Origin of the sequence: Archangium lansingense (genome assembly GCF_026626635.1) — a bacterium.
In the GTDB taxonomy this organism is placed as follows: domain Bacteria; phylum Myxococcota; class Myxococcia; order Myxococcales; family Myxococcaceae; genus Archangium; species Archangium lansingense.
The window spans coordinates 7936398-8859143 of the sequence record NZ_JAPNKA010000001.1 but is presented as its reverse complement, the minus strand read 5'-3'; the positions used below and the strand labels follow the sequence as shown (position 1 = coordinate 8859143).

Here is a 922746-nt window from a genome sequence, read left to right as displayed (position 1 = left end):
TGTCCGCACCGTGCCGTCTCCGGCGGAGGCGGGAGGAGGGGAGGAGATTGCCCTCTGGGAGGATCGCCGCTCGCTGGCGAAGGGGCGGCTGGTGGAACTGGCGGGGAAGGGGCCTGTGCCGGTGCGAGTCCGGGCCCTGCGCGCGCTCGCCCGCATCCAGGAGCCGTCCACGTTGGAGGCCGTGCTGGCTGGGCTCAGCGCTGCTGAGGTGCCCGTGCGTGACGAGGCGGCCTTCGCGGCGGGCGTGCTGGCGCTCTCGTGGGAGCCTCTCACGGATGCGGAGAAGGCCCGGCTGACGGAGGCGCTGCTCGCCGCCGAGGCCTCGGAGAAGGACGAGGACGTGCGGAGCACCCTGCTCGAGTCCCTGGGCAAGCTGGCCACGCCGGGCGCGGTGAAGCGCCTCACGGAGCGGTTGGCGAAGGAGCGTCCGGAGGTGGGGGCTCGGGCGGCGGTGGCGCTCGGGGTGGCGGCGCGCCGGGGTGCGTCGTTGGCGGAGGTTCCGCTGGAGCGAGCGGCGGTGCTGCTTCAGTCCGGCGAGCCCGAGACGTCCCGATTCGGCGGGGCCTACCTCCTGGCGAGCGCGAAGCGTCCCGAGGGGCTGGGGTTGTTGCGGCGCTGTCTCGGTGACGAGGCCCCGGACGTGCGGGCCCTGTGCGCGAAGGGCATCGGGGACGCGGGTGGCCCTGAGGACGCGGCGGTGGTGGGACGGCTGCTGCGGGACGAGGTGCCACGCGTGGCGGCCGAGGCCTCGCGGGCACTCGCGAAGCTGGCGGCGCGGTGCAGTGGGGATTGCACCCCGCTGGACGAGCTCCGGGCACTGGATGGCCATGCCGGGCGCGTAGGGCGGGGAGACTCGGTAGCGGGTCACGCGCTGCTCGCGTTGGCACAGCTGGGCCTGCCCGAAGTGGGGCGTCCGGTGCTGGTGGCGCTGAGGCGTGCGCTCCAGGAGTCGGTACCGAGCGCGGCCTCAGAGGTGGCCACGGGCGACCTGATGAACCTCGACTGCCGGCTGGCGGCGGCGCTCGATCGGCAGACGGGAGCGCTCGACGAGGTGCTGCGTTGTGGAGGAGGCCAGGTGCCGGAGGCGCGGCGGCTGGCGCTCGGTCTGCGCGAGGTGGCGCAGTCGCGAGGCAAGGGCGGCGCGAGCGGCGCGGTGCAGTACCTCGCGTATCCGGATTCACGGGTGAGGCTGGCGGCGCTCGAGGCGGTGTCGGCGCATCCGGTGCCCGAGGCCGCCGGGCCCGTGCGGGCGCTCCTCGAAGGAAAAGACATGGTGGAGGCTGCGGCGGCGGCGAGCACGGCCGGGAAGCTGAAGGACATGGAGGCATTGCCACAGGTGCGAGCGCTCGCGGAGCGTGTGCCCCAGGAGCCGGACATCGTCGCACCGGTGGCGGAGGGGCTGGTTGCGCTGGCGGGGAAGGACGCGGAGCCGGTGTTGCGGACGTGGCTGGAGCACCCGCACGCCAACGTGCGTCGCGTGGCGGCCGAGTCTCTCGCGAGCCTCACCGGTCAGCCCGTGCGGGCCACGCATATGGAGCTACCGGAGAGCGCGCGTCATCCCGAGCCGGCGCCGGCGGGGAGCACGCTCACGTTCCGCACGAACAAGGGAGACTTCACGGTGGCGCTGGACGCGGAAGCGCCGTTGACGTCGGGCAATCTCGTGGCGCTCGCGCGCAAAGGCTACTTCCGCGGCATCACCTTCCACCGGGTGGTGCCGGACTTCGTCGCGCAGGGAGGGGATCCGCGCGGAGACGGGGAGGGTGGTCCGGGTTACTCCATCCGTTGTGAGATCACCCGCCGGCCCTACCTCCGCGCCGTACTGGGCATGGCGCTGTCGGGCAAGGACACGGGGGGAAGTCAGTTCTTCTTCACCCACTCGCCGCAGCCGCACCTGGATGGCCGCTACACAGCCTTTGGCGAAGTGACGCGCGGCATGGAGGTGGTGGACCGCCTCCTGGAAGGCGACACCATTCATGAGGTGGTGGTGTCGCCCTGAGGCGGGAACTACTCACTGGTCGGGTGTTGTTCCCGCCTGGAATCCCGTCTGGATGCGTAGCTCCGACAGCGCACTCAGCAGCCACTGGCGAAGGCTGTTGGTGTGAGGAAGATGGCGAATGCTCCGTTCGGTCTCGTCCAGCAAGCGCCGGGCCTCACGATTGTCATGCTGCGGGTGCCGCTGACACCATCGCGCATACAGACAAGCAATGTGGTAGCGGCGCTCGACGTTCGAGTAGCCCAGACGATGAATGCGCCGCAGCGTGCGCCCGAAGACCGGCCATGGGCAATCGTGGCCGTATGCTTCGGTGAAGATCGCCTCGGCGATCCGCCGTCGAACTTCCTGCCGTTCGTACGCTGTTGTCACGACTGAGCGCAGCAGATGCCGCTCCAGTGCCGTGAACCTGGATTCCAATGTCTCGAAGGAGTCGTCGAAGGAGGCAACAAGCGTTTGCTCCAGCGCTCGTGCTACCTCCGCAAAGCGGCGTTCAGAGCTGTTAGACACCTTCCTCATCGACAGGGTCTTCCGTCCCAAAGTCTGTCCGGCCAGACACCATTGTTCTGCATGCATGCGTCCTTGCAGGGCCAACAGAGGCTGTGGCCCCTCGTTTCACTTGGGATGCTCTGGATGTGAGATCGAGGCACGTGTCAAACTCCTTGTTACACCGCTTTCTGACCTCCTGGGGTGACAGGCACTCCTTGATCTGACTTTCCCCCGAGAGCCGGTCCTCCTCGGTGCATCGTGTCGTCAGTGTCAGAGCGGCAGCGGCCACCAGGATGGAGCGGATCGGTGCAGGCCTTCTGATGTGCATCAGACGCCTCATGCCTTCCTCCTGCGGAAGCGCCCATCCTGCTGCGCGAGCGATTCTCTCTTCGCTGGCGACGAGTCTCGAACAGATAGCGTCCGAGTCTCAATCAGCGGGTTTCCCGCTGGCTATCATGCGTGGGGTGGCCAACAACCTCCCGTTCCAGAGGGCAGCGGCATGGGGATGACTCGAAGAAAGCTCCTCGGGTGCCTGGGCCTCGCGACACCATTGCTCACCCTCACGGGGGGAGTTGCCCTCTGGAAGTCCCGAACGGAACGCAGGCCTCCGGGTTCCGGGTCGTCCATCTCCAGCGCGTTGCAGCACACCCGGCTCGCCGCCCAGGCGGCCGTCGAGGGGGAACTGAAGCGCGCGCGCGAGGAATCCACAGCGGCCCTGGCTGAAGTCTCGGGCCATGCTTCAGCGCTCTTTGTTCTCGCGTGCATCGCACTGGAGGCGGGTGACTACCGCGATGCACAGGACGTCATTGCCCGGCTGGAAGCCATGGCTCCCGGGCATCTGGAGCTGCGGATTTTGGAGCGGCTCCTGGCGAATCAGCGACGTGCCGCACCGGCAGGGTGGGGGCAGGCCTTTCTCGAAGCCTGGACAGAGCTGGGTCGCCCCGACCTGCAAGAGAGTGCCTTGTTGCCGGAGTTCATACCTTCGGCCCTCGATGAACCAGCGCTCGAGAGCGCATGGAACAGTGCCCCCTCTTCACGTGAGCGTCTCACTCTGGCGCTGCTCTTCCCGAATCCCTCCGAGACGCATGCCCGTTGGGTCCTCCAGCACGTGCCGGAGATCGACGATTCTTCGTTGCTCGTTGCGGCGTAAGCCTCCGATCCAGCCCAGGTAGTGGAGGTGCTGGAGGGGTCGCAGAGTGCGCGGCGCGATGACGACGAACACAGCGACGACAAAGACGGAGCCGGCGTGGTTGGAAGCAGCGCGGCAGCCGAGGTGGACCCCGGAGGTAGCAGCAGAGGTGGTGCGAGCGTGGGAGGCGGAAGGAGGTACGCAGTCGGCCTTCATGCGCAAGTACGGGTTACCGCGCGAGAGGCTGCGCTTCTGGACGCGCAGGCGAGAGGGAAAGGAGGGAGCGCGGACGGCCATGGCCTTCGTGCCCGTGGAGGTGGCGCCCGCCGAGCGGAGTGAGGTGGGGCGGGAGCAGGGGGAGGCGGTGCAGGTGGAGGTGGGCGGGGTGAGAGTGAGAGTGGATGCGAGAGCCAGCCAGGAGTTGGTGGCGCGGGTGCTGCGGGCGGTGAAGGAGGTGCAGGGGTGCTGAGGCTACCGGAGGGGGTGAGAATCTGGGTGGCGACGCAGCCGTGCGACATGCGCAAGCAGGCCGACGGGCTGAGCGCGCTGGTGCAGGGCAGTCTTGGGCAGCAGCCGAAGTCGGGCCACCTCTTCGTCTTCTTCTCGAGGAGAAGGGATTTCGTGCGCATTCTCTTCTGGGACGCCAACGGCTACTGCACCGTGAGCAAGAGACTGGAGGCGGGGCGCTTTCGGGTGCCGGCGCCCGTAGAGGGCCAGGCCGCGGTGCACCTGGAAGCGCGGCAGCTCGCGGAGTTGCTGTCGCTGGTGGAGGCCAGCAGCGCGGTACGGCGAGGCGAGGTGCATTGAGTCCGCGCTTGCGCGCCCGGCCCCACTTCGTGCATAGGCACGGTGCGCATGACTTTTCCCGTCACCATTGAAGAAGAGAGGGGCCAGCAGGAAGAAGCCCAGCCGACCGCCTTCGAGGCGGACGACATGGAGGCGGTGCGCGCCTACATGCTGCAACTGCTGATGGAGGGCCGCGGCGAGCAGGCCGTTGAGATGTTGTTGGGCCTGTTGGGTCGGCTGCGCGAGGAGCACAGCTCCACGACGGTGCGACTCCAGCAGGCGCTGCGGCAGCTGTACGGGCGGCGCAGTGAGAAGACTCCCGCCAGTCAGCTCCAACTCCTGCTGTCATTGTTCACCCAGCAGCAGTCCGCCGAGCCAGAGGCCGTGCCCGCCACCGTCGACGGTGCACAGGCAGCCGCCCCAGCGGCCCCGCCGGCCGACGCGCCGAAGAAGACGCCCAGACGCGCGCCCCTCCGCGGCGCCCAGGCCCTGCCCGCGCACCTGGAGAGGCGCGAGGTGCTGGTGCAACCCGCGGCCGAGGAGTGCGTCTGCCCGGGTTGCGGTGAGCAGAGGCAGCCCATGGGCGAGGAGGTAAGCCAGCGACTGGAATTGGAGCCGGCGCGCTTCTACGTGCGGGTGGAGAAGCGCCCGAAGCTCGGGTGCCAGCGCTGCAAGGAGGGGGTGGCCGCCGCGCCCGCCGGTGAGGCGCCATTGCCGGGAGCGCTGCCCGGCCCGGGGTTGCTGGCGCAGCTACTGGTGGGCAAGTACCGCGACGGGCTGCCCCTGCACCGCCAGCAGGCCATTTTCGACAAACGCCACGGGGTGAGGCTGCCCGCCTCCACTCTGGGCGACTGGGTGGCGGGGGCCAGTGACTTGCTGGCGCCCGTGGTGGCGCTGCTCAAGCAGCGCACGCTGGCGGACGCCTTGCTGCACACCGACGACACCGGGGTGCGCGTGCTGGACAGGGACGACGCCCGCGGCATCAAGCGCGGACACCTCTGGCCGTACGTGGGAGTGGGCGGCAACGTCTTCGTGGAGTACACCCCCGATTGGAGTGGCACGGGCCCCCAAGGGGTGCTGGCCGACTTCCGGGGCTACCTGGTGGTGGACGGCTACAAGGGCTACCAGTCCCTCTTCGGCCCCACCTCTCCACGCATTGAGGTGGGCTGTTGGATGCACGCCCGGCGTGGCTTCGAGCGCGCATACGTGGCCGGAGACGCTCGCGGCGGCACGGTGCTCACGCTCGTGCAGAAGCTGTACGCCGTGGAGCGGCAGGCCCAGGACGCGGGGCTCTCCGCCGAGGCACGCCTTTGCCTGCGCCTCGAGCACAGCCGCCCCGTCTACGAGGAACTCTTCGGCTTGCTGGAGGAGTGGGCCCCGCACGTGCCCGCCAAGACGCCGCTGGGCAAGGCCATTGCTTACGCGCGCAACCGCTACCTCCCCCTGGGCCGCTTCCTCGAGGACGGACGCCTTCCGGTGGACAACGGCGAGGTGGAGCGCCTCATCAAGCTCATTGTCCTCGGACGCAAGAACTGGCTCTTCCTGGGCAGCGATGCCGCTGGCCACCGGGCCGCCAGTGTCTACTCCCTCGTGCTCAGCTGCTACCGGCTGGGCATGGACCCGTGGGCCTACTTCCGCGACGTGCTGCCCAAGCTCGGCGACACCCGCTTCCCCGCCTCCCGCCTCGCGGAGCTCCTCCCCGAGTCGTGGGCCCAGCAGCAGGCTCAGCAGCGATAGGCTTGTCGACGCGCCATCCATCACGCGGCCACCGTGCCATGCTCCTCGGTGGCCGACACCATGGGCTGGACCGGAGGCTTACGTTGCGGCGTTCGATCTGTTGCGCGATCAGCGGCTCGCGGTGACCGTCCGGAAGGAGGCCGTGCCGGTGCTGCGCCAGCGTTTCACTCAGCTCGCCGGGTCCTACCCCCAGGCCATGCGGCTTCGCTTGTTCCACCTCCTGGCGGGAACCGAGCGGGATGAATCGCTCGATCCCCAGGAACTGGACCAGCTCGAAGCCATCTCAGTGCTCCCCACCTGGAAGGAGGACTCCTTCACCCGGCCATTCCTGGAGTCACGGCGAGGCTTGAAGGAGATGGCGGTGCCCGGCTCCGGGGGTGCTGCCTTCGCGATAGCGGAGCGGGCTCTCGGCCATCGCGGTGTGAGCCTGCTGCTCAGGCGTGCCGCAGCCACCCGGGAGCGGCTCTCCGAGGACGAGCGCCGCAGGATGGGGCGCATGCTCTGGCGCATCGGGAGCCAACTCACCGAGCAGTCCTCGCTGCTGGAGCACACGATGGTGGCGTCCGGGGCCGGGAGCCTGCTGCATGGCCGCAACCAACGGGAGGCCTTCGCGCGCGAGGACGAAATGCACGCGGCCGTCATGACTTCTCTCCGGGCCGCGCTCGACCGGTGGCCGCTGCGCTCGCTTTCGGAGCAACTGCTGGAATCACGGGCGCGCAGCGAGGTGACCTGGCTGCGCGCCTTCGTGGGCAAGGGCGCGCTCCCGTGAAGGACGCGCTCAGCTCGCGACGCGGTTGGGCACCTTGCCCGGCGTGAAGCCGGCCCAGAGCGCGTTCTCCGCGTTCTCCATGTCCTCGACCTTCTTGCGGATGCGCTGCCACTCCGCGTCCGGAATGCGCAGGAAGGCCTCGGACAGCTCCGGGTCGAACTGCGTGCCCGAGCAGCGCTTGATCTCATCGCGCGCCACGGACATCGGCCGGCCCTTGCGGTACGGGCGGTCCGAGGTGATGGCGTCCACCGTGTCCGCGATGGCGAAGATGCGCGCGCCGATCACGATGTCCTTGCCCTTGAGCCCCTGCGGGTAGCCCTTGCCGTCCCACCGCTCCTGGTGGTGCAGCACGATCAGCGACGCCTCGTGCAGGTAGGGCATCTTCGCCAGAATCTTGTACCCGTACTCGGGATGCTTGCGCATCTCCACCCACTCCTCGGGGGAGAGCGGTCCGGGCTTGAGCAGGATGGTGTCGCTCACGCCGATCTTCCCGATGTCGTGCAGCAGCGCTCCCTGCTCCACCACCTCGAGCTGCGTGGGCGTCAGGCCAATCTCCTCGCCAATGCGGCGCGAGTAGAGCGACACGCGGCGCGAGTGCCACTGCGTCTCGGTATCGCGGTAGTCCAGCGCGCTGATGAGCCCGTCCAGCAGGCCGTTGGTGCGCTCCACCACCATGCGCTCGAGGTCGCGGTTGATCGTCGTCAGCTCCGCGTTCTTCTCAGCCACCTCTCGCGTGAGCCGCTCGTTGGACTCCACCAGCTTGAAGTGCTCGAAGGCCTGCCGCACGGCACTGGTCAGCTCACTGAGCGACCAGGGCTTGCCCAGCAGACGGAACACCTCTCCCCTGTTGACCGCCTCGGACGCCGTACGGAAGTCCGCCGCCGCAGTGAGCATCAGGCGCACCGCACGCGGGTTCTTCTCGCGCAGCGTCCGCAGGAGCTCCACGCCGTTGAGCAACGGCATCATGAAGTCCGTCAGCACCACCTGGAAGCCTTCTTCCTTGGCGGCCTGGGCAGGATCCGTGTGGGTGACGACCTCGTAGCCCTCCGACTGGAGGATCCGCGACAGCGCGGCCAGAATGAGGGGATCGTCATCCACCACCAGGATGCGGTCCATGAACACAGCCTCCCAACCCTTCGTAATAGGGACGGACGTTGAAGAAACCGGGCCGTTATACACGGCTTCGCGCCCAAAGGTCACACCCGCTAGGTGTGGGCTTGCACTCTTGCTCGGTTTACAACCCCTCGTAACCTCTGTTCTTTCTGGAAGGGTGGGGTCTGCCGGGCTCACGAGCCGCTTGCCTGTCCGGCTGGGGGTGGTCTATGGTGCGCCCATTGCTGCATTGTGGTGTAACTCCTTGATTTTTGGAGAGTTCTCCGATGCCTAGAGCCTCCGCAGGGCCGGTCCCGGTGGTGGTCATGGGGTTGGGATTCATCGGGCAGGAGATCGCCAGAGCGGCCCAGCTCTCACCTGAGGTGGAGCTGATCGGCGCGGTGGATGCCAATCCCCAGTTGGTGGGGCGCCCCTTGGCGGAGGTGCTCGGGGGTCCCGGACCGAAGGTGAAGGTGGTCAGCTCGCTGGAGGCGGCGGTGGGCCGGCGCAAGGGCGCCGTGCTGCTGCATGCCACGGGCTCGCGGCTCGAGCAGGTGATGGAGCAGCTGCTCGACGCGCTCAAGCTGGGCCTGCCGGTGGTCTCCACCTGTGAGGAGCTGGCCTTTCCCTTCCTCAAGTACCCCGAGATGGCCGAGAAGCTGGAGCGCGCGGCGCAAGCCGCCGGCGTGGCGGTGCTCGGCACCGGCGTCAACCCGGGCTTCGTGATGGATCGCCTGGTGGCGGTGGCGGGCCAGGCGTGCGGCCCGGTGCGCCATGCCACGGTGACGCGCGTGGTGGACGCGCGCACCCGGCGCGAAGCCCTGCAGCGCAAGGTGGGCGCGGGCCTGTCCGAGGACGAGTTCTTCGCCCTGGTGGACAAGGATCAGATGGGGCACGTGGGGCTGGTGGAGAGCGCGGCCCTGTGCGCGCTGGGGCTCGGCATGGACTGCGACGACTTCGAAGAGGAGATCGTCCCCGTCTTCGCCGAGGAGGACATCCTGGATGGTGCCTTCCCTGTGAAGAAGGGCCGGGTGGCGGGAATCTTCCAGTCCGCGGTGGGTCTGGAGGAAGGGCAGGAGCGGGTCCGGTTGGAGCTCACCATCGCGGTGGGGGCTGACAATCCGGGAGATCGCATCGAGATTGAGTCGGACCCGAAGCTGGTGCTGGAGATTCGCGGGGGCGTGCCCGGTGACCGGGCCACCGCCAACACGCTGGTGAACGCTGCCCCGCGCGTGACGGCTGCTGAAGCCGGTCTCTTGACCGTGCTCGAGCTACCGGCCGGTCGTTGAAGGCAAAAGGGAGAGGGACATGCTGGACAAGAACGCGATCGGCCGGGCCTCCCCGCCGTTCCTGAACGAGGTGGAGAAGGGCGCCATCCGGCGCTTCGCCGAGTCCCTCGGCGATTACAACCCCATCTATTACGACGAGGAGTATGCGCGGGCCTCGGGTTACCCCACCGTGGTGGCCCCGCCTACCTTCCCCGCGTCCTTCAGCTCGGCGGCGGACTTGCGCGAGCTGTTGGGGGTGGGCATCAAGAGTCTGCTGCACGCCGAGCAGTCCTTCGAGTACGAGCGCCCCATCTTCTCCGGCGACCGCATCTTCGTCGCCACCCGGGTCGCGGACGTGCTCGAGCGCACGGGCCCGGCCGGCAAGATGGATGTCGCCGTCATCGAGGATGAGGGGCGGGACGAGGAGGGCAACCTCGTGTTCCGCGCCCGCCGGACGCTCATCGTCCGCGCCGCCAAGGAGAATCCGTAATGCCCGCGCGCAAGCTCTATTTCGAAGGCATCCGCGTCGGCGACGAGCTGCCGGCGTTGGCCAAGGCCCCCATCGATCGCGTCCAGCTCTCTCGCTACGCCGGCGCCTCGGGCGACTTCAATCCCGTCCACGTGGACGAGGTGTACGCCAAGAGCGTGGGCATGCCCTCCGTGTATGCCCCGGGCATGCTCGTCATGGGCATGCTGGGCCAGCTCATCAGCGACTGGGCCCGCGGCGGTCAGCTGCGGCGCTACAACGTGCGCTTCATCAAGATGGTGTGGCCCGGTGACACCGTCGTCTGCAAGGGCCGCGTGAGCGACCGGCACGGCGAGGGTGGCCGCTACTTCGTCGAGGTGGAGCTGTGGGCGGAGAACCAGCGCGGTGAGCTGGTGATGAAGGGCAACTCCGCCATCCAGCTCTTCTACTCGCTGGAGGACGAGAACCGGCAGCGCGCTGGCCAGTCCCCCATCGTCGTCGAAGTGCCGCGCGAGAGCCTCCTCCAGGCCTCCGCCGCCCAGACGTCCGATGGCTCCGAGGAGGACGACGAGCGCAGGTCCGCCAGCATGTCCGGCAAGAAGACCACCGGCTCCAAGCCGGCTGCCAAGCTGGCCACCGCGCCCGCTGCCTCTCAGGCCTCGGCGGCCGCGAAGAAGGCCAAGAAGTAGGTCTTTCTCCCCCAATCCCTCCCTTGGGCGGCGAGCAACCCCTCGCCGCTCTTACGCAAGGCGTCACTTTTGATTGATTCGGAAGTCAATCGGGATTGACTCTCGAATCAACCGACGTAACCTTTGCGTGTCCCAATTGGGGCCGCGGACCGTCGATTCTGGCGGCCGTGAGCCCACCAACGTACGGGAGGGGCCATGTCCGCCGGCATCAACACCTACAAGACCGATCTTCGGGAAATCTTCTTCACGCTCTTCGAGCAGTTCGGCTTCGGCCAGGTCGCGGGGCAGGCCCCGTTCGATGCGTGGGGGCCGGACGAGGCGCGGGCCGTCCTCCAGGAGACGTACCGCTTCGCCCGGGAGGTCCTCGGGCCCCTCAACTCCACGGGAGACCGTGAGGGCTGCCGGCTGGAGAACGGCGCGGTCATCACCCCCAAGGGCTTCAAGGACGCGTGGAAGAAGCTCTACGAGCAGGGCTTCAAGACGGTGGCGGTGAGCCCGGACCACGGCGGCCAGGGCGGCCCCATCATGCTCCAGGTGCTCATCGAGGAGATCCTCTCGGGCGCCAACTCGGCCTTCAACATGTACCCGGGCCTGGCCTTCGGCGCGGCGGAGCTGATCGCCGAGTGCGGCACGCCGGAGCAGAAGAAGCTGTACGTGGAGCGCATGCTCAACGGCACCTGGGGCGGCACCATGTGCCTCACCGAGCCGCATGCCGGCTCGGACGTGGGCGCGGCCAAGTCCACCGCGCGCAAGAACGCGGACGGCACCTACAGCATCCGCGGCACGAAGATCTTCATCTCGGGCGGTGACCACGACCTGGCGGAGAACGTCATCCACCTGGTGCTGGCGCGCATCGATGGCGCTGCGCCGGGCACCAAGGGCCTGTCGCTCTTCATCGTGCCGAAGATCCGCGTGAAGGCGGACGGCAGCCTGGCGGGTGGCAACGACGTCTCGGTGGGCTCCATCGAGCACAAGATGGGCATCAAGGCGTCTGCCACATGTGTGCTGAACTTCGGCGAGAATGACGGCTGTGTGGGCGAGCTGGTGGGCGGCATCGAGAACGTCGGCATGAGCCAGATGTTCAAGATGATGAACGGCGCGCGCATCGCGGTGGGCATCCAGGGTGTGTCGCTGGCGAGCGCGGCCTACTTCAACGCGCTGGAGTACTCGAAGGACCGCAAGCAGGGCGCGCACCTGAGCAAGTGGAAGGATCCGTCGGCGCCGCGCGTGGCCATCATCGAGCACCCGGACGTACGCCGCATGCTGCTGGAGATGAAGGCGCACGTGGAGGGCATCCGCGCGCTCATCGTCAAGCTGGCCATGCACACGGACAAGGCGCACATGCTGGCGGGCAAGGACGATGACCAGGCGGCCTACCACCGCGGGCAGGTGGAGCTGCTGACTCCGCTGGTGAAGTCGTACGCGTCGGACCAGGCGTTCCGGCTGTGCGCGCAGGCCATCCAGGTGTACGGCGGCGCCGGCTACTGCCAGGACTACCCGGTGGAGCAGTACACGCGCGACTCGAAGATCTTCTCCATCTACGAGGGCACCAACCACATCCAGGCGATGGATTTGGTGGGCCGCAAGATGGGGCAGTCGGGCGGTGCGAACTTCCAGCAGTTCATGGCGGACGTGGGCGGGTTCATCGAGGCCAACCGCGAGCACAAGGTGTACGGCGACGCGGTGAAGCTGCTGGCGGCGGCGCAGGAGGGCGTGATGGCGAGCGCCATGGCCGTGCTGGGCTGGTCGCAGGATCCGGCGAAGATGACGCTCATCCCGCTGTCGGCCAACCGCTTCCTGAACATGATGTCGGAGCTGGCGGTGGGCTGGCTGCTGCTGGACGCGGCCATCATCGCCGAGCGCGTGGGTGAGAAGGCCACGGGCGACGAGAAGGCCTTCTACGAGGGCAAGAAGTGGAGCGCGCTGTGGTACGCGCGCAACGTGCTGCCCAACGTGGAGCAGGCGGCGCGGACGCTGGCGCTCGAGGACACCTCGTCGGTGGAGATCTCCAACATCGCCTTCGGCAGCATCTGACGTCGAAGCCCGAGGTGCTCCTGGCCCTCGCTCCCTCCCTCTCCCACTGGGAGGGGGTCGGGGTGCGGGGCTCGGGAGCCCGGGGTGAACACTTCCAGTGCGTCTCCGGGGTTCCTGAGGGAGAATCCCGTCTTCCGTGCTCAACCGCGCTGGAGACCGATGGCCACCAGGAAGACCCGAAAGAAGAGCAGTCGTCCCTCCCGTGGGCCCCGCGCAGTGGCCCCCGTGCCTCTCGCGGGTACGCTCCCCCCGGCCAAGCCCAAGGATTCGTCCCAGCTCCAGGAACTGCGCCGGAAGATCGATGCCGTGGACCAGCGCCTGGTTCGGCTCCTGAACGAGCGGGCCAGCCTCGTCGTGGAGGTGGGCAAGACCAAGCGCGTCGAGGGCACTCCCATCTACGCGCCGCACCGCGAGGCCGAGGTGCTGCGCAAGGTCCTGGCGTCCAACAAGGGACCCCTGAGTGACCGCGCCATGGAGGGCATCTACCGCGAGCTGATGAGCGGCTCCTTCGCGCTCGAGCAGCCGCTGCGGATTGGCTACCTGGGCCCGCCTGGCTCCAACTCGCACGCCGCCGCCGTCAAGCAGTTTGCCTCCTCCGTGGACTACGAGGACTTGCGGGAGATTGGCGGTGTGTTCACCGAGGTGAGTCGCGGGCACGTCAACTACGGGCTCGTGCCCATCGAGAACTCGGTGGGCGGCGGCATCGTGGAGACGCTCGATGCCTTCAAGGCCAACGCCCATCAGATCTCCATCTACGGCGAGGTGCAGCTCTCCGTTCACCACGCCCTGCTGGCCAACTGCCAGCCCAGCCAGGTCCGGCGCATCCACTCCAAGCCGGAGATCTTCCAGCAGTGTCGCCACTGGCTGAGCACCCAGTACCCCGGCGTCGAGCTCATGCCCGCGGCCAGCAGCTCGCGCGCCGCGCAGATCGCCGCCGAGGAGTGCCGCAAGGCCCTGGAGATCGGTGCCGAGCCCGGCTCGGCTGCCATCGGCTCGGCGCTCGCCGGGCAGCTCTACGGGCTCAACGTCCTCTTCCCTCGCATCGAGGACGACCCGAACAACATCACCCGCTTCGTCATCATCGCCCGGCAGCACGCCCGGCCGACCGGCGATGACAAGACGTCGATCATGTTCACCACCGACGACAAGCCCGGCGCGCTGGTGGAGGTGCTCGGTGCGTTCCAGTCCGCCGGCATCAACCTCTCGCACATCGACAAGCGGCCACGGGGCCGGGAGCGGTGGACGTATACGTTCTTCGTCGATGCGCTCGGCCACCGGGAGGACCCGGCCATGATCAGCGCCGTCGAGCAGGCCCAGACCCACTGCCGTGAGCTTTTCGTCCTCGGCAGCTATCCGCGCTCGCGCCGTATCCTCTGAGCTGTCGAGCGCCTGTCACTCCCGCCCCTGAGCACGGGAGGGAGTGGCAGGCGGTCTCCGGCGATGTTAGGTGTGCCTCATGAGCGAGATCGTGACGATCAGGGTGTGGTCGGACTTCGTCTGACCGTGGTGCTACGTCGGCCTCGTGGAGGTCGAGAAGCTGAAGAAGGAGTACGACGTCCAGGTGGACTGGCGTCCATTCTTCCTGCGCCCGGAGACGCCGCCAGAGGGGTTGCCCCTGCCGGCCTACGTGCGCGAGCGGATGAAGGACCCGAACAATCCACTCAAACGTCGAGCGGCCGCGGCTGGGTTGAAGATGGTGGAGCGCGACGTCATCCCCTCGACGCGGCGCGCGCACCAGGCGGCGGAGTTCGCCCGGGACCAGGGAAGGCTCGAGCCGTTCCATGCGGCGCTGCTGCGGCGCTATTGGAGCGAGGGGCAGGACCTGTGGCAGTGGGACACGCTCCGAGGTGCGGCGCAGGAGGCCGGACTGGACCCCGAGGTGATGCATCGGGCGGTGGAAGAGGGCCGCTACCGTCAGGTGGTCGAGGACGCCGTCCGCGAGGCGCAGGAGATGGGCATTCAGGCTGTGCCTACCTTCATTCTCGCTGACCGCTTCGCCCTGCAGGGCGCCCAGGAGTACGCCGTCTTCCAGCAGGCGATGGCGCGCCTGGGCATCAAGCCGCGCGCACCGCATCTGGGTTGAAATTTCCGCCCGTCTGGCAACTCTCTCGGGAGTTGCCGCGCCGGGGTAGAATGGGCTCGCCATGCTCTTCGGAAAGAAAGAGCCGCCCACTCGCTCGGAAATCATCACCGAGGCTGATGTCGCTCGGTCCAAGGGCAAGCTGAAGAAAGCGATCGCCGGGTACCGCAAGGCGCTAGAGATGGAGCCGAAGGATCCGGCCGTCCACGTGAAGCTGGCACCGCTGCTGGCTCGCGTGAATGAGGCCGAGGCCTCGCTCCAGAGCTTCCGCACGGCGGCTCAGGGGCACCTCGACAAGGGGTTCGCGGACAAGGCGCTGGCCGTCTACACGCAGGCGGCGGAGACGTTCCCCACGCAGGTGAACCTCTGGCAGCAGGTGGCGCAGATGAACCTCGCGAAGGGACGCCGCGCGGACGCGGTGAAGATGTTCCTGCGCGGCCGGCTCCTCCTGCGCGGCAAGGACGAGCGCCGGGAGGCCATCGCCCTGCTGAAGGAGGCGCTCGCGCTGGAGCCCACGCTCTTCGATCCGAGATTGGACCTGGCGCTGCTGCTGTCCCGGCAGTATCTGCCGGCCGAGGCGATGGCGTTGCTCGACCCGATGGTGAAGGAGCTGAAGGGTGCACAGCTCCGGCAGGTGCGTTGGACGATGTTCCGGGTCTCTCCGAGCCTGGGCGCGCTGTGGCGATGGCTGCGCAACGCGCCCGCGGGAGGCTAGGGCTTCTACCGCGAGTCGCGCACGCCGATGGCGAGCTGGCCGAGCCCAACGCTCTTGGCCATCTCCATCACCAGCACCACGGTGCCGTGGGGGACGCCCTCGTCGGCCTGGACGATGACGATGGTGTCCGGGTTCTCCTGCTGGGCCTTGGCGAAGGCGCGCTTGAGCTCGTCCTCGCTGACCACGTTGCCACCCAGCACGAAGCGCCCGTCCACGAGCACGGCCACGGACAGGTCGGTGGCGCGCGCCGTGACGTCGGTGGTGCCGCCCTTGGGCAGGTTCACCTTGAGGCCCGTCTGCGCGCCGCCCGGGGCCTGCTGCACGATGACCGAGCTCGTCACCATGAAGATGATGAGGAGCACGAGGAAGATGTCGGTCAGCGGAGTGATGTTGATCTCCGCGAAGCCGACGTCCTCGCCGTTGCCGTCGGGATCTCCTGGAGTCTTGCCCATCGCCATGGGTGGACCTCAGGCCTCCGGCTGGGAACGCGACGCGTCCACCGGAGCCGGTGCAGTAGGAGTGGCAGCGGAAGTCGAGGCGCCGTTCATCGGACGCTCGCGCAACAGCTCGGCGAACTCGTCACCCAGGAGCCGCAGCTCCACGAGCACACGCGACAGCCTCGCCTGGAAGTAGTTGTAGAAGGCCATGGCCTGCACTGCGACGAGGATGCCCACCGCCGTGGCCACCAGCGCCTCGGAGATGCCCGTCATCACCGCGGCCGTGCCACCCGTGCCGCCCGCCTGCACATCCAGGCCCAGGTCCTTGAAGGAGCGCATGATGCCGGCCACCGTGCCGAAGAGGCCCACGAACGGCGTCAGCGAGCCGATGGTGGCCAGAATCCACAGGTTGCGGCGCAGCCGCAGGCCCACCTGGGCGCGCTCGCGCTCCACCGCCGACTCCACGCCGTCACAGCTTCCCCGGGTGCGCTCGAAGCGGTCGAAACCCGCCAGGAAGATGTCGGCCACGGCGGCGTCCGAGCGCTCGGTGGCGGTTCGGGCCGCGGTGATGTCCCCGCGCAGCAGGTGCTTATGGACGGTGTCCCCGAGGGCTCGGGAGCGCTCGCTCACCCCCCAGAGAGCGATCAGCCGCTCGATGGCCACACCCAGGGCCACCACGGAGGCGAGGAGCAGGAAGGCGAGGGTGAAGCCGCCGATGCGCAGGTAGTGGAGGAGGTCGGAAAGGCTCATGAATGGTGGCCAGGAAGGTCGGCCTGGCGCGAGACTAAAGCCATGAACCGCGCAGCCGCAGCAATCTTCCTGGCTCTCTTATGTTCAGGTTGTCCCAAGCGCATCGATTTCGGTCCACAGGGCCACATCACCCAGGCCGAGGAGCTCTTTCGCTTGGTGAGCGCCGCCCAGGATCGGGTGGCCACCCTCCAGGGAGACGGGAAGATCCGGGTGGAGTCGCCCCAAGGCTCCGGTACCGTCTCGGCCTGGCTGTCCGCCTCCCGGCCGGGCCTGCTGCGCGTGGAGATGTTCGACTTCTTCAACCGGCCCATCGCCGTGCTCGTCACGGACGGGCAGCGCTTCGGCCTCTTCCAGGCGCAGGAGAACAAGTTCTACCAGGGGCCGGCGACCCCTCGGAACCTCTCGCGCTTCCTGCCCGTGGCCCTGCCGAGCGAGGAGCTGGTCTCCGTGATGCTCGGCAAGGTGCCCTTCATCCCCGCCGACCGGATGACGCTCTCCCTGGATGAGAAGGAGCGGATGTACGTCCTCACGCTGCACAGGGGAGCGGTGTCCCAGGTGCTTCACGTCCACCCCAAGCACCTTCGGGTGGTGCGCAGCGAGGTGCGGGGCCTCCAGGCCTATGGCCTCGAGTACGACCACTTCAAGGAGCAGGGGGAGCTCGTCTTCCCCCACGATGTGACGCTCCGGGCCCCCACGGCCGATATGTCCCTCGGCCTGCGCTACACCGGCATCACCCTCAACGAGTCCCCGGACCTCACCCTCTTCGACCTCTCCGCTCCGGAGGATGTCCCCGTGGTCGAGGTGGACGAGGGCGGCCAGTCCCTGCCTCCCGTCGCCCTGCCTCCTGCCTCGCCCGGTTCTTGAGCGGGCGGCGTCGAGAATGCGGCAATCGTTGGATTCTCAAGGTACACTGGTTGGACCGGCGGGTCCGTTCGGACCCACCACAACTGCGACATGGCACAGATCAAGCTTGGCGAACTGCTGATCAAGGCGAACGTGCTCCAGGAGAGCCAGCTCAAGGCGGCGCTCGCGGAGCAGGCGAAGTGGGGCGGCAAACTGGGAGAGATCCTGGTGCGGATGAACCTCGTGTCCGAGGACATCCTGGTGAGGGCGTTGTCCAAGCAGCTCGCCATTCCCGCGGTGAACCTGGACGCGGTGAAGGAAATCCCCCAGCACGTGCTCAACAAGGTGCCGCTGCAGATAGCGCGGGACTTCGCGGTGCTGCCGCTGCAGCTTCGCGACGATAACAAGACGCTGGTGGTGGCCATCTCGGACCCGCTCAACGTGCGGCAGCTGGACGAGCTGCGCGCCGTCACCAAGTGCCGCATCGTCCCCAACGTGGCCGGCCGGACGGCCATCGCCCGGGCCATGGCGCGCTTCTACGATGACCAGGGCGAGCTGGCGGACGCGGACACCAACTTCAAGGTGGTGGACGCCCAGGGCCGCACCGTCGTCAAGAACATGAATGCGCCGGTCGCGCCTCCCGCTCCGGCGAGGACTCCGGCCCCGGCCCCGATGCCGCCCTCGCCCTCGCGAGAGATGCCCTCGGTGCGCGGCGGCAATGGCAGCCCGGTGGAGCTCCTGCGCAGCGTGGAGGAGGTGCAGCGCAAGGAGGTCGCGGCCCTCAAGGCCATGGTGGAGCTGCTCATCGAGAAGGGTGTCTTCACCCGCGATGAGTACCTGGCGAAGGTCAAGCGTTAAGCCGTCCAATCCCCCCGTCCTTCCATGCGCAAGAAGATCGGCGAGCTGCTCATCGAATCGGGCGCGCTCAACCCAGAGCAAGTCCGCAAGGCACTCGGCCAGCAGCGGGTCTACGGCCAGGGACAGCGCCTGGGGTCAGTCATCATCGCCCTGGGGTTCACCGAGCCCACCGCCGTAGCCCAGGCGCTGGCGCGTCAGTTTGATCTGCCCTTCGTCCAGATCCCGGAGGAGATCCCCCAGCGGGTGCGCGAGCTCGTCTCGCTCGACTTCCAGGCCGAGCACCGCTTCGTGCTGTTCGGGCTCGAGAAGGAGGCCCGTGGCGAGCGGTTGCTCGTGGCGGTGGATGATCCCTCGGACCTGACCGTGGTGGGCGAGCTGAGCTTCCAGCTCAACAAGCCCATTCGGGTACACGTCGCCGCCGAGGACGACATCGACCGCGCGCTCGACCTCGTGAGCGGCCGGGCGATGGTAGGGCTCCTCTCTCCGGAAGACGGCGGCCCGCCGGTGCTGGAGCCCGTAAACGAGAGCCCTCCGCTGTCTTCGGCAGCCGCTGCTGTCTCGGCCCTGCTCGATTGGGATGCGCCCTCCGCGCCGCCGCCCCCCGATGACGACGACGGTCTCACCCTCATCTCCCCGAGGTCCGCGTTGAAGCCAAAGCCGCCGGCGCCCCCGGCCCCGCCGCCATTCGATGAGGATGACGAGGACATCACCCTCATCACCCCCCGGGCCTCGCCGAAGTCCAAGGCTGCCGCGACCCCTCCGCCTCCGCCCCCGCAGGAGAGCGAGGATCTCCTCGATGAGCTGCTCGGTGAGCCTGAGCCCGAGCCGTCGGCTTCGCCCGCCGCGAAGGGCGTACCGGTGGTCGTCTTCGGTGGTGCCGCCAAGGGCCTGCCGCAGCCGCCTCCCGCCCCTCGGCCTCCGGACATCACCGATGAGGACCTGAAGGTGCTCGAGGACCTCGAGCGGATGGCGGATGGCGCCGAGGCGACGCTGCACACGGAGAAGGTGAAGCCCGCGCGCATGGTGGCCAGCCTCATCCGGCTCCTCATCCGCAAGCGCATCATCCGCGAGGAGGAGTTCCTGGAGGAGCTGTCCCGGAAGTGATGCCCCGGGCCGGGTGTTGAGGCCCGGCCGTGAGCCCCATGTCCGAGCCTCTCCTCGACGTCCGTGGACTGAAGACCCAGCTCTCCCTGGAGGAGGGCCCGGTGCTGGCCGTAGATGACGTGTCCTTCTCCATTCCGCCTGGCGGCACGCTGGGCGTGGTGGGGGAGAGTGGCTGTGGCAAGAGCCTCACCGCGCTCTCGGTGATGCGGCTGGTGCCCGAGCCGCCCGGCCGAGTGGTGGGCGGGCAGATCCTCTTCCAGGGCGAAGACCTCCTCACGCTCCCCGAGGGGAAGATGCGCCGCATGCGTGGGCGCCACCTCTCCATGGTGTTCCAGGAGCCGATGACCTCGCTCAACCCCGTGTACACGGTAGGCGAGCAGATCGGCGAGGGAGTGCGGCTGCACCAGGGGTTGTCGAAGGCCGCCGCACGCGAGCACTCGGTGGAGATGCTGCGCCAGGTGGGCATTCCCGCTCCCGAGCAGCGCGTGGACAGCTACCCGCACCAACTCTCCGGCGGCATGCGCCAGCGGGTGATGATCGCCCTTGCGCTCGCGTGTGGGCCGGAGCTGCTCATCGCGGACGAGCCCACCACCGCGTTGGACGTCACCATCCAGGCGCAGATTCTGGAGCTGCTCGAGCGGTTGCAGGCGGAGCGCCGCATGGCGGTGATGCTCATCACCCATGACTTGGGCGTGGTGGCCGAGAGCTGTGACGCGGTGGTGGTGATGTACGCGGGCCGGGTGGTGGAGCGGGCCCCGGTGAAGGCGCTCTTCCGTCAGCCAGCGCACCCGTACACGGCGGGGCTGCTGCGCTCGATTCCGGCCCTCCAGGAGACGGGGGAGGCCGGGGCGCGCCCTCGGTTGAAGACGATCCCCGGAATGGTGCCGAGCCTCCGCCGGCTGCCCGGGGGATGCCGCTTCCGCGACCGATGCGAGCGCGCGCTGGACATCTGCGCCCGGGTGGAGCCGGCCCTGGAAGCCAAGCGCGAGGGCCAGGAGGCCGCGTGCCACAACCCGGTGCCCGCGCCATGACCGAGCCCCTGTTGCAGGTCCGCGAGCTGAAGACGCACTTCCCGGTACGCGGGGGGTTGCTGGGGCGCGTGCGGGGCACGGTGAAGGCGGTGGATGGGGTGGGCTTCGAGGTGCGGCGTGGCGAGACGCTCGGCCTGGTGGGGGAGAGTGGCTGCGGCAAGAGCACCCTCGGGCGCACGCTGCTGCGGCTCGTGGAACCGACGGCGGGCTCCATCCGCTTCGAGGGCCGTGAGCTGACGGGTCTGTCCCAGCGCGAACTGCGCCCCCTGCGGCGGCGGATGCAGCTTGTCTTCCAGGATCCGTACGCCTCGCTCAACCCGCGCATGACGGTGCGGGACATCCTGGGCGAGCCCTTCGCCATCCACGGGCTGGAGCGCGGCCGGGAGCGCGAGGCGAAGGTGGCCGAGCTGTTGGACCTGATGGGCCTGCCGCGCGATGCACTGGGCCGCTATCCGAGTGAGTTCTCGGGAGGGCAGCGCCAGCGCATTGGGATTGCCCGAGCCATCGCCCTGCGGCCGGACCTGGTGGTCGCCGACGAGCCCATCAGCGCGCTCGATGTCTCCATCCAGGCGCAGATCGTCAACCTGCTGGTGGACCTGCAGCGTGAGCTGGGGCTGACGTACATCTTCATCGCGCACGACCTGAAGATCGTCGAGTACGTGTCCACCCGGGTGGCGGTGATGTACCTGGGCCGCATCGTGGAGCTGGCGGACGCGGCGGACCTCTACCGGAAGCCGCGCCACCCGTACACCCAGGCGCTGCTGTCGGCGGTGCCAGTGCCGGACCCCGAGCGCAAGCGGACGCGCATCATCCTTCAGGGCGACGTGCCGTCTCCGCTCGCGCCGCCGCCCGGGTGCCCATTCCACCCGCGCTGCCCGTACGCCATGGAGCGGTGCCGGCGCGAGACGCCGCCTCTGTATGCACTGGGCAACGGACACACCGCCGCGTGCTTCCTGGTAGAGGATGAGGCGCGGAAGGTCACTCCAGCCGGGCCGGACGCGGGCGCGCCCCAGAGCGTGGGAGGGTAGGGTGTTCTGGCTCAGCCATCACCATGAGGAGGAGTACAACCGGACGTACCTGCTCGGCGGCGTGCGAGTGTGCGCGCGCTGTCTGGGGACGTACCCGGTGCTGCTGGCCGTGATGGTGGGCCTCTTCAAGGTGCGAGCGCCCCTATCGTGGGACTGGGACGTGCCGGTGGTGCTCGGCCTCACCTTGCCGGCGCTCGTGGACTGGGCGGTGGGTCGCTTCCGTCCGACCGGTGGCTCCAACGCGGTGCGAACCCTCACGGGAGTGCTGCTCGGCGTGGCCCTGGGCCGCTCGTTGTTCATCCACCTCCAGAAGCCCCTGCCCGCGGTGCTGGTATGGCAGGCCGCCCTGGTAGCCGTGGTCGCGCTCCCCGTCCTGCTCATGACGTACAAAGGGCAGGGAGACCGGTAGGCCCGGGACGCGGGGCCGTGGCTTCAGTCCGCGATGGCCCAGAGCCCTATGGTGTAATCGCCCTGGCCCCAGGCCACATATGTCCCATCGAGCGAGAAGCTGGCGGTGCTCGTCTGCTCGTCGTTGTGCTCGGTGTCATCCACCCACGCGCATCGCGTTGGCTGGGTCTAGAGTGCGCGCCAATGACGAAGGGCGAGGAGACCTCGCGCACTGAGACGGTCGCGGGGGAGTTCCAGCGAAAGCTCGACGCGTGGGCGGAGCGGTTTCGTGGACGGCCTACCGAGGAACTCCGCGCGTTGCTGCTGCTCGCCCTCGAGCGCGAGCGCATCGTCGCGGTGGCGTACCGCGATGAGGTGATGCGCGAGCGCCTCGCGTCCGTGGCCATGCCCGAGAACAGTCGTGCCCTCATGCGTCAGGCCCTTGCCTGGGCCTGGCGAGACGAGGAGATGCACGCCACCTATACGCGCGGCATGCTGCTTCGGATCGGCTCCGTACGCGTCCGGGTGGCCACGTGGTTCTCACATGTCGCGGGCGCGCTCGCCGGCTGGGCCATCGCCGTCCGTCACCACACGTCGTTCTCCCGCGCGCCCATCTCCACGCTCATTGCGTCCTTCGTCATGCTCCTGGGAAGGCTGGGCGGCAAGGTGCCGAGGCCCATGCGCCACAAGCTCCGGCGGCTCACGCTCCGCGAGTATTGCGCGCTCCAGGTGGACGCGGAGGAGAGCGCCGCGCTCGGGTGGAGGAGGATCGCCCAGGTCGCCGCCCGGGTGCCGGGGCTTCCTCCGGATGCGAGCACCTGGTTCTCGCGCATGCACTCCGACGAGGACAAGCACGCCCGCATCTTCCGCGCGCTCATGGAGACGCTCAGTGAGGGTGATGCGGTCCTTGCACTCACGGGCTCACTGGTCTCTGAGGTGGGCCGAGCCGACGAGCTGTTCCTGCCTCGTGCACTTCGCTCGGACCCCCTCCGCTTACACCCCGTGGGACGAGGGGGGCGCGTCGTCGTCCAGGTGTCGCCAGCCGGGGAGTCCAAGCAGGACGCGCTCCGCCGGGCCGTGGAGGACGCTGGTCTCATAGACGTGGTCCGTGCCAGGGCCGAGGCGGTGGGGCGGCCGGTCTCGTCCCTTCGAGTCCTCGTGCGCGTCAGCTTCATGCTGGGCTATCACCGCGACGACCGCTCCAACATCACAGACCCGGAGCTCGTCGAGGCCCTGGCGCTGAGACTTCGCGAGCTGGGCATTCAGGACATCGCCGTCGCCGATGCCGGGAACCTCTACGACCGCTTCTTCGACGAGCGGGGCGTCCACGAGGTCGCGCGCTACTTCGGCTTCACCTCGCCCGCCTATCGCATCGTCGATCTCGAAGCCGAGCAGGTGCCGCATGACTACAGCCGCGGCATGGCGCAGTCGACGATCGCTCGCTCCTGGAGGGACGCGGACCTTCGCATCGTGTTCTCCAAGGCCCGGAGCCATCCCGTCGATCTCACGCACCTCTCCATCGCCACCCTTCAGGGGGTGGGCGCCCGCTTCGACGAGTTCCTCTTCGCCGAGCGGTTCGCCAGCCGCGAAACAGCGCTGCTCATGCCCCTGCTCGACTTCCCTCCACACTTCGCGGTCATCGACGCCTTCGAGCACGCAGCGGATGGGCTGGTCGGAATCCTCGGCTCCAGACGGCCCCCCGTGCCTCGGCGCCTCTACGCGGGCGCGGACGCGCTGGCCGTGGATCTCATCGCAACGCGTCACCTCGGGGGAGGCGAGCCTCTTCAGTCCCCGCTCCTCCGGCTGGCGTGCGACTGGTTCGGTGACCCGCAAGGCGCGACCCGGGTGCTAGGCCCCGACGAGCCCATCCCCGGGTTCCGTGCCCCGTACCAGACAGAACTGCACGCACTGATGGGGCTGCTCTCGATTCCCGTCTGGCAGTTCGCCAGCGGCCGGGGCGCGGCGTTCCTTCCGGAGATGGACACGCGGGCATTTCCGCCGAAGTCCGGCCGGGGCCAGGGCCCGCTCTGGCGCCTCTACCGGGCCCTCATGCGTGCACTGGTTGGACCGTGAGTTCGCTCGGCTGCTCGCCCTGCTCTGGTTCGCGCGGGCCCCTCCTGTCGGGACGGGCGAGCGCGCCTGACCTGATGACAGAGCCCGTGCTCCCTGTCATTCTCGCCACTTACAGAGGGCCAAAATCGGGTAGACCCGAATCCCCCTTCGCCCGTTAATCGGGCGGGAGGGGTGAGGATAGGCACAGGGCCCTGGAAACGGGGGAGTGGTGGGACCGGAGACCTCAGACGAACGGCTGATGCTCGCCTTCCGGGCGGGGGATGCTCGTGCGTTCGAGGTGCTGGTGCGCAGGCACCGGACATCGGTGTTCAACTTCATCCTTCGTTTCACCGGCCACCGTGCGCGGGCGGAAGACGTGCTTCAGGAGACGTGGCTGAAAGTGGTGCGCAGCGCCCCGGAGTACGAGGCGAAGGCGAAGTTCACCACCTGGGTCTACACGATTGCGAGGAACCTCTGCGTGGACAGCGCGCGCAAAGAGAGCTACCGGCAGGCGGCCTCGCTGGAGGCGCCCACCGCGGGTGCCGAGGGCGACGAGGGCCGACCCCTGGGTGAGGCCCTTCCCGATGAGGGCGTGAACCCTGAGCGTGGCGCCTACAACGCCCGCGTGCGGCCCCTGCTGGAGCGGGCGCTGGCCAGCCTCCCGGAGGAGCAGCGCGAGGTGTTCGTCCTGCGCGAGTACAGCGGCATCCCCTTCAAGGAGATCGCCGAGGTGACAGCGGTATCCGAGAACACGGTGAAGAGCCGCATGCGCTATGCCCTCGAGGGCCTGCGCCGGCGCCTGGCCGAGCTCGGAGTGGACGGCGACCTGGCCGAGGACGGAAGGACGGTGGCGGGATGAAGACCCAGGGTGCCCACGCACACGAGGATCGGCTGTTGGACTTCGCCTATGGCGAGCTCCCGCCCACCGAGGCCCAAATTGTGGAGCAGCATGTGCACGGCTGCTCGCGCTGCTCGGAGGCGCTGGACGGTATCCGGGGCGTGCGCGCCAGCATGTCCCGACTGCCGCTGGAGCCCGCGTCGGACGCGGGGCTGGAGTCCCTGCTGGCGTACGCGCAGCAGTCCGCGCGCCGGGCCGCTGCGGGTCCCGAGCCGGCACCTCGCTGGTGGCGCCGCCTGCTGGCGCCCGCGTTGGGTGTGGCGGCCCTGAGCGTCTTTGGTGTGGTGGTGGTCCAGGTGAATCGCGAGGTGGACCTCAGTCCGGCCGCGCTCACCCTGAAGCAGGAGGCTCCGCGGGAGAAGGCGCCTGGTCGCGGAGCGAAGCCGGTGATGGCGGAGGCCGCACCTGCTTCCGCCGAGCCTGTGCCTATGCCTGTGCCTGCCACTGCTCCAGTCCCCGCTGACATCGGCAAGGTGCACGCGCAGATGGACGAGGAGATACGCGCCGCGGTGCCCACCAAGCCCATGCCCAAGGCACCTTCGAAGAAGGGGATTCGCCTACGGGAGGATTGGTCCAACATCGGGGCGGGCAGCGCTGGCGGCTTCCCGGACAAGAACGTCGCATACAGCGACGACGAAGCGGGCGCTTCCGAGGGGATGGCCACCAAGGAGTCCAAGAGCAAGCGCGATGCGATAGGTGGCAAGAGCCTGCCCGCCGTGTCGACGGCTTCGCGTGCCGAGCCTGCTTCGGACGCCCTGGCCGGGGCGGACCTCGCCGCCGAGTACGGCAGTCCCGCGGAGCCCCAGGTCGCGCAGTCCGCGCCACCCGAGCCGCAGCAGACGGTTCGTGGCTCCGCTTCGCGTCCATCGGCCTCGATGGCGAGCAAGGACTCCGCGGAGGATGACGCGTACGCGCAGGGAGCACCCGGGCGCGCCCAGGCGGCCAATGCCGCGCCGCCGCCACCACCTGCTGCCCAGTATCAGCCTGCCCCTGCTACGTCCGGGCCGGTCGCGCGGGCGGAGAAACCAGAGTCCAAGAAGAGCGAAGCGGAACAGATGTCTACCGAGAGACCCGTCCAGAGACGCACTCTCTCGGCAGCGGAGCTCATGAAGCAGGCGGATGTGGCCAACCGCTCGGGCGACTGGGCGCAAGAGGTGACCTTCCTGCGAGCGGCGTTGTCCGCCGGAGTCCGGGGCTCGCAGCAGGTGGAGGTGCTGTCCCGGCTGTGTGAGGCTGAGTTCGCGCTGGGCCGTCGGCAGATCGCTATCGGGGTCTGCCGGGAAGTGGTGGCGGTGGCGCCTGGCTCGAGCGCGGCGCGCAAGGCGCAGAGCCTTCTGGATGATGAGTTCCAGTCTCCCGCGGGCGAGGCCGACAGCGACGCCAAGGATGCGTCCCCCGCCAAGAAGTGAGCTGGAAAAACCCTCCCTCATGAAGTGAGCCGGAAAAACCCTCCCTCTCCCCTCGGGAGAGGGTCGGGGTGAGGGTATCCGCGCCCGTGCCAGCTACCCGTGTCCCCGCGGCTCCTGCTCACTGAGTCACGGATTGAAGGCACCCCGGAAGACGAGGGCCTCACCCTTGGAATCTCTCAGCCGCCAGGGCTCTCCCGAGGGCGACACCCCCACGGGGTGGAGCTCATAGGCCACGCCTCCTGCCATCACATAGAGGAGCAGCGTTCCGGGAGGAGCCTCTGGGGGCAGAGCCTCCGGCGAGTCCACTTTCTGAATGCGGAAGGGCAGCGGCTCGAACGAGCGAGTACGCACGGGAGAGGGCTGTCCCTGGGAGAGCTGCTCCAGCGCCGCCTGCCAGGAGCCCACGTCTTCGGAGACAGCCCCCTGGGTCCGCAGTGTGTTGACGCTCCTTTCGTGGAGCGCCTGCGCCAGCTGGAGGATCTTCACATTCGCCGAGTCGGCGGTCCGTCCCGCCACGAGACCCTCGTGCTGGCCCCAGAGAGTAAGCACCAGGGCGCCGAGGATGAGCAGGGACCAGAACAGCCGAGCGCTGCGCCCGCGGGCGCTCTGCACCAGCACGACCGTCAGGCCCACGAGCGCCGCGACCACCGGCAGCACCAGCTCTAGACGGGGAGGGGGTCCGGAGTGGAAGGGCTGGAGCTGGGAGCGGACCAGGTGCACCAGCTCTGGCGAGCCAGCCGCGAGGCACATGGCGGTGAAGCCCCCGAAGACGAGCCCGTGGAGGACACGGAGCGGGAGCGGGGAGGGCTGCCGCGCGGCGGAGGATGGCTTCACGGGAACGGCAGGTTCAGCACGAAATAGAACGAGTCGTAATAAACCTGGTACGCGCGCAGGAAGGCGTCGATGACGTTCATCTTCTGGTCCCCGCTGCCGAAGTCGACGCTGAACGTGACGATGAGCATGAGGACGAGGATCCAGTTGATGAAGGAGTACTCCACCATGGCCTGTCCGCGGCGGTGACGGCGACGGAGCTGGGAGCGAGGCGTGTGGGTCTTCATGGGCGGTTGTCCTCCGTACCCCAAGCGGTACCAGACTGTGGCCTGGGTTGGAAGTGGGGGGGAAGGTTGCTGACCGGTTCCAGGGTGATCTTCTTGTCACTGGGGGCGGGAGGAACCAGGCGGGGCCGGGCGTCCAGGCCGTAGTCGCGCACCTCCAGCGAGTAGCGGATGGGGGGGAACTCGAGCCTGGCCAGGCGCAGGATGGGGACTTCCCGGCTGACCCAGTAGCGTTTGAGGACGAGCTGGCGGTGGAGGACCTCGAGGGGCTCGGCTGTCACCGTGCCTGCGAGCGTCATGAGGCGCGTGGAAGGGCCTCGGCGCACGGTGGAACCCTGACCTGCGGTCAGCTGTGTCGGCTGCTTTCCAGGCGTGCCGAGGAAGAAGGGCAGGGCGGCGGTATCCACCTCTTGGAGTTTCTCGAAGCCCTGGGTGACGAACAGCCGGGAGACGCCCTCCGCGCGCAGCCCTGTGTCGCGGGCCACCAGCAGGAGGAACTGCGCCAGCGGGGCCTTCAGCTCCGAGTGCTGGCCGAGCTCCAACTCCACCCACACCGCGTCCCGGCCCTGGGAGTCCTTTTGCTCGGCGACGACGGCCAGCCGCAGGAAGCCCTGCTGAGGGCCTCCCTCCGTCTGGTACGTCACCCACTCGCCCACGCGCGCATCCAGTCGCTCGGGCGCGGCCTCGAAGAGCATTCCGCGTGGCACCTCCACGGGAGCAGAACCCAACAGCACCAGCGACAGGGCACAGACGAGCGCACTCATGGCGTTCCCTCCCGCCCCTGACCCGCGCGGAGGGCATCCTCGCGAGCCTGACGCACGGCCTCGGCATTGGGCATGCCATCCGGCCGGTCCGTTCCCACCCAGGCCTGCGAGACGGCCACCCGCGAGGGCTCCAGCTCCACCAAGGTGGTGAGCACCTGCTCGGCTCCGCGGGCGTATTCGAGGACGAGGGTTCGCCGGCCATCCAACCGGCCTCCAGACTCGCGCACCAGAGCGTAGCCCGCGGCGGTGAACCTGGAGGTGAGCTCCTGGCGTACGGCATCCAGGCTGCGTTCCACTACCTGCGTGCGGTGCCGCGAGCCTCCGGCTTCGTCGCGCGAGCCCACGTCCGCACTGAAGAGTGCTCCCTCCACCTGGATGAAGGGGCTGTTGCCGGCGCTCGCGGGCTTCTCGTACAGCCACAGGTCCTTGAGCACGGTGAAGCCCACCGTCTTTCCCAGGTGGGTGCGCAGCACCACGGCCCGCTGGAGTCCCTCGCGAGTGAAGAAGGCGGACACCACCGCCTCCCTTTGCAGGTCTCCGTTCACGACGACGGGGTAGCCCTGTTTCGTCCAGAAGCCGTGGAAGTACCTCGCCACCTTCACCAGGGAGTCCTTCGTGGTGAAGTACGCGATGCGGTGGGGCTGGCCGCCGATGAGCAGGTCCTCGCCGATCCGCGTGTGCACGGTGCCTGGGTAGAGCGCGAGCTCCTGCTCGGCCCACGATGGAGAGGCCCACAGCAGCAAGAGCAGGGGAATGACATTTACTCGCATGGGATCTTCCGTTCGTTCGAGTCCTTGGAGGTACTGGGATCCAGGCCGGGCATGTGGGGCGCATCCGCCTGAGCGTGCTTGCAGCCCATGAAGTTGCCGCCGCGAGCCATGAACATCTTTCGGTAGAGGGACTGGTCGTAGGCCTGGGTGTCGCGGAAGGGGGCGGTGTCGAAGCAGCGCTGGGCGGGGTCGTCGAGGCCGGGGTAGGCGTTCACGTTGTTGAGCCCCATCGGGGCGCCGTGCTTGCTCTTGTTGCAGCCGCGGCCGGACTCTCCGGGCACGTAGTTGTGGGACACCACGAAGGGGCCCTGGAAGTCGGGCAGGATGAGGTTGGCCACCGCGCCGAGCCGGTCCAGCTCCACCTGGTCCAGGTAGTTTCCCACCCCCAGGAACTTCATCCGGTCCACCTGCAGACGAAGGCCGTGCGGGGAGCCGCCGTCATGAACACCCGCCTGCTTGGGCTTCATCAGGGCATCTCCACCATCGGGCAGGTGCCAGCCGTTGGCGATGAGGGTGTAGTGCTCCTTCACCGGCAGGTTGCTCAGGTCCCTGCCGCCCCAGTTGTCCACGTCGAAGAAGCCGTGTTGCTCCTTCTGCAGGTAGCGCCGGGGCAGCACGTAACTGGAGAGCGTGCTGGTGGTCTCCACCTCCACCTGCCCTCGGGTGTTGAAGCGGAAGTGCCCGAGGAAGAAGTCGAGCGTCTTGCCCCTCGCTGCGGCTGCCTCGGAGCCTTTGCCGCCGGCACCACCGGGGAAGACACGGCTCAGGTCGATGCCCGCCACGCTCTGGTTCCTCACTCTCACCTGCACCGGAGCGGCGCGCAGCATGGTGCCGAACCGACCCTGGGGCTCGATGGAGTCGAGGTCCGCGTAGCGTTCGGACGCCTCCTTCACCGTCGCCTTCATGGCGAGCCCGAAGGCTCTGTCATGGTCCGCCGTGGCGTAGTCGCTCAGGGTGTAGCTGGTCATCTCCCATGCGACATACCGGCTGGCTTCCTGCAACTTGAGCCGAGCCCGGATGACCTCGCACAGGAAGACGCTGAACATCACCATGGAGACGAGCAACGGCACCACGAGCGCGAGCTCGACGGTGGTGGCGCCTCGCGGGACAGACTTCCGCTGTGCACGGGAGTGGAGCATGGCGGGCCTCAATGGGTGATGAACCGAGCCGGCGCGTCCTGCAGGTCGCCGGGCAGGGCCTTCGCCAGCGTGTCCACCAGCGGCAGCGAGTCCTTGCCCTGCCAGACCGCCGCCAGCCGAGGCCGCCAGTACGGGTTGAAGAAGTTGGGTTGCTCGGTCCAGTTTCCGGGCCGGTGGTAGTACGTCTGGCCGCGGGAGATGACGGTCATCCCCGGCAAGCCCCCGGGCTCCAGCGCCTTGCGGCCGTTCCTCAGGTCCAGCGTCTCGGGCGATGTTCCGAAGGTGAAGGTGAGCCTCCCCTGGGAGTTGAGCTGGCCCGGAGTCTTCCGGAACGCGTCCGCGGGCTTGTTGAGGAGCACCCAGGTGGAGGGCTGGTTGAAGTCGTCCTGGCGCCCGGCCATGACGGCGATGCCAGGCGCCTCGTTGAGGCTCTCCGCGCAGTCCTTCGCGTAGTCACCCGGCTCGAAGTGGGGGAAGGGCACCAGCCCCGGCCAGGGGTGGTTGTGGTCCTTCGTATCAATGCGGACGTTGGCCACGTACACGGACATCTCGAAGAAGCACGCGCCCTGGACACTCGCGAGGCAGGTCTTGGACTCGTAGAGGCCCACGTTCCGGTCCTCCTGCTTCGAGGCCTCTCCCGGGAACACCACGCGCCAGTGGATTCCGTTCTCGCGCAGGTCCGTGTTGCTCATGGCCCATACACTCGTCTTCAGCGTGTCGTTCTTGTCCTCGCGCGGATCTCCCCAGCAGTCGCGCCAGGTTCGCGGGTCCCTCGCGCCGGGTTGCTTGGGGCAGCGGAAGGGGTTGAGAAGCCGGGTGCCCCCGAGGTCGACAGACGCCGGTCCCGGCAACTTGATGAAGTAGGGGTCATCCGCGCCGAGCACATCGCCCTGGGCGAGCATGCCCATGGGCAGATGGGGCAGGTCCTTGGACTCGCGAATCTTGTTGCCGCCCTTGGCAGTCCTGCCTCCGCCCTCACCGAGTCGGTAGGTGAGGAAGCGCGTCTGGCCCCACTTGGGGATGCCGTCGAGCACGCCCTCCAACGGTGCGAGCCACCGGGGAATAGGCATGAGACTGCCGAGCTTCCGGTCAGTGACCAGGGACTCGGGACAGGCGCCGTTCTTCGCGTCGCACGCGAAGCGCGTGGCGTTGGTGATGCCCGCCATCACCCGTTTGGCCCGGGCGGTCTTGTCGGTCTCGTTTCGCCTCGAGGGGTCCAACGGCTCGAAGGGATTGACCGGGCTGAAGGGCGTGCCGTTGGCCGCCTTGTCATGCGTGCGGCTGTAGAGGCACTGGTTGATGAGGCCCGCCAGCGTCTGGGGGACGAGCGGGTCCACCTTGGGGTCATTCGCCTCAATGACGGCATGAGAGGTGCCCATCACGTACGTGGACGTGGCGAGCATCACCGCGGTGGCTGCCCCTGCCATCACCGCGTTGAGCATCCGATGCCCGGGGACCACCACCCGGCCAATCACCTGGTCGAGGGGCTCCATCACCGGCTTCATCAGGAGCAGCATCCCCCGGAGCACCGTGAAGACCAGGTCCAGCCCCCGCATGATGGCGTTGATGGCGGGGAGGGTGTCGAGCAGGGTGCAGACGCTCTCCCAGAAAAGCCCGTCTCGGCTGTCCCTGGGGAAACAGGGGCCGATGGTGCGCATGAACCCGTAGAGGTCCGTCAGAAAGGCCTGGACGGAGAACACGAACGAGTCCAGCGACTGCCACATCATCGCCGACACGTAGTGGGACACCTGCGTGCGGTTGGTGAACGCGTAGAAGTTGAACGCGCGGGCCTCCATGGCCGCTGTGGACCAGGCCGCCGCGTCCGCCGTGTTCTGCAGGCGGATCCGCTCGTGCACGCTGTGCCCGAGGTTCACCGTGGTGATGAGCGCGATGCTCAGCACGAGCATCAGCACACACGCGAGGACGAGTGCCTGGCCTTCCTGCCGTTTGAAGCTGTTTCGGAGAGCACGGGTCATCATGGCGTCACAGGCCCCAGTCCGGGTTCAGGTGCATCAGCCACTTGAAATAGAAGTTCGACTGCATCCGCAGGCTGTAGGTGGCTGTCAGCGGGAAGAAGTAGCGCCTGCCCGTGGCCAGCCCCTTCAGCACGCTCATCTCCTGCCGGTAGAGCGAGGCGTAGCCGCGTTGGTGCTCCAGCCCTCGCACGGGGGCCGTCACCTTCGTGGGCCGGTGGATGGCGCCGCCCAACGTCACGCCTGCATTGGCCGCCCACCACGCACTGAAGATGAGCCAGTTGGCGAAGGGGACCCGCAGCTCGTACCAGTAGCGCACCCGCACGCTCAGCACGGTGGCCTTGCGGTAGACCTCCTCGGCATCATCCGGCAGCGCGAGGTTGAAGAACCGGGCCAGCTTCGACTCCAGCGCCGGCACCTGCGGGTAGCCATCCGGCCCGTCGAAATCCAGCTCCTTCCAGTCCATGGCCGAGCGCAGCTTCCACACGCTCCGCACCGGCGAGTACCAGGAGGGGTTCACCGTATCGACGCGCACCAGGCCGAACAGGGGCGAGCCGTTCACCGAGGTCGGCACCACCGAGTCCCGCGTCGGCCACGCCAACTGCCGCAGCATCTCGTCCTGGAGACGTGCCCGCGTCCACGTCTTGGCCAGGCTCGGCAGACCGTCGGTGCGGCCCAGGGTGGGCAGCAGCGCCACGAGGGCCGCATCGCGCATCCGCTCGTTGTTGCCGTTCCACACGATGCCCGAGCGCGCCGCGCAGTACGCCGCGTACTCCGTCATCAACTTCGCCTGCTGCATCAGCGTCAGCTGCAGCAGGCCCAGGCCCAGGAAGACCATCAGCGGCAGCACCAGCGCCGACTCGACCGCCGCCTGTCCCGATTGTCCGGCTGCTTGGGGGTGTTCACTCATGGACGTCGCCCAGGAGCGACATCCGTGCCACCGCCTATGTCACTCGGAGGTCAAGTCCCGGCGGGGTCTCAGAGGGAAGACCCCCCTCCACCAGAGGGACGGGAAGCCGCCAGAGCCGAACAAACCGGGGCCCGGGAGATCGTGACTTTGACACTTTGCATGGTGGGTGGATAACATACCACCCGCTGGTGCCCCGGGCCCCCGCTTTGCAAAGCAGCTGCGCCATCTACGAGTTCCGCCCCCCCGGGCGCTCCCCGCTTTGGAGGTCTCCGAGACATGCTGAAGGGTAAGACACCGCTCTTTATCGCGCTGGGCCTCGGCCTGCTGGCCGGCATCATCGCGTGGTCTGCGATCAAGAAGAAGGAATCGGATGTTCGCCGCGGCTGGAACCTGGTGCCGGTTGTCGTGGCATCAGCGGACATCCCCGAGGGCACCGTCATCACCTTCGACATGATCAACCAGCGCTCGGTCCCCGAGCAGTTCGTCACCTCCTCCGTGGTGAAGCCGGACTCGGCCACCTACGTGGTGGGCCAGAAGGTCCTGGTGGCGCTGCAGCAGGGTGACCCGCTCCTGTGGAGCCAGTTCGAGACCACCAAGGCCGCCGAGCGCCTGTCCACCAAGGTGCAGAAGAAGGTCCGCGCCATCACCATCGAGGCCAAGCCCACCACGTCCGTGGGCGGCTGGATTCGTCCCAACGATCACGTGGACGTGATTGGCACCTTCCGCGACCCGCAGACGGACGAGAACGTGGCCGTGACGCTGCTGCAGAACGTCATCGTGCTCGCCACCGGCAAGGTCACCGGTACCACCAACATCAACCTCGTCCCCGAGCACCAGCGCGAGTACTCCAACATCACGCTGATGGTCATCCCCGAGGAGGCGGAAATCCTCACGCTGGCCAGCGAGCTGGGCAACCTCACGCTCTCGCTGCGCAACGAGGAGGACGTGGACATGATCGAGGAGCGCGGCCGCGCCACCATCAGCACCCTGCTCTCTGGCGAGCGCACCCGCGTGCTCGAGCAGAAGCGCCGCGAGATCATCCAGATCATCAAGGGCAGCAGTTCCGAGAAGAGCTCGGTCGGCTCCTCGGGCACGCCGTAATCCCCCCGTCGGTGCGTTCCCCTTCCCCCCGCAGCTGAAGGAAGTCCCCGCGCATGCTGGCCGGAATCGTCCTACTCCTCGTCACCGGGTCGGTTTTCTTCTTCAGCCTGGTGATCTTCACCGTCCTGGCGAAGGCCTACGAGCAGTACCAGGAGCGGTACGTCGTCAAGTCGATGAACGACTTGAGCGACATGTTCCTCTTCATCGATGCCCGTCAGCTGCTGGTGCTCAACATCGCCAGCATGTGCTTGTTGGGCATCCTGACGTACATCATCTTCAACCCCATCCTGTGCGTGGTGGCCACGATCTTCGGCTTCTTCCTGCCGATCATCCTGGTGAAGCACTACCGCAAGCGGCGCATCAAGAAGTTCAACGTGCAGCTGGTGGATGCCCTGCAGGCCATGGCCAACGCCTTCAAGGCCGGCCTGACGTTCCCGCAGGCCATCGAGCACGTGGCGCGTGAGGCGCAGCCGCCCCTGGCGCAGGAGTTCGGTCTCTTCGTGAAGGAAGTGAAGCTGGGCGTGCCGCTGGAGGAGGCCCTCGTCAACATGGGCCGCCGGGTGGGCAGTGACGACCTGGAGCTGGTCGTGGTGGCCACCAATATCGCGCGCCAGCTCGGCGGCAACATGGCGGAGATGTTCGAGACCATCTCGAGCGTCATCCGCGAGCGCTTCCGCCTCGAGGGCAAGATCGACGCACTCACCGCCCAGGGCAAGCTGCAGGGCTGGGTGGTGGCGGCCATGCCGGCCATCCTCGGCATCGTGCTCAACTACATGCGGCCGGACCTGATGGAGCCGATGATGGACCACTGGTTCGGTTATGTGCTCGTGACGGTCATCGCCATCATGGAAGTGCTGGGCGTGATCATCATCCGGCGCATCGTCAACATCGACATCTAAGGAGTGGCCGTGAGCGACATCCTCACCAATACGTTGATGGGGGGCTCTGCGCTGATGTTCGCGGCGTCGATGGGCTTCCTCGGGTTCGGCGTCTACCAGAACTACTTCTCGCAGTTCGTGGACGAGGTTCGCGACGACGCGGGCGGTGGCGTTGGAGGCATGAGCTCGGTTGCCATCCGCAAGCTCGGAGTCCTCAACCGGCGGCTGATGTGGCCGGGGTACGAGACCAAGATGCGCAAGAAGCTCATCAAGGCCGGCGACCCCCACGCCCTCAAGCCCGAGGACATCATGGCGCTGCAGGAGATCAGCGCCGTGGTGGGCCTTTTCGCGGGTCTCGTCCTGGTCAACGCGGTCAACGAGAACCTGGCCTGGTCTCTCGTGTTCGCGCTGTTCGGCATGTGCTACCCGCTCATCTGGGTGAATGATCAGGTGAAGAAGCGTCACCTGCAGATCTCCCGGGCGCTGCCCTACAGCCTGGACCTGCTGACGCTGTCGGTGGAAGCGGGTCTGGACTTCACCGGCGCGCTGGCCAAGGTGGTGGAGAAGGGCAAGTCGGGCCCGCTGCGCGAGGAGCTGCAGATCGTCCTCAAGCAGCTGAAGATGGGCAAGACGCGCGAAGAGGGCCTCAAGGCGATGATCACCCGGGTGGACCTGCCGGCGCTCACCACCTTCGTCACCGCACTCATCCAGGCGGACAAGATGGGCACCAGCCTCGGCAAGGTGCTGCGCATCCAGTCCACCCAGCTGCGCATCGACCGCACTCAGCGCGCGGAGAAGCTGGCGGGTGAGGCCCCGGTGAAGATGCTCTTCCCGCTCATCGCGTGCATCTTCCCCACGGTGTTCATGGTCCTCTTCGGGCCCATCGTGTTCCAGTTCATGTTCGGAGACGTCGGGGGATAGGGCCCTGGGCTTCCAGCTCACCATCGTCAAGGGCCTGCAACAGGGGAAGGAGCTTCTCTTCGAGCAGGCCGAAATCCACATCGGCCGCACCACGGAGAACGACGTGGTGCTGCAGGATGCAGGTGTGTCGCGCCGGCACGTGCGCATCTCGGACCGGCTCGGGCGTTTCTACGTACAGGACCTGGGCAGCGCCAACGGCACCCTGGTCAACGAGGCCCTCCTCTCGGGTGAGCGGGAGTTGCAGAACGGGGACCGCATCTCCCTGGGGCCGGTGGAGTTCGTCTTCAAGGAGGTCGTCCACGAGGACGACGCCACCCGGCCTTTCATGCCGGTGGATGAGGAGGATGAGGCCACCCGGCTCATCCGCCGCAACCAGCCCATGGCCGCGGAGCCGGGTACCCAAGTGGATCCGCGGATGCATGCCTCCATGTCGGGGGCTTCCTCGCTCCCGGCTCCCTTCCTCCCCACTCCGCGCCTAGAGCCGTCGCCCTCGGCGCCGCCCGTGCTGGCTCCCGTGGCTGATGTTCAGACCCGTCTGACGCCGGCCCGCTCGGAGACGGTGGGGGAGATGCCGGCCGTGGAGCCCCCGACTGCGGCCCCGCTGTCCCGCTCGGCCCCCGCTGCTGCCGCGCGTGCCTCGTCCGGAGCCGATGGCCTGTCTGCCGCCGACAAGGCCCGCCGCCGCCGCGAGCTGAGCGAGACCCTGGGGGGTCAGCTCCGCCTGTGGTGGCTCGAGCTGTCCCGTGGCGGGAAGACCGCCCTGCTCACCGTGGCGTTCCTCTTCCTCGGGGGCATGGTGACGGCGCTCACCGTCGTCTTCCGTCCGAGTCTGGAGAAGATGTCCCGGGGCCCGGAGCCCACGTTGCTTGGCCTCCAAACGCTGCCGGACTCGTTCGGCCTGGGCGAGGGCGTGACGTGGGATCAGCCGGACATGAAGGCCTTCGACTTCGAGTTCGTCTCGCCCACGCGAGCGGTCGCTGTCCTGCGCTACCAGTCCAGCGGCATCTCCAAGGACGAGGTCACCCTGTCCATCAACGCCACTCCCCTCGGGACGGTGCCTCCGGATACGACGAATTCCTCCGAGCGGGAGATCCAGCAGATCATCTCTCCGTCTGTGCTCAAACGAAACGAGCGCAACCAGCTCGTCTTCGACAACACCCACAATCCCCCGGGCAGTGACAGCTGGCGGGTGTGGAATCTGCGGCTGGAGATCATCCCGGTGCCGGACCTGCCTCCGGCGGAGCTCCTGGAGACGGCGCGCGACTACGTGGCCAAGGCACGCAACTTCTACGAGCGCAAGGACGTCGGCGCGGAGAACCTCTCGATGGCCTGGGAGAACTACCGCTCGGCGTGGATCACCCTCGAGGCGCTGGATGAGAAGCCCGAGATGTACGAGGACGTCCGCTTCATGATGGGCCAGGTGGCGGTGGACCTGGACCAGAAGTGTGGGCTGCTGATGTTGGAATTCCAGCGGTACCTCCAGTTCAAGGACAAGAAGAAGGCAAGGCGGGTGCTGGATGAAATCACCCGGCGCTTCCCTACACCGGCGCATCGCTGCCACAATCTGGCGCTCGAAAAGGCCAGCGAGCACGGGCTGTGAGGCCCGTGCCGTCCATGCACCAACCGAAGTGGTGACTTCCCATGTCGAACGGTTCCCCTCCCGCACGCCGGCGTCCCACGACGACGGATACCCCCTCGGGCGGTTCTGCCTCGGGTGGCTCTACCAGCCAGCGCCCCGCGGTGCGTAGGTCGGCCTCGGGCGCGGTTCCCTCCACTCGCTCCGCGCCTGCTGTGCCCTCGTTACCGGTGACGGGTACGAAGCTGGTGTGCTCGGCGGGCCCGTGCGCCGGTCAAGAGTTCGCGCTGGAGGAGGGCGAGTACGTCATTGGCCGCGCCAACGACAACCCCATCTGCATCCCGGACACCTCGGTGTCGCGCAAGCACGTGCTCATCCGCCGCGTGGGCGGGGGCTGGGCGGCCAGCGACCTGGGCTCCGGCAACGGCACCCTCCTCAACGGTGAGCCCCTCACCGACGAGATGCCGCTGTCCCCCAACGACACCCTCACGCTTGGCGACACGGAGCTGACGTTCAACGACAGCTCCAACGCCACGATGATGATGCCGATGCCCTCGGCACCCCCTCCGCGGCCGGGCCGGAGCAGCACCCGGTCCTCCGCTCCGGCGGCTGCTGCTCCCGCCGAGGCCGACGCTGGGGGAGAGGAGAGTGGAGCCGTTGCTCCGCGCCGCCCGCCGCCTCGTCCCGAGGGCCGCGTGCGCAGCGCCCGTGGCCGCGCGGCAGTGACGCCGCCGGATCCGATGGCGCAGCAGCGCAAGAAGCGCATGTTGATCCTCGCCGCGGGCGTCTTCGTGCTGCTGGTGGGCGTGCTGGCCGTCATGAAGGTCCAGCAGCAGCGGCAGGCGGAGTCCGATGCCCAGAAGGCGCAGCTCGCCCAGGAGCGGCGCGCGGAGATCGACGCGCTCTTCCAGGAGGCGAAGAACCTCATCCGCGACGGCAAGTGGGCGGATGCCAAGGCGAGGCTGCTCGAGCTCCAGGAGGTGGAGCCCGGCCACGTGCAGCTGCCGGACTACCTGGCGCGCGTGGAGAAGGAGATTCCCAACCAGGAGGCGCTCGACGCGGCCAAGTCGGCGCTGGACAAGAATCAGCTCGGCCCGGCGGCGGCCTCGCTGGCCAAGGTGGGCAAGGACACCCAGCTCTTCGAGACGGTGCGCGCGCTGCGGACGACCTTGAAGGACAAGGCGGACAAGCGCGTGCGCGACGCCCTGACGCTGCTGGAGCAGAAGGATCTGGATCAGGCCAAGGCCATCACCGACGACGTGCTCGCGGCGGATCCGGAGCACCGTGACGCCAAGGTCATCAACGAGCAGGCGGCGCGTGCCATCGCCATCCGCGATGCGCCTCCTCCGCCTCCCACGGTCAAGGCGGCGCCCAAGCCCTGGGACCAGGCCGTGGATCGCTTCCGCGACGGTGACCTGAATGGCGCGGTGGCCATGGCCAACGCCTGTGCCGGCAAGAATCCGCAGTGCAAGACGCTGATGGTGCAGCTCACGGACTTCGGCAACCTCTACAAGAAGCTGGAGGACCTGGACGCCAAGGGCCTGGCGCGCCTGCTGGACCTGGACAAGAAGATCACCAAGGGTCAGGGCAGCAAGCTGTCGCGCAACGCGGGCACGCGCGCGGCCAACATCTTCTTCAAGAGCGCCTCGTCGGCGAAGGCGGCCGGTCAGTACGGTCGCGCCATGGAGAACGCCCAGCGCGCCCTCCAGGCCGACCCCGGTCATGCCGGCGCCAACAACATCGTCGCCGAGCTGCGCGCCAAGGCGAAGGACCTCTACCTGCAGGCCTACGCCCTCAAGGACACCAATCCCGAGGACGCCGTGCCCAAGTTCCGCGAGGTCATGGCCATGACCCCCTCGGAAGATGAGACGCACCAGAAGGCCAAGACCTGGGTCGAGAAGCTCAAGTGACCAAGAAACGGCGAGGAACCGGAGAGACCCCGCCCGAGGACATCGCCGGACAGGGAGATCTCTTCGGCGGCTCGCTCGGTATGGCACCCAAGCGATCGGTGGTGGCGGCGTCGAAGCCGCCCCCTGAGCCTCCACCTCCGCCTCCCGCGCCTCCGCTCCCCTCGGCGCTGGGAGACGTGTCCGCGGCGCTGCCGTCCCTGCCCGGAGCGCCCTCGCGGACGCCACCGGCGCGCACGGTGCTCACCGTGGGAGAGCTCACCCAGCAGCTCAAGGTGACGATCGAGTCGCGCTTCCCGCGTGTGCTGGTGCGCGGCGAGGTGTCCGGCTTCCGGGGCCCCAACGCCCGTGGCCACCTGTACTTTTCGTTGAAGGACGCGGAGGCCTCGCTCGAGGTGAAGATGTGGGCCTCGCAGGCGGCGCGGCTGCGCTTCGCCCTGCGTGACGGGCTGGCCGTGGTGGCCGAGGGCAGCGTGGATGTCTACGCGCCTGCCGGTCGCTACAGCCTCATTGCCCAGAAGCTGGAGCCCGAAGGAGAGGGTGCGCTGGCGCTCGCCTTCGAGCAGCTCAAGGCGCGGCTCGCTGCCGAGGGCCTCATCGGCGACAACCGCATTCGTGCGCCCCGCCCTCTGCCCTTCCTGCCCCGGCGCATCGGCGTGGTGACGAGCCGCACCGGCGCGGCGCTGCAGGACTTCCTGCGCGTGCTGCACTCGCGCAACCCGCGCCTGTCCGTGCTGCTGTGCGACGCACGCGTGCAGGGCGAGGGCTCGGCCGAGGAGGTGGCTCGCGGCATCGAGCGCCTGTCCCGTACGGACGTGGACGTCATCGTCGTCACGCGCGGCGGTGGTTCGAAGGAAGACCTCTGGACGTTCAACGAGGAGCGGGTGGCTCGCGCCATCTTCGCCTCGCCGGTGCCGGTGGTGTCCGCCATCGGCCATGAGATTGATTTCTCCATCTCCGACTTCGTAGCGGACTGGCGCGCCCCGACCCCCAGCGCGGCGGCGGAGCGGCTCGCCCCGGTGCTGCAGGACCTGGAGTACGCCCTGGCCACGCAGTCGCTGCGCCTTCGCAAGGCGGCCGAGCGCCGGGTGCTGGAGCTGCGCGAGCGGATGGGCACTCTGCGTGGGCGGGTGGTGGATCCGCGGCGGCGGCTGTCCACGGAGCGGCTGCGGCTGTCGGACGCCGAGGATGCGATGACGCGGGTGCTGCGCCACATGCTGCGCGAGCGGCGCGAGGAGCTCCGGGCGCACACCGAGCACCTGCAACGCCAGCGTCCCCAGGCCCGGCTCGCTGAGCAGCGGGCTCGGCTGGTGCAGCTCTCCGCGCGGTTGAAGGATGCGGTGCGGGCGGACGTGGCGGCGCGGCGGGCGAGCGCGGCCCAAGCCCGGTTGGAGCTGGAGCGCAGCTCCCCTGTGGCCCGGGTGGCGGAGCTGCGCGCCCGGCTGGTCGACCAGAAGGCCCGCCTGGCTGCCCTGGAGAAGGACACCCTGGCGTCGGCTCAGCGGCACTTTCAGCGCCTAGAAGGTCGGCTGGATGCCATGAGCCCCCTGAAGGTCATGTCCCGCGGCTACGCGGTCACCTTCCGCAAGCGCGACGGGGGGGTGGTGCGCTCCATCTCGGACGTGCAGCCCGGCGAGGTGCTCGGCATCAAATTCGCCAACAATGGGGCGAAGACACTCCAGGGGTGCGAGGAGATTGAGGCCACTGTTACCTCGGTGAAGGGTCCGGTGGATTGCTGACGTCCGGGTAAAGGTCCCCCTGGCACCCGGGCAGGCGCCTCCTCTAGAGTCCGCGACTCTTTTCTCGTCGAGGTGGACTGGAAGTGGCGAAGGACAGCAAGGGCAAGGCGGCGGAGGAGGTCCCCGAGCAGTATGGGGACGTGGTGCAGCGGCTCGAGGACGTGGTGGCGCGGCTGGAGGGTGGCACCCTGACGCTCGAGGAGTCGCTCAAGTCCTTCGAGGAGGGCATCAAGCTGGTGCGCCGGGGCGAGCAGTTGCTCAACGCGGCGGAGAAGCGCATCGAAGAGTTGTTGAACGAGGACGGCCGGGACGCGGTGGTTCCTCTGCAGGCGGGCGTGAAGCCTCCGGCACTGATCTCCACCCCAGCGTCGGCCCCGTCGAGGGGGAGCTCGGGGGCAGCCAAGTCGGCTCCGCCCCCCGAGGATGACGTGCCGTTCTAGGCCCGCGGGTATAGAGCTAATCGTACCGTCATGCCCAAGCTCAAGGTCACCATCGTCGACGACGACCGCGATACACGCGAGTTGCTCTCGTTCGCCCTGGAGTCGGAGGGCTACGAGGTCAACGCCGCGGCCAACGGGTTGCGGCTGATCTCCTCCCTGCAGCTCAAGCGGCCGGACATCATCCTCATGGACGTGAACATGTCCTGGATCGACGGCTTCGAGCTCTGCAAGGCGGTGAAGAAGAACGAGCAGTTCCGGGACATCCCCATCATCTTCATCAGCGGGCGTGGGGATCCGGATGACAGGCGGCGTGGGCGGGAGGCCGGCGCCGCGGACTATTTCGTGAAGCCCCTGGATCTCAACGCGCTCATCAAGCGGTTGCGTGAGCTGATTTCTCCGCCCGCTGCCGAGGTGCCCTGACATGTCGTCTTTCGATCTGGATTCGTACCTGCAGACCCAGGTGGAGCGGGTGGAGAACCTGCTGCGCTCGCGCTCGGAGGAGATGGGCGTGCACGTGCCGCCGCGCCTGCTCGAGTCCATGCGGTACTCGTTGTTGGCCGGTGGCAAGCGGCTGCGGCCCGTGCTGTGCCTGGCCTTCGCGGAGGCCGTGCTGAAGCAGAGCAACGTGCCGCGCATGGTGGAGGACAGCGCGTGCGCGCTCGAGTTCATCCACACCTACTCGCTGGTGCACGACGACCTGCCGTCCATGGACGATGACGACATGCGGCGCGGGCGGCCCACCAACCACAAGGTGTACGGCGAGGCCATGGCCATTCTGGCCGGTGACTCGCTGCTCACGGACGCCTTCGCCCTGGTGGCGGGGGGCCCCGAGCCGGTGCGTGGTGCGCTGTGCCGGGAGCTGGCCGTGGCCGCGGGCTCGGCGGGCATGGTGGGCGGCCAGGTGCTGGACATCGCCGAGGATCGCCCGGCCCATATCGACTATCTCACCCGGATGCATCGCCTGAAGACGGGCGCCCTCATCCGCGCCGCGTGCCGCATGGGCGTGCTCGCCGCCGGTGGGGACGCGGATGCGCTGGCCCGTGCGGACACCTACGGGGACTCGGTGGGGCTGGCCTTCCAGATTGCTGACGACGTGCTGGACGTCACGGGGGATGCCTCCTCCATGGGCAAGCCGGTGGGCGCGGATGCCGCCGCCGGGCGCTTCACCTTCCCGGCGGTGCTGGGGCTGGAGGAGTCCAAGCAGCTCGCGGCGCGCAAGGTGGCCGAGGCCATTGCCGCCGTGAAGACGCTGGAGCCCCAGGATGGCCCGCTGGCGGCGCTCGCGCGCTACTCGGTGGAGCGACGCTCGTGATGGAGCGGCTCCTGCCGCGTATCCAATCTCCTGGGGACGTTCGCGCGCTCCCCGAGTCCGAGTTGCCTCGCCTGTGCGAGGAGCTGCGTGAGGACATCATCTCCCTGTGTGGCCGCGTGGGAGGCCACCTGGGGGCCTCGCTCGGCGCGGTGGAGCTGATTGTCTCTCTGCACCGCGTCTTCCACTCGCCGCAGGACGCGCTCGTCTTCGACGTGGGCCACCAGGCCTACGCGCACAAGCTGCTGACGGGCCGGCGCGAGCGCATGGGCACCCTGCGTCAGGCCGGTGGCATCGCCCCCTTCCTGGACCCCCGGGAGAGCCACCACGACGCGCTGGCCGCGGGCCATGCGAGCACCGCCGTGTCCGCGGCGCTGGGCATGCTCGAGGGCAAGCGCCTGCGTGGCCAGCCCGGGCACGTGGTGGCGGTGGTGGGGGATGGGGCGCTGACGGGCGGGCTCACCTTCGAGGGCCTCAACAACACCGGGGGCACGCACCTGCCGCTGGTGGTGGTGCTCAACGACAACCAGATGTCCATCTCCGCCAACGTGGGGGCCATCCCCGCGTTGCTGCGCACGCGCGAGGCCCGTGCCTTCTTCGAGGGGCTGGGCTTCACCTACCTGGGCCCGGTGGACGGGCATGACCTCGGGGCGCTCACGCAGGCGCTGCGCGAGGCCCGAGCCTCCACGCGCCCGGTGGTGGTGCACGCGATGACGCAGAAGGGGAGGGGCTTTCCTCCGGCCGAGGCGGACACGCAGACGCGGGGCCACGCCATGGGGCCCTACGAGTGGCGGGATGGGAAGCTGGTGCGCTCGCGCGGCGGTCAGCGCACCTTCAGCGAGGCCTTCGCCTTCGCGCTGGAGGAACTCATGGCCCGCGATGCGCGCGTGGTGGCGGTGACGCCGGCCATGCTGGAGGGCTCGGCGCTGGTGGGCCTCAAGCAGCGCTACCCCGAGCGCGTCTTCGACGTGGGCATCGCCGAACAGCACGCCGTCACCTTCTGCGCGGGCCTTGCTGTCACCGGGCTGCGGCCTGTGTGCGCCATCTACTCGACATTCCTGCAGCGCGCGTACGACCAGGTCATCCACGACGTGTGCCTGCCGGGCCTGCCGGTGCTCTTCGCCGTGGACCGTGCGGGGCTGGTGGGAGCGGATGGCGCCACGCACCAGGGCACCTATGACGTGGCCTCGCTGCGGCCCATTCCCGGCCTCACGGTGATGGCTCCGGTGACGGGCGAGGACGTGACGGCGATGCTCGCCACGGGGATGGCGTTGCCCGGGCCTTCGCTCCTGCGCTTCCCGAGAGGCACCCTGCCGGTCCTGCCCCCGGAGTTGCTCCCGGGCGCGGGCGTGGTGCGCGGGGCGCGCTGGCTGAAGCGGGCGGCGGAGGCGCGGGTGGCCTTCATCACGCTCGGGCCGATGGGCGTGACCGCGCTGGAGGCTGCTGTTCAGGAGCCAGGTTGGAGCGTGCTGGATGCGCGCTTCGTCACTCCGCTGGACGAGGCGGCGGTGCTGGATGCTGCCGCGTGCGGGCGTGTGGTGGTGGTGGAGGAGGGGACGACGCACGGCGGGTTGGGCAGCGCGGTGCTGGAGCTGCTCGCCGCGAAGGGCGTGGGCGCCCGGGTGAAGCTGCTCGGCATGCCGGATGCGTTCGTGCCCCACGGAGATGCGCGCGTGCAGCGAGCGGAGCTGGGCCTGGATGCCGCGGGCTTGCGGCGTGCTGCCCTGGCTCTGCTCGCCGAGGGAGGTGCGCCGTGAAGCCGCGCAAGGAGCGGTTGGACGTGCTGGTGGTGGAGCGGGGGCTTGCGGAGTCCCGGACCAAGGCCCAGGCGCTCATTCTCGCCGGGCAGGTGGTGGTGGCGGATCAGCGAGTGGACAAGCCTGGTGCGCTGGTGCCCGTGGAGGCCGAACTGCGGCTCAAGGGCGAGGTGTTGCCCTACGTGTCCCGGGGTGGGCTGAAGTTGAAGGCGGCCCTGGAGCGCTTCGGCCTGGATGTGCGCGGCAAGGTGGCCGCGGACATTGGCGCCAGCACGGGCGGCTTCACCGACTGCTTGTTGCAGGAGGGCGTCACGCATGTGCACGCCATCGACGTGGGCTACGGCCAGCTCCACGAGAAGCTGCGCACGGATCCGCGCGTGCGCTCGCGGGAGCGAGTCAATGCCCGCTACCTCACGGCCGAGGACCTGCCCGAGCCCGTGGACGTGGTGGTCATCGACGTGAGCTTCATCTCGCTGACGCAGGTGCTGCCGGCGGTGCTGCCGTTCCTGAAGCCGAAGGGGCTGCTGGTGGCGCTGGTGAAGCCGCAGTTCGAGGTGGGGCCCGACAAGGTAGGGAAGGGCGGCGTGGTGAAGGATGCCGCCGCGCGCCAGGAGGCCATCGACTCCGTGTCCGCGTTCGTCCGAGCGCAGGGGCTCTCGGTGCGAGGGGTGATGGACTCGACCGTGCCTGGCCCCGCCGGCAACGTCGAGGCCCTGCTCGTCGCGGACAAGCCGTGACGGAGTGGATGCGAATACCGTCCTCCGCCCGTGAGGCGTGAAGTACTTTGGCCGGATGGTGACATCAATTCCAGGGAGGCTCCTGGCTTCGAGTCTCAGCCTGCTGCTTCTTTCCTGCAGTGCGACTCGGCACTCAGCCCCAGGCCCTACCGGTGCGCTCGATCTGGGCAGATACGTTCTCAGCATCGAAGGAACCTCGGATGGGCAGAAGGCGCATTCTTGGATGCCCATCAACGACTTCGACTTGACGGCGCATTCGCACCTGGCAGTCACCCCCAGCATTCAAGGGCGTATCGTCCAGGCGGCTTTCAACCGCAACTGCGAGGAGGAGCGTGATGCGTGTGAGAGCATGTGCCTGGCTGGCTTGAAGGGCCCTGATTGGAGCCACATGAGCGCGGGCTCCAGAAAGGCGCACTGCGTCCGCGCGTGCATGAAACCCTACCTTGACTGTTGCAAGCTCGCGGAGCTGGCCGAAGGCAAAGCCGTGGAGTTCCATTCCGTGGATGCGGCGGTTGATTGGGTGAAGCAGAACAGTGAGAAACTGCTGGTGGGGGCCGTCGTCGTCATCGCGGGCGTGGCCTTCGTCGTCGCCGTCGGAGGGAGCGGGGGCGGATTCCTGTTGCTCGTGCCCGTCATCACCCTCGCATCGTCCGACGGCCCTTCTGGTTCCCGGATCCTGGCGGTGAAGCCATGACGAGTCCCCTCATCCTTTCGGATGCACAGCAGGTGATTGGGCGGCGTTGGAGCGAGGGACAGTCTCCAGAGCAGGCTCGAATTCTCAGCCTCGCACGGGACGCCTTGGACTTCATCTCCGCCACTGGCCAATGGTACCCCTTCGAGGATTTTCGAAAGGTCGCAGGGGAGCGCCAAGCTCAGGCTATCGGCGAGGATGGCTCTACGGGGCTGCGAGAGCTCATGAGCCAGACGGATGGCTTCTTCGGGAAGCTTCTCTCTGACCCCAAGGCCGTTGGAGAGCAGGTTCCGATCCAGCTCATCCTCGATACACTTCGCTTCATCTCTTCAACCAGGCAGCACGATGCGTTTGGTGATTTTCTCGAGCATGTCGAATCTCATGCTCCCCCATTTGTATTGGCCTCGTTTGAAACGAAGGAGGAGGCGGAAGCATGGCTCAAGAACCATCCGGCTCCGCCCGCTTTCGCCGATATCCTGATCGGCGGCCGATACCATGATGTCGTTTATGAGCGCGAAACGGATTTTCGCCGCCTGCCGTGGAATCGCCATCTCGAGCGCTACCTTGCATGGCTCAAGCAGGTTGAGCCGCCCGTTGCCGCCGCCGAATTCGCCACTCGTGAGGAGGCGGAAGCATGGCTGAGGAGCCAACCCAACCCGGCCCGGCGGGCGTGGGTGACGATCGCGGGGGAGTTCTACCTCGCAGCGTATCACCGCAATATCAACCACCGGGCCCTCTATCCCCTCTCCATGGCAGAGGGTTACGAGGAAGAGACCGAGGGCCTAGGGGATTGAGGCACCCACTCCACCGGCTGTAGCAAGTGTGGCGTGGCCTCTAGGGTGTCCTCTCCACTGACAGGAGAGGACATCGTCTGAGTGTGGGAGTGAACGGAACGGGTCTTCCGTCCCCCTCAGCGCATCTCGCGGTACTGCTGCGGCGTGAAGGGCTTCACCAGCTTGGTCCCCACGCGCAGCCAGAGCGCCTCCGTGTCATCCAGCGCTCCATAGAGGCTGCCGCCTGGCACCTGGTAGCGGAACAGTTCGCCCTTCTCGGCCCCATCCGTGGCGACAACCTCCACCGGATAGGGGTAGGGCTTCTCATCCGTCCCGGCCGCGCTGGTGAACATGTAGAAGGCGCTGCCCGGACCCGGCTGCGCGAAGCGCGCCACCAGCGCTCCATTCGCCGTGAGCGGCTGCTGGTCCTTGTTCATCACCTGGCCCTCGGTGCTCTGGCCGTCTCGGGCCTCCAGGAACCAGAACCGGTTCCTGCCGATGGCCGCCAGGCGCGTGCCGTTGTTGTACGGCACCAGTGCGGCCATGTACCCGGGCAACTCCTGGCTGATCCACAGCCGGCTGCCCGAGGCCACGCACAGTTTCGCCGAGCCAATGGAGCAGGCCCGGACATTCGCTGAGTTCGGTCCCTGGGTGGCCACGTACATCACCGTCCCGGTGGGATCGAACGCCACCGGCGGATACTGCTCGAGGGGGAACTGGTCGATCTCGTACCGGACGAACCCTGTTCCGTCGGCGTTCACGATTCCTACGTAGAGGTGCGTCTCGAGCCTGTCGTCGTAGAGCGGAATCAGGATCTTCCCATCGGGCCGTACGAAGGGATCGGCCAGGATCAGGCTGATCGTGTTGGTCTCGGGATCCGCAATCTCCCTGCTCCACTTGACCGTGCCCTTGGGGGTGACGAGATCGAGTTGCGCGACGTTGTAGATGAAAGCGTTGCCGTCCGGGGCCACCGCGAGGTTCTTCACGTCCGTGAGCGCCGGGACGGTGACGAGGTTGAAGTTCGCGTCGATGGCGATGGCGCCCTGATCCTTCGTCCACACCCACCGATGGCCGCTGCCGGCGGGCTTGCGGTCGGTGATGATGGTGGTGGCGTCGCAGGGGAAGTCCATCTCCAGCTTCTGCCGGTTCGTCGGGTTGTTCTTCGGCACCTTGTAGAGATACGAGCGGGCGCCCTCCTTCCCGCACCCGATGAAGCTCGCGTTGGCACCGCTGCCATCGACGACGAAGTAGTCCGGGACTACCGACGTGGTGGAGTTGGCGGGCGGCTCTATCACCTCCTCCACGGGGAAGAAGGTGGCCGGCTGCGCCTGGGAGACATTGGTGCGCCCATCGGCGCAGGTGACGCGCGCGGTGAGCGACAGGTTCGCGGAGATCCCCCGCGTGTAGCGGATCTCGGTCGTCCCGATCTCCACCTGGGTGGGGGTGGCGCTGTAGGTCACCTGCTTGATCAGCTCGTTGTTGTCGAGCAGCTGCAGGCTCTGCACCTGGTCGCAGCCGGACGTGGAGATGGAGAGCTTGACGGCCCGGCCCACGGTGCTCGGCTCGTCCACGAGGATGCTGACCTGAGGCAGGTCCGGCGTGGTGGGCGGCGGGGGAGGGGTGCAGGCGAGGGAGAGGAACGGCAGCAGCAGGGCCGGGCGGACCCATGCGCGGCGGGAATGGGGGGTAGGCATGGTGGCGCCGAGTCTAGCTCGGGCGCCACCTCCCGGACATCAGCGGTCCAGGATGACGAAGTCCATGCGCCGGTTCAGCTCGCGGCCCTTGGGCGTGAGGTTGGGGGCCACGGGGCGGCTATCGCCGAAGCCCTCGGACTCGAGGCGAGCTGGATCCAACCCCACCTTGATGAGGTAGTCCGCCACCGCGCGCGCCCGCTCCTTGGACAGATTCAGGTTGGCGGCCTTGTCACCCTGGTTGTCGGTGTGCCCCTCGATGCGGATGCGCTGGATGCCGGTGCGCACCATCAGGTCCACCACCTGCGCGAGCAGCGGGTAGCTGTCCGGGAGCAGCACGGCCTTGCCCTCCGCGAAGCGCACCTGCTGGAGCAGGTCCAGCTTGTCGTTCTCGCGCTTCACCTGCCACTGCCTGGGCTCGGGCTCCAGGTCAAACGCCAGGTCCGGCGAGGTGCCATCGGCAACCTGCACGGCGCGCGTCTGGGCCAGGAAGCCGGGGGCGGTGACCTCCACCACGTAGCGGCCGGACGGCAGCTGCAGCCGGTGGGACGCCGCGTCGGCCTGCGAGTACGTCACCTGCTTCGGCGTGGGGCCGCCCAGGAAGGCCAGCGTGGCCGACACGGGCTTGCGCTTGGAGGTGACGGCGAGGGCCAGTGTCGCCGGCTTGACCTCGGCCACGAGCTCCAACTCCACGTTGGCCGTCTTGCCCGCCTCGAGCACCAGCTCCTTCTCCAGCGGCAGGTAGCCCTCCTTGCGCACGGAGAGCTTCACCGGGCCGCTCGGCAGCGAGTAGGTGAGGAAGCGGCCATCGCCAGGGGCCGTGGCCACCGGGGGCAGCGTCGAGTCCACCATGGCCACGAACACGCCGCTCAGCGGCTGGCGCGTCTTCGCGTCCACCACCACGCCGGACACCTGGGCCGTCGCCGCCTGGGCCACCTGGGTCTGGGTCGTGTTGTTGGTGGTGGTGTTCGTGTTGGTGGTAGGCGTCCGCTCCACCGGCACCGGCTCACGCACCACCCGCTCCACCACCCGCGTTCCACCGCCCTGCAGCGCTGGATCCACGTTGAAGGCGGCGCCGAGCACCAGGTTGAAGGGAGGCGCGGGCTGCACGCCCCGGCCCACCAGGCGCGTGAGTCCGAACTCGGCCGCGGCGGTGAAGGTGAGGTTCTGCACGGCCGTCAGCTTGACGCCCAGTCCGAGCGTCTGCGGCGCCACGCTGGCCGCGGACACGAGGCTCCCATCCGGCGCGACGAGCTGTCCGCCCGGCACGCCGAGCGGTGAGGCCAGCCCGTACTCGAGGAAGGGGGTGACGACCGGCAGCGGCGCCTCCAGGCCGAGCCCCACGCTCAGACGGGAGTAGCGGTTGATGCCCAGCGCGTACTCCTCGGCGGCGTTGAGCCGATCGGCGTCCACCAGCGAGCCCGTGCCGTCCATGAGGAGGCCCAGGTTGGCGTGGAGACGCAGCGGCAGCAGCTGGCTCAGCGTGCGCGCGTCATAGGTGACCACCGCGCGGGGCGAGAAGCCGAAGGCAATCTGATTGCTGCCCACGCCGGAGAAGGTCATCACGCGCACGTCCGCGCCTGCCCACAGTCCGGGAAGCCACTGTTTCGAGGCGCGGGCCCCGAGGGTCACATCCCCGAGTGCCTGGATGAGCGTGGGGGAGGAGCGCGTGTTGGTGTTGGTCGAGGCGGTGTACGACAGCGACACGTCGAGGAAGTCGAGCGGCACGTACCCGACGGCGAAGGTGCCGCCGGTGCGCGTGTTGGCCGCGCCCTGGACGGGGAAGTCCGGGGTGGAGAAGAACTCGCCGGTGGCCGAGAAGCGCAGGACGCCCTTGCGCCCGAGGTCCGCTCCGCCCAGGCGCAGCAGGCCCACTCCTCCTGTGGAGGTGGAGGCATGGCGCAGGTTGCGCGCATCCATCCAGGAGTTGCCGAGCGTGGAGGGGCTGTGCGCCTCGTAGTTCTGCTCCCCCGTCAAGGTGGTTGCCCCGGCTTGTGTCGAAAACCCAACCATCTGGGTTGCTTGCGAGGCGGACGAGGGGGCGAGTGCCTGTGCGGCCGAGGGGGTGGCGGCCGAGGGGCTGGAAGGGGGCGGAGTGGGTGTGGAAGACCCCTGGGCTCGCGCCGCGCCAGCCCCGAGGAGGGCCGTCAGCAGGAGGGAGCGCAGAGGGGGAGAGGACAGCGGGAGTCGCGGAAGTTGCACGGTGGCCGAGTATACGCGGGGGGATCGCTCTCACAATTCTTGCTCGGACCCGCCGAGTCCGACACGCTGGCCCCCAGCCAGCTTCAGCGGCATGATTCGGACCCGAGCATGAAGGTTGACGCTTTCTTGAAATTTTTCCGGCCTCTCCACAACACCACGCAGGGCCAGGCACATCGAGGGCTCTTGTGAGGGCCGAACTCATGGGGTCACGTGGCCGCGTCCTGGTGATTGGTGCGCGCGCGGGCAACGAGGCCCTGCTCGCGCACCTGTCCGACACGGGGTACGAGTGGGCCATCACCGAGGATCTGCAGGAACTGGCGGGCCTGGCCGAGTCGCTGCGGCCGGATGCGGTCCTCATGTCCGCCACTGGCAAGAAGGCCACCGAGGCGCTCAGCGCCGTCCGTCAGGAGTCCCGGCTGCGTGAGCTCCGAGTGCTGGCGGATCTCACTCGCTCTCGCTCGGAGGTGCTGCGCAAGCTGCCTGTGGATGAATGGGTGCGCAGCCTCGAGGAGCTCAGCTCCCGGCTGGACTCGGCGCTGCGAGAGCGGCGGGTGATGGAGCGCACCCGCAACCGCATGGAGCGGCTGCTGGAGATCACCCAGGCCGCCACCAGCTCGCTGGAGCTGGAGCAGATCCTCCGCCTCGCGGTGGAGAAGGTGGGCGCTGTCATCAACGCCGACCGTTGCTCGGTGGTGCTGGTGGAGGACATCAACGCGCGCACCGCCAGTGTGGTGGCCACGCTGGAGGATCCAGGCCTGTCGCTAGACGTGGATCTGGCGCGCTACCCCGAGCTGCGCCGCGCCCTGGAGACGCGCCAGCCGGTGTTGGTGGAAGAAGCGCAGAGGGATCCGCTGATGGCCGAGGTGCGTCCCGCCATGGCCTCCCTTGGCGTGCGCTCCATCCTCGTCCAGCCGTTGGTGTGCCAGGACGAGCTGCTCGGAGCGCTCTTCCTGCGCATCTCTCGGGGCTCCGAGGGCTTCGGCCGGGACGAGCAGGAGTTCGCCCAGGCGGTGGCGGCGGCGCTGGCCAACTGCATCCGTAACGCCCGCTTGCACACCGCGCTCAAGAAGAAGCGCGACGAGCTCGAGCTGGCCTATGTGGAGCGCTACCGCGAGCTGACCGAGGCCAACCGCCGCCTCAAGGATCTCAACCGGCTCAAGGACGAGATTATCGCGGTGTGCAGCCATGACCTGCGCGCGCCGCTGCAGGTGCTGCTGGGCCATGGTCGGCTGCTGCTGGAAGGCGGGTTGGATCCGCAGCAGAAGCAGTCCGCCGAGGCAATGATTCGCCAGGGCCGGAAGATCCTCGGCCTGGTGGAGTCGCTGCTGGAGCGGGGCAAGGGCGACGTGGCGCGCCTGTCCATCGAGCCGCGCGTGCTGGACATGTCGACGCTCTGCAAGGAGAGCGTCACCGAGCTGGAGATCCTCGCTGCCGAGCGGGGCGTGGCCCTGCGGGCCGAGGCCAGCGAGAGCATGATGCTCATCGGCGATGAGCTGAAGCTGCACGAGGTGCTGCAGAACCTCATCACCAACGCCATCCACCACGCGCAGGATGCGGGCGAGGTGGTGGTGAAGGCCTCGCGGCTGGCGCGCCCGGACGGTGATGTGGCGCGCATCGTGGTGCAGGACGACGGCAAGGGCATTCCGCCCGAGGAGCTGCCGCTCGTGTTCGACCGCTACCGCAGCGGCGCCAAGGGCGGGGGTGGCACGGGCCTGGGGCTCGCCATCTGCAAGGAGTTCGTGGAGCTCCATGGCGGGGAGATCTGGGCCGAGGCCCCGCCCGAGGGTGGCGCCGCGTTCATCTTCACCCTGCCGCTGGCGCAGGAGATCTCGCGCGCGGTGCAGAACCTCCCGGCGAAGGAGGCGGCCGAGCAGCCGCGCGTGCTGGTGGTGGAGGACGAGCCGGAGATCGCCGCGGTGCTGGTGGAGGTGCTGCGCTCGCGCTACCGCGTGGACGTGGCACGCGACGGCGCCGAGGGCTTGGCGCGGGCGCGCTCGTCCAAGCCGGACCTGGTGGTGATGGACGTCTTCCTGCCCAAGCTGGACGGCCTGGACGCAGCGGTGGCGCTCAAGTCCTCCTCGGACACCGCCGGCATCCCCGTCATCCTGCTGTCTGCCCACCAGGGCGTGGCCGACAAGGTCCGCGCGCTCAACCTCGGCGCGGTGGACTACATGAGCAAGCCCTTCAACGCCATGGAGCTGCTGGGCCGCACCGAGCGCGCCCTCAAGCTGCGCAAGGCCGATACCGAGCTGGATCGCACCTCCTCCATCCTGCGTCGCAGCGGGAACGATCCTCTCACCGGCGTCTACGACCGGCGCGGCATCATGCTGCGGCTGGACCATGAGGTGAGCCGCGGGCGGCGCTACAGCCGGCCGGTGAGCCTCGCGGTGCTCCGCCCGGATCGCCCCGTGCTCGATGAGGCGCTGCGCGGGATTCCAGACGTGATGCGCGCGCGCCTGCGTACCCAGGACATCCTCGGCCACATGGGCGAGGGCGTGCTCGCGGTCGTCCTGCCCGAGTGCAATGTTGAAGCGGGACGCAACGTCATCGGCCGGTTGCTGCCAGATGTCGAGAAGCACACAGGGATGGAGTACCGCTCGGCGGTGGCGGATGTGAGCCACGACAGCGAGCCGGTGGAGCGCATCCTGGAGCGGCTGGGTGCGCCGCCCCCCGTGCCGAAGCTCTAGGCTCGCGTTAGACTCGGGGCGTGCGCCCGAGCCGAACCCTCACCCGTGCCGTGCACCTCCTGGCCCTCGTAGGGCTGGGAGCACTCGCGGCGCCCGCCTCGCGGCGGCCCGCGGTGGACACGCAGGCCATGCGCGAGGCCATCTCCGCGGCGGCCGGCGACGATGGCATGGCCTCGCCCGCCAGCTACGCGAACTACCTCCGGGCGAAGTTGCTGAGTCTCCAGGGCAACCACCGAGACGCGGTGGACTCGCTGCGCCTGGCGCTGGCCACCGACGAGAATAACCCGCACCTGCTCACGCGGCTGGGCGAGGAGTACGCGCGCCTGGGAGACCTGACGAAGGCCGAGCGCGAGCTGCGGCGCGTGGTGAAGAGCCACCCCTCGTATTACGCCGGTCGGCTGATGTTGGGGCGCGTGCTGATGGAGGCTGGCAAGCCCGCGCGTGCCCGGATGCACCTGCGCCGCGCCATCCAGCTCAGGCCTCGCGAGCCGGAGGCCTACCTCGTCCTGGCGCAACTGCACCTGGATGGCCGCTCGAACGAGCAGGCAGTGAAGGTAGTGGAGGAGCTGGCGGCGGCGCTGCCCGGCGAGGCCTCCGGCTACCGGCGGCTGGGGCTGGCGCTGGCCGAGCGGGGTGATTCCTCGCGGGCCGGGCTGCTGCTGTCGCGGGCCATCGAGCGAGACCCCGGTGACGTGGAGTCGCTGACGGTGCTCGCGCAGATTCGCGAGAAGGCCGGGCAGCTTTCAGAGGCCGAGGAGGCCCTGGCCCGGACCCTGGAGAGGGATCCCGATAACCAGGCGGTGCTGTTGAGTGCCGGCAGGCTTGCGCTGCGGCTCGGCTCGTCGGTGCGGGCGCGGGCGTACTTCGACCGGCTGCTGTCGATCTCCGGAGACCCGGAGCTCACCGTGCGGGTGGCGCTGGCCTTCCTGTCCGCGCGCGACACCGCCTCCACGGTGGAGGTGCTGGACACCGCACGCAAGGGCCGGGGTGCATCGCCTCGCGTCTCCTACTACGCGGGCCTGGTGCACGAGCGGCTGCGCCACTTCGACGCGGCCGCTACCGCCTACGCCGAGGTCCCCCTCACCTCCGAGGTGTTTCCCGAAGCGCGCGCCCGCCGCGCTGTCTGCCTCTCCCAGGCGGGACAGCATGAGGCCGCGCTCGCCCTGCTGCGCGAGGCCCTCGCCGAGCGTCCCGACGACGCGGAGCTGTGGGTGCATCAGGCCCGGGCCCAGGAGCGCGCAGGTGCCCCCGAGGACGCCGTGGCCACGTTGAAGGAGGCCATCGCGCGTAAGCCCTCCGCGGATCTCCACGAGGCGCTTGCCTCCACCTTGCAGCGCCAGAAGCGCTCCGCCGAGGCCATTGCCCTGCTGCGGGACGCGATCGCGCGGGAGCCTCGTGAGCCGGCCCTGCGTTACCTGCTCGCCAACGTGCTGCTGGGGCAGGGGGACGAGAACGGGGCCCTCACCTGGATGCGCAGCGTGCTCGAGTTGGAGCCAGAGAACGCCGCGGCCATGAACTTCATTGGTTACCTGCTGGCCCAGCGCGGCCGGGACTTCGTCGAGGCGGAGCGGCTGGTGCGGCGCGCGTTGCAGCTGCGTCCGGACACCGGCTCCTTCCTCGACTCGCTGGGGTGGATCCACTACCAGCGGGGGGACTACCCGCGTGCGCTCCAGTCGCTGGAGCGGGCGGCGGAGCTGGAGCCCGAGGAGCCCGTCATCCTCGAGCACCTGGGCGATGCCTACCATCGCGTGTCGAGGCCCGGTGACGCCGCGGGGGCCTGGCGGCGCGCGCTCGAGCTGCTGGCCCTCAATCCGGAGGCCGCGGATCCGCCGGATCAACGGGCGCTCATCGAGCGGAAGCTGAAGTTGCTATCCACGGGTGCCGCGGATCGCTAATGTCCCCTTCAGCTCCTATGGCGCGCTTCGACGAGGGCTTCTTCACTGGGAAGGACGGGCTCCGGCTGTACTGGATGTCCGAGCAGCCGGATCAACCCCGCGCGCATGTGGCGGTGGTGCACGGCTATGGCGACCACATTGGTCGCTACCGCACGACGTTCGATGCCCTCACGGCCCAGGGCTTCGCCGTGCACGGCTTCGACTACCGGGGCCATGGTCGCGCCGACGGGCGCCGCGGCTTCTGTAACTCCTGGCCGGACTTCCTGGACGACCTGGAGGGCTTCTGGGAGCGGGTGCGGAGCGCGGCCGGCGGTCGCAAGGTCTTCGTCATCGCTCACAGCCACGGTGCGCTGATGGCAGTGCACCTGCTGGGGCGCGGCGGACTTCAGGGCGTGAGCGGCATGGTGCTGTCAGCACCATATTTCAAGCTCGCCATCACTCCGCCGGCGCTGAAGCTTGTGGCCGCCCGGGCGGTGGGCAGGGTCCTCCCGTGGATGCCCATCAAGACCGAGCTCAAGCCCGAGGACCTGAGCCGCGACGAGGCGGTGCAGCAGGCGGTACGTCAGGATCCCCTCTACAATCACACCGTGACGCCGCGCTGGTTCATTCAGTCCACCGAGGCCCAGACTCGGGTGATGTCGCTCGCTTCAGAGCTGAAGGTACCGCTGTTCCTGCTCAGCGGAGCGGCGGACGGTGTGGCGAGCGTGGAGACCGGTCGGGCCTTTTTCGAGGCAGTGGGCTCGAAGGACAAGGTGTACAAGGTCTATCCGGGGATGCGTCACGAGCCGCTCAACGAGCTCGGTAAGGAGGAGGTCCAGGGCGATATCTCCAACTGGATCTCCGCGCATCTCTGACGTAGGTTCCAATTCCTTACAGAGCAAACTTCGTTATCGCGAGGGCGCTTCCGAGGGTCACCGCATGGCACAGGGCGAGCAGACGGGCATCATCGGCAAGGGCATCATCATCCGGGGCAATCTGACGGGTGGTGGCGACCTGATCATCGAGGGACGGGTGGAGGGGCAGATCGCCCTGAAGAACCACCTGACCATCGAGGGCACGGGCAAGGTCCAGGCGGACATTCGCGCGGAGGAGCTGACCATCAACGGCGAGGCGAGCGGCAACATTGACGCCTCGGGCCGGGTGGCCATCAACGCCTCGGCGAAGGTGGCGGGGGATATCAAAGCCCCGCGCGTAGTCATCGAGGATGGGGCTGTGTTCAACGGCTCCATCGAGATGGACGTAAAGCTGCCGGACGACATCTAAACGGGCCCCCGGGCCCGCAGCACCCTTCGGAGGGGTGGACAACACTCATGGCGAATACGGTCATTGGTTCGAGCATTGTCATCGATGGTGAGATCTCCGGCGACGAGGACCTGGTCATCCAGGGCACCGTGAAGGGGAAGATCTCCCTGAAGGAGAGCCTCTTCGTCGAGGGCAGCGGCGTGGTCGAGGCCGACATCGAGACGCAGAACGTGGAGATCGCCGGCCGGGTCACGGGCAACATCGCCGCCTCGGACAAGGTGGAGCTCAAGACGGATTGCCGCGTGGTGGGCGACATCAAGGCCCCGCGCATCCTCATCGCCGATGGTGCCTCCTTCAAGGGCAACGTCGACATGGACATCCCGAAGGAGCGCTGATCCTTGGCCACCGCGAAGGAACTGGCCCAAGGGGCCAACGTCAACAACACCGTGGTGGGTCAGTCCATCCTCATCAGCGGCAAGCTGACGGGTGACGAGGACTTGACCGTGCGCGGCCGCGTCGAGGGCGAGCTCACGCTGAGCCGCACCCTCATCGTGGAGCCCACGGGCGTGGTGAAGGCGAACGTGGCGGTGAAGAACGCCATCGTCAGTGGCGTGGTGGTGGGCAACATCAACGCCACCGAGAGCGTGGAGCTCACCCGCGAGGGCCGCATGGTGGGCGACATCCATGCCCCGCGCGTCATCATCGTGGATGGTGCGAGCTTCCGCGGTCGCGTGGACATGGGTGAGGTGGAGCCGGGTCGCATGCCGTCCGATCGTTCGGCGCTGCCGCGTCCGAGCACCACCGTGCGTCCCGCGGTGCGTCCGGGTGCTGCTCCGGCCCGTCCGGCGCTTCCGGGTTCGCGTCCTACGCCGCCCGCTGCTCCGGCGGCCACCCGCTCGGCCGCCACCGCGCCTACTGCGCGTCCAACGCCTCCGCCCGCACCGGGAGCCACCGCGGCGGCCCGTCCGGCGCCTCCGGCTCCGCCCGCTGCCAGGGCCGCCGAGCCTACCCGCCCCGAGCCTCCTCGGCCGCCGGCCTCCGCGCCGGTCCCGCCGACAGTGGCTGAGGCTGCCAGGAAGAAGGTCGTGGTGAAGAAGAAGGGTCGTTAAAGCGTTGTGGTGGCGCCTTCGCGCCGCCGCACCGCCGTCCGCGGCGCTACGACGGGCCGATCCAGGGGTGCCGATGAACGCCATGAACGCCGAGAACAGAATCGACGAGGAGGACGCGAAGCCGAGCACCCCGGCCGAGGAGTCGTCGCCCGGGGAGTCCGCTCCTGAGTCCTCCGCCGCTTCCTCCACGGAGGAGGGAACGGGGGATGCCTCTGCGTCCGAAGCTGGGGCAGGGGAGGGGGAGAGTGGTCAGTCCTCCGCGGCTCCGCCTGAGGTGGTGGAGGCCGTTGCTCCGCGTCGCAAGGGGCACGTGGCTCCTGCCCATATTCCGCTGGAGCGGATTGACGAGGACACCACTTTCCAGATCCGCCCGCTGGGAGATCTGTCCGCGCTGGCCACCGACCTGGCGCGGTTGGGGCAGCTCTTCCCGGTGGATGTGCGCTTCAAGCCGCCGGACCGGTTCCAGATCATCTCCGGCTTCCGTCGGGTGGCGGCTCTACGGTTCCTGAAGCGGGACCGGGTGCTGGCCCGCCTGCACACGGACCTGTCGGACGAGGATGCGCTGTTGATGGCGCTGGCCTCGGCCATCCATGTCTCGCCGGTGGAGCCGGAGGAGCTGGAGGAGCTGAAGGCCCGGCTCGAGGCCGAGGGGCGGTTGACGCCCATCGCCCGGGACATGCTGGACAAGGCGCTGGTTGCCCCCGACGAGTCGCTGGCCTCCGAGACGGTGGAAGAGGAGGTCGACGCGGACGAGCTGGCCGCCGAGGCCACCCAGCGGCTGGTGGATCTCAACCAGGATCTGGCGCTGCTGGCGGACGTGTTCGCGGACCTGGATGAGACGCGGAAGCAGGAGCTGATCACTCAGCTGCGCTACTCCGCGGACCTCGTGGCCTGGTTGGAGCGCTTGTGACAGGGAACGCGCTCGCGCGTGACAGGGCCCGCTTGCTGGAGGTGCTCACGGAGCGATCCTTCGAGCGGCGCAAGGTGGTGCTCTCCTCCGGCAAGGAGTCGGACTTCTACATCGACTGCAAGCGCACGGCGCTGCTGGCCGAGGGGCACTTCCTCATTGGCCGACTGCTGCTTCAGGCCGTGCAGCGAGAGGCCCCCGAGGCGGTGGCGGTGGGTGGCCTGACGCTGGGCGCGGATCCGCTCGCCTCGGCCGTCAGCCTGACGAGCTACCTGTCGGGCACGCCGCTGCATGCCTTCATCGTCCGCAAGGAGCCGAAGGGCCATGGCACCGGCCAGTGGATCGAGGGCATGAAGGCACTCCCTCCCGGCTCGCCGGTGGCCATTCTCGAGGACGTGGTCACCACGGGCGCCTCCACGCTCAAGGCAATCGAGCGGGCTCAGCAGGAAGGGCTGCGGGTGCTTGGGGCGTTTGCGTTGGTGGATAGACTGGAGGGCGGACGCGAGGCGGTCGAGGCCGCCGGACACCGGCTCTTCACCCTGTACACCCGCAAGGACTTCATTCCATGAAGATGCAGTTGCGGCTCGGGGCGCTGATGATGGCGCTTGCGGGCTGTGTCTCGACGCCTCCCACGCTGGGAGATCCGCCGCCTGGTTTCAAGGACGAGCGCAAGGAGCTCGGCTACCAGGAGGTGCTGGAGAAGTACACGGATCGCGCCGAGCTCTACAGCGGCTTCGACACGGTGATGTTCGCCGCGGCCACGCTGCAGACACAGGCCTTCCGCGAGGCCCGCGTGCGCCGCGAGGCCGCCTTCAAGACCCTGACGCAGGCGCGCGTGCAGGAGATCCTCACGCGGGAGTTCGCGGAGGCGGCGGCGACGAACGAGTTCTTCCTCGGCGTCCACGTCTTCAACTACCGCTACGACGACTTCGACCGGCCCTCGTCCATCTGGAACATGGTGATGGTGACGCCCGCGGGTGAGCTGAAGCCCGTGAGCGTGGAGCGGGTAGGGCGCTCGGACATGGAGATGCGCTCCTTCTACCCGTACATGGGCACCTTCTGGGTGGGCTACCGCGTGCGCTTCCCCGCCACGTATCCGGACGGCAGGCTCGTCATCGCCCCTGGCATGGAGCGCGTGGTGCTGCGTATGGCCTCCTCGCTCGGCAAGGTGGAGATGCGGGTGCACGCGCACTGATGTGCACCCGGCAGCTCAGGTCTGGTCAGGTCGCAGCACCGGCTTCTCCGGGGTGAGCGGCTGCCCGGCCCGCTGGAGCTGATCCAGCAGCGCGGCCGGCGAGGCCTCGCAGGCGAAGGGCTGGGCGCGCGCCTCGGGGATGAAGCCCTCGTCCACCGCGCGCCCCATCAGCGCCAGCAGTGGCCCGTAGAAGTCCGCCACGTTGAGCAGGCCAATGGGCTTGTGGTGGATGCCGAGCTGGGCCCAGGTGGTGATCTCAAAGAGCTCCTCGAAGGTTCCCACTCCGCCGGGCATGGCAATGAAGGCGCCCGAGAGCTGGGCCATCATCGCCTTGCGCGTGTGCATGGAGTCTACCAGGTGCAGCTCGGTGAGGCCCTTGTGGGCGATCTCCCGATCGCTCAGCACGTGGGGCAGCACGCCTACCACCTTGCCCCCTTGCGCGAGGGCCGCGTCCGCCATGGCGCCCATCAGTCCCACGATCGTACCGCCATAGACGAGGGTGAGGCCCCGCCGGGCGATCTCCGCGCCCAGTGCCCGGGCTCCCTCGACGTACTCGGGCCGCGCACCCATCCGCGAGCCGCAGAAGACACAGACTGATTTCAGTTCCATTTCGGGAAGAACCTCCAGGTACTCACAGCTCGCGGCGGACGACGGTGTCGCGCTTCCAGTGGTGCTCGTCCGTGTTGGGGTAGTCCAGCGTGAAGTGCAGGCCGCGGCTCTCCTTGCGCCGGCTGGCGCAGTCCACGATGAGGCTCGCCACCTCGCAGATGTTGCGCAGCTCGATGACGTCGCGTGTCACCTTGAAGCGCCAGTAGTAGTCGCGGATCTCCTCACGCAGCAGCTCCAGCCGGCGGCGCGCTCGCATCAGCCGCTTGTCCGTGCGGACAATGCCCACGTAGTTCCACATCAGACGGCGAATCTCATCCCAGTTGTGGGTGACGACGACGCTCTCGTCCGAGTCCACCGCGCTGCCCTCGTCCCACTCGGGCGGATCCTCCTTGAGCGGGGAGAGGGTGCGGATCTCCTCGGCGCAGATGGCGGCGGCGCGGTGGCCGTAGACGAGCCCCTCCAGCAGCGAGTTGGAGGCGAGCCGGTTGGCACCATGCAGGCCGGTATGGGCCACCTCGCCGATGGCGTAGAGGCCCGGGACGCTGGTGCGTCCGTGCAGGTCCGTCACCACGCCGCCGCACATGTAGTGGGCCGCGGGCACCACGGGGATGGGCTGCACGGCCATGTCGATGTTGAAGGCCTTGCAGGTGGCGTAGATGTTCGGGAAGCGCTCCATGATGAAGGCGCGTCCCAGGTGCGTCATGTCCAGGAAGACGCTGTCGTCACCGGTGCGCTTGAGCTCCGCGTCGATGGCTCGTGCCACCACGTCGCGCGGGGCCAGCTCGCCCAGCCGGTGGTAGCGGTCCATGAACTGCTGGCCGTTGCGCAGTCGCAGCTTGCCGCCCTCGCCGCGCAGCGCCTCACTGATGAGGAAGCTCTTGGCCTCCGGGTGGTACAGGCAGGTGGGGTGGAACTGGTAGAACTCCATGTTGGCCACCTCTGCCCCCGCCCGGTACGCCATGGCCACGCCGTCGCCGGTGGCCACGTCCGGGTTGGAGGTATAGAGGTACACCTTGCCCGCTCCTCCCGTGGCCAGCACCGTCACCTTGCCGAGGAAGCGCTCGATGTGGCCCGCGGCCGTGAGCGCGTACACCCCCAGGCACCGGCCAGGGACGCCCGGGCCCGGCCTCCGGTCGAGGATCAGATCGATGGCCGAGGTGTTCTGGAAGAAGGTGATGTTGGGCTGTGCGTCGCACGCGTCCATCAGGGCCCGCTGCACCTCCCGCCCGGTGATGTCGCCCGAGTGGATGATGCGGCGCTGGGAGTGGCCGCCCTCGCGCGTGAGATCGAACTCACCCGTGGCCCGCCGGTTGAACTCCGCCCCCAGGGTCACCAGCTCGCGGATGCGATCGGGGCCCTCGCGCACCGTCACCTCCACCGCGTCCAGGTGGTTGAGGCCGGCGCCGGCCTCCAGGGTGTCCTGGATGTGCTGCTCGAAGGTATCGGTGGGCGACAACACGCTGGCGATGCCACCCTGGGCATAGGCGGTGTTGCCCTCATGCCTGTCCCGCTTGGTGAGGACCGCGACAGTACCGTGCCGGGCCGCCTGGAGGGCCAACGAGAGACCGGCCACTCCACCGCCCAAAACCAGGAAGTCGAACCGATGGGGCATGTGTCAGACCCTTAATGGCTGTAAGTGCCGGAAACAAGGCGATTTCTTGAGGACTTTTGGCCGGGGATCTAAGGTTGGGGGGCCGATATGCGAGCCATTTCCTTCCTGCTGCTGCCCGCGCTGTTGCTTGCCCCCCTGGGAGCCCAGGCGTCCGAGGGCATCTACAGGTACGTGGAGAAGGACGGGACCATCGTCTACACGAACGTCCCGCCTCCCGGCGCCAAGAAGGCGAGCAAGCTCAAGGGCACCTTCTCCGAGGCGCCCGCGCCCACCGCCCCCGTGAAGGGCCGGTCGCGTACTCCGTCGGAGTTCGAGCCGCACATCGTCAAGGCCGCCGAGCGCTACCGCATCCCCACCGCGCTGGTGCGGGCCATCATGCACACGGAGAGCAACTTCAACACCAACGCGCTGTCCCCCAAGGGCGCCAGTGGGTTGATGCAGCTCATGCCGGCGACGGCCTCGGAGATGTACGTGAAGGACATCTTCGACACCCGGGACAACATCGAGGGTGGGGTGCGCTACCTGCGGGTGCTGGCCAACCTCTTCAATGGGGACATGGTGAAGATGGTGGCCGCGTATAACGCGGGTCCGGACGCCGTGCGCAAGTACGGGGGGAAGGTGCCGCCGTACCCGGAGACGCAGGCCTACGTTCGCAAGGTGCTCCAGCTCTACTCCCATTATAAAGAGCGCGAACGGCTCACGAAGGACGAGCCCCGCGGGACGGATTCCGATGGCGACGACGCGCGTGACGGGGCGGGGGCAGAAGAGCCCCGTTGACGAGGAGTTCCTCAAGCAGCTCTACCAGGGCGGGGAGCTGCTGGCGCAGGGCCGAGTGCCCGAGGCGCGGCAGTTGCTCGAGCGGGCCCACCAGCTTCAACCCAGGAACGAGAAGGGTCGCAACCTGCTCGGGCTGGCCTACTTCAAGCTGGGCCTCTTCGAGCGGGCGGCGGAGATCTACGAGGCCTTGGTGCGCGACAACCCGGTGGACGCCACGCTGCGCGTCAACCTGGGACTTGTGTACCTGAAGACGAACGCCCTGCAGCGGGCGATGCGCGAGTTCGAGGCCGCGACGGACCTGCAGCCGGACCACCAGAAGGCGCACAACTACCTGGGGCTGGCCCTGGCGCAGGCCGGGGAGTACGGCCGCGCCCGCGAGCACTTCGTCAAGGCGGGCAGTGAGCTGATGGCGGACAAGATGGCCAGGGCCATCGCGGGGGATAATCCCGTCCGGCCTTCGAGGGCCATCCCCATCGTTCCCCGGGCTCCTGCGACCACCCCGCGTCCGGTGGCTCCCGTGGAGGGACAGTGGGGCACGCAGTTCGGTCTGGACGAGACACCCTCCGCCGTCCCCGCGCCCACGCCTGCGGAAGCGGAGGATCCGGAAGATCTGCGGTTCGCTGAGGACGAAGGGCCCCGAGCGCTCTCCGGGGACCAGCCGGGTACAGCGGGCTTGGACGGCGGGGCGGGCGTGGAGGCGCGGACCGAGGCTGTCTTCGAGGAGACGTCTCAGACGGTGACTCCGAGCCAGCCGCTGCCTCAGTCGCTCGAGGAGGCCGTCCCCGAGTTGCCGCCGAGGGTCAGCGCCTTTCGGTCGGGTTCAGAAGTCCCCGTGCTGGCCGAGCTGGTTCCCGCGCTGGCGTTGGCGGGGGCGAGCCAGGACCAGCCCTTCCGGGTGGGCAACGGCAGCTTCTCCGTGCGAGTGGAGGGCGAGCTGCTCACGCGGCTGGAGGGGTTGGTGGCCTTCACCGGGCAGCTCCAGTTCCAGCCGGAGGTGAAACGCTTCCGGGGTCGTCCCACGGACCAGCCCTTTGGCGACGGCGCGAGCCGGTTCGTGCGCGCCAGCGGCCAGGGAGTGCTCTTCCTCGAGCCGGCCGGGTCGCGCTCCTTTCTGGCGGTGGACCTGGGGGACGAGGGCGCCTACGTGCGCGAGGAGTGCGTCTTCGCGTTCGAGGAGGTGGTGGCCTTCGAGAATGGCAAGGTGCCCTCGGAGGCGGTGTCGGACCTGGAACTGGTGTACCTGCGCGGGCAGGGCAAGGTGGTGCTGAGCCTGGGCGGGACCTTGCGCACGGTGCCTGTCACCGGGGAGACGTCCGTGACGGTTCCCCTGTCTCACCTGGTGGGCTGGCAGGGCAAGGTGGCCCCCCGGGTAGTGGCTCTGCCTGGGGAGGAGAGTTCTCCCCGCGTCGCCGTGGAACTGAGCGGTGAAGGATTTGCCCTCATCGCCCTGCCAGTCCGGTAGAAGGCCTCCGACATGGATCGAGCTGAGCGTGCGTTGCGGAAGCGTCAGAAGAAGGAGGAGCGGGCGCGGCGTCGGGCGGCGCGCCAGCCCAGCGTGCTCGTCCAGGAGTTCTGGAACCTCCCCAACATCCTGACGCTGGGCCGCATCTTCCTCATCCCCGTCTTCGTCTGGCTCACCTACGACGCGGATCCGCTCTCCTCTCTGCTCGCGGCGGCGGTGTTCGCGGTGGCCTCCATCACTGACGTGGTGGATGGCTACCTGGCGCGCCGGTGGAACCTCATCACCGTGGTGGGCAAGTTCATGGACCCGCTGGCCGACAAGCTCATCGCCATGGCGGCTCTGGTGATGATGGTGCGGCTGGGGCGCATCGCTGCGTGGATCGTCATCGTGCTGCTGGCGCGCGAGTTCATCGTCAGCGGCCTGCGCACCATCGCGGCGAGCGAGGGCATGGTCATCGCCGCCGGGCAGGAGGGCAAGTGGAAGACCTCCCTCCAGCTCGTGGGCATCATTTCGCTCTGCGTGCACTACGAGCACATCATCGACGTGGGCTTCTACGCAGCGCCCGTGGACTTCAACAAGGTGGGTCAGTTGTTGGTGTACCTGTCGGGGGCGTTCTCGGTGTGGAGTGCCGTCGTGTACTTCCGTGCCTTCCTCTCCATGCTCGCCAGACGGGGGAGCGGGGCGGACGCACAGAAGGCTTGACGCACCTGGGACCGAATTGTATATCCCCCCTCGCTTTCGACGTCGCCGCGAGGCAACGCCGGGGGCAATCAGGAGTCGGAACGCGGGAATAGCTCAGCGGTAGAGCATCGCCTTGCCAAGGCGAGGGTCGAGGGTTCAAATCCCTTTTCCCGCTCCACATACTCCGGCCTGATGCGGGAATAGCTCAGCGGTAGAGCATCGCCTTGCCAAGGCGAGGGTCGAGGGTTCAAATCCCTTTTCCCGCTCCAGAAAAAAGGCTCCCTGGGAAACCAGGGGGCCTTTTTGTTTTGCGCTCCCCTCTGCCTCTCAGCTGGAGAGCGAGCGTGCGAGCAGGCCCTCATGGGCGTGAATCCAGGGGCCCCTGTCCGTCCTCGCCTCGGGGCGAGGCTTTGCTGTATGGATAGTGCCGCATGATTCGCCACTTCCGGGAGATCTACCAGTATCGGGGGCTCCTGCTCAGCTTGGTGCAGCGCGAGCTCAAGGCACGCTACCGGGGCTCGATGCTTGGGTTCCTCTGGACGTTCCTCAACCCGACTCTCTACATGTTGGTGTACGTCCTGGTCTTCGGCGTCTTCATGAAGAACCGGGTAGAGAACTACCCCTACTTCATGTTCGTCGGGCTGCTGCCGTGGATCTGGTTCACCTCCTCGGTGGGAGCGGGGGCCAGCGCCATCAGTGATCGGCGCGACCTGATGACGAAGGTGCGCTTCCCGGCCCAGGTGTTGCCCGCCACGGTGGTGGCCACCAACCTGTGCAACTTCATCCTCTCGCTGCCGCTGATGCTGGTGCTGGGGATGTTCTTCGGGGTGTGGCCCACCTGGCACATGCTCCTCTTCCCCGTGGTGCTGCTCATCCAGCTCTGCTTCACCCTGGCCGTGGTGTACCTCATCTCGGCTCTGAACGTGACGTTCCGGGATCTGCAGTACATCGTGCTGAACCTGTTGACGCTGTGGTTCTTCATCACGCCGGTGCTCTACCGGATGGACACCATCCCCGCGGAGTTCCAGACGATGGTGCAGGTGGCCAACCCCATGGCCATCATCATCACCTCGTACCAGGCTCTCTTCTACGAGCACCGGCTGCCGGAACTGCTGCCACTGGGGCTGCTGTTCGTCGCCTCGCTGGTGCTGCTGTGGGGCTCCACGCAGATTTTCGAAAGCCGTCGCGAAGAGTTCGCGGAGTTCATCTGATGGCCACGCAAGAGACCCAGGACGCCATCGTCATCCAGGACGTGGTGAAGAGCTTCAAGAAGAGGACCATCAAGGGCGAGTACACCACCTTCAAGTCGGAGCTGGTGAGCTGGTTGCGGGGACAGCGCCGCGCCCGGCAGGCGGGGCTGATCGAGTCCCTGCGGGGCATCACCCTGAACGTGCCTCGGGGCAAGACGATGGCCATCCTCGGGCGCAACGGCTCGGGAAAGAGCACCCTGCTCAAGCTCATCACCGGCATCTACACCCCTACCTCCGGCAACATCACCGTCAACGGGCGCATCTCCGCGCTGTTGGATCTCGGTGCCGGCTTCCACCCGGACTTCTCTGGACGGGAGAACATCCTCATCAACGGCATCATCCTCGGCATGTCGCGGGCCGAGGTGCAGGCGAAGATGAACGACATCATCGCCTTCTGCGAGCTGGGGGACTTCATCGACGAGCCGGTGCGCACCTATTCCAGCGGCATGTACATGCGGCTGGCCTTCTCGGTGGCCACGCACGTCGAGCCCGACATCCTCATCGTGGATGAGATCCTCGCCGTGGGCGACGAGCACTTCAGCAAGAAGAGCATGGCGAAGATGATGGAGTTCAAGCGCCAGGGAAAGACGATCGTCCTGGTGACGCACGACCTGGAGACGGTCAAGCGCTGGTGCGACGTGGCGGCGTGGATCGACGGCGGCCGCATCCGCCGGGTGGGCGCGCCCGCCGAGGTGGCCGAGGAGTACCGCAAGGCGGTGGCCATCGCAGAGGCCCAATCCGTCGTCTTCACCCCGCCCGCGCTCTCCGAGGGAGGGTTGCCCCAGGTGCCCGAGGAGAAGGCGGAGGTGCCTCAGGCGGAGAGCGCCCCGGTGGGGCTCTCGGTGTCGCTGCGAGACCCGTCCGGGGAGGAGCTCCGGACGCTGTCTCCGGAGCAGCCGGTGGAAGTGCAGATCGACTACACCGCCCGGGAGGGAGTGGAAGGGGCGGAGTTCGAGGTGGCGCTCGAGAAGGGAGACGGTACGTTCTTGTACCGGACGAGCACCCGGATCGACGCCGTTCACCTCCCGAAGCCGCTGCCGAGCCAGGGGCGCCTGCGCCTGCAGTCGGGGCGGCTGGGGCTGCTCGGCGGGGAGTACGTGCTGGCGGTCCGGGTGAAGGTGGCCGGTGCCACGTCCCAGGCGGCGAGCGCGGCCCGCTGCCGCTTCAAGGTGGTCTCCGAGCGCGAGGATGCGGGCCTCTTCCGTCCGCCACACCAGTGGGTGGTGGAGGCGGTGCCCGCGGTGCGTCCGGAGGAGCAGTCTCTGCGCCTCACGGCGTCCTGAGCGTGAGGCCCGGGTGACTCCCCGCAGGGAGCGCTAACCCGGGCCCGCCAGCAGGTGCCTAGGCCTGGGCGCGCACCCAGGCTTCGGCCTCGAGGATGTTGTCCTCGATGGAGCAGTACGTCCACCGGCCGTAGCGGCCCATGGAGTACAAGCCGAGCGGCGCCATCTCCGTGCGGAACTGCTCGTAGAGCGCGGTGGAGGGGGCGTTGATGTGGACGTAGGCCGGGTTCATCAGCACCGAGTGCCACGCCACGAGCTTGTGCTCCTTGACGACGCCCACCTTGGAGAGCCCTTCGATCACGCGCGGCAGGTACACCTCGGGATCCGGCCGGGCCTCGCGGTCGAAGCCGAGCTCGACGTACAAGCTCATCCGCTCCGTGTCGAAGATGTTGTCGTAGAAGCCCACCCGGTAGAAGGGCAGGTCGCGCTGGGGGTAGTACACCCAGTGCACGTCCCGAGGCCCCTTGCTGTCGAAGCCCAGGTTGAAGACGAGCACCTGGTTCCACGTCAGCGGCGCCACCCGGTCTCCCCAGCCGCACAGCCGCAGCAGGTGGGGGAAGGGCATGGAGCTCACCAGGCGCTTGTAGCGGTACGTCCCCTTCGTCGTCTCCACCACGCGCGCCTGTGGATCGATGCGGGTGATGGACTCACCCAGCCGCACCGACTCCGGCCGCACCTCGCTCGCCAGCGCCTTCACGTAGGAGACGGCCCCACCCGCGGGGTAGGTGAAGCTTCCGTTGTAGCTGGAGTTGTCCGCGCTGCGCATGTTGCGCACCACGTCTTCCAGTGACACGTGCGGGAAGAAGCGGCCCATTGCGTCCACGTCCAGGTGGCTCAGGGGCGTGGCGTAGAGCTTCTCGTTGTAGGGGATGAGGAACTTCTCCGCCATGCCGCGGCCATAGCGCGCGAACAGCATCTCCTCGAAGTGGCGCGGCTCCGGTCCCGCCTTCTGCTGCTGAGCGAAGTAGAGATCGTGCAGACAGTCGATGAAGTCCTGCTGGGGGAGCTGGTGGATGTTCTTCTGGAAGGGGAAGTCCAACCACTTGTCCGCGAAGTGGATGAAGGAGCGCTTGGTGACGGTGCGGATCTCCTCACCGGGCATGCGCTCGCGCAGCCACTGCTCGATGCGGGCGTGACGGAAGTGGAAGAAGTGGCCCGAGTAGTCCCAGGTGAAGCCGTCCCGCTGGATGGTGCGGCAGTAGCCGCCCAGCTCCTGCTCCCGCTCCAGCAGGAGGTAATCCGCCTGCTTGCCCAGAAATGCGGCGACCGAGAGCCCCGTGATACCTCCACCCACAATCAACGTTTCGACTTCTTGCATGATTCACCGCGCCCTCGGTTCATACCGAGGGGCCACCCAAAAGCTGGAAGGAAAGAGGCGCGGCTTATAACAGTCGGGGTCCCAGGCCTACAAGCAGTGCCACCGTCTGGAGACGGGCCTGAGAGGCGCCGCTCACGGACCTGGCAGGCGGGTCTGGGCGTTGCGCGGGCCGCCCTAGCATGATTCAATGAGCGGATGGAAGTCTGGAGAGGCGGGAGCGACTGCACGCCGCGCTAAAGATGAATCAAGATGGCGTAGCAATGCTCCTTCGGCCGCAGTCAGGCCTGCACCTCGTGGTACCAGGCGCTCATCCCATGCTGGGCCGGCGGCATGGATCTCATTCCGAGCCCGAAGGCTTGTTGATACACCCCGCTGGGGATTTCCGCGCGGGCGTGTCCATGCTCGGTCGGGCCTACCCTTAATCTCCAAGTAGCGAGGAGCCACTTTGTATACCCACGCGCCCGTCAACGGGATCTCCAAGGATTGGGAGTTCCCCAGTGACGTCAGGGTGTCCACCTCGGACAACCACATCGTCATCCACAACTCGTCCAGCCAGCGGATGTCGGTGCCGCTCAAGCATCCCCTGCTGTCCAGCACGAGCGCCGAGAAGCAGTCGCTCACCCTTCGCGTCGCGGGGGAGCTGGTCAAGGGGAGCGGGTTCTCGGTGCGCGTGAATGTCGGTGGTCACTTGCACTACCCGGTGCCGCTGAGCTCGACGAGCGTGTTCCAGGTGCCGGCCAGTGCGAGCATCAGCGTGAGCCTGGAGATGAATGGCAATGCCTCGGTGCGGCTCGATGCGCTGGAGGTGTCGCTCTCCGAGGGCGAGGCCGACCTCTTCGAGAATCACATCGAGGAGGATCGCGTCCTGCTGGTCACCCCGACCTATCCCTCCTCGTTCCACCTGTACCTCAGCGGCTTCGTCCACGCGCGGGTGCGCGAGTACCAGCAGCAGGGGCTGCGCCCCATCGTCTTCTGCGGCTTTGGCGAGTACCAGTACCAGTGCATCTACGAGTTCGAGGGTGTGCAGGTGCTGCGCGGCAGCGTGACCGAGCTGCAGCGGGTGTTGAGCAAGTACCGGTTCAAGAAGATCCTGGTGCACTTCTTTGACGAGTTCTACGCCCACGCCCTGGATCGGGCGCTGAAGAACACGTCGACGGAGCTCATCCTCTGGTGCCATGGGCCGGAGACCCTGTTCTGGGATCTCCCCAGCGTGAACGGCCCCTACTTCTGCAAGCCGCGTCCCCCGGATGCGTCGGTCGTGAGCAAGTACCAGCAGCTCGAGCACTACGCTCGCAAGTACAGCGAGAAGCGCAACGTGCGCTGGGTGTTCGTCTCGGATTGGCAGCGCCGCCGCTCGGAGGAACTGCTGGGGCTGAAGTTCCGCGATGCGCACGTGATTCCCAACTTCGTCGACGAGCGCATCTTCAAGTACGTGCCGAAGCCGCCGGAGCGGCGCAAGGACATCTTCCTCCTGCGCCGGTATGACAACGAGAAGAAGTACGCGGTGGAGCTCGCGGTGATGGCGATCGTCGAGCTCTCCAAGCGTCCGTTCTTCAAGGAGCTGCGCTTCCACGTCTACGGAGATGGCGGGGCACACCCCCAGCTCCTGGCGCCCATCGCCGGGTTCGAGAACGTCATCATCCACCGCCGCTTCCTCGATCACACGGGCATCACCAAGGCCCACGCGGAGGCGGGCATCGCGCTGTTCCCGACCCGCTATGACGCCCAGGGCGTCTCCGGCTGCGAGGCGGCCAGCTCGGGGCTCGTGGTGGTCTCCTCCCACAACACGGCCATCCCGGAGTTCCTGACGCCGGAGGTGGGGACGCTCGCCTCGAGCGAGAACCCGCAGGAGCTGGCCCGCATCATCGAGCGGCTGTACGAGGAGCCCGAGCACTTCGAGAACGCGTCGCGGCGGATGTCCGAGCACGTCCGGAACGTCTGCTCGTACGAGAACACCATCAAGAAGGAGATCTCCCTCATCCAGCAGGAGCGGGAGCAGCCGGCGCCCGTCCAGGTCTCCGCCTCGGCCGACAAGCTGCTGACCATCGTCGTGCCCACCTACAACATGGAGCACTTCCTCGAGCGGTGTGTGTCCTCGCTCGTCCAGGGGCAGCCCCGTGAGGACATGGAGGTGCTCATCATCGACGACGGCTCGAAGGACGGCTCGCTCCAGGTGGCGAACCGGCTCGCGCAGGCGAATCCGGGAGTCGTCCGGGTCGTGGCCAAGGAGAACGGCGGGCACGGCTCCGTCATCAACCGAGGCATCGAGGAGGCGCGGGGCAAGTACTTCCGGGTGGTCGACTCCGACGACTGGGTGGACTCCTACAACTTCAACCAGTTCCTGCAGCGCCTGGCCCAGGAGGACGCGGACGTCGTCGTCACGGACTACTCGGAGGACTGGGCCGGGGTCGACACGCTGGTCCGGAAGGAGATCTACGCCAACCTGACGCCGGGGCTCGCCTACACCTTCGATACCCTCGCGGATCCCACCTACGGCTTCGGCCTCTGGGGCCCGGTCCTCGCCACGGCGGCCTTCAAGACGGAATGTCTGCGCAAGGCCGGCGTGCGGCTGGACGAGAAGATCGCCTACGTTGACATGGAGTACGCCGCGCTCGGACTCACCTATGTCGAGACGGTCCGGTACTACGATCTCGACGTCTACCGGTACTACCTCGGCAGGCCCAACCAGACCGTCAGCCACGAGGGGTTCCTGCGGCGCTACAAGCAGCACGAGCAGGTCATCCGGCGGCTGTGCGACTTCATGGAGAGCAGCCCCCAGCTGTCGGAGGGCAAGCGTCGCTACATCCTCAACAAGATCCTCCGGCCGATGATCGACGGCCACTACGGTCTGCTGCTCGAGGGGATCCGGGAGCCCGAGGAACACAAGGCGTTCGATGAGCTGATCCAGGGGTACTCCTGTCTGCGCGGCATCACGTTCAACCGGCGCGTGTCGGTGGACGGGTTCGTTCCGCCGGCGCTCAAGGTGAATGGGGCGTGGCTGCTCGACCGCCTGCGGGGGGAGGCCACCAAGGCGGTGAAGAACGCACTGCCGTTCACCTTCGTCACCCAGATGGAACAGGGCGCGCTCGCGGACCGCTCCCGGGCGGCCAAGTATATCTTCAAGTACTTCGCGCCCTATGGGCTGGTGATGCGCCTGAAGACGGGCGGATTCCCCGGACGCTGAGGAGGCGGGATGGAGCGGCTGCGTGGCCTGGTGTCGTCGTGGTCCTTCGCTCCCCACCAGGGGCCGGAGGCGCTCGCGCTCTTCAAGCGGCTCAAGGAGCTGCCGTGTGACTTCCGGGTCATCCAGGGAGCCCACGGGGAGAGGGATGAGCGCCTGCTGCCCCATGTGACCCGGGCCGCGCTGGACCGGGTCGAGGTGGCGGGCGACTTCGGCGCGGCCGTGCTCCAGGAGTTCCAGAAGGCGCCCGAGAGCTATGACTTCCTCCTCTCGTCGGGCGACTTCCCGTCGCTCGCGGCGGCCTGGCAGCTCAAGAAGGCCCGTCCCCGGTTGCCGTGGATCGTCTGCTTCGGCGAGTCCTTCGCGAGGGATCCCTACCGGAAGTACCTCGGCCAGAAGCCTCCGTCCCCGGAGGAGCTCGAGGCGGAGCGGCTGGCGCTGCGGCATGCCGAGCTCGTCGTCCTCGGCAACGAGCACCTGAAGCACCTGCTGTTCTCGGGGGGCACCGCCACGAGAGCCCACGAGGCGGTGATCATTCCTCCCGGCTATGACACCGCGATGTATGCCGCGGAGCCGGGGGCGCGGAACGAGCGGTTCACGTTCATGCATTTCGGCCCGTTGGATGCCGTCAAGCGCACCGCCGAGCCGCTGCTGCGGGCGGTGGACCGGCTCATCGAGCTGTACCCCCGGTACAAGGGCCGGTTCGAGCTCGTCTTCTTCGGGGAGCCGGTGGCCCCGGGCGATCTCCAGGCCTTCGCGCACCTGCGCAACCGCAACCAGGTGCGCTTCGAGGAGCCCTTGCCCTACCTGGAGGGGCTGCGCCGCATGCGCCAGGCGGACGCGCTCCTGCTCTCCGAGGGCCTGTTCTCGGTTCGGGAGGACGGGCTCGAAGCCAGCCCGTTCCTGCCTGGCCGGCTCATCGACTACATGGGGGCGGAGAAGCCCATGTCCGCCATCACCATGGACTGCGGCCCCACCGCCGAGTTCTTGCGTGCGAGCGGCAACCTGGTGGCCGATGCCCGCGTCGACCGGATCGCCTACGTGCTCAAGCGCTACGTCGATGGGAAGATCTCCCCCGACTATTCGCACTACCACCGCTACCAGGGCGCGCTCCTGGCGCCGCGGATGGAGGAGGCGCTCCGCCGCACGGTGGAGCTGGCCCGCCGGCAACCCTCCGGTGGCTCGTCGTGCCCCTTCGCCGCCTAGCCCCGCCCGACAACAGCGAGAAGTGCCCCATGCCCAAGGTCAGCATCGTCGTCCCCGTCTACAACCTGGAGCTGTACGTCGAGCGGTGCCTGGAGTCGCTGGTGAACCAGACGCTTCAGGACATCGAAATCCTGGTGGTGGACGACGGGAGCACGGATGACAGCCCCCTGCTCATTGGCGAGCTCGCCGAGCGCTACCCGTCCCTCATCCGCGTCTTCACCAAGGTCAACGGGGGGCATGGCTCCGCGTGCAACCATGGGATCGATCGGGCCCGGGGCGAGTACGTGATGATCGTGGACGGAGATGACTTCCTCGATCCGGACACCACCCGCTTCATGTACGAGAAGGCGTGCTCGGTGCGGGCCGACCTGCTCATCGGCAACCTGCGCTACATCCACAGCGGGTCCACGAGCACGCACCAGCCGCTCTCCTTCCAAGGCGAGAAGCTGCTGGACGAGGCGGACTGGCCGCTGCTGTTCCAGAACTGGGCCACGCCCTGTGGGCGCCTCTACAAGCGGAAGCTCTTCGAGGATCCCCGGCTGCGCTTCCTCCCGGGCATCATCTTCGCGGACGTCAACTTCGCCCCCAAGACGTACCTGGCGGCCGAGCGCATCCACTACGTCAACGAGGAGCTCTACAACTACGACGTCACCCGGCCCACGCAATCCATCCGGCAGACGGACAAGCGCGTCCTCAACGTGGTGCCCGCGCTCCGCGACATGCTCGACTTCTACAAGGCGAAGGGCCAGTTCGAGGCCTGCCGCCCCGAGCTGCTGGGCTACGTGGTGCGGCACTGCTTCGCGTGGATCGGCAAGGTCGAGACGCTGCACGGCTACCCGCGCCAGCAGGCACTGGCGGAGCTCTTCTCGGTGCTGGACGAGCACTTTGGCGACGAGTGGACGACCTCCGAGGCGCTCCGCCAGGTCGCGGGCAGACGCCGCAGCCATCTCATCCGGGCCGCGCGCCGGCTGGCCTACGCCCCGATCGTCTGGAGCTGGGAGCTGCGCAATGCGAACCAGGCCCTCGACGCCCGGGTGGAGCACCTGCTCAACGAGCCGTTGCGGCACTACCGGAGCCTGCGCACCCAGGTGGAGCGGCAGGTGATTGATCGGCTCTCCATCTAGCCGATGGAGGAGTGGGGGCTCCGGCGCGCGAGCTGGGCGGCCACGTATCGGGCGGCCTGGTGCGCCTCCGGACGCGCCTCGAAGGCCGCCGTCTCCTCGAGGTACTTCGGGTAACGGCGCACGAGGCGGCGCAGGTTGAGGACGTCGAGCACGCGCCTCTGGCCGCCGAAGGAGACCTCTCCCTCGTGATAGACGAAGACGCGGTTGGCCCGGGCCACGAGATACCCGGCGCCGCGCGCGCGCTGGCACCAGTCATTCTCCTCGTGGTAGCCGCGCCCGTAGCGGGGATCCAACAGCCCGAGCCGCTGGCGCGCCTCTGCGCGCATCCACAGGCAGAACCCAACGGCCGTGGGCATCAGCGTGTAGAGGGGCAGCCCCGAGAGATCCAGCTCGAGGGGCTCGAAGAGCGAGGTGGGGGAGGAGCGCTGCAACACCGGGACGGAGCAGAGGAAGCCGTTGTTCGACAGCGGCGTGATGGCGGCGATCCGCGGATGGGCCTCGGCCACCTCCCTCAGGCCGGAGAGCCACCCGGGGGTGACGCGGGTGTCGGAGTTGAGCAGCACCGCATCGCCAGCGCCGAGCGACAGTCCCCGGTTGCTGCTGGAGATGAAGCCCCGGTTGTGCTCGTTCTCCAGCACGATGATTCGGGGATCGGCGAGCCGGAAGGCGCGGAGCATCGGCAGCATCTCCGGCTCCGGACCACAGTCGTGGACCAGCACGAGGCGGCCCAGCTCGGGGCCGGAGTGCTCGAGGACGGACTCGATGCAGCGCCGGGTGAGGCCGACGTGGGCGTAGACGGGGATGACGACGTCGGTGCGCGTGCGCCGGGGCTCACTCATCGGAGCTCTTTCGCATCAAGGCGCGGGCCATCTGCTGGACGCGGGGCGAATGGCTCTTCACCCAGGAGTTGACCGCGTCCGCGACCCGGTAGCGGAGCGGCACGGGCCAGACGGTGCCGGCCTCGAGCGGGTAGTGGGGGATGCTCTCCTCCTGGGCCCACTTCTCGGCGAGGTGGCGGCGGTTGAGCTCCTCGTTCGCGCGCGCGAGCTGGAGTAGGGCCTCGTCCCGCTCCCGCAGGGCTGCTTCCAACCGGGCCTGGGTTTCCGCGCACTGGGCGCACTGGGGAGGCGTCATGGCCGAGCCTCTACCATGAGCGCGCACATCGCGCAGCAAGGGGAGGCTTGACTGGACTCCAGGCGGGAGGCTACGGGGAGGGTGAAAAACCTCCCGCCGGGCGCCACAATCCCCCCGCGCATTTCCCCTCCGGTTTCCCTCGGGAGCGGGGCGGCGGTTCTCCCACGGCAAGGCATCATGGGCTCTACACCAAAGAAACTCCTCTTCATCTGCGGCACCCGGCCCGAGGGCATCAAGGTGGCGCCCGTCATCCAGGCCTTCGCGCGCCACCCGGAGCGCTACGCGGTGAAGCTGTGCGTGACGGGTCAGCACCGGCAGATGTTGCAGCAGACGCTCGACTTCTTCGAGCTCCGGCCGGACTACGACCTGGAGCTGATGAAGCCCGGCCAGACGCTCTTCGAGGTGACGGCCGGGGCGCTCACCGGACTGGCGCCCATCCTCACGAAGGATCGCCCGGACATGGTGTTCGTCCAGGGCGACACCACCACCGCCTTCGCCGGGGCCTTGGCCTCCTTCTACGAGAAGATTCCCGTCGCCCACATCGAGGCCGGGTTGCGCACCCACGAGAGGTACTCGCCCTTTCCCGAAGAGGTGAACCGCGCGCTCATCTCGAAGGTGGCGCAGCTGCACTTCGCCCCGACGCGGGCGGCGGCTGAGAACCTCGCGCGCGAGGGCATCCACGAGAACGTCTTCCAGGTGGGCAACACGGTCATCGACGCGCTGCTGATGAGCCTGGAGCGGGTGCGCGGCAAGCACGCGAGCTCCTTCGCGGCGGAGTTCCCCTTCGTGCGCCCCGGGCGGCGGATGATCCTCGTTACCGGCCACCGGCGGGAGAGCTTCGGCAAGCCCTTCGAGGCCATCTGCCGCGCGTTGCGCTCGCTGGTGGAGCGCTACCCGGACGTGGAGCTCGTCTACCCGGTGCACCTCAACCCCAACGTGCGTGGGCCGGTGGGAGAGATCCTGCGCGGCGTGGAGCGCGTCCACCTGCTGGAGCCCGTGGAGTACCCGAAGCTGGTGTGGCTGATGAGCCAGAGCCACCTGGTGCTGACGGACTCGGGCGGCATCCAGGAGGAGGCGCCGTCGCTGGGCAAGCCAGTGCTCGTCATGCGCGAGGTGACCGAGCGTCCCGAGGGCATCGATGCCGGGTGTGCCCGGCTCGTGGGCACGACGGAGGCCGGCATCGTCGAGGGCGTCTCCCAGCTCCTCACGGATGAGGACGTCTACCGCCGCATGGCTCAGGCGAAGAACCCCTACGGGGACGGGACGAGCTCGAGCGCCATTGTCCGGCACGTGGACGCGGCACTCGGATGATCCTCGTCGTTGGTCAGTACCCGGACTCCACGAACAGCCGGGACGGGATGGTGCAGCGAATCGCTGCAGTGGACCGGCTGCTCGAGTCGCACGAGCGCACCTACGTCACGTTGGTGCACGAGCCGTTTCGCGACACCCGGGCGGTGTTGAAGCGCGTGGCTCCGCGCGTGCGGAGCGTGCAGCTCAACTGGTTCGACGCCGGAGACGTGGAGCTGCTGAACGGGCTGATGAAGGAGGCGCGCTGCCTCGTCGTCCACTCCCTGCACTGGGCGCAGCACGTCCTCCCGCTCTACCGCACCCGGCCGGTCATCACGGATCTGCACGGCGTGGTGCCCGAGGAGCACGCCTTCATCGGCGCCCATGAAGAGGCCGCGCACTTCTCGAGCGTGGAACGGGCCGTCATGCGCCACGGCTTCCGGCACATCGCGGTCAGTGACGCGATGGCGGACCACTTCCGCACCCGGTACGCGGAGCTGACGCCGTCGCTCTTCACGCTGCCGGTGCTCGCGCCCCCCTCGGGGCGGCCGGCGCTCGACGAGAGGACGGGCCCCTCCCTGCGCATCCTCTATTCGGGCGGGACGCACGCCTGGCAGAACATCGACTTGATGTTGGATGCCATCTCCCGGAGCCGACTCGCCCTTCCGGTGGAGCTGCTGACGCCGGACGTCGCGGGGATGCAGGAGCGCGTGGCGCGCAAGCGGCTGGAGACGCGGGTGTCCATCCGCTCGCTGCCTCCCGAGCGCATGCCCGAGGCGTACGCCCAGGCGCATCTCGGCTTCGTGCTGCGCGACGACAACCTCGTCAACCGGGCGGCCTGTCCTACCAAGCTCCAGGAGTACCTGGCCCACGGTGTGGTGCCCATCGTCCTGAGTCCCCACATCGGGGACTTCGCGACCATGGGTTACCGTTACGTGACACTCGAGGCCTTCCTCGAGGGCCGGCTGCCCACCTGGGCCGAGTGGCGCGAGCTGGCCGAGCACAACCTCCAGGTGTTGGAGACGCTGCGGCGGCAGGCCGACACGGGTGTTGAGCGGTTCGCCGAGGCGGTGGAGCTCGCCCTGCGCACCGAGGCTCGCTCGGGTGTCTCGGTGGAGGAGGAGTTGGCGTTCGCCGCCCTGTTCGCTCGACGGATGAGCCCGAGCCGGGAGCGCACCCGGCACGTCCCACTGCCCCTGCTGCGGCGGCTCCTGCCCTGAGAGGGGGGCGGGCTGCGGTCCGTGCGCTGTCCTTGACGGCCTGAGGCCCCCTCCGGTACGCACCCGTCGGTCCTTCTTTTCTCTGGGTGCGACGTGAACGTCCTCGTTACCGGCGGCTGCGGCTTCATCGGCTCCAATCTCGTCAAGTACCTGCGGCGCGTGCGCCCGGACTGGACGCTCGTCAACCTCGACAAGCTCACGTACGCGGGCAACCTGGAGAACCTCAAGGAGCTCGAGGGCGATCCCAAGCACATCTTCGTGCGCGGAGACGTGGCCAACCGGGAGCTCATCGAGCACCTGATGGCCGTGCATCGCATTGACGCCGTCATGCACCTGGCGGCCGAGAGCCACGTGGACCGCTCCATCCTCGGCCCCGAGGCCTTCATCCAGGCCAACGTGCTGGGCACCCAGCAGCTCCTGGAGGCCAGCCGCACGCGCGGCGTGAAGCGCTTCCTGATGGTCTCCACCGACGAGGTGTACGGCTCGCTCGGCCCCACCGGCTACTTCACCGAGACCTCGCCGCTGCAGCCCTCCAGCCCCTACTCGGCGTCCAAGACGAGCGCGGACCTGCTGGCGCTGGCCTGGCACCACACCTTCGGCCTGGACGTGGTGGTGACGCGCTGCTCCAACAACTACGGCCGCTACCAGTTCCCCGAGAAGCTCATCCCCCTCATGGTGGTCAACGCCCTGCACGACAAGCCGCTGCCCGTCTACGGCGACGGCGCCAATGTGCGCGATTGGCTCCACGTGGAGGACCACTGCTCGGCGCTGCTGACGGCGCTGGAGAAGGGGCGCGCCGGTGAGGTCTACAACATCGGCGGCAACTCCGAGCGCAAGAACATCGAGATCGTCAAGGCGATCCTCGGCCTGGTGGGCAAGCCCGAGTCCCTCATCAAGTACGTGAAGGATCGCCCGGGGCATGACCGGCGCTACGCCATCGACCCGACGAAGATTCGCACGGAGCTGGGCTGGACGCCGGCGCACACCTTCGAGCAGGGCCTGCAGGAGACGGTGCGCTGGTACGTGGACAACGCGGCCTGGTGGGAGCGGGTGATGAGCGGCGCCTACCGGCAGTACTTCGAGACGCAGTACCGCACGCGCCTCAACGGCTGAGAGGGTTTCCCATGCGCTTCCTCGTTACGGGTTCCAATGGGCTGGTGGGCAGCCGGGTGTGCACGCTGCTCGAGCAGGGCGGGCACGAGGTGGTGGGGCTGGCCCGCGGGCCGCGCCGCACGGCAGGGAGCTATCGCTATGTGGAGTGCGACCTGACGCGTGAGCAGGACGTCGCCGCCGCCGTCGAAGCCGCGGCTCCCGAGGTCATCATCCATCCGGCCTCCATGACAGAGGTGGATGCATGCGAGCGCGAGCCGGAGCAGGCGTTCGCGGCCAATGTCACCGCGGTGGCGGCGGTGGCCCGGGGCGCGCGCAAGCTGGGAGCGCACCTGGTGCACGTCTCCACCGACTACGTCTTCGACGGTGAGCACGGGCCTTACGACGAGCAGGCGCTTCCCAATCCGCGGGGCGTCTACGCGCTCACCAAGCACATGGGCGAGCAGGCGGCGCGCACCTTCGTCCCCGGCTGCGCCATCGCGCGCACCGCCGTGGTGTACGGCTGGCCGGCGGCGGGGCGTCCCAACTTCGGCGCCTGGCTGGTGGGCGCGCTGGAGAAGGGGCAGCAGGTCCGGCTCTTCGAGGACCAGTTCGTCTCCTCGAGCTTCGCCGACAGCGTGGCCGCCATGTTGGTGGAGCTGGGCGAGCGGAAGCTGGGCGGCATCTGGAACACCTGTGGCGCGGACGTGGTGTCCCGCGTCGACTTCGGCCGCGCGCTCTGCGAGGTGTTTGGCTTCGACTCGAGCCTCATTACGCCTACCCGCCTGGCGGACATGAAGCTCGCCAGCCCCCGCCCGCTACGCAGCGGCCTCGTGGTGGACAAGGTGCGCTCGCAGCTCCGCTCGCAGCCCCTGCCGCTGGCCGAGTCCCTGTCCCGCTTTCACGCCGCATGGAAGGCCGGGCGCGTTGCTTGAACCCATTCCATCGGGCCGGATATAGCCCGAGGAGATCTATCTCAGTCTGTCCGAAGGCCGGAGCATCCCGCGTCCAGCGGACCCTGCGAGGAAAGTCATGAAGGGAATCGTTCTCGCCGGTGGCTCCGGCACGCGGCTGTATCCGCTCACGCGCGTGGTCAGCAAGCAGCTGCTGCCCGTCTATGACAAGCCGATGATCTACTACCCGGTCACCACGCTGATGCTGGCGGGCATCCGGGACATCCTGATCATCTCCACGCCTACGGACCTGCCGCGCTTCGAGGAGCTGCTCGGCAGCGGCTCGCAGTGGGGCGTGAACTTCCGGTACGCGGTGCAGCCCAGCCCGGACGGACTCGCCCAGGCCTTCATCATCGGCCGCGAGTTCGTGGGCAATGACCGGGTGTCGCTCATCCTCGGCGACAACATCTTCTACGGCCACGGCCTGAGCGACCTGGTGAAGCGGGCGGCAGTGCGCGAGTCGGGCGCTACCGTGTTCGGCTACTACGTGAAGGATCCGGAGCGCTACGGCGTGGTGGAGCTGGACGCAAAGAGCCAGGCGCTGAGCCTCGAGGAGAAGCCGACGGCGCCCAAGTCCAACTACGCGGTGACGGGCCTGTACTTCTACGACAACCAGGTGCTGGACATCGCGAAGAACCTCAAGCCCTCCAAGCGCGGCGAGCTGGAGATCACCGACGTCAACATCGCCTACCTGCGCCAGCAGCAGCTCCAGGTGGAGCTGATGGGCCGCGGCTACGCGTGGCTGGACACCGGCACCCACGAGTCGCTGATGGAGGCCTCCAACTTCATCCAGATCATCGAGCACCGCCAGGGCCTCAAGGTGGCGTGCCCCGAGGAGATCGCCTACCGCATGGGCTACATCACCGCGGCCCAGGTGGCGGAGCTGGCGCACCCCATGCGCAAGAACGAATACGGGCGCTATCTGCTGGATCTCATCGAGAACAAGGGGGCCCGGACGTGAGCGTTCTGAAGACGGAGCTTCCCGGCGTCCTCATTCTCGAGCCCAAGCGCTTCGGCGACGATCGCGGCTTCTTCATGGAGATGTTCCATGCGAAGCGCTACGCGGAGGTCGGCATCTCCGGGCCCTTCGTGCAGGACAACTTCTCGCGCTCGGCGAAGGGGATTCTCCGCGGGCTGCACTTCCAGGAGCCCCATGCGCAGGGGAAGCTGGTGCAGGTGGTGGTGGGGGCCGTCTACGACGTGGCGGTGGACATCCGCCGCGGCTCGCCCACCTTCGGCAAGTGGGTGGGGGTGGAGCTGAGCGCGGACAACCGTCGCCAGCTCTGGGTGCCGGCGGGCTTCGCGCACGGCTTCTGCGTCCTCTCCGAGAGCGCGGACTTCCACTACAAGTGCACGGACTTCTACACGCCCGCCTCCGAGCGCGGCATTGCCTGGAACGACCCGGACCTGGGCATCCCCTGGCCGGTGACGTCGCCGCTGCTGTCGCCCAAGGATGCTGCCGCGCCCCGTCTCAAGGACGCGCCGGTACTGCCCATCTACGAGGGCTGAGCCCTCCGCCAACTCCCTCTCCCTCTGGGAGAGGGTGGGGGTGAGGGTCTTCCCAGAGAACCGCTGCCCTGGACGCTCCAGGAGGAGGCGGGCGAGCAGCCACCCCTCTCCGTGAATGGGAGAACAGGGTGGGGCAGGCGGGTGGAATGCGCATCCTTGGCTCGTTACCTTGGAGGAGGCGCGATGGTTCTCCCGGGCAAGGGAATGAGTTGGAAGGAGTTCTTCACCGAGCTGAAGAACGAGTACAAGAACGACAAGATCGGCAACGTGGCCGGTGCGGTGACGTTCTTCGGCGTGCTGGCGCTGTTCCCGTTCCTGCTGTTCCTCGTGGCGCTCGCGAGCCTCATCATTGATCCCGCTCAGGCTCAGGTGCTCATCCAGGAGCTGGGCCGGGTGGCGCCGGAGGCAGTGACGCAGATCATCGGCGATCGTCTGCGAGACCTGGCGGCGGGCAACAACGTGGGCCTGCTGACGATCGGTGCGTTGGGCGCGGTGTGGGCCGCCTCGGGTGGGGTGGTGGCGATGATGGAAGCGCTCAACACCGTCTATGACGTGGAGGAGTCCCGGCCCTTCTGGAAGGTGCGTGGCACCGCCATCCTGGTGACGCTCGGGGGCGCGGTGCTCTCCATCCTCGCCTCGCTGGCCATGGTGGCCACGCCGGCCGTTGCGAAGTTCCTGGGCGAGCCGCTCGGAACTGTCGTCATGTGGCTGCGCCTGCCCTTCGCCGGTCTGCTGATGATGCTGGTCTGGGCGCTCATCTACTACCTGCTGCCGGACGTGAAGCAGCGCTTCAAGTTCATCACGCCCGGCTCGGTGGTGGGCGTCATCATCTGGCTGGTCGCGTCCTGGGGCTTCTCGGTGTACGTGCGCAACTTCGGCAAGTACGACGCGAACTACGGCGCGCTCGGCGGTGTCATCGTGATGCTGTTGTGGATGTGGATCTCCTCGCAGGTCATCCTGCTGGGCGCGGAGGTCAACGCCATCCTCGAGCACAAGTCGCCCGAGGGTAAGTCCCCGGGGCAGAAGCGGCCGGGCCAGGGTGGCCCCGCCATGACCAAGGGAGAGAAGCGGGAGCAGGAGCAGAAGGAGCTCGAGGAGCGCCTGCGTCCCACGCCTCCGCCGAGGCCTGCGCCGGCCCGGATGACGCCGCTGGGGGCGGCGACCACCTGGGCCACGGGCTTCGGGCTGGGGTTGTTCCTCTTGCGCCGCGGCAACCGGTAAGGACCGTGGATGTCCCCTCTCCCTTTGGGAGAGGGCGCACTGGCTTAGCGACGCTGGGCGGCGTGGTAGGGGTTCTTCTCGAGGAACTCGGCGAAGGTGCCGTTGAAGTCGTTGACCGGCTTGCCCTCCTCCAGGCTCCAGATGCGGGTGGCCACCTCGGAGATGAGCTCCTGGTCGTGCGTCACGACGATGGCGGTGCCCTCGTACTTCTGAAGACCCTCGGCCAGCGCGCTGATGGACTCCAGGTCCAGGTGGTTGGTGGGCTCGTCGAACACCAGCACGTTGTCCTGGTTGAGCATCAGCTTGCACAGCAGCAGGCGCACCGTCTCACCACCGGACAGGGTGTCCGTGGGCTTCATCCGCTCATCGCCCGAGAAGAGCATGCGGCCGAGCACACCGGAGATCTCCTCGTTGGTGAGCTTGGTGTTGATGTCGCGCAGCCACTCGAAGGCCGTGGTGCCCTTGCGGATGGTGCCGTGGTGGTCCTGCGGCAGGTAACCCATGCTCGCCTGGTGGCCCCAGGTGATCTTCCCCGCGTCCGCCTCGATCTGCCCGGCGAGCATCTTCACCAGGGTGGACTTGCCCACGCCGTTGCGGCCGATGACGCAGATCTTCTCGCCCTTGCACACCAGGCCGCTGAAGGGCCGGATGACCTTCTGGCCGTCGTAGCTCTTGGTGATGCCCTCGAACTGCAGCGTCTGCTTGCCGCTGACCTGCTTCACGTCGAAGCGGATGAAGGGCCGCGCGATGTTCGAGCGCTTGAGATCGTCCGTCTTCAGCTTGTCGATCTGCTTGATGCGGCTCTGCACCTGGGAAGCGCGCGTACCGGCGTGGAAGCGGGCCACGAAGTCCTGCAGCTGGAGGATCTTCTTCTTCTTCTCGGAGACCTCGGACTCGACCCGGCTGCGCAGCTGGGCCTTCTGCCTCACCATGTCATCGTAGCCACCGGTGTACTGGATGATGGCCTCGTAATCGATGTCCGCGATGTGCGTGCAGATGGAGTTGAGGAAGTGCCGGTCGTGGCTGATGGTGATGAGCACGCCCTCGAAGGCCAGGAGGAACGTCTCCAGCCACCGGATGGAATCGATGTCCAGGTTGTTGGTGGGCTCGTCGAGCAGCAGCCCCTGGGGCTTGCCGAAGAGCGCCTGGGCGAGCAGCACGCGCAGCTTGAGGCCGCCGGTGAGCTGCTTCATGGGGCCCTCGTGGGACTCCGTCGGGATGCCGAGGCCCTCGAGCAGCGCGGCCGCCTCGGACTCGGCGCTGTAGCCGTCCTCCTCGGCGATGACCATTTCCAGCTCGCCCAGCCGGTTGCCGTCCTCCTCGTTGATGTCGGACTTCGCGAGGATGGTGTCCTTCTCCTTCATGACGTCCCAGAGGGCCTTGTTGCCCATGAGGACGACGTCGAGGACACGGTCATTCTCGTAGCGGAAGTGGTCCTGGCGGAGGATGCCCAGCTTCTTGGGGCGGGAGATGGTCCCCATGTCCGCCTCCTCGTCTCCAGCGAGGATCTTCATGAACGTGGACTTGCCCGCCCCGTTGGGGCCGGTGAGGCCGTAGCGGCGACCGGGCGAGAAGGCGACGTTGACCTCCTCGAAGAGCTTCTTGGGCCCGTAGGCCTTGGAGACGTTGATGATGGTGAACATGGGGGGCGCTTTCTAGCGGAAGGGGTAGGCGGCCGGAAGGCGCGCGACACGGGGATTTCGCCGGTACTGCCGGTGAGGACCCCTTGTAACCCCGGAGGGGAGGATTTCTATGCCGCTAGGGGCGGAATCCGGAGTTCGGACAGGGGGCCGTGTGGGATACCGGGCGGGCGCCTGGAGGCCTGCCAGGTGGGCCGGGAGGGGGAGTTAGACGCGTGGCTCGGGGGAGATGAGGTCCGTGCCGTTGAAGACCCTTCCGTTCAGGCGGCGAGCCAACTCGAAGGCCGCTTTCAGGAAGACCTCATCGGCGAGAACCTCCGAGGTTCCCACGACGCCGACCAGCCATTTGGTGTCCGCTACGAAATCCAGCAAGTCCTCCATGACAGACTCGGGAAGATCCTTACGTTTCCAGAAGTGGCTGCTGGTACCGAGGATGAGCTTGCTGAATGGATCCATCGGTCCGGTGTACTCCAGAGAATTGAACGTAAGCGTTCCCTGGGTACTCGTGAAGATTGCGGAACTCCATCGCTCGGGTTCGCCTTCCCAGTGCAGCAACCACCCGGGAAGGACATCTCGCATGGAATGGATGGCCTGATGGTCAACGACCGGGCTGTAGATGGTGCAACGCATGCTTCTTCGTCTCCACGATTCTATTTGGGGCGTCCACCGGAAGCTTCCCGGCCTCCAGAATGGCCTGTTCTGGCATGAGTGTCGCGGTCGACGAGTTGAAGGGTCATGCCATCCTCGTGGTGATGCCAGGTCAACCCCGGAATGCGTGGCCAACCGTTCTTGATGGCCTCGAGTTGCTCGGGAGAGAAGCTGGATTCCAACTTCCGCCTCCGTTCGAGTCTCTCCCGGAGCTGACGTGAGGCCTCTGCGAACTGGCGGGCGTCGCTCACCTCGGGACCGCAGAGCTCCTCGGGGAGGATGATGTCTATGATGGATTCGAAAATGGGGTAGCCGTCTTCATTGAAGAGAACCCCCGTCACCGGATGCCGCTGGCCCGCCAGGTGCTCGTTCCTGTGCGAACGGGCCCTCTCACAGTCCGGGCCAGGGCCGGGTGCGTGGGCCGTCCCCGGGAGCAGGACGAGCGCGGCGACCCGGGCCCAGAAGGGCATGGGGAGTGCGATCGGCTGGGGCATCCTCGCCGGTGGCGATTGGATGGCCGGGTTGCCCGGCGGAGGCGATTGGATGGGGACCCCCGGCCGGGTATTCGGCGCGATGCGTGGACGCGCGGACGGGTCTCCCGGCGCATCCATGGCTGGCGGTGGAGGGCTCGGCCGCGACACGGGCTTGGACCCATGGACCTCCGCGGGGCCAGGCCCCTGATGGGCCGCGAGCCTCGTGGTCCCCTCCTGCACTGACGCGAAGCCGGTGGAGGGGTTTGCCAATGCCCGTTCACCCGCTGCCTCTCCGGCTTGCCGCGATACATCCCTGGCTTGCCTTTCTTCCAGAAACGAGGGGGTGAGCGGGCGGTATCCGTAGTTGGAGAGCAGGCCCCCCGGAGGTGGCCGCATGGACCCCTGTGAGGCGCACCCAACAGGTAGTATCAACGCGGCCAGTACCAGCACCCATGTCCCGACGTGATGAGGACCTGGACGCGGGCCCAGGATGACCTGGAGCAGCCGACTGCCGGAACGCGGCGACATTCTGTACCCCTTCCCTGGGTGCTACGGGAACTTGAGGACGTCATTCCTGAATTACAGGGAAGGTCTGACAATCATGTTTCATTGAGGTGCGCCTGAGGGCGGCGTCAGAGCGCTGTCACAAGACCTCACTCAAGTGTTGCCCACGAGGAGCCCGGGGCCGACGTAGACGCTGCCCGCTGGGCGCACGATGTAGGTTCCCGTCGAGACGTCGTAATAGATGTTGGACGCGCCGCCGGTCACCGCCCGGGCTTGGCCCTCGGTGAGCTCGGGGAGCCGCGAAAGTGCCTCCATCACATCGCGCCGGGTCGCTTGGTTCTTCTTCATCGTCCTCATGTGCGTATCCCTTCTGACCGCGTTTCATTCGCAGGGGTTACGCGTCCGGCTCGTGTCTGGATGAGTGCGGCTCCGCGCTCGGAACGCGCCCGTCTGGCCGCCCGGTGGGCACCGTGCGCGCGAGTCCCGGCTCGTGGAATGATGGAGGCATGTCGAGGCCGCTCATCACCACCGTGGGTTGCTGCACCAGCACCACGGCCCGCATCGCCATCACCGCGAAGAATGGCCTCACCTATGCCCGGCTCGCGTTCCGCTCGGGGGAGGGGGCTTTGCAGGAGCGGACCCTGCGGCTGTGCCGGCCCGAGGGCTCCTCCTTCCTGCATGGCTCGTTCGAGCTGGAGGGGCTCGTCGCGTCCTCCATGGTCGAGTACGCGGTGGCTGTCTCGGCCTCGGAGGAGGGGCTGCCCTCGCTCCAGGAGCTTTCGTGTGCTGGAGGCCTCTCCCGCTTCCGGCTGTTGCCTCCGCCCGGCCAGCCCCTGCGCATTGGCCTGGTGAGCTGTAATGGCAGCCACACGGTGAGCGAGCCCTCCCGGCGCTATGCCATGTGGAAGCGGCTGGCGGAGGTCGTCGCGGCGGGGGAGGTGGATGTGCTGATCCACCTGGGAGATCAGATCTACGCGGACCACATCCGCGAGGTGTGGCAACGCAGTGACCTGGACGACTGCCTGACGCCTCAGAACGAGGAGCTGATGCAGCGGCTGCGCGAGTCCTTCCGCGCCCTGTATTGCGAGACGTGGCAGCGACCGGAGATCGCCGCGGTGCTTGGCTCGGTGCCCTCGCTGATGATGTGGGACGATCACGACATCTTCGACGGGTGGGGCTCGCACGACGAAGTGAGTCCGGCGGACCGCGCCTTCTTCGAGGCCGCGCGGATTTCCTTCCAGGAGTTCCAGGCACGCCTGAACCCACCGGGCTTCAGCAACTCGTTCGGCTTCGGGTGGGCGAGCAACGGCCTTGGGTTGCTGGTGCTCGACGGGCGCTCGCATCGCAACTGGAAGGAGCAGACGATCATCGGCCGCGAGCAGTGGGCCGAGACCGATGCGTGGCTGGAGTCCCAGCGGGGAGCGGGGCTCAAGCGGCTCTTCGTCGTCACGGGAGTGCCTCCGCTGCATGCGAAGGTGGCGGCGGCCAGCAAGATTCTGGAGAAGCTCGGGCTCACCTCATTCTTGGGGGACGTGCGGGACTCGTGGATGGAGCCCAACAACGCCGAGGAGCTGCGCAAGCTGCTCAACCGGCTCTTCGACTTCCGCAAGCGCTCGCCGGGGACGGAGGTGACGTTGGTGGGCGGGGACGTGCACGTGGGGACGACGGCCCGGCTGCGCTCCCGGATGCCCTTCCACAAGCGCAACGACTCCGACAAGCCGGAGATCACCCAGGTGGTCTCCAGCGGCATCGGCTCCGAGCCTCCAACGGGCCTCATCCGCAAGGTGGTGGAGCTCGGCATCGGCTCGGATTCGGTGGACATGTACCAGGACCTCTTCAGCGGGAGGCTGCTGGAACTGCCAGGCAATCTGGACGGGCGCCTGCTCTTCCGGAGGAACTTCGCCGTGCTGGACCTCGGCCCGAGCGGGACGGACGGTTGGGAGCCGGACGGGAACCTGCGTGTGCGCTACTACGCCGAGGGCCTGGAGCGTCCCATCGAACAGACGCTGCTGGCGCTTTGACCTGAAGCGCCTCGTTGAGGGCCTCGTGTCGTCTACACTGGGTGAGTGACGCACCCCTCTGAGCAGAGTCCTCCCCCGGGAATTCGTGCCAGGCTCCACGAGATCATCTTCGAGGCGGAGACCCCGGCGGGGAAGGCGTTCGACGTGGCGCTGCTGTGGGCCATCCTCCTGAGCGTCCTTGCGGTGATGTTGGAGAGCGTGGCTCCCATCCGTGCGCAGTACGGGCAGGTCATCCGCGTTGCTGAGTGGGTCTTCACCGTTCTCTTCACCGTGGAGTACATGCTGCGGTTGTTCTCCGTGAGCCGCCCCTGGCTCTATGCGCGGAGCTTCTACGGGCTGGTGGATCTGCTCGCTATCCTGCCCAGCTACGTGAGCTTGATGCTGCCCGGCGCGCAGTCGCTGCTGGTGGTCCGGATACTGCGCCTGTTGCGCATCTTCCGCGTGCTCAAGCTGGTGAGCTTCCTCGGGCAGGCCGAGGTGCTCCTCACCGCCCTGCGCGCGAGCCGGCAGAAGATCACCGTCTTCCTCCTCGCGGTGCTGAGCACGGTCGTCATCATGGGCTCGGTGATGTACCTGGTGGAGGGCGAGGCGAACGGCTTCGATAGCATCCCGCGCGGGATGTACTGGGCCATCGTCACCATGACGACGGTGGGCTTTGGCGACATCACCCCCAAGACGGTGCCCGGGCAGTTCATCGCATCGGCGTTGATGATCCTGGGCTACGGGGTCATCGCGGTCCCCACAGGCATCGTGTCGGTGGAGCTCGCGGCGGCCACCCGGCAGGGCATCAACCCCGAGGCCTGCCCCGGTTGTGGCGCCGAGGGCCATGACGTGGACGCGGTGCACTGCAAGTTCTGCGGTACCCGCCTCTGATCCAGCGCCGCTTTCTCGCGGCAATGAGGGTGTACCGGACGGTGGGCACGTGTGGAATCCTGGTGCGCGGAAGCTCCAGTGGGGCCACGTAGGTCAGCAGACAGGAACGAACATGAGACTCGATGTCTTCTCGGAAATGCAGCATCCGAAAGAGCGGTGGGGCGAGGCGAACCATGAGCACCGCCTGTTTCAGGAGACCCTGGAGCAGGCCAAGCTGGCCGACGAGATGGGGTATGGCGTGTGGTGGCAGGTCGAGCACCACGGGGCGGGGGAGTTCAGCTACAGCTCGGCGCCCGAGTGCATGCTGACGGCGATCGCCATGCGCACGAAGAACCTGCACGTCGGTCACTCGTCCGTGCTGGCTCCCGCGCGATTCAACCACCCCATCCGCATCGCCGAGCGCGCGGCCTTCATCGACCACCTGAGTGGGGGCCGCTTCCAGCTCGGCCTCGCCCGGAGCACCCTGCCCGAGTGGCGGACCTTCAACATCAACCCCGACTCCACCCGGGGGCAGATGCAGGAGGCCTTCGAGATGATCCCGAAGATGTGGACCCAGGAGTCGTTCTCCTGGGAGAGCCGCGACTTCCAGATCAAGAACGCCAACATCGTCCCGAAGCCCTACCGCAAGCCGCACCCGCCGCTCTGGCAGGCGTGCTCCAGTCCGGCCTCGTTCGAGCAGGCGGGGCGCAATGGCGTGGGGGCGCTCGGCGTGACGCTGTGGGCCTCCCTGGATGAGGTGGCGGAGATGATCCACATCTACCGTGAGGCCATCCGCAAGCACTGCAAGCCGGTCGGCGAGTACGTGAACAACCAGGTTGCCTTCTTCACCTTCGTCCACTGCGCGGACAGCGAGCAGGAGGCGATGGAGAACGGCGCGGCGAAGGCGGCGGCCCGGTACACCAACGGCTCCTTCACGTTCTTCGAGGCGAAGGATGCGTTCATCAAGACGGCCGCCGAGCTCGAGGCGCTGGCGAAGGACCCGGCCGGCGGCGGGCTGACGGGCCAGTATCTGCGGAAGAAGGACCCGAACGCACCGCACTCCCGGGCGCAACGGGTCATCGGCCGGATCATGCAGGGCGAGGACGTCTCGGACCAGGAAGTCTGGGACGTGCTGAGCGAGCAGGAGTCCCTGATCGTCGGCACGAAGGACCAGGTGCGCAAGAGACTCAAGCGCTACGAGGCGCTGGGCATCGACGCCCTCATGTCCTTCCACCAGGTGGCCCCCCTGTCGCACGAGAAGGTCATGAAGAGCCTCCGCCTCACGGGCGAGCTGATCCCGGAGTTCAGCTCGCCGAAGGCGCCCTAATCCCCTTCAGGGAAGTAGCCGAAGGGTAATGTTCCCTCTCCCCTCGGGAGAGGGTCAGGGTGAGGGTATCCGAGCCGGTGCTTCAACCCGTGACCCTCAGTGCGGGCAAGGGGTTCAACCCGAGTTCACCCGCTACCCTCACCCCGTCCCTCTCCCGAAGGGAGAGGGGAAATGGTCGCGTTGCCAGCGCAGGTTGCCGGGAGCACACCTTCGCAGACTTCCCTGAAGAGGCTTAGCGCAGCTGGAGTCAGGCCATCTCCAGCATCCGCGTCTCGTGCCGGGCCTCGGCGGTGCCGTCGACCAGAACCCCGTCGGCAATCCGCACCACCCGGCGGGCGCGGCGCATCACCCGCGGGTCATGCGTGGAGAAGAGGAAGGTGACGTGGCGGGTGCGGTTGAGCTCCTCCATCAGGTCCAGGATCTGCTCGCTGGTGGCGGAGTCCAGGTTCGCCGTGGGCTCGTCGGCGAGCACGAGCTGCGGCTGGGTGACGAGCGCCCGCGCGATGGCCACGCGCTGCCGCTGGCCGCCGGACAGCTCGTCCGGGCGGTGGTGCAGGAACTGCGAGAGCCCCACGTCCGCGGCCACGCGCTCGGCACGCTCGCGCAGTGTCCGCTTCGACTCGCCGGCGATGAGGCAGGGGAACTCGATGTTCTCCAGCACGTTCAGCACGGGGATGAGGTTGAAGGACTGGAAGATGAAGCCGATCTTCCGGTTGCGGAGCTCGGCCAGGTCGTTGAAGTCGCGGTCCCCCACCTCCTCGCCCTCCAGCCGGTAGGAGCCGGAGGAGGCGCGGTCGAGCAGGCCGATGATGTTGAGCAGCGTCGTCTTGCCTGAGCCGGAGGGGCCCATCACCACGGTGAACTCGCCGCCCTGCACCTCGAGGTCCACGCCTCGCAGCGCGGTGACGGTGGTCTTGCCCAGTTCGTACGCCTTGTGGATGTTTTTCAGCTGGATGAGGGCCATGGTTGGCTCCTTTGGGGGAATGCGGATCAGAAGAAGAGACGGGCGTTCAGCAGGGCCCGCCAGTCGGATGCGGAGAGGCTGCCCTCGGTGATGGGCTCGCCGGCCACCTTGGCGGCGAGGGACTCCACGCCGGGCAGGGGGATGAAGGCGGAGGCGGAGAGGGTGAGCCACTCGCGCGCGCTCCAGGACACCTGGGGGATGAGCTGGCCGGAGAGGTCTCCGAGGTTCACCACCGCCGAGGCGCCGAGGACGAAGTCGTCCGCCACCTGGGGCTTGCTGTATTGCAGGAAGAGGTAATGGCGGCGCAGCGGCTCGAAGGTGAACTTCTGCGGCGAGCCGGGGTCCGTGGCGGCGCCCGTGGGGCTGAGGCGGGCGGTGAGCACCTCCGCCTGCTCGGGCGTGAGCTGCGACAACAGCCGCCGTCCCTGGCCCAGCAGCCCCACGTAGTCGGCGAACTCGCGGGAGCTGTAGCCCTCGCCGTTGAAGTAGTACTCGGCGGACAGCATGGAGTTGTCCTCGAAGAGGTAGCGGGCTCCCACCAGCACCTTGGCGCGCACGCCGCGGTCGTCCAGGTGCGTGCGGGACAGGGGCGGGGTGCCGGACATCGAGCACCCGAGGAGGGCCTCGGGGCTCTCCGTACAGGCAGGGGCCGCGTAGAGCCGGGAGGAGCCCGTCTGTGCCAGTGCCTCTAGATGCACCTCGGTGGCGCCGAAGACGCGCGAGAGGGACAGGCCCACCCGGCTCTTCTCCCGGAAGGCATCGTTGTAGAGGTGGGTGAAGTGGTAGGTGAGCGTGACGTCCGTGTCCGCCACCAGGGCGTAGAGGCGCGCGGCCGCGGCCCAGTGCGCCTCGTCGTCGCGGTCGTCCAGCGCCGGGTTCTCCACCGCCTCGGAGGTGGGGTAGCCCGGGTAGACGAGCAGCGCGGTGGGCAGGCCCGCGTACTGGCGCAGCACCTTCGCCGCGCCCACCAGGGACACGGAGAAGTGCTCGAAGGGCAGCTCCGCCCGCGCGAGCCACGCGCCCGCGCGCTGTCCGGCCGGGTCGGTGGGGTCCTTGGGCGGGTTGAGCAGGTCCGTGGGGTTGATGGCCATGCCGCTGCCCCACACCACGCGCTTCTTGCCCAGGGTGAGGTTCAGGTGGGGCGTGGCCTCCCAGGCGGCGAACAGCTCGCTCACCACGGCGGAGGGCCGGTACAGCGGCACGTCCTGCTCGATCAGCCCCACCTCCACGCCCCGCGTGTCCACGCCCCGGAAGAAGCCCGCCGCCTGCCAGAAGAGGGAGAGGTCCGCTCCAGCCGACAGCCGCGGGCCATGGCGCAGCTTCACCTGCAGGTTTCCCTCGCTGAGATTGGTCAGCGCGGGCACGCCGGTGGCGGGCACCAGTCCCGCGGGGGACACGTGCGACCCGGTGAAGCGCGTGTCCAGGTAGCCCGTGGTGGTGGCTTCGAGCTTCGTCTCCGGCTCCTCCACCGGGGCGGCCTGTTCCTCCACATCGGGCTCCTCGGCCACGGGGGGCTCCGCCTCCTGGGGGACGGCGGCCAGCAGCAGCAAGGTGAGCAGCGCGTTCATGACGGGACTCCGGGAGAGCGGGCGGGGAGAGGGGTCAGCGGCCGAGGTCGTCGAGGACGAAGCGGCCGGCGGCGGGCTGCACGCGCGCGTCGAAGGCGTCGACGGTCAACTCGCTGAAGCGCTTGATGGCGATCATGTTCTTCATCACCACGCGCGAGGGGCGCCTGGAGCCGTCGAAGCTCTTCACCTCGAGGAACTCGGCGGCGCGCAGCATCTTGCCGCTCGCGGTGTAGAACTCGCCCTTGAGGGGCATGGTATCCTTCTTCGCCACCCACAGCTTGATGCGGTCGTAGCCGGCGTCCTCCGTCTTCGCCTTGAGCTCGAGCAGGTACGCTTCCGGCATGGACGGGTCCTCCACCACCTGGGCGGAGTAGTCGCGGGCGTAGTTGGTGCGCAGGACGTCGGCGTTGTTGAAGTCACCGCCCTGGAAGGAGTCGCGGTTGGCCATGCGCACCGAGCGCTTGAGGTTGGGCATGTACAGCCAGGCGTTGTCGCCCTGGCTCAGAATCTCCTGCCCACGCGCGGCGGCCGGCTCCTGGAACCAGACGCGGGCCTTGTTGTCACCGGCCTTGAGCATTCGCATCTTGTAGGCGCGGGTGGAGCCGTCATCGCGGTGGGCCACCATCGTCATGGTGGCCTCGAAGTTGAGGGGTCCCATGATGGCGTCGTACTTCTGGAGGAGCTCCTCGGCGCTCGGGGTGGTCGCGCTGGCGGCCAGGGGCAGCAGGACGAGCAGGGACAGCAGTTTCAACTGGGTCTTCATGGTCTTGCTCCTCGGGAAACGGGGGAGGGGAACGTCACGCTCCGCGCAGGGCCTCCACGGGGCGAAGGCGCGCGGCGCGCAGGGCGGGCGAGACGGCGGCGAGGCTGGCGCCCACGGTGGCGGCCACCACCGCGATGGCCACCTGATAGCCGGCCACCTCGGGGAGCAGCGTGAAGGACTGCGTCTTGTCGACTGCGATGGTGAGTCCGCCCTTCGCCACCGCGAGAGCCACCAGACCGTAGGCGCCCCCCACGCCGAGCACGGCGCCGAGCAGCGCCTGCACCACGGCCTCCAGGACGAAGAGGACGGCGATCCTTCCCCGCCGCACGCCCACCGCCATCATGGTTCCAATCTCGCGGGTGCGCTCCAGCACGCTCATCAGCAGCGTGTTGGCCATTCCGAAGATGGCGATGATGAGGAAGAGCGTGCCGATGAACAGCAGGATGGTGCGCTGGATGCGGATGGACTCGCCCACGGCGGGTTGCAGCTCGCGCCAGGTGCGCACCTCGTAGTCCGCACCGAGCGCCGCACGCAGGCCAACGGCCACCTGGTCCACGTCCGCGCCCTCCTCCACGGCCACCACGTACTCGGTGGCGCGGCCCCGCATGCGCAGCAGCTCCTGTGCGAAGGGGAGGGGCACGTAGAGGACGCGCTTGCTCAGGGCGAGCACGCTGCCCGACAGCGTGCCGGCCACGTCCACATCCAGGACGTTCTCCTTCCCCCCTTTCGTGGTGGCCTGCAGGGTGAGGGTGGCGCCCGGCTCGGCGCCGAGGGCCGTGGCCAGTTCGCCGCCCATCAGGGCGCTGCGGGGGGTGTTGGCGGAAAGGCGGGTGCCGCGCACCTGCTGGGTGGCCCACGGCAGCACCTGCTTCTCGCGCTCCGGGTCGATGCCCTGGGCCATGAAGATGGTGGCGGAGCTGCCGTTGCTCACCAGGCCGGAGAAGACGAGCCGCGGGGTGACGGCCGCCACGCCGGGGACGCGGCGCATGGCGTCCTCCAGGGCGCCCCCCTCCTCGAGGTCCAGCTTGAGCGGCTGGCGGTCGCGCTGCTCGAAGTAGCCCTTGCGGTGCACCTGCAGGGCTCCCACGGAGGCCTTCACCGTGTCGTCGATGAGGTAGCGCTGCGTGCCGTGGATGAAGGCGCCGATCAGCAGCGTCATCAGGATGCCGAAGGTGACGGCGCCGGTGGTGAGGGCGCTTCGGGCCTTGCTGCGGGCCACGTTGCGCACGGCGAGCATCAGGAGCGGAGTCATGAGGGTCTCCAAGGGGAGGGGTGGGTCAGCGGCCGGCGAGCGCCTGGACGGGACGCAGGCGGCTGGCGCGCCAGGCGGGGTAGAGGGAGAAGACGGCCGCGCCGGCAGTGGCGAGCAGGACGATGCGCACCAGGTACCCCACGTCCACGTAGGGGCGGATGTCGAAGGGGACGCTGATCGTGGGGGCGGTGAAGATGATGCCGCGGTGGTTCAGCCACGCGCTGAGGCCGGCGCCGAGCAACGCGCCCAGCGTGCCCCCCGTCGCGCCCAGGACCACCGCCTCCGCGACGAAGAGACTCATCACCTTCCCGCGCCGGAGGCCCACCGCCATCATGGTGCCGATTTCGCGCGTGCGCTCGAGCGCGCTCATCAACATGGTGTTGGCCACACCGAGCAGCATCAGCACCAGGAAGACGGCGGCGATGAGGCCCATGGAGGCGTCGTTGCGCGCCTGGCCCTCCTTCACCTGGACGAGGATGTCGTCCCAGGTGTGGACCTCGTAGTCGGGGCCGAGCGCCTCGCGCAGGCGGGCGGCCACCTGCGGCGCCTCCTCCAGCCGGTGCACCGCCACGGCGAGCTCGGTGGCGCGCCCCTCCATGCGCAGCAGACGCTGGGCGAGCGCCAGCGGAACCACGGCCGTCTTCGGCTCGTCGGGCATGACCGAGCGGGTGGCGCCGGTGACGTGCACCAGCTCGCCGTTGAGGGTGCCGTCGCGATCCGGGGCGAGGAACACCGCCTCGCCGCCCTGTTGTGTGCCGAGCGTGCTGGCGACCGTCTCGGCGAGCAGGATGCCGTCGGGGGAGTCGAAGCGAGAGCCCGGCACGAAAGTGCTCGCGCGGCTGGGGCACACCGCGCTCTCGGCGGTGGGGTCCATGGCGGTGGCGGCGAGGAAGAGGCTCTCGTCGTTGGCGCCGAGGGAGCCGGCGAACTGGATGCGCGGGGACACCGCCTTGACGCCCTCGACGGCGCGCACCTTCGCGAGGAAGGCCTCGTCGATGGCGAAGTCCATCGTCAGCGGGGTGGAGAGGACGTTGTCCAGGTATCCCGCCCGGTGCACCTGCAGGGCTCCGGTGGCGCTGGCGGTGATGCTCGTCACCATGGCCCGTTGCAGCCCGTTCATCATGGCGCGGGTGAGCACGGCCGCCCCCACTCCCACCAGGACGGCCGCGAGGGTGATGAGGGTACGGCGTCGGTTACGGGCAACGTTGCGAAGGGCAATGCGGAAGAGGGGCCACATCGAGTGCTCCAAGGCTGGCCAGCGCACCATCGCTGGCGACCTGGGCGACCCCATGAGCACCTCCCATGCCAATGCCCCTCTCTCTCCTGACAAGGGACGGGGTGAGGGGGCTGGCTGTCCGGACCTCCGCCACTCCCAGGGGGCGGGGTGCCGGGTTTCCGAACAGCGCCCCCGTACGAGCGAGCGGGCCCATCCGGGCGAGGGGGCACGGAGGGCGGGCATCCGGCTTGCTCGGAGGTTGGCTGAAGGGTCCGCTCCCCAAGGAGACGCCGTGAAGAGAAGAGGGATGCTCGCAGCCTGGCGGAGGCGTGCAAGTTGGGGGCGTACCGGGCGGCGCACCGCACCTCGGACGCCAAGAGGCACATGAGGGCGCAGCTGGCCGTACGCGAGGCGCTGGTGCGCACGCGCACCCGCTACATCGCCCTGGTGAGCGCACTGGTGAGGCGCGAGGGACTGCGGGTAGCGGATGGAGAAGCGGAGTCCTTCGCCAGGCGCGTGGCGGCCCTGGCGCTGCCGGGGTGGCTCATGGCGGAGGTGGCTCCGCTGCTGAGCCTCATGCAGCACCTCAACGAGCAGATTGCCTTCCTCAATGGGGTGCTCGAGCGAGTGGCCCACAAGGACGAGCAGGTGTCGCGATTGTGCACGGTGCCCCAGGTGGGACCAGTGACGGCGTGTGCCTTCGTGTCCGCAGTGGATGAGCCCGCACGTTTCAGCGGGCCGCACCAGCTGGAGGCGTACCTGGGGCTGGTGCCTGATTCGGGAGGCCGCTTCACAGAAGGAAGGACTGGGCCCTGTTGGGCGGACGCAGTGGGGTCAGGGCGGGCGCCAGGAGGGCGGGGTGACACGCCGTGCGCGAGGCGGAGCGCCGACAAGAAGGCCTGCCCCACAGGCTTCAGGCGCACTGCTCCTGTCAGCGGGCCGTTGGTTCGGCACGCGCTGCTTCTTGGCGGCCTGTTGACTCAGTCCCAAAGTGCCTGCTGGGGCGGTCCGCGTGCGGGGGCCAGCGGCGGCGGCAGCTTGGGCAGGTGGCGGAGGCTGCGGCGGAGGACGGCGCCCTCGGTAAGGTAGGCCAGCACGCGCCGCCTGCCTCCGCAGCCCATGATGAAGGACGTCACCAGCTTGCCGGGCAGCAGCGTCTTCCTGCGCCCGGTGATGACGCCCGCCTCCACCAGGTGCATCACCCCGTCGGACATCATCTCCGTGTGCAGCCCGAGGTCCTTGTGCTTCGTGAGCTGCGCCAGCACCGCGTCCGGAATCTTCCCGATGCCCAGTCGACGTTCACGGACCGAGCGTCTCGAGCATGGGCACGGGAATCCTCCAAGCCCCTTTGGCCGTGCTCGTGTCGGTTGTCGTCCGAGTCTTTCAGGGCCCACAATCGGCGGTTTCACAAGCAACTCCCTGTTTTCTGGCAGCTGCCACGGGGAGTTCGAGCTTCCTGGCGCGCATGCGTACGTCAGCCTTCCGGATGTTGGGATGTATCCCAGTGTCAGGTTGAGGATGAATCATGCGCGGAGCGCTCGGATGGGGAACAGGGTGCATCTGTACTCCGCTCGACATCGTCGCATCCTCTGCATCCTCAAGGGAGGAAACCGCTACGCTCGTGGAAAGCGATCCCTGTGAAGCGCCCACGATTTCGAGTTGCTCGACGAGCCTCACTGCATTCGAGAACCCCCGCTCACTGCCAAGACTGAGACAAAGAAGCAACATGATTGAGCAGGAGAACCAGACCGAGAGCCTCACCGACTCAAGCCGGAATCGGTACCGACCATGTGGATGGCTCTCAAGGGCCGGTTGGCGGGGACCCGCCACGGATTGTGGACCGAAACCCGTTGGTCGCACCTGAAGAACTGGCGGTTGCGGCTCGCTCGATGCGGTAACCGCGGCCATCACACGATCGACGAACTCCACGTCTGCTTTGGGCAGAGTGCCTTTCTCGCAGGCCGTGAGCAGTTGGCGATTCTCTTCGAGTTCCGCAGCGCAGGCCGCGCATTCTTCAATATGCTTCAAGAACGCAGGGGGCCCGTGTTTATCAGCGAAGCTGACATCAATGAGAGTCTGTTGGTGCGAAGCGCAGCTCTCCTTCTGGTTTCCATTGTTGTTCTCTCGCATGGTAATCCCCTTGAATGGCTCTCCTGTTCTGTCAGGTGTCTTTTTTAGCCTCCGGTGGGATTCTTCGTTCATGAGCTAGGGCTCGAGCCTTGATTTTCGCGGTGATTCGGTAGACATGATCCCTGGGTATATTGAGCTTGGAGGCAATGTCTCTGGGCTTGGTGCCCTCGCAGTACTCCTCCAAAATGGAGCGCTCGTTCGTGGGCAGGGATTCAGCTATGGATTGAGCTATGCTCGTGAGAACTTCCATGCGAGGGCTCATTTCGGTGCTCGCGTGATGCATCCTGCCAGGCGCTTCCGAAGAACACATCAGTTTGATGGTCTTCTCTTTCTTCTTCTTTCGAAAGGCATCAATCAGTCTGCACGTGAGGCAGTGCATGCTCCAGGCCAGCGGGAATTCGATCTCTTTTCCCGCCTTGAGTGCCCGGTAGAGCTTCATGAAGACGTCCTGTACATGGTCTTCGACGTCCGCGTCCGCATGCTCGCTGAGCTTGCTCCTTGCCTTCTTGTTCAACAGGGGGGTGAGTTCCTCGACCAGTGGGCGGAAGGCCTCATCTAGCTGCGCCTTCGTCTTGGCATCATGGCATTGCTCTGCGAGTTTTCTGAGTCTTTGAGCGATATCGGTATCGGGCGTCATGTTGACTCCCCTGGATGCTGACTCCTCTACCCCCCAGGCGCGGGAGGGGAATGGTTTCCAGTGTTCCCGGACTGGGTGCGCCTTGGAGCGTGTTCGTGGCTCCTCGATTTCTCTAGTCGCAGGCAGGGAAATTTTTCCGGAGGCCGGACTCAACGCCGCAGAGCCTGTCTGTCTGGTTGGAGCCCACTGGAGTGGGCTCAGCGCTCGTCTGATGGACGGGACAGTCCGAAGCGCTCTCCGCTCGCTCCTCCGTCTTCTCCCCTGCTATTCGGCTAGGCGGACTAGAGTCTTCTCCGATGCCGCATTGCGGTCTGGGCTCCAGAGGCTTCGCGGAAGTTGCAGAATTTCGGTGATCGGTGTGAGTCTGGTTTCCGCCGGCGAGTTGGCGATAGAGGGAGATGCCTGCGCTCGCGATCGAGAACACAGCGAGCACTACCTTGAGCCAGTGCAGTAGCTTGGATTGTTTCTCGCGGTCGCAGCGATGGTCTGGGCATGGATGTTTGAACCGCATGAGCGCGCCTCCTGTGCACTTGATGCACTTAGAGACGCGTGGCCGACCTCTTTTCCGGTGCCTTCAATTCCTCTCTGGTCGAACTCCAGGTCGGTTGGTCGCTCAGGCTGCTCCAACAATTCCTACGTCGATTCCAGCAGCGTATGTCTAGGCGCACAGCACGCCGATGTAGACTTCAGCCCCCGCGTCACCGCGATGCTCCCGATGTTGATGACCTGGCCCACTCCCGCAAGTTGCAGAGCCCTTCTGCGCATTTGTGGCATAGCCGGCAGGGTGCAATCCCATGACCGGGCTTGTCCCGTTCCCTCCGGCTGCTACAAGGAGTTGGTGGCGCGCTGGTACCGCTCCGCCGGACAACCCCTGCTCAAAATCGTCATCGTCAAGGTGCCCAACGGCGAGCTGCCCCTGCGCGTCTTCTTCTGCACGGACTGCACTCGCACGGCTCGCCAGGTCATTGAGAGTTATTGCTGTCGCTGGGCCATTGAGGTGCTCTTCCGCGACCTCAAGCAACTGCTGGGCTTCTCCTCCTCGCGGGCGCGCTCTCCTCTGGCAGTGCTGCGCACGGCTCCTTGGGTGGGCGTGTGCTACACCCTGCTGGTGCTCTGGCACATGGAACTGGGTCTCGACACCTCTCAACTGGGTCTGCCCATCCGCCCCTGGTACCGCACCAAGCGCACTGTCGCCTTCGCTGACATCCTGCGTCTGGCCCAGCGCACTCTCTCCTCCGCCGACTGGGTGGACCCACTTCCTCTTGTCGCCGGCTTGCAGGCCTCCACTTCACCGCCTCAGCCGAAAGCCGCATGAACTGCGGCTCTCTCCGGGCCTAAAAATGGCGAAAGTCGAGTCTGACGCACCGAAGAATCGTACGTCCTCGCCCGAGCCCGTCGTGACGTGAGCGTGGGGACGTGAGCATGTCCAGGGTCGCGAAGGAGACGACAGCGATGGACATGAAAGAGCGAGCAGAGAAATTCCGGCAGCAGGTACTCGAGCGAGGAGGAGTGGGGCCGCGAGCGCGCTACACGCGGGAGCAGAGACAGGAGGCAGTGGCGTACGTGAGAGAGAGGCAGCAGCAGGGAGCGGGCATCGAGGAATCAGCGAAGGAGTTGGGGATGAGCAGCTGGACGCTCAGCCGATGGGGCAGCGCGGCCCGGCGGGCCCAGCAGGAGCCGGAGCGTGCCGCACTGGTGCCAGTAGAGGTGAAACCAGCGCGCGGCGTGGCCCAAGCAGGAGCGCTGGTGGTGCACGGACCCGGAGGAGTACGGGTGGAGGGAGTGAGCGTCGAGGACGCGGTGGCGCTACTCAGAGGGCTGGTGTGATTGGTTCCACGCGACGGCTGAGCGTGTACGCCTACGGGCAGCCGTGCGACATGCGCAAGAGCTTCGACGCGCTGAGCGGGCTGGTGACGCAGGAGTTGGGCCGCGACTTCCTCTCGGGCGACGTCTTCCTCTTCGTCGGACGGGACAGGAAGAGGGCCAAGGCGCTCTTCTGGGACGGCACCGGGCTGTGCCTGTACGCCAAGAGGTTGGAGAAGGGACGCTTCGCGCCGCTGTGGCAGCGCGAGAGTGGCGTGCAGCCGCTGGTGTTGACGGTGTCGGAGCTGGCGCTGTTTTTGGAGGGCAGCGAGCTGGTGGGGCGAGCGCCGTTGTTGCCCGCGCCGTACACGCTCAAGCCCCTGTTCCAGCCGGAGGCCGTGGACGTGGTGACTTCGTGAGTGGTGCCGCGCGCACTACTTGCGCGGGCGGGTGCTGGCATGGCACTACCCGCACATGAGCTTCCAGTTGGAGACGGAGAAGGACGTGGAGAGGCTGCGCCAGGCGGCCCTCCTGCTGGAGGCGGAAAACAGACGCCTGGTGGCGCGCGTGGTGGAGCTCACGCGCAAGCTGATGAGCGCGCAGGGCCAGGACGCCGAGGAGTTGCAGCTGCGCTTGCAGGAGGTGGAGCGGCAGCTGGCGCAGCGCACCGCCGAGCTGTTCGGCCCCTCCAGTGAGAAGCGTCCCCGCCCCAGACAGGACGAGGGGGACAAACCCGAGGAGGCCGCGCCCCAGCAAGGCCATGGCCCGCGCCCCCAGTCCACGCTGCCGACGCTGGAAGTAGTGCACACGCTGGAGGAGCCAGACAAGCAGTGTCCCAAGTGCGGTGGGGCACTGGCCGAAATGCAGGGCTGCTACGAGGAGGCCGAGGAGGTGGACGTGGTGGAGCGGCGCTTCGTACTGCACCGCCACAAGCGACAGAAGTACCGCTGCGGCTGCGGCGGGTGCGTGGAGACAGCCCTGGGCCCACCCAAACTCCAGCCCGGCGGGCGCTACTCTGTGGACTTCGCCGTGGAAGTGGCTGTCGCCAAGTACCTCGACCACCTGCCGCTGGAGAGGCAGGTGAGAATCATGGCGCGCGAGGGCCTCACGGTGGACAGCCAGACGCTGTGGGACCAGGTGGAGGCCCTGGCCCGGTTGCTCGCCCCCGCGCACGAGGCCTTGCACGCAGCGTTGCTGACACGCGACGTGCTGGGCGGTGACGAGACGCGCTGGCCTCTGTTGGGCAGCAAGAATCCGAAACGCTGGCATGCCTGGGCTCTGTGCGCACCTGACGCCGTCGTCTACCGGATTGCCGAGGGCCGCACCGCGGAGGATGCCCGGGCCATGCTCAAGGACTTCTCCGGCATCCTCATGGTGGATGGGCTGGGCAGTTATGACAGTTACGCTGGGCACGGCGGGCGCTTCACCCTGGTGCATTGCTGGGCTCACGTGCGACGCAAATTCGTCGAGTGCGAGGAGAAGTTTCCTCAGGCCACCGAAGCCATTGAACTCATCGGCGAGCTGTACGCGCTGGAGCGCGAGTACAAGGTGGGGCCGCCGGACGCGGCGCGGCTGCTGGAACTGCGCCAGCACAAGAGCCGGGCTGTAATCGACCGGCTGCACCAGTGGGCGCGCGGGGTACAGGCCCTGCCCGGCAGTGCCCTGGGGCAGGCCGTGAAGTACATGAGCAACATGTGGACGGGGCTGACGCGCTTCTTGTCGGACGCACGAGTGCCGCTGGACAACAACGCCACGGAGCGGGCGCTGCGCGGGCTGGTGGTGGGTCGCAAGAATCACTACGGCAGCCGCAGTCGTCGTGGCACCGAGGTGGCGGCTCTCTTCTACAGCCTGCTGGAGACCGCGAAACTGTGTGGGGTGGACCCCAAGCGCTACCTGCGTGAGGCCGCACTGGCCGCGCTGCGAGGGGAGGAAATTCCTCTACCCCACCAGTTCGAGGCTGTCGCGGTCGGCTGAAGCGCCGCGCTGCTCGCCACTTCCGCCCTCACTTGGACACCACGACTGTCTGCATCGTCGCGGTGCTCGTCACCTCACGCCTTGAACTCGACGTCAACCTCCGCCTCCACGGGCCGCAGCGAGGTCTTACGAAGAATCGGCGAATAATGGTGGGCTTCCGCTGCGTCGCCCTCCCGCTCGAGTCGAGAGCGGGAATCAACCGGTAGGTGGCAGAGCCGTCATTTCGTGGACGAATTCCTGGCCATGGCGCGAGACCAAGCCGCCGCCATGAGCGCAGCGAAGCGCACGTGCTGTTCAGGCTCCTTGGTTGCGAATTCGGTGAGCGCCTGTTGCCGGTTTGGCAAGTAGCCGAGGCTTCGCCTGTGGTCGAGGTCGTAGGCACGGGCTGGGCCGGTCAACGCCTCGAGTACCTTCGCGCGAAGACGCGTGTCGGCTCCCGCGAGGGCAGAGAGGAGCGTCTGTCCTGCGGTGAGTGTCAACGTAAGCCTCCGATCCAGCCCAGGTAGTGGAGGTGCTGGAGGGGTCGCAGAGTGCGCGGCGCGATGACGACGAACACAGCGACGACAAAGACGGAGCCGGCGTGGTTGGAAGCAGCGCGGCAGCCGAGGTGGACCCCGGAGGTAGCAGCAGAGGTGGTGCGAGCGTGGGAGGCGGAAGGAGGTACGCAGTCGGCCTTCATGCGCAAGTACGGGTTACCGCGCGAGAGGCTGCGCTTCTGGACGCGCAGGCGAGAGGGAAAGGAGGGAGCGCGGACGGCCATGGCCTTCGTGCCCGTGGAGGTGGCGCCCGCCGAGCGGAGTGAGGTGGGGCGGGAGCAGGGGGAGGCGGTGCAGGTGGAGGTGGGCGGGGTGAGAGTGAGAGTGGATGCGAGAGCCAGCCAGGAGTTGGTGGCGCGGGTGCTGCGGGCGGTGAAGGAGGTGCAGGGGTGCTGAGGCTACCGGAGGGGGTGAGAATCTGGGTGGCGACGCAGCCGTGCGACATGCGCAAGCAGGCCGACGGGCTGAGCGCGCTGGTGCAGGGCAGTCTTGGGCAGCAGCCGAAGTCGGGCCACCTCTTCGTCTTCTTCTCGAGGAGAAGGGATTTCGTGCGCATTCTCTTCTGGGACGCCAACGGCTACTGCACCGTGAGCAAGAGACTGGAGGCGGGGCGCTTTCGGGTGCCGGCGCCCGTAGAGGGCCAGGCCGCGGTGCACCTGGAAGCGCGGCAGCTCGCGGAGTTGCTGTCGCTGGTGGAGGCCAGCAGCGCGGTACGGCGAGGCGAGGTGCATTGAGTCCGCGCTTGCGCGCCCGGCCCCACTTCGTGCATAGGCACGGTGCGCATGACTTTTCCCGTCACCATTGAAGAAGAGAGGGGCCAGCAGGAAGAAGCCCAGCCGACCGCCTTCGAGGCGGACGACATGGAGGCGGTGCGCGCCTACATGCTGCAACTGCTGATGGAGGGCCGCGGCGAGCAGGCCGTTGAGATGTTGTTGGGCCTGTTGGGTCGGCTGCGCGAGGAGCACAGCTCCACGACGGTGCGACTCCAGCAGGCGCTGCGGCAGCTGTACGGGCGGCGCAGTGAGAAGACTCCCGCCAGTCAGCTCCAACTCCTGCTGTCATTGTTCACCCAGCAGCAGTCCGCCGAGCCAGAGGCCGTGCCCGCCACCGTCGACGGTGCACAGGCAGCCGCCCCAGCGGCCCCGCCGGCCGACGCGCCGAAGAAGACGCCCAGACGCGCGCCCCTCCGCGGCGCCCAGGCCCTGCCCGCGCACCTGGAGAGGCGCGAGGTGCTGGTGCAACCCGCGGCCGAGGAGTGCGTCTGCCCGGGTTGCGGTGAGCAGAGGCAGCCCATGGGCGAGGAGGTAAGCCAGCGACTGGAATTGGAGCCGGCGCGCTTCTACGTGCGGGTGGAGAAGCGCCCGAAGCTCGGGTGCCAGCGCTGCAAGGAGGGGGTGGCCGCCGCGCCCGCCGGTGAGGCGCCATTGCCGGGAGCGCTGCCCGGCCCGGGGTTGCTGGCGCAGCTACTGGTGGGCAAGTACCGCGACGGGCTGCCCCTGCACCGCCAGCAGGCCATTTTCGACAAACGCCACGGGGTGAGGCTGCCCGCCTCCACTCTGGGCGACTGGGTGGCGGGGGCCAGTGACTTGCTGGCGCCCGTGGTGGCGCTGCTCAAGCAGCGCACGCTGGCGGACGCCTTGCTGCACACCGACGACACCGGGGTGCGCGTGCTGGACAGGGACGACGCCCGCGGCATCAAGCGCGGACACCTCTGGCCGTACGTGGGAGTGGGCGGCAACGTCTTCGTGGAGTACACCCCCGATTGGAGTGGCACGGGCCCCCAAGGGGTGCTGGCCGACTTCCGGGGCTACCTGGTGGTGGACGGCTACAAGGGCTACCAGTCCCTCTTCGGCCCCACCTCTCCACGCATTGAGGTGGGCTGTTGGATGCACGCCCGGCGTGGCTTCGAGCGCGCATACGTGGCCGGAGACGCTCGCGGCGGCACGGTGCTCACGCTCGTGCAGAAGCTGTACGCCGTGGAGCGGCAGGCCCAGGACGCGGGGCTCTCCGCCGAGGCACGCCTTTGCCTGCGCCTCGAGCACAGCCGCCCCGTCTACGAGGAACTCTTCGGCTTGCTGGAGGAGTGGGCCCCGCACGTGCCCGCCAAGACGCCGCTGGGCAAGGCCATTGCTTACGCGCGCAACCGCTACCTCCCCCTGGGCCGCTTCCTCGAGGACGGACGCCTTCCGGTGGACAACGGCGAGGTGGAGCGCCTCATCAAGCTCATTGTCCTCGGACGCAAGAACTGGCTCTTCCTGGGCAGCGATGCCGCTGGCCACCGGGCCGCCAGTGTCTACTCCCTCGTGCTCAGCTGCTACCGGCTGGGCATGGACCCGTGGGCCTACTTCCGCGACGTGCTGCCCAAGCTCGGCGACACCCGCTTCCCCGCCTCCCGCCTCGCGGAGCTCCTCCCCGAGTCGTGGGCTCAGCAGCAGGCTCAGCAGCGATAGGCTTGTCGACGCGCCATCCATCACGCGGCCACCGTGCCATGCTCCTCGGTGGCCGACACCATGGGCTGGACCGGAGGCTTACGTGTCAACGTTGTCGTCGCGAGAAGCTGACTCAAGCAGTTGGCCGGAGAGAAGGCACCGCAGGGGTGGAGGGCGGGGAGGGGTTGAGGCGGACAGGGCCAGTGGGAGTCCGGTCGCGGGTGTTGGCGCGCCAGCGCTCGGGGTGACGGTGGCGAGCGCGCTGGTACACGCGGTGGCGGCGAGCCAGCAGTTGAGCCTCGCGGCCGAAGTGCCTGTCGTCGCTCGACGGTGGTGGTCAGCCCGGCAACTTTGCCGCACCGCGCGTGTAGGTGGCGGAGCGCAGGAATGCGATCATGTCAAAGTCCGCGACGCTTTGCGGGGTCAGCGGCTCATAGGGGACAAAGGGCTGCTTGCTGCGGGTCCGTATCGGAGGCGCCGCGTCCTTATAGAGCCCTTTGCCGCGATGGGCCGGAATGAAGCAATCCGACTGCCGCGCCAGTAACCGCGCCTCGATGCTGCCGGCCTCGGGCGCGCCGATGAAGTTGGCCTCGGACGTCCCCAGGGCTCCCCCGATCACGGCGAAACGCGCGCCGAACAGCTGGTCGAGATGCGCACCCGTCGGCCAGAATTCATACCAGGGCAGCTTCGTCTTGGTCCGCCGAAGATGGGCGCTGTGCAGGTAGACCAACACCTTTCCACGCGTCTTTTCGCGCTCGGAGATGTGGACGAGATTCTCAGCGGCCATCGCGTCGCGCATGCTGACAAGGTTGTCGAGCGACTCTCGCCGCGCCAGCGCCGCGTGAATGGCGAGAAGATGCTGGGCGACGGTGACGTGTTGCAGCGCCTCTCCAAAGGATTCGCGATCGCTTTTGGCCACAAGCTCCGGGCGGCGCACGCTTAGTTCGGAGGCGAGCTCTTCCGTCGCCACCCGAAGCGCCGAAGCCCTGGGCGAGAGGCCGAACTTCCCCGCATCGTTGGCGCCGGCCGGCGTGTCTCTGCCCACAAGCTGCTGCGCGGTGTCGCCGCCCAAAATCCGCGTCAAGATCTCCTTGTGGACGACGGCGGCCGAGTCTTCCCAGTCCGCGTCCGCGCCCAACAGCGGCTCCATGATGGTCTTGTGCTTGGCGGCGGCCACCGGGTCGACCGATCTCAGATAGGCGAGCGCGAATTCGAGCGCCTGCCTCGGACTTTCCGTCGTCTCGCCTTCCGACGGAACGGTCCCATAGAGGCTGAGCTTCACCGCATTCGCCGGATCGGAATTGTAGCGCTTCATCCACTCCACGAGTTCGCGATTGGCGGCATATTTCCCGGAGCCGTAGCTGAAACCCTTGTCTTCGATGGCCTCGTAAGTCGCCGATCCGCGGCCTGCGACATAGCCGTCGACGAGCCGCGCGCGCATGTAGTTGGTCTCGAGCGTGATGGCGCTGAAGCCATGGGCTTCGACGAGCCGCTGGAACAGGCGATTGCGGAGGAGCAGGAATTCTTCGCCGCCGTGCAGAGCCTCGCCAAAGCCGAGAAGCGAAACCTGATCGCCGAGGTGGGACATCATCCGGTCGACGGCGGCGTCGAAACCTTTGTCCAACGAAAACGGGATCGCCTCGCGGGCGATCCATTCGTCTAGCGACGCGAACCTGACCGATCCAGCGGACGACCCGGACCGGGCGAAAGCGGCGCCAGGGACCAGGGCTGCGACGCCGAGGGCGGTCGTGGCCGCCAGGAATGATCGACGACCGAAGTCTTGAATTTGTTCTTCCGGATTCTGTGTGCTCATGAGTTAGACCCCGTTAGCGCCAGTTTTGATATCGAGTGCTCCAGGAGCACCTCCCATGCCAACGCCCCTCTCTCTCTGGGAATGGGGTGGGGTGGGGGAACTGGCTGTCCGGACCTCCGTCACTGCTGGGGGGCGGGGTGCCGGGTTTCCGAACAGTGCTCCCCGTGGAGGCAGGCGGGCCCATCTGGGCGAGGGGGCACGAAGGGCGTGCATCCGGCTTGCATCTCGGACGTAGGATGAAGGAGTCCGCCCCCCGAGGAGACGCCGTGAAACCCTCTCCCGCCTCCCCGCCACCGAGCGGCCTCGAGCAGGTGCAGCGCGAGGCCTTCGCCCGCCACTTCATGCGTATGGCGCGCATCCGCATCTACATGATGCCGCCGTCCCTCTTCATCCTCCTCTATCTCCTCGTGCAAGAGCCGGCGGTCTGGCGCAAGTGGCTGCTCGGGGGGCTGCTGGGACTCTTCGTGGTGGTCGAGGGCATCGAGCTTCACCACTACCTGCGCCGCACGCCGCACCAGAGATTCTCGTTCACCTACGTCATCGGCGTCGGCATCCCGATTCATGGGGGCCTGCTCCTGGTGACGGGCGGGCTCGAGGGGCCGCTCACGCCGGTGCTGCTCATGGTGAGCTTCTTCATCTCCCTCTTCACCACCACTCGAGGTGCGTGGGTTCTCGCGCTCTTGCATGTGGCGACGCTGTGGGGGCTGGCCGCGGTCTCCTTCACCGGGGTGGTGCCGGACCTGCTGCCGCAGCTCTACGGGGGTGGTGCACGGGCCGGGCACAATGACGCCCTGCTGCTGTCCCACGTGACGGTGCTGAGCGTGCTGGTGGCGTTGTCTGTCGGCATTGGCTCCATCATGCGGGACGTCTTCCAGGGCATGGCGAAGGACGCGCTGGACGCGCGCGACGAGACGCTGCGCACCCACACCGAGGCCCTCAACGCGCTCACCCTGTTCAGCGGGGAGATTGCCCACGAGCTGAAGAATCCGCTGGCCAGCGTGAAGGGCCTGGCCGCCATGGTGGCGCGGGACGTGGAGGGCAAGCCGGCCGAGCGCCTGGCGGTGCTGCGGCGCGAGGTGGACCGGATGCAGGAGATCCTGGAGGGCTTCCTCAACTTCTCCCGGCCCCTGCTCCCGCTCAACGAGCAGCGCACCTCGCTGGGATGGTTGTGCCAGCAGGTGGTGGAGCTGCACGAGGGCATGGCGGGCGATCGGGGCGTGAGCCTGCGCCTCTTCGTCGAGCAGCACGTGGCCGTCTGGTGCGACCCGCGCAAGGTGAAGCAGGTGCTCATCAACCTGGTGCAGAACGCGCTGGAGGCCGCGCCACGCGGGAGCACGGTGGAGCTGGTGATACTGCCCACGCCCGAGGGCGGCGGACGGGTGGAGGTGCGAGACCAGGGGCCGGGGATCGCGCCCGAGGTGCGCGAGCGCGTCTTCGAGCCGGGCGTCACCACGAAACCCAAGGGCAACGGGCTGGGGCTGGCCCTGGCGCGGTCGCTGGCGCGGCAGCATGGCGGCGAGCTGGAGCTCCACCCGCGAGAGGGCGGCGGCTGCGTGGCAGAGCTGGTGCTGCCCGCGGAGCTGCCGCCCCGGCAGGAGAGGACGGAGGTCGTGGCATGAAGGCGCGGGTGCTGGTGGCGGACGATGACGCGGGCGTGCGCTACACGCTGCGCGGGCTGCTCGAGGACGACGGGCTCGAGGTGGAGGAAGTGGGGGACGGGGAGGCCGCGCTGCGGCGGCTGGCCGCCGAGCCCCCGGTGGACCTGGTCATCAGTGATTTGCGGATGCCGAAGGTGGACGGGATGGAGCTGCTGCGCCGGGTGCGCGCACTCTCGCCTGTCCCGCGCGTCATCCTCATCACCGCGCATGGCAGCGAGCGGCACGCGGTGGAGGCCATGAAGCTCGGAGCGGTGGACTACTTCCGCAAGCCCTTCGAGGTGGACGACGTGCTGGCGGTAGTGCGCCGGGCGCTGGGCACCCTTCGGCTGGAGGCGGAGAACGAGCGGCTGGCGGGTGAGGTGAACCTGCTGCGCTCGCTCGTGTTCGTCTCGCCGGCGATGAGCCGGCTGGCGCTGCTGGTGAAGCGGGTGGGGCCGCGCGACGTGACGGTGCTCATCACCGGGGAGAGTGGCACGGGCAAGGAGCGCATCGCCGAGGCCCTGGTGCGCGCCTCCGCCCGGGCGGATCGGCCCTTCGTGCGCTTCAACTGCGCGGCCCTCACCCCCGAGCTCGCCGAGGCGGAGCTGTTCGGCCACACGCGGGGGGCCTTCACCGGAGCGGTGCGCGCGCGGCAGGGGCTGTTCCGCGAGGCGGATGGCGGCACGCTGCTGCTCGACGAGGTGGGCGAGCTGGATCCGGCCACCCAGGCCAAACTGCTGCGCGTGCTGCAGGAGGGCGAGGTGCGGCCGGTGGGCGAGGACAAGGCCTGGCCGGTGGACGTGCGCATCCTGGCGGCCACCCACCGCGACCTCGTGCAGCGGGTGAAGGAGGGGTGCTTCCGCGAGGATCTCTTCTACCGGTTGAAGGTGGTGAACCTGCACGTGCCACCGCTGCGGGAGCGGCCGGAGGATCTCGCCGCGCTGGCGAAGCACTTCCTCGCGCGCTTCGCCGAGCGCTTCCACGTGCCGTCCATGCAGGTGACGCCGGAGCTGATGGCGCGTCTGACCGCGTGGAGGTGGCCGGGTAACGTGCGCGAGCTGGAGAATGCCCTGGAGAGCGCGGTGGCGATGAGCCCGGACGGGACGCTGGACCTGTCACTGCTGCCGGGCGGGCCGGAGCAGGAGCGCCCCGAGGAGGCGCCGCGCGCCGGTCTCAAGGAGAAGGTGGAGGCCTACGAGCGGGCCCTCGTCGTCGCCGCGTTGGAGGAGGCACACGGCAACCGCAGCGAGGCGGCGCGGCTGCTCGACATCGGCCGTGCAACCCTGCACGACAAGCTGAGGAAGTACGGCCTCGTGCGCGAGGGAGAGGCGGAGTAGGGGGAGTGCCCGGTCAGGCCGGGGCTGTCTGCCGCTGCGCCAGCCACTGCCGCGCGGGGGCCGTGGCCACCCCGAATCGCTCCAGCCCCGGGAGGACCACCTCCTCGAGGGTGCGCACGAAGGTGGCGCGCTTGTGCGCATGCGGGAGCACGCCGTGCCGCTGGAGCACGGGGCTCTCCTCCGCGGGCGTGCCCGATGCGAAGAGGGTGGGGGAGATGCTCCCCGCGAGCATGAAAGGGATGTGGCGGCCCAACCAGGCCACCTCTCCTGCATCGTGCTCGCGTGCCAGGTACGCCCAGCCGAGTCGGCTATGGGCCACCTCGTCGCGAAGGAGATCATGCAGCACCTGCCGCACGCGCGGCTCCGTGTCGGCTGCGTTCAGCGTGGTGAGGACGGCGGCACTCTCCGTCTCGGTGATACAGCAGGCCGCCACCAGCTCGTAAAGCACCTGCTGGCGCAGCGGCAGCCCCACGGGCGCAACCTCGGCGACGGCCGCCGGAGGCTCGGGCAGGGCGAGGTGGCCGTAGGCGAGCGCCAGCTCCTCGCACAGCGCGGCATGCCGTTGCTCATCGCTGGTGGCCCTCCTCGCGAGGGACACGAGCGCCTCGGGAGCAGCGAGCGTCTCGAGGCGCTCACCCAGCCGCGCGAAGCGCAGCGCCGCATCCAGCTCCACCCGGTACCGGAAAGCCCACGCCGTCGCGACCACGTGCCGCTCCGGCTCGGGAAGCGCGTGCATCACCAGCCCTGCACGCCCCCGCCGGGCTCTTCTCCTCCTCCGGTCCCGCCGTCGGTCTGGGGAGTGGTGCCCGCGTCCGCCTTGTCATTGGGCTTTGCCTTCGCCTCATCGCCGCACCCCGACACCCCTCCCAAGAGCGCTCCACCCAGCACCAGCACGTGAAAGAGCTTCTTCGAATCCATGACGGCACCTCGGCTCGTTGAAGGGGGGCGCGGCCGCCCCTCAGGGGGAAAATGATGACACATCCGCCGCCTGGAGGGAGCAGGGACTGGCACGGTTGATACCCAGGTCGGGGGGGGGGCGCCGGTGCCCGGGCAGTTCATCGCGTCGGTGCGTCGGTGGAGCTCGCAGCGGCCACCCGGACTACCCCCGATAGTGAATCGAGCGCATGGCTGGCCACACGGGGATACCCCGAGCATCTGAGAGTGGCGTTGAAAATCCACGGGTGAGTCATTGTCTTGACTCGAGGAAGCCTCCGCAGACACTCACCCCTGGTGAGTTGCGCGCGCATTCAAACGAATGGACGCGGCGCGCCATGGTTGCGAGGCTCTCTGCTCGGGGGGCACAGGCGATGAGTGAAGATGGCGCGAAGGTCGAAGGACACGTACCAGGTCATCACCTCAAGGAGTCTGCATTCGACGAGAAGCTCCAGCGAAGCTTTGCGATGCTGGAGCGGAGGGAGGAACGGCAAGCAGCGCTGCGCTCACTCCTCGTGCTTGTGCTCACCGTCGTATTCTGGGTTCTTCAGGTGCGTGTGAAAGCGATTGCCGGGTGGGTTGCTCTCATCACCACCCTGGTCGTAGTGGCCTATCTTGGCCTGGAGGGGGTGGGCATCGTGAGAAGGCGTCAACTTCTCTCAGGATGCCGGGGACAGACGCGCAGGCAGATGGAGTGGCATCTGCGGCGGCTGGGGTGCCTGAGCAACACACGAATCGAGGAGCTCGAGGAGACAGCGAAATCCCAGGGCGGGACGCCGAACGCCATCATCGAACTGGCGTTCCAGGACGGCTGGAACAAGGGCCTCGAGGAGCTCCTGGTGAGGCCGGAGGTCAATGACGGAGAGCGGCGGGTCATCAAGCAATGCCAGTATGTTCACGGAAAAGCGTCAAAACAGGCCGCAGGTCCGAAGCAGGATTCGAAGTGGAACTTCCTGTCCTCGGGCTGCGCGAAGCGCACGCAGGAGGATCTGCGGTGGCACCTGAAGCAGTTGCAGCGCGAGGGGCTGTACAAGGTTCGCGAGTTCCAGTCGTTTTCCTGGAGGACGCGCGAGCGACATGAGCAGATCCAGCGGGCGTATCGGGAAGGCTTGAAGCTGGGGCTTCAGGAGCTCCTCTCCAAGCCGGCGAGCAGCCGTACGGAACAACAGGCCATCCGGGAGTTCCTGGGGTCGAGGGAAGAGCCAGCAGAGGTTGGAACCGAGCGGTCCGAACCGACAACCATGCACTGAGGCCGACGATGACTCTGGAAGACGTTCGCAATATCGGGTTCGGGCATCTCGTCGGTTTTCTCGCCGGAGCCATTCTCTACTCCTTCCTGCATGGCTGGAACGGAGCCCTGTTCGAGCCCTTCGGGGAAGAGGCGGGAATGACGTTCGCGGTGCTCTTCGCTGGCCTGGGGGGCTGGGTTCAGGGCAAGTTGTTCAAGTCCTCGTCATCGAAGATGGAGCGTTTCAAGTCCGCGCTGGTGGAGTTGCGTGAGGATTGGGAGCGGGGCCTTGCTCAGGACGAGGCGGAGCGCAGGTACAGCGCCCTGCTGCGGCGCCATGGCATGACGGATGTGGACGCGGACGCGGCTCTGGGGGGGACCCAGTTGGAGAAACTCCAGTTCGAGATCGAGCGCATGGACCTCGAGAACGAGAGACTCTGGCTGGAGAACCTCCGGCGCCGGCGGAAGATGAAATTGCCGATGGGCGAGGTCGCGCCTGGGCTCGTGACGCGCCCGGCCCGGTCGGGCGCCCTCGCGCAGAACCCCCAGGGCAAGACATCCCCCAGCAAATTCGGCCATTTGGTTGAGCACGTCTGGGCCATGCTGCATTGAGGAGCTTTCGCGCCGTCCGGGCGGCGCTTCATTCCCCGGAAGGCCAGGCCGGAGGGCAGCCGAGCAGATAGCGGGCATGTCCCGCGCCCACCACGGGTATAAGGGCTCGGAAATGGCCGTCCGCTTCGAGCTCGTCACCACTGACCCTACCGGGGCCCGTGCCGGGGTGCTTCACACCCGGCGTGGCTCCATCCCCACGCCCGTCTTCATGCCGGTGGGCACCCACGCCTCCTTCCGCCACCTCGGCATGGAGGAGGTGAAGGCCACCGGTGCGAAGATCATCCTGTCCAACACGTACCACCTGATGCTCAAGCCGGGCATCGACGTGTTCAAGCGCTTCGGCGGCATCCACCCCTTCATGCAGTGGGATGGGGCGGTGCTCACCGACTCGGGCGGGTTCCAGATCTTCTCTCTGCCCGAGGACCGGCTCATCACCGAGAAGGGCGCGCACTTCCGCAGCTTCCACGACAACAGCCGCCAGCTCCTCAGCCCCGAGTCCAGCATCGCCATGCAGCAGGCGATCAACTCGGAGATCATGATGGTGCTGGACGTGTGCATCGACTCGCGCACGGACGAGGCCGGCACGCGCGAGGCCATGGAGCGCACCCACCGCTGGGCCGTGCGCAGCCTCGCGGCCAAGAACCAGGTGGACACCGGACAGGCCCTCTTCGCCATCGTCCAGGGCGGCGTGCACCCGAACCTGCGTGACGAGAGCGCCGCCTTCCTCACCCAGCACCCCTTCGACGGCTTCGCCATCGGCGGCCTCGCGGTGGGCGAGACCAACGAGGAGCGCAAGGCCATGACGGCCCGCGCCGCAGCCTCGCTGCCCCAGGACAAGCCCCGTTACCTCATGGGCGTGGGCACTCCCACGGACCTGCTCGAGGCCGTGCTGCGCGGCGTGGACATGTTCGACTGCATCATCCCCACGAAGATGGCGCAGCAGGGCTACGCCTATACCTTCCAGGGTCTCGTGCGGATTACGCGCCAGGTGTTCCGGCTGTCGGACGAGCCGTTGGACCCGACGTGCGACTGCTACGTGTGCAAGCGCTTCAGCCGCGGCTACCTGCAACACCTCATGAGCGGCAAGCACCACATCGGCTCGCGCTTGTTGTCCGTGCACAACGTGCACCACTACCAGCAGCTCACCTGGAAGATGCGCGACGCCATCGTCCGGGGCTCCTACGCCCAGGCCTACCGCGAGCTGAAGCAGGCCGTGGCCACGCCGAAGGATCTCAAGGACGCGAAGCTCGAGGTGGGCCCTGGCGCCGTCACCCTCAAGGAAGTGGGCTGAGCGCGTGGACTCCGAGAACCCTCGCGATGGTGACTTCGAGCTGGTGACGTTGCGCAACGGCTCGCGAGCGGTGCGGCACCTCGGGCACGGAGAGGTGATGCACCCCTCGGTGGGCCCGTGGCAGGAGGCCCTGCGCCTCTACGTGGAGCAGCCGCGCCTGTCCGAGCGTCTGCGCACCCCAGGAGAGCCGCTCGTCATCCACGACGTGGGCCTGGGGGCGGCCACCAACGCGGTGGCGGCGCTCACCTGCGCGCGCGAGCTGGGCTCCGAGCGCCGGCGGGCCCTGGAGCTGGTGAGCTTCGAGGTGGACCTCGCGCCGCTGCGGCTGGCGCTGGCGGACGCGGCGGGCTTTCCCTTCCTGCAACCCTTCCGCGAGGCGGCCGAGGCCCTCATGCGCGACGGCGTCTGGGAGGGCGAGGGCCTGCGCTGGCGGCTGCACCTGGGGGACGCGCAGGGATTGATCGACTCCGGGCTGCCGAGGGCGGACCTGGTGTTCTTCGATCCGTTCTCCCCGGCGTCCAACCCGGAGATGTGGACGACCCGGGTGCTGACCCAGGTGAGGGTCTGCTGCCGGGAGGATGGGGAGGGGGCGCTGCTGCTGACGTACAGCGCGGCCACCCCCACGCGCGTCACGCTGCTGCTGGCGGGCTTCTACGTGGGGGCCGGCATGTCCACGGGAACCAAGGGAGAGACGACGGTGGCGGCCACGCGCCGCGAGTCCCTGGCTCTACCGCTCGGAGAGCGCTGGCTGGAGCGATGGCGCCGCTCCTCATCCCGCGCGCCCCATGGGGAGCCCCTCACGCCGGAGCTCGAAGCACGGGTGCTCGCCCATCCGCAGTGGCGCGTGGGCTGAGCGTCCTCGGGGCGAGCCACCCAGATGGGCCCGCCCCTGGAGGAGCCTCTCTCTACGCCGGAGGCCGGGTAGAGGCCTGGCCCGCCGCGGAGCCGCGCGCGGCGAGCTCGGGCGAGACGGCGGCCTCAGCCTGCTCGGACCAGCGCACGTGGTAGGTGGCCGACTGGCCGTCGAAGCCCTCGGGGACGACGGCGACCCGCTGGCCGCCCGCCAGCTCCGCCGCCCGAGCCAGCGCTCCGGCTACGAAGGTCGGCTGGTCCGCCCCGATGTCCGTCAGCCAGAACTCCAGCTCCGTCGCTCCACGCTCCACGATTCGCACCTCACTGCAATTGGTGCTGGTGCGGAAGCAGAGCCGGGCCTGCGTCAGCGCCCTCCGAGGACCGAGCAGCCGAGCCATGCCCAGCAGCGCCCGCCCAAAGAGGGTGGAGAAGTAGCCATCGATGAACCGCTCACCGAGGGAGTAGTACGCGGCCTCGGCAGGCATGCCCGCGTAGATATGGTCCGCCGCGATGCGGAGGAAGTGCTTCCACTGCTCAAGCGTGTAGGTGGGAGTTAGCTTCTGCTCCAGGTCGAGCCCCGCCTCAGCCAGGCGCAGACGGCACGCGGGCGTGAGTCGGTTCTCGAGTGCCTTGAGGAAAAGCGCCTCGACGGTTCCTGCATAGACGAGCTTGTGGCCGGTCATAGGAACGCTGGTATATCCGGTTGTCGGCCCTCCTCGCTACATGCCTGTTCAGGGAGCGTGCACTTGTGCACGTGAAGTGAACAAAAACCAGGGGTTCGGCGCGAGACTGGAACATCCCGTACGCCCCTGGTTTACAGCACGGCGGGTACGTACATGTAAGGCCCAGTGAGAGGGGACGCGATGAATCCCGGTCCTGGCTGTGGGGGTCCGGGATGAAGAAGCGTCGCCTAAGGACCGAGCCGAAATGAGGGGCGGCCTCCTTTCGTTTTCCACTGATGGCTCCGTGCGTGGCCGTGCACTTTTCTCCGATGGCCGTCCAACGTGACGCCTAGAGTTCTGACCAATGGTGACGATCGAAACCCCCCGTGCGCCCCTGGCGGCGCTGCTGCCCGACCGCTCGCAGGGTCCCCTGGATTCCGATGAGATCCTCAGCCGTTTCGTCGGCTGGGTTGAGTCCACCGGGCTGACCCTCTACCCGGCGCAGGAGGAGGCCATCCTCGAGCTGCTGGGGGGCAAGCACCTGTTCCTCAAGACGCCCACCGGCTCGGGCAAGTCGCTCGTCGCCATGGCGCTGCACTTCAAGGCCATGGCCGAGGGTAAGGTGTCCTACTACACCTGCCCCATCAAGGCGCTCGTCAACGAGAAGTTCTTCGCGCTGTGCGAGGCCTTTGGTCCGGAGAAGGTGGGCCTGCTCACCGGCGACGCGGCCATCAACCGCGAGGCGCCCATCCTCTGCTGCACGGCGGAGATTCTGGCCAACCTGGCCCTGCGCGACGCGACGCTGAGCGCCGACTACGTGGTGATGGACGAGTTCCACTACTACGCGGACCGCGAGCGCGGCATCGCCTGGCAGCTTCCGCTCATCACCCTGCCGCGCACAACGTTCCTGATGATGTCGGCGACGCTGGGCGACACGCACCTCATCGAGGAGCGGCTGCAGGAGTTCACCGGCCGCGAAGTGGCCAGCGTGCGCAGCGCACAGCGCCCGGTGCCGCTGGACTTCGAGTACCGCGAGATGCCGCTGCACGAGACCATCCAGGAGCTCATCCGGCAGGGCAAGGCGCCCATCTACCTGGTGAACTTCTCGCAGCGGGCCGCGGCCGAGCAGGCGCAGAACCTGATGAGCGTGGACTTCTCTGCCAAGGAGGACAAGGAGGCCATCCGGCAGGCGCTGCTGGAGGCGTCCTTCGATACGCCCTACGGCAAGGACTTCCAGCGCTTCCTGCGCCACGGCATCGGCATGCACCACGCGGGCCTGCTGCCCAAGTACCGGCTGCTGGTGGAGCGGCTGGCGCAGACGGGCCTGCTCAAGGTCATCAGCGGCACGGACACGCTGGGCGTGGGGGTGAACATCCCCATCCGCACGGTGCTCTTCACGCAGCTCTTCAAGTTCAACGGCGACAAGCTGGCCACGCTGAGCGTGCGCGACTTCCAGCAGATCGCCGGACGCGCGGGCCGCAAGGGCTTCGACACGCAGGGCAGCGTGGTGGCGCAGGCCCCCGAGCACGTCATCGAGAACGTGAAGATCGCCCAGAAGGAGGCCAAGGGTGGCAAGCGCCTGCCCCGTAAGCCTCCGCCGCAGAAGGGCTTCGTCAACTACGACAAGAACACCTTCGAGCGTCTACAGACGGGAATCCCCGAGGCGCTGGAGTCGCGCTTCGAGGTGACGCACGGCTTCCTGCTCAACCTGCTGCAGAGCGAGATGGTGGGCGGCGCCGAGGGATACCAGCGGCTGGTGCGGCTCATCTTCCGCTCGCACGGCTCGGAGTACATCAAGCGCCGCAACCTGAAGGAGGCCGCGGCGTGCTTCCGGACCCTGCGCAACGCGGGCCTGGCGATCGTGCAGAAGGGGCAGGACGGCTCGGGGGCGACGGTGATGGTGGCGCCGGGGCTGCAGCGGGACTTCTCGCTCAACCAGACGCTGTCGCTCTACCTGCTGGACACGCTCAACAAGCTGGACCACGAGGCGGAGACGTACGCGCTGGACGTGGTGACGCTGGTGGAGTCCATCTGCGAGAACCCGGAGGTGGTGCTCTACGCCCAGCTGCACGAGCTCAAGGGCAACAAGATCAACGAGCTGAAGGCCCAGGGCATGGAGTACGACCAGCGGATGGAGGAGCTGGAGAAGCTCGAGTGGCCCAAGCCCAACCGGGACTTCATCTACACCACCTTCAATGCCTTCGCGGAGAAGCACCCGTGGGTGGGCGCGGAGAACATCCGGCCCAAGTCCATCGTCCGCGACATGTACGAGCGCTACCTGTCCTTCCACGACTACGTGCGCGAGTACGGCCTGCAGCGCAGCGAGGGCGTGCTGCTGCGCTACCTGGGTGACGTCTACAAGGCGCTCACCCAGACGGTGCCCGAGCGCTACCGCAACCAGGAGGTCAACGAGATCATCGAGTGGCTGCGCGCGATGATCCGCTACGTGGACCAGAGCCTCCTGGAGGAGTGGGAGCGGATGAAGAACCCGGGCGAGGTGGTCATCCGCCGGGCCGAGGCTCCGGACCGCAAGCCGCAGGACCTCACGGACGATCCCCGGGCCTTCGCGGCGCACGTGCGCAACGAGCTGCACCGGCTGCTGCGGGCGCTCGCCTACAGGCGCTACCCGGACGCGCTGGCGCTGCTGCGGCAGGACGAGGGCGGGGAGCAGTGGACGGCGGCGAAGCTCGGGGAGGCGATGACGCCCTACTTCGAGGAGAACAAGAGCGTGGTGCTCACGCCGCAGGCGCGCCGGCCGGCCAACACCTTCCTCAAGGAGGCGGGCCCGCGCCAGTGGGAGGCCCAGCAGCGGATCCTCGACCCCGAGGGCCATGGCGACTGGATGCTCGACTGTGTGATCGACCTCACCGGACGCAAGGTGGATGACGGTCCGCTGCTCACCCTGCGCCGCATCGGGACCTGAGTCTCCGTAGCGCCCTGTCTCAATATGGACGGCGGTGGAGGACTCCCACTGCCGGAGTGGATCGGCATGTGGGAGCGGCATTACGTTCATCTTCCGTATGCCTCCCATCCGTCATGTCGATCCGCAGCTGCGCCGGGACGTCCGGCTCCTGGGCCGGTTCCTCGGAGAAGTCCTCATCGAGCAGGAGGGACAGGCCCTCTTCGATCTGGAGGAGCGCGTCCGGCGCCTCTCCATCCAGCGGCGGCGCGGACCGAAGCCCGAGCGCCGGGCGGCTGCCTCGGAGCTGGCCGCGCTGCTGCGTGAGATGCCCCTGGAACGGGCCGAGCCCGTGCTGCGCGCCTTCTCCACGTACTTCCGTCTCGCCAACCTCGCCGAGCAGCACCACCGCATCCGCCGCACCCGCGAGCATGCCAGCGGTGGCATGCAGGGGCCTCCCCAGCGCGGCTCGCTCGATGCGGTGATGCAGTCGCTCAGGCAGGCCGGCATCCCCGCCTCGCGGGTGCGGGAGCTGCTCCTCTCCATGCGGGTGACGCTCACCCTTACCGCGCACCCCACCCAGGCCTCCCGCCGCACGCTGCTGCAGAAGATCTACCGGCTGGCCCGGCTGCTCGAGGAGCGCGACCGCGGCCACCTGACCCCCCGCGAGAAGGCCGACATCCTCACGTCCATGCGCGAGGAGATCACCGCCCTCTGGCAGACGGACGAGCTGCGCCGCGAGCGGCCCACCGTGGGCGATGAGGTGAAGAACGCCCTCTGGTACGTGGAGGAGGTGCTCGGAGAGCAGCTCGAGCTCATGCCGGAGACGCTCGACTGGTCCTTCGAGCGTGCCTACGGTGAGCCGCTGGGCGTGCTCGCCACCCCGGTGCGCCTGCACTCCTGGGTGGGCGGGGACATGGATGGCAATCCGCTGGTGACGCCGGAGGTGCTCGCGGACACGCTGCGCGCCCACCGGGCCCGAGGCCTCCGGGCCCTGCTGGCCGAGGTGTACCGGCTTGGTTGGGTGCTCACCCAGTCCGAGCGGCATGCCTATATCTCGAAGGAGCTGAGGGCCTCGCTCGACCAGGACGCCGCGGACCTGCCGGAGGTGATGGCCCGCTATGGCTCGCGCACCGAGGGCGAGTCCTGGCGCCGCAAGCTGCGCTTCATGGAGGCCCGCATCCAGGCCGCGCTGGTGTACGTCGAGGGCCGCCGCGCCGGCCGTACCGAGCCCCTTGCTCCCGCGGCCTATCGCTCGCCCGTCGAGATGCTGAGGGATCTGGAGCTGATCGAGCGCTCGCTCGTGGATGCGAAGTCCCGGCACGGAGGGCTGCGGCAGGTGCGCCGCCTCATCGCCCGGGTGCGGGCCATGGGCTTCCACCTGGCCGAGCTGGAGGTGCGCGCGCCCGCCGAGGACGCCCGGAGCGCCGCGCTGTCGTTCGGAGGTGGACCCGCGCCGGCCGGGGGGGGCTCCCGGCTGCTGGCCGTGCTGCAGCGGGTGCGCGAGGCCCAGGCCGAGTCGGGCGAGGGGTGCTGCCGCACGCTCATCCTCTCCATGGCCTCCAGCGCCGAGGACGTCCTCGCGGCCTTCACGTGCGCGCGCCAGTCCGGTCTCTGGGACGAGGCCCGGGGCTGCGCCACCGTGGACGTGGTCCCGCTCTTCGAGCAGCTCGGAGCGCTCGATGATGGTCCTCGCATCCTGCGCGAGCTGTTCGCCCACCCCGAGTACCGCCAGCACCTGAAGGCCCGGGGCGTGCAGGAGGTGATGGTGGGGTACAGCGACTCGGGGAAGGAGGTGGGGCTGCTGGCCGCCAGCGCGGCGCTCTACCGGGCCCAGTCCGCGCTCACCCAGGTGGCGCGTGAGGCGGGCGTGCAGCTCCGGCTCTTCCACGGCCGCGGCGAGACGGTGGCCCGGGGTGGCGGTCCCGCGCACGAAGCCATCCTCGCGCTGCCGCCGGGGAGTGTCGGGGGCACGTACAAGTCCACCGAGCAGGGCGAGGCCCTGGATCAGAAGTACGCCCGGCCCGAGCTGGCCCGGCGCACCCTGGAGCTGGTGCTCGGCGGAGTGCTGCTGCACTCCCTGGATGCGCAGCCGCGCGTGGCGCCCGAGGAGGAGGCCCCGTTCCGCGCCGCCTTCGACGAGCTGGCGGAGTTGGGCCGCCGCGCCTACCGGGCGCTCGTCTGGGAGGATCCGAACTTCGTCCCGTTCTTCCAGGCTGCCACGCCCATCGAGGAGATCGCCGCGCTGCCCATCGGCTCGCGGCCCAGCAAGCGTTCCGCGGGAGGGCTGGAGTCCCTGCGCGCCATCCCCTGGGTCTTCGCCTGGACGCAGAACCGCGCCATCCTGCCGGGGTGGTACGGCGTGGGCTCGGCACTGGAGGAGTACGGCTCGCGGCCCGAGGGCCTCGCGCAGCTCAAGCGCATGTACCGCCAGTGGCCCTTCTTCCACACCGTCATCGACAACGTGGCCATGGTGCTCGCCAAGTCGGACATGGCCATCGCGTCGCGCTATGCGGCGCTGGCGCCTGACTCCACTCGCCCGCTGTGGGAGCGCATCCGTGCCGAGTACTCGCGCACCCGCCGCTGGGTGAAGCGCGTGACGGGCGAGTCGCGCATCCTGGAGAGCAATCGCCAACTGCGCGAGAGCATCTCCCTGCGCAACCCCTACGTGGACCCCATGTCCTTCCTCCAGGTGGAGTTGATGCGGCGCAAGAGGGCAGGGGCGGCCAACGTCGATCGTCCTCTTCTGCTCACGCTGGCCGGTATCGCCGCGGGCATGCGCAACACGGGGTGAGCGGCACGAGCCGAGGCGGTGCGCGAGCTCAGGCCCGCCGCCTCGGCAGCGTGATGATGAACTCGGTGAAGGAGCCTTCTTCCGACTCGAACCGCAGGCTCCCACCGTGGCCCTTGACGATGATGTCGTGGCTCAGCGACAGCCCCAGCCCCGTTCCCTCGCCCGCCGGCTTCGTGGTGAAGAACGGGGTGAAGAGCTTGTCCCGGACGTCCAGGGGAATGCCCAGGCCATTGTCGTAGATGCGGAGCTCCACGCTCTCGCCCAGGCCGCGGGTCTTCACTCGAATCTTCGGCTGGAAGCCGTCCGCGCCCCGCAGGCGGCGCTTCGCGCTCACGGAGTAGCAGGCATTGTCGAGCAGGTTGACGACGACTCGGCTGAGCTCCTGCGGAACGACGTCCACCATGCCAGCGCTCTCGTCGAGCTCCTGCTCCAGCTTCGTGTCGAGCGTGGGGAAGCGGGACCGCATGCCGTGGTAGGCAAGGTTGATGGAGTCCGACAGCAATGCGTTGAGGGGATGCTCCTGGCGCTCGCCCTTTCCTCCGCGGGAGTGATCCAGCATGGAGCGGATGATGCTCTCCATGCGGCTGCCATGCTCCTGGACCTTGCGCATGTTGAGCGCCAGGTCGGCCAGGCTTTTCTGGAGGCGGGTGAGGTGCTCGGAGCCAAGCTTGCTCTCCAGCAGGTTCAGCTCGTCGGCCACCTCTTGGACGAGCTCCCCGGAGAACTCCGAGAAGCTGGTCACGAAGTTCAAAGGGTTCCTGAGCTCGTGGGCAATTCCGGCCGTCATGGTGCCCAGTGCAGCGAGCCGATCCTGGAGGAGCAGCCGGTCCTCCATCTGCTTGCGCGCCGTGACGTCCTGGGCGAACACCCGGAGGATCTCCGCGTCCGTCAGGGCCAGCACGGTCAGCTCCCAGTAACGTCCCTCCAGGTGCACCGTCGAGGGCAGCGCCGCCTCGGGAGCGCGGAGCCGTGAGAGCGTGGCCTCCACCACCGGGTGGCTCCGTCCGCGGACCGCCAGGTCGGGGAAGTGCTCGTGGGCGGCCGGGTTGGCGTAGAGCAGCGAGCCATCCATGCCCAACTCCAACATGGGCGAGGGGTGCAGCAGCGGGAAGGAGGCCAGCCGGTAGAGGTGCTTCTCCAGCGTGTGCGACTCGGTGATGTCCTGGACCTTCAGGGCCACCTCGGGCCACCGTTGCCCGGAGTCAGCAGCCCCCAGCGTTACCTCGGCGGCGTACCGGTGCTCCCTTCCTTCCTCGGCCAGGCAGAACTCCACCCGCCCCCCCGCGCGGGTTTGACGAGTCAGCCGCGTCAGGGCCAGCAACCGCTCGGCGATCGGAGGCTCCACCACGTCGGTCAGCGGCCGCCCTTCACCCCCGCGCACGTCTCGGCCGAGCGTCCTGTCCATCGCGCTCCACAACCGCCGGCAGCGCTCCTCCTCGTCCAGTGTCACCGCCAGGAAGTCCGCGCCCTTCTCGGGCCAGGGCGTGGCAAGCAGTTGCTCGGCCGATGAGGAGACGAAACCCTCGGCATTGAAGGGCGCGCTCAACCGCTCCAGCCCCGTTCCGTCCTTGCTCAGCTCCTGGATGATGGAGGCCAGCGAGGCGGCCTCCTCTCGTGACAGGCGGTGGGTGAGGAGGATTCCATCGGCGGGCGTGGCCTCGGTGAAGAGGATGGGCGCGAGCTGGCGCTCATCGCTCGACAGTTGGACTTGGACGATACCCATGTACGCGTGTGTCGCGCTCTCGTCCGGTTGGCTCGTGGGGATGGAGGTCACATCCGCCTCGCCGGAGATGACCGCCTGGACCGCCTTGCGGTACGTGCCGAGGAAGTGCTCCTCGGAAAAGACGGTGGAGGGCGGCATCCCCAGTCTCTCGAGTCGGCGCGCGATGAGGAGGTAACCCCCCACGGAATGAGGGGTCACCCACGCGGCGCGCTTGCCCCGCAGGCGCTCCAGGGTGAGGGGCTCGCTCGCGCGGCAGACGAGCGCCGCGTGGTAGTACCCGCGCCCGAAACGCACCGCGCGCAGCACCGTCCAGGCACGTGATGCGAACTGGGCACACTGCTCGGCGGTGGCCCAGGCGAGGTCCACCCGGCCCGCCTCGAGCTCCCGTGTGAGGGCCTCGTAGGTAGGCACTGTCTCCACTACCACCGGGCGTCCCATCCGCAGGGAGATGGCATGGCCCAGCAGCTCGGCCCGGACGTGCTCTTTCATGTCCCCGAGTGACGGGTAGGTGAGGAACCGGATGGGGGTGGACGGCGTCACGGGGAGAGCATGCCGCACGGGGCGTTTCCGAAACACCCTCCTGGGCCGGAATCACTCAGGCCATCCGAGGCCGTGGCCTGGCAAATCCCAGGGCCAGCCGCGGGCTGGGTTGGGTCTTCACGGTACGCAGGCTCCCACGCCTGTGAAGCCTTGGAGGGGCTCGCAGCGCCCCGAGGTGCAGCCCGGCTCTCCCGAGGGTGAGCGGCACAACCGGCGGCACGCACGTCCTGCTCCGTCCTTCACGCACGCGCTCCCCGGCCGGCAGTCATTCGAGTACGTGCACGGCGAGCCGTCCTCCACCGCCCCCGCAGTCACGCACACTGGCTCGCCTCCCGGTGACGGGTAGCAGCCCAGGGGGCTCGCGCAGTCCTGGGCCAGCAGCTCGCACGTTGGCCCCGCCTCCCCGCACACCCTCGGTAGCTCGTCCGAGCCCATGAAGCGCAGCACCTCGGTGCAATCCCGCGGCGCCGCGCACTGCTCGCCGCCGTGGCAGAACTTCTCGCACGCGAAGGTGAGGCCCCCATCCGGTGCCGGGTGATCCGTGCAGTACAGCCCCGCCTTGCACGTGTCGTAGAAGTTGCCTTCCGGTGTCGCGATGCTCTGGCAGGTGCTGCCCTCCGCGTCCGTCCCTTCCGGCACGCAGCGACGGCTCGTCACGCTCCCCTGGCGCACGTAGGTGCACTTGTGCCCCGCCGGGCAATTCTGGGCCACCGGGTCGCACTCACCCGGAAAGCAGCGGTTTCCCTGCCCACCGTCTTCCAGCACCCCTCGCAAGCAGAGCGCGCCCGCGTCGCAGCCCTGCTGCCGTGCCACGTCGCAGCCCGAGTCCGTCTCGCCGCCTCCATCCAGCTGGCCCGTGGACCCTCCGCCCGCGTCCGTTCCGCCCCCACCCCCACCATCGGCCACCTGGCCCGCGTCGTTCCCCGTACTCCCCGTATTGCCGTTGCGGCAGCCACTGGCCATCATCCCGACGACGAGGACTCCGCCCAAAAGAAGCACGTTCGCCCGCATTCCTGGCCCCTGCTGGAGTGACGAACGGGACTAATAAGACGTCCGGGGAGAAACGGGCCCCCCTTGAACAAGACCTGGGTGACAGCGGACACTTGCGGCCTTGATGACGTCCTGGAGCGGCTGTTTCCGCTTCAAGGGCATTCTTCTGAAACACGCCCGAGGGAATCAGTGCGCATGAGCATGAAGACGGCCGAGGCTGCGGAGATGTCGGCGGTGGCGCAGGCCAACCGGAGGGCCCACGAGCGGGTGACGGCGACTTTCGACGTCCGCTTCCAGGACACGGAGGACGCCGCGCGGGCGCTGCGCGCGTACTCGCTCAACCTGTCGGCGGGAGGCCTGTGCCTGCGCACGCGCCGCTCCTACGACGTGGGCGCGCACGTACGCCTTCAGATGACGGTGAGCGGGGAGGACTTCGACCTGGAGGGCATCATCTCCTGGGTGCGGGATGACGCCGAGGCCATTGGCGTGCGCTTCGTCGGTGTCTCCGAGGAAGACCAGGCCCGCCTGCAGCGCGTGGTGGCCAGCTTCAAGCGCTGAGCCCGTTGCTGTCGCGAAGTCGGGCGGGGCCTCCGGGCCCCGCCGGGTGCTGCGCTACTGCCCGTGCTGACGCTCCAGCTCCGAGTGGCGCATCACCATGTTGTCCACCTGCACGAAGCCGCAGGCCGTGTAGAAGCTCTGCAGCTCCTGCAGCGCGTAGGCGCTCACCTCGAGCCGCTTCACGCTCAGGGCCCGGGCTCCGCACCGCTCGAGCACCTGCTGCATGAGTGCCCGGCCCACGCCGCGGCGCCGCCAGCCCTCCGTCACCACCAGCTCATCCACCGTGGCGATGCGCCCGCGCAGCCGCAGCTGCGGCCGGTGCGACAGCGACACCATTCCCACGGGACGATCCTGGGAATCCGCTGCCACGAAGATTTCAATCTCCGGATGACTGATGACCCAGTGGACCGTCTGGGCATCCGAACCGTGGGCGTAGCCCATCTCGCGCAGGAGCGCGGCCAGGCTCTCTGCATCACCGCGGCGAGCGCGGCGGATGCGGAAGGGGGGGGCGTCCGGGGCTGGAGTTCTGGTTGGCGTCGATTGCACGGCCCCCCCACTCTACTCAAGGCGCGGCCAACCTCGCAAAGGCAGAGGGCGGCCCCGGACTCTTCTCCCGGGCCGCCCTCTTGTGCCTACATCGATTCTTCGTGTGTGAGAATCAGGGCTGCTCGGCCGCCAGCGTGCGGATGGCGGTGGTGATGTCTCCCTGCTGGGGGACCGAGGCCATCTCCAGCGTGTCCGCCAGACCGATGCCCGGCACGAACTTGCCGGCCAGCAGCCGAGGTGGCGCCATCAGCTTGTAGAAGAGCTCCTCCACCGTGCGGCGCACCAGGTGCTCACCGAAGTTGGTCACCTCGGTGTCCTCGTTCACGTACAGCACGCGGCCCGTCTTCTCCACCGAGCCCTTGATCAGCTCCCAGTCGTACGGCCACAGGGTGCGCATGTCGATGACCTCGGCGTCGATGCCCTCGGCGGCCAGGTCATCCGCGGCCTTCTTGCACAGGGGCAGCGTGCGGCCGTAGCTCACCACCGTCACCTGCGAGCCCGCGCGCACCACCTTGCCCTTGCCGATGGGCACCGCGTACGCCTCGAGCTCCGGCCACTGCGGCTTCCACTGCGAGCGGTCTCCCAGCGGCGCGTCGATCATCTTCGACAGCTGCTTGTCGTTGTCCGGCTCGCCCGGAATCCGCTCCTCGCCCTTGATGCGCAAGAGCGCCTTGGGCTCCAGGTACATGACGGGGTTGATCTCCTGGCAGGCGGAGATCATCAGGCCGTACGCATCCAGCGGATTGGAGGGGATGACGATCTTCCAGCCGGGGATATGGGTGGCCGTCGCGTCGAAGGAGTGCGAGTGGTAGATGGAGCCGCGGATGCCGCTGCCCACCGGGGTCTTCACCACCATGGGCAGGTTCCAGTCCCCGTTGGTGGCCCAGCACGTGTTGCCGGCGATCTTCAGCAGATCGATGGTGTTGTAGATGTAGTCGGCGAACTGGATTTCGGCGACGGGCTTGCCGCCAGCCATGGCCAGACCGATGGCCATGCCGATGATGCCGCGCTCGTCCAGGGGCGAGTTCCACGCCGTCTTGAGGCCCTGCGTGGCGGTGAAGACGCCGCCCAGGGGCGCGCCCACGTCCTCGCCGAAGATATCGGTGACGCCGAGGTTCTCCTCGGCGTAGTGCAGGGCCATGCGAACGGCCTGTGCCATGTTGGCCATGGGTTACTTCCTCTCCGCGTAGATGTGGTTCCAGATGGTCTCGGGGCCGGGCATCGGCTCCTCGATGACCTGACGGGCCATGGCGGCCATGTCCTCGGTGTAGCGGTTGCGCAGGTCGTCCATCTCCTTGCGCGTGAGGATGCCGTGCTTCTCCAGGCGCTGCTCGAACGTGGTCAGGCAGTCCTGCTCGTTGCCCACCATGTTGGCGCCGGACGCCGAGGAGTGGCCGTACAGGCGCGACACCATGGCCTCCATGAGGAAGGGCTTGCGCTCCTTGCGCACGTACTCCATGGCCTCCTGGAGCTCCAGGTACGCGTTGATGGGATCGTTCCCATCAATCGTCTTGGTGCGCATGTTGAAGGCCTTGCCGCGGTCGGCCACGTTCGTCTCGCCGTGCTGCGTCTCGGCCGGGGTGGAGATGCCCCACTTGTTGTTGGTGACGATGATGAGCACGGGCAGCTCGCTGCCCTTGCGCGAGCTCCACACCAGGCACGAGGCGAAATCGCCCTCGGCCGTGCCCGCGTCACCGCCGGTGACGATGGTGATGGCGTCGCCGCCATGGCGCTTCTGCATCAGTGCCGTGCCCGGGGCCATCCCGTACTGCACCTCGATGGGGGAGGAGACCGGGGCGATGTTCCACTCGCGCTTGGAGAAGTGGCCCGCGAAGTTGCGGCCACCCGAGTAGGGGTCCGACGCCACGTTCTTCATCTGCCGCAGCGCCCCGATGGGCTCCTCGCCCAGGGCCATCATCGTGGCGGACTGGCGGTAGTGCGCGTGCAGGTAGTCGTAGGCCGGGCCCTGGCCCTTCTTCATCAGCAGGCCGAGGGGCACGTTGAAGGCCTCCTCGCCCGGGCCGCCGATCCAGAAGTAGCCGTGGCCCTGCTTGTACATCTGGATGAGGCGCTCTTCGAGGACGCGCGCCTTCACCATCAGGTCGTGCATCCGGACCAGCAGCTCCCGATCGAGCGGGAGCGACTCTTCTTCGCGGTTGAGGAGGCGGGGTTTTGGCACGCGCGTCTCTCTAGTCAGGAGTAAAGAACGGGGCCCCCTATACCCCAAAGGTGCCCCGGAAGCTCAAGCGCCCCGGGAGGTGTTTCCAGCCTCTGGACATGCCGCGCTGCGGCACAGGCGGAGAGTCCGTTACAAGCCATTCACGCAGCGCGTGCGTTGACCCACTCGCGCTCCCGGAGGGCTGCTGGCAGTCAGCAGTCCGGCTGATGAAGCCTCTTCCTTGCCGGCTCAGGTGGGAGGGCTCCGGCGTAGCGAAGCGGCCTTGCCAGATGGACCTCCACGAGTGGAATGAGAAATGTAGGGGCTTCAAGAACAAGACCCGCGAAGAAAAGTTTCAGTGCCCGAAGGAGTGCCAGCCCGTTGAATGATGGCTTGGGTGGTGGAGAGGTCGTGTGCAGGTCATGAGCAGGCGCACACTCCTGGCCGGTGTGCTGGGTCTGCTCGTTCCGCTGCCTCTCGTGGTGCTGCTCGCGATTTCGATGAAGAGCCTCGTGGCTGGCTCCGCGCGACCCGAGCAAAGGAGCCTCGTTCCCATGCTCACGAGTGAGGAGCGCCACCGGCTGCTGAGCTACGAACGCGATTGCAGCACGGACGAGGACTGTGACTCGCCTCTTCGCTGCTTCTTCAATGAACGCATCGGGCGACGTTTTTGCACCGACAGCAGGTGCATGACGGACCTCCAGTGCGCGGAAGACTTTGCCTGCCGCACCTTTGATGTCGGCAATGGCAAGGAGCAGATCCGTGGTTGCGCGCTGGTGGGAATCCGAAAAGAGGGAGAGTCGTGCCGACGGCTTCCCGATACGCGCGAGCAGGGTTGTGAGCGCGGTCTGCTGTGTCAGACCCGGTGCGGCCGTCCATGCGTGCTGGACGAGCCCTCCAGTTGCCCCGTGGGCTTCTTTTGTTCAGACGGGCCCGATGGCCCTTCCTGCCTGCCGAGATGCGAGGGACTTACGTGCCCCGAGGGGCAGCGGTGCGTGGGGGTCGCGGCGGATGTTTCGATTTGCGCCAGCATCCATGGCCCGGATTGCGAGCGGACTCCCTGCCCTGAAGGCCAGGAATGTGAGGTCTACGGCGACCTCCCGCCTGCGAATGAGGTCTGGATGGAGTGCCTGAGCGGCTGTGGCGGTAGGGAGGACCCTCCATGTCCCGAGGGGACCGCCTGCTACTTGTTTCAGTGCCGCAAGGCGTGCGACCCCGAGGGGCCTCCGGTCTGTGGATCCGGCTTCGCCTGTAGGCGGAGCCATTCCAGTCAGCCCTGGGTGTGCCTGCCCAGTACCCGGACCGAATAACGGGTCCAGGTACTCCCTATCGGTTTTGTCAGGGTCTCTAACGGGAGTCCTCGCGTGTCGCCGGGGGGGGCTGCTCCTCCACGGAATGGGACTCCACGTCTCTCAGGGGCATCAGGCGCGAGAGCAGGGGACCGCCGTGCTTGAGGCGAGCAATCCGCTGCGCGGGGTAGATGCCTCGCTGTCCGGTGAGGAGATAGGCCGTGACGGTGACGATGACGACGTGGGGCAGCACGCCCGCGCCGAGCAGCTCCACGGCCATGAGGGACAGGGCCAGCGGTGTATTGGCAGCGGCTCCAAAGAGCGCGGCGAGTCCCACGCCCGCCGCCAGGTCCAACGGCAGTCCGAGCAGCTGCGCCAGCACGTTGCCGAGCGCAGCACCTACGAAGAAGAGGGGAGTGACCTCGCCCCCGAGGAAGCCCGCGCCCAGGGTGACGACGGTGAAGAGCAGCTTGAGGGCGAAGGCGCTGGAGGGCAGGGTGGGGTCCACGAAGGCCCGCTCGATGGTGGGCACGCCCAGGCCGAGGTAGTCGCTGGTACCCACCAGCTTCCAGAGGCCGACTACCATCGCGCCGCCCAAGGCCATGCGCAGGGGCAGGGACGGGATGGTCTTCTCCAGTCGCTTCTTGATGAAGTGCACGCCCTCGACGAACACCACGGCCACCAATGCCACCGCGATACCGAAGACGAGCCACTTGCCGAGCACTTGCGGCGAGAGGGGCAGCGCCGCTGGAGTGGGGTATGGCGTGTGGTGGATTCCGAGCGCGCGGGTGACGAGGTCTCCCACCACGGCGGCCACCAGCGCGGGCACGAGGGCCTCGTAGCTCATGCGTCCCACGCAGACGACCTCGAGCCCGAAGACGGTGCCAGCGATGGGGGTGCCGAAGACGGAGCCGAAGCCCCCGGCGATGCCGGCGGCGAGCAGCTCCCGGCGTGTGGAGGGCGAGACGCGGAAGCGGTGCGCCACGACATCGGCGAGGCTGGCCCCCATCTGCACGGCGGTGCCCTCGCGCCCGGCGCTGCCACCGAAGAGGTGGGTGAGCACCGTGCCCACCAGCACCATGGGCGCCATGCGCAGGGGAAGCTGCGAGTCGCCCTCATGCACGGTGTCCAGCACGAGGTTGTTGCCACCCCGGATGGGCGTGCCCCACCGGGCGTAGAGGGCGCCGATGACCAGGCCCGCCAGGGGCAGGGTGTAGACGAGCCACTCGTGCCGGGTTCGCACGTCGGTGGCCACGTCCAGCAGGTAGAGGAACACCGCCGACGCCACTCCGCACACCACCCCCACCACTGAGCCCAGGACGAGCCACTGTCCGAAGGAACGCGCTCGCTTGTTCAGGCTCACCGCTGAGCTCCCCTGGAGATTTCTCGCTGACGCATGTCCGCGAGTGCGCGCTCGTTGTACCCGACTCCGCTCTTCATTAAAGACAGGTGCTCCGCGCTCGTTGACGTCAATGAGTTGTGTGGTTTTTTGTGGGTGGGGGTGGGATTGTGCTCGTTGACGTCAACGAGCGCTTCGGGGTGTGACCTGGTCCGTCCGGGGTGACGAGCGGCCGTTGCTCTCCCCGCGAGCCGTGACGGGCGGACAGACGCACATTTCGCGGTGTCGAAGCATGGGACAGCCCTGGAGAGCATTGAGTACACACGTGCTCGCCATGCCTTCGCCGGCCCCACCTGACTTCCAGTTGCTCTTCGAGAAGAGCCCGGGCTCCTACCTCGTCCTGTTGCCGGACGCGGACTTCACCATCGTCGCGGTGAGCGATGCCTATCTGAAAGCCACCCTGACGACCCGCGAGGACATCCTCGGCCGCGGCTTCTTCGAGGTGTTCCCCGCCAACCCGGAGGACCCGAGGACCATCAGCACCCGCAACGTGCGTGTTTCGCTCAAGCGGGTCCTGGCCACGCGTGCGCCGGACACCATGCCCGTGCAGCAGTACGACATCCGGCGTCCCGAGTCCTTGGGGGGTGGTTTCGACGCGCGGTACTGGAGCACCACCAACCTCCCCGTGCTCTCACCCGAGGGAGAGGTTCGCTACCTCATCCACCGGACGGAGGACGTGACGGACTTCGTGCGCCTGTCCCTGCGCGGCGAAGAGGAGCTGATGGACACGGACGTCCTGCGCCGGGGTCAGGAGCTGCTCCAGGCCTCCAACAAGGAGCTGCGCCAGGCAGTGCGCGAGCGCGACGAGTCCCTGGCCATGGTCGCCCAGGCCCGCGCGGAAGCCGAGCGCCAGCGTGCCTGGCTGCACTCGCTGTTCATGCAGGCGCCCACCGCCATCACCATCCTCCGGGGCTCGCGGTACGTCGTCGAGCTGGCCAACCCGCTCATCTGCCGCATCTGGGGCCGGCAGCAGGAGCAGGTGCTGGGCAAGCCCTTGTTTGACGCCCTGCCGGAAGTGGCGGGCCAGGGGCTCGAGGAGCACCTGACGCAGGTCCTCACCACCGGGGTGCCCTATGTCGCCAGGGAAATGCCTATCCGGGTGGCACGCCTGGAGGGCGGGGCCCTCGAGGATGTGTTCTTCACCTTCGTCTACGAGCCCATGCGCGACAGTCAGGGCCACGTGGAAGGCTCATCGTCGCCGCCTCGGACGTGACGGACCTGGTGCGTGCTCGCCAGCGGACGGAGGCGCTCGCCGCCGAGGAAGTGCGCGTTGCCGAGGAGCGGCTGCGCCTGGCCATGGCGGCCATGGAGATGGGGACGTGGGACGCGAACCTCACCACGGGCGAGCTGGTGTGGGACGAGCGCATGCGCACCCTCTTCGGCCTGCCGCTGGAAGTGCGCCTGGACTACGACGCCGTCTACTCGTGCGTGCATCCCGAGGATCGCGAACGCGTCATCCGCAGCTCTCGCGAGGCGGTGGGGCCTGGCGGCTCGGGGTCCGTTGCCCTCGAGTACCGCATCCTTCCTCCGGAGGGCGGGACGCAGCGGTGGGTGAGCACGCAGGGCCAGGTGTATTTCGATTCCTCGGGGCGACCCACCCGCTTCCTGGGGACCGGGGTGGACATCACGGCGCGCAAGGCCTTGGAGGCGGAGATGAAGGCACGGGCCGACTTCGAGCAGCAGCTCATCGGCATCGTCTCGCACGACCTGCGCAACCCCCTGAGCGCCATCCTGTTGGGGACGCAGGCGCTGATGGGCCAGGAGAGCCTGAGCGCACATCAGTTGAAGAGCGTGGTGCGCATCCAGTCCTCGGCCCAGCGCGCGCTGCGCCTGGTCAAGGATCTGCTGGATTTCACCCAGGCCCGCCTGGGCGGGGGCCTGCGCATGGAGCGCCGGCCGCTGGAGCTGGCCCGCCTCATCATGCAGCTGGTGGTGGAGGTCGAGGCGGCCTACCCCGAGCGCACCATCGAGGTGTACCGGGTGGGGGATACACGAGGGGAGTGGGACGGTGACCGCATTGCCCAGGTGGTGACGAACCTGATGGCCAATGCGCTCAAGTACAGTCCGCCCGACAGCCGCGTACGGGTAGAGGCGCGGGGGGTGGACGGCTGGGTGTTCCTGGAGGTGCACAACACCGGCACCCCCATCCCCCCCGACAAGTTGCCCGTCCTCTTCCAGCCCATGCGGCGGGCGACCAACGAGGTAGACAAGGTGGGCCGCAGCGTGGGGTTGGGCCTCTACATCGTGGATCACATCGCCCGCGCTCATGGGGGCAGTGTCGAGGTCTCCTCCACCGAGGTGGCGGGGACGACCTTTACGGTCCGGTTGCCGCGCTCGCCCCCTGCGGGCGGACGCCCCACGTGAGCGGCCACCGTACTCCCAGCGAAATCCGGCTCGGAAGGGCCTGGGCGGGGCCCTTCTTCTCACCAGGGGGGACTCGCGTAAGCGGAAAACTGAGCTAAAGTCGCCCGGCTTCCAAGAATCCGATAGCCGTCGCGCCTCCCCCAGCGCCGATTCAGAGTTCCGCCTTGTCCAACGCCCCCCTGCCTTCCCAGCCCCCTCCCGACGGGTCGTTCGAGCACCAAGAGCCAACCCTCACCGGGACCGCCACCCGCGCGGCGGGCAATACCTCGACTCGGATCTCCCCGCTTTACCCGGAGATGACGGGCACCATCGTCGCTCCGCTGGAGGCCGGCGAGCTCCCCGATGTGGCCGCCATCCGGGGCATGCGGTTGGACCAGCTCCTCTTCGTCACCACCGGCGTGCTGGTGGGCCTCGTGGTGGGCCTGCTCGCCTCCGTCGCCTGGGTCTCCGCCAAGTCCCAGTTCGAGGAGACGTCCACCCGCTTCAATGAGCACGTCCGCAGCCAGGCCATCGAGCTGGGTCAGACGCTCAGCCACACCCTGTCGCTCACCTCGGCCACCTCGCTGCGCGACAACAACTACGCCTTCCTCAGTGAGGTGGCGCGCTCCATCATCTCCGACAACCCGAACATCCTCCGCGTGCAGATATATGACGCGGACAGCCAGCTCGCCGCGGATTCGGCGCCCGACGCGAAGTTGGGCACCACCACCGAGCGCAAGCCGGAGCGGCGCTGGGTGACGGCCTTGTACCAGGGCAAGCCCATCATTGAGTACCAGGAGCCCATCGACTACGGCTCCCAGAGCGGCAAGGGCGTGGTGCTCATCAGCTACTCGCTGGAAGGGTTGCAGCAGCAACTACACGCGCTGGAGGCGGCCAAGCGGGAGTCGCTGCGCCGCAACGCCACCACCATGGCGGGGCTGGGCGGTGGCTTCCTGGCGCTGGCGGCCTTGCTGGTGGCCATCCTGAGCCGTCGCATCACCCGGCCGCTGGGCGTGCTTACCGGAAAGGTGATGCAGCTGGCCGCCGGAGACCTGAACGCGCGTACCGAGGAGGTGCGGGGCGCTGGGCGTGAGGTGACTACGCTGGGAGTGGTGTTCAACCACATGGCTGAGCGCATCAGCGTGCTGCTCGAGGACGTGCGCGCCAAGGCCCAGTTGGAGCGGGATGTGTCGCTCGCGCGCACCGTGCAGGAGACGCTGCTGCCCGGCCGCGAGGGCTTCCAGGCGGGCCCACTGCGCATCGCCGGCCTCGTCGTCACCGCGGACGCGTGCGGCGGCGACTGGTGGACGCGTGCTGCCCTGGATGAGCGGCGCGTGGTGGTGGGCATCGGCGACGTCACCGGCCACGGTCTGGCCACCGCCCTGGTGGCCACCAGCGCCACCAGCGGTTTTGCCGCCGCCATGACCATGCGCCCGCCGGAGGAGATCTCCGCCCAGCTGCTCATCTCCTCGCTCAACGTCACCATGGCCCACGTGGGCAAGGGCGAGCACCAGATGTCCAGCGCGCTGGCCGTCATCGACGTGCAGACGGGCGTCATTGACTACGCGAGCGGTGGACACCCCAGCCCCATCGTCTTCAACCGCCACTCCCGCCAGGTGGCCTCGCTGCCGGCCCGCGGCGCGCTGCTGGGGGCCTCGGCCTCCTCCCAGTACGCCTCGAAGCAGAACTCGCTGCAGCCCGGCGACATCATCGTCTGGTACACCGACGGCCTCACCGAGTCCCGGGACGCCAGCCAGAAGCAGTATGGCACCCAGCGGCTGGCCGCCGCCCTCCACGCCAACGCCCACCTGTCCGCCGAGGCCCTGCGCGACGCCATCCTGGCCGATGCGCGTGCCTTCAGCGCCGGCCTCCCGGCGCAGGATGACATCACCGTGGTCGTCGCCGAGTTCAGCCCCGCCTCCCCATGAGTCGCATGCGCTCTCCCCGCCCTCCCGTCCGCCGCCTCGTCGCGGCACTCGTCCTCGCCCATTCGCTCACCGGCACGGCCGCGTTTGCTCAGTACCGCCCGCCCCCCATGACGGAGTCCCAGCGGCTCGTTCGCGAGGGTGAGACGGCCCAGGTGGACGCGAGCACCGCCGCCACCTCCGGTGACAAGAAGCGCGCGGAGACCAAGTACCGCAAGGCCCTGGAGCTCTTCGAGAAGGCGCTCGACGCCGAGGCCACCTCCGTGCCCGCCGCCGCTGGCCTCGGGGCCGTGGGCATGGCCCTCAATGACCACGAGCGCGTGGCCACCCGCGTGGCCCCCGTGTACGCCGCCAACCCCCAGTCGCTGGAGCTGGCGTACCCGCTGGGCATCTCGCTCTTCAAGCTCAAGCGCTACGAGGAGGCCCTGCCGGTGCTGCAGCAGGTATCGGTGGCCAACCAGCCCGAGCACCTGCTCGTCCATTACTACCTGGGCAACTACTACGCGCTCGCGCTCCAGGAGGGCGACGCGGCGGTGGCCGAGCTTCAGGCCTACCTGGCCCAGCGCCCGGACAAGCTCGCCGCCAACGACTACCAGATTCACGAGCTGCTCGGCCGCGGCCACCTGCTGCGCAACGACCCCGCGGCTGCGCGCCTGTCCTTCGAGCGCGCCCAGGTGGGCCGCACCGAGTCCGTCTCCATCCAGATGGGACTGGGCGCGGTGCTGGAGATGGAGGGCCGGATGGCGGAGGCCATGGCCCTGCTCGAGGGCCTCACCGTGCGCTTCCCTCAGGTGCCCGAGGCCAAGGAGCGCCTGGGCCGGCTGCTGCTGGAGTCCAACGACGTGCCGCGCGCCGAGGTGCAGGCGCTGGCCCTGGTGAAGCTGGGCGGCACGGCGCCGGCGCACATGCTGCTGGGTGACGTGCGCATGGTCCAGGCGCGGCCCGCCGAGGCGGAGACCGAGTACCGCAAGGTGCTGGAGCTGGCCCCGGGCGACGTGGCCGCGCAGATCGCCGTAGGCATGGCGCTGCAGAAGCAGGGCCGCAACGAGGAGGCCATCTCCTTCCTGGAGGGCGCCGTGCAGTCGGGCGCCGACAGCCTGGAGCTGTGGTCCACCCTGGGCAGCGTCAACCGCCGCGCCGGTCGCTACGCGCGTGCAGTGGAGGTGCACCGGCGCGTGGTGGAGATGGCTCCCAAGCAGGCGCTCGGCCATGTGCTGCTGGGCGCGGACCACTTCGCCACCGGCCAGTGGGACCTGACCATCGAGGATTACACCCAGGCCCTCAAGCTGGAGCCGGAGCACGCTGACGCGAAGAAGTGGCTGGCCCGCGCGCTGGCCCACCGAGCTCGGGACCGGGCCGGCAACGGACGCGTGGATGACGCGGTGCGCGACCTGCGCCGTGCCTATGACCTGGAGCGCTCCTCGGCCATGGCTCGCCGCCTGGGTGCCGTCCTGCTGCAGCAGGGCTCTCACGCCGAGGCCCGCAAGGTGATGGAGCAGGGCGTGCAACTTCCCGAGGCCGCCTGGCGCGAGCACCTGCTGCTCGGCTACGCGCGGCTGGGCTCGGGCGCTCCCAAGGATGCGCTCGAGTCCTTCGAGAAGGCCGGGCAGATGGCTCCGGACCTGGCCGCCGTGTCGGACGTGTCCGCCGGCTCGGCGCTCGCGGAGATGGAGCTGGGCCAGGTGGACGCCGCCCTCAAGCGGCTGACGGACCCGGGTACCTCCAAGCGCGCCATCGAGGTGACGCGCGCCAACCTCTCGCGCGCCTACCTGCGCCGCGCCTTCGCCCGGCTGGAGTCCGGAGATGGTGCGGGCGCCCGTCAGGACGTGGAGTCGGCCGAGCGCGCCGGCGTGGGTGGCAACCAGTCCGAGCTGGGCCGCCTGTCCGCCTTCGCCAAGGGGCTCGCCCAGACGGAGGAGGGCCGCTTCGCGGATGCCAGTGCCGTCTTCAAGCGCGCGCTCACCCCCACGCCGTCGTGGGCCCGCCCCAACACCCGCCAGCTCGTGGACGCCTTCCTGCTCTACCGCAACGACAAGCTGCCGCAGGCGCGCAAGGCGCTCACCGCCGCCGCGAAGCGCCCCATTCCCGAGCAGGCCCAGTTCACGGCCGCCTTCACCAGCGCCCTCCACCGCCGCGAGGCCGAGCGCGCCTACAACTCCGGCAACATGCGCGCCGCGGAGAAGGCCTTCAAGGCCGCCCTGGCCCTCTCGCCGGACAGCGCCGCCCTGCAGCACAACCTCGCCTGCGTGGCCTACCGCGGCAAGAAGGCCAATGACGCCGTGGCCATCTGGAAGAAGCTCGAGGGCACCGTGCCCCAGGCCTCACTCAATCTCGGCATCGACGCCCAGGAGCGCCGCCGCGACATGGGTCAGGCCGTCGACTCCTACCGTCGCTACCTCGCTTCGGGCAGCGCTCCTCGTGCCGCCGCCGTGCGCGAGTGGAAGGAGCGGTTGCAGATGATCTACGGCCTGGCCGAGCCGGCCGTCGCCCCGACCTCCAACCCCGAGCCCTCCAGCGCCACCGCTTCGGATACCACGCCATGATTTCCCTCCGCTCGCTCCTCCTGGGCCTCGCGCTGCTGTGCGCCTGGGTGCCCGCCGCTGGCGCGGCCTCCAAGAAGGCCACCCTGGGCGTCTTCCTGCCCTCCACCCTCACCGATGGACAGCAGCGCTTCCAGTTCGCCGAGGCGCTCGCCGCGAAGCTGTCCGCGGCCACCGGCCGGCCCACGGCGGCCAAGAGCTTTGCCCGCTACGAGGACTTCTCGAAGGCCGTGGGCGAAGGCATCGTCGACTTCGCCGTCGTGGACTCCTGGGCCGCGGTGCAGCTCGGCGCCAAGGCCACCCCGGTGGCACTTGCTCCGCTCTCCGGTGAGACGGCGCAGCGCTGGGCCATCGTCTCCAACTCGCGCGGTTCGGTGAAGGACCTGGCGGGCAAGCGGCTCGCCATCGTCAAGGGCGCGGGCGCGGCCGACCCCAAGTTCGTCACCAACGTGGTGCTCGCCGGTGACCTGGACGCCAAGAAGCACTTCAAGCTCACCCCGGTGCCCAACGTGGAGTCCGCCCTCAAGATGCTGGAGGCCAAGGGCGCCGAGGCCGCCCTGGTGCCGCTGACGCACGTGCCCGAGGGCGTCCGCGTCCTCTACCGCAGCAGCAAGGTGCCCGGCGCCGTCCTGGTGGGCATGCGCGGCGATGAGGACGACCTGACGGAGAACCTCAAGAAGCTCGAGCCGGTGGCTCCCTTCGGCGCCTTCGTCGCCATTCAGGGCAAGGAGCTGGACGAGTTCAGCAAGTTGCTGCAGCGCGGCCCCGCCCGCCGTCAGCCCGTGCTGGTGGAAGTACCCGCACTGCGCGTGGAGACGAAGGCCCTCCTGGAGCCTACCGTCCTTCAGCCGGTGCTGCCGTCCTTCGCCGACGCCCTGGATGTGTCGGCGGAGCAGCCGGATGACTGACAGTGCGGTGGCGACTTTCCCCTCGCCGAAACGTTAAACTCCTTTCTAATCGCGGGACGTAGAGAACGATGCACTCGACTCGAATCGCTTGGCTCCCGGCTCTCGTCGGGCTGATGTGTGGCCTCACCGCCGGCGCGGGGGCGGCGCAGACGAAGTCCAACTCGGCACCAGCTTCCACCCCGAGCACGGTGGCGTCGGATGCTCCGAAGGCGCGCAAGCCGCTGCCGCTGCCGCCTCCCTCTTCGTCGTCCAACGTCCCGCAGCGCGCGCCCTTCACGGGCCCGTCCTCCTCGCGTCCGCTGCCTCCGCCCTCGGGCCTGGCCGGCGTGGACATCCCGGATCCGCTCGCCGCTCCCGGCGGCGAGGCCTCGCTCGAGGAGTCCGTGCAGCAGCTGATGAGCGAGGCGGTGGTCTCCACGGCCTCCAAGCGCAGCCAGCGCATCGCCGACGTGCCGATGACCATCTCCTGGATTCCCGCCGAGGAGCTGGAGGGCACCGGCCAGTTCACCCTGTGCGAGGCCATCCAGTACTTCCCCGGCATGGAGTGCCGGCGCGGTGCCATGCGCAAGGCGGCGGTGAGCGCGCGCGGCCTCGGCTCCAACTACCTCTCCAACCGGCTCCTGCTGCTGCAGGACGGCCGTCCGCTGACGGACCCCTGGACGGGCCAGTTCTACGCGGACGAGACCACGCCGCTGGCCAACCTCAAGCAGATTGAAGTCATCCGCGGCCCTGGCTCCTCGCTGTACGGCTCCAACGCCTTCAGCGGCGTCATCAACATGATCTCCCGCCAGCCCAAGGATCTGATGCAGGACGGGCGCGACTGGGGCGCGGACACGCGGCTGCTGTTCGGCCAGGATCGCACCTGGCGCGCGCAGGCCACCGCGGCGGGACGCGGCGGCCCGGTGGAAGCGCTCATCAGCTACTACGGCTTCGGCTCGGACGGCCCGCAGCTCCTCAGTGACCCCACTGTTGGCCGCGTGGACACCAACGAGGACTCACTGGTGCACCAGGTGAGCGGCAGGGTGAACATCAAGAGCGTGACGCTGGACGCCAACTTCACCCAAGGAGAGATCGGCCGCCCGGGTGGCCACCAGATCTCCACCGTGGGCAACTGCGGCCGCTGCCACTACACGCCCGACGATGTCGAGCACGTGCAGAACTTCAACGCGAGCGCGCAGATCGATCAGCAGGTGACGGACAACCTGCGCTTGTTCGCCCAGGCGTACACGCTCTACAAGCGCCGCCAGGTGGTGATGGAGAACGCCTTCAACGAGGAGAACCCCCAGACGCCGCTGGGCAAGCGCCGCCGGATCGGCGGTGAGGCGCGCGGCCTGCTCTCCCTGGGCGATCTCACCGTGACCTTCGGCGGTGACTACAAGAACGACCTGGTCAACAACCCCAACGTCCTGCCCGGTCTGACGCTGGAGGACACCACCCAGGACATCCTCGGCGGCTTCGTCGACGCGGAGTACCGGCCCACCAGCCAGCTCGTGCTCAGCGCGGGCGCTCGCTACGACAAGTACATGATTCCGGAGAAGGTCTGGCAGGCGCGCACGGATCAGATCTCCCCGCGCGCCAGCGTGGTGTTCCACGCGCGCCCCGAGCTGACCTTCCGCGCCAACTACGGCCGCGCCTTCCGTGCGCCCACGCTGGCGGAGCTTGCCATCAACCAGCAGATGTACGCGTCCACGCTGATTGGCAACGGCAACCTGCGCGCCGAGACGCTGGACACCGTCGAGGCGTCGGTGGACTTCTGGCCCTTCGACCGTACGGTGCGCCTGACGGGCACGGGCTTCTACAACCTGGCCAAGAACTTCATCAACCAGGAGCTCCTGTTCGGCTCCACCTCGCAGTTCAAGAACGTGGGCGATGCGCGCGTGGCGGGCTTCGAGGCGGAGGCCGCGGCGCAGGTGGCGGCCATCAACTCCTCGTTCGACGTGTCGTACCAGTTCCTGGACGCGCGGGCGCTCGCCTTCGAGAACCGGCCGGAGCGGCCGCTCGACTACGCGCCCCAGCACCGCATCTACGCGCGCGGCCGGACGAACTTCGGCAAGTTCGCCTTCGCCGAGCTCTACGCGCTGTATGTGGGCGAGCGCTTTGACCCGGGCTTCCAGATGAACTCGGCCACCGGACAGCTCGAGCAGGTGAAGCTGCCCGGCTACTTCACCGCCACCGCGCGCGTGGGTGCCAACATCACCAAGGGCCTCACGGTGTCCGTGCTCGGCTCCAACCTCTTCAATGCGAAGTACGAGGAGTCCCACGGATTCCCCGCACCTCCGCTGAGCCTGTTCAGCGAGGTCAAGTTCCAGTACTGAGCCGTTATCGTGAGAGTCGCCCACCACCCGGGGGCCGCCACCGGCCTCCACCTCATCGCAGATGCGTCCCTGGCTCCCACCTCGCTGGAGCAGGCCGCGCCCGCGCTCGTGCGCAGCGGCCTGCCCCTGGTGGCCAAAGGGGGGAGTCTTCGCGCTCCGGCACGCGAGCTGGTCCTCTTCGATGGCCGTCTGGGTCCGTCCCACGCGGCCTTGCTAGAGCGAGACCCACCGGCCCTGCTGTTGGCCACGCGTGAGCCCGGTGGCCTTCCGTCCGCTTGGGAGATGCGGGTGCTGGGGGCGCTCCTGCGGGGGGAGACGCTCATGCCCCCGGGGGCACCGGTCGCGAAGCTGTGGCTGGAGCGGGTGGTGGATCTCAAGGGCGCTTCGTCCGAGGCGGCCGCGTTGGCGGAGGCCTCCAAGGGCAGCCGGAGCGCGTCGAGCCTCGCGGCCGAGGTGATGCACGAGCTGGCCGCCAACGCGCTGCTGGATGCACCAGTAGATGCCAGCGGCACGCCGCTCTACGCTCACCGGCGCGAGTCGGTGCAGGCCGTGGCGCCGGAGCACGTCTGCCAGGTGTCCTTCGCGGTGGGGGAGGGCGGCATCTTCCTGGAGGCGGTGGATCTCTTCGGGCGGCTGACGCCCGGGCCCATCGCGCGGGCGCTGGCCTCACTGGGTGGGCGCATGCAGGTGAATGCCTCGGGGGGTGGGGCGGGCCTGGGAATGCGGCGCATCCTGGAGGCGTGTGAGTTGATTGCCGTCCGCGTCGTGCCGGGCAAGGAGACGCGGATGCTGGGCGTGGTCGGATTGGGGGAGGCACGTCGCCGGGCCGCGCTTCCCAAGTCGTTGCTGTACTTCCAGTCGGAATGAGGAGCGGGACGGTGGAGACGCAGGGTTCCAATGCCACTATCAGCCGCGTGCGCGTGGGCACCATCAACCACGTGCGCATCGCCGGCGTCATCGACGAGACGTTCCCGCTGACGTCCGCGTCGTCGGACCTGGGGGGGCTGCTCATCGTCGACCTCGGCCAGGTCGAGCGCATCAGCTCCTTCGGCGTGCGGCGGTGGATCGAGTTCGCCAGCAAGCTGCCCGCCGGGGGCATCGCGCTCTACGTGGTCAACGCGCCACCAGTGATGGTGGACCAGCTCAACATGGTGGAGGGCTTCTCCGGCGTGGCGCGGGTGCTGTCGGTGCTGGCGCCCTACACGTGCCGCACCTGCGGAGAGGACCGGCTGCGCCTGGTGGACCTGCAGACGGAGGCGCCCATCATCGCCGAGGGCCGCGCCCCCGAGCACTCCTGCCCCGTGTGCGCCGGCAAGCTGGAGTTCGCGGATCTGCCGAGCGAGTTCTTCGACTACGCCCAGCGCCAGCAGTTCGGCACGGTGGACCCGGTGGTGATGCGCTACCTGCGCGCCACCACGCCCAGCGCGCCCTCCACGCTCACCTCGCACCTGAAGATCGTCCAGGACGACATCACCTATATCTCCCTGGCCAGCGAGCTGAAGGCGGACCTGAACGTGCGCCGGCTGGCCTCGGGCCTGGAAGGGCGCGTCGCCTTCGACTTCTCCCACGTTACGAAGGTGGAGCCTGAGGCCGTTGCCAAGCTGGAGCAGGTGCTGGCCACGGCGGCGCAGGGTGCCAAGGTGGTGCTTTGCCGGGTGCCGTCTCCGGTGCTCCAGGCGCTCAACCGCTTCACCAAGCAGCTCACCGCGCAGATCGGCACGCTGTGGCTGCCGTGCGAGTGCCGCAACTGCGGCCATGAGCATCAGCAGCGCGCCCTGGCCTCCGAGTACCTCGCCAAGCTGCGCGCCAACGCCAGCCCGGAGCGCGAGTGCCCCATCTGCGGTGGCTCCGCGCGCCTGCCCTCCATCCCCCAGCTCGTGCCGCTGCTCAGCCGCTCGACGCTGGTGGAGCAGCCGCTCGAGGACATCGAGGCGCTCGAGCCCCGCGCCCTCAGTCAGTACCTCTTCGGCTCCACCAACGTGGATCCGAACGCCAAGGGCGGCAGCTCGGAGATCAGCAACTCCATCAGCGGCACCAAGCTGCAGATCATCCGCCGGCTGGGCCAGGGTGGCATGGCCGAGGTGTTCCTCGCCAAGCAGGTGGGCGTGAAGGGGTTCGAGAAGTTCGTGGTGATGAAGAAGATTCTCCCGCAGTTCGCGGAGAATACGGAATTCGTCGACATGCTCTTCGCCGAGGCGCGAGCCAACGCGCGCCTCACGCACCCCAACGTCGTGCAGACGTTCGACGTGGGCATGAACGACGGCGTGGCGTACATCCTCATGGAGTACGTGCGCGGCCCGGACCTCAAGAAGTTGATGAACGAGCTGCGGCGCAAGGGGCTCGCCCTGCCGCTGGAGCACGCGCTGCGCATCGTCGCCGAGACGGCCGCGGGCCTGCACTACGCGCACAGCTACGTGGACCCGGCCGGCGTGCCCCACCCGGTGGTGCACCGCGACGTGAGCCCGCACAACGTCCTCATCTCGCTCGACGGCGCCATCAAGCTGAGCGACTTCGGTATCGCCAAGGTGGCGGGCGAGGAGAACACCCAGGCGGGCGTGCTCAAGGGGAAGATCTCCTATATCTCCCCCGAGGCCGCCGCGGGCCGCGCCCTGGATGCGCGCAACGACGTGTTCGCCCTGGGCGTGGTGCTCTTCGAGCTGCTCACCGGCCAGCTTCCCTTCAAGCGCGATCACGATGCGGCCACGCTCAATGCCATTGTGCGCGAGCCGGCGCCCGTGCCGTCCCAGCTCAAGCCGAACATTCCCCAGGACGTGTCGGACCTCATCCTCCGCGCCCTGGTGAAAGAGCCGGCTCGCCGCACGTCGTCCGCCGCGGCCATGCGCGAGGAGATCGAAGCGGTGATGGCCCACCACCGGCTCAACTCGTCGCCGGCGGCGGTGGCCCAGTTTTTCAAGGGCACGTTGGGCGACAGGCTCGCGGAGTTCGGGCCCACCAACAATCCGGGCACCACCGGCTCGCACCCGAGCGTCGCGGGCACGGGAAGCGCACCTCGCGTTCCCTCCGGCTCGACCGGGGAGATGGTGGCTCCTCCCATCACTGGCTCCCGGCCCGCGCTCAACGCGGGCACCGGTCAGTATGGCGCTGTGCCGCCGCCTCCACCGGCCGCTCGCCCTCCGGCTCCTCCTTCCGCGCCCCCTCCCGGCACGCAGGCCCCCGATGAGCGCACCGAGGTCTACCGGCCCGTGCAGCAGGGCCTCATTGCCCCCAACGCCCTGCCTCCCGAGCCTCCCACGGATGCGGTTGCGGCTCCGGCGCCCGCCCCGGTGCGTCCGTCCCTGAGCTCCGCGCCCGTGGTGCCGCCCCCGCCTCCGACGGCGGCGTCCCGCCCCTCGGCCATGCCTCCGCCTGCCACCGCGCCGGCTCCTGCGCGTCCGTCCCTGGGCTCCGTGCCCGCGGTGCATTCTCCTCGTCCCTCGGGGCCTGCGCCCGCGGTGCCGCCCCGTGCGTCCCTGGGCTCCGCGCCCGCGGTCACTGGCTCTCGGCCTGCGCTGCAGCCCTCGGTCCCGGTGTCCGGTCGTACGGCGACGCAGATGTCACCTGCGGCTGCTCAGGTGGGTGCTCCTTCCGCGGCTCCCAGAGCTGCGGCCCCGCAAGCCGCTCCCTCAATGTCCGCCGCCAGGCCCGCGCCCAAGTCCTCGGCGCTCAAGTGGGCCGTCCTCGGCGTCGCCGGGCTGCTGGTGGTGGGCGGAGCCGCGGTGGTGGTTCCCAAGCTGCTGTCGAACGGAGGGGTCGAGATCGTCAACCGCGAGTCGGGCGAGCAGATCTACGTCGCGGGCCTTCGGGTGGAGGATCCGCAGGGGCTCGACTTGGAGGGGGCGAACCAGCTCGTTGTCTCCACGGCCATGAATGGCCGCCTGCACCGCTTCGGGATTCCGGTGAGCAAGGAGGTCATCGACGTGCGCACCCTGCCCGAGGCCAGGCCGGAGCCGGGCAGCAAGGGCACGCTGCGTGTCGGCGGGCTGCCGGGCTGCTTCGTCAAGCTGGGTCCGGACATGCTTCCTGGGGCGACGCCGGTGTCGGCTCCCATCGAGGCCGGCGTGGAGCTGCAGGTCATTGTCACCTGCCCCAATCAGCCGGTGTGGTCGCGGTGGGTGATGGCGGTGCCGGGGCAGGAGCTGGAGGTCCTCCCGCTACCGAAGAAGTAGAGGGAACTCCCTTCGCAGAGGCCCTCGGGCCGGGGTGCGTTACGTATGAAGGGCTGGAATCTCTTTCCTCACCTCGTCGTCCGCACCACCGGCTTTCCCTTCGAGCGACTGGAGCGGCTGCGCTGCCCCGATGCGGCGGAGAGCGCCCGGAGGCTGTGGGCCGAGCGGCGTGAGCTGGAGGCGCTGAAGGCCAGCGGCCCGCGTCTGCGGCGGCCTCCGTCAGCGGTGCTGGCGGCGTTGAAGGCGGGGCGCCCGGTGGACGTGGAAGGGCTGGAGTCCCCCGAGTTCTTCGCCACCTACAACGTCCACGCTCGTGCTGCGCAGGAGGCCGAGTCCGCCTTCGAGGCGGCGTTCTCTCGCGAGTCGGCGCGGGTGGAGGAGGCGCTCGCGGCGCTGCGCACCGAGCCGCGCTTCCTGGAGGCGGTGGCCAGCTCCAGTCCTCCGGTGGCGAGGGATCTGCTCGCGGGCAGAGAGGGGGCGCGGCTGAAGCGGCAGGTGGCCAGCTACCTGCAGCGCGTGTGCGCGAAGAACGAGACGATGAGCTTCTTCGGCCCCATCAACTACGGCCGGGTGGAGCTTGGCGCGCCCACGGGTGTCTCGGTGCGCTGGTCCGGCCCCGAGGTGCTGGTGGGGCGCAACACCTTCGCCGCTTCGTGGCTGGTGCTGGGCCTGGTGCGCGTCATTGCTGCTGACCCGGAGGTGGCGCTCTGGCTCGTCCTGCGCCGCAAGGCCTTTGCTTCGATGCCTCCGCGCAAGGGGGCTGCGCCCAACCCTGCGAGTGTGGAGGATGTGCTCCCGAGGTTGGTGGAGGCGGTGGATGGGACGCGGCCCCTGTTGGCGCTTCGCGAGGCGCTCGGGGTGGAGCTGCCGCTGCTGCTCGACGCCGTCCGTTTTGGTCTGCAGCGGAACCTGTTCACGCACCAGCTCGAAGTGCCCGCGGCCTCGCACCACCCGCTGGAGGATCTCGCCGAGCGGCTCGCTGGCCTTCCCGGCCAGGCGGCCCGCGAGCACCTGCGTGAGCTGGAGGGCTTGCTGGGAGTGATGGCGCGCTACAGCGCGGCGGACGCGGTGACCAAGATGGCGCTCAACGAGGAGCTGGCGAAGCTCGCCCGCGAGCGCTGGAGCGTGGCACCCCAGGCCGCGTCTTCCACGTCCGAAAACCACAATTTCTACCAAGACCGCCTGCCGATGCGGGAGGAGTGCGGCGGAGACCTGCGCCTCACGGTGGGTGGCGAGCGCGCGGAGGAGCTGACGCGGAGGTTGGAGCCGGCGCTCGGGTTGATGGGCGAGGCGTCGCTGCGCACGCGCGAGGCGTCTCGGGCGGCAGTGGCGGCCCTGGTGGGCGCTCGGACGGTGCCCTTCTGGAAGGTGGTGGCGGCGTACGGAGAGAAGCCAGTGCCGTACGACACCACCGTGGCCTCGGCGCTCGCGGCGGCAATCACCGACCCGGGGGCTCGTTGCGTGGAGTTGGATCCAGCGGTGCTCCCCACGCCCCGTGCGGATGCGGCGCTGCCGATTGTCACCTCGATCGATCTGCTCGTGGGCGCCTCGGACGTGGAGGCCTGGAGCCGCGGCGACTACGAGCTGGTGGTGGGGGACGTGCACGACACGGCCCTGGTGTGGGGCTGGGCGCTTCAGTTCCACGAGGAGCGGCGGCGGGTGGAGAGCGAGGTGGTGCGGGCGCTCGGAGCGCTGCGGCGGCCGATGCCCTTCGTCACCGTGCTGGCCTCTCGGCGCACCGGTCTGCTGCCTTCGGAGTTCCCTGGCCCCGTTGTTGAGCTGGGCGGCGTGAGTGCCCGGGCCTCGGCGTGGCGGCTGCCCTTCGATGACCTCCAGGTGGAGAGCGACGGGCGCACGGCCCGGCTGCTGTCCTCGCGGCTGGGCACTGAGGTGTGCCTCTACAACGGTGAGATCGAGAGCCTGGTGCAGACGGCCTTCGCCCTGCCGCGCATCCGCCCGCTGCGAGTGTCCCTGGGCGCGCACACGCCTCGGGTGATGCTGGGTGGCGCGGTGCTGCAGCGTGAGCAGTGGAGGTTGGAGGCCGCGGATGGAGAGGCGCTCCTCGCGTGCAAGGACGACAAGGCGCGGCTGAGGACGGCGGTGGGCATCTGGGCGCGGATGGGGCTGCCGGACCACGTGTTCGCGAAGTTCCCGGGTGAGCGCAAGCCGGTGCTCGTCGATGTGCGGAGCCCGGCGTTGCTGCGCGTCTTCGTCAACCTGCTCGAGCAGAAGGGCGAGGTGATGCTGTCCGAGATGCTCCCCGCGCCCGGGCAGCTCTGGCTGGGGGCGGCGGGCGGGCGGCATACGGCGGAGCTGCGCTGCTGCTTCATGTGGGGCACGGGGTCATGAAGCTGCTCGTGCTGCCTCCCCACCGTGATGTGACGTGCGTGCCCGAGGCGCCCGAGGGCTGGCGGGTGCTCGATGTGGCGCGGGCCTTCTGCCAGCGCGTGCTGACTCCAGAGACCCTGGTGCGAGCAGTGGAGACGCGGGAGCACGGGCCTGCCACGCCCCAGACGATGCGCGAGCTGCTGCTCCTGCGCGCCGCGCTCGTGCTGTGGAAGCGGGGGAGGGCGGATGCGCATCGGCCCCTGCGTGCCCTCGGCGCGGTGCTGACGGCGCTCTCCGGCCCGCCGTCTGGCGTGCACGTGCGGCTCGATGACATCGAGCTGGACGGTGGCACCACCGAGCGCTCGGCCGACGTGCTGAGAATCGTCCAGCGGCCCGCGCTGTATGACGAGGACCTGGCCCGTGCGGCCGAGCACTTCCCGGGCGCGGAGCGGGTGCGGCTGTGGCTGGAGAAGGATCTGCACCTCCCGGCGGCGGTGGCGCTGGCGGCGGCGTGTCCGGCCTCGGTGCCTCTGGAGGTCGCGGGCCCCTTCGCGGTCACCCACCGCGCGGTCCTGGCGGCGCTCCCCGCCTTCCAGCGAGCCTCCTTCCCCGAGGACGTGGCGCCTCTGCGCTGGAGAGTGGCGGCCGTGGACGCGGCGGAGCCGGAGCTGCTCACCTGGGTTTCCGAGGGGGCTCGTCCACCAGCGGAGGGCGGACCCTGGGCGGGCCATGTGCCGCTGAGGGCGTTGCTCGATGCCGAGGCCCTCGTGGCGAGCGGTTGCCGCACCGCGGTGGTGGGCTTCTGCTCGGTGGATGAGGGCGGAGTGCTGGGCAGTGATGGGAGCCGCGTACCGCTGGAGCCACTGGCCGCGGCGGTGGAGCGCCTGCATGCCGCCGGAGCGCGCGTGGTTGCGGAATGGTGGGTGGGGGCTCCCGGCGTGGATGAGGCCGCGCACGCGCGGACCTTCACGTTGCTCGGCCAGCGGCCCGTGTTTGACTGGGTTTCGGGAGTGAGGACGTTCCACTGGACGCGCGGGCGTTCGGGTGAGGACTTCGCGGGCATGCCGGTGCATTTCCTCTCACCGCCCGAGGACCGGGATCTGGCGCGGACCGTGCCCTTCGAGGCGCCGGGGACGGTGCCCCATGGTCGACTGGCGGAGCTGCTCACCTCGCTGGCGGGGAGGCTGCTGCAACGCGCACCGCTAAGCCCGGGCCGCGTGGCCTGGGCTTCGCTCCACCCGCCAATCCCTGTGGCGCCTGGAGGCGATCGGATCCGGTTGGATGGAGACTGCGCGCTGGTGCAATTGCCAGCGACACTGGACGGCACGGCGAAGCCCTCTTGGTACGCGGCGAACCTGCGCACCGGTGGGGTGCTGGCCATGGACGCGCGACTGGCGCCGATGGTGGCGGGGGCCGAGCAGCCGGTGACGGTGGGAGAGCTTTTCGCGGCGTTGCCGGAGGCGCAGCGCGGCAAGGTGGAAGCGGCGCTGGTGGGCCGCGCGGTCCTCGAGAGGGTGCACGCATGAGCGAGCGCTGGACGCTGGGCGAAGTCTTCGTACTTCGGCACGCGGGTTTCCCGTTCGACTGGCTGGAGGGCCTGGGCTTCTCGGAGGGCCTGAGGTCTGAGGTGGCAGCGCTGCTCGAGGACGAGCGGGCGGTGGTTGAGGCCGTGCGCACCGCCGCGGGTGAGGACTCGGCCCGTGTGGCCCGTGAGGCGCTGGAGAAGGGCAAGGAGCCGTCGCTCAAGGCGAAGTACGGGCCCGAGTGTGCCCAGGCGCTGGAGCGCTACCGCTCGCACCGCGCGGCGCTGTTGGCCCGATACACGGAGGAGCGGCAGGATCTGCGGAGACGGCTGCGCGAGCGGGCGGCGGAGCCCTCCATCCAGGAGGCCGTCTTCTTCTCCAACCCGGCGATGTACGAGAACGTCTGGTCGCGCTACCTGGAGGGGGAGCAGCGGCCGGACAACTCGGATGCGCGGCGGGTGGAGCGGCAGGTCTACACGTACCTCCAGCGCTTCTGCGCGAAGAACGAGACGACGAGCTTCTTCGGCCCCATCTCCTACGGCGAGTGCGACGGTGAGGACGGAGACGATGTGAAGGTAGTGCCGAGCGGGAGCACGCGGCGGCGCACCTTCCTCACCTTCTGGGCCATCACCGAGCTTGCGCGGGCGGTGGCTCGGGAGCGCGAGGTGCGCCGGCACCTGCCGCTGCGGCTCAACCCGCTCTTCAAGGTGGAGGCGGGCCGGGCGAGCTGCGAGCCGTTGAAGCTGGAGGTGGCGCTGTCGCCGGAGGCAGAGCGACTGCTCGCGGTGCTGCCGGGGGCGCCGACGCTGGGCGCGGCGTCGGGCGCACTGGGCCAGCCAGTGGAGACGGTGGAGCGGCTCGTGGTGCCGCTGATGAAGTCGGCGCTGGTGCTGCTGGGACTGCCTTTTGTAGCGAATGACTTCGGCACCTTCGCGAGTCTGCGCGAGGCGGTGGCGGCATTGCCCGCGTCCGAGGCCCGGGAGCGTTGGCTGTCGAGGCTGGACGAGCTGGAGCGTCTGCGCAGCGAGTTCGAGGGTGCGAGGCTGGCCCGCCGCCGGGAGCTGTTGCAGACGCTGGAGACGCGCTTCACCGAGTACACGGGCAAGCCCGCGCGGCGAGGCGAGGGGCAGGTGTACTCGGACCGGCTCATCCTCTACGAGGAGGCGTCCTCGCCCTTCCGGCTGAAGCTGGGACGGCGCTTCAGCGAGGAGATGGCGGCGAAGCTGTCCGGGGCGCTAGGGCTCTCTGCGGCATACGGGGACCGGGTGCAGCGCAGCTACCGCGAACAGGTGCGTGATGCACTGGGCTCGGAGGAGCGCCCGCTGGACTTCCTCGAGTACGCGGTGCGGCTGCGCCCGGACGAGGTGGCGGGGAGCCGCTTCGCGCCGGTGCCGCCGATCCTGCTCGACGAGGACCTGTCGCGCTCTCGGACGCTACCCGAGGACTTCCTGGGGACCTCACAGCCGGGAGGCCGCTACGCACTGCCGGACGTGTGCCTCGCGGCAACAGAGAGCGGTTTCGAGGTGATGTGCGCCCGCGTGCACCACCACCTGATGCTGTGGAGCTGGCTGAGCGCCTTCTACCCGGATCGGGCGCGCTACGAGTCGGTGGCGGGGAAGTGGCTGGAGCGCGAGCCCGCGGCGAAGGGACTGGTGGGGCTGGCCATCCGCCGACGCAACAAGGGCTTCTACGTCTATCCGGGGCGGAAGCTGGTGTACTCGGTCTCCGACGTGCTGGACGTGGAGCAGGGTGCCCTGAAACCGCATGACGTGAAGGTGCTGCCCACGCGCGAGGGGCCGGTGCTGATGGACGGCGAGGGGAAGAGGCTCTCGCTGTACATGCCGCTGGACGACTTCAATACGTACGCGCCTTTCGCGGCGCTGGCGCACCCGCAGGTGCTGCACGCGAAGCTGCGCACCCAGGGCCGGCACCTGCCGAGGCTCCACGTGGGCGGCGCGGTGTACCAGCGGGAGCGGTGGGAGCTGCCCACCACCATGTTCTCGCAGGTGAGCGGGATGGACCTGTTGCTCGCGGTGGAGCGCGAGCGCCGGGCGAGCGGTTTGCCGCGTTTCGTGTTCATGCGCAGCACGGTGGAGCGCAAGCCGTACCTGATCGACACGGCGTCGCCGTTCGCGCTGGAGCTGTTGCTGTACCTGTCGCGAGGGGCGGAGCAGCTCTCGGTGGAGGAGATGTACCCGGCACCGGAGCAGCTCTGGCTGAAGGACGAGCGGGGCCGCTACACGTGCGAGATGCGGATGCAGGCGGTGCGCTGGAGCGAGGAGCGGGGCTGACCGATGAGCACTTCCCAGGACGTCGTCATTCTCGGGGCCGGAGTGATGGGCCTGTCCGTGGCACGCCGGCTGGCGACGATGGGGTCGCGGGTGACGGTGTTGGATCCAGTGGAGCCCGGAGGACAGGGCTCGCGAGCGGCGGCGGGGGTGGCGATTCCCTCGGTGCGGCTGCTGGATGACCCGGACATGCTCGCCTTCACGCGGGCGGCACACGGTGTGCTGGCCGAGGAACTGGCCTCACTGGGTGATGGCCCGAGCCTGCGCCGGGGCCAGGGTGTGCTCCGGGTGGCGATGGATGCGAAGGGCAGGGATGCGCTCGGGCAGAAGGCGGCGAACCATCCTGAGTGGCTGGGCACCTGGATGGACGCAGCGCGCGTGGTGGAGCTGGAGCCCGCGCTGGAGGGCACGCCGATCCTCGGGGCCTTCGTGACCGAGCAAGGCTTCATGGTGGACACGGAGGCCTACCTCAACGCGCTGTTGCACGACCTGCATCGGAAGGGCGTGCGGGTGCGCCTGGGCGAGGGGGCTCGCGCGGTGACCGAGGTGGACGGTGGGGTGGAGGTGCGGACGGAGAATGAGACGCACCGGGCGGGACGGCTGGTGGTGTGCGCGGGGGCGTGGTCGGGAGGAATCGCGGGACTGCCACCGCTGCCGGTGAAGCCCCTGCGAGGGCAGATGCTGACGATCTTCCACCCGGAGGTGAGGCTGACGCGAGTGGTGTCGGGGCCCACGTACTTGGCGCCCTGGCGCACGGGGGAGATCGTCGTGGGAGCGACCGAGGAGGACGCGGGTTTCGCCTGTCATGTGACGCCGACGGGCCTGATGCACCTGGGGGCCACGGTGGCGAAGCTGGCGCCGAGGCTGCGCGAGGCACGCTTCGGGAGGGCATGGGCGGGACTGCGCTCGGTGACACCGGGAGGCAAGCCGCTCATCGGCCGTTACCCGGGGACGAAGGCGGTGCTGATCGCCAGCGGGCATGCGGGGCAGGGCATCCTCACGAGTGCGCTCACGGGCCGCGCCGTGGCGGAACTCATCGAGCACGGGCGCAGCGAGATTGCCGCCGCCTTCGAGCCGGAGCGAGTGCTCGCCATGAGCCCGGAGCGTTCGTAGGCTCCTCGCTCCTTGTCTGCTGCTATGCTCGCCGGGCTGGTTCGCCCGAAAGCGGAAATCGGTCGGCCCAGTGCAGGGGAGTACTCAGGCGCTGGCCGTCATGGCCAGGCTTCAGGGCGTTTCGCCGGGGGGGATTGTCATGGCCGCACCGTCCAGGGCTCAGCCGGTTCCGCAATACACGTTCACGACCATCGAAAACCTCAAACGGGACTATGGCGATCCGCTTCTGAGCGGGCCTGGGACCGAGGAGAAGGACGCCCTTTTTGGTCAGGTGGCCTTGCCGACCTTCGAGGCGAACAATATCTGCACCCTTGACGCCACCCGTTTTGGCTTTGCGGCGGGAGCGAACAACAGCCGCCTGCGAGTCCATGTCGCCATCCGGGACATCGTCACCGCCGCGCTGAGCGAGGTCGGCGAAACGGCCGCGCGACTCGGGTACGCGCTCCGGTCTATCGAAGGCTTCCACCTGCGCTACACGAACAGCCCGAGGACCAGGGCGGAGCTCTGTCTCCAGCCGGCGATTCAGGCCGTCGTCGAGCCGTATTACCGCCAGAAGCACGCGGGGGATACGCGGCCCTGGGAACAGGTCTTCACGGCGGCATGCGCCGAGTACGATCTGAACTTCCTCAGCCTGAAGAAGCATTTCCTGTCGGCCCACGCCTGGGGTCTGGCCATCGACATCAATGGCGCGGAGTACCGGGAGGGCACCAAGACCTTCGACATGCCACGCGAGCTCGTGGCGGTCCTCCGCAAGTACGGTTTCGGCTGGGGCGGCTTCTTTGAAGGCGATGCCATCGACGCGACGCACTTCGAGTACGTCCTCACGACGACCACATCGCCCAGGGTGTTCTTCCCATTCCAGCGCGTGGAGAGGGTCGAGTCACCCCTGCGCTACTACCAGAACAACGAGTCGGGTGACTCGGGCTTCTATCCGCTCGGCCAGAACCAGATGCTGCACGGTGGCATCCATGTGCACCCGGACTCCGCCGGTGCGCTCACGCCCGTGCGGGTGATGATGCCGGGCTACGTCGTCGCCGCGCGTTTCGTCCGGCCTGGCCAGGCTGGCGACAACCCCATGCTGCAGGAGTTCGTCGCGGATCGTCATCTCGGCTTCGTGCTGGTCCGCCATGAGCTCGCTCCGATGGAAGGGTCTCCTCCGCGTCCGGCGCGGCCCTTTCCGCTCTACTCGCTGTACATGCACCTGGCGCCGGTGGAGCTCGACAACCCTGATACGTCTACGAGACAGATTGGCTGGCTCCAGAGCCTGTTGAACCTGCGTTCCGGCTCGGTGGTGGATCTCGACCCCTCAGGCCAGACGCTGGGGCAGAGCTTCTGGGCGAGCAAACCCCTCCAGGAAGGAGCCGAGACCGCCGAGGTTCTGGCGCGCCCGGCGCCCATGCCCCTCCGGAAGGATGGCAAGCGGGTGGCCGTCGCGCGGCCTACACCCGAGGACGTGCGTGAGGCGCTCGAGGCCTTCAAGAGCGGAGCCATCGCGACCTTCGATCAGCCCCTGCTCCCGGTGCAGGGCGGAGAAGTCATCGGCTTCGTCCGTGCGGTGGAGAGAGGAATGCCGACCTTCCTTCATTGGGAGGTCTTCTCTCCCGCGGGGGAGGGGAGTGGAATCAGCAAGCTGCGCGGCTACCTCTCCGCCCGGAGTGCGCCGCGAGAGAAGTTCCTCGAGGTGAAGGAGGAGCGGGAGGACAACTTCCTCGACATCCCGGACAACCCGGCCGCCGAAGGCAACGAGCTCAAGAAGATCTTTGTCGATCCTCTGCCCCCGGAGGACCGGCAGCTTTTCGAAGGAGTGGTCACCCGTCGCAATTATGGGAATGCGCTCACCCGGGTGATGAACGCGGCCAGATCGTTCTCGACACAGGATGGAGACGATGCCTCCACCCGGGAGACGGACGAGCAGTCCCCCCAGAGGAAGAGCCACTTCTATTTCCCGACGAAGATCGTCCTCAAGAACACCTACCGCTACGAGGGGCCGGGCGCGCCGAGCAAGCTCCAGGTCCGATTCGAGCGCAACGGGGAGGCCATTGGTCGGCCAGGGGAGATCTCCATCAGCAGTTGGGGGCCGACGCTCGAGTTCGTGGTCCAGGTTCCAGCCGGGGCAGACACCCTGATCCTCTCGTCCGAGGACTTCTTCCTGGACGAGAACAGGAATCACGGCCACGAGGCCGAATACCGCCTCAACCTGTTCTGGGACGCGGTTCCGAACCGCTGGCGCAACGTCGTGCTGCAGCACCTCAATGAGTGGAGCCCCAAGGGGCTCGAGCAGCTCCTGAAGAAGCTGGAGGAGAAAGGCATTCTGGAGCAGCAGTTTCCCGAAGCGGGACGGACGGCTCAACAGCGGCTCGAAACGCTCAAGAAGCAGCTGCGGCCGATGACGTGGTGGAACAGGCCGAAGGCCGCCGGAGATGACTTCGGTGAGGTTGCCATTCTTGGTCCGGGCAGCCAGGAGCGCTCACTCTTCGCCCAGAACCCGGATGCGAGCCGCCTGCCAGCGCAGGGCAACCTCGTCGACATGCACCCTGTCACGGCGCTCTGGCTCATCGACACGCTCCTGGCAGAGAACAAGCTCTCCCTCGTCAAGAGCTGGGCGCCTGGCTCGTGGTTGCACGGGGAGGATGCGGCACGCGCGCGTCTTCTCACGCTGCTCTACAGCGGCGACAACCGCCTGGGTCTGAAGTCCTGGGCTGTTCTGATCCACACTGGTTACGGGAGTGGCGAGCAGGTCGTCTTCAAACTGAGTCCCGTGTCGGGTTCCGGGGTGACGCAGCCCTTCACGATCGGTTCCGCCACCTACGAAAAGGGGGTCGCGGCGCTTGGCTTCCAACCGAGCGTATGGGGCAGTTGGAAGCTCGAGGCCTTCAAACGAGACGGGACCACCGCCATCGAGGCGGCGAACGCACCGGCAGATGAACCGCGCGTCCAGTTGGAGCTCGCTCGGCCACAGCTCGCCCCACGGGCCGCTTTGAAGGTGGAGCCCATCGTCGCCAGGAACGCACCGGTGCGCTACCGGGGGACCGTCGACTTCACGAACAACTGCCCCGTCAGTGCGCAGGGCTTCGTGTATTTCAAGTGCTGGCAGCTCGCGCCGAATGCGGCTCCCAACCCGGGGACTGCTGCGCCCGAAGTCTCCGTCCACGCCATTCCGGTGACCGCGACCCGCGTCCCGCCCGCACGAAGGGAAGTCAACGGAATCACCATCGATGAGCAGGGCATGGTCATCCGGGCGCGCAACAGGGCAACGCTCGTTGTGCCATCCTTCTCCTTCCAGGAGTTCGACGATGCCGCCAGGACCGACCCTCCACCGGGCGGCCGCGGTACCGCACCGAAGAAGATCGCCTTCAAGCTCTGTGAGCGGCTGAGTACGCTGCGCGGCCTCGTGCCTGGTAGCACCCACAGGCTTCAGGTCCGGAGCGTGGCTCATGATGGCCTCTCCCTCGTGGTTCGCCCTGTCCCCGTGGCGACTGGGAGGGCAACTCCCGTGGCCGCCAACGCCTACCGGGCTGCCCTCGACAGGCTCGCGGAGGACTCGAGCTTCAGTGAGACGATGGGCGAAGCCCCGAACTACGACATCGAGATCAAATACACACCCTCTGATGGTTCCGGCACCCTGACCTTCGACTTCGATCCGAAGGCCGTCTTCGCGCAGCTCCTGGAGGGGATGACCGTCCAGGACGGCAGGGCCGTCTACGCGAAGCCCGTGCTCTTCATCCCCACGGGCGGGCATCTCTGGTTGAGCGAGGAGGACAGGGCGTCTCGCCAGGGCTTCGTCGGGTTCAATCGCACGGAGTTCGCGGGACGCTGTGGGGGGGAGGACGGCTTCCTGGAAGTCGAGTCCCCTTCATTGCTCGGGCCGCTGTTCAAGATGGGCGCGGGGGAGATCACGACGAAGATGCTCCCGGATGACGAGCTTTGCGCCGAGCTTGAGTTGCGTGGCAATCCAGAGATGTGGACCAACGCGAAACCCTTTCTCTTCATCCAGGCGGGGGCGCAACGCCTCGAGTCCACCGCGGTCCTGCGCGCTGCCGGAGCCGGTCGGCGCATCCTGCAGGGGAAGTGGAAATTGACGACCGCCGCCGCGGGCCAGCGTCTGGCCGGGCAGACGGTCACCATCGGCTTCGACCTCAAGAAACCGGAAGCCCTCGATCACCGTCTGCAGGTAGCACCCATCACCGTCAATCTCACCCCGAAACTCGAGTCTCTCGAGGCGCCGGTGCTGGTTGGCGGGCGGGTCTACCGCCTCGTGGGCCGCGCGAACTGCGTGGGCCCTGATCGCGACCTCGTACTGGAATGCCGCTTCACCGATGCCGCGGGCGAGCCGCGGGATACCCGGCTGGAGCGCAACCTCAGGTACGACCGGCAGAGCTCGACTCAGGGGCAGGGCACGTGTGACGATCACGGCAATTTCGGCGTCCAATTCAATCGCGAGCGCGTGGCCGATGGCAGACCCCGGCGTTTCACCTGGCGCCGTGTTTTCGGGAACGGCATGGTCAGTGGCGTTGCCATCGGCGAGCTCACGGTCGAGTTCAACCCGGTCACCGTCGATGCTCCAGAGACGACGTCAGCGCACTGAGGAGGTCCTTCCATGGATGAGAGCCGTCTGACACGTGTACAGGTCGGCACGTCCGGCCAGTTCGAGTTCACGCTGGTTCCCAGGACGACCCTGACGCTGGATGCGCCGCAGCCAGGCACCATCCAGGCCCTGCAGAGTCCGGGGGGACTCGAGGTCGAAGTCCCCATCCAGGGGACGTGCAAGAACTTCCCCTCGGGGGATCTCCCTTGCCAGCTCACCTGGTTGGTCCTGAAGGCTGGTGCCATGGAACCGGAGGCCTTCCCGGTGGCCGACGCGGTCATCAAGTTCGATTCGAGAACCCGCTTCCATGTCGAGGTGGGGGGGCGTGCTCCCAAGGTCGACTTGCTCAAGCAGAAGCTCTTCGGTGCTGGCGCGCTCGGGTACCGCATCGCCCCTCGGTTCCCCCATGCCCCGGCAGCGGAACTGGCCCCGGGTGCGCTGCGTTTCAACAACCCCCTCGACTTGAGGGTCACGACACCCGGCGGTTCCCTGCGATTCGGAAGCAAGGTGACCTTCGCGGCGAGCTACGGCCGGATCTTCGACGCGGCGATTCTGCAGGTGCGGATTGTCGAGAACGATGAAGGCGAGGCCCAGACGGTTGGCCCGGGTGGGAACGAGTTGGCGGCCTTCCAGTGGACCCGTGGCAACCAGGCTGAATGGGCCTGGTATATCGGGTTCCAGGACAGTGCCAGGACTCGCATGTGTTACTGCCAGGCGGCGGAGGCCGGTGACTACGAGTACACCTACGTCTTCGAGGGCTCGAGCGATGGAGGCAGGACGTTCACCGTGATCAAACAGGACTCGGCGCTCCTCAAGCCGATTCCACGTCCCAAACTGACGAGCTTCAGCCTCACGCGCGATCAGAGCCTATGGTTGGACACCATCTACGCCCAGGGCCAGATCGAGAACTTCGTGGAGGGAGTGGGGGTCGAGCTCCAGGTGGCGCTCGTGACCCACGACATGGTCGGCGCTCCGGCTGCTGGAGCGCTCAGGCGCGTCACGGGGAGGCTCGAGCCCGGTGGCCGGTTCAAGATCGAGCTGGTTCCCTGGCTGGCGAATGCGCACTACAACCCCGAGAAGTCGTTCGCGATCCTGTCCTTCTCGGAGCTCAGTGCTCCCGGAGGAAGCGGGATGCCTCTGTCGGCCTGGCTCGCTTTCGACGCGAGCACCTTCATCTGCTTCGACGATGCGGCGATGGACATCGCCTACGGGAATCAGGGACGGTGGATCTGCTCGACCGAGGTCAGCAGGTTCCGCAAGACGCCGGCACAACTCCTCGAGGATGCGACCGTCAAGCGGGTGCTCTACCTGAATGGCCAGGTGGATGCGGAAGTTCACGACAAGCTCAAGAAGATCCTGCGTGGCGACTTGCAGGTCACCAAGGATGAAGCGGACTTGAGGCTGGTCAGGACCCTCAAGCGCGCCCTGGTGTACACCGGGTTCCCGACTTTCGGGGTGGGCGGAGTGGGGGCCACGGGTTCCTACAAGACCTCGGGCGGCTACGATGAGCATATGAGCAACGGCGTGGCCCTGATGCTCCGGGAGTGGGCGCCAGAGGACCTGCTGGATGACGCCGGCAATCCCATCTCCGAGTCCACCCTGGTCTTCCACTCGTCCTACGACGGGAGGAATGGCGCGCCGGTGACCCCGGATGTTCTCAGTTTGTTCCCCACCGTTCCCATCCGCAGCCGCGGTTTGGCGGGCCTCTTGAATGCCATCCAGGGGTTGACGCAACGGAAGGAGATCTACCTCGGGAGCCCAGACGCGGCGATCACCAACCTGGATCTGCTCGACCAGAGAAGGTACCCAAGTACCCGGGACATCGTCAGCCGTTACAAGGAGGGAATCCTCAGGCTGCTGCAAGACGACTACTCCGATCTGAACCTGAACCCCATTTGGGTCGCCGCGGTGATCAAAACCGAGACGAATGGCCTGCCGGTCCCGAAGTTCGAGCACCATTTGTTCCGGAGCTACTACTTGAAACTCGCTTCTGGGCGCGACTGGAGTACAGCGGAGCGCGCTCAAGCAGCCCAGGCGTATTTGGATGAGCCCGCGAATCGGTTGAGCGCGGAGGGCTTCAAGGAGGCTCGCATGCTCTGCACGAGCTACGGTCTCGGACAGCTCATGGGCTTCAATATCGTTACCGCCAAGGTCAAGGGACGCGATGGCACCCTCGTCACGCCCACACATCCACGGCAACTGCTCATGGCGGACGAGGCAGACCAGGTGCGCATGGTCCTCAACCTCTTGATCAGGCCAAAGAACGCGGCGGGCATTCGGCCCGACCCCCCATGTGTGCGTTTCAACGATTATGACATCTCAACCCCAGTTGAGGTGCTGCGTCTTCTTGATGTGGAAAGCGCACAAGACTGCCGGGCCTTGGCGCATGCCTATAATGGCTCGAGTTACGCGGAAAAGGGTTACCACAACCTGATGTTCCAGAACTTTCACGAGGTCAAAGCGATATGGAACGCTCCCGCAGGCACGTAGCTTTTTTGGTGATGTTTCTCTTGAGCTGCACCAGTGAAGCGGGGACGCCAGCCTCCTCCCTCGCGAGCGGCAAGGACGCGGGGCAGACCGCGAGCGGCAAGGGCGTGGGGCAGACCACGAGCGGCAAGGCGCAAGCTGGAACGCCGTCTGCTGACGAGGGTCTCGAGATCAAGAAAGAACTCGAGGCGCAGGGACTCGCGTTGGCGCGTGACAAGGCCGGACGGTGGTATCTGGGTACTCGCCAAGACGGGAAGCTCCTGCTCTCGAAACCCTTCGGTGACCAGGAGAAGCGTGTTGACCTGGTCTACGAGCAGCCCAGGCAACAGACCGTGTTGACGGTCGTGTCCGAGAGCGAGCTTGCCACCAGGACCGGTCATGAACTCATCAGGACGACATATTCCCTGGACGTGGAATTCAGGGAAGGGGCATTCCGGGTCGAGCGCTGGACGTCACGGCAGGATACCAAGGACTTGCTGGACGGTACGCCAGACAAGTTCACGGAGCAGATGGTCGACTTCGTTGGGAAGACAGTCACCAAGAATTCTTCAGGCAACTCCCCTCCGGACGTCAAAGCGCCCCTGCTCGTTGCCGGCAACAGTTTCGACGAGCAGCTGGCCTTCCGTGATTTCGTGCCGGTATATGGGGCGAAGAACCTCAAGGACGACAGCGACCTGTCAGTCCAGTTGATGATGCGCTGGGATGCGGAGAAGATTCATTTCAAGTTGAAGGTGCGCGACGATTTCGTCCTCTTTGGTAAAGACATCCACACGGACCACGTCGAACTCTGGGGGCTGCCAAAAGGCGGGGGGCAGCACTTGGTGTATTTCTACGAAAACGAAGAGATCTGGCTCGTGTCCGCGGAGTCACCTGCTTCGAAGCATCAGCTGCGGGGCGAGTACATGCTGATGTTGGATGGATATGAGGTGAAGTTCGAGATTCCTTACTTCCTCCACATGACGAGTGGTTCCTTCAAGGGCGAGGAATTCGTGGGCGGCACCATCGTCATCTCCGATACGGATCGCGACGGAAAGCAGGAGACGCTCATCGCTACCTCGGCGTTGAAGCCGAAGAGTTCCTGGACGTGGGGGAAGATCTTCCTGCGAGGAAAGAGCGATCTGCCAGAGCTCAGCGCCGAGACCGTTGTCGGTCTCTACTGACCAGACCGGGTCGTCCATCTGTCCGTCACCCGCTCAAAGGTCATCACGCTCTCCATCAGCACGGGGAAGTCCAGCTCGCGTGCGAGCCGCCAGAGCTGCTGCCAGAAGAGGGCGTCGGGGGGTAACGGCACCTGGGTGCCCACCAGGATGAGGTTGCTGTACCGGGAGGCGCCGCGCAGCATCGCGCAGTCCTCGAAGGCCCGGGCGAAGGTCTGGATTCGCGACTCCACGCTCCACTGCTCCTCGAGCGCGAGGTTGAGCACCGCGACGCCTCCGGGCTCCAGCCTGCGCCGGACGTCCTGGAAGAAGAGCGACTCCTTCAGGTGGTCCGGCGTCCCATGGTCCCAGAAGGCATCCAGGAGGATGAGATCGTAGCGGGGCCCCTGCCGCGCCATGAAGTCGGCCCCGTCCTCCACCGAGATGTGGAGCCGGGCATCCTCGCGGACACCGAAGAAGCGCCGGGCCACGTCGACGACCACGGGGTTGATTTCCACCACGTCCACCCGCGAGCGGTGGGGCAGCAGCCGGTGCAGCAGCATGGGAAACGCACCCCCGCCCAGGCCCACCACCAGCACGCGGGCGCGGCCCTCGGTGAGCGCGAGCCCGGCGGTGGCCACTCGCACGTAGCTGGTGGGGACGGCCAGGGGATCGCTCTTGAGGATGGCGCTCTGGAGTGTGCCCTCGGGGCTATCGAAGCGGAGCGTGCGCTGGTCGCCCACGTCCACCACGTACACGCGCCCGAAGGGCGAGTCGGCCTCATAGATCACTGTTTCCGAGACGCTCACGCCTGCTTGTTCTCCTGCCAGAGGCGTTGGAGTGGAAATCGGTAGCACGACTCGGCAACTCGTGCGAGAGCTTCGCGCCTGCCCGTCCGCAACCGGGCAGCCTTGTCCTCGGGAGGAGGCATGGGCGCTTCCATCACCTTCGATGACTCTCTCTGGCCGCTGCTCATCTCGCGGTTCCAGGGAGTGGTGTCGGACACGCAGTACGAGGAATACCTGTCCCGAGGGTTGGCCTATCTCCGGCGCGGAGACCTGTACGTCAGCGTCCTCGACATGGGCGTGCTCGTCGTGCCCACGGTGGTGCAGCGCCAGCGTCAGGCCGAGTGGTTGCTGGAGCACGAGGCGCTCATGCGCGAGCAGCTTCTCGGCTGCGCCCTCGTCATCACCTCGCCCTTCCTCCGGCTGGCGCTGAGCGCCATCCTGCACTTCAGGCCCCTGCCCAATCCGTACGTCGTCGTCCAGGACGTGGCCGAGGGGCTGCGGTGGGCCGCCACCCGGCTGGAGGAGGCCGGTCTCAGCGATGCCGCCGGACGCATCCGCCTCCACTTCGGCCCGCATCCCGGGTGACCGGTACGGACGCGAGGGACCGCTCTGGCCGTCACGCCCCGGTCACTCCTCCACAGGGACGGCGCTCCGCTCCGCGAGTGAGGGCTCCTGCACGCACGGAGGGGAGGGAGCAGGGTAGAGTCCGCGCCGTCTCATGATCGTCCGGGAGCCTGGTGTGTCGCGCCTGTTGGCAGCATTGGTGGTGGGAGTCCTCGCGCTCGGGGTTTCGGGCTGTGCGCACGATGCCGGTGTACCCCCGCCCGCCGAGACCGCCTCGCAGCGGACGGCCGAGGCTCCCCGGGAGCCGCTTCCCAGCGGGCCCCTTATCCTCCGGGGCGTGGTGACCTGGGAAGGCAAGCCCGTGGGCGGCGTGACGGTGAGTGCTGTCCCCCATGCCGATGTGCCGCTCTCCGCACGCACCTGCTCCTCCGGAACTCCCGGGATGACGATCCTCGACCCGGGGTGCGGCGCGATGAAGGGAGAGCTGGCGCAGACCGCGGACTGGCTCGGCCGCAAGGCGCCCCTGGCCCGGACGGTGAGCGGGGCCGATGGCTGGTTCGAGTTCAACCACCTCCGGGCCTCCACCTATGACCTCTGGGCAGTGGGTCCCAAGGGGACTGCCTTCGTGGCCGCTGTTCCCGCTGGAGCCAACGTGGCCCGGGTTCCGCTGGAAGCGGGCAGGAGTATCCGGGTGTCCGTGGAGGATGGGAGCTCGGGGCGGCCCCTTCCCGATGCCCAGGTCGCGCTGCTTCCCCGGGTCGGAGGCCAGGCCTTCCTGGCGGTCTCGGATGCTGGGGGAGAGGTCCTCTTTCCCCAGGTGCCAACGGGCGAGTACCACGCGGTCGCCTCATTTCTCGGTCGCCTCGCGGAGGCGGGCCCGGTGGACGGAGACGGCACTTCCCTTCGCCTGCATGTGCCCCGGAGCCTCTCGGGCCAGGTGCTCCGAGCGGGCAGAGAGGGCGAGGCGGGCCTCCGCGTCCGGCTCGAGGGGGAGAGATATCAGGGGCTCACGCAGACCCGAGAGGAAGGGCGTTTCCACATGACGGGCCTCCCGCCCGGCTCCTACTCACTGGTGGTTCGCGAGGGGCGGGAACTCGCGACGGTGACAGCCCACCTCCCCGAGGATCGGGACGTTACGGACGTTCGGCTCTCCCTGGTTCCCTGTAGTGAGGTGGCCGGGCGAGTCTCGCGTCCCAACGGGGACTCCCTCTCTGGGGCGGAGGTGGAGCTGCTCCTCGGCCGCGAGGGTCTCTGGCGGCGGACGCTTGCCACCACCTCCGTGGAGGGGCGCTTCCGCTTCGAGTGCGTGGAACAGGGCCAGGTGAAGCTCTCCGTCAAGGCCCGAGGGCACATTTCCCCGCTCGAGCCCCTGGCAGGGGAGCTGAGCCCGGGCGCCTCGCTCCCGGCCGACTTCACCCTCCCGCCGGCAGCCCCCGCGCGTGGGCGAATCGTGGAGCCGGGAGGGCGGGGGGTTGGGGGGGTCCGCATCGTCCTGTCCCCGCTCGATGGGCGTGGCGGTGCCGTCCGGGCTGGGGGCAGCACCACCACGGCCGAGGATGGGAGCTTCGAGGTAGACGGGCTGGCGCCAGGCCGCTACGCATACGAGCTCTCGCCGGATGAGCGGTTCCAGGGCGCCCGGGGGGAGGTACGCCTGCCGGCGACGAACCTGCGCCTCCGAGTGGTTCGCGGGCCCGCACCGGAGGATGTCCGTCCGTGAAGGGTGTGGACGAACCGTGCCTGTTCAAGCCGGGGCCGCCCTGGTAGATCCACGTCGATCCGCCTGGGGGGAGACCCGCCCCGCGCACCCGAGAGGGAGCCTCGTGGCCGAGCAAGTACCGTTTGGAGCCTTGTCGTTTGCAGAGAACCCGGAGCCGCGCTGCCCGTGCGTGCTGCTGTTGGACACCTCCGGTTCCATGAATGGGCGCCCCATCGAGGCGCTCAACGCTGGACTGCTTCAGTACCGCGACGAACTGGCCGCTGACAGCCTCGCCTCCAAGCGAGTGGAGGTCGCGGTGGTCACCTTCGGGGGACAGGTGCAGACGCTGCACGACTTCTCCACCGCAGAGGCCTTCTTCCCCACCTCGCTGATGGCCGAGGGCAACACCCCCATGGGCGAGGCCATCGTCCGCGCCACGGACATGCTGTCGGCGCGCAAGAGCCTCTACCGGCAGAACGGCATCCTCTTCTACCGGCCGTGGATCTTCCTCATCACCGATGGGGGACCTACCGACTCGTGGCAGGCCGCCGCCGAGCGCGTGCGCCAGGGCGAGGCCTCCAAGTCCTTCTCCTTCTTCGCGGTGGGCGTGGAGGGGGCCAACCTGGACGTGCTCAAGCAGATCTCCGTACGCGAGCCGCTCAAGCTGGACGGCCTGCGCTTCCGGGACTTGTTCCAGTGGCTGTCCAACTCGCAGAAGGCCGTCTCGCGCTCGCAGACGACCGACGAGGTGCGGCTGGCCAACCCGGCGGCCCCCGGCGGCTGGGCGTCCGTATAGGAGACGGGGAACCACGCGATGTGGAGGCTGCTCCAGCAGTCCCTGGAGGGGACCTCGCACCGGCGCTCGGCCACACCCTGCCAGGATAGCTGCGCGGGGACGGCCACGTGCCCGGGGCAGGAGTCCTTCCTGGTGGTGGCATGTTCCGACGGAGCCGGCAGCGCGGGGCTGAGCCAGGAGGGCTCGGCGCTGGCGTGCCGGCGCTTCGTGGAGCTGGCCTGTGAGGCGCTCGAGCGCGAGGGTCCGGAGGCTGTGCGGGAGCCGGAGCGCATCCGCGACTGGTACCGACAGGTACGGCAGGAGTTGGAGGCGGAGGCCGCTCGGCGGGAGGTGCCGGTGCGCGAGCTGTCCTGCACGCTGCTGACGGCGGTGGTGGGAGAGCAGGCTGCCGTCTTCGCGCAGGTGGGGGACGGCGCCATCGTTGTGCGTGAGGGCGAGGGCTACGTGCCCGTGTTCTGGCCCCAAGCGGGCGAGTACGCCAACACCACCTGGTTCGTCACGTCGCCGGACTTGGAGCAGGTGCTGCAGGTGTCGAGCCGGGAGCCGGTGGACGAGGTCGCTCTGTTCACAGATGGGCTGCAGATGCTGGCGCTCCACTTCGCCTCGCGCTCGGTGCATCGCCCCTTCTTCGAGCCCCTGTTCACCGCGCTGCGCGGCGCCGCGCACCCGGAGGATCTGGTGGTGCCCCTGCGCTCGTTCCTGGACTCGCCTGCGGTCAACGAGCGCACGGACGATGACAAGACGCTCGTGCTCGCCGTTCGGGAAGGCTCCGGGGCAGGGCGCGCATCCTCGCCAGGTCCCGGGTAGCACGTGTCACAGCCCGTCCTCTTCACTTCGCGGGGTGAGCGGCTCGCCCTGGGCCCGGAGATGGGGCGCGGGGGCGAGGGCGCGGTGTATGTGCTGCCGAAGGATCCCCAGCGCGTGGCGAAGGTGTACCTGACGGCGCCACCAGCGGAGCAGGGCCGGAAGCTGGAGTGGATGGCGGCCCATGCGCCGAAGGGCGTGGAAAAGCTGGCGGCCTGGCCGCACGAGGTGCTGCACGAGGGCCGTGCGGGAGGTCCGGTGCGGGGCTTCACCATGCCTCGGGTGAACGGCCTCAAGCCCATCCACCTTCTGTACTCCACGGCGAGCCGCCGCAAGGAATTCCCCACCGCGGACTGGGCCTTCCTGGTGCAGACGGCGCTCAACTGCGCCAGCGTCTTCGAGGAGTTGCACGCGGTTGGCCACCTGGTGGGGGACGTCAACGAGAGCAACCTGCTGGTGTCGCCGCGAGACGCCACGGTGCGGCTGATTGACTGCGACTCGTTCCAGATACGGGCGGAGAACTGGGTGTTCCACTGCGAGGTGGGCGTGCCGCTCTTCACGCCTCCCGAGCTACAGGGCCAGTCCTTCCGGGGCGTGGAGCGGACGCCCTCGCAGGAGGGCTTCAGCCTGGCGGTGCTGCTCTTCCATCTGCTGTTCCTGGGGCGCCATCCCTTCACGGGCGTCTTCACGGGGCAGGGGGAGATGACGCCGGAGCGGGCCATCGGCGAGTTCCGCTTCGCCTATGGGCGCAACGCGCGGGCGTTGCAGATGACGCCGCCGGCCATCCATCTGCCGCTGGCGACGTTGACGCCGGAGCTGATTGGCCTCTTCGAGCGGGCCTTCGCACCGGACTCTCCGCGAGTGGGGCGGCCAGGGGCCACGGAGTGGTACCGCGCCTTGCAGGCGCTGGCGCGCTCGCTGCGAAGCTGTGCCCAGGAGCCCACGCACAAATATCCGCAGCACCTGCCGGCCTGCCCGTGGTGTCAGATGATGGCCACGCGCGGAGTGGCCTTCTTCTCCGCACCCGGGAACACGGCGACGGGACCGCGGGACTTCACCTGCTCCTTCCAAGAGATCGAGTCACTGTGGGCCGAGTCGCAACGGCTGCTGGCTCCGAACCTGGCCACGCCCGTACAGGCCCTGCCGATGCCCGCGCTCCCGGATCGACTGCCGGTGGAGCTCCAGTCGGAAGTGGATCGGGTGCGGCAGTCCAGCGTGGCCATGCTGGTGGGCGGAGTGCTGGCCACGGTGGGCTGGTGGGTGATGATGCTGGCCTCTCCCAAGGTGGGAGGGCTGTTGTTGGTGCCGGGAGGCACGCTGCTGGGCAGTGCCTCGGTCATGTGGTGGCTGAGCCGGAAGTACCAGCGGCTCCCGGCACAGGTGGCCGAACAACAGGAATTGCTGCATCAGGCGGAGCTAGGCCAGGCCGCGGCGCAGGGCGAGTCCGAGCGCTTCAAGGAAGACCTCAACCGGTTGGCGGAGCGGGCGCGTCAGTTGCTGCATGGGCTGCGTGCGGAGTACAGCAGGTTGCAGCCGGAGTTCGAGGCCGAGCAGCGGCGGCAGCTCCAGCATCGCGAGACGCTCCAGCGCGAGCAGTTCCTGCGGAGTGCGCTCATCGAGGACCATGAGATCGACGGCATCAAGCAGGCGCTGAAGTCGAACCTGGTGCGCTGGGGCATTGAGTCCGCGTACGACGTGCTGAAGGAGGACGTGAAGCAGGTGCCGGGCTTCGGCGAGGTGCGGACGACGCGCCTGGTGGCGTGGGCGAAGGAGGTGGAGAAGGGCTTCCGGTTCGATCCGAGCCTGGCGGTGAGCGAGGCGGAGCGAAGGGCACTGGTGTCGCACTTCCTGCAGCGAAAGGCGTCATTGCGCTCGCGGCTGGAGGCGGAGGTAGCGCCGCTGCGGAAGTGGTCGCAGGAGATGACGAAGAGCTCGGGCGAGCTGGCGACGAAGCTGGAAGGGGCTCAGCAGGCGGTGATGAGGGCCACGCTGGGGATGCCGGCGGCGAGGCCTGCGGTGGAGGCAGCGCTGAAGCCCCCAGTATGGGAGGACCGGCGCGTCCTGCTGGGGATGGTCATGGCGGTGGTGCTGGGAGGGCTGGCGGGGCTGGTGAGCCGGGCCTCGGGCGCAGCGGAGCCGGTGAAGGTGGCATTGCCTCCAGCGGCACTGGAGCAGGTGGAGCCCGAGGGGTCCGTCGAGGCGGCGGTGTTGCCGCTGGACTGCATGGCCCGGGAGCAGGCCACCACCGGAGCGCCGGTGCTGGAGCGGCTGGCGGCGGGAAGCCGGTTGGAGGTGGTGGCGGAGGAAGGTGGGTGGCGCAAGGTAGTGCTGACGGGTGGCCGCGAGGGGTGGACGGGCCCGAACTGCTGGCCTCCTCCGTGAGGCGCCAGGCCGCGCGTCTTCTTCCCAGAGAACCTGCGCGAGTACCTGGAAGGGCAGGGCGATTGCCCGCTCCCCGCCCCGGGAAGGTAGTCTCCTCCCGCCGGGAGGGATTGCGTGGAGACTCCGCAGCAACGGCTGGAACGAGAGACCCGTGAGGTGGAGCAGGCCCTGCGTGGCCTCTTCGCCATGCAACTGGATGACGGCCAGTTGCGGCAGGGGGTGGAGCAGCTCGGCACGCGCTGGGCCTTCCCGGGGCTCATCGCCCTCTGGGGTCCCGGGCTCTACTACCGCAACCGCACCGTTTTCCGCCCCTTCATCCTCGCCCGTTTCCCGCAGGTCACCTTCGACACGAGCGGCCGCCCGCAGTCGGTCTTCAAGGGGCCCTCCGCGGAGCTCTTCGAGAAGTGGCTCCAGGATGTCGATCGCTCCGGAGATGTGGAGCTCTTCCGCCGGTTGTACCGGCTCCAACTCCAGGACCTGTCCTGGGCGGAGGGCCACAAGCGCTGGCTCGCGGACCTGCAGACCCGCTACGGCGCTGCCTCCACCCGCGCACAGCGTCAGGGGGTGCTCAACCAGTTCGACCTCTACTTCGAGCTCGACGAGCCAACGGCCATCACCCTCTACACCGCGGACTCCGTGGTCTCGCGTGGCTTCATCCTCGAACACCTGCCTGGGATTCGGTGGATCGACTTCGGCCGGCGGTCGCCCTGGCAGAAGCTGTCTGCCCTGGCGCGCGAGCGCGGAGACGAGGCGCTGGCCTTCGACATCTACCGCCGGCAGGTGCCGGAGGAGACCTGGAAGCGGGACGTGCTGGCGCTGGGTGACACCCTCCAGGAGCCCGGAGCCTTGGTGGAGGCACTCGAGCAGCGGCACCCGGCGTACTGGCTCAGAGATGCGGCTACCCCCTTCCTCGAGCTCGCCCGCAAGCGCGGCCGAGCCGTGGTGCCCTACCTCCTGCGCCACATCCGCAACGTGCGCCAGCCCTGGGGCCCTTTCAACCGGAGCTTCTCCCAGTTGGTGGAACTGGCTCGCGAGCGGGAATGGTTGGACCTGTGGTCCGCGCTGATGCGTACCTCGGCGGCTCCCAAGACCTACAACAGTGAAATGCTCGGCCTGCTTCAGCGCTCGCCGCTCCCCGAGGGCGAGGTGCGGCGGCGCCTCCTGCTGCTCACTGGAGTGGGCCGGGAGGCCAACTTCCCGGGGCTCGGCCTCGCCCAGGTGCAGCCGCTCGAGGACGACACGGCGGTGCTGCTGTACGAGCGTTTCCCGGACCTCGTGCGCGGCCCCTTCCTGCGGCACGTCTCTTCCGGTTGGAGTGGGACCTATCCGAAGCTCACCGCGCGGGCGCTCGCACTCGAGGATGCGCCGCTGGTGGACTTCCTCGCCAGCCGCGTGGCGCTCCAGGACCTGAGCTATGTCTACCTGAAGCAGCCTTCACCCTGGACCAGGGTCATCGAGCAACTCTCCGCCTTCTATGAGTCGTTGCTGCAGCGCTCGCCCGATGCGTTCGCATCCCGGGCTGCCAACGTTCTAGGGAAGATGCCGGCCTTTGCTATCAGGGACTACGGGGCACTGGTTCGCAGCAACCGATTGGCCCGGCTCTTCTTCGAGCGGGCTCACGCGCACTACGCGGCGGATGCACGCGCAATCAGAGACCTGCTCGAGTCGCCGCAGATCCACGTGCAGGCGCTCGCCTTCCGGGTGCTCGCCCGGGACGATGAACGGGCCCGTGCACTCGCCGCGCGGAATGTCGACCTGCTCCAGGCCACCCTCCTGCGACCGCTGCATCGCAAGACACGGGTGATGGCACTGGGGGCCCTGCGCAACGCCATCCGCGACGAAGCCGCCGCGCGCCAGCTCGCCGGCCACATTCGCGATGCCATGGATCTGCCGGACAGGCGGTACCCGAAGGAAGTCCTGCTCGGGTTGCTCGCCGATCTCCTCCACCGCTGGCCCGAGCTGCGAGGCCCCTCTGAGCAGCCGGTGGTGTACGGAGGTGCCGCGTGATTCCGCTCCTCTTCGACTACGCCACGCCCAGCGCCTTCACCTCCGATTGGGAGCGCGCGCAGCTCGGCCTGTCTCCCAACCTCCGCCGTCCGCTGCGTTTCCACGGTCGCATTCGCGAGCACGTGCTCTCCGTGCGGCTCGCGCTCCAGGCGCTCGGCGAGCTCATCTGGTCCGACGACTCCTGGGCCTCGACCGACGAGTACCTCTCAACCGTGCTCGACCCGGTCGTCACCGTCCACCGGGACCGCGTCTTCTTCGAGGCCTTCAGCCAGGACCAGAGTGCCTATGGCCTGGTCATCGTCGACCGGGCGCTGTTCGAGACGGAAGGGGCGGTGGAGTGCGGTACCACCAACGTGGACTTCACCGCATGGCTCTGGGCGGCACTGGCGGAGATGCGCTCCTCGCGTGACACGTGGTTGCGCATCGAGAAACCCGGCATCGAGGTGCGGACGGAGGGCGCTGGAGGCCGCTTCGAGCAGAAGGTGGAGCTGCCGGACTCCTGGGTGCGCGGCTTCCTTCAGCTTCAGGGCGCCATGGCCCTGCCAGGCACGCGCCTCACCGTGCGCCCGGTGGATCTGGTCGCTGCCCTGCGTTTCCTGCGTTTCAGCCATGCGAAGGTGTCGCCGCGTGCGCTGCGCTACGTCTTCGAGCCCGGCCAGCCCGCGGCTCTGGTGCTGGAGCCGTGGGAGGAGCGCTTCGTCCTGCGCGGGGCGGAGCACAGCTACGATGAGTCCCGCACCGTGCGCACCTGGGGCCGCCGCCGGCTCCGGCTCATCGAGCCATTGCTGCCCTACGCCAGCAAGGTGGACGTCTTCCTCAAGGGCCGGGCCCTTCCGAGCTTCTACGCCGTGGAGCTGCCCGGGGTGACATGGGTGTTGGGACTCACCGGGTGGAGCGCTCAGCGCTTTACCGGCTCGGGGAGCTTCGATTTGCTCACGCCCGAGGTGCCGGTGGCTCCGGATCTGAAGGAGCGCGTCCTCTCCGTGCTGCGCGAGCGGCAGGCTGCCAGCGTGGAGGCGCTTGCCCAGGCGGTGGGAGCGGACAAGCCGGACACCAGCCGCGCCCTGTTCCACCTATGCCGGGCCGGCATGACCATCTTCGACGTGCAGCGCCGTGAATACCGCCACCGGGAGCTCTTCGAGACCCCCGTGGACGAGGAGCGCCTCTTTCCTCCCGACCTCCGGCGCGAGCGGGCCAGTGCGCTGCTCCAGGAGGGCCGCGTGCGAGTGGAGTCCGTCGCGCCCCGCGAGACACGGAAAATCAAATGGCTGCCCACGCCCGAGGGAACGGTGCGCCGGGAGATCATCCATCGCGACCAGGTCGTGGAGGGAGCGGTGGCGGAGCAGTCGCGGGTGGAGCTCGTCCTCAACGACGAGGAGCGGCTCATCTTCGCCACCTGCGGCTGTGACTTCTTCCTGGAGAACATCCTCAACCAGGGGCCCTGTGAGCACATGCTGGCGTTGCTGACGGCGAGCGCGGGGGCACGCCGGGACATGGCCACCTCCGCCGCCGTGTCGCCGGAGGCCGAGGCGCTGTCCACACGCCCCCGCTCCGAGGAGCCTGAGGCGGGTGCGAGTGCCGGAGAGGAGCTTGACGGTGAAGAGGCCTAGGACGATAAGGATCGTGCTTCATCCGAGGGAGCCGTTCGCCCGGGAGTCAGCCATTTGTGCCGCGGTGCTTCGCCGCGGCGGTGTCATGTTGCCTTCACCTCGCCACGGACCCCAGCGTACGGAACGCTGGGACCCATGGTTCCAGAGCTTCGAGAGTGACGCGCGACCGGCTCCCTCGGATGCAGGCGCTTGCTCCAGAGGAGGGGAGGGCCATGGGCTTCGTTGATTGGCTCAAGGGGCTCTTCCGCAAGCCCTTGATGCGGGACGTCTCACGGCTCGACCGGGAGAGCGCCTCGCTCGATGCGGTGCGAGAGGTGGTGCGGCCCGAGTCCGGCCCCCTCAAGCCCGGTCATCGCCGCACGGTCCGGCGAGATCCCCGGCTGCTGCCCAAGCCGGAGCAGAAGAAGGTGCCGCTCAAGAAGCGCAAGAAGTGGATGGCGGTGAGCGAGGCCCGCCGGCTCTTCGCTGGGACGCTGCGCACGCGCAACCGGCACATCAGTGATCTCCTCCCGGACGAGGCGCAGTTGCAGCGCCTCGGCCTCCCCCTGCTGCGGGACGAGGGGGACGTGGCCAGCGCACTGGGCATCTCCGTGGGCGAGCTGCGCTTCTTCTCCATCCACCGGGAGGCCGAGCGGGTTCCGCACTACGTCACCTTCTCCATCCCCAAGCGCAACGGTGGGCGGCGGCTCATCATGGCGCCCAAGCGCCGGTTGAAGGTGGTGCAGCGCAAGCTCCTGCCGCTGCTCGTGGACAAGCTGCCGGTGAGTGGGCATGCGCACGGCTTTCGGGCGGGGCGCTCCATCCGCACGGGCGCCGAGCCCCACGTGGGCAAGGCAGTGATTCTGAAGATGGACCTCGCCGACTTCTTTCCGTCCGTCACCTATGTCCGGGTGCGTGGTCTGCTGATTGCCCTTGGGTATGGCTACACAGTAGCGGCCACGCTCGCGGCGCTGATGACGGAAGCCGAGCGCCAGCCGGTGGAGGTGAACGGCGTCCGGCTGCACGTGCCGGTGGGCCCGCGCGCCTGTGTGCAGGGGGCTCCCACCAGCCCGGGCTTGTGCAACGCGGTGGTGCGGCGGTTGGACCTTCGGCTCGCGGGACTCGCGCGCAAGCACGGCTATTCCTTCACTCGCTACGCGGACGACTTGTGCTTCTCGGGCGGTTCGCTGGAGGCCCTGAAGGAGCTGCGCGCGGGGGCGAAGCGCCTCATCGAGACCGAGGGCTTCCGGGTGAACGAGGCAAAGACACGCGTTGCCCGGCGGGGCCGCCGGCAGCAGGTGACGGGGGTGGTGGTGAACGAGACGCTCGGCCTGTCGCGCCAGGAGCGCCGGAAGCTGCGCGCCTCCATCCACCAGGCGCGGAAGGAGGGGGCGGCACCCGAGGCCGCTGCCCGCATCGAGGGCAGGCTGGCCTACCTCTCCATGCTCAACCCTTCGCAGGCCGCCACCCTGCGCAAGCGGTGGAAGCCCTCCGGGTAGGGGTGGCTACGCCGCCCAGGGCATCGGGGCGATGGGGTCGCACGTCGTCTTCATCGTCCTCGGAACGCCGGGCTCCGCCGGGTGCTGGATGGCGAGCGTGACTTCGTTCACGTGCAGGGCGAACCGGGAAGACAGCCGGCATGGGCGCCCCTGGTGCACGGCCTCGGCCACCTCGGCGATTCCTCGCGAGACATCCATGGTGTTGGCCTTGCGAGACCCGCGGGACTGCCCGGGTCCCGGTACCAGGGGCAGCGCCTCGGGGCCCAGTCCCATCCACTTCGCCTTCACCGGGTTCTTCTCCACCTTCAGCCCGAGCGCATCGCGCCGCCCGAGGTACACCGGCGAGTTGTAGAGCCAGCAATCTTTCGTGCTCAGCACTCCCCGGTCACCGATGAGCCGCAGTCCATGGTCGTACGGCGCGTAGATGCTGTGCGTGAGTCTGGCCACCGTGCCGGAAGCGAACTCGATGCAGGCCACGCTGAAGTCTGGCGTCTGCCGGTCCACCTCTACGCCCTTGTCTGGCGTGAGCACGGTGGAGAAGGATGTGACCCGCGAGGCTGGGCCAAAGAAGGCCACCATCCAGGTGATGTAGTAGCCCGCGTGCGCCAGCGTGCAGCCGACCTCGTACTCGTCCTTCGCCGGCCACGGGTTGCCCGAGTCGCTGCGCCACCGCTCGGGCTTCATCAGGTGGATGGGCCCGTCATCCAGCTCCGCGTACACCAGCCGCACCCGGCCGATTCGCTCCTCGCGCAGCGCCTTCCACAAGGTCTGCGCCGTCTCGCCCAGCAGGCTGCACGGCGCGCTCGCGAGTTGGAGTCCCCGGGACTCGGCGAGTGCCACCAGCTCCTCGGCGTGAGCCATCTCCATGGCCAGCGGCTTCTCCGAGTACACGTGCTTGCCGGCCTCGAGAGCGGCCTTCGTCAGCGTGTAGTGGCTGTGCGGGTTGGTGAGGTTCACCACGCACTCCACGCGGTCATCCGCCAGCAGTTCCTCGTAGTTGCGGTACCTCGTGGGCAAGCGGTGGAAGCCTGCGAAGCGTTCGGCGCGCGGTCCATCCCGGTCCATGACACCCACCAGCTGCAGGCGGGGGTGGTCGGGTAGCGTCTTCAGGTAGTAATCGGCGACATAGCCCGTGCCAACGATGGCGATACGCATGTTTCCCTTCGTCCTCTGCCCCCTGGCAGTGCGTGTTTCCTACAGTGGTGTAGGGCGTGTCCACTCCCGTCGGATGGCATCCACCGTCCGCATGAGCTCCACGGATTCATCGAGCGGCATCAGCGGGCTCTCTCGCAGGCCCTCTCGCAGGCAGCGCATGACCTCGAGGGCCTCGTGCGCGTAGCCGTTGCCGAGCACCCGGCGCGTCACCCGCTCGGTGCGGACGAAGCCGACGGCCTGGCGTACCTCGCGCACCAGCGGGTGATGCTTGATCCGCCCCAGCCCGAGCCGCTCCGCGTACCCACGCATCCGCGAGACCTCGCGCCCACCGCCCAGCCGAGGTGAGCGCACGAGGGACAGCGTCTCCGGGCGGTAGAGTGGCTCGTGGAGATGGATCATCCCCTCGGTGCCCATCAGGGCCGCGTCGTCCGTGGTGCGGTTGCGCACGCTGGTGGTGAGCGCGGCCTGCCGTCCCTCGGGGAACTCGAGGAGGATGGTGCACTGCTCGTCCACCCCCGTCTGACCGAACACGGCCTGGCTGGTGATGCGCGTGGGCCGGCCCATCAGCCGCAGGGCGAGGGACAGCGGGTAGACGCCCAGATCCAGCAGTGCGCCGCCGCCGAGCTTCGGATCGAAGAGGCGGTGCCGCGGGTCGAACTCGATGGGCAGGCCGAGGTTCGCGGTGAGCATGCGCACGTCGCCGATGGCACCCGCGCGCACCCGTGACTCCAGCTCACGCAGCACGGGGACGAAGCGCATCCACATGCCTTCCATGCAGAACAGCCCGCGAGCCCGGGCCGTCTCGGCGATGGCGCTGGCCTCGGCCGCGTCCAGGGTGAAGGGCTTCTCGCACAGCACGGGCTTGCCGTGCTCGAGCGCCAGCAGACAGTGCTCCCGGTGCGCGCTGTTGGGGGTTGCTACGTAGACGACGTCCACGTTCGCGTCGCGCACCAGATCCTCGTAGGTGGCGTAGGCGCGCGGCACACCGTGCTCGCGGGCGAAGGCGTCGGCGTTCTGACGCGAGCGCGAGCCCACCGCGAGCAGTTGGGCGTCTGGGATTTCCCGGAGCCCTCGTGCGAAGAGTCCCGCCACCTGTCCTGTCCCGAGAATGCCCCAGCGAATGGTGTCACGCATATGACTCCGCAGACGCTATGCCAGGAGCGCGCATGGGGACAGTGGAAACAGCTCCGCGACGCGTACTTCGCGGAATGGATGCAACGCATCCAGCCTGGAGCAAGATCGGTCTATCCGTTGTAGAGGCCAGCCATAAATACAGTGAAGCTGTCCGCGACGGGGTAGATGGTCATCTCCATCGACACAAGGACGACCTTGGGTTGCGCTGGTGAGTCTCTGTAATCGAAACACAAGTATTCGCCACCGGGAGTGAGGGCGAAGGGAAAGATCCCTGCTGGAACGTGCGGCTGCAGTACCTGATGAGCCTTGCTGATCGAGTACGGTTCCTTTTCGCTGTCTGTGCTGACAATCAACAAGACACTGAACGCATCGTTGCCCGTGCCGACATCGAAGGCGCAAGGTTCTGGTCCCATGCCCTGGTGGGTTGAGACAATCTCCCTATACAGTTCTGGGAGCCTTACCCCCCACTGTTGCTCGAGCTGGTCAAGAACCTGCGAGTCCAGTGGATGGGGCTCGTTCCAGACGTAGGGCTGCCATTGGATTCTCATCGTTACTGGCCTCCTCCCCAGATTGCCATCCCACCCGTGTGAGGAGCGGCGAGTTGGTGCTCTTCGAGGCTTACCAACTGCATTCTTCCAACATCCTGATGATGGTGCCAGGAGTAACCAATCGGTGGCTTCGTCGAGGAAGAGAGTTTCTCGATGGCATCGGCGCTGAGCCCAAGCTCCTTGGCCAGGCGAGGGTCTTGTTTGATCGCTTGGGATAGTTTCTGGTTGGCGGCTTTGTAATGCGAGAAGCGTTGTCCGCTACCGACATGGACGTCGTCCAGTAGGGTCTCGAACTTTGTGTTGAACTCCGCGAAGCCATCCCTGTCGAACCTGACGGTGGTTTTGCCATTCGAGACCGTCTGTCCAGCTCGATTGCGGCCCAGGTTCGTGATGGGAGTGGGCGGATTCCTCGTGTCTTTGTAGGGCAGGAGCCTCCCGTCCTCGGTGAACCTCGGTTTGCGCCACGACTCGATGAACGGCAGGCGGTACTTGCTCGGAGCGTTGCTCTGGGCCGCCAGACCTGGCGCTCCAGAGGTTCCGCCACCGTCCATCCCCTGAGCGGCCATGGCGAGGGCGCCCGGAGCCAGCGTCAGGGTGAAGCTCCCCTGGCCCACCAGTACCTGCCGCACCTGACTCAGCGCCGAAAGTCCCAGGCCCACCTGAGACCTGGCTTGAACGGACGCCTGCGCGTAGCCCGGCAGTCTTGGGCCCTTCATGAGCAGGTTCGTGGTCGAGCCAATGGCCGCTGTCGCCAACATCACCAACAGGCGCCCCACCTGCGCTCCCATCACCCGGCCAAAGCGCTCACCTGCCTCGCGCACCTCGGCGAAGGTGCGTGCCTGCTGGGTCTCCATCTCCAACTGCCTCCAGCCCTGCAGCAGGCTCCACACGGTATCCAGCCCCAGGTAGGCAATCATGAAGCAGCCGAAAGAGACGGCGGCCGCCTGGGTCACCGGCAGGGGAAAGGCGAGCATGGCGAGGTAGCCCGCCATGGCGGACATGACCATGGATTGCAGGGCCATCGGGTCCACCATGCCGGCCCAGACTTCCACTGAGCCTTCCCAGACCGAGCCCAGAGAGATGGTTAGCGCCAGCGTACGCCTCGCCTCGGCACCCAGGGAGAGAGTGCTGTCCAGCAGGGACAAACAGTCGCCAGGAGTGCCCCGACGCTCGCACCAGCGGGAATAGTCCCGCGTCAACGCCGAGCCTTCGTCTTCCTGTCGGGGCTGGTCGCAGAGCGCCAACCGCTGATGGCGAGGGGAGGGTAACTCCAGCTCCGTCACCAACCGGGCCATGGCCGTGTCGAACTGCGCCAGGGTCACCTCCACGGGTGTGCCGTGCGGAGGTGCGAAGGTCTGCGGTGGGCTTTCTTCCGTCTCCAGGCGAACCTGGACCTGGCTGGATGCGCCTTGCGTGGAGCGAATATCAGGCCCGGCCACTCGAGTCCCATCCGTTGCGCAGGCCATCAGCATCAGGCTTGCCGCCAGCAGGAATCCCGTCACCTGTCCTGTCCCGAGAATGCCCCAGCGAATGGTGTTCTGCATGGCGACGCGGCAGCTTACGAGGCTTCCGTTGACGCCGTGTGAGATCCACGTGCGTCACCTTCCAGGTCCTGCTACTCGACACCACCTCCGAGGGATGCCTCTTGACTCCGTGTACCAGAACATGGCACCAAGCACGACCAGAGAATGATAATGAGAACCATTCTCAACTTCTAATTCTCGCTCGGGCTGGGGGTCTCCGGCCCTTGGGAGGGAACACATGGGAACAACCACCAGAGTTGCCCTGGTGACAGGGGCTGCCCAGGGCATTGGGGCGGCGGTAGCACGGGTGCTGGCTGGCGACGCGTCCATCGCGGCGCTCGACACTCGGGAGGAGGGACTGGCCTCGCTGGTGGCGGAGCTGCGCGAGCGTGGCTGCCGCGCCGCCGCCTTTCCGGCCGATGTGAGCAACAGCGCCGCGGTCGAAGCCGTGGTCGAGCGGATTGAGCGCGAGCTGGGACCCATCGGCATCCTGGTCAATGTCGCCGGTGTGCTGCGCATGGGCCCGGTCGTGTCCCTCAGCGATGAGGACTGGGCGGCCACCTTCGCGGTCAACACCCATGGCGTGTTCCATGTCTCCCGCGCCGTCGCGCGGCGCATGGTGCCGCGCCAGTCCGGAGTGATTGTCACCGTCGGCTCGAATGCCGCCGGAGTGCCTCGCATGCAGATGGCCGCCTACGCCGCCTCCAAGGCCGCCTCCACCATGTTCACCAAATGCCTGGGGCTCGAGCTGGCTCAGCACAACATCCGCTGCAACGTGGTGTCTCCCGGCTCCACCGACACGGCCATGCAGCGCGCGCTGTGGGCCGACGAGCATGGCGCGCAGGCGGTGATCGCCGGCTCGCCCGAGACCTTCCGCGTGGGCATCCCCCTGCGCCGGATCGCCACTCCGGCTGATATCGCCGAGGCGGTGTCGTTCCTCGTCTCGGACCGGGCACGCCACATCACGCTGCATGACCTTTGTGTCGACGGCGGCGCGACGCTGGGCGCCTAGGGTCTTTTTGTCTTCCGATTCTGAGAATGGTTTTCATTTTCAATGTCAAGAGGTGGTTGTGATGACCGGAAGTTCCAGTGAGCCGCGGATGCTGGCGACGCAGTTGCTCGATAGCTACGAGGCGGGCTCGTCCTTCTTCTTCGCCTCGCCCAAGCGCACCATGCTGGCGAGAGGCACGTTCGCGACGGTGCCGCACTCCGGAGGCACCAACGCGCTGGAGCTCCTGCCCGAGCGCGTGGCGACGGTGCTCAACGAGGCCCGGGAGGCTGCTCACGACATCCCCGTGGCCGTCGGTGCGGTGCCCTTCGACAGCTCGATTCCCGCGCAGCTCGTGGTGCCCATGACCATCCAGCGCGCGGGGCCGCTGGTGTTCGATTCGGCTGCTCCTGCGCAGCGCCCGCTGGCCGAGCGGTACACGGTCCAGCCGGTACCCGAGCCCGCAGCCTATCTCAACGGCGTGGCACAGGCGCTGAAGCTGATGCAGAGCGGACCGCTGCGCAAGGTGGTGCTGTCCCGCTCGCTCCAGCTCAACGCCGCCACGCCCATCGACCTGACGCAGTTGCTGCGCAACCTGGCTCGGCGCAACCCCTCCGGCTACACCTTCGCGGTGGATCTGCCTCCGCAGCTGGCGGCCACGCCTGGAGCAGGGCGACGCACGTTGATCGGCGCCAGCCCGGAGCTGTTGGTCTCGCGCTCGGGGTTGCAGGTGCTCGCCAACCCGCTGGCGGGGACGACGCCTCGCAGCGCCGATCCGATCGAGGATCAAGAGCGGGCTGCCGCCCTGCGCGTCTCCCCCAAGGACCTTCACGAGCATGCCGTGGTCATCGAGTCGGTCGTGGAGGCGCTGCGTCCGTACTGCAAGACGCTGGATGTTCCCGCGGAGCCGTCACTCGTCAGCACGCCGACCCTGTGGCACCTGTCGACCCGGATCAGCGGTGAGCTGAAGGATCCGTCCATCTCCTCGCTGATGCTGGCCGTCGCGATGCATCCCACGCCGGCGGTGTGTGGCTACCCGACGGAGCTGGCCCACGCGGCGATCGGTACCATCGAGCCCTTCGAGCGCGGCTACTACACGGGCACGGTGGGGTGGTGCGACGCCAACGGCGACGGCCAGTGGGCAGTGACCATCCGCTGCGCGGAGGCCGATGAGCACTCGCTGCGGCTGTTCGCGGGAGCGGGAATCGTGGTCGGTTCCAAGCCCGAGTCCGAGCTGGCCGAGACCGAGGCGAAGTTCCGGACCATGCTCCAGGCGATGGGGCTGGGGCAGGGCGCTGAGGTGCAGCCATGACGGACCCTCAGCGGGAGACTGCTTTGCTTCCGGGATGCCCCACCTGGCCCGAGGAGTTTGCCACGCGCTACCGGCAGGCTGGCTACTGGCGTGGCGAGACCTTCGGGCAGGTGCTGCGCGAGCGGGCCCAGCGCCACGGTGAGCGCACCGCGATCGTCGCCGGAACACAGCGCTGGAGCTACCGCGAGCTCGACGAACGAGCCGATCGGCTGGCCGCTGGGCTCCAGGCCCTGGGCATCAAGCCGAGGGATCGGGTGGTGGTGCAGCTGCCCAACATCGCCGCGTTCTTCGAGGTGTGCTTCGCGCTGTTCCGGCTGGGCGCGCTGCCGGTGTTCGCGCTCCCCGCACACCGGAGCGCGGAGATCAGCTACTTCTGCGCGTTCACCGAAGCGGTCGCCTACATCATCCCTGACAGGCACGTTGGGTTTGATTATCGGTCGTTGGCCGAGCAGGTCCGCGACCGGGTGCCGGGCCTGCGGCATGTGATTGTCGCTGGCGACGCTGGCCCGTTCACCCCGTTGAGCAGTCTGTATGCCTCGCCCGTCGAGCTGTCGGAGCCGAGCCCCAGTGACGTGGCGTTCTTCCAGCTCTCGGGCGGTAGCACCGGCATTCCCAAGCTCATCCCGCGGACTCACGACGACTACATCTACAGCGTGCGTGCCAGCGCGGAGATCTGCCAACTCGATGGGTCGAGCGTGTACCTGTGCGCGCTGCCCGCCGCGCACAACTTCCCGCTCAGCTCGCCGGGCGTGCTCGGCACCCTGTATGCGGGTGGCACGACCGTGCTGGCTCCGGCCCCCAGCCCCGACGTGGCGTTTCCGCTGATTGAGCGCGAGCGCGTCACCATCACCGCGCTGGTGCCTCCACTGGCGATGATCTGGCTGGATGCCGCCTCGGCCCGGCGCCATGACCTGTCGAGTCTGCGGGTGCTGCAGGTCGGCGGTGCGAAGTTCAGCGAGGAGGCCGCGCGGCGCGTGCGTCCTACGCTCGGGTGCACGCTGCAGCAGGTCTTCGGAATGGCCGAGGGCCTGGTCAACTACACCCGGCTGGATGATTCCGAAGAGCTCATTGTCACCACCCAGGGCAGGCCGATCACTTCCGACGATGAGATCCGGGTGGTCGACGAGGATGACAACGAGGTCGCTCCAGGGGAGACGGGCCAGCTCTTGACTCGCGGTCCCTACACCATCCGCGGCTACTACAAGGCTGAGACGCACAACTCGCGTGCGTTCACCTCCGACGGCTTCTACCGCACCGGCGATGTGGTGAGGGTGACTCCGGAGGGCTACCTGGTGGTGGAAGGGCGCGAGAAGGATCAGATCAACCGCGGCGGCGAGAAGGTTGCCGCCGAGGAGGTCGAGAACCACCTCCTGGCCCATCCCGCCGTCCATGACGCGGCGGTGGTTGCCATCCCGGATCCGTTCCTTGGCGAGCGCACCTGCGCGTTCGTCATCCCACGCGAAGCACCGCCGCCCGCCGCCTCGCTCACCGCGTTCCTGCGCGAGCGCGGTCTGGCGGCCTTCAAGATTCCAGACCGAGTCGAGTTCGTCGAAGCGTTCCCGAAGACCGGAGTCGGGAAGGTCAGCAAGAAGGCGCTGCGCGAGACGCTCTCCCGGCGAAACGCCGTTTCCAACCCCTGAAAGGAGTCCCTCCATGGCGCTTCCCGCCATCGCCCCCTATCCCATGCCCGGCGCGGCCGACCTGCCCAAGAACAAGGTGTCGTGGACGCCGGATCCCCAGCGCGCCGTGCTGCTGATCCACGACATGCAGCGCTACTTCCTCGGCGCCTTCACCCCCGGGCAGCCGCCGGTGACGGAGCTGCTCGCGAACATCCAGCGGCTGCGGCAGCACTGCACCGCGCTCGGCATTCCGGTGGTGTATTCCGCCCAGCCCGGTGGCCAGACGCCCGAGCAGCGCGGCCTGCAACTGGACCTGTGGGGGCCGGGCATCAACGGCGGCCCGGATCAGAAGCAGATCGTCGATGCGCTCGCTCCGAGTGAGAGCGACATCCTCCTCACCAAGTGGCGCTATAGCGCGTTCATCAAGACTGGGCTGCTGGAGCTCCTGCGTGAGCGCAAGCGCGACCAGCTCATCATCTGCGGCATCTACGCCCACATCGGCTGCCTGCAGACGGCCAGCCATGCGTTCATGCACGATGTGCAGGCGTTCCTGGTCGCGGACGCGCTGGGTGATTTCTCGCTGGAGCAGCACCACCTGGCCCTGAACTACGCGGCGAAGCTGTGCGCCGTTACCACCACCACCCAGCGGCTCGTCGAGGGGCTGCAGCCCCCGGCCTCGCAGGGAGAGCTGTCCCTGAGCCCCCAGCAGGTGCGCTCGGATGTCGCTGAGCTGCTCCAGGCAGAGACCTCGATTGGCGATGACGAGAACCTGCTGGAGCGGGGGCTCGATTCCATCCGGATCATGACCCTGGTCGAGCGCTGGCGGCGCACCGGAGCGGAGATCTCCTTCGTGGAGCTCGCCGAGCGCCCGACGCTCACGGACTGGTACGCGCTGCTGTCCTCGGCGACCGCCCAGCGCACCTCCCACCACGCTTCGTAGTCAGCGGCGCGCGGGGACCTCCTCCGTCCCCGCAGCCCAATCCCCCCTTTGGAGTACCGAGCGATGCACGATTCACAGAATGTCCGCTGGCCCCTGTCAGCGGCCCAGCACGGAATCTGGCTGGGCCAACAGTTCGATCTCGCGAGCCCGGTGTACAACGCCGGTGAGTGTATCGAGATCCGCGGGCCCGTTGACCCGGCGCTCTTCGAGGCGGCGGTGCGCCAGGCCGTCGGAGAGGCCGAGGCTCTGCATTCGCGTTTCGTGTCGGAAGGGGAGGGGCCCGGGCAATTCCTCGCGCCGCGGCAGGATTGGACACTGCACGTGGCCGACCTGAGCGGGACCCAGGAGCCGTGGGATGCAGCGCAGGCGTGGATGCGCGAGGACCTGGCCCGTCCCGTGGATCTCAGCCGAGGACCCCTCTTCGCGGAGGCGCTGTTCAAGGCCGCGCCTGACCGGTTCTTCTGGTACCAGCGGGCCCACCACATCGCTCTGGATGGCTTTGGCTTCTCGTTGATGGCGAGACGGGTGGCCGAGCTCTACACCGCGCTGGCCGCTGGACGGCCCACCACGGGGGGCTTTGGTTCGCTGCGTGCCGTGCTGGAGGAGGATGCGGTCTACAGGGCCGGACCGCAGTTCGCGCTCGACCGGACTTTCTGGACGGAGCGCTTCGCCGATCGGCCCTCGCCGGTGAGCCTCGCGGAACCCGCGCCCATGTCGGCCAGCTTCGTGCGCCAGACGCGCTACCTGTCACCTGGCGACGTAGAGCGGCTTCAGGCTGCCGCTCGCCAGGCGGGCCTGGGCTGGCCAGATCTCGTGCTCGCGGCCACGGCGGCCTGGCTGCACCGGCGGACCGGTGCGCCAGAGGTGGTGCTCGGTCTGCCAGTGATGTCCCGGCTGGGCTCGGCCGCGCTGCGTGTGCCGTGCATGGCGATGAACATCGTGCCGCTGCGTGTGCCGGTGCGTCCGGAGGCCGGGTGGTTCGCGCTCGCCCGCGAGGTGGCCTCGGAGCTTCGCGCTGCACGGCCCCATCTGCGCTACCGCTACGAGCAGCTCCGGCGCGATCTGCGGCTGGTCGGTGGGCAGCGCCGGCTGTTCGGCCCGGTGGTCAACATCATGCCGTTCGACTACGCCCTGCGCTTCGCAGGAATGCCGGCCATCGCGCACAACCTCTCCGCGGGCCCGGTCGAGGATCTGTCCATCGGGCTCTACGCCCGCTCTGACGGCAGCAGCCTGCGGATTGACTTCGACGCCAACCCGGCCTGCTACCGCGCCGATGCGCTGGACACCCATCAGCGCGATTTCCTCCAGCTCCTGGAGTCGCTGGTGGCCGCGCCCGACCAGGCGATTGGCGGCTCCACGGGCCAGAGGGTGGCCGCGGCGACACCGGGTCAGAAGGACTCGGTGGGAGCAGGGGCCAGCCCTCCTTCGTCCGTGCTCGAGGGCGGGCCACTCTCCGTGCCAGCACATCCAGTGTTGGCGATGATCTCCGAGCGGGCTCGCGAGCAGCCCGATGCGGTCGCGGTGGAGCACGGCCCGTACCGGATGAGCTACCGCGAGCTGCTCCATGCCGCCCAGGCGCTGGCGGAACGGCTCTCCGCCGCGGGCGCTCGGCCCGACAGCCCCGTGGCGGTGATGTTGCCGCGCGGAATCGATGCGATCGTGGCGAGTCTGGGCGTGTTGTTCTCCGGGGCCGGCTACCTGCCGATCGATCCTCTCGGCCCCGCGTCCAGGACCACCGCCATCCTCGACGACGCCGCGCCTGCATTGATCCTCTCCTCCGAGCAGGGTTCAACGCCCGCTACAGGTCCGGTGGCTCCGGGCCGCATCGTGGTGCGAAGGAATGAGCGGGCCGCCTCACGTCCGCCCTCCGAGACCTCGCGTGTGGCGGACGCGCACCTGGCCTACGTCATCTACACCTCCGGCTCGACCGGCCAGCCCAACGGCGTACAGATCTCCCGGGGAGCGCTGGCCCACTTCGTGGCGGGGGCGACGCAGCGCTACGGAGTGCACCGGAACGACCGGGTGCTTCAGTTCGCGCCGCTGCACTTCGACGCCAGTGTCGAGGAGATCTTCCTGACCCTGTGTGCAGGCGCGAAGCTGGTGCTGCGCACCGATGAGATGCTCCAGTCGGTGCCGCGGCTGCTCGATGCCTGCGCCGAGCATGGCATCACCGTGTTGGACCTGCCCACGGCGTTCTGGCACGAGCTGGCCTATAGCATCTCGACGGGAGCGGCCCGCCTGCCGTCCTCCCTTCGCATCGTCATCATCGGGGGAGAGGCCGCGCTGCCCGAGCGCGTCGCACGCTGGCGCTCCGCCGTGGGACCGGAGGTGCAGTTGCTCAACACCTATGGACCCACCGAGGCCACCGTGGTGGCCACCGTCGCCACGCTCAGCGGCGCCGGGGCCGTACCCGCCGGTGATGAGATTCCCATCGGCCGTCCACTCCCCGGTGTGAGCGCGGTGGTCCTCGACCCGCACGGCCGGCTCGCCGCTCCGGGCGCCGAGGGCGAGCTTTACCTGCTGGGTGGCGGTCTGGCCCGGGGTTATCTGGGACGCCCGGAGCTGGACGCGGCGCGCTTCGTCTCGCTCGAGTCGCTGCCCGGCCGCCCACGCGCCTACCGCACGGGCGACAAGGTTCGGCTGCGCGAGGATGGACAGCTGGTGTTCTCCGGCCGCGTCGATGACGAGTTCAAGATCAGCGGCCACCGAATCGACCCGGCCGAGGTCGAGACTGTGTTGCTCGGCCATCCCGGTGTGCGCGAGGCCGCCGTGGTCGGGCAGGTACTACCCGGCGGCGCGCGACGGCTGTGCGCTCACATCGTCGCGGCACAGCCCGCTCCATCCGCGGCGGAGCTGCGCCGGTACCTGCTGGCCGAGCTGCCCGCCCCCATGGTGCCTGGGGCCTTCATGTTCTCCGAGCGGCTGCCCCGGACCAGCACGGGCAAGCTCGACCGGGCCGCGCTGCGCCACGTGCAGCCCACCGGCGAGTCTTCCTCGGCCGCCGCCACGACGACCGAGCTCGAGCGCGTGGTGTTGAATGTCTGGGAGCAGGTCCTGGGGGCGAGCGGCCTGTCGGCACAGGATGACTTCTTCGAGCTCGGAGGGCAGTCGCTCCAGAGCATTCAGGTTGCCAACCGGCTCGGTGTTGCACTGGGTCGCGAGGTGCCCGTGGCCACGGTGTTCCGCTACCCGACCGCCGCCGCCTTGGCGCAGGCGCTGGAGCATGGTGCGGGGGCCGGCTCGGACAGTGGTGGCCTCACGCCCGCCATGCTCGCGGATGCCGAGCTGCCCGAGGAGATTGTTCCCAGGCAGGTGGCCAAGGGCCAGGCCCCGGATGCCCGGGAGGTTCGGGCCTCACACCATGTGCCGCAGGCTCCGCTGCGTCAGGTTCTGCTGACGGGTGCCACCGGCTTCGTCGGCGCGCATCTGCTCGATCAGTTGCTGCGCCAGACCAGCGCACGGGTGGTCTGCCCGGTGCGGGCCCGCGACGAGGCACATGCCATGGAGCGGATTCGCGCGGCGCTGGCGGCCCAGCGGCTCCCGGACACGAACCTCTCCGAGCGGGTGCTGGCGCTCCCGGCCGATCTGACGCAGCCCTGGCTGGGCCTGGGTTCCACGCGCTTCCACGGGCTGGCCGCCGAGTGCGACGCCATCTACCACAACGCCGCGGTGGTCAGCGTCGTGCGCGAATACGGCAGCCTGCAGGCGGTCAACGTGAAGGGGACTCTCGAACTCCTGCGCCTGGCCGCCGCTGTGAGGCCCAAGCCACTGCACTACGTCTCGACGCTGGCGGTGGCTCCGCAGGCCAACCTCAGCCCCGAGGTCCCCGAGGACTTCGTGCCGGCGCACCCGGGGCTGCGCGATGGCTATCAGCAGAGCAAGTGGATCGCCGAGAGACTGGTTCAACAGGCGGCTGAGCGCGGCTTGCCGGTCTCGGTCTACCGCCTGGGGCGGGTCGTGGGCGCGCCGGGCAGCGGCATCGTCAATCCGCAGGACCTCGTCTGGCGCATCCTGCTGGCCGGAGTTCCCGCGGGAGCGCTGCCCCAGCTCGACGTGGGCGAAGCCTGGACGCCGGTGGACTATGTGGCGCGGGCGCTCGTCCGGCTCTCGCTGGTGCCCCGGCCCGGTGAGGTGTTCAACCTCACGCCCGCTCAGGAGGTGCGGCTGCTCGAGTTGTTCGGCTGGGTCCGCGACTACGGCTACCCCGTCGAGCTGTACCCGGTCCCCGAGTGGTGCGCACGCGTGGCGGGAAGCTCGGACGGCGCGACCCACAAGGCCACGCTGGCGTTCTTCGAGCTGCGCGCGGGCTCGTCGGAGCCCACCTTCGGTCTCGGAGCCGTCCGCTGCGAGCGTTTGACGCAGGCGCTGGCGGACACCGGCATCACCTGCCCACCGGCCGACCGCCGATTGCTGTTCCGCTACCTGGACTACTGCGTGGAGCAGGGACTCCTGCGCGCCCCCTAACGGCTTTCAGCCCTCACCTTGAATGGCACTTCCGTGATGACTCGAAATTGGACCCCCCGTTCCTGGCGGGAGAAACCCGTCAGACACATGCCTGAGGACTACCCAGATCCTCGTGCGCTCGCCCGTGTCGAGGACGAGCTGTCGCGCCTGCCCCCTCTGGTGTTCGCGGCGGAGACGCGCCGCCTGACCACCGCGCTCGGCCAGGTCTCCCAAGGCAAGGCCTTCCTGCTGCAAGGCGGTGACTGCGCCGAGAGCTTCAAGGAGTTCACGGCCGACAACATCCGCGACACCTTCCGGCTCATCCTCCAGATGGCGGTGGTTCTCACCTTCGCGGGCGGACGTCCGGTGGTGAAGGTCGGCCGCATTGCCGGCCAGTTCGCCAAGCCCCGCACCAGCGCTGTGGAGACGATCGGCGGTGTCACCCTGCCGGCCTACCGCGGCGACATCATCAACGGCATGGACTTCGAGCCAGCCGAGCGCACGCCGGATCCGAAGCGGCTGATCAAGGCCTATCACCAGTCCTCGGCCACGCTGAACCTCCTGCGCTCCTACGCCCAGGGCGGCTACGGGGACCTCTGCAACCTCCACCGGTGGACGCTCGATTTCGTCGCGGGCACTCCCCTGGGAGAGCGCTACCGCAGGCTCGCGGATCAGATCTTCGAGTCCCTGTGCTTCATGAGTGCCCTCCATGTGCACCCCGAGCAGCAGTCTCCGCCGGTCCCGGTCGACCTCTTCACCAGCCACGAGGCCCTGCTCCTGAACTTCGAGGAGGCCATGACCCGCGTCGACCCTTCGTCAGGCGAGTGGTTCGACGCCTCCGCCCACATGTTGTGGATCGGCGAGCGGACCCGTCAGCTCGACGGAGGCCATGTGGAGTTCATGCGTGGCATCCAGAATCCCATCGGCCTCAAGTGCGGCCCGACCATGGAGCCAGATGATCTGTTGCGGTTGATCGACATCCTGAACCCCAAGGCCATCCCCGGTAAGCTGACGCTCATCGGCCGTTTCGGCGCGGACAAGGCCGCCGAGTGCCTGCCCCGGCTGATGGCCGCCACTCGGCGCGATGGCCGCCCCGTGGTCTGGTCGAGCGACCCCATGCACGGCAACACGCAGAAGGCCGGCAATGGCTACAAGACCCGGCCCTTCGACCGCATCCTGTCGGAGGTGAAGACCTTCACCCAGGTGGCCGCCGCCGAAGGCGTCCATCCGGGGGGTCTGCACCTGGAGATGACCGGACAGAACGTCACCGAGTGCCTGGGCGGCGCCCGGGCGGTGACCGAGGACGACCTGTCCAGCCGGTACCACACCCACTGTGATCCACGGCTCAACGCCGACCAGGCGCTGCAGCTCGCCTTCATGGTGGCCGAGAAGCTCCACGCGCGGCGCGCTCCCCAGGCTCGGGCGGCCTGAACGGAGTTCCTTCTTGACGAAGCTGCCCGTTCGCGACTACACGCCTCGTGAAAATGAGAATGCGAACCATTTTCATAATCTCATGTGTGTGGCTCCTCGTTGCGAAGGGGGCCCAGGCGCAAGGGCCCGAGGCTGAAGGAGCGGGCGAGGCCGCGGTGGCTCCAGCTGCTCCGGTGGTGGTGCCGCCGAAGCTTCAGGAGTTCGTCGAGGCGGTGTACCCGGCTCAGGCCAGGAGTGCGGGTCTGGAGGCGAGGGTGCGGCTTCGCCTTCGGATTGATGCTCGAGGCAACGTCACCGAGGCCGAGGTGATGGAGCCCGTGGGGCATGGCTTCGACGAGGCGGCGCGCGAGGCGGCACTTCGCTTCCGCTTCGAGCCGGCACGGCGCGACGGGGCGGTAAAGCCCTCGCGGCTCGTCTACACCTATGAGTTCCGCCTGCCCCGCGAGACTCCTCCGCCGCCCGAGGCCAGCGCCTCCGGACAGGAGCTCGCCTCGGGTGCCGAGGAGCTGGGGCCCATCGAGATCAGCGTCCAGGGCGAGACCGAAGCGGAGCGCCGACGCCAGTCCGCCGAGGCGGTGCGGGTGGTCGAGACCGAGCGCCTCCAGCGCGAGACCGCCGACATGGGAGAGGCCCTGGCACGCACCGAGGGCGTAGGAGTGCGCCGCGCGGGAGGGCTCGGCAGCCGCACGCGCTTCTCACTCGCCGGGTTCTCGGATGAGCAGATCCGGTTCTTCATCGATGGCATACCGCTCGAGCTGGCGGGCTTCGGGCCGGGGCTGGCCAACGTCCCCGTCAACCTCGTCGAGCGCGTGGAGCTCTACCAGGGCGTCGTCCCCATCCGCTTCGGGACCGATGCGCTGGGGGGAGCGGTCCAGCTCGTCACCGACCGAGCGGTGTACGGGACGGGCGCGGCCGCGTCCTACGAGCTTGGGTCCTTCGACACGCATCGCCTCACGGCGAGTGTCCGGCACTTCCAGGCGCCCATTGGGTTGCTCGTACGGGCCAACGGTTTCTTCGATGACGCCAGGAACGACTATCCCGTCGACGTCGAGGTCGCGGATGCACAGGGGCGGCTCGGGCCCGCGCGAGTCCATCGCTTCCATGACGCCTACCGGGCCGTGGGGGCCGGGGTGGAGGCGGGCTTCGTGGAGCGACCCTGGGCCCGGCGTCTGCTCCTGCGCGTGTTCGGCGGCGGGTACGACAAAGAGCTCCAGCACAACGTCACCATGGATGTGCCCTATGGGGACGTGACCACTGGGGAGACCTCGGGAGGCGCCACCCTTCGGTTCGAGCAGACCTACTTCGAGAGGCTCTCGGTCGACACGGTCGCTGGATACACCTGGCGCCAGACGCGCTTCACGGACATGGGTGATTGCGCCTACGACTGGTTTGGCCGCTGCGTCCAGAAGCTCCCTCAGCCTGGAGAGATCGAGTCCCGAGCCGTCGAGCGGTACGTGGATCAGCACACGGGTTTCGCAAGGCTCAACCTGGGGTGGAACCTCTCCGCCCTCCATTCACTCCGCCTCGCCATCGCGCCCACCATCGTGGGCCGGGCCGGTGAGGACCGTCGCCTGCGCGCCCGTCAGGAGCCTGATCCGCTCGAGGGTGAGCGCAACCTCTTCTCACTGGTCAGTGGTCTCGAATACGAGCTCGACGCTCTTGACGGACGCCTGGAGAACATCGCCTTCCTCAAGGACTACGTTCAGCTCGCGCGTGCGGAGAATCTCCTGCCGGACGGGACCTTCGGGCAGCTCGACCGGGACACGCACGGCGTGGGGGTGGGCAACAGCACTCGTTTCCGCTTCTCCCGGGAGCTCTACGCGAAAGCCTCCTACGAGTGGGCCACGCGCCTGCCGCGTCCGGACGAGGTCTTCGGTGATGGGATCCTCATCAACGAGAACCTCGGGCTGAATCCCGAGACCAGTCACAACCTCAACCTGGGGCTCGAGCTGGAGTCCTGGCGGACGTCCGCGGGGGACTTCCGAGCCAACGTGACAGGCTTTGGACGCCTCGCGGATCAGCTCATCGTCCTCATTGGCCGGGAGAGCTTCTTTACCTACCAGAACGTCTTCGCGGCCCGCTCCCTGGGAGTCGCCGCCGCGGCCGGGTGGACCTCTCCGGGGCAATACCTCGTCCTCGATGGCAACGTCACCTGGCAGGATTTCCGTAATGTCTCCAACCAGGGCACCTTTGGTTCCTTCGAGGGACAGCGCATTCCGAACCGGCCCTACCTGCAGGCCTATGGCAGCGCCCGTTTCCAGCTCAAGGGCCTGATGCGCCCCGACGATGAGCTCTCGCTGACGTGGCACTCCCGCTACGTCCACACCTTCTTCCGCGCCTGGGAAGGACTGGGACAGAAGGACCTCAAGCAGGTGGTCCCGTCCCAACTCCTGCACTCGCTCGGCCTCACCTACGTCATCCGCAACGCGCCCACCACGCTGAGCTGGACGATTGACGTGCAGAACCTCACCGATGCGCCCGCGTTCGACTTCTTCGGCGTCCAGCGTCCAGGGCGGAGCCTCTTCGCCAAACTCACGGTGGACCTCGGTGGCTGAGCCCGTGACCCGCCCATTCAAAGTTCAAACAGCAGAAAGGTAGCTCACATGAAACTCACGACTCCCCTTCGTCCCTTGCACCTCGCTCTCACGGCGCTCGTCCTCCCGCTGTTCGCCGGCTGTGAGATCGCGAGGCCCGCCGGCCCGGGCACTGGCGACGGCCCGGTGTATGCCATTACAACGCAGGTCTCCACGGCCGACGAGCCCCAGAGCTACGTCATCCTGACGGACAAGTTGGACCACACCGAGTCGCTGTCGCTGGATCAGGGCATCGAGCTTCCCGGGCGTGCGCTCGGGGCGGGCGTGTCGAAGTCGGGCGCGCTCTTCGTGGCCGGAAGCGACGGCCCCACGATCACCCGCTACAACCTGACGAGTGAGGGCCGCCTGGAGAAGGGCGCCACCGTGAGCTTCGAGGGCAAGGGCGTGGCGTCGATCGGGGAGTACCAGCACCAGCTCCAGTTCATCTCGGAGAGCAAGGCGTACTACTTCGACGGGCGCACCTCGCAGCTCATCGTCTGGAACCCCAGCGACATGTCCCTCACGGGGAGCATTCCCCTCAATGGCGTCTCCGTCCAGGGGGCGATCCAGACCTTCGCGACGCTGCCGATCCGCCTCGAGAACCAGGTGATCATGCCGATGGGCTGGCGCCCGTCCACGGGCGTGGGCATCACGAAGCTGGCGGGTGTCGTCGTCGTCGACACCAGGACCGACGCGGTGACGGTCGTGACGGACACGCGCTGCGGCTACGTGCGGGATGGCGTCATGGGCCCGGACGGGATGCTGTACCTGGCGACGGAGGTGTACGGCGCGGCGGTGCGCCGGGTCGCGGGGGGCGAGACGCCCGAGCCGTGCCTGCTCCGGTTCAACCCCCAGACGCTCACGTTCGATCCTTCCTTCCACATCAAGCTCGACACGCTCGTCAATGGAGGCACCGCCGGCTCGCTGCTCCCCGGGCCGCAGGGGACCGCCTACCTGCGCGTCTTCGATGAGCGCCTCTTCCCGGTGCAGGCCTCGACCCATCCCCGGGCGCTGGCGAGCTCGTCCTCGTGGAAGTGGTGGAAGCTGCGGCTGGACACCCTGACGGCCACGCCCGTCGAGACGCTCCCGGCGACCACGGGCAGCACCTTCCTCTACCCAGCGGGTGACCGGACGATCTTCACCGAGTTCGCGAACGGCTCGACGGCGACGAACTTCCGGGATCTGACGGATGAGAGTGGGAAGGTGACCATGTCCCTGTCGGGCCTCAGCTTCTCCTTCTTGCAGCTGCGCTGAACCGGCTCGTGTCGCGGTTGAACGCCCAGGGAAGCGGGCAGGGGAGAGCTACCAGCTCGCCCCCGATTTCGAGAGCCGCTTCTCGGGCTTCACCGTCCTGATGGCGCCGGGAGACGGCCCCCTTCTCCGGGGAGTGTCCCCGGCGCGTCTCGGCTCGGCGCTCGAGCCATCTCCGCGCGTCTATACGCTTCTTGACAGTTCCGCTCGCGCCGGGATATCCACCGCCGCGAATCGATTTTGAAAATCGTTCTCAATATCAAATTCCAGCCCGGCGCGAAGTGGTGCCCGGGGTCTGAAGGGTTCCCTCCATGGTTCATGACTCCGTGGCCAGCTGCATTGGCAAGACGCCGTTGGTCCACCTCCGCCGGCTGTTCCCACCCGATCGTGGGCCCTCGGTCATCGCGAAGCTCGAGTTGCTCAACCCGGGTGGGAGTGTGAAGGACCGACCCGCACGCTTCATCGTCGAGCAGGGGCTGAAGGACGGCACCATTCGTAAGGGGACGCACCTGGTCGAGAGCACGTCCGGGAATCTGGGCATCGCCCTGGCGATGGTGGCGCGCGTCCATGGGCTGACCTTCACCAGCGTGGTGGATCCGAAGATTTCGCAGACCAACCTGCGCATCCTGAAGTCCTACGGCGCCCGCATCGACATGGTCAGCGAGCCGGACGACCAGGGCGGCTACCTGAAGACTCGCATTCGTCGGGTGCAAGAGCTGCTGGAAATGATGCCCGGCAGCGTGTGGATCAACCAGTACGCGAACCAGCTCAACTGGCAGGCACACTTCCACGGCGCAGGCAGCGAAATCGTCGAAGAGCTCGACGCTCCCATCGACTACCTGGTGGCTTCGGTGAGCACCACCGGCACCATCCTGGGGCTCGCAAGGCGGCTCCGGAAGGAGTTCCCGCGGATGCGCGTCATCGCGGTGGACGCGGTGGGCTCCGTCATCTTCGGCACGCAGCCGGCCCCACGAGATTTGCCCGGCATTGGCTCGAGCCGCGTCCCCGAGCTGCTGTGCAGAGAGGAAATCGACGAGTTCATCCTGGTCAACGACTGGGAGTCCGTCGTGGGGTGTCGGGATCTGCTCACCCATGAGGGCATCTTCGCCGGCGGGTCCTCGGGGTCGGTTGTCGCCGCCATCCGCAAGCTCGAGCCCACGTTGCCCGCTGGCAGCCGGGTGCTGACCCTGTTTCCAGACCGAGGGGAGCGCTACCTGGACCTGTTCTCCGACGAAGCCTGGCTGTCGAAAATCCGCCTCCGCGCGGAGCAGCAGGTCCCCATGGACGTCCCGCTTCCCCTGTCCATTCCCCCACGCACGGCGAAATCCGCCTGAGAAGGACCGCTTCCCCATGACCACCCGCACGAAGGGGCTGCTCTACCTGAGCAAGTCCGACATCCTCCACCTGGGCGGCGACACCTCCGCTCTGTACATGGACGCCATCCACCAGGCACTGTCCCGCCACGCGGCGAAAGAATTCGTCCAGCCGCTGAAGCCATACCTGCGCTGGCGCGGCGCCGAGGGGCACATCGCCGACCGCATCATCGCCATGCCGGCCTACCTGGGCGGCGCGGCGCCCATGGCGGGGCTGAAGTGGATTGGCAGCAAGCACGACAACCCCTCCCGCCACGGGCTGGAGCGCGCCAGCGCGCTCATCGTGCTCAACGACGCCGAGACGCACTACCCCATCGCCATCATGGAGGGCAGTCTCATCTCCGGGATGCGCACCGCCGCGGTGACCGCCGTGGCGGCCCGCTACCTCGCGCGCGAGGGCTTCCAGCACGTGGCCTGTATCGGGTGCGGTCCCATCGCCCGGATGCAGCTCACGACGCTCCTCGAGCAGTTCCCTTCCATCTCCATCATCTCCCTCTTCGATCTCTCACCGGTCGCCTCCGCGCGGCTCCGGGAGGAGCTGCAGCAGCGCTTCCCGCGGGTGGAGTTCCTCATCGCCGCGTCCGCGGAGCAGGCCATCCGGCGCGCGGAGATGGTGGTGACCTGCACCGTCGCGTCCGAGCCGTACATCCCGTTCGAGTGGCTGGCCCGAGGCACGTTCGTCAGCAACGTCTCCATCATGGACGTGCACAAGGAGGTGTTCCTCCAGGTGGACAAGGTCGTGGTGGACGACTGGGATCAGTCCAACCGCGAGAAGAAGACCATCAACCAGCTCGTGCTCGAGGGCCGCTTCTCGCGGGAAAAGCTCCATGCGGAGCTGGGGGAAATCGTCATCGGCCGGCGACCGGGGCGTGAGTCGGCGGACGAGATCATCCTCCTCAACCCGATGGGGATGGCCATCGAGGACATCGCGTGCGCCCAGGCCGTCTACCAGAAGGCCGTCGATGCCGAGGTCGGAACGTGGCTGAGCCTCGAGTGACTCCGCCCTCGCCTGCGCCGGCCATGGCCCCACTGCCCCCATCCGGGTACGTCCTGGCCGAACCCGCTGCCACCGAGCGGCTGCTCAACAGCTACTTGCGCGAGACGGGCCTCGCGGATCCTCGCATCACCCTGGAGCAACTGCGGGCGCTGCCCCTCCCCAGCGGCATCCACGAGAAGCTGTGCGCGGATGGCTGCCCGTTGCGTGTAGAGCTCCCCCGCACGGGGCGGCTCCTCCTCGGTACGCTGCGCCGCGGCTCGCCTTCGGGCCACCACCGGTACGGCCCCGTTCTCTGGCAATGCTCGGCAACGGGTGTGCCGGACCGCAGGGTGGACGGTGCCCTGCACCTGGCGCGAATCCTCGTGGCTGAGCTGGCCAGCGAGGAGGCGGAGCCCGTCGTCCGCGAGCGGCGCATGGACGCCCTGCTTCGCCACATCCAGAACAGCGTCGACAAGACCGCGCTGTACCTGGACCGGAGCGCGCAGCGCGAGCCATGGCCGTCGGACGGTGAAGGCCCCATTGCCTTTCTGGCCGCCGAACAGCGCATCCTCTTCGGACACCCGTTCCATCCGACTCCGAAGAGCTCGGAGGGCTTCACCCCTTCGGACCTGGAGCAATACGCGCCAGAGCTGGGTGCCACCTTCCCGCTCCACTACCTGGCTGCATCGCCGGAGCTCATCGAGGAGGACTTCCTGCCAGGGGCAGGGGAGAACGTCCTGCCGGCGGCGGTCCGTGAGGAGGCCGCCGCGCTGCTGACTTCCACCCGCGGCGGGTGGAGCTTGCTCCCGTGTCACCCCTGGCAGGTGCGTCACCTGCACGGCCTCCCCGGGTTCCGGCGGCTGCTCGAGGAGCAACGCGTGGTCCACCTCGGGCCTCTCGGGAAGAGCGTCCACCCCACCTCGTCGGTGCGCACCGTGCTCGCGGAAGGGCACCCCTTCTTCTTCAAGCTTCCGCTCGGCGTTCGAATCACCAACCTGGTGCGCGTCAACCCGCAGGAGCAGCTTCAGCGCAGCCTGGGCATCAGCCGCGTGGTGGCGCTGCTCCAGGCACGGGCGCCTCAGCCGAACTTCTCCATCCTCCTCGAGACGGGCTACCGCGCGCTCGCTCCCCGGGACTGGGCACCCGAGGAGCGGCACGCCCTCGCCGAGCACACGGCGGTGCTGTTCCGCGATGCGCGTCCCTGCGCCCAGACACCCGCGCCCCTGGTGGTCGCGGCGTTGCTGGAGCCCTCTCCCAGCCACGGCGAGCCGGCCATCATGCGGGCCGTCCGGCGGGCCACGGGAGTCGCATCGGGCCCCTTGAAGCCCTCGGGCGTGGAGGCCTGGCTTCGGCGCTATCTCCAGGTCTCCATGATGCCGCTGCTTCGGCTCTTCATCGAGGAAGGGCTCAGTCTCGAAGCCCACGTGCAGAACTCGCTGCTGACCCTGAAGGACGGGTGGCCGGAGCACTTCCATGTGCGCGACCTCGAGGGAGCGAGCCTGAGCCGTGACCGCGCGGCGGCGCGGGGGCTCCTCGACGCCGGTGGCCTGACAGAGACCCACTCGGCGCTCTACGACGACACAGAGGCGTGGCAGCGGCTCGAGTACTACTTCTTCGTCAACCACCTGAGCCACCTGCTCGTGACTCTGGCCCTCCACGGCCCGAGTGACGAGCCCAGGCTCTGGAAGGTGGTGCGGAACGTCCTCGAGAGCAACGCCCTCTCGCTCCGCGCGACGGGTGGTGCGCCCTACCTGGAAGCGCTCCTCGACGGGCCCACCCTCCCGGCCAAGGCCAACCTGACCAGTCGCTTCCGGGAGCGCGGGGAGCGACCGCTCTACCTCGACGTCCCCAACCCCATTCGTGAGCAGGAGGTGCCCCGATGGAGCTGACGGCACGTGCTCCCAGCGATAGCGCCGGAGTGTCACTTTTCCAGGACCTGTTGGACCTGGAAGCTGCCCTCCGGTCCGAGCAGTTCATCGAGGTACGGCGGCGCATCTTCCGGCAGTTGGTGGAAGCACTCCTCTATGAGGGCGCGCTTCAGCCGGAGAGTGAGCCGGACGGCGAGCAGCTGCGATTCCGGTTCCACGGGGAGGATGATGCGGGCAGTCCTGTCCGCTACGAGTGCCAGGGGCGGCGCCGCTGGAGCTTCGAGCGCATCCGACTCGGCCCCGGCCCCATCCTGCGTGTCCGCGGAGGCGAGGTGGGCGAGGCGGAGTCCTTCGCGCGCTTCCTCTCGGAGCTGCGTGCGTCCCTCGGCGCAGACCCGGAGCGCCTGGCGCACTTCGTCCACGAGTTGGAGCAGACGCACCTCAAGGACACGCTCGCGCAGCACCGGCGGAGCCGCTCTGGCCGTACCCTGCGGAGCCTCCCCTACGACGAGCTCGAGGGCGAGCTGATGGACGGCCACCCCTACCACCCGTCCTACAAGTCCCGCATCGGCTTCGACGCCGTGGACCACCTCGCCTTTGGCCCGGAGTTCACGCCCGAGCTACGGCCACTGTGGCTCGCGGCCCACCGGGAGTGGACCCGCAGCACGGCCTCCGCCGGGACGGAGCCCCGGGAGCTCCTCGCCCGCGAGCTGACGGAGGCCACGCGGACGCGCTTCCGTCGGATGCTCCTCGAGCGGGGCCTGGCCCCCGAGGACTACGTCCTCCTCCCCGTCCACCCCTGGCAGTGGCGGGAGCAGGTCCTCTCCACACTCTTCCCGGAGCTGCGGGACGCCCGCCTCGTGATGCTCGGGGAGGCGGATGACTTCTACACGCCCCAGCAGTCCATCCGGACCCTCGCCAACCGCAGCCACCCGGAGAAGGCGTCCCTCAAGCTGGCGTTGAGCATCCTCAACACCTCCACCGCGCGCACCCTCGCGTCGCACACCGTGGAGAACGCGGCTCCCATCTCCGACTGGCTCTCCGGCATCGCTCGCGAGGACACCTACCTCCGGGACGAGCTGCGGACCGTCCTCCTCCGGGAGGTGCTGGGCGTCTCCTTCGAAGGGCAGCGCCCGGAGCCGCTGCGGGCGCGGACCTCCGGCATCCTCGCGTGCATCTGGCGAGAGAGCCTCCACCCCTTCCTCGACGCCGGCGAGGAGGCGCTGCCCTTCACCGGCCTGTGCCACCTCGACGCCGATGGCCGCCCGCTGATCGAACCGTGGGTGCGGCGGTTCGGGCCGGAGCAGTGGGTGCGCCAGCTCCTGGAGGTGAGCGTCCTGCCGCTCATCCACCTGCTGTATGCGCATGGCATCGCGCTCGAGGCCCATGCGCAGAACATGGTCCTGATCCACGCTGGAGGGCTCCCTCGGCGGGTGGCGCTCAAGGACTTCCACGACGGCATCCGCTTCTCGCCAGCCCACCTCGCCCACCCGGAGCGAAGGCCCGTGCTCCGCGCCACGCCGCCCTCCCACGCGCGCGTGAACCGCAACTCGTACATCCAGACAGAGGACCCGGCGGAGGTCCGCGACTTCGTCCACGACGCGTTCTTCTTCATCAACCTGGGAGAGCTCGCGCTCTTCCTCGCGGATCACCTCGGCTTCGAGGAGCGCCAGTTCTGGGGGCTCGCGCGCGAGGTCATCCTCGCATACCAGCGCCGCTTTCCCGAGCACCGGGAGCGCTTCGCCCTCTTCGATCTCTTCGCGCCAACCACCCAGGTCGAGCAGCTCGCCCTGCGCCGCCTGCTCCCGGACACCGAGGTCCGCATGCACCCCGTACGCAACGCGCTCGCGCCCCAGGAGGGCATGGAGACGGTACCCCGATGATTCGACCCAACAAGCTGAAGCAGGCGTTAGCGAAGCAGCAGGCCGTCTTCGGCATCTTCTGCTCCACCCCCTCGCCGGTGGTGGTGGAGATGATTGGCTGCGCGGAATTCGACTTCGTCATCATCGACACCGAGCACGCGCTGGTGAACCCGGAGACGCTGGAGAACATGGTGCGTGCGGCGGATGCCGTCGGGCTGACGCCGCTGGTGCGGGTGTCGGAGAACGCCCCGGGGCCCATCGTGCGGGCGCTCGATGCGGGAGCACAGGGCGTGGTGGTGCCACGCGTGCGCGGGGCCGCGGACGCCGAGCGGGCGGTGCGAGCGAGCCGCTACTACCCGGAGGGCGAGCGCGGCATGGGGACCGGACGGGCGGCGCGCTTCGGAGGGGTGGACCTCCAGGAATACGTCAAGCAGGCGAACGTCGAGACGCTGGTCGTGGTGATGATTGAAGACCAGGCAGGGGTGGAGGACATCGAAGCCATTCTCCAGGTGCCCGGCGTGGACCTCGTGCTCGAGGGCTCGGCGGACCTGTCGCAGTCGCTCGGCATCCCCTGGAGCACGCGCCACCCGCGGGTGCGCGAAGCCCTCCACCGGGTGCAGGCGGCGTCCCGCGCACGGGGCATCCCCTTCTGCGCCATCCCCAGGGCGATGCAAGACGCCCTCTCCTGGTGGCAGCTGGGGGTGCGGGCGTTCGTCGTGGGTGACGAGCGCGGCGTGTCGTTCCGGGCCCTCCAGGCCCAACTGCGACCCTACCAGCAGCTCTTGACGGAGGGTGACGCCCCCGAGGGTGGGTCATGACAGAGCTCAGCGAGGTGGTCCAATCCCTGAAAGCGGAGCGCTCTCACCCCCTGTGCGCTTACATCTACGACCTGGGGCACCTGAAGCGTCATGCCTCCCGGTGTATCGAAACGCTGCCTGCCACGTGCCGTCTCTTCTACGCCGTCAAGGCCAACTCGGAAGAGCCCATCCTGCGTGCGCTTGCCCCCATCGTGCACGGCTTCGAGGTCGCCTCGCTCGGGGAGGTGGAGAAGGTCCGGTCGGTGGCGCCGGACGCTCCCATTCTCTTCGGTGGCCCAGGAAAGACGGATGCGGAGATTGAGGGTGCCCTCCAGCACCGCGTCAGCCTGCTTCACGTGGAGAGCGCGCATGAGCTCCGGCGGGTGGACTACCTGGCGGGCAGGGCAGGGCGCGTGGCGGACATCCTCTTGCGCGTCAACCTGCGCGGTCCACTCCCCAGCGCGACGCTCTACATGGCGGGGAAGCCGACCCAGTTCGGCATCGATGAGGAGGACATCCCCGCGGTGATTGGACTGGCGAAGCGGTGCCAGCACGTGCGCCTGCGGGGGTTCCACTTCCACTCGATTTCGAACGACCTGGATGCGACGGGACATGCCCACCTCGTGGCACACTACCTGCGGCTCACCCGGACCTGGGCCGCTCGGTTCTCCCTGGACATTGCCTACGTCAATGCGGGCGGCGGGCTCGGGGTCAACTACCGCCAGCTCGACAAGCAGTTCGATTGGGAGGCCTTCACCACGGAGCTGAACCAGCTGCTCCCCGACGAGTGTCCACCCGGCGCGACCATCCTCTTCGAGTGCGGCCGGTACATGACGGCGGCGTGCGGCGCCTACGCGGTCGAGGTCCTCGATATCAAGCGAAACCACGGCAAGGATTACGTCATCGTCCGGGGCGGCACGCACCACTTCCGGTTGCCCTCCTCCTGGCAGCACAGCCATCCCTTCACGCTCGTCCCGTTGGAGGGGTGGACCGCCCCCATCGAGCGGCCGGAGCTGCGCGACGGAACCATCACCGTGGTGGGGCAGCTCTGCACGCCCAAGGATGTGCTCGCCTACGACGTCGCCGTGGAGCGGGTGCGCGTCGGCGATGTGATCCTCTTCCAGTATGCGGGAGCGTACGGCTGGTCCATCTCCCACCACGACTTCCTCAGCCATCCACACCCCGAGCAGATTTTCCTGGAAGGTGGGGCGTGCTGATGGCGGGGAAGTTGCCCGAGCTGCGGTTGATGCCCGTGGAGCGCGTGTGCATCCATGAAGGGCACGAGCCCAGCAGGCTCGACGAAACCTGTCGGGCCATCGCGGCCGAAGGTGTCCTCCGCCATCCCCTGCTGGGGACGCCGATGGCGGATGGGCGCGCTCTGATTCTAGACGGCGCGCACCGGACGGAGGCACTGCGGGAGCTCGGCTGCGTCCGTCTTCCCGTCCAGTGGGTCGAGCCTCGAGCATTCAGCCTCGAGGCCTGGACGCACCTCGTGCCCAAGGGCCCGTGGCTGACGGAGCTGCGGCGGAATCCTTCCCTCAGGTGGAGCCAGGCGGTGGAGTGCGAGGGGCGCCTCATCGCCGAGGTGGTGGATGACGCCGGGGTGCGCCATTCGATCCACGCGGCCACGCCGGAGCGGGACATCCTCTCCATCCTCCCGGCCTGGCAGCGCGTGGTCGAGGCCTACACGGGCACGGGGGCGGTCCGGCGCGTGCCCGACGGAGCGGTTCATCGCCCGGAACCAGGCATGGTGCTGCTCCGCTACCCCGCGTGCTCGCTCGAGGAGGTGGAGGCCGTCGTCTCGGAGGGGAAGCGGATGCCTCCCGGCGTCACGCGCTTCGTCGTGCAGGGGCGATTCCTCAATCTGCGCATCCCGCTCGAGTTGCTGCGCAGCCCCGCCGACACCGAAGCGCAATGGGAGGCGCTCGTGGCGCACCGGCTGGGGGCACTTCGTTTCTACGCCGAGGGAGTCTACCTGTGCGAAGCCTGACACGCGCGGCCGGGGAACAGCAGGTGATGACCGACCTGGTGAACACGCTGCTGGCCGAGGACCTCTTCGGGATTACAACCCGCAGCGAGCTGCACACCCGCGCCGCGGGGCCTTCCTCATCCCTCGCCGAGCGCGATGAGGCCTCCACGCATCTCCTGCGCTTCTGGGTGGAGCCCGGCAAGCGGTTCCTCCTCATTCCCATCACACCCGCGGTCACACAGCCGTATCGCACCTCCTCCGGCGCGGTCATCGAAGTGGAGTGCGAGCCACATGTGGAGAGGCCGCTCTCCGCCGTTGACTTCCTGCAGGCCCTGGCCAGCGCTGCTTCTCATGAGGGCTCCGTGAGCCGTCTGTGTGACGAGCTTCGGCTGGCAGCCGCGCAGGGGGAGCTCTCCAACGGGGCGCTGGACACCCTTCCCGCGCCGCGGCTGACCTCCCTGCTCGACCTCGAGCGCTGGGCGGCGTTCCGTGACAGGCCATTTCACCCCGTGGCCAAGGCGAAGGTCGGATGGAGCGAGGCCGAGTACCGCTGCTATGCCCCCGAGTTTCACCGGGAGGTCACCCTTCGATGGATGGCCGTGCGGCGGGACCATCTGCTCTTCGGGCGGGATGTCCAGGGCCGGAGTCCCTCTGAGCTGCTGCTCCCGGAGCCGGAGGCCAGGGCAGTCATGGCCGCCATGGAGCAGGCCGGCCTGAGTCCCGCGGACTACATGGCCTTGCCCGTCCACCCCTGGCAGATGGAGCGGACTCTTCCCCGCGAGCTCCAGCCGGAAGTGGCGGAGTCAATCTGTGTCCCGCTGCGGGTAGAGGCCGGAGGCTACGTCGCCAGCTCGTCACTTCGCTCCCTGGCGCCGGTCGGAGGGGGAGGCCGGCACGTCAAGCTGCCCATCGGCATCGAGTCGCTCGGCGCCATCCGCTCCCTCTCCGCCCTCTCCATGCGGAACGGCGAGCGGGGGCAGCAGTTGCTCCACCAGGTCTTGATGAAGGATTCCATTCTTCGGGAGCGCCTCCACCTCTGCGATGAGACGGTCTGGTTTGCCTTCTACCCACCGGGCAGCGACTGGTGGGAAGACCGGCCGCGGCACCTCTCCTGCCTCATCCGGGAGTACCCGGCGCGGCTGCTGTGCGACAGTCGAGTTCAGCTCGTCCCCATGTCCGCGTTGGCTCAACCCGGGACAGCCTCACACGCACACCTCTTCACGTCCTGGCTGGCGCGACGGGGCCAGGGCACCGCGAGCCGAGCGGACGTGTTGGAGCTGTTCCGCTCGGTATCCACGCGGTTCCTCGGCCTCGCGATGCGCCTGCTGCGGCATGGTGTCCTTCCGGAGATTCACGGCCAGAACGTCTTGCTGGTGCTGAACGACGGTGAGGTGGATGGGCTCCTGCTGAGGGACCATGACACCGTGCGGATTCACTTACCCTGGCTCCAGGAGGCGGGCCTCTCGGACCCGCACTACATCGTCAAGCCAGGCCGGCCGAACTCGCTCTACAACGAAACCCCGGAGGCGCTGCTGGGGTACCTCCAGACGCTCGGGATTCAGGTCAATCTGTATGGCATTGCCGATGCGCTCTCCCGGAGCTACGCCATCCCTGAGGCGGAGTTCTTCCGCGTGCTCGGGAGCAGTCTGACCCAGGCGGTGGACAGCGCCGGCTTCTCCGTCGGTGCGCGAGCCGCGGTGGAGAAGGCGCTGTTCCAGGACCCGGAGTGGCCCGTCAAGATGGTGCTGGCGCCGTTGCTGGGCCGTTCCGGTCCCGCGGGGAGCAGCATGCCGTCCGGGTGGGGAAAGACGGGGAACCCCTTCAGGCGGATGGCACCCTGATGCAACTCGACGAACGGGAGCGCAACCTCCGGGTGCTCTGGGGCAGCCACTTTCTCTCCGTCACCAGCCTGTGCGTCATTGCCCCCCTGTTGCCGTTCTTTCTGCGCGAGCTCGGAGCCACGAGTCAGGCATCGGCCCTGACGTGGAGCGGCTTCGCGCTGGCAGCCCCCGCGGTCACCTATGCCGTGACTGCTCCGCTCTGGGGCCGGCTGGGTGACCGCTGGGGCCAGAAGTGGATGGTGGTCCGGGCGCTCGCGGGGCTTGCGCTGACGCTCATCCTCATGGGGTATGCCGAGACTCCGTTCCAGTTCTTCCTTCTCCGCCTGCTCCAGGGGGCGTTCGGCGGAGTGGTCAGTGCGGGCACGGCCCTGGCCAGCACGCAGGCCTCGGCCGAGAGCCGGGGGCAGGTGCTCGGAAGGCTCGAGAGCGCCGTCGCGGCCGGCTCGCTGATGGGCCCCATCATCGGTGGGGTGCTCATGGACTGGTGGAGCTTTCGCCACCTGTTGATCCTCCTGGGAGGACTCCTCGGGCTCTCGGCGGTGGCCGCGGTGGGCTTGCTGAATAGGGACCGCCCGGTGGCGAGCGTCGCTCCTCGGGCCGGCATCTGGGGCACGTTTGGCCAGCTCCTGGGAGAGCGCCGCGTCCGGCGGTTCCTGGTGGCCGGCATTTGCGCCAACCTGGGCGTCTACGGGCTGGTGGCCATCCTCGCCGCACGGGTCAAGGAACTCTCACCCCTGCACACCCATGCGGCCACCTGGGTGGGCGTCATGCAGGCAGTCACGTGGGCCGCCGCCCTGTTTGGGGCCCCCTGGTGGGGGAGGAGAAACGACACCTCCCTGGTGGAGCGGAACTTCATCATCGCCTCGTTGCTCTGTGGGACGGGCGTCGCGCTCCAGGCGCTGCCGCTGGGCCTCGAGTGGCTCCTCCCCTGGCGTGCCTTGCAAGGGTTTGGCTTCAGCGCCCTGCTGCCCTCGGCCCTCCTCATCGTCTCGCAGGCGGCGCCCGAGTCGCAGCGCGGCGCTCACATCGGTGCCGCGAACAGCCTCCTGGTGGTGGGGCAGATCGGCGGCTCGCTCGTGAGCGCCTTCCTCGCCCGGAGCCTCAGCCCGGCGTGGATTTTCGTCACCATGTCGGCCTGCTTCGTGGCCGGGGCCGCCGCGGTGTGGGCGCCCCAGAAATCATCGGACACTGTTGCGCGGGAAGGAGCGGTCCAGTCGTGAATGATGGCGTCGGTCGGGTGTTTCAGTCTCCCCAGCAGGCCGCGGTGCGGCGGCGGATCTTCCGCCAGCTCGTGGAGTCGCTGGTCTACGAAGGGATTGTCGAGCCCCAGGTGCGCGCGCTCCAGGACGGGCTGCTGGAGTTCTCTCTGAGCGGGCGTGATGCGCACAATCAGGAGGTCCGCTACGCCTGCCAAGGGAGGCGCGCGCTTGGCTTCGACCGGGTCCGGCTCACCGCGCTGCCGGTGCAGCGTGACGGGGAGGAGGCTACCTCCTTGTCCACCTTCCTCCTGGAGGTCTCACACCTACTGAAGGCGGATTCACAGAAGCTCGCTGCCTTCATCGAGGAGCTCCATCAAACCCTGCTCAAGGACACCTTTGCCCAGGACGTCCGGTTCCAACAGCCGCCGCTGCGGGAGTTGAGCTACGACGAGCTCGAGGGCGAGGTGATGGATGGTCATCCCTACCACCCGTGCTACAAGTCGCGGGTCGGCTTCGACCTGGTGGACAACCAGGCCTTCGGACCGGAGTTCAAGCCAAGGCTCCGGCTCGTCTGGCTCGCCGTACGACAGGAAGAGGCGAGGACGGCGGTCGTCCCGGGCCTGGAACTGGATGCCTTCGTGCGGCAAGAGCTTGGCGCGGCCACCCATGCGCGCTTCGCCGACGCGGTGGCGCTCCGGGGGCGCACCCTGGGAGAGTACACACTCATCCCCGTTCATCCCTGGCAGTGGCGCGAAATCGTGTCGGGCGGCTTCGTGGATCAGCTTGGCGCGGGCCGGCTCATCTATCTTGGCGAAGGGGAGGATGAGTACCGTCCGCAGCAGTCCATCCGGACCCTGGCCAATGCCACCAGGCCCGAGAAGGCCTACGTAAAGTTGCCTCTGAGCATCGCCAACACATCGACGAGTCGCATCCTGTCTCAGCACACCATCCTGAATGCCCCTGCCATCTCGGGCTGGCTCGGGGGCATCCAGGAGCAGGATTCGTTCTTGCGCGAAGAGTTGGGCCTGACGCTCCTCCGGGAGATCGTCGGAGTCACCTACAATCACCAGGGGCTTTCCGGCATGCTGGAGCCCAGGGTGTACGGGACGCTGGGGACCATCTGGAGGGAGAGCCTCCATCCCCACCTGCGCTCGGGCGAAGCGGCTGTCCCCTTCAACGCGCTCTGCCACGTCGCCACGGATGGGCGCCCCCTGATTGACGGGTGGATTCGGGAGCAGGGGACGGAGGCCTGGACGCGCGAGCTTCTGGAGGTCGCCATCCTCCCGCTCATCCGCCTGTTGTATTCCCATGGCGTGGCCATGGAGGCGCACGCGCAAAACATGGTGTTGATCCACAGGGCAGGCAGGCCGGCGCGCCTGGCGCTCAAGGACTTCCATGACGGCATCCGGTTCGCGCGGCCCTTCCTGCGGACAGGAGACGCTGGCCCGAAGACGCAGGGGCCACCCGCCAACCATCCGCGCGTGAACCGGAACTCCTTCCTCGAGAGGGACGACCCGTCCGAGGTGAAGGACTTCTTCCACGACGCGTTCTTCTTCATCAACCTTGGCGAGCTCTCCCTTTTCCTGCTGGAGCGCTACGGCCTGCCAGAGGAGCGCTTCTGGGCGATGGCGGCGGAAGTGATTCACGGCTACCAGAGACGATTCCCGCACGAGGCCGAGCGCTTCACTGCCTTCGACCTCTTCTCGGAGCGGATTGCCATTGAGCAACTGACGGGCCGCAGGCTGTTCGCCGAAGCCGGCACGGGTGTCCACATGGTGAGGAATCCACTCGCCGCCTTCCGCACGGGAGCACGGTAGTGGAGCGAATCAAGGCAAGGATTGACGAACACCTGCAGCGGGACGGGGCACGCCCGTTCTGCGCGTTCCTGTACGACTTGAAGCAGTTGAAGGAGCACGTCTCCCGCACCATCGCCCTGCTGCCCCCCAGGTGCCGCTACTTCTATGCAATCAAGGCGAACTCGGATGCGGCGTTGCTGCGGGCCCTTGCCCCCATCGTTCACGGCTTCGAGGTTGCGTCGTTGGGGGAGGTGCGCAAGGTACGGGCTGTCACGGAGACCAGTCCCATCCTCTTTGGCGGCCCGGGGAAAACCGACGAGGAGATTGCAGGTGCCATTCACCACCGGGTCAGCCTCCTGCACGTCGAGAGCCTGAACGAGCTGCGGCGGGTCGAGCGCATTGCCGCGAGCCATGGGACAGTCATGGAGCTCCTCTTGCGGGTGAACCTGCGGGGGCCGCTCCCGGTGGGCACCCTCCAGATGGCTGGCAGGCCGACCCAGTTTGGCATGGATGAGGCGGATGTACCCGCGGCAATCCTGCAGGCGCAGGCGTCGCCACATCTCCGGCTGCGCGGGTTTCACTTTCACTCGCTGTCGAACAACCTCGAGGTGGAGGAGCACCTGGGCATGGTCGAGCACTACGCCCGCAGGGTGCGGCAGTGGTCCGAGGAGTTTCACCTGGCGGTCGACTGCGTGAACATGGGCGGCGGCATCGGCGTGAACTACGGCGACTTGCAGGCCCAGTTCGACATGTCTGCCTTTGCCGCCAAGCTGCCCGCCCGGCTCGAGCCGCTTCCTTCCGAACGCGTCTCGGTCCTGTTCGAGTGTGGCCGCTACTCCGTGGCGTCCTGCGGGTATTATGCGGCGGAGGTGCTCGACGTCCGGGAGATTCGAGGTAAGACGTTTGCCGTCATCGCCGGCGGGCTCCATCACTTCCTGTTGCCCGGCGCGTGGAAGCACAGCCATCCCGTCGCGCTCCTTCCGGTAGAGCGGTGGGCCTACCCCTTCGAGCGGCCGGAATGCGTCAACCGTCCCGTGACCATCGTCGGGAAGATGGACAGTCCCAAGGACATCCTGGCGCAGGACGTGATGTTGCCACGGGTGAGGGTAGGGGATGTGCTCGCCTTCCCCTATGCCGGCGCCTATGGCTGGGTCATCTCCGCGCATGACTTCAGCAGCCTGCCCCACCCGGAGCATCTCTACCTCGAGTAGGCACGTGTCGATGACGCTCGCCGAGATGGAGCGAATCCTTCCGCTCCTGGCGCCCTATGAGAGCCGCCTGCTCCTGGGGGAGCACCTGCATGGACGGAACGTGGTGCGAGCCTCGGTGTACCTCGAGGACGAGCACCTGTTGGCCGAGGTGCGGCGGCTGATGGAGACGCTCCGGACGGGCGAGCTGCGAGCGGCCGCCTCGCTCTGGCACAAGCACTACAACGCGGCGCTGTTGTCGGGGTTCCTGGCGGCCATGACGCTCGCCGGGGTAGGGCTGGACGGCTCTATTTCGAACGTGAGCATGACCCTCTCCGAGGAGGGTCTGCCCAGGGCCGCTGTCCTGCACTCCCTCGCGGGCATCGTGGTCCATCCACCGCGGCTGAAGCTCGACATCTCAGCGCCCCGCGTCGGCTTGGATGTGCTTCACGGGCGGGTGCTGTCGAGCCTCTTCGCCAACCACCTGGCGCCCATCGTCGAACAGGTGCATCGCGTGACGGGCTTGCCGAAGAGAATCTTGTGGGGCAACGCCGGCAATCTGTGCGCGGATGTCTATGACGGACTGAGGGCTCGCCCCGAGGTCGCGGCGGCAGTCGAGGAAGACCGGCGAATCCTCCTGGAGCAACCGGTCAGCCCGCTCATGCCCGGGCCGAACCCGCTTCACCAGTCGGTCCGCTATGAGGACCTGAGCGGATTCGGCCGTGCGTCTGTCGTTCGGGTCCGCGAGACGTGCTGCCAGCGCTACAAGCTGCCTGGCCTGCTCCATTGCTACACCTGCCCCATCTTGAGGGGCCACGAGCGTGTGGCGCTCCTGCGGAAGCTGGGCCTGCCCGAGAACGCCTGAGGGCTCCCTCACGCCGGCGAGCCGCACGCCCACGCTCGCTTGACAGCCCCCGGAATGGCGGGTAGACGCAATTGATATTGATTCTCAACGTCACCCCTTCCATCCGATGACGTTCCGCCGGCTCCTCTTCCATGTGCACCTGTACGCGGGCCTCAGCGTGGGCGCGCTGCTGGCGGTGATGGGGCTCACCGGGGCCGCGCTCGTCTTCGGGGAGGAGCTGGATCGGCACCTGCAGCCCGAGGTGCGGCGGGTGGAGCCCACGGGCGAGCGGGTGCCGCTCGCACGGGTGGTGGAGGTGGTGACGGAGCACCAGGGCGGTACGCCGCCGCGCCAGCTACGGATTCCCGAGCGGCCGGATGCCCCGCTCGAGGCCTGGATGAAGCCCCACGGCGCCCTCAAGGTGTACGTGGACCCGTACTCCGGCGTTGTGCTCGGCGCGCGCACGCCCGGGCAGAGCCTGGTGGGCACCCTGCGCGAGCTGCACGTGAGGCTCTTCGCCGACGAGCTGGGCCATGCGGTGGTGGGCACCGCCGGCCTCGTGCTCATCGCCCTGTGCCTCAGCGGGCTCGTCCTCTGGTGGCCGGGCCGCCGCAAGCTGGCCGAGGGCCTTACCCTGCGCCGGCCGCTGCGCTGGCGGCGGGCGAACTACGACCTGCACAAGCTCGGCGGACTGCTCTCACTCGCCTTCCTCCTGGTGGCCGGGCTCACCGGGGCCGCGCTCGTCTTCCCGCTCCCCTTCGAGCGCGCGCTCCAGTTCGTCACCGGCTCGGCTCCGCGGAGCGCGCCCCCGAAGCCCGGACCCGCGACAGGCGAGCCGTTGCCCCTGGACGCGCTGCTGGCCGAGGCCGACCAGGCCCTCCCCGGCGCGCGCACCACCCGCGTCGACCTGCCCACCTCACCCGGAGCGCCCCTGCGGGTGCGCAAGCGCTTCCCGGACGAGCCGCACCCCAATGGGATGAGCGTCGTGGACGTGGACTGCCACACCGGCGCGGTGCTGCGAGCGGAGAACGCCCTGGAGGCGCCACTGGCCGCGCGGTTGATGACCCTGCGCTTCCCGCTGCACATCGGCTCGCTGGGAGGCCTGGCCACGCGGCTGCTCGCGGTGCTCACTGGCCTCTTCCCCGCGGGTCTCTTCCTCACTGGCTTCTTCCTCTGGCTCGCCAGGACCCGCGCTGCCGCGGCCCCAGCCCGGCGGGCCGCGCTCATGCCCTCGCGCGAGAGCACCAGTTGATGACCCCCCCTGGCTTCCGACATCCAGGAGCAAACACCGTGATTCGCGCGTCGCCCTGACGCCAACCTCTCGCAGGGCTACTCGCTGCCGGACGTAGGCTTCATCCTGCGCAACGCGCCGGATGGCTCCACCGTGGCCCGCCTCAACACCGAGCCCCAGGCGGTGGACCTCGTGCCCCTGTGAGCGGCGCTCTCGCTCGCGAGCGCGGTGTCCCTGTTGCTCTCCGTCACCTACGTGCGGCTCCCTCACCTTCCTCCTCACTACGCTCGGGCGTTGCGGCGCCGGCGGACACCGGCGCCGCGGGGGCTCAGTAGCGCAGCGTGTAGCTCAGGCTGACGACCGCGCCGCGCGCGGCAGCGTACGAGTCGTTCCTCAGCGAGTAGAGCATCTGGCTCACGCGCGGGTAGTACTGCTGGTTGAGGAGGTTGCTCACCGCGAGCGTGGCGGTGCCCTTGCCCACCTCCAGGCTCGAGGCGAAGTCCACCGTCGCGTAGGGCGCGACCGGCAGCTCGCCGAAGCCGGCGGTGCCCGCGGCCGTCTTCGCCTTGAAGCGGTTGCGGGAGCCCGAGACGGCGAGCACCACGCTGTTGCGCCAGGTGGGCAGCGTCTGGTGCGCCGCGACGAGCGTCAGCTGCGGGGGCGGGATGCGGTAGCCGTTGAGGAAGCCCCACGCCCCGTCCCGCTTCAGGATGCCCTCGAGCCAGGTGAAGTTGGCGTCCAGCGTGAGGCTCGCGAGGGGGCGCGCGCCGAGCGTGGCCTCGAGCCCGTACACGCGCTCGGGGGCGCGCACCGGCTCGACCCCGAGGCCGCCGGAGGAGGTGCCGAGCTCCGAGCTGTTGATGAACGCGCCGAGCGAGCCGTAGACCACCTCGAAGTCCGTGCGCAGGCCGGCCTCCACCATGTTCACCTGCTGCGGCGCGGTGTTCAGCGTGGCCACCGAGGCCCCCGGCCGGTTGGCGTTGCGCAGGATGAGGCCCACGTCCGGCAGCGAGTAGCCCTGCGAGAAGTTGCTATAGATGCTCAGGGCTCGCAGGGGCTTCACCACCAGCCCCGCGTTGAACACCGTCGAGCGGAAGCGCAGGCGCGCGCCCTCCACCGGGTTGTCGATGAGCGTCACGTAGTCGTCCACCGAAAGCCAGATGCGCTCGTGGCGCACCCCGGCGCGCAGCGTGAGCCACTTGCGCGCCGCCCACTCCACCTGCCCGAAGGCCGCCACGGTGCCGATGTCCATCGGCGGCACCCAGTCGCGCTCCCCCATGGGGACGAACGCGAGCCCGCCGCTCGCGTCATAGCGCTGCGGGTCCATCACCGTCACCGGCTGCGCGGTGCGCTCCTGGGCCGCGTCCAGGCCCCATAGCACGTTGAGGTCCTCGAGGATGGGCGTGCCGATCTCCAGGCGCGCCCCGCCCTTCTGCGTCTCCAGCCGCGACTGCGTGATGGCCCGGTAGGTGGCGACGGTGCGCCCGTCGGACGGGAAGAAGTTGGTCAAGAAGTTCCGGTAGTAGAGCTGCGCGCGCACCGTGCTGCCGAGCACCGCGTCGTGGTCGTAGGTGAGCGAGAGCGTGGTGTTGCGCGTGGCCTCGGGCTGGCTGATCTCGAGCCCCTCGAGCACGCGCGACTTGGAGCCGAAGATCGGCAGCTGGTTGACGCCCGGGTCCGTGGTGAAGCGCGTGTCCTGCCGGCCCTGGAAGTGCGCGGCCGTCAGCTTCATCCGCTGTTCTTTCGTGAGCTTCCAGGTGAGGGCGCCGGACAGGTCGTAGCGCAGCGACTCGGCGAGCCCGCCCTGGCCGTACGGGTTGGGCGGGATGCGGTCTCCTTCCGCGTCGTACTGGGCGGAGGTGCGCTCGAGCGCGCCGGTGAGCGAGAAGCCCAGCGGGCCCACCGCCCCGTCCGCCGTCTGGGCGAGGCGCCCGCCCAGGCCGCCGAGCGGCTGCACCGCGGCGGTGGTGGTCTCCAGGGTGGTGGAGAAGCGGGGCTGCCCGGTCCCGGTCGGGCGGGTGATGATGTTGATGATGCCGCCGGAGGCGCCCTCGCCGTAGATGGCCGTGGTGCCGCGGACCACCTCGACGCGCTCGATGGCCTCGGGGGACAGGGTGTTCAGGTCGCGCGACACGTTGCGCACGGCGCTCTGCGGGACGCCGTCGATGAGCACCAGCACGTTGCGGCCGCGCAGCGTCTGCCCGTAGGTGGACGGGGACTGGTTGCCCAGCGCGAGCCCCGGGACGAGCTTGCCAAGCGCGTCCGCGATGTTCTGGCCGCTCGCCTTGTACTGGGCCTGAAGCTGCTCGCGTCCGACCACGGTGACCGCTCCGGGCACGTTGGCGATGGCCTCGGGACGGCGCGTGGCTGTCACCACCACCTCCTCCGTGAGCTCCTCCTCGCTCAGCCGCTCCTCCTCGGGGACCTCCGCCAGCGTGGGGGCCGGCGCCTCCTGCTGGGCGAAGGCCGTGGGGGCGAGGGCGAGGCCGAGCGTGAGGAGCCAGGCGGGGGTGGGATGCGGTCGGCGGGGCTTCATCGGGGGTTCCTTTTCGAGCGCGACCGGCGCCGGTGCGCGGGGGTGTGACCGCGCCGCGGTTTACTTGAGAACGATTCTCAAAGTCAAAGTTGCTCTCCCATTCCCCTGTCCCTTTCGCGCTCCGGACGGGGCGGTGCCGCTCCGTGCCGGGCGCGTGCCTGCGGGTGAGGGCCGGCAATGCGGTCTAGTCCCCGAAGAGCAGGTAGAGGGAGCGATTGAGCTCTCCCAGTCCTACGGGGTGCCGGCGCGCTTCGAGCACCCGGAGGTCCAGCAGGCCATCCGGCGCATCGCCGAGGCGTGCCGGCGCCACCGCGTCCCCTTCTGTGCCATTCCCCGCCTGCCCGGCCAGGCGGAGGCCTGGAGCCGCGATGGAGCGGCCGTGCTACTGCTCGGCGATGACCGGGGCGTGGCCTTCCGGGCTCTCAAGGCGCATGTGTCCGCCGTGCGGGAAGAGATCTCCGGCAAGCAGGGCAGTCCGGCCACGCCATGAGCCTGTTCCTCACCGGCTTCTTCCTCTGGCTCAGCGGGAGAAGCCCACCGCGTCGATGGTGAAGCGGGCGCCACACCTGCTGTTGAAATCCGGCGGGGCCATCTTGACCAGCTCGGCCAGGCTCTCGCCCGGTTCGACATTGGCTGGCAGGTTGATGAAGACGTCGGTCAGCAGTTTGCCGCCGCGGGCGCAGCCCAGCTCCACCCGCTCGCGAGCCCCGGCGCCCAGGGCGGCGTCCACCTGCCTCAGGAAATCCTCCCTCGAGACTTCCTTGCCCATGTTCTCGGTCATGAACTTGTTCATGCCCGAGTCGTTGAACTGGCGGACGAGGTTGATGGCCACCTCGAAATACTCGCTGACGTTCCAATCCACCTGGCAGGTGCCGTGCTTGAACCACTCGTGGCGCTCGAGGCAGGAGGCGGTGCCGGGCATCACGGCGCTCAACTGTTTCATCACCTCGGGGCTGATGGAGAGCTTGGGATAGCTGCAGAAGTCGCGCTGCGGATTCGGGTTGTCACAGTCGCCATACCGGATGCCGCAACTCTGACGGTTGGGCCAGAGCCCATGCAGCGTGAAGTTGCCGGCCGACTGGAAGGAGTTGTCGAAGCCGGCGGAGCACTCCGTCTTGCTGCGGTGACCCTCGCAGAAGGCGGGCTGCCAGCTGAGCGCGAGCTTGAAGCTGTCCTGCAGGCCGGCGGTGTTGCAGAGGCGGGGGTCATTCGATGAGATGGGCCTGGGTTTGGGCGTGGGCTGGCCGGGTTCTTCCTCCACCGCTGTGCTCAGCGTCTGGGTGCCGCAGCTGGCCTCCACCCACCGCTCCGGCGGATTGGCCTCGTCCACCCGCACCCGGAACCATTGAGGCTGATTGGGGCGGTTTTGCTCCAGGATGACATAGGCGTCGCCCGGCTCGAGGCGGGCCTTGTCCGGGTTGCTCTTCTTCTTCTTCGAGACGAACGCCTCACAGTCCTTGGTGGCGTGCAGGGTTCCCTCGACGGGAACGCTCGCCCAGGCGGCGTCAAAGGCTCCGAGGGCGAAGAAGACGCTGGCCGCCCGGAAGGCAGAGGCAATCCGCATGCGCAGTTCTAGGGTCATCGATTCTCCGTTGCGGTGGAGTGGGGTGCCAGACCGTGGGAACGGCTGGCACCTGGCGAGCAAGGTATGCCCGCTTCACCTCCGCTTCGGAGCGCCGCGATGGCCGGAGTCTCGCGCTACACACCCCGGTGATTCTCGCTGTGTTCGAGGGGACTGATGTCTCGTCCCCCAGGGCAATCAGTAGAGGTTCACCGCGTCGAAGGGGCGGTTGAGCTTGCTGCGCGGGCGGGGCATCGCCTTGCGCACGGCCTCGGCGTCCCCCTTCGAGAGCGCCTGGACCAGCGGCTCCGTCTCCGCCGGTGTGGTGGTGCTCGCCTGGGCGCAGCGCAGCGCCTCCGTCCAGTCGCGGCTTCCCTCGGCCAGCGCCTGGCCTGCCAGGCTTTGCGCCGCCCGGAGCGGATCTCCAATGACTCGTGCCTGCTCCGCCGCTCGTGAGAACCACTGCGCCGCGGTGGCCGGCTGCGTGTCCAGCAGGTGCAGCCCGAGGTCCGCGGCGATTACCTGCTGGTGCAAGGGGTCTCCCAGCTCCCCCGCGCACTGGAAGGCCTCGGTGTAGCTGGCCACGGCCGCCTCGCGCTCGCCATTGGCCATCTGAAGTGCGGCCAGCCGGTAGCGGTGGTGCTTGGCGAAGTTGGCGCCCCAGTTCGCGCTGATCTTCTCGAAGCGCCGCCAGATGGCGATGGATTCCGTGAAGTTCCTCGCCGTCTCCTGGAGATAGCTGGCGTTGGAGATGAGGTTGATCTTCAGGTGCGTGGCGCTTGCGTCGTGCAGGTCTCCCACGCAGCGCATGGCCAGCTTCTCCTGCTCCTGCGCCTGGGGGAGCTTCTTCTCCAGGAAGTACGTGAGCGCGTACACGTTGCGCAGCCACGCCTCGTGGAGTTTGCGCAGCGGCGTGTCGATCCCCTCCATCAGCGCGATTCCCGCCTCCACCTCGGCACGCGCATCGGGCAGCTGTGCCAGGCGTTTGGTGCGGGTGAGGGCACGGAACATGCGCATGTGGGCCAGCCGCTCCGGTGGCGCCCGACGCTCCAACCCCCGGCCAAAGGCCTCCAGCGCCTCGTCATGCTGGCCGGTGAAGACGTGCACCACCCCGATGCCGCGCTCGAAGAGCACGCGCAGCTCCTCCGCGTCCCCGAGGCTGCTCTTGTCGATCTCGATGGCCGGCGTGGAGAAGCCGGTGTCGAGCATGTCCCAGCCCTCGGCCACTCGCCCGGGAGAGAGTCCTGCACCCGCGGCGTCGAGCAGCGCCAGTCCGCGCTCGGCGGCGAGCATGGCGCCCTCATAGTTGGTGGTGAAGAAGCAGCTGCGGATGGCGAGCACGGCCGCGGCGATGCGGTGCTCGAGTGGCAGCTCCTCGTCCACCACGGCACCCAGGTAGCGGCCCTCCAGGTCCACGGCCGGATCGAGGGCCCGCCCCGAGACCGGGCCCACGCTGCCTCCGGGGTTCTCGGTGCGCATGCGCTCGCAGAGCGAGTGGAGGAAGTCCCGCCGCCGCCCCTCGAAGAAGGCCGCGTAGTGCGGCCGGCGCACGTTCCAGCCGGTGAGCAGGATGCGGCCCTCGAGCTGCTCCAGCCGGCCCCACTCGGCCGCACGCATCACCGCCCGCAGGCTGACGAGATCGCACTCGCCCGCGCCGTGGATGACGAGGGGCCGCCCACTCGCGCGCAGCGTCTCCACGATGGCGCGCGCCGCGAGGTTGAGCACCCAGAAGATCTGCTCGGACTCGCGGTGGAGCCGTCGCTCGGACGGGGTGAGGGCCAGATCCGTCAGGTCCGGTGCGCCCTGGACCGCGCCGGGGAAGAGCCGGTTCCACTCGGCGGGGCGCTGCTGCGCCAGGGGGCGCACGGCCTCGGGCGCCGCGTCCTCGCAGGCCCTGAGAATCTTCCGCAGTCCGCCGAACGCCACCGGCAGCGCCACGCCGGCATCCACTTCAATGGCCCTGCCAGGCAGCACGCCAGGCGAGCCACCTTCGACCAACACCGCGATCGCGCTCTGTTTGCTCACGACTACCTCGGGGGGGAGAGGTGTGTGCAGGCGGAACAGCCCTTTGCAGCCCTATTGTCCCTGCTTTCTTGGATTACGGCAATCCGGTCAAAATCCCCGGTGCTGATACAGTGTGGGCGTCCATGAGCACTTTGGCTCCGGGAGAGTCCCCGGTCCTGTCCTTCCGGCACCTGCTGTCGGACGCAGTTTGTTCGTTCCTCCATGAGGCGGGGTTGGGCCCCGCGAATGTGGGGGATCCCCTCAGCGAACTCATCGTGACGCTGTCGCGCTACCGCGAGGAGGGCGAGCCGCTCTTCCCCGTGGCGTTCCTGGGGGATGACCTGGAGGGGATGCTGCGGGTGCTGGGGGGGAGGGAGCCGGTTGCGCTCGGGGCGGGCCCTCGGACACGGGAGACGATTCAGCGTGCGCTCAAGCAGTGCGCGCCGCTGGGACAGGGACGCTGGTGGTCGCTGTACGTCCTGCTGGTGCCGGAGGGCTTTGCCTACGGGGTGTTCCGGACGGATCCCTTCCCGCTGGTGGAGACGCCGCTGGAGCGGATGCGGCGGGCGGGAGATCGCTCGCTGCGGATGGTGGGCGTGCTGCAGCTGGCGGAGAACGTCATCGAGCTGAGGGGGATGGGCGGCCTCTACCGGCATATCTTCCTGTCGGGCTCGCGGGTGGAGGCGACGCTGCCCACGGTGGCCATGGACGAGCTGGCGCTGGGGCTGACGGCGGACGTGAAGGAGCCGGCGCGCAGCTACACGCGGGACTTCTACCGGCGGGTGCTCTTCGAGGCGATGCAGGCTTCGCACGGCACGTTGGTGGCGGTGTTGCCCAAGGGCAGCGAGGGCTCTCCGCTCTTCGTGGACGGCGTGCTGCTGGAGGAGCCGCTGGACATGGTTGCGCGGGTGATGCACTACCACGAGACGCGGGAGATGGAGGCGGCGTCGGCGGTGAGCTCGGCGGCGCAGCTCCTGCGCGGGATGATGGCGACGGATGGCATCACCGTGTTGCGCTCGGATGGGTTCATCCTGGGCTACAACGTGTTCATCCGGCACCCGGAGACGCTGATCCGCGAGCCCACACGGGTGGGCGGCGCGCGTCGGCGGACGTACGAGGTGCTATGCGCCTGGGTGGGACGGGAGCTGACGACTGCCTTCTTCCGCTCCCAGGACGGCGCCATCGCCTGCTGCCGGGATTGAGGCCTGCGGAGGCTTCCACGCGGGATTGCGGAACGCCAGGCCCAGGCGCACGCGCAGCGGGTTGGGGCGCAGTACGTCGCGGAGGATGGCGGCGTACTCGTGGAAGGCGATGCGCAGCGGGTTGTACGTCCCGATGTTCTTGGTGAGTCCGTAGATGGGGCGCTCTTCCTCGGGCTGGAAGGTGCCGAAGAGCCGATCCCAGATGATGAGGATGCCCGCGTAGTTCTTGTCCAGGTAGCGCTCGTTGGAGCCGTGGTGGACGCGGTGGTGCGAGGGCGTGTTGAGCACCCACTCGAGCGGACCCATGCGGCCGATGGCCTCGGTGTGGATCCAGAACTGGTAGAGCAGGCTGATGGCATGGGCGGTGAGGACCATGGCCGGATGGAAGCCGAGCAGCGGCAGCGGGGCCCAGAAGAGCAGGCCCGTCATGGGCGTCCAGGTCTGCCGCAGGGCGGTGGAGAGGTTGTAGTGCTGGCTGGAGTGGTGCACCACGTGCGAGGCCCAGAAGAAGCGGGACTCGTGATGGATGCGGTGGAACCAGTAGTAGCAGAGGTCTTCAGCGAAGAAGAGCAGCACCCAGGCGAGGAGCCCGCTGCCGAGCCGCAGGGGCGAGAGCTCGTAGAGGACGGAGTAGAAGGCATACTCCACGCCCTTCCAGCCCATGTAGATGAGGGAGTAGACGGTGCCCATGGTGAGGCTGGCCGCGGAGTCCTTGGCGGCGTAGCCCACGTAGCCCTCCTGACGGTGCCGGGCGAGCCAGGCGAGCTCCACGAGCATGAGGAGGATGAACGCCGGCGTGGCGAGCTGGGTGGGGTCCAGGGAAGTGAGGTCGGCCATGGTGCGGCTCCCTAGGGCTGGGGTGGGGAGGAGAACGCGCTGCGGGCGAGCTGGACGAGCAGGGCAAGCATCTGCCGGTGATCAGGATTGGCGGGGAGGGCAACGCCCCCGACGGCGGCGCCCTGCACGGCGTTGAGGATGAGCTCGATGATGGCGTCGAAGCCGGGGTGGGTGGCGGCGACGTCGGGGAAGAGCTCGCGAGCAACGCGGTGGAGGTGGCGGCGGTGCGGCGGGTCCACGGTGCTCAGCGCGGAGGCGAGCTCGGAATCGGTGCGGGCGGCGACGTACAGCTCGATGGCCGCGAGGAGCTCGGGGCGCTGGTAGATGGACCACAGCCGCTCGATGGCCTGGGCGACGCGATCTCCGGTGGAGGAGGTGGTGGCGTCGATGGTGGAGCGGTACTCGTCGATGAGGCGGGGGAAGAGGTGCTCGACGGCGGCGCCGAGCAGGGCGGCCTTGGTGGGGAAGTGCTTGAAGAGGGCCCCGTGGGAGATGCCGGCGCGCTGGGCGACCGCGAGGGTGGTGGTCCGGGCGTAGCCGAGCTCCATGAGGCACTCGACGGTGGCCTCGAGCAGCTTGAGGCGGGTGGAGTCCCGCCGCTCCTGCTGGGTACGCCGGACGCGAGGCGCCGGCTCCAAACCCGGGGACGAATCAGACATACCGCCAGGGTAGCGCTTCCTGCTCAAAAAAGAAAGTGAGTGCTCACTCTTTAAGTGAACAGAAGACAGAGGCCGAGGAAGCAGGTCTGTCGCTTGGGAGGCGAGCGGGCAGGCAACCCCGCCCCCTTCCGGGAGAACCGCGTGCCGCTGCTGGGGTTGCTACGGGGCGCCGAGGAAGACGAGCTCGTTGACGAGCAGCTCCTGGACGTCGGGCTTGCCATCGCTGTCGCCGTCAGCCGTGTCCATCTCCAACAGGACGAACCCATTGACGATGACCTTGTTCTCCCGGGTCACGGAGATGGCGCCAGGGCCGGTGGCCGAGTCGAAGCGTGCGGCGATGAATCCCCTGTTCGAGTTCGGGAGGGTGAGCTCGTCGCCACTGTCGTTGAGGTAGGTGTTGCCCGAGAGGGGGGAGGGCAGCGTTTCGCGCAGGGAGAAGAAGTTCTGCGGGCTGGAGGGGACGGCGTGGACCTGCCGGTTGAGTTGGAAGGACTTGGCGGTCACATCCAGTGCCAGCTGCAGGTTGTATTGCTGATCCAGGTCCCCACAGGAGACGATGGCGCGGTTGCTCGCCTTGACCCAGGTCCTCGTCCGAGTCTCCACCGCGGTGGGCAGGTCCTTGGTTCCAGTCTGCAATACGAGCAGCTGGAAGCCACCGCGATCATAGGTGGTGTTGAACTGGGTTTCGGTCGACGTGTAGAGGGCCGTCATCTTCAGCTGCGTCACCGCCTTGGCGGAGAACCGGCCGCCCAGGGGGTAGTCGTCGAACACCAGCACCCGTGGGTTCAGCAGGTAGAGCAGCTCGTTGGCATGGAGCTCCTGGACATCCGGCACACCATCGGTGTCCTTGTCCACCTGGGCCACGTCGGAGGCTCGGAAGCCATGGACGAGGACGTGTTGGTCACGGGTGGCGACAATGGCCCCCGCGCCGGTGGCGCTGTCGAGTGCGGCCAGCTTCAGGCCGGACCCGCGCGGGGTGAGCTGCACGCCGCGAGCGGTGCCACTGGTGCCAGGCGCGAGCGGGTGGGGGAGGGTCTGGTGCTGCTCGAAGAGGTTGGGTGCCAGGTCCTGCACCGCGTATACGTCACGCCAGGTCGTGAAGGGGGCGGCGGCATCCACCTCGAGCAGGTCCTGCAACGCCGTAATCTGGTTGAGCGCCGGATGGGCGACGAGCGCCTTGCCGTCCCCTTGTACCCAGCTCGTCAGCCTCGACTGCACGTTGGCCGGGAGGGGGACGGTCTCCGACTCCACCACCACCACCTCGAAGCCGCTGGCGTCGAAGGACGCGGCGAAGTCCTGTTCGTTCCGGGTCACGGTGACGGTGATGCCGAGCGACGTCGCCGCGGCGGCGGTGACCGGGTTGGTCGTGGTGCCAGCCCCATCCGCGAAGACGAGCACTCGCCCGGTCTGGGTCTGGGCGGTGCACGTCAGGCCATTGCCGGAGTAGCCCGGTTTGCAGGCGCAGGAGAAGCCGCCCGGCACGTTGGTGCAGGTGGCGTTGTCCGAGCAGTTGTCGGTGTTGGTGGCGCACTCGTCCACGTCCGCGCATGTCTGGCCATCGCCGGAGAAGCCTGGTTTGCAGGCGCAGGTGAAGCTGCCCGGCGTATTGGTACAGGTGGCGTCGGCCGCGCAGCGTCCCGCCGTGGCGCACTCGTTCACGTCCGTGCAGGTCTTGCCGTCGCCGGAGTAACCGGTGTTGCAGGTGCAGACCGCCTGTCCCGAGCTGGTGTCACACGCCGCGTTCGCATCGCACGCGGCTGCGACGCACTCGGGCGAGTCAGGGCCGTCCGTGGGATCGGGATTGCTGCAGGCGCTGGCCGCGAGAATAGCCAGCAGAATGAACGCTTTGCTCAATGGCTTCTGAATCAAGACGCTACCCCCCTTGATGCTGCCGCGTGGCTCACGAAGAGCGGCATCCGCGGTGCCGCTCTCATGCCTGGAAACGATTGGGGCGTCAATCGCACACCCCTGTGGGCAGTGTGCGCCTACCTGTTGGCGAACGGGTGGTAGTACAGCTCGTACGTCCCCTGGAGGGTGTTGGGGTTGGTGATACCTCCCACAATCAGTATCCGGCCATCCTCCAGCAGGAGCGCGGCGTGGAACTCGCGCCTCACCTGCATGGGACCCAGAACGCTCCAGCTGCCCAGGACAGGGTCGTACAGCTCGACTCCGGCTTGGATACCCGCGGATTCGTGGAAGCCTCCGAGGACGAGTACGTGGCCTGTATTCAGTGGGACGGCGGCGTGGCTGCGGCGCGGTCTGTTCATCCTGCCCGTGGCCGCCCAGCTTCCCGTTGCTGGATCGTACAGCTCGGCCCTGCCACGCGGCTCGGGGAACTCATCGGAGAGGTCGGAGGGCTCACCCCCGGCCACCAGCACCCGCCCATCCTGGAGCCTCGTGGCCGTGTGGGCATAGCGGACGAGGCCCATGTTGCCCGTCGCCGTCCAGGTTCCCGTTTCCGGATCGTACAGCTCGGCCGAGGCGAGCTTGCTCGTGGCGCCCTCGCCTCCGGCCACCAGCACCAGGGCCCGCCCGTTCTTGCTCACGAGGGTGGCCGTGTGCGCGCTGCGAGCGGTCTGCATGCTGCCTGTGGAGGTCCAGTTTCCATTCTGTGGGTCAAACAGCTCGGCCGTGGCATTCCGAGTGGTGGAGCCGAAGGCCTCGTGCCCTCCGACCACCAGCACTCGTCCATCCGGCAGCAGCGTGGCCGTGTGGTCGATGCGACCCACGCTCATGTCGGTGACTGCCGCCCAGGTGCCCGCCACCGGATCATACAGCTCCGCGGTGCGCGGTTTGTCCTCGCCACCCGTCACCAGCACCCGTCCATCCGGCAACAGCGTGGCCGTATGGCGGCGACGGTTGGCGGTGGTCTTGCCCGTGGCCGCCCACTCGTCCGTGACTGGGTTGAACACATCCGAGAAGGGATTGAACTCGCCAAGCGCGAGCACCCGGCCATCTGCCAGCAACACCGCGCGAGGCATGAGATGGCCGCCCTCGCGGATGCTTCTCTCGAAGTCGATCCTCCCCCTGCGCATCCGGAAGATGTGCCGGCCCAGGATGTCGCTGTTGCGCTTCGTGTTGGTCAACCCGGTCTTCAGGTTGCTGTCGAGCAACCCCCCGTTGGCCAGGGCGCCCGGGAACTCGAAGAAGGTGTCAGTCTCACCGGTGCCCGCTGAGAAGCCCGCGCCCGCGGCGAGCCCGCCCAGGCCCTCGCTTCCACCGGCGGACTCTCCGGACTCCCACGCCATGCGGTCGTAATTCATGACGATGTCGAAGTCGCCAAAGCCCAGGTCGCTTCGGTCCACCAGCAGGAGCTGGAAGCGGTTGAGCTTGTCGAGCCGCTCCCAGTGGTAGCCGACGTCGAGCCAGTTCACGCCCAGGGCGTAGCGGCCCTCGAAGGTCGTGGGGCCGTACCTGACGCGGCCCGAGGCCCCTGGCCGGGTGTCCACGTCCGCCAGGAAGGGCGCGATGATGGGAGGCGCCTGGGTCGTCATCCGGAAGGGGAGGTACTTGTACAGGGGCTCCCGGAAGGTGACGTTGCCGTTGGTATTGACGTACAGCGACGTGAAGACCGTCCCGAAGAAGTTGACGGGGAAGCCCAGCTCGACGGGGCCGGCCGAGCGGTCGTCATTGGACGAGAGCATGTGGGCATTGGGGCCGTTGTCCACGATGACTGGCTTCGGTTTGTTGGATGGAGTCTGCGGAGTGTCTGCCATGTGCATTTCCTCCCGTCTTCAGTTCGTCCCCGGCTCCCGCAGCTCCGAGGGGACGTGACGTCCGAGCTTCTTGTATTCGCTTGCGAAGCCCTTCAAGAGATCGCCGTACTCGATGGGGCGCCCCTCACCGCGCGCCAGCACCGCCGCGAGCAGCACTGCGTTGCGGATGTGCCCTCCGCTCAGCTCCACCATCGCGGCCAGCCGGTTCAGGTCCTTGGGCGCCACCCGGTGTCCCTCTCCCAGGTGTGACAGCCAGAGCGAGCGCCGCTCCTCCGGCCCGGGCATCGGGAACTCGATGATGGCGTCCAGTCGGCGCATGAAGGCCGGATCGAACCGGCCCTTGCTGTTGCTCGTCAGGAGCGCCACGCCGTCGAAGGACTCGATGCGCTGGAGCAGGTAGTTGGTCTGCGCGTTGGCGAAGCGGTCGTTGGAGTCCCGGATGTCCGTGCGCCGGCCGAAGAGCGAATCCGCCTCGTCGAACAGGAGCATCACCTCGGCGTGCTCGGCTCGGGCGAAGAGCTGCGCGAGGTTCTTCTCGGTCTCGCCGATGTACTTGCTCGTCACGCTGGCCAGGTCCACCCGGTACAGCGGCATTCCCAACCGGGTGGCGAGCCAGCCCGCCGCCAGCGTCTTGCCCGTGCCGGAGGGGCCTACCAACAGCGCCGTCACCCCCGTGCGGTAGCGCGTCGTGGCGGAGGCACCAAGCCCCTCGGCCAGGCCCTCTCGCGCGCGGCAGCGCAGCAGCAGCGCCTGGAGCTCGGCGGCGAGTGGCGGGTTGGCCACCAGGGCCTCGTCGCTGATGCGATCCGGCAGGGCCTGGGCCAGTGCGCCCAGTCCGCCCGCGTCGCTCGACCAGGCCGCGGCCACCATGTCCCGCTCCTCTGGGGTTGTCCGTCCCTGCATGGCGGCATGACGCCGCGCCAGCCGGCCCAGGTGGGAGATCCTCCCGGCGCGGTGGCGGTGGGTGCCAGCGAGGTGCTCGGCCAGCGCGGCATCGCCCAGGGTGGCCTCCCAGAGGGCCTTGCGCTCGGTGCGCCCGGGCACTGGTAGGGACCAGGTGGGCATGGCCCCCGCCAGCCACTCGAGGTTCCCCTCCGAGCCGGAGATGAGCAGGACGGGACCCTCGTAGAAGGGCAGGGGCGGTACGGACTTGCGCTCACCAGGGCCCAGCTCGAAGCAGAACACGGGCAGCAGCGAGTGCAGCTGGAGATAGGGGCCGAGGGCGTCGAGCCGATCGGTCTCGATGAAGAGCGGGTGGCGTTTCAGGGCGGCGGCTAGCGCGGTGGCCACGGTGCGTAGCTCCGCCGTCGAGCCACCGCGCAGCTGGAGCGCGCTGCTCGGGTGGAGGATGAGGGTGTCCGCGTGGCGGCGCGCCTCGTCGAGGACGGAGTCCGGCAGGAGGACCTCGGGGTAGGGGCCGAGCCCGAGTGTCGTCCCGGGCCACGAGGCCTCCTGGCCGCGGAGGGCGAGATAGATGGGCAGGGGCAGCGCAAGCGCCTGCTCGGCGAGGGGCGCCTCCGGGGTGAGCCGGGAGAGCAGCCGGCTCTGGAGGGCGGCGCCATTGGCGAGCGTATGCAAGGGGGATGGTCCCAGGGGTGGGGCCGCCTCCGCGAAGGCGATGGAGACGAGGCCCAGCGTGGGCCGTGAGCCGCCGGTGGGGGCCTGGAGCGAGGCGAGGACGCGGCCTACCAGCGGCTCCTCCTCCACGGCCGCGGCGAGCGCGATGGTGAGCTGCTCCAGGAGGGTGAGGCCCAGCGCCCGGGCGAGCCGCACCAGGGGGACGTCCACGGGGCTGGGAGTCTCCAGGCAGGCCCGTGCGCCCGAGAGCCAGTCACGCTGTTGACCCTCCAGGGCTTGTCTGGAGCGGTGGAGGAGTTGGAGCTCCGCCGGGGCCTGCTCCGAGTCGGGGAACTGCCGCGCCAGGGCAGCCAGGGCGCAGTCGCGCAGGGTGAGGGATGTCGATGAAGGGGCGTTCATGGGAGTCCGCTTGTTCCAGTCGCCTTACGTAGCTCTTGTTGTTCCGGGAGGATGGCCAGGTAGCTTCAGCCCTTTGGCCCAAGTGTGGCCCAGACTTCTGGGAAGCGCTCCCGGTCTCCCTTTGCGAACTCCTCCGGTGTCATGACGCTGGGAAATCCGCAGTGGCGGAGCAGCCGGATGACGTGGCTGTCGAGCGAGACCATCCCCGTGGCGCTTGCGAGGAAACTCTCAATGGAGCTGCGCTGAAGCCGGCCTTCTTCGAGGACGAGGACAATGCCCATTGGCATGCTCATTCAGTTCTGACTGCCTCTGCCAGGGCGCAGTCACGAAGGGTCGTGGGCGTTGACGAGGGGGAGTTCATAGAGATGGTTTCCGATCCTCTTGGAGGATCCGCCGCTGCTCCTGCGTGCGATTGCGCCCTGGCACTGCTCAGGCGGGCGTGCCCGGCTCCTGGACGGCGAAGATGGGCTGCTTCCGACGAAGCCGGACCGCGTTGATGGCGGACAACATGGAGGCATAGGAAGTGAATACACGGCCCAGCGTGCCATGCGGGTCGCGTCCCTCCCTTTGGCGCTCCTGGAACCGTTCCAGGGCGAAATCATAGATGGCGCGGTCCTCTGGCGCATCGGTGCGCACGAGCAACTGCGACCAGAGGAGCTCATCGGAAATGCCTACGTTCACCAGGTTCATGGCTCGCAGGAGCTGCTCTTCCTCTCTCCCGCTGTAGCGCCCGGGGACGAGGGAGTACCAGCGGCTGTCTGGCTCGGTCGTCGTGTTCCTCGGGAAGTCGAATCGTTGTAACCGGACCATGACTTCCGGCGGATCCTGGTCCGGCAGGATCCCCGCTAGGGTCTGCCGTATCTCGCGCAGCCACGAGGGAAGCTGCACCCGCGACTCCGCCGCCACCTCGTCGAGCAGTTCCCGCTCCTCCCGGTAGAAGGTGAGCGCAGGGAAATGGGCAATGAACTGGAGGAGCCCCTCCTTCGTCTCCGCGTCCAGTGCGCTGGCTCGTACCCAGGAGGCTGCCTCGGTGCTGCTTCCCCAGGGACGACGGCTCTTCAACTGCGAGATGCCGACCTGCGGAGGGGTATCGCGGGCCTGAATCGCCTGCTGGAAGAGGGCCTCAAGCGTCAGGGAGGGATTTTCCCCGAGCGCTTCGGTGATGAGGAGGGGATCTCGCGGAACGGCATCACAGGGCCCAGGAGTCAGCCGGGGGATCCCCGCGCTCACGAAATGCCACCAGCGGAAGTCGATGCGGGCAACGCCCGCCGCAATGCCATGCTCCCACAGCAGGCGCGTGGCCTCCCAGTCCTCGCGCAGGGGTGGGAGTACCTGGAGTAGTGGACCTGCCTCTTGTGGCGCCGCTGTGCTGGACAGCCGGCGCGCCACCAGATTGTAGCTCTCCTTAGTCAGGGGGTTGCCATGCAGTTCCGCCTTTCGCAGCGACGGCATGCTCTTCAGGGGAGTGGCATCCTGGACGTGGGTGAAGTTGAGCGTCAGGTGTTCGAGCGCTGGGAGTGCCTGGAGCGGAGTCAGCGATTCGAGTGGCGTCGCGATGATGGTCAGTTGGCGCAGCCTTTTCAAGGAGGCCAGCGCAGAGGCGTCGCGGACGTCTGAAGCAATGAGCTCCAGGTGCCGCAGTCCGCTGCAGTGGCTCAGCTCCGAAACGTCGCGGGCATGCAGCACCGTGAGTGGACCTTCCAGTGCGGCGCATTCCGCCTCCGAAAAGGGTGCTGCATGCCCGAGAGCCCGGGCCAGTGCATCGGCTACACCTGGATCCAAAGGACTGAAGTCCATGGTTGTGTTCCTTGAGTGGGCGCTGCAGCAGGGACCCTAGGATCGGTCAACCTCTGAGAGCGCGGTGTCGAAGGCCCGCTTTTCTCCTGCCGCCAGGGCGCAGTCGCGCAGGCTGAAGGACGTTGATGAAGGGGTGCTCATGAGACTCCTCTGATCCGTCACTCGTTCATCTCAGGTCCAGGGCGTAGCGACCCTCGAATACTCCGCTCCTGACCTTCTCGACCTCCTTCTTCAACCAACTCGCAGGAGATAGAAGATCGTAATCCACCACGGTACGCTTCGACTTGAAGATCTGATGAAGCCTGGCGACTGTTTCTTCGAAACTTCGTCGGATATCGGGATGGAAGACATACAGCTTCGAGTTCATGGACATTGTTATCACGTCCACGTGATGGGGAGTTTCTCCACGGAATGACACGAAGATCTTGTGCCCCGAAAGGCTGAACCCCATGCCCCCCAGGGTCGGCCACTCGAAGAGTCTGTTGAGTCCATCCTCTTCCGATGAGACGAGCTCCGGCTCTCTTTCGATGTCGCCAGAGTCATTGAAGATGACGTTGCATTCCTCCAGGCAAGAGACTCCACTCAGCTCCCGCCAGCGCTTGAAGTCGGCTAATACCTGGTCAGCCTTCGTGGGTTCGGGAAGAATGGCGTATGCGGTGATGTAGCTTGGCATGGTTATATGCCCTTCCGGACTTCTGAAACGCCCTTCCCCAACAGCCAGTCCTCCAGGTCCTTCTTGATGGGTTTCGTGAACTGATAAACCCACTTCTTGGGAGGTGTGATGGATTTTCCTCTGGAATCGACCACTTGGAGCTTCCCTTCGAAGAATCTCCTCAGAACGGTGAACTGATCCAAGTCGTCATCGGACAGCTTTTCCTCTCCGCTGTAATCGCCTGACTTGACCTCGATCATCTCGTCCTCGGTCATGGTGTCGAGATCGGTCAGGGGTTGGTCTTTTTCGTTCAGTATTGCTTTGTTGAGTTGCTTGAAGTGTTCCGGTTTGAAGATGGGCATGTCTATGTATATCACGCTCTTGCCCTGATGGAGGGCCGAGAGTACCGTGCGGATGGTTGCTATGTTCGCCTCTATCTTGGCGGTCTGCCCATGTCCGGCGATGATGGCATCCAGCTTTTGCAACATTTCGGGCCCACCCGTGATTGGCATGAGCTCGGCTCGCTCGGAGTCCGTGAGCTGCCACTCCGGCTTCAGGACTCGCGGGGGTGCCTCTTTGGGTTCCTGGGGTTCGGGATCCTTCTTCTCCTCCGTCTGGTCGTCTTTCGTGTCCCTTCCGAGGATGTCGTCGATGTCCTTGGAACCAGTCCACTTCGCGAACTTCGCGAGGTCGTCCTTCAGGGTGTTGGCATCTTCCAGGATCTTCTTCGGATTCTTGCCCGCCTTCTTGGCCTCGCTCTGAAGCCGTTGTGCCTCGGAGATGAGATTGTTGAGTGTGAGGATCTGGTTGTTCAGCTCGCGGGCAAGAATCTTGTCTTTCACGCGCTCAGCGGCGCGAAGGCGCCGGAGGAAGCCCCTGCGGGCGCGAAGGAGCTTCCTGGAGAGTAGATCGCGCTTGGAGGCCAGCTCCACGCGAGCCTCCTGGCCGAGCGTGATGAAGAGGGTGTGGCTGGCTCCATCCATGTCCACGGGAAGCTGGATGCTGTCAGGTGTCTTCCCTGGCCCCGGGCCCTTGCCTCCCTTTGGCAGTTGGCCGTCCACGGGCTGTGTTCCCGGTCCCTTCTTGCTCCCTCTGGTGGGTGCGGTCCTGGGCGCCGCGGTGGCACTCCTGGCACCTCCCGGTGCGCCCGCCGCCGCGCCGTCGTTCCACTTCGCCGGTTTCTTCTCGCCCCCCTTGCTCTTGCCCGGCGCGCCCCCGCTCAGCAGATCCGTCATGAAACGGCTGCTGTCGAAATCCACCTCGGTGAATTGGATTTCCGGCCACTGCTTGGAGCCCAGCACGTGCTCCACATCCGCGCCCAGGCCGAACTCGCCCGGAAGCGGGTACTCCAGGCTGCCCAGCGGCCATGTCCACTTCTCGTCCGGCAGCGGAGACCAGAAGGGGCTGTCCACCTCGACGAACAAGTCTCCCCCCAGGCCGAGGAAGGGCTGGGCCGCCAGCTCCATGTGTCCCTTGAAGTAGAACTCGCCCGGTGCGCCCGCCTTCTGCCGGTAGCCGATGGTGGGCGTGGCCTCCACGTAGCCGCGCACCCCCGCCAGCGCCCATACGCCTACGCCGAACTTCAGGTCGTGGTCGAGCAGCTCCACGCCCGCGCCGCCCTCGGCCCGCAGCCGCAGCCCCGCGAAGGCCGGGATGTTCAGCGAGGCCTGCAGGTTCAGCTCCTTGTCCACCTTCTTGTCCGTGGAGTACTGCCCCGACAGCCTGATGTTGTAGAGCTTTCCGGGGCCGATGCTGGCCAGTGCCTCCAGCCCCACGTTGGCGAAGACGAAGACGTTGCCCACCACCGGCACTCCGTACAATGCCCGCGCCTCCACCTTCAGCAGGCTCTTCGTCCACTCCTTCTGCTCGAAGAGGATGATTTCCTTGGGTGGGGCGATTTCTCCCTGCACCGTGGCCTCGCCCTGGCTGTTGACCACCACCATGGCCCGGCCGGTGAGCCACTCGGTGAGGGAGAAGTCCAGCTCGCCCCAGCCACACATGGCCCGGGGCCCCGGCTTCGCCGCCACCGGTGTAACAGCCGCACCGAGCCCGGCTCCGGCTGCCACTCCCGCTCCCGCGGCGCGCGCGCCTTCCTGTCCCGGCAGCAACCCGGCCCGCGGCGGCTTGCGCGTTATCTCCTGTGCCGTGGCCTCGTCCGTGGCCACCAGCGTCACGCTGCCCTTGAGTTGGTCGCCCGCGTAGCCGGCCGTGCCCTGGATGTCCAGGGTGCCCTGGCGCAGCCGCGCGTTCACGCCGCCCGACACCTTGCCCACTCCCACCTTCAGATTCGCTTCGCCGGACAGGCCTGTCTCGGGGCTGTAGTTGACCTCCAGCCTGCCGGTGGAAGCGCCCGGCAGCTTCACGTCGGCCGTGCCGCTGAAGGTGACGCGCTCGCCCTCCAGGGTGAAGCGGGCCGTGCCCTCCACGAAGCCACCCAGGGTGAAGCGGGCCGAGTCGGCCCCCAGCTTCAGTGTGCCGCCCTCGAGGGCATTGTGGGGCGTGCCCACCGAGAGCTTGGAGAGTCCCGCCCAGCCCAGGGCCTCGGGGTTCTTCTCGATGGCGCGGAAGAGGGCCGAGTCCCCCTTGGGCACGGAACGTCCCGGCTTGCCCACGGCGGCACGGCCTGAAATGACGTTGTTGTCGATTCGCACCGCCAGCACGAGCGAGTCACCGAGCACTCCCGCCAGGGGCCCCACGCTGAGGGGCAGGGCATACCCCTCGCCCCGGGTGCTGTAGCCCTCGCCCCTCTTCACCAGCTCGATTTCGCCCTCGGCCAGGCCGGGCAGGCGCGCCAACACCCGCCCATTGGCATCTGGAGCGATGTTCGCCGGGTCCAGCAGTCCCTTGCTCAGGTCGACCACACCCTCCGGAACCTTGCCCGGCCGAGGCTTGTCCCGGCCGGCCGGAGGGGCTGGAGGTGGGGCATCCGCTACCTTGCGCTGCACCGTGGGCGTGGCGAGCGGGGAGAGCTCCGCGACGGGCTCGCCAGCGAGGGCCGCCCGGGCCGCCTCATCGGCCTGGCGTTCATAGCCATCCGTGGACAGGCCCTCGGCCTGGAGGCCCATCTGCCCCCTGGATTGTTGCACCACGTGCGCGAGCTCGTGGCCGATGAGCTGCTGGCCCTCGGAGGAGCCTGGCTGGTAGGTGTCACGCGCGAAGGCGATGTCGTTGCCGACCGCGAACGCACGGGCGCCCAGGGCACCGGGGAGTGGGCTGTCGGGGTGGACACGTACGCCGCTCAGGTCCTGTCCGTAAGCCTGGGAGAAGCGCGAGGCTGCCTCCGGGGCGAGCGGCTCCGACCTCCCGAGGTCCGCGGAAGAGACCGTCGTGGAGGCTCCGGTGGTGGGGACGGCCGAAGGCGTCGGGGCTGGGGTGGTGGTCCGGTCGAGCTCGCTCCATAGGTAGCGGGGAATCCCGGAGCGTGGTCCCTCCTGTTTCTGCTGCTCCGTGCCAGAGGTCATCCCGAGTTGGGAGCGCAGGTAGTGGGGCACGGTGGTGTCCAGACTCTTCGTCGTGGGGATTGTGTCCCGTGTTTGTTTCCGGCGCTCCTCGGGCTCGCGGGAAGGCGATGGCTTCACGGCGGATGTGCGGTGGTCGAATGCCATGAGTGGGCCTCACTCTTCCCCGTACAGATAATGGAATCGCACCACCCGCCCGAGCCAGGGGACCCATCCTGGATCGACATCGAGCCCCGCGCCGCGCACGCGGATGTCCGCCTGCCGGATGTCGAACAAGACATTGACATGGGTGCGTGTCGCCACGATGCGTCCAGGACGGCGGACGAGGTCGTGCAGGCCCATTCGCGCATGGCGGCGGCACCAGCGTCGGAGCGCCGTCAGGAGCCCTCGGAGCAACAGGCCCAGGTCGTCCTCCCCGTGCAGCGTGGTGGGGAGCGTGCCGCTCGCCAGAGGAGCTCGTGACTCGGGTGTCATGCCGTAGGTGACGGCGAGAGGGAGCCGCCGCGAGGCATCGGTCAGCACGGTGCGTCCGGTGGGCCCCTCCTCGCGAAAAGCCAGGGGAGCGCCCTCCATGTCGGCCACCAGCGTGCGCAGGCGCTCGGGGAGCGCGAAAGGGCAGTGGGCGGGCCGCGGCCCCCGGACATGGCTGTCGAGAATCACGCGCGAGGGGTCTGTCGCGGGAGCGCCGAGCCGCTCGGCGATGAGCGAGAGAAGTCGGTCTGGCACATCGAGCTCGAGCAGCCCCAGGTGCTCCGCGAGCAGTGCGGCCATTCCCAATCGTTCGAGCACGGGCAGCAGGAAGAGGAGTCCACCAACTGCCGTGGGGCGGGCAACCTCTGGCCACTCCAGCATTGGCTTCGCATCAGTTCCGGGGGAGGGCATCTCGCCCGGGCCGTGCTCGATGGGGGGCGGCTTTTGGGTATCAGCTCGCTGGGAGGCGGGATGCGGAGCCCTGACGCCGCCAGCGGGGGCGGGGGCACCAGTCCTTCCGGGCGCAGCGATGCCGGGCGGAGGCTCCGGACTCGAGGGGGCGGACGCGCTCGTGGAGGTGGGCTCGTGCCGCGGAACGTTCATCACGGACGCGGAGTCCTCCGTGTTCCGGACCGCCCCGGGTGCGCCACTGCTCGTGGAGGAGAAGGGGCGCGAGCCTTCTGGTGCAGCCGGTGCGGACACCATCGTGGCGGCGAGGCGTGCCGCTCGTTCGAAGAGCCGGACATCGACGAGGCGTCCCCGCCGCTCGAGCACGAGCGCCATGGCTGCGAGCCACACCGAGCGTGCATCCCCGGCACCCCACGTCTCCACCCACCGAGCCACCACCGCGCGCAAGGGCACTGCTCGTAGCACTGTCTCGGGTGTGCCGGGGCTCACCGTTTCCACGGGGAGGGCTGGTGCTGGCAGCGAGCCTCCGAAGGCCTGGACGAGCGCCGGGCCCTCCTGCCACCGCAGGGACTCGAGCAGCACGTCGAGGCCGCCCTCTTCGTGCAGGTCCTCGACGAGCCGTATCGCGGCGGCTGGGCCCGCGCTCGTTCGAAGCGCGGTGGCGAGCACCAGACGCAGGGCCTCGTCGCGCGGCAGGTTGGGGTGGAAGTCCGGCACGGCGAGCGGCCAGAACCAGGCGGACACGGGCTCTCCGCGAGCCAGTCGCCCCGCGAGCGTGACGGAGGGCTCCGCGTCATCGCGGAAGAAGACGGCGAGGCGGTGCCCGGCCGACGCGTCCCCGGCATGGACCGCGGACATGGTCAGCTCGCGCACCAGCCGTTCCAGGGAGAGCGCGAGGCTCGAGGGGGGCAGGTGCCCCCGGATGACGCCGACTGGCAGGGAGCGGATGAGGAGCACCCGGCCGGGGCCGGCTTCGGGGAACGAGGCGGTGCGCAGGGCGTCCTCGAGCAGCAGGGCGCCGCGACGCACGAGGGCATCACTCCTCGCCGCCAGCCGGACGGTGCCCACGCGCCGCATCGTCCCTCTCACCACGCGTAGCCCGTGAACGCACCAGGCCCACGGGAGGGATCGGCGAAGCGCGCCGAGGCCTTCTCCTGCAAGTGCACCGTCGCCGCCGAGGCCGACAGCACTCGCGCCTTCGCCACACCCGAGGACAGGTCCTCCACCACCGCCTCCACCGTCTGATCTCCGGAGCGGACCATCACGTTCATGCCGATCCGCACGCGCGCCGGATCCACCGCCAGCTCGATCGTGCCACCTACCTTGGCCACGGTGGGCTTGGAGACGTGGCCCGAGAGGAGCTCGTTCACCGGCGCATGGCTGGCCAGCAGCATGCACACGCGCACCAGATCGTTCATGAGCGACACGGCCTCGGGCTCGGTGGACACCACGCGTTGGAAGAGCCAGTCCACCAGCGTCTGCATCTCGCGCCGGTCCGTGCCCTCGAGCTGATCCCACTGGGGAAGCCGCGAGAGATCATGCAGGTCCACCGGGACGTCGTACTGGCTCATCTGCTCGGCCCACTCCAGGCGGATGGCGGGCGGCACCCCGCCGAAGCGCTGGTAGAGGCCCGTGGCCACCTTGGAGATGCGGTCCAGCTCGGTCGCCGCGTCCCGGCCCACGTCCGGCCGGCCGTGTGACGTGTCGATCAGATCTCCCAGGGAGAGGTGCTCGCGGGCGCTCTGCTGCAGCTCCAGCCAGGTGCGGGTCTCGAGGATGGCGGGCTGGTAGTACTGGACGAACGAGAGCCTGCTGCGGGCGATGACATCCTCCCGGGCCGACAGCAGCCGGGACAGACCCAGGGCATGGCTCGTGAGCCCGTAGCCCAGGTAGGTGGGCACCCGGATGGGAATTCGCTGGACGGCTCGCGCCTGCGCCCTCACGTAGGTGCGCTGGATGAACTCGAGACGATCCAGCCCGCGCAGCAGCTGCTGGGCGAGGGAGAACCACTTGAGGGGCGAGTCGCGCAGCAGCTCGGTATAGGAGAGCAGCTCGGGAGGCGCGGCCGTGGTGCTGGCGAACACCTCGGGCAGCAGGTCCTCGACGAGCCCCGGGTCGAGCAGGCGCGAGCGGCTGTCCAAGGTGAGATCGCCCTGGCGGGGCCGCTGGAAGACGAGGAATGGCACGTGCTGCTCGAGGACCTGCCTGCGGCGCTGGTTGACTCGGTCGATGCGGACCACTTCCTCGGCGAGCAGGGCGCGGCCCACGGTGACGTCCTGACGGGCCTCGGCCACCTCACCGTCCACGACCTTGAGACGCTTATCGAGCTCGGTCCAGTAGCCCTCGATCTTGACGAGCGTCTTGCGGTAGCTCTCCACGGAGCTCACGCGGTTGCGCATGCGGCGCTCCAACTCCTGCAGGAGGGTGCGCGTGTTCTCCAGGTGCCGGATGGCGGTGGCGAAGTAGTCGGACTCCACCCACCTGAACCTCGACTGGGAGAGCGCCCGCCGGAGATTCTCCGGCTCATCGGAGATCCTCCCGAGGACCTGCGCTCTCCTGATCGGATCATTCACCAGGGAGAGCAGGGAGATGTTCTCGCGAGCGACGACCTTGGTCTCCACTGGCGACACCCAGGTCGCCCTCTGCCTGAACAGGAGTGAGATCCGCCAGGAACCGCTGCTGACCTGGGTATTGGCGATCCCCAGCAGGGTCATCCCCGTCACATCCAGGCCGAACTCCTTCACCTTCCCAACTTCCCTCACCAGGTCGATGAGGCGCGCGGTCAGATCGCGCCGGAGCAAGGTGGCCTGTTGCAGTGCCTCCAGGGAGTCCGACAGGCGGATGATCTGCGCTCGGCGGGCACGCGTGGAGAAGCTCGTGAGGTAGTTCTGGAGGCCCTGGCTGGCCAGGAAAGGATTGTCCACCAGGGTGCTGCCCCGGGTCCCCGTCGCGGCGAGCCGGGTGGCTTCCGTACTGCTTGCGTCTTGGCTCCTACGACTGAGGTTGGGTATGGGATTTCAATGATGTTTGATGTTTTTAGTCACGATTGGGTAACCACGTTTCGACATGCTTGAAGGATTGCATTGGGTTCATCCCGTGAAGAGGGACGCGATGAATAGTGGAAATTACAGACGCCTGTTGGCGCGGACGCGTCGAATTGCCCCCGACATTCAACTCCAGCGGGAGCCAGGAGCGGGGCCGACCCGGTTTCGTGTGAAGAATACCCAGTCACCATCCTCGGCTTGGCCCGTGGCCTCTCCCGCCTTCAGCAACGGCAGACGCTGAGCGGAGGGGGGGCCAAGGGCTCCTTGGTTCCCCACCGTGGCTCGGAGTGGAGACCCGTGCTCAGCCCTCGGAGAGGGCGCGCTCGGGGTGGGCCTCGGCGGAGGAACGGGTGGCCTGGTAGAGCCGGTGCGCCTCCTCGGGGGACACGCCCCGCAAGAAGTAGGCGCGGGCGGCGGTGCCAATGGCGAGCGTACCGGCAAAGGCCACGGCGCCGGAGACGACGTTACCGGCGCCGGGGAAGACGAACTTGATGAGGGCGCGAGCGGCTTCGCGGAGGGCGAAGGCGGCGCCGACGTTGACGCCAAGGGCGGTGAGGAACTCACCGGAGGTCTTGAGGTCGAGCTGCCGGCCGGAGATCCACCCAATGCCGGCAATGAGGCTGAGCTGGGCGGAGGTGATGGGGATGATGTCGGCGACGGGAATGGGGACCACCGCAACGCCCATGCAGAGCGAGGCCATGGCGCGGGTGAGGGTGGTGGCGAGCTCCTCCTGGAGGGTTCGCACGCGCGTCACGCGGGCGAGAACGAGCCGGCCCTGCTCGGGCAGCTCGCGAAAGAGCACCTGGGCGAGCTCGCCCAGCCTCCATCGCTCGTCCGAGCGGATCGTCCCATCCTGGCGCCAGGACAGGTAGGTGGAGACACCAAGGACGGTGACGAGCTCGCCGCGCAACTGCTCACGGGAGCGGAGTTTCTCACGGAGCTGGCGCTCGACCACCTCGACGTGGCGGAGCTTCTCCTGGAGCTCCGCGGGGTCCTGCGAGTCGGGGAGGTGGAGGTCGGTGCGCTTGGGCTCGAGCAGATCGCAGTGGGTGGCGACGCCGATGAGGGGAGGGCGCAGGCCGTGGGCCTGCTCGACGGCGGAGGCGATCTGTACGAGGACATCGAGGTCGGCGTCGATGGCGGAATCGACCTCGGAGGCCTTGATGAGGAAGAGGAGGGCGTCGGGGGCCTTGCGACGGACCTCGGCGAGGATGGAGTCGAGGGGCGTGTCTGCGGAGTCGGCCTCCTCGGGGCGAGAGCCTTCCTGGATGCCGCGGGTGTCGAGGATGGAGAGGGTGCCGAGCTCGCCCTGGACGTCGAACCAGCGGCCCTGGCCGGTCTGGGCCTTGACGTGGCCGACCTCGGCGACGTGGGAGCCGAAGAGGGCGTTGATGAGGGAGGACTTGCCAGCGCCGCGACGGCCCACGAGGACGAGGTTGGGTGAGCGCTGCTCAAGCAGCAGGGCACGCAGGTGGGCGATCTTCTGGCGGATGTCCCGGGCGAGCGGATCCGGGACGCGGTCCAGCAGCTCCTCGAGCCGGCGGACCGTCTCGGAGATCTCCAGGAACGAGGGTTCGTTGGGGGCGGCCATAGGTCCTCCTCGGAGATGGCCATAACACGGGGGGAGAGGGAGTCTCCGCTCTCACGGGCGACGATGTTCCGGAACAGCACGATGCTCGCCTGGCAGGTCAGCGAGAGTGCTGTTCATGCGGAGTCGGACGGGGAGGTCGGAGAGGCCGGGGACAGGTCCCGGCCCCTCCTATAGGGCGAATCCCTCAGGGCTTGAGGGCTCGGCGCTGCGAAACACTGGCGTGGGGACCTGATGCCAGGGCTTTGCGGAGGTGCTCGGCGAGCTGCTGCACGAGCGGCGTGCGCAGCAACTCATGGTGGTTTCCGGGCAGCACGTGGCGCTCGAGGCTGTTGCCGCCTACCGCCGTCCATCCACCGTCCTCGGGTTGGTCCGTGACCTCCCCCGCCTTCAGCAGCAGCAGACGCTGGGCAGAGGGACGAGCTGTGTAGCGCTGGCCAGCTCGCAGGTTGCTCTCGAAGACGCGCATCAGGGTGCGGAGCTGCTCCAGCCCCACTCCGGGCGGCAGGGCTTCGCTGCGCTCACCCACCTCCAGCACTCGTGCCAGCACCGCCTCCGGCTCCAGGGCCTCGAGCTGCTCCCACTCCGGCATCAGCTCCGCTCCGAAGGTGCCCAGCAGGTCTCGGAGGAACAGCGCCGCCGCTTCGGCGGGCTTCAGCTCCGGCCAGGTCTCACCCCGAGGCACGTAGGAGTCGATGAGGGCTACGAGCTCGACTTCCTCCCCGCGCCGCTGGAGCTGGCAAGCCATCTCGTATGCGATGACGCCTCCCAGGGACCAGCCGCCCAGCAGGTAGGGACCAGAGGGCTGCACCGAGCGAATCCACTCCACGTAGAGGGCCGCCATCTCCTCCACGGAGTGCAGCGGGTCACTGAGCCCATCCAACCCCTGGGCTTGCAGGCCGAAGACAGGGCGCTCGGAGCCGAGCTGGCGCGCCAGCCCGGTGTAGCTGAAGACGTTGCCTCCCACTGCGTGGACAAGGAAGAGCGGTGTCTTCTCGCCACCACCGCTCAAGGGGACGAGCGGAGACCAGGTCAGCGGGGACTCCTGGCGCAGCAGCCCGGCGAGCAGCTCCACCGTGGGCGCCCTGAAGAGGGTGGCCAGAGGCAGCTCGCGGCCCGTGGCCTCTCGCACACGTGCCATGAGTCGCACGGCCAGCAACGAGTGGCCTCCCAGCTCGAAGAAGTTGCTCCGCACGCCGACCGGTTGCACCCCCAGCACCTCCTCGAAGACGCGGGCCACCTTCAGCTCCAGCGCATCCCGAGGCGGGATGAACTGCTCGAGCTCCCAGTGCGAAGCCTCCGGCGCCGGCAGGGCCTTGCGATCGAGCTTGCCGTTGGGCGTCAGGGGCAGCGCCTCCAGGGCCACGATGGCCGAGGGCACCATGTACTCAGGCAGGTGCTGCTGGAGGTAGGCGCGCAGGACGGAGGCGTCGGGCGAGTCGCCGGTGACGTAGGCCACCAGGCGCTTGTCGCCGGGCACGTCCTCGCGCACGAGGGCGAGGGCCTGACGCACCGAGGGATGGCGCGCGAGCACGGCCTCGAGCTCGCCCAGCTCGATGCGGAAGCCGCGCAGCTTCACCTGGTGATCCAGGCGCCCCAGGTAGTCCAGACGCCCGTCCAGCAGGTAGCGCACGAGATCGCCCGTCTTGTACATGCGCCCACCCGGCGTGCGGCTGTACGGATCCGGCAGGAAGCGCTCGGCCGTGAGGTCCGGCCGCAGCAGGTAGCCCCGCGCCAGCCCATCGCCCGCGAGGTACAGCTCGCCCGGAGCGCCGAGCGGTACCGGCCGCAGGTGGCGGTCCAGCACGTACGCCTGGGTGTTCTCCAGCGGTCGGCCAATGGTCGGGCTCCGGCCCTCGTCGCGAGGCACCTGCTCGAAGGTGGAGTAGGTGGTGTCCTCCGAGGGTCCGTAGAGATTGAGGACCCGCTCCACGTGGCTCAGCGCGTAGAGCGCGTCGACGGTGCGCTTGGGCAGCGCCTCTCCTGCCAGGTTGACGACTCGCACCGATCGCGGCAGTCCGCCCGAGTGCACCAGCTCCGCCATGGCGGAGGGCACGGTGTTGACCAGCGTCACCTCGTCGCGGCGCGAGAAGGACGGCAGGTGCAGGGCGTTGGGGACGATGAGCACCCGGCCGCCGCAAGACAGCGGCACGAAGAGCTCGAAGATGGAGAGGTCGAAGCACACCGAGGTGGTGGCGAGCACGCCCTGCAGCTCACTCGGAGCGAACACCTTCAGCGCCCAGGTGATGAAGAGCGCGGCGCTGCGGTGCGTGATGGCCACTCCCTTGGCACGGCCCGTCGAGCCCGAGGTGTAGATGAGGTAGGCGAGGTTCTCCGCGTCGCAGGAGGTGGGCAGCGGCTCGTCGGACTGTGCCGCCAGCAGCGCGTCCAGATCCTCCAGCACGAGCGTCTGAGGACGCACCTGGGGAAGTGCGGGGAGCACGGAGCGCTCGCTGATGACGAGTGCCGAGCTCGAGTCCTCCAACAGGTAACCGAGTCGCTCGGAGGGGTAGTCCGGATCCAACGGCGCGTAGGTGCCCCCGGCCTTGAGGACCGCGAGCAGCACTACGGGCAGCTCCACCGTGCGTCGCAGGCACACGCCGACCCGAACCTCCGGGCCCACGCCCAGCGTCCGCATGTGACGGGCGAGCCGGTTGGAGCGCCGCATCAGCTCGTCATAGGTGAGCGAGCGGGTGTCGTCCGCCACCGCCAGCGCGTTCGGGGTCCGCTGGGCCTGAGCCTCCAGGCGTGTGTGCAGCAGCGAGCCATCCCGCGGCAGCTCCCCGGGTGGGTTCCACGTCTCCAGCAGCAGCCGCTCCTCGTCGCGCCCGATCAGCGTCAGGTTTCGCAGGGCAATGTCGGGACGGGCGGAGAGGACGTCCAGGAGTGCTTCGAAGTGGCGCATCATCCGCGCCGCCGTGGCCTCGTCGAAGAGGTCGGTGTTGTAGTTGAGCGTGCCACCGAAGCCGTTCGGGCCCTCGCTGAGCGCGAGCGAGAGCTCGAACTTGGCGGTTGTTCCCTCATGCTCCACGGGGCGCAGGGTGAGGCCCGGGAGCTGGAGCTCGCCGCCAGGCGTGTTCTGCAGGATGAACATCACCTGGAAGAGCGGGCTGCGGCTGAGGTCGCGAGCGGGTTGGATTACTTCCACCAGCTTCTCGAACGGGACGTCCTGGTGCTCGTAGGCGGCCAGGGTGGTGGTGCGCACCTGGGCGAGCAGCTCTCGGAAGGAGGCGCCTTCGGACAGCTGCGCGCGCAACACGAGCGTGTTGACGAAGAAGCCGATGAGGCCCTCCGTTTCGGCGCGGGTGCGGCCGGCGATGGGCGAGCCGACGTTGATGTCGTCCTGGCCAGAGTAGCGGGACAGGAGCACCTGGAAGGCAGCCAGCAGCGCCATGAAGGGCGTGACGCCTTCGCGATGGCACAGCGCCTTGAGCGTCTCGGAGACCTTCTGGGACACGTGCACCGGGAGGTTGGCGCCCCGGTACGACAACACCGCGGGACGAGGCCTGTCGGTGGGCAGCTCCAGAGCGGCGGGGGCACCCGAGAGCTGCTGCTTCCAGAAGTCCACCTGCTGCTGGAGGACGGGGCCACTCAGCCAATTGCGCTGCCAGACGGCGTAGTCGGCGTACTGCACCGCGAGCTCGGGCAGGCGCGCCGGCTGGCCCGAGGCGAAGGCCTCGTAGAGTGCGGCCACCTCGCGCGCCAGGATGGCGTTGGACCAGCCATCGGAGACGATGTGGTGCAGCACCAGGAGCAGGACATGCTCGGTGTTGCTCAAGCGCAGCAGCGAGGCGCGGAAGAGCGGACCGTGGGCCAGGTCGAAGGGCCGGCGGGCCTCCTCCTCCGCCAGCCGGAGCACCTCGGCCTCTCGCTTGGACTCGGGCAGTGAGCCCAGGTCCACCGTGTGCAGCTTCGAGAGCGGAGCCTCGGAGATGACTTGGATGGGGCCGTCCTGGCCCGGCTGGAAGGTGGTGCGCAGGACCTCATGGCGCAGCACGAGCGCCTCGAGTGCCTGGGCCAACGCGCTGGCGGACAGCCGCCCAGAGAGTCGGAGCGCGGAAGGCATGTTGTAGACGGTGCTACCGGGCTCGAGCTGATCGAGGAACCACAGCCGCTGCTGGGCGAAGGAGAGCGGCAGCGAACCCCCGCGAGCCGCTGGCTTCAGCGCGGGAGCCCGGGTGCGGCTGGCGGACTGGACGCGCTCGGCGAGGCCGGCGACGGTGGGAGCCTCGAAGAGGACGCGCAGGGGCAACTCCACGCCGAGCGCGGAGCGGATGCGGCTGATGACCTGAGTTGCCAGCAGCGAGTGGCCACCGAGCGAGAAGAAGTCCTCCTCGGCACCCACGGACTCCACGCGCAACACCTCGGCCCAGATGGTGGCCAGGGTGCGCTCGGTCTCCGTGCTCGGCGCACGAGAGGTCTTGCGCGAGAGCGCCGAGGCCTCGGGAGGAGGCAGCGCCTTGCGCTCGACCTTGCCGTTGGGATTGAGGGGCAGGGCCTCCAGGGCGACGAAGGCCGAGGGCACCATGTACTCGGGCAGGCGCTGCTGGAGGAAGGCGCGCAGGTCGGAGGCGTCGGGCGAGTTGCCGGTGACGTAGGCCACCAGTCGCCTGTCGCCCGGGGCGTCCTCGCGCACGAGGGCCACGGCCTGGCGCACGGAGGCGTGCTGGAGCAGGACGGACTCCACCTCACCCAGCTCGATGCGGAAGCCGCGCAGCTTCACCTGCGAGTCGAAGCGACCGAGGTATTCGAGCGTGCCGTCGGCCAGCCAGCGCACCTTGTCTCCGGTGCGGTAGAGGCGGGCTCCAGGTGTGGTGCTGAAGGGATCCGTGATGAAGCGCTCGGAGGTCAGCTCCGGACGGCCCAGGTAGCCGAGGGCCAGGCCCTCACCACCGATGAGCAGCTCGCCCGGAACGCCCACGGGCACGGGCCGCAGCGTCGCGTCCACCACGTAGGCCTGGGTGTTGGAGATGGGACGGCCGATCGGCAGTGCGGAGACGGCGTGCGGTGGGCACACCCAGGCCGTGCAGTCGATGCACGCCTCCGTAGGCCCGTACTGGTGCACGAGCCGGGCGCTCAGCTTGGAGACGAAGCGCGCGTGGAGCTCGTGCGTGAGGGGCTCGCCGCCGCAGAAGACGAAGCGCAGCGACTGGCAGCGCTCGACGTCCGCCGTCTGTAGGAAGGTGGATAGCGGCGCGGGGCCGAAGTGCAGGTGGGTGATTCCGTGGCGCATCACCGTCTGTACCAGGTACTCGGGATCCCTCTGGCCTCCGGGGCGTGCGAGCACCAGCCGGGCTCCGGCCAGCAGCGGCGCGAACATCTCCCAGACGGAGATGTCGAAGCTGAAGGACGCCTTCTGGAGGAAGGCATCCTGCGGCCCCATGGGGAACTCCCGCTGGCGCCAGTGCAGGTGGTTGACGGCGGCGCGATGGGCGACTTGGACACCCTTGGGCCGGCCCGTGCTTCCCGAGGTGTAGATGACGTAAGCGGGGCTCGTGGCCTCGGGCTCGGGCAGGACGGTGCCCTGGGACTCGGGAGGCAGTGCGTTCAGCGCGTCGAGCGAGTCCAATCGCAGGACCTGGGCCTGGGTGGCCGGCAGGGCCTGGAGCAGGGCGGAGCGGGTGACGAGCAGCTTCGCGCCGCTGTCCTCCAGCATGAAGGCGAGGCGCTCGGAGGGGTACTCCGGATCCAGCGGGACCCAGGCGGCGCCGGCCTCGAGGATCGCGAGCAGTGAGACGAGCATCTCCGGGGAGCGCTCGATGCAGAGGGCGACGCGCGTCCCGGTGCCCACCCCGAGCGAGCGCAGGTGCAGGGCGAGCCGTGTGGAGGCCTCGGCGAGCTGGCCGTAGGTGAGGGTGCCGGACTCGGAGACGAGGGCGGTGGCCTCGGGCGTGCGCCGCGCCTGGGCCTGGACGAGCGAGTGGAGTGTGGCCTCGCGGGGGAAGTCCGCACGCGTGTCGTTCCACTCCACGAGCACCTGCTGGCGCTCCTCGGGCGTGAGGAGGGGCAGGTCGTGCAGGGCGGTGTCGGGACGGGCGGCGATGGCCTCCAGGAGCACCTGGAAGTGACGCATCATCCGCGCCGCCGTCTCCGCGTCGAACAGGTCCGTGTTGTAGGTGAGCGTGCCGCCGAAGCCCTCCGGGCCCTCGCTGAGCGCCAGCGAGAGATCGAACCTGGCCGTGGTGCCCTCGTGCTCCACGGGGCGCAGGGTGAGGCCGGGGAGCTGGAGCTCCCCCGTCGGCATGTTCTGCAAGGCGAACATCACCTGGAAGAGAGGAGTGCGGCTCAAGTCGCGAGGAGGACGCAGCTCCTCGACAAGCTTCTCGAAGGGGATGTCCTGGTGGGCGAAGGCACCGAGGGTGGTCTCACGCACCTGGTGCAGCAGCTCACGGAAGGAGGAGACACCCGCGAGGCGAGCACGCAGGACGAGGGTGTTGACGAAGAAGCCGATGAGGCCCTCGAGCTCGGAGTGACGGCGGCCGGCGATGGGAGAGCCGACGCTGATGTCGTCCTGGCCCGAGTAGCGGGACAGGAGCACCTGGAAGGAGGCCAGCAGGGCCATGAAGGGGGTGACACCCTCACGCTGGCAGAAGGCCTTGAGCGACTCGGAGAGAGCGCGGGGGAGGTGGACCTCGAGGATGGCGCCGCGGTGGCTCTGGACGGAGGGCCGAGGCCTGTCGGTGGGCAGCTCGAGGGCGGCGGGAGCGCCGGAGAGCTGCTGACGCCAGAAGGAGAGCTGCAGCTCGAGGGCGGCGCCTTGCAGCCAACTGCGCTGCCAGACGGCGTAGTCAGTGTACTGCAGAGGCAGCTCGGGCAGAGGAGAGGGTTGTCCCAAGGAGAAGGCCTGGTAGAGGGCCGCTACCTCGCGCACGAGGATGCCCATGGACCAACCGTCGGAGACGATGTGGTGCATGGAGAGGGCGAGGATGTGGAGCCCCTCCTCGAGCTTGAAGAGAGAGGTGTGGAGGAGCGGGCCGCGGGCCAGATTGAAGGGCCGCATGACGGCGTGGAAGGCCAGGCGGTGGGCTTCGTCCTGACGCTCGGAGGGGGGCAGGGAGGTGAGGTCAACGAGGGCCAGAGGCAGGGTAGCCGAGGGAGCGATGAGCTGGACGGGCTGGCCGGCTTCGGAGCCGAAGGTGGTGCGGAGGGAGTGGTGACGGCGGACCAGCTCGGCGAAGGCGTGCTGGAGGGCGGCCTCGTCCAAAGCGCCTTCCAGGCGCAGGACGTAGGGCATGTTGTAGGCGGAGGAGCCGGGCTGGAGCTGGTCGATGAACCACAGGCGCTGCTGAGCGAAGGAGAGGGGCAGGCGGGGGCCTGAGGTGTCCGCCGACGCGAGCTGAGGAGCCTGGAGCGTGGCAGCGGACTGGAGGGCGGAACCCAGGTGGGTCGCGAGGGCGGCGACGGTGGGAGCCTCGAAGAGAGCGCGCAGAGGCAGCTCCACGTGGAAGGTGGAGCGGATGCGAGAGACAACTTGAGTGGCGAGGAGGGAGTGGCCACCCAGCTCGAAGAAGTGGTCGTGGAGGCCGACGCGCTCGACGTGGAGCACCTGGGCCCAGATGTCAGCCAGGCGCTGCTCCAGCTCACCGCGGGGAGCGACATAGGTCGTCGCTGACTGGAGCGAGGAGGCCTCGGGGGCGGGAAGCGCCTTGGTGTCCACCTTGCCGTTGGCAGTCAGCGGCAGGGCCTCGAGGGGCACGAAGGCGGAGGGCACCATGTATTCGGGCAGGGCGCCCTTGAGGAAGGTGCGCAGGTCCGCGGAGTCGAGCTCGGGGGACGCGCTACCCTCACCCCGTCCCTCTCCCGGAGGGCGAGGGGAAGTGGGCGCAGTGGGTACCACATAGGCCACGAGACGCTTGTCACCCGAGTCCTGGCGAACCAGGACAACGGCCTGACGCACGGAGGGGTGAGCACGGAGAGCGGACTCGATTTCGCCCAGCTCGATGCGGAAGCCGCGCAGCTTCACCTGGGAGTCGAGACGGCCGAGGAACTCGAGCTGACCCTCCGGGAGCCAGCGCACCTTGTCACCGGTGCGGTAGAGGCGGGCGCCCGGAGCAGAGGAGAAGGGGTGGGGAACGAACTTCTCGGCGGTGAGCTCGGGGCGAGCGAGGTAGCCGCGCGCCAGGCCGTCGCCGCCCAGGTACAGCTCACCAGGGACACCGGGAGGTACCGGTTGCAGGTGAGCGTCGAGGACGAAGACGGTGGTGTTGGAGATGGCGCGTCCGATGGGGACGGAGGTGGCGTGAGGCTCGACGGACTGGACGCGGTACCAGGTGGAGAAGGTGGTGGACTCGGTGGGGCCGTAGCCGTTGATGAGGCGAGCGGGCGGGTTGGCCTCGAGGACGCGGCGGACGGACGTGACGTCACAGGCCTCACCGCCGATGACGAGGTTGCGCAGGGAGGAGAAGGAGGCGGGCGAGAGAGAGGCGACCTGGTTGAAGAGGGCGGTGGTGAGGAAGAGGGTGGAAACGGAGTGGGCGCGGAGGGTGGCGCCGAGCTCGAGAGGAGAGAGGAGCTGCTCGCGAGAGAGGATGAGGAGTCGAGCGCCGGAGAGGAGCGCGCCCCAGACTTCGAAGGTAGCGGCGTCGAAGGAGGTATTGGATGCGTGCGCGACGCGGTCCTCGGGAGTGAAGCGGACGTAGTCCGAGGAGAGCACGAGTCGCAGGACGCCGAGGTGGGGGATGGCGACACCCTTGGGCCGCCCCGTGGAGCCCGAGGTGTAGATGAGGTAGGCGAGGTTGTCGGAGCCGGAGCCCGAGGGAGGGGCGTGGAGGGGTAGCCGGGAGAGGGACGTGGACTCGGAGTCCAGCAGGACGAGGCGAGCCGAGTGCGAAGGCAGCCGGGCCTGGAGGGACTGGCGGGTGATGAGGACCCGGGCGGAGGAGTCCTCGAGCATGAAGGCCAGGCGCTCGGAGGGGTAGGAGGTGTCGAGGGGCAGGTAGGCGCAGCCGGCCTTGAGGGTGGCCAGCATGGCCACCACCATGTCCGTGGAGCGCTCCAGCATGAGGCCCACCAGCACCTCGGTACCGACGCCCAGGGAGCGCAGGTGCCAGGCGAGCTGGTTGGTGCGAGCATCCAACTCACGGTACGTGAGGGTCTGCTCGCCCTCCTGGACAGCGATGGCGTCCGGAGTGAGGCGAGCCTGAGCCTCGAACCGGGCGTGAATGGAGTTGTCGCGCGGGTAGTCCGTCCAGGTCTGGTTCCACTCCACCAGCACCTGCTGGCGCTCGCTCACCGTCAAGAGAGGCAGGGTGGCGAGGGGCGCCTCGGGGGACGAGATGAGCGCCTCGAGCAACAAGCCCAGGTGGCTCGCCATGCGGCTGATGGTGCCGTGCTCGAAGAGATCCGCGCAGTACTCGAGAGCGCCGGTGAAGCCCTCGGGGCTGTCGAAGAGCGACAGGGTGAGGTCGAACTTGGAGGCCACCTCATCCGGCATCAACGGGCGCAGGGAGAGTCCCGGCAGGTCGATGGCGGATTGAGGGGTGTTCTGCAGCGCGAACATCACCTGGAAGAGAGGGGTGCGGCTCAGGTCACGCGGAGGACGCAGCTCCTCGACGAGCTTCTCGAAGGGGATGTCCTGGTGGGCGAAGGCACCGAGGGTGGTTTCGCGCACCTGGTGCAGCAGCTCGCGGAAGGAGGAGACGGCGGAGAGGCGGGACCGCAGGACGAGGGTGTTGACGAAGAAGCCGATGAGGCCCTCGAGCTCGGAGTGACGGCGGCCGGCGATGGGAGCGCCGACGGAGATGTCGTCCTGGCCCGAGTAGCGCGAGAGCAACACCTGGAAGGAGGCCAGCAGGGCCATGAAGGGGGTGACCCCCTCGAGGTGGCAGAAGGCCTTGAGCGACTCTGAGAGGGCCTTGGAGAGGTGGACCTCGAGGAGGGCGCCACGGTGGCTCTGGACGGAGGGACGGGGCTTGTCGGTGGGCAGCTCGAGGGCGGCGGGAGCGCCGGAGAGCTGCTGGCGCCAGTAGGATAGTTGCTGCTCGAGGGCAGCGCCTTGCAGCCAACTGCGCTGCCAGACGGCGTAGTCAGCGTATTGCAGCGGCAGCTCGGGCAGAGGCGAGGGCTGTCCGGAGGAGAAGGCCTGGTAGAGGGCCGCAATCTCGCGCACGAGGATGCTCATGGACCAACCGTCGGAGACGATGTGGTGCATGGAGAGGGCGAGGATGTGGAGCCCCTCCTCGAGCTTGAAGAGAGAGGTGTGGAGGAGCGGGCCGTGCGCCAGATTGAAGGGCCGCATGACGGCGTGGAAGGCCAGGCGGCGGGCCTCGTCCTGACGCTCGGAGGGAGGCAGGGAGGTGAGGTCAACGAGGGCCAGAAGCAGGGAAGCCGCGGGAGCGATGCGCTGGACGGGCTGGCCGGCCTCGGAGCCGAAGGTGGTGCGGAGGGAGTGGTGACGGCGGACCAGCTCGGCGAAGGCGTGCTGGAGAGCAGCCTCGTCCAAAGCGCCTTCCAGGCGCAGGACGTAGGGCATGTTGTAGGCGGAGGAGCCGGGCTGGAGCTGGTCGATGAACCACAGGCGCTGCTGAGCGAAGGAGAGGGGCAGGGGGCCTGAGGTGTTGGCCGGCGCGAGGGGAGGAGCCTGGAGCGTGGCAGCGGACTGGAGGGCAGAGCCCAGGTGAGCCGCGAGGGCGGCGACGGTGGGAGCCTCGAAGAGAGCGCGCAGAGGCAGCTCCACGTGGAAGGTGGAGCGGATGCGAGAGACAACTTGAGTGGCGAGCAGGGAGTGTCCACCCAGCTCGAAGAAGTGGTCGTGGAGGCCCACCTGCTTCACGCCGAGCACCTTGGCCCAGATGTCGGCCAGGCGCTGCTCCAGCTCACCGCGGGGAGCGACATAGGCCGTCGCCGACTGGAGCGAGGTATCGGGGGCGGGAAGCGCCTTGGTGTCCACCTTGCCGTTGGCAGTCAGCGGCAGGGCCTCGAGGGGCACGAAGGCGGAGGGCACCATGTACTCGGGCAGCGAGTGCTGGAGGAAGGTGCGCAGGTCCGCGGAGTCGAGCTCGGGGGACGCGCTACCCTCACCCCGTCCCTCTCCCGGAGGGCGAGGGGAAGTGGGCGCAGTGGGTACCACATAGGCCACGAGGCGCTTGTCACCCGAGTCCTGGCGAACCAGGACAACGGTTTGGCGCACGGAGGGGTGGGCACGGAGAGCGGACTCGATTTCGCCCAGCTCGATGCGGAAGCCGCGCAGCTTCACCTGGGAGTCGAGGCGGCCGAGGAACTCGAGCTGACCATCCGGGAGCCAGCGCACCTTGTCACCGGTGCGGTAGAGGCGGGCGCCCGGAGCAGAGGAGAAGGGGTGGGGGATGAACTTCTCGGCGGTGAGCTCGGGGCGAGCGAGGTAGCCGCGCGCCAGGCCGTCGCCGCCCAGGTACAGCTCGCCGGGGATGCCGGCGGGCAAGGGCTGGAGGTGCTCATCCAACACGTAGGCCTGGACGTTGTGGAAGGGCCGGCCGATGGAGACGCGGCGGGGGTCCACGTCGAGGCAGCGGGTGGCGAAGACGGTGACCTCGGTGGGGCCGTAGGCGTTGATGAAGCGACGGCCGGGCTTCCAGCGAGCCGCGAGCTCCGGAGGGCATGCCTCGCCGGCGGAGACAAGGGTGTGGAGGCACTCGAGACCCTGGAGCTCGAGGAGGGCCAGCAGCGAGGGAGTGAAGCTGACGGCGGAGATGGCGTGCTCGCGCAGGTAGTGCTGCAGGGGCAGGCCAGGCGGCACCTCGTCGTGAGAGGTGAGGAAGAGCTGGCCACCGGCGAGCAGGGGGGGAATCAACTCGCAGATGGATCCGTCGAAGCCGATGGAGAGGTAGGGCAGGACGCGAGAGTCGGGCCCGAGCTCCCAGGCATCAATGGTTTGCAAAGCGGTGTTGCACAGGCCGCGTTGGTGCAAGAGGGTGCCCTTGGGGCGGCCAGTGGAGCCCGAGGTGTAGATGACGTAGGCGAGGTTTCCGCCGTCCGGAGTCACCTCGAGGTTCTCCGCGGAGTGGGAGGAGAGCTGCTCGGAGAGCGCCTCCATCCGCAGGGCTCGAATCCCCAGGTCTGTCCCCACCGGGTCGGGTGAGTGGGTGAGGAGGATCGAGGGACGAGCGTCCGAGAGGATGAAGGCGAGGCGCTCGTGAGGCAGAGAGGTGTCGAGCGGGAGCCAGGCGGCGCCGGCCTTGAGGGTAGCGAGAAGGGCGACGACGAAGTCAGGGGAGCGCTCGAGGTGCAGAGCGACGAGGACATCCGGGCCAACGCCGAGGGAGCGCAGGAGACGCGCGAGCTGGTTGGCGCGGGCATTGAGCTCCGCGTAGGTGAGCAGCTCGCTGGAGGAGTGGATGGCACGTGCGTCCGGAGTGCGGCGCACCTGGGCCTCGAAGAGGCGGTGGACGAGGGGCGGCTGGGGCAGCTCGCGAGGCGCGGGACTCCACTCCACGAGAAGCTGGTGGCGCTCGGCCTGGGAGAGAAGGGACAGCTCACGCAGGCAGGCGTCATGCCGGAGCGTCAGTCCCCGCAAGAGCGCGCACCACTGGGTCAGGGCCTGGTGGAGCAGGGCGTGGTCGAAGCGAGCCGAGTCATAGGACGCGCGCAGTTGAATGCGTGAGCCCGGGTGGACGGCGAGGGTGAGGGGGAAGTTGGTATGCGAGGCGGAGAGGACCTCGCGGATGTCCAGGGAGGTGGCCTGGCGCCGGACGGACTCGTCCAGAGGGTAGTTCTCCACGACGAGGAGCGACTCGAAGAGAGGCGCCGCCCGAGGCAGGGAGCTCGCGGCGTGAATGGAGACGAGCGGCGTGTGCTCGTGTTGCTGCAACTCGAGCTGCTGCGAGCGCAGCTGGTGGAGCCAGGGGAGGAGCGGCGAGGACGGCGCGGGGATGTGGATGCGGACGGGGAGGGAGTTGATGAACAGGCCCACCATGGACTCGATGCCAAGGAGCTCGGGGGGCCTGCCGGAGACGGTGAAGCCGAAGAGAACATCCTTCTCGGCGCTGTGGAGGGAGAGAACGAGCGCCCAGGCTGCCTGCGAGAGGGTGTTGAGGGTGACCTGGTGCTGACGCGCGAAGGCCTGGATTGCGGACGAGTCCTCGGCGGAGAGGCTCACCTCGAGGGTGTGCTGGGTGGAGGGCTGGCCCGCGAGCGGAGTGGCGTGGTTGTCGGCCGGAAGGGGCGTGGGCGAGGAGAAGCCCGCGAGGGTGGAGCGCCAGAAGGCCTCGTCGGACGAGGGGTCTCGGCGCTGCAGCCAGGCGATGTAGTCGCGGAAGGGCGGGCGAGAGGAGCGCTGAAGGGGCTTGCCGGAGCGGAAGGCGTCGTAGAAGGAGAAGACGTCCTGCAAGAGGAGGCCGACGCTCCAACCATCCACCAGCAGGTGGTGATGGCTCCACAGGACGCGCCACGAGTCGTCCTCGAGGCGGAAGGCCGTCAGGCGCATGAGCGGGGCGCGAGCGAGTTCGAAGCCTTTGCGCCTGTCCTCGAGGAGGAAGGCGTCGAGGCGGGTCTTCTGCTCGTCCGCGGAGAGGTGCCGCCAGTCATGCTGCTGGAAGGGCATGGCGGCGCGCGAGTGGACGAGCTGCAACGGGGTGTCGAGACCCTCCCAGAGGAAGGACGTGCGGAGGGTGGGATGGCGCTCGAGCGCTGCCTGCCACGCCTCGAGGAAGGCCTCCAGGTTGAGGCCGGAGTGGACGCTCCAGGAGAGCTGCTCGAAGTAGACGCCGGAGTCCGGTGAGAGGAGGGCGTGGAAGAGCATGCCCTGCTGCAAGGGCGTGAGGGGATAGAGGTCCTCGGGTGCAGCGGCGTGGCGTGAGAGGACTGCGTCGAGCGTCTGCTGGGAGATGCGCGCGAGGGGGAAGTCAGCAGGCGTGAAGCGGCGCGTGTCGTCGGAGTGACGGAGCGAGATGAGGGCGCGCAGGTGCGCGAGGAAGCTCTCGGCAAGGCGTTGGAGCGTGGACGCCTGATGGAGGTGGGTGCTGTAGGTGAAGGAGAGCTGGAGGCGTCCCTCGAGGACGGAGCCATTCACCTCCAGGGGATGCATGCGGCGAGCAGAGGGGGCGGTGGCGGGGCCGGTGGGCTCGCTGGCGAGCGAGAAGAGGGTACTCGCGGTGGCGGAGGCGTCGAACTGGCCGAGGTAGTTGAAGGCGACTTGAGGCGCCGGGAGTGCCCGCAGCTGCTGGGCGAGCGCGTCGGGCCCCAACCACCGCAGGAGGCCGAAGCCGATGCCGTGGTGGGGGAGCTGGCGCAGGGAGTCGCGAACGGAGCGCAGACAGTCACCCGGTGAGCCGCCCTGAGGAATGGAGAGCAGGACGGGGGTGAAGGAGGTGAACCAGCCGATGGTGCGCGAGAGGTCCACGTCCGGGAAGAGATCCTCGCGGCCGTGGCCCTCGAGCGTCACGAGGAGGCTCGGCTGGCCCGTCCACTCCGAGAAGGACTGGACGAGCGCGGTGAGGAGGACGTCGTTGATGTGTGCGCGCCAGGCGGCGGGCACCTCCTGGAGCAGGAGACGGGTCTCGTCGGCGTCGAGCGAGACGGAGACGGAGGCAGCGGAGGCGTAGGTGTTCTCTCCGGAGGCGTCCTCGGGGAGGGCGGGGACGAGCGCACGAGCCTCGTCCAGCCAGAGGGCTGCCTCGGAGGCGAGCGCCTCGGAGGAGGCGTACTCGGAGAGGCGGCGAGTCCACGTCTTGAAGGAGGTGGACTTGGGGGGCAGCGCCACCTGCTGACCGCGCAGGAGCTGGAGGTAGGCGGCCTCGAGGTCCTCGACGAGGATGCGCCAGGAGACGCCATCAATGGCGAGGTGGTGGACGCAGAGGAAGAGGCGCTGGGAGTCGCCGAGGTGGAAGAGCGCGGCGGCGAACAGCGGAGGCCGGGAGAGCTCGAAGCCGGCTTGGATGCGAGAGGTCTCGGCTTCGAGGGCCGCGGTCCGGGCGGCGGCAGGCAGGGAGGACAGGTCCACCTGGAGGAGGGTGGGCGCGGCCTCGGTGCCAGCGAAGTGCTGCTGCCAGCGTCCCTCGACGCGGGTGAAGCGGGCGCGCAACGCATCGTGGTGAACCACCACGTGACCGAGCGCCTTTTCGAGGAGCGCCGCGTTCAGGGGCTGACGCGCCTCGAGGAGCACGCTGTGGTTGAAGTGGTGGGCGTGCGTGGCGTCGTGGTGGAGGAACTGGAGCTGGACAGGCGCGAGGTGCGCCTCGCCAGTGACAGGACCCTGCTCATCCAGTGCGCCAGAGGTGCGCGCGGCGATGCTGGCCAGCTCGGCGATGGTCTGGTGCTGGAAGAACTGGCGAGCGGACAGGGCGAGGCCCGCCTGGCGCGCGCGCGCGACGACCTGGAGACTGATGATGGAGTCGCCGCCCAGCTCGAAGAAGTTGTCGTGGATGCCCACCTGCTTCATGCCGAGCGCCTGCGCCCAGATGTCACTGAGCCGCTGCTCGGTCGCGTTGCGAGGCGCGACGTAGGTGGCGCGAGGCTCGGAGCGCGAGAGGTCCGGCGCGGGCAGGGCCTTCCTGTCCGTCTTGCCGCTGGAGGTGAGCGGCAGGGCTGGCAGGGCCACGAAGGCCGAGGGCACCATGTACTCGGGCAGCTTCTGCTTGAGGAAGTCACGCAGCTGCGCGGTGTTGAGCTCGGGGGACGCACTACCCTCACCCCGTCCCTCTCCCGGAGGGCGAGGGGAAGTGGGCGCAGTGGGTACCACATAGGCCACGATGCGCTTGTCGCCCGGGGCGTCCTCGCGCACGACGACGGCGGCCTGGCGCACCTGGGCATGCTGCTCCAGGGCGGACTCGATCTCCCCCAGCTCGATGCGCAGGCCGCGCACCTTCACCTGGAAGTCGAGCCGGCCCAGGTACTCGATGTTGCCGTCCGCCAGCCAGCGCGCCTTGTCGCCGGTGCGGTAGAGGCGGGCACCGGGCTGGGAAGCGAAGGGGTCGGGGATGAAGCGCTCGGCGGTGAGCTCGGGGCGCGAGAGGTAGCCACGGCCCACCTGAACGCCGCCGATGAAGAGCTCGCCGGGCACCCCCGTGGGCACCGGACGCAGGTGCGCATCGAGGATGCGGATGGCGGTGTTGGCGATGGGACGGCCGATGGGGATGGAGCGCCGAGCGTCCTGCGGCTGGCAGTGGAAGGCCGTGACGTCGACGGCGGCCTCGGTGGGGCCGTAGAGGTTGTGCAGTTGGGCCGAGGGCAGGCGCTGCAGGCAGCGCTGCGTGAGCTCCAGGGAGAGGGCTTCACCACTGCACACCACGCGGCGCAGGCTGGTGCACTGCTCGAGGCCCGGCTGCTCCAGGAAGTGCTGGAGCATGGAGGGCACGAAGTGGGCGGTGGTGACGTGCTGCTCGCAGATGAGGCGCAGCAGGTAGTCGGGCTCCTGGTGGCCGCCGGGGCGAGCGAGGACGAGACGCGCACCCACCATGAGGGGCCAGAAGAACTCCCAGACGGAGACGTCGAAGCTGTAGGGCGTCTTCTGGAGCACCACGTCCTGCTCGCCCAGGCCGTAGGCCTGCTGCATCCAGAGGAGACGGTTGCAGACGGCGCGGTGGGCATTCATGGCGCCCTTGGGACGGCCGGTGGAGCCCGAGGTGAAGATGACGTAGGCGAGGTTGTCCGGCGTGGTCCCAGAGGGCGGCGCGTGCGTGGGCTGGCCGCGCAGCGACTCGTCATTCAGCGCCAGCGGCACCACGGAGGAACCGTGCTGCTCGGGGAGGCGGGAGAGCAGGGCGGGCTGCGCCAGGAGGACGGCGGGACGGGCGTCCTCCAGCATCCATTCCAGGCGCTGGCGAGGATAGGAGGGGTCGAGCGGGACGTAGGCACCGCCGGCCTTGAGGATGGCGTAGAGGCCGACGACGAGCTCCAGGGAGCGCTCGGCGCACAGGCCCACGCGCACCTCGGGCCCGACGCCCAGCGAGCGCAGGTGCCAGGCGAGCTGGTTGGTGCGAGCATCCAGCTCACGGTAGGTGAGGGTCTGCTCGCCCTCCTGGACGGCAATGGCGTCTGGAGTGCGGCGAGCCTGGGCCTCGAACTGGCCGTGGATGAGGTTGTCGCGCGGGTACTCCGTCTGGGTCTGGTTCCACTTCACCAGCACCTGCTGGCGCTCGGCCTCGGTCAGCAGCGTCAGCTGCGCCAGCGGCGTTTCTGGTGCCTCCACCACCTGCCGCGCCAGGACGGCCAGGTGCCCGGCCATGCGCGCCACGGTGGAAGGCTCGAACAGATCCGTCGAGTACTCGAGGGTGCAGTGCAGCCCGTCGCTCCGCTCAATCACCTCGAGCGACAGATCGAACTTCGTCGTATCCGCGTTGATCCTCACCCCGCTCAGCCGCAAAGAAGCCATCTCGGCTTGCGGCGCGGGGACGTTGACGACGTTGAGCACCACCTGGAAGACAGGGGAGCGGCTGGGATCTCTCCGCACCTGGAGCGCGTCCACCAGCCGCTCGAACGGAAGCTCCTGGTGGGCGAGGATCTCCAGCGATGCCCGCCGCACGCGCGTCAACAGCTCCCGGAAGGACGGATCCCCGCCCAGCGAGGCCCGCACCGCGAGCGTGTTGACGAAGCAGCCGATGAGCTCCTCCGTCCCCGGGTAGTGACGGCCGGCCGTGGGCAGACCCACGGCGAAGTCTTCCTGGCTGCTGTAACGGCTCAGCAGCGTCTGGAGGAGCGCCATGACCACCATGAAGGACGTAGAGCCCTCACGCCGCCCCAGTGCCAGCAGCGGCTCGGACAGCTCTCGAGGCAGCACGAAGGGGAGCAGGGCTCCCTTGTAGGTCTGGACGGCCGGACGGGGCTTGTCCGTGGGCAGCTCCAGCGGCGGTACGCCCGCGAGCCGCTGCTTCCACCAGGCGACCTCCGTCTCCATCACCCCGCCCTCCAGCCACTTGCGCTGCCACACCGCGAAGTCCGCGTATTGCAGCGTCATGGGCGGCAGCGGCGATGGCTGCCCGGCGCAGAAGGAGGTGTAGAGCGCCACCAGCTCCTTGGCCAGCACCAGCGAGGACCAGGCGTCCGAGACGATGTGGTGGAAGACCAGGTTGAGGACGTGCTCCTCCGGCTCCACCCGCAGCAGCAGCGCATGCATCACCGGGCCCTTCTCCAGATCGAAGGGCTTCAGCAAGTGCTCGCGGCACAACCGGAGCGCGTCGGCCTCCCGTGCCTCGGACGTCGAGGCACTCAGCTCCACCAGGGGCATGGACAGCTCACTGCCCGGGTGGATGATCTGGACGGCTCCGTCCTCGGCGAGGGTGTAGGTGGTGCGCAGCACCTCATGGCGGCGCACCACTTCCTCCAACGCGGCCTGGAGGGCGGCCACGTCCAGCGAGCCGCTCAGGCGGTACGTGACACCGTTGTTGTACGCCACGCCCATCGGCTCGACCTGCTGCAGGTACCACAGCCGCTGCTGGGCGAAGGAGAGCGGCAGGGGCGCGTTCCTCGGTGCACGAGGAATGGGAGGAGGCGTGGAGGTCCCTCCCGCGGCAGCCACCGGCACCACGGTGTTCGTGGGGCGCTCCGCCTCGGCGGCGGGGCGCTTCGCGCGGGCCGGGGGCGCATTCATGGGCTCCAGGCCACCGTCCGTCCGCATGCGCACATAACGGCCGGTGCGGTAGAGGCGCTCGGAGGCGCCCAGCGGATGGGGCACCCAGCGCTGCTGCTCCTCACGGGAGGCGCGCCACAGGCTCTGCGGCAGACCGGCACCCCAGAGCGCGAGCTCGCCCACGACTCCGGGCGGCACTGGCTGGCCGGCCTCATCTAGCACCCAGCGCTGCACTTCCGCGGGCAGCTCCTCATCCGGCGCTCGCGGCAACAGCGAGCCGTCCGCCACCATGCCCCTTCTCAGCACCGGTACCCCGGCCGCCTCCTGCAGCGACCGGGCGAGCTCGGCGGAGGTCTCCTCCAGCACCAGGGCCTTCACAGGCTCCAGCGCTTGCCGCGCCTCGGGCAGCTCCGCCAACGAGCGGGCCAGCCGTGCCGAGGCGTGCATCAGCACCTCGCCCGAGCTCCGCGCCAGCTCCACCAGCGCGTCGATTCCCTGCCGGCTCTCCACCAGCACCTGCTGCTGCCGCCCGGCGGCGAGCTCCTCGCTGCGCTTGCGCACCTCCGCCAGCTTGCGCAACCCCTCCAGCACCACCGGGGTCTCCAGGCCGAAGTCGATGAGGCATGCCACCTCGTCCACGTCCGCCTCGCGCACCACCTCCAGCCGCTTCACCCCGTTCTCCACCGAGCCGATGAGGCCCGCATGGTAGGCGTAGTGCTCGAAGCCCCGCTCCAGGATGGCCTGCACGTCCGCCTCGGGCACCTTGGCGATGTCGCCCTTGAAGCCTTGCAGGGCCGCCAGCGACGCGACGATGTCCACCGAGCCGCGGAAATAGCCCAGCAGCGGCTTGTGCACCGTCTCCAACACCTCGCGGTCATCCGTGCCGATGAAGGTGTGGAGCATCACGGTGATGTGACCGCGGCCCGGGTGGCCGTTGCGTCGCCAGGCCTCGCGGTACAGGCCCACCTTGGCCTTCAGCTCCTCGAAGTTATGGGCCAGCATGCCGGTGAGTACTCCCGCGCCCAGCTCGCCGGCCATGCGGAACGTCTCCGGGTTGGAGGTGGCCGTCAGCCAGATGGGCAGCTCGCGCTGCACGGGCAGCGGGCGCAGGCCCACTTCCACGTCCACTCCACCACCGCCCTTGCGCTTGAGCTTCTCACCGCGCCAGACGGCCCGCAGCGTCTTCAGGTTCTCCAGGAGGACGGTGCGCCGGTTCTCGTAGTTGTGCGGCGCGTACGAGAAGTCCTGCACGTGCCAGCCCGTGGCCACGGATACGCCGATGCGTCCGTTGGAGAGGTTGTCCACCACGGACCACTGCTCGGCCACCAGGAGCGGATCATGCAGCGGCAGCACCACGCTGCCGGCGCGCAGGCCCAGGTGGCGTGTCACCGCCGCCACGGCCGCCGCGAGGACGGCGGGCTGGGGATAGATGCCACCGAAGGCATGGAAGTGGCGCTCGGGCGTCCACACCGCGGAGAAGCCATTCGCGTCCGCGAACTTCGCCCCCTCCAACAGCAGCTCGTACTTGGAGCCCTGCATGGAGTCTTCGTCATTGGCGAAGTACATGAGGCTCAAGTCCACCGCACGCGAGCGGATGCCCTCGCCGCGCAGGTGCAACAGGCTCGCCGACACCTCCTGCGAGGGGAAGAGCACGCGCAGGCCTCGCGAGAGCGCCCACAGCCACTCCATCTCCGGCCGCTCCACCGCGTTCTCGGCGGCGGCCAGCCAGGTGCTCCCCTCGGCCGGCTTCAGCCGAGCGTCCAGGGTCTCGAAGAGGTGCAGCAGGCCCCCCTGGGTGAGCATCCAGGCGGGTTGCGAGGCGCCGACGGGCAGGATCCAGGCTGGATCCTCCGGACGCGGTGCGGCCTTCGCCCCGGCCGTGGCCGAGGTGTCCTCCAGGGCCTCCACGTACAGCACGCGCGAGGGCTCCAGGCGCTGGGCGGTGACGAGGCCGCGCCAGGTGATCAGCACGGGCGCGCTGGTGCCCTCGGGGGCGTACTGGGGCAGGCTTCCGAGCTCGGAGGGGCCCAGGGTCATGACGGAGGCACCGGCTTCCATTACGCCCCAGAGGGCCAGCAGCTTCTCGGGCGAGGGCTCCAGGCACACCACGACCGGCTCACCCCGCTTCACGCCCAGGGCGTGCAGGCGGGCCGCCAGACCCTGGACCCGGGTCATCAGCTCTCCCAGGGTCCAGGTCCGTCCTTCCCGCGCGACGGCCACGGCAGTGGGAGTGCTCGCCGCTCGCCGTGCCAGCAACTCGGGCACGGTGGGCGAGGTGGGCGCGGGCAGAGGCTGGAGCCATTGCTTCCGCTCCTCCCCGGTGAGCAGGGGCAGCCGGGAGATGCGCTCGTCCGGCCGGGCCATGCCCGCGGTCAGCAGCATCTGCAGGTGATCGAGCATGCGGCGCGCGGTCGACGCGTCGAAGAGCTCGGTGGCGTACTCCAGCGCACCGTGCAGCTGGCCGGGCACCTCGCGGAACACCAGGGTCAGGTCCGCCAGCGTCGTGCCCCACTGCACGGGCGTGTCCGGCACCTCGACCAGGCTGACGCGCAGGCCGGGCAGCTGCTGCGAGTCGCCGGCCGGATCGCTGTGGAGAACGAGGACGCTGTCCGTCATGCGGCCGCGGCCGATGTCGTGCTGGGGGAAGAGCTCCTCCACCAGTTGCTCGAAGGGCACGTCTGGGTGGTTCTGCGCGCCCAGCAACACCTCGCGCACGCGGCCCAGCAGCTCGCGGAAGGTGGGGTCTCCCCCCAGGTCCGTGCGCAGTGCCACCGAGTGGGCCACGTAGCCGATGAGCGGCTGCAGCTCGGGGAGGGTGCGGTTGGCGATGGGCGTGCCGACGACGATGTCCGTCTGTCCGCTGTAGCGGTGCAGCAGGGCCTGCCAGGCTGCCAGCAGCGTCACGTAGGAGGTGAAGCCCTCACGCCGTCCGAAGGCCACCAGCTCGTTGGCGAGCGCGGGAGGGAAGTCCACGGACATGCGTGCCGAGGTAAGCGGGCAGCTCGCGGGCCGGGGCCTGTCCGTAGGCAGGTTCAGCCGGCGCGGCATGCCGGCGAGCTGCTGGCGCCACCAATGCTGTTGCTCGGTCAGCAGGTTCTCGCTCACGTTGCGGCGCTGCCAGTGACCGAAGTCCGCGTACTGCACGGGCAGGGCCGGCAGCGGCGAGGGCCGTCCCTCGCGCATCGCGACATAGAGCGCCGCCATCTCGTGGATGAAGATGACGGCGGAGAGCGTGTCGCTGACGATGTGGTGGATGGTGCACAGCAGGACGTGGACGTCCTCGCGCAGCCGCAGCAGCGTGGCGCGCAGCACGGGTCCCTTCACCAGATCGAAGGGCCGTACCGCGTCCTCGCGCGCCAGTCGCATGGCCTCGGCCTCGCGCTCCTCCTGGGTGCCGTCGAGCACCAGCACCTCTAGAGGCACGTGCATCCGCGCATGGAAGCGCTGCACGGGGCGGCCATCGACGGTGTCATAGGTGGTGCGCAGTGCCTCGTGGCGCTGGACGACTTCCTGGATGGCGCGCTCGAGCAGCCGCGCGTCCAGGGCGCCCTCCAGGCGGAGGACGAAGGGGATGTTGTAGGCGGACAGGCCCGGGAGGAACTGCTCCAGGCGCCAGGTGCGCTCCTGCACGTAGGAGAGCCGCAGCTCGCCATCGCGGGTCAGGGGCACCAGCTTCAGGGTCTTCTGTTGCGTCTGCTGCTGCTGCGGTGCGGACTGCAGCAGGGCCTCGATGCGGGCGGCGATGCCCGCAACGGTGGGGCTGTCGAAGAGGTCCGCTAGCGGGAGGTTCACCCCGAAGGTTTCGCGCATCTGGGTGAGCATCTGCGCGGCCATCAGCGAGTTGCCGCCCAGCTCGAGGAAGCTGTCGTCCCGTCCGACGTATTCCAGCCCCAGGCGTGCGCGCCAGAGGGCGGCCACACGCTCTTCGATGTCACCTCGAGGCCTGTCTTCCCGCCCGGCGGGGACCACCGCAGGAGCGGCCGCCGGGGCCGCGTCGGGGCTCTCGAGGGCCGGAGTGGAGGGCGTGACGGCGAGGGCGGGAGACGCGCTCGGGAGCGCGGTGGTGGCAGGCGCGCTCGGAAGTGCCGTAGCGGGCCAGGCGGGAGCCACGGTGGGCACCGCCTCCACCCAACACCGCTTCTCCTGGAAGGGGTAGGTGGGGAGCGAGAGGCGCAGGCGCCGCTCGCGGGCGTAGAACGCCTTCCAGTCGATGGGGAGGCCATGGGCCCACGTGTCGCCCAGCGCCTGCAGGAATACGGCGTGCTCCGAAGCCGAGCTGCCCTGCCGGCGCAGCGAGGGGAGTGCCTTCACCTTGCCGCTCTTGCTGTCCCTGTTGGCGCGGACCAGGGCGGTGAGATCCTGTCCCGGACCCACCTCCAACAGCAGGCCGCAGCCCTCGCTCAGGAGTGCCTCGACCCCCGCGGCGAAGCGCACGGGCTGGCGCATCTGTCGGGCCCAGTAGCCCGGGTCTCGCATCTCCTCGGCGGTCGCCCAGGTGCCGGTGAGGCTGGAGACGAGCCGTGCCGTAGGGGCCGAGCGCCCCAGCGAGGCCACCACCCGCACCAGCTCGGGCATGAAGGGCTCGACGTCCGCGGAGTGGAAGGCATGGGGCGCCGGCAGCCGCAGCGTCCCCACCTCGCGGCGCTTCAGCTCTTCTGCCAGGCGCTCCACCTCGGGGATGGGGCCGGAGACGACGCAGCGGCCCGGCGCGTTGAGGGCCGCCAGGGACAGGTGGCCGGAGAGCAGCGGGCGCACCTCCGCCTCTGACAGTCCCACCGCGAGCATGGCCCCCGGTGCCATCCCCTCCATCAGCCGCCCGCGCGCCACGGCCAGCTTCAGCGCGTCTTCCAGCGAGAAGACTCCCGCCAGGCACGCGGCCACGTACTCGCCGTAGCTGTGGCCCAGCAGCGCGTGAGGCGTCACCCCCCAGCCCATCCACGTCCGGGCCAGCGAGTACTCCACGGTGAAGAGCGCGGGCAGGGCCACGCCGGTGCGGGACAGCAGCTCACGGGCGGTGGCTTCCTGGCTCGGCTCCGGCATCAGCAGCGTGCGCACCTCTTCGCGCAGCGGCGCCTCCAGCAGTCCGAGGCACAGGTCCACATGCGCACGGAAGTCGGGCTCGGCTTGGTACAGCTCGCGGCCCATGGCCACCTGCTGGGCGCCCTGGCCGGGGAAGAGGAAGGCCACGCGCAGGCGGCGGCCCGCCTCCACGTCGTCCAGCTCCACGGCCGCCGAGGGTTTGCGCAGGCGCTGCACCAGCTCGGCCGCGTCCCGGGCCACCACGGCCCTGCGGTGCTCGAAGCCCCTGCGGCCCACCGCGTGTGTGTAGGCCACGTCCACCAGTGACAGGTGCGGGTTCGCTTCCACGTGCGCCGCGAGCCGGGTGCCCAGTGCGTCCAGCGCCGCGGGGGTACGCGCCGACAGCAGCACCACCTGATGAGGACGGAGGCTCGGCTCGCTCCGCTGCTCGGGGGCCTCCGCGAGAATGGCGTGAGCATTGGTGCCGCCAATGCCAAAGGAGCTGACGCCCGCGCGCCGAGGCACCGGGCCGCGCTTCCACTCCCGTGGGGCCGTGTTGACGAAGAAGGGCCCGAAGTCGATGGAGGGGTTGGGCTGCTCGAAGTGCAGGCTGGGGGGAATCTCCTCATGGCGCAACGCCAGCGCCGTCTTGATGAGGCCCACCAGGCCCGCCACGGTGTCCAGGTGGCCGATGTTCGTCTTCACCGAGCCGATGGGAATGGTGCCCTTGTGCTCGGCGCCCAGGCCGTAGGCGCGCTGGAGCGCGGAGATCTCGAGCGGATCCCCCAGCGGCGTGCCGGTGCCATGGGCCTCCACGTAGCCCATGTCCTCGGGCCGCAGGCCGGCATGCTCCAGGGCTCGCTGGATGACGGAGGACTGCCCCTGCACGCTGGGGGCGGTGTAGCCGGACTTGAGGTGGCCATCGTTGTTGATGGCCGAGCCCTTGATGACGGCATAGATGGAGTCCCCATCCCGCACGGCATCGGACAGGCGCTTGAGCACCACCGCGGCCACACCGTTGCCCGCGACGGCTCCCTGGGCGCGCGCATCGAAGGCGCGGCAGTGTCCATCCGGCGAGAGGATCATCCCCTCCTGGTAGACGTAGCCCGTGCGCTGGGGGAGGGCGAGGCGCGTGGCGCCCGCGAGGGCCACGTCGGACTGGCGCTGCCGCAGGCTCTCACAGGCCATGTGCACGGCCACCAGGCCCGTGGAGCAGGCCGTGTACACCATGAGGCTCTCGCCGGTGAGCCGCAGCTTGTAGGAGGCCTTGGTGGCCATCCCCTGGTGCGTCGCGTTGGTGCCCGCCTCGAAGAAGGCGGCGGGATCCAGCGGCACGTTCTTCTGCACCACCTGCGAGTAGCCGGAGTCCATGGCACCCGCGTACAGCGAGATGAGGCCCTGGGTGCGCTCCGGATCGACACCGGCGTCCTCCAGGGCGCTCCAGGCGGTCTGCAGGAAGAGGCGTTGCTGCGGGTCCATCCACTGCGCTTCACGCAGGGAGATATCGAAGAAGCCGTGGTCGAACTTGTCGGCGTCCTCCAGCACGCCTCCAGCAGGGACGAACTGGGGGTGCTGCCACTGGAACATGCCCTCGGGGAGTCCGGAGATCGGCTCCAACTCCTCCGGAGAGAAGCGGGAGATGGATTCCACGCCCTGGCGCAGGTTCTGCCAGAGCTCCTCCACGGTGCGTGCCCCCGGGAAGCGGCCGGACATGCCGATGATGGCGATGTCCTCCGGGCCGGAGCGCTCGGCGGTGCGAGCCTCCTGTTGCTCTCGGGGTGCTGGAGCCTGCGGGGTCCCCGAGTCCATGCGCCGGGCCAGGTCGCTGATGGTGGGGTGCTCGAAGAGCCAGGTCACCTGCACTTCGCGTCCCAACTCCTCGCGCATCCGGGCCGCGATCTTGATGACCGACAGGGACGTGCCGCCGAGCTTCTCGAAGAAGTGGTCGTCCACGCCCACCTGCTCGATGCCCAGCTCCTGGGACCAGATGGAGACGAGCTGCCGCTCCAGCGGGGTCGTGGGCTCCACGAAGTGGCCGCCGCGGCCGGTGGAGGAGACGTTGGGCGGAGGGAGGGCCTTGCGGTCGACCTTGGAGCTGGAGGTGAGAGGGAGGGCCTCGAGGCGGACGAGCGCCGAGGGCAGCATGAAATCGGGCAGGCGCTGCTTGAGGAAGGAGCGCAGGGCCGGGGTGTCGAGGTCCTGGGAGTCGCTGGTGACGTAGGCGACGAGGCGCTTGTCACCGGGAGAGTCCTCGCGGACGACGGCCACGGCCTCGCGCACCTCGGGGTGAGAGAGGAGGGCGGCTTCCACCTCGGGCAGTTCGATGCGGTAGCCACGCAGCTTCACCTGGGAGTCGACGCGGCCGAGGAAGTCGAGGGTGCCGTCGGCGCGCCAGCGGGCGAGGTCGCCGGTGCGGTAGAGGCGCTCGCCCAGGGAGGAGGAGAAGGGATTGGGGATGAAGCGCTCTGCGGTGAGGTCCGGCCTGGAGGTGTAGCCGCGAGCGAGGCCCTCGCCACCGATGAAGAGCTCGCCGGGGACGCCGGGGGGAACGGGCTGGAAGGAGGCGTCCAGTAGGTACACCTGGGTGTTGGCGATGGGGGAGCCGATGGAGACGGAGGCACCAACCTGCTCGGGCTGAGTGAGCAGGAGGCTGGAGGCGATGACGGTGCCTTCGGTGGGGCCGTAGCAGTTGGCCAGAGGAATGCGCAGCTGCTCGAGAACGCGGCGTGCGTGAGGAGCAGAGACGACGTCACCGCCGGTGAGGAGCTGGCGCAGACCGCGAAGGCCGTCGAGCTTGTGGTCGACGGCGAGGGAGAGCAGACCTGCGGACAGGTAGAGCGTGGAGACGTTGTGGCGGGAGAGGACCTGGGAGAGCAGCTCCAGGTCACTGGGAGGCAGGGGCGGGAAGACGACGAGACGGCCGCCGAAGATGAGGGTGCCCCAGACCTCGAGCGTGGTGGCGTCGAAGGAGATGGGGGAGTGGTGCAGGAAGCTCGTCTCGGGCCCGAAATGAGCGAAGCGGGCACCGTGGAAGAGACGAACGACGGAGCGATGCTCGATGGCAACGCCCTTGGGCCTGCCGGTGGAGCCGGAGGTGAAGTTGACGTAGGCGAGGTTGCGCGAGGTGACGCCGGAGTCCGGAGAGGACGTGGGCAGGCCCTCCAGGCTCAGCTCGTCCCAGAAGAGGCAGGGCAAGGAGTCAGGGAGGGTGAGGAGGGAGCGCAGGGCTCGTGAAGTGAGCAGCAGCCGGGGAGGAGCGTCCTCCAACATGAAGGCCAGGCGCTGAGCCGGGTAGGTGGCATCGAGCGGGACATAGGCGCCACCGGCCTTGAGGATGGCGACGAGGGAGACGATGAGCTCCAGGGAGCGCTCGAGGCACAGGGCGACGAGGGAGTCGGGCCCCACGCCGTGAGAGCGCAAGAGGTGGGCGAGTTGGTTGGAGCGCGCGTCCAGCTCACGCCAAGAGAGGCGCTGCTCGCCGAACTCGACGGCGATGGCGTCGGGGCGGAGGGAGGCTTGCTGCTGGATGAGATGGTGGATGCAGGCGTCGCGGGGGTAGTCCTGCTGAGTCTGGTTCCAAGCGACGAGCACCTGCTCACGCTCGGCCTCGGGGAGCAGAGGCAGCTCGGCGAGAGGAGCCTCAGGGCGGGAGAGGGCAGCCTCCAGGAGGACCTGGAAGTGGCCCATCATGCGAGAGGCGGTGGAGTGCTCGAAGAGGTCGGTGGCGTACTCGAAGACGCCGTGGAAGCCCTGGGGAGAGGAAGAGAGGATGAAGCTGGCGTCGAACTTGGAGACGCGGTTCTCCACCTCGAGCGGACGCAGGGAGAGGCCCGGGAGCGCCAGCTCGGGCATGGGCGCGTTCTGCAGGGCGAACATGACCTGGAAGAGCGGAGAGCGGCTCAGGTCACGCTGGGGCTGAAGCTCCTCGACGAGCTTCTCGAAGGGAACGTCCTGGTGAGCGAAGGCGCCGAGGGTGGTTTCGCGCACCTGCTGCAGCAGCGCGCGGAAGGAGGTGACACCCGCGAAGCGAGCACGCAGGACGAGGGTGTTGACGAAGAAGCCGATGAGTCCCTCGAGCTCTGCATGCCGGCGGCCTGCGATGGGAGAGCCGACGCTGATGTCGTCCCGATTGGAGTAGCGGGAGAGCAGGAGCTGGAAGGAGGCCAGCAGTGCCATGAAGGGCGTGACCCCCTCACGCTGGCAAAGCTGGAGGAGGCGCTCGGAGACGTCCTTCGAAAGCTGTACGGGAACCCGTGCGCCGCGGAAGGACTGGACGGAGGGCCGAGGCTTGTCGGTCGGCAACTCCAGGGCATGGGGCGCCCCGGCGAGCTGCTGGCGCCACCAGAGCAGCTGCTCGTCCAGCACCTCGCCTTGCAGCCACTGCCGCTGCCAGGAGGCGTAGTCGGCGTACTGGATGGGAAGCGCTGGGAGGGGAGACGCGAGGCCGTTGGCGAAAGCCTCGTAGAGGGCCGCCACCTCTCGCACCAGCACGCCCGCGGACCAACCATCGGAGACGATGTGGTGCATGTTGAGCAGCAGCACATGCTCGCTGGCAGAGAGCCGCAGCAGCTCCACCCGGAAGAGTGGGCCGGTGGCCAGATCGAAGGGACGCTGAGCCTCCTGCTCGGCACGCTGGAGGAGCTCCGCCTCGCGCGCTGAGGCGGACAGAGTGGAGAGATCCACCTCCCCCAGCGACAGCGAGGACTCGGGGAGGATGAGCTGGATCAGGCCCTCGGGGCCGGAGCGGAAGACGGTGCGCAGGGATTCGTGACGGCGAACCACTTCGGCGAGGCTGCGGCGGAGCACGTCCACCTCGAGGGAGCCCTCCATCCGAAGCGCGAAGAAGACGTTGTATTCGGCGCTCAGGGGGTGGAGCTGATCGAGGATCCACAGCCGCATCTGCGCGAAGGAGACAGGAAGCGCTTCCTCCCGAGGCATCGGGCGCAGCGGAGGAGCCGCGGGGAGGCGCTGCAGGAGGGCACTCTCGAGCTGGCCGGCGAGCGCCGCGAGCGTGGGGGACTCGAAGAGGACGCGCAGGGGGAGCTCGAGGCCGAAGGCCGAGCGGATGCGTGAGACGAGCTGGGTGGCCAGCAGGGAGTGGCCGCCGAGCGAGAAGAAGTCGTCGTGGATGCCCACCTGCTGCAGGCCCAGCACTTCGCTCCAGAGGGCGGCGAGCCGCTGCTCGAGGTCATTGCGAGGAGCGACATAGGCCTGGAGGCCGGCGGAGGAGAGGTCGGGCGGAGGAAGGGCCTTGCGGTCGACCTTGGAGCTGGAGGTGAGAGGGAGGGCCTCGAGGCGGACGAGCGCCGAGGGCAGCATGAAATCGGGCAGGCGCTGCTTGAGGAAGGAGCGCAGGGCCGAGGTGTCGAGGTGCTGGGAGTCGCTGGTGACGTAGGCGACGAGGCGCTTGTCACCGGGAGAGTCCTCGCGGACGACGGCCACGGCCTCGCGCACCTCGGGGTGGGAGAGGAGGGTGGCTTCCACCTCGGGCAGCTCGATGCGGTAGCCGCGCAGCTTCACCTGGGAGTCGACGCGGCCGAGGAAGTCGAGGGTGCCGTCGGAGCGCCAGCGAGCGAGGTCACCGGTGCGGTAGAGGCGCTCGCCCGGGGAAGAGGAGAAGGGATTGGGGAGGAAGCGTTCGGCAGTGAGGTCCGGTCTGGAGGTGTAGCCGCGAGCGAGGCCCTCGCCACCGATGAAGAGCTCGCCGGGGACGCCGGGGGGAACGGGCTGGAAGGAGGCGTCCAGCAGGTACACCTGGGTGTTGGCGATGGGGGAGCCGATGGAGACGGAGGAGCCAACCTGCTCAGGCTGAGTGAGCAGGAGGCTGGAGGCGATGACGGTGCCTTCGGTGGGGCCGTAGCAGTTGGCCAGAGGAATGCGCAGCTGTTCGAGCACGCGGCGAGCGTGGGGGGCGGACATGACATCGCCGCCGGCGAGGAGCTGGCGCAGACCGCGGAGGCCGTCAAGCTTGTGGTCGACGGCGAGGGAGAGCAGGCCCGCGGAGAGGTAGAGGGTGGAGACGCCGTGCCGCTCCAGCACCTGCGTCAGCAGGTCCAGGTCGCTGGGAGACTCGGGCGGGAAGACGACGAGGCGACCACCGAAGATGAGGGTGCCCCAGACCTCGAGCGTGGTGGCGTCGAAGGAGATGGGGGAGTGGTGCAGGAAGTTCGTCTCGGGTCCGAAGTGCGCGAAGCGGGCACCGTGGAAGAGACGGACGACGGAGCGGTGCTCGATGGCGACGCCCTTGGGCCTGCCGGTGGAGCCGGAGGTGAAGTTGACGTAGGCGAGGTTGCGCGAGGTGACGCCGGAGTCCGGAGAGGACGTGGGCAGGCCCTCCAGGCTCAGCTCGTCCCAGAAGAGACACGGCAACGATTCGGAGATGGGGAGCTGCGAGCGCAGGACGCGAGAGGTCAGCAGCAGCCGGGGAGGAGCATCCTCCAGCATGAAGGCCAGGCGCTGAGCCGGGTAGGCGGCATCGAGCGGGAGGTAGGCGCCACCGGCCTTGAGGATGCCCAACAGGGAGACGATGAGCTCCACGGAGCGCTCGAGGCAGAGGGCGACGAGGGAGTCAGGCCCCACGCCATGGGAGCGCAGCAGGTGTGCGAGCTGGTTGGAGCGCTCTTCCAGCTCACGCCAGGAGAGGCGCTGCTCGCCGAACTCGACGGCGATGGCGTCGGGGCGGAGGGAGGCCTGCTGCTGGAGGAGGTGGTGGATGCAGGCGTCGCGGGGGTAGTCCTGCTGGGTCTGGTTCCAGGCGACGAGCACCTGCTGGCGCTCGGTCTCGGAAAGCAGAGGCAGCTCGGAGAGAGGATCCTCGGGGCGGGAGAGGGCAGCCTCCAGGAGGACCTGGAAGTGGCCCATCATGCGAGAGGCGGTGGAGTGCTCGAAGAGGTCGGTGGTGTACTCGAAGGTGCCGTGGAAGCCGTTCTCGGAGGAGGTGAGGACGAGGGTGGCGTCGAACTTGGAGACGCGGCTCTCCACCTCGAGTGGCCGCAGCTTCAGCCCCGGCAGCGCCATCTCGGGCATGGGCGCGTTCTGCAGGGCGAACATGACCTGGAAGAGGGGCGAGCGGCTCAGGTCACGCTGGGGCTGGAGCTCCTCGACGAGCTTCTCGAAGGGAACGTCCTGGTGCTCGAAAGCATCGAGGGTGGTGGAACGGACCTGGGAGAGCAGGGAGCGGAAGGAGGTCCGGGAGTCGATGCGGGAGCGGAGGACGAGGGTGTTGACGAAGAAGCCGATGAGGCTCTCGATTTCGGCGTTGCGGCGGCCGGCAATGGGCGAGCCGACGCAGATGTCGTCCTGGTGGGAGTAGCGGGAGAGCAGGAGCTGGAAGGAGGCCAGCAGGGCCATGAAGGGCGTGACCCCCTCACGCTCGCACAGCTGAAGGAGGCGCTCGGAGAGGTCCTTTGAAAGCTTCACGGGGAGCTGTGCGCCGCGGAAGGACTGGACACCCGGGCGAGGCTTATCCGTGGGGAGCTCCAAGGCTTGAGGCGCCCCAGCGAGCTGCTGCTTCCAGTATGCGAGTTGCTGCTCGAGCACCTCGCTCCGCCATTGCCGCTGCCAGACGGCGTAGTCCGCGTACTGCACCGTCAACTCAGGCAACGGAGAGGACTTGCCCTGGAGATGGGCCTCGTAGAGGGTCGCCATCTCCCGCACCAGCACGCCCGTGGACCAGCCATCGGAGATGATGTGGTGCATGTTGAACAGCAGCACGTGCTCACTCTCGGAGAGCCGCAGCAGGTGGGTGCGGAGGAGCGGACCCGTGGACATGTTGAAGGGGCGCTGTGCGTCCTCCTGGGCGAGGCGGAGCAACTCCGCCTCTCGTTGCTCGGAAGGAAGGCCCGAGAGGTCTACCACCTCCAGGGGGAGCAAGAGGGAGGGGGCGATGACCTGGAGGGGCTGACCTGCCTCGGAGCGGAAGGTGGTGCGCAGGGACTCGTGGCGGCGCACCAACTCCTGGAAGCCATGGCGGAGCGCGGCGAGGTCCAGGGTTCCCTCGAGCCGGATGGCGGCCGGGAGGTTGTAGAGAGGGCTCTCGGGCTCGAGCTGATCCAGGAACCACAGCCGCTGTTGGGCGAAGGAGAGGGGCAGCGGGCCGCTCCGGGGCGCCGGTGCCAGCGGGGGGAGCGGTGAAGAGCCACTGGCCTGGACGGCGGCCTCGATGTGCGCCGCGAGGCCATGCACAGTGGGGGCCTCGAAGAGAGTGCGCAGCGGCAGTTCGACGCCAAAGGTGCCGGGCAGTCGCGCCATCACCTGGGTGGCCAGCAGCGAGTGGCCGCCCAGCTCGAAGAAGTCATCCAGCGCGCCAATCCGCTCTACTCCCAGCAGCTTGCTCCAGACGCGGGCGAGCGCCTCCTCCACCGGCGTCCGCGGGGCCACGTACTCCGCGCGCAGGGAGGGCCGGGCGCTGTCCGGAGCCGGAAGCGCCTTGCGATCCACCTTGCCGTTGGGCGTCAGTGGCAGGGCCTCCAGGGCCATGAAGGCCGAGGGCACCATGTACTCGGGCAGCCGCTTGCGCAGGAAGTCGCGCAGGGCCGCGGTGTCCAGGCCAGAGGCCGTGGACGTCTCCAGCACCACGTAGGCCACCAGGCGCGCGTCGCCAGCGCCGTCCGTGCGCGCGGACACCACCGCCGTCCGCACACCCGGGAACCGGCCCAGCACCGCTTCCACCTCGCCCAGCTCGATGCGGTAGCCGCGCACCTTCACCTGCTGGTCCACGCGGCCCAGGAACTCCACCGTTCCGTCCGCGCGCCACCGCGCCAGGTCTCCCGTGCGGTACATGCGCGTCCCGGGCGTGCTCGCGAACGGGTCGGGCAGAAAGCGCTCGGCCGTCAGGGCGGAGCGCTCCAGGTAGCCGCGGGCTACGCCCGTGCCACCGATGTACAGCTCTCCCGCGACACCCACCGGCACAGGCTGGAGCCGTGCATCCAGCACATAGAGCGACGTGTTGGCGATGGGCGTACCGATGGGCACTGGCCCACCCTGCGCGCCCACGGTGTGCGTGGAGGACCAGATGGTGGTCTCCGTAGGGCCGTACATGTTCACCAGGTCGCCACCGCGCAGTGCTCCGCGAAGCTGGGCCGCCAGAGCCTCCGGCAGGGCCTCACCACCCACCATCAGCCGGTGCAGGGCCGCGAGCGACTCCAGCCCATTCGTCTCCATCAGCAGGGCGCGGGCGCGCGAGGGCGTGAGCTGCAGGTGCGTGACGGAGTGTCGGCGAATCTGCCCGGCGACCTGGCCTTCCTCCTGCTCGGTCTGGAGGATGACTTTGAAGCCACGGCACAGCGTCCACAGCAGCTCCAGCACGGAGATGTCGAAGGAGATGCTGGTCACCGCCAGCCACGTGCCCGCGGGCGAGGCGCCGAGGCGCGCGTCCATGCCCGCGAAGAAGTTGGCCACGTTGCGCTGCTGCACCATGACGCCCTTGGGCGTACCGGTGGAGCCGGACGTGTAGATGACGTAGGCGAGGTTCTCGGGACGGGCGCTGACGGACGGGACCGCATCACCCGGCACGGAGGCCAGGTCGGCGGCGTCCAGGAAGACGCGCTGGACGTCCTGGGCCGGAAGCGTGTCCGCCAGGTGCCGCTGGGTGAGCAACACCCTGGCTCCGGAGTCGCGCAGCATGAAGGCGAGCCGCTCCGCCGGGTACGACGGATCCAACGGCACGTAGGCGCCGCCAGCCTTGAGGACACCGAGCAGTCCGGCCACCAGCTCCAGCGAGCGCGAGGCGCACAGGCCTACGCGCGACTCCGGTCCCACGCCCAGTGCACGCAGCTGGCGGGCCACGGTGTTGGCCCGCGCATCCAGCTCTTGGTACGTCAGGGCTGTGCCTCCACACACCATCGCGACGGCGCCCGGGGTGCGCGCCACCTGCGACTCGAAGAGCTGCGCGAGCGAGGACTCCCGCGCGAAGTCCGCGGTGGTGTCGTTCCACTCCACCAGGACCCGGCGCTGCTCCTCGGTGGTCAGAAGCGGCAGCGCGCTCAGGCGCTGCTCCGGGGCCGCCAGAGCACCCGCGAGCAGCACGTGCAAGTGGCCCACCATGCGCTCCATGGTGCGGGCCTCGAACAGGTCCGTGCTGTACTCGAGCGTGCCGGTGAGGCCCTCCGCCGTGTCCGTCAGGGACAGGGTGAGGTCATACTTCGCGGCGGGAGACTCCACCTCCAGCGCGCGCAGGGACAGGCCCGGCAGCGACACGGAGGGCAGGGGGTCCTGCTGGAGCAGCAGCATCACCTGGAACAGGGGCGAGCGGCCCAGGTCACGCCGTGGACGCAGCTCCTCCACCAGCTTCTCGAAGGGAACATCCTGGTTCGCGTACGCGCCCAGCGTCACCTCGCGGACCCGGCCGAGCAGCTCGCGGAAGGTCATCTCCCCGAAGAGCTGCGTGCGCAGCACCAGGTTGTTGATGAATGCGCCCACGAGCCCCTGCAGCTCGCTCCGGCGGCGGCCAGCGATGGCCGTACCCACGCTCACGTCGTCCTGGCCGGAGTAGCGGTGCAGCAACGTCTGGAAGCCAGCCAGCAGCATCATGAAGGGCGTGACGCCCTCGCGCCGGGCAGTGGCCTTCAGCGCCTCGGCCAGCTCACGCGGCAGGAGCACCGGCACACTGGCGCCGCGGAAGGACTGGGACGCCGGACGCGGGCGGTCCGTGGGCAGCTCCAGCGCGCTCGGGGCGCCCGAGAGCTGGCGGCGCCAGTACGACAGCTGTGAGTCCAGCACCTCACCGTTCAGCCACCGCCGCTGCCACAGCGCGTAGTCCGCGTACTGCACGGGCAGCTCGGCCAGGGGCGAGGGGCGGCCCGCGGCCAGCGCCTCATACAGCGCCGCCGTCTCCCGCACGAGCACGCCCATGGACGTGCCGTCTGAGACGATGTGATGCATCGTCAGCGCCAGCAGGTGCTTGCGCTCGGACAGCGGCAGCACCACCACGCGCATCAGCGGACCCGTGACCAGGTCGAAGGGCCGCCGCGCCTCCGCGTGAACGCGGCGCAGGGCCTCGGCCTCGCGCTCCTGCTCGGGGACGTCACGCAGGTCCACCACCTGCACCGGCATCGCCCCGGTCGGAGAAATCACCTGCACCGGCTGGCCATCCTCGGTGGACACAGTCGTGCGCAGCGACTCATGGCGGCGGACGAGCTCCGCGAAGCAGCGCTCCAGCACGGCCACGTCCAGCGTCCCCTCCATCCAGACGGCGGCGGGGATGTTGTAGACGGGGCTGCCGGGCTCGAGCTGCTCCAGGAACCACAGGCGCTGCTGCGAGAACGACAGCGGCACCGCCCCCGAGCGCTCCGTACGCACCAGCGCCGGAGTCGCCGCATTTCCCTGGGAGGAGGTCCGCGCCGCGAGCAGCTCCTGTGCCAGCGCGCGCGGAGTGGGGCCGCGCAGCAGAGACTCCATGGGCAGGGCCACGCCTAGCGCGTGCTCGGCGTCGTTCGCCAGTTCGGCGGCGCCGAGCGAATCCAATCCGTACCGGGTGATGGGCTGCTCCACCTCCACCACCTCCGGGCGCACGCCCGCACGGGCGGCCACGCGCTCACGCAGCCACGTCTCAATGGCCTCGGCGGTGTCCAGGGCGTGGGGCGTCGCCGTGGACTGGGCCTGAACGGAGGCCGCGGCCACGGGCGCCTGCTCGCGCCACGCCAGCACTTCCTTCAGCTCACCCGCGAGCCACGCCGCACGCGTGCCCTTGCGCTGAATCTTTCCGCTGGACGTCTTGGGAATGCTGCCGGGCTCGATGAGGACGAGCGCGTGCAGCTGCAACTCGTGCACCTCGGCCAGCTTCTGGCGCACCACTCCCAGCACCTCGTCCACGGACGCGAGCTGCCGGCGCGGATCCACCTCCTGCACCAGCACCAGCCGCTCCTCGCCCTCCACCTCCACGGAGAAGGCGGCACCGCATCCCGGTCGCAGCGCCGGGTGGGCCTGCTCCGCCGTCAGCTCCAGGTCCTGCGGGTAGTGGTTGCGCCCGCGCAGGATGAGCAGGTCTTTGAGCCGGCCGGTGACGAAGAGCTGGCCGTCCTCGCGCAGGAAGCCCAGGTCTCCCGTGCGCAGGAAGGGTCCCGCGCCATCCGCCGTGTGGGCGTGGAAGTCGCGCTTGGTCTCCTCGGCGCGGCGCCAGTAGCCCTGGGCAACGCTGGGCCCCTTGACCCACACCTCGCCCACCTCACCGGGAGAGCAGGGCCGCAGCGTCTCCGATTGCACCAAGAGCACCTGCTGGTCCTGCAGCGAGTAGCCGCAGCCCACCAGGGTCTGACTGTGTGCCTGCTCCGGAGGTGCCACCACGGCATGGCCCTCACTCAGCCGGTGCGTGTCCAGGGACTGGATCGCCGGCGCGGTGCCCACCTGGCCACCAGAGACGATGAGGGTGCCTTCGGCCAGGCCGTAGCACGGGTAGAAGGACTCGCGGCGGAAGCCGCTGACGGCGAAGGCCTGGGCGAAGCGCTCCAGCGTCTCGGGGCGAATGGGCTCGGCACCGCAGAAGGCGACTTCCCAGTGGCTCAGGTCCAACGCCTGGCGCTCGGCCTCGGTGCTCTTGCGCACGCACAGGTCGAAGGCGAAGTTGGGGCCTCCACTGATGGTCCCCCGCGTGCGAGAGACTTCTTCCAGCCAGCGGAGCGGGCGGCGCAGGAAGCTCAGCGGCGACATCAGCGAGGTGGAGAAGCCCCCGTACACCGTCCCGAGGATTCCGCCGATGAGGCCCATGTCATGGTACGGCGGCAGCCAGATGACGCCCGCGCTGCCCTCGTGCATCCGGAAAGCGCCGTGGATGAGTCGGAGGTTGTGCAGCAGGTTGCCGTGACTCAGCATCACCCCCTTGGGCGTGCCCGTGGAGCCGGAGGTGTATTGGAGGAAGGCCAGCGAGTCGCCCCGCAGCTCGGGCTGCTTCCAGCTGGCCTCCGCGCCTTGGGGCAGCTCGTCCGTGGCCACCCAGCGCAGGCCGCGCAGGTCCGGCGCGGACTCGAAGAGCACCTCCGCCATGGAGGTGATGAAGGACGGGGCGAGCACCACCGAGGCCTGGGCGTCATGGATGAGGGCGCGCAGGCGCGGCAGGGTGCGCTCCAGACGCGTCGGATCCGGCGGGTAGGCGGGGACGGCCACCACGCCCGCGGCCAGGCAGCCGAAGAAGCCGGTGACGTAGTCCAGCCCAGGTGGGTACAGGAGCACCGCTCGCTCGCCTGCTGCCACCTCTTGCTGCAAGAGGGCCCCAAGCCCGCATGCTCGCTGCCACAGCCCCGCGTAGCTGAGCTCAGACGATTCGCCTTCGGCGTCCTCCAGGAAGGAGAACAGGCGTCTCTCTCCGTGCCGCGTGGCGCGCTCTTCGAGCAGCTCGAGCAGCGTCGAAGCACGGGAGACAGGCGAGGGGAACGTCATCGCGGTGCAACCTCCGTCAGGGCGAAAAGCGCCGGGAGCGTAGGGGCACCGAAACACTCCGACAAGCGACGGTGGGCGAGGTTGCTGGAATCGGGAGCAGGCAGGAGCGTGGGCCCCATCTACACGTTGCTACAGGTAGCGAACTACATCCCCGCGGTCTGGGCGATGATCTCCTTCATCATCTCGGAGGTCCCGCCTCCGATGGTGAGCATGCGCACGTCCCTCCAGGCCCGTGCGATGTTCGTCTCCTCGATGTAGCCCATGCCTCCGTAGAACTGCTGGCAGTCGTAGGCCACCCGCTGGGCGAGGTCCGCCGTGTACAGCTTCACCATGGAGATCTCCCTCAACGGCCTCCGCTTGCGCTGGAAGAGCTCCACCGTGTGATAGGTGAGCTGCCGGGCGGCTGCCACCGAGGTCAGGTGCTCGGCGAACTTGTGGCGCCACACCTGGTACTCGATGAGCCGCTTGCCGAACGCCTCGCGCTCGCGGCCGTAGCGGATGGCTTCCTCGAGCATCCGCTGCATCATGGCGACGGCGTTGATGCCCGTCACCAGCCGCTCGCCCTGGAAGCTGTTCATGATGTGGAAGAAGCCGTCGTTCTCCTTTCCCAGCACGTAGCGCGCGGGAATGCGGCAGTCCTCGAAGAAGAGGATGGCCGTGTCCGAGGAGCGGTGGCCCACCTTGTCGAGCTTCTTCGACACTGAGAAGCCATTCACGTCCGTGGGGAACGTCATCAGCGAGATCCCCGCGGCGCCCGGGCCTCCGGTCCGCACCGCCAGCACCAGGAAGTCCGCCCGCGTGCCGTTCGTGATCCACATCTTCGAGCCGTTGATGACGTAGTCGTCCCCGTCCCGCCTCGCGGTGGTGCGCAGGTTCGCCAGGTCCGAACCGGCGCCCGGCTCGCTCATCCCGAGTGCGGCGATCTTCTCTCCCGCGAGCGCCGGCGCGAGGAACTCGCGCTTCTGCTCCTCTGTGCCGACGTCATTGATGATGGGCGTGGCCATCTGGCCTTGAACCATCAGAGCCATGCTGACGCCCGCGTTGTCGCTGCGCGCCAGCTCCTCGGCGAAGACGGTCACGAACCAGTAGTCCAGCCCGCTGCCTCCGTACTTCGGATCATGGTGGATGCCGAAGAGGCCCAGCTCGCCGCACTTGCGGAAGAGCTCTCGCGGAAAGAGGCCCGCCTGGTCCCATTCCAGGGCGTGGGGGGCCAACTCCTTCTCCACGAATCGTCGGACCGTCTTGCGGAATGTGTCGTGCTCTTCGGTGAAGGGATGGGTCATGGCCGGATGGGGAGCAGGGCGAGAACGCGCGAGAGCACCGCGACCCCTTCCTCGTATTCCTCGAGGCCGATGTGCTCATGGGGAGTGTGATCCAGGGAGGAGTCGCCGGGGCCGTAGGCGAGCGTAGGCACCTGCCAGGCCGCCGCCACGGTGTTCCAGTCGGACGTCCCCGTCTTCAGCCGGAGCGTCGGTTTGGCGCCCCGCTCGCGGATGGCCTTCTTGAACGCGCGCGAGAGCTCATCGTTCCCATCCGTGCTGACGGCGCCCTTGTTCGAGAGCGCCTTCACGCTGACGCCGGGACCGCTCCCCAGCAACGACAGCAGCCGTTCGCCATCGGTGGAGGGCCCGGTGCGGACGTTGACGCTGGCTCGGGCCCACTCCTCGGTGTCCGTCGAGCCCGTCTGGAAGGACGTGAGCGAGGGGAGGTTCTGCTCGAAGAGCGGGCGCTCGCGGTTCCATTCGTCGCAGTGCGCGCGCAGCGCGTTCCACGACTCGACGAGGTGCTCGGCGGCGGCGCGGTAGTCACGGCTCGCCGTGTGGCGCCGGCTCGCGCGGTACTCGAGCTCGGCCCGGACGAGCCCCTTGTACCCGATGGTGAGCGCGTGGGCGCCGCTCGGCTCGCCGTTGATGACGAAGTCCGGACGGTACCGCTCGCGCACGTGGAAGGCGCCGCGGGTGATGGCCACCTCCTCCTCGACGCACCCGAGCAGCAGGAACTTCTTCCCGGCCCGCTCGCTCGCGTCGAGCAGCTCCACGGCCTCGATGAAGGCGCCAATGGCTCCCTTGGCGTCCACGGTGCCGCGCCCGAAGAGCCGTCCGTCCTCGAGGCGCACCGGCACCTCTCCGGGCACCGTGTCGATGTGCCCGAGCAGCGCGATGCACGTGTCACCGTCGCCCATGCTCGCGATGGTGTTGCCCACCTCGTCGGTGTGCGCGCGCCAGCCTCGCTGCTCGAGCCGCTCCGCCAGCGCGCGGGAGAAGGCCTGCTCGTGGTGGCTGGGGCTGTACTGCTCCACCATCCACTTGAGGAACTCGATCGTCTTCTCACGTGCCCGCATTCGCGGCCTCCTTCTGCTTTCGGGAGAGGGTGAACTTCGTGCCGGACTCCTCGGTGAGGGCGACGAACACCGGCCGGGGCACGCGAGAGGAACTCACGTACACCGAGGGGACTCCGCCCTGGAGCGCCTTGCGCGCGGCGTCCAGCTTGTAGCGCATGCGTCCGGCGGCCAGTTGCATGCAGCCCTCTACGTCGTCGCTGGAGCGCACGAGCGTCAGGGGCTCGTTCGGGTTCTCCAGCAGCCCGGGCACGTTCGACAGCATCACCAACGCGCGGGCGCCGAGCGCGGTGGCGATCGACGCGGCGATCTGGTCCGCGTCGGCATTCACGAGCACGCCCTCCTCGGTGATGGCGGGAGGGCAGACGATGGGCACGTAGCCCTGGTCCAGCAGCGTCGCCAGGAGGCTCGTATTCACCGAGTGGATCTCCCCGGCGAGGTGCTCCCGGTCGATGCGGACCCGCCCGCCGTCGTTGATCTTCAGCGGGGGCCGCCGCTTCGCGATGAGCACCCGGCCGTCCGCGCCGCAGAGCCCGACGCCGGGAAGGCCGCGCTCCGCCAGCGACAGGACGACGCGTTTGTTCACCTCGCCCACCCAGGCCATCATCAAGACGCGCAACGTGGCCGCGTGCGTGAGGCGCACCACGTTTCCCGTGGGGGTCGTCACCTCGGGGCGCTCGAGCGAGAAGGCCTTCAGCACGCGCTCGCCTGCCTCCGAGCCTCCATTCACCACCACGACGCGCTCGCCGCTGCGGATGAGCTCCGCGACATCGTTGCAGACGTTCTCGAGATCAACCCCCGCGGCGCCGCCAATCTTGACCACGATGGGGCGGATGTCCGGGTCGCCCGGGTGGCTGGAAGGGAGTGGCGCGCTCATCCGATCACGCTCGCGCCGCCATCGACGAGCTGGACCGTGCCGGTGATGAACGAGGCCCGCTCGCTGGCGAGGAAGGTGGCGGCGGCGGCGAACTCCTCGGGGCGTCCCACGCGGCGCAGCGGAATATGGGCCGCCATGGCGCGTAGCCCGGCGTCCACGTCTCCGTCGGTGTTCGTTCCGGCGGTGCGCTCGACGGGAGGCGTGCGGGTGTAGCCGGGGGCCAGGACGTTGACGGTGACGCCGCAGTCCCCGAGCTCCTGCACGAGCGCGGAGGAGAACCCGACGATGCCCAACCGCGAGAAGCCCGAGAGGGCGAAGCGGGCCACGGGCCGCACGACGGTCTCGGACGTGATGAAGAGCAGGCGTCCCCAGCGCGCCGCCTTCATGTAGGGGAGGGCGGCCAGGGCCAGACTGATGGGCGGCATCAGCACCGAGTCCACAGCGTCCTTGTAGGCGCCGAGCTCGAACTTCGTCGCCGGGCCCGGAGGGGGTCCGCCGCTGTTCGTCACCGCGATGTGGAGGGCCCCCAAGCGGCCGGCGACCTCCTCGACCCAGTGGCGGACGGCGTCGGGATTCTTCAAGTCCACCGCTGTCGTGAGCACCCGGCCCCGGGCGATCTCCTTCAGCCGTCGCTCGGCCTGCGCGAGCTTCGCGGTGTCCCTCGCGCCAATGGCGACATGTGCACCTTCCTTCGCCAGCTCCTCGGCGACGGCGAGCCCCAGGCCGCTGGAGCCTCCCGCCACGAGCGCGACCCTACCGATCAGTCCCAGTTCCACGGAGCTCCTCCTTTCCGCCGCTGGCCGCGGTGTTGGAGGGCACCGGCTCGCGGGCCTGGGTGCGCCGGGGTTGGAAGTAGCCGTAGCGGGCCATCAGCGGCCACGACAGCGCCTGGGTGATGTTCCTCGCGCGCGCGGGGAGCTCCTTGCGCCAGGCCTCGTCCTCGGGCCGCAGGAGCGTGGGTCCGCTGCGGAAGCGATCCGGATTGCCGGTGACGGTGTGGTTCTTTCCCAGGTGGACGGTGCGCCCCTGCACCGGGTTGACGGCGTCCCGCGCGCCGACATGCTCGAGCAGCGCTCCCACCACCGAGGCCGGCTCGGCGATGAAGTCCTCGTAGCGTAGGAAGAACGAGCGCTCGGGGTAGCGCTGGATGACGGCCTCGGAGGCGAGGTTGAAGCCGACCCAATAGCTGGTGCTGCGCAGCGCGGACATGGGGACGACGTACTGCTTCGTCTTCGTCCACGAGTGCGTGGCGGCGCGCGGATCCCTCACGAGGTAGAGGAAATACGGCGTGATTCCCTCCACGTGTGGAAGGAGCGCCGCCTCGGACGGGAGCTTGCCGCTGTCCACGAGGGTGTGGCTGCCCGTGGCCTTCGCGATGGTGCGGTACGTCCGGCTCAGCGTGGCGGCGTACTCGCGGACATCCTCCGAGCGGGTGCCCTCGCGCAGGATGCTCCACGTGTGACGGGTCCGTACGGCCCGCGTCTGCCGCCGCACGACTTCCCGGGCGTGGGCCTCGGGAGTGCTCCCCGCGGGGGCTTCCTCCTCGAGCACCTTCGACCAGACGCCGCAGCGGGTGAGGGCCTCGCCGCAGCCGCAGAAGGTATTCGAGCCGTGGCCGTAGGCATTCTTCCAGAGGAAGCTGAGCTCGCCGGTGTGGAAGAAGCCCTTCACCTCGTTGAGCACGTTTCCAAGGATGGTGCTGCCATTGCGGCACCAGCCGGTGATGTAGAGAACCTTGATGTGGGATTGCGACACGAGCGCCCCCTGTGCGGACTGCCTGGATGTCCTTGAAACGGTTTCGCCGTCAGGCCAGCGAGGCCACGTAGAAGTGCGTGGGCAGGTGGACGACGAGCGCCTCGTAGATCTCCCCGCACACGGCGAGGCCCTCGCGCGGGAAGATGCCCTTGGGAGGCTCGGCGAAGCGGATGACGGAGCGGCCGCTGTCGAAGATGGTGGCGGCGGCGGTGTAGTCTCCGACGATGATGGTGCCCGGGTTGACCATGCGCGCGCGGGCGATGCGCACGCCCATGTCCGCGAGGTCCTTCAGCAGGCTGCCCTGCCCGACGAAGTAGCGGTAGTAGTCCTCCGGGTTCATCAGGATGCCGTCGGCCGAGCCGCCCACCTGCTCGACGCGATTGCACGCCGCCAGGAGCGAGGCCACGGGAGTCTCGCGAGCCGCCAGACGGGTGACGCCCGGAGTCTCCAGCAAACCGCGCACGCGCTCGCCACCGGGGCCGCGCGCGAGCGCCTGGTTCTCCGCCGTGCACAGGCGCACCAGCAGCCGGTAGTCGATGAATGTCGCGAGCGCCTCGGGGTCATCCAGCAGCGCGGGATTGAGCTGCACCCACGCCGTGGTCGGCTTGAGCTGTGTCTTGTCCGAGTGGAACTCGAACGTGGCCTCCTGCCGCAGCTGCGCGTCGATGACGTGCTCGGTGGGCTCCGACTGGGGACGGGTCTCGTACCAGTATTTGATCTGCTGCTGCTCGGACTTCACGACCTTGAAGAGGCCGCGCACCGCGATGCGGGGACGGCGTTTGAAACCCGGGAAGGAGTCCGTGATTGTCGTGGAGAACTCCACGGACGCCTTCGTGCCCTGCGCGATGACGGCGTTGGCAAAAGCCCGCCCTGGGGACAGTTCTGTCCCCGCGGTACCATTCGTGCTCATGTCTGCTCCCTGGCTGGGTGATGAGAACTGCGTGTGGCCGCGGACTTGGGACCGCGGGGTGCTTCAGATGGGATGCAGGCCCCGGAAGCCGAGGCCCTCGGTCTCGGAACGGCCGAGCATCAGGTTCATGGCGTGCACGGCCGTACCCGCCGCGCCCTTCATCAGGTTGTCGATCGCCACGTTGACGACGATCCGGTTCCGCTCCGTGTCCACGTCGACGGAGAGGTCACAAAAGTTCGTCCCCTGCAGCGGACCGGGCTCGGGGAAGGGCGAGGCGCTCGTGTTGGGCCGAATGAGCCGCACGAAGGGCTTCTCGCGGTAGGCCATCGCGATGGCGCGGAGCGGCTCGGCCTCGTCCATGGGCCTCGTGGTGAAGCCATGCACCGTCGCGAGGATGCCGCGTACGCTCGGGATGGCCGTGGCGCTGAAGTGCACGCTCGGACGCGTCCCCGTGAGCCGCTCGACGACGTTCTCGAGCTCTCCCGTGTGCCGGTGCCCCACCGGCTTGTAGCAACGCAGCGCGGAGGCGCGCTCGGGGTGATGGGAGGCCCGGTCCGGCGTGGCACCGCCTCCTGAGGAGCCCGTCTTCGCGTCGACGACGAGCTCCGGCTTCACCAGGCCCGCGCGCACCAGTGGGAGGATTCCCAGCAATGAGGCGTGGGCCATGCAGCCGGGCACCGCGACATAGCGGGCCTCGGGGAGCTCGCTGGCCGTCCATTCGGGCAAGGCATAGACGAACCCCGGCACGTCCGCGGGCCGTGGGTGTTTTTTGTACCAGCGCTCGTGCGTCGCCGGGTCCAGCCGGAAGTCCGCGCTCAGGTCGATCACCCGGCCCGCAAGCTCGCGCACCTTGGCCCAGCGGTTGATGAGCCCGCCCTGGGGCATGCAGCTCACGAGCAGGTCGCACGGCTCCAGCGCGTCGTGCGGGACGAAGCGCAGCGAGCTCATTCCGCGCAGGTTCGGATGCGGGTAGTCGAGCCGCTTGCCCGCGAATTGATCCGAGGTGGCCTGCACCACCTCCACGCCCGGGTGCGCGAGCAGCAGCCGCAGCAGCTCGCCGCCCGTGTAGCCCGCGGCTCCCAATACCGCCACGCGCGTCATGGGTGCACCCCGATGGCGTAGTCGGCGATCAGCTCCGGCAGCGGAACCCGGGTAATCTCGATGCTTCGCGCGAACTCCACGCAGTGGTTGATCTCATTCACCAGGAGCTCTCCGCCGCGCGTCTCGAGCAGGTCCACGGCCGCGATGTCCACTCCCACGGCCGCTGCCGCGCGCTCGGCGAGCTTCGCGTGCGACTCGGGCACTTCGTACCGTTCGGGCACGGCGCCCCGGGCGGTGTTCGTCACCCAGTGCTCCGAGCGCCGGCGGATACCTCCCACCGCCCGGCCCATCACGTAGACGCGCAGGTCATAGCCGGGCTTGTCGATGTACTGCTGTACGAGCGCCACATGATCCGAGGCGCTTCCAGTCTCGAAGCGCATCTGCATGAGGCCCTCGGCCGCGCTGCGTCCGTCGATGCGCGCGACCATGCGCCCCCATGAGCCCACCGCTGGCTTCGTCACCACCGGGTAGCCCCGGCGTTCGATCTCCGCCACGCAGGCCTCCTCCTCGAAGCCCGCGAAGGACCACGGCATGGGCACTCCGTGCGCTGCCAGCGCCAGGTTCGTGAGGATCTTGTCCCCACACGTGGCGATGGCGCGGGCGCTGTTCACCACGCGCGCGCCCTTCACCTCGAGGATCGCCGCCAGATAGCGGGAGCGGGTGAGCGACATGCTCCGCATCAGGACGACGTTCCCACCCGGCCAGCGCTCCGCGTCCAACGGCAGGACGAGGTCCGAGTCCTGGTGGAGCTCGACGGCACAATCCCTTTTGCGGAGCGCCTCGAGGATCATCCGCTCCTCGGTGCGCAGCCGTGATAGACGAGATCGATCTTCTTCATGGGGGGTCCGAGACGGGTGACTACTCGCCCCAGTCCTCCTCGACCTCGGGGGCCTCGGCGAGGCGCAGGGGCTTGAGGCCCACCACCTCCAGCTCGGCGGAGCAGCCCTCGCAGGTGAGGACCTCTCCCTCCATGTAGTGCTCTCCGAGAATCTCGAAGGCACACGTGGGGCAACCATTGATTCCCGCGGAATCCATCGGCTTTTGCAGCTGCATCAGCTCCTCCTTGTGGACAGTGAATCGAGAACGAGTTCGGCCACCGCCGCGCCGTCGAGCCCGTGCCCGCGCAGCAGCGATTCATGCGAGCCCGCGAGCGGGTCGTAGCGATCCTGGATGCCGATGCGGAGCACCCGCCGGCCGAGCCCCTGCGTGCACACGGTCTCGCAGACCGCGCCGCCGAGCCCGCCGAGGATGGTGTGCTCCTCCACCGTGACGAGCAGCCGCGTGCGCTCCGCCGTTTCGAGCACCGCCGCCTCGTCGAGCGGCTTGAGCGTATGCATGTTCACCACGCGCGCCGAAACGCCCTGGCTTTCGAGCCGCTGGGCGGCCTCCAGCGCGACGGAGACTCCGACCTCGCCGTGCGCGATCAGCCCCACGTCCGAGCCCTCGCGGAAGCAGAGTGCCCGGCCGAGCGTGAAGCCGCCGCGCGGTTCCTCCAGCCGGCTCACCCGGTTGCGGCCGAGCCGCATGTACACGGGGCCCGCGTGGTCGATCATCGCACGCGTGGCGAGGATCGTCTCGAGCCCGTCGGCGGGGGAGAGCACCAGCATCCCCGGCATGGACCGGAGGATGGCCAGGTCCTCGATGGCGTGGTGGGTGGGTCCGAAGAACGCGCCCGAGACGCCGCCGTAATCGCAGACGAGCTTCACGTTCGCCCGGGGGTAGGCCATCCCGAGCCGCACCTGCTCGCACGCCCGCATCGTCCCGAAGGGCGCGAAGGTGTGCGCGAAGACGACGTGCCCCACGTGCGCCAGGCCGCACGCCATGTCGAGCATCGTGGCCTCGCAGATGCCCAGGTTGAAGTAGCGGTCCTTGTGGCGGGCCTCGAAGGGATCTCCTCCGCCACCGAGGTCCGCCTCCAGCAGCACGAGGCGCGGGTCCTGCTCGGCGAAGCGCGCGAGCGCGTGCCGGAAGATCTGCCGGTTGGAGAGCTTGGGATTCTCCCGGAGCCAGGCTTCGGGGGCGGCCGAGAGATCCGCGCCGCTCGTCTGGGTTTCGCTCACGGGGTCTCTCCCATGGAGACGAGCGCACGCCGGAGTTGCTCGGGAGAGAAGACCGCATAGTGGGGACCCTTGCCCTTGAACATGGGGACGCCGGCTCCCTTCTGGGTCCTCGCGACGATGGCGCGCGGGGCCTTGCCGGCGGGGGCCTCCAGGGCCTCGCAGAGTGCACGCAGATCGTGCCCGTCCACCTCGAGCGCCTCGAAGCCAAACATGAGCAGCCGGTCCGTCAGCGCCGCCTGGGAGAGGATGGATTCGGTCGGGCCATCGTTCTGCCCCCCGTTCCGGTCGATAATGACAGTCAGATTGGACAGACGCTGGTGCGAAGCAATCTGGAGCGCCTCCCAGTTGGAGCCCTCGCCCATCTCCCCATCCCCACAGATGACATAGACACGGTTGGCCAGGCCCTTGAGCCGGTACCCGAGCGCCAACCCTGTACCCAGGCCCAATCCGTGTCCCAGGCTGCCGGTGGAGAAGTCCACACCCGGGACCCTGGCATTCACATGGCCCGTGAAGATGCTCCCTTCCGCGTTGTAGCGCTGGACGAGCTCCTCGGGGTCGAAGAAGCCAAACGCAGACAGGGCCGCATACAGTCCCGCCGCGGCGTGTCCCTTCGAGAGGATGAGGTGATCGCGTCCCTCCCAGTGGGGCTCACCGGGATTGATTTTCATGACGCGTCCCAGCAATGCCACGAGGATTTCCGTCAGGGAGAGCGAGCCTCCGAGATGGCAACCCGAAGCGGTTGCCGCGAGCCGGACAATGAGCCGCCGGACACGTCTTGCCTGTGCTTGAAGCGAGTCCAATCCATCCTCGGACGGGGACTCGGGACGCACGTCTGTCGTTGCTGCGGTCATCGAGCGGGTCATGGTTCGTGGGGGGAACGAAGCAATTCGTGACTTCGATGTTTCGCCAGCAGCCCTATAAAGAAAACCGAGAGGACTCGTCAATGTGTGAAGTCAGGCACCGATGTAAAAAAAAAATACGACATTGGCCAGCCAACGAGAAAGTGTTAGGGAATTCGCCCGCAAAGACATATACATTCCCGAAACACAGGGGAGCATAGGAATGACTGTGAAATTTTTCAGTGCTGCCTCGCGGGTTGATGGAGAGGCCTGGCGTCTCGAGGGGTGGTGGCGCGACGCAACCGTGGTCGACGACCTCCAGCGCGCGATCAAGAGCCATCCGGACAAGACGGCGATCATCGCGGCCCGGTATTTTTCCAGGGACATCACACGCATCAGCTACGCGGAGCTTGGGATGTACATGGAGCGCTTCGCGGGCGCCCTCCGCGAGCTGGGCGTCGGACGCGAGCAGATCGTCGCCGTGCAGCTCCCCAACTGGTGGCAGTTCACCGCGCTCGCGCTGGCATGTGCGCGCATTGGCGCGGTGCTCGCGCCCATCCCTCCCGATTACCGGCGCCGGGAGGTGGAGTTCATCCTCGGCAGGACCGAGGCCCGGGTGTACATCGGCCCGGCGACCTGGACCGGGTTCTCACACCGGGACATGCTCCGGGAGACGGCACCGGCGCTCCCGGCCCTGCGGCATCGCGTCTTCATCGGGGCGGGAAGTGGCCTGGCGGAGGGAGAGCTCGACTTCGACGCGCACTTCGTTTCCACCCGGTGGGAAGAGCATTACACCGCCAGCGCGTTGAATGAGCTGGCGGCCCGCGCGGATGACGTGTTCAACATCCTCTACACGTCGGGCACGACCGGCGAGCCCAAGGGCGTGGTCCACTCGTACAACACGAACTACGCCATCACCCGGGCACTCAGCGAGACGATGCGGCTGGGCGCGGAGGATGTCATCTCGCTGCCGAGCCTCCTCACCGCCTCGAGCGGCTTCACCTATCTCTTCCAGATGCCCCTCCTGCTCGGGGCGACGGCCGTCTATCTGGACGTGGCGGATCCCGACTTCCACCTCAAGCTCATCGAGGAGCATGGAATCTCGTTCATGTATGGGATCCCCACGTACTACCTGAACATGCTCGCGGCGCAGAAGCGCCGGCCCCGGAAGGCGGGCACGCTCAAGTGTCTGGCCACTGGCTCGACTCCCGTTCCGCCCCACCTCATCGCCGAGGCGCGGGATGTGTTTGGCGTCCGTCTGCACACGCTCTGGGGCATGACGGAGAACGGCGCCGTCACCATCACCCGGCACGAGGACCCTCCCGACTGGCCCGCCAGCAGCGACGGCGCCCCCGTGCCCTGGATGGAGGTGAAGATCGTCCCGGCTACCGCCGAGGACGGCTCGGCCTTCCCGGATGGCGCGGGGCGGCTCCTGGTCCGCGGCGCGAGCCAGTGCCTGGGGTATTTCAAGCGCGAGGACATCTACAACGCCTGTCTGGATTCCGAGGGATGGTTCGATACCGGGGACCTGGCGCGTGACGACGGACGCGGCGGCATCCGCATCGCCGGCCGGCTCAAGGACATCATCTTCCGGCACGGGATGAAGATTCCCGTCGTGGAGGTCGAGTCGGCGCTGTATGCCCATCCGAAGGTGCGCGAGGTCGCCGTCGTGGCCCACGCGGATGATCGCATCGGCGGCGAGCGCGTGTGCGCCGTCGTGGTTCCTCGCGACGAGGCGCCTACCCTCAATGAGTTGCGAGACCATCTGCGCAAGGCCGGCATGTCGGTGTCGTACTGGCCGGACCGTCTGGAGCTCATCTCCGAGATGCCGAAGACACCCTCCGGGAAGATCCGGAAGTTCCTCCTGCGCGAGCGCCTGAAGGAGACGTCAGCCAGCACGGCCTGAGCCTGTCTTCACCCCTGTTTTAGAGAAAGACCCGCTGCCTCCTGGCGACGGGAGTGGTTCTTTTTTGTCTGTCTTTCCCCCCAAGGCAGCGTTCATGAACATGCGCGATGTACAGCCCCCGGCCGATTGCGTTTCGCAAGCCTCCCCCCCAAGGGCCGAACCGAAGCCGGGTGTGAAGCCGGTACGTAGGGCTCCGCCATTGGTGCCGGTGTCTCGCGAAGAGGCGCCGCCGTTGTCCTTCGCGCAGCAGCGGCTGTGGTTCATCGAGCAGCTCGCGCCCGGGAGCCACGCGTACAACGTCATTCCCTACGCCCGGCTGAAGGGGCCGCTCGACGTGGACGCCCTGGAGCGGAGCCTGGCCGAGGTCATCCGCCGGCACGAGGCGCTGCGGACGACGTTCACCCAGGTGAATGGGCAGCCGGTGCAACGGATTGCCCCGGAGCTGGTGTTCCGTCTCCCCGTGGAGAGCCTGGAGTCCCTGGCGGAGGGGGAGTGGGATGCGGAGCTCCAGCGGCTCGCGGAGGAAGAGGCACGGCGTCCGTTCGACCTGGAGAAGGGCCCGCTGGTGAGGGCCCGGCTGTTGCGCGTGGCCTCCGAGGACCACGTGTTGTTGCTCACGTTGCACCACGTCATCAGCGACGTCTGGTCCCTCGGGGTGGTGGAGCGAGAGCTGACCGCGCTGTACCGCGCCTACTCCCGCGGTGCGGAGCCGGCGCTCAAGGCCCTGCCCGTTCAGTACGCGGACTACTCGAAGTGGCAGCGCGAGTGGCTGAAGGGCGAGGTGCTGGAGGAGCAGCTGGGCTGGTGGAAGCAGCAACTCGCCGGGGCTCCGCCCGTGCTGGAGCTGCCAACGGACAGGCCGAGGCCCCCCTTGCAAGCCGCTCGCGGGGCCGTTCTGCGGGTGATGCTGTCTCCGGCGCTCTCCGGCGCGGTGAAGGAGCTGAGCCGCGCGCAGGGCACCACGCAGTTCATGACGCTGCTGGCGGGCTTTCATGCGCTGCTGGCGCGCTACAGCGGACAGAGCGACATCGTGGTGGGCTCGCCCATCTCCGGGCGCAACCGGCGTGAGGTGGAGGGGCTCGTCGGCTTCTTCGCCAACACGCTCGCCCTGCGGGTGGATGGGACGGGGGCAGAGAGCTTCCGGGAGTTGCTGGGCCGGGTCCGTACCGCCTGCCTGGGCGCATATGCCCATCCGGAGCTTCCCTTCGAGCAATTGGTGGATGCGCTGCAGCCGGTGCGCGACCTGAGCCGCTCGCCGCTCTTCCAGGTGATGTTCGTCCTCCAGGGCGCGATGCCCTATGCCGCCCTGGAGCTGCCCGGTCTCTCCGCGAGCGAGCTCGTCGTGGATCCCGGCGTGTCACGCTTCGACATCACGTTGTCGGTGCGGGAGACCCCGGATGGGTGGTTGTGCATCTGGGAGTACAGCACCGACCTGTACGACGAGGCGACGGTGGCGCGGATGGCGGCGCACTACGTGCGGCTGCTGGAGGGGGCTGTCGCGCAGCCAGAAGGCAAGCTGTCGGCGCTGCCGCTGATGGACGAGGCGGAGCGGCGGCGGGTGGTGGTGGAGTTCAATGACACCAAGACGCTGTATGCACCGGCGCGAGGGGTGCATGAGCTGTTCGAGGTGTGGGGGGACAAGACGCCAGAGGCGGTGGCCGTCAGCTTCGGAGAGCAGCGGCTGACGTACGGGGAGCTGAACCAGAGGGCCAACCGGCTGGCGCACCACCTGCGAGGGTTGGGCGTGGGGCCGGATGTGCCGGTGGGCCTGTGCGTGCGGCGCTCGTTGGAGTTGGCCGTGGGAGTGCTGGGCATTCTCAAGGCAGGAGGCGCCTACGTGCCGTTGGACCCGGCGTACCCGGCCGAGCGTCTGGCGCTGATGCTCGAGTCCTCGCGCGCACCAGTGGTGCTCACGCAGCAAGGACTGAAGGACGCGCTGCCGAGCGGTGCGGCGCGACGGCTGTACCTGGACACGGACGAGGCGCAATGGGCCAGCAGCAGCGAGGCCAATCCGCAGCCGCTGATGGGGCCGCAGGCACTGGCGTACGTCATCTACACGTCGGGGTCGACGGGAGTGCCCAAGGGAGTGGCGATGCACCACGGGCCGCTGCTCAACATGCTGCGCTGGCAGGTGGAGCGCGCGGTGGCGCCGAAGGGCAAGACGTTGCAGTTCTCGGCGCTGAGCTTCGACGTGAGCTTCCAGGAGATGTTCTCCACATGGGGTGCGGGAGGAGAGCTGGTGCTCATTCCCGAGGAGCTGAGGCTGGAGGCGAGGGCGCTGCTGGAGACGATGGACAGCAGGGGGGTGGAGAGGCTGTTCCTGCCGTTCGTGGCGCTGCAGAACCTGGCGGAGGTGGCGGAGAGGGAAGGGGTGGTGCCGCGCCAGCTGAAGGAGATCATCACGGCGGGGGAGCAGCTTCGAATCACGCCGGCGCTGCGAGGGATGCTCACTCGGCTGCCAGGGTGTGTGCTGGAGAACCAATACGGGCCGACGGAAACGCACGCGGCGACGGCGTACCGGTTGGAGGGAAGCCCGAAGCAGTGGCCGGACCTGCCGGGAATCGGCAAGCCCATCGCGAACGCGAGCGTGTACCTGCTGGACGGCAACGGAGAGCCAGTGCCGGTGGGCGTGGTGGGGGAGCTGTACATCGGAGGGGCGGGGTTGGCGAGGGGCTACCTGCACCGGGAGGAGCTGACGCGGGAGAAGTTCCTCGAGGACAGGGTGTCGGGGAGGGCGGGAGAGATGCTGTACCGGACGGGGGACTACGGGCGCTACCTGGCGGACGGGAGCATCGAGTTCCTCGGGAGACGGGACGCCCAGGTGAAGGTGCGTGGCTTCCGCATCGAGTTGGCGGAAATCGAGGCCGCGCTCGCCCGGCATCCCGCGGTGAAGGACGTGGTGGTCGTGGCGAGGGAGATCGGCGCCGGTGGAAAGCGGTTGGTGGCCTACGTGGTGCTCGGCACATCCCTCGAGCTCGATACCGCGGCCCTGAAGGCCTTCCTCAAGGAGAGCCTGCCTGAGTACATGGTGCCTTCGGCCTTCGTGCGCCTGGAGACGTTCCCCCTCACTCCCAGCGGGAAGGTGGACAGGAAGTCGCTCCCCGCGCCGGAGCTGGAGGGCTCGGCGCGGGAAGGGTTCGTGGCGCCCCGTACGCCGATGGAAGAGCTGGTGGCGGGCACCTGGGCGCCGCTGCTGGGTCTGCGGCGCGTGGGCGCGCACGACCACTTCTTCGAGTTGGGGGGTCACTCGCTGCTGGCGACCCAGGTGGTCTCCCGTCTGCGTGAAGTGCTTCGAGTGGACCTGCCGGTGCGCGTGCTCTTCGAGGCGCCCACCGTGGCCGAGCTCGCGCACCGACTCGAATCCATGCCGGGCGGCATGCAGGGGCCCCAGGCTCCGCCGCTCGTGCCCATGCGCGGGGAGGGGGCGCCGCCGCTGTCCTTCGCGCAGCAGCGGCTGTGGTTCCTCGAGCAGCTCGCGCCGGGTGGCTTCGCGTACAACCTGCCCTTCGTCACGCGGTTGAAGGGCCGGCTCGACGTGGCCGTGCTGGAGCGGAGCCTTGGGGAGCTCGTCCGGCGGCACGAGGCGCTGCGGACGACGTTCGCCCTGGTGGACGGGCAGCCCGTACAGTGCATTACCTCGGAGTTGGCGCTCGAGTTGCCCGTGGAGAGCCTGGAGGCCGTGCCGGAGGGCGAGCGCCCGGGGGCGGTGCGGCGCCGTGTGGAAGAAGAGGTCCGGTGCCTCTTCGAGCTGGGGAAGGGGCCGCTGGTGCGGGCCCGGTTGCTGCGCTCGGCTGCCGAGGAGCACGTGCTGGTGCTCGTCATGCACCACATCGTCTGCGACGGCTGGTCCATGGGCGTGCTCATGCGCGAGCTGGCCTCGCTGTATCAGGCGTTCTCCTCGGGCGCCGAGCCGTCGCTGCCCTCACTGACGGTGCAGTACGCGGATTACTCCCGGTGGCAGCGCGAGTGGCTGCGCGGCGAGGTGCTGGAATCGCAGCTCGGCTGGTGGAAGCAGCGGCTCGCCGGAGCACTGCCCGTGCTGGAGTTGCCCACGGACCGGGCTCGCCCCGTGGTGCATACCTTCCGGGGCGCCACGCTGCCGGTGCGGCTGCCCGCGGCGCTCTCCGGGCCGCTCCGGGAGCTCAACCGCCGCGAGGGCGTTACGCCCTTCATGACGTTCCTCGCGGCGTACCAGGCCCTGCTGGCGCGCTACAGCGGGCAGACGGACATCGTGGTGGGCTCGCCCATCGCCGGGCGCACCCAGCGGGAGCTGGAGGGACTCATCGGCTTCTTCGTCAACACGTTGGCCCTGCGGCTGGAGTCCTCGGGAGGGGTGAGCTTCCGGGAGCTGGTGCTCCGGGCTCGTGAGGCCTGCCTGGGGGCGTACGCGCACCAGGACGTGCCCTTCGAGCAGCTCGTGAATGCATTGCAGCCGGTGCGAGACCTGAGCCGCGCACCGCTGTTCCAGGTGATGTTCGCGTTGCAGGAGCCGGCACCGGCGCTCGCGCTGCCCGGCGTGTCCTCGGAGGAGGTCTCCTTCGAGACGGGGCTGGCGAAGTTCGACCTCACACTGTTCGTCCGGGAGACCGCGGACGGCTGGGAGACGCTCTGGGAGTACAACACCGACCTGTTCGACGAGGCACGGGTCGCGCGCATGGCGGCGCACTACGCGCGGCTGCTGGAGGAGGCCCTCGCGCATCCCGCGCAGCCCGTGTCGGCGCTGCCCCTGCTGGACGCGGAAGAGCGGCGGCGCGTGCTGGTGGAGTGGAACCAGACGCGAACCGGGTACCCGCGCGACGCCTGTGTCCATGCGCTCTTCGAGGAGCAGGTGGCGCGCCGTCCCGACGCCGTGGCGGCGGAGTACGAGGGGCAGTGCCTCACCTACGCGGAGCTGAACCGCCACGCCAACCGGATCGCCCGGCACCTGAGCGGGCTGGGCGTCACGCCGGGAACGCTCGTGGGCCTGTGCGCCGGACGCTCGCTGGAGATGGTGGCGGCGACGCTCGGCATCCTGAAGGCTGGCGGCGCGTATGTGCCGTTGGATCCGGCCTACCCCCAGGAGCGCCTGGCGTTCATGGTGGAGGACACGGCGGTGCCGGTGGTGCTGGTGCAGCCGGAGCTTGCCTCGAAGCTGCCGCCGGTGGGCGCCCGTGTGGTGCCCCTGTCATGGGAGACCTTCGCACACGAGCGCGAGGACGACCTCGGGGAGCGAGTGGCGCCGGAGGCGCTGGCGTATGTGATGTACACGTCCGGTTCCACGGGCTGGCCCAAGGGCGTGTGCATCCCGCACCGGGGAATCGTCCGGCTGGTGCGTGACGCCTCGTACCTCGAGGTGACGGCGGAGGATCGCTTCATCCAGATGTCGAACACGGCGTTCGACGCCTCGACGTTCGAGCTGTGGGGCGCGCTGCTCAGTGGGGCGCGGCTGGTGGGCGTATCGCGCGAGGTGGCGCTGTCCTCCAGGGCGCTGGCCACGTTCCTCCGGGAGAAGGAGGCGAGCGTGATGTTCGTGACCACGGCGCTCTTCAATCAGATCACCGCCGAGTACTCGGAGGCCTTCCAGACGTTGAAAGCCGTTGTGTTCGGCGGTGAGGCCGTGGACGCGATGTCGGTCCGGCGAGTGTTGGAGCGGGGGGCGCCGAAGCACCTGGTGCATGCCTATGGCCCCACGGAGAACACGACGTTCTCGACGACCTTCGAGGTGAAGGCGGTGGCGGAGGGCGCGGTGTCGGTTCCCATAGGCAGGCCGGTGTCGAACTCGGACGCGTACGTGCTGGACGAGCGGATGCAGCCGGTGCCGGCCGGCGTCACCGGAGAGCTGTACGTCGGAGGAGATGGGCTGGCGCTCGGGTATTTGAACCGGCCGGAGCTCACGGCGGAGAAGTTCGTGGCGCACCCGTTCAGCACGGAGCCGGGCGCGAAGCTGTACCGGACGGGGGACCTCGTGCGGTACCTGCCGGACGGGAACATCGAGTTCGTCGGGCGGCGCGATGCCCAGGTGAAGGTGCGTGGCTTCCGTATCGAGCTGGGGGAGATCGAAGCGGCGCTGGTGAAGCACCCCGCGGTGGGTGAGGTGGTGGTGACGGCTCGGGACGAGGGGCTCGGAGGCAAACGGCTGGTGGCGTACGTGGTGTCCGCTTCGTCCTCCGAGCCCGATACCGCGGAGCTGAGGGCCTTCCTCCAGCAGACGCTGCCCGAGCACATGGTGCCCTCGGCCTTCGTGAGGCTGGAGAAGCTCCCGCTCACGCCGAACGGGAAGGTGGACCGCAAGGTACTGCCCGCGCCGGAGGCGGCGGGGACGGAGCGCGCGGGCTACGTGGCGCCCCGGACGCGGATGGAGCAGGTGGTGGCGGACATCTGGGCGCCTCTGCTGAAGCAGCAGCGGGTGGGGGCCCAGGACAACTTCTTCGAGCTGGGCGGACACTCACTGCTGGCGGCACAGGTGGCCACGCGCCTGCGCGAGGCGCTCCAGGTGGAGCTGTCGGTCCGGGTGATCTTCGAGGCCCCGACGCTGGCGGAGCTGGCGGTACGGCTCGACGCAATGGCGAGCGGCGTACGGGGGCGGCAACTCCCGGCGTTGGCTCCCGTTGCGCGAGAGGGCGCGCTGCCCTTGTCCTTCGCGCAGCAGCGGCTGTGGTTCATTGAGCAGCTCGAGCCCGGGGGCTACACGTACAACGTCCCCTATACCTTGCGGCTGAAGGGCCGGCTGGACAGGGCCGTGCTGGAGCGGAGCCTCGGGGAGGTCGTGCGCCGGCACGAGGCGCTGCGGACGACGTTCGTGGAGGTGAACGGGCAGCCGGTGCAGTGCATTGCTCCGGAGCTGGAGCTGGCGCTGCCGGTGGAGGACGTGGAGGGACAGGCGGCGGGAGAGGTCCAGCGGCGCGTGGAGCAGGAGGCTCGGCGCCCGTTCGATCTGGAGAAGGGCCCGTTGGTGAGGGCGATGCTGCTGCGCGTGGCGGCGGACGAGCACGTGCTGGTGCTCGTGATGCACCACATCGCCTGCGACATCTGGTCGTTGGATCTGCTGCTGCGCGAGGTGGAGACGCTCTACCGGGCGTTCTCCGAGGGGAAGGAGCCCCAACTGCCGGCGCTGCCTGTGCAGTACGTGGATTACGCGAAGTGGCAGCGCGAGTGGCTGAAGGGCGAGGTGCTGGAGGAGCAGCTGGGCTGGTGGAAGCAGCAGCTCGCGGGAGCACCGCCCGTGCTGGAGCTGCCAGTGGATCGGCCCCGGCCTCCCGTCCAGACCTTCCGCGGAGCCCATCTGGTGAAGCCCTTGCCTCCGGCGCTGTCCGGGGCGGTGAAGGAGCTGAGTCACAAGGAAGGCGTCACGCTGTTCATGGCCTTCCTGGCGGCGTACCAGGCCCTGCTGGCGCGCTACAGCGGGCAGAGCGACATCGTGCTGGGCACGCCCATCTCCGGACGCAACCGGCGCGAGGTGGAGGGACTCGTTGGCTTCTTCCTCAACACGCTGCCGCTGCGGGTGGATGGGAGCGGAGTCGAGAGCTTCCGGGAGTTGTTGGGGCGGGTGCGCGAGGCGTGTCTGGGAGCCTATGCCCACCAGGACCTGCCGTTCGAGCAACTGGTGGATGCGCTGCAGCCGGTGCGCGACCTGAGCCGCTCGCCGCTCTTCCAGGTGATGTTCGTCTACCAGACAGAGCTGAAGCCGGTGTCGCTGCCCGGTGTGTCCGTGGGCGAGTTCTCCTTCCAGCCCGGGATGGCGAAGTTCGACCTGACCCTGTTCGTGCGGGAGACGCCGGAGGGGCTGGTGAGCCTCTGGGAATACAACACGGACCTGTACGACGAGGCGACAGTGGCTCGGATGGCGGCGCACTACGTGCGGCTGCTGGAGGGGGCTGTCGCGCAGCCGGAAGGCAAGCTGTCGGCGCTGCCGCTGATGGACGAGCAGGAGTGGCGGCGGGTGGTGGTGGAGTTCAATGACACCAAGACGCTGTATGCACCGGCGCGAGGGGTGCACGAGCTGTTCGAGGCGTGGGCGGACAAGACGCCGGAGGCGGTGGCGGTCAGCTTCGGAGAGAAGAGGCTGACGTACGGGGAGCTGAACAAGAGGGCCAACCGGCTGGCGCAGCACCTGCGAGGGTTGGGCGTGGGGCCGGACGTGCCGGTGGGCCTGTGCGTGCGGCGCTCGTTGGAGTTGGCCGTGGGAGTGCTGGGCATTCTCAAGGCAGGAGGCGCCTATGTGCCGCTGGACCCGGCGTACCCGGCCGAGCGCCTGGCGCTGATGCTCGAGTCCTCGCGCGCACCAGTGGTGCTCACGCAGCAAGGATTGAAGGACGCACTGCCGAGCGGTGCGGCGCGGCGGCTGTACCTGGACACGGACGAGGCACAGTGGGCCAGCAGCAGTGAGGCCAATCCGCAGCCGCTGATGGGGCCGCAGGCACTGGCGTACGTCATCTACACGTCGGGGTCGACGGGAGTGCCCAAGGGAGTGGCGATGCACCACGGGCCGCTGCTCAACCTGCTGCGCTGGCAGGCGGAGCGCTCGGTGGTGCCGGGGGGCAGGACGTTGCAGTTCTCGGCGCTGAGCTTCGACGTGAGCTTCCAGGAGATGTTCTCCACGTGGGGGGCGGGAGGGGAACTGGTGCTCATTCCCGAGGAGCTGAGGCTGGAGGCGAGGGCGCTGCTGGAGACGATGGACAGCAGGGGAGTGGAGAGGCTGTTCCTGCCGTTCGTGGCGCTGCAGAACCTGGCGGAGGTGGTGGAGAGGGAAGGGGTGGTGCCGCGCCAGCTGAAGGAAGTCATCACGGCCGGAGAACAGCTGCGGGTGACGCCAGCATTGCGAGGAATGTTCGCGAGGCTGCCCAGGTGCGTGCTGGAGAACCAGTACGGGCCGACGGAGACGCACGTGGCGACAGCGTACCGGCTGGAGGGGAGCCCGGAGCAGTGGCCGGACCTGCCAGGAATCGGCAAGCCGATCGCGAATACGAGCGTGCACTTGCTGGACGGCAACGGAGAGCCGGTGCCGGTGGGCGTGGTGGGGGAGCTGTACGTCGGAGGGGCGGGGTTGGCGAGGGGTTACCTGCACCGGGAGGAGCTGACGCGGGAGAAGTTCCTCGAGGACAGGGTGTCGGGGAGGGCGGGAGGGAGGCTGTACCGGACGGGGGACTACGCGCGCTACCAGGCGGACGGGAGCATCGAGTTCCTCGGCAGGCGCGACGCGCAGGTGAAGGTGAGGGGCTTCCGCATCGAATTGGCGGAGGTCGAGGCCGTGCTCGCCCGCCACCCCGCGGTGCGCGATTGCGTCGTCGACGCGCGGGAGGCGGCCTCGGGGCAGAAGCTGTTGGTGGCGTACGTCGTTGGCAAGCCGGGACAGCAGGCGCCGGCCAGCGGAGAGCTGAAGCGCTACCTGAAGGAGACGCTGCCCGAGTACATGGTGCCCTCGGCCTTCGTGTCCCTGGAGTCCCTCCCGCTGACGCCCAGCGGGAAGGTGAACAGAAGGGCGCTGCCCGCTCCGGACCTTGGCCGCCAGGAGTCGTCGCGCGCGTATGTCGCACCACGCACGGTGCTCGAGGTGCGGGTCGCGCGCGTCTGGGAGGAGCTGCTGGGCATCCATCCCATTGGTGTGCGGGACAACTTCTTCGAGCTGGGAGGCAACTCGCTGCTGGCCATCCGGCTGTTGTCGCGGATCCGGACGAGCCTGGGAAAGAGCCCGCCGGTGGCGGCGCTGTTCCAGGACGCGACCGTGGAGCATCTGGCCGGACTGCTGCGTCAGGAGGCGGGGCCGTGGTCGCCGCTGGTGGAGCTCCGTAAGGGAGACGGGAGGCGGCCCTTCTTCTGCGTGCATGCGGTGGGAGGCACGGTGCTCGGGTACGTGGAGCTGGCGCGGCGGCTCGGGCCGGAGCAGCCCTTCTACGGCTTGCAGTCGCGAGGGCTGGACGGGGACCAGGAGCCGTGCGGCTCGGTGGAGGAGATGGCCGAGCTCTACCTCGATGCGGTGCGGAGCGTGCAGCCCGCGGGGCCCTACCTGCTGGGCGGCTGGTCGATGGGCGGCTCCATCGCGCTCGAGATGGCGAGGCAGCTCCAGGCGCGCGGCGAACAGGTGGAGCTCCTGGCGCTCATCGACAGCTATGACCTCGCGCCAGCGGTGGAGGGACTGTCCTCGGAGCAGCAGGAGTCCTCGCGGCTGGGCGTGCTGTTCTACGGGGATCTGCTGAGGGCGGCGGGGCAGGAGCCGCCGGTCTCGGAAGCGGCACTCGCGCGGATGGGACCAGAGGAGCTGAGCGGAGCCCTGGATGAGGCCAGCAAGGCCGCGGCCTCCGTGTTGGGAGCCGGTGTCCAGCCCTTGCAGGCGCTGCGGCGCGTCTTCGAGGCGAACCTGCGGGCCGCGTGGCGGTACGTGCCACCGCGTTACGAAGGGCGCGTCACCCTCTTCGAGGCGAGCGAGTCCTCGCTGCGTGCGCAGGGAGGCACGCGCTTCGTGGCCACCGAGGTGGACGTTCATGCACTGGAGGGCGACCACTACTCCCTGCTGCATGGCCCGGGAGTGGAGGCACTGGCGGCGCGGCTCGCATCGAGCCTGGAGCGGGCCCATGCCGACTGAGGCCGCTCTCCCCACGCCGAGGCCCGCCGCCCGGAAGGCGCCGGTCAACAAGTGGCTCGTCACGCTCTCGGTGTCCTTCGGCACGCTGATGGGCTCCATCGACTCGTCCATCGTCAACGTGGCGCTGTCGCAGATTCGCAGCTCCATCGGGGCCACCGTCCAGGAGATCACCTGGATGAGCACCAGCTTCATCATCGCCACGGTGCTGATGCTGCCGCTCACGGGCTTCTTCGGCCGGCTCTTCGGCCAGAAGCGCACCTATCTGGCGTGCCTGGCCCTCTTCATCGTCAGCTCGTTCTTCTGCGGGGTGGCCTGGAGCCTGCCCTCGCTGGTGTTCTTCCGGGCCCTGCAAGGCCTTGGCGCCGGGCTGCTCGTGCCCACCGAGCAGGCCATCCTCCGGCAGACCTGGCCCCCCGAGGAGCAGGGCATGGCCATGGGCCTCTTCACCACGGTCATCACCGTGGGGCCCGCCCTCGGCCCCACGCTCGGTGGCTACATCGTCGACAACTTCCACTGGTCGTGGATCTTCTTCATCAACCTGCCCATCGGGTTGCTCGGCCTGTTTCTGGTATGGCGCTTCGTCGAGGAGCCCGAGGACGTGCTGGCCGCCAACCGGGCCGCCGCCGAGCTGCAACGTCGCAACATCGACTGGGCTGGCATCAGCCTGCTCTGGGTGGGGATGGCCACGCTCCAGTTCGTGCTGGAGGAGGGGCAGCGCCACGACTGGTTCGAGTCGAGGGGGATCACTACCTGCCTGCTGGCGGCGGTCTTCTGCCTGGCGGCCTTCGTGCTGCGCGAGCTCACCGCGGTGGCGCCGGCGGTGGACCTGCGCCTCTTCAAGGAGCCGGTGTTCTCCTCGGGAGCGGTGCTCGGCGCGGTGATGTTTTTCATCCTCACGTCGAACCTGTTCCTGCTGCCGCTCTTCATGCAGGAGCTGCTCGGCTTCACGGCCATGCAGGCGGGTGAGGCGCTCATGCCACGCACGCTGGTGATGATCGTGATGATGCCCATCGTCGGGCGCCTCTACAACCGCATCTCCCCACGTGTGCTCATCGGAGTGGGGCTGCTCATCATCGGCGTGGGCGTGCACCGCATGATGCGCGTGTCGCTGGATACGGGCCGGGCGGAGATCATCTCGGCGATCATGTTGCAGGGGTTGGGCACCAGCCTGCTCTTCGTGCCGCTCAACGTCGTGGTGTTCGACAAGGTGGAGCGGGCCCGGATGGCGGATGCCACCGGCATCAACACGCTGATGCGGCAGCTCGGCACCTCGGTGGGCCTGGCCCTCTTCGCCACGCTGATGACGCGCTACACCGCGCAGGCCCAGGTGGGGCTCTCCGCCCAGCTCGTCGCCGAGCGCCCCGAGCTGTACGAGCGCATCTCCTCGACGATGAGCAGTCTCGTGGCGGGCGGTGTCGAGGGCTACGAGGCCACCGAGGCGAGCTTGCGCCTGCTGGCGAGCGGCCTCCAGCGTCAGGCGTCGCTGCTGGCCTTCAACCGGCTCTTCACGCTGTCCGCGCTGCTGTTCGCCCTGGCGCTGCCGCTGCTGGGCTTCCTCTGGTTCTCTCCGGGCACGAAGCCCGCGCGGCGGGCCCCGAAGGCGGAGCCGGACGAGGTTCACCTGGATGTGGAGGTCTGACGTGTCATGAGTGCCACCCCCCGATTGGTGGAAAAGGAAGCGCCCGCTCCGGGTCCCTCGCCCGAGGAGGTGCTCGGGAAGAAGAGGGGCCGCAGGGGCGCGCTGCTCCTGGGCTCGACCGCGGTGGCCGTGCTCGCGGGCATTGGCGGCTACGTGCTGCTCACGCGCGGGCAGGAGGCCACGGACAACGCGCAGGTGCAGTCGGACATGGTGCCCATCAACGCCCGCGTGGGTGGCCCCGTGCTGCACGTGAACGTGGGGGACAACGCCCGGGTGAAGAAGGGCGACGTGCTGGTGGAGCTCGATTCGCGCGAGTACGCCGTCCGCCTCAAGCAGGCCGAGGCGGACCTGGTGTCGGCGCGGGCCCAGGCGCAGGCGGCCGAGTCCCAGATGGACGTGGCGGAGGCGAGTGCCCGCGGCGGCCACTCCACCGCGCGCGCCGTGGTGTCCAGCAGCACGGCGGCGGTGCGCAGCGCCGAGGCCCAGGTAGAGGTGGCTCGCGCCGCCATGGCCCGCGCGGAGACGGACGCGCAGCGCAAGGCGTTGGAGCTCGAGCGCGTGCAGCGGCTGCGTGAGTCGGAGGTCGCCGCCCAGCAGGAGCTCGACGATGCCCTGGCCGCGAATCAAGCCGCGCAGGCGTCACTGGCCGGGGCCCGCGCGCAGCTCGCCGCGGCCGAGCAGGCCCACCAGGTTGCCCTCAGCAAGGTGGAGGAGGCCCAGGGACAGTTGGATCAGAGCGCCCCGGTGGCCGCGAAGATCGTGGTGGCTCGCGCCAGCGCGGAGCTCGCCCGCGCCAAGGTCACCGTCGCCGAGGCCGCGCTGGAGCAGGCCCGGCTGCAGCTCGAGTTCACCCGCGTCCTCGCGCCCGCGGATGGAACGGTGTCCAAGCTGTCCGTGCGTGAGGGGCAACTCCTGACGGCCGGACAGCCGGTGGCGAGGCTCGTTCCGCCGCGGACGTATGTCGTCGCCAACTTCAAGGAGACGCAGGTGGGGCACATCCGTCCAGGCCAGCGGGTGGAGGTGAGGGTGGATGCCTTTCCGGGCCTCACCCTGTCGGGTCAGGTGGAGAGTCTTTCCGGAGGGACGGGGGCGAGTTTCTCCCTGCTGCCACCCGACAATGCCTCGGGCAACTTCGTCAAGGTGGTGCAGCGCGTGCCCGTCCGCATTTCCTGGAAGGACCCACCCGGAGACCTGCCCTTGCAGGCCGGCCTGTCGGCGGAGGTCACCGTCTTCACCGCTGGCGAGTAGTTTTTCGGGATGGCTGTCTTTGTGGCGATGTCTTGTTTTGATGTTTGTCTTTGTGATAAATGATTGCCGGTTTTCATTTCCTGGCTCCCCGGGCCAGAGGAGCACTCCATGAGCATTGAACATCCTCCCATCACGCAGATGGAGCAGAGGCTCGCCGGCTATTGGGGTGAGTTGCTGGGCCTCCAGGAGATTGGCCGGGGAGATCATTTCATCTCGCTCGGCGGCAATTCGCTGCTCGCGACCATGCTCGCCAACCGCATCGAGGAGGACATGGGCATCCGCCCGACCATGGGGGAGTTGTTCAACACCCTCGGCGAGGTGGCCACGCTCTGCGAGCAGTTGGTACAGGAGCAGTCGGAGGCGGGGAGATGAGCTACGAGTTGTCCCATCTCCAGGCCCTGGAAGCCGAATCCCTCTTCATCATCCGCGAAGTGGTGGCCGAGTTCTCTCGGCCCGTGCTGCTGTTCTCCGGAGGCAAGGACTCCGCGGTGATGCTGTGGCTGGCGGAGAAGGCCTTCGCTCCGGCTCCGCTGCCATTCCCCCTCATGCACGTGGACACCGGCCACAACTTCCCAGAGGTGCTCGAGTACAGAGACCAGCGCGCGGTCGCCCTGGGGGCCCGGCTGGAAGTGGCCTCGGTGCAGGCCTTCATCGATTCGGGCCGCCTGGTGGAGGAAAAGGGCCCGCGAGCCTCGCGCAATCGCTTGCAGACGGCGCCGCTGCTGGACGCCATCGAGAAGCACCAGTTCGACGCTGTCTTCGGTGGTGCCCGCCGTGACGAGGAGAAGGCTCGCGCCAAGGAGCGCGTCTTCTCCTTCCGCGACGAGTTCGGCCAGTGGGACCCCAAGAACCAGCGCCCCGAGCTCTGGAGCCTCTACAACGGCCGCCACCGCCGCGGGGAGCACATCCGCGTCTTCCCCCTGTCCAACTGGACCGAGATGGACATCTGGCAATACATCGCCCAGGAGCAGATTCCCCTGCCCTCCATCTACTTCAGCCACCGGCGTGAGGTGTTCCGCCGCGACGGCATGTTGATGGCGTGCTCGCCCTACCTGCCATTGCTTCCGGGCGAGCGGGCGACGACGGCTCAGGTGCGCTTCCGCACCGTGGGCGACATGACGTGCACCGCCTGCGTCGAGTCCACCGCCAGCACGGTGGAGCAGGTGATCCAAGAGGTCTCCGCGTCCCGGGTGACCGAGCGAGGCGCGAGCCGCGCGGATGACAAGTTCAGCGAGACGGCCATGGAAGACCGTAAGCGCGAGGGGTATTTCTAATGGAGCTGCTCAGGTTCGCCACGGCCGGCTCGGTTGACGATGGGAAGAGCACCCTCATCGGCCGCCTGCTCTACGATACGAAGTCCATCTTCGAGGATCAGCTCACGGCGGTGGAGCGCACCAGCAAGGCGCGCGGGGACGAGTACGTCAACCTGGCGCTGCTCATGGACGGCCTGCGCGCCGAGCGCGAGCAGGGCATCACCATTGACGTGGCCTACCGCTACTTCGCCACGCCTCGGCGCAAATTCATCATCGCGGACACCCCGGGCCACACCCAATACACGCGCAACATGGTCACGGGCGCCTCCACCGCGGACCTCGCCCTCATCCTGGTGGATGCGCGCAAGGGCCTGCTGGAGCAGACGCGGCGCCACGCCTTCATCGCCTCGCTGCTGCGCGTGCCCCACGTGGTGCTGTGCGTCAACAAGATGGACCTCGTGGACTACAGCGAGTCCGTCTTCGAATCCATCAAGGACGAGTTCCGCAAGTTCTCCATGAAGCTGGAGCTCACGGACCTCTCGTTCATCCCCATCTCGGCGCTCAACGGCGACAACGTGGTGACGCGCTCGGAGAAGATGCCCTGGTACCAGGGTCCCGTGCTTCTGCACCACCTGGAGAACGTGCACATCGCCTCGGACCGCAACCTCATCCAGGTGCGCTTCCCGGTGCAGTACGTGTCTCGGCCCATCTCCAAGAAGCTCCATGACTACCGGGCCTACTCGGGGCAGCTCCTGGGCGGCGTGGTGCGGCCCGGTGACGAGGTGAAGGTACTGCCCTCGGGCTTCATCTCGCGCATCCGCTCCATCGAGCTGGCCGGTCAACCCGTAGAGGCGGCTTTCCCTCCCATGTCCGTCAACATCTCGCTGATGGATGAGATCGACATCAGCCGTGGCGACATGCTGTGCCGGCCGGGCAACCCGCCCATCGTCTCGCAAGACCTCGATGCCATGGTGTGCTGGATGGTGGAGCAGCCGCTGCAGCCGGGCGCGAAGCTGGCCATCAAGCACACCACGCGCTCGGCCCGCGCCCTGGTGAAGGAGCTCCAGTACCGCATCGACGTCAACACGCTGCACCGGGACGAGGCGTGCAAGTCCTTGAAGTTGAATGAGGTTGGCCGTCTGTCGTTGCGGACCACCGTGCCGCTCTTCTTCGACGAGTACCGGCGCAATCGCCATACGGGCAGCTTCATCCTCATCGACGAGGCGACGAATGCCACCGTGGGCGCCGGGATGATCAACGGCCCAGCGGCCTGAACGAGCCCGTGGAGTCTCCGGGAGGGTTCATACGCCTCCGCCAAAGGTGGTGGCGCAAACATAGGAGTGTGCCCAACGTGAGTGTGCGAGAGGCGGTCGTGACACAGACAATAGTGGGTTTGGATCCACCGAGCGGTTTCATCCTCTGGTTCACCGGAATGTCCGGGGCGGGGAAGAGCACGCTCTCCACGGCCGTGCGCCGCCGGTTGGAGGGTGGCCACTCCGTGGAGGTACTCGACGGAGATGAGGTTCGCACCTTCCTGTCGCGAGGGCTGGGCTTCACCCGGCCCGACCGCGAGGAGAACATCCGGCGCATCGGCTACGTGGCGCGGGTGCTCGCCAGGCACCGTGTGGCGGTCATCTCCGCCGCCATCTCTCCGTACCGCGAGTCTCGCAACGAGGTGCGGCGGCTGGCCACCGAAGCGGGCATCCCCTTCATCGAGGTGTATGCACAGGCGAGTCTGGAGGCGCTCGTGCAACGCGATGTGAAGGGCCTCTACAAGAAGGCACTGGCGGGGGAGATTCCCCACTTCACGGGCATCTCGGATCCGTACGAGCCACCCGAGTCGCCGGAAGTGACAGTACGCACCGACTCGGAGTCCGTGGAGGCTGGGGTGGAACGCATCCTCGCCGCCCTGCTCGAGCGCGGGCTCACCGCGCAGCGCTAACCGAGGCTCGGTTGACAGGAATTACCGCGGCCCCTCTTCCGCGCCGTGATTTCTGACCCATGGTCTCGCCGTATGGTTGGGTTTTTTGACGCTGGATTTCAATAAACACCGTCGTATTCGTTTGTCCTGTCTGAGGATGAATATGAGAAATCTTTCGCTGGCCCCGCGCAGGTCCTCGTGGGATGTTTTCGCGGCCCGAGAGCTTGACCAGAATTCCTGGCAGCAGCTCATTCGCAACGAAATCCCCGCGGTTGTCATTCGAGGCTTCGCCACGCCGGACGAGTGCCGTCGTCTCGTCGAGCGGGCACAGGTGATTGGCTTCGAGACGTATAAGAACGTCGTGCCGCCCATCGACCGGATTGGCGCGACGGTGTTCGAGCACAACGGCTCGGATGTCTCGGCCTACTTCGCGAGGGCCGAGCAGTGCCGGGCGCTCCAGGGCGAGATCTTCTCGCAATCGTTCTCTCCGCTCGAGCGCTTGATGAGCCGGTTGCGCCAGGCCACCGGGTCTCCGGTACAGATCGCCGCCGATCCGAAGCACGGTACCTACTGCGCGGGCCTCATCCGCCGCATCGAGAATGGGACTCTGCTCCACATCGACTACGCCCCCGCCGAGCAACCGGAGTGGTGGGTGGCCCAGATCGAGGCCCAGCTCGCCTGGAACCTCTACCTCGAGCTCGACCCGAAGAATCCCGGCGATACGTACGTCTACAATCGCCCTTGGACGCCCGAGGATGAGATCTACAAGCTCCCAGGCACGTACGGCTACAGCCGCCCCGTAGTCGAGGGCGCGGAGAGGTACACTTTGCGGCCCACGATGGGCGACGTGTACATCTTCAGTACGCGGAACTTCCACGAGGTCGATTCGAGCGCGGGTCACCGCACCACCGTGACTTCGGCGATCGGTACCCTCCCGGATGGGAGGATTGTCCTGTGGTCTTGAGCTCACACCCCTCCTGCACCGCGGCGGTCATGCACGGTGCCAACCGCCCCGTCGAGCTCCAACACTTCTCCGCACCCGAGCTCGAGCCGGGCGGGGTCCTGCTCGAGACGATCTTCTCCGAGGTATGCGGGACTGACGTCCACCTGTCGCACGGCCGGCTCGCCGGTGTGCCGTACCCGATCATCCCTGGCCACGTTTCAGTCGGAAAGGTGCTGGCCGTGCGCGGCGAGCCGCACGACGTCGACGGACGTCCCGTGCGCGTCGGTGCCACGGTCACGTTCCTCGACGTCGTCGGGACCTGCAACGCCTGCTGGTTCTGCCTGGTCGCCAAGATGCCGAACCGCTGTCCTTCGCGGCGCGTCTACGGTGTCACCTACTCGGCGAAGGAAGGTCTGTACGGCGGCTGGTCGCAGCTCATCTACCTCAAGCCCGGGGTGTCCATTCTCGAGGTCCCGTCGACGCTCACGCCGGAGCGCGTGATCGCGGGCGGCTGCGCGTTGCCGACCGCGATCCACGCCGTCGACACGGCGCGTATCAAGCTCGGAGATCGCGTGTTGATCCAGGGGGCGGGTCCGGTGGGGCTGAGCGCGGCAACCCTGGCCCTGCTCTCTGGCGCGGGCGCGGTCTACGTCGTCGAACGTCATGAGGTGCGACTCGCGATGGCCCGCGAGTTCGGGGTCGATGAGGCCATCCGGCTCGACGTCACGGGTTCGAACAGCCACGTGGAGCGGGTTCTCGCGCTCACCGACGGACGCGGCGTAGACGTGACGATCGAGGCCACCGGCGTGCCTGCGGCGGTCAAGGACGGCATCCGCATGACCCGCGACGGCGGGCGTTACGTGATCGTCGGGCACTACACCGATCACGGCGAGGTGGGGATCAACCCGCACACGGAGATCAATCGGAAGCACCTCGAGATCCGTGGCGTGTGGGGCGTGGACTTCAGTCACTTCCATCGCATGCTCCGCATCCTCGACCGGCACGGTGCCAGGGTCGCCGGTGGCAAGGGCTGGGAGCACATGGTCAGCCGCACCTACGGCCTCGAAGAGGTCAACCAGGCGCTGGCCGATGTCGAGACGGGTCGCATCGTGAAGGGACTCATCCGCCCCCATCCCGTTCGTACCTCACCATGACGGCCGATTCGATCGATGCCGCCGTGCCCTCGCGGAGACCCGCCCTGGGCTTCATCGGCGGTGGTGTGATGGCCGAGGCACTGATTGGAGCGGTCATTGGGAGTTGCCTGGCCGCACCCGGCGCAATCCTCGTCGGAGAAGTAGACGAGGATCGTCGCCGTGTGCTCCGCGAGCAGCATGGCGTCGAGGTGACCGCGGACAACCTCGCGGCGGCGGCCGCGGAACTCGTCGTGCTGGCCGTGAAGCCGCAACAATTGGGTGCTGTCCTCCAGCAACTGCGCGGGCAGCTCCGCGAGGACACGATCGTCGTCAGCATCATCGCGGGCGCGCGCCTGCAGACGCTGTGCGAGGGTCTCGAACACCCACTCGTCGTTCGCGCAATGCCCAACACCCCCGCGCGTGTCCGCAAGGCGGCCACCTTCTGGAGCGCAAGCGCGGGTTTGAGCAAGCCGGCGCTGCTGCGCGTGCGCTCACTGCTGGGCGCATTCGGCACCGAGTTGGAAGTCGCCGACGAGGCCGGCGTGGAGATGGCGACGGGCCTCGCTGGGCCCATGCCCGCCTTCGTCTTTTTTCTCATCGAGGCGTTCATCGACGCCGGCGTGGCCCTGGGGCTGCCGCGTGAGCAGGCCACCCTGGCGACGGTGGAGAGCATGCGCGGAAGCCTGGAGCTGCTGCATCGCACCCAGGAGTCCCCGGAGGCGTTGCGCAAGCAGGTCACGAGCCCTGGTGGCGCGACGCTGGCCGGCTTGAGGGTGTTCGAGAGCGCGGGCGTCCGGGAGACGATGGGCGCGGCGGTACGCGCGGTGCACGCGCGTGCGCAGGAACTCGGTCGGCTTCCGCTCGCCCCGCTCGAGCCCGGCAAAGAGGGCTGACTCCTACTCGCGCGGCGGGTTTCCGGGTCTTCCGGATGGCGGATCACCCGGAAAAAGCCCGGAGCGCCTCATCCCAGCTCATCCGGGAGCACCGCTCCACCCACCGCGACAAGGTCTCCGCTCCCGCTCGCGCGGCCAGTGCCACCACGGCGGCCTTTTCAAGCGGTGCATCGAAACGCTCGCGCGCGTCCCTGGCCAGCTTCTGTACGTCCACGGGGCTGGTCAGGAATGCTACCGCCAGGCCTCCCGGTCGGGTGAGCGCGTCGTAGGCGCGGCGTAAACGCTGGAACCCCTCCAGATCCTGGTGAGGTGGGTGCCGCGCCAGCGCGGCGAAGTATGCGCTCTTGACGGCGACCGGGTCCATCGTGGGCGCCAACCCCAATACGGCGAACGGCTCTTCGGGCGTCATGTCAGCTGCTCTCCTCTCCGTCCTCCGGAGAGACAGCCTTCGGCGGGCTTCTCTCGGACTCCTTCGGTGGCGCCGCGCCCTTCGCGGCGGGCTTCTTCTTCGAGCGTGACGCGCGGCGCGCCGTGGTGCTCGCGGCCTTCTTCTTCCGCGAAGCCCCGCGCTTGCGCAGCCGGTACCCATGCTTGTGCGCCAATGCCCGCGCCTGCTCCACCACCGGGGCCTGGAGAGCGGGTAACTGCTCCGACAGGGCCCGCATGAAGGCCTCCAGCACCGGGTGGAGGTACTTGCAAGGGGTGTTCATCCTCCCGGCGGCCACCACCGCCTCGGCGAGTGCCAGCACATTGGCGGTGCGGCGCTCCAGCCAGCGTTCCAGAATGCGCCTGGCGAGCGCCTCCCGACCGGACAGCTCCATCGCCCGGAGCGCCTCGATATGCCCCGTGTTCCCAGGATGGGCCTCCAGGTACCGCACGGCGGCATCCCAGGCCTCGGCGTCCGAGACAGCCTGGCGCACCGCCACCTCGAGGAACTCCACCTGGTAGGTCAGCACCCTGGGGGCAAACCGGCGCCAGATGCGCAGGCCGTCCCCGGTCAGCTTCATCGAGGAGTAGACCTGCTCCATCGCCCCCTCCACCTCCATCAGCATCCGCTCCGCATCCTCCAGGCTCCGCACGCCACGCAGCAGTCGCTCCAACTGCCGTCCTCCCTGCTTCATCCGGCTGCGGTCCAGCAGGATGCGGACGGCTTCGCTGAGTTCCCTCCGGAGCTCCTCGCTCGCGCCCTCCCAGCAGACATCCACCCATGACTCCACCAGGTCCGGTGCGCAGGTTGAGGCCACGCACTCGATCAACTCCATACGCTCGGAGGGCACGGCCCCACCCAGCCAGGACAGCAGGGAAGAGGCCTTCGTAGCGACCAGCCGGCCCAAGCCCTCCTGGAGCCACCCGGGTGCGTTGGGCGCCTCGGGGTTCTGCTCGCACCAGGCCAGGAAGGCCCGCGCCCAGAGGGGCGCGTCCGCAATCCGGGCCAGCAATTCCTGGTAGAGGCCCAGCGCCCGTGGCAGGGCCGCCCCCTCGAAGCGAAACCCGGACATCGCCTGCGCCACCCAGGGCTGGGCCGACGGTTGGAGCGCCGCGGCCTGCGCCAGGGTGCATAGGGGTTCGGCGTCCTCGATGCGCGAGATGACCGTCTGCGCAAGCCCCGCGGCGACCACCCGCAGCGCCTGCAACGTAGGAACGGAGAGGGCCTCGAGGGCTCCTCCCTCACGCACCGCCCGGGCCAACAGCGAGGCTGACTCTGAGAGAGCAGCGTGCTCCTTGCCCTCCGCCGCCCGAAGCCAGAGCTCTCGCGCAGCCAGCTGTCCCGCCAGCTCCCATATCGCCCGAGCTGCCTCGGCGGGTGCCGCTCGTGCCCACGTTTCGGCGCGACTGGCGAAGACGGGGAAGGGCTCGAGCGCGCGCAGGGCGAGGAGCGCCCCTTCCACCTCGTCCAACGAGCGGGGCGGCGGCAGCGAGACGCGCTGGCTCGGCGGTTCGATTCCCAGGAGCGAATCCACCGGGGGCAGGCGCTCGAGCGCCGGCGCGATGAGCTCTGGAGAGGGGCTTCCGTCGGAGGAGAGCCAGCCATCCATCGCCCTGGCCAGAAGGGGCGCATGCGCTCGCGCCGGGCCGGTGAGGGGTTGCCACAGCCGCCGCGCGCGCTCCCAATCGCGGGCGCGGCCCGCCGCCCATACCAGTGGCCAGTACGTGGCCCAGGCCTCCTCTGGAGCCGCGCCTCGCTCCACCAGGCCGGGCTCGGCGTCCACGCGTACGGCCAGGGTGCTGAGCGTCCTCCAGGAGCCGCGGCGGTGCTGCTCCCGGACGGCCTGCCGCAAGAGGGCGGCGCCGCTGGGGAGCAGTTCCTCCCTCAGCGACGGCGGCAGCCGCAGTAGCGCGGACAGCATCCCCTCCAGGTCCCCCCGTTTCTGGTGCTTTCGGGCCTCCTCCAGCCACTGGCGGTGCTGGCGCCCGGTGCGGTCGTGCTTCACCATGGCTCAGGGCTCCGGGAGTCCCGACCCGTGTTCGAGATTGAGGAAGAAATCCAGGAGCGCCTCCTCCGCGCGCTCGCGCGCCACTCCCTGGGCCTGCGCGTACTGGTCAAGAAGCCGCTTCAACTCGGCGTGGAGCGCGGGAGGGAGCCGCTCGAGCAGGGCATGCCCCTTGCGCTCCACCGCGCTCTGCCCCGGCGCCAGGGCCGGGACGGCCTTGCCCACGTCCGCTACCGAGAGGGCCACTGTCTTGGCGTTCGTCGTGCCGGGCTGGCTGACGGATACCTTCACCACCCCGTTGAGATCGTAGGCGAACTCCACTCGCACCGGTGAGTTCGCGGGCCGGGGCTCGAGCGAGAACTCGAAGGCCCCCACCCGTGTGTTCTCCGAGGCGACGCGCGACTCGCCCTGAAACACCTCCACCTGGACGAGCTCCTGCTCGGGCACCAGGGTGTAGAACTCCTCCACCTTGGTTGCCGGCAACACCGTGTTGCGGCGGAGGACCGGGGCAAAGGTATCCGGCGTGGTGCTCCCGAGGTCGTTCTCTCCGATGACGCGCATGCCCAGGCTATGCGACGCCACATCCACGAGAATGCGTCCCACCGGCTCGCCGGACAACATGCCGGCCTGGATGGCCGCGCCTAGCCCCACGGCCAGGTCTGGATCCACTTCCTCATGGATGTCTACGCCGAAGGCCTCCTCCAGCATCTGGCGGACCCGAGGGATCCGCGTCGAGCCGCCCACCAGGCATATCTTGGACAGCGACTGCCCCTCGAGCCGGGCCTCCGCCAGGGCCTGACGGGTCAGGGTCACGGTGGACTCGAGCAGCGGCTCGATGAGCACCTCGAAGACGCGCCGTCGCACCTCCAGCTCGAGGTGGATGGGCCTGCCTTGCGCCTGGGTGAGGAACTCCTCTTTCACGTGCACGGAGATGTCCGCGGACAGACGGATCTTCGTCTCCTCGGCCAGCTGGCGCAGACGCGCCATGGCCCGCACATCCTCGCGAGGGTCCACGCCCTGCTTCTTGAGTTCCTCGAGGAAGAGCTGAACGAGCTTGTCGTCGAAGTCATCCCCGCCCAGGTGGGTGTTGCCCGCGGTGGATCGCACCTCGCGCACCCCCTGGAACACCTCGAGTACCGACACGTCGAATGTGCCGCCCCCCAGGTCGTAGACGAGAAGGATCTCGGGCTCGGCCACACGGAGGGTCTCGGGATGCAACACACGCTCATACAGGAGCGAGGCACTGGTGGGCTCATTGAGCAGCCGCAACACGTGCAGCCCCGCGCGCTGGCCGGCCTCGAGGGTTGCGCGGCGCTGGGCGTCATCGAAGTAGGCAGGCACGGTAATGACCACGTCACGCACGGGGACGCCGGTGGCCTTCTCGGCTCCCTGCTTGAGCGCGGACAGGATTTCGGCGGAGACCTCCTCGGGAGACACCTCGCGCCCGGCGATGGAGTAGCGGTGGAGCGTCCCCATCTTGCGCTTGGCCGAGCGGATGCACCGCTCGGGCCTCAGCATCTCGAGGTTGCGCGCCTCGCGCCCCACGACGACACGATTGTCCTCGTAGAGGACCACCGAGGGGACGATGCGACTGCCTTCCACTGGCACGGCCACCGGGCGGCCCTCCACCAGGTGGGCGATGACAGAGTTGGTCGTACCCAGATCGATTCCAAAGACATGGCTCAAGGGGTATTCCTCACGATGATGGCTTCTCCCTCGCGAATGAGGCGCTCGCCCCGCAGGGCGGCGGCGCGAACCACGCGGGCAATGGCGCCCTCGGCGAAGCTGGGGTGGGGCTGAGTGCCTACAATCCGGAACAGGCGCCCGTCAGGAATGTGGCCGATGGAGGCCAGGCGCGTGAGCCCGGAGGCGGTCACAAAGCGCTCGAGCCGGGCCGCCACTCCCATGAGTCCCGATGCGAGCGCCTCATCCGCCGCGACGCGGGATGCCTCTTCGAGCAGATCCAGGGCATCCAGGAGCTCATCCCAGGGGGGCTCGCTCCCCGAAGAAGAGTTGCCCGATGTAGCGCCGCGGAGAGAAGAGAGCGAGCCCCTCAGCTCCGCGAGTCCCCCTTCCAGCTTGCGCTCCAGATCCTCGACATGGAGGGCCAGACGGGCCTGGGCCCGGGAGGACTTCTGGACGGCATCCAGAAGCGTGGTGCCCCAGGTGGGAGGCGACTCGGCAGGTAGTGTTGTCCCGGGGAGTCCGGGCACTCCTGAACGTGTAATGAACAGGCGTCTCAGCCAGGTGAACATCCAATCAACGCCGCTCGTTTCCGACCGGCGCTCCATACAAAACAGAATCGAAGCCACAGCTTCAGTTCACGCGCCAATGCTGTTGGCCGCACCAAACAGCTCGCCGCAACGCGATGACCTCTCCCGCTCGCGCGGATGCATCTCCCATTCTTCTCTCGATGCGGGCATTCCTTGGGCCTACTTCTCCCATGGGGCTCCATGGCATGACCTCGCCCGTCATGTCCAGTACTTCCGCCTCGCTTTCATCTAGTGGTGAGTCCCGGCACGCAGCCGTGGGCGGTGGTGGAGCCGTCGGCGACCATCCCGCTCGGCTCATGTCATGGCGCGGGGCCTATCCTCCACGTCGTCAATGCCTTTACCCACCTGATGGATTGACGTGCCTGTCGGACCCTCCTGTAATCCTGTGGCCAGTCCCCTTAATCGGAGGTGCGGCGTGTCCACCCGTCTTGTTGGCTCGCACCCGGCAGGCACGCGGCAGCGCCCCTGGTTGGGCGCTTGGGCCCTCATCGTCCTCTTCCTCCACGCCGCGTGTGCCACAGGCGTTCCTCGGAGCGGCCTGCTGGTGGGGTCGTCCTACCGGCCACCGACACCCCGTTTCCATGAGGACGCCCGGCCTCCCACGGCTGAAGCAGAGGCGGAGGAGGGCGAGGCCGCGGACGAGCTGGTTCGCCTCTCCCTGCCCACCCGATTCGGGGCAGTGCAGGTGAGCGACTTCGAGCTCAACGAAGCCCTGGCCACGCTAGTGCTCAACATGCCGCTGCGGGTGGCCGGCTCCTACTTCCCGCTCTACCTCCACCGGAACCTGGCGCTGGCTTCCGTTCCGCTCACTGGCGAGGAGTGGCGCACGCCGTTGGCGCGGTCGTACGGGAGCTTCTGCGAGCGGCAAGGTACGCCGGGCGACTGCCTCGGGTTGGTCAAGGACGGTCCGGGCCTGGATGGCGAGGACAAGCGAGACCTCGCCCTGGCCCTCTCGGTGAATGCGGCGCTGGAGGCCCGGGACGCGGAGCTGCGCAGCATGTTCTCCACAACGCAGCTGTGGATGACGCTGAGCCTCACCATCATCGGATACATGGCCTTGGTCGCGGCACCCGAGCCCGTTTCTAAAGGCGTGGCCGCCGCGTTGGCCCTGCTCATGTGGGGCTACCTGGGCTGGGAGCTCTTCGACCTGGTGCGGGCCTACTTCAAGCTCTGGGAGGAAGCGGCGGAGGCCAGCACGTTCGCGGAACTGCGCGAGGCGGGAGACCGCTTCGGCAAGGTCATCGGGCCCAACAGCGTGCGGATTCTCCTCCTGCTGGGCACGGCGGCGGTGGGGGAGACGGCGGCGCTCGTGTCCAAGGCCCCGAACCTGCCGGGCTTCGCGAAAGCCGCCGGTGCGCTCGAGTCCCATGCCGGCATCCGAGACGTGCTCACAGCCGTGCAGCAAGCGGACAAGGTGAAGGTCGCCGTGGCCGAGGGCACCTTCAGTGTCGTTCTGCCCGCCAATGCCGTGAGCATGGCCGCGAGGGGCTCTCCCGCTCGCGCGGACCCGCCAAAGAAGAAGCCGGACGTGCACCACATCGCCACTGTCGAGAACAGCAAGTCCACTGCGCGAGGCGGGCCTTGGACGCCGCTATTCAAGAAAATCTTTGACAAGGCGGGCATGTCGATGGAGGACCCGGCCAATACGGTCCCACTCTTTGGGCACAAGGGGCCTCATCCCGAGGAGTACCATCAACTCGTTCATAAGCACCTGAAAGCTGCGACGGACAACTGCTCCAACCAGCAGGAGTGCGCGCTTGCATTGAGGCAAGCACTCCGGCAGCTAGCCGAGGAGATCATCAGGGAGGGAAGCAGGCTCAACAAGCTGCTAACCAGAGGGGCATCACCCTAGGAGTCCTCATGACGGGACTGTACTTCGATCTGTTCGACGACGTTTACATCCTGGGTCGCTGGCACCTGGATGAGCCCGTGGATCAGCAGGGGCAGGAGATTCGTACCTGGCAGTTCGTACGGGGTGAGTCTGCTCACGTCGATGCGCGGATCCGGATTCCCATCTATGTCCCGGGCAGGCCGCTCGACTTCTCCTTGTTGGCGGGTGCGACCATCCCCGTGGTTCATGCCAGGGTGGCGGCCGTCTTCGCCGAGCTGGCGCCTGGTGATGTGCAGCTGATTCCGGTGGATGTGGACGGACAGAGCGAACCGTACGTCCTGCTCAACATCACGCGTGTCGTGAAGTGCATCGACGACGAGGCATCCGACGAGGTGCGCCACTGGGAGCCGGGGGATGACAGGCCCGACAAGACAGGCCAGTACAGGTCCGTGATTGGCATGCGCATCGACCCCTCGAAAGTGGGCGATGCCCGAGTGTTCCGTACCTGGGGATGGAGCCCGGCCATCATCATCTCCGAGGAGGTAAAGCAGGCCCTGGAGCGCATGGGAGCAACGGGGGCGAAGTTCAAGGAGGTCACCGGCCCGAGCACCGTCAGCGCGGAGGAGCGCGAGCATGACCGGAAAAGCCGCGAGTTGTTCGAGCAGGCGGACACCGCTCGTGAAACGGCTTGGTGCACCTTGGGGTCGCTGGACAGGGAGGTCTTCATGCCCATCGCCATGAGCGGCTCGTGGCCAGGTCACCGGCAGCTCTGGCGCGTCATCCGTCGCGAGGCGGGGCGTACGCTGTTGGTCACGCACGGGCTCTCGGACCCCTTCATCGAGCGCTTGGAGCCCTCCGTGGGCTTCGGTCTGGAGCTCGCCCTGGAAGTGGACGCGGCCGTGAAGGACATCTCGAAGGGGTGGCCCCTGATGCTATTGGACCGTGTGGCGGATGAAGTCGCCGAGCACGAGCAGGTGCGCGAGAGGGTGAAGGCGGGCCTCTTCTCCATGGAGGTGTCCGGAAAGGGCATGCCCAAGTCCCTTGTCACCGAGGAGGGCAGGGTGGCCGTGCTGCTGGGCGTGGAGTCACGCACGCTGCCGAGGCACTTCTCCACACCGTATGGGGAGGTGAAGCTCGTCACCGTCAAGGCGTTGTTGCCCTCGGAGCTGGCGTTCCTGCTGGAGCATGGCGCAGAGGGCCAGGCCGAGCTGGCGCGGCGCTTCGTGAAGAGCGGAGATGAGCACCTGTCGCGTCTCAGAAGGAAGCCCGTGGCGTAGCGCGGAGTGGCGGTAGCTCCGGGCTGGCGATGCTGCACGCTGCTCGGGAGCAAAAAAGGCCGGGGGCTCGTGGGCCATCACCGGCATGCAGCTGCGAGAGGGCGGGGGGGCGCGTCAGGGGGCACGCGTCTCGGGCGCGGTGCTCCCGTTGCCCTTGCGCCTGTTGCTGGGGGTGGGCTTCTTGCCGGTCTCCTCCTACCTGCTCGAATTCGTGGCGGCGGTGCGCTGGCGCCCGGGGACGGCGAAGACCTCACCCTTGTCCTTACTGTGAAGAAATTGCTCCACTGGGCTTGCCCCGGATACGTGGCTCTCTCGCACTTCATGTGGTTCCTCAGCGGCGAGCAGGCGAGTCTCAGTCGAGCGACCACCCTCATGTGCCCTGGGTTCACACAAAGTGTGGGAGAGCCACAAAGCCGGGGCTGGCTCAATCCCCGACGCCGTCTACCTTCGGCTGTCCTGGAAGCAGCGCCCCGGTCATTCGGTGGGATAAGCTCAGCCCTGTGGCTGCCGCCGGGGGCGTGTGGCTAGGAGAATGTATTCGGCGTGAACAAGCACTTCTTCGAACGCTTTGAGCGAGAGGGCAGTGGGCGAAGCAATGCGCCTGCATTCGCGATGCTGGGAGTGCTTGCCTCGTACCCGGAAATGGGTCTTGAGCACCTCCGCCCAGGGGAGCGCCTCACGCTCAGTGGACTCATTCCGGGCGAGCCGCTTCGGTTCGGATTCTCCCCGCGAGACCGTGCAATCCTGGAGCAGTTCCACGCACTCTGGCCCATGTGGGTCGACGGACTGGCTGCCAACTGGGCGAATCTGGTCTCGGAGTTCGGACCTCAGCGGATTGAAATTGCCCAAGACGATGAGAACCCGGAGGTGCTGGCCTACTTCGCCGAACTGCTTGCTGACGCGTCCGTGGGTGCGGCATCGGTCTATATCCGGGGGGGGGAGCCGCGGTGGGATCGCCCCCTCTTGTGGCCGTTGGAGATAGTGGCGCAGTCCTCGGAACGGCGCCTCATCGAGGTTCTATGGGAGAACGTGTCAGGTGGTGATGCGCTGGTGCGCTGGCCTCCCTTGGAGAAGTCTGCCGTCGGCCATGTGCTCCTGGTTCCTCCCGATATCTCCTTCGTACCAGGTGCGCCAGGGACCCAAGCCAGGGAGATGCCTTCCAGCGCTATCGCTATCGCCTTCGTCTCAGAACGCAAGACCGCAGTGGAGGCGATGGCACTCGGGCTCAAACTCCGCTACCGGCTGGACACGGACGCGGTGCTGGTAGTCCGCACACCCATGAAGAGGCGCGAGGAATGCTGGCTCGCGCTACTCGCCGCGCTAAGCAGTGGTCGTGCACTCGATGAGGCAGTCCTGCTTGCGAGTCGTTCGCTCGCCGTGCCGTTCCTTCTCTCTTCCTGGAAGTTCCTCACGAAGGCGAAGCTGGCGGCCTGGGATGAGCAGGGTGCTGCCAGCGAACTCCTTCGATTTTCCGAATTGCTGCGGGACCGTTTCGAATTGGTCGACGTCGTGGTTCCGGAACCGCTGGCTCGTTCTCTGGGTGTGGAGAGCTCGCAGTTGAGCGCCCCTGAGCTGGCGGCTGCCCTCCGGCGGTTCTTGTCGGAGCCAGGCGTCGAACGCCAGCCTGGGCTGGGTGCGGCACTCGCGCAGTTGCGTTGGGCCGTACGTGCCGCGGAGGAGGGCTTGGAAGTGCCGCTGTCCCAGAACTCCAGCACTCCCCCTCCTTTGGATCCGAAGCCGCCTCGAAAGCCCCAGCCTCGGTATCTTCAGGCGAACATTTTCTCCACCGACGAGGATGCGGCGGTGCACGAGCCCGGTGCATTGCTGGCCGACCGTACCTACCAACTGGAGGTTCACATTGGGCCGGTGCATTTAGGCTCGCGTTTCGTGTGGAAGCCATTCCCTGAAGCAGACCTGCCTTCATCTCCTGGAGGTAATGATCTCACCGTCGTCTTTGCGGACATCTCTGGCGGGCGAAAGCCCCCGCCGCCGCAGTTGGCTCGCATCCATCTACCTCCCGAGGGGGATAGCACTCCCTGCTCTTTCAAGTTTTCCACACCAGTGCTGGAGGGATTAGAGCCGTCCGCTGAGCGCTTCTCCGCGCGTATCGCCGTCTTGTACCGCAATCGAGTCCTTCAGACAGCCTTGCTCTCTGCCCCTGTGGTGTCGTCCGTGGAAGCACGGATGCGAGTATGGCGTGGCGTGGAACAGGACATGGAACTGCCACCTGTTTTTTCGAACGAGGCATTGGATGAACGGACGCATTTCGACGCTGCGCTCGTGCTAAACCATGATGCAGCGGGTGTCGCGGGCGCCATGATGGTGGAGGACGAAAAGGCCCGTTGGCTCAATATTGATCAACCGGACCTAGAGGAGTCCATCCGTCAGCTCCGCGCCCGGCTGGATGTGCTGACTCAGAGTGCTGACCGTCCCGTAGGCCTGGAGGACGGGCGCCTTGTCAGTCTCCTTGTGACGCTGGCAAACCAAGGGGCGTTGCTCTGGAGAATTGTGGTCGATCAGCCTGGGGTTGGTCCTGGTTTGCGTCAGGGGAAACGGCTCCAGATCCTCGAGGCAAGATGGGGAACCTTCCTTCCCGTTGAGTTATTCTATGAGTTCCCTGCGCCACACACCAAGGCTCAACTTTGCCCCAACGCCCGGCAGGCACTTGAGACAGGCGAGTGTGACCACGAGTGTCACCGGGACGAGGAACTGGCCGAAGACTACGTATGCCCTGCGGGATTCTGGGGTCTCACCCGCGTTCTCGAGCGGCAGCGCGTAGTCGATCCCGAACAGGCGCGCGGTGATGTGGGGCTGAGGTCCATGCCCAGTCGGGAATTGCGGACCATCCCGCTTTTGCTCAAGGGGCTCGTTGGAGCTAGCCACCGGGTGGACAGCCACGACATTGGCAGCATGGACAAGGTGAGACATACGCTCAGAACCTTGTGGCCCGACTGCACACAGGAGGTCAAGGGGTGGAAGGAATGGGCGAAGGCGGTCCAGCAGCACGCACCATCCCTTTTGGTGCTCCTCGTCCACACGGGCATAGAGGAGCGCACGGATGTTGCCACCATCGAGATCGCGGATGAGGAACTCGCGGTCTCGCGTCTCCACGAGCGCCACGTGCGGCAGAAGGACTCCAGTGGAGGCGTCCTTGTGCTGCTGCTGGGATGCAGCCCGGTGCTGCCTGCGGTGAAGTTCCAGAGTGTAGTGGGCCAGTTCCTGTGGGCTGGCCGCGGCTCAGCCGTGGTGGTCAGCAGCGTCGCGGACATGTTGGGACGACATGCCGGCCCCACCACGGCAGAGTTGCTCAATGGGTTGGGAGATTTGGTACGCCAAGGGGCCGTGAACGTGGGGGATGCTTTCATCCGGTTGCGGCGCAAGCTTCTCGCTGGAGGAGATCCGCTCATGCTCGGCCTTGCCGTCTACGGGGATGTAGACTGGTATCTGGTTGCGCCTACAAGTCCAAGGGAGGACGTCGATGCTGAAACTGGAGATGTTGCCCGCCGGATGTGGGGACTGCCTGATTCTGGAGCATGTGCATGATGGGCGGACCCACCGTATCCTCATCGATGGGGGAACATCCGCGTCGTACCCAGCACTCCGCGCTCGTCTCTCTCTCGAGATACGGCCGCACTTTGACTTGATCATCGTCACCCATGTGGATGTGGACCACATCGGTGGCGTTCTGGAATTGCTCAAGGACACCACACTTGGCGTCACCTATGACGATCTGTGGTTCAACGGTTTTCTCCACATGAAGCCCTTTCTGGCTGATGCCCTCGGTGCGGAGGCAATGACGACCCCCGCGCGAGAAGGGCATGCCAACGATGATTTGCTCGGCCCCGCTCAGGGTGAGGCGCTGGCGATGCTCGCCAAGGCGGGTCGCTGGAATGAGGCGTTCCACCGAGGCCCTGTCGTCGCGCTGGACGCAGGCGCCCTGCCGCGCATCGAGTTGCCGGGGGGGCTTGCGCTGACGGTGCTGTCTCCCACACCGGCCACGCTTCAGAAGATGGCGCTCGTCTGGGCGCGGGAGGTCCGCTCCGCGGAGGAAGAACTGGCCCAGCCCGTCTCGTCCGGAGGGGAGCAGGTGGATCGGCTGGGGGGATTGGACGTGAAAGCCCTGGCATCAGAGCCGGAGCAGCGTGATGATGCTCCTGCGAATGGCAGCAGCATCGCACTGCTTGCTGAGTTGGGGTCGCATGCGTGCCTTCTTGCGGCAGATGCTTGGCCGAACGTTCTTGCCACGACGATCCAACGGCTGCTCCGGGAGCGCGGGCTGCGCAGGTTGCCTGTGGGCGCAGTCAAGCTGCCCCACCATGGCAGCAAGCGCAACGTCACTCGCGATTGGCTCGATCTCGTGGAGTGCAGCGATTTTCTCATCTCTACGGACGGCACACGCTACCGGCACCCGGATGCCCAAGCTATCGCTCGGCTCATCTCCGCGAGGCGCGATGTCCGGCTCCACTTCAATTCCGCGTCGCCCTCCGCGCTGCGCTGGCAGTCTGAGAGTCTCCAAGTTCGCTACGGCTTCACCACCGTGTACCCTGGCAGCGGAGGCGAGTCGCTTGCGCTGATGCTGGGCTGAGCGTCTCTCGCGAGCCCACAGGCCTGCAGTCTCTTGGTACCCTCGTGCCTGCCGGAGAGACTCGCGGTATCGAATGCCTCCGGGGGGAATGCACATGGAGGATGCTGGAGCGGGTAGGAAGCTGGATGTCGCCCATGAACTGCTGGGCATGGATGGGCCAGGGCGCGCCTCGCAAGCAGCCCAACTCGCGCGAGAGGCCCTCGAGGGACTGCCGGCGGGGGTCAACAAGGAGGAGCGAGCCCGAGCTCATTCGGTGCTTGGGCAGGCATTGCTCGAGACCGGAGAGGATGCACGTGCGGTGGGGCACCTGGAGGAAGCCCTGCAACTTCTGGCGCCGGACGCGCCCTCTTGGCTCCGGGTTCAGACCCGGATGGCACTGGCCCGCGTGTATGCGGCCATGGTGCGCCACGATGATGCGACCGCCCAGCTCATGCGTGCGGTGGAGGATGCACGCGCCTCTGGCCTCATGGGGCCACTCGCACTGGCCTCGCTGCGCTTGGCCGAAATGGAACGGCACTCAGGTGACGCTCAACGATGGCGTGAGCGCCTGAAAGCTGTCGAGCGTGAGGTGGCGGGTACGCCATGGGAACAGCTTCTGTTGCTGGAGCGACTCCGTCCTACACGCCATGGTGAGCGGCTAGCTGGCGAGGTGATCGAACTCCTGCGGCGGTACGGAGAAGGCTCTCTTCTTGTCAACCCCGCGCTGGAGCAACAACTCGCGATGCTCTTGATGAACCACGCTGAGCAAATCCCGGAGGACGTCCGTCGCAGGCTTTTGGATGGAGTGGGCCGTACTCGTGTCGAGCCCGTTGTCCGTGCACGCCTCCTCGCCAGTGATGGCCGGTTGAGCGAGGCGGTTGCACTGCTCCGAGGGGAGCTGTTGAAGGCCAAGTCGGACTCTGAGCAGCTGCGCTCCGCTGGTCTGTTGCTTGCTCTTCTCCCGGACGACGCTCGCGACGATCGCCTCCAGGCTTGCGAACTGGTGGAGAAACTGCTGGCGGGTCCAATGGACGATCCCGCCATGCGCTCGGACTTGGCCGCAGCGTTCTGGAAGTGCGCACGCGGAGATCGAAGCTTACTGGACCGGGCTTGGCGTCACGCAGAACATGCGGCAGAGAGACTGGCCGGAGACTCCGTGGCTCTTGAGGTGAACGCACGTGTCTTAGCCAATATCCGAGTGGAGCAGCTCGCATCCGGGGCGTCCACCTCCACACCTGAGCAGATCTCCCTGGCGCTCTGGTTTGAGAAGCCTCTTCCCTTGCCCGCAGTGGACCTTGCTCGCTACCGGCATGAAGCCGCCGCGATCCTTCTCCATCCGGGGCCCTTCGCTCTTCCTCGAGCGCTAGCTATGGCCGAACGACTGCTCGGGTTCGTCCCGGACTCGGCTGGAGTACGCGCGACCCGTACCCGGCTCGACTGGGTCCGTTTGAGGAGTGGTCCCCCTTCCCAGGAGGGAGCATTGGGGCGGGAGGTTCCACCAGGAACCGGTGGTGTTCGAGGACCCTTTGACGATGCCGCTGCGTGGGCAGTCGCGCTCGCGCAGGGGATGCGTCCCCCCCTGGCCTCTTCCCTTGGGGACGGGGAACTCACGCAACTCGGCGCGCTCATGAGGGCTCGCCCGGACCGCGCGGAGGCGTGCTTGGATTGGATGTTCGAGAACATCTCGCACGGGGCTTCCGAGGACCATGCTTCCCTCGCTTTTCTCTTGGCGCTTGGGCCGAGCAGCGCTGTGGGGCCCAAGCTGATCGAGCGCATCGAGCGTGCGGTGGCCCGGGCTCCAAGCTTTCCGCTGTTGCGATTGAGGGTGCAGATCCTCTCACAGTCGATGGGGTGGGGGGATGGAACGCCCTATACGCGCGCTGCGGACGCGCTACTGGCAGCGGCGCGCACCCCAGAGGAGCGTATCGAGGCGAGCTTCTTCAAGGGGGTCGAGCGGCTGAACGCGCTACAAGTGCTGTCTCCGGCCGATGTACGACGCAGGAGTGTCTTGGATGAGGCTCGTCGGATACTCCTTCAAGCCGTGGAGGAGACCGGATCCGCCCGTGTTCCGGAACACCTTCGCTTCGCCCTGTTCATCTCGGCGGGCAATGCTTGGCGGGAGGGCCACTCGCCTGATGTCGAACGTACTCTTCGCCTGTACGAACAGGCCAGAACCATAGGGGCACCCAATCGGTTCGAAGCCGCGAAACTTTCGAAGGTTACGGCAGATGCCCTGCTCTTGCGCAAGAGCCCTGGAGATGCCGTGCAAGCCATGCGGCTGCTGGAGCACTCGCTCGGGATTCGGAGGGATGGCCCCTACCGTGCCGAGACGCTGATGACCGCCGCACGGGCCGAACTAGCGCAGCCGGATCGCCCGGAGGAGGAGCGCCTACGGCGTGCCATCGACAGGCTGGAGGAGGCGCTGCTCCACTGTGATGAGGGAAACCGACTCGGCTTGGCCTTGATGCTGATTGAGCACATCGCTCAGCTCATTCGGCACCGGCCGCACGATGCGACGCTTCACCGGCGGTTGGATGAGCTTGGGCGTCTCGATCCAAAGCTGGCGCAGGAGGCGGTGCGCGCAAAGCGGGGGCTGATAGGGCCGCTGCCGGAAGACATGTACCGCTTCGTCAGTGACTCAGCCTCGCATCCGGCTGTTGTTGCCTATCTCGAAGGCACGCGCCCGCTGAAGCGGTCGGAGGACCTCATCGCTGAGATGGGCCTGGAGCCCGAGAGTCCTATGGCCAAGCTGGTCCAGTCCGCGGACGCGCCTGCGGAGGAGCGCACGCCTCAGGCACTGAAATCTCGCGCCGAGCGTCTGTCCCAGGTTGGTGATCCTGAAAAACGCCCGGGAGCGCAGGCCGCGCGCGCGATGTTGCTGGCCCATCTCGCCGGGCTCGGACATACCAGCGCAGAGGAGGCCCGGCTATCCGCTGAGGAGGCCGAGCCTCTAGTCCGGGCCATCGAATTGCCGGCTGCGCGCCATCAACTCCTGCTGGAGTTGGCTCGTTTCTGGGTGCCCATAGAGACGTACGTTCACCCGGTCGTTGACTGCGTGCGCGGGGCGCGGCTGTGCCGCGAGGTGCTCGATGATTCCACCGCAAGCGAGACCGCGTCCTTGGACGCGTTACAATGTTTCGCGCGGGCGACGCGCTACCGGAGGGATGGTGACCGGCACGCCCACCTGCGTGAGGCGGCTCGGCTCTACGAGGAGTGTGCGCGCCGGTACGAGCAGGCAGGCATGGAGGATGGTGCAGCCCTCATGCGAACGAACCTCGCCGAGGTTCGGGCGGAGCTCCGGACCGGTGGGAGTGAACCAGAGCATCACGAGGGAGTCTCCGCCGCACGTGTGCGTCTGGCCTTGGCCCGCAGCCCCTCGGAGAAAGCGGTCGCACAGGGCAACCTCGCTGTCGAACTCACGCGCCTGGGCTCGCAACGCCCGCCTCCCGAGGGAGACGCGCTGCTTGCCGAAGCGCGGGGGCTCTTCGAGTCGATGCCGTGGGGTGACGTCCCTGCTCTCAGAAGGTTCTCCGTGGAGAACTTTCAGACTATGTGTCTCGTGGAGATTTCTGTCCGCGCGGGGCAGCGCGCCGAGGCCATTGCGCTGTGGCGCAAGCGCTTGGCCGGCCTGGACCGCAAGACCCATCCGGTCGAATGGGCCATGACCGTCCACAACCTCGCTGACACACTGATCGAGCCCGACCGGCGTACAGGAATGATGGACACGCGGCACGTCACCGAGGGACTGCTGTTGTTTGAGCAGGCGCTCCAAGTCCGGACGTTGGAGGCGTACCCCGAATTTCATTGGGAGACCACCGATGACATGGGTCGGGCGATTACGGCGGTGATGCTGAACTGGTCTTCCTCGCTGCCCTGGCCCCGTGAATTGTGGGAACGCGGGGAGCAGGCGCTCCGCAGTGCCATTGAGGCGGCCCGGCGGCTTGGAGGGGGCGAGCGACTTGCCAAATCGGCGCTCTCATTGCTCAAGCTCTCGCTCGCGGCCGGCTCTCCCGATCAACTCGAGTCCACCGCTGAATTCGCTTGGACTGCGCTCGACGGAGCCCGACCTTTCCTGCTGGTGGATGAGAGGGCAGGCTTTCAGGAGGCGGTGTTCGCGGCCGATGTAGGCGCCACGCTGGGACGCGGACTGGCAAGCCGTACCGCAGCGGGGATCACGGAGGGGTTCCACTACGTGTTAGCCGGAGAGTCGGCGGAGCGTGTCCTGCGCTGGCTCGCCCGCGCGTCGGGTGCCGCCCAGCGTGCATTGGCGGGCAGGGTGTCCCGACCCTCTCGCGTGCCACCCGGTGACTGGGTGGAGTGGCTCGAGGCCGTACGTAAGGGGGCCCCGGGCGATGTGGCCCGTGCCCTCGAGAAGGTACGCTTCGCCGAGCCGTCCTTCCTCCGCGGCGAGCCGGACCTATCCGGGACGTGGAACTGGTTGCGCTCCCGGCCCGGCTCTGCTGCCGTGGCTCTCGTCGGCAGTAACAGGGGGTTGATGGCGGCGGTTCTCGAGAATGCGGAGCAGCCCAAGGTCCTGGTGGGAGCGCTTCGGGCTGACTCGCCCCCGGTTGGAGAGGCTGCGGTCGCGCAAGCGCTCAGCGCAGATGAGAGTGGCCAACCCTACCGTGACCTGCTGGCCTGGACCCGGACGAACATCCTCCCCCCCGTGCAGCGCCTGCTCCCGTCTTCTCCCGCGCACCTGCTCTGGATTCCTGCTGGCCCTCTCCGATTGTTGGCTCCGGCGGACCTCTGGCCGGCCTCTCCGGTGACGCTTGCGACAAGGCTCGACCTGGAGACGCGTCCATTCCCGGAGCGCCCCCGGCGCACGTTGCTGGCTGTTGCCGATCCCGGGCCTGGCCGGTCAGGGGAACTCAAGGGCGCGGTCAAGATCGGCGCGCAACTCGCCCAGATGGTGTCGGTCGCCGGTACACCGCGTGCATTGTTGAGCCAGGGAGGGAATTTCGGCACGGCACTGCGCTTGTCGTGCCCGGGGCTTGTGGAGCGCCCAGCTTCTGCCGGAGACGTCCTTCGGGAACTCGCCGAGGCGGACGTGGTCATGTTCCTCTGCCACGGTGGAGTTCAGGGGCCCCGAATGGCGATGCTCCAACTCCTTGACGAGGCGGGCTCAAACTCCGAACTGGCGCTGGAGCAGGTCGGCGCTGACCCTCGCCGCATCGCTGGCGCCACGGTGGTGCTCCTCTCGTGCGAAACGGGGCGAGTGGGCGATTGGCTGCACCGTGCCGCAGGATTGGCTGGCTCCTTCCTGGCGAGCGGTGCCCGGCAGATTATCGCCCCACTCTGGGAAGTCCGGCTGGGGGCGGCGCTGCACGTGGGACGGGCAGTGCTCGATGCACTCATTCAGGAGAGAGAGCCGTCCCTGGCGCTTCACGCACTCCAATCTCAGGGTGTGCAGCCAGAGGGAAGTACTCCCGGGCACTTCGGCCGCGCTTGGTCACTCAAAGCCTTCGTGCATTGGGTGGGGTGAGCCAATGAGTGGGCTTGTGCAGGCTATGAGGAACTTGGCGAAGGCCAGTGCCCTTATCTCCAAGGCTCCGGGGCCAGGAGCCTGCGGCATGCCTCGGTGGGCCCGGCCAAATAGAGCCGGGACTTGGCGCGAGAGAATGCCACGTAGATGAGTTCGCGGTCGTTCTTCAGGTTCAGCTGATCGAGTCCCCAGAGGATGGTCACCGCAGCCTCCAGGCCCTTGTAGCGCATGGCGGTGTCCATCAGGACGGTACCCTTCGAGCGGTGTATCTGCTCGGCCCACGCCACGCCGTTGGGCAGGGGCTTGTTCTTCAGCAGGTCATAGTAGGTCTGCTTCGACTTGCTGTCCGCCACGAGGATGGCGATCTGCTCCGGGGGTACGCGCTCGTCCTTCAGGATCCTGGCCACCGTCTCGTAGATGAGGTTCGCTTGGTCCTGCAGGCGCGGTGCATTCAGTTGCTCGATGGGCGCGCCCTCGATGTCACAGGCGTCTGTGTCGTCACCGTGGAAGTACCGGTATGCCGCCTCGTGGATGAAGCGCGTGTTCCGGCAGTTCTTCGTGAGCACGAACGGCTTTTCCTGAATGGGGCACTTGTCCAGGTGCTTATAGACGGCTTGGTTCTGGTCGTAGAAGACCATGAAGTCAGGTTCCGGCTTCAGGAGCCGTTTCAGGGGCAGCCAGAAGTCGGGATGGAAGTCCTGTCCCTCGTCCACGATGCACGCATCGAAGGTCTCCTTCACCACTTGGGTGGCCAGGGCGAGCGCCATGGGAAAGTGGGCGTCGAATTTGTCCGCACCCGGGAATGAAGCCCGTGCCTCCTGGAGCACGTCACGCCCTGTTTCGTGCTTGGCGAGCCGCACGGCCCACTCGCACAGTTGATGGAAGTTCATGGGCAGCAGGTTAGGGGTATTGCCCGCTGTCGCCTTGAAGTGCTCGACAAGGGGTTTGGTCACGCACAGCAGGAGCGTGCGTTTCCCCTGGGCCGCGAACTGCCGGGCCTTCTCGATCGCGAGCACAGTCTTCCCCGTCCCTGCGCCACCGCAGATCTTCGCCTCCGTGCGTGAGCCCAGCGAGCGCAGCAGGCGGCTCTGCTCATCAGTCAGGATGATGCGCCGCTCCTCCTCATCCTCGAGAAGAGAGGACATGAGGGCACGCGCGGTGGCCCTCTTGCTGAAAGTTTCCTTCACCGCCTCCAGGCCAGCCTCTCCCAGGGGACGGAAGCGCCGGTCATTGCCAGCCCAATAGCGGCACGCGCGCATGAACCACCCTGGCAGATCATCGAGATCAGCGCGCCCGCCTACGATCTCCGGTGGGATGTCCGAAGCGATCAGGGGGCTCACATCCACGACATTGGGGAAGAACACCGTGTGACCCTCGAGGATCCGGTCCGCGGAGTTCTTCCAGCGCGGGTGCTTCCGGAGTTCGTCTCGGATGGCGTGCTTCTCGCGCTTGGCCTGCTCCACAGGACTGTGAGGAAGCTTCTTGGTACCGGCCGCGTTCTCGGTGAACCACTGATCGGCCTGGCGGTCACGGATGATTCCTCCACCCTTGACCTCGACGACCAGGAAGCCTCCCTGGGGATCGAAGATGACGAAGTCCGCTTCCCCATCGATCGGAGCAGCGGTCGGGCGCTGGCGAAGGAAGCAGATGGAGTGGAAGACGAGCAGTCGCTGGTCAAGCTTGTCCCGGCAGGTCCGGTAGAAGCGAGCCTCCGCGCGAGAGGGAAGGGCGTTGAGCTGCTCCTCGGTGCGATGAGGGATCATCTGGGCCATAGCGTCTCACCCTTCATTCGGCAGGAGCTTCATCTTGTTGGGCTGGTAGAAGGCCTGCCGCTTCGTTCCATCCAGCATCTTCACTTGGAGCGACAGGATCAGGCTCTCGCCTTCCACGCCAGTAATCACGCCCTCCACGCCATCCTCCATGAGGATTCGACCGCCCACCTCGGGGCGGGGCGGCGCGGCCTGGGGCAGGGACGCACTGGCCAGCCCTCTCCAGCCAGGATCCAGCCGGTATTGGGTGATCAGACCAGCGGGGTTGCAGATGGGGTGGACCACAGAGCTCGCCTCATCCAGGGCATATTCCACGACGTATAGCCAGAAGCCGTCTCCCAGCTTCTGGGCCCGATCGAATTGGCCGGAGGATAACCAGACACCGTTCTCGGTCCAGGGGCCGCTCAGGCCCTTGACCTCGATATAACGGGCCCCGCTTCCGTCCACTGACTCGAGGCTGCAGCCCGACGCGTCGTCTCGCGGCGGCTGAGGCAGACGGTGGTCGGCGTGCTCATGAGCCAGCACGCGCCTCAGCGCTGCTTGCCGAAGCTCCGCGGCTGCTTGCGGATCGACGTGCCCCTCCGCCGCTTCGGCTCCGGGAACGTTCGGATGAATGTAGGTGACGGCGCGATGGCGGGAAACTTCGGTGCCCCTCCTGAAGTTCGTCCGGGTGGAGTGACCGTGGCCGGGCTTGATGGGGGGCAGAATTCCCATGGGGTTCAGGCTCGGTTCCTGGGGGGGGGCGCTGCTCGGAGCCGACGAAGGTGCTGCCTTCCGGAGGCCCGACGAGAGAGTTAGCCCCGGAGGAAAGCGCCTGCATGGCACCGCTGCTCGCCAGGGCGGACGCCGTGGGAGCCGCCGCCAGCGATTCTGGACGAGGGACAACGAACCCCTCCGCCATGGCCGGAGCGTTCCGAGGTGGAACTGGACTTCGAGGGGGCACACTCCGCCAGCCCGCGCCATTCCTTGGCCGGGGCGACCGGACCCAGGGGCCTTCCGGACGAGTGGGGCCAAGCACGGGCGTCTCCAGGGGAGCTTCCTCGACGTGCTCGGCGGGAACCTCGTCCACGGCGGACTCATCCACGGCGGACTCATCCACGGCGGACTCATTCGAGGGCTCTGGCTCGGGGGGCTGATCCTCGAAGAACGTCGTGGGAGGCTCCGGCTCTAGGTCGGCGGGAGGATGCCCCCAGGAATCCTCGACGGAGGGTTGCTCGGTGAGCTGGGGAATCTTGAGCCGTGTCAACAGGCTGTCGATTCTCGTGGGATAGCTCTCAAGGATCTTGGTGAGCGCCGAAGTATCCGAGAGGCGCTGCTCTTCATCGAGCTCCTGTTTAATGGCCTGCGCGAGGTGGAAGGAAGCGAGGTCGGCGGACTCCTCCCGGAGGAAGATCTGGTGATGGGGCCGGTCGACGTAGAAGTCGGCGGCAGCCGAGCCCACCAGTCGCTTTCCCAGCCAGAGTCTCGAGTCCAGCTGTGCCGCCGGAACTACACTGAGGGTGGAGAGCCAGCCCAACGGCTTCGGATCAGCCTTCTCGTGTTCCGCCTGGATAAGGCGCCGCAGTCCCCGGGCGAACTCCTGCGAGCGGAGGAGTTCACCCAGGGCCTCGCAGTCCTCGATGAACCTCAGATCCTGAGATAGCTCCGGCTCCTGGGACAGCTGTTCCTTGAGCTGACGGGACAGCCGCTGCACTTCCGCCGCACGCAGCAGCTCCATGGGCACCTCGTCCTGCACCAATAGCACCGCGCCGGGAGTCAGCTTCTCGGCATACCAGGGGGCATCGTCACGGAGCACCTCGGCGGCCCGTGCGAGCTGGCCCCCCTTCACGGGGAGCCACAACCGGGCGCGCATGGGCTCCATCATCGCTGCGGTCTCGAAGCTCAGGCTCAGGCGGCGAAGCACTTCCATGACCTGGGTCAGCAGCTTCGGGGGCAGCGGCTCGCCGCTGTGCAGTGCGGCCACGTCCTCAAGCCAGGCGATGAAGTCGTCGTCCTGTGGCAGCTCTCGACGCCCCAGCACGGCATAGCCCTGATCTATCAGAGGCTCCGCGATCCGGAGCTGGACGCGGAGAGGCTCGAAGAAAGGCACATGCTCAAGAAAGACGTGCCGCGGCCGCCAGAAGCGGTGTCTGCTCTTGTCCCAGAGGCAAGGGCGGTTCGCATAGTGGGCCCGGACCTGTTGCACCGCGCCTGGGTTTTTCTGGAAGAGGGTGCCGAAGTATTCGTAGATCCTGGCTAGTGAGTCCCCAAGGGCCTTCATAGCGGTGTCAGGCGCCGCTTGGTGGTTCTCCAGCAGGGCGTCGAAGTGCGTCATCACCAGCGCGAGGGGAGCCTCCGAGGGGATACCTAGCGCCTCGCGGAATGAAGCGAAGTCCCTCTTCACGAAGGGCATGAGGGGGCTCTGGCTGGCAACCAGGTGCCCCAGGTGGACCGGGTAGAGCTCCGAGGGTGCATAGAGTCGCGCCTGGGGAAGCTTGGCGGCCGCGTACTGGCTCAACGCGACCGGATCGGTCTGGGCCGGAAGCCAGCGGCGGTTCGCCAGCGCTTGAGCCAGCGTCACGGGATAACCGTTCCCGTTCCGCACCGTGGTGTCCTTGAGCTCGCTCCAGTGGTCGGCGACATACTCGTAGACCCTGATGAGGCTCTCCGAGACGCTCTGGGGGCCCTCGGCCTCGGCCTGCTTGAGCAGCTTGTCCACGTGGGCGAGCAGGTCCTGCGGGTGGGGTGCTTCGGCCATCCCCAGCGTGGAGAAGAAGGAAAGCCAGTCCTCGGTGGCGTCGGAGTAGGTCGCCTGGGTGTCGGGGATGAGTGCCGTGTCGCCGAGCACGTCCTTTACGAGCTGTTTCCGCGGATCGTAGAGGCTGGCGGCGGGGTAGAGCTTGCCATCGCGGCTCCTCACGAGCGGGGCTTGCATGACGAGCTTCTTCAGGGCGGCCCCGCCCTCGTCGCCGGCCTTGCTTGCTTCGGTGCACGCTTTGCGGAGGTTGTCGCGGAGCCAGTCCAGCACCTGCACCTGCTCCGGCGGTGGCATTGCCACGTAGCTGGGCAGAAGCACATTACGGATGAGCAGCTCGCGGCTGAGGCTGAGGACCCCAAGCTTGGTGAGGAGCTTCCGCCGAGCCGTGGAGACCTTGAGAAGGTGCGCCTGCCCGGCTGTGGGTGGCGGCGTGGAGTCCACGGGCTGGTAGACCCGAGGATCGTCCAGCCGGACGAGTTGGAGGTTCGCTGTCGGGAAGATCGGCAGTGCGCGCAGGACCTTGATGTGCTGCTGCGTCAGGCTGTCCAGCCAGGCCGGCTGGGAGAGCCAATCAAGAAGCACGTCATGGATCTTGGGGTCATAGCTCTGGGCCTGCTCGGTCCATGCCTTCTGGGAAGCGGCGAGCGCATCGACCAGCGTGGTGGCTCCCAGCTGCCGGATGTACCCCTGAGTGTGGGTGAGGGTGAATGCGCGGATGGCACTGACGAGTCCCTCGGCTCCTGCGACCCTGGGAATGTTGAACGCCTCCAATGCCTGGCACAGCTCAGTATTCCGGGTCTGCTCATCGGTCAGCAGCAGGGGGGTATCCATCCCCCCCGGCCGATGCAGGCGACCCCGCTCGTCTGGCACCACGGCGAGTTCCTTCAAGCGCGCCAAGTTCGCGTTGCGTGTCTTCTCGCGGGCCAAGTAGTCGTAGAGCTGGGTCAGCCATAGCGTATTCGGAGGCTGAGGCTGCGCGGGGAGCCAGGGGGACGGGGATGCCGCGCCGAGCTGGGAGAACGAGGCCTTCACGCACGCCAACAGGTGAGTGGGCGTCATGTCGATCAACCGGGCCTCGAGCAGTTGGCTGAGCTGCGTCTCCTTGCGGAACTTGTCCTCCAGGAACCAGTGCGGCTGGCGAACCAGCTCACGCTCTTCTTTGTCGGCCAGGTAGATATCCGAGTAGCCGAAGGTGTGGAGTTGACCATCCTCGAGGATGGCCAGCGGCAGGCCGCGCAGCCCACGTCCGGTCTTGATTGTTGATGGTCACCAGGAAGCGCAGGTTCCTGGTCATGGGTCGCCGGGAGTTGCCTGACTTCAAGACCACTCCCTGAGATGGGTGTGGCCGAGAAGTTGAGGGGGGGAGAGTGCGCCGGTGGAGTCCACGGTCGCGCGCGTCCTGAAAAGACGGAAGGCCCACCAGTAGCGGCTGGAGGGCCCTCCTTGGAGGCGCGCCCTGGTGTGCGAGAGGGGCGAGCCGGTGAGGAAGAGGTAGCGCACTCCGGGGCGCGGCGCCAGAAGCCGGCGCGCGCAGGAGTGTCGTGGAGGCGCTGCGCTTCGTGGTGTGCGGCCGGCCCGAGTGTCGGCAGGTGTTCTTCCTCTGCTCTGCGTGCGACCGTGGCCAGCGCTACTGCGGGCCGCCGTGCAGTCGAAGGGCGCGGGCGGAGTCAATGCGCGCGGCTGGTGCGCGCTACCAGCGCACCCGGGACGGACGGCACGCACATGCCGCGCGGCAGGCGGCCTGGCGGGAGCGGCGGCGAGAGAAAGTGACGCATCAGTCTCCCGCTGCCGTGGCGCGGACAGCCAGTGTGCCCGTCGCGCCGGCCCCGGCCGCCACGCAGGTGGCCGCGGAGCCGAGCGCAGCGAGGCCACTGCCGCATGCACCGCCGCCCTCCATCCCCGCCTGCACCTCGTGCGGGCGTCAGAGTCCCTTCCTGCGCCACACCACGCTTGCGCGCACCCACGTGGGCCGGCGCTTCAGGGCTGCCCGTCCGCCGTGAGGTGGGCCCATGATTTCCCCCGAACTCGCCGCCCGCATCCGCCGACTGCACTTCGCCGAGCACTGGAAGGTGGGCACCATCTGCTCCGAGCTGAGCGTGCACCACGACACCGTCCGGCGCGCCCTGACGCTCGAGCGCGTCAGCGGCACGGGGGTGAAGTCCGTCAGGCCCACGCTGCTGGATGCCTACAAGGGCTTCATCCAAGCCACCCTGGAGGCCCACCCACGCCTCACCGCCATGCGCCTCTTCCACATGGTGAAGGCGCGCGGCTACGTGGGTGGCCCGCTCCAGGTGCGCCGCTACGTGCGCACGGTGCGTCCCACCTCTCGCGCCGAGGCCTTCCTGCGCCGCAGCACGCTTGCGGGCGAGGAGGCCCAGGTGGATTGGGGACACTTCGGCACGCTGTCCGTGGGCAACACGCGCCGCCCTCTGTGCTGCTTCGTCATGGTGCTGGGCCACAGCCGCGCCCTCTACGCGCGCTTCTTCCTCGACATGACGCTGGAGAGCTTCCTCAGGGGCCACGTGCTGGCCTTCCAGGCGCTGGGGGGCGTGCCGCGCGCGCTGCTGTACGACAACTTGAAGTCCGTGGTGCTCGAGCGCGCCGGAGACGCCATCCGCTTCCACCCGCGCCTGCTGGAATTGGCTGGCCACTACCACTTCGCACCCAAGCCCTGCGCCCCCTACCGCGGCAACGAGAAGGGCAAGGTGGAGCGCACCATCCGCTACCTGCGCGACTCCTTCTTCGCCGCGCGCACCTTTAGCGGCGTGGATGACCTCAACGCGCAAGCGGCGCGGTGGGCGGCCGAGGTGGCCCACGCGCGCCAATTGCCCGGCGACGTCACCGGGCGCACCGTCGCCACGGCCCTCGAGGAGGAACGCCCGCGGCTGCTGCCCCTGCCCGCACACCCGTTTCCCACGGACGTGGTGCGCCCCGTCGCCTCCGGCAAGACGCCCTACGTGCGCTTTGACTCCAACGACTACTCCATTCCACACACCCTGGTGAAGAAGCCCCTCACCCTCGTGGCCTCCGAGACACGCGTGCGCGTGCTGGACGGCTCCCAGGAGGTGGCCTCCCACCCGCGCTGCTTCGAGAAGGGCCGCACCCTGGAGCAGCCCGGCCACCTCGCCGCTCTCGCCGACGCCAAGGCCCGCGCGCACGAGCTGCGCGGCCGGGACTTGCTGCGCGCCTCCTGCCAGCAGGCGGAGGGCTTCCTCGCTGCCCTCGCTCAGCGCGATGTCTCGCTGTCACACCACACGGCGCAGTTGCTGAAGTTACTTACGCTCCACGGCGCACGTGCCCTGGATGAGGCCCTCGCCGAGGCCCTGCGCAAGGGGGCGGTGAGCGCCCCCGCCGTGGCCCACCTCCTGGAGCAGCGCGCTCGCCGCCAGCGTCAGCCTCCACCACTCACCGTGGTGCTGCCGGATGACCCGCGCATCGCCGCCTCCCGCACCCGCCCCCACTCCCTCGCCGACTATGACCGCCTCCTTAACAAGGACTCCGCCGATGACGACTCCACTCGCTGACCGCCTGGCCTCCCTCGGGCTGCACGCCACCTCCCAGGGCCTCGCGGACCTCATCGCCCGCGCCACCAAGGCCAGGTGGGGCGCTACCGAGATGCTGGAGCACCTGGCCGACGAGGAGCAGAAGGAACGCGGCCGCAGAAGTCTCGAGCGGCGCCTGTCTCGCAGCCGCCTTGGCCGCTTCAAGCCCATGGCGGACTACGACTGGGGATGGCCCAAGAAGATTGACCGCGAGGCCGTCGAGTCCGCCTTGCGCCTGGATTTCCTGGAGCGCGCGCGCAACGTCGTCATTGTCGCCCCTCAGGGACTGGGCAAGACGATGATCGCGCAGAACATCGCCCACCAGGCCGTCCTCAAGGGGCACTCCGCTCTCTTCGTCACCGCCTCCCAGTTGCTGCTCGACCTGGGTGCCCAGGACACCAGCCGCGCATTGGACCGCCGCCTGCGCCACTACACCAGCCGCACCAGCCTGCTCGTCATCGACGAGATGGGCTACCTCGCCTACGACGCGCGCAACGCGGACCTCCTCTTTCAAGTCGTGGCGCGCAGGTATGAACAACGCTCATTGGTGATGACCACGAATCTGGCGTTTTCGGACTGGCCGACCATTTTTCCCAACGCCGCGTGCGCCACCGCGCTGATTGACCGCGTCATCCACCACGCGGACGTCCTCGCTATCGAAGGCGAGAGCTACCGCCGCCGCGAGGCCGAGGAGGCCGCGACGACCAGGAAGGCGAAGTCCAAGCGCTGAGCCTCTCCTCGGACCGGGATGCCGGACCCCCGGCACACCTCCGGCTTCCCGGTCCAAATTTCCGCGCTTCCTCGTGAACGCCAACACACGTACGAGCCCCCCAGCCGCCGCCTCACTCCGCTCAAGCCGGGCGAGCACCTGGAGGGGCAGTCCACAACACCGGAGGCGGAGTTGACGCGCGACTACCTACGCTGGTGCGAGCGCACCGGCAGGCCCGGGGACTGTCTGCGCCTGCTGACGGAAAGCCCCACCGTCAACGGGGATGGCCGTTTCGCCTTGGCCCTGGCTCTGGCCAAGGGCGCCGTCCTGGACGAGATGCTGGAGGCGTTCAAGGACATGGCCGACCCCCACGCCATGGTGGCGGCGGTCCTTTGGACCTGGACCACGTACATGGTGCTCGTCTCCATTCCCGATGTGACGATCTCGAAGGGCCTCGCGGCGGTGATGACCGCAACACTCATCTCCTACGTGGGCGTCGATACCTTCTGGGGCCTCGTCGTGGGCTTCAAGCGGCTGATGGACGAGGCGGACCGGGCCACCTCGTTCAACGAGCTGCGCGCAGCGGGCGAGCGGTACGGCAAGCTCATGGGCAGGAACGCGGCGCGAGCATTCGCCATGCTGGCCATGGCGGCCATCGGCAACACGGCGCCGGGGTTGGCCGCGAAGGTGCCGAAGCTGCCCGGCTCGATGCAGGCGGCCGTACAAGCCGAGACGCAGGTGGGCATCCGGCTCGCGGCGGTGGGGGAAGTGAAGACGGTCGCCGTGAGTGCCGAGACCGTCACCATCGCCCTCGCTCCAGGTGCGGTGGCCATGACATCAAGCGGCACAAGCGGTGGCGGCACTCCGAAGGGGGACGACCTTGAGCAGGTCAATACGCGGTGGCATGAAGGGAGTTACGACTCTCCATCGAAGTCACTCCAGGCCCACTTCAACAAACATGGAGCAGAGGTTGATGCCAAAGACGTCGCACAGTATCTACGGAAGGCCCTTGAATTCGCACAAAGACTGAGGGGCGCACAAAAATTCCCAGTTGAAGGCGCCACCGAGGGTGTGATTCGCTATGTCAAGAACGGCCGGTATATCGATCTTGCATCAGATGGGCGAATCTTATCTTTCGGGTCTCGGTAAGACAAACAAGAAGGGAGAAATCAGATGGATTGGAGGGCAATCGATCTGCATGGTGCCGCGAGCATTTCGCGGGTGGTCAACGTCTTCGAGATTCGCGACATGCGCGGCATTCCATGGACCAAATACAAGATCAAGGTTCTCGAAGAAGGATCCGGGCGCTTCCTCGCAGTTGCCAATGTGAGTGTAAAAAATGCCAATGGCATCCCCGATGGGGAGGCAGGACTCGGACGGACAGAAATAGAGGCTCTCCAGGATCTCATCACGAGACTGGGTGAAAGATTGAACTCTCGCAAGGACTGGCGAGATGAAGACTTTGAATGGACCGACCCACAGGACTTCTGAAGAAGCAATCGCCGCATTCGATGCCGAGTTCGGAAACTGATGTCGAGGCATCGCATGGATGACAAGATCACGATCAAGGAAGCATACACGGCGATGTACGCCTACCTTAAAATGCTCTATGAACTGACAGGCTCGGACGACCTGGGCGGTTTTTTGGGCAGCATGTCGCTGCTCGAAGACGGTACGCCTGCGGATCCCGGTGTCTGGGACGATTGGATGCGCGCCGTACAGCAGGCAAGGCACGGTCAAGTAGATCTGACCTTGGGACGCCCTGATGAGTGAGCACCACCTGCCTGATGGTTCCGGTTCTCAGGAAATCTTGTGGCTCCGTGCAAAGGGAGGGGATGAAGTGCAGCGACTCGCCGCCGTGACCGCCCTCGGCATGTGTCGCGCCTTGGCCACCGGCGCGATCGGCCCGGCCGCAGCCTGCCATCGACTCTTCGGACCGGCCCTGCTGGCGCGACTCGACCAACTCGACGCTCACCCCGCACTTCGTCATGCCATCCACATGGCCACCGAACTTGAAGATGTGGCCGACCTCATCCCGGACAAATTGGCCAGCGCGATCGCGGATGTCGAAGCCGAACTCCTGAAGGCCCTGACGGATCTCGCTCCGTCCGACCTTGCTGGCGAGAAGTGGCTGGTGAGGGCCCCGTGAGGATCCAGCTTTCCGACCTACGACGGGCAGCAAATGCCCTGTTCGACCATCTGGAGCGAACTGGCCGTACGGAGATCGAAGTCACCGAGGACTTCTACTGGAACATCCAGGAGAAGCACCTGTACTCGGTGTACTCCCCTCCTCCCGAGTCCGAGCTGACGGTGGGACAGTTGTCCGATGACTGGAACGAGGTGGCGAAGATCGCGTCCGGCCAACGCGCTCCCATCGCCTACGCCCTGGTCTGGCTCTCGTCGCTCCTGCGCTTCATCGGCTCGAAGCTCGTCTCCTGAAGGAACCGAGGGGACATGCAGCCGCTGCGTACCCAAATCGTACCCAAGATGAACGGACGCGGGTGGACCCTCACGGACGCACCGCCGGCCCCGCTACAGAGGGGAGGCGACCCCCACGAGGACCCCGCCGATCCGGGCGGCGGGGCTTCAAAACCGGTGGGGGGCATGGAGACATGTCCCTGGGAGGTTCGATTCCTCTGTCCTACCGACCCTTTTCTCCTCTGAAAACGGGCACTTGGAGCTGATGGATCGCTGAGTCCAAGTGCTCGGACGGGTACGCAGGCGTTCAGTCGGTTACGTACAAATTGCGTACAGACTTCGAGCGCACAGACTCATCTCGCGCATCAGCCGAGTTGGCTGATGGCAGCAACCTCAGTGGCTCATTCCTCTGCTGCTATCCGCGAGCGGCAGCGGTATCCACGCCTGCCGAGCAGAACTGCTCACTCAGCCCCACCCCAGCACTTCACGAGAGGTCCTCGGGACTCTAGAGCCGAGACTTCCATGTCCCCGCGTCGCCCTCATGGGACGCAGTCAGAACAGGCGTATGCCAAGGTGAAGTCTACGGCCAGTAGGCCGGCACGGCCTACTTACCCCTTCTGGCACCACGGCAGCTCCCTCTGCCTCTCAGCACGTTCTCCGCCCGCCAAAGGTCCCTGTCCCGCATCTGCTTTTGCTGTCAGGCGGGGGCGACCTCCCGCGTCACCGTGCGGGATGTAAAGTCGCGGCACTCCCCCCAGCTTGGCGCAAGACCTCTTCCGCAGAGAGAACACACGGTATGGCCGAGGATGAGATTGTCGAGCTTGATGACGTCGGGCAGTACGAGCCCCTCACGGTCCGGCTGCGTGGGCTCATCCAGACCTACCCGAAGAACGTCGGCATTCTGAAGGAGTTCATCCAGAACGCCGATGATGCCGAGGCCTCGCAGGTCCGCATCATCCTCGATGGGCGCACCCATACGGGCCCCCTGCTCGCGCAGGAGATGACCGTGCTGCAGGGGCCGTCGCTGCTCGTCTTCAACAACAAGCCCTTCAAGGAGACGGACTTCGACAACATCCGGCGCATCGGCGACAGCGACAAGGTGGTCGAGGAGACGAAGACCGGGCGGTTCGGCCTGGGGTTCAACTCCTGCTACAACGTCACGGACTACCCGTGCCTGCTCTCGCGGAATCGGCTCATCCTGTTTGATCCGCATGAGCGGTTCCCGCGGAGCAAGACCGGTCGCTCGGCCGTGGGCTACTCACTGTCCACTCAGCTCTGGGAGAGGTATTCAGGCCTGCTGAGCCCCTTCGAGGTAGCTGGACTGAAGCCCGGGCAGCTCTCCTTCGAAGGCACCATCTTCCGGCTGCCGCTCCGGACGGCAGAGCACCAGAGCAAGATCTGCCAGGAGCCGTTCACGGTGGAGGACTGCGGCCGGCTCTTCGAGCAGCTATCTCGGATGGGCGAGGAACTGCTCCTCTTCCTGAAGCACGTCCTCGAAGTCCGTGTGGACGAAATCCTGCCTGGGAAGAGCCCGCACCAGAGGCTCCGCGTCCAGACACTCAACGCGGAGACAGTGGAGGCTCACCGCAGCCATGTCCGGAAGGCCATGAGCCGCTTCTCCCTGGAGGCGCACCCAGTTCCTGAACGCGTGAGCTACCTCCACGAGGTACAGGTTACCCAGGGGAAGGTCCAGCAAACCGCGCTCTGGCATGTGGTGAGCGGCCTCTACATGGATCCGAAGGGGGAGCTGAGGACCGCGGCGGAGGAGATGCAGAAGTACGGGCAGAAGGCGATCCCGTGGGCCGGCGCAGCTGCCCTACTTGAGAAGGGACCGGGCGGAGGGCTCGTGGCAAAAGCCATCCCGGGAAAGCTCTACTGTGGACTGCCTCTCGCCAAAGCCGATAGCGACCTCCCAGTCCATCTCAACGGCTACTTCGACGTGAATTCCGCGCGTGAGGGCCTGACGGTGGACGTGTCGCTCATGGGCAAGGATGGCGCCCGGCACGGCTGGAACCAGGCACTGATGCAACACGCGGTAGCGCCCGCGTACACGGCCCTGCTCGCCGAGTTGGCCAAGGCGGTGGACGCCGCCTCAGCGGAGACACTCTACCGACTGTTCCCTGATCCCGAGCGGGCCGTACCGGAAGCGCTTCAACTCTTCCCCAAGCACGTCTACACGCTCCTGGCCCAGGAGCACGTCATCCACTGCGTAGGGACGTCCGCGCCGTGGGCCCGGATCGGCGACCTCGTTCCCCCACCCGCCGAGTGGCAACCCCGGCTGCAGGAGCCGCTGTGCGCGCGGGGTATGCCCATCCCGGAGCCGCCTCTGCCCGGGCACATCGTGAAGGGATTCACTGCGGCCGGCGTCAAGGTCAACTATCTGACGCCCGTTATTCTGAGGGAGCGGCTGCTCGTGCAGCAGCCAGTGAGTATCCCGCTGGAGCAGGCGGCGGATCCCGCCCTGCGCCGCCGTGAGTGGGTGGTCAACCTGCTCAACTTCTGCATGCAGGTCATCAATGTTGGCGTTCACGAGGAAACGCGGAAATTTGGACTGGGACGCTGGAGGTGTGCCGGGGGTCCGGCATCCCGGTCCGAGGTGAGGCTCAGCGCTTGGACTTCGCCCTCCTGGTCGTCGCGGCCTCCTCGGCCTCGCGGCGGCGGTAGCTCTCGCCTTCGATAGCGAGGACGTCCGCGTGGTGGATGACGCGGTCAATCAGCGCGGTGGCGCACGCGGCGTTGGGAAAAATGGTCGGCCAGTCCGAAAACGCCAGATTCGTGGTCATCACCAATGAGCGTTGTTCATACCTGCGCGCCACGACTTGAAAGAGGAGGTCCGCGTTGCGCGCGTCGTAGGCGAGGTAGCCCATCTCGTCGATGACGAGCAGGCTGGTGCGGCTGGTGTAGTGGCGCAGGCGGCGGTCCAGTGCGCGGCTGGTGTCCTGGGCGCCCAGGTCGAGCAGCAACTGGGAGGCGGTGACGAAGAGAGCGGAGTGCCCCTTGAGGACGGCCTGGTGGGCGATGTTCTGCGCGATCATCGTCTTGCCCAGTCCCTGAGGGGCGACAATGACGACGTTGCGCGCGCGCTCCAGGAAATCCAGGCGCAAGGCGGACTCGACGGCCTCGCGGTCAATCTTCTTGGGCCATCCCCAGTCGTAGTCCGCCATGGGCTTGAAGCGGCCAAGGCGGCTGCGAGACAGGCGCCGCTCGAGACTTCTGCGGCCGCGTTCCTTCTGCTCCTCGTCGGCCAGGTGCTCCAGCAACTCGGTAGCGCCCCATCTGGCCTTCGTGGCGCGGGCGATGAGGTCCGCGAGGCCCTGGGAGGTGGCGTGCAGTCCGAGGGAGGCCAGGCGGTCAGCGAGTGGAGTCGTCATCGGCGGAGTCCTTGTTAAGGAGGCGGTCATAGTCGGCGAGGGAGTGGGGGCGGGTGCGGGAGGCGGCGATGCGCGGGTCATCCGGCAGCACCACGGTGAGTGGTGGAGGCTGACGCTGGCGGCGAGCGCGCTGCTCCAGGAGGTGGGCCACGGCGGGGGCGCTCACCGCCCCCTTGCGCAGGGCCTCGGCGAGGGCCTCATCCAGGGCGCGTGCGCCGTGGAGCGTAAGTAACTTCAGCAATTGAGCAGTGTGGTGTGACAGCGAGAGGTCGCGCTGGGCGAGGGCCGCGAGGAAGCCCTCTGCCTGCTGGCAGGAGGCGCGCAGCAAGTCTCGGCCGCGCAGCTCGTGCGCGCGGGCCTTGGCGTCGGCGAGAGCGGCGAGGTGGCCGGGCTGCTCCAGGGTGCGGCCCTTCTCGAAGCAGCGCGGGTGGGAGGCCACCTCCTCGGAGCCGTCCAGTACGCGTACGCGTGTCTCGGAGGCCACCAGGGTGAGGGGCTTCTTCACCAGGGTGTGTGGAATGGAGTAGTCGTTGGAGTCAAAGCGCACGTAGGGCGTCTTGCCGGAGGCGACGGGGCGCACCACGTCCGTGGGAAACGGGTGTGCGGGCAGGGGCAGCAGCCGCGGGCGTTCCTCCTCGAGGGCCGTGGCGACGGTGCGCCCGGTGACGTCGCCGGGCAATTGGCGCGCGTGGGCCACCTCGGCCGCCCACCGCGCCGCTTGCGCGTTGAGGTCATCCACGCCGCTAAAGGTGCGCGCGGCGAAGAAGGAGTCGCGCAGGTAGCGGATGGTGCGCTCCACCTTGCCCTTCTCGTTGCCGCGGTAGGGGGCGCAGGGCTTGGGTGCGAAGTGGTAGTGGCCAGCCAATTCCAGCAGGCGCGGGTGGAAGCGGATGGCGTCTCCGGCGCGCTCGAGCACCACGGACTTCAAGTTGTCGTACAGCAGCGCGCGCGGCACGCCCCCCAGCGCCTGGAAGGCCAGCACGTGGCCCCTGAGGAAGCTCTCCAGCGTCATGTCGAGGAAGAAGCGCGCGTAGAGGGCGCGGCTGTGGCCCAGCACCATGACGAAGCAGCACAGAGGGCGGCGCGTGTTGCCCACGGACAGCGTGCCGAAGTGTCCCCAATCCACCTGGGCCTCCTCGCCCGCAAGCGTGCTGCGGCGCAGGAAGGCCTCGGCGCGAGAGGTGGGACGCACCGTGCGCACGTAGCGGCGCACCTGGAGCGGGCCACCCACGTAGCCGCGCGCCTTCACCATGTGGAAGAGGCGCATGGCGGTGAGGCGTGGGTGGGCCTCCAGGGTGGCTTGGATGAAGCCCTTGTAGGCATCCAGCAGCGTGGGCCTGACGGACTTCACCCCCGTGCCGCTGACGCGCTCGAGCGTCAGGGCGCGCCGGACGGTGTCGTGGTGCACGCTCAGCTCGGAGCAGATGGTGCCCACCTTCCAGTGCTCGGCGAAGTGCAGTCGGCGGATGCGGGCGGCGAGTTCGGGGGAAATCATGGGCCCACCTCACGGCGGACGGGCAGCCCTGAAGCGCCGGCCCACGTGGGTGCGCGCAAGCGTGGTGTGGCGCAGGAAGGGACTCTGACGCCCGCACGAGGTGCAGGCGGGGATGGAGGGCGGCGGTGCATGCGGCAGTGGCCTCGCTGCGCTCGGCTCCGCGGCCACCTGCGTGGCGGCCGGGGCCGGCGCGACGGGCACACTGGCTGTCCGCGCCACGGCAGCGGGAGACTGATGCGTCACTTTCTCTCGCCGCCGCTCCCGCCAGGCCGCCTGCCGCGCGGCATGTGCGTGCCGTCCGTCCCGGGTGCGCTGGTAGCGCGCACCAGCCGCGCGCATTGACTCCGCCCGCGCCCTTCGACTGCACGGCGGCCCGCAGTAGCGCTGGCCACGGTCGCACGCAGAGCAGAGGAAGAACACCTGCCGACACTCGGGCCGGCCGCACACCACGAAGCGCAGCGCCTCCACGACACTCCTGCGCGCGCCGGCTTCTGGCGCCGCGCCCCGGAGTGCGCTACCTCTTCCTCACCGGCTCGCCCCTCTCGCACACCAGGGCGCGCCTCCAAGGAGGGCCCTCCAGCCGCTACTGGTGGGCCTTCCGTCTTTTCAGGACGCGCGCGACCGTGGACTCCACCGGCGCACTCTCCCCCCCTCAACTTCTCGGCCACACCCATCTCAGGGAGTGGTCTTGAAGTCAGGCAACTCCCGGCGACCCATGACCAGGAACCTGCGCTTCCTGGTGACCATCAACATCGCGCCTCACGAGCGCAACCCGCGCGTGCCCCAGGCTTTGAGCGCCGTGTGCATGCGCATGTTGGCGAAGAAGCGGGAGGCGCGCTTTCCCGACTACGTGGAGCTGTGCGGCGCCCTGGACGCTGCCCTCGCCGCAGCGGAGAAGGACGCGCGCTGGGACGTGCCGTTGATGGACCCGGACGCGCCGGACGCGACGCCCACGTTGAAGGTGCCCGGCATGGGGCCTCGGGCGGGGGAGGAGCAGGCGGGCCTCGCGTGGAAGGCGGACCGTCCCCGGCGTGGGCGCAAGGCCGCCCGGAAGCCGCAGCCTGTGCCGGAGAGGGCCGTCCCCGCCCCCCTGCCGGCGAAGGTGGCCGAGCCGCCTGCCCCCGCGAAGGTGGCGCAGGCCGCGGCTTCGCCAGCCGAGGCCCTGGTGGCGGTTTTGGCGGAAGTGGCGCCGGAGCATGCCTGGGAGGGACTGCCACCCCCGGTGCCCGAGTCCGCTCTGCCGTCTCCGCCGCCAGTGCCAGAGGCCCCTGCTGTTGCTCGGGCGGCACCAGCTCCACGGCGGGCGCCGGGCCTCGCACAGCCTGCGCCTCCGCGGAAGGCGCGTGGCCCCCTCCGGTGGGCACTCGCGCGCATCTTCCCCACAAGCCTCGGCATGCTTCCGGTGCGCGCTGCGGCGGTGGCGTCCCTCCCGCCCGCCGCGCTCTTGGTGGTGGCGGTGGGGGCGCTGGCCCTGGCGAGCGCTGGCGCGTGGGTTGTCCACACGCGCCCAGCGCCCGGCTCACCTTCAACGGTGCCGTCGGCGGCTTCACCACCTGCTGAGCCGCTGCGAGGTGGCTCTACTGCGCAGGCCTGTGCCGTCCGTGAAGTGGCGAGTGCCCAGGAGTGGCCCGAAGCTGGGGTGGGCACGGCCTTCTATTTGGCTCCCACCCCCGCGCCCGTATTTGCCACCATGCTCCGCAAGGAAGACTCCCGCTTGAGGCTCGAAGAGACGCCCGCTCCTCAGCTGCAGCGCAAAGGCATGCGCGCCCGTTTCGTGGAGAAGTGCGTAGGCGCCGCCTGCTGCGCCCTCTTCGGCGCCTGCACCGGCGCCCCGGCGCGCCCCACGCCCAAGCCCGAGGACTGCTCCTCCAAAGCCCTGGTCACCATGAAGGAGCTGGACATCGACATTGACGATGAGGCCAAAGGCTCCTTCCCCGTTGTCGGAGACTCCAAGCCCGTCACCGTGAAGGAGTTCACCACGTTCTCGTTGCTCCGGCCCTTGGGGAAGCTGAACGCGGGCACTGTTCTCTCCGGTCGGCTCATCTTCGGGGAGAGCCGCGTCTACGGCCGCTTCACGCAGGCCAAGACATTGGGCGGGAGGACATACTCGGTCTGTTTCGAGCTTCAGTACGGCGGACAGCGTGGCGTCGAGATCGAGCGTGACGGCGGGCCTGATTCCGCTGTGGTCTTCTCCTCGGCGGACGTCCGGGCTGTGGATCGCTTCGAATAGGGTGTGCGCGGGCTCGGGTGTCCGGAGGCCGGGCACAGGGAGCGCAGAGGTGTGGTAGAGGCCCATGTTTCCGGGGCGATTCCCCGCGCCTCCTTCGAGGTTGATTTCCTGTGCTCCTCGCATCCCCCTCCGGCCTCCTGGCGCTGGCGCTCCTGTCCGCTCCCGCCGAAGTCTCTGCGGCTCCCTTCACGGACGAGTGCGAGGCGGCGAGTTCGCGCATTGAGCTGCCTGCCACGCCCGAGGGAAAGCCACCCGTTGTGTGTCTCAGCCCCGGCCTGTCCATCAACCTCCGCTTCGACTCGATGCTCCAGCGGGAGTCCCTGAAGATTCAGGAGCGGGACTGGTTCGAGGATTGGGCCTTGGGGCAGCAGACGCTCACGCTGGTCCCGCGCGACAATCTCGTGGCTGGCAAACGCTCCGAGGTGGAGGTGTGCTTCGCGGACGGTGCCGCTCCGGCGTGTACCACCTTCGACCTCGTGCTCCATCCCGGGCTTGGCATGCAGGAGGTGAAGGTGCTGCGCCAGTCGCGCCCAGTGGCCTACTACCAGCAAGTCGCGAAGGAAGCTCAGGATGAGGCTCAGCGCCTGCGGGTTGAGGTCCAGCAACTCCGTGCCGAGCGCGGTGTGCCAGACGGACTGAGGGGCGCCATCGCCTCCGGCCTGGTTGGGTATGGCGGCATACTCTTCAAGGATCTGTCGCGCGACGTCACCGTGAAAGAGGGTAACGCCCTCGTCAAGGACACCGTGTTGAGCTACCGCGCCAAGGAGCGGGTGGCTGTAGAGGTATACCTCACGAATCCCGGCATGACGCCCTGGACGGCGGCGGGAGCGGTACTTCGGGGTCCCAAGGGCGAAGTGTTGAAGCCGCTTCCGCTCTGGCCGTTGGCCTCCATTCTTCCTGCTGATCCACAAGCCGAGCGCGGTCGTCAGGCCGACCGTGTCGTGGTGGAGGTATTGGCCACGGAGAAGGAAGCCCGGGGTACGTACACCCTCATCCTGTGGGACGCGGAGCGCACGCGAACCGTCACCCTCGGGAACATCACGTTCCCTTAACTCTGGCGTCCGCGAATACAGAATACCTGCTGCATCCTCAGAAGGGCTCCCGACCCAGTAGCTTGACGGGCGCACCCGCACTTCCATGTAATTCCGGAGCGACGGCTTTCAAGCTGCGTCTCTTCCGGAGGTGCGCCGTGTCCACCCGTCTTGTTGGCCTGCGCCTACCTGGCGTACGGCTGCGCCCTCTGTTGGGCGGCTGGTTTCTCATCGTCCTCTTCCTTCAGTCGGCCTGCGCCACAGGCACCCCACAGGGCAGCCTCCTAGTGGGCTATCGCTACAACTCGCTCACGCCCCCGCCGTCACCGAAGGATCGTGTTGCCGCTACGGCGGATCCCGGGTTCGAGTCCGCCACCGTGTACGTCGTGGACTTCATGGAGCCCGGCACCGTCGCCACGCGGCCAGTGCCAATACCGAGGGCCGAATTCCAGCAGGCCTTCCAGCGACTCGCTCGCGACGTGCGCCTGGGCGCGAAGACGCCACGGCAGGCCGCCCACGAGTTGCTGCGCCTCGCGGCTACGCAACCAGACGCCCCCAGAGTGGCCGTGACGGGCTACTGGGAGGTGGAGCAGCACCATGGCGAGGCCCTCACCTGGACGCCCCTGCGCCAGGAGGGCCCGGTTGAACCCACCCCGGAGGCCGAAGCATCTCTCCGGGACAAGTACCTCCAATGGTGTGCGCACCAAGGAGGCGGTGACTGCCTTGGCCTGCTGGACGATGGGCCCTACCTGCGCGCCGATGACAGGCGGGCGTTGGCCCTGGCCCTGGCCTTTGGCAGGGTCCTTGACGAAACGCGCAATGCACTGAGGGCAGAGCTGCTCAGCGTGCAGGCTCTCGTCTCCATGGTCGTCTGGTCGGTGGCCCTCTACTGCATGATGTGGGTGGTGCCCGAGCCGACGACCAAGGCCGTGGCCGCCACCCTGACCCTCATCCTCATGGGCTACCTGGGTCTCAAGACGGTGTATGGGCTCATGGACGGCTGGGCCCGCATGGTGGACACGGCGCACCACGCCACCACCTTCGAGGAGCTACGCGCAGCGGGGGCGGAATTCGGCAAGGTACTGGGCGAGGATGCCGCACGCGCCATGATCCTCGCTGTGGCCACGCTCAGCGGGCACACGCTGGGGCAGGTGCTGTCTCGGGTGAAGTCGCTTCCGCGCTTCAACCTCGCGGGGGCGCAGTTCGAGGCGCAAGGCGGCGCCGCCGTCAGGGGGCGCCTGGAGGTTACGGAGGTGGCGCTCGCGTCGGAGGGGGCCCTGGCCAAGGCGGTGGCGACGGCGGAGACGGTGGCCACCTCACCGCAGGGCCCCATGGCCGTGGTGATGCTCAAGAAGGGGACGGGCAGTGGAGCGGGACAGGCCCCAGGAGGCCGTTCCGCCGAAACCGTCATTCGTCACCGGGGCGGCAACCGGCAAGTGGAACTCAGCGATGGCCAGCGCTGGCACCTGTCTCGCGGAAAGTCGGCTGCCGACATTCCCGCCGAGGACAAGGTGGGCGACATGCTCCAGGAGGCCGTCACCAAGGCCGCGAGGGAATGGGGGCCCGACAAGCTCTCGCGCAATGAGCGAGATGCTATCGACGAGGCCCTAAAGCAGGGCGAATACTGGTTGGCGCGCCTGCTGGAGCGCGAGGCCCGGGGGCGCTACGTGGAGAACGAGGTCAGCCGTCAATTCAAGCACCTCTATAACTTCAGCCGGAACAAGGGAGTCGATGTGGAAGTCCCGGGAGGCTTCAAGTACGAGATTCTCTCGGGTACGGAGTCGAATCTCGCGCGGCATGGACGGCGAATGGCGGGCGAGTTCTTCCGGATGCTCACCTTCTGAGAGGGCAGCGGATGCTCTACAACAAGGTTTTCTTCGAGGACCGGGAAATCGAAAATGAGCGGCTGGAGCTGACGGACAAGGGCTCGCTCTACTTCCTCGGCTCCAATATGACGTTCAAGAACTGCACTCTCGTCCTGAAGGTCTCCGGCAGGAACCTGATCTTCGACCAGGGAACTCGGTTCATCGACTGTACCTTCGAGGTGAAGCAGGAACTGAAGAACCACCAGCAGTGGGTGTTCGCTTCACTGAAGGGGTGCCGGTTCAGGGGGCGGCTGTCGGGCTGCGACTTCGGGTACTGGCCCAGCTACTCGGAGAGGGCGGGGCACGGGTCCATTGAGGACTGCGATTTCAGCGAGGCCCGCCTGGATGGTTGCCGCATCATGGGCTGTGACCCTGCCTCCCTTCGCTTTCCCAAGTGGCCCTGCTTCACCATCCTGGACCCCGTTGGGCGAGCCCGCGAACTCAACAGCGTCCAGTGGCCGGGAGGTTTTCACCCGATCATCGTGGAAGGGCAGTACAGGGATCCTCCCTCCACAATGGCCGTAACGTTCTATGCCCCGGCCCTTGCCAAGCGCCGCGAGACTACCGAGGAAGCGTTCAGGGCGGTCATTGAGCGGTTCGACTGCATCGTCTACTGACGGGACTGTGCGGTGAGTCGCCCTGTCGAAGGGCCGCGACGCAGCGACAACTACCGTAGGGAGGGGGCGCCACCGCAGGCGCCACCTCGAAGCAGCCCGAGACGCCGTTCGTACTGCGGCAGCCATTCCGGCACCAAATGCGGCAGCGCAGCTTCAGCACCTGCCTGCCTTGCCCACTTCGCAACTCGTGTGTCCTTCGGGCTCCCTGCCTGGGCAACCGCGCCGTTCCGAGGCGTTGGCACTCCGGACGGCTGCTGTACGGCGCCAAGCACACTGGCGCTCCGGCCGTCTGCCGTGCATGGGGCTTCCGGAGGGGAGTTGCTGGATTCCCGGTGCCCGCGCCTCACCTGGACAACGGGCTCGGCGCTCAACTCCCAGGCCTATGTCGCCCCCCGTTCGTCCCTCGAGGCCGTGCTGGCGCAGATCTGGGCGGTACTCAAGATCCGCCGCATTGGTGTCCACGACGACTTCTTCGCCCTGGGCGGACATTCCCTGCTCGCCACACAGGTGATGTCCCGCATCCGGAGCACCTTCAAGGTGGACCTCCCAGTGCGCTGCCTCTTCGACACCCCCACCCTCGAGGGGCTCGCTACGGCCCTTCTCTGTTCACGAGCACAACACGTGGGCCCCAAGTGCTGGCCGTCCTGTTGGAAGATGTTGAACGCTTGGATCAGGATGGGGTCCGCCACCGCATGAACGCCGAAGCCGCCTGAGCTTCCCACGGGAGAGGAAACCGCATGGCCAGCCAGAAGTACCGTTTGGAGACGATGCTGATCCACGGGGGAGATCTTTCTCCCAGGGTTCACGGGGCCGTCAGCATCCCCATCTTCCAATCCTCGACTTACGAGTACAATGGAGACGGGCAGTTATCATGATGTCCGCTACATCCGGCTCAACAACACCCCCAACCACGCCTCGCTCCACGCGCAGCTGCGAGCCATGGAGGGGGCCGAGGCCGCTCTGGTGACTGCCAGCGGCATGGCCGCCATCTCCACCGCGCTGCTCTCGGTGCTCAGCAGCGGCGACCACCTGCTGGTGCAGAACGGCCTCTATGGCGGAACGCATGACTTCATCGCCGGAGATCTGCCGAAGTTCGGAATCACTAGTACCTCCATCGACGCAACCGATCCCTCCTCCTGGGAGGCGCACCTGCGGCCCAACACCCGCGCCATCTACGTGGAGACGATGACCAACCCCCTGCTGCAACTCGCGGACTACGAGGCGGTGGCCGAGTTCTCCCGCAGGAAGGGATTGGTCTCGCTGATCGACAACACCCTGGCCACGCCGATCAACTTCCGCCCCATCGAGCGCGGCTTCGACCTGTCGCTGCACAGCTGCAGCAAGTACCTCAACGGCCACTCGGACATTGTCGCGGGCGCCGTCCTGGGCCGGGAGGAGTGGGTGAACCGGGTGAAGCACCGCTTGGATCACCTGGGGGGCTCTCTGGATCCGCATGCCTGCTTCCTGCTCTCGCGCGGGATCAAGACCCTGGCGTTGCGGCTGCGTGCCCAGAGCCAGAGCGCTCTGGAGATCGCGCGCTTTCTGGAGAAGCATCCAGCGATTTCGCGGGTGAACTACCCTGGCCTGGAGAGTCACCCCCAGCACGCCGGGCCCGGAAGTTCTTCGAGTGCTTTGGTGGAATGCTGAGCTTCGAGATGCGCGCGGGGGTGGACGCGGCAGAGCGACTGCTGAGCCGGGTGCGCCTGCCCATCAAGGCGCCCAGTCTTGGCGGAGTGGAGACGCTCATCACCCGCCCGGCCACCACCTCTCATGCGGGCATGGCGGCCGCCGAGCGCACGCGCTTCGGGATCTCGGACGCGCTGATCCGGCTCTCCGTGGGGATCGAGGCCACCCAGCATCTGCTCGATGATCTGTCCGAGGCGCTCAAGGAGGGGTGAACTGGGCTTGATCCGCTTCCCTGAGGACTTGCGGGCCTCGGGCGGGAACGGCACGAAGATATGCCAGAAGTGAGGCATGCCGCGCCAGATCTGCAACTCGGCCTCTCCCCCCGCCTCACGCAGTCTTTCCGTAGTTGATTCGCCTCCTCGTTGAGAACGCTGGCGCGAACTGGGGAGTCCTCTTCCTCTCTGGAGAGGGGCCGCTCGTCGTGGTGATGACGCCTTCGGCGGATGGATGGCAGGGCCAGGTCACTCTGTACGAGAAGCGATACGCGTGAGGGAGCGGACGCGAGAGTTGTCCTGGGAAAGCGAGTCCACCGAGTTCAGATTGTCGCCTATAACGAGACGGGGTTGGAGCAACGGCGTGGTGCAAGGCGTTGCATCCCCGCGTTCAGCCCGGCATGATGCGGCGTATATGAACGACTCTTTCCGCATCTACCGCGCGTCCCAGACTCCGCAAATGGCGGAGGCGCTGGCTGACGTGCTGATAGACGTCGTCGAGGGTGGCGCGTCGGTCGGTTTCATGCTCCCCCTGTCACGCACCAAGGCGCTTGCCTACAGCCAGAGCGCGTTGGCGAGCGCCGAGCGTGGCGAACGCATTGTGCTGGTGGCTGAAGACACGGCCACGAAGACTATCGTGGGCACGGTGCAGGTCGTGCTGGCCGCGCCCGAGAACCAGCCGCACCGGGGTGACATCGCCAAGATGCAGGTGCACCGGAGCGCGCGCTGCCGCGGCTTGGGGGAGGCGCTGATGCGGGCGGCCGAGGCCGCTGCGCGCGAAGCGGGCAAGACGCTGCTGGTGTTGGACACTGTCACGGGTAGCGACGCCGAGCGCCTGTACGCGCGGCTCGGGTGGCAGCGCTGCGGTGAAATCCCTGGCTACGCGCTCTGGCCTCAAGGGGGGCTGTGCAGCACGACGGTCTTCTACCGGCAACTGACGTGATGCGAACCGGTACCGAACGCCTGGGCTTGATTTCGTTTGCGTGTGAGTTTGGAGATCGTGAGCGGACTCCTGACTCGATCGAAGACTGCTGCCGCTCTGTTCAACGCGGAGAAGTATCTCGTACAGGCCTTTGAACCCGGGTTTTCCGCGTCCAGTCTGCTTGAGTCGCGCTCGCCCAATGGGGGCACACCCCGTCTTTCTGACTGGGTCGTCTCAGTCTCGATAGCGGGGCTGAATCTGCTCAAGGGCCCGGGTGAAGCGCGGCTGGAACGTTGGGGCGAGCACGTCAGTGCAGACTGCGTACCGCGTGTACGCCTCATCGGAGCCTTGGGGGCCGGAGAAATGGACGCCGACGAGCCCGGTTCGTTCGATCACGAGACGATTGTACAACTCGGCACGCGCGATGCCTCTGCGCGCTGCCTCGTCGCGCAGGTCGATCCCGAAGGCCTCGTCGGGCGTGCGCCACAGCGTGAAGAATCCAGCGTCGGTCTCGCATGCCGGGCGCAGGCCGGCGGCCTTCAAGCGAGGGACGAGGAAGTCGAGGCGCGCGCGATAGGTGGCGAAGAGTTCGTCCATGATCGTGCGTGCCAGCGGGGGGTCGGCGAGGAGCCTGGCGTAAGCCGTCATCATCGACGGGACGGGCCCAGACTCGGTGTTGCCCTTGATCAACACGAAGTCCTCGATGAACTCGCGGGAGCCCACCATGGCCCCCAGCCGCGCACCGGGATCACTGAACGCCTTGGACAGCGAGTAGAGCTCGGCCCACTCGAGATCGGGATAGTCGACGGCGACGCGTGCAAGAGGGGTGTGGGCACCGGGCGCCGCCAGGGTCGTGTAGGCGCCGTCGTTGACGAGCCGGCTGCCGCGCGAGATGCAGAACTCGATGAGCGCTCGCCACTCGCCCTCGCTTGCGCCGCGCGAGGCGGGGTTGCCAGGGCGAATGACAAACACGAGATCGGGGCGCTCGACACCCGCGTGACGAAGTGCCTCCTCGAGGCGCGGTACGCTCAGCGACATCCCGTCGTCGGGCGACAGCGGCCAGACGACGCGGTTGGATGCCAGGTACGACGACGTCCACGTTCCCATGACATCATAGGCGGGCAGATTGGTGACCACGTGGAATCTGCGTCGATCCCCGAGGTGGAGGCCACAGGCAAGCGGCAGCAGGGCCGTCGCGGTCTTGATGCCCGGGATTGGCACCGCCTTGAGGTGGGGATATCTCGTGTAGTCGAGGCCCGTGAATGCCCTCGACAGGCTTTCGCAGAAGAAATCGAGGTTCCTGTCCTCGGCGTAGGTGTGGAGCTCGTAACGGGGCCCGCGCTGCTCCTGAGCGCGCAGCTCGCGGATCGCTTCGACTGGCACGATGTCGGGGTTGCCGAGCGAGAGGTTCAGCGCTGGCTGCCCGGTCTTCTCCTCGAATTCACGGATCAGCACGTAGATGAGCTGAAACAGGTTGATTCCGGAGGGGGGGATGCGCCGACGTGCGGAGTCGTTGGTCATGGGAGGGAGCGTAGAACGATGGGTGTTCATTCACATCTGCCGGAGTCATGTATTGCGGCGGGAGACTCGTGTCCCACGAGCACTCGAGCCCTTTGCTGGTGACGTCACTCGTCAGGGGAGGGGACCCGGTCACCGTTGGGTGGGGTCCGATCGCGTCCCGAGCAACTTCGCGACCGTCCCTCCGAAGAACGCACGCAGCTCGTGGTTCCTCAGCTGCTCGAGCGGCCCGCCTTCGGCCTTCAGCTTCGCCAGGCACTCGTTCTGGCTGCCCTGCAGCCTGAACAGCGGCCAATCGGTACCGAACAAGACCTTGTGCTTGAATCCCCTGCGGAGAAGTTGTTCGAGCGCCACCAGCTCCGCTGTCTGGAAACCGCTGACGTCGAGATAGACGTTGGGCCTGAACGAGCACATCATCGCGCACTCTTCTACGTACGACACGCTTCCGTGAGCGAGAATGAAGTTCACTCGGGGGAAGTTCCGGGCGGCCTCGTCGAGCTGCACCGGCGAAGCCGTGTCGAATGCCAGGGCGGGGCAGGTACCACCAATGTGAACGAGCACTGGCACGTGCCAGCGCGCGCAGATCTCATAGTAGGGGTACAGCTGAGGATCACTGCCGGGGAAGCCGCAGGGAGGGTAGACCTTGAGTCCGTGAAAGCCGAAGTCGCGAATGCTCCGCTCGAAGAGATCGATTCCGTCCTTCCCCCAACGGGGGTCCACCCCAGCGAAGACACTGAACCGGCCCTGGTGTCGCTCATAGACCGTCTTGTGGTGCAGAAGTATCTCTTCGATGGTGAGCCGACTGCCTTTCAATGCATACGTAAAGTCGGGAGCAAGGAGCACGGCGTGGTCAATCTCCGCGCCGTCCATCTCCGAGACCAGCTCGTCGCACAGCGGATCCTGCAATTTGGCGAGGTAGACCTCCCTGACCTTGCTGGCCGCCGCGCGAACTCCCTGCGAGTCGAGGGCGAGCTCGATGTTGCTGACGATCCCATCCACGAACTCGGGCGGGATGAAGTCGAGCGATGCGATGTGACAATGGGTATCGATGACCTGGTTGCTGGCTGGAGCCGCGCTGCTCGAGGGTTTCATGAGGGAGCCTTCTGTCCGAGTTCAAGGATGAGATTCCGGACGTCACCCATCGTTCGGATGGTGGCGACCTTGTCGGCATGTTCCATCAGGTCGATCTGAAACTCTTCCTCGATACGGAACGCAAGCGACATCAGTCCGATCGAATCGATTCCGAGCTCGCCATTCAGGGACATCGAGTCCTTCAACGCGATCTTATGGAGGCGGCGAGGCATCACCTCGCGCAGGAGCCGTTCGAGGGCAACGTCCACCGATGAACTCATGACGTTTGTACTCCCCCGGCGGCGGGTTCCGCTTGCGTGAGCTCACGTTCGAAGCGCCGGTGGATTGCTTGGCGATCGAGCTTGAGGTTCCGGGTCACGAGGCCGGTCTCTGGGCGAAAGGCCACTCGGGTGACGATGAAACGTGCGATGCGCGACGCGGGCTTGACTCGAAGATTCACGCGGTTGATCGCCGACTGAACGTCGGTTCGAATGCGAGCCTCCTGTTCCGCGGTGCACTCGGGGTCGACCGCTACGATCGCAACGAGCGCCGGAATCTCGCCACCACCCACCACCACGGCCCGCTCCACGCCAGGAATTGCTGCCAGGTCGACTTCGAGCGTTTCGGGGTGAACCTTCTCGCCAGACTGCAGGAGGATGATGTTCTTCTTGCGTCCGGTGATGTAGAGGTACCCTTCTTGATCGAACTTTCCGAGATCCCCTGTCGCGATGCGACCGTCGGGCAGGAACGTGAGGGCCTCCTCGGAGCGCTCCACTCCGAAGTAGCCGATGGACTGCGGGTGGGGCAGGGAAAGGATGATCTCCTGATCCTCGGCGAGGGAGACGGAGTTGGGAACGATGGGGTGTCCGACGGATGAAAAGCGATTGCGCGCAGGCCGGTTCCACGCGATGAAACCGACCTCCGCCAGTCCATATGCTTGAAACAGCGGCAGTCCCGCGAACTCGAAGAAGTCGAGCGTGGAGGGCTTGCTGGGCGCGGAGCCGGTGAGAAGCACCCGGATCCGGCCACCGAATGCCTCGTGCGTGCTCTGGAACAACCAGCGGCGCAGACGAGCCCTGAGGCTCTTCCAGGTGAAGAGGCCGAGGGCACGGCTCACCAGCAACAGGGCACGTCGGCGCAGCTCGGGCAACGCGAGGAAGCGCTTTTCGATGGCCTCGAAGAGCGCTGGGGGACCGAGCACGATCGTCGGTCGCAACGCCTTGAAGCTTCGGAAGAGGTTGACGGAATCGGTCAAGAGGATGTCGGTGTCCTTGCGGAGCGCCGCGAAAATCATGACGCGTTGCTGGAAGATCGAAAGCGGGAGCGCCACCAGGATTCCGTCGCCCCTGGTCAGCTCCCAGTCATTCGCCAGCGCGTCGACGGTCACGTCGACGCCAGCACGCGACAGCAGCAGCGCCTTGAGCCGGCCCGAGGTCCCAGAAGAGAAGATGACGGTGCACGCATCTGTTCCACGCACCCGCCGGCGCAGCCCATTGTCCGTCGGTGGGCGCACGGTGGCCGCCGGGGTCTCGGGCGCATTCATGACCATCACCCATGCGTGGCCACCGCGGTTCCCAACCTTCCGGGTTACCAACAGGAGGGAGAGATCATAGCCTTCCGCCAGCTCTTCCTCGGATTTTGTGGCGAATTCATCCACCGGAAAACAGACAGACAGGCACCCCAACGAAAGCAGGGCCAGGTCGTAGACCATCCATTCGTAGCAGTTCTCTCCGAGCACTCCGACACACGCACCAGGCTCGAGGCCCGTACGAACGAGCCGCTCCCGAGCCCGTGCGACATCGTCCGCCAATTGCGCGAACGGAATTCTGGCCACGGTCCGCCCATCGAATGTCGTGATGCTTCCCCGAAGTTCTCTGCTCGGGGCGGAGAAGGGAACGAATATGTTCACCGGGCTGTCATTGACTGTTTGGGTAGACTGTATCATGTCACAAGTCTTTCTCCATGAACAGGCTCAGCGGATCTGGCGCGTAGTCGCCAAACGGGCCGCGGTCGCGATAGCCGAACCTACGGTAGAGACGGATTGCTTCGGGCTGTCGGATCCCTGTCTCTAGGCGCATCACACGAACGCCCGCCTCACGGGCGTCGCTCTCGAGACGTCGTAGGATGAACGCGCCCAGGCCGTTGGAGCGCGCCGCGGGAACGACGAACATCCGCTTGAGCTCGGCACAGCCCTCATCCTGCATGACGAAGGCCCCGCAGCCTTCGGCGACCCCCTCGGCCGACCGGGCGACGAGGAATTGCACCGAGGGGGTGAGCAGTTCTCGAACGTCCAGCATGTGGACGCTCTCCGCCGGATAGAGCGAGTAGGCGTACGCTTCCGACGCGGTGAGCAATGCGGCGACTTCAGGCTCCGTGGGGTCGCCGACGTGAAGCTGGTGTCGAATCACGCGGCGGCTCCATTCGTGCCGGGGAATGCCTCTCGCTGCGGCGAGACCGCATCCTCGCGGATCATGGCGGCACCCTTCTCCGCGATCATCATGGCGGCCGCTTGTGTGTTGCCGGAGACCATGCTCGGCATCACCGATGCGTCGATCACCCGAAGGCCGTCGAGGCCATGTACTCGCAACCGGGGGTCGACCACCGCGTTGGCATCACTTCCCATCCGGCACGTGCCGATGGGGTGGAACGAGGTGTCGCCTTGAGCGCGCGCATGGGCACGCAGCTCCTCGTCGCTGGTGAGCTCCGGCCCGGGCCTCGTCTCCTCGCCACGGTAAGGCTCGAACGCTGCCGCCGAGACGAGCTGGCGGGCGATTCGCATTCCCGCGATGAGCCGCCGCAGGTCGCTCTCCTCGGAGAGAAAGCGCGGCTGGATGGCGGGTGGCATGGTGGGGTTCGGGCTCCGCACGTGAATGGAGCCACGCGACTCTGGGCGCAGCGGATAGACGCCGACAGTCATGCCGGGGCGATCGTCGAGCCGCCGTTGTGAGCTCGCTCCGTAGCTGGCCGGTGCGAAGTGGAACTGGAGATCGGGAACGGGCTCGCTCGGTGAGGAGCGGACGAAACCGAAACCGACCGCGATGGGCATGCTCAACACCCCCCGCCGGTCGAACACGTAGCGGGCGATCTCACGAAGCAGGGAGAGCCCTCGCGTTCTCTCGTTGAAGGTGACGGGCTGGCGTACGCGCCAGCGCAACCTCGCGGCGAAATGGTCCTGGAAGTTCTCACCCACGCTCGGTAGCGCATGGCGGACGCGAATGCCGGCGCGCTCGAGGACCGCTGGATTGCCAATGCCCGACAGCTCGAGCAGTTGCGGGGAGCACACCACCCCCGCGGCCAGGATCACCTCGCGTGTGACAGAGACCTCGTGAGCCCGCCCGTCGCGAATGTAGTTCAAGCCGACACACCGTCGGCCGTCGAGCCGCAGCCCCGTCACGATGGCGCTCGTCACGGTCGTGAGGTTGGAGCGCCGCGCTCCTTCGAGATAGCCGTCCACGACCGACACCCGCCGCCCGCCCCGGTGAGTGCATTGATAGTAGCCAAAGCCCTCCAGGTCGCCGGAGTTGTAGTCGGGGTTGGTGCGGTAGCCGAGCTGGCTCGCCGCCTCGATGAAGGTGTCGCAGAGGATCTCCCGCTGGCGCGGCAGCTCAACCCGGATTGGACCTCCGGCTCCGCGCGTGCCGCTGGCTCCTCCTTGCCAATCCTCCAGCTTGCGGAAATACGGCAGCACCTCATCCCAACTCCAACCAGCCGCTCCCGAGCGCGCCCAGCCGTCGAAGTCGTCGCGTTGACCGCGCACGAAGATCGTGCCGTTGATCGCGTTCGAGCCCCCCAGCACGCGGCCCCGCGGAATCATGAGCCGACGATTGTTCAGGGTCGGGTCGGGCTCGGTTGCGAAGCTCCAGTCATACCGGGGATTGCCGATGAAGAACGTGTCTCCGCATGGCATCGACAACATGGGCGAGCGGCTCTTTTCGCCCGCTTCGAGCAGGAGGACGCGCGCGCTAGCTTCTTCGCTCAAGCGGGCGGCCAGGATACACCCGGCCGCTCCCGCGCCCACGATTGCGTAGTCCCAGGCCTGCATCAGTTGCTCCGTTGTACGAAGGTGGTTCGATGCATCCGGCGGCGATGCGCCGTCAGGTCGTAGACGGTCGCCCGATGCATCGCGCTGCGATTGTCCCAGATGATGATGTCGCCCGGGCGCCACTTGTGCCTGTACGTGAATCGGCGCATCACCGAGAACTCCTGGACGAAGGTCACCAGCGGCGCGCTCTCCGACTCGTCCATCCCGACCACCCGCCAGGGGACGTTGCCGCCGACATAGAGCGCCTTGCGGCCGTTCTCCGGGTGGGTCAGCACCATGGGCTGGGGCATGTCCACCCATTCCGCGCGTTCCTGTTCGGTCGGCGGAGGCCGGTCCGGGTAGTTGTACGGTCGCGATTGGATGCGGCTGATGATGACCTGGCGATTCTCGATCCGGCGCTTGGTGGCCTCCGGCAGCTCCTCGTAAGCCGCGAACATGTTCGCGAACAACGTGTCCCCACCGACGGGAGGCGTTTCGATCGCATGGAGCATCGAACCCGCCGGCGGGTCCGCGAGGTAGTGACCGTCGGTGTGCCACACGCGGCCACTCACGGGCGAGCCGATGGGCTTTCCGTCCACCTGGATGTTGGAGAGGATCAGGACCTCGGGAGCCTCGTCTTCCGAGAAGCGCTGCCGGGTATAGCTGACGACCTCACCGAATTTCCGCGTGAACGCCACCTGCTGAGCGTGTGTCATCGACTGGCCGCGGATCAGGAGGATGGTCGTGTCGATCCATGCTTGGTAGATCCGGTCGAAGTCGTGAGCCGAGATCGGCTGCGTCACGTCGATGCCGTGCACCTCGGTACCAATTCGCTCTGTAATGGGTGTCAATTTTACCATGAGATCTTGTAGTCCTCGATCCAGTGGTTGATCTCGATGAGATGAACGAGCATGTACGCCGGGCTCGCGCCACCCGGGAACGTTCTCTTGTTCTTTCTTTCTCCTTCGCTGGAACCCAGATCCTCGATGAGATTCTTCAGCGCGGGGACGTCGAACAACCCGGCGATGGGTGAACGGGGATCGTTCGCGAGCCGGTTTGCTTCGCGGACGAGCCCGCGATCGTAGTCAGGGTTCTGGATGTGGGGATAGGCGCTCTTCTTGCGATTCACCGTGCTGGCTGGCAGCAGGCCGGCCATTGCCGCCTTGAGCAGTCCCTTGGGGCCGCCGGTCGCCTTCATGGACCACGGCACGTTCCAGACGTACTCGACGAGCCGATGGTCGCAGAACGGGATTCGCACATCCAGTCCCTGGAATGCGCTCATGCGATCCTTGCGATCCAGGATCACCGAGAGCGGACCGCACATTCCGAGGTACAGCATCTCCCGCATGCGGGCATTCTCGGGATCCTCACCAGCCAGGCGCGGAACCTCGGAGAGCAGCTGGGCGTACCTGTCGCGCTCATCGGCCTTCGGGTCGATCTGCCTGGTGACGTCCGGCGAAAGATAGTCCGACAGCTTCGGCCCGGTTCCCATCCACGGGAAGTGGGTGCAGTGAATCGAGTCCGGATTGAAGAAGTAGGGATACCCGCCGAAGATCTCATCGGCGGCTTCACCCGTGAGGGCGACACCGCAGGAGCGCCGGATCCGTTGGAAGAGAAGGTACATGGAGGCATCGAACTGCCCCCATCCCGGCAAATCCCTGGCACGACGGGTCGCGGGCAGGACGTCCATCAGGTCTTGCACCGAAGCTGTCAGCGTCTGGTGACGGCTTCCGATGAACTCCGCTGCCTTGGCGGCATAGGGTGCGTCCACTTCTGGCCTGAGCTCGGTGGCCACGAAGTGCGCGAGGTCGCTCTCGAACTGAACGCAGAACGTGTCGAGGGTGCTGTCCGGCTCCTGCGTCCGCCGCGTCTTCAACGCGAGCGCTGCGACAGACGTCGAGTCGACGCCACCCGACAACATCGCTCCGAGCGGAACGTCGGAGGCGAGCTCCCGGCTGACGGCGTCTTCCAGCAGGGCGCGTACGGTACGTGCGGTCTCGTCGAACGATTCCTGGTGAGGCGCGCTGGTCAGGCTCCAGTACCGGCGCCGCGAGAGCCCTGACTCCGAGTACGAGATGAAATGCGCGGGAGGGACTTCCCGCAGGCCGACGAGGGGGGTCTCCCCGGGCAGGGTGAGGCGTGGTTGCAGCAGGATGGGTATCCCGGAGACCGCCAGACGGGCCTTGAAGAGGGGATTGGCCATGATCCCCTTCGGTTCGGATGCGAACAGGAGGCCGCCGGGGTACTCGAAGTAGTAAAGCGGCTTCACGCCGAACCGATCCCGCCCGAGCAGCAGACTCCGGGTGCGCCCGTCCCAGATCGCGAAGGCGAACGCTCCGGAGAGTCGTTCGATGAACGCGCTCCCCCACCGCAAGAACGCTTCGAGCAGCATCTCCGTGTCCGACTTCTTTCCGAGAGGGCCACCCAGGTCTCCAAGCGCCCTTCTCAACTCGCCGGAGTTGCTGGTTCCGCCGACGTTGACCGCCACCACGGTGCCCGTTTCTGTCTCGATGGCCGCGGACTGCTGGCCGCCCTTGACGTCGAGTGGGGAGCGCCTGCGGAGCCCGAGCGCGGCGCTTCGCGAGACCCAGAGGTGACCATCGGGGTCCCCGTCCGTCATCGCGCGGAGGAACTCTTCCTGAGCCCCGAGATCCCTTCGGAAGTCTACCCAGCCCACCAGGCCTTTCATGCGCTCTCCGTTTCTTCGCTCATGCCCACTCGGAGGGGGATGGGCTCCCACCGTACCGTGGTGACGTAGTCTTCGAATGTCTCGGCGCGGCGGATCTCGAGCACGTCGCCGGCCTCGGTCAGCAGCAGCTCCGCGGGACGAAGTCTGCCATTGTAGGTGAACCCCATCGCATGACCGTGGGCGCCCGTGTCGTGGATGTAGACGATGTCGCCCTCCGCCGGGTCGGGCAATCGCCGATCGACCGCGAACCGGTCGATGTTCTCGCAGAGGGAGCCGACGACGTCGACGGACACCTCGGGCCTGGGGCCGGCGAAGGGAAGGCTGACGTGGTGATAAGCCGTCCGGTAGAACCCGGGGCGCATCAGCGCGGACATCGATGCGTCGAGGCCGACGACCGCTCGCTCCTTCTTCACCCGGTTGATCACCCGGGCGACGAGGATGCCGTGGGGCCCACTGACGAAGCGGCCACATTCCATGAGTACGCGCGGACGGCGCCCGGGGAACGCCTTCGCGAGCGCCGCTCGGATCGCGGACGCGTACGCCCTGAAGTCGAAGGGCTGATCCTCCAGCCGGTACGGGATGCCAGAACCGCCGCCGAAGTTGATGTACTCGAATTGGATCCCGACCGCGCGCTCGATCTGGACGGCGGTCTCGACCAGCTCCTCGGCCGCGCGCACGGCATTGGAGACATCGAGCTCATTGGCGCAGCTCATGCCGTGAATACCGAAGCGCTCCGCACCGCGGCGATGGGCCTCCATGTAAGCATCCGCCAGGACCGGACGCGGCACCCCGAACTTCGACTCTCCGGCGACTCCCATCAACGTCGATCGCGCGGCGCCGCCGTTCGGCGCTACGCGGAATGCGATGACAGGCGGTAACGGCTCGGCCCGCCGCAGGTAGCGCTCATCATCGAAGGTGATGAGCGCGCCAGCGCCGAGTGCCTGCTCGTACTCCTCCAACGTCGTGTTGTTGGACGTGAAGACAATCGCGTCTCCCACGGCGCCGCTCGCCTGGGCGAGTTGCAACTCGACAGGGGAGGAGCAGTCCAGACCACTTCCAGCCTGGACCAGCGCCCTGAGCACCGCCGGGTTGGGCAAGGCCTTGACGGCGAAGTACTGCCGGAAGGGCCAGTCCCCGAAAGCCTGAACCATCGACCGGTGCGTCGCAACGATGCCGGCCAGGTCGTAGATGTGGAACGGTGTTCCGTACTGCTCCACCAGCTCCATCATGATGGGTTCGAGTCGTCGAGCAAACGTGGGTTGGATGGGCATCGCTCACTCCTCCGCCGTCTCGGATCCGGGGAGGCGGGCGACGCAGATGGTCCGGTTGCGCAGGCCACTCACGGGGCGGTAGTAGGGGAAGTGGTAGCTTTCCCAGACGGTGAAACCGCGTCGCTCCAACACCTCGCTCAGGTACTCCTTGGAAAGGAGCCAGAAATCGCGGAGGCGCTCGTGCGGTACAACGCGCGCACCCGACTTGGACGGCGCGTCGTTGGAGAGGACGAGCCAGCTCCCGGGACGGGGATTCAGCGCCATCAGCGTGTCGAAGAAGCCCTCCAACTCGGTGCCTGGCCGGTAGAGATGGCCGAGCAGGCCGTCGGCGTACACCGTGCTGAACGTGGAGAGATGCCCGGGCGGCAAGGCGGCGAAGTCCGCTTTGATCGCATTCACCCCCTTCGAGACGGCCAGCTCCACGGCCTCGTCATTGCAGTCGATCGCGTGGACATTGAGCCCCTTGGCCAACAGCCCGGCCTCGACGAAGGCATTGCCACAGCCAATCGAGAACACCTGATCCCGTTGCTTGGACAGCGACAGGATCTTCAGCTCCATGTGCGTGCGGTATTCCGGGCAATAGGTCGATGGCGTCACGGAGTCGTTGAACGCCTCACCTTTCTCCCAAATCTGGTAGATGGTACGTGCTGGACCATCCGCCGCGGTGCTCTTCGGACGGCAGTAGAAGTCGTGGAACCCTTCCATGATCGACACTCCTCTCGGCGATTCCTGCGTTGAAGTTGCTGCCGGTTGGGGGCGAGCGCTCACGTCGAAGACAGCGGCGTGGTTCTGCGCCTCGGTGACGCGAGGTTCTTGTTTGTATTCGAGCGTCTTCGGTGGCCCTTCACGTAACGTCGCGATGAGTTGGTCGAGATGGTGGGGAGTCGCGGGCCCGTAGGCTTGATGGAGCGCGATGGAGCGCTCCACGTCGCCGGCCAGGAGCGTGTCGGCGAAGACCCTGGCCAGCGAGCGGAACGCGGCGATGACGACCTCGGGATCGCCGACCAGGCGGGACTCTGCCCCCGGCTCGAGGGTCAACGCGCCGAAGGACACCAGGTAGGCCAGCTGCAGGTACATCCCGTCGGAATCGGGAAAGCAGCCCAGGCCACGATCCACGTAGCGCAGGCACTCCGCCAGGTGGTAGGTCACAACGTCGGCCGGCGGGATACCGAGGGCCGGCGCAAGCACCTCGGCGAGTACCAGAGTGCCGAACACGTCGGCCGCCGCCTCCTGCAACGTCACCGAGGCCCAACGCGCGGCGGAGTTCAGCGCCGCGAAGGTCACACCCTCGCGATGGACGAAGTGCCCGAACTCGTGGGCCAGTACTCCCAGCGTCGGGATGTGACCCAGCGCCGCACTGCTGGAGGGAATGGGCGTTCCGAGGTGAAGCAATCGCCGCGCGAGGGGGAGCGAGATGGTGTTGAGGAGCGCGTGATGGGTGTTCGTGAAGTGATACGTCTTCTTGAAGGGCGAGTGCTTCACGCCCTCGTCCTCGGGCAGGAAGTAGGCGATGTGCTTCGGGTGCCGGTTGCCTTCTCCGGCCATGAAGAACAGCCGAGTCGCCGAGAAGGCCGGCACCTCGCCAAGACGCAGGTGGGTGTGCAGGGAGCGGACGTACGCGGCGACGTCGGCCATGTGCTCACTGGCCTTGGCGACGGCGGCTTGCCGCTCCTCGTCACGGACGCAACCGAATGCCGTCGGAAGCCCGCGCGTCTGTTTGCCGTACCATGTGGAGATGTTGCCGGCGATGAAGGTGATGTCTTCGTCAAGTCCGGCAAGCGCCGACAAGGTGCCGTCCTCGTAGCCGCGCTCCACGGCTCCAGCCCTCAGTTCGAGTGCCCGCCGGTCGGTGGCGTTCGGTAGCAGCTTCGCGATCCGGTGCAAGCACCTGGTGACCGATGCGGCGTCGTGCATTCGCGCCGGGCCGTTCACGACCTGCGTCTTGCTCTTCTGCCATGCGACATCGATGGCAGTGCGGAGCGTCTCGAGCTCGGCGGCCAATCCGGGTCCCAGGGACGGAACCTCAGGGGCGAGATCGAGGCAGATGAGACGGTATTCGTCCGAGGGCGGCCAGAATGCACTGCGCCATTCCCGATAGCGAGTCGCTCGTTGCAGGTTCTGGTCGTAAGCAAAACGGTCGATTGCCATTCTCCCCTCCAATCTCAACCGTTCCTCGCCAGGGACAAGGCCCACGGGGGAACGCCCGCCCACTCGATGAGCGACCAGTTGCCGATCGTCGCCGTCGCGTATCCCACCGCCGTCGTGGAGCTCTGCGCGACGAGCATCATCTCGAGGGGCGAAATGGCACGATCCCGGCAGCACTTCCCCCAGGCTTCACGGTACCCATCGAGGTACTGGGAGTAGGCCTGCGTGTACAGCGTCTGGGACTCTTTCCAGGCCGCGCATACGGCATCGACGTACTCCCGATGCGCCGCTTCCCATGTCTTCTGCGCCTCGACGGGATCATTCGGCGCCGTGGTCATGCGATCGGAGTACCTCTTCTGCGCGTCCAGGATGTTCTTCTTGGTCTTCCCGTCCCAGATGTCCCCGAGCCTGCGAGCGTAGTCGTGGATGAGTGTCTGGAAGATATTGAACTGCGTGTCGTCGGTACGGCTGGGCGTGCGATCCATGGGAACCGTCTTCTCTTGAGGTTTCTCGTTTGGGGTTTTCACTTGGCTCGGACCATCCTTTCCCGAAGGCTTCGCGGACGCATGTCCGTCCAGACACTTCCAATGTGCGTGAGGCAATCCTTCTTGGATTCAGTGACGCCGATGGCCCGCCAACCCGCCGGAATTTCGAGCTGCGCCGGCCAGATTGAGTATTGCTCCTCGTGGTTCACGGTCACCTGATATGGCGTCGTGTCATCGGCTTCGTTCATGGGGAGAGCTCGTTGCTGGTTGGCGTCCTCGCTCTCCGGGCGCGCGGGACGATGGGAATACGCGACGTCGTTTCGGCTTCGCGCGCCTCGCGCCCCTCGCAGAACGCGCCGAGCGTGGGCGCCTCGAACATGCGACGGACAGGTATGTCGAGCCCGAGTTCGGCACGAATCCGCGACAGGATCCTCGTCAAGAGCAGCGAGTGGCCGCCGAGCTCGAAGAAGTTGTCGTCGCGACCGACCCGTGTCTCGAGGACCTCCGAGCAGATGCGGCAGACCGCCTCTTCGACCGAGCCGCGCGGGGGAGGCGGTGCCTCTTCGCTGGCCGGTGGTGGCGGCGGCAGGGCCTGGCGATCGAGCTTGCCGCTGGGCGTGCGGGGCAGCTCGTCGCAGATCAAGATCCGCGACGGCACGAGGTACCGCGGGAGTCTTTCCTGGAGCGAGCGTCGGATCGCGGTTCCATCGAGCACCGCCGACGGCGACGGCACGATGTAGGCGACGAGATTCGGATGGCCGGGCCGATCCTCGCGCAGCATCGCGACACAGTAGGCCACGCCGGGCATGGCGGAGATCGTGGCCTCGACCTCACTGGGTTCGATGCGTACGCCTCGGAGCTTGATCTGCCCGTCGACACGACCCAGGAACTCGATGTTTTCGTCAGCACGCCACCGAGCGAGATCTCCCGTCCGGTACATCCGGGAGCCCGGTGCACCCCGGGGATCCGGCAGGAAGCTGGCGGCGGTCAGATCTGGGCGCCCGAGGTATCCACGTGCCACCGCCGGGCCACCAATGAAGAGTTCGCCGGGAATGCCGACGGGGACAGGGCGCAAGTTCCGGTCGAGAATGCTCACGTGAGCGTTGGCGACGGGCCCGCCAATCGCCGGCGCTCGGCCATCAGGCACGCACTCGGCGAAGGTGGCCCACACCGTCGTCTCCGTCGGACCATAGCCGTTGATCATTCGCCGTCCCGGAGCCCAGCGCTCAACCAGCCCCGCCGGGCAGGCCTCGCCAGCAACGAACAACAGTCGTAGCGCGGGGCAGGCCTCGACGGGAAGAACACCGAGGGACGATGGGGTCAGCGTGACCATCGTGATGGCGCGCCGCTGAAGCAACGCGACCAGCTCGGCACTGGGCAGGAGCTGGTCCTGCGGCTCCAGACACAAGGTCGCGCCCGCCGCGAGCGTGCCCGCCACTTCGAACACCGAGGCGTCGAAGCTGAGGGTCGCGAACTTGAGGACGCGGTCTTTCGCGCCAAGTCCAAGCACATGCGATTGCGCGGCGAGGAGCGACCGGAAACCCCGGTGGGTGACCATGACGCCCTTGGGCTGTCCGGTGGATCCGGAGGTGTAGACGATGTAGGCGATCTGGTCGGGGTCGATCTCCACGGGCGCACCGCTTTCGACCGCCGGCCCGTCGTCGAGCGCGTCGGCGCGGATGATACGGGCGCCACACCCACCGAGCCGCTCGGCACCGGGCTGGTCCGTGATGAGCACCTTCACGCCCGCGTCGCCCACGAGGTACAGCAGGCGCGCCGCGGGCAGCGCGGGATCCAGCGGTACATAAACCCCACCTGCCCGCAGGATGGCGATCAGTGCCACTGGCAACTGGACTGAGTTCCCGAGGCACACCCCCACCCGGACCTCGGCCGTGACGCCCAACGCACGCAGCCTTTCGGCGAGGCGGCTGGCGCGGGTGTCGAGCTCCGCGTAGTCCAGCGTGCCGTCGGGTCCCTCGACCGCGAGCCTCGTTGGCTCACGCCGCGCGTGCAGGTTCACGAGCTCCGCGAGTCCGACGTCCGCCGTCAACCGTGGGCCTCGTCCCCAGCGGTCGAGCACCTCGGGCGCCTGGGACTCCGATAGGAGATCCCAATGAGACAGCGGAACGTCCGGATCCTGGACGACCTGCCGGGCCAGCAGGTCGAGGTGCGCGGCCATGCGTTCCACGGTCGCCGCTTCGAAGAGATCTTCGGCGTACTCGAAGACTCCCATGAGGCGCCCATCGACCTCGGTCATCACCAGGCTCAGCTCGAACTTGGCGGTTCCATTCCCCGCCAATGGATCCGCCTCGTGTCCGCGCGGTGCGGTAGCCTCCCCCGGGGCGCCTCCGGACTGCGCCGCGTGGTGGAGTCCGAACGCGACCTGGATCAACGGGTTCCAGCCGAGGTCGCGCCTCGGCCGCAGCTCCTCGACGAGGCGATCGAAGGGGAGAGCGGCATGAGAGTAGGCGCCGACCGTTTCCTCGCGAACGCGCCGAAGCAGGGCACGGAAGCTGGGAGCCCCGGAAAAGTCGCTGCGCAGCACGAGCGTGTTGACGAACAGGCCCACGGCGTCCTCGAGCTCCGCGTGTGGGCGGGCACCGATCGGCGTCCCGACGAGGAAATCGTCCTGTCCGGAATGACGGCGAATCAGCTCCAGGTAGACCGCGAGCACCGTCATGAACAACGTGGCACCCTCGCTCCGGCCGATCTCCCGCAGCGCGAGAACGCGTTCCGCATCCAGCTCGAAGGAGTGGGTCGCTCCGCGGAGCGCCCGCGCCTTGGAGCGGGGCCGGTCCGTTGGTAGCTCGAGCCGGTGTGGAGCTCCCGCGAGGTGTGTCCGCCAGTAGGCAAGCAGGTCGTCGAGCTCCTTGCCGCTCAAGGCGCTCCGCTGCCAGCTCGCGAAGTCGGCGTACTGCAGGCGAAGGGGAGGCAACGACGGCGGGTGTCCGCTTTCCCGTGTTTTGTAGAGGCTGATGAGGTCGCGATGCAGGACCTTCATGGACCAGCCGTCGGAGACGATGTGGTGCATCGCGAGCAGCAGCAGATAGCCCTTGCTCCCCAGGTTGAGCAGCGTCGCGCGAAAGAGCGGTCCGGCCGCGAGGTCGAATGAGCGGCGCGCGTTTTCGTCGATGTGGCGCCTTGCCTCCGCGTCGAGCTCGTAGGCGGGCAGATAGGAGAGGTCGATGGTCTCAAGGGTCGCATGCCCCGCGGGATTGACGACCTGGAACGGGAGGCCATCGACCTCCTCGAAGACCGTCCGGAGCGCCTCGTGGCGGCGCACGAGGTCGTCGAGGCTGTGGCGAAGGGCCTCGACGTCCAGCGACGCGGGCAGCGCGTAGGCGCCCGTCAGGTTGTAGGCAGGATTCCCCGGGACCATCCGATCAACGAACCAGAGCCGCTCCTGCGCGAAGGACGACGGAAACACCGAACGGTCGCGCGGCAGTGGCTGGATCTCGACGGCTGCTGTATCGGAGCCAACGGTCTCCGCGGGCCTCGCCGCAGTGAGCGCGGAAGCCAGGCGGGCAATGGTCGGGTGTTCGAAGATCCAGCGCACCGGAACATCCATCGCGAGGCGCTCGCGCAAGCGCACGGTGACTCGGGTCGCCGTCAGCGAGTGCCCTCCGAGGGCGAAGAAGTCCTCGTCGCGACCGACCCGCTGCAGCCCGAGCACGTCGCACCACGTACTGGCGAGCACACGCTCCAGATCCGTGCCTGGCTCGTGCACCACCTTCGATTCGGTTGAGGGTGGCTGCAGCGCCCGGCGGTCCACCTTCCCGCTCGGGGTGCGGGGGAACTCGTCCATGAGGACGAGCACCGCTGGCACGAACGGCTCCGGCAGCAACTGGTACAGCGTCTGGCGCAGCTCCGCGGGGTCGACGCCCGGGTCATTCGAAAGGATATAGCCGACGAGACGCAGATCACCTCCGGCAGCGGGGAGGGCCGTGACGACCGCCTGCCGGACGCCAGGCAGCTTCGCGAGCACGGTCTCCACTTCGGCCACCTCGACGCGATACCCACGGATCTTGACCTGGTCGTCACTCCGTCCGAGGAACTCGAGCCGCCCGTCCGGCAACCACCGCGCACAGTCGCCCGAGCGATACATGCGCGCCCCTTCCTCCTCGGCGTGAGGATCCGGGAGGAAGCGCTCGGCGGAGAGCGCCGGCTGGTCGAGGTACCCTCGCGCGACACTGAGGCCCCCGAGATACAGGTCACCGGGAACGCCCACGGGAAGCGGCTGGAGAGCCCCATCCAGGACGTACACCCTCGCATTCGCGACGGGTCGGCCGATGGGTGGCAGCGCGCTCCAGCCAGTCGGCTCCGCCGCGAGGGCCTCCTCGGTGACGACATGCGTCTCCGACGGGCCATACTGGTTGAACAGGCGGCAGGAGGGGTGGGCCGAGAACCACCGGCGGAGCGCTGGGGTCACCTGCAGTTGCTCGCCGGCGGTGATCACCTCACGCAGATCGGCCAGGGGCTCGCGGAACGTTCCCGCCTCGGCGAGCGCTCGCAGGGCCACGAACGGCAGGAACAAGCGCTCGATGCGGCGTTCCCGGCAGAGATCGATGAGCAGGTCCGGGTCGCGACGCGCGTCGGGTCCGGCGACCACGAACTCGCCTCCGGTCGCCAGGCAGAGGAGCAGCTCCTGGAAAAACACGTCGAAGCTGGGAGAGGCGAACTGGAGCGTCCGCCGTGCGGCGCCACGTTCGTCGCGGCTACGTTGCCAGAGCACCAGGTTCACGAGGACCCGATGGGTCATCGCGACCCCCTTCGGTCTTCCCGTGGAGCCCGACGTGTAGACGACGTACGCGAGCTGGTCGGCCGACGTGGCGTCTCGACTCCAGAGCTCGGCGGACATCGAATCGGATCCATCGTCTTCGTGGCCCTGATCGATGTTCACCCAGGTGAGGTCTGGCGCGACCCTCTCGCCTCCCGACGCCCCGACCAGCCATCGTGCACCGGAGTTCTCAGCCATGAAGCTCAGGCGCGTGGCGGGATAGGACGGATCGAGCGGCACGCACGCGCCACCCGCCATCCAGACGCCGAGCGTCGCCACGACGACGTGCGGGGACGGCTCGGCGGAGATCGCAACCCGGCTGTCCGGTCCCACCCCCATCTTCCGCAGACGCCTCGCCAGGCGAGACGCGCGGCGAATCAGCTCCGTGTAGCTCCAGCTCTCCGTGGATGACGAAACCGCGGGCGCGGACGGGGTGCGCGCCGCCTGATCAGCGCAGAGCTCATGGGCGAGAACCTCGCGCTCCTTGAAGTGGGCGGTCGTCGCGTTCCAGCGCTCGATCGCCGAGCGATCGGACGGGCTCGCTCCGAAGAGCTCGGAGAGCTCCGCATCCGGCGCCGCAGCGGCCTCCGCAGCGGCACGGATGTGGGACGCGAGCCGTTCAATCGTCGTCGCCTCGAAGAGATCCGTTCGGTACTCGAGCGCGCCGTAGAACTCCGTGTCGTCCGTGCCGCTGCGCTCCGTCTCGTCGACCATGAACAGCGTGAGGTCGAACTTGGCGGTCCCGGACTCCGCGCCGATACCGCGTCGTGCATCCCTCTCGGCAGGGCTGGACGAAGCCGTGGGCGTCGAGCCAGGAGCGCCCTGCGCACCCGGCCGCTGAAAGGCGAACATCACCTGGAAGATCGGGTTGTGCGCGAGCGTCCGCTGCGGCTGCAGCGCCTGCACGATCATCTCGAAGGGCAGATCCTGGTGGGCAAACGCCTCGATGACGGCCTCGCGGACGTGCCGCAACACCTCGCGGTACGTCGAACGCTTCCCGAGGTCCATTCGCAAGGGCAGTGTGTTCGAGAAGAACCCGATCAGCTCCTGCAGCTCTCGCTGCGGCCGACCAATGACGGGCGTACCGACGACGACGTCCGTGGTACCGCCCCACCGGCTCAGCACCGCGCCGAAGACAGCGAGGAGAACCATGAACGGTGTCGCCTGCTCCTCGCTCGCGAGGCGGCGGATCGCGGCGGATGTCTCCACTCCAAGAGACAGGGGCAGTTGCCTCCCCGCGTAGTTCTGCTCGGCCGGCCGAGGCTTGTCCGTGGGCAGGGCGAGCAGTGACGGCGCGCCAGCCAGCGTCTTCTTCCAATGCGCGAGCTCCGCGGCGAGTCGATCGCCCTGCAAGCTGGCGCGCTGCCAGATCGCGAAGTCCGCGTATTGGACCGGCAACGTCGGCAGGTCGTCCGGCAAACCGGTTCGCTCGGACTCGTAGAGCGCCGCCAAGTCTCGCTGGAGGATGTCCACAGACCGTGCATCCGCGACGATGTGATGGACTGTCAGAAGAAGCACGTACTCCGTCGCGCCCATTCGCAGCAGGTGCGCACGGAGCATCGGCCCTTTCACGAGGTCGAAGTAGCGGCGCGCTTCGAGCGCGACCAACCGCTCCGCTTCCGCCGCCCGGATGGCGGGAGGGGAGCTCGACAGATCCGTGACCGCCAGGGCTACGGTCATGATCGGATCGAACACCTGCTCAGGGCCGAGCTCGCCGCTGACGAAGTGGGCCCTCAAGCATTCGTGCCGATCACCCAGCCGCTCGAGGCTCCTCTCGAGGGCGCCGATGTCGACCGGGCCTCGAAGGGCGATGGGGAAGGAGATGTTGTAGACGGGAAGACCAGGCGCGAGCTGATCCAGGAACCAGAGGCGCTCCTGGGCGAAGGAGAGCGGGATGACACCGGCACGTTCGACGCCGCGGAGCTCGGGCGAAGCATCCGCATCGCCACCAGCGACCCCATCGCCAGCAACGGGGGCCGACTCCACGGCGCGTGCGAGTGCCTCGATGGTGGGCGTCGTGAAGATGCTCTCGTAAGGAAGATCGACACCCCATTTTTCCGCGATCTGCACGATGACGAGGATCGCGGCGAGCGAGTGGCCGCCCACCTCGAAGAAGCTTTGGTCCATCCCGAACTCAGAGTGCCCAAGCGCCTCGGCCCACATCGCCGCGATCTGGCGCTCTACGTCGGTGCGAGCCTCCGTGTGCCGCTCTTGGCGCGTGGTTGGGCTCGACTCCCCCTGGACGTTTGGCGCGACCGGACCGGCGACGGCTGGTCCCGCGGATGCGCGGGCCTTGCTCGCCTCGCACCACGCACGGTCCTCGGTGTCGAGCGGCGCGACGGTGTCGAGGGAGCGATTGGGCTCGGTGGCGAGGGCCTCGACCATGCGCGCGTAGTGGCGCGCCACCCTCTCCATCGAGGCCCGGTCGAACAGGTCGGTCGCGTACTCCAGGACGCCGAACACCCGGTTGCCAGCCCGGCTGAGGTTCAGCGAGAGATCGAACTTCGCGGTGCCCGTCGAGGCCAGGACGTCGGCGGAAGCGGAGGCGTTGCTCGACGCGAGCTCCTGGAAGCCAAACAGGACCTGGAAGATCGGGTGATGGCTCAGCTCGCGTGTCGGGCTCAGCTCCTGGACGAGCCGATCGAACGGAACATCCTCCTGCGAGTAAGCGCCCACCGCCGCTTTCCGGACTCGGCCGAGGAGCGCCGCGAACGTCGGCTCTCCCCCACAGGCGAGCCGGATGGGCACCGTGTTCGTGAACAGCCCGATCACCTCTCGCCACTCGGTCCGGCTGCGGTTCGCCATCGGGATGCCGAGCACGACATCGTCCTGGCCCGAGTACTGGTGCAGAAGCGCCGCGAAGGTCGCCAGGTACGCCATGTGGGCCGTAACGCCGTGCGCTCCGGCGACGTTCGCCATCGTGGCGCTTGCCTCCGCGCCGAGCTCGAAGGAGATGAGACCACCGCGGAACGAGGGTTGCGCGGGCCGTGGACGATCCGTCGGCAGCGAGATGAGCGTCGGCGCTCCCGCGAGGTGTTCGCGGAAATACGCGATTCGCTCCTTCAAGACGGCGGGACTCATCGTGCTCCTCTGCCAGAGGACGTAGTCGCCGTACTGAAGCGGAAGGGCGGTAAGCGTGGGCTGCCCACCTACCAGCAAGGCCTCGTAGCACGACGCGAGGTCTCGCAGCAGGATGTCCGTGGACCAGCCGTCGGCGATGATGTGGTGCAGCACGAAGATGACGTACTGTTCGTCGGCCGAGAGACGCACGAGGGCGGCACGCAGGAGGGGCGCTCGACGCAGATCGAACGGCCTCTGCGTCTCTCTCTCCATGATGTGCCCCGCTCGGCGCTGGCCTTCGTCGATCGGGAGCTCCGAGAGGTCATAGAGCACGACGCGGACGCGTACGGACTCGACCACCCGTTGCACGGGCTTGCCGCCCTCCATGACGAAGCACGTGCGCAATGCCTCGTGACGGGTCAGGAGGTAGTCGACGCTACGTTGCAGGACCTCGTGATCGAGCGGCCCGTGCGAGGGCACGACCACCGGCATGTTGTAGAGCGCCGCTTTCGGCCGGAGCCGGTCGTAGAACCACATTCCCTCTTGCGCGAACGCGAGGGGGAGGTCCTCGCCGGTTCTCCGCTTGACCTTCATCGCCTGGGGCGCGGTCGTGCCCCTCTCCGTGGTCACGAGTTCGGAAAGGCGCGCGGGGGTCGGGTTCTGGAAGATCGAGCTGAGGGGCAGATCGATGCCCAGGAGTTCGTTGATGGAAGCGACAACGCCCGTCGCGAGGAGTGAATGTCCGCCAAGCGCGAAGAAGTCGCCGTCCGGATCGAAGCCCGATGTGCCGAGGGCCTCCGCGAACAACTGGCAGAGCGTGGCCTCGGTCTCCGTCCGTGGAGCGCGCGATGCCACCGCGGACTCCTGCGCGGGGCGAGGCAGGGCCGCACGGTCCACCTTGCCGCTGGTGGTCCTCGGCAGTTCGTCGAGGAAGACGATCTGCGACGGGACCATGTACGGCGGCAGCGTGCGCCGCGCGAGGGCATCGAGCTCGTCCGGCACCTGCGCGTCCGCGGTCACGTAGGCGATGAGTCGAGCGTCCCCCGTCGGAGAGTCGCGCAGCACGACGACCGCGTCACGCACGCGCGGATGCTCCCGGAGCGCCGACTCGATTTCACCCAGCTCGAGGCGCTGCCCCCGCAGCTTCACCTGATGATCGATGCGGCCCCGGTACTCGAGAGCGCCGTCAGTACGCCAGAACACGAGGTCGCCGGTGCGATACATGCGCGCGCCCGGCGTGCTCAAGAAGGGATCGGGCACGTAGCGCTCGGCGGTGAACGCGGGGTTTCCGAGATACCCTCGGGCTACCCCAGCGCCAGTGATGTAGAGTTCGCCTGGGACCCCCACGGGCACTCGCGACAGGCGCTCATCGAGCACGTACACGACGGTTCCATCGATCGGCCGACCGATGGGCGGAATGGCCGGATCCGACGACTCCACCCGAATCCCCGTGGAGTAGACCGTGGTCTCCGTCGGGCCGTAGAGGTTGTTGACAATCACCCCCGGCGCCCGCTCGTGCAGGCGCTGCACGAGATCCCGCGCGAGGGGCTCGCCGGCGAGGTTCACCGTCCGGAGCGAGGGTCCGGGCCGCCAGAGCCGCAGCAGTTCCCTCATGGCCGAGGGCACGGTGTTGATCAGCGTGACATCCGGCGCTTCCGGCGAAGCGAGCGTGAGGATGTTGTCGACGAGGACGATGGTTCCTCCCTGGGTCAGGGGGAGGAAGAGCTCGAACACGGAGATGTCGAAACAGATCGACGTCGAAGCCAGTACGCGAGCGTACTCCTGGGCATCGAAGGTGGCCTCCGCCCAGTCCAGCATCGCCGTGACGCTCCCATGCGGCACCGCCACACCCTTCGGGCGGCCGGTCGTTCCCGAGGTATAGAGAACGTAGGCAAGGTTGCCCGACTGCGTGACTACGGGCGGCAAAACGCCTGGCTGGACGTCGTCGGCCTGGTCGAGGAACAGCGGTTTCACGCCGGGCGGAAGGTACGCGGCGAGTGCCTCTTCCGAGACCACCCACGTCAGACCCGCGTCGGTGGCGATGTAGCCCAGCCGCTCCCGTGGATGCGTTGGATCGAGAGGAACATATGCGGCTCCCGCCTGGAGAACCCCCAACAGCGAGACGACGAGGTTCGCATTGCGCCGCATGAGGACGCCCACGCGCTCCTCGGGCCGGATCCCGCGCGCACGCAGACGTTCGGAGAGCGCCGTGGCGCGCGCGACCAACTGCGCGAAGGTGACAGTCTCGCCTCCGGCCTCGACCGCGACAGCGTTGGGCGTGAGCCGCGATCGCGCCACGACACGGTCGTGGATGCGGTCCCATGACTCGACGGTTCGAGTGTCTTCCTGGTTCCGCGCTTCGCCCTCCCAGGCGATGATCGCCTGCTCCTCCGAGGCCTCCATCATCGTCAGGGCGCTCACGCGTGCGTGGGGCGATTCGACGAAGGCAGCCAGGATCCTGTTGAAGTGAGTGTTCAGCCGGAGGATGCGCGCGGCGTCGAACAAATCGGCGGAGTACTCCCAGGCGCCTGCCAGCCCATGGGGGGTGTCCGTCATCAGCAGGCTGAGATCGAACTTCGACGTCCCGGTCGTCGGAGGAGCGAGCGGAGCGGTCTGTCCACGCCCCCCGGCCTCCCCAACCGACGTGGGTGATGCGCTCTTCTGGAAGGAGAAGAACACCTGGAAGAGGGGGTGGCGACCCACACTGCGCTCGGGCTGCACGGCCTCGAGGATCCGCTCCAGGGGGACCTCGGCGTGCGCATGAACATCGAGCACCATCGCTCGGACCTGCTCGAGCAGCTCGCTCACCGTCGCCGTACCACGAAGGTTGACGCGCAGGACGACGGTATTCACGAACAACCCGATGATGGACTCGAGCTCCGGGCGATTCCGGTTGGTCACCGGGCTTCCGATGAGCAGATCGGCTTGGGCGGCATGCCGGCTCAGCACGGTCGCGAATGCCGCGAGGAGAGTCATGTACAGCGAGCACCCGTGGCGCTGGCTCAGGGCGCGCAACCGCTCGGTGAGCTCCGCGTCCACGACGAACGATTCCTGCCCTCCGAGGTAACTCGGCACCGCGGGCCGCGCGCGGGCGGAGGACAGGTCGAGCACGGTGGGAGCCCCGGCGAGCTGGGCTCGCCAGAACGCGAGCTCGACATCCAACGAGCCAGCGTCCAAGCGCTCACGCTGCCAGCACGCCCAATCCGCGTATTGGAGTGCCAGAGGCTCGAGAGGCGACGGCTCCCCCGCGTTGAACGCTGCGTACAGCTGCCCGAGCTCGCGGACCAGCCCTTCAATGGACCACGCGTCCGCGATGAGATGGTGGAGCACCAGGAGCAGGAAGTGGTCGTTCGCGGAGAGGCGATAGAGCGTCGCGCGGAGGAGGGGGCCGCGGGCGATGTCGAAGGGGCGCCGGCTCTCGGTGGCCGCGAGACTGACAAGGCGCGCCTGACGCTCGTGCTGCGGAAATCGTCGAAGGTCGACCGTCGCCAACGGCAGCGGACGGGGCGGAGACACGACCTGGACGGGACGACCGGATTCCGTCGCGAATGTCGTGCGCAGCGACTCGTGCCGTCGTACGAGCTCGCCCAAGCAGCGTTCAAGAATCCCTGGGCTGAGCGGACCCGGTAGAGGGAGCCAGACCGGCATGTTGTAGACGGCCGTGCCCGCTTTCAGGCGCTCAAGGAACCACAAACGCTCTTGCGCGAACGACGCGGGAAAAACGAGTGATTGCTCGGAGACAGGAGCGAGCGAGAGCACCTTGTTGGTCATTCAGTCCCGCCCCCCTCGAGTGGTCACCAGCGTGGTTGCCAATGGGCGAACGGGTTTACACCCACGTATTTAAGCTGTCAACTCTGAGTGTGTGTGTGTTGACTGGAAGTGAAGGCAGTCGCGCGCGAGGGCACCTGAGAGCGCAGCTTGCCGTGCGAGATGTGCTGGGGCACACCCGCGGCCAGGTACTGCTCACCGGCCCGAACCCTGGTTCGGTGGTGGGTATGTCCAAATGCAGTGGACAGACGCTGGCCGCGCACCGATTGTACGGCTGCGCTCGCCCGCCCCGTGAAAGACCGTGCCTTCGTGGCGGCGACAGGACAATGAAGTGTTTGATGAAGTGTTTGATTCTAGGCGGTGCCTCACGGAAGAGCGGCCGTGCAGCCGCCTGGGGCACACGCCTGCCCCCGCCACCCCAGCATGAGTGGAGCGGCTGGGGGCGGGGGAGCGGGGGCGCTTGTTGCTTGTTCAACATCACGCCAGCCGCGGTGACTCCCGCGCCGGGGGGCGGCTTCGGAGGCGGTATCGCTTACGGCCCGGTTCCGATGAAGACATTGGCCCCGAGCGTGCTCGCAATGTATTCGATGGCCCGCTGGCCCCGCACACTGTTGCCATACGCGTCGAGTGGGGGGGAGAAGGCGGCGATGGCATAGCGGTTGGGCACCACCGCCACGAGACCTCCCCCGACGCCACTCTTGCCGGGCAGCCCCACGCGGAAGGCCCACCCGCCAGACGCGTCATAGAGTCCGTTCATCATCATCACCGCCAGGATGTGAGGGATGTTCTCTCGCGCCACCACCCGCTTGCTGCTCAGGGGGTTGACCCCCTCATTGGCGAGCGTGGCCCCCATCACCGCCAGATCCCGGGCCGAGATCGAGACGGAGCACTGCCGGGTATACAGGTCCACCGCCCCGAGCACGTCGCCCTGCATGCGTCCGTAGCTCAGGAGCAACTGGGCGATGCCCTTGTTGTGCGAGTTCGTCTCCGACTCCGAGCGATAGACCTCCTGGTCCACGGGGAGCGAGCGGTTGGCGAAAGCCTCCATCGTACCGAGGATCTCCGCCCACCGCTCATCCTGCGTGCCACCGCGCACGAGACCGGTGGTGGCCATCGCGCCCGCGTTCACGAAGGGGTTGGCCGTGTGGTTGGGGATGAGCTCGACCGCCAGCACCGAGTTGAAGGGCATTCCCGAGGGCTCGACGCCGACACGCTTCTCCAACTCGTCCGCTCCCAGCTGGTTCATCACCCGGCTGAGCACGAACAGCTTCGAGATGGACTCGATGGCGAAGGGATGCTGGGACTGCCCCACCTCGTAGACGTCTCCCTTCACGGTGACGATGGCGATGCCGAACAGGGAGGGATCCACCTTGGCGAGCGCGGGGATGTAGTCGGCGTTCTTGCCCTCGTTCAAATCCTTGTACCGGAGGTAGGCCTCCTGAAGCACTCGGGTGAACTCCTCGGGCGTGGGCAGCGGGCAGGTGGGGCAACTGGTGGCCCGTGCCTGCCCCTGCCTCGCGCCGAGGCCGGGTTGGATGGAGACGCTCGGCGGCCGGCATCCCATGGCCGCCAGCGTCAACAGCAGGGTCAACCCCCTGAGGCTTCTCGGGATTCGAACGAGTCGGTGGCTCATCGGATGGGGACGATGACCTTCTTGGAGGAGACCAGGAGCGTGCGCGGATCCACGGTGACCACGGTCACCTCGTGCTCGCCCGTGCGCTCGGCCCGGAACGTGAGCGCCCCGGCCTGCTCATCAACCAGACGCAGGGTGGTGGGCTCGCTGAGCGGCTCGACGAGGTGTTCCGGCCTGGCCTGGACGTTGATGGTGAACGTGTCGCCCACCTGGACAGGGGGCCCCGGGGGGGCCGCGTCGACCGGCGGCAGGTGCGCCTGGAGATCGGAGACCACGGCGGCGGCCGCCTTGCTTTGCAGCCAGTGGGCCAGCGCCTCGAGATCGACGTCCGTGTTGGTCGCCTGCAGGTCGAACGTGACGTTATGGAAGACCCACAAGTAGCGCGAGCGCCCGGTGCCCTTGAACATCGCCGCGGACTGTCCCAGGGTCGCGGGCCCCTTGGTGAACACGGGTCGGTCGAGCTGGTGGGTCGAGCCCAGGTTCACGAAGCGGTGCTGCGCGGTCTCGGCGGTGTCGCTCGCGACGTAGATGGAGATGGAGATCTCCGCGTCCTTGCGCTGCAGCCTCCAGAACCTGAGCGCCTCCCTGGGTCCGCCCAGGATCTCCTCGTAGCTCAGATCCCAGCCCCCACCACTCAGGACCGGCGCCTGGCGCGGATCGGGCCACTCGCAGGCCACGCCCTTGCCCGGGGCTGCCGGAAGGGCCTTCTCGTTGAAGTCCACGGCCGACTTGAAAGACACGAGTTCGTCTGCCTCGCGAGGGCTGCTCATGACCTGGTTCACCTTTGTCACGCCCGTGTAGTAGCTGATGTCAGCGGCCGTTCCCCGGCGGATCCGAGGAGGGTTGGGAGTGTTGCCGTCTGTGGCCTCGTCGACGTAGACCGCGACGGATTGATCGCCCACGTGGGGGCCCGCGCACGAGTCGGCGATATTGCCCTTGTCCACCAGGAAGCAGAAGGCGTGGTTGCCGAAGGCGGTGCGCTTCGGATCCGAGTCGGCCACGACGGGCTCGGTGTTGTTCGACATGTAGAACGGGTTGTTGCACGTGCCCCGGCCAATGAGGTTCGTCTTGGCCATGTACCCGAACGGCTTCATGAAGCAGTACTTCACATTGGTCACGCCAATCGTGCGCAGGTAGTACTGGAGCACGGCGGCCTGATCATAGCAGTTGCAGATCGTATTCGGCTGCTTGATCGCGGCGAGGTAGCGCGAGAGGTAGAGGGTGACGTTGTCGAAGTTGGGGTAGTTGGGGATGGCGGTGAAATGGTTTGCCCCCTGCCAGACGTCGTAACGCGGCGGGTTGCGACTGAAGCACCACTCGACCACGCTCTTGACGTCCGTCGGCAGGTTTTCGCTCACGCCATCCCGCAGGAAGCTCAGCGTGTTGTTCGCCACCGAGAGCGTCCGCGCGCCAGGCGCGTCCAGTGCGCTCTTCACATCCCGCAGCAACTCCACGGGCATTCCTCGGAGGTACGGGGCGTCCGCATCCGCTGGCACCCAATAGAGCTCGAGTTGCGTCTCCCCGAGGTCTATCGTCGTGCCCGCCCCAGAGAGGGCCCAGCGGATGCCTCCCTGGATCGCCATGAACCGCTCGGGAGGGGAACTCAGCGAGACGTCGGCCTCTGCGGCCCCGTTGCTCAGGGCCTTGCCGTCCACCGGTCCGGAGAAGAGCAGCACCCCAGCGTGTGAGCCACGAAGCTCGTATCCAGCGCCGGCGTCGACCTTCTGCGCCTCAAGACGCACCCGCAGCACGGCGGGGCTCGCGCCCAGCTTGAAGGCAGCTGGCCGCGTCACTTCCTTTCCGCTCTGCCGCTCCCAGATGGGGGCGCGCAATGACAGCAGCTTGTTGGAGATGGAAAGAGTCGTGAAACCCTTCTGCGTGATGCTTAGCACCTGTGCCTGGCTCTTCTGCTGCACGGTCCCCCCCTTGTGTCATGACATTGTGTCGGGTTTAGGGAAGTCTAGCGCCCCCCTTTTTTCGAAGCAAAGAATATGAGAACCCGCGCGCGTTGGCGGGTCGTGCCAGAAGAGGCGGCGAGCAGGTCGAGGGATGCTCTGGCGAAGAGGGGAGTTCCGCGTGTGCCCATCCCGGGGAACTCAGCTTCCCGGAGTGCGCCCCATGAGTTCCTCGATGAGGAACTCATCTCCGAGCGACTGCGAGACCTGCTCGATTGCCTCCGTGGAGGCATCCACCTGCATTCGGCGCGGAGTGGCTCCAACGAGCGAGACGCCGGGCACGAGCGCCACGCGCTCCTGCCATTCCGGCTTCGTCGGATTCGCATGGTGCTTCACTGCGATGACGTAGCGTTTTTTGTTCTGAGAGGTCATGGTCATCCTCTCGGGCTCTGTCCGGCGTGCAGGGACTGGTCCCGCACGACGCCCCAGCCCTGGTACATCGGGTTCAGCCCAATGGAGATGAGGTTGCGCAGGAGGGCCGTGCGAGCGTAGGCGGCCCGGAACTCATCTCGAGGCAGCTCCTTGTAGCGGGCATCCTCGGAGAGGAGCACCGCGAGCGTGGCGGTGGCAACGGGAGCCGCCATTGAGGTGCCGCTGAGGGCTGCATAGGGTTTGGGAGCATCCTGGCTGGCGGGCACGGTCGAGATGATTCCGTTGCCGGGAGCGGTGCAGGCCATCTGCGGCCCCACACTGCTGAAGCTCGCCAGGAACAGGCCATTCCACGTGTACTTGTCGGGCGTGGAGGGCAGGTTGAGCGCGGCGGTGGTGCCCGCGGGCGCGGCCCCCAGCAGGCCGAGGGCGGAGACCGCGACGCACTGGGGATAGGCGGCGGGGTAGGCGATGGCGGCGCCGCTCTCATTGCCCGCGGCGCAGATGCAGAGCGTTCCATTCTGCTGGGCAAAGGCGATGGCGTCCTGCTCGAGCAGCGAGGGGGCTCCGCCCAGGCTCAGGTTGATCAGGTCCACCTGATGCTTGCTGGAGAGTGTGTCAATGGCGTTGGCGAGATCTCCTTGGTTGGAGTTCGTTGGGGTGGAGCCCGTTGCCGCCTTGAAGACGCGGGCCACGAAGACGTCCGCTCCAGGAGCTATGCCCCCGTAGTCTCTGGAGCCGTCGGGAGGCAAGGCTCCGATGATGCCGCAGACATGCGTGCCGTGCTGCTCCACGTCCGCGGTCATCTCCGGAGCATCCTGGTAGGCACCGTCGATGAAGGCGCCAATCCCTTTCACGTGGGACAGGTACGGGTGGGGTCCGATACCGGTGTCAATGACGCCGATGCGTATGCCACTTCCTCGGGTCGCCGAGAACCGTGACACCCCGACCAGATGGTGCCACCAGCCCAGCGGGCCCTCCTGGGGGAGCGGGGGCAGCTCGTAGCTCATCCCCGACAAGGGGTTCATGAACTCCACACCCCAAGCTGAATCACGTGGAGCGAGCACCATCCCGCTGGGGCGCCAGCTCAGTGGGTCGTAATCCAGCTTCACCTCGCCGTTCGCGTTTGTGGTGCCAGTCACAAGGACCGAGGACTGCGCTGCGCCAGCCGCCATCCAGGGCAAGTAGCCCCACGGGTAGAAGAAGGGCGGAGGGATGCGCAGGAGTAGTAGGAGCACCGAAGCGCCACCCAGTGGGGCTCCCCTCAGGGTCAGTCTCGCCGTGAAGGACGCGCCGCTTCCCGCTTGCGAGGAGGTGGGCGTCGGGGACTGTGCAGCCATGAGCCTGATGATTGCCGGGGGGGCGACCAGGGGCGTTTTCAGGACCTCGGGCTCGATGATCGAGTCGGCTGGCATCTGAGGCCACCTGGTGAGCATTTCCTGGGGATCCCCCTCGCAGAGGATGACCCGCCGTCCCTCGTCGTCCATGGGAGCATGCTCGCCCAGCACGTCAACGGAGCCCCGGAGCTGTGCGTTGAAGCTCTTGTCGAAGGACTCCAGCGAGCGCTGCCGCGACTGGCGGGAGCCGTGGACCGCGCGCAGATGGGAGATGACGAAGCGTCTACCACCGCTTTGTGTTTGTGCCGTGCTCTGAGCGCAGGCTGGCTCGTACGGTTGGGGCATGATGTTCATTGGGAGTCGCACTGGGCGAATTCGACCCAGCGAGGGCGGACGGAGGGCTACCCGCTACAGCCGCGACAGATGAAGCCCACTCTTTTCCTTGGGCAGGACCTTTCCGCTTCCTGGTCTTCTGCGCACACAGCGCCGAACGGGAAGTGCACCTACCTCCTCTTCCCGCCCTCTCCGCGCTCGCCTACCGACTCACCGATCGCGCTCGAGAACCGCGAGCGGTGGTTTAGCACGACTCAAGCAGACCGCACGCGAAGAACCCAGGTGCAAAAGCCTGTACGAGGTACTTTTTTCCGCGCGTCAGGCCGACGCACTCCTGGTAGTGCATCAGGTTGAGCATCCAATCGCAGTTCCCGCAATGGGCCCGAGTGTTCAACGTCTCGACGCACAACCGGTTGCGCTTGATGCCGGAGACACCCGCGTTGAACAGGGAGATCGGCTTGTAGAAATTGGTGGAGAAGCACATCTCCACGTCATCCAGATGGGTACTGCTCTCCTTCAGGGCTCCATCCTGGGTCGTCAACACAAGCCGCTTCCTGGATTCGAAGTTGTCACGCCCCAGGAGCCCCGCGAAGTCCATGTTCACCCCGTAGGACAAGAGCGAGAGCCCCGTTTCGGCCCCCCTGACCATCATGCAACTGGTGACCGCGTCGCCGAAGAGCGCGAACGGCTGAATCCGATCGGCATCCTCGACGACGAAGTCGAACGCCACGACGAGCACGTGGTTGACGTTCGGATCCAGGAACAAGCCGCGCGCGTAGTTCAGCGCGGCAAGCGAGCTCGCGCACTGCTGCATGGAGACGAACACCGGAACGCAGTTGACGAGCCCCAATTCCTCCAGGATGTTTCTGGCAAAATTCACATCCAAGTGACGAAGGTTGTTGTCCATCGTCGAGAAGACGATGTAGTTGACGGACTTCGGTGACACCCCGCTGCCGGCGATGGACTGGGACACGCATCGGCCAACATACGATTCGATCGGCTGCGTCATCTGCCAGAACGTCCGGCATCCCATGGCGCCCAGACTCAAACTCAGTCCCTTCGCGGAGCAGATCGCGCTGTAGCCTTCGATCGAGTCCGGAGTCCGCTCGCGGTCTCCGAATTCACACGCAAACGAAGTCAAGCCCAGACGTTTGGCATCTGTCGATATCACCCGGTTCCTCCAACTCTGCGCAGTCTACTCCTTCAGCAGCTTCGTCTTCTCGAGGTCGATCTCGCGAAAGACCGACAGGATCCCCTCAATGTAGTCGAGCCTGCTGACCCAATCCGGATTGAATTCCGCGTTCGACATGCCGTTGGCTTCCATGTAGTTGACCACCAGCATGATCACTGCGAGGGAGGTAATGCCGAGCTCCGCCCGCATTCTTGCCGACCTGAACGCATCCAAGTCGATATTGCCAAGATAATCCTGGGTTTTCAGGAACGTGGACAACCTGTCCTCGTACGCTTCGGTTTCCATCTCGTCTCCATCCATGACATGGGACGTTGCGACACGAGCTCAGAACGGCTTCTTGAACGGATACCCATTCAGGTTCTTCGCGTGTATCCTGTTGTGCCCGTACTTGTCCTGACCGGAGACCAGGACACAGCCGTGGTAGGCGAGGTCGATTTCGTCGCCGAACTCCCTGAGTCTGTCGATGTTCTCGTACACCTTCACCGAGGGCGACACATACCTCGAGGCGAACCCCATCCTCGTCTGGTCCTTGGTGGTGTTTGACAGAGAGCCGTGCACGCACCTCGCCAGGAAGATCACGAACTGACCGGCTTCCATCTCCATCTTGACCGATTCTACGCTATCAGGATCCCAGTCCTTGTCGATCTTCAGCTCCGAGTAGTCGAAGCCGAAGAAGTCGTGCCGCTTGCTGTCGGCCTTCTGGGACATCGGCTTGGATTCATCGTAGTACCACTTCTTGTGGCTTCCCGGGATGAACGTCAGGCAACCGTGCTCGCGGCGCGCGGGCGAGAACGCCGTCCAGACAGTGAGTTCCGAGGTCACAAGGATGGGGTTCTCTGTGTACTTCAGGGCAGGGACCGGGGTCTCCCCGGCCTGTGCTGCCGCGAAGGTTTCGACCTGGTGCCATCCGGTGCCCGCGTCACCCGGGTACTTGGGGAAGATATTCGTCTTCCAACACAGGATGTTGTCGCCCATCAAACTCCGGAGCTTCGAAACGATTTCCGGCCGCGTGACGTGCTCGGACAGCGCGGCGCAGTCGAGGTGCCTGTCGTAGTTGATGACTTCGGAGTGGTGTGGCTTGTTCTTTGACACCACCATCTCGAGCTTCGCCCGATTCCACCTTCTCACCGCGTCTTCCGGCGTGTACAGAGGGAATGGTCCGATGTATCCGTTTTCCTTGAAAAAGGCGACTTGAGAATCGGTCAGCCCGTCGACATCGCTCGTTGCGCTGGCCATCGATTTGTCTCCTGTCTGGAGTTTCGACTCTTGGACTCAACCATCGGTTGATTGCCGATTGAAGACCGTGGTGCTGCACAACCCACCCTTGGGTCAGAGCGCGTAGCCGGGAATCTCCCCGCACCGCTGCCACCCGAGGCGCTCGCACAGACGCTCGGCATCGCTCCCAGAGACGGTGTCCAACACCAGCAGCGTCTTGCCCGCTTCGCGCGCAGCGGCCTCCGCGGCCCGCATCAGCGCCGTACCCAAGCCGCGGCGACGCGCGCTCCATCGCACCTGCATCTTGGCGATGTCGCCTCGGTGCGGCTGGTTTTCGGGCGTGGCCAGCACGACCTGCGCTGTGCCCATGATGGTGGTCGTGGCCATGTCTTCAGCCCTCTCAGGCGATCAAAGAACCACAAGCGATCTTGCGCGAACGACGCGGGAGCAATGGGCACTTGGTCGGAAACAGGGCCGAGCGAGAGCATCTTGTGGTCATTTTGCCCCCCCTCGTGAGCATTAGCGTACCGAGGGGTCTACACCGATACATTCATGGTGTCAACTGTGGGTGAAAAGCAACAATTCTGCGGGTGAAGATGGACGGGGATGCCGGTAAGTGTTCACTGGCTCAGGCAGCGAGTGCAGCCTGAGCTCTGGTCGAGTGAGGCCGGACTCGCAGTGATGCCCTATCGTGAAGGTGGCGCTTTGGGCGTGGGGACTTGCAACGCCAGCACGCCCCGGGAGCAAAGCCCCTGCAGCGTCGCCAGTTCACGGCCCAGCGAGGGGCGGGCCAGCACCTGCCCGGCGCGCAGGCCCCTCACTTCACCCAGTAAGCCCAGTTCCTCGGGCGACAGTTTGGTGTTCTCGAAATCCGAGATGACATGACCCTCCGCATCCAACAAGCGCACGACGGGCGCGAGCCGGACTTCCAGTTCCTCGAAGGGGAGCGGCGCTGGCAGAGGAAACCGAAGCTGCTCCAGGCTGGCCCGCACACTGCGGGAGAAGGCACTGCGGGTGAAGGTGCGCAGGATATATTCGCGACCCTTCTGGCACGCGACCGCGTTGGACTCGGGCGCCTGCATGTCGGCGAAGATGCGCGCGGCCACCTCGCCGTAGGCGTTGGGATTTCCCAGGGCCATGCCCACATCCTCCCGCACGTGGATGCCGTGGCCGGGCGGCAAGACGTGCCGGTGATTGCCACTACCGTTGGTGTAGATGGGGCATCCGTTGAATACCGACTCAAGTACGTAAAAGCCGAATGGCTCCGGCAAGGCATTGTAGGCCAGGCCAAAGCGCGCCGACCGGAACAACCGGAAGAGGGCCTTCTGGTTGAGGTGCTCGATGGGGATGAATACATCCTCAAGCCGGAGGCCAAGCGCCTCGAGCCCCATCCTGGCCGCTTGCGCCTCGGGGGGGCCGCTGGCGAGCGCGTGCGACACGAGGGCGAAGTTCCTTGCTACCACGGTCAAGCGGAAGCGCTGCCCCAAGCCGTGCTCCTTCGACATCCTATTGAGCAGGAGCAAGATGGAGCAAACGGCCGTCCAGTCCGGCTTGCCTGGCTGGAGAGCATGCCCCACGACGTCCTCTCCTCCTTCCAGCGACCGCAGCAGGTGCGGCGGCAGTTCGCCTCCCCTCAGACGCGGGTCTCCGTCGGGCTCATCAACGCAGGGAAGAACCGGCTCAAGGCGGTCAACCACCTGGAAGGCCTCCGGCGTCAAGCACCGGCGCCTACGCCAATCCGGCAGCGTCAACACGCAGGTCAGGAGCTCCTGCATGTAGGAAGAGAGCACCCAATAGCGGTCGATAATGGGATTGCCGATCCAGGTGGCCGGCGAGCCAGCGAGCCCGTGGAACAGGACGACCGTCCTACGGGCAGACGCCTGGCTCGGGAGACTGATGCCTAGACCACGATCGCAGTAGACAGCGAGTTCCGCCGGCAATCCACCACGCAGGCACCGGATGCGATCCGCAGTCGCCAGTGGGATGAAGGTGTCTCCCGACACCGGCCGCTGCAGGTAGAGGCCCTGGCAGTCATGACCGGATTGAGACAACTCCTCGGCCAACAACGCGTTGATGAAACCCGATGCGCTGCTATATGGCTCCGCTTCCATGAGGAGGGTGGCGCGCCTGGACATGTAATCCTCTTGTTGAAAACGCCAGATTTCGCAGTGCTCAATCTCTACCGAAAACGTCGAATCAGAAAGCAAGCACGAGACGTTGCGCCCACCATGCGGAGTGCAAGCCAATCCCGTGTATCAGGTATTTTTGACTGCGCTGGCATGGTCTGCATGCGTCTGAAAAGTCTCAAACTGTATTGAAGTCTCGTGTCCGCTCCTCGATAGTTCCCTCGAACCCAGGGGCCGGCTTGTCGAGCCAAGCGGGCAGGGGTACGTAAGGTGTAGCGCCCGGAGAAAAGGTGCGTGGCCTGGGCATGGTGTACGGTATCGACTTGGCGCGGGAGGGAGCTTCGAGCGAGCCCGGTGCGTACAGGCGCTGTGTTTCGAGCGCGGCCTCGTGCTCGAGCCGTGCAGCCGCGAGGACACCGTACGACGGAAGCGCGTAAGCCAGGAGTGGGTACGTTCCACCACCCAGCGCCGCGCCTTCTTGCGCGCACTGCGTTACGCGCGTGCACCGGGCCAAGTCGAGCACCGATTCCGGCCCAAGGTGAGCACCCGTTCCGGAGCAAGGTGAGCACCCATTCCGGGGATGCCGAGCGGGCATTCCGGGCAAGGTGAGCACCCATTCCGGGCATACCGAGCACCTCCTTGACGGGGGCGCATGGGCCTGCTGAGGAGCCGGGCGGAGCATCAACGGTGCTGGGCAGCAACTGGCCTCTCCGGCCTTCCTTCAAGGAGGTGGAGATGGCGGCAGAGAGGCTGTCCATGCGGAAGCTGCGAGAGTTGTTCCGGTTGAGGTTCGAGGCCAGGTTGTCGACGCGAGCGATAGCGGCGAGCCTGAGTGTCGGCAACGGCACGGTGTGCGACTACCTGGGGAGAGCGCGAGTAGCGCAGCTACCCTGGCCGCTGCCGCCGGAGCTGGATGACGACGCGGCGCTGACGGCGCTGCTGTTTCCCGGTGACAGCAAGGCTGCGGCGGAGCGCCCGGAGCCGGACTGGGCGCGCATCCACGCGGAGCTCAAGAAGAAGGGGGTGACGAAGCAGTTGCTGTGGCAGGAGTACCTGGAGACGCATCCCGGCGGGTACCAGTACAGCCGCTTCTGTGAGCGCTACGGCCGGTGGCTGCAAAGCGCGAGCGTCACCATGAGGCAGGAACACCGCGCGGGCGAGAAGAGCTTCGTGGACTTCAGCGGTGACGGGGTGCAGGTGGTGGACGCCGTCACGGGAGAGGTGCGCGTGGCGAAGCTGTTCGTGGCGGTGCTGGAGGCCAGCAACCTCACGTACGCGGAGCCGGTCTTCAACGAGGACATGGCCACGTGGGTGGGCTGTCACGTACGCGCCTTCGCGTACTTCGGCGGCGTCACGGAGTTGGTGGTGCCGGACAACCTCAAGGCGGGAGTCACGCGGGCGCACCGGTACGAGCCGGACACCGATCCCACGTACGCGGACCTGGCGCGGCACTACGGCTTCGCGATTCTTCCGGCGCGACCGCGCCGGCCGCGGGACAAGGCCAAGGTGGAAGTGGGCGTGCTGCTGGCCGAGCGGTGGATTCTGGCGGCGCTACGCCACCGTCACTTCACCTCGCTGTCCGAGGTGAGCGAGGCGGTGAAGCCGCTGTTGGAGAAGCTCAATGCCCGGCCCATGCGCAAGCTGGGCAAGTCGAGGTGGGAGCTCTTCGCGGAGGTGGAGCGCGCGGCGCTCAAGCCCTTGCCGAGCCGCCCGTACGAGCTGGCCTTCTGGAAGAAGGCGCGCGTCAACATCGACTACCACGTGGAGCTGGAGGGGCATTGGTACAGCGTGCCCTACGGACTGGTGGGCAAGGAGGTGGAGCTGCGTCACACGGAAGCGTGCGTCGAAGTCTTCCTCGCGGGCCGGCGTGTCGCCAGCCACGTGCGCAGTGAGCAGCACGGACGCTTCACCACGCAGGCCGAACACATGCCGGCCTCGCACCGGCAGCACGCCGAGTGGATGCCCTCGCGCGTGGTGCAGTGGGCGCAGAGCGTGGGGCCCGCGTGCGCGCAGCTGGTAGAGGAGCTGATGAAGCGGCGGCCCCACCCGCAGCAGGGCTTCCGCTCGGCGCTGGGCATCATCCGTCTGGCCGACAAGGAGAAGTACGGCACGCAGCGAGTGGAGAAGGCGTGCGCACGGGCGCTGCGCCACCGCGCCTTCAGCTACAAGTCCGTGGCCGCCATCCTCCAGCATCACCTTGAGGACGCCGAGGAGGCGCGCGAGGCCAAGGGCCCGCTGCCCGAGCACCAGAACGTGCGCGGGGCCAACTACTACCACTGAGAAACGTGCCCGCGCGGCTGTGCGCGGACACTGTTGGCCGGTGCGGACACGGTCTCACTAAGTAAGTTGCCAAAAGTTCCCGACACAATCGTGTGGCCTCTGCACTGCGTGCGAAGCCACGCCAAGCCGGCCTTCCGGCCGCGCGCTGCACGAACTTGTCCAACAGTTGGACAAGTTTCTGAAGACCGAGCCCGGCAGGGGCACCCGCCCCGCCCGAACTCCACCGGAGGGTGTGGGCCCTTGTGTAAAGGAACTTCTGGTCACCTACTTAGCACCGGCGAGGGCCTGCGCGCGCCCTGACAACAGGGCGCGCTCCGGCCGGCGAAGAGACCCAAGGAGAAGACAGATGCTGGTGGACCAGACACTGGAGAAGCTCAACGCGATGAAGCTGCATGGCATGGCCAACTACCTGCGTGGGTGGCTGGAGAAGGCCCCTGACAAGGACGTGTCGGCGACGGACCTGGTGGGCCTGCTGGCGGACGCGGAGTGGATGTACCGGGAGAACAAGAAGCTGAGCACGCGCTTGCAGCACGCGAAGCTGCGCCAGCAGGCGTGTCTGGAGGACATCGACTACGGCCACGCCCGCGGACTGACGAAGGCGCAGGTAATGGAGCTGTCCACCTCGAAGTGGGTGGAGGGGCGGCAGAACGTGCTGCTGACGGGTCCGACCGGAGTGGGCAAGAGTTTCCTGGCGTGCGCGCTCGGGCAGAAGGCCTGCCGCGACGGCTACAGCGTCGTGTACCGCCGCGCCTCACTCCTGTTCGACGAGCTGGCGCAGGCGCGCGCAGATGGCACGCACCCCCATGTGCTCAAGCGACTGGCCAAGGCGCAGGTGCTGATTCTCGATGATTTCGGGCTGGAGCCGCTGGGCGCGGCCGAACGCAAGGAACTGCTGGAGGTACTGGAGGACCGCTACCAGGTGAGCGCCACCGTGGTGACCACGAACCCGCGCTGATGCAGCAAGAGTAACGAAGGACTTTCCTCCCCCAGGCCAGCCGTTTGTCCAAGTAGAGGCCCTGCTGAAGCTGGCGCAATGGCTGCGCGAGCGGACAGCTGCCGGGGAGACTTTCGGTGCAATGCCCGAGAGAGCCGAGCGGAGTGCCCCAGTGGGAGGTGCTCCCCGCGAGCCTGCAGGTGCGGCTGGTGAGCGTCCTCGGAAGCATGGTGCAGAACTACCTGCTCGCCGTCGTCGCGGAGGTGGGCCATGAACGCTCCTGCCAGGCTGCATCCACTGGAGACGCGCACGGAGAAGCTGCAGAGCCGCCACCTGGAGCGGCTGGCCGTCGTCTACATCCGCCAATCATCCATGGGGCAGGTCCTCCACCACCAGGAGTCCACGAAGCTGCAGTACAGCCTGGTGGACATGGCGCGGCGACTGGGATGGGCCGCTGAGCGGATCCTCACCATCGACGAGGACCTCGGCATGTCGGGCGCCTCAGCGCAAGGACGCCATGGCTTCCAGCGACTGCTCGCCGAGGTGGCCCTGGACCATGTCGGCATCGTGCTGGGCGTGGAGATGTCGCGGCTGGCCCGCTCCAACCGCGACTGGCATCAACTGCTCGAGCTGTGTGCCCGCTTCGGCACTCTCATTGGTGACTTAGATGGCATGTACGACCCCTCCCTCTACAACGACCGGCTACTGCTCGGCCTCAAGGGGACAATGTCCGAGGCCGAGCTCCACATCCTTCGGCAGCGACTGCAGCAGGGGAAGCTCCAGAAGGCCCACCGGGGCGAGCTGGCCAAGCCCGTCCCCACCGGCTACCTGCGCACGCCTGCAGGAGACGTCGTGCTCGACCCCGATGAGGAGGTGCGCGCAGTCGTGCACTTCATCTTCCACACCTTCCGGCGGCTTGGCTCGGTGGCAGGAGTGCTGCGGGTGCTCGCACAGCGCGGCATGCGAATAGGGGTGCGCATGCGGACCGGCCCGGACATCGGCACTCTCGAATGGAGGAGGCCCCACCGCAACATGGTGGTGAACGTCCTGCGCAACCCCATCTACGGGGGCGCCTACGTATATGGACGCCGAGGGACTGACCCACGCAAGCAGCAACCGGGGCGTCCGGCCACTGGCCGCACGCCGCTGCTGCCGCCTGCGAAGTGGCAGGTGTGCTTGCCGGGACAGATGCCCGCGTACATTGAGTGGGAGGAGTACCTGCGAAACCAAGCGCGGCTGGACGCCAACCGCGCGGGAGCGGAAGGGAGTGGCCCGGTGCGAGAAGGGAGTGCCCTGCTGTCGGGACTCGTCGCGTGCGGCAAGTGCAACTACCGCATGTCCGTCCAGTATGGGAAGGCGCGCAATGGCAAGCGCTACGCCCGCTACGTCTGTGCTCACGACGCGACCACCTACGGAGGGGCAGTCTGCTCGACGGTGACGGCTCCCGCGCTGGACAGGGTAGTGGCGGCACTTGCACTGGAGGCCCTTGCTCCCGCCGCGCTGGAGGTGTCCCTCAAGGTGGCGCGCGAGGTGGAGGGGGAGCGCGCCGAGCGCGAGTCCCTCTGGCAGAAGCGGCTGGAGCGGGCACGCTACGAGGCCCAGCGTGCCGAGCGGCAGTACCACGCCGTGGAGCCGGAGAACCGGCTCGTCGCCCGCACGCTCGAGCGGCAGTGGGAGGAGAAGCTCGCAGCGGTACGTACCCTCGAGGAGGAGTACCACCGGCAGCAGCAGCACCTGCCCCGCCATCTCACGGCCGCGGAGCAGGAGACGATTCGGCGGCTCGCCCAGGATGTGCCTCGCCTGTGGACAGCCGAGAGTACGAGTGTGGCGGACAGGAAGACCCTCCTACGTCTGCTGATTGAGAGGGTGGACGTCACCGCGCACGACGACAGCGAGAGGGTGGACGTTGTGGTGCATTGGGCCGGTGGCCAGCAGACACCCACCCAGATGGCACGTCCCGTGGGACGGCTGAACCAGCTCGCCCGCCACAAGGATCTCCTCGAGCGCATCCGCACCCTGCGCAGGCAGGGCCTCACCGTCGAGCAGATTGCCGAAGCGCTCAACAAGGAGGGCTGGAAGACACCCACCCAGCGCAGCCCCTTCAACGAGCGCCTGGTGCGAGCCATGGTGCACCGCCACGGCGCGCCTGCACGAGGCCCTCGTCCCGTGCCCAGCGACGCTCCGGATGCATGGTGGCTGGCCGATCTGGCGCGCGAGCTGAACATGCCCGTCATTACTCTCTACGGCTGGATACGTCGTGGCTGGCTGAAGAGCGCGAGCGTGAAGGGCCAGCGTGTCGCGTACGCGGACCGCAAGGAACTCGCGCGCCTGAAGAAGCTGCGCGAGCGGCAGCTGCGCTTCCGGTCCGCGACCCGGACGCAGGAAAGCCGAGCGTGACTGGAGGTGCATTGTGGATGGTCGAAGACGAGCCAGTTCGAGCCGAAGGACTGGCACGCCGTCATCGGCGACGCGACGCTGGCCGACGCCATCGTGGACCGGCTGGTGCACAACGCCCACCGGCTGAAGCTGGCGGGCGACTCCATCCGCAAGGTGGACGTGAACTTGACCAAGGGCCGCAAGCAGGCGAAGTGACCACCACCCCAGCGTCGCTGACGCTCCGACTTCTCACTATCGGCCGGAACGGCTGCTCGGCTTGAGCTGGAACGAGAGCTCACCTTGGCCGGAATACGCAGTTACGCCTTCCAGGCGTGGTGCTTGCGAGGTGGCAGGTTCAGGGTGAAGCCGAATTCCTCCGCCACCCAGCGCACCTCGTCATAGCCGTAGCCCTTGTCGACGCACGGGTGCTGGAGAGCGCCTTCAGCCGGAGCGGGTCGAGGCACCGGCATGGACTCCACGGTGCTGCGCATCAGCTTGTGGTCGTTGGTGTTGGCGCCGCCGACTGCGACACCGACAGGTGCCCCGCGCCCATCTGTCAGCAGGCTCTTCTTGGTGCCCCTTTTCCCACTTCCAGTCGATGCCCGCCAGGGCCTGATAGGGCCAGCAGAGGAGGGCGTCGTGAGCGTGCCGTGCGCGGCTGATAACCTCTGGAGGATTTCCGGTTGGCCTCCGGAGCCACTTCACCAAGGATCATGCTGGGACGAAGAGAAGGGACGCAAACACCAGGGACGCAAAAGGGACGTAATCGAACGGACGCCCCCGAACGCCGGCGAATACATGGGTCCGATGGCTCATCGCCCGCAAGCGCCCGTTTTTTAGAGAGAAAAGAGGTCGGTAGGACAGAGGAATCGAACCTCCCAGGGACATGTCTCCATGCCCCCCACCGGTTTTGAAGACCGGGCCGGCCACCAGGTCCAGAGGTCCTACCACTCGCGATTACTGCCGGGCCGCGTGCTCCACGTCAACGCCGCGTTTCAATCCAACCCGCGCTGCCACAGATCGTCCTCATCCAGCCCCATCAGGTGACCCACCTCGTGCATCACCGTGATTCCAATCTGCTCGATGAGCTCCTCGCGCGTCTTCGCGAAGCGCTCCAGGTTCTTCTGGTACAGCACGATGGACGCAGGGTAGGGGTCGAACGTCCCCAGGATGCTGTGCCGCTCTCCCACCGGTGAGCCCCGGAACACTCCCAAAATACACGGTGACAGCGGCGGCGACTCTCCCAGCAGATCCTCGTCCTTGGGAATCTCCTCCACCGCGATGGTGACGTTGTCCAGGTACTCCTTCACGTGCCCGGGCAGCGCCTTCACCGCGTCCTCCACCGCCTTATCAAAGGCCTCCTCGCCCAGCTCCACCGGTGGGGGGAACTCCTTCGGCGCCACCGCCTGCGCCTTCCCGAACCGCTTGCGCGCCTCCTTCGCCTCTCCCCGCCGCTCCGCCAGCAGTCCCAGGTAGTGGTGTGCCCATGGCTCGTCCGCCGCGTCCTTCAGCACCTCCTCGAACGCCCCCTGCGCATCCGGGAACCGGCACAGCTCGAACAGGGCAATGGCCCGCTCCAGCCGCGCCTCCACCGATCTCGGCACGTGCCCCAGCGCTGCCTCCAGGCTCACCATCGCCCGCGCACACTCGCCCACCTGATTCAGCCCGGTGCCCTCCAATAGGAGGAACTCGAAGAGCAGCTCCACGTCGCTCGCCCGCTGGGCCAGTTTCCGGCCCCGAGCACATAGCTCCAGGCCTTCTTCCACCGCCTCGCGGTCGTCTCCCACCCGGCATACCAGGCACTCGGCCGCCCCGAGCAGCAGCTCCAGGTCATCCGGGGCCGCCTTCAGGGCTTTCCCGTATGCCTCCAGGGCTTCTTCAATGCGCCTCAGCTCCGTCAGGGTCGCCGCCTGCCAGTGCAGGGCCTCGGGCAGCCCAGGGGCCTCGGCCAGCAGCGCCTCGGCTCCCGCCAGGGCCTCCTCGAAGGCTCCCTCTTCAAATGCCGCCGCCACCCCGTCGAGCCGAACCTCCACGTCCGACGGCGCCGCCTGCTTCGACGTCCGCTTCCCCATGTGCGGCCACATACGAACCCCTTCCGCGCGTTGTCAACGTGCGTCACGGCTGTTACGTTCCGCGGCCCCCTGCCTCCTCTGTAAGGGCCCGTGAACATTCTGGTCGTGGATGATGACGTCGAGCTGTGCACGCTGCTCTCTCGGTTCCTCGAGAAGCACGGGTACACCGTCTATTCCGCGGCAGACGCTTTGCAAGCGCTCGACATCCTCGAGCGCCACTCGGTGGGTCTCGTCATCAGCGACTACCGGATGCCCCACATGGACGGCATCCAGTTCACCGAGATGCTCAAGGCCGACCCCCGCCACCAGACCACCTCCGTCATCCTCATGACGGGCAACGCCGACGGCAACGTGCACGACAAGGGCCTGCGCAAGGGCGTGGCCATGACGCTGGAGAAGCCCCTGGACTTCAATCAGCTTCTCAACCTCGTGCGCTTCGCCGAGTAGTCCGCCCGCCATCCGGGCCGTCCGCTCCCCCACAGCCACTCCCTTCCGTGTTGACAACCCGGGGCCGCCTCTTATTTTGGCGCTCGCCTGGGCCGAGTGCTAACCCCGGTACTCCGGCCCGCGTAGCACATTCTTCAGTATTTCCAGGAGGTTATGATGGCAGCCAAGGAAATCTTCTTCCACCAGTCCGCCCGCGACGCGATTCTTCGCGGCGTGCGGATTCTCTCGGACGCGGTGGCGGTGACGCTGGGTCCCAAGGGCCGCAACGTGGTCATCGAGAAGTCGTTCGGCTCGCCCACGGTCACCAAGGACGGTGTGACGGTCGCCAAGGAGATCGATCTCGAGAACAGGTTCGAGAACATGGGCGCCCAGATGGTCAAGGAGGTGGCGTCCAAGACCTCGGACAAGGCGGGTGACGGCACCACCACTGCCACCGTGCTGGCCCGGGCCATCTACGAGGAGGGCCTCAAGCTGGTGGCCGCCGGCCACAGCCCGATGGACCTCAAGCGCGGCATCGACAAGGCCGTGGAGGTCGTGGTCGCCGAGCTGAAGAAGCTGTCCAAGCTCACCGCCGACAAGAAGGCCATTGCCCAGGTGGGCACCATCTCCGCCAACGGCGACGAGACGATCGGCAACATCATCGCCGACGCCATGGAGAAGGTGGGCAAGGAGGGCGTCATCACGGTGGAGGAGGGCAAGGGCCTGGAGACCACCCTGGACGTGGTCGAGGGCATGCAGTTCGACCGCGGCTACGTGTCGCCCTACTTCGTCACCAACCGCGAGCGCATGGAGGTCGTGCTCGAGGACGCCTACCTCCTCATCAGCGAGAAGAAGGTCTCGTCGATGCAGGATCTCATCCCCGTGCTCGAGCAGGTGGCGCGCTCGGGTAAGCCGCTGCTGATCATCGCCGAGGACGTGGAGGGCGAGGCCCTGGCCACCCTGGTGGTGAACAAGATCCGCGGCGTGCTGAACGTGGCCGCGGTGAAGGCGCCGGGCTTCGGTGACCGTCGCAAGGAGATGCTGCAGGACATCGCCACCCTGACGGGCGGCACGGTGGTGAGCGAGGAGCTGGGCCACAAGTTCGACGCCCTCACGCTCAACGACCTGGGCCGCACCAAGCGCATCACCATCGACAAGGACAACACCACCATCGTCGACGGCGCGGGCAAGAAGGAGGCCATCGAGGGCCGCATCAAGCTCATCCGCGGCCAGATGGAGACCACCACCAGCGACTACGATCGCGAGAAGCTGCAGGAGCGCCTGGCGAAGCTGGCCGGCGGCGTGGCGGTCATCCACGTGGGCGCCGCGACCGAGACGGAGATGAAGGAGAAGAAGGCTCGCGTCGAGGACGCGCTGCACGCCACCCGCGCGGCCGTCGAGGAGGGCATCGTCCCTGGCGGCGGCGTGGCCTACCTGCGCAGCCTGGACGCGCTGGACAAGCTGAAGCTGGGTGGTGAGCAGGACTTCGGCGTGGACATCATCCGCAAGGCCCTGCAGGAGCCGCTGCGGAAGATCGCCTCCAACGCGGGCCTCGAGGGCGCCGTCATCATCAACAAGGTCCGCGAGGGCAAGGGCGCGTTCGGCTACAACGCCCGCACCGACGTGTTCGAGGACCTGGAGAAGGCTGGCGTCATCGACCCGACCAAGGTGGAGCGCACCGCGCTGCAGAACGCGGCCTCCGTCGCCTCGCTGCTGCTGACCACCGAGGCCATGGTTGCCGAGCGCCCGAAGAACAAGGGCAAGGGCGCTGGCGCCGGCGGCGCCCCGGACTACGGCGGCGACGACCTGGAGTACTGAGCCAGCGTGAGCTGAGCTGAACTCACGGCCCTGGGTGCCTCTCTCGTGGAGGTGCTCGGGGCCGTGGTGTTTCCGGGGGGGGTTGTCGTGAGTGGGGGACGCCCCTCACCCCAGCCCTCTCCCAGAGGGAGAGGGAGTGTTGCGGCACAGCAGGCGGGACAGCTCGTGGCTGAGCTCTGGCGCCTCCAGGTCCCTGGGCAGGCACCCGGACGCCCCAGCGCGCAGGGCCTCCAGCACCGTCTCCTGGGAGAGGTATCCAGCGAGCACCACGAAGGGCGCCCCTTGGCCCAGCTTCCGCGCCAGATCCAGGGCCTGGCGCCCGTAGGCACCCGGAAGCTCCCAGCTCACCACCACGGCCGCTGGTGGCTCCGCGGAGGGCTCGGCGGGTGCATCCGTCAAGACTCGCGCCTCCAGTCCCAGCAGGGCGAGTGCCTCGGTGAGCTGCCGAGCCGCGGCGGGGCTGTCCTCGAGCACGTCCACACGGCGGCTCACCAGGGGCTGTGTGTTCCGGGTGGGGACGGTTTGTGCAAGGGCCTCTCGCAGCTTCGTGCGCACCTCGCGGATGTCGTCGAAGGGCTTGAGCAGGTAGTCGAGCAGTCCGAGCTCCAGCGCCTGCTGCGCCGTCACCAGCGAGGGGTAGCCCGTCATCAGGATGACGCGAGAGCCCGGGTCGAGCAGACGCGCCTGCTGCGCCAGCTCCAGGCCCGAGAGGCCCGGAAGGTTCTTGTCCGTGACGATGAGATCCACCGGTCCGTGCTTCAGCCGCTCGAGGGCCTCCTCGGCGTTGGCGGCCTCGATCACCTCGCACTCCCGGCTCATCAGATCCTTGAAGACGCTGCGGATGATCTCCTCGTCATCCACCACCAGCAGGCGGCGGCGCGAGGGGACCGGCGCGGGGACGGCCGCAGTGGTGCTCGGGGCGGACGCCACCGGCTGGGCGCCCGGGGGAGGGAAGAGGACTCGGAAGACGGTGGAGGGCGGAGGCTGATCCGCCAGCACCGAGGACGGGACGAGCTCCAGCCGCGCGTGATGCTCCTGCGCGATGCGCCGGCACACCGCGAGCCCCAGCCCGGTGCCGCGCTTGTTGCCTGTCACATAGGGCTCGAAGAGGCGGTGCCGCACGGCCTCGGGGACGCCCGGGCCCCAGTCCGCCACGTACATCACCGGCGACGTCCCCTCGCGCGTCACCACCACCTTCACGCGCCCTGGCCCCGACACCGCGTCGCGCGCGTTGTTGAGGAGGTTGAGGGTGAGCTGCTCCAGCAGCCGGCCATTGCCCTGGACGGAGAGATCCTCGGGCGCCTCCACCTGGAGCGTGACGCGGGAGGAGTCCGGGTTGAGGGCGAAGGAGCGCGCCGCCGCCTGCACCTGCGTCACCAGCGACACCGTCTGTTGCGGCGCGGGGCGCTCGCTGGCCAGCCGGGTGAAGTCGGAGATGATCTGCTCCATCCGCTCTACCTGGGCCAGCATCTGCCGCAGCGGGCCGCGCGAGCCAATCTCCTCGGAGAGCATCTGGGTGTAGGCCTTCACCCCCAACAGCGGCTGGCGCAACTCGTGGAGAACCTCGGCGGCGAGCTGGGTGGAGCCCGTGCTGGTGCGTTGCAGCTCCGCGGCGGCAGCCTTCGCCGCCGGCAGATCGCCCGCCTCCAGGGCCTGCAGCAGGTGAGCGAGCGGGACCGGGATGTCCATGGTTCATCAGCATGACCGAGCCACCCGCCCGGCCGCAACGCGAGGCGCTGGAATCCGTTGACCAGCGGCCCTGGCACACGGATGCTTCCGGCTCCTACACGTTCCGCCCATACTGGCCGTACGTCCCAGGGGAGTCCCTCATGCCGCAGACCAATCCGTTCCACTCGATGGTGCCCAGGAAGTTGACGGACTCGGAGCTGGCCCGCGCCATCCGGTTGGACATGGAGGCGGAGCTGGACGCCATCAACCTCTACGCCGCCCATATCGACGCCACGGACAACGAGGACGCCAAGGCCATCCTCCGCCATGTCATGGACGAGGAGCGCGAGCACGCCGCGCTCTTCTGGGAGCTCATCGCCCGCCTGGATCCCGCCCAGGCGGAGCACATCAAGGTCATGTCGGAGAAGTTCCGGCTGATTGTCTCCGGGGCCTCGCACGAGGCAGTGGAGGCGGCAGGCGAGGGCGGTGAGCGCGCCGCCGCGGCGGAGCCCGGCCTGGACAAGCGGCTGACGGTGGGCTCGCTGCGGCGCTGAGCCCGGCTCAGCTCCCGGTGGGCTGGCTGTGGCGCGCCGGGGGCGTGGCCTCCAGGTCCTTGGCTGCCACGTAGACGACGTTCCGGGTGCCCTTCTTTCCCCGGTACATGGCGCGGTCTGCCAGGTCCAGCAGCGTGGACTTGTCCTGCGCGTGCTCGGGGAAGCTGGCCATGCCGATGCAGGTGGAGAGCGCCAGCGAGTGGCCCTCGCGAGCCAAGAAGCGGTGGTTCTCCACGGTGCGCCGGATGCGCTCGGCCACCTTCAGTGCGCCCCCCGAGTCGGTGCCCCGCAGCAGCACCACGTACTCGTCCCCGCCGTAGCGCACCGCCACGTCCCGGTCGCGCACGCACCCCTTGAGCACTCGCGCCATCTCCACCAGCAGCTGCGAGCCCACCAAGTGCCCGTGGTTGTCGTTGATGCTCTTGAAGTAGTCCAGGTCCAGGAAGAGGAGGCTGAAGACGCCGTTCGTCTGCTGGGCGCTCTTCACCTCGCGGTCCAACACCAGGTGCAGGTAGCGGGTGTTGAAAAGGTGGGTGAGATCATCCAGGTAGGCCAGGTCCTCCACCTCGGCGATGCGGCCCAGGTTGCGCAGGGCCAGCGCCAGGCAGCGGGCGAGGAAGCCCGTGGCCTCGGCAATCCCCTCGGGCGGAGAGCCGGGGTAGAGCAGCACGGTGTAGCCGAGCAGATCTTCCCCCTCGATGGCGGGGACGGCGAGCGCGCGCGGCCAGAGGCCCGGCAGCCCCTCCAGTACCCGCACCTCCCGGGACGTCCCCAGGCGCGACGTGAGGAAGGCGACGAGGGCGGCCTCATGGGTCTGGCTGCTCAGCCCCTGCGTGCCCAACAGCCGCGATCGGCCGCTGCCATCCGCCTGGAAGAGCATCGCGGCGCTGGCCGAGGTCATGGAGAGGAAGGCGGTGCAGGCCGTCTCCGTCAGCCGACCCCGGTCGAGCGTGGTGGAGATGCGTTGTCCCGTTTCCAACAGCGAGACGTGCCGGCGCAGCGCGGCGTTCTCCCGCAGCAGCTCGCGCGTGGCGAGCGCCCGGTTCACGGCATGCTGGAGTACCTCCGGCGCCACGGGCTTGACGAGGTACTCGGAGGCCCCGCTCTTGATGGCGCGCACCGCCGGGTCCACCTTGTCCAGGCCGGTGATGACCACCACCTCGATGCCTGGGTAGTGCTCCTTGGTGTGGCGCAGCACCTCCATCCCATCCCCCGTGGGGAGGATGAGGTCCGTCACCACGACGTCGTAGGGCTCCTGGGCCAATGCCTCCTTGACCTCATGGACGCTGGCGACGGCGGTGACTTCGTGGCCCACCCCACGCAGGTAGTCCCCGTACAGGGCCCGGGCGATCTTTTCGTCGTCGACGAGGAGGAGGCGCGCCATCTCATGGAAGGGCTTACCACCCCGGCATCGGCGCTGCTAGCCTGCCACCGTGCCTCCCTACGAAAGCGGACGCCGGCTCTGTCTTCTGATGGAAGCGGGAGACACCCGCTTCTCCGTCGAGGCCACCTCCGTCATGGAGGTCGCCGCGCCGGGCCCCGACGAGACGAGCCTGCGAGGTGTCCTGGAAGTGAAGGATCTCTCCGTGCTGCTCGGCGGCGAGCCGGAGCAGACCCCGGGCATGGTCGTGGTGTTCGACGTCAGTCCTACACTGGCTGTCCGCGTCCGCTCGATTGTCGAGGTGGCGGACGTGGCCCCGGCTCCCCACTTCCTGCTGCCCTCGGGCCTCGGAGACACCCTGGCCGCGCTCAGCCGCAGCGCCGTGCTGCACAAGGAGCGGCTCTATCTGGAAATCAACGCCGACGCGCTCCCCCACGAGCCGGGCACCGTGAGCCCTCCCCCGAAGCTCCCTGTACAGCTCGTCGGGACGGCGCCTGAACGCTCGCTCGTCTTCGAGTCGCAGGGGCGTCTGTTTGGTCTCCCACTGTCTCTGATCTCCCAGGTGGTGACGCGGGGACCCGCATTCAGTTCTCTGCCGGGGAAGAGTGGGGCGGTGGCGGGCGTCATGCCCCATGGACAGGCGCTCTGGCCCCTCTACTCGGCTCCGGCACTGCTGGGGGGGACCTCCACCGCGGAGGAACTCCTCGTGCTGGCCGAGGCGGAGGGCCGTAGCTTGGGGCTGTGCGCCTCGCGCGTGCTGGGCGTCCACCCCCGCTTCGAGCCCGCCGAGGAGCCGGGGGAGTTCACCGCGCCCGGCATTCCGGCCCCCGTGCTCTTTCTGGACCTGCGGCGCATGTTTTCGTGAGCTTCCGCTTGTTTTCTTGAAGGCCCGGGTGGCGAACCGTAAGCTGCCCGGCTTGACAGTGGGACTCAGCGTCCCGATTTCTCAACGAATTCTAGGGGGTTGGATCCCCCGAGGCCCGAACCGATGCCCAAGAATCTGCTGGTCGCCGATGACTCGCTCACCATCCGCAAGGTGATCGGGATGATCTTCGCGACCGAGGACTTTCAGGTCACCGCGGTCGACAACGGGCTGGACGCCATCACCCGGTCGCGTGAGCTGCGTCCGGACGTGGTGCTCGCGGATGTGATGATGCCGGGCAAGAACGGCTACGAGGTCTGCGAGGCGCTCAAGAACGATCCGTCCACGCAGGGCATCCCCGTGCTGCTGCTGGCCGGTACCTTCGAGGCCTTTGACGAGGCCCGCGCGCGTGCGGCCAGGGCGGACGATCACATCACCAAGCCCTTCGAGAGCCAGGTGCTCCTCGACAAGGTGAAAACGCTGGTGGGACAGAAGTCCAACACCATGCCCGCGTCCGCCGCCACCCAGGTGCTTCCCAGCAGTGCGGGTGCACCCGCCGCCGCGCAGCCTCCGCGTCCCGCCGGGCCTCCGGGTCCTGGCGGGCCGCGTCCGCCGGGTCCTGGAATGCCGCCGGGGCCGGGCGTGCCGCCAGGGCCGGGCGCTCCTCCGGGTATGGCTCGTCCAGGCATGCCGCCGGGACCGGGGATGCCCGCGGGTCCGCGTCCGGGCATGCCGGGGCCGGGTGCTCCGGGCATGGCGCGTCCGGGTGGTCCTCCGGGGCCGGGCATGCCGCCGGGTCCGGGTCCGCGTCCGGGCATGCCGCCGGGGCCGGGTGCTCCGGGCATGGCGCGTCCGGGTGGCCCTCCGGGGCCGGGCATGCCGCCGGGGCCGGGTGCTCCGGGCATGGCTCGTCCTGGGATGCCGGGGCCGGGCATGCCGCCGGGGCCGGGTGCTCCGGGCATGGCTCGTCCTGGGATGCCGGGGCCGGGTGCTCCGGGCATGGCTCGTCCTGGGATGCCGGGGCCGGGAGCCTCTCCCACCGCCGGCATGCCAACGGGCGGTCTGCCTCGTCCTCCGGGCGCCACGCCGCTGCCTACGGCGACGCCTCCCGTCTCGGGACGCGGCAAGGATCCGTTCGGTCTCGGCGCCCCCGCGGCGCAGCCTGCTCCTGTCGCGGAGGCGGGTGGTCTGGAGGAGCTCTCGCTCGATGAGCCCGAGCCTATTGCTCCGACGCCGGCTCCGACTCCGGCGCCCGTCGCCGTGGAGGCCCGGCGCGCTCCCGCCGCCGATGGTGGCGAGGCGCAACTGCGCGAGGCTCTCTCGAAGGCCTCCCGCGAGGTCATCGAGAAGATCGCCTGGGAGGTCGTTCCCCAGCTCGCCGAGACGATCATCCGCGAGGAGCTGGAGCGGTTGATCAAGGACCGCGAGACGAAACACTGAGCTCGAATCGTCGTATCTGCCTTCTTCACCCCGACCGGCCCTCGTCGGGCCGGTCCTTCCACCGGCCCGGGTGGGCCGGTTCTCATTTCCAATGAGCGACACGACCGAACTTCCCAAGGCCTATGACCCGAAGGAGGTCGAGGCTCGCTGGTATGCCCTCTGGATGGAGCGGAACTACTTCCGCGCCGAGGCCACCTCCGACAAGCCTCCCTTCTGCATCGTCCTCCCGCCGCCCAACGTCACGGGCAGCCTCCACCTGGGCCACGCGCTCACCGCCACCATTCAGGACATCCTCATCCGGTGGAAGCGCATGAGCGGCTTCAACGCCCTCTGGGTGCCCGGCACGGATCACGCTGGCATCGCCACGCAGATGGTGGTGGAGCGTGAGCTCAAGGAGAAGGAGAAGAAGTCCCGCCACGACCTGGGCCGCGAGAAGTTCCTCGAGCGCGTCTGGGAGTGGAAGAACAAGTACGGCAACCGCATCCGCGAGCAGCACAAGGTGCTCGGCGCCAGCCTGGACTGGAGCCGCGAGCGCTTCACCATGGATCCGGGCGTCTCGGCCGCCGTGCGCGAGGTCTTCGTCCGCCTGCACGAAGAGGGCCTCATCTACCGCGCCCAGAAGCTCATCAACTGGTGCCCCTCGTGCCATACCGCGCTCAGCGACCTGGAAGTGGAGCACGAGGAGAAGCAGGGCTCGCTCTGGCACATCCAGTACCCGGTGAAGGGCAGCGACCGGAAGCTCACCGTCGCCACCACCCGCCCGGAGACGATGCTCGGCGACACCGCCTTGGCCATCCACCCCGAGGACGAGCGTTACAAGGGGCTCGCCGGCCAGTTCGTGGTGCTGCCGCTCACCGGCCGCGAAATCCCCATCATCGCCGACGCCGAGCTGGTGGACCCCGCCTTCGGTACCGGCGTGGTGAAGGTGACGCCGGCCCATGACTTCAACGACTACCAGACGGGCCTGCGGCACCAGCTGCCCATGCTCAACGTCCTGGACGAGGCCGCGCGCATCAACAAGGAGGGCGGCGAGTACGCGGGCATGGACCGCTTCGCCGCGCGCAAGAAGATCCTCGAGGACCTCACCGCCCAGGGCCTGCTGGAGAAGGAGGAGCCGCACAAGCTCTCCGTCGGCGGCTGCCAGCGCTGCGCCACCGTGGTGGAGCCGCGCCTGTCCCCGCAGTGGTTCGTGAAGATCGAGCCGCTCGCGAAGCCCGCCATCGAGGCGGTGGAGCAGGGCCGCACGAAGATCATCCCGGAGTCGTGGACGAACACGTACTTCCACTGGATGCGCAACATCCACGACTGGACCATCAGCCGCCAGCTCTGGTGGGGCCACCAGATTCCGGCCTGGTACTGCGCGGACTGCAGCCCCCGTCTGGAGGCCACCGGCGGCATCGACTACTCGCGCGCCGAGCCCATCGTCTCGCGCACGGCGCCAGAGAAGTGCCCCAAGTGCGGCGGCTCGCACCTGGAGCAGGATCCGGACGTGCTCGATACGTGGTTCTCCTCGGGCCTCTGGCCCTTCAGCACCCTGGGCTGGCCCGAGCAGACCCCCGAGGCGAAGACCTTCTACCCGAACTCCGTCATGGAGACGGGCCACGACATCCTCTTCTTCTGGGTCGCCCGGATGATGATGTTCGGCCTGCACTTCATGAAGGACGTGCCCTTCCGCACCGTGTACCTGCACGCGATGGTGCGCGATGAGAAGGGCGAGAAGATGTCCAAGACGAAGGGGAACGTGATCGATCCCCTCGACATCGTCCTGGGCGCTCCGCCCGAGCAGCTCAACAAGAACCTGCGCAACAAGTACCCCCAGGGCATGCCCTCCCATGGCGCGGACGCCCTGCGCTTCACCCTGGCCTCGCTCACCCAGCAGGGCCGCGACATCAAGCTCTCGCTGGACCGCGTGGCCGGCTACAAGGCCTTCGCCAACAAGCTGTGGAACGCCAGCCGCTTCGCCCTGATGAACCTGGGCGACTTCAAGCTGGATGAGCGGCCCATCACCGAGCGCGAGCTCACCCTCGCGGACCGGTGGATCCTCTCCCGGCTGCAGCGCGCCATCGCGGTGACCCGGACGTCGCTGGACGCCTACGCGTTTGGTGAGGCCGCCTCCACGCTCTACCAGTTCCTCTGGTCCGAGTTCTGTGACTGGTACATCGAGCTGGCCAAGGGCTCGCTCTACGGTGAGGACGCCAAGGCCAAGGACAACACCCGCGCGGTGCTCGTCTACTGCCTGGACCGGATCCTCCGGTTGCTCCACCCGTTCATGCCCTTCATCACCGAGGAGATCTGGCAGAAGCTGCCCATGTCGCGGCCGGCTGACTCCATCATGATCTCCCCGTTCCCCGAGCCGGATGTGTCGCTCGAGGACGCCGCCGCCGAGGCGGAGATGGGGCCGGTCATCGCGGCCATCGAGGGTCTGCGCAACATCCGCGGCGAGAGCAACCTGCCGCCCTCGGCTCGCATCACCGCGTACGTGCAGAGCCCGGACGCGCGCACCCGCGAGCTGCTCGAGCGCTGGCGCGGCTACCTGGTGCCCCTGGCCGGCCTGGGCGAGCTGCGCATCACGGGCCCCGGGCCCAAGCCGGCTCAGTCCGCGGCCTTCGTCGGCCCGCAGATGGAGGTCTTCGTCCCGCTTGCTGGCCTCATCGACGTGGACGCCGAGCGCGAGCGCCTGACCAAGGAGATCTCCCGCTCCGAGCAGGAGCTGGGAGGCATCCAGCGCAAGCTCGACAACCCCAACTTCGTCGCCAAGGCGCCTCCGGACGTGGTGGAGAAGGACCGGGCCCGCGTCGAGGAGCTGACGGCGCGCATCTCCAAGCTGCAGGACAGCCTGAAGCGGCTCGCTCCCGATACCACCACCCCGCCCGCCGCCGAGCAGGAGGCTCCGGCTCCCGAGCCTGAGGCCAGCAAGGCGGACGCCGAGGGTGAGGTCGTCAAGGCCGAGGCGGGTGCCGTCGAGGCGGAAGTCGTCGAGGACGAGGACGAGGACGGTCACGCGATTGGTGACCTGGAGGCCGAGGAGGAGGCTCCGGCGAAGACCGCTCGTAAGGGGGGCCTTGCCCAGGGCGCGGTGAAGACCAAGGCGGCACCCGAGGTCAAGGCCACGCCTGTCACGGCTCCGGCGGAGAAGAAGGCTCCGGCCAAGAAGGCTCCGGCTCCGAAGGCACCTCCCGCTAGCAAGGCACCTGTGGAGAAGGCGGCACCGGCGAAGAAGGCGGCACCGGCGAAGAAGGCCACGGCCAAGAAGGCACCGGCGAAGAAGGCAGCTGCCGTGAAGAAGGCTGCGGCCAAGAAGGCGGCCCCCGCCAAGAAGGCACCGGCGAAGAAGGCACCCTCCAAGAAGGCACCGGCGAAGAAGACCGCGGCGAAGAAGGCACCCGCCAAGAAGGCACCGGCGAAGAAGACCACGGCGAAGAAGGCACCCGCCAAGAAGGCACCGGCGAAAAAGACCGCGGCCAAGAAGGCACCGGCCAAGGCTCGGCGCTGACCTCAATCGGAGACGTGACTCACATGGATGCCTTCTTGGATCGCCTCATCTCGCTCGCCCTGGAGGAAGACCTCGGGGCGGCGGGTGACATCACCACCGAAGCCCTCGTCCCCGCGGACGCCCAGGGCACCGCCGAGCTGATCGCCAAAGAGCGGCTCGTGCTCGCCGGACTGGATGCCTTCGCCCGCGTCTTCGAGCGCGTGGATCCGGACTCCGAGGTCGAACTCCTCGCTCGCGATGGGCAGGAGGTTCAACCCAAGGCCTTGGTGGCCCGGGTGCGCGGCCGCATGCGCGCACTCCTCACCGCCGAGCGCACCGCCCTCAACATCGTCCAGCGCACCTCGGGCATGGCCACCATGGCTCAGCAGGTCATGGCCGCGGTGCGCGGCACCAAGCTGCGCATCCTCGACACGCGGAAGACCTCTCCCGGCATGCGCTCGCTGTCCAAGCAGGCCGTGAAGGCCGGTGGCGCCTTCAACCACCGCTTCGGCCTCTTCGATGGTGTCCTCATCAAGGACAACCACATCGCGGCCGTGGGCGGCTCCGTTCGCGAGGCGCTCCGCCGGGCCCGCACCAACGCGCCCCAGCTCGTGAAGATCGAGATCGAGGTCACCAACCTCGACCAGCTCGCCGAGGCGCTCGAGGAGGGCGCGGACGTGGTCATGCTCGACAACATGGACGACGAGCAGATCCGCCGCGCCGTGGAGCTGACGGCCGGCCGCATCCCCCTCGAGGTCTCCGGTGGCATCACCCTGGAGCGTCTGCCTCGGCTGGCGAAGCTCGGCGTGGACTTCGTGTCCATGGGCGCGCTCACGCACTCGGCGCGCGCCATGGACCTGTCCCTGGAGATCGTCCAGGCGCAGTAGTCCGGTCGCTCAGCGGCTGGGGGCGAGGGCCTCGTAGCGAGGCTCTCCCTCGGCCGACGCGGGGAGGTTCATCTCCAGCAGCGCCGCCACGGTGGGTGCCACGTCCGTGGTGCTGATCTCCCGCGGGTAGATGCCCGGCTTCACCCCCTTGCCCGCCAGGATGAGGGGCACGAGCTGGTCATACGCGTATGGGGCGCCGTGGTTGGTACCGACTGCCTCGGCGCTGATGACGTGGAAGGGTTTCACCACGAAGAGCACGTCGCCGCTGCGCCCCGGGTAGTAGCCACGCCGCAGGGGCTCCACCAGCCCCGCCACGTCCGGCATCGTGTAGAGATCGTCGCGTGCCACCGCGAGCGGGATGGCCGGTTGCTTCAGCAGCCAGGCCGCCGCGGCTCGCCGCACCGCCGCTCCGTCTACCTTGCCGCCCTCCAGCGTCTTGCCGCCCAGGTACACGTCCAGCTCCTCCACGGTGGCGGTGATGTCCGTGCCGGGGAACTGCGTCCGCAGCGCCTCGGTCAATCCCTTGGAGAGCACTCGCGGATCCACGCGCTCGGCACCCACCCCCGAGGCGGCCCACTGCTCGGGTACAGCCGCGCCGCCGTGGTCCGCTGAGAGCACTACCAGGAGGTTGGCTCGGCCCCCCGCGGCGCGCTCGGCGAGGGCCACGAGGTCGCCCACCGCCTTGTCCAGCCGGTACATCGTGTCCTGCATCTCCCACGAGTTGGGGCCGTACTGGTGGTAGACCCGATCCGTGGCGCTGAAGCTCACCGCGAGCAGATCCGGCACCTCGTCCTTGCCCAGGTTCTCGCCCTCGATGGCCGCTCGGGCTGCCTTCACCACCACATCCAGGGACAGGGGGGAGATGGCGAAGGCGGTGTAGGACTGGGGACCGGGGGAGGGGAGGCCACCGGTGAGCGGGTGCGGAAAGACGCGCCCCAGCCCGTAGAACTCACCCTCGTAGGGCCGGTCGTCCTCGCCCACGTACTCGCTGCGAGGCAGCAGCGGCTCCCACGTCTTGCTGAACCACGTGTCGGACGGATTGGCCGCGTTGAAGGTCTTCAGCCAGCCTGGCAGCTCCTTGGTGTACCAGGTACCCGTGACAAACTTCCCCACTGTCTCGTCGTACCAGTAGGCCTGGCCGAGCCGGCCGGCCAGTGGGATAGCCGAGCGCGCCTTGCCTGACAGCGCGATGGCCTTGCCCTGCTCCTGCGTGGTCAGCCGCAGCCTGTCCGCGAACGTCTCCGCCATGAGGTTGGCCGGGCTCACGTCCTCCAGGGAGAGGGGCGCCTCCAATACCGGGTGCGCTGGATCCGGGAAGACGCGCTCGGGCTTGCCGGTGGCCCGGTCGATGATCCGGTTGTCCACGATGCCGTGGCGCCAGGGGTTGGCCCCGGTGGCCAGCGTGGTATGGCCCGGCGCGGTGCGCGGCTTGGCGTACTCATAGCGCGCGTACGGGTAGAAGGCGCCCGAGTCGATGAGCTGCCGCAGTCCGCCCTTGAGGCGCGGCTTCGTGCGCAGCAGCAGGTCCGAGCCCATCGCGTCCACCGTGATGAAGAGTGTCAGCCGGGGCGGCTTCGCCAGGGCGGGGAGGGCGGTGAGCAGCAGCAGCAATGACAGGAAGCGGAGCATGGGTTGGGATCCTCCACGCCTCGTGCTCAGAAGCAACCAACTCCCGAGCACCATGCTTTCCGGTCGGACACTCCCCTGTTACGGTCGACGCGACCCATGGTCGAGGCACGAATCCGAGTGATCTACGGCGACACGGACCAGATGGGGGTCGTGTATTACGCCAATTATTTCCGCTACTTCGAGTTCGCCCGCAGCGAGTACTTCCGCTCTCGAGGAGGCAGCTACCGCGAGGTGGAGCGAGAGGGGTTGATCCTTCCCGTGGTGGAGGCAACTGCCTCCTATAAGTCCCCCGCTCGCTACGAGGACGTGCTGCTCGTGCGCACCCGGGTGAGCGAGGTAAAGCGCGTGTCGCTGACCTTCACCTACGAGATCTTCCGAGAGGGGGGCCCGGATACCCCCCTGTGCACCGGGCGTACCGTCCACGCCTGCGTGGGTCGCGAAGGCAAGCCCACCCGCCTGCCGGACGCGATCGTGCGCATCTTGCAGGCGGAGCCCTGAATCCCCACTTCTTCACGTCGTTTCCAAGGAGACACCCAAATGGATCGCAACCTGGCAATGGAGGCCGTGCGCGTCACCGAGATGGCGGCTATCGCCTCCGCCCGGCTCATGGGCCGCGGCCACAAGAACGAGTCGGATCAGGCCGCCGTGGACGCCATGCGCAGGGCGTTCGATGCGCTGCAGATTCAGGGCACGGTGGTCATCGGCGAGGGCGAGCGCGATGAGGCCCCCATGCTCTACATCGGCGAGAAGGTGGGCCGGCGCAACCCGGAGGATCCAGAGGTGGACATCGCGCTGGATCCGCTCGAGGGCACCAACCTGTGCGCCTACGGCCGTCCGGGCAGCATCTCCGTGGTGGCCATGGCCGGGAAGGGCAAGCTGCTCAACGCGCCGGACACCTACATGGAGAAGATCGCCGTCGGCCCCCGCGCCCGGGGTTCCATCGACCTGCGCCGCTCCGCCACCGAGAACCTCCACGCCGTCGCGGAGAGGATGAAGGTCTACGTGTCGGACCTCACGGTGGTCATCCTCGACCGGGAGCGTCACGCGGACCTCATCAAGGAGGTGCGGACCGCGGGCGCGCGCATCCGCCTCATCGATGATGGGGACGTGGCCGGCGGCATCGCCACCTGCTTCGAGGACACCGGCGTGGACGTGCTGATGGGCATTGGCGGCGCTCCCGAGGGCGTCATCACCGCCGCGGCCATCCGCTCGGTGGGCGGCGACATGCAGGGCCGCCTGGTGCCGCGCAACAACGATGAGATCGCCCGCGCCAGGCGCATGGGCATCACCGACATCTCGAAGATCTACACGGCCGAGGAGCTGGCCGGCGGCGAGGTGATGTTTGCCGCCTCCGGCGTCACCACCGGCGACTTCCTGCGCGGCGTGCGCTTCTTCGGCAGCGGCTGCGAGACGCACTCGGTGGTCATGCGCAGCAAGACCGGAACGGTGCGCTTCATCCAATCTCGTCACCGCTTCGACACCAAGCCGGGTTACAACCTCTAGGAAATCCCCACCGAGGAGACTCGCACCATGCCTGGCGCCTCACGGAGCATCGTCGTCAACGCCCCGCCCGAGAAGGTCTACGACATCGTCGTCAACTACGACCGCTACCCCGAGTGGCTCACCGAGGTGAAGAAGATCACCACCTCCGAGCGCAAGGGCAGCGAGGTGAAGGTCCACTATGAGGTGGACTTCAAGATCAAGACCATCCGCTACACCATCCTCGCCCGCGAGGAGCGGCCCAAGCGGATGTCCTGGTCCTTCGTGGAGGGCGAGGTGATGAAGGACAACAAGGGCAGCTGGGTGCTGGAGCCGGAAGGCGAGGGCCGCACCAAGGTCACCTACAGCGTGGATGTGACGGTGGGCCCCCTGGTGCCCAAGTCCATCCTCAACGCCCTGGTGGACCAGTCGCTGCCCAAGATGCTGGACGCCCTCAAGCGGCGGGTCGAGGGCGCCTAGCCCTCCACTGCTTCGACGCCCTGCGGCAAATGCCCTCCGGTCCGCCGGAGGGCAGGCGGGTTGTCGGGCCGAGCCCCGGAAGAACCGTCACTCCGGATGTGTCGGTGGCTCTGAAGGGTTGGAGCGCTTGCGGGGATCGCTGGCTCGATTACAATCCAGTCGACGTCTCCTGGACATTTCCGCCAAATCCAGGTGCCGGGTGGTAGACGGGCAAGCATGCGAGGTTGCTGGCACGTATTCAGGATGGAACCAGGGCCCTTACTTTGCATCTGAAGCACTCAGAAGCCGATAGGGTGGCAGGAATCCAGGAGTGGGATGGCGGGCGTACATCAGGGTACGTAGGCTGAGTGGAGAAACCGAACCCATGCTCGACGCCTTCATCATCGAGGAAATCAAGCGCCGGGAACGGAACCGGGAGGAGCGGGATCGTCCCGCGCTGGAGATTCCGATTCCGGTCCCCGAGGAGCGCCCCCGGCGTCGGTCTGACGCGGAAGACGACGAGAAGCCGCAGCGCGGCGTCATCGTCATCGATCTGCGCGGCTGAGCGACCTGGCTCCGCCTCTCACGGCCCGCGGTGGACGTCCTGTCACGAGGACGGCCCACGCGGGCTTCGTGTTTTCCAGTCCCGGTGGACGCCTCACTCCGGCGCCAGCAGCACCATCTGGCGAGGGTGGTAGAGCGTCCCGAGCGGCCCCGCTCCCGGGCCCAGCGCCTCCAGCACCCCCTGCCGCCATTCGGACGGGATGGCGTCCTCGCCGTGGAATGCGCCCAGAAGCGCTCCGGCAACGGCCCCATTCGCGTCCGCGTCCCCACCTCGGTTGATGACGTCCACCATCCCAGCTTCGAAGCTGGGGGCGTGCAGCACCTCCCAATAGGCCAGCCGGAAGGCCACTCGCACATGGTCCTGCTTCCGGTGCATGTGCAGGTCCGGCCAGTAGAGCATCGGGTCATCTTGCTGCGCCGCGGCCAGGTCCTCCTTGAGGGCGGCGGTGGCGGTGGTGACTTCCTGGACGTAGTCGGCGGCCGAGCGGCCCAGGGCCGCGCTGGCCACGGTCAGCCCGCTCACGGCCGCGGTGATGAGATCCTCCTTCTTCAACCGCTCGCCCGCGGTGAGAGCGTGCGCGATGGAGCCGTTGAAGGCGGCGCATGCCAACTGGCAGCGCGGATCAAAGTGTGTGAGCGCGGAGTCCGCGAGCGAGGCCTGCACCCGCGCCTGGGTGTCCTCGTAGAAGAAGACGCCGATGGGGGCGGTGCGCGCCAGGCTCCCATTCCCGGTCACGCGCCGCAGGCCCCGCAGCCAGACGCGCCGCCCGGCCGATGCCCGGTGGGGGCCGGACTCGGCCATCTCCGTCAGCACTTCGAGGGTGAACTCGCTCATGCCCACGGAGTGGCCCTGCCAGGCGAGGTAGCGCCGTGCCTGCTGGTCTGCATCGTAGGTGCCCAACTCGCGCAGGCCCACGCTCAGGCAGCTCGCCATCTGACCGCTTTCACCCACCTGGCCGCGGCGCAGCTCGAAGGGGCCGCCCCCCTTGAGAGTCCGGTGGGGCCCGTCCACGAGCTGGGGAAAGGCCGGGGCGGCGAGGAGCCGGCCCTTGAAGGGCGCCCCGAGCGCATCTCCGATGGCGAGCCCCAGGAGCGCGCCTCGGCCACGCAGGCTCGGGGACTGGTCGGGTTCAGGGGAGATGGGTCGGCGTGGAGGCATGCGGTGAGAGCGGGGCTTCAGGAGGTCGACAGTGTAGCAGCCCTCCCATCGAGCAAGCTTGCGAGGGCTGGAGGCGTCCAATAGAACCCGGCGCCATGACCGAGATCGCTCAAATCGTAGCGCGTGAAGTGCTCGACTCCCGCGGCAACCCCACCGTGGAGGCTGAGGTTTTCCTGGCGGGTGGGGCCAAGGGTCGTGCGGCGGTGCCGTCCGGTGCGTCCACTGGTGAGCACGAGGCGCTCGAGTTGCGGGATGGGGAGAAGGATCGCTACCTGGGCAAGGGCGTGCGCAAGGCCGTCACCAACATCATGGAGACGATCGCCCCCGAGCTGGTGGGCATGGACGCCGCGGACCAGTACGCGGTGGACCAGCAGATGCTGGAGATGGACGGCACGCCCACCAAGAGCAAGCTGGGCGCCAACGCCATCCTCGCGGTGTCCATGGCCACGGCGCGCGCGGCGGCGGATGCCTTCAGCCTGCCTTTCTACCGCTACGTGGGCGGCGCCCAGGCTCGCACGCTGCCGGTGCCGCTGATGAACATCCTCAACGGTGGCGCCCATGCCGACACCCGCGTGGATGTGCAGGAGTTCATGGTGGTGCCCGCGGGCGCTCCCTCGTTCGCCGAGGGCCTGCGCTGGGGCGCCGAGGTCTTCCATGCGCTGAAGAAGATCCTCAAGGGCCGCAAGCTGGCCACCGGCGTGGGCGACGAGGGCGGCTATGCCCCGGACCTGCCGGCCAACGAGGAGGCCCTCAAGCTCATCATGGAGGCCATCTCCGCCGCGGGCTTCAAGGCCGGTGAGCAGATGTTCCTCGCGCTGGACGTGGCCGCCAGCGAGTTCTTCGACAAGGGCTCGAAGAAGTACCGCCTCAAGGGCGAGGGCAAGGAGTTCGATGCGAAGGGCATGCTGGACTACTACCAGCAGCTCGTGTCGCGCTACCCCATCGTCTCCATCGAGGACGGCATGGCCGAGGACGACTGGGAGGGCTGGAAGGGCCTCACCGACGCGCTCGGCGAGAAGATCCAGCTGGTGGGCGATGACCTCTTCGTCACCAACGTGGAGCGCCTGGGCCGCGGCATCCAGGGCGGCGTGGCCAACTCCATCCTGGTGAAGGTGAACCAGATTGGCAGCCTCACGGAGACCTTCGACGCGGTGCGCATGGCCCACAAGGCCGGCTACACCTCGGTGATGAGCCACCGCTCGGGAGAGACCGAGGACACCACCATCGCGGACCTGGCCGTGGCGCTCGACTGCGGGCAGATCAAGACGGGCTCGGCGTCGCGCTCGGACCGCGTGGCCAAGTACAACCAGTTGCTGCGCATCGAGCAGGAGCTGGGCTCCGGCGCGCGCTACGCTGGCAAGCGGGCCATCAAGGGCCTGAAGTAAGGAAACGAGAGAGACGTGGCCGACAAGAAACCCCGCATCCTGGTCTCCAACGACGACGGCTACTTCTCCGAAGGCCTCCGCGCCCTGGTGGACGCGGTAAGCCCGCTGGGGGAGGTATGGGTGGTGGCTCCGGACCGCGAGCAGAGCGCGGCCTCGCACTCCATCTCCCTCAACCGCCCCCTGCGCATCACCGAGATCCGGGAGCACTGGTTCGCCGTGGACGGGACCCCGGCGGACAGCGCTTATCTGGCGATCCATCACCTCATGAAGGATGATCGCCCGCGAATCATGGTTTCCGGCATCAATCACGGGGCCAACCTGGCCGACGACGTCAACTACTCGGGAACGGTGGCGGCTGCCCGAGAGGCGGCGCTGCTGGGCATCCCGTCGATCGCCTTCAGCCTGGTGTCGCGCGCGCCGTTCGACTTCCAGCACGGGGCTCGCTTCGCCCGGTCGCTGGTGGCGGCGGCGCTCGCCCAGCCTCGGCTCCCGGCGCGCATGCTGCTGAGCGTCAACATCCCCCGGGGCGAGCCCACCGGCTACGCCATCACCCGTCTGGGCCGTCACTCGTACGGCTACGACGTGGTGGAGAAGGAGGACCCGCGCGGCCGCAAGTACTACTGGATCGGCGGCAACTCCTACGAGCACGAGGACATCCCCGGCAGCGACTGCAACGCCGTGCACCTGGAGCGTCGCATCTCGGTGACGCCCCTCAACTTCGAGCTCACCGACACCCAGTCCCTGGCGGCGCTGGCGAGTTGGAACCTCGAGGGCTTCCCACGTCTCGACGTGGGCAGGGGAGGCGACTGAGGTTGGCGGTGGCGGGAGCCATCCCGGCGCGGGCAGCGGCGTTCCTGCTGCTCGCGCTCCTCGCCACCACCGGCTGTGCGGTGGTGCCGGGCGCCACCCGTCCCACTCCTGATTCCGATCTTGCTCCCGCCTCTGAGCAGCCTCCCGTCGAGCTCGGAGAGCTGCGCGAGCCCCATCCGGAGCCGGAGCTTGTCTCCGTCCGGCATACGGTGGCTCCGGGCGAGACGATGTACCGGATCTCCCGTACCTACGGCATCACGGTGGAGGAGCTGTCCGAGGCCAACGGCATCACTGACCCGCGCACGCTCTCGGTAGGCCAGGAGCTGATCATCCCTGGCTTCGAGAGGCCGGTGCCGGTGGCTACTGAGTCTTCTCCCACTCCGGAGCCGGACGAGGCGCGGCCGGTGCCGGGCTCGAAGCCTCCCACGACCAGGCCTCCGGCTTCGGCCAGGCCTCCGGTCGTCGTCACTGCGCCGTCCCGCATGACACCCCGGCCCACGTCTCCCCCTGCGCCTTCCCGCCCCGTGCCGGAGACGAAGGGGATGCTGGACTGGCCCTTGCGGGGAGTGCTGTACGCCCGCTTCGGGAAGAAGGGTCGCGAGCCGCATGATGGCATCGACCTCGCGGCGCCCGCGGGCACGCCCGTGAAGACCGCTCAGGAAGGGTCGGTGCTGTACGCGGGCGAGCAGCGAGGCTACGGGCTCATCGTCATCATCCAGCACTCGGAGCACCTCATCACGCTGTACGCGCATAACCGCGACTTGCGCGTGCGCACCGGCCAGAAGGTGCGTCGCGGCCAGGTCATCGCCACCGTGGGCGAGTCCGGTAAGACGAGTGGCCCGCAGCTCCACCTGGAGGTGCGGGTGGGGGGCAAGCCGGTGGATCCGCTCGACTACCTGGGTCCGCTGCCGTCTTCGTAGCAGGCAAGAAAGCCGGGAAGCGCCGCCCGCCGGTGAGGCTGGCTGCCGTTCGGGTGGACTCCCGTGGTAGGGGATCGCCCATGAGCCTGATCCACGCCGCGAAGATCGCCTTCAAGTCCTTGGTCTCGGAGCCTCATCCGCCGGCTTCCCCGCTGTCCGGTCTGGCGTCCCTGCCTCCGGCGCGGCAGGTGCTGCCGTCGGGTTTCCTGCTGGGAGCCGCCACCGCCAGCCACCAGGTGGAGGGGAACAACGACAACGACTGGTCCGAGTGGGAGAAGGGCTCGTACCCGGATGGCACTCCGCACATCAAGCACCGGGATGTGTCCGGGGCGGCGTGCGACTCGTGGAACCGATTCTCCGAGGACGTGTCGCTGCTTCGCGAGCTGGGGGCCAATGCCTACCGGCTGTCGGTGGAGTGGAGCCGGCTCGAGCCCGAGGAGGGCTCGTGGAATGAGGCGGCGGCGGACCGCTACCTGGAGTGGATGCGGATGCTGCGCGCCAACGGCATCCAGCCCATGGTGACGCTCAGTCACTTCACTCTGCCGCGCTGGGTGGCCGCTCAGGGCGGGTGGGCGAATGAGAAGACGGTGGAGTGGATTGCCGCCTATACCCGGCGCGTGGCTCGCAAGTTGGGCAGCGAGGTGGACCAGTGGTGCACCCTCAACGAGCCCAACGTGCTGATGGCGTTTGGCTACATGAAGGGCGAGTGGCCGCCGGGGCTGAAGGACGGGAAGCTGGGGCTGCAGGTGCTGGCACGGCAGATCCGCGCCCACGCTCGAATGGTGCGGGAGCTGCGCGAGCATGACACGGTGGACGCGGACGGAGACGGCAAGGCCACGCGGGTGGGCATCGCGCACCACGTGCGCATCTTCCAGCCGGCCACGCGCTCACCGATGGACCGGGTGATGGCGGGCTTCACGGATCGGCTCTTCAACCAGTTGCTGGTGGACGTCCACAGCACGGGCCGCATCCAGATGTCCGTGCCGGGGATGGCGGACATCGACGAGGCGGTGCCGGACCTGAAGGGCTCGTACGACTACCTGGGGCTCAACTACTACTCGCGAGACATGGTGCGTGCGGACTTCAGCAGCCCCACGCTGTCGCGTCAGTACGTGGCCGAGGGGCGGCCGGTGAACGACCTGGGCTGGGATATCTACCCCGAGGGCCTCTACCAGGCGCTCAAGCGCTACGGGCAGGCGGGCCTTCCCATCTACATCACCGAGAACGGCATGGCGGACGGGAAGGGCGAGCGCCGGCCCGGGTTCCTCCGCGAGCACTTCGAGGCGGTGGTGCGCGCGGCCCACGAGGGCGTGGATGTGCGCGGCTACTTCCACTGGTCCTTGCTGGACAACTTCGAGTGGGCGGAAGGCTACGAGCCGCGCTTCGGCCTGTTCCAGGTGGACTACAGCAGCCCGGACAAGCGACGGGTCGCGACGCCGGCGGTGGCGACCTTCCAGGAGCTGGCGCGCGGCCTGGGACTCAGCCCCCAGGCGCGCACGGACGCGGCCTAGAAGACGAAGTCCTGCTGGAAGGCGAAGCCCAGGCCCACGAAGGGAATGGCCTGGGACGTCTCCTGGCCGGTGCGGTAGCGGTGGCTCATGTGCCACGTCGCCGTGAGGAAGGCGGTGGGGTGGTTGAAGGAGGAGTAGCCGCCATCATGGAAGGTGTAGGCGACGAGTGCGCCCAGGCGCATGTTGGAGTTGTTCGCGGCCTTCACGTCCTCGCCGGGCCGGAAGTTCTCCTCGTCGTAGAAGGGCAGGAGGTAGCGGAAGGTGGCGCCCAGCGTCAGCGGGCCCGCGAGGTAGACGAGGTTGACCTCTTCCGTGAGCACCAACCCGCGGCCGGGAATCAGGGTGTCCTGGCCGGCGTCGTACCAGAGCGTGTCTCCGCCGCGCAGGCGAATGTTGAAGTAGTCGAGCGTGACGACGTTCTGGATGGCGATCGGCCCGACCTGCGCCTGCAAGGTTGGCTGCAGCATGGCGTGCCAGCCCGTGGTGCCGTAGGTGTTCTGGGCTTCGGAGTTCGCGCGCTGCACTGCGTCGGAGAACTCGTCCAGCGGGGAGCGGAAGGACTGGAGCATGCCGGCGGTGCCGAAGAAGCCGTACGCATCCACCAGGGCCTTGAGGTTGAAGACGGCGATGGGCTGCCAATTCACCATGGGCCCCACCGCGGTGTAGCAGGGGTTGAGGCGCACCTGGCCGCCGAGTCCCAGGAAGGTGTCGCGCCAGAGGAGGTCCTCGCTCTGACCCAGACGCTGCGTCTGGCTGATGCGCACTTTGTACTCGGCCACCGTCGGATTGACGCCGCCGCCGATGAAGTGATCGAGGTTGAGCCGCCGCGTGGGCATGCCCGTGAGCGGAGGCGTGGGGCGGGGGACCTCGGGAGTGTCCCCGGTGGGACCCTCCGCCAGCGCGTTGGAACCCAGGAGCAGCAGACTGCACAGCAGGGTACGGGCACAGCCGGAGGAAGGCATGGGGCCCTCTTTCCTTTGCGGGGGGCTCCGGGGCATCGTTGCACGGACATGCGCCGGGGCCGGTATGGGGCCCCCATGCTACATCAGGAGTGAGGCAACCTTGGAAGCCAGGGCCGCGGTGCTACCCCTCGAGTCCAGACGTCTGGGCACGCTGGAGCAGCTCTATCTGACGTTCTTCTGGTTCTCCAGCAACGTGCACTGGGGCGCCATTCTCACCATCCTGGTGCAGGCCCAGGTGCTCGTCATGGTCGGCGATGCGTCCAAGGGGAAGGGGGTGGGGACGGCGATCGCTATCGGCTCCCTCACCGGCATCCTCGTGCCGCCCCTGCTGGGCGCCTGGAGTGATCGGGTGCGGTCGCGCTTGGGACGGCGGCGGCCCTTCATGGTGGTGGGCACGGCGCTCAACCTGGTGGCGCTGGTGGGAATGGCCACCTTGCCCTTCCTGAAGACGGACAACCTGTGGGGCTTCACCGGGGCGTACTGGTTGTACGTGGCGGCCTACCTCATGGCCAACTTCGCCAACAACGTCGCCACGGCCCCGTACACGGCCCTCATGCCGGACGTGGTGCACCCGGAGCAGCGCGGCTCCGTGGCCGGGTGGTACGGGCTGATGACGCTGTTGGGCAATGGCGTGGGCATGGGGCTCGCGAGCTCCATGGTGAGCCAGCAGGCCTCCCTGGCCGAGTTCCAGGGGCAGATCTACCGCGTCTACCTGGTCATCGGCGTCATCCTGGTGGTGGGCGTGCTCGTCACCGTGCTGGGCACGCGCGAGCAGCCGCTCACCACCGAGCCCAAGCCCTTCCACTGGGGCTCGTTCCTGCGCGGCTTCGTGGCTCCGTTTCGCTCGCAGGATTTCCGCTGGGTGTTCCTCACCCGGATGCTGATGTCGATGGGCGTGTTCAGCGTCCAGAGCTTCCTCCTGTTCTATCTGAGGGACGTGGTGAAGGACTTCTCGGTGTTCGGCCGGCCCCTGGCCACGACGCCGGAGTTGGCCGTGCTGGGCGTGCTGGGCCTGCTGCTCCTGCTGGCCTTGCCCAGCACGGTGATCGCCGGAAAGCTGTCGGACCGGTACGGGCGCAAGCGCGTGGTCTACGTCGCCGGAGCCATCCAGGCGGTGGTGGCCGCGGGCTTCATCGTCTCCGAAAACTACCTGGCGGCGCTGTTCATCGGTGCCCTGTTTGGCGTCGGCTATGGTGCCTACGAGAGCGTGAACTGGGCACTGGCCACGGACGTGCTGCCAGACATGGACGACGCGGCGAAGGACATGGGCATCTGGCACATGGCGCTGACGGTGCCGCAGTTCCTGGCCACGCCGATTGCTGGGTGGCTGCTGGACACCTTCACCGCCGTCGGAAAGGAGGGGGGCCGTCCCACGCTGGGCTACACCGTCATCTTCTCCGTGGCGATCGTCTACTTCGGGCTGGGCACCTTGTTGGTGTCCCGGGTGAAGAAGGCGAGTTGAGCCTGGAGGCAACCCAGGCGGGCAGGTGGGTCCATGCCGGGTCCGCTTCTCGCCGCCCCGAGCAGGCCGTCTGGTACTAGAGTGACGCCCCCGTGAGTCGCCTTCCGCCACTCCTGCTCGCCCTCGTGCTTGCCCCGGCCGCCTGGGGCCAGTCGTCCTCCCCGGCACCGGAGGCCGCGACGCTTCCGGCCGTGGAGCCCGACCCGGTCTTCACCGTCGTCCTCCTTCCCCTGGAGAGCAACGCGGAGGCTCGGGAGCAGGCCGCTGGGGTGACGGCGCTTCTCGTGAGCCGGCTTGCCGAGTCTTCCCGCCTCGCGGTGTCTACCGCGTTGGAGCAGGAGGCGGTGCGTCTCGCGGGCGCCTGTGCAGCGGGCCCGTGCCCCGAGGCAGCCCCTGGCACCCCCGGCTCCACCCGGGCGCGTTACCTCATCGCCGGCCGGCTCGATGCTTTCGGCTCTCGCTACCTCCTCACCACCAGTCTCGTGGACTCGGAGAGCGGACGCGCCCTGGGCCGGCCTCGCATCGAGGTGGCCGCGCGGGAGGCCCTTCCTCGCGCCGCCGTGTCGGTCGCGGATCAGCTGCTCGCCACGCTCATCCCGGAGTCCACGGACGGCACGGTGGTGAATGCGCCCTCGGTGTCGAGAGTCCCCGAAACGGGCTCGTTGCTGCTCGGCGTACGGTTCAACAACAGCCTCATCTCCAATCTCTCCACGTTCAACCCCGGTGGTGACGTGGAGATTGGCTTCCAGTTCCATCCCGAATGGGTCGTCTTCGGGCAGGTGGGCCTCTCCTATGTGACGGCCCAGGAGGAGGGGCTCAAGGGCGGCCTCAACGTCCTGCCCAGCGTGCTCGGCCTGCGCCACTACCACAACATCGAGCACTCCCTCCGTCCGTACTGGGGGCTGGGCCTCGGTGTGCAGCTCTCCTTCGGCGAGTTCGGCATCTTCCAGCAGACGGGTCCGCTTCCCACCGTCATCGGCTTCTTCGGCTGCGAGTACCTCATCGCAGGCCGCCTCGGCTTTCAGCTCGAGGCCTCCACCAACCTCGCCCAGGCCACGCTCGGTCTCTCCAACGGGGGATTGGGCAATGGCCTCAACCTCGAGATCAACGCCGGCGTCGCCTGGCACTTCTGAGCCTGGAGCTCTCCGTATGCACCCTCGCTGGCGTGTCCTGTCCCTGGTTGCCTTCCTCGCCGCTGGTTGCGAGGACCGTCCCTCCCAGCCCTCGCCCAAGGAGCAGGCTGAGGGCTACTACGTGAAGGGCAATACCGAGTACCTCTCGGGTAAGTTCGAGGATGCCCTGACCTCCTTCAACACCATGAAGGAACTATCCCCGGACGACCCCCGTCTGCCCGCGGCCATCGGCGAGGTCTACCTGTCCATGGGCCGCCTCAACGAGGCCTCCGCCCAGTTCGAGCTCGCACTCAAGCGAGACTCCAAGCGCTCCACCAATTGGAGTCGGCTCGGCTTCATCCATGCCCAGCTCGGCCGGACGGACGAGGCTCGGAGCGCCTTGAGCAAGGCGCTTGCCCTGCACCCCAAGGACTTCAACGCCCTCGAGCAGCTGGCGGAGATCCACGTCAAGCGCGGCGAGAAGGGCGAGGCCGTGAAGCACTTTGCCCTCGCCGCCGAGGCCTGTCCCGACGCGAGCAAGACACCCCTGGTGCTGCGCGCTGTCGATGTACTCACGGATGATGGGCGCCATGCCGAGGCTCTCCTGCTCCTGGGCGAGTGGACAGGGAAGGGGGTGCGGACTCCCGAGTTGCTCACCGCGCTCGGCGACGAGCAGGTGCGGGCCGGTCAGCTCCTCCTCGCCGCCGCGTCCTACCGCGAGGCCGCCAGCGGCTCTCCCAAGGACCCCACGCTGTGGGAGCTCGTCGGGGAGATCTACACGAAGCTGGACAAGCCGACGGAGGCTCTCGCGGCCTACCGCGAGTCCCTGCGCGTGAAGGAGCGCGCCATCATCCACGTGGCCATGGCTCGCCTCCATCTGGGGCGCAACGAGCGGAAGGCCGCCGAGGAGGAGCTGGGGCGCGCCCTCGAGTCCGTCTCCGGCTCGGATATCCGTGAGCTCGCCGAGCTGGCCGACCTGCTCTCCACCTTTGATCGCAAGCCGGACGCCCTGCGCATCCTCTCCAGCTTGAGCGCCGAGCCGGACCACGCCAAGGACCTGTCGCTGCAACTGCGCACCGCGGCCCTCGCCCAGGAGCTGAAGGACGAGGCCACTGTCCGCACGGTGTGTGAACGGATCGCCAGCAGCGGGGTGAAGCTCAAGAAGTGCCCCTGAGTAACGCCTGGGGCGGAAAAGTGCGGCGAGGTCACCCGGCGCATTCCACTTGTCGTCGACGACAAGTGAAACGAGGCGGACGCATTCCACTTCTCGCCGACGAGAAGTGAAACGGGGCGGACGCATTCCACTTGTCGCCGACGACAAGTGAAACGAGGCGGACGCATTCCACTTCTCGCCGACGAGAAGTGAAACGGGGCGGACGCATTCCACTTGTCGCCGACGACAAGTGAAACGCAACAGGCCCCATCCACTTCTCGTCGGCGAGAAGTGAAAAGGGCCTGGATCAATCCACTTGTCACCGGTGACAAGTGAAACGGGGGGCTAGTTCTTCCCGCCCGGCAGCTTGCGGTACACGCCGACCACCTGGCCCAGAATCATCGTCGAGCGGAAGTCCGCCTTGCTCACGTAGATGGGCTGCATGGTGGCGTTGGCCGGCTGGAAGCGGATGCGCTCGCCCTCCGGGAAGTAGCGCTTCACAGTGGCCTCGTCCTCGATGAGCGCCACCACGATGTCCCCGGACTGCGCCTGCGGCGTCTTGCGTACGAAGAGGTAGTCCCCGTCGAAGATGCCGTCGTCGATCATCGAGTTGCCCTTCACGCGGAGTGCGAAGACCTCGCGCCCCTGACCGCCCAGCAGGAAGCTGTCGATCCGGACCGAGTCCTCCACGTTCTCCTGGGCCAGCAACGGGGCGCCCGCCGCCACCTTGCCCAGCAGCGGGACGTCTATCATCCCGGACTCCTTCCTCGCGCCCAGGCCCAGCAGGAGCCTCGCCCGCTTGGTGGGCACCAGGGAGCGGCTCTGCTGCTCGCCCCGGTTGAGGTACCCCTTGCGCTCGAGCGCCTTGAGGTGATCGTTCACCCCGTTGGTCGAGCGGATGTCCATCTCCTCGCCAATCTCCCGGATGGTCGGCGGGAAGCCCCGCGACTCCGTCTCCTTGACGATGAAGGCCAGGATTTCCCGCTGGCGTTCAGTCAGCTCTTCCATGCCTCGCTCCCTCGTCTGGTGGGTAGCCCACCGGCGCAACAAACTTTCAGTACCGTCATGCTCCCTGAACATACGTATAGAGTCAATTCGTTCAAGGATGAGCACGCACATTCCGTGTGTGTGCGCCGCTCCCCAACAGGCCCTGGGGTCATCCCCCGTCTGCGCGTAGACTTCCGGACACCTTGTCCGAGCCCCGACATACCCTCCTGTTGGTCGACGACGAGCCCGACGTCATCGACCTCCTGATGCGCATGTTCCAGAAGCGCTACCAAGTGCTCTCGGCCAACTCCGGGCCCGAGGCACTGGGGCTGCTGCGCCAGCACCGCGTGGACGTGCTCATCACCGACCAGCGCATGCCGGAGATGACGGGCATCGAGCTGGTGGCCGCCGCGCGCTCCGAGGGCATCGACGTCACCGCGATCCTCCTCACCGGCTACACGGATCCCGAGGACATCATCGCGGCCATCAACCGGGGGCAGGTGTACCGCTACATCACCAAGCCCTGGGACCTGAACGATCTCGTCATCACCGTGAAGAACGCGGTGGAGTACACCCAGCTTCGGAGGGACAAGGAGCGGCTGTTGCGCCAGCTCCACCAGCGGGTGGAGGCGCTCGGCGTGCTCTACGAGGTGAGCCGGGCCAGCGCGGGCGAGCCGCTCGGCTACGACGCCATCATCGACCGCGTCCTCACCGCGGTGTCGCGCGTGCTGCCCTATGACTGTGGCGCGGCCCTCATCGCGCTGGGCTGGGATCGCACCGCCACCCTGCGCCTGCGCTGTCAGGGCGTCGTCGTCGGGGAGCAGTCGCTGCTGGGCGTGAAGGAGTCCATGCTGGCCGCCTGGGGCCAGCGCTCGGGGCTGGTATTGCCCGAGGACCGCGTCATCACCCATGTCGCTGGCACCACTTCGCAGGACGCCGTCGCGCCGGCCTCCTGGGCCAGTCAGCTCACCGTCGCCCTCACCGCCGGGGGCCGCCCCGTGGGCCTGCTGTCACTGTTCTCCCAGCGCCCCCACGTCTACTCCGAGGAGGATGGCGCGCTGCTCGACACGCTCGCCAACCAGACGGCGGACGCCATTCAGTCCCTGCGTGCCTCCGAGGAAGCCTCGCGCCAGCGCATTGACCGCATGGTTGAGTCCATGGCCGATGGGGTCGTCCTCACCGACGAGAACAATGAGATCGCGGTGCTCAATCCCGCGGCGCGCCGCCTGCTCATGCTGGGGGAGGGGCCCACGGGCCCGGATGCCAGCAAGCGGCTGCGCGAGAAGCTCGGGTTCGATCCCTTCGAGCTGGTGCGCGGCTGGGAGTACGGTGGTGCCCAGGTGCTGCGCGAGGAGCTGAAGCTCGACGAGCGCACCATTCACACCACCGTCACCCCGGTGAACGACTCGCGCGGAGTGCTGCGCGGCGTGTGCGTGGTGCTGCGAGACGTCACCGAGCAGAAGCAGCTCGAGGAGCGCAAGGACGAGTTCGTCCACATGGTGAGCCACGAGCTGCGCACGCCGCTCACCTCCATCTCCGGCTCGTTGGACCTGGTGCTCAACTTCCTGTCCAGCGACATGAACGAGAAGCAGCGCCGCTACCTGATGCTGGCGCGCGACTCGACGGAGAAGCTCAACGCCATCGTGGATGATCTGCTGGACCTGGCCAAGTTCGCCAAGGGCCGGCTGCGGATGAACTTCGAGTGGGCCTACGTGGACGAGCAGGTGCGCCGCGCGGTGGAGAAGTACGGCCCCGCCTTCATGGAGCGGCGCATCAAGGTGTCTGCCGGTCTGCCCCAGCACGGCCTGCGGGCGCTGGCGGATCCCAACCGGCTCACCCAGGTGCTCAACAACCTGCTCACCAACGCCGCCAAGTTCACCCCCGAGGGCGGTGAGGTGCGGCTGGAGCTCAAGGCCACCTCGGCGGTGCCTGGCTACCTGGCGCTCACGTGCTGGAACAGCGGCGAGTCTATCTCCGAGGAGAACCTGGAGCGCATCTTCGACCGCTTCGAGCAGGCGCGCACCCAGGCCAACCGCACCGTGCGAGGCACCGGGCTGGGTCTGGCCATCTGCCGCAACATCGTGGAGGCCCACGCCGGCCATATCTGGTGCGAGCCCTGCAACGACGGTGTGCGCTTCGTGGTGGTGCTGCCCGTGGAGCCTCCCGTCGAGTACCTGCGGCCAGACGGCCTGGACTTCACCCAGAAGCACAACCCCGAGCGGCGGGGCAGCCTGGTGCTCGTCGAGGCCGAGCCGGACATCGGCTACATCACCAAGGCGCTGCTGCGTGCACGCGGCTATGAGGTGCGACTGGCCCCCAGCGCCGAGGAGGGTCTCACCCAGGCGCGTGCGTGGCACCCGGACGCCCTGCTGGTGGATGCCCGACTGCCCGTCATCGACGGCCTGCGGCTGGCGGAGATCCTCCGGCATGATCCGGAGACGCGCCATGCGCCGCTGTTGCTCTTCTCCGCCTTCGACGAGCGTCAGCGTGCGTTCCGCGCAGGGGCGGACGCCTTCCTGTCCATGCCGTTGCAGTCTGATCGGCTGCTGGCCACCGTGGACTCGCTGGTGCGCGGCAGCGCCGGCCAGCACCACGGACGCGTGCTGGTGGTGGACGACGACGAGAAGGTGTGCGCCATCTGCCGCGAGGTGCTGGTGAGCTTTGGCTACGAGGTGCAGGTGGCCTCCACCCTGGAGGAGGCGCACCGCTCCCTGCGCGAGCGCCGCCCGGACGTGCTGCTGCTGGACGTGCAACTGCCCGACGGCGACGGTTACCACTTCCTCGAGGAGCTCAAGGCCGAGCGCGCCAGCGGCTACATCTCCGTCATCTTCATCTCCGCCCATTCCGAGACGAGCGCCAAGGTGCGCGCCCTCAAGCTCGGCGCGGACGACTACCTCACCAAGCCCTTTGACGCGCTGGAGATGGGCGCCCGGGTGGAGATGGTGCTGCGCCGCAAGGAGCAGGAGCTGGGCTCCTCTCCCACCACGCAGCTTCCCGGCTCGGGCGCCATCGAGCGCGAGGTGCAGCGTCGGCTCGCCGAGCGCCGGCCCTTCGCCTTCTGCTACCTCGATCTGGACAACCTCAAGGCCTACAACGACTACTACGGCTTCGCGAAGGCCGACGGTGTCATCCGCCAGACGGGAGATCTGCTGCGGGAGGTGTTCGGTCAGGACGGCCTGCCCGGTGACTTCCTCGGCCACGTGGCGGGTGACGACTTCGTCTTCGTCACCTCCCCGGAGAGCGTGGATCGCCTCTGCCAGCGCTCCATCGAGGCCTTTGATCGCATCATCCCGCTCTATTACGACAAGCAGGACCGGGAGCGCGGCTACATCGAGACGGATGACCGCTACGGGGACAAGCGCAAGTTCCCCACCATGAGCGTGTCCGTGGTGGCGGTGCTGAGCGACGGCGTGTCCAGTGATCATGCCGAGCTGGCGCGGCAGGCAGCGGACATGAAGAAGCGCGCCAAGGCCATCCAGGGCTCCGTCTACCTGCGCAGTGACCGGGAGCTGGCGGTCATCCGGACGGCCACTGGATGAGGCTCTACCAGCAGTTGATTCTCTTCATGCTCGCCGCCACCGTGTTGCCCCTGGCGGTGGTGGGCTTCCTGCTGCTGTCGCGCGCGGAGGCGGAGCTGACCGGGCGGATTGTCTCCGAGCAGCACGTCATCGCGGAGACCACCGCCGAGAGCGCCTCCGCGGAGCTGATGAAGACGGTGGATGCGCTGGCCCGCTCGGCGGAGCTCTTCAACTGGGAGAGCATCACCCCCGAGGAGTTTCAGGGAGGCCTGCAGCTTCTCTACGGGCAGTCTCCTGCCGTCAGCGCGGTGATGCACCTGGATGCGCTGGGCAACCCGCGCGGTTCGCCCGTGTTCCAGGCCGCCGGCGACAGCGAGCACCCGGGATTCGAGCCCTCTGCGCTCCTGGACCTCGCCCGGTCTGTGCCGGTGCAGACGCTGCGTCGTGGCAACAAGGGCCAGGCTGCCCTGGGCCGCGTCTACGCGCACGCTCCCAGCGGACGGGCGGCAGTGGCGGTGGCGGTGAAGCTGGGAGATGGGGAGGATGCTCCCTTCGCGCTCGCCGAGGTTGTCTTCTCCGACCTGGAGGACTTGCTGGCACGGCGTGCGGCAGGCAGCCCGGGATACATCGACCTGGTGGACACCACGGCCCGACGCGTCCTGGCCAGCTCTCTATCGGAGCGCCGCCTGCGCCCGTTGGAGCCCGTGCTGGCCACCTGGCTTGTCTCAGACGACGCGCAGGTGCGCGGCTTCCGGTTGGACACTCCCGCCATGCGGGTGAGTGCTGCGCGGGTCCCCAAGGTGCCCGGCTTCGAGGTGGTGGTGGCCGTGGACGAGGCCGTTGCCCTGGCTCCGGTGCGCGCCATGCGCCGCACGGTGCTGCTGTCCATTGGAGCTGCCTTCGCGGTGCTGCTCGGCCTGGGTGCGCTCTTCACCCGCCGGCTCAACCTCCGCCTGTCCAGGGTGGTGGCGGGTGCCGAGGCCTTCGGTCGCGGCGAGCTGGAGCGGCGTGTCACGGTGGAGGGAGATGACGAGCTCAGCGAGCTGGCCTCTTCCTTCAACAGCATGGGCTCCGAGCTGGAGTCCGCCCGTGCCCGGATGTTGCGCTGGAATGACGATCTCAAGTCCCGAGTGGAAGAGGCCACCGCCGAGCTGAAGGCCGCTCAGGCCCAGTTGCTCGAGGCCCAGAAGCTCGCGGCCGTGGGCCAGCTGGGTGCTGGCGTGGCCCATGAGATCAACAACCCCCTGGCCGGCATCCTGGGCAACACCCAGCTGCTGATGCTCGAGCGCGACGAGAAGGATCCCGACTTCGACACCCTGCGGAAGATCGAGCTGAGCGCCAAGCGCTGCAAGGAGATCACCCAGAATCTGCTGCGCTTCTCCCAGCAGCGCGCTCGGCCCGAGCTGCGCGCGGTGGACCTGAACGCTGTCCTTCGTGACGCGCTCTCGCTCACGGAGAATCAGATCAAGGGGGAGGGGATTGCCCTCGTCAGTGAGTGGGCCTCGCCGCCCACGCGTGCGAAGGCGGACCCAGGGCATCTGTCTCAGGTGGTGCTGGCCCTGGTGTCCAACGCGCGCACCGCGATGATGAAGACGGAGGCGAAGCGGCTCTCCCTGCGCACCGGCGAGCGGGACGGGCGTTGTTTCTTCGAGGTGGAGGACACCGGCAAGGGCATTGCCCCCGAGCACCGCTCGCGCATCTTCGAGCCCTTCTTCACCACCAAGGACGTCTGGTCCAACGTGGGCCTGGGCCTGTCGGTGGCCTGGCGGGTGGTCAGCGAGGCGGGCGGCACCATCGAGGTGCGCACGGAGGTGGGGCAGGGCACCTGCTTCACCGTGTGGTTGCCAAAGGCGTGAGGCCCAGGGCCCGGCTGAGGTAGCTTGGGGGCCCGTATGGACGCCCCCCGCTCCCCCCGGCGCAGCGCGCCCTTCCTCATTGGGCTCATCGTCATCCTGGCGGCACTGCCGTTGGGCTACTTCTTCTTCCTCCATCAGCCTCCAGCCCCTCCTCCTCCGACTCCCGCACCTCCGACCGGGCCGGAGGCTCCGCTTCCCCAGGCCGCGCCGGAGAAGCTTCCCATGGCGCTGAAGCTGGAGGAGGTCCGCGGCACGGTGGAGGTTCGCCGGGGCGGCGGGCAGTGGCGCACCGCCAGCGTCGGTGAGGCCCTCCACCCCTCGGACGCGGTGCGCACCCGGGAAGGCTCCTACGCCGTCATCATCGGCGGCGAGGCCGTGGAGGTCCGCATGGAGGCTGGTGCCGAGATCTCCGTGGAGGAGCTGACCGACTCCTTCCGCTTCCTGCTCGGCAACGGTATGACCACGGCCCGCCTCAAGCTCGGCGCTGGCCAGACGCTCGAGATGAAGGCCGCCGGCAGCGACGCCGTGGCCCGCACCGAGGGCGGTACCTTCACCATGAGCAACAACGGCGCGGGCACCGTCGCCCTGGCTACCCTCGTCGGTGAGGTGGCCTTCAGCGGTCAGCGCAAGGTCGTCATCGTCCGCGCCGGTCAGCAGTCCATCATCCGTCCCGGCCGCGGTCCCACGGAGCCCACCCCCATCCCCTCCAGCCTCCTGCTCAAGGTGAACTGGCCCGCTCACCCGCAGCGCAAGGTTCGCGTCTCCGGACAGACGGACCCTGGCAACCAGGTGGCCATGGGGGGTCGGATCATCCCCACTGACGAGGAAGGTCGCTTCTCTCAGGTCCTGCCACTCCGGGAAGGTCCGAATTCCGTCCAGGTACAGGCCCTCTCCGTTGGTGGCCTGCGACAAGAGGAAAAGCGGGACCTCACCCTGGACACCACTCCCCCCTCGGTCAAAGTGGACCCAGGGATATGGGATGACCCACCGTCGAAGGGGCAGTGATAGCAGGCTGACAGACGAGCGGCGTGCTGCTCGTCCACCCGGCCTCAGGTTTGCATAATCTCAAAGGCCGAGAGTCGTCCCTGAACAAGGGCAATCCCGGGTGAAAGCCTGGGTGCGCAAAGCCGTGGGGCCTGAAGTACGGCCGGCCGTGGTTGCCGTGGGAACTGGCGCGAATCGTGGCGCTTGGGGGGCTGAGCCTAGGGATCGCCCTTCGTCGCAGAGGGATGGGTCTATCTCCCGATGTGCAACCGAGGTCCGCCACGATGCTGCGAACGATCACCACCTTCGTGTGTCTGCTCCCCGCCTTGGCGCTGGGCCAGAGCACAGCACCGCTGACAGGCAGGTCGCAGGTGGTCAACGACGGGCCAGGAGACCAGACGGATCCCCATGTGAGCGGACCGCTGGTGGCCTACACACACCAGAGCAGCATCAGCAGCAGTGAGATTCGCTACCACGATCTGCTCACGGGCGTGGATTTGTCCATCCCCAGCGAGGGGGGCTACGACGCCCTGGCCGACGTCAGTGACGGCAGGGTGGTGTTCACCCGCACCACCGACGTCAGCCGCGTCTTCCGCTTCGACGTGGGCACGAGCGGCACTGCACAGGAGCTCGCCCCGCGTACCGGCGCGGACCGGCGCACGGCCACCCTCGGCGGTCAGACGGTGGCCTGGCAGGAGCTGGGCTACACCGCCGAGTCTCTTCCTCCGGAGATCTTCGCGTACCGCTTGGACTCGCTTGCGCTCACCCGCCTGTCCGAGGACACGCTCATGGATCGCACGCCCGCCGTCAGCGCGGATGGCAAGTCGGTGGTGTGGGCCAAGTGCGCCACCAACATTGATGGGTGCGACATCTGGGCGGCCCGTGAGGTCGAGGGGGGCTATGAGGTCTCCCAGCTCACCGGGCCAGAGGGCGAGGAGTCCCTGCCTGACACCAACGGCCAGGTGGTGGTGTACGTGACCCGCTCCGTCGTGAACGGCGTGGCGGAGTCGGACATCGCCTGGCAGGCGGTGGGCGGGGGCGAGGTGCACCGACTGGCGCTCCCGGGCATGGACACCAACCCCAACGTGAGCGGCCCCCTCATCGCCTTCGAGCGGCGGGAGGCGTCCAGCGCGCCCAATTTCGACGTCGTGCTGTACGACCTGCGCACGCAGACGTACTACCGCCTCACGGAGACGCTGGAGAGCGAGTCGCTCAGCGACATCAGCATGGATGCGGAGGGGCTGGTACGGGTGGTGTGGTCCGTGCGGCAGAACGGCAATCTCAACATCTACGCCTACGTGTTCCGCCTGCCCAGCGAGTGCAAGCCGACCCCCATCAAGGATGCGGCCGCCGTGTGCGCCTCGCCCGGCGCGCGGACGCTGCTGGGCACGTTGGTGGCGAAACGTTCCACGGGGGAGCCGGAGATCGTCTCCACCGAGGTGGAGGGCCGTGGCACTGGCGCGCTGTGCGTGGACAACGGCTTCGAGGCGGCGCCCGCCACCGCGGGTTGGGTGTGGCTGGGCGCGGGCCTGCAGGTGGGGCCTGATGAGCTCCAGCAGGACGCCAGGAGTCTGGCCCGGAAGGTGCCGCTCCAGGGTCGGCGTGCGCTGTCCGCCGAGGTGGAGGGAGCGCCTGGCAGCGCGTTCCGGGTGCGCCTCTACGGGGAGCTGACGTGTGACATCGGGCAGCAGGGGTTGGCCGAGGACGCGGAGACTCGCCACGGCCAGTTCGTGCCCGCCGGTCAGGACTCCGCGCTCGGGAAGGTGGCCTTCACGCGCTACTTCGTGCCGGGCGGGTATGAGGGAAAACGCGTCCAGGAGCCCGGCTCGGAGGACTCCGGTGAGGGGAAGGACGGTGGGCCCAAGGCGGTGCCTGATGAGCTCTCGCCGCACGGCGGTTGCAGCGCGGCGGGCGGCCCGGTGGCCCTCCTGGGGGTGTGGATGCTCGCCTCGTTGCTGCTCCGTGGCGCTGCTTCCCGGGCGCGCAGTGCTGCGTCGCGGCGATAGAATTTCGGGCACGGCAAGGACGCTGATAAATTACCAACACTCTGAACTGTCTCCTTCCAGTGCTGCTGCTCGTCGCTTCGGCGGCTACGGCGGACACGCTCGACATCTTGGGTCCGTCTGCGCCCGTACCTCCGGATGGGTTTCCCATCGCGCTGGTGCGGAGGGACGGCACGGGTGCGCCCGTGCCGGCCGAAGGGCTCCACGTGTTGGCGAGTGGGGCCCGGCTGCTGCCCGGGTCCGAGCAACCGCCCCTGCGGACGTGGCTCGTCGTCCCGGAGCCGGGAGCGCGGGAAGTACGGGTGACGGCCGAGGGCGCGGGACTGAGGGCCGAAGCCCGGTACGTGCTGGGTCCGCCGGCCACCCAGGTGTTGCTCTCGGTGGAGCCGCGCGCGCCCGTGAAGGGGCGGGACAAGGAGGCTCGGCTCACGGTGCGGATGCTTCAGCCGGACGGCACGCCGGATGACACCGGGGCTCCGCCCGTGTTGCGGGCCAACGTGGGCCGCGTGGAGGAGCTCGCTCGCACCGGGCCCGGTACCTGGGAGGCTCGCTATGTGCTGCCGGACACGCGCTACCCGGAGGTGGCCATCCTGGTGGCCCTCTCGGCGTGGCCCCACCCCGAGTCCATCTACGGCGCCTATGGGAAGGTGCTGGTGCCACTCGCCGCCTCGGTGGAGCTGCCGGGCCGCACCGAGCCCAATGCGGATCTCTCCGCCACCATCGCCGGGACGACCTTCGGGCCGGTGAAGGCCGCACCGGACGGGCGCTTCCGGCTGCCGGTCGTTGTCCCGCCTGGACACAGCGCCGCGCAGATTCGTGCGGTGGACGCGGCGGGCAACGTGCGGCGCTCGCGGATGGACCTGGCGCTGCCTCCCACGGATGGGTTGGCGTGTGTCCTCAACCCCCAGCGGCTCCCGGCGGATGGGGTCTCCCGGGCGCGCATGTTGTGCGCCACCAGCGATGCCTATGGCCGGCCGGTGCAGGACGCGCGGGTGACGGCCTCCGTTCGTGGCGGCACCCTGCGCGGGCCAACGCGCGCCGAGGGCGGCCTGCTCGAGTGGATCTACACCGCCCCCCGCACCGCGCCCGCGGAGCCGGAGCGGCTGGTGGCCACCTGGCCGGAGCGTGGCACCAGCTCGCGAGAGGAGCTGCCGCTGCGGCTCGTTCAGGGGCCGGTGACGAGCGCCGTCCTGTCACTGGCCGAGCCGGTGGTGCACCTCGGCTCGACGGTGGCCGTCACCATCACCACGCGGGATGTCTCCGGCCAGCCGAGGCCCGGAGCTGTGGTGGTGCCCCAAGCGCCGGTGGGCACGTTCAGTCCGCCTCGCGAGGAGTCCCCGGGCGTGTCCCGCAGTGCCTGGACGCTGCCGCCGACGGGCACCCTGGGTAAGACGGTGGTGAAGGTGCTTGCGTATGGCCCGATGGGCACGGAGCCGGCGCGCCTGCGCGTCTGGGCGGAGGGCGGCGTGCTGTTCGCGGAGGTGACGGACCTGGCCGGCCTGCCGGTGCCGCGGCAGCCGCTGCGCGTCGGCGGCGAGGAGCGGATGACGGGTGAGGACGGCACGGGGGTGCTCGGCCCCGTGCGTCCGGGCCGGGTAGAGGTGGTGCACGGCCTGTGGCCCGGTCTCCGGCAGACGGTGCACGTGGTGGCTGAGGGCGGGCCGGTGTTTCCCCTGGAGCGGCCCCTTGTCTCCGCCACGGCGGAGCAGTCGGTGGAGCTGGCACCTCCCGTGCCGGTGAATGTGCGGCTGAAGGTGGAGGGGGCGCGTGTCACGTTCTGGATGGAGGACGCGTCGGGCCGGGTGCTGGAAGGCCGCGAGGCCCACGTGTGGCTGTCGGCCGGTCAGCGGAGTGCCGTGGAGGTGAAGGAGGGGCGTGGCAGCTTCCGGGTGATGCATGATGGACCGGTGAGCGTGTCCGTGGCGGATGTCGCCACGGGCGTCACCGCGCTCACGGAGGTGCGGCCTTGAGGCGGGCCGCATGGGCACTGTGCTTGTCCCTGTTGCCGGGCGCCGCGCGGGCGCAGCTGGCGAGGGCGGAGTCGCCGGAGTTGGCAGCGGCCATCAGCGGGCGCGTATGCCATGACCTGGATGGGGACGGCCGGTGTGCTCCCGAGGAGCCGGGCCTGGCCGGAGTCCGGTTGGTGCTGGCCACCGGCCGTGAGGTGCGCACGGACGCGCAGGGTCGCTACCACTTCGCCGAGGTGGACGCGCGGAGCCCTGATGTGACGGGCGGTGTGCACCTGCGGCCCGGCCGGCAGCGACTGAAGGTGGACGCTCGTTCGCTGCCGCCCGATAGCGTGGCCACCCCTGAGGCCGCCACGGTGGAGGTGCCGTGGGCCGCCGCGGTGCTCCAGGACTTCGCGGTGCGCACCCTGCCCGGATCCGCGTCCTCCCTGGTGCTCGCCTATGACAGAGCGCCGCCCGCGGCGGCGGTGATTCCCGGCGGAGTGGACTTCCTCGTGGCGGGGCATGCGTCTCCGGGAGACGAGGTGACGGTAGAGGGCTCCCCGGCGGAGGTGGACGAGCGTGGTGACTGGCGTGCACGCGTCCGGCTCGTGCCAGGGGAGAACGTGCTGTCCATCACCGCACTGGGGACGGAGGCGACCCTGCGCCTCTTCCGCCAGCGCATCGACGTGGTGTCGCGCGAGAGCGGCCTGCTCGTCATTCCCCGCGAGCCCGAGCCGGAGGGCTCGCTGCGGTTGCCGGGAAGCAAGGACGAGCCACCGGCGAGTGGTGCCTCCTCGTTGCTGGCTGAGTTCCCCGCGGGCACGCGCTTGCGCTCGCCGCGAGGCGAGGTGACGGTGGGGCCGGAGGGGGTCGCGCTGGTGCCGCTGGTGCTCGTTCCAGGCCGCAACCTGGTGGCGCTGGAGGTGCAGCGGCCCGGCGAGCCAGCCCGGACGGTGACGATTCAGCTGGAGGCGGTGTCCCGGCCCTTCGCGGTGGGGTTGCTGGACGTGGAGGCCACGCTCTCGCCCTCCACGGGGGACTTCCGGCTGCGAGGACGAGGCGCGGCCCATGGTGAGGTCCGCCTGGGGTCCTTCTCGTTGGTGGGTGAGTTGGATCTGCGGGACACCGACGTGGACAGCCTGCGCGAGCGGCCGGCGGCGGACTGGCTGCGCCCGCGCATCCCGCGGTTGGCGCGAGCGCCGGATCCGGACCTGGCCATCTCCGAGTGGGGAGACGAGTCCGTGGGCCTCACGCCCAACCCCTCGGAGAGCCGGTTGCGGCTGGAGGTGCGCCATGAGCGGTTCGGCTGGGTAGGCCTGGGGACGTACCGGGCCTGGCAGTCGGAGGGGGAGGTGGGCCGCTACCACCGGCCGCTGTTCGGCCCCTTCGCGGAGCTGGCGGCGGAGCTGGGGCGGCTGCGCGCGGGCGTGAACGCCTTCGCCGGAGGGCTGGCGGATCCGACGCGCTCGCTCTCCGCCTTGCCCGCGTACGAGGAGCTGCACAGCACCGGCGGCAGTCTCTACTACCTGGGTTCGGGGTCGGTGGTGGAGGGCTCGGAGCTGCTGCGCCTGGAGCTGCGGGATGGCATCACCGGGCTGCCGCTCGCCGAGCGCCATCTCATCCGGGGCAAGGACTACGACATCGACTACGCGGCGGGTCGCGTCCTGCTCGCGCGCCCGCTGTCCTTCATCGCCGGAGAGCCGTTGCTGCGCGCGGAGCCACTTACGGCGGCGCCGGAGCCCGTGCTCACCGTGCAGTACGCCGCGCTGCGGTTCGACTCCCCGGCGGACTCGGCGGGAGGCGAGGCGTGGGCCGAGTGGCAGGGCGGGCGAGTGTCCTTGTTCGCCGTGCGCGAGCAGCGCGGGGGAGCTCCCTTCCAGCTCCTCTCCGGGCACGCGAGCCAGACGCTGGGTGGCTACACGCTCATGGCCGAGGTGGCCCGGAGCCAGGGCTCGGCGGTGATGACGGAGCTGTTCGGCGTCTCGGACGATGGGGGCCTCTCCTTCCTGCGGCCGGACGAGGCGTGGGTCGCCAGTGGAGGAGACGCTCTGGGGCTGCGCCTGCGCGGACCGGGCCTCTTCGGCACGGGCTCCGTGGATGCGGCCTTCCGTCGGCGCACCTCGGGCTTCTCCGATGGGACGCACGCGGACACCCAGTCCTTCCGCCAGCTCTCCCTGCGCGCCGTGCAGCCGCTGGGGCCCTGGCGCCTCACGTTGCTTGGAGATGAGCGGCTCTCGGCGGATCCGCGGCGGCCCTTCGCCGAGGGCCAGTTGGGGGCACGGACGTTGGGCGTGGGGATTGGCTACGCCCAGGAGCACTGGGGCGTGGAGCTGAGTTTCCGGGATGCGCTCCTGCGCGCCAGCGACGTGCCCGGCGAGGGGCCTCTGCTCGAGGGAGGACGCACGTCCGCCGGCCTGCAAGGCCACTACGTCGTGAACGACTGGCTGCGCGTATCGGCCGGCCACCGGCAGATGCTCCACATGCGCGGCGTGGGCCCGGGCAGCGTGGACGACAGCTTCTCGTCCGCGGGCGTGGACGTGAAGGTGGGCGACGAGGCCATGGTAGGCGTCCGGGGCGGTTGGGGCCCCCAGCTGGGGCCGCTGGCGTGGGTGCAGGGCTCGTGGCGCCGGGGCCAGGACGTCTACTACGGCAGCCACTCGGTGGACGTGGACGGGCCGGACTTTGGCGCCAGCCGCGCGGTGAGCGGAGCGAGCACGGAGCTGGGGGATGGCACACGCCTCTTCGTGGAGGACGTGGCCTCGCACGATGCCAACGCCGTGCGCCTGGCGCGGGCGGTGGGTTTCCAGCAGACCGTCTTCGGCGCGGTGAACGTAGGTGCTCGTTACGAGCGAGGTCTCCGCAGTCCCTTGGACTTGCCGAGCACCCTGCGGCGCGATGTGGCGAGCGTCTCCGGTCAGCTCCTGTTGGAGCGCCTCCGGGCCGATGGGCGCCTGGAGATGCGTTTCGAGAGCGGTACACCCCTCCGCGGCTCGACGGAGCCGGTGGATCGCGTCCAGGCGGTCATGGCCCTCGGCGCGGAGGCGGTGCTGCGCGAGGACCTGTCGATCTCCGGGCGGATGAACTACGGCCGCACCTACCAGCGAGAGAGCAGGGAGGTCGAGGCTCGGCTGCTCGAGGGCTACGCGGCGCTCGCCTGGCGGCCTGGTCCCTTCCTGATGGTGGCGCGTTACAGCATCACCCAGGAGCTGCTACCCGGCGAGCGCTCCGTCTTCGGAGAACGGACTCAGCAGATAATTTCATTGTTGCCGGCGGTGCGGTTGGGGGACCGCTTTGCGCTCGCGGCGGGGTTGCACGCGAGCCTCAGCACCCGCGACGATGTCGCGATATGGGTTCTCACCGGCTCGTTGCGCCCGTCGGTCCGGGTGGTGGGTGGACTGGAAGTCGCTATGGAGATAGCGGGGCGGTCGGTGGCGTCCGACAAGGAATCGTTGGGTTCACTACGGGGCGAGGTGGCCTATCGGGTGGACGAACGGCTGCGCGTGGCCGCGGGCTATACGCTGCTGGGATTCACCGGGACTGGCTTGCCGGAGGAGGCACATGATGGATCCGACAGGCTCTATCTTCGGGCGGAGCTGGCGTACTAGCTGGGGCGTGCGCGTGCGGCTCCTGTCGCTGGGCGTGGTGGCGGGGCTGGTGATGCTGGCCGCCGCCGGAGCGCATGCGGACTGGCGCACGGACGTATCCATTCCAGAGCGTCCCAACGATGTCCTCGAGGTCTGGGGGGAGAATCGCTTCGCGGTGGGGTTCCCGGAAGGGGCGTACATGTTCGTGGATGGGGGCGTCCCGCGGGATATCCCCCCCAGGAGCCCGACCTTCGAATCAGCCGGCACCTACTACCAGCCGGCGCAGGACTGCTTTGTCTCGGTCGACAAGGCACAGGGGGTGCCCAGGGGTGTGCGGGTTTCGGATGGGAGCTCCTGCGGAAGCTTCAACGCGGGTGGTGACCCCATCATCCCTGAGGGAACTCTCCTGCGGGTGAAGCACGCGGCCAATGGCGGAGCCGCCGCGGTGACGACGAATGGGGTCGAATACGTCTTCTACATGTCGGGGACCAACATCTACGACAACCTCCTCGCCTTCAGGCGGGTGACTGCCAGCATGTCGAACGTCCACAGCCCGATCGGCCTGGTGCGGGTGGCGGGCACGGACTATCTGCTCATCGGCACCACGGCGAACACCTCCACCGTCTATTGGGTCGAGGGTGACAACCTTGGCAGTGCGGTTTCCTGGCGCCAGAGCACCTCGGACATGGGGATCGTGTCGGCCATCGACATGTTCTCTGCTGGAAACCCGGCGAAGCCCTATGCCGTGGTGGGCACGCAGTTCGGTTTGCTGCAGGGGTCGACTTCGGCGTCCATGGATCCGATCAAGCCGGTCCAGATGTTGGGCGGGAGCGTGAGCAGCGTGTCCATGAACGTGGGCTTTGGGGGAGACGCCGGGCAGGGGTTCGGCATGGCTGTCGTGCAGCGGCCGGATGGCAGCCGCCAGGTGGTGAGCCCAGTCCCCATGCTCTCGGACACGAAGGCGGGGACCGTCTGGCAGTACCGGAGTCTCCCGCCGAGCGTCGCATCCGCGCCCCTGGAGGAGGTGGCCTGCACGGGCGCGAGCTACTGCGTCCTCACCGCCGACAGGGTCGGTGGGGGCAACATCTTCATTTACACCAACGATGCGGGTCCGGAGCTCTCCGTGACGGCCCCGGGCGCGACGGTGGTGGGAGGTGGCGGGACGGATATCTCGGTGACGCTCGACGAGGGGCAGACTTATCGGCTCACCTTCGCGGCGCAGGATCCGGACGGAGATCCCGTGCTGGTGACGGACCGCCCTCCGAGCGCGCCCAGCGGGGTGTGGACATGGGTTCCGGTCGCTGGGTATGGGCCGGGAGACCCTGTCGTCTGGGACGTCACCACCTCCACCGTCTGCAAAACCAAGGATGGCGACCCCTTCCAGGTGTTGGCCTCGGACGGTCTGGCTCAGCATCAGACGTACAAGAGCGTCCAACTCAATGTGAAGCACACGCGGGCTCCGGAGCCACCCGCGGTGGTGCTCTCTGATGGCGGGGTTTCGGGCAGCGGGGCCGTGGGTGAGCTGGTTCCGGGTGGCGAGCCCTTGACGCTGCGGCTGGCCGGCAATGGCACGACGGCCGCGGGCTGCAGGCTGCAGCCGCAGTGGGAGCCTCTGTTCTCGGGCTCGGGTGTTCCATCGCTGCAGCAGGTTGGAGGCACCGCCGTCATCACGCCTCCGGACAGGTTCTGCTCTCCGACGGCTGGGAACTTCGGTTTCCGCCTCCATGTGACGGATGAAGGGGGCCTCTCCAACACCAGTGACTTCAACGTGCAGGTGGCTCCCTGGGGCAGGCCGAACGCGGTCTTCAACCCGGACGCGGGGGTGGAGTTCATCGCGGGCCGGCCCAATGAGCTCGTGCCCGATGGTCCTGTCCACGTCTGCAAGGACTCGAGCGCCTCCTTCCCCGGGGTGGACACCGAGTGGAGCGTGACGCTGCCCGATGGAGGCGTGCCCGGTAACGGCTTCATTTTCCGGAAGCCGGGCGGCGAGCTGGTCCAGGCGTTTCCGGTACGAGCGGAGAAGCTCGTGGTGGAGGCGGCGGAGACGCTGGACTGCGCAGCCACGGAACTGCTGGCTTCCGCCAAGCACATCCTGAGGCCCGATACGGGCATCTCCGGCCCGGAGTCGAAACAGCACGTGCGGTTCCGTACCCTGTTGGAGCCCACCGCCGATGGAGCGCCCCAGTTCAGTCTGGTCGGGGGTGCGCAGCCCTCGGACGTGTGGGTGGACTCGACCCTCAACTGCCCTGATGATCGCCTCGGCAAGCTGCGCGCCGACGTCTGGCTCGAGCCTCTGGAGGGGGGCAAGCGCCTCTATTCAGGGACGGTGTCCGTTCCCGGCCCGTGGAAGGATGTTCCCCTGGCCACGATGGGGTGCGGCCGGCCCCTGCTGGTGAAGGGAGTGCTGGAGGACGACACGGGCCAGCGCTCCCAGGAGTCCGAACTGCAGGTCCCGACGCCCCCATCGGACGCGGGGCTGGAGACGCTGCCAGAGGCGTCGGCCCTGGTTGCCCGGTGCGGAGAGCCGGCCCGTGTCACGCTGACCCAGACCTTCCCGTCGTGGGCCTGCCAGACGCCGGACGTCACCTGGACCCAGGTGAGCGGTCCCCCGCTCGAACAGACCTCGCTGTCGGGGCAGACCGTGTCGCTCGTCACCCGGGACACCGGGCTGGATGCTCTGGTGGGCGAGTCATTGGAAATGGATGTGACAGCGAGCGTGGGCCCGGGCAACGAGGTCTCTCAGCGCATCATCCTGCCCATCACCGTGGAGCCCTTCGTGAAGGTGCGCCGTCGCACCGAGGTGCCCGCCGCCTCGGAGACGGGGCTCGTCGGTGTGTCCGTGGACCTGCTCAACACCACTGCGTGCGAGGTGCGGGGCGTGAGCTACGTGGAGCGCCTGCAGGGCCTGACGTACGTGGAGGGCAGCGCGAAGTTCGACGGCCAGCCCGTGGAGGCCACCTGGGTGGAGGGGGCGCTCACCGTGACGGGACTGACGCTGGCGGGCGAGGGCTCCGGGAGGCTCACCTACGTGGCGCGTCCTCACCTGGTGGGCGAGCGCCGCATGGAGGGCGAGGCCCGGTTGCGCAACGCGGTCATCTCGCTGAGCGACAAGCCGGGGCCCCAGGTGCCGGACTCCGGCTGCGGCTGCTCCGGCTCGGGTCCGGGCCCGATGCTGTTCGCGCTCGGGGCACTGGTGGCGGCGGTGCGTCGTCGCCGCCGGTGAGGCCACCGCGCTCTACAGGCCGAAGCTGATGCGGCTGCGAGGGGTGCTGCCTGGCTCGTCGCGCCGCTCCTCCAGCACGCCGATCAGCTCCAGGCCCCGCAGCGTGGCCAGCACGCCGCGCTCGGGCAGCTCCGTGATGGTGAGCAGATCCTCCACCGTCTTGCTTCCGTCCGTGTAGGCCAGCAGCAGGGCCTGCGGCCCCTTCAGCTTCAGCTCGTGCAGCCCGTAGGGCGGGGCCGCGGAGGGGAAGAGTCGGCGCGAGCGAGGCATGTGCTTGCGCAGTGTCTCCAGCGGCTCGGAGCGCAGCACGCCCTCGAGGATGAGATCTCCAGGGAACACCGACAGCTTCACCAGGCCCGCCTGGGGGGGCCGCATGGGGCTGAAGCCGTAGGCGCCCTCGGTCCACGAGAAGGTGGACCAGAGGATCTCCTTCACCTGCTCCTCGATGAGTTGCGGGTGCTTGCGCGCGTCCAGCAGGCTCAGGCGGCTCATCGCCTCGCTGGAGCGGAGATTCTGCTCGCGGGCGAGCGTGGCCACCTCCTGCAGCTTTGCCTCGGGCAGCACGCCGCGGCGCACGCAGAAGCGGGCAAAGCGCTCATGGGCGAGGTTGGAGGCCGCGTACACGGGGCGGCCGGCCTCGAAGTAGACGACCTTCAGGACGGAGCCCTGCTTGAGCTTGAGCTCGCCGCTGTGGCGCGCCTCGTAGTAGGCGTTGAGCAGTCGGGGGACGCTGGTGTCCTTCAGGTCTCCGGACAGCGACCACTCGGGTGGGGGACGGCGGCCGGTGCCGGAGGAGGCCGGCTTGTTCCACACCTTCTCGCGCTCGCCGAAGGGCAGGGCCAGTCCGGGCTCGGGCTCCGAGTCCGTTTCCGGGGCTGCGGCCGGTGCGGGGGCCTCCTCGACAACGGGCTCGAGCGCCTCCTGCCCCTGGAACTCTCCAGTGGGAGGAAGCAGCGCAGGGGCAACCGGTGCGGGAGGCTCCTCGGCAACGGGCTCGAGCGCCTGCAGGGCCTGGAGCTCCTCGGCGGAGGGGGGCGGGGCCGGCGCCTCCTCAATCTGCTGCGCGAGCGCCTCCAGCGCCTGGAGCTCCTCGGCGGAGATCGCCATGGTGGGCGTCTTGTCGTCCGACGCGAGCTCCTCCAGAGCCTCGAGCTCCTCCAGGTCTTCCGTCTTGAGGGTGACGGGTTTCACCGGGTCCGGCTCGGGCGGGACGCTGGCCTGCTGTTCGGGCGCTTCCGGCTCGGGCTCGGGCTCGGGCTCGGGCTCGAGCTCGGCCGGCGCTGGAGCCTCATCCCCCATGGGATCCTGAACCTCCTCGACGAGCGCGAGCCCCTCGATAACGGGGGTGGGCTCCTCTGGAGGAGGGCTGAAGATGGGCTCGTCCTCGGGGGAGGCGAAGACGGGCTCATCGTCCATGTCCAGGAGCGCGGCGTCCTCGAAGACCACCACCTCCTCGGAGTCGTCAGAGAAGATTGGAGTCAGCGGGCGGGTGAGGCCGCACAGCTGCTCGACGGACTCCAGCAGTTGCAGCAGCTCGAAGGGCTTCTCGAAGAAGGCGCGCGCGCCGTGGACCTCGGTGGCCTCGCGGGCGAAGCGGTCTCCCTTGAAGACGCCGCTGACGGCGACAGCGGGGATGGCGTGGTCCCGGAGCGCGGAGAGCACGGCGCTGCCCCTCATGTCGGGCAGCAGCAGGTCCACCACCGCGGCGTGGAAGGCCGCCGGGCGCAAGAGGGCGAGCGCGGCCTCGCCGGTATGGACGGCCGTAGCCTCATGACCGCGGCTTTCGGCCGCAGCGACCATGAGGGAGGCGAGTTCGGGGTGATCCTCGACGATCAGCAGTCGCGCCATGGGGGGCGGGCACCATACCATTCGCGCCATGGACGTTCATGGCTTCCACCATCTGGCCATCCAGGTTCGGGACGTAGAGAAGGTCACGGCTTTCTACCGGGATGTGCTGGGCTTCTCTGAGCTCAAAAGGCACCACCGGCCGGACGGCTCGCTCCGCAGCATCTGGGTAGAGGTGCCAGGCGGGGGCTTCCTGGCTCTGGAGGAGGTGGCGGGGGAGCCCGAGCCTGGCCCCTTCCGGAACGAGCGGCCAGGCCTCTTCCTGCTGGCCTTCCGTATCCCCAAGGCCGGGCGGGCCGGGGTGGTGGAGGCCTTTGCCCGGGCGGGGGTCCCCCTGGAGCATGAGACGCGCTGGACGGTGTACGTCCGGGACCCAGAGGGCAACCGGGTAGCGCTCAGCCACCACCCGGAGGACTGAGGGCGCAGGCACGCCTTGCGAAAGGCGGCGGGGGGCGGCTACAAGCCGTGACCTCATGCGCCTGGGCGAACTGCTCCTTCAGGAAAACCTCATCACCCCCGAGGCGTTGGAGGATGCGCTCGAATCCCAGGTCGTCCATGGCGGGCGGCTGGGGACGAACCTCGTCGAGCTGGGGCTGCTGTCGGAGCAGGAGCTCGCCCGAGTGCTCGGCAAGCAGCACAACGTGGCGTCCGCCTCGGGCGAGATGGTTCCGGATCCGCGTGCGCTGGAGCTGGTGGACATCAACGATGCGGACGAGAAGGACTTCCTGCCGATGCGGATGGACGCCACGCGGATGAGCGTGGCGGTCATCAACCCCGAGGACATCGCGACGCTGGATGCGCTGGCCTTCAAGACGGGCAAGCGGGTGGTGCCGGTGGTCATCCCCGAGTTCCGGATGAACCAGCTGCAGCGGCGCTACTGCAAGGCGTTCCGGGCGATGCGGGCCATCGACATGAACGCCGTGCGGCCCTCGCGCGCGCAGCAGGAGGCGGAGAAGGCGGCCGCGGCGGAGAAGTCCGAGGATCTGATCAGCGAGGAGGAGTTCCAGTCCCTCTACGCTCAGGCGCTCACGGGCGGAGGCGCCCCCGTGGGCGCGGAGCCGGTGTTGGACCTGGTGGAGATGGTGGAGGAGGAGGCGCCGGCCCCCATTGTCGAGGGGTACGTGCCCGAGGCGCCGGTGGCTCCGGTGGAGCTGCCTCCCCTGGAGCTGCCGGATCTGATCGTCCCGGAGGGGCTGGTGCTGGAAGATGCGCCGCCGCCCGTGCTGCCCCAGGTGCCCGCTGTGCCGCCGGTGGCGCCGCCGAGGCCGCCGCCCCCTGTCGCGCCGCCGCACCCGGTGGCATCCGTGCGGACCCGTCCGCAGGGGCCGGCCGCCCCGGTGGCACCGGAGCCGCCGCCTACGCCGCTCACCTTCGCCGAGGCGCAGGCGGAGCTGTCGCGCAGCTCGGACCGCGAGCAGGTGGCCACCACGGTGCTGCGTTTCGCGCTGGGCAAGTGGAAGCGCAGCCTGCTGTTGAGCGTGCAGGGCAGCTTCGTGACGGGTTGGCGAGGAATGGGGAAGGGCGTGCGCGAGGCCGCGGTGAAGCGGATTGGTATCAGCCTGCAGGGGCCGAGCACCTTCCGGCTGGTGCGGGACACGCGCTCGCACTACGTGGGCCCGGTGCGCCGGGACGCGGCCTCTGGCCTCTTCTACAAGCTGCTGAGCGGGGACTACCCGACGACGGCCGTCATCCTGCCGCTGCTGGTGCGCGGCAAGCTGGTGCACATGCTGTACGTGGACAACGGGCCCGGCCAGCTCACCCCGCCCGACGTGGGCGAGTTGCTCATCCTCTCGCAGGGCGTGGGCCGCTCGTACGAGGCGATGATCAAGCGCCGCAAGAGCGCGTGAGGACGCCCGGGCGCGTCAGGGCTGACCCTGGCGGCTGCGCAGCGCGCGTGCGATGGCGTCGAAGGACTCGGCCCCGACGGAGTCCTCCGGGCGGTGGGCTTCGATGATCGCCGCATCCTCGGGTTGTCCGACGAATTCGAGCAGGGCTGCGGCGCCGAAAGAGCAGTTGGGCGAGACCGCGGGCACGAGGCTTCGGGCAAGGGTGCGCAGCTCGGCGCGAGTATCGTCCGGGATCGAAGGGAGAACCCGCTCCTTGTACAGGAGCAGCAGGGTGAACAGGCGATCGCAGTAGTATGCGGCCTCTCCGTCCTGACTCGCGGCCTCCTCGAGCAGAGCGGATGCCACGGAGATGAACGAGGGCAACGTGGAGGCCAGGTCCGCGGGTAGATCCGCGTCGAGCACCGTGACGACACGTGTCTTGTCCTTCACGGAAACCAGTGGAGAGCTCACCCACGCACGGATCTCATCTGGCGTTTTCTCCAGAAGCACGAGCAGGCCCGGTAGGGAACCCTGCGCCTTCGGGTTGATATGGGCCAGGCTTGTCCGGACGGTGGGCAGCAGAGCCGGGTGGCGTCTCCTCCACAGGGCTTGTGTCACCACGTTCACGTCGCTGACCTCCGGCTCGGTTGCGGAAAGTCGCTCCAGCTATCGTGCGAGCACGGCCCGTGCCTCCGTATCCTCCATCCGCCCCAGGACTCTGACGATTTCCTCGACAACTGATTCCCCGTCGTAGTCCCCGCGTGCCTCTTCGAGAGCGAGTTGCAGTTCCAGCCGCTTGACACTTACTGCTCCGCTAAGCTCACCCAGACCGAAGACTGCGGCTTGTCTTGCTTGCGCATCATCCTCCTGCAACATCTCCTCAAGCAGGGTTCTTGCCCTCGGCTCCGTGCCGAACCTTGAAATCAACTCACGCGCTCGGTCTAGCTCTCCCCATTTGCACGCATCGACCAGTTCGTCCTGTAGCTGCACTGTGTCCATCTTGTGACGCATCTCCTCCACACTCAGCTTCTCCATACCCGGTTGGGGCGGAGAGGCAGGGAAGGAGAGCCGCAGCCGTTCTCCAGGCAGCGAGCTGATGAGCACTGGAAGGGGCGCCCCATGCTGGAGGGCGGCGGAGCGCGCTTCTGCCCGCTGCAGGCTGCTCGTGGGAGGTCCCGAGCGCGTGTTAACGCCTGCTGGGGTCCGTGCTTGTTGCCGCTCCGAATCCGTCGGGAGCTGCGCTCGAGAAGTGGCGCACGCAACGGAAAAGACGAGGCCCGAGAGCAGGACCACGCGTAACAGGAACAGGGCGCTCCTCATGCGGGCCGGCTCATCGGGAGTGTCCACGAAACCAGGGCCGGCTCACCGCAAGAGCGCGTGAGCCGGCCGGAGTCCGGGGCTGCTCAGATACGCAGGCCGGCGAACAGCTGGATGTTGAAGCCGCTCAGGCTCCAGGAGGACTGGGAGTCGGAGATGCTCACGTTGCCGGCGCGGGCGGTGTACGTGTACTGGCCGGCCGAGTAGCGCAGGCGGCCCTCGGCGCCGAAGAAGAGGTTGTCGCTGAAGAAGTACTTGCCGCCGATGCCCAGGCCCACCGAGGGGCCCACGTCGTTGCCCACGACCTCGAAGTCGGTGCCCGACTCGGAGCCGGCCACGCGGGTGGTGGTGATGGTGGCGCCCACGAGCGCCAGCCCGTAGAGGTCCACCTTCTCCAGGCCGGGCGAGCTGCCCGGCAGCAGGTGGTAGGTGGCGCGGGCATGGGGCGAGTAGAACATGTGGCTCCAGCTCCACCCGGTGGTGGCGTTGAGCAGGAGGCAGACGGAGACGCAGGCACCGGCCTCGAACTCACCGCCGATGGCGAGCACGCCGGGGCCGAGCGGCAGCACGCCGACGTCGGCGGCCACGCCCAGGTTGACGAAGGCCAGCACGATGTCCGCGTTGAGCATCACGCGCGCGTCGATGTCACCCACGCCCTGCAAGCGGTTGAGCCGGGGGGCGGCGGGTGCCACCTCGGTCTCCGCCGCGGGCGTCTGGGCCTGAGCGGACGTCACCGTCAGCAGCGAGGCCAGGCACAGCATTGCGATTCTTCTCTGCATCGTCTCCCTCCAGAAAAGCCGCCGGGCGCGCAGGGCGCTCCGGGACGGCCGGGTTGTTTCACGTCACGGTTTCTCGTGGGCCACGTCGAAAGTCACGCGCTGGCGGGGCTCGAGCCGGAAGGACTTCTCCCAGCGGGCCTTTCCAGTGATGACGACGAGCTGGTGCTCGCCCTCATAGAGCGACAGCTTCGGACCGGCCTTGCGTCCATTGAGGTAGATGCGCGAGCCAGCCGGCGCGCGCACCTGCACGGTGCCCTTGCCCAGGAGGATGCGCTGTTTCGTCGTACCCTGGGGAAGGACGGTGATCGCGCGGGCGGTGCGCACACCCTTGGCCTTGTTGCTCAACTCCAGCGTGTACGGACCGGGCGCGAGTGGCACCGTCAGCGGCGTACGGCCGAGCCGCTTGCCGTCGAGCGACACCTCTACTGGCGGCATCACGAGGAGCTGGAGCCGGGTGGTCACCACGGGCGACTGGGCGGTGGGGGCCTCCGTGCTGCCAGAAGGTGGCGGAGTGGCGGGGAGCGTCCCCGAGGCGGGCACCACGGTGCCTCCTGGCTCGGCTGGAGCCGCTCCTCCCGCGACGGTCACGGCTGGAGCCGTGTTCGGGGTCGTACCAGCAATCGCAGGCGGCGCTGCGGCCACAGTCGTTCCGCCATCGGCGTCCACCGGGACGGCCGGGTCGGGCGCCGCGGCCTCCGCCGGAGCTGGCGCCGGGAGCGTAGCAGGGGGCGCCTTGGGGGCGGCCTGGGCGATGGGGGCCACCTGCGGGGCCGCGGGAATCTCCTGAGCCTTCTGGTGCTCGTTCCAGAAGAAGAAGCCACCGGCAGCGGCCGCGGTGGCCAGGACTCCGGCGAGCAGCGGCAGGCGTGAGCGCCGCTTCTTCCTGGGCGCGGGGGCGCCGTCCACCTCCTCGGCCTCGGCGGGCTTGTTCGGGGGCGCCTGGCGGGCAGCCGCCGGAGGTGGTGCCTCGAGCTCGTCCGGTGGAAGGGGGCGGGGCGGCTCGGCGAGGGGTGGGGTGCGGGGCTCCTCCGCGAGGGCTGGCGCGCGGGACTCCTCGCGGGGCGGAAGGGGGCGGGCCACGCCCGGGCGGGAGTGGCGGCCGGTGAGCTCCATCACCGAGTCCAAGGCGACCTCGTCATCCTCCTCGAAGGGGACGTCGTGGTACTCGACGTCGGCGTTCTGCGTCGCCTCGTCGAGATCGGCGAGGGGGATGGAGCCGGAGATGGGGCGCGAGGGGGCGACGACGGCCGTGTTGCCGGAGGGGCGCGTGGGGGCCACTGCTGGCATGCCCGGGCTCGAGGCGCGGCGGGCCATGTCCGCCAGGCCGATCTCCAGCATCTGCCGCCGGGTGGCGCGCGCGTCACGGTCGGGCGGGAAGAGCTGGGTGAGGAACTCGGAGAAGGTCTCCGCGGAGGGGAGCCCCTCGACGGCGGCCACCACGGCCTCGCGGAACTCGAGCGGGGTGGCGTAGCGATCATTGGCGCGCTTGGAGGTGGCGATGCGCACCACCTCGGCGAAGGGGCGCGGGACGTCGGAGGGAAGGGGCGGGAGCTGGCGGTTGATGACGGCCTGATCCGAGTCCTGCGCGTCCTGGAAGGGCATGCGCCCCGAGAGGCACTCGTGCAGCAGCAGGCCCAGGAGGAACACATCGGTGCGAGCGGTGACGGCCTCTCGGCCGCCCATGAGCTGCTCGGGGGCGCTGTAGTTGCGGCGGTTGCGGACGCGCCGGCCGTTGCGCTCGCGCGGGGCGACGTTGAGGGCCCCGTAGCCTGTCACCTTGCAGACACCGTTGAAGGAGACCATCACGGTCTCCGGGCGCAGATCTCCATGGACGAGCGGGGTGCCGTCATCGTTGCCGGCCAGGTGCGCGTAGTGCACGCCCGTGGCCACGTCCGAGACGATCAGCGCGGCGAAGGCGGGGGGGATGCGGGGGCGCACCTCCATGAGCCGGCGCAGCGACTCGCCGTCGGCGAACTCGGTGATGCGGGCCAGCCCCGCCTCCAGGGGCACCAGCCCGTGGACGCGGAGGATGTTGGGGTGCTCCAGGACGGCGGCGCGCTGCGTCTCGCGCTCCAGCTGGGAGCACAGCTCCTTGTCCCGGGTGATGTCGGGAGGCGCCCAGACGAGCACTACCGGACGGGGCGTGGCACCGTCCTCGAGCGCCAGCCCGAGGAAGGCACGAGAGCCCTCGCCGGACAGCAGGGGCCCGAGCGGGTGATAGCGAACCGGACTCATGTAGGCCCCTATGCTAGCAGGCCCTGGCCCGAGAACCGCTAGGGCCCCACCCTGGGGCCCCCCCTTTCCCTAGAAGGGAAGGGTGATGTTGTAGCCGTAGCGGCCGCGCCGCACGAGCAGCAGGACGCTCCGGGTGCCCCTGGCGGACAGGAGGGCCTCCTGGAAGGCGGCGGGCTCGGCCACCGGTTGGTTGTTGATGCGGAGGATGAAATCTCCCTGAGCCAGGCCGATCTCGGCCGCCGCCGAGCCAGAGCGCACATCCTGGATGACCATGGCGCCGCGCGAGGGCTTCACCCGAAGTCCCAGCCGGTTCCACATGAGGGCTTCCACGAGCTGGGGTGGGAACTCGACGGGCGTCACCTGCAGCGTGCGCTGGCCGCCGTCGCGGAAGAGGATGAGCGGGAAGGCGGCACGGGCGGGGTAGCCCCGGGCGCGGCTGATGTAGTCCTCGGCATCGGAGATGCGCGAGCCTCCCATCTCGGCGAGCACGTCACCGCGGCGCACGCCTGCCTGCTCGGCGGGGCTGCCCGGCTCCACGTCGCTGACGACGACACCATAGGTGCGGTCCCACCCGAGCTGCCGGGCGAGCCGGGGAGACAGCTGCTGGACCTCGAGGCCCACCCAGGCCGGGCGCACCTTTCCGAAGCGGGTGAGCTCGTCCACAATCCGGCGCACCTTGTCCGCGGGGATGGCGAAGCCGATGCCCTGGGCGCTGGCGATGATGGCGGTGTTGATGCCGATGACATCGCCGTCCACGTTGAGCAGCGGCCCACCCGAGTTACCCGGGTTGATGGCCGCATCCGTCTGGATGAAGTCGTTGTAGGTCTTCCCGTCCGTCTTGAGGGTGCGGCCGGTGGCGCTCACCACGCCCGATGTCACCGTCTTGCTCAGCCCCAGGGGGCTGCCGATGGCGATGACCGTCTCGCCGATCATCAGATCCGAGGTGGTGCCCAGCTTCGCCGCGGGCAGCGGCTGCTTGGCGCTCACCTTGAGCACGGCCAGGTCATTGGTGGCGTCGCTGCCGATGACCTCGGCCTCCAGCTCGCGCCCGTCGGCCAGCACCACGTGGATGGCGGAGGCGCCGCGGATGACATGATCGTTGGTGATGATGAGGCCGTTGGGGTCCACGATGACGCCGCTGCCCAGGCTCTGCTGGCGCTGCCGTTGATGGGGGCCGCCGAAGAACTCCTCCATCATCGAGCGGCGCCCGCGGAAGGGGGACTCCTCCTCGCTCTCGGTGCCGATGAAGACGACGGCGGGGGAGACCTTCTGGACCACCTCGACGATCTCATTGCGGCGCTTCGCCAGGTCGGCGCGGGCGCTGGTGGTGCTGGTGACAGCCAACAATACGGCGAGCAGCAGTCCCCACCGGCTCACTGGGTTCTTCACGTCAAGTCCTCCCTCTGCGGGCTTGCAATGTCGGGTGCGTGACGCCCTGAGTGTCGGGAACCCCGCAGCAGGGCGGGCATTCCCGAGTCGCGGACTGGCGTCCACGCACGGGGTTGAATGGAATGGACGCATGAGTCTCGTCCTTGTCGCGGACGATGAGCCCGCGGTGCTCGAGGTGCTGAGCCAGGTCGTCGAGGACCTGGGGCATGATGTGATCCAGGCGCGTGATGGCGAAGAGGCATGGAACCTCGCGCGGGCGCGCCGGCCGAACCTGGTCGTCACGGATCACATGATGCCACGCCTGAGTGGTGTGGACCTGTGTCGCAAGCTCAAAGGCGACGAGGTCCTCGGCCGCGTGCCCATCATCCTGTTGAGTGCAGTTCTCCCACATGGTGCGCCAGAGGCCCATGCCTTCTTGCACAAGCCTTTTGAGATCACGGACTTCGAGACGCTGATCCGCAAGGCATTGGAGGAGGCACCACGGCCGAAGCCGCTGGAGGGGGCCTCGGCGATGGAGGCGCTGGGGGACTGGGTGGCGAAGGGCTTCGAGGGGCCGTTGTCCACGGCGAGGGCGCAGGTGGAGCGGCTGTGGACGGAGGGGAAGGCGGAGGGGGCCGCGCTGGAGACGCTGGGGGCGCAGCTCGAGAAGCTGGAGGCGCTGACGAGGGACTTCCAGGAGGCGGCACACCTGGCGGCGCGCACGGTGGTGGTGGTGCCGGTGGTGGCGGACGTGGGAGCGCTGCTGCGCCAGAAGCTGGAGGCGTGGAAGCAGAGGCATCCCGAGGTGCGGTGGGAGGCGGAGGTGCCGGCGGCGCCGGTGGAGCTGCGGTTTGATCCAGAGAGACTGCGCCGGGTGCTGGACGGGCTGCTGGGCCAGGCGGTGCGGCACGGTGGGCGGGTGAGGGTGGAGCTGGAGTCCTCGGCGTCGCTGATGACGATCCGGGTGAGGGACGGAGGGCCGGGCATTTCGGACGAGGAGCTGCGGGAGCTGTTCGAGCCCTTCGGAGCGGGAGCGGGGCTGGGGCTCTACATCGCCTCGGAGCTGGCGCGGCTGCATGGCGGCGGGCTCTCGGTGGAGTCGAAGAAGGGGCAGGGCACGACGTTGAGCGTGATGTTGCCGAAGGTCTGAGCCCCACATCCCTCAGCCCCAACATCCCCTCAGCCCCAACACCCCCTCAGCCCCAACATCCCCTCAGCCCCAACATCCCCTCTCCCTTCGGGAGAGGGACGGGGTGAGGGTATCGAGTATCGCGGGTTCCCCTCGGTGGAGCCCTACTTGGGCTGCTCGGACTTCAGCATCCAGCCGATCATCTTGTAGAGCAGGCGAGCGCCGACATTGCCATCCCACTCACCGCCCTCGGGATCGGGAGCGACCTCGGTGAGGTCGAAGCCGACGATGGTGCGGCCGGAGCGGACGACGCCGGCGATGAGGGCGACGGCCTCGGGGAAGGAGAGTCCGCCGGGGACGGGGGTGCCGGTATGGGGGCAGAGGGTGGGGTCGAGCCCGTCGATGTCGAAGGACAGGTAGACGTGCTGGGGGAGGCTCTCGAGCATGGCGTCGATCTGGCGATTCCAGGGGATGCCGTCGAAGCGCTTGTGGTTGATGTCGGAGTCGAAGAAGGCGCGGACGCGGCCGTTGGAGGAGGAGATGTAGCGGTGCTCGTCCTCGCTCATGTCGCGGATGGCGACCTGGACGAGCGACTTCACGCCGGGGATGCGCTCCATGACGTTGTGCATGATGGAGGCGTGGGACCAGGTGAAGCCCTCGTAGGCGTCGCGCAGGTCGGCATGGGCGTCGAGGTGGAGGACGCCGAGGCCGGGGTACTTCTCGGCGTGGGCGCGGATGATGCCGAAGGAGATGGAATGATCTCCACCGACGGCGGCGACGCGCTTGCCCTTGGCGAGCCACTCCTTGGCGGTGCGGTAGACGGCGTCGTGGAGCTGCTCACAGAGCTGATTGACCTCGGTGGAGGCGGCCTGGAGCTCGGGGTTGGAGGGGTCGATGCCACCGGCCTCGACGATGGGGACGGCGCGCTCCTTGGCGCGGGAGTTCCAGGAGCGCCACTCGGCGGGCTCGGGGAGCATGGCGATGCCGCGCTCATAGGGGCGGCCGGTCTCGACATCGAAGAGGTCGACCTGGCGGCTGGCCTCGAGGACGGCGGAGGGGCCGTCGGAGGTGCCACCGCCGTAGCTGGTGGTGGCCTCGAAGGGGACGGGGATGAGGACGACGTGGGCCTCGTCGGGGGAGTGGGGGAGGCCGAAGATGCCGGAGTCAGGGGGGGCGGCGGCGCTGGGGTCGAAGGCAGCAGGCATGATGGCGGCGGAGGATAAGGGTCCGTGTGCGCGAAGCAACGATCCTCTGCGTCGGGACAATCCCGCGGCATTCCCTTCTCACCTTGGTTCCTGCCGTATACCTACCCCTCGCCCTCCGGGAGAGGGACGGGGTGAGGGTCTCGAGAACCCCGGGTTGAACCCCTGGCTGAGCCCTGCCCGGTCTGCCTCCCCGGTGGGCGGCCCGCATGTCACGCGGAGTCACCCAGTCCCTAACTTCCTGGGACACGCACCTCTTTCTCCAAGGAGGGGTGCGCGCGTGGAGGAGGCCCAGGAGGGAGAGATGAGCAAGGACGCTCTTCAAGAGGACATGCATGCATGGCCGGCCACGGGCGTGCGCCGGGCCTCCGGGTCCTCCGAGCTGGCCTCCGAGGCCGACGACTCCTTCCTGAAGGAAGTGCTCCAGGTCGAGCCTTCCTCACGGCTGCCGGTTCCCGGGCAGTGGCTCGGGGGCCCGGAGGGCCGGCGTTTTGAAATCCTCGAGCCGATGGGCCGGGGGGGAATGGGGCAGGTGTTCCGCGCGCGTGACGCGACGCTGCGGCGCGAGGTGGCGCTCAAGTTCCTGCTTCCTCGCCCGGGCTTCGAGGAGCAGGCGCTCGCGGAGGCGCGGGCAGTGGCCCGGCTCAACCACGAGAACATCGTCCGCATCTTCGACGTGGCGGAGTGGAGCCACACGCCTGGGCAGGCCCGGGTGCCCTTCCTGGTGATGGAGTGTCTGGAGGGCCAGTCGCTCGCTGGGATGCTGGAGCGCGAGCGCCCCGGGCTCCGGCGCGCGCTGGAGCTTCTCGAGGCCATCGCCGCGGGCCTGGCGCACGCGCACGAGCGGGGCATCGTCCACCGGGACCTCAAGCCCGGCAACGTCTTCCTCACCCGGGAAGGGACGGTGAAGCTACTGGACTTTGGCCTGTCGCACCTCGCGGTGGAGCCGGTCCGCTCCAAGCTCCAGCCAGCCGGAGGCACGCCGGCCTACATGGCGCCAGAGCAGTGGCGAGGGGAGACGCAGGATGCGCGCACCGACATCTGGGCGGCCGGCGTGGTGCTGTACGAATTGCTCACGGGTGAGCCGCCCTTCCAAGGGGCCACGATGGCGGAGCTGCGCGAGCGGGTGATCTCCCCGGAGCCAGCGCCCCCCGTCCGCGTGCGTCACCCGGAGGTGCCGCGGCAGGTGGCGGGGCTGCTGGCCACCGCGCTGGCGAAGGACCCGGCCCGGCGTTTCTCTTCGGCGCTGGAGCTGCGGGACGAGGTGCGCGAGCTGCGCGGACGTCTCTTCGGGGCCGGGCGCGAGGCACGGGGGCCCGCCGCCGAGCCCCAGCGGCGTCAGGTGACGCTGGTGTCCTGCCAGCTCGCGGGGCTCGACGAGGGCGGAGCACCGCTCGATGCCGAGGACCTGGGCGAGCTGGAGCTGGCCTTCCACGAGGCCAGCGTGGAGCTCATCGAGCGGCACGGGGGCTCCGTGGGCCTGTCCATGGGGGGCGAGGTGCTCGCGTGTTTCGGTTGGGCCCAGGGCCGGGAGGATGACTCGGAGCGCGCGGTGCGCGCGGGGCTCCAGCTCACCCGGGAGCTGCGGGAAACGCTGCGGCGCAGGCTGCCGCACCTGCCCCTCTCCGGGCTGTTCGTGCGCGGTGGAGTGCACACGGAGTTGATGGCGGTGGGCACGCGGCTCCAGGGCGAGGCCCCCAAGGTGACCGCGTGGCTCGCGCATCAGGCTGGACCGGGTGACGTGGTTGTCAGCGACACGACGTGGAAGCTCGTGCGTGGCGCCTTCCAGTCCGAGCCGCTCGGGTCCCACGCCTTCGAGGGGCTGTCGGGAAGCGTGAGCATGGAGACCCACCGCGTGCTGGGCGAGCGGGAGGTGGCCTCCCGGTTCGAACGGACGCACGAGGCCGGGCGGCTCTCTCCGCTGGTGGGGCGGGAGCGCGAGCTGGGGCGGTTGCTGGAGCTCTGGGAGGGGGCGCGGCAGGGGCAGGGGGCCTTCGTCCTGGTGAGCGGTGAGGCGGGCATCGGCAAGTCCCGTCTCATCGAGGCGCTGAGCGAGCGGGTGGCGGAGTCGTCCACCCTGATCCGGGTGCAGTGCTGGTCCCGGTTCAGCACCCAGGCCCTGCACCCGATCATCGAGATGGTTCGGGCGGCGGTGGGCATCCGCCCGGAGGATCCTCCTTCGCTGCGCTTGGAGAAGCTGGAGGAGCGGTTGCGGAGTCTGGGCCTGTTCCAGGAGGACAGGAGCCTGCTGGGACTGCTGCTGGATCTGCCCGTTCCCGAGGATTCACCGGTGCTCCAACTCACGCCCGCGCGGCGCAAGGAGAAGACCTTCGAGTCCCTGGTATGCATGCTCACGCGCTGTCCTTGCGATGCCCCGCCGGAGCTCCTGGTCATCGAAGATCTGCATTGGGCCGACTCCTCCCTGCTCGCGCTCCTGGGCTTCCTCCTGGAGCGCGTCGGGAAGGCGAGGGTCCTCGTTGTCCTGAGCGCCCGTCCGGAGTTCCAGCCGGACTGGCCCCGGAGCGACGGATTCCACCGGCTGGAGTTGGAGCGGCTGCCGGCCGGGCTCTCCGCGGCCCTGGTGCGAGAGGTGGCCCAGGAGCGCGAGCTGCCGGAGGAGACGGTCCAGGCGCTGGTGGGGAAGACGGATGGGATTCCCCTCTTCATCGAGGAGATGACGCGCATGGTGCTGGAGGGCGGGGCGGCGGCATCCATCCCGCTCACCCTGCACGAGCTGCTGTTGGCCCGGCTGGACATGCTGCCCTCTCGTCAGAAGGCCCTGGCCCAGCTCGGTGCGGTAGTGGGGCGGGTCTTCTGTCCCAATCTGCTGGCAACGTTGTCGGAGCGCGATGAGGCCACCGTGCTGCGCGACATCGCCGTGCTAGTGGAGGCGGGGCTCTTGAGGCAGCGGGAAGGAGTGTCCAGGCTGGAGTACCAGTTCCGGCACGCGCTCTTCCAGAAGGCCGCGTACCAGTCCCAGTCCCGGAGCACGCGGCGGCGCACGCACCGGCGCGTCGCGTCGACGGTGGAGGCGCACTTCCCCGAGATGGTGGAGTCGAGGCCCGAGCTGCTCGCGCACCACCTCACCGAGGCGGGGGAGCAGGCGCGGGCCATCGGCTACTGGGCCCGGGCCGGACGGATGGCCCTCGAGCGTCAGGACAGCCCCGAGGCGCTGGGTCATCTGAACCGGGCATTGGAGCTGTTGCCCGCCCTGACGGATGACCCGCGGCGCCTCCAGCGGGAGCTGGAGATACGCCTGGACCTGGGCCTCTCGATGCTGCAGGTGCATGGCTACAACTCGCCCGAGACGGAACGGATGTTCGCCCGCGTCTGGGAGCTCCTCTCCCAGGTAGGCGAGGCGTTGCCGCGGCTCGGCCTGTCCTTCTGGGGTCTCTTCACCTATTACCGGGAACGGTCCGAGTACCACCGGGCGAAGGAGCTGGCGGAGCGGCTCGTGGACCTGGGGCAGCGCCACGGGCAGCCATGGCTGCGGAGCCTGGGCTATGTGATGGGCGCGGCCATCCTCTTCGCCTGGGGACGGCCGTGGGAAGCCGCGCGGGAGCTGGAGCGCGTCCTGGGCTGCCCGGAGCCTTCCCTCGAGGATCATCGAGCGCTGGCCCTCCGCTATGGGGGCGATCCCTGGATGCTGGCGCTGACCGTGGGGGCCCTCGTGCATGCGGTGCTCGGCCAGATAGAGGAGTCGCGGCGCTGTGCTCGGGATGCACTGGAACTGGCCGGCCGTGTCGGCCATCCCTACACCCTGGCCTCCACGCAGGTCTTGGTGGCTGTTGCCCGCCTGGTTCGCCGGGATTCACTGGGGGCCTTGAGGCTGGTGGACCGGGCCATCACGTTCGCGAGCGAGCGCAGATTCGTGGTGTGGAGCTCGTGGGCGACGCTCATCCGAGGAGGTGCCCTGACCGAGCTGGAGCAACCGCGGGAAGGCCTCGCACTCGCGCACGGTGTCCTCGAGTCCTGGCGCCTGCGGGGCATTCGTCACGGAATTCCCTTCTGCCTGGGCGTGATCGCGAAGACCCGGTTGGCGCTGGGGCAGGTACAGGAGGCGTTGGCGGCGATTGATGAAGCACTGGCCCGGAGCACGGCGACGGGGGAGGTCAGCGGCAAGGCCTGGCTGCACCTGATCCGGGGCGAGTGCCTGAGGCAGGCGGGAAGGGAAGAGGAGGCGGGCTCCTGCTTCGTTCGCGCCCTCTCGGCCGCTCGTGAGCTGAGGGCGGGCCTGACCGAACTGCGTGTGACAGTGAGCCTGTGCCGCTTGCTGCGGGACAGGGGCCAGACGGAGGCGGCGTGGCGGATGCTGGAGAGGGCCTGTGCCTCGTTCGAGCCGGGTGGTGAGTGCCTCGACCTCCAGGAGGCGCGGGCGCTTCGGGACGAGCTGTCGCGAGGCGAGGTGCGGGCGTGGGGTGGCGCCAGCCCCTGATTCGAGTTCCTCCCTGGCCTTGGGTGGACAGCGGCTGGGTAGCGGCGGTGTCTCCACTCGCAACCCCCACTTGGGTGCTCACCTCTGTGCACCCTCCCCTCGCCCTCCGGGAGAGGGATGGGGTGAGGGTATCGAGAACCTCGGGTTGAACCCCGTAGTGAACCCACTGTTTGCCCGCTCACCCAGTGGCCGAGGTAGGTAGCGGCCGCCCTACACTCCTGCCAATCTGGCGCCCATGCGCCACGGCCCGCGTCCTGCCTGGTCCCCTCTGGGACTCCTGCTGTTGCTGCTCCTCGCGACGAGTTGTGCGACCCCGGGAGGGGGCGCGAAGGCAGTCCTGGCTGCACCGGGGCTGAAGAAGCTCATCAACGGGTGTCCAGCCGATCGCCTGGAGTTGCCGGCGCCGCCGGGCTTCACCCCCGAGTTCACTGTCATCCAGCTCAACGACATCTACCGGATTGGCCCGGTGCGAGGAGGCCGGGCGGGAGGGTTGAGCCGGGTGGCGGCGCTGGTGGAGAAGACGCGGGCGGAGGGCAAGCCCGTGTTCATCATGCACGCGGGTGACTTCCTCTTCCCGTCGCTGGAGGGCGAGCTCTTCGGGGGGAGGATGATGGTGGACGCGCTCAACTACCTGGATCGCGAGTTGAAGGGCGGAGAGGAGTCGACGCGAGGGGAACTGCTGGCAGTCCCAGGCAACCACGAGTTCGACGAGGGAGCGGGTCCGCTGGTGGAGGCGCTCGAGAGGTCGGAGTTCCGGTGGATCGCCTCCAACCTGGAGCTCACAGGGGAGGCCTCGGGGGTCGCGGACAAGCTGGAGAAGGACGCGCTCGTACAGATGGGGGGGATGAAGGTGGGCATCTTCGCCCTCACGATCGAGGACGGGCCGAAGGGCAAGGACTTCGCGCGAGTGCCCGAGGGGTACAGCGAGGCCGCCAGCAAGCGCCTCGAGGAACTGGAGCGGCGAGGTGCGGAGGTCCTCATTGGCCTCACGCACTTGCGGATGACGGACGATGTGCCGCTGCTCCGGGAGCTGCAGCGGAGGCACCCGAAGCTGCTGTGGATTGCGGGAGGGCACGAGCACACGTGCATGTACAGCCAGGAGCTCGGGCTGGTGACGAAGGGGGACGCGAACGCGGTCCGCGTGTGGCGGCTCGTCTTTGGCCGGGACGGAGAGGGGGCACCGGCCCTGCGAGCGGAGATGATTCCCCTGACGGAGGCCTTCGAGACGAGCGGCGACTACAACGCGAGCGTCTGGACGCCGAGCCTGAAGGAGCTAGAGGCGAAGCTCCCTGGCTATAGCGAGGCCATTGGCAGGGCCCAGGTTCCGCTGGAAGCGCGAGAGCAGTGCATCCGCAACGTGGAGACGAACTTCGGCAACTACCTGACGGACCTGATGCGCGCCGAGGCGGGTCCCACGGGGCCTGGGGAGAGCACGCTCGGGGCGGTGAATGGGGGGCTGATCCGGCTCGATGATTCGGTGGATGGCGAGCTGAGCGGTGAGTTCCTGGAGCGGACGCTGGGCTTCGCGGCGCCCGTGTGCCGGGCGGAGGTGAAGGGCTCGGACGTCAAGAAGCTGCTGGAGTACTCCGTGTCGGGCAACCCGGGAGAAGGCCGATTCATGCAGGTGTCGGGCTTGAGGTTCACCTTCACGCGCGAGCGGCTGCCCAACCGACGTGTCACCTCGGTGGAGGTGGGCGACGTACGCAGCGGATTCTCTCCTCTCGACGAGGACAAGACGTACGTGCTCATGACGCTCGAGCGCATCATGAAGAAGCTGGAGGAGCCGGGAGGGCGGAAGGGCTACCCGCTCACGTGTGGGAGAGACCTGAAGGAACTCCTCCGGGAGGGACTCCGGAAGGAGTCCAATGGCATCGCGCCAAGGAAGGAGGGGCGGATCACCGAGCTGAACGGGGCAGACCACTGCCCGGAGCCCATGGCGGATTCCACCCCCTCCAACTCACGCTGAACGTAGACGCCTTCGCCCCGCTCACTCCCAGCGGAGCACGAGCTTGCCCACGGTCTCGTTGCGGGCCATGCGTGAGAGTGCCTCGCGGGCCTCGCGCATGGGGTACACGGCATCAACGACGGGCGTGAGGGTCCCAGCGCGGAACAAGGGAACCAGGCTCCGCTCGGCGGCCTGGGCGAGCGCCATCTTCTCCTCGAGGGGGCGGCTGCGGAGCACGGTGCCGGTGACGTGCAGCCGTCGGGTGAGGAGGACGTCCAGCTCGACAGAGGCCTGCCGTCCGGCCACGAGGCCCACGAGGAGGACGCGACCCTGGGGGGCCATGGCCCGGAGCGTCTCGGGGACGTAATCCCCGCCGACGAGATCCAACGCCAGGTCCACGCCGCGCCCGCCGGTGGCTTCCCGGACGGCCTCCGCGAAGCGAGGAGGCGAGTCCTCACACAGCACCGTCTTCTCCACGCCCCAGGAGGAGGCCTGGGAGAGCTTCTCCGCATTGCGTCCCGTGCCGATGACTCGGGCACCGAGGGCGCGGCAGATCTGCGCGGCGGCGGAGCCCACGCCGCTGGCGACGGCGTGGATGAGCACGGACTCGCCCATACGCAGGCCGCCCTGGAGCACGAGTGCGTCGAAGGCGGTGAGATAGGCCTCGGGGAGCGCGGCGGCGTGGGCGAGGTCGAGGTTCTCCGGGACGGGGAGGGCCTCGCGCTCATGGGTGACGAGCTGCTCGGCGAAGGCTCCTCCGCCCACGAGTCCCATCACACGATCCCCGGGCTTGAAGCGGCGGGCGAGCGGACCGGTGGCGAGGACCTCTCCGGCGTACTCGAGGCCGGGGACATCGGCGGGGACGCCCGGAGGCGCGGGGTAGTTGCCGCGGACCTGGAGCAGATCGGCGCGGTTGAGGGCGGTGGCATGGACGCGCACGAGGAGGTCTGAGGCGCCGGGAGTAGGAGCGGGGCGCTCCTCGAAGTCGAGCACCTCGGGGCCGCCGGGACGGGTGATGCGGAGGACCTGCATGGGAGGGCACCTGGGAGGTCGTTGAACCGGGGCAGTCAAGCACGGATGCTCGCGAGTCCCACCCGCAAACTCCTCGAGGTGTTCATCATGTCCGCGCGGAAACTCGCTGCCGTCCTTCTAGGCCTCGCCACGTGCGGGGGGCTCGGGTGTGCCCAGTCTCCGGCCTGCCGAGAGGGGCAGGTGGCCTCGCCTGTCGCGGCACAGCGCCATCCGGTGGCTGGCCATCACGTCCGCTCGCATGCGCACAATGACTATGAGCACGAGCGCCCGCTCCTCGATGCGCTCGGCCACCGTTTCTACAGCGTCGAGGCGGACCTCTACCTGAACGATGGGAAGCTCGCGGTCTCGCACCTCAATCTGCCCTGGGATCCCAAGCGCTCGTTGGAGCAGCTCTACCTGGAGCCGCTCCAGGCGCGGGTCGACGAGCTGGGCTCGGTGCACGGTGATGGCGTGCCCTTCACCCTGTGGATCGACCTCAAGCAAGGGAGCCGGGAGCTCGTAGACACCCTGCACTCGGTGCTGGAGAAGTACCCGATGCTCACGCGCATCGACGGTGACAAGGAGCACCCGGGCCCCGTCACGGTGGTGCTGACGGGAGACGCTCAGGGCAAGGAGGACTTCGTGAGCCGCTATGCCCAACGCCGGGCGATACGGGACAGCAACGACTACTCGCCGGAGGATCCGCCGGCGGACGGGGCCTGGGGCTACTACGCGCTGAAGTGGAGCGACTACCTGGATGCCTCGGGCACCGGGCAGCTCGACGAGTCGCAGCGCGCGCGCCTGGCCTGCATCATCGAGAACGCCCATGCCCAGGGGCGCAAGGTCCGCTTCTTCGGGGCGCCGAACCACCCGGATGCGTGGCGGGTGGCGCTGGAGTACGGGGTGGACTTCCTCGGGGCTGATGATCTCCAGGGCCTGGACACGTTCCTGGAGGGAGCACCCTAGGCGGCGAGGGGGGCTGAGAACGCGCTGGCCCCAGCGGGCTTCGAGGCTTATGAGTACGTCGTGTCTACGACTGCCCGAGAGTGTTTCGTGTGCCGGAAGCCGGTCGCCCCGCGAGCCGAGAACCCGGCGTATCCGTTCTGCTCCAAGCGCTGCCGCATGGTGGACCTGGGGCGCTGGCTGGGAGAGGAGTATCGGGTGCCGGATCGGCAGGCGGACGAGCAGGAGGACGAGCTCCCGGCCGATCAGCATCCTGAGCGCGGCGGCGACGCGTGAGCGGGCTGTGCGACCTGCACTGCCACCTGGTGCCGGGGGTGGATGACGGGGCGCGCACGGTGGAGGACGCGGTGGAGATGGCGCGGGCGCTGGTGGACCTGGGCTTCACCACGGTGGCCCCCAGCCCGCACGCGCGTCCCGAGTACCCCTCACACTCGCGGCAGACGGTGGAGGAGCGGCTGGCGGAGCTGCGCGAGGCGCTGGCGCGGGCCGGGGTGAAGCTGGCGCTGGGGACGAACGCGGAGAACTTCCTGGACGACGCCTTCGTACGGACCCTGGGGACGCCGGAGGCGCGGCTGCTGGGGGCGGGGAGGTATGTGCTGGTGGAGCTGCCCTACACCTCGCCGGTGCCGGCGCTGACGGACATCCTCTTCCGCATCCGCCTCAAGGGGGTGACGCCGGTGCTGGCGCATCCCGAGCGGAGCCTGGAGTTCGAGCGTCCGGGCCGGGCGGCGGAGGCGGTGCGAGCGGGGGCGCTGCTGCAGCTGGATGTGGGAGCGCTGACGGGGAGGTACGGGGGGACGGCGAGGAAGCTGGCACGAACCTTCCTGGAAGAGGGGTTGTACGCCCTGGGGGCCACGGACCTGCATGGGCCGGTGGGTGCGCGGGAGTGGGTGGGGAAGGCACTGGGGGAGCTGCGGAGCAGGGTGGGGGAGCGGGCCTTCACGCGGCTGATGGCCACCTCGCCCAGCAGCATGCTAGCGGGGGAATCGCTGGAATCCGGGGTGGGGTGACGATATACGGGCGCACGTGAACCGCGCCGTCAAGCTGATCGCCAGCCTGCTCGTTACCCTCGTCTGCTCCTGGTGGGCCTTCCGGAATACGGATTGGAACTCGCAGATGAGCAGTCTGAAGTCGGCCAACTACCTGTGGGTGTTGCCGTACTTCGTCATGCTGACCCTGGTGCACCTGGCGCGGACGCTGCGCTGGGGGTGTCTGTTGTCGGGGATGGAGCGGGTGCCGTTCCGCAAGCTGAATGAGGCGTCGGGCATCGGCTTCATGATGCTGCTGGTGCTGCCGTTCCGGCTGGGCGAGTTCGCGCGGCCGTTGCTCATCGCACAGCGCAGCACCATCCGCCGGAGCGCGGCGATGACGTCGGTGGTGCTCGAGCGCATCACCGACGGCATGGCGATCGCGGTGCTGATGTGGGTGTCGCTCTTGTTCGTGAAGGCGGATGTGCCCGAGGTCCGCTACGTGAAGCTGGGGGCGAACCTGATGTTCGCGGGGTTCGGCGGCTTGCTGACGTTCCTGCTGTTCGCGCTGAAGCACCAGGCGACCGCGGTGGGGCTGGTGAGGTCCACGGTGGGGCGGGTGGTGCCGGGGGTGGCGGACAAGGTGGCGGACGTCGTGGACAGCTTCGTGGGGGCGATGAGGCAGTTGCCGGATCGACGCCAGATGGTGGGCTTCTTCGTCTACACGGTGGTGTACTGGGGGCTGAACGGGGCGGGGATGGCGGTGCTGTCGAGGGCGTTCGGCCCGATGAGCCTGACGCTGTTCCAGGCGTACGTGGTGATGTCGGTGCTGGTGGTGGGGGTGATGATTCCGGCGGCGCCGGGGATGGTGGGGACGTTCCAGGCGGCGATCAGCGTGGGGCTGTCGCTGTTCCTGCCGGCCTCGGTGGTGAACGGGGACGGGATGGCGTACGCGAACGTGCTGTGGCTGTGCCAGACGGTGCAGCAGATTGGCTTTGGGCTGGTGCTGATGTCGCTGGGGCACCTGTCCTTCAAGGAGCTGGCGGGCAAGCTGGACAAGGAGGGGCAGCAGGCCACCATGCCGTCTGCCTGAGCAACACCCCCCGCCAGCAACCTCAATCACCAACCCCCGGCATCAACCCCAGGCACCAACCTCAAGCCACCAACCCCTCTCCCTTCGGGAGAGGGACGGGGTGAGGGTATCTGGTCCCCGGGTTCACCCCTGTCCGCCCGACTGCGTCTCCGTCACAGCTCTTCGTTGAGCCAGCGGATGATGGCGTCGCGGATGGAGGGAGGGCGCTCGGAGGAGCCGCGGGTGCCGAAGCCCCGAGTGTCGGCAGGGAGCGGAGCCTTCTCGCGGGAGAGGGCCGGGGTGCGATTCTGGAGGGGCAGGGCCGTCCTCACTGATCGCCTCCGGAGTCGGCCTGGCGGCTGTACTTGGAGAGCAGATCCTCGACGGCCTCGCGGAGGTACTCGCTCTGGTGGATGCGGGTGCGGCGGGCGAGCTCGCGCAGCTTGTGGACCTGCTCGATGGGGACGAGGACGTGGGTGGAGACCACGGACTCGGAGGCATCGGGGCCGTTCGAGTCGGCGGAGGCCGGAGTGGTGGCCTCGGAGCTCATCGGGCTGGCGCTGGCATCCTGCATCGGAACTACCTCCTCGGGGCTGCTACAGACCACTACTGGCCTGTGGGCGGCATTAGGGGGGCAGGCGAGGAGGCCGTCAAAAAAACCACCCGCGGAGAACGAATGCTTGACGAGGGTGGAGCGGGGGCGGCTGGCGCGCGTCAGGGCAACTGGGAGCCGCGGGGCAGGCGCACGGTGAAGGTGGTGCCCGAGTCCGCGTGGGAGCTCACGGTGATGGAGCCGCCGTGGGCGAGGAGGAGCTGCTGCACGATGTAGAGGCCCAGTCCCAATCCCTGGCGAGAGCCGCTTGCGGCGCGGCGGAAGGGATCGAAGACATGGGGCAGCAGCGGCTCGGGGATGGGCGTCCCCTGGTTGTGCACCGTGAGGACGAGCGTGGGACCGTCCTGGCTCAGGGCTACGTGCACAGGCGTGTGGCTGGCCCCATGGTGGAGCGCGTTGTTCACGAGGTTGCAGACGACCTGAGCGAGCCGGTCCGGGTCCCACTCCCCGGTGTACGAGCCTGGCTCATGGGAGAGCACGACGCGGCCAGGGTGGAGCACCTCGAGCTCCTCGAGCGTGGCGCGCACCCACTCCACCAGATCGCCGGGCTGACGCTGCAGGGGGATGCCGCCGCCGAGCCGGGCGCGGGTGAAGTCGAGCAGATCCGTGATCATCCGCGACATGCGCTCGGTGTTCCGGGTGATGCGCTGGATGCCCGCGAGCACGGGCTCGGCGAGGTCCTCGCGGCGCAGCAGCAGCTCGGTGGTGAGGGAGATGCCGTGGAGCGGGCTGCGTAGATCATGACTGACAATGCCCATCAGCCGCTCGCGGAACTGCTCGGCGCGCTTGTGCTCGGAGACATCCCGGAAGAAGACGGCCAGTCCGCCCTCGCTGGTGGGGTAGCCGCTCATGCCCACCCAGAGGTCCAGCGGTGCGTAGTACTCCTCGAAGCTCACGGACACCTTCTGTTCCACCACACGGTGGAACTCGCGCCAGTAGGTGGACTCAGGGGCCGCGATGGAGGGGAACACCTCCCAGAGGATGCGGCCGAGCGTGTCCTCGCGTCGCGTCTGGGAGAGGCGCTCCTGGTTCTCGTTCACCAGGAGGATGCGGAAGTCCTTGTCGACGACGACGAGTGCCTCGCCGTGCTCCAGCACCTCCACTGCGCGTTGTCGCTCGCGCAGGGCCCGCTCGGCTTGTTCACGCAGGTGGGTCTGCTCGAGCAGGAGCCGTTCGCGCTCCTCATCTCGGCGTTTGCGCTCGGTGACGTCCTGGAAGAAGACGGCGACTCCTTCCTCGGAGGGGTAGATGCGAACCTCGAACCAGCGGTCCCAGGGGAGGTAGTGGTTCTCGAAGGCGATCGGGATGCGCTCGGAGGCCGCACGGCGGAAGTGGTGCTCCAGGGAGGTGCCCACGGTGTCGGGGTAGACCTCCCAGTGGCTGCGGCCCAGCAGCTGCTCGCGAGACATTCCCACGAGCCGCTCGGTCTCGCGGTTGACGTAGATGAAGCGCCAGTCCCGATCGAAGGCCTCGAAGGCCTCGGAGATGCTCTCCAGGAGGGTGGTGACCCGGAGCTTCTCGCGCTCGGCGGCCTCGCGCTCGAGGACCCGCTCGGTGACGTCGAGCACGGTGCCGATGAATCGCACCGCCCGGCCGCTGGCATCGAAGAAGGCCCGGCCGTTGGCGGAGAGCCACCGGACGCTGCCGTCGCGAGGGTCTACGGACCGGTAGTCGATCCGGAAGGTGCCGTTGCTGGCGGGCGTCAGGCTCCATTGCATCGCCTGATGCACGCGCTCGCGGTCCTCGGGGTGGAGCAGGGCGAGGAAGGCGTCGTAATCCACGGGGGCGTCTGGGGGCAGGCCGAAGAGGGCCTTGCAGCGCTCGTCCCAGAGCAGGGTGCCCGCGAGGGGGTCGAAGTCCCATGTCCCCAGGCCGGTGGCCTCGACGGCCAGGCGCAGACGCTCCTCATTGAGGTGCGGCGTCTCATGGCCGGGGGCCGCGGGCTGGGAATCGGATTCGGACGGCATGGACGAGAAGCGACCCCCCGCATTCGCCAGAGCTCACCGGAATAGCGGACAGAAAAAAAGCCCCGTCTCCGAGTAAACCCGGAGACGGGGCCTTGGCCAGGGTCGGACTTGAACCGACTACCTGCGGATTATGAGACCGCCGCTCTAACCAGGTGAGCTACCTGGCCAAAAAGTGGTGCCTCTCATAGCGGGACCCGCGCCCCACTGCAAGAGGATAGGTGAGCCGAAGTGAGTCTGGCTGTCCTGAAGGCGGCCAGCCGAGGCCCTTCGCTTACCTTGAGAGTGGAACACCGATCCGTGTCGCCTCTAGTCCCAGAAGACTCAAGTCGGTGTCCATAAGCTGTCCTTCTATTTTGGGCCGCCGCTCGCCGTGGAATTCGCAGCACAGTTCCCTTTCATCGGGAAGTGGGCCTGCCCACCGTTGCCACCGTCCTCGCGTGGGCAATGGCGTTCAGGCTCTCCTTTCGGAGGAAGTGCTCCTTGCGGATGCGCAGGACCCTCCGCTCCGAGTCCTCCATCATCTCCCATGCCTCCCGGGCTCGGCGGGGGAAGAGGTGGATCGATTGCACGTAGAGGCAGGCGTTGTGGACGCGCAGCGCGAGGTTGGAGAATCCGAGCCGCTGGACACGGCGAAGCCACTGGCCGAACTCCTCCCACGGCATGTCGAACGAGTACGCCTGAGAGACGAACTCCTCCGCGATGCTGCGCCGGGTCTACTGACGTTCAACCTCGGTCTTCGCCTCGCGCAACCACCGTTTCTCCAGTTCCAGCAATGCGCGCTTGAGCTCCTCGTAGGGGGCGTCGGCCTTCAACAGCTTCACGAGGAGCTGGTCCTTCTCCCGCCCGCGTGCCAGCCCGCGCTCTCTTCGCGTCCGTCGCACGTTCGCGATCCCGGACAGGGCTGCTCGTTGGATTCCTTGGGCCATGATGACCCTTCAAGCCATGAGGCGGAGTCGGGGGCGTGAACCTCGGCGGCGTGACGTTCCCGTAGATGGGGGCGGTGTAGGTGGCGTGAGCCCCTTCCGGGTGACCCGCTGCTTGACGCTGGCGATAGCGGCCAGGGCCTGTTTCCGTACGTGATGCCTACGGCGCAGGCGTCGTAGCCGACGCTCCGCTTCTGCCACCAATGCCCAGCCCAGCGGAGCCTTGGTGGGGTCACGGTTGGCCGCCCACTCCAGGGTTTCGCAGGCGGCGTGCATCCGGTACTCCAAGCTCGGATAGCCGAGCCGCTGCACGCGGCGCAGCGCCCGTTCGTACTCCGCCCAGGTGTGCGCCCAGAGGTACGAGACGGTCAGAATGTCATGGGCGATCAGCCGTTTGATGTGCTGCCGCTCCCAGTCCGTCCGCGCTCCCTCTAGTAGATTCTTCTGGAGGGCCAGGTATTTGAACTCCGCCGTCTTGAGGGGAACTCCCTCGGAGCCCGGGCCGAAGGCCATGAAGGCATCGTGGCGCTCCTTGATGATCCACTGCCAGAACAACTCCCGCGAGGAACTCATGGCACACCTGCCTGCGACTTTGGCAGTAGGAACATCCCTCCAACTTCAGCAGTAAGGTTGCAATCGCGCAAGAAGCGTCGCGTCGTGGATGCGGTAGATGAAGGAAGTTCCCGGGCACCTTCACCCTCATGCAGGGGGATGCAGAAGGCGAAGCCGGGAGCGTGAGCCTCGACGGCGTGACGCACCCGGAGGCATGACTCCGTGGCAACTTGCCGCCAGAAGGATTCACGGGAAGGTGTCATCGATCTGCCCCTGGGCACGGCTTCTTGTTCATGCTCAAGGGCCAGAACCCGTGTCGCTCGCAGTAGTCGTAGCAGTCCTTGCACTGAGTGGTGCCCGAAACGCTGCCCGGCTTCAGTCCGATCTTGTCGACGCACGCAACGTAGTCGGGGAGGCATCTTTTTCGCTTCTCGTCCCTGCTCTCTCCCTGCTCCGCCGTTTCCAGCGAGCCGAGCCCCGGCGGGCCCACGTTGATGGGTTCCGATTGCGCCGGAGGCGTTGCACCGCACAACTCGTACTGGCCGGGGTGTTGCTTGAGGCAGCAGGTGACGGTGCTGTCCGTCTGGTTGCACTCCGCTCCAGTCAAGGCGAATGCACCCGAGCTGTACCTGTACGCATCCGTGGATGCGCACCCCGATCCCAGCACCACGGCGAAGACGACCGCCATGAACGGGGTAGACAAGTTGCCCGCCCTATCAGGTCCCAAGAGGCGCATGAGCCCTCCCACGGTGGGTTGCCATGCGATCTCTGGACTGAACCGCCAAAGCCCTCAATCCAGGTGAGGCATTAATTCCTGTCTGCGTGGGGTTATCAACACGTCCAAGCGTCTACTGGCCAACCAACCGGGTTTCAGGTGAGGCATAGGACTTCTCAGCCGTACTACGCCGCTGCGAGGTGCAGGGTCGCGTCCTCCACGTCATCCCGTGTCACCTCTTGCTTCAGGATGACGAGCCGCGTGGTCTCTCGGGCCTTCACCCGGAGTGGCTGCCGAGCCTCCAGGAGCGTGAATCCGCGCTGGGTCATCATCAGTCCCTCGATCTCGAACTCCACCATTCCAGACAGCACGAACAGTTGGGAGCCCGCCTCCAGTGTCTGCAACTCCTGCGGCGCCAGCTGGCGGTGCTCTCCGTGCCGGAGCAGACCAAGCCGGCCCTTGCGCCCGAGGTGCCCGTAACGGTCGAGTCCGCGCGCCAGGTCATCGAAGCGCCGCTCGGCGAGCATCTTCCACATCGCCTCCCGCAGATGGCCATCCTTCTCCAGCAGCGGCAGGAGCGCCGAACGAGGAATGCGTACCAGTGTCGAGTCCGTCGCCGTGCGGATGGAGGCGGAGCGGCGCGCGCCCGTGAGCAGGGCGTACTCCCCGAACACGGCACCAATGCCGAGCTCGTCCACGAGCTTCTCCCCCTGGGCCTCCCCGGTCAGCACGTAGACCGCGCCGCGCTCCAGCAGGTACAGCTCGTCGCAAGAGCTCCCCGCGTGGAAGACGTACCGGCCCGCGGGCAGCACGAGGCGCTCCGTTCGCCCGGCCAGACCGCGCAGGGTGGCCTCGTCGAGGTGGGCGAGGAACGGCACCTGGCGCAACTGCTGGACCCGCTGGGTGGAGTGCATGAGGGCCCCGAGCCGCGTGCGCTGCACCAGGGCCATCAGCCTCTCCACGGCTCGGCTCAGCCGCCGCTCCAGCAGGGACCGCGCGATGCTCCGCAGGTTCTTGAGGGTGATGGGCACCACCGTCACCAGTCCGTGCCCCTCGCCATATCCCGGATTGGCTTGGAGGAAGTAGCGCACCTCGGGTTTGTCGCAGTGGGCCCAATAGTCGCTCTCCATCTCCGACTCGCGCGTGCGCCAGCCCACCCGCCGCACGAGTGGCCAGTCCGGGTTCACCTTCTCCAGGCCGAACTCCGTGGCCAGCGCGTCCATGAAGGCCTGGAGCCCGGGTGGGGTCTCCTGTTCGCGCCGTGGCCACAGCTCGCCACAGAGCCTGGCAAGCAGCGAATAGCTGGACGGGTGCACCAGCGAGCCCATGTAGACCACGCGCCGGCCCGGGTGCTTCAGCACATAGCGCACCAACCGCTCCAGCCAGAAGCGCGCGTTGACGTTGCCACCCCGGTAGGCGCGCAGCGAGCCCGCTTCCGCGCGGAACACTGCCAGGGGCTCTCCGCTGAGCTGCTTCTCGAAGAGGTGCAGCGCGAAGTAGCCGACGAGCTCTCCCTCCTCGTTCTTGTGAAGGAGGAGCCACGTGTGCTCGGCCCTGGACTCGACCACGTAGCGGCCGAAGGACTCCCGGTCCACGCCGTCGAAGATCTGCTGGTGGACGGCGTAGAGGGAATCGGTGAGCTGGCGCCGCGCCTCGGTGGACAGGGATTGGGGGAGAATGACCTCGGTGCTCGTGATGCGGGACATGGCTGCCTCGACCCAGGGCGTCGTGTCGTGGGGGGTTGCGCCCTGACACGAAGCACTCTGCTGTGGTGCCGTTATGGCAGCGTGACGGCGCGACCAGTCAGGGGGCGCACCGTCACACGGACTTGGTGGGCAGCAGGGCCAGCACGCGAGCGAGCACCGCGGCGGCTACGCACTTCGTCCCTCGAGCAGGGCAAGCCAGTCCTGGCGGGGGTCGCCGAAGGCGAGGAAGGACGGGTTGAGGATCTGCTCCTTGTTGTAGGCCAGCGGCCGGCCCGAGGTGTCCGTCACCGCACCGCCCGCGGCCTCCAGGACGCACTGGGCCGCCGCGGTGTCCCACTCGCTGGTGGGCTGGAGCCGCGGGTAGAAGTCCGCCTTGCCCTCGGCGACGAGGCAGAACTTGAGGGAGCTGCCCATGTTGGCGGTGCTCGCCGTGGTGAGCCGCTTCAGCAGCGCCTCCACCTGCGGGCCCGCGTGGTCCTTGCTCGCCACGATGACGAGCCGCTCCAGGTTGGCGGGCCGCGTGCGGATGGCCACCGGCGCCTGGCCGGAGTGGGCCATGAAGGCGCCCGCTCCCTTGCGGCCCCAGTAGGTGACTCCCGTGACGGGCACGTGCACCACGCCCAGCACGGGCTCGGAGCCGGAGACGAGGGCGATGTTCACGGTGAACTCGCCCGTGCCCTTGATGAACTCCTTGGTGCCGTCGAGCGGATCCACCAGCCAGAAGGTGCTCCACTTGCGCCGCTCGGCCACATCCATCTCGCTGGACTCCTCGGAGAGCACCGGGATGTCGGGCGTCAGCCGCCGCAGGGCCTCGACGATGAGGGTGTGCGAGGCCTTGTCCGCGGCCGTCAGCGGGGAGTCATCTCCCTTGCGCTCGACGGAGACATCACCTCCATAGAACTGGAGCGTGGCCCGCCCCGCCTCACGCGCCAACTCGCACACGGCCGACACCAGTGCTTCATCTGTCTTCGTCATGAGCCATTCCTCTCCGTGCGAGGATCTCCCGTTTCCCCCCGAGCGGGGAAGTGGTTTATGGCCGGTCCTGACCTTCCTGGCTCACGGAGACAGACCATGAGATTGATTGGCGCGGGATTCGGACGCACGGGCACGAAGTCCCTCCAGGCCGCACTCGAGGAGCTCGGGTTGAGGCGCTGCTACCACATGACGGAGCTCGCCAATAATCCGTCACACGTGGACCACTGGGCGGATGCGGTCGCGGGCAGGCCGGTCGACTGGAAGCGGCTGTTTCAGGGATATGAGGCGACGGTGGATTGGCCCGGGTGTACCTTCTACAAGGAATTGATGGTGGCCTTCCCCGACGCGAAAGTGCTGCTCAGCGTGAGGGATCCGGAGAAGTGGTACGAGAGCGCGTACAACACCATCTACAGTGGCCTGCGCGCGTTTCCCTTCAACGTCATCCGGTATGCCGTCCCTCACCTGCGGCGGATGGCTCGCACGGTCGACGACATCATCTGGGACGGCACCTTCAAGGGCCGGTTCGGCGACAAGCAGTTCGCCATCGAGGTCTACAACCGGCACATCGAGGACGTGAAGAAGCACGTCCCCGCGGAGCGACTGCTCGTCTACGAGGTGAAGGAAGGGTGGGAGCCCCTGTGTCGCTTCCTCGGGGTGGAGGTCCCCAAGGACAAGCCCTTCCCCCGTCTCAACGACACCGCCGACTTCCAGAAGATGATCCGCGGGCGGTTGAAGTCCGTGCTCCTCCCCTGGCACAAGCCCCGGCCATCCTGACGGCCCGTCAGCCCTGCTTCGCCATGGCGCTTGCGGGCTGGAGCGTCAGCGTCCCCTTGGCGTGAGCATCCACCTGCTGCCGCGTGAAGAGCAGCGGGTGGAACTCCACCTTCTGGCTCATGTCCAGCATGTCGTCGCGGTGCGGGTGGTACAGGTGCTCGCTCTGCCCTGGGGTGTGGATGCCCACCGACTTCGAGAAGTCATTCAGGTCGATGATCATCCGCAGCGCCGTGCCGTGGACGACCTCGTACGGCCGGCTCCACAGGAAGGACGAGCCGTCCACCGAGTAGTTGTCGCCACGCGCGGGCACCGTCTTGGTGTTGAACGCGCGCCGCACCCACGCCGGGCCCAACCGCCCCAGCGGGGCCGCGATGAACGTCACCGTGTGCACCTTGCCCCACGTCCAGCCGGCCGGGTCCGCCCCGTACCGCTCGCTCAGCCACGCAATGGCCTCCGTGAAGCTGCTGCGCACCACGTCGTCCCGCGTCTCCTTCTCGGGCGTCTTCGGATCGTCGAACCACTCGCTGTCGGGCTTCTCCATCAGCCCGATGACCCATGGCATGTGCATGCTGCCGTGGCGCTCGTAGTCGCTCGCCAGGTAGCGCCCCACCAGGTCCTTGCCGAGCTTGTTGCCCAGCAGCTTGCGCAGCACGGTGATGTACCAGGTCTGGTACACCGTCGCGCCGATGCGATCCGTCTCGAAGCGCAAGTCCCACGACTTCACTTCCTCGAGCACCCGCGTCTGTAGCGCATCCGCCGGCTTCACCGCCGCCAGCAGGTAGGGCCGCAGGGCCTCGGCCGGCAGCGAGTACGTCTCGGCCTGGATGCGGCGCATGTCCTCGACGGTGTGCTTGTTGCCCGCCGCCAGCAGGTCCGTGATGCGCTGGGCGCGGTACCCCGGGAACCAGTTGGTTGCAATCGAGTAGGGGTAGTCGTCCGAGGTGATCTTGTTGTTGGCCGTGGCGACGAAGCCCGCGGGCGGGTTGAGCGTGGCCGGGAGATCCTGGAAGGGAATCCACCCCTGCCACTCGTACTCCCCGGTCCAGCCCGGCACCGGCACCATTCCGGTGTGCCCCGCGGCGCGGATGGGAATCTTCCCCGTGGACTGGTAGCCGATGTTGCCCTCCACGTCCGCGTACACGAAGTTCTGGCCGGGGCTCTCCCACAGCTCGAGCGCCGAGCGGAACTCCTTCCAGGTCCCCGCCAGGTTCATCTGGACGAGCGCCTGGAGCAGCGGTGCGCTCTCATGCAACGCCCAGCGCAGCACCAGGGGCTCGGCGTCGGGCTTCAGCGCGGGCCCGAGAATCTCGTTCATGATGGGGCCATGCCGGGTGAAGCGCACCTCCAACGGCGCCGACGGGCCACCCTTGACGGGAATCTGCTCGCGGAGGACCTCCAGGTCGTGCCACTCGCCCTTGAACTCGTAGCGCTTGGGCGCCTTCGGATCGTCCAGCTTCTCGATGTAGAAGTCCTGGGTGTCGGGGCCCAGGTTGGACATGCCCCAGGCGATGCGCCCGTTGTGACCGAGCACCACCATGGGCACGCCCGGGAGCGTGAAGCCCACCACGTTGAACCGGCCGCCGTGCAGGCCGCTCTCGTACCAGGTGGAGGGCAGCCCCAGGCCGATGTGCACGTCATTGGCCAGCAGCGGCTTGCCGCTCTCCGTGCGGTCTCCGTGCACCACCCAGTTGTTGCTGCCCGAGACGATGTTCGGGTCTCCCAGCAGCGCGTCCACCTTGTCCAGGCCCTCCAGCTCCTTCACGCCGCGCAGGCCCCGGAGGTTCATGGCCTCGGGGGGCACGATGAGGGGCGTGTTGGGCGCGTGCGAGGGGAGGATCATCGCGGTGAGCTCCTCGCCCACCTCCGCCAGCAGCCGGGCGCGGAACAGCTCCAGCCGGTGGTTGCCGCCCAGCGCGAACGCCAGCATGTTCGCGCCAGCGAGTCCACCGGCGTCCAGGGCTCCGGAGTGACGCCAAAGATGGAGCACTCGAGCGGCAGGGGCTCGCACTGGATGCGCGCATTCACGCCCGCCGCATAGGCCTCCGCGAAGGCGCGTGCGTCCCCCTGGACCCGGGCCCAGCCGTTCTCGGCGGCCCGCCGCAGCCCCAGGGTGCGCATGACGCGATCCACGGGCACCGCCTGCGGACCCATCATGCTGGCCAGCGTGCCATTGGCGATCCGGCGGCCCAACTCCATCTGCCAGAACCGGTCCTGCGCCTGCACGTAGCCCTGGGCGAAGAACAGATCATGCTCGTCCTTCGCGAAGATGTGGGGCACGCCCCAGGTGTCGCGGATGATCTCCACGGGTCCGTTCAAGCCCGGAGCCGACAGCGTGCCCTGCGTGCGCGGCCAGCGGCCTCGGGCCATCCGGGGGCCAATGCCCGGCGCCGCCACGGCCATCACCCGCGGCATCATCTGGAGGAGCCGGAACACCTGCTTCAGCATCTTCATGACTTCACACCTCCGGACGCAGCGGGGAGCGCTGGCTCACCCTCGGCGGGATTGGGGTTCTCGGGCAGGCTCGCGACGTTCGCCGGCTTGTCCGGGATGGCGTCCGGCAGCTCGGTCTCGAGGTTGCGCACGCGGGGGTTCAGCCAGGTGATGATCACATTGACCGTCATCACCAGTCCCAGCACGACGAACAGGAAGCCGATGCCTCGCCCGGTACCGGTTCCCACCACCCGGCCCACGCTGTCTGCGAGCGCACCGCCCGGGGCGAGCCAGGGCTCGAAGTACCGGTCCGCGATAGGACCGGACATCAGCGAGGCCACGGGCGACGCGGCGATGGCGATCATTCGCTTCGTGGCGAAGACGCGCCCCTGCAACTCATGGGGCACCTTGCGCTGCCAGAGGGTCTGGATGGAGCCGCCCATGAGCGGGAAGGTGAAGAGGAACAGCCCCGCGCACAGCGTGACGACGGGCATGCTGGCGGGCAGGGCTCCTCCGAACAGCACGAAGGCCGCCATGAGCTTGAAGCTGAGCGCGCCCCGGATCATGCGCTTGGGGCCACCCCAGATGCTCATCACGATGCCGCCGAGCACCATGCCCATGGCGGAGAGGGACACGACGAGCCCCAGCGTGGCCTCGTTTCCGAAGCTCAGCACCAGCGGGGTGATCAACACCACCACCAACCCCATGACCACGTTGGTGACAGAGGAGGACACCAGCAGCCCCACCAGCCCGGGCCTCGTCCGGATGAAGCGCCAGCCGTGGGACATGTCCTGCCACAGCGAGCTCTTGGCAGGGGTCTCCTGGGCGCGGGTCAAGGAGGGGATGCGGGTGATCAGCATGCCCATGAAGGCGATGAGGAAGGTGCTCAGGTCGATCAGCAGGATGCCCCGCAGCCCGATGTGCACCACCAGCGCTCCGGCGAGCACAGGCGCGACGACCTGGCTGGAGGCGGCGGCCAGATCGAGCATGCCGTTGGCTCGGCCCAGGTGCTGCTTGGGCACGAGCTGCGACGTGGCGGCGGACAGGGCCGGCCCGTGGAACGCGCTGCAGATCGCGCTCACGGCGAAGGGCAGGTAGAGGTGCCACGTCTCGAGCTGCCACAGGCCCTTTTCGCCCGCGGAGATGAGCCCCAGGATGAGGAACGAGCAGATGCCCGCGCCCAGATCGCTCATCAACATCACCGTGCGGCGGTTCCACCGGTCCACCAGCGCGCCGGCGAACGGAGACACCAGCACGTACGGCGCGCTGGAGAGGAACGTGACCAGCGACAGCTTGGTGATGGAGCCGGTGCGCTTGTACACCTCGATGCCGAGCGCGAAGCTGGTCAGCCCCGAGCCGATCAGGGAGAGGAACTGCCCGAGCCAGACGAACAGGAAGGGGCGCAACGGGTTGGAGGTGGCCTGGGGTTCGGAGGTACTCATGCTGCCTCCCGGGTGGTCAGCGTGTTCAGGACCTGGGTGAGTCGTTCCGCCAGGGATGCGGCATGGGGCTCGTTCAGCATGGTGTGATGCGTGCCCGGGACTTCCTGGACGTCGAGCGTGCCCGTGATGAACGCGCTCCATCCCAGTCGGCCATCCGGTGCGACTCCCTCCGGTTGCGTGCTTGCCTTGAATAGCACGGCTGAACCCTCGTAGGGACGGGCCGTGTAACTCATTTGCGCCTGGAGATGGCGCTGGAAGACCTCGAAGAGCCTCCAGGCCTGCTCGAGCTCGAGCCCGGCGTTGGCCTTCTCCAGCACGTAGGCCAATCGCTCCCGCGCGCTGAGTTGCAGCATGCGCTCCGGCTCCAGCGTGAGGCTCTGCCACGGCAGCCCCAGGTTGGCGCAGAAGGCGGCCAGGATGGTGAGCTCGTCGATCTCCTCCTGCGTCCCGGGCGCGTGCGTGTCGAAGAGGCTCAGCAGCTCCACGGTCTCGCCCGCGGCCTGGAGCTGCCTGGCCATCTCGTAGGCGACCAGGCCACCGAACGACCAGCCGCTCAGAGAGTAGGGGCCCTGGGGCTGGACCTCGCGGATCTGCGCGACGTAGTGGCGCGCCATCGCCTCCACGGACGCCGGGAGCTGCTCACCCGTGTGGAGGGCCGGGTCGAGCAGCGCGTAGATGGGCCGGGCCGTCTCGAGGTGGCCGACGAGGTCCGTGTAACTCATCACGCCGCCACCCGCCGGGTGGACGAGGAACAGGGGCCGCTGGTGGGCTTCTCCCTCTCGCAGTTTCATCAGCGAGAGCGAGGACTCCGCATCGTCCTGCAACCGCCGCAGCGCCTCAGCGAGGAGCTCGACCGTCGGATTCTGGAAGAGCGTGAGCACGCTCAGGCGGCGCCCCAGAGCCTGGTGCACGCGGGACGTCACGCGCGTGGCCAGCAGCGAGTGGCCACCCAGCTCGAAGAAGTTGTCCCGGATGCCGATGCGAGGCACGGAGAGGACCTCGGCCCAGATGCGGGCGAGCAGCTCCTCGGTGGGCGTGCGCGGGGCAATGTACTCGGCGGCTGTGTCGTTGCTGGCCTCCGGAGCGGGAAGGGCCTTGCGGTTGATCTTGCCGTTGGGGGTGAGGGGGAGCTGCTCGAGCACAACGAAGACAGAGGGCACCATGTGCTCGGGCAGGTGCTGCTTGAGGTGGGTGCGAAGCTCTGCGGTGGAGGGGGCCTGAGGGCCGGAGGGAGTGAGGTAGGCCACCAGACGCTTGTCACCGGGCCTGTCTTCACGGGCGACGACGACGACCTGACGGACACCGGGGTGGGTGTCGAGGACGGACTCGATTTCACCCAGCTCGATGCGGAAGCCACGCACCTTCACCTGGAAGTCGGTGCGGCCGAGGTACTCCAGGTTGCCGTTGGCGCGGTACTTCGCCAGGTCGCCGGTGCGGTACATGCGGGCGCCCGGGGTGGAGCTGAACGGGTCCGGGATGAACTTCTCAGCGGTGAGCTCCGGGCGGCCGAGGTAGCCGCGGGAGACACCGGCGCCCGAGATGAACACTTCACCGGGCACACCCGTGGGCACTGGCTGGAGCCGCTCGTCGAGCAGGTAGAGCTGAGTGCCGGAGATGGGACGGCCGATGGTGGGGGGCTTGTCGGAGTGGCGGAGGGTGAAGGTGGAGTAGGTGGTGGTTTCGGAGGGGCCGTAGAGGTCGTAGACGAGAGAGAGGCCAGGCTGGCGGTAGAGCTGCTGGACGAGAGAGGTGGCCAGGGGCTCACCAGCGAGGTTGACGACGCGGACGGAGGAGGGGAGGCCACCGGAGCGCAACAGCTCCGACATGGCGGAGGGCACGGTGTTGACGAGCGAGACACGCTGCGCGGCAGGCAGCGAGGGCAACTCCAGAGCATTGCCAGCGAGGATGACGGTGCCGCCGAGGCTCAAGGGGAGGAAGAGCTCGAAGACGGACAAGTCGAAGGCAATGGAGGTGGAGGCGAGCAAACCGGAGAGGAGCTCCGGAGAGAAGACGGTGCGAGCCCAGGAGAGGAAGGAGACGGCGTTGCGGTGCTCGATGGAGACGCCCTTGGGGCGGCCGGTGCTGCCGGAGGTGTAGATGAGGTAGGCGAGGTTGCTGCTGAAAGCCGCACGGGAGGGGTTGGTGGTGCTGGCACGAGAGAGGGACTCGGAGTCCTTGTCGAGCAGCAGGACGTGAGCGGAGTGCTCAGGCAGGCTTGCAGTCACCTCGGATTGGGCGACGAGGAAACGCAGTTGAGCGTCCTCGACGATGAAGCCCAGGCGCTCGCGGGGGTAGGCGGGGTCGAGGGGGACGTAGAGGCCACCAGCCTTGAGGATGCCGAGCAGACCGACGACGAGGTCAGCGGAGCGCCTGGAGCAGATGCCCACGGGCGTCTCGGTGGTGACGCCGAGAGCGCGCAGGGAGTGAGCGAGCTGGTTGGCGCGGGTGTTGAGCTGTGCGTAGGTGAGCGAGTGCGTGCTGTCGACGAGGGCCTCGGCGTCGGGAGTGCGCAGGACCTGGGACTCGAAGAGCTCGTGGAGGGTGGCCTCGCGAGGGTAGTCGAGGGGGATGTTGTTCCACTCCACCAGGAGCTTGTGCTTCTCAGCCGCGGAGAGAAGGGGCAGCTCGGAGAGGCGAGTCTCCGGGTTGGAGACGGCGGCTTCGAGCAGAATACGCAGGTGCTCCATGGCCCTGGCCACGGTGTCGTGCTCGAAGAGGTCGGTGTTGTACTCGAGAGCACCCGAGAAGCCGTTGGGCGTGTCGCTGAGCGCCAGAGTCCAGTCGAACTTGGCGGTGCCGCTCGACTGAGGCAGCGAATTCAGGGTGAGGCCTGGCAGTCGCAGCGTCTCGGACGGTGCGTTCTGCAGGATGAACATCACCTGGAAGAAGGGCGAGCGGCTGAGGTCGCGCTGAGGCTGGAGCTCCTCGACGAGCTTCTCGAAGGGCAGGTCCTGGTGCTCGTAGGCGGCCAGGGTGGTGTCACGCACCTGGAGGAGCAGCTCGCGGAAGGAGGCCTCCGGAGAGAGGCGAGAGCGCAGGACGAGGGTGTTGATGAAGAAGCCGATGAGCCCCTCGAGCTCGGTGTTGCGGCGGCCGGCGATGGGAGAGCCGACGGAGATGTCGTCCTGGCGAGAGTAGCGGGAGAGGAGAACCTGGAAGCCGGCCAGGAGCGTCATGAAGGGGGTGACGCCCAAGCGGGTGGACAGGGACTTGAGAGACTCGGAAAGGGCCTTGGGCAGAGAGACGGGAATGCTGCTGCCGCGGAACGTCTGCACGGGAGGCCGAGGCTTGTCGGTGCTCAGCTCCAGGTGCGCCGGAGCGCCGGAAAGCTGCTGCTTCCAGTAGCGCAGCTGCGAGTCGAGTGCCTCACCCTGCAGCCAAGAGCGCTGCCAGAGAGCGAAATCCGCGTACTGGATGGGCAGGGGCGGCAGGGACGGCTGCTGGCCGGAAGCAAAGGCGGTGTAGAGGGCTGCTACCTCGCGAACGAGCACGCCCATGGACCAACCATCGGAGACGATGTGGTGCATGGTGACGAGCAGCACGTGGTCGTCAGAAGCCAGACGCAGCAGAGAGGCACGCAGGAGCGGGCCGTGGGCCAGCTCGAAGGGGCGCTGGGCCTCCTGGCGGGTCAGCTCGTGAGCCTGGGCCTCACGCTCGGAGGCGGGCACATCTCTCAGGTCGACCACCTCGAGCGGCATGGCGAGGGTCGGAGCAATGATTTGTACAGGCTGTTCGTCACGAGAGGCGAAGGTGGTGCGCAGGGACTCGTGACGGGCGACGAGCGCCTCGAACGCCCGTTGCAGCGCCTCGGTGTCGAGGTGGCCAGAGAGCCTGAGCGCGATAGGAATATTGTAGGCGGGGCTGCCGGGCTCGAGCTGATCGAGGAACCACAGGCGCTGCTGCGAGAAGGCGAGCGGGAGATCACCCGTGCTCGGCGAGGGGCGTAGCGGAATCGCTTGCGGCGCGTTCCGAGCCTGCCGGCCGTGTGCGTCGTCGAGCTTGAATGCGAGAGCGGAGAGAGTGGGTGCCTCGAAGAGGGCGCGAACGGGCAGCTCCACCTGGAAGGCGGTGCGCAGGCGGGAGAGGACTCGGGTAGCGAGCAGGGAGTGGCCACCCAGCTCGAAGAAGTTGTCTTCGGCACCCACTCGGGGCACGGAGAGGACCTCGGACCAGATGGAGGCGAGCTTCTCCTCGGTGGGCGTGCGCGGGGCGATGTACCCGGCGGCGGTGTCGTTGCTGGTCTCCGGAGCGGGAAGGGCCTTGCGGTTGATCTTGCCGTTGGGGGTGAGGGGGAGCTGCTCGAGCACAACGAAGACGGAGGGCACCATGTGCTCGGGCAGGTGCTGCTTGAGGTGGGTGCGAAGCTCCGAGGTGGAGGGGGCCTGAGGGCCGGAGGGAGTGAGGTAGGCCACCAGACGCTTGTCACCGGGCCTGTCTTCACGGGCGACGACGACGACCTGACGGACACCGGGGTGGGTGTCGAGGACGGACTCGATTTCACCCAGCTCGATGCGGAAGCCACGCACCTTCACCTGGAAGTCGGTGCGGCCGAGGTACTCCAGGTTGCCGTCAGCGCGGTACTTCGCCAGGTCGCCGGTGCGGTACATGCGAGCGCCCGGCTCAGCGCTGAAGGGGTTGGGGATGAAGCGCTCAGCGGTGAGCTCCGGGCGGCCGAGGTAGCCGCGGGAGACGCCGGCGCCGCCGATGAAGACCTCACCAGGGACACCAGTGGGGACTGGCTGCAGCCGCTCGTCGAGCAGGTACACCTGAGTACCGGAGATGGGACGGCCGATGGTGGGGGGCTTGTCGGAGTGGCGGAGGGTGAAGGTGGAGTAGGTGGTGGTTTCGGAGGGGCCGTAGAGGTCGTAGACGAGGGAGAGGCCGGGCTGCTGGTAGAGCTGCTGGACGAGGGATGCGGCCAGGGGCTCACCGGCGAGGTTGACGACGCGGACGGAGGAGGGGAGGCCACCGGAGCGCAACAGCTCCGACATGGCGGAGGGCACGGTGTTGACGAGCGAGACACGCTGCGCGGCAGGAAGGGAGGGCAACTCCAGGGCATTGCCAGCGAGGATGACGGTGCCGCCGAGGCTCAGGGGGAGGAAGAGCTCGAAGACGGACAAGTCGAAGGCAATGGAGGTGGAGGCAAGCAAACCGGAGAGGAGCTCCGGAGAGAAGACGGTGCGAGCCCAGGAGAGGAAGGAGACGGCGTTGCGGTGCTCGATGGAGACGCCCTTGGGGCGGCCGGTGCTGCCGGAGGTGTAGATGAGGTAGGCGAGGTTGCTGCTGAAAGCCGCACGGGAGGGGTTGGTGGTGCTGGCACGAGAGAGGGACTCGGAGTCCTTGTCGAGCAGCAGGACGTGAGCGGAGTGCTCAGGCAGGCTTGCAGTCACCTCGGATTGGGCGACGAGGAAACGCAGTTGAGCGTCCTCGACGATGAAGCCCAGGCGCTCGCGGGGGTAGGCGGGGTCGAGGGGGACGTAGAGGCCACCAGCCTTGAGGATGCCGAGCAGACCGACGACGAGGTCAGCGGAGCGCCTGGAGCAGATGCCCACGGGCGTCTCGGTGGTGACGCCGAGAGTGCGCAGGGAGTGAGCGAGCTGGTTGGCGCGTGCGTTGAGCTGTGCGTAGGTGAGCGAGCGGGAGCCGTCGACGAGGGCCTCGGCGTCAGGGGTGCGCAGGACCTGGGCCTCGAAGAGCTCGTGGAGGGTGGCCTCGCGCGGGTAGTCGAGGGGGATGTTGTTCCACTCCACCAGGAGCTTGTGCTTCTCAGCCGAGGAGAGAAGGGGCAGCTCGGGGAGGCGCGTCTCCGGGTTGGAGACGGCGGCTTCGAGCAGAATACGCAGGTGCTCCATGGCCCTGGCCACGGTGTCGTGCTCGAAGAGGTCGGTGTTGTACTCGAGAGCACCCGAGAAGCCGTTGGGCGTGTCGCTGAGCGCCAGAGTCCAGTCGAACTTGGCGGTGCCGCTCGACTGAGGCAGCGAATTCAGGGTGAGGCCTGGCAGTCGCAGCGTTTCGGACGGTGCGTTCTGCAGGATGAACATCACCTGGAAGAGGGGAGGGCGGCTGAGGTCGCGCTGAGGCTGAAGCTCCTCGACGAGCTTCTCGAAGGGCAGGTCCTGGTGCTCGTAGGCGGCCAGGGTGCTGTCACGCACCTGGAGGAGCAGCTCGCGGAAGGAGGCCTCCGGAGAGAGGCGAGAGCGCAGGACGAGGGTGTTGATGAAGAAGCCGATGAGGCCTTCGAGCTCGGTGTTACGGCGGCCGGCGATGGGAGAGCCGACGGAGATGTCGTCCTGGCGAGAGTAGCGGGAGAGGAGAACCTGGAAGCCGGCCAGGAGCGTCATGAAGGGGGTGACGCCCAGGCGGGTGGAGAGGGATTTGAGAGACTCGGAAAGGGCCTTGGGCAGAGAGACGGGAATGCTGCTGCCGCGGAAGGTCTGCACGGGAGGCCGAGGCTTGTCGGTGCTCAGCTCCAGGTGCGCCGGAGCGCCGGAGAGCTGCTGCTTCCAGAAACGCAGCTGCGAGTCGAGGACCTCACCCTGGAGCCACTGGCGCTGCCAGAGAGCGAAGTCGGGGTACTGGATGGGCAGGGGCGGCAGGGACGGTTGCTGGCCGGAAGCAAAGGCGGTGTAGAGGGCTGCTACCTCGCGAACGAGCACGCCCATGGACCAACCGTCGGAGACGATGTGGTGCATGGTGACGAGCAGCACATGGTCATCTGGCGCCAGGCGCAGCAAGCACGTGCGCAGGAGCGGGCCGTGGGCCAGATCAAAGGGACGCTGGGTCTCCTGATGCGCCAGTTCCTGGGCGCGGGCCTCACGCTCGGAGGCGGGCACATCGCTCAGGTCGAGCACCTCGAGCGGAATGCTGAGGGTCGGAGAGATGACCTGGATGGGCTGGCCATCGCGAGAGGAGAAGGTGGTTCGCAGGGACTCGTGACGGGCCACGAGCGCCTCGAAGGCGCGGCGCAGCGCCTCGGTGTCCAATCGGCCGGAGAACCGGAGGGCCGAGGGGATGTTGTAGACGGGGCTGCCAGGCTCGAGCTGATCGAGGAACCACAGGCGCTGCTGCGAGAAGGCGAGCGGGATATCACTCGTGCGTCCGATGGAGATCAGGGGTGACGCCCGTGACGAACTCCTTGAGGACTGGGCCTCGTCGAGCTTGGTGGCGAGCGCGGAGAGGGTGGAGGCCTCGAAGAGGGCGCGCACGGGCAGCTCCACCTGGAAGGTGGTGCGCAGGCGAGAGAGGACTCGGGTAGCGAGCAGGGAGTGGCCACCCAGCTCGAAGAAGTTGTCTTCGGCACCCACTCGGGGCACGGAGAGGACCTCGGACCAGATGGAGGCGAGCTTCTCCTCGGTGGGCGTGCGCGGGGCGATGTACCCGGCGGCGGTGTCGTTGCTGGCCTCCGGAGCGGGCAGAGCCTTGCGGTTGATCTTGCCGTTGGGGGTGAGAGGCAGCTGCTCGAGCACAACGAAGACAGAGGGAACCATGTGCTCAGGGAGGTGCTGCTTGAGGTGGGTGCGAAGCTCTGAGGTGGAGGGGGCCTGAGGGCCGGAGGGAGTGAGGTAGGCCACCAGACGCTTGTCACCGGGCCTGTCCTCGCGGGCGACGACGACGACCTGACGGACGCCGGGGTGCGTGTCGAGGACGGACTCGATTTCACCCAGCTCGATGCGGAAGCCGCGCACCTTTACCTGGAAGTCGGTGCGGCCCAGGTACTCCAGGTTGCCGTTGGCGCGGTACTTCGCCAGGTCGCCGGTGCGGTACATGCGGGCGCCCGGGGTGGAGCTGAACGGGTCCGGGATGAACTTCTCAGCGGTGAGCTCCGGGCGGCCGAGGTAGCCGCGGGAGACGCAGGCGCCGCCGATGAAGACCTCACCAGGGACACCAGTGGGGACAGGCTGCAGCCGCTCGTCGAGCAGGTACACCTGAGTGCCGGAGATGGGACGGCCGATGGTGGGGGGCTTGTCGGAGTGGCGAAGGGTGAAGGTGGAGTAGGTGGTGGTCTCGGAGGGGCCGTAGAGGTCGTAGACGAGAGAGAGGCCAGGCTGGCGGTAGAGCTGCTGGACGAGAGAGGTGGCCAGAGGCTCACCAGCGAGGTTGACGACGCGGACGGAGGAGGGGAGGCCACCGGAGCGCAACAGCTCCGACATGGCAGAGGGGACGGTGTTGACGAGGGAGACGCGCTGAGCGGCAGGAAGGGAGGGCAACTCCAGAGCATTGCCAGCGAGGATGACGGTGCCGCCGAGGCTCAGGGGGAGGAAGAGCTCGAAGACGGACAAGTCGAAGGCAATGGAGGTGGAGGCGAGCAAACCGGAGAGGAGCTCCGGAGAGAAGACAGTGCGAGCCCAGGAGAGGAAGGAGACGGCGTTGCGGTGCTCGATGGAGACGCCCTTGGGGCGGCCGGTGCTGCCGGAGGTGTAGATGAGGTAGGCGAGGTTGCTGCTGAAAGCCGCACGGGAGGGGTTGCTGGTGCTGGCACGAGCGAGGACGTCGGAGTCCTTGTCGAGCAGCAGGACGTGAGCGGAATGCTCAGGGAGGCTTGCAGTCACCTCGGACTGTGCGACGAGGAAGCGCAGTTGTGCGTCCTCGACGATGAAGCCCAGGCGCTCGCGGGGGTAGGCGGGGTCGAGGGGGACGTAGAGGCCACCAGCCTTGAGGATGCCGAGCAGACCGACGACGAGGTCAGCGGAGCGCCTGGAGCAGATGCCCACGGGCGTCTCGGTGGTGACGCCGAGAGCGCGCAGGGAGTGAGCGAGCTGGTTGGCGCGGGTGTTGAGCTGTGTGTAGGTGAGCGAGTGCGTGCTGTCGACGAGGGCCTCGGCATCGGGAGTGCGCAGGACCTGGGACTCGAAGAGCTCGTGGAGGGTGGCCTCGCGCGGGTAGTCGAGGGGGATGTTGTTCCACTCCACCAGGAGCTTGTGCTTCTCAGCCGAGGAGAGAAGGGGCAGCTCGGGGAGGCGCGTCTCCGGGTTGGAGACGGCGGCTTCGAGCAGAATGCGCAGGTGCTCCATGGCCCTGGCCACGGTGTCGTGCTCGAAGAGGTCGGTGTTGTACTCGAGACCTCCGGCGAAACCATCCGGCGTGTCGGCGAGCGCGAGCGACCAGTCGAACTTGGCCGTGTCGCTCCTCATCTCCATGGGACGCAGGGCAAGACCCGGGAGCTTCAGGGCCTCGGACGGTGCGTTCTGCAGGATGAACATCACCTGGAAGAAGGGCGAGCGGCTGAGGTCTCGCTGAGGCTGGAGCTCCTCGACGAGCTTCTCGAAGGGCAGGTCCTGGTGCTCGTAGGCGGCCAGGGTGGTGTCACGCACCTGGAGGAGCAGCTCGCGGAAGGAGGCCTCCGGAGAGAGGCGAGAGCGCAGGACGAGGGTGTTGATGAAGAAGCCGATGAGGCCTTCGAGCTCGGTGTTGCGGCGGCCGGCGATGGGAGAGCCGACGGAGATGTCGTCCTGGCGAGAGTAGCGGGAGAGCAGCACCTGGAAGCCAGCCAGGAGCGTCATGAAGGGGGTGACGCCCAAGCGGGTGGAGAGGGATTTGAGAGACTCGGAAAGGGCCTTGGGCAGAGAGACGGGAATGCTGCTGCCGCGGAACGTCTGCACGGGAGGCCGAGGCTTGTCGGTGCTCAGCTCCAGGTGCGCCGGGGCGCCGGAGAGCTGCTGCTTCCAGTAGCGCAGCTGCGAGTCGAGTGCCTCACCCTGCAGCCAAGAGCGCTGCCAGAGAGCGAAGTCGGGGTACTGGATGGGCAGGGGCGGCAGGGACGGCTGCTGGCCTGAAGCGAAGGCGGCGTAGAGAGCGGCGACCTCACGCACGAGCACGCCCATGGACCAACCGTCGGAGACGATGTGATGCAGGGTGACGAGCAGCACATGGTCGTCAGAAGCCAGACGCAGTAGGGCGGCACGCAGGAGCGGACCGTGGGCCAGCTCGAAGGGGCGCTGGGCCTCCTGGCGGGTCAGCTCGTGAGCCTGGGCCTCGCGCTCGGAGGCGAGCACATCGCTCAGGTCGACCACCTCGAGCGGCATGGCGAGGGTTGGAGCGATGAGCTGGACGGGCTGACCGTCGCGAGAGGCGAAGGTGGTGCGCAGGGACTCGTGACGGGCCACGAGCGCCTCGAAGGCGCGGCGCAGCGCCTCGGTGTCCAATCGGCCGGAGAGTCTGAGCGCGACGGGGATGTTGTAGACGGGATTGCCGGGCTCGAGCTGGTCGAGGAACCACAGCCGCTGCTGCGAAAAGGCGAGCGGAATGTCATCCGTATGCGCCGCCGGGCGCAGCGGAGGCGCTTGCAGCGCGTTCGGGTTCTGGCGGCTGCGTGTGTCGTCCAGCTTCCGTGCGAGCGCGGAGAGGGTGGGTGCCTCGAAGAGCGCCCGCACGGGCAGCTCCAACTGGAAGGTGGTGCGCACGCGCGAGAGGACCTGGGTGGCCAACAGGGAGTGGCCTCCCAGCTCGAAGAAGCTGTCCTCGGAACCCACTCGGGGGACGGAGAGGATCTCGGACCAGATGCCGGCGAGCAGCTCCTCGGTGGGCGTGCGCGGGGCGATGTACTCGGCGGCGGAGGTGCTGGCCTCCGGGGCGGGCAGGGCCTTCCTGTCCACCTTGCCGTTGGGCGTGAGCGGCACCTGCTCGAGCGCCACGAAGGCGGAGGGCACCATGTACTCGGGCAGGTGCTCCTTGAGGTAGGCGCGCAGCTCGGAGGCGGTGGGCGCCTGCTGCTGCGAGGGCACGACATAGGCCACCAGGCGTTTGTCGCCGGGCTTGTCCTCTCGGACGAGGACGATGCCCTGACGCACACCCGGGTGCTTGTCGAGCACGGACTCGAGCTCCCCCAACTCGATGCGGAAGCCTCGCACCTTTACCTGGAAGTCGGTGCGGCCCAGGTACTCCAGGTTGCCATCGGCGCGGTAGCGGACGAGGTCACCGGTACGGTAGAGGCGCGCTCCGGGGACACCACTGTAGGGATTGGGCAGGAACTTCTCGGCGGTGAGCTCCGGACGGTGCAGGTAGCCGCGGGAGACACCCACGCCGCCGATATAGAGCTCGCCCGGCACGCCGGTGGGGACCGGTTGCAGACGCTCGTCCAGGACGTACAGCTGGAAGTTGGGCAGCGGCCGGCCAAGGGGGGGGCGCTGGCCGTCGGGCTCGCAGGTGGCGAGGGTGGCGCAGACCGTGGTCTCCGTGGGCCCATAGCCGTTGAGGAAGCGGCGCTGGGGTGAGGCCCAGCGAGCGACGAGCTCCGGGGAACAAGCCTCGCCAGCGGACACCACGGTGTGCAGCTCGTCCAGCCCGTCGGGAGGCAGCACGGCCAGCAGGGACGGTGGGAAGGTGACGACGTTGATGGACTGTTCGCGCAGCAGGGCCTGCAGGGCGGGCCCTGGCAGCAACGTGTCACGGCGGGCCAGACAGAGCGTCGCGCCAGACAACAGGGTGACGGCGACCTCGGAGACGGAGGCGTCGAAGCTGAAGGAGGCGAACTGCAGCACGCGGCTGCCAGGGCGGATGCCGAAAGCGCGAGCCTGGGCGAGGACGAGGTTGGGCACGCCTCGGTGGGGCACCATCACGCCCTTGGGCCGGCCGGTGCTGCCCGAGGTGTAGATGATGTAGGCGAGGTTGTCCGGTGTGACGCGGGAACGAGGCGGCGTGGTGCTGTGGCCCGGCAGGGAAAGCCCGTCGGCGTCGAGCTGGAGCACCGGGCCGGAGAAGGCGGGCAGGGAGTCCCGCAGGTGGGCCTGGGTGAGGAGCAGCGGAGCGCCGCAGTCCTCCAGCATGAAGGCGAGGCGCTCTCGCGGGTGGGACGGCTCCAGCGGCACGTAGGTGCCACCGGCCTTGAGGATGCCCAGCAGGCCGATGACCATCTCTAGAGAGGGCTCGACGCAGAGGGCCACCGGGATGTCGGGACCAACGCCGAGGCTCAGCAGGGTATGGGCGAGCTGGTTGGCACGAGCGTCGAGCTCGGCGTAGGTGAGCGAGTGCTGGCCGAAGAGGACGGCGAGGGCGCCGGGTGTCCGTGCGGCCTGGGCCGCGAACAGCTCATGAACGAGGGCGTCGTGCGGGTAGTCGGCGCGAGTGTCATTGAGCTCGACGAGGAGCTTGTGCTTCTCGGCCTGGGAGAGAAGGGGCAGCTCGGAGAGGCGCGTCTCCGGGTTGGAGACGGCGGCCTGGAGCAGGAGGCGCAGGTGCTCCATGGCGCGGGCCACGGTGTCTTGCTCGAAGAGGTCGGTGTTGTACTCGAGGGCACCCGAGAAGCCGTTGGGCGTGTCGGTGAGCGCGAGCGTCCAGTCGAACTTGGCCGTGCCGCTCGACTGAGGCAGCGCGCTCAAGGTGAGGCCCGGGAGCGTCAGTGCCTCGGAGGGAGCGTTCTGCAGGACGAACATCACCTGGAAGAAGGGCGAGCGGCTGAGATCGCGCTGGGGCTGGAGCTCCTCGACGAGCTTCTCGAAGGGTACGTCCTGGTGCTCGTAGGCGCCGAGGGTAGCGTCGCGAACCTGGAGCAACAGCTCGCGGAAGGAAGCCTCCGGAGAGACGCGAGAGCGCAGGACGAGGGTGTTGACGAAGAAGCCGATGAGCCCCTCGAGCTCGGTGTTGCGGCGGCCGGCGATGGGAGAGCCGACGGAGATGTCGTCCTGGCGAGAGTAGCGGGAGAGGAGAACCTGGAAGCCAGCCAGGAGCGTCATGAAGGGGGTGACGCCCAGGCGGGTGGACAGGGACTTGAGAGAATCGGAAAGGGCCTTGGGCAGGGAGACGGGCAGGCTGCTGCCGCGGAAGGTCTGCACGGCAGGCCGGGGCTTGTCGGTGCTCAGCTCCAGGTGGGGAGCGGCGTCACCCAACTGCTGCTTCCAATAACGCAGCTGCGAGTCGAGAACCTCACCCTGGAGCCACTGGCGCTGCCAGCGGGCGAAGTCGGGGTACTGGATGGGGAGCGGCTGCAGGAAGGGCTGCCGGCCGGAGGCAAAGGCGGCGTAGAGAGCAACCACCTCGCGAACGAGCACACCCATGGACCAACCGTCGGAGACGATGTGGTGCATGGTGACGAGCAGCACGTGGTCGTCTGAGGCCAGACGCAACACGCTCGTACGCAGGAGCGGGCCGTGGCGCAGGTCGAAGGGACGTTGGGCTTCCTGTCGGGCCAGTTCGTGGGCCCGCGCTTCACGCTCGGAGGTGGGCACATCGCTCAGGTCGAGCACCTCGAGGGGAACGGAGAGGGTCGGAGCGATGACCTGGATGGGCTGGCCATCGCGGGAGGCGAAGGTGGTGCGCAAGGACTCGTGACGGGCGACGAGTGCCTGGAAGGCGCGGCGCAGCGCCCCGGTGTCGAGGTTTCCGGAGAGCCGGAGGGCAGAGGGGACGTTGTAGACGGGACTGCCGGGCTCGAGCTGATCGAGGAACCACAGGCGCTGTTGGGAGAAGGCGAGAGGGGTGTCATCCGTGCGCTTGGTGGAGAGCAGGTGCACGGCCCGCGGCGAGCTCCCCGACGACCGGGCTGCGTCGAGCTTTCGTGCGAGAGCGGAGAGGGTGGGTGCCTCGAAGAGGGCACGCACGGATAGCTCCACCTGGAAGGCGGTACGCAGGCGGGAGACGACGCGGGTGGCGAGCAGCGAGTGGCCGCCCAGCTCGAAGAAGTTCTCCTCGGCACCGACGCGAGGCACGGAGAGGACCTCGGACCAGATGGAGGCGAGCAGCTCCTCGGTGGGCGTGCGCGGGGCGATGTATTCGGCCTCGGAGGCGGTGGCCTCCGGGACAGGGAGCGCTCGGCGGTCGAGCTTGCCATTGGGGCTGAGTGGGAGTTGCTCGAGCACCACGAAGGCCGAGGGCACCATGTACTCGGGCAGGTGTTGCTGGAGTGCGGAGCGCAGGGTGCTGGCGTCCAGCGAGTGGCCTTCTGCGGCGGTGAGATAGGCCACCAGACGCTGGTTGCCGGGGATGTCCTCACGCGCCAGGACCACGGCCTGACGTACGCCGGGGAGCTGGCAGAGGGCGGACTCGATTTCACCCAGCTCGATGCGCTGGCCACGCACCTTCACCTGGAAGTCGATGCGGCCCAGGTACTCGAGGTTGCCGCCAGCCAACCAGCGCACCCTGTCACCGGTGCGGTACATGCGCGCGCCCGGCGTGGAGCTGAAGGGGTTGGGGAGGAAGCGCTCCGCGGTGAGGTGGGGACGGCCGAGGTAGCCACGGGCCAGCTGGGCGCCGCCGATGAAGAGCTCGCCGGGCACGCCCACGGGCACGGGCTGGAGCGCTGCGTCCAGCACGTACACCTGGGTGTTGGTGACGGGGCGGCCAATGGGAATAGAGGGGCCGGACGCCTCGGCCGTGGCATGGGCGAAGGTGGCGTCGATGGTCGCCTCGGTGGGGCCGTAGAGGTTGACCAGCCGCACCCGGGGCAGCGTCGCCGAGAGCCGGGGAGCCAATTGGGAGGGCAGCGCCTCACCGCCGCAGAAGAGCCAGCGCAGGTGGGAGGCCTGGGAGAGCGCGGGCTCGTCCAGCAGGAAGCGCAGCATCGAGGGCACTACCTGGAGCACGGAGACGCGCTGGCGCAGCACGCACTCGACGAGTGCGGCCGGATCGCGGTGGGCCTCGGGCGGGGCGAGCACCAGGGGCGCGCCTACCATCAGCGGAGCCCAGCACTCCCAGACGGAGGCGTCGAAGGAGAGGGGCGTCTTGAGCAGCACCCGGTGCTCGGCGGTGAAGCCGAAGGTGGAGAGCAGCCAGGCCATGTGGTTGGCCAGGGCGCGGTGGGTGATGAGCGTGCCCTTGGGCTGGCCGGTGCTGCCCGAGGTGTAGATGGCGTAGGCGGGAGAGTCGGCGTGGACGCCCGAGGCCAGGGGCGAGGAGGGAAGGGGCGCGATGGACTGCTGCCACTGGGAGTCGAGGCACACGAGGGTGGGCCCGGCGGGCAGCAGCGAGGCGAGGGCGTGCTGGGTGAGAAGCACCGAGGCGCCGCAGTCCTGGAGCATGAAGCTCAGTCGCTCGGCGGGGTAGGAGGGATCGAGAGGGACGTAGGTGGCGCCTGCCTTGAGGATGGCGAGCAGGGCCACGGGCATGTCGGGGGATCGCTCCAGGCAGAGGGCGACGCGGACTTCAGGGCCGACGCCCAGCGAGCGCAGGTAATGGGCGAGCTGGTTGGAGCGCGAGTCGAGCTCCGCGTAGGAGAGCTGGCCGGAGTCGAAGAGGAGGGCGGGGGCGTCGGGAGTACGGCGAGCCTGGGCCTGGAAGAGCTGGTGGACGAAGACGTCGTGCGAGGATGGCGCGGCGGTGTCGTTCCAGGCGACCAACACCTGCTGGCGCTCCTCGGCGGTGAGGAGGGACAGGTCGGCGATGGCGGTGTCGGGCCGGGTGGTGAGGGCCTCCAGGAGCACCTGGTAGTGGCGCATCATCCGGGCCACCGTGCCAGCTTCGAACAGGTCGGTGTTGTAGGTGGCGGTGCCGTTCAGGCCCTCGGAGCCCTCGGTCAGGGTCAGCGAGAGCTCGAACTTGGCGGTGGCGTCCTCGAGCTCCACCGGGCGCAAGGCCAGGCCCGGCAGTCGGAGCTCACCCATCGGGGCGTTCTGCAGGGTGAACATCGCCTGGAAGAGGGGCGAGCGATCCAGAGAGCGCTGAGGAGAGAGTTCCTCGACGAGCTTCTCGAAGGGGATGTCCTGGTGCTCGTAGGCGGAGAGGGTGGTGTGACGCACCTGGCGGAGCACATCGCGGAAGGAGGCCGTGGGGGACAGGCGCGAGCGCAGGACGAGTGTGTTGACGAAGAAGCCGATGAGTCCCTCGAGCTCGATGCCGCGGCGGCCGGCAATGGGCGAGCCGACGGAGAGGTCATCCTGGCCGGAGTAGCGGTGCAGCAGGACCTGGAAGCCTGCCAGCAGCGTCATGAAGAGGCTGACACCGTGTTGCTTGCTGGTGGTGGAGAGCGCCTCGGAGAGCGCGGGCGGTAGCCGGAAGGAGTGTTGGGCGCCGCGGTAACCGCGGATGGCGGGACGGGGCTTGTCGGTGGGCAACTCCAGCGACAGGGGGGCGCCAGAAAGCTGCTGCTTCCAGTAGCCGAGTTGTGCGTCGAGCACCTCACCCCGCAGCCACGAGCGTTGCCAGAGGGCGAAGTCGGCATACTGGATGGGCGGGGGCGGCAGGTGGGGCTTCTGGCCAGAAGTGAAGGCCGTGTACAGCTCGGTCACCTCGCGTACGAGCACACCCGTGGACCAACCGTCCGACACGATGTGGTGCAGGGTGGCCAGCAGGACATGGTCATCCGGAGCCAGGCGCAGCAGGCTGGTGCGCACCAGCGGACCGTTGGTCAAAGCAAAGGGGCGTTGGGCCTCCTGATGGGCCAGCTCGCGAGCCCGGGCCTCGCGCTCGGAGGCGGGCACGTCCTGCAGCTCCCGCACCTCGAGCGGAATGGAGAGCGCCGGAGCAATCTGCTGGACGGGCTCACCATCGCGGGCCGCGAAGGTGGTGCGCAGCGACTCGTGACGGCGCACGATTTCGTCAAAGGAGCGGCGCAGGGCCTCGATGTCGAGCTGGCCGGAGAGCCGGAGCGCCACGGGGATGTTGTAGACGGGGCTGCCGGGCTCGAGCTGGTCGAGGAACCACACCCGCTGCTGGGCGAAGGCCAGCGGGATGTCCCTCGGGCGAGGCACGGGCCGCGGCACGGGCGCCTGGAGCACATTCTGGCTCTGGTTGGCGCGGGCCTCGTCGAGCTTGGTGGCGAGTGCGGAGAGGGTGGGAGCCTCGAAGAGGGCGCGCACGGGCAGCTCCACCTGGAAGGCGGCGCGCAGGCGGGAGATGACCCGGGTGGCCAGCAGCGAGTGGCCGCCGAGCTCGAAGAAGTTGTCCTCGGCACCCACTCGGGGCACGGACAGGACCTCGGACCAGATGGAGGCGAGTTTCTCCTCGGTGGGAGTGCGCGGGGCGACGTACTCGGCACCGGAGTTTGCAGGGGCCTCCGGAGCGGGAAGGGCCTTGCGGTTGATCTTGCCGTTGGGGGTGAGAGGCAGCTGCTCGAGCACAACGAAGACGGAGGGCACCATGTGCTCAGGGAGGTGCTGCTTGAGGTGGGTGCGAAGCTCCGAGGTGGAGGGGGCCTGAGCGCTGGAGGGAGTGAGGTAGGCCACCAGACGCTTGTCACCGGGCCTGTCCTCGCGGGCGACGACGACGACCTGACGGACGCCGGGGTGAGTGTCGAGGACGGACTCGATTTCACCCAGCTCGATGCGGAAGCCACGCACCTTCACCTGGAAGTCGGTGCGGCCCAGGTACTCCAGGTTGCCGTTGGCGCGGTACTTCGCCAGGTCGCCGGTGCGGTACATGCGGGCGCCCGGGGTGGAGCTGAACGGGTCCGGGATGAACTTCTCAGCGGTGAGCTCCGGGCGGCCGAGGTAGCCGCGGGAGACGCCGGCGCCGCCGATGAAGACCTCACCAGGGACACCAGTGGGGACAGGCTGCAGCCGCTCGTCGAGCAGGTACACCTGAGTGCCGGAGATGGGACGGCCGATGGTGGGGGGCTTGTCGGAGTGGCGAAGGGTGAAGGTGGAGTAGGTGGTGGTCTCGGAGGGGCCGTAGAGGTCGTAGACGAGAGAGAGGCCAGGCTGGCGGTAGAGCTGCTGGACGAGAGAGGTGGCCAGAGGCTCACCAGCGAGGTTGACGACGCGGACGGAGGAGGGGAGGCCACCGGAGCGCAACAGCTCCGACATGGCAGAGGGGACGGTGTTGACGAGGGAGACGCGCTGAGCGGCAGGAAGGGAGGGCAACTCCAGAGCATTGCCAGCGAGGATGACGGTGCCGCCGAGGCTCAGGGGGAGGAAGAGCTCGAAGACGGACAAGTCGAAGGCAATGGAGGTGGAGGCGAGCAAACCGGAGAGGAGCTCCGGAGAGAAGACGGTGCGAGCCCAGGAGAGGAAGGAGACGGCGTTGCGGTGCTCGATGGAGACGCCCTTGGGGCGGCCGGTGGAGCCCGAGGTGTAGATGAGGTAGGCGAGGTTGCTGCTGAAAGCCGCACGGGAGGGGTTGCTGGTGCTGGAGCGAGAGAGGGACTCGGAGTCCTTGTCGAGCAGCAGGACGTGAGCGGAGTGCTCAGGCAGGCTTGCAGTCACCTCGGACTGTGCGACGAGGAAGCGCAGTTGAGCGTCCTCGATGATGAAGCCCAGGCGCTCGCGAGGGTAGGCGGGGTCCAACGGGACGTAGAGGCCGCCGGCCTTGAGGATGCCGAGCAGACCGACGACGAGGTCAGCGGAGCGCCTGGAGCAGATGCCCACGGGCGTCTCGGTGGTGACGCCGAGAGCGCGCAGGGAGTGAGCGAGCTGGTTGGCGCGGGCGTTGAGCTGTGCGTAGGTGAGCGAGCGCGTGCCGTCGACGAGGGCCTCGGCGTCAGGGGTGCGCAGGACCTGGGCCTCGAAGAGCTCGTGGAGGGTGGCCTCGCGAGGGTAGTCGAGGGGGATGTTGTTCCACTCCACCAGGAGCCTGTGCTTCTCAGCCGCGGAGAGAAGGGGCAGCTCGGAGAGGCGAGTCTCCGGGTTGGAGACGGCGGCCTCGAGCAGAATGCGCAGGTGCTCCATGGCCCTGGCCACGGTGTCGTGCTCGAAGAGGTCGGTGTTGTACTCGAGAGCACCCGAGAAGCCGTTGGGCGTGTCGAGAAGAGAGAGAGTCCAGTCGAACTTGGCTGTCCCACTCGACTGCGGCAGCGCGCTCAAGGTGAGGCCCGGGAGCGTCAGCGCCTCGGAGGGAGCGTTCTGCAGGATGAACATCACCTGGAAGAGGGGAGGGCGGCTGAGGTCTCGCTGAGGCTGGAGCTCCTCGACGAGCTTCTCGAAGGGAACGTCCTGGTGCTCGTAGGCCGCCAGGGTGGTGTTGCGCACCTGGAGCAACAGTTCGCGGAAGGAGGCCTCCGGAGAGAGGCGAGAGCGTAGGACGAGGGTGTTGATGAAGAAGCCGATGAGGCCTTCGAACTCGGTGTTGCGGCGGCCGGCGATGGGAGAGCCGACGGAGATGTCGTCCTGGCGAGAGTAGCGGGAGAGGAGAACCTGGAAGCCAGCCAGGAGCGTCATGAAGGGGGTGACGCCCAGGCGGGTGGAGAGGGACTTGAGAGAATCGGAAAGGGCCTTGGGCAGGGAGACGGGCAGGCTGCTGCCGCGGAAGGTCTGCACGGGAGGCCGAGGCTTGTCGGTGCTCAGCTCCAGGTGGGGAGCGGCGTCACCCAACTGCTGCTTCCAATAGCGCAGCTGCGAGTCGAGAACCTCACCCTGGAGCCACTGGCGCTGCCAGCGGGCGAAGTCGGGGTACTGGATGGGGAGCGGCGGCAGGAAGGGCTGCTGGCCGGAGGCGAAAGCGGCGTAGAGGGAGGCGACCTCGCGAACGAGCACGCCCATGGACCAACCGTCGGAGACGATGTGGTGCATGGTGACGAGCAGCACGTGGTCGTCTGCGGCCAGACGCAACACGCTCGTGCGCATGAGCGGGCCGTGGCGCAGGTCGAAGGAATGCTGGGCCTCTCGCTGCGCAAGAGCCTGGGCGCGCGACTCACGCTCGGAGGCGGGTACATCGCTCAGGTCGAGCACCTCGAGGGGGACAGAGAGGGTCGGAGTGATGACCTGGATGGGCTGACCATCGCGGGAGGTGAAGGTGGTGCGCAGGGACTCGTGACGGGCGACGAGCGCCTCGAAGGCGCGGCGCAGCGCCTGGGTGTCCAACTGGCCGGAGAACCGGAGGGCCAAGGGGATGTTGTAGACGGGATTGCCGGGCTCGAGCTGGTCGAGGAACCACAGCCGCTGCTGTGAGAAGGCGAGCGGGAGGTCACTCGTGCCCAGCGCCGGACGCAGCAGTGGCGCTTGCAGCGCATTCGGCTTCTGGCGGCTGCGTGCGTCGTCGAGCTTCTGGGCGAACGCGGAGAGGGTGGAGGCCTCGAAGAGGGAGCGAACGGGCAGCTCCACCTGGAAGGCGGTGCGCAGGCGAGAGAGGACGCGGGTGGCCAGCAGCGAGTGGCCGCCCAGCTCGAAGAAGTTGTCCTCAGCGCCCACTCGAGGCACGGAGAGGACCTCGGACCAGATGGAGGCGAGCTTCTCCTCGGTGGGCGTGCGAGGGGCGATGTACTCGGCGGCGGAGGTTGCGGCCTCGGGCGCAGGCAGGGCCTTCCTGTCCACCTTGCCGTTGGCGGTGATAGGCACCTGCTCCAGCGCGACGAAGGCGGAGGGCACCATGTACTCGGGCAGGTGCTCCTTGAGGTAGGCACGCAGCTCGGAGGCAGAGGGCGCCTGCTGCTGCGAGGGCACGACATAGGCCACCAGGCGCTTGTCGCCGGGCCTGTCCTCGCGGGCCAGCACGACGGACTGACGCACGCCGGGGTGCTTGTCGAGGACGGACTCGATTTCACCCAGCTCAATGAGGAAGCCGCGCAGCTTCACCTGGGAGTCGAGGCGGCCGAGGAAGTCGAGAGTGCCGTTGGCCAGCCAGCGCACCTGGTCGCCGGTGCGGTAGAGGCGCTCGCCCGGCAGGTGGGCGAAGGGGTTGGGGATGAACCGCTCTGCGGTGAGCTCCGGACGGTGGAGGTAGCCCCAACCCAGGCCATCGCCGCCGATGTAGAGCTCGCCAGGCACGCCGGTGGGCACTGGCTGCAGGCGAGAGTCCAACACGTACACCTGGGTGTTGGAGATGGGGCGGCCGATAGAGACGCTGGGGCCTACCTGCTCCAAGCCCGTGAGCGTGTGGGTCGTGGCGAAGGTGGTGCTCTCGGTGGGGCCGTAGCCGTTGACGAGCAGGCCATGGGCCAGGCGCGCCTTGACGCGCTCCGGGGAGAGCACGTCACCCCCGGCAAGCACCTGGCGCACGTGGGAGAGTGACTCGGACTGAGTGGCCACCATCTGGTCGAAGAGGGCCGCGGTGAGCCAGAGGGTGGTGACGTGGTGCTGACGAAGGGCCGCGCCTAGCTCTTCGAAGGAAGGCGAGTGCGGGGGCAGGACGACGAGCCTGCCGCCGTGCAACAGACTGCCCCACAGCTCGAAGGTGGCGGCGTCGAAGGAGATGGGGGCCAGCTGGAGAATGACTTCGCTGGGGCCGAGCTGGGCGAAGTCGGAGCCCATGACGAGGCGGACGACGCCGCGGTGGGGAATGCACACGCCCTTGGGTCTGCCGGTGGAGCCCGAGGTGTACATGACGTAGGCCAGCGAGTCGGCGGAGACGCTGATGCCCAGAGAGGCCTCACTCTCGTGCGAGATGCGGTGCCAGTCGGAGTCGAGCAGCACCTGACGGGCGTTGTGTGAGGGCAGGCGCTCGGCGAGGTGGCGCTGGGCGAGCAGCAGGAGAGGCTTGACGTCCTGGAGCATGAACTCCAGGCGCTCGCGGGGGTAGGAGGAGTCGAGGGGGACGTAGGCGCCGCCGGCCTTGAGGATGGCGAGGGTGGCGACAACCATCTCCAGGGAGCGCTCGACACACAGGGCCACGGGCATGCCGGGCTTGAGGCCCAGGTGGTGCAAGTGGTGGGCGAGCTGATTGGAGCGAGCGTCGAGCTGGGCGTAGGTGAGGAGAGCGCCCTCGAACTCCACGGCGATGGCGCTCGGAGTACGGGCGGCCTGGGCCTCGAAGAGGGCGTGGATGGTGGACTGGCGCGGGTAGTCCACGCGCGTGTCGTTCCACGCCACCAGCAGCTTGTGCTTCTCGGCCTCCGGCAGCAAGGGCAGCCGGGACACGGGCACCTCGGGCGTGGCCACGGCCGCGGAGAGGAGCACCTGGAGGTGCTCGGCCATGCGGGAGATGGTCTCCGGCTCGAAGAGGTCGGTGTTGTACTCGAGGATGCCGCGCAGCCCGCCCGGGCTCTCCACCATGAAGAGGGACAGGTCGAACTTGGAGATGCCGCCCTCGAAAGCCAACGGCGAGAGCTCGAGCCCGTTCAGCGCCAGCGGGGGAATCGGCATGTTCTGCAGGGCGAACAGCACCTGGAACAGCGGCGAGCGGCTGGGGTCGCGCTGCGGCTGGAGCTCCTCGACGAGCTTCTCGAAGGGCAGGTCCTGGTGCTCGTAGGCGCTCAGGGTGGTGTCACGCACCTGGAGCAGCAGGTCGCGGAAGGAAGCCTCCGGCTGGATGCGCGAGCGCAGGACGAGGGTGTTGACGAAGAAGCCGATGAGCCCCTCGAGCTCCGTGGTGTGGCGTCCGGCGATAGGAGAGCCGACAGCGAGATCGTTCTGTCCGCTGTAGCGAGAGAGCAGAACCTGGAAGCCGGCCAGCACGGTCATGAAGAGGCTGACGCCGTGCTGCTTGCTGGTGGCCGCGAGCGCCTCGGAGAGCGCGAGCGGTAGCTGGAAGGTGTGCTGCGCGCCGCGGACCGTCTGGACGGGCGGCCGCGGCTTGTCAGTGGACAGCTCCAGGTGAGCGGGAGCGCCGGAGAGCTGCTGCTTCCAGTAGTCGAGCTGGGCCTTGAGTGCTTCACCCTGCAACCACGAGCGCTGCCAGTGGGCGAAGTCCGCGTACTGCACGGGCAGCGGCGGCAGGTTGGGCTGCTGACCGGAAGTGAAGGCGGCGTAGAGCGCGGCCATCTCGCGCACGAGCACGCCCAGGGACCAGCCGTCGGAGATGATGTGGTGCTGGGTGATGAGCAGCACGTGCTCATCCGCAGCCAGGCGCAGCAGGCACGTGCGCACGAGCGGGCCGTGGGCCAGATGGAAGGGGCGCTGCGCCTCCTGACGGAGCAGCTCGCCAGCGCGGGCCTCTCGCTCGGAGGCGGGCACCTCTTGCAGATCTCGCAGCTCGAGCGGCAGGGACAGCTCCGGGGCAATCACCTGGATGGGCTGTCCCTCGCGGGAGGCGAAGGTGGTGCGCAGGGACTCGTGACGGCGCGCGAGCTCCTGGAAGGCTCGCTGCAGCGCCTCGGTGTCCACCTGGCCCGAGAGCCGGAGCGCGACGGGCATGTTGTAGAGGGGGCTGCCCGGCTCGAACTGATCGAGGAACCACAGCCGCTGCTGAGCGAACGACAGCGGGCGATCACCCGTGCTCGGTGCGGGCCGCAGCGGTGGCGCGTGCTGCATGCCACGGGCTTGCCGGCCCTGTGCTCCGTCAATCCTGCCAGCGAAAGCGCCGAGCGTGGGCGCCTCGAAGAGGGCTCGGATGGGCAGCTCCACCTGGAAGGCGGTGCGCAGGCGGGAGATGACCTGGGTGGCGAGCAGCGAGTGGCCGCCCAGCTCGAAGAAGCTGTCCTCGACGCTCACGCGAGGCACGGAGAGGAGCTCGGCCCAGATGCTGGCGAGCTTCTCCTCGGTGGGCGTACGCGGGGCGATGTACTCAGCGGTGGAGGCGGTGGCCTCCGGAGCGGGGAGGGCGCGGCGCTCGAGCTTGCCGTTGGGGCTGAGGGGGAGCTTCTCCAGCACCACGAAGGCCGAGGGCACCATGTGCTCCGGCAGGCGAGTCTGGAGGAAGGAGCGCAGCTCGGCAGTGGCGGGCGTCTGCTCCGGTGTGGCGACCAGGTAGGCCACCAGCCGCTTGTCTCCGGGCCGATCCTCGCGCACCACCACCGCCACCTGGTGCACCGATGGGTGCTGGGCCAGCGTGGTTTCAATTTCACCCAGCTCGATGCGGTAGCCGCGCACCTTCACCTGGAAGTCGAGCCGGCCCAGGTAGTCGATGGTGCCATCGGGCAACCAGCGCGCCTTGTCGCCCGTGCGGTAGAGCCGGGCGCCGGGCTCGGAGGAGAACGGATCCGGGATGAAGCGTCCGGCGGTGAGGTCCGGGCGGCCCAGGTAGCCTCGGCCCACCTGGGCACCGCCAATGTACAGCTCACCCGCGACGCCCGTGGGCACCAGCCGCAGGTTCGCGTCGAGGATGTAGAGCTGGGTGTTGGCGATGGGGCGGCCGATGGTGACGGAGCCTACGGCGGCATCCTGCGGCAAGACGGTGTGCACGCAGCAGCCCACCACCGTCTCGGTGGGGCCGTACTCATTCACCAGTTGGGTGAGCGGTGCATGCGTGCGCCAGTAGGCGAGCATGTCGGCGGTGAGGGCCTCGCCGCCGATGACGAAGGAGCGGGTGCGGCCAGCGGCCCTGTCAGCGGGAATCTGCTGCTCGAGCAGGCGCAGGTGGCTGGGAGTGAGCTTGACGAGGCTGAAGTTGTCGCCGCTCAGCAGGGCCTGACCGAGGCCCTCGACGCCCTGTGACTCGGGGATGAGGAGGACGGTGCGGCCCACCAAGAGCGGGGCCACGAGGCTGGTGACGGTGAGGTCGAAGGAGAGCGAGGAGTGGACGGGCGAGCCGTTACCCTGGGCAATGGAATAGGCCTGGATGCACCAGAGCAGGTAGTTGACGACGCCGCGGTGCTCCAGCATGGCGCCCTTGGGGCGGCCGGTGCTGCCAGAGGTGAAGATGACGTAGGCCAGGTTGTCCGGCGTGGCCAGGGGCGGAGGCGCATGGCGCGGCTGCGCGGAGATGTCCGCCCAACCCGAGTCCACGCACACCACATGGGCACTCAGCGGGGGGAGACCCGGCAGCAGGCGCTCCTGCACCAGCAACACCGTGGGACGGGCGTCCTCGAGCATCCACCCCAGGCGCTCCTGGGGATAGGACGGGTCCATGGGCACGTAGGCGCCGCCGGCCTTGAGCGTGGCCAGCAGGGAGATGACCATCTCCGGGGTACGTTCCAGGCACAGGCCCACACGGGACTCGGGGCCTACGCCCAGCGAGCGCAGGTGCCAGGCGAGCTGGTTGGCGCGAGCATCGAGCTCGGCATAGGTGAGCGACTGGTCTTCGTACGTGAGGGCCACGGCCTCGGGCGCGCGCTGGACCTGGGCCTCGATGAGCTGGTGCACGCACACGTCACGCGGGTAGTCCGCGGCGGGGCCGCTGCGCTCGACGAGCAGCTCGTGCGTCTCGGCCTCGGTGAGCAGCGGCAGCTCGGAGAGCCGTGCTTCCGGGTGGGCAATGGCCGCCGACAGCAGCACCCGGAAGTGCCCGGCCATGCGGGCAATCGTGCCGGACTCGAAGAGGTCGGTGCTGTACTCGATGCGGCCGGTGAACCCCTCCGGACGATCCGACATCAAGCAGGAGAGCTCGAACGTGGCGCCCCCCGACGCGAGCGGGACGAGGCTCACGTCCAGGCCCGCGACGTTCATCGAGGCGCCCTGCTGCGGCAGGAGCGCGAACGACACCTGGAAGAGAGGATTGCGGCCCGGCTCTCGCGGCGGACGAAGCTCCTGGATGAGCTTCTCGACGGGCACCTCCTGATGGGAGAGCGCTCCCAGTGTGGTCTCGCGGACCTCCTTCAGGAACTCGCGGAAGGGCAGGCTCCCCACCGGGCGCGAGCGCACCACGGTCGTGTTGATGAAGAAGCCGATGAGCCTCTCGAGCTCCGCGTGGCTGCGGCCCGCGACGGGCGTACCGACGCAGATGTCCTCCTGGCCTCCGTAGCGCGACAGCAGCACGTTGAAGGCGGCCATCAGCACCATGAAGCTACTCACGCCTTCACGGGTCGCGAACGCGCGCACCGCGTCCGACAGCTCGCGAGGCAGCGCGAAGAGGTGCTCCTGGCCCCTTCCGGAGAGCGCCGGGGGCCGAGGGTGGTCCGTGGGCATCTCCAGGGCGGTAGGCGTGCCCTCGAGTTGCTTCTTCCAATAGGCGAGCTGCTCCTGGAGGAACGTCCCCTGCAACCGCTCGCGCTGCCAGAGCGCGAAGTCAGGGTACTGGACCGGCAGCGGCGGGAGCGCGAGCGGCTTCCCCGAGGACAGGGCGTCGTAGCAGGCCAGCAACTCACGTGCGAGCACGCCAGCGGACCAGCCGTCCGTGATGATGTGGTGCATCACCACGACCAGCACATGCTCCTGTTCGGCCAGCCGGAGCACCTTGGCTCGAAGCAGGGGCCCGGTGCTCAGCTCGAACGGACGTTGGGCCTCGGCACGTGCCTGCTCCTGGACCGCCTCCTCTCGGCGCTCGGTGGGCAGGGCCGCCAGGTCCACGCGCTCCAGGTGGATGCTGACGGACGGCGCCACTACTTGCTCCGGGCCGTCGTTGCCGGAGCGGAACGTGGTGCGCAGCGACTCGTGCCGCTCTGCCACCGTGCGCAGGGCGCGCTCCAGGACATCCGTGTCGAGCCGGCCCTGGATGCGCAACATGCTGGGCAGGTTGTACGCCGCGCTGTGGGGCTCGAACTGGTGCAGGAGCCACAACCGCTGCTGCGAGAACGATAGGGGCAGGGGGCGCCCCGGCTCGCGCACGCGGTTGCCAGGCCGGGAGACCTTGTTGCCCGCCTGCTCCAACCGTCGCATCAGCTCCGCGCGCTTCTCGGGCGGAAGATTGGCAATACGCTTGGACAGATCGTTCATGACCTGGATGTACTCCGTCAAAAAATGTCGGGCGCCGCGTTCGTGTCAGCCTTGCTGTTCCAGCTCGGCCAGCAGCGCTTCCAGCGTGGAGGCGTCGGTCTCACTGGCTCGTGTCTGCACGATGGCCAGTGCCATGACCTCCACGGTCGGTGAATCGAAGAGGGCTCGCAGTGGCAGTTCCACCCGGAAGGCCTCACGCACTCGCGCGAGGATCTGCACGCCCAGCAGGGAGTGGCCGCCCAGCTCGAAGAAGTTGTCGGTGATGCCGACCTGCTCGATGCCGAGCAGCTCCTGCCAGATGCCAGCCAGCGTCTGCTCCGTCTCCTCGCGAGGAGGCACGAAGGCGTTGGCGAGCGGTGGGCGCGGATGCCGGTTGCCCGTCTTCGCCGTGCTGCCTCCGGCCGTGGCACTCGCGGGAGTCCGCAGCCGGGCCTCCAGTGAGCCCCTCACCGCGATCCAGCGCCCACCCGAGGGCGACGCGAGCACGCCGAGCAGGAGCCGGAAGCCCTCGTCCGGGGAGATCACTGCCTCGGGACGGAAGCCCGTGCCCACGCCCCAGGTGTCCCAGCCGACGGTGTACCAGCGGGTGCCGGACACACGGGACTGGTGCGCAACGAGGGCGTCCATGCCGGCATGGGCCGCCGCGAGCACTGCGCAGCCCATGCCCCCGAGCACCGCCGTGAGGGACGAGTGCACCGCCACGAAGGTCGGGCGGCGTTCTTTCAGGGCCTCGGCGAGGTTCATCAACCCCGCCAGTCGGCCTCGGAGCACCGGTTCGCTCGCCTCGCGTGTCGCCTCGGAGACGGGCGTCATCGCGGCCTTTCCGCTCTCACCCGCGGCGAAGAACACGCCGTCCACCGGGCCGAAGCGGCTCTCCGCCGCCTGCAGGGCGCGCTCGAGCTGACCCGCGTCACCGAGCTCGGCCCGCAGCACGAGCACCTGGGCTCCGGTCCGCTCCAGCGCGCGCATGCGCTCGATGGTGCGCGATACCGGATCCTCGGCCCCATGGCCGGCGAGCCAGGCGTTCCACTCCTCGGGGGCCGGGAGGGCCCGGCGCGAGAGCAGCACCAGCTTTGGCTTCACCGCGGCGGCGAGCTGCTCCGCCAGCGACAGGCCAATGCGTCCCAGTCCACCGGCGATGAGGTAGACCCCGCCCTGCTTCAGCGGTGAGGCCGGAGCCTGCGGTACGGGTACGGGCTCGAAGGTCTCGACGTAGCGGTAGGGTCCCCGGAGCGCGACCACGGGCTCTCCGTCCGCGGCCAGCTCCGCCACGAGCCGCTCCATCCAGAGGTCCGTTGCCGAGCCCTCCGGAGGCCGGGTGACGTCGATGGCGCGGCAGCGCATGCCCGGGAACTCCAGCGGCAGGACTCGGCACGCGCCCGGCGCAGTGGCCTGGGCGGGGGAGAGTGGCTCCTCTCCCGTCACATCCTGCGCTCCACTGGTGACCACCGAGAGCGTGATGGACTGCTTGACGACGTCGGGGCCAATCGCTCGCGCCAGGTCGAGCAGTCCGTGAAGGATGAGCTCCTGCCGGGCCTCGGGCGCGAGGGGCCAGAGATAGGCGATGCGGTCGGGCGTCCAGCCCTCGGTGCGCAGCCGCTCCACCTCCTGGCGGAGTGACTCCGGCTGACGGATCGAGACGACCTCGGCCCCTCCGGTGCGCAGCCGCTCGGTGAGGCGCGCGGCGAGAGTCCCTTCCGCCTCCAGCACCAGCCAGCGCTGACCCTGGAGCGAGGGCACCGTTGCAGCGGCGGCCGTGCGCTTCCAGGCGGGCACGGACAGCTCCACCTGGGTCGCGTCCGAAGCCCCTTCACCCTGTGAGGCGTTCCTGGCCGCGGCGGGCTGCGCGAGCGGGGCGCCTCCCTTCAACAGATCATAGCTCTCGCGCTGGAAGGGGGTGGCCGGGAGCTGCATGCGCCGGCGAGGCTCCTTGCCGTACAGCTTCGACAGCTCGAGTTTCGCACCGGCGAGCCACAGGCGGGCAGCGGTCTCCGTCGCGTGCTGGGCGGTTTCCTGGGCATCGCGCGGCTGCGGCAGCGACGTCAGCACCGTGGGGTGGGTACCGGCCGGAGCGCTACGGCGCACCAGCGTTCCCAGGGCGTGTCCTGGGCCCACCTCCAGGAAGATGCGCTCGGGGTTACCGAGCAGCAACGCGGTCCCGTCGCCGAATCGCACGGGCTGGCGCAGGTGTTTGGCCCAGGCGCTCGCGTCCGTGGCCTGCTCCGCGGTGGCCCAGGTGCCGGTGAGGTTGGACACGTAGGGCAGCTTCGGCGGCGAGAGGCGCAGGCGCGACACCTCGCGGGTGAAGGACTCCAGCACCGGATCCATCATGGCCGAGTGGAAGGCATGCGAGGTGTGCAGCCGGCGGGCTTCCACGCCTCGTCCGGTGAGCACCTTCTCCAGCGCGGACACGGCCTCCTCGGTGCCAGACACCACCTGCAGGGCCGGGCCATTCATCGCGCCCAGGCTGGCCCCGGGAGGGAGCAGCGGCGTGAGCTCCGCCTCCGTCAGGTGGACGGACAGCATCGCGCCCGACGGGAGTGACTGCATCATCCGCCCGCGTACTGCCACCAGCTTCAGCGCGTCTTCCAGCGAGAAGACTCCGGCGAGGCACGCGGCCACGTACTCGCCCAGGCTGTGGCCGATCATCGCCTCGGGCTCGATGCCCAGCGACATCCAGTACTTCGCGAGCGCGTACTCCACCGCGAACAGCGCCGGCTGCGCGAGCTCGGTCCGGCGCAGCAGCGCTTCGGCCTCCTCGCCGCCCTGAGCGGGGTAGAGCACCTCGCGCATATCCTTCCCGAGGTGCGGCTTCAGTGCGTCCGCGCACGCGTCGAGGTGCTTGCGGAAGACGGGCTCGGACTCGTACAGCGCCCGCCCCATGCCCACGTGCTGGGAGCCCTGTCCCGAGAAGAGGAACACCACGGGCCGCCGCAGGTTCGTCCCCGTGCCAGCGAGCGCACGGCGCGCATCTCCCAGCGCGGCCCGGGCGTCGGCGGAATCCCGGCAGAGCACGGCGCGCCGATGCTCATAGGTGCGACGGCCCGCGTGCAGCGTGTACGCCACGTCCGCGAGCTCGGCGCTGGGGTGACGCTCCAGGTGGGTGGCCAGCTTCGTCACGGCCTCGTCGAGAGCGGCCGGGCTTCGTGCCGACAGTGCCAGCACGTGCCAGGGCTTCTTCGAGGACGTAGCCGGGGCCTGGGCAGGAGCCTCCTCCAGCACCACGTGGGCGTTGGTGCCGCCGATGCCGAAGGAGCTGACACCGGCTCGCCGCGGCCCGCCGCCGCTCCAGGGGATCGCCTCGCTGGTGACGTAGAAGGGGCCGCCGTCGAAGTCGATGGCCGGGTTGGGCCGCTTGAAGTGCGGGGTGGGAGGAAGGGTGCGGTTCTTCAGGGCCAGCACCGTCTTCAACACGCCCGCGACGCCCGCGGCGGCGTCCAGGTGGCCGATGCTCGCCTTGAGCGAGCCGATGACGCAGCGCCGGGTCCCCACGCGTTTGCCGCCGAACGCCTGGTTCAGCGCGGCCACCTCGATGGGATCTCCAATGGCGGTGCCCGTGCCGTGGGCCTCGATGTACTGGATCTCCTCCGGCTCCACCCCGGCAATGGCCATGGCCTCCGAGATGACGGCCGTCTGGCCCTCCACGCTGGGCGCGGTGTAGCCCACCTTGGAGGAGCCGTCGTTGTTCACCGCGGAGCCGAGGATGACGGCATGCACCGTGTCGCGGTCTCGCAGCGCGTCCGACAGGCGCTTGAGCACCACGATGCCTGTTCCCGCGCCGCGCACCGTGCCCTGGGCCTGCTCGTCGAAGGCGCGGCAGTAGCCGTCCGGCGAGAGGATCATCCCCGGCTGGTACTGGTAGCCGCTCGTCTGGGGAAAGGACACCGAGGAGGCGCCGGCAATGGCCATGTCGCTCTCGCCCGACAGCAGGCTCTGGCAGGCGAGGTGGATGGCCACCAGCGAGCTGGAGCACGCCGTCTGCACGGTGAGGCTCGGGCCCCGCAGGTTGAGCCGGTGCGAGATGCGCGTGGCCACGTAGTCCTTGTCGTTGGCCACCATCAGCCCGAACGAGCCCGCGCTCTCCATCAGGTCCGGCCGCCGCATCAGCGCGCGGATCAGATACGAGCTGAGGCTGATGCTGGCGTAGACGGAGACGGCGCCGGTGAAGCGCTCGGAGTCGTACCCCGCGTCCTCCAGGGCCTGGACTGCGCACTCCATGAAGATGCGCTGCTGCGGATCCATCAGCTCTGCCTCGCGCGGGCTGAAACCGAAGAGGCTGGCGTCGAAGTGCGTCGCGTCGTCGAGCACGTAGGCCGAGCGCACCCAGTCCGGGCGCTCGCGGAGGGCGCGGGGAACACCGGCCTCCTCCATCTCGGCGTCGGTCAGGGTGCGGCGCACGTCGGCGCCGCGTCGGAGGTTGTCCCAGAAGGTGTCGAGGTCTCGTGCACCCGGGAAGCGTCCCGACAGGCCCACGATAGCGATGCGCTCTACCTCTTCGTGCTGCTCAGACATCTGAGTCGTCTCCGTCTTGTGAATCCGTGCGCCCACGCCCTCCGCTCACCCGGCGAGTGAAGGCCCGGCGGGCCTCGGCACGGGCGCGGCCGGTCTGGGCCGAGTCCTGCGTGCCTTCCTGCTTCGAGAGCCGGTCCGCCAGGGTGCGGACGGTGGGGTATTGGAAGAGCTGGGTCAGCGCCAGCCCGGTTCCCAGGGCCGTCTTGAGGCGGCGGTGCACCTGGAGCGCGAGCAAGGAGTTGCCGCCCAGCGCGAAGAAGGGGTCATCCAGGCCCACGCGCTCCACCTGGAGCACTTCCTTCCAGATGCCGGCGATGAGCTGCTCCACCTCGGTGCGCGGCGCCTCGAAGGGCTGGCCCGCGCTCTGTCCGCCGAGGTCCGGAGCGGGGAGCGCCCGGCGCTCGAGCTTGCCGTTGGGGCTGAGGGGGAGTTTCTCCAGCACGACGAAGGCCGAGGGCACCATGTGCTCCGGCAGGCGGGTCTGGAGAAAGGAGCGCAGCTCGGCGGCGGCAGGCGTCTGCTCTGGTGCGGCGACCAGGTAGGCCACCAGCCGTTTGTCACCGGGCCGATCCTCGCGCGCCACCACCGCCACCTGGCGCACTGACGGGTGCTGGGCCAGCAGCGTCTCGATCTCCCCCAGCTCGATGCGGAAGCCGCGGATCTTCACCTGGAAGTCGGCACGGCCCACGTACTCGATGTTGCCGTCCGGCAGCCAGCGGGCCACGTCTCCGGTGCGGTACATGCGTGCACCCTGCGTGGCGCTGAAGGCATCCGGGATGAAGCGCTCGGCGGTGAGGTCCGGACGGGCGCGGTAGCCTCGGCCCACCTGCACGCCGCCGATGTACAGCTCGCCCGGCACGCCCACCGGCACCGGCTGGAGCTGGCCGTCCAGGATGCGAATCTGCGTGTTGGCCACCGCGCGGCCAATGGGCACCGAGCGCAGCGACTCGCGCGCCTTGCAGGCGTAGTAGGTGACGTCGACGGCTGCCTCGGTGGGGCCGTAGAGGTTGTGCAGCTCGGCCCAGGGCAGCCGTTGCAGGCACTGGTCCTGAAGCTCCACGGGGAGGGCCTCGCCGCTGCACACCACGCGCTTCAGCGACGCGCAGCGCTCCAGCTCGGGCTCCTCCAGGAACACCTTCAACATGGAGGGGACGAAGTGCAGGGTGGTGACGCGCTCCTGGGAGATGAGGCGGGCCAGGTAGTCGGGATCCTGGTGCCCACCGGGCTTCGCGAGCACCAACCGCGCGCCCTGCATGAGGGGCCAGAAGAACTCCCAGACGGAGACGTCGAAGCTGAAGGGCGTCTTCTGCAGGACGACGTCCTGGGCACCCAGCTTGTACTCGTCCTGCATCCACAGCAGCCGGTTCACCACGGGGTGGTGCTCGTTCATGGCGCCCTTGGGGCGGCCGGTGCTGCCGGAGGTGAAGATGATGTACGCGAGGCTGTTGGCACCCGCCAGGGCCGGAGGCACATGGCGAGGCTGCGAGGAGATGTCCGCCCAACCCGAGTCCACGCACACGACGCGGGCGCTCTGGGAAGGCAGACGCGACAGCAGCCGTTCCTGCACCAGCAACACGGTGGGGCTGGCGTCCTCGAGCATCCACCCCAGGCGCTCTTGCGGGTAGGCGGGATCGAGGGGAACGTAGGCACCACCGGCCTTGAGGGTGGCCAGCAGCGAGATGACCATCTCCAGCGAGCGCTCCAGGCACAGACCCACGCGCGACTCGGGGCCGACGCCCAGCGAGCGCAGGTGCCAGGCGAGCTGGTTGGCGCGAGCATCGAGCTCGGCGTAGGTGAGCGACTGGTCTTCGTAAGTGAGGGCCACGGCCTCGGGCGTGCGCGCTACCTGGGCCTCGATGAGCTGGTGCAGGCACGCGTCGCGCGGATAGCTGGTGGGAGCACCGTTCCAGTCAGCCAGCAGGGTGTGCCGCTCCGGCTCGGGGAGGATCGGCAGGCCGCTGATCGGCTGCTCGGGGTTGGCCGCGATGCCGGACAGCAGCGTCTGGTAGTGCGCCAACAGCCGGGTGATCGTTTCGGGCTCGAAGAGGTCCGTACTGTACTCGGCGACGAGCCGCAGTCCTTCGGGGAGCTCCGTGGCGATCAGCGTCAGGTCAAACTTGGTTGTCCCGGTCTCGGGCTGCTGGAACTCCATCACCAGCCCTGGCGCCTGGAGCGGGGGCATGGGGGCGTTTTGCAGGATGAACATCACCTGGAACAGCGGACTGTGGCTCAGCCGGCGCTCGGGCTTGAGCGCGTCCACCAGCCGCTCGAAGGGCAGCTCCTGGTGCGCGAAGGCGTCCACGGTCGTCTGGTGGACGCGGCCCATCAGCTCGCGGAACGACGGCCTACCCGACAGCGAGGTCCGCAGCGCCAGGGTGTTGATGAACAGGCCGATCATCCCCTCGAGCTCGGACCGGCCTCGGCCCGCGATCGGCGTGCCCACCACGAGATCCTCCTGCCCGGTGTAGCGGTGGAGCAGGACCTCGAAGGCGGCGAGCAGGGTGACGAAGAGCGTCTTGCCCTCGCGCTGGCCCAGTGACTTGAGCGTCTGGGTGAGCGCCGGGGGCAGCATCACCGTCTGGCGGGCACCGTGGGGGCTGAGCGCCGTGGGGCGAGGCCGGTCGGCGGGCAGCTCCAGGATGGCGTTGGGATCCAACCGCTCGCGCCACCAGGAGAGCTGCGTCTCGAGCACCTCACCCTGGAGCGACTCGCGCTGCCAGGAGGCGAACTCCGCATACTGGAGCGGCAGCGCCGTCAGCGGAGAGGGCTGATCCTGGACGAAGGCCGAATAGAGCGCCGCCAGCTCGCGGACGAGCACTCCCAGGGACCAGCCGTCCGAGATGATGTGGTGCATGCTCAGCAGCAGCACGTGCTCGCGCTCGGACAGCCGCAGCAGCGCGGCGCGCAACAGGGGACCCTTGGTCAGGTCGAAGGGCTGACGGGCCTCGGCGGTGGTGTGCTCGCGGGCCTTCTGCTCGCGCTGGTCCTCCGGCACCTCCCGCAGGTCCACCACGGACAGGGGAATCTCCAGCGAGGACGCGACGAGCTGCTTCAGGCCCCCGTCCTGATCCGAGAAGGTGGTGCGCAGCGTCTCGTGACGGCGCGCCAGCTCCTGCAGGGCGCGTCGCAGCGCCTCCGTGTCCACCTCACCTGAGAGGCGCACTGCCCCCGGCATGTTGAAGGCCGCGCTGGTGGGGTTCCACTGGTAGAGGAACCACATGCGCTCCTGCGCGAAGGACAGGGGCGCTTGCTTCACCTTCTGGGCCTTCTCGCGCAGGAGTTGGGCCAGCAGGGCGCGCTTCTCGTCGGGGGTGGACATGGCTCAGTCCTTTTCCTTTTCGGCTTCCAGCACCGCCAGCAACTCCGCGACCTGCTCATCCGAGAGCTGGTCCATGTTTGCCAGGAGCTTTTCGGCCTCTTCAGCAGTGTAAGCGGTCTTGGGCGCGGCGGGCTTGGGCTGGGCCGGCTTCGGCGGCGGAGCGGCCTGCTCCACCTCGTAGCCGAGCCGGGCGACCAGCTCGAGCGTGGTCGGATCGAGCGGACGCGGCCACTTGATCTTCTTCCAGCTCTCGCCGAGGCCCTTCTCGATGCCCTTGTGCTGGAGGATGTTGGGATCCCCCAGTCCGCCCATCATTCGCTCCTTCTTACCGTCATACGGCTGGACTACACGTTCGTCGAAGGGAATCTCCAGGAACTCGCACACGCCAGTCATCACGGCGGTGGGGTCGCGCACGAGCCGCTCGTATTGCACCCAAAGGACTCGCTCCTTCTCAACGCGTGAGAAGAAGTCGAGCAGGTTGCGGTTGCAGAGCGCCCAGACGGTCTCGGCCACCACGTGCGGATCCACCTCCGCGTTGCCGAAGAGGCTGGGGCCGAAGAGCCGGTCGAAGCGCACGCGCAGCAGCGACTCCATCACCGGGTACGGGTGGCGGTAGAGGAAGATGTACTTCGGCCGGTCGAACATCACCTCCGAGCGCCAGAGCGTCTCGGCATCCAGCGCGTACGAGGGCGTCTTGTCCACCAGCAGGCGCGGGGCGGACAGCTCCTGGAGCCTGGCGAAGATCTCCTGGGCCGGAGTGTTCTCGGCGACGAACTTGTCCACGAGCGCCTGACCCGCGGCGGAGTCGATGCCCATCAGCTCCATGAAGGCCCACTGGAGACCGCCGGTGGTCCACTCCATCTCATGGCCGAAGCCGATGTTCTCGCGCCACTCGCGCATGTTCTCGAAGAACAGGAGGTTGACCTCCGGCGGGCAGAAGAGCTTCGGGTGTCCCGCGAGCATCACGCGGAACAGGGTCGAGCCGGCGCGCGGGCTGGAGTGCACGAACACCATGGGCGGGTTCTTGCGCTTGCCCTGCATGGCGGACGCGCTGTCCGCCGCGTGCTTGCGGTAGGGCTTGAGCGTGTACGCCGACAGCGGCTTGTCGGAGACGTACTTCGCCGGGTTGGCCAGCCGCTCCATCTCGGCCAGGAGGTAGCGGGCCAGCTCGGGGATGGCGGCGTGCTCCTGGATCTCATGCGGGTAGAGCTGGAACTTGAAGTCCTGCCGCAGGCTGTACTCCACCTCGGCGCCGAGCAGGTTCAGGTCGTAGCTCTTGAGGCTGCCATCCGCGGGGAGCTGCTCGACCGTGATCCGGAGGCCCGCGGCGATCTTCCGCTTGAGGTAGTCCTCCATGATGCCCTGGCGCTCGGTGGGGAACGCGGCGCGCAGCCGCTCGCCAATGGGCTTCTCCGAGGCCGCGGCGTTCTTGCTCAGCTCCTGCTCGATCTTCGCGGCGGTGGCGCCCACGGTGGGGGTCTCGAAGAGGCCGCGCAGGGGCAGGTCCACCTTGAGCTCGGCGTGGAGTTGGTTGCGAAGCTGCGTCGCCATCAGCGAGTGCCCGCCCAGCTCGAAGAAGTTGTCGTTGATGCCGATCTGCTGGATGCCGAGCACCTGCTCCCAGACCGCGGCGACGGTGCGCTCCAGGTCCGTGCGAGGCGCCACGTAGGCGGTGGCCAGCGAGGGCCGCGCGTGCTGGGACGTGGCCGCCTTCTTGCCCGAGGCTCCCGAGGCCTGAGCCGTGCTCGCCGTCTGGCGCTGGCGGGCGTCGAGGTCACCCGTGGAGAGTACGAGCTGGCCGCCGGGAGCGTGGGTCAGGATGCGGCGGGCCGCCTCGAGCCCCTCTTCGGGCTGCATGGCGTACCGAGCCAGCGCGGAGCCCGCCATGGAGGGCGCTCCCTCGAACTGCCAGGCGTCCCAGTCCACGCTGAGCCACGGGTAGGTGCCCGGCTCGCTCCGGCGCTCGGCGAAGGCGTCCATGAAGTGGCTGCCCGCCGCGTGCACCACTTGCCCGAACCCTCCGAGGATGGAGGACAGCGAGGACACCAGGAGGCAGAACGCGGGCCCCTCGGCCGGGAGCACCTTCTCCAGGACGCGCAGGCCGTGCACCTGGGGTGCGAAGTGCGAGGCGCACTCGGCGGCGCCCGTCTCCTGAATGGTGCCCAGCGTGGCGCCCTGACGCAGGCCACCCGCGGCGTGGATGATGCCGTCGATGCGGCCGAACTGCTCCAGGCTCCGCGTGACGGCCTGGCGCATCTGGCTCTCGTCGGTCAGGTCAGCACCGAGCACCAGCACTGACGCTCCGGACGCCTCCAGCACCTGCGCGGACTGGATCTTCCGGCTGATGGCGTCCTGCGCCCCGTGGCTCGACAGCCACTGGGCCCACTCGGCCTTCGGCGGGAAGCCCTTGTCCTCCACCAGCGCCAACCGGGCCTTGAAGCTCCGGGCCAGCTCACCGGCCAGCGCGTAGCCGATGCCCGTCAGACCTTCTGTGAGCAGGTACACGCCCTGCTGCTTCAGCGTCCGGAGGGGAGCGGCGTCGGCCTCCAGGCGCAGCGGCTCGAAGGTCTGGACCCACCGCTGGCGCCCGCGCCAGGCGATGACCGGCTCGGAAGCGCTGGACTCGAGCTCCGCGAGGAGCTGGCCCGCAACGGTGGCGGCGTTGCCAGACGCCACGTCCACGAAGCGGCAGGTGATGTGCGGATACTCCTGGGGCACGACGCGGCACGGGCCGAGGAGCGTCGCCTTCTCCGGCGAGGGCGCATCCGCGCTCTCCACCTTGCAGGTGCCGGTGGAAGCGACCCACCACGCGAGCGGCTCCGAGCGGCCCTGGGAGCCCAAGGCTTGCGCGAGGAACAGCAGGCTGTAGAAGCCGGTGTCCAGCGCGCGCTCGAGGGACACGGGCTCGGGCATTACGCTCCACAGGTGCACCACGCCGTCGAACGGCTGGCCCTCCTTTTGGAGCGCCTGGAGCAGGGCGGCGTAGTCCTCGCGCCGCCGCGGGTCGAGCGTATAGGTGCCATCGGCGCGGCGGCCGAACGACTCCCCGGGGATGACGCGGATGACGGGCTGACCCGCCTGGGCAAGCTTCGGTGCGAGCGCGTCCGCCACACCGCTCACATCCGCGAATAGCAGCCAGCCCCGGCTGGAGGCCTTCGTCGCGGCGGGACGCGGTGCCGGCGTGCGCTTCCACGAGGGCACGTAGAACCAGTCGGCGACGTCGCGCTTCTTCTCGGCGGAGGCCGCCGGACGCGGAGCCACTCCGGAGGGCCGGGCGTCGATCCAGTAGCGCTGGCGCTCGAAGGGGTAGGTGGGCAGCGGGAGCCGACGGCGCTTCTCGCGGGCGTAGAAGCCCTTCCAGTCGGGCGTGACGCCGCTCAACCAGAGCCGGCCTAGCGTGCCGAGCAGCACGGCCTCGTCGGAGGACTGCTCGCGCGGGTGGCGGGTGGATGACAGCACGGTGCGCTCGCCCTGGGCGGGCTGCTGCCGGGTGAGGGTGGCGAGCGTGTTGCCGGGGCCCACCTCGAGCAGCACCTGTTGCGGCTTCTGCGCGAGCGTCTTCAAGCCATCGGCGAAGCGCACGGCCTGGCGCAGGTGCGTGGCCCAGTACTCGGGGCTGGTGGCCTGGGCCGCGTCAATCCACGTGCCGGTGACGTTGGAGACGAAGGGAATCTTCGGCGGGCTGAGCTTCACCTGACGCACGCGCGCGGTGAACGGCGCGAGGATGGGGTCCATCATCGCCGAGTGGAACGCGTGAGACGTGTGCAGCCGCTGTGCATTGACGCCGCGGTCCTTGAGCTTCTCCTGGAGCGCCTCGATGGCGGGAGTAGGCCCGGCAACGACGGTGAAGGCCGGCGCGTTGACGGCGGCCACGGACAGCTCGGCGCCCAGGTGCGGCCGGAGCTCTTCCTCGGGGAGCTGAACGCTCAGCATGGAGCCGGCGGGCAGCTCCTGCATCAACTGTCCGCGGGCGGCGACCAGTGAGAGCGCGTCGCGCAGCTCGAAGACGCCGGAGAGGCAGGCGGCTACGTACTCACCGATGCTGTGTCCGAGCATCGCCTTGGGCTTCACGCCCCATGAGATCCACAGTTGGGCGAGCGCGTACTCGATGGAGAAGAGGGCCGGCTGGGCGATGCCGGTCCGGGTGAGCGTCCGGGCGGCGTCCTCGGCCTGGGCCTGCTCGGGGTAGAGCAGCTTGCGCAGATCCAACCCCAGGAGCGGCTGGAGGTGCGTGGCGCAGGTGTCCAGGTGCTCGCGGAACACGGGCTCGGAGGCGTACAGCTCGCGCGCCATGTCCACGTACTGCGAGCCCTGACCCGGGAACAGGAACGCCACCGGCCGGTCCTGAGCGGTGGGCGAGCCAGTCCACACGCGCTGGGCATCCCGCGTCTGAAGGGCGCTCACGGCCTCCGCGACATCGCGGCACACCATCACGCGGCGGAAGGCCATGTCCTGTCGGCCCACCTGGAGCGTGTGGGCGACATCGGCGAGGTTGATGCCCGGGTTCGCCTGGAGGTGCTTGGCGAGGTTATCCGTGGCCGCCTCGAGCGCCGCCTCGGACTTGGCCGAGAGCACGAGCAACTGCACGGGCCGGGAGGCAGCCGGGGACGCAACGGGCGGCGCCTCCTGGAGCACCACATGGGCATTCGTGCCGCCGACACCGAAGGAGCTGACACCGGCGCGGCGCGGAGCATTGGCGGGCGCCTGCCAGTCGGCCAGCGTGGTGTTCACGTAGAAGGGGCTGTTGGCGAAGTCGATCTCAGGGCTCGGCTTCTCGAAGTGCAGGCTGGGCGGCAGCTTCTTGTGCTCCAGCGAGAGCACGGCCTTGATGAGGCTGGAGACGCCCGCGGCGTTGGCCAGGTGGCCGATGTTGCTCTTGAGCGAGCCGATGGCGCAGCGCATCTTCGCCGCGCGCGGAGTGCCGGGCTTGTAGCGGAACGCCTTGGTGAGGGCGCGAATCTCGATGGGGTCACCCATCTGGGTGCCGGTGCCGTGGGCCTCGATGTAGCCGATCGTCTCCGGCTCCACGCCAGCAGCCCCGAGCGCCTCGCCGATGACGGCCGCCTGGCCCTCCACGCTGGGCGCGGTGTAGCCCACCTTGTGAGAACCATCGTTGTTGATGGCCGAGCCCTTGATGACGGCGTGGATGAAGTCACCATCCTTGAGGGCGTCCTTGAGGCGCTTGAGCAACACCACGCCCACGCCGCTGCCGAACACGGTGCCTTCCGCCTTGGCATCGAAGGCGCGGCAGTGGCCGTCGGGGGACACGATGCCGCCGGGGATGTACGGGTAGCCCTCGGGGTGCTTGACCTGGATGGACACGCCACCGGCCAGCGCCATGTCGCACTCTTCGTTCAGCAGACTCTGGCAGGCCACGTGGGTGGCCACCAGCGACGTCGAGCACGCGCTGAGGATGGAGTAGCTGGGGCCGCGCAGGTCCAGCTTGTAGGCGACGCGGGTGCTGAGGAAGTCGCCGCCGTTGCCGATGTCGGCCTGCACCATGTCCAGCGCGCCGAGCCGGTCCGCGTTGGGGACGAGGTTGTAGATGAGGTACGTGTTCGTGGATGCGCCCGCGAACACACCGATGGCCCCGTCATGCCGGTCCGGCGCATAGCCGGCGTGCTCCAAGGCTCCCCAGGCGCACTCCAGGAAGACGCGGTGCTGCGGATCCATCAGCTCCGCCTCGCGAGGCGTGAAGCCGAAGAAGCCCGCGTCGAACAGCTCCATGCCCTCCAGCGCGGCGCTGGCCTTCACGTAGTGCGGATCCTTGCGCAGGGCGGGATCCACGCCGAGCTTCTCCAGATCGGCGTCACTCAGCGGCCGGATGGACTCCGTGCCGTCGCACAGGTTCTTCCAGAACGCGTCGAGGTCCTGTGCGCCGGGGAATCGGCCGGTCATGCCGATGATGGCGATGTCCTGCTCGTCGATGAAGGTTTCGTGAGGCATGGAAGTGTGTCTCGAAGCGAGGGTTCTCGGTTCTATTCTTCGGTGGCGGAGTCATCGCTGCCGCGGCGCTGTCTCCGGGCGCGGCGGCGCTCGCCACGGCTGCGGCTGTCGGACTCGCTGGACTCATCCTCGGCTCCATCCTCGGAGCCACCCGAGGCGGCCTTGAGCAGCTTCGCCAGAGCCTCCACCGTCGGGCCCTCGTACAGGGTGACGGCGGGGATCTGGATGCCGAACTGGTCGCGCACCCGGGCAATCAGCTTGATGCCCACCAGCGAGTTGCCACCCAGCTCGAAGAAGTTGTCGTGGATGCCCACCTGGGTGATGCCCAGCATGGACTCCCACAGCTTCGCGACGGACTCCTCCAGATCGTCACGCGGGGCCACGTAGGCGTTCTGCATGGCGGGGCGGGGCGCGGCCTGCTGGGACTGCGCGTCGGGCACCACGTGCTGGGTCTTGTGCGCGTCGGCGGCCTTCTGGGGCTCGGGCCGAGCCGTCTGCTCGAAGCGGGCCAGCAGGTTGCTGGTGGAGACGGCGACCTGGGCCACCGCGCCCATGGAGAGCAGGTGCGTGAAGGCCTCGGTGCCCTCGCTGGCGGAGATGGACAGGGCACCGAACGGGTTGGGGCCCGAGTCGGCGGCCCAGGCATCCCAGCCCACGCTCATCCAGGGCACCGGGGACTCCTGCGTCTGGCGGAGGGCGAACGCGTCCATGAAGCTCATGGCCGCAGAGTACGAGGCCCGTCCGACGCCCCCGAGCACCGCCGCGAGCGACGAGGCCAGCATGCAGAAGTCGAGCGTCCGGCCGCGCAGCATCTCCTCGAGCGCGTAGAGCCCGAGCGCACGGCTCTGGAAGAGGAAGCGGGCGTCGGCGGGGGTGGCGTCCGCGACGGAGCGGAACAGCGAGGCATCCACCGTGCCCGCGGCGAACACCACGCCGTGCAACTCGCCGAAGCGCGAGAGGGTCTGCTCGACGACGGCGCGGAGCTGGGCCCGGTCGGCCACGTCCGCGCTGGCCACGAGCACCTCGGCGCCCAGGGCCTCGAGCGCGCGCACCTTGCGGATGCGCTGGCCGATGGGGTCCTTCTCATCATGCGAGGCCAGCCACGAGTCCCACGTGGAGCGCTCGGGCAGGGCGGAGCGGCCGACGAGCACGAGCCGAGCCTGGGCGCGCTTCGCGAGCACCTCGGCATGGCTGTAGCCGATGGTGCCGAAGCCGCCGAGCAGGAGGTAGACGCCCTTGTCACGCAGCGGGACGTAGCCCGGCTCGCGAGCGGGGACGGCCTCGAACACCTGCACCTGGCGCTGCTGGCCGCGGTACGCGATGACGTTCTGGCTCCGGGAGTCCTCGGCGCCCTCGGCGAGGAGCTGCTCGGTGAGGTGGGCCTCCTGCCAGCTCCCCGGCGCGGGCAGGCTCACGTCCACGGACTTGCAGGAGAGGTGCGGGTACTCCTGGGGAATGACGCGCACCGGGCCGAGTACAGTGGCCCGCTCGGGGTTGGGCAGCTCATCACCGAGCGCCTGCATCCGGTGGGTGACGACGGTGAGCGATACGGGCTTCGCCTCCTGGCGGCCGAGCGCCTGGGCGAGGAACAGCAGGCTGTGGAAGCCCTGCTCCTGGGCCTTGTCGAACGAGGCTCCCTGCGCCCCGAAGGTGCCCTCGGGGACCGCGCTCCAGAGGTGGAGGATGCGGTCGGGCCCGAGTCCCTGGGCGGAGAGCTGCTGGAGCAGGGACGCGAAGTCCGCGGCCTCGCGCGGGTTGATGGACCAGTGGCGCTCGCCGAGCTGCGCGAGGTGCGTGCCCGGAGTGACGATGATGGCCTGCTGACCAGCCTCCGCGAGGCGCCGGGTCAGGCTGGCACCCAGCCCATTGCCGTGCGACTCGGGAAGGAGCAGCCACCAGCACGCCTTCTGCTCGCTCCACGCGGCCGAGGGCGGGAGGGCGCGCTGCCACGAGGGCAGGTAGAACCACCGCGACACCTCCTGCTTCTTGTCCGCGGCGGCGCCCTTGGACTTGCCATGAGCGTGGTCCTTGGGCGGATCCACCCAGTGGCGCTGGCGCTCGAAGGGGGACGTCGGCAGGGGGATGCGGCGGCGCTTCTCGTCGCCGTAGAAGGCGTCCCAGTCTGGCTCGATGCCGGCGAGCCACAGGCGGCCGAGCGTATTCAGGAGGAAGTCCAGGTCGTTCTTCTGCTCGCGCGGGTGGCGCAAGGAGTTGAGGACCACGTGCTGGGCGGCCTTCGCCGGGTGCTGCCGGGCGAGCGTGGTGAGCGTCTGGCCGGGGCCGACCTCCAGGAAGATGGCGTCCTTCTCCTTGAGCAGCTCGTTCAAGCCATCGGCGAAGCGCACGGCCTGGCGCAGGTGCCTGGCCCAGTAGTCGGGGCTGGTGGCCTCCTCGGCGGTGATCCACTTGCCGGTGACGTTGGACAGGTAGGGGAGCTGCGGCACCTGCCGCGAGACGCGCCGGACCTGCTCGCGGAACGCATCCAGGATGGGGTCCATCATGGACGAGTGGAACGCGTGTGAGGTGTGCAGGCGGGTGGTGGCGATGGCCTGGGCGGTGAACTTGTCCGCGAGCGCGTCGATGGCGGGGGGAGGGCCGGCGACAACGCAGGTCTCGGGGCTGTTGACGGCGGCGAGCGAGAGCTCAGTGCCGAGCAGGGGCAGCACCTGGGCCTCGGCCATGGGGATGGCGAGCATGGAGCCGGCGGGCATCTGCTGCATCAGCCGGCCGCGCGCGGCCACGAGCGCCAGTGCGTCCTCCAGGGTGAACACACCGGCGAGGCAGGCGGCTACGTACTCACCGATGCTGTGACCGATCATCGCCTGGGGCTTGAGGCCCCACGACATCCACAGCTTCGCGAGCGCGTACTCGATGACGAACAGGGCGGGCTGGGTGATGGCGGTCTGCTTGAGGCGCTCGGTGGCGGCCTCGCGTCCGGCCTCGGGCGGGTAGAGGACGGTGCGCAGATCGAAGCCGAGGTGCTTCTCGAGCTTCTTCGAGCAGGCGTCCACCTCGTCGCGGAAGACGGGCTCGGACTCGTAGAGGTGCCGGCCCATGTCCACGTACTGGGCGCCCTGGCCGGAGAACATGAACATGACCGGGCGACCCTCGGTCTCCTGGCCACCGGTGAAGACGCGGGCGGGGTCACGCGAGGACAGGGCCTCGAGCGCGTCCGACAAGGAGTTGGCCACCAGGGTGCGGCGGCGGCCGAAGCGCTTGCGGCCCACCTGGAGCGTATAGGCGACGTCGGCGAGGCTCAGGTCCGGGTTGGCGCGCAGGTGCGAGACGAGCCGGTCCGTGGCGGCCTCCAGCGAGGCGTCCGAGCGCGCCGAGATCATCAGCACCTGGGACGGGCGGCGCGGCTTGTCGGTGGCGGGGAGCTCGGGAGTCTCCTCGAGGATGGCGTGCGCGTTGGTGCCGCCCATGCCCAGGGACGTGACGCCCGCGCGGCGCGGAGTCTCGCCCTCGGGCCAGTCGGACAGCTTCGCGTTCACGTAGAAGGGGCTATTGGCGAAGTCGATGGCCGGGTTGGGCGACTCGAAGTGGAGGGTGGCGGGGATCTGCTTGTGGTGGAGCACCAGCGCGGCCTTGATGAGGCCCACCGCGCCCGCGGCCGAGTCCAGGTGGCCGATGTTGCTCTTCACGGAGCCGATCGCGCAGAAGCCCTTCTTGTCGGTGCCGGCGCGGAACGCCTGCGTGAGGCCGGCGATCTCGATGGGGTCTCCCATGAGGGTAGCGGTGCCGTGGCCCTCGATGTAGCCGATGGAGTCCGGCTCGACGCCCGCGATGGCCTGCGCGAGGGAGACGACCTCGGCCTGGCCCTCGACGCTGGGGGCCATGTAGCTCACCTTCTGCGAGCCGTCGTTGTTCACCGCCGTGGCCTTCACGACGGCGTAGATGGTGTCACCGGATGCAACGGCGTCCGCCAGGCGCCGCAGCGCCACCACGCCCGCGCCGTGTCCGGAGACGAAGCCCTGGCCCTTGGCGTCGTAGGGACGGCAGTGACCGTCGGGCGCGGTGGTGCCGCCCTCGTAGTACAGGTAGCCCTGCTTCTCCGGGAAGTGGATGGACACGCCGCCGGCCAGGGCCATGTCGCACTCGTAGTTGAGCAGGCTCTGGCAGGCGTAGTGGATGGCGGTGAGCGACGTGGACGAGGACGACTGGATGGTGACGGCCGGCCCCTTGAGGTTGAGCCGGTAGGCCACCTCGGTGGTGAGCGCGTCCTTGTCGTTGCCGATGGACGCCTGGAGGCTCTCCACGGACGCCACGTGCGACAGGTGCGGGTACACGTTGGTGAGCAGGTACGTGTTCATGCTCATGCCGCCGAACACGCCCGTTCGCCCCGGCTGCCGATCCGGGCTGTAGCCCGCGGTCTCCAGAGCCTCCCAGGCGCACTGCAGGAAGACTCGGTGCTGCGGGTCCATCAACGCCGCCTCGCGCGGGTTGAGCCCGAAGAACGCCGCGTCGAACTGGTCCGTGTCCCCCAGGATGCCGCACGCCTTGATGTAGTTGGGCGCGCGCACCAGCGAGGGGTCAATCCCCGTTGAAATCAGCTCCTCGTCGGAGAAGAACGAGATGGACTCGACACCATCGCGCAGGTTCTTCCAGAACTCGGCGATCGTCCGCGAGCCAGGGACGTGGGCAGCCAATCCGACGATTGCGATCCCTTCCAGCTCGGGAGTGGTCTCAGTGGTCATGGGCGTGTTCCGGGTCCATCTAGGGAGTCAGGGGAAAAGGAGGGGATGGGGTTACTTGCCGCCGGGTTTGCGCAGCCGGGCCTGGGCGGCCTGCTGGCGCTTGCCCATGGCGGCCTTGCGCTTGTCGGCCTCATCCTTGAGCTTCTGCGCGGCGTTGGAGAGGGAGGACTCGTCCGGCTTGCGGCTGAGGAACTGCGCCAGGGCGCTGACGGTCGAGTACTTGAACATGTCCACGAGCGCGAGCTCGGTCTTCAGCTCCTCGCGCAGGCGGCGGTGCACCCGGGCGATGAGCATGGAGTTGCCGCCGAGCTCGAAGAAGTTGTCGTGGAGGCCGACGCGGTCGACCTTGAGGATCTCCTGCCAGATGGTGGCGATGTCGCGCTCGAGCGAGCTCTGGGGCGCGACGTAGGCGGCGGCCAGGGCGGGGCGCTCACCTTCGGGCACGGGCAGGGCCTTGGTGTCCACCTTGCCGTTGGGCGACAGCGGCAGCGAGGCCAGCGGCATGAACGCGGAGGGAATCATGTACGGCGGGAGCTGCTCCGCCAGCGCCGCGTGTAGATCGCTGCTCGTCAGCGCCGCGTTGGCGAGCACCACGTACGCCACCAGCCGCTTGTCGCCCGGCGAGTCCTCGCGCGCCATGACGAAGGCCTCGCGCACCTCGGGGTGCTGCTTGAGGGCCGCCTCGACCTCGCCCAGCTCGATGCGGAAGCCGCGGATCTTCACCTGGTCATCGACGCGGGCGAGGTACTCCAGCACGCCGTCGGGCAGCCAGCGGGCCATGTCGCCGGTGCGGTACAGACGCTCGTTGGGCTTGAACGGGTGGGGGATGAAGCGCTCGGAGGACAGCTCCGGGCGGCGCCAGTAGCCCCGCGCGAGTCCCACGCCGCCCACGTACAGCTCACCCGGGCAGCCCACGGGCAGCAGGTTGCGCTGGGCATCGAGCACGTACACGGACGTGTTGATGACGGGCTTGCCGATCGGGACCCAGGTGTGGCCTTGCAGGTCCTCGGCGCGGATGGGGTAGTAGGTCGAGCAGACGGTGGTCTCGGTGAGGCCGTAGCCGTTGACCACCTGGGTAGTGCCGACCAGGCGCTCCATGTCGGCGGCCACGAGGGCCTCGCCGCCGCTGAGCACGAGCCGCAGCGGGGGCAGCTCGTCCCTGCGAGCGTTGAGCCCGGCGAGCACGGCGGGCACGGTGCTGACGATGGAGATGGACTGCCGGGCGATCAGCTCGAAGAGCTTCTCCAGGTCGAGGATCTCATCCTCGGTGGGCAGCACGAGGGTGCCACCGGCGCACAGCAGCGGGAGGATCTCTCCCACGAAGCTGGCCGAGGAGAGCGAGGTGAGCGGGAGGATGCGGTCCTTCTCACCGGGCTGGTACGAGTCGATGAACGAGCGGACCAGGTTGGTGATGCCGGTGTGCTCCAGCATCACGCCCTTGGGCTGGCCGGTGGAGCCGGAGGTGTAGATGAGGCACGCGAGGTCGTTCGGCTGGAGGTGGGCCGAGGACGCCTCGGTGCCCGTGCTCCAGTCCATGTCGGTGTCCAGGCAGAGGACGCGGACCTCGCCGTCCTTCGAGGAGAGCTGCCCGAGCTGGCGGCGCAGCCAGGACTGGGTGAGCAGGACGGGGACCTGGGCGTCGTCGAGGATGTAGGCCAGACGCTCGGCGGGGTAGGCCGGGTCGAGCGGCACGTAAGCGGCGCCGGTCTGGAGGACGGCGAGCACGGAGACGATCGTCTCCAGCGAGCGCTCCAGGCAGAGGCCAACGATGGAGCCGGGGCCCACGCCCTCGGAGCGCAGCCACGAGGCGAGCCGTCCGGCGCGCTCCCGCAGCTCGCGGTAGGAGAGCCGCTCGTCCTTGAAGAGCACGGCGGTGGCGTCGGGGGTGCGCTCGGCCTGCGCGGCGAACATCGCGGGGACGTTCTGGTCCGCGGGCAGGGCCACGTGCGCGCCGTGCCACTCGACGAGGAGCTGTTGACGCTCGGCGTCGGTGAGCAGGGGCAGCTGGGCGAGCGGCTTGCGCGGATCCGCGACGATGCCGCCGAGCAGGGTGCGCAGGTGCCCGGCCATGCGAGCGATGGAGCCCGCCTCGAAGAGGTCGGTGTTGTACTCGAAGGAGGCGACCATGCCGCCGTCCGCCTCGCCGAGGGTCAGCGTCAGGTCGAACTGGGCGACGTGGTGCTCCAGCGTGAGGGACTCGAGCTTCAAGCCGGCGAGCTGCGCCTGGGCCCCTGCGATGTCCAGGGCGAAGGGCGTGAGGCCGCGCTCGTCGAGCTTGTAGGCCCGCTGGTAGGAGAACATCACCTGGAAGAGCGGCGAGCGGCTGGGATCACGCGCCGGCTGGATGCGCTCGACGAGGGTGTTGAAGGGGTAGTCCTGGTGCTCGAAGGCGTCCAGGGTCGTCTGCCGGGTGCGGGCGAGGAACGACTCGAAGGACTGCTCCGGCGAGGGCCGGGTGCGCAGGACGAGCGGATTGACGTAGTAGCCGGCGACGCGGGCGAGGTCGGCCTTGTTGCGGCCGGCGCTCACCACGCCGAGGGTGAAGTCCTGCTGGCCGGTGTAGCGGTGCAGGAGCACCTGGAAGGCGGACTGCAGCACCATGGCCAGCGTGGATCTCTGGGCCTGGGCGAGCGCCTTGAGCTTCTCCACGAGCGGAGCATCCAGCCGGGTGGTGTGGATGCGGCCGTTGAAGGTCTGGACGGGCGGGCGCGGGTGGTCCGTGGGCAGGTTGAGCACGGGCAGCTCACCGCCGAGCTGCTCGCGCCAGTACTTCTCGAGCGCCTGGCCCCGGGGACCGGTGAGCATCGCGGCCTGCTCGCGAGCGGAGTCGGCGCAGGTCGTCTCCAGGGCGGGCAGCTCGGCCTTCTTGCCCGCGCACTCGGCGGGATAGAGGACGTCGAGCTCCTCGGCCAGCACCGCCAGCGACCAGAAGTCGGTGACGATGTGGTGCATCGTGATGAGCAGCACGTGCTCCTGGGCCGAGCGGGTGAAGACGCGCACGCGCAGCAGCGGCCCGTGCTCCAGGTCGAAGGGTTTCTTCGCCTCGTCGGTGAGGCGCGCATCCAGCTCCGCCTGGCCGAGCGCCGCGGCGTCCACGGTCTCGAAGTCGAGCGCGAGCTGCGCGTGCACGTGCTGGACGGGACCCGTGGGGGTCATGGTGAACGTGGTGCGCAGCGCGGGGTGGCGAGCGACGAGCGTCTCGACGGAGCGCCGCAGGGCCGCCACGTCCAGCGCGGAGCGGACGCGCACGGCGACGGGCACGTGGTACGCGGAGCTCTCGGGCGCGAGCTGGTGCAGGAACCACAGGGCCTGCTGTCCGCCGGACAGAGGCGCGTCACCGTCGGCGCGAGGCTTCGGGGTCTCCTTCGCGGTGGCGGCCTGGGGCGCGGCCAGGTAGCCGAGGACGAGCTCCGTCAGCTTCGAGAGGGTGGGCCCCTGCATGACGTCGGAGAGCGGCATCTCGATGCCGAGGCTCGACTCGACGGTGCTCTTCAGGTCCACGGCCATCAGCGAGTCCATGCCGAAGGCGTAGAGCGGCTTGTTCGCATCGAGCTGGCTGGTGGGAACGCGCAGCACGTGGGAGGCCTGCTCCTGAATGTGCAGCAGCAGGAGCGAGTGGCGCACCTGGGGATCCTGCACGGCGGCCAGCGCCTTCTGGATGAAGCTCGGCTCACGCTTGGGGGCGGCGGCCTGCTCCTTCACCGCGGGAGGGGCGTCCAGGATGCTCTTGTGGACGATCTCCAGGCTGTCGGAGAGGAACTCCTTCTTGGTGGCGTGGCGCTGGATCTTCCCGCTGGACGTCTTGGGGATGCTGCCGGCCTGCAGCAGCAGCACACCGTGGGCCTGCAACTCATGCTGGTCCGCGATGGCCTGGCGGATGGTCTGCGCGAGGCCCTCCAGGTCGACGCTGCCGGACTCGACAGCCTTGCGGTCGATCTCATGGGCCACCACCAGGCGCTCCTCGCCCTGGACATCGATGGCGAACGCCGCGCCGCAGCCAGGCCGCAGGGACGGGTGGGTCCGCTCCACCGTCTGCTCGAGGTCCTGCGGGTAGTGGTTACGGCCGCGGATGATGATGAGGTCCTTGAGGCGCGCGGTGATGAACAGCTCTCCCTCGAGGAGGAAGCCGAGGTCTCCGGTGCGCAGGAAGCGAAGTCCATCCGTCGCGCCCTGGGGCACGCCGTGGAACGCGCGGGCGGTGGCCTCGGGCTGGCTCCAGTAACCCTGGGCCACGCTGGGGCCGGACACCCAGATCTCACCCACCTCACCCTCGGGGCACAGGGCGCCCGTATCGGGGTGGACGATGAGCATCTTCTGATCCGTGAGGCAGCGGCCGGAGCCCACCTGGGTCTGCGCGGTTGGCAGAGAGGTGGAGACAATCTCCGCGCGGCTCTTCTGGAGCGCCACCGTGTCGAAGGTGCGCTGGATGGGTACCTCCGCCTTATGGCCGCCGGTGACAATGAGCGTGGCCTCGGCGAGTCCGTAGCAGGGGTAGTAGGCCTGCTCACGGAAGCCGGCGGACTTGAAGGTCTCCGTGAAGCGCTTGAGCGTCTCGGGGCGGATCGGCTCGGCGCCGTTGAAGGCCAGGTCCCAGTGGCTCAGGTCCAGCGCCGCGAGCTCCTCGGGGGTGACCTTCCGCGTGCACAGATCGAAGGCGAAGTTGGGGCCGCCGCTGGTGGTGGCCTTGTACTTGGAGATGGCCTGTAGCCAGCGCAGGGGCTTCTTCAAGAAGTCCACGGGCGACAGGAGCGTGACGGGGAAGCCTCCGTAGAGCGGCTGGAGGATGCCGCCGATGAGGCCCATGTCGTGGTAGGGCGGCAGCCAGATGACACCCTGGCTCTTGCGCGAGTGCCCGAAGCACGCGTGGATGAGCTTCAGGTTGTGCAGCAGGTTGGAGTGCGTGAGCATCACGCCCTTGGGCGTGCTGGTGGAGCCCGAGGTGTACTGGAGGAAGGCCAGCGTGTCGGGGCGCGCGCCCGGGTCCTTCCACTGCTCGGCCACGGCGGCATCGAGCGTGTCCGTGGCCATCCACTGCAGCGACTTCAGCTCCGGGGCCTGCTCGAAGAGCATCTCGGCCATGCCGAGGATGAAGTCGGTGGTGAGCGCCACCGTGGCTTGTGCGTCGTTGCTGATGGCGAGCAGCCGGGGCAGGGTGCGGCCCAGCCGCATCGGGTCCGGCGGATAGATGGGGACGGCGGTGACGCCAGCGTAGAGACAGCCGAAGTAGCCCGCGATGTAGTCCAGTCCTGGCGGGTAGAGCAGCAGGGCGCGCTGACCCTGAGCTCCCATGCGCTGCAGCGAGGCCGCGATGGCGCGTGCCTTGCGGTCCAGCTCCGCGTACGAGAGGTGAGCCTCCTCGCTCTCGCCGTCGATCAGGAACGTGTAGCCACGGAAGTCGGGCTCACGCTGCGACCAGGTCCGCAGGAGCTCGACGAGCGTGTCGATGCGCACGTCTGGAAGGGCGGGGGATGCGCTGCTCATGGAGTCTCCTCGTCTTGCGCCATAGGGCGCCCATCGCGGCCGCTGGGAGGCCAGCGGCGCGTGGGGAAAGGTTCGGACTTCGAGTACGGGGCGACGTTAGAAGGTGGCTCCGACTTCCAGCACGCCCACCGAATAGTTGAGACCCAGTCCGGGCAGGTCCGAGCCAACGCCCAGGCCGAGCTCGAGAATGGAGAACTGCACCGACTGCACGTCGAATCGCACCGGGGCGAGCGTGAGGCCCACGGACACGGCGGGGCCCGGAATCCGGGCGGGGTGCTCGGGCGTCAGGAAGCTCAGGCGCTCACCGAAGAGGGTGTTCACCGTGAGCAGAGCCGCGGGGGACCACGTGCCGGGCCGCTGCACTCCGGCTCCCACGCGCAGGGCGCCCCCGTTGCCGAGCAGCGCCAGGTAGCTGAGATCGGCCTGGAGGATGAACAGGTCGTTCACGGTGTCCCGGACGCCGATACCCCCGCCAACGCCGCCGATCGTCCGGGCGCTGGACAGGTAGATCTGCGCGCCTGACGTCACGTAGGCGGAGAACCGGTGGCGCAGGGAAGAGGAGGACTCCTCGGCCCGGGCGGTGCCGGGGGGCGCCATGAGCGTGCCCAACGCCAGTGCGAGCGCTCCGGCCCGGGCCATCGAGTGATGAGAGGTCTTCATAGCGGTGTCGTCCTCGGCTTCATTCCATCCGCCCAGTAAGCAAGCGCGGTGGCGGCCAGGCGGATCGCCTGGGTCATGCGCACCTTGTCCAACGTGTCCGGCGTGTCCTTCTCCGTGTGGTAGTTGGGGTTGCGGAAGTTCGCGGTGTCGGTGAGGAACAGGGCCTTCTGATCGGCGAACCAGAAGGGCACGTGATCGCTGCGCGTCAGGGGCTCGCTCAGGGTGGAGGTGCCCCGGCCGCCCGCGATCATCGGGACCGTGCTCATGAGCTTCAGCTCGTTGCTGAGCGAGAAGAGGTCCGAGGCCTCACCGGCGGACTGGTCATTGGCGATGATGGCCAGGAAGTTCCCCTTGCTCGGCGAGGGCAGGCCGGGCAGCGACTGCTGCGAGCCTTCCTTGTCGGAGTAGAACCCGATGCAGTCGAAGACGAGTGCGGTCACCACGTTCTCATTCGGGTGCGCATTGACGTAGCGGTGGCTACCGATGATGCCGATCTCCTCGAGATCGAACCCGACGAAGCGGATGGTGCGATCGAATTGGTACTGCGACAGCACCCGGGCCAGCTCCACCACGGCCACCACGCCGCTGCTGTTGTCATCGGCACCCTGCCAGAAGGCGTCGAAGTGGGCGCCGACCAGGATGATCTCCTCGGGCTTCGAAGTGCCCCGGAGCTCCGCGACGATGTTGGTGTTGGGCACGTCGTTGTCGGTCGACGTCTCCATGCTCACCGGCAGACCGAACGACTCGAACTGGGCCTTCAGCCACTCTCCCGAGTTCTTGTTGGAGAGGTTGCACAGCTCGGGGAAGCTCTTGCCCGGAAACCCGGTGCAGTCGCGCGGCGTGTCCGTTCTGTGCTGCTCCGCCAGCGTGATGAGATCGTTCCAGACGCGCTCCTGGTCGATCTCCTCGGAGAGCGCCTGGAGGGCTGGCAGATCGGCGCCTTCGAGCTGGGTCGGGGCGCACGCGGAGGTGCCGAGCAGGCCGAGGCCCGTGGCGGCGAGGACGAGGGAGCGGCGAAACGCGAAAGTCATAGCTTCATCTCCAAGCGAGCCAGGCCGACCTGGAGCCGGACCACGGTGCCCAAGGGCGGGCCCACGGGGCCGAACTGCAGCTCGGGTCCACCCAGCACGAAGCGGCCGACATGGAAGCGCAGGGGCGCGGCGTGGATGGCGAAGTAGGCGGGGCCGTGCAGCTCAGCGTCCTTCTGGTTCTGCTCATGGGCCGTGGGCAGCCGCCGGTACGGCCAGAGCGGGGGGATCAGCGTCGTGCCCAGCTCGAGGCCTCCCGCGGGCTCCCAGATGCCCAGGCGCGTCCTCAGCTCCGCGCGGGCGAAGATCTCGAGCGGGAAGGCCGCGCCCACGGGCTCGGGGGGGAAGGGGACGGCGACCCGCAGCCCACCTCCGTAGTACAGGTTGCTCCTGAAGCCCTCGGTGCCCGCGGCACGCAGGTACGTCGCGTCCAGGGCATTGGTTGGCCAGGAGGGGATGTACCAGGACAGGGTGCGGAGGTTGGTGTATCCGACCGAGACAGCCTGGGAGATGGGCCTGGCCGGCTCGACGGGCTCGGCCATCACGGCTGAACCGAAGAGCAGCGCGCCCACGAGAATCGCTCTTGAGTGGTGTGCTTGCATTGGGGGGGGATGGCAGGCTTGCCTGTTTGCTGTGGGGCCAGCAGCCTGAATCAGACGGCGGGCCTCGCACAATGACATGTCAGGTAGTGGCCGGGAGCGTGGGCTCTCCCGTCCTCCGGCACTTCAGTGTTGCGCGGTAAGTCCCTGCTGACGGAGCGTGGCCAGGATGCGCTCCACGCTCTGCTCCACCGTCTCCGAGTCGGTGTAGACGGTGATCTCGGGTGATTCGGGAGGTTCGTAGGGGTCCGACACACCGGTGAAGTGGGGGATTTCTCCCGCCAGGGCCTTCTTGTAGAGACCTTTCACGTCACGGTGGACGAGCGCGTCCAGGCTGGCCTTCGCGTACACCTCGACGAAGGGGATGCCCGCCTCCGTGGCCAGCCGGCGGACCTCGTTGCGCGAGTCCCGGTAGGGGGAGATGGCCGCGGAGATGACGGCCACGCGGTGCCGGGCGAGCACCCGCGCCACGTAGCCGATGCGCCGGATGTTCTCCTCCCGATCAGGCTTGGTGAAGCCCAGGCCTCGCGACAGGAAGGTGCGGACCTCGTCCCCGTCGAGCACCTCGACGGAGTGCGCCCCCTCCAGCCGGCGGCGGAGTGCCGTGGAGAGCGTGCTCTTGCCCGCACCGGACATGCCGGTGAACCAGAGGATGAAACCCCGAGGCTGTACCGCGCCGGCCTCGGCTGGACGCGCTGCTGCTGAAGCTTGCTGACTCACGGATGGGCCCCCTGTGCCTCCGCCCGCCACTCAACTCGCGGGGCTGTTGATCATACCTGCGCCCACCGTGGCATTCGTCCCCTCGTCAATGAGGATGAAGCTGCCGGTGTGGCGATTGCGCCTGTACTCGTCGAAGAAGAGCGGCACGGTCGTGCGCAGCTTGACCCTGCCCACCTCGTTCAGCTTGAGGGACTTGCCCTGCTCGTCCCGGTGCAGCGTGTTGACGTCGATCCGGTACTGGACGTCCTTGATGAGGGCCCGGGCCGAGCGCGTGGTGTGCTTGATGGCCAGCTTCGCGCCTGCCTGCAGCGGCTGCTCCACCATCCAGCACACCATGGCGTCAATGTCCTGCGCGACGGTGGGCGGGTTGCCCGGCCGGCACAGCATGTCGCCGCGGCTGATGTCGAGCTCGTCCGTCAGCGAGATGTTGACGGACATGGGAGGGAAGGCCTCTTCCACGGGTTTGCCCGCGAGCTCGATGGCGCGGATGCGCGAGGTGAAGCCCGAGGGCAGCACCATCACCTCATCGCCCGGTCGCATCACGCCGCCCAGCAACTGTCCCGAGTACGCCCGGTAGTCGTGGAGCTTCTTGGAGATGGGCCGGGACACGTACTGCACCGGGAAGCGCACCTGGATGAGGTTGCGGTCCGAGGCGATGTGTACGTTCTCCAGGTGGTGCAGCAGCACGGGGCCCTGGTACCAGGGCATCTTCTCCGAGCGCGTCACCACGTTGTCGCCGTTGAGCGCCGAGATGGGGATGAAGGTGAGATCCGTCAGCTCCAGCTTCATGGAGAACTGGCGGAACTCCTGCTTGATGGCCTCGAAGATGGACTCGTCGTAGCCCACCAGGTCCATCTTGTTGACGCACAGCACCACGTGGGGCACGCGCAGCAGCGAGGCGATGAAGGCGTGGCGCCGCGTCTGCTCCAGCAGGCCCTTGCGCGCATCCACGAGGATGAGGGCAAGGTCCGCCGTGGAGGCGCCCGTCACCATGTTGCGCGTGTACTGAATGTGGCCCGGGGTGTCCGCGATGATGAACTTGCGCCTCGGCGTGGCGAAGTAGCGGTAGGCCACGTCGATGGTTATCCCCTGCTCCCGCTCGGCGCGCAGGCCGTCCATGAGGAGGGCGAGGTTGGTGTACTCGTCCCCGCGCGCCTTGCTGGTGCGCTCCACGGAGGTGAGCTGGTCCTCGAAGATGGACTTGGTGTCGAAGAGCAGCCGGCCAATGAGGGTGCTCTTGCCGTCGTCGACCGAGCCGGCGGTGGCGAATCTGAGCAGCTCCATTAGAAGTATCCCTCGCGCTTACGGTCTTCCATGGCCGTCTCGCTGAACTTGTCGTCGGCCCGGCTGGCGCCGCGCTCGGTGACTCGGGAGGCGGAGACCTCGGCGATGACGTCCTCCACCCGAGTAGCGGTGGACTCGACGCAGGCGGTGCACGTCATGTCGCCCACGGTGCGGAAGCGCACCTGGGCCGTCGTCGCCTGCTCCCCCGGCAGCAGCGGCAGGTAGGGCGAGCACGCCATCAGCATGCCGTCGCGGCGGAACACCTCGCGCCGGTGGCTGAAGTAGATGGAGGGCAGGGGAATCTGCTCCTGGGCGATGTATTGCCAGATGTCCATCTCGGTCCAGTTGGACAGGGGGAAGACGCGGATGTGCTCCCCTCGGCGGTGGCGGCCGTTGTAGAGGTTCCACAGCTCGGGACGCTGGTTCTTGGGGTCCCACTGGCCAAACTCGTCGCGGAAGGAGAAGACACGCTCCTTGGCGCGGGCCTTCTCCTCGTCGCGGCGGGCACCACCGAAGACGGCGTCGAACTGGTGCTTCTCGATGGCGTCCAGCAGCGGGGCCGTCTGCAGCCGGTTGCGCGAGGCGCGCGGGCCCTTCTCCTCCACCAGGCGGCCCGAGTCGATGAACTCCTGCACGGAGGCCACCAGCAGGCGCGCGCCCAGGGCGGCTGCTCGCTCATCCCGGTACGTGAGCACCTCGGGGAAGTTGTGCCCCGTGTCCACGTGCATCAGCGGGAAGGGCAGGGGCGCGGGGGCGAAGGCCTTCTCCGCCAGCCACAGCATCACCGCGGAATCCTTGCCACCTGAGAAAAGGAGAACGGGCCGCGAGAATTCGGCCACCACTTCTCGAATAATGAAAATGGATTCTGCTTCCAGCGCCTGCAGGTGCGACAGCTCGTGACTCATCCCGTCACAGCATCGCCCGGGCGAGCCCGGCATGTCCATACTTCAACGGATAATTTGGGAAATCCTGCAATCCAGTGCCCGCTGGGGGTCTCGATGCTGGATGGGCTGGAGGAGGAAGTACCGGGCGCCGTTCCCTGTGACGGCGCTCATCGGTGGGGCCGAGCGGAGCTCGGGTGGGACACCGGCTGGGTGCTTCATTCCGGAGACGTACGGTCCAGGGCTCCGGGCGGCGCAGTCGGCACGCCGCGTCACTTCACACTTCAGGCACTTCAGGAGGCTCGAGGCAGCTTTCGGCGGCCTATTCCATCCTCCGCGTCGTCCGACTCGTAATAGAGGGTTGCCCCTCCCTCGTCGTAGACGACCAGCACGCGCTCACTCTGGTCCAGCAGGCCCGTGGCGGCTGCTGCCGCCTTGCGGACCAGGGTTTCAGTCCGCGCGGGACTCTTCTTCGTGTTGCCTGTACGCGTTGACGCACTGGGCATGTGGGAAACGACTCCTTGGAACCCTCACGTACAGGAGGGGGGTAACGTGCTATAGCCAACGTAAACCTTCGTTGACAAGCGCTTGACAAGCCCTGGCCGGACACGAGGTAAGGGAGCGTCATGAATCGGAGCTTCGTCCCCTGCCTTTTGTTCACTCTGTGTCTGGCCTCGGCCGCCATGGCGCAGACGCCCCGGCCTCGTGGGCCGGTGGCCTCGCCCACGCCTCCCTGGCTGCCCCGAGCTGCCTTCGTGGGCACCACCATCCGTGAAGGGGCCATCCTCCCCCAGGCGCGTCTGCAATGGCAGGTGGTGTTCTTCCAGGGCCGCTCTGACACCCTGGGCATCCTGATTGAGCCCCTCGCCTCTTTCGCGCTCGTCAAGCCGGACACCATCGTGGAGGGGGACGACGTGGACATGACGTCGCTCCAGCTCTACTCGCTGCTGTTCTCCGTGGGCTACACCAGCCGGCGGCGGACGCCCGGCCTGGAGTGGGGCTTCCAGGTCGGCACCGGCCCCGCATGGCTCCACGCCCGCTTCAGCAATGGCTCCAAGGACGAGGAGTCCTACTGGGGGGGGCTGTTGGATGGCCGTGCGCGGCTCGGCTACCGCTTTGGCGCCGTTTCCCTCGGTCTGGCGGTGGGATATAGTGATCCCTACAACTACAGACGCTCGAGCCTGGCGCGGTCCTACATTGGCGGACTGCAACTGGGAATCTATGCGGACTGGCGCTAGGGGCCTCTGGACCCAGACCCCCCGGGTGGGGTGAAGTGTGTAGCGAAATGGTCGAGCTTCTCAGCCTCCACATCGGCCGCTTTCAGCGAGAGAGGGCGGACTATGAGCGCACGCTGCCAGCGGCGGTGCTCGTGTTCTCGCCCGCGCCAGCTCTGGTGGGTGCGCCCGAGGGAGACGACGATGAGACGCACCACCATTTCCGGACGCTCACCAACGTGTCCACACCGATGCTGGGGGTGGGCGAGCCCATCGTTTTCCCAGTTGTAAAGAATCAAGAGAACGCGTTCGGCCGGGGAATCACGGTGGGGCGGACGGGCAACAACGACGTGGTGCTCGACGACGGCACGGTGTCGCGCTTTCACGCCTGGTTCCAGCGCGAGACGGATGGCCGCTTCATCCTCACGGATGCGGGCTCGAAGAACGGCTCGTTCGTGGGCGGGGTGCGGTTGACCCCCCGGAGGCCGTCGCCCATCACGGATGGGATCCGCCTGCGCTTTGGCCAGGTGGAGGTCACCTTCTATCTGGCGAGCGGTTTTACGAAGGTGCTCTCGCGGCGGTTGGGACCGTGAGCTTGTCAGCCCTTTCACGGGCTTCATATCGTGTGACTCACCCCTTTCGGGGGAACAGGGAGCGTTCGCGGTGCCATTGATGACAGAGGCGTTCGGCCTGACCGACGTAGGCCGGAAGCGGCAGCACAATGAAGATTCGATGCTCGTGGACGCCTCGCTCGGCCTGTTCATCGTGGCCGATGGCATGGGAGGCCATGCGGCCGGCGAGGTGGCCAGCATGCGAGCCACCGAGGTGGTCCGCCAGCACATGGTGTCCAACCGGCACCTCCTCAAGGATCTGAGCACCAACACGAGCCAGGACGCGCGCAACGCGGCCCAGGCCCTGATGGAGGTGGCCATCCAGCGCGCGTGCGCGGACATCTTCCGCATGGCCCTGGCGGACCCCACCAAGCGCGGTATGGGCACCACCTTCGTGTGCCTCGCCGTGAGCGGCAACAAGGGTGTGATTGGCCATGTGGGTGACTCGCGCATCTACCTGGTGCGTCATGGCCAGTGCCACCGGCTCACCGAGGATCACACCCTGGTGGCCGCCCAGCTCAAGGCCGGCACCATCACCAAGGAGCAGGCCGCCACCTCGCAGTACCGCAACGTCATTACCCGCGCGGTGGGTATCCAGGAGTCCGTCCAGGTTGACACCCTCATTGTCGATCTGTTCCCGGGCGACCTGTTCCTGCTGTGCTCGGACGGTCTGCACGGCTACCTGGACGACGACGAGGTGCTGCCGCTGGTGCAGGGCTCGCAGCCGTCGGATCTGCCCAAGCGGTTCGTGGACCTGGCCAACGAGCGCGGCGGCAAGGACAACATCACCGCGGTGGTGGTGAAGGTCTCCGGCGAAGGCACCATGGAGGCGGAGACCTCCGAGGCGCAGAGCCGCATGGAGGCGCTGCGCAAGATTCCGCTCTTCCGCCACCTCACCTACAAGGAGCAGACGGCGGTGCTGTCCATCGCCACCACGCGCACCTTCCCGGCCGGGAGGGAGATTGTGGTGGAGGGCCAGCCGGGCGAGGAGCTCTTCGTGGTCATCCGCGGCCGGGTGGTCATCGAGAAGAGCGGGGTGGAGATCGCCGAGCTGCGGCCCGGTGGGCACTTCGGAGAGATGGGGCTCATCGACAACGCCCCCCGCTCGGCCACCGTGCGGGCGGTCGAGCCCACGCGCACCATGGTCATCTCGCGCTCGGATCTGATGGGACTCATGAAGCGCGAGTCCATCCTGGCGGTGAAGATGCTGTGGAGCTTCGTCCAGGTGCTGTCGGACCGGCTGCGGGCCACCAACTCGGAGCTGAGCGAGGCGAGGCAGGAGCTGGCCGTGGCGCAGGCCATCCAGCCGTTCGCCGAGGAGTGAGCACCCGGCGGGTGGAGGACGTCGGAAGGGCGACTCGGCCGGAATGAACGGCCGAGAATGTCGGTTGGCAGGCCGGCTGCGGGGGTAACGTCCCGCACCGTCCCATGCGCAAATGGTTCGTTATAGGGGCGGCAGCCGCCCTGGTCATCGTGGCGGTGGCGGTGTTGTGGCCTCGGGGTACGCCACCTCCGCCGCCGGTGTCCGCCGTGGATTCGTCCGCGGCGCGTGTGTTGCCCGACTTCGAAGCGGTGGAGGTGTCCTCCGGGGACTCGGAGGGCCTCACCCTGACGGGGCGGGTGCTGGACTCCTCCGGCAAGCCCGTGGCGGGCGCGGACGTGTCCTTGTCCGCGAGCGCACAGAAGACGCTCAACTCGGTGCGCTGTGACGAGTGTGGACAGGCGCTGTTGGCCTGTCCGGCCCGGGAGAGCGGACCGCACGCGCTGGCCTTCTTCGAGCAGGCGCGAGGTTTCCTGCAGCCAAAGGCCACCGCGCGCACGGACGCGCAGGGGCGTTTCCGTTTCGAGCGCCTGGCGGGGGTGTCTTTCTCCGTGTGGGCTCGGGCTCCGGGCTTCGGCGCGGCCATGCGCGAGCGCGCGGCCCCGGGAGAGCCGGTGGACCTGTACCTGCCTCCGCTGCGGAGCATCGGCGGGCAAGTGGTGGATGGGGCGGGCCAGGGGCTCGCGGGCGCGCGTGTGTATGCGGTGTCGCGCAAGGTGCCGCTGCCGTCCGAGACAGTGGCGGGGCCGAATGGAACCTTCACTCTGTCCGGACTGGGCGAGGGGCCTTTCTACGTGCTGGCCACCGCGGACGGCTTCCTTCCGGCGGTGGAGCCCCTGGTGGAGGCGGGCCCTCAGCCGGTGAGGTTGAGGCTGGAGGCCTCGCGGACGCTGGAGGTGCGCGTCACCCATCAGGGGACGCCCGTGACGGCCACGGTGCGGCTGAAGGCGGACCACCTGGCGCGGGAGGCGCGTGCCGAGGGCGGGGTGGCGCGCTTCGAGGGGCTGTACCCGGATGAGCTGGTGGTGACGGCCGAGGCCGGGAAGCTGGGTGCGATTCCCCGGACGCTCACGTTGAGCGAGCAGCTCACGCAGGTGACGCTCGAGTTGGAGGAGGCGGGGACGCTGCTCGTCACGGTGGTGGACGAGTCCGGACAACCGGTGCCTTCGCCGGAGCTGGTGTTGCGCACCTCTCGAGGCACGGCCATCCAGTCGCAGAAGCCGTCCACGGGAGCGCTGGTGCAGTTTGGTCCGCTGGCCGTGGGGGACTACGTGCTGGAGGGTCGTGCTCGGGGCTACCGGGAAGCGCAATTGCCGGCGCGGGTGAAGCAAGGCGAGACGTCGCTGGAGCTGGAGCTGGCCCAGGCCACGCTGATTACCGGGCAGGTGTTGGACCCGTACGGCCGGCCGGCGCCCAACGTGTCGGTGCTGGTGCAGCCCACGGGCGACTCGGTGACGGCGGACGGGGAGGGCAACTTCGCTGCGGCGGTGCCTACGCCGGGCCTGTACGAGCTGCACGCGCACCACTCCGAATGGGGCGGTGGGCAGGTGAAGGCGACGGCTCCGGCCGAAGGGGTGAAGCTGGAGCTGGAGCCCCGGGCGGCGCTGGAGGTGACGGTGATGGGGGAGGGGCGCCGGCTGGAGGGCGCCGACGTGGTGTTGTGGGTGGACAACGAGAACGTCTTCCGCAGTGACACCTCCTCGGGGCCGGACGGGATGGTGCCCATGCGCGGGCTGCCGCCGGGGACGTACTCGTTGGTGGCCACGCACCGGGACTACCTGCCCTCGGAGCGGCAGAAGGTGGAGGTGGTGGACGGGCAGACGCAGCGGGTGACGGTGACGCTCGAGCCGGGAGCGGTGCTCCAGGGCGAGGTGGTGGATACGCGGGGCGCGCCGGTGGCGGAGGCCTCGGTGTCGGTGCTGCCGCGCATGGCCGAGCCGGTGGTGACGGACGCACAGGGGCACTTCGAGGTGCGCGCGCTGAAGCCCGGGCGTCCCTACCTCGTGGAGGCGCGGCACTCGAGGTACGACCAGCGCGAGCGTGTGCAGGGCTCGGCCGGGGGCGAGCGGGTGCAGGTGGTGATGGAGGAGCGCGGGATGTTCAGCGGGCGAGTGGTGGCCTCGGACGGCGAGCCGGTGCGGCGCTTCCGGCTGGACGAGCACGACGTGGCAAGTGGGGATGGGCGTTTCGAAGTGCCGCTGCAGACGGCGGGAGATCGCGTCATCGTGTCGGTGGAGGCGCCGGGCTTCGAACCGTTGATGGTGGACAGGCCGGTGCAGCCGCGCGACCTGGGTGAGCTGGTGCTGGAGCGAGCGCCGTCGGTGACGGGGCTGGTGCGGGACGAGGGTGGAGGGCCGGTGGCGGACGCGGTGGTGGGGTGCGATGCGTGTGAGGACTCGGTGATGACGGGGCCGGACGGACGCTTCACGCTGCCGAGCCCGCCCTTCGTGGCGAAGTTCACCGTGACGGCGCGCAAGGGGCGGCTGAGTGCCTCGGCGGCGGCCTCGCGCGAGGGACAGCGGACGGTGGAGCTGGTGTTGAAGCCAGCCACGAAGCTGTATGGGACGGTGTACGGAGCAGACGGCAGGCCAGCGGCGGGCTTCCAGTTGGAGGGAGTCCACGCGGACCGGGGCGAGCCGGTGAGCATCGTCACGGGGCCGGATGGGCGCTACAGCGTGGACGTTGCGCCAGGCCACTACCGCTTCGCACTGGGCGTGGCGCGCGAGTTCTCCGGAGAGCCGGCGCTGCTGGTGCAGGTGGAGGGAGGGGAGAAGCGCTTGGACATCGGACCGGCACCGGGATCGGCTGCGGTGACGGTGCAGCTCAAGCCTCAGCGGGGCAAGGCGCTGTGGGTGCTCGCCGGGGACGTGGGCGCCGTCACCAACCCGCCGACGGCGCTGATGCGGGTGGGCTACGGGCAGTTGCTCTACCAGCCGGGAGGAGAGCGGATAACGCTGCAGGGCTTCCCGCCGGGGCGCTACACGCTGATCTGGACGAACTTCCACACGGATATGGAGGAAGGCCCGGTGGTGCGCACGGTGCAGCTACCGACCTCGGGAGACATCATCCTCGACCCGTGAGGCGAGCCACCCCCCGCGTGCACACCCGCATACACTCCCTCTCCCCTCGGGAGAGGGTCGGGGTGAGGGTATCGAGGAACCCGGGTTGCTATGCCCCCTCTCCCTCTGGGAGAGGGCTGGGGTGAGGGTCAGGACCCAGTCCTTCACCTTGGAGGAATGTTCTTCGGGAACTTCGGAAGAGAGTGGTTCATCAAGTCCCAGGGCTGTGCGCTCTGCGTCCAGATGTCGAGCATGGGCGCGCACCAACTGGGGTCATCGAGACTGCCGACCTTGATGGCGATGAATTGAGCCGGGATGCCGCCGCCGGCGAACAGCGGCGTGCCGCACTCCGCGCAGAACTCGCGGCGCACCTCGTTGCCGCTCTCCGCGGTCGACAGATGTCGCTTGGGGGTGCCCTGAAGCAGGCGCAGCGAGTCCGTGGGGACGATGGCGACCGTGGTGAACCCCGTGCCACTGGAGCGCTGGCAATCTCGGCAGTGGCAGTTGAGCACGGCGAGGGGTGCGGCGGAGCTCTCATAACGAATGGCCCCACAGGCACAGCCTCCGGTGAAGGGAACAGGCACGGATACACCTCCTGAGGAAGTAGTACGCGGAACGGCGTCGTAGGCCCATCTCGCGGCGAGGACAAGCGTTCGCTACCTCGCGGCGGAACCCCTCAAGGGGTCTCCCGGGCCTCCTCGTGGACCGTGTCTCCCACGGCATACAGGCGCAGCCAACCATGGTCGCGCAGGAACCGCTGCAGGGGCGCTCGCAGCGCTGCGCGCAACTGCCGCTCCCCGTCCGGAGTGGTGCTGTCGTGGAGGGGCAGGTTCCAGCACACCGTCCCGGAGCTTGTACCAGCCGACGACTCACCCGCCGCTACCAGCCGTACCACGAGCGGAGGCGGCTCGTTCGGGGCTGGCAACTCCTGCATGTGCCCGGTGGACAGGGGACTGGGAATGGCGCGGGCCCGCTCGGAAGACGCCAGTTGATTGAAGAGGGTTGCGGCGAGCTCGGCGACGCCTGCCTGCGAGCAGTGGAAGACGATCGTCCGGGGCCGGGAGGGCTTCACGTTCTGCACCAGCAGCCAGCGGAAGAGGCACACCGCGAGCGCTGCTCCGAGCAACTGGGCGGCGATGAACGACTCGACGTCGAGTGGATGCACGGCCCCGGCATGAGTGCTGAATGCGCGTGCGAGGATCAGCGCGGGGTTGGCCAGGGAGCGCGAGTCGGTGAACCACACGGTGGCGGCCACGTAGCCGGCCACGGCGAGCGGCGTGGCCGCCGGACGGGTGCGTACGCAGCCACGCACGACCACGAGCAGTCCAAAGGTAGAGACCAGCTCCGTGAGGAACTGCGCCGAGCTGGCCGCTGGAGCCCGTGTGGCGATGAGCAGGGGCTCTCCGCACATGACGTGCGCCACCAGCCGGCCCGCCAGTCCGCCGAGCAACTGGGCGAGCACATAGCGGGGGACATCGCGCCAGGGAGTGTTGTCCTCCAGTGCATCGGCGAATGTGAGGGCCGGATTGAAGTGCGCGCCCGAGAGGGGTTGGAGCACCAGGGTGAGGCAGGCGAGCACGGCACCGGCCGCCAGCGACATGAAGAGTCGCTCATCGGCGGCACTCACGCCCAGGTGCTCGGCGCCATGGTGGGCGCCCTCGAGAGCCACCACCAGCAGTCCACAACCGAGGGCCTCGACCACGAGGCGCCGGGGCCTGTTCAGACGTCCCTGGGTAGGTCCCGCCGGGGCCTGGCTCGCAGCAGTCATCGCGTGGCCCTCCGCCTCTGCACGTCGAGCGAGGACGGTACGCCTCACCCCGACGTTCGTCAAAGGTGACGGACGCCGGACAGGCGGGGCACCTCAGAGGAGGTTGCGAGCCCGCCCCCGCGAGCGTAAGGAAGCCAGCATGAAGGCTTCGGCTCTGCAGGGACGCCGGGTAATCGTCGGAGTGGGCGGCGGCATCGCGGCGTACAAGGCGTGCGAATTGGTGCGCGAGCTGGGGCGCGCCGGGGCGCAGGTGCGGGTGGCGATGACGGAGGCGGCGAAGCAGTTCGTCACACCGCTGACCTTCCAGGCGCTCAGCGGGCATCCGGTGCTGACGGACTACTTTGATCCCGCGCAGGAGGGGAACTTCGGGCACCTGGATCTGGCGCGCTGGGCGGAGCTGTACGTGGTGGCGCCGGCGACGGCGGACCTGTTGGCGCGCATCCGGGCGGGGATGGGGAACGACGCGGTGACGACGTCGCTGCTGGCGTTCCGAGGGCCGGTGCTGCTGGCGCCCGCGATGAACGTGGCGATGTGGGAGAACGAGCGGACGCAGGAGAACGTGACGGCGCTGGCATCGGGGCGACGTTTCCACCTGGTGGGGCCGGGGGCGGGGATGCTGGCGTGTGGCGACGTGGGAGCGGGGCGGTTGGCGGAGGTGGGGGACATCGTGGCGGCAGCGGCGCGCTTGTTCGACCCGGGGCCCCTGGCGGGCCGGCGGGTGCTCATCACCGCGGGGCCCACGCGCGAGTACCTGGATCCGGTGCGCTTCATCTCCAATCCCTCGACGGGGAAGATGGGGTTGGCGATGGCGGAAGCGGCGCGGGCGATGGGGGCGGAGGTGACGGTGGTGTTGGGTCCGGTGGGAGCGGTGGAGCGGAGCGGCTACGAAGTGGTGGACGTGGTGACTGCGGAGGACATGGCCCGCGAGGTGCTGGCGCGGGTGGAAGAGGTGGACTGTTTCATCGCGTCTGCGGCGGTGAGCGACTGGAAGCCGCAGACGCGAGCATCGCAGAAGGTGAAGAAGTCGGAGGGCCCGGAGACGCTGACGCTGGTGCGCACGCCGGACGTGTTGGCCGAGGCCTCGCGCCGGGTGTCGGGACGAGAGAAGCGGCCGGTGCTGGTGGGGTTCGCAGCGGAGACGCAGCGGGTGGTGGAGTACGCGCGGGGAAAACTGGAGCGCAAGGGGCTGGACGCGATCGTGGCGAACGACGTGACGGCACCGGGGGCGGGCTTCGGGGTGGACACGAACCATGTGACGGTGCTGACGCGGGACGGGAAGCAGCAGGAACTGTCCGGGACGAAGCGCGAGGTGGCCCGGTCCATCCTGGACCTCATCAAGGACCTCCTCCCACCCCAGCAACCCTGAGCCCCCATCTCCCTCTCCCTCTGGGAGAGGGTCGGGGTGAGGGTGTTCGGGCCTCCAACCAGTCCTCCTGGGACCCCAATCAGTCCTCAGCGGATTTCCACCATGGCGTCGTACTCGACGCTGGGGTAAGCGTACGGGCGCCCTACCCGGTAGGCGGTTGAACCGGGGCCCCCGGACCCATAAACCCAGAGTCACCGTGAGCGAAGCCCCCGAGACCTCGCAGGAGTTGAGCGAAGTGCTGGAGGATCTGCGCCGCCACCTTCTCTGGCAGGAGGAGGACGGTGGCCGATTCCTTCAGGTAGACGCACGCCTGGCCGCCGAGCTGCGCGGCGCGGGCCTTGCGCGTCTGCGTGCCCAGGCGACCAAGGCCGCACCCTCTGCGGCCACGCAGTCCGCGCCTCCACCTACCCAGACGCCACCGGCCGCGCGCCCGATGGCTCCGAGAGCCCCGCCTCCAGAGGCCGAGCGCCCGGTGTCCGTCCGCGCGCCGGAAGCACCGCCTGCGCGCCGCGAGGCTCCCCCTGCGGCGCTCCTCGAGGCTCCTCCCCAGGTGCGCCCGTACGCGGGCCCGCTGCCCGGGGTGGTGGAGGGCGAGCGGCCGACGCTGGATGAGATTCGGCGGGAGCTGGGCGACTGCCGCCGCTGCAAGCTGTGCGATGGGCGCAAGAACATCGTCTTCGGTTCTGGCAACCCGCGCGCCGAACTCGTCTTCGTGGGCGAGGGTCCCGGGGCGGACGAGGACGCGCAGGGCGTGCCCTTCGTGGGAGCGGCGGGCCAGCTGCTGACGAAGATGATCGAGGCGATGGGCTATCGCCGCGACGACGTCTACATCTGCAACGTGGTGAAATGCCGGCCGCCGAACAACCGCAACCCGGAGCCGGACGAGGTGACGGCGTGCGAGCCGTTCCTGCGCGCGCAGCTCCGGGCGGTGCAGCCCAAGGCGATCGTGGCGCTGGGCAAGTTCGCGGCGCAGACGCTGCTGCGCGACAGCACGCCCATCACGAAGATGAGGGGCACCTGGCGCGAGTATGAGGGCATCAAGCTGATGCCCACCTTCCACCCGGCCTATCTGCTGCGCCAACCGGCGGAGAAGAAGAAGGCGTGGGAGGACCTGCAACTGGTCATGAAGTTCTTCGGCAAGCAACCCGGGCAGCGAGGCTGACCGGGGAAGCCCCTGGAGGGGGAAACGCGATGAAGGGAGTCCTCGAGACGCAGGAGATGCACTCACCGGCGCTGGAGTCCAACCCGTTGGGAGACTCGGCGCGGCGTCAGCTCTTGGTGTACCTGCCCCCGGGCTACGCGGAAAGCGCGCGGCGCTACCCGGCGGTGTACTTTCTCAACGCGTTCTCCAACAGCGGCAAGTCGTGGACGAACTTCTCCGCGTTCTCGGTGAGCGTGCCCGAGCGGCTGGACGCGCTGGTGGCGGCGGGGACGATTCCCCCGGTCATCGGCGTGTTCCCGGACGGGTGGACGTCGCTGGGCGGCAGCCAGTGGGTGAACAGCGACGCCATCGGCCGCTATCGGGACTTCCTGGCCAAGGACGTGGTGGGGTGCGTGGACCGCACGTACCGCACGCTGCCCAAGGCGGTGGCGCGCGCGGTGGTGGGACACAGCTCGGGCGGGTATGGCGCGCTGGTGATGGGCCGCTACCACCCGGAGATCTTCTCGCACCTGAGCGCGCAGTCGCCGGACGCCTACTTCGAGTACTGCTACCTGCCGGATCTCCCCAAGGCGGCCTCGGCGCTGCTCAAGGCGGGCGGGGTGGAGGCGTGGTACCAGGACTTCACCCGGCGCTCCCGCGAGACGAAGGCGCGGGGCGATGACTTCACCGTCATCAACATACTGGCCATGGCGGCGGCCTACTCGCCGAAGAAGGGCGAGCCGCTCAACCTGGAGCTGCCCTTCGATGCGCAGACGGGCCGGATGCGGCTGGACGTGTGGAACCGCTGGCTGGTGCACGACCCGGTGCGCTTCGTGCCCAAGTTCCTGGACGCGTTCCGCAAGCTGAAGACCGTCTTCATCGACTGCGGCTCGCGCGACGAGTTCAACCTGCGCTGGGGCGCCCGGATGATCGCCGAGGACCTCAAGAACGGCGGCGTCGAGCCCATCCACGAGGAGTTCGAGGACGGGCACACCGGCGTCAACTACCGCTTCGAGCGCTCGCTGTCGGTGATCGGCCCTCGGCTCGCGCTCGAGTAGGCGGAGTGCGCCTTCTCATTCGCTGAAACAGTGAAGGCGATGACGCGGGGCGTTGTCGTGCCCCGTGCTCGTTGCCTCTGGCGCTCCAACGTTGGCCCGGGTACACGCTAGCGCCGTGTATTCGAGCAGGTGCGACTTGCACGCACCCGCGGCCTGGAGACGCTGCCATGAGCATCGACCGTTACGGATTGTCCCGCGTCGTGGGGGAGAAGGGCGTGCTGCCCCAACGGGCGCGCAAGCTCGAACCCTCGCTGCCCTGCCGGGAGGCCGAGCTCCTCATCGACGTGGAGAGCCTCAACATCGACGCGGCCTCCTTCAAGCAAATCAAGGACGACGTGGGCGCGGACCCGGCGCGCATCGCCGCCCGCGTGCAGGAGATCGTCCGCGAGCGCGGCAAGATGCAGAACCCGGTGACGGGCTCGGGCGGCATGCTGATCGGCCGGGTGAAGGAGATCGGCCCGAAGCACCCGGCGTGGGGCGAGCTCCAGCCGGGCGATCGCATCGCCACGCTGGTGAGCCTCAGCCTGACGCCGCTCGTCATCGACGAGGTGAAGGCCGTGCACCCGTCCATCGACCGGGTGGACATCCGCGGCCACGCCATCCTCTTCGCCACGGGCCTCTACGCGAAGCTGCCCACGGACATGCCGGACATGCTGGCGCTGGCGGCGTTGGACGTGGCGGGTGCTCCGGCCCTGGTGGCGCGATGGCTGCGCCCGGGCATGACGGTGGCGGTGTTGGGCTCGGGCAAGAGCGGCGCGCTGTGTCTCGCGCAGGCGCGGCGCAGCTTGAAGGGCCAGGGCCGCTTGCTGGCTCTCGACATCTCCGAGCAAGCGCTCGACACCCTGAAAGGCATTGGGTTGTGCGACGTAGGCCTGAAGGTGGATGCCACGCAGGCCGTGGACACCATGGAGATCGTCTCCCGAGCCACCGAGGGAGCGCTGTGTGATCTGGTGATCAACTGCGCCTCGGTGGGGAATACGGAGATGGCCTCCATCCTCAGCGCAAAGGACGGCGGCACGGTCGTCTTCTTCTCCATGGCCACGAGCTTCACCGCGGCGGCACTCGGCGCGGAGGGCGTGGGCAAGGACGTCACCATGGTGGTGGGCAGCGGCTACGTGCCGGGGCACGCCGACTTCACTCTGGAGCTGCTGCGCTCCGAGCCGGCCCTGCGCCGCCTCTTCGAAACGCGTTACGTATAGTAAGGTGCCACCATGCCAGGTCCGTTCATCGATGACGCGCAGATCGCTCATGCGCGAAAGCTGGCGGAGGACATCACTGAGCCCATTTTCGAGCTCATCCGCCGCAACACCACTGTCTCTGTCGAGCGCACCGTGCTGCGTTTCTTCGGCATCTCCGATGCGGGAGCCGGAGGCGTGCCGCTCGCCAACTTGATGGTCGACCGGCTCAAGGCAGCCGGAGTCCTCAACAAGGGAGCGGCGTACTGGTACGGCCGGGCTCTGCAGATGGGCGCGCGCAGTCCCATGGAGGCCGTGGAACGGCTGACCGCGCTGCCGGCGGAGAAGCTGGGGCCCCTCTCCCCGGAGATGGAGCAGAACCTCCGTGAGGAAGTGCGCGCCGAGGCCCACGCGGCCATGGAGGACTTCAAGTCCCGCATCGCCCAGCGTGACGCGCTGCGCAAGGAGCTGGGGAGCGCTCCGGCGCCGCACAAGTACGTGATCGTCGCCACGGGCAACATCTACGACGACGTGGATCAGGCCCGAGCGGCGGCGCAGGCGGGGGCGGACATCATCGCCGTCATCCGCTCCACGGCGCAGTCGCTGCTGGACTACGTGCCCCACGGCGCCACCACCGAGGGCTACGGCGGTACGTATGCCACCCAGGAGAACTTCCGCATCATGCGCGAGGCCCTGGACGACGAGGGTCGCAAGCTCGGGCGCTACATCCAGCTCACCAACTACTCGTCGGGCCTGTGCATGGCGGAGATCGCCTTCGCCGCGGCCTACGAGCGGCTGGACATGCTGCTCAACGACGCGATGTACGGAATCCTGTTCCGCGACATCAACATGCGGCGCACCTTCATCGATCAGTACTTCAGCCGCCGCATCTGCGCCCAGGCCGGCATCATCATCAACACCGGCGAGGACAACTACATCACCACCGCGGACGCCTACGACGCGGCGCACACGGTGATCGCCAGCCAGTTCATCAACGAGAGCTTCGCCAAGCGCGCGGGCCTGAAGGACTGGCAGCTCGGGTTGGGGCACTCGTACGAGATCGATCCGTACCGGGCGGACACGCTGCTCCTGGAGCTGTCGCAGGCGATGCTCGTGCGGCGGTGCTTCCCCAACGCGCCGCTGAAGTACATGCCGCCCACCAAGCACAAGGAGACGGACATCTTCTTCAGCCACGCGTACGACGTGATGGCGGACCTGGTGGCCATCTGGACGCGGCAGGGCATTCAGCTGCTCGGAATGATGACCGAGGCCATGCACACGCCGCTCCTGGCGGACCGGTACGTGGCGCTCAAGGCGGCCAGCTACATCCACCGGGCGGCGGCGGGCATCGACGAGGAGTTCACCGTGCGCGAGGACGGGAAGATCGCCAACCGCGCGCGCGAGGTGTTCGGCAGGGCGATGGCGCTGCTGGAGGAGTGCCAGAAGGACGGCATGGTGGCGGCCATCGGCCGGGGCCACTTCGGCGACGTGAAGCGCGCGGAGACGGGCGGCAAGGGACTGGATGGCGTGCTGGAGAAGGCGCCGGACTACTTCAACCCGTTCCAGGAAATGCTGGAGGCTCCGTGATGCTCGGCTCGTTGCTGGTGATGGTGCTCGCAGCCGGGGAGCCGGCGGCGGAGCTGACGAAGTACGAGGTGAAGACGCTCGCGCTGCAGGTGCCCACCGAGTGGAAGCAGTCCGAGGCGGATGGCACCCAGCGCTTCGATGAACCCTCCGGGGACGCGTACCTGCTGTTGGACGTGGGCGCGGTGCAGACGGCGGGCATGAAGCCGCAGCTGTGCCTGGAGAAGATCCTCACCGCCATGGGGAGCGAGCAGGGCTGGAAGCAGCTCAAGCTGGGCAAGGCTCCGGCGGCGAAGCGCGTGGACTCGGACACGACGCCGGATGGTGCGGAGTCGGTGCAGACGGTGACGTACGTGGGGTGTGACGGGAAGACCACCTGGTCGCTCGTCTTCCACATGGACGCGAAGAAGAAGGACCGCTTCGAGACGCTCGCGGAGAAGGTGGCCGGCAGCGTCGCGTACGCGAAGTCCAGGAAGGGGAAGTAGCCGCCATGGCGACGAAGGCGACGAAGGCGACGAAGCAGATCATCCGCCCCTACGGCGACCGGCGCGACGACGGCGTGGTGCAGCTGTCCTTCACGCTGCCGGTGCCGCTGTCGGAGAAGGCCAAGGAGGCCGCGGCGGTGTTCGCGAAGAAGATGGGGTTCAGCGACGTGAAGGTGGCCGCCGCCGAGCGCGCCGCCGACACGTACACCTTCTTCATCGTGTACGCGCGCACGCAGCACTCGCTGGACTACTCGGAGATCGACGTCCCCGAAGTGGTGGTGAAGAAGCTCGGGTTCGATGATCTCAACGGGCTCATCAAGGAGAAGGTGGGCCGGCGCATCGTGGTGTTCGGCGCGTGCACGGGCACGGACACGCACACGGTGGGAATCGACGCCATCCTCAACATGAAGGGGTACGCGGGCGACTACGGCCTGGAGCGCTACCCCTGGTTCGAGGCCTTCAACCTGGGCAGCCAGGTACCCAACGAGGAGCTCATCAAGCGGGCCATGGCGCGCAACGCGGACGCCATCCTCGTGTCACAGGTGGTGACCCAGCGCGACGTGCACAAGGACAACTCGCGCCAGTTCATCGAGGCCGCGAAGGCCGCGGGCATCCACGGCAAGACGCTGCTGCTGCTGGGCGGGCCGCGCGTGGACCTCAAGCTGGCGCTGGAGCTGGGCTTCGACGTGGGCTTCGGCCCCGGGACGAAGCCCTCGGACGTGGCCAATTACATCGTGCACCAGGTCCTCCAGAAGGAAGGCAAGGAGGCGAAGAACGTGCACTGGGAAGGGGAGCCCAAGTGAGCAACGTGAAGGCGGTCATCCGGCTGCGCATGAGCAGCCACGACGCACACTACGGTGGGAACCTGGTGGACGGGGCGCGGATGCTGGGGCTGTTCGGCGACGTGGCCACCGAGCTGTGCATCCGAATGGATGGGGACGAGGGCCTGTTCCGCGCCTACGACTCGGTGGAGTTCCTCGCGCCGGTATACGCCGGGGACTTCATCGAGGCGGAGGGGGAGATCATCCAGGCGGGCAACACGTCGCGGAAGATGCGCTTCGAGGCACGTAAGGTGATCCGCCCGCGACCGGATGTGAACGATTCGGCGGCGGACGTGTTGCCGGAGCCGGTGGTGGTGTGTCGGGCTAGCGGGACCTGCGTGGTGCCGAAGGACAAACAGCGAGGTCAGCGATGAGCAACCCCATGGTCATTACGGCGGCGATGGTGGGAGCGGAGACGACGCGCGAGCAGACGCCCTACCTGCCCATCTCGGCGGAGGAGATTGCCGAGGACGCGGCGAAGTGCCGGGAGGCGGGCGCGGCGATGGTGCACCTGCACGTGCGCACGCCGGACGGCAAGCCGTCGCAGGACACGGAGCTGTTCCGGGCGGCGATCCGGGCCATCCGCAAGCGGACGGACATTCTCATCCAGGTGTCCACGGGTGGAGCGGTGGGGATGGGCGTGGACGAGCGGTGCGGCGGGCTGAGGCTGACGGGCGAGGACCGGCCGGACATGGCCACGCTGACGACGGGCACGGTGAACTTCGGGGACGAGGTGTTCTGGAACCCGAGGCCACTGGTGCGGGACATCGCGAAGCGCATCAAGGCGCTGGGCCTGCGGCCGGAGTTCGAGTGCTTCGACGTGGGGATGGTGGACGAGGCGAGGGCGTTGGCGAAGGAAGGGGTGGCGGACCTGCCGGGACACTTCGACTTCGTGCTGGGGGTGCCGGGGGCGTTGACGGCGCGAGAGGACGCGCTGGACTTCATGATCAAGTCGCTGCCGGAGGGGAGTACGTGGACGGTGGCGGCGGTGGGGCGGCACCAGTTGCCGTACGTGGAGCTGGCGGCGGAGCGGGGCGGTAACGCGCGAGTGGGGCTCGAGGACAACATCTACGTGTCCAAGGGCGTGCTGGCGAAGGGCAACTGGGAGCTGGTGGCCGAGGCGGCGAAGAGGGCGAAGGCGAAGGGCCGGACGCTGGCGACGCCGCAGGAAGCCCGCAAGCTCCTGCGCCTCGACGCCGCGTAACTCCCCGTCACCCGTAGTAACCGCTGTCAGTAACCACCCCGCCAACAACAACCCCTCTCCCTCCGGGAGAGGGACGGGGTGAGGGTATCAAGTCCCCGGGTTGAATCCGTTCAACCCACTGTTCTCACGGAACCTCGGGTCCCTGGAATCCCTTGGAGCGGAAGGTCAGGACGAGCGTGTCCCGGTGTCCGCTGTCGGCCAGTGGCTGGATCGGCGTGCTCTCGTGAATCACACGCGCGTCATCCAGTAGCAGAGCGGACCACGGCTCGGTCAGGGTGAATCGGATGCCGTGCGGGCCGGAGGCCTCGAACACGCGCGTCTCGCCGCCCTTGATGCCCTCGCGTCCGACGAGCAGCACGGCGACGAAGTCCACACCATCACGGTGAGCGCCCTCGGGAGTGGGCCGGCCGATGCCGTCCGTGGTGTCGATGCGGAACTGGTGCGCCTCGACGAACCATGGCTGCGGCCCCTTCAGGGCGGAGCAGCACGCGGCGAGTCCACGCAGCAACTGCGGCCAGACCGGCTGAGCGACCACGGTGGGCATCATGGGCTCGAACCAGCGCTCCAGGCCGCCGTGCAGCGCGTTGTACTCAACGGGCTGCCAGTGCGCGCGGTGCGGCACCGGGGTGACCGAGGTGCCCTCGACGACGAAGCACGAATGCCGACGCGAGCGGTAGCGGCCGCCGTCGCGCAGGTAGGTGTCGGGAGGCAGACCGTCCCAGGTCGGACTCAGGGCGTCGAGCGAGGCGGCCGGTGTGCCTACCAGCTCGCATAGACCCGAGCGGCTGAGGACGGCGTAGCCGCGGTCGCGCAGGACGGCGGTGACCTCGGAAGGCGGTGTGACGGGAGGCGAGAAGCTCATGGGCGTAGTGGAAATGCACCATGGCCGGGCGGCGCCCGCTTGGAAAGAGGGACCTTGCGCCGGAGGAGGCTCAATATTACTTATATAATATTACTAGCGTAATCTGTTCCGGCGGAGAGGGCCGCGCCTGAGGCGTGCAACTCAAGGAGCCAGACCATGACCACGAGCTACATCATCGATGCTGTAAGGACCCCTAGAGGGCGAGGCAAAGCGGGCAAAGGAGCGCTCTCGGGCATCCACCCGCAGGAGCTGTTCGCGCAGGTGCTGAAGACACTCCAGCGGCGCCAGGGGTTCGACGCGCGCGAGGTGGACGACGTGATGGCGGGGTGCGTCTCCCAGGTGGGAGAGCAGGGCGCCAACCTGGCCCGCAGTGCGGTGCTGGCCGCGGGCTGGCCCCACGAGGTGTCGGCGGTGTCGCTCAACCGCTTCTGCGCTTCGGGGCTGCAGGCGATCAACTTTGGCGCCATGGGGGTTGCCTCGGGCGCGATGGACCTCGTCATCGCCGGTGGCGTGGAGAGCATGTCGCGCGTCCCCATGGGCTCTGATGGCGGCGGCCAGGATGGCAACAACACGCACCTGCGCCAGAGCCTGTTCCAGGTTCCCCAGGGCATCAGCGCCGACCTCATCGCCACGCTCGAGGGGTTCTCGCGCGAGGAGATTGATGCCGTGGCGCTCCGTTCCCAGAAGAACGCGGCCCGGGCCATCGAGCAGAAGCGCTTCGCGAAGTCACTGTTCCCCGTGAAGGACCCGTTCACGGGCGCGGTGGTGCTCGAGCGGGACGAGTTTCCCCGTCCCGACACCACGGCCGAAGGACTCGCCGCGCTCAAGCCTTCGTTCGTCGCGCTGGGGGAGACGGTCTCAGGCCCGAAGGGGGAGACGCTGGATCAACTCGCGCTCGCGGCGTATCCGCACGCGAAGGCCATTCGGCACCTCCACACCGCCGGCAACTCCAGCGGCATCGTTGATGGGGCCGCCGCGGTGATGCTCGCTTCGGAGCGGTACGTCCGGGAGAAGGGCATCAAGCCGCGAGCCCGCATCCGCGCGATGACGACCATCGGCAGCGAGCCGGTGCTGATGCTTACCGCGCCCGCGCCGGCGAGTCAGAAGGCACTCCGCCTCGCGGGCATGAAGGCGAGCGACATCGACCTGTGGGAGATCAACGAGGCCTTCGCGGGCGTGGTGCTGCAGACGACCCGCACGCTGGGAATCGATCCCGCGCGTGTGAACGTCAACGGCGGCTCCATCGCGCTCGGCCATCCGCTCGGTGCCACCGGAGCGATGTTGCTCGGAACCGCGCTCGATGAGCTCGAGCGGACCGGCAAGCAGACCGCCCTCATCACCCTGTGCGTCAGCGGCGGTCAGGGCATCGCCACCATCATCGAGCGGCTCTGACGCTCGAACGGAGCCCGGGCGAGCCTTGACCCATTATGGGCGAAATATTAGTTCCATAATGAACCGTGTGTTTTTTCCGGAGCCGCTCAGTCAAGAGCTCCGGAGCGAGGTCGAGGCATGAGCCAGAAAGCGGAGCAGAAGCAGAAGTCGCACGAAGCCATCCTCGCGTCCGCCGCGGCGCTGCTGCTCGAGCGAGGGATTCGAGCCAGCTCCGTGATGGATGTGATGAAGGGAGCGGGGCTCACGGTGGGCGGCTTCTACGGGCACTTCGAATCCAAGGAGCAGCTCTTCACCGAGACCATCCGGAGCACAGCACGAACGATGTGGACCCGGTTGCTCCAACGCGCGATGGGCGACACGTCGCGCCCCCCGGCGCTGACGGTGCTGGAGAAATATCTGTCGCGGAAACATCGGGACACCGTGGAGGCCGGCTGTCCCCTGCCGAGCATCGCTTCCGAAGTCGCAAGGGAAGGGGAGCCCTATCGTGGGGCCCTGGAGAGCGAGCTCACCGAGTTCGTTCGGGAGTTGAGCGATCTCCTGGGCCCGGGCGAGAAGTCCCGGGAGAAGGCACTCGGGCTGCTGGCCCTCATGTACGGCGCCCTGTCGTTGTCGAGAGCTGTTCGCGGTACGCGCCTCAGTGACGAGTTCCTCGAGGCGGCCAAGAAGCTCGGCGCGCAGACCCTGGAGGGAGGTGCCGAGCGCAACACACCCTGAATGGAGAACCCTGTGTCACACCGTCGCGTCGTCATCACCGGTACTGGACTCATCACAGCCCTGGGCACCGGTACTGAGAAGACCTGGCAGGCGATGCTCGCTGGCAGGTCTGGCATCGCGTCCATCACCCGCTTTGAAACGGCGAAGCTCGACACCCGCTTCGCGGCCGAGGTGAAGGACTTCCAGCCGGAGCAGTTCATCGACAAGCGAGAAGTGCGCCGGATGGACCTGTTCTCGCAGTACGCGCTCGCCGCGACCGAGATGGCCATCAAAGAGAGCGGTCTTCCCATCGGGCCAGACGCGCCCCATGGCTACGCGCCCGAGAAGGTGGGCGTCATCGTTGGCTCGGGCATCGGCGGGCTGAGCTCGCTCGAGGAGCAGCACCGCAAGGGCCTGGAGAAGGGGTTCGACAGACTCTCTCCCTTCTTCATCATCCAGATGATCACCAACATGGCGCCCGGCCTCATCTCCATCCGCTATGGATGCAAGGGGCCGAACTGGTCGCCGGTGTCCGCCTGTGCCACCAGCGCGCACGCCATCGGCGAGGCATGGAAGTCCATCCGCCTGGGCGAGACGGACGCGGTCATCGCCGGGGGCTCCGAGGCAGCAATCACCCCGCTGGGCATGGGCGGGTTCTCGGTGATGAAGGCGATGTCCACCCGGAACGAGGACCCTGCTGGCGCCAGCCGTCCGTTCGACAAGGAGCGTGACGGCTTCGTGCTGGGCGAGGGCGCGGGCATCGTGGTGCTCGAGGAGCTGGAGAACGCGAAGAAACGCGGTGCTCATATCCTGGCGGAGGTGGTGGGCTACGGGGCCAACTCGGACGCGTACCACGTGACGGCTCCAGCTCCCGAGGGAGAGGGTGCGGCGCGCTGCATGCGCCTAGCGCTGGCCTCGGCGGAGATGAACCCCGAGGACGTGGGCTACATCAACGCGCACGGCACCTCGACGCCTCTCAACGACGTCAACGAGACGAAGGCCATCAAGACGGTGTTCGGTGCGCACGCGCGCAAGCTGGCGGTGTCCTCCACCAAGTCCATGACAGGCCACATGCTGGGCGCGGCCGGTGGTGCCGAGGCGGTGGTGAGCGTGTTGACGCTCCTGCGCCGTGTCATTCCTCCGACCATCAACTACTCCACGCCGGATCCGGAGTGCGACCTGGACTACGTGCCCAACCAGGCGCGCGAGCAGCGGGTGGACGTGGTGATGAGCAACTCGTTTGGCTTTGGCGGGACCAACACGGTGCTGCTGTTCAAGCGCTTCAAGTAGCCGCTGTCTGGACGCAACCCCCTCCCTCTCTGGTAGAGGGCAACCCCATGGATACGGATCTTCGAGGCAAGGGTGTCCTCGTCACGGGGGGCGCGGGTGGTATCGGGAGTGCGGTGGTGCGGGCCTTCGCGGAGGAGGGGGCGAAGGTCGCGGTGCACTACCACCGGAGCGCGGACAAGGCGGAGGCGCTGGCGAAGGAGCTGGGAGGCGCCGCGGTGAGGGCGGACCTGACGTCAGAGTCCGACGTGGACGCACTGGTGCCCGCCGCGGTGAAGGAGCTGGGCCGGCTGGACGTGCTGGTGGCGAACGCGGGCGTGTGGCCGCCGCCGGACGAGGGAGTGTGGCAGATGTCCCTGGAGCGGTGGCGGCGGACGCTGGCGGAGAACCTGGACAGCGTGTTCCTGAGCTGCCGTGCGTTCCTCCGCCACGTGGAGAAGACGGGGACGGGGAACATCATCATCATCGCCTCGACGGCGGGGCTGTTCGGCGAGGCGGGGCACTCGGACTACGCGGCGGCGAAGGGCGCGCTAGCGAGCGGGTTCCTCAAGAGCCTGAAGAACGAAATCACCCGCATCGCGCCACTGGGCCGGGTGAATACGGTGTGCCCGGGGTGGACGGCGGTGGATCGCCACAAGGACAAGCTGGAGGACCCGGCGTTCATCAATCGGGTGACGCGGACCATGCCGCTGCGCAAGGTGGGTCGTCCCGAGGACGTGGCGCGGGTGGTGGTGACGCTGGCGTCCGACCGCATCTCCGGCCACGTGACAGGCGAGGTCATCACCGTGGCTGGAGGCATGGAAGGCCGCGTCCTGCACGAGGCCTGAGCGTCAGGCCGTGGGGCTGGGGCTGGGGGAGGGGGCGTCCGCCGGGCGCGAGCTCGTGGCCCAACTGGCCAGGCCAATGGCCGCCACCAGAAGCAGCGCGGCGAGCAGGAAGGGCGCGCCCGGCAGGTTCCAGCCGAGCGCCGGACCGATGAAGTACGCGAACGTCTGGGTGAAGATGCTGGGGGCGATCATCCCCGCGATGCCCATGATGCTCGAGAGCGCGCCCTGGAACTGGCCCTGCTCCGAGGGGCTGATGCGGCGCGACATCAATCCCTGGGCCGCGGGGCTGGTGAGCCCCCACAGCGCCATGACCGGCACGCCAATCCAGAACACGATCCCGGTCGGGGCGAGTCCGTAGATGGTGAACCCCACCGCGCCGAAGAACAGCCCCAGCATCAGGGCGCGCCGCTCCCCGAGCTTCTTCACGGCGGGCCGCACCAGGCCTCCCTGCACGACCAGCGAGCTGAGTCCCACGCCCGCCATGGTGAGCCCCACCGTGCGCTCGTCCCAGCCGAAGCGGTAGCTCCCGTACAGCACGAACACACTGGGCAGCGCGATGTGGGCGAGCTGATAGAGGAAGTGGACGCACGCCAGCCGGAGCACCTCGACATTCGAGCGCAGCAGGCTCAGCGCGCCCATCGGGTTGGCGCGCTTCCACCGGAAGGGCGTGCGCCGCTCGGCGGGCAGGGACTCGGGCAGGACGAACAGGCCGTACATCGCATTGGCGAGGCTCAGGCCCGCCGACACCCAGAAGGGCAGGCGCGGATCCATCTGCCCCAGCACGCCGCCGATCGCGGGCCCCAGGACGAAGCCCACGCCGAAGGCGGCGCCGAGCAGGCCGAAGCTGGCGGCGCGCTTCTCCGGCGGTGTCACGTCCGCGATGTAAGCGCTGGCCGTGCTGATGCTGGCCGAGGTGATGCCGGAGATGACTCGGCCCACGAACAGCCAGCCCAGCGTCGGCGCCAGCGCCATGAGGATGTAGTCGAACCCCAGCCCGAAGTTCGACAGGAGGATCACCGGCCGGCGGCCGTAGCGGTCGGAGAGGGAGCCGAGCACCGGGGAGAAGATGAACTGCATCAGCGCCCAGACCGTGGAGAACAGACCGAAGACTCCCGCGGCCCGCGCGGTGTCCCCGTCCAGCATCGTGACGACGATCTTCGGCAGCACGGGGATGATCATCCCCATGGCCAGGATGTCGAGCAGGATGGTGATGAAGATGAAGACCAGCGCGGCGCGGCGCGGGCCTCCTGGGGCGGTCGGTTCACTCATGGCGGGCGACGTCCTAGCACTTTCCCGGACGGGGAGTGAGTCCCCGCCTCAGTACTTCTCGGAGGAGCAGCGAGCAGCCACGCCCATGGGCACGCTGGGGAGATGAGATCTCGCGAGGCGGGGAGTCCGGCGGGTAGCATCCGCCGCGATGGCATTCGAACTGGTCCTGATGTGGCTCGTGATGGCCGTGCCGTGCGAGAAGACGCCGCCGCCCGGCATGGTGTGCATCGAGGGCGGAGACGCGGTCGTGGGCGCCGACGATCGCTCGGCCGCCGAGAAGCCCCGGCACACGGTGTCCGTGGAGACCTTCTATCTCGACGCGAAGGAGGTCACGGTCGGGGACTACAGCCGCTGCGAGCGTGCGGGCGCCTGCCCCCGGTTGCCTCGCCCGGCGTACTACGCGCGCTTCCAGAAGCCGGAGCTGCCAGCGGTGCCGGTCACCTGGGAGATGGCGCACCAGTACTGCGTGTATGCGGGCAAGCGGCTGCCGACGGAGGCCGAGTGGGAGAAGGCCGCGCGCGGACCCGAGGGCCGGACCTACCCATGGGGCGAGGAAGCTCCTTCGTGCAACAAGGCGAACTACAAGGGCTGCCCGGACAACACCACGCGGCCTCCTGGCAGCTACCCGGCCGGTGCCTACGGCCTCTATGACATGGCGGGCAACGGGTACGAGTGGGTCAAGGACTGGTGGAGCCCCTGTTACAAGGGCTGTGACAAGGCCTGTGGTGAGGACTGCCTGCGCGCCAACCCGCGCGGCCCGTGTGACGGCGCGCGTCCGTGCAAGGGCTACACCCAGCGGGTGCTCAAGGGCGGTTCCTGGTACTGGCCCGAGGAGATGCTGCGCGGCTCCTGGCGGCGGGGCGAGCGGCCCACGAGTGGGCTCCACCGCCTGAGCTTCCGCTGCGCATCGACGACGACCCGGCTGTCCGCGTGGCCGCCCCGGTTCCGCGAAGAGCCCCCGGCCCGTCCGGCGGATCCGCTTCCGCCGAGCGAGGAGGAGCGCGCGAAGGCGCTCGCGGTCGTCGAGGACACCGACATCTTCCAGATTCCCCTCTGCGGCCGTGTGGGCAAGGCGCGCGTCGATTGCCGCGACCCGATGAGCTACATCAAGTCGAACGAGGTGCTCCAATACCTCTTCGGGGATGTCATCAAGAACGTCGGGGGCGGCTATGTGGGGCTCGGGGCCGATCAGGGCTACTCGTACATCGCCCATGCCCGGAGCCAGTGGGCGTGGATCTTCGACTATGACCCGACGGTCATCCGGCTCCACCACGTGCTGAGGGCCGTGGTGAAGCGGGCGGCGACCCGCGAGGACTTCGTCGCGGCCTTCACCGACAAGCGCGTGGCGGCGACACGTGCCGCCATCGAGGAGGAGTGGGCATCGCTGCCGAAGGAAGAGCGCGCCGCCATCACCGGAGTGTTCGAGCGTGCGCGGCGGCAGCTCTGGGCCAACTACACGCGCCAGCTCCGGCCCGCGCGCTGGGCGGGAGGGTTCGGCTGGCTCCAGACCGACGAGAACTACCGCTACATGCGTCTGATGTACGAGCAGGGGCGCATCATCGCCATCAAGGGCAACATGCTCACGGACAAGGCGTTGCCGTCCATCGCACGTGCTGCTCGCTCCCTGGGGGTTCCCATCCGCGTCTACTACCCGTCGAACGCCGAGGAGCAGTGGAAGCAGCTTCCTCCCCAGTACCGGGAGAACGTGCGCCAGCTTCCCTTTGACGAGCGCAGCGTGATTCTGCGGACGTTGATCTCCCGCAAGTTCCACAAGTCGGACGCCTACTGGCACTACATCGTCCACAGCGGGCTGCATGCGCAGGAGCACCTGGCCCTGCCGGGGTACGCGAACGTTTGGAGCTTCATGGAGGACCGCCAGCAGGTGGGGGCGTTCTTCGCTACCACCTCCGCCGATGGCGCGCAGAAGGCGCCCACGCGTGAGCGCTATCTCGACTTCCTGAGCTACATCGGCATGCCTTCGGCTGTGCCCTCGGCGGTCGCGGAGTCGAAGCCTTGAGGTCCATGCGGGCACTCGCGCTCGCCATGCTGCTCACCGCGGGCCTCGCGCGAGGTGAGGGCTATCCCATTCCTCGTGGCGAGCACCCGGTCGCGTGGAAGGCGGCGGAGAGCATCGGAGAGTGGAAGACCGAGGGTAATGCGCTCGCCCTCGCTACGCCGCGAGCGCTCCGTAACTACTTCATCCAGGAGGAAGAGGCCGCGTCCCCGGTGCCCTTCGTGCGCGCGAGGCTCCAGAGCCCGGCCCGCGCCGACCTGGCCATCTTGTTCCGCGCGAAGGTGCGCGCGACCCAGCCGCTGTTCGCGCTGACGGGCTACGGCCTCTACGTGGATGGGCGCAAGGAGACGGTGGGGTTCGTGCGCTATGACGGGACGCGCTCGGATGACAGCGGCGTGCGTGCGAAGGTGCCCGGGCTCGCGAAGGTGGCGGAGCTCGAGCTCGTGCTCTTCCTCGCCGGGCCCGCCTTCGCCGTCCACGTGTACGACGCACGCACCAAGGCGGAGCTCGCGAGCCTCGTCTGGTCCGACGCGGCATTCGCCGGGGGCTCGCTCGGCGTGTACGCGCACAGGAATCAGTCCGCCGAGGTGCGGGTGTCCCTCTTCGTACCGGATCCTCCGCCGCAGGAAGCCTCGGCGCGCGATGGCCTCTCGCTCGAGTGGCTCGTGCGTGTCGAGCGGGGCCTCCAGTTCGCTCCGGAGCTGCGCCGTCACCTGCGCCGTGCCGCGCGTGAGGCGGAGGCCGATGTGTACATCGCCAGCGAGCTCGGGGTGCACCTCCTGCGCGAGAGCTCGGTCAGCGTGCGCGACCTCCGGCCCGGAGTGCCGTACCGCTTCCTGGACCCGACCTTTCGTGAGCGCCTGGAGCGAGCACGCAAGGCCCCGGTGCGCAAGGGTTTCGTCGAAGGCCTCAAGGATCCCGAGCTCATCGAGCGCGCGATGCGGGCACTGGCCGCGCGTGCTCCAGAGCGCACGCGCATCATCGAGATTGGCCGCACGCACGAGGACCGGCCGATTCTCGCGCTGCTGATTGGCGAGGCACTCGACGACCACTCCCGCCCGGCGATGCTGCTGTGCGGTGGCACCCACGCCAACGAGGTGGTGACTCCCGAGCTTCCGCTCGATGCGGCGCGCTGGCTGCTGGAGAACGCGGAGGACAAGCGGGTTGCACGCTGGCTGCGAACGTTCCATGTCGTGATTGTCCCGCTCGTCAATCCGGATGGGAGCCACGGGTACTGGCACGTGTCCACGGCGCGGGGGCGCACCAACCGGCACAAGGACGCGCAGGCGGCGGAGCTGGGGTTGCTCGAGTACGGCGTCGATCTCAACCGCAACTATCCGTTCCAGTGGGGGAGCGTCGAGGATCGCTTCAACAGCGAGGATCCGCGCTCGCCGTTCTTCCACGGGCCGGCCGCGGGCTCGGAGCCCGAAGTGCAGGCGATGATGAAGCTGGGCGAGGCGTGGCGCTTCGTCGGGATGGTGTCGTACCACGCGGCGGCGACCCGGCTGCTCGTGCCCTACACGGTGGAAGGTGCTCGCGAGCCCAAGCCTTCGGCGGCCTGGGCGGTGGCGCCCGCGATGATCGACGCGGTTGCACCAACACCGGGAGGCAAGCGTTACGAAGCCGTGCGCCACCTCTACCCGGTGGCGGGGACGGATCAGGACTGGTTCTACTGGAGCTTTGGGACGCTGGCGTACCTGGTCGAGCTGCCGTTCGTGTCACCGGGGCCGCGACGACCACTTGCGCCCATGGTGGAGGGCGCGCGTGGCTTCTGGCAGGTGCTGTTTGATCGCTTCCTGGATGGCCCGGCGCTGACGGTGCAGGTCCCCGAGTCCTTCAAGGCGGAGGGGCCGGTCACGGTGGCGGTGGAGGAACTCTCCTGGCCGAATGGAGAGCGCTTCTCGGCGCACCCGGAGTCAGGAGTGTTCCACACGTACCTTCCGACTGCTGGGCGCTACACGGTGAAGGCCACGAGTGCATCGGGCAAGACGGTGTCTCGAGCAGTCGACGTAGGCACGGCGCGAGTGGTGCTCGCCCTCACCGAGAGCCCCTGAGGCAAACCACCCCAGAGTCCCTCTGGCGCAGACCATCACCGAGAGCCCCTGGCGCAGAGAACCCCTCGCCCTCCGGGAGAGGGACGGGGTGAGGGTATCTCGGCCCCCAGATTGAACCCGTGCTCACTTCCCGAGGAACCCGAGCAAAGCCGTGTGCCACTTCTCGGGAGACTCGAAGTGCGGGATATGGCCCACGTTGGGGAGCTCGACGAGGGTGGCCTTGGGAAACGCCTTGGCGGCGCGCTGACCGAGCTCGGGGTACTGACCGTACTTGGGGAGTGCCTCGGGGGCGACGCGGCCTCGGCCGACGACGGTGCGGTCCTCCTGGCCGATGACGAGCAGGACGGGGGCCTGCACGAGCGGGAACTCATGGACCACGGGCTGCTGGTAGATCATCTGCTCAGTGGCGGCGGACACCCAGGCGGCGCGCGGGTACTCAGCGCTCAGGGTCTGGCGGAAGAGGACCTGCACGTACTCCTCATACTCGGGGCGCCAGGCGACGTAGTAGGTCTTCTGGTACTTGCGGATGGCCTCCTCGGTGGTGGCGAGCTGGCCGCGGTAGAGGTCGTCGGTGGCGGCATAGGGGACGAAGAAGCGGTAGTCCTCGAGGCCGATGGGGTTCTCCAGCACCAGGTGGGTGGTGACGTCGGGGAACTGTCGGGCGAAGCGCGTGGCGAGCATGCCGCCCATGGAGTGACCCACCACGACGACCTTCTGGACGCCGAGCTGATCCAAGAGCCGCTTCGTGTTGCTGGCGAGCAGGTGGAAGCTGTAGTCGATCGCGGGCTTGGAGGACTTGCCGAAGCCGATCTGGTCGGGGACGACGACGCGGTAGCCGGCCTGGCTGAGGGCCCGAATGGTGTCGCGCCAGTAAGCGCCGAAGAAGTTCTTCCCATGCAGGAGGAGGACGGTGCGGCCGTTGGACTTCCCGGCGGGAGGCACGTCCATGTAGGCCATGCGGACGTCCTGGCCCTGAATGGTGAGCGGGAGGAACTGGACGGGAGCGGGGTAGGGGTAGCCCTCCATGGCGATGCCGAGGGCCTCGGGAGCCTTGGACGGCTGGGCAGCGGCGGGTGCGGCGCAGAGCAGGAGGGCGAGGGCGAGCAGGAGACGCTGTACGGGCATGAATCCTCCAAGGTTGGAACAGAAAGGAGTTCATTATCCGGCCAACGGGTGTTTCGCGCGGAAAACCGGGGAGCGGTCCGAAAAGGACTTAAAGAGGGGATGCCAATGACGAATCCGATTGAACGCTTGCAGTCGTACATGCGCCGCAGCGCAGCGGGACGCTACGAGTCCATCCCGGTTCCGCCGTTCACGGTGTTCCTCCACCCCTTCGACGCGCTCATCTACTTCAACTACGCCATCCCGGACGGGGCCATCACGGGGGATGTGAGCGAGCCCTTGAAGCGGCTCCGGGCGGAGTTCCAGAAGAAGGGAAGGGTGCCCCGCTTCGAGTACGTCGCCGAGCTGGCCCCGGCCCTGGCGGACACGCTCCTGGCCGCCGGCTTCCGTCAGGAGGCCGAGGCCCGGGTGATGATCTGCACGCGTGAGAGCTTCACCCCGGCTCCGATGCCCGAGGGGCTCTCGTTCTCGGTCCTCACGTCCGGGTCTTCCCGCGAGGAGCTGCGCACGTACTGCAACACCTCGCGGCGGGGCTTTTCCCCGGACGAGCCCTACGAGGCCTCCGAGGAGGAGATCTCCAAGACGCTGGAGGAGCTCCGGGAGGGCCGGGCGGTGGTGGGGTATGTGGAGGGACAGCCCGCCGTGGTCGGCACGTTCACCTCGCCATCCGAGGGCATCTCCGAGCTTGTCGGAGTGGCGACGCTCACGAGCTTCCGCAAGCGGGGACTCGGCAGCGCGCTGACGTCCCGCGTGGCACAGGAGGCCTTCGCGCGGGGCGTGGACGTGCTCTTCCTGAGCACCATCACCGAGGAGGCCGGCCGCATCTACGAGCGGGTGGGGTTCCGGTTCGCGACGCGCATGCTCTTCATGGTCGAGGGCTCGCATCCAGAAGGAGCCATGTTGCCCATCCCGGGTTGAGACGCCCGGTCCTTCCTCCACCGGGCGGGCAGGGAAGGGCCAGGCCGATTTGTTCTCAGCCGCGCACGGGCGCGGTAGCTTCGGCACGAGATGGAGACTCACCTCGCTCGTGTGCTCATGTGCCTCGCCGTTCTGTCCGCGGGAGTGGTGCGGGCGGACCCTGGGATGGACGGGAAGCCGGAAGTCGCTCGGCCTCGGACCGTGCTGCTGCTCGGTGACAGCCTCATCGTCACCAGCTTCGGCGAGTACCTGGAGCAGTTGCTGAACGAGCACTCGGGGACCCGTGCCATGCGACGGGCGAAGTCCTCCACCGGGCTCGCCCGCCCGGACTTCTTCGACTGGATGACGGTGGGCCGGGAAGAGGTCGAGCGCCACCAGCCCGACGTGGTGGTCGTCATCATGGGCGGCAACGACGGGCAGGGGCTCACGGACGAGAAGGGCAAGGCAAAGGTGCAGTGGGGCGCGTCCGGGTGGGAGGCCGCGTACCGCCAGCGCGTTGCGGACTTCCTGGGTACTCTCGGAGCGCCTGGCCGGAAGCTTCTCTGGGTGGAGCTGCCGTACACCGGGCTGCCGAACTTCGAGCGCAAGCTGGGAGTCATCCGGCGTGTCCTGCGCGAGGCCGTGTCGGGCCATGAGGCCTCGACGTACCTCGAGACGAAGTCGTTCTTCACTGACGCGAAGGGCTCCATCCTGCGCGAGGCCCGGGTCGAGGGTTTCCGTAAGCCGATGAAGCTGAAGATGGAGGATGGGGTCCACTTCACGTTGGCGGGCGGCCGGTATTTCGCCACCAAGGTCTACCCCGCGGTGCTCGGATTGCTCGGGCCCGGCGGAGCGGAGCCGCGGCCCGCCAGCTCGGAGCCGGCACCCGTGGCCGCATCCCCGGCCCCTTCTGTTGCTGCCTCCCCGCCTCCCCCCAAGGAGGCTCGTACTCGGGAGCCGGCGATCTGCCGCGAATTCGATGCCGTATCGGAAGCTCCGATGACGGTCATGCCCATGGCCCTCTGCTATCCATGAGGCACGGGCTGCAGCGTCTGGTTGCGTGTCTACTGGCGGTGGCGACATGCTCGTGCGGAGCCCTGTCCATGACCACCGCCTCCGCACGTGTCTCCAACACCGCTTCTTCCACTGCCTCCGGGCGGGTGCCCGTGTTGCTGGTGCATGGCATCGACGACGATGCGCGCACCCTGGCGCCGCTCGCGAACGGGCTGGCGCGGGCCGGCTTCCAGGACGTGCAGATCGTCGAGCTGAAGCCCAACAATGGGGACGCCCCCATCGCGGTGCTGGCCGGGCAGGTGGCCGAGGCGGCCGGGAGCCTGCGCGCACGGACGGGCAGTTCGCGAGTCGACGTGGTGGGCTTCAGCATGGGCGCGCTCGTCAGCCGCTATTACCTGCAGCGGCTGGAGGGCCGGAACCACGTGCGCCGCTTCGTGTCCATCTCCGGTCCCCACGAGGGAACGCTCACGGGTTGGTTGAGAGCCAACCCCGGGGCACGCGACATGCGGCCTGGGAGCGAGCTACTGCGCGGGCTCGCCGCCGACGAGGCCCCGTTCGGGGAAGTCCAGGTCTTCTCCCTCTGGACGCCGCTCGACCTGATGATCATCCCCGCCCGTTCGTCCCGGCTGAACGGAGCGAGGGAGCGCACCATCCCCGTTGTGCTTCACCCGCTGATGCTGCGCGATGGGCGGGTCCTCCGTGCGGTGGAAGAGGCTCTGACGGTAGAGCGTCCAGAGGACTTCACGCCCCTACCGGTGGTGGTACCTCCAGGCGGTCCCTGAGACCTCCGCCACGCTCACGGAGGCCGCGGCCGCTCGGGAGTCTCAGACCTGGGTAGGCCCGGAGTCGGTGGGAGCGGGGGCCGGAGGCGGGGCCGGCTTCTTCGGAACCACCGCGCGGCGTGGGGTGCCCTTGATGGCGAAGTTCAGCAGCATCACCCCGGGCAGGAGCATGCCCAGGCCCTGGTTGAGGTTGGTCGGGGGATGGACCACGGCTCCGAGAGCCATCGCGGCGAAGAGCAGACCACAGACCAGACGGAGGAGGATGGAGCTCACGGGGGTTCCTTGGAACGGGGCAACTCATGATAACCAGGGGTTTTCCTCGTGCACGTCCACCCATGAAAAAGTCCTCTTCGGCCCTGCTGGCGATCCTGCTTGGACTGGCCTCGGCGTTGTTCTTCACCATGACCTACGTGCTCAACCGCAACATGGCGGCGGCGGGCGGGTTCTGGGCCTGGAGCGCATCGCTGCGGTACTTCATCATGGTGCCGATCATGTTGGTGCTGGTGGGCGCACACGGGGGGTTGCGGCCGTTGGGGGCCGAGCTGAGGAGGCACCCTGGCGAGTGGTTGCTCTGGGGCAGCGTGGGCTTCGGCGTCTTCTATGCGTTCCTGACGCTGTCGGCGGACTACGGGCCCTCGTGGCTGATCGCCGGCTCCTTCCAGCTCACGGTGCTCGCTGGCCCGCTGCTGTCGCCCTTCATCTACACCGACGCACGCCGGCAGATACCCCTCAAGGCAGTGGGCATGGGCTCGTTGATCGTCCTGGGGGTGCTCGTCATGCAGCTGGGCTACTTCCAGCTGGCCATGCCGGCGAGTGCCTGGCTGGCGCTGCTCTTCGTGGTGATCGCCGCCGTCGCATACCCACTGGGCAACCGCAGGGTGATGCTGCACCTGGAGCGCGAGGGAGTCTCCCTGGATGCGAGCCAGCGCGTGCTGGGCATGACGCTGGGGAGCCTACCGCTGTGGCTGGGTGTGGCTGCTTACGGCTACGCGAAGGTGGGGTGGCCATCGACTGGGCAGGTGCTGCAGTCCGCGGGCGTGGCGCTCTCCTCCGGGGTGATAGCCACCACCCTGTTCTTCCGCGCCGCGCAGATGACCGCGAACAGCCCGGTTGGCCTGTCCGCCGTGGAGGCCACGCAGGCCACTGAGCTGCTCTTCGCGCTGTTGTTGGGCGTGCTCTTCCTGGGCGAGCCGTGGCCCTCCGCGTTCAGCTTCGTGGGAGCCGGCCTCATCGTGGTGGGCATGGTGCTCTACAGCCGCGTCAGCGTGGCTTCCGAGCTGGAGCCCGCCGCGGTGCAGACGTGAGCTGCCATGGTGGCCGCTCCCTCTCGTTCTCGGCATGGCCGGAGAGGAGCACCTGTTCGTCCTCACTGGGAGGCCCGGGTGGTAGCTCTCGCAGCTTCGCCTCCAGCCGCTCGAGGGCTTCCGCGAAGGTCGCATCCTCGTCCCCGCCAAGCTCGGCGAGCCGGTTGCGCACCAGGGTCTCGATCTCGAGCCGTTGAGTGCGGAGCTGTCCGGTGAGGAGCCGCGGCGGATGGCTCTCGGGCCAGGACTCCTGTCGGATTCGCCGCTCCGCGCGCTCGAGCGCCTTGCCGAGAGGGGTCTCCTGCTCGCTGACCTGCCGCAACGACTCGAGCCGTTCGTGGAGCTGATGTTGCCAGCGGCGAGAGTTGAGTCGCTCCAGCAGCTCGGCCTGACGGGCCTGGGCCTGTTCGAGGACCTCCCACGACCCTTCGAGCTGGACACGGAGCTGTTGCTCCGCGGGGTCCTTTGTCCGGGCAAGCGTGTCGTTGGGTGGGGGCGTGGACATGGAGCGGGTGGAGCGTCTCTAACCGAGCCAGGCGATGAGGGCGCGGACGGCCTCCTCCCGGCGCCGGGAGCTCTCCTGGATGCGCTGGAGCGTTCCCGTCAGCGCACCCATTCCCTTCGAAGCCCGCTCGGGCGCGGTGCGGTAGTTCTCGGCGAGCTGCTCCAACTGCTCGCGCAGCCGCGGGTGGTGCTCGCGCACGCGGGCGGGCTCGGTACCCGGTTTCACGTCCGAGAGGAGCGCGGAGGCAAGCCGTTGCCACTCCTCGAGGCTCTGCCCTGTGCGTTTCGCGAAGCCACCGCGCACCATGGGCCTGACGAAGAACGGCATCGACGAGAAGTCGTGCCCCGTGTCCTCGAGGATGTTGCGGAGCGCGGCGACGAGCGTGACGGGGTCCTGGGTCATGGGGCGTGCAGCCTACCGCACCGGCCTCCGAGACTCCGGCGGAACACGATGGGGCAGGCTCCTGGCGCTAATCCCCTTCAGGGAAGTCTGCGAAGGTGTGCTCCCGGCAACCTGCGCTGACAACGCGACCATTTCCCCTCTCCCTTCGGGAGAGGGGACATTACCCTTCGGCTACTTCCCTGAAGGGGATTAACGCTCGAGGACGAGCAGCTCCACGCGTCGGTTCAGCTGTCGTCCGCGTGCGGTGAAGTTGGGTGCCTTCGGCCGTGAGTCGGCGAGGCCCTCTGTCTCCAGTCGCGACGGCTCCACTCCCGCTGCGATGAGCAGCTCCGCCACCGCGCGGGCTCTCGCCTCGGAGAGCTGCCTGCGCGCGCCCTCCGCACTCTCTTGGTTGTCGGAGTGGCCCTCGATGCGGATGCGCCGGGTCGGGTTCCGCACGAGCAGGTCCACGAGCTGCGGAAGGCTGACGCGGTCCGGCATCGGTGCTGCCTTCCCCTCGGGAAATCGCAGGGGCTTGAGCAACTCCAACCGGCCGTTCTTCTCCTTCACGAGCTTCTTCTTCGGCGCGCGCACCAGCGCGAAATTGAGTGGCTGCGCGTTACCTCCCGCGAGCCGTATCCGGCGCGTCTGCGCGAGGAAGCCGGGAGCAATGACATCCACCGCATAGTCGCCTGGTGCCAACTCCACCTGGGTGGGAGCCCGGGCTCCCTTCTTCAGCGTCACCCGTTGGGCCGTGGCCCCGCGAACGGAGAGCGTGGCCGCCACGGGTTTCCGGCTCGCCATGGCACGCACCAGGAGCCGCGCCTTCTGCTGCGGAGCCGTGGCCGCGGGAGGTGGCTCCGGGTTGCGCAGGCCTTTCGGCGGCTCCGGCACCTGGGTGTCTCGGGCGAGCGCCACTCCCGTCTCGGGCGTCCTCGCCTTCGTGGGGGGAGGAGGAGGCATCTCGGGAAGCGCGACGTCCTCGAGCTTCGCGGTCATCTCCGCCTTCACGTCGTGCAACAGCTTGACCTTCAGCCGCGGGTCCTTCGCTTCCGGCACCACCACGGTGGTGGCCGTCACGTTCACGCGCAGCCCTCGCTGCGTCTGGAAGTTGAGCGAGGAGGTCATGTTCCACAGCAGGCCGGAGGTCGCGCTGAACATGTTCCACGACGCGTCCATGTAGACGACGTTGGAGACCAGCGTGTGCGGCCCGTCCTCGACTTGCTGCGTCAACAGCACATGCGGCCCGGGCGAGCCGATCTGCTCCACCGGGGGCGCCTGAAGCGGCTCACCGTCGAGCGTGAAGTGGACCTCGACGAGCCGGTAGTTCGAGGGATCCAGGCCGATGAAGTGCAGCCGCAGCTCGGGTGGCGGAGTGTTCACCATCTCACGGAGCTGCCGGTCGAGCTCTGCGCGCACCTGCTCATCGGATGGCGGCTCCGCGGCGCGCACCACGCCGGCGGAGAGCACTACCGCGAGAAAGCCGAGCTTCAGCAGGGAGTCCAAGGGGGGCAGGGGGCCTGGGCTGGGGCGCATAGCATCTCACGCCAAGGGACTCCGTCCTTGTTTCTCATGCTTGTCGGCTCAGGAAGCAGGCTTCCTTATTTTCTGATATATCGTCTTGTTCTCGACCACTGTGTGAGGCCCCTTTCCCCCCCACGCCTCCAGGAGGTTTTTCCATGCACTTGTTTCACAGGTCAGGGTTGGCCCTTGTCGCCGCCTGCGCCGTGCTGCTCGGTATGAGCGGCGAGGCCCATGCCACCGCTGGCGTGGTCTTCGTTCACGGCACCGGAGATCAGTCCGTGAGCTCGGCGACGACGGGCTACTGGACCCAGAAGTCCATTGACACGATGCGCAACGGCCGGCCCTATCTGATCGTCGGATATCCCGGCGCGAGCTGCGCGGGTTTCAGCCAGTGTAGCTGGGGCTCCATCGTCGATCAGATCGTCCCGTGGGTGAACGCCAACGGCATCTCCAGCTTCACCGTTATCACCCACTCCAACGGCTCGAGCCCGCTGCGCTACATGCTCACGCACACCGGTGCGGTGAGTGCCAATGGCTACGCGGTCAACCTGGTGACGAGCAAGATCTCCCAGGTCATCTTCTCGGCGCCGGACCTGACGGGCACGCCGCTGGCCGACCAGGTGACGACGAGCGGCTCGTTCCTCAACATCGCCAACGCCGTCGTCGAGTTCTTCGGCGGTGGTAGCTACAACAACCCGGCCGTCGTGCAGCAGCGCACGGACAACATGCGCGTCTACAACTCGAACGGCACCTTTGGCGGCACGCAGGGCGCGACCTCGATTGGTGGCAAGGCCATCTCCGTGGTGCGCGGCAACCGCGTCTACGCCAACCTCTTCTCCAGCGACGCGCACTGCGGCGGCTACCTCTACTCCATCGGCCTCAAGGCGGCGGCGCTGCTCGGCTGGGGCAGCTTCAACGCCGGCACGGACGGCTTCATCGGCAACGACAGCTCGGGCTACTTCGGCAACATCATCATCGACGACGGCCGACTCCACCACCACCAGTCGCGCCGCAGCTGCCACAACAGCGGCAACATCATCGCGCAGAAGGTGGCCAATGCCCCCATCCCCGCGCCCTCGCAGCAGACCTACCCTCCCGAGACCGCCGTGGCGGCCGCCGGCCAGGCCTGCAACAACTACGCGTCGGGTTACGCGACGGACTTCATGACCGGCAACACGGTCTGGAAGTACGGCTGCACCACCAGCCAGCTCAACAACGGCCAGGTCGAGCCCGACTGCCTCATCGCCTATGGCTACTCGAGCAGCTACAAGATCCCGAGCACGGCGAGCTGGAACCCGTACATCAACCCCAACTACTACCTGACCTGGAACGAGGTCTGCCCCGACTCGTGGCATGGCGATGGCGTCTGCGACGCGTGCCTGGTGGCCAAGTACGGCTTCGATGCCACCACCGGCTCGACGGGCTCCAATGACTGCGTGCAGGCGCCTCCGGGCGGCTCCAACTGGTGCGGGGCCCTCGCTTGGGACACCTACTACGGCATCCACAACTACACCGTCGTGAAGGCGCTGCACTGAGACCGAGAGAGAGAACGACCATGACCTTCCACCGTTCCATCGTTCAGTCCGCCGGCCTCTCGCTGGCGGTCCTCCTCCTCGGGGGTTTCACCCAGGAGCCCAACGTGTCCTCCAACCTGCGCAGCGCTTCGGGTGCCACGCTCGCCCCGGGTGATGTGGCCCCGGGCAAGCTGTACGCGCGCGATGCCACCGAGGGCCTCGGCAAGGGCCTCGTCTCGGTGTCCAACCCCACCTCGCCCAAGCAGCCGCTGGCGGCTCCGCTCGCCCCCGAGACGCGGCGTTCCAAGTCGACCGTCATCCACGTGGCGCCGGGCTCGGCCCCCACGGAGCTTCAGCTCCCCATCACCGAGCCCCAGGACGCGTGGGTGATGTTCATCCCCAAGGGCAACAACCCCAAGCTGGGTGAGGAGGCGCTGCACGAAGTGGCGCTGTTCGATCCCCAGGGCCTGCGCGCGGACGTGCGGGCGTCGCGTGCGGCCCACGCGGCGCTGGGCATGGACGCCGAGCGCATGAAGGCCGAGGGCATCTCCCGCCCCATCTCCATGCTGCGCATGGACAGCAAGATGGGCCGCGGCCGCTACAAGGTGCAGGTCGGGCGCAAGGCGGCCGAGCTGGGTCTGGCCATTGAAGTGCGCGAGCCCTCCTCCTCCATCGAGCTGTCGCTCACGGCCTCGGCGATGCAGCTCTTCCCGGGCAGCGACGGCTACGTGACGGTGGGCGTGACGTCGCAGGAGAAGCTCAAGCACGTGCGCTACGAGGCATGGCTCTACAACCCGCGCTTCGAGCGCGTCCGCGAGGTGCCGGTGGTGAAGGCGGGCGGCGAGTACCGCGCCATGGTCTCGCGCGCGATGGACGAGCGCGATGAGCCGGGCTCGTGGGTGCTGGAGGTGCGCGCGGTGGGCTCCGTCGGTGGGCAGGAGTTCGACCGCTTGGGGCAGACGGCGTTCGGCTTCGCGGTGCCGACGGCGCGCATTGCCTCGGCGGGCAAGACGCGTCTGGTGCGTGAGCCGAGCGGCAAGGTGACGGCGCTCGAGCTGGACGTGGTGCTCGAGAGTCAGGCGCTCGACCGGTACGAGGTGTCGGGCACGCTCGTGGCGACGGATGCCCAGGGCGTGGAGCGGCCGGTGGCCGAGGCGCAGGTGACGGATCTGCTCGGCTCGGGGACGCACACCCTCACGTTGCGCTTCGAGGCGGGCCACGCGGGGCTCTCCAAGCTCGATGGCAGCTACTCGCTGCGCGGGCTGCAGCTCTACTCACTTGGCACCAACACCCTGTACCACCGCCTCGCCAAGGGCCTGGACATCCGTATGCCGGCGGTCCGCGTCTCCGAGCTGGCGGCCTCCGAGGTGACGCCCGCAATCGACAACCTGCTGCGCGCGGGTGAGTTCGACGTCGGCCAGTAGTCCTGTATCCAGTAGGGTAGGGGGAACATCCAAGAGGTGTTCTCCCATGGCCCAACGCGATTACAGCAGGGGCGAGTTCCTCGCCCTCACCGGCTTGCTGGCCGGCACCACGCTCCTGAGAGGCACGGCGGAAGCCGCCGCGCCCAAGGTTCCCCCCGCACCGAAGAAAGAGGCCGCCGCTGCGGCCCCGGCCACTCCGTCTGGCCCCTCGCGGGAGGACTTCGAGCGGCTGCGGCGCGGCTGCCGCGCCTCGCTCGTGCCTGGCTCCCCCGAGAACGAGGGCGCCGAGTTGATCCGCATCGGCGAGTGGATGCAGCGCCAGGGACTGAAGGGGGACGTGTACGGCAACGGCGAGCTCGTGCAGTCCTTCGAGAAGCGCGTGGCGGGCCTGCTCGGCTTCGAGGACGCGTGCTTCATGCCAACCGGCACCATGGGCCAGCTCATCGCGCTGCGGATATACGCGGATGCTGGGGGCAGACGCACGGTGGGCGTGCATCCCTCCTCCCATCACGTGCTGCACGAGAATGACAGCTATGCCGTGCTGCATGGGCTGCGCGCGGTGCAGCTCTCGCCCTGGACGCGGCCAGTGCTCGCGGGTGACGTGCGCGAGGCGCGTGAGCCGCTCGATGTCGTCAGTGTGGAACTGCCGGTGCGGTGGTTGGGTGGACAGCTCCAGTCGTGGGAGCAGCTCGAGGAGCTCAAGGCCACCTGCCGCGAGCGGGGTGTGAAGCTCCACATGGATGGCGCGCGCCTGTGGGAGAGCCAGCCCTTCTACGGGCGCTCCTACGCGGACATCTGCCGGGGCTTCGACTCCGTCTACGTGTCCTTCTACAAGATGGTGGGTGCCCTGGGCGGAGCGATGGTGGCCGGCGGGCGCGACTTCATCCGCACCGCGCGCCTCTGGCGGCACCGGCACGGCGGCAACATCTTCCAGATGTGGCCCTACGTGGCGTCGGCGGCAATGCGTCTGGACGAGACGCTGGCCCGCATTCCCGGCTACGTCCAGCGCGCGAAGTCCCTCACCGAGGCGCTGGCGGCGGACTCCCGGCTCACGGTGCTGCCCCGTCCCGTGCAGACGAACATGTTCCACGTCTTCCTGCGTGGCGACCCGGCGGCCCTGGCTCGACAGCGCGACCGCATCGCCCGCGAGAACGGCATCTGGGTGACCAACGGCTTCGGCCAGACGCGCGTGCCTGGAGTTGTCGAGACGGAGCTGCAGGTGGGTGAGGAGCTCGCGGGCCTCGAGGACGCGGCTGCCGCGCGGGCCTTCCTCCGGTTGCTCGAAGCGGCGTGAGCCGCATCAGCGTGGCTGGGAGCGCACGTGTGGCTGGACGCTCGGGGATGCGGCAGCCAGGGGGGCAGAGCGGTGGCTGGGGTTCCTGTGACCCTTTCAGCCCTGTGAAGCCTCCCTGATGTTGGATGCACAACCTAGAAGGTGGAATCACGCCCTGTTGAGTGTTTGTGAAACTAGCGTCTCGCGTCCGAGACGCGTTCCCTCATGTACGACACCCTCGATTTCAAGACGCTCTTCAACCTCTCCCCGAATCCCTACATGGTGCTGGACCGCGAGCTGCGATACGTCGCGGCCAACGAGGCCTACCTACGGGTCACGGCCAGCCGGCTCGAGGCGCTCGTGGGGCGTCACGTCCTCGAGGCCTTCCCCAATGATCCAGCGGACCCCAACAACGACAGCGCGCGCATGTTGCGAGAGTCATTCGAGCGCGTCTTGGCCCAGCGGGTACCGGACACCCTGGCGCTGATTCCCTACCGGGTCCCACGCCAGACGGATGAAGGCGTGATCGTCGAGGACCGCTACTGGAGTGCCACCCATACGCCCATTCTCGATGCCCGGGGCGAAGTGGCCTTCATCCTTCAACACACAGTGGATGTGACCGAGCTGCACCGGCTCAAGCAGACCGTGAGGGCCGCGGAAGCAGCCCGGGACGGTGCGGCTCCCCTGGACCAGGTGGAGGCAGGCGTCCTCCACCGCGCACAGCTCGTCCAGGAGACGAACAAGCTCCTGGACAACGAACGCCTCCTCCTCCGCCGGCTGTTCGAGCAGGCGCCCGGATTCGTGGCCTTCCTGCAGGGGCCCGATCACATCTTCGAGCTGGCCAATCCCTCCTACTACCAGCTCGTCGGGCACAGGGAGATCCTCGGCAAGCCCGTCCGCGAGGCTCTTCCCGAGGTCGCGGAGCAGGGCTTCTTGGATCTGCTCGATCGGGTCTACAGGACGGGGGAACCCGTCGTCGGTCGCGGCCAGCAACTCTTCGTGCAGCGGGAGCCCGGCGCGCCGCTCACGGAAGCGTATGTCGATTTCGTGTACCAGCCCGTCATGGGGCCGGATGGGAAGGTCACGGGTATCTTCGCCCAGGGCCACGACGTCACCGAGCAGAAGCGCGCCCAGGACGAACTGCGCAAGCATCGCGAGCACCTCGAGGAGTTGGTCCGCGAGCGCACCCGCGCCCTCCGGGAGAGCGAGGCCGAGCGGCGCCAGACCGAGGTCGCGCTGCGGCAGTCCCAGAAGATGGAGGCGGTGGGCAAGCTCACCGGCGGCGTGGCGCACGACTTCAACAATCTGCTCCAGGTCATCGGTGGCAATCTCCAGCTCCTGCAGCGGGACATTGCAGGCAACGAGCGGGCCCAGCGGCGACTGGAGACGGCCGTCGGTGCTGTCGAGCGTGGTGCCAGGCTCGCGGCCCAGCTGCTCGCGTTCGCTCGGCGGCAACCGTTGGATCCCGTGGTCATCAACCTCGGCCGGCTGGTCCGTGGCATGGGAGATCTGCTGCGGCGCGCCCTGGGAGAGGGCATCGAGATCGAGACCGTCGTCGCCGGTGGTCTCTGGAACACGCTCGCCGATCCCAATCAGCTCGAGAACGTCATCCTCAACCTGGCGATCAACGCCCGTGACGCCATGGAGGGGGATGGCAGACTGACCATCGAGGCTGGCAATGCCATGCTCGACGACCACTACGCTTTGCTTCATCAGGATGTGGTGGCCGGCCACTACGTGATGCTGGCCATCTCCGACACCGGCTGCGGCATGTCGCAAGAGATCCTGGAGCGGGCCTTCGAGCCGTTCTTCACCACCAAGCCCGAGGGCCGCGGCACCGGGCTGGGCCTGAGCATGGTGTATGGCTTCGTCAAACAGACGGGCGGCCACATCAAGATCTACAGCGAGGTCGGGCAGGGGACGACCATCAAGATTTATCTCCCCCGCTCGCTCCAGGCCGAGGTGGCGCCTGCCGAGGTCGTGACGGGCCCGATCGAGGGAGGGACCGAGACCATCCTGGTGGTCGAGGATGATCCCGAGGTGCGTGCCACGGTCGTGGAGCTGCTGACGGAGCTCGGCTATCGCGTGCTCAAGGCCTCCGACGGGCAGAGCGCGTTGGCGGTCATCCAGAGCGGCATGCCCATGGATCTGCTGTTCACCGACGTGGTCATGCCGGGCCCGGTCCGCAGCCCCGAGCTCGCCCGGCAGGCGAAGGCAATCCTTCCGGACCTCGAGGTGCTGTTCACGTCGGGCTACACGGAGAATGCCATCGTCCATGGAGGCCGGCTGGATCCCGGCGTCAGCCTGCTGAGCAAGCCCTATCGGCGAGAGGACCTGGCCCGGAAGCTCCGCCACATGCTTCGCAACCGTCAGCAGCGGCTGGTTTCACGGGCAGCCCTGGCGACCCAGGTGCACGCCGGGTCCGCGCGCGCTTCCGAGACCGCGAAGACGGGGGCCCTGCACATCCTCCTCGTGGAAGATGATACGGACATCCGGGATTCCGCCTGCGAGCTGTTGGAGGTGCTCGGCCATCAGGTGCTGGCCGTAGCGAACGCAGAAGCGGCACACGAGGCGCTCATTGTCGGTGCCTTCGACGTGTTGTTCACGGATGTGAGCCTGCCCGGCATGTCCGGGCTGGAGCTGGCCCGTGGAGCCGTCTGCCGTCATCCCAAGCTACGGGTCATCATCGCCTCTGGCCATGGCGCTTCGGTGGTCACCGCGGGCGGCGAGGTGTCGGGAGCCGTGCTGCTGCCCAAACCCTATGCGCTCCCCCAACTCAAGAGCGCGTTGGAGGAGGTAAAGGCTTCCGGCAGACCCTCTTGATTTCAGGTCCCACATGACAGTACCGCGCAACCCGGCCATCCCTCCTGACGAGGTGGCCATCAGTCTCTTCCAGGCCGAGCACCAGCCCCTGCTGCGAGCCATCCTCGACCACTCCACGGAAGGCCTGGCCGTGGTCGACGCGAAGGGCCGCCAGCTCTACATCAACGACGTGGCCCGGAGGATCCTCGGCCTTGGGCTCACGGACTCCAACCCGGAGAGCTGGAGCGCGCGGTACGGCGTTTTCTACCCGGACACGCGGACGCCGTGCCCGTCCGAGCGGCTCCCGATGTACCGCGCCCTCCAGGGCGAGGAGTCGCCCGAGGAGGACCTCTTCGTCCGGAATGCCTCCCACCCGGAGGGGCGGCACTTCCGCGCGAAAGCCAGGCCCGTGCGCGACAACCAGGGAGTCCTCCTGGGGGCCACCTTGAGCTTGCGCGATACCCATGACCAACGTCAGGCCGAGGCCGGCCAGCGCCAGACCGAGCAGCGTTTCCAACTCCTCGTGGAATCCGCGCAGGAGGGCCTCTGGGCGGTCGACGCCGACAACCGCACCACCTACGTCAACCGCTATCTCGTCGAGATGCTGGGCTACACGGTTGAAGAGATGATGGACAAGACCCTCTTCGATTTCATCAACGAGGAGGACCACGTCATCACCCGCGAGTACATGGAGGAGCGACTCGAGGGCCGCTCCGCCGTCCTCAAGGACTTCCGGCTGGTGCGCAAGGATGGGACGTCCATTTGGACCCTCATTTCCAACACCCCCCTCCACGATGAGAGCGGCAGATACATCGGGGCCATGGCGATGGTCACCGACATCACCCTGCGTCGCGAGGCCGAGGAGCAGGTGCGTCAGCTCAACACGGAGCTGGAGCGCCGTATCGCCGAGCGCACTGCCCAGCTCGAGTTCTCCAACCGAGAGTTGGAGGCCTTCGCCTACTCGGTGGCCCATGACCTGCGCGCTCCGCTGCGCGGCATCTCCACCTTCACCCTCGTGTTGCTCGAGGACTACGCTGACACGCTGGACGCCACCGGCATGGACTACGTCCAGCGCATCCGCGCTTCGGCCCATCGCATGGGCGAGCTCATCGACTGCATCCTCTCGCTCTCTCGAGTGAACCGCATTGCGCTCGTGGAGACGGACGTCAACCTGTCCGAGCTGGCGCACTCCGTCTCCGACCAACTCCAGCACGGGCAGCTTCAGCGCACCGTGCACTTCCGGATTCAGGATGGATTGGTGGACCGAGGGGATGCCCAGTTGCTGCGCCTGGTGCTGGAGAACCTGATGGGCAACGCCTGGAAGTTCACCCGCGATCGGTCGGTGGCGGAGATTGAGTTCGGCGCCCGGCCGGGGGAGGGGACCGGGCGCGTCTACTTCGTGCGGGACAACGGGGCTGGCTTCAACATGGACTACCAGCAGAAGCTCTTCGGCGTCTTCCAGCGGCTGCACACCCAGCAGGAGTTCGAAGGCCACGGGGTGGGACTGGCCACCGTGCAGCGCGTCATCCATCGCCACAAGGGCCGCATCTGGGGCGAGGGCCAGGTGGGCCAGGGCGCCACCTTCTCCTTCACCCTCCACGAGCTCGCCGACGCTCCTCCCGCCTCTCTGTGAGGGAGGCGGGCCCGCTCACGCCTCACCCGGTGAGCCGGTCGTCAGGCGAACACCTCTTCGAGGAAGTTCCGCGTGGCCGTCCAGGACCGCCGGGCCGCGGCGGCGTTGTACAGGAGGCCTCGCTCGGGTGCGGCCGCCTGCGCATGGGTGAAGGCATGCATGGTGTGGCCGTAGGCGTGAAGCTGCCAGTCGGCCTTGGCCGCGGTCAGCTCCTGGGTGATCGCCAGGACGTCCGCGGGCTTGGCCATCGGGTCATCCCAGCCGTGGAGGAGCAGCACCTTGGCGGAGATCGGTGCCTGGTCTCCGAGCCGAGGTGGCGCGAAGAGGCCGTGAATGCTCACCACACCCTTGACGTCGGAGATCCCGCTGCGCGCGAGATCGAGCACGCAGAGCCCGCCGAAGCAGTAGCCGATCGCCGCGATACGCTGGGGGTCGACCATCGGGTACGCGCGTGCGGCCTCAACGGCGGCGAGCATGCGCTTGCGGAGCATGGCGCGGTCGGTCATGTACGGCGCCATGAGCGCGCTGTTGTCGGCGGAGTGGCTGCCTCGGATGCCCTTGCCATACACGTCGATGGCGATGCCGACGTACCCCATGCGGGCGAACTCTTCGGCCTTGGCGCGCTCGGCGTCGCTCTGACCAGCCCACGAGTGAGAGATCAGCACGCACGGGCGTTTGGCTCCACGCGCGTCCTCGTGCGCGATGAAGGCCTGACAGGTCACGTTGCCATCGGTGTAGTCGAGATATTGGGTGTGCAAGGGGTCTCCATTGCCGGGCTGTGAGGGTCCTGGTTCTAGAGGAAACGCCTTTACAGCGGGAGGTTCTTCTGGAATCTGCCGACTTCATGTCGAACGTCGATCCGAACCTGCGCCGTGAGCTCTTCGGTTGGTACAGCCACCGGCTGGGCATGGACATGCCCATCGTCCGTTATGGTCACTGGGGTCCGGCCCTGCTGCTCTTCCCCACCGCCGGAGGCGATTTCCTCGAGGCCGAGCGCATGGGGCTCATCCAGTCCGTCGCGCATCACCTGTTCGCCGGTCGGGTTCAGATCTTCAGCATCAACAGCATCAACCCCTGGGCGTGGATGAACCCCGGCATGCGCATTCACGAGAAGGCGCGCAACCAGGTGCGCTACTCGGACTATGTCGAGCAGGAGGTTGTCCCGCACATCCGCCGCTGCCTGGGGAACGACCACGCGCGCATTGGCGCGGCGGGTGCCAGCTTCGGAGCCTTCCACGCCGCCAATGCCTTCTTCCGGCGGCCGGACTTGTTCGAGCTGCTCCTCGGGCTGGGCGGCTTCTACGATCTCCAGCCGGAGTTCCTCCACGGCTTCTGGAACGACGACGTCTATTTCAACAACCCCGCCTCCTACGTCCCCAACCTGTTCGAGGGCCACGAGATGGACCTCCTGCGGCACCACAGCCGGATCCACCTGGTGACGAGCCGCGGCGCCTGGGAGCACCCCGGGTATTCCGAGCAGCTCAGCCAGCTGCTGCATCAGCGGGGCATCCCCCACAACCTGGACATCTGGGGCCACGACATGCCCCACGACTGGCCCACCTGGTACCGGCAGCTCGATCACTACGTGGGTGAGCGGCTCGGATACTAGCGGTCTCCCGTCACATCCCGAGCCGCCGCATCAGTCCGGTGGGGACTGGATAGACGGATTCGCGCGGCAGGAGCCGCGTGGCCTGGTCGGCCCGCCCGGCATCGAGGAGCTTGCGGATCTTCCGCACCCGCTCCGAGAGATCCTCGATGGATAGGATCCACTCATCGACGTAGCGGCCGATGACTGTCCGCCCGAGTCCCACCTGGATGCTGTCATGGGCAAGCGCCTGCCCTCGCAACGAGCGCTCGGGGTCCCACTGGATGTGGACCGCCGCCTCCTCGAAAGCCCGGCTCCACCTCTCGGGAGTGCCATGGGCCGCCGGCTCGAAGGCGGTCAGCACCCCGAGCGCCAGCGCGGCCTCCCACCCCTCCCGCCGGATGCGCACGGCGAGGATCCGCTCCTGCCCGGATTTGAGCCCCCAGTTGCTGCGCTCCATCAGCCACAGGAAGCTGGGTTTGATCCACGTCATCCGGTTCAGCGAGAACGGTGGACCGAACCGCTGCCGCTCCAGCGCCACCTCGGCGATGGCATCTGGATAGGCCTGGTACACGACGATGGACGTCCGATCATGGTCGGCACGGATTTCCCGGTGGCTGGTCACCCGGACAGATTAGCCACCCCTCGAGGTGGCCGGGTAGGACGCCTATTTGTGCTCGGGCTCGGTCTCCGGCTGTGACTTGGACCCGGAGCCCGGTTCGGACATCCGCCGGTGCATCTAATCCTCCTCGGGTAAGTCAGTTAAGGGTGAGCCCTGCATGGCGGAAGATGCCTCGCAGGGCCGCCTTAACCCAATATCCCGAGGGGGATTAGGCGGTCGGTTTCGTGGAGCAGGCGTGGACCGGCCAGGAGGAGCCTGGTGCACGAGCCGGCGCGACGCGCTGGGCCCAGCGGCTTACCGGTCCAATGGAAGACACGTCTGGTCGAGGGCCTTCCCGCTGGAGTTCACCAGCTTCATCAACGCGAACGGGCTCGCCACGGATCGCTCGGGAAACATCGCCCTGGCCGCCACCCTGCGCGGGGCGGTGTTCCTGGGCTCCCGCATCGCGACCGCCGACAGTTCCGTGGTGCTCATCCAGTTCGATGCCAGGGGCAACGCCCAGTGGGTCTTCGAGGAGCTCCAGTTCGGCACGTCGGGTGGCGTGGCCGTGGACAGCGAGGGCAACCTCTACCTCGCTGGCACCCTCATCACGGATCTGTTCGAGCCCTGGGACTTCCTTCCCTTTGTGAGCAGGTTTTCCCCGTCGGGGTCAAGGTTGTGGAGGCGGCTGCTCGAGACGGCGTTCGGAGAGGCCAATGCCATCGGTGTCCACGGTGACCTGGGATGGCAATGACACGTTCTCTCCCGACCTCTGGAGACTGGCGGTGGACGGCGGGCCGACGTTGCTGGAGACGACCTTCTCCAACGACGACTTCCCGTTCGTGCCCCAGTTCTTCCAGGCCTGGCCGCAGAGATTCCCGCTGGGCAGCAATCCGGGCCTGACGGGGGCCGCCGAGAATCTGAGAGCAACAGGTATAGGCCCGCGTACTCGGCATAGGGGTGGAGCTTGAATCGGGTGGTGCCCAGCGGATCGATACCGGGCGGTATCTTCACCCATCTTCGCGTGGGCCCGAGCCAGCGGTGCTTCATGAACGTCCGCTCGAGCAGGATGCCCACGAGTTGCGTCATCACCATGACCGTGATGGCCAGCCCCGCGAGAATCCACTCATTGAGATCCGCGAAGGCCGCGTGAAAGGGGGGGTTGTGGTCGGGCGTCACCGTGATGAACGCGCAGTACACGAGGGCGATGGTGGCCAATCCTGGCACGACAGTGGCCAGGGTGATCCACAGCGAGATTCCGAGAAAAGCAGCCATGGTTTCCCGGTCCTGGAAAGCCCCCTCCCTTGAGGGTGTTCATGGTGAGGACACGCTGTTGGCAAGTTGAGGACCACGATAGGGGGAGACAAGGGAGACGCTGAGGACTGGCCGTTCGTCCGCCCCGCGCCAGCGGGCAGGTCGCTCCATACCGTCTCCATCCCCACCCTTTGGTGCACATGGAAACGACGACGGAGACGGGGCAGGCGCCGGTCCGGGACACGCGAGGGGAGAGCCCGGGCGAGCAGCCGCGGCCATGGGTGATGTGGCTCGATTCGCTCTCGCGGGAGGACGTGGCACTCGCGGGGGGCAAGGGCGCCAACCTGGGCGAAATGACCCAGGCGGGGCTGCCGGTTCCCCGGGGCTTCGTGGTGACCTCGGAAGCGTTCCAGGCAGCCCTGCGGCCGCTCCTGTCGCGACTGGGTGAGCTGTGGCGGAGCATCGACGTGGACAATCCGGAGTTGCTGGCCGAGCGCTCGGCCGAGCTGCGTGAACTGGTGCTCCAGGTGGAGCTGCCAGCCGCGCTGCTGGAGAGCGTGCTCGAGGCCTACCACCACCTGGGCGGGGATCAGGCGGTGGCGGTGCGCTCCTCGGCGACGGACGAGGACACGTCCGCCACCTCGTTCGCTGGCATGCACGAGTCGTATACCCACGTGGTCGGTGACGAGGCCGTGCTGGCGAGGCTGCGCGAGTGCTGGGCCTCGGCGTTTGGGCAGCGGGTGGTGGCCTACCGCAAGAGCCAGGGCCTCACCGAGTTGCCCTCTCTGGCCGTGGTGGTGCAGGAGATGGTGGACTCGGCACGCTCGGGGGTGATGTTCACCGCGGACCCAGCCACGGGGGACACGCAGCGGCTCGTCATCGAGGCCGCCTGGGGGCTGGGCGAGGTGGTGGTGGGCGGGCAGGTGGAGCCGGACACGTACATGGTGGACAAGCAGGGTCCGCGGTTGCGTGAGGTGCGGGTAGGGCACAAGGACTTCCTGCTGGAGCGCGCACCCGGGGGGGGAGACCGGCGCGTGACGCTGGGCGAGGAGCAGGCCCGCAGGCGGGTGCTGGCCGACGAGGAGGTGCTGACGCTGGCGCGGTTGGGCGTGCGGGTGGAGGCGCACTACGGCTCGCCCCAGGACATCGAGTGGGCCGAGCAGGGGGAGCGGTTGTACCTGGTGCAGTCGCGGCCCATCACCACGCTGGGCAGGACCGCGCCCGAGTCGGGTCGGGAGGCCCGGAAGCCGGCGCTCGTGACGGGACTGGGGGCTTCTCCGGGCCGCGTCACCGGGAAGGTGCGGGTGCTACGCAGTCCCGAAGAAGGAAGGAAGTTGCAGAAGGGCGAGGTGCTCGTCGCCGCCATGACGTCGCCAGACTGGGTGGCCACCATGCGCCGGGCGGTGGCCATCATCACCGACAGCGGGGGCATGACGAGCCATGCGGCCATCGTCAGCCGCGAGCTGCGCCTGCCCTGTGTGGTGGGCACCCGCAACGCCACGCGGGTGCTGCGCGACGGTGAAGAGGTGACGGTGGATGGGAGCACGGGTGAGGTGCTCGAGGGCCGGGTGGAGGAGGTGACTCCGCCCCGGGTGGAAGCGGTGCGGGCGGTGGAGGCGCCACAGCTCGCCGAAGCGCGCGAGCTCGAGCCCCTGGCGACGAAGCTGTACGTGAACCTGGCCCTGCCGGGGCAGGCGGGTGAGGCGGCCGCGCTGCCAGTGGATGGGGTGGGGCTCCTGCGGGCGGAGTTCCTCCTCACCGATGCGTTTGCCGGAGTTCATCCACGCAAGCTGATCGCCGAGGGGCGGCAGCGCGAGTTCGTGGAGCGGATGGTGGGCCCGCTCCGGGAGATTGCCCGGGCGTTCCATCCGCGGCCGGTGGTGTACCGGACGACGGACTTCCGCACCAATGAGTTCCGCGGGCTGGAGGGCGGCGCGCAGTACGAGCCGGTGGAGGCCAACCCGATGATCGGCTTTCGCGGATGCTACCGCTACCTGCGTGAGCCGGAGGTGTTCCGGCTGGAGTTGGAGGCGCTCGCGCGCGTGCGGGAGGACTCGCCCAACCTGCATGTGATGATTCCCTTCGTGCGCACGCTCTGGGAACTGGAGGCGTGCCTGGAGTTGCTGGACGCCAGCCCCCTGGGGCGGCAGCGCGGACTGGAGCGGTGGGTGATGGCGGAGGTGCCCTCGGTGGTGTACCGCATCCCCGAGTACGCGCGGTTGGGGGTGACGGGAGTGTCCATCGGCTCGAACGACCTGACCCAGCTCATGCTCGGGGTGGACCGGGACTCGGAGATGTGCGCGGAGTTGTTCAACGAGTCGGACGCGGCGGTGTTGGATGCGATCGTCCGCATCATCCACGCCAGCCGGGAGGCGGGGATGACGTGCTCCCTGTGTGGCCAGGCCCCCTCGAATCGGCCTGAGTTCGCCGAGCATCTGGTTCGCGCGGGAATCACTTCCATCTCGGTGGACCCGGGCGCGGTGGGGGCGGCGCGGCGGGTGGTCGCCGCCGCTGAGCGCCGCCTGCTGCTGGAGGCCGCACGAATGCGGTGAGGACAAGGGCCTGGCACGCCAGCCGATGACTGGACAGGGAAGGGTGCTCAGGGGCCGGACCTTCGTGACATGGCCATCCTACCCCTGGAGGAGCGCGCCATCATGGACGACACCGCCGCATCCACCCCTCCCAGGAGGGTCGTCGCTGCTTCTGAGCTGCAGAGCGGCAAACGCCGCATCGCCCCGCGGGGAATGCTCTGGGCGAAATTGCAGCGCGTGGAAGCCACCCTGCTCCTGCGGAGATGGGGAAAGTGGTTCGCCAGTTATCTCCGCTGAGGGGACAATCGGCGGGCGCCCTCCGGGCAATGCAGCGCAAGTGTCTGCCTTTGCTGGTGCGCCGGGCGCGGGAAGGCCCGTCAGGCGGTCTGCAGGTCGGCTCAACCTCCATCCTCACGTGAATCGGGTCTGACCTCCCTGCCGGGCGCCTCGAGTCATGGACAGGTTGAATCCAGGCAAGAGGAGCCTGTTCGTGGGGGGTTGAACCATGCGCGCCCGGTATCACCGGCTGAGTCCCTTGGACCGGATGCTCCTATCGATCGAGGATGTCCGGACACCGACGCACATCGGGGCGCTGCTGGTGCTGGAGGGACCGCCGCTCCTGGACGCTGCCGGGCACTTGCGGCTGGAGGAGATCCGGTTCCGCCTGGAGCGTCGGCTGCGGCGGGTTCCCGTGCTGCGGAAGGTGCTGTATCAGCCGGGTCTTCTCCTGGGCCCCCCGCTGTGGGTGGACGATGCCGCCTTCGCCATGGAGCGACACCTCCTCCACGCGGAGATTCCGGCACCGGGTGGAGAGGCGCAGCTCCTGCGGCTCGTCGAGAATCTCCTGAGCAAGCTCCTGGATCGCTCCAAGCCCCTCTGGGAGCTCTGGTTCCTGACGGGGTTGGAGTCCGGACGGCTCGCCATGCTGGTGAAGCTGCATCACTCCATCGCCGACGGGAAGGCCGCGCTCCGCATCTTCAGCGAGCTGTTCGATCTGACGCCGGACGCCGCGGATCCGGAGGAGGAGCCGTGGTTGCCTCGGCCGTCACCGAGCCACGGGCAGCTGTTCGTGGACAACCTCGCCATGAAGGGAGCGGCTCTGGCGCGAGCCGTGAAGCGGCTGACCCATCCAGTGGCCCTGGCCTGCTCCGTTGCCTCGGCCGGGCGGACGCTGATGCGGACCCTTCGTGAAAGCCAGCGAGCGCCGAGGACCTCTCTCAACGCACCCGTTGGAGTCAGCCGCCGCCTGGCCGTGATGCGGATGGGGCTGGCCGAGGCGAGGGATGTCGCCCATGCCCGGGGCGCCAAGATCAACGACGTCATGCTTGCCCTGATCGCGGGTGGCTCGAGGGAGCTGCTGCTTCATCGCGGCGAGCCGGTCGAAGGCGTGGCCCTCATTGCTTCCGTGGCGGTCTCCCTGCGGTCCACGACGGACGCCGGAGAGATTGGCAACAGGACCGGGCAGCTGCTCGTTCCACTCCCCCTGGACCTGCCCGACCTCGAGGCCTGCCTGGAGGCGATCGCCGCTTCGACCCGGAAGATGAAGAAGAAGGAGCTGGCGACGAGCTCCGAACACCTCATCGCGTGCGTGTCGATGTCCGGGCTGTTCCGTCTCCTGGCCCGCCGGCAGCACACGATGAACCTCTTCGAGAGCGACCTGGAGGGGCCGCCAGTGCCCCTGTTCATGTTCGGCGCGCGGATCCTCGAGGTGGTGATCGCGAACAACCTCGGGGGAACCGTGGGCCTGTCATTCGCCATCCTGTCCTATGCCGGCCAGCTGAACCTCTCGGTGTGCGCGGACGCGGAACGGTTTCCGGATCTGGAGGCCCTGGCGGCGGGAATGGAGAGGAGCTGGGCCCAGCTCTCGCGCCGTCACGAACCGGTAGAGGAAGGCCCTCCACTCTTCGTGCCCTGATTCACGCCTCGGCTGATGTGGTCGTGCGCGAGGGAGCGCCGAGGAGACAGGTCGGGAGGTTGCAATGCCACAATTTCGTCTCATTCTGGAACGACTCGTCTGCCGGAAGACCACCGAAGATTCCCACGATGAGGTGTATTACATCATGGGGGCCGGGCAAACGGACGGCGGCAAGACGACCTTCATGGGTCCTGACCGGAGCCAGGGAGCATCCGCGGATGAAGGCACCGCCTGGGACATGAACGATAGGGGGCGGAGCGCGACCGGCGACTGAACGCCGTGCTCACGACTGCTACGGACAGGGTGGCATCGGCATGGCTTGCTCTGCCGAGCGAGGCCGATCAGGAAGAGAGCATTGGGGATCTTCTGCCTGCTTGGCGGATGGGCGAATGCCGCTGCCGCGAGGGTTGCAGGCCCGGGACGACGTACCGGGCTGGCGCTCTCCGGGAGTGCTCCCCAGCTTTGAAGGTGGAGGAGATCCCCATGCCAGACATCAGGAATGACAACCAGGCATACGAGCGTGCACACAAGCGCGTCGAGGATCTGCGCGGTTCCTACATGCACCTCCTGGTGTATCTCTCGATGAGTCTCGGCCTGTTCTTCATCGACTGAAGTTGCTCTTGAGGACGACCACCGTTCGCGGGGCGCGCCCGAGGGTCCGGCGCCGTACGCTATCGCCTTCATGGTGCGAGCCTCAGGAGGAGGACCTCATCGCCTGATGGCCGCAGCACGCCCGTGCCGAAGAGTCCATCGGGGAACCTCTTCGTCCCGAGCGGCCCTCGCCCGCGAGGAGGCGCGCTTCGAGGCCCTCTCGTGAGACTTCACGTCGTACTGGTCCTCCGGTCCGTGACCGATGCCCTCGGCCGACAGTCATGTCTGTTCGTGCATCGTCGAGACTGCCGTCCGCTTCGTCCGTTGCCAGCTTGGAGGGCGTCCTCCGACGGAAAGAGAACTCCCTATGCCTCGCTCGCGCTCGGTGTGGATGGACCTGCACCGCGTGGTCCTCCTGGGCTGACTGCTGTTCACCTCGATACTGCTGGCGGCACAGCCGCTCGCTCCCATTGGAGGAGGCAATGCGCTGACGCTGCCGGCACAGCGGCATGTGGTCCGGCTCGTCCCTCCCGAGGGCGGCGCCGTCTGGTTGCTGGCACTCCAGCAGGATGGACAGGAGGGGCACGGGCTGGGTTTCTTCCGCAGTGACGATGAGGGCGCGACCTGGCGTTATCAGGCCCCCATCCAGAATGACTGGAGCCATCGAGACACGGTGGACCTGCTGCCCGTCGGCGTGGACGTGGCCCTGGTCTACTCGTACGAGGGTCTCACCTTCTCCTGAGACCCGTCCGGCAGTGACTTCCGGAGTGCGCGCACGTCGCTGGCGCACCGCACGCCGTACCCGCGTGTTCCCCAACTCAGAAGGTAGAGGAGAACCCCATCGATTGGAGCCACTCCTCCTCCCCCAGGACCATGATTGCAGTCTCAACCTCTCGCGCTCAAGTTGCTTCCGAGCGTCAAGAATCCGCCCGTTGATGCGGAAGGCCTCTCCCTCCGGCACGGTGACGCGCTGCGTGCGCAGCAGGAGGGCGTGGCCCCCGCCATCCCCCGCGAGCACCGGGGCCACGCTGGTGGCCGGAGTGGGGGAGGCGGCGGACTTCGGCACCAGCACTCCCCCGGGGTCGAGTACCGTGCCATCCGGAGCCACCCGGGCGGTGAGGGCCACGAAGTAGTGAGAGGGGTGGGGGCCCTCGAACACGGTCGACTGCCAGGCCACCTGGTAGTTGTCGCCGTCAAACGTCACGTCGGTGCCCCACAGCGGGATGGTCATGCCTGTTCCGAGGGGGAAGGGCGCGCTGTCCAGTGGAGCGCCCTCGGGCGTGAGCCGTGTGCCCAGGACTTCCGCCGTGCTCGTCTGCCAGACGGCGAGCACCGCCCGCCCGTCGGAGGCGATGGCCGGGGCGTGGTCCTCGATGCTGGAGGTGAGACGGAACAGGCCGCCCGGCACGGTGCCGTCCGGGTCCACGCGTGCGCCCACGATGCCGTCGGACTCCCACACGGCTAGGAAGTGGCCGCCCACGTACGTCACGTCCGGCGAGTGGTGCGTGCCGGGCGGGCTGAGGCGCAGGCCGCCCTTGTCCAGCACTTTGCCGCCGCCCGTGACCCGCGCGCCGAAGATACTGGACAGCAGGAAGTCCGGGCGGCTGTCGCGCGTGTCCTGCCAGACGACGAGGAAGCGGCCCGCGCCGGCCGTCACCGTGGGGTTGTACTGGTTTCCAGGGGTGGTGGAGATAGGGATGCTCTCTCCATCCAGCACGCGGCCCTCGGGGCTGACACGCACGCCCCGGATGTCTTCATCCCGGAGGAATCCCTCCCCCCGGGGCTCCTGCCAGACGACGAGGAAGCAGTGCCCGTCGAACGCCACCGCCGGCTCCGTGGCACTGGGGCCCGACGGCAGGGTGATGACGCCGGGGTCCAGCACCTTGCCGTCGCCCCGGATGCGCGCGGCGAACACGGTGGGCCCCCGGAAGTCACGGGCCTCGCTCCACACGGCCAGGTAGACGCCGTCGCCCCAGGCCACCGCGGGCGTCGACTGCTCGGGCACGGCCCGCGAGACGACGATCGGGGGCGAGTCCAGGGCCCCCTCGCGCAGCGTCACCCGCGTGGCCAGGCCGAAGAGCTCGGGCGTGAAACCGTGGGTGCCCAGGAAGGTGACGAGGCACTGCCCCACGGCGCACGCGATGTCCGGCGTCTCCTCGTGCGGGAAGCCTCCCTCCGACACGGGGAAGCCCAGGCGGTTGACGACGCCGCCCGCGTCCGTGAGGCGGGTGCCCCGGATGCGGGTGCGTCCGTCGCTCCGCACGTCCGTCCAGACGACGAGCGACTTGTCGCCCGCGTCCGCCACCTTGGGGCTGAGCTGCTCGCCTGGCGCGGTGGACAGGGTGAAGCCCTCCTTGTCCAGCACCGTGCCCGCCTCCGTCACCCGCGCGCCGAAGATGTCCGACCCTCCTCGGCGAGTGTCCTCCCACACCACCCAGGCGAAGCCGTCCGCACGGGCGATATCGGCCCGGCGCTGGTGGCCTGGCGCGTCCGAGATGACGAAGGGCGGCGAGTCCAGGAGGGGGCCGTCGGCCTCCACCCGCGCTCCCACCAGGTCCGTGGTGAGGTCGCTCCGCAGCTCACTCCAGACGACAAGGAACTGGATACCCGTCCAGGCCACCGCGGGCTCATTGGGATCCTCGACCAGGGTGATGCGGAACTGGGGCGTGCCCACGCCGTCCTCAATGAAGGTGCCGACGACGGGCTGGGGAGGAGGGCCGGAGCCCGAGACCACCAGCAGGCACCGCCCCGTCGGCGCGCACGCGAGGGCGGGGCCCTCGGGTCCCTCGCCAGCGACGAAGCGGCCGAGGTCCACCGGGCCCACCACGGTGCCGTCCCGTGCCACCCGGATGACAGTGGTGCGGGTGCGCCCCGTCCAGGCCACCAGGAAGTGCGTGCCATCAAAGGCGACGACGGGAGCATCCAGCTCCTCTACCTCCTCGGTGTCGGGCTGGACCTGGAAGAAGACGATGCCCTTGGGATCGAGGATGCGTCCATCCTTGCGGACACGAGTGCCGAGGATGGCGGTGCCCGAGGAGTCGAACCAGGCGACCAGGTACTGCGCTCCGTCCGTGGCTCGTGCGCCACCGCGGGAAACGACAACAGGAGAAGCAGCAGTCCGAGCGAGCGTGTGAGAATCCTCATGCCGCGCCAAGGTAGGAACGTGGCGCGTCCCCAGCGTCCTGCACCTGGGGACGGGTCAGGCAGGCCAGTGGACGGATGCGTCCTCTTGCCTGTCAGTAAAATTGCCGTAGGCTTTCTCGCATGGCATCTGTTCACCCGCCGTCACAGCGGGGCGGAGAGGGCCATCGCCGAGTGGGCAATGGCAGACGGGAGCCCAGGTGTGGTGGGGCGTACGAACGACGTCTGGGCCCGCGCGACCGTCCATGACAGTAGACCCCCGGTGGAAATCATCCAGGGCGGCTCGCTCCCGAGGTGGCGGTATCGACGCTGGACACTTCTTCGTCCGGCGAAATACCAGCGATGCACGGGAGACACATGAAAAAGATTGTCATGCTGATGATGTTGGTCCTGCCAGCGGGAGCCAATGCCTTCCTCAACCAGATCACCAAGCTGAATTCCGATTCGAACCGGCAGCTGGCGTTCTGCGGCAAGAGCTACGACCTGACCGGCGTCACGAGCTGCAGCGCGTCGACCATTACGAACCTGCTGACGCAGATCAGGACGGATTACGGGACCTTTGGAATCCAGTACGATCCGCAGACGGGGCAATACAACGCCAACGTCGGCAATGGGTATGACCCGTATTTCTGTGATTGCCCCGATCCGTACATCCTGACGCCGAACTCGTTGGTTGTCTCGTGCACCAACCACGTGACCGGGCACATCAACGGTCAGCCGAACATCACGGGGGTGATGGTCAAGATCGAGGGAGGATGCAGCCAGCGGCCGCCGACGCCTCCGGCGTGTACGATGACGACCTGGCAGCACTCGGGGATCGTGGTCAGCAATTACACGTCTCCCACCTATCTGGGACAGGTCTCGATGCCGGGGCTGACGACGTCGAGCCACACGAATCAGTTCGCGGACTGTGCCGCGGCGAGATCCTTCACCGATGCGTGGATCACGGCGAACTACAGCCAGATCGTCCAGATCGTGACGCAGGATGCGACGTCCGCCGGAGCGTGTCCCGCGGGGACCGTCACGCAGGTCGCCGACAAGAATACGATCCTGGATGGGTGCATCCCCAGCCCCGGCTCGAACCCGACGGGGGATCTCCGCTTCAGGGTGTGGAACTACCCCGTGCCCGTCATGTGCTGCATCTAGTCGGAGCTTCCGCTCCATGAGCGAGGAGCGGGGGCTCGTGCTCCGGGGGACCATCAGCACGCCCTGGGGTCTGCCCCCGCTCTTCGACATCACCGAGCGGCTGCTTCGGCCGGAGCGAGGCGTAGCGCTCCATGCTGAGCAGCTTCATGGGCTTCAGCGGAAAACGAAACCCCGGCTCGCCTGATGGCGACCGGGGCTTTGCTACATCCCTTGCTACAGTCTCCCGGAAAGTTGAATCCTTTCCGGGAGATCCGGAGTGGAGGCGGCGGGAATCGAACCCGCCCGCCGGAGGCTTCCGGCGAGCGTGGTCCAGCGCAACCGAGGGCGGTTTTCGTAGGCGTTCCGGCCGCTTACGCCGCCCCCTGTTGGCAACACCTCCTCCAAATAGGACCCCGAGGTCCCCATGCGTCCGTCGATGGTCATGGGGTCTCCCCGTGGGGCGGTTGTTGGCTCGGACGTACCCCTCCACCTTGTGCCGGGACATGCCACACCTGGCGAGCACCCCAGACAGTTGGAGGAGCCGACCATGGAAGACCGAGTCCGCATCGCCACGTTCAACCTGGAGAACTTCGACGACAAGCCCGGGTCGAAGCCCCCGCTCGCCGAGCGTATCGCGTTGATGCGTCCCCAGCTGCTGAGGGTGAACGCCGACGTCCTGTGCCTCCAGGAGGTGCATGCGCAGACGGTGGATGGACACCTGGAGCTGCGAGCCTTGGAGCGCCTCCTCCACGACACGCGGTACGCCTGGCTACCACCGGGTCTCCACCCATGTCCCGGGGGGCACCGGGCCGCTGCCGCAGCGCAACCTCATCATCCTGTCGCGCTTCGAGATCCTCGAGCACACGCAGCACCTCAATGCCCTGGTGCCCGCCCCGTCCTACCGGATGGTGACGGCCGACCCCCCGGAGCAGAGCGCGGCGGAGATCCGCTGGGAGCGCCCCCTTCTGCACGCCCAAGTGCGGCTGTCGGGCGGGGCCGTCCTCCACGTCATCAACCTGCACCTCAAGTCACGCATCCCCACGGACATTCCCGGCCAGAAGGTGAACGACTTCACCTGGAAGAGCGCCTCAGCGTGGGCGGAGGGCGCCTTCATCGCCATGATGAGGCGGGTGGGGCAGGCCCTGGAGGCGCGCCGGCTCGTGGACCAGCTCTTCGACGCGGACGAGAACGCGCTCATCGCCGTCTGTGGCGACCTCAACGCGGACTCCGAGCTGCTGCACGACGAGTCCATTGCCTTCGCCACCGACGAGCTGCACCCCGAGTCGGACCACTCGCCCGTCATCGCCGAGTTCCAGATGATGGGCGCGTAGGCGTGGGCCCGCCCACCTCCGCTCCAACGAAGACGCATCCTCCTTCGTCTGGTTTGAGATTGCCATTCTTGTCGCGCCAGACACGGTTGAGCCCCTGGAGGGCTTGCTCCGGTGGGGGGCAATCAGCCCAGGCTCAGGCGTACGCCCACCGCTCGGCGCGCTCCTTCACTCCCAGCAGCCACTTGTGCTCCATGATGAACTGGCCGATGTCGAGGAAGGACAGGATGCGCAGCAGGTCCCACTTCGAGTTGAACCGGGTCCGGCATCGGGAGACCAGTCGCGTGGTGCGCTCGTCGAGCGGGTAGAGCCCCATGGCCCAGGTGGCCTCCCCCCACGGGGGCGGTGTGGAGCCTCCCAACACCAGGGCGCGCTCGGGCTCGAGGACCTTCACCTGCATGACGTAGTCATCCTGGGGCTCCACGGCGAGCGGCTCCCCCACCTTCAACTGTTGGAACTCGGGGAGGATGCGCTCCGCGTTCTCCAACCGCATCCCGAGGAGCCGTTCGATCCACACATAGCTGTAGAAGCCGCCCCGGCCCTCGCCCATCTGCACCAGCCAGGGCCAGATACGCTCAGGCCTGGCCTGGATGGTGATGGCCCGGGTCGTCACGTACTGGGGCTCCTTCACGAGCTCGTCCCCCGGCATCGCGCGCGCGAACTCCTCGTCGGTCGCGCCCCAACGCAGGAGCCAGGGCCGAAGCAGCCGCAGGTACACCAGTGTCCCCACTCCTGCCGCGGCCACTCCGCCAGCCATCCAGGTCATCGGGCTTCGCTTCATGTCGAGGCCACCGCCATGTTGCGCTCCTCTCGGCGGACGCTATACGCCGGGGGCCGGGGATTGTTCGGAAGCCGGACGCGCCATCTCGGGCACCACGGCGCCTCCCGCTTCACGCTGGCGCGCGGTCCGTTCGATCCGGCGGCGCAGGCCTTTCATCATCTTCCGCTGCATGATCAGGTGGGGGAGGGCGATGAGGCTGGAGCTGAAAGGCCCCGCCTGTTGTGGGCTCACGCGGATGCGCACGAGCAGGCGGGTATTGTCCGTGTCGAGCGGCTGCACCACGAAGGCCCAGGTGAAGTCCTGGTTGCCGAGCACGAATGCACGGCCTGGATCCACCCGCAGCACGCGCCACTGTCCATCTGGGATGACGGGCTCGCCTGGCTTCGGTTGCTGGTACTCCGGGAGGATGCGCTCGACGCTGTGCACGGGGGCTCCCGCCAGTCGCTCGAGCCAGTCGTAGCTGTAGAAGCCCCCTCGTTCTCCCCCGCCTATCTGCACCAGCCATGGCCAGACCTCCTCGGGGCGTGCGCGGAGGGTGATGGCATGGGTGAGATCCAAGGCCCCCCGGGGGGGAATCAACTCATCCCCTGGCAGGGACTGCAGTTCCTCCTGCCGGGTGGCGCCCAATCGCTGCATCCTCGAGCGCAGGAAGAGCCGGTAGACCCAGGGGGTCAGCGCCCCCACGGCCGCCAACTTCCAGATGGGCCGGCCACTGCGTCGCCCCTGCTCCCAGGCCGCGGCCGATGCGGCCAGCACACTCGCCGCCAGCATCCCCTCCAGAACCACCGATGGGCCGAGCATGATGGCCGAGGCCCTCAACGCTGCCCACCCCTTCATGCGTGCATTCTGCTCGGCGGCCATATCGCTCCTCCCCGTTCGTATTTCCCGCCGCAGGCTGCTCATGGGGAACGGTTGCGACAAGCCGTCCCTTCGTGCCGGAAGTAGAAGCCATCCTCCACACCCGGTACCGCTCCTGCCCGAACGGCCGAGGCGAACGTCCGATGAGCGAAGGGCGTGGCCGCAAGCGTTCGCCGGCTGATGGGGGGACCGGCCCGGGGAATGACGGAGGTGCACTGTCCCTCCTCCAAGAAGGAGGTTTCGAGCCCTGGTGGTGTCCCTCGCCAACGCGAAGCACCGGGGCGCTCATCCCTGGCGTCGAGGCCCGGACGATGGGCCCGTCAATCCGTCCAGTGGGCCTTGCTCTTCCGTCCCCCCATCTTTCCCCACGGTAAGAACGAGGAGGGGTGTTCATGATGAGACGAGGAAGCTGTTTCACCTGGCTGCTGGTGGGGTGCCTCTGCGCACTCGTGGCGGCGCCAGCCCACGCCTTCGATGACGCGACGGCGGACCGGGTCCTGCTGTTCGCACGGCAGCAGCAGACCCGGACGACGACGGAGATCACGTCGCCAACCCGGTCCCCCACGGCCACCACGGGTGCCACGAGCGGCCCGTGGAAGCTCGAGGAGAACGATGACCTGATTGGTTGGACCCAGGGCTTCTACCCAGGCCTGCTGTGGTTCATGTACGAGCAGTCGGGGCGGGATCCCTTCTGGCGAAGCAAGGCGGAGCCCTGGACCACCGCCCTGGACAATCAGAAGAGCAATCCCGACGTCTCCAGGCTGACCCATGACCTCGGCTTCAAGTTCATGACCAGCTACGGCAATGCGTACCGGGTGACGGGCAATGACACCTTCCGGCAGACACTGGTGACGGCCGCGAACTCGTTGTCCAGGCGCTTCAGGCCCCCGGGAATCATCGACTGCTGTGATTGGGTGGAGACACCGCCCTGGCGCAACTCCATGGTCACCGACACGATGATGGACCTGGAGCTGCTCTTCTGGGCGGCCCGGAACGGCGGCTCGGCCACCTTGCAGCAGCAGGCGCTCAGCCATGCCCTGAGGACCATGACGGACATGGTCCGCACGGATGGTGGCACCATTCACGTGGTGGATTACGACGAATCGGGGCGCTTCCTCAGGAACAGGACGTACCAGGGGTTCTCCGCCACCTCCACCTGGGCCCGGGGACAGGCCTGGGCCATCTACGGCTTCACCATGGCGTACCGGTACACCCGGGACGTCCGCATGTTGGCGACCGCGCAGAGGACCGCCGACTACTACCTGGACCGGCTGCCCGCGGATTTCATCCCCAACTGGGATTTCGATCCCGCGGCGCCGCGGCAGAAGGACTCCTCCGCGGCCGCCATCGTTGCCTCGGCACTGCTGGAGCTGAGCACGTTCGTCAGCGACCCGGCCGTGGCGCAGCGCTACCGCAACGCGGCCCTCGCGACGCTCGACACCCTCAGCTCCCCGGCCTACCTGGCCCAGGGCACCGCCAGTCCCGGTATCCTCCTGCACGGCGTGGGCTTTCACCCGAACCAGCAGAAGCCCTCGGGCTCGGACGTCGACAGGAGCCTCATCTACGCGGACTACTACTTCATCGAGGCCGTCCTGCGCTTCAAGCGGCAGTCCCCGGGCGGCTGGTTCGCGACGCTCGGCTTCCCCGAGAGTGTGCACCCCCTGGGCACTGGCAACACCGGGGTGGTGGATGTCGAGTTCGACGTGACGCCGTTCAGCAACAGCGTCGACGGCGTCGTCGGCTACGCGGACAGCTCGACCACCATCACCGGCTATGGCGACCTGGCCATGACCGTCCGCATGAACCCGGACGGCTTCTTCGATGTGCGCAACGGCGGGGCGTTCGCCGCACGTGTCAGCCTGCCCTACCAGGCCAACACCACCTACCACGTCCGCATGCGGGCGGACCTGCCCGCCAGGGTCTATAGCGTCTGGGTTACACCTCCAGGAGGGAGCGAGGTGCTGCTGGCCGAGCGCTTCGCTTTCCGGACCGGCGCGCCGCCGATCGATGATCTCGGCAAGGTGTCACTCAGGACCGTTCGCTTCGAATACGACTTCCGGGTGAACAACCATCGGCCCGGGTCCGGTGTCACTCCGCCGCCGCCGTGGCTCTCGACGACCGACTTCTCCGAGAGCGTGCGGGACCTGGGCACCGGCAACACCGGGATACAGGAGGTCGTGTTCAACGTGATGGCGGTCCGCAGGCCCGTCGACTCCGTGATCGGCTACGCGGACAGCTCGACCACCGTCACTGGCTACGGCGATCTGGCCATGACCATCCGCCTGAACCCGGACGGCTTCTTCGACGTGCGCAACGGCGGGGGATTCGCCGCACGCGTCAGCCTGCCCTACCAGGCCAACACCACCTACCGCGTGCGCATGCGGACGGACCTGAACGCGAAGGTCTATAGCGTCTGGGTGACTCCTCCGGGCGCGAGCGAGGTGCTGCTGGCCGAGCGCTTCGCCTTCCGGACCGGCGCGCCCCTGACCGATGACCTCGGCAAGGTGTCACTCAGGAGCATCGGTTTCGACGGCGACATCCAGGTGACGGGGCACACCGTGAGGGCCGTGACGAGCCTCGCCTACGAGGACGTGCGCGACCCGGGCCCGTCCTCACCCGAGGCGCTCGGCGTGGCGAGCTCCGAAGAGGAGAGCCTTCGGGGATGCGCCGCGGCTCCTGGCTCCGCGCTCGCGGCGGCCGGAGTGCTGCTGGCCTGGCTGAGGGTGGGCCGGCGCCGCCGTCAGGTGTAGTCCGCGCAGCTCATGTCGTAGCCGCAGTGCGTGCAGAGGATCTTGCACTTGCGCTCCTCGGCCGCGCCCCGCAGTTGGGGCAGGTGCGCACACCACCACCCCGGGACTGGCCGCGGCTCCCGGGGTGGTGCATCCAACTACGCGGGCCTGGTGCGCCGCAGCGCCGGTCTCCCCTCCATGCACCCGCGGATGCTCTCGACCGCCTCCTCCACTGAATCGGTGTCGAGCCGGATGGGCAGGCCGACGGGGCGGCCTGCGCCCGCTTGTGCTCGGCGATTGTCCTGGCATCAACCAGATGGTCTTTCAATGACGAGTGACTATCCCAGGGGTCATACTTCCAGATACTGCTTTTGTATTGGATCAACTCCGGTAAGAATCCGCTCAGCTCTGTTCCCAGGGCGCTCTCGATATCGTGCGCGGGGCAGGATCCCGTCTCATGTCTCTTCGGGCGAGGGGAGGGCGGCCCAATGGACAGTTCAATGAGCTCTACCTGGGGTGCGCTCATGGCTTTGTCACGGCAGACACATTTGTCAGCCTTCACTCTTGGTGAATACCTTGCCCTGTCTTAGTTCGAGTTTCGCAGTTTCTGGTGGCCAGGAGGAGCGAGCGGCGGATGCGCTGGTGGGCTGAGTAGCCGGGAGTGGCCGCCATGCTTTCCACCCAGTGCACCCGCCCGTCGTCACCGAGGAGATCGAGCACGCACCAGTCCGCCAGCGCTGGAACGAGCAACCCCGCGACGGTGGTGAGCGTGGTCTGGGGCTCGAGCGAAGCCGCGAGCCGTGGGCCCGCCTCGGCCAGGAAGCGCCAGGCCTGCTCAAGCTGCTTGCGCTCGGAGATGTCCTGGATTTGCGAGATGAAGTAGAGCGGTTCTTCCCGGGAGCCGCGCACCATCGAGGCCGTCAGCAGGATGGTCACGAGATGACCCCTCTTGTGGAAGTAGCGCTTCTCCATCTGGTAGGAGCTGAGCTCGCTCTGCAGCAGTCGGCGCAGGTTCGCCAGGTCCAGTTCCAGGTCATCGGGGTGGGTGATGTCCTGGAACGTCTTGGAGAGGAGCTCCTTCCGCGAGTAACCGAGGATCCCGCATAGGGAGCTGTTGACGTTCAGGAGCTGCCCGTCCAGGCCGACCAGGGCCATGCCGATAGGGGCCTCCCAGGTCGTCTCGGAGGAGCATCCCCGGCAGCCCGCGCTCGCGATGGACGGACAAGATGCCGAGCGACAACAGCAGGAAGAGGAGCGCCGTGTGAACCGCCATGGGAGTGTAGGGCGGCAGGGTGGAAATGAGCCGCTCGGGCTTGAACAGACTCTCCTCCAGGTAGACGTCCCCCCGATGAGGGCTTGAGCGGAGAGGAGCGTGACGGCCAGGCTGTCCTACGCCGTCGCCGGTCCGCCGCTGCTTCGTGGAGCAGCCAGAGCGCGGTGCCACTCAGGACGAAGCCGATCGCGGTGTTCGAGCACACTCGCCGCTGGCACCAACCGCGCAAGCGCCTGGTCGAGCCGACGGCGAGAATCGTCATGACGCGTCGTTGTCATGAGACTGGAGTAGTGACTGTCACCAGGAGCGGGCAGCAACGGCCTCGCCCAACGGGGATGGAGCCCAGAGCCGAACACCTCACGGAAAGTGAGCGCCTGCCCCCCGTGCCTCCAGGAGAGCGAGGCCTGCACAGGTTGCGCCGGGGGTCCATTCCAGGCGCACGGTTTGCGCCGGATGACACCGCCATCTCCTGGCAGCACCGTTGGAACGGAGACTGCTAGCACGCCAGGAGGAGAGGGCTCATGGACTCGCAGGACTGGCAGAGGCGGTACGCGGACAAGGTGTCGACGGCGGAGGAGGCCATTCGCCTGATTCGACCGGGACGGCGCATCCTCATCGGCTCGGGAGCGGCCGAGCCCGTGGCCCTGGTCCAGGCCCTGGTGGAGAAGGGCGAGCACCTGGCCGACAACGAGGTGGTCCACCTGATGACGTTGGGCCCGGCTCCCTATGTGGAGCCCGAGTACCAGCACCGTTTCCGGCATACGGCCTTCTTCATCGGCGCCAACACTCGCAGGGCCGTGCAGGAGGGCCGGGCTGACTTCATGCCCGTGTTCCTCTCGGAGATTCCCGAGCTCATCCGCAGCCACCGCGTCCGCGTGGACGTGGTCCTCCTCCAGGTGAGCCCGCCGGACACCCACGGGTACGTGAGCCTGGGCGTCTCGGTGGACGTGGTGCGCTCGGCGGTGGAGGCGGCCTCGCTGCTCATCGCCGAGGTCAACCCCCGGATGCCGCGCACGCATGGGGACTCGTTCGTCCACGTGAGCCGCTTGCACCGCCTGGTGCCGGTGGACCAGCCGCTCCTGGAGCGCCCCCACGAGGAACAGGACGAGGTCTCCCGGGAGATTGGCGGCCATATCGCGCGCCTGATTCCCGACGGGGCCACGCTGCAGTTGGGCATCGGGAGGATTCCGGACGCAGTGCTGACGCAGCTCACGCACCACAGGGACCTCGGGCTGCACACGGAGATGATGTCGGACGGCGTGATGCACCTGGTGGAGGCAGGCGTCATCACCGGTCGCAAGAAGACGCTGTTGCCGGGCAAGCTGGTGACGTCCTTCATCATGGGCACCCGGGAGCTGTACGCATGGGCCCACGACAATCCGGCCATCGAGATGCGGCCGAGCGACTTCACCAATGACCCGGGCGTGGTCGCTCAGAACGAGCGGATGGTGGCCATCAATGGAGCGCTGGCGGTGGACCTCACCGGGCAGGTGGCGGCGGATACTCTGGGCGGGTGCTTCTTCTCGGGAATCGGCGGGCAGGTGGACTTCATCCGCGGCGCGGCGCGCAGCAGGGGAGGCCGGCCCATCATCGCCATGCCCTCGACAGCGAAGGGCGGCAAGGTGAGTCGCATCCAGGTGGCGCTGGAGCCGGGCACGGGCGTGGTGACGAGCCGCGGCGACGTGCACTACGTGGTGACGGAGTACGGGGTGGCGGACCTGTGGGGGAAGAACATCCGCGAGCGGGCCAAGGCGCTCATCCACATCGCCCATCCGGACTTCCGCGCGGAGCTGATGGCTGCGGCCAAGGAGCGGCATTGGGTGCTGCCGGACCAGGTGGTACCCAAAGCGCGCTACCCGTGGACGGAGGAGCGGGTCGAGCGCATTCTCTCGGGGCAGGAGTTGCTCATCCGCCCGGCGCGAATCACCGACGAGCGGGCGCTGCAGGACCTGCTGTACGGGCTGAGCAACGACAGCATCTACCGGCGCTTCCTGTGCTTCAAGAAGCGGCACCCCCATGAGGAAGTACAGGAGCTCGTCAACCCGGACTACGAGCAGAACATGGCGTTGGTCGCGTGCGTGCCGGGCACGGACGAGGTGGTGGCGGTGGTGCGCTACGACGTGGTGCCCTCGACGGGACTGGGGGATGTGGCCTTCGTGGTGCGCGACGACTGGCAGGGCAAGGGCGTGGGGACGGCGCTGATGAAGCGCATCCGTGAGGCCGCTCAGGCGCGGGGACTGCCGGGCTTCCAGGCCGACGTGCTGGTGACGAACAAGCCCATGCTCGACGTCTTCCACGAGAGCGGGCTCACCGTGCAGGCGCGCCTGGAGGGCAGCAGCTATCACCTGGAGTTGCTCTTTCCCGGTAGCGAAGCCTCTCGCCAGGCGGCTCTCCCCACCGGCGCCGTACACGCATAGGCGGGGTGGAGCGTCCGCGAGTCGTTGCCAAGGAAGGAGCGAACCACGTACCGCTCCGGCTGGGACAGCGGCCAGAGCGGGCGTGTGCCTCTCATGCGGAGATGCGCTTACCGCCAGGGGCCGGGGTCCGAGATCGGCGGCGCGGCGGGTGGTGGCAGGCGCGGCGTCCCGCGCAGCGTGCCAGGGCAGTTGGGGCCGATGTCCACCCCCGTTTCGTCAAAGTCCTGGGTGCCGTCACGGCAGTAGTTGGTGTGGAACCGCTCCAGTCCGCGCAGCGGCCAGTGGGCGCGGAGGAGGTGCTCGTTGAGGGCGTCGTTGCCGATGCAATCCTTGGTGACGCAGCCGATGTAGTCCGGGAGAGGCCATGATTGAAGGCCGAGAGCGCCATCTCCACGGAGTCGAGCTCGTGGATGCGCAGCTCCAGGGTCAGGTCTCCGCCCGTCCACAGCGCCACGTCGTCGCGGAAGCGCTCCAGCTCGGCGCGCCGGGCGGCCGCCTCCGCGTCACTCAGCCGCAGGTGCAGGCACTGCACCACCTCAGCCGAGGCGATGGCAGGGTCCCCAGGGGGCACGCCCCGCAGGGCGCTGTCGTCGGCGAAGCGTACGCGCGGCGTCCCACTGGAGTCGGATAGGGCCTGGCACTCGCCCGTCGTGCACCGGTTGCCGATGATGCAGGTGGAGACGTCCCTCAGGAGGAAGGCATCCACGCGGCGTACTCCGGTGGGTTCTGGTGCCGGGGGCTCCACCTTCACGCGCAGCCAGAGGCTCGTGACGCGCAGGCCGCCGTGGCCGGAGGTAGCCTCGAGGAACACCCGCGCGCGCAAATCTCTGGCGCGTGCCACGGACAGGCCAGTGAAGCGGTCCGTGAAGTTCTTCCAGTCGCTGCTCAGCGTGTGGGTGCTCCCCCGGCCGAGCAGGCGTGTGCCGTCGTACAGCTCCACCCAGGTCCGGCCGCGCGAGTCCTTGCGCTTGGCCCGGTAGCGCAGCTCCACCTCCTTCACTGTACCCTTGGGACCGCCGGAGAAACCCACCGTGAAGTCGCCCGCGCGGCGCCCCTTCTCCAGTGTTACGTAGCTGCCGCTGCCGTCATCGCCTGTCCCGTCGTCGATGTTCCGGTACAGGCGGCGCCGGTCCGGCTCGCCCGTGACGTCATCTCGGTCCACGTCCGAGGTGGGCACGAGCACGTTCTTGCCGTCCGGGTGCTTCCACTGGGGCGTGAGTGGCTCCTCCCACGACACTTCGGCCTCGGTGCCTGGCGGCTCGCTCGTCTCCGGTGCTTCCAGTGTGGGCCCGCAGGCCAGCGTGGAGAGCGCGAGTAGCGCCCCGAGAAACCCTTGTCGGGCAAGGTCGTTCCGTATGTGCATGTCCCCCTCCGTTGTGGTGCCTCGCCTGCACGGGCGCCAGGCTCCAAGAAGGTACGGCCCGCGCGAAGACGGCCAGCGGGACACCGCCGTTGACGAGGTAGCCGGTGGACATATCCGGAGCCAGCCCGGGTGGCAGGGGCTGCCGGAAGGTGCTGTGGCGCATGTCCAGCGGCTTCAGGATGTTCTCCTCGATGTATTGCTCGAAGGGCCTGCCCGACACCTGCTCGATGATGTAGCCCGCCAGCATCGCCCCGTAATTGGAATAGGCGCCCACTTCGCCAGGGGGATGCACCCGGGCTGGCATGCTTCGCGTCAGGAGTTTTCCCAGGGGGGCGAGCTCGTCGGCGCTCGAGACGGTGGCTGGCAGGCGCTCCTCGAATCCCGCAGTGTGGCAGAGCAGGTGGCGCAGCGTGATGGGCTGGCGCCAGGTGGCCGGAATCTGGAAGTCGCGCAGGTACGTATTGACGTCCGCGTCCAGGTCCAGCCGGCCCTGCTCGGCGAGCTGCATCACCGCCGTCCAGGTGAAGAGCTTGCTGACGGAGCCGATGCGGAAGAGAGTGCGCTCGGCGATGACGGGCTCACGCCGCTCGAGGTTCGAGTAGCCGTAGCCCTTGGCGAGCAGGAGCCTGCCGTCCTTCACCACCGCGATGACCGCTCCCGGGATGCGGTAGGCCTCCAGTTGCTCGCGCATCACGCCATCCAGGAAGGCTTCCAGTTCCCGAACATCCGTAGGCCCAGTGGATGGGGATTGCTTGGGCGCGGGCGCCTCACCCTCGGGCCGAGCAACGGTTGGGAGGAACAGGCTGAGCACCAGCACCCAGGCGCCCAGACGTGAGGCCGTCCAGCGGGCGTGTGCTCTTGGCTCCATGCGCGTTCCCCTTGCTCCACCGGCTACCCGCAAGCTTGAGCATGGGCACCAGAATGCCCAGCGGACTTGAAGTCGATGCATCCATCCAGTCACGGATGATGTTCATAGACAGGAGGGCACGTCGGGGCCTCGTATGTTTCAGGTGCGCGGGAGTGATGGTGGGGGTCCACAGCTGCCGCCCCGTCTCCACCACATGCGCCAGCAGACTCCGCCGGGAAGCGGACTCCACCTGCCGCGTCCACAGCTCGCACGCCCGCGTCCGCTCAAGGGAATTCCTCGTGGAAGAGCAGGTGGCTCCTGCGGTGCTCGTTCAGGCCGCTTTCCGGGGGGCGTCCTGGAAGGCGGCGGCGAGGAAGCGCTCCACGGCCCAGGTCGTAATCTGCCCTCCCGGTCCCGCGGGGTTCGCATCGCAGCCGTGAGTGGCCCAGGGGAGCTCCAGCTCCAGGTAGGGCACATTGGCCTGCTCCAGGCGCCTGGCGAGGCGTCGGCTTTGTTCGACCAGGACCAGCTCGTCTCGGGTCCCATGAACCAGCAGCGTGGGGGGTGAGCTGGGAATCACGAAGTCGATGGGCGAACCGGCATCGAAGTGTGCCTGGACCTGGGCGGGCGTTCCTCCGAGGTACTCGCTCAGTGTCTTGGGGCTGTCCATCACCAGAGGATTGGTGGGGTTGACCCAGCCCCAGTTGAGATCCGAGGGCGCATAGAGCGCGACGACCGCACGGATCGCCGGATCGCGGGCGGTGTAGGCGGCGAGCAGCGCGAGCTGGCCTCCCGCGGAGCGCCCGAGGAAGGCAATACGGGTGGGATCAATCTCCAGAGAGGAGGCGTTTTCTTTCAGCCAGGCCAGGGCGGCGAGCGCGTCATCACGCTGGGCCGGGAAGGTGTGGCGGGGCGCGAGCCGGTAGTTGATCGCCGCGACCGCGACGCCCCGGGCGGCGAGATAGCTGTTCAGCCAGTTGAGCTGGGTGCTGTCCCCGCTGTTCCAGGAGCCACCGTGAATCACCACCACGAGGGGGAGGGGCCGCGTCGCCCCGGCGCTCCGGTACAGATCGAGCTGTAGCGTATGGCCGTCGACTTCCCGGTAGGTGTGCCGGGTGGGGGTCACCATGGGGGTGGAGACCGAGAGCAGATCTCCCAGGACGAGGGGCGCGCTTCGTGCCGGAGCTCCGGGAAGGGCAGGGGGCTGGACGTTTCCGAAGAGCTTCGCGAAGCGCGCCTCCAGTCCCTTCACGTACCCGAGGGCCCGGCCCAGAGAGGAGAGCAGGAGGAGCGCGGCGAGCGCGGCCAGGCCCCACGCGAGCTGCGCACCGAGGCCTGCGCCGACAGGCAGCAGCAACAGGAGGAGCGGAAAGACGGCCAGGACGTGGCCCCACTCGGTCGCGGCCACCGCGGGCTTCCAGAGGGCGCCCAGCGGGACCTTGAAGAGCCCCAGCAGTCCCAGCCCGAAGAGGAGGACGGAGAGAAGCAGGCGAAGGGTGTCGAGCAGTTCCATGAAGGAACCTTACTTCGGACAGGCTGGGACTGGAGAGGCTGTGCCGCTACGGGGCCCTGGCCCTCACTCGTAGAGGTACCCCAACTCCTGCGTGCCGAGCATGGAGATGGCGCTCAGGCCGTGTGCGGCCATCCGCTCATTGGGGTACTCGCTGTAGGGGTACATGGACATGTGCGAGCTGTGTCCGCCGCCATCGGCATAGACGCCCGGGTGCTGCTCCTCCCACTGTGCCCAGATGCGGTCCACGTTGGCGTGGTGGAGGTAGAACACCGGATCATTGGGAGAGACATCCGGAGCCCCCATCGTCCCCCATCGCTCCGAGCCATCCTCGAGGCGGAAGTGGCCCGCCACCCAGGTGTGCACCATGTTGTGCATGTGGAAATAGCCCGGGCGATCCGGATCGAAGCCCTCCAGGTAGTTGCGGAAGCTCTGATCCCTCGGGGACTTGTCGTTCCAGGGCGCCACGTCGAAGGTGGGGATTCGCAGGCCGCGCTCCACCTCCTCGGTCGTGGGCAGATGGATGTTGTCATTGACGTCCGCCTCGTAGCGGCCCGTGGCGCGCACCAGATAGGGATGCGGCGTTTGGGTCAGCCCCTCTGGTCTGTCGGAGAAGATGTTGATGGTCCAGTTCCCCTTTCGGAATGGGCCGTTCGTCAGCGCATACTCCTGGCTGGCGTCTCCCTGGGTACCCATGAAGGACTCGGAGAAGATGGCCTGGGTGCTCTCGGGGTCCGTCCAATCCCAGTAGGGGAGGGTGATGTCCTTGCCGCTCACCTCGCGCAGGGCGTCCTCGAAGAGCAACAGCATCTTCCGGTGCCAGGGGAGGATGGTCGGGTGGGCATGAGCGACATGGTGGTCCGGGCTCATGCTGTAGTTGAACGCCTGTTTGTGAAAGACGACGAACTGGTCGTAGTAGGAAAGGCCAGACGCGTAGGGGGAAGGTGTGGCCTTGAGCTTCAGGATGGCATCCACCAGGTCCTGCTTCTCGGCGGCCGTCAGGTGTTTGGCATTCTTTCGGATGCGTGGGGCTGTCTGGCTTTCACCGCAGGCGGCAAGTACCAGGCAGACCAAGAGGGCCGCGAGGAACGTCAGCGGCGTGAGGCGTCTGGACATGGCGCGGGGTTGCACGTTCATGGTGTCTTTCCTTGCAGGGGATGAAGGCGGGGTTGTCTTCCCGCCCGACACCGCACAGCAGGGCTCGTGCCACACCTCCCTCCGCCCTGGTGCTCCCTCTGAAGACCTGAGGAATGGCCCCCTCTGGATGCCTCAGGGGAATGCCAAAATGGCACTGTTGGAATGCCATTCTGGGAGTCTCCTCACGACTGGGACGCGCCTTGGTACTGCTTCAGCTTCCGGAAGAGGGTGGAGGTGCCGATCTTCAACGTCTCGGCGGCCTTCAGCTTGTTGCCTCCCACGGCGTCGAGCACGGCGAGGATGTAGTCACGCTCGACCTCCTCGAGCGAGCGGAGGTTGCCCGGCGTGTAGACCGGCATGACCGCCCCCCGGATCTCATCGGGCAGATCCTGCGGCTCGATGCTGCTCCCGAGCGTCAACACGACGGCGCGCTCGATGGTGTTCTCCAGCTCCCTCACGTTGCCCGGCCAGTGGTAGCGGAGGAGCTGGTTCGCGGCCTCGGGGGTGAGCCCGGACACCTTCCTCCGGAGCCGCGACGCGGAGCGCACGAGGAACAGGCGCGCGAGCGCGAGGATGTCGTCCCGGCGTTCCCGGAGTGGAGGGATGCGAATCTCGACCACGCGCAGCCGGTAGTAGAGGTCCTGCCGGAAGCGGCCCGTCTGGATGTCGGCGGCCAGATCCCGGTTCGTCGCCGCTACTACCCGCACCTCCACGGGCCGATTCTTGTTCTCACCGACGCGGCGGATCTCCCGCTCCTGGAGCGCGCGCAGGATCTTCACCTGCATCGAGAGCGGCACTTCCCCGAGCTCGTCCAGGAAGAGCGTGCCTCCCTGGGCGGACTCGAAGAGGCCAATCCTGTCCTGGGTCGCGCCCGTGAACGCCCCTCGCGCGTGTCCGAAGAGCTCGCTCTCGAGCAGGCTCTCGGGCACGGCACCGCAGTTGAGTGCCACGAACGGGCCCCCCGCTCGAGCCGACTGCTCGTGGATGAAGCGGGCCAGCACTTCCTTGCCCACGCCACTCTCGCCGGTGATGAGGATCGTCGAATCCACCTTGGCCACGCGCACGGCGAGATCCTGGACTCGCTGCATGGCCGGGCTCTTTCCGAGAATGTGCTTCGAGTCGTCCTCACCCTCCGTTCGGGCAAGCTCCCGCTTCCTCGCCTTGAGCGTTCGCTCGGTGGACTTCAATGCCTGGGTGACACGGGTGAGCGCCTCGTCGAGGCAGTCCTTCTCGTAGTACCCAAGCTGACTGGCGGCTTCTTCGCCCCACTCCTCCTGGGGCCGCCCCACCATGACGCAGGTGGCATCTCCCTTCCCGCGGCACTGCGCCTCGAGGCAGTAGATGGGGCGGCCATGGCCGTAGCTCAAGTACCCGCTCGCGAAGCCGCACAGGGTCCAGCACACCGGCTCCTCGGAGAGCCCGAGGTGCAGCAGATGCTGTTCGGCCTCGAAGGACTCGTGCCAGAGGGCCTCGGCGAAAGGCGCATTCGCCACGGGCTGCTCGTGCCGGACGGGCTCGAAGAGGACCAGTCCCTGAAGACGGTGGAAGCGCCCCCCCGCGCGTCGCCAGTCGTCCTCGGAGTCCCACGGGAATGCATCCTTCAACGTCTCGGCCGTGCGCCGGCCGAGCGCATAGCCGAACCGGGTGAGCAGGGCGCGAGCCCCCGCGTGTCCGAGGGTCTCGATGAGCTGCTTGCGCAGCAGCCCCAGGGCCACCGCGTCCAGTAGAACCGCCCGCTGGCCGGCGAAGCGCAGGATGCCGCCAGCCGGCTCGAATTGGAGAAGCTCCCTCAGGTCCAGGTCATCCAGCCGCATGGGTGCTTCCTCTCAGGAATACCAAAATGGCATTGATGGAGTGCCATTCTGGGACTATTGCGGCAAGTGGAAAGTCGGTGACATCAATAATTTCAGTGGCTTGCGATGCCGGGTGGGTTGGCACCTATCTTGGAAATAGCCGAGGCATGCGCATCAGCGCACGGAGCGCAGACACAGGAGAAGAAGCCATGAACCTCAGCAACAGATACGCCAGGTCGATGCTGGGTGAGCACGCGAACTTCCTGACTCGAATCCCGCATCGACTCTGCGCCCTGGCCTTGGTGGCCGGCCTCGTCGGTGCCTGTCATCACAGCCCATCCACTGCGCGGAACGAGCCAGTCGCGGACCTCATCCTGCACAATGGCAAGGTTGTCACCCTGGATGCGGAGAACCGTATCGTGTCCGCGGTGGCCATCCGGGATGGGAACATCCTGGCGGTCGGTGACGACGCGGACATCCAGCGGTATCGCGCGAGTGCGACGCGGGTCGTTGACCTGAGCGGGCGCACGGTCATCCCCGGGCTGAATGACTCGCATACACACGTCATCCGCGGTGGCCTCAACTACAATCTGGAGCTTCGGTGGGATGGCGTCCCAAGCCTCGCCGAGGCCCTGGATCGAGTCCGTCGTCAGGCGGAGCGTACGCCGGCGGGACAATGGGTCCGGGTGGTGGGGGGCTGGTCGGAGTTCCAGTTCGCAGAGCGTCGCCTGCCCACGATCGCCGAACTGAATGAGGCCGCGCCAGATACCCCGGTGTTCGTGCTGTACCTGTACGGGAAGGCGCTCTTGAACAAGGAGGCCCTCCGGGTGCTGGGAATCACGAAGGACACGCCGAACCCCTCCGGGGGACTCATCGAGCGTGACGCGCGGGGAGAGCCGACGGGCCTGCTGCTCGCGAAGCCGGATGCCCTGATTCTCTACTCGACGCTGGGGCGCCTGCCGAAGCTCTCACCTGAGGATCAGGTGAACTCCACACGGCAGTTCATGCGCGAGCTGAACCGCCTGGGCGTGACGAGCACCATTGACGCGGGTGGTGGCGGGCAGAACTTCCCAGGTGATTACGCGGTCGGCACGGAACTGGCCCGGCGCGGCGAGCTGACGCTCCGGATCGCCTACTACCTCTTCGCGCAGAAGCGGGGACAGGAGCTGGAGGACTACCAGCAGTGGACGACGATGACCGCTCCGGGGAAGAACGGGGACCTGCTGCGTCCCAACGGCTACCAGGTGGGAGGGGCAGGGGAGAACGTGCTCTGGGAGGCAGCCGACTTCGAGAACTTCCTCGAGCCGAGGCCGGAGCTCCAAGAGGGCATGGAGCCGAAATTGGAGGAGATCCTGTCCCTCTTCGCCGAGAAGGGCTGGCCCTTCCGCATCCACGCCACCTATGACGAGTCCATCTCCCGCATCCTCGATGTCGTCGAGCGGGTGAAGACAGACAAGGGACAGCAGGGGCTGCGCTTCATCATCGACCACGCGGAGACCATCTCCGAGCGTAACCTCGAGCGCGTGGCCAGGCTGGGCGGAGGCATCGCCGTGCAGGACCGGATGGCCTTCCAGGGCGAGCACTTCATCACCCGGTATGGTCAGGAGGCGGCCTCGCGTGCGCCGCCCGTGAAGCGGATGCTGGAGCTGGGGATTCCCGTGGGGCTCGGGACGGATGCCACCCGCGTCTCCAGCTACAATCTCTGGCTGTCGCTCTACTGGCTCGTGTCCGGGAAGACGCTCGGGGGCGCCACGCTGAACCAGCCCGACGCGAGGCTGGACAGGGTGACGGCGCTCCGGCTCGCGACCGTGGGAAGTGCGTGGTTCTCCGGGGAGGAGAAGCTGAAGGGCACGCTCGAGCCGGGCCGGTACGCGGACCTGGCCGTCCTCTCCGCTGATTACCTGTCCGTTCCGGAGGAGGACATCAAGTCGCTCGAGTCCGTCCTCACGGTGGTGGGAGGGCAGGTGGTGTTCGCGGCTGGAGACTTCGCGTCGCTCGGCCCCGCGCCCACTCCCGTCGAGCCCGCGTGGTCGCCCGTGGCGCTCTTTGGCGAAAGCGTGCCGAGCCGCTGACCGTTTCATTGCGCGGCGTCACCGCTTCGAAGTAGTTCCTCGGGCCATGCGAGCACCCCTACTTCCGACGATTCCCCATCGCCTCCAGCTGCGGCTCCAGGGCCTGGAGGGGGCTGCTCTCAAATTCTGGTCATATGAGCAGCGCGGCGCGAGCCTCGACCTGCATCACGGAGTGGTGGGTACGGCCGGCAAGCGCGAGTCGAAGGCCTTCCCCTCAGAGGAGGCCGCGGCGGCCTTCGCCCGGAAGACTGTCGCGGCCAAGGTCGCCAAGGGCTATTACGCCAGCGAGCTCGCCTTCGAGACCTTCACCTGGTCGCAAGTGAAGGACGAGGTGAAGGCCGTCGGCAACAACGTGGACGAGAATGATCGCGTCCTCGTGCTCACTGGGGACGTCGTCGTGCCCCATGACCTGTGGCTCGACTACCGCAGCGGCATCCTCGCCCTGGCCGACGAGAATGACTCGCCCTTCATCGGGCTCATCGTGCGCGGCAACCTGACCATCGAGGGCTGCCTCGCCAATTTCGAGAACGACTACGGGCCTTTCCTGCAGGTCCATGGCCATCTCATCGCTCAGAGAATCGCGACCGGCGGCTCACAGATACGGGTCAACGGAGACGTCACGACCGGGGACCTGGTCGGCGTCTACAACCACGGCTGCGTCGCCGCGGGCGGCAATCTCGTGGCCCGCACCATCGCCACCGAGCACACCATTTCGGCGGAGGGTCAGCTCGACGGGCACCGGTACCTCGGGTGGGGCGCGAAGGTCTTCGCTGTCTCGGGTGGCGTCGAAGACAGGCAGGACCCCTACGAGGCGAAGGGCGTGTTCGTCTCGGCGGTGGTGAAAGACGGTCGTGTCGATCTCCGCAAGGCGCGGGAGCTCCTGGCCGCCGGCAAGCCCATCTCCCTGCCCGAATTCACCAGCGTTCGGGGCGCGTTCCGGAAGCTCGTCGCCAAGAAGCTCGAGGACCCCGACAAGGTCAAGAGCCTTTCGCTGGCAGGTAAGGACCTCATGTCGTTGCCAGAAGAGCTCTTCCGCTTCCGGCGCCTCGAGAAGCTCGATCTCACGCACAACGAGCTCCGGACGTTGCCCGAGGAGCTCGGACTCCTCACGGAGCTTCGCGAGCTCCGCATCAGGGGCAACGGTCTACAGACGCTGCCCGAGTCCATCGGCTCACTGACGAAGCTCCGCTTCCTGGACCTCGAGGCCAACTGCATCTGGCGTCTCCCGGAGTCACTCGCCCAGTGTGTCGAGCTGCGAACGGTGAACCTCACCAACAACCCGTACTCCTATGTTCGGGCCTCTTTTGGCGGATGGCAGAAGGTCGAGCTGATGTGGGACTTCCCCGAGGTGCTCACGCGTCTGCCGAAGCTCGAGGAGCTGACCGTCCACCAGACGTTGCTGCGCACGCTGCCGACGCGCCGCTTCGACAGCACCACGCTGCGAAAGCTCACCGTCCAGAAATCACTCGTGACGCAGGTGGACCCAGAGCTCCACGCGCAGATGAGCGTGACCGTGGAGGAGAGCGCTCAGTGGGCCGTTGACCACATCCGCTTCTGGTTCGGCACCGACAAGATTCGTCTCGAGCACTTCTACGACTTCAAGGCGCGGCGTTACGACTTCACGGAGGTCATCGCGCTGCTGGGAGTGCTCCTGCGCATCAACATTCCCACGGCGGCGCCGTACGACGCGGCGCTGGCGGAGTTCAAGAAGCAGAGCGAATTCCTCGCCAAAACTCTCAACTGGGACGGCACGTACGGCCATCACGTGGGCGCGCTCTTTGGCGCGCTGCGCGATGCGCTGGACACGCTGGGCAAGCCCTACCCCGACAACGCGCTCATCGCCGGCCTGCGTACCATCTTCTCGGCCCATACCTCCTGAGAGAGCACATTCCCCATGCTCGACGAGCTGCTCTTCGCGCTGACGATCGTGTCGGCACTCGGCTGTGGGTTGATGGCCGGGGTCTTCTTCGCCTTCTCGGCCTTTGTGATGAGAGGTCTGGCGCGTCTCCCACCGGCGCAGGGCATCGCGGCCATGCAAGCCATCAATGTCGCGGCGCTGGAGGCCCCGTTCATGGCGGCGTTCTTCGGAAGCACGGTGGCCTGTGCCCTGTTGGCTGTGGCCTCGTTGTTGAAGTGGCACGAGTCCCACGCGCTCTACCGGCTCATTGGCAGCGGGGTCTATCTCGTCGGCAGCTTCGCGGTGACAGCCGCGTTCAATGTACCGAGGAACGACGCCTTGGCGGCTGTCGCGGCGGACAGCGCTGATGGCGCGAGCCGATGGGCAGGGTACGTCGCCGGTTGGTCGGCCTGGAACCACGTGCGGGCGGTGGCCTGTACTGTGGCGGCGGTGTTGCTGATCCTCTCGCTCCGCTGACCTCACCCCTTCGCCGGCCATGCCTCCAAGTGCCCTCCCTCCTGCGCTCGCTTCGAGTGCCAGGCGCAACCCCCAGAACCCCGAGCTCACGCCAGAGCGGCTGGAGCAGTTCGAGCGAAGCCTTCCGCATCCCCTGCCCGCCGACTTCCGCGAGGTGCTCGTCCAGTACAACGGCGCGCTCCTGGGAGTGTGCGCCACCGGGCTCCGCGACGCACTGGAGCAGGAGGTGCGGATCGACGACCTCCTCGGGCTGCATGACAAGGGGTGGACTCAGCTGGAGTACGGGGACGAGAACATCCCGCCCGACGTGCTGGTCTTCACGCACCAGCGAGGCTCCATCAACCGCTTCGGCCTGCAGCTCGCGGACCGGCCGGACACTCCTCGGGGAACGGTCTGGTTCTTCGACAGCAACGCGGAAACCGAGACCGAGGACCTCTTCGTGGCGCGCGCCTGCGCGGCGTCCTTTGGCGCGTTCCTCGCACAGCTCTCGCCACTCCCGGACGACCCGGTGGCCCCCGCGCCCGAGCACGAGGACCCGGAGGATCCCTGGAGTCATCCCGAGGCCCTCGAGAAGGTCCCCGCGGACACGCCCACGCCCGAGAAGCCGCTCGTCCTGGCCGGGCACGGGTACGCGATCGGAGGGGCGCGCCTCGACATCTACGTCAGCACGTGGCTCCCGGACCTGGAGGCCCGCGAGTACCGCTACCAGCCAGAGCGGGCCACGGTGATGTACTCGCTGGAGATCCATGTCGACGAGAGCTCCAACCAGGATGGCCAGCCGGCACCCTACGCATCGAACATCCCGGTCGCCGCGGCGAATGGAGGGCGGCACCCGACGCTCGCGGAGTGGTCGACGCTCACCGTCGGTCCGGAAGGGTGCTGGGATGCGTGGTACGGCAATGATGCGCCATCGCTGGACGGTAACCAGCTGACGGTGCTGGAGCGCTCCGGTGCGGACCTGAAGGTGCGCTGGGAGGCGAGCTATTCGCAGTACGGCCGCGACTTCGCCTTCGTGTTCGAGGGCCCGGTCCGGTTCGAGGGAATCCGCTTCGACGTGAAGGACCCCTCGGACATCGACCGGGTGCTCGCCTCGGCGTTCGGTGGGAGTCACCGGCCCGAGGAATGGACGTGCAACGTCGGCGAACGCAAGGACCGGGGAGCGCAGGCGCCCGAGGACGGGCGCTACGTCTTCCCCGTCACGCTTGTGCCCGGAGCGGGCGTGTAGGCGACGGATGTGCCGTTACGGGCTGCAGCAGAGCAGCGCGTGGGGCGTGCCGGTGGAGGTGTTGCGGGAGAGGCCCGCGGCATAGCTGCCAGGACCGCACTCGCCCTTCCAATTCCCGGGGTCCCAGTCGCCCGAGGCGGGATTCCAGCCCCCATTCTGGCCGTCGAAGACGCGGGCGACGCAGGAGTTGTGGGCCACCGTTCCGGGGCAGCAGAGCATGGCGGTGATCCCATGGGCGGTGTCCTGGGCCACACCGGCGACGAACTCGTTCGTGCCGCACTCCCCCTTGTAGTGCCCGGAATCCCAGTCGCCGGTGGAGAGGGTTCCGCGGCTGTCGCCGGTGGAGAAGTGCCGGGTGTAGCAGCTGTTGTGCGGGAAGCGGGAGTCACCGCTGGCGCGGCACAGCGCGATGCGGGTATTGCGCGAGGTGGGGTTGAGGGACAGACCGGCCACCATCTCACCGCTGGCGCACTCGGACTTGTAGCTGAAGGGGGCCCAGTCGCCGGTGGAGGTGGTGCGGCGCGCATTCCCGAACTCGAAGTTCACCGGAATGTCGACCCGCGTCAGATAGAACCGGGCGAAATCATCGTTGGACTGGTAGCGCGTGCTGATCAACTTGTCACCCCATCCATCCTCGTGGAGGAAGAGGCCGTCTGCCTTGACGGAGATGCGCCAGCTCCCATCTCCGGACGGAGTGAACATGAACACGGCGTAATCGTCGTTGGACTGGTAGCGCGTGCTGATCAGCTTGTCGCCCCATCCATCCTCGTGGAGGTAGAGGCCGTCTGCCTTCACCTTGATCCGCCAGCCCTCGCCATTGGGCTCCAGGATGAACCTGGCGTAGTCGTCGTTGGGCTGGTAGCGCGTGCTGATCAGCTTGTCACCCCATCCATCCTCGTGGAGGAAGCGGCCGTCTGCCTTCACCTGGATGCGATAGCTGGCACCGGTCCGGAGGTTGGTGTAGTCATTCGCCCAACTCGCGAACACATCCGAGCGCACCACGGCACAGGAATACACCTCGTTGTTCCCGTACCAGCAGTAGGACGCGACGCTAACGGCCCTGCCCTCGCTGTCGATGCAGGTTCCGCCAGAGTCTCCCTTCCATTGCACCTGGCCCGAGCTGTTCCGGTTGAACGTGTATTCGGTCGCCGTAAGGCTGCTGAGGCTCAGGGTCGCCGTGCGCAGCGTGCCAGAACCCGTGTCGAAGGTGTTGAGGCCGTAGCCAAAGCACTGCACCGCTTCCCCCACCGCGAGCGGCGTGGTGCGCAACTCCCTGGCGTACCCGTTGCTCGAGTTCCGCATGCTCAGTGGGCTCTGCAGGTGCGCCAGGGTGACATCCAGGTTCGGGTGGTTGACCACCTGAATCACCCCGCGGGACTGCGAGCCCATATACGCCGTTGCTCCCGCGACGACGTTGCAATGCTTCGCGGTGAGCACCCACTCGTTGTTGAGCAACGTGGCGCTGCAGAGCGAGCCGTTGCTGACCATCATGACGAAGCCGCTGTTCTCCGCGTCGTACGGGGTGCCGTTGATGATCTCCTGGGTCGAGGATTGGAGATTCTCTTCAGGCAGCTCGTCCTGTGCGGTGCATGCGCTCAGGACGACGCACAGCGCCGACGACCAGCGCACGAACCTCGAAGACCTCGGGACTCCTGGACCATTGTGTCCTCGCGACATTGATTTTCTCCTGTGTAGGCGGTGCCGGCGTGGAGGGCGTGACTGCGGGGGGTACTGCTCGCTGCGCCAGCCGGCGCGAAATCCAGTCGTTGCACGGGGCGCGCCAGCGGACTCGCGCCGGGCCGCCGTGCCTCCTGACGCAGTGTGGCGCTCCCTCGCCGTGGTGGAGGACGGATGGGAGAGCGCGGCAGCTCCTTCGGTTCGCAGGCCCGCGACCGCGTTCACCCACTTTGGACATATCTGCGGCTGTCGCCGACATGTCGGCGGCTGTCGCCGACAATGGGTGGCGACAGCCGGACTGGTCGGGATGCCAGGGGACACCGCGGGCACGACGGTCCGCGGTGTCCCCGAGCTCACTACGGGAACGTCACGGTGCCTGGCGTCGACCGGTAGCCCAGGGTGCCCTGGGCAAGCTGGCCGTAGAGGTTGCCGCCCCAGGTGGCCGTGGTTCCATTGCTCCGTCTGGCCAGCGAGAAGTTTCCACCCGCGGAGGTGGACGTGATGCCAAACGTTACACCGAACACCAGGACGGGCGAGGTGTAGTCGGCATTGGAGCCATCGCCGAGCTGTCCGTGGGAGTTGCTGCCCCAGCCGTAGACGTAGCCGTACGGGATCATCATCACGACGTGGGCGCTTCCCGCGGCGAGGTAGTCGGCGTTGTAGCCGACATACGACTGCACCGGGACGGAGCTCGAGAGGTAGGTGCCATTGCCGAGCTGACCGGAGCCGTTGTAGCCCCAGGCCCAGAGCGTTCCCTCCGAGGTGAGATACAGCGAGTCGCGGTCCTTCGCGGCCAACCGCGTCCGCCGGGTAAGACTGGCGGCACGCACCGTCCTCCGCGACGTCTCGTCACTTCCCTGGGTTGCCTCTCGGTCCTCTCACCCCGCCGCCAGCATGGCGCCCATGAGCGCCATCAGCAGCAGGGCATTCCTCGAACTGCTTCCGCGTTGTATCGATTTCCCTTCTGGAACTCCGCGCGCCACACCGTGGGCGCGCGAAAGAGGGGCGCAACAAACCTCATTGTCCGGCCGGGAGTCGAGAGACTCGGTGAAATGCGGCTCGCTCCCGGTGACGAACTTCTGTCGTTGTCCCCCGAGCGGCCGGTGTGCGAAGAACCGCCATGGCCAATTGGACCCGGATTGAGAAGCTCAATGGCGGCGAACGCATCTACTACATCGATCCGCCGATCGATTCGAAGGAGGAGGTCTGGTTCTTCTCCGGCGACTCCAGGCTGCGGGTGTCGAGCGACGGCGTCCTCTACAAAGGCGACGAGGAGAAGGTGGCGCGGCTCACGGCTCCCGTCACGGAGCGGTTCTCCCTCTACAAGCTGCTCGACCAGCTCTTCGTCGACGTGGAGATTCGTGGTGAGCAGGCGGTGCTCCACCGGGGAGTGCTGAATGGCTCCAGCGTCGCGGCGCTCGTCGCCTCATCAGAAGTCGAGCCGCTGCTTGCTCGCTACCGGGCGCTCTCGTTCCGAGACGGCACGCCCTGGAACGCAACGAAGAAGCAGGTGACGGTGCGCGAGTACCGCAAGGGCTCGTCCGACAAGTGGACGGTGCATGTGGATGGCACGAGTGTCATCGAGAACATGCGCCAGGAGACCCCCACGCCGAGCCGTGAGGCCGCTATCGCGCTCGCCGAGAAGCGCATCCAGGCCAAACAGAAGGCGGGATTCAGGACATACCTCATCGAACTCATGGGGGCCCGGCACCCCAATCCCGAGCCGAAACCTCCGAAGGGAGCACCAGCTCGAAAGCCCGTCGCGAAGAAGGCCGCCATCGCGAAGCCGAAGAACGCCTTCGAGGCCGTCGATGCGGCCGTCGCGATTCTGAAGGATCTGCACACGCGCCTCCCGAAGGCTCATTTCGTCACGGAGTGCCTCGACGCGAAGAAGGATCGCGAGCGTGTCACCTCCGTCGAGAACCATGCTTCCTTCTTCCTCGACGTGCACAAGCAGCGTGTCGGGCGTTGGAAGACGGCGAAACCTCGGGCTCCGAAGAAGAACGAGTCGAGCTGGGACTACTTCGTGCGGGTGTATGGCTCCATCACCTGGATCCTCGATGGTCAGGCCGATGAGGGTCTGGCGATGTTCTACTGTGGCAACGTGACGGGGGGAGGGTGGAGCTGCCTGGAGATTGTCGGAGAGGGCGACTACGAGCTCGATGATCTCGTGGAGGCCACGGGCAACGAGGAGTTGGAACAGCTCTTCGTGTTCCACGGCGGGTGGCACGACGGGAAGTCGTGGGCTTTCGATCAGCGTGTGAGTTCGCCGGAGGGTGAGTACGCCATCATCCCCTTCGATGAATCCATGGGTGCGCTCCCGAGGCGGATGAAGCCCGAGCGCATCGTTCCGTTTGGCGACTGGCTCTACAAGCGTGTTGCCTCGCTGACGCGAGTCGCCGAGCGGAACCTGCGCGAGGTGAACTGAGCTACGCACTCACTCCAGCTCACGGAGAGATGGTCAGCAGCAGGGGGATGAGGGCCAGTCGGCTCATCATCCGGGACGCAGTGCCTGGCGCCAGCCGCTGGAGCCACGCCAACAGCTTCACCTTGCCGACGCGGATCTCCTCCTTGTCGCGCGCGAGCCCCCGCATGAGTTCGCGAGCCACCTGCTCGGGCGAAATCTTGAGCTCCTCCGCGCGCCCGTGGGTCATCGGGGTGTCCACCACCGGGGGCAGCAGCTCGATCACGCGGACCGGCGTGCCACGCAGCTGGTGCCGCAACGACTGGGAGAAGATGCGCAGGCCCCCCTTGGTGCCGCAGTAGACCGCCGAGCGCGTCTTGGGGACCATGGCCAGCCCCGAGGTGATGTTGACGAGGAAGGCCGTGTCCCGGCGCCGCAGCGCGGGCAGCAGGAGCTTCGTCAAGAGCATGGGCGCCACCAGGTTGATGCGCACCTCCTCGTCGATGCGCTGGGGCTCATAGTCGTCGTCCGTCATCAGGTTGTTGTGCTGGACGGCGGCGCTGTGGATGACGCCGTTGAGCGCCGGGAATTCCTTGAGCACCCGCCCCGCCAGCCGCTCCACCTCCGCGGTAGTGGAGAGATCCGCGACGATCGTCTTCACTCGGGGCTGCTCCTGCCGCAGCGCCTCGAGCTTGCGCGGGTCGCGGCCACAAACGATGACCGTGTTATCCCGGGCCAGCAGTTCCTGGACGATGCTCCTGCCAATCCCTGAAGCGCCCCCCGTGACGAGGACGGTGTTTCCCTGAAGCTCCATGAGGCCTGCCTCCGTGTGGAAGGGATCCCCGAGGGGATCGTTCTTCCAGGAGGTAGCAGCGCGCTGGGCTCGCCTCATCAACCCGGGTTAATTTCGACGCATGCGGCTACGAGACATGCTCGAGCACCTGGCGGGAGCCCCACTGGCGGACTACGAAGACTTCGCCACGAGGACCGAGCCCTTCCGCGCCGGAAAGGGAGAGACGCTGTTCTCCCAGGGGCAGCACCATCCTCACGCCTACTTCCTGCGCCAGGGGCTGGTGAAGCTCTGCTATGTGACGCACTCGGGCACCGAGCGCACCAAGTCCTTGGTCCACGAGGGCCAGCTCTTCGCCAGTCTGGGAAGCATGAGGCCCGAGGCGGTGTGCAGCTTCTCGGCCATCGCCCTCGAGCCCGTGGAGGGAGAGCGCTTTCCGCTCGGCGCCTTCCTCGAGCGGCTGGAGAAGAACCTCCAGTGGGAGCGCATCGGGCGCAAGTTCTTCCAGGAGCTGGCCTTCAGCAAGGAGCGGCGTGAGCACCAGCTCCTCGTCCTCTCCGCCTCGGAGCGCTACGAGCAGGTCATCCGCGAGCGCCCGGAGCTACTCCAGCGTCTGAGCCAGGCGGAGCTGGCCCGGTGGATTGGCATCACCCCCGTGGCACTCAGCCGCATCCGGGGTCGCAGGAGCCGCTCCCCCAAACAGGAGAGGAAGAGGCAATCGTGATGCACTCCCAAGAGGATGTTCACGTGGCGAAGTTCGAGGCAAGCTGAAGCAAGAACCCGTCAGGAGGCACGAGCGAAATCATGGGCCAAATCGACCCCAACCGTATCCACGACGTTGCAAATCGCACCCTGGAGCAGGCGCTCTCGAAGAGTTCGACGGAGCCGCTGTCGCTCGCGTCCCTCTCGAACGTGTCGCTCACCGAGGCGCCCGTCGAAGGTTCGAGCGGTGAGCTGCGCATCGAGCTGTCGTTCACGATCCCGAACGGCCCAGAGCCTCGAGTAGTCGCCGCGCGGACTGATCCAATGCGTCTCGCCTTCGAGCAGTTTGCAAGCAAGCTCGGCGTCGAGCACAGCCTGCGTAGCAACATTGAAGACCCCCACACCCTGCGACTGGTGCTCGTCGCCCAGGGCCCCGAAGCGAAGGTTCGTGCGTTCACCCGGGCCGCTGTCGAGTTTGCGCGGGAGTGACGGCGTCTGCCGTCTCAGTGTGGGGCAGGGGTCTGGGCCGCACCTGCGCGCGAACATCGGTGCTGTGCGGCGCAGCGCCACGCTGCTTGAGGGTACGAATATTCACGGATAGTGCTACAACCCAGCTTCCCTCGCGAAACCCCCAAGGAGGAGTTGGATGAAGAATCATCTGGTGTTGGGCCTTCTTTTACTCGCCGTCGCGGTCCCGCCGAGCACTGCTCGTGCGGAAGTGCTGGTGTCCACCATCGTCGAAGCGCTGGTGGACGGTGGCAACAACTACAACTGGGAGAAGGTGGCGCTGCCGGGCACGGTCTGTGGCAACGGCTCCCAGTACAAGTTCTTCGTCCACCGGAGCACCACCGGTTCGAAGAACCTGTTGTTCTTCCTCGAAGGTGGTGGCGCGTGCTGGGACTACGACACCTGTAGCGGGCGCGCGGGCCTCCTCGGCGCGGCCAACCCGAACGGCATCGTGGACGACTACATGCAGCAGTTCACGGCGAAGTATGTCTCGCCGCTCGTGAACGGCGCCGATCCGGGCCTGCCCCTGCGCAGCCGCACCGACATCGCGACGAAGGACTGGAACATCGTCTATCTGCCCTACTGCACGGGCGACGTGCATGTGGGCAACAACGTCGCCGTCTACACGGACTCGACCGGAGCACAGCCGCCGCTCACCTGGCACCACTCCGGTTACACGAACACGATGGCGGCCATCGCCCACGCGAAGGCGCAGTTCCCCAGCGTCCAGAAGCTGCTGGTCACCGGATATAGCGCTGGCGGTACCGCCACTTCGGCCGGCTACTACTTCATCCGCCGCGGCATCAACCCGGCGCGTGGTTATTTCCTGAACGACTCGGGCCCCATCTACCTGGCGCCCAACGTCAATGACCGCTCGCGCCCGCTGCACGCGAAGATCCGCCAGTCGTGGAACCTCGACTCGGTGCTCGGCCTGCTCCCGGCCTCCTTCGACCGGAACAACATGGGCACCATCAACCGCATGCTGTCCATGGAGTTCCCCAGCGATCAGCTCGCCTACTCGGGCTATTCGCGCGACTACAACTACTCGCGCTTCTCCTACGAGCGCTTCTACTCGCCCAACGACAAGGAGACGGTCCTCAGCTACTGGAAGGAGGACCAGGACAAGCTGGTCGCGGAGCTGAACCTCTACAACAACTACAGCTACTTCATCCCGCACGAGCGGGCGATCAACGCCAGCCACTGCAGCACGATCATCACCTTCATTGGCGCTCACGCCTGCCAGCAGATGGAGAAGAAGCACAACTGGTGGGAGTACCTCGAGTGGCCGTGGGGGCAGACCTATAAGTGCTACAGCGAGTTCGTGCCGATGGAGACCTTCCTCCACCGCTTCATCAACGAGAACCAGCGCATCCGCATCTACGAGCCCGTGAACGGGTACAACGCGGAAGATCCTGGAATGGGCATCGTCGCGCCGCTCATCAACGGCGCCCTCGGTGGTTAGCTTCAGCTGACGGAGGCTCGCGGCGCATGTGCTCCGCGAGCCCCTCCGCTGGACGTTGCTGGCGGCCTTGACGCCGAAGGCCGCCACCCGACAGACCCACGGGTTCTCGGTGAAGAGCTCCATGGCGCCACCTCCGCACTTCGAGACGCAGGTGGCGCGACAGGACGTTTCATCCTCGTCTCTGAAGCAGCCAGCGAAGTACCCCGCCGATGACGCGCAGCTGCTCGTATTGGGATTGCTTGGGTCTGGGCTCCTTGGGGGGTTTTACTGGGAGTCTCTGCTCCCCACCCCATCCGGTCCAACGATTTCAATGGGTTGGATGGGCGTTGGGTCGATTCGGCACCTCCATTTCGGGAGGACGCAACACTTTGATTCTGGAATCGAAAATAGAGGTACCCCCCTGCGACACCCTGGGCCCCGCTCATGAAGATCCAGAAGAACGATTTCTCCCGGACCGCCGTCACCCGCAGCCCCGAAGCGAAGCCCGCCGTCGCGGCGGAGGTGAAGGGCAACAAGATCACCCGGCCCACCGGTTTCGACACGGCGTCGAGCTTCGAGCCGCAGACCAAGGCCCCCGTGGACCTGACCGGGGCGCAGCGTGCGCTGCCGAAGACCGGTCCGGTTGCCATCAACAGCGCCGTGAGCCAGGCCGCCATCCAGAAGACCGTGGACTTCCTCCAGCAGCAGAGCCCTGCCGCGAGCGCCCGCAGCCTGATGGGCGGCTCGGGCGTCAATGCCTCGGACTTCGCGCCGCGCTCCGTGGAGCGGGATGACCTGGGCATGACGCACGTGCGCATGGACCGCATGAGCGAGGGCACCCGCGTGTTCGGCGAGCAGGTCGTCGGCCACATCTCCTCCGACGGGAAGATGGACAGCGTCACCGGCGATGTCGCCACCATCCCCGCCGGCCTGGGCAGCGAGCCGACGAAGCTGTCCGCCGACCAGGCGCTGGCTGTCGCGCAGCAGGACTTCGTGGGCAAGACGGACCGTCAGCCCACCTCCGAGCGCGTCATCTTCAAGGGTGACGACGGCCAGTACCGCTCCGCGTACCACGTGCAGTTGAGCAACACGACGGACATCGGTGAGGGCAAGGAGCCCCGCCGGATGAACTACCTGGTCGACGCCAACAGCGGGGAGCTCCTCGAGAAGTACAACCAGATGGGCGGCTTCGACCACGTGCACACTTCCGGCGCGAAGACCCCGGGCAGCGCGCCCGTCGCCACGACGGACAACCCCACCACCACCGCCGCGAATGACACCACGCAGTACAGCGGCCAGGTGGAGCTCAACAGCACGAAGAACGCCGACGGCACGTACACCCTGGAGGACAAGACCCGCGGCCAGGGTGTAGTGACCCGCGACGCGCTCAACCGGGACCCGAACACCGGCTCGACCAAGAACGCCCCCATCACCGACAACAACGACATCTGGGGCGAGGCGACCGACTCGGCGCGCAACAAGGACGCGGTGGACGCTCAGTACGGCGCGCAGACCACCTACGACTTCTTCAAGGACGTGCTCGGCCGCGACTCCATCGACGGCCAGGGCGAGAAGCTCATCTCCGACGTGCACGTGGGCACCAACTTCGCCAACGCCTTCTGGGACGGCGAGAAGATGAACTACGGCGATGGCGACGGCCAGACGTTCGGCTCGCTCACCACGCTGGACATCGCGGGCCATGAGATCAGCCACGGCCTGACCGAGCGCACTGCGGGCCTTCAGTACCGCAACGAGTCCGGCGCCCTCAACGAGGCGATCAGCGACATCATGGGTACCGGCGTGGAGTGGTACGCCAGCCAGAAGAACGAGGCGGTCAAGTTCGACTGGACGGTGGGCGAGGACACCTTCACCCCGAACAACGGCGACCCCACCGATGGTCTGCGCGACATGAGCGATCCGACGAGCGACGGCCAGTCCCCGGACCACTACTCGAAGCGCTACAAGGGTACCCAGGACAACGGCGGTGTGCACATCAACTCGGGTATCCCCAACAACGCCTTCTACCTGCTGTCCGAGGGCGGCAAGAACCGCACCTCCGGCACCGAGGTGAAGGACGGCATCGGCATCGAGAAGAGCCTGAAGGTCTACTCCCGCGCGCTCAGCTTCTACATGACGCCGACCACCAACTTCGCCCAGGCGCGCGAGGCCACGTTCAAGGCCGCCCAGGACCTCTACGGCAAGGACTCCGTGGAGGCCAAGAAGGTGCTGGAGAGCTGGAGCGCGGTGGGCGTCGGGTAGCCCTTCAAGCGGGGATGGCGCGGAGGGGCAGCGCCACCGGCCCGCGAAGCCCGATGGAGTAGTTCCACTTCAGCTCCCCCGGGGCGAGGACGAAGCCCTGGCAGCGGGAGAAGAGCTCCTCCAGGCCGATGCGGGCCTCCATCCGGGCCAGGGGCGCGCCCAGGCAGAAGTGCACGCCATAGCCAAAGGAGATGTGCTGCTGCGTGCGGCGCTCCAGCACCAGCTCATCGGCCCGCTCGAACACCCGCTCGTCCCGGTTTGCCGAGCCCACCATCAGCGCCACGGGTGCGTACGCCGGCAGCTTCACCCCGCCCAGCTCCACCTCCTGGGTGGTGAGCCGTACGGTGAGTTGGAGCGGCGAGTCCAGGCGCAGCACCTCCTCCACCAGCGCGGGGAGGAGGGCGGGCTCGGCGCGCACGCGGGCGAGCACCTCCGGGGCCAGGGCCATCCGCCGCACCGTGTGACTGAGCAGGTGGATCGTCGTCTCCAGCCCCCCCACCAGCAGGGCTGTCCCGAAGGCGATCACCTCCGACTCGGTGATACTCCGGCCCTCTACTTCGGCCCTCACCAGGTCGCTCATCAGGTCTTCGCGAGGCCGGGCCCTCCGGTCCGCGATGACCTCGCGCAGGAAGTCCTGGAACTCCGAGAGGGTGCGCCGCAGGTAGGCGATCCGCTCGGGCGGCTCCTGGACGACGGAGACAATGCTGACGATGTCGTCGGACCACTGCTTGAGCCTCGGCCGCAGCTCGGGAGCGAAGCCGAGCAACTCACCAATGACGAACGCGGGCAAGGGCAGGGCGAACGCCTGGACGAAGTCCACCTCTTTCTGGCGGAGGATGTTCTCGGCCAGCTCGCCCGCCACCCGGCGGATGCCCGTCTCCAGCCGGGCGATCGTCTTGTGCGTGAAGGCATGGCTCACCAGGGCGCGCATCTGGGTGTGCTGGGGCGGATCCAACCCCAACAGCGAATAGCCCAGCGGATTGCCCACGCCCTCCAGCCACTCGGGATTCGAGGCCTGCTGGACGAAGGTGGAGGTGAACAGCTTGGGGTTCTTGAACGCGAACTGCACGTCCTCGTGGCGGCTGATGGCCCAGAGTCCGCCCGGCTCCACCTGTTGGATGGGCTCGCTCCGCAAGCGGGCATAGAACGGGGCTGGGTCCGCCCGGAACTCGGGCGACATCACGTCGATGGGCTTCATGTGGCTGGGTTCCCCCTCTTGAGACAGCGGCGTGAAGCATCGAAGAGGCCCCGCCCCGAGTCAATTCAGGAGACCCGGGTGTTGAGCTTCTTCCCGGACCGCTGACACATCCTGGCACACCCGCTGGCACAGCTCCGGCACACGTCTTCTACGGGCGTTGAAACGGCGCAGGACGCGTGTCTCTCTGGAGCCAGGGTCATCCACGGCCCTGGCACGTTGCGTGCTCATGCGCTCCCCCAAGGGAGACACGCAATGTCCAAGGCACAGGCAGTGACGCTCAGACAGAACCCGGTGTACCCGGCGCCGCAGGGGAGTTGGCGCGGACCTTCCATCAAGTCCTCGCTGCAAGCGATTGCCGGGCGGATCGCGAAGGGCGGACAGCGCGAAGGTGTCGTCCGGATGCTCGATGACCTGATCCGGCCGCTCGACATGAAACGAACCGAAGATCAGCTCGTCGGTGCCATCGCGGCGGCACTCCGCAAGCGCGCGGTAGGCGCACGGACCGACGTCGGCAATCTGTACCTGCGCGAGGACGAGCTCCAGCACATGAGCCTCTACTCCCTCCTCCGAGAGCATGTGCCCATGATCTCCATGACCCATCCCCTCGCCAACGAGCTCCTGCTGCCCCAGGTCTCATCCCAGGAGCAGGCGGTCATCTTTGACATCGGAATTGGAAATGGCGAGCAGCTCGCCGACCTCATCCACCTGTGCGGCACCCGCGAGGCCGCGCCCAGGCGTCTCGTCGTGGTAGGGCTCGACCTCAGCGCCCCATCCCTCGCGAATGCACAGCGGAATCTCTCGGCCGCCGCGGAGCGGTGGGGAATCGATTTCAGGTTCATCGCGCTGAACAAGCAGGTGGAGGCACTGACGGACGAGGACTGGACCCTGCTCGACAGCCTCGAGGGGACACGCGTCGTCAATGCCACGTTCGCCCTGCACCATCTTCGCAACGACGACGCGGCTCCGGACGTTCGCGATCGGCTCTTTCAACGCCTGCGTTGCTGGCGACCCCGCGCCCTCGTCATCAGCGAGACGGACGCGGAGTTCAACACCGTTCCGCTCCCCGAGCGGACTGGAAATGCCTACGACTACTTCCTGGGAGTGTTCCAGCACATCGACGCGCTGGACATCCCAGAGGGGGACAGACTTCTCTTGAAGCTCGGCATGATCGCACGGGAGATCGAGGACATCCTCGGACCCAACGAGGAGGAGCGCTGTGAACGCTACGAGAGCGCCCACCACTGGCGTGAGCGCCTCGAACGGGCCGGCTTCGCGCTCAACCCGCCCCCCTCATCGCTGACCCAGGCGTCGAACGAGGCCATCACCATCACCGTCGACCGCAGCTACGTCACCCTGCACGGCGCGGGCACATCGCTCGTCACGATCCTCTGTGCCAGGCCTGTCGACGGGTGAGTGCCAACAGCTCAGGACTTCAAGAAGGCCAGCAGGTCGGCGTTGACCTGGTCCTTGTGCGTGATGGTGAGGCCGTGCGGTGCACCGGGATAGATCTTCAGCGTGGAGCCCTTGACGAGCTTGGACGAGAGCTGGGCCGAGGCGCCGATCGGGACGATCTGATCGTCATCACCGTGGATGATCAACGTCGGCACGTCGAACTTCTTCAGGTCCTCGGTGAGATCCGTCTCCGAGAAGACCTTGATGCAGTCGTAGGCGTTCTTGAACCCGGCCTGCATACCCCCGAGCCAGAACGCATCCCGCATGCCTTGCGAGACCTTGGCTCCCGGCCGGTTGGCACCGAAGAAGGGCACGCTGAGGTCCTTGAAGAACTGCGAGCGGTCGGCGAGGACATTGGCCCGGATGCCGTCGAAAGCCTCGAGGGGCTGGCCCGCGGGATTGGCGGCCGTCTTCAGCATCAGCGGCGCCACCGCGCCCACCAGCACGGCCTTGGCGACGCGCTTCGTGCCGTGGCGACCGATGTAGCGAGCGACTTCGCCACCTCCCGTGGAGAAGCCGACCAGCACGGCATTCTTCAAGTCGAGCGTCTCGAGCAGCGCCGCGAGATCGTCGGCATAGGTATCCATGTCGTTGCCGTTCCAGGGCTGGCTCGAGCGGCCATGGCCTCGGCGGTCATGAGCGATGCAGCGATAGCCCTTGGCCGCCAGGAAGAGCATCTGGTCCTCCCAGCTGTCGGAGTTGAGCGGCCAGCCGTGGCTGAACACCACGGGTTGTCCGGTGCCCCAATCCTTGTAATAGAGCTGCGTGCCGTCCTTCGTCGTGATCGTGCTCATCGTTCTGGCTCCCGTGTCGAGGGGGGTATCAAGGCGGGGCACTGCAGATCGCGGCGGCCACTCGCCAGGTGAGGCCTGAAGCTAACCGCCGGGGTCTGGAACGAAAACCCTCACAGGGGTGGGGCAGGGCTCCCTCTCCTGGGTGATGCGCGCGTGGAGCGCTGGCGAATCCTTCCCCTTTGCCCTATGCGTCGTGACAATTTTTTGTATCCAAAGTGACGCAAATTGTCCTTTGCCTCCTTCCCGGCGCTCTTGGACCCGTCACGGCCGGGTCTGGCCTACGTCATGCAATCCGTCTGGCGACGAACCGTGACGAAAGGCCCCTCTCGATGTCCCGCCGCCCCTTGCTCCTCCTCGCGACCCTCGCGGCCACTGCTGCCGCCGCTGCCCCTGCCGAAGACGACGGGTACGAGATCGAGGAGAGACCGCAAAAGGTGCTCGAGGGCTCCAGCCGCCTCTCGCTCATGACCGGCTGGCGGTATGCGCCCAACGGCCCCTTCTTCGACCTGTACTACTCGAACCCGTATCGTCGGGGCCTGGAACGCTCTCGAGGCGCCATCGGGGGGCCTCTGCTGGCGGGATGCTTCGCGTATTCGCCAACGAACCTGCTCGAGTTGGGAGTCGAGCTCTTCACCACCTACGAGCGCATGGAGTTCCCCGGCCAGCCCGGGCTCAACGCCGTCGCCGTCGGAGCGCTCGTTGGCCTGCGCGTCCAGCACAAGTTCGCTATCGGGCACTACGGGCTGGTCCCCTCGGCGGGGGTCCTCATCGGGCCAACGTTCGCGGTCTCCTTCTTCGATTTCGAGGGGGCGGTGGAGAACGCCCCGTGGTCCCTCGGAGTCGCCGCGGGAGCCACCCTGTACCTCTCCGATGAGTGGGGCCTGCGCTTCGAGTACCGGCTGCTCACCGGCCGGGGCGAAGCAGAGGACATCGGTCCTTACGAGTCCGCCGGGAACTGGTTCTCCATGGGCCTCAGCTACCAGTTTCCCTCGAAGCCCGACCGGCCCATGGGCCGGATGTTCTGAAGGGCTCCAGCAACTCCGCCCATCCAACCCTCGATGCGGGCCCGCTGACCGCCAGAGCGGTGGCCAACGGGCGGCTCCGTGGTGCATCAGCCAGTCAGTGGCCGACTTGTTCGGACTCCACCACCAGGTCCAGCACATAGACATAGCGCGAGGCGTCGGCGGGCACCTGGCGACGCTCGTAGCGCTTGAGGCGCAGCACGTTGCGAACGCCCGGCTCGTGGCGGTAGCCCTCGATCTCACCGTGGAAGAGCTGCCAATCGCCCGTGCTCTCCTTGACGCCGTTGCGGTCGTACACCACCTGGCGCACCTTCAGGCATTCGGCGGGGGCCACGCCGGTGCAGGGCTGGCGCTGGGGGGCAACTTCCCAGAACTCGATCGTTCCGGGGCCGCCATACAGCGTCTCATGCGTGGGTTGGCCCTGCAGCAGCCAGGTGCTGCCGTCGTGAAAGCCCAGCTCCAGCTGCGGCGCCTGGTCTTGCTGCGGCAGCACGCGCCAGGTGGTCAGTTCCTTGAGCTGGGCGCCCACGCGGCCTTCCAGCGCCATCAGGTTCTCGTCCAGGCAGGCGCGCCTGGTGGACATCATCTGTTCCACCTTCAGGCTGCTGCCCTGCACGGTGTAGCGCCCGGACAGCTGGTTGCACAGGTTGGTCACGCTCAGCATGCCGTTCTGGCTGAAGTCCAGCTGCACTGGCCTGGCCGGCTGGCCGTTGCTGCCCGCGGGCTGCCAGCCGTCCTGCGGTTGGCCTTGCGCGTCGGTCACGCGCTGCAGCTGCCAGTGGTGGGCGCTGAGCTGGGTGGTGGAGGAAGAGGTGTTGGAGGCCCCTTGACCGGTGGTGGCACAGCCTGCCAGCAGCGCCAGGGCAAGGGCAGCACACAGGGGCTGCCAGGCGTTGCGCGAAAGGGAACGTAGCTGGTTCATCTGAGTCTGATTGTGCATGGGCCAAGTGTGTCACGTGGCGGGCATGGGGTCTGTCCCTGATAGCACCCTGCGTTTGTCGGACAAGGTCGGCAGGTTCCAGCCATGCTGCCAATGGCAGGCGGTGCGCGGCGAACGGTAGTCCCGGCGCGGCGAATGGAAGGACTGTCAGCGTCGCCCCGGGACTCCCGGTGAAAAAAACCCCCATCGGTCGATTTCCTGGCCGCTTTTGTCCGGGAGGAACGTCATCCCGCTACGCACGGGTGTAGCAGGGTGGAGACCTCTCGGTGGACATGGACGTACAGACAGCCTACGCGACGTATTTTCCCATCATTCGGGAGAAGTGTCGGCGCATGCTGCGCGACCCGGACGAAGCGCAGGACGTCGCTCAGGAGACCTTCATCCGTCTCTGGCAGGCCCGGCTGAGGGATGGAGAGCCACGCCGAGTGACGGCGTGGGTGTACCGCACGAGCACACACCTGGCGATCGACCGGCTTCGACGGCGGCAGTCGGGCATGGCCCCGGAGCGTCCGGAGGAGATGCTGGAGGCGGCGCAGGCCGGCTCGCTCGAGCGCAGCGTCCAGGCGCGCCAGGAACTGGAGCGCTTCGCCCGCCATGTGCCCGCGGACGAGCTGGAGGTCGCGCTGTTGAGCCGCGTGGATGGACTGACCCAGCTCGAGATCGCCGAGGTGACGCAGGTGTCCGAGCGGACCGTGAGGCGACTCCTCACACGTTTCGATGAGCGCGTGGAGCAACTACGCAAGAGGGAGCTGGCATGAACCCTGAGACCGGACACCCGTCTTCCCTGGAGTTGGACCGTGCGGTGCTGGGGCTCGACTCGCCCGGGCTGCGCGAGCACCTGGCCTGCTGCGAGCTCTGTCGCGCCCACGTGGAGCGGGCACGGCTGGCGTCTCCCATTCCCACGTGGGTCCGGGAGCTGCGCGCTCCTCCACCTCCTCGGCCCTGGTGGGCCCCCAGGCCCCGGCTGCTGGTGCCGGCGTTCGCGGCGGCGGCGGCGCTCGTGACCCTGGTCCTGGTGCTCCCGAGCACGCCAGTGCCCACGCAGGAGCCCTACGTCGGGGTGAAGGGCGCGCCGGTCGTCACCGTGTACATCAAGCACGGGGAGCAGGTGGCTCCATGGGACGGACGGAGTCCCATCCTTCCGGGGGACCGACTGCGGCTGCACGTGTCGTCGGCTGGCTACGGTCATGTCCTGGTGGGCACGCGGGCGGAGGACTCGCGCTGGGTAGCCCTCTATGCCGCGCCCCTGGAGCGCGAGGACATGTTGCTGCCCACGAGCTGGCGCGTGGACGCGTCCGGTGGGGAGCGCGAGGAGTTGCTGATCATCTTCAGCCAGACCGCGGTGGCCGAGGAGGAGCTGGACGAGCTGGAGGCGCGAGATTCCCAGGACGACTCCCTCTGGACGACGCGGCTGGTACTTCCCAAGGAGGCTGTTCCATGAAGTGCGTGCGGTGGTGGCAAGGAATGCTGGCGGCGATGGCGCTGTTGCTCACGGGGCCGAGCCAGGCGGCGGAGGAGCGGCGCCCGAGGCGGGTGGCGGTGGTGGTGGGCTCCAACGCTCCAGCAGTGGGGCGCTCCTCGCTTCGCTATGCGCATGACGACGCACGGAACATGGCGGACGTACTCGTGCAGGTGGGCGAGTTCACCCCCAAGGACGTGCGCGTGCTGCTGGACCCTGAGCCCGAGGAGCTGCTGTCCGCGATGGACGCGCAGCTGGGCGCGCTGCGGGGCCAACCGGGCGAGACGCTGCTGCTCTTCTATTACTCGGGACACGCCGACGAGAAGGCGCTCTATCCGGGTGGTCACGCCCTGCCACTGGAGGAGCTGCGCCGGCGCATCGACACCCCCGATGCCACGGTGCGGGTGGGCATCATCGATGCGTGCCGCGGTGGCGGTTGGACGCGGGCCAAGGGCTTGCAACCCGAGGCGCCCTTCGAGGTGAACATCCCGCTCACGCTTCAGAGCGAGGGCTCGATCTTCATCGCGTCCAGCTCCGGCCTGGAGAACGCGCACGAGACGAGCGCCCTCCAGGGCTCCTTCTTCACCCACCACCTTGTGGCGGGCCTGCGCGGCGTGGCCGACCAGGGGAGCGACGGCGAGGTCTCCGTGGTGGAGGCCTTCACCTACGCGCGTCAGCTCACGCTGCGCGACACCGCGCTGCTGGGCGAGGGACTGCAACACCCCAGCTTCGACATGAACCTGCGCGGCCGGTCGGATCTCCCGCTGGCCCGGGTGAAGACGAGCGCGAGCTGGGTGGAGGTGAAGCAGACCACGGGTCCGCTCTCCGTCATCCTCGCCTCCTCGGGCACGCGCGTGCTCGAGGTGCCCGCGGGCAAGCGCTCCCTGTACGTGGCGCTGCCCCCAGGCAAGTACCTGCTGGTGCGCAAGGAGTCCGGCGGCACCTTCTCCCGCGAGTTCACGTTGGAGGCCGGCCAACGCGAGGTCCTGGACGAAGCCTCGCTCGAGCCGCTGCAGACCGCGCAGTTGCAGCGCAAGGGCCCGGCGGAGGAAGAGCCGCCGCGCCCGCGCAACACGTTGACGTTCAGTCCGGTGCTCATGGCCGCGCTGGCCATCTATGGGCTGGAATACGAGCGGGCGCTCCTGCCGGAGTTGTCTGTGTTTGTCGCGCCGCGCTTGTCGATACAGAACGAGGACGCCAGCCGTTGGAGCTATGCCCAGCTGATGCTGGGGGCGCGGTACTTCCCCTTCGGCCACGCACCGGGAGGACTCTTCCTGACGTCCCGGGTATCGGGAATCTCGGTGTCGGCGTCGTCGCCCACCGGCCAGGAGACAGGGCAGAGCCTCATCGCAGGCCTTGGCGTGGGCTACTCCTTGCTGGCGTGGAACTGGCTGGTGCTCTCCGTGGGCGTGACGGAGAGCTATTTCTGGACGGTCAGGGAGGGGAGTGAGGTTGGTATGACCAAGGAGGGATTCGTCACCGACCTGCAATTCAATCTGGGCGTGGCCTTCTAAAACGTGGCCGGTTTTGATGGAGCGTCGCGTCTTTCATAGCGGAAGGAGCGCAAAACCCAACAACCTTCCACGAGGAGAAAACTCATGAAGATGCGCATGATGGCGGCCCTGGCGACGACGGCTCTGGTGGGATTCGGTGGTGCGAACGTGGCGTTCAACGGCACGGTGGATGGACATACGCTGAACGTACGCGATGCCGCCGTGGTGAGGATTGGCGATGAGGAGTCCTCGTTCCTCATGGCCGTGTTGAGCGACCAGGAGGGGTTGTGCCAGCGGCTGCAGCAGCAACAGCAGGCGGGCAGCTCGACGGAGCTGGAGTTCACGCTCTTCGAGGTGGGCTCGGAGCTGATGCCGCAGGGAGCGCCGACAGGCGTCTACTCCGTGCAGACCCTCCGGGACATGGAGCTCGAGCCCGGAGCGATGCTGGCGCGGGCGTACTTCCACAAGCGGGACGCGAACTGCAACGACCAGGTGGCGGATGAGCAGGCCCTGGGCTACTCGGGGAGCATCCACTTCCAGGAGCCCGATGCCAATGGCCTCGCGCACCTGGAGTACGACATCTCCTTCGGTTCGCAGAACGACCGTGTGACGGGTGAGCTCACGGCGCAGCTCTGCGACGTCGTGCTCTCGCCTCCGGTGGAATACACCTGCCAGTAGGACCGTGCCGCCGCCCTGCCAGGGTACACACCCGACAGGGCGGCGGTGCAGTTCGGGCCCGTGACCTACCGCTATTCCGTGTCGCTCATCCCGGATGGCCGGGTGTCCTCCTTCGTGCTTCAGGCGCACTGAGCCGGGAGACACGGAGCGGAGGAGGGCTGAAGGCGGTGGGCACCATGCCCGTGACGGGCTTGCCCTGGGCCATGTGCGAGACGGTGTTGATGCCCTGGGAGCCCTTGGAGGTCGGCCGATCGCTCCCCCGTTGGGACCGGTCAGCGACCCCTCCGGACCGGCTGGCCCTTCGTCCCGAGACGCCGCGGTGCGAGCGCCTACAGTCCCGTGCCATGCATGCCATCGAGGTCGTGGGGCTCAAAAAGACATACGGCAAGGGCTGGCGCCGCGCCGGGCAGGTCGCGCTCGCGGGCGTGGACCTGCACGTGCCGGTGGGCAGCGCGTTCGGGCTCATCGGGCCCAACGGCGCGGGCAAGACGACGTTCATCAAGTCGGTGCTCGGCATCGTGCGGCCCACGGGGGGCGAGGTGCGGGTGCTCGGCGGCGATCCCGAGGACCCCGCGGTGCGCGCGCGCATCGGCTACCTGCCCGAGCGCCTGCATCTGCCGGGGGCGTGGACGGCCACGGCGTTCCTGGGCACGGTGGCGCGGCTGAAGAACCTGCGGCGCGATGCGGCTGCCCATGCGCGCCTGCTCGAGCGCGTGGGCCTGGCCGACGCGGCGGGCCGGCGCATCGGGGGCTACTCCAAGGGCATGCGGCAGCGGCTCGGGCTCGCCGCGGCGCTGCTGGGCGAGCCGGAGCTGCTCATCCTCGACGAGCCGACGGACGGCATCGATCCCATGGGCCGCGTGGAGGTGCGCCGCATCCTGCAGGACGAGGTGCGTCGCGGCACCACTCTCTTTCTCAACTCCCACCTGCTGGCGGAGACGGAGCGCGTGTGCGACCGCATCGCCATCCTCGGTCAGGGCCGGGTGCTGCGCGAGGGGCGGCTAGAGGACCTGCAGCGCACCGGGCACCGCTGGTCGGTGCGCTTCGCACCGGGCGCGAGCGAGCAGGTGCTGCGGGCCGCGGGTTTCACTCCCGTTGGCGAAGAGGGCGACGGGCGCTGGACCCTGGGGACGCCGGATGCCGCGGCGCTCAACGCGGCCCTGGGCCAGGTGATCGCGGGCGGCGCGCTGCTGGTGGAGTTGCGGCGCGATGCGCAGGATCTCGAGGCGGTGCTGACGGACGCGGTGGGCGAGGGGGTGGCAGCGTGAACGGAGTCCTGGGCATCGCAGGCTACGTCTTGCGCGAGGCGCTGAGCCGCAAGTTCATCCTCGCCTTCCTGGTGGGCATCACGCTGGTGCTCCTCACGCTCACGTTGTCGCTGCGCATCGAGGTCCTGGACGGCGCGCTCGCCGCCACACGGCTGTTCGGCCAGTCCCTGGGCCACAGCATCCGGGCCGTCGACATGGCGCTGCGGCCGATCTACATGGCCACCGCCTTCCTGGTGTTCTACGGCGGCATCCTCTTCGGCCTGGTGGCGTGCTCGGACTTCGCGCCCAGCCTGCTGTCGCCCGGCCGCATCGAGCACCTGCTCGCCCTGCCGGTGCGCCGCTGGCAGGTGCTGGTCGGCACGTTCGTGGGCGTGATGACGCTGGCGGTGGGCGGTGCGGCGTACGGGGCGGGCGGCCTGTGGCTCATCCTCGGCGTCAAGACGGGGTACTGGACAGTGGGGCCGCTCATCGCGGCGCTGCTCGCGGGCGTGGCGTACGCGGCGGTGTACGCGGTGATGCTCACCTGCGCGACGCTGGTGCGCAGCGCGGCGCTGTGTGCGGCCGCGGGCGGCGTGTTCCTGGTGCTGGGCGTCATCGCCGGCTTCCGGCGCAGCATCGCGCCGGTGCTCGAGGAGGGGGTGAGCCGCACGGGCTTCGAGCTGCTCACGCTCTTCCTGCCCCGCCTCAGCTCGCTCGCCAACGCATCGGCTTCCATTGCCGCATCCATCCCCCTCGAGCAGCACTCACTGGGGGCGGTGCTCGCGGGCGTGGGCCTCTTCGGCATGGGCGTGCTCGCGCTCGGCCTCTGGCATTTCGAACGGAAGGACTACTAGATGAAGACGCGAGGCGCGCGGTTCATGGTGCTCGCCGTGGTGCTGTTCGCTGCCGCGGCGCTGCTGATGTGGTTCGGACAGGGCGAGGAGGCGCTCAGCGCGAGCAAGCGGCCGTCGGTGGAGTTCCCGCGCCGGCTGCGCGCCGAGGAGAAGACGCGTGCGCAGTCGCGGCGCACCTGGGTGGTTCCGACGCCGGACGCCCGGCCCCAGGGGGCTTCGGATCCGCTGCTCGCGGCGCTGCCACGAGGTAAGGGCAAGACGGCCGTGGTGCTGGAGGCCAACGCCCTTCGCCACTCCCCCATCGGCGAGCTGCTGCTCGAGTGCCTCTATCGCGACGGCGGCAAGCAGTTGCAGCAACTCAAGGAGCGCACGGGCATCGACCCGCTCACGGACCTGGACCGGCTCGCCATCACCGACGAGGGTCTGGTGCTGTCGGGCAATTTCGGCAAGGCGAAGACCGACGAGTTGCTCGGGCAGCACGGGCGCTCGAGCTACGGCGACTCCGCGCGCATCTACGAGCCCCCGACCGAGCGGCTGCTCGCCGACGGCGGCGTGGGGCGCGGCGGCGGGCCCACGCTCGCGACGTGGCGCAACCAGATGGTCGTCGTGAGCCGGGATCGCAACGGGGCGCGCGACGTCATCGACCGGGTGGAGGGGCGTGGTCCGGAGGAGCCGCCGGTGCTCAGCGAGACCGCGACGTACGGCGAGGTATACGGCGTCATCGCGACCCGCACCCTCGCGAAAGTCCTTCCGCCGGACCAGCGCGAGATTGCCGAGCAGCTGGTGCGCGCAGCGGGCGCGGTGGAGTTGCACGTGGACGCACGCGGAGACGTGGCGCTGGTGGCGGACGTGAAGGGCGAGGACGCGCAGTCGGTCACGGATCTGGGCAAGAGCCTGGGCGGGGCGCTCGCGCTCGCACGGATGCGCGCGCAGAGCCAGGGGCAGGAAGACGTGGCGAAGCTGCTCGACTTCGCGCGCGTGTTGCCAGACGAGAACGCGTTCCGGCTGGAGGTGGCCCTGCCGCTCGATGTGCTGAAGGAGCAGCTCGCCTTCTGCCGCGAGCCTGTCCCGGAAGCGACGGCCGGGGACGGAGGGGTGGAGCGGCTGTAGCGCGACCTGGAGCACTCCAGGTGTGAAAAAGATGAGTCCCTCCTCGTTCCGTCCTGCGAAGCTGGGACCATGGAAAGTTTCGTCGAGGTCGCCGAGGGAGTCTCGCTCTGGGTCGAGTCACGGGGTCCGGAGGATGCGCCCGCCGTTCTGCTCATCATGGGCTCCACCGTCTCGGGGCTGGTCTGGCCCGACGAGCTCGTGGAGGTCCTGGCCCGGAAGCACCGGGTCATCCGCTATGACCACCGGGACACCGGAGCGTCCACCTGGGCATTCGACAGGGTCCCATACTCCGCGACCCGGATGGCCGAGGACGCACTGGCCATCCTCGATGCGCTCGGCATCGAGCGCGCGCACGTCGTGGGCCTGTCGTTGGGAGGCTTTCTGGTGCAGTGGCTCCTGGTCGCGCATCCCGAGCGGCTGCTCAGCGCGACGGTCATGGGGGCGCCTGCCCTCGAAGGCGCGCCCGCCCGCGCCAACGTGACGGCGCGAGCCACCATAGACCCCGGGCTGTACGAGTTCTGGCGCCACATGTTCGAGCCGCGTGACCGCGAGGCGCAGATCGAATGGCGGGTCGAGAACTGGCGCAGGCTCAACGGCGAGGCGATTCCCTTCGATGCCGAGGAGTTCCGTGCGCTCGAGCGGCGCATCATCGCCCACGCCGGCCGTCACGACACCTCGAGTGCTCATGCGCGGGCCGACCCCTCCGGACTGGCGCGTGGGGCGGAGCTCACTCAAGTCACCGTGCCCACGCTCGTCATCGCCACCCCGGAGGATCCCACCAACCCCGAGTCCAACTCACGGTTCCTGGCGGAGACCCTGCCGCGCTCGACCCTGGTGACGATCGACGGGATGGGGCACGCGATTCCATGTGCCGTCGTGCCCCCGCTCGCGGCGGCGCTCCTGAGCCACATCGAGACCGTGGGCCGCCGTTGAGCATGTCCGACCCCACTCCTCCCCAGCCGGTGGACTTCTCTGAACTTCAGGAGTGCAGGTGGGCGTACCGGCGGAGGCATCTGGAGGGGACGGTGCTGTACGAGGCGGTGAGAGACAAGCTGGCGGACGTGAGCACCGTGGGACTGACCCGACGCGCCACCCCATCCCTGTCGTTTCCCGTCCATCCAGCTCTCCGCTCGGCTGGAACTCCCCCAGTTGGTCGAGAGCGCCTCCCCGAGGTGGCCACTGGAGAGCGTGCGCTGCATTGCCCGGCCGCTCGCGCGCTCCGCGGTCCCGACGAAGGTTATCCACGGAGTACAGTCTCCACACGGGACAGGGGAGCGCATCATGCAAGGGGGTCACATCCCAGGCGGAGCCTTGGAGCACCTGCTCCAAGATGACGCCCTGCCCCCCGAAGAGGACCTCTCGGACTTCGAAGACTCGCTGCTGGGCGCGGTGAGCCGCGCCGACTGGCCGCTCCGGGTACCAGGGCCCGGGGAGCGGCTGGGAGGCCCGGATGGCCGCCGCTTCGAGATCCTCGAGGAACTGGGCAGCGGAGCGATGGGCAAGGTGTTCCGCGCCTGGGACGAGGAGCTCCAACGCCCGGTGGCGCTCAAGTTCCTGCTCCTCCAGGAGACCCCCGGCAAGGAGTCGCACTCCGCGCGACTGAAGCAGGAGGCGCGGGCCGTGGCGCGGCTCCACCACGACAACATCGTCCGCGTCTTCGACGTGGCCGAGTGGAGGGGCAGTGCCCCCTGTGAGCCCACCGTCCCCTTCATCGTCATGGAGATTCTGGAGGGGGAGTCCCTGGCCTCGCTGTTGCGGCGGGAGAGGCCGCCCCTGCAACGCGCCCTGGAGCTGATGATCGCCGTGGCCTCGGGGCTGGCCCATGCCCACGCGCACCACGTCATCCACCGGGATCTCAAGCCCAGCAACATCCTCCTCACACGCGAGGGCGGGGTAAAGTTGCTCGACTTCGGCCTCGCGTACCTCTCGGCCCACCGCTCCCCGCTCGTGCCGGACCTGCCCACCGCGGGAACGCCCGCGTATATGGCACCGGAGCAATGGCGGGGAGAGGCGCAGGACGCGCGCACCGACCTCTGGTCCGCGGGTGTCATCCTGTACGAGCTGCTCACCGGCGAGCTGCCCTACCTTCCGCTCGCGCTCGGGGAGCTGCGCGAGCGGGTGCTGTCCCCCGAGCCGGTGCCCCCGGTGCGCGCGCGGGCCCCAGAGTTGCCCGAGGAGGTGGAGCACCTCGTGCACGCCCTGCTCACCAAGGAGCCCGAGCGGCGGCTGCGTGGCGCCGTCGAGCTGCGCGAGCGGCTGCGTCAGTTGGCGGAAGAGCTGGGCCCGTGGCGCGAGCCCTCCAGGCCCGTGCTTCCCCAGCGCCGGCAGGTGACGCTGGTGTCGTGCCGGCTGGTGGGCCTCGCCGAGCAACTCGACCCCGAGGACGCCAGCGAGCTGCAGGCCGGGTTCCATCAGTTCTGCGCGGAGCTGCTGCGCGAGCACGAGGGCACCGTCACCCTTTCCATGGGCAACGAGGTGCTCGCCACCTTCGGACACCCCATGGCCCGCGAGGACGACTCGGAGCGGGCGGTGCGTGCGGCCCTCCTCCTCACCCGGGCCTTTCCGGAGCGGCTCGCGCACATGGAGCGGCTCGGGCTCGCCATGATGGTGGGCCTGCACACGGACCTCGTGGTGTTCGCCGACAACGCCCTCCAGGGCGAGGCCCCACGGCTCGCCTCCTGGCTGGCGCGACAGGGCGGGCCCGGCTCAGTGGTGCTCGGAGACACCACCTGGAAGCTGGTGCGCGGAGCCTTCGAGACAGAGTCGCTCGGCCACCGCACCTTCGATGGGCTCTCGGGCGGCCAGGGCCTGGAGCTGCACCGCGTGCTGCGCGAGCGCCAGACGGTGTACCGCTTCGAGCGGGCGCTCCGGGCCGGCGGGCTCAGCCCGTTGGTGGGGCGCGAGCACGAGCTGGAGCGACTGCGGGCGCTCTGGGAGCGGGCGCGGCACGGGCAGGGCTCAGCCCTGCTGCTCAGCGGCGAGGCCGGTGTTGGCAAGTCCCGCCTCCTCCAGGAACTGCGCGAGCGGGTGCCTCCGCGCTCCAGTCTCCACCTGCTCTGCCAGTGTTGGGCTCAACTCCAGCACAGCGCCTTCCATCCACTCCTGGAGATGTTGCGGCGCTTCTTCCAGCTCGGAGCCGAGGGTCTCTCGTCGCGGGAGTCTCGTGGGCTGGAGGAGCGACTGCTGGGGCTGGGTCTGACGCCGGAGCACGTGCGCCAGCTCGAGGAGCTGCTCGCGCCCCCCATCACCGAAGGGCCCGAGTCCGTGCTGCTCGTGCTGGAGCAACATCGGGAGCGCAAGCGCGGGAGACTGGAGGCGCTACGGGCCCTGCTGCTGCGGATGGCGGAGGAGCGGCCAGTGCTTCTCCTTGTCGAGGACCTGCACTGGGCCGACTCCTCCACCCTGGAGTTGTTCGGCCTGCTGCTCGAGCGCGTCGGGGGGGCGCGGATACTCGTCCTGCTCAGCACCCGCCCCGAGCACCCACCCGCCTGGCCGGTGTACCCCTGGTTCCACCGGCTCGTGCTCGAGCGATTGCCAGCGGCTCCCGCGGAGGTTCTGGTGCGCGAGGTCGCCCGGGGCCAGGAACTGCCGGAGGAGACGGTGCGGCGGCTCGTGGCGAAGACGGATGGCATTCCGCTCTTCATGGAGGAGATGACGCGCATGGTGCTGGAGCAGGGCCCCTCGGGGCGCCCGTCCGCCATCCCCGCCACCCTGAACGAGCTGCTGCTGGCCCGACTGGATGCGCTCCCGCCCCGGATGAAGGCACTGGCCCAGCTGTGCGCCGTGGTGGGACGCGACTTCCACCTGGACCTGCTCTCGCGCATCTCGGCCCGGGACGAGGTTTCGCTGCGGCAGGACGTCGCGGGGCTCGTCTCGGCGGGGCTGCTACTCCCAATAGAGGAGGACCGCGGAGGCGGGTACCAGTTTCGGCATGCTCTCCTCCAGGAGGTGGCCTACCAGTCCCTGCCACGCAGCTTGCGGCGACAGCACCACCGGCGCATCGCCCAGGCCCTGCTGGAGCACTTCCCCGAGCGGGTGGAGTCGCGGCCCGAAGTGCTCGCCCACCACCGCACGGAGGCAGGGGACTTCGCACTCGCCGTCCATGCGTGGGTGCGGGCCGCGGAACTCGCCATCTTGCGTATTGCCCTCCAGGAAGCACTCTCTCACATGAGGCAGGCCCTGCGGCTGATCCGGGAGCTGCCGGACACTCCAGAGCACCGCATCGAAGAGCTGGAGCTGCTGAATGGCTTCAACGCCATGATCCTCAGCTTCCAGGGCGTGGATGCTCCGGAGTTGGAGCAGAGCTACTCGCGCGCGCTGGAGCTCTACCGGCGGATGGGGCAGACCAGTCCGCAGCTCGTCGCGCTGTCGGCGAGGCTGACCAACATCCTCAGCGCGAGGGGCAGGTTTCAGGACCTGCAGGAGCTGCGAGGATCGCTCCTCGCCCTGAGTCAGCAGGTGGGCGATGAAGCGCTGCTCGCCCAGGTCCACCGGATGGAGGGGATGTCCGCATTGATGAGCGGGGGGCGGCTTGACAGGGCAGAGGAAGCTCTTGAGCGAACGCAGCGACTCATGGACTCCCAGGGCGAGCCGCGCGAGCGCCTGCTCTCGTTGACCTGGTTCGACCCCAGGCTGGACGCCCGACTCCTCCTGGCGCTCACCCGAACTCTGCTCGGCCATACGCGGGAAGCACGGTGGAACGGCCGCGAGGCGATGGAACTGATGCGGGCGCGGTCCTATCGTGCCGCCTTCAAGGGCTATGTCCTGATGTACCTGGCCGCGGTCAGCGCGTTGAGTCACGAGGTGCCGAGAACCCTGGAGTTCGCACAAGAGAGCAGTTCCTTCAGCGCGAGCGACTCGCAACGTCTCGTCATGGGAATGGCGAAGGGATTCTTGGGCTGGGCCCTGGTCAGGTCGGGACAACCACAGGAGGGCCTCGAGACCCTGCGAGAAGGTCTGGAGCTGATGCGGGAGATGGGGATCAAACTCCTCCTGGCCAACTACCTCGCCCTGCTCGCGGACGCGCACCTGATGCTGGGACAGGTGCGGGAAGGACTGACAGTCGTGGAGGAGGCGCTGGGGAGGGTGAAGACGCTCGGCAGAAGCTACTACGTGGCCGAGATACACCGGATCCGGGGAGAGTTGCTGAGGGCGGCGGGCCAGGAGGACCAGGCGCTGCGCTGCTTCCTTCGAGCCCGGGCCCTCGCGCACCGGCAGCGGGCCCTCCTCCTGGAGCTCCGGGCGACGGTGAGCCTGGGCCGCCAGCTCCGGGACCTGGGCTGTCCGGAGCGGGTCCGGAGGAGGCTGGAGCGAGTCGCATCCCGGATGGAGCCGGACCCGACTCCGTGGACCTCCAGCAGGCCCGGGAGTTGCTCGACTCCCTTCCTCCGGGAGGCAGCGGGGCCTGAAGGACGACTCACCTATCTGGCCATCGCCAGCTTGGTGAACATCCACTGGCTGGAGGTGCGCGATCACCAGCTCGTGCTCGGGTCGGGGCCGCTGCCCATGCCTCGCTCCCAGCTCGTGGACGTGCGCTCGCTGCGCAGCGTCTTCGTGAAGCCCCTGAGCATCCGGTGCCATCGAGGATGGGTGACCGGCACCTGCTGCGTGGTGAACGCCCGGGATGGCAGCGGGAAGATCCTGCGCATCGGCAGCGAGTTCGAGAACGAGAGCGAGGCCGCCTTCATCGCGAGCGACGGAGCGGCTCAGGGGATGATCCGGCGCCGGCGAAGGTCGGCGAAGATCCTGAGGAACATCTCCTCCGAGTCGACGAACTCGTGGAAGCCGAATCTGCGCGCCTTCGAGCCATCCGCGATGACGTCATAGTCCCAGGCGAACACGAAGTCGCCGAAGCGCCAGGAGGACACGTCCTTGTAGGGATGCCGCTCGAGCCCGTGCTTCTCGGCCAGGGCATTCCAGAGGGGCTCCTTGTCGGCCATGATGACGTCGAGGGACATCGGCAGGGGAGGCGCCACCTCGAGCTCGAAGAAGCGGGCGATCTTCGGCCACATCTCGTTCCACCGGAACAGGTCCCCGTTGTTGATGTTGAAGGCCTGGTTGGCGCATCGCTCGTCGGTGGCAGCCCAGACGGTGGCACGCGCCAGCAGCCCCGCATCCGTCATCTCGATGAGCTTGTCGTACGCGCCGGGCTTGCCCGGGAAGCGCAGGGGGAGCCCGAGCTCCTTCGAGATCGCCGCGTACACGGCGATCACCATGGCCAGGTTCATGGGGTTGCCCAGCGCGAAGCCACACACGACGGACGGGCGCAGCGCCGACCAGCTCCAGCCCTTGCCCTTCTGCCGTTCTTCGAGGAAGGCCTGCTGATCGATGTTGAACTCGGGGGGCATGTGGTGGGGATCATTCTCGCGGGCGGGCGTCTTGAACGGGCCCAGGTGTGCGCCGTAGACCTTGTAGCCCTGCATCAGACTGATGTGCCGTAGGCCGCGCGCGACCGGCTCCACCGCGTCGACGACGTTGACGAGCATGGCGAGGTTGGGCGGCACCAGCTCGGCCCAGGTCGGCCGATCCTGGTACGCGGCGTAGAAGATGTGCGTCACCTGGGTGAGGCCGCTCAGCTTCTCTCGGCAGTGAGTGCGATCGAGCAGGTCCACCGCCACATGACGGACGCGGCCCGAGGGCGCTCCACCGCGCCGCGACAGGCCGATGACGTCCCAATCGCCGAGGGTTGCCAGGTGATCGACGAGGTTTCGGCCGATGACTCCCTGGGCTCCGACGACCAGGGCGACTTTCTTCTGTGTGCTCATGACGGGCTCCTGTGAACGGGAGGGATGGCTCCAATATGGGAGGCCCGGCATTCGTGAGGTAGACTTGCTGAAAGCACAGGACTTGTGAGTTGAATTCACGATGGGACGACTGGACGTCAATCGCTCGGGCGAGATGGAAGTGTTCGTGAGGGTCGTCGAGCTGGGAGGCTTCTCGGCGGCGGCTCGGGCGTTCCGCATGACGCCGTCTGCGGTGAGCAAGCTGGTGGCCCGGTTGGAGAGCCGCCTGGGGGCTCGGCTCCTCAACCGTTCGACTCGGCGCCTACAGCTCACGCCCGAGGGCTGCACGTTCTATGAGCGCAGCGTTCGCCTCCTGGCCGAGCTGGAAGAGGTCGAGCGAGGCGCGGCCGCCAGCGAGGTCCCGCGCGGCCGGTTGCGCGTCAACACCAACGTGCCCTTCGGCACGCACTTCCTCCTGCCGCTCGCGCCGGAGTTCCTGGCTCGCTACCCGGAGGTCTCCCTGGACATGGTGTTGACCGATCAGGTGATCGATCTGGTGGAGGCGCGCACGGATGTGGCGATCCGCGCCGGGTCGCTGAAGAGCTCACGGCTCGTCGCGCGCAAGCTCGGCGAGACGCGGATGGTCATCGTCGGAGCGCCGGCCTATCTCGAGCGCTTCGGAATGCCCAGGACTCCCCGAGAGCTGGAGAAGCACAACCGGATCGGCTTCGGCTACGCGCGTGCGATGGAGGGCTGGCCGCTCAAGGAGCGCGGCGGCCCGATCGCCGTGCCCCCAGTCGGCAACGCCCAGGTGAGCGACGGGGAGGCGGTGCGGAACCTCGCGCTGGCGGGGCTGGGCCTGGCACGGCTCGCGGCCTTCCAGGTCCAGGCGGACATCGCGGCCGGCCGGCTCCTGCCCGTGCTGGAGGAGCGCAATCCTGGCGACACCGAAGCCGTGCACGCCGTCTTCCTGGGCCAGGGCGGGCACCTGCCGGCCCGCGTGCGTGCGTTCCTCGACTTTCTCGTCGAGAAGGTGCGGTTCAGCTGACGTCGATGCAGGGGAGGCGAGCGAGCCGCTCGCCTCCCGAGGTTGCTCTCAGAGGCGGTGACGCCGCTCCAGGACGGGGTTCACCACGGGCACATCCTCCGCCGTGTTGCTCGCCGCCGCGGACGGGAAGGGCCGGATGGGCACACCCATCCAGTCGGAGAGCTGCTGCAGCGCCGCGCCCTGTTCCGCGGCGGGCAGAGTGTAGAGGGAGGCGCCGTGATTGCCACCCGCCACGAAGTAGCCGACCGAGTCGTTGGCCGGGTTCACCTCGAAGGCGCCCGAGGACCAGGGATCGTTCTCTCCGTAGATGAGCATCATGTGCCGGGCGCTCTTCTTCATCGAATGTTCCACCAGGTGCATGGAGAGGAAGTCGTAGTCCTTGTCCACGCCCATTTCTCTGGGTTTGGGACTGGATGCGAGGCGGTTCCGTTTTCTCAGGAACTGGCCGATTGAAAGCTCGCGATGTTCATCGGTCCCCGCATCTGCGAGGCCCTCAGAGAAGTGAGTGAACGGAAAGCAGGGAGCAGCAGAGTAGTCTCGCTCCCCATGCGAATGTTCTTCATGCTGATGCTGGCGGTAGGGATGGGTTGTGCGAGTCATGCCGTGTCCGACGCCGATGAGGAGGACACGCCGTCGCCCGCTCCCGTGGATGCCTCGACGGAGGATCCCACCACCTGCGACGACTCCTATATCGCCTGTGGGTGTGGTTGCTGTGGAGGCGTGCCGGCGCGCGAGGAGAGCTGCCTTCCCTGCGACGGAGGAAAGGCGCTTCAGGACATCATCGCCGCGGACAAGGCGCATGCGCAGGATCCGAACTGTGCCTTCGCCGGCTGCTCCATTCCGGTGCGGTACACGTACTGCGACACGCCCTCCACGGGTCCGTGAGGGAGACGGCGCTGCGCCTCCCGGACGAGGTTGCGAATGGGAGAGCGCACGGGCTCGCCCGCCTGTCCCGGCCGCTCAGGGAGGCGTTGGCCGGGCGGACGCGAGGATGCGTCGCAGTGCGTCCACCTCTGGTTTGGGAAGCGGGAGGAGGGGCGCGCGTAGGGGCCCCACCTCCGTCCCGAGCAACTCCAGGCCCGCGGACACCGTGCGAGGCAGCCCTCCCTTCACGATGAACTGGAGGAGTGGGAGCTGCTGCTGGAACACCTTGCGTGCCTCCACGAGGTTGGCCTTCTCCACCACCTGCCGATACAGCTCCAAGGTGAGCTCGGGGATGAGGTGAGCCGCGGCGGTGCACCAGCCCCGGGCTCCCGCCGCGAAGGCCGCGAGGGCGAGCGGGTTGGAGCCGTTGAAGAAGGCCACCTCCTCACCCGCCACCTGTCGCAGACGATGCATCCTCCCGACGTCTCCCGTGCTCTCCTTCACCATGGTGACGTTGGGAATCTCCAGTAGCCGAGCGAGGAACTCCGGTGTCATGTCCAGTCCTCCGGTGGCCGGGTTGTTGTAGGCCATGATGGGGAGGGAGATGGCTCGGGCCACCGTGTCGAAGTGCCGGAAGATCTCCTCCTCGGTGAGCTTCCAGTAGCTCATGGGGATGATCATCACGGCATCGGCTCCCACGCGCTCGGCGAAGCGGGCGTGGTGGAGGGTGCGCTCGGTGGTGAGGCTCGAGACGCCGACCATCACTGGGACGCGGCCTCCCACGGCTTTCACGGTCGCCTCGGCGACGGCCTCGCGCTCCTCATCGTCCAGGTAGGGCAGGCAGCCCGTGCTCCCGAGCGGGGCGATGGCATGGACGCCCGAGTCCACCATGCGCCCGGTGAGCGTCTGGAGCTTGTCGAGGTCCACCTTCCCGTCGGTGCGGAAGGGCGTGAGGGTGTAGCCGATGATGCCGCGCAGCGGAACGTGGCGATTCATGTCAGGCCTCCTCTCCGTCCTCGCGGACTGGCTTCTGGCCCTTCTCCGGGACCTCCTCGCGCAGGGCAATGCCTCCCATGTTCTGGAGCATGGGCGCGTTCTCGCAGGCCAGGTAGCGCGCGCGCTGCGTGGGGTGGGTGTTGACGTGGTTGTGCCAGGCCCACACCGGGATGTAGAGGGCGTCTCCCTGCTTCCAGGGGATGCGCTTGCCTTGGATGTCCGAGTACCCCTCGCCCTCGAGCACGTAGAGGACGGTCTCGTATGTGTGGCGGTGTCTGTTGGACGACTGGCCCGGTTCCAGCCAGCCGATCGTCATGCTGATGGCGTGCGAGGGCAGGTCCACGAAGAAGACAGGGTGCTTGCGCTCCTTCGAGTAGCCCTCGTTCTGGCCGGCGCTCTCCACGGCGGGGTGGAAGAGCTTGTCTGGAATCACCACGCGTGGGCGCGGTGGCGTCTTGTCGAAATCAGCGGAGTGGTACTTCGTGCTCTGGGTGCTCACGGTCTGGCTCATGGATGGGCCTCCTTGTGTGCGGCAGAAGGTAGAGACCTACCGGCACCCTCGAAAGAGCCGGTTTGGCGAAGTAGACTAGGCCGGTGCTGCGTACCTGGAAGCTCACCCTGGAGGTCGATCCGTCCTCTCCCGTGCCACTCTTCGTCCAGCTCGCACGCGCGGTCATCCGCGACATCGAGCGGGGACGGTTGTCCCCAGGGGATGCGCTCCCTGGGACGCGGGCACTGGCTGCCTCCTTGGGGATTCATCGCAACACGGTGGACGCCGCCTATCGCGAGCTCGTTCAACAAGGCTGGGCGTGCGCCGAGCCTTCCCGCGGCACCTTCATTTCCCAGGCACTTCCCGTGGCGACACCGAAGGGGTTCGGTGGCTCGCTCCGGCAGCGGATGCCCGCGCGGCCGGGCTTCTCCCTTCCACGGGAGGAGCTGTCCGCCGAGTGGGTGTCACCCGTGCCCAAAGGAGTGCTGGTGTTCAACGATGGAGCCCCCGACGTGCGTCTGGCGCCAGCGGTGGCCTTGTCGCGTGCCTTCCGGCGGGTCCTCACGGGCCGTGCCCGAACGGCGCTGGGCGTAGGAGATGCGCGCGGAGAGCCCGGACTGCGCGAGGCGCTCGCGGGGATGCTCAGCCGCACACGGGGCCTCGCCGCCGGAGCGGATGACGTGCTCGTCACGCGCGGAAGCCAGATGGCGCTCTTCCTCGTGGCGCGAGCGCTCCTCCGCCCGGGAGATGTCGTGGCCGTGGAGGCGCTCGGGTATCGGCCGGCCTGGGACGCGCTGCGGTTGGCGGGCGCCCGGCTCGTGGGGCTCCCGGTGGATGCCCAGGGCATGCGGGTGGACGCGCTCCAGGCGCTGATGGCGAAGCGGCCGGTGCGTGCTGTCTATGTGACGCCCCATCACCAGTACCCCACCACCGTCACCCTCACCGCCGCTCGGCGGATGGAGTTGCTGCGCCTGGCCACCGAGGCCCGCATGGCGGTGGTGGAGGACGACTATGATCACGAGTTCCACTACGAGGGCAGGCCCGTCCTTCCCCTGGCGAGCTCGGACCGCGCCGGGTGTGTCGTCTACGTGGGTTCACTCTCCAAGCTGATCGCTCCTGGGTTGAGGCTTGGTTACGTGGTGGCTCCCGCGCCGCTGGTGCGTGCGCTGTCGGCCCTGCGGACGGTGGTGGACCGGCAAGGGGATGCGCCGCTGGAGCGGGCCCTGGTGGAGTTGTTGGAGGAGGGGGAGTTGCAGCGGCATGCCCGCAGGGCCCGCCGGGAGTACCACGCCCGGCGGGATGTGCTGGCGGAGTCGCTGCACGAGGAGCTGGGAGGCTCCGTGGACTTCGAGGTGCCTGCAGGGGGGCTGGCACTCTGGGCCCGAGTGGACGAGGCGCTCGACGTGAGCGCCTGGGCGGAGCGTGCGGCCTCGCACGGCGTGCACGTCACCCCGGGTCATGCCTTCGCGCTCGAGGGGCGCGGCCCGGCGGCCTTCCGGTTGGGGTTCGCCTCGCTGACGCCCCAGGAGCTGCGCGAGGGCGTGCGGCGCCTGGCCCTCGCCCGTTCGCGGCGGCGCTGAGCACATGATGACCTCTTCAAACCATGACTCTTGCCCCCGTTCGTATAGTCAGTGGATGCACGTGCCTTCGGGGACCTCCGGCTCAATGACTTTCACGGCGCCATCTACTGAAGGGGTCTACGAGTTCCACTACCTTGGGGCCGGTGCGTGTACTGCGTGCATGAGCATGGCGGCCACCTCGCAGTAGGTGAGTTCCCTCTTCTCATGCTAGTACGCACGGATCTTCCATCCCCAGGAGAGGGAACGTGGCCAAGGTCCTGATTGTGATGTGCAGCAAGGATGACGATGACGGCGAGATGGCGCAGATGGCCAATTCGATAGAGAAGTTCTTGAAGAACAAGGGCGACACGGTCACGCTCGTCGATCTCGCCAACCTGCCCGCACAGGCGGACAAGCTGAACAGCTACGTGTCCCATACGCAGCTCATCTTCACGGGGCATTCCCGCTTCTTCGAGCATGCCACGATGTGGGGCGCGAAGAATTATGTCTGCAGGCCGCTCGCGCAGCGCCGTGTGGGTGGCTACACGGCTGACGAAATCTCCATCGTGGTCGCGAACATGGTCAAGTACGCGAAGATCACGGACTTCATGTTCTGCTGCTGTGAGGTTGCCAGCAACATCGATACCCACGAACGCGAGGATGGTGGCTCCCGGCGGGAAGCTGCGGACCTTCCTTCCAACTTCTTCATCGAGAGGTACTTGAAAGGTCTCAATGGGGAGCGGCGGGTGAGCCTCCTCGCATGGATCGGCGTTCTCGTGCGTAAGCGGCTCAATACCATTCCCTGGCGCGGCAAATTGACCCTCAGTGGGCTCAACGGGGTAGGGTACATCGTCGAGGACAACCCGGAGTTCCTGACCTTCAGCCAGGAATACCTCAGCAAGTTCCGGACCATTCTCAACCGTCAGGGGAAATCCAAGACACTGAAGAAGGACGACACGTTCCTGAGCGATTACGTCCTGGACGCCAGCAAGAAGAAATCCACCCACGTCCTCTCCTTCAATATCAGCGTCTCCTGAATGGCTTGCGCCGTCGCTCGAAACAGCTCCAGGCGCGCAACTGCGGCCATTCTCCACTGAGCCGCAGGTCGTCATCAACGGCACCTCGGGCGCCGACACCGCCAACAGGCCTCCCATTCGCTCTCTGCTTTGGTGTAGGCGGCGTACCGGAAGTCCTATCGGGGAACACTTGCCGGGCGGGGGATGTCAGTGAGTAGCTGTATCCACGCCGGACGAGCGCTCATCCCCAGGCAGGGGAGCGGGCCTCGAGGCCGTGGTGGTGTGGGTTTGACTTCTGGAGACCGCGACATGCGAAATGGATGGAGGAGACGAAGACTGGGATTGACCGTGGGACTGGTGGCAGCCGGGGTTTCGGGGTTGTTGCCCCAGCCGGGCCAGGCGCAGGCCGTGCCCCCCGGTGTCATCTTCCTGCTGGACAACAACGAGTCCATGCAGGACTACCCGCAGTACCTGCCCGAGGCCTTCACGCCCGGTTACTACCCCGCGCCCCTCAACCCCGGGCCCGGGGACCTCGGAGGAGAGGGCTCGGCCGGACTCGCCGTCAACACGGGCTGCTCGGATCCGGCGCTGGTCGCCGCGATGAGCTGGTTCGACAAGGAACTACACCGACTACAACTGGCCCACCGGCCTGGGGGTGGGCAACAAGAACTTCATGGATGACGTGGCCTTCTTCCTGGACGCGCTCGGTTCGCCTCCTCAGCCCGTGTCCTCCGCTCCGTAGCGCCGCCCCGACAGGATGAACCGAGGCCAGGGGAGGGCGCTGCGGCCCTGTCCTGGCCTTCGTCGTTTCCGGCAATGCTCCTACAGAGAAATACGCACGAGGCCCGCGCGTGTACCAGCAGGACTCCGCCCCACGCGCCCTATACTCCCACCCGGAACGCAAGAACCCGAAGCTCGGGAACCGGAGGAAGCGCATCATGTTGGCGGAGTCGCTCAAGGGGAAATCGGTCATCGTTACTGGCGCCAGCAAGGGCATTGGCAAGGGGATCGCCCGGGTCTTCGCACGGCACGGCGCCAAGGTGCTGGTGGTCGCGCGAGATTTACAGGCGGCTGAGACGACGGCGCGGGAACTCGCCGCGGCCGGTGCCACCGCCAGCGGCTTTTCCGCCGACGTGACCCGGCTCGAGGACATGGAGAAGATGGCCCAGACGGCGGCCGAGCGTCATGGCGGAATCGACGTGCTGTGCGCCAATGCCGGCATCTTTCCGCAGGTGAAGATGGAGGACATGTCACCTGAAACCTGGGACGAGGTGATGGCGACCAACCTCAAGGGCACATTCCTCTCGGTGAAGGCCTGCATCCCCTATCTGAAGAAATCCGGCCAGGGACGCATCGTCATCACCTCTTCGATCACGGGCCCGGTGACCGGCTTTCCCGGCTGGACCCATTATGGTGCCACCAAGGCCGGGCAGCTGGGCTTCATGCGCACCGCCTCCATGGAGCTCGCGAAATACCGCATCACGGTCAATGCCGTATTGCCTGGCAACATCGTGACCGAGGGCCTCGAGGCGCTGGGCCCGGACTACATGAAGGGCATGGCGGCGGCGGTGCCGCTCGGCACACTGGGCCAGGTCGAGGATATCGGCCATGCCGCCCTGTTCTTCGCCAGCCGCGAGGCCGGCTACATCACCGGCCAGACGCTCATCGTGGATGGCGGTCAGGTCCTCCCCGAATCGCCGGACGCTTTGAATCAGATGTAAGACCTCGCCAGGGGCGAGCACGAGCGCGACACGCCTACTCATTCCGACGCCCGGGGGCCGAGACCGGAACGTCCAGGTTAGAAACAGGAAGACCGTGATGCAGCGGATGCACAGCAGTTGGGGGGCAGTGCTTTTCGGCGTTCTGGTGGGCTGCACGACTCCCGAAGTGGAGATGGAGCGTGCGCTGAGACCTGCGCCGGATGAGGTGCCACTGACGCAGCGGGAGGGCTGGCCCGGGGCGGTCCAGGTCCGGCCTGTCGGAGAGGCCTTCAGTGGAGACGTCCTGCAACTGGAGGCGGACCCGAAGGGCCGCATCTGGCTGCTTCGGAGCGAGAAGGCAAACGGCTCCTCCAGCCAGGACGCCGTCACGACGCTCGAGGTGTACGAGGCGGATGGCAGGAGAGCGCTCGTCCTGGCACGCGAAGAGGGGGTACTCCCCTGGAGATTCGCGCTGCATCCCAGCGGCGAGGTGACACTCTTCGAGTTCGTGAAGGCCACCGATGCGCGCACCATTCGCCTCCGGCTGCGCCGTCTCTCCCCCGAAGGAGCCGTCACGCGGGAGCGCCTCTTCGAAGACGAGGGCCGCCCGGAGGAGCGGCTCTACTACGACCTCGACCAGCGGGAGATCCTCTCCATCTCGACGGACACGGACCCGCGAGATGTGTGGCCCACTCCCAAGCACGCACGCCTGCGCGCGGTCGTTCTCGGTGAGGAGGCCGTCTTCATGGCGATGAGCCATGGGGTGAAGCTGTACCGGTTGGATGCCGAGCTCCAGACGCGCTGGAGCTCCCAGGTCATGCCCGCCAACTACTGGAATGGGCTCCTCCACTCGGACCAGGAGCAGCTCGCACAGGACGAGCAGGGGAACATCCTCGTGGCCTGGAGCATGCTCGCGAGCCAGGCGCAGGCCTACCGTCTCCACTTCGGGCGCGCGCTGCACTGGAGCGGGGGCCTCCGTGACATCGTCGTCCTGCGCTTCGGGCAGGACGGGCAGTTCCAGCTCGCGCAGACCTTCGGGCGGGAGGGGGACGAGGTGGAGCTCGCGGGCCTCGCCGCCCACCGGGGGGAGGTGGTCCTGGGCGCGATGGAGAACATCCTGAAGTCCGACCGCCCCAATGACACCACCGAGTGGGATCTCGTGCTGATGCGCGGACGCATGGAGGACGGTGCGCTCTCGCTTCACCGGACGCTCGACATCTCTCGGGAGGATTGGCTCCACGACTTCCGCATCGATGCCCATGGCCATTGCTACTTCGCGGGCACCACGGACTTCGTCCAGGCGGACACGAACAGCTGGATCGAGCCCGGCAAGGGCCTGCTGCTGAAGACGGATGAGAACGGGGATCAGCTCGGCCTCCTGACGCTGACGGGGCCCCGGCACGTCGAAGTCACCCACCTGGCGTTCCGCCCCGATGGGACGATTCAGTTCGGCGGCACGAGTGATGGCCCTCTCACCCACACGCCGCTCGACGAGTGGTTCAACGAGACGGTGCTGGGGGTGTTTTCTCCCTGAATGAAATTCACCCCAAAGACCATCCGCCGTCTTTGCTTTGTGGCTCGTGGTGACCTGCGTGAGTCATTGCCCCGAGGGCCTGGAGGTGGTGGGCAATCCGCAGCGGCTGGAGGGGCAATGGTGAGCAATTGCTCCCTCTTTCAGGGGATATCTTCTTGAGCTCGGGGGGTTTTCTTCCCGCTGGAGACGGAACACGCCTCCCTCCTCCCCCCTCTCTTCGTGGAGCTCAAAGACTCACATGGCCATTCGCTCTCTTCCCCCTCGCCCGCCTCCGCAGCCTCCTCCCCCGCCGAAGAAGGAGGTCAATCCATCGAACACCGGGCAGAAGCAAGCCGAAGGCGCCAAGAATCCCGAGTCCACGGCGCTCGCCGATGGGATCAAGAAGACGGCGGAGACGGCAACGACCGCGACGCTTCCCACCCAGCAGACTCAACTCCAGAAGGACCTGCTCAAGGACACCTTTTCGGTCGAGGGCACGGCGAAGCGCGGCGCGGTGAGCCTTGCGGCGACGCCCAACGGCACCCCCGAGGTGGACGTGCTCCCCAAGGTCGGGTCCCTCGTGGACATCGGCACGGCCAACGCGACTACCCAGGTCAACGCCGCGAGCAACACTCCTGCCACCCAGACGATGTCCGGTGAGGAGCGCGCCGTGGAGGACGTGAACGTCCAGACGGTGGCGGAGGATCGCACCAACGTCGCGGAGACGCAGAGTGCGTTGAAGAACGAGACCAGCAAGCAGGCCAGCGATCTCATCAATGGCACGGCGCAGCTGCAGGACGGCGCCTCGGTCACCAAGATCAGCGACAACGAAGCGGAGCTGGTGCGCAAGGATGCGCAGGGCAACATCCTCGAGCGCACCCGGGCCACCCGCGGGGCCGACGGCGCGGTGAGCCTCGAGTCCCAGGGCTACAAGGACGGGGTCAACACCCGCACCCGGACCGAGGTCCTCGCGGATGGCGGCACGCGCGTGCGCAACGCGCAGTGGGCGAGCCAGCAGAGCGAGATGGACACCCAGCCGTCCCTCGATGACATCGAGACGTCACGCGACACGAAGTATGCCCTCACCGACAACCGCGTGGGCGAGAAGGATGCGAACGGCAACTGGGTGGCCGCGGGGCAGGGCCAGCTCACCGTCGAGGAGTACGCGCAGGCCAATGGCGTGGTGAAGGGCAGCGAGACGACCTACGCCTCGCAGCAGGGCCTGGACTACATCGACAGCCATCTGCAGGGGGCCTTCAAGGGCGACCAAGCCGTGGACCGGGCCACGACGCGCACCTACTCCATCGAGGCGCCCAAGGACGGCCAGCAGGCGACCCCCCAGTACCAGAAGATCGAGCGCTTCTCCCAGGGCGACACCCAGGCCACGTCCATCGTGGACAAGGAGATGCACAACGAGAGCAGCACCAACACCCCCGTCTACGTGGAGCCTGGCTTCACCCCAGAGGGGACGTACGCCGAGTACGACAAGGCGATCGGCAACCAGCTGCACAACCGCGCGGACCTCGCCGCCTTGCGCCAGGCGCACAAGGACAGCGGCTGGGAGCAGCAGTTCGACGGCGACAACAACGTCGGCGAGAACAAGCAGCCGCCCAAGCGCTGGCTGGTGGAGATGAAGAAGGACGAGAACACCTACGCCTCGCAGACCTTCGTCGAAGGTGCGCCCAACGCCTCGATCAGCACCCTGCGCCACCGCGAGGGCAACACGGTGACGGAGACGTACGGCGGGAAGGCCTTCTCGCCCGACGGCAAGGACCTGGTCGACGTGAGCGGCCAGTCCACCAGCAAGTACGGCACCGATGGCAAGCTCGACCAGCTGGACGTCACCCGCGTGGACCGGGACGGCTCGCGCCAGGAGCACCACTACAACCGCACCGCCGAGGCCACGGCGGACGGCACCAGGTACACGGAGTCCACCAACAGCAAGTACTGGGACAAGGACAACAACCAGACCACCTCGAAGCTGGATCACGTCTCCCTGCAGACCGCGCAGGGGACGAAGGACCTCAGCATCCATAGCGAGGTGGCCGGCGCAGCGGGCACCGCCATCCACGATGTGAACGAGAACGGCGACCGGCTCACCTTCAAGAACGCTCAAGGCGAGACGCGTGACATCACCGACCCCTCTCAGTTCCAGAGCGAGGAGGAGGAGACGCTGGCGTCGACGGCCGCGGCGACCTCGAAGGCCGTGGCCGAGAGCGGCATGGTCGTTTCGGGGCTGGCCGACAAGTACGCCAATGCGCAGGCCGCGCTGGGGAACAATCTCAACAACACCCTCGATGCCGCCAAGGGTGCCACCAAGATGTTCGAGGGGCTCGTGGGCGCCGCGGGCATCGCGGGCGCGGGCATCTCGCTGAACCAGGCCATCAAGGACAAGGACAAGGCCGCCCAGGCGCTGGCGGGCACCCAGCTCGTGGGCTCGACCATGGAGATGACCGCTGCGGGGAGCGCGGCGGTGAAGTCGCTGAACGGGTTGAAGGCGTTCGAGCAGCTCGGCGCCGCCGGCGCCGTGGTGGGTGGGCTCGCCGGAATCTGGGAGGGTGCCACCAACATCACCAAGGGCAACGAGATGGGCCTCACGGGCCAGGTCGCCAAGGGTGGTGTGGACATCGTGGCGGGCGCCGGAGCCATCGGCGCAGCCCTCCTGGGTGCGCCTGTCCTCGGCGCGGCCATCGGCGTCGGGGGCTTCGTCATCAAGAGCATCATCGATCTGGCTACCGACGATCAGCACCAGATCGGCGAGCTGAAGATCGATGACGAGGGCTTCACTCCCTCGCAGGCGCCTACGCCCGAGCAGGTGGCTCAGCAGCAGGCGGAGCAGCAGCAGGCGGAGGAGGAAGCCTGGCTCAACGCCTTCGCCAATACGAACAACTGAGGCTCAGACGAAGAGCTGATGGGTGACCTGGAGTCGCAGGAGCTGCCTGGCCAGCTCCTGCACATCCTTCAGGTCGGGATCTCCCAGCTTCTTGCGGACGCCTCGCTTCTTGTCCGAGGTCGCCAGGTACAGCAGTTGGCGCACGAGCTTGTTGGTGAGCCGGGGATTGAGCCGGCGCATGTGAGCGACGAGCGTGCCGAGCTCCGCCACGCTCAGTCCGGCCACCATGACAAATTCGGCATCACCCTCATCCGGAGAGAGCGCCACCCCCAGCAGCAGCGGGTGCATCAGGATGGAGCGGGTGAAGTCCAGCTCCTGGGGGATATTCAGCCGCTGGAGCTCGGCCAGCATGGGGCCGGTGTCGTGCCCGGGCACCACTGGCTGCACTCCCATGGACTCGTAGCGCTGGAGCACCTCGTCGTACCTCTGCCAGGCCTCGATTCCCAGCTTGCTGGCCTGGAAGTCCATGAAGGCCTGGTGGACCTCTCCCATCAGCTCGCGCGCCATCGTCGCGTCGCTCGTGGATTGAGGAAGGCCCAGGATGTTGAGCAGGGTCACCCGGCGCGCGGGAATGGTGCTCGGCTCCTTCCACAGTATGTGGGTGAACGCGCTCTCCGCGAGCGTCGTGCTCAGGCTGACGACCCCGAGCCGGCCTGGGTTCTTCGCGAAGTGGGTCAGTCGCTCGTGAGTGTCCTTCATCTCGTTCAGGAGCCGCTCCATCACCACACCCCGCAGCTTTGCGCGGCCTTCCGTGGCCGGACGCTCCGAGGGCGTACTCTCGCGCTCCGTCGTCTTCCGCTGCTGGGTGAGCTCCGGCGCAACGGGGGCCGGTGCCTGCTGGGCGGGACGCTCCTGGCCGTAAGGCGGGGCGTGAGCGCCTCCCCCTTGGAGGCGCTCGAACCCGGGGCGGCCCTGCTGCTCATGCTTGTCCTGCAGGCCAGCGAAGCGACCCGCGGCCAGCCCTTCCTGGCCTTGCGTGCCGCCGGTGGGCGCGCCCTTGGCCCCAGCCTTCCCCGCAGCGCCACCTGTCTGCGGGGAGGACTTTCCGGATTCCGCCTTGGCGGGCTCCTTCTTGGGGGATTGTTGCTGAGGGCCTCGAACCGTGGGTCCCGGTGTGGTGCCCGGTCGTGGAAACGCCGCTGGGGGGGGCTGCGGCTTGGTGGACCGGACGCTCATGACGGAAGGCCCTCTGCACAGCGATGCGCTGCGCGAGTCAGGTGGTGGCGGGCGCGAGACTACTCGGCCTGCGAGCACGTATTCAAATCCACCTCGCTGAACACTCCCTTGCGGTACATATAGGCTTCGGTGAAGTCGTGGTAACGGCTTACGATCCGGGTGATATACAATTCGAGTCCCGCGGACGGCGTCCCCGCGACACCCAGGGCCACGGCTTCGAACGCGAAGTCACCCGTTTGTGGATTGTTCACCACGGACACCAGCCCATAAGTGAAGTGACAACCCCCCACGAAGTTGGGCCCTGACACGCTCACTCGCGAGCCATCCGGGCACGCCGCGGGCATGTATCCCGCTGCGATCAAATCCGTCAGATTGACCGCGTAGGCATTGTTCTGCGCCAGGATGGACTGCTGCTCCTTGACCAGGGATTGCAACTCACGAATGCCTTCGCATTCGAGGCTCCCGATGTTGGCCGATGGGGCCGCCGCCAGCGCGGGGAGCGCCAACGAGAAAGACAACCCGGCGACCACAGAAAACGGGCGCAGTGCACTACGTAGCATGGAGTTCCTGCTTTTCTTCTCTCAAGTGTATAATTTGTCCCCGCGAGGCCGTCCTCCCCTATTTGGGGGAGGAATCAGGGCAGGTGGAACGTCCACATCGACGACCTGACGGCGCTCTACGCACTCGTTTTGAAGTTTGAGGAGTTGGAAAACATGCGAATGAGATACCTCCTGCTCCTGTTACCTTTGCTTTCGAGCTGTGCCGCGCCCTCCAGAGGCGCGGCTGCGCAGGGGACCGTGGGGGTATCTGACGCCGACCGGCTCGTTCGTGACCTTTGCGACAAGCGGCTCGCGCTGCTTGGCGAGGGAGCCAATCACGGAAATGGCAGGACCATCACCTTCAAGGTCGAATTGACCCGCAGGCTCGTGGAGGAGTGCCAATACGATGCCTTCATCATCCCAGTCGCCCAGGCCCAGAAAGGCCATTGTCTGGCTTGCCACCATTCATGCAGCGAAAGACCTCAAGAGCCTGGATACAGACGAACGACATAGGATTCCCTTCGGGTCCTATGTCCATGAGAAGTTCGGGGCGCAGTCATTCGTGCTTGGCTTTTCCGCGCTCTCCGGGAGCTATTCCACCGGCAGCACTGCTCGCACACATGCCATCGCGCCCGCACCGATTGACTCCCTGGAGGGCTGGGCGTTCTCGAGCCACACCGCTGACACCCGGTATCTGGATGGGGGGCAGCTTCGTGACCTCGGGCCCAGGGTGGCCCGTCCCTTGTACTACTCGTGGATGACGGCCCCCTGGGCAACGGTCATGGATGGGCTGCTGGTCTTTCGGGAAGAAACCCCACCGCGCCCGGTGACCCGCTAGAACTCATTGCGCAGGGTCGAAGTAGGGAGAACCCGTGTCACCTGCCCGAGCCAGCTCGCACTCGGGCAGGTGATGGGCAACTTACAGGCCGTCGGGATAGCACCACCCGTAGGTGCGATCGAACCCGCCGCCAGTGAGCGGGTAGGAGACAAAGCCGAGCTCCTCGCCTGCGCCGCACTCCGAGCGAGCGCGCGCATAGCGATAGCAGGTGCCATGGCCCGCGCCCGTCAGGTCCGCGCAGACGCCTCGCGCACCCTCGACGCCGCAGAACTCGGCAAAGCCGGCGGTGCAGGACTCGCCGATGAGGGCGGGGTCGAAGAGGTAGCCGATGGGCTCCATGACGGACTGCTGGATGCACAAGCCATAGACGCCGCACACGGTGCCGGTGGGGCAGCCCGGGTCCGCGGCCATGAAATCGCACGTGGCGAGACACTGCCGCGCCTCGGTATAGGCGCTGGTACAGGCGTAGCCAGGGGCGCAGTCCGTCGACGCGAGCTGGTTCTCGCTGGCCGGTGTCTGCGTGCACGCCTCGCCTTGCGTCTTGGTGCCGAGCGACTTCTCGAGCGTGCCATCCGTGGCCGCGGCGTCCTCGGCGACGCAGGTGTGGCCCGGCAGGTTCGAGGTCAGCGAGCCTTCGCGCGGATCGCAACCACCGGGGCGGGTGGTGTCCCAGGTCGCGAACCGGATCCACCGGCACTCACCGCCCGCCACCGGTGCGGTGCCTTTGTAAGGGGCGGAGAGCGGCGCAGCGGCGACCGACTCGCGCAGGGTCACGTTGGCGAGCGCACCGGCGGTCTGTTGCGGGGAGACCTTGAGCGCGAGCAGGAGCGAGCCCGACTCGGCCACGAAGGTCTTTTGCGTCGGACTCGTGACATCCTGGTAGCCATAAACGCACTGCTCGCACGCGAACAGGTTGGTGCCGCCGGTGGCCAGGTCATAGAGCCCCGGGGCAGTGTTCACGTCCAACCGGATATACGCGGTGTCTGCGAACGCGGGGTCTCCGAAGCTCCCGAACTCTCCGCGATACAGCGGCTGCGGCCCGTACTGCACGGGCGTCAGCTCGATGCCAGTTTTAAGCTCGCCCATGGTGATCTCCGTGCACCCAGCGGGCGGCGACAGGTGCAGCGAGCGCTGCTCGAGGGCGCGAACGGACTCTTGTTCGGTGGGAGTCGGCGCTTCCGTTTCTTGAGCGCACCCGACCATCGCCGTCAGGAGAACCACGCCCCACCGCCATCCACGGGAAGAAGCAACATCGACGCGTCGGTATGTCATTGGATTATTTCCAATCTCCGATAAAACGGTGATGTCCTGCTTTTCGACAAGGCAGTAACTTTCTGCTTATCGCGGAAATATGGTTCTCATGGATGTGTATGGGAATCAACAGGATTTTTAGGGAGGCGGAGCGGGGAAAGATGACTTCCAGAACGCGAGTATTTGAGAAGTCTTTGACTGAGACGACACGGTCGACCCACCCAATATGGTCTGCGGGTGTTACCCTTCGGCCCGTGTTCTCACGAGCGCTGATCTTCTCGGCGAGCCTGCTGGCCGCCCTCTCGTCCTGGGCTGGAGACCTTTCGATCGAGGCCCGCGTTGGCTCCGGGCGGTGGATGCGCGGGGCGTCCATCTCGCCACACAAGGGAGAGGCGATAGCCCTGCGTGTGGCTCCCCGCCCAAACGCCACGATTCGCTGGTACCGCATCTACGCGGACCTCTCGCGCTACTACAAGAACGCCAACCATCCCTGGGAGCCTTCCCCGTACGCGTGGGCAGGGTGGGGGAAGATTCCATACCTCCGTGAGGAGCTCCGGAGCTTGCGCGGCCGCTGGGAGATCAGCCCGCTCGACGCTTCCGGGAGAGTCCTCCGTGGCGAGGAGCTGGAGCCGCATCCGGCCAAGGCGCCCCACTACGTGGAAGACGTGGGCACCTTCTGGTTCCAGGCCGAGGTGGAGGAGGGCGGCGCTACCTCGCGCTCTCCGGGGCTCGAACAGAGCGATTACCGAGGGCTTTCGCCCAAGGTGTTCCGAGTCTCCATCCGCGAGGGGGAGGGGTACCTGGGCTACGTCACTTCGTTCTTCAATGTCCCGGGCCTGTTCGGCTCCGTTCCGCACCAGAGCTACCACTACATCGGCGTGGACTGCGCGGACGTGCTCATGGCCGCGCGCGCCCGCTGGATGGGCCAGCCGCTCGAGCGCGACTTCAACGTCGCCGCGCTGGTGGAGGAGTTCCCCAGGGCGGTCACGGTCCAGCTCCGTCAGGGCGTACCGGAGCGCGCTCTACCCATTGGCGAGAGCGTCCGGCCGGGCGATCTGCTCGCCGTGCGGTACCCGCGCGCGAGGCAGTTCCAGCACGTGGGGGTCTTCTACTCGGACGAGAACGCGAACGGGCTCCTGGACGCGGATGATCTCGTCTTGCATGCGGGGCCCGAGGCGCTCCACCGCTCGCGCCTGGGAGAAGGGGCGTTCGACGGAGAGGTGGCGATCTTGCGCCCGAAACGCAGTGGTTCGCAGGGACGCTGAGCAGCTCGTCGCCGACATCCCGCCGCCAGCGCCAGCGGTTCCGCGCCTGGCGGGCGCCAGAACCGCCGGGTGAAGGCGAGGTCGCCGCTACCACCGCCACAGCGCGAAGGGTATCAGGTGAAAGGCCCCGAGCCAGAGGCTGAGGACCAGCGCGGACGCGGACCCCAGCAGGCAGCGCCACCTGGCCACCCTCCCGGTTTCCTGGCGCCAGGTGCGGACACTGACGGCGACACCAGCCAGGGCCAGCGCCGGGAAGAGGACGGTCGCGGCCCAGACTCCCACGGTCTGCCAGTTCATCTGGCCCAGCAGGCGGAACTCGAGATTCGTCGCGCAGACGATGCCGAGCACCAACACCAGCAAGGCCAGGCTGGGAAGGCGGCGCACCCAGCGGTTGCGCAGGGCGTTGCGCCGTCCGAAGGGCGTGCTCAGCAAGAGCGGCAGCGCCAGCATCACGCTCAGTTGAGGAAACACCGCCGCCGCCATGGACGTGCGCCGCAAGCTGTCGCCGCCCAGCTCGAGGCCGCTGGGGGCCCCGCCCTCATCGCGGAGCACGACACCGTTGACGACGTCTCCGTAGTCCGTATCGGCGAGCAGTCCGTTGCCGTGATGCTTCAGGCTCGCCTCGTAGCCCATGCCTGTCACGAAGGGCGAGATCTTCAGCTGGTCCCCCTGCGCCTGTACATGCCCGACGCTGAACAGGTAGGTGGGAAGGCTGAGCAGCGAGATGCGCGGGTTGACGACGCGATACCACCCATCGACATCGCTCTGGATCGGGCGGGCCGCGGCAGTGGGCGCCTTCCACTGCGTCTGCCCGGAGATGTAGGCAGCGAGCGGTGTCTCGAGCTTGCGCAGCGTGTTCTCGCTGTTGACCAACAGCACGTAGCCCATGCCTTGCTCGGCGTGAAAGTGCAGGCTCGCTTTCGCGCCCAGCACACCACCGGTATGGCCCAGCCACAGTCCGCCGTTCACGATCCGGGGGTGAAGGCCCAGCCCCGGGCCGTAGGCCAGTTGCGCGCCCACGCCGAGTGTCCCCTGGGCCCGCCTCATTGCGCGGACGGTCTCGGGCTGCAGCACGCCGGGTGCGGACGTGCCATCGGTGAGCAGGAAACGGCCGAGCCTGGCCAGGTCCTTCGCGTTGCACCACAGGGCTCCGTCGGCCTGCGTCTGCTCGAAGGGCATGGCGGTCCGGCGCATGTCGCTGCCGGTGTGGCCCTCGGCATGGTCCCGCTTCGCCGCCTCCGTGGTCAGGGCAGCCGTCTGCTCGATTCCCAGCGGCTTCAAGACCTTGCTGGAGACGATCTCGTCCCACGGCTGCCGGTAGTGGGCTTCCAGGATTGCGCCGAGCAGCACATACCCCGGGTTGCTGTAGCTCTCGAACGTCCCGGGGCGCCAGCGCACCACCAGCGGCTCGGGATTGGCGATGCTGCTCTCCAGGTGGTGCCCGCGGCGCTCCACGGGGCTGAAGAAGGCCTTGGCATGCGTATCGTCGAAGCCCGCCGTGTGGGTCAGGAGATGAACCACGCGGACCGGGTCGCTGGCGTGAAATTCATTGTCGATGGGCGCGGCCGGCAGCAGGTCCGAGACCGGCGTCTGCAGGCTGAAGTGGCCCTGCTCGACGAGCTGCAGGATGGCGATCGCCGTCACCGTCTTCGTGATCGACCCGAGGCGAAACAACGTTCCTTCGCTGACCGGGGCCCGGGTGTCGTGGTCGGCCAGCCCGAGGCTCTCGCTGAGTACGGTGCCGTTGCGGTCGAACACGGCATAGCTCGCACCTGGAACGTGCTCTTCGCGCATCAGCTCGGTCAGGGTCTGGCGCAGCTCGGCCGGTGTCGTCGGTGCACTCCCCCCGGTGGGGCTCGCCGCGAGCACGAGCGTGGGCACTAGCAATGCGACGACACAGTGGGGGGCGACGCGCTTCATACATTCTCCTGGGAGAGCTGCGGCCACGTTGCCAGGTTCCGGACGCCAGAGTGGCCCATTGCCCGAGCGCACGTTCGGCTCCGTGCTCTCTACGCAGCGCCCCCAAACCCATTGCGTGAGGGGTATTGAGGCCCGAGCCGCCACAGCCAACAGGCCCAAGCCCCCTGCTCCCCTGCGCTGCCAAACGGGCACCGGCGCAGGGGCCACCCCAGCAGGCGTGGTGTTGAGCCTGGCGTAGCCACGACCAACAACTCCCTGCCGCTCTCCACAGGCCGGGCCCACAGCCCCCCTGCGGCACCCGTCAGCGGCCCTCCTTGGCCCCTCTGCTCCAGCCCTCACCCTCAACAGCGCCCCCATCTGTCTATGCTCGCGGATTTCGATCTTGCTGAGACGGTGGTCCCTGCCCCCTGGCCGTTATCGCGACAAGCGCCCGGAACCGTGCGAAATCCAAGGGGGCATGCCCAAGTACAAAGTCATCATGCAGGGCGGATACATGAGCGGCGACATGTTCGGCGTCGCTGCCTCCATGCTCCTCGACCCCGCGGTCTGTGTGCTCATCTTGAAGGGCACGGATCAGGACTACCTGGACGTCATGGACGATCAATCCGATCGGCTCATGGCGTTCTACAAAGAGATCCTGGGGGATGCGCAGTGCGCCGCGCGCGTCACGGTTGGCCTGGTCCCCAACCCTCAGACGTACCTCAAGGGCATCACGGGAGAGTTCGGCAGGCTGAACCAGTCCGGTGCCACCGGTATCCGGGGGCTGTTCAAGGCCCTGAAGAGCAGCGACACCGTGGAGCTGCTCCGCATCGGCATGGCCACGGACATCGTCTCCAAGGTCTTCACCTGGGAACGCATCGTCGATCACTTCACCCGGGACGACATCCAGGGGAACATCAAGATCTTTCTCGAGAACGATCCCGCACGGAAGAAGCTGCTGGATCCCTACAGGCCCCGGGTCTTGCTCTGGGTCCGCATCAACAAGCGCAAGCCCAAGGCCACCGCGCACCTGGAGCTGGACACCAGCGTCCAGGGGGTGCGTCAGATCGTCCAGCGCATCGTCGAGGCGAACGCCAAGCGCAGGGAGGTGGGCCTGCCGGAGTGGACCATCGCGCTGACGGGCGATCGCCTGGATCTGTCCCAGCCGAAGAACAAGTTGCTCAAGGACCACTGCGTCGACCTGATGGAGTTCTGGAAGGCTCCGGGCTGGAACGAGGCGTGGGGTCGGCGTGGACAGCTCACCCTCTTCGCGTTCCTGTACGGCCGCAATGCCCAGATGGTGAACCTCGGCATGCGCAGCGGGGGCCTGGAAGGCCCGGCGCTCATCGGCATCCCCACCGTCTACATGGAGGAGACGGACAACCCTCAACAGGATCGCATGAAGAAGTGGGTGGGGCCGTTGCGGCTGCTCGGCCGCCCCATGGACAAGGATGAAGAAGTCGGTGATGAAGAAGTCGGTAGATCAGGCCTGCGGCTACCTCCTCCCCCGCCCTCGTTCCAGCGGTTGGCGCTGTCCCAGTTGCCGACCCGGACCGGCCAGGCGATCAAGTCTGCACTAGGACTGAGCGATCCCAGCGCGATCGCCAAGCTCCTCGACGCGGCCACGAAGGAGACCGCGGGCACCAACCGGGACCGGCTGGCCAAAGCCAAGACCGAGTATCACCGGGTGCGAGGCACCACGTTCAACAAGTTCTTCGATCTCTACCTCGTGAGCCAGGGCTACCCTTGGGAGCAAGTCGACGAGGCGGGATGCGAGTACTGGAGAGATTTCGCGTACTACTACCCCAAGACTTCGGCGGAAATCCGCCGCCTGGTGGGAAAGTGGTACGACGTGCGCGTCGCGAAGAAGGGCTCCGAGGCCACGGGGGGATTCGCCGTCGGGGATGTCGAAGCCATCATGGGGAAGCTGAACGAGCTGCTGCCGGATCCGGTGCTCCCCAAGAAAGAGGAAGTGCTGCCGAAGCCGCTGGTCAGCACACCCATCGTGACGCCGTCGCCCACGATCGTCCTAGAATCGCGTCTGCCGCCTCCCCCCCTCCCGTCCGTCCTGACGACTCCGAGTGTTTCCGGTTCCGTCGGGCCCTCGTCTGAGAAGAGGCCCCCGGTCCCCCTCAGCAAGATGGGCATCAGTGGGCAGAAGCGCTGGAGGAAGACGCTGCGGGATCAGGGCTTGGATCCGAAGGACTTCTGGGACTGAGGCCCCTGACACAGGGGGTGGCCTGCTGGACGGAGCCAGAGGCCCGCCTGGGGGGAACGCGCGCAGGCGTGCGAAGGTCGCGGTGCCTTGGCCAGGGCAGGTACCTGTTCGAGAAACCACGAACCGCCCCGTCCGGGTGACTGCGTTGAAGGCCTGGGAGCTTCGAGCTCGCTCAACAGATGGCAGCACCCGGTCGGTTCGGATCCCAATGTGCAGCGGCCTCCTCATGGAAGGCCTTCCTCCCTACCGATACTCCCAGGCGCAAGGGGGGAGGGTGACCGCGAAGGTGGTGCCGCGTCCCGGCTCGCTCCGCACCTGGATGTCGCCGCCCATGGCCTTCAGGTGGGTGTGGCAGATGGACAGGCCGAGCCCGGTCCCCTCGCCCACGGGTTTCGTGGTGAAGAAGGGCTCGAAGATGTGCGGCAGCACCTCGGCGGGAATTCCCACCCCCGTGTCGCTCACCTCGATGACGGCGTGCCCCCGCTCGTCCCGGCGCGTGGTGACACGCACCTCGTTCTGGTCCGAGCCTCCCTCGGGGATGGCCTGGGCGGCGTTGACGAGCAGGTGGAGGAAGACCTGGCCCAGCCGCGTCTCGTCACCGAGCACCGTCGGCGGCGTCCCATACTCCTTCACCACCCGGGCCCGGGGGCGGAGCTGCCCGTCCGCCGTCGCCAGGGACACGTCGAGCAGCGCATGGAGGTCCACCTCCTTCGAGGGCTCCCGCTGGGCGCGGGCCAAGGTCCGCAGGTCCGCCACGATGCGGCGCACCCGCTCCGCGCCCACCTTCGCCTCGGAGAGCGCCTGCTCCACCTCCTGCCAGCGCTCGGACTCCTCCTCTCGCTTCGTGAGCTCTCGCAGCTCCCCCGTCACGTAGTTGAGGTTGGAGATGATGAAGGCGAGCGGGTTGTTGATCTCATGCCCGACGCCCGAGGCGAGCGTCCCCACCGCGGCCATCTTCTCCGCCTGGACGAGCCGCTCCCGGGTGTCCTGGAGCTCCTGGAGGCGGGCGCTCAGCTCGGTGGTGCGCTCCTCGACACGCGCCTGGAGCTGGCGCTCGCGCAGGCGGTGTCCGCGCAGGCGCAGCCACACCCCACCGGCGATGACAAGCGCCCCCGCCAGCGCGCAGGCCGCCCGGAAGAGGAGCGTCTCGTGGAAGCGGGGCTGCTGCTGGAGCCTCAGCTCCGCGACAGGTGTCGTCTGGCCGTCCTCCACCGAGAGCGCCATGACTCGGAACCGGTACTCCCCCGGCGGCAGGTGGGTGTAGTCGGCCTTGCGCTGCTCCGGCCCGGCCTCCACCCAGTCCTTGTCGAGGCCCTCGAGTTGGTAGCGGAAGCGCAGGCGCTGCGGCGCTCCCAGGCTCGGGGACGTGTAGTGGAGCTCCACTCGCTCCGCGCCGGGAGGGATGTGACCCCACTGGGAGGCGGGCACGGTCCGCCCATCCACCCGGACCTCCTCGAGCAGCACCGGTGGCGGCGAGGCCACAGGCGCTACCTCGTGCTCCGGCTCGTAGGCGACGGCGCCGCGGATGGTGGCGAACCACAGCCGCCCATCCCGGGTGCGCAGCCCGGACGGCCACCCCACGGAGTTGCACTCCGGGGAGCGCATCCCGTCGTCCGTCCCAAACAGTCGCGAGCGGACCCGTGCGAGCCGGCCCTCGGCCACCGCTTCCAGCTCCTCCAGGGAGACGCGGAAGATGCCCTTGTTGCAGCCCACCCACAGGCTGCCGCGCCCATCGGGCATGGCCTGGAGGATCATGTCGTCGAAGAGCCCCTCGGCCCGGGTGAAGCGCGTGAGGCGCCCCGCCTTCCATCGGAAGAGGCCCGCGGTGGAGCCGATCCAGAGCGTGCCGTCAGCCTCCTCGTGGATCGTCAGGATGGAGCCGGCGAGCGGTTTCTCCCCGGACGCCAGGGGAACGAGGCGGCTCGCCTGTACGTAGCCCAGGCCGCCGTTGCCGGTCCCCACCCAGAAACCTCCCGCGGCCCGCGGGTGCAGCACGGTGATGGAGGCGCCGGGCCCCCCGTCCCGTGGCGAGAGCAGCTCGAAGCGTTTCCCATTCCATCGGGCGAGCCCCAGATGGGTTCCGGCCCAGAGGGTGCCTTGCTCATCCTCGTGGACGGTGCGCACGCCCCCGTGCAGTCCCTCGGCCTCTCCGAGTGAGCGGGTGATCGTCCCCGCCTGCCAGCGGCTCACGCCTCGCTGGGTGCCGAGCCAGAGGCCGCCGTCCCGCGCCTCGGCGATGGAGAGGACCCGGTTGCTGGGGAGCCCTTCGCGCGTCGTCCAGTGCGTCAGCTCCCCCTCCTTCAGGCGGGTGATGCCACCGCCCAGGGTGGCGAACCAGAGGCTGCCGTCGCGGGACTCGTGAAGGGCGGCCATCATGTCGTGCACCACCCCCTCGGGGCGGCCGTACGGGGAGAAGAGCCCATCCTTGAGGCGGTGCAGTCCCCGCGACTCCGTCCCCACCCAGAGGTTGCCCTCGGCGTCCTCCAGCAGGGCGTGGACCGCGTCACCTTCCAGCCCAGAGGGGGTTTCCAGGACGGAGCGCTGGCCGTGGGTCAGGCGCAACAGCCCGCGGTCCGTGCTCCCTACCCAGAGCGTGCCCGGCCGGTCCACGAGCAGGACCCCGATGGGGGTGCCCGGCAGGCTCGCCTCGGGCACCGGGTGCATCATCCCGTCCCGCAGCCGGTACACGAGTCCATTCAGGGTGCCGGCCCAGAGGGCGCCGTCCCGGTCCAGCGCGAGCGACAGCACCCGGGAAGCCGTGTCCGCGAAGGCGGGCCCCTTCTGGAAAGTGGCGCCGTCCCATCGCAGCAGGCCGCCCTGCGAGGCCACCCAGAGATTCCCGGCCGTGTCCTCGGCGAGCGCATCCACGTGATCGCTGCCGAGCCCGTCTCCGGCCTTCCACACCTGGAAGTGTCCCTGGAAGAGACGCAGCAGCCCGTGACCGGCCGTGGTGATCCACAGGCTCCCATCCCGGGCGGGCAGCAGGTGGCGCAGGTTGCGCAGGGTGATGCCCTGGGGTGGGGTGACGCGGAAGAAGGTGCCCTCCCGCATGCCGGCGAGCCCCGAGCCCGTGCCGATCCACAGCGTCCCGTCCTGGCCGCGGGCGAGGCCCCAGATGAAGCGATCCGGGAGGGCCGGCGTGTTCTCCGGGTCGAAGACGGTGAAGCGCACGCCGTCGAAGCGCACCAGCCCCTCATAGGTGCCGCCCCAGAGGTAGCCGTCCGCCGTCTGGACGAGGGACAGGATGCTGTTCTGCGGCAGCCCGTCCTCCGTCTGCCAGGTGCGGGAAGGGAACTGGGTCAACGCCTTGCCCGGCTCCAGGGCCCAGGCACTCCCGGCGGCTGCCAGCAGGAGGCCCAGCAGCACCCGAGTGGCCAGCACGCTCACTCGGACCCGGAGCCCGTCAGGGGCGGGGCGGGACTCGTTCCAGAATCCGCGGAGGGCAGGGGGCATGAGGGACGGTGGGCCTACGCTACCTCTCCACCGACCGGGCGCACAGTTGGGGCGAACCCACGCCAGAAGTGTATTGGGCTCTCATGATTTCTCCCGCCGTGAGTGGGATGGCAATGTATTGCAGGCATTCTCCAGGCCAGGTGCCCGGATTGTCTGGACTTCAAGAGTTTGCTAGAAGGCCTCCGCGTTCCACCGCGCGAGCCTGGAGGACAGGCGGGGTCGAAGAGGACCTCTGCTCCTCCGGAAGTGATTGAAACGCGGACAGGGGGCGCCAGCACGGAATCTCCCGTCATTTGGCGCCCTTGGTCCCGGTTCTGTCACGCTTCAATACAGAATGCCCCGGGCACGTGGAAGGTCCATGCTCCACTCCGCGCGCCCAGCAAACAGCACCTGAGTGGAATTCCACGCCTTTATGGAGTGGCATGCTTCCTGCTGAATGCAGGACCGGCTGCCCTGGTGCGCCTGAGCGTACGTCTACAGCGCGTATCCCCACGTGAGGGTGGAGAGCCCCTCCCTGCCTCGCGCTGAAGCAGCCCTGAAGTCCGGACGCCCGGGCGCCGCATGGCCCCGGGCGTCTTCGTTCGAGTGGAGCTTTCACGAAGAAGTACCCGCGTCGAGGAGAAGCGTATGGGAATGAGGAAGTTCGGACCGGTTGTCGCCTGGCTCGCGTGTGCCGCCCCCGCATTCGCGGAGGCCCCCCCGAAGCAGAAGGAGGTGTGGATCACCATCGGGACGGACGCGCTGGAGCCGGTGCGCGCCTCCTTCAAGGAGAAGGGCCTGACGCTGCCCAAGCCGGCGATGGAGAAGGGGGGCGTGGCGGTGCTGCGCGTGCCCGAGTCGCGGCTGGAGACGCTGTCCGAGGCGATGCACGACAAGCTCAACCGGTGCGCGGGCTTCCTCGCCCATGACACCGAGGCGGAGGCTCGCGCGGCCGCCGAGGGCACCAGCACCAGCGCTTCGCAGTCCCTGGCGTCGCTGGTGGGCTACTCGCTCAACAACAGCGCGTCGGTGAACGTGATGCTGGCTCAGGTGGAGGAGCTCAACATCCGCAACACCATCAACTCGCTGTCCACCAACTGGACGTCGCGCCGCTACAACCAGCAGTCGGGCACCGACGCGGCCACGTGGCTGAAGAACGAGTGGACCACCATCGCCAACGGGCGCAGCGACGTGCAGGTCGCGTTCTTCACGCATGCGAGCTCCGTCTCGCCGCAGCCGTCCGTCATCGCCACCATCACCGGCACCACGCACCCCAACGAGGTGGTGGTGATTGGCGGTCACCTGGACTCCATCAACCAGAGCGGCTCCACCGCCGCGGCGCCGGGCGCGGATGACGACGCCTCGGGCGTGGCCTCGCTCACCGAGGCCTTCCGGGTGGCCATGGCCAATGGCTACCAGCCGGCGCGCACGGTGAAGTTCATGGCCTATGCCGCCGAGGAGGTGGGCCTCAAGGGCTCGGCCGACATCGCCGCCTGGCACGTGACCAACGGGGTGAACGTGGTGGGCGTGCTGCAGCTGGACATGACGAACTACAAGGGCTCCAGCTACGACTTCGCGATGGTGACGGACAACACCAACGCGGCGCAGAACTCCTTCGTCACCAGCCTCATCTCCACGTACCAGCCGGGGCTGACGTACACCAACATCTCGTGCGGCTACGGCTGCTCGGACCACGCCTCGTGGCACTCCAGGGGCTTCGCCGCGTCGATGCCCTTCGAGGCGACGATGAGCACGTCCAACCCGCAGATCCACACCACGGGCGACACGCTGACCTTCATGGGCGGCACGGCGGCCAACTCGGTGAAGTTCTCCAAGCTGGCGGTGTCCTTCCTGGGCGAGCTGGCCAAGGGCGCCACCACCGGCAACACCCCGCCGCCGGTGGACGATGGCACTCCGCCCCCGACCTGCACGCCGGTGACGCTCTCCAACGGCGTGACGGTGTCCGGCATCTCCGTGGCCACGGGCGAGTGGAGCTGCGCCTACACCCTGGAAGTGCCCTCGGGCGCCAGCAACCTGACGTTCGACCTGAGCGGCGGCACGGGTGACGCCGACATGCACGTGAAGTTCGGCGCCGAGCCGACCAGCTCCTCCTATGACTGCCGTCCGTACAAGTCCGGCAACGTGGAGACCTGCACCTTCGCCACCCCGAGCGCTGGCACGTACTACGTGAAGCTCAACGGCTACTCGGCCGCCTCGGGCATGTCGCTCAAGGGCGCGTACAGCACCGGTGGCGGTGGCGGCGGCGGTGGCACGCTGACCAACGGGGTGGAGTCGGCCCAGTACTCGGGCGCCAGGAGCGCGTGGACCTGCAATACGCTGGTCGTGCCGGCGGGCAAGACGAGCGTGGTTTTCAACCAGACGGGCAAGACGGGCACCACGGGTGACGCGGACCTGTACGTGAAGTTCGGCTCCGCTCCGACCACCAGCTCCTACAACTGCCGTCCGTATCTCAGCGGCAGCACCGAGAGCTGCACCATCAGCAACCCGGGCGCTGGCACCTGGTACGCCTGCTCGTACGGCTACAGCGCGTACACCAACGTGACGATGAAGGGCACCTACTAGCCTCGCGCTGAAGCAGCCCTGAAGTCCGGACGCCCGGGAGCCCCATGGCCCCCGGGCGTCTTTCCATGGCGGGCCGCGTCATGGGCGCGCGCTGGCGCGGGAGCACCCCGAACAGCGGGTGGATGAAGTGCGGTTCCTCCCCGAACTGGTGGCGCTCGCCGAGGCCATTCGCCAGCGGGTGGACACCGAGCGGGAGTATGCGCGGAGGGAGGCCGAGCGCGAGCGGAGGCTCCAAGAGGAAGCCCCGCGGCGCCTGCCCCCGGCGGCTCCCGCGACCATGGCCTGGGTACGGCCCGAGGTCCACGGCCTCGTCGAAGCCCTGGGCTCGCAGTGGACCGTGGGGGTCGGGCTCGCCTACCACCAGGGTTGGCTGGAAGCGAGTGCCCGCGCGCTGCTCAACAGCGATCCGGGTTTTTCTCCACCAAGGTTCTCCCCGACCTTTCACCTCCAGGGAGGGCTGCTGCTGGGCAAGGGCGCCCTCCGGCCCCATCTGGGCCTGCGGGCCATCCTCGTGCCCGGCATGGCCAGCTACGGAGTGGGTGCGGTGGCGGGCCTGCGGTGGGCGCTGCCCGCCAGCTTCGTGGCGCTGGTGGACGTGGGCGCCGAGTACTGCATCATCGTCCCCAACCACGATTACCGGTGCGCCGCCCTGACGGCCCAGGCCGGCCTCGGCTTCGACCTGCACCTGCCCTGAGGGCGGTCGCTCCTCCAGGCTGGCGGGCACCCAGTCGCTAGCGACATTTCCGCTCATGGTGGTCGCGGCGTTCGCTGGCACGTTGATGATAGTGAGCCATCATGATCTGCTTCATCAGCGGCCATCTCGACCTGTCGGAACAAGAGTTCCAGGAGCACTACGCTCCAAGAATCGATCGCGCCATTGCGCTGGGCGCCACGTTCGTCATCGGCGATGCGCGGGGAGCCGATGCGATGGCTCAGAGCTACCTCAAGCTCAAGGGTGCCACAGCCATTGTCTTCCACATGTTCGACAGTCCCCGTCATAACGCGGGATTCCCGACGAAGGGGGGATTCAAGAATGACTCGGAGCGGGACTCAGCAATGACCCTCGACTCCACCGAGGACCTGGCGTGGATCCGTCCCGGCCGTGAGAAGTCGGGCACGGCGAAGAACCTTCAGCGCAGGACTGCCACATAGGCCTCGAACCCCCGCGCCAGCGCGGGGGAGGAAGGCCAGGCCCTTCTTCCCCGTGTTCACCCTCCGTCCACGGTCCGCGGCCCCCTCGTTCCGCGGCCCGCTCCATGTCGAGAAACGCTGAGCTGACTGAGCTGGAGGCGTATGGGATTGATGCGCATGAAGAGGATGGTGGTTGCGTGGTTTTGAGAGCCGGGCCGCAGTTGCCCACAGGCCCAAGCCCTGTGCCTGGCCCCTGTGGGGAGCGCAGCCTGAGCAGGATTGTGCCCAACGGGAGCTGCACGGCCTGTGCACCGGCCTGGCGCACAGCTCGGCGCCACCCGTCAGCGGCCTTCCTCAGCCCCTCTGTACCAGCCATTTCCCTTAACAGGCCTTCCATCCTTCTTATACGCCCGTCGGGCAAGGGGGCCGCCGAGGCCTCGCGTCACCCGGCGTGTGGGACCTGCCCCCCGGGGCGGTAACGACGAGCGGAGATGCCCTCCCATGTCCGCCCGCTGGTGCACTGGGGGAATCCTCCGCCCATGCGCTGTTATCTCCATCGGATGGAGCCGTTGTCTCCACTGCCGGGGGAGGAAAGCCACCATGAATCTCGAGACGCATCGGCCTGAGTCCCAGCCGGCCTCGTTGGTGGAGGTGCTGGTAGCCCGGCATGACGACCTCGTGCAGCACTGGGTGGAGCGGCTGAGCGAAGAGCTGGCCCCGGCGCCTCACGACCAGGGCGCACTGGAGGACCACATCGGCGACTACCTCCGGGAGCTGGCGACGGCACTGCACCGGGCCGGGCAGGGGGGCGCCGCCGCGGTACCGCGGGAGAGCACCGAGGCCCGGGAGCACGGCCGCCAGCGCCTGCGCATCGGCTTCGACCTGGCGGTGTTGGTGCGGGAGTACGGCCTGCTGCACGAGTGCATCCTCGACCTGGTGGAGCAGTCGGGTGCGCGCGTCACCATGGCCGAGCACCGGGCGCTCGTCGCCTTCTTCTCCCACGGCATCGCCGAGGCGGTGGACGAGTACACCTACCAGCGGGAGGCGGCGCAGCGGCTCAACGAGGTCCGGCTCCAGGAGTTGTTGGACCATGCCCCCGCCGCCATCTACGCCAAGGACACCGAGGGCCGCTATTTCGTCGTCAACCGCCACCAGCAGGAGCTGTTGGAGCGCTCGCGCGAGGAGCTTCTCGGCCACGACGATTTCGCCCTCTTCCCCCAGGAGACCGCAGACGCGTTCCGAGCCAGTGACGCCCGGGTCCTGGCCGGCCACACCTGCGTCACCGAGGAGGTGGTGCACCGTCCCTCGGGGCCGCGCATGTACCTGACCGTGAAGTTTCCACTGCCCGGGGACGAGGGCTCGCCCGCGGCCATCGGCGGCATCTCCACGGACATTACCGAGCGCAAGGAGGCCGAGAGCGCCCGGGCCCAGTTGCTGCGCGAGTCCGAGGCCCAATTCGAGCGCCTGGGCGCGCTCTTCCAGTTGTCGTCGGTGATGATGTTGGTGTTCAAGGGGCCCGAGCACATCGTCACCCTGGCCAATCCCGCCGTCATCTCGCGCCGCGGCCGGGACATCGTGAGCAAGCCCCTGCGCGAGGCCATTCCCGAGTTCGTGGAGCAGGGCTACGGCGAGCTCATCGACAACGTCTACCGCACGGGCGGGCCTGTCAGCGGCAACGAGGCGCCGGTGTGGGTGGCCCCACCCGGCGGGGGAGCGCCCGAGGAGGCCTTCTTCAACTTCGTCTATACGCCCATCCACGCGCCGGATGGCCAGGTGGAAGGTGTCGTCGTGCACGGGGTGGAGGTGACGGAGTTGGTGCGCGCGCGCCGCAAGGCGGAGGAGGCCCTGGTGTTGCTGGATACCCTGCTCACCACCGCCCCGGTGGGCCTGTCCTTCCTCGACCGCGACCTGCGCTACGTGCGCGTCAACCAGATGCTGGCCGACATCCTCGGCGTGCCCACCGGGCAGATCCTGGGCCGCACCGTGGACGAGCTCGCTCCCGACATGGCCGGCCAGCTCGTGCCCATCCGCCGCCAGGTGCTGGAGACGGGGCAGCCGGTCTTCGGCCAGGAGGTGACGGGCACCACCCCCGCCACGGGTGGAGAGGTCCACCACTGGCTCTTCAACCACGCCCCCGTGCGCAACCGGGCCGGCGAGGTCATCCTCGTGGCCAGCGCGGTGCTGGACATCACCGAGCGCAGGCGCGCCGAGAACGCCACCGAGGAGCGCTTCCGCCTGCTGGTGGAGGGCGTGGAGGACTACGCCATCTTCATGCTCGACCCCGAGGGCCGGGTGACGAGCTGGAATCCGGGAGCCGAGCGCATCAAGGGCTGGAAGGCCTCGGAGGTGCTCGGCCGCCCCATGTCCCTCTTCTACCTCCCCGGAGACGTGGTGGCCGGGGTCCCCGAGGAGGCGCTGCGGCTCGCCGGCACCGAGGGGCAGTACCGCACAGAGGTGTCCCTGCTGCGCAAGGACGGCAGCCGGTTCTGGGCGGACGTCCTGCTCACCGCGCTGCGTGACGAGCGGGGGGGCCTGCGAGGCTTCGCCATGATTGCCCGCGACATCTCCCCGCGGCGGCAGGCCGAGGAGGTGCTGCGCGCGACGGCCCAGCGGCTGCAGGCCATCCTGGAGACGGCGGTGGATGGCATCCTCACCATCGACGAGTGGGGCGTCATCCAGAGCATCAACCCCGCCACCGTGCGCATCTTCGGCCATCCCCCCGAGCAACTGCTCGGCCGCGACATCCGCCACCTGGTGCCCGAGCCCTACCTGAGCAGCCTGCTCCCACCGGGGGCCCACAAGCCGCTCGGCGGCGGGCGCGAGGTGCGGGGCCGCCGCAAGGACGGGAGCCTCTTCCCCCTGGAGCTCTCCGTCAGCGAGACCCGCCTGTCGCAGGGACGCTTCTTCACCTGCATCGTGCGCGACATCACCGCGCGCAAGCACGCCGAGGAGGCCCAGGCCCTGTTCGTCCAAGTGGGCACGCTGCTGTCCCAATCTCTCGACGTGCACACCACCCTCAAGAGCCTCGCCTCGCTCGTGGTGTCCCATCTGGCCGACTACTGCCTGGTGGATCTGCTGGGAGAGGACGGGCAGTTGCAGCGGCTGGAGGTGGCGGCACGCGAGCCCGAGCGCCAGGCCCTCATCCGCCGCTCGATGCCGTCTCCCCTCCCGCTGGGCCGCTCCAGCGCGCTGCTGCGAGTGCTGGAGAGCGGCGTGCCCCTGGCCGAGCCGGAGCCCTCCCCCGAGCGGCTGGAGGCCCTCGCCGGCGACCCGGAGTATCGGGCCCTGCTGGAGGCGCTCGGCTTGAGGTCCCTCCTCCTCGTCCCGCTGGTGGCCCGGGGCCGCAAGCTCGGCCTCATCTCCTTCGCCTGGATCCAGCCCCGCGCCACGTGCGCCATGACGAACCAGGAGGTGGCCCGGGGCGTGGCCGATCGCGCGGCCATGGCGCTCGATAACGCGCGCCTCTACCAGCAAGCCCAGGAAGCCATCCGGGTGCGCGAGGACGTGGTGGCCATCGTCAGCCACGACCTGCGCACCCCCCTCAACGCCATCAGCCTGTCGGCCACGAGCCTGCTCAAGCGCGGGGACGTGGACGAGCGCACCGCCCAGGCCGCCGGCCGCATCCGCGCGGCGTCGGACCGGGCCAGCCGGATGATTCGAGACCTGCTCGACTTCAACCAGGCACGCATGCGGGGCATCCCCGTCCACCACGAGCCCCTGGACTTCCACGAGCATGTCCTGCGGGTAGTGAAGGAGGTGCGCAGCGCCCATCCCGACCGGTACATCGCGTTCCACTCCAGCGGGGAGGGGCGAGGCGAGTGGGATGGGGACCGGTTGGCCCAGGTGGTAACCAACCTGGTGGGCAATGCGCTCCAGCACAGTCCGGCGGGCACGCCCGTGCGGGTGTCCACCCGGAGCGAGGGCTCGAGCCTCCTGCTCGAGGTGCACAACGAGAACGCGGGGCGCGCCATCCCACCGGAGCTCATGGCGAACCTCTTCGAGCCCTACCGGCGCGGGCCCGGGGCCGGCGCGCGTCAGGGCAGCCTCGGTCTGGGCCTCTTCATCACCCGGCAGATCGTCCTCGCCCATGACGGGGGCATCGAAGTGCGCTCCACGCTGGAGGAGGGCACCACCTTCACCGTGCGCCTGCCGCGGCACCCGGGCCCGCGGTAGCTCCGCCCCAATGGGCGCTCTTGGTCCGCCAAGAACCAAATTGGTCCTCGCAGGCGATACGCATCTCCTCGTTCCAAGCAGGGGCGAAGGGGAGCCGGAGGAGGAGAGCCCGTCCTTGGCCGCGAAGTATCCACTCGGCGGAGCGGTGCAGGGGGGCGGCGCAGATGTGATAACGGGTGCGCCGCCCGCCGGTCTGCCGACGGGGATGGGCGATGCTCAGGTCACGGCAGAAGAGGTGGAGGGCGTCTGGGCGGCAGCCGTGCGCGCGGCCTTCCACATGGGCGGCAGCAGTTCCTCGAGACGGCGCTGCGGCCAGCCCTGGGCGAGCTTCTCCAGCACGTCAGCCAGGTACGCCCACGGCTCCACCCCGGCCAGCACGCACGTGGCCACCAGCGTGTACACGCACGCGGCGCGCTCGGCTCCCGCGTCGCTGCCGGCGAACAGGTAGTTCTTCCTGCCGACGGCAATCTCCCGCAGCCGCAGCTCCGAGGCGTTGTTGTGCAGCGGCAGGCGCGCGTCCTCCATGAAGCGCGTCAGCGACTTCCACTGGTTGATGGCGTAGCGGCACGCCTGCGCCAGCGGACTCTTCGGCGGCTCCCGGTTGTAGGTTTCGGCCACCCAGCGCCCCAGTTGCTCCGTGACAGCGCGTGAGAGCGCGTCGCGCCTGCGCAGCCTCTCGGCCTCGTCCACCCGCTGCTCGTCGGCTTCGCGCTCCACCTCGAAGAGCCGGCCGATGAGCGAGAGCGGCAGCGCCGCTCGTGTGTCACCGGCGTCCAAGGCCTCGACGAAGTAGCGACGGGCATGGCTCCAGCATCCCACCTCCACCGCGGTGGCGCCCTGGCGGGTAAACAGCTTGTCGTAGCCCTTGTACCCGTCCACCAGCAGCCAGCCCTCACGCTTGTCCAGGAAGGACAGGGGCCCTTCTTCCTTCCAGTCCGGCGTGTAGACGAAGGCCGCCCAGGTGGTGTCCCCCAGGTACACCCACATGTGCCCGCGCTTGAGGCCGTTGGGGTGCTCCCTGTCGAGCACCTTCAGGTGCGTGTCGTCGCTCTGCAGCACGTGCGAGGCCAGCGCCCGCCGGGCCACCTCCCGGGCCAGCGGCTGGAGGGTGTCGGCGCCCGCGGCCACCCAGTCCGAGAGCGTCGAGGTACGCAGCTGCACGCCATGGCGCGCGTAGATGCCGCTCAGCCGGTGCAGCGGCAGGTGGTCCTTGAATTTGGACACGAGGACGTGGGCCACCAGGCCAGCACCCGGCAATCCGCCCTCAATCACCCTGTCGGCGGGAGGAGCCACCACCAGCCCGTCGCCACACGGCCGGCAGGCGTACTTGGGCCGTACCTCCTCAATCACCTTGAAGTGGCCGGGCACCCACTCCAATGTCTCGCTCTTCTCCTCGCCACAGCACGTCTTGTCCCGCCCGCATGCCTCGCACCGCAGCGCCTCGGGCGGGGGCTGGTGGACGCGCTGCTCGCGCGGCAGGCTGGAGGGGAGCGGGCGGCGCCCGTGCCCCTTGCGCTCCTTCTTTCGCGACTCCTTGTGTGGTGGCTTGGAGGGCTGCGTGGAGCCCGCCGCGACGCATGCGTCCCCGGCATCAGGCGCCGCCGCCTCTTGGGCCCCGGCGTTCTCCTGGCCCAGTTGCTCCAGGAACAGCGACAGTTGCTCGGCTGATAGCTTCTCGCTAGTGCGGCCAAACCGCTGGCGCATCGCCTTGCGCAGCCGCAACTCCAACTCGGTGTTCTTCTCCACCAACTGCGAGAGCAGGCCCAACACCAGCTCAATCACCTGCTCGTCCTGGCCCTCGGCCAGCAGCGTGCGCAGCAGTGCCGCCACGCCGTGTACGTCCGTCATCTTCTTGCCGGGAGCCGCGCCGCTCATGTCCCGGGACATGAGCCATGAGCCGGCCCCAGGACGCAAGAGGTATTCTCACGCAGCCGACTTCAGAGGTGGGGGCTGCCAGCGAGGCCGCCGGACGCTGGCCTTCAAATCAATCCCCTCCAGCAGCAGCGTGAGCTCCACCGCCTCCAGGGTGAGGGCGGAGCTATCCTCGGCCAGCGGACGCGGCAGGCGGAAGCTGCCCTTCTCCAGGCGCTTGGAGAAGAGGCAGAAGCCGCCCGAGTGCCACCACAGCACCTTCACCATGTCGCGCGTGCGGTTGAAGAAGACGAAGAGGTGTCCACTCAAGGGGTCCTCTCGCAGTACCTGCCGCGCCAGCATGGAGAGCCCATCGAAGGACTTGCGCATGTCGACGGGCTGGCATGCCAGGTGGATGCGCACCGAGGAGGGCAGCGTCAGCATGCTTCCTCCAGCGCCCTCACCAGCCGCGCCAGCGAGCCCGCGTCGAAGCCGGGCTCCACCCGGATGCGTCGGCCCCTGGCCAGCAGCACCTCCATGCTGGCTGCGCCCGGTGCCCGCTGTGCTTCTGGCGACGGCGGCGCCGCGACGTGCACCGGGACGAACGCGAGCCCCGGGGCCGCCTCCTCGGCCCGTCGCTTCTTCCACCACCTCAGCCGCTGTGGACCCAGCCCATGGCGGCGGGCGAACTCCGCCACCGACAACCCGCTCACCTCGTATGCCTCGAGCACCGCCTGCGCTTCGGCCTCCGTCCAGTAGTTGCTTGCCGCGGCCCTCGCCAGCGTTGCGTCCACTCTTTCCGTGTTGCGTCCCATGTCTACACCTCCTGGAACGCGACGCTGAACGCCTCCTCCCTCACGCGGAAGGTGTGGTCCGCCGAGCGCTTACGCCGCGAAGGAGGAGGAGCCGAAGAAGGAGCGCAAAGGAAAAGCCCAGCAACCCCTTGAGATTGCTGGGCCTTCCAGGTTGTCCCCGACGGAATTCGAACCCGTGGGCAGGGCGATAGCAAACCCCAAGCAGGACGCGCTGTTACCTGCTATCGCCTTGATTTCCCTCGGGTTCGTCATCCCGCCCCATCCCACGCCGTTCCCGGGAGTGCCGCATCAAACCACGCTGGAAGGGCACACTGAGGGCACATTCGACCTAACCACGTCGAGCCACTCACGGACGTGAGCGGCTAGAGTTCTTCGGTCTACGTGCTCCGGCCTACCAGGGCTCACGCGAAGCACAAGGGAGACTGACGGTAGCGTGGCTGGAGGCACTTGGCGGGTGTACTACTTTGCGGGCGGCACACGTTTGGTACCTGTTCTCCCGAAGAAACGCGGCTCCGCTGTAGAGCCATAATCCGGCTGCCACGACGCATCTTGTTCGCCAAACGCCAATGTCAAATCGGAAACGGAAAAGACAATCTGGGCAGGCCGCTTGCCTTGAGCTGAAAGGCCCCTCAGCGCTTTGAGGTAGGCCGCCAAGTGTTGCTCGTTAAGCTCATGCTGCTTTGGCGCATCAAAAATAAGCAACCCTGGATGGTTGCCTCCAGCCTGCAGGGATGTCTGGAGAACGGCGGCATGAAATGCCAAGACGATCCTCGTGCGAGTGCTCCCTCCCTGAAATGAAGACTCCGTAAATCTGTGTTCTCCAAAGAAGAGTCGAAAGTCTTCATCAATAATGGCTGGCCCTGTGAGGTTTGGAGTCTGGAGTATAGATAGCCAGTTAATCAGGTTGTCCCTAAGTTTACTCCGAATGTCGGATGTTGACCCAGAAGACGAACGGCGCGTCGGCCTTGAATTCTCGACGCGGAGCCGCAGTTGCTCTCGCTGTTCGAGCAGTCGTTCGAATGTCAATTCCTCGCTCTCGATGGCCTTGAGAGCCTCAAGACGAAGCGAAATATCAGTCAGCGACTTAGTAATAGATTCAATTGAGTCGAGAATATTTTTGGAGCCGGAGGACTGGCTAGCCTTCTCTTTCTCGGAAAATAGATTCTTGAGTTTTGTGGTCTCAGTCGAATGAGCTTCTCGGCGCAGGGAAATTGTCTTGGTGATGCTGCTGGATGCGTTCTCAATGTCTTTGATTTGATCTTTAAGGTATAGCAGGCGGCGCCCGAAGGACTCTTCCGAATTCTTGAAGAGCCCGCAGTTTCCTTGGCCACAGAACGTGCGAAACGCATCGGCCGCGATAGAATTTAGCCATACTAGTTGCGTTTCCGATGCGATCTCGCTCGATGCCGCCGCTAGGCGGCGTTGTCTGCCTTCAAGGGCAGAGATCTCAGATTGGAGCTTATTGCAAACTTCGGTCTGCTCTGTAATGGCGAGATCAAATCTGCCAAGGCTACTTTGTATCGACTCGATGCCGGTGTTGTATGCAGCGAGTTCTGTGCTTAGTCGGGCTTTCTTCGCCTCAAGGTTTGCAACCTCATCGTTGCCCTTGTCCTTCCGCTGCTTTTCGAGGAGCCTGCCGCGCAGGGCCACTTGGCCTTCAATTAGTTCAAACTCTCGCTTGGCATCGTTGAATTCTTCAGTGTTTCGATATGGATTCTTGGGTGGAGCGCCGAGAAGCACCCGTAGCACCTCCTGCTCCTGGTCCTTGATGAATACCTTATTCCTCTGTGGGGCATAAAGGCTACGCCAGCCAAGATCCTGATCAACATAGAATCCAGGTGCCAAGACGCTAATATAAGGAATTGTTGCGTTGCCCCCTTTGTCGGTGAGTTGCACTGCCGGCATTGACAGAGCGTTCAAAAGCCATAACGAATAGTCTCTTTCGTTCCGGAACTCAGTGGAGGTTGATGCGCCTTTCTCCGATACTCTAATTCGGAAGTCGTCATCAATCTCCCTGGTTATAAGGTAGGTTGTTCCGCCATGGTTGAGAGCTAACTCGGTTGACACGAAGTTGGCGCGAACATCCGGCGGAAGTTCGACAGGATATCCCAGCCCAAAGATCAGACCTTTGATTAGCGGGGTCTTGCCCGAGCCGTTTGGGCCTTTGAGAACTGTGAGGGCCTCACCAAGTTCAAACTTGGCGGTCTCCCAGGAATCGTCACTACGCGCCTTGTAGGTAAAAGAATTGAGTAGACGGCTCATAGAAGTGTAAAGCCCCTGGCTTGCACGAATGAATGCGCTCGGAGCAGAGCCCTAAGCAGTTGGCCGATATCCTCCGTGCTCTTCAGTCTTTCTCGTATGAACTCTCTTCCTGTTGAGGAGATGGTGATACGCTTGTCGGTGGTTGAAACGGTTGCAAGCGATGCGTTCTCCAGAAAGACGAGGGCTTCCGCGCATCTGGCGTGCAGGATAATGGACCACTCAAGTGCACTGGCTGTCTTAGTGGATCCGTAGCAAAGTTGTGCGAGTACATTGGCTGTCCAGCGACTGAGTTCGCCGGTATGGAAGACCTTTTCTGAGAACGAGACTATCAGAATGGCAAGTGCGATGATTGGAGTATGGAAGATGATTTCCGCAGGCGACTGATGGCGTAGGGGCTTGTCGGGTTGCTCGGAGCCCCGCTGCGACTCATCCCTGATGTTGAGCTGGACTCCCGCCTGCGCAGCCTGCTCAATCAGGTCTTCGTATGTGCTCATAGGTTAGCTCCTGTCTCTGCAGCCAATGCAAGTATGTGCCCCAGAACGAGTTTCTTGTTTATAGGAACAGATGTTGTCAGCTGGGGACGATACTTATCTGCCAAGTCGGCAGCGGACTTTGCCAGGAGTGGGAAGTCAATTGCTCTTGCTGCATGTGCGGCAAGTAGCTTGTTGCATTCATCGCGAAGGCTGAGAAACTCGATCAGATCTCCTTCGTGCTGTGCGGTTCTATACCAGACATCCCACTCCGCCTTCAATTCACAGAATTGGCTAATCAGGTTTTCCGATACGCCGCTGCGTTTGCATAGTCGGTGAAGTCTTGAGAGGGTGAGTAGCGCCTGGCCTTCGTGCTTCTTGAGTATGTTGTATGCATCCGCAGAAAGGCTCAGTACGTGCAAAACATCTTTTGCAGTTACCCCCTTGGATGCCCGCAGGGTGTCTTCGGTGATTGGAACTACGGCATGTGTAGCGTGTGACTTTTGCTTCACGATGTCTACAAGTTCACGTCCAATGCTAATTGCCTCGGAGATCTTTAAGTCAATCTCACTGAGCTTTAGAATCTTGTCGGCGAGTTCAAAATAATTAAGATTTAGATTTGTCGAGTGCCCCACCTCTGGCTGGATGCTTAGAATTGTAAGAAATCCGAATATCGCATCGGCGGTTGTGGTGGGAAACGTTTGAGAGAATGCCTCAACGATTTCTTTAAACCACTGGGCTGAATCCCCGGCGAGACTGGATTGATGGGTGACACTGCTGATGTCTTCTAACAGCGTCTTGACGTCTGATTCGATGCCTGCGTTGGTCACTAGGAGCCTGTCGGAATACCTCGGCTACCCACTACATGAGGGGTAGTGCGACTCAAACACACCGCTATGGTTGGTATGTAGGAGTCGTTTTTCGGCGATTCTCCGACAAGCTCCTAGAACAACGTGCTTGCATGACGTCGTGAAGTTGCTTTGGTGCTCCATCATCTTGGCGATAATGCTGTCAGGGGCAGCTGGTGGCACCTTGGCGGGAGTGCCCTTCTTGCCGCTCTGTTTCGGCTTGCCGAGGCCAAACAGTTGCCTCATTTTCCAAGGCCCCTGAGATGCAGAACGCGTCTTGACTTGGTGGAAGCCATAGATCACGTGGTTCGGCGTGTGCTTCTCGACGACATAGTCGTCGTGCCACTCGCAGAAGACGCAGTGCGTTTCCGCATCTTCTAGAATGGTTAGGCAGGCTCCGGCTGCTTGCTGATACTGATACTCATAGAGGCCGCCAGTGACGGCGCCTATTTGCTCTCGCGGAAGAACCTCGCCAAGCTTTTTGGGTGGGGTCATCGTGCGATTGGGGAAGTGGGGAGCCTGCCATGGCGAATCGCTGCCGTCGCAGCGGCAAGACTGCGCGTCAATGCGTTGCGTGCTTTCGACGAATATCTAGTACTCAATCTCGCCATGATGTGAGCCCCCACATGTACCCATGTAGTCGCAGAGAGTAGCCTGAAATCTAGGGGCAATGAAGGGCCGGAGAACCGCACTTCAATGTGGGTCGGCGCCAACCCTGTCACCTGTGTTCCCCCAAAGCAGGTACGAAGGAGGCGAGCGTGGAGCTTGAGGCAGAGACGAGGAAGGAGCAGATGACGGAGAGACGCGAGACGCCACTCTTCGGCGCCTCGCTGATGATCAGAGCTGCCCAGGGACCGGCTGCTCCACCAAGCCCACGCCCTGGTCATCGAGGGCGACAGCCATCGCAACCCGCCCCGCTCGGCGCCGCAAGCCCTCCACCACCGGGGGACACCGCCACCTGCGCGTCCCTTACGTGTTCTGCCAGGAGGACGGCCAGCCGCTCACCGCTGGGATGACGGAGCACCGGCGAGAGCGGGCACTGAGCCGAGCGGGCATCACGCGCGAGCAGGGGTGCATCACCTGGCACGACCTGCGCCATACCTACGGCCGCCACCTCGCCATGAGGGGCATCCCGCTCAAGGTCATCAGGGAACTGATGGGGCATGCGACCATCGAGATGACCATGCGGTATGCCCACCTCGCGCCAGAGGCCCGGGAGAGCGCGGTGCAGCAGCTTGACCGGCCCGTGCCCCAGTTCCACGCCGCCCCGGGCAGAGACGCCGGAGGGGCACACTAAGGGTACATGAGGAACCGGGGGCAAAAGAAAAGCCCAGCAACCCTTTGCGATTGCTGGGCTTCTCGGGTTGTCCCCGACGGGATTCGAACCCGTCGGGGCGCGGCCACTACACCGGGGAGATCTCCCGGCGGCGGAAGGGGCGCTCCACCTTCTTGTTGGCGGTGCGCTTGAGGGCTCTCGCCAGCAGCCGCCGGGTGTCGCGAGGATCCACCACGTCATCCACCATGGCCATGGCCGCCGTGCGCTCGATGCGGATGTGCTGGCGCAGGCCGTCGGCCAGCTCTTTCTTCATCGCCTCGGCGGCCTCGGGGCTCTCTGCGCTCTGCAGGAGCTTGCGCGCCGCGATGGACACGATGCCCTCGGGGCCCATTACTCCAATCTCAGCTCCAGGCCAGGCAATCAGCAGGTCCGGCTCGAAGGCCCGGCCGTTCATCACGTAGTAGCCCGCGCCGTAGCCCTTGCGCACCACCACCGTCAGCTTGGGCACCGTGGCGCTCGCCACCGCGTACATCATCTTCGCCCCATGCCGGATGATGCCCTGCTGCTCTACCTTCGTGCCCACCATGAAGCCCGGCACGTCCTGCAGGAACACCAGCGGGATGTTGAAGGCATCGCACAGGTTGATGAAGCGCGCCGCCTTGTCCGACGCGTTCACGTCCAGGATGCCCCCCAGGTACATCGAGTTGTTCGCCACGATTCCTACCGGCCAGCCGTCAATCCTCGCCAGCCCCGTGATGATGTTGCGCGCGAACCTCGGCTTGAGCGGGAAGAACTTCCGGTCATCCACCAGCGACAGGATGACCTTGTGCATGTCGAACGCCTGTCTCGGGCTGTCCGGCACTACCTTCAGCAGGTCATCGTCCCTCCGGTCGAACGGGTCCGAGGACTGTCTGCGCGGCGGTTTCTCCTCGCAGTTCGCCGGGAAGAAGCCCAGGTACTCGCGGATGGCCGTGAGGCACGCCGCGTCGTCCGCGTACTCGGCGTCCGCCACGCCGGAGAGCTCGTTGTGCACCTTCGAGCCGCCCAGCTCCTCCTCCGTCACCTTCTCGCCTACCACCGACTCCACCAGGTACGGGCCGCCGATGGCGATGGAGCTCGTGCCCTTCACCATCGGCACGAAGTCCGCCAGCGCCGGGATGTAGGCCGTGCCCGCCGCTCCGGGGCCCACCATCGCCGCCACCTGCGGCACCACTCCGCTCATGACCACCTGCTCGCGGAAGAGGTACCCCGTGTCCGCGAAGCTCGCCAGGCGCCGAGGGTCTACCTCGCCCCCCGCCTCCAGCCGCGCCCCCGCCGAGTCCACCAGCCACACCATCGGGATTCGGTTCTTCAGCGCCAGGTCTCTCAGCCGCGCCACCTTGCGCTCGCCCACCGTGCCGATGGAGCCGCCGAACACCGTGAAGTCATAGATGGCTGCCGCCACCGGCCGGCCGTCGACCTCTCCCACGCCCGTGATGACTCCGTCCGCCGGGGAGGGTTTGCCTGCATCCTCCTCCTCGGGGAGATTGCCCTCGGCTCCTGCCAGCAGTCCCATCTCCTCGAAGGTGTTCTCGTCGAAGAGCCGTTTCAGGCGCTCGCGCGCCGTCAGCTTGCCCTTGGCGTGCTGGCGCTCGATGCGCTCCGGCCCGCCCATGCCCTCGTTGCGGCGGCGCTGCTCCTCTAGCTTCTCCACCCGGTCCTTCATCTTCATGGCGCGATCTCCCAGGAGAGTCGGGACGCTACCTTGCCAGAGCAGCGAGCACCCCCGGAAGGATAGAGTGGGGCCGTGTCTTCCATCGTCCTTCGTGCCCTCGCCCCGGCCCTCGGGTTCGTGCTCGCCGGCTGTTCAGTGCCTCCCTCGTCGGAGCCCCGGCGCGAAGCCCGTGTCGAGGGCCGTGTGGCGCTGGCCGGTCCCCCCGTGGGCAATGCGTTCCTGTTCCTGTTCGCCCCGGACGAGGCTCCTCCCGAGCAGCGGGGCGAGCCCAGGTACGTGGCTGCCGTCCCCGAGATACGCCTCGCCGCCGGGGATGCGCGCTTCGGCTTCTCTGGGGTGGGCCCGGACGTGTACCGGTTGTGGGGCTTCCTCGATGCCAATGGCGACGTGGACCTCACCGTGGACGTCCTCGCGCAACCGGGGGCGGGGGATTGGGTCCCCGAGGACTCCGTCGAGCTGAACGTGCAGCCGGGGCAGACGCTGCCGGTGGACCTCTCGCTGTCTCGCCGGGTGCACCGCCCGCTCCCCGCGTTCCAGGCGGTGGAGCAGGGGACAGAGGGGGTGTTCACCCTGACGGACTCGTCCACGGCGATTGTCTCGCTCAACGTGCGGAGCAAGGATTTTGGATTGCTGCGCGGGGACCCGCCCCGGTTCTTCGTTCGGCTCGCGGATGCCGATGGGGACGGGACCGCGGATGATGTGAACGGCGATGGCGTGGTGGACGTGTGGCCCCAGTTCTTCCTGCGCTTCGTTCCCAAGCCCGGACAGACCGTGCCCCTCGACAGGCAGGGGCGACCCGCTCAGGTCATCGTGCCGCTCCTGCCCGATGTGACGCCCTTCCTCGGAAGCCTGCAGGGTGACCCGAGCGTCACCGTCGCCGCTGGGTCGCTCCAGCTCTTCGTCATTCCACTCGCCCAGGCGATCACCCAGGAGCCGGGGAAGGGGAGGGTGGTGACCACGCTCGGGGCCATCCCCGTCGGGGAGTACGAGCTGTGGGCCGTGAACGATGAAGGAGGCTTCTGGTTCGTCCCCAATGACCTGGGACGGCGGACCGCGGAGCCCGTGGCCACTCAGGCGCTGCGATTCCGCGTGGTTCACGCGGAGGGCTCGGATGCAGGAACGGGCTCACCGTAGTCTAGGAATCGAGGGGGCAGAACCATGCCAGTTCGAGCGTTGCTGACTCTTGCCGCGGTAGGACTCGCTGTCGCGTGTGCCGGGTGCTTCTGCATTCCCTGGCCCCGGTGCACACCCAAGACCTGCACCGAGGCTCGGGTCAACTGCGGCCAGGTGCCAGATGGATGCGGGGGCATGCTCGATTGCGGTACGTGCACGGCACCGGAGACCTGCGGTGGTTTTGGTACTCCGAATGTCTGTGGTTGCGCCCCCAGGAGCTGCGCCGAGCGGGGCGCGGACTGTGGCGTCATCGATAACTGTGGAACCCCTCTCGATTGTGGCACCTGCACCGAGCCCCTGACGTGTGGCGGGGGCGGGCGGCCAAACGTCTGTGGTTGCACCCCAGTGGATTGTGCCGCCGCGGGCGCCAACTGTGGTCCGCTCCCGGATGGCTGTGGGGGCGTGCTTGATTGTGGCGTGTGTACGGCTCCCCTGACGTGTGGTGGGCGTGGACGCCAGAACGTCTGCGGCTGCACTCCAGCGAGCTGCTCCGTTCTGGGCGCTGACTGCGGTCCGGTCGCGGATGGATGTGGCGGAACGCTCGACTGCGGCACGTGTGCGGCGCCTCGGACCTGCGGAGGCGGGGGCACGCCGAATGTCTGTGGTTGTACCCCGACGACCTGTGCCGCCTCGGGCGCCACCTGCGGCGTCATCCCCAATGGCTGTGGCGGGACGATCGACTGTGGTCCTTGTGCTCCGCAGTGCGGCAACAACCGGCTCGAGGTGGGTGAGGAGTGCGATGAAGGCGATACCGTTGACGGAGACGGCTGCAGCGCGAGCTGCCGGATCGAGTCCTCCTGTCCGCCCATCCTGGCGGCGCCCACGGTAGGTCTGCCGCCCGGCACCGCCCAGGGCAGTGTCTCCGTGACGCAGGCCCCGACCAGGACCATTGATTGGGTGTCCGCCGCCTTCGTGCCTGTCCGTGGAACCACGCAGTTTCAGCTCATCGTCTCGAATGATCCCCAACTCTGCGACACCCTGGTCAATGCCAACCAGTACCTGCAGACGGACCGGTGCCCTGACGACTACTGCTCGCTCTGTCGCGGCTGCTTTGGGCAGCCGAACGGTTACGCCTACCTCACGGCGGCTTTCGACCAGACAGCTCCCGCGGGGAGCTTCACGGGCCGCCTCCCTTTCGCCGATGACCATGTCAACGTGGTGGCCTGGGGGTACCGGATGGACGTGGATGGCGCCATCACTCCGGCCTCGACGGCGCTGACCGGCCAGCTCGAGATCTGCAATGCCAAGTACGGCGCCAAGGGAACCGGGCGCTTCCATGCCACCTTGTGCGTGGGGGGGCTGCCCATCTCTCACTGAGATGGGAATTCCCAATCCGGTTAGACTCCCCCTCCATGAAGGCTCTGCTCGCCCAGTTGGATGCCCTGCCGCCCGGAGACGCCGTCTTCGACCTCGACAACACCCTGCTCGTCGGAGACATCGGCGAGGCCACTTTGCGCCGGCTTCTGCACCGGTTGCCTGCTCGGGCCGCGTCCCTCCTCGGGACCACCGACCCCTGGGGGGCCTATGAGGCCCTGGCCGCTCGCGACTGGTGCGCCGCGGGTGACGTGGCCGCCCAGGCCCTCGCGGGTTTGACTCCCGGTGAGGTGGAGGCCCTTGGTACCGACGTATTCGAGCGCGGCGAGGTCCGGCTCAACCCGCACACCGTCGAGCTCGCCCGCGCCCTCTCTCGCCGCCATCGGGTGTGGATTCTCACGGGCTCTGCCGAGCTGCTCGGGCGCGTGGCCGCGTCGCGCATGGGCATCGAGCACGTGGTCGGCATGCGCCTCTGTGCGGAGAACGGCCGGTTGACCGATGAGCTCCTGCCCCCCTGCACCTGTGGCGAGGGCAAAGTCCAGGCGACCCGCCAGCTCATCTCCGAGCGCCCTGTCTTCGCCATCGGCGACTCTCCGACGGACCTGCCCATCCTCCGGTTGGCGGCGGTGGCGCGGACGCTCGGGAAGATCTCCGGCCGGGAGTTTCCCGCCCTGGAGGGGGCTCACCCCTGACGGCTGAAGGGGGACAGCGCATGCGGAGGCGATGGTCCGCCGTGGGGGTGCTCATCGCCGCCCTCCTGGGAGGTGTCTGGCCGTTCGTCTCGGTCGCGCAGCCCGCTCCGCGCCGCCCGGTGCCGACGGTCAGTCACAACATCCCCATCGACGTCGATGTCCCCTTCGCGAACCCCGAGGACAACCTCCCGTTCTTCGATGACTTCTCCTGGCGGGAGTTCATCGCGCTCACCTGGCCGGCCCGGCTCGGCGCTCGTGGGCCCTATCCGCGTGGCTCTCCGGACATCGACAGGAAGTATGGCGATGTCTCCGTCCCCACCGTCTGGGAGACGTGGAAGGCGGACTTCGAGCTGTTCCTTCCCGGTGGTGCCGCCCCGGCCGACTGGAGGAGCTTCGCGTCTCCCTCGCCCTGCGACGCCAGGACGAGCCTCGTTCCGTACCAGAAGGTCCTCGGCTCCTTCGATGCGTTCCACGGCTTCAACCAGGCCTTCGCTGGCCCCCTGGTGAGCCAGAACCGCCAGTACGTCCGCTACGAGACGCGGGTGAATCGGGCTGGTTATCAGTTCATCCTCGAGCCCGGTGGCGCCCATCCGGGACCGCTGTACCTGGCGGCGAACCTGCCAGGAAATGGGACGCCCCATTCCGCGCTGCGCTTCCCGAGTGGCTCGGTGCTCGTGAAGGCCTCCTGGCGGGTGATGACCGGAGTGCCCGAGGCGCAGCGCAAGCACTACTACGTCACCCGCGCGAACCTGCTCGATCCGCTGACCGGCAGGTGTTCCGTGACGGACGTCGGGCTGATCGGGCTGCACATCGTGAACAAGCCCCCCTCCTTCCCCCGGTGGATCTGGTCGAGCTTCGAGCACGTCGACAACGTCCCCGACTCCGAGGGCGGGTCCGGACGAGGAGCGTTCCCCTTCGCGTTGAACGACAACGCGCCGGCAACCCCGCCCTCGCCCAGAGGCGAGCCCATCAGCCGCTGCAACCCGCCCCAGCGAGACCCGGCACCGACCCAGGTGGTACGCAAGCGGCCACTCGCGGCTTCGACCCGGCTGACCAATCACGCCTACCACCAGGCCGAGGGCGTGAAGGGGACCGTCTGGGAGAACTACCAGCTCGTGATGACCCAGTGGCCCCTCGGCGACGGGACGAGCGCGTTCCCGAGTCTCTCCCAGCCGCAGACGAACACCGCCAACGTGTCGCTCGAGACCTGGTTCCAGGACTCCTCCGACTCCTCGTGCATGGCCTGTCACGGCAGGGCGAACCAGCGCCAGTACGACTTCGTCTGGTTTCTCCCGCTCGGCGCCCATCCGAGAAAACCGGTGCCGTGTTCACGGTGAGCCCGATAGACCGCTCGCCGCGCGGCTTCCCCACGCGCCATCCGCATGGTTTCATCCGCGCCGAGTCACGGCCCGAAGAATGACCACCCACGAGGGGACAGACACATGCTCTTGCACTTCATCTCCGATCTGATCCGCAACCCGGAGCTCCAGCGGCAGTTCAGCCGCGACCCCGAGGACACGATGCGGAGGGCGGGCCTGTCCGAGCCGCAGCGCGAGGCCCTCCACAAGGGGCAGCTCGAGCCGGTGATGAAGCATCTCCGCGCGGAGCTGGCCTCGCTGGAGCTGTTCGCGGTGGTTTGGGTCAAGGCCGTCGTCCAGGTGGGCTCGACCCAACCGGGGATCGCCGCGCCGGGCAGCACGCTCGCGCTGCAGGTGTTGGGAGACTTCTTCACCACCGGCGCCTTCGCCGTCGTCAAGCTGGAGGGCGCGGACCTGCCCGCGGTGACTCGGAGCGTGGAGAACCCCGGGCAGCGCGGCTCCGTCCTCTCCTGCACCCTGGACGTCCCCGCCAATACCCCCATGGGCGTGTACGACGTGGTCGTGGTCAACCCGGACGGGCACTACGGGGTACTCCCCAAGGCCTTCCGGGTCGAGTGAGCGCGGCGCGAGACCTCCATGATCGTCCCCATTGATGAGTTGTTCAGCCGGATGAAGCCGTTCCTCTCCGAAGCGCTGGTCGGAGAGCAGGCGTTGGGCCATGTCAGCGAGGTGGCCCGGCTGCTGCCGGAGATCTCCGGTGGTTTCTGCCTGGAGGCCCGGCTCGAGGAGGGCGCTCCGCGGGTGGACTACATGGTCTGCTGCATGCGGAGCGATGGCGGCCCGAAGGCGCTCGCGGAGGGCCTCGCGAAGGCAGGAGACCGGCTCCGGGGTCCACTCTGGGACGGGGTGCGCGCGTTCTCTCGGGAGTGGCAGGACCCTGCTTCTCTCCTGGCGCGGGTGCCCGTGCTGTGGCTCGAGTACGACGTGGAGGGGCCGCAAACGGACCCCAAGCCCTTCGCCTTCGCCTGTGTGCAGCCCGACTTCGGCCAGCGGCCGCCCGGTGGCTCCAACGTGGCCGAGTCGCTCCAACTCACCCGGCGCGCGATGGAGGTGTTCCAGGGCAAGCCGATTCCGCCGGCCATCGATCGCACCGTGGCGCGCTGCTTCGAGGCCCTCCCCGAGTTCGGAGAGGTCGAGCATGTGGCGCCGCTCGCCTGCCGGGGCTCGGAGGCGGTGCGGATGATCATCGGCATGCCCCGGGATGCGGTGGGCGAGTACCTCGAGCGGGTGGGCTGGCCGGGCTCGCGGGCTCAGGTCGAGGAGCTCACGAAGACGTGGCTCTCCTACCTGCACTTCGCGGAGGTGAACCTGGACGCGGGCGAGAGCGTGGGCCCCACCATCGGGCTGGCGCTCCCGTTCCCCGAGAAGCCGAACGATCCGTGGGCGAGGGAGTTCCTCCAGCGGATGGTGGCGCAGGGGCTGTGCACGCCCGAGAAGCGCGATGCCGTCCTGAGCTGGTGGGGGCGCGAGCGCGTGCCCCTCACGGGTGACCGCTGGCCGAGCAACCTGTGCCGCACCGTGGGAGCCAAGCTGGTGGTGCGGCCGGACGCGCCCCTCGCGGTGAAGGTGTACCCCTACTTCGAGTGCCGGTTCTCGCTCTGGGCGGAGACCTGAGGACGCTCCGAGGCGGGAGCGACGTCGAAGGTCCGCTTCAGCATGAACGCGTTCGAGCCCAGGCTGCCCTGGACGTACCCGAAGACGACGGCGAGCACGGTGGTGCCGTGGACCTCGGGTTCGTACAGGTAGGTCTGGGCGAGGCCGGTCAGGCTGTTGCCCGGAGGCGGCGTGCCCTGGCCCAGGGTGGTCGAGCCCGAGCAGTAGAACCTGGACGCATCACCGGGGCGGGTCAGGCCCACGTACAGGTTGGTGAGGGCATCCGTCTTCGCGTTCGTCGGTGAGACGGTGCAACTGACCGCGAGCTGGCCGTTGACGTACGTCACCGTCCAGTCCTTCGCCACGACCAGGTCGTCGTTGGGATAGCCCCGCGTGCGCGGTACGGGCTCGGGTGCTGCGTCCGCGCCAGGAGCGGGCTGCTGGGGGCTGGCGGAAGCCTCGGGGGTCTGCACCAGCCCGAGCAGCGCCATCGTCTCGTAGGCTGCCGCTGCACCGCCCGCCGTGCCCACCGCCTCCAGCAGGCGGCGGCGCGTCAGTCCGTCAGGCTTCGTCTCCGACTTGCTCATGTACTCTCCTCGAAGGAGTGGGGAGTTTATGCGCCCCGCGCCTCGGATGGCCATGGGGAGCCGCGCCGTTCGTCCCTCCTTGGGGCAGAGTCAGGGGATGCTCTCTTCTCCTCATCCGAACGTGTTCCCGGGTCTCGCGCACGCTCGCGCCCTCCTCGTGGGCTCCGTGCTGGCCCTGCTCGCCGCGTGTGCGGCTCGTCCCGCGGCGCTCCCTCCCTCGCACGAGACCCGCGTCCTCCGCGTGGGGACGAGCAGCGACTATCCACCCTTCAGTGTGCTGCGCGATGGGCAGGCGTCCGGCTTCGACGCCACGCTCCTGGAAGCCTATGCGTCCGATCGCGGGTACCACCTCGAGTGGGTACGCTTCCGCTGGCCGGAGCTGGTGGCGGACCTCGGCGCCCATCGCTTCGATGTGGCGTCCAGTGGCATCACCATCCGCCCCGAGCGGTCGCTGGCCGGGCGCTACACCGTCCCCGTGGCGCGCAACGGTGCCCTGTTGCTCCTGCGGCGTCCGGATTGGGCACCTCCATCTGGGAGCGGCAACCCCGAGGAGCCGCTCGCACTCCTGCGTGCGCTCGACCGGCCCGAATTCCGCCTGGCGGTGAATCGGGGCGGACACCTGGAGCGCGTGGCGCGCGCCCACTTCCAGAACGCGCGCATCCTCGCCATCCCCAACAACGCGGCGGTGCGCGAGGCCCTGGCCACGGGGCAGGCCGATGCGGCACTCAGCAACACCGTCGAGGGGCCTCGCTGGGCCGAGGGCCTCTCCGGCATCGAGCTCATTGGCCCGTTCACCCGGGACGTGGTGGCGCTCTATGTAGAGTCCTCGCGGGCCGAGCTGGCCGCGGATCTGGACACGTGGCTCCTGCAGCAGGAGGAGAGCGGCGCGCTCGGGCAGCTTCGCGAGAAGTACCTGGGCCCCGGTGCTACCGGACCTACCGCGACACCGGTGGACGCGCTGCTCTCCGCGACGACCGAGCGGCTCGCGCTGATGCCCATGGTGGCCAGGGCCAAGCAGCGCACGGGCCAACCCATCGAGGTGCCCGCGCAGGAGGCGCGTGTGCTCGAGGCTGCCCGGAAAGAGGTACAGGAGGCCGCGGCGACCCTGGGCGTTCCGGCGCCCCCGGACGAGGCCATCACCGCGTTCTTCCAGGCGCAGATGGACGCGGCCAAGAAGCTTCAGCTTCGCACGCCCACCGCTGCGGCAGATGCTCCCGTGCATTCGCTCGAGGGTGAGCTCCGGCCTGCGCTCGCTCGCATCAGCGCGCGTATCAGCACCCTCGTGCCGCGCGTTCCCGGAGGACTGGACCGCGAGGCCACGCGGCGCAAGGCGCGTGAGGAGCTGGCGTCCACGGGCCTGGAGGGTGAGGAGATCGATCGCATTGCCGATGCGTTGGTGGCGCTCGGTGCGGCCCGGGTCACACCGCGGCGGTAGGCGACTCTCACCCAGGTCATGGGCGGATGGAGATGGCACGCCCGTGAAGCCGGGCGGAAGGCGAGCGGTCAGGGATGCGCCGGTCCTGGCGCCTGACTCACATCTTCCACCTGGCCACACTCCCTTTAGGACCAGCGCCGGGGACCGCCGTGGTCCTCCGCGAGCGGAAGGGGAGCCCTGGGATGCGCATCCATCATCTGAACTGCATGACCATGTGCCCCAGGGGGGGCCGATTCCTGGACGGCCAGCGACGACCGAGGGGCGTGCCAGCCACGCTGGTGTGTCACTGCCTGTTGCTGGAGACGGACCAGGGGTTGGTGTTGGTGGACACGGGCTTCGGACTGGAGGACGTGAGAGATCCAAAGTCGAGGCTGAACCCGTTCCTCGTCCAGGCGTGCCGGCCGCAACTGAACGAGCAGGTGACGGCGGTGCGGCAGCTCGCGCGGTTGGGCTACGAGCCCGAGGACGTGCGGCACATCGTGCTGACACACCTGGACTTCGACCATGCGGGCGGACTGGATGATTTCCCGAAGGCTCGCGTCCATGTGATGGCGGCGGAGGTGGACGCGGCGCGGGCGCAGGCGACGTGGCTGGACCGTCGGCGCTACCGGCCCAAGCAGTGGAGCACGCAGCCGCACTGGGCGACGTACCCGATGCCTCGCGGAGGCGAGTCCTGGTTCGGTTTCGAGTGCGTGCGTGAGCTGAAGGGCCTGCCGCCGGACATCCTGCTGGTGCCCCTGGTGGGACACACGCTGGGGCACGCGGGGGTGGCGGTGCGGTCTCCGGATGGATGGCTGCTGCACGCGGGGGATGCGTACTTCTACCACGAGGAGATGAACCCCCACCGGCCGCGGTGCACGCCAGGGCTGCGGGCCTACCAGGCGTGGATGCAGAAGGATGGGCGGCCGCGGAAGCGCAACCAGGAGCGGCTGCGTGAGCTGGTGCGCCTGCACGGCCAGCAGGTGCGGGTGTTCTGCGCCCATGACGCGCTGGAGTTCGAGCGCATGGAGGCGGACGCGAGGACCCGGGCCGAGGCCCCTACCGCCCTTGAGAGCGAGGGCCACACATGGAGCAGCCATTCATGAACTCTTCCACGCTCACCCTGGACCATCCCCCGTCTTCTCCGGAGGCCGCCACGCTCCCCTCGGAGCCTCGCGGACTTCCCGGGGTGGGGCACCTCCTCTACCTGGCCAGGAATCCCCTCGGTTACATGCTCCAGCTCAGCCGCACCCAGGGAGACCTGATCCGGCTGAGCATCCGTGGCAGACCGGTCTACGTCCTGAACCACCCCGACCTCGTCGAGCAGGTGCTGGTCGCCGATTCCCGGAAGTTCCGCCGAGCGGGGAACGACACCATGAGCGAGGTGCTCGGGCAGGGGTTGTTGACGAGCGATGGCGAGCTCTGGCGGCGACAGCGCCGGGCGATCCAACCCGCCTTCCATCACGAGCGCATCGCCCGCTACTGCGACTTCTTCGTCGAGTCCACCCGCGATTACCTCCTCCCTCTGCGTGACGGCGAGGTCCGCGACATCCACGCCGACATGCAGCGGCTCACCCTCCAGAACGTCGCCCGGGTGCTCTTCGACGTGGGAGTCGAGCAGGACATGGAGGCCGTGAAGACCTCGCTGGACACCATCCTGGCGCGGTTCGATCACCACTGGCTGGGACTGCTACCCGCCTGGTTGCTCCGCTCCGTCGAGCGGCGATACCGGGCGGCGAGCGCCACCCTGGACCGCATCGTCCGCCGGCACATTCTCGAGCGGCAGCAGAGCGGTCTCCAGGGAGAGGATCTGCTGTCCATGTTGCTGCAGGCGCGCGACGCGGATGGCTCTGGGATGTCGGAGCAGCAGGTGAGGGATGAAATCCTCACCTTGATCATGGCCGGTCACGAGACCACGGCGAGTGCCCTCACCTTTGTCTGGTACCTGCTGTCCCGGCACCCCGAGGTCGAGGCCCGGCTCCATGCCGAGCTGGAAGCCGTGCTGGGCGGCCGGCCACCCACCGTGGCGGAGCTCCAGCGGCTCCCTTACCTGGACAAGATCCTCCAGGAGTCGTTGCGCTTGTATCCGCCCGCCTTCGCCCTGCTGGATCGCTTCCCGATGGAGGACGTCACCCTGGCCGGCGTGCGAATTCCGAAGGACACCGAGGTCCAGGTCTGGCCCTGGTTGCAGCATCGGGATCCTCGCTTCTGGGAGGAGCCGGATCGTTTCGACCCGGAGCGTTGGAACCAGGACGGTGCTCGGCAACGCCACCGCTTCTCCTTCTATCCCTTTGGCGGCGGAACCCGGCTGTGCATCGGCGTCCGGTTCGCCCAGATGGAGATGGCGTTGATGGTGGCGACCATTGCCCAGCGCTACCGATTGACCGCCCTGCCTGGACAGCGAGAGCCACGACTGCACGCCAGCATCACCCTGCGGGCCAAGGACCGTCTGTCTCTGCGATTCGTCGCGAGGAGCGCCACCACGTCACGAACTGGCCTCCTTCACTCATACGGATAGGTGCGCGGGGCTTCGCTTCCGTGCCCTCCGGAAGGAAGGAATGCCCTGATGCATCGTTTCACTCAATACATGAACCCGCACCTCGGCGGGTTGCTCGAACGGCTTTGCCTGGATACGCGGTTCGTGCGAGGCGAGGGCTGCTACCTCTACGATGATGAGGGCAGGCGCTACCTCGACTTCGTCGCCGCCTACGGGGCGCTGCCTTTCGGCTTCAACCCGCCCGAGGTGTGGCAGGCCCTGCACGAGGTGGAGGCGAGCCAGGAGCCCTCCTTCGTGCAGCCTTCCTCGATGGAGGCCGCCGGTGCGCTGGCCGAGAAGCTGATCGAGATCGCGCCCGAGGGACTGCGCTACGTCACCTTCGCCAACAGTGGTGCCGAGGCGGTGGAGGCAGCCCTCAAGATGTGCCGGGCCGCGACGGGACGCCCGGGCATTCTCACCACTCACAACTCGTTCCATGGCAAGACGCTGGGCGCGCTCTCCGCCACGGGCAATGACAGCTACCAGCAGAGTTTCGGTGCCCCCGTGGCTGGCTTCGAGCGCATTCCCTACGGAGACCTCGAGGCACTTCGGCGGGTGCTGGAGGAGCGGGGCGGACAGTTCGCCGCCTTCATCCTGGAGCCCATTCAGGGCGAGGGTGGCATCATCGTCCCGCCTCCCGGCTACCTGGCGGCGGCTCGCGAGCTGTGCCGGGAGCATGGCGTCCTCTTCGTGCTGGATGAAATCCAAACGGGCCTGGGACGCACCGGACACCTCTTCGCGTGCCAGGCCGAGGGCGTCTCCCCCGACGTCATGACGCTGGCCAAGGCGCTCGGCGGCGGGCTCCTGCCCATCGGCGCGGTGCTCTGCTCCGAGGCCGCCTGCTCCGAGGAGTTCTCGATGAAGCACTCCTCGACGTTCGCCGGCAACACCCTGGCCTGCCGCGTGGGCCTGCGCGTCCTGGAACTGCTGACGCGGGACGATCAGGCTCTCGTGCGCCAGGTGGCGGAGAACGGTGCCTTCCTGAAGGCCGGCCTGGAGCAGCTGCAGCGTCGCTACTCCAACGTGCTGCGCGACGTGCGCGGGCGGGGTTACTTGCTGGGCCTGGAGCTCCAGGTGGACCCGGACACCTACGGTCATGCCAGCTTCCTGGAGGTCCTGAGCTCGCAGAAGAACCTCTCCCCGCTCCTCTCCAGCTACCTGCTCAACGTGGAGCGGCTGCGCGTGGCGCCCACGCTGAATGGCTCGTCCGTCATCCGCATCGAGCCGCCGCTGATCGCCACCCGGCAAATGGGGGAGCAGGCCATCGTCTCCATCGAGCGAATGCTGGGAGCCCTGGCCGTGGGCAATACGGCCGAGCTGCTCCACCACCTGCTGGGCACTCAGACCCGCCCGCATTTCGTGTCTGTCTCCTCCGGCCGCTCGTTGCCCACCCCGACGGGGGCTCCCGAGGAGGGCCGGTTCGCCTTCCTCGTCCATCCGGTCACCCCGAGCAACTACGCCGAGTTCGACAAGAGCCTGGCGGTCCTGAAGCCCGAGGAGCTGCAGCGGCTCGCCTTGCGATTCAACGACATGAGCACCCCCTTCGTGGCGGGGAGCACCCGCATCGAGGCGCAGGGCGGGAAGACGGCCCATGGCGAGTTCATCGTCGTGCCGCGCACCGCCGAGGAGTTCCTGCGAATGCCAACCCGGCAGGCCGTGGCCGAGGTGCGGGCTGGTGTCGAGCTCGCCCGGGAGCGGGGTGCGAAGCTCGTGGGCCTGGGTGCCTTCACCTCCGTCGTCACCAAGGGCGGCTTGCTCCTGCGAGACACCGGTGTGGCCCTCACCACGGGCAACAGCTACACGGTCGTGGCGGCGGTCGATGCGATCAACCAGGCGATGAGCGGGCTCGGCACGCGGCCCACCGACGCCATCGCGGCCGTGGTTGGCGCCACGGGCTCCATCGGCCGGGCGACGGCCATCCTGCTGGCCGAGAGTGTCGGGCGGCTCCTGCTGGTCGGCAACCCGGCCAATCCGGAGCGGAGCCTCCAGCGGCTGAGCCGCGTCGCGGTAGACCTGTGCCGCTCCGTCGTCCAGCAGCTCCATCGGGGCCAGAGCTTCGAGCCTGGGACCCTGGCGGACGCGGTGCGGCTCCAGGGTTCGTTGCCTCCGCCTGATGCGGAACCGGAGCTGTTCGCGGAGCTCGTGGCGGGCCTGGCGCGGCAGGACCGGCTGGTGCTGACGACCGACCTCGCCCACCTGCTGCCCCAGGCGGACCTCGTGGTGACGGCCACGAGCAGCATCGAGGGCCTGGTCACCCCGCAGATCCTGAAGCCCCAGGCGGTGGTGTGCGATCTCTCGCGTCCCCCGAATGTGTCGCGCGCGGTGAAGAAGGCCCGGCCGGACGTGCTCGTCATCGACGGGGGAGTGGTGGCGGTCCCCGGCCTCCCGGACCTCGGGTGGCACTTCGGCTTCGAGCAGGGGCTGGCCTACGCCTGCATGTCCGAGACGATGATCCTCTCCCTGGAGCACCACTACCAGGACACGTCGATCGGCTCGGATCTCAACCTGCCGACCATCCTCCACCTGCGTGAGACCGGCGCGGTGCTCGGCTTCCAACTGGCCCAGCTCCGCAGCTTCGACCGGCCCCTGTCCGACGCGGAGTGGCACCGCCACGTGCAACTCCGGAAGAGCGCGTAGCGCGGTCCGTCCATCCCCGTCCACGAGGAGTGAGAACGCCCCATGTCCGAGATCGAAATCCTCCCCAGCATCCATGACATCCCACGCGCCGAGTGGGAGGCGATGGCCCCTGCCGATGACCCGCTCTGGCGCTGGTCCTTCTTCGAGGCGATGGAGACCACCGGCATCGGCCTGGATGGTTTCGCCTACCTGTCGCTCAAGCGCGACGGGAAGCGGCTCGCCCTCCTGCCTGTCTTCTGGCTGGAGGCCCTGAAGCTGGATGACGCCTCCGGCAAGTCCTGGCCGATGGTCCAGCGGGTCCGCCAGTGGTGGCCCGGGTTCTTCAGCATCTCCACGCTGGTTTGTGGCAATCCCCTGGCCGATGGCCGGTTGCTCGTGGCTCCCGGGGTAGGGGAGGTGGAGTCGCGGCCGCTCATCCAGGCCGTTCGGGCGCTGGCCCGGCGCAAGCGCCTGCGGTGGATCTTCTTCAAGGACTTTGGCGAGAAGGAGCTCGCGAAGCTGTTCCCCGACTCCGTCCGGCCTCCCTTCTTCGAGGTGGAGGCCATGCCGGATGCCGTCCTGTCGCTACTGTGGAACGACTTCGAGGGGTATCTGGCCCACCTGAGCCCGAAGTCGCGCTGGTCCACGCGCCGCCGGCTGCGCAAGGTGCACGAGGCTCCGGGCGTCCGCATCGAGGTGCTCGAGGACTTCTCCCACCTCATTCCCCAGATGCTCCCGCTGTACCGGCAGGTCTACGACAACGCCGATGCTCGGATGGACCTGCTGACTTCGGAGTTCTTCGCCACGGTGGCGGAGAATCCCGAGTTGAGGCCCACCGTGATCGCATGTTGGAAGGACGAGCGGCTGATTGGCTTCCTGCTCTGTGTGTTCTCCGGCGGCGAGTGCACGAGCCTGCGCATCGGGCTGGACTACCCCCAGCTCGAGGAGCTGCCCGTCTACTTCGTGCTCTTCGTCGAGAGCATCCGGTTGGCCCTGGAGCGCGGCTGTCACGCGGTCAACTTCACCCAGACCAGCTACGTCAACAAGCTGCGGATGGGCAGTCACCTGAGGACCTTCACCCACGCGGTGACTCACTCCAACCCACTGGTGCGCCGGCTGGCCCGGCGTTTCCTACCCAAGACGATGGGGCGATACCGGGACTGGGAGGAGGTTCATAACTACCTCGCGAAACAGGACTCGGGCACGTGGGTTCCCGAGTCTCGCGAGGACGGTGGCGCCAGCGAGGATCGTGCGGCCGCGCACTGAGGTCCGGTGCGCCGCGTCACATCCTCCAGGGCGACACACCATCCATGGGTGCAAGGTTTCGTGCCCGGACAAGACCCAAAGGGAGATTGAGTGATGGCCCAGATCGACAGCGAGCAGGCGGCGGTTGCCAGCCTTCTGGAGACGTTCATCGGCGTCATGGCGAGGCGGCATGTCGCTCTGGACAGCCGTGTCCACCGGCCGGTCTTTCTCAAGCCCCAGGGCACCGCCCGGGGCGTATTCAAGATCCGGCATGATCTGCCCGCGGACCTGCGCGTCGGCGTCTTCTCCCACAAGGAGTTTCCCGCCTGGGTGCGGTTCTCTGGAGATACGGTCCCGCAGAACACCGACCTGGCCAACAACACCCTCGGCCTGGGCATCAAGCTGCTCGGCGTACCAGGCACCAAGCTCCTCGATGGGGAGGAGGGCGCGCTGACCCACGACTTCGTGTTGCAGAACCACGACGTGTTCTTCGTGGATAACGCCCAGGAGTTCGCCGAGTTCTCCGCTGCCGCGCTGGCGGGAGACGAGGAGCTGGCCCAGTTCTTCGCCACCCACCCCACGGCCGCCGCGATCCTCCAGGAGATGGCGTCCAAGCAGGAGGAGAGTCTGCTGCTGGCGAGCTTCTTCAGTGCCGTGCCGTACGCCTTCGGAGAGCGCTTCGTCAAATACGCCGTGCGGCCGTGCCGCCCTGGCAAGCACCGTCCGCAGGGCCCCAAGAGCGAGCGTGGTCCTGACTACCTGCGCCGGGACTTGCGCGAGCGCCTCCTGGATGACGAGGCGCGCTTCGACTTCTTCCTCCAGTTCCAAAAGGACCCGGTGACCATGCCCATCGAGAAGGCCACCGTCCGTTGGAGCGAGAGCGTCTCTCCGTTCATCCACGTGGCCACGCTCGAGCTGGCCAGGCAGGACATCGATTTGCCCGGCCAGCAGGAGAACATCGACGACCAGTCCTTCACGGGCTGGCACGCGCTCCCGGAGCATGCCCCCGTCGGGAGCGTCAATCGTGCCCGGCGTGTTGTCTACAAGGCCTCGGCGGACTACCGGCGCCGCCGCAACCACGTCCCCATTGGCGAGCCGTTCGAGTCGGTCCGGCTTCGCTGACCCTTCCCGCGGATCCTCCGCCCAGGTGCCTCCATGTCCTCTCCTCACGACAGAATCGTCTCGTGTGCCATCCATCCCGCCATCGGCATTGCCCGGGTTGGCAGCTCGCAGAATGGGCACTTCCCAGGCCCGGAGGTGCCGGGGGCCCGGCCTTCCCCCGACATGCGCTTCAAAGATGAGGAGGGGCGCATCAAGCGTCAGGTCGCGCGCTTTCGCATCTATGGCTTCGATGCCCAGGGACGGGTGGTGAAGGAGCTCACCGCCGACGAGGCCCAGATTGAATGGCGCGTGCACCTGGCCAACCGCAAGGCGGGTTGGTACGAGTTCCACAACGCGATGGACCTCGGGCCGCTGGCCCTGCAGGCACCGCGGCGCAACGCCAACTTCCCGTTCCCCCGCGAGGTGCTCGTCATTGATCCGGGGCCGCGCGCCATCAGTGGCACCAACACGCAAGGGCCCGGCTTCCAGTTCAACAGCGGCATGTTCGTGGATCGGCAGGTGTACCTGGGCGAGCTGCGCACGGACGACAAGGGCCGGCTCCTGGTACTGGGCGGGCGCGGCCAGTCGGGCGCGTTCGATGGTTCCAGGCCTCTCACCTTTGCCAACAACAATGGCTGGTTCGACGACACCGCGGACGGGCCGGTGCGCGCGACGGTGCGGCTCGGCAACCGGACCCTGGAGGCGGAGCCCGCGATGGTCGTGGTCTCGCCGCCCAACTACGGGCCAGGGCTCTACGCCGTGGTCACCATGTATGACGTGGTGCTGGATCTCCACATCCGGTTGGGTAACCTCGACGCCCCGCCAGAGAAGCCCTCGTTCTGGCGCGACATCTTCCCCATCTTCGAGCGGATGGTGACGCTGGGTCACGTCAACCGGGGCATCTTCACGCTCCTCGGAACCGGTTCGCCGAGCGACCTGCTGGCACCGGAGCTGCTCGAGAAGCTCGCGGATCCCTCGGCCGCGTCGGCGCCGGTACGCCAGCGCCTGTTCCGCTGGTTCAGGGATCCGGACTCCACCGTCGAGCAACGGGCCTATCTGCCACCCTTCTACGGTGATGCCTTCGTCGACTTCCAGGGCGTGCCGGGCACCGGCCTGTCGGTGACGCGGACCCAGTACGCCATGCTGCGCGCGTGGGCGGAAGGCCGCTTCACCCACGACCCGAAGGATCGCCCCTACCCACCCAGCTCCTTCGATGCGATCCCCCTGGCCGACCAGCCGCACGCGCTCGATCGGGCCAATCTGGAGGAGTGCCTCGGTGGTCCCTTCCACCCGGGTATCGAGCTGACCTGGACGCTCCGCATCCCGAGGATGTGGCGGAGGCCCTTCCGGCTCAACGTCCTGCCCGAGGGCACTCCGGTGCGGATGGACTTCGGCGAGGTGCTGACCCCCGAGGTCGCGCTTGGGCCCGGAGGTCCGCACGAGGCGAGTGGCCCCGGGACGCTCACTCGATTCATGGGCGTGCCCTGGCAGACCGACGAGGCGAGCTGCCTGGCGGGTTACGAGCTGGGCACCTATCTCCCCGTCCCCAGCTTCTGGGCAGCTCGGGTTCCCAACCACGTGCTGCCGGAGTTCGCGTACCAGCGCCTCATGAAGGAGTCGCTGTCGCTCGCGCAGCGTCACAAGCACCTCAACAACCGGCCGGACTGGTTGCGCCACCTGTCGGATCAGTTCCTGGACCGCATCAACAACATGGTCAGCCTGTGGGATCGGGTGGGCATCGCCGCCCAGCGGCCAGGGCCCAAGGACTTCGCGGAGGCGGAGTTGCCGGAGCGCCTGTGGGTGGAGACGGAGATAGGACCCGAGCTGACGGCCAACGACGCGACCGTCACCATGACCCTCATCGCCGAGGGCGATGCACAGCCGGGCATCCCCGCGCCGGTGCCGGTGAAGCTCGTGGCCAGGGCCGCCGTCGCCGCCCCGCCCGCGGCCGCACCGACGGCCCCCGCGGCCGCACCGGAGAAGCTCCATGGACGCATCGTCGCCAGACGCGACCAGCACTAGTCAGAGGGCGCGCTCGCGTCCCCCAAGGGTCCTCATCGCTGGAGGAGGTCCCGGGGGCGCGGCCACGGCCATCGCGCTCGCGGCCCATGGCATCCAGGCCCTGGTGCTCGAGCGAACCGCTGGCCTCCGGTACAAGCCAGGGGAGTGTCTGTCCCCTGGCTTCAAGCCGCTGCTGGCGCGTCTGGGTTTGTCGGACCTCCTCGAGTCGGGAACGTACCGGCCCTTCACGGGCATGGCCTCCGCGTGGGAGCGGGCCGAGCCGACGGAGCGCAATCTGCTCTTCGAGGTGAATGGGGAGGGCTGGCTGCTCGACCGGGCCGCCTTCGAGGCCCGGCTGGCCGAGGTCGCGCGGGCCCGAGGAGCGCTCTGGCGCCAGGGCCACCGGGTGGCGGGTGTCACCCGGACCGAGCACGGCCGCTGGCGGGTCTCGGTGGAGGGCGAGCGGGGAAGGTTCGAGCTCGACGCCGACTTCATCGTCGACGCGACGGGGCGTGCCGCGGCGGTGGCGCGGATGCTCGGAGTGGAGCGCCAGCGGTTCGACGGGCTCGTCGGGAGCTGGGGACTGCTGGAGCCCATCGGAGGTGCTCCACCGCCGGCCGCGAGCCCTATCCACATCGAGGCGATGCGGAATGGCTGGTGGTACGTCGCCCGGCTTCCGGATGGACGCTTCTCCGCGGTGCTGTTCGCGGACCGGGCCGTACTCGAGCCGGAGGCGTTCCTGGCGGCCCTGGAGGAGGCCCCTCATGCGTTGACACTGCTGGGTGGACGCGCCTTCCGTCTCTCCGAGCCGCCCACGGCACACCCGGCGCATAGCTCGCGACTGAAGCGGGCCTGTGGCCCTGGATGGTTCGCCGTCGGGGATGCCGCGGCCTCCTTCGATCCCCTCTCGTCCTATGGCATTGGCTCGGCGCTCGGGACTGGGTTCTATGCCGCCCAGGCCATCGTTTCCGCCTGGGCGGGGGAGGCCACGAGCCTCGAGGCCTATCGCTACCTCCTCGACAGCCGCTACCCGCACTACCTCGACACGCTGCGAGAGCGGTACCGGGCGGTCACCCGGTGGCCGGACGCGCCCTTCTGGGAAAGGAGGCGGAGACAGGACTCGGACGTCCCCCTACCGGGAGAGGCGGGGCCGGAGCCCGCGGAACTGCTGCGCTCGGGCCGGCTGCTGGTGTTCCCCACGCCCGAGGACTGAGCTCACCGCGGCCGGATGCGGCACCGGGCCTCGGCGGCGCGTGCCTGTGCGGCCTCCTCGTGCCGGCCGGTCGCCTCCATGAGGGCGGCTGCGCGGGCATAGTGATCAGCGGCCTGTTCCGGCGGCAGCATCTGCTCATCCGCGTGCGCCGAGGCGAGCAGGTATGGCAGTGCGCGCTCCACCTCGCCTGCCTCCATCCAGTGGTGGGCGAGGTGGATGGCCGGGGCTCCGTCCTGTTCGAGCGTCTGGGCGAGACGGACATGCAGGACCCGGGCGGCGGCGGGGGGAATGCTGGCCAGGACCGCCTCCAGCACCAGGTCGTGGCTGAAGCGCTCGCCCATCAGGACCTGTGCGGCCTCGAGCTCGGCGAACGCGCTCTGGAGGGCGGTGGTGGTCACCTCGAGCGCCTGGGGCACGAGCGCGGCCCGGAATTGAGGACCTGCCAGAGCGGCGAGCTGGGCGGTCTGGAGGGACAGGGGGGAGAGCCGCTCCAGGCGGCGCTGGATGAGGGGGCCGACGCGGCCGGGAGGAGGCAGGCGCTGGGGCCAGTCCTTTTGGAGCGAGTCGGTCTCGATGAGGTGCTTGAGGGTCTCGATGACGTAGAGGGGGTTGCCCCCGGTGTAGCGGGCGAGGGCGTCGGCGTGGTGCTCCGCGCCGGGCAGCTCCAGACTCGCGACCATCCGGCGCACCTCCTCGGGGGAGAGCGGCCCGATGTCGATGACGCGCGCCACCCCCGAGTCCACGAGCTGCCGGACGATGGCTTCCGAGTAGGGGGGCAGCTCTCCCCGGCGGTAGCAGTCGATGAAGCAGGGCATCCGGGCATCTGGCGTGTGGGAGTCCAGCATGCGCATGAACGCATAGGTGAAGGTCCTGGCGCTGGCCTTGTCCCAGTACTGCACGTCATCCACGACGACGACGCTCATCCCGGTCTTCATCAGCCGCATCGCCTCCACCTGTGCCTCCTGGAAGCGCAGCTCGTCGGCCTCGGAGACGAGGGGAGGGAGCCCGCGCGGGTCGCCGAGCTCGGGCATGATGCGCGAGACCTCGGCACGCACCCAGTCGGGCATCGTCAACCCCGGCCGGTGCTTCATATGGCTGCGGTAGGCACGTGCCTGCGCGGCGAAGGGGACCTCCTGGTCTCCCAGGCGTCCTTCGATGCGTATCCAGGGCCCCTTGGAGGCCGCGAACTCCTCGGCGAGGCGGGACTTGCCGCTGCCGGGATCGCCGGTGATGAACAACAGCTGGCCCGCCTTCCAGCCCTCCTCGAGCTGTTGCCAGGCGGCTTCCCGGCCCGCGAGCACGGAGGGCCGGAGTACGGACAGGGGCAGGGACGGGCGGGACGCGACAGGAGGACGGGGAAGCTCGGTGCCCCTCTCGATCTGCCGCACCAGGGCGAGGGTCTCGGCCATGGGGGTGACGTCCAGCTCGCGGGAGAGGACGGAGCGCAGCCGCTCGAAGGCTGCGAGGGCGGCGCCGCGGTCTCCCTGGAGGTAGTGCAGGCGGATGAGGTGGCGGCCGGCCTGCTCGGACTCGGGCTCCTGCTGTACCCAGGCCTGGGCCAGGGCGAGGGCGGCCGTCCGGTCACCCTGGGCCATGTGGCGCTCGATCTCCGCCTCACGTGCCTCGCGCACCCAGCCCTCTACTGCGGCGCGGGCTCCGTCCAGCCACCGCGCCAGCTCGGGGCAGTCATCGAAGTCGAAGCCAGACAGCAGCGGACCCGAGCCCTCGGGATGCAGGGCCTCGAGCGCCCGTGCATGTTCGCGGGCCAGGGCGGCGGACTTCAGGCTCGCGACGTCCAACCGCAGCGAGGGACCGAGTGCTAGACGTTCAGCGTCGGCCTCCACTACCTCCAGGCCGCCACACGCCAGGCGCAGGCGGCGCAGGAGTTGGCGCATGTTGTTGCGTGCGGTGGCCTGGGGCGAATCGGGCCACAACAGGCTCGTCAGGGACGCCTTGGAGGAGGGCCCTTCCAGGCCCAGATAGGCCAGCAGTGTTGCCGCTCGCCGCTCCAGCCTCGCCCGCTGCCGGTCGGGGCCCTCTAGCTGCGCCAGCCCCAGCACTCGTGCTGTCCACTCGGTCCTGACCACCTTCGACTCTCCCTGGCTCGTTTCCCGCGACCGTCACGCTCCCTGCACCCTGCCTTGCGGAGAGACACTCCAGCAACGCATTGCAGTGCAGAGAAACTCTTACAGACGGCTGGGCAGGTCTCCGGCCAGGGAAGAGAGGAATCACGCATCTGCCACATGCTCTACGGTCAGGATTCCTCGCGCTCGAAGCGCTTGAGGAGCCGGAGTGATTCCAGGTCGATCGTGGAGAGCAGGCGGGAGCCCCGGATGACGAGCTCGGAGGGGCGTGTGACGAGGTAGCGGGCCTCCCAGGTGAAGTCGGGGCCAACGAAACACCAGCTGTCCCCATCGGGCAGCAGCCCCACCGTCCACGCGGGCTCCACGTACAGCTTGTAACCCCACAGCGCCTCGCGGCTCGCGCCCTTCTCGAAGGGCACGTGTGGATCGAAGAGCAGGGGAGGGTGGTGGTCCTCGGGATCGATGACTGCGAGGCGCTCTCCCGGTGGCACGAGCGTCCGGAAGGCCCCGAGCACTCGCTCCTGGAGCTCGAGGATCTCGTCGGCCATCACCGCGTCATAGGGGGAGAAGTCGGCCGGGATGCGGTAGCGCACCCCCGCGCTCTCTTCCCGCGCCAGCACTGCCCGGGCCGGCTCGACTCTCGGATCGTCGAACTCGAGCCGCACCCAGGCGTTCATCCCCTCATCACCGGGCGAGATGGCGGATCCACCTGCTGCCGATGCTCGTAGGCGAGTCCGAGCCGGGTCACCTCGTCCGACACCGACTTCAGCATCAGGGACGCATGCTGGGTCGAGTCGATCCGGCTGACCGTCTCCTCCATGATGACGGAGAGCTGCCGGATGGCGGTGAAGATCTGCGAGACGCCCTCGTTCTGCTGGCGGACGGTGGCGGAGATCTGCCGGACGCTGGCGGTGCTCTGCTGGACCATGTCGGACACCTCGCGGAAGTTCTCGCCGGAGCGCTTGATGCGCAGCATGCCATCCTCGAGCTGCAGGGTGCCCTGATCGCCCATGACCACCGCGTCGTTGATGGCGAGGGTGATGTCCTCGAGGATGTCGCGGATGCGGCCCGTGGCCTGGATCGATTGATCGGCCATGCCCCGGATCTCCCGAGCCACCACGGCGAAGCCCTTGCCGTGCTCTCCGGAGCGCACGGCCTCGATGGAGGCGTTGAGCGCCAGCATGTTGGACCTGTCCGCGATGCCCTTCACTGTCGTGGTGATGGTGCTGAGCTGCCGCGTGCTGTCCCCCAGCCGGGACACCTTGTCGCGCATCCCATCCACGAAGTGGCGGATGGTGGCGAGCCCCTCGAGGCTCTGTTGCAGGGCCTGCTCGCCGGAGCGGCCCAGCTCCTCCACCCGCGCGGCCACCGTCAGCACGGCATCGGCCTTCTGGGCGGCCGTCTCCGAGGTCTGCTTGATCTCCTCGGACGTCACCTGGGCCTGCTGGAGGGCCGTGGCCTGCTGGGTGAGGCTGCGGCGCTGATGCTCGATCTCGCTGCTCAGGCTGGTGCCCGCCTCGGACAAGCGGCCGGCCGAGGTGCTCAGCGTGAGGGGAATCTCCTGCAGCTTGACGAGCACGGACTTCATTCCGTCCGCCATGTCTCCGGCCTCGTCGGTGGAGACCCAGGCCGGCGCCTTGGGCATCCCCATGGCCAGCGCCTCGATGGCCTCGCGGACCGTGCGCATGGCCCGGGACTGCCGCCACACCTGCAAGGCCACCACCAGCGTGGGGAAGATGAAGACAAGCGCGAAGAGGCCCACGAACGGCAGGCCCAGCTCCCGGGTGAGCGTCCCCGAGGCCTGACGCAGCTGCTCGGCTACGTGGGTGGCGCCCTGCGCCTCGAACTTCTCGACCAATTGCTCCTGGACGCGGTTGAACTTGATGACCATCACCACGCCGGCCAGGAAGAGTGTGGACACCAACGCGCTGGCCACCGCGTACGGCTGGTACCAGGACTGGCGAGGCCAGAAGTAGCCGCGGCCGGCGGCCTGCGTGCCGCCCAGTCGATCCTGCTCCGCCAGGGCGTGCTTCATCGTCCAGTGCTCGAGGATGGGCACGATGGGGAAGGACACCATCACGCCGAAGGCCGTGGCGATGGCCGTGACGGGAATGACCGCCTGGAGGCTCTGTCCCGTCATCAGGCAGACGCCGAGCATGAAGCAGGCGCCGGCGTGAAACCAGGTGAGCTGCAAGCAGTAGAAGGCGATGCGCGAGGGCAGCTTGAGGATGCGCACCAGCCGAGTTCCCTCCTCATCCGTGGGCCGGAGCTCGAACGTTCTCCGCACCAGCCAGCGCAGCACCAGGAAGAGCACCAGGCTGGCGTTGAACACCACCACCAGGGGCAGCATGGTGAGCACGGCGCGCACGTCCTCGGGACGCTCCAGTCCCACGAAGAGGCTCGCCGTGTAGGTGGAGAACGGCGTGAGGGGGATGTTGGACCCGAGCAGCAACAACAGCATGCGCCGCGTGAGCGCTGCCTGTTGTTTCTTATCCGTCATGTCCACCGGGTTCACCTGACGCGTCACCTGTGCCTCCTTCAGCGCGCTCGCTCCTACACCCGCGGCGCGTGGCGGGACTGTCATGGAGGCAGGAGGCAGTCAACCCACCCGGTCAGATGGACGATGTTGCTTTTCCCGTAATGCCGGAAAAATCCTCTAGCGCTGGGGGTGAAGATGTGAGAATAGTGGCGACATGGTGAGCCTGAAACCACATCCTCAAAGGGGTTGGAGATGACCCGTTCCTTTATTGCGCTGGGAATGGCGGCCCCGGTTGTGACGGACGTGGGGGTTCGCGGCAAGCACTTCGAGGTCACCCGGAAGCTGAAGAACGAGTATTCCGCCGAGGAGTTCAAGCTCTTCCCGCAGGCGTCGCAGGCGCGGGTGTTCGAGCTGTGCAACAGGCTGATGCCGGAGCTGGCGGAGTGGTGCGAGCGGTTTCCGGCCATCGCGACCTCGCGGGTGCAGTCCACGGCGCTGACGGGGGCGGTGGCCGCCGTTCCGGGTTCCACGTTCGCGCAGAACGTGCTGCTCACCAAGGTGGGTCTCATCACCTTCGCCATCGACGACATCGCGGATGGGGAGGTGGGTGAGCTCACGGAGGACGAGCGCCTGTGGATGATGGACCGCTACCTGCTGACGGTGGAGTCACCCAGTACCGAGGACTGGGATGCGGCGCGCGGCGAGGCGGAGTGCATCGGGGCTGCATTGAAGGAGCTGACGCTGGAGTTGATGGCCGCGCCGGGCGCGACGCGCTTCGGCTGGCTGTGGCGGGAGCACTTCCGGCGGATGTGCGCGAGCCACCAGGCGGAGCTGTGCGCCAAGCGCCTGTTCCAGAGCCAGCGGATGCTGCCGGAGTTCGAGGACTACCTGCAGGCGGGGCAGTGGAGCATTTCCCTGCCCATGTGGGCCGCGGCCGTGCTCTTGGTGCTCAACCCCGAGGTCGAGCACGATCTGTCGGAGGATCCGCTGATCGAGGACATCCTGCGCGAGCTGGGGCTGCTGGTGCGCTGGACGAATGACATCCGGAGCTTCGACCGGGAGTCGCGCGAGGGGAAGTCCAACGCGCTGACGCTGCTGATGCAGCTGGGGATGAACGAGGCGGAGGCGGAGCTCGAGGCGGCGAGGCGCTCAGGCGTGCACCTGCGCGAGCTGGAGTCCCTCACGGCGATGCTGCCCTCGTGCCTGGAGGAGTGGGGCAAGTCCGTGGTCCGCACGGGGCGCTTCTGCCGCAACGTCTACCTGAAGCAGGAGTTCCACCACTGGCAGTCGTAGGGACTCACCCGGACAGGCGGCGGACCCAGTCGAAGTACGTAGCCCTCGGGTCCTCCAGCGGATTGCGGAACAGCGCGCGGAGCTCCGCGCGGTCCACTTTGCCCCCGTCGAAGTCCCGGTAGAGCGCGTCTCCCAGCAGATAGCCGAGCGCGTGGCTGACGCCGTGGAAGAGCCGGTCCTTGCGCAGGGGCAACAGCTTCACCGCCTCGTCCGGTACCTCCACCTCCGCCGCCTTGTGCGCCAGCACGAACGCGGCGATCTGCCGCTCCACGCCCCGCGCTCCAGCGAAGCGCAGCGCCCACTCTCCCGTTCCCAGGCAGGTGCGCCGCGGGTTCACCAGCTTCGAGCCGAAGAAGCCCAGCGCCTCCTCCAGGCACCGCGCGTAGAAGGCATCCGAGGCCCGTCGCGGCGCGTCCATCGCGTCGCCCACCGCGCAGTGCCGGACGAAGTGCGCCGCCTCCTCGGCCGCGTGGTTCAGCGACAGCGAGGCCAGGTACGCCGTCCGCGACCGGGGGATGTAGCAGCTCTCGCGCGAGAGGATGTGCCGCCGGAGCTGGAGCAGCTCGCCCTGCGTGAAGCGGCCTCGCTGCTGGATGCGCACCAGCGCGTCCTCGTCCGCCGCCGTCACCACCTCCACCTCGTCCAGCCACCGGCCCACCGGCACTCCCGCCAGCCGGCCGATGAGGCTCGCCATCTCCCGGAAGCGCTCCGCCGCGCTCCGATCCCTCAGCGGCGAGTCCCCGGACTCCGCCTCCAGGTAGTCCAGGAAGCTCTGCTGGCACACCACCGGTGAGGCATTCAGCAAGCACACCGCGCCGTCCGGCAGCTCCACCGCGGGCGACATGCCCACCTTGCCCTCGTGGGCCAGCCGCCAGTACACGCCCTCGGCGTTCTGGTACACCACCAGCCCGCGCGTCCCATGCCCCTCGCCCAGGGCCCGCTCCACCTGGGCCGGCAGGTGGCAGGGCGCCACGTGGTACTGGCCCACCAGCACCATCACCCGCGGCTTGTCCTCCGCCCGCACCGCCCGGGCGATTCGCTCCGCTGCGTACGCGTCCCGCAGCTCCAGGGAGCGCTCGCCCTGTGCGCGCCGGTCGATGCCCACCACCTGCAGCCGATGACGCTTCGCATAGGCCAGCAGCGTGCGCAGGCCCGACCAGGAGCCCTGGCTCGTGCCATGCCCCAGCCGGGCGAGCAGTGGCTTCTCCGCCAGGCGCCCCGCGAGGTACGCCTCCACCGCTGACTGGTGCCGTCCCTCCACGCACTCGAGCGCGAGGACGACCCGACGGCCTGCCTCCCGCACGCCCTCGACCAGCTCCAGGTACGTCTCCTGAGCCAGGGGCAGCGTGTGGTAGTCGCCCACGTACACCACGTCCGCTGCCTGCACCCGCTGAGACACTGCCGAGGCCGTCAGGACCCGACGGTATTCGGACGTCCGCCGACGGTAGCGGGTCTCATAGGCTCGGAAGGCCGCGGACTGCCCCTCGATGGCCCGAGCAATCTGGGCCTTCTGACGGCGGAACAGGGCGAGGTGGAGGGCGAGCGACGCGCGCATGGACGATCACAAGTCGCATGCGAGCGCCAGCCCGGCAAAAATTCGGCGCCCCTGACCCCCCTTCCTTGACGGGCCGAACCCCTCGGGAGACGATCGGGGTTACCCGTGAAGTCTGTACTTTCGAGATCACGCCCCGTCCTCCTCGTGCTCGTGCTCCTCACGGCGCTGCCCGTGCTTGCGCAGGAGCCGTCGTCGCTGCTGCACAACGCGCCCGCGCAGGCAGAGCCCGGGGTGGCGCTCGTCGTGGACGGCGTGCTCACCGGGACGCAGCGCATCGTGCGGGTAGTCATCCGCTACCGCGGGCCGGGCGAGCCCTACGCCGAGGCCGCCCTGGAACTGCAGTACGGCGATCTGTACCGGGGGGCCATCCCCGCGATGAGCATGGTCCCGCCCGGCGTCGAGTACTACGTGGAGGGTTTCACTCCGAGTGGAGAGCGCCTGTCCCTCTACAAGAGCGCCACGCGGCCGGCCCGCGTCGTCGTGGTGGGCCAGGTGCCCTCGACGCGCACGCCGCTCTCCACCCGGTCCGTCGAGCCCGAGCCCGTCGCCAAGGCCGAGCCTCCCTCCCGGAACGAGCGCAAGTCCGAGCCGGGCCGGAAGGGTGAGCCCATTTCGAGAGTGGAGCCGGCACCGAAGTCGGAACCAGCACCGAAGAGGGTGGAGCCGGCACCGAAGTCGGAACCGGCACCAAAGTCGGAGCCAGCCCTGAAGGCCGAGCCCGCCCCGAAGAGCGAGCGCAAGCCAGAGCCCGTCCGGAAGTCCGGGTCCTCCGGGTCCGATGACGCCATGGCGGCCCTGACCGCCGAGCTGCCTCCGGACAGCGGGAGTGCCACCCCTCGTCCAGCCCCCGCGCGGCCCTCGCGTTCCGCCGAGCCCGAGCAGCCCGAGTCGAAGCGCTCGGAGCTCGAGGAGGACCTCGCCCTCTACACCGCCGAGGACACCCTGGCGCTGGCCACCCGGCACGAGGAGAAGGTGAAGAAGGTGCCCGCCATCGCCGCCTCCTTCGGGCGTGAGCAGATCCGCGCGCTGGGTGCGCGCACGGTGGCGGACGTGCTGGACGTGATGCCTGGGCTCACCCTCAGCCGTGATGTGCAGGGCTTCCACCGCGTCGCCATCCGCGGCCTGCGCAACGATGCCGAGGTGCTCTTTCTCCTCAATGGCCAGCGCCTCAACAGCTTCTTCGATGGCAAGGCCCTGATGAACCTGCCGGTGGAGAACCTGGAGCGCATCGAGGTCATCCGCGGGCCCGGCTCGGCGCTCTATGGTGCCGGCGCCTTCCTGGGCGTGGTGAACCTCGTCACCCAGCGCACCGAAGGCATCCACGCGGCCGTCTCCGGGGGTGGTTTTCCCAAGCTCGATGACCGGCTCGCCACGACGTTCGATGGCCATGTCACTGGGGCCCACTCCTTTGGTCGCTTCAAGCTCTTCGGCGATGCGGACGTCTGGCACCAGGTGGGAGGGACGAGTCCGATCGAGACGGACGCGCTCAGCACGGACACGCTCGCCCAGAAGCTGAGAGATCCGTTGGAGCCCTCCGGCTACACCCAGGACGACCGCTTCCTGCTCAACTTCGGCCTGGGGTTCGGTGTCGAGGTGTCGCCCAAGAGCCAGCTCCAGGTCTCCGCGCGGCTGCTCTCCGAGGACCGCACCGCTCTGGTGGGCCTCTTCGACACCGTGGGTCCGGGCTCGCGTCTGGGGTGGCAGGTGTTCCTCGGCGACGTCACCTACGAGCACGAGCTGAGCGAGCGGGTCCGCCTGCGCGCTCGCCTCTATGGGGAGCAGCAGAACACGGACCGGCTCTTCCAGATCGGCCCGGACGGCTTCCGCACCGGTCCGGATGACAACCAGCTCTTCCCCGACGGCATGCTCGAGCAGACGCACGTCACCGTGCGCTCCCTCGGGGCCAGCGTGGACTCGGACCTGGCGCTCTTCGAGGGCAACCGCCTGTCGCTGGGCGCCGTGGCCGAGCTGCAGATGCTGGGCGACTATAGCTACGAGACCAACTACACCCTCGACAGCCGGCTCCGGCCCTCGATGACCACTCCCGAGGGGGTGGTGGACATGCTGAAGATCGCGGATGGCGCGGCGTCGCGGCGCCTGACGTTCAGTGCCTTCGCGCAGGACCAGTGGACGGTGGTGGAGCCGCTCACGCTCACCTTTGGGGTGCGCGTGGACGCCACCCAGCTTCCGTCCGTGAACAACACCAACGCCATCACCGGCACTCAGCTGGTGCCGAGTGTCAACCCGCGCGTGGGGCTCGTCTTCTCCGCCACCGACTCGCTCGTCCTCAAGCTGCTCTTCGGCCGAGCCTTCCGCCCGCCCACGCTCCAGGAGCTGTTGGAGACCATCCCCAACACCTACTACAACCAGGGCCGCTTCGAGGGGAACCCGGCCCTGTTGCCCTCGGTGGTGAACACGCTGGAGGCTGGCGCGGATCTCATCCAGGTCTCTGGCGACTCGCGCGTGCGCCTGCGCGCCAACGCCTTCCTGGAGAGTTTCTCCAACCCCATCGCGGCGGTGGACATCTCGGGCAACATCGTCCCGGTGCGCAACCGCGAGCTGGGCGTGCTCGTCTACGGCGTGGAGGGCGAGGCCCGTTTGGAGGCTTCCAGGCGTGCCACCGCGTGGATCAACGCCAGCCTCTTCCGCGCCGAGGATCAGGAGCTGCCCGCCAACCACCGCTACCTCACCGACACTCCCCAGGCGCGCTTCAACGCTGGCGTGTCCATGCCCATCGGGGACTTCATCAACTTCGATGTCGTGGTGCGCGCGGGCGCCGAGCGGCGCAACAACACCCGCTCCGTGCTGGAGCTCATCCGCCGCTACAAGATTCCGGCCTACGGCCTCATCACCGCGCAGGTGCGCACCGAGCCCATTGGCGACCACTTCGAGCTGGCCGTGGTGGTGCAGAACGTCTTCGACTCCGACCTGCGCGATGACGTCCCCCGGCCGGATCGCATGCCTGGCCTGGTTCCTCGCGAGGGCGTCTCCGCCTTCCTCACTCTGAGGGCTCGCAACTGATGTCCCGCACGCTCACCGCCGCCGTCCTCGCCGTGGCCCTCGCGCCGGGTCTCGGCTGCTTGCAGTACAACGATCCGTGTCAGCCGCTGGTGGCCGATCCGGACTCCACCATCGGCTACCTGGCCGAGGACGTCTTCCTCGACAGGCCCTACGCTCGCCACGACAACAATGCCCTCGGCCAGCTCGCCGCGGATGCCTTCCGGCATGCGGAGGATGGCTCCAAGGCGCCGGCGGAGCTGGGCATCGTCAACGGGGGCTCGCTGCGCGCCGAGGGCCTGTGCGTCACCCGCACCGTCGTCCCCAAGGGGCCCCTCAAGAAAGGCCTGCTGCACGAGATTCTCCTCTTCGAGAACGCCGTGGTGACGGTGAACCTCACCGAGCAGCAGCTGGTGGACATGTTCGAGCACGCGGCGGCGGGGCTGTACCTGGAGGGCCAGCCCATCCTCTTTCCCTCCGGGGCCTTCCTGCACGTGTCCGAGGGCACCACGGTGAGCGTGGACTGCGAGCGTCCCGCGGGCCAGCGGGTGGTGGCGCTCCAGGTGAATGCGCGCACGGTACCCCTGCCGCCTCGAGCGGATCCGTCCATCGTCTACCGCGTGGCGATGCCCAACTTCCTGCTTGGAGGAGGGGATGGCTACGGCGCCATCTTCAAGGACGCGGCCACGGATCTCTCACGCAACCCCGTCACCGCGAGCAGGGCGGAGGGCAAGGCCACGGATGCCAACCTCGCCGAGGCTCATATGCGGTCGAACTACTCGACCGAGACCCGAGCCCTCAGGGAGGCTGGCCGCATTCTCTTCGAGCACTGCGCCCGGCCCGCCCGGCCCGGGGTGCCATAGGGCCGGGGGCGGGGGGCACGGTCAGGACCGAGGGGGCTCCTCTGGCACTTCATTGGGGCCGAAGACGTCGTTGGGCGATGGCATCTTGCGCAGCTCTCCGCGAGCCACCTTCCATGCCTGCTGAACGATCCACGAGAGCGAGCGGTCCTGCCGCGTCGCCTCACGCTGGATTTCGTCCAGCATGTCCTCGGGGAAATAGAGACTCTGCTTACGATGATCGGTGGCGGCCATGAAGCTCAGGACCTCCCTTCTTCACGAGGGTCCTGTCGCTCGTCACCCGTCACGTCGTTCACCGCAGGGAACGACTTGATTCGGTCTCGAGCGATCTTCCAGGCCTGCTGCACCACCCACGAGAGCGAGCGATCCTGGCGATTGGCTTCCTCCTGGATCTCCTTGAGCATCTCCTCGGGGAAGTAGAGGGACTGCTTACGCTTGTCGGTGCCTGCCATCCTGGCTCTCCGCAACGGATACGAGGTGACGACCTGAACACACCGGAGTCGTTATCCGACAGACGCCCTGAAGGGTCAACGGTTTCGGAGTGCTCTCGTACCGTATGCAGCCATACAGGCGTCGTCAGGGGAAAAAACCCGCAAAAGGGAACGCCCCGGATCCTTCCAGTCAAGGAAGAATCCGGGGCGCTCCGGAAAGAAGGACCGCCAGGACTGATCCCGGCGGCCCCGTGGGCCCAGAGGGGGAGGGGGGGGACCCCTAGGCCCAACTCCGTCAAAAATCTACGTTCAGAACAGTTTGCGTCGCGCGACCCATTCCCCCCTGCCAACTTTCCCCGACCCACCCGACCAACCCGTCCATCGCGACCTTCGTGACGATCATAAGAATCGTCTTCAGCCCCTTCAACCCGCAGCATCCGGTGTAACCGGACTCGCTCGATTCTGATTCCTTCCCCTGTTCAATGCCCTCCACTGGTGACGCCAGCGTCCTGTTTTCGACGACTTTGACGGAGTCCTACCGGCAATTCGGGCTGGTGGGCGGCTCCGTCCTGCTGGCTGTCTCAGGGGGCGCGGACTCGACGGCGCTGCTCGTGGGCACAGCCCAGGTGTGCGAGTCCCTCGCTCTCCGAGTGGAAGTGGCGACGCTCGACCATGGCCTGAGGCCCGAAGCCCGGGAGGAGGTAGAGGCGGTTGCCCGGCTGGCTGCTCATTGGGAGCTGCCCTGCCATGTCCTCGCGTTGCATCTGTCACCGGGTTCCGGTCTGGAGGCGCGGGCCCGCGAGGCGCGCTACTCGGCGCTGGAGTCGCTGCGGCGCGAGCGGGGCCTCCAGGCGGTGGCCACGGCGCACACGGCCTCGGACCAGGCGGAGACGCTCCTCATGCGGTTGGTGCGGGGCACGGCCCTGCGGGGCGCGGCGGGCATCCATCGGACTCGCCCCTTCCTCGTCCGCCCCCTCATCGAGCGCACGCGCGAGGAGGTGGAGGCCTTCCTGGCCGAGGAGGGCCTCTCCTTTGTGCAGGATCCAATGAACAGGGACCCGGCCTTTCTAAGGACCCGCATCCGCCACGAGGTGCTGCCGGTGCTCGCGCGCGCCGCTGGCTTCCCGGTGGTGCCTCGGCTGGCCGCCTTCGCTCGGTTGGCCGCCGAGGACGAGGCCCTGCTGAGCGGGCTGGCGGACGGAGCCTGGAACCGGCTCGTGCTTCCGGATGGAAGCCTGGACGCGGTGGGGGTGCGCGCGCTGGAGCCGCCCTTGCGCCGCCGGGTGCTCGCACGCCTGCTGGCCGAGTCCGGAGCGGAGGTGGATGAGGCCTCCCTGGCCCGGGCCCTGAAGTCCGTGGAGACGGGGCGCGCCGTGACCCTCCGGGGAGGGCAGGTGCGAGGGGGCCTTCAATTGAGGACCACAGGCGGGCGCGTGCGCTGCGTACGCTCCGAGTCCTCCAAAGAGCCTCCGCCGGAGGCACGTCCGGCCCTGGTGCTGGCAGGGGAGGGGGCCTCGGGAGTGCAGTCGGGCACGGGCTGGACCTTCATCGTGGCGCCGGAGCCTCCTCCTCCGGGCACGCTCGGCCTGTCCCTGTCCGAGGCGACGCAGTGGCCCCTGACGGTGCGGACGCGCAGGCCGGGAGACCGGGTGCGGGGGCCCGCTGGCTCGCGCAAGCTGCAGGACGTGCTGGTGGACCGGCGCGTTCCGGCCGAGCGAAGGGACTTGCTGCCGGTGGTGACGGACGCTGAGCGGACGGTGCTCTGGGTGCCGGGCGTTTGGAATTCCACGTCCGAGGCCGCTGTACGCCTCTTTCTGTGGGCCTCACCTCCGGGTGCGAGCACGCCCGGCGCCTCTCCGTTATAGAGTGGACCACTGCGGGGGAGGCGGGGGATGGAACCCCCAAAATAGTTGAGGCGTTTTTGCTGTTGCTGATACCGTCCGATAAACGGGCAACACGCCCGGTGTCGTGACAAACGGTCGAAACTGCTGGGCATTTTTCGGCCGTGCCCTCATACCGCCGAGCTCCGAAAGGGCAGCTGACACGTGCGTTCGACTTATAAGACCATCGGCCTTTGGGTCATCCTGATCGTCCTCTTCGTCGCCTTCTACAACTTCTTCTCCACCAGCAACGATCAGGTCCAGGAGCCCACCTTCACCGAGTTCCTGAACAAGGTGGAGACCAACAACGTCAAAGCCGTGTCGGTCAAGGGGAACACCTACCAGGGTGTCTTCACTGACACGAACCAGAAGTTCCGGACCACCGGCCCCGAGCCGGATGCCACGGTGCTCGCGCAGCTGCGCAAGAGCAACGTGGACGTGAAGTACGAGCGGGAGGAGCAGAACAGCCTCTGGCTCACCATCCTGGGCCAGTGGATGCCCGTGGTCTTCCTGTTCCTCTTCTTCATCTTCTTCATGCGCCAGCTCCAGGGTGGGAGCGGCAAGGCGATGACCTTCGGCAAGTCGAAGGCGCGGCTCCTCAACGAGAGCCACAACAAGATCACGTTCGCGGACGTGGCCGGCGCCGACGAGTGCAAGGAGGAGCTGGAGGAGATCGTCGCGTTCCTCAAGGACCCCAAGAAGTTCACCAAGCTGGGCGGCCGCATCCCCAAGGGCGTGCTCATGATGGGCCCTCCGGGTACCGGCAAGACGCTGCTGGCCCGCGCGGTGGCCGGTGAGGCCGGCGTTCCGTTCTTCTCCATCTCCGGCTCGGACTTCGTGGAGATGTTCGTGGGCGTGGGCGCCAGCCGCGTGCGCGACCTGTTCGAGCAGGGCAAGAAGAACGCTCCCTGCATCATCTTCATCGACGAGATCGACGCCGTGGGCCGTCACCGTGGCGCGGGCCTCGGCGGTGGTCACGACGAGCGCGAGCAGACGCTCAACCAGCTCCTGGTGGAGATGGACGGCTTCGAGTCCAACGAGGGCGTGATCCTCATCGCCGCCACCAACCGTCCGGACGTGTTGGACCCCGCGCTCCAGCGCCCGGGCCGCTTCGACCGGCGCATTGTGGTGCCCCGTCCCGACCTGAAGGGCCGCCTGGGCGTGCTCAAGGTGCACACCCGCCGCGTGCCGCTGGCTCCCGAGGTGGAGCTCGAGGTCATCGCCCGCGGTACCCCGGGCATGACGGGCGCGGACCTGGAGAACCTGGTCAACGAGTCGGCGCTGATGGCCGCCCGCCAGAACAAGGAGCGTGTGGACCTCAGCGACTTCGAGGCCGCCAAGGACAAGGTCTTCATGGGCCCCGAGCGCAAGTCCATGATCATGACCGAGAAGGAGAAGAAGAACACGGCCGTCCACGAGGCGGGCCATGCTCTGATCGCCAAGCTGCTGCCCGGCTGCGATCCCCTCCACAAGGTCACCATCATCCCGCGCGGCCAGGCCCTGGGTCTCACCTGGAGCCTGCCCCTCGAGGACAAGGTCAACGGGTACAAGAAGCAGATCCTCGATCAGATCACCATGGCCATGGGTGGCCGCATCGCCGAGGAGCTGATCTTCGACGAGATGAGCTCCGGAGCCTCCAACGACATCGAGCGTGCCACCGAGACGGCGCGCGCCATGGTGTGCCGCTGGGGCATGAGCGAGAAGATGGGCCCCCTGTCCTTCGGCAAGAGCGACGGTGAGGTGTTCCTGGGCCGCGACTTCAACTCGGCCAAGGACTACTCCGAGGACACCGCGCGGCAGATCGACGCCGAGGTGCGCAGCATCGTCATGAGCTGCTACGAGAACGGCAAGCGGGTGCTCACCGAGCACCTCGAGGGCCTCAATCGCGTGGCCGATGCGCTGGTGGAGTACGAGACGCTGGATGCCGAGGACGTCAACATCCTCCTCCAGGGCGGGCAGCTGACCCGCGAGCGTCCGCCTCCCCGCGTCGTGGCGCCGCCGTCGAAGTCCACCGAGAAGAAGGACAAGCGGAAGATCCTCGATGCGCTCGAGGGGCTCCCCAACATGGAGCCGAACAAGGCGTAGCCTGAGCTTCGCTTCCGTGTAGAACCCGGGCCCTCTCCACTTTTGTGGGGAGGGCCCTTCTGCTTTCCGAAGTTCCCGGAGCCCCTCCGACATGATTCGCGCCCGCCCCATCCGTGTCGATCGCCCCGCCGACCTCGAGCCGGCCTTCCTGCGCATGGGGTTGCCCACCCCCGCCCGTGAGTACCTGCTGGAGAAGGTGCCCGCGCTGCACGTGCTGCTCACCGGCCTGGAGCGCGAGCAGGGCCGCTTCCTCGCTGGCCTCTTCCAGGCCTCCGAGACCCCCGGGCGCGAGGAGTACCCCTCCTGGGTGGCGGGAGATCTGCGCTCGCGGCCCGGCACGGGGTTGCTCTTCGGACGCAAGGAGCAGTTCGAGCGCGTGGTGGTCGAGGCGAAGGCGCGGCCGGAGCTGGCTGGATTGGCCGGGGCGTTGGCGCGCGTGCTGGAGGCCTCGGCGCCGCCGGCCCCGCTGGTGCTGGGTTCACGGACCTTCACCTTCGGGACGCGCACCCATGTCATGGGCGTGGTGAACGTGACGCCGGACAGCTTCTCGGACGGGGGACGCTACTTCGGCACCGAGGCCGCCGTGGCTCATGGGCTGCGGCTGGCCGAGGCGGGGGCGGACGTGCTCGACGTGGGCGGGGAGTCCACCCGGCCGGGCTCGCCGCCTGTGTCCGCCGAAGAGGAAGCGGCGCGCATCGTCCCCGTCCTCGAAGGGCTGCGGGCTCGCACGGACGTGCCCCTCTCCGTGGACACCACCAAGGCGGCCGTGGCCCGCGAGGCGCTGAAGGCCGGCGCGGTGCTCGTCAACGACATCAGCGGCTTCCACTTCGACTCCGAGCTGCCTCGTGTCACGGCCGAGGCGGGGGCGGCCTGTTGCCTGATGCATATCCAGGGCACCCCGCAGACGATGCAGAAGGACCCGCACTACGAGGACGTGGTGGACGAGGTGCTGACCTTCCTGGAGGAGGGCGTGGAGCGGGCGGTGGCGGCGGGCGTGCCGCGCGAGCGTGTGCTGGTGGACCCGGGCATCGGCTTCGGCAAGACACTCGGGCACAACCTCTTCCTGCTGCGGCGGCTGGACGAGCTGCGCATGCTGGGGCTGCCGCTGCTGGTGGGCACCAGCCGCAAGTCCTTCCTCGGGAAGCTCGTGGGGGGCAAGCCGGCGAACGAGCGGCTGGCCGCGACCCTGGGTTCAGTGGCGACCATGGCCGCCGCTGGGAACGCGGACTTCGTGCGCGTGCACGACGTGACCGAGGTGAAGGACGCACTCACAGTGGCGGACGCCGTGCGCTCGGCCCTGGACGGCGGCGCGCTCTACCAGCCGGGAAAAGTGCGCGGTTGAGGGAGATTCTCCTTCAGGGAGGATGTATGAAGCGGCCCGACCCACCACGGGGTGGGGCAGCCTGACCGGCCGCAAGCTTGTCCAGGGGGCATCTACTCCCTAGCTTCGGGCGCTGTGGAGGGCAGGGTATAAGCCCTCGGCGTCGGCGGTCTGGCGTCATGGCCAGGCTCATGGAAAAGGTGGAGCGGCACACTATGGCTTACAGGATGAACATGCCCCCGAAGGAAGGGCGGGCCTCGCAGCGGCTTTTCGGCACGGACGGTGTCCGCGGCGTCGCCAACGTCTACCCGATGACCGCGGAAGTCGCGATGCAGCTGGGCCGTGCGCTCGCGCATCTCATCCGCAACGGGCCTCACCGGCACCGCGTCATCATCGGCAAGGACACGCGCTTGTCCGGCTACATGCTGGAGCAGGCGCTCGCCGCCGGCCTCACCTCCATGGGCGTGGACGTGGACCTGGTGGGTCCGCTGCCCACCCCGGGCATCGCCAACCTCACCACCTCCATGCGGGCGGACGCGGGCGCCGTCATCTCCGCCTCCCACAACCCGTACCAGGACAACGGCATCAAGTTCTTCTGGCGCGACGGCTTCAAGCTGCCGGACGAGACGGAGGCGAAGATCGAGGAGCTGGTGGCCAGTGGTGCCATCGACTCCATCCGCCCCACCGCGACGAAGATCGGCCGGGCCTTCCGCCTGGAGGACGCGCGCGGCCGCTACATCGTGTTCCTCAAGACGTGCTTCCCTCGCGAGCTGACGCTGGAGGGGATGACCATCGTCGTCGACTGCGCCAACGGCGCCGCCTACAAGACGGCCCCCTCGGTGCTCGAGGAGCTGGGCGCCAAGGTGATTGCCCTGGGCGTGCAGCCGGACGGCAAGAACATCAACCACAAGTGCGGCGCGCTCCACCCGGAGAACCTGTCTCGCGCGGTGGTGAAGCATGGGGCGCACCTGGGCATCGCGCTCGACGGTGACGCGGACCGCCTCATCGTCGTGGACGAGAAGGGCAACGTGGTGGATGGCGATGCCATCATGGCCATCTGCACCGGCGAGCTCGTCACCCGCAAGGAGCTCAAGAAGAAGACGCTCGTCTCCACGGTGATGAGCAACATCGGCCTGGAGCGGGCGGTGTCGCGCTGGGGCGTGAAGGTCGTCCGCACCAAGGTGGGTGACCGCTACGTCGTCGAGGAGATGCGCAAGAACGGCTACAACATCGGTGGCGAGCAGAGCGGTCACCTCATCTTCTCGGATCACACCACCACGGGCGACGGCACCCTGGCCGCGCTCCAGCTCCTGGCCGTCATGTGCCGCCAGCAGAAGCCGGTGAGCGAGCTGGCCTCCATCTTCGAGCCGGTGCCGCAGACGCTCGTCAACGTGGTGGTCAAGCAGAAGCGCGAGCTGGGCGAGCTGCCCACGGTGATGAAGGCCATCCAGGACGTGGAGAAGAAGCTGGGCAAGGACGGCCGGGTGCTGGTGCGCTTCTCCGGCACCGAGCCCAAGGCCCGCGTCCTCATCGAGGGCATCGACGCCGCGCGCAACGAGCAGTACGCCCGGGAGATCGCCGAGGCGCTCTCCAAGGCTCTGAACGGTTGACTTCCGGTCTCGGGCCGCCAATAGAAGGGCGCGCACGGGCCGGGACGGACCAGGTTCCGGTCTGATGCGCGCGCGAGGAGAGCGGCCGAGATGGGACAGCGATTGGGTGTGAATGTGGACCACGTGGCCACGCTGCGTCAGGCGCGGCGGACCACGTATCCGGATCCGGTGACGGCGGCAGCCATGGCCGAGCTGGCCGGGGCCGGGCAGATCACCATCCACCTGCGTGAGGACCGGCGCCACATCCAGGAGCGCGATCTGCGCATCCTCCGGGAGACGGTCCAGACGCTGCTCAACCTGGAGATGGCGGCCACCCAGGAGATGGTGAAGATCGCCTACGAGCACAAGCCGGACGTGGTGACGCTGGTGCCCGAGCGGCGCGAGGAGCTCACCACCGAGGGCGGGCTCGACGTGGCCGGGCAGCGCGAGCACATCGCCAAAATCATCAAGAACCTCAAGGACGGGGAGATCACCGTCTCGCTGTTCATCGATCCGGACCTGGACCAGGTGCGCGCGTCGCACAAGGTGAACGCGGACCGGATTGAGCTGCACACCGGGCGCTACTGCGAGGCTCGCAACGAGCGCGAGCGGTCCCGGGAGCTGAGCCGCATCGTCGACGCGGCGAAGGCGGCGGCACGGTTGGGCATGAGCGTGGCCGCGGGCCACGGGCTCAACTACGACAACGTGCTGCCCATCGCTCGCATCCAGGAGATCGACGAGCTGAACATCGGGCACTCCATCGTCGCCAGGGCGGTGCTGGTGGGCTTCGAGCGGGCGGTGCGGGAGATGGTCGAGCTGATGCGCAACCCGGGGTAGAGCGCCATGGCACTGCTCGGCCTGGGGATGGACATCTGCTCGGTGGAGCGCATCCAGCGCATCCTGGACGGACCGCGCGCCGATCGCTTCCTGGCTCGTGTGTACACGGAGGCCGAGCGCGCCTTGTGCAGCGGACGGGCGGACGCCGCGAGTGCCTACGCGGCCCGCTTCGCCGCCAAGGAGGCCCTGGTGAAGGCGCTGGGCGCCCCGCCGGGCATCACCTGGCAGGACATGGAGGTGGTGCGTGAGGGCGGTCCGCCTCGTTTCCGCCTCTCGGGGGTGGCGCTCGCGGAGATGGAGAAGCGGCGCGCGGAGGCCTTCCTCGCGCTCACCCATGACGCTGGAGTCGCCGCCGCGACGGTGATTCTCCAGGAGAGGAGCTGAGCCATGCGTCGTGTCCTCACCGCCGCCCGGATGCGCGCGGCCGACCAGGCTGCCGAGTCCCGTTTCGGCATGCCCTCGCCCCTGCTGATGGAGAACGCTGGCCGGTGGCTGGCGGACGCGGCGCGCGAGCTCGGCACCACGGGCTCGCGGTACGTGGTGGTGTGCGGACCCGGCAACAACGGTGGGGATGGGCTGGTGGCGGCTCGCTTCCTCCACATCTCCGGGCTGCGCGTGACGCTGGTGCTGGTGGGAGACAGGGCAAAGCTGACGCCCGAGTCCCAGCGCAACCTGCACGCACTGGAGCCTTACGGCCTTCATCTCCCCCAGCCGCTCGGCGAGGTGGAGGCGAGGGCCGGGGACGTGGTGGTGGACGCGCTCTTCGGCACGGGGCTCACCCGGGCTCCGGCGGGAGAGTTCGCCGAGGCCATCCAGCACATGCTCTGCTGGCGCGCGGCCGGGGCGAAGGTCGTGGCCGCGGACCTCCCCTCGGGGCTGCACACGGACACCGGTGAGCCCTTCACCCCCTGCGTGGAGGCTGACCTCACCGTCACCTTCGGTTTTCACAAGCAGGGGCAGGTGCTGGAGCCCGGTGCCACCCTGTGCGGCGAGCTGCGGTGCGTGGACATCGGTATTCCTCCCGAGGCCGTTACTCCCCAGGAGGGCCGGGAGCTGTACTTCGTTGAGGAGTCTGACGCGCGAGGGGCCATCGCTCCGCGCCGCTCGGACACGCACAAGGGGAGCTACGGGCACGTGTTGGTGGTGGCCGGCAGCCATGGCAAGTCCGGCGCGGCGGCCATGTCCGCTCTGGGCGCGCTGCGCGGTGGGGCGGGGCTCGTCACCGTGGCCACCCGCTCGGAGGTGGTGGAGTCGGTGCTCGGCCACGCTCCCGAGGTGATGGGCTGGCCGCTGGAGAGACAGGGGCCGCTTGGCCTGGCGGACCTGGAGCCGCTGCTGGAGGCGGCGGAGAAGAAGGATGTGCTCGTCATCGGCCCGGGCATTCCCCGCGGCGACGAGACGGTGAAGCTGCTGGGCGAGCTGCTCTCGCGCGTGGAGGTCCCCACGGTGCTGGACGCGGATGCGCTCAATGCCGTTGCCACTGACCTGGAGGTGCTCCGCCGGGCGAAGGGGCCGCTGGTGCTCACCCCGCACCCGGGTGAGATGTCGCGCCTCACGGGCGTGCCCACGAAGGACCTGCAGAAGGCCCGTGTGGAGGTAGCTCGGGACTTCGCGTGCACTCACGAGGTGACGCTGGTCCTCAAGGGCGCGCGGACCCTCATCGCGCACCATGATGGCACCGTGTTCATCAACCCCACGGGCAACCCGGGCATGGCCACCGGGGGCATGGGCGATGTGCTGAGCGGCGTGCTGGGCGCGTTGCTGGGGCAGGGCCTGAAGCTCCCCGAGGCCGCCTGGACGGCTGTGTACGCCCATGGGCTGGCGGCGGACCTGATGGTGGCCCGGCGCGGCCGGTTGGGGCTGATCGCCACGGATGTGGCCAAGGGGATGTGCAACGTGTGGACGAGGTGGAACCGATGAGCACGCCCACGCTGAGCCGGACGCTGCTCTCGGGCTCGCCCGAGGAGACCCATCGGTTGGGCCTGCGGCTCGGGCAGCTGCTCCAGCCGGGGGACTTCGTGGGGCTGGTGGGAGACCTGGGCGCGGGCAAGACGCACCTGGTGCGCGGCGTGGCCGAGGGCGCGGGTGTGTCTCGCTCGGAGGTGGCCAGCCCCACCTTCGCCATCGTGTACCCGTACCGGGGCCGGCTGCCGCTGTACCACGCCGACCTCTACCGGCTGGCCGACTACGACGAGCTGTACGCCACGGGCTTCCTGGACCTGGTGGGAGGGGACGGCGCGGTGCTGGTCGAGTGGCTGGACCGGATTCCCGAGGCTGCGCCTCGCGAGTTCCTGCGCATCACCCTCCGGGATGCGGGCGAGGAGTCGCGCGAGCTGGTGGCTGAGGCTTGGGGCGCACGGCCCGCGGAGCTGCTCGAGGCGTGGTTGCCGGCGAATCGCTGAGCGAATCGCTAAGTGTCGAACATCGTAAGGCCCCCTCTACCTCTGGGCGAGGGTTGGGGTGAGGGTCGTCCCCCTGCTCGCTGCCCAGTGAGGTGGGGTCCGGGTCTATTCTCGCCCCATGAACCTCTCTCTCTCCGCGAAGTGGTTCCTGCTCGTTTCCTTGGTCAGCGTGGTGCTGGCGGGGTGTGGTGCCATTGAGCCGCCCCCGCAGCAGTATCCCCACGCCACCGTCTCCTTCGACGTGAAGGTCCCCACGGACACTCCGGCCAACGTGGTCGTCACCGTGGTGGGCTCGGATCCATCGCTCGGAAGCGACACGGCTCCGGGCTTCCGTCTGCGCCGCGCGCGTGAGGGGCAGTACACGGGCTCGGTGCGCCTCCCGGTGGGTGCGGAGGTCTCATTCGATCTCTGGGTGGAGGACGCCTGGCGCTCCGAGATCTCCGCGGAGGGCACGGCGGTGCCTCGTCACTCCTTCCGGGTGGACGGCGACATGACGGTGGAGGTCACCGTGGCCCGCTGGGGCGAGCCGAGCCAGGGGCCTCGGTGAAGTTCCTCGTCCCGATGCGTTGAGGCGCCCAGCGGCACCCGCTCATCGCTCAGATGGGCGGGCCGCCGCTCAGTAGACGGAGAGCCCCACCGACCACGAGCTGATCATGTCGCGGGTATTCGGGGTGGCGGTGGGCAGCCAGTCCTGGTTCCAGCGGAAGGTGAGCCCCAGGCGCGTGGCAATCTCGATCTCCGCGATCGCGCCGAAGGAGACATAGGGTCGCGCGCCACTTGTGGTCGGCAGGGCTCCTCCCTCCGAGGCGGACCACGACTGCCCACCGCCAACGAAGGGACCCAGGTGCAGGCGCCAGATGGCGAGGGGGAACCATTGGGCCTCCAGGCCGAGGCGCACGTTGTAGAAGCTGCCGCCGTTGAAATCGCCCGTCTGCAGGCGCGTGTCGGTGAGAAGGCCGAACTGCTTCACGGGGTAGTAGCCGAGCGCGAAGCGGAAACCGAGGCTCCGCGGATTCTCCCCGCCGGGCAGCGCGAGCCGGTCCTCGCCAGCGCCGAACTGATACGAGAAACCCGCGCGATTGAGCGGCGCGGCCCCGCGCAGCCACATCCCAGCGCCTTCACGGCCCGACAGCGTGGCCCTCTCCACATCTCCCAACTGGTCGGGAGTGAGCTGGTCGAGTCCGACGGTGCTCTGGCGACCGTTGCGATGCCAGAGGTGGACCGGGTGCTGCGGATGCACGGCGACCGCGCCCTCGTAGCGAGCGCCCTCGGTGGCGGCGAGCGCGATGCCGACCACGACACCGATGACGATGACCACCACGATGGCCTCGCCCACGTTGCCCACGTTGCCGACGGAGCCAGAGGACGAGCTGCTCCCGGCCGACCCTACGCCGGACACGTTTCCGGAGACGGGCGACGCATCGTGGACAGAAGGCCGCGTATAGACGGGCGGATCGTAATAGGGCGCACCGAAGTCGATGTAGAAGTCGGGGACCCAGTAGCCGTGCAGGCCCATCGAGTAGCCCGGCGGTGGTGCCCCCTCCTGGGGGGGATACCAGGGCCCGGTCGCCTCCGGCTCCGAGTCCGTCGTGAACTGCTGCACGGCGTAGATGTTCTGGCCGCGCGTCTGCGGAGGCTGCTGCGCGAGCCGCTCCAACTCTCCGCGCGAAACGTCATAGTGGTGACCGAGGCACCCGCTCGTCAGCACCGCGATGAGGGTGGTGAGTGCCTGCAGCCGGAGATGGGCCGGAATCGGGGGACGTCTCGTGCTCATGCGCCGCTCCTGCGGGTGCTTCGGGTCGTGCTGGGCCGAGCATAGGACGGATGTCGCCCGGAGGGGACGAGGCGCGGGGCTCGGGTTGGTAACGACCGATCAGGGTGGGTCATGTGTCGGACCCGGAAAGTACACCTGATGAAAGACGGTGAGCGCACGGGCCTGGAGCCTTCGTGCGGGCACCCTCGTTTCGTCCAGGCGACGGAGACAACGGGAGCAGGACATGAGCACGTGGAAGACAGTGGTTTGTTCGGGGCTGGCGGTGATGGGGACTGCCGGCCTCACGGGTTGTGGCGCCACCGGGGAGTTGGAGGAGAGCGGCACCGGACAGGCCCAGAGCCAATTGGCCGGGTCCTGCCCCGAGGGGGCCTTCGGGGCGGCGGGCTCGGCGAACCTGACGAGCGGAGTGCCCTTCGCTTCCACCTCCGTGGACTTCGACGGGGACGGGAAGACGGACCTGGTCGTGGCCAGCGTCAACGAGAACAAGCTGCACCTGCTGCGCGGCGACGGCAGCGGCTCCTTCACGCCGTCTGGCAGCCTCCCGGTGGTTCGCAATCCGAGGGCCGTCGTGGCGCGAGACCTCAACGGGGATGGCCTGCCGGACCTGGCGGTGGCTGGTTCCAGCGACCATGCCGTGGGCATTTTGCTCAACCAGGGCAATGGCTCCTTTGGCACTCAGGTCACCTACGCGGTGGGTACCAACCCCTCGGGCCTCGTGGTGGTGGACCTCGACGGGGATGGCAAGCAGGACCTGGCGGTGAGCAACTACGGCGCCGGCACCGTGAGCGTCCTGCGCGGCAACGGCAACGGCACGTTCGGCACTCAGACGACCTACGCCACCTCGCTCAATCCCCGGGGCCTCACCTCGGGCGACTTCAACCAGGACGGCCGGGCGGACCTCGCCGTGACCAACCAGGGGGCCGGCTCGGTGGGGGTGCTGCTCAACCTGGGCAACGGGACGTTCGCGGCCCAGAGCGCCTTCGCAGTGGGCTCGCAACCCTATTCCCTCACCGTCCTGAACGCCGATGGAGACGGCATCCTGGACCTGGCCGTGGCCAACTATGGCTCCGCCTCGGTGAGCGTATTGCGCGGATTGGGAGGCGGCACCTTTTCCCCGCTGGCCACCCTCCCGGTGGGCACCAACCCCATGTCGATCGCCGCCGTCGATCTCGACCTCGACTCCCGGGCGGATCTCGCCGTTGCCAACTACCGGAGCAACACCCTGGGCCTGCTGAGGAACCAGGGCAACGGCTCCTTCGCCGCGCAGGTGACCGTGCCCGTCAGCTTCCCCACCTCGGTGACGGCGGCGGACTTCGACTCGAACCAGGGCCCGGACGTGGCCATCACCACCGCGGGCCTCGGTGGCTCGCGGGTGTTCCTCAACCGGGGAGATGGGACGTTCTCCCGGGCGACTCCGTACGCCGCGGGCACCGGCGCGCTCTCTCTCTCCACGGGGGACGTGACCGGGGATGGGCGGCTGGATGTGGCAGTGGCCAACTCCACCGCGGGCACCGTCAGCGTGATGCCCAACCAGGGCAACGGCACCCTTGGCACGCGGGTGGATTACGCGACCGGTTCGCTCCCCGTCTCGGTGGAGGGAGGGGACCTCGACGCGGATGGAGACCTGGACCTGGTCGTGGCCAACCTCGGCGACGCGGCCAGCGGCGTCATCAGCACCGTGACGGCTCTCGTGAACCAGGGGACCGGCACGTTCACCCTCCAGACCGTGCATACCGCCACCAGCATCACCCAGGTGCTCCCCGTGGATCTCGATGGAGACGGAGACCTGGAGCTGGTCGCGCCCGACATCAACACCGGCTCGATCGCCATCCTGTTCAATGATGGGACGGGCTCCTTCCCAGCCGTGGAGACGTACCCTGTCGGCGGCCAGCCCGCCTTGGTGGCCCGGGGTGACTTCGATCGAGATGGAGACCTGGATCTGGCCGTGAGCGATCTCGGGAGCACGCCCCAGAGCGGCGGCGTCTTCCTCATGCGCAACGATGGGTGGGCGGGCTTCTCGCCTCAGCCCCTGCTCCCCACCGGCGCGAGCACCCGCGCCATCACCGCTGGAGACTTCAATGGAGATGGCTGGCTCGACGTGGCGGTGAGCAACGAGGCCCCGAGCTCGCTAGGCATCCTCCTCAACGACGGGCTGGGTGGGTTCCTGCCCCATGCGACCTACCCCAAGGTTGGTTGGATCTACTGGATCTACAGCCTGAGCACGGGTGACTTCGACGGCGATGGCGTGTTGGACCTGGCCGTGCCCGACGGCGGCTCGTCCGCCGTGGGCATCTACGCTGGCCGTGGCGATGGCACCTTCGAGCAGCCGCGGCTGTACGCGTCCGGGCTGGACACCATGGGAGTGGCAGTGGGCGACCTGAACGCCGATGGCCGGCTCGACGTGGCGACGGCCCACTTCAGCAGCGCCAGCGTGGGCGTGTTGCTCAACACGTGCCAGCCCTAGGGAAACTGGCTATCCGGCGGAGGACGGGAGCGGTTCGAGCTCCTGTCCCTGAGAGCGCTTGAGGCCATAGAACGCCGCGAGCGCCACGCCACAGGAATAGGCCTCCGCCAGCCGGATTCCCGCGTCAATGAGGATGCTCGAGACGGCCCCGCTGATGGGGAGCAGCTCGTCAATCAGGCTTCCAACGAAGCCGATCGGAAAGACGGCCAGGAAGACGATGGCGTAGCAGACCACGAACAGGCCGAAGACCTCCCAGCGCCGTCCCTCGGTGAGCTGCGTGGAGTTGTCGAGCGCATCCAAGTTGGGCTCCCGGAAGGCCGCCTCCGTCGCCACGGCGAGACTGACGGCCTTCATGATGCCGGGAATCACGAGCAGCAGGGTGAAGAGGAGGATCAGCAACCCGCTGCGGAAGCGCGCGCCGAAGAGCCTGGGCCAGGCGCCCAGGCCCTCCTTGAGTGCCGAGCCCAGGGTGCGCGGGGCGCCCTCGGCCACTCCCACCATCAGCGCCAGGTAGGCGCCCACCGAGACCAGCCCGACGGTCGCATCGAAGATGCGGTCGGCGCTGTTGGATTTGCCGCCGTTCGCCTCGATCGCATAGGTGATCAGCCCTCCGAAGATGCCGAAGAGCACGGAGATGGGGAGGATCTGGGGGAGGGTGCGCGCGAAGAGCTTCCAGCCGGTGCTCAGGGCCCCACCGATGGAGAAGGGCAGGGCGAGCAGGCCCAGCGGATCTCGGGCCCGGACATCACACGGCTCACAGCGCGGCGGCGTCCGCGAGGCGAGGCACGCCTCACAGAGGAAGCGGCCGCAACGCTCGCACGGGGCGACGGAGGCGCGTTCCGGGTGCTCGGGACAGACGGCAGTCTGCTGGAGAGTGTCGTTCGGGGCCGGGGTCGGTTGCATGCAGACCCCGGTTCTATCGCATCTGGACGTGACCTGCCCCTGGCGGGGGCGGAGCCCTGACGCTCAGAGCTTTGGAGTGCTCAGATCCTGCACCTTCCAGCGGTGGAGGACGAGGCTGCTGTTCACGCCGACGATGTCCTCCTCGTCGATGATGTGCCAGTGGTCCTCGCCCGAGAGCTGCTCGCTGGCGAGCACGAACTGCTCCAACTGAGTCCCCGGCTTGGGCGGCCCCGAGTGCATGCGGTGCGGGCGCTTGCCCGTCTCGGGCGCCGTGTCCGACAGGAAGAGCGTCCGGTTGCGCCGCGTGGCCACCATCACATCCCCGTTCGTCACGAGGAAGTTCATCGACGAGCGCGTCTCTCCCGGCGTGTCCGTGATGGCCGACACCAGCCCCATCGTCTCCGCCAGCGCGCAGGCCACCTTCTCCACGCACGTCGCGCCCTCCAGCGACTGCCGCGCCGCGAGCCGGGTGAGGAAGAGATAGAAGCAGCGCTCCGAGTCCGTGGCGCCCTGGATGTGGGCCAGCAGGTCCGGGCGGATGAGCGATTCCACCTCCGCCTGGCGCTGCGCGAAGTTCCTCAGCGTGCCGTTGTGCACGAAGCACCAGCGGCCATGGAGGAAGGGGTGGGCGTTGCGCTTCTCCACCTTGCCCACCGAGGCCAGGCGCAGATGAGCGACGACCGTCCGGGAGGACACCCGGCTGCTCACTCGCTCGAAGTCGGGATCGCAGTACGCCGGTCCCAGCCCGTGTGCGACGAGCGGTTGCTCACCTGCTTCGTAGGAGGCGATACCCCAGCCGTCTTTATGCTCCCTCGACTGCTGGACAAGAGAGTTCTTCTCCGTCACGAGGGAAGGGTGGACGGCGGTGGGGACAGCGGAGCGGAAGCCAAAGAGACGGCACATGGTCTTCTTGTCTGATTATAACGGCCGGCCCTGACGGGAAGTCCCGCCATGCCACTCCTGTCCGCTCGACGTCACGGACAGAGGGCTCGCTCGTTTTCTATCACCACGTGGCCATCTTTAATGACAATCCGCGCGTGATTGATTCCCAGGTGATAGGGCAAGTGGCGATAGTTTGAGCACGAAAAAACGACAATGTTTGCCGGATCCCCCACGGTAATCCGGCCGTATGTGTTCAAACCAAGCGCGAGGGCTGCCCCTCGGGTAGCAGCCCAGTAGGCCTCGGCGGCCGTCAGTCCGTTCTCCAGGCAGGCGAGCCCCAGGGCAATGGGGAGGTTCTCGCTCATGGCGGAGCCGGGATTGAGGTTGGTACCGAGCGCCACGTTGACGCCGGCGTCGCGCAGCTTGCGCCCGGGAGCGTAGGGGCGCACGCGCAGGAAGAGGGTGGCGGTGGGGACGAGGACGGCACTGACGCCGGCCTCGGCCAGGGCGCGGATGCCCGCGTCGCTCACATGCTCCAGGTGGTCCGCGGTAGCAGCACCCAGCTCGGCCGCCAGCTCCGCGCCTCCTCCGGCGGTGAGCTGGTCCACGTGCAGCCGGGGCTTCAACCCCAGCTTCTTGGCGGCCCCTAGAATCCGGCGGGCCTCCGCGTGGGAGAAGGCGCCCTCCTCGACGAAAATATCGCAGAAGCGCGCCAGCCCCTGCTCGGCCACGGTGGGGATGATCTCCTTGATGCAGAGATCCATGTAGGCCTCGCGCCACTCCCGGTACTCCTCGGGGACGGCGTGTGCGCACATGAGGGTGGGGATCAGCTCCAGGGGCTGAAGGGTGGAGAGCCGCTGCACCACCTTGAGCATCTTCAGCTCGTCCTGGAGGGACAGGCCGTAGCCGCTCTTCACCTCGGCGGTGGTGATGCCGTACTCCAGCATGAGCTGGAGGCGGGGCAGGGCGAGTCGGATGAGGTCCTCCTCGTTGGCGAAGCGGGTGGCGCGCACGGTGTTGGCGATGCCACCGCCGGCCTGGGCGATCTGCAGATAGGTGGCACCCTGGCAGCGCAGGTCGAACTCCGCCGCACGCTCACCGGCGAAGACGGCGTGGGTGTGTGGATCCACGAAGCCGGGGCCCACGAACTGGCCGTGGGCGTCCAGCACCCGGGTGGAGGGGCCCACCGCCCCCTTGGGCAGGCTGCCCTCGGAGCCCACGTACCAGACCTTTCCCCGGCGTACGCCGACACAGGCGTTGGGTTGGGGTGTGAGGGCGCGCTCGGCGGGCTCCAGGTGGGAGCCCTCCACGGTGAGCACCTCGGACGTGTTGCGGATCAGCAGCTCCAGGGTTTCCATGCGTCACTCGGTGATGCCAGGGATGCGGACTCCGCGGTCGCGAGCGACCTCGATGGCCTCCGGGTAGCCGGCGTCGGCGTGGCGCAGCACGCCCATGGCCGGATCCGAGGTGAGCACGCGCTCGATGCGGCGGGCGGCCTCGGGGGTGCCGTCAGCGACGATGACCTGCCCGGCATGCAGCGAGTAGCCCATGCCCACGCCGCCACCGTGGTGGAAGGACACCCAGGAGGCGCCGTTCACCGCGTTGACGAGGGCGTTGAGGATGGGCCAGTCGGCCACGGCGTCGGTGCCGTCCTTCATGGACTCCGTCTCGCGGTTGGGCGAGGCCACCGAGCCGCAGTCCAGGTGATCGCGCCCGATGACGATGGGGGCCTTCACCTCGCCCTTGCGGACCATCTCGTTGAAGCGCAGGCCGGCCTTGGCGCGCTCGCCGTAGCCCAGCCAGCAGATGCGCGCGGGCAGGCCCTGGAAGGCGATGCGCTCGCGCGCCAGGGTGAGCCAGCGGCGCAGCGACTCCTTCTTGGGGAAGAGCTCCAGCACGGCCTCGTCGGTGCGGCGGATGTCCTCGGGGTCTCCCGAGAGCGCCACCCAGCGGAAGGGCCCGAGGCCCTCGCAGAACATGGGGCGGATGTAGGCCGGCACGAAGCCGGGGAAGTCGAAGGCGTTCTCCAGGCCGGCGAGCTGCGCCTGGGCGCGGATGTTGTTGCCGTAGTCGAAGACGTGGCTGCCGGCCTTCGCGAAGTCCAGCATGGCTTCCACCTGCGTCCGCATGGACTGGCGGGCCTTCTCCACGTAGGCCTTCGGGTCGCGCTTGCGCAGCTCGGCCGCCGACTCCAGGGTCATGTCCGCGGGGATGTAGCCGTTGAGCGGATCATGCGCGCTGGTCTGGTCCGTGACGAAGTCCGGCTTGATGCCGCGCCGGTACAGCTCGCGGAACACCTGGGCCGCGTTGCCGATGATGCCGATGGAGCGGCCCACGCGCCTGGCCTGGGCCTCCTTCGCGAGGGAGATGGCCTCGTCGAGGTCCTTGGCGATGACATCCAGGTAGCGGGTCTCCACGCGGCGCTGGGCGCGGGTGGGATCGATCTCCACGCCGAGGAAGACGGCGTTGTTCATGGTGGCGGCCAGGGGCTGAGCGCCGCCCATGCCGCCGAGACCGCCGGAGAGGACGAGCCGGCCGGAGAGGTCATCGGAGCCGAAGTGGACGCGGCCGGCCTGGGCAAAGGTCTCGTAGGTGCCCTGGAGGATGCCCTGGGTGCCGATGTAGATCCACGAGCCGGCGGTCATCTGGCCGTACATCATGAGACCCTTCTTCTCAAGCTCGAAGAAGTGGTCCCAGTTGGCCCAGTGGCCCACGAGGTTGGAGTTGGCGATGAGGACGCGGGGGGCGTCCGGGTGGGTGCGGAGGATGCCGACGGGCTTGCCGGACTGGACGAGCAGCGTCTCCTCATCGGTGAGGCGGCGCAGACCGTCGACGATCCGGTCGAACGAGGCCCAGTCGCGGGCGGCCTTGCCGATGCCGCCGTAGACGACCAGGTCCTCGGGGCGCTCGGCCACGTCGGGGTCCAGGTTGTTCATCAGCATGCGGAGGGCGGCTTCCTGGACCCATCCCTTGCAGGACAGGGCGGTTCCGCGGGGGGCACGAATGGTACGGGACATGTGTCTCCTCGAAGATTTCGCGGCGCGGACACTAGCCGAAGCCGGGGGGGGATGCGCGCCCGAGTTGAGGGGTTTCCACTACAGGAGACGGAATGTCCGCCATCAGTGGGACAGTGGCTTGTGCGCGATGCTCTGGGTCGTCAAGAAGCGGGCGTCTTGCGTCGCAAGGCGACAAACTCGGCGGCGAAGTCGAGGAACTTCAGGGCCGCCCGCTCGTGATCCCCGCCGCAGTCGCGCAGGTACTTCACGTGCCAGCCCTCGAGAGGCAACTCGTGCTTCACTTCGTCGAGCCACTCCAGGAAGTCCTGCCACTCCTGATCCTCTCCGCCGTTGAACTGGGTGTTCGATGCCCACCCGCGCGTGAACGAGACGAGGGATTCCACCGTATCGAATCCCGTCGCGAACCAGAGACCTCTCTTCATGAGGATCTGCTTGCGGGCGTAGAGCAATGCATCCATGAGCCCGACCCGGCGCCCACGCCATTCCTCGGGAATGGGTTCCTCCTTGACGATTCGTTTACCGGTCATAGGGTCTGCACCACATCCTGGGCCACAGTGTATTCACGTGACGCAGGACGCCCGGGCCGTTCCGTGCTACCACGCACCGCGCCATGAGCCGCATCTATCGTTCGCTTCCCCCCGCTGGTACCCGGATTGGTCTCGCTTTCTCGGGTGGTCTCGACACCCGCGCCGCTGTGGCGTGGATGTCTCGCAAGGGCCTCGAGGTGTACGCCTACACCGCCGACCTCGCCCAGCCCGACGAGAAGAACCCCGCCGACATCCCGCCCGTCGCCCTGACGCACGGCGCGAAGCAGGCCCGGCTCGTGGACTGCCGCGAGGCCATGGTGCGCGAGGGCCTCATCGCCATCCAGTGCGGCGCCTTCCACCTGTCCGTGGGCGGCAAGAAGTACTTCAACACCACCCCCCTGGGCCGTGCCGTCACCACCACCGCCATCGTCCGCGCCATGCGCGAGGACTCGGTGAACGTCTTCGGTGATGGCAGCACCCACAAGGGCAACGACATCCAGCGCTTCTACCGGTACGGCATCCTCGTCAACCCGGAGCTGCGCATCTACAAGCCCTGGTTGGACCCGGAGTTCGTCAACGCCTTCGGCGGCCGCAAGGAGATGAGCGAGTACCTCGTCTCCATCGGCATGCCCTACAAGATGGGCACCGAGAAGGCCTACTCCACCGACGCCAACGTGCTCGGCGCCACGCACGAGGCCAAGGACCTGGAGCACCTCAACAAGGGCATGAACATCGTGGAGCCCATCATGGGCGTGGCCCACTGGCGCCCCGAGGTGGACGTCCGCCCCGAGCGCGTCACCGTGGAGTTCGCCCAGGGCCTGCCCGTGTCCCTCAACGGCAAGCGCTTCCCCTCCATCTTCGAGCTCTTCCTGGAGTGCAACCGCATCGGCGGGCGCCACGGACTGGGCATGAGCGACCAGCTGGAGAACCGCGTCATCGACGCCAAGAGCCGCGGCATCTACGAGGCTCCCGGCATGGCGCTGCTCCACATCGTCTACGAGCGCCTGCTCTCCGCCATCCACAACGAGTCCACCACCGATCTCTACTTCTCCCTGGGTCGCCGCCTCGGCCGCTTCCTCTACGAGGGCAAGTGGTTCGATCCCGAGGCCCTGCTCCTCAAGGACTCGCTCACCCGGTGGGTGGCCCCCAGCATCACCGGCAGCGTTACCCTGGAGCTGCGCCGCGGTGACGACTACACCCTGCTCGACACCCAGGCCGAGCACATGGCCTACGATCCGGACAAGCTCTCCATGGAGAAGGTCGCCAGCGCCTTCACCCCGGAGGACCGCATCGGCGCCCTGGAGATGCAGAACCTCGCCGTCGGCGACAACCGCGGCCTGCTCCTGCACCACCTCTCCAGCGTCCGCCGCCTCTCGGAGGGCACTGGCACCGGCCCCGGCCTCGCCCAGCTCCTCGGCGATGGCGAGGAAGAGTGAGGCTTACCAATTTTTCTTGGTTTGCGTGAATATAAGAGTCCCGAGCCGGGGATGAGCCCCGGCGGTCAGGAGACTCTCCCATGCGAACCGGACGGTTGTTGCTGCTCTCCACCCTGACGCTCGCCTCGTGCGGCCCCCTCGTCGAAGAGGAGGCCACGCTGGGCGAGCGCACGGATGCGCTGATCACCGACGTGGACCTGGATGGCATCGATGATGCCTTCGAGGATCAGCTCGCCGCGAAGTTCGCTCCCGAGGTGCGGCTGGCCCCGGACTCCATCGACTGGGCGCGGCCGGCCAACGTGGACTGGTACTTGGCCCGCGTGCACATGCGCTTCGACCATTCCGGGTGCCCGGACTGCGAGGTGCTCGCGCTCGCTACACCCACGCAGAGCAACCTCTCCACCCAGTCCCACAAGACGAAGAGTGGCCTGTTCTGCAGCCACAGCAGCACGGTGTACTCCTCGAACGCGTCGCGGAAGGAGTTCTTCCTCCAGCCGCCGGATGACAACGTGCACAAGGGCACGGCGTCCTCCGGGTGGCGCGTGTACGTGCATTCGAAGAAGAGCGTGGTCGTCTCGGGCGGCTACGACATTCAGTACTGGTTCTTCTACCCGTACAACGACTCTTACGCGTCCGTGAACCACGAGGCGGACTGGGAGCACATCACCGTGTCCACGGACTCGGCCGGCAACTTCCAGTCGGCCTGGTACGCGGCGCACAGCGGCGGCAATCGCTACACCGCCTCGCAGCTCCAGTGGAATGGGACGCACCCCATCGTCTACTCGGCGGATGGCTCGCACGCGAGCTACCCCACCGCGGGGACGTACCCCACCGAGGTGCCGGGCTTCGATGACCACAGCTACAACGGGGGGCCGGTGTGGCAGACGTGGAACAACTGGGTGAACGTGGGCGAGAAGAACGCGCCTCGCAACGGCCAGAACTTCATCAAGTACGGGGGCCGCTGGGGCGAGGTGGGTGAGCTCGACGCCACGAGCGGCCCGCAGGGCCCGTCCTTCCAGGGTGCCTGGAACAACGACTGAGTCAGCCGCGCACCCGCACCACCACCTTGCCGCGTGCCTGGCCCGACTCGGCATGGGCGATGGCCTCGCGCGTCTGGTCGAAGGGGAACACCCTGTCCACGTGGGGGCGGAGCTTGCCCGCCTCCACCAGGGCCCCGAGCTGGCGCAGGTTCTCGCCACTCGGGTTCATGAAGAGATAGGTGTAGCGCACGCCGTGGCGCCAGGCGGCGAACGTCGCCCGCGCGCCCACCATGGCGAAGACGGGCCAGAGCGCCGGGGACAATCCCCAGGAGCGGGCCAGGGCCATGTCCGGGCGGTCCGTGATGGAGACGACGATGCCTCCCTTGCGCGCGCTCTTGAAGCTGCGCAGCTGCGTGTCCGCGCCCACGGTGTCGAACACCACGTCCGCGTCCCGCACCACGTCCTCGAAGCGCTGGGTGCGGTAGTCCACCACCTCGTCGGCTCCGAAGCCCTTCACGAGCTCCGTGTTCTTCCCGCTCGCGGTGGCCACCACGTGGGCCCCGAGGTGCCGGCCGAGCTGCACCGCCACCGAGCCCACGCCTCCGGCGCCCGCATGCACCAGCACCTTCTGCCCGGCGGAGAGCTTTCCTACCTCCACCAGCGCCTGCCACGCGGTGAGGCCCACCAGAGGCAGGGACGCGGCCTCTTCGTAGGACAGCTGGGGCGGCTTGGGGGCCACGACGCTCTCGGGTTGCACCACCTCCTCGGCGAAGGCGCCGGGGCGATCCTTGTCCAGGCGCGTCCACACCGCGTCGCCCGGCTTGAAGGACTTCACCTCCGTGCCCACCTCCAGCACCTCGCCGGCGCAGTCGTTGCCGAGGACGAGCGGGAAGCGGTACGGCAGGAGGATGCGTATCTTGCCCTCACGGACCTTCCAGTCCACGGGGTTGACGCTCGCCGCATGCACGGCGATGCGGACGTCGCGAGGGCCCAGGGAAGGGGAGGGCAGCTCTCCCTGCTCGAGGACCTCGGGTCCTCCGTAACGGCGGATAAAGAAGGCGCGCATGGTGGGCTCATGGATGCCCTCGCGCGCCGGAGGTTTCAACCTTTACGCCAGGCCGGTGGAGCTAATCCGCCAGCTCCACCTTCTCCAGGTGCTCGGGGATATGGGCCGCCCAGCCGCGCGCTTCGACCCGCTCCTTGAGCGCCCGGAGCGCCGAGGGCTCGCCGTGGACGAGCAGCGTCTGCCGCGGCGGCGCCTCGAAGCCGTCCATCCAGCGCAGCGTCTCCGTCCAGTCCGCGTGTGCCGAGAAGCCGCTCACCGTGCGCAGCTGCGCCTCCACCCGCACCATCTGCCCGTGGATTTTGATCTCCTTCTCGCCGTCCAGCATGCGCCGGCCGCGCGAGCCGTCGGACTGGTAGCCCACGAAGAGCACCGTGTTGCGCGGATCCGGCAGCCGGTACTTCAGGTGGTGGAGGATGCGCCCTCCGGTGGCCATGCCCGAGGCGGAGATGATGATGCCCGGGCCATCGACCAGGTTGATCCGCTTGCTCTCCTGCGGCGAGGTGATGAAGCGCGTGCGCTTCGTGGCCAGCGGAGACTCGCCCCGCTTCACGATGGCGGACATGTCCAGGTCGTGCTCTTCCGCGTGCGCCAGGTAGATGGGCGTGGCGTCGCACGCCATGGGCGAATCCACGAAGACATCCAGCTCGGGGATGCGCTTCTCCGCCTCCAGGTTGCGCAGGTGGTAGAGCAGCTCCTGGGTCCGGCCCACCGAGAAGGCGGGAATGACGACCATGCCCTTGCGCTCGTAGGCGTCCACCACGGCCTCGCACAGCGCGTCCACGGGCCGCTTGTCCCCGTGCTCGCGGTCGCCATAGGTGCTCTCCACCACCAGCGTGGTGGCCGAGCGGACCGTCTGCGGATCCCTCAAAATGGGGGCGTGGTAGCGGCCCAGGTCCCCGGTGAACACCACGCGCTGGTTCGTGCTCTCCAGGTGGAACACGCACACCGCCGAGCCGAGGATATGGCCCGCTCGGTAGAAGGTGAGGGTGATGCCGGGGAGGATCTCCCGGGTGCGTTCGTAGCCAAAGGTCTCGAAGAGCTTCAGCGCGCGCTGCGCGTCCTCCACCGTGTAGAGGGGCAGGGCAGGGTGGTGCTTCGAGAACCCCTCCTTGTTGGCGTAGCGGGCCTCTTCCTCCTGGAGGTGCGCCGAGTCCGGGAGCAGCAGCGCGGAGAGATCGCGCGTCCCGGGGGTGCAGTAGACGGGCCCGTGGAAGCCGTCACGCACCACGCGAGGCAGGCCGCCGGTGTGATCGATGTGGGCGTGCGTGAGGACGATGGCGTCGATGCTCCGGGGCGATACGGGAAGGGCACGCCAGTTGCGCTGGCGCAGCTCCTTCCGGCCCTGGAACAGGCCGCAATCGATGAGCACCCGCTTGCCCTGGTGCTCGAGGAGGAATCTTGAGCCAGTGACGGTTCCCGCGGCGCCGAGGAAATGGATGGAGGCCATGCGCGGCACTCTATCCCAGCAGCGTCCCCGTGGTGGCGCCCTCTCCTCTCCCTCTCAGCCACTCGCACCGGTGTCGCCGTTGGAATGGGGGGATGTCGTCCCGCTTCATGCAGGCACCACGTCGGTGCTGGGGCCATCGGGCTCGGGCGTTGCCGGGCCTGGCACCACCTCGCGGCGCTTCCACAGGAAGTACACCGCCGGGTAGACGAGCAGCTCCAGCAGGAAGCTGGTGGCCAGGCCGCCCACCATGGGCGCGGCAATCCGCTTCATGACGTCCGCGCCCGTTCCGGTGGACCACATGATGGGGAGCAGGCCCAGCATCGCCGCCAGTACCGTCATCGCCTTGGGCCGGACGCGCTTCACGGCGCCATGGATGATGGCCTCCACCAGGTCGCCCTCGGTGCGCAGCATTCCGCGCTTCTTCGCTTCGTCATGGGACAGGTCGAGGAAGAGCAGCATGAAGGCCCCTGTCTCGGCGTCCAGGCCCATCAGCGCAATCATGCCCACCCACACCGCGATGGAGACGTTGTAGTCGAGCGCCCAGAGCAGCCACACCGCGCCGATGGCCGAGAAGGGCACCGCCAGCATCACGAGGCCCGCCTTGAAGGCCGACTTCGTGTTCATGTACAGCAGCCCGAAGATGAGCACGAGCGTGAGCGGGATGACGAGCTTCAGCCGCTCCCGGACGCGCAGCATGTTCTCGTACTGGCCGCTCCACGTCATGGAGTAGCCGGAGGGCAGCTTCACGCTCGCGGCCACCGCCTCCTTGGCTCTATCCACGAAGCGACCCACGTCGTACTTGGAGGTGTCGAAGTCCACGTAGACATAGCCGGTGAGCATCCCGTTCTCGTTGCGAATCATCGAGGGGCCATGGGCGAGCACCACGTCCGCGATGGCCTCCATGGGAATCTGGCCCTGGCCGTTGGGAAGGGGCAGCAGCACGCGCCCGAGCGCCTGGACATCCTCGCGGTAGTCCCGCGCGTAGCGCACGTTGATGCCGTAGCGCTCGCGGCCCTCCACGGTGGTGGACTGGTTGTCGCCGCCTATCGCCGTCATCACCATCATGTTCGCGTCGTCCACGCTCAGGCCGTAGCGGGCGAGCTCGTCGCGCTTGAGGACGAAGTCCAGGAAGTAGCCGCCCGCCACGCGCTCGGCGAACGCGCTGCGGGTGCCCTCCACCTTCGCCACCGCCGCCTCCGTCTCGCGAGCGATGCGCTCCACGGTGGCCAGGTCCGCGCCCATGATCTTGATGCCCACGGGCGTGCGGATACCGGTGGACAGCATGTCCAGCCGCCCCTTGATGGGCATGGTCCAGGCGTTGGAGATGCCCGGCAGCTGGAGCGCGGCGTTCATCTTCGACTCCAGCTCGGCCTGGGTGATGCGGTCGCGCCAGAAGGGACGCAGCATGCCCTTCAGCCACTCGGGAGCCCAGCCGCTGTACCAGCGCGGCACCTCGCGCCACTCGGACTCGGGGCGCAGCAGCACCGTCGTCTCCATCATGGTGAACGGAGCGGGGTCGGTGGAGGTGTTGGCGCGGCCGGCCTTGCCGAAGACGCGCTCCACCTCGGGGAACTGCATGAGCAGCTTGTCCTGCACCTGCAGGATGCGCTGCGCCTCGGTGACGGACATGCCGGGCTCCACCGCCGAGGGCATGTAGAGGATGGAGCCTTCGTTGAGCGGAGGCATGAACTCGCTGCCCAGCTGCAGGTACACGGGGATGGTGGTGGCGACCAGCAGCCCGCTCACCACCAGGGTGGCCTTGGCGTGGCGCACGACGAAGCGGCACGGGCCCTCGTAGAGCCGGTGCATCAGCCGGCTGATGGGGTGCCGCTCCTCCGAGTAGTACTTGCCCACGAGTGCGTGCGTCGCCAGCGATGCCAGGAACTTCGGGCGGAACTGGAAGGGCTCCACGCGTGCGAAGAGCATCCGCATGGCCGGGTCCAGGGTGATGGCCAGCAGCGCGGCGATGGCCATGGCGAGGTTCTTCGAGTACGCCAGCGGGCGGAAGAGGCGGCCCTCCTGGTCCACCAGCGTGAAGATGGGCATGAAGGCCACGGCGATGACGAGCAGGCTGAAGAAGACGCCCGGCCCCACCTCCATCAGCGCTTCCAGGCGCACCTGGTGGAAGTCGCCCTTCTTCCCATCCTTTATCCAGTGGTGAATCTTGTTGTACGCGTTCTCCACCTCGACGATGGCGCCGTCCACGAGCACGCCGATGGAGATGGCGATGCCGGCCAGCGACATGAGGTTGGCGTTCAACCCCATCGCGTACATGGGGATGAAGGCCAGCGCCACCGACACCGGAATGGTGACGATGGGCACGATGGCCGATGGCACGTGCCACAGGAAGATGAGGATGATGAGGGAGACGATGATGATCTCCTCCACCAGCTTGTGCGTCACCGTGTCGATGGCGCGCTCGATGAGGTCCGAGCGGTCGTAGGTGGTGACGATCTCCACGCCCTCGGGCAGCGAGGGTTTCAGCTCCTCGAGCTTCGTCTTGATGCGCTCGATGACGTTGAGGGCGTTCTCCCCCTGGCGCATCACCACGATGCCGCCCACCACGTCTCCCTCGCCGTCCAGGTCGGCCACGCCCCGGCGCAGCTCGGGGCCCAGTGTCACGTTGGCCACGTCCTTGATGGTGACGGGCGTGCCGCCCTGGGACTTGAGGACGAGCTTCTCGATGTCCTCCACGCTCTTCACGTAGCCGCGGCCGCGCACCATGTACTCGCGCCCGGCCACCTCCACGAGCCGTCCTCCCACGTCGTTGTTGCCCTGGCGCACCGCACGCACCACCGCGTCCAGCGACAGCCCGTAGCTGGCGAGGGTGTTGGGGTTGACCGCCACCTGGTACTGGCGCACCTGGCCGCCCACGGTCGCCACCTCGGAGACGCCCGGCACGCTTTGAATCTGATAGCGCAGGAACCAGTCCTGGTAGGAGCGCAGCTCGTCCAGCCGGTGCTTGCCGCTCTTGTCCACCAGTGCGTACTGGAACACCCACCCCACGCTGGTGGCGTCCGGGCCCAGCTCCACCTTCACGTCCGGCGGGAGCTGGGGGGTTATTTTCGACAGGTACTCGAGCACCCGCGTGCGCGCCCAGTACATGTCCGTGCCGTCCTCGAAGATGACGTACACGTAGCTGAAGCCGAAGTCGCTGAAGCCGCGCACCGCCTTGACCTTCGGGGCGCCCAGCAGCGCGGTGGTGATGGGGTAGGTGACCTGGTCCTCGACGATGTCGGGGCTGCGGTCCCACCGCCCGTAGACGATGACCTGGGTGTCGGACAGGTCCGGCAGCGCGTCCAGCGGGGTGTTCTTCATCGTCCACCAGGCGCCGAAGAGCGCCGCCACGGTGGCCGCGATGACCAGGTACTTGTTCTCCGCCGAGAAGCGGATGATGGCTCGAATCATGGCTCAGTGGCCTCCGTGGCCGGAGGTGGCCGGGGGCGCACCCGCCGGTGGCGAAGAGGGGGGAGGAGAGCCCCCCGGGGAGGTGGCGGCCAGCGCGGCCAGCGAGGCGCGCAGGCGCGATTCGGAGTCGATCAGGAAGTTGGCGCCGGTGACGACCTGCTCGCCGGCCTTCAGGCCCGACGTCACCTCCACGCTCTTTCCGTCCGACTCGCCCAGGCGGACCTCCCGGGGCTGGAAGCGGCCATCGCCGAGCGCCACGAAGACGACCTGGGTGGTGCCGGTGGGGACGACCGCGTCGGACGGAATCTTCAGCCCCTCGTGAGCCGTCCCCCGGAGCACCACCTCGCCGAACATCTCGGGGCGCAGATCTCCATCGGGATTGGGGAACTCCAGGCGCACCTTGACGGTGCGCGTGACCGGGTCCAACACCGGGTCGAGGAAGTACACCTTCCCGGCGAAGACGCGGTTGGGGAAGGCCTTGAGCTGAAGCGTGGCGGTCATGCCCACCTTTACGTGGCGCAGCTCGGTCTCATACACATCGGCGAGGACCCATACGCGCGACAGGTCGACGACCTCGTAGGGCGTGGCGCCGATCTCCAGGCGCGCGCCCTCCACGACGTCCTTCTTGGTGATGACCCCGGAGATGGGGGACACCAGGGTGAGGGCGCGGGTGGCCTCGCCCGTCTGGGCGAGCCGCTCGAGAGTGGCCGCCGGTACGTCCCAGAGCTGCAGCTTGCGCCGGGCCGCCGCCACCAGGGCGTCGCCATCCGTCGCCATCCCGCCGGCCTGGCTCAGGGCCTGGCGGGTTCGCAGGGCCAGCAGGTACTCCTCCTGCGCGGCGAGCAGCTCGGGGCTGTAGACGGAGAAGAGCGGCTCCCCCTGCCGCACCGGCTTGCCGACGAAGTCCACGTACACGCGCTCGACGAAGGCGGGCACCTTCAGGGTGACGCGGCGCACGCGGGTCTCGTCCATGACCACGCGACCGCTGGTCCTCCAGGTGCCCCCGATCTTGCCCTCCGTCACCGGGGCGGTGCGCAGGCCGATGAGCTGTTGGCGCGAGGGGTCGATGGTGACGGGGGCCAGGCCCTCCACCGCGGGGGCTCCCGGTTCGCCGGAGGAGGCGGACATGGGCGTCATCGCCACCAGGTCCATGCCGCAGATGGGGCACTTGCCCGGGTGGTCCTGCACGATGCTCGGGTGCATGGGGCACTGGTATTTCGTGGCCGCCGGCTCGGAGACCTCCGGGGGGGTGGTGGCCGCGGGGGCGGACGCGTGGGTGCCGGGGGCTTCATCGTTGTGCGTCAGCAGGTGGACGGCCCCGCCGCCCAGTGCGGCGCTGGCCAGTGCCGTGGCGGCGAGCGCGGCGGCTCCGAAGCGGCGGCGCGCAGGAGACGGCGAGGAGGGGAGTGGAGGAGTCTCGAGGGACATGGGTTCTCCAGGGACTACATCCCTGACATGGAAGATGAAGAGGAGGAGGCGGCGGCACCGGGCGCGCTGCCCGCTGGGGCGGCGCCGCTCGCGGGAGCGGACGGGGTGCTACCCGCTCCGGGCATGCCTCCCGCTCCCTGACTGCTGCCGCCCATGGAGGCCACGGGCTCCAGGCTCACCTCGGCCTGGGCGATGGCGAGGCGTTGCGCTTCGACGAGCGTCCGCAGGTACTCTTCTTCGTCGCGGATGATGCCGGTATTGGCCTCCAACACCGAGGCGAACGAGGCGCGCCCGACCCGGTACTGCGTCAGAGTGCTCTCGACGGTCGCCGCCGACTGCATCAGGAGGCCGTCGCGGTAGATGGCCGCCGTGTCGCGCAGCGCGGCCAGGGCGATGAGGCGCTCCTGCACCCGCAGGCGCAGTACCTGCTCCAGGGTCTCCGTCGCGTGGGTGGGGGCCATGGCCTGGGCTCTGCTTTCGGCCACCGCGCGGTTCTGCTTCCTCCCGGAGAAGATGGGCAGGTTGAAGCCGACGTTGGCTTGCCACATGGGGGGAAAGTCGCCGCCACGGGGCATCACCCCCGCGCTCACGGTGAAGTCGGGCAGGCGTTCCAGACGCGCCAGCGCCACCTGCTTCCCGGCCCGCGCCACCAACGTGTGCCTCTCGGCCAGCTCTGGGCTGCGCTCGAGCGCGTCCCTCACCGCGGCTTCGGAATCGCCGAGCTCGGGCACCCCCACGTCGCGCAAGCGCATGGTGGTGGGCAGGGGCGCCTCCAGGGGCCGGCCGCTCAGCCGGTTCAAGGTCTGCACCCGGATACGCTCCTCGGCCTGCAGTGCCAGCCGGCGCTGGCGCAGTCGGTTGAGCTCGAGCTGGGCGCGCAGCAGGTCCGACTGGGCCCCCTCTCCGGTCTCGTAGCGGATCCGGGCCATGTCGGCGGACTGCTTCCAGAGCGTCTGGAGTCGCTCCAGCAGGAGGAGCCGCTCCCGCACCAGCAGCAGATCCAGGTAGCCCCGGTGCACCTCGGCCTCGACGGACAGCCGCGCGCGCACCACCTGCGTCGACGCGGCCGTGGCGCCGAGCTCGGCGAGCTCGGTACGCAGCGCGCGCTTGCCCGGGAAGGGCAGGGCCTGGGAGGCCATGATGCTGAAGTAGCTGCCCTCCATCTCGCCGATCATGAGGCCGGTGAAGCCGTCGTTCTGGATGCCCAGCTGCAGCGTCGGGTCCGGCAGGGCTCCCGCCTGGGGTACACGCTCCCGGGCGGCCCGGGCCTGGGCCTCGGCCTGGTGCAGCTCCGGGCGCGTCTCGAGGGCTTCCGCGAGGAGTTGCGCCAGCGCCGGATCCTCTGGCAGCACCGGCGCGGAGGAGGCCTGCGTGGACGGCGTGCGAGTGTCCTCCTGCGCGGGCGCCGCCAGGGGAGAGAGCAGCGCCAGCACGAGGGCGAGGGGCCCTACCGGGTGGTGCCGCCATCCCGAGGTGGGGAGAGGCTGGGAAGATGCGTGAGTGGGTTGCACGGCGATGGGTTGTGCAGGGCTTGTGCCATGGGGCTGTGTCCCGCCGGAGGAGACGGACTCCGGGGAGCGCTGCGTGCTCGCTCGGGGGGCAGGCCCGGTGCGACAGGAGCCCGGGGCGTCACGGTGTAACTCCGGGAATCACATCTCGCCCGGGCAAGGGCGCGCATAGGCTGGGGGAGGGCGGGTGGCACCCGGCTTGCGTACTACTGATGGAGGAGAGCTCACCCATGCAGGTTCCCTCAGGCACCGCCAGGCGTCTCAGCCTGGCCCTCGCCGCCCTGGTTTCCCTCTTCGTCGTCTCCTCCCTTCTGGCGCTCGTGCACATGCGGGAGATTCACTCCCGCCTGGTCGAGATGCAGGCGCGGCAGCATGCCGTCCGCTCGGCGCTCGAGGTGGCCAGCGCCATCCGGGACACCTACGCGCACCAGGCTCACACCCTCATCCTGGGAAACGACAGCCACCTGCACTTCTACGAGACGGCCGCTGGCCGGGTGACGCGGCTGACGGAGGAGATGAAGGCGCAGGCCCTGGGGCCCGAGGAGCGGGCCTGGGTGGAGGACATCGAGCGGGCCCAGAGGGCGCTGGACACGCTCTTCCGCGAAGCGCTCCTGCCCGCGGTGCTGGCGGGCAGGCAGGAGGACATGGAGCGCGAGCATGGCCGGGCGCTCGGGCTCGTGTCCCAGATGGAGGAGCGCACGGACCGGCTGGTGAGCCACTTCAACCGCTCGGTGGATGCGGCCGAGGCCCGGGTGGCGGAGCTGCAGAGCTCCGCCTTCCAGTGGACCCTGTTCTTCCTGGTGGGCGCGCCGCTCCTGGCCATCGGCGTGGGCGTCTACATCGTCCGCTCCGTGGCCCGGCCCGTGGCCCGGCTGCGCGAGGGCGCGGCGCGGCTGGCCGCGGGAGACATGCACGCGCGCATCGACATCTCGACTCCCGACGAGTTCGGCGAGCTGGCCCGCCAGTTCAACGCCATGACGGCGGCGCTGCGCGAGCATCAGGAGCAGTTGGTGCAGAGCGAGAAGCTCGCGGGCATTGGCAGGCTGGCGGCGGGCGTGGCCCATGAAATCAACAACCCGCTCACCGTCATCCTCGGCTATGCGGGCATGATGAAGAAGAAGGTGGAGGGGAGCCTGCGAGAGGACCTCCAGGTCATCGAGGACGAGGCGGTGCGCAGCCGGAACATCGTCCAGGATCTGCTCGCGCTCTCGCGTCCGTTGCAGGCCGAGCCGGAGCCGGTGGATCTGCGCGCCCTGTGCGAGGACGTGGTGGAGCGGCTGCGGCAGGGGGGCCAGTTGAGTGCGGTGCGGGTGGACGTCGAAGGCGAGGCGCGGACGGCGGGACACCTGACGAAGCTCCGCCAGGTGGTCCTCAACCTGGTTCGCAACGCGGTGGATGCGTGCGGAGAGCAGGGCCGGGTACGGGTGCGCCTGGCGCAGACGGAGACGGGGGCCGAGCTGCACGTGGAGGACACGGGCCCGGGGCTGAGCGCCACGGCGCGCGAGCGCCTCTTCGAGCCCTTCTTCACCACGAAGCCCAGCGGGACGGGGCTGGGCCTGGCCATCAGCCAGAGCATCGTGCAGGCGCATGGTGGCAACCTGGAGGCTGCCGCGGGTACGGGACCGGGCGCACACTTCACCGTGTGGCTGCCTGCCACGTTGCCGGGGAGGGCGTGAGAGATGGAGACGCGCGGAAGCGTGCTGGTGGTGGACGACAAGGAGAACATCCTCAAGCTCTTCGCCCGGCTGTTGGGTGATACCTACGAGGTGACGTGCGCGGAGGACGGGGCGCGCGCACTGGCGCTGGTGGCGGCGCGGGAGTTCGACGTCGTGGTGTCGGACGTCCGCATGCCGGGGGCGGACGGCTTCGAGGTACTGCGCGCCGTCAAGTCCCGCTACCCCAACACCGAAGTGGTGATGATGACGGGCTACGCCACGGTGCCGGATGCGGTGGAGGCGATGCGGGCGGGTGCCTTCGACTACCTCCAGAAGCCCTTCCTCCCCGATGCTCCCGTCGAGCTGGTGGCCCGGGCGATGGAACGCCGGCGGCTGCGCCTCCAGGCGGAAGTGCTGGGGCGGGAATCGCCGCCGGGCACGGGCTTCTCCTTCACCGGGGTCGTGGGCCGCAGCGCGGCGATGCAGGAGTCGCACCGGCTCATCGAGCAGGCGGCGCGCCTGGACATCACCGTACTGCTGACGGGTGAGACGGGCACGGGCAAGGAGTTGGCGGCACGTGCCGTCCATCTCAACAGCGCCCGGCGTGAGCGCCCCTTCGTGGCCGTCAACTGTGGTGCCCTGCCGGCGGAGCTCGTGGAGAGCGAGCTGTTCGGCCATGGAAAGGGGGCCTTCACCGGTGCGGCCCAGGCCAAGGCGGGCCTCTTCGAGGAGGCCAATGGGGGAACGCTCTTCCTGGATGAGGTGGGGGATCTTCCGCTGAACGCGCAGGTGAAGCTGCTGCGTGTGCTGCAGGAGCGGGAGGTCCGGCGCGTGGGCGAGACCCGGCCCGTGCAGGTGGACGTGCGGGTGGTGGCCGCCACCCACCGTGACCTACGGGCCGAGGCGGCCCAGGGGCGTTTCCGGGAGGATCTCTTCTACCGGCTCAACGTCTTCCCGGTGCAACTGCCGCCCCTGCGCGAGCGCAAGGAGGACATTCCGCTGCTGGCGGCCCATCTGCTCGACAAGCACGGCAAGGCGATGGGGCGCACGCTGGAGGGGATGACGCCGGAGGCGTTGCGTGTGCTCGTGGGCTACCCGTGGCCGGGGAACGTGCGTGAGCTGGAGAACACCATCATGCGGGCGGTGGCGGTGGCCGCGGGGCCGGCGGTGACGGAGCGCGACCTGCCGTCCGAGGTGCGGGAGCGTCAGGAAGGAGCCCTGCCGGGCGGGGCGGCGAAGCATCTGCCCTACCGGGACGCGCTCGATCTGGCCAGGGACCGCTTCTCGCGCGAATACCTCACGGCGCTGCTGCGCGACTTCGAGGGCAACGTCACCCGTGCCGCCGAGCATGCCGGTATCGAGCGCGAGAGCCTGCATCGGCTGCTGAAGCGCTACAGCATCCGCTCGGATGACTTCAAGCCGCGGTAGAGGCTGGCCGCGGCGCGGGCCCGCTCGAGGCTCGCGCCACGGAGGCACTGCGGGTTACTGGATGGTGACGATCCCGCTGATGTGGTCCATCGCGCAGGCATAGCGCAACGTGCCCGTCTCGCTCGGGGTGAACTCCACCGTCACCGGCGTGTCCAGGGGGAGCGGCTGGTTGATGCCCAGGTCGTCGAGGATGAGCTCCTTGGCGCACGTCTTGTCCGTCTTGCGAGTGACCACGAGGCGGACCGGGTGCCCCGCTTTCACCTTCACGTTCGCGGGCTCGAAGCCCTTGGACGTCACCGTGAGCTCCACGGTGCTGACTCCGTTCTTGCCGACGGGGGCGGCAGCGGGCTTCTCCGCGGGGGCCGCCCTGGCCGCGCCGGCGTGCGTGTCCTTCTTGGCGTGCTCGTCACACGCGGCTGCTGGAGTGGCGGCGGCCAGGGTGAGGGCAGCCAGGGCTCCCATCAGGATCGTCTTCATCGGTTGGTTTCTCCCGGAGTGAGGGGGATGACCGGCATCCGTTGCAAGGGCCTCCACAGCACAACGCGTGCCGGGGTGTGCACTGGCCTGTTCTCGCGGGGTTGGCGGTGCGAGGCACCTGGCTGGAGTGTCCACGCGGGTTTCCCTGTAACCCGCCCGGTCACGGTCGGAGGGGGCCGCACGGCGAAACCCGAAGCCGGGCGAGCCGGTCAGCCCAAGGCCTGGGCTGCGATGGCGTAGAGGTGCTCCCTCTTGCCCGGGGCCTGGGTCCCATGAAGCATCATCATGGGGGACGGGACGTGCCGCTCGAGCCCGCGCCCCGCCACCCACTCGCTCAGCTCGACGAAGCGCGGAGGGATGTCGATCCGCACGACTCCCTCGAGGCCCCGCAGGAGCTCGGCCGCGAGGACCCAGGCGATCGGCTCCTCCTGGGCGATGAGGGGACCCACCATCGTCGAATCGAGGTTGGGCCACGCCAGACCGTAGCCCACCACGCGCCCGCCCCGTTCGGCGACCAGCGCGCGGAGCGCCACCCGGTACAAGGCGTGGAGCAGGGAATGCCGGGGCGCACCGAAGGCGCCAGCGTCCAGCGTGGCGACCGCGTCCAGATCCTCCGCGGTCATCGCGCGCACTCGCGTGTCCGGGACGGACAGCTCCTGCGGCTCCCGGGTGAGCCGCCCCACATGCTTCACAATCTCGTCAACCTGGACGAAGCCCAGCTTCTCGTAGAGGGGACGGCCCTGATCCGTCGCGAACAGGAGTGTGGGGATGGGACCGATGTGCTCCAGCGCATGCTCCATGAGGCGCCGTCCGAGCCCCTGCCGCCCATGGGAGGGCGACACCGCCATCATCCCGATCGACGCTGCCTCGCGCCCATAAGGCGTAATGAGGACCGTGCCCGCGAGCCCACCCTCCGGTGAGTCCACGCCGAAGCCGGCCCCCAGCTCCAGGATCATCCGCCACTTCAGCGCTTCCGCCGGCCAGTCGCGCTTCACGGCCAGCTCGAGGCAGGCGGGCATGTCATCCAGGGTGAGTCTCCGAATGCGCATGCGGCTGCCTATACCACGGGGCTCAGGCCTCTCGCGTGAAGGCCCCGTACACCGCGGCGAAGCCGGTCGCCGCCAGACCGACAAGGAACAGCACGGGCCCCAGCAGCAGCCCGCCATTCACCAGCATCCAGACGAGGCCCAGCACCACCACCCCGATGGGCGAAAAGCGTAGCCAGTTCGGAGTCGGCACCTCCGGGCGCAGCGTCATCAACCCCAGCACCGCCAGGAGCAGCAGCTCCATACACACGGAGAGTGGCTGATCCCACCCCTTGTCGTAGCTCTCCTGGAGCAGCCCGTAGACGAAGTCCTCCGACGGCTGTGGCGCGTCAACCACGAGCAGCTCCGGCGGCGCCTGCGGTACCGGACCCGCGCTTCTCCCCGTGCCCTGGGTGGGCACCCAGGTGAGGAACAGCGAGAGCAGGCACAGCGCCACTCCTCCGAGCGCCACCGGGGCCGTCCCACGCAGCAGCGTGCGCGGCTCGAAGAGACGGCTCCACCCGTTCTGCCCCACGAACACCTTGCGGTACTGGTCGTATCCCAGCAGCGCCGCACCTCCCAGCCACAGCACCGGAGTGAGGCCAATGCTCAGCATCCGGATCGCCAGAGCCGCCACCACCACCGAGAACACCGCCGGCACCACCGGGCGCATCAACGTGTCTGGAACCCAGTCCACCAGCGCGTGCTTCTCGCCGGCGTCGCGCAGCTCGCGGGCCGCCACCAGCCACCCGCCGATGATTACCACCAGCGACCAGTAGGGCCCCACCCCCGCGAAGAAGGGCAGGATGGCGAGCACCAGTCCCACGCCCAGCAGCCCCAACCCCACCATGCTTGGCGAGTGTGCTGGCACATGCGCCAACCACACCGGCCCGTCGTACGGCGGCGCCTTGGGTTGGGCTGGATTGCGCAGGCCGGGATCCGTGTCCTCGGCCTCGTCCTGCAACGGGACCGCTACAGCGCGCGCTGCCGCGGTGCTCCGCGTGCGCCCCGTCGTCAGTGCGCCAACGCCGGTGGACGTCCGGCGGATCGTTCCGGGCGGGGGAGGCGGGGGCATCTTCGCCCCGCAGTTCTCGCAATAGCGCAGGGTCTCGTCCCTCGCGCCCTCTCCGCACTCCTTGCACTGCATCGCGATCCGGCCTCCGGCACTCAGGGCCCTGGGGTCGTGCCGCGCGGAGTATACTGGATTTCCCGCCGTCCTACTTCCAGGCGACGTGGTAGGCGCAGCTGCCCCCTCCGCGCTTGCGGCAGGGCTTGGTGGCGTCATGGAGGATGGTGGCGGTGGGCTGGAAGCGCTGCGCCATCGCGATGATGATGCCCCGGTCGAAATCGCACGGATACGGCGTGGAGCTCTCCATGGTGACCAGGTTCTTCCCCGGAGTGTGCGCGTAGCTGTAGTGGCCGATTCCGTCGCGCATCTCTCCCGTGTTGGGGCTGAACATGGTCTCACCGCGCATGGCGTGGTTCATGTGGTACGCGATGTCGATGCACTTCAGGGCGCTGTGGATGTCCGTCACCGTGGGCGGAAAGATCGCATTCTTCGGCGTGGTCATCCCCGACTGAAACAGGAGGACGTGGCCGAACTCGTTCCCAATCCGCTCCAGGGTCTTCAGCCACAGCTCGAGCGGGTACCAGGCGCTCGGCTCGAACTTCACCGCCCCGGTGCCATCGTCGGCGCCCAGGCCCTCCTCGAGGAGGATTCGATTGGCGATGAGGGTGAACGAGCCGAACCCATCGATGACGATCTGCAGATTCGCGCCCAGGACCTGGAATTGTCCGGGAGAGACCTGGTTCCGCACGGTCGGCTTCTGGAGGTCTCGCTTGAGGTCCGCTGTGGAACGTCCGTGTTCAGGATTGCGCTGGCTCAGCATGTGAGTCTCCTTGATGTTTCGAATTGAAATCCCCAGCAGAACGCAAGGGAGCGATTCCTACTGCGGCATGAGATGGAAGCCGGGGACGCTCAGATGTCGCGCACGTCACCCGGGCAGTTCACAGACGTCTCACCTGGATCCGCGATGGTGTTCCCGCAGGTCCGGAGGCAATCCGAGGGGCTGTTCTTGTGATTCTCGCCCGCGCTCACCAGGCAGAGCCCATCCCCGGAGAACGGCTTGGGCAGCCCGGGCGCGTTCGGCCAGAGGGTGGGCTGGCCCCTGTCTCCCGGGGAGAACCGGAACCAGAGCCCCCAGACGAACTGGGTCACATCCTGCGTCTTCACCCAGCCCCGCCGGGCGAGGCTCGCGCCAAGAGAGGGCGCTGACTCCAGGGCCGAGACGGTTGCGAAGTCCGGGGCCCCGGGCTCCACCTCTCCCACGCTCTCGAGCGTGTACACGATGGCCGCCAACCGGGCGTCGGGGTTGTAGACGAGCCACACGCTGGACAGCCCGCGCGCCCGAGCCTTCGCCACCAGCTCCTTCCAGCGCGACTCGAGATAGCCGCGGTGATTGCCCTTCGGCAGCGCGAACCGCTCGGTGCGCATGACGTGGTGCTTGTTGCGGAGATCCTTGAAGTCCTTGATGCCGATGATGCTGTAGGCCGTGCACTCGGTCTGGACGAAGTAGGGCCGCTCCGAGAACCGGACGCCATCCAGCTCGTACTCGTTGATGACCCAGCGGGCGTACTCCCGGGCGTGCTTCTCGGTGTCCACCAGGTAGCGCCCGCCACTGTAGAGGTACGGATCGCTGGGGGTCGGGAGGCTCAGCGGCAGGTACTTGAAGAGGACGCCTGGCTGGGCCGCCATGTACATCCGGTCCCGCTCGATGACGGCCGGGGCCTGGTCCACCGGCAGGGTGGGGTAGAGCTGGTAATCACAGAAGGCCGCTGCCCGTGCGTTGCGAGCGATTTCCTCCACTCTCTCCGGGGCCTCGTTGCGTACCTCCTGCTCGGCGGACGACATCGGGTCCGGGAGCTCCTCGCCACCACCGCAGCCCATCACCAGAATACCCAGTGCGAACAACAGTCTCTTCATGGCAGTCCCCCGGAGTTCCGCGGCATCGCCGCGAACCTGGCGGGCGCTCCATAGGGCAAGGCTCGTGCCCGGCTCCAAACACGGCTCGGGTGCACAAGCGGCCACGAAATTTCTGGGGAAGGACTCCTCAGCTCACGTAAAGCCAGTGCACTCCGGTTAATGGCTTGGAGTCATTCATGACCGCGGAGTCATTCGTGACCGCGGCTTTCGAGGGCGGGCGCAGAGCTGCAGCCGCCTCGAAATCCATGCGCACCGTGCCGGCATGACTGTGGGGTCATCGCAATTCCATTCAATGACCCTTGCATCATTGCGTCACAGGTGGCGCGGGGGCTCTCGCCCTCTACCACTGAGATTGTAGCTCGCGGGGTACGCTGGATCAGCCAGGGCAAGATGACCTGGCCGGCGTCAGAAGCACCCCATGCGCGCTGCGCGGGAGTGACGGCCCGCGGCCTACTGCTTCGCGGTGGCGGTGCCCGCCGACAGCTTCTGCATCCACTCCGCGAGGGACTGCGGATCGATGGGGCCCACATGCTTGCCCAGGATGATGCCCTGTGCGTCGACGAAGTACGTCTCCGGCACGCCTGCCACCCCGTAGCTCACCGCCACGCCCGAGTTCACATCGATGAGCTGCGGGAAGCTCGCCCCCATCTGAGACAGGAACTGCTTCGCGTTCTCCTCGGTGTCCTCGAAGACGACTCCCATGAACTGCGCCTGCTGGCCGAACTCCCGAGCGCCCCACTCCAGCACCGGGTGCTCCATCTTGCAGGGCCCGCACCACGACGCCCAGAAGTTGATGACCATGGGCCGGCCCTTGAGCTGCTCCGAGCTCACCCGCATCCCGCTGTCCAGCGCCCTCAGCGTGAACGGCGGGGCTGCCTGGCCCTTCAGCATGAAGGGCACCTCGCGCGGGTTGCTGCCGAAGCCCTTGGCCAGCACCGCCAGCAGCCCCAGGCACAGCACCACGAAGCTCGCCGTGATGCGCCAGTTCATGCCGCACCTCCTGGGTTCATCTCCACGCCCGGCTCAGGAGGCGCTCCCGCCGCCGGTTTCTTCTCATCCGCCACCGCCCGCGCCCGCCGCGCCGGCCACACGGCGATCAGCGTGCCCAACACCAACAGCGGAATGCTCCACCAGATCCACCCCACCAGCGGGAAGATCCACGCGTTGAAGCTCGCGGTGCCGCGGTCCTCGGAGAAGGCCATCAGCGACAGGTACAGGTCTTCCTTCGCCGTCTCGCGCACCGCCGGCGTTCCCACCGGGTCCGTCATGCGCTCGTAGTAGTTCATCCGCGGCGCCATCTCGCTGACGTCACCGTTGGGCGCCGTCACCTGGACCTTGGTGGCCACGAAGGTGCGGTGCGGCTCCTGGCCGCTGGTGAGCCCCAGGTACTTCACCTGGTAGCCGCCGATCTTCAGCGTCTCGCCGATGCGCACCGTGCCCGAGGTGTGCGTCACGAACGCCGACGAGGCTGCCACCGCCACGAAGATGATCACGATCCCCAGGTGCACGATGTAGCCGCCGAAGCGCCGCCGCGCCTTGGAGGCGCTGCCCACGAGCGCCGTGACGAAGCCCTCCTGCTTCTCGCTCATCCGCACCTTCACCGGCAGCGCCAGCTCGCGCAGGGTGATGACGGTGACGAAGCCCGCCAGCCCGAACGTCAGCAGCGGGTAGAAGCCCCTCAGTCCGCCCGCCAGGCACGCGCCTACGATCGCCACGCCCACCGCCGCCGGTATCCAGAAGCGCTCGCGCACCAGCTTCGGATCCGCGCTGCCCCACGGCAGCATCGGGCCCACGCCCATGAGGAAGAGCACCATCACCCCACCGGGCACCGCCATCTTGTTGAAGTACGGCTCACCCACGCTCACCCGGATGCCACGCAGGGACTCGGAGATGAGCGGGTAGAGCGTCCCCAGCAGCACCGTGAAGGTGATGGCCACGAACACCAGGTTGTTCACCAGGATGGTCGTCTCTCGCGACAGCATCGACTTGATGTCGCTCTCGGCCACCAGCAGGTGCCCGCGCGTGGACAGCAGCGTGATGCACACGAACAGCAGCACCGCGATGAACGCCAGGAACGTGGGGCCAATGTCCGACTGCGTGAAGCTGTGCACCGAGTTGAAGATGCCGCTTCGGGTCATGAACGTGCCCAGGATGGTCAGCACGAAGCTGCCCAGCACCAGGCTCAGCGTCCACAGCTTCAGCATCTTCTTGCGCTCGTGCACCAGCGTGGAGTGCATGAAGGCGGTGGCCGTCAGCCACGGCAGGAAGGACGCGTTCTCCACGGGGTCCCACGCCCAGTAACCGCCCCAGCCGAGCACCGCGTACGCCCACCACGAGCCGAGGATGATGCCCACCGACAGGAACAGCCAGGCCACCAGCGTCCAGCGCCGCAGCGGCGCCATCCACGCGTCACCCATCTCGCCACGCATCAGCGCGGCCACGGCGATGCCGAAGGGCACCGTCATGCCCACGTAGCCCAGGTACAGCATGGGCGGGTGGATGATCATCAGGTAGTGGTTCTGCAGCAGCGCGTTGGGACCCGGTCCGTCCATGGGCACCGGAGACACCGTGTGGAACGGGTTGGCCGGCCCGGCGATCAGGAAGGTGAAGAAGACGCCCACCGCCAGCATGGTGCCCAGCGCCAGGGACATGTAGCGCGCGTGCTCCTTGCGGTGCACCAGGGCGAAGGCCAGCACGTAGCTGCCCATGATGACGCCCCAGAAGAGGATGGAGCCCTCGAGCGCGCTCCACAGCGAGACGATCTTGAAGACCGTTGGCGTGGCGCGGCTGCCCACCTGCGCTACGTACGCGACGCTGAAGTCGTTGGTGAGCAGCGCCCACTCCATCACCAGGTTGGCGCCGAGCATGCAGAGGAAGAAGCCCCACACGCAGCGCATCACCCAGGGGAAGGCCGCGTCGTCGCGGCGCATCCCGCCCACCAGGCCTACCAGGGCCCCGAAGCTCGCGAAGGCGAGCCCCGCGAGCACCAGCCCGTATCCGAGCGTTCCGTTCACGGAGTCCTCGCCGCGGCCGTGGTGGCCTCCTGCTTCTGCATCTCCTCGAACATCTTCTTCACGTCGTCATCCGTCTTGGGTGCCCGGTACTCGTTGGAGTGGTTCACCATCAGCCGGCTGCCCTGGAAGACGTGGGACGAGTCATAGGTGCCCTCCACCACCACGCCGATGCGCTCGCGGAACATCTGCGGCGGCACCTCCGTGGTGCGCACCAGCACGTTGGCCGCGCCGGGCTCCTCACTGTCCATGACGCGGAAGTGCAGGGTGGTGTGCTGCTCGTTCCACTGGATGCTGCCCGGCTGCACCTGCCCGCCCAGGCGGATGGTGGGGCCGTAGGCCTTCTCGCCCTGGGCCATCATCTCCGACGGCCTCCAGTAATAGACGAGGTTCTCCCCGATGTTGCCAAAGGCCACCAGGGACAGGCCCGCGCCGGCCACCAGCAGGGACACCACGGCGATGAGACGGTTGCGCGTCTGCTGCGTCATGGCTCACTCCTTCGAATCGTTGGTGGTCTGCCCGGGACGGCGCAGCCAGAGGGACAGTGCGTACAGCGACAGCGAGGCCCAGGCGATGCCGTAGGCGGCCCAGATGTACTCCCAGCCACCCTGGATGCGGCCCGCGCCCACCTGGGCGAGCAGCGTGGACATGTGCAGTGCCGTGGACATCAGGCGACCTCCGAAGCGCGGTTGTCTCGCGAGCCCGGCACGTCCGGGGGGAGCGCGTCAGGCATGGCCACCTCCGCCTCACGCGTGGCGAGGGCGGTCCGGTAGCGGTGCAGCAGGAAGAGGGTGAGCAGGATGAGGCTGGCCCACGCGTTGACGCGCAGCGCCAGCGTCATGTCCGGATCCACCGTCTTCGGGGTGGACTGGACCTGGTGCAGGCTGCGCCACCACTTCACGGAGAACCAGACGATGGGCAGGTTGACGAAGGAGATGATGCCCACCACGGAGCTCCACACCGCCCGCTTCTCCGGGTCCTCCACGAAGCGGCGCAGCGCCATGTAGGCCACGTACGTCACCAGCATGATGGCCATGGCGGTGAGCCGCGGATCCCAGTCCCAGTAGGTGCCCCAGGTGGGCTTGCCCCAGATGGAGCCCAGCACCAGCCCGTAGGTGCCGAAGAGCAGGCCCACCTCGGCCGTGGCCTCCGCCAGTGCGTCCGTCTTCCAGCTCGAATCCAGCAGGTAGGCCACGCAGCAGGCGAAGTTCACCACCAGCGCCAGCATCGCCATCCACATGGCCGGCACGTGGACATAGATGATGCGGTAGACGTCACCCATCTCCCGCTCGGACGGCGTCCACACCAGGCCCATCCAGTTGCCCAGCACCAGCAGCCCCAGGCCCACCACCGTCATGCCCAGCAGCACCGGACGCGCGTTGAGCCGCGACCCGGGCGGTGCCCATTTGAGGCCCAGCCAGACGCCCAGCCCCACCGACGTCAGCGCCGCCGCCGCCGAGAGCACCTGCAGCATCGTCTTCACGAGATCGCCCATGACCTCTAATCCTCAATGACTCGGGGGAACAGGAGGAATCCCAGCCCCCAATAAATCAGATTGAACCCGATAAGCAGCCCATACCATGAGCCAAGCTGATTCATCGGGTCACCTTGCAACACGAGCGATGTCGCCTTCGCGGCGGCGAGCAGCGCGGGAATGATGAGCGGGAACAGCAACAGCGGGAGCAGCACGTCTCTTGCCCGGGCGTTGCTGGCGATGGCCGAGTACACCGTGCCCGGCGCGCTGATGGCCATGCAGCCAAGCGTCACGGTGGCGGCGAACGAGCCCAGGCCCATGGCCACGTTCACCCCGTAGAGCGCCACCATCACCGGGATGAGCAGGGCTCCCAGCAGCATCAGCAGCAGGGCGTTGCCCAAGGCCTTGGACAGGAAGATGGCCCGCGCGTCCGCTGGCGCCAGCCGCAGCCCGTCCAGGGTGAGGTTCTCCTGCTCCACCCGGAAGGACTCGCCCAGCGCGAGCACGCTGGAGAACAGCAGCGCCAGCCACAGGTAGCCGCCCGCGTTGCGCGCCAGCACCTTGGTATCCGGCCCCACCGCGAAGGAGAAGAGCAGCAGCGTGGCCAGCGCGAAGAAGATGAGCGCGTTGAGGCGCGCACGGGTGCGCCATTCGATCAGCAGATCCTTGGCCAACAGCACCCCCACCGTCTTCAGCAGGGAGATGGGACGCACCTTCCTCATGCCGCCACCGCCCGGCCTTCCTGCAGGTGCAGGCGCTCCTCGCACAGGGCCTGGCCCTGTTCGATGAGGTGGGTGGCGAGCACCACGGTGACTCCCGAGTCCTTCAGCTCGCGGATGATCTTCTCCATGGCCAGGATGCCGGCCGGATCCAGCTCGCCGAAGGGCTCGTCCAGCAGCGCCACCGCGGGGGCCTTCATCAGCAGCCGGGCGATGGCCAGGCGCTTGCGCATGCCCGCGGAGAACTGGCGCACCGGGCTGTCCGAGCGCTTCGTCAGCCCCACCTTCACGAGCAGCTCCCCGGCCACGTCCGCCGGAGCCTCCATGCCGAGCAGGCGCGCCAGCACCACCAGGTTCTGGTGGGCGGTGAGGTCCTCATAGAGGAAGCTCGCGTGGGACAGCAGGGCCACTTCGCGGCGCACGGTGTCGCGCGAGGCCACGCAGTCATTGCCGCGCACCTCGACCCGGCCGTGGGTGGGGGCGAGCGCGGTGGCCACCAGCCGCAGCAGTGTCGTCTTCCCCGAGCCGTTGTGTCCCGTGAGCAGCAGGGAACGACCCTGGGGGAGGGTGTAGCTGAGTCGCGCGAGGGCCCAGCGGCGTCCATACCGCTTGCTGACGTCGTGAAGGGCGAGCGCGGGGGGCGGCGCTACAGGGGGCGGTTCCATCGGCGGAAGCGTTCGTAACTGGAAATTTCCCCACACTCCAGCGAAAGCAGGCCCGTCTGGCTGCACAGGAGCCTGGGAGGGGTGCCCCAGGACGAGACCCGGACCTCCTGGCTCCACCCCCCGTGGCCCGGTTGCTCCGGGGTGGGAGTCCCCTGCGGACCCCTCGCAGGGAAATCCGGGGCACGGGGCAGGGGGAAGTTTTTTCAATACCTCGCCACATGTTCCACGGGGGAGGGGGAAATGGCCAGTCATGAGATGGGGGCCGCGGGCCCTTGTCCGGGGCGGAACGGAAGATCTTTCGGCCCGCTGACGCCTGGGTTGCACCGCTCCTGTCTCATGGACGTAGCGGATGGGAACGGACTTACCGTCAACAGGGGCTCATCCTTCCTGGCGCTCCTCTCCGAGCGGATGGCACCGCGCGTGCACATGCTGGAGGCACGGGGTACGGGCGGCGGCATCATCTGGGGGAGGGTTTCAGCGATGGACAGGCGGGGAATGGTGCGACGGGCGATGAAATCCGCGGCGGCGGGAGTGCTGCATCACAGCGGCCTCCGCAAGGCGCTCGCGGCCTACAGGCGGTATCAGTCCGGGGGGCGCCGCATCCTCATCGTGAGCTACCACCGGGTGGTGGCGGACTTCACCGGCGAGCTGCAGCGCTCCATCCCGGGCCTGCTCATCTCTCAGGAGACCTTCCGCCGGCACCTCGAGGGGCTATCCGCGGCCGGTTACGAGTTCGCCTCGCTGGGGGACGCGCTGGACGTGATGGCTGGGCGCCGCATGGCGCACAAGGACCTGTGCGTCGTCAGCTTCGATGACGGCTACCGCGACGTGTACCGGTACGGCTACCCCGTGCTGAAGCAGATGGGAGTGCCGGCCATCACCTACCTACCGGCGGCGCTCATCGGTACGCGCGGGCGCTTCAACCATGATCGGCTCTTCCACCTGGTGAGGTTGGCACAGGCCCGGGGCTACAAGCCCGTGTTCGATGTGCTGCCAACGCCGGCTGCGGAGTTGCTGGATACGGTGCTCTCAGGCCGCAAGCGGGTGTCCGCGGCGCTCGATGACTTCATCGGCCACTACCCCACCGGCACGCTCGTGGAGACCATCCAGGCCCTGGAGGAGCGGCTCGGCCCCAGCCCGGACCTGCTCCCCGAGCAGGGCGACCTGATGGACTGGGACGAGGTGCGGCGGATGGTCCAGGACGGCTTCGACTTCGGCGCACACACGCTGGGGCACGTGGTGCTCACGCACGAGCCCCTCGACGTGGTGGAGCGCGAGGTGCGCGAGTCCAAGGCCATCATCGAGCGCGAGGCCGGTATCACCGTGCGTGACTTCGCCTACTGCAACGGCTGGTACTCGGACGAGGTCATCCGCGTGCTGGTGCGCAACGGCTTCCGCTCGGCCGTCACCACCGAGGACATGCCCAACCTCATGGGGGGTGACCCCTTCATCCTCAAGCGCAAGGTGCTCTGGGAGAACTTCAGCGTGGGCATGACGGGCAGCTACTCGCGCACCCTCACCGTGTGCCAGCTCGATGACTGCTTCAGCACGCTGGGCATGCGCGCGCCCGTGCTGGGCCGCCGCCCGCAGAACACCGCGCGAGGTGAGGTGACCGGGTGAGCGATAAGCCGGCCACCACCGCCGCGCCCGCCTCCTCGTTCCTGGGGAAGGCGGGCCCCCTGGTGCTCGCCCGGCTGATTGCTGCCGGGCTCACCTTCTGCATTCCGTTCGTCCTGGCGCGGGTGCTCGTCAAGGAGGATTACGGCACCTACTTCCAGCTCTTCCTCATCGCCACGACGCTCTACTACGTGCTGCCCTTCGGGGTGGTGCAGAGCCTCTACTACTTCGTGCCTCGTGCCGAGGAGAAGCGGCCCTGGCTGGGGCAGACACTCCTCTATATGTCCGGCGCGGGCCTGGTGGCCGGGGCCCTGGTCTGGGCGCTGCTCGGACCCGTGGCGCGGCAGTTCAACAACCCGGCGCTGCTCGAGCATCGCGCGGCGCTCGCGCTCTACACCGCCTTCATCATTGGCGCCTTCCCGCTAGAGGTCTCCCTCACCAGCCAGGGCCGGACGAAGCACTCGGCCCTCGTGTACGGCGTGTCGGAGGTGATGCGCACGGCCGCCATGGTGTTGCCCTGTCTGCTGGGCTTCGGCCTGCGCGGGATGATGCTGGCGGTGGCGGGCTTCGCCTTCCTGCGCTACGTGGTCGCCTGGGTGGTGGTGCCGCGGGGGACGGGACCCCTGCTGCGCGCCGGGTTGTGGCGCCAGCAGCTCGTCTACGCGGCGCCCTTCGGCCTGGCCATGGCGGTGGCCATTCCCCAGCAGAACGCCCACCTCTACATGGTGGCCGGGGTGGTGGCTCCAGCGCTCTACGCGGTCTATCGCGTGGGGTGCAGCCAGCTGCCCCTGGTGGATCTGCTCTACACGCCCACCAGCGAGGTCCTCATGGTGCGCCTGGGCGAGCTGGAGAATCAGGGGCGCCTGGATGAGGGCGTGGCGGCCTTCCGCGAGGCCGCGGGCAAGCTGGCCTTCGTCTTCCTGCCCTTCGCCGCGTTCCTCTTCGCCGCGGCGCCCGAGTTCATCGGCACCTTCTATACGGCGGAGTACCTCGCGGCCGTGCCCATCTTCCGGGTGAGTGTGCTGGGAGTGGTGTTGGCCATCCTCCCCATGGACGGGGTGCTGCGCGCCCGCGGGCACACGCGCGCCATCCTTCATTCCTACCTGTTGAAGGCGGCGGTGACGGTGCCGCTCGTCTGGGTGGGTGTGAAGCAGTTCGGGTTGATGGGGGCCGTCGTGTCCTGGGCCGTGGCCGAGGTGGTGGGCAAGGGCGCTCTGCTCGTGCGCGTGCCGCGGGCACTGTCCACTCCTGATCGGGCCCTGCACCTCCGCGAGGTCATCCCCTGGCGCGAGCTGGGCAAGGCGTCTCTCGCGGCCGTGGCCGCTGCGGTGGGTGTCTTCGTGCTGCGCGCCGGCACGGTGCACGCCTGGAGCAGCCTGCCCGAGGGCTTCATCTGGAGGGCCCTGCCGCTGGCCCTGGCCGGCCTCTTGTTCTCCATGGGTTATGTGGGAGTCCTGTACGCCACGGGCGTGCGGCCGCTGAGCGTGCTCGCCAGCCTGCGCCCCCGCCGCGCCGGGTGAGTTTCCGTCGTCGAACTCCCGTACATGTAGGTAGCGGACGGTGAGGGTTGCGGGGACTCCCGCCCTGGGGGGCCGGTACCTAGCTTGGGGCTCCATACAACCAGGGGAGAGGCGTGATGGGGATTGATGCGATGTCGTTGTACCGGCTGGGACGCAAGCTGTACCTGCGGGGCATTCCCGTGTTGCCAGCCGTGCTGCGTAAGGCCATCCACTACATCCATGGCTCGTACATCCCCGCCGAGGCGGAGATCGGCGAGGGGACGCAGCTTGGCTACGGCGGCATGGGCATCGTCATCCATAAGGACGCGAAGATCGGTCGTCACTGTCTCATCTCCCACCAGGTGACCATTGGTGGGCGCTCCGGGCTGAAGGAGCTGCCGGTGATTGGCGACTATGTGCGCATCGGCGCGGGCGCCAAGATTCTCGGCAATATCCGCATCGGGGACTTCGCGGTGATCGGCGCCAACGCCGTGGTGGTGAAGGACGTGGCCCCCGGTGCTGTGGTGGGTGGCATCCCAGCGCGAGAGATCCGCCGGGATGCGGATCCACTCGCCTCCTACGAGCGTGAGATGGGGCTGCGCCCGCCAGTGCAGCGCCCCGAGCCCGTCGAATCCGTTCCATCGCGGGCATCGTCCGCCGCGCAGTAGACGAGAGAGGGGACAGGGCATGCGAGTGCTCCTCGTCGGAGACTATCCGCCGCCGCATGGTGGCGTGGCCGTGCACGTCCAGCAGCTCCACGAGTACCTGCGCGAGCGCAGGGTGGAGACGGTGGTGCTGGACATCGGCAAAGGGGGCCGACCGGCTCCGGACGTCATTCCCGTCCGTACCCCCACGCAATATGGCAAGCGGCTGGCGGGCTTCCTGCGCGAGGGGTGGACCGTCCACGTCCATACCAGCGGCAACAACCCGAAGTCCTGGATGCTTGCTGCCACCGCGGGCGTGAGGGCTCGCGCGCCTCGTGTCATCACCCTGCACTCGGGGCTGCTGCCGGATTACCTGGCCGCCTCCGTCTCCCGGCGGGCTTTCGCGCGCGTGGCTTTGGCCGGCTACTCACGCGTGGTGGCCGTGTCCGAGGCGGTGGGCGAGGCGCTCGCGCGCTGCGGTGTGCCCGAGGAGAAGCTCGTGGTGTACCCGGCCTTCTGCGGCTCGCAGGTGCGGCCGGGGAGGGGGACTCGGGAGCTCGAGGAGGCACGCGCTCGCCGCCGGCCCCTGCTGGCCATGGCGCACCACCCGTCGCCCGTCTACGGCCGCGGGCTGATGTTCCGCGCGCTGCGGATGATCGCGGACGAGCTGCCCGGCGTGGGGCTCGCCGTCTTCGGACCGGGGACCCGCTCGGAGGAGTTCCAGCGCGATGCTCGGGACTTCCAGGTCCAGGAGTTGATCGAGGACCTGGGGGAGTTGGAGCACCCGCAGGCACTGGCGCTGATTTCGCGCTGCGATGCCTTCATCCGGCCGACCACGCACGACGGGGATGCCATCTCCGTGCGCGAGGCGTTGGCGCTCGGCGTGCCGTGCGTGGCCAGTGACGTGTGCGGGCGGCCTCGTGGGACGTACACGTTCCGGGCGGGGAATGCGGTGGACCTGGCCGAGCGGGTGCATCACGCCCTGGAGCAGGGGCCCGCGCAGGCGGTGTCACCGGATGCCGGACCGGTGCTGCTGAAGCTGTACGGCGATCTGGCTCAACCGACGATTCTGGGAGGAGGCGAGACACATGCGGCGCAGTGAGGAAATGGATCTGGCCCGCCGGGCCCTCCGTGGCAGGGACCTGGTGGTCTTCTCCAACGACTGGGATGGGGATCCGCTGTCCAAGGTCCACATCATGCGGATCCTCTCTCGGGACAACCGCGTCCTCTGGGTGAACAGCATTGGCAACCGGGCTCCGAAGGCCAATGCGCACGACGTGAAGCGCATCTGGAGCAAGCTAGCCTCGTTCACCGCGGGCATCCGCGAGGTGGAGCCCAACCTCTTCGTGCTCGCCCCGCTGGCGATTCCCTTCTACGGCTCGGAGTTGGTGCGCGCCGCGAACCGGGAGCTGCTGCGCGCCCAGGTGTTGCGGGCCATGCGCACGCTGCACTTCAAGCGGCCCATCTCCTGGTCGTTCCTCCCGGCCTCGGCGCCGGCGTCCGGACGGCTGGGCGAGGAGTTCGTCGTCTACCACTGCGTGGATGAGTTCTCCGCCTTCAGCGACACCAACGGGAAGCACATCGCCGAGCTGGAGGAGCAGCTGCTGAAGCGGGCGGACCTGTGCATCACCTCGGCGGACCGGCTGAGGGACAACAAGGTGCGCGTCAACCCGAACACGGTGCTGGTGCGCCACGGCGTGGACTTCAACCACTTCGTGAAGGCGTGTGAGCCGTCCACGCCGATTCCCGAGGACATCGCGAACCTGCCCAAGCCCATCTTCGGCTTCTTCGGGCTGGTGGCGGACTGGGTGGACCTGGAGGCGATCGCCGCGACAGCTCGGGCACACCCGGAGGGCTCGGTGGTAGTGATCGGCAAGGTGGCGCCGGACGTGGATCCGGCGGTGCTGAAGGCCGAGCGGAACATCCACCTGCTCGGGCGCAAGCCGTACGCAGCGCTGCCGGGCTACTGCAAGGCCTTCGATGTGGCGCTCATGCCCTTCAAGGTGAACGAGCTCACGCTCAACGCCAACCCGCTGAAGGTGCGCGAGTACCTGGCGGCGGGCGTACCGGTGGTGTCCTCGGACATCCCCGAGGTGCGCAAGGTGGGCCTGTGCAAGCTGGCGCGGGACACCGAGGACTTCGTGCGCAAGGTGAACGAGTGCCTCGCCGAGGGCGCCGGTCCCAGCCGCGAGCGCGCCGAGCGCATCCGCCACGAGAGCTGGGAGGCCAAGGTGGAGGAGATCCGCGGCTTCGTGGGCGAGGCCATGGTGAAGGCCGGACGCGGGCTGTAGTCCCGCCTGCCGTTCATGCGGGAAGGGAGTTCAGCTCCTCGGGGTAGCTGAATTCCCTTACTGTCTTCGAACGGTAAACCGTTGCTATTCGCGTCCTGTTCGCATCCTCTTCGCCGCATGAAAGCCTCGCGTGTTCATGCGGCACCGTCCCCGCCCGTCGTGTCCATCGAGCAGCGGGGAGCCGTTCAGTTCGCCATGCTGTTGCTGGCCATACTGTTCGTGACGGTCATCGGGGGCCATGTCACGCAGACGCGTCAGTTCTGGCTGCTGGCGGTGTTCCTTGGGCTGTTCTTCCTGTCCCGCCGCGACATGAAGCGGCCCTTCCTGGCCCTGGCGTTTGGACTGCCCTTTTCCCAGCTCTGGACGAGGGCCGAGACTTACACGATCGCGCCGGTCCTCGAGGCCAGCCTGCTGGCCTTCTGCGTGCTGTGGTTCCTGCGCGCCGCGCAGGGGCGGGCGTCTCTACCGCGGTTCGGGCCGCTCGAGGCCTCGGTGCTGCTGTTCCTGGCACTGGCCACCGGCTCGGCGATGGCGGCGACGGTGGCGCGGGTGTGGGCCGAAGAGGGACCGCTCGCCGTCCTCCGCCTGGATGCCATCGTCTTCCAGACTCCGCCGCTCGCACCGCTGTTTCCCGTCCGCCAGCTCTTCATCTTCCTGGAGGCCTTCCTCCTCTTCGGGTTCGTGCGGTCCAACCTCGGGCACGACGACGTGAAGACGCTCGCGATGACGCTGCTCGTGTCGGCCGCCCTGGTGCTGCTGGTTGGCGCCGTGCTGTTCGTGCTGTTCGACAACTCCCGCTACTTCCGGGGGGTGAGCCGGGCCACCAGCGTGTTCCTGGGGCCGAACGAGTTCGCGACCTATCTCCTCATGCTCGTGCCCCTGGCGGCAGCCGTTGCCCATGGCGCCAGGACGTGGATGGCACGGTGGCTGGGGGTCCTGGTCGCGGGAGGCGGGGCACTGATGCTCTTCTTCACGCGCTCGCAGGGCGCGTGGCTGGCGGCCCTCACCGCACCGGTGCTCGCCGGGCTCTTCTTCCAGGCGAGGGTGACGCGCCTCACCCGCCTGGGGCGCGTGGTCCTGGCGGGTGGCGTCCTGGCCGGTACATCCGTGTGCGTCTGGTTGCTGGCGACGCAAGCTCCCGAGCAGATCAACGCGCTGTCCGACGGCCGCTACTTCCTGTACCGGGCGGCCCTCCGCATGCTCCAGGAGAGCCCATTGTTCGGTGTGGGGCTCGGTAACTTCTTCCTGTTGCTCGGCAGTTTCTACCCGGCGGGGATCGAGGGGCGGGCGGCGCACGAGCATGCTCACAACATGTTCCTCCAGATCCTCGCGGAGCTGGGCCCCCTGGGCCTGGTCGCGTTCGCGCGGCCTCTCGTGACGGTCCTGGCGCGGGCCGCCCGTGCGCCGGGACTGAGCGGGATGGCCTGGGCGCTGCTCGTCGCGGTGTTGGCCGTGCTCGTGCACTCCCTCACCGATTACACGCTGTGGATGGCCCCCATGTGGCTGCTCTTCTGGATGCTGCTGGGCGCGTTGGCCGTCTCGCTGGACGCCCCGTCGGGTACGCAACTCCCGGCGGAGCGTCTGGCCTTGGTGGGATGAGTGGCCAGGTGGCCGGGCCTGCCGTTCTTTTCGCGCACGGCTTGCTCCCCGTGAGCCAGTCCGGTTAGTTCGGCCAGACCTCATGCTCACCCGGCGATTGATCGAACACGCCAAGGATGTGACCCGTTTCGCCCCGGTTCGGCCGGCGGTGAAGGCGGGGCTCCGGGCGGCGATCGCCACCATCGTCCCCGTGCTGCTGGCCAGCGTCTTCCATCTCTCGGGCGGTATCTGGCTCAGCGTGGGCGGCTTCAACGCCTCCTTCGCGGACAGGGGCGGCTCGTACCGCTCCCGCGCGTCCAGCATGGGGGCCGTGGCCATCACCGGAGCACTCTCGGTCTTCGTGGGAGGACTGGCCGGACTCCATCCTGCCCTGGCCATCCCGGTGGCCTTGTTCTGGGTGGCGGCCTGCAGCTACGCGGGCGTCTACGGCGCCACGGCGGGCTTCGTAGGCAATATCGCGGCGAGCGCCTTCGTCATCTCCCTGGCCCTGCCTGCCTCTGGGCTTCTCGATGCCCTGGCGCGGGTGGGCTTCCTGCTCGGGGGCGCCTGCTGGGCGATGGTGCTCTCGCTCGTCCTGTGGCCGATCCGCCCCTACAGGCCCGCGCGTTTCGCCCTCGGCCGTTGCTTCCGAGCGTTGGCGGACTTCGCGGGTGCCGTGGGACGCCTCTCCACCGGCGCCGACAGCGCGGCCTGGCAGGCCTTGGTCCAGAGCCAGCATGGGCGGTTGCGCGAGACCCTGGAGGAGGCCCGGAACACCCTCGCCGCCATCCGCCGCGGGCGCTCGGAGAGCGGGCGAGGGGAGCGGTTGTTGGTCCTGCTCCAGATTGCAGACGCGATGTTCGAGGCGATGATTGCTCTCGCCGATGTGATGGAGAGCCTGTCGCAAGGCGTCGGGGTCCGTCCGGCCCAGGAGGAGGTGGCGCGCGCCCTCGCCGCCTTCTCCCAGACCCTCCAGGAACTCGCACGCGTCACCGAGACCGAAGGACGGCCCAAGCAGCTGCCCGCGCTGGAGTGGGGTCCGGATGCACTTCGGGAAGCCCTCGCCCGCGCCGAGGCCGCCGGGGGCTCCGAGGTCATGCGCGTCGTTGACCGGGCCCAGGCCCTCCACGCGGCCCGCTTGCTGGCACAGCTTCGGGAGTTCTCGGGGATCGCGGTGGAGAATGCCGCGGGCCTCTCGGACAATCGTCCGGTTTCGCTCGGGGGCGAGCCGCGGGGGCAGGGCGTGGCCGAGCCGAGGCGCCCGTTGCTCGAGCCGCTGCGCGAGAACCTCTCCCGGGACTCGGTGGTGCTCCGGCATGCGCTTCGGGTTGGCGTCACCACGGGGGTTGCCGTCTGGCTCACCTCCCTCCTGAACTTGAGCCACGGCTACTGGGTGACGATCACCGTGCTCACGATCATGCTGCCGTACACGGGGCCTACCTTCCTCAAGGGGCTGCAGCGAGTGGTGGGCACGATGGTGGGAGGCATCCTCGCCGCGATGGTCGCCGCCTGGCTCCACGATCCGCACGCGATCATGCTGCTGGTGTTCTTCACCGTGGCCATCAGCGTGGCCGTCATCTCGGTCAACTACGGGCTCTACACCATCTTCCTCACGCTCACCTTCGTGCTCCTGGCCGAGGTGGGGACTGGCGATTGGAGTCTGGCCCATGTGCGCATCCTCAATACCCTGATGGGCGGAGCGCTGGCGCTGGCGGGGACCTGGTTCTTGTGGGAGCGGCCGGAGAAGGAGCTCTTTCCCGAGCAGCTCGCGGCGGCACTGCGGGCGGATCGCGAGTACTTCCGGCAGGTGTTCTCCGCCTGGCTCGGGAAGCCCGAGGGTCTGGAACTATCGCTCAGCGAGGCGCGGCGGAAGGTGGGGTTGGCGAGCCTCAATGCGGAGGCCTCCTTCCAACGGCTGCTCTCCGAGCCTCGGAGACGCACGGAGCCGCTCGAACCCTTGATGACGCTGCTCGTCTATACCCGTCGCTTCGCGGCCTCGGTGATCGCCCTCTCGCCGGGCCATCACGAGCGAACGCCGGAGCAGGTCCGAGACGGTCTGGAGCGTTTCGCGAGCTCGGTCGAGCAGGTGTTGGAGGATCTGGCCGGCGCGGTGGCTCAGGGGCGTTCGCCCATGCCGCTGCCCGACCTGTTCGGACTTCAGGGGGAGGATGCGCCGTCCTCCGAGGCAGCGGCTTCCCTGGCCGGGGAAGCTCCCCTGCTGAGAGCCCAGCTCGAACGGGTGGTGCGGCAACTCACCGTCCTCCACGGGGCCGCGTCGCGGAGGACGCTCCACCCGGAATGAGGCGGGTTGCTACCCGGGCTCCTCGACGTGGATGGCGCGCCGGGGCCCGACTTCTTCCTATCCGAGCGAATCTCGAAGAAACGTCAGGAGTTCCGCGTGTAGCACCGGCTGGAACGCGAGACGGTCGAAGCCCGCTGGATCCTGTGACGGCGGAAACTCGGGTCTCGTCATCGCTGGGGGAAAGGGGCTCTGAAAGGAGAAATGGCCAGCGTTCGGGACAACGCGATGGTCGATGCGTTGCGGATGCGGGACGCCGCGCAAGATGATCTCCGCGTGCATGGCGGGCGTGTGCTCATCCCGTTCCGCCGTGCGCATCAGAATGGGGAGATCGACGTTGGCGAGAGCCCCCTCGGCCATGAACCAGGGTGACGCGGGCGCGAGTAGAACCAGTGCGCGGACCCGAGGATCGCGAACGACCGGGACGGCCCGTGCTTGTCCATCTGGAGACTCGTTCGGAAAAGAGGAGGGGCGCCCTCCCGCCACCGCCAGCGCGGTGTAGCCGCCAAGCGAATGTCCGATCACGCCAACCCTACCCGGCGAGAGCCGCTGGCCCAGCTGCGCGTCTTCGAAAACCGCGTCGAGCACGAGGCGCACGTGGCGAGGCCGGTTCTCGAGGTTCGCGGCCGTGCCCGCCAGGCTGTTATCGGAGCGGCTGTTGCCCGGATGTTCCGGGAGGGCCACAACGAAGCCGGCGCGAGCCAGGTACGCCGCCATCCCGCGATAGGTCCAAGGAGACCCGCCCGTGCCGTGACTGATGATGACGAGCGGGAGTCGCTCACCTTCGACAGGGGCGTCGGTGGCGACAGCGAGTGGATACGGTCCGAAGTGCTCGAGTCGTTCAGGCGCTCGTGACGGGTAGAGAACCCGCACGGGCACGCGTGCACCTTGAACCCCATCCGCGACGTCAAGCGCGCGGCAGCCGACGGTCACTTCTGAATGCATCTGAGTATCAGGCACGGCGCTGCTTCTACCTCATCAGCGGTTGAGCGACACGCCGCGCTTCATGCGGAGCGTGTGAGCCGGTGCCTCATGGGGCGTGGAATGGGGAGGCATCCACTTCGCGCCGGGTGTCGGATATAAACAGGCGCGATGAAGCGTCCCCTCCTGGCCGCGACTTGCTTTTTCCTTCTCTCCCTCGCCGTTGCCACCTCGCCCGCACGGGCGGCCGAGGGGCCCCTGCGCGTCACGAGCGCCACGGACATCGTGATGCTCTGGTCCCCGTCGCAGCACCTCTATGTGAAGGGGAACGTGGGAGTCTCGGACGATCAGCTTGCCGAGCTCGAGGCGTGGTTGGAGCAGCGGCCCCACTGGACGGTGGTGCTGCTGGAGAGCGCGCAGGGCGAGCTCTTCGTCGATGCAGTGGGCACCTCCTTCGAGAACATCGCGGCGGTGCAGCACGCGCTCGGTAAGGGGTTGTCGAATCGCACGAACTTCGGCTCCCTGAAGCATCCCCAGACGGGTGAGCCGGACGGCGCCATCTTCATGCTGTCCGTGCGCGATCGGAACCTGTCGTACTTCGGGTCCGATGCGCAGGACCGGCGCGGCCTGGGCGATTCGAATTGGAAGGGCCAGCTGGATTCACAGGCCATCGCCGCCATGCGCAGTGGGGGACGCATCCTCGATGCGGTGCGCAACACCATCCTCCACATCGACGGGAAGCTGGATACCAGCATCCAGCAGGAGATTGAGGGGCGAGAGCGGGCCCGTCAGCAGGAGATCGCGGCGCGAGAGCGGGCCTTCGTCGAGCGCGAGAGCACCCGGGCTGCATTGCGTGACCGCTTGCAGAAGATCCCAGCCGAGCTCGATGCACTTGCCGTGCGCCATCAGGCGCTCTTCGCGGGCTCACCTCCGCTCGGCGTTGCGCAGGTCAACCCCGACTTCGCTGGTCTGCGTGTGAAGGCCTCCCGCATTCTCCCGCTCCTCGGGCCGGCGCGGGGCGCCAGGCGCCAGAAGCCTCGGGATCTGAAGCTCGCCCTGGAGCCGGACCCGAAGCTCGACCAGGCGAAGTTGGCGTTCGAGGAGCTGCGCGCCACCATCGACGGTGTGTACCACGGCTTCGAGGCCTACCAGGATGGGCTCTCGCGCGTGAAGAAGGCCGAGGAGGCGCTCGCGGCGCTCGAGGCGAATCGCTTGAAGGCTTTCGCCGTGCGGGAACTGGCGTACGCGCGTTCGGCACTTGAACAGGCGCACTCCGCCGTCACCCGCCTGACGCCCGACCACAGTTCGATGCTTGCCGCAGCGGAGGACAGCCGCATCAAGACGGAGATGTACCTGAACGAGATGTCCCGCCAAGAGACGCTGCTGGGGGAGCAGGCCCGCCTCCTCGAGGCGCTCGAGAAGGAGCCACGTGCCGAGGTTGCCCAGCAGAAACTCGCGGATGCGCACGCGGCGCTGCGGAGGGCCCGTGAGGCCTTCGAGCGCCAGGACCGCGCCTTCACCGAGCCGCTGCGCGAGAGTGAGGATGCGTACCGGTTTGCCCGCGAGCGTGTCCAGTCAGCCCAAGAGATGGCGGCCCGGCGCAAGGCGTTCCTGATCATCGCCGCCATGGGGGCAGGCATCGCCCTCGTCATCGTACGGCTCCGTCGTAACGGGCACCTGCGCAAGGCCGCCGACCTCCATGCCCAGTGGCGCAAGGCCCTCGATGAGAAGATGCAGGCGCTCTTCGGGCTGCTCGACCGGGCCCACCTGGCCGCTGGCCACTCGCGCGAGGAGATCCAGAAGCGCTATTCGGGCACCACGCGCGAGCGGGCCCTGGCGCTTGCCTCCGACGTGGATGAGCTGTTCCTGCTGTCCGTGGGGGCCTCGCGCGTGCTGAGCCAGGCCGAGGCATTGCTCACCGGCAAGGGCGGCGCCGTGGACTGGTTCGTGTCCCAGCTGTCGGCCTCGCGCTTCCAGCGTGTCACACGTCTGCTGCGCGACGAGCCGATCGCCTTCCACCCCGATGAGGGCATCGAGCTCGTACTGAAAGGCCGTCCCACCGCCGAGCAGCGGCTCATCGGTGATCTCGCGAGCTATCAACCGTTCTCGCTCTCGTTCGAGGCGCTCATCGAGGCCTTCAACACGCGCGCCGGGAAGGTTCTCCCGGTGCTGGATGCGCTGGAGGCGGCGCCGGGGCAGGCAGGGGAGGGCACCGCGGCGCTGGAGCGGCTCATCGCCGAGGTACGCACGGCGGAGTCGGAGGCGGTGCGGCTTCGCGTCCCCGCGCTCCTCGAACGGGTCGTGCCGTCCCTCGAGGCGCTCCTGGTGGAGGCGCGTTCGCTTCTCGTGGCGGATCCGATCGGTGCGTTTGACGGGCCGCTCGCCGGGGCACGCCGGCAGGGCGCGGACACGTCGGCGCTCCTGTCCGTGCTCGCTCGCGGCCGCTCGGAGGTGCTGCCCCTGGCGGAGCGCACGGGTGAGGCGCTCGTGTCCGCCGGGCTGTCCCGCCGCTGGGTCGACGAGACGATCGACACGCTCATCCGCCGGGCGGACGAGGTGGCGCGAGCGTTGGTGACACGCCAGGCCGCCGAGGACGTGAAGGCCTTCGCTGAGGCGCTCGGGCTGCTGGAGCAGCGCGCGACCGAGGCCGGGAGACTCGTGGAGGTGTCCGGACGTGCCCGCGCCGAGCTGAAGCGGGTGGCGGAGGAGATCGAGACGACACGGGCCGAGCTGGGCAAGTCCATGGGTCTGGCGCCCTCGTTGGTGATGCGGGAGGAGGGGAGGGAGCCTTCCGAGCGCATCGCCTCGGGAGAGCAGTCGCTCGTGAAGGGCCGCGAGGCGCTGAGCCTCGGCGAGCTGGAGACGGCGCGCACCGGGCTCGAGGCGGCCCTGGCGCGGGTGTCCGAGGCGGCCCAACTGGTGGCCAGGAGCCGCGAGGTGCACGCCCGCTTCGAGCATTGGTGCGAGGAGCTCCGTGCCGAGGCGCGGCGGCTCGCGGGGCTCGTGAGCGAGCGCCAGGCCCCACTGACGGAGGCGCTGCGCCGCTACCTGCCGTCGGCGCTGAGCCTGCGCGCGAGCGATCCCATGCGCCCGAACGCGAATGGCACCGTCCAGGACAACCTGCGCGAGGTTTCCTCGCATACGCAGCGGGCCGCGGAGCTGCTCCAGTCGGCGCTCACCCTGTTCTCCCAGGGACGGCTGCTTGCCTCGGCCGATCGGCTTGGTCAGGTGCGGGAGCAGCAGGTGCTCGCCGGGCACCGGCTCGAGGAGCTCACGGAGAAGGTGCGGCAGCTCCAGGCTGTCGAGGAAAAGAACCCCCAGTTGCTCTCGGCGGCCGATGCGCTCGCCGCCGCGTGTGCCGTCGATGTGACCGATGTTCGCGTCATGAAGCCCACCCACGGCACGCTCGTGACGGCGCGGGGGTTGGTGGAGGCGGCCCGCGCGATGGTGGGCGCCCTGCCCGGTGACCCGCTCGAGGCGGCCGAGCGGTTGTCGGCGGCGAGCCTGGCGCTCGCCAATGTCCAGCAGTGTGTGGCGAATGATCGCTCCCTGCATGCACGTGCTGAGGAGGGCCTGCGATCCGCCCAAGCCGCGCTCTCGGGAGCCCAGGAGCTGGTGCGGCGCGCCGAGACGGATGGCATCGCCGATAGCCGCGAGACCACGCGCGCCATGAATGCGATTGCTGAGCTCGGCGGAGCGCTCCAGAAAGCGAGCGGCATGCTCGGCAAAGCCCACGGCGACTGGTCGTCGGTCGAGGCCGAGGGCGAGCGCATCGAGGTCCAGGCGGCTCGTGAGGCTGCCACGCTGCGTGACGAGTTGGCGGCGGCTGAGCGTGCGGTTCAGGCCATCCAGTATGCCTCCCGCCCTGTTCAGCGCGCCGACGGTTGGTCCGGGTCTTATGGCGTGACCATCAGGGACCGGCCCGGTACATCCCAGCTCGCCGAGGCGCGCAGTGCGCTGCACCAGGGGAACTATGCGTCCGCTCAACGGTCCGCTGAGATTGCCGCGCGCTTCGCTGAGGATGCCCTCATGTGGGCCGAGAAGGCGGAGGAGGAGCATCGCGAGCGCGAGAGGGAACGCGAGCGCGAGAGGGAACGCGAGCGCGAGAGAGAACGCGAACGGGAACGCGAGCGCAACCGGCGCTCGAGCAGCTCCAGTGGCTCGGGCTTCGGAAGCTCCTCCTGGGGCGGCGGCAGCTCGTCGAGTGGTGGCTCCAGCTCCAGTGGCTCGGGCTTCGGCAGCTCCAGTTGGTGAGTCTCGCTTTACCTGTTCGTAACGGAGAGCAGGGATCTCACCCACATGCAACCCCGGGTGACGCCTGCCTGCCCGCCGCATCATGCGCTTGACATTTACCCTCCCCCCGGGGATTAGTTAGTTTGCAGTCACTAACTTATCTCGGGCCGAGGAACTGCCCTCCCACAGGGGGGTAGGGGCGCACGGGAGCACAGGTATGCAGAAGCTTCTTCGGAATGGCAGGACGGGCAAGACCCCGGCGTTCAAGGTGCTGGTTGCGGGCGGTCTGGTGCTGACGATCGGCGCGGGTTGCGGCTCGCGGGTGGACGCAGCGCAGAGCAAGCCTGGGTCGCAACAGGCCGCGGCGCTAGAGGCAGCCGTGAAGGCGGACACCGTGGAGGTGGGCGAGGCGAAGGTTCCGCGCTTCCTCACGCTCACCGGCACGCTGTCGGCCTACGAGGACTCGGACGTGGCAGCCGGTGCCGCGGGCAAGGTGATGTCCGTGCACGTCGAGCGCGGCTCGGTGGTGAAGAAGGGCGACGTGCTGGTGAAGCTAGACGCGCGCGCCGCCTCGGCCAGCCTCGAGGAGGCCCGGGCCCAGCTGGCCCTGGTCAAGTCCCAGCAGGCCCTGGCCGACGCCGAGTGCGAGCGCAACCAGAAGCTCTTCGAGAGTGGCACCGTCTCGACCGCCGATCATGATCGCGCCCAGGCTCAGTGCCGCAACGCGGCGGCCCAGGCCGCCTCCACTGTCGCGCGTCTGACCCTGCTGGAGATCAACGCGGCCGACGCCACCATCCGCGCCCCCTTCGATGGCGTGGTCGCCGAGCGCGTCGTGTCCGTGGGTGAGTACGTCCGCCAGGACTCCAAGGTGGTGACGCTGGTGGCGTTGGATCCGCTGCGCCTGGAGCTCACCGTGCCGGAGTCCTCGGCCGCCTTCATCCGGAAGGACCAGGAGGTGGAGTTCACCCTCACGGCGGCGCCCAACGTGGTGCACAAGACGAAGGTGTCCTTCGTGGGCGCGGGTCTGCGCCGCGGCACGCGTGACCTGGTGGTGGAGGCGCTCGTGCCCAACAAGGAGCGCTCGCTGCTTCCGGGCCAGTTCGCCACGGCGAAGGTGCAGCTGGGCGAGCAGCAGCTCCCGGTGGTGCCGCGCACGGCGGTGCTGGAGGACGGCCCGCGCCGCAAGCTCTTCGTGGTGAGCGACGGCCGGCTGGAGGAGCGCGTCGTCCAGGTGAGCGAGTCCGCGGCGGACTCGCTGGGTGTGATGGCTGGCGTTCGCGTGGGCGAGCGCGTGGTGTCGGTGGCGCGCGAGGATCTGCGCGACGGCCAGAAGCTTCAGTAGGCGAGGGCACCTCACATGCAATGGCTCGCGAGTATTTGTGTCCGTAAGCCCGTCTTCGCGTCGGTGCTCATCCTGTTGATCTGCGTGGTCGGCGGTGCCGGCTACCTCAAGCTCAACGTCGATCGTTTCCCGAAGGTGGATTTCCCGGTCGTGGTGGTCAACACGGTCATGCGGGGTGCCGCTCCCGAGGAGATGGAGATCGACATCACGGAGAAGGTGGAGGAGGCGGTCAACACCATCTCCGGCATCGACGAGATGAACTCCACCACCTCCGAGGGTGTGAGCACGGTGATCATTACGTTCGTCCTGGAGAAGGACGTGGATGTGGCCGTGCAGGAGGTGCGCGACCGCATCAATCAGATCCTCTACGAACTGCCGCGGGACGCCGAGACGCCGCTGGTGCAGAAGTTCGATCCGGACTCCGTGCCGGTCATCATCCTGTCCGTGCAGGCGGAGCAGCCGGTGCGGGAGCTCACCGAGTACGCGGACCGCGTGCTGCGCCGGAGGCTGGAGACGGTGCCGGGCGTGGGCCAGGTGACGATCGTCGGTGGCCGCAAGCGCCAGGTGAACGTGTGGATGGACCCGGCGAAGATGCGGGCGGCGGGCGTGAGCGCGGGCCAGCTGCAGGCCGCGCTGGCCGGGCAGAACATGTCGCTGCCTGGTGGCAGCATCGAGACCGGCCCGCAGCGCTTCACCCTGCGTCTGCGCGGGCGTGTCACCAGCGTGGAGGAGCTGGGCAATCTCGTGCTGCGCGAGAGCAATGGCCACATCCTTCGCGTGAAGGACGTGGCCCGGGTGGAGGATGGTGAGCAGGAGCCGGAGACGGCCGCCGTGCGCGACGGCAAGTCCGCGGTGCTGCTGTCCATCCGCAAGCAGTCCGGTGAGAACACCGTGTCGCTCGTGGCGGAGGTGCGCCGGCGTGTGACGGAGCTGAACTCGACCCTGCCGCCGGGCTACTCGCTGGAGGTGGTGCGCGACAACTCGGAGACCACCCTCACCGCCGTCCACGCGGTGCAGGAGCACCTGCTGCTGGGTGGCCTCTTCGCCGCGCTGGTGGTGTTGTTGTTCCTCGGAAGCTGGCGCAGCACCATCATCGCCGCGCTCGCCATTCCCACGTCCATCATCGGCACCTTCGCGGTGATGAAGTACCTGGACCTCAACCTCAACAGCATCAGTCTGCTGGCGCTCGCGCTGGCGGTGGGTATCGTCATCGACGACGCCATCGTGGTGCTGGAGAACATCCACCGCTTCATCCACGAGAAGAAGCTCAAGCCCTTCCCGGCCGCCATCCTGGCCACCAAGGAGATCGGCCTGGCGGTGCTCGCCACCACCTTGTCGCTGCTCGCGGTGTTCCTGCCGGTGGCCTTCATGGGCGGTATGCCCGGGCGCTTCCTGAGCAGCTTCGGCCTGACGATGGGTGCCTCCATCGCCGTGTCGCTGCTGGTGTCCTTCACCCTCACGCCCATGCTGTGCGCCCGCTGGCTGGGCGCCGCGGCCCCCGCACACGGCGGCGAGCACCGCAAGCCCCTGCTGGAGCGCGCCACCGACGTCGTCTACCTGCCCATGGAGCGGGCCTATGAGCGCGCCCTGCGCTGGGTGATGGCGCACCGCTGGGTGGCCGTCGTGGCCTCCGTGGTGACGCTCGGCTCGTGCGGCCCCCTCATGGGCGCCGTCCCCAAGGGCTTCCTCCCCAAGAGCGACGAGGCCCAGTTCCAGGTGAGCGTCCGCATGCCGGAGGGCACCAGTCTGGACTCCACCCTCCTGGTGACCGAGCGGGTCGCGCGCGAGATTCGCGAGAAGATCCCGGAGGTGACCTCCACGCTCGTCACCATCGGCGAGGGCGCGGACAAGACGCCCAACGTGGCCGGCATCTTCGTGAAGATCGTCAACCCGGATCAGCGCGTGGCCACCCAGGACGAACTCATGGACAAGGTGCGTCGGGAGATCACCTCCAAGATGCCCAAGGAGTACCGGGTGAGCGTGTCCAACGCACCGCTCTTCGGCGGTGCCGGCTCGCAGGCGGCGGTCCAGTACGTGGTGACGGGTCCCGAGTTCGACGAGCTGGGCAAGCAGGCCACGATGCTGCTGCAGAAGCTCAAGCAGGTGCCCGGCGTGGTGGACGCGGACACCAACCTCATCATCGGCAAGCCCGAGGTGAGCGCGTACATCGACCGTTCGCGCGCCGCGGATCTCGGCGTGCAGGTTCCCGATGTGGCCAGCACCCTGCAGATGCTGGTGGGTGGCTTCGATGTGTCCACCTACGTGGAGAATGGCAACCTGTACGACGTGCGGTTGCGAGCCGAGCCCTCCGCTCGCGCGAGCATCGAGGACCTCGGGCAGATCACCGTGCCCTCGGCCCGGCTCGGCGCCGTGCCCCTGTCGGACGTGGTGAACCTGCAGCGCGAGGAAGGCCCCTCGCAGATCAGCCGCATGAACCGCCAGCGGCAGATCATGATCACCGCCAACACGGCCCCCGGCGTGAGCACGGGTCAGATCGTGGAGAAGTTCGACAAGATCATCGCGGAGTCGAAGCTGCCGTCCGGCTACGCGGCGAGGCCCGCGGGTCAGTCCCGCGAGATCGGCCGCACGGTGGGCAACTTCGCCCTGGCCTTCGGCCTGGCCTTCATCTTCATGTACCTGATCCTCGCCGCGCAGTTCGAGTCGTGGATCCACCCCATCACCATCCTCCTGTCCCTGCCACTCACCGTGCCGTTCGCGTTGATCTCCCTGCTGGTCTTCAAGCAGGCGCTCGACATGTACTCGATGCTCGGTCTGCTGGTGCTCTTCGGCGTGGTGAAGAAGAACTCGATTCTGCAGATCGATCACACCAACCAGCTACGCCGCGAGGGCATGCCTCGGCTGGAGGCCATCGTCCACGGCAGCAAGGACCGGTTGCGTCCCATCCTCATGACCACGCTGTCGTTCGTGGCGGGCATGATTCCGCTGTTGATGTCCAAGGGCGTGGGCGCGAGCTTCAACCAGGCTACGGCCGGCGTGGTGGTGGGTGGCCAGACGCTGTCGCTGGTGCTCACCCTGCTGGTGACGCCGGTGGCGTACTCGCTGTTCGATGACGCGTCGGCCTGGTTCAATCGCAAGTTCGCCTCCAAGCGCTCGCCCGAGGAGACGGGTGAGGCCGAGGTGGCCCGTGCCTACGGGGGCGACACGCTCGCGGAGCTGCGCCCGGCACATGACTCGGAGGCAGCATGATTGCCCTGCTCGCAGTGACGCTGACGGTGAGCGCCGCGACCCCGGTGCTCACCCTGAACGAGGCGCTCGAAGCGGCTCGCAAGGACAACCTGGACCTGAAGGTGGCTCAAGCCCGGCTGGAGCAGTCCCGGCTCCTGTCCAACAGGGCGTGGGCCGGCTACCTGCCCACCGTGACGGTGAGCGGCAGCTACAGCCGCAACTCCAATGAAGCGGTCGTGGCGTTGCCGGGTGGGCCGCAGATCGTCATCCAGCCGTTCAACCAGCTCGGGGCCCAGGCGGACTTGCGGCAGGCGCTCATCTCGCCGTCGTTGTGGCCGGCCATCCACAACGCGGGCATCGCCGAGGATGTGGCGGAGCTGAACACGGAGAACGTGCGGCGGGAGATCCTCTTCAGCGTGGCCGCGGCCTACTTCAGCGCCGCGAGCCTCCAGGAGGCCATTCGCGCCACGCAGTTCCTGCTGGACGTGAACAAGTCGCGTGAGGCGGATACGCAGAAGCGCTTCGATGCGGGCACGGTGACGAAGGTGGCGCTCCTCCGCTCGCAGCTCGACCGGACGCGCGCCGAGCAGGACCTGGTGCGGGCCCGCAACGCCTTCGCCTCCGCACGGCTGGCGCTGGCCACGCTCATCCAGCGGGACTCGGACTTCACCCTGGAGCTGCCGCCGGTGCCGCAGGTGCCGACGGAGGGAGACCTCGTGAAGCAGGCGCTGGAGCAGCGGCCGGACGTGGCCGCCGCGCGGCGCAACCTGGACCTGGCGCTGGGTCGCAAGAATGGCGTGTGGTTCTCGTACCTGCCCAACGTGTCGCTCGCCGGCACGTACCGGATCAGCAACGCCGCGGGCTTCGCGGGGCAGAACGACACGTGGCTGGTGTCGATCCTTGCCCAGTGGACGCTGTGGGACGGCGGTATCCGGGAGATCAACCTGCGCGAGGAGTCCGCCCGCGTGGCCGAGGCATCGGCCCAGCAGAAGCAGGCGGAGGCTCGCACTGTGGAGGAGGTCTCTCGCGCCCGGCTGGACTACGAGAACGCCCAGGCCAACCTCACCAAGGCCGAGGAGGCCCTGGGGCTGGCGCGTGAGACGCAGCGTCTCACGGAGATCAGCTTCAAGGCGGGCGTGGCCACCTATCTCGAGGTGGCGGACGCCAACTCCGCGCTGACGAGCTCCGAGGTGGGTGCCATCTCCGAGCGCCTGCAGACGTCCGTAGCGGCCCTCCGGCTGCTGCGCGCCGCTGGCTTCTTCGAGGCCAAGAAGGAGTAGGTGCCGCGAGGTGCCCTCTCCCAGAGGAGAGGGCACCCTGTGTTGTGTTAGCGGCCCGTGAGGAGGTTCTCGAAGCGCGCGTACTGGCGCGCCAGCCTCGCGTAGTCCGAGGGGCGGATGTCGCGCTGCTCCATGGTGCGTACCAGATCCTCCCTCGCGGCCAGGTAGTCCGCTGCCGGCAACCCGCAGGTCTGCTCCAGCATCCGCGCTGCCTCGTCCTCCGGCAGGGTGAGGGGGATGCCGAGCCGCTCGTGCATGTGTCGCCGCAACTGCCGCGCCAGCTCGGGCACCAACTCCCGTTCCACCTTCGAGCGCCGAGCCAGCCATCCAAGGGAGCGCACGTACTCCAGCGCCGAGCGGTGCTTCTCCACCACCAGCGGCCGGGGTGGCCCGAAGCGCGTCCCTCGCGACACCGCGTAGAACAGCCCCACCAGTAGGCCCTGGGCGACGAAGACCCACAAGCCCCGGGCCGATGGCGGCTCCTGCTTCGGTGCCGTGCCGTGGTGGTACTCGTCGAAGGCGAGCGGCCCGCGTGCTGCCAGCGCATCCCAGAAGCGCAGGTTGTCCAGCAGCTCCAGCCTCCGGTTCTCCGCGAGGTCCGTTCCCGCCAGCACATACACCTCGCCGCGTCCCTCTGGCATCCGCCATAGCACCGCCGCGCCCTTGGCCCCCGCGAGGGGTACCGCTTCCGGTCGTCCTACCGTGATGCCCCGGTCCAGCGACACGCGCAGCCGCTCCAGGCCCCGCGCTGCGCCCACCGGCACCCAGACCCGAACCGTGGTCCCCGCGAGATCCCTCTCCCCGGGTGGCAGGCCCTCCGAAGAGGGTTCCAGCATTGGGCCCTCCGAGAGCTGCAGCCAGGTCTCCAGGTGGGGCTCCCGCGCCTTCGCATTCCTCGACGCCAGGTAGACGAGCGTCCCTCCTTGGGAGACCCAGCTCCGCAGCGCCTCGGCTTCACTTTCCGCCATCGGGCGCCCCGACGGTGCTGCCACCACCACCGTCCGGATGCTCTCGGTGAGCCCCGGCCCGTCGAGCGCCTCCCGCAGGGCTGATACCGGTGCGCCCGGCTCCTGGAGGTACAGGTACAGCGCTCGCAGGCCCAGGGGGCCCGGGTTGTCCACCGAGGGCACCACTGACAGGGGCGGGGATTGGTTCACCGCGAGCCCCAACCCCAACGCCAGCGCCACCAGCACGCCATAGATGACGGTCGTCCGCGAGCCCCTCATGCCATCGCTCCCGCCAGCCCCTGGTGTAGCCGCTCCACCTCGTCCACGAAACGCGCCGCGTCCTCCGGAGGCACCGGCTCGAGCGAGTAGAAGGCCCGGTCGTACCAGCGCACCAACCGCTCCACTTCTCCCGTGAGCTGTGCGGAGGCTCCCCGCGCGGGCAGCTCGCCCACCAACTCGCGGTTCGTCTTCACCCGATCCGGCCTCGCCAGCCGCTTTGCCTCCAGCGAGGACAGCAGCGCCAGCAGCCCCTCCCGGATGGCCTCACGCGGCCGGGCTCCCAGGGCCGTCCGCGCCCGCTCCAGGTGCTCACCCGGGGAGTCGAGCTCCAGTGCCGTTGCGCCCGTCTCAGTGCCTCCACCACGGTGCGCCGGACCCCTTCGCCAATGGCGCAGGCGCAGCATCGCGAAGAGCACCACCGCGAAGCCCAGCACCAGCACCAGCGTCCGCGTTCCCGTCGCGAAGCTCTGCGCCTCCCGCGTTTGCAGCAGCTCCTCCAGCAGCGCCTTCAGCTCCCGCATGAGTCGCTGGAGCACGTCGCCCTGGCGCTGCCTCGCCAGGGCGAACTCGGGCCGCGAGAGGATCTCCTGGAGCCGGGCCGGGTCAGCCGTCGAGGGCTGGGCTTCCGGTGCCGGCTCGGGTGGCGCGCAGGCCGCCTGGATGCGGCGCGTCGCCGTCTCCGCCCGTGCCGAGGGGGTCTCATCTTCGGGCGAGCGCAGGGGCAGGCCCTCCCAGCGTGGCTCCAGCGCCTCGAGGTGCGCTTCCATCGCTGCCGGCTCCCCGCGGGCCAGCACGGCGAGCTGTTGCAGCTCGCGCGGGACGCTCTCGCAGGGCAAGGCCGCGAGCCACAGCAGCGCCAGCCCGGTCATCATTGCGCCTCCAGGCGCCTTTCGAGATCCAGGCCCTCTCGGCGCACGCGCATGTCCAGGTAGAGCATCGAGTAGACAACGAGCCCCAGCGGATTGAACACCGCCTGTCCCAGCACCTGCAGCAGCTCCGCGGGCACGAGGAGCGACTGCGGCACCGGGTTGGCCGCAGCGGCCACCGGATCGAGCGGGTTGCTATGGATGAGCTGGAGGATCATCGCGGGCATTCCACACAGGACGCTCACGGCGATCAGGATGAGCGACACCACGGTGACGAGGATCATCGCCCGCACCGAGACGCGCCCGATGAAGCCCGGTGCCACCCGCCCCGAGAGCAGGGCTCCCGAGCGCCGGAAGGAGCCCACCGAGGGAAGCTCTTCCATGGCCATCACCGGCGCCAGCAGCGAGAAGCGCAGCAGGTACCAGAGCAGTCCGCCCACGATTCCCAGTCCCGCCAGGAGGAGGCCTCCGAACAGCAGGATCCATCCGAGCACCCGTACGCCCGAGATGGGTCCTTCCGTGCTGAACACGATGGCGCCGCCGACGCCGCTCAACACCACGCCGGGCAGCATCATCAGCAGGATGGCGCCCACCATCCACAACAGGGAGAGCAGGTAGGCTCCGGTGAACGCGCCCACCCGCTTCAGCGCGCGCTGTATCCCGTCCGCCGGACGCACCGGTTCCCCGAGCTGCGTGGGCACCACGTACCGGGACACCGCCAGGGTGTTCAGGGAGTAGACCCAGAAGGTCACGAGCAGCGTCCCAGTCAGCATCAGCAGGAACCGGGCGTATTCCCCTCCGAATCCCGCCATGTCTCCCCCCTGTGCCGCCGCCTGGAGCGCCACGAGGTTCCGCTGCGCCGACAGCTGCAGGGTCTTGGTCAGGATGTAGGAGACCAGGTTGAAGCCGAGGCTCAGCAGGAACAGCGTCTTGAGGTGTTTGCGCCAGAAGGTGGCCGCGCGATCGATGATCTCACCGAGCGCCAGGGGACGCAGATCTGAGGGGGGAGTGCTCACGGGCCGCAGCATACCCGCGGCACTGAGTCATTGGGGAAGACCCCTTGGAGCCGCCCAGCGCGGTCCCACCTGACCCTGGAAGCCCCCTGGAAATCGCCGCCAGGCTGCTGGCCTGGCCACTGCCGTCAGAACCGCTTCTTGGCCTCTCGCCAGAGCCACCGGCCCACGCGGATTGGGAGGCCAATGAAGCGGGTCTGGGACTCGTCGCTCAGCAATCCCTCGAGGTCGTCGAGCAGCTCGTCGGACTCACCGTCATCCACGACGCCGCGAGTGGACAGCGGAGGAATCGTCGAGAGGTAGCCGCCCACCACCTGTTCTGGCGGTTCAGCGACGTCAGCGAGCACTTCCCACTGCTCGAGAGAGCCTGGATAGGGTTTGAAATGAGGATGAGGGCAAGGCCCCCGCCCTCTCTTGGAGAGGGCGGGGGCCGTCCAGTCGTTGCGCTGGACATCTTCGCGTGCCGCTGGCGCGCGGGAGGGGCAGGGGGAAACGGCCTGTTGCACCAGCCCGTTCCTCGAGCCGCCGTCAGAAAAAGCGCTTGAGCCGGCCCTTGACCTTCCGCCCGATCTCCTGGCCGGTCTTCGACCTCGCTGCGATTTTGGCTGCATCCCAGATTATCGGCGCCGCCACGGACCAGAAACCGCGGGTCTCGTCGTTCAGCAATCCCTCGAGGTCGTCGATCATGTCGTCGTACTCCCCGTCATCCGCGACGCCACGGGTGGAGAGCGGAGGAATCGTCGAGAGGTAGCCGCCCACCTCCTGCTGCCCCTTGGCCTCCAGGAAGCCGGAGAGGTAGGCCTGGGCCGCCGTCTGGCGCTGCTCCATCAGCTCATCCATCTCATCGTCGGCGCCCCTGGTCAGCGCCACACGACACTCCTTGAGGATGTCCAGCACGCCCCGGAGCACCATCTTCTCCTGGGCGTTGATGTCACCAGGCTGGGTCATGCCGACGCCCTGCTGCGGCCCCACCTGGCCCTGGAAGCCGACACCGGGCTGCTGGCCCTGGAAGCCGACACCGGGCTGCTGCCCCTGCGCTCCCCCAGCGCCACGCGTTCCCATCTGCCCATCCCAGGGCTGCTGCTGCCACGGCGGCACCTGTGACGCGTAGTACGGGTAGGTCTGTGGGACTGAGGACCGGATTCTTCTATTGACTGCCATGTGTCACCTCTTGTGGTTGGTACAGCGTCGTCCGCGAGCACTCCCCTCTGCTCGGGAGTGCTCGGAGAGGGTTTGAAACGAGGAGGGAGAAGGGCCGCTGTCACCACCACTTCTTCTTCTTGCCAAACTTGTAGCCCTTGTAGGCCAGGATGCCTCCCTGGATGATCGGCAAGATGGGGGGGAAGCGGGTCTGGGTATCGTTGCCCAGGAAGCCATCGAACTCGTCGATCATCTGGTCGTACTCCGGGTCGTCGATGGCGGAGCCGCGGGTGGACACCGGCGGGATCGTCGAGACGTAGCCGCCCAACTCCCCAATCCCTCTGGCCTCCAGGAAGCCGGAGACGTAGGCGTGCGCCGCCGTCACCCGCTGAGCCACCGGCCCTTCGAGGGAGCCCATAGCCAGTGCCGCGCGCCCCTCCTTGAGGATGTCCAGCGCGCCCCGGAGCGCCTCCTTCTCTTGTGGCGAGAGGTTCACCGGCACCTGCTCGGGCATGCCGACGCCCTGCTGCGGCCCCATCTGGCCCTGGACGCCGACACCGGGCTGCTGGCCCTGGAAGCCGACACCGGGCTGCCCCTGGACGCCAGGCTGGCCCGGGGCGCCGAAGTCCTCCGGCGAGAGCGGCTGCCCCTGCTGCCCTCCGACGCCGCGCGTCCCTACCTGCCCACCCCAGTTCTGCTGCTGCTGCCAGTAATACGGATTCGGCGGAGCAAACACCTGGGGTCCTCTGCTTTGAGCCATGACCTGCCTCCTGTGTTGGTGTTGGTACTGCCTGGTGAAGATGTGCTGCTGGGATGGACCGTGCCCCTGCTTCAGGTGCCGGCGGTGCTCCCGGACGGTGGCGGAATCGTCCCGAGGAACGCTCCCAACTCACCCAGCCCCCGGGCTTCCAGGAAGCCGGAGATGTACGCGTGCGCTGCCGTCAGCCGCTGGAGATCCAGCTCGTCGAGCATTCCCGAGGCCATCGGCTCGCGCCCCTGTTTGAGAATGTCCACCATGTGCCTCAGCACCGCCTTCTCCTGTGGCGAGAGGCTGGCGCGCTCCTGGGCTCCCGGCCCGCCCCACTGCAGGGGCAGGGCGGGCGTCTGGGTCGGTCCCCCCGGGCCCAGGTCGTGGAAGTCGCTCGGCGAGAGCGGCTGCATCGGCCCCAGGTTCCGAGCCATCCCTGGGTGGACGTTCATGGGGGTCGGATCCCTCGGCACGGGTCCCCCGGGAGATCCGTACGGCCAGAAAGAGAAAGGGTTTGCCATTGGGGTGTTCCTCTCGGTGAATCGCGTTGCCACTCAGCTCGCCTCCGTGCTCGTGACGATCGTCCCCAGGAGCCGGCTTGTCTTGCTCACCAGCGGGCGCGCCTCGGGCTGCTCCCCGAAGGCGGTGGCGTGGAGCTCCTCGTCGTGCTCGAGCTGGGAAAGCTGCTGCAGGACGGCGATGCGGAGCTCCTGGCCGAAAGCCTTCTCCGTGGATGGATCGAGTTTCACGCCGCGAAGTACGACGCGGAACTCCACCTGTCCCGCGGCCGCGGGCGACGCCGCCTCCCGAGAGATCTTCGCTGCTGGCGGCGTCGCCTCATGTGCTTGTCGTTTCATGCTGTATCTCCTTGCGAGACGGCGATCAGTGAAGCTTCTGATCCTCACCGGCCTGCACGACGATCCCCGTCACGCCGTCCTGTGGGAGCTCAATCCCTTGCGTCTTGGCGAACTTCTTCAGGGAGGAGATGTGCAGGTCCCCCCCCAGTTCAGCGTTGCCCAATACCCGGAGCACCACGCTGCGGATCGCCTCCTCGATGCCTTCTCTCATGTCCGGGTCGAGCTCTATCCCCCGCACCGCGACGAAGAACTCGGTCATCGGGGCTGCCTCCTCCGGCTGGGGGGCCGAGGGCGGCACTGCGCCTCCCATCATCGGTTGGGAGGCTGAGGGCGGCGCCGCGCCTCCCATTGTCGGCTGGGAAGTAGGGGGCTGCGCCGCGCCTCCCATCGTCGGTTGGGGGGCCGAGGGCGGCGCCGAGACCCCCTCCACCCCACGGGTGGGCGGGATGGCGGGCTGGAGGAAGCGCGTGAAGACGTTCTCCCTGCCGTACACCGCGTCCAGCACTGACCCCCAGCCCGTCACGTTGGGGAACTGGAGCCGCAGGTAATCGGGGCGGTTGGTGTTGTAGACCGTGTCCGAGTCGGGTGCGAAGAGCGACAGTCCCATCGCCCTCTGGTAGTTCCGGCCGACCTTCTTCCCCATGACGCATGCGCCTGCCGCGGCGACCGCGGCGTTGATGCTCTGGACACACTCCGGGGGCACTCCCGGCATGGCCCCCACCGCCTGGGCCAGTGCGGAGGCATCCGCCAGGCCTCCGCTCTTGAATTTCACCAGGGACGAGGCGGCGACCCGGAGCGCGTTGCGCATGGCCTCCTTGTTGCCTGGCGCGGAGCTGATCCAGGCATGCAGCCGGGTGGCGAAGTTATGGAAATGATTGAGCGCCAGGGTCCATTCCTGCTTCGACAAGTCGATCGCCGCGCAGCTGTCAAAGACCGTCTGCGGGGTGAAGGTCGAAGCGATGGTGGCCGCGATCCTCGGGGCATCCATCTGCCCCTGGGCTTGCGTCAGCGCTTGCGCTGGCCGGGCCAGGTCCACCCCCGCCGCGGACAGCTCGTCCACTGAAGCGACGACCGTCATCACCGAGTTGCTGAGCTCCTGCAGCAGCTCCCAGCTGCTCATCAGGCAGGCGTCGAAGACGAGGACGTCGATCTTCCCCTCGGGAAGTTGGGAGGCAATCCGATCACAGGCCGAGGCGAGCTCGGCGTTCGACAGGAAGTCCCGGCTGTTCCCGTCGATGAGGAGGGCGCGCGTCATGCTGCCCACCATGTTGATGTTGTGGCCGAAGAGCCGCCGGGCGTGGTGGCGGACGCCCTTCTGGGTCGGCTGTACCGGCGAGGCGAACCGCGTCGCCGTCCCCAGCACCTTGCGGGCCATCTCGTCCTCCCAGGCGACGCCGTGCCCCGAGAGCACCAGGATGGTGCGCCTCGCGGGGATGAGGTGCATGCCCCATTCCACGAAGCGCAGCAGGGTGTCGGGATCCCCCGTGTTGAACTCCTCCACTTGCGTGGGTTGGTGCCGGCCGCTCGGGTCGAGGACGAGCCGCCAGGCGGGTCCGTTCGCCGCATCCAGTTGCGCCACCGCCGCCACGTATGGGTTCGTCACCACCTGGAGCAGTCCGGAGATCTGCGCGTGGATCTGCGTGTCCAGCGCCCCGGCGCCATTGATTGCATCCCCTGCGCCATACACCAGTATCCTGATTGGCCATTCATTCATGGCAATTCCTTTCCTGCGTCCGAGAGGCGAAAGTGCAGATGGATGATAGATATAGGAGTAGCGATAACCTCGAGGAAGGGCGCGCTTCAGTTCAGATCGTTGGCAGCGTGAGAGCCGCTAGGGATCGAAGCTAGTGATGAAATCATTTGCGTCAACCCGGAAAAATCGGCTATCGGTGGGAATACATTTGTATTGCCTGACAAGGATGGGCGGTCTTCGAATGGCAGACTTCGAGGCTGCTCGCCAATTCAGAACACCCATTCCACGGAGAAGCTCCGGAGCATTCCGGTATCGAGTCTGTCCTGGTCCTGTACCACCAATGTCCATGTGCCCTGGGGATTCTTGCCCTCCAAGGAAGAGAGCCCCGGGGTGTTGATGGCGTCATATGTCTTTCTGAGGTGGCCCATGCTTCCGCCGGAGCGCGAGTGCAGAACCACCGGAGAGACACCGGTGCTCGCGGGAGGCTCGAGCGTCACGAGCAGATCCCCGATGTACGTGTGCTGGAGGTCCACCGCGATCCGGACGGCGACAATGGGGTCGGAATCGGCCACGGCCACCGAGAGCCGGGCCGTCTGCAGGTCGCGGATGGGAATGTCCTGGATGGCGGTCTGGACCACCACCCGGCCTGGCTGTGGCGGATGGGCGAGCTGGACTGCTGCCGCCGCGTTGAGGCGGCCATGACCATAATAGAGGCTGTGTCCCTGGGCGTCGTACTCGCCACCCTCCGGGTCGATCCGGTCGCAACACTGTTTGAGGATGTCCTTGACCTGCTCCCACCGGAGCTCGGGGTTACTCGCCAGCACCAGTGCCGCCACCCCTGCGGCCCCGGGGCTGGCACTGGAAGTGCCGCCGAAGCTGTTGGTGTAGTTCCCCGCCGCATCACCCCGGGTACTCCGCCCGGGGTTGTAGCCCTGCGCGCCAGAGCGGTCCGTCGTCCAGATGCCCGGGGTGTTGGGCCAGGGGTTGAGCGGCCCGGGAGGACTGCTCGCGAAGTCATTGCTCGGGAATGAGCACCAGATGGCCCGCCCGAAGTCGCTGTACACGCTCCGCCTTCCCGAATCGTTGCAGGCAGCAACGGCAATCACCTTCGGGTAGCTGGCGTAGCCATCCAGGTCCACGTCCTCCCGTCCGTTTCCGGCTGCCCAGAAAATCACACACCCCTTTCCGTTGCGCCCGTGCCGGATGGCGTAGTCAATCGCCAGGCGGGTCGAATCGGGCATGGGAATGTTCTGTTGATGTGCCGGATCGTCCGGGTTCCACCACCTTCCCTCCACGGGACCCCAGCAGCAGGTGATCACATCCGCCCCGTGGTCGGCCGCCCAGATGAAGGCATCGGCTTCATTCTGGGACCCCAGGCCGGAGGCCAGACGGATTGGCATCAATCGGGCCCGAGGAGCCACTCCGCAGGCACCGAACCGCCCTTCCGCGCAGGCAATGCCTGCACACGCCGTTCCGTGGTTGTCCTCGCCAATGGGGCGGGGGTCGTCGGTCCCCCGGGTCACATCTCGGGGTGCAACGATCTTGCCCGATCCGGAGAACTCCTCATGGTCGATGTCCACCCCGTCATCGATGATGGCGATGGTGACTCCCTCTCCCTGGCTCAGGGCCCAGGCTGCCTCGATGTTGGCGTGGGCGTCGACAGTCCTGCCATCGATGTCCGTTTTTCTCAGATGCCATTGTTGTGGGAAGACTCCTCGGTGGCTGACCTTGTGGATCAGCTCCGGGTGGCAGAAGTCGACAGGCTTCTCGTTCAGCAGTTCATGCGCGATCTGAAACACCTTCTGCCCTGTCCCCTCGGGAGCCGACAGGAAATAGGCGTTGCGGGCATATTCCAGCTCCCTCTTGAGGGTCAGGCCGTATTTCCCGAGCAGGGCCATGACTTCCGATGCCGGAAGGCCGTCGTCGAACTTCACGAAGAAGTTTTCCGTGTAGAGCACCGGGGAGCCAGAGACCGGGTCGCTCAAAACCGTGCCCGCGAAGGCAATCTCCGGCTCTTCCCGCAGCACGGTGCGAGCCACGTCACGCAGCAGGCCGCCCCGGGCTTCCCGGCTCTGTATTACCTGGACACCGGCCTCCCGGAAATGGACCACGGGCTCGAATGGGCTCAATGCTCTCAGGGCCGCGGAGGAGAGGGTGGTACGGCTCAAGGGATTACGGCTCCTCGTCCTCACCGCGAGGAGGTCCTCGCGTTCAACGAGTTGGTAGAAATACCCGTTCTTTCCGCCGCACCGGATGCTCAACATGGCATTCTTTCCCTCGTCAAGAGCTGATGGTGTCAGGGATTTGCCACGCCCGGCTTTCCTGGCAATGACAGAACAGACTCCGTCCTCGAGTCATCCAGCTCTCGTCCTGTCCAGGTCTCCGGGGAGCGGCAGACCAAGTATGTCCTCGGTGATGGCTATTTCGCTGAACACGGCCGCCCGGAACAAGAAGCCCCGGGTGCCATGTCCACGTTGGACGCAGGACGGAACGCCGCCAGCCCATGTCTGAGGTTGGTTGAGTCCGGTGGAGGTGTTGGACGATGGAGCCGCGGGCCCGTTGATGAGGTGGCGGTGGAGTGCCCGCACCCTCCGTCCGGATTAATTTCGGGACTTATTCTCCAAGTAAGTCATCCTGGCGAAGCCGTACACCCCTGAACCCCCGAACGGGAGGAACACATGCAGGCACGGAAGCTCATTGGAAGCGGGCTGCTGGCTGTCGGGTTGATGTTGGCCGGGTGCGGAGGCTCCGTGTTGGGCGAGACGCAGGTGGCTGACCTCTCCGTACGCGAGGACGAGCTGCCGGATTGCTCGGGCCAGGACTACGAGTACGAGTATTACAGCGACGCGACCAAGACGACGCTGGTGGGCACCCGCGGCTGCTCGTGTGGCGTGTGGGTCCGGTGGGGCACCATTACGAGCTACTACAACTATTCCAGCGGTGGCTGTTTCGCGCAGTAGTCCGTAGGACGTGATGGGCCCGGGTGAAGCAACCCCCCTCACCCGGGTTCATGCTCGGTGGGGCCTCTGCCGGAGACAGCGCAGAGGCCGCACAGGGCCCTCGCAACCGCCGCGGGATCCTCGGCCTCCAGTACCGCCGAGATGACCGCGAAGCCAGCCGCTCCCGTGAGCAGCGAGGCCCGCTCCGGCGTGAGGCCTCCGAGCGCCAGGGCAGGGCAGGGCAGGGCCGCCGCCAGCTTCCGGAAACCCTCGGGCCCCAGCGTGGGCCGCGTGTCCTCCGGCTTCGAGCCTGGGGAGAACACCGGGCTCACCAGCGCCAGATTCGCCCCTTGGGCCTGGCGCGCCTCCTGCTCGTCATGCACCGCCACGCTCACCTGGCGTCCAGGGGGCAGGTGCGGACGGATCTCCGCCGGCGTCAGGCCCGCCGCGGGCAGGTGCAGGTGCGCTCCCACCAACAGGGCCACGTCCAACCGGCCATTGACGAAGAGGGGATTGCCTCGCGCCCGGCACAGCTCAGCCAGCAGCCGAGCCTCCTCCAGGAACTGGCGCGTGGGCGCCTCCGGGTGACGGTGCTGCACGGCCACCTGGGGCCCTACCTCCAGCGCCCGCTCCAGCGCGGTCAATAGCCGCTCCCGGGGCAGGCGCCAGTCGGTGATGACCATCACCCGCGGTGTCACTACTCGACGAGCCCCTCGAGCGGGCTGGACGCCGAGGCGTACGCCTTGCGGGGAATCCGGCCGGACAGGAAGGCCTCGCGGCCCGCCTCGATGGCCAGCTTCATGGCGCGCGCCATGCGCACCGGCTCCTTCGCGCCCGCGATGGCCGTGTTCATCAGCACCGCGTCCACGCCCAGCTCCATGGCGATGGCCGCGTCCGACGCCGTGCCCACGCCCGCGTCCACGATGACTGGCACCTTCACCGTCTCGCGGATGAGGCGGATGTTGTGCGGGTTGCGGATGCCCAGCCCCGAGCCTATCGGCGCCGCCAGCGGCATTACCGCCGCGCACCCCACGTCCTCCAGCTTGCGCGCCGTGATGGGGTCATCCGAGGTGTAGGGCAGCACCGTGAAGCCCTCCTTCACCAGGATGCGCGCCGCCTTCAGCGTCTCCTCCACATCCGGGTAGAGCGTCTTCTCGTCGCCCAGCACCTCCAGCTTCACCCACTTGCTCATGCCGAGCTCCTCGGCGAGCCGGCAGGTGCGTACCGCGTCGTCCGCCGTGTAGCAGAGCGCCGTGTTGGGCAGCAGCCGCATGCGCGAGCGGTCGATCCAGTTCATCAGCGAGGCCTCGCCCTTCGCCGCGAGATCCAACCGCCGCACCGCCACCGTCACCATCTCCGCGCCCGAGGCCTCGTGGCACCGCTTCATCACCTCGTGGCTGGGGTACTTCCCCGTGCCCACGATGAGGCGAGACTGGAAGGTGACTCCCGCGATGACCAGGGGCTTGTCCTGCACGCTCATTGCTCGCTCCTATCCGCCACCGACGAAGGTGACGATCTCCACCCGATCCTGCGGGGACAGCTGGTACTCGGGGTGGCGCGCGCGGCGGACCACCTCCGCATTCACCTCCACCGCCACTCCGGGCCCGCCCACCTCCAATGAGGCGAGCAGCGCCGTGAGGGTGATTCCCTCGGGGACCTCTCGGGCCTGTCCGTTGATCCAGATCGTCACGGCTCGACGCTCCTGCTGCTGGCGCCCGACGCAGTACAGGCGCGTCTCCATGCTGTCAACGCGCACTCCGGGAGTGTCCCCTGGCTATACTCATGGGCATGTTCACCGTCCGAAGCAGGCTCGTGGCCTGTGCCTTGGTGCTGACGCTCGGGCTGCCGGCCTCCGCCGCGGAGCCCTCCCACGCCGCGGATGCCCCCGCGCGGGCCTCCGGCCTCCAAGGCCACCGGTATGCCTTCGTTGCAGGGGGGCTGTTGTTCCTCGGGGGCGCGGGTTTTGGCTACCTCGCCCAGGGCGAGTCCAATCGTGCCCGGACCCTGTCCTCGGCGAGCGAGTCCAGCGCCGCGTTCGACAGGGCTCGCACCCACGCCGCCACCGCCAACCTGCTCTACGCCGTGGCGGGGGTGACCGTCGTCTATGGACTGGTGCTGGAGCTGCTTCCGGAGCCCGCCGCGGAGAAGGCGAGCCTCACCTTCCACTTCTGAGCATTGCCGCGCATACGCCCCTCCGAGTTGCGTGCGACAGCCAAACCCTTGAAATCATTGCGCGTCTCTGGCTCTGATTCCTCTATGTCTGCCCCCTCCACCCACGACACCCCACAGCCGCTCGCGCAGCGCCCGCTCACCGGCCAGGACGCCAAGACGCTCGCCCTGGCGGCGCTGGGCGGTGCGCTGGAGTTCTACGACTTCATCATCTTCGTGTTCTTCACCACGGTGATTGGGCAGCTCTTCTTCCCGCCCGACACGCCGGAGTGGCTGCGTCAGCTCCAGGCCTTCGGACTGTTCGCGGCCGGCTACCTGGCGCGCCCCTTGGGCGGCATCGTGATGGCGCACTTCGGAGACCGCAGCGGCCGCAAGCGTATGTTCGCGCTGAGCGTGTTCATGATGGCGGTGCCGACGTTGTTGATTGGCAGCCTGCCCACCTACGCCACCGCGGGTTATGCGGCGCCGCTGGCGCTGCTGGTGCTGCGCATGGTGCAGGGCGCGGCGGTGGGCGGCGAGGTGCCGGGGGCCTGGGTGTTCGTCTCCGAGCACGTGCCGGAGCACCGCGTCGGCTTCGCCTGCGGCACGCTCACCTCCGGCCTCACGCTTGGCATCCTGATTGGTTCGCTGGTGGCCACGGCGGTCAACAAGATCTACACCCCGGAGCAGGTGCAGGCCTTCGCCTGGCGCCTGCCGTTCCTGGTGGGGGGCGTGTTCGGCTTCTTCGCCGTGTTCCTGCGCCGCTGGCTGGCCGAGACGCCGGTGTTCGAGGAGATGCGTCAGCGCAAGGCCCTGGTGCAGGAGCTGCCGCTCAAGGCCGTGCTGCGCGGCCATGGCCTGTCGGTGGCGGTGTCGATGCTGCTCACCTGGGTGCTCACCGCCGGCATCGTGGTGATGATCCTGATGACGCCGACGCTGGTGCAGAAGCTCTACGGCATCACCCCGGCCCACGCGCTGGAGGCCAACAGCGTGGCCACGCTGAGCCTTACCGTCGGCTGTGCCGTCTTCGGCCTGCTCGCGGACCGCTTCGGCGTTGGATGGATGCTGGGACTGGGCTGCCTCGCCCTGCTGGTGTCGACGTATGGGCTCTACCTCGGCGTGAACGCGGCGCCGGAGCGCCTCGTCCCGCTGTACGCACTGACGGGGTTCTGCGTCGGCGTGGTGGGCGTAGTGCCCACGGTCATGGTGCGCGCCTTCCCCGCGGCGGTGCGCTTCTCGGGGCTCTCGTTCTCCTACAACGTGGCGTATGCCATCTTCGGCGGCCTGACGCCCCTGGTGGTCACGCTGATGATGAAGGACCATCCCCTGGCGCCCGCGCATTACGTGGCGGGGCTGTGTGGGGTGGGGTTCCTGGTGGCGTTCTATCTCCTGGGCGCGGGCCGCACGCGGTTCGCCGCGATGAGCGCCTCGTAGCGCACGCCCGCCAGCTGAATTTCATCTAACCTTGCGGGGCATGCGCGTCCTCTTGAACTCGTGGGTGCTCGTCTCCGCACTGGCGGCCTCCGGCTGCTTCTTCTCCGAGAACCCCGGGCCGGGACGTCCCTGCTTGGACGACTCCGAGTGCCCTGCCTCCTACCGCTGCGTGACGGTCTCCGCGGACCAGCGCTCCTGCGAGGTGATGTTCCCGCCCGCCCCCCAGGACACCGACGCGGGCACGTCCGACGCCGGGCCGGTGCCTACCTGGTGCCAGGACGTCCGCCCCATCCTCACGGCAAGCTGCGTGGCCTCGTGCCACGGCGCGGACACCTCCGGGAGCAAGCGCTCGGACTTCCGGCTCGACATGTACGAGGCCAGCAGTGGAGTGCTCGGGGCCCGGGACATGGCCGCGCGCATCAGGGCCCGCGCCGTGGTGGAGCCACCGTCGATGCCGCCTCCGGGCAACCCTGCTCCCTCTGCCTCCGAGCGGGAGATCCTCTCTCGATGGATCGCTGGCGGTACACCGCTCTGCACCGACGGTGGTACTCAATAGCTCCCCTATGAAGCGCATCCTCCAGAGCCTCTCTTCGAGCCTCCTGGGCCTCTGTGCCGTCGTGACCGCCGGCTGCTTCCTCGAGGCCCCCGACTTCTCCGGCAAGTCCTGCGAGTCCGTGGCCGACTGCCCCCAGCCCTACACCTGCGTCGCGGCACGCCCGGGCGCGGGGCGCACTTGCGAGGTGCTGAATGCGCCCGGTGTCTCCGACCCCAACACCGGCCCGGTGCCCACCTGGTGTCAGGACATCCAGCCCATCCTCGCGGCCAACTGCGTGTCCTCGTGCCACGGCGCGGACTCCTCCGGGAGCAACGGCCGCTCGGACTTCCGGCTCGACATGTACGAGATGGATGGAGGGGTGGCCGGAGCGAAGCTGATGGCGCCGCGCATCCACGCGCGCACCGTGGTCTTCCGCACCATGCCGCCCCCGGGGAACCCCGAGCCCACCGAGGAGCAGCGCGTGCTCATCGACCGCTGGGCCGCGGGCGGTGCGCCCTTCTGTGCCGACGATTCGGCACCCGACGGCGGGCCCTAGGCGATTCCTGGGAAAGCCTCGAATTCTTCCCGGAGAAAGCAGGCAGCCCACCGGGCCCCGTTCTGGCGGGCCGCTGCCCCTGTACCGGTTTTTCGCTCTGACAAGCCCTGTGCACCCGCGATGCAGGCCCCCAGTTTCCTTCCACACGCCGGGGGGGCTTCCCCTCTGGCGAGGAACGAAAGGAGCGGCACCATGCGTAAGCTCATGATGGCGGTGATGGCGGTGGCGGGGCTCGGTTTGACGGTGGGCTGCCAGGATCGCAACAAGGTCCAGGAGGAGCAGCGGGAGGTGGCCGAGGCGCAGCGCGACGTGGATGCGGAGCGCCAGGAGACCAATAAAGAGGTCGCCGAGACGCGCCAGGACGGCCAGCAGGAGATGACCGACGCCCAGAAGGATCTCACGGAGGAGCAGCGCGAGCTGGCCGAGGCCCAGAACCAGCAGCTCGGTGAGCAGCGCGACGAGGCCACGGGTGGCAGCGGCGTGACCACGCCCAAGGACACCACGGCCAACATCAAGACCGAGGAGGTGAAGGGCACCATCCAGTCCGCCTCGGCCACGACCATCGCGGTCATCGTCCCGGACAAGAACAACCAGGTGATGCGCTTCCAGGCCAACCCGCAGGTCCAGGTGATGAAGGACGACAAGCCGGTGGCGCTGAAGGATCTGAAGCCCGGTGATGAGGTCCGCGCCTCCTACCAGCTGGATCCGAACGGCCAGATGATGCTCAAGAGCATCGAGGTGAAGAAGATGAGCGCCCAGCACCCGGGCGAGCCGAAGAAGTAGTTCCGCGTGACACGGTGGGATGCGGCCTCCGCCTCCGGGCGGGGGCCGTCGTCTTTGCGGAGTGCTTGTCGCGAGGGCCGGGAAGCCCGAGACTGCGGCCATGGCTCTCAAGACGAGCGACGTGCTCGAGCTCCACCAGCGTTGGTGCATCGCGGACTCGCACGCGGACTCGCTCATGTGGAACCGGGACCTTTGCGAGCGCTCCTCCGAAGGGCACGTGGACTTCCCCCGCCTGCGAGAGGTGGGGATGAAGCTGCAGTGCTTCACCATCGTCACCCGCGGCTTTCCCTTCATTGGGGGCTTCGAGGCCTTCGCCGTCTGGCGCGGCTGGCCCCGCGAGGCCCGGGAGAGCGAGTGGACGCGCGCCGTGTGGCAGGTGGACCGGCTGGCGGACTTCTGCCGCCGCTCTGACGGGCAGGTGCGCATCACCACCACGGGGCGGGGCCTGGAGGAGAACCTTGCCGAGGGGCGGCTGTCAGCCGTGCTCGGCATCGAGGGCGCTCACGCCATCGAGGGCCAGGTGGAGCGCGTGGCGGAGCTGCACCAGCGGGGCGTGCGCTTCATGGGCCTGACGCACCTGTCCAACAACGAGGCGGGTGGCTCGTCCTTCCCGTTGATGGGCAACAAGCCCCTGTCGCCGCTGGGCCAGTCGGTGCTGGAGGAGATGGCCCGCGTGGGCATGAGCGTGGACGTGGCCCATGCCTCCGAGCGGACGCTGGAGGACATCCTGGCGCACCCCACCGCACGCGTTTTCTCCTCTCACACGGGGGTGCGCGGGGCGGGAGGCGGGTGGCGCAACCTCTCGGACGAGGTGCTGCGCCGGATCGCCGAGCGAGGGGGCGTGGTGGGCATCATCCTTGCCCCTGTGTACCTGGGCGGCGACGCCATCGACGACGTCGTGCGGCACATTGAGCACGCCCTGGGAGTGATGGGGGAGGAGGGCGTGGGCATTGGCTCGGACTACGACGGCATGGTGGCCCTGCCCAAGGGCATCCACGACGTGACGGATCTGCCCAAGCTCACCGAGGCCCTGTTGCGTCGCCACCCCGAGGCACTCGTGGAGCGCATCCTCGGGGGCAACTTCCGAAGGTACTTCCGCGAGACGCTCGGGGCGTGACACCGGTTGACCGGGCTCGCGGCGCCTGGAATCGTCCGACGCCGTGATGAACCGCTCCTCCGTCCTGTTCTCGTTGATGATTGGCTCCCTCCTCCTGTCCGCCTGCGGCGTCAAGGCTGGCGACTCCTGCCGGGGAGGCGGCTACACCTGTGCCTCCGAGAAGGAGGCGCTCGAGTGTCGTGACGAGGTGTGGCGCACGCTGCAATGCCGGGGGGCCTCGGGGTGCAGCGAGTCGGATGGCACCGTCCAGTGCGACATGCAGGGCAACCTCGTCGGGGATTCGTGCGCGGCCTCCGCCGAGGGCCGCGGGTTGTGCACGGCCGACAACAGGGGCGTGCTCGAGTGCCGCATGGGCGTGCTGACCCTGGTCAAGACGTGCGGCACGTGTGTCATGGACGACACCCACGTCACCTGCGAGCCCTGAAGCCCTGTCCGGCCGCCCCGCCGTCACACGTTGCGGACATGGACGGAGACAATGCCCTCCGTCTGCTCGAGTCCTTCCACGAGCTTGTCCGGAGTGACGACGGCGGGGATCTGTGCATCGAGAGCGATGGTTGTGTTGCGCTCTCCCGAGAAGTGCCGCTCGTACTCGATGTCGAGTACGGCGACGCCCAGCTTCTGGAGCAGGGAAGTGACCTGCTGGATTCCCGTTCCGGCGGATAGCACCAGGGACACCTTGCGCCGCACCAGGGTGTCGTTCTTGTCCTCGAACCGGCGCAGGAAGGTGAGCGCGATGATGCCCAGCATCGTCACGAAGCTCGCTTCCAGGTACATGCCGGCTCCGGCGGACAGCCCGATGGCCGTCACGAGCCACAAGCCCGCGGCGGTGGTGAGTCCCTGGACGGTGGCTCCAGTGCGCAGGATGGCTCCGCCCGCCAGGAAGCCGATGCCGGTGACGACCGACGCCGCGATGCGAGACCCATCGACCTCGACCAGTGACTCGCCCTGTGTCCCGAACTGCTGGAAATAGGCGAACTGGGAGGACACGACCATGAAGGTCGCGGACGTCATCGACACGATGAGGTGCGTGCGCAGCCCCACGGGCCTGCGGTGCTTGTCTCGCTCATAGCCGATGACGCCGCCCAGACCCGCGCCCGCGGAGATGCGGAGGAGCATGTCGAGATGGGAGAGCATTCCCCCATTCTACGGCAATTGCCCGAGAGGGTTCTGGGGCACTGTGCCCCATTCCCTTCGCGAAAACCCCCTGAGAACCGGGCCGGAAGCCACGGGCATTCCAGTGGCTTCCGGCTCTTGTTTGCGTGGACCGCGGCTCAGTGCGGGGAGGCGCTCAGCCGGTCGAAGCTGCGGAACACGCACGACTGGTTGGCGGCGCTGTCCAGGTGCTGGGCGCGGTCGCGGATCTCATAGAAGGGGCGCACCAGGCCGCTCACCGGATCCGTGACGTTGTAGGGGGTGAACATGTTGGCCACGCCCGTGGCCAGGAAGGGCGAGAGCGCGCCCGTGGGGCCCACGTGCGTGAAGCCGGTGTTCGTCTCCCGCGCATGGCAGCCATTGCAGGTCTTCAACGAGAACTTGTGACGCGCGTTGAAGCCGTTGGGCACGGTGGTCAGGTTGGGCGCGTTCCAGAAGAAGCCGGTGCTCAGCCGCGGCTGCTCTTTCGCCAGACGGGACTGCTCACGGCGCTGGGCCAGCAGTTGCTCCGCTTGGGCGGCGCGTGGATTGCCGTGCTCGTGGGACGCCGGGTACGTGGCGAGGAACGCCTCGCGGGCCTGGAGGTCATCCTCGAGTGCCGGGGTCGCCAGGGCGCCCTTTTCGAGAGCGGCCCAAGCGGTCTCTATCTGCTCGTGATACTTTTTTCGCTCGGAGTTACAGCCCGTGTGGAGACAACGAGCACGAGCGGGAGGTGATGAGCGCGAAGGCGGTGCGGCGGCTCATTCCGTGGAGGCTATCTCAATGCAGCAGTTGCAAAGCCGCTCAAGCGCCCCCTCGTGGGAGAGTGGCAAGGGAATGTACCCAGTAGCGGGTCTGGCAGCATCTGGATGTGCCATTGATGGCCGCAGTGGGTTCGCCCCCCGTGAAAATCCTGCTCCGCGCAATACCACTTGCGGAGGATCCCGGGAGCGGTCCGAAGGGCTGCATTTTTGCGTGCGAACCTGCGAGACTGCGCGGCGGGAGGGTGCACAACCGTCCTGGGGGAAATGGCATCGTGAGCGATCTACGTGGCTTTCTCGTGAGGCATCGACATTTTGGTCTCGGGAAGATCGTCGATGTGGAAGGGCGGCGCATCCGGATCCGCTTCCTGGAAGGGGACAGAGGCGAGAAGACGTTGGCGGCCGATAGTCTCGCCGACGCGATGGAGCGTCATGTCCTCGCGAGTGGATGGCGTTGCGAGGGGCCGGATGGCGAGTGCGTCATCCAATCCGTTTCTTCCGCGACGGGTACCAACCCCCACCAGTACATGGTGCGCTATGCCGATGGCAGCAGCGAGCGGCTGTCCGAGGTGGAACTCACGCCCCGGGAGGACGGGGCTCCTCGAGGGGCGCTCCAGCTCCTGCTGAATCACGACATCCACGCCCTCGCCGAGTTCGTCGCGCGCGAGTCTCTGGTCGAAGCCCTGGCACGCCTGAACCAGAGTGGGGGCGGGCTGCGCGCATTGCTCTCCAGCCGGATCGACCTGCGCTCGCACCAGGCCTACGTGGCGGGCATCGTCCTGCAGGCGCAGCGCCGCCGCTACATCCTCGCGGACGAGGTCGGGCTGGGCAAGACGATCGAGGCGGGCATCATCCTCCACGATCTCTTGAGCCAGAAGCCGGGCGCCCGCGTGCTCGTCGTCTGCCCCGGAGCGCTCTGTTACCAGTGGCTCAGCGAGATGTACTCGAAGTTCGGCGGACAGACGTTCCAGGTCATGGATCTCCACGACCCCAAGACGTTGGCCGCCACTCCCCCGCGGGCCGCGATCGTCTCCACCGGGCGGCTGCTCAAGGACATGACACCGGTGGTCATGAACATCTCGTGGGACATGGTCGTGGTCGATGAGGCCCATCACCTGCTCGACTCGGACACCCTGTACGGCACCGTTCGCGAACTGGCGCTCAAGACGCCCTCGCTCCTGTTGTTGAGCGCGCTCCCCGCTCAGAGACGCGAGGACGAGTTGTTGCGGTTGTTGAGCCTGCTCGAGCCCAGACAATACGAGCAAGGCCCGATCCGCGAGCGCTTCAAGGAACTCTACGACGCGCAGCCCACGATCGGCCGGGGACTCCGGTTGTTGGAGCGGCGCATCAATGGCCTCGCGGAGGGTCACTTCTCCAGCGCCGATGTCGTCACCGCCGCGCGCAATCTGCTCCGGGTGGACGTGCTGCGAGCGGATCCACAACTGGTCTCCCAGGTGGAGGCTCTGGCCGGGCAATCCGAGGGACTCGCCGAGGTGGCGCGGCATTTCAGCCACCACGTCGCGGACCGCTACCGCGTCAACCGCCGCATCCTGCGCAACCGGCGCCAGCATCTGCTGGATCAGCAATCCATCGAGCCGATCGAGCGCAAGCTCCGCATCACCCACTACACCCCGGATCCGCTCGAGCTCGAAGCCATCTCCGCGGTGGTGATGCTTCTGCGGAGCGCGCAGGCGAACGGATTGGAGGAAGCATTCCTGCTACCGTTGGCTCGGGTCGCGCTCCATGCGACCCTCTCGCCCACCTCCCTGAAGGGCCTGCTCGAGGAGCTGGAGAATGCCCCTGCCCAGAAGGGGCTCAAGCAGCGGGGACGCGACGTCATCCTCCATGGGCACCTGGCGGGGAGCACGGATTGGGGATTCTTCCTGGAGTTGCTGTGCCTCGCGGTTCGCGACGCGTTGGACCCCAAGGCTCTGCAATACGCCGTACGCCGCGTGGACGCATGGAGGCGTTCGGCGGCGCGGCCTCGCATGAAGGCGCTCTGCGAGCTGCTCACCCGGATCCGCTCGGACGCGCAGCGGCCGCCCAAGGTACTGATCTTCGCCGGCTACCCAGGTGCGTCGGAAGAGATCGCCGCGTATCTGTGTGCCGCATTCGGCGGGAACGCGGTCGCCGAGTTCAGCGCGGACATGGATCGCGATGATAAGGAGGCCAACGTCCTGCGTTTCCGCACGAAGGACGCCACGTGGATCCTGGTGTCCGACGAGACGGGCGGCGAGGGCCGCAATTTCCAGTTCGCCTCGGAACTGATCCACGTGGATACGCCGTGGCATGTCGCCCGGGTGGAGCAGCGCATCGGCCGTCTGGACCGGCTGGGGCGTGAGCGCTTCCATTCCGAGGTTCTCTCCCACGTTCTGTGCGCGGAAGGGACGCTCGAGGGAGAGTTGGTTCGCTGCTTCGACGAGGGCCTCCGCGTCTATCACACCTCGTTGAGCGGGTTGGAGTTCGCCCTGCGCGAGGTGGAGGTACTGCTGGCGCGCGCCGTCCTGGCCGAGGAGGGAGCGGAAGACCTGCGTTCGCTCGCACCACGCCTGCGGGAGATCGCGGAGCAGGAACGGCTCCAGGACGAGGGCGAGGCAGTGTTGGATGAAGCCTCGTTCGAGCGGCTGGCCGCCGAGCGCTACCGCAAGGTCCAGCAGCCACCCGAGCAAGAACTGGCATTGGAGCGTGCGTTCCTCGACTACTTCCGGGTGCTCTCGCCAGGCAGCGCGCGCCAACTGTCCGAGCCGGATGTGCCGTCTGGCGCCCTGTGGCGACTGTCCGGAGAGCAGTTGCCGCACGCCCAGTCCATGGCGAAGCAGATGGGCAACGACGTGATGGCCTCCTACGACGGCACCTTTCGGCGCGAGGTCGCGCAGCAGCGACCCTCGAGCTCCTTCTTCACAGTGGGCCATCCGCTCTTCGAATCGCTCGTGGCGTCCCTGGACACTCAGGGGAGGGGACGTACCTACGCGGTGGAGTGCGAGATTCCGGGTCACGAGTCCTGGATGGGGCTTGAGTTCGTCTTCCGGGCCGTTCCGGATCTGGCGGGACTCGAGAACGAGCCCTGGCTGGCGGGTCAGGCGCGTGGGCTCTTCTCCCAGCGGCCGGTGCACGTCTTTGTCCACGAGAACGGGCGTGTGGAGAAGGAGCCCGACAGGCTCCTGCAAGTGCGCACCGCGTGCGGCGTCCAGACGAAGGACCGGATGTGGTGGAACCTCACCAAGGAGAAGGCGCGGGTGCTCCAGGAGGTCTTTCCGCGTGGCTGGGCGATTGTATTGCCCGAGCTGAACACCCAGGCGGAGGCTCACGCGCGCGAGACGCTGGCGCGCCGGATCGAGCCCCTGGTGGACGTGGAACTGAAGCGCCTCGAGGAGCTGGCCAGGGGGCTGCGCAACGATCCCGGCGCGGAACAGGGGCAGGAAGAGGCGGTGCACCGGCTCATCAATGCGGTGCGTGGGTGGAAGGTCGTGCTCGATGCGGCGGGCTTCCTGGCGATCAACTCCTCCGTGCTCCGGGACCGGTGATGGAACCGTTAGATGTGCTACGTCTCGCCTTCCAGGAGGGACGCGCGCCTCGTGAAGTGCCCGAGCGGCCCAGGAAGACCAGCTCCCCGGAGTATGCGGCCTGGCGTCTGTTGTCGGCCTGGAAGGAGGCGGGCGAGTTGGGCGCGGACCACGCGGTGCTGCTGCGTCAACTGGCGCGCTGGTCGCCGGGCGTGGTGGTGGGAACGCTTCCCGAGCAGCTGCGGCCGTGGGCGTCACGTGCCGGGGTCCGGGTGACCGCGGCGGGACAGCTCGAGGCGGAGCCGTTCGTCCCCACGTGGCTGAGCGATGACGTCCTTCCCCCCGAAGGGGTCGACCGGTCGCCCGAGGAGCGCAATCCCCGGGAAGCGGTGGACGCGGAGCCCTTCCTGGGGGCGTTTGGTTACGAGCAGTGGCAATCCCTCGCCCAGAAGGAAGCGGCCTGGTGCGCGCTGACCGCGCCCCCGCGTTCCACCACGCTGATCGCCCTGCCCACCGGAGCGGGCAAGAGCTTGTGCTTCCAGGTGTTGCCTCGCTTCGGCGCGGGCTTGACGGTGGTCGTCGTTCCCACGGTGGCGCTGGCACTCGATCAATGGCGGCAGGCGGTCGCGCGCTTCGAGCGCCAGCCGGACGTGAACCCCCTGTGCTACTCGGCCGACGAGCACGCCGAGCAGGTGCTGGCGCAGGCGCGTGCCCGTGCCACGCGGCTCATCTTCACGTCCCCGGAGGCCTGCGTCTCTGGCCGTTTGCGCGCGGTGCTGGATGCTGCGGTCCGGGAGGGGTGGCTGGACAACCTCGTCATCGACGAGGCCCACATCATCGAGACGTGGGGCATCTACTTCCGTGTGGACTTCCAGCTGCTCAGCATGCTCTGGCTGGGATGGATGTCCCGCCCGGAGTGCCAGGTGCGCACGTTCCTGCTCTCCGCCACCTTCACCCAGAGCGGTGCCGGGCTGTTGAAGCAGCTCTTCTGCCAGAGTGAGTCCGATTGGCGGGAGTCCGTCAGCCAGCGGCTGCGCCCGGAGATGACGTACTTCACGAAGTATTTCCCGGACGAGCCGTCACGCGAGCAGGCCGTGCTGGAGTCCCTCTGGAAGTTGCCCCGGCCGACGATTCTCTACACTACCGAGAAGGCGGATGCCGAGGACTGGGGCCAGAGGCTCAGGGCCGAGGGGTTCCAGCGCATCGGGGTGTTTCATGGGGACACGCCCGCCGCCCGCCGCCGGGAGCTTCTCGAGGCCTGGCGGGAGAACCGGCTCGACGTGATGGTGGCGACCTCGGCGTTCGGAATGGGCGTCGACAAGCCAGACGTGCGTGCCGTGGTGCACGCCTGTCTGCCGGAGAACCTGCACCGCTATTACCAGGAAGTCGGACGCGGAGGCCGGGATGGTCTCTCCTCCGTATGCCTGCTGTTGACGACGCGAAGAGACCGGTTGGTGGCCGAGGGACTGACGCCCAAGCTCCTGCGTCCGGAGAACATCCAGGAGCGCTGGGAGGGACTGTGGTCCACCCACCAGCCCGTCTCGGAGGACGAGTATCGGTACAAGCTGCGATTGAACGCCCGGCCCCACCGCTTGATGGGGGAGCGCACCTATGCCGAGCACATCCGATGGAACAAGCGCCTCGTCCTCCAACTGAGCCGGGCGAAACTCCTGGAGCTCCGTGACCTCCACTGGGAGGAGGAAACGGAGCCCCTTCCTGGTCAGGAGGATGCGCGAGCGGAGTGGCTGGAGGTGCGATTGAAATTCCCCCCGGCGTCCCCCCAGGTCGGGGAGTTGGTGGCCGAATCGCGCAAGGCGGAATTGAACGAGCTGTACGAGGGGCTCAACCAGATGGACGAGGTGCTCGCGGGCAAGGACTGCATGCGCATCCTGCTCCGGCGGGTGTACGGACGCGACAAGACCCAGGGGACGTGCGGGGGCTGCCGCGCGTGCCGGAGGGAGCCCAGCGGTTTCTTCTGCCCGAAGCTTCGGGTCATCCCTCACCACAATCCATCCGCCCCGTCCGTCGTCGTGACGGGCGCACCGGCTCCCGCGACGGAAGGATCTCGTTGGGTGCGGGCCTTTCGGGAATGGTATCGCCGGGGCTTGCGGCGCTTCGCCTGCTCGCCCGAGGAGCAGGCACATCTGCTCTCACTCTGCGCCCGGGCGGACGAGCATGGCCGGTTCCTGTACCGGCTGGATGTCCTGGATGCTGAGCCTGAATTCGATGTGAAACCGGATGAGGCGTTGGTCGTCCTCCATGGGAGCGGGCTCCTGAGATCCGCGTTCGACCTGCGCATGGGGGCACGTGTCATCCATCTGGTGGGCACGAGCGTCCCGGTGATACTCGACACGCACGGACGCTGGCCCCTGGAGTCTCAAGGGGTCTCTCTTCTGAATTACGAGGCATGGAACCATGTTCACTGACGGGCCAACGACCCCGCTCCGGGTCGAGGCACTGCTGACCCTGGTGCGCGAAATGGGGCGCCGCGCCCAGCGCGACACGCTGCGCGCCGTCTTCCAACCGCAGGGACTGGACAGGAAGGGGGACTCCTCCGCCTTCGACCAGACCTTCAGGGCAGCGGAGGAGTTGAACCTGATCCAGGTGAAGGAGGGCCAGGCGTCGGCCGTTCCGGACAGGACGAGCCCGGTCCGCGTGGCGTTGCAGGAGGCGTTGGACCGCGAAGTGCTCGCTCATACGGGGGTGGAGCCCTATTTCGCGCTGTTCTACGCGTTCGTGCTGGGGACACCGCGCAGCAGCATGTCCGGCCGGACGAGAGACGACTGGGTGACGGAGTTCAACCGGGCGCTCTTCGAGGGGGAGTCCGTCTCCAACCGGTTCAATCCCGACAAGCTTTCTGGCCTGCATCGCTGGCTCCGCTACGCCGGCCTCGGCTGGTATGACTCGAAGGACTCCTTCCAATGTCTGCCGGTGCCGCGTCTGCTGCGTTGCCTGGAACGGCTCTTCCAGAAGGAGCGCCGGGTGATGGGGGAGGCGTTCATGGCCGCGGTCGCGCGGGAATGCCCGGAGTTGGATGGGGGCGAGCTCTTCCTGCGAGCCAACCCTCACTGGGATCCCGCCCAGAAGCAGTGCACGGCGGGTTTCGCCCAGGCGCTCGTCGCGCTGCACGAGGACGGGTGGATTCGCTTGCATGGCGCGCCGGACAGCCGGGGGTGGAGCCTGGCGCTCGCCGAACCCCCCAACGATGGCAAGACACTCCGATCCGTCTACCTGGACGAGGTGGAACTGGTGCGCTCGGCCCGGGAGGACCGCTAGATGGTGACGAAGCTGGGGGAGCCGTGCTGGAAACCGGAGCGTGTGGCGGAGGTCATCACCAACATCGCCAAGATGGACACCGGGCGCGTCCACGACTTCCTCGCCACCCACGCGCCCGTGCTGCAGATCAAGGACGAGCGGTTGAACGCGGAGATGAGCGAGGAGTCGCTCCATCAATCCCTGTGGGACGGCACGCGCTCCCATTCGCTCGCGGTGGTGTTCGGCGACCCGGGCACTGGCAAGTCGCACCTCATCCACTGGTTGAAGCTCCGGTGTGATCAGGCGCTCGTCTCTGGGGAGCTCAAGAACATCTGCCCGGTGCTGGTGCAGCGCCGGACGGGGAGTCTCAAGGACGCGCTCAGCCAGATGGTGGAGCAACTCCCGGATCGCTACCACACCTACCTCCAGCCCATCCATCAGGCGATCGGGAACATCTCCCAGACCACCGCCCGCATGATGATGGCCCAGAAGCTCGCCCTGGAACTGGGCGTGTTGTGGAAGGAGCGGGGGCGTCCGGCGCTGCCCTATCTGTTGAAGGACATCGCCGAGCTGTGCGCCTCCAAGGGGACCCGTGACTGGCTGTGCCGGGACGGAGGCATCATCGATCAGAACGTGCGCCGGCTCACCGCCGCGAGCACCGTGGACGAGCGGGCGACCCTGCCTGAATTTACCCCGGCCGAGTTCCGGGTGCCCCTGCGCAACCGCAACGACAACACCCCCGCGGTCCGGGGGCTGTTGGATGAGCTTGAGGACAGCCCGGAGTTAGTGGCCCAGGTAGCGGGTCACTTCAACACGGTGTTGCGTGATGCCCTCAATGAGATGAGTGGTCTGGGGGGCAGCAAGCTGCGGGATCTCTTCGACCAGATCCGGATGGAGCTGAAGAAGGACGGGCTCACCCTCGCTCTCTTCGTCGAGGACGTCTCGGTCATGTCCTCATTGGACAAGGAGCTGTTCCACGCGGTGGAACCCCAATCGCGGGTGGACCTCTGTCCCCTGGTGGCCGTGCTCGGAATGACGGAGTCGGCCCGCGTCCGCCTGGCCGACAACGAGAAGCAGCGCATCACCCACCTCATCTGCGTGGGCAGGGACTCCCTGGGCTGGACCAGCCAGGCGGACGGACTGGCCCGCTTCACCGCGCGCTACCTCAACGCGGTCCGCCTCGGCGCGGCCCGTACCCAGCAGATCGCGGAGTCGCGCCGTCAGGGGCAGGACGTCGCACTGAGCGCCTGCGCGGACTGTCCCGTAAGGGACTCGTGCCATCAGCGCTTCGGCAAGGTGGAGTTCGACGGAGTCGCGGTCGGATTGTTCCCCCTTACACCGGTAGCCCCCAGGCGGCTGCTGGACTCGCTGGACGAGCAGAGGGATGGTGTGCGGCGCAATCCGCGCGGTTTCCTGGACCATCTGCTGCGCCCCCTGCTCAAGGAGCAGGACCTCTCCGAGAAGGAGTTCCCTCGGAGCGTCGTCCTTCCGATCCGCCCCAGCTCGCCGCATGACTGGAGCGTGTTCGAGTCGAGGTACTGTGGTGCCTACTCGCCGCCCCAGCGCGCGCGGCTGAAACTGCTCGCCCATGCCTGGGTGGAGGCGGATTCACTGGAGGCGTTGGCCCGGGCGCTGACGCCCCTGCTCGAGCCCCTAGGCCTGCCGTCCCTGCCGTTGGATCCCATGACGGGTGGGAAGGTTCCTCCCAAGAGCAAGCCCGTTGCCGCACCGGTGCCGGTGCCCACGCCGGTTGCCCCGCCGCCGCCCGTCGCTCCGCCGCCCGCCACTGAGCCGCGGGAGTTCAGGGACCTGCGTGCCAATGTGGATGCGTGGATGGCCGGGCCCGAGGCGCCATTCCAGAAGGACGCCACGGCCAAGGATCTGCTCTTCAAGTTCCTCAGGGCGTCCCTTCCCCGGGACGAGGTCCACGGGCTGCCTCCCGAGGAATTCGACCGGCTTCTCGGCGACAGGGGGCGCATCCAGATCGAGGGGCAGACCTCCAGTGCCGCCGTGGGCCCCCCGTTCTATATCCGCTTCCCCCGTGGCCAGGAGACGGCGGACCTCATCCTGGCGCTCGGCCGATTCCAGTACATCGGCAAGGGGAGTTGGGAGTTCGAGAACGCCGAGCACTACAAGCGTGTCGTGTCCCGGTGGTTGCGCAGGAATGGCGACTCGGTGATGCGCTCCTTTCATCCAGAGAGCCTGGAGTTGCTCCCGCCGCTGCGCACGGCGGTGCAGATCCTCTGCCTGGCGGCGGTGCTCCGGCGGCGGGAGAAGCTCCCCTCCGCTCCCGAGGAGCTCGTGCGCGAGGTTCTCGCGCCATGGGAGTCGCTCCCGGTGGGTCTGAGCCCTTCGGGGTCGTGGAAGAAGTTGTTGGACACGGTGCGCGCCGATCACGCCGAGGTGCGGCGGATGCTGCTCATCGAGCTCAACGTGCCGCAGGGGACCACGGGTGGTATCACCTTCATCAACCCGTTGCCCATTCTCCAGGAGGCGCGAGCCTGGATGGACGAGCCCCGGGTCTCGACCCTGCCGCCGGCCTATTTCGAACGCTTCTGGAAACCGCGTTACGAGATCCTGGAAAGGGCATCCCACTTCGCGAACCTCGACCAAGCGCTCGAGCCCGAGCGGGCCGCCGTGCGGGGAGCGCTGAACGCCGCTCGTGCGCGCCTGGCCGACGCGGGATTTCCGGTCCAGGAGCTGGGAGAGGCCCTGCGGCTTTACTGCGGTCAGTTGCGCGGGCTGCTGGACAGCTTGAAGAAGAACAAGGTGCCGGTGCCGGACCCGGAGTTCGACCCCGTCAGCAAGGAGTACGCTAACCCCGACCCCTGGGCGAGGGCGCTCGAACGGACGGTGGATGTGCTCGAACAACAGGGCGTGGCCGCGTGGCTCGTCTTCGATCCCGCTGCCCTCCAGCGGGCGGTGGAGGCGCTCGAGCGGGCGGCGCGCTATGTGAGCAAGGTGGAGAAGGAGATCGCCCATGCGGAAGCACCGCTCGTCGCGCAGGGAGATCCGGACGAACTGGCTCGAGCCCTGCTTGCGACACTCGCTGAAATTGCCGGGATGAACACGGTGGACGTGGAGGCGGAGGAATGACGCGGCTGGAACAACTCAAGGCCCGGGTGGAGGCCCTTCCGGGCAAGCGGGAGAAGCAGAATCTGGTCGATCTGCTCCGCAAGTTCGGCGAGGACCTGTCGGGCGCGAAGGTCAACCTCGCCACCGCGGCGACCCAGGTGGAGCACGCCCGGCGTGTGTTCGCGGAGATTCCGCGCCAGGACGTGGACGACGCGGTGAAGAAGGCGGCCCTTTCGGCTCGCCGGTTGCGTTCCACCCTGGAGAAGAACCTCGGGGACATCCTCACGCCAGGCGTGGAGAAGCGGGTCGTGGCGCTCAAGGACTCCGCCAAGGATGCGGCATCCCGAGTGAGGGACTCGTGGAAGACCATGCTGGACAGACAGGTGGATGCTTTGCGGCCCGTCGTCTCGATTGCCCGCAGTGCGAAGCTGCAGGGCGGTGAGGAGTTGGCACACCGACTGGACAGGCTCGAGGCATTCCGTGCTCCGGCCACGTCCGAGGAGGCCGCGGCGCTCAAATCCCAGTTGGAGTCCTTGCGTGAAGCCGTGGTGGCGCTCGGACTCAAGGGCAAGGCGGGTGAGTTCCTCATGAGCGCGGCCCAGGGGCGTGCCCGTGCGAAGGATCTGGAGCACCCCGAGGTGCGTGATGTCCTCGAGCGGTTTCAACTCTGGGATCGGCTCTCGATCCGGCTGGGGTGAGGATGCGTCAACGGTTCGTGAGTGAGTTCCTCGGCTTCTTGGAGAAGCGCGAGGAGCGCTTGTTGTCCTGGGGTTTCTACGACGCGACCTTCGAGCCGGACGCGGTGGAGAGCGCGCTTCAGGAGGAGGGGGGGGAGGCGCTCGTGGCCGCGTGGGAGTCGTTCCGGCGCGCCGAGGGCCACTCCATGGCGGATCTGTTGAGCGACATGGTCTACGAGCGGCTCCTGCACGAGGTGTCGCCCGGCCGTTACCGCACGCGTTTCGCGGAAACGGTGCGCCTGATGGCGCGGCTTCGCCAACTCTTCCGCCCCAAGGACTGGGCGACTGGTCCCGGGCTCGTTTCCGACATCAAGATGCACCTGACGCCCCGGCTCTATCCTCGCCGGGATCAGTCCGTGGAGGAGTGCTGGCAGGAGATGGCCCCGCACTGCTCGCGCCCGGAGTTGCAACGCGACCTCTTCCTCGCGTTGGCGGCCGATTCCAAAGGCAAGCCGGTCGATTTCTCCGGATTCCAGAAGCGTGCCTTTGTGCACCTGCTGCAGCGCTATGGTGAGCAGGGGTTGAGTGGCTCGGTGGTGAGCGCGGGCACGGGCGCGGGCAAGACCAAGGCCTTCTACGTGCCCGCCTTCCTCGCGGTGGCCGCGGACGTGGCGGCGCGTCCGGCGCGCTTTCCCAGGGTCGTCGCCATCTACCCCCGCAACGTCCTGTTGGCGGACCAGTTGCGCGAGGCGCTCTCGGAGGTAGGCAAGCTGCGGCCCGTCCTGGAGCGCCATCGGGTGCGGCCCCTCACGGTCGGAGCCTTGCTGGGTGACACGCCGTGGGAGGAGGATCTCATTACCGTCCGGCGGCCCCCGGACGTCGAGGCGTATTCAAACTGGAAGCGCGCGGAGCGGGGCTGGCGCGTTCCGTTCGTCCAATCCCCCCTGGCCCCGGACGAGCCTCTCATCTGGCGCGACGAGGACCGGGCGGCGGGCAGCACGGCCCTCTACCGCCAGGGCCGGACGGTGCCGGACGTGCCGGATGGCACGCTGCTGATCACTCGCGAGCAGATCCAGCGGGAGCCGCCAGACATCCTGTTCCTATCCCTGGAAATGCTCCACCGGGAGATGGGCAACCCCGATTGGTGGCGCGCCTTCGGCATCCAGGGCCACGGAGACGAAACGCCCCGGCTGCTCCTGCTCGACGAGGTACATACCTACAACGGTCTGCCGGGTGCGCAGGCTGCCTGGGTGTTGCGCCGCTGGTTTCATTGGATGCATGCCTCTCGCATCCAGGTGGTGGGCTTGTCGGCCACGTTGCGCGAGGCGAGCCTCCATCTGGCGCTCGTCTCGGGGCTCTCCCGGCAGAACGTCCAGGAGTTCGCCCCGTACCCCAAGGAATTCGAATCCGAGGGCATGGAGTACAATCTGGCCCTGAAGGGGGAGCCGGCCTCCGCCGCGAGCCTCCTGGCCACCTCCATCCAGACCGGAATGCTGCTCGCACGTGTGCAGACGCCGCGGCAGGCTCACCGCTCACGCGGCGAGGACTCCATGTCCTCGGATGTCTTCTACGCGCGACGGGTCTTCGGCTTCAGCGACAACCTGGACACACTCAACCGGTGGATGGCGGACATGGCCGACGCCGAACGCCAGCGACTGGCGCTGCTGCGGCTCCATCCCGGGCACCGCATGCCTCCAGAGTCGGTGGAGACGGACACGCTTCGCCGGATGGAGCAGGCGGGGCAGATCTGGGAACTCCCCCGCGAGCTCGGCTACGACCTGAACCAGTCGCTGCGTGTCACCCGGTGCTCCTCGCAGGATCCCGGTGTGGACACGGCCTCGGACATCATCGTGGCGACCTCCTCCCTGGAGGTGGGCTACGACGATCCGGAGGTCGCGGCGACCCTGCACCACAAGCGGCCACGCTCGCTGTCCTCGTTCATCCAGCGCAAGGGCCGCGCCGGGCGGCGGCGCGGAACGAGGCCATGGACGGTGCTGGTCCTCTCGGACTACGGCAGTGACCGCTGGGCCTTCCAACACGCGGACCAGTACTTCCAACCGCGTGTGGACCTCCAATTCCTGCCTGTCACCAACCCGTACGTGCTGCGCATCCAGGCCACGGCCTTCCTGGTGGATTGGATTGGCCGGGTCGTCCACCAGGGCAGTTCCTATCTCTACCTGGGCCGGCGCGGGCAGTGGCTGCGGGCGGCCCAGAAGAGGGTCATCCAACTGCTGCAGGACTTCCTGGAGATGGGGCCTCAATGGCGGCGCTTCCGGCGGGAGCTCGCGCGCGCGTTCCATTTCCCTCGGGGCCGCGGCAACGAACCCCTGGAGGAGGCAGCCCTGGACGCGATCCTCTGGGAGGAACCGCGTCCCCTGCTGACGAGGGTCATTCCCACCCTCCTGCGCAAGCTCGAGTCGGATTGGTCCCTCGCCAGGGAGCCGAATGCGGTAGAGGACCAGGGCCTCAAGCGGCCATTGCCAGAGTTCCTCCCTTCGGCCACCTTCGCGGATCTGGAGGTGGCCGAGAGCCGGCTCCACTTCCCGCGCCCGGCAGGAGAGCCGCCCAAACGGGAGGAGAGTCTGAGTCTGGCACGGGCCCTCTTCGAGGCCTGTCCCGGCCATGTCTCCAAGCGCTACGCCACGGGGCCCCGGGAGCGCGGCTACTGGCACTCGCTCTCCCCGAAGCTGCTGGAGGGACTCGAGTCGGCGCCCATCCATGAGGCGTTCCCGGATGCGATCTCCCTGGGCTCGGAGGATGGTTTCCAGGTGTACCAGGTCCAACGGGTGGCCCTGACGCAGGTGCCCGCGAATGTGAAGGAAACGAGCAGGGCGACCTGGCGCTGGCGCAGCCGGCTGCGGCCGGTGGGACGCGGGCAGCGTGTCCCGGTTCTCCTGGACGAGCCCTGGAGCTCGCTGGTGGCTTCCTGTGAAGCGCACCTGCACCGGGACGGCTCGGGCATTGAATTGCTGCGCTACACTCACCAGGCCGACTTCGAGATTCTTCGGCGCCGCGAGGAGCCCCTTCAGGAAACCTTCGTCCTCCAGAAGTCCGAGGAGGGGAGTGTCGTGCCCCAGGCGGTGGGGTTCCAGCAGCGCGTGGACGGGATGGTCTTCCGCCTGGAGGGGCCCCGGCTGCGGGATTTGGGGGAGTGGGACGAGAGCTCCCTGGCGCGGCTGAGGCCGGATTACCTCCTGCACCTCTTCGAGCAGGAGCTCGGGCTGAATATCTTCCTCGCCGAGTGGTTGAGCCAGACGGCCGTGGGCTCGCTCGCGGCGACCGCGCGGACCCAGCGCTGCTCACTCCCGGAGGCACAGCAACGGTTGCAGGGCCTGCGGGAGAAGGCGGCGGAGCGCGTGCTGGACAGCATGTTCCAGGTCCGGGAGTCGAGTGATTCCGACGATCCAGAGGAGGGACGGCTCAAGGCCCGGGTGATGGCGCTCTGGCGGGACCCCCATCTGGTGCAGCGCATCGAGGAGTTGGAGCGCTGCCTGTGGGAGGCCCCCACCGAGGCGTTCCGGACGTGGGCACGTCAGCGCGCGATGGCGGCGATCGCCCAGGCTCTGCGGGTGGCTGCCGTGCGCGCCATACCGGACGTCTCCGAAGATGACCTCGAAGTGGACGTGACGTGGCGGGAGGATGGGGCGGCCGAGGTCCACCTGACCGAACTGCACTCCGGGGGTCTCGGTCAGATGGAACAGGTGGTTCAGGCGATGCGCCGGGAGCCGGAATTCTTTCACGAAGCGCTGCGCCATGCGCTGTCGTTCTGCGCGCGCGATGAGCAGTCGCGCCGGTTGCTCCAAGCCAATGAGGCGAGCACGCGCGAGCCACGCGTTCTAGAGGAGGCCTTCCTGGCGGTGCGCGAAGCGCGTGACTTCGCCGAAATGGAGGCCGCGAGGGATGTGTTGCGGAGGGAGTTGGCAAGGGCGGGTCTTCCCCCCACGCGAGCGACCACCGTCTCGGTCATGAGTCGGCTGCTGCGCCCGGCGAGCTCACCCCGCACGGATGCCGCGATGTTCCTGCTCAACCGGATCTGGCGCCGGACGAATCATCGCCTGGGGATCTCGGTGGACCCGCGGGTGTTCTCCTATCTGTGTATCCGTCTTCCCTCGGGGAGCCGGCGGTTGGGCGCGCTGTTCCAAGAACTCGGCGAGGGGCAGGTGCCACAGGCCTCGCAAATGCACGCGCTCGTCCAGCAACTCCTGTTCCCGGGTTGTGAGGACAGCTGTCGCGAGTGTCTGGATCAGCCCAATCGCTACAACCCGTTCGGCAGGCCCTCGCGCGCGCTGGCCCGGCGGATGTTGGGATGGGCCGTTCAGGAGATCGACGTGGATGCCGAGCCGGAGCACTGGTTGGCGTCCGTGCGGCGGGGACTGCGTGCCGGGGCGCATGTCCGGGTCCTCGTCCGGTGGGAGGGAGGGCCCCGGGTAGCGGCCGGTGTGCAGGCCCTGCTCGCGGAGGAGGTGGAGATCGGTCATCTCCTGTTGCCCATTGTCCTGTCACGTGTGGAGAGGACCGCCGAAGGGTGGAGATTCACGCTGCAGTTGAAGGAGGCCGTGCATGGCCAGTCGTGACATCTGGTCTCATGGGAGTGGCCGCCAACTGCCGGACCTGCTGGGCTCGGCACTGATGGCCCTGCTCTTGCGGACGGACGATGCCAGGCCGGCATACTTCTGCAGCCCCTGGATCACCAACTTTACGGTGGCGCGCAACGCCTTCCGTGACTTCGAGTTCCTGTTGCCGGACCTCTCCGACCAGGAGGCGATTTCCTTCGCGGACTACCTCGTCCACCTCGCGCGGAGCCGGCCCGTCCGGATGGTGTCCACCGCGCAGGCCGTGTCCCTGGCCTTCCTTCAATCGCCGGGGCTTCGCTCGAGTGGCGTGGAACACCGGCTGGCCGGAGACGGCTTTCACGAAAAGGGCATCCTGGCGCCGGGCTTCTACCTGGAAGGGTCGATGAACCTGACCCACAACGGCGTGTACGTGAACGGCGAGAAGGTCACCTACCACGCGGAGAGCGACTCGGACGGAGAAGGGCGGATCGCTCGAGCCTACCTGGAGTTCAACCGGCGTTGGGAGTTGCTGGAGCGGCAATGACCGAGGCAACACGCGCACAGGTATTGAAGACGTTGTCGGCCAGTTGGCCCTCGACCTGGAAGCTGCCCGTAACGGGTGGGGTTCCCGCGGGGCATCCGCTCGCAAGCACCCTCCAGGTTTTCCTGGAAGGGGGGCCGGCATCCCTGCCGTACTTGAAGGACTCCGAGGTGTCGTGGTGCACGGTGGCACCGAGCGCCGAGGAACTGCGGGCCTCCATCGACGCGCTCCGGGCGTGGCTCCTGCCAAGCTTCGGTTGGGAGGAGGGCACCCGCACCACGGCACAAGGCGGGGAGCTCAGTGCCCTCCTGCTCTCGTTGTCGCCCGCGGGCTACTTCCGTTGGAAGAGTCCCCGGAAGAGCCTGGACTGGGTGGCTCACAAGCTGGAGACGATGCGCCGCCTGGAGTCACGCCGGCCCGTGCATACCTTCGTCCAGGCGCCCTCGCTGTTGGAGCTTCGCCTGCGCTTCGCGACCGCCCTGGCCGCCGGTGAGCACGACTCAGCGGAGGATGCGATTCGCATTATCGATCGGCATCTGCTGGACAGTGCCGTGAATACCCACTCCATGCGGCTCCGCATGTGGGACCACTTCCGGGAGTGGGAGCGCATCGCGACCTATTCCGCGGTCGCGGACCTGGTGCGCATCAGGATGCCCCACCGCGTCCGGCTGGCGCTCGTGCGCGGTTTTCATGGCCATTTCCTGGCAGCGTTCGAGGCGTGCGGAGACGTGGAGGGTGCAGCTCGGGCCTATGTCGCCTCCGTGCATCCACTTCTCTCCGAGCTTCTGCCCTCCTGCCGTCCGGAGGACGGAGTGGAAGTGCGGCGCAGCCTGGGCTACCGCGCATGGCACCTCCAGCAAGGGGAACAGGCGGCGCAACTATTGCGCGACGCTCCGGATCCCTTCCTCGAGCCCCTGCTGCGGCCGCTAGTGGCCGAAGAGGAGCCGGTCCGGGTCGAGCCCCCGCTGGACGAACAATGGAAGGCCGCGCGAGGTCACCATGACACGCGGGCCCAGCAGGAAGTCGGCATCCGTCTGCTCTCCGCGGCCCAGGAGGGTCTCTCCTCGGTGCAGCTCCTGCATCAGTTGGCGGAGACACTGCAATCCCGGGTGAATCCGGAGCTGTCCGCCACGCTACGTAGGGTCGCGCGTGCGCTGTCCGGGGAGCCCGTCGCGTTGGCCCCCACCTCCTGGAAAGAATGTCTGGAGGTCATGCGGGATGGGAACTGGGCGGTGGTGGGCCAGTTCCTGGACGCGGAGGCACGTCCCTCGGCGGTGGAATTGCCGCTCGAGTCCTTCCGCGAGCTGCTCGATTCCCTGGAGGAGTCCTTCACGGACCCCGCGCTGGACGCGGACCCGCGAGCGAGAGATGGCTCCCTGGGCGTCCTCGTCGCTCTCATCAACGACCTGCGCGTGGACCTCGAGTTTCCCTCGCCACGCCATGCCAGCCTGTTTCCGCAGTTCCTGCGGTTGTTCACCGCGCGCAAGAAGGGCTCGTTGAACCGGGAGGACGCGGCGCTCTTCCTCCTGCTCGCGAGCGCGGTTCTGGCATTCCATCCTGGCTCCGAGCGGACATTGGTGCAGGAAGTGGAGTCCTGGTGGTCCCAGCGTCCGGGTGAGGGCCTCCTCTTGTTCCTGCTCGAGGCGCTCAGTCTCGTCTCACCCCATGTGCCCGGGGACTCCGCGTGCCTGGCGCTGTGGACACAAGGGGCGGAACTGCTGCACCGGCAGGAGGTGGCGCTCACCGCTGGAGAGTGGCGCGCTTGGCGCTCCATCGGGCAGCGGCTCGGAGCGGCGAAGGAGTTGCTGGATACCTTCCTGCCGCCACGAGAAGGCCCGGGCGTGCGTGCCGATCCCCTCGCGGTGGCCGGACTGAAGAAGGTGGCCATCGTGTCCCGGCAGGAGCGCCAGGCCAAGGAAGCCGCGGCGCAGATCCAGGCGAGATTCAGCGGGAAGGTGGTGGTGGTCACCGACAAGGCCGCAGGTGCGGCGACGCGGGACGCGGCCTCAGCGGATGTCATCCTGCTCGTCTGGTCCACCATCAGCCACGCGGTGTACCGGGCCTTCGACTCCGTGAGGGATCGGCTTGCCTACGTGCCGGGCAGTGGTTCTGAGAGCATCGTGCTCGCGTTGGAACGGTTCCTCGAGCGGCGGGGCTTGTGAGTGGAGCCGGCCTGGGTGTACAGGCCGGCTCGCCGGAGCAGGGATCAGTGCGGGGAGGCGCTCACCCGGTCGAAGGCGCGGAGCACGCACGACTGGTTGGCGGCGCTGTCCAGGTGCTGGGCGCGGTCGCGGATCTCATAGAAGGGGCGCACCAGGCCGTTCACCGGATCCGTGACGTTGTAGGGGGTGAACATGTTGGCCATGCCCGTGGCCAGGAAGGGCGAGAGCGCGCCCGTGGGGCCCACGTGCGTGAAGCCGGTGCTCGTCTCCCGCGCATGGCAGCCATTGCAGGTCTTCAACGAGAACTTGTGACGCGCGTTGAAGCCGTTGGGCACGGTGGTCAGGTTGGGTGCGTTCCAGAAGAAGCCGGCGGTGGGCATCTGCGGGAAGGCGCCCAGGAAGTTGGTGGTGGCGCCGAAGTCCAGGGGCACGTCGTGAACGCCGGCGAGGATGGCCCCGTTGTTGGTGGTCAGGAAGTTGGTGATCGTGGTGGTGTTGTTGAACAGATCGAAGGGCGTGAGCACGGTGGTGTGCTCGCTCAGGTGGCCCGGCGCCGCGGAGGTGGTGAAGTTGCGCGGGTTGGCCGCCGTCGAGAAGAGGCGGAACTCACGCATCTCCCACCAGGGGGTGGAGAGCAGGATCTCGTTGGTGCGCACCTGGTTGATGGCGCTGCCGTTGGGCTTGCCCGGCGCCATGTTGCGCAGCACCACTTGCTGCGTGAGGTTCTGGAGCTGCGTGTTGTAGGCGGCGCTGCCCAGCGCCAGCAGCGGATCGGACAGGGCGAGCCACGACTGGGCCCACGACTTCACCTGCGCGCACTGGGTGCGCGGCACGCCGTACTCGAAGATGACCAGGAAGGAGTTGTAGGGGCGCTGGCAGTTCGTCGAGTTCATCAACGAGAAGACGAAGCGCAGCTCGCCCGCGCCGCTGCTGCCGTACGGGCCGCCCCGGCCCCGGCCGAGGTCCGCGCGGTTGACGATGGCCACCAGCTTGAAGGGCGAGCGGTTCAGGTCCAGCTCACCGGTGCTCAGCCGCGGCCACGCGTTGAGGACCTGCGTGGCCATGTTGCCGCGCACCGGGGTGGTCCGCCCGTTGACGGTCTGGGTGGCCAACCAATGCCGCAGCCAACGCTCGGTGAAGGCCGGAGGGGTGGCCGCGGTGTTGGCCATCTCCGTCATCAGGTGCTTGAAGGTCCACACGCCGTTCGGGTTGCCCGTGTTGGTGCAGGGATCCCAGGTACGGGTGGGATCTCCGACGACGGAGGGGTGGTTGATGATGAGGGACTTGTTGGGAACGACGGCCTGGGCGATGCCCGTGGGGGGCAGGGGAATGGGCACGCCCGGCGTGAAGATGTTCCCGGGCAGCGGCACGAGCGAGGTCTCCCTCACCAGCACACGGTCATCGAAGGTCGCGAAGGTGAGCGGCTCGGTGGACTGCTGCTGGAAGGCGGCGATGCGGTCCTGGTTATTGCGGTGCTCCTCGAGGTTCACGATGCCGAAGCCGGAGAAGAGGCCGTCGCCCGCCGTGACGTCACCGTTGAGGCCGTCGTCGCGCAGTGTCACTTCCTTGCCATCATCGCCCGTGAGCTGGATCTGCGAGGCACTCTCGCCCTGGGCCAGCCTGGCCCGCAGGAGGCCGGGCGTCGCGGACGAGGGCGTCTGGGACGCGATGAAATCCAGGCTGTCCAGTACTGGGGGACGCAGAGGAACCGGGGACTCCGCGAGCTGCTGCTCCTGGCTCGCCACCTGCTCCTGTGCCGGTTCCGCCCCGCAGCCCGTCGCCAGCCAGCCCACCAGCAGGCTTCCCGCCAGTGTTCCCAAGCGCTTCGTTGTCATGTTCTTGCCGTGCCTCATGTGTGCCCCCTGTGTTCGTGAGACCGGCTTATGTTTTATCAATAATTGACGTATTGGGAAAGGCAGAATAATCGGTTTAGGCTGTGGACCCGGTGTCTACAAATGGCCTGATCTGACATTGCCAGAAACGCCAGTCATTGTTGGTAACCGGGCGGAATTCCACGTAGGGGCTCATGCTGTTGCTTGTGAAGCTACGGATGGGCGCGGAGGAGGCCCGCGCGTGTAGCCTGTCAGGCAACAACGATGGCGCTGACGCGCGCCTCCTCCAGGCGCGGCAGGAGCGGTTCGGGCGTGCCCACGGGCCGGTCGCGGTCGAGCAGGGGGTAGCGCGCGGTGGCCAGCGCCTCGAAGGTGAGAGGTGGCGCGTTGAGCTGCGCGAAGAGCTTCTCCGTCACGTGCGGAACCACCGGCGAGAGCAGCGCGCCTAAGCCCCCGGACATGATTTCTGTCCACGTCTGGCTCGGCGCGACGAGACGGGCGGCTTCCGGGCGCGAACTCGAGCAACTGGTCCGATGGTCGGACCAGTTGGGACAACTCGCGGCCGGAAGGTGCAGCGCGCCCCTGGCCCCTGTCCATCCGCGGTGGCTTCATGGCGAGTGGACAACATCTATGTCCGGGCGCTTAGGTGGAGGGCCGGGCAGCCCTCGCGGAGCCGCCCGGCTTTGACTTCACCACCTCAGGCCTTGATGTACCGCTCGAACACGAAGCCGAAGTCCTTCACCCAGTACTTCTGCTGAGCACCAGAGAGCCACGCGAAGGCGGCCTGGTTCAGCTCCTTGAAGGCCTCCACGGTCGGCGTCGCGCCCGCCGAGCCACGGCCGAGGGTGTTGGAGGTAATATCGATGCTGGTCTTGGCGTGGCCGAGCGCGATCTCGTTCTCGTGCATCATCTCGGAGATGCGGAACAGGGCCTTGTAGAGGTCCTTCACCTGCTCGATGTGCTTCTTGTGCACGTCAATCGAGAAGTCCCTCGAGCCGAGGCGGAACTTGACCTCCACGTCCATGTCGATGGTGCCGGCGGTCTCGAGCAGCACGTTCGAGACCGGATGGGTGCTGTAGTTGTAGCGGCGCAGCATGCGCTTCTTGCTGGCGGCACTGGTGCCATCGAGGTGGATGAGCGCCTTGTTGGTGAAGCAGTACTCGTCGGACTTGGACTTGATCAGAAAGAAGATCTTCTCCTGGTCCTCGTGCATCACGTAGTCGTCAGCGTCCACCTTGTCGTAGTCGGTCGGGGCGATGACCGAGCCGATGTCGCTGAGGCCGAGGGCATCGGCGGCGATTTTCCCGAACATGTGCATTCTCCTGGGGTAGGTGCTGCGTCGAGTTGCTGTGATGCGGCCTTGTGGCGCGGCGAGAGCATAGGCGATGAGCTGGGCATGTGCATTCTCGTTGAGAGGTCCCAAGGTTTCTGAGGACCTATTTGGACAAGCTGGGCTTGCCGACGGTGGTGGTGACACACGACATCTCGGACGCGCGGCTCCTCGGCCAGCGTGCAAGCTCGCTCGTCTGCTCTGGGTGCCGCTGAAGCCTTCTTCCTCGATTCCGTGCTATCGAGACGCATGTCCCTGCCCGCCTCTCCGTCCCTTGCTCCCGCTTCATCTCCGTCACCCGCTCCGCCCACGACCATCGATCAGGTCATCCAGCAGGCCAATGACATCATCGACCAGTCGCTGCGGAAGCCTTCGCGCATCGGTTACTTCACCGCGCTCTACGAGCGAGTCACCGTCAACGTGAGGCGAGCGATCGTCGCGGGCAATGTCTTCCAGGACAACGACCGCATGGCGCGGCTGGACGTGGCCTTCGCCAGCCGCTTCCTGGCCGCCTGGAACACCTGGTCCTCCGGTGGCACTCCGACGAAGTCGTGGAAGCTGGCCTTCGACGCGCTGGATCAGGACTCCCCGTTGATCCTTCAGCACCTGCTGCTGGGGATGAACGCCCATATCAATCTGGACCTCGGCATCGCCGCGGCGACCGTGGCTCCTGGCCCGCAGCTGGCTGCGCTGAAGGAGGACTTCCACCGCATCAACGCCCTCCTGTCGCGGCTCGTTGCCGTGATTGAGGTGGAGCTCGGAGAGGTCTCTCCCCGGCTGAAGCGCCTCGAGGCCATCAGTCCTGACGGGGAGGACGCGGTGTTCAACTTCGCGATGGACGCGGCGCGCGAGGCAGCCTGGTTGCTGGCCGAGGTCCTCGCGCCGCTGCCCCAGGAGAAATGGGGACCGCTCATCGAGGCGCATGACCAGGTCGTGGCCGATCTGGGCAAGCTCATCCTCCATCCCGGAGCGCTGGTGGAGGGGGTGCTCGCGTGGATCCGCGCGGCCGAGTCGAACGACGTCGCCTACAACATCCAGGTGACTGGCGGGTAGATCGCAGAAGTTGAGAAATCCGGGCGCAACTCCGCGACGAACGATTCGACAATCGTTCGTATGAACAGCTGGTCCACTTCAAAGAACATATTCCGGAGTTTCTTCTCGGCCGCCGTGACGCTGGTGTTGGGCATGGCGGCCCTGACTGGCTGTGGTGGGATGGACCCGGAGGGGCTGCAAGGCGGGAGCCTTGACCCTGTCTCGGGACAAGAAGCGCTTGCCGCACCGTCCAACGTGCAAGCGTTCTACGCGGAAGGACAGTGGAGCACCCGTTTCGGAGTCACGGGCCCCTACTACGGCCCCGCTGGCCACCGGGGTCTCGATATTGCCGCCGGTGGCGGTCAAGCGATTCCCGCGCTGCGCTCTGGCATCGTCCGCCGCGTTCAGTACTCCTCCGTCGTGGGACACACCATCGCCATCGAGTCCGCACCAGGCGACTTTTCCGGGTACGCCCACGTCATCCGGACACGCGTGTCCGTGGGAGATTACGTCCAGCAGGGGGCCATCATCGCCTATGCGGCGAGCTACGGGGATGACCACGGGTCGGCGTGGACCGGGCCGCACCTCCACATGACCCGAGGCTCCACGGATCAATGCGCGTTTGGTGTGAGTGTCAGCGATCCCGCACCCCTCATCCGGAACGTGCTCGGCACTGGATCTGGCGGAGGTACCGGCACCGGTGGTGGTTCTGGGGGAATCCAGGTCAGCATCGAGGACGGAAAGACCCTCCAGCGTGTTGCCCAGCGGGGTGGATATACGGGCCCGGTGGATGGCGTACCGGGAGTCAACACGTGGAAAGGCGTTCAGACTGTCATCACGAACCGTGGCTTCTACTCTGGTCCCATCGACGGCATCCCCGGTGAGAACACCTGGAAGGGGGTCCAAAGGCTTGCACAACTGGGAGGGTACACGGGACCCGTGGATGGATTCCCGGGACAGTATACCTATCTGGGCCTCAACAACTGGTTGGCCCAGGACCCCGGGACACCTCCACCCGCAGGGATGAGCGGTGTCTACGGAATCGATGTCGGCACGACCCAGCGAGATCTGGACTTCAACGCCATTCGCAGTGTCGGCTATCAGTTCGCGATCGTCAAAGCAGGCGGCTCCAATGTCTCCCCCCTGTACGTCGCGCCGTACTATGCCCAGCAGGTTTCCCGAGCTCGCGCAGCCGGGTTGATCGTCGGGCACTACTGGGTGGCGGGCTCCACCAATCCCGCGGCTGACGCTCAGTACTTCATGGATCACCTGTATGACCATCGGCCAGGTGATCTCCTGGTGCTCGACAACGAGGCGATCGACGATGGCATCTTCTGGAACGATTCGATGACCGCGACCTTCATGCAAGCGGTCAAGACCCGCTTGGGGAAGGCTCCGTTCCTGTACACCTATTCGAGCCTGCTCACGTCCAACACCTGGACGCAGACCAAGGCCGTGGGCTCGAAACTGTGGATCGCCCACTACACGGGCACGCCGGGCAATCCGACGATCGGGTCGGCCTTTCCGACGTGGGAGATTCATCAGTACACGTCGTCCGGCAACCAGAATGGAATTCCTCTCGATTTGAACGTCGCGAAGCTGTCCGCGTTCACCGGACTGTCTCAACCACCGAATGGCGCGACTCCTCCTCCGCCGACGGCCATCCCCGGTGGTGGCTCGGGCGGTGGCGATCCCGCCATCACCATCGAGCAGGGAATCATCCTGCAGAAGCTGGCCCAGCGGGGCGGCTACACAGGCCCTGTTGATGGCGTTCCGGGCGCCAATACCTGGCTCGGGGTGCAGAAGCTCCTTCGTGACCTGGGGTACTACGACGGTCCTGTCGATGGAGATCCGGGCATCAACACCTACAAGGGATTGCAACTGCTTGCCCAAGACGGTGGCTACACGGGTCCCATCGATGGCATCCCTGGGCCCAATACGTATAACGGGATCCAGGAGTACCTGAACGGGTCCGGCGGCGGTGTGCCCCCCGTCACCAACAGCCAGGGCGTGACGCTGCAGCGGGTGGCTCGCGCAGCCGGGTACACCGGCGTCGTGGATGGCGTCCCCGGCACGAACACGTGGAAGGGAGTCCAGCAGGTCCTCAGCGGCTACGGCTACTCGGGGCCCGTGGATGGCGTCATGGGAACCAACTCGTGGAAGGGGGTTCAGCGTTTCGCGGCGAAGGGCGGCTACACAGGTCCTGTTGACGGGGTGATGGGAACCAACTCCTGGAAGGGCGTGCAGACCGTTCTGCGAGGCTTTGGCTACACGGGCCCCATTGATGGCGTCATGGGAACCAACTCGTATGCGGCGCTTCAGCGGGTGGCGCGCCTGGGCGGGTACATGGGCCCCGTCGACGGCGTGATGGGGGTGAACTCGTGGAGGGGCCTCCAGACCTTCTTGAGCGGCTCTGGATACACGGGGCCCATCGATGGGGTGCCGGGAACCAACACCTATAAGACGCTTCAGTCCCTGGCGAGCCGAGGCGGCTACGCTGGCCCGATTGATGGCATCCCCGGACCCAATACGTACGCGGGCCTGGCGAACCTTCTGGACTGAACAGGGCACTCTCCGCGGCGTCTCGTGACTGATTCGAAGGCGGAGCGCGGGCGTTCAGCTCAAGCCGTCCGTCTCATCCAGGGTGCCCCACCGGCTCATGGCCATCAGGAGGTAGACCCGTCCGGACCGCACCTCCCCCGTGCGCACATCGTGCGACTCGAATTCGAGCATGTCCTCGTCGTCGATTCGCGTAGGTCGCATGATGGCCCGGTCGTTGGGCCCCACGATCTTCCAGGCGCGGAGCTCGAGGTCGAGCACGAGGATGGACGTCTGGAGGACCCGCTCCAGACGGTCCCAGTGCTGGGCGGCGAACCAGCGTGAGTTGCTCGACCAGACGAGCACATCTCCGAACACCCATCGGCCCAGGGTGTAGCGCTCGGACTCCATGCGGATGCCGTCGACCCGCATGCGGAAGAGCGCCTGCCCCTGGAAGGTCTCTCCCGTTCTATTGTGGCTCGACGGTGTTGAAGAAAGACTTGATGACCTGTTTGCCCTTCACCTCCCAGACGATGACCTGTCCCTGACGGATGAAGTAGCTGTCACCCGCCTTGAACAGATGGCTCTGGCCCGTGCTGTCCGTGATGGTGACCTGTCCCTCGAGGATGGTGGCGTGCTCCGTGAAGGGGAACGTCACCTCGAGCGTGCCCGTCGTTGCCTTGAAGAGCCCTGCCGTCACGCCATTCGCGCTGTAGTCGATGCGGGCGAAGATCTGGGGATCGCCCTCGAGCACCCGCCCGCCCAGTTCCTCCGGTGGCCCGAGCGGGATGAGGCCCGACTCGTCCACGGGCCCGCCCCGAGGGGAGTAGACGATCATCGCGGTCGCCTGCTCCATCGAGTCGGGCTTGCTCCCGGGGCCGTCGTTCGCCACGGGCTCACCCGTGCAGGCGCTCACCAGACACGCGAGCGCGATGAATCCCAAACCTGGCCATCGGTAATGGCAGACGCGACGAGCCATGCGCCCTCCTCGGTTCCAGCGGTCTCGCACGTTTCGCATCCATCTGGATGCTCTATCCATGCGCAAGCTGATTGATATGGGAAAAAGAACCTTCCCACCACGCACCCGGGGAGCGTTTCCTTCCGCACTTCGGCGGCCACGGAAGATTCCGCTATGCAGCTGTCAGGGCTGGAGCCCCCTGTGTCAGGGGGCTCCTCTACCGGGGGGAGCTTCCAGAGGTCGCCGGCCGGCTATGGCTGGGTGGGCAGCAGCAGGGCGTCTCGGACCTCTGCTGGCGGGTGTTCGTTGAGCGCCAGGTAGATCTCGAACCACGCCAGATATGCACGCCAGGAGGGGTCGCGCTGGTCGATGAGGGTACGTCGCGCCTGGCCCAGACGCTTGGGCACATCGAAAGGCACCTTCGTGTTTCCATTCGAGTGCAGCTGCGCTGCGAACCAGAGCACGCCGAGCTGACCGGCATCGACCGGTGCGTGGGTGCGCTCCATCAGGGTGTCGGCGTGCTCGAGCGCCTTGCCCAACCAGCGGGCAGCCTGCGCCGTGTCCTGGCGATCCACGGCATTCTCGGCCAGTCGCATCTCCGCCAGTGTCACCGCGCGGATGTCCTCATCGCGATCCGACTCGGCGAACTGCTTCAGGAACAGCTCACGCCGCTGTTCGAGTGCGCGGGCGGCGGCGTCCAGGTTCCCAAGCTTGGTCTCCGCATTGGCGCGCAGTCCCGCGGCGATGATGCGATAGGAGCGCTGAACGTGCTGGGGTGTGGCGCGCGCCCATCTCAGCGTGGCTTGCACGTCTGGGGTTGCCAGGTCGCGATCCACTTTGTCCAGGTCCTCCAACGCCCGCTGGGGCTGACCCGCCCCCAGCTCCGCGGCGCAGCGGGCTAGCCGCACCACCAACCGGTTGCGCAGACCCGCCGCGTCGCTGGGGCCCGCTTCCACGGTGGGCAGTTCGCGATCGTAGAGCGCCAACGCACGCTCGAATCGGCCCGCGGCGAGGTTGTAGAGCGCTGCGCGATCCAGTGCCAGGGTGGTGAATTTGGCCAGCTTCGGTGTGGCGTCCACCATGGCCAGGGCCTGATCCGCCGCCTGCGCTGACTCTTCTTCGCGACCGACGTGCAGGAGCGCCCGGGCGCGGGCAAGGGACACCGCCAGCCCCGCCGCGTTGTCCACGTAGGGCAACTTGTCTCGTTGCTCGAGGTAGCCCAGGGCGATGTGGAAGTTGCCCACCTGGGTGTGCAACACACCCAACGCGCCGAGGAGCATCGCCTTGTAACGGACGTTGTTTCGCACCAGGTCCAGGGCGATCAAGTAGTGCCGGTTGGCGCGCTCGGCGGCGGAGGGATTGTGACCGCGGAGGAAGTCCTCGTGCTGAATGGCTCCATAGAGGGCATGAACCGCGCGCTGGTTCTTGAGCTCCTGCCACGATGCGCGCAGCTCCTTCACGGCCGCCGCCACCATCTCGGCGTGGGCGCGGTCATCCAGCTTGGGCAACTTGCGCGCCATGAGGTAGGCCTTCACGAAGTGCGTGAGCGGCCTGGCCATACTGGCGGAGGTGGTGGTGACTTCCTTTTCCACCACCTCGGGGCTGACGCCGGCACGCAGACGCAGGCTCATGGACTCGATGGCACTTTCCAGTGAGCCAGTCCGTTGCGTCACGAGGTCGAAGTCCGCACGGGCATCGTCCAGGCGCTGCCTGCCCAACCGGCGGTAGGCGCGGCCCATGATCGCGCGGCGATACAACCGTTCGGCCCGGCGGCGTTCCTCGGTACCGGGCAGGGCGTCGTCGACGTAGACGGTTGCCAGCGCCTCCAGCACGCCGTCGGCGCCGAGGCCCGCCGCGCGCTCGACGGCGTCTTGCACCAGTGCTCGCCGGCGAAGGGGATCCGTTTGCTGATGGTAGAACGCGATCAAGGCATCCCGGACGGGGCGGGGGGGACGCTCTTCGTGCACCGCGTTGACGTGCCGGCCCAGCTCCAAGGCGAACGCATAGGCCGAGCCAGGGGGGGCCGAGGCGAGTGCCTGGGCCATGGCCGCATCCGCCTCGTCGTAGGGGCGTCCCCGGTACAGGGCGCGGACGGCGGCGCGAGCGAAGTCGAGCTGGTCGTCGTCACGAAACGCTTTGTTCATGGAGAGCTGGCGGCCGGCTTCGACCAGGGCCTCTCGATCGTCAAGCTTGCGGTACAGCGAGTCCGCCTGGTCGAAATAGGCTTCCAGCACCGCGCGCGGCGTGGTGTCGGTCAGCTGGGCTGCCTCCAGCTCCTGACGCGCGAGCGTGAAGTCGCCGGCGGCTTCCGCCAGTTCACTGCGCACCACGTGTTGAAAGACGGCGGAGGGCGGGCTGGGCGCGGCGGCGGGATCCAACGCAGCCATGCGCTGCCGTTCAGCGTCGTTCAGCTCGTCCATCATACGGCCGCGTTCGCGCTCCTTCATGGCACGCCGGTGGGCGATGAGGAGCTGCAGCGGCTCCGCCAGTCCCGCTGTGGCGGGATCGCTCACCGAACACATATGGCGGGCGTAGAACTCCGCCGCATCGAAGTCCTCGAACGCCAGGTGGAGCTGGCTCAGGCGCATCATCAGCAGACGGCGGGGTTTGGGCCGGGCTTCGAGCAGCAGGCGGTGGCGATAGAGCAGGAGCTGGTCCGCGCGCTTGCCAACCATTCTCAATTCTTCGCTGAGACGAGGAACGTCCCAGGTGCTGGGAACCTGGCCGTCCAGCGGCAGTTGATACACATCCAGCGTTCGATCGCGGGAACAGGTCGCGATGAGTGTCGTGGCCGCGGGCGCTGGGTACTGGCAGTTCCAGGCCTCGCTGGTGAGTTGGCTCGGACTGGAGGCGGCGGCCAACTCGGGTGCGTCCTCGCGCTCAGCGGAGAAAGGCACCCGGAACAACACTCCGCTGTCGCTGGCGTCGATCACCCCGTCCGCATTGGAGTCCGTGAAGAACTGCACCACGTACAGGAAGCGCCCATCGAGCGTGAACACCGGCTGTCCGGTCTGTCCCGGAAGATTGAGCGCCAGCGGTATGGGGGCCGCGCCGGGGCGATCCAGCCGAAGTGCCTCCAAATGGTGCGAGGCACGTGCGGCGAATCCGGGGCCTACCTGCTGCACCGAGCGTTCGATCGGGACGTACACCAGCCAGCGCCCATCGGGTGAGATGGTGGGACTGGTCAGATTGCGATCGAGCAGGGGAGTCACGCTCAACTTGCGCTCCACCGAGACCCGAGACAGTCGCAGATTGCCCTGGATGGTCGCCCGGCTCACCAGCGCGATATTCGAGGCATCGATCCATTCCGCCTGCAGCGCGCTGGTTTCTTCTTCGAGGCAGCGGCGGCCCTCCGCACTGGGCAGCTCCCGCACACACAGCTGACCGCTGGCCTGGTTTCGGAACGAAATGTAGAGCAGGTGTTTGCCGTCGGGACTGACCCGCGGCCAGGTCACGTCGGCGCCTTCATCGAAGAGGCGGCGCTCGCGGCCCTGTTCCAGATCCTGTGCGTAGATCTCGGTCGCGATGTTGCGATTGGACACGAAGATCAACCTGTTTCCCTTGGGCTCCAACTGCCCCAGGAAATGGTCTCCCACGCCCACGGTGAGCCGTGAGAGCGTGCGGATGCCTCCGTCGTTCTCATCGTCCTGCGCCCAGGCACCGCCCGCGAGGAGAACGGCCAGGGCCATGAAGCACCAGCCACGAGGCGTCAGCACTTCTTCTCTCCCCAGGTGCCGTCATTGGCTTCAACCCAGCCGCCGCACACCACCCCCTCCGCGTGCACCTGTTGCCAGCTCCGGCGCACCGCCTCTTGAGGCACGCCAGGACGGACCGCCCGCATCCACTGCCACAGCTGCTGCCGGGCCCGGTTCACCCGCTCCACCAGGGCGACGTCATCGGCCGACAAGCGTCCGGCTCGGCATTGGCGCCGGGTGTCCACCAGCAACCCGTCCCGCCCTTCGCCCACGCAGTGGCGTCGCAGCAGCTCGTCGACGCGGTCCGCCTGTGTCTTGCCGGTGTTCTCGACCAACGGCGTGGGTTGGATGCCCAACTCCTCCAGTTGATTGGGCGTGAGCGGCACCGGCGTCGGGCTCATGCCCGCGCGAGCGAGACGCTGCTCCACGTCCTTGAACGAGCCTGAGGCCTGTTCCTCGAGCGCCGTCGCGCGATCGACCATGACGATCTCAGGGGCGCGGATGCACCCGGGAAAGGCGAGGGCGGCAAGCAGCAGCAACCCGCAGCATTTCATGGCGTGGCCTCCGGAGGGGACATGGAGTTGATGAGACGGTCGACGATGGGACCCATGGGGATTCCCCGGATCTCGTCGATGCTGAGCAGCTTGGCCAGGCCGCCCATGGTGATGCTCAAGCGGCCGAAGCCATGGTTGAAGCTCACCCGTACGTGTTCTGGGTAGCCCAATCCCAACGCGTAGCGGACGCGGTTGGTTGCGGGATCGGTGTGGCGCGGATCCTCGAGATCGAGCAAGTCGAGCAGGTGGCGGTTGCCAATGCGAAGGATCTCCGCGCGTCCGTTGACGCTGCGATCCTTGCCGGAGATGACCACGGCGGCATTGCCGTCAAAGGGCTCGCCCCGGGACGATTTCACGCCGGTCGCCCGCACGTGTGCCTCCAGGGTGGAGTGCTTGCCCTGCCAGTCCAACATGCACTGTCCGGTGACACGCCCACCGCGGACGCCCATCTCCAGCTGACTGATGGAGACCCTGCTCTGGTTGATGGACAGGTTTCCGGCCATGGGGGCGATGGAAATGAACGGCGTGGTGATGCTGCCCACCGAGATGAAGCCGTTGCGTGAGAGCAAGGGGTGTTGGTCGGCGAACCGATGCATCGAGTACGGGTTCACGTCGATGTCGCTCAGCAGCTGCACCTGGCCTTGGGTGAACTCCACGTTTTCGGTCAGCGGCACGCTGCCATCGAGCATTTCGATCGCAACCCCCGACTCCGGTAGCCGCAGGTTCACGTTGTGGAGGAGAAGGTCGGCGAGGGTTCGGAAGACCACCAGGTTGGGCGAAGCCACCTGGAAATTGACCGTGACCTTGCCGCTGCTCTCGATGAGGCCGGGCCGCGTGAGTTTGGACATGTCCTGCTCCAGCTCACCGCGGAGTGCCAGACGCCGCCGGTCGTCGCTGAGCTCGAGCCGGCCTTTGACTTTCAACTGAGTACTTGTCCCCGCATTGGTCAGTTGCAGGTCGGGGAGGTGAATGACGCCATTGGGCTCACGGCGCGCGGAGAACGACCACTCCAGGTCCTGAACAGGGTAGGGCAGCGCTGGCCTTTGTTCGAGGGAGCGGACCTTCAAGAGTTGTTTCAGCTCGATCTCGCCCGCTTCCAACTTCTCGGTGAAGGTGGCGGTGGTGTCGCTGGACACGTCGGCGAATGACAGCCGGCGCTCGCTCATACCCACCGAGAGTTTTTCCACCGTCAGGTTGCTGTGGACGAGTCGCCGTGGCCCATCGGCAAGCGACTCGACCTCCCAATGCAGAGCGGGGAGGTTGAGCGACTGGGAAGCTTGTCTCCAGCGGATGCCGCGCACGTCCACCACCGCCTTTCCCTCGAAGCTGGCAGTACGCAGAGGGGAGGGGACCATGCTCGGAGTTCCATCGGCGGCGATGTCCGTGAGCACGCCGAGCAGCGTGCCATGCAGCTCGACGTTCAGCGCGAGCCGCGAGGGATCCAGTTCCGCGGGAACCTGAGCCTTGGCCAAGAGAGGTGTCAGTGCACCGAGCGGCGGAAGGTCGCCCTTGATGTCACAGCGAAGCGCGCGGGCTTTTCGGTCGAACGCCAGTGCGGCATCGAGTGCGAGCTTCAGCCCTGCATGGCTGGTGAGCCCTAGCCGGAGCGACGGCTTTCGGCGATCGAGGTCCAGCGTCAATGTCTGGTGCTGGGAACCCGCGTCGTTCTCACCGACGCGCAGCCCTTCGATTTGAAGGTCCAGCTCTCCCTTGTGCCGCCAGGTATCTCCTTGCGAACGCACCACGACGGCGACGTTGCTGGCCGACACGTCGTCCCACCCCGGTCGCTGCAGGCGCAGCTCCGTTCGGTGCTCCAATCGCGGCGAGGAGGAGAAGAGCGCGGCCAGTCTGCCCGTGGAGGCCAGCTTCACGGCCAGGTGCTGCCAGGAATGCGTGCGGCAACCGATTCGGGGATGAAGGGCCGAGCGGCGGCGAGGTCCGGGGTCTGGACGGCCAGGGTGTACGCCACCTCGTGGGTCCCTTTGGTGGCATCCAGCGACGCGTGCACCGAGCCAACGTCGAGCTCCAGACGGGCGCGGGCCCGGCTCAGCTGCGGCTCGTCCAACAGAGGGAACGCGTCCGACACGTTGAGCTTCACGTGCACGGGGCCATTCAGCACCTCGCGTCCATCCGCCGTGACCACCTGGAGCCCCTCCACGGGCACGTCCGCTTTCAGTGCGAAGGGCGGCTCACCCGCCAAGGGGGCATGGAGATGAAATCCCAAACGTTGAGCAGTCGCACGGAGCCCTGAGTCGCGGACGTCCACTGCATCCACCATTCCGGACAGGGCCGCATCCCCCGCAACCTTGATGGGCGAGGAGAGGTCTGGCCGCAGCTGGTGACCCTTCAATTCGCCGTGGGCCTTCGGAACACGAAGCGTGGTGGGCCCCCTGACATCGAGCCCCTGGAGCGCAAATGAGAGTTGAGCGGCCAGCCCCTTTTGGGGATCGGGTGTCGCCAGCAAGGAGACGCGCCCACCGTCGAGTGCCACCCGAAGAGCGTCTTGAACGAGCTGGAACTCGGTGACGTCGACGTCCAGCTCGAGTTTGCCTTGGGCTCCCAGCTGCGGCATGGCGCTGAGCGTGACCTCCTGGGCGTCCAGATGCACTTTGCCGCGCTCGATGGAGAACGGACGCCAATCAGCGGGGACCTGATGTAGCAGCCGTCCGAGATCAACATCCGCCAAGGCCCGCGTCACGACTGGAGGAACCTCCGCTGCATCCGGAAGCACCAACTGGGCTTGCACTTCAGCGCTGTCGGTCAGCTGGGTGCGGTCCAGCTCGATGGCGATGTGCCGCTTCTCACCATCGAACTTCGCAGAGGCTGTGCCGTGCAGCAGGGCGCGGACCGTGAACTGAGGATCGAAAGTCTGCCGCGCGACATCGAGGTCTACCCGCGCGCGCGCGGCCGACGCCCCTGCCTCCGCCGAGAGGGTCAGCTCCAGCTGGGCCAGGGCTGACGGAAGGGCTGCGCCTTCACGGCTCAACTCCAGTGAAAGCGGCGTCCCGGCCTGGCCGATGTTCGCGAAGACCTTCCATCCACCGTCCTGATGCTTCGCTTCGACTGCGGCTGCGAGTCCACGCAAAGCCCAGCGCTCGAGCACCTCACCGTTCCGAACACGGATGTAACTCAACGCCACGCCCGACACTTCGACTTTCCCAACGGGAGGCGCGGAGGCCAGGAGGGCAGCGGCCTGTTGAGAGGCTCCGAGTGGCGCTTCAGCGGGAGGCGGCTCAGGGGCTTCCGGCCCCGTCAATCCAGTGAAAGACGAGGGCCCTGCATCGTCGGCCACCAGGGTAAAGGCCACGTCCCGTACCGCCACTCGCTCCACCTGGGTGGTCCCACTCAGCAGAGATCGGGGCGACCATTGCGCCTCGAGAGTGCCGACGCGCAGCAGCTCGGGCGCGACGGTCTGAAACGGCGACGGGGTACGAACCACCAGCCCCTCCAGCCGCAGGCCGGAGAGCACGGAGACCTGTATTGCTTGGTAGTCCAACTGCAGGCCGGTGGCCGCTTCAACCCTGGAGACGATGCGCTGTTTCAGCCAGGGACGGTCGAGGTTGTGCAGAGCGGCCACCGCCGTGACCAGCACCAGCGCGAGGGTCACAACGGGAAGCAGGAGCACGCCTGCGATGATTCGAGCCAACCGCTGGCGAGGTCGTCCAGCTCCAGAGGAGTCCATGATGTTCGGTTGGGATCGAGCCCTCACCCGCGTCCTACCATGTGGCGGAATCGGGTTTCAATCGCCGGGACTCGGCGGGTCCGGCTCTTGCAAACCGGCCTCGTCAGATCGCCCGCGTCATGAACACGCTGAAGGGGTCGTCGGTGTAACCGTCGAACGGGCCGCAGCGGACAAAGCCTGCACTTTCGTAGAGCCGGAGCGCGGGAATGAACGCCGCGGACGAGCCCGTCTCCAGCCACAGGCTTTGTGCGCCCCTCTGCCTCGCCTCCGCGATGAGGTGCTCGAGCATCGCCCTCCCGACTCCACGTCCGCGGAAAGCGTCGGCCACGCGCATCGATTTGAGCTCGCTGCGCTGGGCGTCGAGGCGCTTGAGCGCTCCGCAGCCGGCGATCTCCTCCCCGAACCAGGCGGACCAGAACGTCACGTTGGGTTGCCGCAGCTTGTCGATGTCGAAGGCGTGCACGCTTCCCGGGGGGGAGTTCGCGTGCATGCCGGCGAGGTGCCCGGCGATCAGGGCGCGGGTCGGCTCACCGGAGAGGTCATCAAGGTGGAACCTCAAGGGCAGGCTCATAGGCAGGTTCACCACTTCTACCACGGGCATGGGCCCCGTCGCAGAGCAGCGGGGCATCGGCACGCTGGGCCCGCTCGTGTTGACAACAGGAGCCCCGCCGCCATATCCCCCCACGCGTCCTTGGTTCCTCCACGATGCAGTGGGGGCTTGAGGGAACCCGGTGTGACTCCGGGACTGCCCCGCAGCGGTGTACGGGAACGACCGCCGTCAAAGAGCACTGGTCCTCGTGACGAGGACTGGGAAGCGACGGCCAGTAGAAGGGGAGGCTCACCGCCATCCCCGAGCCCGTGAGTCCGAAAACCTGCCAGGACCCGTGCCTCTGGCACGGCATGAACCGAGGCTTCCGAGGGGAGGCGGCGGATGCGCGGTCGTGTGCGTCCTGCATCCATCAGGCCGTGCTCCCCATGCATCCTCCGTCCTGTCCTCGCCGAGGCCAACTGCGCCCGAGGGGGCGAGGAGCTGCATGCGGATGATGACGGACATGAAGAAGGCGGGGTTCCCGGACCGGGCCCCATGGGCTCTGTGCGCGTTGTTGCTCGGAGTGTTGGCCACAGGCTGCGAGCCCGAGTGCGTCGATCAATTCGACTGCGCGAGGCTGGGCAGCCCTGGTGTGGACAAACGGTATGTGTGCGAGTCCAACCAGTGCGTCCCGCGGGACATCCCGTCCACGCCGGTGCCAGATGGCGGGACATCGGCGGACGCGGGTACGGATGCCGGCACGGACGCGGGTACGGATGCCGGCACGGACGCGGGTATCACCTGCGCGTCCGCGCCGCATGATGCGAAGCTTGGCACGTTGCAGCTCCAGGCGGGCTTCACCGCCGCCGAGTCCGCCCCGCTGCCCGCGGGCATTGGCGCGATCGCTCCGCTCACCCGCTCGGCGACGCCCGCGCTGTACGGCCTGAACAGCGATGAGAGCATCTACGCGCTCGGCACCTGGCCGAACATCGTCGCCAGCACCACGCCGCTCTACCCCATCGTCGCGCCAGCCGACCAGGGAGCCACGCGCTTCCTCAGTGGCTTCCTCGCCAGCGATGGTGTCCGGGTGACGGCGGGCTACACGCTGGCGGACGTTTCCGGAAAACTGGCCATCTACGACACCTCGTCCCCGGGCGCGTCCACCTATGTCTCCTCCACGGGAAACTACTCCGTGGTTGGCGTGGAGGGCGCGTTCCTCATCAACAGCCTGAACATCGAGGGCGTGAGCGGAAGCACTCCCGCCATCTACGCGTTGAAGACGGGAAGCACTCCGTTCCAGGGCACGACGTTGGCCACGTTCCCGGCCGCGGCCCGATTCAGTGGCTACAACGCCCTGGCGAGCAATGGCATCGCCGCGTTCGGCTACGCCGAGGGCTACAACAACTACCTGCACGCGGTGGCCCCGGCCACGTACACGGCAGCGCTCTCGGCCGGGACGAGCGTGAACCTGACCGGCGCGGACACACCCGAGTTCTTCAAGTCCGACGATGTCCTGGGCGCCTCCGGCTTTGGCGCGGGCGTGGCCATCCTTCGGGGCTTCTATGATGGTGAGAACTACTCCGCGCGTCCCCGGAGCATCGTGCGTGTCCCGCTGACGTTGACGGGCTCGGGGAACACGGCCGTAGTGGTGGGCACGGCCGAGCCGGTGCTCGATGTCGCCGACAGTTGCACCCGCGTGGTCCTCACGGCCCCGCTGGGCGAGGACCTGCTCCTCGGCGTGCAGGACAAGAACGGCCGCCGGCTCGTACGCCTCCAGCTACGAACACAGTAGGCCGCGCGTCGCGCAGGTGGCCCCCTGGCCCGTCCTGACGGTGGATGGGCCGGGGGGTGGACCTGCTCATCCCCGGGGACCTATTCGGGAACGGTCTGACCGTCGCGCGGGTGGAGCTGGAGAGAGTCGGGCCGAGGACCCACCAGCAGGCGCCGCTCGTCCCAGCTCCATACGCCGTCCGTGCGCGGAGGGGGCGGCCCGCCGAACGTCGGCAGCTCCGTCCAGGGCACGTCCGTGAGATGTGCGCCATGGCGGCTCAGGACATCCGACAATGCGTCCAGCGAGGTGATGGCACCGGACTCGAACTGGCGCCCTCCACCGGTGAGGCGGTAGACCCAGCCGCTGGGAGTGGTCGTCGTGTCCAGGAAGATACGGAGGCCGTCGGTCATGGCGCTCTCCTTCACGTGACACGCTCCAGGGTCATCGCCAGTCCCTGCCCCACGCCGACACACAGGGTGGCGAGCCCTCGGCGGGCGCTGCGTCGCTTCATCTCGTGCACCAGCGTGGTGACGATACGGGCGCCGCTCGCGCCCAGGGGATGGCCCAGGGCGATGGCGCCGCCGTTGACGTTGACGCGCTCCGGGTCCAGCTCCAGATCCCTCATGCACGCGAGCGCCTGGGCCGCGAACGCCTCGTTCAGCTCCACCAGCTCCAACGTACCGGCCCCCCAGCCGGCCCGCGCCAGTGCCCTGCGCGTGGCGGGCACCGGGCCCACTCCCATGAATCGCGGATCCACCCCCGCGCTGGCGCTGCTCACGAAACGCGCCAGGGGTACCCGGCCCGAGGCCTGGAGGGCCCGCTCGCTCATGAGCAGCACCGCCGCCGCGCCGTCATTGAGCGGCGACGCATTGCCCGACGTCACGCTGCCCCCCTTCTTGAAGGCGGCCTTGAGCGAGGCCAGCTTCTCCATCGACGTGTCCACGCGCGGGCCCTCGTCGGCCTCCACCCGCACCGGTGCGCCCTTGGGTTGGGGCACCTCCACCGCGACGAGCTCGTCGCCGAAGCGCCCCGCGCGTTGCGCGTCCACCGCCTTGCGATGGGAACCGAGCGCGAAGGCGTCCTGGTCCTCACGGGAGATGCGCCACTGCTCGGCCACGTTCTCCGCGGTCTCCCCCATGGCCTCCAGGGGAAAGCGCTCCGCGAGCCGGGGATTCGGATAGCGCCAGCCCAGCGCCGTGTCCCAGGCCTCCCACTTGCCGGAAGGAAAGCCCTCCTCCGGCTTCGGCATGGACCAGGGAGCGCGCGTCATGGACTCCACGCCACCCGCCAGGACGACGTCCGCCTCGCCGAGGCGGATCATGCGGCAGCCCTGGATGACGGCCTCCAGCCCGCTGGCGCACAGGCGGTTCACGGTGACGCCGGGAACGGACAGGGGCAGCCCCGCAAGCAGCAGCGCCATGCGGGCCACGTTGCGGTTGTCCTCACCGGCCTGGTTGGCGCAGCCGAGGACGACCTCGTCCACCTGCGCGGAGTCCAGCCCGCTACGGGCCAACAGCGCGGCCAGCACGTGCGCGGCGAGGTCATCGGGCCGCACGGACCGGAGGGCTCCACGATGGCGCCCGATGGGACTTCGTACCGCGTCGACGATGAAGGCTTCAGACATGGAAAGGCTCCTGGCGAGGCCGGACATCAGAGGTAGAGCCGCTTCGGGTCGAGCCGCTCACGCAGCAGCCGCAGCACTGGTGCCGCCGGGGCGTCCGCGGTCTTCAGCTCCTCGGCCACCTTGAGGGGCCAACCGCAGGCGTCCTTCACCCGCTCCACGGTGACGCCCGGATACACCTCGGTGAGCACTGCCTCGCCGGTGGCGTCGAACGAGAGCACGCCCAGGTCGGTGATGATGCGCGTGGGCCCTCCACCCGGCATGTCGAGCTCCTTGCGGGTCTTCCCGTTCATCCGGTGGCCCGGGCTGGTGATGAAGTCGCACCGCTCCACGAAGGTGCGCCGGCTCATTCGCATGACGATGAGCAGACGGCGTGCATGGACGGCGATCTCGCAGGCCCCACCGCTGCCGGGCAGGCGGACCTTCGGCTGCGCGTAGTCGCCGATGACGGTGGTATTGATGTTTCCCCACCGGTCCACCTGTGCGCCCCCGAGGAAACCCACCTCGATGAGCCCGCGCTGGAGCATGCACTGGAAGATGTCCGCCTGGCTCACCACCGCCAGCGAGTCCGTCACCAGCGAGGGGTCGCCGATGGACACCGGCAGCCGTTCGGGGATGGCCCCCACGGCACCGGACTCGTAGATCATGAACAGCCCGGGGGCGTGCGTGGCCCGTGCGAGGTTGCACGCGAGGTTGGGCAGCCCGATTCCCACGAAGACGACGTCGCCATCGCGCAGCTCCTGGGCCGCGCGGAAGGCCATGTGCTCGGACGCGGTGGCGCCGGCTCCTGGCTCAGTACCCATAGTCCACCCCCTCACAGACACGCGCCTTCGCGCGCAGCCGCTCCAGCAGTCCGGACTCCAGCCGCTTCAAGTAGCCCTGCCGGTCCGCGACGCCATGGACGAACTCCTCGAGGTAGTCCCGGTACGTCTCGGGCTGCCTCGAGATGTCCTCCCACTTCACGTAGAAGTCGTTGTCCCGGTCATAGAAGCCCTGGACGAAGCTCGGGTGGCAACCCCACGGCTCATGCACGACGTGGCTGACGATGATGCCGGGGACCACCGTGCGGTTGGGGTCCTTGCGCAGCACCTCGGTGGGGACGATCTGCTCCGCCACCACGATGACCCGCCGGGCGGCGAAGGCGACCTCCTTCTGCGAGCCCAGCAGGCCCCACACCTGCGCGTTGCCCTGCGAGTCCGCGCGCTGACAGTGGATGATGGCCACGTCCGGATGGAGCGCGGGCACGGTGGCCAGCTCGGTGCCGGTGTACGGGCAGCGCACCGTCTTGATGGCGGGGTTGGCCGAGGCGATGTCTCCGCCCGAGTAGTTGCGCAGGGGCCAGAAAGGAAGCCCGGCGCTGCCCGCGAGCAGGCGCGAGAGCAGCCCGAAGTGGGAGTACTCCTCCAACTCCAGCCGCTCCGCGGCACCGGCCTCACTGCGGCGCCGCAGCGCGTGCAGGCTGCCCACGCCGGGGTTGCCGGCCCAACTGAAGACGAGCTTCTTCACACAGCCCGCTTCGATGAGCTGGTCGTAGACGAGATCCGGGGTGAGCCGGATGGCGGTCAGGCCGGAGATGCCCTGTCGGATGATTTCATGGCCCGCCGCGAAGCAGATGAGATGGGTGAAGCCATCGATGACCAGGGAGCTGCCCGGCTTCACCGAGTCGGCGATGGCCTCCTTCATCGAGCGGAGCTTGTTCACGTGCGCACCTCGGGGTGACGGGCATCGAGCACGTCCATGCACTCGCCGAGGATGTGGAGCATCACCTCCACCTCATGTCGGCGCACCACCAGCGGCGGGGCGAAGCGGATGGTGGACTTGCCGCAGGACAGCAGGAGCAGGCCCTTCTGGAAGGCGAGCTGCTCCAGCTCCGCGACATAGGTGGCCGCGGGCTCGCGGGTCCCCGGCTGGACGAACTCCGCGCCCACCATCAGTCCCACGCCGCGCACGTCGCCGATGACCGGGTGCAGGCGCTGGAGCCCGCGCAGGCCTTCCTGGAGAAGCTCGCCGGTGGCGCGCACCTCCTCCAGCATGCCCTCCACCACGTCCAGGGTGGCGAGCGCCGCCGCGCAGCACAGCGGGTTGCCACCGTAGGTGCTGCCATGCGAGCCGCGCGGCCACGTCATGACGTCCTCTCGCGCGATGATGGCGCCCAGCGGCATGCCGGAGGCGATGCCCTTGGCGGACAGGAGGATGTCCGGCATCACCCCGAAGTGCTCCGCGGCGAACATCCGGCCCGTGCGGCCGATGCCGGACTGGATCTCATCGAAGACGAGCAGGATGCCGTGCTGGTCGCAGATGCGGCGCAGCTCCTGGAGGAAGCTCGCGGGAGGGACGACGTAGCCTCCCTCGCCGAGGATGGGCTCCACGAAGATGGCCGCCACCTCACGCGGATCCACGTGGTTGACGAACCAGTCCTTCTCCAAGGCGTGGGCCGCGTTGCAGGAGGGCTCGCACGCGTTGGGCGGGCAGCCACGCGCGCAGCGGTAGGGGTTCGCGTAGGGGACATGGATGACGCCTGGCAGCAGCGGACCGAAGAAGGCGCGCTGGGTCACCTTGGAGGAGTTGAGGGACAGCGCCCCGTAGCTGCGGCCGTGGAACCCGCCCTTGAAGGCAATCACATACGGGCGGCGGGTGTGGTAGCGCGCCAGCTTGAGCGCACCCTCCACGGCCTCGGTCCCGGAGTTGGTCAAGAAGACCTTCTTGGGCCCCATCTCCGGCAGGTAGCCGGCGAGCCGCTCGCAGAGCCGGGAGAACACGTCGTAGTAGAAGTCCGTGCCGCAGATGTGGAGGAAGCGCTCGGAAGCGTCACGGATGGCGCGCACCACCTGGGGATGCGAGTGGCCCGTGGAGGTCACGGCGATGCCAGCCATGAAGTCCAGGAAACGGTTGCCGTCCACGTCGTACACCCAGGGCCCCTCGCCGCGCTCGATGACCAGGGGGTATTCCTTGATGTAGGAGGGCGAGGCGTAGCGCCGGTCCTGCTCGATGATGACGCGGGCGTTGGGACCGGGAGGCGCGACCTTCACTTCGGGATAGAGGGTTTGCATGGCTCAGCCCATCCGGGTCTGGGATTGCTCGCGCATGAACTGCGCGACGTAGTAGGGACCGCAGCCGCCCTTGCCGGTGGAGCCGCTCGCCTTCCAACCGCAGAAGGGCTGCACGCCGGGCCATGCGCCGGTCGTGGCCCCCGTGCGGCGGTTGGCGTACAGCACTCCGGCCTCGGCCTGGTCCATGAAGAACTCCACGTCCTCGGGCCGCTGGCTGAAGATGCCAGCGGTGAGTCCGTACTCGCAGTCATTGGCCTGCTCCACGGCCTGCTCGAGTGAGCGGAAGCCCGTCACGCCGACGAAGGGCAGGAACAATTCCTCGCGCATCAGGCGATGCCCGTGCGGCAGCTCCACCACGGTGGGCGCGACGAAGTGCCCCCCGGCCTGTGCGCCACCGATGCGGAGCTGCTCCCCGCCCGCGTGGATGACACCCTCTCGCCGGGCCTCGGTCACCGCCTGCTCGAAGCGGCGCACCGCCGCGGCGTTGATGACGGGGCCCATGTACACGGAGGCGAGGCTGGGGTCTCCCACCGCCGTTTCACGGGCCTTGCGCGCGAGCCGCGCGAGGAAGTCGGCGCGCAGGTCCTCATGCACGTAGATGCGGGAGAGCGCGCTGCACTTCTGGCCGGAGAGGCCGAACGCGGAGCGGTAGCAACCGTCCACCGCCGCTTCCAGGTCGGCGTCGCGGCAGACGATGGCGGGGTTCTTTCCGCCCAGTTCCAGCAGGCAGGGCCTGGGGCGCCCGGCCAGGAGCCGCTGCTGGATGTCGGCGCCCACGGCCCTGCTGCCGGTGAAGGTGACGCCATCGATGCCAGGGTGGCGCACCAAGGCCGCGCCGAGCGTCTCGCCCTCGCCGTGCAGGACCTGGAAGACACCGTCCGGCAGGCCCGCGTCCACGAGCGCCTGGTGGAGTCCCTCCGCGCACCAGGGCGTCTCCTCGCTGGGCTTGAGGATGACCGCGTTGCCGCCGAGCAACGCCCCCGCGCTCATCCCCGCCGCGAGCGCGAGCGGGAAGTTGAAGGGAGAGATGACGGCGAAGACGCCGTAGGGCCTGAGCACGCTGCGCGTGTCCTCGTGCGGGGACAGCCGTGCCATGGGTCGTGCGAAGCCCTGGGCTTCCTCGAGCTGGCTGGCGTAGTAGCGCAGCAGGTCCGCGGACTCCTCCACGTCCCCCAGTGATTCGAGCCGGCTCTTGCCCACCTCCAGCGTCATGCGTGCCGCCAGCACCAGCCGGCGCTCGGACAGCAGGTCCGCAGCCCGCCTCAGGATGCGGACGCGCTCCGCCCAATGCGTGGCGCCCCACACCCGCTGCGCGCTCCGGGCTCCGCGCACCGCCCGGTCCACCTCGGCCACGGGCGTGCGGTGGAAGCGTCCGAGCACTTCCTCCGGCGCCGCGGGGTTGCGGCTCTCCAGGAGGTCTCCACTCCGGAGGGCTGTGCCGCCCACCCAGGAAGGGTACTCCCCGCCGAGCCCACCGCGCACGTCCATGAGGGCCGCGTCGAACTGCCGATGAAGCTCCGAGAGATCCGCGTCGAGAACCGAGTATGTGATTCGAAAAGTCATGGGCGCTCCCCAAGGCGGGTGATGCCCGCCACCAGTTTCTCCACCAACTCGTCGGCCTCGGCCTCGGTGATGACCAGCGGCGGGCCCACCATCACCAGGTCGCCATCGGTGCCGTTGGCATGGCCCGTGTTGGGCCACAGGATGAGCCCGTCCTCGAAGAGCAGGGCCAGCAGCCGCTCCACCACCTTGCGCGAGCGCGCGAAGGGCCGCTTGGACTCCTTGTCCTCGACCAGTTCCACTCCGGCCATCAAGCCCACACCCTGCACGGCACCGACATGCGGCAGGGGCAGCAGCGCCTCGCGCAGCCGCCGCTGGAGATACGCGCCGACGCGCGCCGCGTGGGCCACCAGGCCGTGCTTCTCGTAGTAGTCGAGCACCGCGACGCCCGCGGCCGTCATGCAGGGCGCCTGCAGGTAGGTCTGGGCATGCATGAAGCCACCGGAGCCCTGGCGCATCTCCTCCAGGTGCTCCTGGCGCACGAGCACGGCGCTGAGGGGCGCATAGCCGCCGCTGAGTCCCTTGCCGAGCACCAGCACGTCCGGCGTGAAGTGGAACTGCTCGCTGGCGAAGAAGCGCCCCGTGCGTCCGCAGCCACACATCACCTCGTCCGCGATGGTGAGGATGCCGTACTTGCGGCAGAGCGCCCCCACCTGCTCGAAATAGCCGGGCGGTGGCACCGACGCACCGGCCGAGGAGCCGATGACGGGCTCGGCGATGAAGGCGGCGATCGTCTCCGGCCCCTCGCGCAGCAGGGTCTCCTCCAGCAGCCGCAGGTAGTGCGCGGTGCCGTCGCGCTCGTAGTCCTCCAGCCCCGAGCGGTACGGGTAGGGTGCGGCCGTGGTGACGACCTCGGAGAGCATCGGCCCGAAGAACTTCTTGTAGTGGGGCCGCCCCGACAGCGAGAGCGCGTACAGGGTATTGCCGTGGTAGCTGGGGACGCGGGTGATGACCTTGGCGCGCTGGGGCTGGCCACGCTCCACCCAGAGCTGGCGGACGAACTTCACCGCCGCCTCCGTCGCCTCGGAGCCGGAGCCGAGGAACGCGGCGCGGCTCAGCCCTCCGGGAGCATCGGCGCAAAGGCGCGCGGCGAGTGTCTCGGTGGCGTCACTGGTGAAGTGGTTGCCGTTGACGTACGCGACGCGCAGGAGTTGCTCGTGGATGCGGTCGGCCACCTCCCGATTGCCATGTCCCACGCTGGCGACCAGCGCGCCGGCTGAACCATCCAAGTAGCGTCTGCCCCGTGTATCGAAGAGGTAGACGCCTTCGCCGTGGGATACGACGGGGAAGTCGCGGTTGAGCTGCCGCAACAGTACGTGGCCATCCGGGTAGCGGACGGTAGGTCGGGTCTCCGCTTCGCTGCGCATTGGTGCTCCTCCACGACGTCGGCCCTCTCCGAGCGGTTCGGCCGCCCGGTGTGAACCCGCGTGGATGGAGCTCCGTCACGACGCGCCAGCCCACGGCGCATCCGGCCCCGCGAGGAGCCGTTGACCGACCTCCGCCCCCACGGGCGGACTGGTAGACGCGATGGGAGGGAGAGTCAGTACCCGAGCGATGGGAGAATGAACGGATGGACCGTGCCCCAGGCGCTCGGACCTTCCCGCCTCCCCTCGAGGCTCCAGGTCTAGACCTCGCGTGGATTTCTCCCACGCGGGGATGCGGGCAGGTCTTCGGGCTCGTGAGCGCTTCGGCGATACAGCCGCCGGCTTCCTACTGCTCGTCGCTTCCCAGTCCTCCAGGAGGACCAGTGCATGTGACGAGGGTCGTTCTCACATACCGCTGCGGGGCAGCCCCGGATTCAAACCGGGTTCCCTTTCAAGCCTGGGCGCAAGGCCCCGGCACCAGCATGGCGCGGTCTATACCGCCCGCGTCTTTGACCTGTCAAGCAACGCACGGGCGGGCAGGACTCGCGCCAGGTCGGCGTTCGCGCACCGCATCACCCTTCGATGTGGCGCTCCGCGAACCAGTCGAGCGCGCGCTCCCACAGGGGGCTTGCGGTTCGCCGGAAGTAGCCCATGTGCCCGATCGGTCCAAAGTCGTGCGGATCGATGTCGATGAGATCGACCTGGGCGTTTCGGTAGGCATTGAGGAGAAACGCGTCGCGCGAGCGCGGCGGCGCCCACGCGTCATCCAGGGCGTTTGCCGCGGCGAGCGGGGCACGCACGCGCATGCACAGCTCCCGCAGCTCCGTCGCGGTCGGATCGTCGAGGAAGTAGTGCGGATACCGGCACCAGCGCCGCCATTGGTGGTACACGCCGAGCGGCAGATCCTCGCCCATGTCGAGCAGGCTCCACGGCAGGTATCCCTTCCATCGCACGAGCGGCGGGAGGACGACGTTCCAGATCAACTTCACGCGCACACGCTCCAGCGGCGTCATCCAACCGTGCCACCCCGCGCCCGCTCCGAAGACGTAATGTGCGGCCACGTCGTCCTCGTTCGGGAGCAGCCCGATCGCATGCCCACCGAACGAGTGGCCGACGACGAAGAGCGGGACCGTGTCGCTGGCCATCTGCTCGACAGCCGCCGCGAGATCGAGCCGCGCCCAGTCCACGAACGACGCTTCAAAGCCAGCGAGAGACTCGGGCTTCGACTGTCCGATGCCGCGATAGTCGAACGTGAGCGTGGTGAAACCACGGCTCGCCGCGTACCCGGCGAAGCGCGCGTAGTACGTCTGCGGCACGCCGGTCGCGCCGGCCACGACGATGTGGCCGCGGAGCGCAGAACCCGCTCCAAATCGCATAGCGGTCAGCGAATAGCCGTCCGATGCGAGGAGCGTCATCCGTTCGCCAGGGGGCAGCGCACTCATTATCAGGGAACTCCTCGGTCGCACGTGGCTCGAACTGGTCCGACCATCGGACCAGTTGCGCGAACTCGCGTCCGGCGTCGCGGGGAACGGTCAACGGCCGTGGAAGGTGGCTGGGCGCCGCTCCATGAATGCCATGAGGGCCTCCCGGGCATCCTCGGTCACGGCGAGTTGCATGATGGCAGGTAGCAGCTTCGCGGCGGCGGCGCGCTCCCCGTCGAGCACCGCGGTCCGTGCGCTCTCGAGCGTCGCCTTGATGGCGAGAGGAGCCTTCGACGCAACGCGGGCGGCGATGCCCATCGCGGTGTCCATGAGCGCGTCGCGCGCCACGACACGCTGAACGAGGCCCAGGCGATGCGCCTCGCGTGCGTCCAGCGCATCACCGGTGAGGAGGTACTGCATCGCGTTTCCCCAGCCCATTGTCTGGACCCAGCGCGCCGTGCCGCCGCCGAACGGGAAGATGCCGCGGTCGATCTCGATCTGCTCGAACGTGGCGTCTTCCGAGGCGATGGTGATGTCGCCGGCGAGCATCAACTCGATTCCGAGTGTGAGGCACTTGCCGTGCACTGCGAGGATGAGCGGCTTCGTGCGCGCCGGCCCGTGGGTTGCCCAGGGGTCGAGCCCCGCCGAGCGGAACAGCGAGTCCGCTTCTCCGAGACGCGGGAAGACGTCCATCAGGTCCAGGCCCGCGGTGAACACCGGCCCGTGCGCGAACAGCAGCATCACTCGAATCGCTTCGTCGGCTTCGGCGCGCGCGAACGCGGAAGAGAGCTGCTCGATGAGCGCGATGTTCATCGCATTGCGCTTGTCGGGGCGGTTCAAGCCGATCTTCCGGACGAATCCAACCGTCTCTTCGGTGACGAGCGTGGACATGCAGAGCCTCCGTTGTGGCCGACGGGCCGATGAGTAAACGACCGTTAAGCTAACGGGCGTTTGCCATTCGCCGGGCATGCTGTCAAGCTGGCCGCGTGAGGTATTCGAAGGAACACACCGGGGATGTCAGGCGGCGCCTCATCGCTGAGGGCGGTCGCCACGTGAAGGAGCGTGGAGTGCAGGGGGCTGGCGTCGACGGCATCGCCCGCCGCGTCGGGCTCACCGGTGCCGCGCTGTACACGCACTTCGAGTCGAAGCAGGACTTCCTCTGCACCGTCCTTCGTGAGGAGCTGGGGACGAGTGCACGGCGCTTTCTCTCGGCGGACGTGACGTTGGACGAGGCGCTCGCGCGCTACCTCAGTCTCGCGCATGTCCGCAACCCCGCGGCGGGCTGCGCGCTTCCTGCGATCACGTCCGAGGTGGGGCGCAGCGACGAGGAGGTTCGGCAGGCGTTCGAGGCTGGGCTCGCGGAAGTCGTTCGCGCTCTCGGCGAGAAGCTGGGGAGCCACGATGAGGCGCCTGGTGTCCTCGCGGCCGCGCTTGGGGCCGTAGCACTGGCTCGCGCGCTGCCGGACGACGCGAGCGCGCTTGCCGTTCTCGAGTCGGCACGTGCGCTCATCACTTCAGCGCTTCAAGCGAACGCATCCAGCAGGCGGCAACGACGAGCGAAGCCGTCCGCTGGCAGTGGGGACGAATAGTCTCCTCCATCCCAAAATCCGCTGAAAAGACTATGGGCTGCGCTGACGGGCCAGCTCCAGTGTCCGGGCATTCTCGGGCACCTGGCGCAGGAAGCGCTCGCGGGCCTCGGGCTCGGGAATGTCGCTCGCGCGAGCCCTCACGCACTGCAGGGCCTTGTGCAGGGCTGCATCTCCCATACTCCCATCTCCCTGCGCGAAGCAGGCCTCCGCCAGCGCCAGGTGCATGGCCACCGCGTACACGCCCTCATTTCCCATCTGCTCCAGTTCCTGGACTCCCAGCAGCGCCACCTGTTTGGCCTCTGGAACTCGTCCCAGCGCAAGCAGGATGGAGCAGTGAACGGTCCGCGCGTAGACCCGGTACAGCAGGAAGGGCTCCAGCAACTCACAGGCCCTGCGCGCATACACCTCGGCCTCGCGCGGCTCGCCCTCCACCGCCAACAGCCTGGCCAGCATGGAATAGCCCGTCCCCTGCCGGATGGGATCGACCTGCTCGTGCCTCATGTAGTCGGACAGCATGTCACGAGCCTCCTGCCGGTGCCCTGGCTCGGGGCTGCCAACAAGGGTCATGAGCAGGAATTGCTGGGCATAGACAGCCGTGGCGTGGCGCTCCAACCGCTGGGCGCTGGCCAGTGCCTCTCGCAGATGGGTCAGGGCCTCGGGCAGCTCTCCCAGGGCACCCAGGCTCTGCCCCAGGAGGATCTGCGTCTGGCTCACGAGCCGCTCCGCGCCGAGCTCACGAAATACACGCGTTCCCTGCTCCGCCATGAGGAAGGTCTCCCACGACCTCGCCTCGAAGAAGTATTGGAAGGGGCCCTTGAGCAGTGGCAGGTACAGCTTCAGGAACTCCTGGCCCACGACGCCAGCACCCGCTTGCGCGAACCGTTCGATCGCGGTCTCCACGCCCTGCCGCGCCCCCATGAACATCTGCGTGCCCATCAACATGCCAACGGCCTCACCGTAGGCCAAGGCCGCCTCGGGCTCAGGCGTGGTGCGAAGCAACAGCTCTTGCAACCTGCCCACCTCCTCCAGATGCCCGTAATAGAGATGGCCGACGATCTGGCCGCCGATGAACCAGCACCACAGCGGGCTGCCCTCTTTCAGCCCGCGCAGGAGCTCACCACCGGCTTCCAAGGACCTCGGCATCCGATCCTGCCAGTAGTCCACCACGGACTGGAGCGCGCGCAGCCGGGTCAGGGACTCATCGCTCACCTCGCAGGCCAGCGCTGCATCCACGCACCACATCGTCCCCTGCAGATCGTTGCGCTCGAAGAGCTTCTCCGCGGCCCGGGTGTAGAAGTGGACGGCACGCTCGGGCTGCCCCCCCAACCGCAGGTGCGTGGCGAGCACCAACGCATCGGGCTCGCCCATCTGCTCCAACCAGGCGGCCGCGAGCCGGTGCCCCTGGAACCGGTGACTCTCGGGCACCAGGCCATGGGCCGCATCCCGCACCAGCGCGTGGCGGAAACGGTACTCGGCCACGGTGGGAAAGTGGCTGTCAGGCGACGGCACGATGAGCTCCTGCTCCACCAGCAGTTGCAGGTGTTGCTCCAACAGCGGCTGCGCCGTCCGGTGGCCCAACAGCTCCCCCACACCCTCCGGCCAGAAGGCACCGCCGAAGAGGCTGGCGGCCAGCAGCACCTGGCGTGCCCCCTGCTCCATCCGCTGCAGGCGCGCCTGCAGTACCGCCAGCACCGTCTCCGGCGCCTCCTCCCCGCGCCCCTCCGCCACCATGCGGATGAGCTCCTCCAGGAAGAGGGCGTTGCCGTCCGACTGCTCCACCACCCGCTGCACCACGGACTCGTGCACCTGGGGCCCCAATACCTCACGCGCCAGCCGGGCGCACGCCTTGCGATTCAGCCCCTGGAGCGGCACCTCCTGCACGCGGCTCGCCCAGAGTCCCGGGAAGAGTTCCTTCACCTCGGGCCGCGCCAGCGCCAGCACCATGAAGGGCTGCCCGGCCAGCTCCCGCAGCAGCTCGCCCACCAGCCTCACCGTCAGCTCATCGCTCCAATGCAGATCCTCCAGCACCAGCAGCACCGGTTGCCGCAGACACTCGGCCTGTAGGAAGGCCCCCAACGCCCGGCCCACCTGCGCGCTCATAAATCGCGGCTCGCGTCGCGCCATCTGCAGGCGGGGGCTGTGCTCCTCGGGGAAGGGCAGGGCGCACAGCTCTCCCAGGAACTCCACCACCTCCTGGGCGTTCGCCTCGGGCAGGTGCAGGGCCACCCGCTGGTACAGCCGGCTCCGCCGCGCCTCCAGGCTCTCGCCCTCGCCCACCCCGCACAGCCTTCGGAGTGCCTGGCCCAACAAGCCATACGAGGCGCCCGTGCTCATCGGGTCTCCACGCCCCAGCAGCACCAGTGGCGGCTGCTCCTTGCCCTCCAGGCGCCGAAGGAACTCCTGGCGCAGCCGGGACTTGCCCACACCCGGCGGGGCCGTCACCAACAAGGCCCGGGCGGCCGGCTCCTCGACGCAGGCGGTGAAGGTGAGGTCGAGCAGCGCCAGATCCTTCTCCCGGCCCACGCAATGGGTAGGCTTGCCCAATAGCGGACGGGAGGCGTCGGCATCGAGCCGCTCGCCTTGCAACGCGAACGTGCCCGAGTCGAAGCGGGAGAGCTGGAAGCCGGCTCCGAGCAGACCGGCCGTCACCTCGTCCATCACCACGCTGGAGGAGGAGGCGCGCTCGAGCTGGCGCAGCAGCCGCCCCGCCCTGTCCATGGCCTCGCCCACCGGCAGCCTCTCATTGAGGACACCCAGGCCCGTGGCCAGTACCACCGAGGCCTCCGGCCAACGCTCCTTGAGGGTGAGGGCACAGCGCGCCGCCAGCGCCGCCTGGTCCGTGGCCGTGCCGCGCTCGGGCACCAGCGTGGCCACCAGCGAGCCATCCGCCAGCAGTTCCACCTGGGCACCCCGAAGCGGCGCCAGGTCCGCGCGCAGCGAGTCGCGCAACGCCAGACCCTGGTTCCAATCCGCCGTCTCCTCCGGTGAGGCGGCGAGGGACACGAGCAGCACGCTGACGAGGAGCTGCTCGGCCTCCGCCACGCTGTCGCGGTGCGGCTCCATCCCCACCTGCGGCAGCAGCAGCTCGGGGACGGACTCCAGTGATTCGAGCGCCTCCAGCAGGCTGGCGGCGTTCGACAGCCTCCGCCGAGGGTTCTTGGCCAGCATCCGGTCCACCAGCACCTGCAGGCCCGCGGGCAGGCCTGGACGCAGCGTGTGCAGGGGCGCCGGCTCAGCGTGCAGAATCTTGGCCAGCGTGGCGGCGAAGTGCGGCGCGGCGAAGGGGGGCCGGCCGGTGAGGCATTCGTACAGCACGCACCCCAGCGAGAAGATGTCCGCGGCGGGCGGAATCTCCGGCGCGCTGGAGGCCTGCTCCGGCGCCATGTATCCCGGCGTCCCCACCACCGTCCCCGTGCCGGTCACCGCCACCAGGGTGCGCGTGGCGTAGCGTGCCAGACCGAAGTCCAGCAGCACCACGTCCTCGGGCCGCCCCCCTCTCAGGAAGAGGTTGGAGGGTTTGAGATCGCGGTGGACGATGCCCTGCTGGTGGGCCGTGGCGAGTGCCTCCGCGGCCCGGCGCAGCAGGGACAGCGTCTCGGGAAGGCCGAGCGGCTTGCGGGCGAGGCGCCGGGACAGGTCCTCTCCTTCGAGCCACTCCATGGCCAGGTAGGGCTGGCCCACCTTGGTGGAGCCATGTGCAACGTATGAGACAATCCCGGGGTGACGCAGCTCGGCCAGCAGCACCGCCTCCCGTTTGAAGCGGTAGGCCACCTCCGGTGAGGTAACGGCATGCAGCAACTTGAGCGCGACGGTCCCCCCCGTGGAGGAATCGGTGGCGCGATAGACGGCGCCCATCCCTCCGCGGCCCGCCAGGCCCTCGAGAACGAAGTGGCCATCGATGACGGTTCCCTTGGGCAGGACTCCAGCCGGGTTGGCGGGTGGAGAGGTCTTGTCGTCGTTGTCGTCGTCGGCCATGTTGGGTCCAGATTGGGTCCGGCGAGAGCGAGCCTATTCGGGCGCACGCGGTTGTCGTAGGACTTCCAGGGCGGACGTAGCCCTCACCGGCCGGTGAGGGCTTCCGCACGCGGCTTGCCCTCCGCCGACGCGGGCATCCCCATCTCCAGCAGCGCGGACAGCGTGGGGGCCACGTCCACCGGGTCGATCTCCTGAAGGTACAGGCCCGGCTTCACACCCCGGCCCGCGAACACCACCGGCACCTGCACGTCGTAGGAGTACGGCGTGCCGTGGTTCGTTCCTCGCGGATAGTCACTCACCACCTGGAACGGCTTCGACACGAAGAGCACGTCCCCGCTGCGCATCGGGTAGTAGCCGCGCCGCAGCGGTGCCACCAGCCCCCCGCTGTCCGGCGCCGAGTCCAGGTCGTCCTTCGCCACCGCCATCACCGCGAAGGGCTGCTTCGACAGCCACGCCGCTGCCGCTCTCCGCACCGCCACGCCGTCCACCTGTCCCGACTCCAACGCCTTGCCGCCCAGGTATACGTCCAACTCCATCAACTTCACCGCCACGTCGATCCCGAACTTCGCGCGCAGCTCCTGGGCCAGGCCCTTCGCCATTTCCACCGGGTTGAGACGCACCGCGGGCATGCCCGCCTGGGCCCAGGCCTCCGGAATGTCCGCGCCGCCGTGGTCCGCCGACAACGCGATGACCAGGTTCGCCCGGCCTCCCGCCGCGCGCTCGGCGGCGGTGATGAGCTCTCCCAGCGCCTGATCCAACCGCAGCAGCGTGTCCTGCATCTCCCACGAGTACGGACCGAACGTGTGGAATGCCGCGTCCGTGCCGCTGAAGCTCACCGCGAGCATGTCCGGCACGTTGTCCTTGCCCAGGCCCTCGCCCTCCAGTGCCGCCTTCGCCGCCTGCACCAGCAGCTCATGGGAATAGGGCGACACGCCGAAGACCCGGTACGACGCGGGACCCGGCTCCTCGAGCCCGCCGTTCATTGCGTGGGGAAACGTGCGGCCCATGCGGTAGGGGTCCGGCGGTTCCGCGGTGTGGTCGTCCTCGCCCACGTACTCGGCGCGCGGACGCAGCAGCTCCCACGTCTTGCCGAAGCTCGCGTCCGCCAGCTTGCGCGCGTTGAAAGCCTGCATCCACGCGGGCACCGCCTTCGTGTACCAGGTGCTCGTCACCATCTTCCCCGTCGCTTCGTCGAACCACCAGGCCTGTCCCCGACGCCCGGCCAGCGGTATCGCTGAGCGAGCCTTGAACGACAGTGCCACCACCTTGCCTCGACCCTGCGTGGACACGTGCAGCCGGTCCGCCAGTGTCTCCGCCATCAGGTTCTCGGGGCTGGTGTCCGACGTGGGGACGGTGACTCCGCCCAGGAGCTGGTGCGTCGGGTCCATGTAGGGCTGCACGCTCTGGCCCGTGGCTCGGTCATAGATGTCGTTGTCCACGATGCCGTGGCGCCAGGGGTTCGCGCCGGTGGCCAACGTGGCGTGACCCGGTGCGGTACGTGCCTCCGCGTAGGCATACCGGGCGTAGGGGTAGTAAGCCCCCGTGTTGAGCAGTTGCCCCAGGCCCCCGGTGAGGCGCGGACGGTTGCGCAGGAGCAGGTCGCTGCCCAGCGCATCGACACTGATGAACAACGTGAGCTTCGGGGCTCGGGCGGAAGCGGGTAGGGCGAGCAGGACGAGGAGGGCAGCGAGGGCACGCAACATGGCCGGCAGCCTCCCCGGCCGGAGGGTCAGAAGCAACCAACATGCGTCCCTACCGCCTGGTCACGTCCCCACCTTCAGTGAGGCTCAGGCCGGGCCGGTGACAATGGGCGTGTCGGCCAACCCACCCCATTCCGTCCATGACCCGTCGTAGACCGCCGTCCGCGTCCGGCCGAGGCGCGCGAGGGCCAGGGCCAGGATCGACGCTGTTATCCCCGAGCCACAGGTCGTCACGATGGGCTGTTCGAGGTCCACGCCCGCCGCCTCGAATACCCGCGCCAGCTGGTCGGCCGGCAACATCGTGCCGTCGGGCGCGATGACACGGGTGGATGGGACGCTGCGCGCGCCCGGCATGTGGCCTCCCCTCAGTCCGGGGCGCGGCTCGGGGGCCTCGCCGGTGAAACGGTTTGCGGGGCGGGCGTCGACCAGTTGTTCGCGGCCGCTGGTGAGCGCCCGCAGGACCTGCTCCTTGTCGCGCACCAGCTCGGCGGTGAATCGCGGGGTGAAGGGGCGCTCCCGCGGAACAGGCTCGTCGCTCTCGAGGGGACGGCCCTCGGCTCTCCACTTGGGCAGGCCGCCGTCCAGCACCACCACGTTCTCGTGGCCCATGGCACGGAAGGTCCACCACACCCGCGCCGCCGAATGCACGCCCTTCGCGTCGTAGACGACGATCCGCGCGTCGTCGCCGATCCCCAGTGCTCGGACGCAGGTGGCGAACCTGGCGGGGGAGGGGAGCATGTGCGGCAGCGGGCTGTCCGTGTCCGCGATCTCGTCGATGTCGAAGAACACCGCGCCAGGGATATGGGCCAGGGCGTATTCGCGTCTGGGGTTGCGCTGGTCGGCGGGCATGAACCACGTTCCGTCGACGACCTTCACGTCAGGGGCCGCGAGCTGCTCTTGCAGCCAGGCGGTGGAGACGAGCGGATCCTGCGGCATGTGAGACCTTTCAGGGCCAGCGAAGCGCTGGAAGAGTAGCAGAGGGGAGGGGACGCACTGCGCGTGAATATCGGGCTTTCCGGGTCCGTCGTAGTCGCATGATCAACACTTATCGAGTCACCGTGCTGTTCGCCCTGTTGGCCACGTCCTCGACCGTGGCGTGGGCCGAAACCTCCGTGTCGCCAGTGCCGCTGATCGTCGCCAAGGAGGGGAGTGTCGTCTACGTGGGCAAGGACGGCCCACGAATCCTCGCGGACTGCCGACAGAACTCGGACAGTCGAATGCTCGGAGGTCCTGAGCGGGGCAAGATCGTGCGCAAGTCAAAGCCGTGCAGCTTCACGTCCCTCGCCGTGCACCCGCCGACGGGGCGCTGGGCGGTGGCGGCACACGTCACGGGTGACTCGGACATTCCCCACTCCCTCCTGGTGAGCTTCGTGGTGGCTGGCCGCGAGCTCAACGTGCCCAAGAACAAAGCGGGACGTGCCAAGGGCGGTAACTTCCTCGTCCTGGGGGACCTCAACGGAATCGTGGCGATTACCTCCGGCCTGTCGGAGACATGGACCGAGGATGGGCGCTTCTTCCCTCAGTTTCCCGAGATGTTCACGGCGGACGGCTCGCGCGTGCTCGTCTCCATCGGAGATTCGAGCATGGTCGAGTGGTGGAGCTGGAGCTTCGGCCCCCGGCCCGAGAGCGTTCGCGTGCTCCCTCGTGGCACGACCGACACCGCGGGCAACATGCTGCTCAGCGGTGAGCAGCGCACCGTGCTGAGGCATCCACGCGGTGGCGTCCGCGTCGCCACGCTGGAGTCTACGGGCAAGCGGCCGTGGAAGGTCGGCCCTCCCTTGAAGCAGGTCCGCAAAGGGATGCTGACGCCCGTGGTGCTGGGGGACACGATGCTCTTCTTTCGCGAAGGCGACAATTCGACCGACTGTGAGGGGGTCGATGCCGGTAGCTACCGGCGCCTCGAGCTGAGCACCGGCCAGGAGCGGGTCTGGCGACGTTACGAGGGACAGTGCAGCACGCACGACAGCTTCGCCGCGGCGAGCCCGCTCCGGCGGACCCTGTATTTCCTCGAGGGCGTTGAGCACTACAGCGTCGTCCATCTGTACGAGTACGATGTCGAGCGCGACGCGACCCGCGAGATAGCGATTGAGTCGATCTCCAGCGTGCCCGACATCAGCGCGGATGGGCGGACGCTCCTCGTGCTCACGTATCAAGGGATCGTGCTGTATGACGTCGTCGCGGACAGCTCGACCGTGGTGCGGGGCCTGGGAAGCATCACGGATGCGAAGCTGATCGCCCAGCCGTGAGAGGCGAGTGCTGTGCTGCCGGACCGAGCGGCGGCCCAAGCCAGAGCCTGCGGTACGAGCGTGCATTCCACCCCCTGCCAAGGGTTCTTGCCGGACTTGCCGTCGTGGCCATGCGGCTCCAGGGTTGAAGGTGGGCTGCCCCTTCACGCTCCGGATCCACCATGGCTCACGACGTCTTCATCAGCTACGCGAGCGGTTCTCCGAAGGACAAGATGACCGCCGATGCGGTCTGTGCAACCCTCGAGAGGCATGGACTCCGGTGCTGGATTGCTCCCCGAGACATCCTCGCAGGCGAGGACTGGGGCGAGGCCATCATCGATGCATTGAACGAGGCCCGTAGCCTCGTCCTGGTCTTTTCGGCCAGCGCCAATCGCTCCCAACAGATCAAGCGTGAGGTGGAGCGTGCGGTCCATCGCGGCATTCCCGTGATTCCGTTCCGGATCGAGGACGTGGTGCCCTCGAAGGCCCTGGAATACTTCATCAGCACGCCGCACTGGATGGACGCGATGACGCCGCCGCTGGAACGGCACCTGGAACATCTGGCCCACTCGGTCCGGTTGCTCCTGAGCAGGCCGCCCGACAATGCGTCGTATCTGAAAACGCCCGCACCTCGGGAGGAGGCTCTCGAGGTCCCCTCTCCGCTACCCCGCTCCACAGCCCCTCCCATGCAGGCGAGGCTTCGCCAGAACTTCCGGCGGCTCCAACAGCGCCTCCTTCCTCCCCTGGGAAGGCTGAGAGGGTTTCCTCAGCACGCCTGGCGGTGGATCTCCCAGGAGAAGCACTACCGGCTCATCGGAGTCGGCGTGGCGCTGGGAGTGGTGTTGCTCGTGCTCGGGGCCCTCCTCTTGGCGCGCGAGCCGGAGCGGTACCCTGGCCTGGCGCCTCAGGCGGCGGCACACCTCATCCGCGCCGAGAGCTTCTATGACGCGCGCCAGCTCGGGCCCGCCATGGACGAGTACACCCGGGCGATCGAGATCGAACCCAGAGCGGCACCCGCCTTCGCGGGCCGGGCACTGACGCGGATCGAGAGGGCTGATTTCGAAGCAGCGGTGGCGGACGCGAGTCAGGCCATCGAGCTGGACCCAGGGCTGGCGCAGGCGTACGCCGCCCGAGGGCATGCCTGGGTGGAGAGACGGGAATATGACAAGGCATTGGCCGATGCAGCCAAGAGTCTGGAGCTGGAGCCCGACAACTCCAGGGCCCACGTTGTCCGCTCACGCGTCTACCTGGCGCGGCTGGAGGTCGACCGTGGGCTCGAGGAGGCCAAGAAGGCCGTCAAGCAGGACAAGGACTCCCCCTGGGCATACCTGGCAAGGGCCAGTGCGCACCTCGCCCGGCAGGACTTCGACAGGGCACGGGAGGACTACGACCGGGCCATTGAGCTCGGCCCCGATAGCGCCCTCGCGTACATCGGGCGTGCCAGGTTCCACCTGAGCAAGGACCTGCTCCCGGAGGCGCTCGCCGATGCCAACAAGGCCATCGAGCTCGGCCCCTCGGTGGCGGATGCCTTCACCCTGCGAGCCACGGTGTGGCTGATCCTGCAGGACCCCGAACGGGCCCTGGCAGATGCCAACGAGGCCCTCCGGCTCGAGCCCATCAATCCCGAGGCCTACTCCCAACGGGCTCTGGCCTACAGCCTCTTGAACAAGCCGCTGGAGGCCCTGGAGGACGCCAACGAAGCCATCCGGCTCGATGATCGGCAGGCGGTGGCCTTCCTGGCCCTGGCCATGGTCCACAGGAAGGCGGGCCACCTGGATCAGGCCGTCTCCGATGCCAGCAGGGCCATCTCCCTGGACGACCGGCTCGGCGAGGCCTACCTCCTGCGGGGATTGGTCTACGCGACTCAGGAGCACCGGGAGCAGGCCTTGAAGGATCTCGAAGCCGGCACCCGGCTCAAGGGCGCCCGCGATGTCGAGGTCGCCCAGGTCTATGCCACGCTCCTCATTCAGAGCCAGCAGTACTCCCGGGCGATCTCGCTCCTGAACGACGCGGTCCACCAGCACCCCGACAACCCGAAGCTCTACGACACGCTGAGCACCGCCCACCTGATGGCGGGGAACCTCGGATCCGCCGAGCTCGCCTACCGCAAAGGGCTGGCGCTGGATCCCACCCCCGAACAGCAGTTCAAAGGGGCGCCAATCTCGGAGATCCAACCTGGTTCCCAGGCGGAGCAGCTCGGACTGAAGCCTGGAGATCTCATCCTCGTGTACGACACGACGCTGCTGCCGACCTTCTCCCAGCTCGCAACGCTCACCCGACAGCCCGGAACCGGCCACCGCGATCTCAAGGTGATACGAGAGCGGAAGGTCCTCACGTTCCAGGTCGAGCCGGGTCCGCTTGGCGTCAAGATGGCCTCGAAGTCGGAGAGAGCCCTGGCCATGTAACCCAGCGTGCCGAGACTCGCGGGGGAGGAGGGGAGGACGAGCGAAACCGGGACCAGAGGTGAGTGGCCCCGGGTCCCCGTCTGGTACCCTTTCTGCGCGCCTGTCTCGACGTGCGCTCTCCATCCACGAACCTCGAACCTCCGACCACGGTTGACCCCTATGGCAACGAAGAAGTCCAGGACCGCGAAGAAGTCCGCCACGGCGAAGAAGAAGCCGGCAGCTGCGAAGAAGTCCGCCACGGCGAAGAAGAAGCCGGCAGCTGCGAAGAAGTCCGCCACGGCGAAGAAGAAGCCGGCAGCCGCGAAGAAGCCAGTCGCTCAAACGGAGATGGAGCGATTGCTCAAGGCTGCTGACCGTCTCGAAGAGACCCTCCTCGACATGGACCCCGACGACCCGGACCTCGATTTGACTCTCGAGGATCTAGAGCAGGTATTCAGAGAAATCATTCGAATCGATCCGGGAAACGTCGCGACCATGATCCGCCTCGGCGAGTTCTTCCTCGATCGGGATGGGGCCGAGGATGTTGCGCTAGAGTCTTTCGAGCAAGCATTCAAGCTCCAGCCTGGAAACAAGAAGCTCGCGAAGTTGATCGAGAAGGCCAAAGCGCAGCTCGAGGAGAACAAGGACTCATAATTCCTTGCCCTCCTCGGCGGCGGCTGCGGATTGAGAGGAAGCCGCGCTGAAGAATGCCGGGGCGAGTGCCTTGATCGGCACCTCGGTGACCGAGATGTTGGTCTCGCCATTGGTGTTGATGACGCCGATGAAATAGCTCGAACGGATGGTGGGCTGCACGTCGCGTGGCAGATGGAAGTTGATCTGCGTCGGCGGAATTCGTCACCGACAGCGCGCCGCCCTGAAAGATGCCGCGAAAGAAGTTCGGCGCGCGAGGTGAAGGGGCCCGAGCCGGTGCACGAGGTTTTGGCCATGGCGGCGGGGCGGGAGTACCATCAGTGTATGACGGACAGGTAGTGCACTGTGCGAAAAGGAACGGGCTGTGGGTTGCATCTTTTGTGAGCGAGGGATCTGTTTCGATTCGACCCATGAGGTCGTAAGAACCATCACGTCCTTTCCAGTCTTTGCGTCAGGCACGTCGGTGAAACCATCGTCCTCGTCGCCCGATGCGCTGAGTCCATGTATGTTCTGTGAGCAGGGCCTTTGTATCGACCTGTCCCACAAGTCTCAGGGACAGTTTTTCGGCCTGTTGCCGTCCGACAAGACGGTTCCAATCTGGGATATCAAGAACAGCTCCCGCCGTGAGCCCGTCTCGTCGTTCTCCTTCGAACTCGCCAACCCAGAGCCTCGTCCTCTTTTTCCGCCTGAAGTGCCGAGTCAGCCGCGCATCCTCATCAACGGCGTCGACCTCGAGGTCGCCCTCACGACGCGAATCCATCCGAGCCAGGCCGAGGAAGCGAAGCTCATGTCGGGCATGATTGGCTGCGACATCGGCAAGCTCAAGAGTCACGCGATTCCCAAGATCATCCATCGCTTCTGGACTGGGGGACCCATCAGGAAGGCCGCCCTTGCCGGTCTCATCGACGATGGCGTGCTCGCGCGCAAAAACGGCTGGAAATCTTATCTTTGGTACTCAGATACAATTGAGGAGAGCCTGGCCACGAAGCTCGGCGACTATGCGAGTGTTCGGGACTCACAGCGCGAGGCCCTGCGGAGGGTGGGTTACACCGTCTGCAGCTTGGAGGAGGTGCGAGCGATTGGGTTTCGACGTGAGATCAATAGATTTGGAACGGCTTCGGGAAAGACCGCCGCGATTGGCGCTGGATGGGACGATATCAAGTACTTCTCGGACTTCGCCCGCCTGGCCTATCTGTTCGTGTTCGGGGGCATTCATATTGATATCGACATGCGACTGGGCGATATCGACCTCTCCACGACCTATTGTCATAACGATCCCAATGGTCAGATCCCGCTGCTCGGCACGCTCGCCCGCGACAGCCGGGATGTCGAGGTCGGCAAGCACATCAAGTTTCTCAAGTCGCTGCGCGACACGCTGCGAGTGCCCTGGCTGGAATATGAGAGTTCCGTGCGATTCCTGGCTCAGCGGGCGGTGCTGGGGGCAGCGATGTTCAATGCCTTGATTGCCTCCCGCCCGGGGACGACCCACCTCGCGCTCGCACTCGACGAGTATTGTAAGCAAAAGGATGTCATCAGCGGCATGGCGCTGCAAAAGTTTCTTTTGCTGGGGCACACCGCGAAGGTTTCCACACAAGGTTTCCAGAAGGCCGCCGGGTTCACCGTGCCTCCCTACCTCCTGCGGCTCGATCAGTTGACAGAGGAGAGCGACCTCTAAACAGCTTTGGGTGAGGGTCGACGGGGGACGCCACGGCTCAGTGGAAACTCCCCGTGACGCGGGTCCCCACGGGCCAGGAGTCGCGCCAATCCGGGGCCTCGGCCCGCCCTGGCCACAGGGCTCCAACCCGTCGGCCGCAATCGTGAGCGCGGCGAGCACTCCTGCCCACAATCCAGCCATGTTGCTTATTCTTGATTTGGTGGACTGGCGGTTACTAGTGTACCGTTGACGGGGTGTCCACCTCTTCGCTCCAACCCTGGCGGCCGAGGCCATCGCTCTCCGCACCTGGCTCGCTTTCCGTGGTACGCCTGAGGGCCGCTCGGACGCAGGGGGGCGCGCCTGGGCCTTCTGTTTCCAGGGGAGCGTTGTGATGACACAGCAGCTGCGTTCCGAGAAAAAGTTGATCGTGGTGATGCTGGCCGTGGGCTGCTCCCTGGCTGTCGCGCTGCCCATCACCTATCTGATTCTGACACCCCGGCTGGCACCGCCAGCCGAGCCCGGCAACATCTCCAGCCCGACGCTCGCGCAGCTGCTCAACGAGAGCATCGATCAGGCCCTGGCGAACATGAATCCGGTGCACTCGCCCGGCCTGATTCCGGAAGCGGAGGCCAACTCCCGGGTGTTCCTGCGAGAGGTGGCCGAAGTGGTGGCCCGCTGCAGCAAGGGCCGCCTGGAGCCCAACCAGAAGTACAACAGGCTGGAGTACCATCTGGTCCGCGTGGATGGTGTTCGCTACGAGCCCATCTACACGGGGAGGGGATGCGGCGAGGAGTCGCTCATCTTCCGGGCCACGTTCAAGGATGGTCGCGTCGCCAATGCCTTCACCGACGGTCGTGAGCGACAGTACCCCGTCGACCACGTGCGTGGCGTGGTGCGCGAGTTCGGGAAGAGAGTGACCTGGTCGGACTGGACGTACCACCGTGAGCGGTACTTCCCCCCGCCTCCAGCCCAGCCGACCCAGGAGGACGTCGCGAAGCAGTGGAAGTGAATTCCCCTCTCGGGTGATCCCCATCAACGGCCCTTCTCGGGCCTTACTCCTTGTGATGACCGTTGGAGAACTCCATGGACACCTCTCAGATTGAAGACCGTAAGCTGAGCCGTCGTCGTCTCCTCGCCGGTACCGCCGGAGTCGCCGCCGCCAGCGCGTTCGGCGGCACTCTCCTCGCACCCTCGACGGCGAACGCCGCGGGGGACGGGTACGGGTTGCGGATCGTCGAGCGTAACGAGAACGGCGGGCGGCTCCAGTACTACCGCTTCGCCACCAGTGCCATTGCCTGGAATCCGGCCGTCAACGTCCTGCTGCCGGACGGCTACCACACGAGCGGCAAGCGCTACCCGGTGCTCTATCTGCTCCACGGCGGGGCGGAGGACTTCCGGACGTTCCACATGCACCACGACATCATCGGCCTGACCGCCGGCCGGGAACTCATCGTGGTCATGCCGGACGCCGCCACGGGCTGGTATTCGAACCCGGTCAGCACCAACACCGGGGCGCGCAACTGGGAGACCTTCCACATGGCCCAGTTGCTGCCCTGGATCGACGCGAACTTCCGCACCTTCGCCGAGTACAACGGCCGCGCTGTCGCCGGGTTCTCCATGGGCGGCTTCGGCGCGTTGAAGTACACCGCCAAGTACTACGGTCACTTCTGCTCGGTGAGCGCCCACTCCGGCCCGGCCAGCCTGCGCCGTGATTTCGGCCTGGTCGTGCACTGGGCCAACGCCTCCTCCTCGGCCGTGGAGCTGGGCGGCGGTACGGTCTACGGCGCCCCGTTCTGGGACGAGGCGCGGGTCAGTGCCGACAACCCGATGCAGCGCATCGAGAGCTACCGTCACAAGCGCATCTTCCTGGTCGCGGGTACGTCGCCCGATCCGGTCAACTGGTTCGACACCGTCAACGAAACCCAGGTGCTGGCCGGCCAGCGTGAGTTCCGGGCGGCGCTGGCTGGGGCCGGTATTCCGCACGAGTGGCGCGAGGAGCCCGGCGGCCATTTCTTCCGGCAGCATATCTTCACCCAGGACCTCAACGGGATGCTCGCGCGGCTGCGGCGCGCCGGCTGAGCTGCACGACACCGTCGCGTCTCCGGGGTTCCAATACCAGACACCGAGCCACTCAAACCGTGACGTGGCCACCACCCTCCACCCAGGAACATCCCAGGGTGGAGGGTGCACAGCGCTACGCCTGCCTGTGTGTCAGGGCAGATTGACGTGTCAAAAGGCCCAGGCTTCAGCGCGGATGGAATTGCTCGATGGTGATTTCCTCGGCCAGCGCATGAAGAGGGGCTCCGAAGGTGGTGACCGTGGTGAACCAGCGTGTGGTGACGCCGTCGACGGTGAAGGTCAACGGCACCAGTACGGCCCCCGCGCTGCGAGGCAGGGGCGGCAGTTGATGCGCTTCGGGGAAGGTGAGCACGCGCTCCAGCACGCGCGCGACCTCGGAGCGGGGGCCGCGCAGCCGGGCGTTCTCCCGCAGCCGGTGAAGCAGAAAGCCAGCCACCTCATGCCAGTTCCCAATGGCAGCGCGGACCCGGCCGGGCGAGAAGACCAGGTCCATCAAGTTGATTCGCCCGAGCGCTTCGCGCCTCTCTCCCATCAGCTCGAGCGCGCCGGGGTTCGCGTCGAGCACTGTCGAGGCCGCGTCAAGCACGAGGGCGGGGTAGGGGTCGTGCGCTTTGAGCATCATCGCCGCCGCCTGACGGAGCTCCTTCAGCTCCTCGCTGTCCCAGGTGCCTTCACCGAACTGGGGTGCGTGGCCGGCCGCCACGAGCAGGACGTTGCGCTCCCTCAGTCCGAGCAGTAGCGCATCCGCCAGCCGCAGCACCATGTCCTGGCTGGGCGTCGCCCGGCCCGACTCGATGAACGCCAGGTGGCGGGGAGAGACGTCGGCCTCGAGCGCCAGGTGGAGCTGGCTCTTGCCACGCAGCGCGCGCCAGTCCTTCAACAGCGCGCCCAGCTCGCTGCCTCCAGTGCCCGCCGCGGCCTTCCGTCGCGCCGTGCTGCGCCTGGAATCCATCGGTCTCCTGTCATCGACGTCACGCACCACGGGCCCCTCCTGGCTGGTACCCGATGACGGGCGGCGACGCACTTCCCTCTGAGGTCATTGCGGGGCGCCCCGGGAATGTTGAGCCTCTGGGGCTCACCCTCACTGGATGGGCCCTCATGTCGGACCGCTTTGTCTATCGTCTTGATTCCCTTGCTGCCATCACCATGGGCGTCGTGCTGCTCCTCTGGGCCGCGCCCCTCACCAGACTCGCCGGCTGGCCCATCCCCCAGGCCTTCCTATTCGGTGTGGGGCTGTTCCTGATTCCCTGGGCCGGGTTCAATGCATGGGTGGCCGCTCAGCCGTCCCTCTCCCTGCGCGCCGCGCGGGTACACCTCGCGGTCGATGCCGCGTGGGTGCTCGGCAGCGGCGCCCTCCTCGTGGCATATGGCTCCCGGATGTCCGGCGTTGGCATTGCGATCGTCGCGGCCCAGGCCGTGGCCGTGCTCGGTGTCTTCGCGCTCAAGCTCGTGGGTGTTGCCCGCCCCCGCTCGAGTCTGCCCTCGCTCGAGTGAGCACTCCCGGCTGCGCCCGGGGCCAGGCACCTGGGCCAGCGGTCATTCGCTCCCTGGATAAAGGTCACGGTTTGGTGAGGTGACGTGGCCGGAATCGAACCCGCTGGGCTGGCGCTACAGCCCCGACAAGAAGCTGTCGAGCACCGCGTTGAACTTCTCCGGCTGCTCCTGGTTGGGCAGGTGGGCCGCGTCTGGAATCACTTCCAGCCGAGCCCCGGTGATGAGGTCCGCCATCTGCTTCGCCTTCTCCAGCGGCGTCACCGGATCCTTCTCGCCCACCACCACCAGCGCGGGCCCGGCGTAGCGCGCGAGAATGTCCTTGCTGTCCGGCCGCAGCGCCATGCCCCGCTGCGCTGCCGCGATTCCCGCGGGAGTGGCCGTCCTCATCAACGCTGCCACCTCGCGCCCCACCTCGGAGTCCGGCCCCGCGGCGACCAGCTTCGGCACCAGGGCCCGCACCGAGGCCTCGGGTCCCTCGCGCAGCGCCTCCTGGGCCGAGGCCTCCCGCCGCGCACGTCCTGCCTCGTCATCCGCCGTGGCCTGGGTGTCCACCAGCACCAGCCCTCGCACGCGCCCCGCGTCCTCTCGCAGCAGCGCCATGCTGGCGTACCCGCCCATGGACACCCCGCCCACCACCGCCGAGTCCACCTTCAGCGCATCCAGCAGCGCCAGCGCGTCCTGGGCAATGCGCGCCATCTCCGTGGGGCCCTCGCCGAGCCCGCTCCGCCCGAAGCCTCGGATGTCCGGGATGATGAAGCGGTAGCGCCCCGACAGTGCTTTCAGCTGCTTCTCGAAGGCCTCCCCGCTCAGCGGGAACGCGTGGAAGAGCAGCACGGCCAGTCCTCGGCCTTCGTCGCGGTAGTTCAGGGGAATGCCATCGACGGTGATGGTGAGCATGGGCTCTCCTCCAAGAGGTCTCAGATCCACCGATTGCGCTTGAACCAGAACAGCAGGGCGATGGGCAGCCCGAACACCGACACCAGCATCACCCAGAGGAACTCCCTCCGCGAGAGGACCTCGAAGTTCTGTCCGAAAAAGCCCGTGATGAACGACAGGGGCAGGAAGATGGTCGCGATGATGGTGAGCTGCTTGCTGATTTCGCTCGTCCGGTTGGCCATCATGGACAGGTAGCCGTCCATCACGTTGCCCACCAGGTCGCGCCCCGCGTCGATCTGCTCGTACAGCCGCACCAGATGGTCATACACGTCGCGGAAGTACAGCGCCGTGCGCTCCTGGATGTTGTGGATGCCCCTCCGGGCCAGGAAGCCCATCACGTCTCGCTGCGGCGACAGCACCCGGCGCAGCGACACCAGCGACCGCTTCAGCTCGAAGATGCGCTGCAGCTGCTCCGGCTGGGGGTTCTCGAAGACCGCCGACTCCAGGTCCTCCAGCTCGTCGTTGAAGCGGTCCAGGACGGGGAAGTTGCGGTCCACCAGCGCATCCGCCAGCAGGTACAGCAAGAAGTCCACCCCGCGCTCCATCGTCGCCTGCGGCTCGTCCCTCACCCGTTGCCGCACCTGCTCCAGTCCCTCGAAGGGCAGCTCGTGGACGCTGATGAGCCAGTCCGGCCCCAGGAAGAAGTGGTGCTCGTGCAGCGTCAGCTCGCACACGTCGTGCGCCTGGGAGGTGAAGCCCTGGAGCACGATGAACTGGTGGTTCGGGTACTCCTCCAGCTTGGGCCGCTGATCCACGTGGAGGGCATCCTCGATGGCCAGTTTGTGCAGCCCGTAGCGCTCCCCGAGCCTCTTCATCTCCTCCTCCGTCGGATGGAGGACGTCGATCCACTTGGCGCCGGGCAGTCCGAGCAGGTCCTCTCCGCCGAAGAGGGCCTTGCCTCCGTTCATGACGACGACCTGGATCATGGGCGTGCCTCGCTCCCGTCCACCATGAAGTCGAGCACCCGGTCCCACAGTCCCTGGAACTGGGGGCTCCGGAAGTGCGAGCCGGATCTGAGCCAGCCCACGTGCTCGGGCGGATCGTCGTAGTGGCCCAGCACGTCCAGGTGGTCGGCGATGACGGCGGTGATGAGCTCGCCCCAGAGCTGGGTGCGCGTGGGCACGACGCCATCGCTCCGCGAGCGGTACTCCTCGAACACATCCCGGAGCTGCCGGTCCTGGGTGGGGGAGGGCTCGGGCGTCACCAGCTCCCGCGAGTTGGGACCGCTCTTCTTGTAGAGGAAGGAGTAGGCGCCGTAGATGACCTCGGGCTCGGGATCCAGCATCCGGAGCGACACCAGGTCTCCCATGCCGGGATCATTCTTGCCGGTGATCGCCCGGAGCATCCCCAGGAGGCTCGGAGGCGGTGCCCCGGTGATGACCGAGCCGTAGCGCACGCCTGCCCGGTCTGGGTTGTTCCGGTTGAAGTCCACCAGCTTCTCCGGCGTGAGATCTCCGATGATCGACTGGTCCTTGCCCACCTGGGCGAGGAACTCCTCCAGCGTGGCCTGCTCGGTGGGCGAGAGGTGAGCCAGCAGGCGGGTCACCTGGTCGAGCAGCGTGGCCTGGAAGCCGAGCTGATGGCCGGTCTCGCTGAGCGCGTAGAACAGGCGGAAGGCCAGGAACATCATCGGGCGCGGGCCCCGCCGCAGGGAGAAGACGGTGAAGAGCCAGAGCAGCCGCAGCAGCATCTCGCCCCGGCGATCCTCCAGGAAGAAGCGAGCCATGGGCGCGCCATGGTGGGGCGTGGCCACCGTCACCACCGAGCGCACTCGCGCCAACAGGTGAGGCGCCTGCCGGGGTATCCAGGTGGATACCAGGCCCCGCGCGTCCAGACCTCCGGTGGAGTGCCCGACCAGGTGGATGGCCGCGTCATCGTTCGCGGCGCTCTCCTCGATGCTCCGGAGGAGGAGCCTGGCCCGGACCTCGAGGCTGGCCGTGGGGTGTCCCGTCAGGGGCTCCACCTCGGCGGTGTGGCCGCGCTTCTGGAAGCCCTCCAGCAGCACGTCGCGGACATGCCCGAAATAGACGATCCGCTCGGCTGGCTTCTCTCCCATGTGGGTGAAACCGAAGAAGCCGGGAATGAGGTACACGCGGTGCTTCGCCATCCGGTCAGTGTAAGAGGGCAGCACGGGGCCCTCGCAAGGGAAATGCCCGGATCCCCACGCTCGGGGAAGCGAAGTTCGCGACGCGGCGCAAGGGAACCGATAGAGTAGGCGCGTCGTGTTGCCCCCCAAGCTTGAAGAGCTCCTCCAGTCCTTGTCTGATCGCGCCTTCGCGGAGCGCCTGCGTCTGGTGTACGACGCGGCGGCGCAGGCCATCACCCGGCTGAGCGACCTGGATCTGTTGAAGTACGAGACCGCCCACGTCGAGGACAGCCCGGATCTGTCCCTCTGGGAGGAGATGGCCCCCGTCATCCGGGACACGGTGATGGACGTCAACGGGCTGCTCAACGTCGTGCGAGAGCAGTTCGCGACGAAGCCGGCGGGGGGCGCGGGTGCCGCGACGCCCCTGGCGGCCAGTGTGGAGGCCCGGCGGGCCAAGGACGCCTCCGAGCTGTTGTTGGGGTGGATGCAGCAGCTCGCGCAGGGCGTCACCCAGCTGGGCGAGACGATGCGCAATCCCGCGGTCGTGTCGGATCGGTGGACGCTGCTGGCGGAGATCCAGCGCCTGCGCGAGCGCTACCGCGAGCAGATGGGCAACCTCGTCTTCGAGTCCGCCAGTGCCTTCGGGCCGGTGACGCGGCAGCAGGTGGTGCCCGGCCACGAGGCGGAGGTGAAGGCGGCGGTGATGGTGCGGGCCATCGTGGCGGACCTGTCGCGCATCGTCTCGGCGCGGCTGACCAAGGTGCGCGAGGCCGAGCCCGAGGACGTGCAGTGGAACGCCCAGCAGCTCCAGACGGAGCTGGACGCCTTCGGGCGCACCGCCGCGTACAAGCACCTGCGCGCGCAGGACAAGCGGCACATCATCGAGCTGCGCGGTCGGGCAGGGCGGCTGGCCATCCAGGACAACCCCAGCAAGCCGGAGGTGTTGTCCGTGGTGGAGGAGCTGGACACCATCGTGCGCTCGCTGTCGCACGTGAACCAGCGGCAGTTGCTCATCGCTCACGATCGCGAGGTCTGGGCTGGCTGCGGGGTACGGCTGGAGCGGTCCATGGGGTTGCTGAACACGGATCCCCCAGGAGCCGCGCGGGCCTTGGCCGAGGCCGCCGCCAGCGCCCAGTCCCTCTACGGGAGGGAGCCGCAGCTGGATGCCTTCCTGCGCAAGGCGCGCAAGACGCAGCTCTCCCAGCTCTCCGGCGCGGAGCTGCGCGCCAGCGTCGAGACCCTCCAGTCCCTGTTGGCCGGACTGGACGTGCTCTGAGCTGAGTCACCGCCGTGGCGGCTGTCGGGCCACCTTCCGGGCCGGCCCTCCACGCGCCCCGCCTCGTGTCGCGGGCTGCTTGCGGCGAGTCCTCGTGCGCGACGCCGGAGCCCGGGCGGCGGGTGCTTCCTGGTCGAGCACCATGTCCCGGAGCCAGCTCACGGGGATGAAGGCTGGGTTGCTGTAGAGGGCCAGCAGCGCCTCGGCGTCCACGGGCCCGAGCAGCTGGGTCGCCAGCTTCGTGCCGCCGCCCTCCCGCCAGGCGCTCTCCCAGAGCATGGCGAGGCAGATCGCGCCCCTCGCCATGCAATCGCACGTGCGCTCCCCGAGCACGTCCCACATATGCGGAATCCGCTGGCGTCCGCCCTGCTCGTTGTAGGCATCAATCACCTCCATGGGGGGGAGGGTGTCGAATGTCGCCTGCATGAGCTGCACGACAGCGTCCGCCGCCGCGGCTCCGCCCTGGAGCGTGTCCGTGACGTGCGTGCCCTTCACGCGCTGGTTCACACCCGCGATCAGCTCGGCCGCCCGCAGGTCCAGCATCTTCGTCTCGTAGACGGCGTGGACGTCCTCCTCCTCGGGGTGCCCGGGCCGGCCATGGTGCAGGAACGAGACGTGAAGGGGCTGACAGGCATCCCCCACGTAGTGGGCGAGGATGCCGGCGGTGCACAGGAACTCGGAGACCTTCTGCTCCCGGAGGAAGCCCACCATCGCGTCGTAGAGCTGCCAGACCCGGAACGGCAGCGCGCCGCGATGGGCGTTCTGCTTCTCGCCGATGCTCTCGTAGAACTCGCTCCACACCTCGGGCGTGCGGCTGGACGGGTCCGTCCGCCACAGATCGAGCAGTGTTTTTCCCTCGAACCGTCCCTGGCCCGGTTGATCCATGTCGGCGAAGTGGTTGGCCGCGTCCCGCTTGCGCGTGGTGCGCCACACCAGATCCGCCACGTCCGCGAGCGCGACGAAGTGCTGGGTATCGGCGCGGGGCAGCTCGCCGCGGGCGATGGCGTCGTCCCCCACTGCGATGCGCTCCGCGTTGGCCTTCATCAGATGCGCGAGCTTCCGGTTGGCCACGAGCCCGCAGGCCGTGATGCCCACTTTGTAATGGCCCACCTTTCCCCAGTACTCGCTCAGCCCGATGTCCCAGTCGCGCAGGAGCTCGACGTCCAGCGTGCGGCAGATGGAGCTCAGGCTGGTGGCGAGCGCGAAGGAGAAGGTGTCTCCGTCCCCCGGCGCCATCAGCTTGTGGCCTCCCCACTGGAGCGCGAGCGGACGCCATTGCCGGGCCCGGAGGCTGGTGGGGGGCGCTTCCTCCGTCTCCGGGGGCTGTTTCGGCTCGAAGAACCAGAGGGAGCCCGAGTCCCCGGGCCGCGTGGGCAGGGGCCCCTCGCCCTGACGGGGGCCGATCAGCAGGTCCGCCACGTAGTCGAAGCCGCCCAGGGACTGGTAGCGGTAGAAGAGCCCGTGGATCTCCCCCGCGAGCGGGCCCGAGGCGCTGCCGAAACCGCGCACGAAGCAGCCGATGAGATCCAACGAGATCGTGTCGGAGTTGAGGTCCACCAGGGGACCGAGCTCGCCGATGCCGAACACCTGGGCCGTCCACCCGCTCACGTCATCGAGCCGCACGAGGCCCGCGTCGAGGTTGGAATAGGTCCGGCTCCCGGGCCAGCCCGGGTACACCTCGGAGAAGGGGAGCTTGCCCACCTGGCGGGCCTGGGTGCGGCCCACCCGGTGGCGCTGGCCCTTGATGAGGGTGTGGACCTCTCGGCCGGGCTCGCCCACCACGTGCCGGTTGGTGAGGGCGTGGACGGAGTCCCCATCCGTGACGAGGCAGCCGAACGTCCCTACGTGCTGGCGCCCCTGCACGTCCGTGAGGGCCGGGTAGCCTCCGCCGACCAGCCCCGAGGTGAAGGCGAGCGTCTGGAGTGGCGCCGGGGCCCGCTCCTGTCGCTCGGCGAGGATGACGCAGGTGGGGACGACTCGACCGTCCGGCAAGTAGAGCAGCGGGGGGACAAACTGCTCCGGCTGGTGGGCGAGCTCCTCGGGGGTCATCCACTGATCCACGAACACCAGCACGCACGGCCAGGACCAGTGCCGGACCACTGTGTTGGAGAGCGTCCGGGGCGCTGAGCTCTTGCGGACGGGTTGGGCATCGGGATTCTCCGCGTTCGAATCCTCCCGGCGGATCCGGTAGCGCCCGATCGCCGTCGCTACCACCGAGTCCAGATGCGCGAGATGGACGTGGTACGCCTCACGCGCCTCGAGCAGGTCCTTGATCGACAGCGAGCTGAAGTCCCTCGATCTCAGCAGTCCCTTCTTCGTCATGGCACCACGCCTCCTTGGAAGGTCCGGCTCCAAGAGAGGTGGAGTGGGGGAGGGCGGAACGTGACGCTACCGGGAGGCCTTGCTCGAAGGGTGTCTTTGCTTGCAGGTCAAATTATTTCAAGGCAAAGTATTCCGGTGTTGGCGCCTTATTTTGGCTCCCAGGCTTTCTCTATTCTTGAGGCAGGAGGGGTGTCTTGAATCAGGACACCCCTGTCTTGAATTGGGACATCACTTGGGGGATAGGTGAAAGCCATTGAAATCAGGGGGCTTTGCTCAAGGAATGTAAATTCCTGATGCATGCGGGCACCTGTTCGGAGTGACATCCACACTCCACTGGCTGGGCCGGGTGGTTCGTAAAGGCAGGCATTTCCACGGTTTAGAGGTTGGCCCGGTTCCTGCTCATGTGTCCTGCGTCCGACGGCACCCCGCTGTTGAACAGGAGGAATCATCAGTGATTCGCACTCGCTTCCTTGCTGCTGCGCTGCTCACCCTTCCCCTCGCCGCGTGCGAGGTCGACAACTCGCAGCTGCCCGAGGGCGCCCCGAAGTCCGAGGCTGCTGACTCGCTCGGTGACGTGCAGGCCGCTCTCGCCGCGCTGCCCTCCGCCCAGGTCGTTGGCTCGAACGAGGACGGCGTCCCCTTCATGATCAAGGGCTCGCTGGACAACTCGAGCGGCCTGCAGGGTATCGCCGCTGCCTTCCGCCTCAACGCCACTGACCTGGTGATGAAGCGCACCACCGTGGACGAGCAGGGCAACACCCACATCCGCTACGGCCAGACCAAGAACGGCCTGCCGGTGATCGGCGGCGAGCTCCTCATCCACAAGGACTCGAGCGGCAAGATCTTCTCGGCCAACGGCTCGGCCCGTGACGGCGAGGTCGTTCCCGCCGTGGCGCGCATCTCCGGCGAGGCCGCCCGCGCCTCCGCCCTGGACAACACCGTGGGCCGCCACATCGCCTCCGAGGGCGAGGCCCGCCTGGTGTACATCCGCTCCGAGAAGGACAACCGTCTGAAGCTGGCCTACCACGTGGTGGTGACGGGCGAGGGCGCGGATCTGCCCATCCGTGACAACGTCTACGTGAACGCGCTGACCGGCCAGGTCGAGGCCACGCACTCGGAGATCCACTCCGCGAAGAACCGCGCGGTGTACTCCGCCAACAACGGCACCTCGCTGCCCGGTACCCTCAAGCGCTCCGAGGGTGGCGCGGCCACGGGTGACACCCACGTGGACGACAACTACAACCACCTGGGCACCACCTACGACTGCTACAGCGTGAACTTCGGCCGTGACTCGTACAACGGCTCGGGCGCGCAGCTGCGCAGCACGGTGCACTACAGCACCAGCTACACCAACGCCTTCTGGAACGGCACCCAGATGGTGTACGGCGACAGCAACGGCGTGGACGCCGCGCCGCTGGGCAAGTCGCTGGACGTGACGGTGCACGAGCTGACGCACGCGGTGACCAGCTCCGAGTCCAACCTCACCTACGCCAACGAGTCCGGCGCTCTCAACGAGGGCCTGAGCGACATCTTCGGCGCCTACTGCGAGTCGTGGAACCGCGGCTGGGTGGTGGACGCGGCGGTGTGGATGGTGGGCGACGACGTGTGGACGCCGGCCACCCCGGGTGACGCGCTCCGCTACATGGCCAACCCGACGCAGGATGGCTCGTCGAAGGACTACTACCCCACCCGCTACACGGGCACCTCCGACAACGGCGGCGTGCACTGGAACTCGGGTATCGCCAACCTGGCCTTCGTGCTGCTGACCCAGGGCGGCACGCACCCGCGCGGCGTGACCACCACGGCGGTGACGGGCATCGGCATCCAGAAGGCCGGTCAGATCTTCTACCGCGCCAACCGCGACCTGATGACGGCCTCCACCACCTTCGCCCAGGCGAAGACGTACACGGAGCAGGCCGCGACGGCGCTGGGCTACACCACGGCTGAGGTCGCGTCCGTGTCGAACGCCTGGATCGCGGTGGGCGTGGGCCTCCCGCCGCCTCCCGCCACCGCGCTGACCAACAACGTGGGCCTCACCGGCCAGTCGGGCGCCTCGGGCTCGCAGAAGTTCTACTACCTGGACGTGCCGGCCAGCCGCGCCTCGACCTTCACCATCACCGGTGGCACGGGTGACGCGGACCTGTACGTGAAGATCGGCTCGCAGCCGACCACCTCCTCGTACAACTGCCGTCCGTACCTGAGCGGCAACACCGAGACGTGCAACATCGCCGCGCAGACCTCGGCCCAGCGCATCCACGTCCTGCTGAACGCCTACAGCACCTACTCCGGCGTCACGGTCAAGGGCGCGTACACGCCCTGATCGCTGAACCCGAAGTGAGCTGAACGGCCCCTGGGAGGCTCTGCCTCCCAGGGGTTTCGTCTTTGCGGGCCCTCGCTAGGGCTTCCCGTAGGGCCGGGAAGGGTGTAGTGGCGCTGCCCGTATGGTTGCCCCACGTCCCCTGCGCGACGCGGACCTCTCCCGGGTGGAAGGGGTCTTCACCGATGTCGACGGTACCCTCACCACCTCGCACCAGCTGCGCTCCACCACCGTGCGGGCGCTCGAGCGTCTGGTCGAGGCCGGTCTCAAGCTGGTGCTGGTGACGGGCCGCCCGGCTGGCTGGGGAGAGGCGTGGGCTCGCACGCTGCCGGTGGACGGGGTCATCGTGGAGAACGGGGGCCTGTTCTTCCTGAGGGGAGCCGGGGGGAAGCTGCGCAAGGTGTATGCCGAGTCCCCGCGCGTCCGGGAGCCGAACCGTCGGCGGCTGGAGGCGGAGGTGGCGGCCGTGTTGCGGCAGGTGCCTGGGGCGCGCCTGTCCATGGACAGCGCCTACACCGAGGTGGATCTGGCCGTGGACTACAACGAGGAGGCGCGGCTGGGCGACGAGGGGGCAGGGCGCATCGAGGCGCTGCTTCGGGCGCGGGGGGTGACGGCGGTGCGCTCGTCGGTGCACATCAACTGCTGGCTGGGCCGCTTCGACAAGCGCTCCGCGGTGCGGCGCTTCATGAAGCTCGCCTGGGGCCTGCGGCCGGAGCCGGGGGAGCCGCGTTTCGTGTATGCCGGGGATAGCTTCAACGATGCCCCGATGTTTGGAGAGTTCGCCCTGAGTGTCGGGGTGGCCAACGTGCGGCGGGTGCTGGATCGCATCGACACGCCGCCAGCTTTCATTACCCGGGCGGAGGAGGGGCGGGGCTTCGAGGAGCTCGCCCGTGCCATTGTCGCCCAACGGGCCCGCCGGGCCCCTCGTCGAGGAGTCAGAGCGTGAACGTCGTCAAGCTGGAGCTGGCCCCGGGGCTGGGCCGTCACCTGCGCGCGGGACATCCGTGGGTCTTCCGCAAGGCGCTGGACAAGGTGCCGAAGATTCCGCCTGGCAGCGTGGTGGACCTGGCCGAGAACGGGAAGTTCGTGGCCCGCGGGTATTTTGATCCGTACTCGGCCATCGCAGTGCGCGTGTTGACGCGCAATCCCCGGCAGAACATCGACGCGGCCTTCTTCGCGCAGCGGGTGAAGCAGGCGCTCGCCGAGCGGCGCTCGTTGATTGATTTGACGGACACGGACAGCTTCCGGCTGATCCACGGCGAAGGGGACGGGCTGCCGGGCGTGGTGGTGGACCTGTATGGCCGGTACGCGGTGCTGAAGCTGTACTCGGCGGGGCTCACGCCCTACCGGGGGCTCATCGTCGAGGCGCTGAAGGCGGCGGTGCCGGAGCTGAAGGGAATCCTGGGCCGGGACGAGGTGGGCCGGGACGACGTGGAGGAGGACGAGGGCCGGGGCGCGGGGCGGATGTTGTGGGGGGAGAAGGCGCCGGAGGTGCTGGAGATCCTCGAGCGGGGCGCGAAGTTCGGGGTGGACGCGTGGCGGGGGCAGAAGACGGGCTTCTTCCTGGATCAGCGAGAGAACCGGTACCTCATCCGGCGGCTGGCGAAGGGGAGGGACGTGCTCAACTGCTTCTGCTTCAGCGGCGGGTTCTCGGTGAACGCGGCGCTGGGCGGGGCGAAGAGCGTGTTCTCGGTGGACCTGGACCCGGATGCGATTGCCCTGGCGCGGGAGAACTTCACGCGCAACGGGCTGCCGGCGGAGAAGCACGACTTCCTCGCGGCGGACGTGTTCAAGCTGCTGGCGTCCTTCCGGGAGGAGGGCAGGACGTTCGATCTGATCATCCTGGACCCGCCGGCGTTCGCGAAGAGCCAGCGGGCGGTGCAGGCGGCGATCGACGGGTATGCCTCGCTGAACCGTCAGGCGCTGGGACTGCTGCGGCCCGGGGGCCTGCTGGCGACGGCGTCGTGCTCGGCGCGCGTGAGCCCGGATGACTTCACGGGCGCGGTGAAGGAGGCGGCCTTCAAGGCAGGAGTGGACCTGGCGATGGTGGAGGAGCGCTACCAGCCGCCCGACCACCCGATCCGGCTTCAGTTCCCCGAGGGCCGCTACCTGAAGTTCTACGTGATGGTGTCGGTGTAGCCGCCGGCTTGGGGCCCGTGCGCGGGCCCTACCACTTCACGAAGCGAGAGATGCGGCGGACGCGGGTGTAATAGCTCCCGTCCGTGCTCAGCCCCATAGTGGACGCGGCGCCGGAATGCAGATGCGGACCAACCCTACCGTCTTCGATGGGGGCGTCACCGTCTGCGCCGAGGTTGTAGCCCCAGCAGCTCGAATAGTGCTGCGTGACGTTCCCGTAGCCGGTCGCGCAGTTATATCCGGCATAGGCATCCCCATCGAAGTCGGGTGACATCATTGTCGGATAATCGAATCCGCTGCTCGTCTGGTCGAGTTGGGCCTCACAGCTCGATCCGGTACACCGTGCGGGATGGCTCGATGGCGGAGGGCAGGTGCCGGATGCGGAAACGCTCCTCGGCGGACAGACCGATGGTGTCCCCGTCCTTCAGCACGGGGCCGTGGTCGAGCAGGTAGTGGGCGAAGTTGAAGGCCCGGTCCACCAGTGTCGCGGGCTTCTCGCGGAGCGCCACCAGCTCCAGCTCCATGAAACCGAACGACCTCAGGCCCGAGGTGGCGAGCGTGAAGGTGCCGTCGGGGTTGCGCATGAGCTGGAAGGCCAGCCACAGGTACAGGGGCAGCCGCTCGAGTGAGGTCCGCTTCGCCTCCTCGACGAAGTCGTCCGGTGCGTTCACCACCGGTCCCTCGCCCCAATACACCCCGCTGGCATCGGTCGTCGCGGCCACCGCGGCCACCACCCGCGTGAGCAGCAGCATCGTCGCGATGCGATCCATCTCCGGTGCCAGCACGGCGACGATGACGTGCGCCAGATGGGCCTTCAGCCGATTGGCCGCCTCGGGCCAGTGCCAGGCGGCGCGCGCCGGCCCCTCCAGGTCTCCCCAGGGAATGGGAGCGCGCATCAGCGTGAGGGTGACGGCCGCGCCCTCCAGCTCGAAGCTCAGCGTGTCCCCCTCCTGGCGGATCTCCGTCGCACGTGGAAGCTCCCGCCAGTTGTCCCGCAGGAAGGCCAGCAGCGCTCCCTCGGGCAATGCCCTCGCGCGATCGAGTGTCACCATCGCCAGGCCCAGGTTTCGCCGTGGCTTCGGCGCGTCCACTTCCACCGACTTCTTCCGGAAGAATCCCATCCGTCCTTCTCCTCGCGTTCCGCCCTGTGGGTCCATTCCCGGAGTGGCACTTGCGGGCCAGGCGTTATTGCCCCTCTCTCGGGGATGCACGACGCGAGTCCGGGCCCGGAATGACCACTCGGGTGGGGGCGGGCGACCTTATGTCGGAGGTGGGTGATAGGGAAGGAAGGCGTGGAGGGGGAGGGCGATGGAGCGGAAGGCGTGGGAGAATCTGGCGGCGGCACGTGTGCTTCTGGATGTTGAGGAGCCGTGCCCCAACGCGGCGGCCTCGCGGGCGTACTACGCGGCCTACCATGCGTGCTGGCATGCGATGAACGAAGCGGGTATCCCTACTCCGGAAGTCAGGCCGGGTGTATATTACTTCCTGCATGAGCCTCTGCCTGAAGATGCAATCGAGGTGGGAGTGCTCGATAGGCAAGCGGGCAGGGATCTTGGCTGGTTGGCCGACCTGCGGGTGGCCGCGGATTATGTTGTGGATGATGTGACGGTCGAGTTGGTGAGCGAGGCGCTGGAGACGGCCACGAGCTTCGTCCGGCGCCTCCTGGGGGAGGAGCCCACATGGTGAACGAGCGGGAAGAGATTCGGCGGAAGGTGATGGCGGCTGTGGGTGGCAGACCCGTGCGGTGGACGGACCATCGGACCACGAAGGGCGGCTTCCCGGGGCGCGAATGGGCCCTGGAGATCTTCGACGTGCCCTTTGCCGAGCAACGTGCGCTCCATGGCCGTCTGTTTGATGAGATCAAGATGCCGCTCTATCAAGAGAAGCGTCTGGCGCTCACCATCCTCTTCCACACCCCCGAGAACACGGATCGCTATTACCCTTGGGTCCGCGAGGAGCTCGCGGCGGAGCAGGCGGGAGCGGCTCGCGCCACTCCCTGAAAAGCTCTTGGAACTCGCGTCTCAGCGCTTGAACACGCGCGAGGCCACGCGGTCCAACACCTCGTCGCCCCAGACGATGCTCGCCTGGGTGAGGCGCTTCATGTCCTCCCGGAAGGTGGCCTCAGGCGGCACCGTGGCGTAGGTGCGGCTGAGGAAGAGGCTGTTGTTCTCGGTCTCGTAGTCCACCGTGCCACCGCCGGTGTCCGTGCCGGACTTCTCCTCGGCGCGGAAGCCCTCGAGCACGCCGGGCTTGGGCGGATCCCGGAACTTGTAGATGAGGGCGCTCGTCTCCAGCGTCTGCTTGTCCGCGTGGTACTCGAAGTAGAGCTGCGCGTTCCCGAGCGCCGCTCCACCGAACCCCTGTGGGTTGAGTCCCTCGCTGGACTGCCCGAGGGACTTCATGAACGCCTGTACCAGTCGCTGCGCTTCGTCGCGAGTCATGGGTCCTCCGCCTCTCAGGAGGCGTCGTTCTTTCGAGCGGACGTTACCAGCAGCCCGCCCGGCGTCGCGAGGAATGCGGAGGGGGGTGGGAGGACACCGGGTTTCCGGGTGACCGCTCGGGTGGGGGCGGGCGGCCTCATGTCAGAGGTGGGGAGTAGGAAGGAGGCAGGTGGAGGGGAAGGGTGATGGAGCGGAAGGCGTGGGAGAACCTGGTGGCGGCACGTGTGCTTCTGGACGTTGAGGATCCGTGCCCCAATGCGGCGGCCTCGCGGGCGTACTACGCGGCCTACCATGCGTGCTGGCATGCGATGAACGAAGCGGGTATCCCTACTCCAGAAGTCAGGCCGGGTGTATATTACTTCTTGCATGATCCTCTGCCCTACGAGGCACGCAGGGCAGGGGTGCTCGATGACCGGACGAGTGAGGGGCTTTACGAACTGGTACGGCTGCGGGTGTCCGCGGACTACCTCGAGGAGGAGCTGACGGTGGCGCGTGCAAGGAAGGCGCTGGCGACGGCCACGGCCATTGTTCAGCGGGTGCTCGGGGAGGAGCCGATATGGTGAATGAACGTGAGGAGATCCGTCGGCAGGTGCGGGAGATCGTCGGAGATCGGCCTGTGAGGTGGACGGATCATCGGACCACGAAGGGTGACTTCTCGGGCCGGGATTGGTCCTTGGAAGTGTTCGATGTGCCCGATGCCGAGGAACGAGAGCTCAGCCACCGGCTCTGGGGGCTATTGACGAAGCTCTATGACGAGAAGCGTCTCGCGCTTCTCGTGCTCTTCCACACCCCCGAGAACACGGATCGGTATTACGCGTGGGTCCGCCAGGAGCACGCGGCGGAGATGGCGGGAGCGACCTGACATGAGATTCCTGGGAATCGTGGCGATGCTCACCGTGCTCGCTGGTTGTGGCGGCGGGGAGGACATCCGGCGCTACCGCGTGGTGGTGGACCCCGCGCCCCTCTCGGCGCTCCCGGGCTCCTGCTACCGCGGCGGGACGCCTCCTGCCTCGCATGTGGAGGATCGCAACCTCTACCGGGACTTCCTCTGGACCGTCTGGGAGGCCGGGAGCTCCGACCGTGCCTTCCTGGAACTGGACTCTCCCGAGGGAGGCTGGCCACTGGGGGATGCCCCGCCGGTGCAGCTCTCGGGGGCCATCGCCGGCAGCGGGGACTCCTTCTCGGCCGAGCGGGTGCTGGTGGCGGCCGATGGCAAGGCGCTCGAGTCTACGGCCATGCGCATCGTTTTCGAGGAGCTGGACACCATCTCCCGGGGCGTGGTGGAGCTGCGCTCGAGCTGCGCCACGTGTGCCGGAGGCAGCGCCCTGTCCTGCGAGGCCCGGCTGTCGTTCACCGCCCGGCAGGAAACGCTCCAGGAGTGAAGCACGCGGACACGCTCCGCGTTATCCTGCGCCCCGTCTATGGTCCTCAAAGGTCAGTTCCTCGAACGCTCCACGCTCATTCCCGTGGGCCCCGAGGTGATGGAAGGAGTGGCGCACCGGGGCGAGGAGCGTCCGCCGCTGCTCGTCCTCCCGCCTCGGCCCGAGGACGGCGGTGGCATGGACCATGTCATCGGGGCGGAGCTGGCCTTTGCCGCGGCGTCGGCCGGCCATCCGACGCTGCGCTTCAACTACCGGGGTGTCGGCGGCAGCCAGGGGGAGAGGGGCTCGGGTGAGGCGCTGCTCCAGGACGCCAGTGCCGCGCTGGGTGTGGTGCTGGAGAATGCCCACTCGCCCGCGGCGGCCGTGGCCGCGCTCCATGGTAGTGCCCGGGTGGCCCTTGAGCTCCGGGCGCGCCATCCTGAGGTGGCGGGCCTGTGTCTGGTGAGCCCCAGGGCGGTGTCGGCCCGAGAACTGGCCGGGCTGGGCCGGGGGCTGCTGGTGGTGGTGGGTGAGCTGGACTCCACCCTGTCCCGGGCGGAGCTGGCCGAGGCGGTGGAGGCGGCGGGAGGCGAGCTGGCGGTGGTGGAGGGCGCCGGGGCCCATTTCCATCACGCCCTACCCATGGTGGGAAAAGTGGTACGCACCTGGCTGAAGATGCTGTCGGGCAAATGACCGAGGTCATGTAACCCGTTGAATTAACGAAGGTTCCTCATCCCGGAGGGAAGCTTGTCCGCCGGGAGGGGCGTCGAACAGACTCAAGAGACCCAATCGTTCCGCCGTTCGTTCGTAGGGTTCTGCATCAAGGAGCGCTCATGAAGCGTTGGATCCTGGCAAGTGCGGTGCTGGCCCTGGCGATGGCTGCCTGCACGTCTCCTTCGGAGTCCGAGGGGACGGAGGCGAAGGGGGCCCCGGCGGTGGACACCTCGCGGCGCGTCCTGGCCGAGGAGGAGCCCGGTGGCATCGTCGTGGACTTCAAGGACGGCACCACTGAGGCCGAGTTCGATGCCTGGGAGGCCGACTGGGGCGTCGACGTCGAGTTCAACTCCGTGGAGGGTCAGCGCACCGGCGTGACGATCGCCCGGGGCGTAGGTGATGTGGACGCGGCGCTCGTGCGCATCCTCCAGCACCCGGCCGTCGAGTCCGCCGAGCCGCTGCGGATCTACTCGGTCCCGCCCGGCGAGGAGGCCGTGTTGGAGCTGGACTCCTCGCTGGAGGAGAGCAGCAAGGACGGCTTCACTCCGAACGATCCGGACTACCCCAAGCAGTGGAACCTCCGGATGATCCAGATGCCGAGCGCCTGGAAGGAGAGCCGGGGCAAGGGCGTGGTGGTGGCGGTGCTGGATACGGGCATCGCCTACGAGGACCACGACGACTTCAAGCAGGTGCCGGACCTGAAGGGGGCGAAGTTCAAGACGGGGTACGACTTCGTCAACGACGACGAGCACGCCAATGACGACCACGGGCACGGCACGCACGTGGCGGGCACCATCGCCCAGGTGACCAACAACGGCCAGGGCGTGGCTGGCGTGGCCTTCGAGGCGACGCTGATGCCGGTGAAGGTGCTGAACCACTTTGGCTCCGGCACGTCGGCGGACATCGCCGAGGCCATCCGCTTCGCTGCGGACAACGGCGCCAACGTCATCAACATGTCCCTGGGCGGTGGCGGCTACTCGAAGGTGATGGCGGACGCGGTGGAGTACGCGCGCAAGAAGGGCGTCACCGTGGTGGCCGCGGCGGGCAACGCCGGGCGTCCGCGCGTGGAGTTCCCCGCGGCGTACCCGGGCGCGGTGGCGGTGTCGGCGGTGGGCCCGGGAAGCACGCGCGCCCCGTACTCGTCTTATGGCAAGGAGCTGGACATCGCGGCCCCGGGTGGTGACAAGCGCCAGGGGGACGCGGGCGGCATCCTGCAGAACACCATTGATCCGAGGGATCCGTCGCGCTCCGTCTATGCCGCCTACCAGGGCACCAGCATGGCGACGCCGCACGTGGCCGCCGTGGCGGCGCTGCTGTACGCCGAGGGTGCCAGCGGGCCGGACGAGGTGGAGAAGGCCCTCTACGCGGGGGCGAAGCGGATGGGCGAGCAGGCCTGGACGGAGGAGTACGGGCACGGGCTGCTGGACGCCCAGGCCTCGCTGAATGCGCTCGGGGGCGGGGCCACGCGCTGGCCGTCCCTCTGGTGGGCCCTGGCGCTGCTGGCGCTGGTGCTGCTGACGCTGCGTGGGCGTGAGCGTCCCGGCTACCTCAACGTCCTCGTGCGCCCGAGCTTCCTCGTGCCGTTGGTGCTCGCCACCGTGGGCGTGTTCTTCGCGCGCTCGTGGTTCGGTGGAGCCTCGGGCGTGGCGGGCGAGGTGCTGGATGCGGCGTACCTGCCCATCCCCGACTGGCAGCGCATCATCTTCGGCCGGGGCAAGCTGGCCAACCCGCTCTTCTACAGCTCGCTCATCCCGCTGCTGCTGTCCTTCCTGGCCATCAAGTTCCAGGGGATTCGCCCGGCCATCGGCGGGCTTGCCCTGGGCTTCGCGGGCTTCCTCGCCTACGCCGCCTGGTCCAAGGCGCCCGCCCTGGCGTGGATGCCCTTCCACTTCCTCGCGCTGCCCTGGCTGGTGATCAACACGTTCATCTGCCTCTTCCTCGCGCGGGCCATGCTTCGCAAGGAGACGGCGGCATGAAGCTCACCGGACGCGTGGTGTACCGCGATATCGAGACGGGCGTCTGGGTGCTGGAGGGGGATGATGGGCGCACCTACCAGCTCGCCGGCGGCGACCGGAAGATCAAGAAGGACGGTCAGCGCGTGGAGGTCGAGGGCGATGTGGCCCGCGACATGCTGACCGCCGCCATGGTGGGGCCCGTGTTCAACGTGGCCTCCTACCGGTTCATCTGAAGTACCGGCCCGTCCCTGGGGCTTCCTCTCTGGTTCTCGCGAGGGGGAGCACGGGGACGGGTTCTTTCACCCTCACCCCGTCCCTCTCCCAGAGGGAGAGGGGGACGCGGGCCGTACCATCCGCTGCATCAGGTGCTCGATTGCTTTCCCCGGCTCCTCGCACAGTCCCGCGTGGACCGGGCCCGTCTGGAGCATCGTGCTGCGCGGCGCCACCAGCCAGTGGAAGCGCTCCTTCTGCGGCAGCTGGCCAATCGGCCCCGCGGCCTTGCCTCCCGCGCAGATACGGGGAATCGACTCCAGGTGGCTCCGGATCAGCTCCACGTCGGCGTCCGGCGCGAGTGCCAGCAGCCGCTGCTCGTCTAGCTCCACCCTTGCATCCAGGTAACGCCGGGTGAGGCAGTAGAGGATGACACCCGCGTTGATGAACTCCTCGCGCTCCACGCGCGGCACGACGCGGATGATGGCGTAGTCAAACGAGCTGTGCGCGGGCACGTTGTGCCTCCTCGATGAACGCCGGCGCCGCTTCCAGACGCTTCTGCAGGTACGTGACGTAGGCTTCTCGGTGCTCGGCCGCCGTCGCGAAGCGGGGCTCCGTTGCCGGGCCCAGCCATGCCTCGGGCACGCATCCGACGACGTGCTGGATGACCTCCGGCGTCACCCGCTGGCGCAGTGCCGCCTCCGCCTCCGGCAGGGCCGACGCCCAGGGCAGCAGTACGTGATCCTTCACCGCCGGAAAGCGGCTCTGGCTGCGCTCCAGGTAGTCGTCCCACGCGTGGTGGAAGTAGAGGGACGCGCCGTGGTCGATGAGCCACAGCGCCTTGTGCCAGCTCAGCATGTTCGGGTTCTTCGGCGTGCGGTCCACGTTCGTCACGTAGGCGTCGAAGCACACGATGGCCGAGGCCTCCGCTGCCTGCGGCGCCGGGCCCACCGTTGGATCAAACGTGATGGAGCCCGGCAGGTAGTCCATTCCCAGGTTGATGCCCGGGCTCGCCTTGATCAGATCGCGGATCTCCGCGTCCGGCTCGGCGCGGCCCAGGGCCGGATCCAGTTCCACCAACACGAGCTCCGGCACCCTCAACCCCAGCGCCCTCCCCAGCTCGCCCGAGATGATCTCGGCCACGAGCGCCTTGATTCCCTGGCCCGCCCCCCGGAACTTCAGGACGTACATCCCCGAGTCCTCCGCCTCGATGATGGCGGGCACTGAGCCGCCCTCGCGCAGCGGCGTGACATAGCGTGTTGCGGTGATTGTTCTCATGCGTGGAGCCTCACCCCAGCCCTCTCCCAGCGGGAGCGGGGGCATTCACGGTCAACGGTCATCGGTCCTCTTTTGCTTGGATTGTCTCGCCCGCTCCTGGGCGTACTCCCCAAGCGGTATCTCGCCCCGCCGGGCGCGTACCCGGAGCTCGAAGAGGGCCTCGCGCTCGGCCTGCAGCGCGTCCGGTGCGTCCTCGGGAACGCTCTGCAGCGGGTAGCGCATGTCAATCTGGCTCAGCTGGATGCCAATGGGGTCCAGGGCCCTGTAGGCCCCCAAGGAGAGGGTCGCGGCGAGCAGCCAGGGGAAGGCCAGCCGCAGGAGCCGGGGCGCGGACTCCAGCGGGACTGGATTCTCTGGGGCCTCGAGGACCTCGGGTGGACGGGGCGGTCCCAGCAGAGACGGGAAGCGGTGCGCGGCGGCCATTAGCGCATAGAGGGCTGCGCAGCCGAGGGCCACGAGGATCAGCAGGCCCCTTGGATCCTCCTGGGTGGCCGGTTGCTCGGGGGACTCGAAGTGCCGCGCGACGAAGAACAACACCGTGGACACGAGGTTGTTGGCCGTATGCGCGAGGATGGCCGGCCACAGGGAGCCGGTGCGCACCAACAGCCAGCCGAACAGCATCCCCAGCTCCACTCGGGCGAGGAAGCCCACCGGATCCAGGTGGAACGCGCTGAAGACGACCGCGGAGAAGAGGAGGGCTCGCATGGCGGGTCCTCCGTGTGCCCTCAGGCCCTGGAAGAAGACGCCTCGGAAGAAGAACTCCTCGCAGACCGGGGCCGCGATGGTCACGCTCGCCACGATGAAGGCCATCTCCACGGGCGACTGGCCCCGGAAGATGTCCGCGACGTCGTAGATCTCCCGCCACGACTGGGGCAGCAGCGACTGGGAGACGTACTGGATGGGGGCGATGATGGCGAAGAAGTTGGCCACGCCCAGGGCGAAGCCGAAGGCCACCGGCGCCAGGCCCGGGAAGGTCAGGCCGGTGTAGCGCACCGGCTCCCTCCCGGTGGCGCGCAGCACGAACCAGCCCAGGCCGAGGAACACGAAGATCTGGGTGAACCAGATGCCGAAGGCCGCGTTGAGGCTCTGCACGAGCACCCCCGAGGCCAGGAAGCCCACGAACACGGCCGCCGCGGCGAGCACCGCCACGGTGCGCGGATCGAGCAGATGCGGCGGGCGTGTAGGTGGGGGGTTGGGGCTGACTTCTTCCAACGGCGTTCTCCGGCTGCGAGGAAGGTGCTCGAAACACGAGGCACCGGAACGAGGCGCTTCTATAATGCCCCCACTTTGGCGCGCTTCTCGGGACGAACGCAGCGAAGGTTGGCCGTGGTGGGCGCATCGAGTGCGCTGCTGGTGTCGGGGACCGCCTCGGCCTCTGCGTTTCAGCTCGAGGCGCGCACCGAGGCGCAGATCTATCAGATTCGCTCGTGGAGGGACGCCTCTCCGGATGAGCCGGTGCTGCTGCCGCGCCGGAGGATCGTCCAGTACCTGGGGCTCAACGGCTACGAGCTCGTCACCGGGCAGGACGTGGGCTTCGAGTCCAGCCTGCGCATCTTCGCGGACTTCGGCCTGCCGCGCGGCGAGGCGGCGAAGATCGATGGGGTGCGCTCGGAGGATGCGGATCTCCTCTACGCCTTCGTGCGCTACGGGGGGAACGGCTTCGAGGGGCGGCTGGGGCGGCAGCTCTACGTGGATGTAGCGGACATCCTGGCCTTCGATGGCCTGCGGGTGCGCTACGTGAGCCCGCTGGGGCTCGGGGCGGAGGTGTACGGGGGCCTGTGGGTAAAGGGGGCGGGGTTCCTGGCCTCGTCGGTGTACCAGCCCGATGGGACGCGGGAGAGCGATGCGCGGCGGCTGGAGCAGGGCGTGGCCGGCGCGGACCCGACACTGACGGCGCTCGAGCCGATGTACGGCGCGAAGCTGTTGCTGGAGGACCTGAAGGGGGTGTCCGCCTCGCTGGGGTACCGCCGGGCGCTGGTGGAGGGGAAGACGGACCTCGAGCGTGCGACGTTCGAGGCGAGGTATGGGCGGGGGCTCGGGCTGAGCGCGCTGGCGGGAGTGGACTTCGATGTGCTGGCGAGCCGGCTCGCACAGGCCCGTGCGCAGGTGCGGTGGGATGGGGAGCAGCTGGCGGTGAGCGGCGAGGCGATGCGGCTCTCGCCGGTCTTCTCCGCGGACTCCATCTGGTACTGGTTCGCCTTCGCCCCCCGGGACGAGGCGAGGGTGCGCCTGGACTTCTTCCCACGAGGCCCGCTGCGCTACTACGTGCAGGGCGTGGGGAGCCTGTACCACACGGAGCTCAACAGCAGCGGCCAACTGGCACAGGCGGCGCAGCAGCCCGGAGGGCCTCCGTCCTATACGGTGGGCGGCTCGGCGGGTGCGGCGCTGCGGTCGGGGCGCTTCCGCTCGGCGCTGGACGTGTCGTACCGGCGGGGCTTCGGGGGCTCGCAGTTCTGGGCGGATCTCACCGCCGGGTATGGCTTCGGGCAGGGTCGCTTCACCCTGGATGGGCGGCTCTCCGCGGCGCATATCGACGATGGCTTCAACCCGCTGCTGGCGGGCAACTTCTTCGGCGCGCAGGTGTGGGCCAGCCAGGCGCTGTCCCAGGCCGCGCGCCTGTCCTTGGTGCTCGAGCAGAACGTGAATCCGTACACGCGCTGGGACTCCAAGGTATTCTTCCTCTTCGATCTGAAGGCGAGCCTGTAGATGGAGCGCCGCTTCCGTACAGCTTTGGGCCTCGTTGCCCTGTCCCTCGTGGTGGCGGGCCTCTCCTGGGCGGCCACCTCGCGCGAGCGCAGCCTCGCCGTCTACCCGGCCCAGCACATCCCCCTGCGCTTCGACCATGCGCAGCACCTGGCCGCGGGCGCCGAGTGCGTCTCCTGCCACGATGCCGTGCGAGCCAGTGACTCGTCGAAGGAGCGCAACCTCCCGGGCCATGCGGAGTGCGAGACCTGTCACGACCTCGAGGCAGCGCGGAAGGGTGAGAAGACGGATCCGCCGTCGAGCTGCAACACGTGCCACCCGGGGTTCGATGCCACGGTGCGCATGGCGCCGCCGAAGGTGGACGTGCCCGCGGCGAACCTGCACTTCAGCCACAAGGTGCACGTGCAGAAGAAGGTGGAGTGCACGACGTGCCACGGGACCATGACGGACGTGAAGCTCGCCACCCGGCAGCAGCTGCCGAAGATGGCCTCCTGCTTCGAGTGCCATGACGGCAGCGTGGCCTCCAAGCAGTGCAAGAGCTGTCACCCGACGGAGCCCTCGGGCCGGTTGCAGCTGACGTTCCCCTCGGGCGTGCTGAGGCCGATGCAGGGCAACCCGCTGGGCCTGGACCATGGGCCGCGCTACGAGTTCACCCATGGCAGCCGAGCGTCGGTGGACCGGCAGACGTGCATGTCGTGCCACGCTGAGTCCTATTGCCAGTCGTGCCACGACGCGCTGCAGAAGCCGCTGTCGGTGCACCCCAACGATTTCATCACCCTGCACCCGGTGCAGGCGCGGATGGACAGCGCGCGCTGCTCGAGCTGCCACCGGATGCAGTCCTTCTGCGCGGCGTGCCACGAGCGCACGGGCGTGGGCATGGACGCGGACCGCTCGCTGCGCCCGCGCAACGTGAAGGTGCACCCGGACTATGCCGCCTGGGTCGAGGTTCCAGGACCCCAGCACCACGGCATCGTGGCTTCGCGAGACATCCAGCAGTGCGTGTCCTGCCACCGCGAGGAGTCGTGCATGAGCTGCCACTCGGAGAAGTCGGTGCGGCGGCAGGTGAACCCGCACCCGGATGGTTTCGCCGCGGCGTGCAAGCGGGTGGCGGCGGCCAATGACAGGGCCTGTCTCAAGTGCCACACCGAGACGAGCCTCGCGCAGAAGGGGTGCCGCTGATGCGCCGGGTACTGCTCGTGGGACTGCTGGGGTGTGCCGCGTGCCTGGAGCCGGGGGATCCCTTCCTCGCCGCGCGCGACACGGATCCGCCCGATGTGCTGTCCACCGAGCCGAGCGCCGGAGGCACGGTGCCCGCGAATGGCTCGCTGGAGATCCTCTTCTCCGAGACGATGGACGTCCGCACGCTGCGTCCTGGCATCTCCGTCTTCGAGGGCAGGGTGGAGGTCCCCCTGAAGCTGACGGTGCCGCCCGGGTCGGACGTGGAGGAGGACATCGAGCGTGGCGATGTGCCCTACACCGTCACCGTGAGCACGGAGGCGGGGGCCTTCGTGCCGGGCACCGCGTACACGCTGGTGTTGCGCACCTCGTTGACCGACCAGGAGGGCAATCCGCTCTCGCAGGAGGTGCGGGTGCCCTTCCGGACGTCGCCGTGAACCCTCAACCCTGGTGGCGCAGGTAGCGGCGGATCTCCTCGGCGAACTGCTTGCTCGCCGCCACGTCGGGCGCCGCCGGTCCGAGCTTCAGCTTCTTGTCCTCCTCCACCAGGTAGCGCTGCTCCACCATGTAGGCCACCGCGTTCTCCAGCGTCACCTTGGCCAGCGACTCGGCCGCGGTGATGCGCCCTGAGTGGTACTCGGCGCGCCCCAGGTCCATCGCCTGCTTCACGAAGGACTTGCGATCCTGTGCCGTGCCCGCCGCCACCTCTTGCAGCGTCTGCGCGGCGATCAGGTAGGACTCCAGGTAGTCGCGCAGCAGATCCGCGAGGAACTCCAGCTCCGGCCGGGCATGGGGCTCCGGCGCCACGCTCAGCGTGTCCCCCTGGTGCAGCACCAGGCCCATCCGCACCAGCCGCTCCACCACTTCCGCGAAGATGGTGTCGAAGCTCTCGCCCACCCGGTAGATGAACTCCACCTTGAAGAGCCGCGACAGCCACAGCGCCCGAGCCTTCACCTCGTCGAACGGTGCCGGTGCCCCCACCAGCAGCGCGTTGGCCACGAGGCTGCGCGCCGCCACCAGGTTCATCAACGTGTTCTTGTAGAAGGACAGCTCGCCGCGGCGGTGGTCCTCGGCCTGATAGATGACCTCGCCGTGCGCCTTCTGCGTGCGCACCATCCCGTCCGAGCAGAAGGTGCGCATGGCGTCCTGGATGGCGCCCATCGCCTCCGGGTTGCTCGGCGAGTCCTTCAGCATGGTGGACAGCGGCGCCGCCTTCTCCTCGGCGATGCGGCGGAGGATGTTGATGCGGTCCGTCAGCTCGCGGCTCGTCATTCCGCGCCGGCGGTGGGCCAGCAGGGCCGCGCTCACCAGCGCGTGCGGCGTCACGGTGGACACCTTGCTGATGCCGTACATCACCCGGTTGCCCAGGGCGCGCACCAGGCCCTTCTTCTGATCGTCCGTGATGGGCTGGGCCGGGTCGAGCCCGCGGCTCTTCATCAGGTCCACCAGCGACAGCGGCTCGTCGAAAGTGAGGTGGATGCGGCCGTAGCGCGCCGCCAGCACCTTGGGCGTGCTCAGCAGGGCCTTGATGTCCTCCGGCTTCTTCTCTCCGCCGGCCAGCTCCTTCGAGTAGCTGCCCGACTCCACGACCTTCTCGTAGTCGATGGACACGGGCACGAAGAGGAGATCGTTGCGAGCGCCCTCGAGCACTGCCTCGAGCTGCCAGGTGAACATGCCAAGCTTGGGCTGGAGCAGCTTGCCGGTGCGCGAGCGGCCGCCCTCGGGGAAGAACTCCTGGTGCACGCCGTCGTGGACCAGCTTCTTCACGTAGCCCTTGAAGGTGGCGGCGTACACCTTGTCGTCCTTGAAGGAGCGGCGCAGGAAGAAGGCGCCGCAGCGGCGCAGGAGGGGTCCCAGCGGGAAGAAGGACAGGTTGGCGCCCGCGGCGACCAGGGGGACGGCGTAGCCGCGGTTCCACAGCACCCAGCTCATCACCAGGTAGTCCACGTGGCTCTTGTGCGAGGGGCACAGCACCAGGGGGGCCTTGCTGGCGGCCTTGAGGGCGCGATTGAGCCCCGCCTCGTCCACCTCGATACCGTCGTAGATGCGGTTGAACACCCACCCGAGCATGGGCGCGACGAAGGACAGCGTCGTAGGGCTGGGCTTGCCGGCAATGGCCTGGAGGTTGCGCCGGGCCTGGCGAAGCACACTCTCGGGCCGGCGGTTGCTCTCGGTGGCCACGGTGTCCAGCGCCTTGCGCAGCGTGCGATCCCGCAGCGTCTCCTCGAGGATACGCTCGTGCGGCTTCACCGGCGGGCCGAAGACGGCGCGCGTCTCGCGGGCGAGGTGGTGGCTGAGCGCGCTGCGCACCTTGCGGGCGATGAGCTCGTCCGAGTCCTGCGGGTTCTCCTCGATGAAGCGCTTGAGATCGATGGGCTCGCCGACCCGGAACTGGGCGCGGCGGTAGTTGCGGAAGAAGGCCACCATCGAGTGCACGAAGCCGGGCGCGTCCGGGCTGCCGAAGACGTGGTCCAGGAGGCTCGGCTTGATGCGCGAGGTGCGCTTCTCCCAGACGAAGAGCTCGGGGACCAGGAAGATGGTCTTGTCGCTCTTGCGCGCCATGGCCACGAGCGAGGGGAAGGGGTTCTCCTCGATGTCCTTGCCCGCGGCGCTCAAGAGGGCCGTCTTCTTGAGGAAGATGAGGCCGCTGCCGGCGTGGCGCCGGGCGTAGGTGAAGCGCACGTCGAAGTCGCCCCGCTGCGCCGTCTTGCGGAAGGGGCGGGTGAACCAGGGCCGCAGGTTCACCACTGCCCGCACGGGCGGCAGGGCCCGGCGCACCATGGCCCAGGCCAGATAGAGGAAGTTGATCCACGCCGTGGTGCGCATGACGTGCACCACGAACCCCTTGGCGTGGAGCGCGCGCAATTCGTCCTCGGCCTCGGCGGGGAACCGTACCCCGTCGAAGTAGCGCTCCCCCAGTATCCGGGAGATGGGACCAAACTCTTCCTTCAACGCCTCACTGTGATTCACAGCTGGTGTCAATGCGGTGTCCACGTGCGGCCCCCCTTTGTCCACGCGAGCCTCGTTACATGTTCTCGGGAGTAGCGATACCCAGCAGCGTCAGGCCGGCCGCCAGGGCCGCCCGCGTCGCATCCGTCAGCGCGAGCCGCGCCGCCTTCACGGGCTCGTTGTCGTCCACGAGCACGCGCTTGCTGCGATCCTGGTTGCCCAGCGTGTAGTAGCGGCTGAACTCCGCGGCGAGGTCCAACAGCCACCGCGCGACGAAGCTCGGCTCGAACTGCTCCGCCGCCTCCTGCACCACCACCGGCAGCCGGGCGATGGCGCGCAGCACGGCCTGCTCCTCTGGCAGGGTGAGCAGCGACGCATCATACGAGGCCGGTGCCCCTCCGCCCTTGCGCAGGACGTTGCAGGTACGCGCGTGGGCGTACTGGAGATACGGACCGGAGTGCCCCTCGAAGGCGAGGACGTCCTCCCAGTCGAAGGTGTAGTCCGTGGTCCGGCGGTTCTTCAGGTCGCCGAAGAAGATGGCGCCCATGCCGATCTGCTCGGCCAGGGCCTCGGGGTCCTCCGGCTGCATCTTCCCGGCCTGGATGTTCTCCTGCACCTTCTCGCGAGCGCGTGCCTTGGCCTCGTCGAGCACGTCGTTGAGGAGCACCACGTTGCCCTTGCGCGTGCTCATGCCGTGCACGCGGCCGAAGTTGACGTGCACCATGCGGTCCACCCACTCGCGGCCCATGGCCTTGAGCACCCGGAAGAGCTGCCGGAAGTGCAGCGCCTGGTCCGTGGCCACCACGTACAGCGACTTGTCGAAGTGGAAGCGCTCGTACCGATCGATGGCCGCTGCGAAATCGCGCGTGGCGTACAGCGTGCTGCCGTCGTTCTTCTTGAGCAGCACCGGCGGCTCGTTTTCGCCGTAGGGGATGTCCACGATGGTGGCGCCCTCGGACTCCTTGACGCCTGGCTTGCGGGCGATCTCCTCGATCACCGCCTCCATCTTGCCCTGGTAGCGGCTCTCGCCCTCCATGTGCTCGAACTTCACGCCGAGCCGGGCGTAGATGCGCTCGAAGTCGCGCAGAGACGTCTCGCGGAACTCCTTCCACAGCGCGAGCGCCTCGGGATCATTGGCCTCCATGCGCCGGAAGAAGTCGCGGGCCCGTTCGTCGAAGGCGGGCTCGGCCTCCGCGCGCTTGTTGGCCTTGATGTACACCTCCACGAGGTGGGCCATGTCCTTGCGGCGCGCCGGATCGCCGTACTCCTGGAAGCCCACGGCCACCAGGCCGAACTGCTTGCCCCAGTCGCCCAGGTAGTTGATGCCCTCGATCTTGTAGCCGAGTGCCCGGTGCAGGTTGGCCACGCTGTGGCCGATGACTGTCGAGCGGATGTGGTGGAAGGCGATGGGCTTGGCGATGTTGGGCGACGAGTAGTCCATGACCACCGTCTTGCCGGCGCCCACGTCTCCGCCGCCGTAGCGCGCGCCCTGCGAGCGCACCGCGTCGAGGACCTCGGTGGTGAAGGGCATGAGCGCGAACTTCGCGTTGACGTAGGGGCCCGCGGCCACCACCTCCAGGCCCGGCACCTTCACGCCCTGGGCGAGCGCGGCCGCGATGGCCGGCGGGGCCTTCTTCTGGGCCTTGGCCAGGGGGAAGGTGGGGAAGGAGAAGTCGCCGTGAGCCGGATCGGCCGGCTTCACCTGCGAGTCGATCTCGGACGCCTGCACGCCCAGGGCTTGGGCGAGCGCCTCGACGAAGGCAGTCCGATAACGGGAGTAGACGGAAGGAGTCATTGGATCGCGCGGATACTAAGCGAAACCGGACGGTATTCCGCGCACCTTCTGTCAACGCGTTGAGTCGGAGTGTCCTTTCAGGTCACGGCCGGATTGCGGCGGCTGGGGCGGACCACGGCGGCCACGGTGTCGAGCAGCCGCGGCAATTGCAGTGGCTTCTCGAAAAATCCGTCGATGCGGTCCAAGCCCTGGCCAGCACCGAGGGTGGAGACCTCGCTGGCGCCAGAGATGATGTAGACGGCCACGTCCGCGAGGGACTCGGTGCCGCGGATGAAGCGCAGCACGGAGCGTCCATCTTCCTCGCTGAGCCGCAGATCCAACAGCACCATGGCCGGGCGGATATGCGAGAGGATGGAGCGGGCCTCGGCGGCCCCTGAGGTGGACATCACCCGGTAGCCCTCCTGCTCGAGCACCTGCTGAAGCACCTCACGGCAGTCGGCGTCGTCCTCGACGAGGAGGATGCCGCCAGCGCGGGGGCCGGCCTGGGCGCTGTCAGGCGTGCTGACGGCGCCGGCGAACATGGGCAGCACCAGCTGGAAGGAGGTGCCTTCACCCAAGGTGCTGGCGGCCTCCACTCGGCCGCCGTGCAGGGCGAGGATCTTCGCCACCAGTGGCAGGCCGAGGCTGCGTCCCTGACCGCGGGTTGTTTCTGGGCGGTAGAAGGGATCGAAGACGTGCTCCAGGTCCTCGGTGCCGATGCCCGGACTGCTGTCCTTCACGGTAAGCAGGGCGAGCCCGTCCTCGACGGAGACGCGCAGCTCCACGGTGTCATCGGCCTCGCAACGGTGGATGCCGCTCTCCACGAGGTTCTGGATGGCCTCGGCGATGCGCTCGCGGTCGCCGCGGACGAAGACCTCGGTGGAGGGGGGCAGGGTGAGCTGCACCTTGGCCTGCTCGGCCATGGGCGTGAGGGTGCGGATGACCTCCTCGGCCACGGACTTGAGCCCGAAGGGGCGCTGGTTGAGCTGCATCTTCCCAGCCTGGAGGCGGGACATGAGCAGGAGGTCATTCACCATGCGCAACATGCGGTCCGCGCTGCGGTCGCACACCTGCACCGCGCGGCGTTGGGCGTCGGAGATGGCTCCGAGCTTCTCGCGCCCCATCATGGCCAGGTAGGCCTTGAGGGTGGTGAGGGGGTTCTTCATGTCGTGCGAGACGTTGCCGAGCAGCTCGTCGCGGCTCTGCTCCAGGGCCTTGAGGCCGGCGATGGCCGTCTGCAGGTCCTTGTTGCGGCGGGCGCTGTCATCGCGCAGGCGGGCCACCTCGTAGGCGGCGGAGAGCTGGCCGGCGAGCGCCATTAGCATGGCGTCCGAGACGGCGCGGCGGGGGGCGAGGATGGCGAGCACGCCGCTGACGCCCTGGGGGCTGTCGAGCGGCACGGCGACGGTCTCCTCGTCACGCAGGATGGTCTTATCGGCGAAGGCGCGGCCCACCAGGCCCTGCTCGGGGGTGGCGGCGATGATGCGTTCGTCGTAGCGGCCGCGCACGTGCTCCACGTGGAGCTGGTTGCGCGAGGGCTCGAAGCGAGCCACGTAGCAGGCCTTGGCCTGCATGAGGCCGTGGATGATCTGCAGTTGCGAGCGGAGGGCCTCGGTGGGGCCAGCGCTGGAGCAGATGTGCTGCGACATCTCCACCAGGGCGCGCTCGACGGCTTCGCCGTCCACGGGGGGCTGGGGCTTCACCATCCGTCGGGGCTTCTTCACGTCGGGACGGAGGGTGACGATCTCTGCCAGATGCGGAACCTTCTTCTTCGGCACGGAGCTACCTCGGCAACCAGGGGGCGGGCGCATCCACCCCCGTCCACGTATGGGGGCGGCGCGATCGCCACTCGGGCCGATCCTGCGCTACCCGGAGCCGGGGTGGAAACCCCTCCCCGACGCCCCCCAGAACAGGGGACGACCGCAGGACAATTGCCGTGTCGGATAGGTGACATCAGGGGCTCAACCCTCTCCCAGTGGGCTGAGGATTGCACACGCTAAGTAGGCGGGGGAGCGGAGGAAAGGTGCTGGGCGAGGGTGAAGCCGGCGACGTAGTCGCCCAGCCGTTCGTAGCCGCGCCAGAGGACGAGCCAGCCCGGAGGTTTCTTGTCCGGGTTGGCCATGTAACCGCCTAGGGCGGCGATGAGCAGCAGGGCCTGACGAAGCGTCAGCGCCCCTTGCAGTCGCATGCGTGGAGAGAGTTGGGGTGCCATGGCTTGGAGCACCTGCACCTCGGCGGGCTCCAACACTTCATCTGCGGGCTCGTCCGGGAGAGTGCGGCTCAGGGTGCGCAGGCGCAGCATCTTGACGGAAACCAGCAGAGTGAGGACGAGCAGGTTTTCAAGGTGCTCGCGCCTCTGGTGCTGACGCCCCTCCAGGCGGCAGCCCGTCTTCAGGGCCTTGTGCAACTCCTCAATCCCCCACCTCTTCTGGTAGGTGGACACCGCGCCCCAGGCCGCCTCCACGCTTTCAATGGGCACGTTGCTCAGCAGCAGCCACTCCACTGCTTTCTGTCCCTGTGGCGGCTCTTCTTCGCGCACCAGCACGCCCCACACCGGCACCGGCTGCCCACCCTGGCGCCCGGGAGGCAGCAGCGTGAGAGGGACGTAGCGCAGCACCAGCGTGGCGTCGCGTGCCGTGCGCGCCGGCTTGTCCGCCCGGGCTGGTTGCGCCGACACGTGCAGCAGCCGGCTGTCCACCACGGGCAGCCCCTCCATGGTGGCCCACAGCCTCCCCCCTTCTCCCTCCACGCGCCTGTCCTGGCCGGCGCGCACCAGCAGTTGATACGACGCGCTAGCCGAGCGGGAGAACAACTCGAAAATGTCTCCTTCGGCGTCGATGACGTGCAGCAGTCGCCCTGGCTCGCCCACTCCCTCTTCGGCCTCCACCATGGCCTGCCACCACAAGCTGCTTTCCTTCTGCTCGAAGGGCCGCTGCTTCCTGCTCTTGGCCTTTCCCCTTTGCGCGGCCGGGCGCGCCCAGGTGCGCGCTCCCAGCACTCCAAAAGCGGCGCCGTCGGCCTGCACCACCAACGCCGTCTGCAGAAAGAAGCCCTGACACACGGGATTGCCCACCTGGCCCACCCCGCTCATGGACAGATGGCTGAGCTCCACCTCGGTCCGGTCGTGTACACACAAGGCCACCTCTCCCGCCTGCCCTTTCGCCACCGCCTTGCCCACTGTCCGGGCCGCTGGCTCCAGCAGCTGCCGGAAGCTGACGTCTTCGTTCTCCAGCATGCGGTAGGCCCCCATTCGCTCCGCCCGGCTGGTGCCCAATCGGTTGATGGTGACGCCGGGCTGCCCCTCCATCAGGTGAAGGGTGTGCAGCAACCTCTCCCTCAGCCACACCTCCTCAAGCGGACCGAAACTCCCTGCTGGATAGAGAACCTCGTACGTCAGATACAAAGGGGCAGCTTCCATGGGCTGCCTCTCTATCCGGCCCTACCGCTCACGTCATGCTCCATCCAGCTTGCTCACCCCTTGCTCCCTCTCTCCCTCTGCGTGTGCATTCTTCAGCCCAGTGGGAGAGGGGGCACACCTGAGGTCAACCGGAGTGCCTGCTGCGTGCCGATCAGCCGCGGCGCTGCACCAGGCCACTGCCGTCGAGGTAGTAGGGCTCGTTCATGACGGCCTCCACCTTCTCGCGGTAGCCCTGGACGCCGAAGCCGCTCTCCTGGAGTGCGCCCAGGGCGGCCGTCTGCACGCGGCGTGCGGTGTCGCCGGCCGTCAGGAGGCGGAGGATGGGCTCGCGCGCCGGCTCATGCTTCTGGGGGCCGAGCGCCTTGAGAGCGGCGATCTTCACCTCGTCCGCCATGTCATCGAGGTGGGGGAGCACGGCCGGAGCGATGCGCGGATCTTGCTTTCCGGTGACGTAGTGGAGCAGGACGACCTTCTTCTCGGGGTCGCGCATGTACTGGGCGCTCAGCGTGTTGAGCGTGTCCACGACGATGCTGATGACCTCGGACTCGGGCAGCAGCGACTCGAGGATGCGGAGGGCCCAGGAGGTGGCCTGCTCGTTCTTGCGCAGGAACTCGGTGACGGGGGCCACCGCGTCCTTGTCGAAGCTCTTGATGAGCTCGAAGACGTGCTCCTTCTCGTCGGCGTCGGTGGTGAGGGGCTCCACGGTGATGGTGTAGCGGTGGAGCAGGACGCTGACGGCCTCGGGGATTTTCATCTCCCCGAGCTGCTGGAGGGCCTTCTGGCGGGTGGAGGGGTCCCCATACTTCTGGGTCACCTTGGACTTGAGCTTGAGGGCTTTTTCGGGGCCGGAGCCGCCGAGGAAATCGAAGATGCCCATGGTGGAGAGGCTCCGAGGGGTGCTGCGAGTTCTTGGGCGCCGTGTAGGACGCGGCGCAAGCTAACGCAAGAAGCTTGGATGGCCAGTGACCAGCCGTCGATTAGAGCTGCAGGGAGCCCCGGACATCGCCCTGGTAGGCACGGGCGAGCGCCTCGGCGGCCTGGCGGGCCTCGTTGGAGGGGTGTTCGGGCACCTTGACCTGGAGTGTGAGGTAGAGGTCACCCGCCGGTCCTCCCTTGAGAGAGGGGGCGCCCCGGCCCCGCAGGCGCATGCGGCGGCCAGACTGGGAGCCCTCGGGGACCTTCACGGTCACCTCGCCCTGGAAGGTGGGCACGCGGACCTCGGCGCCCAACATGGCCTCGGAGACGGTCACCGGCAGATCCATGTAGAGGTCGTCGCCCTCGCGGCGCACCAGGGGGTGCTCGGAGACGATCGTCTCGATGTAGAGGTCTCCGGCGGGCCCCCCGCGCGAGCCCGCCGCGCCCTGGCCGGACAGCCGCACCTTGGAGCCGGTATGGACGCCGGCGGGGATCTTCACGGTGAGGCGAGCCGTCTCCTCCAGAACACCCGAGCCGTGGCAGGAAGGGCAGGGGGGGGCGGCGCGGCCGGTCCCCCGGCAGGTGGGGCACGTTCCGCTGGTGTTCCTGCCCAGGACGCCGCTGCGGCGCACCTTCCCGGTCCCTCCGCAGGTAGCGCACGTGGTGGGTGTCCCCACCTGGCCCGAGCCATGGCAACGCTGGCAGCGGCCGGGGCGTTGGAGCGAGATGCTGCGCTCGGTGCCGGTGAGGGCCTCGTTGAAGCTGAGGGTGAGGGTGGCCGTGATGTCCTCGCCCGGGGTGGGACCGGCGGCCCGGCCTCCTCCGGCGCGTCCGAACATCTCTCCGAAGTCCACGCCGCCGCCACCCCCGCGGTTGAAGATGTCGCCGAAGATGTCGCCCAGGTCGAAGTCCACGCCGCCCCCGCCACCGAACGGCATGCCGCCGCCGGACGCCTGGGCGGCCTTGTAGGCCCGGTATTGCGTGGCCTTCTTCTCGTCGAAGCCGAACTGGGCCGCCTCGTCGCCGAACTCGTCGTAGAGCTTGCGCTTGCGCTCGTCCGAGAGGACCTCGAAGGCCGCATTGAGCTGCTTGAACTTCTCTTCCGCCGCCTTGTCCCCCGGGTTGACGTCCGGGTGGTACTTGCGGGCGAGCTTGCGGAAGGCCTTCTTGATTTCGTCGGCCGATGCCGTCCGGGACACGCCGAGAATCTGGTAGTAGTCGTCCGCCATGGTGTTGCCGCCCTCCGAGACAGCGACAACAACGTAACCTGCCGTGCGACGATCGCCAGCAAGGCATGTGAGCCACGGTCCGGATGTATAAAGTGGCCGGAGGCACGAGGGTGAGAATGGCAGCGCGGCTCGGACGAGGGACAAAGACGGGGCTGATGGTGGGCTGGCTCGCGCTGGCGCCCCTGGCCGTCGCCCGGCCGGTTGCTCCCGAGCCGCCTTCCGAGCCTGCTGGGGAGGCTCCGGCGGCCGAGGGGCGGGTGATCGACCGGGTGGTAGCGGTCATCGGCACCCAGGTCCTCACCCTGAGCGAGCTGGAGTTCGAGGCTCGGGTGACGCTGGTACAGCGAGGGGGCGTGCGAGCGGCGGAGGTCTCGCTCGACGAGCAGACGCTCCGAGGGGCGCTGGAGCTGGCGATCAACCAGCGGCTGCTGGTGGCGGGGGCGGATCGGCTGCAGGCCTTCCAGGCGGAGCGCTCGGAGGTGGAGGCGCGGCTGAGGGCATTCCGTGATCGCTTCGAGGACGAGACGGCGCTGCTGGCCTTCCTGGCCCGGCACGACGCGGACCTGGAGCAGCTGACGGCGGTGCTGGAGCGGGGCGTGCGGGCCGAGCGCATCCTGGACAGCCGGATTCGCCTGCGTGCCCAGGTGAGCGAGGCGGAGGTGCGGCGGTACTGGGAGGAGCACAAGGGGACGCTGGGGGGGCCGTACGAGGCGGTGCGGGACACCCTCAAGGAGAAGCTGTTCCGCGAGCGCTATGGCCAGCTGGCGAAGGAGGAGTTCAAGCTGGTCCGAGAGAGCGCGCGGGTCCGGCGGGTAGCGCCCTTTGCCCGGGCCCGGGAGGGGGAGCCATGAGACGGATGCGCGAGGAGTCCCACCCGAGCGACAAGCTGAAGCCGGAGTCCCCGTTCCTCATCCGGAGGATGACGCGGGAGGATCTTCCGGCGGTGATGGACCTGGAGAAGGCCTCGTTCCGCAACCCCTGGTCGTTCGAGCTGCTGCAGCGAGAGCTCAGCCACGACTGGTCCGTCATCTTCCTATTGGAGGAGCCCCTGGCGGAGGGGAGCCGGCGCCTGCTGGGCATCTCCATCTTCTGGATCGTCCACGACGAGGTGCACGTGCTGAACGTGGCGACGGCGCCGGAGCACCGGCGGCGGGGGGTGGGGCGGGCGCTGATGGATGCCACCCTGGCCGAGGGGCGGGCGCGCAAGTGCTGCCTGGCGACGCTGGAAGTGCGCAAGAGCAACGAGCCGGCCGTCAACCTCTACAAGTCGTTCGGCTTTCGCCCGGTGGGGGTGCGGCCGAACTACTACGTGGACGAGGGCCAGCCGCCTGAGGACGCGATCGTGATGGTGCTCGACTTCTAGAAGCCAGGGGAGTAGAGGACCGAGCCCGTCGTCAGAGTGTAGGAATGGGCGCCTGTGTCGTTCACGGTTCCAACCCCGTGGACTGGCAGTGCTTGACACAGGGGGCCCCCTCCCTATACTCGCGGCCCTTTTTCAAGCGCAGTTGTAGGTTTGTATGCGCCCCCGGGGACACCCCCCCGGATCAATCGGGAAGGAAGAGGAGTTCAGTGCCGACTATCAGCCAGCTGGTCCGCAAGGGCCGCGAGAAGTTGAACATCAAGGGTAAGAGCCCCGCTCTGAAGGAGTGCCCCCAGAAGCGTGGCGTGTGCACCCGTGTGTACACCACCACTCCGAAGAAGCCGAACTCGGCCCTCCGCAAGGTGGCGCGTGTTCGTCTGACGAACGGGATCGAGGTCACCTCGTACATCCCCGGCGTGGGTCACAACCTCCAGGAGCACTCGGTGGTGATGATCCGCGGTGGCCGTGTGAAGGACCTCCCGGGCGTTCGCTACCACATCGTCCGCGGCACGCTGGACTCGGTGGGCGTGGCCGGCCGCAAGCAGAGCCGTTCGAAGTACGGCGCCAAGCGCCCGAGCTGATTTCCGCTCGAGATCACCTTCGTTTCATTTGATTGGGATGCTTGCCCCGCACCCTGGGGAGCCTTCCTGAGTTCGCCAACGCAGTTCGAAGCCCCCATTTAGACTCCCGGGTGCAAGGGAGCGGGGCGTAAGGGATACAGAGCAATGCCTCGTCGTCGCGTAGTAGCCAAGCGCAAGATCCTTCCCGATCCGAAGTTCCAGGACCGCCTCGTCACGAAGTTCGTGAACGACCTGATGCGCAAGGGGAAGAAGTCCATCGCCGAGCGGGTGTGCTACGGCGCCTTCGCCCTCATCGAGGAGCGTGCGAAGGAGGATCCCCTCAAGACGTTCAAGAAGGCCCTGGACAACGTCAAGCCGGTGCTCGAGGTGAAGAGCCGCCGCGTCGGTGGCGCCACCTACCAGGTGCCCGTGGAGGTCCGTCAGGATCGCCGCGTGGCGCTGGGCATGCGCTGGATCATCACCTACGCCAAGGCGCGTGGTGAGAAGACGGCCATGGAGAAGCTGGCCGGCGAGATCATGGACGCCGCCAACAACCGTGGCAACGCGGTGAAGAAGCGCGAGGACACGCACAAGATGGCCGAGGCCAACAAGGCCTTCGCCCACTACCGCTGGTAGTCCTCCGTCTCATGAAGTTCCCGGCACCCGGATGCGGTTTCCCCGCGTCCGGGTGTTTCCGGTCTTTGACAACCGTTTCGTTGGTTTCGTGGTTGGAAGGGCAGGGGAACCGCCCGTCCTGTTCTGGAGAGGTTCGGAGAAATGCCTCGCGAGTATCCGCTCGAGCGCTATCGCAACATCGGCATCATGGCGCACATCGACGCCGGCAAGACCACGACCACGGAACGGATCCTGTTCTATACGGGAGCCATCCACAAGATGGGCGAGGTGCATGAAGGCACCACGACCACGGACTGGATGCCCCAGGAGCGCGAGCGCGGCATCACCATCACCTCGGCCGCCATCACCGCGTTCTGGAGCAGGAACGACCAGAAGTACCGCATCAACATCATCGACACCCCGGGCCACGTGGACTTCACCATCGAGGTGGAGCGCTCGCTGCGCGTGCTGGACGGGGCCATCGCTGTCTTCGACGGCGTGAACGGTGTGGAGCCCCAGTCCGAGACGGTCTGGCGCCAGGCAGACAAGTACAAGGTCCCCCGCATCTGCTTCATCAACAAGATGGACCGAGTGGGCGCGGACTACACGATGTCCGTCAACTCCATCCGCGAGAAGCTGGGCGCGCGTCCGGTGCGCCTGCAGCTGCCGCTGGGAGCCGAGGACAAGCACCGCGGCGTGATCGATCTGGTGCGGATGAAGGCGCTCGTGTTCCACGACTCGGAGCAGGGCAGCCGGTACGACGTGGCGGACATCCCCGAGGAGTTCCTCGAGGAGGCCACCGCGGCCCGGAGCGAGCTCGTCGAGACAGCCGCCGAGCAGGACGACGCGCTCACCGAGAAGTTCCTCGAGGGCAAGGAGCTCACCGAGGAGGAGATTCGCGGCGCCATCCGCAAGGGGTGCCTGGGGCTGAAGATCTTCCCCGTGTTCTGTGGCTCGGCCTTCAAGCACAAGGGTGTGCAGCCGCTGCTGGACGCGGTGGTGGACTACCTGCCCAATCCGCTGGACGTACCGCCGGTGCACGGCAAGACGCCCAAGGGCGAGGACGAGACGCGGCCGACGGACGACAAGGCGCCCTTTAGCGCGCTGGCGTTCAAGATCATGAACGACCCGGCGTTCCAGTCGCAGACGCTGACCTTCTTGCGCATCTACTCGGGCAAGCTGGAGGCGGGCACGGCGGCGTGGAACTCGGTGAAGGGCAAGCGCGAGCGCATCAGCCGGCTGGTGCAGATGCGCGCGGACAAGAAGGACGAGGTCCAGGAGTGCTACGCCGGTGACATCTGCGCGGTGGTGGGCCTGAAGCTGGCCTCCACGGGCGACACGCTCTGCGACGACAAGCACCCCATCATCCTGGAGCGGATGGAGTTCCCCGAGCCCGTCATCGACGTGGCCATCGAGCCGAAGTCCACGGCGGACCAGGACAAGATCATCACCAGCCTCGCCCGTCTGGCGATGGAGGACCCGTCCTTCCGCGTGAAGACGAACGAGGAGACGGGGCAGACGATCATCGCCGGCATGGGCGAGCTGCACCTGGAGATCATCGTCGACCGGCTCCTGCGCGAGTTCAAGGTCGACGCCAACGTGGGCAAGCCCCAGGTGGCCTACCGCGAGACGATCACCCGGGCGGTGGAGTCCGAGGGCAAGTACATCCGCCAGACGGGCGGCAAGGGCATGTACGGCCACATCAACCTGCGCGTGGCCCCCAACGAGCTGGGCGCCGGTTTCGCCTTCGAGAACAAGATCGTCGGTGGGACGGTGTCCAAGGAGTTCGTCGAGGCGGCGAAGCAGGGCGCCCAGGAGGCCATGCAGAGTGGCCCCATCGCGGGCTACCCCATGCTGGACATCAAGGTGGAGGCCTACGACGGCTCGATGCACGACGTGGACTCCAACGAGATGGCCTTCAAGATTGCCGGTTCCATGGCCTTCCGGGACGCCGTGCGCAGCGCCGCTCCGACGCTCCTGGAGCCCATCATGGACTGTGAGATCGTCACCCCGGATGACTTCACCGGTGACGTCATCGGCGACCTGAACGGCCGCCGCGGGAAGATCATGGGCATGGAGCCCCGGCCGGGAGGCGTGCAGGCAATCAACGCCCAGGTGCCGCTCGCCAAGATGTTCGGGTACTCGACCGACCTGCGGAGCCGCAGCCAGGGAAGAGCCACCTACACCATGCGGTTCAGCCACTACGCGCCGGCACCCAAGGACGTACTGAACCGTTGATGCACCCGGCCCCTTGTGAGGGGGGCAGGCGATTTCGATTGACGTTTCTGCAGGTTTGGAGCACGACGCAGCACCTTTTCTCGATTCGGCCGGAATCCGGTCTGCGAGGAGCAGCAATGAGTAAGGAAAAGTTCGACAGAAGCTTGCCGCACGTCAACATCGGCACCATCGGCCACGTTGACCACGGCAAGACGTCCCTCACGGCGGCCATCACCAAGGTGCTGGCGAAGACGGGCGGCGCGACCTTCCTCGCGTACGACCAGATCGACAAGGCCCCCGAGGAGCGCGAGCGCGGTATCACCATCTCCACCGCCCACGTGGAGTACAAGACGAAGAACCGCCACTACGCGCACGTGGATTGCCCGGGTCACGCCGACTACGTGAAGAACATGATCACGGGCGCGGCGCAGATGGACGGCGCCATCCTCGTGGTGTCGGCCGCCGACGGCCCGATGCCCCAGACGCGCGAGCACATCCTGCTCGCCCGCCAGGTCGGCGTGCCCTACATCGTCGTCTTCCTGAACAAGGTCGACATGCTGGACGACCCCGAGCTGCGCGAGCTCGTGGAGATGGAGGTCCGCGACCTGCTCAAGAAGTACGAGTTCCCGGGCGACAGCATCCCCATCATCCCGGGCTCGGCCCTCAAGGCGCTCGAGGGTGACACCTCGGACATCGGCGAGCCGTCCATCCTCAAGCTGATGGAGGCGGTGGACAGCTACATCCCCACCCCGCAGCGCGCCACGGACAAGCCCTTCCTGATGCCGGTGGAGGACGTGTTCTCCATCGCCGGCCGCGGTACGGTGGCCACCGGCCGCGTGGAGCGCGGCATCATCAAGGTGGGCGAGGAAATCGAGGTCGTCGGTCTGCGTCCGACGCAGAAGACGGTCGTCACGGGCGTGGAGATGTTCCGCAAGCTGCTGGACGAGGGGCGGGCGGGCGACAACATCGGCGCGCTGGTGCGTGGTCTGAAGCGTGAGGACCTCGAGCGTGGCCAGGTGCTGGCCAAGCCGGGCTCCATCACTCCGCACACCAAGTTCAAGGCACAGATCTACGTGCTCTCGAAGGAAGAGGGTGGCCGTCACACCCCGTTCTTCAAGGGCTACCGCCCGCAGTTCTACTTCCGCACCACGGACGTGACGGGCACGGTGAAGCTGCCCGACAACGTCGAGATGGTGATGCCTGGCGACAACATCGCCATCGAGGTGGAGCTGATCACCCCCGTGGCCATGGAGAAGGAGCTGCGCTTCGCCGTTCGCGAGGGTGGCCGTACCGTGGGCGCCGGCGTCGTGGCCGAGATCATCGCGTAGTTCCGTCGTACCCGCTTCCCCGGGCTTCTGTTCAGAAAAGTCCGGGGAGGTGGGAATAAGGTTGCATCCACCAGGGGCCGGTGGTACAAGCCGCGCCCCTTCGTTCGAAGAAATGGCTCTGTGACATCCAGGGGACGTTGGTCGTAGCGCCTCCCGAAGGCAGAGGCCGTTTAAAGAGGTTTTTGCGAATGGCGACACAGAAGATCCGCATCCGGCTGAAGGCGTACGACTCCAAGCTCCTGGATCAGAGCGCTGGCGAGATCGTTGAGACGGCTCGGCGCACGGGCGCCAAGGTGGCCGGTCCGATCCCCCTGCCCACGCGCATCAACAAGTTCACGGTTCTGCGCTCGCCGCACGTGGACAAGAAGAGCCGCGAGCAGTTCGAGATCCGTACTCACAAGCGCCTGCTCGATATCCTCGAGCCGACCCAGCAGACGCTGGACGCGCTGATGAAGCTGGATCTCTCGGCCGGCGTTGACGTGGAGATCAAGTCCTGAGGAAGCGGGGCTGAGCCCTCGCGGTTCCACTCCGTTCCCCAGAGGAAAGAGCCATGGCGAAGTTCGACGTAGTCGACTTGGATTTGAAGAAGGTGTCGGAGCTCGAGCTCTCCGACGAGGTTTTCGGCGCCGAGCCGAACGCGAACCTCTTTTACGAGGTCGCGAAGATGCAGCAGATCAATCGGCGCCGGGGCACGGTGGGGGTGAAGAACACCTCGCTGGTGAGCGGCGGCGGCAAGAAGCCCTGGAAGCAGAAGGGCACTGGCCGCGCTCGTCAGGGTTCCATCCGCGCCTCCCACTGGGTGGGCGGCGGTAAGGCGATGGGCCCGAAGCAGCGGGACTACTTCTACCGTCCCCCGAAGAAGGTCCGTCGCGGTGCGCTGAAGGCGGTTCTGTCGCTGCGCGCCCGTGAGAAGACGCTCATCATCGTGAGCGACTTCAGCCTGTCCGCTCCCAAGAGCAAGCAGGCTTTCGAGGCTCTGACCAAGCGCCTGAAGCTGTCTGGTGCGCTGGTCATCGACGCCAAGACCAACACCAACCTGCACCGCAGCGTGCGCAACCTGGCGAAGTTCGACGTTCTGGCCCCCGAGGGTCTGAACCTCGAGTCCGTGCTCCGCCACAAGCACCTGGTGCTCACTTCCGCGGCCGCGAAGGCCATCGAGGGGGCGCTCTCGTGAATATCAACGACGTCATCAAGGGACCGCTCATCACCGAGAAGCTGGACGCGGCCCGCGAGAAGTTCCGGCAGTACTCGTTCATCGTCGACAAGAAGGCCAGCAAGTACGACGTGGCCAACGCCGTCGAGAAGCTCTTCAAGGTGAGCGTCGAGGGTGTGCGGACCAACATCGTGCGCGGCAAGACCAAGCGCGTGGGTCGCTCGATTGGCAAGCGGCCGAACTTCAAGAAGGCGGTCGTCACCCTCAAGGAGGGGGACAAGATCGAGCTCTTCGAGGGAGGCGCGGTTTAGCGCACAGCGCTGACCGTCGTTGAGGAACCACCATGGGCATCAAGAAGTACAAGCCGACCTCCGCCGCCCGTCGTCTGATGACCGCGTCTGATTTCGCGGACATCACCAAGGGCAAGCCGGAGAAGAAGCTCACCGAGTCCCTGAACAAGTCCGGCGGCCGTAACGTCCACGGCCACATCACCCGCCGCCACCAGGGCGGGGGTCACAAGCGCCGCTACCGCGTCATCGACTTCAAGCGTCGGGACAAGGACGGCGTGCCGGCCAAGGTTGCCGCGGTCGAGTACGACCCGAACCGCTCTGCCAACATCGCCCTCCTGCACTACGCGGATGGCGAGAAGCGCTACATCCTCGCCCCGGTCGACCTCAAGGTCGGTGACACCGTCATGGCGGGTGAGGGCGCGGACATCCGTCCGGGCAACAGCCTCCCGCTGATCAACATCCCGATCGGTACCATCATCCACAACGTGGAGCTGAAGCCGGGCCGTGGCGCGCAGATCATTCGCTCCGCGGGCTCCTCCGGTCAGCTGATGGCCAAGGAGGGTCGCTACGCCCAGGTTCGTCTGCCCTCGGGCGCCGTGCGCATGGTGCTCATCGAGTGCCGCGCCACCGTGGGCCAGGTGGGTAACCTGGAGCACGAGATCATCCGCATCGGCAAGGCCGGCCGCAGCCGCTGGCTGGGCATCCGGCCCACCGTCCGCGGTCTGGCGATGAACCCTGTCGACCACCCGCACGGTGGTGGTGAGGGTAAGTCCGGCCAGGGTAATCCGCATCCGGTGTCGCCGTGGGGCCAGAAGACCAAGGGTCTCAGCACGCGCACCAATAAGCGTACTGACAAGTTCATCGTGAGCGTCCGCCGTCCGGGCGCGCGCAGCCAGTAGTCGAGGGTTTACGTAATGGCGCGTTCGATTAAGAAGGGTCCGTTCGTCGATGGGTTCCTCGTGAAGAAGATCGAGGACATGATCAAGACGAACAAGAAGAGTGTTGTGAAGACGTGGTCCCGGCGTTCCACCATCCTGCCGGAGTTCGTGGGACACACCTTCGCGGTGCACAACGGCCGCAAGTTCATCCCCGTCTTCGTGACCGAGAACATGGTGGGCCACAAGCTCGGCGAGTTCGCCCCGACGCGTACGTTCGGCGGTCACTCGGCGGAGAAGAAGGTCGCCAAGGGCAAGTAGCCGGCCCCGCTGACCAGCGGCGTCCGCCAGAGGAGATGACATGGAGTCGAAGGCACATCTGAGGTTCCTGCGCATGTCGCCCCGGAAGATTTCTACGGTGGCGGCGCTCGTCCGGGGCAAGCCGGTGGGGCAGGCCCTGAACATCCTGCGCTTCACCAGCCGCGCCGCGGCTGTTCCCGTGGCCAAGCTCATCAAGAGCGCCGTGGCCAACGCCACCGACCTGTCCAAGGGCCAGGTCGATGTGGACCGGCTGATCGTGAAGACGATCTCGGTGGATCAGGGTCCGACCCAGCGCCGCTACATGCCGCGCGCAATGGGCCGTGCCACGCGCATCAACAAGAAGACCAGCCACATTCACGTGGTGCTGGAGGAGGCGGCCAAGAAGTAAGGCCGCCCCCTGGCGCCCCACGCAACCGATTCGAAGGAGAAGCACGTTGGGCCAGAAAGTCCATCCCATTGGGTTCCGCCTCGGGGTCATCAAGACCTGGGACTCCAAGTGGTTCGAGCACAAGAACTACGCGCAGTGGCTGCATGAGGACATCCGCATCCGCGAGTTCGTGAAGAAGTCGCTCGCCCACGCGGGCGTCTCCAAGGTGGAGATCGAGCGCGCGGCGAACAAGGTGAAGGTCAACGTGCACACCGCGCGCCCGGGCATTGTCATCGGCAAGCGCGGTGCCGGCATCGAGACGGTGAAGAAGGACCTCCAGCAGTTCACGAAGAACGAGGTCTTCCTCAACATCGTCGAGGTCCGTAAGGCCGAGACGGATGCCCAGCTGGTGGCCGAGAACATCGCCACCCAGCTCGAGCGCCGTATCGCCTTCCGCCGCGCCATGAAGAAGGCGCTGCAGACGGCGATGAAGTTCGGCGCCAAGGGCATCCGCGTTTCCTGCTCCGGCCGTCTCGGCGGCGCGGAGATGGCCCGCTACGAGTGGTACCGCGAGGGCCGCGTGCCCCTGCACACCCTTCGTGCGGACATCGACTACGGCTTCGCCGAGGCCAAGACCACCTACGGCAAGATCGGTTGCAAGGTCTGGATCTGCCGCGGCGAGGTGCTACCCACCAAGGGTGGCCAGGCTGCGCCGGCCGCCAACCGCTAACTCTTCCCCGGGAGCCGCTCCGTGAGGGGCGGCTCGCTCGGGCCTGAAGGACACCGACGATGCTTCAGCCTGCTCGTACGAAATACCGCAAGATGCACAAGGGCCGCACGCCCGGCCAGGCCCACCGCGGCAGCGATCTCACCTATGGTGAGTACGGCCTGATGTCCCTGCAGCCGGGGTGGATCACCTCGCGGCAGATCGAGGCGGCCCGTATCGCGATGACGCGCCACATCAAGCGTGGCGGCAAGATCTGGATCCGCGTGTTCCCGGACAAGCCGATCACCAAGAAGCCCGCCGAGACTCGAATGGGTACCGGTAAGGGCGGTGTGGAGTACTACGTGGCGGTGGTCAAGCCCGGCCGCATCCTCTACGAGATGGAGGGTATGACGCCCGAGGTTGCCACGGCCGCCATGAAGCTGGCCCAGGCCAAGTTGCCGGTGCTGACGAAGATCGTCAGCCGCAGCGAGCTGGCCCTCTAGTTTTCTGCCTCCGGGCGGCCCACCTGGTGTAGAGGGGCCGCCCGCTGGCTTGAAGGAGATTTGAAGATGGCGACTGCGAAGGAACTCAAGGAGCTCTCGGCGGACGACCTGAAGCGGCGCGCGGCCGAGCTGCGCGAGACGCTGTTCCAGGACCAGCTCAAGCGGGCGACCGGCTCGCTCGACAACCCGTCCGAGCGCACCCAGCACAAGCGCGATCTGGCGCGCATCCTGACCGTCCTGGGGGAGAAGACCCGGGCGGAGAAGAAGGCTTAGGAGCTTTTCTCATGGCTGAAGCGACTCAATCCACCTCTGCCAAGACCTCCATCCGCGGCCGTCCCAAGACCCGCGTGGGGATCGTGACCTCTAACAAGATGCAGAAGACGGTGGTCGTCACCGTCTCGCGCCGCGCGTCTCACCCGAAGTACGGGAAGATCATGAGCATGCGCGAGAAGTACAAGGCGCACGTCGAGGATCACGACTACCCGGCCAAGATCACCATCAACGAGGGTGATCGGGTGCGTATCGCTGAGACCCGCCCCACTTCGAAGGACAAGCGTTGGCGCGTGGTCGAGGTGTTGGAGAAGAGCAAGAACGTCTGAGCCGTCCGAGCTCGCGCAGCCCACAGGCGCGCGAGGCCGTGGCTCGAGCCGCGCGGTGCTCGTCCTCACCGGAGGGGCCTGCCGTAGCTGAGATAGGAGATTCCAGATGATTCAGATGACGAGCGTGCTCGACGTGGCCGACAACTCGGGCGCCAAGAAGGTGTTCTGCATCAAGGTGCTCGGTGGCTCGAAGCGCAAGTACGCGTCCATTGGCGATGTGATCGTCGTGTCGGTGCGCGAGGCGCTGCCGAACTCCAAGGTGAAGAAGGGTGATGTGGCCAAGGCGGTCATCGTGCGCACCGCGCGCGGGGTGGGCCGTCCGGATGGCAGCTACATCAAGTTCGATGGCAACTCCGCCGTCCTCATCAACAAGGACATGGAGCCCATCGGGACGCGCATCTTCGGGCCGGTGGCCCGCGAGCTCCGCGCCCGCAAGTTCATGAAGATCATCTCGCTCGCTCCCGAGGTCCTCTAGTAGGGCATCAGGCGGTCCGCGAGGAGGGAGAGGAACCATGGAGAAGCTCAAGGTTGGAGACACCGTCCAGGTCATCGCCGGCGCCGAGCGCTCGGAGAAGACCCCGGCGACCAAGCGCGGCAAGGTGCTGAAGATCGACCGCGAGGCCCAGCGCGTGACCGTCGAGGGACTGCGCCTGGTCAAGCGGCACCTCCGCAAGACGCCCCAGCAGCCCGAGGGCGGCATCGTGGAGAAGTCGGGCACCATCCAGATTTCGGACGTGCAGGTGGTTTGCGCCAAGTGCGACAAGCCGACCCGCGTGGGTATCCGGGCTGATGGGGACAAGAAGAAGCGATTCTGCAAGAACTGCGACGCCCTGATTGACTAGGGGTAGCGGTTCGGGCATGTATGCGCGCCCTTTGCCCTACCTCGGGTGAGGGGAGGGCGGGCGAGCATACCCGGGGCCCCGAAGGACCCGTGGGGGCTCCGGTGTTTTCAGTTTCCACGCAGCACTGATCGGCGCGCTGGGTCCACGGCGGCGCTCCGAAGCAGAGGACAAGACGATGGCTGAAGAGAAGAAGGACGCGGCGAAGAAGGAAAAGAAGGGCCGCAAGAAGGAAGAAGTCAAGAAGGCTGGCTTCGCGGCGAACATCGAGGAGGGCCTCAAGGTGGGCCCGGCGCGTCTGAAGCTGCGCTTCCGCAAGGAAGGCGTCCCCGCGCTGATGAAGGAGCTGTCGCTCAAGAACCCGATGGAGGTTCCCCGCCTCGAGAAGATCGTCGTCAACATGGGTCTGGGCGAGGCGCTCGCGAACAACAAGATCCTCGAGTCCGCCGTGGACCAGCTGGGTGCCATCACCGGCCAGAAGCCCGTGGTGACCCGCGCCCGCAAGTCCATCGCGAACTTCAAGCTGCGTCAGGGCCAGGCCATTGGCTGCGCCGTCACGCTGCGCGGCGACCGCATGTACGAGTTCCTGGACCGCCTCATCACCGTGGCGCTGCCGCGCGTGCGTGACTTCAAGGGCGTGTCCCCCAAGGCTTTCGACGGGAAGGGCAATTACACGCTCGGTGTCCGCGAGCAGATCATCTTCCCGGAAATCAACTACGACCAGATCGAGAAGGTGAAGGGGCTCAACATCAGCTTCGTCACCACCGCCGCGAACGATGAGCAGGGGCTGGCGCTGATGCGTCACTTCGGCATGCCGTTCCGCACGTAACGAGGAATTCGCATCCATGGCCAAGCTCTCGAAGATCGCCCAGGCGAAGCGCAAGCCGAAGTTCTCCGTCCGCGCGTACAACCGCTGCCCGCTGTGCGGTCGGCCCCGCGCGTTCCTGCGGAAGTTCAACATGTGCCGTATCTGCTTCCGGCACCGTGCGCTCCGCGGCGAGATCACCGGCGTCACCAAGTCGTCCTGGTAGTCGGACGCGGGCGGCCGGACCCCAAGCAGGGGTCCGGGTGCCTGGCTCGCCCCTGAAAGGGTGGGCCGAAGCTGTCAATGCATGGCAACCGTGGCGAACCCCTGGGATGGGCCCGGCAGGCGCGGCGGTTGCGAGCGCGGAAGCGGTAAGACCGCTCCGCACGGAAGGTAGTCCTTCATGTCGGTTGTCAACGATCCCATTGGCGACATGCTGACCCGCCTGCGCAACGGCTCGCGCGCGCGTCACGACAAGGTCGTCATGCCCCACTCGAACCTCAAGCTCGAGATCATCAAGGTCCTCAAGTCCGAGGGCTTCATCGGGGATTACACGGTTCACGAGCGCGCTCCCCAGGGCGAGATCACCGTGCAGCTGAAGTACGGCCCGGACCGTGCCCCGGCCATCACCGGCATCCGCCGCGTGTCCAAGCCCGGCCTGCGCCGTTACGTCAATGTGCGTGAGATTCCGCAGGTCCTCGGTGGCCTGGGCATCTCCATCCTCTCCACCTCGAAGGGCGTGATGGTGGACTCCGAGGCTCGCAAGCAGAAGGTCGGCGGCGAGCTGCTCTGCACCGTCTACTAGCCAGCAGCCCGGGTGCCGCGGTTCGCGCCGCGACCTGGACTTACTGCACGAGGAAATCATGAGTCGGATTGGAAAGCTCCCGGTCAAGCTGGCGGACAAGACGAAGGTCACGGTCTCCGGTCGCCAGGTAAGTTTCGAAGGCCCCAAGGGCAAGATGGTCGTTCAGCTTCCCGCCAAGGGCGTGAAGGTGACAGTCGCCGGCAACGAGGTGAAGGTGGAGCGCGAGGATGAGTCGCGCGAAGCCCGCAGCCTGCACGGCCTGACGCGCACGCTGCTGGCCAACGCGGCCAAGGGCGTGTCGACGGGCTTCGAGCGCCGCCTGGACATCCGCGGCGTCGGTTTCCGCGCCGAGGTGAAGGGCAAGGCGATCAACCTGTCGCTGGGCTACTCGCACCCGGTGGTGTTCAACCTGCCCGAGGGCGTGACGGCCGAGGTCGACAAGGCCGCCCGCACCGAGGATGGTCTGCCCACCCTGGGGCTGACGCTCCGGTCCGCGGACAAGGAGGCCCTCGGGGCCGCCGCCGTGAAGATCCGCGCGCTGCGCCCGCCCGAGCCGTACAAGGGCAAGGGCATCAAGTACTCGACCGAGAAGATCCGTCGCAAGGAAGGCAAGACGGGCACCGCCTAGTCGGAGTGAACACCCAACCGCGCGGCTCCCTCTGGGGCCGCGCAATCATCCGGCGGTGGAAGTCCCCATCACCGCCGGACGGAGAAGGAATCATCCATGTCGAAGAAACTCGATCCGCGCCTCAAGAGGAAGGACCGCATCCGCCGGAAGCTCTCGGGTACCACCGAGCGCCCGCGTCTGTCGGTCTACAAGAGCCTCAAGCACATCTACGCTCAGGTGGTGGATGACACCACGGGCCGCACCCTGGCGTTCGCCTCGTCGCTCTCCAAGGAGCTCAAGGGCAATACCGAGGGCGACAAGAAGGCCGAGGCCAAGCGCGTGGGCGCTCTGATTGCCCAGAAGTGCAAGGCGGCCAATGTCGACGCGGTGGTGTTCGATCGCAACGGCTTCCCCTACCATGGCCGTATCGCCGCCGTGGCCGATGCCGCGCGTGAGGGCGGGCTGAAGTTCTAGAAACCTTTCGAATAAGGAAGTTCCCAAGTGGCAACTCCGATCAATCCAAACGATCTCGACCTCACCGACCGGGTGGTGAATATCAACCGCGTCGCCAAGGTGGTGAAGGGCGGCCGGCGGTTCTCGTTCGCCGCGCTGGTGGTGGTGGGCGACGGTGCCGGCCACGTCGGCATCGGCCTGGGCAAGGCCAACGAGGTCCCTGAGGCCATCCGCAAGGGTGGCGAGAACGCCAAGAAGAACCTGTTCCGCGTTCCGCTGCAGGGTCACACCATTCCGCACGAGGTGCTCGGTCACTTCGGCGCCGGCTGGGTGCTCCTGAAGCCGGCCGGTGAGGGTACGGGCGTCATCGCCGGTGGTGCGGTGCGCGCGGTCCTCGAGGCGGCGGGTATCCGCAACATCCTGACCAAGAGCCAGGGCTCGCGGAATCCGCACAACGTGCTCAAGGCCACGGTGGCCGGTCTGAAGACGCTGCGTTCGCCGGAGCAGGTGTCGCGCCTGCGCGGCAAGGACGTGGGTCCTCAGAAGTCTGAAGAGGCGAGGGGTTAATCATGGCGCTCAAGGTCAAGTTGACGAAGAGCTTCGCGGGTTCGTCTGTGGACCAGCTCGCGACCATCCGGAGCCTCGGGCTGAAGAAGTTCGGCGACGAGCGGCTCCTCCAGGACACGCCGGCGAATCGCGGCATGGTGAACAAGGTGCGTCACCTGGTGACGTCCGAGACGGTGCAGGGCGACGCCCCGAAGACCACCCGTCGCAAGCCCCGGCACATCCGGGCCCGGGACGCCGCGCGCGCCCGCCAGGCCTCCAAGGCCTAGTGAGAGGGTTCAGACAATGACTACGCTCAACAACCTGAAGCGCCCCGCGAACTCGTGGCACCGCAAGAAGCGGGTGGGCCGTGGCCAGGGTAGCGGTCTGGGCAAGACGGCCGGCCGCGGTGGCAAGGGCCAGAAGGCTCGTTCCGGTAACATGCGGTTCGAGGGCTTCGAGGGCGGTCAGAGCCCGCTGCAGCGCCGCCTGCCGAAGTTCGGCTTCAACTCCCCCAACCGCACCATCTACGCGGTGGTGAACCTGGCGGACCTCGAGGCGTTCGACGCGGGCGCCACGGTGGATGAGGCCTCCCTGAAGGCGCGTGGCCTGGTGAAGGGCCGCTACGACGGCGTGAAGGTGCTTGGCAACGGCAAGCTCACCAAGAAGCTGACCGTCCGGGCGCACAAGCTCTCGGCCACGGCTCGTGAGGCTGTCGAGAAGGCGGGCGGTTCCGTCGAGCAGCTGCCGCTCGTGGCCCACAAGCCCGAGTCCGCCTCGAAGGCCCACAGCGGTAAGGGTGTCAAGCAGGCCAAGTCGTGAGGGCAGGGCGCATCACACTCCTAGTGGTGCGCGCCGCTCCATCCGTGTAGGATTCCGCGCCCCTTTCCGAATTCGGACGGGGGCGCTGTTGTTCTCGCTGAAACCTTTCTGGGGGATGGTTCCCACGTGGCTCTGAACGCCTTCGCCAACGTCTTCCGCATCGCGGAACTGCGCAGCCGGCTCATCTACACGCTGGCGCTGCTCGCGGTTTACCGCATCGGTATCTTCATCAACACGCCCGGTGTGGATCGGGCTGCGATGAACGCGTTCATGGACGCCCAGCGCCAGTCGGGCGGCCTGTTCTCGCTCTTCAACCTCTTTTCCGGCGGCGCCCTGGACCAGATGTCCATCTTCGGTCTGGGCATCATGCCGTACGTGTCCGCCTCCATCATCATCCAGCTGCTGGCGGTGGTCGTGCCCAGCCTGGAGCGGCTCCAGAAGGAAGGTGCTGGCGGCCGGCAGAAGATCAACCAGTACACCCGCTACGGCACCATCTTCCTGTCCGTCATCCAGGGCATCGGTATCTCGCGGTGGCTGGCCTCGCTGGGCCGTTCCGACGCGGGCCAGAGCGGCTTCAACCAGATCGTCGTCCCCAACGACAACGCCTGGTTCACCTTCATGACCGTCATCTCCCTGACGGCGGGCACCGCGTTCATCATGTGGCTGGGTGAGCGCATCACCGAGCGCGGCATCGGCAACGGCATCTCCCTCATCATCTTCGCGGGCATCGTGGCCGGCCTGCTGCCGAGCGGCAAGACGCTGCTGGACATGATCAGCCAGGAGATCATCAGCGTGGCGGCCGTGGGCGCCCTGCTGGCGTTCATGGTGCTCGTGGTGGGAGTGGTCGTCTACGTCGAGCGCGGCATGCGGCGCATCCCGGTGCAGTACGCCAAGCGGATGGCCGGGCGGCGGATGTTCGCCGGTCAGGCCACCTACTTCCCGATGAAGGTCAACACCGCGGGCGTGATTCCTCCGATCTTCGCCGGCGCGCTGCTGTCCTTCCCGGCCACGTTGGGGACCTGGTTCCCGGCCCTGCAGACCGTGCAGCGCAGCATCGAGGGCAGCCCCTGGGTGTACAACGGCATCTTCGTGCTGCTCATCGTCTTCTTCTCGTTCTTCTACACGGCGCTGACCTTCCGGCCGGACGACGTGGCGGACAACATCAAGAAGCAGGGCGGCTACATCCCGGGCATCCGTCCGGGCCGTCAGACGGCGGACTTCATCGAGGGCGTGCTCAACCGCATCACCTTCGGTGGCGCGCTCTACCTGGCCGCCATCTGCGTGATTCCCTCCATCATCAGCAACGTGCTGGGTGTCCGCTTCACCTTCGGTGGCACGGCGCTGCTGATCGTCGTGGGCGTGGCGCTGGATACGGTGCAGCAGATCGAGGGTCACCTGATCAGCCGCAACTACGAGGGTTTCGCGGGTCCCCGCGGTCCGCGCATCCGCGGCCGGGTTCGCGTGGCAGCCTAGTCGAGTCAGCAGCTTCCCTGGCGCTCCTCCCCAATCACCCCGGGGGGGAGCGCCTCGTCGTTCCGGGGGTGTGTGAGCAGCGGGAGGCGGTTCGCGCCGTGGCCCTCCCGCGCTCCTTCCTGTCGCGCTGAGAGAAACCTATGAACCTCATCCTGTTTGGCCCGCCGTTCGTGGGGAAGGGGACCCAGGCGAAGAATCTGTACGCGGAGTTCAAGCTTCCGCAGATCTCCACGGGTGACATCCTCCGCAAGGCGGTGCGTGAGGGCTCGGAGATGGGCAAGCTGGCCGGGCCGTTGATGGCCGCCGGCTCCTACGTGCCGGACGAGATTGTCATCGGCATCGTGGAGGAGCGCCTCAGGGAGCCGGACGCCGCCAATGGCTTCGTCCTGGACGGCTTCCCGCGCACCATCGCCCAGGCCGAGGCGCTCGAGCGCATGCTCGCCAAGCTGGGCAAGAAGCTGGATGCCGTGGTGTCCCTCAAGGTGCCGCACGAGAAGCTCATCGAGCGTGGCTCGGGCCGGCGCTCGTGCCCCGCCTGCGGCTCCGTCTACCACGTCTACCAGAACCCTCCGAAGCGGGCGGGCTACTGCGACAAGGACGGCACCGGCCTCGTGCAGCGTGACGACGACAAGGCCGACGTCATCGAGAAGCGCCTGAAGAAGTACGACGCAGAGACCGCGGCTCTGGAGCCGTTCTACGCGCAGAAGGGCCTGCTCAGGACGATCGACGGGGTGGGGTCTCCCGAGGGCGTGTACGCGGACATCAAGAAGGCGCTGGGCAAGGCCTGAGCGCCCGCTGAGCGGCGGGGCGGGCAGGGGCGGGGCTCACACGGATGGTGAACCCGCCCTCCCGCGGTTCAAGCAGGGATGAGGCTGTCATGAGCCAGGTCGAGATCAAGAGCCGGGATGAGATCGCCCTCATGCGCGAGGCTGGGCGCATTGTGAGCGAGATCCTCGACGAGCTCGAGAAGGCGGTGGCGCCGGGCGTCACCACCTGGGATCTGGATGCCCTGGCCGAGAAGCTCATCTACCAGAAGGGCGCCAGGCCGGCCTTCAAGGGCTACCACGGCTTCCCCGCCTGCTTGTGCGCCTCCGTCAATGACGAGGTGGTTCACGGCATCCCCTCCAAGCGGCGCACGCTGCGCGAGGGGGACCTGATGAAGCTGGACTTCGGCGTCGTCTACCGGGGCTTCTTCGGGGACTCGGCCCGGACGGTCCCGGTGGGGAAGGTGAGCTCCGAGGCCGAGGCGCTGGTGAAGGCCACCCGGGAGGCCCTCAACAAGGCCATCCAAGCCATGGTGGCCGGCAACCGCATCGGGGACATTGGCCATGCGGTGCAGTCCCATGTGGAGGCCCGGGGTTTCTCCGTGGCGCGCGGCTTCACCGGCCATGGCATCGGCCGCCACCTCCACGAGAAGCCCGAGGTCCCCAACCACGGCCAGCGCGGCAGCGGCATGAAGCTTCGTCCAGGAATGGTCCTCGCGGTGGAGCCCATGGTGAACCAGGGCACGGATGAGGTGATGGTCCTCGAGGATCACTGGACAGCCGTAACGCGCGACAGCAAGCTTTCCGCTCACTTCGAGCACACCGTGCTCATTACCGAGGGGGGGCCTGAAGTCCTCACCCGGCGTCGAGCCGGGTAGGTGGGCGGAATACAATGAGGTACATGGCTGTTCGTAGAAATTCGGTTTTACTGCGCGAGGATGCTTGCCACTTCTGGACCAAAGTGTTATCCCGCCGCGCTTCCAGAGTTCCGGTGGTCCGCGAGAGGGTTATCTGATTGCCGAAGGATGATTCCATCGAAGTTGAGGGGACCGTAATGGAGCCCCTCCCGAACGCGATGTTCCGTGTGGTGCTGGACAATGGCCACAAGGTGCTCGCGCACATCTCGGGCAAGATGCGGATGCATTTCATCCGAATCCTCCCGGGCGACAAGGTCAAGGTCGAGCTGTCCCCGTACGATCTGTCCCGGGGCCGGATCACCTACCGGGCGAAGTAGCAAGGGCTCGGTTCCGCGGAATGGCGGACCGGCCCTCGAAGCTTTTCTTTTCTAAAGCGAAGGAAGGGAAGTACCGCCATGAAGGTTCGGGCGTCCGTCAAGAAGATCTGCGATAAGTGCAAGGTTGTCCGCCGCAAGGGCATCGTGCGCGTCATCTGCGCCTCCAACCCGCGGCACAAGCAGCGCCAGGGCTAGGCCCCTCAGGGACCGAGCTCCAGACCAACTCACCAGAAGGAACGACTCAAGATGGCTCGTATCGCCGGCATCGACCTCCCGCCGAACAAGCGCGCGGTGATCTCGCTCCAGTACATCTACGGGATCGGCAACAAGTCCGCCCACGACATCATCACGGCCGCGGGGATCGACCTCGCCACCCGGACCAAGGACCTCACCGAGGAGCAGACGCGTAAGATCCGCGAGATCCTCGAGGCGACCTACAAGGTCGAGGGTGACCTCCGTCGCGAGGTGACCATGAACATCAAGCGGTTGATGGACCTGGGTTGCTACCGGGGTCTGCGTCACCGCAAGGGTCTGCCGGTCCGTGGTCAGCGGACGCACACCAACGCGCGCACCCGTAAGGGTCCGAAGCGCGGCATCGTGCGCGCCAAGCCGGCGGCGCCTGCTCGCTAGTTCATCCACCTGCGCCGGCCTCCTGAGGAGCCGGCGTCGATCACCTACCTCACGGAGCAACGAGTTCCATGGCTGAAGAGACCAACGCGCCTGCGGCCCCGGCCGCTGCGGCCCCCGCGACGGGCGACACCGCCGCCGCTGCGCGCAAGAAGGGCAAGAAGGGCAAGAAGAGCATCCTCAACGGCGTGGTCCACATCCAGTCCACGTTCAACAACACCATCATCACGATCACGGACGTGTCCGGGAACGTGATCTCCTGGTCCTCCGCCGGCGCCCGCGGTTTCCGCGGCAGCCGCAAGTCGACGCCGTTCGCCGCCCAGGTGGCCGCCGGTGACGCCGCGGCCAAGGCCATGGAGCACGGCCTGAAGAACGTGACGGTGCTGGTGAAGGGGCCGGGCGCGGGTCGTGAGTCCGCCCTGCGTGCGCTCGCCGCCGCCGGCCTGAAGATCGCGCTCATCCGCGACGTGACGCCCATCCCGCACAACGGCTGCCGTCAGCCCAAGCGCCGCCGCGTCTAGTTCCATTCCGGGCCGCTCTCCTCGCGGGGAGCGGTCCAGACCACCTCTACACGGAGAAGCATCGTGGCCCGTTATACCGCCTCCGCCTGCCGTATCTGCCGGCGTGAGAACCTGAAGATGTACCTGAAGGGTGACCGCTGCTACACGGACAAGTGTGCCATCGAGCGGCGTCCCTATCCCCCCGGTCAGCACGGCCAGGGCCGCGTGAAGTTCTCCGGCTACGGCGTGCAGCTGCGCGAGAAGCAGAAGGTCAAGCGCATGTACGGCCTGCTGGAGAGCCAGTTCCGCGGCTACTACCACCGCGCCTCGGCCGCCAAGGGCAAGACCGGTGAGAACCTCCTGCAGCAGCTGGAGCTCCGCCTGGACAACGTGGTGTTCCGCATGGGCTTCGCGGATACCCGCGCCGAGGCTCGCCAGCTGGTGCGCCACGGCCACTTCACGGTGAACGGCAAGCGGGTCAACATCCCGTCGTTCGCGGTGAAGCCGGGCACCACCATCGAGGTGGCGGAGAAGAGCCGGAAGATCCTCCGCATCTCCGAGGCGCTGGAGACCGTGGATCGCCGCGGCGTGCCGCAGTGGATCGACCTGGACAAGAAGGGCTTCAAGGCGACGGTGAAGACCGCCCCGAACCGCGAAGACCTCACCATGCCGATCCAGGAGCAGCTCATCGTCGAGCTGTACTCGAAGTAATCGGCCTGGCTCGCCCCCCGAGGGCGAGTTCCGCCGCTGGAGCTGTCGTACGCGCCCTGGCCTCACCGCCGGGGCGTCGTGCTTCTGCCGGTCCCTTCGTGCAGCCCCGGGGCCGGCCGTTATTCAAGAACCCCGCGTGCCCATCCTCCCGCCACCCTGGTGGGTAAGTCGGTGGTGGCGCACGCTCTCAGGAGCAGAAGAACATGGCTGACTCTTTCCTCGCGAAGAACTGGCGTGACCTCATCAAGCCCCGCCGCCTCGAGGTCGATCAGGACTCGCTGTCCCCCACCTACGCCAAGTTCGTCGCCGAGCCGCTCGAGCGCGGTTTTGGCACCACGCTGGGCAACTCGCTGCGCCGCGTCCTGCTGTCGTCTCTGCAGGGTGCCGCCATCACCACGGTGAAGATCGAGGGTGTGGACCACGAGTTCACCACCATCCCCGAGGTGGCCGAGGACGTCACGGACATCGTGCTGAACCTGAAGGAAGTCCTCCTTCGGATGCACACGAACGAGCCCAAGACGATCCGCATCGAGGCCGAGGGCCCCAAGGAGATCAAGGCCGGTGACATCATCGCCGACCAGGACGTGGAGATCCTCAACCCGGGTCACCACATCTGCACCGTCTCCGAGGGTGGCAAGGTTCGCATGGAGCTGACGTGCCGCCGCGGCCGTGGCTACGTCCCGGCCTCCGCCAACAAGGTGGCTGGCTCGCCCATCGGCACCATCCCCATCGACTCGCTGTTCTCGCCCATCCGCAAGGTGAACTACCAGGTGACCAACGCCCGCGTCGGCCAGGTCACCGACTACGACAAGCTCACCCTCGAGGTGTGGACGGACGGCTCCGTCACCCCGCAGGACGCCGTGGCCTACGCGGCCAAGATCGTCAAGGAGCAGCTCACCGTCTTCGTCAACTTCGACGAGACCGAGGAGCCCGTGGCGGTCGAGGCCCCGAAGGAGGAGGCCAAGCTCAACGAGAACCTCTTCCGCTCGGTGGACGAGCTGGAGCTCTCCGTGCGCTCGGCCAACTGCCTGCAGCAGGCCAATATCAAGACCATCGGTGATCTCGTGCAGCGCACCGAGGCCGAGATGCTCAAGACCAAGAACTTCGGCCGCAAGTCCTTGAAGGAGATCAAGGAGATCCTCGCGGAGATGGGCCTGTCGCTCGGCATGAAGCTGGAGAACTGGCCTCCGAAGACCCCGCCCGCGCCCGCTCCGGGTGCGGCGGCAGCGGCAGCGGCGGCGGCCGGCGCGGCCCCGGCGGCGGGTGGCGCGGTGCCCCCCGGCGCTCCCAAGGCCTAGTAGACTCTCGCAGTACCTCCTTCCTCGGGGCGGCATGGCCGCATACCTCGGGGGAGGAGGGGGCCTTCCAAGGCCCAACACAGCAACGGTGGAGCCCGTGCCGGTTCCATCCTTCCCACCCGGTACCTCGTACGGCCGGAGTGGTGGACCCCAAAAGGGTCCGAGGTCAGCACCATGCGTCATAAGGTAGGCCAGAGGAAGCTCCACCGCACCACGAGCCACCGGCTCGCGATGCTCCACAACATGGTCACCTCGCTGCTCGAGCACGAGGCCATCCGCACCACGCTGCCCAAGGCCAAGGAGGCCCGGGCGATCGCCGAGCGCATCATCACCCTCGGCAAGCGCGGTGGTCTGGCCAACGTGCGCCTCGCGGAGCGGACGGTTCGCAACCGCGTCATCCTCCAGAAGGTGTTCAGCGAGTACAAGGACCGGTACGCCAACCGCCCGGGCGGGTACACCCGCATCGTGCGCCTCGGATTCCGTCGCGGTGACGGCGCCGAGATGGCCCTGCTGGAGCTGGTGGATCGTCCCGCCAAGGCCGTTGCCGAGGACACCGAGGCCGCTGCCGGCACGGAGACCAAGGCGGAGTAGTCGGCCGTCCCAAGGGTAGTGCACGGGAGCGTCCTTCCTTCTGGGAAGGGCGCTCTCGCGCTTTGTGGGGTCCGCTGTGCGGGGAAGGGCAGGGCGGAGGGCTCCAGGGCCCTCGACGCCCGCTCCGGGCTACTGCGCGTCGTCGGTGAGGTTCTTGCCGTTTTCGAGCAGCACGGCGTCGCCGTCCTCGGTCCGCATCTCGACGCCGACGATCCTGATGTCCGAAGGCGCCGCCTGGCCGCTCGCGTTCAGCAGCTGCTTGGGCGTGACGGTGACGTCCCGGCCCGCCTCCACGCGCGGCACGAAGGCATTCCACTCCACGCGCCGGTCGTCCGTGACGACGATGTGGACCTTCTCCCAGGCCCCCTTGCTCTTGTTCATGATCGTCAGCGAGGCCCGGCTGGTGACGGGCACGAGCTTCGCGCCGAAGTCTCCCGTCTGCTTCGTACCGCCCCGGGCGCAGGTGATGCCGAACGTGCTGATCGACAGAAACACCCAGCCGCTCACGATGAAGGCCTTGTACTTGAAGAAGCGGTCCTGCTCGCGGAACTCCTCCACCTTCTCCTTCACGATGGAGAGGGCGTTGAGGGCCACGTTGGCGGACTCGGCCTTCAGCTTCTGGCCAAGCTGACCCTGCTGCTGCTCCTTGGGCAGAGGGGCCGCGCGCGCGGCGCTCATCACGCGCGGATTGTTCGTCTGCGAGACGCGGGGCATGTTCGTCGACGACGGCGTCCCGCGTGGCGGCTGCTGGGGCTGGTTGGCACCTTCACTCATCGCGTCACCAGTGTAGAGGGCTCGGGCTCCCCCTGGCTACTGGCCCCTAGGGACTCTTGAGCTGCTGCAGCGCTCGCGAGGCCACCGCGTTCTCCGGCTGCGTCTCCAGCACCTTGCGCAGCCAGCGCTCCGCCTTCCCGGCTGCTTCCTTCCGCTCCTCCGGCCGCGAGGACTGCTTCGCCTGCTCGGTGAAGAGGATGCCCAGGCGCAGGGTGAACTCGATGTTGTCCGGATTCTTGTCCACCACGTGCATCAGCTCGCGCTCCGCGCCCGCCCAGTCGCCCTCCAGCTGCCGTACCAGCGCCAGCTTGCCCCTCGGCGCCTCCTCGTCCGGCTCCAGGTACGTCAGCACCCGAAAGGCGTCGCCCGCTGCCTTCAGGTTCCTCTGCTCCAGGTGGATGTCCCCCAGCCGGAACCACGCCACGTCCTGCAGCGGGTTGAGCTCCACCGCCTTCTCCAGGTGCGACCGTGCCGCCTCCGGCCTCTGGCGTCCCAGGTACAGCTCGCCCAGGTAGAAGTGGTTCTTGCCGTCCTCGGGCGCCAGCTCGATGGCCCGCTTGAACTCCTCCACCGCTCGGCCCGCATCGTCCAGCCGCTGCCACGCCAGCCCCAGCAGCGCGTGCACCACCGCCAGGTCCGGGTAGTCCCGCAGAATCTCCTCGAACGCCACGATGGCCGGGTGCGGCGCGTCCAGCTCCCTCAGGTAGCGCAGGCCCTCCTCCAGCTTGGGCTCGGCCGTCTTGGGGAAGCGCGCGAAGGGGTCCGCGATCTGATCCATCAGCGCCCGTGCCGTGGCCACCTCGGAGGGGCTCGGGCTCATCCGCACCAGCGCTCCCAGCGCCGCCACCGCCCCCGCCGAGTCCCCCGTCCGATGCAGCGCCTTGGCCAGCGGCAGCCGGATGACCGCGCGCTCTGGAGCCAGCTCGGCCGCACGCCGCAGTGGACCCACCGCCGCCGCGTACTGCTCGGACTCCAGGCGGGCCAGCCCCAGCCGGTAATGCAGCTCGGGCTCCTCCGGCTTCAGCTCCAGGGCCCGCTCGAAGGCCGCCACCGCCGGCGTCCCCGCATCCGAGGCCCTCGAGAAATACGCCAGCCCCAGCATGTAGTGGTTCACCGCCCGCTCTGCCTGCGCGTTGCGGCGCTGCAGCTCGGCGATCCACGCGTCCGTATGGCCCGCCTTCACCTGGGCCTCCGTCAGCAGCCGCGCCAGCTCCAGGTCCTCCGGAGCTCCGGCGTATTCGGCCTCCAGCAGCGGCAGGGCCCGCTCGGGCTGTTTCTTCGCCAGGTACTCGCGGGCTTGTGCACGCGCGTCCAGGGGGCGCTCGGCGGCGGCGCCATGGCGGCAGCCCGCGGTCAGGCTCAGGCCCAGTCCGAGAACGGCCACGCCGGCCCAGGTGCGCAGCCGGCGGCTTGGAGGACGACGGGAGTCGGGGGAGGGAAGGCGCACGGGCAGAGGGTCTCCTCAGGAGGCGTTGCGGAGGGAGGGCGCGTCACCCTCGACTCCGGCGGCGGCGGTGGCCCTCTCGGGATCTCCTCCCTTGCCGCCCAGCTCAAGGCTCTGCTGGATGATGACGTCGCGCACCGTCCGGGCCAGCCCCTCGCGGTCATTCTCGGCGAAGCCCGTGGTGTCGATGGGCTTGCCAATCTTCACGAACACGGGGCCCGGCTTGATGTTCCACGAGTTCTTCGGCATCACCGAGCCGGAGCCCTCGATGGTGATGGGCACCACGGGCACCCGGGACTTGAGCGCCAGCGCGAAGGGGCCCTTCTTGAAGGGCAGCACCCGGCCGTCGTCCGAGCGCGTGCCCTCGGGGTAGAGGAACACGCTCGTGCCACTGCGGATCTTCTGCGCCGCGGCATCCAGCGAGGCGAAGGCCTTGTCGCGCCGGCCGCGGTTCACGAAGATGTGCCCGGCGAACCACAGGTACCAGCCGATGAGCGGCACGTACTTGAGCTGGTGCTTGGCCACGTACCGGAAGTTCACCGGCACCGTCACGAAGTGGATGGGGATGTCCAGCGTGGACTGGTGGTTGGAGACGTAGATGGTGGGCCGGTTCGGGTCCACGTTCTCCTGGCCCGTCACCACCACCTTGGCCCCTCCCGTCAGGATGAGCACGGGGGACCACAGCCGACGGGCCACCCACACCGTGGCGCTCGGGTTGAGGGTGACGATCGCCACCACCACGGTCATGGGAAAGAAGATGGCGGTGGCGACCACCGCGACCACTATGCACAACAGGTTGCGTAGCATCCTGACGACCTCGTCAACGTCCTTCGGGGAGCCCACCACGGCGTGCTGCCCGGTGTCCCGCCAAAAACGCCCGAACAACGGAGCCGCCCCCGCCTCTTCCGGGTGTCAGCGGCCGCCCGCACGCTCGCGCGCCCAGCGACGGTGGGATGGCACCCCCAAACGTCGTCCAGGGCCAGATGGGCGGCTCGGCCGCGCCAGACTTGGGACGGGTGGGGGCAGGGGAAGACATGGGGGCCGTATCTACCATGTCACCTCGTCACTCGGGCCACCTTGTCTCTGGTGTGCGCCGCCCGGTGGGGGTACAAGCGCGGTGCTTTGGCCAAGAAGAAGTTCATCGCAATCGCAGGCAATATCGGGGCCGGAAAGACGGAACTCACGTCCTTCCTCTGCCGGAAGTACGGCCTCACTCCCTTCTTCGAACCTAACGAGGAGAACCCCTACCTCGCTGACTTCTACAAGGACATGAAGACCTGGGCCTTCCGCTCCCAGCTCTTCTTCCTCATCGCCAAGTTCCGCCTCCAGCGCCAGCTCGAGCTCTCGTCCGGCACCGCCCTCCAGGACCGCACCCTCTACGAGGACGCGGAGATCTTCGCCAAGAACCTCTACCGTCGGCGCTACATCGATAAGCGCGACTGGCAGATGTACTGGGACCTCTACGAGACCTTCTCCCAGACGCTCACTCCGCCGGATCTGATGATCTACCTGCGCTGCCCGGTGAAGACGCTCCGCCAGCGCATCCGCCTGCGCGGCCGGGAGATGGAGCAGGACATCCCCACCGCCTACCTCAACCGCCTGAACGGGCTGTACGAGGAATGGTTCAGTGGTTACAAGATGTCCCCCGTCCTGGTTCTCCCGACGGATAAGCTGGACTATCTGACGAACCTGGTGGACCGCGTGGACCTCTTCCGACAGATCGAGAAGCACCTGTGATGGAGGTCTACCTCGTCGCCATCTCGCGCGCCTCGCCGATCCCCCTCGACGAGCTGCGCGCCGCCTTCGAGTCCGAGGAGATGGGCTTTACCGTCGCTCCCGACGGCCATGGTTTCACCGTGGAAGCCGAGGAATCCCGGATCGAGGTTGTCTACGAGCAGCGGCCCGCTCCCGTCGAGTGGACCCCGGACATGTTCTCCGGCAGCGAGCCCGCCCTGGAGTCGCTTACCCGCGCCAAGGCCTTCTACCGCTTCGCCTTCGAGACCAGCTCCGCCCAGCCCACCGTGCCCGTCTTCGTGGCGCTCATGGTCGCCCGCATCGTCCTGGCCCACGTGGAGGGGGTGCTGGTGGACATCGCCTCCTCCAAGGTCCATGAGTCCGAGGACGTGGCGGAGATCACCGAGCTCGACTTCGACATCCGCGATCACGTCAACCTCCACGCCGTCGAGGTCATCGAGGGCGAGACGCCCTTGTGGGTGCACTCGCACGGGATGGAGAAGTTCGGCGCCCGCGATCTGGAGATCTTCCACCTGGGTGAGCAGGAGCTGCTGCCCGCCGAGGCCTTCCTCCACGAGCTGTGTACCGACCTGGCCTTCGGGCAGGGCCCCCCTCTGCGCAAGGAGATGGGCACCAGCGAGGGGCAGACCTTCATGTTGGTGCCCTCGGAGGAGGCCCGCACCAACCTGCTCGGCGTCCCCTTGGAGGCCTTCGAGGGCCATGAGGGCCTCTTCCTCACGGTGGTGTCGCCCCAGGGCCGGCATAACACCGCGGAACTGCTGCGCCCCTTCCGCGAGCGCTTCGCCCAGGAGCCCACCGAGCAGACCGAGTCCATGCACCAGGAGGCCCAGGCCCACCTGCCCGCCTTCAAGGCGCGCTTCCTGCGCCGCGGACTCATGGAGCCGCTCACCTTCCTCGTGCGCTCTCCCTTCGAGACGCACCCGGACGGCAGCACCGTCACCGAGCAGCTCTGGATGGAGGTGCTCTCCTGGGAGGAGGGCATCATCGTCGGCCGTCTGGTCGACGGGGCCGTCCACACCACCGAGTGGCGCAAGGGCGCTCACGTGGAGGTGCCCGAGGCCGATGTGAATGCGCTCGCCCTCAGCCGGGAAGGCCGCACCCTGGACGAGGACGAGGTTCGCGCGCTGCTCAACGCCGAACGCCCGATGTAAAGGGGGCGGTGGTAGCATCCCCCGCCCGCCATGCCCGCCCTGTTGCTCCTCTCCGGTCCCTCCACCGGTCTGCGTTACGAGGTCCAGACCGAGGCGACGATCGGCCGCAGCCCCTCGTGTGAGATTCCCCTCCCCGAGGACGACCAGATGTCCCGCCGCCATGCACGCTTCTTCGTGCAGGAGGGACAGGTGCGTCTGTCCGACCTGGGCTCGCGCAACGGCACGGCGGTCAACGGAGAGCGCATCTCCGGCGAAGTGTTGCTGCACCCCGGCGATCGCGTGCAGGTGGGAAGGACGACCGTGCTCGTGGAGCCTCCCGGTGCCGCCTCCCTGGGGGACGCCGTTACCGAGGGCGCCAGCCACCTGCCGGTCGAGGAAGTGCTGCCGCACGTCGGCACCGAGGCGGCGCTGTACTCGGCGGGTGCGGCGCTGCTGGGCGCCACCAGCGAGGCCATGGTGCTGCGGCGTATCGCGGAACAGTCGCTCCATGCGCTGCATGCGGACACCGCGGCCGCGCTCCTCGGAGAGGCCAAGGGCCTGCTCACCGCGGCGGTGGTGGGTGCTCCCTCCGTGGAGGTGCCTCGTGACATGGCTCGCGCTGCCCTGGAGCACTCGGAGCAGGGCCGCTCGGCTGGTTCCTTGTGCTCACCCTTGGTGGCTTCGGGCGGGCTGCCCTTCGGCGTGCTCTACGTGGAGCGCTCGGAGCCGGACTTCACCGAGGCGGATGGACGGCTCGCCGCCATCCTCGGGCGGCTCGGGGGCGAGGCCTACGCAGCCGTTCGCTCCCGTGCAGGCGCCCAGCCGGCCCGCGTGGACATGGCGGGCAACTCGCGCTCCTTCCGCAAGGTGGTGGAGCAGGCTCGCCGCGCCGCCGCCAGCGCCGCGCCCGTGGTGCTCTCCGGCGAGCCCGGCACCGGCAAGTCCCTGGCCGCCAGCTACATCCACGCACGCTCGCCCCGGGCCCTCGGGCCTCTTGTGCGAGTGGATTGCCGCGAACCGGCGGCCACCCTGGAGGAGGTGCTCCTCGGACGCTCCAGCGGGCCCGGTCAGCCTCCCGTCGCCTCGGCCTTGCTGCGCGCTGATGGTGGCACGCTGTTGCTGCACCACGTGGAGTTGATCCCCCGCGCCCTCGCCGAGCGGCTCGCCCGATTGATTGCCCGCAAGACGGCCCCGGCCCCGCAGGGCGGCGAGGAGCCCGTGGACTTTCGCCTCATCGTCACCGCGAACGTCCCGCCTCATGTGCTCGCGGTAAAGGGCACGGTGGAGGCCTCACTCGTCCGACAGCTCGCGGGGCTCGAGTTGGCGATGCCTCCGCTGCGCGAGCGGCGTGCCGACATCCCCATGCTCTTCGAGTACTTCGCCGCTCGGGGTGCACGCGCCGCTCGGAAGGAGCCTCCCGTGCTCAGCCCCGAGGCCCGCCAGCTCCTCATGGACTACGAGTGGCCTCACAATGTCCGCGAGCTGGCGCTGCTCGCTGAACGCCTCGCGCTGGTACATGCCGCTGGCGCGCAGCTCCATGCGCTGGCACTGCCGCCAGAGATCCAGGCGGGGAGCGTCTCGCCTCCTCAGCTCACCCTGCAGGATCGCGTCACCCGGCTGGAGCGCGATGCCATCGCCGAGGCCCTGCGCACGGCCGGTGGGAAGAAGATCGTCGCCGCCAAGCTGCTCGGCATCAGCCGCCCCACGCTGGACAAGAAGATCGAGGACTACGGCCTCACCGTGTCTCGGCGGCGAGTGTGAGGGGAAGGGGCGCTCAGCGCCTCCGGCTCACGAGCACGCCAGAGATGACGAGCAGCGCGCCCACCGCCTGCATCCAGGTGGGCCGCTCGCCGCGCACCAGCCACGCGGTGATGGCCGCCACCACGGGCGTGCCGCTGTTGTAGATGGCCGTCCGGCTGCTGCCCACCGCCTGCACGCTGCGGCTCCACACCACGTATGCCAGCACCAGCGGGATGAGCGCCGAGTACACCACGCCGAACCACGCGCCCGCGCTGATGCTCTCCAGCTTCAGGTTCATCACCGACGGTAGGCCCATCAGCACCACCCCGGGCGCACCGGTGATCATCGTGAGCGCGGTGATGCGCAGCGCGGACAGCTCGGGGCCGATCGAGCGGATGCCCACGGTGTAGATGGCCCAGCACAGCGACGCACCCAGGATGAGGAAGTCCCCCTGGCGCGTCGAGGCATCCAGCTCGGGGCCTCGGGCGCTGACGATGAGCAGCATGCCCGGTACCGCGAGCAGCAGCCCCATCGCGAGCGGCCGTCGGAGCCGATCCACTCCCAGCGCGGCGCCCAACAGGGCCGTCACCACCGGCGTGCCCGAGGCGAGCATCCCGCTGTTGGCGGCCGTGGTTTGCGCCAGCCCCATCACGAAGCAGAACTGGTAGAGCGTGTTGCCCACCAGCCCGAGCGCCACGAGCTTGAGCAGCGTGGCCCGGGGCAGTGGCTTCCAGCCCTCGCGCGTGTGCAGCACCACCGCCATGGCCGTCGCTGCCAGCCCGAAACGCAGCGCCATGAAGGCCATCGGCGGGAAGCTGCTCAGTGCCTCCTTCACCACCGTGTAATTGGTGCCCCAAATGATGACGATGAAGACGAGGGTGAGATCCGAGAGGGAGAACGTGCGAGGGGCGGCGGCCGGGGCGGGCACAGCGGTGCTGGTGGTGCTCAAGGCGAGTCGCGGCATACAGCCACCGGACCGTGCTGGCAATGCTCCCGCGGTCTCCCTGCTTCGCTCAGTGGCTCAGCTGCCTCGCCGCAGCAGCACCGCGCGTCCGTCCACGTTGAGCACCTGCGCTCCACCAGACAGCTCCGCGAGGGGCTCGTCCCAGTGGCTGTGGCCGCAGATGACGAGCAGCTCCTCCCGGGCTTCCAGCTCCGCGCGGATGGCCGGACTTCCCCTGCGCTCCGTCGAGGGCTCGTCTGGCCCCTCGTGCAGCACCAGCACCTCGGGCGACGGGCGAAGCACCTCCCTCAGGGCCGCGAGGTAGTATGTGTCTCCACGCTTGTCCTGCCCATGGACCCATGGCGTATATGCCCCCCATGGAACTGCGTTACTCCGAAGAGGTCCGGCGCGCGAAGGAGCAGGGCGTGCCGTTGGTGGCGTTGGAGACGAGCGTGGTGGCGCAGGGGCTGCCATACCCGGACAACCTCGGGGCGGCTCGCGCCTGCGAGGAGGCCGTGCGCCGCGCCGGTGCCGTGCCCGCTCCCATCGCCATCGTGGATGGGCAGGTGTTCATCGGGCTCGAGGAGCCCCAGATGCGCCGGCTCGCCGAGGGCAAGGAGCGCCTGCTCAAGCTGGCCTCGAGGGATCTGCCCGTGGCCATCGCCCAGGGCGCCACCGGAGGCACCACCGTGAGCGCCACGTGCGAGCTGGCCGCGGCGGCCGGCATCCGCGTCTTCTCCACTGGTGGCATCGGCGGCGTCCACCGCGGCGTCGCCGAGCACATGGACATCTCCCAGGACATCTGGGCCCTGGCCCGCTTCCCGGTGGCAGTGATCTGCGCCGGGGCGAAGTCCGTGTTGGATCTCCCCAAGACGATGGAGGCGCTGGAGACCGCCGCCGTGCCCGTCATCGGCGTGGGCACGGATGAGCTGCCTTCCTTCTACAGCCGCTCGTCCGGGCTGGCGCTGGAGCACCGGGTGGACGACCCGGCGGCGGCGGCGCGCATCCTCCGGGCCCGCTTCGACACGCTGGGGCAGGGCGGCATCCTCTTCACGGTGCCTCCTCCCGAGGAGACCTCGCTGCCCCGCGCCGACGTGGAGCTGCACATCGCTTCGGCCATGGCCGAGGCCGATCGCCAGGGCATCCGCGGCAAGGCCGTGACGCCCTTCCTGCTCTCCGAGATGGCCCGGCGCACCAGCGGCAAGACACTGCGCGCCAACCTCGCGCTGCTGACGAACAACGCTCGCTTCGCGGGGCAGCTCGCCGTGGCCTACGCACAGGGCTGAAGCCCGGCGCGGCATGTCCGCCCGTGGATGCTCCCTCTCCCTCTGGGAGAGGGCTGGGGTGAGGGTTTGTCCCCTTTCTGATCCTGGAGCAAGCGAGGAGCCTGGACACCCGATTTGCCAGGTCACCCGCACTGGCCAACTCGCGAGGTCAGACGCATCATTGGCTCATGCGGGATGAGAAACAGCGCCAGAAGACGCGGGCGCGGAAGCAGAAGAAGCGGGAGCAGAAGCGCCGGATGCTGGCCTCCAGGAAGCCAGGCTGGCTGGACCTGGAAGGCCTCGGTCCTGATGCGAAGCTCTCCATGACATTGCTGGCGTTCGCCTCGCCAATTCTCTCATCGCTGCCGAAGGCGCAGTTCGTGCCCGACGTGGTGCAGGGGATCTTGGAATGCGCCGCCGATGTCTGGAATGTCGTGGTGGGCTCGGAACCCGGCCAGGTGGCTCAGCGGCTCGTGGAGTTGGCCCGGTACCACGCCCAACTGCAGAGCATCCCAGAAGTACAGATGGCCGACCTGGTGATCGGCCTGGCCGAGCGGAAGGTGCAGGACTTCCCGAGCGACTATCGGGCGGTGTTCAGTGTCCAGGTCAGGTGGCGTGATACGGGTGACGAGCTTCGGGTCTACGCGGCAGGTGCCGTGCTCTCACCCGGCACGTGGATACCCGCTCCCCTGAGCATGACGCCGCCACCGAGTCACGAGGGCGATGACCCTGATTGTTTCACTGGCAGCGAGCTCGAGGGCCGGTAAACGCAACCCGCGGTCACCATCCAACCCGCACCGTCTTGGTGCGGATGGGGCCGCGTGACAGCGGTCTCACGCTGGAAATCTACAGAACGGGCGTAGGAAACGGCTTCTTCGCATTTTCTTTGGATGGGCACGCTCTCTGGCTGTCCTCGGATTGGGTCATCCAAGAACCGAGGAGAAAGTCCGTGTACCTACGTCTGGCCGTATTGGGCTGTGTCCTGTCACTGACCGCGGGGTGTAGCGGCACACGTGGCGAGGAGGTGGAGAACGCGCCGCTGCAGGGAGCCGACGAGACCGTCTCCGCTCCCGAGCATGCCCTGCGTGGCTGCGTCTCCGCACAGGCGCGGCTGGAGCCAACACCGTCACGGCTCGGATGAAGTGAGGCGAATGCACATGACATCGAATCGTGAAGGCATGAGGGCGCTCGGGCTGACCGTGGCGGGGTTGTTTCTGGTGCTGCCGCCGGGGATGGCGCGGGCCGTTGTTCCCCCGGACAGCTCGTTCTTTTCCACCGTGCACATCGAGTCGGCGGACTCGTTGAGCACGGTGTCGGATGGAGATCTCTGGCCGTCGTGCTGGTCAGATGATGGCTACCTGTATGCGGCGAATGGAGACGGACGCGGTTTCACGATGGTGGAGCCCCGTCCGGACCCTGTGTATGACATTGCAGTCAGCCGGGTCCAGGGAATGCCCGGGAGCCTGACGGGCTCGACCCTGACGACGCAGATCGGCCAGATCTGGCAGGCGGGCCCGTACAACCGCAAGCCGACGGGCATGGTGTGCGTTGACGGCGCTCTGTACATGGCCGTTCAGGATCTCTCCTGGGACTTCAACGACGCGCCCAATGCGACCATCGCGAAGTCGACGGACCGTGGCGTGACCTGGACCTGGAACACGTCCACGCCGATGTTCGGCAACTACGTGTTCACGACGATCATGTTCCTGGACTACGGCAAGAACAACGCCTGGAACACGTTCGACTCCTATGTGTATGCGTATGGAATCGACCACAACTGGCGCGACTCCTTCGACAACTCGGTGCCGGATCCGACGAAGCTGTACCTGGCGCGAGTCCCCAAGACGAGCCTCCAGAACCGAGCGGCCTGGCAGTTCTACACGGGCGATCTGAATGGGAACGCCTCCTGGAGCACGGACATCAACCTGCGCCAGCCCGTGCTGCAGGATGACCGGCGGCTCTACGTCAGCACCCGGGCTCCTTCCGGTCAGCCGAGAGACCTGTCGGTGATCTCCCAGGGCGGGGTCGTCTACAACAAGGCGCTCAACCGCTACATCTACACGTCCTGGACCGAGTACACGTTCGAGTTCTACGAGGCGCCTGCTCCGTGGGGCCCGTGGAAGAAGTTCCTGAGCAAGGACTACGGCGGCTACCCCTGGTCGGACACGAAGAACGGCGGTTACTCCGCGACGATTCCCTCCAAGTTCATCAGCACCGACGGCAAGACGATGTACGTGCAGTCCAACACCTTCATGGGCGGACTCGCCAACTACAACTTCTCGCTGCGCAAGCTGGTGGTGGAGCCTCGGGTAGCGACGACACCCTCCAACGTCCGGGGCGACACGGTCAACCTGGCCATCCCCGCCAATGGGACTCGGGCCATCGAGAAGTCGGCACACTTCGGCAATCTGTCCTCTTTGAACAACGGCTATCTCAACGACAACGAGGACAGCTGGGATCAGGAGAACAAGACCCTCGATTGGTGGGGGTATACGTGGCCGCGCAACTACCACCTGAACAAGGTCAACTACACGACCGGTGGCATGTTCACCGACGGCGGCTGGTTCAGCGGGAATCTCTGGGTGCAGGTGAGGCAGAACGGCCAGTGGATCAATGTCTCCAACCTGCGGAGCTCCCCTTACTACCCGCTCACCTCCGCCGCGGGAGCGAACAGGACGTACACGTTCACGTTCAACGACACCTGGGGTGATGGCGTGCGCATCATCGGCACTCCGGGCGGTAGCGCTTACTTCACGTCCATCGGAGAGCTGTCCGTCTACTACGCGAACCCCGTCACGTCCGGACTCCTCCAGGATCCAGGGTTCGAGAACCAGACCAGCAACGCGGTGTCCTATCCCTGGTACGTGCAGGGGACCGACGCCAAGGGCATCGATCGGGGACTGGGGTTCTCGCACAGCGGCGCGAACAACGGGTGGATCCGCACCTCTTCGCGCAACTGGAACGCCCTCAAGCAGGATGTGCAGGTCACTCCGAACACGAACTATGTCCTGACGGCTTGGATCCGCAGCTCCGCCAACGTTGTCGGAGGCTACTTCGGCGTCTGCACCGTACCGGGCGTCATCATCAACGAGCTCAACTACGGCTACCTGCCCGACTACACGGCCAAGACGGTCACGTTCAACTCCGGCTCCAACACGAGCGTGAGCGTGTTCGCCGGCTTCTGGGCCCCCGGTTCCGACTCATTCATCCAGGTGGATGACTTCTCGCTGACCCGGCTGTAGCCGCAACGCGTGGAGGAGGAGCGATTGTGCCTCTCGCTCGCACGTGGCACACCTCGCTGTGCCACGCGTTCGCACGTGGCACACCTCACCGTGCCATTCCTGCTCTCCGGCACGTGTCCTCGTGTAACAGACGCAGCGTCACTGCACGGATGGGCTCGGCATGCCCGTTGCTCTCTCCTCGGATCATCCTGGCTGGCCAACAGCCACCGCGCATCCAATCCGAGGAGAGAACACCATGAAGCGCTCGTCACGACTGCTGGGAACCCTGACCCCCCTGATGATGATGACAGCGGGTTGCGGCCCCGAGCTCGTCGCGGACTCCATGCCCGGCCCCGTGGGCGTCACCCGCAGCTCACTCGTGCTCGACAACCAGAAGTTCAAGGTCAACACCAACATCTCCTCCGGGGAGCGTTGCCGCGTGCCGCAAAGCCTCCTGGCGGATTTCCAGCCCAACCGGCAGCTCCTCATCCGACGCGGCACCGCCCTGCGCGGTCTCTGCACCGTCGAGACCACCGCCAGCGCCTCGGGCGACTTCGAGATGAGCCAGACGGGGTTCGACAACCGGGTGAAGCTTTCCGGCGACGCCGCCACCGAGACCGGCTCCGTCGTCCAGGTGGCCAACGAGTATGTCGCGGGCAGTGCCCCCGCGATCGCCGAGTCCGCCAGCTCGCTCAACGAGGCCAACACCAACTCGTCCGGCAAGGTGATGGAGTACACCCAGCGCCCATCAGGCTCCGTCGTGGCCTACACCGTGCCGCACCCCTTCGAGAAGGGCACCTTCGAGCAGGGCGCACTCATCCACACCGCCGACACGCAGCGCAACGCCATCTGGGCCGCGGCCATCAACAACAACCAGCGGGGCTCTCTCAGTCGCTACCACATCACCGCCACCGAGCTGAGCGGTGCGAGCTTCCCCGGCCTGGGTTCGTTCCTCACCAACCGGATTCCATACGCTGTCTCCTTCCACGGTGAGACGAGCTGCACCACCAGCGAGGTCAAGGTGGGCGGAGGCATCGAGCTTCCCTTCCGCCAGGGTGTGGCGGAGATCATCCGTGAGGCGCTCAACGACCCCAGCTTGCGCGTCCACTGGAAGTCCGGCGTCTGCTTCGACGGCAGCGACGATGACAACTTCGTCAACGCCATGAGCGTCGATTTCCGCGGCGTGCAGTTGGAGCAGGACAGCACGATCATCCTCTCCGACACCTCGCGGCGTGACACGGTCGCCAACGCCGCCAAGTCCGTGTTCGACTGCCTCATCGACGACGCCGACAACGCGCCCACCGTCACCTCCGCCACCACCTGGTCGGCCAACTCCGGTGGTACGGACTACGTCTCTGCCGGGACCTGCAAGCGCTTCATCGCGGAGATCGAGCTCCCCAACGTAGCCGGTGGCCACACGCTCTCGGCGGGTGCCTCCACCTGTGTGACCGGACACTCGGCCCACGTCGACTACTACCGCTGGACGATGGGCTCGGGCGGGGTGGGGTACTGGGTGCGCATGGGTGGCGGCAACCTCACCTACGCCGATAACGGTGCAGGGTGCAGCACCGTCTTCTCGTCCGAGGTTGGCTACAGCTACGTCCACCCCGGCGCCGTGGGCAGCGGTTCGATCGGCACCACCCGACTGCGCGCCGTGGTTCGCGCCTCCAACGCGAGCGGCGCCGCCGTGCCAGCCTTCTTCTCCGTGCAGTGAGGAAGCAGCCGATCGCGCACCGCCCCATGATAAACCTGCGGATGCGCGGTCTTCCTCTTCCGCCTCATCTGGAGATCTTCATGAGCCAGGCAGTGAGTTCCCAACCCCTCGCGTTCGACCTTGTCAGCCTCGAGGCCGCCCAGAATGCGCAGCCGCTCTACCATCGGCTTCGCACTCAGGAGCCCATCCATTGGAGCCCGCAGCTCCAGGGCTGGGTGCTCACCCGCCATGCCGACATCTCCAACGCGCTGAGGGATTCCCGCATGGTCGCGGGACCGATGACGGGGCAGTTCGAGCGTCTTCCCGAGGACGCCCGGAAGGCGCTCATGCCGCTACGCGACGCCGTCAACATGTGGATGGGGCACACCACCAACGAGGGCCACCTCCGCTTCCAATCGCTGCTCAAGCGCTACTTCACCCCGCGCACCGTGGAGAACCTCCGCCCGCGGATTCAGACCATCACCGACACGCTGCTCGACGCCGCCGTGGCCAAGGGCGGCTCCATCGATCTGGTGCAGGACCTCGCCATTCCGCTGCCCTCGAGCGTCATCGCCGAGATGCTCGGGGTGCCCCTCACTGACGAGTACATGCTCCAGCGCTGGTCGAGGGATCTGACGGCCATCTTCAGCGCCTTCGACGTGCAGCAGCTGCTGCAGAGCCAGAAGAGCGTGATGGAGATGATGAACTACATGCGCGACGTGCTCGCTCAGCATCGCCGCGCCCCGAGCGAGAACATCCTCGAGGTCTTCATGCGCGCCCAGGCCGAGGGGCTCGTGAGCGAGGAGGAGATCCTCTCCAACTGCGTGCTGCTGCTGTTCGCCGGCCACGAGACGACCGCGCGGCTCATCAGCCGGGGCATGGTGCTCCTGTTCGATCACCCGGAGCAGTTCGCCAAGCTGCGCGAGGACGCCTCGCTCATCCCTCAGGCGGTGGAGGAGATGCTGCGCTTCGGCGACGTGGTGGGCTTCATCACCCGGCTGACCGTCGCGCCGGTGGAGCTCGCCGGACAGGCGATGCAGCAGTTCCAGATGGTGTACCTGGCGCTCGCGGCGGCGAACCGGGACCCGGCGGTGTTCCCCGAGCCGGATCGGTTCGACATCACCCGCAAGGCGAGCAAGCACGTGGCGTTCGGGTTCGGCTCGTTCTACTGCTTGGGCGCGGCGCTGGCGCGGCTGGAGGCCCATGTCTTCTTCGAGACGCTGCTGCGCCGCTTCCCGAATGTGCGGCCCGCGAAGGGCACCCAGCCCACGTGGGAGCCGCGGCCCCCGCTCAACCGGGAGCTGCGCGCGCTCCCCGTGGAGCTGTAAGCGCGGCGCGCCCGCCCTGCCTCCCCGGGGGCGGGCGCGACTTTGCAGCCTGTCTTCCCTACATCGGCTGTCCAATACGAGTCCGTCCCGGAGCCGCGCCTCGTAGGGTTGACGTTGTTGGAATGTTACAATCACCATTCGATGACGGCCGACTCCTCAGGGCCACCCGCCCTGCTTCGGGTGAAGCGCAAGAACCAGCTCGTTTGCGCGGCCATCCTCGCTGGGTGGGCCGTCGTCCAGTACGCGGTCGTAGGCTCCGTCCACTGGGGAGTGCTGCTGGTGCAGCTCGGGTGGAGCGCGACGTTCGTGGTGCTCGGGTGGCTGGTGGGCGCGGGGCGGATTCCTCTGAGGAGCTCCGGGGTCTGGACGGGACTCGTCAGCCTCGTGGCGGGGTTGGTGCTCATCCACCTGACCGGAGGGCCGGACAGCCCCTATTTCCCGATGCTCGCCGCGCTGCCCCTCACCCTCGCCACGTTCTCTCCAGACACCCGGCTGCCGACAGTCGTGGCCAGCGGAGCGATGCTGGTGGCGGTGATGGTGCTGGATGTGATGGCGGGCATGGCGCCGGGGAAGATGCTGCTGCAGCTCTTGTGCTTCAGCATGCTCAGCGTGGTGGGCGTCCTCGGAGCGCAGACGTACCAGCGCATGCGGGAGGCGGAGAAGTCGGCGCAGCAGGAGCGGTTGGTGGCGCAGCAGGAGCGGTTGGACGCATTGGAGCAGCTCGCGGAGAGCGAGCGCCGCCGGGTGCGTGCCGAGCGCGAGCGCGCGGAGGTGGAGCGGCTGGTGCTGGTGGGACAGCTGGCGGCCGGGGTGGCGCACGAGGTGAACAACCCGCTGGCCTTCGTGAAGTCCAACCTGGGCTTTATCGAGCAGGAGTTGTTGCGCGAGGGTGAGCCACTGGACCGGGCGGAGTTGCGGGAGGTGCTCTCCGAGACGCGGCAAGGCGTGCTGCGCATCCAGCAGATTGTCGCGGACCTGCGGCGCTTCTCACGCGAGGAGGACAGGGACAAGGCAGAGCAGGGGCTGGTGGAGGACGCGGTTCGTGAGGCGAAGCGGCTGGCCTCGGTGCGCCTGCGCAGCCTGGGGGAGCTGTCGTCGGAGGTTCCCTCTGGGATGCCGCCGGTGCGGCTGGGGCAGCGGCAGTTGGTTCAGGTGCTGGTGAACCTGCTGCTCAACGCGGCGGACGCGGTGGAGATGGCGGTGCCCGCGCGTCGGGCCCACATCGTGGTGAGGGTGGGGCGGGCGGATGGCGCAGTGCGGTTGGAGGTGGAGGACAACGGCTCCGGGATTCCTCCGGAGGTGGCATCGCGGCTCTTCGAGCCCTTCTTCACCACCAAGCCGCCGGGGAAGGGGACGGGACTGGGGCTCGCCCTGTGTCGCGAGTACGTCCGTCGGGCTGGGGGCACGCTCACCGGCGAGAATCGCTCCGAGGGGGGTGCTCGCTTCGTGTTGACGCTGCCGGTGGTGGCGGAGCTCGCCTCGGCGGCCTGAGGCTGCGGGCGCTCGCCCGCGTGGCCGTGTTCAAGCAACTCAACCACGAGCTCTGCACAGGGTGTGCCTGGAACACAGCGCGGTGCGAGGCCCGATTGTCCCGTGGTCAGGGGGCGTTGGCTTCGGATGAACGCTCACGTGCCCGAGAGCGAGGGGGGCACAGGCGCTCCGGGTGGCACACAGGGCTTCTGGGTGATGGGCGGGTCAGGGCCGGGCCCCCAGATTCCCCGCCACGCGTGGCATCGAGCCGCGCGGAGGGGGGATGTGGTGATGAAGTCTTGTTGGCCGGCGTTGCTGCTATTGCCCATGGTCTCTCTTGCCTCCAATGAGGCACCGCTGACGGTGGAGGGCCCACCCGGTGGCTCTGGAATGGAGTGGCGGGGGCCCCATTGTCCGCGGCCGGATGGTCCGCCCGCAGTCCTGCTCCGGGACATTCAACCGGGGCCGGGCGGCTCGGAGCTCAGCATTCCGTCCGAGAGGGGCGGCACGTTCTTCTTCGAGGCCCGCAACGAGGAGTTTGGTTTCGAGCCGTGGGTGAGTGATGGCACTCCCGGGGGAACCCGGCTGCTGAAGGACATCAACCCCGGCCCGGGATCCTCGTTCCTCGTCACCGACGTTGATTTCAACTCCACCGTGGTCGGCGGAGACTTCTTCTTCCCGGCCACGGATGGGCTCATCGGCGCCGAGCTGTGGACGAGCGATGGGACGGAAGAGGGCACCCGGCTCGTCAAGGACATCAACCCGGGTCCGGGGAGCTCCTTTCCGTCGTTCCTCATCTCCGCGGGAGGCGGGAAGCTCTTCTTCCGGGCCAATGACGGCGTTCACGGGGACGAGCCGTGGGTGAGCGACGGCACGGCGGAGGACACCTTCCTCGTCAAGGACATCAAGGCCGGCCCGGAGAGCTCGGGCGCCCCTTTCGGTCCCGTGCGGGTGGGCGGGACGCTCTTCTTCAACGCCGATGACGGCATCCACGGGGGCGAGCCATGGGTCAGCGACGGGACTCCCCGGAGGACCCGGCTGCTGAAGGACATCAATCCCGGCTCGGAGGGCTCGAGCGCCATCGGCTTCACGCCCGTGCGGGGAGGCATCGTCTTCATCGCCACGGATGCCGCCCACGGCAATGAGCTGTGGGTGACGGACGGGACGGAGGAGGGGACGATGCTCCTCGCGGACATCCGGTCCGGGCCAGGCAGCTCGTTCCCCTTCGGGCCCTTTCCCGCCTCCGGCGGACGGGCCTACTTCCACGCTGACGATGGCATCAACGGCCGCGAGCTGTGGGTGACGGACGGGACGCCAGCGGGTACGCGGCTCGTCGTGGATCTCAATCCGGGACCGGCGAGTGGTGTCGCGGGGAACATCGCCACCATCGGCCGCACGGCCTTCTTCGACGCCAACGATGGGGTCTCCGGCGGGGAGCTGTGGCGCAGCGACGGTACGGCGGAGGGCACGGAGCTCGTCCGGGACATCAACCCGGGACCGGCGAGTGGCATCCCCTTCTTTCCGGAGTTCTTCGCGGTGGGCGGGCGGCTCCTGTTCGGCGCGGATGATGGAGTCAGCGGCGTGGAGTTGTGGCGCAGCGACGGGACGGAGGTGGGTACCTTCCTGCTGCAGGACATCCGTTCCGGGCCGGAGGGCTCCTTCCCGGGGAGCTTCATCGAGAGTGGAGGCCACGTCCTCTTCACCGCCGATGACGGTGTCCATGGTGTGGAGCCGTGGAGCCTCTCGCGCTCGGCGCTGTCTGACTCGCGCGCGCCCCGCATCTCTTGCCCGGACCACGTGGTGAAGGAGGCGACGGATGCGTATGGCGCCTCCGTGCGTTTCCCTCCCGCGCGGGCCGAGGACGACACCACCCGCTGCCCCGCCATCCGCTACAGCCACGAGCCCGGCAGTACCTTCTCGCTCGGCACCACGCGGGTGACGGCTACCGCGACGGACGTGGGCGGCAACAGCGCGAGCTGCACCTTCAAGGTGAAGGTGGAGGACACCCGGCCGCCCCGTCTCAAGTGCCCGAAGGACCGGACGGTGTGGTTGAAGGACGGCAAGCACGTGGTGGTGGAGTATCCGGCCGCGGAGGCGACGGACGCGGTGTCCTCGCCGTGGGTGCGCTACAGCCACCCGTCCGGGTCCACCTTCCGGCTCGGGACGA

Annotated in this window: 671 protein-coding genes, 6 tRNA genes, 8 pseudogenes and 3 riboswitches (2 of these 688 running past the window's edge); of the genes and pseudogenes, 405 read left to right on the top strand and 280 right to left on the bottom strand. The window is 67.9% G+C overall.

Going from position 1 to position 922746, the window contains the following annotated elements:
* Positions 1-1996, top strand: the 3' portion of a protein-coding gene (locus tag OV287_RS35000; protein WP_267538381.1) for a peptidylprolyl isomerase. The gene continues 62 nt to the left of window position 1, outside the view; 1996 of the gene's 2058 nt are visible here — the last part of the coding sequence; the start codon falls outside the window, past its left edge; its stop codon occupies positions 1994-1996.
* Positions 1997-2008: 12 nt separating this feature from the next.
* Here OV287_RS35000 and OV287_RS34995 read toward each other — a convergent pair whose 3' ends face one another.
* Positions 2009-2584 carry a hypothetical protein gene (locus tag OV287_RS34995; RefSeq protein WP_267538380.1) on the bottom strand — a complete coding sequence of 192 codons (576 nt, stop codon included), beginning with the start codon at positions 2582-2584 and terminating at the stop codon, positions 2009-2011.
* A gap of 532 nt (positions 2585-3116) precedes the next feature.
* On the opposite strand from OV287_RS34995, the gene OV287_RS34990 reads away from it, so the two are divergent.
* From OV287_RS34990 to OV287_RS34970, 5 genes are all read left to right on the top strand, one after another.
* Positions 3117-3629 carry a tetratricopeptide repeat protein gene (locus OV287_RS34990; RefSeq protein WP_267538379.1) on the top strand — a complete coding sequence of 171 codons (513 nt, stop codon included), beginning with the start codon at positions 3117-3119 and terminating at the stop codon, positions 3627-3629.
* Positions 3630-3687: 58 nt separating this feature from the next.
* The gene (tnpA, locus tag OV287_RS34985; RefSeq protein WP_267533913.1) at positions 3688-4077 is read left to right on the top strand and encodes an IS66 family insertion sequence element accessory protein TnpA; all 390 of its coding nucleotides are present in this window, start codon (positions 3688-3690) and stop codon (positions 4075-4077) included.
* A gap of 26 nt (positions 4078-4103) precedes the next feature.
* Positions 4104-4415 carry an IS66 family insertion sequence element accessory protein TnpB gene (tnpB, locus tag OV287_RS34980; RefSeq protein ID WP_267533914.1) on the top strand — a complete coding sequence of 104 codons (312 nt, stop codon included), beginning with the start codon at positions 4104-4106 and terminating at the stop codon, positions 4413-4415.
* Positions 4416-4463: 48 nt separating this feature from the next.
* Entirely contained in the window at positions 4464-6131 is a 1668-nt protein-coding gene (tnpC, locus tag OV287_RS34975) for an IS66 family transposase (RefSeq protein WP_267533915.1), read from the top strand.
* Positions 6132-6252: 121 nt separating this feature from the next.
* Positions 6253-6900: a hypothetical protein gene (locus OV287_RS34970; protein WP_267538378.1), complete on the top strand. Its 648-nt coding sequence runs from the start codon at positions 6253-6255 to the stop codon at positions 6898-6900.
* Positions 6901-6909: 9 nt separating this feature from the next.
* Here the strand turns inward: OV287_RS34970 and OV287_RS34965 are convergent, their stop codons facing one another.
* Positions 6910-8016: an HD domain-containing phosphohydrolase gene (locus tag OV287_RS34965; protein ID WP_267538377.1), complete on the bottom strand. Its 1107-nt coding sequence runs from the start codon at positions 8014-8016 to the stop codon at positions 6910-6912.
* A 263-nt stretch (positions 8017-8279) separates the two neighbouring features.
* Between OV287_RS34965 and OV287_RS34960 the strand changes: the two genes are divergently transcribed.
* The 7 genes and pseudogenes from OV287_RS34960 to OV287_RS34930 all read left to right on the top strand — a co-directional run bounded on the left by OV287_RS34960 (position 8280) and on the right by OV287_RS34930 (position 15244).
* The gene (locus OV287_RS34960; protein ID WP_267538376.1) at positions 8280-9281 is read left to right on the top strand and encodes an NAD(P)H-dependent amine dehydrogenase family protein; all 1002 of its coding nucleotides are present in this window, start codon (positions 8280-8282) and stop codon (positions 9279-9281) included.
* A 19-nt stretch (positions 9282-9300) separates the two neighbouring features.
* A complete protein-coding gene (locus OV287_RS34955) occupies positions 9301-9750 on the top strand; it encodes a MaoC family dehydratase N-terminal domain-containing protein (RefSeq protein WP_267538375.1) in 450 nt (149 codons plus the stop codon).
* The gene (locus OV287_RS34950; RefSeq protein ID WP_267538374.1) at positions 9750-10415 is read left to right on the top strand and encodes a MaoC family dehydratase; all 666 of its coding nucleotides are present in this window, start codon (positions 9750-9752) and stop codon (positions 10413-10415) included. Before OV287_RS34955 ends, OV287_RS34950 begins: the two co-directional genes overlap by 1 nt.
* A 195-nt stretch (positions 10416-10610) precedes the next feature.
* Entirely contained in the window at positions 10611-12449 is a 1839-nt protein-coding gene (locus OV287_RS34945) for an acyl-CoA dehydrogenase (protein WP_267538373.1), read from the top strand.
* 225 nt (positions 12450-12674) lie between these two features.
* The gene (gene pheA, locus OV287_RS34940) at positions 12675-13826 is read left to right on the top strand and encodes a prephenate dehydratase (RefSeq protein WP_267538372.1); all 1152 of its coding nucleotides are present in this window, start codon (positions 12675-12677) and stop codon (positions 13824-13826) included.
* Positions 13827-13962: 136 nt separating this feature from the next.
* Positions 13963-14532: pseudogene (locus OV287_RS34935) on the top strand (DsbA family oxidoreductase); the annotation flags it as partial.
* Positions 14533-14593: 61 nt separating this feature from the next.
* Complete coding sequence (locus OV287_RS34930) at positions 14594-15244, top strand: tetratricopeptide repeat protein (protein ID WP_267538371.1); 651 nt, start codon at positions 14594-14596, stop codon at positions 15242-15244.
* 5 nt (positions 15245-15249) lie between these two features.
* On the opposite strand, the gene OV287_RS34925 is transcribed toward OV287_RS34930, so the two are convergent.
* Complete coding sequence (locus tag OV287_RS34925) at positions 15250-15702, bottom strand: ExbD/TolR family protein (protein WP_267538370.1); 453 nt, start codon at positions 15700-15702, stop codon at positions 15250-15252.
* A gap of 9 nt (positions 15703-15711) precedes the next feature.
* Positions 15712-16431, bottom strand: a complete 720-nt coding sequence (locus OV287_RS34920; protein ID WP_267538369.1) for a MotA/TolQ/ExbB proton channel family protein — start codon at positions 16429-16431, stop codon at positions 15712-15714.
* A 42-nt stretch (positions 16432-16473) separates the two neighbouring features.
* Here OV287_RS34920 and OV287_RS34915 point away from each other — a divergent pair, with 42 nt between their 5' ends.
* The 9 genes from OV287_RS34915 to OV287_RS34875 all read left to right on the top strand — a co-directional run bounded on the left by OV287_RS34915 (position 16474) and on the right by OV287_RS34875 (position 26041).
* Complete coding sequence (locus OV287_RS34915) at positions 16474-17295, top strand: DUF4292 domain-containing protein (protein WP_267538368.1); 822 nt, start codon at positions 16474-16476, stop codon at positions 17293-17295.
* Positions 17296-17385: 90 nt separating this feature from the next.
* Positions 17386-18132 (top strand): cyclic di-GMP-binding domain-containing protein, MshE-related, encoded by a 747-nt coding sequence (locus OV287_RS34910; RefSeq protein WP_267538367.1) that lies wholly within the window; start codon positions 17386-17388, stop codon positions 18130-18132.
* A gap of 24 nt (positions 18133-18156) precedes the next feature.
* Complete coding sequence (locus OV287_RS34905) at positions 18157-19236, top strand: GspE/PulE/PilB domain-containing protein (RefSeq protein ID WP_267538366.1); 1080 nt, start codon at positions 18157-18159, stop codon at positions 19234-19236.
* A gap of 38 nt (positions 19237-19274) precedes the next feature.
* The gene (locus OV287_RS34900; RefSeq protein ID WP_267538365.1) at positions 19275-20267 is read left to right on the top strand and encodes an ABC transporter ATP-binding protein; all 993 of its coding nucleotides are present in this window, start codon (positions 19275-19277) and stop codon (positions 20265-20267) included.
* Positions 20264-21295 carry an ABC transporter ATP-binding protein gene (locus OV287_RS34895; RefSeq protein WP_267542467.1) on the top strand — a complete coding sequence of 344 codons (1032 nt, stop codon included), beginning with the start codon at positions 20264-20266 and terminating at the stop codon, positions 21293-21295. The genes OV287_RS34900 and OV287_RS34895 overlap by 4 nt, the downstream gene beginning before the upstream one ends.
* A 1-nt stretch (position 21296) precedes the next feature.
* Positions 21297-21704 carry a DUF2085 domain-containing protein gene (locus OV287_RS34890; protein ID WP_267538364.1) on the top strand — a complete coding sequence of 136 codons (408 nt, stop codon included), beginning with the start codon at positions 21297-21299 and terminating at the stop codon, positions 21702-21704.
* Positions 21705-21886: 182 nt separating this feature from the next.
* Entirely contained in the window at positions 21887-23755 is a 1869-nt protein-coding gene (locus OV287_RS34885) for a DUF362 domain-containing protein (protein WP_267538363.1), read from the top strand.
* Between the two features lie 205 nt (positions 23756-23960).
* On the top strand, positions 23961-24593 hold the full coding sequence (locus OV287_RS34880; RefSeq protein ID WP_267538362.1) for an RNA polymerase sigma factor: 633 nt from the start codon (positions 23961-23963) through the stop codon (positions 24591-24593).
* Complete coding sequence (locus tag OV287_RS34875; RefSeq protein ID WP_267538361.1) at positions 24590-26041, top strand: zf-HC2 domain-containing protein; 1452 nt, start codon at positions 24590-24592, stop codon at positions 26039-26041. Before OV287_RS34880 ends, OV287_RS34875 begins: the two co-directional genes overlap by 4 nt.
* Positions 26042-26167: 126 nt before the next feature.
* On the opposite strand, the gene OV287_RS34870 is transcribed toward OV287_RS34875, so the two are convergent.
* Genes OV287_RS34870 through OV287_RS34840 form a run of 7 tightly spaced genes read right to left on the bottom strand, consistent with a single transcriptional unit; the run spans position 26168 to position 32652 of the window.
* Complete coding sequence (locus tag OV287_RS34870; RefSeq protein WP_267538360.1) at positions 26168-26875, bottom strand: hypothetical protein; 708 nt, start codon at positions 26873-26875, stop codon at positions 26168-26170.
* Positions 26872-27099 (bottom strand): hypothetical protein, encoded by a 228-nt coding sequence (locus OV287_RS34865; RefSeq protein ID WP_267538359.1) that lies wholly within the window; start codon positions 27097-27099, stop codon positions 26872-26874. Before OV287_RS34865 ends, OV287_RS34870 begins: the two co-directional genes overlap by 4 nt.
* On the bottom strand, positions 27096-27860 hold the full coding sequence (locus OV287_RS34860; protein ID WP_267538358.1) for a hypothetical protein: 765 nt from the start codon (positions 27858-27860) through the stop codon (positions 27096-27098). The genes OV287_RS34865 and OV287_RS34860 overlap by 4 nt, the downstream gene beginning before the upstream one ends.
* Positions 27857-28630: a hypothetical protein gene (locus OV287_RS34855; RefSeq protein ID WP_267538357.1), complete on the bottom strand. Its 774-nt coding sequence runs from the start codon at positions 28628-28630 to the stop codon at positions 27857-27859. The genes OV287_RS34860 and OV287_RS34855 overlap by 4 nt, the downstream gene beginning before the upstream one ends.
* Complete coding sequence (locus OV287_RS34850; protein WP_267538356.1) at positions 28621-29769, bottom strand: TadE/TadG family type IV pilus assembly protein; 1149 nt, start codon at positions 29767-29769, stop codon at positions 28621-28623. Before OV287_RS34850 ends, OV287_RS34855 begins: the two co-directional genes overlap by 10 nt.
* An 8-nt stretch (positions 29770-29777) precedes the next feature.
* Entirely contained in the window at positions 29778-31748 is a 1971-nt protein-coding gene (locus OV287_RS34845; protein WP_267538355.1) for a pilus assembly protein TadG-related protein, read from the bottom strand.
* Between the two features lie 4 nt (positions 31749-31752).
* Positions 31753-32652, bottom strand: a complete 900-nt coding sequence (locus OV287_RS34840) for a TadE/TadG family type IV pilus assembly protein (protein ID WP_267538354.1) — start codon at positions 32650-32652, stop codon at positions 31753-31755.
* A 276-nt stretch (positions 32653-32928) separates the two neighbouring features.
* Here OV287_RS34840 and cpaB point away from each other — a divergent pair, with 276 nt between their 5' ends.
* The 13 genes from cpaB (at position 32929) to OV287_RS34775 (ending at position 46502) form a co-directional block, all read left to right on the top strand.
* Positions 32929-33753 carry a Flp pilus assembly protein CpaB gene (cpaB, locus tag OV287_RS34835; protein ID WP_267538353.1) on the top strand — a complete coding sequence of 275 codons (825 nt, stop codon included), beginning with the start codon at positions 32929-32931 and terminating at the stop codon, positions 33751-33753.
* A 53-nt stretch (positions 33754-33806) separates the two neighbouring features.
* Positions 33807-34652, top strand: a complete 846-nt coding sequence (locus OV287_RS34830; RefSeq protein ID WP_267538352.1) for a type II secretion system F family protein — start codon at positions 33807-33809, stop codon at positions 34650-34652.
* A 9-nt stretch (positions 34653-34661) separates the two neighbouring features.
* Positions 34662-35552: a type II secretion system F family protein gene (locus tag OV287_RS34825; protein WP_267538351.1), complete on the top strand. Its 891-nt coding sequence runs from the start codon at positions 34662-34664 to the stop codon at positions 35550-35552.
* Between the two features lie 4 nt (positions 35553-35556).
* Positions 35557-37152 carry an FHA domain-containing protein gene (locus tag OV287_RS34820; protein WP_267542466.1) on the top strand — a complete coding sequence of 532 codons (1596 nt, stop codon included), beginning with the start codon at positions 35557-35559 and terminating at the stop codon, positions 37150-37152.
* Between the two features lie 41 nt (positions 37153-37193).
* Positions 37194-39038 carry an FHA domain-containing protein gene (locus tag OV287_RS34815; RefSeq protein ID WP_267538350.1) on the top strand — a complete coding sequence of 615 codons (1845 nt, stop codon included), beginning with the start codon at positions 37194-37196 and terminating at the stop codon, positions 39036-39038.
* Positions 39035-40774, top strand: coding sequence for an exodeoxyribonuclease VII large subunit (xseA, locus tag OV287_RS34810; RefSeq protein ID WP_267538349.1), 1740 nt, complete (start codon positions 39035-39037; stop codon positions 40772-40774). Before OV287_RS34815 ends, xseA begins: the two co-directional genes overlap by 4 nt.
* A gap of 77 nt (positions 40775-40851) precedes the next feature.
* Positions 40852-41214 (top strand): exodeoxyribonuclease VII small subunit, encoded by a 363-nt coding sequence (gene xseB / locus OV287_RS34805; protein WP_373371925.1) that lies wholly within the window; start codon positions 40852-40854, stop codon positions 41212-41214.
* Positions 41215-41244: 30 nt separating this feature from the next.
* Positions 41245-41634 (top strand): response regulator, encoded by a 390-nt coding sequence (locus OV287_RS34800; protein WP_267538347.1) that lies wholly within the window; start codon positions 41245-41247, stop codon positions 41632-41634.
* A 1-nt stretch (position 41635) separates the two neighbouring features.
* Entirely contained in the window at positions 41636-42526 is an 891-nt protein-coding gene (locus OV287_RS34795; RefSeq protein ID WP_267538346.1) for a polyprenyl synthetase family protein, read from the top strand.
* Positions 42526-44280 carry a 1-deoxy-D-xylulose-5-phosphate synthase gene (locus OV287_RS34790; protein ID WP_267542465.1) on the top strand — a complete coding sequence of 585 codons (1755 nt, stop codon included), beginning with the start codon at positions 42526-42528 and terminating at the stop codon, positions 44278-44280. Before OV287_RS34795 ends, OV287_RS34790 begins: the two co-directional genes overlap by 1 nt.
* Complete coding sequence (locus tag OV287_RS34785; RefSeq protein WP_267538345.1) at positions 44277-45017, top strand: TlyA family RNA methyltransferase; 741 nt, start codon at positions 44277-44279, stop codon at positions 45015-45017. Before OV287_RS34790 ends, OV287_RS34785 begins: the two co-directional genes overlap by 4 nt.
* Before the next feature lie 223 nt (positions 45018-45240).
* Complete coding sequence (locus OV287_RS34780) at positions 45241-45711, top strand: hypothetical protein (RefSeq protein ID WP_267538344.1); 471 nt, start codon at positions 45241-45243, stop codon at positions 45709-45711.
* Positions 45708-46502: a hypothetical protein gene (locus OV287_RS34775; RefSeq protein ID WP_267538343.1), complete on the top strand. Its 795-nt coding sequence runs from the start codon at positions 45708-45710 to the stop codon at positions 46500-46502. Before OV287_RS34780 ends, OV287_RS34775 begins: the two co-directional genes overlap by 4 nt.
* Positions 46503-46618: 116 nt before the next feature.
* Here OV287_RS34775 and OV287_RS34770 read toward each other — a convergent pair whose 3' ends face one another.
* Both OV287_RS34770 and OV287_RS34765 read right to left on the bottom strand, forming a co-directional pair.
* Positions 46619-48175, bottom strand: a complete 1557-nt coding sequence (locus tag OV287_RS34770; RefSeq protein WP_267538342.1) for a hypothetical protein — start codon at positions 48173-48175, stop codon at positions 46619-46621.
* 39 nt (positions 48176-48214) lie between these two features.
* Positions 48215-50149: an OmpA family protein gene (locus OV287_RS34765; RefSeq protein ID WP_267538341.1), complete on the bottom strand. Its 1935-nt coding sequence runs from the start codon at positions 50147-50149 to the stop codon at positions 48215-48217.
* Positions 50150-50574: 425 nt separating this feature from the next.
* On the opposite strand from OV287_RS34765, the gene OV287_RS34760 reads away from it, so the two are divergent.
* From OV287_RS34760 to OV287_RS34720, 9 genes are all read left to right on the top strand, one after another.
* Entirely contained in the window at positions 50575-53061 is a 2487-nt protein-coding gene (locus OV287_RS34760; protein WP_267538340.1) for an ATP-binding protein, read from the top strand.
* Between the two features lie 20 nt (positions 53062-53081).
* On the top strand, positions 53082-54956 hold the full coding sequence (locus OV287_RS34755) for a tetratricopeptide repeat protein (protein ID WP_267538339.1): 1875 nt from the start codon (positions 53082-53084) through the stop codon (positions 54954-54956).
* Between the two features lie 17 nt (positions 54957-54973).
* Positions 54974-55810 carry an alpha/beta hydrolase gene (locus OV287_RS34750; RefSeq protein ID WP_267538338.1) on the top strand — a complete coding sequence of 279 codons (837 nt, stop codon included), beginning with the start codon at positions 54974-54976 and terminating at the stop codon, positions 55808-55810.
* A gap of 64 nt (positions 55811-55874) precedes the next feature.
* The gene (bacN, locus tag OV287_RS34745) at positions 55875-56219 is read left to right on the top strand and encodes a bactofilin BacN (RefSeq protein ID WP_043389032.1); all 345 of its coding nucleotides are present in this window, start codon (positions 55875-55877) and stop codon (positions 56217-56219) included.
* Between the two features lie 47 nt (positions 56220-56266).
* Entirely contained in the window at positions 56267-56593 is a 327-nt protein-coding gene (locus OV287_RS34740; RefSeq protein WP_043389034.1) for a bactofilin family protein, read from the top strand.
* Positions 56594-56596: 3 nt separating this feature from the next.
* Entirely contained in the window at positions 56597-57307 is a 711-nt protein-coding gene (locus OV287_RS34735; RefSeq protein ID WP_267538337.1) for a bactofilin family protein, read from the top strand.
* Positions 57308-57380: 73 nt separating this feature from the next.
* Positions 57381-58217, top strand: a complete 837-nt coding sequence (locus OV287_RS34730) for a ParB/RepB/Spo0J family partition protein (RefSeq protein ID WP_267538336.1) — start codon at positions 57381-57383, stop codon at positions 58215-58217.
* Entirely contained in the window at positions 58214-58783 is a 570-nt protein-coding gene (pyrE, locus tag OV287_RS34725; protein WP_267538335.1) for an orotate phosphoribosyltransferase, read from the top strand. Before OV287_RS34730 ends, pyrE begins: the two co-directional genes overlap by 4 nt.
* Positions 58780-59409 carry a hypothetical protein gene (locus OV287_RS34720; protein WP_267538334.1) on the top strand — a complete coding sequence of 210 codons (630 nt, stop codon included), beginning with the start codon at positions 58780-58782 and terminating at the stop codon, positions 59407-59409. Before pyrE ends, OV287_RS34720 begins: the two co-directional genes overlap by 4 nt.
* Before the next feature lie 15 nt (positions 59410-59424).
* Here OV287_RS34720 and OV287_RS34715 read toward each other — a convergent pair whose 3' ends face one another.
* On the bottom strand, positions 59425-60018 hold the full coding sequence (locus OV287_RS34715) for an LOG family protein (RefSeq protein ID WP_267538333.1): 594 nt from the start codon (positions 60016-60018) through the stop codon (positions 59425-59427).
* Between the two features lie 22 nt (positions 60019-60040).
* The gene (gene nadB, locus OV287_RS34710; protein ID WP_267538332.1) at positions 60041-61630 is read right to left on the bottom strand and encodes an L-aspartate oxidase; all 1590 of its coding nucleotides are present in this window, start codon (positions 61628-61630) and stop codon (positions 60041-60043) included.
* A gap of 87 nt (positions 61631-61717) precedes the next feature.
* On the opposite strand from nadB, the gene OV287_RS34705 reads away from it, so the two are divergent.
* The 7 genes from OV287_RS34705 (at position 61718) to OV287_RS34675 (ending at position 67083) form a co-directional block, all read left to right on the top strand.
* Entirely contained in the window at positions 61718-62407 is a 690-nt protein-coding gene (locus tag OV287_RS34705) for a lytic transglycosylase domain-containing protein (RefSeq protein WP_267538331.1), read from the top strand.
* A complete protein-coding gene (locus OV287_RS34700; RefSeq protein WP_267538330.1) occupies positions 62361-63869 on the top strand; it encodes a tetratricopeptide repeat protein in 1509 nt (502 codons plus the stop codon). The genes OV287_RS34705 and OV287_RS34700 overlap by 47 nt, the downstream gene beginning before the upstream one ends.
* A gap of 12 nt (positions 63870-63881) precedes the next feature.
* Positions 63882-64571, top strand: coding sequence for a CDP-diacylglycerol--glycerol-3-phosphate 3-phosphatidyltransferase (gene pgsA, locus OV287_RS34695; protein ID WP_267538329.1), 690 nt, complete (start codon positions 63882-63884; stop codon positions 64569-64571).
* A gap of 82 nt (positions 64572-64653) precedes the next feature.
* Positions 64654-64728: transfer RNA gene (locus OV287_RS34690), tRNA-Gly, on the top strand.
* A 16-nt stretch (positions 64729-64744) separates the two neighbouring features.
* Positions 64745-64819 (top strand) — tRNA-Gly (locus OV287_RS34685).
* 162 nt (positions 64820-64981) lie between these two features.
* Complete coding sequence (locus tag OV287_RS34680) at positions 64982-65761, top strand: ABC transporter permease (protein ID WP_267538328.1); 780 nt, start codon at positions 64982-64984, stop codon at positions 65759-65761.
* Positions 65761-67083, top strand: coding sequence for an ABC transporter ATP-binding protein (locus OV287_RS34675; RefSeq protein WP_267538327.1), 1323 nt, complete (start codon positions 65761-65763; stop codon positions 67081-67083). Before OV287_RS34680 ends, OV287_RS34675 begins: the two co-directional genes overlap by 1 nt.
* A 58-nt stretch (positions 67084-67141) precedes the next feature.
* On the opposite strand, the gene OV287_RS34670 is transcribed toward OV287_RS34675, so the two are convergent.
* Positions 67142-68401, bottom strand: a complete 1260-nt coding sequence (locus OV287_RS34670; RefSeq protein WP_267538326.1) for a protoporphyrinogen/coproporphyrinogen oxidase — start codon at positions 68399-68401, stop codon at positions 67142-67144.
* Between the two features lie 445 nt (positions 68402-68846).
* Between OV287_RS34670 and OV287_RS34665 the strand changes: the two genes are divergently transcribed.
* From OV287_RS34665 to OV287_RS34655, 3 genes are read left to right on the top strand one after another with little or no spacing between them, the layout of a single operon-like run.
* Positions 68847-71585, top strand: coding sequence for a glycosyltransferase (locus OV287_RS34665; RefSeq protein WP_267538325.1), 2739 nt, complete (start codon positions 68847-68849; stop codon positions 71583-71585).
* A 9-nt stretch (positions 71586-71594) separates the two neighbouring features.
* Positions 71595-72788: a glycosyltransferase family protein gene (locus OV287_RS34660; RefSeq protein ID WP_267538324.1), complete on the top strand. Its 1194-nt coding sequence runs from the start codon at positions 71595-71597 to the stop codon at positions 72786-72788.
* A 29-nt stretch (positions 72789-72817) separates the two neighbouring features.
* Entirely contained in the window at positions 72818-73912 is a 1095-nt protein-coding gene (locus tag OV287_RS34655) for a glycosyltransferase family 2 protein (RefSeq protein ID WP_267538323.1), read from the top strand.
* Here OV287_RS34655 and OV287_RS34650 read toward each other — a convergent pair.
* Positions 73909-74751, bottom strand: a complete 843-nt coding sequence (locus OV287_RS34650) for a glycosyltransferase family 2 protein (RefSeq protein WP_267538322.1) — start codon at positions 74749-74751, stop codon at positions 73909-73911. The genes OV287_RS34655 and OV287_RS34650 overlap by 4 nt on opposite strands.
* Positions 74744-75046 (bottom strand): hypothetical protein, encoded by a 303-nt coding sequence (locus OV287_RS34645; RefSeq protein ID WP_267538321.1) that lies wholly within the window; start codon positions 75044-75046, stop codon positions 74744-74746. The genes OV287_RS34650 and OV287_RS34645 overlap by 8 nt, the downstream gene beginning before the upstream one ends.
* A 177-nt stretch (positions 75047-75223) precedes the next feature.
* Here OV287_RS34645 and wecB point away from each other — a divergent pair, with 177 nt between their 5' ends.
* From wecB to OV287_RS34610, 7 genes are all read left to right on the top strand, one after another.
* Positions 75224-76357: a non-hydrolyzing UDP-N-acetylglucosamine 2-epimerase gene (wecB, locus tag OV287_RS34640; protein ID WP_267538320.1), complete on the top strand. Its 1134-nt coding sequence runs from the start codon at positions 75224-75226 to the stop codon at positions 76355-76357.
* A complete protein-coding gene (locus tag OV287_RS34635) occupies positions 76354-77553 on the top strand; it encodes a glycosyltransferase family protein (RefSeq protein ID WP_267538319.1) in 1200 nt (399 codons plus the stop codon). Before wecB ends, OV287_RS34635 begins: the two co-directional genes overlap by 4 nt.
* Positions 77554-77646: 93 nt before the next feature.
* Positions 77647-78666 (top strand): dTDP-glucose 4,6-dehydratase, encoded by a 1020-nt coding sequence (rfbB, locus tag OV287_RS34630; protein ID WP_267538318.1) that lies wholly within the window; start codon positions 77647-77649, stop codon positions 78664-78666.
* 11 nt (positions 78667-78677) lie between these two features.
* Positions 78678-79577 (top strand): SDR family oxidoreductase, encoded by a 900-nt coding sequence (locus tag OV287_RS34625; RefSeq protein WP_267538317.1) that lies wholly within the window; start codon positions 78678-78680, stop codon positions 79575-79577.
* Positions 79578-79674: 97 nt separating this feature from the next.
* Positions 79675-80556, top strand: a complete 882-nt coding sequence (gene rfbA / locus OV287_RS34620; RefSeq protein WP_267538316.1) for a glucose-1-phosphate thymidylyltransferase RfbA — start codon at positions 79675-79677, stop codon at positions 80554-80556.
* Positions 80553-81104, top strand: coding sequence for a dTDP-4-dehydrorhamnose 3,5-epimerase (rfbC, locus tag OV287_RS34615; protein WP_267538315.1), 552 nt, complete (start codon positions 80553-80555; stop codon positions 81102-81104). Before rfbA ends, rfbC begins: the two co-directional genes overlap by 4 nt.
* 183 nt (positions 81105-81287) lie before the next feature.
* A complete protein-coding gene (locus OV287_RS34610; protein WP_267538314.1) occupies positions 81288-82325 on the top strand; it encodes a YihY/virulence factor BrkB family protein in 1038 nt (345 codons plus the stop codon).
* Positions 82326-82369: 44 nt separating this feature from the next.
* On the opposite strand, the gene OV287_RS34605 is transcribed toward OV287_RS34610, so the two are convergent.
* The 4 genes from OV287_RS34605 to OV287_RS34595 all read right to left on the bottom strand — a co-directional run bounded on the left by OV287_RS34605 (position 82370) and on the right by OV287_RS34595 (position 85938).
* Positions 82370-83968 carry an ABC-F family ATP-binding cassette domain-containing protein gene (locus OV287_RS34605; protein ID WP_267538313.1) on the bottom strand — a complete coding sequence of 533 codons (1599 nt, stop codon included), beginning with the start codon at positions 83966-83968 and terminating at the stop codon, positions 82370-82372.
* 204 nt (positions 83969-84172) lie between these two features.
* Positions 84173-84595, bottom strand: a complete 423-nt coding sequence (locus OV287_RS34600) for a hypothetical protein (protein WP_267538312.1) — start codon at positions 84593-84595, stop codon at positions 84173-84175.
* Between the two features lie 20 nt (positions 84596-84615).
* A complete protein-coding gene (locus tag OV287_RS56520) occupies positions 84616-85083 on the bottom strand; it encodes an HNH endonuclease (RefSeq protein ID WP_373371924.1) in 468 nt (155 codons plus the stop codon).
* Positions 85084-85743: 660 nt separating this feature from the next.
* Positions 85744-85938 (bottom strand): hypothetical protein, encoded by a 195-nt coding sequence (locus tag OV287_RS34595; RefSeq protein WP_267538311.1) that lies wholly within the window; start codon positions 85936-85938, stop codon positions 85744-85746.
* Between the two features lie 158 nt (positions 85939-86096).
* Here OV287_RS34595 and OV287_RS34590 point away from each other — a divergent pair, with 158 nt between their 5' ends.
* From OV287_RS34590 to OV287_RS34580, 3 genes are all read left to right on the top strand, one after another.
* The gene (locus tag OV287_RS34590; protein ID WP_267538310.1) at positions 86097-87611 is read left to right on the top strand and encodes an alkaline phosphatase D family protein; all 1515 of its coding nucleotides are present in this window, start codon (positions 86097-86099) and stop codon (positions 87609-87611) included.
* Between the two features lie 45 nt (positions 87612-87656).
* Entirely contained in the window at positions 87657-88484 is an 828-nt protein-coding gene (locus tag OV287_RS34585) for an ion transporter (RefSeq protein ID WP_267538309.1), read from the top strand.
* 112 nt (positions 88485-88596) lie between these two features.
* Positions 88597-89790: an LLM class flavin-dependent oxidoreductase gene (locus OV287_RS34580; RefSeq protein ID WP_267538308.1), complete on the top strand. Its 1194-nt coding sequence runs from the start codon at positions 88597-88599 to the stop codon at positions 89788-89790.
* Positions 89791-90037: 247 nt separating this feature from the next.
* On the opposite strand, the gene OV287_RS34575 is transcribed toward OV287_RS34580, so the two are convergent.
* From OV287_RS34575 to OV287_RS34555, 5 genes are read right to left on the bottom strand one after another with little or no spacing between them, the layout of a single operon-like run.
* Positions 90038-90754: an ABC transporter ATP-binding protein gene (locus OV287_RS34575; RefSeq protein ID WP_267538307.1), complete on the bottom strand. Its 717-nt coding sequence runs from the start codon at positions 90752-90754 to the stop codon at positions 90038-90040.
* A gap of 26 nt (positions 90755-90780) precedes the next feature.
* A complete protein-coding gene (locus tag OV287_RS34570) occupies positions 90781-92322 on the bottom strand; it encodes a hypothetical protein (protein ID WP_267538306.1) in 1542 nt (513 codons plus the stop codon).
* Positions 92323-92356: 34 nt separating this feature from the next.
* The gene (locus OV287_RS34565; RefSeq protein ID WP_267538305.1) at positions 92357-93085 is read right to left on the bottom strand and encodes an outer membrane lipoprotein-sorting protein; all 729 of its coding nucleotides are present in this window, start codon (positions 93083-93085) and stop codon (positions 92357-92359) included.
* Positions 93086-93119: 34 nt separating this feature from the next.
* The gene (locus tag OV287_RS34560) at positions 93120-94337 is read right to left on the bottom strand and encodes an ABC transporter permease (protein WP_267538304.1); all 1218 of its coding nucleotides are present in this window, start codon (positions 94335-94337) and stop codon (positions 93120-93122) included.
* A gap of 25 nt (positions 94338-94362) precedes the next feature.
* On the bottom strand, positions 94363-95574 hold the full coding sequence (locus OV287_RS34555) for an ABC transporter permease (RefSeq protein ID WP_267538303.1): 1212 nt from the start codon (positions 95572-95574) through the stop codon (positions 94363-94365).
* A 363-nt stretch (positions 95575-95937) separates the two neighbouring features.
* Here OV287_RS34555 and OV287_RS56515 point away from each other — a divergent pair, with 363 nt between their 5' ends.
* The gene (locus tag OV287_RS56515; protein ID WP_373371854.1) at positions 95938-96642 is read left to right on the top strand and encodes a transposase; all 705 of its coding nucleotides are present in this window, start codon (positions 95938-95940) and stop codon (positions 96640-96642) included.
* Here OV287_RS56515 and OV287_RS34550 read toward each other — a convergent pair.
* From OV287_RS34550 to OV287_RS34540, 3 genes are all read right to left on the bottom strand, one after another.
* Positions 96534-96818 carry a hypothetical protein gene (locus OV287_RS34550; protein WP_267538302.1) on the bottom strand — a complete coding sequence of 95 codons (285 nt, stop codon included), beginning with the start codon at positions 96816-96818 and terminating at the stop codon, positions 96534-96536. The two genes, OV287_RS56515 and OV287_RS34550, sit on opposite strands and share 109 nt — an antisense overlap.
* A 118-nt stretch (positions 96819-96936) precedes the next feature.
* On the bottom strand, positions 96937-97683 hold the full coding sequence (locus OV287_RS34545) for a hypothetical protein (RefSeq protein WP_267538301.1): 747 nt from the start codon (positions 97681-97683) through the stop codon (positions 96937-96939).
* 31 nt (positions 97684-97714) lie between these two features.
* The gene (locus OV287_RS34540; protein WP_267538300.1) at positions 97715-98320 is read right to left on the bottom strand and encodes a sigma-70 family RNA polymerase sigma factor; all 606 of its coding nucleotides are present in this window, start codon (positions 98318-98320) and stop codon (positions 97715-97717) included.
* Between the two features lie 784 nt (positions 98321-99104).
* Here OV287_RS34540 and OV287_RS34535 point away from each other — a divergent pair.
* The 7 genes from OV287_RS34535 to tnpC (OV287_RS34505) all read left to right on the top strand — a co-directional run bounded on the left by OV287_RS34535 (position 99105) and on the right by tnpC (OV287_RS34505) (position 105083).
* Entirely contained in the window at positions 99105-99635 is a 531-nt protein-coding gene (locus OV287_RS34535; protein WP_267538299.1) for a transposase, read from the top strand.
* Positions 99636-99778: 143 nt separating this feature from the next.
* Entirely contained in the window at positions 99779-100147 is a 369-nt protein-coding gene (locus OV287_RS34530; protein WP_267538298.1) for a transposase, read from the top strand.
* Positions 100144-100542: an IS66 family insertion sequence element accessory protein TnpB gene (gene tnpB, locus OV287_RS34525; protein WP_267538297.1), complete on the top strand. Its 399-nt coding sequence runs from the start codon at positions 100144-100146 to the stop codon at positions 100540-100542. Before OV287_RS34530 ends, tnpB (OV287_RS34525) begins: the two co-directional genes overlap by 4 nt.
* Before the next feature lie 55 nt (positions 100543-100597).
* Positions 100598-102097, top strand: coding sequence for an IS66 family transposase (gene tnpC / locus OV287_RS34520; protein ID WP_267538296.1), 1500 nt, complete (start codon positions 100598-100600; stop codon positions 102095-102097).
* Positions 102098-102639: 542 nt separating this feature from the next.
* Positions 102640-103029, top strand: a complete 390-nt coding sequence (tnpA, locus tag OV287_RS34515) for an IS66 family insertion sequence element accessory protein TnpA (protein WP_267533913.1) — start codon at positions 102640-102642, stop codon at positions 103027-103029.
* Positions 103030-103055: 26 nt separating this feature from the next.
* Entirely contained in the window at positions 103056-103367 is a 312-nt protein-coding gene (tnpB, locus tag OV287_RS34510; RefSeq protein ID WP_267533914.1) for an IS66 family insertion sequence element accessory protein TnpB, read from the top strand.
* Between the two features lie 48 nt (positions 103368-103415).
* Complete coding sequence (gene tnpC / locus OV287_RS34505) at positions 103416-105083, top strand: IS66 family transposase (protein ID WP_267533915.1); 1668 nt, start codon at positions 103416-103418, stop codon at positions 105081-105083.
* Positions 105084-105399: 316 nt separating this feature from the next.
* Here the strand turns inward: tnpC (OV287_RS34505) and OV287_RS34500 are convergent, their stop codons facing one another.
* Entirely contained in the window at positions 105400-106875 is a 1476-nt protein-coding gene (locus OV287_RS34500) for an erythromycin esterase family protein (protein WP_267538295.1), read from the bottom strand.
* Positions 106876-107141: 266 nt separating this feature from the next.
* Between OV287_RS34500 and OV287_RS34495 the strand changes: the two genes are divergently transcribed.
* Both OV287_RS34495 and OV287_RS34490 read left to right on the top strand, forming a co-directional pair.
* A complete protein-coding gene (locus OV287_RS34495; RefSeq protein WP_267538294.1) occupies positions 107142-108494 on the top strand; it encodes a sensor histidine kinase in 1353 nt (450 codons plus the stop codon).
* Positions 108491-109849, top strand: coding sequence for a sigma-54-dependent transcriptional regulator (locus tag OV287_RS34490; protein ID WP_267538293.1), 1359 nt, complete (start codon positions 108491-108493; stop codon positions 109847-109849). Before OV287_RS34495 ends, OV287_RS34490 begins: the two co-directional genes overlap by 4 nt.
* Before the next feature lie 13 nt (positions 109850-109862).
* Here OV287_RS34490 and OV287_RS34485 read toward each other — a convergent pair whose 3' ends face one another.
* Both OV287_RS34485 and OV287_RS34480 read right to left on the bottom strand, forming a co-directional pair.
* Positions 109863-110585 (bottom strand): ferritin family protein, encoded by a 723-nt coding sequence (locus OV287_RS34485; RefSeq protein WP_267538292.1) that lies wholly within the window; start codon positions 110583-110585, stop codon positions 109863-109865.
* The gene (locus tag OV287_RS34480) at positions 110585-110767 is read right to left on the bottom strand and encodes a hypothetical protein (protein ID WP_267538291.1); all 183 of its coding nucleotides are present in this window, start codon (positions 110765-110767) and stop codon (positions 110585-110587) included. Before OV287_RS34480 ends, OV287_RS34485 begins: the two co-directional genes overlap by 1 nt.
* 389 nt (positions 110768-111156) lie before the next feature.
* Between OV287_RS34480 and OV287_RS34475 the strand changes: the two genes are divergently transcribed.
* The 4 genes from OV287_RS34475 (at position 111157) to OV287_RS34460 (ending at position 114766) form a co-directional block, all read left to right on the top strand.
* Positions 111157-112032 carry a hypothetical protein gene (locus tag OV287_RS34475; RefSeq protein WP_267538290.1) on the top strand — a complete coding sequence of 292 codons (876 nt, stop codon included), beginning with the start codon at positions 111157-111159 and terminating at the stop codon, positions 112030-112032.
* Between the two features lie 8 nt (positions 112033-112040).
* Positions 112041-112622, top strand: a complete 582-nt coding sequence (locus OV287_RS34470; protein ID WP_267538289.1) for a hypothetical protein — start codon at positions 112041-112043, stop codon at positions 112620-112622.
* Between the two features lie 76 nt (positions 112623-112698).
* Positions 112699-113913, top strand: a complete 1215-nt coding sequence (gene tgt / locus OV287_RS34465) for a tRNA guanosine(34) transglycosylase Tgt (protein ID WP_267538288.1) — start codon at positions 112699-112701, stop codon at positions 113911-113913.
* Positions 113914-113917: 4 nt separating this feature from the next.
* Complete coding sequence (locus OV287_RS34460; protein ID WP_267538287.1) at positions 113918-114766, top strand: MnmC family methyltransferase; 849 nt, start codon at positions 113918-113920, stop codon at positions 114764-114766.
* A 52-nt stretch (positions 114767-114818) separates the two neighbouring features.
* Here OV287_RS34460 and OV287_RS34455 read toward each other — a convergent pair whose 3' ends face one another.
* Positions 114819-115448, bottom strand: a complete 630-nt coding sequence (locus OV287_RS34455; protein ID WP_267538286.1) for a DUF2378 family protein — start codon at positions 115446-115448, stop codon at positions 114819-114821.
* A 343-nt stretch (positions 115449-115791) separates the two neighbouring features.
* On the opposite strand from OV287_RS34455, the gene OV287_RS34450 reads away from it, so the two are divergent.
* The gene (locus tag OV287_RS34450) at positions 115792-118350 is read left to right on the top strand and encodes a DEAD/DEAH box helicase (RefSeq protein WP_267538285.1); all 2559 of its coding nucleotides are present in this window, start codon (positions 115792-115794) and stop codon (positions 118348-118350) included.
* Between the two features lie 97 nt (positions 118351-118447).
* Positions 118448-121120: a phosphoenolpyruvate carboxylase gene (locus OV287_RS34445; RefSeq protein WP_267538284.1), complete on the top strand. Its 2673-nt coding sequence runs from the start codon at positions 118448-118450 to the stop codon at positions 121118-121120.
* A gap of 28 nt (positions 121121-121148) precedes the next feature.
* Here OV287_RS34445 and OV287_RS34440 read toward each other — a convergent pair whose 3' ends face one another.
* Positions 121149-123401, bottom strand: coding sequence for a PhnD/SsuA/transferrin family substrate-binding protein (locus OV287_RS34440; protein ID WP_267538283.1), 2253 nt, complete (start codon positions 123399-123401; stop codon positions 121149-121151).
* Between the two features lie 99 nt (positions 123402-123500).
* Complete coding sequence (locus OV287_RS34435; protein WP_267538282.1) at positions 123501-124382, bottom strand: hypothetical protein; 882 nt, start codon at positions 124380-124382, stop codon at positions 123501-123503.
* Between the two features lie 186 nt (positions 124383-124568).
* Between OV287_RS34435 and OV287_RS34430 the strand changes: the two genes are divergently transcribed.
* On the top strand, positions 124569-124931 hold the full coding sequence (locus tag OV287_RS34430) for a TIGR02266 family protein (RefSeq protein ID WP_267538281.1): 363 nt from the start codon (positions 124569-124571) through the stop codon (positions 124929-124931).
* 54 nt (positions 124932-124985) lie between these two features.
* Here OV287_RS34430 and OV287_RS34425 read toward each other — a convergent pair whose 3' ends face one another.
* The 4 genes from OV287_RS34425 to OV287_RS34410 all read right to left on the bottom strand — a co-directional run bounded on the left by OV287_RS34425 (position 124986) and on the right by OV287_RS34410 (position 130287).
* Complete coding sequence (locus OV287_RS34425) at positions 124986-125477, bottom strand: GNAT family N-acetyltransferase (RefSeq protein WP_267538280.1); 492 nt, start codon at positions 125475-125477, stop codon at positions 124986-124988.
* Between the two features lie 112 nt (positions 125478-125589).
* Complete coding sequence (locus OV287_RS34420) at positions 125590-126645, bottom strand: alpha-ketoacid dehydrogenase subunit beta (protein WP_267538279.1); 1056 nt, start codon at positions 126643-126645, stop codon at positions 125590-125592.
* Positions 126646-126648: 3 nt separating this feature from the next.
* A complete protein-coding gene (locus tag OV287_RS34415) occupies positions 126649-127656 on the bottom strand; it encodes a thiamine pyrophosphate-dependent dehydrogenase E1 component subunit alpha (protein ID WP_373371853.1) in 1008 nt (335 codons plus the stop codon).
* A 1326-nt stretch (positions 127657-128982) separates the two neighbouring features.
* Entirely contained in the window at positions 128983-130287 is a 1305-nt protein-coding gene (locus tag OV287_RS34410; protein WP_267538278.1) for a chloride channel protein, read from the bottom strand.
* A gap of 310 nt (positions 130288-130597) precedes the next feature.
* Here OV287_RS34410 and OV287_RS34405 point away from each other — a divergent pair, with 310 nt between their 5' ends.
* The 15 genes from OV287_RS34405 (at position 130598) to OV287_RS34335 (ending at position 160004) form a co-directional block, all read left to right on the top strand.
* Positions 130598-131536, top strand: coding sequence for a PAS domain-containing protein (locus tag OV287_RS34405; RefSeq protein WP_267542463.1), 939 nt, complete (start codon positions 130598-130600; stop codon positions 131534-131536).
* A gap of 8 nt (positions 131537-131544) precedes the next feature.
* On the top strand, positions 131545-132687 hold the full coding sequence (locus OV287_RS34400; protein WP_267538277.1) for a sensor histidine kinase: 1143 nt from the start codon (positions 131545-131547) through the stop codon (positions 132685-132687).
* A gap of 296 nt (positions 132688-132983) precedes the next feature.
* Positions 132984-134594 (top strand): PP2C family protein-serine/threonine phosphatase, encoded by a 1611-nt coding sequence (locus OV287_RS34395; RefSeq protein ID WP_267542462.1) that lies wholly within the window; start codon positions 132984-132986, stop codon positions 134592-134594.
* A gap of 5 nt (positions 134595-134599) precedes the next feature.
* Positions 134600-137134 (top strand): tetratricopeptide repeat protein, encoded by a 2535-nt coding sequence (locus tag OV287_RS34390; RefSeq protein WP_267538276.1) that lies wholly within the window; start codon positions 134600-134602, stop codon positions 137132-137134.
* The gene (locus tag OV287_RS34385) at positions 137131-138039 is read left to right on the top strand and encodes a PhnD/SsuA/transferrin family substrate-binding protein (RefSeq protein WP_267538275.1); all 909 of its coding nucleotides are present in this window, start codon (positions 137131-137133) and stop codon (positions 138037-138039) included. Before OV287_RS34390 ends, OV287_RS34385 begins: the two co-directional genes overlap by 4 nt.
* A gap of 68 nt (positions 138040-138107) precedes the next feature.
* Positions 138108-140354: a TonB-dependent receptor plug domain-containing protein gene (locus OV287_RS34380; protein WP_267538274.1), complete on the top strand. Its 2247-nt coding sequence runs from the start codon at positions 138108-138110 to the stop codon at positions 140352-140354.
* 9 nt (positions 140355-140363) lie between these two features.
* Entirely contained in the window at positions 140364-141221 is an 858-nt protein-coding gene (locus OV287_RS34375; RefSeq protein ID WP_267538273.1) for a hypothetical protein, read from the top strand.
* Positions 141222-141232: 11 nt separating this feature from the next.
* Positions 141233-144520: a serine/threonine-protein kinase gene (locus OV287_RS34370; RefSeq protein WP_267538272.1), complete on the top strand. Its 3288-nt coding sequence runs from the start codon at positions 141233-141235 to the stop codon at positions 144518-144520.
* Positions 144521-144565: 45 nt separating this feature from the next.
* On the top strand, positions 144566-146869 hold the full coding sequence (locus OV287_RS34365; protein ID WP_267538271.1) for a lantibiotic dehydratase: 2304 nt from the start codon (positions 144566-144568) through the stop codon (positions 146867-146869).
* On the top strand, positions 146866-148374 hold the full coding sequence (locus OV287_RS34360) for a hypothetical protein (RefSeq protein ID WP_267538270.1): 1509 nt from the start codon (positions 146866-146868) through the stop codon (positions 148372-148374). Before OV287_RS34365 ends, OV287_RS34360 begins: the two co-directional genes overlap by 4 nt.
* Entirely contained in the window at positions 148371-150662 is a 2292-nt protein-coding gene (locus OV287_RS34355) for a lantibiotic dehydratase (protein WP_267538269.1), read from the top strand. The genes OV287_RS34360 and OV287_RS34355 overlap by 4 nt, the downstream gene beginning before the upstream one ends.
* A gap of 3 nt (positions 150663-150665) precedes the next feature.
* Complete coding sequence (locus OV287_RS34350; RefSeq protein WP_267538268.1) at positions 150666-151772, top strand: NAD(P)/FAD-dependent oxidoreductase; 1107 nt, start codon at positions 150666-150668, stop codon at positions 151770-151772.
* Positions 151773-151911: 139 nt separating this feature from the next.
* The gene (locus tag OV287_RS34345) at positions 151912-156357 is read left to right on the top strand and encodes a M15 family metallopeptidase (RefSeq protein WP_267538267.1); all 4446 of its coding nucleotides are present in this window, start codon (positions 151912-151914) and stop codon (positions 156355-156357) included.
* Positions 156358-156369: 12 nt separating this feature from the next.
* Positions 156370-158847 carry an N-acetylmuramidase domain-containing protein gene (locus OV287_RS34340; RefSeq protein WP_267538266.1) on the top strand — a complete coding sequence of 826 codons (2478 nt, stop codon included), beginning with the start codon at positions 156370-156372 and terminating at the stop codon, positions 158845-158847.
* A complete protein-coding gene (locus OV287_RS34335) occupies positions 158823-160004 on the top strand; it encodes a DOMON domain-containing protein (protein ID WP_267538265.1) in 1182 nt (393 codons plus the stop codon). The genes OV287_RS34340 and OV287_RS34335 overlap by 25 nt, the downstream gene beginning before the upstream one ends.
* Here OV287_RS34335 and OV287_RS34330 read toward each other — a convergent pair.
* Positions 159998-160789: a spermidine synthase gene (locus OV287_RS34330; RefSeq protein WP_267538264.1), complete on the bottom strand. Its 792-nt coding sequence runs from the start codon at positions 160787-160789 to the stop codon at positions 159998-160000. The two genes, OV287_RS34335 and OV287_RS34330, sit on opposite strands and share 7 nt — an antisense overlap.
* A gap of 120 nt (positions 160790-160909) precedes the next feature.
* On the opposite strand from OV287_RS34330, the gene OV287_RS34325 reads away from it, so the two are divergent.
* The 8 genes from OV287_RS34325 to OV287_RS34290 all read left to right on the top strand — a co-directional run bounded on the left by OV287_RS34325 (position 160910) and on the right by OV287_RS34290 (position 172105).
* Positions 160910-161353 (top strand): hypothetical protein, encoded by a 444-nt coding sequence (locus OV287_RS34325; RefSeq protein ID WP_267538263.1) that lies wholly within the window; start codon positions 160910-160912, stop codon positions 161351-161353.
* Positions 161354-161507: 154 nt separating this feature from the next.
* The gene (locus OV287_RS34320; protein WP_267538262.1) at positions 161508-163049 is read left to right on the top strand and encodes an MSCRAMM family protein; all 1542 of its coding nucleotides are present in this window, start codon (positions 161508-161510) and stop codon (positions 163047-163049) included.
* Positions 163050-163179: 130 nt separating this feature from the next.
* Positions 163180-163824, top strand: a complete 645-nt coding sequence (locus tag OV287_RS34315) for a vWA domain-containing protein (RefSeq protein ID WP_267538261.1) — start codon at positions 163180-163182, stop codon at positions 163822-163824.
* A gap of 18 nt (positions 163825-163842) precedes the next feature.
* Positions 163843-164631, top strand: a complete 789-nt coding sequence (locus tag OV287_RS34310; protein ID WP_267538260.1) for a PP2C family serine/threonine-protein phosphatase — start codon at positions 163843-163845, stop codon at positions 164629-164631.
* Between the two features lie 3 nt (positions 164632-164634).
* Positions 164635-167010, top strand: a complete 2376-nt coding sequence (locus tag OV287_RS34305) for an SH3 domain-containing protein (protein ID WP_267538259.1) — start codon at positions 164635-164637, stop codon at positions 167008-167010.
* Positions 167011-167124: 114 nt separating this feature from the next.
* Positions 167125-169017 (top strand): gliding motility protein, encoded by a 1893-nt coding sequence (locus OV287_RS34300; protein WP_267538258.1) that lies wholly within the window; start codon positions 167125-167127, stop codon positions 169015-169017.
* Positions 169014-170627 (top strand): SWIM zinc finger family protein, encoded by a 1614-nt coding sequence (locus tag OV287_RS34295; RefSeq protein ID WP_267538257.1) that lies wholly within the window; start codon positions 169014-169016, stop codon positions 170625-170627. Before OV287_RS34300 ends, OV287_RS34295 begins: the two co-directional genes overlap by 4 nt.
* A gap of 212 nt (positions 170628-170839) precedes the next feature.
* Complete coding sequence (locus tag OV287_RS34290; protein ID WP_267538256.1) at positions 170840-172105, top strand: reverse transcriptase family protein; 1266 nt, start codon at positions 170840-170842, stop codon at positions 172103-172105.
* 6 nt (positions 172106-172111) lie between these two features.
* On the opposite strand, the gene OV287_RS34285 is transcribed toward OV287_RS34290, so the two are convergent.
* The 4 genes from OV287_RS34285 to sitA5 (OV287_RS34270) form a co-directional block, all read right to left on the bottom strand.
* Entirely contained in the window at positions 172112-173260 is a 1149-nt protein-coding gene (locus tag OV287_RS34285) for a Gfo/Idh/MocA family protein (RefSeq protein WP_267538255.1), read from the bottom strand.
* A gap of 39 nt (positions 173261-173299) precedes the next feature.
* On the bottom strand, positions 173300-174394 hold the full coding sequence (locus OV287_RS34280; protein WP_267538254.1) for a Gfo/Idh/MocA family protein: 1095 nt from the start codon (positions 174392-174394) through the stop codon (positions 173300-173302).
* A gap of 110 nt (positions 174395-174504) precedes the next feature.
* Entirely contained in the window at positions 174505-174942 is a 438-nt protein-coding gene (locus tag OV287_RS34275; RefSeq protein ID WP_267538253.1) for an SMI1/KNR4 family protein, read from the bottom strand.
* A 2-nt stretch (positions 174943-174944) separates the two neighbouring features.
* On the bottom strand, positions 174945-176486 hold the full coding sequence (sitA5, locus tag OV287_RS34270) for a SitA5 family polymorphic toxin (RefSeq protein WP_267538252.1): 1542 nt from the start codon (positions 176484-176486) through the stop codon (positions 174945-174947).
* A 217-nt stretch (positions 176487-176703) separates the two neighbouring features.
* Between sitA5 (OV287_RS34270) and OV287_RS34265 the strand changes: the two genes are divergently transcribed.
* From OV287_RS34265 to OV287_RS34165, 21 genes are all read left to right on the top strand, one after another.
* Positions 176704-177477, top strand: coding sequence for a 2,3-dihydro-2,3-dihydroxybenzoate dehydrogenase (locus tag OV287_RS34265; protein WP_267538251.1), 774 nt, complete (start codon positions 176704-176706; stop codon positions 177475-177477).
* 61 nt (positions 177478-177538) lie between these two features.
* Positions 177539-178765 (top strand): isochorismate synthase DhbC, encoded by a 1227-nt coding sequence (gene dhbC, locus OV287_RS34260; RefSeq protein ID WP_267538250.1) that lies wholly within the window; start codon positions 177539-177541, stop codon positions 178763-178765.
* A complete protein-coding gene (locus OV287_RS34255; protein WP_267538249.1) occupies positions 178762-180405 on the top strand; it encodes a (2,3-dihydroxybenzoyl)adenylate synthase in 1644 nt (547 codons plus the stop codon). The genes dhbC and OV287_RS34255 overlap by 4 nt, the downstream gene beginning before the upstream one ends.
* 13 nt (positions 180406-180418) lie before the next feature.
* Complete coding sequence (locus OV287_RS34250; protein WP_267538248.1) at positions 180419-181324, top strand: isochorismatase family protein; 906 nt, start codon at positions 180419-180421, stop codon at positions 181322-181324.
* Between the two features lie 63 nt (positions 181325-181387).
* Positions 181388-185788 (top strand): myxochelin non-ribosomal peptide synthetase MxcG, encoded by a 4401-nt coding sequence (gene mxcG, locus OV287_RS34245; protein ID WP_267538247.1) that lies wholly within the window; start codon positions 181388-181390, stop codon positions 185786-185788.
* 36 nt (positions 185789-185824) lie between these two features.
* Positions 185825-187198, top strand: coding sequence for a class II 3-deoxy-7-phosphoheptulonate synthase (locus OV287_RS34240; RefSeq protein ID WP_267538246.1), 1374 nt, complete (start codon positions 185825-185827; stop codon positions 187196-187198).
* Positions 187199-187353: 155 nt separating this feature from the next.
* Positions 187354-189753 (top strand): TonB-dependent siderophore myxochelin receptor MxcH, encoded by a 2400-nt coding sequence (mxcH, locus tag OV287_RS34235; protein WP_267538245.1) that lies wholly within the window; start codon positions 187354-187356, stop codon positions 189751-189753.
* Positions 189754-189801: 48 nt separating this feature from the next.
* Positions 189802-191025, top strand: coding sequence for a DUF4374 domain-containing protein (locus OV287_RS34230; RefSeq protein ID WP_267538244.1), 1224 nt, complete (start codon positions 189802-189804; stop codon positions 191023-191025).
* 308 nt (positions 191026-191333) lie between these two features.
* Positions 191334-192356, top strand: a complete 1023-nt coding sequence (gene sbnA / locus OV287_RS34225; RefSeq protein ID WP_267538243.1) for a 2,3-diaminopropionate biosynthesis protein SbnA — start codon at positions 191334-191336, stop codon at positions 192354-192356.
* Between the two features lie 16 nt (positions 192357-192372).
* Positions 192373-193392, top strand: coding sequence for a 2,3-diaminopropionate biosynthesis protein SbnB (sbnB, locus tag OV287_RS34220; protein WP_267538242.1), 1020 nt, complete (start codon positions 192373-192375; stop codon positions 193390-193392).
* A gap of 23 nt (positions 193393-193415) precedes the next feature.
* Positions 193416-195260, top strand: coding sequence for an IucA/IucC family protein (locus OV287_RS34215; protein ID WP_267538241.1), 1845 nt, complete (start codon positions 193416-193418; stop codon positions 195258-195260).
* On the top strand, positions 195251-197122 hold the full coding sequence (locus tag OV287_RS34210) for an IucA/IucC family protein (RefSeq protein WP_267538240.1): 1872 nt from the start codon (positions 195251-195253) through the stop codon (positions 197120-197122). The genes OV287_RS34215 and OV287_RS34210 overlap by 10 nt, the downstream gene beginning before the upstream one ends.
* Entirely contained in the window at positions 197119-197919 is an 801-nt protein-coding gene (locus OV287_RS34205; RefSeq protein WP_267538239.1) for an HpcH/HpaI aldolase family protein, read from the top strand. Before OV287_RS34210 ends, OV287_RS34205 begins: the two co-directional genes overlap by 4 nt.
* Complete coding sequence (locus OV287_RS34200; RefSeq protein ID WP_267538238.1) at positions 197916-199115, top strand: type III PLP-dependent enzyme; 1200 nt, start codon at positions 197916-197918, stop codon at positions 199113-199115. Before OV287_RS34205 ends, OV287_RS34200 begins: the two co-directional genes overlap by 4 nt.
* A complete protein-coding gene (locus OV287_RS34195; RefSeq protein WP_267538237.1) occupies positions 199115-199888 on the top strand; it encodes a ParB N-terminal domain-containing protein in 774 nt (257 codons plus the stop codon). Before OV287_RS34200 ends, OV287_RS34195 begins: the two co-directional genes overlap by 1 nt.
* Positions 199876-201708 (top strand): IucA/IucC family protein, encoded by a 1833-nt coding sequence (locus tag OV287_RS34190; protein WP_267538236.1) that lies wholly within the window; start codon positions 199876-199878, stop codon positions 201706-201708. The genes OV287_RS34195 and OV287_RS34190 overlap by 13 nt, the downstream gene beginning before the upstream one ends.
* Positions 201708-202928, top strand: coding sequence for an MFS transporter (locus tag OV287_RS34185; protein ID WP_267538235.1), 1221 nt, complete (start codon positions 201708-201710; stop codon positions 202926-202928). Before OV287_RS34190 ends, OV287_RS34185 begins: the two co-directional genes overlap by 1 nt.
* Entirely contained in the window at positions 202925-204724 is a 1800-nt protein-coding gene (locus OV287_RS34180; protein WP_267538234.1) for an IucA/IucC family protein, read from the top strand. Before OV287_RS34185 ends, OV287_RS34180 begins: the two co-directional genes overlap by 4 nt.
* Positions 204724-205914: a type III PLP-dependent enzyme gene (locus OV287_RS34175; RefSeq protein WP_267538233.1), complete on the top strand. Its 1191-nt coding sequence runs from the start codon at positions 204724-204726 to the stop codon at positions 205912-205914. The genes OV287_RS34180 and OV287_RS34175 overlap by 1 nt, the downstream gene beginning before the upstream one ends.
* A gap of 10 nt (positions 205915-205924) precedes the next feature.
* Positions 205925-206755 carry a siderophore-iron reductase FhuF gene (gene fhuF, locus OV287_RS34170; RefSeq protein ID WP_267542461.1) on the top strand — a complete coding sequence of 277 codons (831 nt, stop codon included), beginning with the start codon at positions 205925-205927 and terminating at the stop codon, positions 206753-206755.
* A 106-nt stretch (positions 206756-206861) separates the two neighbouring features.
* Positions 206862-207986: a PepSY-associated TM helix domain-containing protein gene (locus OV287_RS34165; protein ID WP_267538232.1), complete on the top strand. Its 1125-nt coding sequence runs from the start codon at positions 206862-206864 to the stop codon at positions 207984-207986.
* Between the two features lie 307 nt (positions 207987-208293).
* Here OV287_RS34165 and OV287_RS34160 read toward each other — a convergent pair whose 3' ends face one another.
* Positions 208294-210501: a TonB-dependent receptor gene (locus OV287_RS34160; RefSeq protein WP_267538231.1), complete on the bottom strand. Its 2208-nt coding sequence runs from the start codon at positions 210499-210501 to the stop codon at positions 208294-208296.
* Positions 210502-210634: 133 nt separating this feature from the next.
* Here OV287_RS34160 and OV287_RS34155 point away from each other — a divergent pair, with 133 nt between their 5' ends.
* Positions 210635-210991, top strand: coding sequence for a hypothetical protein (locus OV287_RS34155; protein WP_267538230.1), 357 nt, complete (start codon positions 210635-210637; stop codon positions 210989-210991).
* 30 nt (positions 210992-211021) lie between these two features.
* On the opposite strand, the gene OV287_RS34150 is transcribed toward OV287_RS34155, so the two are convergent.
* Positions 211022-212083, bottom strand: coding sequence for a ribonuclease T2 family protein (locus OV287_RS34150; RefSeq protein ID WP_267538229.1), 1062 nt, complete (start codon positions 212081-212083; stop codon positions 211022-211024).
* 177 nt (positions 212084-212260) lie between these two features.
* Positions 212261-214087, bottom strand: a complete 1827-nt coding sequence (locus tag OV287_RS34145) for a hypothetical protein (RefSeq protein ID WP_267538228.1) — start codon at positions 214085-214087, stop codon at positions 212261-212263.
* Positions 214088-214209: 122 nt separating this feature from the next.
* On the opposite strand from OV287_RS34145, the gene OV287_RS34140 reads away from it, so the two are divergent.
* Positions 214210-215268, top strand: a complete 1059-nt coding sequence (locus OV287_RS34140) for a hypothetical protein (protein ID WP_267538227.1) — start codon at positions 214210-214212, stop codon at positions 215266-215268.
* On the opposite strand, the gene OV287_RS34135 is transcribed toward OV287_RS34140, so the two are convergent.
* The 23 genes from OV287_RS34135 to OV287_RS34025 all read right to left on the bottom strand — a co-directional run bounded on the left by OV287_RS34135 (position 215188) and on the right by OV287_RS34025 (position 280635).
* Positions 215188-216105 carry a sterol desaturase family protein gene (locus OV287_RS34135; protein WP_267538226.1) on the bottom strand — a complete coding sequence of 306 codons (918 nt, stop codon included), beginning with the start codon at positions 216103-216105 and terminating at the stop codon, positions 215188-215190. The two genes, OV287_RS34140 and OV287_RS34135, sit on opposite strands and share 81 nt — an antisense overlap.
* 11 nt (positions 216106-216116) lie before the next feature.
* Entirely contained in the window at positions 216117-216764 is a 648-nt protein-coding gene (locus tag OV287_RS34130) for a TetR/AcrR family transcriptional regulator (protein ID WP_267538225.1), read from the bottom strand.
* Positions 216765-216923: 159 nt separating this feature from the next.
* Entirely contained in the window at positions 216924-218633 is a 1710-nt protein-coding gene (locus OV287_RS34125) for an EGF domain-containing protein (protein ID WP_267538224.1), read from the bottom strand.
* A 116-nt stretch (positions 218634-218749) separates the two neighbouring features.
* Complete coding sequence (locus OV287_RS34120; RefSeq protein WP_267538223.1) at positions 218750-220480, bottom strand: Kelch repeat-containing protein; 1731 nt, start codon at positions 220478-220480, stop codon at positions 218750-218752.
* An 18-nt stretch (positions 220481-220498) separates the two neighbouring features.
* On the bottom strand, positions 220499-222457 hold the full coding sequence (locus OV287_RS34115; RefSeq protein ID WP_267538222.1) for an ATP-binding protein: 1959 nt from the start codon (positions 222455-222457) through the stop codon (positions 220499-220501).
* A 429-nt stretch (positions 222458-222886) separates the two neighbouring features.
* The gene (locus tag OV287_RS34110; protein ID WP_267538221.1) at positions 222887-224254 is read right to left on the bottom strand and encodes a leucine-rich repeat domain-containing protein; all 1368 of its coding nucleotides are present in this window, start codon (positions 224252-224254) and stop codon (positions 222887-222889) included.
* Positions 224255-224420: 166 nt separating this feature from the next.
* Complete coding sequence (locus OV287_RS34105) at positions 224421-224927, bottom strand: hypothetical protein (RefSeq protein ID WP_267538220.1); 507 nt, start codon at positions 224925-224927, stop codon at positions 224421-224423.
* 2 nt (positions 224928-224929) lie between these two features.
* A complete protein-coding gene (locus OV287_RS34100) occupies positions 224930-228511 on the bottom strand; it encodes an eCIS core domain-containing protein (RefSeq protein ID WP_267538219.1) in 3582 nt (1193 codons plus the stop codon).
* 9 nt (positions 228512-228520) lie between these two features.
* Positions 228521-230320 (bottom strand): hypothetical protein, encoded by a 1800-nt coding sequence (locus OV287_RS34095; protein ID WP_267538218.1) that lies wholly within the window; start codon positions 230318-230320, stop codon positions 228521-228523.
* An 8-nt stretch (positions 230321-230328) separates the two neighbouring features.
* Positions 230329-232167, bottom strand: a complete 1839-nt coding sequence (locus tag OV287_RS34090; protein WP_267538217.1) for a hypothetical protein — start codon at positions 232165-232167, stop codon at positions 230329-230331.
* Between the two features lie 421 nt (positions 232168-232588).
* Positions 232589-233878 (bottom strand): GTPase family protein, encoded by a 1290-nt coding sequence (locus OV287_RS34085; RefSeq protein WP_267538216.1) that lies wholly within the window; start codon positions 233876-233878, stop codon positions 232589-232591.
* A gap of 184 nt (positions 233879-234062) precedes the next feature.
* Positions 234063-270743, bottom strand: a complete 36681-nt coding sequence (locus OV287_RS34080; protein WP_267538215.1) for a non-ribosomal peptide synthase/polyketide synthase — start codon at positions 270741-270743, stop codon at positions 234063-234065.
* A 143-nt stretch (positions 270744-270886) separates the two neighbouring features.
* On the bottom strand, positions 270887-272026 hold the full coding sequence (locus tag OV287_RS34075) for an acyl-CoA dehydrogenase family protein (RefSeq protein ID WP_267538214.1): 1140 nt from the start codon (positions 272024-272026) through the stop codon (positions 270887-270889).
* Positions 272023-273084, bottom strand: a complete 1062-nt coding sequence (locus OV287_RS34070) for a M20/M25/M40 family metallo-hydrolase (protein WP_267538213.1) — start codon at positions 273082-273084, stop codon at positions 272023-272025. Before OV287_RS34070 ends, OV287_RS34075 begins: the two co-directional genes overlap by 4 nt.
* On the bottom strand, positions 273071-273958 hold the full coding sequence (locus OV287_RS34065) for a [LysW]-aminoadipate kinase (protein WP_267538212.1): 888 nt from the start codon (positions 273956-273958) through the stop codon (positions 273071-273073). Before OV287_RS34065 ends, OV287_RS34070 begins: the two co-directional genes overlap by 14 nt.
* A complete protein-coding gene (locus tag OV287_RS34060; protein WP_267538211.1) occupies positions 273955-274734 on the bottom strand; it encodes an SDR family oxidoreductase in 780 nt (259 codons plus the stop codon). Before OV287_RS34060 ends, OV287_RS34065 begins: the two co-directional genes overlap by 4 nt.
* Positions 274712-275713 (bottom strand): sulfotransferase, encoded by a 1002-nt coding sequence (locus tag OV287_RS34055; protein WP_267538210.1) that lies wholly within the window; start codon positions 275711-275713, stop codon positions 274712-274714. Before OV287_RS34055 ends, OV287_RS34060 begins: the two co-directional genes overlap by 23 nt.
* 49 nt (positions 275714-275762) lie before the next feature.
* Entirely contained in the window at positions 275763-276623 is an 861-nt protein-coding gene (locus OV287_RS34050) for a family 3 encapsulin nanocompartment shell protein (RefSeq protein ID WP_267538209.1), read from the bottom strand.
* Between the two features lie 63 nt (positions 276624-276686).
* A complete protein-coding gene (gene argC / locus OV287_RS34045) occupies positions 276687-277724 on the bottom strand; it encodes an N-acetyl-gamma-glutamyl-phosphate reductase (RefSeq protein ID WP_267538208.1) in 1038 nt (345 codons plus the stop codon).
* A complete protein-coding gene (locus OV287_RS34040) occupies positions 277721-278515 on the bottom strand; it encodes a RimK family alpha-L-glutamate ligase (RefSeq protein WP_267538207.1) in 795 nt (264 codons plus the stop codon). Before OV287_RS34040 ends, argC begins: the two co-directional genes overlap by 4 nt.
* Before the next feature lie 67 nt (positions 278516-278582).
* Positions 278583-278777 carry a lysine biosynthesis protein LysW gene (gene lysW / locus OV287_RS34035; RefSeq protein WP_267538206.1) on the bottom strand — a complete coding sequence of 65 codons (195 nt, stop codon included), beginning with the start codon at positions 278775-278777 and terminating at the stop codon, positions 278583-278585.
* Positions 278777-279784 carry a transketolase family protein gene (locus tag OV287_RS34030; protein ID WP_267538205.1) on the bottom strand — a complete coding sequence of 336 codons (1008 nt, stop codon included), beginning with the start codon at positions 279782-279784 and terminating at the stop codon, positions 278777-278779. Before OV287_RS34030 ends, lysW begins: the two co-directional genes overlap by 1 nt.
* Positions 279781-280635, bottom strand: a complete 855-nt coding sequence (locus OV287_RS34025; RefSeq protein ID WP_267538204.1) for a transketolase — start codon at positions 280633-280635, stop codon at positions 279781-279783. Before OV287_RS34025 ends, OV287_RS34030 begins: the two co-directional genes overlap by 4 nt.
* A gap of 211 nt (positions 280636-280846) precedes the next feature.
* On the opposite strand from OV287_RS34025, the gene OV287_RS34020 reads away from it, so the two are divergent.
* From OV287_RS34020 to proC, 11 genes are all read left to right on the top strand, one after another.
* Positions 280847-282529, top strand: a complete 1683-nt coding sequence (locus tag OV287_RS34020; protein WP_267538203.1) for an AMP-binding protein — start codon at positions 280847-280849, stop codon at positions 282527-282529.
* A 232-nt stretch (positions 282530-282761) separates the two neighbouring features.
* Positions 282762-293087 (top strand): non-ribosomal peptide synthetase, encoded by a 10326-nt coding sequence (locus OV287_RS34015; RefSeq protein ID WP_267538202.1) that lies wholly within the window; start codon positions 282762-282764, stop codon positions 293085-293087.
* On the top strand, positions 293077-294726 hold the full coding sequence (locus OV287_RS34010; RefSeq protein WP_267538201.1) for a DHA2 family efflux MFS transporter permease subunit: 1650 nt from the start codon (positions 293077-293079) through the stop codon (positions 294724-294726). The genes OV287_RS34015 and OV287_RS34010 overlap by 11 nt, the downstream gene beginning before the upstream one ends.
* Before the next feature lie 6 nt (positions 294727-294732).
* On the top strand, positions 294733-295974 hold the full coding sequence (locus OV287_RS34005) for an HlyD family secretion protein (protein WP_267538200.1): 1242 nt from the start codon (positions 294733-294735) through the stop codon (positions 295972-295974).
* 108 nt (positions 295975-296082) lie between these two features.
* Entirely contained in the window at positions 296083-296346 is a 264-nt protein-coding gene (locus tag OV287_RS34000; protein WP_267538199.1) for a phosphopantetheine-binding protein, read from the top strand.
* Positions 296343-297248 (top strand): sulfate adenylyltransferase subunit CysD, encoded by a 906-nt coding sequence (gene cysD, locus OV287_RS33995; RefSeq protein ID WP_267538198.1) that lies wholly within the window; start codon positions 296343-296345, stop codon positions 297246-297248. The genes OV287_RS34000 and cysD (OV287_RS33995) overlap by 4 nt, the downstream gene beginning before the upstream one ends.
* Positions 297248-298501, top strand: a complete 1254-nt coding sequence (locus OV287_RS33990) for a sulfate adenylyltransferase subunit 1 (protein ID WP_267538197.1) — start codon at positions 297248-297250, stop codon at positions 298499-298501. The genes cysD (OV287_RS33995) and OV287_RS33990 overlap by 1 nt, the downstream gene beginning before the upstream one ends.
* 119 nt (positions 298502-298620) lie before the next feature.
* Complete coding sequence (gene cysC, locus OV287_RS33985; RefSeq protein WP_267542460.1) at positions 298621-299169, top strand: adenylyl-sulfate kinase; 549 nt, start codon at positions 298621-298623, stop codon at positions 299167-299169.
* A 142-nt stretch (positions 299170-299311) separates the two neighbouring features.
* Entirely contained in the window at positions 299312-300112 is an 801-nt protein-coding gene (locus OV287_RS33980) for a 2OG-Fe(II)-dependent halogenase WelO5 family protein (RefSeq protein WP_267538196.1), read from the top strand.
* The gene (locus tag OV287_RS33975; protein ID WP_267538195.1) at positions 300109-301245 is read left to right on the top strand and encodes a zinc-binding dehydrogenase; all 1137 of its coding nucleotides are present in this window, start codon (positions 300109-300111) and stop codon (positions 301243-301245) included. The genes OV287_RS33980 and OV287_RS33975 overlap by 4 nt, the downstream gene beginning before the upstream one ends.
* Positions 301242-302117, top strand: a complete 876-nt coding sequence (gene proC / locus OV287_RS33970) for a pyrroline-5-carboxylate reductase (protein ID WP_267538194.1) — start codon at positions 301242-301244, stop codon at positions 302115-302117. Before OV287_RS33975 ends, proC begins: the two co-directional genes overlap by 4 nt.
* A gap of 43 nt (positions 302118-302160) precedes the next feature.
* Here the strand turns inward: proC and OV287_RS33965 are convergent, their stop codons facing one another.
* The 4 genes from OV287_RS33965 to grpE are packed head-to-tail and all read right to left on the bottom strand — an operon-like array spanning position 302161 to position 306804.
* Complete coding sequence (locus OV287_RS33965; protein ID WP_267538193.1) at positions 302161-302526, bottom strand: J domain-containing protein; 366 nt, start codon at positions 302524-302526, stop codon at positions 302161-302163.
* A gap of 1 nt (position 302527) precedes the next feature.
* Complete coding sequence (locus OV287_RS33960; RefSeq protein ID WP_267538192.1) at positions 302528-304552, bottom strand: DUF6109 family natural product biosynthesis protein; 2025 nt, start codon at positions 304550-304552, stop codon at positions 302528-302530.
* Between the two features lie 3 nt (positions 304553-304555).
* Positions 304556-306235: an Hsp70 family protein gene (locus OV287_RS33955; RefSeq protein ID WP_267538191.1), complete on the bottom strand. Its 1680-nt coding sequence runs from the start codon at positions 306233-306235 to the stop codon at positions 304556-304558.
* Entirely contained in the window at positions 306232-306804 is a 573-nt protein-coding gene (gene grpE / locus OV287_RS33950) for a nucleotide exchange factor GrpE (protein ID WP_267538190.1), read from the bottom strand. The genes OV287_RS33955 and grpE overlap by 4 nt, the downstream gene beginning before the upstream one ends.
* Before the next feature lie 433 nt (positions 306805-307237).
* On the opposite strand from grpE, the gene OV287_RS33945 reads away from it, so the two are divergent.
* From OV287_RS33945 to OV287_RS33920, 6 genes are all read left to right on the top strand, one after another.
* The gene (locus OV287_RS33945; protein WP_267538189.1) at positions 307238-308674 is read left to right on the top strand and encodes an AHH domain-containing protein; all 1437 of its coding nucleotides are present in this window, start codon (positions 307238-307240) and stop codon (positions 308672-308674) included.
* Positions 308675-308682: 8 nt separating this feature from the next.
* Positions 308683-309930 (top strand): imm11 family protein, encoded by a 1248-nt coding sequence (locus OV287_RS33940; RefSeq protein WP_267538188.1) that lies wholly within the window; start codon positions 308683-308685, stop codon positions 309928-309930.
* Positions 309931-310015: 85 nt separating this feature from the next.
* On the top strand, positions 310016-310201 hold the full coding sequence (locus OV287_RS33935) for a hypothetical protein (protein WP_267538187.1): 186 nt from the start codon (positions 310016-310018) through the stop codon (positions 310199-310201).
* 272 nt (positions 310202-310473) lie between these two features.
* On the top strand, positions 310474-313473 hold the full coding sequence (locus OV287_RS33930) for a hypothetical protein (RefSeq protein WP_267538186.1): 3000 nt from the start codon (positions 310474-310476) through the stop codon (positions 313471-313473).
* On the top strand, positions 313409-314515 hold the full coding sequence (locus OV287_RS33925; RefSeq protein WP_267538185.1) for an MBL fold metallo-hydrolase: 1107 nt from the start codon (positions 313409-313411) through the stop codon (positions 314513-314515). Before OV287_RS33930 ends, OV287_RS33925 begins: the two co-directional genes overlap by 65 nt.
* A 1648-nt stretch (positions 314516-316163) precedes the next feature.
* Entirely contained in the window at positions 316164-319979 is a 3816-nt protein-coding gene (locus OV287_RS33920; protein WP_267538184.1) for a CHAT domain-containing protein, read from the top strand.
* A 53-nt stretch (positions 319980-320032) separates the two neighbouring features.
* On the opposite strand, the gene OV287_RS33915 is transcribed toward OV287_RS33920, so the two are convergent.
* The 3 genes from OV287_RS33915 to OV287_RS33905 are packed head-to-tail and all read right to left on the bottom strand — an operon-like array spanning position 320033 to position 325544.
* Positions 320033-321751, bottom strand: coding sequence for an NERD domain-containing protein (locus tag OV287_RS33915; protein ID WP_267538183.1), 1719 nt, complete (start codon positions 321749-321751; stop codon positions 320033-320035).
* A 6-nt stretch (positions 321752-321757) separates the two neighbouring features.
* A complete protein-coding gene (locus OV287_RS33910; RefSeq protein WP_267538182.1) occupies positions 321758-322273 on the bottom strand; it encodes a protein NO VEIN domain-containing protein in 516 nt (171 codons plus the stop codon).
* Positions 322260-325544, bottom strand: coding sequence for a hypothetical protein (locus OV287_RS33905; RefSeq protein ID WP_267538181.1), 3285 nt, complete (start codon positions 325542-325544; stop codon positions 322260-322262). The genes OV287_RS33910 and OV287_RS33905 overlap by 14 nt, the downstream gene beginning before the upstream one ends.
* A 611-nt stretch (positions 325545-326155) precedes the next feature.
* Between OV287_RS33905 and OV287_RS33900 the strand changes: the two genes are divergently transcribed.
* From OV287_RS33900 to OV287_RS33855, 10 genes and pseudogenes are all read left to right on the top strand, one after another.
* Complete coding sequence (locus tag OV287_RS33900; protein WP_267535216.1) at positions 326156-326485, top strand: hypothetical protein; 330 nt, start codon at positions 326156-326158, stop codon at positions 326483-326485.
* 9 nt (positions 326486-326494) lie between these two features.
* Positions 326495-328009, top strand: a complete 1515-nt coding sequence (istA, locus tag OV287_RS33895; RefSeq protein ID WP_267538180.1) for an IS21 family transposase — start codon at positions 326495-326497, stop codon at positions 328007-328009.
* On the top strand, positions 327990-328757 hold the full coding sequence (gene istB, locus OV287_RS33890; RefSeq protein ID WP_267537744.1) for an IS21-like element helper ATPase IstB: 768 nt from the start codon (positions 327990-327992) through the stop codon (positions 328755-328757). Before istA (OV287_RS33895) ends, istB (OV287_RS33890) begins: the two co-directional genes overlap by 20 nt.
* A 72-nt stretch (positions 328758-328829) precedes the next feature.
* Positions 328830-329885: pseudogene (gene sitA5 / locus OV287_RS33885) on the top strand (SitA5 family polymorphic toxin); the annotation flags it as partial.
* A gap of 24 nt (positions 329886-329909) precedes the next feature.
* Positions 329910-330227: a hypothetical protein gene (locus OV287_RS33880; protein WP_267538178.1), complete on the top strand. Its 318-nt coding sequence runs from the start codon at positions 329910-329912 to the stop codon at positions 330225-330227.
* 54 nt (positions 330228-330281) lie between these two features.
* Complete coding sequence (locus tag OV287_RS33875) at positions 330282-330509, top strand: hypothetical protein (protein ID WP_267538177.1); 228 nt, start codon at positions 330282-330284, stop codon at positions 330507-330509.
* Entirely contained in the window at positions 330502-330885 is a 384-nt protein-coding gene (locus tag OV287_RS33870) for a DUF3969 family protein (RefSeq protein ID WP_267538176.1), read from the top strand. Before OV287_RS33875 ends, OV287_RS33870 begins: the two co-directional genes overlap by 8 nt.
* Positions 330882-331175, top strand: coding sequence for a hypothetical protein (locus OV287_RS33865; RefSeq protein WP_267538175.1), 294 nt, complete (start codon positions 330882-330884; stop codon positions 331173-331175). Before OV287_RS33870 ends, OV287_RS33865 begins: the two co-directional genes overlap by 4 nt.
* 118 nt (positions 331176-331293) lie before the next feature.
* Positions 331294-331380 (top strand) — tRNA-Sec (locus OV287_RS33860).
* Positions 331381-331950: 570 nt separating this feature from the next.
* Positions 331951-333834 (top strand): sacsin N-terminal ATP-binding-like domain-containing protein, encoded by a 1884-nt coding sequence (locus OV287_RS33855; protein ID WP_267538174.1) that lies wholly within the window; start codon positions 331951-331953, stop codon positions 333832-333834.
* On the opposite strand, the gene istB (OV287_RS33850) is transcribed toward OV287_RS33855, so the two are convergent.
* The 3 genes from istB (OV287_RS33850) to OV287_RS33840 are packed head-to-tail and all read right to left on the bottom strand — an operon-like array spanning position 333758 to position 336359.
* Complete coding sequence (istB, locus tag OV287_RS33850; RefSeq protein ID WP_267533277.1) at positions 333758-334525, bottom strand: IS21-like element helper ATPase IstB; 768 nt, start codon at positions 334523-334525, stop codon at positions 333758-333760. The genes OV287_RS33855 and istB (OV287_RS33850) overlap by 77 nt on opposite strands.
* Positions 334506-336020: an IS21 family transposase gene (istA, locus tag OV287_RS33845; protein WP_267538173.1), complete on the bottom strand. Its 1515-nt coding sequence runs from the start codon at positions 336018-336020 to the stop codon at positions 334506-334508. Before istA (OV287_RS33845) ends, istB (OV287_RS33850) begins: the two co-directional genes overlap by 20 nt.
* A 9-nt stretch (positions 336021-336029) precedes the next feature.
* Positions 336030-336359, bottom strand: a complete 330-nt coding sequence (locus tag OV287_RS33840; protein ID WP_267535216.1) for a hypothetical protein — start codon at positions 336357-336359, stop codon at positions 336030-336032.
* Between the two features lie 376 nt (positions 336360-336735).
* Here OV287_RS33840 and OV287_RS33835 point away from each other — a divergent pair, with 376 nt between their 5' ends.
* The 7 genes and pseudogenes from OV287_RS33835 (at position 336736) to OV287_RS33800 (ending at position 344604) form a co-directional block, all read left to right on the top strand.
* Positions 336736-338250: a serine/threonine-protein kinase gene (locus OV287_RS33835; protein ID WP_267538172.1), complete on the top strand. Its 1515-nt coding sequence runs from the start codon at positions 336736-336738 to the stop codon at positions 338248-338250.
* Positions 338251-338360: 110 nt separating this feature from the next.
* Positions 338361-339302 (top strand): DUF2381 family protein, encoded by a 942-nt coding sequence (locus OV287_RS33830; protein ID WP_267538171.1) that lies wholly within the window; start codon positions 338361-338363, stop codon positions 339300-339302.
* 137 nt (positions 339303-339439) lie between these two features.
* The gene (sitA5, locus tag OV287_RS33825) at positions 339440-341125 is read left to right on the top strand and encodes a SitA5 family polymorphic toxin (RefSeq protein ID WP_267538170.1); all 1686 of its coding nucleotides are present in this window, start codon (positions 339440-339442) and stop codon (positions 341123-341125) included.
* Positions 341126-341136: 11 nt separating this feature from the next.
* Entirely contained in the window at positions 341137-341763 is a 627-nt protein-coding gene (locus tag OV287_RS33820) for a pentapeptide repeat-containing protein (protein ID WP_267538169.1), read from the top strand.
* A 318-nt stretch (positions 341764-342081) separates the two neighbouring features.
* Entirely contained in the window at positions 342082-342459 is a 378-nt protein-coding gene (locus OV287_RS33815) for a phosphopantetheine-binding protein (RefSeq protein WP_267538168.1), read from the top strand.
* Between the two features lie 156 nt (positions 342460-342615).
* Positions 342616-343661 (top strand): annotated as a pseudogene (locus OV287_RS33810) (trans-sulfuration enzyme family protein).
* Between the two features lie 415 nt (positions 343662-344076).
* Positions 344077-344604 (top strand): GNAT family N-acetyltransferase, encoded by a 528-nt coding sequence (locus OV287_RS33800; protein WP_267538165.1) that lies wholly within the window; start codon positions 344077-344079, stop codon positions 344602-344604.
* A 213-nt stretch (positions 344605-344817) separates the two neighbouring features.
* Here OV287_RS33800 and OV287_RS33795 read toward each other — a convergent pair whose 3' ends face one another.
* The 22 genes from OV287_RS33795 to OV287_RS33690 form a co-directional block, all read right to left on the bottom strand.
* Positions 344818-346104 (bottom strand): aminotransferase class I/II-fold pyridoxal phosphate-dependent enzyme, encoded by a 1287-nt coding sequence (locus OV287_RS33795; protein ID WP_267538164.1) that lies wholly within the window; start codon positions 346102-346104, stop codon positions 344818-344820.
* Positions 346105-346233: 129 nt separating this feature from the next.
* The gene (locus OV287_RS33790) at positions 346234-347193 is read right to left on the bottom strand and encodes an amidohydrolase family protein (protein WP_267538163.1); all 960 of its coding nucleotides are present in this window, start codon (positions 347191-347193) and stop codon (positions 346234-346236) included.
* On the bottom strand, positions 347190-347453 hold the full coding sequence (locus OV287_RS33785) for an acyl carrier protein (protein ID WP_267538162.1): 264 nt from the start codon (positions 347451-347453) through the stop codon (positions 347190-347192). Before OV287_RS33785 ends, OV287_RS33790 begins: the two co-directional genes overlap by 4 nt.
* Positions 347450-349117 (bottom strand): AMP-binding protein, encoded by a 1668-nt coding sequence (locus tag OV287_RS33780; RefSeq protein WP_267538161.1) that lies wholly within the window; start codon positions 349115-349117, stop codon positions 347450-347452. The genes OV287_RS33785 and OV287_RS33780 overlap by 4 nt, the downstream gene beginning before the upstream one ends.
* Before the next feature lies 1 nt (position 349118).
* Positions 349119-349580, bottom strand: a complete 462-nt coding sequence (locus OV287_RS33775; RefSeq protein WP_267538160.1) for a GNAT family N-acetyltransferase — start codon at positions 349578-349580, stop codon at positions 349119-349121.
* Positions 349577-351214: a GMC family oxidoreductase gene (locus OV287_RS33770; RefSeq protein ID WP_267538159.1), complete on the bottom strand. Its 1638-nt coding sequence runs from the start codon at positions 351212-351214 to the stop codon at positions 349577-349579. The genes OV287_RS33775 and OV287_RS33770 overlap by 4 nt, the downstream gene beginning before the upstream one ends.
* The gene (locus tag OV287_RS33765; RefSeq protein ID WP_267538158.1) at positions 351214-352053 is read right to left on the bottom strand and encodes a TauD/TfdA dioxygenase family protein; all 840 of its coding nucleotides are present in this window, start codon (positions 352051-352053) and stop codon (positions 351214-351216) included. Before OV287_RS33765 ends, OV287_RS33770 begins: the two co-directional genes overlap by 1 nt.
* Positions 352047-353882, bottom strand: coding sequence for an asparagine synthase (glutamine-hydrolyzing) (gene asnB, locus OV287_RS33760; RefSeq protein WP_267538157.1), 1836 nt, complete (start codon positions 353880-353882; stop codon positions 352047-352049). The genes OV287_RS33765 and asnB overlap by 7 nt, the downstream gene beginning before the upstream one ends.
* The gene (locus tag OV287_RS33755; RefSeq protein WP_267538156.1) at positions 353879-355153 is read right to left on the bottom strand and encodes a diaminopimelate decarboxylase; all 1275 of its coding nucleotides are present in this window, start codon (positions 355151-355153) and stop codon (positions 353879-353881) included. Before OV287_RS33755 ends, asnB begins: the two co-directional genes overlap by 4 nt.
* Positions 355154-355156: 3 nt before the next feature.
* Complete coding sequence (locus OV287_RS33750) at positions 355157-357301, bottom strand: class I SAM-dependent methyltransferase (RefSeq protein ID WP_267538155.1); 2145 nt, start codon at positions 357299-357301, stop codon at positions 355157-355159.
* Positions 357302-357315: 14 nt separating this feature from the next.
* Entirely contained in the window at positions 357316-357783 is a 468-nt protein-coding gene (locus tag OV287_RS33745) for a hypothetical protein (protein WP_267538154.1), read from the bottom strand.
* A 38-nt stretch (positions 357784-357821) separates the two neighbouring features.
* The gene (locus OV287_RS33740; protein ID WP_267538153.1) at positions 357822-358031 is read right to left on the bottom strand and encodes an MbtH family protein; all 210 of its coding nucleotides are present in this window, start codon (positions 358029-358031) and stop codon (positions 357822-357824) included.
* Complete coding sequence (locus tag OV287_RS33735) at positions 358028-369391, bottom strand: non-ribosomal peptide synthetase (protein WP_267538152.1); 11364 nt, start codon at positions 369389-369391, stop codon at positions 358028-358030. The genes OV287_RS33740 and OV287_RS33735 overlap by 4 nt, the downstream gene beginning before the upstream one ends.
* 529 nt (positions 369392-369920) lie before the next feature.
* Positions 369921-370979: a glutaminase A gene (gene glsA / locus OV287_RS33730; RefSeq protein WP_267538151.1), complete on the bottom strand. Its 1059-nt coding sequence runs from the start codon at positions 370977-370979 to the stop codon at positions 369921-369923.
* Positions 370980-371017: 38 nt separating this feature from the next.
* On the bottom strand, positions 371018-372937 hold the full coding sequence (locus tag OV287_RS33725) for a hypothetical protein (protein ID WP_267538150.1): 1920 nt from the start codon (positions 372935-372937) through the stop codon (positions 371018-371020).
* Between the two features lie 180 nt (positions 372938-373117).
* Positions 373118-373348, bottom strand: a complete 231-nt coding sequence (locus OV287_RS33720) for a hypothetical protein (protein WP_267538149.1) — start codon at positions 373346-373348, stop codon at positions 373118-373120.
* 2 nt (positions 373349-373350) lie between these two features.
* Positions 373351-375027, bottom strand: coding sequence for a S8 family peptidase (locus tag OV287_RS33715; protein ID WP_267538148.1), 1677 nt, complete (start codon positions 375025-375027; stop codon positions 373351-373353).
* 232 nt (positions 375028-375259) lie between these two features.
* Positions 375260-376048 carry a beta-ketoacyl-[acyl-carrier-protein] synthase family protein gene (locus tag OV287_RS33710; protein ID WP_267538147.1) on the bottom strand — a complete coding sequence of 263 codons (789 nt, stop codon included), beginning with the start codon at positions 376046-376048 and terminating at the stop codon, positions 375260-375262.
* 162 nt (positions 376049-376210) lie between these two features.
* Entirely contained in the window at positions 376211-376492 is a 282-nt protein-coding gene (locus OV287_RS33705) for a hypothetical protein (RefSeq protein ID WP_267538146.1), read from the bottom strand.
* Between the two features lie 39 nt (positions 376493-376531).
* Positions 376532-377443 carry a chlorinating enzyme gene (locus OV287_RS33700; RefSeq protein ID WP_267538145.1) on the bottom strand — a complete coding sequence of 304 codons (912 nt, stop codon included), beginning with the start codon at positions 377441-377443 and terminating at the stop codon, positions 376532-376534.
* Between the two features lie 93 nt (positions 377444-377536).
* Positions 377537-377809: a GNAT family N-acetyltransferase gene (locus OV287_RS33695; RefSeq protein ID WP_267538144.1), complete on the bottom strand. Its 273-nt coding sequence runs from the start codon at positions 377807-377809 to the stop codon at positions 377537-377539.
* Positions 377810-378108: 299 nt separating this feature from the next.
* Positions 378109-379557, bottom strand: a complete 1449-nt coding sequence (locus OV287_RS33690) for a hypothetical protein (protein ID WP_267538143.1) — start codon at positions 379555-379557, stop codon at positions 378109-378111.
* Between the two features lie 747 nt (positions 379558-380304).
* Here OV287_RS33690 and istA (OV287_RS33685) point away from each other — a divergent pair.
* The 4 genes from istA (OV287_RS33685) (at position 380305) to OV287_RS33670 (ending at position 385354) form a co-directional block, all read left to right on the top strand.
* Positions 380305-381828: an IS21 family transposase gene (istA, locus tag OV287_RS33685; protein WP_267538142.1), complete on the top strand. Its 1524-nt coding sequence runs from the start codon at positions 380305-380307 to the stop codon at positions 381826-381828.
* Between the two features lie 346 nt (positions 381829-382174).
* The gene (locus tag OV287_RS33680; RefSeq protein ID WP_267538141.1) at positions 382175-382783 is read left to right on the top strand and encodes an ATP-binding protein; all 609 of its coding nucleotides are present in this window, start codon (positions 382175-382177) and stop codon (positions 382781-382783) included.
* Between the two features lie 249 nt (positions 382784-383032).
* Positions 383033-385159 (top strand): recombinase family protein, encoded by a 2127-nt coding sequence (locus OV287_RS33675; RefSeq protein WP_267538140.1) that lies wholly within the window; start codon positions 383033-383035, stop codon positions 385157-385159.
* Positions 385160-385165: 6 nt separating this feature from the next.
* Positions 385166-385354: an ATP-binding protein gene (locus OV287_RS33670; RefSeq protein WP_373371852.1), complete on the top strand. Its 189-nt coding sequence runs from the start codon at positions 385166-385168 to the stop codon at positions 385352-385354.
* Positions 385355-385455: 101 nt separating this feature from the next.
* Here OV287_RS33670 and OV287_RS33665 read toward each other — a convergent pair.
* The 3 genes and pseudogenes from OV287_RS33665 to OV287_RS33655 all read right to left on the bottom strand — a co-directional run.
* Positions 385456-385725 (bottom strand): annotated as a pseudogene (locus tag OV287_RS33665) (IS5/IS1182 family transposase); the annotation flags it as partial.
* Positions 385726-385991: 266 nt separating this feature from the next.
* Positions 385992-386087, bottom strand: a tRNA-Sec gene (locus OV287_RS33660).
* Between the two features lie 46 nt (positions 386088-386133).
* Positions 386134-387210, bottom strand: coding sequence for a metallopeptidase family protein (locus OV287_RS33655; protein ID WP_267538139.1), 1077 nt, complete (start codon positions 387208-387210; stop codon positions 386134-386136).
* Between the two features lie 90 nt (positions 387211-387300).
* Here OV287_RS33655 and OV287_RS33650 point away from each other — a divergent pair, with 90 nt between their 5' ends.
* Both OV287_RS33650 and groL read left to right on the top strand, forming a co-directional pair.
* On the top strand, positions 387301-387657 hold the full coding sequence (locus OV287_RS33650) for a response regulator (protein ID WP_267538138.1): 357 nt from the start codon (positions 387301-387303) through the stop codon (positions 387655-387657).
* Positions 387658-387813: 156 nt separating this feature from the next.
* Entirely contained in the window at positions 387814-389454 is a 1641-nt protein-coding gene (gene groL / locus OV287_RS33645) for a chaperonin GroEL (RefSeq protein ID WP_267542458.1), read from the top strand.
* Between the two features lie 105 nt (positions 389455-389559).
* On the opposite strand, the gene sinK is transcribed toward groL, so the two are convergent.
* The gene (sinK, locus tag OV287_RS33640) at positions 389560-391143 is read right to left on the bottom strand and encodes a hybrid histidine protein kinase/response regulator SinK (protein WP_267538137.1); all 1584 of its coding nucleotides are present in this window, start codon (positions 391141-391143) and stop codon (positions 389560-389562) included.
* A gap of 140 nt (positions 391144-391283) precedes the next feature.
* Here sinK and OV287_RS33635 point away from each other — a divergent pair, with 140 nt between their 5' ends.
* Positions 391284-391676, top strand: a complete 393-nt coding sequence (locus OV287_RS33635; protein ID WP_267538136.1) for a demethoxyubiquinone hydroxylase family protein — start codon at positions 391284-391286, stop codon at positions 391674-391676.
* A 7-nt stretch (positions 391677-391683) separates the two neighbouring features.
* Here the strand turns inward: OV287_RS33635 and OV287_RS33630 are convergent, their stop codons facing one another.
* Positions 391684-393060 carry a GGDEF domain-containing response regulator gene (locus OV287_RS33630; RefSeq protein WP_267538135.1) on the bottom strand — a complete coding sequence of 459 codons (1377 nt, stop codon included), beginning with the start codon at positions 393058-393060 and terminating at the stop codon, positions 391684-391686.
* Between the two features lie 49 nt (positions 393061-393109).
* On the opposite strand from OV287_RS33630, the gene OV287_RS33625 reads away from it, so the two are divergent.
* From OV287_RS33625 to nadC, 4 genes are all read left to right on the top strand, one after another.
* Positions 393110-393922, top strand: coding sequence for a chemotaxis protein CheW (locus OV287_RS33625; RefSeq protein ID WP_267538134.1), 813 nt, complete (start codon positions 393110-393112; stop codon positions 393920-393922).
* A 123-nt stretch (positions 393923-394045) separates the two neighbouring features.
* The gene (locus tag OV287_RS33620) at positions 394046-395359 is read left to right on the top strand and encodes a response regulator (protein WP_267538133.1); all 1314 of its coding nucleotides are present in this window, start codon (positions 394046-394048) and stop codon (positions 395357-395359) included.
* A gap of 91 nt (positions 395360-395450) precedes the next feature.
* Positions 395451-398852, top strand: coding sequence for a valine--tRNA ligase (locus OV287_RS33615; RefSeq protein ID WP_267538132.1), 3402 nt, complete (start codon positions 395451-395453; stop codon positions 398850-398852).
* Between the two features lie 23 nt (positions 398853-398875).
* Positions 398876-399718: a carboxylating nicotinate-nucleotide diphosphorylase gene (nadC, locus tag OV287_RS33610; RefSeq protein WP_267538131.1), complete on the top strand. Its 843-nt coding sequence runs from the start codon at positions 398876-398878 to the stop codon at positions 399716-399718.
* A gap of 9 nt (positions 399719-399727) precedes the next feature.
* Here nadC and OV287_RS33605 read toward each other — a convergent pair whose 3' ends face one another.
* Positions 399728-401347 (bottom strand): alkaline phosphatase family protein, encoded by a 1620-nt coding sequence (locus OV287_RS33605; protein WP_267538130.1) that lies wholly within the window; start codon positions 401345-401347, stop codon positions 399728-399730.
* A gap of 96 nt (positions 401348-401443) precedes the next feature.
* On the opposite strand from OV287_RS33605, the gene OV287_RS33600 reads away from it, so the two are divergent.
* From OV287_RS33600 to OV287_RS33585, 4 genes are all read left to right on the top strand, one after another.
* Entirely contained in the window at positions 401444-401845 is a 402-nt protein-coding gene (locus tag OV287_RS33600) for an acyl-CoA thioesterase (RefSeq protein ID WP_267538129.1), read from the top strand.
* Between the two features lie 39 nt (positions 401846-401884).
* A complete protein-coding gene (glpX, locus tag OV287_RS33595) occupies positions 401885-402850 on the top strand; it encodes a class II fructose-bisphosphatase (RefSeq protein WP_267538128.1) in 966 nt (321 codons plus the stop codon).
* A gap of 27 nt (positions 402851-402877) precedes the next feature.
* Entirely contained in the window at positions 402878-403306 is a 429-nt protein-coding gene (locus OV287_RS33590) for a type II toxin-antitoxin system RatA family toxin (protein ID WP_267538127.1), read from the top strand.
* 364 nt (positions 403307-403670) lie between these two features.
* A complete protein-coding gene (locus tag OV287_RS33585) occupies positions 403671-403850 on the top strand; it encodes a hypothetical protein (protein WP_267538126.1) in 180 nt (59 codons plus the stop codon).
* 93 nt (positions 403851-403943) lie between these two features.
* Here the strand turns inward: OV287_RS33585 and OV287_RS33580 are convergent, their stop codons facing one another.
* Positions 403944-405008, bottom strand: a complete 1065-nt coding sequence (locus tag OV287_RS33580; RefSeq protein ID WP_267538125.1) for an ADP-ribosylglycohydrolase family protein — start codon at positions 405006-405008, stop codon at positions 403944-403946.
* A 95-nt stretch (positions 405009-405103) separates the two neighbouring features.
* Between OV287_RS33580 and eno the strand changes: the two genes are divergently transcribed.
* The 4 genes from eno to OV287_RS33560 all read left to right on the top strand — a co-directional run bounded on the left by eno (position 405104) and on the right by OV287_RS33560 (position 409634).
* Positions 405104-406393, top strand: coding sequence for a phosphopyruvate hydratase (eno, locus tag OV287_RS33575; RefSeq protein WP_267538124.1), 1290 nt, complete (start codon positions 405104-405106; stop codon positions 406391-406393).
* 15 nt (positions 406394-406408) lie between these two features.
* Positions 406409-407203: a 5'/3'-nucleotidase SurE gene (gene surE / locus OV287_RS33570; protein ID WP_267538123.1), complete on the top strand. Its 795-nt coding sequence runs from the start codon at positions 406409-406411 to the stop codon at positions 407201-407203.
* Positions 407204-407205: 2 nt separating this feature from the next.
* Positions 407206-408123, top strand: a complete 918-nt coding sequence (locus tag OV287_RS33565) for a peptidoglycan DD-metalloendopeptidase family protein (protein WP_373371851.1) — start codon at positions 407206-407208, stop codon at positions 408121-408123.
* An 80-nt stretch (positions 408124-408203) separates the two neighbouring features.
* Complete coding sequence (locus OV287_RS33560; RefSeq protein WP_267538122.1) at positions 408204-409634, top strand: glycoside hydrolase family 1 protein; 1431 nt, start codon at positions 408204-408206, stop codon at positions 409632-409634.
* Here OV287_RS33560 and OV287_RS33555 read toward each other — a convergent pair.
* Entirely contained in the window at positions 409631-410596 is a 966-nt protein-coding gene (locus OV287_RS33555) for a hypothetical protein (protein ID WP_267538121.1), read from the bottom strand. The genes OV287_RS33560 and OV287_RS33555 overlap by 4 nt on opposite strands.
* Before the next feature lie 100 nt (positions 410597-410696).
* Between OV287_RS33555 and OV287_RS33550 the strand changes: the two genes are divergently transcribed.
* The 3 genes from OV287_RS33550 (at position 410697) to OV287_RS33540 (ending at position 414344) form a co-directional block, all read left to right on the top strand.
* Positions 410697-412058, top strand: coding sequence for an MFS transporter (locus OV287_RS33550; protein WP_267538120.1), 1362 nt, complete (start codon positions 410697-410699; stop codon positions 412056-412058).
* Between the two features lie 92 nt (positions 412059-412150).
* On the top strand, positions 412151-413191 hold the full coding sequence (locus OV287_RS33545) for a hypothetical protein (RefSeq protein WP_267538119.1): 1041 nt from the start codon (positions 412151-412153) through the stop codon (positions 413189-413191).
* A gap of 16 nt (positions 413192-413207) precedes the next feature.
* Positions 413208-414344 carry a tetratricopeptide repeat protein gene (locus OV287_RS33540; protein WP_267538118.1) on the top strand — a complete coding sequence of 379 codons (1137 nt, stop codon included), beginning with the start codon at positions 413208-413210 and terminating at the stop codon, positions 414342-414344.
* A gap of 324 nt (positions 414345-414668) precedes the next feature.
* Here OV287_RS33540 and lexA read toward each other — a convergent pair whose 3' ends face one another.
* On the bottom strand, positions 414669-415331 hold the full coding sequence (lexA, locus tag OV287_RS33535) for a transcriptional repressor LexA (protein ID WP_267538117.1): 663 nt from the start codon (positions 415329-415331) through the stop codon (positions 414669-414671).
* Between the two features lie 182 nt (positions 415332-415513).
* Here lexA and OV287_RS33530 point away from each other — a divergent pair, with 182 nt between their 5' ends.
* From OV287_RS33530 to OV287_RS33500, 7 genes are all read left to right on the top strand, one after another.
* A complete protein-coding gene (locus OV287_RS33530; RefSeq protein ID WP_267538116.1) occupies positions 415514-418849 on the top strand; it encodes a response regulator in 3336 nt (1111 codons plus the stop codon).
* Complete coding sequence (locus tag OV287_RS33525) at positions 418846-420684, top strand: sensor histidine kinase (protein ID WP_267538115.1); 1839 nt, start codon at positions 418846-418848, stop codon at positions 420682-420684. Before OV287_RS33530 ends, OV287_RS33525 begins: the two co-directional genes overlap by 4 nt.
* A 36-nt stretch (positions 420685-420720) precedes the next feature.
* Positions 420721-421689, top strand: a complete 969-nt coding sequence (locus tag OV287_RS33520; protein ID WP_267538114.1) for a FecR family protein — start codon at positions 420721-420723, stop codon at positions 421687-421689.
* Between the two features lie 79 nt (positions 421690-421768).
* Positions 421769-421849, top strand: a riboswitch (cyclic di-GMP riboswitch).
* A gap of 103 nt (positions 421850-421952) precedes the next feature.
* Positions 421953-423674: a TolB family protein gene (locus OV287_RS33515; RefSeq protein ID WP_267538113.1), complete on the top strand. Its 1722-nt coding sequence runs from the start codon at positions 421953-421955 to the stop codon at positions 423672-423674.
* Positions 423675-423736: 62 nt separating this feature from the next.
* Complete coding sequence (locus tag OV287_RS33510) at positions 423737-425641, top strand: hypothetical protein (protein ID WP_267542456.1); 1905 nt, start codon at positions 423737-423739, stop codon at positions 425639-425641.
* A 173-nt stretch (positions 425642-425814) separates the two neighbouring features.
* Positions 425815-429225, top strand: a complete 3411-nt coding sequence (locus OV287_RS33505) for a flagellar motor protein (protein WP_267542455.1) — start codon at positions 425815-425817, stop codon at positions 429223-429225.
* Positions 429179-432427 carry an MYXO-CTERM sorting domain-containing protein gene (locus OV287_RS33500; RefSeq protein ID WP_267538112.1) on the top strand — a complete coding sequence of 1083 codons (3249 nt, stop codon included), beginning with the start codon at positions 429179-429181 and terminating at the stop codon, positions 432425-432427. The genes OV287_RS33505 and OV287_RS33500 overlap by 47 nt, the downstream gene beginning before the upstream one ends.
* Before the next feature lie 12 nt (positions 432428-432439).
* Here OV287_RS33500 and OV287_RS33495 read toward each other — a convergent pair whose 3' ends face one another.
* Positions 432440-434275, bottom strand: coding sequence for a response regulator (locus tag OV287_RS33495; RefSeq protein ID WP_267538111.1), 1836 nt, complete (start codon positions 434273-434275; stop codon positions 432440-432442).
* 28 nt (positions 434276-434303) lie between these two features.
* On the opposite strand from OV287_RS33495, the gene OV287_RS33490 reads away from it, so the two are divergent.
* Positions 434304-434690, top strand: coding sequence for a VOC family protein (locus OV287_RS33490; protein ID WP_267538110.1), 387 nt, complete (start codon positions 434304-434306; stop codon positions 434688-434690).
* Between the two features lie 55 nt (positions 434691-434745).
* Positions 434746-436119 carry a cyclic di-GMP-binding domain-containing protein, MshE-related gene (locus OV287_RS33485; RefSeq protein ID WP_267538109.1) on the top strand — a complete coding sequence of 458 codons (1374 nt, stop codon included), beginning with the start codon at positions 434746-434748 and terminating at the stop codon, positions 436117-436119.
* Between the two features lie 15 nt (positions 436120-436134).
* Here the strand turns inward: OV287_RS33485 and OV287_RS33480 are convergent, their stop codons facing one another.
* The 5 genes from OV287_RS33480 to OV287_RS33460 all read right to left on the bottom strand — a co-directional run bounded on the left by OV287_RS33480 (position 436135) and on the right by OV287_RS33460 (position 441818).
* On the bottom strand, positions 436135-436569 hold the full coding sequence (locus tag OV287_RS33480) for a hypothetical protein (RefSeq protein WP_267538108.1): 435 nt from the start codon (positions 436567-436569) through the stop codon (positions 436135-436137).
* A gap of 195 nt (positions 436570-436764) precedes the next feature.
* On the bottom strand, positions 436765-437133 hold the full coding sequence (locus OV287_RS33475) for a HEAT repeat domain-containing protein (protein ID WP_267538107.1): 369 nt from the start codon (positions 437131-437133) through the stop codon (positions 436765-436767).
* 368 nt (positions 437134-437501) lie between these two features.
* Complete coding sequence (locus tag OV287_RS33470; protein ID WP_267538106.1) at positions 437502-438194, bottom strand: hypothetical protein; 693 nt, start codon at positions 438192-438194, stop codon at positions 437502-437504.
* 63 nt (positions 438195-438257) lie between these two features.
* Positions 438258-440429 (bottom strand): protein kinase domain-containing protein, encoded by a 2172-nt coding sequence (locus tag OV287_RS33465; RefSeq protein ID WP_267538105.1) that lies wholly within the window; start codon positions 440427-440429, stop codon positions 438258-438260.
* Positions 440430-440498: 69 nt separating this feature from the next.
* The gene (locus OV287_RS33460) at positions 440499-441818 is read right to left on the bottom strand and encodes a trypsin-like peptidase domain-containing protein (protein ID WP_267538104.1); all 1320 of its coding nucleotides are present in this window, start codon (positions 441816-441818) and stop codon (positions 440499-440501) included.
* A gap of 130 nt (positions 441819-441948) precedes the next feature.
* Here OV287_RS33460 and OV287_RS33455 point away from each other — a divergent pair, with 130 nt between their 5' ends.
* Complete coding sequence (locus OV287_RS33455) at positions 441949-442947, top strand: ATP-binding response regulator (protein ID WP_267538103.1); 999 nt, start codon at positions 441949-441951, stop codon at positions 442945-442947.
* A 143-nt stretch (positions 442948-443090) separates the two neighbouring features.
* Here the strand turns inward: OV287_RS33455 and OV287_RS33450 are convergent, their stop codons facing one another.
* Positions 443091-444131 carry an agmatinase family protein gene (locus tag OV287_RS33450; protein WP_267538102.1) on the bottom strand — a complete coding sequence of 347 codons (1041 nt, stop codon included), beginning with the start codon at positions 444129-444131 and terminating at the stop codon, positions 443091-443093.
* Between the two features lie 301 nt (positions 444132-444432).
* Between OV287_RS33450 and OV287_RS33445 the strand changes: the two genes are divergently transcribed.
* Positions 444433-448563: a protein kinase domain-containing protein gene (locus OV287_RS33445; protein WP_267538101.1), complete on the top strand. Its 4131-nt coding sequence runs from the start codon at positions 444433-444435 to the stop codon at positions 448561-448563.
* Between the two features lie 235 nt (positions 448564-448798).
* A complete protein-coding gene (locus tag OV287_RS33440) occupies positions 448799-450529 on the top strand; it encodes a bifunctional metallophosphatase/5'-nucleotidase (RefSeq protein ID WP_267538100.1) in 1731 nt (576 codons plus the stop codon).
* A 21-nt stretch (positions 450530-450550) separates the two neighbouring features.
* On the opposite strand, the gene OV287_RS33435 is transcribed toward OV287_RS33440, so the two are convergent.
* The gene (locus tag OV287_RS33435) at positions 450551-451540 is read right to left on the bottom strand and encodes an NAD(P)H-quinone oxidoreductase (RefSeq protein ID WP_267538099.1); all 990 of its coding nucleotides are present in this window, start codon (positions 451538-451540) and stop codon (positions 450551-450553) included.
* 87 nt (positions 451541-451627) lie between these two features.
* On the opposite strand from OV287_RS33435, the gene OV287_RS33430 reads away from it, so the two are divergent.
* Genes OV287_RS33430 through OV287_RS33415 form a run of 4 tightly spaced genes read left to right on the top strand, consistent with a single transcriptional unit; the run spans position 451628 to position 454543 of the window.
* Entirely contained in the window at positions 451628-452485 is an 858-nt protein-coding gene (locus OV287_RS33430; RefSeq protein WP_267538098.1) for a PI-PLC domain-containing protein, read from the top strand.
* A 60-nt stretch (positions 452486-452545) separates the two neighbouring features.
* Positions 452546-452758: a DNA gyrase inhibitor YacG gene (locus OV287_RS33425; RefSeq protein WP_267538097.1), complete on the top strand. Its 213-nt coding sequence runs from the start codon at positions 452546-452548 to the stop codon at positions 452756-452758.
* Complete coding sequence (locus OV287_RS33420) at positions 452755-453492, top strand: tyrosine-protein phosphatase (RefSeq protein WP_267538096.1); 738 nt, start codon at positions 452755-452757, stop codon at positions 453490-453492. Before OV287_RS33425 ends, OV287_RS33420 begins: the two co-directional genes overlap by 4 nt.
* A 16-nt stretch (positions 453493-453508) precedes the next feature.
* On the top strand, positions 453509-454543 hold the full coding sequence (locus tag OV287_RS33415; RefSeq protein WP_267538095.1) for a lysylphosphatidylglycerol synthase transmembrane domain-containing protein: 1035 nt from the start codon (positions 453509-453511) through the stop codon (positions 454541-454543).
* A 152-nt stretch (positions 454544-454695) separates the two neighbouring features.
* Here the strand turns inward: OV287_RS33415 and OV287_RS33410 are convergent, their stop codons facing one another.
* From OV287_RS33410 to cysQ, 10 genes are all read right to left on the bottom strand, one after another.
* On the bottom strand, positions 454696-454854 hold the full coding sequence (locus tag OV287_RS33410; RefSeq protein WP_267538094.1) for a hypothetical protein: 159 nt from the start codon (positions 454852-454854) through the stop codon (positions 454696-454698).
* On the bottom strand, positions 454851-455096 hold the full coding sequence (locus OV287_RS33405; RefSeq protein ID WP_267538093.1) for a ribbon-helix-helix domain-containing protein: 246 nt from the start codon (positions 455094-455096) through the stop codon (positions 454851-454853). The genes OV287_RS33410 and OV287_RS33405 overlap by 4 nt, the downstream gene beginning before the upstream one ends.
* A gap of 140 nt (positions 455097-455236) precedes the next feature.
* Positions 455237-457102: a sensor histidine kinase gene (locus OV287_RS33400; protein ID WP_267538092.1), complete on the bottom strand. Its 1866-nt coding sequence runs from the start codon at positions 457100-457102 to the stop codon at positions 455237-455239.
* Positions 457103-457195: 93 nt separating this feature from the next.
* Positions 457196-457269 (bottom strand) — tRNA-Ile (locus OV287_RS33395).
* Between the two features lie 228 nt (positions 457270-457497).
* Complete coding sequence (locus OV287_RS33390; RefSeq protein WP_267538091.1) at positions 457498-457764, bottom strand: hypothetical protein; 267 nt, start codon at positions 457762-457764, stop codon at positions 457498-457500.
* A gap of 51 nt (positions 457765-457815) precedes the next feature.
* Complete coding sequence (locus OV287_RS33385; protein ID WP_267538090.1) at positions 457816-457983, bottom strand: hypothetical protein; 168 nt, start codon at positions 457981-457983, stop codon at positions 457816-457818.
* Positions 457984-458037: 54 nt separating this feature from the next.
* On the bottom strand, positions 458038-458598 hold the full coding sequence (locus tag OV287_RS33380) for a hypothetical protein (protein ID WP_267538089.1): 561 nt from the start codon (positions 458596-458598) through the stop codon (positions 458038-458040).
* A gap of 238 nt (positions 458599-458836) precedes the next feature.
* Positions 458837-459313 (bottom strand): hypothetical protein, encoded by a 477-nt coding sequence (locus OV287_RS33375; RefSeq protein WP_267538088.1) that lies wholly within the window; start codon positions 459311-459313, stop codon positions 458837-458839.
* Between the two features lie 164 nt (positions 459314-459477).
* Entirely contained in the window at positions 459478-460998 is a 1521-nt protein-coding gene (locus OV287_RS33370; RefSeq protein ID WP_267538087.1) for a cyclic nucleotide-binding domain-containing protein, read from the bottom strand.
* 165 nt (positions 460999-461163) lie between these two features.
* Positions 461164-461973, bottom strand: coding sequence for a 3'(2'),5'-bisphosphate nucleotidase CysQ (cysQ, locus tag OV287_RS33365; RefSeq protein ID WP_267538086.1), 810 nt, complete (start codon positions 461971-461973; stop codon positions 461164-461166).
* A 96-nt stretch (positions 461974-462069) separates the two neighbouring features.
* Between cysQ and OV287_RS33360 the strand changes: the two genes are divergently transcribed.
* Complete coding sequence (locus OV287_RS33360; RefSeq protein ID WP_267538085.1) at positions 462070-462747, top strand: sulfotransferase family protein; 678 nt, start codon at positions 462070-462072, stop codon at positions 462745-462747.
* A gap of 7 nt (positions 462748-462754) precedes the next feature.
* Here OV287_RS33360 and OV287_RS33355 read toward each other — a convergent pair.
* The 15 genes and pseudogenes from OV287_RS33355 to OV287_RS33285 form a co-directional block, all read right to left on the bottom strand.
* Positions 462755-465114 (bottom strand): annotated as a pseudogene (locus OV287_RS33355) (penicillin acylase family protein).
* Between the two features lie 80 nt (positions 465115-465194).
* A complete protein-coding gene (locus OV287_RS33350; RefSeq protein ID WP_267538084.1) occupies positions 465195-466619 on the bottom strand; it encodes an MFS transporter in 1425 nt (474 codons plus the stop codon).
* The gene (locus OV287_RS33345; RefSeq protein ID WP_267538083.1) at positions 466616-492883 is read right to left on the bottom strand and encodes a non-ribosomal peptide synthase/polyketide synthase; all 26268 of its coding nucleotides are present in this window, start codon (positions 492881-492883) and stop codon (positions 466616-466618) included. The genes OV287_RS33350 and OV287_RS33345 overlap by 4 nt, the downstream gene beginning before the upstream one ends.
* A gap of 45 nt (positions 492884-492928) precedes the next feature.
* Entirely contained in the window at positions 492929-497395 is a 4467-nt protein-coding gene (locus OV287_RS33340; protein ID WP_267538082.1) for a type I polyketide synthase, read from the bottom strand.
* Positions 497388-500714 (bottom strand): non-ribosomal peptide synthetase, encoded by a 3327-nt coding sequence (locus OV287_RS33335; protein ID WP_267538081.1) that lies wholly within the window; start codon positions 500712-500714, stop codon positions 497388-497390. The genes OV287_RS33340 and OV287_RS33335 overlap by 8 nt, the downstream gene beginning before the upstream one ends.
* Positions 500715-500717: 3 nt before the next feature.
* The gene (locus OV287_RS33330; protein ID WP_267538080.1) at positions 500718-506660 is read right to left on the bottom strand and encodes a type I polyketide synthase; all 5943 of its coding nucleotides are present in this window, start codon (positions 506658-506660) and stop codon (positions 500718-500720) included.
* A gap of 32 nt (positions 506661-506692) precedes the next feature.
* A complete protein-coding gene (locus OV287_RS33325) occupies positions 506693-511357 on the bottom strand; it encodes a type I polyketide synthase (protein ID WP_267538079.1) in 4665 nt (1554 codons plus the stop codon).
* Positions 511358-511408: 51 nt separating this feature from the next.
* Positions 511409-516838 carry a non-ribosomal peptide synthetase gene (locus OV287_RS33320; RefSeq protein ID WP_267538078.1) on the bottom strand — a complete coding sequence of 1810 codons (5430 nt, stop codon included), beginning with the start codon at positions 516836-516838 and terminating at the stop codon, positions 511409-511411.
* Positions 516839-516934: 96 nt separating this feature from the next.
* Positions 516935-517498 carry a hypothetical protein gene (locus OV287_RS33315; protein ID WP_267538077.1) on the bottom strand — a complete coding sequence of 188 codons (564 nt, stop codon included), beginning with the start codon at positions 517496-517498 and terminating at the stop codon, positions 516935-516937.
* Positions 517495-518529 carry a M28 family peptidase gene (locus OV287_RS33310; protein WP_267538076.1) on the bottom strand — a complete coding sequence of 345 codons (1035 nt, stop codon included), beginning with the start codon at positions 518527-518529 and terminating at the stop codon, positions 517495-517497. The genes OV287_RS33315 and OV287_RS33310 overlap by 4 nt, the downstream gene beginning before the upstream one ends.
* On the bottom strand, positions 518526-519098 hold the full coding sequence (locus OV287_RS33305) for a hypothetical protein (RefSeq protein WP_267538075.1): 573 nt from the start codon (positions 519096-519098) through the stop codon (positions 518526-518528). Before OV287_RS33305 ends, OV287_RS33310 begins: the two co-directional genes overlap by 4 nt.
* 153 nt (positions 519099-519251) lie before the next feature.
* Positions 519252-519845: an adenylyl-sulfate kinase gene (gene cysC, locus OV287_RS33300; RefSeq protein WP_267538074.1), complete on the bottom strand. Its 594-nt coding sequence runs from the start codon at positions 519843-519845 to the stop codon at positions 519252-519254.
* Positions 519846-519875: 30 nt separating this feature from the next.
* The gene (locus OV287_RS33295; protein ID WP_267538073.1) at positions 519876-521129 is read right to left on the bottom strand and encodes a sulfate adenylyltransferase subunit 1; all 1254 of its coding nucleotides are present in this window, start codon (positions 521127-521129) and stop codon (positions 519876-519878) included.
* The gene (gene cysD, locus OV287_RS33290) at positions 521129-522067 is read right to left on the bottom strand and encodes a sulfate adenylyltransferase subunit CysD (RefSeq protein ID WP_267538072.1); all 939 of its coding nucleotides are present in this window, start codon (positions 522065-522067) and stop codon (positions 521129-521131) included. Before cysD (OV287_RS33290) ends, OV287_RS33295 begins: the two co-directional genes overlap by 1 nt.
* A gap of 236 nt (positions 522068-522303) precedes the next feature.
* On the bottom strand, positions 522304-522516 hold the full coding sequence (locus tag OV287_RS33285; protein WP_267538071.1) for a hypothetical protein: 213 nt from the start codon (positions 522514-522516) through the stop codon (positions 522304-522306).
* A gap of 120 nt (positions 522517-522636) precedes the next feature.
* Here OV287_RS33285 and OV287_RS33280 point away from each other — a divergent pair, with 120 nt between their 5' ends.
* The 4 genes from OV287_RS33280 (at position 522637) to OV287_RS33265 (ending at position 528236) form a co-directional block, all read left to right on the top strand.
* Complete coding sequence (locus OV287_RS33280; RefSeq protein ID WP_267538070.1) at positions 522637-523248, top strand: hypothetical protein; 612 nt, start codon at positions 522637-522639, stop codon at positions 523246-523248.
* A gap of 47 nt (positions 523249-523295) precedes the next feature.
* Positions 523296-523817: an FHA domain-containing protein gene (locus tag OV287_RS33275; RefSeq protein ID WP_267538069.1), complete on the top strand. Its 522-nt coding sequence runs from the start codon at positions 523296-523298 to the stop codon at positions 523815-523817.
* Between the two features lie 79 nt (positions 523818-523896).
* Positions 523897-525159 (top strand): Stp1/IreP family PP2C-type Ser/Thr phosphatase, encoded by a 1263-nt coding sequence (locus OV287_RS33270; protein ID WP_267542454.1) that lies wholly within the window; start codon positions 523897-523899, stop codon positions 525157-525159.
* A 104-nt stretch (positions 525160-525263) separates the two neighbouring features.
* Positions 525264-528236: a carboxypeptidase regulatory-like domain-containing protein gene (locus OV287_RS33265; protein ID WP_267538068.1), complete on the top strand. Its 2973-nt coding sequence runs from the start codon at positions 525264-525266 to the stop codon at positions 528234-528236.
* A gap of 143 nt (positions 528237-528379) precedes the next feature.
* On the opposite strand, the gene OV287_RS33260 is transcribed toward OV287_RS33265, so the two are convergent.
* Both OV287_RS33260 and OV287_RS33255 read right to left on the bottom strand, forming a co-directional pair.
* A complete protein-coding gene (locus tag OV287_RS33260) occupies positions 528380-528799 on the bottom strand; it encodes a GFA family protein (RefSeq protein ID WP_267538067.1) in 420 nt (139 codons plus the stop codon).
* 92 nt (positions 528800-528891) lie between these two features.
* Complete coding sequence (locus OV287_RS33255; protein ID WP_267538066.1) at positions 528892-529983, bottom strand: aquaporin; 1092 nt, start codon at positions 529981-529983, stop codon at positions 528892-528894.
* A 139-nt stretch (positions 529984-530122) separates the two neighbouring features.
* Here OV287_RS33255 and coaBC point away from each other — a divergent pair, with 139 nt between their 5' ends.
* The 9 genes from coaBC to kce all read left to right on the top strand — a co-directional run bounded on the left by coaBC (position 530123) and on the right by kce (position 538817).
* Positions 530123-531349 carry a bifunctional phosphopantothenoylcysteine decarboxylase/phosphopantothenate--cysteine ligase CoaBC gene (gene coaBC / locus OV287_RS33250; protein WP_267538065.1) on the top strand — a complete coding sequence of 409 codons (1227 nt, stop codon included), beginning with the start codon at positions 530123-530125 and terminating at the stop codon, positions 531347-531349.
* A gap of 196 nt (positions 531350-531545) precedes the next feature.
* Entirely contained in the window at positions 531546-532511 is a 966-nt protein-coding gene (locus OV287_RS33245) for a uracil-DNA glycosylase (protein ID WP_267538064.1), read from the top strand.
* A gap of 29 nt (positions 532512-532540) precedes the next feature.
* Positions 532541-533548 (top strand): alpha/beta hydrolase, encoded by a 1008-nt coding sequence (locus OV287_RS33240; RefSeq protein WP_267538063.1) that lies wholly within the window; start codon positions 532541-532543, stop codon positions 533546-533548.
* A 167-nt stretch (positions 533549-533715) separates the two neighbouring features.
* Positions 533716-534747: an L-erythro-3,5-diaminohexanoate dehydrogenase gene (gene kdd / locus OV287_RS33235; protein ID WP_267538062.1), complete on the top strand. Its 1032-nt coding sequence runs from the start codon at positions 533716-533718 to the stop codon at positions 534745-534747.
* A 12-nt stretch (positions 534748-534759) separates the two neighbouring features.
* On the top strand, positions 534760-536310 hold the full coding sequence (gene kamD / locus OV287_RS33230) for a lysine 5,6-aminomutase subunit alpha (RefSeq protein WP_267538061.1): 1551 nt from the start codon (positions 534760-534762) through the stop codon (positions 536308-536310).
* A complete protein-coding gene (locus OV287_RS33225) occupies positions 536310-536792 on the top strand; it encodes a hypothetical protein (protein ID WP_267542453.1) in 483 nt (160 codons plus the stop codon). The genes kamD and OV287_RS33225 overlap by 1 nt, the downstream gene beginning before the upstream one ends.
* Before the next feature lie 5 nt (positions 536793-536797).
* Entirely contained in the window at positions 536798-537595 is a 798-nt protein-coding gene (gene kamE, locus OV287_RS33220; RefSeq protein ID WP_267538060.1) for a lysine 5,6-aminomutase subunit beta, read from the top strand.
* Complete coding sequence (gene kal, locus OV287_RS33215; protein ID WP_476693131.1) at positions 537592-537987, top strand: 3-aminobutyryl-CoA ammonia lyase; 396 nt, start codon at positions 537592-537594, stop codon at positions 537985-537987. Before kamE ends, kal begins: the two co-directional genes overlap by 4 nt.
* Positions 537984-538817, top strand: coding sequence for a 3-keto-5-aminohexanoate cleavage enzyme (kce, locus tag OV287_RS33210; protein ID WP_267538059.1), 834 nt, complete (start codon positions 537984-537986; stop codon positions 538815-538817). The genes kal and kce overlap by 4 nt, the downstream gene beginning before the upstream one ends.
* Positions 538818-538941: 124 nt before the next feature.
* On the opposite strand, the gene OV287_RS33205 is transcribed toward kce, so the two are convergent.
* Positions 538942-539679: a 2OG-Fe dioxygenase family protein gene (locus tag OV287_RS33205; protein ID WP_267538058.1), complete on the bottom strand. Its 738-nt coding sequence runs from the start codon at positions 539677-539679 to the stop codon at positions 538942-538944.
* 156 nt (positions 539680-539835) lie between these two features.
* On the opposite strand from OV287_RS33205, the gene OV287_RS33200 reads away from it, so the two are divergent.
* The 4 genes from OV287_RS33200 to OV287_RS33185 all read left to right on the top strand — a co-directional run bounded on the left by OV287_RS33200 (position 539836) and on the right by OV287_RS33185 (position 543878).
* Complete coding sequence (locus tag OV287_RS33200) at positions 539836-541071, top strand: acetyl-CoA C-acetyltransferase (RefSeq protein WP_267538057.1); 1236 nt, start codon at positions 539836-539838, stop codon at positions 541069-541071.
* 117 nt (positions 541072-541188) lie between these two features.
* On the top strand, positions 541189-541785 hold the full coding sequence (locus OV287_RS33195) for a TetR/AcrR family transcriptional regulator (RefSeq protein ID WP_267538056.1): 597 nt from the start codon (positions 541189-541191) through the stop codon (positions 541783-541785).
* Positions 541786-541797: 12 nt separating this feature from the next.
* Entirely contained in the window at positions 541798-543054 is a 1257-nt protein-coding gene (fabF, locus tag OV287_RS33190) for a beta-ketoacyl-ACP synthase II (protein WP_267538055.1), read from the top strand.
* Between the two features lie 47 nt (positions 543055-543101).
* Positions 543102-543878, top strand: a complete 777-nt coding sequence (locus OV287_RS33185; protein ID WP_267538054.1) for an SDR family NAD(P)-dependent oxidoreductase — start codon at positions 543102-543104, stop codon at positions 543876-543878.
* Between the two features lie 3 nt (positions 543879-543881).
* On the opposite strand, the gene OV287_RS33180 is transcribed toward OV287_RS33185, so the two are convergent.
* A complete protein-coding gene (locus tag OV287_RS33180) occupies positions 543882-545147 on the bottom strand; it encodes a TCR/Tet family MFS transporter (protein ID WP_267538053.1) in 1266 nt (421 codons plus the stop codon).
* A gap of 148 nt (positions 545148-545295) precedes the next feature.
* Between OV287_RS33180 and OV287_RS33175 the strand changes: the two genes are divergently transcribed.
* Positions 545296-547164, top strand: coding sequence for an LIC_10091 family protein (locus OV287_RS33175; RefSeq protein ID WP_267538052.1), 1869 nt, complete (start codon positions 545296-545298; stop codon positions 547162-547164).
* A 5-nt stretch (positions 547165-547169) separates the two neighbouring features.
* Positions 547170-549215, top strand: coding sequence for a M14 family metallopeptidase (locus tag OV287_RS33170; protein ID WP_267542451.1), 2046 nt, complete (start codon positions 547170-547172; stop codon positions 549213-549215).
* A 123-nt stretch (positions 549216-549338) separates the two neighbouring features.
* Here OV287_RS33170 and OV287_RS33165 read toward each other — a convergent pair whose 3' ends face one another.
* Positions 549339-550340 carry an alpha/beta fold hydrolase gene (locus OV287_RS33165; protein WP_267538051.1) on the bottom strand — a complete coding sequence of 334 codons (1002 nt, stop codon included), beginning with the start codon at positions 550338-550340 and terminating at the stop codon, positions 549339-549341.
* Positions 550341-550445: 105 nt separating this feature from the next.
* Between OV287_RS33165 and OV287_RS33160 the strand changes: the two genes are divergently transcribed.
* From OV287_RS33160 to OV287_RS33150, 3 genes are all read left to right on the top strand, one after another.
* Complete coding sequence (locus tag OV287_RS33160; protein ID WP_267538050.1) at positions 550446-551255, top strand: GNAT family N-acetyltransferase; 810 nt, start codon at positions 550446-550448, stop codon at positions 551253-551255.
* 117 nt (positions 551256-551372) lie between these two features.
* Positions 551373-552269, top strand: coding sequence for an SGNH/GDSL hydrolase family protein (locus tag OV287_RS33155; protein WP_267538049.1), 897 nt, complete (start codon positions 551373-551375; stop codon positions 552267-552269).
* 68 nt (positions 552270-552337) lie between these two features.
* On the top strand, positions 552338-553030 hold the full coding sequence (locus OV287_RS33150; RefSeq protein ID WP_267538048.1) for a lipase family alpha/beta hydrolase: 693 nt from the start codon (positions 552338-552340) through the stop codon (positions 553028-553030).
* A gap of 42 nt (positions 553031-553072) precedes the next feature.
* On the opposite strand, the gene OV287_RS33145 is transcribed toward OV287_RS33150, so the two are convergent.
* On the bottom strand, positions 553073-553303 hold the full coding sequence (locus tag OV287_RS33145; protein WP_267538047.1) for a hypothetical protein: 231 nt from the start codon (positions 553301-553303) through the stop codon (positions 553073-553075).
* A gap of 62 nt (positions 553304-553365) precedes the next feature.
* On the opposite strand from OV287_RS33145, the gene OV287_RS33140 reads away from it, so the two are divergent.
* Positions 553366-554334 (top strand): DMT family transporter, encoded by a 969-nt coding sequence (locus OV287_RS33140; RefSeq protein ID WP_267538046.1) that lies wholly within the window; start codon positions 553366-553368, stop codon positions 554332-554334.
* Here OV287_RS33140 and OV287_RS33135 read toward each other — a convergent pair.
* The 3 genes from OV287_RS33135 to OV287_RS33125 all read right to left on the bottom strand — a co-directional run bounded on the left by OV287_RS33135 (position 554291) and on the right by OV287_RS33125 (position 556756).
* Positions 554291-554839 carry a hypothetical protein gene (locus tag OV287_RS33135; protein ID WP_267538045.1) on the bottom strand — a complete coding sequence of 183 codons (549 nt, stop codon included), beginning with the start codon at positions 554837-554839 and terminating at the stop codon, positions 554291-554293. The genes OV287_RS33140 and OV287_RS33135 overlap by 44 nt on opposite strands.
* A gap of 18 nt (positions 554840-554857) precedes the next feature.
* On the bottom strand, positions 554858-555241 hold the full coding sequence (locus tag OV287_RS33130) for a hypothetical protein (protein WP_267538044.1): 384 nt from the start codon (positions 555239-555241) through the stop codon (positions 554858-554860).
* Between the two features lie 189 nt (positions 555242-555430).
* Entirely contained in the window at positions 555431-556756 is a 1326-nt protein-coding gene (locus OV287_RS33125; RefSeq protein ID WP_267538043.1) for an OmpA family protein, read from the bottom strand.
* A 143-nt stretch (positions 556757-556899) separates the two neighbouring features.
* On the opposite strand from OV287_RS33125, the gene OV287_RS33120 reads away from it, so the two are divergent.
* From OV287_RS33120 to OV287_RS33100, 5 genes are all read left to right on the top strand, one after another.
* Positions 556900-558279, top strand: coding sequence for a hypothetical protein (locus OV287_RS33120; RefSeq protein ID WP_267538042.1), 1380 nt, complete (start codon positions 556900-556902; stop codon positions 558277-558279).
* A 20-nt stretch (positions 558280-558299) separates the two neighbouring features.
* On the top strand, positions 558300-559682 hold the full coding sequence (locus OV287_RS33115; RefSeq protein ID WP_267538041.1) for a DUF4785 family immunoglobulin-like domain-containing protein: 1383 nt from the start codon (positions 558300-558302) through the stop codon (positions 559680-559682).
* A 46-nt stretch (positions 559683-559728) separates the two neighbouring features.
* On the top strand, positions 559729-560976 hold the full coding sequence (locus OV287_RS33110) for a threonine aldolase family protein (RefSeq protein ID WP_267538040.1): 1248 nt from the start codon (positions 559729-559731) through the stop codon (positions 560974-560976).
* A gap of 204 nt (positions 560977-561180) precedes the next feature.
* A complete protein-coding gene (locus tag OV287_RS33105; RefSeq protein WP_267538039.1) occupies positions 561181-563778 on the top strand; it encodes a response regulator in 2598 nt (865 codons plus the stop codon).
* A 13-nt stretch (positions 563779-563791) separates the two neighbouring features.
* A complete protein-coding gene (locus OV287_RS33100) occupies positions 563792-565390 on the top strand; it encodes a sensor histidine kinase (protein WP_267538038.1) in 1599 nt (532 codons plus the stop codon).
* A 41-nt stretch (positions 565391-565431) separates the two neighbouring features.
* Here the strand turns inward: OV287_RS33100 and OV287_RS33095 are convergent, their stop codons facing one another.
* Entirely contained in the window at positions 565432-566148 is a 717-nt protein-coding gene (locus OV287_RS33095) for a dienelactone hydrolase family protein (protein WP_267538037.1), read from the bottom strand.
* Positions 566149-566234: 86 nt separating this feature from the next.
* Between OV287_RS33095 and OV287_RS33090 the strand changes: the two genes are divergently transcribed.
* Positions 566235-566999, top strand: a complete 765-nt coding sequence (locus OV287_RS33090) for an esterase family protein (protein WP_267538036.1) — start codon at positions 566235-566237, stop codon at positions 566997-566999.
* Between the two features lie 10 nt (positions 567000-567009).
* Here the strand turns inward: OV287_RS33090 and OV287_RS33085 are convergent, their stop codons facing one another.
* Positions 567010-567600, bottom strand: a complete 591-nt coding sequence (locus tag OV287_RS33085) for a DUF4291 domain-containing protein (protein ID WP_267538035.1) — start codon at positions 567598-567600, stop codon at positions 567010-567012.
* Between the two features lie 232 nt (positions 567601-567832).
* Here OV287_RS33085 and OV287_RS33080 point away from each other — a divergent pair, with 232 nt between their 5' ends.
* The 5 genes from OV287_RS33080 (at position 567833) to OV287_RS33060 (ending at position 573888) form a co-directional block, all read left to right on the top strand.
* Complete coding sequence (locus tag OV287_RS33080) at positions 567833-568330, top strand: NHL repeat-containing protein (protein ID WP_267538034.1); 498 nt, start codon at positions 567833-567835, stop codon at positions 568328-568330.
* A 700-nt stretch (positions 568331-569030) separates the two neighbouring features.
* A complete protein-coding gene (gene ppsA / locus OV287_RS33075) occupies positions 569031-571382 on the top strand; it encodes a phosphoenolpyruvate synthase (RefSeq protein WP_267538033.1) in 2352 nt (783 codons plus the stop codon).
* A gap of 69 nt (positions 571383-571451) precedes the next feature.
* Positions 571452-571658 carry a hypothetical protein gene (locus OV287_RS33070; protein WP_267538032.1) on the top strand — a complete coding sequence of 69 codons (207 nt, stop codon included), beginning with the start codon at positions 571452-571454 and terminating at the stop codon, positions 571656-571658.
* Between the two features lie 208 nt (positions 571659-571866).
* A complete protein-coding gene (locus tag OV287_RS33065) occupies positions 571867-573276 on the top strand; it encodes a wax ester/triacylglycerol synthase family O-acyltransferase (RefSeq protein ID WP_267538031.1) in 1410 nt (469 codons plus the stop codon).
* Between the two features lie 483 nt (positions 573277-573759).
* Positions 573760-573888: a 2TM domain-containing protein gene (locus OV287_RS33060; RefSeq protein ID WP_267538030.1), complete on the top strand. Its 129-nt coding sequence runs from the start codon at positions 573760-573762 to the stop codon at positions 573886-573888.
* Positions 573889-573970: 82 nt separating this feature from the next.
* Here OV287_RS33060 and OV287_RS33055 read toward each other — a convergent pair whose 3' ends face one another.
* Complete coding sequence (locus OV287_RS33055) at positions 573971-577021, bottom strand: hypothetical protein (RefSeq protein WP_267538029.1); 3051 nt, start codon at positions 577019-577021, stop codon at positions 573971-573973.
* 344 nt (positions 577022-577365) lie between these two features.
* Here OV287_RS33055 and OV287_RS33050 point away from each other — a divergent pair, with 344 nt between their 5' ends.
* Both OV287_RS33050 and OV287_RS33045 read left to right on the top strand, forming a co-directional pair.
* A complete protein-coding gene (locus OV287_RS33050; protein ID WP_267538028.1) occupies positions 577366-578154 on the top strand; it encodes a hypothetical protein in 789 nt (262 codons plus the stop codon).
* 16 nt (positions 578155-578170) lie between these two features.
* Entirely contained in the window at positions 578171-578338 is a 168-nt protein-coding gene (locus OV287_RS33045; RefSeq protein ID WP_267538027.1) for a hypothetical protein, read from the top strand.
* A gap of 73 nt (positions 578339-578411) precedes the next feature.
* Here the strand turns inward: OV287_RS33045 and OV287_RS33040 are convergent.
* Positions 578412-578533 (bottom strand) — tRNA-OTHER (locus tag OV287_RS33040).
* A gap of 295 nt (positions 578534-578828) precedes the next feature.
* On the opposite strand from OV287_RS33040, the gene OV287_RS33035 reads away from it, so the two are divergent.
* On the top strand, positions 578829-579464 hold the full coding sequence (locus tag OV287_RS33035; RefSeq protein WP_267538026.1) for an endonuclease/exonuclease/phosphatase family protein: 636 nt from the start codon (positions 578829-578831) through the stop codon (positions 579462-579464).
* A gap of 133 nt (positions 579465-579597) precedes the next feature.
* On the opposite strand, the gene OV287_RS33030 is transcribed toward OV287_RS33035, so the two are convergent.
* Together OV287_RS33030 and OV287_RS33025 are read right to left on the bottom strand one after the other, a co-directional pair.
* A complete protein-coding gene (locus tag OV287_RS33030) occupies positions 579598-580242 on the bottom strand; it encodes a hypothetical protein (RefSeq protein WP_267538025.1) in 645 nt (214 codons plus the stop codon).
* Positions 580243-580281: 39 nt separating this feature from the next.
* Positions 580282-581103: a hypothetical protein gene (locus OV287_RS33025; RefSeq protein WP_267538024.1), complete on the bottom strand. Its 822-nt coding sequence runs from the start codon at positions 581101-581103 to the stop codon at positions 580282-580284.
* A gap of 389 nt (positions 581104-581492) precedes the next feature.
* Here OV287_RS33025 and OV287_RS33020 point away from each other — a divergent pair, with 389 nt between their 5' ends.
* Positions 581493-583850, top strand: a complete 2358-nt coding sequence (locus tag OV287_RS33020) for a glycoside hydrolase family 88 protein (RefSeq protein WP_267538023.1) — start codon at positions 581493-581495, stop codon at positions 583848-583850.
* 537 nt (positions 583851-584387) lie between these two features.
* On the opposite strand, the gene OV287_RS33015 is transcribed toward OV287_RS33020, so the two are convergent.
* Positions 584388-584984 carry a PAS domain S-box protein gene (locus OV287_RS33015; protein ID WP_267538022.1) on the bottom strand — a complete coding sequence of 199 codons (597 nt, stop codon included), beginning with the start codon at positions 584982-584984 and terminating at the stop codon, positions 584388-584390.
* A 639-nt stretch (positions 584985-585623) separates the two neighbouring features.
* Here OV287_RS33015 and OV287_RS33010 point away from each other — a divergent pair.
* Complete coding sequence (locus tag OV287_RS33010) at positions 585624-587519, top strand: bifunctional acetyl-CoA hydrolase/transferase family protein/GNAT family N-acetyltransferase (RefSeq protein ID WP_267538021.1); 1896 nt, start codon at positions 585624-585626, stop codon at positions 587517-587519.
* A gap of 91 nt (positions 587520-587610) precedes the next feature.
* Here OV287_RS33010 and OV287_RS33005 read toward each other — a convergent pair whose 3' ends face one another.
* From OV287_RS33005 to OV287_RS32985, 5 genes are all read right to left on the bottom strand, one after another.
* Entirely contained in the window at positions 587611-588756 is a 1146-nt protein-coding gene (locus OV287_RS33005; RefSeq protein ID WP_267538020.1) for a hypothetical protein, read from the bottom strand.
* Positions 588668-589750: a serine hydrolase domain-containing protein gene (locus OV287_RS33000; RefSeq protein ID WP_267538019.1), complete on the bottom strand. Its 1083-nt coding sequence runs from the start codon at positions 589748-589750 to the stop codon at positions 588668-588670. The genes OV287_RS33005 and OV287_RS33000 overlap by 89 nt, the downstream gene beginning before the upstream one ends.
* Before the next feature lie 310 nt (positions 589751-590060).
* Positions 590061-591242, bottom strand: coding sequence for an alpha/beta hydrolase (locus OV287_RS32995; RefSeq protein ID WP_267538018.1), 1182 nt, complete (start codon positions 591240-591242; stop codon positions 590061-590063).
* Between the two features lie 63 nt (positions 591243-591305).
* Complete coding sequence (locus tag OV287_RS32990) at positions 591306-592376, bottom strand: tyrosinase family protein (protein ID WP_267538017.1); 1071 nt, start codon at positions 592374-592376, stop codon at positions 591306-591308.
* Positions 592377-592558: 182 nt separating this feature from the next.
* Positions 592559-594190 (bottom strand): sigma-54-dependent Fis family transcriptional regulator, encoded by a 1632-nt coding sequence (locus tag OV287_RS32985; RefSeq protein WP_267538016.1) that lies wholly within the window; start codon positions 594188-594190, stop codon positions 592559-592561.
* A 188-nt stretch (positions 594191-594378) separates the two neighbouring features.
* Between OV287_RS32985 and OV287_RS32980 the strand changes: the two genes are divergently transcribed.
* Genes OV287_RS32980 through OV287_RS32965 form a run of 4 tightly spaced genes read left to right on the top strand, consistent with a single transcriptional unit; the run spans position 594379 to position 599840 of the window.
* Complete coding sequence (locus OV287_RS32980) at positions 594379-596241, top strand: amidohydrolase (RefSeq protein WP_267538015.1); 1863 nt, start codon at positions 594379-594381, stop codon at positions 596239-596241.
* Positions 596242-596287: 46 nt separating this feature from the next.
* Positions 596288-598120 (top strand): leucine-rich repeat domain-containing protein, encoded by a 1833-nt coding sequence (locus tag OV287_RS32975; RefSeq protein ID WP_267538014.1) that lies wholly within the window; start codon positions 596288-596290, stop codon positions 598118-598120.
* Positions 598121-598135: 15 nt separating this feature from the next.
* Positions 598136-598615, top strand: a complete 480-nt coding sequence (locus OV287_RS32970) for an anthrone oxygenase family protein (RefSeq protein ID WP_267538013.1) — start codon at positions 598136-598138, stop codon at positions 598613-598615.
* Between the two features lie 19 nt (positions 598616-598634).
* A complete protein-coding gene (locus tag OV287_RS32965; protein WP_267538012.1) occupies positions 598635-599840 on the top strand; it encodes an SMI1/KNR4 family protein in 1206 nt (401 codons plus the stop codon).
* A 15-nt stretch (positions 599841-599855) separates the two neighbouring features.
* Here the strand turns inward: OV287_RS32965 and OV287_RS32960 are convergent, their stop codons facing one another.
* Together OV287_RS32960 and OV287_RS32955 are read right to left on the bottom strand one after the other, a co-directional pair.
* Positions 599856-601469 carry a trypsin-like serine protease gene (locus OV287_RS32960; RefSeq protein ID WP_267538011.1) on the bottom strand — a complete coding sequence of 538 codons (1614 nt, stop codon included), beginning with the start codon at positions 601467-601469 and terminating at the stop codon, positions 599856-599858.
* 404 nt (positions 601470-601873) lie between these two features.
* A complete protein-coding gene (locus OV287_RS32955) occupies positions 601874-602347 on the bottom strand; it encodes an RCC1 domain-containing protein (protein ID WP_267538010.1) in 474 nt (157 codons plus the stop codon).
* 290 nt (positions 602348-602637) lie between these two features.
* On the opposite strand from OV287_RS32955, the gene OV287_RS32950 reads away from it, so the two are divergent.
* Positions 602638-603945 (top strand): hypothetical protein, encoded by a 1308-nt coding sequence (locus OV287_RS32950; RefSeq protein WP_267538009.1) that lies wholly within the window; start codon positions 602638-602640, stop codon positions 603943-603945.
* Positions 603946-603964: 19 nt separating this feature from the next.
* Here the strand turns inward: OV287_RS32950 and OV287_RS32945 are convergent, their stop codons facing one another.
* Positions 603965-604735, bottom strand: coding sequence for an SDR family oxidoreductase (locus tag OV287_RS32945; protein ID WP_267538008.1), 771 nt, complete (start codon positions 604733-604735; stop codon positions 603965-603967).
* Between the two features lie 100 nt (positions 604736-604835).
* On the opposite strand from OV287_RS32945, the gene OV287_RS32940 reads away from it, so the two are divergent.
* From OV287_RS32940 to OV287_RS32925, 4 genes are all read left to right on the top strand, one after another.
* Positions 604836-605435, top strand: coding sequence for a Crp/Fnr family transcriptional regulator (locus OV287_RS32940; protein ID WP_267538007.1), 600 nt, complete (start codon positions 604836-604838; stop codon positions 605433-605435).
* Positions 605436-605515: 80 nt separating this feature from the next.
* Entirely contained in the window at positions 605516-605902 is a 387-nt protein-coding gene (locus OV287_RS32935; protein ID WP_267538006.1) for a hypothetical protein, read from the top strand.
* A gap of 157 nt (positions 605903-606059) precedes the next feature.
* Complete coding sequence (locus tag OV287_RS32930; RefSeq protein ID WP_267538005.1) at positions 606060-607382, top strand: pectin acetylesterase-family hydrolase; 1323 nt, start codon at positions 606060-606062, stop codon at positions 607380-607382.
* 423 nt (positions 607383-607805) lie between these two features.
* The gene (locus OV287_RS32925; RefSeq protein ID WP_267538004.1) at positions 607806-609620 is read left to right on the top strand and encodes a M4 family metallopeptidase; all 1815 of its coding nucleotides are present in this window, start codon (positions 607806-607808) and stop codon (positions 609618-609620) included.
* A gap of 4 nt (positions 609621-609624) precedes the next feature.
* On the opposite strand, the gene OV287_RS32920 is transcribed toward OV287_RS32925, so the two are convergent.
* On the bottom strand, positions 609625-610818 hold the full coding sequence (locus OV287_RS32920; RefSeq protein ID WP_267538003.1) for a cytochrome P450: 1194 nt from the start codon (positions 610816-610818) through the stop codon (positions 609625-609627).
* 252 nt (positions 610819-611070) lie between these two features.
* Here OV287_RS32920 and OV287_RS32915 point away from each other — a divergent pair, with 252 nt between their 5' ends.
* Complete coding sequence (locus tag OV287_RS32915; protein WP_267538002.1) at positions 611071-612231, top strand: GRAS family protein; 1161 nt, start codon at positions 611071-611073, stop codon at positions 612229-612231.
* Between the two features lie 11 nt (positions 612232-612242).
* Here the strand turns inward: OV287_RS32915 and OV287_RS32910 are convergent, their stop codons facing one another.
* Positions 612243-613064, bottom strand: a complete 822-nt coding sequence (locus OV287_RS32910; RefSeq protein ID WP_267538001.1) for an alpha/beta fold hydrolase — start codon at positions 613062-613064, stop codon at positions 612243-612245.
* A gap of 329 nt (positions 613065-613393) precedes the next feature.
* On the opposite strand from OV287_RS32910, the gene OV287_RS32905 reads away from it, so the two are divergent.
* Complete coding sequence (locus OV287_RS32905; protein WP_267538000.1) at positions 613394-614089, top strand: hypothetical protein; 696 nt, start codon at positions 613394-613396, stop codon at positions 614087-614089.
* Positions 614090-614183: 94 nt separating this feature from the next.
* Here OV287_RS32905 and OV287_RS32900 read toward each other — a convergent pair whose 3' ends face one another.
* Positions 614184-615008: an META and DUF4377 domain-containing protein gene (locus OV287_RS32900; protein ID WP_267537999.1), complete on the bottom strand. Its 825-nt coding sequence runs from the start codon at positions 615006-615008 to the stop codon at positions 614184-614186.
* A gap of 290 nt (positions 615009-615298) precedes the next feature.
* Here OV287_RS32900 and OV287_RS32895 point away from each other — a divergent pair, with 290 nt between their 5' ends.
* The 9 genes and pseudogenes from OV287_RS32895 to OV287_RS32855 form a co-directional block, all read left to right on the top strand.
* On the top strand, positions 615299-615784 hold the full coding sequence (locus OV287_RS32895; RefSeq protein WP_267537998.1) for an RNA polymerase sigma factor: 486 nt from the start codon (positions 615299-615301) through the stop codon (positions 615782-615784).
* Positions 615781-616467 (top strand): hypothetical protein, encoded by a 687-nt coding sequence (locus OV287_RS32890; RefSeq protein WP_267537997.1) that lies wholly within the window; start codon positions 615781-615783, stop codon positions 616465-616467. The genes OV287_RS32895 and OV287_RS32890 overlap by 4 nt, the downstream gene beginning before the upstream one ends.
* On the top strand, positions 616464-617999 hold the full coding sequence (locus OV287_RS32885; protein WP_267537996.1) for a caspase family protein: 1536 nt from the start codon (positions 616464-616466) through the stop codon (positions 617997-617999). Before OV287_RS32890 ends, OV287_RS32885 begins: the two co-directional genes overlap by 4 nt.
* 84 nt (positions 618000-618083) lie before the next feature.
* A complete protein-coding gene (locus OV287_RS32880) occupies positions 618084-618656 on the top strand; it encodes a hypothetical protein (protein ID WP_267537995.1) in 573 nt (190 codons plus the stop codon).
* 344 nt (positions 618657-619000) lie between these two features.
* Positions 619001-619924 carry an ABC transporter ATP-binding protein gene (locus OV287_RS32875; RefSeq protein WP_267537994.1) on the top strand — a complete coding sequence of 308 codons (924 nt, stop codon included), beginning with the start codon at positions 619001-619003 and terminating at the stop codon, positions 619922-619924.
* Entirely contained in the window at positions 619921-620757 is an 837-nt protein-coding gene (locus OV287_RS32870) for an ABC transporter permease subunit (RefSeq protein WP_267537993.1), read from the top strand. Before OV287_RS32875 ends, OV287_RS32870 begins: the two co-directional genes overlap by 4 nt.
* Positions 620758-621867: a hypothetical protein gene (locus OV287_RS32865; protein WP_267537992.1), complete on the top strand. Its 1110-nt coding sequence runs from the start codon at positions 620758-620760 to the stop codon at positions 621865-621867.
* Positions 621868-621936: 69 nt separating this feature from the next.
* Positions 621937-622800, top strand: coding sequence for an alpha/beta fold hydrolase (locus OV287_RS32860; RefSeq protein WP_267537991.1), 864 nt, complete (start codon positions 621937-621939; stop codon positions 622798-622800).
* 348 nt (positions 622801-623148) lie between these two features.
* Positions 623149-625311, top strand: a pseudogene (locus OV287_RS32855) (serine/threonine-protein kinase); the annotation flags it as partial.
* A 2261-nt stretch (positions 625312-627572) separates the two neighbouring features.
* On the opposite strand, the gene OV287_RS32850 reads toward OV287_RS32855, so the two are convergent.
* On the bottom strand, positions 627573-628631 hold the full coding sequence (locus OV287_RS32850; RefSeq protein WP_267537990.1) for an SDR family oxidoreductase: 1059 nt from the start codon (positions 628629-628631) through the stop codon (positions 627573-627575).
* A gap of 100 nt (positions 628632-628731) precedes the next feature.
* Between OV287_RS32850 and OV287_RS32845 the strand changes: the two genes are divergently transcribed.
* Positions 628732-629637: a LysR family transcriptional regulator gene (locus tag OV287_RS32845; RefSeq protein ID WP_267537989.1), complete on the top strand. Its 906-nt coding sequence runs from the start codon at positions 628732-628734 to the stop codon at positions 629635-629637.
* A 48-nt stretch (positions 629638-629685) separates the two neighbouring features.
* Here the strand turns inward: OV287_RS32845 and OV287_RS32840 are convergent, their stop codons facing one another.
* Complete coding sequence (locus OV287_RS32840) at positions 629686-630030, bottom strand: serine protease (RefSeq protein ID WP_267537988.1); 345 nt, start codon at positions 630028-630030, stop codon at positions 629686-629688.
* A gap of 153 nt (positions 630031-630183) precedes the next feature.
* Here OV287_RS32840 and OV287_RS32835 point away from each other — a divergent pair, with 153 nt between their 5' ends.
* Complete coding sequence (locus OV287_RS32835) at positions 630184-630522, top strand: hypothetical protein (RefSeq protein WP_267537987.1); 339 nt, start codon at positions 630184-630186, stop codon at positions 630520-630522.
* A gap of 75 nt (positions 630523-630597) precedes the next feature.
* On the opposite strand, the gene OV287_RS32830 is transcribed toward OV287_RS32835, so the two are convergent.
* Both OV287_RS32830 and OV287_RS32825 read right to left on the bottom strand, forming a co-directional pair.
* Positions 630598-631497, bottom strand: a complete 900-nt coding sequence (locus OV287_RS32830; RefSeq protein ID WP_267537986.1) for a dihydrodipicolinate synthase family protein — start codon at positions 631495-631497, stop codon at positions 630598-630600.
* Between the two features lies 1 nt (position 631498).
* Positions 631499-632008, bottom strand: coding sequence for a cupin domain-containing protein (locus OV287_RS32825; protein ID WP_267537985.1), 510 nt, complete (start codon positions 632006-632008; stop codon positions 631499-631501).
* A gap of 83 nt (positions 632009-632091) precedes the next feature.
* Between OV287_RS32825 and pdxR the strand changes: the two genes are divergently transcribed.
* The 6 genes from pdxR (at position 632092) to OV287_RS32795 (ending at position 640668) form a co-directional block, all read left to right on the top strand.
* Positions 632092-633567, top strand: a complete 1476-nt coding sequence (gene pdxR / locus OV287_RS32820; RefSeq protein ID WP_267537984.1) for a MocR-like pyridoxine biosynthesis transcription factor PdxR — start codon at positions 632092-632094, stop codon at positions 633565-633567.
* Positions 633568-633812: 245 nt separating this feature from the next.
* A complete protein-coding gene (locus OV287_RS32815) occupies positions 633813-634583 on the top strand; it encodes a hypothetical protein (protein WP_267537983.1) in 771 nt (256 codons plus the stop codon).
* A gap of 288 nt (positions 634584-634871) precedes the next feature.
* The gene (locus OV287_RS32810; protein WP_267537982.1) at positions 634872-635243 is read left to right on the top strand and encodes a hypothetical protein; all 372 of its coding nucleotides are present in this window, start codon (positions 634872-634874) and stop codon (positions 635241-635243) included.
* 257 nt (positions 635244-635500) lie between these two features.
* Positions 635501-636283, top strand: coding sequence for a 3-oxoacyl-ACP reductase FabG (gene fabG, locus OV287_RS32805; RefSeq protein WP_267537981.1), 783 nt, complete (start codon positions 635501-635503; stop codon positions 636281-636283).
* A 97-nt stretch (positions 636284-636380) separates the two neighbouring features.
* A complete protein-coding gene (locus OV287_RS32800; protein WP_267537980.1) occupies positions 636381-637796 on the top strand; it encodes a hypothetical protein in 1416 nt (471 codons plus the stop codon).
* Between the two features lie 238 nt (positions 637797-638034).
* A complete protein-coding gene (locus OV287_RS32795) occupies positions 638035-640668 on the top strand; it encodes a hypothetical protein (RefSeq protein WP_267537979.1) in 2634 nt (877 codons plus the stop codon).
* Between the two features lie 3 nt (positions 640669-640671).
* Here OV287_RS32795 and OV287_RS32790 read toward each other — a convergent pair whose 3' ends face one another.
* From OV287_RS32790 to OV287_RS32775, 3 genes are all read right to left on the bottom strand, one after another.
* Positions 640672-641844, bottom strand: coding sequence for a hypothetical protein (locus OV287_RS32790; RefSeq protein ID WP_267537978.1), 1173 nt, complete (start codon positions 641842-641844; stop codon positions 640672-640674).
* Positions 641845-641903: 59 nt separating this feature from the next.
* On the bottom strand, positions 641904-642404 hold the full coding sequence (locus OV287_RS32785; RefSeq protein WP_267537977.1) for a hypothetical protein: 501 nt from the start codon (positions 642402-642404) through the stop codon (positions 641904-641906).
* A gap of 898 nt (positions 642405-643302) precedes the next feature.
* Positions 643303-644307 carry a hypothetical protein gene (locus OV287_RS32775; protein WP_267537975.1) on the bottom strand — a complete coding sequence of 335 codons (1005 nt, stop codon included), beginning with the start codon at positions 644305-644307 and terminating at the stop codon, positions 643303-643305.
* 572 nt (positions 644308-644879) lie between these two features.
* On the opposite strand from OV287_RS32775, the gene OV287_RS32770 reads away from it, so the two are divergent.
* On the top strand, positions 644880-645737 hold the full coding sequence (locus OV287_RS32770; RefSeq protein WP_267537974.1) for a hypothetical protein: 858 nt from the start codon (positions 644880-644882) through the stop codon (positions 645735-645737).
* 87 nt (positions 645738-645824) lie between these two features.
* Here OV287_RS32770 and OV287_RS32765 read toward each other — a convergent pair whose 3' ends face one another.
* A complete protein-coding gene (locus OV287_RS32765; protein ID WP_267537973.1) occupies positions 645825-647657 on the bottom strand; it encodes a serine hydrolase domain-containing protein in 1833 nt (610 codons plus the stop codon).
* A gap of 457 nt (positions 647658-648114) precedes the next feature.
* Between OV287_RS32765 and OV287_RS32760 the strand changes: the two genes are divergently transcribed.
* Positions 648115-649854, top strand: a complete 1740-nt coding sequence (locus OV287_RS32760; protein ID WP_267537972.1) for a hypothetical protein — start codon at positions 648115-648117, stop codon at positions 649852-649854.
* Between the two features lie 243 nt (positions 649855-650097).
* Here the strand turns inward: OV287_RS32760 and OV287_RS32755 are convergent, their stop codons facing one another.
* Positions 650098-653307, bottom strand: a complete 3210-nt coding sequence (locus OV287_RS32755) for a sensor histidine kinase (protein WP_267537971.1) — start codon at positions 653305-653307, stop codon at positions 650098-650100.
* A 627-nt stretch (positions 653308-653934) separates the two neighbouring features.
* Here OV287_RS32755 and OV287_RS56255 point away from each other — a divergent pair.
* The 4 genes from OV287_RS56255 (at position 653935) to OV287_RS32730 (ending at position 661173) form a co-directional block, all read left to right on the top strand.
* Positions 653935-655869 (top strand): M20/M25/M40 family metallo-hydrolase, encoded by a 1935-nt coding sequence (locus OV287_RS56255; RefSeq protein WP_308809758.1) that lies wholly within the window; start codon positions 653935-653937, stop codon positions 655867-655869.
* Positions 655870-655987: 118 nt separating this feature from the next.
* Complete coding sequence (locus tag OV287_RS32740; RefSeq protein ID WP_267537970.1) at positions 655988-656563, top strand: hypothetical protein; 576 nt, start codon at positions 655988-655990, stop codon at positions 656561-656563.
* Positions 656564-656664: 101 nt separating this feature from the next.
* Positions 656665-657021 carry a hypothetical protein gene (locus OV287_RS32735; protein WP_267537969.1) on the top strand — a complete coding sequence of 119 codons (357 nt, stop codon included), beginning with the start codon at positions 656665-656667 and terminating at the stop codon, positions 657019-657021.
* Positions 657022-657600: 579 nt separating this feature from the next.
* Positions 657601-661173, top strand: a complete 3573-nt coding sequence (locus OV287_RS32730) for a PAS domain-containing protein (protein WP_267537968.1) — start codon at positions 657601-657603, stop codon at positions 661171-661173.
* Between the two features lie 216 nt (positions 661174-661389).
* Here the strand turns inward: OV287_RS32730 and tnpC (OV287_RS32725) are convergent, their stop codons facing one another.
* The 7 genes from tnpC (OV287_RS32725) to OV287_RS32695 all read right to left on the bottom strand — a co-directional run bounded on the left by tnpC (OV287_RS32725) (position 661390) and on the right by OV287_RS32695 (position 667914).
* Positions 661390-663060: an IS66 family transposase gene (gene tnpC / locus OV287_RS32725; RefSeq protein ID WP_267537967.1), complete on the bottom strand. Its 1671-nt coding sequence runs from the start codon at positions 663058-663060 to the stop codon at positions 661390-661392.
* A gap of 36 nt (positions 663061-663096) precedes the next feature.
* Positions 663097-663468, bottom strand: coding sequence for an IS66 family insertion sequence element accessory protein TnpB (gene tnpB, locus OV287_RS32720; RefSeq protein ID WP_267535966.1), 372 nt, complete (start codon positions 663466-663468; stop codon positions 663097-663099).
* Positions 663462-663839, bottom strand: a complete 378-nt coding sequence (tnpA, locus tag OV287_RS32715) for an IS66 family insertion sequence element accessory protein TnpA (RefSeq protein ID WP_267535965.1) — start codon at positions 663837-663839, stop codon at positions 663462-663464. The genes tnpB (OV287_RS32720) and tnpA (OV287_RS32715) overlap by 7 nt, the downstream gene beginning before the upstream one ends.
* A 459-nt stretch (positions 663840-664298) precedes the next feature.
* Positions 664299-666101, bottom strand: a complete 1803-nt coding sequence (locus tag OV287_RS32710; RefSeq protein ID WP_267537966.1) for an AAA family ATPase — start codon at positions 666099-666101, stop codon at positions 664299-664301.
* Complete coding sequence (locus OV287_RS32705; RefSeq protein WP_267537965.1) at positions 666098-666595, bottom strand: hypothetical protein; 498 nt, start codon at positions 666593-666595, stop codon at positions 666098-666100. The genes OV287_RS32710 and OV287_RS32705 overlap by 4 nt, the downstream gene beginning before the upstream one ends.
* Positions 666592-667401, bottom strand: coding sequence for a hypothetical protein (locus tag OV287_RS32700; RefSeq protein WP_267537964.1), 810 nt, complete (start codon positions 667399-667401; stop codon positions 666592-666594). The genes OV287_RS32705 and OV287_RS32700 overlap by 4 nt, the downstream gene beginning before the upstream one ends.
* A 24-nt stretch (positions 667402-667425) precedes the next feature.
* Positions 667426-667914 (bottom strand): dsDNA nuclease domain-containing protein, encoded by a 489-nt coding sequence (locus OV287_RS32695; protein WP_267537963.1) that lies wholly within the window; start codon positions 667912-667914, stop codon positions 667426-667428.
* A 454-nt stretch (positions 667915-668368) separates the two neighbouring features.
* On the opposite strand from OV287_RS32695, the pseudogene OV287_RS32690 reads away from it, so the two are divergent.
* Positions 668369-668716, top strand: a pseudogene (locus OV287_RS32690) (tyrosine-type recombinase/integrase); the annotation flags it as partial.
* A gap of 106 nt (positions 668717-668822) precedes the next feature.
* Here OV287_RS32690 and OV287_RS32685 read toward each other — a convergent pair.
* Positions 668823-670406, bottom strand: a complete 1584-nt coding sequence (locus OV287_RS32685) for an acyl-CoA carboxylase subunit beta (RefSeq protein WP_267537962.1) — start codon at positions 670404-670406, stop codon at positions 668823-668825.
* A 75-nt stretch (positions 670407-670481) separates the two neighbouring features.
* Here OV287_RS32685 and OV287_RS32680 point away from each other — a divergent pair, with 75 nt between their 5' ends.
* From OV287_RS32680 to OV287_RS32655, 6 genes are all read left to right on the top strand, one after another.
* The gene (locus tag OV287_RS32680; RefSeq protein ID WP_267537961.1) at positions 670482-671543 is read left to right on the top strand and encodes a hypothetical protein; all 1062 of its coding nucleotides are present in this window, start codon (positions 670482-670484) and stop codon (positions 671541-671543) included.
* Between the two features lie 456 nt (positions 671544-671999).
* Positions 672000-672899: a hypothetical protein gene (locus tag OV287_RS32675; RefSeq protein ID WP_267537960.1), complete on the top strand. Its 900-nt coding sequence runs from the start codon at positions 672000-672002 to the stop codon at positions 672897-672899.
* A 35-nt stretch (positions 672900-672934) separates the two neighbouring features.
* Positions 672935-673588: an HAD family hydrolase gene (locus tag OV287_RS32670; protein ID WP_267537959.1), complete on the top strand. Its 654-nt coding sequence runs from the start codon at positions 672935-672937 to the stop codon at positions 673586-673588.
* 20 nt (positions 673589-673608) lie between these two features.
* The gene (locus OV287_RS32665; RefSeq protein ID WP_267537958.1) at positions 673609-674925 is read left to right on the top strand and encodes a hypothetical protein; all 1317 of its coding nucleotides are present in this window, start codon (positions 673609-673611) and stop codon (positions 674923-674925) included.
* Positions 674926-675030: 105 nt separating this feature from the next.
* Positions 675031-675525: a hypothetical protein gene (locus OV287_RS32660; protein WP_267537957.1), complete on the top strand. Its 495-nt coding sequence runs from the start codon at positions 675031-675033 to the stop codon at positions 675523-675525.
* A gap of 18 nt (positions 675526-675543) precedes the next feature.
* The gene (locus tag OV287_RS32655) at positions 675544-676581 is read left to right on the top strand and encodes a hypothetical protein (protein WP_267537956.1); all 1038 of its coding nucleotides are present in this window, start codon (positions 675544-675546) and stop codon (positions 676579-676581) included.
* Here the strand turns inward: OV287_RS32655 and OV287_RS32650 are convergent.
* The gene (locus OV287_RS32650) at positions 676542-677147 is read right to left on the bottom strand and encodes a hypothetical protein (RefSeq protein ID WP_267537955.1); all 606 of its coding nucleotides are present in this window, start codon (positions 677145-677147) and stop codon (positions 676542-676544) included. The genes OV287_RS32655 and OV287_RS32650 overlap by 40 nt on opposite strands.
* 97 nt (positions 677148-677244) lie before the next feature.
* Here OV287_RS32650 and OV287_RS32645 point away from each other — a divergent pair, with 97 nt between their 5' ends.
* The 8 genes from OV287_RS32645 to OV287_RS32610 all read left to right on the top strand — a co-directional run bounded on the left by OV287_RS32645 (position 677245) and on the right by OV287_RS32610 (position 689273).
* A complete protein-coding gene (locus OV287_RS32645) occupies positions 677245-678582 on the top strand; it encodes a transporter substrate-binding domain-containing protein (protein ID WP_267537954.1) in 1338 nt (445 codons plus the stop codon).
* A gap of 182 nt (positions 678583-678764) precedes the next feature.
* Positions 678765-679667: an MBL fold metallo-hydrolase gene (locus OV287_RS32640; protein ID WP_267537953.1), complete on the top strand. Its 903-nt coding sequence runs from the start codon at positions 678765-678767 to the stop codon at positions 679665-679667.
* Positions 679664-681079, top strand: coding sequence for a cytochrome P450 (locus OV287_RS32635; protein ID WP_267537952.1), 1416 nt, complete (start codon positions 679664-679666; stop codon positions 681077-681079). Before OV287_RS32640 ends, OV287_RS32635 begins: the two co-directional genes overlap by 4 nt.
* A gap of 48 nt (positions 681080-681127) precedes the next feature.
* Positions 681128-683734, top strand: coding sequence for an aminotransferase class III-fold pyridoxal phosphate-dependent enzyme (locus OV287_RS32630; RefSeq protein ID WP_267537951.1), 2607 nt, complete (start codon positions 681128-681130; stop codon positions 683732-683734).
* A gap of 42 nt (positions 683735-683776) precedes the next feature.
* Positions 683777-684979, top strand: a complete 1203-nt coding sequence (locus OV287_RS32625; protein ID WP_267537950.1) for a GNAT family N-acetyltransferase — start codon at positions 683777-683779, stop codon at positions 684977-684979.
* Between the two features lie 93 nt (positions 684980-685072).
* Positions 685073-686080 carry a catalase family protein gene (locus tag OV287_RS32620; protein WP_267537949.1) on the top strand — a complete coding sequence of 336 codons (1008 nt, stop codon included), beginning with the start codon at positions 685073-685075 and terminating at the stop codon, positions 686078-686080.
* A 33-nt stretch (positions 686081-686113) separates the two neighbouring features.
* The gene (locus tag OV287_RS32615; protein ID WP_267537948.1) at positions 686114-688081 is read left to right on the top strand and encodes a LodA/GoxA family CTQ-dependent oxidase; all 1968 of its coding nucleotides are present in this window, start codon (positions 686114-686116) and stop codon (positions 688079-688081) included.
* Positions 688047-689273, top strand: a complete 1227-nt coding sequence (locus tag OV287_RS32610) for a tryptophan 7-halogenase (RefSeq protein WP_267537947.1) — start codon at positions 688047-688049, stop codon at positions 689271-689273. The genes OV287_RS32615 and OV287_RS32610 overlap by 35 nt, the downstream gene beginning before the upstream one ends.
* Positions 689274-689275: 2 nt before the next feature.
* On the opposite strand, the gene OV287_RS32605 is transcribed toward OV287_RS32610, so the two are convergent.
* From OV287_RS32605 to OV287_RS32595, 3 genes are all read right to left on the bottom strand, one after another.
* Positions 689276-691360 carry an ATP-binding protein gene (locus tag OV287_RS32605; protein ID WP_267537946.1) on the bottom strand — a complete coding sequence of 695 codons (2085 nt, stop codon included), beginning with the start codon at positions 691358-691360 and terminating at the stop codon, positions 689276-689278.
* 167 nt (positions 691361-691527) lie between these two features.
* Positions 691528-692034 carry a DUF2716 domain-containing protein gene (locus OV287_RS32600; RefSeq protein ID WP_267537945.1) on the bottom strand — a complete coding sequence of 169 codons (507 nt, stop codon included), beginning with the start codon at positions 692032-692034 and terminating at the stop codon, positions 691528-691530.
* Positions 692031-693884, bottom strand: a complete 1854-nt coding sequence (locus OV287_RS32595) for a methyl-accepting chemotaxis protein (protein ID WP_267537944.1) — start codon at positions 693882-693884, stop codon at positions 692031-692033. The genes OV287_RS32600 and OV287_RS32595 overlap by 4 nt, the downstream gene beginning before the upstream one ends.
* 204 nt (positions 693885-694088) lie before the next feature.
* Here OV287_RS32595 and OV287_RS32590 point away from each other — a divergent pair, with 204 nt between their 5' ends.
* The gene (locus OV287_RS32590) at positions 694089-695129 is read left to right on the top strand and encodes a terpene synthase family protein (protein ID WP_267537943.1); all 1041 of its coding nucleotides are present in this window, start codon (positions 694089-694091) and stop codon (positions 695127-695129) included.
* Between the two features lie 4 nt (positions 695130-695133).
* On the opposite strand, the gene OV287_RS32585 is transcribed toward OV287_RS32590, so the two are convergent.
* Entirely contained in the window at positions 695134-696684 is a 1551-nt protein-coding gene (locus OV287_RS32585) for a ChaN family lipoprotein (protein ID WP_267537942.1), read from the bottom strand.
* 105 nt (positions 696685-696789) lie between these two features.
* On the opposite strand from OV287_RS32585, the gene OV287_RS32580 reads away from it, so the two are divergent.
* Positions 696790-699705, top strand: coding sequence for a TonB-dependent receptor domain-containing protein (locus OV287_RS32580; RefSeq protein ID WP_267537941.1), 2916 nt, complete (start codon positions 696790-696792; stop codon positions 699703-699705).
* On the top strand, positions 699705-700544 hold the full coding sequence (locus OV287_RS32575) for a 5'-nucleotidase C-terminal domain-containing protein (RefSeq protein ID WP_267537940.1): 840 nt from the start codon (positions 699705-699707) through the stop codon (positions 700542-700544). Before OV287_RS32580 ends, OV287_RS32575 begins: the two co-directional genes overlap by 1 nt.
* 21 nt (positions 700545-700565) lie before the next feature.
* Here OV287_RS32575 and OV287_RS32570 read toward each other — a convergent pair whose 3' ends face one another.
* A complete protein-coding gene (locus OV287_RS32570; RefSeq protein WP_267537939.1) occupies positions 700566-700775 on the bottom strand; it encodes a TIGR04563 family protein in 210 nt (69 codons plus the stop codon).
* A 5-nt stretch (positions 700776-700780) separates the two neighbouring features.
* On the bottom strand, positions 700781-700993 hold the full coding sequence (locus OV287_RS32565) for a TIGR04563 family protein (protein WP_002628981.1): 213 nt from the start codon (positions 700991-700993) through the stop codon (positions 700781-700783).
* Between the two features lie 461 nt (positions 700994-701454).
* On the opposite strand from OV287_RS32565, the gene tilS reads away from it, so the two are divergent.
* From tilS to OV287_RS32520, 9 genes are all read left to right on the top strand, one after another.
* Complete coding sequence (tilS, locus tag OV287_RS32560) at positions 701455-702837, top strand: tRNA lysidine(34) synthetase TilS (RefSeq protein WP_267537938.1); 1383 nt, start codon at positions 701455-701457, stop codon at positions 702835-702837.
* Positions 702838-703017: 180 nt separating this feature from the next.
* Positions 703018-704937 carry an ATP-dependent zinc metalloprotease FtsH gene (gene ftsH, locus OV287_RS32555; protein ID WP_267537937.1) on the top strand — a complete coding sequence of 640 codons (1920 nt, stop codon included), beginning with the start codon at positions 703018-703020 and terminating at the stop codon, positions 704935-704937.
* Positions 704938-705028: 91 nt separating this feature from the next.
* Positions 705029-706279: a dihydropteroate synthase gene (gene folP / locus OV287_RS32550; protein ID WP_267537936.1), complete on the top strand. Its 1251-nt coding sequence runs from the start codon at positions 705029-705031 to the stop codon at positions 706277-706279.
* Between the two features lie 194 nt (positions 706280-706473).
* Positions 706474-707868, top strand: coding sequence for a phosphoglucosamine mutase (gene glmM, locus OV287_RS32545; RefSeq protein WP_267537935.1), 1395 nt, complete (start codon positions 706474-706476; stop codon positions 707866-707868).
* A gap of 90 nt (positions 707869-707958) precedes the next feature.
* Positions 707959-708684: a pyridoxine 5'-phosphate synthase gene (locus tag OV287_RS32540; protein WP_267537934.1), complete on the top strand. Its 726-nt coding sequence runs from the start codon at positions 707959-707961 to the stop codon at positions 708682-708684.
* A 6-nt stretch (positions 708685-708690) separates the two neighbouring features.
* The gene (gene acpS, locus OV287_RS32535; protein WP_267537933.1) at positions 708691-709068 is read left to right on the top strand and encodes a holo-ACP synthase; all 378 of its coding nucleotides are present in this window, start codon (positions 708691-708693) and stop codon (positions 709066-709068) included.
* Between the two features lie 3 nt (positions 709069-709071).
* Positions 709072-710604, top strand: a complete 1533-nt coding sequence (locus OV287_RS32530) for an NAD(P)H-hydrate dehydratase (protein ID WP_267537932.1) — start codon at positions 709072-709074, stop codon at positions 710602-710604.
* Positions 710601-711086, top strand: coding sequence for a tRNA (adenosine(37)-N6)-threonylcarbamoyltransferase complex ATPase subunit type 1 TsaE (gene tsaE, locus OV287_RS32525; RefSeq protein WP_267537931.1), 486 nt, complete (start codon positions 710601-710603; stop codon positions 711084-711086). The genes OV287_RS32530 and tsaE overlap by 4 nt, the downstream gene beginning before the upstream one ends.
* A gap of 118 nt (positions 711087-711204) precedes the next feature.
* Positions 711205-711633, top strand: a complete 429-nt coding sequence (locus tag OV287_RS32520; protein WP_267537930.1) for a CBM20 domain-containing protein — start codon at positions 711205-711207, stop codon at positions 711631-711633.
* A gap of 69 nt (positions 711634-711702) precedes the next feature.
* Here the strand turns inward: OV287_RS32520 and OV287_RS32515 are convergent, their stop codons facing one another.
* Positions 711703-712860, bottom strand: a complete 1158-nt coding sequence (locus OV287_RS32515; protein ID WP_267537929.1) for a hypothetical protein — start codon at positions 712858-712860, stop codon at positions 711703-711705.
* A 223-nt stretch (positions 712861-713083) separates the two neighbouring features.
* On the opposite strand from OV287_RS32515, the gene OV287_RS32510 reads away from it, so the two are divergent.
* Positions 713084-715324 (top strand): FG-GAP repeat domain-containing protein, encoded by a 2241-nt coding sequence (locus OV287_RS32510; RefSeq protein WP_267537928.1) that lies wholly within the window; start codon positions 713084-713086, stop codon positions 715322-715324.
* A gap of 9 nt (positions 715325-715333) precedes the next feature.
* Here the strand turns inward: OV287_RS32510 and OV287_RS32505 are convergent, their stop codons facing one another.
* From OV287_RS32505 to OV287_RS32485, 5 genes are all read right to left on the bottom strand, one after another.
* Complete coding sequence (locus tag OV287_RS32505) at positions 715334-716227, bottom strand: RING finger protein (RefSeq protein ID WP_267537927.1); 894 nt, start codon at positions 716225-716227, stop codon at positions 715334-715336.
* A gap of 63 nt (positions 716228-716290) precedes the next feature.
* Positions 716291-717130, bottom strand: a complete 840-nt coding sequence (locus tag OV287_RS32500; RefSeq protein WP_267537926.1) for a class II glutamine amidotransferase — start codon at positions 717128-717130, stop codon at positions 716291-716293.
* Between the two features lie 71 nt (positions 717131-717201).
* Positions 717202-718467, bottom strand: a complete 1266-nt coding sequence (gene hutI / locus OV287_RS32495) for an imidazolonepropionase (RefSeq protein WP_267537925.1) — start codon at positions 718465-718467, stop codon at positions 717202-717204.
* Between the two features lie 3 nt (positions 718468-718470).
* A complete protein-coding gene (hutU, locus tag OV287_RS32490) occupies positions 718471-720126 on the bottom strand; it encodes a urocanate hydratase (protein WP_308809757.1) in 1656 nt (551 codons plus the stop codon).
* A gap of 140 nt (positions 720127-720266) precedes the next feature.
* Positions 720267-720548 (bottom strand): hypothetical protein, encoded by a 282-nt coding sequence (locus OV287_RS32485; RefSeq protein WP_267537924.1) that lies wholly within the window; start codon positions 720546-720548, stop codon positions 720267-720269.
* Between the two features lie 188 nt (positions 720549-720736).
* Between OV287_RS32485 and argG the strand changes: the two genes are divergently transcribed.
* Both argG and OV287_RS32475 read left to right on the top strand, forming a co-directional pair.
* Positions 720737-722089 carry an argininosuccinate synthase gene (gene argG, locus OV287_RS32480; protein ID WP_267537923.1) on the top strand — a complete coding sequence of 451 codons (1353 nt, stop codon included), beginning with the start codon at positions 720737-720739 and terminating at the stop codon, positions 722087-722089.
* Between the two features lie 80 nt (positions 722090-722169).
* Entirely contained in the window at positions 722170-723129 is a 960-nt protein-coding gene (locus OV287_RS32475) for a Vps62-related protein (protein ID WP_267537922.1), read from the top strand.
* A 1-nt stretch (position 723130) separates the two neighbouring features.
* Here OV287_RS32475 and OV287_RS32470 read toward each other — a convergent pair whose 3' ends face one another.
* The 5 genes from OV287_RS32470 to OV287_RS32450 form a co-directional block, all read right to left on the bottom strand.
* Positions 723131-724135, bottom strand: a complete 1005-nt coding sequence (locus OV287_RS32470; RefSeq protein ID WP_267537921.1) for an NADP-dependent oxidoreductase — start codon at positions 724133-724135, stop codon at positions 723131-723133.
* A 61-nt stretch (positions 724136-724196) separates the two neighbouring features.
* On the bottom strand, positions 724197-725582 hold the full coding sequence (locus tag OV287_RS32465) for an MBL fold metallo-hydrolase (protein ID WP_267537920.1): 1386 nt from the start codon (positions 725580-725582) through the stop codon (positions 724197-724199).
* A 105-nt stretch (positions 725583-725687) separates the two neighbouring features.
* A complete protein-coding gene (locus OV287_RS32460) occupies positions 725688-728990 on the bottom strand; it encodes an efflux RND transporter permease subunit (RefSeq protein WP_267537919.1) in 3303 nt (1100 codons plus the stop codon).
* Positions 728991-728993: 3 nt separating this feature from the next.
* Entirely contained in the window at positions 728994-730418 is a 1425-nt protein-coding gene (locus OV287_RS32455) for an efflux RND transporter periplasmic adaptor subunit (RefSeq protein ID WP_267537918.1), read from the bottom strand.
* A 14-nt stretch (positions 730419-730432) separates the two neighbouring features.
* The gene (locus tag OV287_RS32450) at positions 730433-731851 is read right to left on the bottom strand and encodes a TolC family protein (RefSeq protein ID WP_267537917.1); all 1419 of its coding nucleotides are present in this window, start codon (positions 731849-731851) and stop codon (positions 730433-730435) included.
* A 305-nt stretch (positions 731852-732156) separates the two neighbouring features.
* On the opposite strand from OV287_RS32450, the gene OV287_RS32445 reads away from it, so the two are divergent.
* Complete coding sequence (locus tag OV287_RS32445; RefSeq protein ID WP_267537916.1) at positions 732157-733602, top strand: sensor histidine kinase; 1446 nt, start codon at positions 732157-732159, stop codon at positions 733600-733602.
* Between the two features lie 3 nt (positions 733603-733605).
* Complete coding sequence (locus OV287_RS32440) at positions 733606-735009, top strand: sigma-54-dependent transcriptional regulator (RefSeq protein ID WP_267537915.1); 1404 nt, start codon at positions 733606-733608, stop codon at positions 735007-735009.
* A gap of 54 nt (positions 735010-735063) precedes the next feature.
* On the opposite strand, the gene OV287_RS32435 is transcribed toward OV287_RS32440, so the two are convergent.
* The 12 genes from OV287_RS32435 to ccmA form a co-directional block, all read right to left on the bottom strand.
* A complete protein-coding gene (locus OV287_RS32435; protein WP_267537914.1) occupies positions 735064-735486 on the bottom strand; it encodes a cupredoxin domain-containing protein in 423 nt (140 codons plus the stop codon).
* A 209-nt stretch (positions 735487-735695) separates the two neighbouring features.
* A complete protein-coding gene (locus OV287_RS32430) occupies positions 735696-736535 on the bottom strand; it encodes a GNAT family N-acetyltransferase (protein WP_267537913.1) in 840 nt (279 codons plus the stop codon).
* Between the two features lie 22 nt (positions 736536-736557).
* Complete coding sequence (locus OV287_RS32425) at positions 736558-737658, bottom strand: hypothetical protein (protein WP_267537912.1); 1101 nt, start codon at positions 737656-737658, stop codon at positions 736558-736560.
* Between the two features lie 70 nt (positions 737659-737728).
* Entirely contained in the window at positions 737729-738400 is a 672-nt protein-coding gene (locus OV287_RS32420; RefSeq protein ID WP_267537911.1) for a hypothetical protein, read from the bottom strand.
* Positions 738401-738489: 89 nt separating this feature from the next.
* The gene (locus OV287_RS32415) at positions 738490-739494 is read right to left on the bottom strand and encodes a hypothetical protein (protein ID WP_267537910.1); all 1005 of its coding nucleotides are present in this window, start codon (positions 739492-739494) and stop codon (positions 738490-738492) included.
* Between the two features lie 450 nt (positions 739495-739944).
* A complete protein-coding gene (locus OV287_RS32410) occupies positions 739945-740484 on the bottom strand; it encodes a TlpA family protein disulfide reductase (RefSeq protein ID WP_267537909.1) in 540 nt (179 codons plus the stop codon).
* Positions 740481-742508 (bottom strand): heme lyase CcmF/NrfE family subunit, encoded by a 2028-nt coding sequence (locus OV287_RS32405; protein WP_267537908.1) that lies wholly within the window; start codon positions 742506-742508, stop codon positions 740481-740483. Before OV287_RS32405 ends, OV287_RS32410 begins: the two co-directional genes overlap by 4 nt.
* On the bottom strand, positions 742505-742993 hold the full coding sequence (locus tag OV287_RS32400) for a cytochrome c maturation protein CcmE (protein ID WP_267537907.1): 489 nt from the start codon (positions 742991-742993) through the stop codon (positions 742505-742507). Before OV287_RS32400 ends, OV287_RS32405 begins: the two co-directional genes overlap by 4 nt.
* Before the next feature lie 3 nt (positions 742994-742996).
* Entirely contained in the window at positions 742997-743173 is a 177-nt protein-coding gene (locus OV287_RS32395) for a hypothetical protein (protein WP_267537906.1), read from the bottom strand.
* Positions 743173-743862: a cytochrome c biogenesis protein gene (locus tag OV287_RS32390; RefSeq protein ID WP_267542449.1), complete on the bottom strand. Its 690-nt coding sequence runs from the start codon at positions 743860-743862 to the stop codon at positions 743173-743175. Before OV287_RS32390 ends, OV287_RS32395 begins: the two co-directional genes overlap by 1 nt.
* A 143-nt stretch (positions 743863-744005) precedes the next feature.
* The gene (locus tag OV287_RS32385; protein WP_267537905.1) at positions 744006-744701 is read right to left on the bottom strand and encodes a heme exporter protein CcmB; all 696 of its coding nucleotides are present in this window, start codon (positions 744699-744701) and stop codon (positions 744006-744008) included.
* Positions 744698-745363 (bottom strand): heme ABC exporter ATP-binding protein CcmA, encoded by a 666-nt coding sequence (gene ccmA / locus OV287_RS32380; RefSeq protein WP_267537904.1) that lies wholly within the window; start codon positions 745361-745363, stop codon positions 744698-744700. The genes OV287_RS32385 and ccmA overlap by 4 nt, the downstream gene beginning before the upstream one ends.
* 510 nt (positions 745364-745873) lie before the next feature.
* Here ccmA and OV287_RS32375 point away from each other — a divergent pair.
* The 7 genes from OV287_RS32375 to OV287_RS32345 all read left to right on the top strand — a co-directional run bounded on the left by OV287_RS32375 (position 745874) and on the right by OV287_RS32345 (position 755294).
* Positions 745874-746983, top strand: coding sequence for a polysaccharide deacetylase family protein (locus OV287_RS32375; protein ID WP_308809840.1), 1110 nt, complete (start codon positions 745874-745876; stop codon positions 746981-746983).
* Complete coding sequence (locus OV287_RS32370) at positions 746980-748500, top strand: lipopolysaccharide biosynthesis protein (RefSeq protein WP_267537903.1); 1521 nt, start codon at positions 746980-746982, stop codon at positions 748498-748500. The genes OV287_RS32375 and OV287_RS32370 overlap by 4 nt, the downstream gene beginning before the upstream one ends.
* A gap of 116 nt (positions 748501-748616) precedes the next feature.
* Positions 748617-749147, top strand: coding sequence for a serine O-acetyltransferase (locus OV287_RS32365; protein ID WP_267537902.1), 531 nt, complete (start codon positions 748617-748619; stop codon positions 749145-749147).
* Positions 749148-749166: 19 nt separating this feature from the next.
* The gene (locus tag OV287_RS32360; protein ID WP_267537901.1) at positions 749167-750225 is read left to right on the top strand and encodes a glycosyltransferase family 4 protein; all 1059 of its coding nucleotides are present in this window, start codon (positions 749167-749169) and stop codon (positions 750223-750225) included.
* Positions 750212-751414: a glycosyltransferase gene (locus tag OV287_RS32355; RefSeq protein WP_267537900.1), complete on the top strand. Its 1203-nt coding sequence runs from the start codon at positions 750212-750214 to the stop codon at positions 751412-751414. The genes OV287_RS32360 and OV287_RS32355 overlap by 14 nt, the downstream gene beginning before the upstream one ends.
* 117 nt (positions 751415-751531) lie before the next feature.
* Positions 751532-753013, top strand: coding sequence for an O-antigen ligase family protein (locus OV287_RS32350; protein WP_267537899.1), 1482 nt, complete (start codon positions 751532-751534; stop codon positions 753011-753013).
* Positions 753014-753095: 82 nt separating this feature from the next.
* On the top strand, positions 753096-755294 hold the full coding sequence (locus OV287_RS32345) for an FUSC family protein (RefSeq protein WP_267537898.1): 2199 nt from the start codon (positions 753096-753098) through the stop codon (positions 755292-755294).
* Positions 755295-755351: 57 nt separating this feature from the next.
* Here the strand turns inward: OV287_RS32345 and OV287_RS32340 are convergent, their stop codons facing one another.
* Entirely contained in the window at positions 755352-756050 is a 699-nt protein-coding gene (locus OV287_RS32340) for an alpha/beta hydrolase family protein (protein ID WP_267542448.1), read from the bottom strand.
* A 333-nt stretch (positions 756051-756383) separates the two neighbouring features.
* Here OV287_RS32340 and OV287_RS32335 point away from each other — a divergent pair, with 333 nt between their 5' ends.
* The 4 genes from OV287_RS32335 (at position 756384) to OV287_RS32320 (ending at position 766253) form a co-directional block, all read left to right on the top strand.
* Entirely contained in the window at positions 756384-760466 is a 4083-nt protein-coding gene (locus OV287_RS32335; RefSeq protein ID WP_267537897.1) for a hypothetical protein, read from the top strand.
* 196 nt (positions 760467-760662) lie between these two features.
* Entirely contained in the window at positions 760663-761787 is a 1125-nt protein-coding gene (locus OV287_RS32330; protein ID WP_267537896.1) for an efflux RND transporter periplasmic adaptor subunit, read from the top strand.
* A gap of 15 nt (positions 761788-761802) precedes the next feature.
* Entirely contained in the window at positions 761803-764994 is a 3192-nt protein-coding gene (locus tag OV287_RS32325) for an efflux RND transporter permease subunit (protein WP_267537895.1), read from the top strand.
* A complete protein-coding gene (locus tag OV287_RS32320; protein ID WP_267537894.1) occupies positions 764991-766253 on the top strand; it encodes a TolC family protein in 1263 nt (420 codons plus the stop codon). Before OV287_RS32325 ends, OV287_RS32320 begins: the two co-directional genes overlap by 4 nt.
* Positions 766254-766300: 47 nt before the next feature.
* Here OV287_RS32320 and OV287_RS32315 read toward each other — a convergent pair whose 3' ends face one another.
* The 10 genes from OV287_RS32315 to OV287_RS32270 all read right to left on the bottom strand — a co-directional run bounded on the left by OV287_RS32315 (position 766301) and on the right by OV287_RS32270 (position 775964).
* On the bottom strand, positions 766301-767479 hold the full coding sequence (locus OV287_RS32315; protein WP_267537893.1) for a DUF4350 domain-containing protein: 1179 nt from the start codon (positions 767477-767479) through the stop codon (positions 766301-766303).
* Positions 767476-768351 (bottom strand): DUF4129 domain-containing protein, encoded by an 876-nt coding sequence (locus OV287_RS32310; protein WP_267537892.1) that lies wholly within the window; start codon positions 768349-768351, stop codon positions 767476-767478. Before OV287_RS32310 ends, OV287_RS32315 begins: the two co-directional genes overlap by 4 nt.
* A complete protein-coding gene (locus OV287_RS32305) occupies positions 768348-769361 on the bottom strand; it encodes a hypothetical protein (RefSeq protein WP_267537891.1) in 1014 nt (337 codons plus the stop codon). The genes OV287_RS32310 and OV287_RS32305 overlap by 4 nt, the downstream gene beginning before the upstream one ends.
* A gap of 125 nt (positions 769362-769486) precedes the next feature.
* A complete protein-coding gene (locus OV287_RS32300) occupies positions 769487-769705 on the bottom strand; it encodes a hypothetical protein (protein ID WP_267537890.1) in 219 nt (72 codons plus the stop codon).
* Between the two features lie 181 nt (positions 769706-769886).
* Positions 769887-770420 (bottom strand): hypothetical protein, encoded by a 534-nt coding sequence (locus OV287_RS32295; RefSeq protein WP_267537889.1) that lies wholly within the window; start codon positions 770418-770420, stop codon positions 769887-769889.
* 199 nt (positions 770421-770619) lie between these two features.
* Entirely contained in the window at positions 770620-771258 is a 639-nt protein-coding gene (locus OV287_RS32290; protein WP_267537888.1) for a hypothetical protein, read from the bottom strand.
* A gap of 71 nt (positions 771259-771329) precedes the next feature.
* On the bottom strand, positions 771330-771698 hold the full coding sequence (locus OV287_RS32285) for a hypothetical protein (protein ID WP_267537887.1): 369 nt from the start codon (positions 771696-771698) through the stop codon (positions 771330-771332).
* A 102-nt stretch (positions 771699-771800) separates the two neighbouring features.
* Entirely contained in the window at positions 771801-772103 is a 303-nt protein-coding gene (locus OV287_RS32280) for a hypothetical protein (protein ID WP_267537886.1), read from the bottom strand.
* 25 nt (positions 772104-772128) lie between these two features.
* Positions 772129-773817, bottom strand: a complete 1689-nt coding sequence (locus tag OV287_RS32275; protein ID WP_267537885.1) for a clostripain-related cysteine peptidase — start codon at positions 773815-773817, stop codon at positions 772129-772131.
* A 248-nt stretch (positions 773818-774065) separates the two neighbouring features.
* Entirely contained in the window at positions 774066-775964 is a 1899-nt protein-coding gene (locus tag OV287_RS32270; RefSeq protein ID WP_267537884.1) for a S8 family serine peptidase, read from the bottom strand.
* A gap of 510 nt (positions 775965-776474) precedes the next feature.
* On the opposite strand from OV287_RS32270, the gene OV287_RS32265 reads away from it, so the two are divergent.
* Entirely contained in the window at positions 776475-776756 is a 282-nt protein-coding gene (locus tag OV287_RS32265) for a DUF6289 family protein (protein ID WP_267537883.1), read from the top strand.
* Positions 776757-776794: 38 nt separating this feature from the next.
* Here OV287_RS32265 and OV287_RS32260 read toward each other — a convergent pair whose 3' ends face one another.
* Genes OV287_RS32260 through thiS form a run of 3 tightly spaced genes read right to left on the bottom strand, consistent with a single transcriptional unit; the run spans position 776795 to position 778425 of the window.
* Positions 776795-777418, bottom strand: coding sequence for a thiamine phosphate synthase (locus tag OV287_RS32260; protein ID WP_267542447.1), 624 nt, complete (start codon positions 777416-777418; stop codon positions 776795-776797).
* A gap of 14 nt (positions 777419-777432) precedes the next feature.
* Positions 777433-778215 (bottom strand): thiazole synthase, encoded by a 783-nt coding sequence (locus OV287_RS32255; RefSeq protein ID WP_267537882.1) that lies wholly within the window; start codon positions 778213-778215, stop codon positions 777433-777435.
* Positions 778216-778224: 9 nt separating this feature from the next.
* The gene (thiS, locus tag OV287_RS32250) at positions 778225-778425 is read right to left on the bottom strand and encodes a sulfur carrier protein ThiS (protein ID WP_267537881.1); all 201 of its coding nucleotides are present in this window, start codon (positions 778423-778425) and stop codon (positions 778225-778227) included.
* A 92-nt stretch (positions 778426-778517) separates the two neighbouring features.
* Between thiS and OV287_RS32245 the strand changes: the two genes are divergently transcribed.
* The 7 genes from OV287_RS32245 (at position 778518) to OV287_RS32215 (ending at position 783732) form a co-directional block, all read left to right on the top strand.
* On the top strand, positions 778518-778907 hold the full coding sequence (locus OV287_RS32245) for a hypothetical protein (protein WP_267537880.1): 390 nt from the start codon (positions 778518-778520) through the stop codon (positions 778905-778907).
* An 84-nt stretch (positions 778908-778991) separates the two neighbouring features.
* Positions 778992-780317 (top strand): MFS transporter, encoded by a 1326-nt coding sequence (locus OV287_RS32240; protein ID WP_267537879.1) that lies wholly within the window; start codon positions 778992-778994, stop codon positions 780315-780317.
* Between the two features lie 40 nt (positions 780318-780357).
* Positions 780358-780873 (top strand): hypothetical protein, encoded by a 516-nt coding sequence (locus OV287_RS32235; RefSeq protein ID WP_267537878.1) that lies wholly within the window; start codon positions 780358-780360, stop codon positions 780871-780873.
* A 7-nt stretch (positions 780874-780880) separates the two neighbouring features.
* Positions 780881-781408, top strand: coding sequence for a hypothetical protein (locus tag OV287_RS32230; RefSeq protein WP_267537877.1), 528 nt, complete (start codon positions 780881-780883; stop codon positions 781406-781408).
* 192 nt (positions 781409-781600) lie between these two features.
* A complete protein-coding gene (locus tag OV287_RS32225) occupies positions 781601-782191 on the top strand; it encodes a hypothetical protein (protein ID WP_267537876.1) in 591 nt (196 codons plus the stop codon).
* Positions 782192-782291: 100 nt separating this feature from the next.
* Positions 782292-783308 carry a dipeptidase gene (locus OV287_RS32220; protein ID WP_267537875.1) on the top strand — a complete coding sequence of 339 codons (1017 nt, stop codon included), beginning with the start codon at positions 782292-782294 and terminating at the stop codon, positions 783306-783308.
* A 46-nt stretch (positions 783309-783354) separates the two neighbouring features.
* Positions 783355-783732, top strand: a complete 378-nt coding sequence (locus OV287_RS32215) for a hypothetical protein (RefSeq protein WP_267537874.1) — start codon at positions 783355-783357, stop codon at positions 783730-783732.
* Between the two features lie 23 nt (positions 783733-783755).
* Here the strand turns inward: OV287_RS32215 and OV287_RS32210 are convergent, their stop codons facing one another.
* Both OV287_RS32210 and OV287_RS32205 read right to left on the bottom strand, forming a co-directional pair.
* On the bottom strand, positions 783756-784442 hold the full coding sequence (locus OV287_RS32210) for an MgtC/SapB family protein (protein WP_267537873.1): 687 nt from the start codon (positions 784440-784442) through the stop codon (positions 783756-783758).
* A 137-nt stretch (positions 784443-784579) separates the two neighbouring features.
* Positions 784580-784870 (bottom strand): hypothetical protein, encoded by a 291-nt coding sequence (locus tag OV287_RS32205; protein ID WP_267537872.1) that lies wholly within the window; start codon positions 784868-784870, stop codon positions 784580-784582.
* Between the two features lie 629 nt (positions 784871-785499).
* Between OV287_RS32205 and OV287_RS32200 the strand changes: the two genes are divergently transcribed.
* The 8 genes from OV287_RS32200 to OV287_RS32165 are packed head-to-tail and all read left to right on the top strand — an operon-like array spanning position 785500 to position 802966.
* Entirely contained in the window at positions 785500-788724 is a 3225-nt protein-coding gene (locus OV287_RS32200; RefSeq protein WP_267537871.1) for an SNF2-related protein, read from the top strand.
* Positions 788724-791129, top strand: a complete 2406-nt coding sequence (gene dpdF / locus OV287_RS32195) for a protein DpdF (protein WP_267537870.1) — start codon at positions 788724-788726, stop codon at positions 791127-791129. The genes OV287_RS32200 and dpdF overlap by 1 nt, the downstream gene beginning before the upstream one ends.
* Positions 791119-791979 carry a hypothetical protein gene (locus OV287_RS32190; RefSeq protein ID WP_267537869.1) on the top strand — a complete coding sequence of 287 codons (861 nt, stop codon included), beginning with the start codon at positions 791119-791121 and terminating at the stop codon, positions 791977-791979. The genes dpdF and OV287_RS32190 overlap by 11 nt, the downstream gene beginning before the upstream one ends.
* Entirely contained in the window at positions 791980-795054 is a 3075-nt protein-coding gene (locus OV287_RS32185; protein WP_267537868.1) for a hypothetical protein, read from the top strand.
* Positions 795051-795731, top strand: coding sequence for a hypothetical protein (locus OV287_RS32180; RefSeq protein WP_267537867.1), 681 nt, complete (start codon positions 795051-795053; stop codon positions 795729-795731). Before OV287_RS32185 ends, OV287_RS32180 begins: the two co-directional genes overlap by 4 nt.
* A 2-nt stretch (positions 795732-795733) precedes the next feature.
* Positions 795734-800284, top strand: a complete 4551-nt coding sequence (dpdJ, locus tag OV287_RS32175; RefSeq protein WP_267537866.1) for a protein DpdJ — start codon at positions 795734-795736, stop codon at positions 800282-800284.
* Positions 800271-800807: a hypothetical protein gene (locus OV287_RS32170; RefSeq protein WP_267537865.1), complete on the top strand. Its 537-nt coding sequence runs from the start codon at positions 800271-800273 to the stop codon at positions 800805-800807. Before dpdJ ends, OV287_RS32170 begins: the two co-directional genes overlap by 14 nt.
* Positions 800804-802966, top strand: a complete 2163-nt coding sequence (locus OV287_RS32165; RefSeq protein WP_267537864.1) for a hypothetical protein — start codon at positions 800804-800806, stop codon at positions 802964-802966. The genes OV287_RS32170 and OV287_RS32165 overlap by 4 nt, the downstream gene beginning before the upstream one ends.
* 44 nt (positions 802967-803010) lie before the next feature.
* Here OV287_RS32165 and OV287_RS32160 read toward each other — a convergent pair whose 3' ends face one another.
* The 3 genes and pseudogenes from OV287_RS32160 to OV287_RS32150 form a co-directional block, all read right to left on the bottom strand.
* Positions 803011-804801 (bottom strand): choice-of-anchor X domain-containing protein, encoded by a 1791-nt coding sequence (locus tag OV287_RS32160; RefSeq protein ID WP_267537863.1) that lies wholly within the window; start codon positions 804799-804801, stop codon positions 803011-803013.
* Positions 804802-805058: 257 nt separating this feature from the next.
* Positions 805059-805247 (bottom strand): annotated as a pseudogene (locus OV287_RS32155) (hypothetical protein); the annotation flags it as partial.
* Positions 805248-805495: 248 nt separating this feature from the next.
* Positions 805496-806110, bottom strand: a complete 615-nt coding sequence (locus tag OV287_RS32150; RefSeq protein WP_267537861.1) for a PH domain-containing protein — start codon at positions 806108-806110, stop codon at positions 805496-805498.
* A 267-nt stretch (positions 806111-806377) separates the two neighbouring features.
* Here OV287_RS32150 and OV287_RS32145 point away from each other — a divergent pair, with 267 nt between their 5' ends.
* Positions 806378-807181 carry a DUF5995 family protein gene (locus OV287_RS32145; RefSeq protein WP_267537860.1) on the top strand — a complete coding sequence of 268 codons (804 nt, stop codon included), beginning with the start codon at positions 806378-806380 and terminating at the stop codon, positions 807179-807181.
* Between the two features lie 132 nt (positions 807182-807313).
* Positions 807314-809722 carry a GH25 family lysozyme gene (locus tag OV287_RS32140; protein WP_267537859.1) on the top strand — a complete coding sequence of 803 codons (2409 nt, stop codon included), beginning with the start codon at positions 807314-807316 and terminating at the stop codon, positions 809720-809722.
* Between the two features lie 54 nt (positions 809723-809776).
* Here OV287_RS32140 and OV287_RS32135 read toward each other — a convergent pair whose 3' ends face one another.
* From OV287_RS32135 to OV287_RS32110, 7 genes are all read right to left on the bottom strand, one after another.
* Positions 809777-810130 carry a hypothetical protein gene (locus tag OV287_RS32135; protein WP_267537858.1) on the bottom strand — a complete coding sequence of 118 codons (354 nt, stop codon included), beginning with the start codon at positions 810128-810130 and terminating at the stop codon, positions 809777-809779.
* A gap of 37 nt (positions 810131-810167) precedes the next feature.
* Positions 810168-810677, bottom strand: a complete 510-nt coding sequence (locus OV287_RS32130) for a cupin domain-containing protein (protein WP_267537857.1) — start codon at positions 810675-810677, stop codon at positions 810168-810170.
* A 230-nt stretch (positions 810678-810907) separates the two neighbouring features.
* Positions 810908-814372: a TolB-like translocation protein gene (locus OV287_RS32125; protein ID WP_267537856.1), complete on the bottom strand. Its 3465-nt coding sequence runs from the start codon at positions 814370-814372 to the stop codon at positions 810908-810910.
* Positions 814366-814905 (bottom strand): DUF1318 domain-containing protein, encoded by a 540-nt coding sequence (locus OV287_RS32120; RefSeq protein ID WP_267537855.1) that lies wholly within the window; start codon positions 814903-814905, stop codon positions 814366-814368. The genes OV287_RS32125 and OV287_RS32120 overlap by 7 nt, the downstream gene beginning before the upstream one ends.
* Positions 814902-816776, bottom strand: coding sequence for a hypothetical protein (locus OV287_RS56250; protein WP_308809756.1), 1875 nt, complete (start codon positions 816774-816776; stop codon positions 814902-814904). Before OV287_RS56250 ends, OV287_RS32120 begins: the two co-directional genes overlap by 4 nt.
* A complete protein-coding gene (locus tag OV287_RS56245) occupies positions 816773-818551 on the bottom strand; it encodes an AsmA family protein (protein WP_308809755.1) in 1779 nt (592 codons plus the stop codon). Before OV287_RS56245 ends, OV287_RS56250 begins: the two co-directional genes overlap by 4 nt.
* Positions 818552-818690: 139 nt before the next feature.
* Positions 818691-819158, bottom strand: a complete 468-nt coding sequence (locus OV287_RS32110) for a GNAT family N-acetyltransferase (protein ID WP_267537854.1) — start codon at positions 819156-819158, stop codon at positions 818691-818693.
* A gap of 103 nt (positions 819159-819261) precedes the next feature.
* Positions 819262-819481: riboswitch (cobalamin riboswitch) on the top strand.
* A gap of 146 nt (positions 819482-819627) precedes the next feature.
* Between OV287_RS32110 and OV287_RS32105 the strand changes: the two genes are divergently transcribed.
* Entirely contained in the window at positions 819628-820908 is a 1281-nt protein-coding gene (locus OV287_RS32105) for a hypothetical protein (protein WP_267537853.1), read from the top strand.
* An 80-nt stretch (positions 820909-820988) separates the two neighbouring features.
* Here OV287_RS32105 and OV287_RS32100 read toward each other — a convergent pair whose 3' ends face one another.
* From OV287_RS32100 to OV287_RS32060, 9 genes are all read right to left on the bottom strand, one after another.
* A complete protein-coding gene (locus OV287_RS32100; RefSeq protein ID WP_267537852.1) occupies positions 820989-821297 on the bottom strand; it encodes a hypothetical protein in 309 nt (102 codons plus the stop codon).
* A gap of 11 nt (positions 821298-821308) precedes the next feature.
* Complete coding sequence (locus OV287_RS32095) at positions 821309-822511, bottom strand: thiolase family protein (protein ID WP_267537851.1); 1203 nt, start codon at positions 822509-822511, stop codon at positions 821309-821311.
* A 26-nt stretch (positions 822512-822537) separates the two neighbouring features.
* The gene (locus OV287_RS32090; protein WP_267537850.1) at positions 822538-823311 is read right to left on the bottom strand and encodes a CoA-transferase subunit beta; all 774 of its coding nucleotides are present in this window, start codon (positions 823309-823311) and stop codon (positions 822538-822540) included.
* Positions 823301-824209, bottom strand: coding sequence for a CoA transferase subunit A (locus tag OV287_RS32085; protein ID WP_267537849.1), 909 nt, complete (start codon positions 824207-824209; stop codon positions 823301-823303). The genes OV287_RS32090 and OV287_RS32085 overlap by 11 nt, the downstream gene beginning before the upstream one ends.
* On the bottom strand, positions 824206-825558 hold the full coding sequence (locus OV287_RS32080; RefSeq protein ID WP_267537848.1) for an acetyl ornithine aminotransferase family protein: 1353 nt from the start codon (positions 825556-825558) through the stop codon (positions 824206-824208). Before OV287_RS32080 ends, OV287_RS32085 begins: the two co-directional genes overlap by 4 nt.
* A gap of 3 nt (positions 825559-825561) precedes the next feature.
* On the bottom strand, positions 825562-827121 hold the full coding sequence (locus OV287_RS32075) for an aldehyde dehydrogenase family protein (protein WP_267537847.1): 1560 nt from the start codon (positions 827119-827121) through the stop codon (positions 825562-825564).
* Positions 827118-828485, bottom strand: a complete 1368-nt coding sequence (locus OV287_RS32070) for an aminotransferase family protein (protein ID WP_267537846.1) — start codon at positions 828483-828485, stop codon at positions 827118-827120. The genes OV287_RS32075 and OV287_RS32070 overlap by 4 nt, the downstream gene beginning before the upstream one ends.
* A gap of 277 nt (positions 828486-828762) precedes the next feature.
* A riboswitch (cobalamin riboswitch) is annotated at positions 828763-828979 on the bottom strand.
* Between the two features lie 75 nt (positions 828980-829054).
* Positions 829055-829924, bottom strand: a complete 870-nt coding sequence (locus tag OV287_RS32065) for an alpha/beta hydrolase family protein (RefSeq protein WP_267537845.1) — start codon at positions 829922-829924, stop codon at positions 829055-829057.
* Positions 829925-830014: 90 nt separating this feature from the next.
* The gene (locus OV287_RS32060; protein WP_267537844.1) at positions 830015-830794 is read right to left on the bottom strand and encodes a crotonase/enoyl-CoA hydratase family protein; all 780 of its coding nucleotides are present in this window, start codon (positions 830792-830794) and stop codon (positions 830015-830017) included.
* 161 nt (positions 830795-830955) lie between these two features.
* Here OV287_RS32060 and OV287_RS32055 point away from each other — a divergent pair, with 161 nt between their 5' ends.
* Positions 830956-831492: a TetR/AcrR family transcriptional regulator gene (locus OV287_RS32055; protein ID WP_267537843.1), complete on the top strand. Its 537-nt coding sequence runs from the start codon at positions 830956-830958 to the stop codon at positions 831490-831492.
* A gap of 30 nt (positions 831493-831522) precedes the next feature.
* Here the strand turns inward: OV287_RS32055 and OV287_RS32050 are convergent, their stop codons facing one another.
* From OV287_RS32050 to sseA, 3 genes are all read right to left on the bottom strand, one after another.
* Complete coding sequence (locus OV287_RS32050; protein ID WP_267537842.1) at positions 831523-835467, bottom strand: serine/threonine-protein kinase; 3945 nt, start codon at positions 835465-835467, stop codon at positions 831523-831525.
* 83 nt (positions 835468-835550) lie between these two features.
* Positions 835551-837170, bottom strand: a complete 1620-nt coding sequence (locus tag OV287_RS32045) for an alkaline phosphatase family protein (protein ID WP_267537841.1) — start codon at positions 837168-837170, stop codon at positions 835551-835553.
* Between the two features lie 84 nt (positions 837171-837254).
* The gene (gene sseA, locus OV287_RS32040; RefSeq protein ID WP_267537840.1) at positions 837255-838103 is read right to left on the bottom strand and encodes a 3-mercaptopyruvate sulfurtransferase; all 849 of its coding nucleotides are present in this window, start codon (positions 838101-838103) and stop codon (positions 837255-837257) included.
* A gap of 98 nt (positions 838104-838201) precedes the next feature.
* Between sseA and OV287_RS32035 the strand changes: the two genes are divergently transcribed.
* The 3 genes from OV287_RS32035 (at position 838202) to OV287_RS32025 (ending at position 842430) form a co-directional block, all read left to right on the top strand.
* Entirely contained in the window at positions 838202-839413 is a 1212-nt protein-coding gene (locus OV287_RS32035) for a hypothetical protein (protein WP_267537839.1), read from the top strand.
* Positions 839414-839574: 161 nt separating this feature from the next.
* The gene (locus OV287_RS32030) at positions 839575-841797 is read left to right on the top strand and encodes a tetratricopeptide repeat protein (RefSeq protein WP_267537838.1); all 2223 of its coding nucleotides are present in this window, start codon (positions 839575-839577) and stop codon (positions 841795-841797) included.
* Between the two features lie 159 nt (positions 841798-841956).
* Positions 841957-842430: a hypothetical protein gene (locus tag OV287_RS32025; protein ID WP_267537837.1), complete on the top strand. Its 474-nt coding sequence runs from the start codon at positions 841957-841959 to the stop codon at positions 842428-842430.
* Here the strand turns inward: OV287_RS32025 and OV287_RS32020 are convergent.
* Positions 842425-842589 carry a hypothetical protein gene (locus OV287_RS32020; RefSeq protein WP_267537836.1) on the bottom strand — a complete coding sequence of 55 codons (165 nt, stop codon included), beginning with the start codon at positions 842587-842589 and terminating at the stop codon, positions 842425-842427. The genes OV287_RS32025 and OV287_RS32020 overlap by 6 nt on opposite strands.
* 343 nt (positions 842590-842932) lie before the next feature.
* Here OV287_RS32020 and OV287_RS32015 point away from each other — a divergent pair, with 343 nt between their 5' ends.
* From OV287_RS32015 to OV287_RS32005, 3 genes are all read left to right on the top strand, one after another.
* Positions 842933-844102, top strand: a complete 1170-nt coding sequence (locus OV287_RS32015; protein WP_267537835.1) for a glycosyltransferase family 32 protein — start codon at positions 842933-842935, stop codon at positions 844100-844102.
* A 370-nt stretch (positions 844103-844472) separates the two neighbouring features.
* Positions 844473-845090 carry a hypothetical protein gene (locus OV287_RS32010; protein ID WP_267537834.1) on the top strand — a complete coding sequence of 206 codons (618 nt, stop codon included), beginning with the start codon at positions 844473-844475 and terminating at the stop codon, positions 845088-845090.
* Positions 845091-845164: 74 nt separating this feature from the next.
* Positions 845165-846160 (top strand): alpha/beta hydrolase, encoded by a 996-nt coding sequence (locus OV287_RS32005; protein ID WP_308809754.1) that lies wholly within the window; start codon positions 845165-845167, stop codon positions 846158-846160.
* Positions 846161-846326: 166 nt separating this feature from the next.
* Here OV287_RS32005 and OV287_RS32000 read toward each other — a convergent pair whose 3' ends face one another.
* On the bottom strand, positions 846327-847139 hold the full coding sequence (locus OV287_RS32000) for an MmyB family transcriptional regulator (protein WP_267537833.1): 813 nt from the start codon (positions 847137-847139) through the stop codon (positions 846327-846329).
* Positions 847140-847258: 119 nt separating this feature from the next.
* Between OV287_RS32000 and OV287_RS31995 the strand changes: the two genes are divergently transcribed.
* Positions 847259-847654, top strand: a complete 396-nt coding sequence (locus OV287_RS31995; RefSeq protein WP_267537832.1) for a hypothetical protein — start codon at positions 847259-847261, stop codon at positions 847652-847654.
* A gap of 114 nt (positions 847655-847768) precedes the next feature.
* Here OV287_RS31995 and OV287_RS31990 read toward each other — a convergent pair whose 3' ends face one another.
* The 3 genes from OV287_RS31990 to OV287_RS31980 are packed head-to-tail and all read right to left on the bottom strand — an operon-like array spanning position 847769 to position 850721.
* A complete protein-coding gene (locus OV287_RS31990) occupies positions 847769-848551 on the bottom strand; it encodes an alpha/beta fold hydrolase (RefSeq protein WP_267537831.1) in 783 nt (260 codons plus the stop codon).
* Between the two features lie 20 nt (positions 848552-848571).
* The gene (gene corA, locus OV287_RS31985) at positions 848572-849516 is read right to left on the bottom strand and encodes a magnesium/cobalt transporter CorA (RefSeq protein ID WP_267537830.1); all 945 of its coding nucleotides are present in this window, start codon (positions 849514-849516) and stop codon (positions 848572-848574) included.
* Positions 849513-850721 (bottom strand): esterase/lipase family protein, encoded by a 1209-nt coding sequence (locus OV287_RS31980; protein WP_267537829.1) that lies wholly within the window; start codon positions 850719-850721, stop codon positions 849513-849515. The genes corA and OV287_RS31980 overlap by 4 nt, the downstream gene beginning before the upstream one ends.
* Positions 850722-850848: 127 nt before the next feature.
* On the opposite strand from OV287_RS31980, the gene OV287_RS31975 reads away from it, so the two are divergent.
* Positions 850849-851952 carry a hypothetical protein gene (locus OV287_RS31975; RefSeq protein WP_267537828.1) on the top strand — a complete coding sequence of 368 codons (1104 nt, stop codon included), beginning with the start codon at positions 850849-850851 and terminating at the stop codon, positions 851950-851952.
* A gap of 6 nt (positions 851953-851958) precedes the next feature.
* Here the strand turns inward: OV287_RS31975 and OV287_RS31970 are convergent, their stop codons facing one another.
* Complete coding sequence (locus tag OV287_RS31970; RefSeq protein ID WP_267537827.1) at positions 851959-854274, bottom strand: phospholipase C/P1 nuclease family protein; 2316 nt, start codon at positions 854272-854274, stop codon at positions 851959-851961.
* Between the two features lie 451 nt (positions 854275-854725).
* Between OV287_RS31970 and OV287_RS31965 the strand changes: the two genes are divergently transcribed.
* The 3 genes from OV287_RS31965 to OV287_RS31955 all read left to right on the top strand — a co-directional run bounded on the left by OV287_RS31965 (position 854726) and on the right by OV287_RS31955 (position 858730).
* Positions 854726-856594: a M4 family metallopeptidase gene (locus tag OV287_RS31965; RefSeq protein WP_267537826.1), complete on the top strand. Its 1869-nt coding sequence runs from the start codon at positions 854726-854728 to the stop codon at positions 856592-856594.
* 121 nt (positions 856595-856715) lie between these two features.
* Positions 856716-857537 (top strand): HAD-IIB family hydrolase, encoded by an 822-nt coding sequence (locus OV287_RS31960; RefSeq protein WP_267537825.1) that lies wholly within the window; start codon positions 856716-856718, stop codon positions 857535-857537.
* Complete coding sequence (locus OV287_RS31955; protein ID WP_267537824.1) at positions 857534-858730, top strand: class I SAM-dependent rRNA methyltransferase; 1197 nt, start codon at positions 857534-857536, stop codon at positions 858728-858730. Before OV287_RS31960 ends, OV287_RS31955 begins: the two co-directional genes overlap by 4 nt.
* A gap of 28 nt (positions 858731-858758) precedes the next feature.
* On the opposite strand, the gene OV287_RS31950 is transcribed toward OV287_RS31955, so the two are convergent.
* Both OV287_RS31950 and OV287_RS31945 read right to left on the bottom strand, forming a co-directional pair.
* Complete coding sequence (locus tag OV287_RS31950) at positions 858759-859004, bottom strand: hypothetical protein (RefSeq protein ID WP_267537823.1); 246 nt, start codon at positions 859002-859004, stop codon at positions 858759-858761.
* 43 nt (positions 859005-859047) lie between these two features.
* A complete protein-coding gene (locus OV287_RS31945) occupies positions 859048-859848 on the bottom strand; it encodes a DUF4261 domain-containing protein (protein WP_267537822.1) in 801 nt (266 codons plus the stop codon).
* A gap of 187 nt (positions 859849-860035) precedes the next feature.
* Here OV287_RS31945 and OV287_RS31940 point away from each other — a divergent pair, with 187 nt between their 5' ends.
* Together OV287_RS31940 and OV287_RS31935 are read left to right on the top strand one after the other, a co-directional pair.
* Complete coding sequence (locus tag OV287_RS31940) at positions 860036-860413, top strand: HEPN domain-containing protein (protein WP_267537821.1); 378 nt, start codon at positions 860036-860038, stop codon at positions 860411-860413.
* Positions 860407-860727, top strand: a complete 321-nt coding sequence (locus tag OV287_RS31935) for a hypothetical protein (protein WP_267537820.1) — start codon at positions 860407-860409, stop codon at positions 860725-860727. The genes OV287_RS31940 and OV287_RS31935 overlap by 7 nt, the downstream gene beginning before the upstream one ends.
* Positions 860728-860748: 21 nt before the next feature.
* Here the strand turns inward: OV287_RS31935 and OV287_RS31930 are convergent, their stop codons facing one another.
* Positions 860749-861168 carry a hypothetical protein gene (locus OV287_RS31930; RefSeq protein ID WP_267537819.1) on the bottom strand — a complete coding sequence of 140 codons (420 nt, stop codon included), beginning with the start codon at positions 861166-861168 and terminating at the stop codon, positions 860749-860751.
* A 182-nt stretch (positions 861169-861350) separates the two neighbouring features.
* Between OV287_RS31930 and OV287_RS31925 the strand changes: the two genes are divergently transcribed.
* From OV287_RS31925 to OV287_RS31900, 6 genes are all read left to right on the top strand, one after another.
* On the top strand, positions 861351-861731 hold the full coding sequence (locus OV287_RS31925; protein WP_267537818.1) for a hypothetical protein: 381 nt from the start codon (positions 861351-861353) through the stop codon (positions 861729-861731).
* Positions 861725-862030 carry a hypothetical protein gene (locus OV287_RS31920; protein WP_267537817.1) on the top strand — a complete coding sequence of 102 codons (306 nt, stop codon included), beginning with the start codon at positions 861725-861727 and terminating at the stop codon, positions 862028-862030. The genes OV287_RS31925 and OV287_RS31920 overlap by 7 nt, the downstream gene beginning before the upstream one ends.
* 1 nt (position 862031) lies before the next feature.
* Positions 862032-862550: a hypothetical protein gene (locus tag OV287_RS31915; RefSeq protein WP_267537816.1), complete on the top strand. Its 519-nt coding sequence runs from the start codon at positions 862032-862034 to the stop codon at positions 862548-862550.
* A gap of 39 nt (positions 862551-862589) precedes the next feature.
* Entirely contained in the window at positions 862590-863222 is a 633-nt protein-coding gene (gene sglT / locus OV287_RS31910; RefSeq protein ID WP_267537815.1) for a type IV pili motility protein SglT, read from the top strand.
* 140 nt (positions 863223-863362) lie between these two features.
* Positions 863363-865219, top strand: a complete 1857-nt coding sequence (locus tag OV287_RS31905; RefSeq protein WP_267537814.1) for a S8 family serine peptidase — start codon at positions 863363-863365, stop codon at positions 865217-865219.
* A complete protein-coding gene (locus tag OV287_RS31900; RefSeq protein ID WP_043408938.1) occupies positions 865216-865431 on the top strand; it encodes a DUF5818 domain-containing protein in 216 nt (71 codons plus the stop codon). The genes OV287_RS31905 and OV287_RS31900 overlap by 4 nt, the downstream gene beginning before the upstream one ends.
* A 72-nt stretch (positions 865432-865503) precedes the next feature.
* Here the strand turns inward: OV287_RS31900 and OV287_RS31895 are convergent, their stop codons facing one another.
* From OV287_RS31895 to OV287_RS31885, 3 genes are read right to left on the bottom strand one after another with little or no spacing between them, the layout of a single operon-like run.
* Positions 865504-865923, bottom strand: coding sequence for a DUF3037 domain-containing protein (locus tag OV287_RS31895; protein WP_267537813.1), 420 nt, complete (start codon positions 865921-865923; stop codon positions 865504-865506).
* The gene (locus OV287_RS31890) at positions 865901-866686 is read right to left on the bottom strand and encodes a HipA family kinase (RefSeq protein WP_267537812.1); all 786 of its coding nucleotides are present in this window, start codon (positions 866684-866686) and stop codon (positions 865901-865903) included. The genes OV287_RS31895 and OV287_RS31890 overlap by 23 nt, the downstream gene beginning before the upstream one ends.
* 51 nt (positions 866687-866737) lie before the next feature.
* Positions 866738-867898 (bottom strand): type II CAAX endopeptidase family protein, encoded by a 1161-nt coding sequence (locus OV287_RS31885; RefSeq protein WP_267537811.1) that lies wholly within the window; start codon positions 867896-867898, stop codon positions 866738-866740.
* Positions 867899-868015: 117 nt separating this feature from the next.
* Here OV287_RS31885 and OV287_RS31880 point away from each other — a divergent pair, with 117 nt between their 5' ends.
* Genes OV287_RS31880 through OV287_RS31870 form a run of 3 tightly spaced genes read left to right on the top strand, consistent with a single transcriptional unit; the run spans position 868016 to position 871002 of the window.
* The gene (locus OV287_RS31880; RefSeq protein ID WP_267537810.1) at positions 868016-869392 is read left to right on the top strand and encodes a hypothetical protein; all 1377 of its coding nucleotides are present in this window, start codon (positions 868016-868018) and stop codon (positions 869390-869392) included.
* On the top strand, positions 869393-870568 hold the full coding sequence (locus tag OV287_RS31875) for a cytochrome c3 family protein (RefSeq protein WP_267537809.1): 1176 nt from the start codon (positions 869393-869395) through the stop codon (positions 870566-870568).
* On the top strand, positions 870568-871002 hold the full coding sequence (locus OV287_RS31870) for an Ig-like domain-containing domain (RefSeq protein WP_267537808.1): 435 nt from the start codon (positions 870568-870570) through the stop codon (positions 871000-871002). Before OV287_RS31875 ends, OV287_RS31870 begins: the two co-directional genes overlap by 1 nt.
* Positions 871003-871006: 4 nt before the next feature.
* Here OV287_RS31870 and OV287_RS31865 read toward each other — a convergent pair whose 3' ends face one another.
* The 6 genes from OV287_RS31865 to dnaJ all read right to left on the bottom strand — a co-directional run bounded on the left by OV287_RS31865 (position 871007) and on the right by dnaJ (position 880850).
* Positions 871007-873559: a 1-acyl-sn-glycerol-3-phosphate acyltransferase gene (locus OV287_RS31865; RefSeq protein ID WP_267537807.1), complete on the bottom strand. Its 2553-nt coding sequence runs from the start codon at positions 873557-873559 to the stop codon at positions 871007-871009.
* A gap of 31 nt (positions 873560-873590) precedes the next feature.
* The gene (gene argS / locus OV287_RS31860; protein WP_267537806.1) at positions 873591-875309 is read right to left on the bottom strand and encodes an arginine--tRNA ligase; all 1719 of its coding nucleotides are present in this window, start codon (positions 875307-875309) and stop codon (positions 873591-873593) included.
* Positions 875310-875386: 77 nt separating this feature from the next.
* Positions 875387-877066 carry an ATP-binding protein gene (locus tag OV287_RS31855; protein ID WP_373371849.1) on the bottom strand — a complete coding sequence of 560 codons (1680 nt, stop codon included), beginning with the start codon at positions 877064-877066 and terminating at the stop codon, positions 875387-875389.
* 218 nt (positions 877067-877284) lie between these two features.
* The gene (locus OV287_RS31850; protein ID WP_267532091.1) at positions 877285-878706 is read right to left on the bottom strand and encodes an IS4 family transposase; all 1422 of its coding nucleotides are present in this window, start codon (positions 878704-878706) and stop codon (positions 877285-877287) included.
* 151 nt (positions 878707-878857) lie between these two features.
* The gene (locus OV287_RS31845; protein WP_267537804.1) at positions 878858-879583 is read right to left on the bottom strand and encodes a HEAT repeat domain-containing protein; all 726 of its coding nucleotides are present in this window, start codon (positions 879581-879583) and stop codon (positions 878858-878860) included.
* Between the two features lie 100 nt (positions 879584-879683).
* Complete coding sequence (gene dnaJ / locus OV287_RS31840; protein WP_267537803.1) at positions 879684-880850, bottom strand: molecular chaperone DnaJ; 1167 nt, start codon at positions 880848-880850, stop codon at positions 879684-879686.
* A 116-nt stretch (positions 880851-880966) separates the two neighbouring features.
* On the opposite strand from dnaJ, the gene OV287_RS31835 reads away from it, so the two are divergent.
* The 36 genes from OV287_RS31835 to rplQ all read left to right on the top strand — a co-directional run bounded on the left by OV287_RS31835 (position 880967) and on the right by rplQ (position 903816).
* Positions 880967-881701, top strand: coding sequence for a hypothetical protein (locus OV287_RS31835; protein ID WP_267537802.1), 735 nt, complete (start codon positions 880967-880969; stop codon positions 881699-881701).
* Positions 881698-882213: a ribosomal protein S18-alanine N-acetyltransferase gene (gene rimI / locus OV287_RS31830; RefSeq protein WP_267537801.1), complete on the top strand. Its 516-nt coding sequence runs from the start codon at positions 881698-881700 to the stop codon at positions 882211-882213. The genes OV287_RS31835 and rimI overlap by 4 nt, the downstream gene beginning before the upstream one ends.
* Positions 882214-882419: 206 nt before the next feature.
* A complete protein-coding gene (gene rpsL / locus OV287_RS31825) occupies positions 882420-882791 on the top strand; it encodes a 30S ribosomal protein S12 (protein WP_043408969.1) in 372 nt (123 codons plus the stop codon).
* Positions 882792-882935: 144 nt separating this feature from the next.
* A complete protein-coding gene (gene rpsG, locus OV287_RS31820) occupies positions 882936-883406 on the top strand; it encodes a 30S ribosomal protein S7 (RefSeq protein WP_043408972.1) in 471 nt (156 codons plus the stop codon).
* 141 nt (positions 883407-883547) lie between these two features.
* Positions 883548-885623 carry an elongation factor G gene (fusA, locus tag OV287_RS31815; RefSeq protein WP_267537800.1) on the top strand — a complete coding sequence of 692 codons (2076 nt, stop codon included), beginning with the start codon at positions 883548-883550 and terminating at the stop codon, positions 885621-885623.
* A 116-nt stretch (positions 885624-885739) separates the two neighbouring features.
* Positions 885740-886930 (top strand): elongation factor Tu, encoded by a 1191-nt coding sequence (tuf, locus tag OV287_RS31810; RefSeq protein WP_267536011.1) that lies wholly within the window; start codon positions 885740-885742, stop codon positions 886928-886930.
* Positions 886931-887118: 188 nt separating this feature from the next.
* Positions 887119-887427, top strand: a complete 309-nt coding sequence (gene rpsJ / locus OV287_RS31805; protein WP_002625389.1) for a 30S ribosomal protein S10 — start codon at positions 887119-887121, stop codon at positions 887425-887427.
* Positions 887428-887480: 53 nt separating this feature from the next.
* Positions 887481-888104: a 50S ribosomal protein L4 gene (gene rplD, locus OV287_RS31800; RefSeq protein WP_267537799.1), complete on the top strand. Its 624-nt coding sequence runs from the start codon at positions 887481-887483 to the stop codon at positions 888102-888104.
* Positions 888101-888394, top strand: a complete 294-nt coding sequence (locus OV287_RS31795; RefSeq protein WP_043408997.1) for a 50S ribosomal protein L23 — start codon at positions 888101-888103, stop codon at positions 888392-888394. Before rplD ends, OV287_RS31795 begins: the two co-directional genes overlap by 4 nt.
* Before the next feature lie 32 nt (positions 888395-888426).
* The gene (rplB, locus tag OV287_RS31790) at positions 888427-889272 is read left to right on the top strand and encodes a 50S ribosomal protein L2 (protein WP_267537798.1); all 846 of its coding nucleotides are present in this window, start codon (positions 888427-888429) and stop codon (positions 889270-889272) included.
* A 15-nt stretch (positions 889273-889287) separates the two neighbouring features.
* Positions 889288-889569: a 30S ribosomal protein S19 gene (gene rpsS, locus OV287_RS31785; RefSeq protein WP_267537797.1), complete on the top strand. Its 282-nt coding sequence runs from the start codon at positions 889288-889290 to the stop codon at positions 889567-889569.
* 40 nt (positions 889570-889609) lie between these two features.
* Positions 889610-889957, top strand: coding sequence for a 50S ribosomal protein L22 (gene rplV / locus OV287_RS31780; protein ID WP_267537796.1), 348 nt, complete (start codon positions 889610-889612; stop codon positions 889955-889957).
* A 46-nt stretch (positions 889958-890003) separates the two neighbouring features.
* Complete coding sequence (rpsC, locus tag OV287_RS31775; RefSeq protein ID WP_043409008.1) at positions 890004-890666, top strand: 30S ribosomal protein S3; 663 nt, start codon at positions 890004-890006, stop codon at positions 890664-890666.
* 59 nt (positions 890667-890725) lie between these two features.
* On the top strand, positions 890726-891145 hold the full coding sequence (rplP, locus tag OV287_RS31770) for a 50S ribosomal protein L16 (protein WP_047857262.1): 420 nt from the start codon (positions 890726-890728) through the stop codon (positions 891143-891145).
* 66 nt (positions 891146-891211) lie between these two features.
* A complete protein-coding gene (gene rpmC, locus OV287_RS31765) occupies positions 891212-891418 on the top strand; it encodes a 50S ribosomal protein L29 (RefSeq protein WP_203404242.1) in 207 nt (68 codons plus the stop codon).
* An 11-nt stretch (positions 891419-891429) separates the two neighbouring features.
* Positions 891430-891744 carry a 30S ribosomal protein S17 gene (rpsQ, locus tag OV287_RS31760; RefSeq protein ID WP_267537795.1) on the top strand — a complete coding sequence of 105 codons (315 nt, stop codon included), beginning with the start codon at positions 891430-891432 and terminating at the stop codon, positions 891742-891744.
* Between the two features lie 106 nt (positions 891745-891850).
* Positions 891851-892219, top strand: a complete 369-nt coding sequence (gene rplN / locus OV287_RS31755; RefSeq protein WP_073563508.1) for a 50S ribosomal protein L14 — start codon at positions 891851-891853, stop codon at positions 892217-892219.
* A gap of 37 nt (positions 892220-892256) precedes the next feature.
* Entirely contained in the window at positions 892257-892586 is a 330-nt protein-coding gene (gene rplX, locus OV287_RS31750; RefSeq protein WP_267537794.1) for a 50S ribosomal protein L24, read from the top strand.
* Positions 892587-892761: 175 nt separating this feature from the next.
* On the top strand, positions 892762-893412 hold the full coding sequence (rplE, locus tag OV287_RS31745; RefSeq protein ID WP_267537793.1) for a 50S ribosomal protein L5: 651 nt from the start codon (positions 892762-892764) through the stop codon (positions 893410-893412).
* A 16-nt stretch (positions 893413-893428) separates the two neighbouring features.
* Entirely contained in the window at positions 893429-893614 is a 186-nt protein-coding gene (locus OV287_RS31740; RefSeq protein ID WP_043409024.1) for a type Z 30S ribosomal protein S14, read from the top strand.
* A 177-nt stretch (positions 893615-893791) separates the two neighbouring features.
* On the top strand, positions 893792-894193 hold the full coding sequence (rpsH, locus tag OV287_RS31735; protein ID WP_267537792.1) for a 30S ribosomal protein S8: 402 nt from the start codon (positions 893792-893794) through the stop codon (positions 894191-894193).
* 58 nt (positions 894194-894251) lie between these two features.
* Positions 894252-894821: a 50S ribosomal protein L6 gene (gene rplF, locus OV287_RS31730; protein ID WP_267537791.1), complete on the top strand. Its 570-nt coding sequence runs from the start codon at positions 894252-894254 to the stop codon at positions 894819-894821.
* A gap of 96 nt (positions 894822-894917) precedes the next feature.
* Positions 894918-895274 (top strand): 50S ribosomal protein L18, encoded by a 357-nt coding sequence (gene rplR / locus OV287_RS31725; protein ID WP_043409034.1) that lies wholly within the window; start codon positions 894918-894920, stop codon positions 895272-895274.
* A gap of 27 nt (positions 895275-895301) precedes the next feature.
* Complete coding sequence (gene rpsE, locus OV287_RS31720) at positions 895302-895820, top strand: 30S ribosomal protein S5 (protein ID WP_043409036.1); 519 nt, start codon at positions 895302-895304, stop codon at positions 895818-895820.
* A gap of 2 nt (positions 895821-895822) precedes the next feature.
* Complete coding sequence (rpmD, locus tag OV287_RS31715) at positions 895823-896086, top strand: 50S ribosomal protein L30 (RefSeq protein ID WP_267537790.1); 264 nt, start codon at positions 895823-895825, stop codon at positions 896084-896086.
* Positions 896087-896102: 16 nt separating this feature from the next.
* On the top strand, positions 896103-896618 hold the full coding sequence (gene rplO / locus OV287_RS31710) for a 50S ribosomal protein L15 (protein WP_267537789.1): 516 nt from the start codon (positions 896103-896105) through the stop codon (positions 896616-896618).
* A 126-nt stretch (positions 896619-896744) separates the two neighbouring features.
* On the top strand, positions 896745-898091 hold the full coding sequence (gene secY, locus OV287_RS31705) for a preprotein translocase subunit SecY (RefSeq protein WP_267537788.1): 1347 nt from the start codon (positions 896745-896747) through the stop codon (positions 898089-898091).
* A gap of 140 nt (positions 898092-898231) precedes the next feature.
* Positions 898232-898879, top strand: a complete 648-nt coding sequence (locus OV287_RS31700; protein ID WP_267537787.1) for an adenylate kinase — start codon at positions 898232-898234, stop codon at positions 898877-898879.
* A gap of 89 nt (positions 898880-898968) precedes the next feature.
* Positions 898969-899733, top strand: a complete 765-nt coding sequence (map, locus tag OV287_RS31695; RefSeq protein WP_267537786.1) for a type I methionyl aminopeptidase — start codon at positions 898969-898971, stop codon at positions 899731-899733.
* Positions 899734-899870: 137 nt separating this feature from the next.
* Positions 899871-900089 (top strand): translation initiation factor IF-1, encoded by a 219-nt coding sequence (infA, locus tag OV287_RS31690; RefSeq protein ID WP_043409051.1) that lies wholly within the window; start codon positions 899871-899873, stop codon positions 900087-900089.
* Positions 900090-900167: 78 nt separating this feature from the next.
* Complete coding sequence (gene rpmJ / locus OV287_RS31685; RefSeq protein WP_002633586.1) at positions 900168-900284, top strand: 50S ribosomal protein L36; 117 nt, start codon at positions 900168-900170, stop codon at positions 900282-900284.
* Between the two features lie 51 nt (positions 900285-900335).
* Positions 900336-900719, top strand: a complete 384-nt coding sequence (rpsM, locus tag OV287_RS31680; protein ID WP_267537785.1) for a 30S ribosomal protein S13 — start codon at positions 900336-900338, stop codon at positions 900717-900719.
* 68 nt (positions 900720-900787) lie between these two features.
* Positions 900788-901237 carry a 30S ribosomal protein S11 gene (gene rpsK / locus OV287_RS31675; protein ID WP_267537784.1) on the top strand — a complete coding sequence of 150 codons (450 nt, stop codon included), beginning with the start codon at positions 900788-900790 and terminating at the stop codon, positions 901235-901237.
* Positions 901238-901300: 63 nt separating this feature from the next.
* Positions 901301-901927: a 30S ribosomal protein S4 gene (rpsD, locus tag OV287_RS31670; protein WP_267537783.1), complete on the top strand. Its 627-nt coding sequence runs from the start codon at positions 901301-901303 to the stop codon at positions 901925-901927.
* Between the two features lie 203 nt (positions 901928-902130).
* Positions 902131-903225: a DNA-directed RNA polymerase subunit alpha gene (locus OV287_RS31665; RefSeq protein WP_267537782.1), complete on the top strand. Its 1095-nt coding sequence runs from the start codon at positions 902131-902133 to the stop codon at positions 903223-903225.
* A gap of 174 nt (positions 903226-903399) precedes the next feature.
* Positions 903400-903816, top strand: coding sequence for a 50S ribosomal protein L17 (gene rplQ / locus OV287_RS31660; protein ID WP_267537781.1), 417 nt, complete (start codon positions 903400-903402; stop codon positions 903814-903816).
* A gap of 129 nt (positions 903817-903945) precedes the next feature.
* Here the strand turns inward: rplQ and OV287_RS31655 are convergent, their stop codons facing one another.
* From OV287_RS31655 to OV287_RS31645, 3 genes are read right to left on the bottom strand one after another with little or no spacing between them, the layout of a single operon-like run.
* On the bottom strand, positions 903946-904590 hold the full coding sequence (locus tag OV287_RS31655) for a hypothetical protein (protein ID WP_267537780.1): 645 nt from the start codon (positions 904588-904590) through the stop codon (positions 903946-903948).
* Between the two features lie 46 nt (positions 904591-904636).
* Positions 904637-906043: a tetratricopeptide repeat protein gene (locus OV287_RS31650; RefSeq protein WP_373371923.1), complete on the bottom strand. Its 1407-nt coding sequence runs from the start codon at positions 906041-906043 to the stop codon at positions 904637-904639.
* 9 nt (positions 906044-906052) lie between these two features.
* A complete protein-coding gene (locus tag OV287_RS31645) occupies positions 906053-906841 on the bottom strand; it encodes a lysophospholipid acyltransferase family protein (RefSeq protein ID WP_267537779.1) in 789 nt (262 codons plus the stop codon).
* A gap of 315 nt (positions 906842-907156) precedes the next feature.
* On the opposite strand from OV287_RS31645, the gene OV287_RS31640 reads away from it, so the two are divergent.
* From OV287_RS31640 to OV287_RS31630, 3 genes are read left to right on the top strand one after another with little or no spacing between them, the layout of a single operon-like run.
* The gene (locus OV287_RS31640) at positions 907157-907771 is read left to right on the top strand and encodes a deoxynucleoside kinase (protein WP_267537778.1); all 615 of its coding nucleotides are present in this window, start codon (positions 907157-907159) and stop codon (positions 907769-907771) included.
* Positions 907768-908940 (top strand): DUF2314 domain-containing protein, encoded by a 1173-nt coding sequence (locus OV287_RS31635; RefSeq protein WP_267537777.1) that lies wholly within the window; start codon positions 907768-907770, stop codon positions 908938-908940. Before OV287_RS31640 ends, OV287_RS31635 begins: the two co-directional genes overlap by 4 nt.
* 30 nt (positions 908941-908970) lie before the next feature.
* On the top strand, positions 908971-910680 hold the full coding sequence (locus tag OV287_RS31630) for a sigma-54-dependent Fis family transcriptional regulator (RefSeq protein WP_267537776.1): 1710 nt from the start codon (positions 908971-908973) through the stop codon (positions 910678-910680).
* A gap of 13 nt (positions 910681-910693) precedes the next feature.
* Here OV287_RS31630 and OV287_RS31625 read toward each other — a convergent pair whose 3' ends face one another.
* The gene (locus OV287_RS31625; RefSeq protein ID WP_308809753.1) at positions 910694-911623 is read right to left on the bottom strand and encodes a DMT family transporter; all 930 of its coding nucleotides are present in this window, start codon (positions 911621-911623) and stop codon (positions 910694-910696) included.
* A gap of 57 nt (positions 911624-911680) precedes the next feature.
* Entirely contained in the window at positions 911681-911905 is a 225-nt protein-coding gene (locus tag OV287_RS31620; RefSeq protein WP_267537775.1) for a metallophosphoesterase family protein, read from the bottom strand.
* Between the two features lie 74 nt (positions 911906-911979).
* On the opposite strand from OV287_RS31620, the gene OV287_RS31615 reads away from it, so the two are divergent.
* From OV287_RS31615 to OV287_RS31580, 8 genes are all read left to right on the top strand, one after another.
* Positions 911980-912888, top strand: a complete 909-nt coding sequence (locus OV287_RS31615) for a pseudouridine-5'-phosphate glycosidase (protein ID WP_267537774.1) — start codon at positions 911980-911982, stop codon at positions 912886-912888.
* 167 nt (positions 912889-913055) lie between these two features.
* Entirely contained in the window at positions 913056-913634 is a 579-nt protein-coding gene (locus OV287_RS31610; RefSeq protein WP_267537773.1) for a hypothetical protein, read from the top strand.
* A gap of 182 nt (positions 913635-913816) precedes the next feature.
* Positions 913817-914008 (top strand): hypothetical protein, encoded by a 192-nt coding sequence (locus OV287_RS31605; RefSeq protein ID WP_267537772.1) that lies wholly within the window; start codon positions 913817-913819, stop codon positions 914006-914008.
* Between the two features lie 16 nt (positions 914009-914024).
* Positions 914025-916109, top strand: coding sequence for a glycoside hydrolase family 183 protein (locus OV287_RS31600; RefSeq protein WP_267537771.1), 2085 nt, complete (start codon positions 914025-914027; stop codon positions 916107-916109).
* A 235-nt stretch (positions 916110-916344) separates the two neighbouring features.
* On the top strand, positions 916345-917802 hold the full coding sequence (locus OV287_RS31595) for a hypothetical protein (protein ID WP_267537770.1): 1458 nt from the start codon (positions 916345-916347) through the stop codon (positions 917800-917802).
* 80 nt (positions 917803-917882) lie between these two features.
* Positions 917883-919109 carry a cytochrome P450 gene (locus OV287_RS31590; protein ID WP_267537769.1) on the top strand — a complete coding sequence of 409 codons (1227 nt, stop codon included), beginning with the start codon at positions 917883-917885 and terminating at the stop codon, positions 919107-919109.
* Between the two features lie 141 nt (positions 919110-919250).
* Entirely contained in the window at positions 919251-920600 is a 1350-nt protein-coding gene (locus OV287_RS31585) for a sensor histidine kinase (RefSeq protein WP_267537768.1), read from the top strand.
* 270 nt (positions 920601-920870) lie between these two features.
* Positions 920871-922746: the 5' portion of an ELWxxDGT repeat protein gene (locus tag OV287_RS31580; protein WP_267537767.1), read on the top strand. It continues 80 nt past the right edge of the window; the window shows 1876 of its 1956 coding nt (coding positions 1-1876); the start codon lies at positions 920871-920873; its stop codon lies beyond the right edge, outside the window.

Excerpts from the sequence above, each read along its gene's own strand:
- tnpA (WP_267533913.1), top strand. The coding sequence starts at position 3,688 with ATGACGACGAACACAGCGACGACAAAGACGGAGCCGGCGTGGTTGGAA.
- tnpC (WP_267533915.1), top strand. The coding sequence starts at position 4,464 with ATGACTTTTCCCGTCACCATTGAAGAAGAGAGGGGCCAGCAGGAAGAA.
- OV287_RS34965 (WP_267538377.1), bottom strand. The coding sequence starts at position 8,016 with ATGGACCGCATCCTGGTGGTGGATGACGATCCCCTCATTCTGGCCGCG.
- OV287_RS34960 (WP_267538376.1), top strand. The coding sequence starts at position 8,280 with ATGCCTAGAGCCTCCGCAGGGCCGGTCCCGGTGGTGGTCATGGGGTTG.
- OV287_RS34955 (WP_267538375.1), top strand. The coding sequence starts at position 9,301 with ATGCTGGACAAGAACGCGATCGGCCGGGCCTCCCCGCCGTTCCTGAAC.
- OV287_RS34950 (WP_267538374.1), top strand. The coding sequence starts at position 9,750 with ATGCCCGCGCGCAAGCTCTATTTCGAAGGCATCCGCGTCGGCGACGAG.
- OV287_RS34945 (WP_267538373.1), top strand. The coding sequence starts at position 10,611 with ATGTCCGCCGGCATCAACACCTACAAGACCGATCTTCGGGAAATCTTC.
- OV287_RS34930 (WP_267538371.1), top strand. The coding sequence starts at position 14,594 with ATGCTCTTCGGAAAGAAAGAGCCGCCCACTCGCTCGGAAATCATCACC.
- OV287_RS34925 (WP_267538370.1), bottom strand. The coding sequence starts at position 15,702 with ATGGCGATGGGCAAGACTCCAGGAGATCCCGACGGCAACGGCGAGGAC.
- OV287_RS34920 (WP_267538369.1), bottom strand. The coding sequence starts at position 16,431 with ATGAGCCTTTCCGACCTCCTCCACTACCTGCGCATCGGCGGCTTCACC.
- OV287_RS34915 (WP_267538368.1), top strand. The coding sequence starts at position 16,474 with ATGAACCGCGCAGCCGCAGCAATCTTCCTGGCTCTCTTATGTTCAGGT.
- OV287_RS34910 (WP_267538367.1), top strand. The coding sequence starts at position 17,386 with ATGGCACAGATCAAGCTTGGCGAACTGCTGATCAAGGCGAACGTGCTC.
- OV287_RS34905 (WP_267538366.1), top strand. The coding sequence starts at position 18,157 with ATGCGCAAGAAGATCGGCGAGCTGCTCATCGAATCGGGCGCGCTCAAC.
- OV287_RS34900 (WP_267538365.1), top strand. The coding sequence starts at position 19,275 with ATGTCCGAGCCTCTCCTCGACGTCCGTGGACTGAAGACCCAGCTCTCC.
- OV287_RS34895 (WP_267542467.1), top strand. The coding sequence starts at position 20,264 with ATGACCGAGCCCCTGTTGCAGGTCCGCGAGCTGAAGACGCACTTCCCG.
- OV287_RS34885 (WP_267538363.1), top strand. The coding sequence starts at position 21,887 with ATGACGAAGGGCGAGGAGACCTCGCGCACTGAGACGGTCGCGGGGGAG.
- OV287_RS34875 (WP_267538361.1), top strand. The coding sequence starts at position 24,590 with ATGAAGACCCAGGGTGCCCACGCACACGAGGATCGGCTGTTGGACTTC.
- OV287_RS34865 (WP_267538359.1), bottom strand. The coding sequence starts at position 27,099 with ATGAAGACCCACACGCCTCGCTCCCAGCTCCGTCGCCGTCACCGCCGC.
- OV287_RS34860 (WP_267538358.1), bottom strand. The coding sequence starts at position 27,860 with ATGAGTGCGCTCGTCTGTGCCCTGTCGCTGGTGCTGTTGGGTTCTGCT.
- OV287_RS34855 (WP_267538357.1), bottom strand. The coding sequence starts at position 28,630 with ATGCGAGTAAATGTCATTCCCCTGCTCTTGCTGCTGTGGGCCTCTCCA.
- OV287_RS34850 (WP_267538356.1), bottom strand. The coding sequence starts at position 29,769 with ATGCTCCACTCCCGTGCACAGCGGAAGTCTGTCCCGCGAGGCGCCACC.
- OV287_RS34845 (WP_267538355.1), bottom strand. The coding sequence starts at position 31,748 with ATGATGACCCGTGCTCTCCGAAACAGCTTCAAACGGCAGGAAGGCCAG.
- OV287_RS34840 (WP_267538354.1), bottom strand. The coding sequence starts at position 32,652 with ATGAGTGAACACCCCCAAGCAGCCGGACAATCGGGACAGGCGGCGGTC.
- cpaB (WP_267538353.1), top strand. The coding sequence starts at position 32,929 with ATGCTGAAGGGTAAGACACCGCTCTTTATCGCGCTGGGCCTCGGCCTG.
- OV287_RS34830 (WP_267538352.1), top strand. The coding sequence starts at position 33,807 with ATGCTGGCCGGAATCGTCCTACTCCTCGTCACCGGGTCGGTTTTCTTC.
- OV287_RS34815 (WP_267538350.1), top strand. The coding sequence starts at position 37,194 with ATGTCGAACGGTTCCCCTCCCGCACGCCGGCGTCCCACGACGACGGAT.
- OV287_RS34800 (WP_267538347.1), top strand. The coding sequence starts at position 41,245 with ATGCCCAAGCTCAAGGTCACCATCGTCGACGACGACCGCGATACACGC.
- OV287_RS34795 (WP_267538346.1), top strand. The coding sequence starts at position 41,636 with ATGTCGTCTTTCGATCTGGATTCGTACCTGCAGACCCAGGTGGAGCGG.
- OV287_RS34790 (WP_267542465.1), top strand. The coding sequence starts at position 42,526 with ATGGAGCGGCTCCTGCCGCGTATCCAATCTCCTGGGGACGTTCGCGCG.
- OV287_RS34780 (WP_267538344.1), top strand. The coding sequence starts at position 45,241 with ATGCCCATCAACGACTTCGACTTGACGGCGCATTCGCACCTGGCAGTC.
- OV287_RS34775 (WP_267538343.1), top strand. The coding sequence starts at position 45,708 with ATGACGAGTCCCCTCATCCTTTCGGATGCACAGCAGGTGATTGGGCGG.
- OV287_RS34770 (WP_267538342.1), bottom strand. The coding sequence starts at position 48,175 with ATGCCTACCCCCCATTCCCGCCGCGCATGGGTCCGCCCGGCCCTGCTG.
- OV287_RS34760 (WP_267538340.1), top strand. The coding sequence starts at position 50,575 with ATGGGGTCACGTGGCCGCGTCCTGGTGATTGGTGCGCGCGCGGGCAAC.
- OV287_RS34750 (WP_267538338.1), top strand. The coding sequence starts at position 54,974 with ATGGCGCGCTTCGACGAGGGCTTCTTCACTGGGAAGGACGGGCTCCGG.
- bacN (WP_043389032.1), top strand. The coding sequence starts at position 55,875 with ATGGCACAGGGCGAGCAGACGGGCATCATCGGCAAGGGCATCATCATC.
- OV287_RS34740 (WP_043389034.1), top strand. The coding sequence starts at position 56,267 with ATGGCGAATACGGTCATTGGTTCGAGCATTGTCATCGATGGTGAGATC.
- OV287_RS34730 (WP_267538336.1), top strand. The coding sequence starts at position 57,381 with ATGAACGCCATGAACGCCGAGAACAGAATCGACGAGGAGGACGCGAAG.
- OV287_RS34720 (WP_267538334.1), top strand. The coding sequence starts at position 58,780 with ATGAAGATGCAGTTGCGGCTCGGGGCGCTGATGATGGCGCTTGCGGGC.
- OV287_RS34715 (WP_267538333.1), bottom strand. The coding sequence starts at position 60,018 with ATGGAACTGAAATCAGTCTGTGTCTTCTGCGGCTCGCGGATGGGTGCG.
- nadB (WP_267538332.1), bottom strand. The coding sequence starts at position 61,630 with ATGCCCCATCGGTTCGACTTCCTGGTTTTGGGCGGTGGAGTGGCCGGT.
- OV287_RS34705 (WP_267538331.1), top strand. The coding sequence starts at position 61,718 with ATGCGAGCCATTTCCTTCCTGCTGCTGCCCGCGCTGTTGCTTGCCCCC.
- OV287_RS34700 (WP_267538330.1), top strand. The coding sequence starts at position 62,361 with ATGGCGACGACGCGCGTGACGGGGCGGGGGCAGAAGAGCCCCGTTGAC.
- pgsA (WP_267538329.1), top strand. The coding sequence starts at position 63,882 with ATGGATCGAGCTGAGCGTGCGTTGCGGAAGCGTCAGAAGAAGGAGGAG.
- OV287_RS34680 (WP_267538328.1), top strand. The coding sequence starts at position 64,982 with ATGATTCGCCACTTCCGGGAGATCTACCAGTATCGGGGGCTCCTGCTC.
- OV287_RS34675 (WP_267538327.1), top strand. The coding sequence starts at position 65,761 with ATGGCCACGCAAGAGACCCAGGACGCCATCGTCATCCAGGACGTGGTG.
- OV287_RS34670 (WP_267538326.1), bottom strand. The coding sequence starts at position 68,401 with ATGCAAGAAGTCGAAACGTTGATTGTGGGTGGAGGTATCACGGGGCTC.
- OV287_RS34660 (WP_267538324.1), top strand. The coding sequence starts at position 71,595 with ATGGAGCGGCTGCGTGGCCTGGTGTCGTCGTGGTCCTTCGCTCCCCAC.
- OV287_RS34655 (WP_267538323.1), top strand. The coding sequence starts at position 72,818 with ATGCCCAAGGTCAGCATCGTCGTCCCCGTCTACAACCTGGAGCTGTAC.
- OV287_RS34650 (WP_267538322.1), bottom strand. The coding sequence starts at position 74,751 with ATGAGTGAGCCCCGGCGCACGCGCACCGACGTCGTCATCCCCGTCTAC.
- OV287_RS34645 (WP_267538321.1), bottom strand. The coding sequence starts at position 75,046 with ATGACGCCTCCCCAGTGCGCCCAGTGCGCGGAAACCCAGGCCCGGTTG.
- wecB (WP_267538320.1), top strand. The coding sequence starts at position 75,224 with ATGGGCTCTACACCAAAGAAACTCCTCTTCATCTGCGGCACCCGGCCC.
- OV287_RS34635 (WP_267538319.1), top strand. The coding sequence starts at position 76,354 with ATGATCCTCGTCGTTGGTCAGTACCCGGACTCCACGAACAGCCGGGAC.
- OV287_RS34625 (WP_267538317.1), top strand. The coding sequence starts at position 78,678 with ATGCGCTTCCTCGTTACGGGTTCCAATGGGCTGGTGGGCAGCCGGGTG.
- rfbA (WP_267538316.1), top strand. The coding sequence starts at position 79,675 with ATGAAGGGAATCGTTCTCGCCGGTGGCTCCGGCACGCGGCTGTATCCG.
- OV287_RS34610 (WP_267538314.1), top strand. The coding sequence starts at position 81,288 with ATGGTTCTCCCGGGCAAGGGAATGAGTTGGAAGGAGTTCTTCACCGAG.
- OV287_RS34605 (WP_267538313.1), bottom strand. The coding sequence starts at position 83,968 with ATGTTCACCATCATCAACGTCTCCAAGGCCTACGGGCCCAAGAAGCTC.
- OV287_RS34600 (WP_267538312.1), bottom strand. The coding sequence starts at position 84,595 with ATGCGTTGCACCATCTACAGCCCGGTCGTTGACCATCAGGCCATCCAT.
- OV287_RS56520 (WP_373371924.1), bottom strand. The coding sequence starts at position 85,083 with ATGCCCTTCTGGGCCCGGGTCGCCGCGCTCGTCCTGCTCCCGGGGACG.
- OV287_RS34595 (WP_267538311.1), bottom strand. The coding sequence starts at position 85,938 with ATGAAGAAGAACCAAGCGACCCGGCGCGATGTGATGGAGGCACTTTCG.
- OV287_RS34590 (WP_267538310.1), top strand. The coding sequence starts at position 86,097 with ATGTCGAGGCCGCTCATCACCACCGTGGGTTGCTGCACCAGCACCACG.
- OV287_RS34580 (WP_267538308.1), top strand. The coding sequence starts at position 88,597 with ATGAGACTCGATGTCTTCTCGGAAATGCAGCATCCGAAAGAGCGGTGG.
- OV287_RS34575 (WP_267538307.1), bottom strand. The coding sequence starts at position 90,754 with ATGGCCCTCATCCAGCTGAAAAACATCCACAAGGCGTACGAACTGGGC.
- OV287_RS34570 (WP_267538306.1), bottom strand. The coding sequence starts at position 92,322 with ATGAACGCGCTGCTCACCTTGCTGCTGCTGGCCGCCGTCCCCCAGGAG.
- OV287_RS34565 (WP_267538305.1), bottom strand. The coding sequence starts at position 93,085 with ATGAAGACCCAGTTGAAACTGCTGTCCCTGCTCGTCCTGCTGCCCCTG.
- OV287_RS34560 (WP_267538304.1), bottom strand. The coding sequence starts at position 94,337 with ATGACTCCGCTCCTGATGCTCGCCGTGCGCAACGTGGCCCGCAGCAAG.
- OV287_RS34555 (WP_267538303.1), bottom strand. The coding sequence starts at position 95,574 with ATGTGGCCCCTCTTCCGCATTGCCCTTCGCAACGTTGCCCGTAACCGA.
- OV287_RS56515 (WP_373371854.1), top strand. The coding sequence starts at position 95,938 with ATGAGGGCGCAGCTGGCCGTACGCGAGGCGCTGGTGCGCACGCGCACC.
- OV287_RS34545 (WP_267538301.1), bottom strand. The coding sequence starts at position 97,683 with ATGCGAGAGAACAACAATGGAAACCAGAAGGAGAGCTGCGCTTCGCAC.
- OV287_RS34540 (WP_267538300.1), bottom strand. The coding sequence starts at position 98,320 with ATGACGCCCGATACCGATATCGCTCAAAGACTCAGAAAACTCGCAGAG.
- OV287_RS34530 (WP_267538298.1), top strand. The coding sequence starts at position 99,779 with ATGAAAGAGCGAGCAGAGAAATTCCGGCAGCAGGTACTCGAGCGAGGA.
- tnpC (WP_267538296.1), top strand. The coding sequence starts at position 100,598 with ATGAGCTTCCAGTTGGAGACGGAGAAGGACGTGGAGAGGCTGCGCCAG.
- tnpA (WP_267533913.1), top strand. The coding sequence starts at position 102,640 with ATGACGACGAACACAGCGACGACAAAGACGGAGCCGGCGTGGTTGGAA.
- tnpC (WP_267533915.1), top strand. The coding sequence starts at position 103,416 with ATGACTTTTCCCGTCACCATTGAAGAAGAGAGGGGCCAGCAGGAAGAA.
- OV287_RS34500 (WP_267538295.1), bottom strand. The coding sequence starts at position 106,875 with ATGAGCACACAGAATCCGGAAGAACAAATTCAAGACTTCGGTCGTCGA.
- OV287_RS34490 (WP_267538293.1), top strand. The coding sequence starts at position 108,491 with ATGAAGGCGCGGGTGCTGGTGGCGGACGATGACGCGGGCGTGCGCTAC.
- OV287_RS34485 (WP_267538292.1), bottom strand. The coding sequence starts at position 110,585 with ATGCACGCGCTTCCCGAGCCGGAGCGGCACGTGGTCGCGACGGCGTGG.
- OV287_RS34480 (WP_267538291.1), bottom strand. The coding sequence starts at position 110,767 with ATGGATTCGAAGAAGCTCTTTCACGTGCTGGTGCTGGGTGGAGCGCTC.
- OV287_RS34475 (WP_267538290.1), top strand. The coding sequence starts at position 111,157 with ATGAGTGAAGATGGCGCGAAGGTCGAAGGACACGTACCAGGTCATCAC.
- OV287_RS34470 (WP_267538289.1), top strand. The coding sequence starts at position 112,041 with ATGACTCTGGAAGACGTTCGCAATATCGGGTTCGGGCATCTCGTCGGT.
- tgt (WP_267538288.1), top strand. The coding sequence starts at position 112,699 with ATGTCCCGCGCCCACCACGGGTATAAGGGCTCGGAAATGGCCGTCCGC.
- OV287_RS34455 (WP_267538286.1), bottom strand. The coding sequence starts at position 115,448 with ATGACCGGCCACAAGCTCGTCTATGCAGGAACCGTCGAGGCGCTTTTC.
- OV287_RS34450 (WP_267538285.1), top strand. The coding sequence starts at position 115,792 with ATGGTGACGATCGAAACCCCCCGTGCGCCCCTGGCGGCGCTGCTGCCC.
- OV287_RS34445 (WP_267538284.1), top strand. The coding sequence starts at position 118,448 with ATGCCTCCCATCCGTCATGTCGATCCGCAGCTGCGCCGGGACGTCCGG.
- OV287_RS34430 (WP_267538281.1), top strand. The coding sequence starts at position 124,569 with ATGAGCATGAAGACGGCCGAGGCTGCGGAGATGTCGGCGGTGGCGCAG.
- OV287_RS34420 (WP_267538279.1), bottom strand. The coding sequence starts at position 126,645 with ATGGCCAACATGGCACAGGCCGTTCGCATGGCCCTGCACTACGCCGAG.
- OV287_RS34405 (WP_267542463.1), top strand. The coding sequence starts at position 130,598 with ATGCCTTCGCCGGCCCCACCTGACTTCCAGTTGCTCTTCGAGAAGAGC.
- OV287_RS34395 (WP_267542462.1), top strand. The coding sequence starts at position 132,984 with ATGACGGGCACCATCGTCGCTCCGCTGGAGGCCGGCGAGCTCCCCGAT.
- OV287_RS34390 (WP_267538276.1), top strand. The coding sequence starts at position 134,600 with ATGCGCTCTCCCCGCCCTCCCGTCCGCCGCCTCGTCGCGGCACTCGTC.
- OV287_RS34385 (WP_267538275.1), top strand. The coding sequence starts at position 137,131 with ATGATTTCCCTCCGCTCGCTCCTCCTGGGCCTCGCGCTGCTGTGCGCC.
- OV287_RS34380 (WP_267538274.1), top strand. The coding sequence starts at position 138,108 with ATGCACTCGACTCGAATCGCTTGGCTCCCGGCTCTCGTCGGGCTGATG.
- OV287_RS34365 (WP_267538271.1), top strand. The coding sequence starts at position 144,566 with ATGAAGGGCTGGAATCTCTTTCCTCACCTCGTCGTCCGCACCACCGGC.
- OV287_RS34360 (WP_267538270.1), top strand. The coding sequence starts at position 146,866 with ATGAAGCTGCTCGTGCTGCCTCCCCACCGTGATGTGACGTGCGTGCCC.
- OV287_RS34355 (WP_267538269.1), top strand. The coding sequence starts at position 148,371 with ATGAGCGAGCGCTGGACGCTGGGCGAAGTCTTCGTACTTCGGCACGCG.
- OV287_RS34350 (WP_267538268.1), top strand. The coding sequence starts at position 150,666 with ATGAGCACTTCCCAGGACGTCGTCATTCTCGGGGCCGGAGTGATGGGC.
- OV287_RS34345 (WP_267538267.1), top strand. The coding sequence starts at position 151,912 with ATGGCCGCACCGTCCAGGGCTCAGCCGGTTCCGCAATACACGTTCACG.
- OV287_RS34340 (WP_267538266.1), top strand. The coding sequence starts at position 156,370 with ATGGATGAGAGCCGTCTGACACGTGTACAGGTCGGCACGTCCGGCCAG.
- OV287_RS34335 (WP_267538265.1), top strand. The coding sequence starts at position 158,823 with ATGGAACGCTCCCGCAGGCACGTAGCTTTTTTGGTGATGTTTCTCTTG.
- OV287_RS34325 (WP_267538263.1), top strand. The coding sequence starts at position 160,910 with ATGGGCGCTTCCATCACCTTCGATGACTCTCTCTGGCCGCTGCTCATC.
- OV287_RS34310 (WP_267538260.1), top strand. The coding sequence starts at position 163,843 with ATGTGGAGGCTGCTCCAGCAGTCCCTGGAGGGGACCTCGCACCGGCGC.
- OV287_RS34290 (WP_267538256.1), top strand. The coding sequence starts at position 170,840 with ATGGGCTTCGTTGATTGGCTCAAGGGGCTCTTCCGCAAGCCCTTGATG.
- OV287_RS34285 (WP_267538255.1), bottom strand. The coding sequence starts at position 173,260 with ATGCGTATCGCCATCGTTGGCACGGGCTATGTCGCCGATTACTACCTG.
- OV287_RS34280 (WP_267538254.1), bottom strand. The coding sequence starts at position 174,394 with ATGCGTGACACCATTCGCTGGGGCATTCTCGGGACAGGACAGGTGGCG.
- OV287_RS34275 (WP_267538253.1), bottom strand. The coding sequence starts at position 174,942 with ATGAGAATCCAATGGCAGCCCTACGTCTGGAACGAGCCCCATCCACTG.
- sitA5 (WP_267538252.1), bottom strand. The coding sequence starts at position 176,486 with ATGCAGAACACCATTCGCTGGGGCATTCTCGGGACAGGACAGGTGACG.
- OV287_RS34265 (WP_267538251.1), top strand. The coding sequence starts at position 176,704 with ATGGGAACAACCACCAGAGTTGCCCTGGTGACAGGGGCTGCCCAGGGC.
- dhbC (WP_267538250.1), top strand. The coding sequence starts at position 177,539 with ATGACCGGAAGTTCCAGTGAGCCGCGGATGCTGGCGACGCAGTTGCTC.
- OV287_RS34255 (WP_267538249.1), top strand. The coding sequence starts at position 178,762 with ATGACGGACCCTCAGCGGGAGACTGCTTTGCTTCCGGGATGCCCCACC.
- OV287_RS34250 (WP_267538248.1), top strand. The coding sequence starts at position 180,419 with ATGGCGCTTCCCGCCATCGCCCCCTATCCCATGCCCGGCGCGGCCGAC.
- mxcG (WP_267538247.1), top strand. The coding sequence starts at position 181,388 with ATGCACGATTCACAGAATGTCCGCTGGCCCCTGTCAGCGGCCCAGCAC.
- OV287_RS34240 (WP_267538246.1), top strand. The coding sequence starts at position 185,825 with ATGACTCGAAATTGGACCCCCCGTTCCTGGCGGGAGAAACCCGTCAGA.
- OV287_RS34230 (WP_267538244.1), top strand. The coding sequence starts at position 189,802 with ATGAAACTCACGACTCCCCTTCGTCCCTTGCACCTCGCTCTCACGGCG.
- sbnA (WP_267538243.1), top strand. The coding sequence starts at position 191,334 with ATGGTTCATGACTCCGTGGCCAGCTGCATTGGCAAGACGCCGTTGGTC.
- sbnB (WP_267538242.1), top strand. The coding sequence starts at position 192,373 with ATGACCACCCGCACGAAGGGGCTGCTCTACCTGAGCAAGTCCGACATC.
- OV287_RS34215 (WP_267538241.1), top strand. The coding sequence starts at position 193,416 with ATGGCCCCACTGCCCCCATCCGGGTACGTCCTGGCCGAACCCGCTGCC.
- OV287_RS34210 (WP_267538240.1), top strand. The coding sequence starts at position 195,251 with ATGGAGCTGACGGCACGTGCTCCCAGCGATAGCGCCGGAGTGTCACTT.
- OV287_RS34205 (WP_267538239.1), top strand. The coding sequence starts at position 197,119 with ATGATTCGACCCAACAAGCTGAAGCAGGCGTTAGCGAAGCAGCAGGCC.
- OV287_RS34200 (WP_267538238.1), top strand. The coding sequence starts at position 197,916 with ATGACAGAGCTCAGCGAGGTGGTCCAATCCCTGAAAGCGGAGCGCTCT.
- OV287_RS34195 (WP_267538237.1), top strand. The coding sequence starts at position 199,115 with ATGGCGGGGAAGTTGCCCGAGCTGCGGTTGATGCCCGTGGAGCGCGTG.
- OV287_RS34185 (WP_267538235.1), top strand. The coding sequence starts at position 201,708 with ATGCAACTCGACGAACGGGAGCGCAACCTCCGGGTGCTCTGGGGCAGC.
- fhuF (WP_267542461.1), top strand. The coding sequence starts at position 205,925 with ATGACGCTCGCCGAGATGGAGCGAATCCTTCCGCTCCTGGCGCCCTAT.
- OV287_RS34165 (WP_267538232.1), top strand. The coding sequence starts at position 206,862 with ATGACGTTCCGCCGGCTCCTCTTCCATGTGCACCTGTACGCGGGCCTC.
- OV287_RS34160 (WP_267538231.1), bottom strand. The coding sequence starts at position 210,501 with ATGAAGCCCCGCCGACCGCATCCCACCCCCGCCTGGCTCCTCACGCTC.
- OV287_RS34150 (WP_267538229.1), bottom strand. The coding sequence starts at position 212,083 with ATGACCCTAGAACTGCGCATGCGGATTGCCTCTGCCTTCCGGGCGGCC.
- OV287_RS34140 (WP_267538227.1), top strand. The coding sequence starts at position 214,210 with ATGAGCACTTTGGCTCCGGGAGAGTCCCCGGTCCTGTCCTTCCGGCAC.
- OV287_RS34135 (WP_267538226.1), bottom strand. The coding sequence starts at position 216,105 with ATGGCCGACCTCACTTCCCTGGACCCCACCCAGCTCGCCACGCCGGCG.
- OV287_RS34130 (WP_267538225.1), bottom strand. The coding sequence starts at position 216,764 with ATGTCTGATTCGTCCCCGGGTTTGGAGCCGGCGCCTCGCGTCCGGCGT.
- OV287_RS34120 (WP_267538223.1), bottom strand. The coding sequence starts at position 220,480 with ATGGCAGACACTCCGCAGACTCCATCCAACAAACCGAAGCCAGTCATC.
- OV287_RS34115 (WP_267538222.1), bottom strand. The coding sequence starts at position 222,457 with ATGAACGCCCCTTCATCGACATCCCTCACCCTGCGCGACTGCGCCCTG.
- OV287_RS34110 (WP_267538221.1), bottom strand. The coding sequence starts at position 224,254 with ATGGACTTCAGTCCTTTGGATCCAGGTGTAGCCGATGCACTGGCCCGG.
- OV287_RS34105 (WP_267538220.1), bottom strand. The coding sequence starts at position 224,927 with ATGCCAAGCTACATCACCGCATACGCCATTCTTCCCGAACCCACGAAG.
- OV287_RS34100 (WP_267538219.1), bottom strand. The coding sequence starts at position 228,511 with ATGGCATTCGACCACCGCACATCCGCCGTGAAGCCATCGCCTTCCCGC.
- OV287_RS34095 (WP_267538218.1), bottom strand. The coding sequence starts at position 230,320 with ATGCGGCGCGTGGGCACCGTCCGGCTGGCGGCGAGGAGTGATGCCCTC.
- OV287_RS34085 (WP_267538216.1), bottom strand. The coding sequence starts at position 233,878 with ATGGCCGCCCCCAACGAACCCTCGTTCCTGGAGATCTCCGAGACGGTC.
- OV287_RS34080 (WP_267538215.1), bottom strand. The coding sequence starts at position 270,743 with ATGACGTTCCCCTCGCCTGTCTCCCGTGCTTCGACGCTGCTCGAGCTG.
- OV287_RS34075 (WP_267538214.1), bottom strand. The coding sequence starts at position 272,026 with ATGACCCATCCCTTCACCGAAGAGCACGACACATTCCGCAAGACGGTC.
- OV287_RS34070 (WP_267538213.1), bottom strand. The coding sequence starts at position 273,084 with ATGCGGGCACGTGAGAAGACGATCGAGTTCCTCAAGTGGATGGTGGAG.
- OV287_RS34065 (WP_267538212.1), bottom strand. The coding sequence starts at position 273,958 with ATGAGCGCGCCACTCCCTTCCAGCCACCCGGGCGACCCGGACATCCGC.
- OV287_RS34050 (WP_267538209.1), bottom strand. The coding sequence starts at position 276,623 with ATGAGCACGAATGGTACCGCGGGGACAGAACTGTCCCCAGGGCGGGCT.
- argC (WP_267538208.1), bottom strand. The coding sequence starts at position 277,724 with ATGACGCGCGTGGCGGTATTGGGAGCCGCGGGCTACACGGGCGGCGAG.
- OV287_RS34040 (WP_267538207.1), bottom strand. The coding sequence starts at position 278,515 with ATGATCCTCGAGGCGCTCCGCAAAAGGGATTGTGCCGTCGAGCTCCAC.
- lysW (WP_267538206.1), bottom strand. The coding sequence starts at position 278,777 with ATGCAGCTGCAAAAGCCGATGGATTCCGCGGGAATCAATGGTTGCCCC.
- OV287_RS34025 (WP_267538204.1), bottom strand. The coding sequence starts at position 280,635 with ATGACCGCAGCAACGACAGACGTGCGTCCCGAGTCCCCGTCCGAGGAT.
- OV287_RS34020 (WP_267538203.1), top strand. The coding sequence starts at position 280,847 with ATGACTGTGAAATTTTTCAGTGCTGCCTCGCGGGTTGATGGAGAGGCC.
- OV287_RS34010 (WP_267538201.1), top strand. The coding sequence starts at position 293,077 with ATGCCGACTGAGGCCGCTCTCCCCACGCCGAGGCCCGCCGCCCGGAAG.
- OV287_RS34005 (WP_267538200.1), top strand. The coding sequence starts at position 294,733 with ATGAGTGCCACCCCCCGATTGGTGGAAAAGGAAGCGCCCGCTCCGGGT.
- OV287_RS34000 (WP_267538199.1), top strand. The coding sequence starts at position 296,083 with ATGAGCATTGAACATCCTCCCATCACGCAGATGGAGCAGAGGCTCGCC.
- cysD (WP_267538198.1), top strand. The coding sequence starts at position 296,343 with ATGAGCTACGAGTTGTCCCATCTCCAGGCCCTGGAAGCCGAATCCCTC.
- OV287_RS33990 (WP_267538197.1), top strand. The coding sequence starts at position 297,248 with ATGGAGCTGCTCAGGTTCGCCACGGCCGGCTCGGTTGACGATGGGAAG.
- OV287_RS33980 (WP_267538196.1), top strand. The coding sequence starts at position 299,312 with ATGAGAAATCTTTCGCTGGCCCCGCGCAGGTCCTCGTGGGATGTTTTC.
- proC (WP_267538194.1), top strand. The coding sequence starts at position 301,242 with ATGACGGCCGATTCGATCGATGCCGCCGTGCCCTCGCGGAGACCCGCC.
- OV287_RS33965 (WP_267538193.1), bottom strand. The coding sequence starts at position 302,526 with ATGACGCCCGAAGAGCCGTTCGCCGTATTGGGGTTGGCGCCCACGATG.
- OV287_RS33960 (WP_267538192.1), bottom strand. The coding sequence starts at position 304,552 with ATGGTGAAGCACGACCGCACCGGGCGCCAGCACCGCCAGTGGCTGGAG.
- grpE (WP_267538190.1), bottom strand. The coding sequence starts at position 306,804 with ATGTTCACCTGGCTGAGACGCCTGTTCATTACACGTTCAGGAGTGCCC.
- OV287_RS33940 (WP_267538188.1), top strand. The coding sequence starts at position 308,683 with ATGACGGGACTGTACTTCGATCTGTTCGACGACGTTTACATCCTGGGT.
- OV287_RS33935 (WP_267538187.1), top strand. The coding sequence starts at position 310,016 with ATGCAGCTGCGAGAGGGCGGGGGGGCGCGTCAGGGGGCACGCGTCTCG.
- OV287_RS33925 (WP_267538185.1), top strand. The coding sequence starts at position 313,409 with ATGCTGAAACTGGAGATGTTGCCCGCCGGATGTGGGGACTGCCTGATT.
- OV287_RS33920 (WP_267538184.1), top strand. The coding sequence starts at position 316,164 with ATGTTCGAGAACATCTCGCACGGGGCTTCCGAGGACCATGCTTCCCTC.
- OV287_RS33915 (WP_267538183.1), bottom strand. The coding sequence starts at position 321,751 with ATGGCCCAGATGATCCCTCATCGCACCGAGGAGCAGCTCAACGCCCTT.
- OV287_RS33905 (WP_267538181.1), bottom strand. The coding sequence starts at position 325,544 with ATGACGCCCACTCACCTGTTGGCGTGCGTGAAGGCCTCGTTCTCCCAG.
- OV287_RS33900 (WP_267535216.1), top strand. The coding sequence starts at position 326,156 with ATGCGCGCGGCTGGTGCGCGCTACCAGCGCACCCGGGACGGACGGCAC.
- istA (WP_267538180.1), top strand. The coding sequence starts at position 326,495 with ATGATTTCCCCCGAACTCGCCGCCCGCATCCGCCGACTGCACTTCGCC.
- istB (WP_267537744.1), top strand. The coding sequence starts at position 327,990 with ATGACGACTCCACTCGCTGACCGCCTGGCCTCCCTCGGGCTGCACGCC.
- OV287_RS33880 (WP_267538178.1), top strand. The coding sequence starts at position 329,910 with ATGGATTGGAGGGCAATCGATCTGCATGGTGCCGCGAGCATTTCGCGG.
- OV287_RS33875 (WP_267538177.1), top strand. The coding sequence starts at position 330,282 with ATGGATGACAAGATCACGATCAAGGAAGCATACACGGCGATGTACGCC.
- OV287_RS33870 (WP_267538176.1), top strand. The coding sequence starts at position 330,502 with ATGAGTGAGCACCACCTGCCTGATGGTTCCGGTTCTCAGGAAATCTTG.
- OV287_RS33855 (WP_267538174.1), top strand. The coding sequence starts at position 331,951 with ATGGCCGAGGATGAGATTGTCGAGCTTGATGACGTCGGGCAGTACGAG.
- istB (WP_267533277.1), bottom strand. The coding sequence starts at position 334,525 with ATGACGACTCCACTCGCTGACCGCCTGGCCTCCCTCGGACTGCACGCC.
- istA (WP_267538173.1), bottom strand. The coding sequence starts at position 336,020 with ATGATTTCCCCCGAACTCGCCGCCCGCATCCGCCGACTGCACTTCGCC.
- OV287_RS33840 (WP_267535216.1), bottom strand. The coding sequence starts at position 336,359 with ATGCGCGCGGCTGGTGCGCGCTACCAGCGCACCCGGGACGGACGGCAC.
- OV287_RS33835 (WP_267538172.1), top strand. The coding sequence starts at position 336,736 with ATGACCAGGAACCTGCGCTTCCTGGTGACCATCAACATCGCGCCTCAC.
- OV287_RS33820 (WP_267538169.1), top strand. The coding sequence starts at position 341,137 with ATGCTCTACAACAAGGTTTTCTTCGAGGACCGGGAAATCGAAAATGAG.
- OV287_RS33800 (WP_267538165.1), top strand. The coding sequence starts at position 344,077 with ATGAACGACTCTTTCCGCATCTACCGCGCGTCCCAGACTCCGCAAATG.
- OV287_RS33795 (WP_267538164.1), bottom strand. The coding sequence starts at position 346,104 with ATGACCAACGACTCCGCACGTCGGCGCATCCCCCCCTCCGGAATCAAC.
- OV287_RS33790 (WP_267538163.1), bottom strand. The coding sequence starts at position 347,193 with ATGAAACCCTCGAGCAGCGCGGCTCCAGCCAGCAACCAGGTCATCGAT.
- OV287_RS33785 (WP_267538162.1), bottom strand. The coding sequence starts at position 347,453 with ATGAGTTCATCGGTGGACGTTGCCCTCGAACGGCTCCTGCGCGAGGTG.
- OV287_RS33780 (WP_267538161.1), bottom strand. The coding sequence starts at position 349,117 with ATGATACAGTCTACCCAAACAGTCAATGACAGCCCGGTGAACATATTC.
- OV287_RS33770 (WP_267538159.1), bottom strand. The coding sequence starts at position 351,214 with ATGCAGGCCTGGGACTACGCAATCGTGGGCGCGGGAGCGGCCGGGTGT.
- OV287_RS33765 (WP_267538158.1), bottom strand. The coding sequence starts at position 352,053 with ATGGTAAAATTGACACCCATTACAGAGCGAATTGGTACCGAGGTGCAC.
- asnB (WP_267538157.1), bottom strand. The coding sequence starts at position 353,882 with ATGAAAGGCCTGGTGGGCTGGGTAGACTTCCGAAGGGATCTCGGGGCT.
- OV287_RS33755 (WP_267538156.1), bottom strand. The coding sequence starts at position 355,153 with ATGCCCATCCAACCCACGTTTGCTCGACGACTCGAACCCATCATGATG.
- OV287_RS33750 (WP_267538155.1), bottom strand. The coding sequence starts at position 357,301 with ATGGCAATCGACCGTTTTGCTTACGACCAGAACCTGCAACGAGCGACT.
- OV287_RS33745 (WP_267538154.1), bottom strand. The coding sequence starts at position 357,783 with ATGGATCGCACGCCCAGCCGTACCGACGACACGCAGTTCAATATCTTC.
- OV287_RS33740 (WP_267538153.1), bottom strand. The coding sequence starts at position 358,031 with ATGAACGAAGCCGATGACACGACGCCATATCAGGTGACCGTGAACCAC.
- OV287_RS33735 (WP_267538152.1), bottom strand. The coding sequence starts at position 369,391 with ATGACCAACAAGGTGCTCTCGCTCGCTCCTGTCTCCGAGCAATCACTC.
- OV287_RS33720 (WP_267538149.1), bottom strand. The coding sequence starts at position 373,348 with ATGACCTCTCAGAACAAAAAACGCTACGTCATCGCAGTGAAGCACCAT.
- OV287_RS33715 (WP_267538148.1), bottom strand. The coding sequence starts at position 375,027 with ATGCCCCAACCGTACGAGCCAGCCTGCGCTCAGAGCACGGCACAAACA.
- OV287_RS33710 (WP_267538147.1), bottom strand. The coding sequence starts at position 376,048 with ATGGGATGCCGGACGTTCTGGCAGATGACGCAGCCGATCGAATCGTAT.
- OV287_RS33705 (WP_267538146.1), bottom strand. The coding sequence starts at position 376,492 with ATGGAAACCGAAGCGTACGAGGACAGGTTGTCCACGTTCCTGAAAACC.
- OV287_RS33700 (WP_267538145.1), bottom strand. The coding sequence starts at position 377,443 with ATGGCCAGCGCAACGAGCGATGTCGACGGGCTGACCGATTCTCAAGTC.
- OV287_RS33695 (WP_267538144.1), bottom strand. The coding sequence starts at position 377,809 with ATGGCCACGACCACCATCATGGGCACAGCGCAGGTCGTGCTGGCCACG.
- OV287_RS33690 (WP_267538143.1), bottom strand. The coding sequence starts at position 379,557 with ATGTCCAGGCGCGCCACCCTCCTCATGGAAGCGGAGCCATATAGCAGC.
- istA (WP_267538142.1), top strand. The coding sequence starts at position 380,305 with ATGCGGAAGCTGCGAGAGTTGTTCCGGTTGAGGTTCGAGGCCAGGTTG.
- OV287_RS33680 (WP_267538141.1), top strand. The coding sequence starts at position 382,175 with ATGCTGGTGGACCAGACACTGGAGAAGCTCAACGCGATGAAGCTGCAT.
- OV287_RS33675 (WP_267538140.1), top strand. The coding sequence starts at position 383,033 with ATGAACGCTCCTGCCAGGCTGCATCCACTGGAGACGCGCACGGAGAAG.
- OV287_RS33655 (WP_267538139.1), bottom strand. The coding sequence starts at position 387,210 with ATGGGGAAGCGGACGTCGAAGCAGGCGGCGCCGTCGGACGTGGAGGTT.
- groL (WP_267542458.1), top strand. The coding sequence starts at position 387,814 with ATGGCAGCCAAGGAAATCTTCTTCCACCAGTCCGCCCGCGACGCGATT.
- sinK (WP_267538137.1), bottom strand. The coding sequence starts at position 391,143 with ATGGACATCCCGGTCCCGCTCGCTCACCTGCTGCAGGCCCTGGAGGCG.
- OV287_RS33635 (WP_267538136.1), top strand. The coding sequence starts at position 391,284 with ATGCCGCAGACCAATCCGTTCCACTCGATGGTGCCCAGGAAGTTGACG.
- OV287_RS33630 (WP_267538135.1), bottom strand. The coding sequence starts at position 393,060 with ATGGCGCGCCTCCTCCTCGTCGACGACGAAAAGATCGCCCGGGCCCTG.
- OV287_RS33620 (WP_267538133.1), top strand. The coding sequence starts at position 394,046 with ATGCCCAAGAATCTGCTGGTCGCCGATGACTCGCTCACCATCCGCAAG.
- OV287_RS33615 (WP_267538132.1), top strand. The coding sequence starts at position 395,451 with ATGAGCGACACGACCGAACTTCCCAAGGCCTATGACCCGAAGGAGGTC.
- nadC (WP_267538131.1), top strand. The coding sequence starts at position 398,876 with ATGGATGCCTTCTTGGATCGCCTCATCTCGCTCGCCCTGGAGGAAGAC.
- OV287_RS33605 (WP_267538130.1), bottom strand. The coding sequence starts at position 401,347 with ATGCTCCGCTTCCTGTCATTGCTGCTGCTGCTCACCGCCCTCCCCGCC.
- OV287_RS33600 (WP_267538129.1), top strand. The coding sequence starts at position 401,444 with ATGGTCGAGGCACGAATCCGAGTGATCTACGGCGACACGGACCAGATG.
- glpX (WP_267538128.1), top strand. The coding sequence starts at position 401,885 with ATGGATCGCAACCTGGCAATGGAGGCCGTGCGCGTCACCGAGATGGCG.
- OV287_RS33590 (WP_267538127.1), top strand. The coding sequence starts at position 402,878 with ATGCCTGGCGCCTCACGGAGCATCGTCGTCAACGCCCCGCCCGAGAAG.
- OV287_RS33585 (WP_267538126.1), top strand. The coding sequence starts at position 403,671 with ATGCTCGACGCCTTCATCATCGAGGAAATCAAGCGCCGGGAACGGAAC.
- OV287_RS33580 (WP_267538125.1), bottom strand. The coding sequence starts at position 405,008 with ATGCCTCCACGCCGACCCATCTCCCCTGAACCCGACCAGTCCCCGAGC.
- eno (WP_267538124.1), top strand. The coding sequence starts at position 405,104 with ATGACCGAGATCGCTCAAATCGTAGCGCGTGAAGTGCTCGACTCCCGC.
- OV287_RS33560 (WP_267538122.1), top strand. The coding sequence starts at position 408,204 with ATGAGCCTGATCCACGCCGCGAAGATCGCCTTCAAGTCCTTGGTCTCG.
- OV287_RS33555 (WP_267538121.1), bottom strand. The coding sequence starts at position 410,596 with ATGCCTTCCTCCGGCTGTGCCCGTACCCTGCTGTGCAGTCTGCTGCTC.
- OV287_RS33540 (WP_267538118.1), top strand. The coding sequence starts at position 413,208 with ATGCACCCTCGCTGGCGTGTCCTGTCCCTGGTTGCCTTCCTCGCCGCT.
- lexA (WP_267538117.1), bottom strand. The coding sequence starts at position 415,331 with ATGGAAGAGCTGACTGAACGCCAGCGGGAAATCCTGGCCTTCATCGTC.
- OV287_RS33525 (WP_267538115.1), top strand. The coding sequence starts at position 418,846 with ATGAGGCTCTACCAGCAGTTGATTCTCTTCATGCTCGCCGCCACCGTG.
- OV287_RS33520 (WP_267538114.1), top strand. The coding sequence starts at position 420,721 with ATGGACGCCCCCCGCTCCCCCCGGCGCAGCGCGCCCTTCCTCATTGGG.
- OV287_RS33515 (WP_267538113.1), top strand. The coding sequence starts at position 421,953 with ATGCTGCGAACGATCACCACCTTCGTGTGTCTGCTCCCCGCCTTGGCG.
- OV287_RS33500 (WP_267538112.1), top strand. The coding sequence starts at position 429,179 with ATGATGGATCCGACAGGCTCTATCTTCGGGCGGAGCTGGCGTACTAGC.
- OV287_RS33495 (WP_267538111.1), bottom strand. The coding sequence starts at position 434,275 with ATGGCGCGACTGCTGATCGTCGAGGATCACCCCGAACTCGCCTCCCTC.
- OV287_RS33490 (WP_267538110.1), top strand. The coding sequence starts at position 434,304 with ATGGACGTTCATGGCTTCCACCATCTGGCCATCCAGGTTCGGGACGTA.
- OV287_RS33485 (WP_267538109.1), top strand. The coding sequence starts at position 434,746 with ATGCGCCTGGGCGAACTGCTCCTTCAGGAAAACCTCATCACCCCCGAG.
- OV287_RS33475 (WP_267538107.1), bottom strand. The coding sequence starts at position 437,133 with ATGGAGAAGCTGAGTGTGGAGGAGATGCGTCACAAGATGGACACAGTG.
- OV287_RS33470 (WP_267538106.1), bottom strand. The coding sequence starts at position 438,194 with ATGCAGAGAAGAATCGCAATGCTGTGCCTGGCCTCGCTGCTGACGGTG.
- OV287_RS33465 (WP_267538105.1), bottom strand. The coding sequence starts at position 440,429 with ATGAGTCCGGTTCGCTATCACCCGCTCGGGCCCCTGCTGTCCGGCGAG.
- OV287_RS33455 (WP_267538103.1), top strand. The coding sequence starts at position 441,949 with ATGAGTCTCGTCCTTGTCGCGGACGATGAGCCCGCGGTGCTCGAGGTG.
- OV287_RS33450 (WP_267538102.1), bottom strand. The coding sequence starts at position 444,131 with ATGCCTGCTGCCTTCGACCCCAGCGCCGCCGCCCCCCCTGACTCCGGC.
- OV287_RS33445 (WP_267538101.1), top strand. The coding sequence starts at position 444,433 with ATGAGCAAGGACGCTCTTCAAGAGGACATGCATGCATGGCCGGCCACG.
- OV287_RS33440 (WP_267538100.1), top strand. The coding sequence starts at position 448,799 with ATGCGCCACGGCCCGCGTCCTGCCTGGTCCCCTCTGGGACTCCTGCTG.
- OV287_RS33435 (WP_267538099.1), bottom strand. The coding sequence starts at position 451,540 with ATGCAGGTCCTCCGCATCACCCGTCCCGGCGGCCCCGAGGTGCTCGAC.
- OV287_RS33430 (WP_267538098.1), top strand. The coding sequence starts at position 451,628 with ATGTCCGCGCGGAAACTCGCTGCCGTCCTTCTAGGCCTCGCCACGTGC.
- OV287_RS33405 (WP_267538093.1), bottom strand. The coding sequence starts at position 455,096 with ATGCAGGATGCCAGCGCCAGCCCGATGAGCTCCGAGGCCACCACTCCG.
- OV287_RS33400 (WP_267538092.1), bottom strand. The coding sequence starts at position 457,102 with ATGCCGTCCGAATCCGATTCCCAGCCCGCGGCCCCCGGCCATGAGACG.
- OV287_RS33390 (WP_267538091.1), bottom strand. The coding sequence starts at position 457,764 with ATGCCGTGGGAGGAGTTCGGCCAGTGGCTTCGCCGTGTCCAGCGGCTC.
- OV287_RS33380 (WP_267538089.1), bottom strand. The coding sequence starts at position 458,598 with ATGAGTTCCTCGCGGGAGTTGTTCTGGCAGTGGATCATCAAGGAGCGC.
- OV287_RS33375 (WP_267538088.1), bottom strand. The coding sequence starts at position 459,313 with ATGCGCCTCTTGGGACCTGATAGGGCGGGCAACTTGTCTACCCCGTTC.
- OV287_RS33370 (WP_267538087.1), bottom strand. The coding sequence starts at position 460,998 with ATGTCCCGCATCACGAGCACCGAGGTCATTCTCCCCCAATCCCTGTCC.
- cysQ (WP_267538086.1), bottom strand. The coding sequence starts at position 461,973 with ATGACGAAGACAGATGAAGCACTGGTGTCGGCCGTGTGCGAGTTGGCG.
- OV287_RS33360 (WP_267538085.1), top strand. The coding sequence starts at position 462,070 with ATGAGATTGATTGGCGCGGGATTCGGACGCACGGGCACGAAGTCCCTC.
- OV287_RS33350 (WP_267538084.1), bottom strand. The coding sequence starts at position 466,619 with ATGAGTACCTCCGAACCCCAGGCCACCTCCAACCCGTTGCGCCCCTTC.
- OV287_RS33345 (WP_267538083.1), bottom strand. The coding sequence starts at position 492,883 with ATGAACGATCTGTCCAAGCGTATTGCCAATCTTCCGCCCGAGAAGCGC.
- OV287_RS33340 (WP_267538082.1), bottom strand. The coding sequence starts at position 497,395 with ATGTCTGAGCAGCACGAAGAGGTAGAGCGCATCGCTATCGTGGGCCTG.
- OV287_RS33335 (WP_267538081.1), bottom strand. The coding sequence starts at position 500,714 with ATGTCCACCCCCGACGAGAAGCGCGCCCTGCTGGCCCAACTCCTGCGC.
- OV287_RS33330 (WP_267538080.1), bottom strand. The coding sequence starts at position 506,660 with ATGCCTCACGAAACCTTCATCGACGAGCAGGACATCGCCATCATCGGC.
- OV287_RS33325 (WP_267538079.1), bottom strand. The coding sequence starts at position 511,357 with ATGACCACTGAGACCACTCCCGAGCTGGAAGGGATCGCAATCGTCGGA.
- OV287_RS33320 (WP_267538078.1), bottom strand. The coding sequence starts at position 516,838 with ATGAGCAGCGCATCCCCCGCCCTTCCAGACGTGCGCATCGACACGCTC.
- OV287_RS33315 (WP_267538077.1), bottom strand. The coding sequence starts at position 517,498 with ATGAAGACCTCTCATCACTCGATGGCCCGGGCCGGAGCGCTCGCACTG.
- OV287_RS33310 (WP_267538076.1), bottom strand. The coding sequence starts at position 518,529 with ATGACTTTCGCGTTTCGCCGCTCCCTCGTCCTCGCCGCCACGGGCCTC.
- OV287_RS33295 (WP_267538073.1), bottom strand. The coding sequence starts at position 521,129 with ATGGAGCTGCTCAGATTCGCCACCGCCGGCTCGGTCGACGACGGCAAG.
- cysD (WP_267538072.1), bottom strand. The coding sequence starts at position 522,067 with ATGCCGGGCTCGCCCGGGCGATGCTGTGACGGGATGAGTCACGAGCTG.
- OV287_RS33285 (WP_267538071.1), bottom strand. The coding sequence starts at position 522,516 with ATGCCCAGTGCGTCAACGCGTACAGGCAACACGAAGAAGAGTCCCGCG.
- OV287_RS33280 (WP_267538070.1), top strand. The coding sequence starts at position 522,637 with ATGAATCGGAGCTTCGTCCCCTGCCTTTTGTTCACTCTGTGTCTGGCC.
- OV287_RS33275 (WP_267538069.1), top strand. The coding sequence starts at position 523,296 with ATGGTCGAGCTTCTCAGCCTCCACATCGGCCGCTTTCAGCGAGAGAGG.
- OV287_RS33270 (WP_267542454.1), top strand. The coding sequence starts at position 523,897 with ATGACAGAGGCGTTCGGCCTGACCGACGTAGGCCGGAAGCGGCAGCAC.
- OV287_RS33265 (WP_267538068.1), top strand. The coding sequence starts at position 525,264 with ATGCGCAAATGGTTCGTTATAGGGGCGGCAGCCGCCCTGGTCATCGTG.
- OV287_RS33255 (WP_267538066.1), bottom strand. The coding sequence starts at position 529,983 with ATGACTGCTGCGAGCCAGGCCCCGGCGGGACCTACCCAGGGACGTCTG.
- coaBC (WP_267538065.1), top strand. The coding sequence starts at position 530,123 with ATGAAGGCTTCGGCTCTGCAGGGACGCCGGGTAATCGTCGGAGTGGGC.
- OV287_RS33240 (WP_267538063.1), top strand. The coding sequence starts at position 532,541 with ATGAAGGGAGTCCTCGAGACGCAGGAGATGCACTCACCGGCGCTGGAG.
- kdd (WP_267538062.1), top strand. The coding sequence starts at position 533,716 with ATGAGCATCGACCGTTACGGATTGTCCCGCGTCGTGGGGGAGAAGGGC.
- kamD (WP_267538061.1), top strand. The coding sequence starts at position 534,760 with ATGCCAGGTCCGTTCATCGATGACGCGCAGATCGCTCATGCGCGAAAG.
- OV287_RS33225 (WP_267542453.1), top strand. The coding sequence starts at position 536,310 with ATGCTCGGCTCGTTGCTGGTGATGGTGCTCGCAGCCGGGGAGCCGGCG.
- kamE (WP_267538060.1), top strand. The coding sequence starts at position 536,798 with ATGGCGACGAAGGCGACGAAGGCGACGAAGCAGATCATCCGCCCCTAC.
- kce (WP_267538059.1), top strand. The coding sequence starts at position 537,984 with ATGAGCAACCCCATGGTCATTACGGCGGCGATGGTGGGAGCGGAGACG.
- OV287_RS33205 (WP_267538058.1), bottom strand. The coding sequence starts at position 539,679 with ATGAGCTTCTCGCCTCCCGTCACACCGCCTTCCGAGGTCACCGCCGTC.
- OV287_RS33200 (WP_267538057.1), top strand. The coding sequence starts at position 539,836 with ATGACCACGAGCTACATCATCGATGCTGTAAGGACCCCTAGAGGGCGA.
- OV287_RS33195 (WP_267538056.1), top strand. The coding sequence starts at position 541,189 with ATGAGCCAGAAAGCGGAGCAGAAGCAGAAGTCGCACGAAGCCATCCTC.
- OV287_RS33185 (WP_267538054.1), top strand. The coding sequence starts at position 543,102 with ATGGATACGGATCTTCGAGGCAAGGGTGTCCTCGTCACGGGGGGCGCG.
- OV287_RS33180 (WP_267538053.1), bottom strand. The coding sequence starts at position 545,147 with ATGAGTGAACCGACCGCCCCAGGAGGCCCGCGCCGCGCCGCGCTGGTC.
- OV287_RS33175 (WP_267538052.1), top strand. The coding sequence starts at position 545,296 with ATGGCATTCGAACTGGTCCTGATGTGGCTCGTGATGGCCGTGCCGTGC.
- OV287_RS33170 (WP_267542451.1), top strand. The coding sequence starts at position 547,170 with ATGCGGGCACTCGCGCTCGCCATGCTGCTCACCGCGGGCCTCGCGCGA.
- OV287_RS33165 (WP_267538051.1), bottom strand. The coding sequence starts at position 550,340 with ATGCCCGTACAGCGTCTCCTGCTCGCCCTCGCCCTCCTGCTCTGCGCC.
- OV287_RS33160 (WP_267538050.1), top strand. The coding sequence starts at position 550,446 with ATGACGAATCCGATTGAACGCTTGCAGTCGTACATGCGCCGCAGCGCA.
- OV287_RS33155 (WP_267538049.1), top strand. The coding sequence starts at position 551,373 with ATGTGCCTCGCCGTTCTGTCCGCGGGAGTGGTGCGGGCGGACCCTGGG.
- OV287_RS33150 (WP_267538048.1), top strand. The coding sequence starts at position 552,338 with ATGACCACCGCCTCCGCACGTGTCTCCAACACCGCTTCTTCCACTGCC.
- OV287_RS33140 (WP_267538046.1), top strand. The coding sequence starts at position 553,366 with ATGAAAAAGTCCTCTTCGGCCCTGCTGGCGATCCTGCTTGGACTGGCC.
- OV287_RS33135 (WP_267538045.1), bottom strand. The coding sequence starts at position 554,839 with ATGTCCACGCCCCCACCCAACGACACGCTTGCCCGGACAAAGGACCCC.
- OV287_RS33130 (WP_267538044.1), bottom strand. The coding sequence starts at position 555,241 with ATGACCCAGGACCCCGTCACGCTCGTCGCCGCGCTCCGCAACATCCTC.
- OV287_RS33125 (WP_267538043.1), bottom strand. The coding sequence starts at position 556,756 with ATGCGCCCCAGCCCAGGCCCCCTGCCCCCCTTGGACTCCCTGCTGAAG.
- OV287_RS33120 (WP_267538042.1), top strand. The coding sequence starts at position 556,900 with ATGCACTTGTTTCACAGGTCAGGGTTGGCCCTTGTCGCCGCCTGCGCC.
- OV287_RS33115 (WP_267538041.1), top strand. The coding sequence starts at position 558,300 with ATGACCTTCCACCGTTCCATCGTTCAGTCCGCCGGCCTCTCGCTGGCG.
- OV287_RS33110 (WP_267538040.1), top strand. The coding sequence starts at position 559,729 with ATGGCCCAACGCGATTACAGCAGGGGCGAGTTCCTCGCCCTCACCGGC.
- OV287_RS33105 (WP_267538039.1), top strand. The coding sequence starts at position 561,181 with ATGTACGACACCCTCGATTTCAAGACGCTCTTCAACCTCTCCCCGAAT.
- OV287_RS33100 (WP_267538038.1), top strand. The coding sequence starts at position 563,792 with ATGACAGTACCGCGCAACCCGGCCATCCCTCCTGACGAGGTGGCCATC.
- OV287_RS33090 (WP_267538036.1), top strand. The coding sequence starts at position 566,235 with ATGTCGAACGTCGATCCGAACCTGCGCCGTGAGCTCTTCGGTTGGTAC.
- ppsA (WP_267538033.1), top strand. The coding sequence starts at position 569,031 with ATGGAAACGACGACGGAGACGGGGCAGGCGCCGGTCCGGGACACGCGA.
- OV287_RS33070 (WP_267538032.1), top strand. The coding sequence starts at position 571,452 with ATGGCCATCCTACCCCTGGAGGAGCGCGCCATCATGGACGACACCGCC.
- OV287_RS33065 (WP_267538031.1), top strand. The coding sequence starts at position 571,867 with ATGCGCGCCCGGTATCACCGGCTGAGTCCCTTGGACCGGATGCTCCTA.
- OV287_RS33060 (WP_267538030.1), top strand. The coding sequence starts at position 573,760 with ATGCCAGACATCAGGAATGACAACCAGGCATACGAGCGTGCACACAAG.
- OV287_RS33050 (WP_267538028.1), top strand. The coding sequence starts at position 577,366 with ATGAAAAAGATTGTCATGCTGATGATGTTGGTCCTGCCAGCGGGAGCC.
- OV287_RS33045 (WP_267538027.1), top strand. The coding sequence starts at position 578,171 with ATGAGCGAGGAGCGGGGGCTCGTGCTCCGGGGGACCATCAGCACGCCC.
- OV287_RS33035 (WP_267538026.1), top strand. The coding sequence starts at position 578,829 with ATGCGCAGACGGTGGATGGACACCTGGAGCTGCGAGCCTTGGAGCGCC.
- OV287_RS33030 (WP_267538025.1), bottom strand. The coding sequence starts at position 580,242 with ATGAAGCGAAGCCCGATGACCTGGATGGCTGGCGGAGTGGCCGCGGCA.
- OV287_RS33025 (WP_267538024.1), bottom strand. The coding sequence starts at position 581,103 with ATGGCCGCCGAGCAGAATGCACGCATGAAGGGGTGGGCAGCGTTGAGG.
- OV287_RS33020 (WP_267538023.1), top strand. The coding sequence starts at position 581,493 with ATGATGAGACGAGGAAGCTGTTTCACCTGGCTGCTGGTGGGGTGCCTC.
- OV287_RS33015 (WP_267538022.1), bottom strand. The coding sequence starts at position 584,984 with ATGGCCCTGGTCGGCCTGGACGGGCAGCTCCTGAACGTCAACAGCTCC.
- OV287_RS33010 (WP_267538021.1), top strand. The coding sequence starts at position 585,624 with ATGGACTCGCAGGACTGGCAGAGGCGGTACGCGGACAAGGTGTCGACG.
- OV287_RS33000 (WP_267538019.1), bottom strand. The coding sequence starts at position 589,750 with ATGGAGCCAAGAGCACACGCCCGCTGGACGGCCTCACGTCTGGGCGCC.
- OV287_RS32995 (WP_267538018.1), bottom strand. The coding sequence starts at position 591,242 with ATGGAACTGCTCGACACCCTTCGCCTGCTTCTCTCCGTCCTCCTCTTC.
- OV287_RS32990 (WP_267538017.1), bottom strand. The coding sequence starts at position 592,376 with ATGAACGTGCAACCCCGCGCCATGTCCAGACGCCTCACGCCGCTGACG.
- OV287_RS32985 (WP_267538016.1), bottom strand. The coding sequence starts at position 594,190 with ATGCGGCTGGATGACCTGGACCTGAGGGAGCTTCTCCAATTCGAGCCG.
- OV287_RS32980 (WP_267538015.1), top strand. The coding sequence starts at position 594,379 with ATGAACCTCAGCAACAGATACGCCAGGTCGATGCTGGGTGAGCACGCG.
- OV287_RS32975 (WP_267538014.1), top strand. The coding sequence starts at position 596,288 with ATGCGAGCACCCCTACTTCCGACGATTCCCCATCGCCTCCAGCTGCGG.
- OV287_RS32970 (WP_267538013.1), top strand. The coding sequence starts at position 598,136 with ATGCTCGACGAGCTGCTCTTCGCGCTGACGATCGTGTCGGCACTCGGC.
- OV287_RS32965 (WP_267538012.1), top strand. The coding sequence starts at position 598,635 with ATGCCTCCAAGTGCCCTCCCTCCTGCGCTCGCTTCGAGTGCCAGGCGC.
- OV287_RS32950 (WP_267538009.1), top strand. The coding sequence starts at position 602,638 with ATGGCCAATTGGACCCGGATTGAGAAGCTCAATGGCGGCGAACGCATC.
- OV287_RS32945 (WP_267538008.1), bottom strand. The coding sequence starts at position 604,735 with ATGGAGCTTCAGGGAAACACCGTCCTCGTCACGGGGGGCGCTTCAGGG.
- OV287_RS32940 (WP_267538007.1), top strand. The coding sequence starts at position 604,836 with ATGCGGCTACGAGACATGCTCGAGCACCTGGCGGGAGCCCCACTGGCG.
- OV287_RS32935 (WP_267538006.1), top strand. The coding sequence starts at position 605,516 with ATGGGCCAAATCGACCCCAACCGTATCCACGACGTTGCAAATCGCACC.
- OV287_RS32930 (WP_267538005.1), top strand. The coding sequence starts at position 606,060 with ATGAAGAATCATCTGGTGTTGGGCCTTCTTTTACTCGCCGTCGCGGTC.
- OV287_RS32925 (WP_267538004.1), top strand. The coding sequence starts at position 607,806 with ATGAAGATCCAGAAGAACGATTTCTCCCGGACCGCCGTCACCCGCAGC.
- OV287_RS32920 (WP_267538003.1), bottom strand. The coding sequence starts at position 610,818 with ATGAAGCCCATCGACGTGATGTCGCCCGAGTTCCGGGCGGACCCAGCC.
- OV287_RS32915 (WP_267538002.1), top strand. The coding sequence starts at position 611,071 with ATGTCCAAGGCACAGGCAGTGACGCTCAGACAGAACCCGGTGTACCCG.
- OV287_RS32910 (WP_267538001.1), bottom strand. The coding sequence starts at position 613,064 with ATGAGCACGATCACGACGAAGGACGGCACGCAGCTCTATTACAAGGAT.
- OV287_RS32905 (WP_267538000.1), top strand. The coding sequence starts at position 613,394 with ATGTCCCGCCGCCCCTTGCTCCTCCTCGCGACCCTCGCGGCCACTGCT.
- OV287_RS32900 (WP_267537999.1), bottom strand. The coding sequence starts at position 615,008 with ATGAACCAGCTACGTTCCCTTTCGCGCAACGCCTGGCAGCCCCTGTGT.
- OV287_RS32895 (WP_267537998.1), top strand. The coding sequence starts at position 615,299 with ATGGACGTACAGACAGCCTACGCGACGTATTTTCCCATCATTCGGGAG.
- OV287_RS32890 (WP_267537997.1), top strand. The coding sequence starts at position 615,781 with ATGAACCCTGAGACCGGACACCCGTCTTCCCTGGAGTTGGACCGTGCG.
- OV287_RS32885 (WP_267537996.1), top strand. The coding sequence starts at position 616,464 with ATGAAGTGCGTGCGGTGGTGGCAAGGAATGCTGGCGGCGATGGCGCTG.
- OV287_RS32880 (WP_267537995.1), top strand. The coding sequence starts at position 618,084 with ATGAAGATGCGCATGATGGCGGCCCTGGCGACGACGGCTCTGGTGGGA.
- OV287_RS32875 (WP_267537994.1), top strand. The coding sequence starts at position 619,001 with ATGCATGCCATCGAGGTCGTGGGGCTCAAAAAGACATACGGCAAGGGC.
- OV287_RS32865 (WP_267537992.1), top strand. The coding sequence starts at position 620,758 with ATGAAGACGCGAGGCGCGCGGTTCATGGTGCTCGCCGTGGTGCTGTTC.
- OV287_RS32860 (WP_267537991.1), top strand. The coding sequence starts at position 621,937 with ATGGAAAGTTTCGTCGAGGTCGCCGAGGGAGTCTCGCTCTGGGTCGAG.
- OV287_RS32850 (WP_267537990.1), bottom strand. The coding sequence starts at position 628,631 with ATGAGCACACAGAAGAAAGTCGCCCTGGTCGTCGGAGCCCAGGGAGTC.
- OV287_RS32845 (WP_267537989.1), top strand. The coding sequence starts at position 628,732 with ATGGGACGACTGGACGTCAATCGCTCGGGCGAGATGGAAGTGTTCGTG.
- OV287_RS32840 (WP_267537988.1), bottom strand. The coding sequence starts at position 630,030 with ATGGGCGTGGACAAGGACTACGACTTCCTCTCCATGCACCTGGTGGAA.
- OV287_RS32835 (WP_267537987.1), top strand. The coding sequence starts at position 630,184 with ATGCGAATGTTCTTCATGCTGATGCTGGCGGTAGGGATGGGTTGTGCG.
- OV287_RS32830 (WP_267537986.1), bottom strand. The coding sequence starts at position 631,497 with ATGAATCGCCACGTTCCGCTGCGCGGCATCATCGGCTACACCCTCACG.
- OV287_RS32825 (WP_267537985.1), bottom strand. The coding sequence starts at position 632,008 with ATGAGCCAGACCGTGAGCACCCAGAGCACGAAGTACCACTCCGCTGAT.
- OV287_RS32810 (WP_267537982.1), top strand. The coding sequence starts at position 634,872 with ATGCGAAATGGATGGAGGAGACGAAGACTGGGATTGACCGTGGGACTG.
- fabG (WP_267537981.1), top strand. The coding sequence starts at position 635,501 with ATGTTGGCGGAGTCGCTCAAGGGGAAATCGGTCATCGTTACTGGCGCC.
- OV287_RS32800 (WP_267537980.1), top strand. The coding sequence starts at position 636,381 with ATGCAGCGGATGCACAGCAGTTGGGGGGCAGTGCTTTTCGGCGTTCTG.
- OV287_RS32795 (WP_267537979.1), top strand. The coding sequence starts at position 638,035 with ATGGCCATTCGCTCTCTTCCCCCTCGCCCGCCTCCGCAGCCTCCTCCC.
- OV287_RS32790 (WP_267537978.1), bottom strand. The coding sequence starts at position 641,844 with ATGAGCGTCCGGTCCACCAAGCCGCAGCCCCCCCCAGCGGCGTTTCCA.
- OV287_RS32785 (WP_267537977.1), bottom strand. The coding sequence starts at position 642,404 with ATGCTACGTAGTGCACTGCGCCCGTTTTCTGTGGTCGCCGGGTTGTCT.
- OV287_RS32775 (WP_267537975.1), bottom strand. The coding sequence starts at position 644,307 with ATGGGCGAGCTTAAAACTGGCATCGAGCTGACGCCCGTGCAGTACGGG.
- OV287_RS32765 (WP_267537973.1), bottom strand. The coding sequence starts at position 647,657 with ATGAAGCGCGTCGCCCCCCACTGTGTCGTCGCATTGCTAGTGCCCACG.
- OV287_RS32760 (WP_267537972.1), top strand. The coding sequence starts at position 648,115 with ATGCCCAAGTACAAAGTCATCATGCAGGGCGGATACATGAGCGGCGAC.
- OV287_RS32755 (WP_267537971.1), bottom strand. The coding sequence starts at position 653,307 with ATGCCCCCTGCCCTCCGCGGATTCTGGAACGAGTCCCGCCCCGCCCCT.
- OV287_RS56255 (WP_308809758.1), top strand. The coding sequence starts at position 653,935 with ATGGGAATGAGGAAGTTCGGACCGGTTGTCGCCTGGCTCGCGTGTGCC.
- OV287_RS32735 (WP_267537969.1), top strand. The coding sequence starts at position 656,665 with ATGATCTGCTTCATCAGCGGCCATCTCGACCTGTCGGAACAAGAGTTC.
- OV287_RS32730 (WP_267537968.1), top strand. The coding sequence starts at position 657,601 with ATGAATCTCGAGACGCATCGGCCTGAGTCCCAGCCGGCCTCGTTGGTG.
- tnpC (WP_267537967.1), bottom strand. The coding sequence starts at position 663,060 with ATGTCCCGGGACATGAGCGGCGCGGCTCCCGGCAAGAAGATGACGGAC.
- tnpB (WP_267535966.1), bottom strand. The coding sequence starts at position 663,468 with ATGCTGACGCTGCCCTCCTCGGTGCGCATCCACCTGGCATGCCAGCCC.
- tnpA (WP_267535965.1), bottom strand. The coding sequence starts at position 663,839 with ATGGGACGCAACACGGAAAGAGTGGACGCAACGCTGGCGAGGGCCGCG.
- OV287_RS32710 (WP_267537966.1), bottom strand. The coding sequence starts at position 666,101 with ATGAGCCGTCTACTCAATTCTTTTACCTACAAGGCGCGTAGTGACGAT.
- OV287_RS32705 (WP_267537965.1), bottom strand. The coding sequence starts at position 666,595 with ATGAGCACATACGAAGACCTGATTGAGCAGGCTGCGCAGGCGGGAGTC.
- OV287_RS32695 (WP_267537963.1), bottom strand. The coding sequence starts at position 667,914 with ATGACCCCACCCAAAAAGCTTGGCGAGGTTCTTCCGCGAGAGCAAATA.
- OV287_RS32685 (WP_267537962.1), bottom strand. The coding sequence starts at position 670,406 with ATGAAGATGAAGGACCGGGTGGAGAAGCTAGAGGAGCAGCGCCGCCGC.
- OV287_RS32670 (WP_267537959.1), top strand. The coding sequence starts at position 672,935 with ATGAAGGCTCTGCTCGCCCAGTTGGATGCCCTGCCGCCCGGAGACGCC.
- OV287_RS32665 (WP_267537958.1), top strand. The coding sequence starts at position 673,609 with ATGCGGAGGCGATGGTCCGCCGTGGGGGTGCTCATCGCCGCCCTCCTG.
- OV287_RS32660 (WP_267537957.1), top strand. The coding sequence starts at position 675,031 with ATGCTCTTGCACTTCATCTCCGATCTGATCCGCAACCCGGAGCTCCAG.
- OV287_RS32655 (WP_267537956.1), top strand. The coding sequence starts at position 675,544 with ATGATCGTCCCCATTGATGAGTTGTTCAGCCGGATGAAGCCGTTCCTC.
- OV287_RS32650 (WP_267537955.1), bottom strand. The coding sequence starts at position 677,147 with ATGAGCAAGTCGGAGACGAAGCCTGACGGACTGACGCGCCGCCGCCTG.
- OV287_RS32645 (WP_267537954.1), top strand. The coding sequence starts at position 677,245 with ATGCTCTCTTCTCCTCATCCGAACGTGTTCCCGGGTCTCGCGCACGCT.
- OV287_RS32640 (WP_267537953.1), top strand. The coding sequence starts at position 678,765 with ATGCGCATCCATCATCTGAACTGCATGACCATGTGCCCCAGGGGGGGC.
- OV287_RS32635 (WP_267537952.1), top strand. The coding sequence starts at position 679,664 with ATGAACTCTTCCACGCTCACCCTGGACCATCCCCCGTCTTCTCCGGAG.
- OV287_RS32630 (WP_267537951.1), top strand. The coding sequence starts at position 681,128 with ATGCATCGTTTCACTCAATACATGAACCCGCACCTCGGCGGGTTGCTC.
- OV287_RS32625 (WP_267537950.1), top strand. The coding sequence starts at position 683,777 with ATGTCCGAGATCGAAATCCTCCCCAGCATCCATGACATCCCACGCGCC.
- OV287_RS32620 (WP_267537949.1), top strand. The coding sequence starts at position 685,073 with ATGGCCCAGATCGACAGCGAGCAGGCGGCGGTTGCCAGCCTTCTGGAG.
- OV287_RS32615 (WP_267537948.1), top strand. The coding sequence starts at position 686,114 with ATGTCCTCTCCTCACGACAGAATCGTCTCGTGTGCCATCCATCCCGCC.
- OV287_RS32610 (WP_267537947.1), top strand. The coding sequence starts at position 688,047 with ATGGACGCATCGTCGCCAGACGCGACCAGCACTAGTCAGAGGGCGCGC.
- OV287_RS32600 (WP_267537945.1), bottom strand. The coding sequence starts at position 692,034 with ATGAACGCCTGGGTGCGGCTCGAGTTCGACGATCCGAGAGTCGAGCCG.
- OV287_RS32590 (WP_267537943.1), top strand. The coding sequence starts at position 694,089 with ATGACCCGTTCCTTTATTGCGCTGGGAATGGCGGCCCCGGTTGTGACG.
- OV287_RS32585 (WP_267537942.1), bottom strand. The coding sequence starts at position 696,684 with ATGCGCGCGTCGCTCGCCCTCCACCTCGCCCTGTTCCGCCGTCAGAAG.
- OV287_RS32575 (WP_267537940.1), top strand. The coding sequence starts at position 699,705 with ATGTCCCGCACGCTCACCGCCGCCGTCCTCGCCGTGGCCCTCGCGCCG.
- OV287_RS32570 (WP_267537939.1), bottom strand. The coding sequence starts at position 700,775 with ATGGCCGCCACCGATCATCGTAAGCAGAGTCTCTATTTCCCCGAGGAC.
- OV287_RS32565 (WP_002628981.1), bottom strand. The coding sequence starts at position 700,993 with ATGGCAGGCACCGACAAGCGTAAGCAGTCCCTCTACTTCCCCGAGGAG.
- tilS (WP_267537938.1), top strand. The coding sequence starts at position 701,455 with ATGCCCTCCACTGGTGACGCCAGCGTCCTGTTTTCGACGACTTTGACG.
- folP (WP_267537936.1), top strand. The coding sequence starts at position 705,029 with ATGATTCGCGCCCGCCCCATCCGTGTCGATCGCCCCGCCGACCTCGAG.
- glmM (WP_267537935.1), top strand. The coding sequence starts at position 706,474 with ATGGCTTACAGGATGAACATGCCCCCGAAGGAAGGGCGGGCCTCGCAG.
- OV287_RS32540 (WP_267537934.1), top strand. The coding sequence starts at position 707,959 with ATGGGACAGCGATTGGGTGTGAATGTGGACCACGTGGCCACGCTGCGT.
- acpS (WP_267537933.1), top strand. The coding sequence starts at position 708,691 with ATGGCACTGCTCGGCCTGGGGATGGACATCTGCTCGGTGGAGCGCATC.
- OV287_RS32530 (WP_267537932.1), top strand. The coding sequence starts at position 709,072 with ATGCGTCGTGTCCTCACCGCCGCCCGGATGCGCGCGGCCGACCAGGCT.
- tsaE (WP_267537931.1), top strand. The coding sequence starts at position 710,601 with ATGAGCACGCCCACGCTGAGCCGGACGCTGCTCTCGGGCTCGCCCGAG.
- OV287_RS32520 (WP_267537930.1), top strand. The coding sequence starts at position 711,205 with ATGAACCTCTCTCTCTCCGCGAAGTGGTTCCTGCTCGTTTCCTTGGTC.
- OV287_RS32515 (WP_267537929.1), bottom strand. The coding sequence starts at position 712,860 with ATGAGCACGAGACGTCCCCCGATTCCGGCCCATCTCCGGCTGCAGGCA.
- OV287_RS32510 (WP_267537928.1), top strand. The coding sequence starts at position 713,084 with ATGAGCACGTGGAAGACAGTGGTTTGTTCGGGGCTGGCGGTGATGGGG.
- OV287_RS32505 (WP_267537927.1), bottom strand. The coding sequence starts at position 716,227 with ATGCAACCGACCCCGGCCCCGAACGACACTCTCCAGCAGACTGCCGTC.
- OV287_RS32500 (WP_267537926.1), bottom strand. The coding sequence starts at position 717,130 with ATGTGCCGTCTCTTTGGCTTCCGCTCCGCTGTCCCCACCGCCGTCCAC.
- hutI (WP_267537925.1), bottom strand. The coding sequence starts at position 718,467 with ATGGAAACCCTGGAGCTGCTGATCCGCAACACGTCCGAGGTGCTCACC.
- hutU (WP_308809757.1), bottom strand. The coding sequence starts at position 720,126 with ATGTCCCGTACCATTCGTGCCCCCCGCGGAACCGCCCTGTCCTGCAAG.
- OV287_RS32485 (WP_267537924.1), bottom strand. The coding sequence starts at position 720,548 with ATGAAGAGAGGTCTCTGGTTCGCGACGGGATTCGATACGGTGGAATCC.
- argG (WP_267537923.1), top strand. The coding sequence starts at position 720,737 with ATGAGCCGCATCTATCGTTCGCTTCCCCCCGCTGGTACCCGGATTGGT.
- OV287_RS32475 (WP_267537922.1), top strand. The coding sequence starts at position 722,170 with ATGCGAACCGGACGGTTGTTGCTGCTCTCCACCCTGACGCTCGCCTCG.
- OV287_RS32470 (WP_267537921.1), bottom strand. The coding sequence starts at position 724,135 with ATGCGCGCCTTCTTTATCCGCCGTTACGGAGGACCCGAGGTCCTCGAG.
- OV287_RS32465 (WP_267537920.1), bottom strand. The coding sequence starts at position 725,582 with ATGGCCTCCATCCATTTCCTCGGCGCCGCGGGAACCGTCACTGGCTCA.
- OV287_RS32460 (WP_267537919.1), bottom strand. The coding sequence starts at position 728,990 with ATGATTCGAGCCATCATCCGCTTCTCGGCGGAGAACAAGTACCTGGTC.
- OV287_RS32455 (WP_267537918.1), bottom strand. The coding sequence starts at position 730,418 with ATGTCCCTCGAGACTCCTCCACTCCCCTCCTCGCCGTCTCCTGCGCGC.
- OV287_RS32445 (WP_267537916.1), top strand. The coding sequence starts at position 732,157 with ATGCAGGTTCCCTCAGGCACCGCCAGGCGTCTCAGCCTGGCCCTCGCC.
- OV287_RS32440 (WP_267537915.1), top strand. The coding sequence starts at position 733,606 with ATGGAGACGCGCGGAAGCGTGCTGGTGGTGGACGACAAGGAGAACATC.
- OV287_RS32435 (WP_267537914.1), bottom strand. The coding sequence starts at position 735,486 with ATGAAGACGATCCTGATGGGAGCCCTGGCTGCCCTCACCCTGGCCGCC.
- OV287_RS32430 (WP_267537913.1), bottom strand. The coding sequence starts at position 736,535 with ATGCGCATTCGGAGACTCACCCTGGATGACATGCCCGCCTGCCTCGAG.
- OV287_RS32425 (WP_267537912.1), bottom strand. The coding sequence starts at position 737,658 with ATGCAGTGCAAGGAGTGCGGAGAGGGCGCGAGGGACGAGACCCTGCGC.
- OV287_RS32420 (WP_267537911.1), bottom strand. The coding sequence starts at position 738,400 with ATGCTGAGCCAGCGCAATCCTGAACACGGACGTTCCACAGCGGACCTC.
- OV287_RS32415 (WP_267537910.1), bottom strand. The coding sequence starts at position 739,494 with ATGAAGAGACTGTTGTTCGCACTGGGTATTCTGGTGATGGGCTGCGGT.
- OV287_RS32410 (WP_267537909.1), bottom strand. The coding sequence starts at position 740,484 with ATGAACTGGCGCATCACGGCGAGCTTCGTGGTGCTGTGCCTGGGGCTG.
- OV287_RS32400 (WP_267537907.1), bottom strand. The coding sequence starts at position 742,993 with ATGACGCAGCAGACGCGCAACCGTCTCATCGCCGTGGTGTCCCTGCTG.
- OV287_RS32395 (WP_267537906.1), bottom strand. The coding sequence starts at position 743,173 with ATGTCCACGGCACTGCACATGTCCACGCTGCTCGCCCAGGTGGGCGCG.
- OV287_RS32390 (WP_267542449.1), bottom strand. The coding sequence starts at position 743,862 with ATGACGGTGGTGGGCCTGGGGCTGCTGGTGCTGGGCAACTGGATGGGC.
- OV287_RS32385 (WP_267537905.1), bottom strand. The coding sequence starts at position 744,701 with ATGAGGAAGGTGCGTCCCATCTCCCTGCTGAAGACGGTGGGGGTGCTG.
- ccmA (WP_267537904.1), bottom strand. The coding sequence starts at position 745,363 with ATGGAACCGCCCCCTGTAGCGCCGCCCCCCGCGCTCGCCCTTCACGAC.
- OV287_RS32375 (WP_308809840.1), top strand. The coding sequence starts at position 745,874 with ATGAAATCCGCGGCGGCGGGAGTGCTGCATCACAGCGGCCTCCGCAAG.
- OV287_RS32365 (WP_267537902.1), top strand. The coding sequence starts at position 748,617 with ATGGGGATTGATGCGATGTCGTTGTACCGGCTGGGACGCAAGCTGTAC.
- OV287_RS32360 (WP_267537901.1), top strand. The coding sequence starts at position 749,167 with ATGCGAGTGCTCCTCGTCGGAGACTATCCGCCGCCGCATGGTGGCGTG.
- OV287_RS32355 (WP_267537900.1), top strand. The coding sequence starts at position 750,212 with ATGCGGCGCAGTGAGGAAATGGATCTGGCCCGCCGGGCCCTCCGTGGC.
- OV287_RS32350 (WP_267537899.1), top strand. The coding sequence starts at position 751,532 with ATGAAAGCCTCGCGTGTTCATGCGGCACCGTCCCCGCCCGTCGTGTCC.
- OV287_RS32345 (WP_267537898.1), top strand. The coding sequence starts at position 753,096 with ATGCTCACCCGGCGATTGATCGAACACGCCAAGGATGTGACCCGTTTC.
- OV287_RS32335 (WP_267537897.1), top strand. The coding sequence starts at position 756,384 with ATGAAGCGTCCCCTCCTGGCCGCGACTTGCTTTTTCCTTCTCTCCCTC.
- OV287_RS32330 (WP_267537896.1), top strand. The coding sequence starts at position 760,663 with ATGCAGAAGCTTCTTCGGAATGGCAGGACGGGCAAGACCCCGGCGTTC.
- OV287_RS32325 (WP_267537895.1), top strand. The coding sequence starts at position 761,803 with ATGCAATGGCTCGCGAGTATTTGTGTCCGTAAGCCCGTCTTCGCGTCG.
- OV287_RS32320 (WP_267537894.1), top strand. The coding sequence starts at position 764,991 with ATGATTGCCCTGCTCGCAGTGACGCTGACGGTGAGCGCCGCGACCCCG.
- OV287_RS32315 (WP_267537893.1), bottom strand. The coding sequence starts at position 767,479 with ATGAGGGGCTCGCGGACGACCGTCATCTATGGCGTGCTGGTGGCGCTG.
- OV287_RS32310 (WP_267537892.1), bottom strand. The coding sequence starts at position 768,351 with ATGATGACCGGGCTGGCGCTGCTGTGGCTCGCGGCCTTGCCCTGCGAG.
- OV287_RS32295 (WP_267537889.1), bottom strand. The coding sequence starts at position 770,420 with ATGGGAACGCGTGGCGCTGGGGGAGCGCAGGGGCAGCAGCCCGGTGTC.
- OV287_RS32290 (WP_267537888.1), bottom strand. The coding sequence starts at position 771,258 with ATGGCTCAAAGCAGAGGACCCCAGGTGTTTGCTCCGCCGAATCCGTAT.
- OV287_RS32285 (WP_267537887.1), bottom strand. The coding sequence starts at position 771,698 with ATGAACGTCCACCCAGGGATGGCTCGGAACCTGGGGCCGATGCAGCCG.
- OV287_RS32280 (WP_267537886.1), bottom strand. The coding sequence starts at position 772,103 with ATGAAACGACAAGCACATGAGGCGACGCCGCCAGCAGCGAAGATCTCT.
- OV287_RS32275 (WP_267537885.1), bottom strand. The coding sequence starts at position 773,817 with ATGAATGAATGGCCAATCAGGATACTGGTGTATGGCGCAGGGGATGCA.
- OV287_RS32265 (WP_267537883.1), top strand. The coding sequence starts at position 776,475 with ATGCAGGCACGGAAGCTCATTGGAAGCGGGCTGCTGGCTGTCGGGTTG.
- OV287_RS32260 (WP_267542447.1), bottom strand. The coding sequence starts at position 777,418 with ATGGTCATCACCGACTGGCGCCTGCCCCGGGAGCGGCTATTGACCGCG.
- OV287_RS32255 (WP_267537882.1), bottom strand. The coding sequence starts at position 778,215 with ATGAGCGTGCAGGACAAGCCCCTGGTCATCGCGGGAGTCACCTTCCAG.
- OV287_RS32245 (WP_267537880.1), top strand. The coding sequence starts at position 778,518 with ATGGGCATGTTCACCGTCCGAAGCAGGCTCGTGGCCTGTGCCTTGGTG.
- OV287_RS32240 (WP_267537879.1), top strand. The coding sequence starts at position 778,992 with ATGTCTGCCCCCTCCACCCACGACACCCCACAGCCGCTCGCGCAGCGC.
- OV287_RS32235 (WP_267537878.1), top strand. The coding sequence starts at position 780,358 with ATGCGCGTCCTCTTGAACTCGTGGGTGCTCGTCTCCGCACTGGCGGCC.
- OV287_RS32230 (WP_267537877.1), top strand. The coding sequence starts at position 780,881 with ATGAAGCGCATCCTCCAGAGCCTCTCTTCGAGCCTCCTGGGCCTCTGT.
- OV287_RS32225 (WP_267537876.1), top strand. The coding sequence starts at position 781,601 with ATGCGTAAGCTCATGATGGCGGTGATGGCGGTGGCGGGGCTCGGTTTG.
- OV287_RS32220 (WP_267537875.1), top strand. The coding sequence starts at position 782,292 with ATGGCTCTCAAGACGAGCGACGTGCTCGAGCTCCACCAGCGTTGGTGC.
- OV287_RS32215 (WP_267537874.1), top strand. The coding sequence starts at position 783,355 with ATGAACCGCTCCTCCGTCCTGTTCTCGTTGATGATTGGCTCCCTCCTC.
- OV287_RS32210 (WP_267537873.1), bottom strand. The coding sequence starts at position 784,442 with ATGCTCTCCCATCTCGACATGCTCCTCCGCATCTCCGCGGGCGCGGGT.
- dpdF (WP_267537870.1), top strand. The coding sequence starts at position 788,724 with ATGGAACCGTTAGATGTGCTACGTCTCGCCTTCCAGGAGGGACGCGCG.
- OV287_RS32190 (WP_267537869.1), top strand. The coding sequence starts at position 791,119 with ATGTTCACTGACGGGCCAACGACCCCGCTCCGGGTCGAGGCACTGCTG.
- OV287_RS32185 (WP_267537868.1), top strand. The coding sequence starts at position 791,980 with ATGGTGACGAAGCTGGGGGAGCCGTGCTGGAAACCGGAGCGTGTGGCG.
- OV287_RS32180 (WP_267537867.1), top strand. The coding sequence starts at position 795,051 with ATGACGCGGCTGGAACAACTCAAGGCCCGGGTGGAGGCCCTTCCGGGC.
- dpdJ (WP_267537866.1), top strand. The coding sequence starts at position 795,734 with ATGCGTCAACGGTTCGTGAGTGAGTTCCTCGGCTTCTTGGAGAAGCGC.
- OV287_RS32170 (WP_267537865.1), top strand. The coding sequence starts at position 800,271 with ATGGCCAGTCGTGACATCTGGTCTCATGGGAGTGGCCGCCAACTGCCG.
- OV287_RS32165 (WP_267537864.1), top strand. The coding sequence starts at position 800,804 with ATGACCGAGGCAACACGCGCACAGGTATTGAAGACGTTGTCGGCCAGT.
- OV287_RS32160 (WP_267537863.1), bottom strand. The coding sequence starts at position 804,801 with ATGACAACGAAGCGCTTGGGAACACTGGCGGGAAGCCTGCTGGTGGGC.
- OV287_RS32150 (WP_267537861.1), bottom strand. The coding sequence starts at position 806,110 with ATGTTCGGGAAAATCGCCGCCGATGCCCTCGGCCTCAGCGACATCGGC.
- OV287_RS32145 (WP_267537860.1), top strand. The coding sequence starts at position 806,378 with ATGTCCCTGCCCGCCTCTCCGTCCCTTGCTCCCGCTTCATCTCCGTCA.
- OV287_RS32140 (WP_267537859.1), top strand. The coding sequence starts at position 807,314 with ATGGCGGCCCTGACTGGCTGTGGTGGGATGGACCCGGAGGGGCTGCAA.
- OV287_RS32135 (WP_267537858.1), bottom strand. The coding sequence starts at position 810,130 with ATGCGGGTCGACGGCATCCGCATGGAGTCCGAGCGCTACACCCTGGGC.
- OV287_RS32130 (WP_267537857.1), bottom strand. The coding sequence starts at position 810,677 with ATGGCTCGTCGCGTCTGCCATTACCGATGGCCAGGTTTGGGATTCATC.
- OV287_RS32120 (WP_267537855.1), bottom strand. The coding sequence starts at position 814,905 with ATGAAATGCTGCGGGTTGCTGCTGCTTGCCGCCCTCGCCTTTCCCGGG.
- OV287_RS32110 (WP_267537854.1), bottom strand. The coding sequence starts at position 819,158 with ATGAGCCTGCCCTTGAGGTTCCACCTTGATGACCTCTCCGGTGAGCCG.
- OV287_RS32105 (WP_267537853.1), top strand. The coding sequence starts at position 819,628 with ATGATGACGGACATGAAGAAGGCGGGGTTCCCGGACCGGGCCCCATGG.
- OV287_RS32100 (WP_267537852.1), bottom strand. The coding sequence starts at position 821,297 with ATGACCGACGGCCTCCGTATCTTCCTGGACACGACGACCACTCCCAGC.
- OV287_RS32095 (WP_267537851.1), bottom strand. The coding sequence starts at position 822,511 with ATGTCTGAAGCCTTCATCGTCGACGCGGTACGAAGTCCCATCGGGCGC.
- OV287_RS32090 (WP_267537850.1), bottom strand. The coding sequence starts at position 823,311 with ATGGGTACTGAGCCAGGAGCCGGCGCCACCGCGTCCGAGCACATGGCC.
- OV287_RS32080 (WP_267537848.1), bottom strand. The coding sequence starts at position 825,558 with ATGCAAACCCTCTATCCCGAAGTGAAGGTCGCGCCTCCCGGTCCCAAC.
- OV287_RS32075 (WP_267537847.1), bottom strand. The coding sequence starts at position 827,121 with ATGACTTTTCGAATCACATACTCGGTTCTCGACGCGGATCTCTCGGAG.
- OV287_RS32070 (WP_267537846.1), bottom strand. The coding sequence starts at position 828,485 with ATGCGCAGCGAAGCGGAGACCCGACCTACCGTCCGCTACCCGGATGGC.
- OV287_RS32065 (WP_267537845.1), bottom strand. The coding sequence starts at position 829,924 with ATGAGTGCGCTGCCCCCTGGCGAACGGATGACGCTCCTCGCATCGGAC.
- OV287_RS32060 (WP_267537844.1), bottom strand. The coding sequence starts at position 830,794 with ATGTCCACGCTCGTCACCGAAGAGACGGTTGGATTCGTCCGGAAGATC.
- OV287_RS32050 (WP_267537842.1), bottom strand. The coding sequence starts at position 835,467 with ATGGCCGACGACGACAACGACGACAAGACCTCTCCACCCGCCAACCCG.
- OV287_RS32045 (WP_267537841.1), bottom strand. The coding sequence starts at position 837,170 with ATGTTGCGTGCCCTCGCTGCCCTCCTCGTCCTGCTCGCCCTACCCGCT.
- sseA (WP_267537840.1), bottom strand. The coding sequence starts at position 838,103 with ATGCCGCAGGATCCGCTCGTCTCCACCGCCTGGCTGCAAGAGCAGCTC.
- OV287_RS32035 (WP_267537839.1), top strand. The coding sequence starts at position 838,202 with ATGATCAACACTTATCGAGTCACCGTGCTGTTCGCCCTGTTGGCCACG.
- OV287_RS32030 (WP_267537838.1), top strand. The coding sequence starts at position 839,575 with ATGGCTCACGACGTCTTCATCAGCTACGCGAGCGGTTCTCCGAAGGAC.
- OV287_RS32025 (WP_267537837.1), top strand. The coding sequence starts at position 841,957 with ATGGCAACGAAGAAGTCCAGGACCGCGAAGAAGTCCGCCACGGCGAAG.
- OV287_RS32015 (WP_267537835.1), top strand. The coding sequence starts at position 842,933 with ATGTTCTGTGAGCAGGGCCTTTGTATCGACCTGTCCCACAAGTCTCAG.
- OV287_RS32010 (WP_267537834.1), top strand. The coding sequence starts at position 844,473 with ATGACACAGCAGCTGCGTTCCGAGAAAAAGTTGATCGTGGTGATGCTG.
- OV287_RS32005 (WP_308809754.1), top strand. The coding sequence starts at position 845,165 with ATGGACACCTCTCAGATTGAAGACCGTAAGCTGAGCCGTCGTCGTCTC.
- OV287_RS31995 (WP_267537832.1), top strand. The coding sequence starts at position 847,259 with ATGTCGGACCGCTTTGTCTATCGTCTTGATTCCCTTGCTGCCATCACC.
- OV287_RS31990 (WP_267537831.1), bottom strand. The coding sequence starts at position 848,551 with ATGCTCACCATCACCGTCGATGGCATTCCCCTGAACTACCGCGACGAA.
- corA (WP_267537830.1), bottom strand. The coding sequence starts at position 849,516 with ATGATCCAGGTCGTCGTCATGAACGGAGGCAAGGCCCTCTTCGGCGGA.
- OV287_RS31970 (WP_267537827.1), bottom strand. The coding sequence starts at position 854,274 with ATGACGAAGAAGGGACTGCTGAGATCGAGGGACTTCAGCTCGCTGTCG.
- OV287_RS31960 (WP_267537825.1), top strand. The coding sequence starts at position 856,716 with ATGGTTGCCCCACGTCCCCTGCGCGACGCGGACCTCTCCCGGGTGGAA.
- OV287_RS31950 (WP_267537823.1), bottom strand. The coding sequence starts at position 859,004 with ATGATGTCACCCGACTTCGATGGGGATGCCTATGCCGGATATAACTGC.
- OV287_RS31945 (WP_267537822.1), bottom strand. The coding sequence starts at position 859,848 with ATGGGATTCTTCCGGAAGAAGTCGGTGGAAGTGGACGCGCCGAAGCCA.
- OV287_RS31940 (WP_267537821.1), top strand. The coding sequence starts at position 860,036 with ATGGAGCGGAAGGCGTGGGAGAATCTGGCGGCGGCACGTGTGCTTCTG.
- OV287_RS31935 (WP_267537820.1), top strand. The coding sequence starts at position 860,407 with ATGGTGAACGAGCGGGAAGAGATTCGGCGGAAGGTGATGGCGGCTGTG.
- OV287_RS31930 (WP_267537819.1), bottom strand. The coding sequence starts at position 861,168 with ATGACTCGCGACGAAGCGCAGCGACTGGTACAGGCGTTCATGAAGTCC.
- OV287_RS31920 (WP_267537817.1), top strand. The coding sequence starts at position 861,725 with ATGGTGAATGAACGTGAGGAGATCCGTCGGCAGGTGCGGGAGATCGTC.
- OV287_RS31915 (WP_267537816.1), top strand. The coding sequence starts at position 862,032 with ATGAGATTCCTGGGAATCGTGGCGATGCTCACCGTGCTCGCTGGTTGT.
- sglT (WP_267537815.1), top strand. The coding sequence starts at position 862,590 with ATGGTCCTCAAAGGTCAGTTCCTCGAACGCTCCACGCTCATTCCCGTG.
- OV287_RS31905 (WP_267537814.1), top strand. The coding sequence starts at position 863,363 with ATGAAGCGTTGGATCCTGGCAAGTGCGGTGCTGGCCCTGGCGATGGCT.
- OV287_RS31900 (WP_043408938.1), top strand. The coding sequence starts at position 865,216 with ATGAAGCTCACCGGACGCGTGGTGTACCGCGATATCGAGACGGGCGTC.
- OV287_RS31890 (WP_267537812.1), bottom strand. The coding sequence starts at position 866,686 with ATGAGAACAATCACCGCAACACGCTATGTCACGCCGCTGCGCGAGGGC.
- OV287_RS31875 (WP_267537809.1), top strand. The coding sequence starts at position 869,393 with ATGGAGCGCCGCTTCCGTACAGCTTTGGGCCTCGTTGCCCTGTCCCTC.
- OV287_RS31870 (WP_267537808.1), top strand. The coding sequence starts at position 870,568 with ATGCGCCGGGTACTGCTCGTGGGACTGCTGGGGTGTGCCGCGTGCCTG.
- argS (WP_267537806.1), bottom strand. The coding sequence starts at position 875,309 with ATGACTCCTTCCGTCTACTCCCGTTATCGGACTGCCTTCGTCGAGGCG.
- OV287_RS31850 (WP_267532091.1), bottom strand. The coding sequence starts at position 878,706 with ATGGAAGCTGCCCCTTTGTATCTGACGTACGAGGTTCTCTATCCAGCA.
- OV287_RS31845 (WP_267537804.1), bottom strand. The coding sequence starts at position 879,583 with ATGGGCATCTTCGATTTCCTCGGCGGCTCCGGCCCCGAAAAAGCCCTC.
- dnaJ (WP_267537803.1), bottom strand. The coding sequence starts at position 880,850 with ATGGCGGACGACTACTACCAGATTCTCGGCGTGTCCCGGACGGCATCG.
- OV287_RS31835 (WP_267537802.1), top strand. The coding sequence starts at position 880,967 with ATGGCAGCGCGGCTCGGACGAGGGACAAAGACGGGGCTGATGGTGGGC.
- rimI (WP_267537801.1), top strand. The coding sequence starts at position 881,698 with ATGAGACGGATGCGCGAGGAGTCCCACCCGAGCGACAAGCTGAAGCCG.
- rpsG (WP_043408972.1), top strand. The coding sequence starts at position 882,936 with ATGCCTCGTCGTCGCGTAGTAGCCAAGCGCAAGATCCTTCCCGATCCG.
- fusA (WP_267537800.1), top strand. The coding sequence starts at position 883,548 with ATGCCTCGCGAGTATCCGCTCGAGCGCTATCGCAACATCGGCATCATG.
- tuf (WP_267536011.1), top strand. The coding sequence starts at position 885,740 with ATGAGTAAGGAAAAGTTCGACAGAAGCTTGCCGCACGTCAACATCGGC.
- rpsJ (WP_002625389.1), top strand. The coding sequence starts at position 887,119 with ATGGCGACACAGAAGATCCGCATCCGGCTGAAGGCGTACGACTCCAAG.
- rplD (WP_267537799.1), top strand. The coding sequence starts at position 887,481 with ATGGCGAAGTTCGACGTAGTCGACTTGGATTTGAAGAAGGTGTCGGAG.
- rplB (WP_267537798.1), top strand. The coding sequence starts at position 888,427 with ATGGGCATCAAGAAGTACAAGCCGACCTCCGCCGCCCGTCGTCTGATG.
- rpsS (WP_267537797.1), top strand. The coding sequence starts at position 889,288 with ATGGCGCGTTCGATTAAGAAGGGTCCGTTCGTCGATGGGTTCCTCGTG.
- rplV (WP_267537796.1), top strand. The coding sequence starts at position 889,610 with ATGGAGTCGAAGGCACATCTGAGGTTCCTGCGCATGTCGCCCCGGAAG.
- rplP (WP_047857262.1), top strand. The coding sequence starts at position 890,726 with ATGCTTCAGCCTGCTCGTACGAAATACCGCAAGATGCACAAGGGCCGC.
- rpmC (WP_203404242.1), top strand. The coding sequence starts at position 891,212 with ATGGCGACTGCGAAGGAACTCAAGGAGCTCTCGGCGGACGACCTGAAG.
- rpsQ (WP_267537795.1), top strand. The coding sequence starts at position 891,430 with ATGGCTGAAGCGACTCAATCCACCTCTGCCAAGACCTCCATCCGCGGC.
- rplN (WP_073563508.1), top strand. The coding sequence starts at position 891,851 with ATGATTCAGATGACGAGCGTGCTCGACGTGGCCGACAACTCGGGCGCC.
- rplX (WP_267537794.1), top strand. The coding sequence starts at position 892,257 with ATGGAGAAGCTCAAGGTTGGAGACACCGTCCAGGTCATCGCCGGCGCC.
- rplE (WP_267537793.1), top strand. The coding sequence starts at position 892,762 with ATGGCTGAAGAGAAGAAGGACGCGGCGAAGAAGGAAAAGAAGGGCCGC.
- OV287_RS31740 (WP_043409024.1), top strand. The coding sequence starts at position 893,429 with ATGGCCAAGCTCTCGAAGATCGCCCAGGCGAAGCGCAAGCCGAAGTTC.
- rpsH (WP_267537792.1), top strand. The coding sequence starts at position 893,792 with ATGTCGGTTGTCAACGATCCCATTGGCGACATGCTGACCCGCCTGCGC.
- rplF (WP_267537791.1), top strand. The coding sequence starts at position 894,252 with ATGAGTCGGATTGGAAAGCTCCCGGTCAAGCTGGCGGACAAGACGAAG.
- rplR (WP_043409034.1), top strand. The coding sequence starts at position 894,918 with ATGTCGAAGAAACTCGATCCGCGCCTCAAGAGGAAGGACCGCATCCGC.
- rpmD (WP_267537790.1), top strand. The coding sequence starts at position 895,823 with ATGGCGCTCAAGGTCAAGTTGACGAAGAGCTTCGCGGGTTCGTCTGTG.
- rplO (WP_267537789.1), top strand. The coding sequence starts at position 896,103 with ATGACTACGCTCAACAACCTGAAGCGCCCCGCGAACTCGTGGCACCGC.
- OV287_RS31700 (WP_267537787.1), top strand. The coding sequence starts at position 898,232 with ATGAACCTCATCCTGTTTGGCCCGCCGTTCGTGGGGAAGGGGACCCAG.
- map (WP_267537786.1), top strand. The coding sequence starts at position 898,969 with ATGAGCCAGGTCGAGATCAAGAGCCGGGATGAGATCGCCCTCATGCGC.
- rpmJ (WP_002633586.1), top strand. The coding sequence starts at position 900,168 with ATGAAGGTTCGGGCGTCCGTCAAGAAGATCTGCGATAAGTGCAAGGTT.
- rpsM (WP_267537785.1), top strand. The coding sequence starts at position 900,336 with ATGGCTCGTATCGCCGGCATCGACCTCCCGCCGAACAAGCGCGCGGTG.
- rpsK (WP_267537784.1), top strand. The coding sequence starts at position 900,788 with ATGGCTGAAGAGACCAACGCGCCTGCGGCCCCGGCCGCTGCGGCCCCC.
- OV287_RS31665 (WP_267537782.1), top strand. The coding sequence starts at position 902,131 with ATGGCTGACTCTTTCCTCGCGAAGAACTGGCGTGACCTCATCAAGCCC.
- rplQ (WP_267537781.1), top strand. The coding sequence starts at position 903,400 with ATGCGTCATAAGGTAGGCCAGAGGAAGCTCCACCGCACCACGAGCCAC.
- OV287_RS31655 (WP_267537780.1), bottom strand. The coding sequence starts at position 904,590 with ATGAGTGAAGGTGCCAACCAGCCCCAGCAGCCGCCACGCGGGACGCCG.
- OV287_RS31645 (WP_267537779.1), bottom strand. The coding sequence starts at position 906,841 with ATGCTACGCAACCTGTTGTGCATAGTGGTCGCGGTGGTCGCCACCGCC.
- OV287_RS31630 (WP_267537776.1), top strand. The coding sequence starts at position 908,971 with ATGCCCGCCCTGTTGCTCCTCTCCGGTCCCTCCACCGGTCTGCGTTAC.
- OV287_RS31625 (WP_308809753.1), bottom strand. The coding sequence starts at position 911,623 with ATGCCGCGACTCGCCTTGAGCACCACCAGCACCGCTGTGCCCGCCCCG.
- OV287_RS31615 (WP_267537774.1), top strand. The coding sequence starts at position 911,980 with ATGGAACTGCGTTACTCCGAAGAGGTCCGGCGCGCGAAGGAGCAGGGC.
- OV287_RS31610 (WP_267537773.1), top strand. The coding sequence starts at position 913,056 with ATGCGGGATGAGAAACAGCGCCAGAAGACGCGGGCGCGGAAGCAGAAG.
- OV287_RS31600 (WP_267537771.1), top strand. The coding sequence starts at position 914,025 with ATGACATCGAATCGTGAAGGCATGAGGGCGCTCGGGCTGACCGTGGCG.
- OV287_RS31595 (WP_267537770.1), top strand. The coding sequence starts at position 916,345 with ATGAAGCGCTCGTCACGACTGCTGGGAACCCTGACCCCCCTGATGATG.
- OV287_RS31590 (WP_267537769.1), top strand. The coding sequence starts at position 917,883 with ATGAGCCAGGCAGTGAGTTCCCAACCCCTCGCGTTCGACCTTGTCAGC.
- OV287_RS31585 (WP_267537768.1), top strand. The coding sequence starts at position 919,251 with ATGACGGCCGACTCCTCAGGGCCACCCGCCCTGCTTCGGGTGAAGCGC.